The sequence below is a fragment of the Rhizobium sp. BG4 genome (genome assembly GCF_016864575.1).
GTDB lineage: Bacteria > Pseudomonadota > Alphaproteobacteria > Rhizobiales > Rhizobiaceae > Rhizobium.
Map to the genome: position 1 here is coordinate 2,767,672 of NZ_CP044125.1, position 902,888 is coordinate 3,670,559.

Genomic DNA, 902,888 nt, shown 5'->3' on the forward strand with positions numbered 1-902,888 from the left:
TCAGCTCGAACTCGCCAAGGAAGACCGCGACAAGATCGAGAATCTTGCCGAAAAGGGTCTGGCGCTCAGCGCCCGCAAACTGACGGCGGAACAACGCGCCGCCGATATCGAGGCAACGCTTCTCGATATCGATACCAATTCACTGAAGGCCAAGCAGGATATCAGCAAGGCCAACCAGGATGAGATCACGCTGCGCAACGACTGGGACGCCAAGCTTGCCCAGGAGCTGCAGGATACCGAATCCGAGCTCGACACGCTCAACCTGAAACTCTCGACCAGCGATGCGCTGATGTCGGAGGCGCTGGCGCAATCGAGCGATGCAGCGCGCTTCGACCCCGAGAATGCCGCGAATATCAACTATTCGATCGTCCGCGAAGTCGACGGGCAGTCGAAGGAAATTCCGGTGCAGGAGAACATGGCCCTCGAGCCGGGCGACCTGATCAAGGTCACGGCCGGGGTCGCGATGCGATAGAAGCGGAGACCGCATGCGGATCGCCAAATCGGCAATTATTACTCCAGGCGTGAACGCGGCCTATGCCATTCCGGCGGTCGCGCTCTCGATGTTCTGCTTTGCCTATTCGATCCGTTTCGGGCAGGCGGCGATCCTGCTGTACTATGCGCTCTGGCTACCGCTGATCGCTGTCGACTACAAGAAGGTGCTCGGCAGTCACAGCAAGTTCGTCTGGCTCTATGCCTTCGCCGCCTTCGCCTTCCTCTCCGTGTTCTGGTCGCAGGTGCCGAGCGTTTCGATGCGCGCCAGCATCCAGTATTTCACGCAGGTGCTCTGCGCGCTGATCGCGGTGCGCACCGTCGATGTTCGCACGCTGACGCTCGGCGCGGTGGCGGGCGCGGCGGTCGTGCTGCTCTATTCGATCCTGTTCGGCTACTACGAATATGATCCGCTCGACGGGACCTACAGCTTCGTCGGCGCCTTCGCCTCGAAGAACCAGCTCGGCTTCTATGCCTCGATCGGCATCATCTTCGCCTTCGCCGCTGTCTTCATATATGGCGAGCGGCGGCTCTGGATGATGGTGTCGGGCGCTGTCGGGCTGATGGCCGCCTACTGCCTTCTTGCTTCGCAATCGGCAACATCGGTGCTGACGACGGCCGTGATCGTGGCGCTGCTGATCGGATTGCGCGGCGTGCTGTTCCTGTCGCCAAACCAGCGCAAACTGCTCGTCATCGGCGGCGGTGTCGCGGCGATCATCCTGATCGTGGCGAGCGTCTATCTCGGCGTCGTCGATCTGGTGCTGGGGCTGTTCGGCAAGGATTCGACGCTGACGGGCCGCACCTATCTCTGGCAGCAGGGTATCGAGGCCTGGAAGCAGAACCCGGCCGTCGGCATCGGCTACCAAGCCTATTGGGTGCAGGGCTTCTCGGAGCCCGAGCGCCTCTGGGAAGAGTTCTTCATCGGCTCGCGCAGCGGCTTCCACTTCCACAATACTTATATCGAGACGGCCGTAGAGCTCGGCCTGACCGGTGTCCTCATCCTCGCCGGCACTATCCTGGCGATGATCTGGGGCCATCTGCGCCGCGTCATTGAGGATGTGCGCAACGACGAGTCCTATCTGCTGCTCGGCATTGCCGTGCTGCTGACGATCCGCTCCTTCGTCGAGATCGACGTGCTGACGCCGTATAATGTGGGTACCTTCCTGCTTTACTACACGGCGGGCAAGCTCGCCGGGGCGCGGCAGCGCTCGGCGATGGCCGAGCTGCGGCGCTACGAATCCATACCAGCTGCACATTCCTGATCATTTCATTGCCCCGCCGCAGTCTCGCGGCATCATGAGGAAACTGCATGAAGACCCTCTACGGGATCCAGTATTTGCGTGCCTTTGCGGCGCTTGCGGTCGTGGTGTTCCACGCGGCCGAGCGCACCGGTGGCCATTTCGCCATCGGCGCGGCGGGCGTCGACGTGTTCTTCGTCATTTCGGGTTTCATCATGTGGGTGATCAGCGACCGGCGCCCGGTGACGCCGCAGCGCTTCCTGCTCGACCGCCTGAAGCGCATTGCGCCGTCCTACTGGCTGGTGACCGGCATCATGGTCGCGGGCGCGATCGCCGGGCTCTTCCCGAACCTGCAGCTCAGCGCCGGCCATCTGCTCGGCTCGCTGTTCTTCATTCCCGTGCGTTCACCGAGCACCGGCGAGATCTGGCCGGTGCTGGTGCAGGGCTGGACGCTGAATTTCGAGATGTTCTTCTATGTGCTCTTTGCCGGCGCGCTGTTCCTGCCGCGCGCTTGGCGCCTGCTGTTCCTGACGGTGGTCTTCGGGCTGTTCTTCGCCGCTGGCCTCATCTGGGATCCGCAGTCGGCGGCGCTCGCCACCTATACGCGGCCGATCATTCTCGAATTCCTCGGCGGCGTCTTCATCGCCGAGCTCTGGCTGCGGCGCAAGGTGGCGGGGACGAGCCTCGGTCTTGCCTGCGTCGGCGCCGCTCTTTGCGGCTTTGCGGCGATCTACCTGATGGGCGCGGAGTTCGACGAGTTCATCTGCGGACCGCTTGCCATGGCGCTGGTGTTCGGCATGGTGTCGCTGGAAACCGGCGGCAGCATCGGCCGGATGCCGGTTCTGACCTATCTCGGCGATGCCTCCTACTCGATCTATCTCTGGCACACGCTGACGATTTCGGTTGCCGTCAAGGCGGCGGAAATCCTCGGCCTTGACGGCGGCCTGACGCTGCTCGGCGCCATCGTCGGCGGCACGATCACCGGGGTTGCGGCTTACGAACTGATCGAAAAACCGCTGCGGAAGGTCTTTTCCGGCGAAGGTTTGAAGCGCCGCGATCTGCAGCGGCGCCCCTCCTAATCCTCTGACCTACTGGGCAGCCTCCTCGGCCTGCTGTGGCGGCGTTGTGCTGGCCGCTGCCGCCTTGTTGCGGTAGCGGGCGCGCAACAGCACGTAGAAGACCGGCGTCAGGAACAGGCCGAAGATCGTAACACCCAGCATGCCTGAGAAGACGGCCGTGCCGAGCGACTGGCGCATTTCCGCGCCGGGGCCGGTCGCGATCATCAGCGGCACGACGCCGAAGATGAAGGCGAAGGCGGTCATCAGGATCGGCCGCAGGCGCAGATGGCTCGCCTCGATCGCCGCTTCGATCGCCGTCTTGCCTTCCTCTTCCGCCTGTCTGGCGAATTCGACGATCAGGATGGCGTTCTTGGCCGCAAGGCCGATCAGCACGATCAGGCCGATCTGCGTCAGGATGTTGTTGTCCATCCCGCGCAGATGCACGCCTGTCAGCGCGGCGAGGATGGCGAGCGGAACGATCAGGATGATCGCCAGCGGCAGGACCCAGCTTTCATATTGCGCCGAAAGCGCCAGGAAGACGAAGATCACCGAGAGCGCGAAGATGTAGATCGCCGTGTTGCCGGTGTTCCTTTCCTGGTAGGCGAGCTCGGTCCATTCGAAGGTCGTGCCGGCCGGCAGGATGCTCTTTGCCACACCCTCCATGGTGTTGAGGGCGCTGCCGGTCGAGACGCCGGGGGCGGCATTGCCCTGCAGCGGTACCGAGACATACATATTATAATGCTGGACGAGCGAGGGACCGGATGTGTCCTTGATCTCGACCAGCGTGCCGAGCGGCACGAGAGCCCCGGTCGCCGAGCGAACCTTGAGTGCCAGAATATTGTCACGCTCGACGCGGTATTGCTGGTCGGCCTGGGCGCGGACCTGATAGACGCGGCCGAAGGCGTTGAAGTCGTTGACGTAGGACGTGCCGAGATTGATCGACAACGTGTCGAAGATATTGGGGATCGGCACGTTCAAGGCGCGCGCCTTGTCGCGGTCGATCTCCAGGAAATATTGCGGGCTGGAGGCCGAGAAGGTGGTGAAGACGCCAGCAAGTCCCGGCGTCTGGTTGGCCTTGCCCATGATCTGGTAGGCCGCACCGAGCACCCGGCGCATGTCCGAACCCTCACGGTCCACCAGCTGCATCTTGAAGCCGCCGGCATTGCCGATGCCTGAAATCGGCGGCGGCGGGATGGCGATGATGAAGGCCTCCTGGATGCTCTGCAGGCTGCCATAGAGCTGGCCGATGATCTGGCCGGCATTCTGGTGGTGCTCCAGTCGGTTCTCGAACGTGTCGAAGGCGGCGAAGACCACCCCGGCATTCGAGGCGTTGGTGAAGGTGGCGCCGCTGAAGCCGGAGAAGGCGACGGCGTTCTTGACGCCCGGTGTGTTGCGGATGATCTCTGAAGCGCGCTGCACGACGGCATCGGTACGCGCGAGCGAAGCACCATCAGGCAGCTGCACGACGACGATCGCATAGCCCTGGTCCATGACCGGCACGAAGCCGCGCGGCACGATGTTGCCCATATAATAAGTGAGACCGAGCAATCCGGCGAAGACGAGGAGGGCGACGCCGATCGCCGCCCAGGTGCGCACCAGGTGGCTGACCACCCAGGAATAGCCGGCGCTCATCTTGTCGAAGCCGCGGTTGAAGCCGTTGGCGAGCGCGTTGCCGAAGCGCGAGATCGGGTTTTTCGGCCTGTGATGGGCGTCGTGCGGCTTCAGCACGATGGCGGCAAGCGCCGGCGACAGGGTCAGCGAGTTCAGGGCGGAGATCGCCGTTGCCACCGAGATGGTCACGGCAAACTGCCGGTAGAACTGGCCCGAAATGCCGGGAATGAAGGCCGTCGGCACGAAGACGGCGATCAGCACCAGCGAGATGGCGAGAACGGCGGTGCCGACCTCGTCCATCGTCACATGCGCTGCCTCGCGCGGGCTCATGCCTTTCGCGAGGTTTCGCTCGACATTCTCGACGACGACGATCGCGTCGTCGACGACGATGCCGATCGCCAGCACCAGGCCGAACAGCGTCAGCATGTTGAGCGAGAAGCCGAAGGCGAGCAGGAAGGCGAAGGTGCCGATCAGCGAGACCGGAATGGCGACGATCGGAATGATCGCGGTTCGCCAGGACTGCAGGAAGACCAGCACGACGAGGGCGACAAGGATCGCCGCTTCGGCAATCGTCTTATAGACCTCGTTGATCGATTCCGAGATGAACTCGGTCGGATTGTAGACGATGTCGTAGGAGAGACCGTCCGGGAAATCCTGCTGCGCGGTCTGCATCGCCTGCTTGATCGAAGCGGCTGCCGCCAGCGCATTGGTGCCGGGGCGGGAGAAGATGCCGAGCGCGACGGCCGGCTTGCCGTTCAGGTAGCTGTTGGTGACGTAGTCCTTGGCGCCAAGCTCGATGCGGGCGATGTCCTGCAGCTGGACGAGGCGGCCGCTTTCCGTCGCCTTGACGATGACGTAGCGGAACTGGCGGGCATCGGAGAAACGTCCCTCTGTCGTGACTGTGTACTGGAAGGCGTTTGTGCCCGAAGTCGGCGGGCCGCCGATCGAGCCGCCGGAGACCTGGACGTTCTGGTCGCGCAGCGCCTGGACGACGTCGCTTGAGGTCATGCCGTAGGCCGAGAGCTTTTCCGGATCCAGCCAGATACGCAGCGAATATTCGCGTTCGCCGAAGATGATGACGTCGCCGACGCCATCGAGGCGCACCAGCGTATCGCGGATGCGGCTGCGGGCGTAGTTGGAGACGTAGAGCTGGTCGTATCGCGAGTTCGGCGACAGGAGATGCACGACCATCATCAGGTCGGGCGAGCTCTTTGCCGTTGTGATGCCGATTCGGCGGACTTCCTCGGGAAGGCGCGGTTCGGCGATCGCCACGCGGTTCTGGACGAGGACCTGCGCCTTGTCGAGATCGGTGCCGAGCTTGAAGGTGATGGTCAGCGCCATCGAGCCGTCGGCCGTCGAATAGGAGGACATGTAGAGCATGTCCTCGACGCCGTTGATTTCCTGCTCGATCGGCGTCGCCACGGTATTGGCGATGGTCTCGGAATCGGCGCCCGGATAGGCGGTGCGCACGACGATCGTCGGCGGGGCGATTTCTGGATATTGCGCGACGGGGAGCTGGAAATAGGCGAGCCCCCCGACGATCAGCAGCACGATGGACAGGACCGACGCGAAGATCGGCCGGTCGACGAAGAAATGGGCGAACCTCATTGCGCCATCTCCATGCCTGCTGCTTCCGGCGGGATGTCGTCGCGGCTCTGCGGCAGCTCGGTCATCTGCGGTGTGATCTTCGATCCCGGGCGAGCGCGCATCAGGCCGTTGACGACGATCGTCTCGGTGCCGTCCATGCCTTCGCGGATCGCTCGATAGCCGTAGAGCCGCGGCCCCGGTCTCACCGGCTTGGTCGAAACGGTGCCATCGGCGCCAACAACATAGACGACGCGCTGGTTCTGGTCGGAGCCGATCGCCTCGTCGGGAACGAGGATCGCTTTATAGGTATTGGAGGCCTCGATCTGCACGCGGCCGAACAGGCCCGGCTGCAGGATCAGGTTCGGATTTTCGAAGCGGGCGCGGATGCGCATGGTGCCGGAAGCGTTGTCGACGCGGTTTTCGGCGAAGTTCAGCTTGCCGGCGAAAGGCTTCTGGCTGGAGTCGCTGATGCGGACCTGAACTGGAACGCCGCCACCGCCTTCTTGCAGGTCGCTGCCGCGGGAGCGGGCGGTCTCTGCGAAGTTCAGGAGGCGCCGTTCGTCGACGTCGAAATAGAAATCGATCGGATCGAGCGAGACGATGGTCGTCAGTATCGACTGGTCGGCCTGCACGAGGTTGCCGGCGGAGATCAGGCGGCGGTCGATACGGCCGCCGATCGGCGCGGTGATCTTGGTATATTCGAGGTCGAGTGCGGCGCGGTCGGCAGTCGCCTGGGCGCCGCGGACGTTTGCCTGGGCGGAAACCCAGTCGCGGCGGCGGTCGTCGAGGGTCGAGACCGACTGGCTGCCGCTATTGGCGAGGGATTCCGCGCGCTTGAACTGCGTTTCGGCATAGGAAAGCGTCGATTTCGCCACTTCGAGAGCGGCATTCGCTTCGTTGACGGCGGTCAGGAACGGGCGTTGATCGATGACGAAGAGCAGGTCGCCCTGCTTGACGATCGCGCCATCGCTGAAATGCACTTCCTGCAGATAGCCGCCGACGCGCGAGCGGATCGCAACCTCATCCACGGCCTCGAAACGGCCGATGAACTCGTCATTGTCGACGACGTCGCGCACAACGGGCTTGGCGACCGTAACTGGCGGGGGAGGCGGGGCTGCGGCTTCCTGGGCCCCAGCGGTCAGCGGCAAGAGCGCCGTGACGAAGCCGAATGCAATGGCGGCACGAAGAGAGTAAGGCATAGCGATCCCCCGTATGGGCGGCCGTTATGCCGCCAATCTCATGCTGAAATGATGCGTCTCATGTCCACTGCTTCAAACGCGGCGGGCGCGTCTGCACTTCCATTCAATGCGCCGAGTGCGCCAGGCCAATAATCGAGCCGCCCGGTTCGTCCCGGGCTAACCATCTGAAACGGCACTATAAGCGGCACTTGCCGGAAATTGCAAACGACAATGGGTTGCATCTCGACCGTTCTTTCGTGCCCGGTTGCAGAGCTCTCAGCGGGGGCGGATGCGGCACGAAAATCAATCTTCGCTTAACGCTCCGCTGCGGCATTTTAGCCGCATCTGCAGAATCTGAGCCGGCTGATCTTGTGCGCTGCACATGCTCAATATATCTACAGACATTATAAGCACACTTATTAATAGCTGGCACAGTTTATGAACTCCAACCCGACCCTCGGTTTCCTTCTTCACGACGTTGCCCGGCTGCTGCGCAAGCGGTTCGAGCAGCGGGCGAAATGCCTTGGCCTGACGCGCTCGCAGTGGCAAACGCTGGCCTATCTGTCGAATAACGAGGGCATTCATCAGGGTGGACTCGCCGAGATTCTCGAAATCGAGCCCATCACGCTGGTGCGCATTCTCGACAAGCTCGCAGACCGCGGCCTTATCGAGCGCCGTCAACATCCGACGGACCGGCGCATCTGGCTTCTTTACATGCGTGAAGCTGCCCATCCCATCCTCGCCGAAATGCGCGAGCTGGGCGATCTGACCCGGGCCGAGGCACTGCAAGGCGTGACGCCGGAACAGCGCGAAGCCCTTTTCAACATCCTGTCCGAAATGAAGACGAACCTAGTACAGGCGTGCCGGACACCGGTCGCCGATAAAGAGCAAAGCCATGGCTGATAAATCCTCCCTCCGCGTTGTCGCTGATGCCAACGCAAAGCCTGCCGAAGATATCGAAACTGCAAAGACGCAAGAAACGGTAGCAGAAGCGCCTTCATCCAATTCAGCGCCCGCTACCGCTGTCGCTGCGCCTGGCGGCACCACGGTCCGCCGCCGGCGCAGCCTCACGCGCCCCGTTCTGTTCGCGCTGCTGCCGGTCGCCCTCGTCGTCGGTGGCTATTACTACGTGAACGGCGGCCAGGTCATGTCGACCGACAACGCCTATATCCAGGCGGACATGGTGGGCATCACCACCGACGTCTCGGGTATCGTCGACAAGATCAATGTTCATGAGAACGAGACGGTGAAGGCTGGGCAGGTGCTGTTCAACCTGCAGTCCGATACCTTCAGGATCGCTCTCGACGGCGCCAAGGCGCAGCTCGGCGTGCAGCGCAACCAGATCGCCAATCTGAAGGCGAGCTACCAGCAGTCGCTGGCCGAGATCACTCAGGCCGAGGCCGATCTGCCCTATTACCAGGACCAGTTCGACCGCCAGCAGAACCTCGTCAACAACGGCAGCGCCACACAGTCGGCCTATGACGAAGCCAAGCACAATCTCGAAGTCGCGCAGCAGAAGGTTTCGGTCGCCAAGGCCGAGGCGTCCACGACGCTCGCCCAGCTCGGCGGCAATGCCGACCAGCCCGTCGAGGAAAACCCGCTCTACCTGCAGGCCAAGTCGAATGTCGACAACGCCCAGCGCGAGCTCGACCACAGCGTCGTCAAGGCTCCGTTCGACGGCGTCGTCACCAATGTCAACGCCCTGCAGGTCGGCTCCTACCTGCAGGCTTCGCAGCAGGCCTTCTCGCTGGTTTCGACCAACAATCTCTGGATTGCCGCGAGCCCGAAGGAAACCGAGCTGACCTATGTGAAGCCCGGCCAGGAAGCCACCGTCTATGTCGACACCTATCCGGGCGTTGCCTGGAAGGGCAAGGTCGAGAGCATCAGCCCGGCTTCGGGCTCCAGCTTCTCGCTGCTGCCGGCGCAAAACACCACGGGCAACTGGGTGAAGGTCGTCCAGCGTATCCCGATGCGCGTCAGCATCGAGGATCAGCAGGGCAAGCCGCCGCTTCGCGTCGGCATGAGCACGGTCGTCGATGTCGATACCGGCCATGCTCGCGGCCTGCCTGATTTCGTCAACAACCTGCTTGGCCGGAAGACCAGCCACCAGTAACGGACAACTTCCATGAGCAACGCTCCCGCAAGCCCGGCGACACCTGTCGCCAACCGCGGCGCGATCACGGCCTGCGTCATCCTGGCCGTCATCATGCAGGCTCTGGATACGACGATCGCCAACGTTGCGCTGCCCTATATTCAGGGCAGCGTCTCGGCTTCCGCCGACCAGATCAACTGGGTTCTGACCTCCTATATCGTCGCTGCTGCGATCATGACACCGCCATCGGGCTTTCTTGCCGCCAAGTTCGGCCGCAAGAACGTGCTGCTGACGGCGATCGTCGGCTTCGTCGCTGCATCGGTCCTTTGCGGCCTGGCGCAATCGCTGAACCAGATCGTCGCCTTCCGCCTGCTGCAGGGTCTCTTCGGCGCCTCGCTGGTGCCGCTGTCGCAGGGCATCCTGCTCGATATCTACACGGCTGAAGAACGCGGCTCGGCGATGGCGCTGTTCGGCGTTTCGGTCATGGTCGGCCCGGTTCTCGGCCCTGTCATCGGCGGCTGGCTGACCGACAATATCAGCTGGCGCTGGGTCTTCTATATCAACGTGCCGATCGGGGCGCTGGCCTTTGCCGGTATCGTTATCTTCGTGACCGAGACCAAGAGGGATGCTTTGGCGAAGCTCGACTGGTTCGGCTTCGGGATGATGAGCCTGTTCATCGCCGCCCTGCAGCTTTTCCTCGACCGCGGCGAACAGCTCGACTGGTTCTCGTCGGGCGAGATCATGATTGAGGCGATCGTCTGTGCGGCGGCCTTCTATCTTTTGGTCGTGCATACGCTGACGTCGGAGAAATCCTTCGTCAATCCGAGGCTTTTCCTCGACCAGAACTTCACCGTCAGCATGATCTTCATCTTCGTGATCGGCATCACCTATCTCGCCTCGCTGGCGCTGATGACGCCGTACCTGCAGACGTTGATGGGCTATCCCGTTATCACCGCGGGTATCGTCATGGGTCCGCGCGGTCTCGGCACGATGCTCTGCATGTTCATCGTCGGGCGGCTGATCGGCAAGGTGGATTCCCGCTGGCTGCTGGCGCTCGGTCTCGGCCTGACGGCCTGGGCGATGTACGACATGACCGGCTGGACGCCCGATGTCTCGCAATGGACGATCGTTTCCGTCGGCTTCATCCAGGGTGCCGGCCTCGGCTTCCTGTTCGTGCCGCTGACGACGATGGCCTTCTCGACGCTGCCGGCGCAGATGCGCGGCGATGGCACGGGTCTTTATAACCTGTCGCGTAACATCGGCTCGTCGGTTGGTATCTCTGTCGTCTCGGCGCTGATCGTCGAGAATACGCAGAGCAATCACGAGTCGATCGCCGCCTATGTCACGCCGTTCAACCATGCCTTCAATGCGACAGCGGCGCAGGGGCTGAGCCCGCTGACGGCGGCCGGACGTGCGGCGCTTAACGATGTCATCACGCTGCAGTCGACGATCATCGCCTATATGGACGACTTCAAGCTCCTGATGCTGATGTCGCTCGCCGTCATGCCGCTGGTTTTCCTGCTGCGCAAACCGAAGGTGGTTCAGGAGCCGATGGATCATGCGGCCGTGATGGAATAATTATCTGAAAGGCTTGCTGAGATAACGCGACCCCTGAATGCCGAAGCGCCACGGTGCTTCGGCATTTTTCGTTATACCGATCCGCTTGCCGGAGACGATGGGGACAGGGGCGGAGGGAAAGAGCGCGTAGGGCTCGCGGTCGAGCGGCCGGTCGTTGATGGCGATGCCGATATCGAGCGCCTGGCAGAGCTTGCCCGGGCCGCTGCAGAGCGCGGTCAGCTGGTCGGTGCCGCGGCGCTCAGCCATCTCGCCAATGCCGGTTTCCGGTTCGAGCGCCCGGATCAGCACGGCCGAACCAGGCGTGCAGACGAAGTTCAGGCACCAGTACATGCCGTAGATGCGGTAGATATAGACATTGCCGGGCTGGCCATACATGGCGCCATTGCGCTTGGTCGGGCCGCGGAAACTGTGCGAGGCCTCGTCGTCGGGAAAATAGGCTTCCGTCTCGGTGATCCTGCCGCCTGCGCCATTGACCAGCAGCAAGCAGCCGAGCAGGTCTCGCGCAACCGCTATCGCATCGCGCTCGAAGAAGCCGCGCAGCGTATCGCCTGCAAGCGCAGCCGTGCCGATCGATCCCTCTTTATTCAACTGACGCCCTCGTTGCCCGTATCGCGCCGGTGCTGCGCGAAGATCTTCACCAGCCAGTCGATGAAGACGCGCACACGCGGCGAAAGCTGGCGGTTGCGGGGTAGAGAAGCGAGACCGGCGTTTCCGTCAAGGGATAATCCTTGAGGATCTGCACGAGTTCGCCACTCGCGAGGTAGCGCTCGATGTGATAGCGCGGCACCTGGATGATGCCGAGGCCACAGCGGGCAGCGGCGTGCAGGCTTTCGGCGGCGTTGACCGAGATGGTCGCCGGAATGGTGATCTCGCGCACCCTGCCGTCGACGGTGAATTCGAGCGGCATCAGCGTGCCCGTAGCCGAGGAGCGGAAGCCAACCATGCGGTGGCCGTCCAGCCTGTCTGGATGCTCGGGCATGCCGTGACGCTCCAGATAGGCGGGCGAGGCCAGCGTGATCTCCTCGAGCATGGCGACGCGCCTCGCCACCATGTCGCTATCCTGCGGAATGCCGACGCGCAGCACGCAGTCGATGCCTTCGCGCACCAGATCCACCAGCCGGTCGCCCTCGCTCATGTAGAATTCGATATCGGGATAGGTCTCCAGGAACGACGGCAGGCTCGGCAGCACGAAATGCCGGGCAAGCGTGCCGTGGACATCGACGCGCAGCATGCCCTTCGGCTTGGCGCCGGCAAAGGCGCCTTCGGCATCCTCGATATCGGCGAGGATCGACAGGCAGCGCTGGTAATAGGCTTCGCCATCGAGCGTCGGGCTGACATGGCGAGTGGTGCGCTGCAGAAGCTGCACGCCGAGGCGCGCTTCGAGCTGCTTCACCGCATCGGTCACCGTCGAGCGCGGCAGGCCGGTATCCTCGGCGGCGGCGGTGAAGCTGCGCCGCTCCACGACGCGGGAATAGACCCGCATGGCATCGAACCTGTCCATTTGTTCGCTTTATCCGGATAGTGATGCCGAAGAATGCCTGATTATCCGAAGGAAAGATAGGCGCATCTTCCCCTCATCGAAACGGCGCTGCGGCGCGGATCCATGAAGGAGACTGAAGATGGCTAGTCAGGACAACAAGGTCGCTCTCGTTACGGGCGCATCGCGTGGCATCGGCGCGGCAATTGCCGAGCGTTTGGCCAAGGACGGCTTCACCGTCGTCATCAACTATTCCGGCAATGCGGCGCTTGCCGAAGAATTGGCCGGCAAGATCGAGGCCGCTGGCGGCAAGGCGCTGACGGCGAAGGCCGATGTCAGCGATGCCGAGGCCGTGCGCCGGATGTTCGATGCGGCGGAGGCTGCCTTCGGCGGTGTCGACGTCCTCGTCAACAATGCCGGCATCATGATGCTTTCGACGCTTGCCGAGGCCAGCGACGACAATTTCGACCGGCAGATCGCCGTCAACCTGAAGGGCACGTTCAACACGCTGCGGGAAGCCGCCAAGCGCCTGCGTGACGGCGGCCGGATCGTCAATTTCTCGACCAGCGTCGTCGGCCTGAAGCTCGAAAGCTATGCCGTCTATGCCGGCACCAAAGCTGCGGTCGAAACCATGACCGGCATCATGGCCAAGGAAATGCGCGGCCGCGGCATCACCGTCAATGCCGTCGCCCCCGGACCGACCGCCACCGACCTCTTCCTGAACGGCAAGTCCGAAGAGCTCGTCGCCCGCATGGCGAAGGCGAACCCGCTGGAGCGTCTCGGCACGCCCGAGGATATCGCCGCGGCTGTGTCGTTCCTCGCCGGTCCCGATGGCGCCTGGATCAACGGCCAGGTGCTGCGCGCCAATGGCGGCCTGATCTGAACAATCCCGGAGGCGGCAGCGCCGCCTCCCACTCCCGCAACTATCCCCCAACCGATTGAACAAGGAGCAGGACAATGAGCAAGCAAGTTATCGTCGTCACCGGTGCATCCAGCGGCTTCGGTGCCATGAGCGCGCGGGCGCTCGCCAAGGCTGGGCATACCGTCTATGCCGGCATCCGCGCCACCACGACCCGCAATGCCAAGGCCGTTGCCGATGCGGCAGCCTTCGCCAAGGAAAACAATGCCGACCTGCGCAGCGTCGAACTCGACGTGACCGATGACGCCTCGATCGCGCAGGCTGTCGAGACCATCATTGCCGAGAACGGGCGGCTCGATGTCATCGTTCACAATGCCGGTCACATGTCCTTCGGCCCGGCCGAAGCCTTCACGCCGGAACAATATGCCGAGCTTTTCGACATCAACGTGCTCTCGACCCAGCGGCTGAACCGTGCGGCGCTGCCGCAGCTGCGCAAGCAGGGCAGGGGGCTGATCGTCTGGGTGTCGTCATCGAGCACCCGTGGCGGCACGCCGCCGTTCCTGGCACCCTATTTCGCCGCCAAGGCTGCGATGGATTCGCTTGCCGTCTCCTATGCCAGCGAGCTGACCCGCTGGGGCATCGAGACTTCGATCATCGTGCCCGGCGCCTTCACCAAGGGCACCAATCACTTCGCCCATTCCGGCTCACCGGCCGATGCGGCCCGCGCCGCCGAATATCTGGAAGGTCCCTACAAGGGCGTCTCCGACAAGGCGCTGCAGGGACTGGCTTCGCTGGAGCCTGCCGATGCCGATCCGGAAGAGGTGGCCCGTGCGATCGTCGATGTGGTGGACAAGCCGTTCGGCAAGCGCCCGTTCCGCGTCCATATCGATCCGTCGCAGGATGGGGCGGAGATCGTCAATGGCGTTGCCGACCGCGTCAGGGCCGAACTCTTCTATCGCGTCGGCCTTCAGGATCTCCTGAAACCCGCCGCTATCGGCTGATCCGGACTTGATTGTTGCATTTTTGCGAACACTGCTATGCGAATCAAACGCCTTACAAACGTCGCAAGAGGGCTTATATCTATTGGGCAAGGGGCGACGGAAAGTCTCCGTTCCGAAGCCCACCTCCAAGGCCTGCCGGGCCATTTCCCCTGGTGACGCGGCTGGCCCCGAAGTTCAAAGTCGATGAAAAGCGGCCCGGCGAAGGTATCCCTGCCTTCCGGGCCGTTTTCATTTTCTAGCGATCGTTCAGCTTCGCATCCGCCAGCAGCTTGACCATCCAGTCGACGAAGACACGCACCTTGTTGCTGAGGTGGCGGTTCGGCGGATAGACGATGTAAAGCGGCAGCGGATCGCGCGTCCACTGCGGCAAGACCTCCACCAGATCGCCTCTCTTGATCGCATCGCGGGCCATGAAACGCACGGTCTGGCCGATTCCGAGACCGGTCGTGAGGGCGGTCATGAAGGTGCGGGCGTCGTTGACGGCGAGCATATAGCGCGGCGTGATCTCCAGATGATCCTCTTCACGATCGAATTCGAAGGGCACCGGACGGCCGGTCTGGGCGCGAAAATAGTTGATCGTGTAGTGGTCGTTTTCGAGGTCCTGAGGGCGCTCCGGCTCGCCGAATTTCTGGATGTAAAGCGGTGCCGCGCAGGTGACGATTTCGAGTTCGGATACACGCCTGGCGATCAATGACTGATCGGCCGGGGTGCCGGCGCGGAGCGCGCAGTCGACATTCTCGGCGAGGTAGTCGACGGTGCGGTCGCCGACGCCGAGATCGATGCGGATATCGGGGTATTTCTGGTAGAAGTCGCAGAGTGCCGGAACGACGATGGAATCGGCGAAAGCCCCTGCCATTTCAACACGTAAGCGGCCGGTCGGCAGGCTTTGCGAATTCGAAAGGCTGCCGTCCAGTTCTTCCAGTTCCGAGACGATCTGCGAGGCGCGTTCGTAGTAGAGCGCGCCATCGGTGGTGACCATGACGCGTCTCGTCGTACGGTTGAGCAGCTTGGTACGCAGATGAGCTTCAAGGCCTTGGATCAAATTGGTCACGGTCGCCTTAGGCATCGACAGGGTGTCGGCGGCCCGTGTAAAGTTACCCGTCTCCACTACGCGGATGAAGGCGCGCATTGCCGAGAGCTGGTCCATGATGGGATCTCCACAGTTTGCACTGCGATATTATTCGAAATACGGAACAGTGTAATCAGAATGGCGGTTCTTATTCCGTGGCCTGAATAACAATATGTTTTTTACAAGTTTGGCAAGCCGTGGCGTTTCGTCATGTGTTATGCAGCTAACAGGAATACAAGTCCGATGACGGTGCAGGTGAAAGACATGGTGTTCGAGAAGGTGGCCATCGGCCCCATCTCTACGCGCGTCTATCAGGGCGCCGAATACGGCAAGGGTTCGCCGATCGTGCTGTATTTCCACGGCGGCTCTTTCCAGAGCTCGGGCGTTCTCGACAATCCGGTTGCCGAAAGCATCGCCAATGCCGGTGCGATCGTCGTCGTCGCCGACTATAACGCGCCGCTCGGCGGTGTTTTCCCGAAGCCGCTCGAAGTCGGCTATTCGCTGTTCTCCTACATGGCCAACAAGCGGGCGTCCGGTCTTGGTGACCGCAACTCGCTGCTGCTGGTGGCCGGTGAGGAAGCAGGCGGCAATATTGCCGCCGGTGTCGCACTCAAGGCCCGTGACCATTACGCCAATGCGTTGAACGGCCAGATCCTGATCTCTCCGCTGCTCGATCCCTTCATGGGAACGTCCTCGATCCGCAAGGCCGATGCAATCGGCATGCGCCAGCGCTGGACCGAGGGCTGGAGCCATTATCTCAGCGGCGGCGGCTGTCATCCCTATGCGGCGCCGTGCCTGTGTTCGCGGATTTCGGGTGTCGCGCCTGCGCTGATCATGACAGCAGAGGACGATCCGCTTCGCGACGAGACGCTTGGTTATGCCGCGCGTCTGAAGAAGGCGGAAGTTTCAGTTCGCCAGCACGTTCTCCCCGCCGGGAAGGGCTGGCCATCACTCTACGGCGGGAAAACGGACGGAGTGTCCGACTGGCAGGCGACCATCAGCCGCGAGTTCGGAAGCTTCATCCGCGAGTTAAGCCTCCAACCCCAATTGCATTGAAGTCTTGTTGTGAATGAGCGGCCGTTGAGGCCGCAAGGAGAGATACCGATGACGTCCAGAAAGAAGCGCTGGGCCCTGGTGGGCGCCGGCTTGGGCCTTGCTGCGTCTGTTTCAGCCGCTGCCATCTTTTTCGAACTGCCGATGAGCACGGTCGCGACCGCCGCTTCGGAACCCGCACAGGCTCCCGCTGTGCCGGTGACCGTTGCCCTGGTCCAGAACCGTGACGTGACCGCCTGGGAAAACTTCTCGGGCCGTCTCGAAGCCGTCGACCGCGTTCAGGTCCGTCCCCGCGTCGCGGGTGCGATCCAGTCCGTGCATTTCCGTGAAGGCGCTCTGGTGAAGACCGGCGACCTGCTGTTCACCATCGATCCGGCACCGTACCAGGCAGCGGTGGCGCAGGCACAGGGCCAGGTGGCCTCTGCCGACGCCAAGGTCAGCCTGGCGCAGACCGAGCTCGATCGCGGCCGCAAGCTTTCCGACAACCGCACGATCTCGCAGAGCGATCTCGATCAGCGTCAGAGCACGCTGGCCGAAGCGCAGGCGGGTCTGCGTTCGGCTCAGGCAGCCCTGCAGTCCGCCCAGCTCGACCTCGATTATACGCAGGTGCGGGCTCCGGTTTCCGGCCGCATCGGCAAGATCGAAGTCACCGCCGGCAACCTCGTCGCCGCCGGTTCGGCATCGCCCGAGCTGACGACGCTGGTTTCGGTCGATCCGATCTACGCAAGCTTCAACGCCAGCGAAGAGATGGTCACCAAGGCTCTCTCGGAGCTTCCGGCAACCGATAGCGCCCTGCCTGCCGTCGAGCAGATCCCGGTCGAAGTCGGCACGCTTGCCGATGAGGGCACGCCGATCAAGGGCAAGCTGCAGCTGGTCGACAACGTCGTCGATGCTGCGAGCGGCACGATCGCCGTTCGCGCCGTCTTCGACAATCCGGGCGGCAAGCTGATCCCCGGCCAGTTCGTGCGGGTGCGCATGGGCCAGCCGAAGGCCGAGAACAAGATCGTCATCAGTGACCGCGCCGTCGGCACCGACCAGGACAAGAAGTTCGTCTTCGTCGTCGATGGCGAGAACAAGGTCGGCTACCGCCAGGTCAAGCTCGGCGCGATCTATGACGGCCAGCGCGTCGTCGAAGACGGCCTGAAAGCCGGCGAAAAGATCGTTGTCAACGGCCTGCAGCGCATCCGTCCGGGCGCCGTTGTCGCGCCGCAGATGGAAGAGAAGGTCGCGACCAACTGATCGCGGCGTAAGACCCCTCCCCAACCCCTCCCCACAAGGGGGAGGGGCCAGCCTGCCGAACCGCCGAAGCCACGATTGGGCAAGACGGTGCAGCGGATCTTCTCCCCCTCGTGGGGGAGATGGCCGGCAGGCCAGAGAGGGGCTTTCTACACATTCATACCACCCACCGGCGGCCTCCCAGGCTGCCGGAGCGGGACGTTGCATCCATGTTCACCCCGGAGAGGGCTTTGAAATGAACATCTCCAGATTCTTTATCGACCGGCCGGTCTTTGCCGGCGTGCTGTCGGTTCTGATCGTCGTCGCAGGTTTGATCGGCCTGCGTTCGCTGCCAATCTCGGAATATCCCGAGGTCGTGCCGCCGTCGATCGTCGTGCGCGCCACCTATCCCGGCGCCAACCCGTCAGTCATCGCCGAAACGGTGGCGACACCGCTCGAAGAGCAGATCAACGGTGTCGAAGGCATGCTTTACATGGCAAGCCAGGCGACATCGGACGGTGTTCTCAACGTCACCGTGACGTTCAAGCTCGGCACCGATCCTGACAAGGCCCAGCAGCTGGTTCAGAACCGCGTGTCGCAGGCCGAGCCGCGTCTGCCGGCCGAAGTTCGTGCTCTCGGTCTGACGACCGTCAAGAGCTCGCCGAACTTCATCATGGTCGTCAACATCGTCTCGACCGGCGGTGATCACGACATCACCTATCTGCGCAACTACGCGACCCTGAACATCAAGGACCGCCTTGCCCGTATCGAGGGCGTTGGTCAGGTACAGGTATTCGGCGCCGGCGACTATTCGATGCGCGTCTGGATCGATCCGCAGAAAGCTGCCGAGCATAATCTCGCCGCCAGCGACATCAGCAATGCGATCAGCTCGCAGAACGTCCAGGCCGCTGCCGGTATCATCGGTGCGTCGCCCAGCCCGCAGGGCGTCGATCTGCAGCTGAACGTCAATGCCCAGGGCCGTCTGCGCACGCCTGAGGAATTCGGCAACATCATCGTCAAGACGGGCGCCAACGGCGAGATCACCCGTCTTCGCGACGTTGCCCGCATCGAGCTCGGCGCGGCCGACTATACGCTGCGTTCGCTGCTCGACGGCGAGCCTGCCGTTGCCGTCGCGGTGCTTCAGGCTCCTGGTTCCAACGCCATCCAGATCGCCGACAACGTCAATGCGACGATGCAGGAACTGCAGAAGGCGATGCCGACAGGCGTCAAGTACGAGATCGTCTACGATACGACGAAGTTCGTTCGCGCCTCGATCGAGAAGGTCATCGACACGCTGCTCGAGGCCATCGCGCTCGTCGTGCTCGTCGTCATCATCTTCCTGCAGACGTGGCGTGCCTCGATCATTCCGCTGATCGCCGTCCCCGTGTCGATCATCGGTACGTTCGCCGTGATGTATGCCTTCGGCTTCTCGATCAACGCGCTCAGTCTCTTCGGGCTGGTGCTGGCGATCGGTATCGTCGTCGACGACGCGATCGTCGTCGTCGAAAACGTCGAGCGAAACATCGAGGCGGGTCTCAGCCCGCGGGCCGCCACCTACAAGGCGATGAAGGAAGTGTCCGGTCCGATCATCGCGATCGCCCTGGTACTGGTCGCGGTCTTCGTGCCGCTCGCCTTCATCTCGGGTCTCTCCGGTCAGTTCTACCGCCAGTTCGCGCTGACGATCGCCATCTCGACCGTCATCTCGGCCTTCAACTCGCTGACGCTGTCTCCGGCACTCGCCGCCCTTCTCCTGAAGGGCCACGGTGCGAAGAAGGACTGGCTGACGCGGTTCATGGATACCATTTTCGGCTGGTTCTTCCGCGGCTTCAACCGTGCCTTCGGCTCGGGCTCGAATGCCTATGGCAAGGGCGTCGGCGGTCTCCTGTCGCGCAAGAGCATCGTGATGGTCATCTATCTGGCACTGGTGGGCGCAACCTACAGCCTGTTCACCGCAGTGCCCGGCGGCTTCGTTCCGTCGCAGGACAAGCAGTATCTGATCGGCTTTGCACAGCTGCCGGATGCCGCCAGCCTCGACCGCACCGAAGACGTCATCAAGCGGATGACCGATATCGCGCTGAAGCAGCCGGGTGTCGCCAATGCGATCGCCTTCCCGGGCCTGTCGATCAACGGCTTCACCAACTCGTCCAACGCCGGCATCGTCTTCGTGACGCTGAAGGATTTCGAGGAGCGCAAGACGCCTGATCTGTCCGGCGGAGCGATTGCCATGGCGCTGAACCAGAAGTTCGGTTCCATCCAGGATGCCTTCATCGCCATGTTCCCGCCGCCGCCGGTCAACGGTCTCGGCACCACGGGCGGCTTCAAGCTGCAAATCGAGGACCGCGCCGGTCTCGGCAACCAGGCACTCGACGAGGCGACCAAGGCCGTGCTTGCCAAGGCCTACCAGACGCCGGAGCTCGCAGGCATCTTCTCGAGCTTCCAGATCAACGTGCCGCAGCTCTATGCCGATCTCGACCGCGCCAAGGCCGAGCAGCTCGGGGTTTCCGTCACCGACGTCTTCCAGACGCTGCAGATCTATCTCGGCTCACTCTATGTCAACGACTTCAACGCCTTCGGCCGTACCTATAGCGTCCGTGTGCAGGCCGATGCCAAGTTCCGTGCCCAGCCGGAAGATATCGGTCAGTTGAAGGTCCGTTCGGCATCCGGTCAGATGATCCCGCTTTCGGCCCTGCTGAAAGTCGACGCCACGACCGGTCCGGAACGCACGAACCGTTATAACGGCTTCCTTGCTGCCGATATCAACGGCGGTCCGGCACCGGGCTTCTCGTCCGGCCAGGCTCAGGCTGCGATCGAGAAGATCCTGAAGGAGACGCTGCCGTCGGGCATCGACTTCGAATGGACGGATCTCACCTACCAGCAGATCCTCGCCGGCAACTCGAGCATCATCGTGTTCCCGCTTGCCCTGCTGTTGGTGTTCCTGGTGCTGGCTGCGCAGTATGAAAGCCTGACGCTGCCGCTGGCGATCATCATGATCGTGCCGATGGGTGTGCTTGCTGCCTTGACGGGTGTCTGGCTCACCGGTGGTGACAACAACATCTTCACGCAGATCGGCCTAGTCGTCCTTGTCGGTCTCTCGGCGAAGAACGCGATCCTGATCGTGGAATTCGCCCGCGAGCTGGAGTTCGAGGGACGCACGCCGGTTCAGGCTGCGATCGAGGCAAGCCGCCTGCGTCTTCGCCCGATCCTGATGACCTCCATGGCCTTCATCATGGGTGTCGTGCCGCTCGTGACATCGACGGGTGCGGGTGCCGAAATGCGCGCCGCCATGGGTGTCGCGGTGTTCTCCGGCATGATCGGCGTTACCTTCTTCGGCATCTTCATGACGCCGGTCTTCTACGTGCTGCTGCGCAGGCTGGCGGGCAACCGTCCGCTCATCCAGCACAACGACAATCATCTGAGTGATGAAGAAGACCATATGAAGGTCGCAGCCGAGTAAGCGGCAGACAATGAACGAGACAGAGGAAGGCGGGACATTTGGTCCCGCCTTTTTCATTTGCATCGTCCGGTCGGCGGGCTAGTCTTTGACGAACGTACGTCGGCCGGGTGGAGCTGGGCCGACGCAGCGCATAGCGGAGGAATAGATGCATATCGCGATTATCGGTGCGGCCGGCATGGTCGGCCGCAAGCTGACGGCCCGTCTCGTCGAGGACGGGGTTCTGGACCGGGCGGAGATTTCGGCCCTTTCCCTCATCGACGTCATCGAGCCGGAAAAGCCGGCGGGCTTCGAAGGAACGGTCAATGCCTGGGCATCCGACATTTCCACGCCCGGCGAGGCGGCGAGGATCGTCGCGGGGCGTCCCGATGTGATCTTCCACCTGGCGGCGATCGTCTCGGGCGAGGCGGAACTCGATTTCGAGAAGGGCTACCGCATCAATCTCGACGGCACCCGCGAACTCTTCGAAGCCATCCGGCTTGCCAATGCCGAGGATGGCTACAAGCCGCGCGTCGTCTTCACCTCGTCGCTGGCGGTTTTCGGTTCGCCCTTCCCGAAGGTCATCCCCGATGATTTCCACCAGACGCCGCTGACGAGCTATGGCGCGCAGAAGGCGATGAGCGAGTTGCTGCTGTCGGATTACAGCCGCCGCGGTTTCCTCGACGGCATCGGCATCCGCCTGCCGACGATCTGCATTCGTCCGGGCAAGCCCAACAAGGCGGCCTCCGGCTTCTTCTCCGGCATCCTGCGTGAGCCGCTGGCGGGGCAGGAGGCGGTGCTGCCCGTGCCCGATACGGTGCGGCACTGGCATGCCTCGCCACGCTCGGCCGTTGGCTTCCTGCTGCAGGCGGCGCGGATCGATCTTGCACAGCTCGGGGCCGCGCGCAGCCTCACCATGCCCGGCGTCAGCGCCACCGTTGGAGAGCAGATCGAGGCTCTCAGGCGCGTTGCCGGCGACAAGGCGGTGAAGCTCATCCGCCGTGAGCCGGACGAGCTGATCATGCGCATCGTCTCCGGCTGGCCGGAGGCATTCGAGGCGAAGCGTTCGCGCGCTCTCGGCTTCAGTGCCGACAGCTCCTTCGACGAGATCATCCGCATTCATATCGACGACGAGCTCGGAGGACGCATTCCATGACCACGACGCGCAAGATTGCCTTTATCGGCACCGGCCTGATGGGCGCCCCGATGGCGCGGCGGCTGCTCGGCGCGGGCTTTGAGCTGGCCGCCTGGAACCGCGATGGCAGCAAGGCCGCACCGCTTGCCGCGGACGGCGCGCGTGTGGCCGGCAGCGCCCGGGAGGCGGCTGAAGGCGCGGATGTCGTCTTCACCATGCTCACAGACGGTAATGCCGTCGAGGACGTGCTCTTCCGGCAGGGCGTTGCCGATGTACTGGCGCGGGGCGCGACGGTCATCGACTGCAGCTCGATTGCGCCGAAGGCGGCGCGCGATCATGCGGCACGGCTCGCCGAGCGCGGCATCCGCCATCTCGACGCGCCGGTTTCCGGCGGTGTCGTCGGTGCGGCGGCCGGAACGCTCGCGATCATGGCGGGCGGTGACGGCGCCGTCGTTGCCGAGCTTGCCGATGTCTTCGCGCCGCTCGGCCGCGTCACCCATGTGGGGCCCAGCGGAACCGGCCAGCTGGCGAAGCTCGGCAATCAGCAGATCGTCGCCGTCACCATTGGAGCCGTTGCCGAGGCGATGATGCTGGTGGAAGCCGGTGGCGGTTCGCGCGAAGCCTTCCGCAACGCCATCCGCGGCGGTTTTGCAGAGAGCCGCATTCTCGATCTTCATGGGCAGCGCATGGTGGAGCGGAACTACGGCAATGGCGGACCGTCGAAGCTGCAGCTGAAGGATCTCAACAATATCCTGGCCGTCGCCGAGAGCCTGTCGCTGACCCTGCCTCTGACGGAGGCGGTGCGGGCGGAATTTGCGGAATTCGTCGGCAATGGCGGCGGCGATGTCGACCACAGCGGCCTCCTGAAGCATTTCGAGGAGAAGCACGCGGCAGGCACCGGGAAGGCCTGAACGCCCGTTTTGAGGCATTTCGTGCCGCCGCGAAAATATCGCGGCGGCACAACCCATGAGCGCTTTTGTGACAGGCGTAAGGAACAGTTCACCTAGTAACTAGTTCGATAATACGTAAAAGGCTTCGTTAATCGGGCTTTGAGAAGGTAGTATGAACGGCGAATGCCGCTGTTAGGTTGAACTGCATTGCCCCATAACAAACCGACCCGGTCGGAACGCGAATTTCAGGATCTGTTGAGGCGCCTCGAGCTCGCGCTTGATGCGTCGCAGATCGGCGTGTGGGAGCATGATGTCCGCAAGAGCGAAATTCTCTGGGACGCGCAGATGCATCGCATCTACCAGACGGGCCAGGACACCCGGGCGGTGCCGACCTCCATCTGGGAAGACTCCATTCACCCTGACGACAAGGAGCGCGCCTTCGCCGAGTTCGACGACGCGATCGCGCGCCGCGGCGCCTATAATTCCGAATTCCGTATCATCTGGCCGAACGGCGAAATCCGCCACCTGCGTTCGCGCGCGCATTTCTTCCTGAGCGAAGAGGGCGCGCCGTCCTTCATCGGTGCCGAATGGGATGTCACCGCCGATGTCGAGCTCAATGCCGAGCTGCAGCGCCAGCGCATGGTCGCCGAGGCGCGCGCCCGGGCGCTCGAAGAAAGCAATGCGCGGATCGAATATGCCGCCGAGCACGATTACCTGACGGGACTGCCGAACCGCCGTCTTGCCGACAAGCGGCTTGGCGAACTGCATGGCGACAAGTCGGTCTCGTCGCTCGCCGTCCTTCATCTCGATCTCGACCAGTTCAAGCAGATCAACGACAGCCACGGCCATTCCGCCGGCGACACGGTGCTGCGCACCTCCGCGCTGCGCATCACCGCGGGCATTCCGGCAAACGGCATGGTCGCTCGCGTCGGCGGTGACGAGTTCGTCATCATCCTCTGGAATTTTGCGGGCAGGGAAGAGCTGGAGCGGATCGCTGCCGATCTGCAGCGCCGCCTCAGCAAGAAGATCCGCTTCGGTCAGGAGCTTCTGCAATCCGGCACCTCGATCGGCATTGCCTGGAACAACGGTCGCAGCTCGCGCAACCTGCTGACGGAATCCGATCTGGCGCTTTTCCATGCAAAGCGGCTCGGCCGCAACCGCATCGAGTTCTTCAGCCGCCAGCTCCAGGAGGATCTGCAGAGCAAGCGGCGGCTTGCGGAGGAACTGAAGCTCGGGCTGGAGCGCGGCGAGATCATTCCCTATTACCAGATCCAGCTTGACGCCAAGACGCGCGAGATCGCTGGCCTCGAAGCCCTGGCGCGCTGGGCGCATCCTGAGAAGGGTGTGCTGTCGCCCGCCGTCTTCCTGAAGGTTGCCGACGAGGCGGGCCTGGCGGCGCAGATCGATGCCGCGATCCTCGGCAAGGTGCTGGAAGACCGCCTCGACTGGCAGAACCAGGGTGCGACGGTGCCGCGGGTTGCCGTCAACATTTCCGGTCCGCGGCTCTTCGATCCCGCGTTGCTTGCCAATCTCGAAGCGCTGAACATCCCACAGGGCGCGCTGTCGTTCGAACTGGTGGAAACGATCTTCCTCGACGATTCCGACGACCGGCTGCTCGCCAACATCGACCGGATCAAGACGATGGGCATCGATATCGAGATCGACGACTTCGGCTCCGGCCATGCCTCGCTGATCGGCCTTGCGCGGCTGCGCCCGAAGCGGCTGAAGATCGACCGCCAGCTCGTCAACAATATCGTCGAATCCGAAGAGCAGCACCGCGTCGTCAGCTCGATCATCGAGATTGCCAAGGCGCTCAATGTCGAAGTCATCGCCGAAGGCGTCGAGACGGAGGGGCATGCCGAGGTGCTGACGGCGATCGGCTGCGATACGCTGCAGGGCTATGCGCTCGGCTATCCGGCGCCGGCGGCGGATATCGCGCGGCTGATCTCGCCGCGCGCCCGCAATCATGCCACGCCTGGCGCCAGCGGCCGTTAGGCCGGGATTTCCATGTCGGCGCGGGCTTCGAGATACCACTCGACGAAAGCCTTCACGCCCTTGTCCAGCGTTGTCTCCGGCTTGTAGCCGGTCAGTGCCACGAGCAGGTCGGGGGCCGCGAAAGTGCGCGGCACGTCACCCTTCTGCATCGGCAGCATGGTGCGCTTTGCGGACTGGCCGAGAGCGTGCTCGACGGTCTGGACGAAATCCATCAGGCTGACAGGCTGGCCGCCGCCGATATTGACGACGCGGAACGGTGCCTGGTGCGACAGGGTCTCGACCCCAGTGTCGCCGACGCGGTTGCCTTCGGCCGGGATGACCGCCGAAAGGCGCACGATCGATTCCACGAGATCGTCGATATAGGTGAAATCGCGGCTCATCTTGCCTTCGCCGTAGATCTCGATCGGCTGGTCTTCGAGCATGTTCTTGACGAACTTGAAGAGCGCCATGTCCGGGCGGCCCCAGGGGCCATAGACGGTGAAGAAGCGGAAGGCGGTGACCGGCAGCTTGTAGAGGTGCGAATAGCTGTGCGCCATCAGCTCCATAGACTTCTTGGTCGCGGCATAGATGGTCAGCGGCTCGTCGGCGCGGTCGGTTTCGCGGAACGGCACGTCGGGGTTGGCGCCGTAGATCGAGGAGGTCGAGGCGAGCATCAGGTGCTTGACCTTATGCTTGCCGGCCAGTTCCAGAATGTTCCAGGAGCCGTCGACATTCGAGCTCAGATAGGAGCGCGGGTTTTCGAGGCTGTAGCGAACACCGGCCTGGGCAGCGAGATGCACCAGCACGTCAGGCTTGGCGGCGTCCATCGCCGCCTCCAGCGCTTCCCGGTCTTCGAGCATGGCGATCGCCGGCGTGAAGGACGGAAACTGGGCAAGCGCGGCATGGCGCATATGCTTGAGCTTGACGTTGTAATAGGGCGTCAGGCCGTCGAAACCGGTGACCTGATGTCCATCCTGCAGCAGGCGCCGGGCCAGATGAAAGCCGATGAAGCCCGCGGTGCCGGTGATGAAATAATGCATGCCTATTTCTTCTCGCTCTTCTTGCCGACAGCAAAGTAGCTGAAGCCGTATTTGCTGACTTCGGCGGCCGGATAGATGTTGCGCAGGTCGACGATGGTGGGCGTCTTGACCGTGGTCTTCAGGCGCTTGAAGTCGAGGGCGCGGAACTCGTCCCATTCGGTGACGATGACGATCGCGTCGGCATCCTCAGCGATCTCATAGGGATCCTTGCCATAGACGACCGGGCCGAGCATGCCCTTGGAGGCTTCCATGCCCTCGGGGTCGTAGGCGTGAACGGCTGCGCCGCCATCGAGAAGCGCCTGGATGATGGTGATCGAGGGCGCATCGCGCATGTCGTCGGTGTTCGGCTTGAAGGTCAGGCCGAGGACGGCGATCTTCTTGCCGCGCACGCTGCCGTCGCAGGCGGCGATGACCTTGCGGCCCATGGCGCGCTTGCGGTTGTCGTTGATCGCCACCGTCGTTTCGATCAGGCGCATCGGGCTGTCGAAGTCCTGCGCCGTCTTGACGAGGGCGAGCGTATCCTTTGGGAAGCAGGAGCCGCCGTAGCCGGGGCCTGCATGCAGGAACTTGTCGCCGATGCGCTTGTCCATGCCGATGCCCTTGGCAACCTTCTGCACGTCGGCGCCGATCTGCTCGCAGAGGTCGGCGATCTCGTTGATGAAGGTGATCTTCATCGCCAGGAAGGCGTTGGCGGCGTACTTGATCAGCTCGGAGGTGCGGCGCTCGCAGAAATAGAGCGGTGCCTCGTTGAGATAGAGCGGACGGTAGACTTCGCGCATGACTTCGGTGGCGCGGGCGTCCTCGGTGCCGATGACGATGCGGTCGGGGCGCTTGAAGTCGGTGATCGCAGCGCCTTCGCGCAGGAACTCGGGGTTCGAGACGACGGCGATGTCCTTGCCCGGGAATTCTTCGCGGAATATGCGCTCGATCTCGTCGCCAGTGCCGACGGGAACGGTGGACTTGGTGACGACGACGGTGAAGCCGGTGACGGCAGCGGCGATCTCGCGGGCTGCGGCATAGACGTAGCTCAGGTCCGCATGACCATCGCCGCGGCGCGACGGCGTGCCGACGGCAATGAAGACGACGTCTGCGGCAGCAACCGGGGCTGCCAGATCCTTGGAGAAGTCGAGGCGGCCGGCCGCCCGGTTATGTTCAATGATCGCATCGAGGCCCGGCTCGAAGATCGGCACTTCGCCGCGCTCCAGGGCATCGATCTTGGCTTCGGACTTGTCCACGCAGGTGATGTGGTGGCCGAAATCCGCAAGGCAGGCGCCGGACACGAGGCCGACGTAACCAGAACCGATCATAACAATACGCATGGGGGTAACTTTCATCCTGAAAACGGTCGCGTCCCGCCAGTGGCAGAACGCGACCGTGTTACAGAGTGAAGGTCATAAGTTCAAGACAAGCGCTGCTGTCAGTTGCGTCCGAACTCGTCGACGATGCGGATGATATCGTCTTCGCCGAGATAGGAGCCGGTCTGGACCTCGATGAGTTCGAGGACGATCTTGCCCGGATTGGCAAGGCGGTGAACCTCGCCGAGGGGGATATAGACCGACTCGTTTTCGCGCAGCATCTGGACGTTCTCGCCGATCGTCACCTCGGCGGTGCCCTTGACGACGATCCAGTGCTCGGAGCGGTGATGGTGCTTCTGCAGCGAGAGCTTCTTGCCCGGGTGACGAAGATGCGCTTTACCTGGAAGCGGTCGCCGTTGAGGATCGAGGTATAGCCGCCCCAGGGGCGGTAGGAGGTCGGGTGCGTTTCGGTCAGCTTCGCGGTCTTCGGCAGCGCGGCCAGCGTCTTGACGATATCGCCCACACTCTGGCTGTCCTGCAGGCGGCCGACATAGACGGCGTCTTCGCTGGCGATGACGGCGATGTCGTCCATGCCCTGGACGGCGAGGTGGACGCCATGGCTCATGACCAGCGAGTTATGGCTGTTCATCAGCGTGGTGTTCTGGGTCGCGACATTGCCGTGCTCGTCGCGCTTGCCGGATTTCCAGACACTGTCCCAGCTGCCGAGATCCGACCACTTGAAGGGCGAGGGGACGACGGCGGCGTTGGCGGTCTTTTCCATGATCGCATAGTCGATCGAGATGTTCGGCGCCTTGGCGAAGGCCTTGGCGTCGAGGCGGATGAAGTCGAGGTCGCGGGCGGATTTGGAAACCGCATCGTCGGCGGCGCGCAGCGCTTCGGGCGCATAGTCGCGCATCTCCGAAAGCAGGGCCGAAACCTGGAACATGAACATGCCGGAGTTCCAGTAGAAGCCGCCGGCGGCAAGCATCTCCTCGGCCTTGGCAAGCGGCGGCTTTTCGATGAAGCGCTTGACGCTGAGTGCGCCGGTCGCAAGCTTCTCGCCGCCTTCGATATAGCCGTAGCCGGTGGCAGCTTCGGTCGGCTCGATGCCGAAGGTGACGAGCTTCCCCTTGGCGGCCGTCGCTTCGGCAGCGCGCACGCTGTCGAAATAGCTCTGGTCGGCGACGATCTCGTAATCGGAACCCAGGACGTGCATCAGCGTGTCCTTGCCGAAGAGATCGGCAATCAGCACGGCGGCGGCGGCAACCGCGGGTGCCGTGTTGCGGGCGGACGGCTCGAGCAGGATCGCCTTCAGCTCATGGCCGAGCTCGCGGGCCTGTTCGGCCACCAGGAAGCGGAATTCCTCGTTGGTCAGAACGACCGGCGCCTCGTACATCGCGGGGTCGGAGACGCGGGCGAGCGTTTCCTGGAACAGCGTGCGGTCGCCGATGAACTGGATGAACTGCTTCGGCGCCGATGCGCGCGACAGCGGCCACAGGCGCGTGCCCTTGCCGCCGGCCATGATCACGGGAACGATCTTCTGCGTCATAAGGTGTTTCCTTGCGGTCGTAGGTCTTGGTTCAATTCGCGTTGGCCCACTGCCGGATGCGGTTCAGGCCGACATCCAGAAGCGAGGCTGCCGCCGCTTCGTCTTTTGCTTCTACATAACAGCGCATTTCCGGTGCGTTACCGGAGGGCCGAAAGTGGATGATGCGTTCATCCTTAAGCGTTACGCGCAGGCCATCGATATCGCTGGTCCTGCCCGGTTCGCCGATCGGCTTCAGGAATTCGGCGAGGTTGTCAGGCGATTGGCGCAGATAGGCCATCAGTTTAGCACTGGTCTCGACCGGGAAATTCTCCAGACGGTCGGCAGCGGCAACCGGCAGCGCGAAGGAGGCGGCGACCGCCGAAAGCGGCTTGCGCTCGGAGGCTGCCAGCGACAGCACCGCCAGCATCGGCAGGAAGCAGTCGCGCGTCGGCAGCGGGGCGAGGGTGGCGCCCTTCAGCTGGAATTCGGATGCGGTCAGGGTCCCACCATTGGCCTCGAAGCCGATGACGCGGTCCTTGCCGGCGGCAACGGCTTCCTGCATGCCGGAGATGACGAAGGGCGAGCCGACCCTGGTGCGGGTGACCGTGAAGCTTCCGGCGGTTTCGATGCCGGAATTCGAGGTGACGGGGGTGACGACGACCGCCGCATTCAGGACTTTCGCCGAGATAAGTCCGAGGAGGTCGCCACGCAGCGGTGTGCCTGTTTCGTCGGCCACCAGCGGCCGGTCGGCGTCGCCGTCGGCCGAGACGATGGCGTCGAGCTTGTGGGATGCGGCCCAGCCCTTGAGGAGATCGACGGTTTCGGCCGAGACGGCTTCGGTATCGACGGGAATGAAAGTCTCGGAGCGGCCGAGCGGGATGGCGTCGGCGCCGTAATGGGCGAGCAGTTCGCTCAGCATGTCGCGGGCGACGGTGCTATGCTGGTAGACGCCGATCCTGAGACCCGCGAGCGCCTTGGCGGGCAGGATCGCGGCGTTGCGGGCAAAGAAGCCTTCGGCGCAGACGGCGGCGCGGTCAAGCGCGCTCGCGGTTGCCTGCGGCATCACATAGGAGGCGTCGAGCTTTGCGGCTCTCTCGGAGATCGCGACTTCGTCGGCCTTGTCGATTTCGCCGTCGGCCCGATAGAACTTGATGCCGTTGCGGTCGGCGGGGATATGCGAGCCGGTGATCATCAGGCTCGCGGCCTTTTGCTGAAGGCCGTAGAGCGCCAGTGCGGGTGTCGGAACGGTGCCGCAATCGGCGACGCGGAAGCCGAGGGCGGTCAGTGCAGCCGTGCAGTTTTGCGCAATCTCGGGGCTGGAATCGCGGAAATCCCGGCCAAGCAGGATCAGGTCGCCCGTCTTGGCGCGTCCGCTTTCCAGCAGGTAATGACCGAAGGCCGCCGCATAGAGCGCCGAGGCCCGTCCCTTGAGATCGGCGGAGAGGCCGCGCAGTCCACTTGTTCCAAATTTCATTCTGAATAAGCCCTAGCCAGCGCTTGAATCCGTCGGCGATTATCAACACACTACCGGGACTTCGTAAATTTTGATCCGCAGGGATCGCTAAATTACATCCGAATTCCCTTTTCGAGCCACATAGAGCTCGTTCGGCGAGAACGGGACAGCAGATGACCGAACAGACGATTGCCCTTGAAGACAGCTGGAAGACGGCGCTCGCTTCCGAGTTCTCCAGCCCTTACATGCAGCAGCTGAAAGCATTTTTGCAGGCGCAGAAGCAGGCGGGGAAGCACATCTTTCCGAAGGGCTCGGAATATTTCCGGGCGCTCGATCTGACGCCGCTTGCGGATGTGAAGGTGGTGATCCTCGGGCAGGATCCCTATCACGGTCTCGGCCAGGCCCACGGGCTCTGCTTCAGCGTGCGCCCCGGCATGCGTATCCCGCCGTCGCTCGTCAATATCTACAAGGAAATGGTAAGCGACCTCGGCATCGAGCGCGCCCGCCATGGCTTCCTCGAACATTGGGCCAAGCAGGGCGTGCTGCTCCTGAACAGCGTGCTGACGGTCGAGGAATCACAGGCCGCCTCGCATCAGGGCAAGGGCTGGGAACAGTTCACCGATGCGGTGATCCGCAGGGTCAACGGGGAATGCCAGAATGTCGTCTTCATCCTCTGGGGCTCCTATGCGCAGCGCAAGGCAGCCTTCGTCGACACGTCCCGGCATCTGGTGCTGAAGGCGCCGCATCCGTCGCCGCTTTCGGCGCATAACGGCTTTTTCGGCAGCAAGCCGTTCTCGAAGACCAATGCCTATCTGCAGTCCCATGGGCGGACGCCGATCGATTGGGCACTGCCGCCAAACCCGCAGGACGGCTAGATTTTCTGAACGCGGGTCTTTTGTCGTTCAACAATTGGAGACAATGCGTGTCGATCTGCGGGGCTATTCCTGCGGCGGATGAAGGATCATCTATCACCCATCGAAAGCCCGCCGATGCGGGCAAGAAAGGGGTTTTCCATGTTGAACCAGATCAAGGGCCTGCACCACGTCACGTCGATGGCTGAGGATGCCCGCACCAACAACACCTTCTTCACCGATGCGCTCGGCCTGCGCCGTGTCAAGAAGACCGTCAACTTCGACGCGCCCGATGTCTATCACCTCTACTATGGTGACGAGACCGGCTCGCCGGGCACGATCATGACCTACTTCCCGTTCCCGAAGATGCCGAAGGGCCGTCCGGGCACCGGTGAAGTCGGCACCACCGTATTCTCCATCCCGGAAGGCTCGATCGGCTTCTGGAGCGATCGCCTGACGAAGCTGAATGCCGATGGCCTGAAGACCGAAGAGAGCTTCGGTGAGAAGCGGCTGAACTTCGCCGGTCCTGACGGCGACGGCTTTGCGCTTGTCGAGGTCAAGGACGATGCCCGCCAGCCCTGGACGCATGGCGGCATTTCCGAGGACCACGCGATCCGCGGTTTCCACTCGGTCGCCATGCGCCTGCGTGACGATGGCGCCACTTCGGAACTCCTGAAGTTCATGGGCTATGACGTCCAAGACGAGAAGGACGGCGTCAAGCGGCTGATCATGCCCGGCGGCAACGGTGCGCATCTGATCGACCTCGAGACGATGCCGAGCATTTCCCGCGCGCTTCCGGGCGCCGGTTCTGTCCACCATGTCGCCTTCGCCGTCGAGAACCGCGAAAAGCAGCTCGAGGTGCGCAAGGCGCTGATGGATACCGGATACCAGGTGACGCCTGTTATCGACCGCGATTACTTCTGGGCGATCTATTTCCGTACGCCGGGCGGCGTGCTGTTCGAGATCGCCACCAACGAACCCGGCTTCGACCGTGACGAGGATACCGCTCATCTCGGCGAGGCGCTGAAGCTGCCGCAGCAGCACGCGCATCTGCGTAACCTGATCGAGCAGCATCTGCCGCCGCTCGAAGCCTAACGGGAGAACAGCAATGGCTGATAAGTCTTATGTGCACCGGCTGCATGCCGGTGCACCCGGAAAGCCTATTCTCTTCGTGCTTCACGGCACGGGGGGCGACGAGAACCAGTTCTTCGAATTCGGGCGGCGCCTGCTGCCCGAAGCGACGATCGTCTCGCCGCGCGGCGATATCTCCGAACACGGTGCCGCCCGCTTCTTCAAGCGCACCGGCGAGGGCGTCTACGATATGGAAGACCTTGCCCGGGCGACGGAGAAGATGGCCGCTTATGTCAAGGATCTGACCGTCGACCACGGCGCGTCGCAAATCCTCGGCCTCGGCTTCTCGAATGGCGCCAACATTCTTGCCAATGTGCTGATCGAGAAGGGCCTCATCGATGCCTCGGTGCTGATGCATCCGCTGATCCCGTTCCAGCCGAAGCCCAATCCGGAGCTTGCCGGGCGCCGGGTGCTGATCACCGCCGGCCAGCGCGACCCGATCTGTCCGGTGCCGCTGACCGAGGCGCTTGCCGCCTATTTCGAAACCGAAAAGGCCAAGGTGACGACGGAATGGCATGCGGGCGGCCACGATATCCGGCCGAACGAGATCGACGCCATCAGGACATTCTTCGAGCCGTATTTTTAGGCTCTAGCGAAAATAGGGCGGCCGCTTTTCCGAAGGCGGCTGCTCCGGCATTTCGAGCCAGCGGGCGGCCGAGAAATAGGCCCGCGTGCGGACCTGCGGGCCGGGTGCGGCCTTCATGGCGATGATGAAGTTGAAGCTGTTGTCGCTCGTCGTTTCGCGAGCGAAGCTGATGCTGGCGCCGAAGCTTTCCTCCTTCGCATCCTTCAAATCGCGGATCGCGGCCAGCATGGCGGAGAAATCCTGCCAGTGCGGCTGGGCAAGCAGCGTCTCGAAAATCCGCATCGCTGCCGGATCGAGCTTGCCTGCCGTATCCGTTTCCGGGCCGACCAGCTTTGCCCGCATATTGGCGATCGCGCCGGTGCGGTCGCCACGGATGATCACGAAGACGGAACTCAGCGGCTTTTCCGCATCCTGCTTGTAGATCTGTTGGAAGGTGCATTCGAAGGTGTCGCCGCTCATGGCGGCAGCGCGCCAGGGCGTCGTCTCGATGCCTGCCTTGCGCAAGGCCTCGCAGATCGCCGGTCCCGTTGTCCACCATGTCCGGAAAAATGCGGCCGCGAGCTCATCGACCGGCGCTTCCATCAGCCGCGGATCGTGCTCGATGCTTGCGAGCACCGGCTTTACCGGCGGGCGCGGTCTTGGCGGCGGCGGGGAGGTGCGGGGCAGCGCCGCCACCGGTTTGGGCTTCTCGAAACTGTAGCCCAGCCGTTCGGCGAGGCCGCGCAGGTGGCGCATGTCGTTCGAGAGCAGAACGGTGCCGCCGATGAGAGAGAGCGAGAGGGCAAGCATCAGCCACAGCACCAGGCCGCGTCTGCGGCGTGCCGGCGGGGTCTTCATTCCCTGGCCTGTCGTGTCGGTTGCCAACGTCGTTTCCAAACCTGATGCGGCGCATCTTAGGCGTGCAGAGCGCGTTTCGTAACGGTAAAGATAAAACGAAAAGCCAAAGGAAATAACGAAAATTCTACTGAGGCCGCGCAGAGCCTATTCAAAAAAGCGATAAAGCATTCTGCGATCACGAAAACGCGCTTATTTCAGCGGCCTGGCGCTTCCGATTTGTTAAGTAATTTTCTTGAGATTGTTACAGCGTTGTTTCATGATAATTGCGGCACGAAGTTCTTCGCGCCGTGCCTTATGGCGATCGATGCTTGATCGCTTCAGTCATGAACATGTTTCTTCGTACGGGGCGGGGATGCTGGGAAAGCTAGACTTTAGCTTTTCTTCATGTTGCGCTTTGCGGGTTTGCAGCAGAGTTGGTTAGGGAAGTTGCATGAATTCGGAGTTTGCGGTTCGCCCCATGCGGCCGGGCGAGTTGGAGCTTGTGCTTGAATGGGCCCGTCAGGAAGGCTGGAATCCGGGCCTCGACGATTCCCTCGCGTTTCATGATGCAGATCCTTCCGGCTTTTTCGTCGGCGCTGTCGGGGAAGTCCCCGTCGGTTCGATCTCCGTCGTCAAGTATGGCGATGAATTCGCCTTTCTCGGCCTCTACATCGTCCATCCCGATTTCCGCGGCAAAGGCTATGGCAAGGCGATCTGGAATGCCGGCATGGCATCTGCCGAGGGCCGGGCGATCGGTCTCGACGGCGTCGAGGCGCAGCAGCCGAGTTACCGCAAGGCAGGCTTCGAGCCGGCCTACAAGACGATCCGCTTCGGCGGCGTCGCCACCTCCGTTCCGTCCTCGTCGCTCACCGCCCAGGCCGTGACCGACAAGACCGATGGTATCGTGCGCTATGACGCCTCGATCTTCCCGGCGGCGCGGCCGGAATTCGTCAGCGCCTGGTGCACCAGCCGGAAGGGCCGCAGGAGCGCCGTGGTGCGCAAGAGCGGCAAGATCCGCGGTTACGGCACGATCCGCCGCTGTTACGAAGGCTACAAGATCGGCCCGCTGTTTGCCGCCGATGCCGATACGGCTGCCGCGCTGATGGCGCAGCTGATCACCGAGGCCGATGGCGCGCAGGTTTTCATCGACGTGCCCGAAGACAACAAGGACGGCCTGGCGCTGGCCGAAAGCATCGGCCTCGTGCCCGTGCTGGAGACGATGCGCATGTATCGCGGCAAGGCGCCGTCGATCCCGCTTAGGAATGTCTATGGCGTGACGACGCTGGAACTCGGCTAGTCGACCGGCGAGGCGGGCACTGTCGGTGCAGCGTCTTTAGGCCGGCCCTTCTCGGCGATCGCGATGCCGCCGAGCGTCAGGGCAAGCGCCACCATGTGGAAGGTCTGCAGCTCTTCGGCGAGCAGGAGCACCGAGAGCAGTGTGCCGAACACAGGCACCAGATTGATGAACAGCCCGGCGCGATTGGCGCCGATCGTCTCGACGCCCTTGATGTAGAGAATCTGCGCCAGCAGCGAGGCGAAGATCGCCGTGTAAAAGGCGATGACCCAGCCATTCGCATCTGGCACCTGGATACTGCCTTTCGAACCTTCCCAGATCAGCAGCGGCACCGAGGTCAGCGCGGCGGCAAATGCCGGGATCGCCATCAGCGTGCGCCAGTCGACCGACGGCTTCCAGCGCAGGAAGATCGTGTAGACGGAATAGGCGACGACGGCGATCAGCATCAGTGCGTCGCCGCGGTTGAGGCTGAGTTGCAGCAGTGTCGCGAAATCGCCATGGGCAGCCGTCAGCGCCACGCCGATGAGTGTCATGCCGAAGCCTGCGAACTGGGCAGCCGAGACGCTGGTGCGGAAGAAGACGAAGTTCAGCAGGAAGATCAGCATCGGAATGCCGGCCTGCTCGATCGCCACGTTGATCGCCGTCGTGTATTGGACGGCGGAATAGAGCATGGCGTTGAAGGTCGTGTAGCCGATGATGCCGTAGAAGAAGAGCAGCGGCAGGTTCTTGCGCACCAGCGGCCAGTCGCGCTTCAGATAGGGCAGGGAGATCGCGGCGATCAGCAGCGTTGCCAGCGTCCAGCGCAGCAGCGTCAGCATCATCGGGCTCACATGCCCCAGCGCCAGCTTGCCGGCCACCGCATTGCCGCCCCAGCACAGCGTGGCGATAACGAGGCAAATATAGGCCGTGATCTGCACGATGATTCTTTCCGTATGCGGCAAAGGCTGGGGAGGAAGGCGTGGACCGGAACGGCAATAGCCCGCTGCGGGCTGTTTTGTCACGCAAAAAGCCCATTTCACCGCGATAACAGGGTCGCTTTCCAAAAAACAAACCTTTATAGATGCGCGGGTTTGAGCAGGGCGCGGATAATCCGCCGGTAACAGGAAGAGTTGGATGACGAACGTAGTCGTGGTCGGTTCCCAGTGGGGTGACGAAGGCAAGGGCAAGATTGTCGATTGGCTTTCGGAACGTGCGGATGTCATCGTCCGCTATCAGGGCGGCCATAATGCAGGTCATACGCTCGTCATCGACGGCGTCAGCTACAAGCTGGCTCTGCTGCCCTCAGGTCTCGTCCGCGGCAAGCTCAGCGTCATCGGCAACGGCGTCGTCGTCGATCCGCATCACTTCGTCGCCGAAGTCGAGAAGCTGCGCGCCCAGGGCGTCAACGTGAACCCTGACGTGCTGCGTATCGCCGACAACGCGCCGCTGATCCTGTCGCTGCACCGCGACCTCGATGGCTTCCGCGAAGACGCGGCCTCCAACAGCGGCACGAAGATCGGCACCACGCGCCGCGGCATCGGCCCGGCCTACGAAGACAAGGTCGGCCGCCGCGCCATCCGCGCCATCGACCTTGCCGACAAGGAAGCGCTGCCAGCCAAGATCGACCGCCTGCTGACGCATCACAATGCGCTGCGCCGCGGCCTCGGCCTGCCGGAAATCTCGGTGGAATCGCTGGAGAAGGAACTGCACGACGTTGCCGATCAGGTCCTGCCCTATGTCGACCAGGTCTGGCGCATCCTCGACGATCAGCGCAAGGCTGGCGCCCGCATCCTGTTCGAAGGTGCGCAGGGCGCGCTGCTCGACAACGACCACGGCACCTATCCCTATGTGACGTCGTCGAACACCGTTGCCGGTCAGGCTGCTGCAGGCTCCGGCCTCGGCCCGACGGCGATCGGCTACGTTCTCGGCATCACCAAGGCCTACACGACGCGCGTCGGCGAGGGCCCGTTCCCCTGCGAGCTGCATGACGAGATCGGCAAGCACCTGTCGACCGTCGGCCGCGAAGTCGGCGTCAACACCGGCCGTCCGCGCCGCTGCGGCTGGTTCGATTCGGTTCTGGTGCGCCAGACGGTGAAGACCTCCGGCATCACCGGCATCGCGCTCACCAAGCTCGACGTTCTCGACGGTCTCGACGAACTGAAGATCTGCGTCGCCTACAAGCTTGACGGGAAGGAGATCGATTATCTTCCGGCAAGCCAGGCTGCTCAGGCTCGCGTCGAGCCGGTCTACATCACGCTTGAAGGCTGGAAGGAATCCACCGTCGGCGCCCGCAGCTGGGCCGATCTTCCGGCGCAGGCGATCAAATATGTGCGTCAGGTCGAAGAACTGATCGGCGCGCCGGTGGCCCTGTTGTCCACAAGCCCTGAGCGAGATGACACGATACTTGTGACCGATCCCTTTGAGGATTAATGTCGCGGGTCATACCGATTTGGCCCGTGCTCTAAGCCGGGCCTTTTGAGAAAGTACGAATGGCGGATTTTATTGCAGTCATCCGGCGGGCCGTTGACGGTCTGACCGAGAATACCCCCGAGATGCGGGTGAAGGTTTACGAGCGTGCCCGCGGCGCAGTGCAGCGGCAGCTCGAAAACATGAAACCGCGTCCGCCGGAAGCGATGCTGCAACGGCAGCTTGAAAAGCTGGATGCCGCGATTCGCGAAGTCGAGGCCGAACATGCCGAGGCGCTGCCCGATGAGGCGGCCGTTGCCGAAGAGGCCGCGCCAGAGCCGCATTACGAAGAGCCCGCCGCTCCGGCTGAAGAGCCGGTTGCCGCCGCCGAGGAGCATGCCGTCGAGGCGGCTGCCGAGCCGGTCGAGGAAGTCGCTCACGAAGAGCATCCGGTTTACGAAGAGCCGGTTACCGCTGAACCCGCTTACGAAGAGCCGCAGGCCGTCTATCACGACGAGCCGGTGCATGCTGTCGAGCCCGACGTTCATGCCGAGCCGGAAGTTCACGCAGAGCATGACGTTCACGCGGAGCCTGAAGTTCACGTTGAGCCGGAGGTTCACGCCGAGTCTGAAATCCATGCCGAACCGGCACCGTGGCAGCAGCCCGTCGAGGATGCGCCCACCGAAGCCTGGCAGGCGCCGCATCACGAAGAACCCGCAGAGCCTGAATATCACGCTGCCGAACCGGCGGTGTATGAAGAGCCTGTCGTTGAGCCGGAGCCGGTGGAAGCCGTCGAGCCGGTGCGGGCAAGCGAATACAATCCGGCCAACCGGCTGGTAGAGCCCTTCGCCTCTTTCGAAAAGCCGCAGGAATTCGTCGAACAGACGCAGGAAGAGCCGCTGCAGAGCGAAGCCGCCGCGCGCTTCGATCCCGTATGGAACGAGCCAGCCGCGGAGACGCCGGCAGACCCCCCGAAGGATGCCGATACCGTCTGGGCCGACCAGGAACTGCATAATTTCTCTGGCCTCGCCCCTGCCGCTTCGGCGGACGCCGGTGCGCGCGCCTTCGAGGAAGCGCTGTCCGGCCTGCAGACCGCGCCTGAAGCGGCGAAGATGCCGGCTGCCAACGAGGGCTTCTCGTGGGAGGCCGCAGCTTTCGACGACCTGCCGCCGATCGATGCGCCGAAGAAGGCCGACAACGCTCAGGCGCGCGCAGACGATTCCGATCTGTTTTCCGAAGTGCACGGCAACAAGCCGCAGCAGCCCGCGCCGGATGTTCCCGGCAGCGAGTGGAAGGAAGCCGAAGCGCTGCGTGGCTACGGCCGCCGTGGTTCCGTTGCCAATGACGATGACGATACGGCTCCGGTTGCCGATATCGACCAGATCGTCGCTGCCAAGCTGCAGAACAAGAATTTCCGCATGGAGCCGAAGCGCCGCCGCTTCGGCCTCGGCCGCATCATCGGCATCGTCCTGGTGCTCGCCGTTCTCGGCGGTGCCGGCTATGCCGCATGGATGAACCGCGACCAGCTGAACGCCATGGTCAACGGCCTGATCAGCTCGGCGCCGAAGACCGCCGAGACGACCGCGCCTGCCGCCAGCACGACGCCGTCGGCAACGACGCCTCCTGCGTCGGGCACTGCGGCACCGGCCGCCAATGGCAGCTCGGCAGCACCTGCCGCCGACGCCAACAAGCAGGTTGCTGCGCTCGATGACGGCGCCTCCGTCACCAACAAGTTCAACCAGCGCCTGATGGCCGACGGCACCGAAACCGATGCCGGCCCGGCGACCGCCGCCGCAACGCCGACTGCCGAAGGCAAGTCCGTCGCGCAGCAGAGCATTGCTTCTTCCGCACCGGCCCAGGCTCCGGCGCAACCGGCCGCCCAGACGGATCCGGCCGCTGCCCAGCCGCCGGCTGCAGGCGATGCCGCGGCCGCGCAGCCGCAGGTGACCGCGCCGGTCGGCGCTTCGGAAAAGATGTTCCTCTATGAGGAGCGGATCGGCCAGAGCTCGCCGACGGCGATCCAGGGCTCTGTCGTCTGGAGTGTCCAGCACGAGAAGGATGCAAGCGGCAAGGATGTCGCGACCGTTCAGGGCAACGTCACCGTTCCCGAGCGCAATCTCTCGGCTCTTGTCACCTTCAAGCGCAATTCCGACCCATCGCTGCCCGCCAGCCATCTGGTCGAGATCGTCTTCTCGGTGCCGCCGAATTTCGAAGGCGGCAAGATCGACAGCGTCCAGCGCATCTCGATGAAGCGCACGGAGCAGGACCGCGGCGACGCGCTGATCGCGGTGCCCGCCAAGATCACCGACGACTTCCACATGATCGCGCTCAACGACTATCCGGATGCCCGCAAGTCGAACCTCGACCTGCTCGCCACCCGCGACTGGATCGACATCCCGATCACCTACCGCAACGGCCGCCGCGCCCTGATCACCATGCAGAAGGGCTCGACCGGCGCCCAGGCGTTCACCACCGCGATCCGCGACTGGGGCACGCTCGGCGACGTCAGCACCAGCCAGTAAGGCGAGGCGCATCGCAGAAACAAAAAAAGGCGGGTCATCGACCCGCCTTTTATTTTGTCTTGTGTTCAAGCTGCACTGATCGCTTTGCGGCAATTGCCGTCATCGCGAGACCTTCAGATGATGTGCCGCACGATCACATAAGCTGTGACGTGGATAAACATAAAGGCTGCGAGTGAGGTTACGAACGCAAGTGCCATGTACACGGCCGGATGGGTCTCCAGCCAGGACGCTGGCTGGTCGCTAGGCTCAAGCGCAATGTTGAGCGCGGTCCTCCATCCTGCGAGCCATCGAAGAGAGTTCCAAAGCGCTGCCCACAATAGTACCCATATGATGGACGCTTCTTGGAGGGCGAAGTAGACTGGGCCTATAGACGATGCGATTGGCAGAAGAAGCTTCATGCACACCTCGCTTTGACTTTTTGCTGAGGGTCCTAGTCGCTCGAACCTTCATTGCAAAGTGTATCAAAGCCGTCTTGAGGAATTGTAATGCGGGTCACTACAAGTCTCGACGCCGGACAGTGCGGAGTCTGGGGTCTCCAAATCGCAAAAAAGGCGGGTCATTGACCCGCCTTTTTGTTTGTCTTGACGCTTGCGCCTTAGGCGGTGGCTTCGACCACGCGGACGGCTTTGGCCATTTCCAGCGCTTCCTTGCGGACCGCGTCCTGGACCTTTTCAAAAGCGCGGACTTCGATCTGGCGGACGCGCTCGCGGCTGATGTCGAACTCGGACGACAGGTCTTCCAGCGTCACCGGATCGTCGGAGAGGCGACGTGCCTCGAAGATACGGCGTTCGCGGTCGTTCAGCACGCTCATTGCCTTGGACAGCATGCGGCGGCGGGTGTCGAGTTCGTCCTGCTCGATCAGCACTTCTTCCTGGCTGTCGTGATCGTCGACCAGCCAATCCTGCCACTGGCCGCTATCGCCCTCGGACGCCTTGATCGAGGCGTTGAGCGACGCGTCGCCAGACAGGCGGCGGTTCATCGATACGACCTCCTCCTCGGAGACGTTGAGCTTGGTCGCGATCTCGGAGACGTGTTCCGGCTTCAGATCGCCATCATCGATCGCCTGGAGGCGGCCCTTCAGGCGGCGCAGGTTGAAGAACAGGCGCTTCTGGTTGGCGGTCGTGCCCATTTTCACGAGCGACCACGAACGCAGGATGTACTCCTGGATCGAGGCCTTGATCCACCACATCGCATAGGTTGCCAGGCGGAAGCCGCGTTCCGGGTCGAACTTCTTCACGGCCTGCATGAGGCCGACGTTACCTTCGGAGACGACTTCGCCGATCGGCAGGCCATAGCCGCGATAGCCCATTGCGATCTTCGCAACGAGGCGCAGATGGCTGGTGACGAGCTTGTGCGCAGCATCGCGGTCGCCATGTTCGGCATAGCGCTTGGCGAGCATGTATTCCTGCTGGGGTTCCAGCATCGGGAACTTGCGGATTTCGTCGAGATAACGGTTCAGACCGGCTTCGCCGGCCGTAATGGATGGCAGGTTGTTACGGGCCATGATTGCACCCTCCTATATAGATTCCGGTTCCCGATGGAACGCGTCCCCGCGTCGATAAAGGCAAACCGGGACGTGCGCCTCAAACTAGAGCCCGCACTAAGTCCATATACAGATAAGTATGGCCGAACAGGGGTTCAAGACCAGAGGGGTCTTCACGAAGGCGTTATAGAGACGCCCCGCGAAGAGCCTCGACAAGCTCCATCATATCATCAGGCAGTGGCGCCTCGAAGCGCATGATTTCACCGGTCCGGGGATGCTCGAACTGCAGCATATAGGCGTGGAGAGCCTGACGCTTGAAGCCGTTGACGACCTTGCGGGCATCATCGGGCAAGAGGTTCGCCTTGGTCTTGAAGCCGCCGCCGTAGACGGCGTCGCCCAGCAGCGGGTGGCCGATATGGGCCATGTGCACGCGGATCTGATGCGTGCGCCCGGTTTCCAGATGGCACTCGACGAGCGAGGCGAGCGACAGCGCGTTCGACGTCTCGTGAAAGCGCTCCAGCACCTCGTAATGGGTGATCGCCTCGTCAGCTTCCTGATTGCCGGGGCGCTTCACTTCACGGCGCGTGCGGTCGGCGGTGCCGCGGCCGAGCGGCGCGTCGATCGTGCCCTTCAGCGTCGGCGGCCGGCCCCAGACGATCGCCTGGTAAGCGCGTTCGAGCGGCATGGTGCGGCCGTGATCGGCAAATTGCAGCGATAGGTGGCGATGGGCGACGTCGTTCTTTGCCACGATCATCACGCCCGTCGTATCCTTATCCAGCCGGTGGACGATGCCGGGGCGCTTCACGCCGCCGATGCCGGAAAGGCTCTCGCCGCAATGGTGGATCAGCGCATTGACCAGCGTGCCTGTCCAGTTGCCGGCGGCCGGATGGACGACGAGACCCGACGGCTTGGAGATGACGATGACGTCGTCGTCCTCGAAGAGGATGTCGAGCGGGATGTCCTCGCCCTTGGGTTCCGGGTCCTCAGGCTCGGGCAGCAGGATCTCGTAGGTCTCGCCGGGCTTCACCTTCTTCTGCGGATCGGCGGCCGGAGCGCCGTTGACCGTCAGCATGCCGTCCTTGATCAGCACCTTGACGCGGCTGCGCGAAAATTCGGCGCCGAGCTGGGCCGTCAGCCAGGCATCGAGGCGGCCTTCGGCGCTCTCGTCTGCCGTCAGGACTTTCCTAATGCCGGATGCTTGTTTAAAGGGGTCGCTCAAGACGCTTCTTCTCCGAGGAATTCATAGGACGCCGTAATGACGAAAATCGAGATAGACGACCAGGAAGAAAAGCCCCTTGATCCGGCAATGGAAAATGTCCGGCGCAAGATGGTTCGCCTGCAGATCGTCTCGGGCGCCATCATGTTTGTGAGCCTTATGGCGGTCTTCGGCGCCGTTGTCTACAAGGTGACGCGGACGGAACCTGCGGGTAGCGCACCCGTTGCCTCGAACGGCGTGCCGTCGGGTTCGCCGGTCAGCGGCACGGTCACACTGCCTTCAGGCTTTGCGGTTCAGTCGACCTCGCTTTCGGGCAGCCAGATCCTGTTCTACGGCCAGGGCGCCGATGGCAAGCACCGGGCGATCGTCGTTGATACCAAGACGGGCCATACCGTCGCCGATATCGCCGTCGCCGGCAATTGAGCCATGGCGGCCGCTCCCGTCACGATCGTTGATGCCGCGGATCCGCGGATCGCGGAGTTCCGCGAGATCCGCGAGCGTGACCTGACGGGGCGGCAGGGACGGTTCATCGCGGAGGGCACCGTTGTGCTGCGCATGCTGGCGCAGGCGCATCGCCGCGGCACCTTCGCCGCCGAAAAGATCCTGCTGCTCGCCAACCGGGCGGCAGGCGTTGCCGATATCCTTGCCGAATTCCCGGACGATGTTCCGGTCTATATTGCCGAAGCCGAAACGCTCGATGGCATCGTCGGCTTTCACCTGCATCGCGGCGTGCTGGCGCTCGGCCGGAAGCTTTCGCCCGAGACGAGCCTCCTCGACCGGCTGCCGGAACAGGCGCTGGTGATTGCCGGATGCGGCATTTCCAATCACGACAATGCCGGATCGATGTTCCGCAATGCGGCGGCCTTCAAGGCCGATGCGATCTTCCTCGACGAAACCTCCTGCGATCCGCTCTACCGCAAGGCGCTGCGCGTCTCGGTCGGTTCGGTGCTCAGCGTTCCCTATGAGCGCAGCGGTTCGGCGCTGGGCCTGTTGAGCGGGCTCGCGGAGCGCGGCTTCGATATCTGGACGCTGTCGCCGCGCGGCACCGTCGATATCCGCGACATCCCGGCGTCGCCGCGCATGGCGCTGGTGGCGGGAACCGAGGGGGAGGGGCTGCCGGCGGAGATCCTCGCGCGCTTCCGCAGTGCCCGGATTCCACAGTCCGAGGGGCTGGACAGCCTGAACGTCGCGACGGCAACCGGGATCGCGCTGTTTTCCATGGCATCAGCCGCCAAGCGGATCTGACGCTTACTTGTCTTCGGTAAGGATCGCGGCGGCACGGCCTGCGAGATTGAGGCGGTCCTGAGCGCCGGTCTCGGCGGTTTCAGGCAGCAGCTTGCGGATCGGCGAGGTCTCGCCTTCCTTCAATGCCGTCAGCGCCACCACCTTGGCAGCGATCGAGGCGATCTCTTCGCGCAGCGCGCTGTCCTTGCCGGTGACTGTCTTGGCCTTGAGGATGCGGTCGGAGACATCGGCGCTGCGGGCGCGGACATCGTCTGCCAGACTTGCGGCAACGGCGGCAGGATCGATGCTTTCTTCGGTTTCGGCAGGCGGTGCATCGGGCAGGGCGTTCAGCAGCGAGCCGGAAACGCCGGCGTCGCGCATGGCGCGGCTTGCCTTGCGCAGCTCGGAATTGGCGCCCTTCAGCTGTTCCTTCAGCTTGGCGATTTCCTGCTGGCGGCGGGTGAGCAGCGTTTCCTTGTCGGAAGCGGATGCCGTTTCGCGGGCTGCCTTGTCTTCAAGGCGGATCACCATGTGTTCCTGCTGGGTCAGCTTCTGCTCGGCATCCTTGGCGCGCTTCTGCAGGAGGTTGACGTCCTGGCGCAGCGTATCGCGCTCGTCGCGCAGCGCATTGGCGCGGAACTTGACGCTTTCGATCTCGGTTTCGCGAGCCGCCATGTCGATCTTCAGGTTGTCGGACTGTTCGGCAAGCTTGTTCAGGCGGCTGCGCAGCGCTTCCAGCTCGCCTTCCTTCTGCGAGCTCGACTGCTCGGCAATGTGCAGGCTGGTCTTCAGCTGGCTGATATAGTTCTCGTCCTTGCGCAGGTGCGAGCGCAGTTCAGCGGCCTCGACGTTGAGATCGCTGATCTGGCCCTGCAGGGTGCTGATCTCGGCGGCCAGCCGGCCGGCATCGAGCGCCAGCGAATCGTGGCGCAGCTGCAGTGACAGCGACTTCTCGCGCTCGCGGGCAAGATCCTGCGTGGTGCGGGCATTGTCGGCGGCGTAGAGGGCGCGGACCATATCCTTCTGGGCGCGCACTTCCTGCGGGCTCAGCGGCATCGTCGCCTTCATCCGGTTTTCCGTATACCAGACGATGCGGCGGTGGATGGCGGGGGAAACCAGGAAGACCAGGAAGGCCGCTGTCAGAAAACCCAGCCCGAATAGAAGAGCGTATTCGATCACGGCGCGGTCAATGCTTCCAGAAAGTGATTTGCTTCGCGCCAATGATTACGCACGCGATGCGCGCGCGGCAAGTGGCGGATGGGTGACGGCGGGCAAGAATCCCGCCGTCCACTCTATTATCAGAAGGGGTTCCAGGTCGGGCCGGGGGTGATCTTCAGATAGCCGACATTGACGCCGAGGCGTGCGCCGACGCCGGTGCGGATCGGCACGACGAGGACATTGTTGTTCTTCAGAAGGGTCATGCCGAAGCCGGCGATGACGAAGGCCTGGCCGCTGACGCCGCCGAAACGGGCATAGATGCTGTCGATCGAGGGAAGGTCGTAGACCAGCATCATGACGCGGGTGCCCTGGCCGCCGTAGTCGATGCCGAGCGACGGACCCTGCCAGTAGAGCGGATGCTCGCCGGCATTCTTGGTGTTGAGCTGGCCCTCGCCATAGGTCAGGCCGGCGATGAAGGCGCCAGAGCCTTCCTGGCCGAGAATGTAGCCGTTCGGCAGGCCGTATTTCTGGAATGCGGCTTCGACAACCTTGGCGAGGCCGCCGCTGGTGGAGCCAAAGAAGGAGTGGCCGGCGTCGACGATCTCCTGCACCGTGTACTGGCTGCTGTTGGCCTGCTGGGCGGCCGCCTGCTGCGAGGAGAGCATGAATGCAGAAATGGTCAGCGCGACAATAAGCCGGCAGAAGCCCATAAATCTTCCTGGGGATTGAAGGTGCATGGTGTCATCCGTTCATCATGGTCGGTTCAATGAGCCGTTTCCGGCAATTGACGCATTTTGCTCCGATCGTCTTAACAATCGGTTTACCAAATATGGTGTCATTATGGCGCCGAGTACGGGCGCAAACTTCGTGCAATTTTGATCAGGCAAGATATGGCGGAATGAAGTATTCGCCATCAGGAGACGATGATGTCCAAGAACCCAAATCTTACTTTGACCGGCCCGGACCTGGCTGCTCTTCTTTGCAGTCGCGTGTGCCATGACGTCATCTCGCCCGTAGGCGCCATCAACAACGGCCTGGAACTGCTCGATGAGGGCGGTGCCGATGCCGATGCCATGGATCTGATCCGCACCAGTGCGCTGAACGCCTCCGTCCGCCTCAAGTTCGCCCGTCTTGCCTTCGGTGCCTCCGGCTCCGTCGGCGCGTCGATCGACACAGGCGAAGCCGAGCGCGCTGCCAAGGATTTCGCGGCCGCCGAGAAGAAGACCGAGGTCACCTGGACCGGGCCGCGCGCCATCGTCGCCAAGAACCGGGTGAAGCTGCTGCTGAACCTGTTCCTCGTTGCCTACTCCTCGATCCCGCGCGGCGGCTCGATCGAGATCACGCTCGAAAATCCGGAATTCGACGCCAAGTTCAAGCTCGTCGCCAAGGGCAAGCTGATGCGTATGCCGCCGAAATTCGTCGAGATCGCTTCCGGCCATGTCGAAGAGGCTGTCGATGCCCACTCGATCCAGCCCTATTACACCGTCCTGCTCGCCGAGGAATGCGGCATGCAGCTCGGCCATTCGGCAACCGGCGAAGAGATTATTTTTACAGCCGAAATCGCTGCGGCCTAACGTTACGGTTGCATGAGAGCAGTTTGTCTCTTTCTCGGTAAGACTTCCTTAGCCTAATCGACCTATCCTTTCAGGCTGAGGAAGCGCCACCGGGACAGAAGTGGGGCGAAGGAGCAGTCATGCAGCGTTTCATGATCACCGACAGTTCGGACGTCGTTCGCAAGGTCGGAAAGCGTATCCTGTCCGAACTCGATTTCCTGGTCAGCGAGGCGTCAAACGCTTCCGAAGCGCTGTCGGCCTGCCAGACGGAACTGCCCGATTACCTCATCGTCGATTCCGGCATCGAGGGTGCCCTCGAGCTGATCACCACCATCCGCGGCATGGATGGCGGCAAGGAAGTGAAAATCTATTACTGCGTCATCGAGGCCGATCTGAAGAAGCTGATGGCCGGCAAGCGGGCAGGGGCGACCGACTTCCTGCTGAAGCCCTTCGACCGCAAGATCCTGACCGCCGTCTTCGGCAACCGGGCAATCGCCGCCTAATTCTCTCTTCCATTTCAAGTTCTTACGATGCTCGGGCCTGTCCCGAGCATTTCTGCGTGTGCCCATGCCGTGGCAGAACCCTGCCACTTTACGACCCGCACAAACAAAAAAATCCCGCCGGAAGGGCGGGATTTCTGAATTGGTAAAGGGGGTTCGGTATCAGGCGCTTTCGGCGTATTCGCTGCCATCGGGCTCGCGCAGCACGTAGCCGCGGCCCCAGACGGTTTCGATGTAGTTGGCGCCGCCGGCAGCGTTCGCAAGCTTCTTGCGCAGCTTGCAGATGAAGACGTCGATGATCTTCAGTTCCGGTTCGTCCATGCCGCCATAGAGGTGGTTCAGGAACATTTCCTTGGTGAGCGTGGTACCCTTGCGGAGCGAAAGCAGCTCCAGCATCTGGTATTCCTTGCCCGTCAGGTGAACGCGCTGGCCGCCGACTTCGACGGTCTTGGCGTCGAGGTTGACGATGAGCTCGCCGGTCATGATGACCGACTGTGCGTGGCCCTTCGAACGGCGGACGATGGCGTGGATGCGGGCGACGAGCTCGTCCTTGTGGAACGGCTTGGTCATGTAGTCGTCGGCGCCGAAGCCGAGACCGCGGACCTTGTCTTCGATGCCGGCCATACCCGAGAGGATGAGGATCGGTGTCTTGACCTTGGACAGGCGGAGAGTGCGCAGCACTTCATATCCGGACATGTCGGGAAGGTTCAAATCGAGAAGGATGATGTCGTAATCATACAGTTTGCCGAGGTCGACGCCTTCTTCACCGAGATCGGTGGTGTAAACGTTAAAACTCTCGGACTTGAGCATCAGTTCGATGCTCTGCGCTGTCGCGCTGTCGTCTTCAATCAGTAGTACCCGCATTATTATCCCCTTTACCGCCGCCGAAAGGTGGTCTGGCCCCCTACGCGATACCGAAATATGTCACTGCGTGATTTGGAAGCTGCCACGAAATGGTTAACAAATTCTATTCCACTCTGGCAAGGGGTAACGAATTTATTAAATATTTTGTCCATTCCGCTGTTTTCCAACGAGAATCCGCAAGGCCAAATCCTTAACTTCTACATTAAGAACGGCCGCTAAGCGATTCATTCGACTCAGCAATGAAAAGGTTTCGGAAATCGCGTAGTGATGTTTACCGAGCCTTAAATCATCGGGCCTATCATTAACGATGCCCGTAAACGAAAGGTTACCAGCGGTAGGTTTTTGTTAATACCGACGGAAATTTTTTGGGCAGACCGTCTCAAAGCGGTGCGCAAGGGGCAATTTAGTAGAGCCGGGGTCTCGCATCACTGGAGTAATGCGTATGAAGTCGCGTGAGAGCCTAGTTCGCCTGAAGGAATTTCAGGTGAACGAAAAACGACGTCAGCTGCAGCAATTGCAGATGATGATGTCGGAATTCGAACGGATGACGAAGGATCTGGAAAGCCAGATCGTCGTCGAAGAGAAGAAGTCCGGCATTTCCGATCCGAATCACTTCGCCTACCCGACCTTCGCCAAGGCCGCTCGTCAGCGCGCCGACAATCTTCAGGTTTCGATCAAGGAACTGAAGATGCAGGAAGAAGCTCTGGAACAGGCGCTCGAGGAGATGCAGGCAGAATATGCCCGCGCAGCCGCCCTCGAGGAGCGTGACGGCGCAATTCGCGCACGGGCGTAATCAAGCTGGCGATGGATGCCGTCACCGGCATCCTGGGGAATCGCCGAAGAAAAAGCCACGTATGATGGGCCTTAGTCCGTCATACGTGGCTTTTGGTGTTTTTTGACCGTCAGAGTTTCAGAAGACGGACGCTTTTCGACGGAACCAGCGCCAGGATGCGCACGCCTTCGCTAACCTTGTCATAAAGAATGATGTGGCTCTGGTGCTCGTGGCGCCTGACACCCTCGCCAATCCTGCTGGCGGGCCGTCCCATATCGGGGTTGCCGGCGATCAATTCGAAACAGTTCTTCAGGCTGTCCCGGTAGCGCCTCGCCTGAGGCACGCCGAAGAGCTCGATGCTTTGCAGAAAAATGGCGAGGAGGTCGCGCTCGGCGCGCGCGGTTAAGACATATCGGCTCAAGAGGCACCGGTGCGGCGCGCAGCGAGCGCTTCCGCCTCGGCGAAAATCTCATCCACGCTTCGCTTGCCGGTGCCGCTTGCACGCGACGCAGCGACGATGTCCTGAAGTTCGGTGACCGACAGCGTCTCGCCCTGCTGCGTCCGGTCCATCAGGATCAGGTCGCGCAGATAGTCTTCAGCATTGGCATAGTTGCCTTTGCTGACGCGGCTTTCGACCCAGTCACTCTGCTGATCGGAAAGCGATATTGTTAAGCGAGCCATCGGTCACCTCTTGATGCAAACAGGATAATCGGTGGACGCGCGTTTGCCAAATGCCTCTCAGTTCACGACATCGCGCCATTCCTCGTGGCGCTGGGACTGTGCCTTGAAGAAAGGGCAGAGCGCGAAGATCTTCCAGCCGCCCTTGCGGGCTTCCTCGACGGCGTGCAGGGCGAGTGCCTGGCCGACGCCCTTGCCGCGCAGGGCATCGGGTACACCGGTGTGGTCGATGATGACGAGCTTCGGCGAGGTGCGGGAATAGCTCATTTCGGCCTCGTGTCCCTCGACTTCAGCGACATAACGGCCGCCCGAGGCATTTTCTTCGTTGCGGATATCCATTCTATTGTCCTCCGAAAGAGTTGCGTTGCCCGAACGTGGCATGGCGGGCAGGGGCTCACAAGCCGGGACAGGTGGCGACGCAGTGTTCATCGGATTGATGGGGGAGAGGGATTGATGGCGAGATTGGCGTGGATAAAGCCGGTGCTTCTGGTTGCGGCGCCGTTCTTTCTGGCGCTTGGGCTGGTGCTGCCGCTGATCCGCTTCGAGACGCTTTACTTTTTCGACGAGACGCCGTCGCTGATCGGGATCATCGCTTCGCTGTGGAGCGGCGGCGATGCATTGCTTGCGGCGATCGTCGTTCTCGTGTCGATCATTCTGCCGGTCTGCAAGATTGTCAGTCTCGCCGTTGAGGCGACAGCGGCCGGCGGCGGAACCGGCAGCTGGTTTTATCGTCACGCCGTACCTCACCTGTCCAAGTGGTCAATGATGGACGTTTTATTGGTGGCGGTCGTGATTGCGGCGGCAAAGACGACGGGGCTTGCGGATGCTTTCACCCAGCCCGGCCTCTGGTGCTACGCCGCGTCGACAATAATTTCGGGCCTTCTTCATTCTCTGAGCGAGAATGCGTCCGGCCCGAAGTAATGTCGTTGCCTTGCGGCGATTAGTGGCGGTACTGCTGGATACGCGTCGTGCGCAGGCCGGCAAGGCCGTGGCTGCTGATCGACGACTGCCAGGACAGGAATTCTTCAACGGTGAGCGTGTAACGCTCGCACGCTTCTTCCAAGCTCAACAGGCCACCGCGAACTGCCGCGACAACCTCAGCCTTGCGACGGATCACCCAGCGCCGGGTATTCGGCGGGGGAAGATCCGCAATCGTAAGCGGGCTGCCATCGGGGCCGATGACATATTTTACTCGGGGTCGTATCATTTCGGTCATTGGGACTCTCTACACAACTCAAGACCACAGATGGCACTCTAGCCCGTCACATTTAAAAATTGCCTAAACTGATCGTAAGACTTTGATAACAACTTTAAGTGCCGGAGCTACCCACCCCGGGACGAACTTCCGTTACGTCAATTTGAGCCGGCTGCATGGCTCCCATGCGTAATAAATAATATCTATATTTCGCGGGAAGATTTATAAGCGCTGCAACATTAAGAATGAGCGCAAGACATCGTCTCCGTTCTTCTCGCAGTATCAGTCAAAGAATAGTGTTTGCAGCTCCCGTCACACCGACGCGGGGCTTCGCGGCTTTCTTTTCCTGTTTCCGGCGCCGTGGATGGCCTGCCGGTGCGAGAGCTGGGCAGGCGCGCGCGGTTGAGGACATAAGAGATGACGAGACGTGAGCGCGCGGTGCGTAACTGCGCAGACGATAACGCTTTTTCGCTTTCTACCACCGCCCGCCAAGGCGATCTCAAGATCGAGTTCAAGCGCAGCCTTGAGCGCATGACCAAGGAAGCGGGCTTCGATTTCTTCCTTATTGCATCCTTCCCACGCGGCGACGCCACCTCCTTTGTCGAAAACCGCATTGCCAGCAACTGGCCGCAGACGCTCGTCAACCTCTATGAGGAGGCCGACATGTTTTACTGCAGCGAGCTGGTTAACGCGCTGAAGCACACGATCATCCCGGTCTATTGCAATGCGGGAACTTTTGGCGGCGCGGCTGCAAATATTGAAAACCGCCGGTTGAACGCGGTCTTCCAGATGCATGGCCTGCAGGCAACTTTCGGCTTTTCGCTGCATGACGCTGATCTAAAACAGTACATCTTTGCATTCTCCGGAACGCGCGCTGCGCTCGAATATGAAGAGCAGATGGCGCTTTTCTTCGCGGCGATGCAGGCGCTCGACCGGTTCAGCATTGCCAATCGCGGTGAAGAAGGGCCGGCTGAAACGCTGACGCGTCGAGAAATCGAATGTCTGCGCTGGTCGGCGGCTGGAAAAAGCAGCGACGAGATTGCCATCATTCTCGATCTCTCGTCGCACACCGTCGTCGGCTATCTGAAGAGCGCGATGCGCAAGCTCGATTCGGTCAATCGCATGCAGGCCGTCGCCCGTGCGCTCCGCTACCGCCTGCTCTGATCCTTAGAGCAGGATCGCACTGATCTCCGTTTCTCCGGCGCCGAACTTATATTGCGCCGTTCCCGTATGCAGGATCGACAGCCAGTCGCCGGCGGTAAGCTGGGCGAGGCCGAAGGCCGTCTGTCTTGATGCGACGGTGGTCGCCACGCCGGCGATCGCCGCAAGCGCGGTGCTGCCATTGGCTTCCAGCCGCGCGCCATAAGCCGAGCTCGTCACGGTGCTCACCGACAGAATCAGCAGATAGAGACCCGAGGCCGGGACCGTCAGGCGGTTGCCGCTGCCGGAGGGGACGGCTGCGCCGAGCGAGAAACCGCCCTGCTGCACATGCAGCGCGTTGAAGCCGGTGCGGGTGTTGTTGCCGGGCGTCGTGGTCGCCGCCGCCAGTGCGCCGCGGGCGACCGGGCGGGCAGGGGTCTTGACGATGCCGCCTGCGGCGATCGCCAGCGCCGTTTCCCAGGCAGCCCCGTCACCGCTGACCTTGATTGCGAATTCATCATTTCCGGCAAGCCCCATCTCGGCGCGGCCCGACCAGTTGGACTGGAAGAGCAACGAGGCCGTTTCGGCGGCGGATGCCTTGTTGACCTTCAGCTGGTGGCCGTGGCCCTCGTGATTGAAGAGGCTGGCGGGGGAGGCGACGGCCAGCCGGTTCTGTGCGTCGGCGCTGGCGTTCAGGCCGAGAAGCGGCAGGCTGGCCGGCGGTGGCGGTACCAGATCGCTCCAGACGCCGGCGGCGAAGATGCGGAGCCTCGATACGGCGGCGAAATAGGCCCGCCAGCCATCGCGCGGCAGAATGTAGATCCAGGCGCCGTCCTGCCGGAAGGCGAGACGGCCGTCCTTACCGGACCAGGCGCCTGTTGCTCCCGACCCAATGAGATAGCAGGCGCCTTCGGCCGGGTCTTCCGGCGCGGCTGACGCTTCGGCTGATATCGTCAGCTGGGTGACGGCATCGATCAGCTGCAGCGCTTCGTTATGGGTGACGTGCTTCTGGGCCTGCGACGGCAGGATATAGGGAAGGGCGAGATTGACTGTCATGTCGGACATGCATGCGGCCTCCATAGCGGTGCCGCTGATCTTATGTCCGCTCAGATGCGCGGGGAGGGCAAGGCTCGCTTCCCGCTGATCTCCAAGCCATTTCCGCCTTGCTTATGCGCGCTGCAGCGCCCGCTTGCGGCTGCCCCAAGAGATGAAATCCGGATTGACGAAATCCGGATCGCCGGGCTTGCCGTAGCCGAGCGGCTGGCCGTCCAGCGTCAGCGTCGTGCCGCCCGCGGCCCTGAGCACGGCGTCGCCCGCGGCCGTGTCCCATTCCATCGTGCGGGTAAAGCGCGGGTAGACATCGGCCTTGCCCTCGGCGAGCAGGCAGAATTTCAGCGACGAACCGATATTGGTGCATTCGGAAATGGCGTGCTTCTTCAGGAAGCTGTCGGTAGCCGGGCTGTTGTGGCAGCGGCTGGCGAGCGCCAGGCGGTGTTCCGGCTCGTCGCGCACGGCGATCTTCTCGCGGCGGTCAACGGTGAAGTCGTCGCCGACATGCAGTTTCTCGGCGCTGCCCGATTCGCCGACGAAGGCGACGCCGAGGGCAGGGGCGTAGACGATGCCCGCCAGCGGAACGCCGTTTTCGATATAGGCGATATTGACCGTGAATTCCTTGCGCTTGTCGACGAACTCGCGCGTGCCATCGAGCGGATCGACAAGGAAGAAGGGTCGGCCGGCGATGTCAGGCACATGTCCCGCGGCCACCGATTCCTCGGCGATGACAGGAATGTCGGGGAAGTCGCGGCTCAGATGCGCCAGGATGATGATCTCGGCTTCATGATCGGCGAGTGTCACCGGCGTGGCATCGGCCTTGGTCGAGACTGTGCATCCGGCGCGGAATATCTCGATGATCTTCCGTCCTGCTTCCAGGGCTGCATTTTCGAATGTCGATAGCATCGGCTCTTGCGGTTTGGGGCCGGGAAGCGAACCCGGCGAAGCGGCAACTATAGCCGCAAATATAGGGACGAGGCCAGAGTTTTGCATTTTTCCTGCTCGTCGCAGCCAAAGGCGGTGGCCTGGAATAGTTTTCACCGGCTCGTGTTTTAGCCGGTCAGAATTTGCTTCGAATTCCAGTCTTGTGGAATAGCATTCGCAAATCCGAAATGATGGCTGCCACCGAATTGCCGCAATGGTTAATCCACAGGCGCGGTTTGGCTAAATTTTTGTCATATAATGCCTTTTTCGTGTGGAATTTGATTTGTATCGCGCCATTTAAGCGCAGTTGAGCAAGAATCTGACTCAGTAAAGCCTTTTTGTCTTCACATTTTCCCTGAAAGCGCTATGCATGCGGCTACGAGGTTCCGATTTAAAAGCGGAGCCCTAACCAAAAAGAGATGCAGCCATGTTGGTTCGCATCCAGGGGAAATGACATATGGAGTACTTTATCCAGCAGCTCTTCAATGGGCTGACTCTTGGATCCATCTATGGTCTCGTCGCTATTGGCTATACGATGGTTTACGGCATTGTCGGCATGATCAATTTCGCCCATGGCGATGTCTTCATGCTCGGTGGTTTCGCTGCTCTTATCGTCTTTCTCGTTCTCACATCCATCTTTGCAGGTCTTCCGGTAGCAGTTCTTCTGCTGGCGATGCTTGTTGTTGCGATGCTGATGACGAGTTTGTGGAATTGGACGATCGAGCGAGTTGCATACCGTCCGCTGCGCGGTTCGTTCCGCCTGGCGCCGCTGATCACCGCAATCGGCATGTCGATCACGCTTTCCAACTTCATCCAGGTGACGCAGGGCCCGCGCAACAAGCCGATCCCGCCGCTGGTAAGTTCGGTCTATAATATCGGCGGCATCTCGGTCTCGCTGAAGCAGATCATCATCATCGTCATCACCGTCGTTCTCCTGGCTGCCTTCTGGTACCTCGTGAACCGCACGGCGCTCGGCCGCGCCCAGCGCGCCACCGAGCAGGACCGCAAGATGGCGGCGCTTCTCGGCGTCAATGTCGACCAGACGATCTCCATCACCTTCATCATGGGCGCCGCGCTCGCTGCCGTCGCCGGTACGATGTACCTGATGTATTACGGCGTCGCGTCCTTCACGGATGGCTTCACCCCTGGCGTCAAGGCGTTCACGGCTGCCGTTCTCGGCGGTATCGGCTCGCTGCCGGGTGCAGTCTTCGGTGGTCTGCTGATCGGCCTCATCGAGTCGCTCTGGTCCGCATATTTCACCATCGCCTACAAGGACGTCGCGACCTTCGCGATCCTGGCTTTCGTCCTGATCTTCAAGCCGACCGGTATTCTCGGACGGCCGGAAGTCGAGAAGGTATAAACGTCATGGCAAACATCGAAACTTCCGCAGGCAAGCCCGAGGCCGGGCTTGTCCAGAAGGGTATCCGTGAAGCTTTCTTCACCGGTCTCGTCTCGCTCGGCCTGTTCGTTCTCTATGTCGGTCTCGGCACGCAGCAGAACATCAACAACGAACTGATCATCGTCCAGCGCTGGGGCCTGCTTGCGATCTTCGTCGCAATCGCCGCCATCGGCCGCTTCGTCATGGTCGTTTTCATCCAGCCGAACATCAACCGCCGCAAGCTCGCCAAGGCAAAGCACGGCGAGCTCGATATCTCGACGGACAAGGGCTTTTTCCACACGCATTTCCTGAAGATCGCTCTGGTGGCGCTGTTGCTCTATCCGGTCGTGATCTATGCGCTGGTCGGTGCCCAGGGCTCGCTGAAGTGGGTCGACAACTTCGGTATCCAGATCCTCATCTACGTGATGCTCGCCTGGGGTCTGAACATCGTCGTCGGTCTCGCCGGTCTTCTCGACCTCGGCTATGTCGCCTTCTATGCTGTCGGCGCCTATTCCTACGCACTGCTCTCCAGCTATTTCGGCATGTCCTTCTGGGTGCTGCTGCCGCTGTCGGGCATCTTCGCCGCTCTCTGGGGCATCATCCTCGGCTTCCCGGTTCTGCGTCTGCGCGGCGACTACCTCGCCATCGTGACGCTGGCCTTCGGTGAAATCATCCGTCTCGTGCTCATCAACTGGACCGATTTGACCAAGGGTACGTTCGGCATCTCAGGCATTCCGAAGGCAACGCTGTTCGGCATTCCGTTCGACGCGTCCGCCGGCGGCTTTGCCAAGCTGTTCGGCCTGCCGATGTCGTCGGCTTACTACAAGATCTTCCTGTTCTATCTGATCCTGGCGCTCTGCCTGATCACGGCCTACGTCACCATCCGGCTTCGCCGCATGCCGATCGGCCGCGCCTGGGAAGCTCTGCGCGAAGACGAAATCGCCTGCCGTTCGCTCGGTATCAACACGGTCACGACCAAGCTCACCGCCTTTGCGACGGGCGCGATGTTCGGCGGTTTCGCCGGCTCGTTCTTCGCAGCGCGTCAGGGCTTCGTCTCGCCTGAATCCTTCGTCTTCCTGGAATCGGCCGTCATCCTTGCCATCGTCGTTCTCGGCGGCATGGGTTCGCTGACCGGTATCGCGATTGCGGCCGTCGTTATGGTCGGCGGCACGGAAGTGCTGCGCGAAATGGACTTCCTGAAGGTCGTCTTCGGCCCCGATTTCACGCCGGAACTCTACCGCATGCTGCTCTTCGGCCTGGCCATGGTCGTGGTCATGCTGTTCAAGCCGCGCGGTTTCGTCGGCTCGCGTGAGCTGACCGCCTTCCTCAAGGAGCGCAAGGCGGTATCCGGAAGCTTCACCAAGGAGGGCCACGGCTGATGAGCCCTGTAGAAACGATGTCCAACGATACCTTGCTCAAGGTTGAGCACCTGTCGATGAAGTTCGGCGGCCTGATGGCCATCAACGATCTCTCCTTCGAAGCCAAGCGCGGCGATATCACTGCGCTGATCGGCCCGAACGGCGCAGGCAAGACCACCGTGTTCAACTGCATCACCGGCTTCTACAAGCCGACGATGGGCATGATCACCATGAACCAGAAGGGCGGAAAGCAGTATCTGCTCGAGCGCCTGCCTGACTTCCGCATCACCAAGGAAGCCAAGGTCGCCCGTACCTTCCAGAACATTCGCCTGTTCTCGGGTCTGACGGTCCTGGAAAACCTGCTCGTCGCCCAGCATAACAAGCTGATGAAGGCCTCGGGTTACACGATCCTCGGCCTGCTCGGCATCGGCGGCTACAAGAAGGAAGCGGCAGCCTCCATCGAGCTTGCCCGCTACTGGCTGGAAAAGGCCGATCTGATCGATCGCGCCGACGACCCGGCCGGCGATCTGCCCTACGGCGCCCAGCGCCGCCTGGAGATCGCGCGCGCCATGTGCACCGGTCCGGAACTGCTCTGCCTCGACGAGCCGGCCGCCGGTCTCAACCCGCGCGAATCGCTGGCACTCAACGAGCTGCTGCGCGGCATCCGCGCGGATACCGGAACCTCGATCCTGCTCATCGAGCACGACATGTCGGTGGTCATGGAAATTTCCGACCACGTCGTCGTTCTCGAATATGGCCAGAAGATCTCCGACGGTACGCCCGAACACGTGAAGAACGACCCGAAGGTCATCGCGGCCTATCTCGGTGTCGAAGACGAAGAAGTTGAAGAGGTCATCGCGACCGTAGAAGGGGGCGCACACTGATGGCCGGGGAACAGCTTCTCAAGGTTCAGGGCGTCGAGACCTATTACGGTAATATCCGCGCTCTCGCCGGCATCGATGTCGAAGTCAACAAGGGTGAGATCGTCAGCCTGATCGGCGCCAACGGCGCCGGCAAGTCGACGCTGATGATGACGATCTGCGGCAGCCCGCAGGCGCGCACCGGCTCGATCACCTTCGACGGCCGCGACATCACCAAGATGCCAACGCACGAAATCGCGCGTCTGCGCATCGCCCAGTCTCCGGAAGGACGCCGTATTTTCCCGCGCATGACCGTGCTGGAAAATCTGCAGATGGGCGCCGGCCTCGATAACCTCAAATACTTCCACGAAGACCTCGAAAAGATCTTCGTGATGTTCCCGCGGCTCAAGGAACGCCAGACGCAGCGCGGCGGCACGCTTTCGGGCGGCGAACAGCAGATGCTGTCGATCGGCCGCGCGCTGATGGCGCGTCCGAAGCTGCTGCTTCTCGACGAGCCGTCGCTCGGCCTTGCGCCGCTGATCGTCAAGGGCATCTTCGAGGCGATCAAGAAGCTCAACGAAACCGAAGGCCTGACAGTCTTCCTCGTCGAGCAGAACGCATTTGCTGCCCTCAAGCTTTCGCATCGCGCCTATGTGATGGTGAACGGCAAGGTGACGATGAGCGGTTCCGGCAAGGAACTTCTCGCCAATCCCGAAGTCCGTGCCGCCTATCTCGAAGGCGGACGGCATTGATCCGGGCAGAAGGGAGACTTTGATATGCAGGGACTTTTCTTCGAACCGGACATGGGCGTCAGAACCGTCATCCGCGCGCTGGTCATGCTCATCGGTTTCTGGACTGCATGGCGCGCCGGCAAGGCCGCAGCCGAGGGCTGGAGCGATTACCCGCTGGTGATCGCCTATACCTTCCTGCTCGCCTGGGTGATGCAGTTCCTGCATCACGCGCTGTTCAACGGCCCGATGCTGAGCGGCTTCTACTACATCATCGATTTCGTGCTGCTGCTCGTCTTCTCGACGGCCGGCTTCCGCTTCCGCCGCACCAATCAGATGGTCAACAACTATTACTGGCTGTACGAAAAAACTTCCGCGTTTTCGTGGAAGAACAAACATTGACAGCCCGTTGAAACTAGGCATGAATTGCCTCAGCGGCGGTGCCCGGAAGCAAACGGAAATCCGCCACTGATAAAAAATCGAAGGGCATGGCCCAGGCCGGCAAAGCTTGAAAGCAGCCGGTTCATGCCCCCAGAGAGGAACAGCTTTCCCCGGCGCAAACGATGGTGGGTAATGCGCTGGGTCTAGGACCGGAACCCGCCCAAAAATTGGGAGTAAAAACATGAAGAAGTATCTTCTGTCGGCAGTGGCTCTGACGGCTATGGTTGCTTTCAGCAACGCCGCTCGCGCTGACCTGCTGGTTGGTGTTGGTGGTCCGCTGACCGGCCCGAACGCTGCGTTCGGTGCACAGCTTCAGAAGGGTGCCGAACAGGCAGCTGCTGACATCAACGCTGCTGGCGGCATCAACGGCGAGCAGATCAAGGTCGAGCTCGGCGACGACGTCTCCGACCCGAAGCAGGGCATCTCGGTCGCCAACAAGTTCGTTGCTGACGGCGTCAAGTTTGTCGTCGGTCACTTCAACTCGGGCGTCTCCATCCCGGCTTCTGAAGTCTACGCTGAAAACGGCATCCTCGAAATCACCCCGGCTGCGACCAACCCGCAGTTCACCGAGCGTGGTCTCTGGAACACGTTCCGTACTTGCGGCCGTGACGACCAGCAGGGCGCGATTGCCGGCAAGTATCTTGCCGACCACTTCAAGGACGCCAAGATCGCTGTCGTTCACGACAAGACGCCTTACGGCCAGGGTCTCGCTGACGAAACCAAGAAGGCCATGAATGCCGCTGGTATCACCGAAGCCGTCTACGAAGGCATCAACGTCGGCGACAAGGACTTCTCGGCCCTCATCGCCAAGATGAAGGAAGCCGGCGTTTCGATCATCTATTGGGGTGGTCTGCACACCGAAGCTGGTCTCATCATCCGCCAGGCAAAGGACCAGGGCCTGAAGGCAACGCTCGTATCGGGTGACGGTATCGTTTCGAACGAACTGGCTTCGATCGCTGGCGACGCTGTCGAAGGCACGCTGAACACCTTCGGCCCGGATCCGACGCTGAACCCGGCCAACAAGGACCTCGTTGAGAAGTTCAAGGCTGCCGGCTTCAACCCGGAAGCTTACACCCTCTATTCCTACGCTGCGATGCAGTCGATCGCAGGCGCTGCAAAGGCCGCTGGTTCTAACGATCCGGAAGCCGTTGCCAAGGCCATGAAGGAAAAGGGTCCGTTCCCGACCGTTCTCGGCGACATGTCCTTCGATGAAAAGGGCGACCCGAAGCTCCCGGGCTACATCATGTACGAATGGAAGAAGGGCCCGGACGGCAAGTACAGCTACTTCCCGCAGGCCGCGAAGTAAGCATCGCTTGCACGGTTCCGACCGTTTAGAGGAAGCCCGGTTTCGACCGGGCTTCTTTGTTTTTGGCGACGGTTCTGCGCCGGAGTGACGTTTTCAATCCTGATGCGATGGGCTAGCTTTCACGCCCTGCCAGAATTCAGAAACGGAAATTTCGATGTCCCGACCGCGCATTCTCGTCACCCGCCGCTGGCCTGCCGCCGCCGAAGCCGCTCTTGCCGAGCATTTCGACGTGACCCTCAACGAAGCCGACGTGCCGATGACCGCCGATCAGCTGCGCCAGGCGCTCGCCGATTACGACGCGGTGCTGCCGACCGTCTCCGACAAGCTGCCGGCCGCCGTCTTCGAGGGCAGTCCGCGCGCAAAAATTCTCGGCAATTTCGGCGTCGGCTACAATCACATCGACGTCGCCGCCGCCAAGGCGAAGGGCATTGCCGTGACGAATACGCCGGGCGTGCTGACGGACTGCACCGCCGATATCGCCATGTTGCTGCTGCTTGCCGTCGCGCGGCGCGGCGGAGAGGGCGAGCGCCAGATCCGTGCCGACGAATGGAAGGGCTGGTGCCCGACGCATATGATCGGCACCAAGGTCTCGGGCAAGACCGTCGGCATCATCGGCTTCGGCCGCATCGGCAAGGCCTTCGCCCAGCGCTGCCATTTCGGCTTCGGCATGGATGTCGTCTTCTACAATCGCTCGAAGGTCGATGAAGCCGAAGCCGCCCGCTACGGCGCCCGTCAGCTTGCGACCGTCGAGGACGTGCTCGGCGCCGCCGATTTCGTCTCGCTGCATTGCCCGGGTGGGGCCGAAAACCGGCACCTGATGAATGCGGCGCGCTTTGCGGCGATGAAGAAGGGGGCGTTCCTGATCAACACGGCGCGCGGCGATGTCGTCGACGAGACGGCGCTGATTGCGGCGCTGCAGACCGGCGTGATCCGTGGGGCAGGGCTCGATGTCTACGAGGCGGAGCCGCAGGTGCCGGAGAAGCTGAAGGCGATGGAAAACGTCGTGATCCTGCCGCATCTCGGCAGCGCGACGGAGGAGACGCGGACGGCGATGGGGATGAAGGTGGTGGATAATGTCACCGCGTTCTTCGAGGGTCGGGAGCCGGCGGATCGGGTAGTTTGAGGGTTGGTTGGCTGAGGGTTGAGCAAGTCTGCTTTCGGGCTCCGAGCAAGTATGCCCCCCTCTGCCCTGCCGGGCATCTCCCCCACAGGTGGGGAGATGACTCGTGGCGTGCGCATCGCATTCATTGAACCAATGTGCTCTCAGCTTCGATTTCTGGATGGCAAGGCGAGCGGGTGCGCCCAGCCAATCTCCCCACCTGTGGGGAGATGCCCGGCAGGGCAGAGGGGGGCAAACTTGCTGGAAGCTCGCGGGTCAAGCCAAGCCCAACGCGCGCCTACCCCTCATGCAACACATGCGCTGCCTTCACCGCGGCCGACGCCCGGTTTTCCACGCCGAGCTTCACATAGATCTGCTCCAGATGCTTGTTCACCGTCCGCGCCGATAGCCCCAGGATCTCGCCGATGTCACGGTTGGCCTTGCCCTTGGCGATCCACAGCAGCACTTCCGATTCCCGCTGCGTCAGCGAGAAATGCTGGCGCAGCACCGCGTCGTCGCTGCGCTGGCTGATGGCCGTCAGGCGGAAGAGGTATTCGTCAGGGCCGATGGTGCCGAGGAAGGCGAGCTGGAGGACGGGTTGGCCGGCGTGAGTAATCGAGAAGGCGGCGTCGCGGCTGGTCGCCATGCGGTCCTTCATCCAGGCGGCGATATGGGCCGTGACGGTTGCGAGCGCATCGTCGCTGCCCATGGCGGCGTTGACGAGGCGGGTTGCCTGGGGCGTCGACCAGTGAACCGTGCCGTCGCCCTTCACCGCCAGCAGATGACGGCCGGCTGCGTCGAGCGCGACGCGGGCGCTTTGCGTCGAGCGGGCGTTGCGCAGATGGACGCGGATACGGGCGCGCAGCTCGTCGATATTGATCGGCTTCGTCAGATAGTCGACGCCGCCGGATTCCAGCGCGTGGACCACATGCTCTGTTTCCGTCAGGCCGGTCATGAAGATCACCGGCACCTGGCTGACGGCGGCGTTCTCTTTCAGCTTGCGGCAGGTCTCGAAGCCATCCATCGATGGCATGACGGCATCGAGCAGGATGAGATCCGGCGTGATGCGCTCGACGATATTGAGTGCGGCCGAGCCGGAGGTGGCGATCAGCACGGAGAAACCGGATTGCTCCAGCGCATCGGTGAGGAAGCCGAGCGCCTCGGGCGAGTCGTCGACCAGCAGCACGATATCGCGGGGGTGGGCCTGATCAGCCAATGGTTTCCACCTTTTCGTTGAACCGGTGCAGGAAGGTCATGCAGCCGTCGAGATCGAACGCCGCCACATAGGCGCGAAGTTCCTCGGTAAATGGCTGATTTGCCTCATCCTTGGCAAGGTCGTTGAGCTTGGCTTCGATACCTCTGATGTAGCCGATTTCGCAGAGCCGCATCAGTTCCTCGACATGGGCGATGCCGGGGCTGACGAGCGGTGGTTTCGGCGGTGAGGCGGGCGCTGCCGCCGTGTCCGCGTAGATCCATTTCAGGCCGAGATGCAGGGCCAGCTTGTCGCGCAGTTGCCTGATGTCGACGGGCTTGCCGATCGCGTCATTATGGCTGTCATCGCTTTCGGCTGTCGCTGCGGCATCGCCGATGTTGGCGGACAGCATGACGATAGGCGAGGTCTGGCCGTTTTCGCGCAGGCGCGAGGCAAGCTGCCAGCCGCTCATGCCGGGCATCGAGATATCGACCAGGAAGAGATCGGGCTGAATGCCCTCGATCAGCGTCAGGCAATCGGTGCCGCTGGCTGCCGTCAGCACGACGAAATCGAGCGGCGCCAGGATTTCACGCATCATCTCGCGGTGGTCCTCGTTGTCGTCGACGACGACGATGGTGCGGCGCGGGCCGTCGTAGCTGACGATCTTCTTCTCCTGCGGCGGCGCGGTCATCTCGCGCATGACGGCTGAGAGCATCAGGCGGACGCGGAAGGTCGAGCCCTGGTCTTTCTCGCTCGTCACCAGGATTTCGCCGCCGAGCGTATTGGTCAGAAGCCGGGTGATGGTGAGCCCCAGGCCAAGGCCCGGCATGGGGCGGATGCTGTCAGCCTCGCCGCGCTGGAAGGGTTCGTAGATGCGGCTCAGATCCTTCTCGGCGATGCCGCGGCCGGTATCTGAAACGGTGAAGGTCGCGACCTGGCTGCGATAGCCGACATCGAAGGTGACGCTGCCCGCGTCGGTGAACTTGATGGCGTTCGAGAGCAGGTTGACGAGGATCTGGCGCAGGCGCTTCTCGTCGGTGCGCACGAATTGCGGCAGCGACGGCGTGCGGTCGTGAATGAAGGCGAGGCCCTTGGCCTGCGCCTGCGGGCGGAACATGTCGACGATCTGGTCGAGGAAATCCTGGATGTTGATCTCGTTGGAATAGACCTGCAGGCGCCCGGCCTCGATCTTGGAGATATCCAGCAGCCCGTCGATCAGGCCGGAGAGATGCTCGGCCGAGCGGCGAATGACCTTGATCGAGGATTGGCGCGGCGGCGGGATCGTCTCGTCGCGCTCGAGAATCTGGGCATAGCCGAGCACGGCATTGAGCGGCGTGCGCAGCTCGTGGCTGAGACCGACGACATAGCGGCTCTTGGCGCGGTTGGCGGCCTCGGCGGTTTCCTTGGCGTTCTGCAGCGCGGCGTCGGTCTTCTTGTGCGCGGCGATTTCCTTCAGGAGCAGCGTGTTCTGGCGCGAGGATTCCTCCTCGGCGACGACACGGCTGTCATGGGCGAGCACATAGAACCAGCAGACGACGCCGGCGATGACGGCGAAGACGAAGAAGACGATCAGGATGGTGCGGTTGACCACTTCGGCCGTCTCCGGCGAGGCGGAGGCCACCTGATGGGCGATCATCGCCAGGATCGCGCCGACGGCGGTCAGCGCCAGCACGACGGCGATGCCGTAGCGTCCCAGGCGGGTCGTCAATTTCTGCACCACGGTTTCCGGCAGCACGGCCTTGGCGACGGTGCCGACCTGGGCGTTCAGCCGCGCCTTCGGCTTGCACATGTCGTGGCAGCGGCTGTCGAGCGAGCAGCAGAGCGAGCAGATCGGCGCGGCATAGGCCGGGCACCAGGCCATGTCCTCGGGCTCGAACGGGTGTTCGCAGACCGAGCAGGTGATGCTTGTCAGGTTCTTCCAGCTATGGCGCGGCTTGCGGGCGAGGTAGAACTTGCCCTTGGTCGCCCAGGCGATCAGCGGCGAGGCGGTCAGCGCTATGACGAGGGTGATATAGGGCGCGAGCGAGGCGGCGATCGGGCCGAAGGCGCCGAAATGGGCGATCAGCGAAATGCCGGCCGAGAGCGTCATGGCACCGAGGCCGACCGGGTTGATGTCATAGAGATGGGCGCGCTTGAACTCGATACCGGGAGGGGCGAGGCCAAGCGGCTTGTTGATGAAGAGATCGGCGGAGATGGTGCAGAGCCAGGCCATGGCGATGATCGAGAAGATACCGAGCGTTTCTTCCAGCAGCCGGTAGATGCCGAGCTCCATCAGGAGCAGCGCGATCGCCACGTTGAAGATCAGCCAGATGACGCGGCCGGGATGGCTGTGGGTCAGGCGCGAGAAGAAGTTCGACCAAGCGAGCGAGCCCGCATAGGCGTTCATGACGTTGATCTTCAGCTGCGAAACGACGACGAAGGCGGCCATCAAGAGCAGGGCGGCATTGTGCCAAGGGATCATGTAGCCGAAAGCGGTGAGATACATCTGCGCCGGATCGGCGGCGCGGTCGACGGGCACGCCCGCGGTGAAGGTCAGCACGACGAGGAAGGAACCGGCCAGCAGCTTCGGCGCGCCGATGATCACCCAGCCGGGACCGGCGAGGAAGACGGCGAGGCGGTGGCGCCACTTGCGCTGCCCATCCGGCGGCAGGAAGCGCAGGAAGTCGGCCTGTTCGCCGATCTGCGACATCAGCGCCAGGATGACGGCGGAGGCGGCGCCGAATTCCACGAGGTTGAAATCGGCGACCGTGCCTGGCGGTCCCGAGGCATGGCGGATGCCGGCAAAAGCGCGCCAGACATCGAATTTCTCCCAGTCGAGAAAGGCGATGAAGATGAAAGGCAGGATGTTCAGCACGATCCAGAAGGGCTGGGTCAGCAGCTGGAAGCGGCTGATCAGCTTGACGCCGTGCGTGACCAGCGGGATCACCATCACGGCGCTGATGATGTAGCCGATCCAGAGCGGAATGCCGAGCGTCAGCTCCAGCGCGCCGGACATGATCGAGGCCTCGATCGCAAACAGCATGAAGGTGAAGCTGGCATAGATCAGCGAGGTGATGGTCGAGCCGATATAGCCGAAGCTGGCGCCGCGGGTGAGAAGATCGATATCGACGCCGTGGCGGATCGCGTATCGGCTGATGGGCAGGCCGATCATCAGCATGGCGATCGAGGCGACGATGATGGCGAAGAAGGCGTTGGTCGTGCCGTAGGAAAGGGTGATCGCCCCGCCGATCGCCTCCAGCGCCAGGAAGGAGATGGCGCCGATCGCCGTCTGCGAGATGCGCTGCGAGGAGAATTGCCGCGCGCTCTTGGCGGTGAAACGCAGCGCATAGTCCTCGAGCGTCTGGTTCGCGACCCAGCGGTTATACTCGCGCCTGACCGGAATGATGCGTTGCCGCGCTGCCATGCTGCTCTGCCGGTCCCTTCGTTCCCTTGTCACACTTCCGTAACATGGATGGCCGGAGCGCTTAAGAGTGCAGCGCAGCAATCGCGTGCAGATTTAGCCCCAGTGCCTACGTCATATTACGTATGTGTTTTCGCAGTGCAGCACCGGATAGTTCCCTAAGCAACAGTTAATTTTTGCCTTCCGGCCTGTTGTCGAACAAGAAGAGGGGATCACAAGATGAATCTGCGATCATACGTTTCAGGTGCCGTTCTCGGCGCCGTCATGTCGGCCACGGCCGCATTCCACGGGGCAGTTGCTGCCGACGACACGATCAAGGTCGGCGTTCTGCACTCGCTCTCCGGCACCATGGCCATCTCCGAGACGACGCTCAAGGACGCCATGCTGATGCTCATCGACGAGCAGAACAAGAAGGGCGGTCTTCTCGGCAAGAAGCTCGAAGCCGTCGTCGTCGACCCGGCTTCCGACTGGCCGCTGTTTGCCGAAAAGGCACGCGAGCTGATCGAAAAGGACAAGGTCGCGGCCGTCTTCGGTTGCTGGACCTCCTCGTCGCGCAAGTCGGTTCTGCCTGTTTTCGAAGAGCTGAACTCGATCCTGTTCTACCCGGTCCAGTACGAGGGTGAAGAATCCTCGCGCAACATCTTCTACACGGGCGCCGCTCCGAACCAGCAGGCGATCCCGGCGGTCGACTACCTGATGGAGAAGGAAGGCGTGAAGCGCTTCGTTCTCGAAGGCACCGACTACGTCTATCCGCGCACCACCAACAAGATCCTGGAAGCCTACCTGATCTCGAAGGGCATTCCGAAGGAAGACATCATCGTCAACTACACGCCGTTCGGCTTCTCCGACTGGCAGACGGAAGTCTCCAAGATCAAGGAATTCGGCGCGGCCGGCAAGAAGACCGCCGTCGTCTCGACGATCAATGGTGACGCCAACGTTCCCTTCTACAAGGAACTCGGCAACCAGGGCGTCAAGGCAACCGATATCCCCGTCGTCGCTTTCTCGGTCGGCGAAGAAGAGCTTGCCGGTCTCGACACCAAGCCGCTCGTCGGCCACCTCGCTGCCTGGAACTACTTCGAGTCGGTCGAAAGCCCGGCCAACAAGAAGTTCATCAAGGAATGGCACGCCTTCACGAAGAACGACAAGCGCGTGACCAATGACCCGATGGAAGCTGCCTATATCGGCTTCAACGCCTGGGTTAAGGCCGTTCAGGCCGCCGGCACGACCGATACCGACAAGGTTCTCGACACCATCATCGGCGTCTCCGTTCCGAACCTCTCCGGCGGCACGGCGACCGTAATGCCGAACCACCACATCACCAAGCCTGTCCTGATCGGCGAAATCCAGGCCGACGGCCAGTTTGAAATCGTGCAGCAGACGCCTGCCGTCGTCGGTGACGAATGGTCCGACTACCTGCCTGACTCCAAGGACCTGATCTCCGATTGGCGCAAGCCGATGAACTGCGGCAACTTCAACGTTGCGACCGGCAAGTGCGGCGGCAAGGGGTCTTGAGTTAGCCGATCCGATACCTGCCTGATGACTTCCGTCCGGATCCCATCTCCGGGCGGAAGCTCCGTCCCAAACGGTTGCTGCCCAAAAGGCCAACGATAGTCCAGGCGAGAAAGCCGATGTATCGCGCCCTCAAGCTTATCCTTCTTACCCTCTGCCTCGCGGCTCCGATGCTTGCATCGCCGCTGAAGGCCCAGGAAGACATTCATGCCCTCGTCAACGCGCTCGGCGAAGGCGATTTCGATCAGCGCGCCGAGGCCATCAAGGCGCTCGTTGCCTCCAAGGATCCGCATGTCGGCCAGATCCTGCAGCAGCTCAGCGACGGCCAGCTTTATGTGAATTCCGAAGAGGGCGGCCCGGTGCTGCTCCAGGGCGGCACCGAGGACGAGCCGACCTATGCCGATCCTCTCACCGGCGAGGTCGCCGAGGGTATCGACGCCGATTACATGTCCAAGGTGAAGATCAACAATTCGCTGCGCGGCGCGATCGCCAGCGCCATGAGCACGCTGACGCTGTTGAGCCCGGATCGTTCCGCGCGGCTTGCAGCCGCCCAAGGCCTGCTGCGCGATGCAGATCCCTCCAATCTCGAGCTCCTGAACTCCGCGCTTGCGGGCGAGAAGGATGCCGAGGTCAAGAACACGATGGAAGCCGCCCGCGCCGTGATGATGCTGAAAAGCGACGTCAGCGCCGAGGACAAGAAGGCCGCCATCGACACGATCGCCGCCCGCGGCGACCGCAATGCGCTGACCATCCTGACGACGGCGATGGAAACGGCGCCGGATGATCTGAAGCCCGCCATCCAGTCGGATATCGACGGCATCAAGCGCAATCTGGCGGTCTGGGACGTGGTACAGAACGTCTGGTACGGGCTGTCGCTCGGTTCCGTGCTGCTGCTGGCGGCCATTGGCCTTGCCATCACCTTCGGCGTCATGGGCGTCATCAACATGGCGCATGGCGAGATGGTGATGATCGGCGCCTACACGACCTATGTCGTGCAGGAATATATCACCGCCAACTTCCCGAGATGGCCAATTACTCGCTGGCCTTCGCCGTGCCCGCCGCCTTCGTCTTTACCGGCTTCGTCGGCCTGATCATCGAGCGTCTCGTGATCCGCTATCTCTACGGCCGGCCGCTGGAAACGCTGCTGGCCACCTGGGGCGTGTCGCTGATCCTGCAGCAGGCGGTGCGCACGATCTTCGGCCCGACCAACCGCGAGGTGCGCAATCCGAGCTGGATGTCGGGCGCTTTCGAGCTCGGCGGCCTGTCGATTACCTGGAACCGCCTCTGGATCATCGTCTTCTCGATGGCGGTGTTCGTGACGCTGCTGATGTTGCTCAAACGCTCCGCCTTCGGTCTGCAGATGCGCGCCGTCACCCAGAACCGCCGTATGGCCTCATCGATGGGGATCCGCACCGGCTGGGTCGATGCCTTCACCTTCGCGCTCGGCTCCGGCATTGCCGGCATGGCGGGCGTCGCACTCAGCCAGATCGACAACGTCTCGCCGAACCTCGGCCAGAGCTACATCATCGACAGCTTCATGGTCGTGGTCTTCGGCGGCGTCGGCAATCTCTGGGGCACGCTGGTCGGCGCTCTGTCGCTCGGCGTCGTCAACAAGTTCCTGGAACCCTTCGCCGGCGCCGTGCTCGGCAAGATCCTGGTGCTCGTCCTCATCATCCTCTTCATCCAGAAGCGTCCCCGCGGGCTCTTCGCACTCAAAGGAAGGGCGGTGGAAGCATGATTACGGCCTTCCTTATCCGGTCTCTCGATCGCAAGATCTCCATTGCCATCGCCATCCTGCTCATGGTCGCCGTCCTCGTTCCGGTTCTCAACCTGATGACCGACCCCGAGAACCCGCTGCACATCCCGACCTACATCATGGCGCTGTTCGGCAAGTATCTCACCTATGCGCTGCTGGCGCTGGCGCTCGATCTCGTCTGGGGCTTCTGCGGCATTCTCTCGCTCGGCCACGGCGCTTTCTTCGCGCTCGGCGGCTATGCGATGGGCATGTACCTGATGCGCCAGATCGGCTCGCGCGGTGTCTATGGCGACCCTGTTCTGCCCGATTTCATGGTGTTCCTGAACTGGAAGGAACTGCCCTGGTTCTGGTACGGCTTCAATCATTTCTGGTTCGCGGCGCTGATGGTTGTCGTCGTGCCCGGCCTGCTCGCCTTCATCTTCGGCTGGTTCGCCTTCCGCTCCCGCGTCAACGGCGTCTATCTCTCGATCATCACCCAGGCGATGACCTACGCCCTGCTGCTGGCCTTCTTCCGCAACGACATGGGTTTCGGCGGCAATAACGGCATGACCGACTTCAAGGAAATCCTCGGCTTCAACGTCCAGGCCGACGGCACGCGCGCCAGCCTGTTTGCCGCCACCGCGATCTTCCTGGCGCTGTCGCTGATGATCTCCTCGGCGATCGTGCGCTCCAAGTTCGGCAAGGTGCTGGTCGGCGTGCGCGATGCGGAAAGCCGCACGCGCTTCCTCGGCTACCGCGTCGAGCATTTCAAGCTCTTCACCTTCGTCGTCTCGGCGATGATGGCGGGCATTGCCGGCGCGCTCTACGTGCCGCAGGTCGGCATCATCAATCCTGGCGAATTCGCGCCCGCCAACTCGATCGAAGTGGTCATCTGGACGGCCGTCGGCGGCCGGGCGACGCTGATCGGCCCGATCCTTGGCGCGATCCTCGTCAACGGCGGCAAGACGATCTTCACCGGCCTCTTCCCCGAGTTCTGGCTCTTTGCGCTCGGCGGTCTCTTCGTTCTCGTCACGCTGTTCCTGCCGAAGGGTATCGTCGGCACCATCGCCCAGTATTTCGGCCGCAAGAAGCCGCGGACGGAAGCGACGCCTCCCTCGCTCGAGGATGGCGTCGATGCGAAAATCCAGCCAGCGGAGTGAGCGCCGATGATCCCCGACGTCAAACCCAACAGCGTGCTCTATCTCGACGGCGTGTCGGTGTCCTTCGATGGCTTCAAGGCGCTGAATTCGCTGTCGATCGTCATCGAACCCGGTGAGCTTCGCGCCATCATCGGCCCGAACGGCGCCGGCAAGACGACGATGATGGATATCATCACCGGCAAGACGCGGCCCGACGAGGGCGCCGTCTTCTTCAACGGCCAGACCGACCTGACGAAGCTCGACGAGGCCGACATCGCCCAGCTCGGCATCGGCCGCAAGTTCCAGAAGCCGACGGTCTTCGAAAGCCACACGGTCTGGGACAATCTGGAACTGGCGCTGAACCGCCGCCGCGGCGTGTTCTCGACGTTGTTCTACCGGTTGTCGGCAGAAGACAAGGCACGCATCGAGGAAATCCTCGAGACCGTTCGTCTGACGCATCGTCGCGACGAGCTCGCCGCCAATCTCTCGCATGGGCAGAAGCAGTGGCTGGAGATCGGCATGCTGCTCGCCCAGGAGCCGAAGCTGCTGCTCGTCGACGAGCCGGTCGCCGGGATGACCGATGCCGAAACGGCGGAGACCGCGATCCTGCTCAAGGAAATCGCCAAGACCCGCTCGGTGGTCGTCGTCGAGCATGACATGGGCTTCATCCGCGATCTCGGGGTCAAGGTGACGTGCCTGGCCGAGGGATCGGTGCTTGCCGAGGGGTCGATCGATTTCGTCAGTTCCGATCCGAAGGTGATCGAGAATTATCTGGGGCGGTGAGGGATGAGCGAATTGTCTTCGACGGCCAAAACCCCTCCCCAACCCCTCCCCACAAGGGGGAGGGGCTTAACCAAGGCGGCCTCTCCTTGCCAAGCTCTCCCGATCTTCAATGGGGTGATATGTTCTGAGGCGGCTGCGCCGTGTCAGTCCCTCCCCTTGTGGGGAGGGGTTGGGGAGGGGTCTTTGCATCCGCACTTCGCCAGGAGACGGCATCATGCTGACAGTCGAAAACGCAAACCTCCACTACGGCGCCGCCCAGGCGCTACGCGGCATCTCGATCAAGGCCGAGATGGGCAAGATCACCTGCGTGCTTGGCCGCAACGGCGTCGGCAAGAGTTCACTGCTGCGCGCCGTCACCGGCCAGCATCCGCTGTCTGCGGGCAGCGTCACCTTCAACGAGACGAAGCTCAACGGCCTGCCGCCCTTTGCGCGGGCCAAGCAGGGCATCGGCTATGTGCCGCAGGGGCGCGAGATCTTTCCGCTGCTGACGGTGAAGGAAAATCTGGAGACCGGCTTTGCTCCGCTTGGCCGCCGCGACCGTAACATCCCCGATGACATCTTCAGTCTCTTCCCGGTGCTGAAGTCGATGCTGTCACGTCGCGGCGGCGATCTTTCCGGCGGGCAGCAGCAGCAGCTGGCGATCGGCCGGGCGATGGTAACGCGGCCGAAGATCCTGGTGCTCGACGAGCCGACCGAGGGCATCCAGCCGTCGATCATCAAGGATATCGGCCGGGCGATCCGTTATCTGCGCGATTCCACCGGCATGGCGATCCTGCTGGTCGAGCAGTATCTCGATTTCTGCCGTGAGCTTGCCGATTACGTCTACATCATGGACCGCGGCGAGATTGTCCATGAAGGGCTCGCCGAGACGCTGGATACGCCGGAGGCCCGCCGCCATCTGACCGTCTGAGCGGCAAATGCCGCTTTTGCGGGCAATGCTGCCATCGATGATTGGCTGTCCGTCCCGCCGTTGCGGGCGGGGTGGGCGGCATGAGAATTGCTTGCTTTCATTTGTTTGGACTTATTGAATGGCGGCGGCCGGTGACCGGCAGCTGTTTGCAGGGGATGGAATGACGAGCGCAGCGGCGACGACCAGACCGCAGAGAGCCGAGGGACGGGGACATCTGGCGGCGAGCATGCTGGATGGCCGCACGCGGCTGCGCGAGTTCTATCAGGAGGGGGCGGCAAAGATTCGCCTGCCTCAGACCTTCGACGCCTCGATGGAGGCCGTCATCATCAACACCGCGGGCGGGCTGACCGGCGGCGACCGGATGAACTGGAGCGTTGCGGCCGGGCCCGGCACCCGCATCGACGTCACCACACAGGCCTGCGAGAAGATTTACAAGGCATCGGCGGGCACTGCCGAAGTCACGACCCGCATCGAAGCCGGCGCCGGCGCCCGCGTCGACTGGCTGCCGCAGGAAACCATCCTCTTCGACCGCGCCTCGCTCTTCCGCCGCCTCGACGTCGATCTCGACGAGAGCGCCGAGTTCCTGGCCGTCGAGGCGATCCTGCTCGGGCGCAAGGCGATGGGCGAGGCGATGGTCACGGGCCTCTTCCGCGACCGCTGGCGCATCCGCCGCGCCGGCCGGCTGATCCATGCGGAGGAACTGAAGCTCGAGGGCGAGGTATCGGCGCTGACGGCTAGGCAGCCGGTGCTCGGCGGGCAGGTGGCGTTCGCGACGCTTCTCTATGCCGGGCCGCTCGCCGAGAGCTATCTTGCCAGGGCGCGGCCGCTGCTTGAGGGGTACATGGCGGGCGCCAGCGCCTGGAGCGGCAAGCTCGTCATCCGCGCCGCGGCACCCGATGGCTTCGCGCTCAGAAAAATCCTGATCCCGGTCATATCGGCCTTGCGCAACGGCGCCCCGGTGCCGAAAGTCTGGAACCTGTAATTCAGCTGAAATGGAAGAACGATGAACCTCACTCCGAGAGAAAAAGACAAGCTGTTGATTTCCATGGCGGCGATGGTGGCGCAGCGGCGGCTCGATCGCGGCGTCAAGCTTAACTATCCGGAAGCGATCGCGCTGATCAGCGATTTCGTCGTCGAAGGTGCGCGCGACGGCCGCCCGGTCGCCGAGCTGATGGAGGCTGGTGCCCACGTCATCGGCCGTCACCAGGTGATGGAGGGCGTCGCCGAGATGATCCACGACGTGCAGGTGGAAGCGACATTTCCTGACGGTACCAAGCTCGTCACCGTCCACGAACCGATCCGCTGAGCTGCGGAGGAGGAAGACATGATCCCAGGCGAAATCATTGCCGCGAGCGGCGATATCGAACTCAACGCCGGCGCTCCGACCATCACGATCGATGTGTCGAATACCGGCGACCGGCCGGTGCAGGTCGGCAGCCATTATCATTTCGCGGAGACCAATGGCGGCCTCGCCTTCGAGCGCGAGAAGGCGCAGGGCATGCGCCTCGATATTCCGGCGGGCACTGCCGTGCGTTTCGAGCCGGGCCAGACCCGCTCGGTGACGCTGATCCCGCTCTCGGGCAAGCGCGAAGTCTACGGCTTCCGCCAGCTCGTCATGGGCAAGCTTTAAAACACAAGAAAATAACGGAAGACGGGAGGAAATGATGCGTTTGGTGATTGGCCTGCTGGCGCTCGCGGGCGGCGTGATGATGGCTTCGGGGGCGTTCGCGCAGGAAGAGACCGACTGCAAGAACCCTGAGACGCAGGCGGAAATGACGAGCTGCGAGCAGGATCGATACGGCGAGGCCGACAAGGCGCTGAACGCCCAGTGGAAGGAAACGCGGGCTGCCGCGGCTGCGACCGACGAGGATCTGGACGAGAGCGATCGCGGCGCCGAGAAGGCGCTGCTGACGGCACAGCGGGCCTGGATCTCCTATCGCGATGCGCAATGCGAGGCCGAGGGCTTCCAGGCCCGTGGCGGGTCGATGGAGCCGATGCTGGTCGCCGGCTGCCTCGCCAATATGAGCGATAACCGTACCAAGGAGCTCAAGGCTCTGGCGGATGCAATGGGCGGCAATTGAGGTGGCACGGAAGGTGATGATCGTTGGCAACGGAGATGTGGGTGAGGAGGGACGCACGGCGATCGCCGCCGCCGACTTCGTCATTCGTTTCAACGAGTGCCGCTCCTACGCTTCGAGCCCCGGCCGGACCGATGTCGTCGCCGTCTGCAATACCGGCCGTCCCGGCAAGGCGATGACCGGCGATACCGGCTGGCGGACGTTGCCAGGCGTCGTCGAAGCCTCGGAAATCTGGTGCGTGCGCGATCCGGAAAAGTTTGCCGAAATGCGCGGCCCGCTCGCCGTCTCGCATCCCGAGCTCGACGATTTCTGCGACGATTACACGAGTCAGTTCAAAGCCTTCTGCAGGGAAGCTGGCAAACGGCATGTGGTCGTTGAGAAAATGATTCATGAGGCGGTCGACGAGGCGCTCTCGGTCTATGACCCGGCACCCTACGTCGTGCCGAGCACCGGCCTCATCGCCATCGCCGAAACCTTCCGCCGCTTCCCCGATGCCGAGACCGGCCTTGCCGGCTTCGGCCACGCCGGCTGGGACGGCCACCCCTTCGCCGCCGAACGCCAGCTCGTCGACCGCTACATCGCGGAAGGGCGGCTCGTTCGTTATGCCGCCGATGTTGCAAATACACCAGCATCACCTTACTTTTTGGATAAAAGGTAAGGAGAATAGCCATGGTGGATTCCGCGAAGGTCACGTCGAAAAATCAGATCACCATTCCGCCAGCGTGCGCCGGTCACTCGGGGTGCAAGCCGGCGACAAGCTGGACTTCATCGCCAAGGGCGGTGGGGTCTTCGAGTTGCGGGCGCGCCGGGAAAGTTTCGCGGACCTGCGCGGCATTCTGCAGCTGCCCCAGAAGGTCAGCGCTGACGAGCTTGAGCGCTGGGTGGCCGATGCGCGGGATGCCGGTTACCGGGAAGGTGACGAATGATCGGCGTCGATACCAACATTCTGTTGCGCTGGATTGCCGGAGACAGCCTCGCCGAAGACGCGGCCTCGCATCAGCTTGAGCTGGTGCAGCAGCTCGCCAACGGAAGCGAAGAGCTGTTCGTCAATCAGATCGTCATCGTCGAGCTCGTCTGGGTGCTGCGGCAGAGGGCGCGGCTGGCGAAGGCGGCTGTTGCCGAGCTCGTCACGCGTCTCCTGCATGCCACCAATATCGTCGTGCACGAGCGCGAAACGCTGCTTGCCGCTGTCGACAGTTATAGCCGCTTTCCCGGTGGTTTCTCCGATCACCTTCTCGGTGAAATCAACAAGCGAAACGGCTGCAGGACAACGCTGACCTTCGACAAGGCGGCGGCGAAATCTCCCCATTTTTCCGAACTGAAGAGGTAGACCGACGATGCCCCACAAGATCTCCCGCGCCGCCTATGCCAGCATGTTCGGACCGACTGTTGGCGACAAGGTGCGGCTTGCCGATACCGAGCTGTTCATCGAGGTGGAGAAGGATTTCACGACCTATGGCGAAGAGGTGAAGTTCGGCGGCGGCAAGGTGATCCGGGATGGGATGGGGCAGAGCCAGGTGACGCGCGCCAACGGGGCCGTCGACACCGTCATTACCAACGCCGTGATCGTCGATCACACCGGCATCGTGAAGGCCGATATCGGGCTCAAGGGCGGCCGCATCGTGGCGATCGGCAAGGCCGGCAATCCGGATACGCAGCCGGGCGTCAATATCATCGTCGGCCCAGGCACGGAGGCGATTGCGGCCGAGGGCAAGATCGTCACGGCCGGTGGCATGGACAGCCATATCCATTTCATCTGCCCGCAGCAGATCGAGGAGGCGCTGATGTCGGGCCTCACCTGCATGCTGGGCGGCGGCACCGGCCCGGCGCATGGCACTCTGGCGACGACCTGCACGCCGGGACCCTGGCATATCGCCCGGATGATCGAGGCCGCCGATGCCTTCCCGATGAACCTTGCCTTCGCCGGCAAGGGCAATGCCTCGCTGCCCGGCGCGCTGGAGGAAATGGTGCTTGCCGGCGCTACCTCGCTGAAGCTGCATGAGGACTGGGGCACGACGCCCGGCGCCATCGACTGCTGCCTGACGGTTGCCGATCAGTATGACGTGCAGGTGATGGTCCACACCGATACGCTGAACGAGAGCGGCTTCGTCGAGGACACGATCGGCGCCATCAGGGGGCGCACCATTCATGCCTTCCATACCGAGGGTGCCGGCGGCGGACATGCACCTGACATCATCAAGATTTGCGGGCAGCCGAACGTTATCCCGTCCTCGACCAACCCGACGCGGCCCTATACGGTCAATACGATCGCCGAGCATCTCGACATGCTGATGGTCTGCCACCATCTGTCGCCGTCGATTCCCGAGGATATCGCCTTTGCCGAAAGCCGCATCCGCAAGGAGACGATCGCCGCCGAAGACATTCTCCACGATATCGGCGCCTTCTCGATCATTTCTTCCGACAGCCAGGCCATGGGCCGCGTCGGCGAGGTGGCGATCCGCACCTGGCAGACGGCCGACAAGATGAAGCGCCAGCGCGGCCGCCTGAAGGAAGAGACGGGCGAGAACGACAATTTCCGCGTTCGCCGCTACATCGCCAAATACACGATCAACCCGGCGATCGCCCACGGCCTCAGCCATGAGATCGGCTCGGTCGAAGTCGGCAAGCGCGCCGACCTCGTGCTCTGGAACCCGGCCTTCTTCGGCGTGAAGCCTGACATGGTGTTGCTCGGCGGCTCGATTGCTGCGGCGCCGATGGGCGATCCGAACGCCTCGATCCCGACACCGCAGCCGGTGCATTACCGTCCGATGTTTGCCTCCTACGGCAAGAGCCTGACGAACTCCTCGGTCACCTTCGTCTCGCAGGCGGCGCTCGATGGCGGCCTCAAGGGCAGGCTCGGCGTGGCCAAGGATCTGCTCGCGGTGAAGAACACCCGGGGCGGAATCTCCAAGGCGTCGATGGTCCATAACAATCTGATGCCGCATATCGAAGTCGATCCCGAGACCTATGAAGTGCGCGCCGATGGCGAGCTCCTGACCTGCGAGCCGGCGACCGTTCTCCCGATGGCACAGCGCTACTTCCTGTTCTGAGCGTCGCCGTCTCGGGGAAGCAATTCGTTAACGCCGATTCCCTGCCCGGTTGTATTTAGCCGGGCAGATTTTTTTGGGTGGATTTGCGGCGGTGCCGACCCATCAAAATTTACTGATATAAATGTCGCATCAAACGCTTAATCAGTTTTTTATCAGTTCCGATTCAAGTTGAGCATTGCTGCAGCCTGCACGCGAAAATGCAAGTTTGTTAAATCGGGCAAATTCGATCAAATCTTAACGATCGGCTTAAGACCCCGGCAGCAAATGCATTCTAATCAAATGCCATGGGGCGCCGGGCTGGAGGTCGATTCGGATGAAAAATTGGATGTCGCTCCAGACGGAGATGGGCAATTTTCAGCATCGCGCCACCATCATCAGCTTCGCGCTGAAGATGAGCTTTTCGGCCGTCATCCTCTCGGCGCTGATCATGCTGATCGTGCTGCCGCCGCTCTCTTATTTCAACCTGTTGCCGCTGTCGCTTGCCCATTCGCTGAGCCTCGGCATCGTCTTCGCCTGGATCGTCGGCGGGGCGGCCTGCGGACTGCTGTCGTTGATCGCAGGGTTCGCGCTGCACCAGTTGACGGTATCGCGCGCCGAGTTTGAAAAGCTCAGCCGCACCGACATGCTCTCCGGTCTTTTGAACCGGCGTGCCTTCACGGCGGCGCTGGCGGATGCCCACGGTGATGCCTCGCTCGTCATCTTCGACGTCGACCGCTTCAAGGCGATCAACGACCGCTTCGGCCATGCCTGCGGCGATGCGGTGATCATCGCCATCTCGGCGATCCTGACGGCCGCCTTCAATGACGGCTCCGTCGTCGCCCGTCTCGGCGGCGAGGAGTTCGGCGTCATCGTCACCGGCTCGCCGTTGGCGGCCCGGCTGGAACAGGTGGAGCAGGTGAAGATGCAGATCGCCCAGCAGCCGATCATCGCCGATGGCTGCAGCATCGCCATCACTATTTCGGCCGGCATCGCCGATCTGGAAACGGGGCGCAGCAAGGAGGCCGTCTATGCCTCGGCGGACAAGGCGCTCTATCTGGCAAAGGCGCTCGGCCGCAACCGGGTGATCCATGAGAGCGAAGGGCTGCATCATGCCTGGCACAGCCGCCTCGTCGAGAGCGGGCTCGGCGTGCAGGGCGATGCCGATCACGACGAGCCGCAGCGCGCCTACGGCATTTAGCCACTGCCCGGATCCGCATTGGCGCTTGCACGTCCTTCAGCTATTTTGCATGGTCGAAGTCCCATTGAAACGGACATGCCCATGCAACGCGTTACATCCTATCTCCTCGCCGGTACGCCGTCCTCCCACCCGATCGAGCAGGTGAAGCTGCCGCACGATCTGCGCCATCTCAGGCGCAAGCTGCTGCATCTGGAAAGCGGCGGCATGGTGATGCTCGACCTCAAGGACCCCGTTCTGTTTGCCAATGGTGATCTCCTGGTGCGCGATGACGGCGAGCTGATCGAGATCCTGGCGGCCGACGAGAAGCTTTTCGAAGTGCGCGGCAAGGACCGAGTGCATCTGACCGAGCTTGCCTGGCATCTCGGTAACCGGCATCTGGCGGCACAGATCGAGGAAGACCGCATCCTGATCCTGCGCGACCATGTGATCCGCACCATGCTGCAGGGTCTCGGCGCCCTCGTGCTCGATGTCAATGAGCCCTTCCAGCCGGCGCGCGGCGCCTACCATGGCCATGGACATGATCATCACGCTCATGACCACCACGATCACGGCCATCACCATGGTCACGACCATGACCACAAGCATGAGCATGGCCACGATCATGATCATGACCACCATGATCACGACCACAAGCATGGTGACGGGCACCATCACTCTCACGACTGAGCGGCGATGACGGAAGCGGATGATCTCCGGGCGCTGCTGCGCCTGATGGCGTGGCTGTCGCCGGCCTTCCCGGTCGGTTCCTTTGCCTATTCCGGCGGTCTGGAGCGCGCGGTCCACGATGGCCTCGTGGCCGATGCTGCGGGGCTGGAGACGTGGATCTCGACGCTGCTGACGCATGGCAGCATCTGGAACGATGCCGTGATCTTCTCCGCCGCCTGGCGCGGGCAGGGCGATGCTGCGGAGATCGGCGATCTCGCAGCGCTTGCCGAGGCGCTCGCCGGTTCGCGCGAGCGGCATCAGGAGACGATGCTGCTCGGCGATGCCTTTCTGACCGCAGCGAAGGCCTGGGCCGATCCGGTGTTCGACCGGCTGCCGCAGCAGGCAGCCTATCCGGTTGCCGTCGGCGCGGTCGCGGGCGCCCATCAGGTTCCGCTCGGCAAGGCGCTGGCCGCCTTCCTGCATGCCTATGTCTCGCAGGCCGTGTCTGCCGGCATCCGCCTCGGCGTTGCCGGTCAGAAAGACGGCGTTGGCACGCTGGCAAAGCTTGAGCCGCTGATTGCCGGGGTTGCCCGGAAGGCGTCCGCGGCGACAACCGACGATCTCGGCTCGGCGGCCGTCCAGGCCGATATCTCTGCGCTGCGGCACGAGACCCAGAGCACCAGACTTTTCCGCTCGTAAGGCCCGCATCTGCGTCATTTGCCGGTGGCAGGCGTGATAGCCGGGCGTTATCATCGGGCGAATTGGAGTGACACATATGAAATCGAGAAACGGACCTCTCCGCGTCGGCATCGGCGGGCCTGTCGGCTCCGGCAAGACGGCGCTGACGGAGAAGCTCTGCAAGGCGATGCGCGACGATTATTCGGTCGCTGTCGTCACCAACGACATCTACACGACAGAGGATGCCGAGGCGCTGATGCGCATGCAGGCGCTGCCCTCCGAGCGCATCGTCGGCGTCGAGACCGGCGGCTGCCCGCATACCGCCATCCGCGAGGATGCGACAATCAATCTGCAGGCGATCGCCGGGCTGAACCAGCGCATTCCCGATCTCGACGTCGTCTTCATCGAATCCGGCGGCGACAATCTGGCCGCAACCTTCTCGCCCGATCTCGCGGATATCACCATCTACGTGATCTCGGTCTGCCAGGGCGAGGAAATCCCGCGCAAGGGCGGCCCGGGGATCACCAAGTCGGACCTTCTCGTCATCAACAAGAAGGATCTGGCACCCTATGTCGGCGCCGATCTCGATGTGATGGACCGCGATGCGACGCGCATGCGCGCCACGCGCCCCTTCGTCTTCTCCGACATGAAGCGCGGCGACGGCATCGGCCCGATCGTCAGCTTCCTGAAGGAGCATGGCGGACTGTAAGCCCGCCTCTTGCCGTCCAAATTGACGCGGCTTGCGGCCGGACGTTGCATTGCGTCCGTGCTGCGGCTAGTTTGGCCGCGATGGGGATGGAGTGCCCCCGAAACCGCCGTGATGGCTGATGACTCCTACCGCGATTTAATCGACGGTGGGAGTGTGTCTACTGCCCGCCGAAACAATGAGGCGTGCATGTCACTCTATACCTGCTTGATCATCATGGCCGGAGGCGCCCTAGGCACCCTGGCGCGCTACCTGATTTCGGTGCTGGCGGCGCCGATCAGCGGCAACCTGCCCTGGGGCACGATCATCATCAACATCACCGGATCCTTCATCATCGGCCTGTTTGGTACGCTGACGCTGGCGCATGGCCGCTTTCCGGTTTCGGAAAACATGCGGCTCTTCGTGATGATCGGCCTCTGCGGCGGCTACACCACCTTCTCGTCCTTCAGCCTGCAGACGCTCGATCTGATGCGCTCGGGCGCGGTGACGCGGGCGGGGGTGAATATCGCCGCTTCGGTGGTGCTGTGTGTGGCCGCCGTTTCGGCGGGGCACCTGATTGCGTCCTATTTCAATGGCGGGGAGAAGCAGGTGGCGCAGTTGCGGGTGGAGGAGGAGGTGTAGGGGGCGTTGGAGGGCCTGTCCTGTGCTTGGTATGCCGTCAAACAGAACGGCATGACAAAATAAAAACGGCCGGGGAATACCCGGCCGTTTTGCTTAGAATTCAGCGAGACGCCTACTCCGCCGCAAACGGCGGTAGCCGCAGGACGTTCTTGCCGTTGCTGTTGGCGTTCTTCTGCTTGGCTTCCGGGTTCTCGATCGCGGTGACGCGGTCCTTGAGGGAGCCGACGGCGTCGGTCAGCTGCTCGCGGGACATGGCGAGCTGCTCTTCGTCCTTCTTGCCGACCAGGCGGCCGAACATCCAGCCGAGCAGGCGGGAGAGGTCGTCCATGATCAGGAAGAACGAGGGCACGACGACGAGCGACAGGACCGTCGAGACGATGATGCCGCCGATGACGGCGATTGCCATCGGTGCGCGGAACGAGCCGCCTTCGCCGACGCCGAGTGCGGAGGGCAGCATGCCAGCCGACATGGCGATCGAGGTCATGATGATCGGGCGGGCGCGCTTGCGGCCGGCTTCGACCATGGCTTCGACACGTTCCATGCCGTGCCGCTTCATCTCGATCGCGAAATCGACGAGCAGGATGGCGTTCTTGGTGACGATACCCATCAGCATCAGGATACCGATCAGCACCGGCATCGACAGCGCGTTCTGCGTGATGATCAGCGCCACTGCCACGCCGCCGATCGCAAGCGGCAGCGAGAACAGGATGGTGAAGGGCTGGATGACGTCCTTGAAGAGCAGGATCAGCACGACCAGAACCAGCATCAGGCCCATCAGCATGGCATTGCCGAAACTCTGGACCATTTCGCCCTGAACCTTGGCGTCACCGCTTTCGGCCAGATGCACGCTTTTCGGCAATTCGGTCGCCGCGACGATGCGCTTGAATTCGGCGCTCGCCGTATCGAGCGCCGTGCCGAAGGGCACGTCGGAGCCGATGGCCACGACGCGGTTGCGGTTGTTGCGCTTGATCGAGCTCGGGCCTTCCGAATAGTCGACATCGGCGACGCTGTAGAGCGGAACGCTGGCGCCGCTCGCCGTCTTGATCTTGATGGCGCGGATGGAGGCGAGATCGCGGCGGACATCGAGCGATGCCTGGACGCGGATCGGGATCTGCCGGTCGTCAAGCGAGATCTTGGCGAGGTTGGCGTCGATATCGCCGATGGTGGCGACGCGGACCGTCTCGGAGATCTGCTGCGGGGTGATGCCGAGGCGCGAGGCTTCGGCCATGCGCGGACGGATCTGCAGTTCCGGACGGGGCAGGGCGCCTTCCGAAGACACGTTCGCCAGGATCGGCGAGGCGCGCAGCTTCGATTCCAGCAGGCTGACGGCCTCGTTCAGATCATCCTCGTTGGAAGAGAGGAAGTTGAAGGAGAGGTCGCGCTCGGCGCGGTCGTTGACCTTGGAGATGCGCACGTCGGGGATATCGCGCACGGCGGCGAAGATATCCTTTTCGACATCCCACTGCGGACGCGTACGGCCGTGATCTTCCATCTTCGGCACGAGGTTGCCGATGACTGGCAGTCCGCCGAGGCCCTTGTTGACGAGGGTCTTCAGCAGCGAATGATCGATATTGCCGAGGATGACGCGAACGGTTGCGCGGCGCAGCTCCAGATCGCCCTTGGGCGAGGCGCCGCCGAGAACGAAGACGCTTTCGACGCCGTCGATCCCGCGCACGGCATCGTAGACCTTGGTGGAGGCGGCGGCAGTGTCTTCGAGCGTGGCGTTCGGCGGCAGTTCCACAGACAGGACGACGCGCGAGGAATCGTCCGGCGGCATGAAGCTGCCGGGCACGCGGCTCAGCAGCATCATCGAGCCGATCAGGAAGGCGATGGCGCAGAGCAGCGTGGTGTAGCGCCAGTACCATTTGCGCGTCGTACCCGTCACGAGACGTGTATAGCCGCGCATGATCCAGCCGTCGTTGTCCTGATGGTCTTCCATGCCGTCTTCGGCGCGCATCAGGTAGGCGGCCATCAGCGGGGTGATGAGACGCGCCACGACGAGCGAGAAGAAGACCGAGAAGGCGACAGTCAGGCCGAACTGGATGAAGTACTGGCCTGCGATGCCCGGCATGAAGGAAACAGGCACGAAAACGGCGATGATCGTGAAGCTGGTGGCGATGACGGCAAGACCGATTTCGTCAGCGGCTTCAAGCGATGCCCTGTAGGGCGTCTTGCCCATCTTGATATGGCGGGCGATGTTCTCGATCTCGACGATCGCGTCGTCGACGAGAATACCGGTTGCCAGCGTCAGCGCCAGGAAGCTCACGAGGTTCAGCGAGAACCCCATGATATCCATGATCCAGAAGGTCGGAATGGCCGACAGGGGGAGCGCCACGGCGGCGATCAGCGTCGCGCGCCAGTTGCGCAGGAACAGGAAGACGACGATGACGGCGAGGATCGAGCCTTCGATCAGCGTATGAAGGGCCGCCTCGTAGTTGCCATAGGTGAAGTAGACGCTGTCGTCCACCATCTCGATCTTGACGTTCGGATTGGCCTTGCGGATCTCGTCGAGGCTGGTGGCGACGGTCTCGGCGACCGAGACTTCGCTGGCGCCCTTGGCGCGGAACACTGCGAAGGTGACCGTCTGCGTGCCGTTGAAGCGCGAGAAGGACTTCTGCTCCTCGTAGGTGTCGTCGATGCGGCCGAGCTCCGAGAGCTTCACGAAGCGGCCGTTCGGCAGGCTGATGGTGGTGGAATTGAGCTGCGAGACGTCGCGTGTGTCACCGAGGGTACGGATCGTCTGCTCGTTGCCCGCCACCTGGCCGCGGCCAGAGCCGAGGTTGACGTTGGTGCCGCGCAGCTGCTGGTTCACGTCGGTCGCGGTGATGCCGTAGGCGTCGAGCTTGCCGGGATCGAGCGAGACGCGGACTTCGCGGTCCGCACCGCCGTAACGGTCGATACGGCCGATACCGGGCTGGCCCTGCAGGGCGCGCTTGACGGTGTCGTCGACGAACCAGGAGAGCTCCTCGAGCGTCATGTTGGGAGAGGAAACGGCGAAGGTCTGGATCGCCTGTCCTTCGACATCGACCTTGCTGACGATCGGTTCCTCGATGCCGGCGGGAAGGTCGCTGCGGATCTTGTCGATCGCGTCCTTGGTGTCCTGAACGGCTTCGGCGGTTGGCTTCTCGATGCGGAAGACGACGACGGTCTGCGACTGGCCATCGGTGACCGTCGACTGGATTTCATCGATGCCGCTGATCGAGGCGACAGCGTCCTCGACCTCCTTGGTCACCTGCATTTCGAGTTCGGCCGGCGAGGCACCGCTCTGGGTCACGGTGATCGAAACGACGGGAACGTCGATATTCGGGAAGCGGGTGATCGGCAGCTTGTAGAACGCCTGGATGCCCACGAAGAGCAGCAGCGCGAAAGCGAGCAGCGGCGCAATCGGATTTCGGATGGACCATGCAGAGAAGTTCATGGATTAGCCCCGGTCAGTTCGATTGTGCCGATACGGCTTCGGTAACAGCGGTGATCTTGTCGCCGTCGCGAACGAAGGCGCCGGCCTTGGCGACGACAGTGTCGCCTTCCTTCAGGCCGTCGGCGATTTCGACGAAGCCGCCGTCCTGGATGCCTGTGGTGACCTTCACCTGCTTGACGATGCCATCCTCGACCTTTCTTGCGGTCGAGCCATCGCGGCCGGTGGTGACGGCCGACAGCGGCAGGGCGATGTCGCTCTTCTCGGCGACGATGATCTCGGCGCTGGCATACATGCCGGAGCGCGCAGCGCTCTCGTCATCGATCGAGATATGGACGAGGCCGAGGCGGGTTGCCTGATCGACGGTCGGAGAGACGATCCTCACCTTGCCTTCGATCTTCGTGCGGCTGCCCGACAGCGTGACGATGGCGCGCTGGCCGACCGCGATCTTCTGGATATCGGTTTCGGAGAGCTCGGCGACCAGTTCGATGGCGCTGTCCTTGATGACAGTGAACATCGGATCGCCGGTACCGGCGGCGATGGCGCCGATACGGGCATTCTTGGCGGAGATGACGCCGGAAACCGGGGTCTTCACATCCGTGCGCGCCAGTTTCAGATCGGCATCGGCGATCTGGCTGTCGGCGACCTTCAGATCGGCGATGGCAACTTCGATCGCCTGCTCGGCGGAGCTTACGCGGGCGTTGGCGGTGGCGGCGGCGGCATCGGCCTGCTCGACCTGCGCGGTGGAAACGGTGCCCTTCTTGCCCATTTCGGACGAACGGGTCTGCTGCAGACGGGCCTGCTCGGCGGTCGCCTTGGCTTCCAGAAGCTGGGCGCGCAGCTGGGCGAGGCTTGCCTCACCCTTGGCTTTGGTCGCCATCATCTGCGCCTTCTGCAACAGGAGGGCGTCTTCGTTCAGGGTCGCCAGCGTGCTGTTGGCTTCAACCTTGTCGCCGACATCGACGTTCAGCGCGCGGATCGAAAGACCTTCCACCTGCGGCTGAATATAAACTTCTTCGACCGGGCGGATGGTGCCGGTGCCGATCACGCGGTCAACGAGGGCGCGCTTCGTGGCGGTCGTGACGACGATGACAGGGAGGTTCTGCTGTGCCTTTGGCGGCTGGTTTTCCTGCGCAAACGCAACGGGCGCGGCAAGAATGCCGGCGATCAGGAGGGTGGAGGCGCGTAGTATTTCAAGCGTGCGTGCCATGCGTCATCATCCAGTTATGTCAAATGGTCGGCCAAAAACGCGCAGCTATGCTGCAGCTTGCGAACAGGCCATTCCCGTCTCTGTGCTCTCAGAGGTATTCCCGCATTATTTGCCGTCTCTCTTACAGAGAAGTCCCCCGAACGGCAAATCCGGTGATGTACGTGGTAGCGATTTGCGCAACGTACAAGACCGGCAGAAAATAATTCCCCATGGGCGCACATTAATTACCGTTTACGTATAGATCAATCACCGTCTGGTTATGTTTGCATTCCGATGATTGATCGCAGCGTATAAGCCAAAGACGATTGAAGCAGGGCTGATCCGACATCGCCTCTCGGAAAAATCGCCGTTGATGCTTAAAAAGCAGAAAACGCGCGGATTTCTCCGCGCGTCCCCGAATTTCAGAGCGGCCGCTTACTTGGCTGCAGCGTCGGTGATGTCGTGCGTCCAGGCGCCCGACGGCTCCTTGCTGATGATCTTCTGGTCGAGAAGAGCCTTGGCCGTACGGTCATAGAGCGTGGTGTCGAGCTTGCCGCTGCCGTCGCCGATCAGCTTGGCCACTTCGCCCATCATCCGCTTCTGGTGGTTTTCGTCCTGGCCGCCGGCGTCGACGACGATCCCGGCTGCTTCATCCGGGTTTTCGGTGGCGTATTTCCAGCCCTTCATCGAAGCCTTGACGAACTTGACCATCTTTTCCTTGAAGGCCGGGTCCTTCAGCTTGTCTTCCATGGCATAGAGGCCGTCTTCCAGGAGGTCGTTGCCCATGGCCGTGTAGTTGAAGACGGTGAGATCTTCCGGCTTCAGGCCGGCATCGATTGCCTGCCAGTATTCATTGTAGGTCATGACGGAGATGCAGTCGGCCTGCTTCTGCAGCAGCGGCTGCACGTCGAAGCTCTGCTTCAGCACGGTCACGCCATCGGCGCCGCCGTCGGTCTTCAGGCCGAGCTTATTCATCCAGGCGAAGAACGGATATTCGTTGCCGAAGAACCAGACGCCGAGCGTATGGCCCTTGAAGTCGGCTTCGGTCTTCACCGGGCCATCCTTGCGGCAGATCATTTCCATGCCCGACTTCTGGTAGGGCTGGGCGATGTTGACGAGCGGAACGCCCTTTTCGCGGGCAACCAGCGCGCCGCCCATCCAGTCGACGATCACATCGGCGCCGCCGCCGGCAATGACCTGCTCGGGAGCGATGTCCGGGCCGCCCGGCTTGATGTCGACGTCGAGGCCTTCTTCTTCGTAGTAACCCTTGTCCTTGGCGACGTAATAGCCGGCGAACTGGCTCTGCGTGACCCACTTCAGCTGCAGCGTCACCTTGTCGGCCGCCATCGCGTGAGCGGCGGCAAGCGACATGGCGCTCGCCATCATTGCAACCATCAACTTCTTCATTTTCTTTTTTCCCTCTGAAGTTATGCCCCAGACCCATTTGCGGGAATAAAGCGACGCCTAACCACCACGGATAGACGGATGCCAGAAAGTCACCGCCCTTTCGGCAAGGGCGACGACCCCGTAGAAAACCGAGCCAGCCACCGCCGCGACGGCGATTTCGGCCCAGACCATGTCGACATTCATGCGGCCGATCTCGGTAGAGATGCGGAAGCCCATGCCGACGATAGGGGTTCCGAAGAATTCCGCAACGATGGCACCGATCAGCGCCAGCGTCGAGTTGATCTTCAGTGCGTTGAAAATGAACGGCATTGCGGCCGGAAGCCGGAGCTTCAGGAGCGTCTGCCAATAGTCGGATGCGTAGGTGCGCATCAGGTCCCGCTCCATGGCGCCGGAGGCGGAAAGGCCGGCCACCGTGTTCACCAGCATCGGGAAGAAGGTCATGATGATGACGACGGCGGCTTTCGAGGGCCAGTCGAAGCCGAACCACATGACCATGATCGGCGCGACGCCGATGATCGGCAGCGCCGAGACCATATTGCCGATCGGCAGCAGGCCGTGGCGCAGGAAGGCGACACGATCGGCGAGGATCGCGACGATGAAGCCGGAAGCGCAGCCGACGACATAGCCGAACAGCACTGCCTTGAAGATCGTCTGGCGCACGTCCTCGCCGAGGATCGGCAGCGAGTTGACGATGCGCAGACCGATGGAGCTCGGTGGCGGCAGGATGACGAAGGGGATGCCGCCGGCGCGGGTGGCCGCTTCCCAGAGGATCAGGATCCAGGCGCCGAAGATCGCCGGGATCAGCAGCCGCAGGAAGGATTTGCCGGTGTTCGAGACCGGCCGCACTTCCGACAGCAGGCTGACGGAGCGCCAGGCGAGCAGCCAGCAGGCGGCGATCAGCAGGAAGAAGGAGCGGGTCGCCAGCCCCTCGTTGCCTGCGATCCCCGACAAAAGCAGCCAGGCGGCATCGAAGGAGGCAAGCAGCAGCACCGTTGCCGAATAGAGCAACGGCAGCGCCGTCAGCGACAGGATGGCGGCGGCGGCGACCAGCAGGATGACGAGCGTCGTCGTCTGGCTGCTGAAGGGGGCAGGGGCGGCTTCCGTCAGCAGCGGCAGCGAGAAGAGCGCCGCCACGCAGAGGATCAGCGCCAGCGCGCTTTGCCAGGAGAAGGTCAGGTACTTCATGCCGGCCTCCCGCCCATGGCGCGATCGACGATCCTGGCGGCGAGCCCGACGATGGCGACGAGGAGGGCCGCCAGCACCGAACCGGCAACGAGTGCGGCCCAGATATCGATCGTCTGGCTGTAATAGGAACCGGCGAGCAGCTTCGAGCCGATGCCGGCGACCGCACCGGTCGGCAGCTCGCCGACGATGGCGCCGACGAGGCTCGCGGCAATCGCCACCTTCATCGAGGTGAACAGGAAGGGCACGGAGGCGGGAACGCGTAGCTTCCAGAAGGTTTGTGCGGCGCTGGCATTATAGGTGCGCATCAGGTCGAGATACATGACCTCGGGCGAGCGCAGCCCCTTCACCATGCCGACGGCGACGGGGAAGAAGGAGAGATAGGTGGATATAAGCGCCTTGGGGATCAGCCCGGTGATGTTGATCGAGCCGAGAACGACGATGACCATCGGCGCGATCGCCAGGATCGGCACCGTCTGCGAGGCGATGATCCACGGCATCAGGCTGCGGTCGAGCGCCTTGATATGGACGATGCCGACGGCGATCAGGATGCCGAGCACGGTGCCGAGCGCAAAGCCGAGCACGGTGGAGGAGAGCGTGACGCCGGCATGATAGACGAGGCTGCGGTTGCTCGAGAGCTTCCTCAGGAAGGTGTTCTCGAAGACATTCTGCGCCACCTGATGCGGCGCCGGCAGGATCGGCTTCGGCTGGGAGAGTGTCGCGGAGATGAACTCGGAGGTCGTCGGCGTGATGTTGTTGCGCGTGTCCATGTCGCGCTGGAACGGCGCGTTCATGAAGACGGCGGCGATGTACCAGATGACGACGAGGGCCGCGAGAATGGTGAGGACGGGGCCGATCTTGTCTTTGAGGGTATCGGGCTTCATGCGGCTTGCTCCTTTAGAAAGGGAGCTGCGTGCTTCTGGATTTCAATGAAAACATAGTCAGGTCCATCGACGACCTGGGCGTTGTCGAAGCGGAGCACGTTGAAACCCTGCTCTCTCATGAATGCGTCGCGTCTGGTGTCATGCCGGCGTCCGGCATCGGTCTCGTGGCTGTCGCCATCGACCTCGACGACGAGGCGAGCCGAGAGCCAGGCGAAGTCTGCAATGTAAGGACCGATCGGCGTTTCCCGGCGAAAACGGGCGCCGTAGGGGCGGAGATCACGGAGCATATTCCACATGGCGGCTTCTGCCTTGGTCAGTTCTCGGCGCAGCCGTTTTGCTGTCTGGCGGGTTTTGGGAGTGATGTTCGAGTGAGGCATTCAAACGTCCCCTTTTGCGGATGAGGGAAAAACCCCTCCCCAACCCCTCCCCACAAGGGGGAGGGGCTAGAGTGCGGCGGCCTCTGCGCCGGATTAGAACCCGAGGCGGGGAGGCTTGCTAAGTCCCTCCCCCTTGTGGGGAGGGGTTGGGGAGGGGTTTTCATTCGGATGAGCGTCTCACTCATAACTATGCCCCGCTCTCAAGCCATCGCGCACCCGATGGGCGATCTCCAGGAACTCCGGCGTCTCGCGGATATCGAGGGGGCGTTCCTTCGGCAGGGTCGAGTCGATGATATCGGTGACGCGGCCGGGGCGGGGGACATGACGACGATCTTGGTGGAGAGGTAAACGGCCTCGGGGATCGAGTGGGTGACGAAGCAGATCGTCTTGTTGGTGCGCGACCAGAGCTTCAGGAGCGCGGCGTTCAGGTGGTCGCGGACGATTTCGTCCAGGGCGCCGAAGGGTTCGTCCATCAGGAGCAGATCGGCATCGAAGGCGAGCGCGCGGGCGATCGAGGCGCGCTGCTGCATGCCGCCCGAGAGCTGCCAGGGGAATTTCTTGTCGAAGCCGGTGAGTTCGACGAGTTCCAGCGCCTCGGAGATGCGCTTCTTCTGCTCGGCCTTGGAATAACCCATGATTTCAAGGGGAAGGGCGATGTTCTTCTCGATCGTGCGCCAGGGATAGAGGGCGGCGGCCTGGAAGACATAGCCATAGGCGCGCGCCTTGCGGGCCTCTTCCGGCGTCATGCCGTTGACGCTGATCTCGCCCGAGGTGGTCTTCTCCAGATCGGCGATGACGCGCAGGAACGTCGTCTTGCCGCAGCCGGATGGGCCGATGAAGGAGACGAAATCGCCCTTGTTGACATCGAGATTGACATTGCTCAGCGCATGCACCGGCCCGTCATTCGTCTGGAAGGTGAGACAGAGATCCTTGGCGGATACGACGGAGGCTGCTTGCATCGATAGGTTACCAGTCCTGTTTTCCCCGCAGCGGCGCGGTTTGCATGTTATGATGCTGCCCGGTTGCAAAACCCGCGGCAAAGTCCATGGAGGATGAGAATGGACGCGAAGTCAAAGCCCACCTGCCACATTGTTCGTCCCAGCCACGCCTATGACGGCAAGCAGGGGCTCAGCTATTTCGAGGGCATTGCCGCGGAGACGGTCGGCGCGAAGGGCATCTGCATGCATCTTCTGACCATTCCGCCCGGCGTGCGCGCCAAGGCGCATCTGCACGAGGCGCATGAAACGGCGATCTACATGCTCTCCGGCGAGGCCCATACCTGGTATGGCGACGAGCTGGAGCACCATGTCGTCGTCCATGCCGGCGAACTTTTCTACATTCCGGCCGGTGTTCCGCACCTGCCCGCCAATCTCAGCAGCACGCCCTGCACGGCGATCATCGCGCGGACAGATCCCAACGAGCAGGAGAGCGTCGTGCTGCTGCCGGAGCTCGACAGCCGCGTGCCGGATTGAGCCTACTTGCATAGCGGCAGCGGCCCCCACTTGACGGCGGCATCGGAGGCGAGGCCGATCGTGTAGCCTTTGGGGCCGGAGGTGATCTTCGCGGTGTCCTCGCTCTCGCCTTCCTCACCCTCGGCCTGGCAGGAGACCGTGGCGGTGAAATTCTTGCCCTCGGTCTTCACCAGCTTCTTGATCTCGCAATAGGAGGCGGCCGTGGTGATCGCCTCGGAGGTCAGCAGGAAGAAACTGTCGGAGCCGGTGCTTTCGCCCGACTTGGCATAGGCGCAGCCATCCTTGTTGCCGTAGCTGCCCTTGATCGGCAGCGTATCGGCCCATACTGCAGCAGGAAGCGCCGCGGTGGAGAGCGCGGCCAGGGAGACAATCGTCAAAATCACATGGCCGCGCATCGATGTCACACCCCGCTTGCCGGGATGCCGGTGCGTTCGACCTTGCGCGGAGCGGTCAGCTCCTTCCAGGTCGAGAGCGCCTTGTTGACCGCCTGGAAGGGTTCGCGCTTGACGAACTGGCCGTGGCCCTCTTGCGTCTTGATGGTCGACTCCTCGATGGCGACGACGCCGCGGGTCAGCGTATAGCGCGGCAGGCCGGTGACTTCCTTGCCCTCGAAGACGTTGTAATCGATCGCCGACTGCTGGCTCTTGGCCGAGATGGTCTTGGAGCGCTTCGGGTCCCAGACGACGATATCGGCATCGGCGCCGACGAGGATCGCGCCCTTCTTCGGATAGACGTTGAGGATCTTGGCGATGTTGGTGGAGGTGACCGCCACGAACTCGTTCATGGTGATGCGGCCGGTCGCGACGCCATAGGTCCAGAGCATCGGCATGCGGTCTTCGAGGCCGCCGGTGCCGTTCGGGATCTTGCGGAAGTCGCCGAGGCCGGTGCGCTTCTGGTCCGTCGTGAAGGCGCAGTGGTCGGTCGCCACCACCTGCAGCGAACCAGCGGAAAGGCCGGCCAGAGACTGTCCTGATGCTGCTTGTTGCGGAAGGGCGGGGACATGACGCGGCGGGCGGAGTGATCCCAGTCGCGGTTGAAATATTCGCTCTCGTCGAGCGTCAGGTGCTGGATCAGCGGCTCGCCATAGACGCGCATGCCGTTCTGGCGGGCGCGGCGGATTGCTTCATGGGCCTGTTCGCAGGAGGTGTGGACGACATAGAGCGGCACGCCTGCCATGTCGGCGATGATGATGGCGCGGTTGGTCGCTTCGCCTTCGACGGAGGCCGGGCGCGAATAGGCGTGACCCTCGGGGCCGTTATTGCCCTCATCCATCAGCTTCTGCTGCATGGCGGCGACGACGTCGCCGTTTTCGGCATGGACGAGGGGCAGCGCGCCGAGTTCGGCGCAGCGTTGGAACGAGGCGAACATCTCGTCGTCGTTCACCATCAGCGCGCCCTTGTAGGCCATGAAATGCTTGAAGGTGTTGATGCCCTTTTCCTGCACGATGGTCTTCATGTCGTTGAAGACCTGCTCGCCCCACCAGGTCACCGACATGTGGAAGGAGTAGTCGCAATTGGCGCGGGTCGACTTGTTGTCCCAGCGCTTCAGCGCATCGAGCAGCGACTGGCCGGGATCGGGCAGGCAGAAATCGACGACCATGGTCGTGCCTCCGGCAAGAGCGGCGCGCGTGCCGCTTTCGAAATCATCGGAGGAATAGGTGCCCATGAAGGGCATTTCGAGATGCACATGTGGATCGATACCACCGGGCATAACGTAGCAACCGGAGGCGTCCAGCACCTCGTTGCCAGACAAGTTCGGCCCGATCTCGACGATCTTGCCACCCTCGATCTTCACGTCCGCCTTATAGGTCAGGTCGGCGGTAACGATGGTTCCGTTCTTGATGACTGTGGTCATGGCTGTTCCCTGTTCTTATTGAGTCAGGTGACCGATCGCATCCCCTAGTGGAGAGGTTGCGTGCGAAGCAGTCTGGTGATTTTCGGTAAATGCTCGAGGGCGCTATGCCTCGACGAGATCAAGCCGCTTTTCGATCCGCAAGACGCGTTCATCGATGCGGTCGAGCCGTGTCGAAATGGTCGCATACTGATGTTCGAGAATGCCGAGGCGTTGCTTGACGACCTGCATGTCGTCGGCAAGCCGTTCGACGGTGCCGCGGATGGCACGCAGGTGCTCAAGTATGAGGTTGTCGGTCGACATTCACCGGCCTCCGTTGGCGGCAATTCAGCTTCCAAATATAGGCGCAATTGTTTCACACCACAATCTCCGCCGTCTCCGCCACCGCATGGAACAGCACGTCCGCGCCCGCGGTCGCCCATTCCTTGGAAATCTCCTCCGCCTCGTTGTGGCTGAGACCGCCGACGCAGGGGCACATGACCATGGTGGCGGGCGCCACCTTGGCGGCCCAGCAGGCGTCGTGGCCGGCGCCGGAAATGATGTTCATGTGGGAGTAGCCGAGCTTTTCGGCGGCGTCACGGACGCGGCCGACGAGGACCGGGTCGAAGGTGACGGGATCGAAATGGCCGACCGCCTCGACGGAGCAGCCGACGCCGAGCGCCTCGCAGATCTTTGCCGCTTCGGCCTCGATCTTGGCGCGCATGCGATCGAGCTTTTCCTGGCTGGGCGTACGGATGTCGACGGTGAAGACGACCTTGCCAGGCAGGACGTTGCGGGAGTTCGGCGAGAAGAACACCTGGCCGACACCGCCGACGGCGCCTGGCTGTTCGCTCATGGCGACACCCTGGACCATTTCCAGGATGCGCGACATCGCAAGACCGGCATTGACGCGCATCGCCATCGGCGTCGAGCCGGTATGGGCTTCGCGGCCGGTAAGGGTGAATTCCAGCCACCACAGGCCCTGACAGTGCGTCACGACGCCGATCTGCTTGTTCTCGGCTTCGAGGATCGGGCCCTGTTCGATGTGATATTCGAAATAGGCGTGCATCTTCCGGGCGCCGACTTCCTCGTCGCCGAGCCAGCCGATGCGCTTCAGCTCGTCGCCGTAGGTCTTTCCTTCTGGATCCTTGCGGCCATAGGCGTAATCCATGCTGTGAACGCCGGCGAAGACGCCGGACGCCAGCATGGCGGGCGCAAAGCGCGCACCTTCCTCATTGGCCCAGTTGGTGACGACGATCGGGTGCTTGGTCTTGATGCCGAGATCGTTCATCGTGCGCACGACCTCGAGCGCGGCGAGCACGCCGAGCACGCCGTCATACTTGCCGCCGGTCGGCTGGGTGTCGAGATGCGAGCCGACATAGACCGGCAGGGCATCGGGATCGGTGCCGGGGCGGGTCGCGAACATCGTGCCCATCTTGTCGACGCCCATGGTCATGCCCGCGGAGTCGCACCACGTCTTGAAGAGGCTGCGGCCCTCGCCATCGGCGTCCGTCAGCGTCTGGCGGTTGTTGCCGCCGGCAATGCCGGGGCCGATCTTCGCCATGTCCATGAGACTGTCCCACAGACGGTCGCCGTTGACGCGCATGTTTTCGCCTGGTGCTGCCACCATATCTGAAGTCCTCGCCTGTTTTCATCAGTCATGCCGTAAGCATGTCCGGTCTGTTCCCTTGGTCAATTCCCGGCGCGATTGTTTGTTTTCTTTGCGCTGGAAAATCCGCCGTTGCCTTTATTTTGCATCTGACGGATAATTTGACCGATTGGTAAACATTACAGCTTCCGTCGCTGGGCTCAAGACGTAAAACAGCAAAAATGCCGACAAAATTGCGGGCGGGGAACTGCTTCTGAAAACTTGATTGAAGCAGTTGAATTTGTGAGGGAAACGACAGCCATATGGCCATTCCGAGAGCAGCGAGGACGCAGCGGCGGACGCGCATCCAGGAAGAGAAGGAAGAGCAGATTCTCGAAGCGGCGCTCGACGTGTTTTCGGTCAGCGGCTTCCGTGGTTCCACGATTGACCAGATCGCCGCCGCTGCCGGCATGTCGAAGCCCAATCTCCTCTATTATTTCCGCACCAAGGAAGCGATGCACCGGGCGCTGATCGACCGGGTACTCTTTACCTGGCTGGAGCCGCTCAGGGCCTTCAATGCCGAAGGCAATCCGGAATCTGAAATCCGCAGCTATATCCGCCGCAAGCTTGAAATGGCGCGGGACTTTCCGCGCGAAAGCCGGTTGTTCGCCAATGAGGTTCTGCAAGGTGCGCCGCATATCGAGGACGAGCTGAAGGGGCCGCTGAAGAACCTTGTCGACGAGAAGGCGGAGGTGATCCGCGTCTGGGCCAAGGCCGGCAAGATCGCCAAATGCGATCCCTATCACCTGATCTTCTCGATCTGGTCGACCACCCAGCATTACGCCGACTTCGATGTACAGGTGCGGGCAGTGCTTGGCCAGGAGCATTCCGGCACGGGACGTTTCGAGGATGCCGCGCGGTTTCTCGAACAGCTCTTCGTCGGCGGACTGATGGTGCAGCCCGGCTGACGGTTCAGGCCTTCTTGAGCGGCATCATCTTGTCGAGGGCGGCTGCGACGCTTTCGATCGTATAGGGCTTCTGCAGGATATTGGCGCCGTTGAAGTTTCGAGTCACGGCCTCGCCGTAACCCGTTGCAAAGACGAGTGGCGTTCCTGCCTTCACCAGCTTTTCGGCAACCGGGAAACTGGTCTCTTCCCCGAGATTGACGTCGAGAACCGCCAGGTCGAAATGCCTGGTGGCGACGATATCGAGCGCCTGGGCAACGCTTGGCGCCAGTGCCACGTCCTTGGCGCCGAGCTGCAGGAAGATGTCCTCGCCGTCCATGGCGATGATCAGGTTGTCCTCGACGAGCAGGATGCTGCAGCCCTGCAGCGGCTTTTCGGAGATGGCCGTTGCGGCACGCGCGACCGGTTCCTCGCGGGTCTCCGGCAGGATGGAGACCGGCCCCTGGGCGAAGGTCACGTATTTCGCCGGAATGGTGAAATCGGCTTCCAGGCCCGACGGCGCGTATCGGACTTCCGCCTTGCCGCCGAGATCGTAGGGGATCGAGTGGCGGATGATCGTCGTGCCGAAGCCCTGGCGTTTCGGCGCCTTGACGGCGGGGCCGTCGGCCTCGCGCCATTCGATCAGCAGATTGCCCTTGGCATCCTTTTTCCAGGAGACGGCGACCGTGCCGCTATCGCAGAGGCTGCCATATTTGGCGCTGTTGGTGACCAGTTCGTGGAAGACGAGCGCTGCGGTCGAGAAGGCCTGCGGCCCGAGCAGAACCTCGTCGCCGCGCATGATGACGCGGGCGGCATTCTTGCCGAGATAGGCGGCGGCTTCTGCCTGCAGCAGTGAGCGCAGCGATGCCGGTGCCCAGTGATCCCGGGTGATCTGGTCATGGGCGCGCGACAAGGCCTGGACGCGGCCTTCCAGCTGGCCGACGAACTCGCCGATATCGCCATCACCGGTGCGCGACTGGCGGATCAGGCCGCTGATCAGGCTGAGGATATTGCGGACGCGGTGGTTCAGTTCGGCAATCAGGATTTCCTGCCGCTCGTTTGCCTGCTGGCGCACGGCGCTCGCCTCGTCGGCCAGGCGCAGGATCACCTCGATCAGCGTCACGCGGATCGTATCGGCCACCCGCTTTTCGGCTGCCGTGAACGGTTGCGAGCGGCCGCGAACGAGCTCCGACCAGCTCTCGAAGCTCTTGCGCGGTGTCAGCCGTGGACCGTTCGGGCCATATTCGACCGGCTTGTGCGGATCCCCGGCCCAGCGGACGGTGCGGACGATCTCCTGGCGGAACAGGATGACGTAATCGCGCGGCGAGCGCGAGATCGGGATCGCCATCAGCCCGGCGACGGTGCCGTCGATGCCGGAATCCGGGAAGAATTCCTCGAGATGATCGGTGGTGAAGACGCGGCCGGAAGACGTGCGGTTCAGGACCCTGACCAGCCCTGCAAACTGCTCCTGCGAGGGTGCAAGGCCCGTCAGCGCCGAGCGGCCGTTGATCCACACACCGATGCCATCGGCGGGGATGGCGTCGGAGAGCGCATCGATCAGCCAGGTCGGATCGTCGAGCAGGCTGGCATTGTCGGCAACCGAGGTCAGCAACCGGTCGGCGATGCGCCGGGCCTTGGTCTCGAATTCCAGCGCCAGGCGCCGCTCGCGGCTTTCGAGACGCGAGGCGAACATCTGGCCGAACAGCTCCGATGTCGAGCGGCGCTCGAAGGAGGGCAGGCGGGCGGAATAATGGTGGCAGGCAAAGAGGCCCCAGAGCTTGCCATCGACAATGATCGAGATCGACAGCGAGGCGCCGACGCCCATGTTCTTCAGGTATTCGATATGGATCGGCGAGACCGAACGCAGGATCGACATGGAAAGATCGAGCGGGCGGCCGTGTTCGTCGACGTCAGGATGGATCGGAACCGGCGTGGCATCGATATCGGCGATGACGCGGAAGAGATTGCGCACATAAAGCGCGCGGGCCTGAACCGGAATATCGGAGGCCGGGTAATGCAGGCCTAGGAAGGAGCCGATGCCGGGCCGCGCGGCTTCCGCCACGACTTCGCCGGAACCCTTCTCGTCGAAGCGATAGACCATGACGCGGTCGAAGCCGGTGAGCGCCCGGGCCTGGCGGGCGCCTTCGCGGAAGAAGGCCTCCATCGTCTCGGCCTGATCGAGGCGGGCCATCATGCTGCGGATCGACAATGTCGTGCCGCCCTGGCTACCGTCCTGCGAAGGCTCGGCCTCGATCACCACCTGGCCGTCGCTGATATGCAGCGCCACGTCGAAGGGCGGGCCGCTTTCGGAAAACTGGATGCCGAACAGGCGCTCAACGATATCTGGTCCGCGAATGACGGCGAGGCGGTTGCGCAGCGTGTGCAGCGTCTGCGACATGATCACCTCGGACAGCGGGTGACCCAGCACATCCCTGTGGCTGACGCCGAGGAACTGCTCGAGATTTTCGGAGGCGCGGGAAATCAGCCAGTCGGGGGAGGAGACGAGCAGGAAACCGAACGGCTGGATGGCGCCGAGGCGGTGGATCGGTTCTCTGTCGCAATTGGTGAGGTCGACGCGGTCGAAGGTTTCGCTCACGAGGCGGCCATCTCCAGTTCCATCGCGGCTGCCTTGTGGAACAGCGCGAAGATGGCGCGGGCGGCTTCGACGGCGGCTGTCTCATCGGCCCCTGACGCATCCAGCATATCCATGAAGGCCTTCATGCCGCCCTTCGGGCCGAAGGGGCTGAGATAGGCGGCGGGCAGACCATCGCCGACGGCTTTCGCCAGCATGGCGCCGCCGAGCTTGGAGCCTTCGAGCACATAGACGGCGCCGAGAAGGGCTGCATCATCGGGCATATCGGGTGCCGCGAGCGAGGGCGGCAGCGGTGCGTTCAAGGCGGCGAGATCGTCCACCAGCAGATCGCGGCGGCGGCGCTCATGCCAGTCGGGGATCAGCCGCTCGATGCCGGAGTTCTCAAGGGCGATTTCGACAGCGGGAACGGCGCGCGCATGGGCCGACAGGAAAGCCCGGTAATCGGCTTCGCGCCCAAGATCGAACCGGCCAAAGAGAGCATCGACGTCAGCGTGGCAATCGCTGGTGCCCGCGCGCAGCGCGTTTCGAAGTGACATGATGACTGCTGTTCCGTTCGATCATAATCCGGCATGCCGCATCATTGCAGCCCGGCTTTCAAGCGATATACGGCAGGCTTTCATGATTTCCAGTGAATAGAATAAAAAATTCAGGGACTTCGGTGGCTTGGTAAATTTCGCGGCTTCACTCCATTAGCCGCGGCAGGCGCTCGACCAGCGTGTCGATCGCCAGGCGCACCTTCGGCAGCATCACCGGCGAGCGCGGCCAGACGGCATGGGACTGGAAGACGACCGGGCGGACATCGGTGAGGACGCGGACGAGGCGGCCGGCTGCCACATGCTCGCGCACCATCCAGCAGGGCAGCCAGACGAGGCCGGCGCCGTCGACGGCGAGATCGCAGATGGTGGCGAGATCATCCATGCGCAGCCGGGACTGCGGCTGTACCCGCCGCCAGGGATCGTCATCGGTTGGGAAGACCCAGGTGCGGTGGCTATCCTGCTTACCGTAGATGATGCCGGTGTGGCGGGCGAGATCGTCAAGCGTTTCCGGCGTGCCGTGTTTTTCGAGATAAGAAGGGGAGGCGCAGATCGTCAGCCGTTGGTGAGCGATCAGCCGCGCCATCACGTTCTCGTCGTCCTTCAGCGGTCCGTTGCGGATCGCCAGATCGTAGCCGTCGTCGAGCAGATCGACGATGCGGTCGTTGAAGGAGAGGTCGAGCTCCAGCTCCGGATGTTCGTCGAGCAGCGAGACGAGGATCGGGGCGATGCATTGGCGTCCGAAGATCACTGGCATGGAGACGCGCAGCTTGCCGCGCACCGTGCGCTTGCCGGCCTCGAGCAGCGCCTCGCCGATCCGGATTTCCTCCAGCGCCTTCAGGCAGCGTTCGTAGAAGAACTGGCCCTCGTCGGTCAGGCTTTGTGCCCGGGTGGTGCGGTGGAAGAGGCGCACGCCGAGGCGCTCCTCCAGCCGGGCAATGGTCTTGCCGACCGCCGAGCGCGTCAGGTTCAGGCCGCTTGCCGCCGCCGAGAAGCCGCCGGCTTCCACGACTTCGACGAAGACGGAGATGCCGCCGAGCTTCTCCATGATTGTATCCTCTATGGAACCGATCTTGGGAATTTATATCGCAACTGCGGCGCCAATTTCAACGATAGCATGGCTCCATTCGCTGAACAGGCAAAGGAGCAGATGCGATGACCAAGGCAAGGCAGTGGACGATCGACGGGATCGGCCCGAAGAACCTGAAGATATCGGAGGCGCGGACGGAGGACCCTGGGCACAATCAGGTTCTGGTGCGCACGGAAGTGGTCTCGCTGAACTATCGCGACAAGCTGGTGCTGGAAACCGGTATGGGGCTGCCGCTGCAGTTTCCCTTCGTTCCGGCCTCCGACATGGCCGGTATCGTCGAGGCGGTCGGCCCCGGTGTGACGCGCTTCAAGCCGGGCGACCGGGTGATCTCGACCTTCTCTCCCGGCTGGATCGACGGCAAGAACTTTGGCGATGCGCGGAATCCGCCCTACCGCACGCTCGGCGGCATCTATCCCGGCGTGCTCTCGGATTATCTCACCTTCTCAGAGGACTGGTTCGCCAAGGCGCCGGATACGCTCGATGCGGCCGAAGCCAGCACCTTGCCCTGCGCCGGTCTGACGGCCTGGTTCGCGCTGGTCGAGCGCGGCAAGCTGAAGGCCGGGCAGAAGGTGCTGATCCAGGGGACGGGCGGTGTGGCGCTGTTCGGCGTGCAGATCGCCAAGGCGCATGGCGCTGAAGTCTTCGTCACTTCGGGCAGCACGGACAAGCTGGAGCGCGCCCGCGCCATCGGCGCCGATCACGGCTTCGGCCGGGAAAACTGGGTGGAGACGCTCTACGGCCTGACCAATGATTACGGCGCCGACCAGATTCTCGAAATCGCCGGCGGGGCGAATTTCGGCGAGGCGCTGAAGGCCGTGGCGGTCGGCGGGCATATCCATGTCATCGGTGTGCTCGAGGGCTTCGAGATCTCCGGGCCGGTTGCGCCGCTGCTCTTGAAGTCGCCGACCGTACAGGGCATCAGCGTCGGTCACCGCCGGGCGCTGGAGGATCTGGTGCGGGCGGTCGATATGTCGGGCATCAAGCCGGTGATCGACAAGGCCTATGCCTTCGAGGACCTGCCGGAAGCGCTGGCGCATCTCGACCGCGGCCCCTTCGGCAAGATCGTCATCACCTTCTGAAACGCCGGCTCCCGCGGATCAGCGGGAGCCTTTCATCAACTCGCAGGCTTGCTACTCCTGCAGGCAAGCGATCATGATGTTGCAATCACACATAAATGTTCTATCAATAATTCGCGTCTATCCAGAACGTGTCTCAATTGATTTTTATCACGGCATGATTGCCCGATCAGCTTACGCCACTGCCGCCATGAACGGTGCAACAGTGTGCTTGGGGGTCACTTATGACATCAATTTCTTCCAGTCCCAATTCCGCTCTTCTCATTCTTCAGGCCCAGTCGTCGGCCGCAACGGACAAGACCACGGTCGCCACTCCCGACTTGGTAGCAACAGCAAACGGTCAGCCTTCGAAGCAGACGGTCGGCGTCAGCACCCAGCCGACGCAGGCAGAATCGAAGATTTCCGACGCCCTGTTCAGCGTCAACAATCGCTCCATCACGCAGATGAAGCTCGATCTGATCGAGCGCACCGGCGAGGAACTCGGCGTCAAGAAGGACGACTACGCCTCGACCGACGATTTCGTCGCGGCGATGAAGAAGGTTGTCACCAACATCAAGGCGCATAAGGGCTGGGAACAGGTTGTCGCCAAGATCGAAAAGGATCTCGGCCTCGACAAGCTCGGCGTCTCCCTGGAAGACGTGATCAACAGCGCGCGCGATCCCGAACAGGACGACAAGGTCACCGAAGCGCTGAAGAAGCAGGCCGGCATGGTCGACGAGAAGGAAGAAGATGCCGACAAGGCCGTGCTCTTGAAGCAGGACGAAGACGGCACCTACGCGCCCACCGACGCTGCCCCGCAGAACTGACGCGGGCGGTTCAATATCTGAATAGCAATAGGCCCGCGGGTAGTCAGCCCCGCGGGCCTTTTTCATTCGTCCTTGCCGCTCCCGCAAGCAGAGAACGGCTCGCCATCATGCCGCAGCGGCTTCGCTCTCGAAGCTGAAGCCTTCGTCGGCCCAGCCGGTCATGCCGCCGATCATCACCTTCACCTGCTTGCCGAGGCGGGCGAGGCGAAGGGCTGCCTTGTCGGTGCCGTTGCAATGCGGCCCGGCGCAATAGACCACGAAGAGCGTGTCGTCGGGCCATTCGGCCATGCGATGCGCGGTCATCTTGCCATGCGGCAGGTTGATGGCGCCGGGGAGATGCGAGGCTGCGAACATCGCGGGCGAGCGGACGTCGAGCAGCACGAAATCGGCCTTGCCCGCGGCAAGCGATGCGTTGACGTCCCAGCAGTCGGTCTCGAAGGCGAGCTTGCGGGCGTAATAGGCGGCGGTGGCTTCCGGGGTGGCGGCCGGGGTTTCGCTGACGAAGCTTGGCATGGGCGGTTCCTTTCGTTCGGGTTGCGGCCCGTTATCGCCGATGCTACGGCTTGGCGAAATTGGCCAGAATGACGATGAGCGTAAAGATCATGCCAAATCCTGCCGGACCGGAAGTCGCGGTGCTTGCCTATGACGGTCTCTGCACCTTCGAATTCGGTATCGCCTACGAAGTCTTCGGCCTGCCGCGACCCGAAATGGGCGAGGGATGGTACCGCTATTCGGTCTGCGGCATCGAGCCCGGGCCGCTGCGCGCCGCGGGCGGGCTGACGGTTGTCGCCGATCACGGGCTCGAGGTGCTGGAGAAGGCCGACCTGATCGTCGTGCCCGGCTGGCGGTCGATCGATGCGCCGGTGCCTGACGGTCTCACCGCTGCCCTTCGCGCTGCCCATCGGCGGGGCGCCCGCATCATGTCGCTCTGCTCGGGCGTCGCCGTGCTCGCCGCATCGGGCCTGCTTTCCGGCCGCCGGGCGACGACGCACTGGCGCTATGTCGGCGCGATTGCCGCACGTTATCCCGACATCGCCTTCGACGCCGGGGTTCTCTACATGGACGAGGGCAGCATCCTGACGGCGGCGGGCAGTGCCGCCGGTATCGATCTCTGCCTGCATGTGGTGCGCGGGGATTTCGGCGCTGAGGCCGCCAACAGCGTCGCCCGCCGCCTCGTCCTGCCGCCGCATCGCGAGGGCGGGCAGGCGCAGTTCATCCACGCGCCGGTGCCGCAGGCGCGCGAAGGCATCCGCTTGGGGCCGCTGATCGAATGGATGCGCGAGCGCCTCGACGAGGAGCAGCCGATCGGCCTGCTCGCCGACAAGGCGGGCATGAGCCAGCGCACCTTCCAGAGGCGTTTCGAGAAGACGACCGGCCTCAGCGTCGGCGAATGGCTGTTGAAGGAGCGGCTGCGCCATGCGCGGGAACTGCTGGAAAAGCAGGGTGCGGCATCGCTGGATGACATCGCTGCGGCGAGCGGATTCGGCACGGTCGCGACGATGCGGCACCATTTCCGCAAACGGCTGGGGACGAGCCCGGGGGCGTATCGGAAGACGTTTGCGGGAGTGGCTTAGAACCGAGTGCGGTAGGGCAGGACGTCGATATCCTTCTCGCGGCGCCGCGCCTGGGCGATATCGAAGCTGTTCTGCATCCGCATCAGCGTATCCATCGAGATGCCGAATGCCTTCTCGAACCGCAACGCCATCTCGGGCGAGAGCGATGCGCGTTCATTGAGCAACGCGGACAAGGCAGGCCGGGTGACGCCGAGCGCGCGCGCCGCATCGGTCACCGAGAGCTCCAGCTCCTCCAGAACTTCGTGCTTGAGAAAGTCCCCGGGATGCGCTGGGCTCTTCATGCGAATGCCAAGTGCTTCCGTCATTGGCCTCTCCTAGTGATAGTCTGATCCGTCCCGCGTAAGGTGTTGCTCAACGCGAGACGGCTTGGAAGAGCGAAACAAGTTCGCCACGTCACTCCCGCTCCCTAAAAGTAGTGGTCGCGGTGGATGCCGTCATAGTGGCCAGATTGCAGGCAACAGTTCTTGAAACCGTCTCCGCGAACCACAGGGACAGGGGTCGTTGCGGCCGAGCTTCTCGATCAGTTCGATATCGCCGTGGATGAACTGACGCCCAGTTTTGACGCAGGTTTCGGAGGGGTAGGATTTACGTCGCTTGGACGTGACCTCAAAAGCTGAGGCCGGTGAGGTGTTTGCGAGCCATGGCTGCCTCCTCTTGGTGGGACGCTGCGGTAGTGCAGCGGCACATCCTTAGCACCGATATGCCGGTAGGCAAAGCCGCGGCGCAAATTCCGCCGCGGCTTTGCGAATCTCTTACTCCGCGGCCTGTCTCGCCATCGGGTTGTTCGGATGGGTCGTCCAGTTGGCGTAGGTGCTTTCGACGACCTTGCCGGTGCGTTCGTCCAGCGCGCCTGCCGGCAGGCCTTCCATGGTGATGCAGTTCTCGACCGGGCAGACGTTGACGCAGAGGTTGCAGCCGACGCACTCGTCTTCCATGACTTCGAAGTGGCGGACGCCGTCGACGAAGTTGGTGATCGCCTGGTGCGAGGTGTCCTCGCAGGCGATGTGACAGCGGCCGCACTTGATGCAGGCGTCCTGGTCGATCTTGGCCTTGGCGATGTAGTTGAGGTTCAGGTACTGCCAGTCGGAGACATTCGGCACGGCGCGGCCGGTGATGTCGTCGAGGGTGCGGTGGCCCTTTTCGTCCATCCAGGCCGCGAGGCCGGAGATCATCTCGTCGACGATCTTGAAGCCGTAGGTCATCGCCGCGGTGCAGACCTGCACGTTGCCGGCGCCAAGCACCAGGAACTCGGCCGCATCGCGCCATGTCGTGACGCCGCCGATGCCGGAGATCGGCAGGCCCGACGTCTCAGGATCGCGGGCGATCTCGGCTACCATGTTGAGCGCGATCGGCTTGACGGCCGGGCCGCAATAGCCGCCGTGGCTGCCGCGCCCGTCGATCGACGGTTCCGGCGAGAAGGTGTCGAGATTGACCGAGGTAATCGAGTTGATCGTGTTGATCAGCGACACGGCGTCCGTGCCGCCTTGCTTGGCAGCGCGGGCAGGGCGGCGGATGTCGGTGATGTTGGGCGTCAGCTTGGTGATGACGGGCATGCGCGTGTACTGCTTGCACCAGCGCACGACCATCTCGATATATTCCGGCACCTGACCGACCGCAGCACCCATGCCGCGCTCGGACATGCCGTGCGGACAGCCGAAGTTCAGTTCGATGCCGTCGGCGCCGGTTTCTTCCACCAGCGGCAGGATCGCCTTCCAGCTCTCCTCCTCGCAGGGCACCATGATCGAGGCGATCAGGGCGCGGTCCGGCCAGTTCATCTTCACCTGCTTCATTTCCCGCAGGTTGGTCTGCAGGTCGCGGTCGGTGATCAGCTCGATATTGTTCAAACCGAGCAGGCGGCGGTCGGCGCCCCAGATCGCGCCATAGCGCGGGCCGTTGACATTGACGACGGGCGGGCCTTCCTCGCCGAGCGTCTTCCAGACCACGCCGCCCCAGCCCGCCTTGAAGGCGCGCTCGACGTTATAGGCCTTGTCGGTCGGCGGCGCGGAGGCGAGCCAGAACGGGTTCGGGGATTTGATGCCGACGAAATTATTGCGGAGATCAGCCATTGTTCATGCTCCCCTTCAGGCGACGGCGCCGGCCGGCTGCAACCCTGCAGCAAGCACGCGGTTGATGGATTCGGCGGCATCGCGGCCTTGCGCGACAGCCGAAACGGTGAGGTCGTCACCGCCGAGCACGCAGTCGCCGCCCGCCCAGACGCCCTCGATCGAGGTGCGGCCTTCGCCATCGATGGCGATGCGGCCGCCTTCGGTGCGCAGCGCGCCGAGGCCTGAGGCCTCGAAGGTCTGGCCGATCGCCTTGAAGATCTGGTCGGCGGCGATCACGCCGGTTTCGCCCGTCGTCACCAGCCGTCCTTCGGCAAGCGCGGTATATTCGACTTCGATACCGGCGACGGCGCCATTCTTGGCGACGATCGATTTCGGCGCCAGCCAGTGGCGGATGATGACGCCCTTGGAAGCCGCGAGATCCTGTTCGAACTCGGAGGCGTTCATGTGCTCCTTGCCGCGGCGGTAGCAGATCGTCACCTCCTCGGCGCCGAGCAGCTTGGCCTGCACGGCAGCGTCGATCGCCGTCATGCCGCCGCCGAGAACGACGACGCGGCGGCCGATCGCGACCGTGCCCTTGTCGCCGGATTGGCGCAGCTTGGCGATGAAATCGACGGCGTCCTCGACGCCGGGCAGGCTTTCGCCATCGACCTTCAGGGCGTTGACACCAGCAAGACCGATGCCGAGGAAGACGGCGTCATATTGCGCCTGGAGGTCCGACAGCGAGAAGTCGCGGCCGAGCAGCTGGCCGTTCTTCACCTCGATGCCGCCGATCGACAGGACGTAATCGACTTCCTTCTGGGCGAAGTCGTCGACCGACTTGTAGGTGGCGATACCATACTCGTTGAGGCCGCCGGATTTCGGCTTGGCGTCGTAGATCACGACGTCATGGCCCTTGACCGCCAGGCGGTGGGCGGCGGCGAGCCCGGCAGGACCGGCGCCGATGACGGCGATCTTCTTACCCGAGGAAGCGGCGCGGCTATAGAACTGCTTGCCTGCGTTCATCGCGGCGTCGGTCGCATAGCGCTGCAGACGGCCGATCTCCACGGGCTTTTCCTCTGCCGTGTTGCGCACGCAGGCCTGTTCGCAGAGCTCTTCGGTGGGACAGACGCGGGCGCACATGCCGCCCAGGATATTCTGGTCGAAGATCGTCTTGGCTGAACCGATCGGATTGCCGGTCGAGATCTGGCGGATGAACAGCGGAATGTCGATGGAGGTGGGACAGGCCGTCATGCACGGCGCGTCGTAGCAGAAATAACAGCGGTCGGAAGCGACCAGCGCCTCATGTTTGTCGAGGCGCGGATGCAGATCGGAAAAGTTGTCGTCATACTCGGCGGGCGAAAGCCGGCCAGCATGAATCCCAGTTTCCAGTCGTTCCATTGAAGTTCCCTCATTATTGGTAAACGGCTAGTGAGGGAAAGCGTAACTCAGGTCTAAAAATTTATCAAACGGTAAAATTTTGAGTGCTTATAGAGGTTATGCCACTGATTTTACATACCTATTCTCATCGGGATTTTGGCTGCGGCATCAGGGATTTCGCGGGGGTTTCACAGGCTCGACAAAAAAGATTCACAAAAGTCCACTTTTTTTCCGGACGGGTGGAACCAAAGGTTAACGCGCCCGTTATTGGGGTATCCTGATGATGATCGCATCGACCCAACATGCGCGCCCCCAACCCATCATCCGGATCTACTCACGGTCCCCTCCCGGTGAGTGAAAACAGCCAGTGCGCCGCCCTCGCACTGGCTGTTTTATTTTGTCCACACCAGTGCCGTCTTGGGGAGTAGAGCGCCCGGTCAGGCGCGCTTCAGGATTTCGAATTCGGTCTCGGGGATCAGCAATGTATATTCGATGCGGCCGGGTGTCAGCTTGAGCACTGCCTTGCCGTTCATCGATGAGGGCACGACGCGCTCGAGCACGGTCTTGCCGAAGCTGTTTTCGCTGAATTCGTGAACTTCCGTCCTGTTCGGCAGGGCCTCCGCCCAGGTCACTTCGATTGCCTTCCTGCCGTTGAGTTCAGCTTCGCGGCAGTTGAGCGTGATCGAGGCCGCACCGCCGGCAATGGCGCCGAAGGAGGCGGAGTTGACGATCAGTTCGTGCAGCGCCAGGCCGAGATGGACGGCGGCATTGGGTGTCATATGGGCGTTGATGCCGAAGATCGGCATGGTGCCGGCGGTCTCCGGCCAGTAGGGGGCGAACTGCTTTTCGGCGAGCTCGAAGAGATAGGCGCCGCGCCAGCTGGAATCGGTGATCAGGTCCTGCGAATTGGAGAGCGACTGCAGGCGGCCGCGGAATTTCACCAGGAAACCATCGAGCGACAGCGTGTTGCGCGCCGTCTGCGTGGCAATGCCCTGGATGATGGCGAGCAGGTTTTTCGAGCGGTGCGAGAGTTCGCGCAGCAGCGACTTCAGCACCTTTTCGCGGTGACGGGTCTCGGTGACTTCGGAGAGGACCGAGAGAATGCCGTAAGTGCCGCCTTCGGCGACGCGCTGGACCTTGAGCTCGTAGCTGCGCATCTCGCCGTCGACATTGACCTCGACTTCGGCCGTCGTCGGCGCGCCGCCTTCGAGAACCTTAAGCTTCAGGGCGTGGAGATATTCGCCGTAAGCCAGGCCGAAGAGGTCGGCATCGGTCGCGCCGGGTCTGAAGAGATGCTGGAAATGAGCGGGCAGGTTCTCGGCGTAAGCGATTGCGAGCTGGGAGTCCTGAAAGAGAATCGAAATTCCGGCACTGCGAAGCGCCCGTTCCATCATCACGGCTTTGCCATCCATATGGGAGGCATTGCCGATTAATGGTTTCATCGTAGTCACCAAGCCGCCTTTCCTTATCCGTCTGGTGCAGCTGGAAAGAGGTTGCCAATTCAGCCGGTCCGTCCGCCGGTCAGTTTATGACCAAGCGTTGCAGAAACAGTTAAAGCTCCCGAAGCGCGCCAGTCAGGCTGGAACGCTTCGGCTTTTGCTTTGTTCCGTTATCCGGAAAACCCTTTTCAGGCGGCAACCTTGGTCGATTCATTGAAGAACAGCGCCTGGCTGATCAATGCCTTGACCATGTCGGGATTGAAGGGCTTCGTAACAAGGAACGTCGGTTCCGGACGTTCGCCGGTCAGCAGACGTTCGGGGAAGGCGGTGATGAAGATCACCGGTACGCTTGAGGTCTTCAGAATGTCGTTGACCGCATCGATGCCCGAGCTGCCATCGGCAAGCTGGATGTCGGCAAGAACCATGCTCGGCTTGGTCTTGTTGTAGAGCGCGACGGCTTCCGTGTGGGTGCGGGCGATGCCAGTGACCTTGTGGCCAAGGCTTTCGACCATCTGCTCGATATCCATGGCGATCAGCGGTTCGTCTTCGATGATCATGATGTCGGTCGCGACCTGGCGGGAGATTTCCTGCGAGGCGGTGTCGAGCAGGCTCATGACTTCCTTTTCCTCGACATCGAGGATCAGGGCGATTTCGCCGACGCGGAAGTTCTCGACGGATGCGAGGATGAAGGCCTGGCGTGCCGCCGGCGAAACCTTGGCGAGGTTCACTGTCGCGCGCTGTTCCCATGCATAAGGCGAGGCCGGCTCGGGAATCTGGACTGCGGTGGAACCAAAAAGTTCGGTGAACAGTTTGTAGAGTGCGACGCGGTCGTTAGCGGTATCCGGGAAAATGGATATGTCGGCGATGATCGCTTCAAGCACTGCGGCAACATATGCATCGCCAGATGTCTGAGTGCCGGTGAGAGCGCGGGAATAGCGACGCAGATAAGGAAGGTGCGGCGCAATTCGAGTTGAAAGTGTCATTAATAACTCCCGTCTATAGGCCGGTAACTGGCTCTAATGGGTCAGAAACGTGAGACTATTAAAAAAGTTCCGGACAGTGCGGAACTTTTTTCAGGCGCCCGCATTATCCTTGCCGACGAATAAGGGCATGCCGGTTTGAAGAATGTCATCTGCAGCGTTGCGGCATCAACTGTCCCCGGGACGGTCGGTGCTTTCCGTGTCTGCACCAAGACCTCGGGCGGCCCCTCACAACAGAGAGACAACAGACGAGAAGTGACGAGTTAATGACAACACAGCAGAACGAAGAGAGAGATCAACAACGGCTGGATGTGCGGGCGGGCGACATACTCGATCCCAACAACCAGATCGGCGTCAAATTGCGGTCGCTTTACGCTGCCGTCCAGGACGAAGCGATCCCGGACCGTTTTCTCGATCTGCTCGAAAAGCTCGACCAGGCCGAGATGATGGCTTCGGCCAAGATGGCGGAATAAGGTGAGCCTATGGAACAAGCGCAACCAAGCTTCAAGCGCGAACTCCTGGCAGCTCTGCCGAGCCTTCGCGCATTCGCAATCTCGCTGATCGGCCGCCACGACCGCGCGGACGATCTCGTGCAAGACACCATCATGAAGGCATGGGCCAAGCAGGACCATTTCGAGATGGGAACCAACATGAAGGCCTGGCTCTTCACCATCCTGCGCAACGAGCTTTACAGCCAGATGCGCAAGAGCGGCCGCGAAATCCAGGACAGCGACGGCCTGTTCACGGAATCCATGGCGATGCACCCGTCGCAATACGGCGCGCTCGACCTGCAGGATTTCAAGAAGGCTCTCGAGCAGCTGCCGCCGGATCAGCGTGAAGCGATCATCCTGGTCGGTGCATCGGGCTTCTCCTACGAAGAGGCCGCCGAAATCTGCGAATGCGCCGTCGGCACGATCAAGAGCCGCGTCAACCGCGCCCGCCAGCGCCTGCAGGAACTGCTGCAGATCTCCGGCGAGGCCGATTTCGGCCCGGACGCGACATCCGCACCGCTGACATCGAAGGCATTCGCCTTCTAAACCAAGGGATACTTGGGAGGAAAAAGCCGGCTGCCCCTCGTGGGCGCCGGCTTTTTTGTTTGTGGGGGAGTTTTCTGGGGGCGGTGGGCGAGGCCCCCTCATCCGGCTGCCGCCACCTTCTCCCCGAGGGGAGAAGGGACAATGCCGCGCCGCCTCGATCCCTTCTCCCCGGGGGAGAAGGCGGCCCGCTAGGGCCGGATGAGGGGGCTCCGGGCGCTGACGGTCAGCTATATTAGTCCCGCTTGGAGCCAACCAGGGTGGAGGCAACCAGTGCAGCCAGTACGCCCGCGGTCAACAGCGGCTGCGAGCGAAGAAGGCCGATGCCGGCCGCTGCTGCGGATTCAAGCGCCAGCCGGCGCTCTTCAACGCGGCGCTTCTCCTGCGCATTGAGGATCGCCATGACGATAAGCGCGATGACGGCAATGAGCACTGCGCAGGCGGCGAGGAAGAGGGCGGCGCCGACCGGGCCGTAGATGCCCGCAAGCCAGATGGCACCCGCGGTCACCGCCAGCGCATAGGCGGTCAGCAGGAAAAGCGCGGCGATCGCAATGAAAATACCGTTGCGCTTGGTTCGCGCAACGGTACGGTGAACGCTGTTTCCCACCAGCATGCTGAGGATCGGGAAGAGCATCGAGCCTCCTAGCGGCGGGCGAGGAGGGCGAGCACGAGGCCGAAGGCGGCGGCCGCGCCGATCGTGGCGACCGGATGCTTGCGCACGGTGTCGCGGACTTCGCTGGCGCCGCGCAGATAGCCATCCTGCAGGTCGCGCAGCAGATCTTCGCTGCGGCCGACGAGCTCGTCGTAACCGGCAGATGCCTGATAGCGGATCTTGTCCGACTGGCGGCGGGAATTCTTGGCGGCGATCTTGGTCAGCGCCTCGATCTCGTCGCGCAGATGCTCGATCTGGTCTTCGATCGTGCTTTCGATGCTGTGGAGCGTGCCGTTGCCCTTGCGGGAGCCGCGAACGGACTGGAGGATGGATGAAGCCATGATTTTTCTCCATGCTTTTGGGCGAACGGAAGCGCCGCCTGTTTAAACGCAGGTCAAGACCATTGCTGTTGGGAGAGTGCCCCGGCCATGACCCAAATCATCGACACGGAGAACGCGAATGGCGCGGAAAGGTTCCCTGCAGGAGCTCAGAGAGCGCTATGCGCCAGCACGAACGGCGTGCCATCAGCCGGCACCTGGTTGATGCGCAGCGCGCAGCCGAAGACGGAGCGCATGTTGTCGTCCGTCAGCACGTCTCGGACGCTGCCGGCCGCCGCCAGCCGCCCGGATTTCATCAGCACGATCTGATCGGCAAAGAGGGCCGTCAGGTTGAGATCGTGCATGACGGCGATGACGCCGCCGCCGGCTTCGCAGAACTGGCGCGCAAGCCGCATGATCGTCAGCTGGTGGCTGATGTCGAGGCTGGAGACCGGCTCGTCGAGCAGCAGCCAGCAGGGCTTGCCGTGCGCGACCGGCTCGGCGATCTGGCAGAGGACGCGGGCGAGCTGAACGCGCTGCTGCTCGCCGCCCGAGAGTTCCTGATAGTAGCGGCCCTCGAAACCGTGCAGATCGACGGCGCCAAGGGCGCGGGCCGCAGTTTCCTCGGCTTTTTCGGGATGAAGATTGACGCCCGTGGTCAGGCCCATGCGGACGATTTCGCGGACGGTGAAGGGGAAGGAGATGGCGCTTGCCTGCGGAAGGACCCCGCGGATGGCGGCGAGCTTCCAGGGCGCCATGTCGCGCACTTCGGCGCCGTTGATCTTCACCGACCCCCTGGCGGCAAGCTCGCCGGAGACGGCTTTCATCGTCGTCGTCTTGCCGGAGCCGTTGGGACCAGCGATTGCCGTCAGCTCGCCGGCACGGGCCGTGAAGCTGACGCCGTGGACGATGGTCTTGCCCGACAGATCGACGGAAACATTGGAAAGCTCGATCATGGATGCGTTCTCAGAGGGCAAGCCGCGAGCGCTGGCGCAGCAGGATCCACAGGAAGAAGGGACCGCCGACAGCCGCGGTGATGATGCCGATCGGCAGTTCGGCCGGGGCAACGATGGTGCGCGCCAAGACGTCGGCAAAGATCAGCAGCGAACCGCCGAGCAGGGCGGAAGCGGGTAGCAGGTAGCGGTGATCCGGACCGATCACCATCCTCAGCACATGCGGCACGACGATGCCGACGAAGCCGATGCCGCCGCTGACGGCAACCGAGGCGCCGGTGGCTGCCGCGACGGTGACGATGGCGATATTCTTCAGCCGCTGAACCGGTACGCCCATGTGGAAGGCGGCGGCCTCGCCAAGGGTGATGGCGTTCAGGCCGCGGGCCATGAAGGGGAGGACGACGAAGGAGAGGAGGATGATCGGCGCTGCCGCCGCGATCTTCATCCAGGTGGCGCCCGAGAGCGAGCCCATGCCCCAGAAGGTGAGATCGCGCAGCTGCTGGTCGTTCGCCATATAGGTCAGAAGGCCGGTCAGGGCGCCCGTGAGAGCGCCGAGCGCGATGCCTGCGAGCAGCATGGTGCCGATCGAGGTCTGGCCGTTGCTGGTGGCGACCCTGTAGAGCAGCAGCGTGGTGGCGAGACCGCCGCCGAAGGCTGCGAGCGGCAGGGCATAGATGCCGAGCAGATTGAACAGCGGCATGGCGATGCCGCCGCCGAGCACGATCATGACGACGGCACCGAAACCGGCCCCCGAGGAGACGCCGACGAGACCGGGATCGGCGAGCGGATTGCGGAACAGGCCCTGCATCACCGCGCCGGAGACGGCGAGCGAGCCGCCGACCAGGAAGCCGAGAATGGCACGCGGCATGCGGATATCGAAGATGATGATCCGGTCGCGCATGGTCAGCGCATCGGCCTGGCCGCCGAGATTGGCGATGACATCGAACATCGATGCGTCGGACGCGCCTGTGGTGACGGAAAACAGCAGCGAGAAGACCGAGCCGACGACGAGCAGGGCGATGACCAGGACCGCAAGGCGGGCGCGATCGCCCGCCTGTTGCCGCTCGCGCAGCGCCGTGATCGAGAAGAGGGAGCGTCTTTCACCCGCCATCGCATCCTGCATTGCCATGTCAGCCGCCGTAGATCGCGGCGTTCAGTTCGCGCACCGCGCTTGCCGTGCGCGGGCCGAAGCCGAGAAGGTGCAGGCCGTCCATGCGGATGACCGCCTTGTTCTGGGCGGCGCGCGTCAGTGCGATTGCTGGCTGCTTGAAGAGATCGTCATTGGCTGCCGCATGGCCGCCTTCGCGGTCCATCATCAGGATCACGTCGGGCTTCGCCTCGATGATCGCCTCGTCGGTCAGCGGCTTGTAGCCCGGGAAGGTGCCGACGGCGTTGACGGCACCTGCAAGGCTGATGATCCCGTCGGCGGCCGTGCCGGTGCCCGACGCCATGATCTTTCCGCCCTGGGCGCTGAGGATGAAGAGCACGCGCTTACGCTCACCTTCCGGGCGCTTCTCGGCATCGGCAATCGCCGCGTCGAGATCGGCGCCGACCTTGGCTTCCAGCGCCTTGGCCTTCTCCTCGACGCCGAGCAGGGTGCCGACGCGATCGATCTTCTTCAGGATGCCTTCGCGGTCATAGGTGTTCGGCACGGTTTCGAAGGGAACGCTGGCGTTCTTCAGAACGGTCAGCGCTTCTGGTGGGCCGGCGCCCTCGACGGCGATGATCGCCGACGGGTTGACGGCGAGAATGCCTTCTGGCGAGAGCGCCCGCATGTAGCCGACGTCGGGCAGCTTCATTGCCGCTTCGGGATACATGCTGGTCGAGTCGCGGGCGATGATGCGGCCTTCCTCGCCGAGCGCATAGATGATCTCGGTGACGTCGCCGCCGACGGAGACGACGCGCGAGGTGTCGAGCTTCTTCGGCTCGGCGGCATGGGCGGAGCGGACGAAGGAATAGCCGGGCGTGGCGACCGGCGACGGGATGAGCGGCAGTGCCATGACGGCCGCCGTCAGCGCCAGTTCCCAGAGGCGGATGCGGCGCAGGCTGGAGGGCATCTTCATCACCATGCTCCTTATGCGGCGACGCTTGCGGCGCGCGGCAGGTTCTCGATGATCTCGCGCCAGTCGCTGCGCTCGTCGGTGCCTTCCTTCCGCTTGCCGAAGAACTGGATGATCATCTCGCCCTTGGCATCATAGGCTTCGAGCGAGGTGACATGGCCGTCCTTGGTCGGCTTGCGCACGGCCCAGGCCTCGGCAATGTGGTCCTGGCGCAGATGCAGGTGGAAGGTCGGGTCCATGATGTTGATCCACGGACCCATCGGCTGGACGTTGAAGATCGGGCCGGAATGGATCTGGACGATGCCGTTATTGGCGACGAAGCACATGATCGGCAGGCCGGATTTGACCGAGGCGTGCAGCAGGTCCGCCGTCGCCGAGGGATCGAGCTTCCAGGCGTAGTCGTCGCCGACGGTGCGCACGGCCGCCTGACGGCCGATCTTCAGCTTGCGCAGCATGCCGAAGAATTCGTGGGTGTCGGTGAGCTTGCTCCAGTTGTCGCGCAGTTCGTCGCGGCTGACATCGCCGGTTTCATCGGTGCCGAAGCTTGCTTCCTGCTCGACGAATTCTTGCGACTGGTCCTCGAGCTTCAGCTCGGCGACGATGGCGTGATAGGCCTCGACATTGGACGACGGACGCAGGTGGACCTTATGGACCGCATTGCCGGTCTTGTCGAAATACTGGAGGCTGAGGCGCTCGGTATCGCCATCCTTCTTGGTGACCGCGAAGGCATGCGCCCAGCGGCTCGGGAAGACGCGCAGGTCGATATTCTCGCCGAGAACGATGGCGTTGTGCTGGCCGGTGGTGATGTTCTCGTAGAAGCCGATCTTCTCGTGCACGGCGCTTTCGTTGCGCGACAGAGCCATGACTTCGCCGAGGCTGGCGACGCGCTCCAAAAGCTTGTTGGCGCTGGCATCGATGCGGGTGGCGGAAATGCCGACTTCGGCGGCAACGAGGGCAGCCTCGGAGATCTTCAGCTGAGCAGCGATATCGCGCTCGCGCATCTTCGGATTCTCGGCGCGAAACGCACGAATTTCGGCCGGTGCCGGTCTGGTGTTCTCGGTCATGTTCTACCCTTACTTATTGAGAATGAGCTTGCCCTGACGGGTAATTTTCATGCGATAGACCACGCCCTCATGCCGGATCATGATCTCGTTCGCGCCGCGGAAGATGTCTCCGCTTTCGATCGTGCGCACTTCCGCCGCGTCTTTGACGAACGGCGCATGCTTAAAGGTGTCAGGCTTTTCAACCATCATTTCGGTTGGCAATTTCCGCTTGTGCCGCGGCTTGTTTTCCCGCGGCTCCGATACATTTATCTTGACTTTCATAGTCAGCATTTTTTAAAGACGCAATAGAAGAGTTATCAACTCAAGTTTTCGAAATCGCATGGAGAAGTGATGATGGCGGCACGCAGTTTTGCAGCGCTCGTGGCAGGCGGATTGATCGCGGCGGGAAGCGTTTTTCCGGCTTACGCGCAGGACGCCGCTGCTGCTGCTCCGGCCGCTCCCGCCAATGCTCTCGAGGTCGAGCTGAATGCGCTGGCGCCCTCGCAGAAGGGCTGCATGATGACCTTCGTGGCGCTGAACAAGCTGGCGGCCCCGGTCAACAAGATCTCCTTCGAGCTCGCCTTCTTCAACGACAAGAATGCCGTCGACAAGATTACCGTTCTCGACTTCCGCGATCTGCCGCAGGGCAAGAAGCGCGTGCGCCAGTTCGACATGCCGAACGTCAAGTGCGAGGCCGTCACCCGCATCCTGATCAACGACACGCCGGTCTGCGATGGCCCGGCTGCCGGCGAATGCATGAAGGGTCTGGTGACCCGGTCGCAGATTTCGGTTCCCTTCGAAGGGTAATGAATGCGCCGGGGATGAACCCGGCGAGGCTTCAGTTTCCAACTGGCCGGGGCAGGCACATGGTAGTTTCAGCGAAATCCCAGTCACGGCAGGTGTTCTTTGCCGATCAGGAAGAGGGCGGGTCGAACGACAACCTGCCCGGCCTGCATCCCGGCCATGAAATGCCGGAGCTGCGCAACGCACCGCGCCAGCCCGCCGCCGAAGCCGTCGTCCACTATGCCCGCTTCGCCCAGATCGGCTCCTTCCCCGAGCATGCCAAGGGACCGAAAGCCGATGCCGCCGATGCGCCGGCAATGGATACGTCTGCGATCGAGAAGCAGGATGCGGCGGTCAAGCCCGTCAAGCGCAATGTCGTTGCGGCCTGCCTGACCTCATTTGCATTTCATGCGATCGTCTTCACCGCGCTAGCCATTGGTTTCGTTGTGACGCCGCATCAGCCGGAGGAAGAGGCTGGCGAGGCCGTCAGCGTCATCATTCTCGGCGATTCCGAAGCCGACCAGGCCTCGGCTGGTGATCCCGACCTGCAGGTCGAGCCGCAGCCCGAGGAAGTGGTGGCGGAAAGCGTGCAGCCGGAGACGGTTCAGCCAACGGAAGTGCAGCCGACTGAGGTGCAGCCCACGGAAACGGTGGAGGCCCAGCCGGTACAGCCGACACAGGAGGTAACCCGCGTTTCGCCGGAGACGGTGACTGCTGCCGAGCCCGAAGTGCTGACCTCCAACGTTCCGGCCGAAACATCCGTCGTCCAGCCGATGGCGACCGAAGTGCCGGAAGAGGTGAAGCCCGTGGAGCGGACGGAGGTGGCGCAAGCTGTGCCGGAGGCTATCCAGCCCGAGGAAGCGCCGACCCCGACGCCGAAGCCCAAGGCGGTGCCGCCGGTGGAGAAGCCGAAGGCCGAGAAGAAAGAGCCGCCGAAGAAGGTGGTGAAAAAGGTTGCCGGTTCGCAGGGCGAGAACAAGCAGGACTCGCGCCGCGGTGCCAATGACGGACAGGAAACGGCCAATTCCGACCAGAATTCGCGTTCGGCCGGTAGCTCCGGCGGGGCAGGCAGCGCTGCCGTCGCCAACTATCCGGGCAAGGTGCAGTCGCGCATCCGCCGCGCCGTGAGGGTGCCGTCGGAATACAAGCGCATGAGCGCCTCGATGAATGTTCGCGTAAGGTTGACGATCGGCGGCGACGGCTCGCTGACCGGCCTTTCGGTTGCCCGCAGCTCCGGTATTCCCGAGCTCGATCAGGCGGTTGTCTCTGGCGTTCAGCGGGCGTCTCCGTTCCCGCCGCTGCCGTCCGAATGGGGCAAGCCGAGCTGGACCTTTACCCAGGAAGTCCAGGTCACCGGCCGCTGAAATAAATATGATCAAAAGAGTCAACTTTATACTTTACTCTAAAAATCAAGTTTAATAAGGTCCCGCTTGCACACTGGAATCGTGTGACGATCAACGAGCGAACGGGTGGTAAATGGCTCGGAAGGCGAAGAAGGGATCCAACCGGGAAATCCGCGTCAGCGCGGATGCGGCAGCCGAGGCGCAGCCGTCGGGACGGTCCAAATTGGATGGCCGCAGTTTTCTCTATGTCGGCGGCCGGGATTGCCAGGTGGCACATCTTCGCGAGATCGCCAGCAGCTTCGGCGCCGAGCTCATCCATCATGATGGCGGCTTGCGCGAAGCGGTTTCCCGCATCGATACCGTTCTTCCCTCCGTCGACTGCGTGTTCTGCCCGATCGACTGTATCAGCCATGACGCCTGCGTGCGCGTGAAGACCGGCTGCAAGAAATTCGGCAAGGCCTTCATTCCGCTGCGCAGCGGCAGCAAGTCCAGCCTCGAGCGGGCCTTGAACACGATGAACGAACGAGACAATTCCCGATGAAAGACCAGCGCCCAGAGGGCTTTATGATGATCGGCTTGCACAAGCTCGCCGCACAGAATGGCGACGGCCTTGTGCCCGAGCTCTACGACCTGCTGATGAAAAATGCCGAGCGCGAGGCGCAGGCGGATAACGTCACCGAATTTCCCTATTGGGAGACGAGGATGCCGGGTGTCGAGCCGGAAAAGCCGCTCGGCCGCGAGGCTGCAAACGGCAACAACATCGTTGCCTTCGCCGCGCCGGTGCGCAAAAGCCGGAAGCGCTGAGGAGCCCGCATGTATATCGCAATGAACCGCTTCAAGGTTTCCACCGGCTCGGAAACCGAGTTCGAGGACGTCTGGCGCAACCGCGATTCCAGCCTGTCGCAGGTGCCCGGTTTCGTCGAGTTCCGGCTGCTGCGCGGCAAGGCGAACGCGGAGGATGGCTATACGCTGTTTTCCTCGCATACGCTGTGGAAAAGCGAGGAGGACTTCCTCAACTGGACGAAGTCCGAGAATTTTCGCGCTGCCCATCGCAATGCCGGCGACCGCAAGGCGATGTACAAAGGGCCGCCGGTCTTCGAGGGTTTCAACGTGGTCGAGGGCATCTGAGCGATGGAAGATCCGCAGCGCGTCGAAGTCATCCCGATCCTGCCGTCTCTTGATATAGCGGAGACACTTGCCTTCTACCGCGATGAGCTGGGCTTTGCCGCGACCTACGAGACGGCGGATTATCTGATCGTCCGCCGCCAGGAGATGGAACTGCATTTCCGGCTGACGGACGACCGCTCGCTTTGCGAACGCAGCTCCGTCTATATCCGCGGCGGACGGATCGGCGCGCTGCATCGGGAATATTCCGGCAAGGGCGTACCGCGCCTCAGCGCGCTTGAACTGCGCCCCTGGAACATGGAAGAGTTCTTCATCCACGATCCGCATGGCAACCTGCTGCGCTTCGCGCGCATTCCGGACCGCTGAGTTCTGCCGACGACTGGAGTCCCACTGCGACCCCCGGGGTCTTTCTGCGACCCCTGGCCGCAATGAGCGGCGTCGAGGACGCGCTATGGTTTGGCCCGTCGCCCGTGCTATCGTCATGATATGACGAAGCCTGTTCTATCCCTGCAACTTTTCTCGCTGCGCGAACTCGGATCGCTCGACGCCCAGCTTTCCGCTGCCGCAAAGGCCGGTTTCCAGTCCGTCGAGCCGCTCGGACATCAGTTGCAGGATGCAGCGGCGCTGAGCGAAGCGCTTGTGCGCCACGGCCTGACCTCTCCCACCGCTCATATCGGCCTCGAATTTCTGCAGAGCGAGCCGGCCCAGGTTGCCGATGCCTGCCGCGCCTGCGGCATCAGGGAACTCTTCGTGCCGCAATCGGCCACCTTCCTGCCGCCGGAGACGACGGGCGGCTGGCAGCGCCTCGGCGCCGAACTCGGCCGTCTCGCGGAGCGCTATGCGGCAGACGGTATTTCGATCGGCTATCACAACAAGATGGCGGGTTTCTCGCTGCTGCCGACGGCGCGCTACGGCTTCGAGGTGATGTTCGAGGCAGCACGCGGCACGCCGCTCGTCTGGCAGGCCGATATCGCCTGGATTTCGCGGGCCGGCGTCAACCCGGCCGACTGGCTGCACCGCTATGCCAAGGTTCTCGTCTCCGCCCATGTGAAGGATCGCGCGCCCGAAGGCGCCAATGCCGACGAGGACGGCTGGGCCGACGTCGGCGCCGGCACGCTGATGTGGCCATCGCTCTGGCGGCTGGCGCTGGCAAACGGGGCGCGGACGCTGGTGGTCGAGCACGACAGCCCGAAGCGGCCGTTTGAATTTGCGCAGACGAGTTTTGCCTATCTCAGCCGGTTTATGGCGCATTCGTGAAGGGGTGGGGTGCGGCCCAGAACTCCATCATCCCTGTAACGAGCACAGGGATGATGGAGGAGAGGTGGGGCGGTCTTCGTTCAAACTGCTAAGGTGGGTGGGTTGGGGGCTCTCTGCCTTCAGAGCCAACAGCCCCTCATCCGGCTGCCGCCACCTTCTCCCCGAGGGGAGAAGGGATGTGTGGCGGCCGCCCGGCTCGACCGTCTTGCTCTGGAGGTGAGATGGGAGGGGTAGCGCGTTTTGCGGCGTTGACCGTGCTGGCGAAGGCGCGGAAGCCCAGCCCCAATCGCCATCGTCCCCTTGTAACTTCCCAAACGCCGGCTTTGAGGCTTTGATGGCTTCAGCGGTGGCGAGCGAGAGACCGAGGCCCTCTGGGACACCAAGCCCGCGGGAGAGCACGGGTCCTCGCCCGCCGTTCCATTGAACCCGAACAGTCGCCAGGGCCGCTTGCGAAAGCAAAGCCCGATTAGGCAAGGATGGGATCAGATGGATAGGATCATCGGTATCGACGTTTCGAAGGAGCGGCTCGACGTTGCCGTCTGGCCGCAGGGCGAGGCTTTTGCTGTCGGCAACGACGACGATGGCATCCGCGAACTGACCAGCCGCCTGAAGGCGATCGGCGCCGATGCAATCGCGCTCGAAGCGACTGGCGGTTTCGAGACCCTGGCAACAGCAGGCTTGTCTGCGGCGGGATTGACGGTGCTTGTCGTCAACCCTACTCAAGTGCGTGCCTACGCGCAGGCGATCGGCCGCCGGGCCAAGACCGATCCGATCGATGCGGCCGTCATTGCCGCCTTCGTTGCGGCGACCAAGCCCGCTATCCGGCCGCTACGTGATGCTGAGACGCAAGCTCTGTCGGCTCTCGTCAGCCGCAGGCAGCAGATCGTGCAGATGATCGTGGCGGAAGAGAACCGGGCGCGCATGGTGCGCGACAGGCAGGCGCAGAAGAGTATCCAGCGCCTGCTCGCCGCACTCAGGCGCGAGCTTGCCAGCATCGACGCCGATATGGACGGCCATATCCGCAAGTCGCCTGTCTGGCGGGTGCGCGAAGCGCTGCTGACATCGGTGCCGGGCGTCGGGCCGGCAACCGCGCGCACGCTGCTGGCCGAGATGCCAGAGCTCGGCAGTCTCGACCGTCGCCAGATCGCGTCGCTGGCAGGCCTTGCGCCCTGGACGCGGCAATCGGGCAAGTGGAAGGGCAAGAGCTTCATCGGCGGCGGCAGGGGCAAGGTGCGTGCGGTGCTGTTCATGGCGGCTCTGGTCGCCAGCCGCTACAATCCCGCCCTCAGAACCTTCCGCGATCGCCTCGTCGCACAAGGCAAGCCGAAGATCGTCGCTATCGTCGCAACCATGCGAAAGCTCCTCACCATCCTCAACGCCATCATCAGGGACAACAAACCATGGCAAGACGCTTGACGCAGAAGACAGTCGCTCTCCCCAACGGGGAGAGGGCTAGGGTGAGGGGGCTCCGGGCTCGAGACTATCCGCCCGCCACCCTCAAAGCCTCAACACCATCCCCACACGCCGCCCGGCATCCATGCCGTTGGCGATCTCACCCTCCAGGATCGCCCGCAAACTTACCGGCATATCAGCCGGTTCCTCAAACCCCATCGACCGGTAGAACCGATAATTGAACACGACAAAGCGGTCCGTCGTCAGCATCGCCGCCGACAGCCCGCGTGCCCGCGCAATATCGATCGCTGCCAGCATCAGCGACCGGCCGATGCCGTTGCCGTGGAGGTGCCTGATCACGTCGACCTCGGCGATATAGAGCATGCCGTCGATCTCCTCTGCTGCAAGGAAGCCAACCGCCACGTCATCGCCGTCCGCTGCAACGAGCAGCAGGTCATCCGCCAGATAAGCGCCGAGCTGATCCAGCGAGAGCGGATGCGGTTCGCCCGGGAAGGGGACGCCGGCGTCGATCAGCGCGCCTGCGGCGTCCATCTCGATGGCGCGCAGCGTTTCGAGCTCGCCCTCGCGGGCCGGGCGGATCGTCGTGGCGGTCATCGGGCCGGGCGGCGCAGGAAGCCGCCGATGGCGATCGCGAGCCAGCCGAGCATCATCGCCCAGCCGCCTGTTGGCGCCGCATAGGGGAAAAGGCCGTGTCCGGCGAAACGCAGCGAGACGAGGTCGCCGGAAAAGAGCGCGGTGCCGATGATCATCAGCAAACCGGCCAGCAAGGCGGTTTTCAGTTTCTCGCCTGCGAGCGCCAGGCCGAGCAGGGCGGGCGCGTGGGCGAGGCACATGGCGGAGGCCGAGGCGGCGAGGCTGGCGTCGCCGCCACCGTGGGCGGCGACGGCGGCAAGGCCGACGCCGGCGACGCCGAAGAGACCGGCGAACAGGAAGAAGAGGGGCGCGATGCGGTGATTGTCGAGCATGCGCTCTATTCCTTGTTCTGCATGTGGAAAGCGAGCCGTTCGATCGGCGGCCAGATGATCTCGCGGAGCTTCGGATTGGCGATCGTCTCATCCATCGCCTGGCGGAAGCAGAGCAGCCATTCGTCGCGCTCGACCGGGCCGATCTCCGCGACGAAATGCCGGCTGCGCAGGCGCGGATGGCCGCGCTTGTCGGTATAGAGCGGCGGCCCGCCGAGATAGCCGGTCAGATATTCGTAGAATTTCTCTTCGCTGCCCGTGAGGCTCGGCGGGTGAACGGCCCGCACATGCCTTGCCTCCGGCAGCGTATCCATCAGCTCGTAGAAGCGGTGCGACAGCGCCTTTACCGTGTCGTCGCCACCGATCGCCTGATAGAGCGTGATTGCCTCTTCAGCCACTGAACCATCCCTTTATACCCCGCATCTGTCATGCAACGGACAGGCGGCGAGCGCAACCTGGCGACTCCAAGGCGCGGCAATTCGTCCAAATGCCCGCAGCTGCAGGCGCTTCTCCCGATTTCGATTGACAAAACCGTCCAGCCGGTATTTTTAGTGATCATGGCACTCGCACATCACCGCAAGAAACAACCCGAACTCGTTCGCCGGCAGCTGCTGGATGTCGCCGCGCGTCTGGCGACGGAGAATGGCATGGCGTCGGTGACGCTCGATGCGGTCTCCGGCGCGTCCGGCGTCAGCAAGGGCGGGCTGCTGCATCACTTCCCGACGAAGAATGCGCTGCTCGATGCGCTGTTCGAGAGCCTGCTCGAGCGTTTCGATGCCGATATCGAAGAGCGGATGCGGGTCGATCCGGTCTCGCATGGCCGCTTCACCCGCGCCTACCTGCTGGCTGTCGCCGATATCCAGGACGACCGTGAGGACTCGCGCCATTGGGCGCAGGTGACGATCGCCATGCTCGCCGAGCCGCGGCTTCGCCAGCGCTGGCGCGAATGGGTGCAGGCGCGGGCCGATGAATATGTCGGCACCGACTCCTCCGTCGATGCGCAGATCGTCCGCTTTGCGGCGGATGGGCTCTGGCTTTCGGATACGACGGAGAGCCATGATCTCGGCCCTGCCGAGCGCCGGGCGCTGATTGCGCGCCTCGGCGAACTGACCAAGCGATAATTCCAGGATTGAAGACCATGAACCCGGCTGCCGTCTATGCGCTGCTTTTCCTCGCGATCGTGCTCGAAGTCATCGGCACGACGGCGCTGCAGATGTCGCAGCAGTTCACGCGGCTGCTGCCGGCCGCCGTGGTCGTCGTCTGCTATGCAGCGGCCTTCTATGTGCTGTCGCTGACGTTGAAATCGATCCCCGTCGGCATCGCCTATGCGATTTGGAGCGCTTTGGGAATCGTGCTGATTTCGGCCGTCGGGCTCATCTGTTTCAAGCAGCGCCTCGACCTTCCGGCGATGATCGGCCTTGGCCTCATCATCACCGGCGTGCTCGTCGTCAATCTGTTCTCGAAATCCGTTTCGCACTGATTTCATTAGGGTTTGTGCGTATTCCTGCGCCGCATCGCCGCGCGGAATTTTCCCCTTTGTCAAATTGCGGCCAAAGGTCTATGTCTTCTTGTGACTTGGAGGAGGCACGGCGCAGTTTTGAGCATTTTCCCAAAGCGCTTTGAATTCTTCTCGGCCTGCCAGTTTTGACAACCCCGAAAGCCTAGAGGAGCACCAGCATGGCCATTCGTACCGTCGTCTGGGGAGAGAATATTCACGAGAATACCAACGAGATCGTCAGGGGGATCTACCCGGAGGGCATGCACACGACGATTGCCAAGGCGCTGAACAGCGACCCCGGCATCAATGCGACGACTGCAACGCTGCAGGAAGCCGAGCATGGCCTGCCGCAATCGCGCCTCGACGAGACCGACGTGCTGCTCTGGTGGGGCCACAAGGATCACGGGGCCGTTTCCGACGAGATCGTCGAGCGCGTTGCCAAGCGCGTCTGGGAAGGCATGGGCCTGATCGTGCTGCATTCCGGCCATTTCTCGAAGATCTTCAAGCGGCTGATGGGCACGCCCTGCGCGCTGAAATGGCGTGAGGCGGGCGAGCGCGAGCGGCTCTGGGTCATCAATCCGCGCCATCCGATCGCTGCCGGTCTCGACGAGAATTTCGTGCTCGAGAACGAAGAGATGTATGGCGAGCAGTTCTCGGTCCCCGAGCCGCTGGAAACGGTGTTCATCTCCTGGTTCCAGGGTGGCGAAGTGTTCCGCTCGGGCATGACCTGGCGCCGCGGCGCCGGCAACATCTTCTATTTCCGCCCGGGCCACGAAACCTACCCGACCTATCACGATGCCAACGTCAAGAAGGTGCTTATCAACGGCGTTAAATGGGCCCATAACCCGGCCGGCGCGTTGACTGCGATCCATGATGCTCCAAATGTGCCGGTTGAGAAGGCACTGGAGCCGATCGAAGAACGCGGCCCAAGATTGCACCAGGCCGGCGAAGCCGGTTACCGCTGAGGAGCATCCATGCGACTACTCGTTCTCGGAACGGGCGTGATGGCGAAGAACCAGCTCGACCACTTCACCCGCATTGACGGCGTGGAAGTGGTCGGCGCTGTCGATACCGACACCGTCCGCGTTGCGGCCTTTGCCGACAAGTTCAACATCGAAAAGCGTTTCCTGACCCTCGACGAGGCGATCGCCTGGGGCGAATTCGACGCGGCGACCAATGTCACGCCTGACAGGATCCACCACCCGACGACCATGGCGCTGATTGCGGCGGGCAAGCACGTCTTCTGCGAAAAGCCGCTGGCGGAGAATTATCCGAAGGCGCTGGAGATGACGGAAGCTGCTGAGGCGGCCGGCGTCATCAACATGGTGAACCTCACCTATCGCAATGTCGCGCCGCTGCAGCGCGCCCGCGAAATGGTGCTGTCGGGCGAGCTCGGCACGATCAAGCATGTGGAAGCCTCCTATCTGCAGAGCTGGCTCGTGTCGCGCGCCTGGGGCGACTGGCGCACGGAATCGACCTGGCTCTGGCGCCTGTCGACCGGCCACGGCTCGAATGGCGTGCTCGGCGATGTCGGCATCCATATTCTCGACTTCGCGGCCTATGGCGCGGCGACCGATATCGACCATGTCTTTGCCCGCCTGAAGACCTTCAACAAGGCGCCGGGCGGCCAGATCGGCGAATATATGCTGGATGCCAATGACAGCTTCACCATGTCGGTCGATTTCGCCAATGGTGCGCTCGGCGTCGTCCATGCCAGCCGCTGGGCGACCGGGCATCTGAACGAGCTGAAACTGCGCATCTATGGCGAGCGCGGCAGCCTGGAGGTGAACCACAATCCCAACGGTTCGTCGCTGCGCGGCTGCCTTGGAGACGATGTGGAGACGGCGACCTGGAGCGATATCGAGGTTCCCGCCGTGCCGACCAACTACCAGCGCTTCGCGGAAGCGGTGATGACAGGCGTTCAGCCCGATCCGAACTTCCGCCATGCCGCCAACCTGCAGAAGGTGATTGACCTCTCGGTCGTTACCGAGCGGGAGCGGCGCGAGCTGAAGGTGTGATCTTCGGGGGCCGCAGCCCTGCTGCTGCGGCCCCTGCATCCCCCCGGCTGAATCCGTTTCTCCCGCCACCCGGTTCCGCGCTATTGTGGCGCATGGGCAAGCCGGTTGTCTCCTTCGGTCCATTCCGCATCGATGTCGCGACGGGTGATCTGGCGCGGGAGGGCAAGCCCATGGCGATCGGCCGGAAGAGCGCTCTCCTGCTGGCGGCACTTGCGGCGGAGGAGGGCAAGGCCGTCTCCAAGGCCGCGCTGATGGAATGCGGCTGGCCGGGTCTCGCCGTCGAAGAGGGCAATCTGACGGTGCAGATCGCGGCGCTGCGCAAGGCGCTCGGCAAGCGGGGCGATGGCAGCGAGTGGATCGTCACCATCCCGCGGCTCGGCTACCGGCTGGCGCTGGAAAGTGCCGTTGCCGCCGATGATCCGCATCCGCCCGCCGTTGCCGTCCTGCCTTTCGTCAATCTCGGCGCCGGCGCCGAGCAGGATTATTTCGCCGATGGCCTGGCGGCCGAGATCATCACGGCGCTGGCGCGGTTCCGCTCCTTCTCGGTCGTGTCGCGCAGTTCTTCCTTTGCCTATAAGGGTCGGACCGTCGATATCCGCCAGGCGGCGTCTGAGCTTGGCGTCCGCTATCTGCTCGAAGGCAGCGTCAGGCGCGACGGCGAGCGTATCCGCCTCGATGTCCAGCTCATCGATGGCGTCACGGCGGGGCATCTCTGGGCCGAGCGCTTCGAGGATGTCATCGGCCATATCTTCGGTTTCCAGGATCTGATCACCGAGCGCGTCGCCTCCACCGTCGAGCCGTCGATCGAGATTGCCGAGATGCAGCGCTCCCGCCGCGAGCGGCCGCAGAGCGTCGCCGTCTACGATCTTTATCTGAGGGCACTTGCCGCCCTTCATGACGAGTCGATGGAGGGCAATGCGGCCGCCCATACGCTGTTGCAGCAGGCGCTGACGATCGAGCCGGACAATGCGATGCTTCTTTCCCACGCTGCCTGGGTGCTGGAACATCGGCACGCGATGGGCTGGGCGCCCTTTATCACAGATGATGCGGCCGAGAGCGTCGAGCTGGCGCGCCGCGCTCTGCAGCATTGCGCCGGCGATCCCCGGGTGATGACCCATTGCGGCATGGCGCTGCTGCAGGCGGGGCGGGATTACGAGGGTGGCGTCGCCGTGCTGGAGGCGGCTTTCGCCGCCAATCCCAATGACTTGATGGTCGCTGCCGCCTCGGGCATCGCCCTGCTTCATTGCGGCGATATCGGCATTGGCGTCGAGCGTCTGCAGCGCGCCGTGGCCCTCGGCCCGCGCGATGCCGATGCCCGCTTCTCGCTGACGGGGCTTGCCATGGCGGCGCTGTTTAAGCGGGATTTCGAGGCAGCGATCTCCTGGGCGACGCGATCCCTGGCGCTGAATGCTCATTTCGATGCCACCTATTGGATGCTGATCTCAGCCCATGCCCATCGCGGCGAGCTCGGCGAGGCGCAGCGCCATCTCGAAAGCCTGCGCCGGATCGCGCCCGGCGTCTCGCTCGCCAGTATCCGGGCGGGGCAGCCTGCGAAGGACCCGAGCCGGTTCGCCATCGTGCTGGAAGGCCTGGCGCTTGCCGGGCTGCTGGCGGAATAGCCGGGTTTCTTGTATCTTTTAGGAAGTTTTCACACGCGGTTTAAGGACCCGCGCGCCGCGCTGCCGCAGGATGATCTCACCATCAGGGGAGGTTTCCATGCTCTCGGCACTCAGCATCGTCTCGCTCGATCAGGGCAAGCTCTATGGCGATCGCATCCCGGTAGACGATCTGCCGGTGCTACCCGCGCCGCCGCGTCTTTCGCTTCTTCGCCGCCTCGCTTTTCGCCTGCATCTCCGCAAACGAAAAGACCCCGCCGAGGCGGGGTCTGGAGCGTTGCCTGCAGCCGGGATCGTTACTGGATGACCTGCACGACGCGGTGCGTCTGCGGCTCGACGATCACACGCTGGTTGTTGACCACCGTGTAGGCATATTTCGGGTTTTCCGGCACCGGCATGACCTGCACTTCGGCCGGAAGCGGCTTGCCGACGACGATCGGCTGCTGGACGACCACGGCCTGCGGCGGGGCGGGCTGGGCCTCGACATAGGTGACGACCTCGCGCGGCGGCGGATCGATCACGGCACCGGCAACGGCGCCGGCGACACCACCCACGGCAGCGCCCACCGGGCCGCCGACAATTGCACCCGTCACGGCGCCACCGGCAGCGCCGGTCACAGCACCATCAGCCAGCGCATTCGTGGCCAGGGACGACAGCGCCAGCGCGCTGGACACAAGTAGGATCTTGTACATTTTCGTTTCTCCTTAGCTCGGTTTGCGGGGAGAAAACGATGCACGCTATCAGTTGTTCCCGGATGAGAATCACGCTTTCCGCGTAGTGGTCACATGGCGTGAGCAGCGGCCAAATTGCCTCAATGCACCCTGTCGGTCTCCACCGCCGTGGCCGGGAAGGCCGGTTCGAAGGGGAAGCGGCGGGTTTCGCCGTGGGGGGTGGTCTGCAGCGAGGCGGTCTTGCGGGCGCGCAGTTCTTCCTGAATGACGAGGTCCATGCCGAGCTTGAAATTGCGGGTGCTGAAGCGGGCGGCGTGTTCGCGGATGGCGGCAGGGTCGAAGGCTGCGGATTCTGCTTCGAAGGCGTGCACGGCGTCGATGATCGCCTCAGGTGTCTGCTCGTGGAAGAGCACGCCGCTGAGGCCGGGGACGACGGTTTCCAGCGCGCCGCCGCTGCCGAAGGCGATGACCGGGCGGCCGCTTGCCATGGTCTCGACGGGGATCAGGCCGAAATCCTCTTCGCCGGGGAAGATCAGCGCCTTGCAGCGGGCGAGCTTCTCCTTGAGCACGGGGAAGGGGGCGCGGCCGAGGAAGGTGATGGTCGGACCGGCAATTGCCTTGAGTGCCGCCAGTTCCTTGCCTTCGCCGATGACGACGAGATTGCGGCCCATCTTGGTGAAGGCGCGCACGGCGAGATCGACGCGCTTGTAGGACACGAGCTGGCCGGCGCAGAGATAGAAGTCTCCGGTTTCAGTCGCGGGCGCGTAGTCGTCGACGGCAACCGGCGGATAGATGACGGTTGCCGAGCGGCCGTAATATTTGCCGATGCGGGCCCTGACGTGATGCGAATTGGCGACGAAACGGTCGACGCGCATGCTGGTGCTGACATCCCAGGAGCGCAGCAGCGGCGCCATCCAGGGCAGCAGCATGCGCGAGGCGAGGCCGGCATTGGCGCGGTAGGAATGGTAGTGATCCCAGATATAGCGCATCGGCGAGTGGCAGTAGCAGACATGCGTCGAATGCGGCGGGGCGATGATGCCCTTGGCCGGGCCGGATTCGCTCGAGATGATCAGGTCGTAGCCGCTGAGATCAAGGCTTTCGAGGGCGAAGGGCATCAGCGGCAGCAGCGACTGGTAATGCTTCACCGCGCCCGGGACCTTCTGCAGGAAGGAAGAGGTCACCTTGTGGCGCTTGATCTTCTCGGAGACGCGGCTTTCGTCATAGACCAGCGTGAAGATGTCCGCTTCCGGATACATGTCGCAGAGCGCCTCGACGACCTTTTCGCCGCCGCGCATGGACACGAGCCAGTAATGAACGATTGCAACGCGCATGGATGTCCCCTCGATTGAAGCGGTGCCATCATCGGCGAAGGCGGCCGTGCGCCCTAGCGCTTCCATCGGCGGCCGGCGGATCAAATAGGGGTAGGGGGCTAGCCGAAAGTGTTATGCATTCTCAGGGCGTTAGAGCCCGGCGGCAGCTGAGTGCACGGCACGCAAAAAGAACCGGAGCGTTTATGGCGCTCCGGCTCAATTTCCTGCGATATGAAACATTATTGAGCGAACTCGCGGATTTTGTAGGCGACTTCCGTGCGGTTCGTCGCATGCAGCTTCTTCATGATGTTGCGAATGTGAACCTTCACGGTGCTTTCGCAGAGGTTCATTTCATAGGCGATGATCTTGTTGGACTTGCCGCGGCGCAGGGCGTCGGCGACGGACATTTCGCGCGGCGTGAAGGAATGATCGCCGCATTTGGCTGCCGTGGTGCTGGAGGTGATCATCTCCTTGGCGGCGAGCAGGCTGCTGGCCGGAATGAAGACGCCACCCGCACGGGCAAGTGCAATGGCTTCGGCGGCAACGCCGATACCGATATTGGCCGGAATGTATCCCTTTGCTCCGCATTCCAGCGCCTTCAGCACCTGCTGGATCTCGTCGCCCTCTGCGCCGACGACAACCGGTACCGATGGAAATTTCTGAGTGAGCTTGGCAATCTTATCGCTCACATCCGGGTCCGAGACGTGCTTGCCGCCGATCATATAGAGGATCAGCGCCGGCTCGAACCGCATGCGCTTGCGCTGCCAGTCTTCGATCGAGGTCGCGGTGATGACCTTGAGGTCCTCGTCATATTCGGAAAGGCTGCGCGACAGGCATTCGCTCTGCAGCGAACGGGGATCCAGAAGAAGCACGTATTCCGGCAGGTCTTCCTGGGCGTCTGCCCGGGAAGATGAGGAAAAGTGCCTCAGGGAATCCGATGTGCGAAGAGAGATGAGGTGAGCTGCTGTGTCAGTTCGAATCTGATCACTTGTTGTTGTAAGACCTTCCATTTCACGCCCCTACATTGGTTGAACTCAATACTAAACGTGCAAGAGAAGTAAGCCCGAGAATTATTACTTAGCACTATGTGCTACGATTGTTTGAATTCCTTGGCTCCGGAATTTATCTCTTGAGTGTAAATATGGATGAAGCCAAAAGCGGTGGCATTAACATAGGTTAAGGCTCTATTAAAATATCGAAAGTAGAAGTAATTAGCCCAGAAATGGTTGTCCTACTTAATTCGGACTATTGAATTACCGCGGAATAATCTGCGGTTGTGTCGCCAAGTAACTGTCGTCAAACTCGACAAGCTCTTCAAGTTTCCTGCGATTCAGGAATTCAACGATGCCGTTTCTAAAAGAAACAAGGCCGTTGACCCGCAAGTCCTTCAGGACGCGGTTGATATGGACGGTCGACAAGCCGACGGCGTCACCGATATCGGATTGTGTCAGTGGGCACTGGAAACCATCCATGCCCGGGCGCTTCCGGTCAGGCCCGATACGGGCGGCAAGTTCAAGGAGAAGGTGGCCGGTGCGGGCCAGCGCATCGCGGCGGCCGACATTGGCCAGGCGCTCGGACATCCGGGCGTGACAGCGCATCATCTCGGCCATCACGATGTCCTGGCCGGTGGTGCTGTCGAGATAGCGGGCCAGCGTCATGCCGCTGAGTTCGTAGAATTGAGTAGGCGAAATCGCTTCGATCATCTCACGGGCGATTGCCACCGATGGCGTCCAGATGATGTCGCCGGGGAGAATGAATTCGAGAATGACGCGCGTACCGTTGGGCAGCGATTTGCACGATACGGCCCAGCCGCTCACAAGAATAAGCAGCGCCGCTTTTCTGGCTTCCGGGTCAAACACGATATCGCCGTCGTCATAGGCGCGGTAACTCCCGCCCGATAGCGAAACTCTTTGCCCTTGTATTCTGACCAGCCCAAGATTTTCGTGGTCCGACCCTTCGTATATCGCCACGCCCCGCCTCCAGCAAACTTCGTGGTTCTCTTTCCCCTTAATTACCTTTTAACCATTAAATATGAGAAGATCGTAACATGAATATTTATCGTTGTCTCGCCGATGCCATTGTTGGTGGGGATAGATTTGCGGGAATGGTTATTTTCAATAGTGGTGCAGAATAATTCTCGTATTTATACACTTTGTGTCAATTTATTACGTTTTTTGGCCTTTGGACTCGCGTTAAAGTATTCATCGCCGCGCAAAATCGACCGCACGTTCAAAAGCGCAGATTTGGCTGAAGTCACTTGTTCGTGATGACGGGCTGGATCGATGCCTTCGCGCTCCGCTTTGGCGACCATCGCGGCGATCTCTGAAGGGGTGGTTCCGGCGGCGGCGAAGAAGCCTGCGCGGTCCATCGCCTTGAAGAAACCTTCCACCTTTCCATCCCAGGAAATGCCGACGGCCGGGATCTGCATCGCATGTGCGGCGATGCAGGCATGCAGGCGGTGGGCGACGATGACGCTGTTTTCGGCAAGGATCGAAAGCAGCTGCTGCGGGTCCTGCGGGCGGCCGGCAAGTGCCAGCTCTCCTGCTGTGCCAATGCCGGCAGTTTCTGCCGCGGCAAAGACTGCTTCCGCCAGCCGCTGGTCTTCGCTTGCGCCGTTGGAGAAGAGCGTGACGCGGTAGCCGGTGCCGGTCAGCTCGGCAATCAGCGCCAGGTAGTCGGCGACCGAGGTCAGCGGAATGGCAGCGCCGGCGCGCGAGGCGTGGCGGGCGAGGATCTTCGGTTCCGTGACGCAGAGGCCGACATTGCCCTGGATGGGGGAGGTGGCAGGTGCGAGAGAGCCTGCCAGCAAGCCGGGATCGGGCTCGATCTCTGGAATGGGGCCGGTGGGGAAATGCTGCAGCCAGTTGCGGTATGCAAAGCCGTCACGCACCGAAAGGTGCTTCAGATTGGTGCCGAGCAGGCGGCCGAACAGCCGCTTTGCCGGTTCCGACCAGTGCGGACCGACGCCGACGGCATAGATCGCAAGCGGCTTCTTCGACCGGGCGACGCAATCGAGTAGCGTGCCGACCTTCAACGGGAAATTCAGGTCGTCATCCTGGAAGAGGTTGCCGCCGCCGAGAATGACGGCGTCCGCAGCGGCGATCTTCGCGTCCCACAGGCTGCGGCTCGCCTTCAACGATTTTGCGAGCGCGCGGGTGACGACGGCGCGGCGCAGCAGTGCGGGCAGGTGCCGGAGGATATTGAGGATGAGCGCGCGGTTGCGGCTGGTGCCGACGGCGGTGCGCCCGGCGAGATCCAGCGTCTCCACCTCGTCGCCTTCGGCCCGCAGGGTCTCCTCGATGCAATCGGCCAGCAGGCCGTCGCCGAGATTCTCGCTGTATTTGACGTTGAAGACCAGGATTTTCATGAGCGGACCTGTGCAGCATCCTGATGCGCGCCCGCAAAGCGGAATGCCGGATTGTTATGAGCCGGGCGGCTGACGGTGCGCGGCAGCGACAGGGCGGCAACGCCACCGGCCAGGATGTAGAAGGTCAGGCCGAGATCGTAGACGGTGCCCGATATGGTTGCCGTCACCAGCACGGCATAGAAGCCGAGCTTGGCGGCGCGCACGGCGGCGATGTCTTCGTTGCGTTCCGGATCGTATTTCGGCAGCCGGGCGGTGAAGACGGCGATCGCGAAGATGACGAAGATCATCGTGCCCACGACGCCGAGATTGGAGAGCAGCACCAGCACGAAGCTCGAGGCGCGGGCGCTGCCGAGGCCGGCGCCGAAGCCATAGGTGTTGACGAAGCTTTCATAGGCGACGGCATTCCACATGAAGCGCTCGCGGCCGGATTGGCTGTCGGCCTTGGAGAGCACCATTTCGTCGAGGAAGTCGTGAAGGCCGGCGGCCATATCGGGCAGGGCGACGACGACGATGATCGCCACCAGCGGCAGGGCGGCGGCGCCGACGGTGATTGCCAGCGCATGGCGGCCGCGGATCGCCCGCAGCAGCAGGAAGGGCATCACCGCGGCAACGCCGACGAGGGCGGTCGCCGAGGTCGAGAGCAGCAGGGCCGCGAGCAGCGATAGCGCCAATATGCCGGTGACGCGCGTGCGGATGCCGTCGAGCCACAGGCTGGAGATCGCGGCGAAGAACACCAGTGTATAGTCGGCGAAGGCGGACGCCTCCGGGAAGGTGCCGGAAATGCGCTTCAGGCCGCCTTTTTCGGCACCTGTCAGCAGCGCGTAATTGGCGGTGCGCACGAAGCCCATCAGCCATTCGGTACGCGAGTAATAGGTGAGGATGTCGGCGACGGCGAAGGCGAGATTGATGGTGGTGGTGGCGATCAGCGCCGTTACCAATGAGGTGGCGATCCCTTCGCGGCGGAACCAGGCGAAGGTGCAGCCGAAGCAGAGCAGACCGCCGATCGCATAGACCGTCTGCGTGATGTTGTTGGAGGAGAAGCGCAGCGGCGTGAGTGCAATGAAGCTGCGGGCGCCGACCTGCCGCTCGACCACCATGGTCTCGGCCAGGCCGGCGAACAGGCGCGGGAAGAAGACGGCGGTCACCAGGCCGAAGATGGTCAGCGTCAGCAGGAAGAAGCCGATCCGCGGCGGCACGAAGGCTGCAAACACCCGTCCTTCGCCGCAGGTCATCAGCACGCGGATGCAGAAGAACACCAGAAACAGGTTGGGAACCAGAACCGAGGCGCCGCCGAGGCCCGACAGATTGAAGGCGGCGGCGGAGCCGAAGACGGTCGAGGCGAACATGAACAGGAACGACCAGACCGGGGGCATGTAAAGTGCCGCCGCGCCCAGTACCAACGTCAGCAGTCCCATGATCTGAAAGTGCATGGAAGTCGTTGTCCCGCCCGATTTAGCAAAAGACTAGCATGCTGGGAACCGGCGCGTATTTACGCCCCGGACTACTTCTTTCGGGCAGGGCTTCGGCCGAACGTGGTTCTTCACCCGGTTGTGCAGCCTGCCTATCGTTCGCGGCATGTCAAAGCTATCGAAGACTTCTCGCAGTGATGAATTGACGGGCGGCCGGCGGCCTTTGCTGCTGGCGCTCTGTGCGGCCGCTCTCGCGATGGCTGCACCGGCGCCTGTCTTTGCCGAGGATGCGGCTGTAACCGGCGATACCGGTGACGGGCTCGATCTCGACAAGATGAAGATGACCTTCGCCGACGAATTCGACGATCTCAGCGTTTCGGCCTGGGGGCCGGGAACGCGCTGGATTGCCCATACGCCGTGGTCGGGCGATTTCGGCGGCGCGCGCTTTGCCAATCCCAAGGACGGCTTTCCGTTCACCGTCGACGACGGCGTGCTGCGCATCGAATCCTCGAAGGACGGCAAGGGTGAGTGGCGCTCCGGCCTGCTTGCCTCCGTCGATCCGAAGGGCAATGGCTTCGCGCAGCAGTACGGATACTTCGAGACCCGAGCGCAGCTGCCGACCGGACCGGGTCTCTGGCCGGCCTTCTGGCTGATCGGCAAGGACCGCTCGAAATCGACCGCCGAGATCGACGTGATGGAATATTACGGCGACAAGCCCGACGGCTATTCCTCGACCGTTCACGTCTGGTACCGCAACGGCGACCACTATTCGAAATTCTCGCGCATCAACGCCTTCCTGAAGAACAAGCCGGGCGATTTTCATACCTATGGGGTGAAGATCGACGAGAAATACATCCGCATGTATTTCGACCGGCAGATGGTCTGGAAGACCGAGACGCGGCCGGAACACCAGCAGCCGATGTATGTGCTGCTCAACCTTGGCCTGGTCGACAATGTCACCAAGGCGAGCGCACCCGATCCATCGCATATGTATGTCGATTACGTGCATGTCTACGCGCTGCCACAGCAGCCGTAATTTCCAGGTTTCACAAGCAATTGCGGGAGCGGCAGAGATGCCGCTCCCGGCGCATTTGCGGCCCTCCCGGGCAGGCTAATTCTTTCGGCTAGGTAGGGCACTACCGGATAGCCCCATGCGTCGGCTTTTCTACACCCTCTAGCGATTTGGAGGGCCGGTTTGGCGAAGGGGTCATCCCAATGATCATCTGGCGAAATCCCGCTGAAATGGGAAGGTCGCCACACGAATGCCGCGCAGCAGAAACCCGCCAGCAGACGACAAGGGGGAAGTGCAATGACGGGCCTAGCATATCCAGGGACGATCGAGAGAAGCGATACGGTCAGCTACGACCGCGACAAGGGATTGCCGGAGATCTTTCGCGCGCATGTGCAGAAGAATCCGTCGGCCACGGCATTGGTTTTCGGCAGCGTCTCGCTGACCTATCGCGAGCTCGACGAGCTCTCCGACAAGGTGGCCGTGACGCTGGAAGAGCGGGGCGTCTCGAGGGGTGACGTCGTCGGTCTTCTTCTGCCGCGCAGCCTGGAAACGATCGTCTGCATGCTGGCCGCCCTGAAGGCGGGCGCCGCCTACCTGCCGCTCGATCCGGCCTATCCGGCCGAACATCTCGACTATGTCATCCGTGAATGCGCTCCGAAGGTGATCTTCGCCGAAGCGGCGTCGATCCAGAAGCTGGCGCTGATCCCGGGCCTTCCGAGCAAGGTTTTCGATGCACGGGCGGTTATCGCCGAAGCTTCCGCATCTCCGACGGTTCGCCCGGCCGCGCGGCCGGCCGGCGACGACGTCGCCTATGTGATGTTCACCTCTGGCTCGACCGGCCGCCCGAAGGGCGTCGTCGTGGCGCATCGCGGCATTGCCAATCTGGTGCAGGAGCAGGACTTCAATCCGCTCGCCAGCAAGGATGTCGTGCTGCATGCGATGACGATCTCCTTCGATGCCTCGACGCTGGAAATCTGGAGCGCGCTGCTGAACGGCTGCAAGCTGGTCGGCATGCCAGATCTGAACTTCTCGATCAGCCGCCTCTGCGACCTTGTCGAAGAGCACGGCGTCACCTTTCATGTTTCGACGCCCGGCCTGTTCAATCTGCTTGCCGATTTCGGCCGTGACCGGGTTCCGTCGCTGCGCCATGTGCTGTTCGGCGGCGATGTCGCCTCGGTCGCCCATTCGCTGCGCTTCCTGCAGTCGCATCCGAACTGCCGCCTCACCAACGCCTACGGCCCGACCGAAGCGACGGTGCTGGTGACGGGCTATAATATCCCGGCCGATTTCAAGGGCACTGAAATGCCGATCGGCAAGGCGATCGGCAACACGCAGATCCTCATCCTCGACGATCACCTGCATGAAGTGCCGGTTGGCGAAGAGGGCCAGATCGCTCTCGCTGGCGAGGGGCTTGGCCTCGGCTATTTCAACCGGCCGGAGCTGACGCGCGAGCGCTTCGTCATGGTCGAGACCCGCAATGGTCCGGTCCGCTGCTACCTGACCGGCGATCTCGGCACGATGGATGCCGACGGCACCGTTCATTTCCACGGCCGCCGCGACCGCCAGGTGAAGGTCAACGGCAAGCGCATCGAGCTCGACGAGATCGAGACGGCGCTGCGCAACGATACGCGACTTTCGGAAGCGGCCGTCGTCTGCCAGGTGATGGGACCGGAACTGAAGCAGATGGTCGCCTTCCTCTGCCCGCGCGAGGATCTGCGCGGCAGGGACCAGGAACTGACGCGCGATGTCATGGCGACGCTGCGCGGCCGCCTGCCGGCCTTCATGATCCCGAACTCGGCAATCGTCATCGATCAGATGCCGATGACCCGGGCCGGCAAGATCGATCGCTCGAAGCTTCTGGCCCCTGTTGTCGAGGCTGCGCCGAGCGCGATCGAGATTGCCGCTGACACCGGCGGCGAGGCGATGCTGACGCGGCTGTGGCGCGATGCACTGGGCAACAAGCCCGTCGATCTCGACACCAACTTCTTCGACCTCGGCGGCACCTCGCTGCAGCTGATGCAGATCCACGCCCGCATGGAGGCCGAGCTCGGCCGTCAGGTGCCGGTCGTCCAGCTCTTCAAGCACTCGACGATCCGCGAACTATCGCGCTTCCTCGAGGGCAAACACGACAATTCGGGCCGGGACGCTGCGGCAGCCCTGCGCGCCGAACAGCAGCGCAACAATATGGCTCGGTTCCGGAGGAACACGAAATGACAGGGGATCGTGGGGGCGACGCCGGAGAAGCCTTGCCTGATGCAGGGCAGATCGCAATCGTCGGCATGTCGGGACGGTTTCCCGGAGCGAAGAACGTCGATGCGCTCTGGGACCTCGTCGCATCCGGCGAGAACAGCTTCTACAAGTACAAGCTGGATGAGCTCGAAGACTCCTTTACCGATGAGGAGAGGGCTCTCCCGAATTTCGTCCCGGCACGCCCGGCGCTTGCCGATGTCGACATGTTCGATGCCGATTTCTTCGGGATGTTCCCGAAAGAAGCCGCGGTCACCGATCCGCAGCACCGCATCTTCCTGGAAATCTGCTGGGAAGCGCTGGAAGACGCCGCCTACGATCCTGCCAAGTATGAAGGCCTGATCGGCGTCTTCGCCGGCGCCTCGATGCCGACCTACCTGATCAACAACGTGCTCCGCGACCGCCAGACGGCCGAGGAGATGACCTCGAACTACCAGATCGGTTTCTACCAGCAGATCGTCGGATCGCTGACCGATGCGCTCGCCACCCGCGTTGCCTACAAGCTCGATCTTCAGGGGCCGGCCTTCTCGCTGCAATCGGCCTGCTCGACCTCGCTGCTTGCCGTCTCCCAGGCCTGCCAGAACCTGCTCACCTATAGCTGCGACATGGCGCTTGCCGGTGGCGTCTCCGTGACCCTGCCGCAGAAGCGCGGCTACATGTACCAGGAAGGCGGCATGGTCTCGCCGGATGGCGTCTGCCGCCCGTTCGATGCCGATGCCGCCGGAACCGTGTTTGCCAGCGGCGCCGGTGTGGTGGCGCTGAAGCGTCTCGAAGATGCGCTGCGGGACGGCGACCGCGTCTATGCCGTGATCCGCGGCTATGCCGTCAACAATGACGGATCGGAAAAGGTCGGCTTCACGGCGCCCAGCATCGCCGGCCAGGCCAATGTCATCTCGGCAGCCATCGCCAATGCCGGTATCGAGCCTGAAACCATCGGCTATATCGAGTGCCACGGCACCGCCACGCCGCTCGGCGATCCGATCGAGTTCGGCGGCCTCAGCGAGGCCTTTTCCAGCATTTCCGGCCGCCGCCGCAATGTGGCGCTGAGCTCCGTCAAGGGCACGGTCGGCCACATGGATGCGGCTGCCGGCGTCTGCGGCCTGATCAAGACGGCGCTGGCGCTGAAGAATGCCAAGCTCCCAGGCATGCCGAACTACCGTTCGCCGAACCCGCGCATCGACCTTGCCAACAGCCCCTTCTACATCCTCAACGAAATGGCTGACTGGCCGGCCTCCGATACGCCGCGCCGCGCCGGTGTCAGCGCCTTCGGCGTCGGCGGCACCAATATTCACGTCGTGCTGCAGGAAGCGCCTGCCGTTGCCGAGGCGGCGGCGGCCCAGGGTCCGTTCATCGTGCCGCTCTCGGCCCGCACGCCTGAGGCGCTTGCCGCGATGCGCGGCAATCTGCGTGCCCATCTCGAAAGCAAGCCGGATGTGACGCTTGCCGATGCCGCCCACACGCTGCAGACCGGCCGCCGCACCTTTGCGCATCGAAGCGCCTTTGCGGCGATGAACCGTGACGATGCGATCGAGCGCCTGAAGTCCGAACGCTACACGTCGATGACCGCCGAGGACACAGCGCCGCCGATCGCCTTCATGTTCCCGGGGCAGGGCGCGCAATATGTCGGCATGGGCGCTGCCCTGTATAGCCGCGAGCCGGAGTTCACCCGCTGGATCGACCGCGGTGCCGAACTGCTGAAGATGACGCTGAATGCCGATCTGCGCGAATATATCTGCCATTCCGGCGCCGTGACGCAGTCGATGATGGACGAGCAGCGCGAGACGCAGATCGCCCAGCCATGCCTCTATCTGGTCGAGCATGCGCTGGCCCGCCTCTGGATGAGCCGTGGCGTGCGTCCCTTCGCGATGATCGGCCACAGCGTCGGCGAATTCGTTGCCGCGACGCTCGCCAATGTCATCTCCTTCGAAGACGGTCTTCGCCTGGTCGCCACCCGTGGCCGCCTGATGCAGAACCAGCCGCATGGGGCGATGGTCTCGGTGCGTTCCGATATCGAGACGGTCTCGGCGCATCTGCGCGAGGGCGTCGAGATCGCCGCCGTCAACGCGCCGAAGCTCTGCGTCATCTCCGGCACCTTCGCTGCCGTCGATGCCGCCTGCGCCTCGCTCGACAGCGCCGGTATCGCCTATAGCCGCCTGCATACGTCGCACGCCTTCCACTCGGCGATGATGGATGCGGCAGCCGATGCGCTGCGCGACGAGACCGCCCGCGTCACCTACGGCACGGCGACGCTTCCCTACATCTCCTGCGTCACCGGCGACTGGCAGACCGGCGAGCGCGGTACGTCGCCGGACTACTGGGCACGCCATTGCCGCGAAACCGTGCGGTTCGCCGCCGGTCTCGAAACGCTCTGCCGCGGCGTCAAGCCGGTACTGATGGAGATCGGCCCCGGCCGGGCGCTCTCGACCTTCGCCTCGCAGACGCTCGCCAAGGAAAATGTCGCGACGATCATCCAGTCGCTGCCCGAGCATGACCGCGCCGATGCGGCGCCGGAGACGCTCGGCGATGCCGTCGGCAAGCTCTGGATGGCCGGCTGCAACATCGACTGGTCGGCCTGGTCGCGCGGCGGCAGCAAGGTTCATCTGCCGACCTATCCCTTCCAGCGCAAGCGCCACTGGATCGACGCGCCGCCTTCGGCACGCCGCGCCGCGGCAGGCGCTGCTTCACAACCCGTTTCCGTACCCGTGGCAACCCCCGCCACCAGCATTCAAGAGCAACCTACCGGTGAGAGTAAACCAATGACCGTTGCATCCGTTGTCGATCGTGTTCCTGTCATCGAAGCTTCCCTGCTTCGGATTCTGAGCGACATTTCGGGCGAGTCGCTCAGTGCCAGCGATAGTTCCGCAACCTTCCTCGAACTCGGCTTCGATTCCCTTCTGATCGGCCAATTCGCCCAGAAGGTGGAGCGCGAATACAAGGTCAAGATCTCCTTCCGCGAGCTCTTGAGCAACATCCCCTCGATCGCCGATCTCGCCCGCCATCTCGACCGCGAGATGCCGGCCGACAAGGCGCCGGCCGCTGCCGCACCTGTCGCAGCTCAAGCGGCTGCTGCCGCTCCGGTCCAGGTGGTGTCGCAGCCGGTCATGCCGGTTGCCGCGCCGCGCATCAATCCGCTGCCGGCGGCTGCCGGTACGGGCCTCGAAGCTCTGATGCAGTCGCAGCTGCAGGTCATGCAGTCGCTGTTTGCTCAGCAGATGGCGCTGATGCAGGGTGGCGTCTCCGAAGCCGCGCTGATGCCGGCGCAGGTCGTCGTGCCTGCCGCTCCTGCACCGCAGCCGGTCACTGAAGCCGCGCCCGCAGCGCCTGCCGCTGTTGCAGCACCCACTGCGCCGGAAGGCGAGGGTGGTGGCGATGCTCCGCAGGCCTCGCGCCGCATGAAGCTCTACAAGCCGGGCACCAAGAGCACGGTTTCCGAGCTGTCGCCGGAAAAACGCCAGTTCATCTCGGATCTTATTGCCGCCTATGAAACCAAGACGCGCCGGTCGAAGTCCTCGACCGCCCGCTATCGCCGCCGCCTTGCCGATCCGCGCACGGCCTCCGGCTTCCGCCCCGAATGGAAGGAAATGATCTTCCCGCTGGTCTGCGATCGCTCGAAGGGCTCGCGCCTCTGGGATATCGACGGCAACGAATATATCGATCTGGTCAACGGCTTCGGCCAGACGGCTTTCGGCCATGCGCCTGATTTCGTCGTCCGCGCCGTCAAGGATCAGGCCGATGACGGCTTTGCCATCGGCCCGCAGACGCCGCTTGCCGGCGAAGTCGCCGACGCGATCGCGACGCTGACCGGCCACGAGCGCGTCACCTTCTGCAATACCGGCTCGGAAGCGGTCATGGCGGCGATGCGCCTGGCGCGTGCCGTCACCGGCCGCGACAAGATCGTGGTGTTCTCCAACGACTATCACGGCCAGTTCGACGAAGTGCTGGTCAAGGGCCGCAACCGCGCCGACAATCCGTCGGCGATCCCGATTGCTTCGGGCATCCCGGCTGCTTCGGTCTCGAACATGGTCGTGCTGCGCTACGGCGCACCGGAGAGCCTCGACTATATCCGCGGCAATGCCGACGATATCGCCGCCGTGATCATCGAGCCGGTGCAGAGCCGCCATCCGGAACTGCGCCCGGTCGAGTTCGTCCGTTCGCTGCGCCAGATCGCTACCGATGCTGAATTCGCGCTGGTCTTCGACGAAGTCGTCACCGGCTTCCGCGTCGATCCGGGCGGCATGCAGGCGATCTGGGGCATCAAGGGCGACATGGCCACCTACGGCAAGGTCATCGGCGGCGGCATGCCGATCGGTGTCCTGACCGGCAATGCCCGCTTCATGGACGCCCTCGACGGCGGCCACTGGAATTATGGCGATGACTCCGTGCCGATGACGGCACCGACCTTCTTCGCCGGCACCTTCGTCCGCCATCCTCTGGTTCTTGCCGCCATGCGCGCGGTCATCGACCATATCAAGGGCGATGGTGCCATTCTTTATGATTGGGTCGCGGAACGCACCCAGGCGCTGATTGCAGAAATGAATGCCGATCTCGCCAAGCGCGGCATCAGCATGACGATCCACGGCTACAAGAGCTGGTTCATCACCGATTTCGGCGGTGAAGATCCGCTCGGCGCGCTCGTCTATCCGCATATGCGCCTGAACGGCATCCATATCCAGGAAGGCTATCCCTGCTTCCTGACGACGGCGCATGTCGAGGAAGACTTCAACGCCATCGCCGCCGCCTTCCGCAAGGCGCTCGATGCCCTGCAGGGCGTCGGTATCCTCGCTCCGGCGGAACGAAAGACCAATGGTGTCTCCAACCCTTTCAAGTCTGAGGACAAGCCGCGGCTGCACTCGGCGCCGCTGACCGAGGCACAGAAAGAAGTCTGGCTCGCCGCCCAAGCCGGTGACGAGGCGTCCTGCGCCTTCAACGAATCCTTCCTGCTGCGGCTCGAAGGCGATTTCGACCATACCGTCTTCCAGCAGGCCGTCGATCGTGTCGCGGCACGCCACGATGCGCTGTCCATCAAGTTCTCGCGCACCGGCGAAAACTTCGAGTTCATCCAGGACTTCCGCCTCGAAGTGCCGCTGATCGACATGTCCGGCGACAGCGATCCGGAAGCCCGCCTGCAGGAAATCCTCGATGGCGAGGCGCGCACGCCCTTCGATCTCGTCGAGGGCTATCTCGCCCGCGCCGCGATCATCAAGCTCGCTGCGGACCAGCATGTCTTCGTCTTCACCGGTCACCACATCATCTGTGACGGCTGGTCGCTGAACATCTTCGTCAACGAGCTCTCGACCGTCTATTCGGCGATCAAGGAAGGCAAGGAGGCGGAACTGCCGGCGGCCATGTCCTTCGCCACCTATGCGACGCAATATGCGCCGAATTCCGATACCGATCCGGCGACCGAAGCCTTCTGGCTCGATCAGTTCAAGACCATTCCCGAACTGCCCGAGCTGCCGCTCGACCGCCAGCGCCAAGAGCCGCGCACCTTTGCGGGCGGCACCTGCACCGGCTTCATTTCGAGCAAGCACTACAAGTCGCTGAAAAAGGCTGGTGCGAAGTCGGGGGCAACGCTGTTCTCGACGCTGCTCGCCGCCCTGCAGGTGATGGTCGCACGGCTCTCCGGCCAGCAGGACATCGTCATCGCCATCCCGTCTGCCGGCCAGACGCTCGCCGGTGACGAGGTGCTCTTCGGCCACTGCGTCAACCTGCTGCCGCTGCGCCAGACCGTCGATGCGCATGAGAGCTTCCTGACGCATCTGAAGGCGACACAGCAGCTGGTGTTCAAGGCCTTCGAAAACCAGGCCTATACCTACGGCACACTAGTCAGGAAACTTGGCGTCAAGCGCGACGCCCGCCGCCTGCCGCTGACGGAAATCCAGTTCAACCTGGAGCGTGTTGCCGGTGACGAAAGCTTCGGCGACCTGAAGGCGCAGATGGCGCCGAATGCCAAGGCCTTCTCCAACTTCGACCTGTTCTTCAACATGATCGAAGGCCGCGACAGCGTCCGTATCGACGTCGACTACAATGCCGATGTCTTCGACCGCGAAACGGTCGAGCGCTGGATCGGCCACTTCGACACGATGGTCAGCGCTCTTGCCGACGATCTGACGATGGCGATCGAGCAGGTGCCGATGCTTTCGGCCGAAGAACGCTCGTGGCTGATCGGCGATCTCAACGATACGGCTTCCAGCTACGACCAGGAAGAACTCGCCGTCTCGCTCTTCGCCAAGCGTGCTGCCGAGCATCCCGATGCGACTGCCGTCCAGTACGGCGCCGAGACGATCAGCTACGGAGATCTCGAGGCCCGCTCGAACGCCCTGGCGCTGGAGATCCAGATGGCGGTGCCGCAGCCCGGCCAGCGCATCGCGCTGCTCTGCGACCGCTCGATCGCCATGGTCGTCGCCCTGCTGGCGATCATGAAATCCGGCCATGCCTATGTGCCGATGGATCCCGGCCATCCGGTCGAGCGCCTCAGCCAGACCATCGATGCCGCCCGCATCGGCGCGATGATTGCCGATAGCGACGAGATGGCAGCCCTTGCCGCCGGCGTTCCGGTCATTCGCCTCGACAAGACTCGGGATGCTGCTTCGCTGACGGAGGCGGTCCTAAAAAACTTGCCTGAGGCCAGTGCGGCCGCCTATGTCATCTTCACATCGGGTTCGACCGGCGTGCCGAAAGGTGTCGAGGTTCCGCACCGGGCGCTGACCAACTTCCTCCTGTCGATGCAGCGCGAGCCGAAGTTCACGGCAGATGACAGCATCGTCGCGGTGACCACGATCTCCTTCGATATCGCCGCACTCGAGCTCTACCTGCCGCTGATCTCCGGCGGCAAGGTGATCATCGCCGACCGCCAGACGGTGCAGGATGGCTTTGCGCTGGTCGATCTCGTCAACAAGAGCGGGGCAACCGTCCTGCAGGCAACGCCGACCCTCTGGCAGATGCTGGTTGAGGCCGGGCTGAAGAACCAGCCTTCGCTGAAGATGCTCTGCGGCGGCGAGCCGATGCCGAAGGACCTGGCCCGGGCGCTGCTGACGATCGGCGGCGAGCTCTGGAACATGTACGGCCCGACCGAAACCACCATCTGGTCTTCCGTCGAGCAGGTCACCGATGCCGGCAAGCCGATCACCATCGGCCACCCGATCGCCAATACCCAGCTCTACATCCTCGATGAGACCAACCAGATCGCCCCGATCGGCGTGACCGGCGAACTCTGCATCGGTGGCGACGGCCTGGCGAACGGCTACTTCGACCGGCTCGATCTCACCGAGAAGGCCTTCGTTCCCGTCGCCTTCGATCAGGGCAAGCCGCACCGCCTCTACAGGACCGGTGACGTTGGCAAGCGGCTGGTGGATGGTTCGCTGCAGCTGCTCGGCCGCCGCGACCAGCAGATCAAGCTCAGAGGCTTCCGCATCGAGCTCGGCGACATCGAATCCGTCGTCGCCCAGGTGCCGGGGATCGCGCAATGCGCCGTGGTTCTTGCCGAGAACGAGAAGGGCGACAAGTCGCTGGTCGCCTATGTCGTCCCGGCCGCCGGGGCAGGCGAGCCGTCGCCCGCCGAACTCGCCGCCCATGCCAAGGCCAAGCTGCCGGGCTACATGGTTCCCGCCTTCTGGGTACCTGAAACCCAGCTGCCGCAGACCGCAAACGGCAAGCTCGACCGCAAGACGCTGAAGCTGCGCGGCCTGCCGAAGCGCGAAACGCAGATCATCACCGTCAAGCCGCGGACCGACATGGAGGCCAAGCTGCTCGCCATCTGGCAGGAAGTGCTGAACCTCCCCGACGTCGGCGTCGAGGACAATCTCTACGCACTCGGCACCGACTCGCTCGCCATCTTCCGCATCGCTGCCCGCATGCTGGATGCCGGCCTGCCGCTCGAAGCCAAGCACCTGCTGCGCCATCCGTCGATCGCCGAACTTGCGGCCTTCGCCGAGGAGCAGAACACGATGAGCCAGACAGCGGCTCAGTATCACGTTCCGTCGCTGAAGGACTTCCGTAACGGCGCTCGCCGCAACGGGCTGGGGAGAGCATCATGAGCGTATTCGAAAAGACACCGTCACAGCCGGAAGACGACCAGGAAATCATCGGCGAGTTTCCCTGCACGCAGACACAACTGCGCTGCTGGATCCTGAACCAGCTCAATCCCGGTAACCCCGGCCTGAACGTGGCGGTCCGCTGGGAGATCCGCGGAAACTTCAAGGCGGCAACGCTGGAAGCCGCCTTCCGCAAGATCATCCAGCGCCATGAGGTGCTGCGCACCAGGATCGTCGAGAAGGACGGCCGTCCCTATCAGCAGGTGGTCCAGAGCGTCGACTTCAAGATGCCGGTCATCGACCTGCGCAACATGACGCCGGAGACCCGCAAGAGCCGCGTGCCTTCGATCGGCGAGGAAACGGCGCGGGTGCCCTTCGATCTCGGCAAGGCCGGACTGTTCCGCGTCACTCTGCTGATGATGGAAAACGATGTCGGCGTGCTCCTGATCACCGCGCATCAGAGCTGCTTCGACGGCTGGTCGATCCGCGTGCTCGGCCGCGAGCTCGGCGAGATCGCCGCTGCCATCGATGCCGGGCGCACACCCGACGTACCGGAACTGGCGCTTCAATATGGCGACTACGCGCTCTGGCAGGCCGAATATCTGGAAAGCTACGGTTTCGAGACCGAGAGCACCTTCTGGCGCGAGAAGCTGACCGATGTGCCCTATTTCGAAGTTCAGCCGGACCGCCCGCGCGGTCCGGTCAAGACCACCAATGCCGACCTGATCTCGATCTTGCAGCCGATGGATTTCGGCGACAGGATCGATGCCGCCGCCCGCAAGGCGCGCGTCTCGCTCTACAGCTATGGTGCGGCCGTCATCAGCGCCATGCTCCACCGGCTGACCGGCGACAAGTGCGTGCTGTTCGGCTCGAATGTCGCGGGACGCGAGGATACCGATCTCGAAAACCTGATCGGCGTCTTCATCAACACGCTGGTGCTGAAATACGACATCGGCGGCGATCCGACCTTTACCGAGCATGTGCATGCGGCAAACGAGATGCTGGAAGGCGTGCTCGCTCATCAGCGCATGCCGTTCAACGAGCTGGTCGGGATGATCAATCCGCCGCGCGATCCGTCGCGCAATCCGCTGATCTCGGTCAATTTCAACCTGTCGAAGGCCTTCCTCGAAGACCGCCGTTATGGCGAGTTCGAACTGATCAGCGCGCCGTCGCAGTCGCCTGGCGTGATCTACGACCTGAGCTTCATGATGGTCGGCCGCCCGAGCGGCTGGCGCATGTCGATCGAGTACAATACCGACCTGTTCGACCGTGCGACGATCGAGACCTTCCTGCGCTACTGGAAGGAAACCTATGACGCGGTGCTTGCCGATCCGGAGGTTCACCTCTCGGCATTGACGGTGCCGCTGCGCGCCGGCTCGCCGGCGGAGGCCCGCCGTCTCGATCCTGGCAGTGTCGAGGGCGTGCTGCGTTCGCATCCGGCTGTCGGCGAAGCCGCGGTCATATCGGCCGGTGGCGAGACCGGCTCGGTTGCCTTCATCGTGCCGTCGCCGACCTGCGACGAGGCGCTCGACCAGTTGCCTGCGCTGTTGATGCGCCATCTCGAAGCGCAGGTTCCGGCGGCGAAATTGCCGAAGGAAATCAGCGTCCTGATGCGGCTTCCGAAGACGGCTGACGGTTCGGTCGATCGCTCCGCGCTCCGCCTGCCGGCGAAGGCGCCTGCGGCACCGGTCGCTGCGGCAAAGCCTAAGAACACAGCTTCGTTGAAAGCCGATCCGGAGAAGATGGCGGCGGTTGCGGCGATCTGGAAGCAGGTGCTGAACGTGCCTTCCGTCGAGCCCGGCAGCGATTTCTTCGCGCTCGGTGGCCACTCGCTGCTGGCGCTGCGCATGCTCTCGGCGGTTCGCGAGAAATTCGAGGAGAAGCCCAATCTCGAGCTGCTCTTCCGCGAACCGACGCTGGAGCGCTTCACGGGCGCGGTGTTCGGTGTCTCCCAGGCGGCGCCCGCCAAGGCGGAACCGGTGGAAGCACCGGCCGTAGTCCCCGGCAATCCCTGGGAACTGATGACCTGCAAGCAGGGGAGCGGGGCCTCCGCGGTCTATACGCTGAACCACCCGTTCCTTTACTACAAGCTCGCTGGGGCGCTTCCCGAGAACACGCCCGTCTACAACGTCAACATGTTCAACGCGCGTCTCGACGATGCGCTTGCCGGCAAGTCCTTCGAGGAGATCGCCGCCCTGGCGATCGAGGCGATGGAAATCCCGCCGCAGGTGACCTCGGTTGCGATCGTCGGCCTCTGCGTCAATGGCATCCTCGCCTTCGAGATCGCCCGGCAGCTGCGCGAGGCGGGCAAGGAGGTGCAGTTCACCGCGATGATCGACGCCTGGGCACCGGGTTACTTCCGGGCGCAGCCGAAGCTGACGCAGAAGCGCTGGAACATGGAGCGGCGCGTCAAGCGGTCGATCTACTTCACGCAGAAGGTGCTCGGCGGCCGCATGCGGCTGATCGATTATCTCAAGGAGTTCAACCTGACACTTGGCCTGCTGCGCTTCTTCGGTGTCCGCAAGGGCGAGTATTCGCCCGAGGAAGTCGCCAACGAAGCGGTAACCGGCCTGCTGGTCCGCGCCTCGCGGCAATACAAGCCGGCGCAGACGCAGGATCCATCGATCGTCTTCCTGCGCAGCGAGGCGCATCACCCACGCGCCGCCAAGCTGCGCTTCGGCTGGGGGGATGCGGTCGCCAAGGATACGGCGGTCGTCAGCCTCAGCGGCTGGCATGAAGACTCGCTCGGCAGCGACGGCATCCGCGAGCTCGCCTCGGCGATCTCGAAGAAACTGGAATCCCAGAGCGCACAATGAACCGCAACCCGGTGATACGGAGCGACGACATGGAACAAGACAGACCGCTGAGGATCGGCGTTCTGGCCGGAACCAAGGATGCGCTGGAAAACTGGCAGCTGGCCATCCTCGACCGGATCAAGGCCGACAAGCGCTTCGTGCTGGAAACGGTCATCGTCCATGACCGTCCGGAGGGCGAGGCGCGGGCCTCCAGGCTGTTCCGGCTGCAATGGCAGATCGAGAACCGCCTGCTTGCCCGCCAGCCGAAATACCTGCCAGGCACCTTCCAGGCGCAGGACCAGCGCTTCGACGTGATGCACGCGATGGCCGACGAGGCGGCGCGGGGCAATTATGTCGCCAGGCTGGCGGCGGAGCTTGGCCTCGACCTGATCGTGCGGATGACGCCCGCCAGCCTGCCGGCATCGTTGGCGAACCTTCTGCCGCTCGGTGTCTGGTCGTTCAATTTCCTGGACGAGTGCTCGGCCGATGGCAGCTGGTTCGGCTACCGCGATCTGCTGACCAAGGCGCCGGCGACCGAGCTGGTGCTTTCGGCAGATCGAGGTGCCGCCGGCAAGGTGACGATCGCCGCCTGCAGCTTCAACATCAAGATTTCAGCCGCCCGCAACACCGCCTTCATCAAGGAGCGGGCGGTGACGCTGCTGCTGCGCGAGCTGCGCAAGGCGGCGGCGGGCGAGCTTGCGACAGTGCCCGGCCGCCTGCGCAATCCGGCGCCGCCGCCGAAGCTCTCCACCGTCATGCGCTATGGCACGGCACTCGGCCTGCATCTCTTCGAGCGTGCCGCTGCGGCCGCCGGGCGGCGCATGCATCTGCGCGCTGCCGTCTGGACGCTCTATACCGGTCACGGCAAGATCGACGACTTCGATCCGTCGCAATCGATCGAGGTGCCGCCGACCAAGGACGACATCAAGGCCGATCCCTTCCTCTTCGAGCACGAGGGCAATTGCTACCTGTTCTACGAGTCCTATTCGACCGGAGGGCACAAGGCACATATCTCCGTCGGCCGCTTCGAGGACGACCGGCTGGTGCCTGTTGGTATCGCGCTGAATTGCGAGCATCATCTCTCCTATCCCTATGTCTTCCGGGATGGCGACGACATCTTCATGATGCCGGAGACGCATGCGACCAAGCGTGTCGAAATCTGGCGCTGCGTCGAGTTTCCGCTGAAATGGGAGCTTTACTCGACGGCGCTGGAAGGACGATCCGCGGCAGACAACATGCTCGTCCGGCATGGCGGCAAGTGGTGGCTGTTCAGCAATCTCTCCGACTATCACGCCTACGAGGATCACTGCAGCGAGCTCTATATCTACGAGGTCGACGGCCCGGATCTGAAGGGGCTGAAGCCGCACCGGCACAATCCCGTCGTGCTCGGCAGTGTCGCGGCGCGCAATGGCGGACGGATGTTCGAGCGCGACGGTCATCTCTACCGGCCCTCGCAGCGCAATACCAACGGCATCTACGGCTATGGTCTCAACATCATGGAGATCGACGAGCTGAGCCCGGAGGCCTATCGCGAGCGCTGCGTGCGCGTCATCACACCCGATTTCAAGACCGGGCTGCATGGCTGCCATCATTTCGATGAGGCCGGTGGGCGTTACATTCTCGACGCGAGGCTGACGGCGTAAGTCTCATCGAGACTACGCCAGCGCAGCTCCGGCGAGCCGCCGTGGGTGAAAACCGCTAGCGCGGCGGCGAAACCTGGCGCAGGTGTCAGGTTGAAGAGCTTCCAGTTTTCCGGACCTGAGGGATCGCATTCCAGCCGCTTGAGGAGAGGGGCGGGTTCCGTTCCGATCGAGACGTCGAAGGATTGCAGCGGCAAAGAGAGCCCTTCGCCGTGCGCCTTGACGAAAGCCTCCTTGCGCGTCCAGCAGCGGAAGAAGCCGTCGAGATATTCGGCTTGCGGGAGGACCGAGAGGTCGCGGCGTTCGGCATCCGAGAAGAAATAGCTGGCGACATCTTCCTTCAGCGGCGCCACCTGTTCGATATCCGCTCCGATCGTATAGCGGTCCGAAACCGCCAGCAGCGCTAGGCCGGCGCTGTGACTGAGGTTGAACTGAAGGTCCGTGGTATGGGCATCGTCGAGCGACGGCTTGCCGTAGCCGTTATAGGTGAAGCGGACATGGCCCGGGGCGACGTCAAGATAGTTTGCGAGGATTTCCCGCAGGCGGCCGCGGCCGGCGATGTAGCGGTTGCGGTCGGCATCGAAGACGAAGCTGGCGGCTCGCGCCCACTCGTCTTCGCCGAGATGGGTTTCAAGGCTTCGCAGCTGATGCAGCGGCGGCTCGATATCGAACAGCCAGAGGTCGATGATACCGTCGCTGCCGCCCGCGTCAGGTCGCATAGGCGAGCTGTCCGCCGGCCGGGCGCTGCTGCACCATGCGCTTGGCAAGATGCGCCATCAGCATCAGCGGATAGTTTTCGCCGAGGCTGATGCGGCAGGTGCGTCTGAGGATATCGAGCGACTGGGTGCAGGTATCGCCGCCGTAATCGACGGCCTTGTCGGCCCAGTTATAAGGGTTCATGGCCGGGTGGGCGGTGCGCTTCTGCAGGACCGGCTGCCAGTTGGTGAAGACGTGGCGGCTGGAATCGTAGAGGCGGTAGACGCCGCGCTTGTGCTCGGCGGCGAAGCGCTTGGCATCGTCCTCGGTGTCGAAGATCACATGCAGGCCGGCGGCGGCGGCGATGTCATTATGCGGGCCGACGCGCATCACGTCGCTATGCGAGAGGATCTCGGCCATCACGTCGTAGCGGCGGCGCATCTTGGCGATCATCGGGTCGAGCTTGCTCAGCTGGACGTTCAGCATTGCGCCCTGGATCTGGTTGGCCTTGAAGTTGACGCCGAGGATCGGCGGTTCCTTGATGAATTCGAGGTGGCCGCGGAAGAGCGCGCCGATATCGTGGAACATGCGGGCGCGGGCAAAGAGCGTGTGGTCGCCGGTCGCCAGCGCCCCGCCTTCGCCGATGTTGATGTTCTTGAACTGGTTGAAACTATAGGCCGAGGCATGGCCGAACGAGCCGGTGCGCTTGCCCTTGTAGGTCAGGCCGACGGCCTGGCAGGCGTCCTCGATGACAATGAGGTTGTGCTCCTTTGCGATGCGCATGATGGCGTCCATGTCGCAGACCATGTTCGACATGTGCACCGGGATGATCGCCTTGGTGCGCGGGGTGATCTTGCGCAGGATATCGGCCGGATCCATCGTCAGCGTGTGGTCGATATCGACGAGCACGGGAACGGCGCCGGCGGCGAGCGGTGCGGCTGCCGTGGCGATCCAGGTATAGGCGGGAACCAGCACTTCGTCGCCCGGGCCGATGCCGGCGGCGGCGACGGCCGAGATCAGCGCTGCCGTGCCGTTGCACATGGTCAGCGCATGGGCGACGCCGAATTTCTCGCAGAAATCCGTTTCGAAGCGCTTCAGAGGCCCTCCGGTGTCATCGCTGTAGCGGGCAAGCTTTCCGGACAGCATTACCGGCGCAAGCGCCAGCCATTCACGAACTCCGACACGGGCCATTGGTCAAGTCTCCTGCGCTCCCAATCCGCGGCGCTCCTGCCGCGCGACGTCGAACCTTAAAACGGAGCGTCGGGCCGTTCAGCATATCCTTCCGGCTTAGGTGAGGGCGGTGTGGGGTGGCGGACTATCCGAAGTCGGTAGGCGATCTAATCGGCTGGACCTCATTGGACGATTTAGCCGCGTTTGCAGTCTTGCTATCAAGGAAGGCAAGATATTGAAGGGGAAAAGGCTTTGAGCATTCTCGACCTCAGATCCATGCCTGTCCACACGCTGCTGCAGGCGGATGTCGCAATCATCGGCGCCGGGCCGGCAGGGCTGACCATCGCGCGCGAACTGTCACGCAAGGCCGACGTCCTCGTGCTCGACAGCGGCGGCCCTTCCTACGAGCCGGGACCGCAGGTTCTGAACGCGGTCGAGAATACCGGCGAGCCCTCCGGCGAGCGGCGTGCACCTGAGGGACGCGGCTATAATGGCAGCCTTTCCTGGCTGAACGACATCCCGGCCTTCGAGCTGCGCAACCGCATGCTCGGCGGCAGCACCCATACATGGGTCGGCAAATGCGCGGCTTTCGACGAGATGGATTTCGCGCTCAGGCCCTGGCTCAGGCTCTCCGGCTGGCCGTTCGAGCGCAGTGAGCTGATGCCGCATCTCGACCGTGCCGCCGAACTCCTCAATCTCGGCCCGAACGTCTATGACGCCGGGCTGCATGCGCTGCTCAGGACCGCGCCCGAGAAGCTCAATTTCGACGACCGGACGCTGCGCTATTTCTTCTGGCAGTTCAGCCACGAGCGGCAGAAGCGCGGCGAGCCGATGCGTTTTGCCAATGTGGCGCGCAGCCTGGCGCTATCAGGGACGAAATTCCTCACCAATGCCAATGTGACGGAGATCCGCGCCGAGCAGCGCGGACATCATTCGCTCTCGGTTGCCAGCCCCGAGGGCAATATGGCGACGGTCAGGACGAAGATGGTGGTGCTCTGCTGCGGCGGTGTCGAGAATGCCCGGCTGCTGCTCGCCTCCAACTCGATGTCCTCAGCCGGTCTCGGCAATGCGCGCGGTACGGTCGGGCGCTATCTCGCCGATCATCCGCGCACCACGCTGATGCGATTCGGCAAGAGCAGCGATATCGATGCCGTCGCCCGGCACTTCAATTTCTACGGGTTGAAGCATGAGGGTGCGCCGCATTTCTATCTGCGCGGCCTGTCGCTCAGCCCGATGATCCAGGCGCGCGAGGGGCTGACCAATTGCGCCGCCTATCCGGTGCAGATCCATGCGGCCGACGATCCCTGGGCGGCGCTGAAGCGTCTGGCGAAGGGAGGGGGCAAGCGCGCGATCAGCGATCTCATGACGGTGCTCGGTTCACCGGGCATGCTGACCTCCGGCGCCTATCAGCGCCTCGTCAAGCTGCGTGGCCTGCCGCATCGCTCGGCGGAGCTGCGCTTCGACGTGATGGCCGAGCAGCAGTTGGATCCGGAGAGCCGGGTGACGCTGTCGGAGAAACTCGACCGCTTCGGCAAGCCGATCGCCCGCGTCAACTGGAAGATCGGCGAGACCGAGATCGAAAGCATCGCCAGGCTGGCGCAGACGATATCGGCCGAGTTCCGCCGCCTCGGGCTCCCGGAACCTGAACTGGCTGACTGGATCGCCGCCGGCGACACGTCGGCTGCTGCCTTCATGGACATGGCGCACCCCTCCTGCACGACGCGCATGGGCAGCGATCCCGCGACCAGCGTCGTCGATGGCAATTCGATGGTTCATGGGGTCGAGGGGCTCTATGTGGCCGGAAGCTCGGTCTTCCCGACAGCCGGGCATGCGAACCCGACGCTGATGCTGGTGGCGCTGTCGATGCGGCTTGCCGACCACCTGCAGGAGCGTCTCGCCGAAGAGCGGCGTCCGCTGCCGGGCTCGCAGCCCTCGCGGCAGGTGAGCTAAAAAAGCACCCGCCATCTTGCGATGGCGGGCTCAGTTCTCACCACTTACTCAGTCAAATCTTGCGGAAGTAGAAGCCGGCGCTTTCGGTCCTGCCGAGTTCGGGATGGGTGTCGATCCGTGTCGAGAGCGAGGGGATCGCCCAGCGGTCGACGAGCTCGTATCCGAGGCCGGTGACGTGCTGCAGGAATTCGGCTTCGTTGCGGATCTGGTAGGGCACCCTGGCGCGGCCGATCTGTTCCAGCGTCACGACGGTCGGTCCCTTGCGCAGGGCGACCTTGTTCAGAAGGATATGCTTCGGCGCTTCCGGCATCTCGCCGATCAGCTTGCCGAGCGGCACGTCGAGATACTGCATCAGGCCCGAGCCGAGGAAGAGCGGCGTCGGTCCGGCATCGGCCATCCTGTCGACGAAGGAGAGCCGGGTCAGCTGGTCCTTGTCGGCGAGCTTCTGGCCGGCGCGGACGATGGCCGGCAGGTCGTAGACCACCCAGCGGAAATCCTCGCCGAGCGGCAGATGCGAGCGGAAGGCGCGATATTTGGTGCCCATGTGGCCGCCGGCATCGACGAGACTGCCGGTCTCGCGCACGAGGTCGCGCATCCAGAAGAGGACGGGATAATCCCAGGCGGCGAGGCGGCACATCTGCTCGAAGGCTACGGGCGCGATCTCATCGTGATCGTAGCCCGCAAGGGCGCCGTTTTTGGCTGCGGCAAGCGCTTCCTGATAGCTTGAATAGGCGCCGGTGAAGCGGCGCGGGATGGGAAGAAAATAGCGCAGGCGCCCGCTCAGGGCCTGCAGTGGTACCACGAATTTCTCAGCACGCCGCCTTGCGTCACGCAAAGTCGATGTGCGGCCTTTCAGCGTTACAGTCGTCATCGGCTTTCCCCCGGTGTTGATGAATGGGCATTAGCTTTTCGGATGGTCTTTCACCTCCCAGATCGGAACGACGCCGCCATGGATACGATGCATCACCCCCAGTGCTGCAAAGTATGTGACGGCGCCCGAGAGCACCTGAAAAGCGATCATCTCGATGCGGGTCATCGCCGTGGCTTCGCCGATATAGCCGAAGGCATAGACGATGGCCGACATCGCAAGGATCGCGACGAATACGTAGCCGCAATCGCTGAACACGCGCTTCCAGTCGAGGCCGCCGTAGCGGCCCTGCAGATGCGTGGAAATCTTCAGGCTGATGAGAGCCGCGACGCACTGGCCGAAGGCGGCGGCCTCGACGCCGAAGGGCGCTGCGGCGACGATCAGGCCGATGGCGACGACGCCGTTCAGCAGCATCAGCCGCGGCATGCGGGCAATGTTTCCGGTGATCGACAGCAGCGGCTCGGTGACATAGCCCGGGATCAGCAGAACCTGCTTGATCGCGAGGATCGAGACGAGGGCTGCCGTCGGCGCCCAGGCATCGCCGAGCGCGATATCGACGAGCGCGGGCGAGACCAGCGCCAGGCCGATGTACACGGGGGCCGAGACGATCATCAGCGCCGTCATGAAATGCGTGGCGGTCCGGCCGAGCTCCTCGAAGCGCAGTGCGTCGTTCTGCTGGTTGCGGATCTTGCGGAAGGCGGTCCAGGCGAGCATACGCGCCGGTTCGCCGAGAAGCTCCGATATGGCGCCGACGATGCGCTCGGCGGCGCGGTAGTAACCTGCTTCCGCAAGGCCGAGGAAGCTGCCGAGCGCCAGCGTTCCGGAATAGGAGCGCAGATAGAAGATGATGCGGTTCGACAGGATGTGGCGCGAGAACTCGAGAATTTCCAACAGGAAGGCGCGGGTCAGGTGGACGCGCGGATACCAGCGCACGACGATCTGCGATCCGATCAGGCAGGCGGTCTGCATCACCAGGCGGCCGACGATCAGCGAGGCGACATGGAAGCCGACATGCAGGCCGGCGATGGTGACGGCGAGGCCGAGACATTCGGCGATGATGCGGATGATCGACTGCTGCTTCAGCTGGCCGCGATTGACGAGCAGCCCGTCATAGACGACCGAGAGCGAGGAAGGCAGGAACCAGCAGCTATAGAGCGCGATCAGCACACCGAGCCAGGGATCGCCCCAATAATGCAGGATGATCGACAACGCGAAACCGACGCCCGTGCAGAGTAGGCCGGAGATGACGGCAATCGTGCCGATCTGGTCGAGCTCGTCGCCGGTGCAATGCGACTTCATCACATATTCGCCCCAGCCGCCCTCGGCACAGAGCACGAGAAGGATGGCGATGGCCGAACTATAGGCATAGAAGCCGAATTGCGCCGATTCCAGAACGCGGGCGGCGATCAGGAAGGCGAGCAGCTGTGCGACCTGCGAGACGATCTTTGCCGTCAGCGTCCACAGACCGGCACCAACAAAGGCGGGCATCTTGATCCGCTTTGATTTTCCGGGCTTTTCCGGCCGTTTGTTGCTGTCTTCCTCCCCAATCATCTCAGCAAACCCCGGCAGAAATTGAACCAGGAGGCGGCTGCGGTGTTATTAGGGAAAGCTTGGATGACATGCTACGGCGGCTGCCAACGCGGAAACAATCGTTGGACAAGGCTGGCGCGGTATGCGATTTCCGGCAGGACGGAGAGCTTGTACTGAGTCGGCTGCCGAGACGGTAGGGAGACAATGTCATGGTCACAGAGTCAAAGGCGGCACGAAATTCTGCATATGCGCAGAACGCAGCCAGCTTCGGTGATCTGTCCGAAAATGCCGCTTCCGGGCAGCAGGCGCCGGATACCCGGCCGTCGTTCCTGAAATACAAACTCCGTTGGGGCTTGGCGCTTTTCTGCCTCGCCTTCTGGGTCGTTCTCGCCGCCATTTTCATTTGGTGAGCCGCTCTTTCTCGTTCTGAGCGAAAAACACGACACCCACCGTCTTCCAGAGAATGCCGATATCCGTGGTGAAGGAACAGGTGCGATAGTAGTCGAGATCGTACTGGACGCGTTCCTCGTATGACGTGTCCTGACGGCGGTTGACCTGCCACATGCCGGTAAGCCCCGGTGTCATCGACAGGTAGACATGCGCATTGGCGCCGTAGCGCTCGATTTCCTCGGCGATGATCGGGCGCGGGCCGACAAGGCTCATCTCGCCGCGCAGCACGTTGATCAGCTGCGGCAGCTCGTCGGCGCTGGTCATGCGCAGAAGCTTGCCGAGCCAGTGGACACGCGGGTCGTTCATCAGCTTCTGGGTTTCCTGCCACTCGGCGCGGCGCACCGGATCGGTCGCCAGGATTTCGGCCAGCCGTTCGGCGGCATCGGTGCGCATGGAGCGAAATTTCAGGCAGCGGAATGGGCGGCCATAGCGGCCGACGCGGGTATGGCTGAAGGAAATCGGGCGGCCGTCGACGATGAGCAATGCGATGACGATCAGGATCAGGGCCGGCGCGAGAAACAGCAAGCCGCCACCGGCAAGCAGGATGTCGAGCGTGCGCTTCAGCCGGTAGCCGGCAGCAACGACGCGGGTCTCCGGCGTGGCCTGATCGCCGCGGGCAAAGCCGTCGAAAGCAGATAACATGTCAAACCCCATTTACCCTTGAACCCATCGTGAGGTTGCCAGCGCATCCAGCCATTTACAATTCATCCAGAGGGTAGTCGGCTAGTCAGATAGAGGTAAGCCGGAGCGTCCAATCGTTGCCTTGCCGGGCCGAATTACCCAGCAAGTGCAGCTTGTTGACCGGGGTGGGCGCGTTCGAGGATTTCGTCGTAGAGCTCGAAAAGCGCTTCCGCCCAGGAGAGCGAGGTATGCGCCATGCTGCCGCGCTGGCGCAGGCAATTCTCGCTCATTGCGCGAACCATGGCGTCGTCGCCGGCAAGCCTGGTCATGGCGGCGGCTAGCGCCGCTATATTGCCGTTCTCGAAGGGCAGGCCGCAGCCGAGCTCGGCGATCTCGCGGGCAAGCAGTGCCGCCTGCGGAATGATCACCGGAATGCCGCTCGCGACCGCTTCGACGGCTGCGAGGCCGAAAGGCTCCGGCACGCGCGAGGAGATGACGATGCAGCGCGCCGCGGTGACGAGTGCGGCGATCTCGTCCTTGTTCTTCCAGCCATGCAGGACGACTTCGGGATAATCGCGCTCGAGAACGGCGCGCCCGGCGCCGTCGCCGATGACATGCAGCGGAACATTGGCAAGCCGCGCCGCCTTGGCGGCATCCTCGAAACCCTTTTCGGGTTCCAGTCTTCCGATGAAGAAGAACGGCTTGTTGGCGGCCGGGCTCGGCGGCGCATGCAGGAAGGGCTCCACCGGATTGCGGATGGTGCGGATATATTCCGCATTGATGCCGGCGCGGGTGAAATATTCATGCATGTGCTGGTGCACGATGACGATATTGGCGGGCGTATAGCGCGTCGGGAAGAAGTGCTCGCGGATCAGATGGCGCGTCGAGCGCCAGACCTTTTCGTGATAGCCGCGCTTGTCGCATTGCGTCGTCAGGCAGCGCGCCGACATCGGCGTCAGATTGCAGACCCGGTGGCTCTGGTAATTGGCATAGCCGCCATTCGGGCAGGAGAGGAAATAGTCGTGCGCATGCAGGACGACGCGGGACCGGACGCGCCACAGCGCCCGGAAGATCGACGGCGACAGGATCTTCGACCAGCCATGGACATGATAGATGGTGCCGGGCGAATCCGTGCGGGCGATGACGGTGCGCAGGCTGTCATAGGCGGCCTGATTGTAGAGGCCGCCGATCGTTGCCGTCAGCTTGCCCTGGTTGACCAGCGGCTGGCCGCCGACGCCGACCATCTCGGCGGTGCCGATGGCGGCGCCAATGGTGTCGCCGGCGAAATAGATCACCGGAATGCCGCGTTCGCGGATCAGCTCGGCGGAGAGAACGGCGAGGTTGGATGCGCCGCCAACCCGCTCTGAACGATCGTTGATGATGACGACGCGATCGGGCTGGTGGTGTCGCATCCGGTCAATCCATACTCTCGATACGCCGCGGGGTGAGCCTGCCGCGCACCAGGTCGAAGAGCGCGATCATGTTGCCCTTCAGGCGGCCGCGGCGGTCGACCCAGGGTTCCGGACGTAGGCACTTGGCGACGTTGGCGGCGAGATTGCGGCCGATCTGGACGGCGCCGTAGCGGGTGCCCATCGTCTGCTTGCGCATCAGGTAGATCGGATTGGCGATCTGCGAGTAGCCGAGTTTCATACCGGCGGTACGGGCGACCTTGACGCCGAGATGCACGCCCTCGAGGCAATCGGCCGAGACGACGCCGCCATATTCGGCGATGCGGCGGCTGAAATCGACATCCTCAAGCCAGCCATAAGCCGGCAGGTTCTCGTCGAAGCGGATCTGGCCGGCGCTGACGGCCGACATGCGGATCGCCATGTTGCAGCCATAGGCATTGTAGATCGGGCTGATGGTCATCGGCAGGTTTGACGCCTGGCGGGCGCGATCGCTGACGAGCTTCAGGCCGTCATGCACCGAGATTCCGGGGCCGATGATGCCGTCTGCCAGGACCTTGCCGGTGCACATGGCGACATCGGGGTTGGTCTGGAAGATCGATTCCAGCCGCTCGACATAATTCGGCACCATGATGAAATCGTCGTCGAGGAAGAGGATGACGTCGGCATCGTCGGCATTGGCGACGATCTCGTTGCGCTGGCGGCAGAGGCCGCGCTCGGAGATGATGATCCGGACGGGGCAGGCAAGCGAGGCGAGCGACACCTGATCGATATCGCTGGTCGAGGTGACGCAGACAATGACTTCATCGGGCTGGCGCGTCTGCTTGGAGATCTGCGGCAGGATCGCCGAGAGGATGTCGCGGCGGCCGGAGCTGGCGATGCCGATCGTCATCTTCAGCGGCGAAGTCGTGGCGCGGCTGATGATCGCCGGCACCGACGATACGGTGCGGCTCGGCGCCGATGGCGGTGCCGGCTTCAGCAAGCGGTGGCGGCCGGTGACCGGCTTGGTCTTTTCCGGTCCGAGCTGTGTCGTCACGATGCCGAGCAGGTTGATGCGGCTGGTGGCGAATTCTGCCAGCGCATTCTGGATGCGCTCGGCGGTCATCGGATTGCCGTTGCCGAGCACCAGCAGGACGCCGTCCATGAAGCTGCAGATCTGGCGTGTATCGGCGGAACCCTCGAAGGGTGACATGTCGACGATGACGATCTTGAACTTGCGGCGCAGCGCCTCGATTTCCTGGCGCAGCGCCATCAGGTGGCCGAAGCGCTGGTGCGGACCGGCGGTGCGCAGGATATCGGGGACGATGACGGTCGACAGCGCGCCTTCGCCATCCGTTACCGGTTCGGCCTCGGTATTGGGGCGATTGCCCTTGCGCGGCGCGGCGTAGTCGGGGCCGAGCACCTTGAGCCCGAAAGACTGGCCGCTATCGGCGGCGATCGCGCTCAGCCGGGCGCTGATGAAATCGGCATCGACGAGAACGACGTTGCTGCCTTCATGCTTGTAGACCTGCGCCAGATTGACGGCGAGCGTCGTCTTGCCGGTGTTCGGGGCGATCGAGGTGATGCCGATGACCGTCGAGTTGTTGGAACGGAAGGCGGCGTCGATCGATCCGCGAATGCTGCGCAACGCCTCGGTGAAGCGCGAGTAGGGCGCATCGAGGACGCGGCGATAGGCGACGTCGATCGCAACAGGCGAGACCGCAGCGGCAAGGTCGCCCTCGCGGGAGATCAGCGGGATGGTGCCAAGCGAATTGATGCCGAGCTCGTTGCGCAGGCGGCCGACGACATTCAGGCGCCGGCGGTAGCCATCGCTGAACAGCGCCATGCCGAGGCCGCCGGCGAGGCCGAGCATGCCGGTCAGCGGAATGATCAGGCTCGGCTTCGGCCAGTTCTTCGAAAGCGGCGCTGTTGCGGCCGTGACGATACGGGCGTTGCCGATCGGGAAGGACTGGCGCTGGATGGCGCCGGTCACCTGCTGCAGGATGGTTTCATAAATCCGGCGGTAGGTGGTCGCCTGGCTTTCCATTTCGGTCAGTTCGACGCGGGCGAGGTTCTTGTCGGTGCCGGCGGCGGTCAGCGTATCGAGCTGGTTCTTCAACAGCTGCTCGCGGCCCTTGGCGACCTCGAGATTGGTCGCATAGAGCGACTGTATGCGCGAATATTCGTCGTCGATCGCCTTCTTCAGACCGGCGACCTCATCCTGCGCGGCGACGACGGCGGGATTGCCGGCGTCGTAGCGGCTCATCAGGTTGTTGAGCTTCGACACCGAGATGCTCAGGTCTTCCTGGAGCTTCTGGATGCGCGGATTGTTGACCGCTTCCTGCACCGTCGTATCCGGCGCCTCGCCGCTCTTCAGGCGGGAGATGGCGTCGTATTTGGCGGCCTCGGCCGCCGTCTGGGTGCGGGCGGCGAGTTCCTGAGTGCTGATTTCGGAGAGCTGCTGCTGGTCGAGCGAGGAGGTGGCGTTGATTTCCATGATGCCGTTCTTGGCGCGGAATTCTTCGGCCTGCATGGCGGTCTCGCGGGCCTTGCGGCCGACCTCGATCAGGCGGCTTTCCAGCCACTTGGCGCCGCTCTGTGCGGCGGCGGCACGCTCGGCGAGACCGGAGCGGATATAGGCATCGGCGATGGCATTGGCGACGCGGGCGGCCTTTTCAGGGTCGGTCGAGCTGTAGCCGATTTCGAGAATGTAGGACTGGCCGACGCGGGTGACGGTGACGCGCGACAGGAAGGACGCCATGGTCCGGCGCATCAGCGCTTCCTCGGGCGTCTCGGTGGCTGATTCCGTTGCGGCCTCGGGCTTGCGGAAGCCGTGGATGATCTCCTTGATGCCCTGCGTGATCGCGCCGCGCCAGGAGGTGCCGCCGATGATTTCAGGGTCGTGGTCGAGCTTCAGCTTGGCGATGACGTCGCGGGCGATCGATTCCGACTTGACGATTTCCACCTGGCTGGCGATTTCGGCGGCTTCGATGATGATCGTGCCGCTGAAGGCGTCCTGCGAGGCGATGCGGCCCTGTTCCGGGTCCATGACGAGGCGGGTCGTTGCCGAGAACATCGGCTCGGTGCTGAAGATATAGAGGCCGCCGGCGACAACGCCGATCGCGGTACAGATCGCCAGGCGTGAGGCATGGCGTTTCAGGAACCGCCAGATATCGCGGAAGGAAATATATTCGCGCTGCGCCTCATCGAAACCATGATGGTTGCCGGGAACGATTTTGCCGATCTCTTGAATGACCATGTCTATCCTCGCTGAGCTCCCTAAGGCGTTTGTTTTTGTTCAGGCTCGAGGGCGGAAACGACCGTCCCCTGGAGGCTGGATGACACGTTGTAGCGAACGTCCAGAACGTCGCCGGGCTGGAGTTCTTCGGTTTCGGCGACTTCGCTCGTCGTCGGAATGTCGGCCGCGCTGCGTGTCAGCCAGAATTCCAGCGGCTGCAGGTCGACGGCTTTCAGGCTCTGGTAGCGGGAGACGGATGCACCGGCGATCTGCAGCAGCTGCAGCGTCGTGGTGCGTTTCAGCTTGGTGTCTTCGATATCGGCTTCGGTTGCCTGCAGCTCCTGGCCGGCTTCGGTGGTGCGCTGGCTCTTCAGGGTTTCGGCATCGCGCTTGGTTTCGCTGAGCTTCTGCTTGGCCTGCATCGAGGCGACGACGAGGTCGAGCTTGCTGCCCTGCATTTCGGCGACCGTGCGCTCCAGCGAGGTCTTGCGCGAGGTCGTCAGGATCTTGGTGTCGACGAGCTTGGAAATGTCGGTCAGTTCGTCCTGGGCGATGGTGACCTGGCGGTCCTGCGTCGCCATCTTCTCGTCGAGGACCGAGATTTCGCTGGTCAGCAGCGTTTCGAGCTCGCTTGCCGATTGCAGCGCCCGGTTTAGCGCATCGGCGCGGGCGGTAAACAGCGCCGTCTCGCTCTGGATGATCTGGCCGATGATCGGATCCTGGCTGGCTGCGGCGATCTCCGGCGGGAATTCGATCGCGTCCTTGCCGGAGAATTCGGCCATCAGGCGGGCGCGCTTGGCCATCTGCTGCTTCAGCTGTAGCTCCAGGCGGCCGAGATCGCCGGCATAGCGGATCTGCTCGGCGTCGGAATATTCGCCCTGCGGGCTGCTGCGGCGCTCCTTGCCGCCGGCGAGCGCCATTGCCTGCTTGACGGTGAGGCCCGGGCGGAACTCGAATTCGCCGGCGCGCTCCACTGAGCCGCTGACATAGATCATCGGATATTTGACCACTTCGACCGAGGCGGTCGGCGCGGTGGCAAGGCCGGTGATGCGCTTCAGGTTGGTGCCGATCAGCTGCGAGATTTCGTCGACCGTCTTGTCCTCGACATTCATCTGGCCGATCATCGGGATGAAGATGGTGCCGGCCGGCGTGACGGTGAATTCGCCGTTCAGCGCCGTCCATTCCTTGTAGTCGCCGGTGGCCGCGACCCATTCGACGACGCTGACCTTGAGGTGGGTTTCCGGGCGGACCTGGTAGGCAGCACCGGCGAGCGCTGCGGCCGGTATTGCTGCGGAACACAGTAGCAGGGTGGCGCCCACAACCCTCGCGGACAAGGTTCCGCGCCCCTTTGCGCCTATCGTCATGTTACGGCCTCACGGTTCGCATGGCCTGGCGGACGGCCGCCGGGCATAGTGTCAGGGATGATCAGACGAAACGGTGGCGAGTAAAATCCCCTGGAGGCGGTAGGTGCAGTTAGTCCTTTTGGCCGCATGCGGTAGCTCGCGCGCACATGAGGGCGTGCGTGATGAGACCAGTGATGATCATTTCGGCTTATCGGGATGGGGAGGGGCTGGTTCAGCCTTGGAGGCGGCGCGGGCAGGGGCCGCGCCAGCCACTCTCCTTGCGTGGCAACGAAACCGGGCTCGCTCCGTGTTCCGAAGCGAGCCCTTCCGCAAGGAGCCAGGTCGCGGGATGTAGTCCGCGAGTATTAGCTGCCGCATTTGGAATTGGTTCTACTCGCTACTGTCCCCGATCCCATCAGCAGGATGCCATATCAGCGAGCGAAATCAATTAATCCCTTTGGGCTAAGGCAAAACCGCCACAGCGGCCGATGAATCGGCGCTGCGAGCGGTGGTTCGGAGGGTTTAGCTGCCCTTGGTGGCGGCGACCGTATCGGCCTTGGCTTCGGAGGAGGGTTTGGCCCCTGCGGGCGCATAGCCACCGCCGATGGCGACGTTGAGCGAGACATAGTCCTTGGCCATCTGCTGGACGGCAGCAGCCAGGCTTGCCTGGGCGGTCGAGACGTTGCGCTGCGAGTCGAGAACGTCGAGCAGCGAGGATGCGCCGTCCTTGTAGCTGGCGGTCGACAGTTCCAGCGATTCCTGGGTCGTCTTGACCTGGGCGCGCAGGGCTTCCACCGTCTGGGCATCGCGGCGAACGGCCGAGAGCGCATTCTCGACCTGCTCGACGGCGCTCAGAACAGCCGACTTCCAGGCGAGATAGGCAGCCTTGGCATCCGACTTGGTGATGTCGACATTGGCGCGCAGACGGCCGCCGTCGAAGATCGGCAGGTTCAGCGTCGGGCCGAAGGACCAGGTGGTCAGGCCGCCATTGCCGCCAACCGGGCGGACGTAGGAGGGCGAGATCGAGCCCGACAGCGAGATCGACGGATAGAGCTGTGCTTCTGCAACGCCGATGTTGGCGGTGGCGGCAGCGAGATCGCGTTCGGCCTTGCGGATGTCGGGACGGTTGCGGATCAGGTCAGCCGGAATACCGGCCTGCAGACCGCCGCGGAACACCGGCTGGCGCGAGCCCTTCTGCAATTCGGCCATCAGCGACGATGCCGGCAGGCCGAGCAGGGTGGCGATGTGGTGCGCAGAAACGCGGAAGCTGGTTTCGAGGCCGGGGATTTCGGCCTGGGTCGCCTGGACCAGACCTTCGGCCTGGACGACGTCGAGGCGCGAGGCGGCACCGGCTTCCAGCTGGAACTTGGTGAGATCGAAGGTCTCGCGGCGAGACTTCAGATCGCCCTTGGAGAGTTCGATGCGCTCCTGATAGTAGCGGGCGTCGATGTAGCTGTTGACCAGATCCTGGAGGAAGGTGAGCTTGGCGACATCGGCGGTGGCGTAAGCCGAATCCAGCGATGCCAGCGCGCTTTCCTTGGAGCGGCGATATTCGCCGAACAGGTCGAGCAGCCAGGAGACATTGGCTTCACCGGCCGTGGTGTTGGTGGCGCCGCGCGTGTTGCGCAGGTTGCCCATCTGGCCGCTGACGGTCTGGGATGCACCGACGACGAGGCTCGGCAGGGCGCCTGCACCGGCAACGGTGACCTGGGCTTCAGCCGAATTGATGCGTTCGAGGGCCTGCAGCACGTCGAGGTTCTGGCCGATGCCCTGGGAGACCAGCGAGTTCAGCTGCTGATCGCGGTAGGCCGTCCACCACTGGGCGGTCGCAACATCACCATTGCTCTTGACCCCGCCTTCGCCAAACTTCGCAGGCAAAGGCATTTCCGGCGGTACATGATCCGGGCCGCTTACGCAGCCGGCAAGTGCAACTGACATGGCGAGGCATGCTGCAACTCGCGCGATTATCGTCTGACGTATCAACGGCCCTCTCCGTGGTTATATCGACGATGCCTAATTATGGTTAACAGAGGATTGACGGCGTGCCGAGGCCCTCCGGCGGCACTAGAGCGCATTCTCCTCATGTTGGGCCAGCGGCGGCTGCGGGCGCAGCGTCTGCAGCGGCGTTTCGGCATTGGAGCCGGCCGGTGCGAAGCGGGTGGCGAGCATATCGGCGAGATTGGCGGAGGCGGCATTGGCATCGCATTCCGTCGGTGCCGTGCAGGGAGCGCGAAGGCGGGAGGTCTTCTGCGTGCTCTTCGGCTCCTCCAGCCGGGCAATGCGGATCGACGGCTTTTCGGCCGGTTCCGACGCCGGTTCGAAGATCGGATAGATGACGATCCCCGTTACAAGACTGACAGCCACACACGCGGCGATATAGACAAGAACAAACCTCATGTTCCTATAACGGCAGCGGGGGTTTGCCATAGCAACCTGCCAATTAGGATTAGAAACGGCGCGCAAGCTTCAGCAAAACGGCGGCCGCGGCCCCGCATGCGGGGTAATTCCGACGGAATTCACCGTCTTCGGGAGAAAGGGCGAAACTTTCGGCGCTGCCACGAGTTTCGAGCTTGAGCGGCCGTGCGTGACGGCCGGAAAGACAGGAGGCGCATATGGCAGACAGATCACGGCCGGGGGCTCAGGCGAGCGAGGAAGACCTGCAGGCGCATATGGCCGAGATGGAAGCCGAGGCTATGGCCGACGATTTCATCCGCGACAATCCCGACGAGGAGGCGCTGGAAGCCGACCTGCAGAACCTGCAATACGAGCTCGAGGTCCTGCGTGCCCGGCTGGCCGTCATCAAGGAGCAGGCGGGCACCGTGGTGCGTGCCAATCTGGAATGGGCCGATCGCAGCGCTCACGACCAGCTCGGCGATTATCCGTGGCTGAAGCTTGCCGGGGCGATGGCCGGAACCTTCGTGTTCGGCCGCATGCTGCGTAACGCACCGGTTGCAGCGATCCTGGCCGCCGTTGTGCCGCTGGTTCTCTCGAAAGCGGAGAAATAGGCCCTCAGGCCTTGAACTCGCGCAGGCATTTGACGACTTCGCGCAGGCCGCGGGTCAGATGCTTGTCGCGGCGCATGACGATGCCGAGCTGGCGTACGAGGCGCGGCTTGACCGGCGATGTCGCGAGATAGCCGGCGCGGTCGCGGCGCAGCGCCAGCGACGGCAGGATCGACCAGCCGAGGCCGGCTGCCACCAGTTCCTTGATCGCCTCGACGCTGCCGAATTCCATCACCGGTTCCGCTTTCAGCCCCGCAGCGGCAAACCAGCCATCCGTCGTCTCGCGGGTGTTGCCGCCGTCATAAAGCATCATCACCTTCTGCTGCAGGAAAGCCGCATCCGGGCCGCCTTCGGGCATGTTGCTGCCGCGCGGCGCGACCGCAAGAAGCTCATCCTCGTAGAAGGGCTCGACTTCCAGCGAGCGGCCGGAAGCGGGGAGGGTGACGACGGCGAGATCGAGCGCGTTGGCCTCGATGTCGCGCAGGATCTCGTCGGTATTGCCGATCTTCACGGTGATCTCCAGGCCGGACATCCGCTTCTTGGCGGCGGCGATGGCACGCGGCAACAGGTGGATCGAGGCGGTGCCGCCGCTGCCGATCCTGACGCGCCCGGCAGCCCCGTCCTTATAAGGCGCCATCGCCTCCAGCGTCGCGGCGCATTCGCCGATGATGCGGCGGGCATGCGGGAGGAGCTCGGCGCCGGCCGGCGAAGGCTGGGCGCGGCGTCCGGCGCGTTCGATCAGGCGCACGCCGAGCCGCTGCTCCAGAAGCTTGATCTCGCGGCACCTATCTGGAGATCGATCCGCATGCGCGGCTCGCCTTCACTTGGGAGTCGCCTTACTCGCTCGACGACAGCGTCGTCACCATCGATCTCGCCGAGGTCGATGCCAACACGACGGATATCACGCTGAAGCAGGTGAAGTTCCGCAGCGAGGAAGCCCGCGACGGCCACCGCGGCGGCTGGAATGCCATCCTCGACAATCTCCAGGGCATCATCGCCTGATGCTCACGGCCGCCGCGCCGATGACGCGCGGCGGCCGTGCTTTCCTTACTCCCCGCCCTGCGGGCTGAAGGTCTTGCGCATCGTCTCGGTGTAATGGTCGTCAGACGTCGTCCAGCGCAGAGCGGTGACCATCTTTGTGTCGGGACCGGCGGGATAGCGCAGCTGGCCGCCATCATCGGTCGCGGCGGCGAAGATCGCTTCGGCCACTTCCTTCTCGGTGCAATAGCGCGTCGGGTAATTCGCCATCTTCCCGAAATAGGCCTGCGCATAGGCGGCATAGTCTTCAGGGATCAGGCCATTCATGCGGTCGCCGCTATTGGCGGTGAAGCTCGTGGTCGGGGCGTAGCCGGGCTCGACGAGTCGCGCCTTAATGCCGAAGGGTTCGAGCTCGTAGGCGAGCGATTCCGTGAAACCTTCGACCGCCCATTTGCTGGCGCAGTAGACGGCGACCATCGGCATGGCGCCGATGCCGGCGCTGGAGGTGACGTTGATGATAACGCCGCCGCCCTGTCTGCGCATCACCGGGATGATCGCCTGGCAGGCGGCGAAGACGCCGAAGCTGTTGGTCTCGAAGATTTCGCGCGTCATGCTGTCGGGCGTCGCCTCGAAGGCCGATGCGAGGCCGATCCCGGCATTGTTGACGAAGACATCGATCGTCCCGAAGGCTTCGATGCCGGAGGCGATCGCGGCGCGGATGCTTGCGGCGTCGGTGATATCCAGCGGCAGAAGCTTCAGCCGCCCCGTCGTGTCCTGGAAGGTGGCGCTCTCCGGCCGCCGCATCGTGGCCAGCACGTTCCATCCCTTGTCGAGGAAGAATTCCGCGGCGGCTTTTCCGTATCCGGTCGAAGATCCGGTGATCATGATTGTCCTGGGCATGTGTAGCTCCTTTCGCTGGTGGGGAGCATAGACAAGCAGCGCGGACGATCTATAATCAGAAATCCATGAAACGTTATTGATAGTCCAATATGGATCCCTTCAGCGACCTCATCGGCCTGCTTCGTCCGCATGCCGCCGTCTCCAAGCCGATCACCGGGTGTGGCGCCTGGGGCGCGCGCTACAACGCCTATGACGCGCCGGGATTTGCCATTGTGCTGGAAGGCTGCTGCTTTCTGCAGTTCGAGGATAGCGAGCCGGTCAGGCTTTCGGCGGGCGATTTCATTCTCATTCCATCGACGCCGGCCTTTGCGCTGTTCAGCGATCCCAGGGCCGAGCGGATCCCGCGCGAGCCCACGGATCAGCCGGTGCGGCATGGCGAGGCTGAGGGCGAACCGGATTTTCGAATGCTCGGCGGCGGCTTCCGGATCGAGCCGGTCAATGCGGCGCTGCTGCTCGCCCTGCTGCCGGGGATCATCCACATCCGCGCCAATGAGGGCGAGGCGGACCGGCTGAAGCGGATCGTCGCCCTGATCATCGAAGAGAGCGTCGAGGACCGGCCGGGGCGGGAGCCGGTGGTCGAGCGGCTGCTGGAGGTGATGCTGGTGGAGGCGCTGCGCTGGGGCGGGATGAACGGCGAGACGATGCCGTCAGGCATGTTGCGCTCGATGCGCGATCCCTCGCTTGCCCGCGCCTTGCGGGCGATGCATGCGGATGTGCGGGAGCGCTGGACGGTCGAGGGGCTGGCGAAGCTTGCGGGCATGTCGCGATCGGCCTTTGCCGCCCGCTTTGCCGAAGCTCTCGGTGCGACGCCGATCGACTACCTGGCGCAGTGGCGCATGGCGCTTGCCCGCGATGCGCTGAGCCGCGGCGATATCAGCCTCGACCGGCTGGCCGGTGATATCGGCTATGACTCGGCGAGCGCCTTCAGCACCGCCTTCCGCCGTCACAATGGCTGTTCACCGCGCGAGTTCGGGCGCTCCGCGGGGCGCTGAGATCAGTCGGCGTGCCGTGTGCGGCGGCTGACGAGATCGTCACCGGCCTGCGGGGGCAGGCGCCAGAAGGTGATGACGCTGGAGGCGGAGACCAGGCCGACGACGGCGAAGGCGATGTGGAAATCCGACAGCAGCAACCCGCCGCCATGCATGCTGCTGGTGATATCGAGCGAGGCACCGGCGACGGCGACGCCCATGGCCATCGACACGCGCTGGGCGACCGCATTGATCGCCGTCGCCTGGCCGGTATCGGCCTCGTCGACATCGCCGAAGGACATGGCGCTGATGCCGGAGAAGGCCATCGAGCGGAGAATGCCGCCGACGAGCAGGCAGGCCATGATCACCCAGATCGGCGTTCCCGGATGGAACAGGGCGTTGATGCCGAGCAGCACGGCGGAGATGAAGGTGGTGACGATCAGGATGCGGCGGAAGCCGAAGAGCGCGAAGGTGCGCGCCGCGCCGAATTTCGAGCTCAGTGATCCCACGGCTGTGATGAAGGTCACCATGCCCGACTGGAACGGCGTCAGGCCGAAGCCGAGCTGCAGCATCAGCGGCATCAGGAAGGGAAGGGCGCCGAGCCCCATGCGGAAATTCGAGGCGCCGACGATCGAGGCGCGGAAGATCGGATAGCGGAACATGCGCGGATCGAGCAGCGGATGCTCGGTGCGTTTGGCATGCCAGAGATAGGCGATGCCCATCAGGATGCCGATGGCGATCGTCGTATAGCCGTAATACATCGGCAGCGCCGGCAGGCTGACGACCGAGATGCCGAAGACGAAGGCGCTGAAGCCGATGCCGGAGAGGAAGAAGCCGGTGAAATCGAGCGGCTTCGGTTCACGCGGCTCGACCGGCGGCAACAGCCGGGTGACGAGGATGATGCCGGCAATGCCGATCGGCACGTTGATCCAGAAGATCCAGTGCCAGCTGAGGTAGGTGGTGAAGAAGCCGCCGACCGGTGGGCCGAGGATCGGGCCGACCAGTGCGGGAATGGTGAGCCAGGCGAGCGCATCGACCAGCTGATGTTTCGGCGTGCCGCGCACCAGAAGCAGGCGGCTGACCGGCGTCATCATCGAGCCGCCGGCGCCCTGCACCAGCCGCCAGAAGACGAAGGCGCCGATCGAACCGGAAAACGCGCAACCGATCGAGCCGATCATGAAGACGCCGATGGCTATGCGAAAGATATTCAGCGCCCCGAAACGATCCGACATCCAGCCGCTGATCGGAATGAAGACGGCAAGCGCCACGAGATAGCTGGTGACGGCCAGCTTCAGCGCGATCGGCGATGTGCCGATATCGGCGGCGATTGCCGGCAGGCTGGTGGCGATGATCGTCGAATCCATCCGCTCCATGAAGAGCGCGATGGCAAGAATGATCGGCGTGAGACGAGGCAAGGGCATTGACCGGTAAATGATGCGCGGCCGTTATAGGACGCATTGCGGCCGCGCACCAGTTCAACTTCTCGCGGGTTATCTGCCCTTCAGCCCGAACAGGGCCTCGGCATTGCGGAAGCAGATCTTTTCCATGTCTTCCTTGGGAAGATCGAGCGAATTCAGGATCTTCAGCGTATCGCGGATATAGCCCGGACCCTTTTCCGGGTCGAAGGGCGAATCCGAGGCGAAGAGGATGCGGTCGCTACCGTAGAACTCCAGGCCGCAGATGGTAGCGGCCTTCGAGCCGAAGACGGCGGTGTCGGCGTAGAAGTCCTTGAAATAGTCGAGCGGGCGCTTCTTCAGGCGCTTCAGCACCAGCGTCAGATCCTCGTCCGTCGTGCGCTTGCCGAGCTGGTCCCAGCCGGGGCCGACGCGTCCTTCGAAATAGGGCACCATGGCGCCCATGTGATGGGCGAGAACCTTCAGGTCCGGCAGGCGGTCCATGAAGCCGGAGAAGACCAGGCGGGCCATGGCGGCGCTGGTCTCGTAAGGCCAGCCGAAGGTCCACCAGATCTCGTATTTCGATTTGTCCTCGGTGGCGTAATCGGTCATCGAGGCGTTGCGCGAGGGATGCAGCAGCACCGGCTTGTTGTGCTTGGCGGCGACCTCGAAGATCGGGAAGAAGCGCTCCTCGTCGAGCGGCGCGCCGTTGACGTTGGTGTGGATCTGCAAGCCGTTGGCGCCGAGTTCGGTAAAGGCGCGCTCGGCTTCGCGAACGGCGGCCTCAGGGGCGTTCATCGGCAGGGCGGCGACGAAGCCGGCGAAGCGCTCCGGGTATTTTTCGACGAGCTCGGCCTGGCCGTCATTGGCGATCCGGGCAAATTCGGTCGCGAGTTCCGGGCCGCCCATGGCTTCGAGCGGCGGCATGCCGAGCGAGATGACCTGCCGGTAGTCAGGAAACTCGTCCATGACGCGGAAGCGGGTTTCGAGATCGTAAATGCAGGGCACGCCCTGCATGCGGCGGCCGATATCCTTGCCGGCGCCGTCGAGCTTCTGGATACGGTCCCAGAGCGCCTTCGGGAAGAAATGGTTGAACGCATCGATATAATACATCGGACTCCTCCTAAGTCGTATGTGTATGGCCGGCTCAGCTGCGCTTCAGGCGGCGGACGAGATAGGCGAAGGTCGCCTTGAACATCTCGTCGCGGAACATGTGCTTGCGCTTGGCCTTGATATCCTCGGGCTTGCCGAGCGCCTTGGCGCCGCCGGCAGCCTCGACCCACAGCTGCATCATGCAGGCATTCTCGAGCGACAGCGCCAGATAGATCGCCTGCTCGATAGTAGGGGCGGCGGTGACGATGCCGTGGTTCTGCAACAGCATGGCGCCATGTTCGCCGAGGCAGGCGGCGACGGCCTTGCCGCGCTCGGCGGTGGTGATCAGCTCCGTGGTTTCGGAGAAGACCGGCAGGCCCTCGGCGAAGATCGAGCCCGGATGGCCGACCGGCTGCAGCGGCTTGCCGAGCGCCGAGAAGGCGGTGGCATAGGGCGCGTGGGTATGGACGACGGCGTTCAGATCGGGCCGGGCGCGCAGCACCTCGGAATGGATGTAGGCCTCGTTGTGGCGGCCGAACTCGCCGTCCACCTTCTCGCCGTCGAGATCGACGGTGATGATGTTGTCGAGGGTGATCTCCTCAAGGCCGAATTTCGACGGCTTCATGTAGAAGCGGTCGGGTTGCTCGGGAACGCGGATCGAGACATGGCCGCGCGTCCAGTCGCCCTGGCCGGCTGCTTCCAGAATGCGGCCGGCCTCGATCATCCGCTGCTTCAGGTCTTCATGCATCGTCTTGTTCTCCGAGGAATTGTCACACCGGATGCCGGTGCCGGACCAGGCCGGTTCGAATGCGGCGCCGCTGCCGTCGCAGGCGCTACACACGGTGCTTGTCGCCGCGCTTGCGGCCCTGCGAGATGTCGAGGAAGAGCTCCGACGGCGTGACCTTGCGGTCGATCAGGCCCTGTTGGTGGGCATAGCCGATCACCGTTTCCAGCGTTTTGGCGTTCTGCCCTTCGAGGCCGTAGGCCCAGGGATCGTCGCCCATGATCGCCTGCTGCTCTTCCCAGGCCTCGCGATACCAGGCGAGCGGCACGATGCGCGGGTTTTCCATGCGCTTCATGGCGATCTGCTTGGCTTCCTCGAAGGCGATGTAGAGGTTGATCGGCACCCAGGGATGGCGCTCGACGATCTCAGGGCGGATGCCCATCACATGCATGATCGGGAAGATGCCGGTGCGTTCGTAATAGGCGATCTCCTCGGCCTTGTAGTCCGGGAACAGGCGGCCGACGCGCGGGTCGCGCTTCTTGATCGGGGCGATCAGATCGGGATGCAGCAAGGCGTCGATCTCGCCGTCGACAAGCATCTGCTCGATCGACTTGTCCTCGCCGATCTTGTGCAGCTTCAGGCCGGAGGGAAGCTTGTAATCGACGTCTTCGTCGAGCTCCGAATACCAGGTGTTCCCCGACAAGAAGCTCGGCGGCGGGCAGGCCTAGGGCTGAGCCGGATCAGTTCCTGAACAGGCTCAGCAGGTTCTGTGGGGCGCTGTTGGCGATCGACAGCGACTGGATCGCCAGCTGCTGCTGCGTCTGCTGCGCCGTCAGCTTCGAGGATTCGTCTTCCATATCGGCATCGACCAGCCGGCCGACGCCGCTGTCGACGGAATCGGAGAGATCGTGGGCGAAATCCATCGACATCTCGACGCCCTTGCTGAGCGAGCCGATCGTCGAGGCCACAGCCGTCATCTGTGCTGTCATGCCTTCGACGGTCGCCAGCATGTCGTCGAGCTCGTCATCCGTCGTCGAATTGTCGATGGCGATATCGACGGCCGTTGCCGGGGCGGTGGCGCCCTTCAGCATGACGTAATTCTTGGCCGAGCCGACCTCGACCGCGAAGGCTTCGGTGGAGAGGATGCCGTATTCGCCCGAGCCGCCGTTATCGACGAAATACTGGACGTCGGTAGAGGTCCGGCGCGGCGGCGTATTGATCGGGTAGGAGACCGTTCCGACCCTGACCGTGCCGTCGCTGTTGCGGATGAAATAGGCCGGGATGCTTTTGTCGGCGGAGTCGGCGCCGGTGTTCCACGAGAGCCAGTTCTGGCCGTTGAACGAGGCGGAATCGGACGTCGACTGCAGCTGCTGCTTCAGCTGCGTCAGGTCTTCGTTGATCTTCGTCTTGTCGACGCCGTCTTCATAGGCGGCAACCAGCTTGGCCTTCACTTCCGACATCAGGTCGATCGACGAAGCGATCGCCGTGTAGGTCGTATCTAGAACCGCACCGCTGAGGCCGAGGGCGTCCTGAACCGCCGACAGAGCCTTGCTGTCGGAGCGCATCGTCGTCGCGATCGCCCAATAGGCGGCGTTGTCGGAAGCCTTTTCGATGCGAAGGCCGGTGGAGACGTGCTGCTGCGTTCCTGAAAGCGAGGCGTTGACAGAGCGCAGGGATTGGAGCGCAGCAATAGCCGCGTTGTTCGTGATGATCGACGACATCCGAAACCCGTAGAAATGAATTGTGGGGGAGGGAGATGCGTCATGCACCGGAGTGCGGTTCTTATCAGTTTGTTATGCTTAACAGTTGGTTACCGCTGCAATTTCAGATTTCACACCTCGCGTCTCGGCGCCGGATGTGTGGAGACAAAGTCCTCGGCTTCGGCGCGCAGCCATTCGCAGAAGATCACCGATTTGCGGTTTCGCCTGGCGCGGCGGAGCGCCACATATTCGTGGCCGCTGTCGATGAAGCCGAAGGGGGCGGCGAGCCTGTTGTCGCGGATATCGCCGGTGACATAGGGCCAGGGCGCGACACAGACGCCGAGGCCGGCGCCGGCTGCTTCCAGCATGAAATAGAAATGCTCGTATTCGACGCGCGGCCCGCCCTCGATGGCGATGCCGGAGCGGGTGAGCCAGTCGCCCCAGGCGCGGAGCCTGGTCTTGGTGTGCAGGACGGGAGGCCGCTGACAGTGGAGGCGAGCGATGGGGCGACGACGGGGCCGGTCTGCTCCGGAAAGAGCGGGATGACGTCGGCGCCGTCGGGCCAGGGCGCAGTGCCGACGCGGATCGCCACGTCGAAGCCGTCGCGGGAGAAATCGACGGGGCGGGACGAAGCGGTCAGCCGCACGTCGATGTCAGGATGTTCGGCCTGGAAGCGGTAGAGCCGGGGGATCAGCCAGCGCATGGTGAAGGTGCCGGGGCAGGAGACATCCAGCGCGCCGTCGACGGTATCGGCGACCGAACGGACCGACATGTCGATCTGGTCGAAGGCGGCAACGAGGCCGGGCAGCAGCGTCTGGCCCGCTTCGGTCAGGCGCAGCCGGTTCTTCGGTCCCTCGAAGAGCGAGACGCCGAGAACCTCTTCGAGATGCTGGATGTGGCGGCTGATGGCGCTGTGGGTGACGTTCAGTTCGTCGGCGGCAAGCGTCATGCGCCCGTGGCGGCCGGCGGCTTCGAAGGCGCGAAGCGCGTTGAGGGAAGGAAGGCGTCTTGCCATGTCACACTTCAGCTATGTGCGTTTTGGGAACAAACTCTGTTCGAGCTTATCGGTTTTCAGGCTGGAGATTATGGTGTTTTCTCTGGTTGCAACATTAAGGCAAGGCCGCAAAGCGCACAATAGTTCCGAAATGCCGCGGCATTCGGGGAGGGCGGAGCTTTGCCCACCAAGGGATTTGAAAGCATGAGCAACAGACATACGGATGGAAGTGCGGGCGACGCCAATTACGGCGTGATCGGCACCAATTACACGCAGTACCGCCAGCCGGATCCGCATATCGCCGCCTTCATCTGGAGCGCGCTCGGCGATGCCAAGACCGTGCTGAATGTCGGCGCCGGTGCCGGTTCCTACGAGCCGACGGACCGGGTGGTGACGGCGGTCGAGCCGTCGGCCTCGATGCGGGCGCAGCGCCCGGCCCGTCTTCCGGTCGCGATCGACGCGGTGGCGGAAAAGCTGCCTTTCGACGACAAGAGTTTCGACGGCAGCATGACGACCTTCTCCGTCCACCAGTGGCCGGATCTGAAGGCGGGTCTTGCGGAGATGCGCCGCGTGACGCGCGGGCCGGTCGCGGTGCTGAGCTGCGATCCGGACGAGCTGCATCGCTCGTGGCTGCAGGTCTATGCGCCGGAGATGATTGCCGTCGAAGCCAGCCGTTACCCGTCGCTGGCGTCGATCTCGGAAGCGCTCGGCGGCACGGTCGAGATCCGGCCGGTGCCGATCCCGCTGCATTGCACCGATGGTTTCAGCGAAGGCTATTACGGCCGCCCGGAGCGGCTGCTCGATCCCGGCGCGCGCCGTGCGAATTCCGCCTGGAGCTTCGTCGATCCCTCCATCGGCGAGCGTTTCGTCGAAGAGCTCGGCCGTGATCTGAAGCATGGCAGCTGGGACAAGCGGTACGGCGCGTTGCGCACGCAGCCCTTCTTCGAGGGTTCGCTGCGGCTGATCGTTTCCATGCCCTAAAGACTTAGGCGAGTTCCTTCGTCGCGTCGTCGAAGGAACTCGCATCGCCGAGCGCTGACGACATCAGCATGGCGCCTTCCAGGGTGGCGAGCACCTTCAGCGCTTCCTCGCGCGTCATGCCCGACGCCATCAACCTTTCGATGCCGACTTCGAAGAAGCGCTTCGCTTCCGCCGCAACCTCATCCGGCAGATCACGCGAGGCAGCGCCCAGCGCGCCGCAGAGGCACATGCGGCCATCTTCGGCAAAGGAACGCTGGAAGACGCGGCGCCAGGCGGCGACCGTGTTCAGGCCCGACGACTTTTCCGCCTCGACAGCATCGCCGAACCGATCCGTGTAACGATGGGCGACAGCGGCGGCGAGCGCCTCCTTGGTGGGGAAATGGTAGTGGACGCTGGCGCTCTTGATGCCGACTTCAGCGGCAATCTCGCGGAAACTGAATCCGTTATAGCCACCCTGTCTGATCATGCGCTCTGCGGCGTCCATGATTGCCTGCACTTTTTCCGACATTGTCACCTTCTCTCTATCTATTGATAGATAGGTCTTGAAATCTGTTAAAGCAAGCGCTAAGTGGTGTTGCCTATCTACTGATAGATAGATAAGGAGATAATCATGCGCTTTGAAGGTAAAGTAGTCGCGATCACTGGCGGCGGTTCGGGAATTGGCAAGGAAGTGGCGGCCCGCTTCGTCGCCGAGGGGGCTTCGGTCGCCATCAACGGCCGCGATCTCGCCAAGCTGCAGGCTGCCGCCAAGGAAATCGATCCTTCCGGCAAGAAAGTCATCGTTTCCGCCGGTGACATCGCCAATCCGGCAACGGGCGCAGCCCTGGTTGACGCCGCCGTCAAGGCATTCGGCACGCTTGACATCCTCATCAACAATGCCGGCGTCTTCAACCCGAAGCCGTTCCTCGATCTCACCGAGGGCGACTACGACTGGTATCTGGACACGATCCTGAAGGGCAAGTTCTTCACCGCACAGGCTGCTGCCAAGGTGATGAAGGACAAGGGCGGCGTCATCGTCCAGACCGGCTCGATGTGGGCGATCCAGGCGATCGGCGCCACGCCGTCGGCTGCCTATTCGGCTGCCAATGCCGGCGTTCACGCCATGGTCCGCAACCTGGCGATCGAGCTTGCACCTTATAACATCCGCATCAACGCGGTTGCTCCTGCCGTCGTCGAAACCCCCGTCTACAACACCTTCCTGTCTGCCGAGCAGGTCAAGGAAGTGCTGCCGACCTTCGACGCCTTCCATCCGCTCGGCCGCAACGGCCAGCCGAAGGATGTCGCCGAGGCGATCCTCTTCCTCGCTTCCGAGCAGGCTTCGTGGATCACCGGCACGGTTCTCCCGGTTGATGGCGGCGTCACCGCCGGCCGCCAGTAAGGATGATGCAGATGATGGATTGGAACGGATATCGCGACGAACTGCTCGGCCGCGTCGGTGAACTCGGCAAGCTGACGCCGGATACGCTGCGTGGCGTGGTCTCGCTCGATCGCGCCGGCGAAAAGGCAAATCACCTCGGCCCGAAGATGCGTGAACTGATCGCGCTCGCCGTTGCCGTCACCACCCGCTGCGACGGCTGCATTGCCGTTCATAGCAAGGCGGCGATCGAGCACGGGGCGACCGAGGAAGAGATCGCCGAGGCGCTCGGCGTCGCGATCGCGCTTAATGCCGGTGCCGCTCTGACCTATTCCGCCCGGGTTCTCGACGCCGTCGCGGCCCTTCCGAACAAGTGACATCGAGGGGCCGGCCGCAATGCCGGCCCCTTTTCAACCTTCAGGAATGACAATGCAGACATCTGTTGCGATCATCGGCGGCGGCCTTGCCGGACTTCATGCCGCGAGGCTGCTTCACGCAGCCAATATCGACTTCCTGCTGTTCGAAGCCCGCGACCGGCTGGGCGGGCGGATCTTCTCCGTGGACGAGACGGGCAGCGTTTCGGCCGACGGCTTCGATCTCGGCCCTTCCTGGTTCTGGCCGCAGATGCAGCCGACGATCGGCGCGCTTGTCGCCGAGCTTGAGCTGCCGGCTTTCGTCCAGGCAAGCGACGGCGACGTGGTGTTCGAGCGCATGTCGCGCGAGCCGCCGCAGCGCTATCAGGGCTACCGGCAGGAGCCGCAATCGATGCGGCTGACCGGCGGCACCAATGCGCTGGTGCGGGCGCTGACGGCGGAACTGCCGGAAAATTGCATCTTCCTGAGCCGCAAGGTCACTGCCGCCGCGCTTGGCGCCGATGGCGTGACACTGACCGTTTCGAATTCTACCGGCGGACAGGAGAGTGTTCAGGCCGGGCATGTGATCTTTGCTCTGCCGCCGCGTTTGCTTGAGGCGACCGTTTCCTTCTCGCCGCCGGTTTCGACCGCCATGGCCTCGCGCTGGCGCCAGACGGCGACCTGGATGGCGCCGCATGCGAAATTCTTCGCGCTTTACGACCGCCCGTTCTGGCGCCAGGAAGGCCTGTCGGGAACGGCGCAGAGCATGGTTGGGCCGCTGGTCGAGATTCATGATGCGACGACCGCGACGGGCTCCGCCGCTCTCTTCGGCTTCCTCGGCGTCGGTGCCGACGAGCGCCAATCTATCGGCGAGGATCTGCTGACGCATGCCTGCGTCCAGCAGCTCGGCCGCCTGTTTGGCGAGAAGGCGCTGCAGCCGCGGGCAACGCTGTTCAAGGATTGGGCTGCCGATCCGGCGACCGCCACGAAGGCCGACCGCACTGGCGGCGCCCATCCGTCGCCCGACCGCAGGCCCTGGGTGGATGGCGCATGGCAGCCCTTCATCTCGCTTGCCGGAAGCGAAACCAGCCAGACCGATCCCGGCTATCTCTCGGGCGCGGTCGATGCGGCCGCGCGGACCGTTTCTGCAATCATCGGATCGCGGCGCGACGCCGCGAACAGGAGGTAACCATGCTGACAGGAAAGACTGCACTGATCACCGGCGGCTCCAGCGGTATCGGCCTTGCGGCGGCGCGCCGGCTGATCGCCGATGGCGCCCGTGTCGCCATATCGGGCACCGACGAGGCCAAGCTCGATATGGCGCGGCGTGAGCTCGGCGGCGAGACCGTGGCGATCCGCGCCGACGTGCGCTCGCTTACCGACCTGAAGGCGATGGCGAAGCAGGCGGCCGACGCCTTCGGCACGATCGACATTCTCTTCGCCAATGCCGGTGTCGCCTATGGCACGCCGATTGCGACGACCGAAGAGGAGGCCTTCGACCGGCTGATGGACATCAACGTCAAGGGCGTGTTCTTCACCGTGCAGAGCGTGCTGCCCGTGATGGCCGACGGCGGTTCGATCATCCTCAACACGTCGTGGCTGAACAAGGTGGGCACGCCGGGGCGCGCCGCGCTCTCGGCCTCGAAGGCGGCTGTCCGCTCCTTTGCCCGCACGCTCTCGGCCGAACTCACCGAGCGCAAGATCCGCGTCAACTGCGTCAGCCCCGGGCCGACCGACACGCCGATCCACCATAGCGCCGGCCAGACGGCCGACGACTACAAGGCCTATACCGAGCGGGTCGGCGCCCGCGTGCCGGCCGGGCGTATGGGGCGCCCGGAGGAGATCGCCGCCGCGGTGGCGTTTCTCGCCAGCGACCAATCGAGCTTCATGCTCGGAACCGAAATACTTCTCGATGGCGGATTGGCGGAGCTTTGACCATGCGTATCAATGACGACCTGACGAAACCTGTAACCGTACATTCGGCGGCACTCGACTGGATCCCCAGCCCGGCGCCGGGCGTCGACCGCAAGATGCTGTTTCGCATCGGCGAGGAGAAGGCGCGCGCCACCTCGATCGTCCGCTATGCCCCGGGCAGCGCCTTTCCGCCGCATACCCATACCGGCGGCGAGGAATTCGTGGTGCTCGACGGCATCTTCCAGGACGAGCACGGCGACTATCCGGCCGGATCCTACATCCGCAACCCGCCGGGCACCTCGCATATGCCGGCCTCGGCAGGCGGCTGCTCGATCTTCGTGCGGCTCTGGCAATTCCGCGCCGAAGACCGCGACCAGACGGTGCGCCGCCCGGGCGAGGGCCGCAAAGATACGCCGCGCCCCGGCGCCGAGAGCGCTCTCATCCTCTTCGACGACGGCCGCGAGCAGGTGCGCCTCGAAGAGTGGCGGGCAGGGGCGGCGGTGACCGTCGACAATGCCGAAGGCCTGGAATTCCTGGTGCTGAAGGGGACACTGATTGTCAATGGCGAGCGGCTGGAACGCCTCGCCTGGGGCCGCCTTCCGGCAGGTACTACGCTCGCCGCAGAAGCCGGCGCCGATGGCGCGCAAGTCTGGATGAAACGCGGGCCGCTCATGCACGCGGATGTCTGCGCGTTTTGATTGCAATCCGATGGTCCCGGGTGCTACCCGGGACCGGGCGGGCGATAGAAGTCTGTTTTATCGCTGCTGCCTTTCCGGAAACGAAATCGAACGAAAACAACGAATTACGGGATAGAATTTTAAGCGGCGGCAAGTTTCTTGGGTCTTGTCGTTGCTAAATATTAAATTGACATTATATTGGTGTTATCGACCATTGCTTGTGACGTCGTCCAAGAGCGCTTTCGGCTCTTCAGATTTCCCTCCAAATAATCGATCTCATTCCGCAGGGTATCGCGGGAAAACACACGGTTGCTTTGAAAGGAAATCGTTATGAATACAGGTACAGTCAAGTGGTTCAACGCCACCAAGGGTTTCGGCTTCATTCAGCCTGACAACGGCGGCGCCGATGTTTTCGTCCATATTTCTGCAGTTGAACGCGCAGGCATGCGCTCGCTCGCAGACGGACAGAAGATCAGCTACGAAATCGTGCAGGACCGCCGCTCGGGCAAGAGCTCGGCAGATAACCTGCAGGCTGCATAATTTGTCAGCGCCTCGCGCGACCACGGATGTACTGGCGCGCTGAGACGATGACGGAGGAAGGTCGGGAGCAGTCCCGGCCTTTTGTTTTTTCACTTCATTCGGAGAATGGCATGGCAACCCGCCGCTATCAGCCGGGCGATAACATTGTCCTGAAGCCGGGGATATTCGCCGGTGGGCAGGCCTTTGGCGCCGGGCGCATCGTCTCCGTTCTGCCTGCCGCGCAGGGCCTCGTTCATTACCGTGTCAGGTTCCAGAACGAGAATTACGAGCGGAGCATCCGCCAGGACGATATCGACGTTCTGGCCTCGCCATCGTCGCTTCCCCCTGTGGAAACACAGGCCAGTGCGGAAGCCGCGACATCAAGCTGGATCAACGCGAATGCGATCCGGATCAGGAAATAACGGCCTTAAGGCCGATTAAGGAGACGTCTTGCAGGTACTCGTCCGCGATAACAACGTCGATCAGGCTCTTCGTGTGCTCAAGAAGAAGATGCAGCGCGAAGGCATCTTCCGCGAAATGAAGGCGCGCAGCGCCTATGAAAAGCCGTCCGAAAAGCGCGCCCGCGAGAAGGGCGAAGCCGTTCGCCGGGTCCGCAAGCTCGCCCGCAAGCAGGCGCAGCGCGAAGGCCTGCTGCCCGGCCCGAAGAAGAAAGTCGTGGCTCGCAGCCGCTGACATCAGTCAGCGTTCCGGCACTGGCGTTTCGCCGAAAGGGAGGAAGCATGAGCAAGACGAAAGACAATCTCTTCAAGCCCGAGAAGCTTTCGGCGCAGGCCAAGGCCGAACAGACAAACTCGATGGCCAAGGAAATCATGGCCAGCGAGCTCCTCGACCGGCAGAAGAAAACGGAACGGCTGCGGGCGCTGCGACTGGCGCAGCCCGCTCCCGAAGAGCCGGCCAAGAAGACGCGCGGCGCCAAGAAGGCCTAAGTCTCAGCGTCCCAAATGGCGCTTACGCGCAATGATCAGGCGGCCGTCTCCGGCTGCCTGATGCGCGCCTCTATGACGCGGACCGAATGGCCGCGCAGCTTTTCCAATGTCGTCATCGGGAAGGTGATCTCTGAAAGCGCCCGGATGAAGCTCGTCTCCTCGGGCTTCGAGAAGCGCACGAAGAGGCTGCCTTCCTGCGCACGCACGCGGGCGCAGGTCAGGAAGATCTCGAACTTTCCAAGACAGAGATAGAAGTGATCGGTCAGCAGCTCGATATTGCGCGCCTGCAGCACGGCTGCGGCCTCGCTGATGCTGACGATGCGCACCTGATGGGCGGCAAAGGATTTCACGCCTTTGACCGGGCAGAGCGCCCGCGCGACGAGATTGACTCTGGTAAAGACCGGCTCGGGATTATCCCCGGCGAAGGCCAGCCGCGACAGGTAATTGCGGTGAGTGCTGGAGCTCAACATGAAATGGCTGCTGAAAAGAAATTAACGAATTCTTAACCATGTAGCTCCCGTCCCGCGAAAAGGCAACGCGCAATGCGTGTGGCGCCTCGCAAAGATGTTGATGGCATTTGGTGTGGCTGGCGCGCCTCGCAATCACCAAGTGAGTCGGGCAGAGATTCGCGCGGCCGGAACCCACAGGGCATAGCCGGCGATGCCGGATCGGCGCCTCCGGCCCTCATTCTGTTTCGATATGGCAAGCTTCCGGGCGGTTCATTGTGGACCGCAACCATCTGTTAACGCTGATGTCTGGCGGAAAATCGTTTTTGGCTGCGGCGCGCCATCCGCCCGTCCTAAAATCATCGCGTGCCGACCGGCCGACCGGATGCGTTTTCCTTAAGATGGTGCTTTATGTCTAATATTTCCGATGATTTGCCGCCGTTTGGCGAGGCTCCCGCCGATGGCGGAGCGGAGAAGAACGATCCCGTTACGGAGCGGTTGCGTCAACATGAGGCAAACCTGCTGTTCTCGGCGGTGCCGCCCGAGGTTCTCGCGGCTGCCGGTCCTGATCTCAGGAAGAAGGTCGACGATATCCCTGTCGAGATCGAGGTGGTGATCGGTCGCGCGCGCGTTTCCGTTGCCGAGCTGATGCGGGTCGATCCCGGCCACAGCTTCAGGCTCGACAGCCGCTTCGGCGGTCCGGTCGAACTGCTCGTCAACGGCCGGCTGATCGGCCACGGAGAGATCGTCGCAGATGCCGACGACAATGTCATCGGCGTGCGGATGATCCGCATCGCCGGCTGATTTTCATTTCGCATGGGGGCGAAGGAATGGGCCATGAGGCCTGGAATGCATGCCGGACGGGATAGCGGGGGCATCCGGCAAGAAGGAGGCTGCAAGGAGACATCATGACGATGAGAGCCTGCATTATGACTGAAAGCCATCTGAAGACGGTGCTGGAAATGCTGCGCGACAAGCCGGAGCTGTTTTCGGCGAAATCGCTGATTGAGGCGGCATTGGCGGAGGTGGAGACCGTAAGGCAGAACCAGGCCGCGGTGTTTCGCCGGGCCGGAAGCCGGAGGATGCGAATGGGGTGAGGGCGAGGACCGCATGGCGGCGCGGCGCGCGCGATCGCGCTCCGCCCTCCCTGTAAACCAGGTGTAAACCTTAGCCGAAGCGCAGCTCTGCCGGTCTGCACCACCCCGGACCTTGGGCCGATGTGCGGCGTCCCGGCCGGCGCTAACCTCCGCTCGACTCGAACAAAGGTTCGACGCGAGATTCAGGAGGATCACCATGCGCATTCGAATTCTGGCATCCGTTGCCGCTCTTTCCCTGGCCGTGGCGGCCAGCTCTGCCGGCATGATCGGCTTCGACACCGTCGCCTTCGCCAAGGGCGGCGGTAATGGCGGTAATGGAGGTGGTAATGGTGGCGGCCATGGCGGCGGCAACGGTAACGGCGGCGGCAATGGCAATGGTGGAGGCAATAGCGGCAGCCACGGAAACAGCGGCTCGCACGGCGCATCGTCGCAGAGCGGCTCGAAAGGCAAGTCGCAGGCGGCCAAGAGCAAGGGCGTGACCGACGACACCGACGCGACCGAAGATACGGACGTTGCCGGAACCAAGCCGGCAACGGCCTCCCAGCTTGCCGGCCTGAACTCGCTGAAGCGCAGCTACAAGGCCTATCTGCACACTGCGGACCCGAAGATGAAGGCGATCGCCGCCTATGCCACGGCCTATGCGCAATATGAACTCGACAACGGCACATTCCCGGCCGCCGACGACCCCGAACTCGGCGACGCCGCCCTCGAAGCAGCGCTCGCCTCGGCAACCAAGACCGGCACGATCACCCCTGCCGCGCTCGACAAGGCCAAGACGATCCTCGGCGTCGGAGAGGCCGACGGCAAGATCGACCAGATCCGGGGAACGCTGGAGAAGACCGAGGTGGTGACACCGACGGACCCGGCGGCGCCAGCCGATCCAGTGACGGATCCGGTGGTGATGACGGATCCGGTAACGCCGGCAGAGCCGGTGGTCGAGCCGGTCGTGACGGCGCAGTAAGGTTCTTCGGGCGAGGGCGGCCTTCAGCTTCCGAGCAGAAGCGCCGCCAGCGCCACCTGCGAATTGACCCCGAGCTTGGAATAGATGCTGCGCAGGTGGGTGCGGACCGTTTCGTAATGCATCTGGCAGGCTGTCGCGACTTCGCGCGGGGTGTTACCGGAGGCGACGCTGAGCGCCACCTTTATCTCGGTGACGGTCAGCTTCGACGTTTCCATCAGGGCGCTACGCCTGTCCTTCAGCGGCGCGGCGACCATCGGCTCGGCAATGATCGCGACGGTCGGTCCCTCCATGAACTCGGTGAAGGCGCTGGACTGAATCCGCACCATGGTCAGCCGGTAACTGCTGTCTGCGCCATCCGCCTGGACGATTGCCGTATAGGGCTCGCACTGCCCGTCGTTCCGGGACGCCAGGCGCTCGAAGGCGGCTGCTGATTTCTGGCAGCGGATATCGAGCCGCCCGCCGGTCGTCATGTGAAGCGGAAAACCGGCGGCGAGGATTTGCGCCGCCGTGTTGTTCGACCAGCGTAATCTCTTCTTTTCCGAGACATAGAACAGCCCGGCGCCGATACTGTCGAACAGGGTCTTCAGCGATTGATTGTCGGGGGCGAAAAGATCGCGCTTACGGATGAAATCGAAGGCACGTCTGAGATGCGGTGCGAGCACGGTGTAGCGCTCGGCCGCTTCCCTGTTGCGCTCGGGATCGGCCGATGACGTCGCAGTCGAGAGGATGAAGGTGCGGGCCTTCTCGCGAATGATCGAGACGCCGATGCTGGTTTCGCAACCGGCCTGCCGCTTGAGCCAGTCGTTGTAGAATTCGGTCCTCACCAGATTGTTGCGCGTGAAGATTTCGTCGCCGCACAGGCCGCGGCCGACCGGGACAAGCCCCATGCGCGGAATCCAGGGGTTTACCGATGCGAAGTGGCTGCTGAACGTCTCGACCTCGCCCGCCGAGAAACCCGACATATAGGGCACATGGGCAACCGGGGAGGCGAGGTCGTGATAATGCAGCGCGGCCTTGCCATCCGGCGAGGTCTTGGCCACGGCATCGAGAAAATCCTGCCAGCCGCATTCGCCGAACAGGCTTGCATAAATCATGTCGATCAACTGAACGGACACGTCGGCTGGCTGCTGCATTTCCCATCCCGGATTTGATCAAGAAAAGAACACGCCTCGGTTGTCGCAGATCGCAAGGCCGTTGAACAGTCCTCCTAAAGGCGATGCTGATATGTCCGCCCGGGCAGCCGGCGCGACAGCCGCAGGAGGCGGTTTCTCTATACTCCAGGTGGAGCATGCCGGGCGGGGGAAGGGGTTGTAAATCCTGAGACGGGCGGGGTTGACGGCCGGACATCGGATCCGGCTGCGGTTCCCGCCGACCATCGGGAAAGGGGACAACATGAAACTCAGATATCTGCTGACGGTTCTTCTGGCCGTCGGGTTGGCCAGCTGCCAGACAATCCTGAAGCAGGAGCCCGCAAAGGGCACGCTGGCGACCGGCAAGAAGGTGCTTGTCGACGACGGCACCTGCCCGGCCGGACAGGTGAAGCAGGTGACCGGCTCGACGCCCGGAAATCCGCGCATCAAGGAATGCGTGCCGATGCCGCAGGGCTGAGCGCGGCGAACTAAACGCGGGGAGGTCCGGCGGGCCGGATTTCCCCGCTGCTTCGAGGGATCAGATCTTGCCCAGATGCTTCGGCCAGAATGCCTGATGAACGGCGGCCGCTTCTTCCTCGATATGCGGGCCGATCACCGTGACAACGCGCGCGCCGGTTTCCAGGATCGCCCGGCTTGGTACATCGAGGCCGATCCCGGCAATCTCGCCGAGCCGCGTTTCCGAGCAGGCGAAGACCATCCGGCCGATACCCGACCAGTAGATCGCGCCCGAACACATGGCGCAGGGTTCAGTGCTTGTATAAAGCGTGCAATCGGCGAGCGCCTCGGCGTCATAGTGCTGCGCTGCCAGCTTGATCAGGTTCAGCTCGGCATGATTGGTCATGTCGCGGCCGGTGAAGACGCTGTTCTCGGCCCTGAGGATGATCTTGCCATCCTTGACCAGCAACGAGCCGAACGGCTCGTCCCCATTTGCCACCGCGGATTTCGACAGCGCGATCGCCTCGCGCAAAAACGGCTCATGATCTTCCATCAGGCAGTCCCCCAAAGGCTGAAGCCGGCCGATCTTAGCGCGGATCGATGAATTCTAGAAACGCCGGTGTCTGTCTCACGCAACCTAAGCGCAACAGGCAGGCGCAAGCTAATCTCCGTACCAACTATGCCCCAAGTGGCGGATCTCCCGAAAACGGGTGCCGAGTCGATAGAGGCTGGCATCCGATCGTGCGGGCGGCGCCTTCGTAGAGTGCGTCAGGTTCAATTCGATAAAGCAGGGCTGGTTGAATGAAGATGGAATTTATGTCGTCCTATGAATACAGCCAGGACGAGAATGTGTGGCGCCGCCCGGGCAATAGCCGGCCTTTTTCCTATTCCGATGGCGATGAAATAGAGACGCGTCTTTATAATACCATCCGCAATGCGCGCGACCGGTCGATCTTCTCGGCGGAAATCCAGAATGCGGTGAGCGACTGGGCCTCGCTCTATCATCTGAGCTCCGAGCGCGCCAATCTGCTGCGCCCGATCATGAAGCACATCCAGGGCCCGGTTCTGGAGATCGGAGCCGGTTGCGGTGCCGTCACGCGGTTCCTGGGCGAATCCGGTCTTGAGGTGGTCGCTCTCGAAGGCAGCCCCCGCCGGGCCTCGATTGCCGCCGAGCGTTGCCGCGGTCTCGACAATGTCAGCGTCGTCGTCGATCCCTTCCAGGATTTTGCTTCCGACCGCAAATTCAAGACCGTGACGCTGATCGGCGTCCTGGAATATGCCCGCGTCTTCTTCTCGAAGGAGCAGGGGCGCGATCCCGTCGATCTCATGCTCGAACATGCGGCGCGCTATCTCGAGCCCGATGGCGTGCTGATCGTCGCCATCGAGAACCAGCTCGGCCTGAAATATTTCGCCGGTTTCCCGGAAGATCATCTCGGCGAGCCGATGCTCGGCATCGAAGATCGCTACATGTCGCGCGGCGTCGTCACCTTCGGCAAGGCGGAGCTCGGCAAGCGCATCGGCCGCGCCGGCTTCAAGCATCAGGAATGGTGGTATCCCTATCCGGATTACAAGCTGCCGGTTTCTGTTCTCAGGGGCGATGCCTTCGTTGCCGATATGCCGGTGGATTTCTCCGGCCTCATCAACGCGGCAGGCAAGGCCGACGCGCAGACGCCGGCGGTCAAGACATTCACGACGGATTTTGCCTGGAGCGCGGTGGTTCGCAACGGCCTGGCCGGCGAACTGGCGAACTCGTTCCTCGTCGTCTCCTCTGCCAGCGAAATCGCCGGAGATGGCGTCTTCGGCTATCACTACGGCCTGCCGCGGGCGCCGCAATACCGCACGGTCGTCGAGTTCGGCAAGGACGGCGAGGGCTATTATGGCGATCGCAAGAAGCTGCTGGCCGAGGGCGGGGCGCCTGCCGATGCCAGGTTCGCGGTCCAGCTGAAGCGCGAGCCGCTGATTGCCGGACGGCGGTGGAAGGACGAGCTGCAATATATCGTCGGGCGCAACAACTGGCCGCTGTCAGACCTCGAAAGCTGGACGCAGGTCTGGTGGGATGCGGTGAAGGAAGAGGCGGGCCTGGCGCGCAATGCGCGGCTGAATGCGAGCGCGCCGGTCTCCGGGGCTCTGCTGGATGCCACGCCCCGCAACATGATGTTCGATGGCGAGGCGATCCGCTTCGTCAATCTCGGATGGGTTGCGGGCGAGACGATCGAGCTCGGCTATCTGCTGTTCCGCGGCCTCTATGATGCCCTGTCGGCGCTGACCTTCTGCGAGAAGCCGCAGCCTGCGCTGAAGATGGATATCCGCCAGTTCCTGGCGATCGCCACGCGCGCCGCCGGCATGCCGCTGTCGGACGATAGCTGCGCCAGGTACCTCGCGCTCGAAGAAGCCTTCCAGGCGGAAATAACGGGCCGCCGCGTCAAGCTGGATGCCGCCGCACTCCTCGGCAAGGTCATCCCGCCGCGGCAGAACGCCTACGATCTCCTCAGAAACGGTGGCAGCATCATCGAGGCGAAAGACCGGGAAATCGCAAGGTTGCTGGCGCTCGTCGATGCACAGCGGGCAGTACCCGTCGGCGGCGTACAGATTGCGCAGCCCGGCAAATCGGCCAAGGTCGCCTATTCGATCGCGGTCGACAATCATCCGAAGTTCGTGTTCCAGGCCTATTACTGCGCCAAGTCGCTCGTCGAGTTTGCCGGTGCCAAGCCTGCCGATATCCATGTGCAGTTCACGCCGAGCGTTTCGGACGATCTGGTGCTGATCTTCTCGGAAAAGGGATATCGCACGCATCGCCTCGAAGCCTTCGGCGACAAGAAATACTGCAACAAGATCTCGCAGCTCGATCCGTTCGGCCAGGAGGATTTCGACTATCTCGTGCTGCTCGACGCGGACACGATGGCACTCGGCGATCTCTCGGAGCTCGCGACCGGCACGGCGCTGAAGGCGAAGGTCGTCGATACGCCCAATCCGCCGATCCCGGTTCTGCTCGAAGTGGCCCGTGCCGCACAGCTGCAGTCGGTCGGCCCGAAATTGCCGGCTGACAACGGCACGGACGAAACCTTCCGGGGCAATTGCAACGGCGGCGTCTATGTCATTCCGAAGCCGCTTCTTTCCACCGTGCGGACCGAGTGGCGCAAATGGGCGCTGTGGCTGCTTGCCAATCCGGAACCGCTGCAGCGCGCCGGTCGGTCGGAAAATGTCGATCAGGTGGCGATGTGGCTGACGATCACCGCCGGCAACCTTGCCTACGAGCCCCTGAGCTCGAACTACAATTACTACGGCCATGTTCCCGGCCACCACGGCTATGCCGAGCCCGGCAAGCCGATCAGGATCCTGCATTATCACGAGCACTGCGTGAACGATCAAGGGCTGCTCTCGCCGCGCTGCGACATGAAACCGGTGGTGCATGACGCCTTCACCAAGGCGAACACGCTGATCCGCGCCGAATTCCGCAACGACCTGTTCTGGAACCTTCGCTACAAGGTCAATCCGCAACGCGGCTCCGGCGTCGGCTCGCGCGGCGAAAACCTGATCTACAAGCGCAAGCTGCTGATCGACAACGGCGTCGAACAGCTCGGCAGCGTTCTCGATATCGGCTCGGGCGATCTTGAGGTGGTCAAGGCGCTCGATATCAAGACCTATCTCGGTCTCGACCGCTCGCAGGAAGCGATCGATATCGCCAAGGCTTCAAAGCCGGAATGGGGCTTCCAGGTCTTCGACCTTAAGCGCCATGCCGACACCATCCCGCTGCACGACGTGGTGATCTGCATGGAAGTGCTGATCCACCAGGGTGACCCGGAGGTCTACCGCGCACTCGTCGAATTCGCCGCATCGCGCACCGCCAAGCGCCTGATCATCTCCGGCTACGAAGTGCGCCACGGCCACGTCGACAGCAACTACCTCGTTTTCTTCCACGAGCGCCTCTCGGAGACGCTGCGGAAGACCGGGCGGTTCAGAACGATCGAGCTCGCCGGGAACCACACGGATGTGGCGGTGTTCCGGTGTGATGTTTGAGGTTTGCTGAGGGATGAGATGGAAGCGGCGCCGGGAGTAGGGCGCCGTTTCTGATTTTGCGTGAAGCAAATGCTCACCGGAGCAGGCGTCAGGCCGTCATCTGAAAGACGGACGAGCTATCCTGCAACGCCTCACGGGCGGCTAGAATGGCGGGCAACGCCTCTTCAAAGGCGCGAACGCATTGCGGATCGAACTGCGTGCCTGATTTCTCGCGGATATGGTCGACGGCCTGGCTCACTGACCATGCTTCCTTGTAGGGCCGTGCGGAAGTCAGCGCATCGAAATTGTCGGCGACAGCCACGATTCGTCCCGATATCGGAATTTCGCGACCGGCGAGGCGGCGCGGATAGCCTTGACCGTCCCATCTTTCGTGATGACTGGCGGCGATGGTTGCGGCCAGTTGGAGAAGGCTGGATTTTGACTCGCGCAGGATGTCGCAGCCGAGAAGCGTGTGCTTCTGCATGGCCGCGAACTCCTGCTCTGTGAGCTTACCCTTTTTCAACAGAACCGCATCCGGGATGCCGACCTTGCCGATATCGTGCATGGGGGCAGCAAGGCGGATGTCGGAGCATTCTTCGGCAGGAAGGCCGAGCGCGCGAGCGATGAGCTGCGAATATTCGCCGACGCGCTTCGTGTGAAGACCTGTCTCTGCATCCTTGAAGCTGGCCGCGATCGAAAGGCGATCGATGATCTCCTCCTCGCGCTCGCGGATCTCGCAGGTTGCCTTCTCGACCTCTTCACGCAGCCATTCCGCCTTGTCGGCCAGCTTGTTGCGCGCATCGACAAGGGCGATGAGGTTTTTCATTCGTGCCTGGAATTCGAGCGGGTTGACCGGCTTGTTCAGGAAATCGATCGAACCGGCATCGAGACAGGCCATGCGGGTCGCCATGTCGGTATCGGCCGTGATCATGACCACGGGCTTGCCCTTGTAGCGCTCGAACATCTCGATCTCGCGCAACAGCTCAACGCCGTTGTAGCCCGGCATCTGATAGTCGATTACCGCGATATCGTATTCCAGCTTCGGCATTGCTGCGAGGACATCGGAAGGGTCCAGAAACGGCACGGGTTCGCAGGACGGAAGCTTCGCAACCAGTTTTGTCAGCAGCATAAGATTGGTCTGATTGTCGTCGACAAGAAGGATCCGCATCATTGCTCCTTATGCGGCATAGGATTGCCGCCGTGTGTCCACCGCCCGCTTGATGTCGAGCAGCTCATTTGTATCAACTGGGACTTCCCGCAGCCGCTGGGCACGGTCGGCGATGTCCTGAAGGCCGACATTGCTGGCTGCGCCCTTCAGGCTGTGAAGCATCCGGTCCAGAGACCTGGCATCGCCATCCTTCAGAGCGAGCGACAGTTCGCCGAGAATGGAAGCCGCATCCGAAAAGAAGCTGTCCAGAAGTTCGGCAAAGCCGTCTTCTCCGAGGACATCCGTCAGCTCTTTCTGCCGCAGGTTGATGTCGCTCACATCGTCCACGGGGGGACGCAGCGCCGCCACGTCGCCCGTCTTCTGTTGCGCGATCACCGCGGCAAGCTGTGCCAGTGTCAGCGGCTTTGATTGAAAGTCCGACATCCCGGCTTCCACGCAGAGGCGGTGATCGTCATCAGACGCATTCGCCGTCATGGCGACAATCGGAACGGTGCAGGCCGGAGCGCTCATCTGCCTGATCTGCAGCGTCGCTTCGATCCCGTCCATGTTCGGCATCTGCATATCCATCAGCACGAGATCGAATGCCTGTTCCGACATTGCCTTCACGGCTTCGAGGCCATCGTTTGCAACGACGAAATCCTGGTGCAGATGGCGAAGAAATCCGGCGGCGACCTGCTGGTTGACGGCGTTGTCCTCGACAAGCAGAACCCGCAGGCGTGGCAGATCATCGATGCCGATGCTGCATGACCGGCTGGCGGTCGCCCGTTCCGGGCCCCGGGCGACCGGTTCTGCGGGGATTTCGAACCAGAAGGTGCTGCCTTCATTGCGGACGCTCGTGACCCCTATGGTGCCGCCCAAAGCGTCGATGATTTCCTTGCAGATCGTAAGCCCGAGGCCAGTTCCCCCGTATTTCCGGCCGATTGTCGCGTCGACCTGGGAGAATGGCTTGAAGAGCTTTTCCTGTCCTGCCGCATCGATGCCGATTCCTGTATCGCTGACAGCGAGCCGGATCACCGGTGCGCCATCCGCCATGCTCTTGGTCATCTTGAGGACGACGGCGCCGCCGGAGGTAAACTTGACCGCGTTGCTGAGCAGATTGAGCACGACCTGACGAATGCGCGTGGCATCGGTCACGATCAAGTCCGCTTCGTCGAAATCGTCGATGTCGGCAACAAGCGTATCGCCGTTTTCGGCAGCGCGATCCTGCATCATCTCAACTGCGCTCGTAATCACCTCGACAATGTTTGCCGGTGCCAGACTGACATCGATGCGGCCGCTTTCCATCTTGGCGAAATCAAGGATCTCGTTCAGGATCTCAAGCAGGGCTTCGCCAGACCGGCGGATCGTCTGCACGCCGGCCTTGGTCCGTTCCGGAAGGCCGCCAAGCTCCAGCAGTTCGGCAGTGCCGAGAATCGCATTCAGCGGCGTGCGGACTTCATGGCCCATGGTCGCCATGAACTGCGATTTGGCGCGATTGCCGGCTTCAGCGCTGGAATAGGCCTCACGCAGCTCCCGCACCAATCCCTCGAAAACAAGGCCTGCCGAGCGAACCGACTTGAGCTGGCGCCGAAGGCTGAACACGAGAAAGCCGACACTGGCGGCAAGCACCACGGTCAGCCCGCCGGTCTTGAGCTGCAGCATCTGCAGCGCGTCTCGCGCCTCGGCACGGTCGGTGCTTACCTTGTTGTTGACCTGGGTGAGCAGCGCTTCCGTGTTCTTCACAAGCGGCGCCATGTCGTCGGCAAAATGCTGGAGCCGGTCCCTGTCGACGTCGGCTCCTTTTGCCAAGGCGTCGAACCATGACGTTTCGGACATGACCAGCGGCTCGATTTTCTTGACGATCTCCTCAAGTTGAGGGTCCTCTGAAAGCCGCAGGTCAAAATTCGCCCGCTTCAGGATGCTCATGCGCGAGTATAGAATGTCGTATCGGGTGGAAAGTGCCTTGGCGGCTTCCAACGAAAAGTCGCCGGTTGCAAGCATGATGTCCGCTTCCTCATTCAGGCGGCGTGCTTCCCGGTCGAGCTGATAGACCGACCAGAGCGCGTTCTCGCGCACGCCATCCTGAAGAGCTTCGTATCGTTGATAGATACCCGACATCAGATAGATGAGCCCGATCAAAAGAACGGTCGCGAAGGCCTGGAGCAGTGCCGTCGCCTTGCTGACCTTCCTGATCACGTCACCGTTTGCGCGGGCGCCGTCGGGCATCACTTCACCTCGATCGCCTTGATCTGCCACACTGAACGCGAGAAGTATTTCTCGTTATAGAGCGAGCCGTCCTTGTCGAAGGGATAGACCAGGAAGACGGGCCCCTTGTCACGAACGGACATGACCTGGCCGTCCATGCGCGTCGCCAGCATCGTGTCGAGCTTCGTGGCATCGTCAAAAGGTACGTCTGCAGCGTAATCGTTCAGCGCCACCAGCTTGAGATCGGAGCCATGCGCACCTGCAGCGTCGAGGACTGCGCGGAAAAGCGGCCCCGAGAATTCGACCTTGCCGGTTGTCCAGGGCGTCTCCATGCTGCCCGAGCGGCCTTGCAGCGCCTCTAGCATCTGCAGGTCGAACTGCGCGGTACCATCGACATTGGGATGATCGAGCTTTCCGGTGATCGTCAGGATGACATCCCCCTTGGGAGCATCCAGCGCGAATGAAGGCATGGGAAGGAGGGCGACGGCGGCGAATGCCACCGAAGTGAGAAGCTGACGCATGTAAACACCTTGAAAAATCAGCGGCTTTTGGCGCTGGATGTCACGACGGCATGCCTGAAAGGCGGCGTCCTATGGCTGCAACCCACGCGATGCGTAGCAGGACATAGCCGACATCATGTCGGCCTAGGCAGTGATGCCCGGACACCCCAAAACTAGGGGTCATTCCCTCACATTTCGTAAATCTGATAAAGCAAAGTCTAAACAGGACCCCATTTCTGGGGTGCGAAGGAAAAACATCGTTAAGAATAGGCTCAGCCTTAAGGTGAACGAAAAGTGTGAGCGCCGGATAGCGCTCTCCCACGCGGGCCGTATGGACCGTTTGGCAGCCTATGAATTGTGGAAATGCATCAGGCAATAAGTCGGCGCCGGATCGCTTCGGCAATGGCCTGCGTCCTGTTGGCGGCACCGAGCTTCTTGGCGGCAGACTTTATATAGCTGTTGACGGTCTCCAGCTGATAACCGGTCGCCCTGCCGATGCCTTCGCTCGTCAAGCCAAGGCTCGCCTGGGAGAGGCATGCCATCTCTCCCTTGGAAAGGCGCATCTGCTCTGCGGCATAGCGCTCCATCAATGGCTTGGTAAATGCCGTATGGACCGCTTCGGAGACAAATTCGAGAAAACCGAGCTCGTCGTCATCGAAGGGCGTCTGGCGCGTGTAGCCGACGGCTCCGTATACGGTGTCATCGCGGAAAATCGGTACGATCGTGCGATTGTGCACGCCGAACGTTCGCTGCAGGTAAAGAAGCCGCTGCGGGACCTCGCAATGTGCGTAGACCTCGCTCTCGACGACCACCTTCGTCGATGACTTTGCCGCAAGCACAAAAGGATCGATCTGCGGGATCTTGTCGCCCATATAGGCCTCGATGAAGGCGGGCGGCAAATCGGTATCGATGGAGAACCCCTGTCCGAAGCGATAGTGATCCACATCGAGACCGGAGATGAAAATGAAGTCGAAGGGAACGGCCTTGCGCAGCCTGTCGATCGTGTCGTTCTGGCCAAAAGACCGATGCTTGGGCACAGACCTCAGATCGATATAGTCGTCCAGCGCATCTGGCGAGAGAACGGAGAGGGCGCTCACGGGCATTGCGAAGCACTCGATAGTTGCGGGGTCGATCCCAGTTATGGCTTTTGAGTATTAACTGAAGCTTAACAACGGCGGACGTGCGGTGTGATAAATCCGCATATGTTTGCACCTGAGAATCGATCTCAGGTGTAAAAAGCGTTTTTTTACAATGACTTATCAATGCGATTTCTGAGCCCGATTCAAAGTTGGTCGTTTTTCCGCCGTAGGTGTGATCCTGGATTCAGGACTATCGGCATCCCCCGGAACCTGAACACAAAAAAAAGCCCGCCGAAGCGAGCCTTGTGATGTCCGAATTTGTTGAAGCGAGCGCTATTTCCGCTTGTACCGCTGGACTTGGATCGGTGCGTCCAAGACTTCCGACCGAAGGAAGTATCGGCTCACATTGCCACAGTTTTCGTAGATCGGTCTTACCCCGATTTTGGCAAGGAGATCCAAGATTGTATTCGTATGGGTTTCGTGGAGCGCCGCCACTTCGGAAACGAGGATGTGGTCCATCTGGAAACGATCCATCGACTCCACGGTAACTGCCGACTGAAGACGACCGTTGAACGGATTGGTGATCTCGACGGTGTCGAGCAGACCGAGATTGATCAGGTATGGAACCGTCATTGGCTTAACTCGGAGATAGGCCGATGCGTCACGTTGGTTCATCACCGCGAGTCCCGCCAACACACTCAATGTTGGGCGCACCTTCGAAAGGTAGGCGAGTGCCTCGTCACGATCAAATCGCAATGAAGAAATTGTCAGCTCGTCATTCGGTGCGATGAAAACATTTCTGAGATGCCCGCCGATGACTGCAGCAATGACATCGACGATCTCACAACCAGCGTTCTGACAGACGCGCTTGATCGGAATGACTGCCTGGTTGCTATCGCTGACGACGACATGGGCGAAGAGCACGCTGCGGAACCTGTCCAAGTCTTCTCTTCGGATGCGAGAGTAGTTGCGGGTTTCATTCCGCAACTCGACGCGTGCCAGCAAGCCTCTTTCGAGGAGCCCTGTCATGACGACCTCGGTCACGCCCAATTCCTCACGTGCCTGTCTGCTTGTGAGGGTCTTGCTTGCCGCGACGAGAATCTCATGGGCGTGTTCGACATCGAAGTGGATCCGCCCGTTAGACAGTTTCAGATCTTCTACCAGTCCCGCTTGATGCAAAAGTTGCACAACGCGCTGCTCGTGCAAGCCGTATTCGATGCCGGCAGAGACTACGCTATGGACATAGCGTCGACTCACAGGAATGAAGCACATGTCGCCCGACGCGAACGGGAGATTGCGTTCGGCAATGTCTTGGAAAAGAGCTACCAGTTCGGCAAATTCGGCCTGCTCCGAATTGCTCCGTAGCCAGCGACCCAAAGCGCCGAAGAAGAATTTGTGCTGGCCGGAGGGACGAATTTTTCGAATGATCGCGACCACGATTTCGCGGATCGCTTGCTCGCCGTTTTTGGCGTAGTGAAATCCGATTTCACGGGGAGGGGCTGTGCGAAGATCTTGCGGGATGAGCGCAAGGGCCGGCCGGTGGCGCTTCAGGAATTTACCGAGGTATACGCATAGATCGACCACGACATGGGTCTCGAAGCGATCGAGGTAGGGTTCAGTGAGAACCCCCATCATGCGATCCTGCGCGTAGGCGTCGACTGCGAGAAATTGGGTCGGCACCGAACATGCAGCTTCCTGTTGGATCTTCCCGGCGTTCGTGGCTACGTACCGGCAAAAGCTATCATCGGTCTTGCGAGCGAGCGTCACCTCTACGATTGGCCGACGATGGCGAATGCAATTGGTAATCGCTCGGGACAACCATACGGCTCGCACGTAAGGCCGGGAAACGGGACGCCCGTCTCCCGTTGCAATGTCATCTACAATGCAGTTCGGGCAGTACCGGAAGCGCCGACCGCAGCGAGCCTGCTTGTTAAAGACCGCAAATCCCAGTTGCCAGTCCATCCGGCGGCGGCGGGTAGTGACGCGGTTCCTTGCGAGGTCGGCCGCGTTCTCGCCCGACCATCTGGCCAGCTTGCTGATGGCAACCGGGTTCGCTTTCGCAAGTTCGGGCGTCTTGATGCCGGTCATCGTGGAGAACATGCGATTAGACGAGAAGCCGTTGGCGACGCTTAGCCGGTCGCATAGGCTCTTGGGAGTTTCATCGATGTGGTGGACGACAGTGACGGGAAGCGGCATCGTGTCAGTCCTCCATCCCGAACCGCACGTCCGACAGGTCGATGGCACGGAAGTCCCTTGCGATGAAGATGTTTTCCTCACCGGAGAGGCCCCGGGCGCGTTCGAATTCGCGTTCGAAATCTGTCTTCGTAAGCACCCTCCGGTTACGCGCTAGCGCGCGGAACGATGCGCCTTGAATGAATTCGATCAGCTTGCCCCAGGCGCCATTCATGGAGAGGCAAAGGCGCTGTCGAAACTCGAACTTAGGGTCCAGCAATTCGTCATGCAGGGTGAGGCCGCAGAAGTTCACAGCAGTGTCAACGAGGAGTTTCTCGACCCAGGCATCGTCCGTGTCAGGATCCATGCAATGGAAGGGGAGAGGAAATGTCCGGCGATCAATCTGGTCGTCCTTGCGCATTTCACTAATTCGAGGCATGCCGCTGAGGATCATGTGCAGATGCCAGTCTTCGCGACTGAGCATTTCTTTCACGAGATCCTGAATGGCCTCGAATGCCTTTGCAGTGTTCGATCGAACGGCGTGCTGAAGCTCGTCCAGGTGGATGAGACTGATCTGGCGTTCCCTAATCTGGATTTTAAGCTCGTTCTCGAGCTCGGGCTTCGTCCCCGCCGTTGGGAGATTCATCTCCCCGAGCAACGCTCGAATGACATCGATAGCATTTGAACACTGGCTCGAAAGTTTCAGATAGATCGCACGTGGTACGAGTTCACCATACTCATTGATGCGCGGCTGAAACTCGGGCCGTTTAGCGACTGCTTGCCTGATGGCCGTCGTCTTACCTGTCCCGGACCGGCCGTACGCAATGAATCCCCGTCGAGGAGACGCCGCCCCCATCTCGAAGTCTCTGATATTTGTGGCGATGTAGTCGACTTCATCGTCCACCAACTTATCCATCGGACTATCAATATATCTTAGGCGCACGCTCGCCCGCAGTGCGCTTAGCTTTTCATTGGTCATGATCTGGTTCGCCATCAGTCGTCATCCCTTCTGCGGTCGAATTTGGAAACTTTTTGGGTGGGCATCGGCGTGGGTTCGAATTCCACCGGACGAGGTCGTCCGATGGTGCCACCACGGAGATCGTCGGGCGGTGCGGTGACAGGTGCGTCCGAGCGGATCGGCGCTCCTGAAACAGGTGTGACGGCGAAGTTACGAAACAGCTGCCTGCGCTGCTTCTCCTGCTTGGCCGGGGTCAGTTCGACGGGGTCGAGCTTGGCGCGCAAAGTGGCGGCCTTGCCATTTTCGCGGTTGCGCAAAATGAAATCGCGCATGATCGGGTAGCTCTCGCCGGTCTCCGCACGTTTCAGGGCGCGCTCCTCCCTACGCGCTTCCGACCACTCCGCTTCGGTCAGGTCTGCCGGCAGGTCGCCAAGGCGGGTTTCGACTTCGACCCAGCCTCCATCGTTGCCCTTTACGACGATGCTGTTGAGATAGCCGAGGTCGTGGACGATCTCGAAGGGCTTGTCGCCGCGATCCATGTGCTGCTCGACGAGCCAGTCATTGTTGTAAGGGATGCCGTATTTCACGATCCCGTACTGGCCGATGCTGAGAGTGTCCTTTTTTCCGAGGGCCAGGATCATGTCCATCTGCGCCGGCGGGCGCATCCAGCCGTAGCCTTCCATGCACTCGACCAGCCTGTTGTGGGGCTCTGACCGCCAAGCGAACCGTGCCCCTTGTTGTGGTAGAGATCGCAGATTCCTTGGATGATGATCTCGTTGAACTCCGAGGCGGCCAGCGAGGCGTGCGCCCTCGGATCGTAATCGCCTTTTTCCTCGATGCTCCGGAAAGTGCGTCCGTCGAAGAACTGCGTGAACAGAGGCCCGATCGTATGGAAGAGGCTTTCGATATGCGGACGTTTCTTCGCGTTGCCCGTTTCAGGTCTTGTCGGCTCGACGCCCAACGCCCTGAGTGCGTCGCTGGTGTCCTCCGCCAGGAAGGCTGAACCGTGGTCCATGTACATGGTGCCGAAAGGTTTGACCTTTCCGATCCATGGCGTTTCGGCGCCGGCGCATTCGGAGATGAAGGTCTTGTCCGTCATCATGAGCCGCAGCGTTTCGAGCGTTGCGCGAGAGCTGGGCGCTGGCGTGACCTTGGCCGCGAGCACGTAGCGTGTGGCTACATCGACGATGACAACGACCCACAAGCGGATCTTCTTCAGAAGTTTCCGCTGCTTGTCCGTGAGGCCGGGGTCGGAGAGAACTCCCGCCATACCGAAGTAGACCGACATATCGGTCAGGACCTCATCGATTTCGAGGCGCTGGCCGAGGTAGGTTTCGTCATACATCCGAAGGTGAGGCGCGAAATGCCTGAGGGCTGCCTCGAGGCCTTCGCGCGCCTGCATCACGTCGAATGCCGGGAAGGAGTCAATGATGTCGTAGAACTTCGACTTGCCGTACTGATGGAGCTGGAGTTTGCCTCCGGCCGCGCGTTCCTCGTTCTGCTTATGGATACGGGCCTTGTAGGTCTCGAAGACGTCGCTCTTGCGCGGCTTCAGCCGGCTCATGAAGCCACGGGCTTCGTTCGTAGCGAAATCGAGGCTTTCGGCCTCGTAGGTGAGGGTTCTTTTACCCGGCGCCTTGTAGCGCGGGCAGATCGAGAGGATATTGCGCTCGTACCTAATCCAGCGCTTGTAGAGCCGATTGAACGTCGAGACAGACGGGGGGAAGATTGATTTCGTGGAATCCGACCGCACAGGCCCGAGCACCTTCCGCCATTCAGGCTCGATCCATGAGGCGAAATCGTCGCTGGATCTGTTTTTGTGCCCGTTAAGAAGGCATTCCTTGTCGTACGCGAGAAACAGGCGCTCGCGTAATCTGGCGATGCGTTTGGCATCTTCGCCGAGTTCGTCGAAACGACGTCCCTTGAACAGCAGTTCCAGATACTCGCGTTCGGGGCTCTTCGCGCCGTATGCGATTTTTGCCGTCCCCGCATCAATGCGGGCGTTGATGTCGTCGAACTTCAGAACGAACCGGTCTTCAGGATCGTCCTCGTTGATGAACCGATATCCGTCGAAACGACGTCCGGACGGCACGTAGCGTTCGTTGCCGATCCGCAGGACGTCGGTATCGGACAGCATCGGAACCGGATGCTGTAGGATCTTGGGGAGCTGATAGTGTTCCACGGTAGGGTTTCCAGAAAAGGGGACAGAGGGGCGCTGGCAGCGCCCCAGTGAGGTCAGCGCTTGCGTCTGTTGCGACGACGTTTGTCGGGGAACCAGATCGATCCGTTGGTGAGGCCTGTAGTCAGTTCCTTGATGGTGAGAACAAGGAACCTGCCGTCTTCCACGTGCTGCAGCCGGGTGATGTGATCGATGTACCCATCAGCGAGCCAATAAAGTTCACCATCTACCGCGATGGGGTGCTGGTATCCTTCGGTGGGTTTCATAGAGGCCTCCCTGGCTCAGCCGCGAAGTCCGGTCGCACCCCCCTCGGGGGCGAAACCGAGGAAGCTGAGTTCGGTAATCTTCTCGCCAGTCGGGGAGAACAGAACTCCGACGTCGATCAGGCGCCAGACGGCCACACGCCGGCGCTCGATCGAGGAGCAGTTCCTCAGTAGCGAGCCGAACCGGAACCAGCCGCTCTTGAGACCGAGCACGACCTTGAGAAGTTCGTCGACGTCGAGCTGATTGTGATACTCGCGCGACCAGCGGATCATCATCGCGTTCTCGGCAGCCTCGATCGTGCCATACCGTTCGGTCCGCAGAATGATCTCGTCGACTTGCCTGGAGGACGGATCCGCGTAGATGCGCTCGATGAGCGCTTCCATTTCCTCGCGCTTTTCCTCGTGTTTCACGAGAACAGCCTGCTTGTAGCCATCGTCATAGATGACCAGAAAGTCAGCGATGTGGTCGTGTTCCCTCCCGTCGTCGTCCGAGTGCTGGAACTTCACCGCCTGCGAGTGCAGCTCGGCAACGTCGTTGCGGATACCGATGCGGAGCGCGACCCGGTGCTCGGTCTCGCTTTCGTGATAGACGATGTTGCCCTTGTGGTAAGTCCAGCCGCGAGCCGTCTTCATGTTCTTCAATGGCGGCCTGCGCTTGGCGATACCGGCTGTCCGGTCATAGACGACACGTCGGGCACCAGGTGCCGGTGCCGGAACGCGCGCGGACGCCGGTGAAGGAACGAGAGCGGACGCAGGAGCCAGAACAAGGCGTTCCTCCGGAAGGCGAACCTTTCGACGCAGAGCAGCATCCTGCATTCCGCTGATGGGTTCGGGACGGGGACGGCGGTGATCAAGGAAGCCAAGGCCGGCGCGGCGGCGTGCAATCTTTCGGGCGACTTCTCGGGAATAGATGACGGACATGATGGATCCTTCCTCAGTTCTAAAACGTAGCGGTCAAGTTGGGGGAGTTGCGCTTGGCGAGGCGCGCAGCTTTGCGTGCCGCAGCCTCTGTCGTGGCGATTTTCACGCGCTCGCGCTTGACGCAGCGCCGGAACGTACTTTCAGAGGGCAACCCTGCATGACTGCCGTGATCCCGCCAGACGATGGCTTTCAGCCAGCGGTAGCAATCAATGACCGAGGGCCGAAGCATCGAGTGCACGCAATAGAGAACGGCGGTCTCGAACTGGATCATGACCTCGGTGCACTGAACCGTGATCACGCCATTTTCCGAGGTGCCTGTCACCTCGGCGACGCGACGAAACGCTTTTTCGATTCCGGGCTTGCGCACTGGCGCGCCGACGCCGACTAGCGGGGAGCTGATAGGATCCATCGGATCCTCCTTTCTGGTTGGTGTGTTCATGTGACGACTAGCGGCCGTCATGTGGCTGTGCCGGGATGGCTTCGGCATCGACGCTCGCGATGCGACGGCGGAACGTCCGCTCGGACGGAAGATGCGTAAGGTCCCCGCAAGTGCTGGAGACATGCAACTGAAGCTGTCGGTAGCAGTCGCTGATCGCGCGGCGGCGCGTGGAGCCGACGTAGTCGCCGACTGCCTTGCAGAATAGTTCCTGGGTATCGTACGATGCGATTTCCCGTCCGTTGTCAGCCATTCGAAGGGCAGCCTCGGCGATGCGGCGATAGATGGCTACGCTGCCGAGCCGCGGTGTTTCCTGCATGCGGGAGTTGTTAGCGGGATCCATACGATCCTCCTTTCTAAAGGTTGATTTCACTTCTTGAGGTGCTTGGGGCGAGCAGCCACAACGGCTTTGAAGCGGCGCTCTTCCGAGCTGCCGTCATCGCTTTCGGGCAGTTCGCGTTCCACGACGGTGTCGAACTTGCGGCCGCTGAAGTGGTTGAGGCGGTCTTTCGTGACGAGCTGAAACGTATCGGGCAGTTGGAGCCTGAAATGGAGCTTGTCGTCGAGGCGGATGAGCAACTGGGGCATTTCTGTTTCCTTTCTTGGACAAAGCTCCGCCGGCGTCGTCTGTGACGCGATAAGCCGGCCGGAGTAGTTGTCGGGATTTGTCGCGCTGCGCCTGTCTGGCGCAGGAGACTAGGTCTGGTCGTCGACTACGCGCACGATGCAAGGCGCCATCTGCTTGAAGCGCGTCTGCTGTTCTGTGGAGAGGCGCGCCCACACGCTGGGGCTAGGAATTATAGGAACCTGCTCGAGCTCGGGCGGCAGGGTCTGAAGCAGATGCTTCTCAATCAGTCCTCGAGACTGAACCTTGATCGAGAGTGTCATGCGAGGCGGGCGGCGGCCGAGGGCCATAGTCAACTCCTATGTTTGCTGGGTGGCAGTACGAGGCTGGCGGTGCCGGAACCCGATGAAGTGCCGGCTATCCGGGATGTGCTAGTTGGGAGAGCTCGTGGAGACTGCGGCCGAAGCGACAATCTTCTCGAAGACCTCGAAGGTCACGAGCTTCAGCTCGGGGCGCCGGCCGACCGCAGTTCGCGATTGAACTCGGCAAACGATCCGGCCATGAGATTCCAGAAATCCCACTCGTGTCCGGGCATGGACAGTGCATCGCGCGTCATCAGGTCCAGCACCCAGTGTTCGAATGCGACAAGCGTGGAGAGGTGCTCCTCGACCGCTGCCGGGTCAGGTGCATAGTTCATGCGGTCGCTGATTTCGTTGAGGACGGAGGAGAGGTGTTCGAGGTCCATTTCGGTTCCTTTCGGCTTTGGCTGGATAAGGGTTCAGTTGAGGTGATGGCGCAGCGGGATGGGACCGGCAGCAAAACCATCGGGCACTTCCGTGGTGCTGGCGCGCCAATCAAGCCATTCGCCGAACGCTTCGAAGCTGATGATCCGGAACGGCGGAGCATCAAGAGCTTCCAGCTGGCGGTTCAGCTCGCCCATCACGAACGTGAGCACCGACCAGATCTCGTGCTCGAGATCTGGTCGCGCTTCGGCTGCGGCCAGGGCCTCGTCGAGAACGGTTCGCTCGTAGGCCTGATATGCCGGGCGATGCCCGCCTTCAGGCTGAGACTGGGCATATGCTGCTGCCGATTGCGCAATATCAGTCAGAGCGTTGGCAGACTGTTCGCGGCACTCATCGAGTACGGCCTGCATGCACTTCGAACCAGAGTTGATTGTGAACACGGTTATCTTCCTTCCAGTAGATTCAGATGCGGGTCTGTTCGACGAACGGCCGGGCGGTTTCGAGGATGGCGAAGCGGCTGGCCGGCTGCCCGTAGCGCATGAAGTCGACGAAGTCGGACGGCAGGCTCAGGATGAGGCGTCGGAATGTCGAGGCGAGGGGCTTCGGCGTCGTGATACCGCTGCGCTTTTCGTCCTCGTCGAGCATCTCGCATACATCGTCATAGAGCTGGCGCATCGTCGGTTTTGTCGAACTTGCATAGGCGAGCGCCATCGAACGGAAGAGCGTCTGCTCGTCGTCTGAATAGTCGCCGGCCACGTCTTGTGCGGCCCACTGGCGGAGTCCGGCATGGAAGACTTCCGGAATGGCAGGGTCGAAGCGAGAGACGAGTAGGGTGTTCTGTGACATTTTTTATTTTCCTTATGAGCGAATGAGGGGCTGTGCGGCGGCAGCCCAGCTGCCGCCTGACGGTTTACACAACGCCAAGTTTGACCATGTGCCGCGTAACTTCCGGCTCGCGGAAGCCTGCAGACCAGAGTTCGCGACGGATGCGTCCGGCCGAGCCGTGTTCGACAATCATCGGCTGGCGGCCTAGTGCGGCGGCGATATCCCCGTCGCTTCCCATTGAGGCGAAGGCTTCATCGAAGTCGGCCCTTCCGAGCTTGTCCAGCGACTGGCCAAGCTGACGAGCAATGTTCAAGCTAAAGGCGAATACGTTCTCATAGACGCCGTAAGCACGGGTAGGATCGGCCGCGGGGTTCTCAAGGTTGCGCACCATGACGACCATCGCCAATGCGAGAGCCGATGTGAGGTGAGGTCGCTCGCAATCGCGGCGGCAGAGCCACGATAGGATGGCAGGGTGAACTTCTGCGCTTTCCATCAAGTCGCTTCTGAGCTTCGCGTGTCGAGCCTTCTTCGGATCCTCGACCAGGGCAGGGAGGAGCGGGGACTTGGGGTGGTGCGACGGCACCTCGGTGGTCTTGAGAGGATGCTTGCCGTCGTGGTTGGGGCAGGGTTGGGCATGTGGTGGTCCTTTCGTTTGGACATAGCTTCGCCGCCGGCGCCAATGACGCGAAAAGCGGACAGAGCGGTTTGGGTTAGTCGCGCTGCGCCAGGATGGCGAAGTCGCTGTTCGATGGGCGCAGGCTGGCCACCGCCCGGCGATTCCCGGTGTGTGCCTTTGTGCCTGCTGCCTTCAAGGCGCGCCGATCCATCGGTTTGGTCGGTGCGACTTCAGTGTTTGCGTTCGGCATCGGTCATCTCCTGCTTTCCGGCTCAACGGATATGAGGCCAGCGCAACGGAGTCAGGACCAGGGACTGAAGAAAGTTCTTGCGGGAGGTTTTTAGGAAAATGGGGATATGGAACTGCGCTTCAGGCGCGTTCGCCAAGGTGAACGGCAGGTGCCAATGGGCGCTCCTGCGAGCCTTCCCCTAGAACATCATATTCGAAATTCACGTACTCTTAATAGCTTCATCGGTGTTGTCCGATAGGTGGGAGGTCGAATACGCGAATCGACTACGATGAAAATGGTTAATTGTCCACTCGTTTATTTTGCACGCGAAGAGTTGAACTATAGGAACTTGGGTGTAATCTCTCGCGCGCGTGCGAGAATTCATCAACTATTCTAATTGTTGACACGCATTACTCATTTAATGCTTGTGAATCCTTCATGATTGTCAACAATTACTGTCGCCCATCGTGACTTGCGAGCCGTTGGTTGATCCTGCCAAGAGATCATCCAGAGAGGCACAAATGGCGAACATGATGGTGAAGCGGGTTATGGAGACGCGGGCAGCTCTCGAACCGGTACTGAAAAAGCTCGGCCTCAAGCCCAATGTCCGCTATCTCGACGAGAACAGCCAAATACTCGAATTCGTGCCAACGAGTCCTGACGGGAAGTTCTCGCCCGTCCGGATCATCTTCGAGGGCAAAGACCGCTCATGGGAAAACGCGCATCTTTCCATTGGCCTCTGGGGATGTCGCGTTCTTGGGCAGACCGGCTTCGTATCCTGGAAGAAGTTTCACGCCAGCCGCTTCGAGGTCAAAGCCGAGAGCGAAGGAAGGTTTGAACATCTTGCCTTCGTTCTGGAGCATCACGAGCCTGTTCCGGCTTGGGTCGGCGTGCCGAATTGCATCGTCAATCCGAATTTCGGTGATCACTACGAACTCGTCTCGCAATTCTTCAAGGATGCTCAAATCGAGCAGCGCTATCAGGAGGGGCAGGAAACGCCTGTCGAATCCTTCAGGTTCAGGGACGAGTCGGGGCGAGACATCGAGATCAGCATGCGGTTGCATGACTCCAACGCGACGCTCCGGATCGACGGAAGATTCATCGAGGAGTTTTATCAGCTCGACCGCGAGCACCTGGTAAAAACCATTCGCGATCTTCGCTACCAAGACCCGTATCCCACATACAAGGGCTAAGCTGGCAGGTAACGTCCGGGCATATTGGCCTCGCGTTCCGCCTCCAGGAGTGCCTTTTCCTCTTCAACCTGTGCGACGGCGATCTTGAGGGCCTTGCGTTCCTTCAAGCTGGCGGCGACTTTCGCAATGTCCTCGCCGGCGAGAACTCGTTCGGCCTTTGCAAGCAAGCGCGGGGGTGGAAGGATTCCGTGCCAGCGGCCAGGTCCGCCGTTGAGTCTAAGCCTTCCTTTGCCAACTCGAGATGTGCGGATAACTGGTTCAACGATCGCTCTGTCGAGATCGACTGCTTCGCCCGTCAGCGAAGACCGGATAGACATTGCAACGACTTTCGCCATCACCGGCGGCAGTGCCTCTTTTATCATCTTCAGCTGTCCCGAGGGGCTCTCAGCCAAGAACTTCCATTCTTTTGGAAAGCCCTGCGCCAATGCGAGAACTTCGAACGTCAGGAATGGTATGAACTTTTGATCTTCAAGTTCCTTATCCCCCACCCTCGGGGCGTTCAACCGTATCTGGGAAGGATTGAATCCAGCTTCGATCCAAGGTTCCATCCTTACGGGGTCTTTGATTGCCTCACGGATAACGCTCGGGAGCATCTTCTCGCTGTGGTCATTTCCCCACTGGGAAGCCCAGTCGTTGTACTTCGTCTGAGCAGCCGATTTTGCCGGCAGCACCCGGCTGCCGGCTATAGATGACGCAAGCGCTGCGCGAACATATCGGGTGACAGGGGCAAGGGCTTGTGGGTTCCAGAAGACGCCCGAGATATCGGCTCGGATCCCGATTATGAACTGGTGCTGGCGCGAATGCGGCAATCCAAAGTGCGCTGTATCCAGATCGAATTTAGTGAATTTGTATCCGAGGTCGTGCAGACGAGCCAGATAGGGAGCTTGTTCCTCCTCGTTTTCCCTCTGCCGCTGCTTCTTGTCGTACTGTAGCATCACGCTCCGCGGTTTCACGATTTCGATGATGTCAAACACCCGCTTGAACAGGTCGGGATTCCCCTCGGTCTGTTGACCGGGCCGCAGGGAAGACCCGCTGCCAGAAGGTCGATCCCAGCATATTGCCTCAACCTCGCATCGGAGATTTTCCGGATGTCCGTCTTCTCCACACCCCAAGTGGGCCAGTTCCGCCTTAGCGTGTCTACTTTATCCTGGTTCCTTTCGAATAGTGCCGCGTGCTCGTATCCGGCACCGATGAGGCCGATGGACATGCCGCCGGCACCGGCGCACAGTTCGAGAACTTTGAGATGTTTCGCCCGGCGCTTTTCGTTGGGCGGGGCACCGGCATTCCCGATGTATGCGAGGGCGTGGCCGAGGGCGACGACTTCGGAAGAATGCACCACGCCGCGCCCCGCGTTGTGAGCGAAACCCCCACGGGCCAGGCGTTGAACGGCTGCTATGGCGAACCCAAGCTTTCGAACTTCCGGGGTCGTAGCCTCGGTCCCAGTTGGCTGGCAGAAAAGCGCTTCTATCTCGGGAAGGACGCTTCGAGCACGAGCAATGACTTCATTGTAGGCGCGCTTGTAGGCCTCAGTCTTGGTCTCGATAAGCGTCACCAATCCTTCGTCGTCCCGCATGAACTTATCGTGGAAGCGAGCAAAAGCGACCCCCAGTCTGTCCACGCCTCTTTTGACGCTGAAGAGTCGCTCATCCTTCAAGGTTTCAAGGTGCGTCAGCCTGGATCTCTCTGACTGCTGCCATTCACTTGTAGGATCCAGGTCAATCCGTTTCGCTATCTCCTTCACGTCTGAAGGGTAGAGACGCCTATTTCTCGCAAGGACATGCAATGCCTCTGCGCGAACTTTGGGCGCGGCTGCGGCGATCAGCTTCACGGTTTCGAGCGAGATCATCTTTTCTCGGAAATCTTCCCGAACGTTCTCAGTGGCCGTGGCGAGAAACATCAGGGCACGGACGTCCTCGACGTCGATCCTTTCCGAGAGTACGGATTCAAGCTCGGTATCCGTGAGGGAGCTCACAGCGGTCCCCTTCTTGCGCTTTCCATGTTCAGCGCGAGCGATGCCACGGATATTGCCCAACAGTTCGGCGGCTTGGAGGTGGAGCGCGGCGACCTGGCGCATTATCCCGCCGAGTTCCTCTGCCGCAAGCGTTACCACTTGATCTTGCTTAGCCATCGCAGGCAGCCAATCCCGTTTAATGCCTCAGCGGACTTCGCGTACCGCTCTGAGGTGTTGTGTAACGGTTCCGGTAAAAGAAGGATTTCAATGGCAGGTGATGTTCTAACAAAATAACAGCCTGCCGAAATGGGCACGGCGGCCGACATGTCGGGTGCCAATGTTCAGCTCGCGTGAAATCAACATACCGGCAGCGGTGCCGATCCCTCGGTTGCTTGCCTACGCCGCAGGCTGGGCAAAGATACCTGATCCGCCTCCGAGGCATAGGGATCAAACTGCGGCAGCGACACCGGGAAGGGTGGGTTGATGTACCAGCGCGCCTCCAGCGGATGATAGAGACCGGGGATGGGAAATAGCTGGTCGATCACGAGATAGTCGTGAACGTTGGCGCTCATGATCGGGATCCGATGTATGATCGACACCGCAGCTATCGACAGGTCATGTCCGAGCCTGTTGCTCTTCTGGCCGCTGTGGACCGTCCACATGTGCTTCAGGCTCGGGGTGGCCGTCATCTCCGCATATTTCATTGCCACGTCCGCCGTCATTTCGGGAAAGTGGAAGGATGTTGCGATCAGCTCCTTCGCCCAGTTCGCTATCGCTATCGCCCTGGCGGGATTGTCCCTGACCTTCAGATTGGCGCCGCGCATCAGTTCGGCGATGACGGGGTAGCATAGCGCCAAGCGTTGGACGCCGACTTCGAGGAGCCATGGCCGGAGTCCGGCGGGGGCATTGGGATTTCCCATGAAACTCACAATGTCCGTGTCCATCAGAAGCAGCGACTTACTCACGCTAGATTTCCTGTTTGGGCAGAGGGCTGGTTATTGAAAAACGGTAGGCACTTTCGAATTCAATGTTACAGTGCGAGTCCAGTCGTCCAAGAAGAGGCCGCCATGTCGCAAAGTTCAGATTGGCAAAGACATGATGCCGAGGATCGCATCCGAGAGGTTCTCGATGCGGCCAAGACGCGGGGCGCTCAGAGAGTTGCCGATACCGACGGCAGATTTGTCATCACCTTCGAACCCGTGAAGCAAACGCTTGAGGAGCTGTTTGCAAAACCGGGTCCGTTTGCCGACGGCGACCTCGATCCCTGATCATTTCTCTGCACTTTCGATGGCGGAGCGTAACCGGCGATCGCATTCGCAACAAGAACACCCGGAAAGGTTTCGATCGGCATCGATCTAGCTTGTTGTTTCCGCAGCCCAATTTCGTAACGGTCGTTACCGAATTGAACCGTTACAGGACACGTTTTTAAGGTCTGCTGCTCCTCCGGCTTTTCCCGGGAGGCGTGCAATCGGAAAATCACGGTAAATTTTCGGTTGACTGCGCCCGGCGCGTTCTCTATCTGTTCCTTCATGAGCACCGAGCACCTCTCCACTCTCCGAATACGTTGACCGATTGCGGGACGGGTCCCGTTGCCACCGATATCGTATTCAGATGGAGTTGAAGGTCATGACGACCTTGCGTGCTCATTCTGCGAGCCGTGACGCTTGCGATCTGCCGATCTACCAAACCTACTTTCCGACACATACTCTCAAGTGCCTGGGCCAACCGCTTTTCCGATCGCGGGCGGCCAGGGACTACGCGTGCCTACTCGATCTCGAAGCAGACGTCGTCTCATGGCGCTGCGTCACCGAGCCAATTATCGGGGGAAGTGGGCCTGATGACCTACGCCAGCACCACGTTGATTTCGAGGTGTCCCTGGACAACGCGGCCGTGCTTATCGATGTCGGTGCGATGCCGGCAGCTCCGGTATGGATCCACGACGCCGCCAGGCGGCTCGGCTGCCGATACCAGTTCGTCGCGACGTCGGAGTTCGCTTCACTCCCGAGGTTGCAGAATGCGCGCGACCTGCTTCGCTACGCGGGATGGGAGGCGGCGCTGGGCGACAGAATCCGGATACAGATGGCGTTGGAAGAACACGGTTCGCTGACGCTCGCCGAGAGCCTGTCGGCGATCCGAGATGGCAAGCCGATGCAGTCTATCGCTGCGATGATCCTCAAGGGCTTCATCATAGTCGATCTCGATGAAGCCCCGCTCGGGCCCGACACGATTGTCCGCCGCGCTACTGTCTGAGGTTTTCCGATGAGAATTATTTCCTTGGCCGAGCGTGCCTCGACGCTCGAAGTCCATACCTATGTCTGCGCTATCCGAACCGCGCTGCGTCGCGGCAAGCTGTTCCTGTCGGTTGATCGCCTTCTCGGACTGCGGCTTCCGCCCGCCGCGCGGATCGATGCTTACAAGGATGCGACTGAGACAATCCTGCAGTCCGTCGGACTGAACCGATACGCTATTTCCATTCTTGCAGCCGCTTCGAAGCCAGGGGACATCGACGCGTCAGATGCGATCTACAATACCCGGCATAAGCCCGCCGTCATCGTGCTCATCCAGGACGGAGCCGAGATCCCGCTCGAACTCACTGTCGGTCTGGATGAAATCGTCGATGTCGCGCCGATCAATCCGCGGCACCTGGTGGCGGCGGCAAAGTCTTCGGTTGAGATGCAGATGCCGCTGGAAACGGCTCGGCAGCTCGCGACCTATCCGCCAAACACGCTCTTTCTGGCCCTTCGGCCTGGACGGCCCTTGGACGTCGTTTTGGAGAAACTGGCGACGACAAAGGAGCCCGTGCGGTTCGTAAAGCCGAGACCCTGGGAGCCGCAGATCGAGGACCTCGAAGGATACGGAGACGCCAAGCAATGGGCGCTCGATCTCATCGTCGATCTAAAGGACTGGCGCCGGGACCGGATTGGATGGGATGACGTGTCATCCGGCCTGTTGCTCAGTGGGCCGCCCGGCACCGGGAAGACGATGTTCGCCGCTGCACTGGCTCGCTCGTGCGGCGCGAACTTCATCGCGACATCGTCCGCCCAGTGGCAGAGCAAGGGACATCTTGGTGACATGCTGAGAGCGATGCGGAGATCGTTTCACGAAGCCGAGTTGGATGGCCCGACCATTTTGCTTATCGACGAGATTGACTCGATCGGAGATAGAGGCGCGTTCGTTGGCCAGAACGTCGATTACAACATCGAAGTCGTGAACGCTCTGCTCGAGCTGCTCGATGGGTCCGGCGGTCGACCCGGCGTGGTCGTCGTCGGCGCCACGAATTACCCCGACAAGGTCGACCCCGCACTCCGAAGGCCGGGCCGCCTGGATCGGCACTTCGCGCTGCAGCTTCCCGATCTCGAGACCAGAGCACAGATTGTCGAACTTCATCTCGGCGACGCTTCAATTAGACCTGACGATCTCCGGACCATCGCAACTGCGACCGTCGGGCGTTCCGGCGCCGACCTCAAACAGTATGTTGCGGACGCGAAGCGGCTTGCGAGGCGCCAGAAGCGGCTCGTCGAGGCCGCGGACATTCTGGGGCTCGTGCCGCCATTGAAGGCGCTCGAGGGCGAGGAGCGTCGGATTGCCAGTGTTCATGAATCCGGCCATGCGGCGGTCGGCCTCGCGCTCTCCGTTGCTGAAGTCAGGTTCCTTGTCGTCGTCAGGCAGAAAGTGGCCGGACAGCCGGCGCAGGGATATGTCGAATGGGAAGTTCCGCCTCCTTCCTTCCGAAGTCGGCAGTCCTACCTGAATAAGATCGCCATGCTCTTGGGTGGCATCGCTGCCGAAAAGGTCTTCTACGGTGATCATTTCGATGGAGCCGGGGGCTTCGTGGGATCGGACCTGCAGCTCGCAACCGATCTGGCCACCCTTATGGTCGCCGTATTCGCGATGGGGCAGACTCTGGCTTACACCCACGCACCGACACCGGATCTCCTTCAGAGATTGCGCGAAAACGATGTCGATGTCCGGCGGCAGGTGGAGCACGTGCTATCTGAGCAGCTCGCCAGGGCTTGCGAGATCGTCACGCAGAACCGGGCCGGGATCGAACGGCTCGTGGCCGAACTGGAGCGTCGCGACGTTATCCCGGGCAGTGATGTGCGAGATATCGTGTTTCGGGACGGGGAGCGGCGCCCGAGTGACAACCGATCCCGGGTGGCCGGAGGCAAAGCTCAGACAACGCGTTGAGGTCTGCAAGTGCGAATCCTTGTGCTGGCAGTGGCACAAGGATTCGTCGCACCTGTTAACGGCCCGAGAACAACTCAAAGCTATCAAGCGCGACGTCTGTTTCGGGTCTGGCCGCTGGTCTGCCTGCCCAATGTAAAAGGAACTCGGATTTGGAAACGCAAGACGATCTGCCGCTGGACGGCGCCATCATCATCCTGATGCTCGAAAAGTCTGAGGCGTCGAAGCTCGAATTCGAGCTGCAGCAGCTCGGGGCGGACGTTCGCGCGGGAACAGCCAAAGGACACGCGGCCCAGCTGACCAGGTTGTTGGCGCCGTACGCAGTGGTCGTGGATCCCGAGTTCGATCCAACGGTTGCAGAAGAGCTAAGAATTGCGGCTCGCGATGTCGACGTAACCTTCATCCAATATGCGCAGGATGGGTTCGGTCACGAAGGAGGCATTCGGATTTCCAGGGCCGAGCCGCTGTCGGCCGTCGTGGAAGCGATCCTTGGTCTTGCAGCGGGATAGGCCGCCTGTCATTCATGTCGACGTTCAATGAGCGTGATCACACCTGCCATTTGATCCTTCTCACCTGCCCATGATGCAATCGTCACGATGTTTTTAAGGGCATCGATCATTTCGCTCCGCGTCGCCTTGCGGACCGGCGTCGATTGCTCTTCGTTCCGCGCGTAGTCGAAGAGTCTATTGATGTGGGCCTGTAAGAGAGCAGCGTCGTAGAGAAGATCGTCTAGTTCTACGCCATGGTATTTTTTGTTGCCGTTGGTAAGGCGTGCATGTTGCACTTGATACCAGGATACGAGTTCGAAAGTTTTCTCGGCCTCGTTGTCGTCGATGTGCTCGATGATTTCCTTTAGGGTTTGCATCGCAGCAGCTGGAGCTGCTGGAAATTTCGAGTTGTCCATGAGCGCCCGCCCGACGGTGCGCGCGTATGCACTCATCTCACTCAGCGCGTCCGGCATTCGCGCGCGCGAAGCTAATTTCTTGCGTTCAAGACCTTTTTTGTGTCGCTCGCCTTCTTGACGCGACTGGAGCCACATCATCCAAATCGTGGCCAACGCTGCTAGGACAGCGATCACCGATCCCACTAGCGTTTGCCATTCCTTCAACCAGCAATACCAGGTCACGACGAAGGCCTCTCAGGTTACGGCTATTCGCCAACGACTCGCGCGAAAATCTCAAAGGTTAATGAAGTGTAAATCGCCTCTTGTCATCATCCGTTGGTCGCATATATGCTTTGCTCGATTGGTCACCACCGAAAGTTGGCGGGTGCCAAGGTGAATTGAAATGCCAACGTATGCTGGTACGCAAACTTATGTTCAAACTTATGTTTTAGTGAGTGATTCCGCAGTAGACGTGGTGATCTATCCGGTCCAGCAACCGGGATCTATTCACAGCACGGCGGCAGAACTCCAACAGTTGCACAGAACCCTTAGGGTTCATTGGAGACTCAGATGGAACGGTTGTTCCGGAAGGGTCGCGGTGGCTTGTTGGATGTTATGCTGTACGCTGTGCCGTCTGCAATCATCCTCCTCGTTGCGATCCTTGCCTTCATCCTGATTGCGAAGCCCGCCAAGCTTGGCGTGACTATACTTCATTTGTTGCGCGTCGAGTACATCGCCTCGGAGCAGACGACGGCTAGTATCAGGGCGAACTCGTGTTCGGCCGCACAACGTCGACGGGGCGAGCCTGAGCAGCGCCATCAGCCCGCGATGACGCCAGCGCAAGAGGTCTCTGCTCCTTCGCCACAACCCGCTGCTCCATCCGTAGCATCCCGCAGAACAGCTACGGTCCGTCGATCTGACGAGCCGGAGCGTCAGTCACCGCAATAACGCCGTGCACTGGAGACGAAGTGAAGCCCGTTCGCTGAAGAACGGCTTGCGCAGGCCAACACCACGGTTCCCTTGCCCTAACGTCGCGCCCGGGGTACAAATCCACCAAATCGCGACAACCGGGTCGACCTAGGTCGGACGGCCGCGAAAGAGCCAGGACGGCCGGACATGCATGCGATACTGCACCTCCGGCCGTTTCGATTCTGAAAGTCGAGTGCGTCCCGCCTTGAATTGGCCGGCGCCCGAGCCAATTTATCGAATACCACCCAAATCGAGACCGGCAGCCGTGACATGATCGTCGCAGGATGCCATCGCCGTGGGTGACGAAGGCGCTCCCCGATGACGGGTTGAGCGCCTTTGTGTTTTTGAGATCTTCGTCTAGCGCCCGTCCGACTTCGGTAGATGTGCCGCGCACTCTGGACGAAAACGCGATGCCCTCCATGTGAATCACGATGACCGCGAAAGGTATCGTGTAATGGAAGCGTCAGATCGCATGGATATCAAAGGACGCCCCGCCGGAGCGGGGCAGGTGGAGGTCGGAGAAATGCATCCAACAGGATGATGATTCGAGTTTACCCCGGCCGTCCGGGCATGCAATCCGTCCTTTAGTGTTTCCTGAACTAATCCACGCATGACCGATCAACCTCACTCGAAACCACTGCTTTCCGACGACGCACCATTGAGAGGCCGTGTCCGGCGCAAGCGAGATCCTGCACAGCCGAACTTACCGCTGGATCCCATGCTTGATCGCATCGAGCCGTGCCTCGCGCTGTCGAAGCTGAAGCCTCCTGTCGGCGAACAATGGCTCTACGAGATAAAGTTCGATGGCTATAGGCTTGCGGTTCATATCGAGCCTCGCCGCGTCCGTATTCTAACGCGAGGCGGCTATGACTGGACCCATAGGTTTCCCGGCATCGCTGCGGCTGCGCGGGAGCTAGGTGTCGCAACCGCCATCTTGGACGGTGAAGCAGTGGTGCTCGATGCCGAGGGCAGGCCGGATTTTGGCCTCTTGCAGAGATCGCTTGGCGGCCGCGGTGGCACAGAGCCATCGGCAGTATGCTCCTTCTTCGCCTTCGATCTTCTTTATTTCGATGGCCACGACATCCGGTCCATGGAACTGTCCAGCCGTCGCCATCTCCTCGGAGGTCTTCTGCAAAGCGGCGAAGGTCCAATCCGGTTTTCCGAGGAAATCGAAGGCGAGGGGTCCGCGGTGTTCCGCGCAGCCTGTGAGCACGGCTTAGAAGGCATCATCGCCAAGAACCGGGAGAGTTCCTACACGTCGGGAAGGGGCGGCGACTGGTTAAAGATCAAATGCATCCGGAGCGATGCGTTCTTCGTCGTCGGATACGAGAAGTCGCTCGTTGCCCGTGCAGGTATCGGCAGCCTTCTGATTGCTGCGCGCAGGGGCGACGACCTGGTCTATGTCGGAAATGTCGGTACGGGCTTTAAAGAGCGAGATGCCGGACCCCTTCGATCGATGCTAGACAAACTGCAGACGAAGAAGGCTCCCGTCGAATGCGACGGCCAGCGCCGCAACATCATCTGGTCGCAGCCCACGCTCATTGCGGAGATCGAGTACCGATCCTGGACACACGACGGCAAATTACGACACGCCGCCTACAAGGGGCTGCGCGAAATCCAGGACAATGCGGACGTTTTCGAGGTCACCGAATGACAAACGAGCGTCGCCTTTCGACATATGGCAGGATTGCGCCCTTTCAATCCGATCAGGTATCTGGCGTCGGCCACCGGCTGATGTAAGTAGCCATGGGTACAGATGGAAGGTGATGTTCCGAGCTTGACATAAGCAGCAGACGATTAACGGTGTTGTCCTGCAATCCTCCGAGCCGAAAGATACTGCTGGCTCTACCGAGCGTGTGAGGAACCTGCGCGCGCTCGATCGCGGCATCCGCTAAGCGCTTTCCGCGTTCGAACCGGGCCGCAAGCTGAGATTCGAAATTGGGCTTTGCGGCGCCAGGTTTAGTGTTCGCAAGATATCGATAGGCACTGCTGAGCGCTGATGAAACTCCGCCGAACCCTTCCCTGCTCTTGAGTGTCATGATCGGAGCGGACCCGACCGGAAACCGGAACGGACTGGAGAGCATGGTGGTCCGCAGTTTCTCCAATGCAGGCTCGGCGCCTAGATGGCGACGGTTCAATGCACCTTGCAGTTCCATCCATCTGAACCGGCTGTCGGTCAAAATTTGAGCGCCCGTTGCCTGGGCTAGATACATCGATATTTCAAAGTTCGGTGCCATCTTCAGGACATTGAGCTGCCCGCCATTGCCGATATTATTATCTTGGAGTACCCCCAGCGGATCCCGTCGGCGCATTTCCCTGACATGCGCGATAAAGTCATCTGTGCTGATGGATGGGTTAACGCCTGGCGCTTTCGCCAGTTGCGACACTAGAGCTTCGTCTGGCAATCCCATGAACATGCGCTGCGTATCTTCCTTCACAACTGCATCCAGACGTGGGTCGACGTCCCGATCAAATCTGATGCCGCTGCGTCGTGTTTCGGCCATACTCATCGTCTGGTCACGCAAGTGAAGGTCGAAGTCCCAGGGGTCGGGTATGAGGTGCACTAAACCTTGCTCGACCAACGGAAAGACGCTCACGAAAGTCAACAGAGACTTCAAGACCTCCCCACGGTAGGCGCTCGGATTGTGGGTTGGTCTCATGTCTTCCCGAAGCGACATGGGGTTGGTAAACGGGTGCTGGAGGATTATCTCGCCAAAATACACTACCGATCCAAGGGCAAACTCGCCTATCAACTTGGGATGTAGAGATCCGGTGTAGACCGATCTGAAGGTGCCATCGGGTTTGGGCAGTAGCGAAAGAAGATCGGTCTCGCGAGGCCAGAGGGATTCATAGATCCTGTAGAGCGTTGAGATTTTCTCGTCAGTCATTTCGGACCTGACATCGTCCCAATCCTTGCCATTCAGCTCCAGCAAGTTCTCGATGCCCGTCATGAACATGAGGTTTCGCTCTCGGATGCTTTTTTCACTCCAGCTTGTTCTCAGATGGGACGGTTTAAGCTTGCAACAGTGCGAGAATTTCATACCGCTGCCGCAAGGGCAGATCTCCCGGTTTTTCGGAGACGCCTTCGGTAAGTTTTTGGTTAGCCAGGGTCGTGGTTCCTCTTCTCTGCCGAATTGATCCTGGTAGTGCACGCGACCACCTTCATATCCGACGTACATTTCGCCACCAAAATGAAAAAGTTCATCTGCGGGTGGCAGCAACGTCTCACGAAGATCCCGCCAGGACTTGGCCACCGAAGTTTCTGGATACAGCCATTCATTTTGTCCGGCGGCGATGTATCGATTGGCCTGCAACTTGGCGATGAAGTTTATCTCGATCACCTGCGTCTCTGTGAGGCGGCGGGTCCGAATAAAGTTGATGGTATTCACCAGCGCTCGCTGGAAATTCCTGGCGAATGTTCGCTTTTCCAAAGGATTGGTGGATGGATCCTTCGCATACTCGAGATTTGTCAGGATCAAGCAGTGATCTGGTCCTAAGGGATAGATCGTCTGCGACGCCTTCAATGCGATAGAGGGATCTGCCGAGAAGTCATTCCGACGATCTTTGGGGGCGTGGCGTGGTTGTAGATTGTGATGGGATGGTCGGTCAGTATGAATTTTGTCGGCGAGTTCTCGGCCGAAACAATCTCGCGAACCCCGGTGGTCCAAGTCGTGACGTTGAGCATTCGGATGCCCTGCATCTCCTGCATCAATTCGTTTTGTGACAGTTCGGGATACTGTGTTTTCAACCATTGTAACCCTTTAGGAGTGCGCAGTTTCTGGATGTCGAGATACTCGAAGAGGTTTTGAAAATGATCGTGCCAAGCGCTCTGGTCCGTGCGGCAAAATGCCCGAACAGCGTCGGCGCCGCGTGCGTCGATATTCCCGAAAAGACGACGCTCGATTTCATCGTTGACGTCAGTTCCGAAAAACGTCGAGTATAGATCGCGTGTGCAGAATGCTCGCACCGGAGGCGTTTGGAATAGCGATTTTCCGGGAACGAGAGTGCCGTCACCCTTCGCATGCATAGCTGGTTTTAAATCGAGATAGGAGAGCGTGTCTCTTCCCGGCAGGAGGAACCGCGTCTGATGCCACTGCGGCACATAGTGATTGTTTCTGGTGACAGACACTACACTTCTATCCGCACTTGACGCGCTCTAACGCCTTTTATCTTGGAGAAAAGTATGTAGCAGATGGACTTGAGTCTGCGAAATCAATCGAGCGCCTCGCCATCGCGCACCCATCCACGGACATGCCTTAGGCTTGGACACAGCGGTATTTCGATGTCTGGCTCTCCTAGAGCCGTTGATATTGTCCGGCAGAAACGGCCATCAACGATTATGCTGCGCAAACCGGTTATACTTGTCAGAACAACAGAATCATTGTGCAAGTAGATCAATCTTGGGGCGCCGCTAATCGAATGTCGTCCTGATGGAGTTGATGGAGAGCACAATGGCATCGACTGCAATCCTCGTCGGAAACGCTACCTATGCTAGTGAAAACGATCTGCCTTGCGGTCGCAACGACGTGATGGCAATGCGAGAGTTGCTGGCTGCGACAGGTCGCTTCGAGAAAATTATCGATTGTTTCGATTTCGATGCGGACTCTATGCGTGAGGCTGTAAGAGCTGCGCTACCTGCTGAAGAGAAGCAGGATGAGGTATTCTTTTATTTTTCCGGCCATGGTTCGCAGCTAGATGGCAACTTCTACTATTGTGGAACCAAATTCGATTCGCGGCGACCGAACGACACGGGGATGTCGCACGCGGAGCTTCACGGCCTTTTTCGATCGGCTTCGCCGACAACCTTGGTCGTAGTGATCGATGCTTGTTATTCGGGCATGCCTCTAATCAAGAAGGATCTTCCACCTCCCCCGCTCGTAAGCGAGGGTTTCAAAAACGTGTTCCAGTTCGCTTCGTCGATGTATGACCAGCCTTCGATGGGGGGCGAGACGCTCAGCGATTATACCCAGGCTTTCATAGAGGCGAGCATCAAGAAAACAGACGGCGCGGTCTACTATACGGACGTCTCGAACATCCTGCGCGACAGCTTCATCAACAACGACGGTCAAACGCCGTTTTTCGTATATCAGGGAACGGGCCGCGAGACGCTGGTCGACGACGCCAAAAAGTTGGATGAATTTCGAGTTGCGATAGCATCGCGCCTAGGTGCAACTCGTCAGCCAATTGAGGATGTTGGCGCCGAAGACGACATTGCGGTCGATCTGCCCGAGCCGCCCACAGCACTGCAACTACTGTTAGCCGCCGAGGAAAGAATAGGCTCGGCCGACCAAACGAAAAAGCTAATCGCCTCCCTTTTTGATGGTGTTAAGGCGAGAGCAAAATTCGTTGATTTCACCGAGCTTTTTGAAACCGAAGTCACTGAGAAAGCGCATTATGACGAGCCTACGATCGAGGAATTCATGATCCGAGTCCTGTCGCGGGAAAAGCGGCCGGACAGACTGGTTACTGCAGAAGTCAAAATGAAGAAGCGAAAGCCGACGCCTTTGGAAACATTGAGTGCCGGATTCATGGCGGCCTGGAACCAGGACTACATCGAACAGTTTGATCTTAGGCTGAACTGCTCGCTCGAACGTGCGCAGCTTACGTTGAAGCTCACTCCGAGGTTCCGGACGCTTCAGCGCCTCACGCTGGTATTGAGTTGCGCACCTAGCCTTGAGCATTGTTACGTGTTTGAAATGGTGACAACTCACCCGCGAACCGACTGGGACTCGTTTGATACCGAAGGCGAACAGGCTGTGCGGCGGTGGTATAAATTAGGCTGGGACGAGGGGCCGGCATCGCTGGTGGAAAAGGTGGCAGAAGGCTTGCTGGCCGCCGTGAAAAAGCATGTTGAGGAAATGACCAAGCGGCTCGCAAGCGAATAATGTGCTATTGCTTGAGGCGAGGCCGCTGCCGTTCGCTTCCTCAGAAAGCACTTCTACATTTCAAATCTACAGGTGCCGAGTCTCCCCTCTCGCCGTCGCAAAATTGGCTTTGCTATGTCTTCATTTCCTCTGGGGGTAGAAGCATGTCTTCCGGTTCCTTATCCTGATCATAATGCCGGATCAGTTCCTGGATCGACTTGATCGCCATCGCATTGTGCGGATCGGGCCATTTCTCGATCTCGGCGAAAACGGCGGTGCATACATTGCGAGCCCACTCAATCTCCGGAAATAGCGGGCTGTTTCGTCCGACGTAATGGTAGCGGTATGCAAGAAGCTTGATGCCCGCATTGAGCTCGGGAACATCCTTTGCCATGAATGCCACAAGTCTTTCCGGGGGGATCTTTGCGAGCACGGGCTTGGTGGAGAACTCATAATCGTCCTGTCGAATAAAGGCGAACAGGGCGTCGTGGTCACCGGCTTCTGCCCTCGCTAGGATGTCTTCTGTTCGGGACTGCAGATTCTCGTCGGCCGCAGCCTGAGATTTCGAAACGAGGTATTTCAATATCCGCTGAAACTCGTCCGTTTCGCGTGAATAAAAGCCAAGGCTCCCAAAGCTGTCGAAGTTTGTCGAGAAGCGATCAAGCTGACGCTGTTCGAGCCGATCCTCGCCGACAACGTCGTCGATATAACCTTGGAAGAATTCAACGATGTCAACGTTGCCGACTAGGCTGTGGTCGCCGGCGTCCGCTTGCCGGATGACGAGCCCCGCCGCCTGTAGAATTTCCCCGTACCTGGCATACGCCCGTCGAGCAAGTTCTTCCTTTAGATCCTCAATGGCCTGCTCGGTTTCGGCGATGGATCGCTCGTGGCTCTGCCACAGGCGGCGCCACGAGGGTTCCTTGTACTCCTTTCCAAAACCGAACTGCGACTTGATCCAAGCATTCAGTTCTTCGCGATCGAGTACGCCGCTCTGCTCGAATCCTTGGATGAACGCATAGTCGATCGGAGGAGCGTCTATCGGCAGCGATGCGAAAGTGTCCGAGAAGTCTTTCGCCTGCTGCAGTTGAGGGGCCATCGGCTCCTCCTTGTTGCGGCCAATGGATCGGGCGGCCAATGTCATTGAGAGGCCGGGAAGCCTACCCAACGCCTCGGAGCTTAACAGGCCGGCGCGCATCCAGAGGGTGGTCGCGACCACGATGTCTACCGTCTTGGCGACGTGATCGTGATGTTTGGAAATGTCGCCGTCCGCCAGGAGGCAGTCTGCAAAGGCGAACGCATTGTGCATCGCCCAGCTCAGGTTGCGCAGGTTTTTTACCTTAGAAGCCTGTGCGATCTCCAGCAAGGCGTCACGGTGTTCTCCAATTAGCAGTTTGGCTGCGCCACCGGGCTGGCCCTTGATCGAATTCTCGATAACGCTTGCGAGGTCGGCTTCGATCGTTGCTCTTCTACCTACGATCTTTTCGTTCTGGTCCTTCCAAATGCCCGTGTCGATCAGCTTCGTCAGTTTGGTCTCGTCTGTCACAAGTATCACCTTGCGACCGTGCTCAGCGATGAGAGAGTTCACCAGTCCCATGACCTCGCCAAAGGCCTCCTTTTCAACGCGCTCGAGATCGTCGAACACGAAGACGAAGTCGTTCAGCCGCTTGATCGCCTTCTTCCCGATCTTCTCGACCGCGCTTTTCGTTGCATCCTTCACACGCAAGAATTCTCCAATGCCGAGCGCAATCGTGCCTGCAATCGTCCCTGCCACTGCTTCCGCCGGGCAGGCCGTCTTGTAGATCCGCATTTCGACTTCGCTGGCGGATGACACTCCGAACAGGCTGACAAAAAGAAACGGGACATGGTTGCGCTCTTCCGCCTGGATTCTGCGGATCCGGTCGGGCTCATAGATTTTTTGCAGGAAGAAAGTCTTTCCGCTGCCCCAGCTCCCTTCGATCAGTACCGCATGAGGCACCGCAAGCTTGTCTACGTCCAGGTAGGCGTCGAGAACCCGTGTTGCATGCTCGTTCATCAATTCGTTTTCCTCAAAATCTTCTGGATGTCTTCGCCACTATGCCGCAGGTGCCTCGCTCTTAGCGGCCTCGGCCTCCCAGATTTGTCGCATGTCAAGCCACCGGCGATACATGGTGTTCACATCGTTCTCGCATTCCGACTTGAAGTGATGGTGTATGATCGCCGTGCTGCCGAGCAGGATCGTGTTGCAGCCATCGAGCGATGCTGACAGCGCGTTGCTGTCGGTGTCTTCGAAGATCGAGAGGTGTTGCTGGCCGTCTTCACCAGTCCGGAAGTGGCGGTTGATCAGCGCGCGGACATTGTTGTGGCTCTCATTGCAGAGGCTGTTGTAAATCGACCTATACTCGTTCGTCAGTCCGGCGAGCTGGAAGCGGTCGAAGACGCTGAGTGTGGACGGGAGCCTTGCTGCCTCGGCCTTATGGTGGGCCAGGCGCTTCGAGGCCTCCTCGTTGCCACTGAACGAGGCAAGGTAAGGATTGCCGCCTTTCACTCCAGCTTCGGCAAGCTTGATCCACTGCCTATGAAATTCGCCCATCATCATGTCACGGTAGCCAGGATCGGCTGCAAGGTTTTTCAAGTCCACATAGGCTTCGAGAGCAGCTCTCAGAATTACATCGACGCCTGCCGACATGCCTCTCTGCCGTAGCACGATGATACTGTCTATCTGCTCGATGATCGTCGCATACAGAGATAGGAGAAGAAGGTTAGGAGATATCGTCCTACTATATTTGACGTTGGGCAGAATGCGCACGACCTCGTCGCGCACGTCCATCAGAAAATCTAGCATTCCTATCACGCGGGTGTCTCCGGTCTGCCGGAAGGCAGTAACTGTGCTTAGCCAAAAAGATCCGGTTCCTTCATCAGCTCGCCTGTCTTGTCGATGATGGTGGAGCCATACGGTTCGCGAGAGGTGATCCGGATTGCATCGTTCGGCGCCGACCGGGCAAGATGCTGGGCCTCATCCCAATGCGCGCGCATCCAGATGTCGGTCTCTTCTTTGGTCAGCAGCAGGACTGGCATTGCCTTCTCGTGGATCGGAGCGACGACCTCGTTCGGATCAGTGGTGAGAAACCCATAGAGGTCGTCGGTGGTCATGCCGTCCTTGACCTTCCGGACGCTTTTCCAGCCGGGGACATGCACACCTGCGAAAAACATCAGCTCGCTGCTTTCGTTCCTACCGAACCATGCGTTCGGCGTGCCGCCGTGTTCCTTGCTGGATGGGTCCGGCTCGGCGAACGTCGTGACCGGGACGATGCAACGGTGCTCGATGCCGAACCACCTACGCCAATGAGGGAGGTTCAGCTTGCGCACGTTGGTGACACCGCGATCCGGTTCCATGCGGATCAGCTCGTCCATATCGATAGCCTTGCCTTTGGCCGCGAGTTTGGCAGCGCGGGTTTCGGCGGCTTTCTTCTGGACAAACACCGGGGAGGGCAGGCCCCAACGGGCGTGGACGAGCTGTTTCCGGCCATCGGTAGTGTTGCGGACGATGGGGGCGAACTGATCAGGGTTGACCTGATACGCGGGCATCAGATTCACCAGACTTTCGACATCGGACGCCCATTTGGTGATCCAATCGCGATCTTCCATCCTGTAGAGATTGCACATGCACTGCGATCCTCCATTGGGCTCAAAGCTACTGTAGTCCGATAGTCATGCCAACCGCTCGCTGACCTGAGGCCATCATCGCAACATCTTCTGATAGATAAAGAAATTGTCCTTCACATTGTCGCACCGCTTGCACCTTAGGCACCGCGCGATGTCCCCCGTCCATGTCTCGGGCGTGTAAATCTTGCGGAGCGCTTTGATATCGACGTTCCTGAAATGGCCGCACTTGCAGAATCCGGACAGCACATACCACTCAGGGATGTCTTGAAGCTTCATCTCTGGCAAGCGATGAGCTTCCGGAGGGAACTTGAGGAATTCGAGCCGGGAAGGGACCTTGTTGAGCGGCTCATAGGCATTCAGCGGAATTTCGAGACGGCACCTATTGTAGTCGCTTCGGTCGACACGGTCGCATTTAAGTGCCCGGGCGATTGCAACGGGCGCAGAATCGACGCTGACGTCCCCGATGCGGTCGACGATGCTGTTGACCCTAAAAACCTTTCGGATGGAGCAGGACGCGCAGCGCACAGCGACCGAATGGTCTCGGTAGTGAGAGAGCCACCGCATGCTGTTGCGCCAGTAAGCTGTCCGATCTTCCATATCCCTGTTTTGAAACAAAAAGAGAACAAAGGCAAGATTTTCCCAGCTGCGATTGCCAGCGATTGGAAGATCGAATTGGGGAACTGCGCGCCACAGCCGGAGTCATCCATGGCAACACACGGAGAAACGCCGATGCAGTTCCCATCACCTGCCAACGAAAGTCCGACCCAGCGCTTCGAGCAAGCGAAATCGATCGCTAGGGATGCTTTCGATGAGCTGATTGCCTCTGCAAACCAAGCTTGCTGGAGCACCGAGGAAATCACCGTGGCGCTCGTCGAAGCCGCGCACTTCCTGAGGGATGCAAACCATGCAGACCCTGATCCCGCAGATGATCACCCAATGTTGCTAACTAATTCCGGATGATTGGCCTGCCTAGGATAAACGCTGGAGTTCAGAAGGGAATCCTGCTGTCTTCGTCGGCATCAAAAGGGGATATCACTCTCACCGAAACCTCGCCGTCGACGACTTCAAACGAAGATGCTTCGCCAACGATGTGGTGGCGCCGTGCTATGCGCTGAGCGACTTCGGTAAATGGACTTTCGCCTTCATTCGCTGAAGTCATCAGCCCAGCCTCGGTGTAGTATGCGATCAGCCTGTTCAGCGTCCCGCGGGAAACCGAGAACAAACTCGTAGTGTCTACCCACGCCAACTCGGCAGCGATGGCGGATCCGAAAGCCACGCAGGATTTCTCATGGTCGATGTGCCAGTAGTACTCGCCCTGCCAGTCGTTGTTCCGAACTTCAAGGCTCGAGAAGAGCAGGGGAAAGAACGAAATCCAAGACCCTCTGACCTTCGCCGAGCTACCCTCACGCTTCTCGCCTGATCTCGTGGTCATCGACAACGGCGTTAGCGTCAGAGTGGTCATCGCATCAGCCGCGGGGATTCGAGGCAAGGGGATGTCAACTGCGAGGTTCCCCAGAACCTCTTTGAACTTCTCGTTCTCTTTTCTCACTTCGTTCAGCTCTTCGAGAGCGTCGAAGGCCGCGATCGTGTCACCCCGTACCCAACCCGTTCGGGGCTTCGCTCGTTTTGCATGATCGAGAGCTTCGCGGACTGCGAGCTTTAGATCACCAAGGGTTTCCCACGCTTTGCGGATCCGGTCTTGTTGGGCCTCTTCTATGAATTCTTGAAGCTTCTTGCGTCCGAGATCAGTTGTTTCTGATTTCCCGGCAGCAATGTCCTCTGGTTTGCCGTGAATCATTACAAGAACCGGGATATTCCTCTCGACCGCGCACCTGAATTCCTGGTGAGTAAAGCTAAGGCCGGAATTATCGACGGTCCCGTAGCGCCCCCCGATGATGAGGATGTAATAATCGCACTCCTCGATCAGCGGCGTGATGAAATCCATCTGCTTCTGGTCGGTTGCGGGAAACGACTCCATTTGGACAGGGAAGTCTCCCATCGAGATCACCGTATCCTGAACCGCACGACGCTCCGCCTGCAGGTCTGTGAAAGTGCTGCTGATGAAAATTTGATAACGCTTATCGGTCACTGTGTGCCTGCCCAGACGAATCTTCGAGACACGATAGTTGGCGGCATCAAAAAGTCTATCAGGCTGTAAGGAACACTTCCGGTATGCCTCGGTCGATCCAACTACCGCTTGCACCGCCGCGCGCTCTGGAGTCTAAGCCGCTGATACCTCGATTGGCGGAATAGGCATGCAAGCGCTTCCGGACCAGAATTGGGCATGATTTCGCTTCGACGCATGTTTTGCTGGGATCACATTGTCCTCTTTGTCGCCGCGGCACTGGCGATCTCGGGGCTTTCTGTGATTCCCTCAAGCGAGTATCTAAAGGATCCCGGCAACATCGCCAGCCGCATAATGCTCGCGGACACGTCGGCGGCACAACTCACATCGTGCGTCTACGTTTCGAACGAAGAACAGCATAACGATGGAACCATATCTCAGGATCATGCGGCGCCGTGCCAGGCGACCGCCATTCTGAGCTGGCAGATTCAAACCTTCCAGCAGGTGCAGCGGATATTCATCCCCAGCGAACAGACTGAACTCGTTCCTCCGGCAATATCGTCCCCGCACAGACCTCCTATAGCCTGACTCCCAATATGCCTCGTCGTGGATCGGCCTCCGCTCGTTCGGATCGGACGCCGCGTCCTCACATCTCAATAAGGTTCCTCGCCAGTCCGTGAAATCGGCGGCAGCGGGAACGTGGGAGTCGAACATGAATACGTCCAACACACAGAGAATCCTGCCGCGCATCTTGCGTCGCTGCGGTCGACTGACATGGAAGCTTCTTCCAGAACCAGCCCAAAACACAAAGTTGCTACGGCGGGTCGGAAGATGGATCTATCGGCATTTCACATCGAAAACGATGCGCTTCCAGTCCCACTATACGCAGTTCATGCGCAATCCGTCGCTGGTCGGCACCGTGGCCCATCTTGCTGTCGAACGTGCCGCTTCGCGCCCGTTGCGGATGACCTCGATAGGCTGCAGCACCGGAGCCGAACTGTACTCGGTGATCGCAATGGTCCGCTCGGCGGCCCCGGACGCCAGAATTCAAGCTTTCGGAATCGATCTCGCTTCCGATGTGGTCGATGCGGCCAGGAACGGTGTCTACTGGCCTGGCAAAAGTAGCGCCACCAATTCGGTCTTCGAAAGCGGGCGCCCGGAGGTGCTGGTTCATGAGGCGCCTGGTTTGCTGAACATTCTCTATCCGCAGGCCGACGGTTCGTTGCACGTCCGTGCGCATCTGAAGAAGGATGTGGAATGGTTGGTCTCCGACGCGTCGGATCGCAATCTTGTCAAGCGCATCGGCCGTCAGGACGTAGTTCTCGCCAACAACGTCCTCGGGCCGATGGATGACGGGTTGGCGGCACGGTGCCTGCAGAACCTCATGACGCTCGTGCGTCCGGGCGGATATCTCGTCATTGATGGGGTCGAGCAGAATTTGAAATATCGGCTGCTGGCATCCTCGGGATTTACGCCCATCCTCTCAAACGCGAGAGAGATCTGGAATGGCGACCCCTCGAAGAAAGGGTGGCCGTGGGTGCGCTGGGGCCATGAGCCATTCTCGACGGACGAGGGCTGGCACATTCTCAAGGTCACGATCTTCCGAAACGATGCCGATGTGATCGCGGGCAGACATCCAGTCCTGGTGGCGGAGGAGGCAGTAGGCGAGCGTTACCTCGTCTGATTGGGCAGGGCGCCGCCAAAATCGTGGCGGCGCCCGATCCTTCAATGGTGATCGTCTTCGCCTTCATGTTCGTGCTTTAGCCAAGAGCAAAGCTCGGCAGGCAGGAGCTTCTCGTAGGCGTCATCGCCACCCACGAATTCGCCGAGATCCCTTGCGCTGACGAACCCGACATTTGGGAATTCTTCCGCGGCGTCCCTCAGGAAGCGAAAATTGTCATCGCCGATACCCACCATCACGTAATAGATCTGGGACTCTGCATGTTCCGCCTCTGAAAGCAGGCGCCACGCCGCGTCATAATCGTTGTTCAGGCCATCGGTCAGAAAATAGTTGATAGCTGGGGTGCCTGATCTGGTTTCCTCCCCGAAAGTATCCTTTTTCTGCCCGAAGATCATGCCAAGGAGACCGCCGGCATCGTGCTCCTCCAAAAGGCCGTAGGTCATCAAGTTTGATCGGATAACAGGAGCGTAGTCGGTGCCGCCCCAGAGCACGCGCTTCAGTGCACGGTTCTCCATGATTTCGCGCTCGACGTAGCCCTGATAGGTCGTCGCGGTGACAGGTGTCAGAGACGCCATGCGTTCGTCGTTCGAAAAAACCCAGGTGTCGATGCGGCCATCATCATCGAAATAGAGCGCTACCGGCAGTACGCGTTCAAGGGCGGATTGCACCGTTCCCGATTTGAACAGCTCCGACATTGAACCCGACACATCGATGTTGAGACCGACCTGTGCCGGGATGCGTTCGTGAATTCCCTGCTTTTCCAGGACAAAGCCCACCCGACGCACCTCTTCCTCGGGCTTTTGCAATCTGAATGTGGTCATCGGGATTCCTTTCGTGTGATCATGGCGATCAGTTTCAGGTATCGTTTGGAGATGTCACCGAGATCGATCGGTGCCGAAGGGTCATTCGTACGAGCCGCAAATGCTGCGCCGACAGCCGTCTGCCAAGCTGGCAGGTCGCGGGCGACAAGTTCTTCGGCGAAAGATCGCGCGTCGATGAGCGATGCGTGGACGGCCTCAAGCGTGCGCAGCCCGACAACCAGTGAGCTGGATGTGGCCGCCAGGGAGCCGATCCGGGTTTCAAGCGCGTCCCTCTGGGATCCGTAGTGTTGAGATTTGTCGTCGGCAACTGAATCGATGTATGCGATGACGAAGCGTCCTGCCAATATATGCGCATCAACGCTTGCAGCGAGCCTCTTCCAACGCTTCTTCAGCGATGCGGCGGTGTTCTCCATTTCGACGAGAGTTGGAGTGAGCTCGGCGATCGATCGAGCAATCCTTGATATTTCGACCGTCTCCTCTCGATAACGCTCCAACGTCGCGCTCCCGGAGAGGGCGGTGGCAATGCTGGCCAGCAGCTTGGAACGGGTTCGAAAGAGGTCGTCGGGTTTCAAGGCTTCCAGGTGCTGTAGTAGTTCCTGGGATAATCGGTTGGCATCAGCCACGCGGTGGTCGTCGACCAAAGCTAGCTGCCTCTCTGCAATGCTGCCATGCTGCATCTGAAGCTGCGATCCGAAGCCGACAACATCTCCAAATTCGTCATCGTCGAGGTTGATGCCTTCGACAAGGCCCACGGCCGCCATCACCATGTCGCTAGGTGCATTGGCATCGAAATGCTGAAGATCGGACGGGGAGCAGCTGATCCGACGCCGGACAGCTCCACCCCCACGATGCGTGGTCCGTCGCTGGGGACGCGAGGCGGCGCAGCGGATCCAAAAGGCACGAATGGCACTGGGCTGGCCCGCTTGTCGTCGCCCCTTCCGAATGGGATCTTCGGCGACTTCGGTCTTTCCTGACTTTTCTTCGGCGGCGACACGGCTTGGCGTCACGAAAGATAAGCGTTGATCACTTCGCCGAGGCCCGCATTGGACCCGGCGCCGACGGCATGGAACTTCCAGGATCCGTCCTGTTGCTTCAAGAACGAAGCCACCTGGATCGTCGTTTTTCCCGCAAACTCCGAAGTGAGCTGGTAGCGGCAAAGTTCATCATCCATGGCATCGCAGACTTCGATGTAGGCGTTCTTCACCTTGCCAAAGTCCTGGCGCTTGCGTTCAGCATCATGAATCGTGGCCCAAACGGCAAGTTCGGCGACGTCTTCCGGGAGCTTGGCCAGAACGATCTTGAACTCCTCGCGAAAGCCCTCGCCATGATGGTCGTTGGCCTCGTCTTCGTCTTCGTCTTCGTCGCGCAGAGCGGGGCCACCACGTCCTGTGCGGTCGTCGCGCTCGTGCCACATGGCGCCGTCGTTCGTCTGGAAAGAGCCATCGGCGTTCTTGGTCAGGGAACCCTCCGGATTCCCAGGTCCTCTCACAAAAGCGTAGCAGAGTGCGTGCGAACCATCGTTATACAGGCGCGCCCGGCTGGCGTCGCCTCGCGGATGGATGAGAGCGAAGCAGTGGACATCGAGATCGAACGCCGGACCAGAGCCCTCCGGCGGATCCCAGACAAGGCCCGAATGAACGAGCTCCATTTCCTTCTGAATCTGAAAGGACTGTCCCTTTGCGAGATTGAACGTGGCCATGCCTGCTCCGTGAAATTAGCTCGGTCTGTAGGTGGTAAGTAGGCGCGCCTGCTCGAGTTTCGACCGCGCCTCGGCATAGCGCTGCTTGTTCTTCTCTCCTTCGGCGACGACCTTGTCAGCGATGGATCGAAGGCGCTGGGCCGTTTGGAGGACGAGGTCCGCATCGGCCAGTCGGTTTTCGCCAGAGGCCCGCGAGGCGGTCACGGAAACATTCTCGAGAACGTCCATTCCATACTTCTGCAGGGATGCGCGAAGCTCCCGGCGCATATCGTTCATCTGCTGGATCGACTGCATCTGGAAGAGGACGTGCAGACGGATGAGAACAGACTTGATGTCGTTAAACTCAGCGTTTGCAGATGAGACGGTCTCGGCCAAGGTCGCGAGAGCTGCGCCTCGCGCTATGCCGATGGAATCCAGGTCGGAGGGAGCTTTGGCATACGCGTTCTCCAAGACCAAGATGCGGTTTCGAAAGATGTCGAGCTTCTGTGAATGGTCCCGAGCGGCCTGTACTCGAAGTGGGTCGCCGCCGGAGGCCTCCTGCTTGAGGTGATCCAGATCTTTCTCTGCTTGCCCGACAATTTCGCGACCCGCCAGAATGTAGACGCCAAGCGAAACGATGGCTTCCTTGTAGGCGTCCGCAAGCCCGCTCATGCGCGAGACTTCACCCACGAGCTTGGCACTCTCCTCATCGACCTTCGTTTCGAGCGGGCGCACCAATTCGGAAAGCGACTTTGCTTTGCTCTGCAGCATACCCCGCACTTCGTCGGAAACCTTCTTGAGACGTGCGGCTGGGTCGCGAAGGCCGAGTGAAACAAGGATGCGTTCGATAAACCCACCCTTGAGCTTCTCCCGGATGTCAGCTTCCAGGGCTTCGAGATCGGCCCCCTTCACGCCATCGCGGATTGTGCGGAAGAGGTCAAAGAGCACCGGGGACTGTGCATTCGTGATCTGGGACAGGATAGAGTCCAGTTTTATGCCAAAGCCGGAAAGAGCTTCCTGGCCGAAGGTTACGAGTGAACTCGGCTCCATGGTGTCGAGAGACGTCTTGCCTGCGATTTCCTGGGCTTCCGCCTGACGCACTGCGGGAAGCGTGACCGTAACTATCGCGGGCGGGCCTCCAGCCGCGAGTCCCAACGGGTTTGTGGCGGTGGTGGTCGCAAGCTCGCTAGAAATGGCCTTATCCTCCTCCGGGGAACGCCGGGAATGTAGCGGAGGGGTTGCAGGGTCGCAAGGTCCGAACAAGCCACAGTGCATACACACCTGGGGGTCAACTTTGGGAATCCAATGGGCAAGCCGTCAGCCAGATCAATCGCCGCAGCAATCATGTTGCTGCTTGCGATTCTAGTCGGCACCAGCTTCAGCCTGGTGCGCGACGACGCTATGGCGGCTTCTCCGGCGTCCCAAGAGTTTTCGCTTTCTGGCCCATGCAAGGCCGCCCATCGCGGCACTACTGAGAGCGGGACGCGATCCGATCGCGCCGATCACTGCTCGCTCCACAATTATGTCGTCTCTTCATCCTCATCCGAAGATGCGAGGGCGTGCGACGCTATCAGGTTCAATAGCGCATATGCCAGCATGAGCGCCGTTGCTCCCGAAGTGCAAGCACGTCCGCCAAGACCTTTCGCCTGATCCCTTATCATCAAGATCAGAATAATCGCGCCACGGCACCGGGGAACCGGTAGTGCACGACGCCGGCGGCGCCGAGCGAAAGCAAAGCAATGAACATCATCATCGGATTCGTAATCACAGTCGGTTGCATCGTCGGCAGCTTCATGGCCATGGGCGGCCATCTTTCGGCTCTTTTCCAGCCCTTCGAACTCGTAATTATCGGAGGCGCGGGCATCGGCGGCTTCATAATGGCGAACTCGATGAAGGTCGTGAAAGACTCTCTGAAGGCACTTGGAGAGGCCTTTAAGCATTCCGTTCCCAAGGAGCGCCAATATCTCGACGTCCTAGGGGTGCTGTACGCACTGATGCGCGACCTCCGTACGAAGAGCCGCAACGAAATCGAGGCTCATATCGACAACCCATCGGAGTCGTCGATTTTTCAAGCCGCTCCGACCCTCCTGAAGAACAAGTCGCTGACGAATTTCATCTGCGATTACGTGCGGCTGATCATCATCGGAAATGCCCGGTCGCATGAGATCGAAGCGCTGATGGACGAGGAACTCGCAACGATTTTGAGCGACAGGCTGAAACCGTATCACGCACTTACGACGATGGGGGATGCATTCCCGGCGATCGGCATCGTTGCGGCTGTCCTGGGCGTGATCAAGGCGATGGCGGCCATCAATGAACCGCCAGAGGTGCTTGGGCATCTGATCGGCGCCGCCCTTGTCGGGACTTTCCTCGGCATCCTGTTGTCCTATTCGGTCTGCGCTCCGATAAACGCTCAGATCAAGACGGTTCGGACAAAGCAGCATCGCCTTTATGTCGTCGTCAAGCAGACCCTTCTCGCCTACATGAATGGATCAGTCCCCCAGGTCGCGCTCGAATATGGAAGAAAAACGATCTCGGAGCACGAGCGTCCGACGATCGATGCTGTCGAGCAGGAAATGATCGGCGGCCCGGTGGATAAGGCAGCATGATGAATTCGATACGGGTTGCTGCGTTCTTCGCGGCCATCGCCTTAGCTGGCGCTCCCTCCGCCGGATCGCCGCCGGAGCAAAGAGGGGGCGTCGTCTCCATCCCGCGGAATGGCGAAATAGTCGAACGCGGTCCAGCAGAGATCGAGATGAGGTTTTCCACGCGGCTTCGGCTGCGTGGACATCAAATCCGGATCTTCGATGAGAACCGCCGGGTGAGAGCATCTGGCCAGCCTGCCGCGACCAAAGAGTTCACACTTTTGCACATGCCTGTCTTCGGCTACCTGCAGCAGGGGCAATACACAGTCGAATGGTCGGCGACCACAGATGCGAATGACGTCCTCTCCGGCAGCTTCAAATTCGTAGTGCGTTCAACTGTCGGGCGTTAACCATCTATCAACTATATCGGGTCGGTTTCTTGACCTGGGGAGTCGTTTACCGTTTGTTAACCCTGGTGTTGGGGTGGACAGGGGTATCGCGTGCTACGTCATCTTCTTGCATTGACGCTCGTTTTCGGGGCAGGGCAGGCTGTAGCGGGTCCCGGTCATCTTGGGCCTGTGATGGTCACCGGAAAGGCTACTTCGCAGCCTGTCGGACACTATGAGTTCTGCAAGACCAACCAGGATGAATGCCGCGTTCGCTCTGACGATTTAACTCCGGTGAGCCTGACAGCTTCCGCATGGAACGAGCTAGTCGCAGTCAACGCCGACGTGAATGCGCGTGTTGCCCCGAAGACTGATCTGGATCATTACGGCAGGGAAGAAGTCTGGACATACCCTGACAATGAGGGCGACTGCGAGGACTATGCGCTCGAAAAGCGCCGGATGCTCCTCAAGGCAGGCCTGTCCGCGTCAGATCTGCTCATCACAGTTCTCCGCAAGCCCGATGGGCAAGGTCACGCTGTGCTAACGGTACGCACGGACCAAGGGGACTATGTCCTGGACAACCTCAGCCCGGATGTGAAGCTGTGGTCCGACACGGAATACACTTTCCTGAAGCGGCAGTCCGAATTCGACTCCGGTAGATGGGTTAGCATCCAGCCTCACGACGACACCGCAGTCGGCGCCGTTCGCTGAGCGGTTTTCAATCTTTGCCGTCGTATGGATCGGCAAGCGCTGCTTCGGGACGGCTGACCGGATAATCGATGTTCGAGATCTTCGCAGCAAGCTTCTTTGCGCCGTTTTCCTTAAGCAGTGCTCGGAAACTCGGATGCATGCCGCCGTCGACATACGCGTTTGCATGAGTGGCGCCATCCTGCCCCAATAGCGCGGTTAGTGCCGCGTCTTCTGTCGTGACCTTTGCGGCGATCGTCGGATTGATAGTGTCCGTCCGCTCAGGGCAGGCGGCCAGAGGATCCTTGGGAACGCCTCCACTGAATTCAGCATTGACAACGTACTTCCCACCACATGCGGAAATCCGGGGTTCCGTCCGCGTAGCCTCGAAGGCGTCAAACCCTACCTTCATCGAGCGCCAAAACTCGAAATTGGCATCTCCGCGGTGGGCTGCCATGTTCTTGGCGGTCATCTTGAAAGGATAGGCCTGCACCTGAAACGCAGGCTGTCCGCTATCCAACGCAGCTTTCACGATAGCATAAATCTCGCCAACGCCCTGATCTGTCATCGCATAGCAGCCTGACGAAGAACACGCGCCGTGTACCATGAGCGCCGTGCCGCTGTATCCCAGTGCCGCTTCAAGCTTGTTCGGGTAGCCAAGATTGAAAGACAGATAGTACTGAGACTTGGGATTCAGCATTCCCTTCGATACCGAGTAGAATCCTTCAGGCGCTTGTCTGTCGCCATCGTTCTTCTTGGGTCCCAACTTCCCTGACCACCTGCAGATCGGGAACGTCTTCAACAACGCGTACCGCCCCGTCGCATCTTGCTTCCAGACTTCAAGCTCGCTCTCCTCCTTGAAGAGACGAACCAGAACTGGTGCCTGAGGCGTCATACGCTTCTTCCGCATCTCGGCAGCGGTCTTTTGGGATATCTCGGGCACTGCTTCGCCCAGGTCGTCGAGCGCCGTTTGGACACAGCCGCTGAGGGCAAGGCCAAGCGCAAGCATGGCCGCGCTGCGGGCAGCAACGCGACGCAATGATGTTGCTCGCGGCCAGGTCAAATTATGAAACGTCATATCATCCGTCGGTGGAGGTTATTGCAGACGAACTCGGCGAGCCGTTCGATTTAGACTAATCAGTATCCGATTCAGCGGCGGATGGCGAAGGTCTGGCATTCAAAACCTCAATGCTTGCCTTCGCCTTGAGGACCGAGACCGCCTCGACGCCCGCGGCACTCTCGAGTGCGTGCCTGATTTTAGGTGTCGCCTGGTCAAGTGTCGGGACCGGGCGTGAACGACGCGATTCAAGCTTCAGGACGTGATATCCGAACGGGGTTTGCACGGGTGCGGCGATTACGTCGCCTATTCGGGCATTTGCGATCGCGGTGGCAAATTCAACAGGGATCTGGTCTTCAGCGAGAAATCCCAGGTCGCCACCATTCGACTTGGTCACTTCGTCCAATGACTTTTGTGCCTCGGTTTCGAAGGCGCGCTGTCCGTGCTTGACACCATCGATGATATGCATTGCATCCATCCGGGTAGCGACAAGGATGTGTCGAATCCTAACCTCTGGCACAGGCTTCAGCCCCCCGACCTGGCGGTCATAGGCGGTGCGGATGGCATCGTCTGTGACGTTTCGCTCGATAGCCTTTCGAAGATAGAGTGCTCGAAGCGCTCGCTCTTTCAAGAACTGCATCTCGGCCCGGAAAGCTGGATCATCATCTAGCCCTTCGGCGAGCGCGGCTTTCGATACAACCTTCAGCTCGATCAGCGCATCGATGACGCCCTGCTGGTTCGCCTGTGCGTCTTTCTGATCAATGTCGCCAAGGAGACGGGTCGCGACCTCGACGTCGCTCGCCGTAATCGCATCGCCATCTACCCGTGCCAAAGGACTGCCGTCCTCGGCACGCACCGGGACGACAGTCAACAGGGAGATCAGGATGGCTGCTCGTACCTTCATGGTCATTCCGCCGGAAGCAGGGGATCTACAATCTTGGCAAATTCCGCGACCGGAAGTGCGCCAGCATACTTCTTCCCGTTAATGAAGAATGTCGGGGTCGAATCCACACCAAGCGCCTTGCCCTTGTTTGCAACGGCGCTCACCTTGTCCAGGAGAGCTTGATCGGTAAGGCAGGACTCGAATTCCTTCTGCCCCATGCCCGTGATCGCCATCGTCGACTGAAGTGCCTGCCGCCCGTCCTGGGCCGCTGCCCACTTTTCCTGCTGGCGGAACAACAGGTCCACTGCGGGATACCATTTGTCTTCGCCAACGCAGCGAGCGAGCATGAAGGCAGCCGTCGAGCGCGGGTCGAACGGGAACTCGCGAAAGATGAAGCGGACCTTGCCTGTGTCGACGTATTGCTTCTTGATCTCCGGCCACATCTCGGTGTGGAAGTTCCTGCAATGAGGGCAGGTCATCGACAGGTATTCGACCACGGTGACTGGTGCCTTCTCATCGCCGAAAGCCTTTTCGGGCAGCGGGCCGGGGGTCATCAGATCGTCCTCCGCGGCCGCCAGGGCGACATCCAGCGGAACAGAGGCCAGCGTGACCATTGTTGCGACGCCTGCGAGCAGTTCTCTGCGCTTCATTCCGAATTCCTCTTTGATGGCAAATCGGACGAATCCTACGACCTCAAGCAGCTTGAGGTTCAAGACTCTTTTCGCAAAGGGCATGGCCTCGTCAGATCAAACAATCTTGATTTCAACGAAGCCCCGATCTGGGGAAGGCTTGCTGCGAAATGAAGGACTGAAGATGCTCCTCAAAATCATGATGATATTGGTAATCGTGGGTGTGGGCTTTGTCGGCTTGAAGCTCGCGTTCGCCTTAGCCTGCAGCGTCGGAGGACACAGCACGCTTGAGGAAATTTGGAGCGGATGGGCTATTCCAATACTCACGCTTGCTCTTGCGATCGAGACCGCGGTGCTTCTAAGGAAGTGAAGCCCGGTCAGAAGCCCGTCAGCAACAACGGTTCATACATGCTCCAATGACTAGAGTTTTGGAGGCAGGATATGCTCACGATTGGTGACCTTTCGCGCAGGACGGGCGTGAAGATACCGACCATTCGCTATTACGAGGAAATGGGCCTTCTGTCCCATGCCGAGCGCTCGGAAGGAAATCAGCGGCGATACACGAAGCAGGAACGCGAGAGGCTCTCGTTCATCAGGCATGCGCGGGAACTCGGCATGACTATAGAAGCCATCCGCGACCTGCTCGAAATGAGCCGGCATCCAGACATGCCTTGCTCGGAAGTCGACCGGATCGCGCTTGGACAGCTCGCAACCGTCAAGCAGAAGATTGAGCGGTTGCGCAAACTCGAAGTAGAACTCGAGAGAATTGCCAGCCATCGCCACGAGGGCGCGATCCGGGATTGTTACGTGATTCAGGCACTTGCGAACCTGAACCTTCCGGACGATACGGGCGACGACCGCCAATGAGTGACAAGGGCTCGGCGGGACGCGTGCCATTCAAGGTCACCAGGCGGGCAATGGTATTGTCAGCATCGGCAGGACTGGTTGTCGGCTTCGCAACAATCGTTGCCTACACTGGTCTGCAGAAGTTCAACGCAAGAACCGCTGGTGGTCCAGCAGCCCAAGCAAGCTACGATTTTCAGCTGACGAGAGCGGACGGAGGGGCGTTCTCCGGCGGCGAGTTGCGCGGACGTCCGTTCCTGGTATTTCTGGGGTTCACGAGTTGCCCTGAAATTTGCCCGACGACATTGTACGAACTCTCCGCTCGCATGCGCGAGGTGGGGCCGTCGATGGATGCCGTTCTGCCGATTTTCATCAGCGTGGATCCGGATCGTGACAGCGCGGAGATTCTGGCGCGCTACATGACTTCATTCGATCCGCGGATCGTCGCGCTCCGGGGGAGCGTGGCTGAGACCGACAAGGCAGTCGCCGCGTTTGGCGCCTACTATAAGAGGTTCGCAATCGATGACGATTACACCGTCGATCATACGGCGGTGGTGATGCTGTACGATGCGGCGGGGAAGCTTCAGAGCACGCTCGACACGCACGAGACGCCGGATGCGCAACGCAAGAAACTCTCGATGCTGGCTTCTTGATGCGGGCCGTCATGGTAGGCCGATCTCGGTCTTGGAGGGCGGTCGCACTGTCGCGCGACCGGTCCTGTATGGAAAGGCCCGCGGCCGTACTCAGGGCCGCGGGCCTCCTTCGCTCCGTTCCGCTGCCTCGGGGAGCAGGCTTCGTGAGGGAATCACAGAACGTCGCGCGAAGAACTAATCGAAAATTCTTGAGAGGAACGAGCGGTGTCCGTGGCGAGAGCCATGGCCATCATCACGGCGGCCGTGGCCTGAGTTTTCGTATGGGTCCCGGTGGGTTCTCGAAGAGTCTTGAGAAGGTGCCGAGCTTCGCTCGATGATCTTGTCGAGTTCCCCGCGATCTAGCCATACCCCGCGGCAGTTTGGGCAATAGTCGATTTCCACACCCTGCCTATCGGTCATGAGGAGCCCTGTGCCGCATCTCGGGCACGGCATTCTTCTGGCTTGTCCGCCGTCCATTTCGATCTCCATTCGGTATCTCTGCGGGCAATGTAGGACCTCACCCAACTAGAGGGGCAAGGGTTTTTTTGCACGATGATCTGCTCCGCCCAATGGGCCGAAAGGTTGAGAAAAGGACGACCGTTCAGTAGACTCGTCGGACAGGTGAGATTCTATGATCCGAACTATCTTCATCGCTATGGTCATTCTTCTGACGACTTTAGTCAGCGCTAAAGCTTGCTTTTCAAGCGGGGATGCCCCGCAGCAAGCACGATACGAGGCGTCGCTGGAAACCAACGGAGCGGCAGCTGTCGATCTCAGCATCGGGCATGCACACGATAATCACCATTTCGTCGATAAAGCTCTGCAGTCCGCTTTGATGGGCCTCTTATCTGTGATCTACGTGGGTCACTATTCCGGCAGCGTGCTAAGCCTCAGCGGCCAGCGGCTTGCCCCGGCGGACCGTCCGCCAATCTCAGGTCGCGTCAGCATTCTCACGCAATCACCTAACGTGTTTCAGCAAGCCGTGCCTCTCGTCATCGCATGACATAGAGATCGCGGCTGCTCTGAGAGGGCCGCGATGTCATCTGAAGTCCAACACCCGGGATGTTCTTTCCCGGCGAGCCTGTGCAAATCGCCGAGGTGCTCATCATGAGCCTCGTCTCGAAGATCGTGGCGGCCAGGCGCCGAAGCCACTTGAAGCTCGGGAATGGCCGCTCCGGCAACGGCAGGGAGCGAAACCACCAACTTCAGAGGCGGTCACGCGTGCTCCTGGTTATGATCGCGCTGTCGGTTTCCTTCGGCGCAAGTGCCGTGCGGCTGGTTCAGTACGGTGTCCGAGATCCATTGGCGACGTCGGACATCCTGCCACCGGACAAGCTGCTTGCCTCGCGTCCCGATATCCTGGATCGGAACGGCCAGCTTTTGGCGACGGACATTCGGACCGTTTCGCTATTTGCCGAACCCAATCGCATCGTTGATATCGACGAAGCCGTTGAGAAGCTCGGCACGGTGTTTCCAGACCTCGATCGAAAGGCGACCTACACGAAGCTTTCTGCGAAGGCGTCACGCTTTGCTTGGCTTCGCCGGCAGCTCACTCCTCGCCAACAGAGTGACATCCTGGCACTAGGCATCCCCGGCGTCGGCTTCCGACCGGAAAAGAAACGCTTCTATCCCGGCGGCCCCTCGGCTGCTCATGTCTTGGGGTATGTCGATATCGACAATCGCGGCGTCGCGGGCATGGAGCGGTATCTCGACCAGCAGGGACTGTTGGATCTCCGGGCGACGGGGATGACGGCCGACGTGCCTTTGGAGCCCGTTACGCTTTCCATCGACTTGCGTGTTCAGAGCATTGTGCGTGATGTGGTTGCCAACGCGATGGTGGCGTACAAGGCCGAAGCAGCCGGCGCGGTCGTGCTCGACGTGGAGACAGGCGAGATCATCGCCATGGCATCTGTGCCCGATTTTGATCCCAATCAGCCCTCGCGGACGCTTGCTGATGGCAGCATCGACAAGGAATACGAGAAGGGCTGGTTCAATCGCATCAGCAACGCGACCTTTGAGATGGGGTCAACCTTCAAGAGCTTCACGCTGGCCATGGGCCTGGATGAAGGCAAGATAACACTCAATTCGGTGGTCGATGCATCAAGGCCAATCCGCATGGGCGGGTTCACCATCAAAGACTTCAAGGGGAAGAACAGGGCGCTGACGATCCCCGAGGTGTTCCAGTATTCGTCGAACATCGGAACTGCCGCAGTCGCAGACATGGTTGGGATTGATCGGCATCGGGAATTCCTGACGAGGCTCGGATTACTCTCCAAGATGGAAACGGAGATGCCGGGTGTAGCAACTCCCACGCAGCCGCGGACTTGGAAGAAGATCAATTCGGTCACGATCTCCTTCGGTCACGGTGTTGCGACGACGCCGTTGCAGACAGCAGTGGCTGCGGCCGCCCTGATCAACGGCGGCAACCTCGTCCCTCCCACTTTCCTTCCTCGGACCGTGTCCGAGGCGAGAGAGATCTCCAAGGTCGTCATTAAGGATCAGACAAGCGCCGACATGCGATACCTATACTCTTGGAACGGTTTGAAAGGATCGGGACGGAGCGCGCAGGTGGCAGGGTTCAACGTTGGGGGCAAGACCGGGACGGCGGACAAGGTGATCAATGGGCGTTACGCCAGCGATATGAATTTCAACGCGTTTGTAGCGGCGTTCCCGATGGACAAACCCAAATACATCGTCCTGTCCATTATCGATGCGCCCAGAACAGGTGAACATGGGGCAGGACGGCGGCATCGACCGCGGCGCCGATGATCAAGTCGATCATTGGCAGGACAGCGCCGTTGCTCGGTGTCGAGCCTCGGTTCGGCGGCCCCGACCTCGACTACGAACTGGCGGATTACTAGGTCGCTGCCTAGGCGCCAGTCCGAGGCTGCTGACCGCAAGCCGGACGAGAGGTCGAGGAATTGGATGAGCCTTTTGCCCTTCCAATGTCGACCACGACCGGTAGGTGGTTCGAGCCGTACATTGGCCCCGTTCTGCGATTGCTCACGCCCAACGAACCCGATACCGCCACATGATCGATCGTCGATCCTAGAAAAACATAGGGATAGAGCTTCAGGCTGAACCTGCTTGTTATGAACGGGTTGCCTGATCCTGCGTCCGCAAGCCCGCCTGCGGCCAACGCCTCGTTGAAGAAGGGCGAGGTGCTGGGCGTGTTCCAGTCCCCGGCGACGATGACGTCCGAGCTGACCCCGTCACCAGATGCGGACTTAGCCATCGTCGACAGATGCATGTTTCGCTCCCGCCACTGATCAATGGAACGAGGAGTTTCGGGATGGATCGCATACAGGACAAGCGGACGGTCCCAGCCACCAAGCTCCAGACGTATCGGCCGCTTGTGGAATTCTGTTCCGATCGATGGGTCGGTGACCGGGCCTTCGCTCTTGATCGGCAGCTTGGAAAAGACCTTCACACGATCGTAGGCCATCAGGTCGCGGGTACTCTCGTAGCCGAACATCGCCAGTCCACGGATAGGGTCCTGCCAAGCGTCCGGCGTCTCCTGAAGTACGAGGATGTCTGGTTGCTCCTCACGCACGAAGTCGAGAAACCGATCCGGTGGCGAGGTGATTTCGATGAAGAGGTTGGCAGTTACGACTCGTAGCTCGCACCGATCCGCCTTCTGCGCGGTGTGGGTGGTCAGGTAGGGGTAGAGCGAAATCAACAGCCCGATCAGGCTCACGGCGATAGCCAACCTAGATTTCATAAGGAACGAGGTCAGTGTCAGGGCGATGCCAGCCAGGACCACGTACTGCCACGCGAAGGTGGCGAGATCCAGAAGCCAGAACTTGGCTGCCAGTCCTGTGACAATTACAACGAACGCCAGGAAGCCGGAGCCTGCCAACGCAAGCAGGCGGCGGATTGCGGTGCTCATTGGGTTGCTCCTTCAGGTGGGGAAGCGGACGGGCGCAACGACAAGATACACCGTCAAGATGAAGAATCTGTCGGCGCCCCGGCCCGGGTACGACTGCGGAGCTAATTTTTCTCTTGAACCTATAGCGACATGAGGTTGTAGGACTCGAATATCAAAATTTCGAGGTTGCCCCCATGAACGAGATTTTAAAGACAAAGTACCGCGTCGACGGGATGGATTGTGCCTCGTGCGCGTCCAAAATCGACACAGCGGCCCGGCGCACTGATGGCATCGAGGACGTCTCTGTCTCGGTGACTGCCGGAACAATGACCGTGAGCCACGTCGCTTCTGCCGATCTCTCCAAGATGGAGAAGAAGATCAGCGGACTGGGTTACTCGCTGTTTCCATTGCCCAAGGCAGTGGCGACGGAGGCGAAGCCCGCCAGTTCGCACCAGCATGATAATCACGATAGTCACGATCACAGTTGCAACGGCCACGGCCACGCGCATGAGCGCGAGGGTCATGATCATGGCGCTGATGATCATGAGCATGATCACGGCCACCATCACCACGGTCATGATCACGACCATGACCATGACCATGACCATGGCCATCATAATCATAGCCACGCTCATCAATCCGAGACTTCTTCCGGACGATCCGGTGTTAGGCTCGACGAAATCGATGCAGGACTCCAGGACGCGGCGGGCATGACCCGGTTCCGGATTGGGGGCATGGATTGCGCTTCGTGCGCGACAAAGATCGACACCGCGGTCCGACGTATCGATGGCGTAGATGACGTTTCGGTGTCGGTAACCGCAGGAACCATGACTGTCCGACACAAGACCCCTATCGACAACGTTATCATCGAGAAGCAGGTCACCAGCCTCGGCTATTCGATTGCGACATCCGTGCCGTCAGGGGCGCTCGACCACGCAGGTCATACACACGACCACTCTGCTGAAGGGCTGCATGGCCATGATCATGGTCCGATGAATGGCCCTTGGTGGAAAAGTCGCAAGGGACGGCTGACCATCGCATCTGGGCTCGCACTTGTAGTGGCCTATGGTGTCGGGCACTTGGTTCCGTCAATCTCTTCGTACGCCTTCATCGTCGCCATGCTCGTCGGGCTCGTGCCAATCGCCAGAAGAGCAATTATGGCCGCCCGAGCCGGAACGCCTTTCTCGATCGAGATGCTCATGACGATCGCTGCGGTCGGGGCTGTGTTCATAAATGCCGGGGAGGAGGCGGCTACGGTCGTCTTCCTGTTCCTGGTCGGCGAACTGCTCGAGGGCGTTGCGGCTGGAAAGGCGAGAGCCAGTATTCAGTCTCTGACGAAGCTGGTGCCGAAAATGGCGCTGGTCGAAGCCGACGGAAAGACGAGGGAAGTCCCAGCCGAGGATGTTCAGGTCGGAGCGGTCATTCTTGTTCGTCCGGGCGATAGGGTGTCGGCCGATGGCGTGATTATTTCCGGCGAAAGCGCTATCGACGAAGCCCCCGTCACTGGTGAGAGCGTGCCTGTACGCAAGGGAGTGGATGACCAGGTCTTCGCAGGCACGGTCAATGGCGACGCGGCACTGCGAGTCCGGGTCACCGCGGCGGCGGCAGACAATACGATCGCGCGCGTAGTGAAGCTGGTCGAGGAGGCCCAGGAATCCAAGGCTCCGACCGAACGCTTCATTGACAGGTTCTCGCGCTACTATACGCCGGGCGTCGTCGTCGTTGCTGCCTTGGTTGCCGTAGTTCCTCCGCTGCTCGGCTTCGGAGGCTGGGCCGAATGGGTCTACAAGGGACTGGCGATCCTGTTGATCGGATGCCCTTGTGCTCTTGTTATCTCAACGCCGGCTGCAATTGCGGCATCCCTGTCTTCGGGTGCACGGCGCGGCCTGCTGTTGAAGGGTGGCGCAGTGCTGGAATCGCTCGGCAAGATCAATGCCGTCGCACTCGACAAGACCGGAACTCTCACCGAAGGAAAGCCGAAGGTCACTGACGTTCTCGATTTCGGGATGACGTCTGCGGAGGTTCTCAGGATTTCCGCGGCTCTCGAGACTGGATCGAGCCATCCGCTCGCGCTCGCAATCCTGCGCAAGGCGGAAGAAGACGGTATTTCAATTCCATCTTCATCAGAGGCGAAGGCTCTCGGTGGCAAGGGCGTCACGGCAACCGTCGAAGGCAAGGATGTGCTTCTGGGATCGCCGTCAGCCGCTGCGGAGCGTGCTGCGCTCTCGGAAGAACAGCAGGCGGCGATCACCCGCCTGAACGACGAGGGCAAGACTGTCTCGGTTCTCGTTGTGCAAGGTGCGCTTGCGGGTGCTATCGCAATGCGCGACGAACCTCGCCCGGATGCGCGTGATGGCCTGCAAGAACTGAAAGATCTTGGAGTGCAGACGGTCATGCTTACTGGCGATAACAGCCGGACGGCTTCGGCGATTGGCAAGCAGCTTGGCATCGCCGTCAAAGCGCAGCTTCTTCCTCAGGACAAGCAGAGGATCGTCGGTGAGATGAAGGGGCTGGGACTGACCGTCGCTAAGGTCGGCGATGGCATCAATGATGCTCCCGCTCTCGCTGCTGCGGATGTGGGAATTGCCATGGGCGGCGGCACGGATGTGGCTCTGGAAACTGCAGACGCTGCGGTCCTGCACGGCCGTGTCTCCGACATCGCGCGGATGATCAAGTTGTCGAAGAGGACGATGCGCAACATCTACCAGAACATCACGATCGCCCTTGGCCTGAAGGCGGTGTTCCTCGTCACCACAATCATCGGCCTTACGGGCCTCTGGCCAGCCATCCTTGCCGACACGGGGGTACCGTCCTCGTCACGATGAATGCGCTGCGACTTCTTCGGGGCGCCTCGGACGCCTAGAGCGAATTCCAACAATCCACAGCACTCAGATGCTTCGCGGCGCAAGGCCGTCGCGAAGCCTTCATACAACGGAGAATGATATCGCATGCCCATGACGGTCGTCCTGACGCGCCGCCGACTTCTGGCACTTTCAGCAACAATCGGCGCGACGCCACTTGCAGGCTGCGCCACCAGCTCAGGCCAACCCGTTGTTGCGCCGTTGCCCTTTGATCGTCCAAGGCCAAGTCGCCCGGTTGGTCCGCCGAGCCCCCAGGAACTCGCTTCGATGTACGCCGCGGTTGTCGATGACGGATTGGCAATTCCTGCCGCGCCATACACGAAGATCGACCCTCAGTTCTATCGGCAGCGGGTTGTCGATCCTACGGGTGAAGCTCCGGGAACGGTCGTCGTCGATACCCCGAAGAGGTTTCTGTACGTCGTAGAGCCGGGTGGAACCGCTATGCGGTATGGCGTTGGCATTGGGCGCGAAGGTTTCGCGTGGCAAGGCGACGGGGTCATCCAGTGGCGGCAGAAATGGCCGCGATGGAAGCCGCCGAACGAGATGGTCGCCAGGCAACCCGAGTTGAAGAAATACTCGATCGCGAACGGTGGGATGGCTGGTGGCCTGGATAACCCGCTGGGTGCTCGTGCGCTGTATATCTTCTCGGACGGGCAGGACACGCTTTATCGCCTCCATGGCAATCCCGATTGGCGATCCATCGGAAAGGCGGTCTCATCCGGATGTGTCCGGTTGTTGAACCAGGACGTGATCGATCTCTATGCGCGAGTGCCGTTCAAGGCCCGCATCGTGGTGCGCCAATAGCGAGTTGAAGTGGGCGTTTCCTGGCGGTCTCGTCGACCGCGAACGTCCATTGCGAGGACCATATCGTGCCAAACAGAAAGGCGATTCTGCAATCGCTCGGAAACACAGCGGCCATAGCTGCCGACGGGCGTCGACCCGTCGAGCGCCGAGAAGTGTCCAGAAGATGGCTGGCAGGTACCGCGCTGACCGGGTTGACGTCTACTGTCCTCATGGGTGTCGCACTGTTCGCCGCGGTGGACGGACGACAGCAGCTGGCCGTCCCGGCCGAAGCGGTCGTGCCGGATGGGGAAGGAGCGCACGTCGGGGAAGCGGTTGCCCGCGGCGACAGAGTAGTCGGAACGCTGAAGGCCGCCCGCGCATCGGATCGTAGCGTGCTTGAGCTTTCGACGGTCGCAAGGGAAAATGATCGGGACGTCATTCGCAAGCAGCCCTATGCTCACGTCCGTATGCAGCTGGCGGCGAGCAATACGCCCGCTACGAGTTACCCTCGGTTCGACCCCGCCGCCGTATTGCTCGCCGCTCCCGCGGCCGGATCGCGGGCCGTCGAAGAAGGTTCCTTGTACGCGGCTCAAGTCGAGACCGAGGTCGAGTTGAAAACCGCTGCGCTTGTATCGACTTCCGGCCTGAGCCTTGACCCGATAGAACGTTGGAAGAGGTAGAGGCATCAGTGCGGTCCGATGGCGCCACGCTGCTGGATGGCGCCACGGTGGCGACAGCATATGTCGATCCCCAGAGGTTCTCCGACGTTGATGAGCCCATCGATCTTGGAACCGCGGCGCGCATCGTTGAGCAGAACGTTTCGTTTTCAACGGTCTCACCTATCGGCGGCGAGACAGAGCAGTTCGCGGAAGACATCATTAAGATCGGCGGAACGACTACAGTTGCTGCGGCGCTGAGATCTGCCGGCTATCCGGCGCCGCAGTCGGAACTCATCGCGACCACGTTGTCGGGAGCGCTGGGCGTGAACTCGGTTGACGCTGGTGATTTCCTCCGGATGGGCCTTATTCAACGAGGGCGGGACCTGAGAGTTGTGCGGGCTAGCCTCTATCAAGGCGACATGCACCGCGGCAGCGTCGCACTTGACGACCGCGGCCGCTTTGTCTCCGCGGCGGAGCCTGCACGATACTCGCTCGGCGATGGCGGGGTTACAATCGGGGCAGCGCAGCCGAGCAATCTCCCCAAGATTTACGATGGCCTTTATCAAGCGGCGCTCAGCTACGGAATGACACTCGATTTGGCCGCAACAGTCGTCCGGACCGTTGCACCGACAGTCGATCTGCAGGCGCCTCTGAAGCCATCCGATAGCCTCGAGGCGTTCTTTTCGTCAGAGCCGAATGGCCAAGCTGGGAAAGGGTCGGAGCTACTCTATTTCAAGGTTCGCTTCGGCGACCGGGAGTCCAAATTCTATCGCTTTCGCGATCCAGCGGATGGCCAGATAGGGTACTTCGACGAGAATGGAAAAAGCCTGCGTCAGTTCTTGCTTCGCAGTCCTGTTCCTACTGCCGTGGCGAATTCCAGCTATGGAATGCGGCAGCACCCTATTCTCGGATTCGCAAGGATGCATACCGGGGTGGATTATCCGGCCCCGCGCGGCACGCCAATCCTATCGTCAGGGGATGGTACCGTTCTCAAGGCAGGCTGGGATACAGGTGGCTACGGAAACCAAACTCTCATTCGCCATTCCAACGGCTATGTCTCGTCGTACAGTCACCAAAGCGCCATAGCCAAAGCAGTGGTGTCTGGCGCCAGAGTGCGCCAGGGACAGGTTATCGGTTATATAGGCTCGACTGGGATGGCCACTGGTTCGCATCTTCACTACGAATTGCTGGTGAACGGGCGCCGCGTTGACCCCTTCAAGGTTCGGCTGCCAACGGCAGGGTCACTAAAGGACGAGCGACTGACCAAGTTTCAAGTGGAGCGCTCGCGGATCGATGCCCTCCTTGACGCCCCACCCAAATCAAGTTCGGAAGACACCTGACGGAGATCGACATGTCGCATGCACATGAAGGCGGCGAAGGTCACGGCCACGACCATACGGCTGGGGCCAACGCCAAGATGCTCACCTGGGCTCTAGGGCTGACCGCAACCTTTCTCATTGCCGAGGTGGCTGCGGGGATCGTTTTCAACAGTCTGGCGCTCTTGTCTGATGCCGCCCACATGATGACGGACGTCGCGGCCCTCGCCATAGCTCTGATGGCGATCAAAATAGGCAATCGTCCCGCTGACGAGCGACGCACCTATGGCTACAAGAGGCTGGAAGTGCTTGCGGCGGCGTTCAACGCCATTCTGCTGTTTGCCGTGGCGATCTACGTTCTGATCGAAGCGATCGACCGCTTTCGAAATCCTGTCACAACGGAATCGACGGGCATGCTTGTCGTCGCGGTGTTGGGGTTGATCGTCAACCTCATATCCATGAGACTGCTCGCGGCAGGTCGCGACAAAAGCTTCAACGTGAAAGGCGCCTACCTTGAGGTATGGGCAGACATGCTTGGTTCCGTCGGGGTTATCGCCGGGGCGCTGGCGATCCGGTTTACAGGATGGTCATGGATTGATCCCCTCGTTGCAGTCGCAATAGGGCTCTGGGTACTCCCTCGCACATGGATCCTGTTGCGTGACACCACCAACGTCCTGCTCGAGGGAGTACCGTCGGGCATCAATCTCGCCGATGTCAGATCAGCGATAGCTGGAATTGCGGGCGTTGCAGGGGTCCACGATCTGCACGTCTGGTCGACGTCGAATGATCAGGTCAGCTTCACTGCTCACGTCTCGGTGCAGAACGGTGAAGACCATTCCGCCGTCCGACGGGCGGTCGAAGCGGTTCTGAGATCTCGTTTCGACATCGTTCATTCCACCATCCAGGTAGAGCAGGAGGGCGAGACTCATGTCGGCTCCGAGTTTCACCAGTGATGTCAGGGGTGAGCATTATCAGTGCGTCATTGCCGGAGGTGGTCCAGCGGGCCTGATGCTCGGATTGCTTCTGGCCCGCCAAGGATTGAAGGTAGCGGTAATCGAGCGTCACGACGATTTTCGACGGGACTTCCGGGGCGACACTATCCATCCGTCGACCATGCAGGTGATGGACGAAGTCGGCCTGCTCGGCCAAATGCTCGCACTGCCGCATACCAAGGCGCCTAAGCTCTTCGCCGAGGTCGGCGGCAGGGACGTATGCATCGCAGACTTTACCAGGCTTCGTGTTCCAGCTCCCTACATCGCCTTCATGCCTCAGTGGGAATTCCTAAATTTTCTCGCAGACCAGGCACAGCGTCACCCCAATTTTACGCTATTCATGGGCTCACACGTGCGGGATCTCATCTGGCGCGATGGCGAGGTTCAAGGCGTCGAGGTCGAGAATGCGCACGGTATCCGAAAGATCGAAGCTGGCCTGGTCGTGGCAGCCGATGGGCGGCGCTCGGAACTTCGGAAGCTTGCTGACCTTCCCGTTGAGACCTTCGGCGCCCCTCGCGATGTGGTTTGGTTCCAGGTGCCTCGTCAAGCTGGCGACCCCGATATCGGTATGACCCATGCTGGTCCACGACAGGGTCTAATCCTGATCGACAGGGGAGAATTCTGGCAGTGCGGATACGCGGTGGCGAAGGGCAACTTCGTTGAGACGATCAGCGGAGGCGGAGAGGCTTTCCGTAGGAAGATTGAAGCCGCAGCTCCGTTCCTGGCGTCGCGTTTGAAGACGATCGAGCGAGGCGACCTGCATCTGCTACGCGTGAGGATCGATCGCCTCTCGAAATGGTGGGTTCCGGGTTTGCTGTTCATCGGAGACGCGGCACACGCAATGTCGCCGATCGGCGGGGTCGGAGTAAACCTCGCAGTCCAGGACGCCGTCGCAACCGCCAACATTCTGGGTGCTCGGTTGCTCGTGGGCAACGTTCGTGGTCGCGATTTGCAACGGGTCCAGCGCCGCCGCATGATGCCCACCAAGGTTCTGCAGAAGTTGCAGGTCATGATGCAGGGGCGTGGAGAGGAGCGGCGAAAGAGCAAACCGATATCGGTGCTGATGCGGTCGATGGCGAGACGCCTTCCACTCCAACATATCGCCGGCAGGATCATCGGCGTTGGTATTCGACCGGAGCACGTTGTACGGACCCGCTCTCCATAGGAATGTGGAGGAAGCTGAAGATAAAGATGCTCAGGACAAATGTCAGAAGTCCGAACAGATAGATGGCGTTCCGCTTCTTGATGGCTTTCTTTCGCTGGTCAGCGATCTCGGAATTATGCGGCATCTTTCGACCTGACTGCTGTCGACCGACCGCGCGGCGAAAGCGCCGTCCAGATCACTAGCGCACTGGCCCCCGAAACCACGAAAACGTCAGCGAAGTTAAATGCAGGCCAAGCCCATTCTCCGGCGTGAAGCGACAGATAATCAGTCACGGCACCGTTCCGGAAACGGTCGGCGATGTTGCCGACAGCCCCTCCGGCCATGAAGGAAAGGAACGTTCGCTCGGCGCGGGAGGCGGTTCGGACGGCCCAGATCACAAGGCCAATCACGATCGCCGTCTTCACCCAACCAGCGAGCGTCGGGTATGCGCCAATCTGCTCCGAAAACATTCCAAAACTGATGCCCCGATTGGATACGAGGACCAGATCGAAGAACGGAGCAACCATGATCACTCGCGGAGGCTGCATTACGAATTCCACGACCACGAACTTCACGAATTGGTCGAGCAATACCAGCGCTGCAATTATGCAGGCAATGAAAAGCAGACGTGTCCATGCCCTTGGCAAGGAATATCGGCCGCGCGATTTAGACATCTGCGAATGGCCTCCATACTGCGAGTACTCCTATGACACTGCAAGCGACCGACGCGATGACCATCGCGATCAGGAAGGTGAAAACGATTCTGCGTCTCATACGGGAAATCAGTCCTGACTGTGTTTTGGATCGTTCGGTGGTGTCTTCTTCACGAGGAACTGGACGTCGATATTGCCAGCCTTCTCGAACTCCAGGGTGACTGACACCTTCTCGCCTGCCACGAACTGCCGCGTGGGCTCGACAATCATGAGGTGGATTCCACCGGGTTTGAGTTCGATGATCTCGCCTGCGCCGAGAAGAACACCTTCTGTCAGGCGGCGCATCTTGGCGACACCATCGAAGGTCGTGGTCTCGTGGATTTCCAGCCGCTTTGCATCATTTGTTGAACCTCCGACAAAACGATCTCCGATCGTTCCACTGTTCTGGAGTACCAGGTACGCGGCTACGACAGGCGCGGCTGTGGGGGCTTCCTTGATCCAGGGATGCTGAATTGCGATCGCGCCTATTTCGAAATCGTGGGCGAGGGCGCTCGTGCTCGCTCCAAACATCGCAATCGCTAGAAGCAGAGGTTTCATTCATTTCTCCTATTCGCGCCGACGGTAAGACCTCAAGCAGGGTGAGCTGCAAGCGGGATCTTCCGAGCGCTACTCCTCGCCGTGCTGGTGGGCCGCCGCAATCGAGTTTGTTTCCGGACCCATCACAAACCGGGTTACCCGGGTTCCATCCGACAGAGAGAGTGTGACCACCGCTATGCCTATATCGGCAGCGGAACGGGTGGCGCGGAAGTAAACGGAATCCTGCTCCATCGAGACGCTCGACATTGCAGGAATGGTAAGAGCGCCTTCTGAAACGGCCATCTCGACCGGAGGCTGGTTCGGAGGTGACGCAACGATTGCGATGGTTCCGTACCCGGTGACCGCGAAGTCATTCACCACGACATCGGTGGATACCCCGTTCCACAGGGTGAGGTAGATGTTGTCGATGCCTGGAGTTTCGGATGGAACGAAATCCACGTGTTCGATCGCCAGCGCGCCCGTTTCGTGCTGCTCGCTGGAATCGCGCGCCAATGCACTGTGAGCAAGGAATGCGACGACTGTAACGGCAAGAAATCTCTTCATTGGCGCGGTCCGATGCCTCCAACATTCTTCGCCAGCGGGAGAATGACGGAGATTCGAAAATTCTCCCCCTGGGCGATGATTACGTCGCCACCGGAGTTGAGGGCGATCTGTCTGACGATCGCCAGACCCAGACCGGAGCCGGGACCCGTTTGGCGGTGCTTGTGAAATCGGTCGAACAAAAGCTCGCGCTCCTCCGTAGCCGGGGCCGGGCCCTCATCCTCGATGTCGAGCACTGCTTCGTCGGGGCCAGCTTGCAGGACGACCTTCGTGGTTCCCTTGCCATGGTGGAGTGCGTTTTCAAGCAGGTTCTGAACCGCTTGCCTCATCTGACCAGCGTTTCCATTGACGAGCAGTCCATCAGCTATCTCGACGTCCACAACGCGGTCAAAAGTCTCGAACAGAAGCATCATGTCCGCGACGGCCTCGCGGACGACGCGCGACATCGAAATTGTCTCGGACGCTGTTGGCAGCGCGGCATGGCTTTCGGCACGCGCCAAGGCGGTAAGCTGGCCAACTAGCCGAGCCATCTGCTTCATCTCCCGATCGATGGAATCCCAGTCCACTTTGTCTTCGGAGCGGGCTTTCTGAAGCCGGAGGCCGAGCACGGCGAGGGGAGTGCGCAATTCATGCGCCGCCTCGGCAGTGAACCTGCGCTCAGAGGCATAGGCGCGAGCCAGCCGCTCGAGGGCGCCGTTGGCCGCCACAGCCAATGGCCGAATTTCAGTCGGGAGGTTGTCGACTGGTATTCGCTTGGAGGCATCCTCGGCGTCGATGCGGCGTGCAAGGGCCGCTGCTTGTCCCACGGATCTCAGAACCCAGGCGGCAAGGGTGATGACCATAAGGAACGACAACATGCCCAGCGCAGCGATCACGAAAGTACTGCCAGCCAGCTCGACGCGTAATAACGCTCGAAGCTCCTGCCGTTCCTGCCAGTCACTCTTCCGGACGACCAAAACGCTCGTCCCCAGAGTTCTCGATATCGTTGCGGACTGGCCCTCGATGCGCTCTTTGCCTGGAGCAAGGAGCGCAGGCGGGCGGCCATCGTCCGGGGACGAGAGCATCAAGGCGCCGGAGCTGTCATAGACGGCAAAACGCCAATCAGCCTCGGAGAAGCGTGTCGGCAGATCGCGCACCCAGTCGAAGCGTTCTTTAGAACCAGCACCAGCGAACAGAGCATCGACCTGTTTGTTCATGATGTGGCTGCGCAAATCCTGGTCGATGTCGAGCAGGTAGATCACCACGTTGGCAGCACCGAGCAGGAACACGACAGCCATGGCTGCGGTCAGCCGCCCGCGCAGGCTCCTAGTCCACTTCAACGTCTTCTCCCGGCAACAGGCGATAGCCGATACCCCGCACGGTCGCGATCCTTGCAGTGGCGTGGGCGGCAATGAGCTTCCGGCGCAGACGCGAGACGACCGCCTCAGTGGCATTGGGAGTGACGCTCTCGTCGAAGGAATAGAGGCGGTCCTCAAGTCGATCCTTGGCGATAACACCGGGGTAGATCCTGATGAGTTCCTCGAGAAGCACGAACTCGCGTCTGGCAAGATCGAGGGCCTCGGCACCGACACGAACATCCCACCGGGAGACATCGACGGAGAGGTTCCCAAGCGACATGACTTCTTCTCGTCGTGCACCAGGGCGTCTGAGGACGGCGCGAAGACGAGCCTCCAGTTCCAGCACGTCAAATGGCTTGACGAGGTAGTCGTCGGCACCGGAATTGAGCCCCGTCAGTCTGTCGCCGATCTGGTCGCGGGCCGTCAGGATGATGATGGGGAGCGAGCGATCCTTGCGTGCGCGCTGCTTCTTCAAGACCTCGAGTCCGTCTAGTGACGGGAGGCCAAGGTCGAGTATCATGCCATCGTATTCAGACAGTCGGAGTGCTTCCAAAGCCTCCGGGCCATCGCCCACTTTGTCAACGATGAAACCCGAACCCGTCAGGTGCTCCTGAACAAGGCGTCCGAGGGCCTCGTGATCCTCCACGAGCAAAATCTTCATAAACGCTCCGATCTTCCGCAGCATATGACACTGTCCTCCTGACCCAATGCTGACCAACCGAGGACAAGACTGCTTTACTGAGGTTGCGTCCGATATCTATCAGGTTCCGGTCAGTAAGGTTGGGCTAAGAGCAGCGCATTGAGCATTTGCGCGGGTAATATGAAACGTCACGACCTTTCCTCCGTCCTTGCCGCCGCGATCATCATGGCAGTGTGTTATGTGCTGATCTCGGCTCTCCCGACAGTGGTGCTTTGGTTCGGGGCATTTTCACCCTGGCTTGGGTTTGCCAGTGGCGCCCTGATTATTGGCTCATTCTTCCTAGTCTTCTGGGGGCGCTCAATATGGCAGCGTCGCCGTAGCCGTCGATAGGCTGCTTGTGAGTTGCCTTCTTCAAGACGAAGCCCTCCTTGGCGCGGCCAGGGAGGGCTTCCGCTGTCGTTGAGGGCTGACAGCTTGAACGCTTGGTGGTTAATCGAAAGGCGCTCAGGAATACAATCAAGTTCACTGGAGATGGTTCCATTGATGGAGATGGAGCGCGATCGCGCACGGCATGGAGAAGGATTCCGCTCATCTCATAGGATCTGTTGGCGTTTGGCAGGGTAGGTTTCAACTGCCCATCCGACGCCCTCAACCGATGCGGTCTATTTGAAGAGAACGAGGGCTATTCTGATCGGCTTTATCACCCGTTTAGCGGCAACAACGACAGCTACACGTTCTCACTCGTGAATAAATCGAAGGCAACGATCTTCGTGTGGCTGGCATTCGTTTCCTCCGATGTGACTGCTTTGATCATTCCTGTGATCACCTCGTTTGCCAGCTCTGCAAGTGGGTGTGATATAGACAGCGTGAGCGTTCCATCGAGAAGGGCGGACCGCACATTGTCCATAAGTTCATACCCGACGACCACGAGGCTCCCGGCCCGTCCGGTCGTGCGGAGCGCGGCGAGCACCCCGCTGATGCCGCCGCCCGCCACGTAGAGTCCCGCGAGGTCGGGATGTTCGGCCAACAGCCGCTCCGTCATTTCCTCCGCGACCGCGGATGATTCAAACGTCGACAGTGGCTCCAGCAGGGCAAAGTCGCTCGCATGCTCTCGAAAATAGGATCGGAACCCGGTTTCGTTCATTTCTTGGTTCCGGAACCGCGGGTTTCCCACGAGCAGCGCGATTTTTCCCGGGGACTTGCAGATTTTGTGAAACGCCCAAGCCGCTGTGCGACCGACCTTCCAGTGATCAAGGCCGATGTAGTGAATCTGCCCCGTGGCAGCTAGCTGCGAGATGAGCGCGAAGACCGGAATTCCAGTCGCCTGGATCTCCTCGATAGCCTTGCTAACGACTGGGTGAACAGCAGTGGTCACGCACAAAGCGTCGCATTCTTTTGCGAGTGCCAACGCCCGCTCTGCTGTGTTCTGGGGAGACAAGTCCTCGAGGTGCTCGATTTTCAGTTCGATATCATATGATACCTGCGACCCCGCAGCTGCCAGAAGAGCGCGTGCAACTAGCTGATAGAACGGACGGTGCGGTTGAAGAAGGATCACTCCAAACCGGTATCGCGGCCGCGCTGCGTTGTTGCGTGCCGCGATCGCGCCCAGGCCGTAGAACCCAATTGCCTGGGCTGCTTCACGCACCTTTTCCCTCGTTTTCGGACTGACGCTGTCCGAACCGGACAGAACCCTGTTCGTCGTCGCGACGGACACACCCGCCCTTGCGGCGACGTCGCGGATTGTCGGTCTCTTCATTGTGAGGTCCATGATATAAATTGTCTCATTTTTCGCTATCCTTGAGACGAATGATACGAATGTATCTATAGGAACAAATGCGCCTTGCTTTAGCGCACGTCAAGTTGGCAATGTGCTGGTCACAGAAGGACTGGTGAGTGCTGTCGCAATCGCCTGTTCTGGGAGGGAATGGCCTCGACATCGTTGGAGTTCGCGCTTCGGCCCAGCATCCGAAGACGGTGGAACTTTGTCCGAACGTCGGCCGCCTCCGCCATACGAACATGGGACGAGCGGCGTCCAGGAGGCATGACGATGGATGATCTCAAATTCGGAAAGCGCAACAAGCGAGGCGACTGGGCGCCGAACGAACGTATCGAAATCGCGCCGTTCTGGGCCTGGCCACCAAAGATTCCGTCCTTGTTGAAGTGGATTCCGGAATATATCTGGCCGTGGAATGCTTTCCACATGGCGACGGCGCTTCTCTACTGGTTCTACGTCGTTCCCGACGTCGAGGTTATGAAGACGCTGAGCTGGGGATGGGCGCTCTGGCTCTACGCGGTGAACGCCAGCGCAATCTTCCTCTTCTACGGCTCGGTCGAGTTCTTCTTCTACGTCAAGCGCAAGCAGGGGAACCGGTTCAAATACAATGCGAAGTTCCCCGGCGAACAGCCGTCAGACGTCTTCTGGTTCAAAAGCCAGAACATCGACAACTTCCTGCGCTCGTTCTTCCTGTCGATTCCGCTCTGGACAGTAGTCGAGGTCACGTTCCTCTGGGTTTTTGCGAACGGCTGGGTTCCGTGGCTGACCTGGGCCGAAAACCCTTACTATCTCGCGTTTCTGGTGGCAGTCGCGCCGATGATCCACGAGGTGCACTTCTTCATCATCCACAGGCTGATCCACTGGGGTCCGCTCTATCGATGGATCCATTCTGTCCACCACAATTCCGTGAATCCTTCCCCGTGGTCGTCGCTGTCCATGCATCCGGTCGAAGGATTCCTCTACCACGCGGTCGCCCTCTGGCATCTCGTAATTCCGTCAAACCCGGTCGTCGCAATGTTCCAGCTCCACATCGCAGGTTTCGGCGCGGTCAATGGACATATCGGTTTCGACAAGCTCGAGGTCACCGAGGAGACGCCGCTCGATACGCATGCCTACGCCCATTACCTCCACCACAAGTACTTCGAGGTGAACTACGGCGGCGACGGGCTGATCCCGCTCGATAAGTGGTTCGGCACCTGGCACGACGGGACGAAGGACGGCGACGTGCAGATGGAAGCCCGCTTCGAGAAGAAAAAGGCGCGCATGAACGCCAAGGCCGCCCGCGCAAGCTCCTAAGGACAACAACCTGCGGCGCCAGCGAGGAGGCGGGCGCCGATTGGGCAAGGATCACATTCTTTGAACCCGCCATCCGGCGGAAACTGGGGGAGGAAAACCCGATGACAATGCTGAGCACCATTACCAAGGCCCTCGTGACCACGGTCGCAATCTGTCTCACCACGAGTGCTGCGCTCGCCGCCAACATCGCAGTGGTCGGCGGCAAGACTGATGACGCCTTCTGGACGAAGATCAAGAAGGGCGTCGACGACAGCCGCTTTGTCATCGAGGCGAACGGCGGCAAGGTGACGTACCTCCAACTGCAGACCTATGACAATCTCGGTCCCGACGCAGCCGGTCTCGTGCGCACCGCAATCAGCCAGGGCGTGACGGGGCTCGTCGTGCCGAACTGGGTTCCGGAAGCAGAAGACGAGGCGATCAAGGCCGCAGCCGGGGCAGGCATCAAGGTCATCCTGATGAACGCTGGTTCGCTCGACAAGGCGAAGGAACTCGGCGCGATCAACTATGTCGGCTCCGACGAGTATCTCGCGGGCGTCGCAGGTGGAGACTATTTCGGCAAGGGCGGACAGAAGAATGTCCTCTGCGTCAACACGCTGCCCGGTAGCGCAAACCAGGAGGCCCGATGCAAGGGCGTGATCGATGGGATCACAAAGGCCGGGGCGCAGGCAAGCAACTCCCGCTGCCTGCGACGAGTTTCGGCGACCCGACCGCCATCGCAGAGGCCGTCAAGGCCACGCTGATGCAGGACGGCACGATCGACGGTGTCATCACCATCGGCGCGGGTGACGCGGACGCTGCCGCCAGCGGTATCCAGCAGGCAGGCAAGGTCGAGAACGTCAAGCTCGGCTCGTTCGACTTTAACGAGGCGGCGCTCGACCGCATCAAGAACAAGGCGCAGTTCTTCGCCATCGACCAGCAGCCGTATCTACAGTCTCTCCTGTCGGTAACGCTGCTTGCTTCGCACATCGACTTCGGCACGGACCTTCCGGTGAAGCCGGTCCTCACTGGTCCCGGCATCGTCGACGCCTCCAACATCGACTCGACGCTGCAGGGCGTTTCGAAGGGCGCTCGCTAACGCGGGCCTGCCGGCTGCTCCCTCCACCTCCCAGGGAGCAGCCTCGCAACACCCGTGCGCGGGAAGGGGAACAATCATGAACACAAAAACAGCAGGCCAGCCGATCACCATGGCTCCGACGCCGAAAGCGGCGGAAACCAGTACGAGCTTTTCCATCGGCGGGCTGTTCCGCAGGCCGGAAGCAGGGGCCTTCCTTGGTCTCGTCGGCGTCTTCGTCTTCTTTCTAGTCTTCGGAAGCATGGACTTCCTGAAGCTGAACGGCGCGGCAAGCTGGCTGAACGTCGCCGCGAACCTCGGCATCGTCGCGTTTCCGATCGGTCTGCTGATGATCGCAGGCGACCTCGACATCTCGATCGGTTCAATGATCCCCGCAGGTTCGATGACGGTCGCTATCATCTCCGGCTACTACGGCCTGCCAATCTGGATGGGATTGGCGCGTCGCTTGCGCTCGGCATTCTGGTCGGTCTCATCAACGGTTTCCTCGTTGTCCGCACCAACGTGCCGTCGCTGATCGTCACGCTCGGAACGCTCTTCGCAGTCGCAGGCCTGGTGCTCGGCCTCTCAGTCCTGCTGACGGGTACGACCAGCGTCGCGCTCAAGGCGCCGGAACTGGCCAAGTTCGTGTTCGGCTCCTTCGTCGCCAACACGTTCCAGGTCATCATCTTCTGGTGGCTGGCACTCACTGCAATCTACGTGTTCTTCATCCACTTCTCGCCGTTCGGAAACTGGATCTTCGCCATGGGAGGCGACAGGATCAGTGCGCGCAACGCTGGCATCCCAACGACGAAGCTGACGATCGTGCTTTTCGTGCTGTCGTCGACGAGCGCCGCCTTTGTGGGCATGTGCCAAGCGATCCTGTTCAACTCTGCTCAGGTCTCGGCAGGCATGTCCTTCATCTTCAACTCGATCATCTCGGTGGTCGTGGGCGGCGTACTGCTGACAGGTGGCTTTGGCTCCATAATCGGCATCTTCTTTGGCACCATCACCTTCGCCGTCGTCAACCAGGGCATCTACTTCACGTCATTCGACCGCAATTGGTCGAGCCTGATCATCGGCGTAATGCTGCTGCTCGCGGTGCTGATGAACAACACCTTCCGCAGCATGGCGCTGTCCTATTCGCCGAAGAAGAAGTGAGAACGATCATGTCCACACCCATTCTGACGCTCAAGAACATCTGCAAGTCCTTCGGCCCGATCGACGTCCTCAACGACATTTCGCTGAACATCTGTCCAGGCGAGGTGCTCTGTCTGCTCGGCGACAACGGTGCGGGGAAGTCAACCCTGATCAAGACGCTGTCCGGCGTGTATCGCCCGAACTCAGGAACCATCGAGATGGACGGCAGTCCGATCGAGTTCACTGGACCGCGCGACGCGAGTAGCCGTGGAATCGCAACGGTCCACCAGTTCGGCGGCACCTTTCCGCTGATGTCGATCGGCCGCAGCTTCTTCGTCGGCGTCGAGCCGACCAAGGGTTGGGGCCGTTCAAGGTGTTCGACCGAAAGAAGGCCAACGAGGTCGCCGTCAAGGCTATCCGGGATTTCGGGATCACCCGTATCGATGACGGCGACCGACTGGTTGGCGGCCTCTCTGGAGGAGAGCGGCAGTCGCTTGCCATCGCACGTGCCGTCCATTTCGGTGCGAAGGTGCTCATCCTCGACGAGCCGACGGCGGCGCTTGGCGTCAAGCAAGCGACCCATGTGCTCCGGATCGTCAACGAGGCGAAGCGCCGTGGTCTGGCGGTCGTCTTCATCACCCATCAGGTCATGCATGCCATGGCGGTGGGCGATCATTTCGCGGTGCTGATCCGCGGTGCGATTGCGGCGGATTTCCGCAAGGGGGAGAAGACGCGTGAGGAAATCACCGACCTGATGGCAGGCGGCGAGACCATGGCGGAACTCGAAGCCCAAATCGACGGGTACCGCACCACGCATGATGGCCACACGCAGCTTTCCACTGCAGCCGGCTGATGTGGATTATTCATGAACCGAAATACCGAAGGATGAAATGATGGGCACCTGGACCCGCGCCTGTGCAGCCGACGACATGGAAGTCGAAGAGCAAATCGTATTCGACCAGGGAGGACGCTCCTTCCTGGTCATTCGAAGCCCCGAGGACGAGTTCTTCTGCATCGATGGCATCTGCACACACGAGCACGTGCATCTCGCGGACGGCCTGGTGATGGAGGGTACGATCGAGTGCCCGAAACATGGTGGCGTTTTCAACTACAGGAACGGCGAGGCCAAGCGAGCGCCCGTCTGCATCAACCTAAGGACCTGGCCTGTGAAGGTCGAGAATGGCGACGTTTTTATAGAGATCTGATGATATGACACAGTTTGCATTGGCGGCTTGCGCCGAAATGATCTGGCGGGACCGCCCCATCGAGTGGCGCGCCTCCCGTCTTAAGGAAATGGACTTCGGTGTCGGCCTCTGGAATTGGCCGGAGCATGACCTCGCCAAGCTTGAGGCGACAGGCGCCTCCTTCACGATCATGAACGGCTACCTCACTGGGCGCCTGACGGATGACGAAGGGGCCGACGACCTTCTGCGCAGCGCACGCGAAACGGCTCAGGTCGGTAAGCGATTGGGCGTTCAACGCCTCAACCTCCACGGAACTGGTCTGGGCGAGGGCGGTCTGCCTGTCCAGCCGATCGAGGTGGTTAACGGCGCAATGTGGCTGAAGGCGAGCGACACCTTGCGTCGTATCGTCGATATGGCCGAAGAGGAGAACGTGATCTTCACGCTCGAGAACCTCAATCTGCCTGTTGATCATCCGGGTGTCCCATTCGGTCGTGCCGAGGATACGCTGGCGCTGGTCTCCAGCATCGATCACCCGCGCCTGCGGCTCAATCTCGACCTCTATCACGCGCAGATCGGCGAGGGGAATCTCATTGAACTTTGCCGCAAATCCTTGCCCTGGATCGGTGAAATCCAGGTCGCCGACGTTCCCGGCCGTTGCGAGCCGGGAACCGGCGAGGTGAACTGGAACGGCATCGCCAATGCCCTGAAAGCCATGGGCTATAACGGCCCCGTCGGCATGGAAGCCTTTGCTTCCGGTGATCCGGAAGCCGCACTCACTGCCTTCCGCAACGCATTCACGGTGTAGTCCAATGGTTCACAAGAATACCCGACCGACGGTTGCCGACATTCGCGTCATGAAGGCTCGCGGCGAAAAGATCTCCATGCTCTACGTGACGACACTGGAGGAGGCTGCTGCCGCCAACGCGGCGGGCATCCACATGTTGTCGATCGAAGGCCGTTTCTTCTCGCCGGAAATGCGCGAGGCTGCTGGCAGTTGTTTTGTCCAAGTGGGTCTTCCCTACGGAGGCTGGGGCAAATTCGAGGGGCGGCCGCTGGCAACCGCCGAGGACTATCTGCGTGCCGCCTACCATTTCTCCGCCATGGGCGGTGACTGCTTTTATTGCGCGGCCTCGCTCGATATTCAGAAGGTCCTCTGCGACAACCATGTTCCCATCGTAGCGCATGTCGGGCTGATCCCATCGTACATTACCTGGACTGGATTCCGCGCCGTCGGCAAGACGACGAGGGAGGCGGTCGACGTCTTCCGGCACGTCAAGCAGCTCGAAGCGATAGGCTGCTTCGGTGCGGAGCTGGAGGTTGTTCCCGACCGCGTCGGCGAGCTGATCTCGAAGAACACGTCGATGATCATGCTAGGCATGGGCGCCGGGCCAGGCGCGGACGCGCAGTACCTCTTCGCCGAAGACGTGCTCGGCCACACCGACGGCCATCGTCCACGCCACGCGAAGACCTATCGCAACTTCGCCGCGGAGTTCGACCGGCTGCAGAAGGAACGCATTGCCGCATTCCGCGAGTTCATCGCGGACGTCAACAACGGAGCATATCCGCAGCCTCAGCACAACGTTGCGATCGGCGACAAGGAATTCGACGCCTTCAAGACTGAGCTCGGTCTCTAACAAAAAAGGAAATCTCTATGCTTAAAGTTGGCCTCCTCGGCGCCGGCAGGATCGCCGGCGTCCACGCCACAGCCATATCCGGACATCCCGGCAGCATGCTCGCCGCCGTCTCCGACATCAACACGTCCGCGGCGGAAAAGATCGCCGCGCAGTACGGCTCCGAAGTCCGTAGCACCGAAGCCATTCTCGGCGACAGCTCGATCGACGCCGTCCTGATCGCCACCTCCACCGACACGCACTCCGACCTGATCGAAAAGGCGAGTGTGGCGGGCAAGGCTGTGCTTTGCGAGAAGCCCGTCGACCTCAGCCTGGAACGCGCTCGCGCCTGCCAGAAGGCTGTCGCGGAGACGAGGCGTCCCGTGATGATCGGCTTCAACCGCCGTTTCGATCCGAACTTCGCCGCGTTGAAGAAGGCCGTGGACGCGGGCGAGATCGGCAAGCCCGAGCTCCTGTCCATCACCTCCTTCGACCCGGCCCCGCCGCCGGTCTCATACATCAAGGTCTCCGGCGGTCTGTTCCGGGACATGATGATCCACGACTTCGACATGGCGAATTTCATCATGGGAGCGGCGCCCGACACCGTGACCGCGGTCGGTTCGTCGATCGTCGATCCGGAGATCGGCAGCGCCGGCGACGTCGACACCGCCGTGGTGACGTTAACTTATGCGGACGGTCGGATCGCTGTCATCAAGAACAGCCGCCGTGCAGTTTACGGCTACGACCAACGGCTTGAACTCCTTGGTTCCGAAGGGCTGCTCCAGGCCCAGAACATGCTCGAAAACACCGTAGTGAAGTCGACAACCCAAGGCGTGATCGGCGCCAAGCCCACCTACTTCTTCCTTGAACGGTACATGCCCGCGTACGCCGCGGAATGGGCTGCATTCGTCGAAGCCGTCAATGGGGGCGGTTCGCTGCCGGTCACTCTCGACGACGGCGTCGCCGCGCTCGCCATGGCGGAAGCCGCGACGATCTCGGTGAAGACCGGCGCTCCGGTTTCTCTCGCCAGCGTCTCCGGCTGAGTTGGACAATGCCGCCTCCGCACGGTTCGTAGGCCGTGCGGATCCTTAAATCTCGCGCCCCTGGACGCCCAACCACGAAAGGTCGCAGATGCTTTCACCTTCCATCGAACAGCCAAGCATAAGCGATCTCAAGCAACGGATCGTCGAACGACGAGTGACGTACCCCGCCAGCCTGCAGCAGGCGATGCGCCTGTTGCTCGGCAACCCAGGAGTCATCGCCTTCGGCACGTTGCGGTCGGTTGCCCAGGCCTGCAAGGTATCTGAAACCTCCATCTCGCGGCTCGCATCCCACAGCGGCTATTCGAGCTTCAAGGAGATGCAGGGCGCGTTCCGGCAGCACCTAGTCGCGCTCGCCGACTCTCAAAATCCGAACATTGAACAGCGAAGGTCCCTCCAATGACGTCCATAGTTATCATCGGCGCAGGAGAATGCGGTGGTCGCGCGGCCCTGAGCCTCCGTGACCGAGGGTTCGAGGGTGAGATCACGCTGATCGGCGAGGAGGAGCATCCTCCCTACGAACGTCCGCCCTTGTCAAAGGACGGGATTGTCGCCGGTTCCGACCCGCGCTTCGTCGCCACCGCGGCAGACTATGCCGAAAAGCGGATCGAGCTTAGGCTCGGGGTTCACGCAACCCGCCTCGACCGCGCAAGCCGAGTGGTGGAATTGGCCGACGCCAGCCGTGTGCCGTTTACGAAGCTTCTTCTGGCGACCGGCGCGCGTGCCCGCAGCCTCGCCGTCGATCAGCTGGACAACCCGCGCGTTCTCTCGCTGCGGACGCATGGCGACGCACGTCGTATCCGCGAGCATCTGAGATCGAACAGCCGTCTTGCGATCCTTGGGGGCGGCTTCATCGGCCTGGAACTCGCGGCGAGCGCCCGACGTCTTGGAGCTTCCGTTGTCCTGCTCGAAGGACTGCCGCGAATCCTTTCTCGAGGCGTTCCTTTCGCGGTCGCCGAAGCGATCGCGGCCCGGCATGCCGCCGAGGGCGTCGAGATCATCTGCAACGCACGCATGGAGACGCTGAGCGGCTCGGACAACGACGTGAAATTGGTTCTTTCGGACGGCCGCTTGATCGAAGCCGATATTCTAGTCGTCGGCATCGGGTCTATTCCCAACGTCGAACTTGCCGCCGACGCTGGCCTCGCCGTCGAGAACGGCGTCGCGGTCGACCGTCATCTGCAGACGAGTGATCCGAACATCTGGGCGGCCGGAGACTGCTGCTCGTTCCCGCTCGTTCATCACGCGGACCGCCGCGTTCGGCTTGAATCCTGGCGCAGCGCTCAGGAGCACGCCGCGATCGCCGCCGCCAATCTTCTCGGTGGAAGCGAAAGCGTCTCGGCCGTGCCGTGGTTCTGGTCCGATCAGTACGACATGACGCTACAGGTCGCGGGGCTCTCGACCGGCGCCGCACGGTCCGTTCGGCGAGATCTCGGCGCGGACGCTTTCATCGTCTTCGAGATGGCGGAGGACGGCCGCCTTCTCTCGGCCAGCGGCATCGGCCCCGGTAACGCCGTTGCACGCGACATCCGCCTCGCCGAAATGCTCATTGCTTCAGGCAGGGGGTTCGACGAGGCCGCTCTCGCTTCGCCCGACATCCGTCTCAAGGCGCTGCTCGCCGCCTGACCTTCGAATCCTAGGCGGTCTCGAAGACCGCTCGATGCTTCCTTATCCCCTTCATGAGATCCAGAAGATGAAAAGTCACGTCCTGACCGTTTCCTGTCAATCGTCCCGCGGCATCGTCGCCGCCATCACCGGTTACCTTGCCGAAAAGGGCTGCTACATCTCCGACTCGTCGCAGTTCGACGACCAGGAGACTGGCCTGTTCTTCATGCGTCTGACCTTCCTTTCGCAGGAGAACGTGTCGGAGGAGGAGATCAGGTCCGGTTTCGCATCCGTCGCGAAGACCTTCCAGATGACGTACCGGTTCAACGACAGCGACGAACGGATGAAGGTGCTGCTGATGGTCTCGCGCTTCGGTCATTGTCTGAACGACCTGCTCTACCGCTGGAAGATCGGCGCGCTGCCGATCGACATCGTCGGCGTCGTCTCGAACCACTTCGACTACCAGAAGGTCATCGTCAACCACGACATTCCGTTCCACCATGTCAGGGTGACCAAGGAGAACAAACCAGAGGCGGAAGCGCGGCTAATGGAGATCGTGACATCGTCAGGAGCCGAGCTGATCGTTCTCGCGCGTTACATGCAAGTGCTGTCCGACGCTGTGTGCAAGAAGATGTCAGGTAAAATCATCAATATCCACCACTCCTTCTTACCGAGCTTCAAAGGTGCGAATCCTTATAAGCAGGCCTTTGAGCGCGGCGTGAAATTGATCGGCGCCACGGCGCATTATGTCACCGCCGACCTCGACGAAGGACCGATAATCGAGCAGGACGTGGCCCGCATCACCCATGCGCAGTCCGCAGACGACTATGTATCCATCGGTCGAGATGTCGAGAGCCAGGTGCTGGCCCGCGCGGTGCACGCTCACATCCATCACCGCGTGTTCATGAATGGCAACAAGACCATCGTTTTCCCGCCTAGTCCCGGGTCATATAAGTCCGAGCGGATGGGGTGACGCAATGAGCGCGGACATCCTCGATGGGAAACAGATCGCTGCGTCAGTGATCGACGTTGTCAAACTTGATACGGCGAGGTTGATAGAAGAGGCGGGCGTAACGCCTGGTCTCGCTGTGGTCATCGTCGGTGAAGATCCGGCGAGCCATGCCTACGTGGCAGCAAAAGGCCGCATGGCCACGGAGTGTGGTTTCGTTTCTGTGCAGCATACTCTGAGCAAGGCCGCTACCCAGGACGAGCTTGCTGCACTGGTCGCGAAACTGAACGATGACGACGCTATCCACGGCATCCTCGTACAACTGCCGCTCCCTGGACATCTGCAACCTGATCTTATCATTCAGTCGATCAAGCCCGAAAAAGACGTCGACGGTCTGCATGTTATGAATGCAGGGAAGGTGGCGACGGGCGACCTCCATGGCGCGCTCGTCTCCTGTACACCCGCGGGTGCCATGGTACTTGTGCGCCGCATACATGGCGACGATCTTTCCGGATTGACCGCCGTCGTGGTCGGACGATCGAACCTTTTCGGCAAGCCTATGTCTGCGCTGTTGCTGGCTGCCAACGCGACCGTAACGATGGCGCATTCGCGCACCAGCAATCTCCCTGCCGTCTGTCAGGGAGCAGACATACTCGTAGTCGCTGTCGGACGAGCAGAGATGGTGAAGGCAGACTGGGTCAAACGAGGTGCCACAGTCATCGACGTTGGTATCAACCGCGTAGATGCGTCAGAAAAAGGTACGGGTAAAACATGCCTCGTTGGCGACGTTGCCTTTGCTCAGGTCGCCGCAGTCGCTGGTGCGATCACACCGGTTCCGGGCGGGGTGGGGCCGATGACCATTGCTATGCTGATGAGGAATACGCTGCATGCGGCCCGCCGCAAATGCGGAGCCGACATTGCCAAGATTTGATCGCTGGATACCAGGTTCAGCATTCGCTGGTTTTCGGTTTTTGGGGTAGCCGGATCCCTGTGAAACTTGGTGCGCGAGATCTTTGCGTTACCAGCGAAGGCGGCTATCGAAACGCATTTCCCGCCTTTGGCTGTCACTCGAAGACCAAAGGTGCTTCCGGAACTTATGCGCATCGCTGATAACGAGAGCGTTGGAGCCAACGCTAAGCTGCCAACCAACTTCTCACGCCATCAAGGGTGCGACGTTCCTGGTCTGCCTCCATCGAGAAGGGCACCTTGATATCAGCCTCGGTCGCCAAGGAAGTCAGCACTCCCAGGCTGTTTCCGATCCCGAAGCCCCCGTGCGTTACAAACGGGTAAACAGTCTTCCCGGAGAGGTTGGTGCTACGAAGGAATGATTTGACGACTGGCGGCATCGTCATTCCCCAGATCGGAAATCCAAGATAGATCGCATTGAAGAGCGAGAGGTCGGGGACAGAAGTCTTCAATGGAGGCAGATAACCTCCCGAAGTTTCACGAGATGCTTGCGCGACCGTGGTCTGATAGTCCTCGGGATAGGGCGTGGCGGCTTCGATCTCGTAGATCGCAGCGTTCCGTTCCCTCTTGATCTGGTTTGCGATGACCCGGGTGTTGCCAGTCCTCGAAAAATAGGCAATCAGGATATCGGATTGTTGAGCGCGTGCGTTCGGTGCGAGAACTCCCACGGCAGCGACAATCGGCATTGCCTGGAGAAAACGGCGCCTCTGCATCTCGGCCTCCTTAGAAGTCTCAGTCGACGACCGCAACTGAAGCGTAGTCCCTGTCAGATACCTTCTCCAACCATGTAACCGAGCTTCCATCCAACGCCTCGGCGACGGCGAAGTGGCTCATGGCTTCGTTGCGCGATGCCCCATGCCAATGGCGCACATGGGCTGGGATCCAGACGACGTCGCCTGCACTGACTTGCTGCTTGGGACCGCCCTCCATCTGAACCAGCCCGCTGCCAGAAATTATGAATAGGGTCTGGCCCAAGGGATGGGTATGCCAAGCTGTACGCGCTCCCGGCGCGAACGAAACGGTCGCACCGCCAACTCTCGCGGGTTCGCCACCGCGGAAAAATCCCGATGTTTCGACGTTGCCCGTGAAGTATTGCTCCGGCGCATCGGCACGCCCTTCTCCAGCTCGCACGACGTTGATTTCGGCGAATGCTGTCGGGCCAGTGACTGCGGCAACGCGACCCTCAAGGACCTTCTTCAAAACCGGGACGGCGGACATTGCCCGCGGCCATCCTGCATAGAACGCAACCTGCGTGATGACTTCGGCAGCCTCGGACCGTGAGAGACCATTGTCCATTGCGCGATTGGCGTGGAAGGGAAGCTGCTCGGGCTGGCCCAGCGCGACAAGTGCGGCAATAGTCACCATACTGCGGTCGCGAGGAGCTAGATCTGGACGCTGCCAAAGACCGCCAAACAGAACGCGATTGGTGAGCTCGGCCAGTGCGGCTGCGGTTGGCGCGACATTGCTATCCACTATCGCCTTCCTTGAGGCTTCGGTCGCTGCCTCCAGCTCAATGCGGTCGCCATTGCTGCTTGAGAGCGGGCCAACACCGCGCTCGTCGAACACCTTCTTTGCTTCATTGACCGCCGACATTGCATTCGGCCAACCAGAATAGAAAGCCAGTTGCGTGATCAGTTCGCCGACCTCCTCCGGGCTCACCCCGTTGTCGAGTGCACGCCCGACGTGACTTGCAGTCTGGGCGATTTTTCCCGTCGAGACGAGAACCGCAATTGTTACGAGGCTGCGATCACGTGGAGAGAGTTCTGCACGGTCCCAGACTTCACCGAAAAGTACTTCGTCAGTGAACTGACCTAGACCCGGCGCAGTTTCGTAGACGGCTTGCGGGGCAACGCGTTTGAAGTGTTCAGCGCCTTCAGAGCCTGTTGCTGCGAGGGTAGTCATTGCGATGGAAGCAGCAACTTTTTTCATGAAGCAAATTCCTTGAGCTAGAATAGGGAGAACCGAGGCAGCCGGAGCGGCGCGTCGTCACTGCACCCGCAGCAGCGTCTTGATTGCGCGACGTTCATCCATCGCGCGGTAGCCTTCCGCGACATCCGCAAGCGGGATTTCCAAGTCGAAAACCCGGCCGGGATTGATTTCGCGGCTAAGAACAAGATCCATCAGATAGGGGAGGTAGCGTCGTACAGGGGCTGGGCCGCCAAGCAAGCTTTTCTGCTGAAAGAACAGGTTCTGACCGTCGAAGGTGACACCATGCGGAACCCCGACGAAGCCTATCTTTCCTCCAGGGCGTGCGCAGTTGATCGCCTGGGACATGGACTCGTCCAGTCCCACGCATTCCAGCACTGAATCCGCGCCGACGCCGTTGGTCATCTCCCTGATGCGGCCGACGCCAGCTTCACCTCGTTCTGAGACGATGTCAGTTGCGCCGAACTCAAGGGCGAGCTCCTGCCGTGCCTTATGGCGGCTCATGGCGATGATGCGTCCAGCCCCCATTCGCTTTGCGGCGAGCACCCCCATCAGTCCGACAGCGCCGTCCCCCACCACGACTGCAGTGTACCCTTCCTGAACCCCAGCGGCATCAGCGGCATACCATCCGGTACCGAGAACATCTGACACGGCAAGCAGCGACGGGATCAGGTCGTCCGAAGGTATCCCGGCCGTCGGGACCAAAGATCCGTCGGCAAGCGGGACGCGTGCGTAGGGGGCCTGCGCGCCGACCATGAACTCACGCTGCTCGCAAGACGACTGAAAGCCGAAGCGGCAATGGGGGCAGGTGTTGTCCGAAAGGCAGAAAGAGCCGACAACGAACTGGCCAGGCTTTACCGTTCTGACGTCACTGCCGACTTCGACCACGATGCCGCAATACTCGTGACCCATTGCCTTGGGCTCGCTGGTATCGTTCGCGCCTCGAAATGGCCAAAGATCGGATCCGCAGATGCAACTGGCCGACAGCTTGATAATAGCGTCAGTCGGTTTGAGGATCTTCGGATCGGCAACCTGTTCGCATCGTACATCGCCGGGAGCATGTAGAACCGTACCTAACAATTTGCATTCCTTTCGAAATATAGATGCTCAGGCGCAGGCACTCTTTGCGGGCGACTTTGATAGAGGCGTCCACAGCGTAATTGGACGTGAAGCGGGTCCGTTGGTGCCAGCCGTTTGAAGCAAGATATCGCCGATCGATTGATCTGATTAGGCGGTGTGCGTTGCATGCGCTTATGCTTGCTGTTCATGAATGGGGTGCGGCGTCGTGATCGCGCAGGGCACCCATTTCATCCATGAAATCAATTCATGACTGCATGCCGATTCAACGGGCTAATCCCATGATGGTCATCGGCTTAGGATTCCCCTTACCGAAACGACAGGGTGATCCTAAATGAAAAAGAGAACTCTTGGGCAGGGTCTGGAAGTCACAGCGCTTGGCTTCGGATGTATGGGCCTCAACTTTTCCTACGGGCATGCTCTGAGCAACGCGGACAGCGTCAAGCTAATCAGAGATACCTTTGATCGTGGTGTGACCTTCTTCGATACCGCCGAGATCTACGGGCCATTCACCAACGAAGAGTTGGTCGGTGAAGCCCTCCGCCCAGTTCGGGATCAGGTGGTCATCGCCACCAAGTTCGGTTTCAAATTCGAGGGTGGAAAGGCCGCCGGCGTCGACAGCCGTCCTCAGCGGATCCGAGAAGCAGCGGAGGGGTCGCTGAAGAGGCTTGGCATCGACGTAATCGATCTTCTCTACCAGCATCGCGTCGATCCCGGTGTGCCGATTGAGGATGTAGCGGGGACCGTGAAGGACCTGATTGCCGAAGGCAAGGTCAGGCACTTCGGCCTCTCCGAGCCGGGCGCCCATACCGTCCGCAAGGCTCACGCCGTGCAGCCGATCACCGCCCTCCAGAATGAATACTCGCTCTGGACACGTGGTCCCGAAACGAACGGCATCCTGGATGCATGCGAGGAATTGGGAATAGGTCTTGTCGCCTACAGCCCGCTCGGGAAGGGCTTTCTTACCGGAGCAATGGGCAAGGATAGCAAGATTGCCGAGAATGATTTCCGCAGGATCCTTCCCCGCTTCACGCCAGACGCCATGGAGAAGAACCAGACCTTGATCGACCTAATTCGCGGAGTCGCGACGGAGAAAAATGCTACTCCCGCACAGATCGCACTGGCTTGGCTGCTTGCCCGGAAACCATGGATCGTCCCCATTCCCGGGACAACGAAGCTGCATCGTGTGGAGGAAAACCTCGGCGCAGTCGATATCGAGCTGAGCAGTTCCGCTCTCGGCGAACTCAACGCAGCGGCTGCCAGGATCCAGATCGAAGGTGAGCGCTATCCCGAACAACTGATGAAGACCACTGGTCTTTGAACAGGCGCCTCGCAGCGCCTTCCTCCTTTGAGACCATTCATGCCACAAGAACTAGCTTCGACCGCATATGGTGAGGCTCCTGTAGATCCGCACGCGAAGCCCCATAGGCTCCGCGTGCTTGCGGTCCTCAGTGCACTCATGGGCTTCGCATCCATCTCCACTGACCTGTATCTTCCTGCCATGCCAACCATGGCCTATGATCTGGGTGCGGACGCAGGAGACATGGAGCTGACTGTATCCGGATTCCTCATCGGTTTCAGCCTCGGCCAGCTACTCTGGGGGCCGCTTGGCGACCGATACGGTCGTAGACTCCCGATAGCGGTTGGTCTCGTCCTCTTCGTTATTGGCTCGACCGGATGTGCCATATCCGGGAACGCAAACGAGATGATCACATGGCGCGTCGTTCAGGCGGTAGGCGCCTGTTCAGGTGTCGTCCTTTCTCGGGCGATGGTACGCGACCTGTATGAAGGAAGCCGTGCCGCACAGATGCTTTCTACACTGATCACGGTGATGGCTACAGCGCCGCTGCTTGGCCCGATCGTCGGTGGTCAGGTGCTTGCCGTCGCCGGATGGAGGATGATCTTCTGGTTGCTCGTCGCGGTCGGTTTGATCACGCTTGCCGCACTCTTCACAATTCCCGAAACGCTTTCCGCCCAACGCCGCAGTGAAGCATCGCTCAGAAGCTCGTTCCGCGGATATCTTCAACTCATCACTGAGAGGCGACTGTTAGGCTTTGCGGTGGCGGGAGGCTTCTTTTACGCCGGGATCTACGCGTATATTGCGGGAACGCCATTTGCGTTCATCGAATACTACCATGTTCCATCGCAGTTGTACGGCGTGTTGTTCGCGCTCGGCATCGTAGGAATCATGCTGACCAACGTCGCAAATGCAAGGCTCGTGGGCAGGCTCGGAAGCCGCCGACTTCTTCGCTTTGGTACCGCCGGAGCGGCGCTTTCCGGGCTTGCGCTGCTCGCGACCGGAACCACGAACTGGGGTGGGCTCGCAGGACTGGCGTTTCCGCTCTTCGTGTATGTCTCCTGTTCGGGGCTCATTGTCGCCAATTCAATCGGCGGTGCTTTGCAGGACTTCCCGGAACGGGCAGGAGCCGTATCCGCCTTGATCGGAGCGCTGCACTACGGCTGCGGAATACTTGGATCGGCTGCCGTAGGCGCACTTGTCGATGGTAGCCCTACGGCGCTCGCTCTCGTTGTCGCCATTTCAGGAATAGGAAGCTTCCTTTGTCTCTTCCTGGTTCCAAGAGGTTGACCAGTTGCACAGCCTGCTGCAACTTCATAAGTCGATGCTAACTCATGTCGACGGAGCATGAATGAGACGAGAAGAGCTAGTCGACCTGAATGCGTTCATGACCGTGGCGGAAGAGCAGAACTTCACGCGGGCAGCGGCAAGGCTTGGAACATCCCAGTCATCGCTGAGTCACACGGTCCGGCGGCTCGAGACCCGGCTGGGGGTTCGTCTATTGACCCGGACGACGCGCAATGTGGCGCCTACTGAGGCCGGAGAGCGTTTGCTCTCCACTCTTAGACCAGCGCTCGACAGCATTGGCTCCCAACTCGCCGCACTCGGGGAGTTGCGAGACCGCCCCGCTGGAAGCATTCGCATCACAACCTCGGAGCATGCCGCGACCACAGTGCTGTGGCCCGCACTTAGGCGACTACTTCCCGAATACCCTGACATCCACGTGGAGCTGGCGCTAGATTCCAGTTTCACTGACATCGTATCGGAGCGGTTCGATGCTGGCGTACGCCTTGGCGAGGCTCTCGCGAAGGAGATGGTTGCCGTCCGAATTGGACCTGAGCTGCGCATGGCCATTATTGGTTCGCCCGATTATTTTTCGAATAACCCGATCCCGCGGACGCCTCAGGATCTGAACTCCCATCGCTGCATCAATCTGCGGATGCTAAGTGGCGGTGGCTTATATGCCTGGGAGCTGGAGAAAGCTCAACGCGAACTGCGGGTGCGGGTTGAGGGCCAACTCGCCTTTAGCAACACAAACATGATCGTCAGGGCAGCGGAGGATGGTTTCGGGCTCGGTTTTGTGATGGAGGACCAGGTGGCGTCGCAAATCGCCAGCGGGCGCCTCGTGCGGGTGCTCGAAGATTGGTGTCCTTCATTCCCGGGATATCACCTCTACTACCCCAGCCGAAGGCAGCCATCGGCCGCCTTTTCGGTGCTCGTAGATGCACTGCGGCACCGGGGCTAGAGCGTAGGCGAACATGCGTGAACAGGATCACGGTTTGAGATCCGGCACGCGACCGAAGATGATGGCGCCAGATTGCGCGCTCTTGCGAGTACTAGGGTTGTTGCGACTCGTTTTGGTCGCTACCTTCGCTCAAGTCCAACGGCCTCGGCCGAGTCGAGGCAATGAGGTCTCGCAGCGTTTGGGCATGCTCATCGAAACCGCACCTCAAAGTGCCCTTACAGGGATCGAGAACCCATGCTTGCAGAAAAGAAGACAGTCGAGAACACGGACCAGGTTGAAGCCGCGCTTGCTTGGCATGACGGCGACGCTCGGGCGACCATTGAGACCTTGTTGGCGGACTGCGGTCACTTGCGCGAACAACTCGAGATCGCGCGCTCGTTTCTGAGCAAGGGCATCACGAGAGGGTGGTCGCCGGAGATCGACAGGAAGGCTCCTGCGGCCTGATCCCAGTCGAAGAAAGACCTCGCAGCGGGGGACGCCACGAGGTCTCCAGGTAGGATCGTCCCGGCTATCTCAGGTCCGGAACAGTGGCGATGATACCTGGCGTGAGCAGCAGCGTCTGTCCGGTTGGCGACATTCCTCGAGTCGAAGCTGGACAGCGAAAACGCGGTGGCGGGCAACCTTAGTCACTATGGGCGAATTGACTACTCGACTGCGCGCCGCGCTACGATAGCGTGTCGGATACCAAAAACAACTGTGCACATAGAAAACCAACATGTGCTTCACGACGACAAAATCCGGGGTTCCAGCGAAATACCTGCGGTGCAGCGCGTATCGACGCCCTATGGCGTGAGCAGCCCGGCGCAGTCGCATTTTTGGCGTAGTGTTCTTTTGCCCGTGCGGCTCATGAGCCGAGAGCGCTCGCACTTCCGGAGTGTGTCAACCACAGCCGAGCTCCCGCAAAGTTCTAAGCGAATCATCGGAGCGAGGCATTCCCGATCCGTGAAAGCAGACCTGAAACGGCGCGCGGATTGGTCCTCACCAAAGCTGATTGACGCGTAAAGGTGAACCCGGCTGGGAGGAGGCTGTTTTTTCAGGTTCACACATACGGCGGAAAAACTACCAAACCTGAGCTCTCAGGCGCGAACCAACGCGGATTCACCACGGTGCGTGCGCGGTAGCCGGAAGTTTCTGGAAGATATGGCGCACCCGACAGGATTCGAACCTGTGACCTTTGGAATCGGAATCCAACACTCTATCCAGCTGAGCTACGGGTGCATGCCGTGGCGGTTTGAATCGCCTGTCCGATGTGGTGGTTCTTAGCCTAGCTTTCGGCGCTCTTCAATCGCCAAATGGCGAAATCGGCGGAATGGCTGGTGGTGTCACCGGAATTCGGATGAAAAGCCCGCCGCTGTCTGGGGCGGCGGGCTTTTCTGTTGTCGTGATGCCTCAGACCTGCATGGCGCCGGGGCCGGGGATGGCTTTGGGGGCACCTTGCCGAGGATGATCATGCCGAGCACTTCGTCCTTGGTGACGTCTTCGGTGCGGGCGTGGCCCACCACCTGGCCGTTCTTCATGACGGAGACGCGGTCGGCGAGGTCGAAGACGTCGTGGATGTCGTGGCTGATCAGGAAGATGCCGATGCCTTCCTTTTTCAGCTGCTTGATCAGCTCGCCGACCTGCGCCGTTTCCTGGGGGCCGAGGGCGGCCGTCGGCTCGTCCATGATCAGGATGCGGGCGTTGAACAGGATGGCGCGGGCGATCGCCACCGATTGGCGCTGACCGCCCGAAAGCGCTTTCACCGGCTCCTTGAAGCGGCGGAAGTTCGGGTTGAGGCGCCCCATCACCTCGCGGGCCGAGGCTTCCATGGCGACGTCATCCAGCGTGCCCCACTTGGTGCGGATTTCGCGGCCGAGATAGAGGTTTGCGGCGGCGTCGACATTGTCGGCGACGGCGAGCGTCTGGTAGATCGTCTCGATGCCGTATTTCTTGGCATCGCGCGGATTGCGGATGTCGACAGGTTCGCCATTGATCAGGATCTCGCCGCTGTCGCGCTTGTAGGCGCCGGACAGGATCTTGATCAGCGTCGACTTGCCGGCGCCGTTATGGCCGAGAAGGGCGACGACTTCACCGGGATAGAGGTCGACGGAAGCATTGTCGACCGCGTGAATACCGCCGAAGGAGATCGAGATATTCTTGAGTTCCACAAGGGGAGTGCGTTGTTCAGTCATGGATCGTACTCCTCTTACTTGGCACGCGAGCGATAGACCGTGTCGAGCCAGACGGCAACGACGAGGACGGCTCCGACCACAACGTTCTGGATGGGGGTATCCACATTGGCGAGGCCCATGCCCGACTGCAGCGATTGCATGACGAGCGCGCCGAGCATGGCGCCGGCGATCGTGCCGGTGCCGCCTGCGAGCGACGTGCCGCCGATGACGGCTGCGGCGATCGTGTAGAGCTCGTAGGTCGTGCCCTGCGAGTTGGCGGCCGCGTTGAGGCGGGCGGTCGAGATCGCCGCGGCAACGGCTGCGAGGAAGCCCATCAGCGCGAAGATCTTGACGGTGACCCAGCGGGTCTTGATGCCGGCAAGCTCGGCCGCCTCCGGGTTGCCGCCGATGGCGAAGACATAGCGGCCGAAGCGCAGGCGGGTGGCGATGAAGGTCATGACGATGCCGACGAGAACGGCGATCAGCACCGGCACGGCAATGCCGTAGGAGATGAACAGACCGGTTTCGGGCCAGGCGATGGCGTTGGCTTCGGCATATTTCTTGGCGATGGCGACAGGCCAGTAATAGATGGTCGAGACCCAGATGGCGCCGAGCACGAGGGCGCAGCCGAGCACGGCCAGGAAATATTCGGCCCAGAGCGGACGGCGCGGGAAGTTGAAGCGCTTGCGCTGGTGGCGCGAGCCGATGATGCCGAGAACGATCAGCACGCAGGCGACGAGCCCGATGATCCAGCTCCAGGTGGCGCCGACGGCGCCTTCGGCACCACCGCCCATGATGCGGAAGGTGGTGTCGAGCGGCGCGACCGTCTGGCCCGAGGTGACGTACCAGGCAAGGCCGCGCCAGGCGAGGAAGCCGCCGAGTGTGACGATGAAGGAGGGCACGCCCATGAAGGCGATGATGACGCCCTGGAACAGGCCAATCAGCGTGCCGGCGATGAGGCCGGCGGCAAGGGTGATCACCCATGTCCAGGAATTGTCGAATCCGAGATATTGCGGCAGGAATTTCGCCTGGACGACGCCCATGATCATGGCGACGAGGCCGAGCATCGAGCCGATCGACAGGTCGATATTGCGGGTGACGATGACGAGCACCATGCCCGTCGCGAGAACCGCGATCTCGGTCGTCTGGACCGAGAGGTTCCAGAGGTTGCGGGGGTGAGGAACAGCCCGCCGGTATAGAGGTGGAAGCCGATCCAGATGACCAGCAGCGCCGCGACCATGCCGAGCAGACGCGTGTCGATCTCGGTGGCGCGCAGGAAGCGCGTGAAAGGGTTAGCGTCAGCCGTGCGCGGGTTGCTGGATGACGATTGGGTGAGGTCTGCCATGGGTTTGCCGTTTCCCCCATTGTTTGGGCGCAGGCCGGATGCCCGAAAAATCCGGTTCGCTGCCCTGTTCTTCAAATCGATCATCGCGAGGCTTCCGAAATAGGCGTTCAAGGCACGGCGCTATTTTGGCAGGGAATGAAAAGCGTTCGCGGTGCTGGCGAGGCGGAGAGCCATGTTCCTGTGCTCATCCGCATCCGGCGCCGCAGCGTGGCCGCTGCGGCGCCGGCATGTCGGTTGCCCGTCGAGGATTAGTCGCAGGCCTTGACGCTGCCGGCCTTGACGCCCTGGCAAGCTTCAGCCTTGGAGATCCAGCCGGCGTCGATGACGACGTTCAGGTTTTCCTTGGTGATGGCGAGCGGCTTCAGGAAGATCGACTGCATCTTCACCTTCTTCGGACCGCCGTCGAAGGTGGTGACACCGTCGACCTTGTCCATGGTGGTGCCGCCTGCGAGCTGCAGGGCGATTTCAGCAGCGCGCTTGCCGAGTTCACGCGAGTCCTTCCAGACGGAAACCGTCTGGGTGCCGAGCGCGATGCGGTTCAGAGCGGCCTTGTCGGCGTCCTGACCGGAAACCGGAACGGAGCCAGCCATGCCTTGTGCGTCGAGAGCAGCCACTGCGCCGCCAGCCGTACCATCGTTGGAAGCAACGACTGCGTCGACCTTGTTGTTATTGGCGGTCAGGAACTGTTCCATGTTGCGCTGCGCGTTCTGCGGCAGCCAGCCGTCGGTGTAGGCTTCGCCGACATTCTTGATCTTGCCGGCGTCGATTGCAGCCTTCAGAACTTCCATCTGGCCCGAGAAGAGGAAGTCAGCATTCGGGTCGGAAGACGAGCCCTTGATGAAGACGTAGTTGCCTTCCGGCTTGACCTTGAAGACGCCTTCAGCCTGGAGGCGGCCAACTTCCTTGTTGTCAAAGGTGATGTAGAAGGCAGCCGGATTTTCGATCAGGCGGTCGTAGCCGACGACCGGAATGCCTTCAGCAGCAGCCTTTTCGATGGCCGGGCCGATTGCGTCGGAGTCCTGAGCCAGAACGATGAGGGCGTTTGCGCCCTGCGAGATCAGCGATTCGACGTCGGTCAGCTGCTTGGCGGCCGAAGACTGCGCGTCAGCGGAGATATACTTCGCGCCAGCGGCTTCGAGTGCCTTCTTGATTGCAGCTTCGTCGGTCTTCCAACGCTCTTCCTGGAAGTTCGACCAAGACACGCCAACGACGAGGTCGGCGGCCATTGCAGCCGTCTGCATGGAAACGAGGATGGCGGCGCCCGCCATCAGCTTCATAATAGATTTCATAACTATCCTCCCAAGTGATGAGCGGCCAGCCCCAGCCAGTGGTTTCCTCCGGCCGCCGCGGATCGCTGTCCAGAAAACTAATTATTTTCTCGACAGTCGAGAAATTTAGTGTCAGAGATTTTTTCAACTGTCAACAGGCCACTACCGGCAGAATCGTCCGACACTCAGAAGTTGTTGGAGATGGCCTGTGAAACGAGGGCGGAAGCGGGGGAAGGGCGGCATTCATGCTGACCAAATCGAGCACAGAGTCTGTGCGGCAAAGGAATAGCGGGCTTGTTCTCGCGGCCCTTCGCCGCCACGGCGCGCTCGCGCATACCGAGATTTCCGATTACACGCAGCTCTCCTCCGCCACCGTCTCGGCGATCACCGCCGATCTCGAAAAATCCGAGATCATCGAGCGCTCCGAACAGCAGGCGGCGAGCGGGCGCGGGCGCCCGCGCGTGCTGTTTCGCCCGCGCCGCGACTGCGGCTATCTGATCGTCGTCATCATCTCCTCGGACGCCGTGCAATATTCGCTGGTCGATTATGCCGGCAAGCTGATCGACCGGTTCAGCGAGGGGCGCTCGCACGATCCGGCGGGGGCGCCCGCCTTTGCCGCTGCGGTCAAGGAGGGGCTGGAGCGCATCCTGCAGCGCTCGCGCATTTCGCAGGAGCGGGTGCTGTTGATCTCGATCAGCAGCAAGGGGCTCGTCAATGCCGCCGAACCCGTGCTGCTCTGGTCGCCGATCTTCGGCACGGACCGGATCGATTTCGAATCGCTGCTGCGGCCGGAATGGCAGGCGCGCGTCATTCTCGACAACGAAACGCTGCTGGTCGCCGCCGCACTCGGCGCCCATGAGGAGAATGTGAAGGGCGCGGATTTCCGCTCGCTGGCAGCGCTGTCGCTCGGCCACAGCATCGGGCTCGGCATCGTCCGGCGCGGGGCGAATGGCGGCCACGAGACCTCGGCGCCGAATTTCGGCCATATGCTGCACACGCCGAATGGCGGGCTTTGTCGATGCGGGACCAAGGGATGCATCGAGGCCTATGCGGGCTTCTATGCGATCCTCAGAACCGCCTTCGAAGTGCCGGTCGATACCATCCCTGCCAAATTCGTCCCCGTCAGCGAACTCGACAAGATCGCGGCCCGCGCCCGCCAGGGCCACCGCATGTCCGCCTTCGCCTTCCGCCAGGCGGGGCTGGCGCTCGGCAACGGTCTGTCGCGCATGCTCAGCATGACCGAACGCATGCCGGTGGCGATCACCGGTCCCGGCACGCGCTATTACGATCTGCTGCGGCAGGGGATCGAGGAGGGGCTCGGCCAATCGCATCTGGTGCGCCTGGAAGGCATGCCCGAACTGCGCGTCGTCGCCGACGAGCAGAACCTCGTCTTCGAAGGGCACCTCAACCGGGCACTTGCGCTGCTCGACGAGGATATCTTGGGCGGCGGAAGCCAGGTGGGGCTGGAGCGCTCGGCCTAGGTGCTGCCGCTGCCCGCAAGCTGCAGAAGCTGCTCGCGTTCCGTGTCGACACCTTCCGTGAGACGCGCTGCGGCAACGGGCGGCAGCCATGCGAGTATCTCATCGGCAGGGTGGCCGCTATGAGCGGCATAGATTTCGAGATAGATGCGCGCCGCCTCCGGCATCGCATGCAGCATCAGCAGATAGCTGCGGCAGGCGTCGGCGAGCGGATCTCCGCAGCAGGCATCGAGCCAGTCGAGGATGATCGCGTGGTCTCCGGCGCCATGGATGTTCCAGGGATGGAAATCGCCATGACAGACGCGGTCCTGTTCTGAACGAGCCGCAAGCTGCCACAGCAGTGTTTCCCGCAGCGCGCTTCCAATCTCCGGTGCCTTCCGGATGTTCGCGGTCAGTCTGTCTTTCAGCGATGCTAGCCCGGTCCCCGGCACGGCGTGCAGGCGAAGTTGCAGCTGCACCATTTCCGCCAGGACCGGCTGAAGGCCCTCCGCCTTGATGCGGGAACCAAAGGATGCGCCCGGCGCGCGGTCCATCACGATGCCCCAGCGCCCGTCATGTCTGCCGGCAGCGTAGACATGGGGTGCGGGGAGGCCGAGGCGTTCGACGACCGCGAGATTTGCAGCCTCGCGAAAGGCGGGCGCTTTTACGCCCGGCGATTTGTAGAGCTTCAGGGCATGATCACCATAGACATGGACATCGGCTTCCTTGCCTGATCCCAATAAGGCGCCAATCTCGTTCATGTCCGGCTCCGGATCGTTCTGCTCATTCAAGCATAGGCGCAAATGCGTCTTGCTGCTGCCGCGAATTGAATCGGGCGCCAGGGCGTAAAATCATCAATTGCTTATATTTTGTGCTGGCGCTAGCGATTGAAACTTTCGCGCTTCGTGCCATCCTTGCTTAAATGCCCAGTTTTTCGGCGCTTTTCGGCGTTGCAGACGATTTTACAAATCTTCCTGCGAACTGTGCATGGTTCTTGCATTGCTATTTGCGTTGTATTCAAATGAACAAAAAAGGGGAGCCACACCTTTGGCATTTGATGAAATGATCACCGGGGGCGAGAGTCCGCGTCAGCCATATGAGAAATATTTCGAGTGGTACAATGCCCAGGACAGGGCGCATCTGATTGGAAAATCCCGCGACGCGGAAAACATCTTCCGGAAAACCGGCATCACCTTCGCGGTTTACGGACATGCGGATTCCTCCGAAAAGCTCATCCCCTTCGACATCATCCCGCGCATCATCTCCGGCCGTGAGTGGCGCAAGCTCGCCCAGGGCATCGAGCAGCGCGTCATCGCGCTGAACGCCTTTCTCGACGATATCTACCACAAGCAGGAGATCATCCGGGCAGGGCGCATTCCGCGCGAGCTGATCGAGAACAACGTCGCCTTCCTCTCGGAGATGATCGGCTTCCGGCCGCCGGGTGGCGTCTATACCCATATCGTCGGCACCGACATCGTGCGCACCGGCGAAGACCAGTTCTATGTGCTCGAAGACAATGCCCGCACGCCTTCCGGCGTCTCCTACATGCTGGAGAACCGGGAAACGATGATGCAGATGTTCCCGGAGCTGTTCCACGAGAACAAGGTGCAGCGCGTCGAGGACTATCCCTATCTGCTGCGCCAGTCGCTGGCTTCGCTTGCGCCTCCCGGCTGCAAGGGCAAGCCGCGTGTCGCCGTCCTGACGCCGGGTATCTACAACTCCGCCTATTACGAGCATTCGTTCCTGGCCGATACGATGGGCGTCGAGCTCGTCGAGGGTTCGGATCTGCGCGTCATCGACGGCAAGGTGAAGATGCGCACGACCCGCGGCTACGAGGCGATCGACGTTCTCTACCGCCGCGTCGACGACGATTTCCTCGATCCGCTGACCTTCCGTCCGGATTCGGCGCTCGGCATACCGGGGATCATGGACGTCTACCGCTCGGGCAATATCACCATTGCCAATGCGCCGGGCACCGGCATCTGCGACGACAAGGCGATCTATTCCTACATGCCCGAGATCGTCGAGTTCTATACCGGCCGCAAGTCGATCCTCGAGAACGTGCCGACCTGGCGCTGTTCGGAACCGTTGAGCCTGAAATATGTGCTCGAGCATATCGAGGAGCTCGTCATCAAGGAGGTTCACGGCTCCGGCGGCTACGGCATGCTGGTGGGACCGACGGCTTCCAAGAAGGAGCGGGCGGATTTCGCCGAGAAGCTGAAGGCGCGGCCGAACAATTATATCGCCCAGCCGACGCTGTCGCTCTCGACCGTGCCGATCCTCGTCAACAAGGGGATTGCGCCGCGCCATGTCGACCTGCGCCCCTATGTGCTGGTTTCCGACAAGGTACAGATCATTCCGGGCGGGCTGACCCGCGTGGCGCTGAAGCAGGGCTCGCTGGTGGTCAATTCCAGCCAGGGCGGCGGCACCAAAGACACCTGGGTATTGGAGGACTGATGCTCGGAAGAACTGCGAACGGACTCTACTGGATGTTCCGTTATATCGAGCGCGCCGAAAACATCGCGCGTCTCGTCGATGCCGGCCTGCGCATGTCGCTGACACGCAGCGGGACGGGGGACGATAACTGGGATGGCGTGCTGCAGAGCGCCGGCGTGCGCGAGGCCTATGACGAGGGTCACGCGAAGCTGACGAGCGCCGATGCGATCGACTACCTGCTGCGCGATCTTTCCAACCCGTCGAGCGTCATGTCCTGCATCGACAACGGCCGTAACAACGCCCGCATGGTGCGCACGGCGCTGACGCGCGAGACCTGGGAAGCGACCAACGAGTGCTGGATCGAGCTGAAGGCGCTGCTTTCAAAGCGGCTGAAGGCGGCGGAGCTGCCCGAAGTCATCGACGTCATCAAGCGGCGGGCGGGGCTGATCCGCGGCGCCTTCCACGGCTCGATGCTGCGCAACGAGCTCTACAATTTCGCCCGCATCGGCACCTTCATCGAGCGGGCCGACAATACGGCGCGTATTCTCGACGTGAAATATTACGTGCTGCTGCCGTCGGTCTCGCAGGTCGGATCGTCGGTCGACAATGTGCAGTGGGAATCGATCCTGCGCTCGGTATCGGCGCACCGTTCCTATAGCTGGGCCTATGACGACGAGTACCGGGCGGCGAATATCGCCGACTTCCTGATCCTCAACGGCCAGATGCCGCGCTCGCTTGCCTATTGCTACGAGAAGATCGTCAGCAATCTCGGCTATATCTCGCGCAGCTATGGCGGCGAGCGGCTTTCGGCGCATGACACGGCGGATGCGATCCGTGCCTCGCTGCATGCGCGGGCGATCAAGGACGTGATCGATCAGGGGCTGCACGAATTCCTGGAGGAATTCGTCAACCGCAACAACACGCTCAGCGTCGAGATCACCAACGGCTACCGGTTCTACGTATAAGCAGCGGATGAAGAGATGAGATTGAAGATCAGCCACATCACCGAATACCGCTATGACGAGCCGGCGCAGTTTTCGCTGCAGCGCCTGCGCCTGACGCCGCCGAGCGGCTTCGGCCAGGTGGTCGCCAACTGGTCGCTGCATGTCGAGGGCGCGACGCCCGAGGTCGAGTATGACGACCAGTTCGGCAATCACGTCAATCTCGTCTCGCTGGAAGGCGAGCAGCAGGTGACGCGCATCGTCGCCGAAGGCGAGGTCGAGACCGAGGACCGCAACGGCGTCACTGGTCCGCATACCGGCTTCTGCCCTCTCTGGCTCTTCCTGCGCGACACGCCGCGCACCAAGCCCGGCAAGCTGATCAAGGAGCTCATCAAGACCGTCAGCGGCGACAACGATCTCGCTCGCATGCACGCGCTGATGGCGGCGATCCACGAGACCGTCGATTACAAGCCGGGTACCAGCGACACGGAGACCACCGCCGAGCAGGCGATGGAGAAGAAGAGTGGGGTCTGCCAGGACCACGCCCATATCTTCGTCTCCGCCGCCCGCGCCATGCAGATCCCGGCACGTTACGTCTCGGGCTATCTGATGATGGAAGAGAAGGTCGATCAGGCGGCAACCCATGCTTGGGGCGAGGCGCATATCCCCGGCCTCGGCTGGGTCGGCTTCGATCCCGCCAACAAGATCTGCCCCGACGCCCGCTACGTCCGCACCGCCTCCGGTCTCTGCTACCGCGACGCCGCACCCGTCTCGGGAATGCGCATCGGCACGCCGGGCGAGAAACTGTCGGTGGTGGTGAAGGTGGAAGATCAGGGGCAGGCACAGAGCCAAAGCCAGAGCTGATGTCACACGGATAGCGATCAAAATATATTAATCGCAATATAGTCTAATGTAATATCGCGCACCTGTGCTACAATCAACCTAGGAATGCAGTGGGCAACTGACCATGGGGAGAGTATCCATGTCAGCAATGCAGGCCTTTGCCGATCAATATTCTGAAAATCCGCAGAAGATCTGTGCGGGTGCTTTGTGCGCCTGTGCCATGCCGGTCCGGGTCTTTGACCGAAGTTGTCGGCCCGATGACATCGCGGATAGCGGCGGGACTGACCGGCCGCGCTAATCACAGTGCCAACATGCGATAATTCAACGGCTTGATCTTGCCGTTCCTGAAATGCGTGTCCGGTTTTTCAGCCGGTTGCCACGCCTGTTTCATCTGGGGGATCGCACCATGTTTGAGCGGAAAATCGTACAGATCATTGCATTCATACTGGTTGCCGGCGCTGCCGGATATGCGCAGGCGCAGAGCTTCGTGCGGCTGCTGCCGGAGGCGACCACACTCAGCACCGAGGAAAACAACGAGCTGAAGGCGATCAAATCACTGCCGACGACGGAATGGGCAAGGCTCGCTGAGGTTGATCCGGAACAGCTGAAAAAGGGCGGCGACGTTACCTTCGATCTCGGCGAGGGCCGGTCGCTTTCGTTGAGCGGCAACGACAAGGTCGCGGCCACGGCGCGCGATTTCGTTTGGTCGGGCGAAGAGAAAGCGGCGAACCGCAGCAATGCGGAAAGTCCTGCCAATGCCGTCGTCACCGTCGATGGCAATGAGGTCTCGGCGACGATCCGGACCAATGAGGAGCTCTACAGCATCGAGCCGATCGGCGGCGGCGCGCATGTGATGATCAAGGTCGCCACCGATCGATTGCCGCCCGATCACACGGAGCGGCGGCTGCAGCGGCGCGGCGAGAAGCGCGAGATGCCCGGCCGCGAATTGCGCAAGGCCGACAGGGCGGTGGCGACGATCCGCGTGCTGGTTTTCTTCACGCCGAAGGCGAAGGCGCAGATCAGCAATATCGCGCTGTTTGCCAAGCAGGCGGTCAACGAGACGAATACGGCTTTCGCCAAGTCCTCGGTGAATGCCAGGGTCGAATTGGCCGATGCGCAGGTCGTGCAATATACCGAGACCGGCTCGCAGAAGCGGGACACGGCCCGCCTGACGGCGCGGCGGGACGGCTACATGGACGGCATCCATGCGATACGGGACCGGACCAAGGCCGATCTCGTGCTCCTGATCACCACCGACAGAGGCGAATGCGGCTGGTCGCAGCAGGTCTATGCCAATGCGGCCTCGGCCTTTGCGTCGAACTATTTCGACTGTTCGATCAAGAACCTGTCGTTTGCCCATGAGATCGGCCACCTGCTTGGCGCCTGCCACAATGTCGAGGACAGCAGCGGCTGTCCGTTTGCCTATGGTCATGGCTACCGGAACGAGCCGCAGCGCAAGCAGAGCGTCATGGCCTATCCATGCCGGCGCGTCACCTGCGTGCGGCAGCCGCAATGGTCGCGTCCGCCGGACTGGGGCAATGCGCGCCGCGCCGATGTGGTCCGGCTGCTGAATGCGACGGCCGGCCGGGCCGCGGCATTCCGCTAGAGACGGAAGGATGGGCAATGGCGTTTGAAATGTCGCCACAGCAACCGGCGGGCAGCCCGCTGACATCAGGCGTGCTTGTGTTCCTGCTGACGGATGTCGAGGGATCGACCTATCGCTGGGAGGAATTCCCCGATGCGATGGGGGAGGCGCTCGAACGGCACGACGCGATCCTGCGCGAGGCAATCCTTTCGCATGGCGGCCACGTGTTCAAGACGGTCGGCGATTCCTTCCATGCCGTCTTCTCCGCGCCGGCCGCCGCCGTCTCTGCCGCCCTCCAGGCGCAGCGGGCGCTGAATGCGCAGGATTTCGGGGCGATCGAAGGCATGAATGTGCGTATGGCCGTGCATGCCGGACCGGTCGAGGTGCGCGGCGAGGATTGCTTCGGTCCCGGCATCAATCGCGCCTCGCGGCTGCTGCTCGTCGCCTATGGCGGGCAGGTGCTGGTGTCGGGCACCGTTGCCGACCTGTTGCAGGGGAGATTGCCCGAAGGGTCCAACCTCTTCGATCTCGGCCGCCACCGCTTCCGGGATCTGCAGGAGCCGGAGCAGGTCTTCCAGCTGGTTGCCGAAGGTATCAACGAGGCCTTTCCGCCGCTGCGCTCGCTCGGCGCCCGGGCTGATCGCCTGCCGCGGCCGCTGACATCGTTAATCGGGCGTGAGGCGGAGGCCGCCGAGCTGATCGGCCGGCTGGAGCGGGCGAGGCTGCTGACCCTGATCGGGTCCGGCGGGGCGGGCAAGACGCGGCTTGCGATCGATCTCGGCGCGCGGCTGGTGGAAGCCTATCCTGACGGCGTCTGGTTCGTGGAGCTTGGGCGGCTGGAGGATCCGCAGCTGGTGGCCGAGCAGATCTGCGGGACGATCGGCGTCGCCGTCCAGCGTAACCGGACGGCCGTTGCGAGCGCCGTCGGCTTCATGCGCGAAAAGCAGGCGCTGCTGATCATCGACAATTGCGAGCATCTCGTCGATGCCTCGGCGGATGCTGTCGATGCCATTCTCTCCGGCTGTCCTTCAATGTCGGTCCTCGCGACATCGCGGGAGCCGTTGGGTGTCTCGGGCGAAAACCTGTTTCGCGTTCCAAGCCTCGCCGTGCCGCCACCGGAAGGAAGCACGGTCGACGAGGCGATGGCGTTTCCCTCGGTGCGGCTGTTCGTCGAACGCGCGGCGGCGGCTGCCGGAGACTTCGTGCTGACAGAGGCCAATCTGGAGGCGGTGATCAGCATCTGTCATCAGGTGGATGGCATTCCGCTGGCGATCGAGCTTGCGGTACCCAGGCTTCGGATCATGCGCCCGGAAGCGCTGGCGGCAGGCCTGCGTGACCGGTTCCGGTCGCTGGCGCAGGGAACGCGCGGAGCCCCGCCGCGCCACCGCACGCTGCAGACCTTGTTCGAGTGGAGCTACAATCTGCTCAGCGAACAGGAGCAGACCCTGCTGCGGCGTTTGTCTGTTTTCGTCGGCGGCTGGACGGTGGAATCGGCGGCGGCGGTCGTCTCCGGCGATCCGATCGACGACGACGATGTGCTGCAGCTCATCACCTCGCTTGCCGACAAGTCCCTCGTCGCTGCCGATTTCTCGACGGAGAACACCCGCTATTCGCTGCTGGAAACCACGCGCCAATATGCCTTCGCAAAGCTCTTCGAACTCGGCGAGCGGGGCCGCAGGCGGCGTCTTGCCGAGTACATGACGCAATTCTACGCGCAGGCGAGCCGCGTCTGGCCGTCCATGCCGACCGAGCCATGGATGACGTCCTATCAGTCGGAGATCGACAATCTGCGCGCCTCGCTGGAATGGGCTTTCGGGCCGGAAGGGGACGCCGATATCGGCCGGGAACTGACCAGCGTCAGCCTGCGGATATGGGACGAGCTTTCGCTGCTGCCGGAGCGGGAGCGATGGTTCTCGCTCTCCGTCGGCTCGCTTCCCGACGACACCGCCGAGGATGTCGCGGCGCGGCTCTGGCTGGGGCGGACGTCGGTGAGTTCGCATGGCGACAAGTCGACATTCGATGCTGCGATCAAGGCGGCCGCGCATTTCCGTAATCTTGGTGATCAGTTGGGCTCGGGCGAGGCGCTGGCGCGGGCAGGGGCGGCGCTGTTGACGCCCAGCCAGCGTGAGGAAGCGCTGCGCTATCTCCAGGAAGCGTTGGAGCTGCTCGCGACCCTGCCGCCGACAAAACCCTTGGCGGCCTGTCTGCGTTCTCGCGCTGTAGCGGCTTATTTCGAAGGTCATTTTGCGGAGGCGCGCACGCTGATCGACCGCTCTTCCGTGGTGGCCCGCCTGCTGGGCGACACGCAGGGCATCGTCAATGCGATGATCGCGCTTGCCGAGCTCGAGTTCGCCGAGGGCCATGTCGCGGCGGCGATCAGCACCGCGCGCCAGATGATCGACCACGAGGATTGCAACAGGCGCCAGCTGGCGCTCGGCTTCGGCAACCTGACGGCCTATCTGCTGGCTTCCGATCGGCTGACGGAGGCGCGGCTCACGGCGTTCAACGGGCTCCTGAAGGCGCGCTCGCTCGGCTGGCCGGCGGCGATCACGCGCATGGTCGAGCATCTGGCGCTGATCGTCGGCATCGAGGGCGATCTCGACCGTGCCGCGGTGCTGCTCGGCTATAGCGAGCATTTCTATGTGCTGGATACGGCAAGCCGGGAGATCACCGAGAGGGTCGGCTACGAGCGGCTTTGCGCCATCCTGGAAACCATGGCTCCGATCCGGCTGACGGAGCTCAAGGCGGAGGGGGCGGCACTGCCGGAAGCCGAGGTGGTGGAGTTTGCGTTGAAATCCTAGGACCGGCCGGCATGCAGCCCGGCCTGACCTGACTGTTGCGTGCGATCACGGAGGGAGGGCTTGTGATGATCAGCAGACGGGAATTCCTTGCCGCAGCGACCTGCGCGGTATCGATCGGCGGCAACGTCTTTGCTGCCGATATGCTGGCAGAGGCGCCTGCGAATGCAGGTCCGAAAGTCTACGGCGCCGATTTCACCGGGCCGCTGCCGTCCAGCCTTTACCTGCGCGGCCGCTTGCCGCCGTCAGGCTCCGAGGAGGCGACCGCGCGGCGGATCATCAACGCCGCGCCGCGCTCGACGCCGCTGGCGGTCATGCGCTACTTCGCCGGTCTTCGCGACGTGAACCGCGACGGCGAGGCCTATAATGCGGGATGGGCGAGCCGCTGGAACCCTGTCATCGTCGAGTTCTACAGGGCCACCGATGACGACCATAGCGGCGACCGGACGCCGTGGTGCGCGGCCTTTCTGAACTGGTGCCTGGAGCGCTGCGGCTATGACGGCGGCACGCGCAGCACGGTCTCCGGCAGTTTCCGCAAGGCGGGCGGGCTGACGCGCAGCCCTTCGGTCGGCGACGTCGTCGTCTTCAAGCGGGGCAACACAGGCTGCCGCGGCCATGTTGCCCTCTATCTCGGCAGGAGCGGTAGCAATTACCGGGTTATCGGCGGCAATCAGACCGATATTCACGGCCATTCCTCGATCAATATCCGTGATGTGCCTTTCCCCGGTTCCGGGCTGGCGCTCCATTCCTTTCACCGGATCTCGGCCTTCCGTCCGGCGGTGTCGCCGCGGCCGAGCTGCTGATCACAACACCCACGAAAGCAAAAAGGCGACCCAAGGGCCGCCTTTCGCATTCGAGTTTCGCACTTCTCAGTGGCTGTCCTTGCCCACTGCGCTGCCGCGACATCCCTTGAGGAAGTCGAGGTCGGCGCCGGTGTCGGCGCCCTGGACGTGCTGCTGGTGCAACCAGGCGTAGCCGGAGGTCGGCAGGTCGTGGTGCGGCTTCCATTCGGCGAGGCGCTTTGCCAGTTCCTCTTCCGAGATGTCGAGGTGCAGGCGGCGGTTCGGAACGTCGAGCTCGATGAAGTCGCCGTTCTTGACCACGGCCAGCGGACCGCCGACAGCGGCTTCCGGCGAGGTGTGGAGGACGACGGTACCGTATGCAGTGCCGGACATGCGGGCGTCCGAGATACGCACCATGTCGGTGATGCCCTTCTTGAGCACCTTCGGCGGCAGACCCATGTTGCCGACTTCGGCCATGCCCGGATAGCCCTTCGGACCACAGTTCTTCATGACCATGACGCAGGTCTCGTCGATGTCGAGATTGTCGTCGTTGATCTTCGCCTTGTAGTCGTCGATGTCTTCGAAGACGACGGCGCGGCCGCGGTGGACCATCAGATGCGGGGAGGCGGCCGACGGCTTCAGGACGGCGCCCTTCGGGGCGAGGTTGCCGCGAACGACGACGATGCCGCCGGACTGCGTCAGGGCCTTTTCAGCCGGGAGGATGACGTCTTCGTTCCAGTTGACGACGTCCTTGACCTCGTCCCAGACGCTCTCGCCTGATACGGTCAGCGCATCCTTGTGCAGGAGGCCGGCTTCGCCGAGGCGCTTCAGGACGACGGGCAGGCCGCCGGCATAGAAGAACTCTTCCATGAGGTACTTGCCCGACGGCATCAGGTTGACGATCGTCGGAACGTCGCGGCCGCAACGGTCCCAGTCGTCGAGCGTCAGGTCGATGCCGACGCGGCCGGCCATGGCGAGAAGGTGGATGACGGCATTGGTCGAACCGCCGATCGCCGCGTTGGTGCGGATGGCGTTTTCGAAGGCCTGCTTGGTCATGATGTCGGAGGGCTTCAGGTCGTCCTTGACCATCTGCACGATGCGGCGGCCGGTCAGCTGCGCCATCACCTTGCGGCGGCTATCGACGCCCGGGATCGCGGCATTGCCGGAGAGAGCCATGCCGAGGGCTTCGGCCATCGACGCCATCGTCGAGGCGGTGCCCATCGTGTTGCAGGTGCCCGACGAACGGCTCATCGAGGCCTCGGCCTCAAGGAATTCGGCCTGCGTCATCTCGCCGGCCTTCACCATTTCGGAGAACTTCCAGAGATGCGTGCCGGAACCGACGCGCTCGCCGCGGAAATAGCCGTTCAGCATCGGACCGCCGGTGACGACGATCGAGGGCAGGTCGACGGAGGCGGCGCCCATAATCAGCGACGGCGTTGTCTTGTCGCAGCCGACGAGCAGCACGCAGCCGTCCATCGGCTGGCCACGGATCGCTTCTTCGACGGCGAGTGCCGCGAGGTTGCGGTACATCATCGCCGTCGGGCGGAAGGTGTTTTCAGAGGCCGAGAAGACGGGAACTTCCATCGGGAAGCCACCGGCTTCCCAGACGCCGGCCTTCACCTTTTCGGCGAGTTCGCGCAGATGGCCGTTGCACGGCGTCATGTCGGACCAGGTGTTGAGGATGCCGATGACAGGGCGTCCGTCGAACAGGTCGTGGGGATGTCCCTGGTTCTTCATCCAGCCGCGGTGATAGATCACGTCACGGCTGGTGCCGCCGTACCATTCCTGCGACCGCAGCTTGCGGGGCCATTCCGCTTTCTTGAACATTGTCTCTTGCCTTTTGAGGAATGCCGAGCCGCCCTCGCGACGGCCCGGATCACCAGTTGGTCGTCAAGCCAGCGTGTAGCTGGTCTTGACCGTTGTGTAGAATTCGGCGGCGTACTTGCCCTGCTCGCGCGGGCCGTAGGACGAGCCCTTGCGGCCGCCGAAGGGAACGTGGAAGTCGACGCCTGCGGTCGGCAGGTTGACCATCACCATGCCGGCTTCGGCATTGCGCTTGAAATGCGTCGCATGCTTGAGGCTGGTGGTGGCGATGCCGGAGGACAGGCCGAAGGGCGTGTCGTTGGCTGTCGCCAGCGCTTCTTCGTAATCCTTGACGCGGATGACCGAGACGACCGGGCCGAAGATCTCTTCGCGCGAAATGCGCATCTGGTTGGTGGCTTCGGTGAAGAGCGTCGGCTGCAGGTAGAAGCCGGGGGTGTCGCGGGTCAAGAGCTCGCCGCCGAAGGCGAGCTTGGCGCCTTCCTTCTTGCCGATCTCGATATAGTCGGTGTCGGTCTTCAACTGGCGCTCGTCGACGACCGGGCCGATATGAGTGCCAGCCTTCATTGCGTTGTCGACAACGACGGTCTTCAGCTTTTCGGTCAGTGCCGCGACGAACTTGTCGTGGATGCCTTCGGTGACGATCAGGCGCGACGATGCCGTGCAGCGCTGGCCGGTGGAGAAGAAGCCGGAGTTTGCGGCCGCTTCGACGGCGACGGTGAGATCGGCGTCATCGAGGACGACCATCGGGTTCTTGCCGCCCATTTCCAGCTGGAACTTGCGGTTATGCTCGATGGAGGAGGTGGCTACGCGCTTGCCGGTGCCGGTGGAGCCGGTGAAGGTGATGCCGGCAATATCCGGGCTGTCGAGCATGGCCTGGCCGACGACCGAGCCCTTGCCCATGACGAGGTTCAGAACGCCCTTCGGCAGACCTGCGCGGTGCAGGATGTCGACGATCGCCCAGGAGCAGGCGGGAACGAGTTCGGCCGGCTTGAAGACGATGGTGTTGCCGTAGCAGAGCGCCGGCGCGATCTTCCAGGCCGGGATGGCGATCGGGAAGTTCCAGGGGGTGATGATGCCGATGACACCGAGCGGGTCACGGGTGATCTCGACGCCGATATTCGGGCGCACCGACGGCATCGTCTCACCGGCGAGACGGAGCGCTTCGCCTGCGAAGAATTCGAAGATCTGCGAGGCGCGGATGGTTTCGCCGATGGCTTCCGGAAGCGTCTTGCCTTCTTCGCGTGCCAGCAGAGCGCCGAGCTCGTCCTTGCGGGCCATGATCTCGTCGCCAGCCTTCTTCAGGATGACGTGACGTTCCCAGATGCCGGAGCGCGACCAGGCCGGGAAGGCGGCCTTGGCGGCAGCGATGGCGTTCTTGGTGTCTTCGGCCGAACCGTCGGCATAGAGGCCAACGACTTCGTTGGTATCCGACGGGTTGATGTTCTTCGTCGCATTGGTGCCGACCCATTCGCCGGCGATCAGGTTCTGATAAATGGTCATGGGCCTGGAAGCCTCCTCTACCTTTTACAAATTTTTTGCTCCGGCCGTCTGGCGGCCGGATGAAGCGAAATTAGAGCTGCTTGACGATGATTTCTTCTTCGGCGTCGATCTTCAGCGGATTGCGCAGCGCCAGGCCGAAGTCCGCGACTTCGATTTCGAAGACGTCGCCTTCCTCGGTCTTGATGCCATCGGCGAAGGACAGTGTCGCGGTGCCGAACATGTGGACATGGACGTCGCCGGGCACGCGGAACAGGCCGTACTTGAAATGGTGGTATTCGAGATTGGCGAAGGTGTGCGACATGTTCGCTTCACCGGACAGGAAGGGCTTTTCGAAGATCACCTTGCCGCCGCGCTTGATGCGCGAGGTGCCGCGGATATCCTCGGGGGCAGCGCCGATGCGGATTTCCGGGCCGAAGCTTGCGGGGCGCAGCTTGGAATGGGCGAGGTAGAGATAGTTGATCCGCTCGGTGACGTGATCGGAGAATTCGTTCGAGAGCGCAAAGCCGATGCGGAACGGCGAACCGTCTTCGGCGATGACATAGATGCCGGCCATCTCGGGTTCTTCACCGCCGTCGAGCGCGAAGGAGGGGGAGACGAGGGGAGCGCCGGGTGCTGCCGCACCATAACCGTTGCCCTTGTAGAACCACTCGGGCTGGACGCCCTTTTCGCCGGCCTTCGGCTTGCCGTTCTCAAGACCCATCTTGAACATCTTCATCGAGTCCGTGAGGGTTTCCTCGGCGGCTTCGGTGGTCTTCTTGTGCATGCTGTCGCGGGTGGCGGCAGAGCCGAGATGCGTCAGGCCGGTGCCGGTCAGATGCAGGTGGGCTGCATCGGGATGAGTGATCGGCGGCAGGAAGCTGCCGTCCGCATATGCCTTTTCGAGATCGACGGCGTCGCCGTAGCCGTGCGCCTCGATGACCGAGACGAGGGACTTGCCCTTGTTTGCTGCTTCCATGGCGAGCGCATAGACGCTGCCTGCATTCTTCACGGCCTTCGCTGCACCGCCCGGCTCGCGCACGGCGACGATGATCTCTCCGTTCGAACCCTTGATCTGCGAAATAAGCACGGTCTTCATCCTCTTTGGGTAGCTGCGGATAATGCTCCGCCTCTCCGGCTCCAGAGGGAGCCGGAATTATTCGTTTTCATGACTGCGAATGCGAATGCATGGAGCTGGCGCCGAAGCGCTCAGCCCTTGTTCTTGTTATAGACGTCGAAGAAGACGGCGGCCAAAAGGACTGCGCCCTTGACCATCTGCTGGTAGTCGATGCCGAGACCGATGATCGACATGCCGTTGTTCATGACGCCCATGATGAAGGCGCCGATGACCGCGCCGGTGATCTTGCCGACGCCGCCGGAAGCCGATGCACCGCCGATGAAGCAGGCGGCGATAACGTCCAGTTCGAAGCCGACACCGGCCTTCGGGGTTGCCGAGTTGAGGCGCAGCGCGACGATGATGCCGGCGAGACCTGCAAGCGCACCCATGTTGACGAAGGTGTAGAAGCTCAGGCGTTCGGTGTTGATACCGGAGAGCTTCGTGGCCTTCTCGTTGCCGCCCATGGCGTAAACGCGGCGGCCGATGGTCGTGCGGCGGGTGACGAAGGTGTAGATCGCGATCAGCACCAGCATGACGACGAGAACGTTCGGCAGACCGCGATAGGTCGACAGCTGCCAGCCGAGCGCGAGGATCGCGAGCGTGATGATGGCGTTCTGGGCGATGAAGAAGCCGAAGGGCTCGACATCGATGCCGTGGCTTTCATTGACCTTGCGGCGGCGCCAGGCGAGGTAGAAGAGAACGGCCGGGATGATCAGCGTCAGGACGAGCGAGGTCGACTGGACCGGGATGCCGGCGATGTCGATCATGTCGCCCGGCAGGAAGCCGGTGCTGATGACCTGGAATTCCTTGGGGAAGGGGCCGATGTTCTTGCCGCCGAGAACCGTCAGCGTCAGGCCGCGGAAGACGAGCATGCCCGCAAGCGTCACGATGAAGGACGGGATGCGGTGATAGGCAATGAAGTAGCCCTGTGCCGCGCCGATCAGCGCGCCGACGAGGATACAGATCACGCCGGCCAGCCAGAAGTTCACCCCGAGCGACACCGTCAGGATCGCCGCTATCGCGCCGACAAGGGCGACGATCGAGCCGACCGACAGGTCGATGTGGCCCGCCACGATGACCAGCAGCATGCCGAGCGCCATGATGACGATGAACGAGTTCTGGAGAACGAGGTTGGTCAGATTGACCGGGCGGAACAGGATGCCGCCGGTATAGATCTGAAAGAACAGCATGATGGCGACGAGCGCGATCAGCATGCCGTATTCGCGGATGTTGCTACGGATGTAGTCAACAACGGAAACGACGTTGCTTTCCTCGGTTGTTGGGTTGACCGGAGTCATTGTTTCTTCTCCCTGAGCGCATGATAGCGCGCATGATGGTTTCCTGGCTCGCTTCTCCCTTCGGCAGTTCCGCGACGATCCGTCCTTCGTTCATGACGTAGATGCGGTCGCACGTACCGAGAAGCTCGGGCATTTCCGATGAGATCATCAGAACGCCTTTGCCGTCGGCGGCAAGCTGGTTGATGATAGTATAGATTTCATATTTCGCACCCACGTCGATACCGCGGGTCGGCTCGTCCAGGATCAAAACATCGGGATCGGAGAACAGCCACTTGGAGAGGACAACCTTCTGCTGGTTGCCGCCCGAGAGGTTGACCGTTTCCTGGAAGATGCCCGACGAGCGGATGCGCAGCTTCGACCGGTAATCGGTCGCGACCCTGCTTTCCTTGATGTCGTCGATGATCGTGTTGTTGGAGATGCCTGCGAGATTGGCAAGCGAGGTGTTGTGCAGGATGCTGTCGTTCAGCACCAGGCCGAGATGCTTGCGGTCCTCGGTAACGTAGGCGAGGCCGGCATCGATCGCCTTGCGGACGGTGCTGACATCGACAGACTTGCCGTGCATCAGCACGTCGCCGGTGATCTTGTGGCCGTAGGCCTTGCCGAAGACGCTCATGGCGAACTCGGTACGGCCGGCACCCATCAGGCCGGCGATGCCGACGACTTCGCCCTTGCGGACGGTGACGTTGATGTCGTGCAGCACCTGGCGGTCGCGGTGATGCTGGTGATAGGCGTTCCAGTTCTTCACTTCGAGAATGGTTTCGCCGATCGGCACCGAGCGCGGCGGATAGCGGTCTTCGAGATCGCGGCCCACCATGTTGCGGATGATGATGTCTTCGCTGATCTCGTCCGCGTGACAGTCGAGCGTCTTGACGGTCATGCCGTCGCGCAGGACCGTGATCTGGTCGGCGACTTTGCGGATCTCGTTCAGCTTGTGCGAAATGATGATCGAGGTGATGCCCTGATTGCGGAACTCGATCAGCAGATTGAGAAGCGCGTCGGAGTCGCTTTCGTTCAGCGATGCGGTCGGCTCGTCGAGGATGAGCAGCTTGACGCTCTTCGACAGCGCCTTGGCGATTTCGACGAGCTGCTGCTTGCCGACGCCGATGTCGGTGACCAGCGTATCAGGGGATTCGCGCAGGCCCACCTTGGCGAGCAGCTGGCGCGTGCGATTGAAGGTTTCCTGCCAGCTGATGACGCCGTTCTTGGCGTTCTCGTTGCCGAGGAAGATGTTTTCGCCGATCGAGAGCAGGGGCACGAGGGCCAGCTCCTGATGGATGATGACGATGCCGATCTCTTCGGAGTCCTTCAGGACCTTGAAGTTGCGGACGTCGCCTTCGTAGACGATCTCGCCGTCGTAGCTTCCGGCCGGGTAAACGCCGGAGAGAACTTTCATGAGGGTCGACTTGCCGGCCCCGTTTTCGCCCACCAATGCGTGGATCTCACCCTGGCGAACCTTGAGGTTCACATTCTCGAGCGCTTTGACACCCGGGAACGTCTTGGTGATGTTCCGCATTTCGAGGATTGTATTGTCCATAGTCAAAAATCCAGCGCCGTGACCTGAAAACCGTCAGGCGATCATAGAATCGAAGACCGGAACCCGCAACAAAGCGGGTTCCGGCCGACTTCTGAAATTACTTCAGCTGGTCTTCTTTGTAGTAACCGCTGTCGATCAGGACGGTCTTGTAGTTGTCCTTGGTGACAGCTACCGGCTTCAGCAGGTAGGACGGAACGACCTTGACGCCGTTGTCGTAGGTCTTGGTGTCGTTAACTTCCGGCTCCTTGCCGGACATGACGGCATCAACCATGGCAACGGTGACCTTAGCGAGTTCGCGGGTATCCTTGAAGATCGAGGAATACTGCTCGCCAGCGATGATCGACTTGATCGACGGAACTTCCGAGTCCTGGCCAGAAACGACCGGGAGCGGCTGGTCCGGGGTGCCGTAGCCAACGCCCTTCAGCGACGAAATGATGCCGATGGAGAGACCGTCGTAAGGCGACAGAACAGCGTCGACCTTGGCGTCGGTGTAGTTAGCCGAGAGCAGGTTGTCCATGCGAGCCTGGGCCGTTGCCGGGTCCCAACGCAGCGTGCCGACCTTGTCCATGCCGGTCTGGCCGGACTTTACGACGAGCTTGCCAGAGTCGATGTAAGGCTGAAGAACCGACATTGCGCCGTCATAGAAGAAGAAGGCGTTGTTGTCGTCCGGCGAACCGCCGAAGAGTTCGATGTTGAACGGGCCCTTGCCGTCCTTGAGGCCGAGCTTGTCGACGATCGTGCCAGCCTGGAGAACGCCAACCTGGAAGTTGTCGAACGTTGCGTAGTAGTCAACGTTGCCGGAGTCGCGGATCAGGCGGTCATAAGCGATGACCTTGATGCCGGCGTCGTGAGCCTTCTGGAGAACGTCCGAGAGGGTCGTGCCGTCGATCGAAGCGATAACGAGAACCTTGGCACCCTTGGTGACCATGTTTTCGATCTGCGAAAGCTGGTTCGGAATGTCGTCGTCAGCGTACTGGAGGTCGGTCTGGTAGCCGGCGTCCGTAAGCTGCTTGACGATGTTGTTGCCGTCGTCGATCCAGCGAGCCGAGGACTTGGTCGGCATTGCGATACCAACGAGACCCTTGTCGGCGGCCATTGCCGGTACAACGAACGAAGCGACGCCGAAGGCAGCCGCAGCCATCAATGAGATAATGGATTTCATTTCTCTCTCCCTTGTTAATAGATCGGCGGACGAAAAATCGCCCACCACGAAACTGTGGCAGGTTCCGTAGATTGGATAGTTACTTCAGATGGTGAGAAACGAAGTAGGTCTCCTCCACGATCTCACACGTGTTGAGTGCCAACCAGCACACGGCGGCAAACTCGTACGGAATCCTATAACTGTCAAATAGAATAAGTGGTAAAGTGCATAACAAATTTGGTATATCGTTAAAAAGTATTACTTTTGATGGAAGGCGGAGGGGAGGCCGCAACCATGACGATCATCTCCGAGCCTATTTCGATGGATTACGTCGATATCCACAGCGACAATTTTGCCGATGACGCCTTTCTTCGTGCGGGTTTGAAGCTGAATCACCTGCGCATGATTGTCGCAATCGAAGATAGCGGCCAGATTTCGGCCGCCGCCGAGACGCTCGCCATCTCGCAGCCCGCCGCATCGCGAATGCTGTCCGAAATGGAATCAATCGTGAAGACGCCGCTATACGAGCGGGTGGCGCGCGGCGTGGTGCTGACGACCTTCGGAGAAGCACTCGCAAAGCGTGCGCGAAAGATCCTTCTGGAGCTGCGCGAAGCCGGCCGCGAGATCGCCGAATTGAAGAGCGGCAAAGGCGGTTCGGTGTTCATCGGCGCGGTGACGGCGCCGGCCATGAGCCTCGTCGTTCCGGCGATCGACAAGGTGCGCAAGAGCTTCCCCGGCATCGAGGTCAACATCCAGGTAGAGACCAGCAACGTGCTGGCGCGGGAGCTACTGGCGGCCCGGCACGACTTCATCATCAGCCGCATCCCCGACGATCTCAATCCGCGGCTTTTCGAAGTGCGGGAGATCGGCGTCGAGAAGGCCTGTCTCATCGTGCGAAGCGGCCACCCGCTACTCAAGGGCGGACCGAGCAGCCTTTCCGATCTGCGCGACTACGACTGGGTGTTCCAGCCGCCGGGTACGCTGCTGCGCCGCACGGTCGAGGACATCTTCCTCGGCGCCGGCGTTCCGGTGCCCGGCAATATCGTCAACACCTCGTCGCTGCTTTTGACCTGCGCGATCATCTGCAAGACGGATGCGATCGCGCCTGTTGCCGTCGATGTGGCGCAATTCCTGTCGAGCCAGAGCTCGGAGGCGTCGGATGTCCGCATGCTGCCGACGGAATTCGAGATCAACGTCAAGCCCTACAGCCTGATCACCGCCCGAGAGCGGGCGATGCCGCCGAGCGCGCGGCTGCTCTACGACCTGATCCTGGAGGAGGCGCTGGCGGTTTCCGCTTAGCCGCAAGCCCGGCGCCATCTTGGCATCGGAAACTGCGCGCCTTCGAAACGGGAAGGCAGCATGCTGTTCGGACAATCGGTGTTCCAGTCGGTTCTGGAACGGCTGAAGGCGGAAGAGGGCGGGGATGACGACGAGGCGGGCGATCAGCCCGCGGTTCATCGCGTCCATGGTTTCTCGACCGGCCTTGCCTTCGACGTGATGGAAGGGGTGTCGGCTGCCGGGCAGAAGCCGGGGCAGGCCTATTTCGACAATCTGGAATTCGAGGCGCCGCCACCGGCGCCTGAAGCCGCCGTCGTCGAGCCGGAGCCAGAACCTGTACTGGAGCCAGAGCCGGAACCCGTCATGCCCGAACATCTGTCGCGCACCGCGCCGGCCGACATTGCGGCGGAGCTGGCGATCTCGGCGGCGGATACCGTGCAGTCGCTCGGAGAGAAGCGCCGCGCCTTTGCCAAGCTCAATCATCCCGACCGCGTGGCACCGCAATTCCGCGACAACGCGACGCGGCGCATGACTTTGGCGAATCTTCTGATCGATGAAGCGGTGCGGCGTCTCAGCCGCTGATCACTCCGGATCCTTGTCTTCTTCGGCATGCTCGGTGGCGGCCGGCTTTTCTTCGGCAGGTTGCTGCGGCTTGAAGGTCCAGAACAGCATATAGAAGGCGTAGACGCCTGCGGCACCCGACAGCACGCCCCAGAAGGGATCGCCGCCGAAAAATTCGAGCACTGCCCAGCCAAGGCAAACGGCAACGATAAGTGCGCGTACCCAGGCATTGCGGTAGGCGGGGTGGCTCGGGTCGATCAGCTGCATAAGTGCTCCGGTCATATTTCCATCACTTGTCTTTAGGATGGATTTCACAAATGTGAAAGAGTGGCGGGCTTGACGGCTCGCGTAGAAAATGGAATGAAAATTCCAGAAATATTGCAATTCGGTCCATTTGTTCCGAATCCTAGGGAGGTTCTCATGACTGTCAGATTTGGTCTTCTCGGCGCCGGCCGTATCGGCAAGGTTCACGCCAAGGCGGTGACCGGCGATGCCAACGCCAAGCTCGTTGCCGTTGCCGATGCATTCCCGCAGGCGGCCGATGCGATCGCGTCCGCCTATGGCTGCGAAGTGCGCACGATCGAGGCGATCGAGGCCGCGAAGGATATCGACGCCGTCGTCATCTGCACGCCGACCGATACGCATGCCGACCTGATCGAGCGCTTTGCGCGCGCCGGCAAGGCGATCTTCTGCGAGAAGCCCGTCGATCTCGACGTCGACCGCGTCCGCGCCTGCATCAAGGTCGTCAACGAAACCAATGCCAAGCTGATGGTCGGCTTCAACCGCCGCTTCGACCCGCATTTCATGGCCGTGCGCAAAACGATCGACGACGGCCGCATCGGCGATGTCGAGATGGTGACGATCACCTCGCGCGATCCGGGCGCTCCGCCTGTCGATTACATCAAGCGTTCCGGCGGCATCTTCCGCGACATGACCATCCATGACTTCGACATGGCGCGCTTCCTGCTCGGCGAAGAGCCGGTCTCGGTCTTCGCAACGGCTGCCGTTCTCGTCGACAAGGCGATCGGCGAGGCCGGCGACTATGACAGCGTTTCCGTTCTGCTGCAGACCAAGTCCGGCAAGCAGGCGATGATCTCCAACTCGCGCCGCGCCACGTACGGCTACGACCAGCGCATCGAGGTGCATGGCTCGAAGGGTCTCGTCTCGGCTGAGAACCAGCGCCCGGTTTCGATCGAAGTCGCAAACGGCGACGGCTATACCCGCCCGCCGCTGCACGACTTCTTCATGACCCGCTACACGGAAGCCTATGCCAATGAGATCGCCAGCTTCATCGCTGCGATCGAGAAGGGCGCCAAGATCACACCGTCGGGCGCCGATGGCCTCGCGGCGCTGGCGCTGGCCGACGCTGCCGTGCAGTCCGTCAAGGAAGGCAAGCTCATCAAGATTGGCTGACGGCCTTCTCCCGACCGAAAGCCACAATGAGATGGCCGGGCAATCGCCCGGCCATTTCGTTTTCGGGCATCAGCGAAACTTGAATTTAGCTTCAACGTTTCGCCTTTGACGCGGCCGGGCGGGGAGGCTATCAGCCAACGATATTTTCGCTCTTGCCCCGAGCCGCATCATGACCCTCGACCGCTTCGCTCCCGCCATCTTCGTGCTTCTCTGGTCGACCGGCTGGGTCGTGGCGAAATATGCGGCGATGCATTCGGAGCCGTTCACGTTTCTCGCCATCCGCTACACGTTCTCGGCGCTGGCTTTCCTGGCGCTCTGTCTGGCGCTGAAGGCGAAATGGCCAGACCGGGCGACGGTCTGGCGGGCTGTTTATTCCGGGTTCTTCCTGCACGGCTTCTATCTCGCCGCCATCTGGTGGGCGATTGCCAATGGCGTGCCGGCCGGTATCTCGGGCGTCATCGCTGCGATGCAGCCGCTGCTGACGGCGATGGCCGCGCCTTTCTTGATCGGCGAGCGGCTCCAGCCGGCACAGAAGCTCGGGCTGGCGCTCGGCTTCCTCGGGATCATCATTGCTGTGTCGCCGAAGCTTATCGAGCCGGGAACGGCCGATCTCATGCATGCGGCGGTGCCGCTGACGATCAACCTGATCGGCATGGCCTCCGTCACCTACGGCACGATCTATCAGAAGAAGCATCTGCACAGCGGCGACCTGAAGGCGATCGCGACGCTGCAATATCTCGGCGCGCTCGCCATCACCGTGCCGCTGGCGCTTGCCTTCGAGAACCTGCATTTCGACGGCACCATCGAGGCCTTCGCCGCACTCGCCTGGTCGGTCGTCGGCCTGTCGATGGGCGGTATCGGGCTGCTGCTCTATTTGATCCGCCGCGGCCAGGTATCGCGGGCGGCGTCGCTGATCTATCTGATGCCGCCGACGGTGGCGATCGAGGCCTTCATCGCCTTCGGTGAACCGCTGACGCTGCCGCTCATCCTCGGCACGGTTGTTGTCGTGACGGGCGTCTATCTGACGAATCGCAAGAGTGTTCAGGCGATCGAGGCCTGATCACTCGGCTGCGGGCGCTGTGTGCGTCAGCTTGGCGATCTTGCGGACGTGGTTGACGGCCGCGGTGCCGCCTGCGGTCTTGGTGAAGAGATCGAGCTTTTCTTCGTCGTCTTCTCCAACAGGGGTCAGCGCCTGATCCATGTAAGTCTTCGAGGCCGGATCCCTGGCGATCTTGAAGGCTGCATAGCTCATCTTCACGATGACGCTTGCGAGCTTCATGTGCTTGCTGAAGGTTTCCCAGGCGAAGCGCGGCCAGAAGAGCAGGGGATGAACCGGCTTCAGCCCCGGGCGCAGTTCCGACGGGTGCTTGAGGCGGAGCAGGCCGCTCTGCAGCGGATGGACGTTCTCGAGCGGCACGGTGGTGGCGAACGAGACCAGCACCTTGACGAGGCTGGCGAGCGGAACGCCGGTCGCCACAGCGCGGCGCAGCAGCGTCTTCACGTGCTCGGGCGAATAATAGAGCGACCAGGCCTCGCGATAGACGCTTTCCCACTCTTCGCGGCTCATCTTTTCATGCGCGGTGCAGACATGCTCGACGTCGTAGACGTTGAGGTCCTTCTCCATTTCGACGCCCTTGCGCCAGAGCGTCTGGTGATCCTCGGAGCCGGGCAGCGGGGTGAGCACGAAAAACTCGATGACATCGAGGGGGAGCTCGTGCTGGATGATCTGGATGTCGCGGCGGATGCTCTCCGGTGTATCGGCCGGGAAGCCGAGGATATAGCCGGCAAGCGTCATGATGCCCTGCGCCTTCCAGGCGAGCAGCATCTTGCGATATTCGGTGATCTTGTTCTGGTTCTTCTTGGCGGCCGTCAGATTGTCCGGATTGACGTTTTCGAGGCCGATGAAGACGCGGGTGACGCCGGCGCGCTTCGATTTCTCGATGAAGTTCGGGATCTTGTGGCAGAGCGTATCGACCTGGATCATCAGGCCGAGCGGAATGCCGTCCTTTTCCCTGAGTTCGATCAGCCGGTCGAAAATCGCTTCCCAGTCGCGGTTGCGGGCGAAGTTGTCGTCGGTGATGAAGAACTTGTGGATGCCCTGCGCCCAGTTCATCCGCACCAGCTTCTCGATGTCATCGGCGGAACGGAAGCGCGACTTGCGGCCCTGGACGTTGATGATGGTGCAGAAGGAACACTGGTAGGGGCAGCCGCGGCCGGCATCGAAGCTGCTGGAGAGGCCGAGCGTATGCTGGATGTTTTCCTTGCGCAGGAAGGGCACAGGCGTACCGCCGATGCCCGGCAGGTCGTTCATGAAATTGTAGACGGGCTCGAGCTGGCCGTAGGCGGCATCCTGCAGCACCTTGTCCAGCCGTCCCTCGGCTTCGCCGGCGAACATCGAGATGCCCATCTCGCGGCAGGCATCGAGTTCGACTGCCTTGCCATCGAGCATCGACAGGCAGCCGGAGACATGGAAGCCGCCCATCGACACCGGAATGTTTGCGGCGCGGAAGGGGCGGGCGATATCCAGCGCACGGGGATACTGGTTCGACTGCACGCCGATCAGGCCGACCATGCCGAAATTGCCGTGCCGGGCAAGCTGCGCCAGAAGCTCGGGAATGTTGACGCGGGTATTGGTCTCGTCGATCACCTTGATATCGATGCCGACACCGGGGCCGAGCACTTCGCGTTCGGCGCAATCGGCGGCGATACCATAGAGTGCTGCCAGCGAATTGGACGGGATCATCGCCCGCCACCAGCGGATCACGTAGCCATCGTCGTCGTAATGCGACGGCTTGATCAGAATCAGCTGGAAGCGCTTGGCGCTGGAATTTTGAGGCAATGGCACGGGCAGTCTCTCTTGATCAATGGGAGCTTGAAATGAAATGCACGTAATCGTCTCCAGCCGCCTCTCAGACGCTGGCTTTCAAACAAATCTGCTCTGATCGACGATAGACCCCGGCGTCTCGCAATGCAGATTGCAATTTCGTTCGCATATGGCTGCCGGGCCGCGGCTGTTCAAGGCCGTCGGTCCGGAAGTATTCCGTCACCGTGGTTCTAAAACAAAAAGAGGCCGGATGATACCGGCCTCTTTCTGAATTCAGTGTTCAGACCTGTCTCAGGCCTGTTCGCGGCGCTGGCCGCCACCATTGCGGGGACCCTTACGGCGCATGCCGCCGGAGCCGTCCTTGCGCTCGCCATGGGCCTGCTGGCCCTCGCCATGCTTGCGGCCGGGACGGCCGTTGCCGTTGCGGGCAGCGCCGGGGTGATGGCGATTGTGGTTTTCGCCACCGGCATGGTTCGGGCGCTGCGGCTTCTTGGCCGTGCGGAAATCCGAGGTCGATGCGAGATCGTTGTCGGGGCCGGCATCCGGGGTCGCTTCGCCACGGCGCTGGCCGCGGAAGTCCTCGTTGCGCTGCTTCTGGCGCTCGGGACGGGGACGGCGCTCGCGGCGCTCCTCGCCACCGGCGCGGACTTCGCCGCCTTCACCTTCGCGGCGCGGACGCTGCGGACGGTTGCCGCGGCCTTCGCCGCCGTTACGGTTTTCGCTGCGGCCTTCGCCGGAACGGCCCTCACCACCACCACGGCGCTCGCCGCCGCGATTGCGGTTGTTGCCATTGCCGTTGCCGTTTCCACGGCGCGGGGCAGCGCGCATGTCGGCCGGAGCTTCGCCGCTGGCAACGGCGATGCTGATGTTCATCAGCTTCTCGATGTCGCGGAGCAGGCGGGCTTCATCCGGCGCGCAGAAGGCGATCGCGATGCCGTCACGGCCGGCGCGGGCCGTACGGCCGATGCGGTGGACATAGGCTTCGGCAACTTCCGGCAGGTCGTAGTTATAGACGTGGCTGACAGCCGGGATGTCGATGCCGCGGGCGGCAACGTCGGTGGCGATCAGCGTCTTGATATCGCCGTCCTTGAAGGCCTTGAGGGCGCGCTCGCGCTGGCCCTGGCTCTTGTTGCCGTGGATCGAGGCGACCGAGTAGCCGACGGAATCGAGATGCTTCATCAGCTTCTCGGCGCCGTGCTTGGTGCGCAGGAAGACGATGGCGCGGCCATCGGGGTTCTGCGTCAGCGACTTCTTCAGGAGATCGGTCTTGTCGTTCTTGCCGTTGACGAAGTGGACATACTGCTCGACCTTGTCGGCAGCCTTGCCCGGAGGTGTCACTTCGACGGTAACCGGATCGGTCAGGTAGTCGGCAGCGAGATCGGCGATCGACTTCGGCATGGTGGCCGAAAACAGCATGGTCTGGCGCTTCTTCGGCACCATCTTGGCGATCTTGCGCAGATCGTGGACGAAGCCGAGGTCGAGCATCTGGTCGGCTTCATCGAGCACCAGGTAGCGCACGGCGGTGAGGCCGATGGCGCGGCGGGCGACGAGATCGAGTAGGCGGCCGGGGGTGGCGACCAGAATGTCGGTGCCCTTTTCGAGCTGCAGCTGCTGCTTGTTAATCGACACGCCGCCGACGACGACGTTAATGCGCAGATGCGACTTGCGCAGGAAGTTCTTCAGGTTGACGGCGATCTGGTTCACCAGTTCGCGGGTCGGCGCCAGGATCAGCGTGCGGGTGGTGCGGTTATCCGGGCGGCGTTCTTCATGGATGAGCTTCTCGATGAGCGGCAGGCCGAAAGCGGCCGTCTTGCCGGTGCCGGTCTGCGCGAGGCCGATCAGGTCGCGGCCCTGGATGAGAAGCGGAATTGCCTTTTCCTGGATGGGGGTCGGCGTTTCGATGCCGAGCTGGAAAAGAGTGGCGACAACCGGCTTGGAGACACCAAGCGATTCAAAATTGGTCAAGTCATAACCTTTTCAGGGCGCGCCAAAACCAAATCGCCGGAGCGCGGAATGCGGCCCGGTGTCGTTCTGGCGTCAAGAACCCCGCGTGAAGTGGGAACTTGTCTTGTTGGAAAAAGCTTTCCAGCGCTTCTGCCGCGTCTTGGGATGCGGTCTCTACGAAATGCGCTTTTGCCCTTCTTCCTGCTCCTATTTGCTGGCAGGGGCACGCTCACGCGGCGGCCGGAAGGTGAAAGCTGGGCTGCATTTGGTCTAGTTCGCGCCGAAAGTCAAGGGGATGGGCCGCATGGCTGCCTTGCGCTTTGCCGGGAGCGACGGAGCAGGCGGCGATGTCAGCCGATTTTCAGGCCCCGCGACTGTGACCCTCGGAGCGTCGCCGGCTTCAACCAATCGGTGCACTTCATGCCGTCCGGTCCTTGCTGCGTGTGGTGGCGGCGGCGCCTTCCGGCGCTTGGATGCGACATGTGGCTTTTCTAATATAGTTCGGAAGATTACCAATGTCTTAACATATTGATTTACAAAAGTTTAATAGTCGAAAACTCTGTTGCTGCGCCGCAACATTCTGTCGTTTTTTGGAAAATGTTTGTCGCTTTGCAACCTAATGGTTGCTTGCCGGATCGGCCGAACGCGGGCAGGGGGAGCGTATTCAAGACGTGTAATTGTTCATATTAGAATCAACTTTATGGAGATATTCGTGAGCGCCACCCCGGCATCAGGTTTTTCGAAAAGCAGACTCTTCTCGCAGGCGTAAGCTTGGCCGCGTTGCTGCTCGGCAGCTGTCTGGCATCCCCGGCCCTCGGGGCCGAGTATCTGGTCAGCAACGATACTGAACTGCGTAATGCGATCAACACGGCGAATGCCGATGGCGACGCCACGGCGACGATCAAGCTGACGGCGGGGTTCTCGACAACCGGCTCAATATTGCCGACGCCGACGAAGCCGATCACCATCGATACTCAAGGTTTTGCTATCGGCAATCTTCAGTTCACCAACACCGGTGGGCAGACGCTGACGATCGAGGGATCGATTGCAGGTGCGACGGCCGAACGCGGTATCGTCATCAGCAACACCGGTCCCTCGTCTCTGGTCAACAACGGCTCGATAACGGGCGGACCCGACGGCTCGTCCACAACGAGCGCCGGCGCAAACCTGAACGGGACGACGTTCGTCAACAACGGCACGGTGACCGGCGGCTCCAATTCCGGCGCCGGGAGCGGCGGCTTCGCTATCCAGGCGCAGCGCGGTACCAATGTCACCAATAACGGGCTCATCCAGGGCGGAAGCAGCGCCACGGGCAATGGCGCACTCGGCGTGTTCGTCGGCGGTCCGGCAGGCGCCCTCAGCACGCTGACCAACAATGGCACCATCCGCGGCGGCGACGGTGTCAATGGAGGCGTCTTCACCGGTGAGGGCGTGCAGCTCCGGGCCAACGGGACGCTGATCAACAACAGTACGGGCACGATCGAGGGCGGCAGCAATGCCTACGCCATCTCCGTACAGATGGCGGACGCCACCATCGTCAATAGCGGCACGATCAGTGCCGGTAGCGGCATGACGGACGCGATCGTCATGTCGAATGCAACATCCAATTTCACCCTGGAGCTCCAGGCCGGTTCCACCATCAACGGCAACGTCATCGGCAACGCGACGCTCGATGATACGCTGCGCATCGGCGGCGCGGGCACGGATACGTTCGACATCGCCTCGATCGGCGTGGCCGCGCAGTATCGGAATTTCGATATCTTCGAGAAAACCGGTACCGGCACCTGGCTGCTCGACGGCGTCGGCACGGCCACGACGGATTGGACCGTCTCCGACGGCACGCTGCTGATCGGCGACGACGCGACCGACAGCGTCACCGGCGACATCACCAACCTTGCGACGCTTGGCGGCAGCGGCACGATCTTCGGCAATGTGACGAATTCGGGGGCCATCGTGGCGGGGAGCGGCGCCACGGGCGCACTGACGATCTCGGGCGACTATACCGGCAATAACGGCGTGCTCGATATCCAGTCGGTGCTCGGCGGCGATACGTCGGCGACCAGCCAGCTCGTGGTGACGGGCAATACGGCGGGGACGACCACCGTGCGGGTGACGAATGCCGGAGGTGCCGGGGCGCAGACGGTCGAGGGCATCAAGATCATCGATGTCGGCGGCACGTCGGCGGGCACCTTCTCGCTGCAGGGGGACTATGTCTATAACGGCGATCAGGCCGTCGTCGGTGGCGCCTATGCCTACCGGCTCTATCAGAACGGCATCGCGACGCCTGCCGATGGCGACTGGTATCTGCGCTCGGTGCTGATTGCGACATCGACGGCGCCGCTCTATCAGGCGGGCGTGCCGATCTACGAGGTCTATCCGCAGATGCTGCAGCAGCTGAACGCCATCGGCACGCTGCAGCAGCGCGTCGGCGACCGCTACTGGGAGACCGGCAGCGATCCGGTCGCCGCAAACGGGCCGGATGGCGTGTGGATGCGCACCGAGGGCATGTATGGCCGCGTCGATCCCGCTTCCAGCACCAGCGGCGCCACCTATGATTACGATCTCTGGAAGGCCGAAGGCGGCGTCGATGGCGAGCTCTACCAGAGCGGCAAGGGCCTGCTGATTGGCGGGCTGACGGCGCATTTCGGCACGATCACCGGCGATGTCAGCTCGATCTACGGCGACGGCAAGATCGAGACGATGGGCCAGGGTGTCGGCGCGACGCTCACCTGGTATGGCGCGGATGGCTTCTATGCCGATGCGCAGGGGCAGTTCACCCTCTACGACACGACGCTGAAATCCGATCTCACCAATGCCGACCTGAAGGGCGGCAATAGCGGCTTCGGATCGACGCTCAGCATCGAGGCGGGGCGCCGCTTTGCCTCGGCCGGTTCGTGGTCGATTACGCCGCAGGCGCAGCTCATCTATTCGTCGATCGATTTCGACGATTTCCATGATGCCTTCGGCGCGCCGGTTTCGCTCGATCGCGGCGACAGCCTGAACGGCCGCGCCGGTATTGCCTTCGATCGTGACGAGAGCTGGCAGAAGGCCGACGGCAAGACGGTTCATGCCAAGCTCTACGGCTCTGCAAACCTCTACTACGAGTTCCTGCAGGGAACGGCGGTCGATGTCGCGGGCCTGCGCTTCAAGACAGAAAACGACCGGCTCTCGGCCGGTGTGACGCTCGGCGGTTCCTATAGCTGGAACGACGAGCGCACCTCCGTCTACGGCGAAGCGACCGCCCGGTCCTCACTCGAGAACGTCGGCAGCAGCTATGCGCTGAGCGGCACTGCCGGTATCCGCGTGAAGTGGTAAGCGATCAGAGCGCCCGGTCCGCGCGGCGGGCCGGGCGCTTGCACCAACCGTCTTCATCGTGACGGTAGGCAAGGCTGCCGTTTTGCCATATCGCAGGGTTCGAAGCGCACGGCGCTTCGGTTGACCCCTATGCGGATGGAGATGCCCGTGACCTTGCCTGTCAAAATTGCCGTCAGCGGCGCCCGGGGTCATATGGGCCGCGCCATTCTTTCCGCGCTTGCAGATGATCCTGCCTTCACCCACGTCTGCAGCATCGGCCGGACCGGCGGCGACGGGCTTGTCGATCGCTCCGTGGCCATCGAGACGGCCGAAGTGATCCTCGATTTCTCCACGGCATCCGCGGCGGCCGAACTGGCCGAACTTTGCGCGGAGAGAAACGGACCGGCGCTGGTGATCGGTGCAACGGGCTTCGAGGCGGATGAGCTTGAACGGATCAACAGGGCGGCCAGTAAGGTCGCGATCGTCCGCTCCGGCAATTTCTCGATCGGCGTCAACATGCTGGTCGGCCTCGTCGCGCAGGTCGCGGGCACATTGCCCGCTGAAACCTGGGACATCGAAATCCTCGAGGCCCATCACCGCCGCAAGGTCGATGCGCCATCCGGCACGGCGCTGATGCTCGGCGAAGCCGCCGCCGGTGGCCGCGGTGTGGCGCTCTCATCCGTCGAGCGGCGCAGCCGCGACGGCATGACCGGCGAGCGCCCGGCCGGTGAAATCGGCTTTTCGGTGATCCGCGGCGGCGGCATTGTCGGCGAGCACAGCGTCATGTTTGCAGCCGGAGAGGAAGTGCTGACGCTGTCGCATTCGGCGCTCGACCGCGGCATGTTCGCCCGCGGCGCACTGGCTGCCGCCCGCTGGGTCATGGGGCGAGCGCCGGGCGAATACGACATGCAGGATGTCCTGGGTCTAACGCGGAAATCCTGAGGGGTCGAAGCACCGGAGGCTTATGCTCCGGTGCTTCGGGTTTATGCCACCAGGCCCTTGGTGAGCTCCAGCGCCTGCCGCTCGAACAGCCGGCGGTAGATGCCGTTGTTGAGGCGGACGAGCGACTGGTGGTCGCCTTCCTCGACGATCCTGCCCTTGTCGAAGACCAGCAGGCGGTCGAGTGCCCTGACGGTCGACAGGCGGTGGGCGATCACCAGCGTCGTGCGTCCCTCCATCAGGCGTTCCATCGCCTGCTGGATCTGCACTTCGCTCTCGCTGTCGAGGCTGGACGTCGCCTCGTCGAGGATCAGCACGGGCGCATCCGCAAGGAAGGCGCGGGCGATGGCGACGCGCTGGCGCTCGCCGCCCGACAGCTTGACGCCGCGCTCGCCCACCATCGTCTCATAGCCCTTAGGAAGGCTCATGATGAAGTGATGGGCGCTTGCCTGTCTCGCGGCGTCCTCGATCTCGCGTCTCGATGCCTCCGGCCGGCCATAGGCGATGTTTTCGGCCAGCGTCCGGTGGAACAGGATCGGTTCCTGCTGGACGATGGCGATCTGGCCGCGCAGGCTCGACTGCGTCACCTTGGCGATATCCTGCCCGTCGATCCGGATCGAACCGGAATTGACGTCATAGAGGCGCTGGACGAGCTTGACGAAGGTCGTCTTGCCCGAGCCCGAATGACCGACCAGACCGACGCGTTCGCCGGGCTTGATGGCGACGGAAAAGTCGTCATAGAGCGGCGTCGGATGGGCGCCATACTGGAAGGTGACGCGATCGAAGATGATCTCGCCCTTGCCGATGGCGATCGCCCTGGCGCCCGGCCTGTCCTCGATGCCGAGCGGCGTCTTGTCGAGCAGCACCAGCTCTTCCATGTCGTTGACGGCGCGCTGCAGGTTACGGATATCCTGCCCGACCGAGCGCAGATATCCCTGCAGCACGAAGAACATCGCCAGCACGAAGGTGATGTCGCCCGGCGTCGCCAGGCCCTTCTGCCACATGATGAGGCCGGTGCCGAGGATGCCTGCCTGCATCGAGACCATCATGAAGCCCTGGATCGTGCCGTTCAGCGTGCCGCGCCGCCAGGTCCGCCGCGTGCGGCTGTCCCATTTGGCGAGAACGTGGCTCAGGCGCTCTTCCTCGCGGTCTTCGGCGCCGAAGGCCTTGACCACCGAGTTGCAGCTGATCGCATCGGCAAGCGCGCCACCGAGCTTGGTATCCCAGGCATTGGCGAGCTTGGCAGCAGGCGAGACGTAGCCCATCGAGAGCACGACGGTGACGCCGATATAGATCAACGATCCCGCCGCCACGATGAGCCCCATGACCGGCCAGTAGCTGCCGAGCACGATGCTGGCGCCGGCAAGCATGACGACCGACGGCAGGAGCGCGACCAGCAACAGGTCGTTCAGCGCGTCGAGCGCCCACATGCCGCGGGTGATCTTGCGCACCGTCGAGCCGGCAAAACTGTTGGCATGCCAGTCGGTCGAGAAACGCTGCACCTTGTGGAAGCCGCTGTTGGCGACATCGGCCATGATGCGCAGCGTCAGCCAAATGATGCCGTTGAAGATGAACCAGCGCAGCACGACGCTGGTGAGGCCGAGCGCCGCGACGACGACGAAGGCGCGGATTGCGCCATCGGCCGCGTTGCCGCCGGCGATCGCATCGACGATCCGGCCGGAGAAGACCGGGACCAGGACTTCGGCGAGCGTGCTGGCGATGACCAGCAGGATAATGCTGCCGACCAGGGCAGGGCGATGCGTCCATTGACGAAAAACAAAGCCGAGCACGTTGCGATAAGCATCGGCACGGAAGTCGAGCTTCTTGCGAGTCATTTTAACCAGTCCGGCGCCATATCGAGGGCAGCCGGCCCCAAAATCGAGAGTTAATAGACACAGCCGGAACGGGAGACGAAATAACCCCGGCAGATCGGTGGCGCTGTGAAAGACGTTAAAACCGCTTGCCGCGTGCCCTGGGCGGACCGCGAATTGGAATGACCTAGTGTCGGATCATTCCGGACGGGAGGGTTTCGATGAATACTGATGTCATGCAACGCCTCCTCTGTTTGATCTGCAGCGATGGAGATTTTGTACCGGACAAATCCGGTCTTGCCAACCGGATCTTTTCTACTTTGCAGAGAATGATGCAAGGGTGACACACCATCGAGGCGCGAGTGCCGTGTTTTTGCGGTGTGCGTCAGCCGCCGAGCGCGACGGCGATCAGCACGAGCACGAGGCCCAGACCGGTCATCGTGAGCCCGGCATAGAGCGGTCTGCCACCGGAGAAACTTGCCCATGCATAGCCGGTGATGAAGAGCAGCGCGATCAGCACGAGGTTGCTGACGCGCAGCGCCAGTTCGGCGTCGGCGATCAGGAAGAAGGGGATGACGGCGGGGATGGCGGTTGCGAAAACCAGGATGCCGATCCCGGTGGCGGCGAGGATATCGTTTCTCGTCAGCAATGCCTTTCGCGGCTCGGCGCGGGCGGTCAGCGCCAGGAGCGAGCGGTAGAGAGCTTCGGCATCGGCGGTCTTTCCCGAGAACGGGGTGTCCTCGATCGGAAACTCCTCGGCAAGCACGGCAAGCGCCGTCGCCTCGCTGCGGGCGGCCTTGATATGCCGGAAGAGACGCAGGCGCCGGCTCTTGTAGAAACTGGTGCCAAGCACGAACAGGACGGCATCGATGATCGCCCAGGCGGCGTTGCAGCCGAGCGTCGCGACGACGAGATCGCGCACCTCGATGCCTTCCTCATGCATGACGAGGCGGGAGCCGACGGTCCATGTCAGCGCCATGATCAATCCGAAGAGGACTTCGCCGAGCGCATCGCCGGGATCGAGCGCGTCGAATATGGAGCGGATCGGCGACGTCATCGAATGGCCCTCCTGTGCGGCAAGGCCGCAAGAGACGACTATGATCGAGGCGGGCCGCGGGCTCATTGAGCCGGATCAAGGCTGATTGCGGTTGCCGGTTCATTCCGGCAGGATGGCGCATCGACTGCGAAGGAGGAGATCACGTCATGATGATCGGCTCATGTCATTGCGGCAAGGCGCACTGGACGCTGGAAGGCGATCCGGGATCGATCACCGCCTGCAACTGCACGCTCTGCCGCCGGTACGGCACGCTCTGGGCCTATGATTATGAAGGCGAGCGGGTGGCGGTCAGCGGGCCGACGGCGTCCTATACGCGCTCGGGAAGAGACAAGTCGCCGCTGGAGATATTGTTCTGCCCTGCCTGCGCCTGCGTTCTCGCCTGGCGCGGTCTGGTGCTGGAATCGGATGGGCGGCGGCGGATGGCGGTCAATGTCAGGCTTGCGCCGCCAGAGGCCGTGGAAGATCTGGCGATCGACCATTTCGACGGGCTGGTGACCTTCACCGATCTGCCGTCGACGGGGCGCTGCGTGCGCGATCTCTGGTTCTAGGGAAAAGACGGCGCCGCCGGGAGGAAGCGGCGCCGCAAGTCACTCAGCGTCTGCAGACTTCGGCGCGGAAGGGCTGGCCCCAGCGGTCATAGCGCCATTCCGTGTGGCAATAGCGGGGCGCGTAATAAGCCGGATAGGCCGGGTAGGCCCGCGGCGGCGGGTAGTAGGCATAGGGGCCGGGATAATAGGGGCGCGAGGCAATTGCGCCGCCGACCACGCCGCCAACGACGCCTCCGGCAACACCGCCCCAGAAGGCGTCGCCGCCGCGGGCATTGGCTGTTCCGGTTGTGGCGAAGGTGGCGCCGGCAAAGGTCAGCGCAATCAGGCCCGCCGCCATGGTCTTATGAAGAACGGACATGTCGAATTCCTTTCATGGACAAGGCTTGTCTTGAAGCCATGGCCAGAATCCGCCCCGATCGCGGCGCGTTGATGGTCGCACAAGCGCTCGCGGAATTAAATTTTCGTCATGATTGCCGGGGTTTTGCCGCGTTCTTGCGAGGGCGAAAGCGCAAATGAACGCAAGGGGATGAGACCCGCCGCTGCCGTTCTGATTCAACTTTAACGCCGCTTTTGGCGCCTGCCGCTCGCGCTCTAAGATTTTATGGTTAAAAGCTTGTTAAGCGACTTGGCATTATGGTTGCAGATGTGAATATTTCATTCACAGCGGGAGTGGACGCTTTTTGACATCGGCAGGCAACCTTCTGGAACTGGCATGCAGCCGGATCGCGGATCTGGATACGCCAGCCTATGTGAAGAACAGCGAGCTTCGCTATGTCGCTGTGAACGCCGCCTATGCGCATTTTTTCGGTCTCGATATTTCCGATTTCATCGGCCGCCGCAGCCGCGAGGTTCTCGACCGGCCGGAAGAGGACGAGCGCGAGGACAAGGAGCGCCGGGCGCTGGTTTTCGGCACCGAGGAAAGTGCAATCTGCTTCGACCGGGCGGCGACAAGTCACGAGCGGGTGCAGATCGAAAGCTTCATGCCATCGGAAGAGCGGGCCTATGTGCTCGGCGTTTTCGAGAAGCGGGCGCAGCCGCGCCGTCCTGTCGCCTCCGGTCCCGATCAGGCGCTGCTAGCCGATTTCGAGCGGGTGCGTTCGGCGATCGAAAAGCTCGACCATCCCGTCGGCATCTTCGCCGATGACGGGCGGCCGCTCGCCGTCAATGCGGCCTACCACGGCGGCTCCAGGCATGTTGCGGAGGCCGGCTGGCACAAGAGCGTTGCCGAGCTCGATCTGCTGCGCACGATCATGGAAGATCTACCGGTTGCGGCCTTCGCCCGCGACGAGCAGCACCGCCTCGTCTATGCCAACCAATATTACGAGACCTTCACCGGTCACGACCGCGCCAAGGTGCTGGGGCTGACCGAGCACGAAATGTTCGGCGAAGACGGCGGCGGCGCCATCTACGAAGAAAACTGCCTGGCGCTGAAAAACGGCTCGCTGACCGAGGTCGAGGGCAAGCTGCCGAGCACCGACGGCAAGTCCTATCCGATCCTGTCGCGCGTCAACCGCGTGCAGACGCCCGACGGCAAGCTCTATGTCGTCGGGTCCTTCTCCGATATTTCGCCGCTGAAAGAGCGCGAGGCGGAGCTCATCCAATCGCAGCAGCATGCCGAAGTGCTGCACCGGGATATCGAGAGCATCCTGCGCTCGCTGCCGGTCGGCGTGCTGATCCTCGATAACAAGCTCGATATCCTCTACGTCAACGACGAGTTCTACCTGATCAGCGATCTGCCGATCGAGGACCGCTTCGACGGGCGGCCGTTCATGGACGTGATCCGCCGCAATCACGCGCTCGGGCGCTACGGCTACACTCAGACGCCGGAAGAGATCCTGGAATCGCGGCGCCATCACTTCTCGACCGCCGACGATCCGGAGCCGGTGGAGCTCAACTGGTCGGGCGGCAAGTCGATCATTTTCGACAGCCGCCGCATTTCCGACGACCGTATCCTGCTGACCTATTCCGATATCAGCGCCATTCGCCAGCGCGAGCAGGAAGTCCACGACGCCAAGGCGGCGATCGAGACGCTTGGCGAATTGATGCGCGATGCAACGCGGGCGATGCCGCAGGGGCTGGCGATCGTCCAGGACGGCATCATCCAGCTTTCCAACGATGCGCTTTCCGGCGTGTTGCAGATCCCGCCGGAATATCTGGCCGCCGGGCGCGGCTGGATCGATCTCTTCAATTTCTGCGCCGAGCGCGGCGACTTCAACGGTGCCGCGGCCGATACGCTGCATTACTGGCGCAGCAGCATCGCCACGCGCCAGCCGATCACCACCGTCTTCCATATTTCCGGCGAGCGCTGGGTCAATATGGACGCGACGATCAGCGAGCGCGGCCACTGGATCGCTCTCTTCACTGACGTCACCGAGATGAAGCAGCGCGAGGGCGAGCTGGAGCGGCTGCTGTCGCGCGCCGAGGCTGCCGATCGCGCCAAGTCCGAATTCCTCGCCAATATGAGCCACGAGATCCGCACGCCGATGAACGGCGTTCTCGGCATGGCCGAGCTGATGGCGAAGACCGATCTCGATGCGCGCCAGAAGACCTTCATCGACATCATCGTCAAATCCGGCAATGCGCTGCTGACGATCATCAACGACATCCTCGATTTCTCGAAGATCGATGCAGGGCAGATGAAGCTGCGCAGGGCGGCCTTCGATATGGTCGAGGCGGTCGAGGATGTGGCGACGCTGCTCTCTTCGCCGGCGGCCGAGAAGGATCTGGAACTGCTCGTTCGCGCCGATCCGAACCTGCCTGCGGCCGTGATCGGCGATGCCGGGCGTTTCCGGCAGATCGTCACCAATCTCGTCGGCAACGCCGTCAAGTTCACCGAGAAGGGCCATGTCTTCGTCGATATCGGATTCCGTCAGGGATCGGGCGGCGAGATCATGGTCGAGCTCAGGATCGAGGATACCGGTATCGGCATCCCGACCGACAAGCTGCAATCGGTGTTCGACAAGTTCTCGCAGGTCGATTCCTCATCGACCCGGCGTCACGAAGGAACGGGCCTGGGGCTGGCGATCACCGCCGGTCTCGTCGATCTCTTCGGCGGCTATATCCATGCCGAGAGTGAACCGGGGCGCGGAACCGTCTTCACCGTCAACCTGCCGTTCGCGGTGGCGGCGGCCAAGCTCGATCCGAAGCCGCTGCCGGTCAATGTGCGCGGCGCGCGCATCCTCGTCATCGACGACAACGAGGTGAACCGCAGCATTCTCAGCGAACAGCTGACGCTCTGGGGTTTCGACGGCGTGGCGGCGGAAAGCGGCGCGACGGGGATCGCCATTCTGGAAGCGGCACATCAGGTGGGCGTCGAGGTCGATGCGCTGGTGCTCGACTATCACATGCCGCAGATGAACGGCGCCGAAGTGGCGCGCAAGTTGCGCGCCGACCGGCGTTTCGAAAACCTCCCGATTATCTTCCTGACGTCGATGGACATATCGGGTTCGGAAAAGGAATTCGCGGCGCTAAACGGCCAGGCGCATCTGATGAAGCCGGCGCGCGCCAACCTGCTGCGCGGCACGATCGTTGAGGTCGTCAGGGCCAAGCGCGTCAAGCAGGCGTCCGAAGCCGAGCTTGCGCGGCTGCAGGCCGAGCTCGCCGCCAAGGCGCCGGAGCCGGAAGAGGCCGAGCCCGAAATCGAGACGCCGCGCCGCAAGGCCGATTTCATCGACGTGCTGGTGGCCGAGGATAACGAGGTCAACCAGATCGTCTTCACCCAGATCCTGCAGGGCACGGGCCTGAGCTTCCTCGTCGTCAACAACGGCCAGGAAGCGGTCAATGCCTGGGAAGCGTATTCGCCGCGCATCATCATGATGGATGTGTCGATGCCCGTGATGAACGGTCACGATGCGACACGGGCGATCCGCTCGCGCGAACGCGGGCAGGGGCACCGCGTGCCGATCATCGGCGTCACCGCGCATGCGCTGGAAAGCGACCGCGAGCTCTGCCTCGATGCCGGCATGGACGACTATATGTCGAAGCCGATCAGCCCCGAGCTGCTGGAAGAGAAGATCCAGCTGTGGCTCGGCAAGAGCGAGCCGCTGCCGGGCCGCTCCGGCTTATAGGGCCTTCGGGCCGCAGAGCATTTCGCGCTTTCCGGCAAAGCCCTTGCGCCGCTCGACGGCAAAGCCGGCTGCCACAAGATTGCGCCGGACGAAGCCGGCGGCGGCATAGGTTGCGAAGCTGCCGCCGGGAACGGTTTTCTCGCAGACGAGACGCATCAGCTCTTCCGACCACATGTCGCCGTTGCGCGACGGGGCGAAGCCATCGAGGTACCAAGCGTCGAAGCGCGGTTCGGCGGCCCTGACGCCATCGAGTGCCGCGCCGCAGACGACGCTGAGACGGGTCTGCGGATCGAGATCGAGGCTGACGATGCCTTGCGGGTTATCCGGCCAGGCCGCAGAAAGGCCATCACGTTCTGCATCGATCTCGGACCAATGCGACAGGGCGCGGAAAATCTCGTCACGCTGCATCGGGTAGAGCTCGAAGGACATGAAGTGCAGGTGCTGGCCATTCCTGCGGTGCAGCTTCCACTGGCGCCAGGTCTCGGCGAAGTTCAGGCCGGTGCCGAAGCCGAGCTCGCCGATCTGGAAATTGTCCTTTTCCGCCCAACGCTCCGGCAGGCCGTTGCCGGAAAGGAAGACGTGGCCGCATTCGAGCCGGCCGTCGGTCTGGCAATAAAAGTGATCGCCAAAGGCCTGCGAATAGGGCATATCGCCGTCTCGCCATTCGAGCGGCTGGCTGTTGCTGCCAATCTGATCGGGATCGATATCTGTCATGCCACAAGCCGATAGTCCGGCTCTTCTCTCCGGTCAATCCGCCGATCTCTTGATCGCCGGCGGCGGCATCATGGGCCTGTGGGCGGCGGTATATGCCGAGCGGCTGGGTATCGACACGCTGCTGATCGATGCCGGGCGGATCGGCGGGGGCGCCAGCGGCGGCCTGCTCGGCGCCCTGATGCCGCATATGCCGGACAAGTGGAATGCCAAGAAGCAGTTCCAGTTCGACGCACTGCTCAGCCTCGAAACCGAGATCGCGGCACTGGAAGCCGCCACCGGCCTTTCCGCAGGCTACCGGCGCTCCGGCCGGATCATCCCGCTGCCGAAGCCGCATCTGAAGACGATCGCGCTACGGCATTCGGCCGATGCCGAGGTCAACTGGAACCAGCAGGGCCGGGCGTTTCACTGGCATGTTTCCGACCAACCCGCCGTCAGCGGCTGGATCGATCCGGCTGCGGGCGGCAGCGGCTTCGTGCATGACACGCTGGCGGCCCGCGTTGCGCCGCGATCGCTGGTCTCGGCGCTCAGAGCATTTCTCGATCGGGCGCGGCATGTGCGGATTGCCGAGATGGCGGCGCTTGGCTCGTTGGACGCGGAGGCAGGTACTGCCGAGATCGACGGCACCCGAATGAGCGTCGGTCACTGCATCATTGCGGCCGGGCATGCATCCTTCCCGATCCTGCAGCGCTTCAATCCGGGTCTGCCGCAACCGCTCGGGCAGCCGGTGAAGGGGCAGGCGGCGCTGCTGAAGGCCGATATCGACCCGGCTTTTCCAGTGATCTTCCGCGACGGGCTCTATATCGTGGCGCATGAAGGCGGGCATGTCGCGATCGGCAGCACCAGCGAGAACAGTTTTGCCGATCCCCATGGCACCGATGACCAGCTGGAGCCGTTGATTGCGGCGGCGCGCGAAATGGCGCCGGTGCTGGCGGATGCGCCTGTCGTCGAGCGTTGGGCGGGGCTGCGGCCGAAGGCGATCGATCGCGATCCGATGGTGGGGCGCCATCCCGATCATCCCCGGCTCCATGCGCTGACGGGCGGTTTCAAGGTGAGTTTCGGGCTCGCCCACCGGCTGGCAGAATGGGTCACTCGCGAAATAGCCGGTCAGCCCGCAGGGTTTGACCTGCCGGATAGTTTCGCGCTTTCCAGCCATATCACGGCCGCTTCACGCTAAACGTGAATTAGTCCAGAGCTTATTTCGTTATTCTGTCATGCAAATCACCTATCTGCTAGCGCATCGACGGTGCCGGATTCGGCCGTGCACTGCACTCTCAGATGGAGGAAATCGCATGCGTTATGCCATTTGCTTCACGCCTTCGCCGAGCGATCCGCTCAGCCATGTGGCGGCCAATTGGCTTGGCCGTAACGTCTTTTCGGGCGAGATGCTGGAGCCGCCGGCCGTTCGCGGTCTCGGCATTCACGAGATCGCCTTCCATACGGCCGTGCCGCGCCGCTATGGCTTTCATGGCGTGCTGAAGGCACCGTTCCACCTTTCCGCGGATGTTTCGGAAGCGCAACTCCTGCGGGAGCTGATGCGGTTCTCCGGCACGATCCAGCCTTTCAGCGTTCCTCGCATCGAGGTGGCCCGGCTCGGCAATTATTACAGCCTGGTGCCGACGCTGCCCTGCGAGAACGTGCGCTATCTGGCATCTTCCATCGTCCAGCATTTCGATCGCTTTCGCGCGCCTCTGTCGGAAGCAGATATCGAGCGCAGCGATCCCGATGGTCTCTCGGCGGCGCAATTCGCCAATCTGCACCGCTGGGGCAACCCTTACGTGATGGACGAGTTCCGTTTCCACATGCCGGTCACGGGCCCGGTCAATTGCGTCGACATGCCCCGCATCGAGCAGGCGCTGCGATCGATCTTCGATCCGGTGCTGAACGATCCGATCCAGATCTCCAACATCGCGCTGATGATGGAAGAGGGGATGGGCGGGCCGTTCCGCGTGCATTCGCTGCACCCGATGGGCAAGGTCAGCGCCCGCAAGATCGCCTGATCACTTTTGTTCAAGAAGCGGGCGCGGATTGATGCTATATCCGCGCGATGCAGAATATCTCGCAGGAACAGGCAACCGATGCCATGCCGCTTGCCGGCGCGGAGACGACGCGCTTCTGGCGCGACCGCCGTTTCGGCGGCATGGAATGCCTGAGCGCGACCTTCCTGACCCACGAATTCGCGCCGCATGCGCATGATACGTTCAGTATCGGCGCCATCGAGAGCGGCAGCCAGATCGCCACGATCCGCGGCACGCGCGAGGCATCCGGCCCCGGCGACCTCTATCTGATCAATCCCGGCGAGACGCATGACGGGGCGCCGACCGAGGGCGGATACCGCTACCGGATGATCTATCCTGACATGGCGCTGTTCCGGGAAGTCCTCGAAGATGTGACCGGCAAGAGCTTTCAGGGTACGCCGGCCTTCGGCAAGCAGATCCTGCACGATCCGAAGCTCGCCGCCGCCTTTCAGCAGGCGCATGAGATTCTCGAAATCGGCAGCGGGGCGCTGGAGAGCAGCCAGGCGATGTTCCAGGTGCTCGACGCGATGTTCCGCCAGCATGGCAGCTCGATCATCGTGCCCGTCGATACCAAGGAGCGGTCGGCAGTGCGCCAGGCCCGCGACTATCTGATGGAGAACTACGCGACCGATATCGGCCTCGAGGAGCTCGCAGGCGTTGCCGGGCTCAGCCGGGCGCATCTGATCCGCGCCTTCCGCAAGGAATTCCACATCACGCCGCATGCCTTCCTGACCGATATCCGCGTGCGGATCGCGCGGCGCAAGCTGCAGGCGGGCGAGCAGCCGGCCGAGATCGCGCTCGAATGCGGCTTTGCCGACCAGGCGCATTTCACCCGCCACTTCAAGGCGCGCACCGGGATAACGCCCGGCCAGTACCGGGCGCGATAATCACTTTCGTTCAAGACGCCGCTCCGGCGCGGCTCTATGACCTCCGCAGCAAGCGGAGTTTTCGAACGTGAACAAGAATGAATTCTGGGCGGAATTTTCCGGCGGCATGCGGGCGATCGCGCCGCTGATCGCCGCCGTCATCCCGATCGGGCTGGTCTTCGGCGCGGTGGCCGCCACCAAGGGGCTTTCGCCCGTCGAGACCGGGCTGATGAGCGCGCTGGTCTTTGCCGGCGGCTCGCAATTCGTGGCGATGGATATCTGGACGCATTCGGCCTCCTGGGCGGGGCTGGGTTTTGCGGCGCTGCTGGTCAATATCCGCCACGTGCTGATGGGTGCCTCTATTGGCACCAAGATGCAGGCCTTTCCGCCGCGCGCGCGCTATCTCTCCGTGCTGTTCCTTGCCGACGAGATCTGGGCGATGGCGGAGTTCCGGGCCGGTGTGGCGCGGCTGACGCCAGCGTGGTTTGCCGGGCTCGCGACGCCCTTCTATCTAGCATGGGTGATCTCGGGGCTGGCGGGCGCCACGCTTGGCGCCTTCCTCGGCGATCCCGTCACGCTCGGCCTCGACTTTGCCTTTCCCGCCGTCTTCATCGTGCTGGTCATGGGCTTCTGGAAGGGTCCCGAGACCGGTGCGGTGCTGCTCGCCAGCGGTGCGGCGGCCGTGCTCACCCAGCATTTCATTCCCGGTGTCTGGTATATCGCTGCGGGTGCTCTCGCCGGTTTGGTCACCGCTCTCTTCAGCGGCAAGCGCCGCATCGAGGTAACGCCATGACGCTCGATCTTTCCACACTGCTCGCGATCCTGGCGATGGCGGCGGCGACCATCCTGACGCGGGTCAGCGGTCTCATCCTCATTCGCCATGTCTCGCTCGAAGGCAGCAGGCGCAAGGCGATCGAATCCATTCCGCCGGCGGTTCTGATGGCGGTCGTGGCGCCGACTGCCTTTGCGACCGGCATTGCCGAGACCATCGCCTGCGCGGTGACGGCGCTTGCCGCGCTTCGGCTGCCGATGCTGACGGCGGTGGCATCGGGCGTCGTCTGCGTGGCGATCCTCAGGGCGATCGGGCTCAGCTGAGCGATTTCGTGAGAGACTTTCGCGATTTCCGTGAAAGTCTCTTGCACATTTCCGGCTCGACTTTCGCTCTCCGGGTGCTACCGTTTCGCCTGTCTTCGAGAAGGTGATTTGATGGCATTCGATACATATCCGCGCGATCTCGTCGGCTACGGCCGCAGCACACCCGATCCGAAATGGCCCGGCGGCGCCCATGTCGCCGTGCAGTTCGTCATCAACTACGAAGAGGGCGGCGAGAGCTCGATCCTCGATGGCGACCCGGCCTCGGAGAACCTGCTTTCGGAGATCGTCGGTGCCCAGCCCTGGCCCGGCCAGCGCAATCTCAACATGGAATCGATCTACGAATATGGCTCGCGCGCCGGCTTCTGGCGGCTGTGGCGGATGTTTACCGATCTCAAGATGCAGGCGACCGTCTATGGCGTGACGCTCGCCATGGCGCGCAATCCCGAAGCCGTTGCGGCGATGAAGGAGGCCGGCTGGGAAATCGCCAGCCACGGCTATCGCTGGCTGGAATACAAGGATTTCCCCGAGGATCTGGAGCGCAAGCACATTCTCGAAGCCGTGCGCCTGCATACCGAACTGACCGGCGAGCGCCCCTATGGCATGTACCAGGGCAAGCCATCCGACAACACGCTGCGGCTGGTGCAGGAAGAGGGCGGTTTCCTTTATTCGTCGGACTCTTACGCCGATGATCTGCCCTATTGGGTGAAGGGGGTGGACGGCAAGCCGTTCCTGATCATTCCCTATACGCTCGAAACCAACGACATGCGTTTTGCCACACCGCAGGGCTTCAATTCCGGCGACCAGTTCTTCGCCTATCTGAAGGACGCCTTCGACACGCTCTATGAGGAAGGCAGGGAAGGCAGCCCGAAGATGATGTCCATCGGCCTGCATTGCCGCCTCGTCGGCCGCCCCGGCCGCGCTGCGGCTTTGAAGCGCTTCATGGAATATGTGCTGGGTCACGAGAAGGTCTGGGTGCCGCAGCGTATCGAGATCGCCAGGCACTGGCATGAGCATCACAAGCCGGAGACGATCTGATGAGCGGGCGGGAGGAATTTGTCACCCGCTTCGGCGGCGTCTTCGAGCATTCGCCGTTCATCGCCGAGCGCGCCTATGACGACGGCTTCATCCATGGCGAGCTGACGGCCGACCGTGTTCATACGCCGATGGTGGCGGTCTTTCGTGCGGCGAGCGAAGACGAACGCCTCGGCGTGCTGCGCGCTCACCCCGATCTGGCGGGACGTCTGGCGATATCAGGCGAACTCACGGAAGACAGCAGACAAGAGCAGGCGGGCGCCGGGCTCGACCGGCTGAGCGCCGAAGAGCACAAGCGCTTCACTGAGCTCAACGACCGCTACACGGAGAAATTCGGCTTTCCCTTCATCATCGCGGTCAAGGGCCTGAACAAAGACGATATTCTCGCAGCTTTCGAGAAGCGCATCGATAACAGCCGCGAGGACGAGTTTTCAACGGCGGCCGGGCAGGTCGAGAAGATCGCGCTTCTGCGCCTGTCGTCCATGCTTCCGGAGCGCTGAATGGCGGGGAATTCTTTCCTCATTCTTCCGGCTCGCCTATAGTCTGCCACGCAGGAGATGTTGCCATGAAGCCATCGGAAGTGCTGGAGAAGAACAGGCAGGCGATCCGCGACGCGACGAAGCGTTTCAACGCGGCCAACCCGCGCGTCTTCGGCTCGGTGGCCCGTGGCGAAGACCGGGCCGACAGCGATCTCGATATTCTCGTCGATGCGCTGCCGGGAACGACGCTGTTCGATCTCGGCGGGCTGCTGGAGGAGTTGCAGGATATGCTCGGGGTCAAGGTGGATTTGGTGACCCCCGGCGGGCTGCCTGACAAGATCAAGGCGCGCGTTCTCTCGGAAGCGTCCGCCATATGAGCAATGAGCGGCTTCTCGAGCATATCGATCGCATGCAGGCTGCCGCGCAGACGGCATTCGATCTAACCGCAGGGATGAGCGAGGCGCAGTTCCTCGGTGACATCAGAACACAGCTTGCCGTGACGATGTCGCTGGTGCTTGTCGGCGAGGCGGCAGCACGGATATCGGCGATCGAGCCCGGATTTCCGCAAAGCCATCCGGAAATTCCGTGGACGCGGATCAAGGGCATGCGCAACCTGATCGTCCATGACTACTACAAGGCGGAACTGCCAGTGATCTGGCAGACCGCAAGAACGGCCTTGCCCGACCTCGTGACCCAACTTGAAAACATTCGCCACTGGCGGATCCAAGGCGAATGACAGATGCCTGAATTCCTCGATATCCACCCCCTCACCAAAGCCGCCTTCGCGCCCTTCGGCGATGTGATCGAAACCCATCCGGAAACGATGCGCTACATCAATGGCGGCACGACGGAGCGGTTCCACGCACTCGCCTCCGCGGAAGCTGCCGGCGAGGGCGCCCGCGTGATCATCAATCTCTTCCGCGGCCAGCCGCGTGCCTTTCCCTACGAGGTCGGGATGATGGAGCGACATCCCTTCGGCAGCCAGAGTTTCTCGCCGGTCTCCGGCCGGCCGTTTCTCGTCGTCGTTTCCGAGGATGAGGGCGGCAAACCCGGGCGGCCGCGGGTGTTCCTGGCGCGGGGCGACCAGGGCGTCAATTACCGCCGCAATGTCTGGCATCATCCGCTGATGTCGCTTGGCGAGCCGTGCACCTTCCTCGTCGTCGATCGCGACGGGATCGAAAACAATCTGGAAGAATTCTTCTTCGACACCCCCTTCATCATCAGAGAGCCAGCCCTATGACCGGACTGACCACCCATGTCCTCGACACCGCTCTCGGCATGCCTGCCAAGGGGCTGCGGATCGATCTCTATTCGGTCGAGGGCGACATTCGCAAACATCTGAAGACCGTCGAGACCAATTCGGACGGCCGCGTCGATGGCGGGCCGATCCTGATCGGCGATGCCTTCAAGGTGGGCAGCTACGAGCTGCTCTTCCATGCCGGCGATTACCTGCGCGCCGCAGGCACGGCGCTGCCCCACCCGGCCTTTCTCGATCTCGTGCCGATCCGTTTCGGCATTGCCGATACGACGGCGCATTACCACGTGCCGCTGCTGATCTCGCCCTATGGCTATTCCACGTACCGGGGCAGCTAAGATGCGGTTTGCTGCGATCGCCGATATCCACGGCAATGCGCTGGCGCTGGAGGCGGTGCTTGCCGATATCGCCGCACAGGGAATCACCGACATCGTCAATCTCGGCGACTGCTTCAGCGGGCCGCTGGAGGCGGCAAGACCGCCGACCGGCTGCTCGGACTGAACCTGCCGACTGTGCGCGGCAACCACGATCGCTACCTGACCGAATTTTCACCCGAGCATATGCAGACGTCGGACGAGGCGGCCTATCACGATCTCAGTCCACGCCATCTCGACTGGCTGCGGACGCTGCCACCAGAGCTTGTCTATCGCGGCGAGGCCTATCTCTGCCACGCGACGCCGGGAAACGACAATCTTTACTGGACCGAAACCGTCGCCGCCGATGGCAGCGTTTCCCTGAAGGCACAGGCCGAGATCGAAGCGCTCGCCGAAGGCATCACGCAGCCGCTGACCCTCTGCGGCCACACGCATTTGCCGCGGATCATCGCGCTCTCCGGCGGCCGCCTGCTCGTCAACCCGGCAGCGTCGGCTGCCCGGCCTATGACGACGATCAGCCCTATTTCCACAAGGTCGAGAACGGCCATCCGATGGCAAGCTACGCCATTCTTGAAAAGAGCGCCGATCGCTGGACCGCCCATTTCCGCACCGTCGCCTATGACCATATGGCGATGTCGGAGCTCGCAAAAGCAAATGGCCGCCCGGAATGGGCGGCCGGATTGGCGAAGGGGCGGCTGTAGGCGATCAGGCGCCGGTATCTGGCGTCGTCTTCGGTTGGGAGGCCGGGGCAGGTGTTGCTGGCACGGCATCCGGCTTGGCGCCGTCGAGATTGCCGAGCAGCGAGGAGATGGCGTTGTCGCCTTCGAATCCTGCTTCCTTCATCAGCCTGTCGAGGATCGGCTTGTTGGCCTGGTAGGAGAGGAGCTGTCCGGCAAGGCCTTCGCCCATTCCGATGCCGGAACCCGCCGCTGCTCCATTGCCGCCACGGCCGAGCATTCCGCCAGTGTCGAAGATGCGGATATCCGAAATCTTCTCGATCGGCTTGACGGCTTCGGCGAGTGCAGACGGGATGGTGCGGATGCGTTCGCGGGTGATCTCGAATTCGATAATGGCGGCGCTCAGCTTGTTGCGGGCGTCGTTGAGGAGCGCTTCGCTCTCGGCTTCCGCCTTGCCGGTTTCGAGAATGCCCTTGGCCTTGATGACGGCGGCATCGGCTTCGGCGGTGGCGAGCGTCTTGATCGCTTCGGCCTGATCGATGGCGGCCTGCTTTTCAGCCTCGGCGCCGACGGTCACGGCAGTCGCTTCCGTTTCGGCCTTCTTGCGGGCGTCGATGACGGCGATCTGTTTTTCGCGTTCGGCGATCTCGACGGCCTTGGCCGTGCCGACCTTTTCCTCGGCGGCGATCGCCAGCGCGCGGGCCGCTTCTGCGGCTGCCTTGGCTTCGGATTCCTCACGGCTTTTGTTGGCAACGGCGATGGCGCTCTCCTGGGCGACGATCTGGAGGTCGCGCTTCGCTTCGGTCTCGCGCTGCTGGACGGCGCGCGTCGCGTCGATATTGGCACTTTCGCGGGCCTGCTTTGCGGAAGCTTCGCGCTCGGCGATCGCCTGCTGCGAGGCGATGCGGGCCTCTTCTTCGGCGCGCTTGGCTGCCTGTTCCTGTTGCGCGGTTTCGGCGCGCGTCGCCGCCGACTTGTTGGCGATGTCGCGTTCCTGGCTGAGTTCCGCCTCACGCTTGGTGCGCTCGATGGCGAGCGACTGCTGGCGCGCCTCGAGGTCCTTCTGGGCGATCGCGACTTCGGTGTCGCGGACGATCTCGTTGCGTTCCTTCTTGCGGCTTTCGGTGATACGCGTCAGCGCTGCAAGGCCCTGGGCGTCGAAGAAGTTGTTGGCGTTGAAATGCTTGATATCCGTCTGGTCGAGGCGGGTCAGCGAAACCGACTCCAGCTCGAGACCGTTCGACTGCAGGTCGGCGCCGACGGCTTCCTGAACCGCCTTAACGAAATCCATGCGCTGCTCCTGCAGCGCATCGAGGTTCATGGTTGCAGCGACCGAGCGTAGGCCGTCGACGAACTTCGCTTCGATGAGGATGCGCAGCTGCTCCGCGTCGTTGGTGCGGTTGCCAAGTGTCTGCGCGGCGAGCGCGATCGAGGAGCCATCCGGCTTGACGCGGACGTAGAATTCGGCGCCGATATCGACGCGCATGCGGTCCTTGGTGATCAGCGCGTCACCTTCGCCGCGGCGCACTTCTAGGCGCAGGGTCTTCAGGTTGACGCGGGCGATCGAGTGGAAGATCGGCAGGACGACCGAGCCGCCATCGAGCACCACTTTCTGCCCGCCAAGGCCGGTTCGCACATAGGCTTCGTCGCGGCTGGAGCGAGTGTAGAGCGAGGCGAGTACGAAGCCGATGCCGAGAACAAGGACAATGCCTATCGCGGCAGGAAGTATGACGTCATAAATCATGAATTCTCTCCCAAGGATGAACTGGCCGTATCGAGAAGCTCGTCCGGCGCGAAAACTGCGATGAATATGTCGGCGGCGCGATCGACGAGCAGAACCCTGGCGCCGACGGCGAGCGGCGGCTGGTCCTTGGCGGCTCGAGCGCGCAGCGAATGCCAGTTGCCATGCGCGTCCTTCAGCCGGACACGGCCCGGCAAGCCCTGGTCCAGCGGCCCGATGGCGACCTCGGCCGTGCGGCCGACGAATTCCGAGAGATCGACGGCATAGGTTTCGTCGCGCGGCACGATGCGCGCCACGGCGCGGCTGGAAGCGCGCACCATCGGGGCGGCCAGCAGGATCGCCGGGACGGACGCCACCAGCGCCGGAAGCGGTGCCCAGAAGGCGTTGGCGATTGCCTGGATCACGAAGCCCGTCATGGCGAAGAAGCCGAGGGCCATGAGGATCAGGATCAGGATCGGCACGCCGCCGACATTGAGCCACGACAGCAGGCCAGCGACGCCTTCATGGCCATCCGTGTTTGGGACATGCGGCTTGCCGATCATCTCGCTGATCGAGAAGCCGAGCAGCATAGCGAGAATTTCGATGACCGTCAGGCCCGCCAGCATGGCGGCGGCGATGGCGAAGGGCGTGCACTCGGGGGCAAAGAGCAAGCTCATGGGCTTATTGGCCGCCTGCCTTGAAACGCGCCAGTCTTGCCTCTATAGCCTGTTCGCGGTGGAGGCGGTCCAGTTCGTCGAGTTCGGCGCTGCTGGCGACTTCGCCAGCGGGCACACCGGTTACCCGGGACACAGCCGCGGCTGCCTTCGCGGCGCTGACGCCGGGTTGCGGACGGGCGGAGCCGGACGCTGCTTCTGCCGGTGCATGCTGCGCCACGCTGCGCTTGTAGTCGGAGAGACGGGTTTCGGCTTCCCGGCGGGTGGCAAGGACTGCCTGGAGCGCCTTCTGGCCCTCGTCGACATGTTCCTTGGCGTCTGTCAGCGCCTTGTCGAGCGCTGCGATCTGGGCTTCGAGATCGATCTGCCGGGATACGCCGGCCTTGGCGAGATCGTCGCGTCCCGAGGAGACGGCGAGGCGGATCTTGCCGTCGAGTGCGGCCATGTCGTCGGTAATCTCGGTGCGGCGGCTGGTGATGCGATATTCCTCGGCGCGTGCCTTGCCGAGATCGGTCCGCGCCTCGTCGGCCGCAGTGTCGATTTCGCGGATCGCCTGCTCGATGATCGCCAGCTTGTTAGAACCTTCGGCCTTGTCGATGGCGGCATTGGCGATGCCGGCAATCAGACGGCCCATACGTGAAAGAACACCTTCATTCATGTTTTCCTCCATCCGTGGGGAATTCGGCGTGACGCCGATGTGAATTTCATACCGGCCGCCTGTGACGGCCAGATAGGCTGGAAAGATGTTGTCCCATCCCGGCGAGTAACCGGCGACATCGAAGGGCACGGCAACCCGGCCCCTGACGGTCGCAAGCGTCAGATCGGTAGGGCCTTTGATAGCAAACAGTTTTTCATCCAGAGGTAGTCGCGAAACGCCATGCTCAAGCTGGCCTGATGCGAAGTCACGCAAGCCAAGCGTGACCAGACGTGCAGGTAGTCCGGTTTGCTCGCGGACCGTCTCGTAGGCGAGATCATGCAGCACGACGAGATTGGCGCCGGGTTTTCCGGCGAGCAGATCGCTGAGAATGCCGGCCATCTGCTCATAGGCTGCGATGGTCTCGTCGATCGCGGCGCGCGCATCAGGTCCCGGCGCTAACCTGTAGCGCAGCATGGATTGCGGTGATGTTCTCGTCGCGAATACCATGCATTTAACGTAAAGCACCGCTTTGGTGCTTTCAAGGGTCGACTAAAAAAGAATCTTGAAGAATTAACAATGCACGGTTGCGGGCGCGTTTCTGATCCAGATTGGAACATCGATTGCCGCGACTGCAGACGCGCTATTCGCGGCCGGCGATGATCGAGCCATCAACATCCCGGATATCCCGCTTGCCGCAGAGCGCCATGGTCATGTCCATTTCCTTGCGGAGGATTTCCAGCGCCAGCGTCACGCCTTCCTTACCCATGGCGCCGAGGCCGTAAAGGAAGGGGCGGCCGATATAGGTGCCTTTGGCGCCGAGGGCCACGGCTTTCAGTACGTCCTGGCCGGAGCGGATGCCGCCGTCGAGGTGGATTTCGATCCTGTGGCCGACGGCGTCGGCGATGGCGGGGAGCATGCTGATCGAGGAAGGGGTGCCGTCGAGCTGGCGGCCGCCATGGTTGGAGATGATGATGGCGTCGGCGCCGGTCTCGGCGGCGAGTTTTGCATCCTCGACATCGTTGATGCCTTTGATGATCAGCGGGCCGCCCCACTTTTCCTTGATCCAGGCGACGTCGGACCAGGAGAGCCGCGGATCGAACTGCTCGTGCGTCCAGATCGAGATCGACGAGAGATCGTTGACGTTCCTGGCGTGGCCGATGATGTTGCCGAAGGTGCGGCGCTTGGTCTGCAGCATGTCCAGGCACCAGAGCGGGCGCGTCGCCATCTGCCAGATATGCTTGGGCGTGAATTTCGGCGGGGCGGAGAGGCCGTTGCGCAGGTCCTTGTGGCGCTGGCCGAGGATCTGCAGGTCGGCGGTCAGCACCAGGGCCGAGCATTTCGCCGCCTTGGCGCGGTTGATCAGGTCGAGGACGAAGTCCTTGTCCTTCATCACATAGAGCTGGAACCAGAAGGGCTTCGTCGTCACCGAGGCGACATCCTCGATCGAGCAGATGCTCATGGTCGAGAGCGTAAAGGGAACGCCGAATTCTTCTGCCGCGCGCGCTGCCAGCATCTCGCCATCGGCATGCTGCATGCCGGTCATACCCGTCGGCGCCAGCGCCACGGGCATCGACACCTTCTGGCCGATCATCTCGCTTTCCAGCGAGCGGTTGGTCATGTCGACGAGGACGCGCTGGCGGAGCTTGATCTTCGCGAAGTCGCTTTCGTTGGCCCGGTAGGTGCTTTCCGTCCAGGCACCGGAGTCCGCATAATCGAAGAACATCTTCGGGACGCGGCGGCGGGCGAGCGTCTTCAGGTCGGCGATGGTGAGCGGCTTGGACATGAGATCGGCATCCTCCGGAAGTCTTCCGAAGACGTATCACACTCGCGGCCCATCGCCAGCAAAATCATGTGCTTAAAGCAATTCTCCCGCTCAACTTCTCATCACCCAGCGGATCGCGCCGATGACGGAGAAGGCCATCAGCGGCCAGATGGCCCAGAAGGTGCCGTGCCAGGAGAGCAGGTTGATGGCGATGAGGCCGAGGCCGATGATGGCGAGGCCGGCGAGCTGCGGGTCGACGCGGCTTTGCAGGCGGGCGATCAGCATGGCGGAGACGAAGGCGAGGACGAGGATCGGCCAGACGGCCCAGAGATTGCCCTCCCAGGTCAGCGCGTTGATGACGGCGAACATGGCGGCGGCGATAGCGAAGATGCCGAGCAGCTTGCGGACACGCGAGAGCGAGGCGGTGGGCCGCTCCTCCGTGCGGGGCGGGGAGAGGGCGGCTGCGGCAAGGGGAGCGTCCGGCGTCCGGTTTTCGCCGATGCGGATCGCGTAGCTCGGGATCGCCTCCGAGACATTTTTCACGGTCAGCGGTCCGAGAAAGTCGAAGCCGACGGGGATCTTGTTGCGAACCTGGTCGTAGACGGTGTTGGAGATGACGATGCCGCCTGCGGGTGCCGAGGATTGCAGGCGGGCGGCGATGTTGACGCCGTCGCCGTAGATATCGGAGCCATCGGCGATGACGTCGCCGAGATTGATACCGATGCGGAACAGCATCTGCGCGCTTGCCGGTTTGGCGTCGTTGAAGGCTGCGAGTTCGGTCTGGACGTCGACGGCGGCGCGCACCGCCTCGACGACGCTTGGGAATTCGGCGATCAGGCCGTCGCCCCAGGTGTTGACGACGCGGCCGCCATGGGCGGTGATCAGGCCGGACATGGCCTCGCGGTAGCGCTTCAGCGTTGCCAGCGTGCCTTCCTCGTCCAGGCCCATTAGCCGCGTATAATCCTGCACATCGGCAGAGAAGATGGTCGTCAACTTGCGCTGCGTTTCGCTCATGCTCCCCCCGATTTCGCAGGCGCTATGTCAGAGCGCCGCCTTCATCGCGTTGCCCGCGACATATGTCTCCACGATCGATCTGTCGTCGCCCATCGTCTGCAGCAGGAAGAGCTCTTCCGCCAAGGTTTTGACCACATCCATCTTCAGCGCCATGGCCGGCGTTGCCGCGGCGTTGAGGACGACGATGTCGGCGTCGGTGCCGGTTTCCAGCGTGCCGATGCTGTCGGCCAGCGACAGGGCTTCGGCATTGCCCAATGTCATATGGTAATAGCTGTCCAGCGGGTTCAAGCGCTCGCCGAGAAGTTGCTGGATTTTGTAGGCCTCGTCCATCGTGCGCAGCATCGAATAACTGGAGCCGCCGCCGATATCGGTGGCGACGCCGATGCGCACCGGCTTCTCGCGGCGCGACAGCGCCTTCAGCGGGAAGAGGCCGGAGCCGAGGAAGAGGTTCGATGTCGGGCAGTGGACGGCGATCGATCCCGCCTCGCTCATCGCATCCGCCTCGCGGTCGGAGAGATGGATGCAGTGGCCGAACAGCGTCTTCTTTCCCAGCAGCCCGTAGCGGGCGTAGATATCGGTGTAGTCGACCGCTTCAGGATAGAGCTCGCAGGTATAGCGGATCTCGTCGTGGTTTTCGGAGAGATGCGTCTGGATATGCAGGTCCGGGAATTCGCGGGCGAGCGTTGCGGCCGCTTCCATCTGGGCGGGCGTCGAGGTGATGGCGAAGCGCGGGGTAATGGCGACGTGGTTGCGGCCCTTGCCGTGCCATTCGGCGATGACGGCGCGGGTCTCATCATAGCCCATCTCGGGCGTATCGAGCAGCCCCTGCGGGGCGTTGCGGTCCATCATCACCTTGCCGCCGACCATGCACATGCCGCGCTTCATGGCTTCGGCGAAATAGGCGTCGGCGGAGGTCTTGTGCACCGAGCAATAGGCGACGGCGGTCGTCGTGCCATGGCGGATCAGCTCGTCGTAGAAATGCGTGGCGATCTTCTGCGCATGGGCGCTCTCGACGAAGCGGCACTCTTCCGGGAAGGTGTAGGTGTTCAGCCATTCCAGCAGGTTGGCGGCATAGGAGGCGATCACCTGCATCTGCGGGAAATGCAGATGGGTGTCGATGAAACCGGGCATGATCAGATGCGGACGATGGTCGATCTCTTCCGTGCCTTCCGGCGCGCTTGCCTTCACGTCGGCATAGCTGCCGCTGGCCGCGATCTTGCCGCCGTCGAGCAGCAGGGCGCCGTCGGTCTTGTAGAGATAGCTGTCGGTATCCGTCAGGCTTTGCGGGGCGCGCTTGAACGAGAGCAGGCGCCCGCGCAGAAGTTTCACTGTCATTGCTGTTTGCCTTCGACTGCGCTTTCATACCAGGCGACGAGCAGCTTGCGCTCATCGAGCGTGATGTCGGTCACGTTGCCCGGGGGCATCGCATGGCTGCGTCCTGCCTGTATATAGATTTCGCGGGCGTGGGCGGCAATTTCCGCGTCGTTTTCGAGGATGACGTTCTTCGGCGGGCGCGCCAGGTCCTCATAGACGGGCTCTGCCGCATGGCACATCGAACAGCGCGTGCCGACCAGCTGCTTGACGGCGGGGAAATGCGCGTCGCCGGCAAATTGCTGGAAGGCAGGGGCGACGGCCGCCGCATCGGCATCCTTCTCGCCGGTCAGCACCTTCGGCACGGTCGACAGCCACATGATCAGGATGAAGAGGATGACGGTGGCGATCCAGGTCCAGGTCGGACGGCCCTTGCGGGCATGCGTGGTGTTGAACCAGTGGCGGATGGTGACGCCCATCAGGAAGACGAGGGCGGCGATCACCCAGTTGAAGGCGGTGCCGAAGGCGAGTGGATAGTGGTTCGACAGCATGAAGAAGATGACGGGCAGCGTCAGGTAGTTGTTGTGCAACGAGCGCTGCTTGGCGATCTGCCCGTATTTCGGATCGGGCGTGCGCCCGGCGATCAGGTCGGCGACGACAATCTTCTGGTTGGGAATGATGATCATGAAGACATTGGCCGACATGATCGTCGCCGTGAAGGCGCCGAGATGCAGGAAGGCGGCGCGGCCGGTGAAGACCTGCGTATAGCCCCAGGCCATGAAGACCAGCACGGCATAGAGCACGACCATCAGGCCCCAGGTGTTCCTGCCGAGCGGCGACTTGCAGAGCAGGTCATAGACCAGCCAGCCGCCGGCGAGCGAGGCCAGCGAAATTAGGATCGCCGTCGAGGGGCCGATATCGAGCACGTGGCGGTCAATGAGGAATAGATCGGCGCCCCCATAATAGACGATGCAGAGCATCAGGAAGCCGGAGAGCCAGGTGAAATAGCTCTCGTATTTGAACCAGGTCAGGTGCTCCGGCATCTGGGCGGGCGCGACCAGATATTTCTGGATGTGATAGAAGCCGCCGCCATGGACCTGCCATTCCTCGCCATAGGCGCCGACGGGCAGATGCGGCCGCTTCACGAGGCCGAGATCGAGCGCGATGAAATAGAAGGACGAGCCGATCCAGGCAATCGCGGTGACGACGTGGAACCAGCGCGCCGCAAAGGCCAGCCATTCCCACGCTATGGCATATTCGTACATTCGGTTCCCCTGTCTTCTCGACTCGTCACATTGCAGAATGTTGGTGCATGAGGGAAGGGGGAAGTTCGCTTCCCATCGGGCGGCGAATGGCCGATAGTTCGGGCACCAGGAGAGGGAGAAGAACGATGATCCTTGCGCTCTACAGCGATCAGGTGATTGCCGAGAATGCGCCGATGGACCGGCGGCTGGCCGAGATCGTGCGCCAGCGCGGCGAGCACATCGGCTATATCTCGTCCGGTCCCGATCCCGACCGCAGCTTCTTCAGGGAGAAGGCCGCCTACTATGCCGAGCACGGCCTGACGCTCGATCCCTTCATCGATCTCGACGCGGTGGTGCCTGAAGATCTCGAACGTCTGTTCTCCTGCAACGCCATCCACCTCTCCGGCGGCCATACCGGCCACTTTCTGCAGCGGCTGCACAATGCCAACGTCTTCGAACGTCTACGGTCGTGGGCGCTCGACGACGGCATCCTGATCGGCACCAGCGCCGGGGCGATCCTGATGACGCCGACGATTGCCGTCGATGCTTTCTTCCTCGGACAGCAGCCTTCCGACATCACTGATGGCGAGGCGCTCGATCTCGTGCCCTTCGAGTATTTTCCGCATCTGAACGAGGACGAAAGCTTTCTTCCCAAGCTGCTGCGCTACAGCGAGACGATCACCAACCGGATCGTCGCCTGCCGCGACGGCGAGGGGCTGATCGTTCACAGCGACGGCGTTGAGATCTTCGGCAAGCCGCTGATGATCTTTCAGGGATCCGCCGATGTCATCAGCCTGGAAAGGCTCGATGCCCTGATGGTGTCCGCACGCCGTCTTGAAATGTGACGGCTTCGTTACACCTTAATTCGAGGGCTGCCGTGATGCGGTGAGATGCGCGTTGCGGCGGGGCATGCATCGATGGAGATGTGCCCATGCGAAGCATATTGGCGTGCGTAATGATTGCCTTTGCCTCCGGTGCTCTGGCGCATGATGCGCCTTCCGGATGGTCTTATGATCCATTCTGTTGCAATGGCGACAGCCAGACCGGCGATTGCCAGATGATCCCGTCAAAGAGCGTCACGGTGACGCCGAACGGTTACCGGGTGACGCTGGTGCCGGGCGACCACCGGCTCGTCACACGCTACCACGTCTTCCTGCTGCCGCTGACCAAGGCGATGCATTCCGGCGATGGCGATTATCACCTCTGCCTGTTTCCGAACGAGGATACGCCGCGCTGCTTCTATGCGCCTGAAATGGGCTATTGAGCCGGCAGCTTGCTGCCGTGCATCTCGGTCATGATCCAGTTTCTGAAGGCCTTGATCTTGGGGACGTTGCGGCGGTTTTCCGGGTAGGCCAGCCAATAGCCGCGGCCATCCGTGCATTGCAGCTCGAAGGGACGGATCAGCTTGCCGCTGGCAAGCTCGTCCGGGTAGAAATCCGGCGTCAGGATGGCGACGCCCTGACCGGCGACGGCGGCTGAGGCTTCATAGGCCTGGGCACCGTAGAAGCTCGTCGCCCGTGTCTTCAGGTTCGACGTCGGAACGCCCGCCGCTTCCAGCCACTGGTGCCACCAGGGGTCGGTGGTGTCGAAGATCCTGAGCTTCAGGAGATCAGCCGGTTCGTGGACGCCGCCGATGGTTTCGGCGAGGGCCGGGCTCAGCATTGGCGTGAAATAGACATCCATCAGCTTCTCGGCGCGCAGGCCCGGCCATTCGCCGGTGCCCGAGCGGATGCCGATGTCGAAGGCCTCGCGGCCGAGATCGACAAGCGTATCGGAGGTGTTGATGCGCACCGCGACATTCGGATGGTCGAGCTGGAAGAGGCCGACGCGGCGCGCCAGCCATTGCGAGGCGAAGGTGGCGAGACAGGTGATCTGCAGCGTCACTTCGGTTTCGCCGCGCGCTTCAGCCACCGCGAGCTGCAGCATCTCGAAGGCCTCGGTGACCTGCGGCGCCAGCCTTTCGGCTGTCTCCGTCAGGCTGATCTGCCGCGGGCGGCGCAGGAACAGCGGCTCGCCGACATTCTCTTCCAGCAGCTTCACCTGGTAGCTGACGGCCGTCTGGGTCATGCCGAGCTCCTCGCCGGCCTTGGTGAAACTGCCATGCCGGGCAACGGCCTCGAAGACGCGCAGCGCATTCAGCGGGAACTGTTTCGACAGCTTCATGGATAAGCTCTCTTTATGCATGGAGATGATCGTTCGATTGGAATTGCAGCATTTTCAGGCGCAGACTGCAAGTCATACCATCAACTGAATGAAGGTGACTGTCATGAAGGACTCAACGATCGAACGCAGTGAGCTGCACAATGAGCTGCCGGCGCGCGCACTTGTCTCCCGTTTCCGGGCATGGGTCTACCGCACGTTCGTGTATTCCTCGCGGCTCGACGTCGACACCATGCCCGACCGGGTCAGGCGCGATCTCGGGTTCCTGGATGGCCGGGAACCGCGCGATTATTTCGAGCGCTGGCCATAAGCTGCCAGCGCCGCCAGAATCTCGGCGGCGGTCATGGCGGCGATCACCTCCGGGCGCTTGTCGCGCACGGCAGAGCCGCCGATTGGCAGGGTGAGGCGGGCGAGTGACGCCTTCTCGCCGCCCTCGCGCGAAAGCCAGCTTGAGAAGGTGGCGCGCTTGGTCGCCGAGCCGATCATGCCGGTATAGGCGAGGTCGGTTCGCGCAAGCGCTTCGCGGGCAATCAGGAAATCGAGGGCGTGGTCGTGGGTCAGGATGGCGATCGCGGAGCCTGCGGGGATCGCCGCGATCAGGGCTTCCGGCATCGCCGTCAGTTTCGTCGCGGTCTCGGCAGGCAGGTTTGCCAGTTCTTCCTGGCGGGTCTCGATGACGGTGACCGCAAGCGGCAGCGGGGCGAGGGCCACGGCGAGGGCGCGGCCGACATGGCCGGCGCCGAAGAGATAGACGGCGGGGCGGTGTTCGGCTTCGCCGATATGCTTTGCTTCAAGTTCGTTCAGAACGTCATCCGTCACCCTACGGAAACGCAATTGCGTGCGGCCGCCGCAGCATTGGCCGATCTCCGGGCCGAGCGGGATGTCCATCGTCTCGGTGCCGCTATTTTCCAGCAGGTTGCGGGCGTTTTCTATCGCCAGATATTCGAACTGGCCGCCGCCGATCGTGCCCCAGATGGCGGTGGGCGAGACCAGCATGAAGGTGCCGGTCTCGCGCGGGGTGGAGCCCTGGGTGCCGGTGATCTCGATGAGGACGGTATTGAGGTGGGTGGTGAGAAAGGTGTGGAAGTCGGTCATTGGTTGACGGATAGGTTTGTGGGTAGGTTACCCCCTCTGTCCTGCCGGACATCTCCCCCACAAGGGGGAGATCGGCAAGAAGCACGGGTTTCCCCAAACAATGGATGTCAGAGTATTGCTGTGGCGCGAGCGGATGCGCCCAGCCGATCTCCCCCTTGTGGGGGAGATGCCCGGCAGGGCAGAGGGGGTAGGCCACAACCACCGCCCTCAAACCATCTTCATCCGCTCGACCGCCATCAGCACCCGCTCCGGGGTCGCCGGCGCATCCAGGCGAGGGCAGACCTTGTAATCCGCCACACTCGCCACCGCCATCGACAGCGCCTCAAGCACCGAGATCGCCAGCATGAACGGCGGTTCGCCGACGGCCTTGGAGCGGCCTATCGTGGCTTCCTTGTTTTCCGACCATTCGGCCAGCTTGACGTTGAAGACCTTCGGGCGGTCGGAGGCGAGCGGGATCTTGTAGGTGGAGGGAGCATGGGTGCGCAGCCGCCCCTTGTCGTCCCACCAGAGCTCTTCCGTCGTCAGCCAGCCCATGCCCTGCACGAAGGCACCCTCGACCTGGCCGATATCGATCGCCGGGTTGAGCGAGCGGCCGACATCGTGGAGGATATCGGTGCGGTCGATGAGATATTCGCCGGTCAGCGTATCGATCGTCACCTCGGTGCAGGATGCGCCATAGGCGAAGTAGTAGAAGGGCGTGCCGCGGCCGGCGGCGCGGTCCCAGTGGATTTTCGGGGTCTTGTAGAAACCGGCGGCCGAAAGCTGGACGCGGGCGAAATAGGCCTGCTTGACGAAATCCGGAAAGGGGATCTCGGTCTCGCCGACGCGCACCCGGTTCGGCAGGAAGATGACGTCGGCGGGATCGACGCTCCATTTTTCGGCGGCAAAGGCGACGAGGCGCTCCTTCAGCTGCCGGGCGGCGTCATAGGCGGCCATGCCGTTGAGGTCGGAGCCGGAGGAGGCGGCCGTCGCCGAGGTGTTCGGCACCTTGCCCGTCGTGGTCGCGGTGATCTTCACCCGGTCGATATCGACCTGGAAGCTGTCGGCCAGAACCTGCGCCACCTTGGTATAGAGACCCTGGCCCATCTCGGTGCCGCCATGGTTCAGGTGGATCGAGCCGTCCTGATAGATGTGGACGAGGGCGCCTGCCTGGTTGAAGGCGGTCATGGTGAAGGAGATGCCGAATTTCACCGGCGTCAGCGCGATGCCCTTGCGGATGTAGCGGCTGTCGCGATTGAAGCTGATGATGGCGTTGCGGCGGGCCTGATAATCGGCACTGTCCTCGAGTTCGCCGACGATGCGCTCGAGAATGCTGTCTTCGACTTCCTGGTGATAGGGCGTCAGCGTGCGGCCGGAGCCAGGCTGGCCGTAGAAGTTCAGCTTGCGGACTTCGAGCGGATCCTTGCCGGTGGCATAGGCGATCTCCTCGATGAAGCGCTCGGCGCCGAGCATGCCCTGCGGACCGCCGAAACCGCGGAAGGCGGTGTTGGAGACGGTGTGCGTCTTCAGCGGCTTCGATTGCAGATGTACATGCGGATAGAAATAGCTGGAATCGGCATGGAAGAGGGCGCGGTCGGTGACCGGGCCTGAGAGGTCGGATGAGAAGCCGCAGCGCGCCGCATAGGTGGCGTCGACGGCATGGATGCGGCCTTCGTCGTCGAAGCCGAGTTCGTAATCGACGAGGAAGTCGTGGCGCTTGCCTGTCGCTGTCATGTCCTCGTCGCGGTCGGGGCGGAATTTGACGGCGCGCTTCAGTTTCTTGGCGGCAATTGCGGCAAGGGCGGCAAACTGGTTGCCCTGCGTTTCCTTGCCGCCGAAGCCGCCGCCCATGCGGCGCACGTTCACGGTGACGGCGTTGGAGGGAATGTTGAGCACATGGCCGACGATATGCTGGATCTCGCTCGGATGCTGCGTCGAGGACCAGAGGGTGACCTCGTCGTCCTCTCCGGGGATCGCCATGGCGATATGGCCCTCGAGATAGAAATGCTCCTGACCGCCGATGCGCATCTGGCCGCGCAGCCGATGCTTCGCATTGTCCATCTCGGCCTTCGCCTCGCCGCGCTTCAGCGTCATCGGCGTGATGACCAGCGGGCTGCCATTTTCCAGCGCGCCGTCGATATCGCTCCAGTGCGGCAGATCGCGATATTCGATCTTCGCCTTGCGGGCGGCATGGCGGGCGGCGTCGCGGGTTTCGGCAATGACGGCGAAGATCGGCTGGCCGTGGAACTCGACTTTGCTTTCGGCAAGCAGCGGCTCGTCATGGCTGCCGTTCGAGGAGACGTCGTTGATGCCCGGCACGTCCTTGCCGGTGAAGACGAGGACGACGCCGGGGTGGCGGCGGACTTCGGAGAGATCCATGCTGAGGATATCGGCGTGCGCCCGGTCGGAGGTGCCGAGAGCGCCGTGCAGGAGACCTGCGGGTTCGGGAATATCGTCGATATAATCGGCGCTTCCGGTGACATGCTTATGCGCTGAATCATGTTTCAGCGACCCATGCATCGGGCCGGAGATCATGGCTTTTGGATTTTCGAAGGTGGATTTATCCATGATGAGACTCCACGGCGCAGGTCGGTGCGCGTGGCCCCCTCATCCGCCCTTCGGGCACCTTCTCCCCGCTGGGGAGAAGGGGGAACGAGACGGCGCCGCACATCCCTTCTCCCCTCGGGGAGAAGGTGCCCGAAGGGCGGATGAGGGGGCTGTTTGCGCAGATGCTCACGATGTTCATCACGCCACCCCCTCGAACCGCTTGAGTTCCACCGGCGTGCCCACCGTCTCCAGATAAAACCGCGTCAGCAGGTTCCGCGCCGTCAGCTGGCGGTACTCCGCCGTGGCGCGCCAGTCGGAGAGCGGCTGAAAATCCGCGTCGAAGGTGTCGCGGGCGGCGTCGATGGTGGCTTCGGTCCAGGGCTTGCCGAGCAGGTCGGATTCGACTGTGCGGGCGCGCTTGGGGATGCCGGCCATGCCGCCGAAGGCGATGCGGATATCGTGGACGTCGCCGTTGTCGTCGAGCGTCAGGTAGAAGGCGCCGAGAACGGCGGTGATGTCCTCGTCGCGGCGCTTGGTGATCTTGTAGACGGCGAAATGCGTGCCCTCGGCCGGGTAGGGCACGAAGACGCTCTCGACGAATTCGCCGGCTTTGCGGTCCTGTCTGCCATAGGCGATGAAATAGTCTTCGAGCCGCAGCATGCGGGTGCCTGATGCCGAGCGCAGCTTCACGGTGGCGCCGAGCGCGATCAGCGGCGGCGGGCTGTCGCCGATCGGCGAGCCGTTGGCGATATTGCCGCCGATCGTGCCCATGTTGCGCACCTGCTCGCCGCCGATGCGGTTGATCAGGCCGGCGAGCGCCGGCACCTTCTTGGCCAGCACTTCGAAGGCCTTGGTGTAGGTGACGCCGGCGCCGAAGGTCACGCCGCCCTCGGTCACCTTGATCGCCTGTAGTTCGCTGAGGTGATTGATGAAGACGACCGGGGTGAGCGCGCGCATCTGCTTCGTCACCCAGAGACCGACATCGGTGGAACCGGCGACGATGGTCGCGGTGGGTTCTTCGGCGAGAATGCGGGCCAGCCCCTCGACGGAGCCCGGGATGACCAGCTTGCCTGCGTCAGAGGTAATGGTGATCGTCTCGCGCGGCTGCAGCGCCCAGAGGCGGGCGACGATATCGGAGCGGGTCTTTTCGAGGGGATCAAAGAGCGTGCTCGGCCGCGCCCTGGCGATCGCTTCCGCCGCCTTGACGATCGGCTCGTAGCCCGTGCACCGACAGAGGTTGCCCTGCAGCGCCTTTTCGATCTGCGGGCGGCCGGGCTTTTCGCTGGAAAGCCAGAGACCGTAGAGGGACATCACGAATCCAGGCGTGCAGAAGCCGCATTGCGAGCCGTGGAAATCGACCATCGCCTGCTGCACCGGATGCAGCGTGCCATCCTTGGCGGCCAGATGCTCGACGGTCACGACATGGGTGCCGTTCAGCGAGCCCATGAAGCGGATGCAGGCATTGACGGATTCATAGGCGAGCTTGCCGTCGACGAGACGGCCGATCAGCACCGTGCAGGCGCCGCAATCGCCTTCGGCGCATCCTTCCTTCGTGCCGGTCAGCCGGCGCCTCAAACGCAGAAAATCGAGAAGCGTTTCGGTCGGCCGGACATCTCTGAGCGTGATGTCCTCGCCATTGAGGATGAAGCGGATGGCGTCGTTCATGATGTTCCTTATTCTTGTTTTTCTAAATGGTTATGCCGCAGTCCAGCCCCCGTCAATCGAGATATGCGTGCCGGTCACTTGGCGGGCATCGTCGCTTGCGAGGTAGAGCGCCAGCGCGCCGATCTCCTCGGCCTTGACGAATTCATGCGTCGGCTGCGCCTTCAGGATCACCTCGGTCTTCACCTGCTCCTCGGTCATGCCGCGGGCCTTGGCCGTATCTGGAATCTGCTTCTCGACCAGCGGCGTCAGCACGTAGCCGGGGCAGATGGCGTTGACGGTCACGCCCGACTCAGCGAGCTCGAGTGCCGCCGTTTTCGTCAGTCCTAATATACCATGTTTCGCCGCCACGTAGGCGGATTTGAACGGCGAGGCGACGAGGCCGTGGGCGGAGGCGATATTGATGATGCGGCCATGCTTCTTCGCCTTCATGTGCGGAATGGCCGATCGCATCGTATGGAAGGAGCTCGAGAGATTGATGGCGATGATCTGGTCCCACTTGTCGACGGGGAAGTCCTCGATCTTCTCGACATGCTGGATACCGGCATTGTTGACGAGGACGTCGACCGTTCCGAAGGTTTTCGCTGCAGTCTCGATCAGGTCGGCGATCTCGGCGGGCTTGGTCATGTCGGCCGGATGGTAGAGGGCGCGGCCCTCTGAAAGTGATTCAAGCCGCTCGGTGATCGCCTTGATTTCTTCGGCTTTTCCGAAGCCGTTGATGACGACGTTGTCGCCCTTGCCGGCAAAGGCGGTGGCGATCGCCAGGCCGATGCCGCTGGTGGAGCCGGTGACGACGACGGTTCTTTTCATAAGCGCTTCTCCTTGGTCCGGGTTGGACCAAGGTTATGCGCAAAGCCTTGCGGCTGACAATCGCCGAATGGCGTTCTCAGCTTCCGGCGAGAAGCGTCGTGGTGAAGGCGGCGGCAAAATCCGGGCGCGCGGTCAGCACCTTGCCATCGGCATCCTTCAAAATGCCGGCGTCGAACAGGTAATCGCCGATCGCTTTCATCTTTGCCGGGTCGATGGCACCGGCCTTGCCGGGGGCGGTGCGCAAATAGCCGTCGGAGGCTAGCGTTTTCAGCGATGCCTTGACGAGGTCCGGATTGGTGAGCGCGCCGTCCGTTCCCTTGATCAGGATATCGGCTGCTTCATCCGGATGATCGGCGGCGAATTCATAGCCGCGTCGCGTCGCCTGCATGAAGGGGCGGGCGAGATTGGGCTTTTCCGAGAGATAGGCGCTGCTGGTGCCGAGGAGCGCGGTGTGTTCATCCGGCACGCCGTAATCGGCATAGACGAAGGCGCGCTGGGCCTTCTTCTCGAGCTCGGCCTGAACGCCTTCCCAGGTATAGACTTCGAGCGTGAAATCGACAGCGCCATTGTCGAGCGCCTGATAGGCGGAAGTGCCGAGCGTCACGGTCTCGAACTCGCCCTTGCCGCCGGCGTTCCTGATCATCGAGCCGAGCAGGGCATTTTCCCAGGCGCTGCCGAAGCCGCCATAGGTCTTGCCGTCGAGATCCTTCGGCGTCTTGATGTCGGTGCGGTCCCCCTTGAAGACGACGCGGCCGGTCTCCTTCTGGACGATCGCGAAAGTGCCGACGAGATCGGCACCGGCGGCGCGCTGGGTCATCAGGCCGATCGAGTCGAGCACGCCGAAATCGGCGACGCGGCTGGCGACGAGGGTTGCGGCAGAGGTGTCGGTATAGGGGAGAATGTCGACCTCGATGCCGGCGTCGCGGTAGAAATTCTTCTCCCGGGCGACGTAGAGGCCGATGTGATTGGTGTTCGGCGTCCAGTCGAGGGCGACCGAGACCTTGGGGCTTGCGGCGCGGACGGCAAGCGGTGCGGCGGTCAAGGCGAGAATGCCTGCAAGCGCCGTGCGGCGGGTGATGATCGGCATGGTCATGGTTCGGCTTCTCCTTCGAAGAGCGTTGTGAGAATGCGGTTTTCGATTGCGATGATCTCGGCCTGATGCTTTCCCGGTTCCGTTCGCGGCCGGGGCAGGCGGACGTCGATTTCGAGGGCGACGCGGGCGGGGCGGGGCGAGAAGACGTAGATGCGGTCGGAGAGCAGCACGGCTTCGCGCACGTCATGGGTGATCAGGACTACCGAGAGGCCACGGCGGGCAGAGAGCGCCTCGAGGAAACGCTGCATCTTCAGCCGCGTCAGCGCATCGAGGGCGCCGAAGGGTTCGTCGAGCAGCAGGATGGGGCGCTGCTGCACCACCGTGCGCAGCAGGGCGGCGCGCTGGCGCATGCCGCCGGAGAGTTCATGCGGCCAGCTGTTCTCGAAGCCGGCGAGGCCGAATTCCGCGAGCAGCGGCTCGATCTGGCACCTAGCCTCGCGGCGGGGCATGCCAGATATCTCCAGGCCGAGTGCGGCATTGTCGATCAGCCGCCGCCAAGGCATCAGCGCATCGCGCTGCGGCATGAAGGCGAAGGGGCGTTCGGCGGCGTCGAGCGGCTGGCCGTTCATGCGGATGCTGCCGGCGGATGCGGTGGCGCTGCCTGTCAACAGCCGGAAGAGTGTCGATTTGCCGGCGCCGGAGGGGCCGAGGACGGATATGAATTCGCCCTGCTTCAGGTGCAGCGAGATGCCGGCGAGCACATCGATATTGCCGAGGCGGCAACTGAGGTTTTCGATGTCGAGAAGGGACGCGCTGCTCATTCCGGGTCATCCTCGTTTGCCCGGTGCCAGGGCATGGTGAGGCGCTCGGCGAGGACCGCGAGTGAGAACAGCAAGAGCGTCAGCAGCGCGCTGACGAGGACGGCTGCAAGCACGAGATCGGCGCGGAAATTGTTCTTGGCGTTGAGGATGTAGATGCCGAGCCCGCGGGCGGCCCCGGCATATTCGGCGAAGATGGCGCCGACGACGGCATAGGTGATCGATATCCTGAGACCGGCGAAGAAATAGGGCAGCGATGACGGCAGGCGGGCGGCGCAGAAGCGCTTCCAGCGCGAGGCGCCCATGGTCGTCAGCAGTTCCTCGATCTCCGGCTCGGTTGCGGCATAGCCGCGTGTGAGGGCCACAAGCATCGGAAAGAAGGTGACGAGGGCGACCAGCAGGATTTTCGGCAGCAGGCCGAAGCCAAACCAGAGGACGATGAGCGGCGCTATGGCGACGAGCGGCAGCGTCTGGCTGATGACGAAGACAGGCATCAGCGCCGAGCGCAGGCGCGGCACGAAATCGATCAGCACCGAAAACACGAAGGCGATGAGGAGGGAGGCCGCGAAACCCGCCAGTGTCGCCTGCAATGTCGGCCAGCTGTTTGCCAGCAGTGCTGCGCGTTCGGCAAAGGCCTGGGCGAGAACGCGCGAGGGTGCGGGCAGCGTCGCGGGCGGGAGGCCGGCGATGCGCACATAGCTTTCCCAGGCGGCGAGTAGGGCGCCGACGGAGAGGATGGCGGGAAGAAAACGGGCGGCAAGGCCCGGCAACCGGACAGATCTCGGCATCGGCAGGATCCTGACGTGACGCTGGGATCAGACGGCGGAGGGGCTGTTGGCCGATACGGTGAGATCGATCGTCACATGGCCGTTCGGCGGCCCGAAGCGGACGAAGGCTTCGTGGATCGTTGCGAAGACCGCGCCGGCATCGCCCTTGACGCGGGTGCAGAAATTCTTCGAGCGGTCGAAGACGCCTGAGTTCTTCAGGAAGTCGATGCAGCCGTAGATCTCTTCCATGTGATCGCCGGTGCCCATGACATAGAGCGAGAACTGCGCGGCTGCATGGCGGCCGGTGACCGGGGCGGAAGCGACCGCTTCGAGAGCCGACGCCTTGCGCTCGGCAAGCGGCAGGACCGGGCCGGTAAGGGCTTCGGTGTGGCACATGGGATCATCGGGCTCGCCGGGGCAGCCGCGGGAGATGGTGGCGCGCAGCACCGCGTGGATGCCGTCTGCCGAGCCCGCAACATAGAGATCGCGCATGGCGGCGAAGACGATATCGGGCGTGCCAACGATCAGCGTCGAGATGTCGTCGGTCTCGATCCTGAGCTTTTCGCGATAGGGATCAAGTGCCGGAAGGGCAGACAGGATGACGTCGACGAAACGGTCGGTCATCGGGTAAAGGGAAATTTGTGCGCCAGAAAACATCGCTCGCCTCGCTCCGCTGGTATTATCCAGATCAGCTAAAGAGTTTGAGGCCATGCCAGCCGCATCTCAGCCCCGGCTATACGGAGCACCCCTGTCGTTGGCACCTTTTAAACACGCGCCGCGCGGCTTGTAAAGCGGCGATCTGACGAGGGGCAAAATTGCGCTCGGCTTTCTTTTCCCTTTCGTTTCTGCCTCTTAAATGATCTATCTGAAAGCATCAGAGCTTCATGGAAGGGGGCAGGGATGAGCGGATATGTTCTGGCGATCGATCAGGGCACGACGTCGACACGGGCGATCGTGTTCGATGGCGAGATGAAGATCGCAGGCGTGGGCCAGAAGGAGTTCACGCAGATCTATCCGCGCTCGGGATGGGTGGAGCATGACCCTGAGGAAATCTGGGATTCCGTCGTTTCGACGATCCAGATGGCGCTGCGCGAAGCGAAGGTGAAGGCGACTGACATTGCCGCATTGGGGATCACCAACCAGCGCGAGACCGTCGTCGTCTGGGAGCGGGAAACCGGCAAGCCGATCCAGAATGCCATCGTCTGGCAGGACCGGCGCACGGCGAGCTATTGCGAAAACCTGAAGCGCCAGGACCTCGAGAAGATCTTCACCAGGAAGACCGGCCTGATCCTCGATCCTTATTTCTCGGGCACCAAGCTCTCCTGGATGCTCGCCAATGTGAAGGGTGCGCGCGCCCGCGCCGCCAAGGGCGAACTCTGCTTCGGCACGATCGACACGTTCCTGATCTGGCGGCTGACCGGCGGCAAGAGTTTCGTCACCGACGCGACCAATGCCTCGCGCACGCTGATGTATAACATCGCCGAGAACGAATGGGACAAGGACCTGCTGGAGATCCTGCGCGTTCCCGCCGCCATGCTGCCGGAGGTGAAGGACTGCTCTGCCGATTTCGGCATCGTCGAGAAGTCGATCCTCGGCGCCGAGATCCCGATCCTCGGAGTTGCCGGCGACCAGCAGGCGGCAACGATAGGCCAGGCCTGCTTCGAGCCTGGCATGCTGAAATCCACCTATGGCACCGGCTGCTTCGCGCTTTTGAATACCGGCTCCGACATGGTGCGTTCGAAGAACCGGCTGTTGACGACGATCGCCTACCGGCTGGACGGCGAGACGACCTATGCCTTGGAGGGATCGATCTTCATCGCCGGAGCGGCCGTCCAGTGGCTGCGCGACGGTCTCGGCATCATCGACACGGCCGGCGAGACCGGCAAGCTCGCCGAGAATGCCGATCCCTCGCAGGAGGTCTATCTGGTGCCGGCGTTCACCGGTCTCGGCGCGCCGCATTGGGATCCGAAGGCGCGCGGGGCAATCTTCGGCCTGACACGCAACAGCGGCCCGGCGGAATTCGCCCGCGCTGCGCTGGAAGCCGTCTGCTACCAGACCCGCGATCTGCTCGATGCGATGCAGAAGGACTGGAAGAACGGCAGCGACGACACGGTGCTGCGCGTCGATGGCGGCATGGTCGCCTCCGACTGGACGATGCAGCGGCTCTCCGACCTGCTCGACGCGCCCGTCGACCGGCCGGTGATCCTGGAGACGACGGCGCTGGGGGCAGCCTGGCTCGCCGGCAGCCGTGCCGGTGTCTGGCCCGACCGCAAGAGTTTCTCGGCTAACTGGAAGCGCAACCGCCGCTTCGAGCCTGACATGGATGAGAAGACCCGTTCCGCCAAGCTCAAGGGGTGGAAGAATGCGGTGAAGCGGACGCTGAGCGATGCCTGATCAGGCCGCCGCCACCGCCCGCTCGCGCCTGATCGGCGGGCTGTAGAGCCAGCTGGCGCCTGCGCGGTCGGCGGCTGCCTTGATTGCCAGCGACAGCGTGATGGCGGTGACGCAGATCAGCGGTGCCGCGAGATAGCCGATCGATGGTGACGGCTCGACGAGGGTGGCGATCAGGCCGGCTATGCCCGCGACAATCATTACATGGGTGACGTAGACCGGCAGCGTGTTGCGGCCGAAATAGGAAAAGACGTCGCGCAGCGCCTTCAGCCGCGACATCAGCACGGCCATGCCGCACAGCCATGAGAGACCGGCGATCGACGAGGCGAAGGCCCAGAGGCCGGGCTCGATCGGCTGCAGGCGGCTGCGCAGCGCCAGCAGCAGGATGAATGCGGCGAAGCCACCGGCTGCGAAGGGGAGAGGGCGCTCGGTCAGCGTTTCGGCGATCAGCCTGCCATACCAGCAGCCGAAGGCGAAGAAGACGAAATATTGCAGCACATTGCGGTGGGTGAAGAGCTCGATCGGCAGATAGCCGCCGAAGGTGAGGATCGAGAGAATCGTGCCGACGGCGATGACCGGGATGCGCGGCGCCGAGGAGAGCAGCTTGGTGACGGTCATGAAGATCGCCAGCGCCCAGATGAACCAGATGCCGGTATTCGGCGCCCACCACATTTCGATGAGCTGATAGGAATCCGACCCCTCCGAGGGCACGAGGCCGTTGGTGTGGACATAGCGGAAATAAAGCCAGCGCGCCGTGCTCCAGACGCCGAACAGCCAGACGAAGGTCCAGATCTTCTTCCTAAAGAAATCCGGCCATGTGGCCCGCATCGCCGAAGCGGCCAGGAAACCCGACACCGAGAAGAACAGGGGCATGCGGATCGGCGCCATGATGTTGCTGATCTTGGTGTAGAGGGCCGGGGCCATCTCGTGGAAGTTCAGGTAGAGCAGGGTGTGGTAGACGACCACGAGGATGATCGAGAGGCCCTTGGCGATATCCAGCCATTCGATGCGGGTCTTCTGCTGGTGCATGGTTTCCCCTTCCGATTGTGCGCTGCGGCAGGAACAAACCGTCCAATTGCGTCAGAAACGTGGGCGCGACGGCATTCTTCTATCCGTGCGCGAATGCCGCAGGCGCGTCCCTTGCTTCCTCTGTACTGATAAGTACAATACGTTCCTATTGGTACAGGAGATATGACAATGACTGCACTTATCCCCCCATTCACGCTTGAAACCGCCACCCAGAAGGTGCGCCTTGCCGAGGACGGCTGGAACAGCCGCAATCCGGAAAAGGTGTCGCTGGCCTACACGCCCGACAGCGCCTGGAGAAACCGCGCCGAGTTCGTCAACGGCCGGCCGGAGATCGTTGCCTTCCTAAGCCGCAAGTGGGCCAAGGAGCTGGATTACCGGCTGATCAAGGAGCTCTGGGCGTTCCGCGAAAACCGCATCGCCGTACGCTATGCCTATGAATGGCACGACGACAGCGGCAACTGGTTCCGCTCCTATGGCAACGAGAATTGGGAATATGATGCCGACGGCTTGATGCAGCGCCGTTTCGCCTGCATCAACGACATGCCGATCAAGGAATCGGACCGCAAGTTCCACTGGCCGCTCGGCCGCCGTCCGGATGACCATCCGGGGCTGTCAGAGCTCGGCCTCTAAGGACGCAAGGCTCTGAAAACCGTCTACGAACGCCGCGATGTCGTGCCCCTGCTTGCCGAGATCTTCCGGGAACTCGGCTATGAGGGCGCGACGCTCAGCCGGATCACCGAACGCACCGGGATCGGTAAGGGCAGCCTCTATCATTTCTTCCCCGGCGGGAAGGAAGAGATGGCGGCTGCCGTTCTCGTGGAGGTCGATCGCTGGTTCGAGGATTTCATCTACGAGCCGCTGCGCCGCGATGAGCCCTCGGCTGCGATCGAGGCGATGTGGCGCGGCGTCGACGATTATTTCCGCTCCGGAGGGCGCATCTGCCTCGTCGGCGCCTTTGCGCTCGATGGCACGCGCGAGCGTTTCAGCGAGGCGATCAACGGTTACTTCCGGCGGTGGGTGGATGCGCTCGTAGGCGCTCTTCTCCGCAGCGGGGTAGAGCAGGGTATTGCACAGCAGGAGGCGGAGGCCGCGGTTCTCGGTATCCAGGGCGCGCTGGTTCTGTCGCGCGCCCTCGACGATCATCATGTCTTCCGCCGGGCGATTGCCGGGATGAAGACGAGGCTTTCGGCTACTTCTTGAGCCAAGGGCTCTTCGTGCTCCAGAAGATGACGCTGGCGCCGAGATAGTCGTTGGCGAAAGCGGTGAATTCTTCCTTGGTGAAGGGCTTCCTGGTCTGCGGGTTCCTGTAGGTCAGCGTCGGCTCCTGCACGGCCATGCCGACATAGGCGAGCTTGCCCTTGTACTGGTTGAAGAACGGATAGGAGTTCTTCATCTGCGCCTTGCGGTTCGGCACGATATCGGGGCCGCCGAGGCCGATATTGTTCTTCGCCGCGAAGTCGAACAGACGGCTCATGTATTTGTGGTCGTTTTCCCATTCGCAGGGCCAGAAGTTGACATACTGGACCACCATCGACTTTGAGAACGCCCTGCGGGCGAAGCCGAGATTTTCCATCTCGCCAGCGAAATAGGCATCGCAGGAGAAATCCTTCGGCTCGTTCTTCGGATCGAGATCGATCGAGGTCTCCGGCAGGTTGATGCCGTAGACGCGGCCATCGAACTTGGCGGCAAGCGCCGAGATCAGCGCCTGGTAGCGCTCCCGCACCGCCGGGTTCCACTGCTGCGCCACCCAGCCGGAACCGATGCCCTTGTTTTCGCCGGGATTGTCGAATTGCGGGGCGAGGCCGCCGCCATATTCGGCGCCTTCGAGCATGTAGTCGGGGATGTTGCGGGCCTTGGGGCTGAAGAAGCGGTCCTGCACCTGGATGAACAGCTTCTTGTTCAGGCTCTCGGCGATCGCCAGGTCCTTCTCGATCGGCGAGAAGTCGTATTCGCCCTTGGTCTTCTCCAGCATCTTCCAGTTATAGACCACCTGCGCGCCGCCGATATCGGCGCGCGACAGCAGGTCCTTGAGGCCGTCGAGTTCACCGGCGCCGGTATAGATGAAATTCTGGGGCGCTGCGGAAGCGGCAGTGGCTGCGCCCGCAAGTGCGGCAGCCAGGAACAGGCTTTTGAAAAGATGCATGTTTCGTCCTGAAATATGAAGTTGGAAATCCAGCCGCGCGAGAAATCGGAGCCGAAGGTGGCAACTCGATGGCGAAAGCCCGAGTGCCCGATACAATCCCCAATGCTAATTTTGCCCCACGGCTCATTTGTGAAGCGTAATTTTTTGCTGCGCCCTGTCGGATGGCGGGTTACTCCTTCGTCATTGAGGAAGAGGAGTAACAGATGCTTTATGCGATCCTTTGCTATGCCAACGAAGAAACCGTCTTCTCCTGGTCGAAGGAGGAGGAGGATGCCGTCATGGCGAAGCTCTACGCCGTGCAGGAGCCGCTCGCCAAGTCCGGCAAGCTCGGCCCGACCGGGCGGCTGATGCCGACGACGTCGGCCACGACGCTGCGCAAGGGCAAGGAAGAGCCGCTGGTGCTCGACGGTCCGTTTGCCGAAACCAAGGAAGCGCTGCTCGGCTTCTACTGCATCGATTTCGACACGCTGGACGAGGCGATCGCCTTCGCCAAGGAGCTGTCGGCCGTCAATCCGGGTTCGACCTCTTACGAGATCCGCCCCTTCTACGTGTTCCATCCGGGAGATAAAGCCACATGACAGACATTGCCTGGATCGACGTGACGCTGGCTTCTGCCCGGCCGAAGGCGCTGGGCGCGCTGCTTCGCTATTTCCGCGATCTCGATATCGCGGAAGAGGCCTTTCAGGAGGCCTGCCTGCGCGCCATCCGCACCTGGCCGGACAAGGGCCCGCCACGCGATCCGACGGCATGGCTGATCTTCGTCGGCCGCAACAGCGGCATCGACGCGGTGCGCAAGCAGAAGAAGACGCAGGCGCTGCCGGATGAGGAGCTGATCTCCGATAGAGAGGATGCCGAGAGCGATATCGCCGACCGGCTGGATGAATCCAACTACCGCGACGACATCCTGCGCCTGCTCTTCATCTGCTGTCATCCGGATCTGCCGGCGACGCAGCAGATTGCGCTCGCCCTGCGCATCGTCTCGGGCCTTTCGGTGCAGCAGATCGCCAAGGCGTTTCTCGTCGGCGAGAGCGCCATGGAGCAGCGCATCACCCGTGCCAAGGCGCGTGTCGCCAAGGCCGGCGTTCCCTTCGAAACGCCGGGGCCGGAGGAGAGGGCGGAGCGGCTGACCATCGTCTCGACGATGATCTATCTGGTCTTCAACGAGGGCTATTCGCAGGGCGACCCGAAACGCGATGCGGCCGCGTTTGCCGACGAGGCGATCCGTCTCGGGCGGCTGATGCTGCGGATCTTTCCGGCCGAGCCGGAGACCATGGGCCTGCTGGCGCTGATGCTGCTGCAGATTTCGCGGCGCGATGCGCGCTTCGACGGCAATGGCGAGCTGGTTCTTCTGGAGGATCAGGACCGCAGCCGCTGGAACCATGCACTGATCAACGAGGCGCTGAACCTGCTCGACAAGGCGATCCGTCACCGCCAGCCGGGACCGTATCAGCTGCAGGCGGCGATCGCCGCCATCCATTCCCGCGCCAAGCGCGCCGAGGATACCGATTGGGAAGAGATCGAGATCCTCTACCGGGTGCTGGAGCGGGTGCAGCCGTCGCCCGTCATCACGCTCAACCGCGCCGTTGCCGTCGCCAAGCTCAAGGGGCCGGAGGAGGCCTTGGCGCTGGTCGATACGCTTGCCGAAAAGCTCGACGGCTATTTCTATTTCCATGGGCTGCGCGGCGGATTGCTGAAGCAGATGGGCGAGGTGCGCCGCGCCCGCGAATCCTTCGACCGGGCGATCGCGCTCGCCAATTCGGCGGCGGAAGCCGCCCATATCCGCCTGCAGCTCGACAAGCTGCAGAACGAGCAGGCGATGCCCGCCGTCAGATAATTTTCGGAAAATCATCAGGCGATGTCGGAACCGAGGATGCTGCGGCGTCCTTGTAACAACCTGAGGAGAAACAGGTTTGGCTTCAACAGGAGGAATGCCGAAATGACCGCCACGACGCAACACGAACTGGTTCTCGTCCGCGAGATGGATGTGCCGCGCGAGAAGATCTACAAGGCCTGGACCGACGAGAATTCGATCAAGGAATGGTTCGTTCCGAAGCCCTGGAGCATCGCCGAAGCCAAGCTCGATGTGCGCCCGGGTGGCTCCAGCTACATCGTCATGCAGGATCCCGACGGCAACAAATATCCGAATTCCGGCGTCTATCTGGAGCTCGTCGAAAACGAGAAGATCGTCTTCACCGATGCCTATACCAGCGCCTGGGTGCCCTCGGAAAAGCCCTTCTTCACCGGCGTCATCCTGCTCGAAGATCTCGGCAACGGCCGCACCAAGTACACCGCCAAGGCGCTGCACTGGCGCGCCGAGGACAAGGATGCTCATGAGAAGATGGGTTTTCACGAAGGCTGGGGCACCGTCGCAGACCAGCTTGAGGAGTACCTGAAGCGCGGCTGACGCACTTCAAGCGGGCGCTGAAGCGGCTTCGATTCCGATTCCGCCGGCGCCCGCAAGCCGTTGAATTTGGATTCGGATTGATGGATGCACAGATATGTAGTAACGTATCTACATTGAGGTGTTTGACATGACCGTGATGACCAGCAGGGAATTCAATCAGGATAGCAGCGGCGCTAAGAAGGCAGCAGCCGACGGGCCTGTTTTTATCACTGACCGCGGAAAGCCCTCGCATGTCCTGCTGACCATCGAAGAGTATACGGCTCTAAAAAAAACAAAGCCGAGCATTGTCGATTTGCTGTCCATGCATGATGTTGCCGACATCGAGTTCGATCCGCCAAAGCTCGATGAGCTGGGCGCCAAACCTGTCGACTTTTCCTGATGTATCTTCTCGATACCAATGTTGTTTCCGAGATAAAGAAAGCCGGAAGCGGAAGAGAGAATATCGATGTCGTCAATTGGGTTCGCGGTGTTGCGGATGAGCTGCTCTATCTGTCTGCAATAACTCTTTTCGAACTCGAGGTTGGCGCTTTGCAGGTCGCACGCCGGGATCCTCGCCAGGGGCAGGCACTTCGAGCGTGGATCGATGGCGGCGTTCGCCAAGCTTTCAGGGGGCGAATACTTTCGGCAGGCGAGGGAGTGGCGTTGCGGGCGGCGGCATTCAACGTCCCCAACCCAAAGCCGATGCATGATGCATTCATTGGTGCCACTGCCGCAGAGCATGGATTGTCGCTTGTGACCCGCAATGTCCGCGATTTCCAGGGCATGGGAGTCCAGATCATCAATCCCTGGGATCTCACGGCCTAACTCACCCATCAACTTTATCGAACGATCCGTTCCAGAATTTCCGTTTGCCCGGGGGCTTGCCGATCCTTATCTGAGAGGCAAGTTCAATAGGATGCCGATGATGGAACTGGGCCTTTATACTTTTGCCGACGTCAATCCCAACCCGGGCCGCAGAAAGGGCGCGGAAGGGGCGGAGCGGTTGAAGCATCTGATCGAGGAAATCGAGCTCGCCGATCAGGTCGGCCTCGATGTCTTCGGGCTTGGCGAACATCACCGCCCTGATTATGCCGCCTCGGTTCCGGCCATGGCGCTTGCCGCAGCGGCGGTGAAGACCAAGAACATCCGGCTGACGAGTGCGGTCACCGTCCTGTCGTCCGATGATCCCGTGCGCGTCTTCCAGCAATTTGCGACGCTTGATCTCATCTCGGACGGCCGTGCAGAGATCATGGCCGGGCGCGGCTCCTTCATCGAATCCTTTCCGCTGTTCGGCTACAATCTCGAAGATTACGACCAGCTCTTCGAAGAGAAGCTCGATCTCCTGATGGCGCTGCGCGAGGGCGAAGTGGTCAACTGGAAGGGCGAACTTCGGGCGCCGATCAATGGTCGCGGCGTCTATCCGCGCCCGCTGCAGGATCCGCTGCCGCTGTGGATCGCCGTCGGCGGCACACCGCAATCGGTGGCGCGGGCCGGTGCGATGGGCCTGCCGGTGGCGCTGGCGATCATCGGTGGGGAATATCCGCGTTTTGCGCCGCTCCTCGAACTTTATCGCGAGGCGGCGCGCCGGGCAGGGCAGGATGCCTCGAAGCTGAAAACGAGCATCAACGTCCACGGCTTCATTGCCGATACGACGGAAGCGGCCGCCGACCAGTTCTACGGGCCGCAGGCCGAAGTGATGAACCGCATTGGCCGCGAGCGCGGCTGGGGACCGACGAACCGGGCGCATTTCGACATGGCGCGCGGGCCGACCGGCAATCTCTTCCTCGGCGATCCGGAACTGGTAGCCGAGAAGATCGTTGCGGCTCACAACGTCTTCAAGAACGACCGCTTCCTGCTGCAGATGGCGATCGGCCTGATGCCGCACGACCAGATCATGCGCGGCATCGAGCTTTACGGCACGAAAGTCGCGCCGCTTGTCAGAAAGGCATTGACTGGGGCAGGCGAAGGGGCGAAAGCCACGGCCTGAACCCGCAAGGCCAGCCGCCTTGGCGGCAGCCGGGATGAACGATGGTAATCGAGAACGACGACGAACTGGAAAGGCTGAAGGAAATCGGACGGATCTGCGCCAACGCGATCCAGGTGATGTCCGCAGCGCTGGAGCCAGGGATCACTACACTCGAGCTCGATCAGATCGGCCGCAAGGTGCTTGAGGATGCCGGTGCGCGTTCGGCGCCGGAATTCTGCTACCAGTTTCCGGGTGCGACCTGCATCAGCGTCAACGAGGAAATCGCCCACGGCATTCCCGGCCCGCGGGTGATCCGCCCCGGCGATCTCGTCAATATCGATGTTTCGGCCGAGAAGAACGGCTTCTTTGCCGATACCGGCGCCTCCTTCACCGTGCCGCCCGTCAAGCCGAAGATCGAGCGGCTTTGCCGCGATGGCAAGCGGGCGCTGTTCGTCGGTCTCAACCAGATCAAGGCGGGCGAGCCGCTCGCCAAGATCGGCAATGCCGTCGGCGCCTTTGCGGCGAAGAACCGCTATACGCTGGTTGCCAATCTGGCGAGCCACGGCGTCGGCCGTTCGCTGCATGAGGAACCAGGCGAGCTCTCGACCTGGCCGGATCCTTCCGAAAAGCGGATCATGACCGAAGGCCTGGTCTTCACCGTCGAGCCCTTCCTGTCGCTCGGCGCCACCTGGGCTGAAGGCGGCGACGATGCCTGGACGCTCTACGCCGATCCCCAGGCGCCGACCGTGCAGTACGAACACACCGTCGTTGCGACGCGCAACGGACCGCTGATCCTGACGCTGCCGGATCTGGCAGCTTAAGAGCTTCATCCTTTCGGCGGCCGGGCTCCGCCTCTACCCGTTCTTTCGTCCGAATATCCGGCGGCCTACCGCCTATGGCCAGTTAGCGGGCGCAGCAATTCCGGGTTACCGCTTGGTATCCGGCTCCATTCTCTTGTCCGCCGGTCTTCATGGAGGTCGGTGGAATGCTCGAGAGTGATGGCAGCAGTGCCAAGGCGATGCAGCACAATTACCGGCCGGATATCGACGGATTGCGGGCGGTTGCGGTTCTCTCCGTGGTGATCTTCCATGCCTTTCCGACCTGGCTTCCCGGCGGGCTCGTCGGCGTCGATATCTTCTTCGTCATTTCCGGCTATCTGATCAGCGGCCATATCCTGCAACAGCTGCACGACAACAAGTTTTCGATCTTCGATTTCTACAGCCGCCGCATCAGGCGCATCTTTCCGGCGCTGATCCTGGTGCTGCTCTTCTGTCTGGCGGTCGGCGCGGTGGCGCTCTCGGCGGCCGATAACAGGGAGCTCGGCGAGCATGTTGCCGGTGGGCGGGCTTCGTTGCCAATCTGCTCTTCTGGTTCGAAGTCGGCAGCACCAAGGATGGCGGCATTTCCAATCCGCTTCTGCATCTCTGGTCGCTCGGCGTCGAGGAGCAGTTCTACATCGTCTGGCCGCTCGCTGCCTGGATCGCCTGGCGGCGCGGCATGAGCGTCATCAAGACGATCGCGGCGGTGGCGCTGGTGTCGATGATCTTCAATCTCGTCATCGTCTATATCGACCGGACGACGGCCTTTTATCTGCCGGTGACGCGCTTCTGGGAGCTGCTGGCCGGTGCTGCGCTCGCCGAGCTGGAGCGCTCCCACGGCGGGCTGTCGCGGCCGGCGGCAAACCTTGCGGCAATCGCCGGTATCGTGCTGCTGGTGCTGAGCTTTGCGCTGATCCGGGAAAAGCAGGCCTTTCCGGGTATCATCGCGGCGGCGCCCGTTCTCGGCGCGGTGCTGGTCATCGCTGCGGGGCGGACGGCGGTATTCAAGACCCTGATCTTCAGCAACCGGATTGCGGTGGCGATCGGGCTGATCAGCTATCCGCTCTATCTCTGGCACTGGCCGCTTCTCTCCTTCGGCTACATCATCGGCCACGACACGCCGGCGAAGGAGGTGCGTTTCGCATTGCTGGCGGCGAGCGTGGTGCTGGCGGCGCTGACCTACATGATCATCGAGAAGCCGATCCGCTTCGGGCGTTTCCGGAAATCGGCGGTGGCCGTGCCGCTGTTTGCGATCATGACTTTCATCGGCGCGGCAGGCTATTGGGTATCGGAGCAGGCGCAGCACGCGCTGCCGCGCGACGTGGCGCAGGTGGGTGTGCCGGTCGCCGAAAATACCGCGCCTCCGCAAAAGGAAAGCCGCCACGTGACACGTGACGGCCGTTCGCTCTGACGATTGCGCGGTATCAGATCTGGGGCTTGCCGCCCTGCAGGATTTCCATCGCGGCGCGCTCCAGGATGCCGGAGATACGGGCGGCTTCCTCAGCCGACCAGGGATGGCGCATGCGCAGCGCCGAGCGCAGCAGCTGGCGGGCGGCGCGCACGTCGCGGTCGTCGCGCATGAATTCCTCGTCTTCCTCTTCGCGGCGGCGGCCGTGCTGTTCGGGATCGAACATGCGGTTGACGAAGGCCATCTTCTCGCCGACGCGTTCGAGCTTGCTGAAAATGCCGTCGATCATGGCGCGGTTCTCCTCGACCTTGCGCTTGCCGCTTTCGGTGATCTTGTAGAGCTTCTTGGTGCCCTCGGCCTCGACTTCGGTCAGGCCGGTTTCTTCCAGATAGGTCAGCGCCGGATAGATGACGCCCGGGCTCGGCACGTAGAAGCCGCCGGAGCGCTCTTCCAAAACCTTGATCAGTTCGTAGCCGTGGCGCGGCTGTTCGTTCAGCAGTGCCAGAAGCACGATCTGCAGATCGCCGGCCGAAAACTTCCGGCCCATTCCCATGCGGATCGCGTCGCCGAACATGCCGCCGCCACCGCCTCTAAAGCCTCTCATAGCTTCTTCCTTTCATCGTTAATCATATCGAATGCTATGTCGTAAAACATATATCGTAAGATATTACGTTTCAAGGGGAGCCCGCGGATTTCCGGAATTGAACCGATCGATCAGAATTTCTTGTTTGCGGTGCAGCAGGGGGCGGGCGATAAGCGCATCATGTTGGCACGCAATGAGAATGAGCCAGTCAGTCTGGTCCGCACGGCCCTTGCCGGGATGATCGCCATGGCCGCGGCCATGGGCTTCGGGCGCTTCTCCTACACACCGATCCTGCCGGGCATGATGAGCGGCGTTCCGCTCTCGGCCTCCGATGCCGGGTTCATCGCCTCGGCGAATTTCGTGGGCTATCTCGCCGGCGCCGTGCTCGCCGCCTATGGCTGGGCGGCCGGGCGGGAGAGGGCGGTGGCGCTTGCGGCACTCGCCGCCAACGCGCTCCTTCTCGCGGCGATGGCGGTGACCACATCCGTTCCCGTCTTTGCGGTGATCCGCTTCCTCGCCGGGCTCGCAAGCGCCTTTTCGATGGTCTTCACCTCGTCGATCGTGCTCAGCCACGGCGCGGCAGCCGGCAACGACCATGTCCAGTCGGCGCATTTCGGCGGACCGGGCGCAGGTATCGCGCTGTCGGCGCTGATGGTGCTGCTGATCGGCATCGCCTTTCCCGATGCGGGCGGCTGGCGGGCGGACTGGATCGGCGGTGCGCTGTTCTCCGCACTCGGTCTTGCCGCAGCCTGGGCTTTGCTGCCGGCGGGACCCGCGGCGGCGGCGCGCAAGGGGCCGGAACCGGCCATCGCCTGGACACCGCCGATGCTCCTCGTGACGCTCTCCTACGGCATTTTCGGCTTCGGCTATGTCATCACCGCCACCTTCCTCGTGGCGATCGCCCGCATGGATGCGGCGGGCGCTTTCGTCGAGTTCCTCTGCTGGTTCATTGCGGGCGTGACCGCCGCGGTGGCGCTCTTTGGCTGGAAGCCGTTCGTGCGCGTTCTCGGGCTCGGCGGCGTCTATGTCGCGGCTGTTGTCATCGAGGTTGCCGGTGTGCTCGCGACCGTCATGCTGCCGCATTCGCTGGCGCCGCTGATCGGTGGAGCACTGTTCGGCGCCACCTTCCTGGCGATCACCGCCTACGGCCTGCAGATCGGCCGTAAGCTTTCGCCGGAAAGCCCCCGGCGCGTCATGGCGCTGATGACGGCGGCCTTCGGTCTCGGCCAGATCGTCGGGCCGCTGATCGCGGGCTGGGTGGCTGAGGGGACAGGAAGCTTCACGCTGCCCACCTATATTGCCGCCGCCGCCCTCGGCATTTGCGCGCTCCTCGTGCTGCCGGTCATCAAGAAACTGGGATAAGCCGTTACAAATACGTAAGAATGGCCCCCGGCCATTGCTGCCTTCTTCGAACTGCCTTAATTTCCCGCACAATCAGTGTTTGCTGATGCTCCCGAGATTCCAGTTCAGGAAAGCGCCTCCCAGTGTTTCATTCCTTCTTTCCGCAGCCGAAGCTGTTTTTCCCTTCGATTGTCATTTGGACGCTCATCGCCATCGCGGTCTGGTATCTGTTTGCCGCAGATCTCGGTGTCCATATGGGCTTTGCGCCGGTCGCCGAAGAACAGCAGCCGATCGATCTGTCCTTCTTCCTGTTGCCTGAGAATTTGTGGTTCTACGGCTACTTCTTCCTGACAACGATCATCTTCTGCGGCTTCTGGCACATCAAGGCCTGGGATCATCCGTGGAAGCTGTGGTCGGTCTGGGGCTCGGCGCTGATCATTTTCGTTACCTATTTCGGCGTCCAGATCACCGTCGTCATCAACAATTGGCGCCGTCCGTTCGGTGACCTGCTGCAGAACGCGCTTTCGAAGCAGCCCGGCATTACCGTCGAGAATTTCTACGACCTGATGCTGATCTTCGTGCAGATTGCCTTCCTCAGCATGTTCGTGTCGATCATGACCGACTTCTTCACCAGCCACTACATCTTCCGCTGGCGCACGGCGATGAACAATTTTTACATGTCGAAGTGGGAAAAGCTGCGCCATATCGAAGGTGCCTCGCAGCGTGTGCAGGAAGACACGATGCGCTTCTCCAGCACTCTTGAAGGCCTAGGCATCAGCCTTATCAATTCGGTGATGACGCTCGTCGTGTTCCTGCCGATCCTGCTGGCGCTCTCGCATTATGTCACCGCGCTGCCGATTGTCGGCCCGGTCGCCAATTCGCTGTTCTGGCTGGCGCTCTTCTGGTCTATCTTCGGTACGCTGCTGCTTGCGATCGTCGGCATCAAGCTGCCGGGTCTGAACTTCAAGAACCAGCGCGTCGAGGCTGCCTACCGAAAGGAACTCGTTTATGGCGAGGACCATGCCGACCGCGCTCAGCCGCCGACGGTCACGGAGCTTTTCTCCAATGTCCGCCGCAATTATTTCCGCCTCTATTTCCACTACCTCTATTTCAACGTGGCGCGCTATTTCTACATCCAGGCGGACGCGCTTTTCGTGACCTTCATGCTTGTGCCGACGATCGTTGCCGGTGCGATCACCTACGGTATCTTCCAGCAGATCTCGACCGCCTTCGGGCAGGTCAGCAACTCGTTCCAGTATCTCGTCAATTCCTGGACGACGATCATCGAGCTGCTGTCGATCCACAAGCGCCTGAAGGCTTTCGAGGCGGCGATCGACGACGAGCCGTTGCCCGATATCGATCAGCGGTATCTCGATCGCGAGGGCGGGGTCGTCCACCAGGACGGCTGATAGAGGTTAGCTCATCGATGGCTTCGAGCGAGCGGCCCCCTCATCCGGCTGCCGCCACCGACCGGGGTCGAGCCGACGGTCTCGACCCGTCCTTCGGACCCCCGCTGGGGAGAAGGGAACGAGCCTTAAGCGCTCGCTTCCTCTCTACGCAAGTTGTGGGGGGAGGCGTCGCCGAACTCCCCTTCTCCCCAGCGGGGAGAAGGTGCCCGAAGGGCGGATGAGGGGGCCGCTTGTTCAAGCGGCCAATCTTTTATTGCTGCCGGACTTAGCCCTACAGCGCCGAATTATCCTGCGCCTTCAGCTTGCCCCGCGCCTCGATCATCGGGATCGCCTCCGAATAGCTGACGCAGGCGACGTCGGCTCTATGGCAGACGTCGCTGACCAGCCGGTCGAGGGCCCGCCAGTAGGCGCCGCCGTTCATTTCGACGAAGTGGAAGCCGAGCTGGAGGGGGATGCGGTCGCCCGCATATTGCTTGTCGAAGGCTTCCTTGAAGGCGGCGTAGGAGCGCTCTTCGAAGGTCTTGCTGTCGGCGGCGTCTTCCTCGCCCTTGGAGTGGCGGACGAAGAGATTGTAGTCCATGCCGATGATCGGCCGGTCCTTGGGGCCTTCGGGGATCAGCGGCAGGCCGAAGCGGATGACGCCGTCTTCGACGACGGGCATGGCCGGTCCCTTGGTCACCAGGCTGGCGTCATAGGTGAAGCCAGCCTTCTTCTCGGCGGCGATCATGTCGCTACCTTCGCTGGCCGACAAATAGGGGGCGCGAAAACCCTTGATGCCGTGGTCGACGAGATCCTGCCAGCCATCGGGCTCGGCGAGGCCGACGCCCTTCCAGGCATTCTTCAGCGTCGCCTTGAAGGTCGCATATTCTTCCGACCAGTCGGCGCTGCTCCACTGACGGCCGTCGAAATGGCCGCAGGCATGGCTTGAGATATCGTGCCCCTCGAGATGCGCGTGCCAGATATTGCCGAGGCGCTCGCGGATCTCGTCGTCGCTCTGGGCGAAGCCGACATTGGATTTTCCGCGTTTCTGATGAGGCGCTTGATAGGCTTTCTTCGCATCCTGATTCATCAGGAAGGTGCAGGACAGGAAATAGGTGAAATGCGCGCCGTTGCGGGCTGCCATTTCGCGGCTCTTCTGCCAGAGCGCGTTGTCGTGGGCGCCGTCGAAGGAAATGATGACGAGCTGCTTCGGCTGATCGGCCGCCGAGGCGGCAGCGGGCAGGGCAACGGAAAGGGCGAGACAGGCAGAGGAAATGGAACGAAACATGGGCACCGCGACAATTTGTTTGCGGCTTTCCTGTTACAGAATTGCGGCGAAGCTGCGGTCTCGCTGGCATTTTTCCCGCCCAGCCGGTATCGAACATTGTTAGTTATCGATCAGGAATATCATCATGGCTTTGCTTGCCTTAAGTCTTGTTCTCTTTCTCGGCCTTCATCTTATCCGCGTCGTGGTGCCGGGGTTCCGGTTGGCGATGATCGACAAGTTCGGCAAGCCGGTCTGGATCGCCTTCCATTCGGTCGCCAGCATCCTGACGCTCGTCTTCGTTGCCTATGCCTTCGCCGCCGCCCGCAGCGAGCCGATCGGCATGCTCTACAATCCGCCTGCCGGCATGGCGCATCTGACGGTGACGCTGATGCTGATCGCCGTCATCTGTTTCGTCGCCGGCTTCCTGCCGGCCGGCCATATCCGGTCGAAGGCCAAGCACCCGGTGGTGCTTTCGGTGAAGATCTGGGCTCTGGCGCATCTCTTCTCGAATGGCGAGGCCTATTCGGTGCTGCTGTTTGCCGCTTTCCTCGCCTGGGGCGTCATCCTGCGCATCTCGCTGAAGCGGCGCCTGCGCCGCGGCGAGATCACGCTGCCGGTCTTCGTTTCGGCGAAATACGACCTCTATGCCGTCGTCATCGGCGTCATCGTCTGGGCACTGATGATCTGGCGCGTGCATGAATGGCTGATCGGCGTCGCGCCGCTGCCGATGCTCGCTTCCTGAGGAATCTCAGATATCCCCCTTACATCGGCCGCAAAATGGAGTAGAAGGCCCAACAATATGCGAAAACGCATGAATTGGGCTTTCCCTGCCGGAGACGAGAATGGCATTCAACGACGACAGCTTCATTCGTGAAGTCAATGAGGAACTGCGTTCCGACCAGATGAAGGGCGCATGGCGCCGCTTTGGCCGCTACCTGATCGCGCTCGCCGTCCTGATCGTTCTCGGCACTGTCGGCTACAAGGTCTACCAGTACTGGGATGACAATGCGTCTTCCAGCACCGGCGACCAGTTCCTGGCGGCGATGAAGCTCGCCGACGAGAACAAGAATGACGAGGCGCTCGCCGCTCTCGACAAGCTAAAGAAGGAAGGCCACGGCGCCTATCCGGTTCTCGCCCGCATGCGCGCAGCCACCGTGCTCGCCGCCAAGGGCGACAATGCCGGTGCCGTTGCCGCTTTCCAGACGATCGGCAAGGACCAGTCGGTTCCGGAAGCCGTCCGCAATGCTGCCAAGCTGCGCGCCGGCTGGATGCTGATCGATACCGGCACCTATGACCAGGTCGTTGCCGAGCTGGAAGAGATGGCGATCCCCGCCAACGCCTTCCGCCATTCGGCCCGCGAAGCGCTCGGCATTGCCGCCTACAAGGCCGGCAACATGGCGCAGGCCCGCACCTGGTTCACCCAGATCACCGAAGATGCCGCGAGCCCGCGCAATGTTGCCAACCGCGCGCAGATGATGCTTGATAACATCACTGCGTCTGGCAAGGCGCCTGCCGCACAGGGCTGAGTTTAAGGAAACCTGATGAGTTTTACGGTCGCCATCGTCGGTCGCCCGAATGTCGGCAAGTCGACGCTTTTCAACCGCCTGGTTGGGAAGAAGCTGGCGCTTGTCGATGACACGCCAGGCGTTACCCGCGACCGCCGTCCCGGCGACGCGCGGCTGATGGGCCTGAATTTCACGATCATCGATACCGCCGGCCTCGAAGAGGCCGACGAGGAGAGCCTGCAGGGCCGCATGCGCGCGCAGACGGAAGCAGCGATCGACGAGGCAGATCTTTCGCTCTTCGTCGTCGATGCCAAAACCGGCCTAACGCCCGTCGACAAGGACCTGGCGGAGATGCTGCGCCGTCGCGGCAAACCGGTCGTGCTCGTCGCCAACAAGTCCGAAGCGCGCGGTTCCGATGGCGGCTTCTATGATGCCTTCACGCTCGGCCTCGGCGAACCGACGCCGATCTCGGCCGAACACGGGCAGGGAATGCTCGATCTGCGCGACGCCATCGTCGAAGCGATCGGCAAGGACCGCGCCTATCCGCCGAAGGAAGACGTGGCCGAAACCAATGTCGACGTCCGCCACGAGCTGGAAGAGGACGAAGACTACGAGCCGGAATACGACGATACCAAGCCGCTGCGCGTGGCGATCGTCGGCCGTCCGAATGCCGGCAAGTCGACCCTGATCAACCGCTTCCTCGGCGAGGACCGTCTTCTGACCGGGCCGGAAGCGGGCATCACCCGCGATTCCATCTCGGTCGAGTGGGACTGGCGCGGCCGCACCATCAAGATGTTCGATACGGCGGGCATGCGTCGCAAGGCGAAGGTCATCGAGAAGCTGGAGAAGCTTTCGGTTGCCGATACGCTGCGCGCCATTCGCTTTGCCGAACTTGTCGTCATCGTCTTCGATGCGACGATCCCGTTCGAGAAGCAAGACCTGCACATCGTCGATCTGGTGCTGCGCGAGGGACGCGCCGCCGTTCTCGCCTTCAACAAGTGGGACATGATCGAGGATCAGCAGGCGGTACTTGCCGACCTGCGCGAAAAGACCGACCGGCTGCTGCCGCAGGCCCGCGGCATCCGCGCCGTGCCGATTTCCGGCCAGACCGGCCGCGGTCTCGACAAGCTGATGCAATCGATCATCGACACCGACAAGGTGTGGAACAAGCGCATCTCGACCGCCAAGCTCAACCGCTGGCTCGAGCAGCAGCAGGTCCAGCATCCGCCGCCCGCCGTCTCCGGCCGCCGCCTGAAGCTCAAGTATATGACGCAGGTCAAGGCCCGCCCGCCGGCCTTCATGATCTCCTGCACGCGCTCCGACGCGCTGCCGGAATCCTACACGCGCTACCTGATCAACAGCCTGCGCGTCGACTTCGACATGCCGAGCGTGCCGATCCGCATTCACTACCGCGAGAAGGAAAACCCCTTCGAGGGGAAGAAGCGGCGGACTTAGTCCCTTTGAGGTTGAGCGTGCAGCCCCCTCATCCGGCTGTCGCCACCCACCGGGGTCGAGCCGACGGTCTCGACCCGTCCTTCGGACCCCCGCTGGGAAGAAGGGAACTGCCGCACTCGCTCGCTTCCTCGAAACCTCAGAGATGGCACGCGGGAATCGCCTCAAGTCCCTTCTCCCCAGCGGGGAGAAGGTGCCCGGAGGGCGGATGAGGGGGCTACACCCGCTTCGCTCGCCGCTAAGCCGCACTCTTGTTCAGTGCATCCCTGAGCGCAATGATCTCGGCCCGTAGCCGTTTCAGCTGATCGAATTCGCTGCCGGTCGCATCGACGATGCAGTTCGGCACCGTTGCCGCCTTGGTTTTCAAGGCCTTGCCCTCATCGCTGAGCCTGATGACGACGACGCGTTCGTCTTCCTTGCTGCGCTCGCGGCGAATGAGGCCGGCCGCTTCCAGGCGCTTCAACAGCGGCGTCAGCGTGCTCGATTCCAGAAACAGCTTGTCGCCAATACCGCCGACGGTCTGGCCGTCTTCTTCCCATAGCGCCACCATGACCAGATATTGCGGATAGGTGAGGCCGAGCTCGTCGAGCAGGGGCTTATAGACGCGGTTCATCGCGTGGTTTGCCGTGTACATGGCAAAGCAGATGAAATTTTCGAGTTTCAGGTCGTCACTCATGTGGGCATCTCCAGAACCGGATGAAATTATATCGCGCGATAACTAATCGCAAGCGCTTATTTCGCATGCCGGCTATGCGTCAATTTTGATTGTGAGATAAATAATCGTGCGCGATATAAAGCCGTGTTCACGACGAACCGCAACCGAAGAGGACAAGATGATGTCGACCATCAAGATCGCACTTTCCGCAGCAACCATCCTGGCAGCCACGACGCTCGGCGCCGCTGCCGACCCGGTTCTGGAACCGGCGACACAGAAGTTCATCGATGCGCTGGCTGGCTCCAAGCCGATCTATACGCTCTCGCCCGCCGATGCCCGCAACGTGCTGGCCGGCGCCCAGAAGGGCGACGTCAAGAAACTCGCCGCGCAGGAAGAAAACCTGACGATCAAGGCTGGTCCCACCGGCGAGATCAAGCTGCGTATCGTGCGTCCTGCTCATGCCAAGGGCCCGCTGCCTGTCGTGATGTATTTCCACGGTGGCGGATGGGTACTCGGCGACGCGGATACGCATGACCGGCTGGTCCGCGAGATCGCCAATGGCGCCGATGCCGCTGTTGTTTTCGTCGATTACGAGCGGTCGCCCGAGGCCCGCTATCCCACCGCCATCGAACAGGCCTATGCGGCAACCAAATATGTCGCCGAGCATGCCAAGCAGTTCAAGGTTGATGCCAGCCGCCTGGCAGTCGCAGGTGACAGCGTTGGCGGCAACATGACGGCTGCGGTGACGCTGATGGCCAAGGAACGCGGTGGTCCCGCCATCGATCAGCAGGTGATGTTCTACCCGGTCACCGACGCGAATTTTGAGACCGGCTCCTACAACCAGTTCGCCAATGGTCCGTGGCTCACCAAGGATGCGATGAAGTGGTTCTGGAACGCCTATCTGCCTGATGAAGCCAAGCGCAAGGAGCCGACCGCTTCGCCGCTACAGGCTTCGCTCGAGCAGCTGAACGGCCTGCCGCCGGCCCTGATCATCACCGATGAGAACGACGTGCTGCGCGACGAGGGCGAGGCCTATGGCCGCAAGCTCAGCCAGGCAGGCGTCAGGGTCACGTCGGTCCGCTTCAACGGCACCATCCATGACTTCGTATTGCTGAACGCCATCAGCGAAACACCCGCCGTGCGCGGTGCGATCAAGCTTGCCAGCGATACGCTGCGGGCAGCGCTGCATCAGTAAGCGGCATCAGGCGCCAGATTTCATCGGGCCGGCGGCATCGCCGGCCTTTCTGCGTGGCAGCGTCTTGGCATATTGCCAGGCGCGCTTCCATTTCGGGGCGATGACGCCGTTGGCGGCGCGGATGTTGTTGATGAACTGCTGTGTCGCCGCTTCCCAGGAATAGGTGAGCGCCAGTTCGCGGGCCTTGTCACGCGAGGCGGAAAGGGCCGCAAGGCACGCGGCGCGCAGGTCCTCGTCCAATACGCCGACTTCGCCTTCGTCTCCGATAATGTCGAGCGGGCCGGTGACCGGGTAGGCGGCGACGGGGACGCCGGATGCCAGCGCCTCGAGGATCGTGTTGCCGAAGGTGTCGGTCAGCGACGGGAAGACGAAGACGTCGGCCTGGGCGTAGATATTGGCCAGTTCCGTGCCGAATTTCAAACCGGTGAAAAGCACGTCGGGATAGCGCTTGGAAAGCTCGGCGCGCGCAGGGCCATCGCCGACGACGACCTTGGAGCCGGGGAGATCGAGATCGAGGAAGGCCGGGAGGTTCTTTTCGAGCGCGACGCGGCCGACGGTCATAAAGACGGGGCGCCGCAGGCCGAAAGGCTTTTCCTCGAGTTCGGCCGGATGAAACTGCGAGGCGTCGATGCCGCGGCTCCAGGGCATCAGGTTACGGATGCCTTTTTCCGAGAGTTCGCGTGCCAGGCTGGGCGTCGCCACCATGCAGCCGGCGCCGGAATTGTGGAACCACTTCACGAAAGCATAAAGCCAGCTTTTCGGCACCGGCAGGCGGGCCGAGACATATTCCGGGAAGCGGGTGTGATAGCTGGTGGAGAAGGGCATGCGGTTCTTCAGGCACCAGCGCCGGGCGGTCAGCCCGAGCGGGCCTTCAGTGGCGATGTGGACATAGGACGGCTTGTGTTTTTCGATCTCGCGGGCGACGCGGCGGTAGCTGGTGATCGACAAGCGAATCTCGGGATAGGTCGGGCACGGAATGCTGTTGAACCGCTCCGGCGTCACCATCGACACGTCGACGCCCATCCGGGCGAGCTCGCGATTGGTGTTCTCGATCGAGCGCACGACGCCATTGACCTGCGGATGCCAGGCATCGGTGACGATGACAAGCCGCTCAGGCACCGCGCCCGGGGCGGCATTCGCCCAGCTCTCGCCAGTCAGGCTCTTCGAAGGATGTTGAAGCATATCCCGTTTCCATCCAGGCCGCCGGCTTCGGCGGACACGACCCAAGGCGGGGACAGCAAGCCGATTCCCGCGTGCCTCCTATTTTGAGGCCTCTCCGTGATGGATTTATTACAGGGCTGTGGACGTGCTCTCTCAGAGCCCGAGCTTGTCCTTCGGCACCAGCGCGCCGTGCTCGCTGACGACGCGGGCGGCGACTTTGGCGGCGAAGCGGGCGCTTTGTTCGGCGTCTTTGGTTTCCAGGTACTTGGCCAGGAAGGAGCCGTTGAAGCTGTCGCCGGCGCTGGTCGTGTCGACGACGGTCTCGACCTTTTCGGCGGGCACGAGCGAGCGATTGCCTTCGAAATCGAGCGTCGCGCCGTCGGCGCCGTTCTTGACGACGATGTTGGGAGCGCCGAGGGCGCGGTAGCGCTGGATCGTCGCCTCGATCGAATCGTCGCCGAAATGCGAGGCCTCGTCGTCGAAGCTCGGCATCACCAGCGTCGAGGAGCGGGCGCCCTCGCTGATGACGGTATGCATCACGTCATAGCTCGACCAGAGGCGCGGGCGGATGTTCGGGTCGAAGACCACGAACTTTCCGGCGGCCTTGGCACGGCGGGTTTCGGCGAGCAGGGTGTCGACGTCCTCGCGCGGCAGGATGGCAAGCGTGATGCCGGAGAAATAGACGACATCGGAGGCTTCGACCGCCTCTCGCAGATAATCGGGATCGGCGGCGAGCTGCTTGGCGGCGGAGCTGTCGCGCCAGTAGCTGAAGGAGCGCTCGCCGTTCCTGAGGTTGATCATGTAAAGGCCGGGCGCCTTGCCCTTGATGCGGCGGATATAGGAGGTGCCGATGCCGTGGCTGTCGAAGAAGGCGGCCATCTCGTCGGACATGGCGTCATCGCCGAGTGCGGTGAAATAATCGACGGTCCAGGAGGAGGGCATGCAGGCGCGGGCATACCAGGCGGTGTTCAGCGTATCGCCGGCAAAGCCCTTTCTCAGCAGGCCGTCACCGGCCTGCGACAGCTCCACCATGCATTCACCGATCGAAAGAAAGCGTCCGCTCAAATCAGCCTCCCGGAAATCTCAAGCGTCTGCTGCTTACGCGCAGCGGACCGGGGTGGCAAGCCATCCCTGGGGTGGCAAGCGCACAGAACGCGCAAACGGCCCGCTTTGAGCGGGCCGTCCGTATTCTCTCGCGTCTTCTCGGGGCTTAGCCGATTTCCGGGCAACCGCGGCGGTTGGCGAAGGTGATGCGGTCCGGGCCGCCGCGCGTCCAGCCGCGGACGGTGACGCTGCGATCGGTGACGCGGACCACTTCGGCGCGGCGGAAGCCGGCGTCGCGGGCGGCGTAGACGGCCTCGCGCGGGCTGCAGCCGCGGCGGAAATCGCGGTCGCCATAGCGGTCGCGATCCCTGTCACGGTCGTAGATGCGCACACCATCGGGGCCGATGCGGAACTGGACGTCCTGCGCCTGCGCAAAGCTGACGGGCAGCGCGACGCTGCCGAGGGTGAGAGCCAGCGCCAGGCCAGCATTGGAGATGAGTTTCAGCATGTTTTCCTCCATTTCGGAGCCCTACCAAGACCCGGAACATGTCGTTTTACGGAGGAGGAACTGCCCCGGAGCGAAAAATGTTCCGCTCCGGGGCATGCACTGGAGCATGCCGCGTGTTGCGCGCAGCAGCCGCCAGGGCGGACGCGATATCAGCGATCCATGTGGTAGCAGGCGGCCGTCTGGTTCGGCCGGACCTGCTCTGTCGGCGGCATTTCCGTGCGACAGATGTCGGTCGCCTTCCAGCAGCGGGGCGAGAAGACGCAGCCCTTCGGCGGGTTCAGCGGCGAGGGCGGATCGCCCTGCAGCAGGATGCGCTTGCGCTGGCGGGCAAGCTTCGGATCCGGGATCGGAGCAGCCGAGAACAGCGCCTGCGTATAGGGATGCGCCGGGTTTTCGAACACCGTGGCGCAATCGCCGGCTTCGACCACCTTGCCGAGATAGAGCACCAGCACGTCATCGGAGATCAAGCGCACGACCGAGAGGTCATGGCTGATGAAGATCAGCGTCAGGCCGAACTCCTTGCGCAGCTTGCGCAGCAGCGTGATGACCTGGCCCTGGATCGACACGTCGAGGGCCGAGACCGGCTCGTCGCAGATGATCAGCTTCGGCTTGGTGACGACGGCGCGGGCAATGCCGATACGCTGCGCCTGGCCGCCCGAAAACTCGTGCGGGTAGCGGTTGATCATTTCCGGCACGAGGCCGACGGCACTCATGATCTCGCGGACGCGCTCCAGGCGCTGGGCCTTGGAGAGCTTCGGCTCGAACACGGTCAGCGGTTCGGCGATGATATCGCCCACCGTCATGCGCGGATCGAGCGAGGCGATCGGATCCTGGAAGATGATCTGCATGTCGCGGCGTGCGGCGCGCATTTCTTCTTCGGAGAGATCGAGCAGGTTGCGGCCCTGCCAGAGGATGCGGCCCTTCTGGGAGGTCAGCAGGCGCAGGATCGAGCGGCCGAGCGTGGACTTGCCACAGCCGGATTCGCCAACGATGCCGAGCGTGCGGCCTTCCTTGAGGTCGAAGCTCACATTGTTGACCGCCGTCAGCATGACCGGCGGCTTGAAGAAGCCCTTGGCGGGCAGTTCGAACTGGGTCGTCAGGTTTTCGACCCGAAGCAGGGAACGGTCAGCCATGGATCATCAGCTCCTCGCGGCGCGGGAAGGGGTGGAAGCAGGCGGCGCAATGGCGCGGCGCCAGCGTTTCGAGCGATGGCGGGCGATCGATGCAATCGTCCTGGACCTGCGAACAGCGCGGCGAGAAATTGCAGCCCTTTGGCAGGTGCTGCAGGTTCGGCGGCCGGCCGGGGATGACGACGAGATCGTCGACATCCTGATCCGGACGCGGGATCGAGGCGTGCAGTGCTGCGGTATAGGGATGCGCCGGGTTTTCGAAGAGTTCGTCGACCGGGGCTTCCTCGACGATGCGGCCGGCATACATGACGGCGACGCGATCGGCGAGGCCGGCAACGACGCCGAGATCGTGGGTAATCATCACCAGCGCCGTATTCATCTCCGAGGTCAGATCGTTGAAGAGATCGAGGATCTGCGCCTGGATGGTCACGTCGAGCGCCGTCGTCGGCTCGTCGGCGATCAGGAGCTTCGGCTTGGTCAGCAGCGCCATGGCGATGACGATGCGCTGGCGCATGCCGCCGGAGAGCTCGTGCGGATAGAGGTTGAAGCGCCTGGTCGGATCAGGAATGCCGACACGCTTCAGCATGTCAAGCGCTTCGGCTGAGGCCGCACGCGCCGTGTAGCCGCGGTGAACCTCAAGCTGTTCCGTCAGTTGCCGGGAAATCCTCAGAGACGGATTCAAGGCGGTCATCGGGTCCTGGAAGACCATCGCCATGTCCTTGCCGCGGACATGATCGAGCTCTTTCGGCTTCAGTGCCAGGACATCCTTGCCTTCGAGCAGCGCCTGGCCGGTGGTGCGGCCGTTCTTGGCGAGCAGGCCCATGACGCCGAGGAAGGTCTGGCTCTTGCCGGAACCGGATTCTCCGACGATCGCGACGCGCTCGCCACGCTTGATCGTCAGGTTCATGCCGGAGACGGCCTTCACCTGGCCATCGGGGGTCTCGAAGGTGATCGAATAGTCTTTCAGTTCGAGAAGGGTTTCTTGTGGTTGCTGGGACATGTCAGCGATCCTTCGGGTCGAACGCATCGCGCAGGCCATCGCCGATGAACAGCAGGCTGAGCAGCAGGGCGACGAGGAAGCAGGCCGGGAAGATCAGCAGCCATGGCATGCTTTCCATGGCATCGGTGCCTTCCGCAATCAGCGTGCCGAGCGAGGTCAGCGGCTCCTGAACGCCGAAGCCGAGATAGGAGAGGAAGCTCTCCGTGGCGATGATTTCGGGGACGGTGAGGGCCGCGAAGATCACGACCGGGCCGATCAGGTTCGGGATGATGTGCTTGATGATGATCTTGAGCGGCCGCTGGCCGGAGGCGCGCGCCGCCTCGATGAACTCGCGGTGCTTGATCGACAGCGTCTGGCCGCGAACGATACGGGCCATGGTCAGCCATTCGAGCGCGCCGATCGCTGCAAAGAGCAGGTAGACGTTGCGGCCGAAGATGACCATCAGCAGGATGACGAAGAGGATGTAGGGGAAGGCGTACATGATGTCGACGAAGCGCATCATGATCGAATCCAGCCGTCCGCCGATATAGCCGGAGATGGCGCCGTAGAGCACGCCGATGACGACGGAGACCAGCGTGGCGGTGAAGGCGACGGCAAGCGAGATGCGGGTGCCGTAAAGCACGCGTGCCAGCAAGTCGCGGCCATTCGGGTCGGTGCCGAAATAGTGGCCGGTCTCGAAGGAGGGCGGGATGCGGAAGGCTGCCCAATCCGGATCTTCGTAGTTGTAGGGAATGAACCAGGGGCCGGCGAAGGCGACGAGGATCAAAAGAACGAGGACGACGATCGAGACGACCGCGGCCTTGTTGCGCGACAGGCGGCGCAACGCATCCCTGGTGAGCGAGCGCCCCTCGGGCGCAAGGCCTTCGGCCTCGAGCAGCTCGGCTGCCAGCAATTCGCGTTTGGCAGGATTGAGGATCATCGGTTTCTCACTTTCGGATCGAGCCACGCATAGGCGATGTCGACGAGAAGGTTCAAAAAGACGATCAGCACCATGTAGAAGATGACCGTGCCGAGAACCATGCCGTAGTCGCGATTGAGCGCTGCGTTGATGAAATAGCGGCCGATGCCGGGCAGTCCGAAGACGCTTTCGACAACCAGCGAGCCGGTGAGAAGATAACTGGCCGCCGGGCCGAGATAGGAGACGACGGGCATCATGGCGGGCTTCAGCGCATGGCGCATGATCGTCAGGCGCGGGCCGATGCCCTTGGCCTTGGCGGTACGGATATAGTTCTGGCCCATCACCTCGATCATCGAGCCGCGGGTGATGCGCGAGATGCGCCCCGCATGCGGCAGAGCCAGCACGACGACGGGCAGGACGAGGAATTTCAGCGAGCCGTCACCCCAGCCGCCGACCGGCAGCCAGGCGAGATGGATGCCGAAGACCAGCTGCAGGATCGGCGCGATCAGGAAGTTCGGCAGAACGACGCCTACCAGGATCAGGGCGCCCAGAATGTAGTCCGGCGTCTTGTTCTGATAGAGCGCCCCAAGACAGCCGACGAAGACGCCGACGATAATGGCGACGAGGAAGGCAGCGGTGCCGATGGTGAAGGTATAGGGCAGGCCGATCATGATCTGCTGCGCGACGGTGAAGTCTTCGCTGGCAAATGACGGGCCGAGGTCGCCTCTCAGGAGGTCGCCCACATAGATGAGGTACTGCTGAACCAGCGGCTTATCCAGATTGTAGTGGACGGCCAGGTTCTTCAGGATCACCGGCGGCAATGGCCTTTCGCCATCGAAGGGGCCGCCGGGGGCAAGGCGCAAAACGAAAAAGCAGGCTGTGACGGCGATCCACAGGACGGGGATCGTCGACAGCAATCGACGGAGTGCATATTTGATCATGATCGTGAACCGGCCCCTTCCGCCAAGAGCGGAAGGGGCCGTTTTCCCTTATTCTTTCATCGACAGCCAGCGGGTGCGGTGGATGTCCTGGACGTTGTCGACGAAGCCCTCGATCTTGGGCGAAACGACGTTCTTGGAAACGTAATAGTAGATCGGCAGCGCAGCGGAATCATCCAGCGCGATCTGCTCGGCCTTCTTGAACATTTCGGCGCGCTTGGTCAGATCGGTCTGAGCGTTGCCGTCCTTGATCAGCTTGTCGTATTCCGGGTTCGACCAGCGACCGTAGTTCATCTGGACGCCCGTGACGAGCAGGTTCAGGAAGTTGTCCGGATCGTTATAGTCGGCGAGCCAGCCGGCACGGCCGATCTGCACTTCGCCGCGCTGCAGTTGGTCGTAATGGACCTTGGTTTCGGCATTGACGAGCTCGACATTGACGCCCAGCGGCTTCCACATGGAGGCGATCGCCACGGCGATGCGCTTGTGGTTGTCGTTGGTGTTGTACTTGAGCTCGGCGGTCAGCGGATGATCAGGGCCGAAGCCGGCTTCCTTGAGCAGCTTCTTGGCTTCCTCGACCTTTTCCTTGTAGGGCATGTCCTTCCAGGACACGTAGGCCGGATCGCCGTAATTCGCCGTGCCCGGCGGGACCCAGGAATAGGCCGGCAGTTCGCCGGTGCCGAGGATCTGCGGGCCGATGACTTCGCGGTTGATCGCCATGGACAGAGCCTGGCGGACGCGCTTGTCGCTGAAGGGCGGCTTCTGCGAGTTGATGACGTAGTAGTAAAGACCCGAGAACGGGGCGACATGCGCCTGGCCCGGCAGGTTCTTCTTCATCCACTCGTACTGGTCGGTCGGGAAGTCCGTGAGGATGTCGAATTCGCCGGCGCGGTAACGCTTCAGCGCGGCTTCCTGGTCTTCGAGAACGAAGAACTTGGCGCCATCGATCTTCAGGTCCTTGGCACCGTAATACTGGTCGTTCTTGACGGTGGTGACGTGCGAACCCGGAACCCATTCGGTCGGCTTATAGGGGCCGTTGGTGACGATGTTGCCGATCTTCACCCAGTCGGCGCCCTTGGCTTCCACCACATGCTTCGGCAGTGGATAGGCCGTGTAGTGCATCAGCGCGTTGATGAAGTAGGGGGTCGGGTTTTCGAGAGTGATCTCGAGGGTCTTGTCGTCGATTGCCTTGACGCCGAGCTGGTTGAGATCGGTGATCTCGCCCTTGTTGATCTTTTCGGCGTTCTTGATGGTGAACTGCAGATAGGCGTAGTCGGCGGCGTTCTTCGGGTCGACGAGGCGCTGGAAGGCGAAGACGAAGTCTCCGGCCGTTACCGGCTGGCCATCGGACCACTTGATGCCGTCACGAAGCTTGAAGGTGTAGACCTTGCCGTCGTCGGAGACTTTCCAGCTTTCGGCCTGGCCGGGAATCGGATTGTCCTTGGCGTCTTCGGTCACAAGACCTTCGAAAATGTCGCCGGCGATACGGTTTTCCCAGTCGCCGGAGAGCTTCTGCGGGTCGAGCGACGTCGGGTCGCCGCCGTTATGGATGTTGATCGTGGCCGCGTGGGCCGAGAAAGCCAGCAATGTGCCAAACATTGCAGAGGCTAGAATTTTTTTCGTTATATGGTTCATGGTTGGGCCACCTTTCCAGGCTTTGTCGCCTGTTTTTAGTCATTTGTTCCCGGTTTTGACCTGTTACGTGCAGGTCAACGCGCACCTTATCGCAAAGGTTTGGCGTTGCAACCCCCTTGCAGAGGGGTCGCTAAGGGTGTGGACAAGCCTATATGCGGCGCGAATTTGCCTTTCCGCGTCTACCCCAGAATAGGCTGTTAACGCAGTTGTTTTTTGTTTTCACGGCTTTAGTCTGTCTGCAATCGGACTATTCGGAGAAGGCATTCATGGCAGGCAAGACGGCGGACTGGTGGCGGGGCGCGGTAATCTATCAGGTCTATCCACGCTCTTTTCAGGATACGAATGGCGATGGTCTCGGTGACCTCAAGGGGATAACCCGCCGCCTGCCGCATATTGCCAGCCTCGGCGTCGACGCGATCTGGCTGTCGCCCTTCTTCAAGTCGCCGATGGCCGACATGGGCTACGACGTCTCAGATTATTGCGATGTCGATCCGATCTTCGGGACGCTCGAGGATTTCGACGAGATGATGAGGGCGGCGCATGCGCTGGGCCTGAAGATCATCATCGACCAGGTGATCTCGCATACATCCGACCAGCACCCCTGGTTCATCGAGAGCCGGGCGAGCCGGAACAATCCGAAATCCGACTGGTATGTCTGGGCCGATCCGAAGCGCGACGGCACGGCGCCGAACAACTGGCTGTCGATCTTCGGCGGACCGGGCTGGGAATGGGACGGCGTGCGCCGCCAATATTATCAGCACAACTTCCTGACCTCGCAGCCCGACCTCAACTTCCACAACAAGGAGGTTCAGGACGCGGTGCTGAAGACGGTGAAATTCTGGCTCGACCGTGGCGTCGACGGCTTCCGCCTCGATACGGTCAACTATTACTTCTGCGACAAGCTGTTGCGCGACAACCCTGCGCACGAGCCGGACGAGAGCGACGCCGGGCTCGATGCGCCTGACAGCAATCCCTACGGCATGCAGAATCACCTCTACGACAAGACGCAGCCGGAGAATATCGACTTCCTGAAGCGCTTCCGGGCGCTGCTCGACCAGTACGAGGACCGCACGACGGTCGGCGAAGTGGGCGATGGCGCCCGCTCGCTGAAGACGGTGGCCGCCTATGTCAGCGGCGGCGACAAGCTGCACATGTGCTATACGTTCGACCTGCTCGGACCGGATTTCACCGCCGCCCATATCCGCAATTGCGTCGATACGTTCCAGCGGATGGTGAAGGACGGGTGGGTCTGCTGGGCCTTCTCCAACCACGACGTCAACCGCCATGTCAGCCGCTTCGCCAAGACCGAGGCCGAGCGTCCCGTCATCGCCAAGCTGGCGATCTCCGTTCTGGCGGCGCTGCGCGGCTCGATCTGCCTCTACCAGGGCGAGGAACTCGGCCTTCCCGAGGCGGAACTCGCCTTCGAGGACCTGCGTGACCCCTACGGTATCCGCTTCTGGCCGGCCTTCAAGGGCCGCGACGGATGCCGCACGCCGATGCCCTGGGAGGCCGCCAAGGCGCATGCAGGCTTCACCTCGGCCGAGAAAAGCTGGCTGCCGGTGCCTTATGAGCAGGCAGCGCTATCGGTCGATGCGCAGCAGACGGACAGCAACTCGGTTCTGACGCACTACCGCCAGACGCTCGAATTCCGCAAACAGCATCCGGCCCTGATCGACGGCGACATGGAGTTCATCGGCACCAACCAGGACCTGTTGGCTTTCACCCGCCAGAAGGGCGAGGAGAAGCTGCTCTTCGTCTTCAACCTGACGCGCGAGGCGGCGGAGTTCAAACTGCCTGCGGGTGTGAAGGTCGCCGGTGCGGTCGCCGTGCCGGGGCTGAAGGGCGAGGTGTCGGGCGGGGCGATCAAGCTTGCGCCGCTCAGCGGCTATTGCGGGGCGCTCGCCTGATCAGGCCGCGGATGGGCGCTTGGTCGTCTGGTCTCCGCGGCCGGCGATCAGCCCTTCGATCGAAATGTCCTCGTCGAGTTCATCCCAATGGAGGCCCATCGGGCTGATCTCGACAGCGGCGCGCTGTGCGGCAGTTGCCGAGAGCAGGCGCGGAAACCAGGCGAGCGGCACGCCGAGCGTGCGGCCGTCGTCGAGCGCGACCCACATGGTGCTTTCATCGAAGCTGACCTCAGTTGCTGAAATGCTCATGCCAAGCTCTCTCGATGGCTGGTTTGTTCTTCGCCACTTCTCGAATGATATCAGCTAGCTCCCTCGGATTGAAGCCTTTGCTGTCGGCAATCCCGATTGCCGGCGAAAGCCATACTTTCGCTTCGCCATTCGGCCCGCGGACATGAATGTGGAGCGGCTCGCGCGGATCGCCTTCGTTTGAATAGAAGAAAAACTTCAAGCTTCCGGATCTGAAGACGACAGGCATCGCTCATCCAATCAACATGAAGCGATCGACATCCACCATCCCCTTGTCCGAAATCTTCAGGTGCGGGATCACCGGGAGCGGCAGGAAGGCGACCTGGAGGAAGGGCTCTTCGAGAGTCGTTCCAAGGGCATAGGCCGCCTTTCTCAAGTGATGCAGCGTGTCGCGGACGCTCTCGTAGGGCTCGAGGCTCATCAGGCCGGCGACGGGGAGTGGGATTTCGCCGGTGACCTTACCGTCCTCGACGACGACGAAGCCGCCCTTGATTTCGCCGAGGCGGTTTGCCGCAAGCGCCATGTCGTCCTCGTTGACACCGACGACGCAGATATTGTGGCTGTCATGACCGACGGTGGAGGCGATCGCGCCTTTCTTCAGCCCGAAACCCTGGACGAAGCCGTTGGCGTGGTTACCGTTCTTGCCGTGGCGCTCGATGACGGCGACCTTGATGATGTCGTTTGCAAGATCGAGGTCGGTCTGGTTGCCCTTGACGGGAAGGCGGTAGCGGCGGTGCTCGGTGATGATCTTGCCGGGCATGACGCCGATGACGGGCGTTTCGCCCTCGGCGACCGGGACGCCGAAATGCATGGCCTGGACGGGGCGCGCCTTGACGCTGTCGAGACCGACGGGGGTGACCGGCTTGCGGGTGGCAAACAGCGCGTCGGTGACGCGCCGGCCGGCGGCGAAGACCGTCTCGGCCTTGCAGCTTTCGAGGCTGTCGATGACCACGAGATCGGCGCGCCAGCCGGGGGCCACGAGGCCGCGGTCGCGGAGGCCGAAGGCGCGGGCAGCCGAGATCGAGGCTGCGCGATAGACGGCGAGGGGCTCGACGCCGTGTGCGATCGCCGTGCGGATCATGTAGTCGAGATGGCCCTGTTCGGCGATATCGAGCGGATTGCGGTCGTCGGTGCAGAGCGCAAGATAGGGCGAGAGACGCTCGGTAATTATCGGCAGCAGGGCGTGGAGATCCTTCGAAACCGAGCCTTCGCGCACCAGGATATGCATGCCCTTGCGGATCTTTTCCAGCGCTTCCCCGGCGGTGGTGCATTCATGCTCGGTGCGGATGCCGGCTGAGAGATAGCCGTTGAGATTGGTGCCGCTCAGCAGCGGCGCGTGGCCATCGATATGGTCGCCCTGGAACGCTTCGAGCTTGGCAAGGCAGACCGGATCCTTGTGGATGACACCCGGGAAATTCATGAATTCGGCAAGGCCGATGACCTTCGGGTGATCGCGGAAGGGCAGGAGCTTTTCGATCGGCAGATCGGCGCCCGCGGTTTCCAGATGGGTCGCGGGGACGCAGGAGGAGAGCTGGACGCGGATGTCCATGATCGTCTCGAGTGCGGAATCCAGGAAGAAGCGGATGCCGTCCTCACCGATGACATTGGCGATCTCGTGCGGATCACAGATCACCGTCGTCACGCCATAAGGCAGGACGCAGCGGTCGAATTCATGCGGGGTGACGAGCGAGGATTCGATGTGGAGATGCGTGTCGATGAAACCGGGAACGACGATCTTGCCGGAGATGTCGATCTCCTCGACGGCCTGATAATCGGCGCAGGTGCCGACGATCCGGTCGCCGCAGATGGCGATGTCGGAGGAGACGAGTTCGCCGGTAACGAGATCGAAGAAGCGGCCGCCCTTCAGGACGATGTCTGCCGGGATGCGGCCGGTGCCCTGGTCGATCATCGCTTCGAGACGTTTGGTCATGGCGGCTTCCTCGTATTGAATCGGTTGCCTAGCCTAAACGTTCTCCAGCGCGACGGGGAGGGGCGTTCACGCGATGTCGGCCCTGACGTTGGCGCCGCAGAGGATGGTTGCGACGGTGACGCCTTCCAGCGCCTTGCCATGCCGGATGAGGCCGGCGAGACCGGCGGCTCCGGCCTCCTCGACGACGAGGCCGTAGTGCAGGCGGCAGAAGTCGCGTGCCGCGCTGATGTCGGCTTCGCTGACCTCCCAGACATCGTCGACGGTCGCCTTCATGCAATCGAGCGCATAGGGCACGCATTCGCGCACGGCGATGCCGTCGGCGGCGGTCGCCGCCGTTTCGGTCGTAGCGGGATGACCGGTTTCCCAGGAGCGTTTCATCGCCGGAGCATTCGAGGCGACGATGCCGATGACCTTGCAATCCGGCGCATGCGCCCTGATCCAGGTGCCGACGCCCGTCAGGAGCGCGCCGTTGCCGAGCGGCACGACGATGGCATCGAGGCGGACGGCGCTTCGGGCGAGCTGTTCGGTGATCTCCAGCGCGATGGTGCCGGCGCCCTCGGCGATCGTCCGCAACGCGCCGTCCTCGACGAAGGCGCAGTCATGCTCCTCAGTGTAACGGCGGGCGGCGGCCTTGGCGGCGTCGAAATCCGCTCCCTCCAGCCGCACTTCGGCGCCGAGCTTTCGCATCGCGTCGACCTTGCCGGGATTGGCGGTCGTGGCGGAGAAGATGACGACGCGGCGGCCCCGCGCCCGCCCGGCATAGGCGAGGCCCTGGCCAAAATTTCCCGCCGAGGCGGAGACGATCGGGGTGTCGCCCGGCGGCTCGTTGTGCAGCCACCAGCTGGTGCCGCGGCCCTTGAACGAGCGGATCGGATTGAGCGTCTCGACCTTGGCGAAGAGCCGGAGGCCGAGGGCGGCGTTGGCGCTTTGCTGCTCGATGAGCGGACTGTTGAGGAAAACGGGATCGATCGCCTTGGATGCGGCGAGAATACCATCGGCGGAGGGGTGTTGCTGGCTGTTCGTCATGCGATAAAGATGCCAGTGAAAACTTGCGAATAATCCCGTATTCTCTTCACTGGGCGGGAGTATTTCCTGATTTTCGAGATTTTGTGGGAATTTCTATCATGACGCTGACCAAGGCGGATCGCGAGATCCTCAAGCTGATGCAGCAGGATGCGACGATCACGCTGGCGGCGCTGTCCGAGCGCGTCGGGCTTTCGCAATCCTCGACGCAGCGGCGGCTGCAGAAACTCCGGGACGACAAGGTGATCCTCCGCGACGTCTCCGTCGTTGATCCCAAGGCGATCGGCTCGGCGGTTTCGATGCTGGTCGAGGTGGAGCTGGAGCGCGACCGGCCGGAACTGCTGCAGCCGTTCATGCGCTGGATCGCCGAGACGCCGGAAGTGCAGGAGGCGTGGTGCACGTCGGGGCGGGGCGACTATACGCTGGTGATCCTGGCGCAGTCCGTAGAGCATTTCGATGTGCTGGCCGACCGGATGATGGAGCTCAACCGCAACATCCGCAAGTTCACGACGAGCGTCGTTCTCAAAACGCTGAAGCGGACGCTTGCCGTGCATATCGACTAGGACCGGCTCAGCCTGAACGGAATGCCGATTGCTCCTGGCTGCAAACAGAAAGGGCGCCTTGCGGCGCCCAATCCTTCAGTCTCTTGCTTGTGAAAAGCTTATTCGACCGGAACGGCCTTGCCGGCTTCCCACTTGTAGAGCTCGAAGCTCTTCGAGGAGAGGTCGCCGGTTTCGCCGTAGGTCAGCTTGCCGATGGCGGTCGGGATCGCTTCGCCGCCCTTGAGGGCGGTTGCGACGGCTTCCGCGTCTTCGGCGCTCTTGGCCTTTTCGATGCCGGCCTTGATGACTTCGACAGCGGCGTAGGCGTTCAGCGTGAAGGCTTCGGCCGGGATGTTCTTGGCGGCCAGCGCTGCGGCTGCTGCCTTGGAATCCGGGCTCTTCGTCGCGTCGGAGGCGTTGGTGAAGATCGTGCCTGCAGCGGCTTCCGTACCGATGTTCCAGAATTCGCTGTTCGACAGGCCGTCACCGCCGATGATCGTCGCCTTGACCGAGAGGTCGGCGAGCTGGCGGGCGAGCAGGCCGCCTTCCGGGTGGTAGCCGCCGAAATAGACGACGTCGACCTTTTCGGCCTTCAGGCGGGTGGTGAGCGCCGAGAAGTCCTTGTCGCCGGGGGTGACGGCGTCGTCGATGACTTCCTTGACACCGCCGGCATTCAGCGTTGCCTTGAAGTTGTCGGCGAGGCCTTTACCGTAGGCGCCCTTGTCGTTGATGATGGCGATACGCTTGTCCTTGAAGTGCTTCAGGGCGTATTCGGCAGCAACGGCAGCCTGCTGGTCGTCACGGCCGCAGGTGCGCAGGACGTTGGTCAGGCCGCGCTTGGTGAGGTCCGGCGACGTTGCCGTCGGGGTGACCATCAGCACGCCGTTTTCAGCGAGCACGTCGGAAGCCGGAATGGCGACGCCCGAGGTGACCGGGCCGACGACGTACTTGATGCCTTCGCCGACCAGCTGGTTGGCGGCGGAAACGCCCTGCTTCGGTTCGCCGGCGTCGTCAGCGGTCTTCAGGATGACCTTCTCGCCGAGGATGCCGCCGTTCTTGTTGATTTCGTCAACGGCGGTCTGCGCGCCGTTCTTCACCTGATCGCCGTAAGCGGCAACCGGGCCGGTGAGGGGCGCGATGAGGCCGATGGTGATATCGGCATGGGCAAGCGGTGCAAAAGCCAGCGATGCGAGCATCGCGCCAGTCAAAGTCTTCAGACTCATTTTTCGTTCTCCTTGGGTTGGGCTTTCGGCCCGCGTGACTGCCGCGACATCGAAACCGGTGCGTACAACAACCCTTTTGAGTTGCGCCAAGACGGCGGCTTCGGTGCGGTCAATGCGCCCGTCCGGTCATCTTTGACTTCAGCAGGCGCACGGCGATTTTCTAGGAATTCTCGCTTGATTTCGCAAGGAAATAACAAAACCACAGGCAAAATTGTTCTGGATTGCGCTGTGGGGACCGCCTTCGGCGCCATTTTCTTAAAAAATCACCGAATTTTTCTGATCGCTAGCCGGCATCTACCTTTGGCTATGTAGTCGCAACGATTTAATCCGAGAGTTGCAAATAATGCTTGGACTATACAAAGAATAACTACTGAATCTTTGTGTCTGAGAATATTCGTAAAATAGAACCGATTAACATTTGCATGCTATGAAGGTTGTAGAGGGGTGGCCGATCGCGAGTGTGTCTCAAGAATAAACTCCGGCCGGCAAGTCTAACCGTGCGTTAGGAATAAGCGTCTGAATGCTAAAGCGCATTGAAGCGAACCAGGTCAGGCTTGGGATGTTTATCGAGGCTGTCGAAGGGAGCTGGAACGACCCGTTGCTCGGGCGTCACCGGTTTCTCGTCAGACGCGAATCCGATGCCCAGCGGTTGCGCGGCAGCGGCGCTGCCGGCGTGGTCATCAATACAGCCAAGGGTGTAGATACCAACGGCTTGCGCTCCAACGTGGCCGCCTATGCATCCGAGGACCCGCGTGCCGTCGAGGCGCAGACCAAGGCCGCCCGCGAAACCATCCAGAAATCCGCCGAGCAGCTGGAGGATGTGTTCAGCAGGGTGCAGGGCGGGGCGGGCGTCGCGCTCGACGATATCGCGCCTGTCATCTCCGGGCTCTCGACGTCGCTCGACGACAATCCGGCGATCTTCCTCAGCGTCACCCGGCTGAAGTCGAAGGACGAGACGACCTTCCTGCACTCGCTGTCCGTCAGCGCCCTGATGATCCATTTTGCCCGCTATCTTGATTTCGACGAGGAAACGGTGCGCGTTCTCGGCATCGGCGGGCTGCTGCACGATGTCGGCAAGCTTGAGATTCCGCAGGAGATCCTTTCCAAGGAAGGCAAGCTCGACGACGAGGAGATGAAGCTGATCCGCAGCCATCCCGAGCTCGGCCACGCGATTCTGCAGCGGCAGGCGGGGATGCCAGAGATCGTCCTCGACGTCTGCCTCAACCACCATGAGCGGATCGACGGCCGCGGATATCCGAACATGCTGCCGGGATCGAAGCTCAGCATTTATGCGCGGCTGGCGGCGATCTGCGACGTCTATGACGCGATCACCTCGATCCGGCCTTACAAGCAGCCCTGGTCGCCTGCCGAGGCGCTGAAATGGATGCTCGGCCGCGAGGGCCATTTCGACACCAAGCTGCTGAAGCGCTTCGCGCTCTGCCTGTCGGTGTCCTCGGCGCCGAAAGTCTGAGACCGAGAAATGAAAAAGGCCTGCCGGAGATCAGCTCCGGCGGGCCTTTTCGTTTGTCTGGTGATGATCAGATATTGTTCTGCAGGATTTCGCGCAGCTTGCCGAACAGTTCGTCGATATGGTGCTTTTCGATGATCAGCGGCGGCGACAGCGCGATGATGTCGCCGGTGGTGCGGATCAGCAGGCCCTTCTCGTAAGCCTTCAGGAAGGCGGTGAAGGCGCGCTTGGTGGGCTCGCCGGCGATCGGATCGAGCTCGATGGCGCCGATCAGGCCGGTGTTTCTGATGTCGATGACATTCGGGCAGTCCTTCAGCGAATGCAGCGCATCGGCCCAGTAGTCGGAAAGCTCGGCGGCGCGGGTCAGCAGGCCTTCTTCCTTGTAGGTGTCGAGCGTTGCGAGTGCGGCTGCCGAGGCGATCGGGTTGCCCGAATAGGTGTAGCCGTGGAAGAACTCGATCATGTGCTCGGGGCCGTTCATGAAGGCATCATGAATTTCCGAGGTGACGAAGACCGCGCCCATCGGGATGACGCCGTTGGTCAGGCCCTTGGCGGTGGTGATCATGTCGGGCTTGACGTCGTAATACTGGGCGGCGAACGGAGCGCCGAGGCGGCCGAAACCGGTGATGACTTCGTCGAAGATCAACAGGATGCCGTGCTTGGTGCAGATCTCGCGCAGCTTCTGCAGGTAGCCCTTCGGCGGGATGAGAACGCCGGTAGAGCCGGCGACCGGCTCGACGATGACGGCAGCGATGGTCGAGGCGTCATGCAGGGTGACGATGCGTTCCAGTTCGCTGGCGATATCGCCGCCATGCTCGGGTTCGCCACGTGTGAAGTTGTTCTTGCCGGGCTGATGTGTGTGCGGCATGTGGTCGACGCCGGTCAGCAGCGTGCCGAACATCTTGCGGTTGGAGACGATGCCGCCGACGGAGATGCCGCCGAAATTGACGCCGTGATAGCCGCGCTCGCGGCCGATCAGGCGGAAGCGCGAACCGTTGCCCTTCACGCGGTGATAGGCAAGCGCCACCTTGAGGGCGGTCTCGACCGATTCAGAACCCGAATTGGTGTAGAGAACGTGGTTCATGCCCTCAGGCGCGATATCGACCAGGCGGTTGGCCAGTTCGAAGGCCTTGGGGTGGCCGAGCTGGAAGGCCGGGGCGTAGTCGAGCTCGCCCGCCTGTTCACGGATCGCTTCGGTGATCTTCGGGCGGCAGTGGCCGGCATTGACGCACCAGAGACCCGCGGTGCCATCGAGCACCTGGCGGCCGTCATGGGTGGTGTAATACATGTCCTTGGCGCCGACGAACATGCGCGGCTCCTTCTTGAACTGGCGGTTTGCCGTAAACGGCATCCAGAAGGCGCGAAGGTCGTTCGGGGTATTGAGGCGATTGGACATGCTGTTCTCCTGGCCGCGAGGCCCGTTCCCCGGGCCTGAGCCCGTATTTTTACCGTTCGGTCAAACTATCAGCGCGCATCGGGGCGTCAAGCCACCGCGCGCGTCTGCGACCAGAGTTTACCGCTCATTGCTACGCGCTTCGACGGCGGAGGGAAATACCGCCAGGACGGTATCATCAGGAACGAAAAAACCGGCAGATTGGGAAATCTGCCGGTCAAAGGAGTAGGGTTGACGTGCTGAAATACTGCGCCCGGTCCATTCCGGATTTATTCCATCGGCGGACCGGTTTTTGGCCAACGTTATGTCGGCGTGATCGTCAAGCCGCGGAACGGCTCCGGTTCTGGACAGCGTAGATGTCTTCGAGCGTTGCGAGGATCTTCATGACCGGCTCGGAATTGCTCGAGTAATAGATGGTCTGCGCGTCGCGGCGGGTCTTGACCAGCTTCTGGGCACGAAGCTTGGAGAGATGCTGCGACAGGGCGGACTGGCTGAGGCCAACCTGCGTTGCGAGAACGCCGACTGGAACTTCACCCTTCACGAGGCTCACGAGGATGAGCAGTCGCTTGGGGTTTGCCATTGCTGACAGAAGCGCGGCCGCCACATTAGCATGATCTGACAAGTCAGTAGTTTCCATTATTCCAATCTTCCTAATGCGAATTTTTCCGTATAGGCGCAGGGCGTTAGACGGGGTTTTGGCGGACGCCCGAAAAGTAGCAATTGGGCATGAAGATTGTATATACCTAAATTTCGGGTATCGAGTATGCTATTTTAGATATGTGTGGAATAATTTCCCCGGGATTTGTGACAGGCTCTTCAAATTCACAACGTGACAAGTAATCGCCCGAAATCACGTCAAAACCAGCACTATCCACGCCACAAACCCTCAAAGTCCCGTCAATTTTGCCCTTGAAACGGGTTTCAAGCGCCCTAAGCAGGTCCGGATGGTTGTCTACTAAATCTCGCACTATGTCGTCGGCCCTGGCCGCCACCGCATCGTTTGCCGGGGAGAGAATCGTCAGGTCCGAACCCTCCAGAATATAGGCCCGTCCGAAGCCGCCGTTGAGGCTGGCGGACTGCGGAAGCAGCCGGAAAAACCGGAAGTCGGGGAAGTCGATATAGAGCTTGGCCTTCGCATGGCGGTTCAGGAAACGTGTCCTGATGCGCTCGTGCAGCGGGGTGCCGCGCTCGACGCCTTCGGCAACGCACTGGGTCGTCAGCCGCGCGTAAGCCAGCGGATCGCCCTTGCCGGGTTCACCCGTCAGCAGCGAGGCGCGGGGATCGTTCTCCAGCGCCTTGGTGTGGGTCGAGAGCGCCGAGACGAGAATAACAGGCACGCCATCGATATCGGTGCCGAGAAGCACACGGCTGGCGAAGGGAAAGCCGGTCGCCGGATCGAGCACGGCGAGGCCGGCATAGCGGGCGGAGCGCAGAAGCGTACGGGCAAGCGTGCGAGCCTGCCCGTCGGTTTCCCGCAATACGGAAGCTTGATCTTTCATGTCCACTTTTCTGGCGGAAGCGGACGGAAGGATCAAGCCTGTTCTTTGCGCCGGTGGCGGGTGAGGCCGCTGACGATATCCTGCGCCGAAATCGTGCCGACGATCGCGCCGTTATCGACGACGCCGATACTGCCGGGCTGGCGGGCGAGCGCATCGAGAATATCGACGAGCGGCGTTGCCGGCTTGGCCGTGGCGCTGACGGTGCTGCCGGCTGCGGACTGGCCGAGACCGGGCTGCATGACGTCCTGCGCCGTCAGCATGTTGATCGGGTTCATGTTCTGCACGAAATCCGCGACATACTGGTCGGCCGGGTTCTTGACGATCTCCTGCGGCGTGCCGCACTGGATGATGCGTCCGCCTTCCATGATGGCGATGCGGTTGCCGATGCGGAAGGCCTCGTCGAGATCGTGGCTGACGAAGAGGATGGTCTTCTTCAGGCGGCGCTGGAACTCAAGGAGCTCATCCTGCAGGCGGGTGCGGATCAATGGGTCGAGGGCCGAGAACGGCTCGTCCATAAGCAGGATCGGCGCACCGGTCGCAAAGGCGCGGGCGAGGCCGACGCGCTGCTGCATGCCGCCGGAGAGCTCGTTGACCTTGCGGTTCGCCCATTTCGTCAGATTGACGAGTTCGAGCTGCTCGTCAACGCGCTTCTTGCGCTCGGCATCCGGCATGCCGGCAAGTTCGAGGCCGAAGCCGACATTGTCGGCGACGGTGCGCCACGGCAGGAGGGCGAACTGCTGAAAGACCATCGAGACGGTGTGCATACGCAGGTCGCGCAGACCCTTGGCATTGCACTTGTAGGGATCGACGGTGCCGGTCGCCGTGGAGACGCTGACGGAACCGCGTACCACCGGCGCCAGACCGTTGACGGCGCGCAGCAGCGTCGATTTGCCGGAACCGGAAAGACCCATCAGGACGAGAATCTCGCCTTCCTGGATTTCGAGCGACGCATCGGCGACACCGAGGACGAGGCCGGTGGCGGCGCCGATCTCGTCGCGGGTCTTGCCCTGATCGACCATCTGCAGGGCGGTTTCCGGTTTGTCGCCGAAGATGATGCTGACATTATCGAAACGAACAGCGGTCATGCGCCGTCTCCTTCACCCGTTACGCGGAACATGCGGTCGAGGATGATCGCCAGGATGACGATGCAGAGACCGGCTTCGAAGCCCTTGGCGACGTTGACGGTGTTCAGCGCGCGCACGACCGGCACGCCGAGACCATCGGCGCCGACGAGCGCGGCGATGACCACCATCGACAGCGACAGCATGATGGTTTGCGTCAGGCCGGCCATGATCTGCGGCGTGGCGAATGGCAGTTCCACCTTGCGCAGCACCTGCATCGGCGTGGCACCGAAGGATTCGGCGGCTTCGACCAGCGAGGGCGGGGTGGAGATGATGCCGAGGCGGGTGAGGCGGATCGGCGCCGGGATCGCGAAGATCACCGTGGCGATCAGGCCCGGAACCATGCCGAGACCGAACAGGATGAGCGCCGGGATCAGGTAGACGAAGGTCGGGATCGTCTGCATCAGATCGAGGATCGGCCGCAGTACGGAATAGACCCAGGCACGGCGGGCAGCGGCGATGCCGAGCGGAATGCCGACCAGCATGGAGACGAAGGTGGAGGCGAGCACGAGTGCCAGCGTTTCCGTCGTTTCCTTCCAGTAGCCCTGGTTGGCGATCAGCAGCAGCCCAAGACAGGTGAAGACCGCGACGATGACCGACCGGCGGATCCAGTAGGCAATGCCTGCGATCGCGAGGATCACGATCAGCGGATGCGGCGCCTGCAGCACGAAGAGCATGCCATCGATGACATGCGAGAGGATGAAGGCGAGTTGGTTGAAGAACCAGTCGGCATTGGTCGTGAGCCAATCCACGAAGGATTTGGCCCAGGCGCCAATCGGAATTTTAAAGTCAGTGATCCAGTTCAAGGGCTCGCCTATCCAAAAAAGGTGCAGAAATCAGATACGAAAGGGGCAGGGCGGCGAACCGCCCTGCATCTGCCAATCAGAGGCCGAGGCTCTTCTTGACGGCGGGCAGGCCATCGGCGCTGCCATCACGCGTCTTGACGCCTGCGAGCCACGGATCGAGCGCCGACGGGTTGGCCTTCAGCCATTCCGTTGCTGCCTTTTCCGGTTCTTCGCCGTCGTTCATGATCTTGCCCATGATCTGGTTTTCCATCTCGAGCGAGAAGACCATGTTCTTGATCAGGGTGCCGGTGTTCGGGCATTCGCCGAAATAGCCTGCACGGACGTTGGTGAACACCTTGGCGCCGCCGAAATCCGGACCGAAGACGTCGTCGCCGCCGGTCAGGTAGGTCAGCTTGAAGTTGGTGTTCATCGGGTGCGGTTCCCAGCCGAGGAAGACGACCGGCTTGCCGGCCTTCTCGGCGCGGGCGACCTGCGCCAGCATGCCCTGTTCGGAAGACTCGACGACTTCCATGCCCTTCATGCCGAAGGTGTCCTTGTCGATCATGTCGATGACGAGGCGGTTGCCGTCATTGCCCGGTTCGATGCCGTAGATCTTGCCGTCCAGGTCATCCTTGTGGGCTGCGATGTCCTTGAAATCCTTGATGCCGAGTTCGGCACCCTTGGCATTGGTCGCCAGCGTGTACTTGGCGCCGACCAGGTTCGGACCGTAGGATTCGACCGACTTGTCGTCGAGGAAGGGACGGACGTCCTTTTCCTGGGTCGGCATCCAGTTGCCAAGGAACACGTCGATGTCCTTGTTCTTCAGCGACTGGTAGGTGACCGGTACCGAAAGGACGGTGGTCTTCGGCTCATAGCCGAGGCCCTTCAATACGACGGAGGCGGTTGCGGTGGTTGCGGTAATATCCGTCCAGCCTACGTCCGAAAAACGGACGGTGGAGCAGCTGTCAGGGTCTGCGGCAAATGCGGCTGTCGCTACGGAAAGAGCGGCGACGGCGGTGGCTGTAATCAGTTTGGATGCGCTTGTCGTTCTCATTTATATAGACTCCCAGTCTTACGTCCCCAAGCCAACCATCAATAGCTGACATTTACAAGCAACCTCAGTGCATTTGCGGCGGTTTGGCATACTCGATTGCGACGTCGCGCAATTTTCCGTGAGGGCCGGGAAATCAAGGATTCCGGCCGTTTCAGCCGCGCGATTTCCTGTGATTATCAGCGCTGCGGTCTTTTCTTTCGCGATTCGAGCTTTCAAAAGCGGAGGACGGAGAAAACCATGGCCAAACTCTACTTCAATTACTCGACGATGAACGCCGGCAAGACGACGATGCTGCTGCAGGCCTCCTACAATTACCAGGAGCGCGGCATGCGGACGGTTCTGCTGATCGCCGCCTTCGACGAGCGTACCGGCAAGGGCATCATCGGCTCGCGTATCGGGCTGGAAGCCGAGGCCATCCCGTTCGAGGCGGAGACGGACCTCCTGCGTCTCGTCAAGGGTCTCTCCGGAGAGGGCGAGCCGATCGCCTGCATCTTCGTCGACGAGGCGCATTTCATGACGCGCGATCACGTCTGGCAGCTGGCCCGCATCGTCGATCGTCTTGGCATTCCCGTCATGGTCTATGGCCTGAGGACCGATTTTCAGGGCAAGCTGTTTCCGGCATCGGAAGAGCTGCTGGCGATCTCCGACGAGATGCGCGAAGTGCGCACCATCTGCCATTGCGGCCGCAAGGCGACGATGGTGGTGCGGCTCGACGCCGAGGGCAAGGTGCTGCACGAGGGCGCACAGATCGATGTCGGCGGCAACGAGAAATATGTCTCGCTCTGCCGCAGGCACTGGGACGACGAGATGAACGGGCGCTTCGTCGCCGAGGCCATCTAAAAGGGCGGATTTTCATCGGGCTTCCGACCGGCTAGCTTGAGGCCAACGATTCCCGGGAGAAACTGGTGCGCAAGGCTCCACCATTCGACAGCCTATTGGAGAGTGCCGCGGCGCTGGCCGGCGAGCTGCGCGACGAGGCCGCCGGCTGCGCCGCCTTCATCGCCGATTTCGCCCGCAACGAGGCGCAATCGGGCGATGAGGAGTTTCTGACGGAAAACCAGCGCTTCCAGAGCGCCGGTGCGAAGCGGCAGGCGCTCGACGGTCTGCTCGGTGAGCTCGCGGCCGAGCTCGACCGCCTTTCCGATGAGGTTTCCGAGGATCTCGACAGTTTTCGCGGGCTGACGCAGCGCGAGCGGCTGACCGGCTGGTTTTCGCGTCAGCGCATGTGGCGCCAGCACAGCCAGCGGGTCAGCGAGGCGCCCGTCGTCGAGCGGCTGCTCGATCTCTTCGCCAAGAGCGATGCGCTTTCCGGTCTGGTTTCGGCCCATCGGGGCTTCGCCGCCGAATGCCACAAGGCGGCCGAGAGCGGCGTGGTCGACATCATCGAACACCGGCGCCGCCTGGTGGATGCGATCGATATCGCCCGGATGCGGATGAAGGAGCTGAATGCCAAGGCGCTGACGACGCAGGGGCGCATCGGCGTCTATGGCGGCAAGGCGGATTGGGAGCGGCTGGAAGAGGAGCGCCGGGCACTGAAGGCCGAGGCGGAGCGGATTTCCAGCGAGGAGCAGGTGATGCGCGACGAGAGCCATCGCCGCGAACGCTTCATCACCATGTTCCAGATCTTCGTCGATGCGCTGAACGGCCAGATCGCGCTCTGCAACGTGCTGACGCGCAAGCTGATGGTCGATACCGAGGAGCGGCTGGTGCTCTATAGGGCGCAGGTCGATACCGACCGGCCGGGCGCCAAGGCCAAGATCAGCCAGACGATCTTTCCGCATATCGCAGCACCGATCTCGCTCTTCGAGCGGGGCATGCTGGTGCCGCAGGATATCGAGCAGCGCAAGAATGCCGCCGATCTCGCCTTCGAGAAGAAGTTCTCCGCCTTCGCACCCGCCGTCAGCATCGAGCACGATACGCCGCTGATCGACCTGACGAAGAAGCTGCCGCGGCTGAGATTGCGGTTCGGGCGTTCCTAAACGCGGAAATGCGACCCCGCGATCTCGAAGAGCTCTGACACGGCTGGATTCTTCGTGGCGATCGGGGCGCAGAGCACCACATCGAATTCCGGCGGGTCTTGCAGCGGCCGCGAGACGATCGCGTCGCCGAGATCGCTGCAGAGGGATTGCGGGATCAGCCCGACACCCAGACCTTCGCCGACGAGGCGGATGATCGTGTGCTGCAGCCGCGGTTCGAAGGCGAAATGCGGGACGGTGCCGCCGGTGGCGCAGAAGATGCCGATTGCCGAGCGCAGCGTTGGTGCGACCGAGGCGGGGGCTGCGATCAGCCGCTCGCCCTCCAGCCTTTCCGGCCCGATGACATCAGCCTCCGCCAGCGGATGGTCGGCGCGGGCGATGAGCCGCAGCCTGTCGCGGGCGAGAAGCTGCGTGCGCAGATGCGGCGCGTAGGGCGTGCCAAAGGTCACGGCGGCATCGAGCCTGCTTTCGACCAGCATCTCGTCGATGTCGGTCGGGATGCGCTCTTCGAGGATCAGCCGGACATCGGGCCGCACCTCGGAATGGAGCCGCACCAGCGCCGGAACGATGCTGTGGGCGGCATGCATCATGAAGCCGAGCTTCAGCTCGCCCTTGATACCGCTCGCCACCAGCTGCACGTCACGGCAGGCGGCATCGAAGCTCGCGAGCACGGTGCGGCAGTCCTTCAGGAAGTGCTTTCCGGCCGAGGTCAGCGTCACATTGCGGGAATTGCGATCGAACAGTTTGGCGCCGAGTGCCGTCTCGATCGCCGAGATCTGGCGGCTGAATGGCGGCTGGCTCATGTTCATCCGCGCCGCCGCCTGGCCGAAATGCAGGGTCTCGGCCAGCGCCACGAAATAGCGCATGTGGCGCGTATCCATTCGATACCTCCAAGGTATTGATGAGCGATCTAATCGGCATTGGAATATATCGATCGGCGGGCGTATCGACAATCTCGGATCTATCGAGTGCTGAGATGCTGACGAACCTGCTCATCGTATTGCCGATTTTCGCCCTGATTTTTGCCGGCTGGGTGGCCCGCAAGGCGGGGGCTCTCGGGCCGAACGCCACCCGCGAAGTCAACCGTCTCGTCGTCTATCTGGCGCTTCCGGCGTTGCTCTTCGACATCATGGCGAATGCGAAGCCTGCGGAGATCTGGCAGCCGGGCTTCATCGCCGCATTCACGCTCGGCTGCGCCGTGATCTTCGGCGGGACGCTGTGGTGGCGGATGGCGAAGGGGCGGCACCTTGCCGATGCGGCAATCGATGCTCTCAACGCCAGCTACGCCAATACAGGCTTCGTTGGCTTTCCGCTCATTCTGTCGCTGATGGGCGATACCGGCATGGGGCCGACGCTGATCGCCACCATCCTGACGGTCTGCGTGCTCTTTGCGCTGGCGATCGTGCTGATCGAAGGCGGGCTGCAATCGGAAACCCGCCGCCGCGACATCGCCCTCAAGACCTTCCTGTCGCTGTCGAAGAACCCGCTATTGGTGGCGCCGGTGCTCGGCGCGCTCGTGATGATTTCGGGCCTGCCGCTGCCGGCGCCGGTTCATGCCTTCCTGAAGCTGCTCGGGGGCGCCGCGTCTCCCTGCGCGCTGATTGCGCTCGGGCTGTTCCTGGCGGGAACGCAGGCGGGCAAGGCGAGCGGCCGGCTGTCGACGGCGGGCATCCTCGTCGGGCTGAAGCTTGTCGCCCAGCCTGTCGTGACCTGGGTGATCGCCGGGCCGGTGCTGCAGCTTCCAGCGATTGCCACGCATACGGCCGTGCTGCTCGCCGCGTTGCCGACGGGCACCGGTCCGTTCATGCTGGCGGAATTCTATAACCGCGAGGCGAGCCTGACGGGCAGGGTGGTTCTCGCCTCCACGGTGCTTTCTGTCGTGACGATCTCCATGCTGCTCGCCGTCAGCGGCACAGGCGTCTAGCTGCGGTCAACCGAGCGCGCTCTGCGCGGCGCAGATCCGGTCGATTAGCGCATCGAGCTCGCCCTTCGGCGGCCGGTTTTTCGCCAGACGCTGCTTCAGATGCATGATCGGTTCGGCCAGGATCTCATCCAGGCTTTCGGCGCAGGTGAAATCGCCCGCGACGCGCTTGATCTTGGAATTGTCGAAGATTGCCGTCCAGGCCTTGTCGCCGGTCAGCGGGCCGATCCAGTCGGGATTGTACTTGACCAGCGTGTCGGTCGGCACATGGACGATCTTGGCCTCGACGCCGAGCAGACGGGCGATCGCCTTCTGGATATCGTCCCAGATATGGGCGCGGTCGGAGGTGATATGGAAGATGTCGTTGAGCGCCGCCTGCTTGCCGAACAGGCCGACGAAGGGCACGGCGAAATCCACCGAGCGGGTCAGCGTCCAGGGCGTGTGGCCGTCACCGGCGACGATGGTCGGCTCGCCGTCCAGCATGCGCCGCGCCATGACATCGCTGTCGCCCATCATGATCGGCAGGCCGGTACGAACCGTGTGGCTGGGGCGGACGATCGTCCAGGCGAGATTGGTGGACTTCTTCAGCAGCTCCTCGCAGGCGATCTTCGCCTGGCTATAGGGCCAGTAGGGATTGATCGCCGGGGTTTCCTCGGTGATTACGTAATGGCGCGCCGGCTTCTCGTAGACCGACGCTGAGGAGATGAAGATGTACTGGCCGCAATTGCCGGAGAAGATCTCGATATCCCTGGCGATCTGATCCGGCGTGAAGGCGATGAACTGGCAGACGACGTCGTATTTAGCCTTGGCGAGATCGGCATAGGCGGCCGAGCCGAGTTCTCCTGTTATCGAGGCCACGCCGGATGGCAGCGGGTCGCCCCGGAGGCCGCGGTTGAAGACGCTGACCTTGTGGCCCTGCGCGACCGCGCGCTCGACGCAGGGGTAGGAAATCTGGCCGGTACCGCCGATGAAAAGCACGTTCAAAGCCATGTTGGGGACCTCGGTTTTCTCGGAAATGATGGTCCCATTTCATAGCCTGAAACAGAGCGAGCGTCTCCCTCAATACCATGGGGCGTTGCAAAAATCGGCCAAGCCGCTATTGCCTCGATAGGGAATTCTGCGGGCTGCCAAGTAGGGTGACGATGGAAACGAACGAGACGGTGAGTGCTTCAAATCCGGTTCTGCCGATGGGTTACTCGCTGGTGCCGAAGGGCAAGCTCGCCAATGCCGTCACCTGCCTGGAGATGCGGGAAAGGCCGGCTGGCGCGCCTTCAGGCGAACGGCCGGACCTGTCGCTCGAGCGGATGAGCGTGCCTGATATTGCCACCTATCGCCAGCTCTTCCGGGCAATCGGCGAGGAGTGGATGTGGGTGTCGCGGCTGGTCATGAGCGACGAGGAGCTCACCGCAACCCTCGGCGATCCCAAGGTCGAGGTCCACGTTCTCTTCTCCGGCGGCAAGCCCTCCGGCATGCTGGAGCTCGATTTCCGGCAGGCGGGTGAGTGTGAGCTCGTCTTCTTCGGCGTGACCAACGACATGATCGGCACAGGCGCCGGCCGGCATCTGATGAACCAGGTCCTGTCGATCGCCTGGGCGCATCCGATCGAACGGCTGTGGCTCCATACCTGCCATTTCGACCACCCGAACGCGCTGACCTTCTACCGCCGCTCCGGCTTCACGCCCTACGCCTTCATGGTCGAGGTCGCCGACGACCCACGCGTCACCGGCGTCCTGCCGCGCAACGTCGCGCCGCATATTCCGATCATCGAGTAAGGTCTCGACGCTTCGGCACTGAGCGGGTCGGCTGCGACAATTGGCGGGTAGCGGATTAGTCAGCGCACGATCATGTTGCGCTATCTGTGCAGATGTCGGCGATTTATGAGCCGGTGAAAACCATCTCGCGGCGGCCAAGCGATGTGGGATTTATGGTGTCAGCGTTGACGATCTACAGGATAGCACTGATCGCGGTGGCTGCGGCGCTTTCCTACGAGTTCGAATTCTGCATGTTCGTCATCGGGTACTTTCTCACTCAGGCCGCTTTCGCTCTTTTCATGAAGCACAATTGGCCGACGTGGGATCCCAGACGCAATAAATTTTCATCTGGGTCGAGAGTGCCTTTCGATACTTTGGACGACATGCGCTGGGTCTGGCGGGGAGCGTGGTTCCATCGATACTTGATGCAGGAAAAAGACCTGTAGCGGCCTCAACTTGTTGCGGCTCGTTGCGTGGGCCGGTCTCAAGGCAGTGCGAAGATGCGCACCTCGCGGCCGATGCCGTGGATTTCTTCCATGCGCGATACCGAGGTGATGCCGCGCTGGCGCAGGATTTCGGAGACTTCTTCGTTGCCGACGATCGCCTCGGTCGTCAGGATGACGTGCGGGTCGGCGAGACCCTGGACGCGGGAGGCGATATTGACGGTCTGGCCGAAATAATCCTGGCGGTCGTTGAGGCTGATGGCGAGGCAGGGGCCTTCGTGGATGCCGATCTTCAACAGCAGGTCCTCGCTGCCGCGCTCGGCATTCAGGCGCAGCATCGCCTCGCGCATCCTGAGCGCTGCCGCAACCGCGCGGTCGGGGCTCGGGAAGGTGGCCATGACGGCGTCGCCGATGGTCTTGACGACGGCGCCGGCTTCCATAGCGACGATCTCCTGCAGCACCCTGAAATGCGCCCGCACCAGATCGAAGGCGGCGAGATCGCCGACGCGTTCGTAGAGCGCCGTCGAGCCGCGCAGATCGGTGAAGAGGAAGGTCAGGCTGGTGATCTGCAAGCGCTGATCGACATCCAGCGTATCGGTCCGGTAGATATCGCGAAAACTCTGGTTGGTGAGCAGGCGCTTGGCAGTCAGGAACGGGCGGCGGTGGCCCAATATGTCGTGCAGATCGTCATTGGCGATGCAGACATTCGGCAGGACGCGGCGGTCGCTATGGTTTTCGAGCGTCAGCCGCAGCAGGCCGGGCCGCAGCGTCAGCGTCTCGTTGGTAGCGTGCGCCTGGCTGATGACCATCGACAGGTTCTGCCGTTCGCTGGTCGGCTCTCCCTGGACATCGATGAACTGCGCCGAATGCGTCACCGCGTCGAAGATGATGACGAATTGCTGCGGCAGCTGCACCGAGACGAAGGCCTTTTCGCCGGGATCGAGCTCGATGATCTCAAGCAGGATGCGGCCGAAGCGCTCTTCGAGATCGTCGGGCAGATCGACGCCGGAACTGAAGAAGACCTGACGGTAATATTCAAGCGGCGGCAGCCGGTCCGGGTCATGGGCGGCGATGCGGCGCACCCGCGGATTGACGGTGAAGGTGACCTCGACCATCTCGTCGAGCGTCGGCTCGTAGCCGGCGGCACACAGCGCGCAATGATAGCTGTCGCGATCGACCGCCTTCAGCGTCGCGCCGGTATCGAGAACGCCGCCGCATCCCGGACAGAGCACGTTCCAGGTCATCTCGAAGGCGCCGATGCGGGCGGCATGCAGGAAGGCGGCGATGGTCTTTTCCGGATCGAGACCATGGGCGTCGGCAAAGGCCAGCGCATTGATGCGGTTGAGATCGCGGTCGGAGCCGTCGCGGACGGTTTTTTCGATGCACTCCGCCGTCTGCGGGTCCGCCGCATGTCCAAGATTGGCAAAAAGCACGTCCACTTCGCTCATCAGGCAAGCCTCTGCACGAAAGACCACGGCGGACGACGCCAGTAGGGAGGCGGATTATATCACGGGAGCGGGCCAGTCGAAAACTTGGCCGTTTGGGTGCTGCCCTCGCCACCGGGCATTGGGGCGGGCAAAGCAAATTTCTCTTGCTCTTGTTGTGCTCGTTCCGGCAAGCACTTATGTGGATGGGGAAAATCTGCGCAAGGGGAGACGGCAATGCTCGACCGGATTACCGGTTTCTTCAGGTCCATCGGAAGCGCCATCGGCCGCGGCTTCAGCGTTCTTGCCGCCGGCATCCTCTGGCCGTTCATGGCGGCGCATGGCTGGTACCAGCGGCGCACCTGGTTCGTCCGCCTGCCGGTGATCGCCGTTATCGCGCTGTTTGCCGTGCTCTACGGCTATTTCGTCTGGCAGACGCAGGTCTGGAGCGGCTTCAATCCGAATTTCGTCGACCAGTACCGTTTCTCGGAGCGCAAGGTTGCCGCCGGTCAGGAAATCCCGCCCGATGCATCCGCTGCCGCAACGACGACGGCTGCGGCGCCGAAGACCTGCCAGCGTTCGGCGATCGTCGATGTGACCGCCGATCTGATCGATTCCAACGTCAACCAGAATGCCTGGATCTCCTCCATGCTGCTCTATCGCATGGGGCTTTTCGGCATGGACTGGGATCACACGCCCTTCCTCGATAACAAGGCTTCGTTCCAGCGCGGCGTCAATCAGGCGGTGCGCCGCACCTCTGCCGAGCTCGTCGATACGCTGGGGCGCGTGCGTGGCACATCGGGGATCAACAGCGATCTTCAGGATGCCCGCGGCTATCTGCAATATGACGAGTACAGCTGGTATTTCGGCCTCGACCCGTTCGGCCCGAAGACGCCGACGCCGAGCTACTACCGCACCGCGATCGAGAAGCTGCGCAAGTTCAACACCGATCTGGCAGGCTGCAACGCCGTCTTCGACGGCCGCGCCGACAACCTGCTGCAGTTCGTCGACCGCATCGCCAACGACCTCGGCGGCACGTCGGATATCCTGGCCGAGCGCTCCGAGAACCACAATTTCGGCTGGTTCGACACGCGCGCCGACGACCGCTTCTGGTTCGCCTATGGCCAGCTCTACGGCTATTACGCGATCCTCACGGCGGCGCGGGCGGACTTCTCGCAGGTGGTGGCCGAGCGCAACCTCGGCGCCCTGTTCGGCGGGACGACCAAGCAATTCCAGGCGGCGCTGCGCATCCAGCCGGCGATCATTTCGAACGGCCGCGAAGATGGCTGGATCATGCCGAGTCATCTGGCGACGATGGGCTTCTATATGTTGAGGGTGCGCTCGAACCTGGTCGAGATGCGCGCGGTGCTGGGGCGCTGACGGCGCCTCAGGCGCCGTTGTCCTCGAAGCCGACGACGCGCAGTTGCTCGACGAACTCGTAGGTGATGCCGACGATCTCCTCGTCGCGGAACTTGCCGACCGAGCGCACCATCTTATAGCCGCCGAGACCGTTTTCGACGCGGTAGGCGTAATGGAAGCCTGCCTTGTGCAGGCTCGCCTGCTCGAATGTTTCGGCGATCAGGACGCGGTCTTCGGGGTGAATGCGCGAAAGGATTTCGACGAGATTGGCGGGGCCCGCCGTGAAAGGCATGCGGAAGATCGCAAAGATGTCTTCGCTGGCAAAGAAATGCCCGGTTTCCACCTCGATGCGCCAGAAGCCGAAATTTCGGTAGGCCGCGACCATCTGCACGATCTCTAGATCGGTAATGCCGATATGATCGCGGGTCTGCTTTTCCTTGCCGTCTGCCGGCTGTTCAAATCGAAGAGGCACGTTCCCTCCCATTGAGGTTTGCGCGCTGATTCTCTTCTGATTTCTCAGCTGATCAGCTTCAGGCGAATGGCTTTAGCTACCAACTGGGTCCGATTGACGCAATCGAGTTTTTTGATCGCGTTGGTCATGTAGGCGTTCACGGTGTGATCGGAAAGAGCGAGGATCTGGCCGATCTCGACGGAGGTCTTGCCCTGCGCCGTCCAGCGCACGACTTCGAGCTCGCGGGCCGACAGCGCGTTATAGGCATTGTCCTCGTTGCGGCGCACGGCGTTATAGGCATCGAGCGCATGCAGCATGATCATCGACAGCTCGTTGATCTCGTTCTGCGCGAAGGGCGCCCGCTCGCCGCCGAACCAGAAGACCAGGCGATGGCCATCCACAGCATTGATGGGGAAAGCGATGCCGGTTGGCATGTTGTAGGCGAGGACGAGGCTGCGCAGCTCCGACGGAAAGCTGAGGCCCTGCATCGTTTCGGCCATGTTCCAGTGCTGGGGCACGGCCGATTCGCGCAGCTTCGGCACGAAGGGGCAACTGCGCAGCATGTGCGAGCGGTCGAATTCGCGGATGAAGGAGGCGGGCAGGGAGCTTTCGATGATCAGGGACTTGAGGAGCAGGTCTTCGGCCGAAGGGGTATGAAACAAGGTGGTTTGCGACAGGCCGAAGGCGCCCGCGATCCTGTGCAGCGCGTGGACAAACAAGACGCGCGTTCGGGCGGCCGCCAGTTCACCTGTCAGCAGCGATTGCCGTTCTGAGGTAGTCATGTAAGACATAATGCGCCTCGATCACCCGAATGTTACCGCTAACACATACGTAAAACTGAGCGGGATGCTAGCCACAATTCGCAGATGCCATGCTGATTAATTTACAGTGTTAAAAATTAATCACACCAACACCCTTAATGGTTGTATAATGTATTATTAAGGTAGTGAATGCGGAAGGTTTACTTGTCTTATTACTGAAGCAATCAAGTTTCCCCTCCGTGTTGTGAGGGTAAGAATCACTGGTGAAACCTGTTTCAAGTGAAGTTTTATTCCTGCCTTGCGGGCCTTGGCGGGATATTCCGGCTGTTCATCGCGATGCCGCTTGCTGCACGAAATCCGCCTTGCTAGCGTTTGCAAATCCAAACCGGAGACGGCCGACCCGTGCGCAACGCCATCCTTTTCGTCGTCAAACAGCTGTTGATTTTCTCGCTCGTCTTCGCCTTCCAGCCGGTGCTTTCGGCCGGCAGCGAGGCGTGGGCGGCAAAGCCGAAGCAGACAGGGCCGGAGACGCAGGCGAAGAAGCCTGCGCAGCCGGCGATGAGCTTCATCCTGGTGCGCAGCGCCGATTGCACGGATGACTGTCCCGAATGGATATCGGCCGAAGGGCTGATCACCCAGGCGACGCCGGGGCGGCTGAAGAAATTTCTGAAGGCGCTCGGCGACAAGAAGGTGCCGATCGTCTTTCACTCTGAAGGCGGGGAGGTGAATGCCGCCTATGCGATGGGCCGGATGATCCGCAAGGGCGGGTTCGAGACGGCTGTCGGCGGCACGCGGCTCGAGGGATGCCCGCTGACCGACATGCGCTGCAAGGCGTCGATCGCCAGGAAGGGGCCATCGACCGGCCGCAGCTATTCCGGCGGCGCTTATTGCGTCTCCGCCTGTCCGCTGGCGCTGGCGGGCGGCACCTCGCGCGTCGCCTCGCAATGGGCCTATATCGGCGTCCACCAGTTCACGACGATCTACAGCAAGGTGACGGTGTCCTACCGCATCGAGTACCGGATGGTGAACGGCCGCAAGCAGGAAGTTTCCCGCCAGGAGATCGGCCGCAAGAATGCCGGGCAGAGCAAGTCCACCAAGCTTGGCAAGCAGGCCGAGGCGGTGCTGTCCGCCTATCTCACCGAAATGGGTGTCAGCCAGGATCTGATCGAGCGGATCCTGAGCGCCTCGCCGGAGACGCTCAGGCTTCTGCCCTCCGTCGAGGCGATGAAGCTCGGGCTGCTGACCGACATGCTGGCATCGAACGAAAGCCCGGGGATCCCGCTCTGCCGGGCGGATGATCCGGCAAGCGCGCGCTGCCACCGGCATGCGGATGCGCCGGTTGCCGAGCCTGTCACGCCAGCGGCGCAGCCGGTTGCGGCCGCACCCGTTGCCTCAGGCGGCTAGTCCTTGTCCTTCAGGTCGTTCTTCTTCGTCGAGCTCATCAGCTTCTCGAGGAAGCCAAGCATGACGGCGGAGACGACGAAGGCGATGTGGATCAGCGTCAGCCACATGATCTTGCCGTCTTCGTACTGATCGACATTCAGGAAGACCTGCAGCAGGTGGATCGAGGAGATGGCGACGATCGAGGAGGCGACCTTGATCTTCAGGCTGCCGGAATCGAGCTTGCCGAGGAACGAGACCTCGTTCTCTGCGTCAGCCTCCGCCTCGTCGAAGCGGCTGACGAAATTCTCGTAGCCGGAGATCATCACCATGACGATGAGGCTGGCGACCAGCGCGGCATCGATAAGGCCGAGCATGGCGAGGATCATCTCGTCTTCGCCGAGCGTGAAAACGCCGCCTGCGACCTTGATGAACTTGTAGCAGAAGGACACCGCATAGACGGCGAGCGAGGCCACGAGGCCGAGATAGAAGACGACCAGCAGCCAGCGGCTGGAAAGGATGATGCGCTCGACGAGAAGTTCGAGTGATTTCATTTTGAGGTGCCCCCGCACGCAGAAAAGATGAGGTCGACATAGCCTATCCCGATGTGCCGCATCAAGGATGAAAGGCCGTTTCCGGCGGCAGGCGCAGCGCCGATTGTCGTGGAACGGCGTGAAAAGCGGCATGCGGGGTCTTGTTTCCGACGCGGGCTTGGCGGCATGGTCGGACAATAACTCCATTCCGAGGAACATCCCCGTGGCCATCAAATCCGACATCGAAATCGCCCGCGCGGCAGAGAAGAAACCGATCTTCGAAATCGGCGCCAAGCTCGGCATTCCCGACCAGGATCTGGTGCCTTACGGCCACGACAAGGCGAAGATCAGCGCCGGCTTCATCGCCGCCCAGGCCGACAAGCCGGATGGCAAGCTGATCCTGGTGACCGCCATCAACCCGACGCCAGCCGGCGAGGGGAAGACGACGACCACCGTCGGCCTCGGCGATGGTCTGAACCGCATCGGCAAGAAGGCGATCGTCTGCATCCGCGAGGCCTCGCTCGGCCCCTGTTTCGGCGTCAAGGGCGGGGCGGCCGGCGGCGGCTATGCGCAGGTCGTGCCGATGGAAGACATCAACCTGCATTTCACCGGCGATTTTCACGCGATCACCTCGGCGCACAATCTGCTGGCGGCGATGATCGACAATCATATCTATTGGGGGAACGAGCTCGATATCGACATACGCCGCATCACCTGGCGCCGCGTCATGGACATGAATGACCGGGCGCTTCGTAGCATGGTCAGTTCGCTCGGTGGCGTTGCCAACGGCTTTCCGCGCGAGGGCGGCTTCGACATCACCGTTGCCTCCGAAGTCATGGCGATCCTCTGCCTTGCCTCCGATCTCAAGGATCTGGAAAAGCGCCTCGGCAACATCATCGTCGCCTATCGCCGCGACAAGACACCTGTCTATGCCCGCGACCTGAAGGCCGACGGCGCCATGGCGGTGCTGCTGAAGGACGCGATGCAGCCGAACCTGGTGCAGACGCTGGAGAACAATCCGGCCTTCGTGCATGGCGGGCCCTTCGCCAACATCGCCCATGGCTGCAACTCCGTCGTCGCCACCAAGACGGCGCTGAAGCTCGGCGATTACGTGGTGACCGAGGCAGGTTTCGGTGCTGACCTCGGTGCCGAGAAATTCTTCGACATCAAATGCCGCAAGGCGGGTCTGAAGCCAGCGGCTGCGGTGATCGTCGCGACCGTGCGGGCGCTGAAGATGAATGGCGGGATGAAGAAGGAAGACCTCGGCGCCGAGAATGTCGCGGCATTGGTGAAGGGCTGCGCCAATCTCGGCCGGCATGTCTCGAATGTCCGCAAGTTCGGCGTTCCCGTCGTCGTTGCCATCAACCATTTCGTCTCGGATACCGAGGCCGAGATCGCCGCCGTCAAGGAATATGTGGCCCGCCTTGGCGCCGAAGCCATTCTCTGCCGCCACTGGGCGGAGGGTTCAGCGGGTATCGAGGAGCTCGCCCACAAGGTTGTCGAGCTTGCCGATTCCGGCCAGGCGAAGTTCCAGCCGCTCTATGGCGACGACCTGCCGCTGCTCGAGAAGATCGAAATCGTCGCCTCGAAGATCTACCACGCCGGCGAAGTGACCGCCGACAAGGCGGTGCGCGACCAGCTCGCCGCCTGGGAGGAGCAGGGTTACCGCAATCTGCCTGTCTGCATGGCGAAGACGCAATATTCCTTCTCGACCGACCCCAACCTGCGCGGCGCGCCGGAGGGCCATATCGTGCCGGTGCGCGAAGTGCGCCTCTCCGCCGGCGCCGGCTTCGTCGTCGTCATCACCGGCGAGATCATGACCATGCCGGGTCTGCCGAAGTCACCGTCGGCAGAGCGGATCTTCCTGAACGAGCAGGGGTATATCGAGGGGTTGTTCTGAGACGAGCGCCCTTCGGAAACTGAATCAGGTGGTTCAGTTTCCGATTCACTCTGTGACGCTAAGGCTCTGAGCGAGTTGCTTTTTCAGTGACAATAGCGGTATCCGCCCATCCTCTCCAGCACATCGAGATGGAAATGGGTTTCGTGGGCGGCGTCGCTTTCGGGGTCGAGCACGGTCGAGAAATAGAGGCAGCCTGAGGCGCTGACGGTGCGCTGGAAGGCGCCTGTCAACGTCGAATCCTCGCGGCGCGGCTTGACGGCGATGTCGTCGCCCTTTTCGAAGCTGAAGCTTGCGACGTCTATGGCGTTGCCGCGGGCGTGTTCGGAGATCTTGCCGGTCTCGGCGCTGTTGCGCAGGCGGCAGATATAGGCGGAGGCCTGGTTGATCGTGGTGATGCGGCCCTGATCCTTGGCGGCGACGGCGGCGGCCGGGATGACGCTTTCCTTCATCCAGTGGGCGAGCGCCCGGGCCGTCGGGCAGCGCAGCGTCGCCTCGGGCTTCACCTTGATGCCGGGCAGCGCTTCCGACAGCACGATCGGCTTGTCGATGCCGCAGCCATTGCCGTCGTCGATGCGCGGGATTTCCTTGAAGACGACGCCGAGGCTCTGCAATTCCTTGATGCAATCGGCATGGTCGGCATCGCTTTCGGGCTCGATCGTCAGATGTTGCTCCTCCAGCGTCTCCGCCTTCGGCGCTTCGGGCTTGGCATCGTCAGGCTTTTCGTCCGACGGCTTTGTCCCGGCAGGGGCGGTTTCGTCCGGCTTGGCGGCTTCTGGATTTGCGGGTGCAGGCTTGGATTCGGGCTTGGGTTCCGCTTCCTTGGGCTCTTCGGGTTTCGGCTGCGGAATGGGAGCGGGGGCTTGCGGCGTCTCGGTCTGCGGCGCTGCAGGTTCTGCGGCTTGCGGCTTGTCTTCCGGCACCGGCCCGGTGCGGGGGAGCGTGGCGCCCGAGAGCACAAAAACGGCGAGGCTCATGGCGGCGATTGCGGAAGCGATTTTCACATGCCCATCCCACGTTGCTGTTAGCGGCGAGAGGGACAACGCAAACGCGCTGATTTCGTTGCAATTTCGCAACGGCGGCAGCGATCGTTAAAACATGATCGTTTTATTCAAGATAATTTGCCGCGATATATTGACACAAATAGTCATGTTTTTTATTGCGGCAAAAAGAAGGCGGATTTTTGGGGTCCGTCTCAATCTGAAAAACGCCTAGCCAGCCCCTCGATCGCCTCGCGAACCGACCAGCCAGCCCGGTACTTCATCACATTAGAGGGTTGGTTTTATGGTTGTCCGCAATTCGCGTTCGCTGCTGCTTGCTTGCACGGCGATGTTCGTTTTCGGGGCGGGGATCCCTGCCTTTTCGCAAAGCCCGGAAGAAGAGGCTGCGTCGCAGAAGACCGATCGCATTACGCCGCTGAAGAAGATCGTCGTCGGTGCCGGTCAGCGCAAGGTCGCGATCGACACGCCGCAGGCCGTTACGGTTCTCGACCAGAAGGATATCGACGACACGCAGGCGGAAACGATCGGCGACGTGTTCAGGGATGTGCCCGGCGTCTCTATCGCCGGCAGCGAGCGCGTCTTTGGTGAAGCCTTCAACATCCGCGGTATCGGTTCGACCGAAGACTCGGCTGATGGTTCGCGCATCGTCGTCAATGTCGATGGCGCCCAGAAGTTCTACGAGCAGTATCGCATGGGCTCGTTCTTCTCCGATCCGGAACTCTACAAGTCCGTCGAAGTTCTGCGCGGTCCGGCGTCCTCGACGCTCTACGGCGCGGGCGCGCTCGGCGGCGTCATCAATTTCACCACCAAGGATGCGTCCGACTTCCTGCAGGACGGCAACGACAATGCCCTGCGCCTCAAGGGCTCCTATGAGAGCAACGGCAACGGCTATCTCGCCTCGACGATCTTTGCCCACCGCTTCAACGACAGCGCCGAGTTTCTCGGCATGATCAACAAGCGCGGTTCCAGCGAGATCGAACTCGGCAATGGCACCGATCTCTCGGGCTCCGATTTCCAGTCATGGTCTGGCCTCGCCAAGACCACGTTCCATCTGGGCGACGAGCAGACGGTCAGGCTTTCCTATCAGCATTGGGATAGCGACGCGAACGATCAGGACTATGCGCAGACGGGTACGCAATCCGCGTTCGGGACGGTGGACCGGCACGTTATCGATGATACGGCAGTCGTTAATTACGAAGATCCCTTCAGCGACAATCCCTGGCTCGATCTGAAGGCAAGCCTGTCCTACTCGAATACCAAGGTCGATCAGAGCAACGGTACGCTCGGCGGCTTCTCGAATATCATTGATGCTGATTACGGATACCAGACCTGGCAGGCGAATCTTCAGAATACGTCCGAGTTTTCTGGCGATAACTGGGTCAACTATCTGACATACGGCACGCAGCTTAGCCATCAGGAGCGCACCGCCGACTCGCCGTTCCCCGGCGGTACAACGCCCGGTGCGATCAACACGCATCCGGAAGGGACCGACAACAAGATCGGCTTGTTCGTCCAGAACGAGTTTATCTATGACGAACGGTTGACCCTTATTGGTGGTGTTCGTGGCGATTTCGTTTGGCGCGAGCCCGGCGATTCAACGCGCGCTTACAGCAACGCCGTCGATATCGACGATCAGGCCTTCTCACCGAAGATTGCCGCTCACTACAAGCTGACGGACGAATGGGGTGTTTTCGGCTCGATCGCTCACACCGAGCGCCTGCCGACGCTTGACGAACTCTATACCTGGAGCAAGGGAACGAGCCTTGATCTGAAGAAGGAGAAGTCGAACAACTACGAAGTCGGCTTTGCCTTCAGCCATGACGATCTCTTCCAGTCGGGCGACAATATCAGCCTCAAGACGACCGCCTTCTATAACGACCTGACGAACCTCATTTCCACGACGGCGACCGGTGCTTCGTCCTACTACTACAACGTCGGCAAGGCGCGCATTTACGGTGTCGAAGTCGAGGGTGCCTACGATTCCGATTATGTCTTCGCCAAGCTCGCCTATACCGGCACGCAGGGCCAGGACCGCAGCGATGGCGTGAATTACAACAAGCCGCTGCCGACCGTTCCCGCACACAAGATCGCCTTCACGCTCGGCGGCCGTCTGCCGGATCAGGACATCGAGTACGGAACCCGCGTAACCCACGCCTTCGAGGCGCAGAACAGCGTGCGTGGCACTGCGGCGTCGTCTGGCTCGACGGCCAATCACACGGTCGTTCCGAACCCGGATTGGACCACGGTCGATGTGTTCGCCTCGTGGCGGCCGCAGACTGGCGAGATGCAGGGCTGGCAGGTGCAGGCGAGTATCAACAACATCTTCGACCAGTACTATCGCGAGAATACCGCTCTCGATTACGCCAAGGGCCGCACCTTCAAGGTAACGCTGACCAAGCAGCTGGATTGGTAATATCGGAGCCCCGCGCCATTGCCGGCGCGGGGCATCCAACAACGTCAAAAACCGCTCTTGCGCTCTCCCTCATCTCACGCTAACAATTTCGCCCATGAACATGTCTAAGAACATTGCAGTTTGGTGGTGGGCTCGCTGAGGCGGCCTCGACCAATCGTGTCTTCAGACGACGAGTGAGCCGCCCGAAACTTCGAGGCGGCTTTTTTGTTTTATGGCCGCCTTTCGTCCGGGCCCGATAACGGAGTGGAACTATGGTTACGATCCTTCGGGATGATGGTGCGGAAATCTACGAGACCAAGGGTGGCATCTCCGTCACCCGGCAGCGGCGGCCGATCCCCTATGCCGATGCCGTCGTCTCCTATGTCGAGAAGCTCGATGAGCGCCGCGGTGCCGTCTTCTCGTCGAACTACGAATATCCGGGCCGTTACACCCGCTGGGACACCGCCGTCGTCGATCCGCCGCTCGGCATTTCCTCCTTCGGTCGCGATGTCTGGATCGAAGCCTATAACGAGCGCGGCGAAGTGCTGCTCGGCTTCGTCACCGAGCGTCTGAAGACGGTGCGCGAGCTGGAGCTCGGCGCCTCCACCGCCCGCCGCCTCGATCTCAAGGTGAAGCTGCCCGACCGGGTGTTCACCGAGGAAGAGCGTTCGAAGATGCCGACGGTGTTCACCGTGCTGCGCGCCGTCACCGATCTCTTCTATTCGCAGGCCGATGCCAGCCTCGGCCTCTACGGCGCCTTCGGCTACGACCTTGCCTTCCAGTTCGACGCGATCGACCTGAAGCTGAAGCGCCCCGACGACCAGCGCGACATGGTGCTCTACCTGCCGGACGAAATTCTCGTCGTCGACAATTACTCCGCCAAGGCCTGGGTCGATCGCTACGACTTTGCCAAGGGTGGAGTCTCGACCGAGGGCAAGCAGGGCGATATCGCTTCCGAGCCTTTCGTGCGCACCGATGCCATTCCGCCGAAGAGCGATCATCGCCCCGGCGAATATTCGGAGCTCGTGGTCAAGGCGAAGGAGAGCTTTCGCCGCGGCGATCTGTTCGAAGTCGTGCCCGGCCAGAAGTTCATGGAGCGCTGCGACAGCAAGCCGTCCGACATTTCCAAGCGGCTGAAGGCGATCAATCCGTCGCCCTATTCCTTCTTCATCAATCTCGGAAACCAGGAATATCTGGTCGGCGCTTCGCCCGAGATGTTCGTGCGCGTTTCCGGCCGCCGCATCGAAACCTGCCCGATCTCGGGTACGATCAAGCGCGGCGACGATCCGATCGCCGACAGCGAACAGATCCTGAAGCTCCTGAACTCCAAGAAAGACGAGTCGGAGCTGACGATGTGCTCCGACGTCGACCGCAACGACAAGAGCCGCGTCTGCGAGCCGGGTTCGGTCAAGGTCATCGGCCGCCGTCAGATCGAGATGTATTCGCGCCTGATCCATACCGTCGATCACATCGAGGGCCGCCTGCGGGACGACATGGATGCCTTCGACGGCTTCCTCAGCCACGCCTGGGCCGTCACCGTTACCGGTGCGCCGAAGCTCTGGGCGATGCGCTTCATCGAGAGCCATGAAAAGAGCCCGCGCGCCTGGTATGGCGGGGCGATCGGCATGGTCGGCTTCAATGGCGACATGAACACGGGCCTGACGCTGCGCACCGTGCGCATCAAGGACGGGATCGCCGAAGTCCGGGCAGGAGCAACGCTGCTCAACGATTCCATCCCCGAGGAAGAAGAAGCCGAAACCGAACTGAAGGCCTCCGCTATGCTTTCCGCCATTCGCGATGCCAAGGCCGGCAATTCCGGCAAGGTGAGCCGCGACGTCGCTGCCGTCGGCAAGGGCGTCAACATCCTGCTCATCGACCACGAGGACAGCTTCGTGCACACGCTGGCGAATTACTTCCGCCAGACGGGCGCCACGGTCTCGACCGTGCGCACGCCGGTGCCGGAGGAAATCTTCGACCGGCTGAACCCGGATCTCGTCGTGCTCTCGCCGGGACCCGGCAATCCGAAGGATTTCGACTGCAAGGCGACGATCAAGAAGGCGCGCGCCCGCAATCTGCCGATCTTTGGCGTCTGCCTCGGCCTGCAGGCACTCGCCGAAGCTTATGGCGGCGAGCTGCGGCATCTGGCGCTGCCGATGCACGGCAAGCCGTCGCGCATCCGCGTGCTTGAGCCTGGCATTGTCTTCTCCGGCCTCTCCAAGGAAGTCACCGTCGGCCGCTACCACTCGATCTTCGCCGATCCCTCGACCCTGCCGCGTGATTTCATGATCACCGCGGAAAGCGAGGACGGCACGATCATGGGCATCGAGCATACGAAGGAACCGATCGCCGCTGTGCAGTTCCACCCGGAATCGATCATGACGCTCGGCGGCGATGCTGGCATGCGGATGATCGAGAATGTGGTGGCGCATCTGGCGCGGAAGGCGAAGACGAAGGCGGCTTGAGCCACCGATCCTGATCGGCTGCCGCCGGGATGCGGTGGCCGATCATTCCATACCTCTCCTGCGGAAGATTGCATGCTCGTGAAGCTGCTTAAGGGACTGGCGATCATTGTCGTAGTGGCCGCCATCGCCGTTCTTATGGGAGTGATGATCCCGAGGCCCTGGCGCCAGCCGCCGGCGGAAACAACCAGCGCCACCTACCGCATTCTCGTCCTCAGCAATCCCATTCACACAGATTTCGCGATCCCTGCCACGCCGGATATTCGGGAACGTTTCGGCTTTCTCGCCGATGCCGGTCTCGATACCGGCAATCCCGATGTCCGCTACGTCATCTTCGGCTGGGGCGGCCGCGCCTTCTATACGGAAACACCGACTTGGGCGGATCTGAAGCCGATGCCGGTCTTCAAGAGCCTGACGCTCGATAGCGCGGTCATGCATGTTCAGCTGGCAGGGGATATTCCGCTCGATCACCCGGATGTGACGCCGATGGACGTCTCCGTCGCAGGCTTCGCGCGGCTTTCGGATTACATCGCCTCAAGCTTTACGGGTGGAACGGAAGAGGCCGTGCCGCTCGGCTTTTCCTATGGCCAAGGCGATGCCTTCTTCGAAGGGCAGGGTTATTTCAACGCACTGGTCGGCTGCAATACATGGACAGCTGCCGGTCTGCGAAACGCCGGGATAGCGACCGGCGTCTGGACACCGCTGCCATGGCTGCTGCGTATTTCCCTGAAGCTGCACAATCCTCCGCAGGCACTCGTTCCGGGCGGTAAGTAAGCGGTTGACTTATCGCATCAAATCAGAACATTTCGCGAACAATAAATGAGGAATGTCGCCGTGGCCAATGCTGAGAAGTTTATCGTGCTCCCGTATCGCAAGAACCGGGGAAATCTGGTGCCGGGCGAGATGCGGCAGGCGTCGAATGCGGTGAGCGCGGAGAAGATCGCGAGCTCCATGGCGGCGCGTTTCGTTGGCGTGGCGGCCTATGCGGTGATCGTCGATGAGGAATCCGGTGACATGTCGTCGCCGCGGCTGCTGGCGCGCCATGGCGAGATCGCCGATCTCAATCCCGCGTAACCGATGGAAACCTCGCTCTATCTTCCGGTCAAAGCCTTCCTCGAGGCGGCAGGCTATGCCGTCAAGGGCGAGATCGGCGGCTGTGATCTCGTCGGGCTGAGCGAGGGCGATCCGACGGTGGTTGTCGTCTGCGAGCTGAAGCTCAGCTTCAATCTGGAGCTCGTGCTGCAGGCGGTGGACCGGGCGGCGATGAGCGACGAGGTGTGGATTGCCGCGCGGGTCTCCGCCAAGGGGCGGGGGCGCGAGGCGGACAAGCGATACCGCGATCTCTGCCGCAGGCTGGGGATCGGCATGCTCGGCGTTTCCGATACCGGCGAAGTCAGCGTCATCGTCTCCTCGATATCGCCGATGCCGCGGACCAATCCGAAGCGCCGGTCGCGGCTGGTGCGTGAGCATCAGCGCCGCCGTGGCGACCCGGTTCTCGGCGGCAGCACGCGCGTGCCGCAGATGACGGCATATCGCCAGCAGGCGCTGATCTGCGCTGCGGCCCTGCAGCAGGGACTGGCGCGGCCGCGGGACATGAAGGCGCAGGCGCCGGATGCCGGGAAGATCCTGCTCGGCAATGTCTATGGCTGGTTCGAGCGGCTGGACAAGGGCGTCTATGCGCTGACGCCAGCGGGTGCCGAGGCGCTGCTTCGCTGGCCGCAGACTGTGGTCTTTGCTGCCGATAGTGCTGAGGCGCCCTCGGAAGGCGCGTGACTTCAGGCGCCCCGGGCGCCGCTTTTATCATTTCTTGCCATGGCCGAGGATTTGCGTCGCCCTAGCTTATCCGTCGTGAACAAAGCTGCGATGCTCGCTGGGGCCGCAATGGGTCCAGCCAAATTCCCCGAGGCTCGACCATGGTTACTTTCACGCTCAATGGACAGACGAAGACTTTCGACGGCGATCCGGATACGCCGCTCCTGTGGGTCATCCGCGATTTCGAAAAGCTGACAGGCACGAAATATGGCTGTGGCGTTGCCCAGTGCGGCGCCTGCACCGTGCATATGGATGGCTTCACCCGCCGTTCCTGCATCACCCCGATCTCGACCGTCGACGGATCGGAGATCTTCACGATCGAGGGTGTCGAGGGCAAGGAGGCCGATGCGGTGAAGGCCGCCTGGGTGAAGATCGACGTGCCGCAATGCGGATACTGTCAATCCGGCCAGATCATGTCGGCCGTCTCGCTGCTGCAGAACATCCCCAAACCCACCGACGAGGATATCGACGGCGCGATGGCCGGGAATATCTGTCGATGCGCCACCTACCACCGGATCCGCGCGGCCATTCACAATGCCGCCCAGTCGATGGAGGGTTGAGCCATGACCATTCAGGAGATTGCAACGACACGCCGCGGCTTTCTTGCCGGTACCGGCGGCCTGGTGATCGGCTTTGCGCTGATGCCGAAGAGCTCGGCCTTTGCCGCCGAAAAGGGTGTGCAGGCGGGCGGCGCCGACGCGCTGGTGACACTGAACACCTTCGTCAGGATCGGGACCGACGACACGGTGACGATTCTCTCCAAGCATATCGAATTCGGGCAGGGGCCGTTCACGGGTCTCGCGACGCTGGTTGCCGAAGAGCTCGATGCCGATTGGGGACAGATGCGCGCGGTGCATTCGCCGGCCGACGACAAGGTCTATGCGAACCTCGCCTTCGGCCTTCAGGGAACGGGCGGATCGTCATCGATCGCAAATTCCTACGAACAGTTCCGGCAGGCAGGCGCGACGGCGCGCGCCATGCTGGTTGCCGCTGCTGCCGACGAATGGAAGGTTCCAGCTGGCGAGATTACGGTCGAGAAAGGCCGGGTCAAGCATCCGGCCTCCGGCAAGGACAGCGGCTTCGGCGCGCTGGCGACGAAGGCCGCGGGCATCAAGCCGCCGGCAGACGTCAAGCTCAAGGATCCCTCGAAGTTCACGCTGATCGGCCAGGAGCTGCCGAAGCTCGATACGGTGTCGAAGACCAACGGGCAGGCGGTCTATACGCTGGATATCGTGCCGGACAATCTGCTCGTTGCCGTCGTCGCCCATCCGAACCATTTCGGCGCGGCGGTGAAATCCTTCGACGATAGCGAGACCCGCAAGGTGAAAGGTGTCGTCGACGTCAAGCAGCTGCCGCAGGGCGTTGCCGTCTATGCCGACAACACCTTTGCGGCGCTGAAGGGCCGCTCCGTGCTGAAGGTCGATTGGGACCTGTCGAAGGCAGAGACGCGTTCCAGCGACCAGCTCTCGGCCGATTATGCCAAGGCGCTCGGCGAGAAGGGGATCACCGCTTCGGAGAAAGGCGACGTCGAAAAAGCCTTCACCGATACCGGGTTGAAGACGCTGGAGGCGCAGATCATCTTCCCGTTCCTGGCGCATGCGCCGATGGAGCCGCTCGACGCGGTGTTCATCAAGGCGGCGGACGGCAGTCTCGATGTCTATAACGGGGCGCAGTTCCCCGGCATGGACAAGGCGACAGCGGCGAAGATCACCGGCATCGATCCGGCAAAGGTGCGGCTGAACACGCAGATCACCGGCGGCAGCTTCGGGCGCAAGGCGCAATTCGGCTCGCCCTATATGCAGGAGGCGGCGTCGGTCTTCGCGGCGACCGACCAGTCGCGGCCGGTCAAGCATATGTGGACGCGCGAGGACGATATTCGCGGCGGCTATTACCGGCCGATGTATCTCCACAAGATGCGCGGCGCCATCAATGCCGATGGCCGGATCGTTGCATGGGACCAGGCGATCGTCGGGCAGTCGATCATGGGCAAGGCCGATCTCGACAGCACCTCGGTCGAGGGCGCTTCGGACCTGCCTTATGACGTGCCGAACCTCAGGGTGGTCTCGCATAATGTGAAGCTGGCGATCCCGCCGCTCTGGTGGCGGTCGGTCGGTCACACGCATACCGGTTTTGCCGTCGAGACCTTCCTCGACGAGCTCTTCCAGATGGTCGGCAAGGATCCGGTGGAAGGGCGGCTCGAGCAGCTGACGGAGGACCCGCGCTATGCCGGTGTGCTGAAGAAGGCGGCGGAGCTGGCCGATTGGGGCGGGAAGGTCCCGGAGGGACGGCAGCGCGGCGTTGCCGTGGTCAAGAGCTTCAACACCTATGTCGGCCAGGTGGTGGAGGTTTCAGCCGGTGCCGATGGGGCGCCGCGGGTGCACAAGGTCTGGTGCGCGGTCGATTGCGGGGTGGCGATCAATCCGAATGTCATCAAGGCGCAGATGGAAGGCGGCATCGGCTATGGGCTCGGTGCGGTGCTCTTCGATGCGGTGACATTGGGTGAGGGCGGCGCGATCATGCAGTCGAACTTCCACGATTACCGCTCGATCCGCATTAACGAGATGCCGGATGTGGAAGTTGCCGTCATCAAATCCGGCGAGCCACCGACGGGGGTGGGAGAGCCGGGCGTGCCACCGGTCGGGCCGGCGACGGCCAATGCCTGGCGGCGGCTCACCGGTGCGCCGGTGCGCAGCCTGCCGATCGTTGCCGTGGCGACGAGCTGAGGGAGGCCGGTATGACAAACAGACTGGCACTCGCCTGCATGGCAGGTGGTCTCTCCCTTCTTGCGGCCTTGCCCGTATCGTTCATGGCGCTGGCGCAAACGGCGCCTGAAACCGACAAGACGACCCTCAAGCCGGTCGCCTCCTTCGCATCGATCGCCGATCAGAAGGCGCGGTCGGTGGCGCTGTTCGAAGAGGCGGGCAAGGTGATCGAGCATCCGCGATGTCTGAACTGCCATCCGGCGGGCGACAGGCCGCTGCAGACGATGGCGATGCATCCGCACCAGCCGCCGGTGACGCGCGGCGATGGCGGCATGGGCGTTCCGGGCATGATGTGCAACACCTGCCACGGACCGGAGAATGCAGCGATCGTCGGACAGTCGCCGACACTGAAGAGCATTCCCGGCAATCCCGCCTGGCATCTGGCGCCGATCGAGATGGCCTGGGTCGGCAAGTCGCTCGGCGAGATCTGCCAGCAGCTGAAGGACCCGAAGCGCAATGGCGGCCGCGATCTTTCGAAGATCGTCGAGCACATGTCCCATGACAGCCTCGTCGGCTGGGGCTGGAACCCGGGCGACGGGCGTGAGCCGGCACCGGGAACGCAAGCCGAGTTCGGCGAGCTGATCAAGGCCTGGGTCGATACCGGGGCGGCCTGTCCGGCTGGCTGAGCGCGAGCCTTCAGGCGCCGGTCATGGCCGGCGCTTGATGATCCTCAGATTCAGCTCCCAGCGTTGTTCGAAGCCGAGCGCCTTGTAAAGCGCGATCGCACCGCTGTTGATGGCGTTGACGTGGAGATAGGTCGTCGCGCCGCTCGCGGCGATCTGGCCGGCGACATAGCGGAACATCAGCTTGCCCAGGCCCTTGCCCTGAAAGTCCGGGTGGGTGCAGAGGCCGCTGAGTTCGGTGAAGCCGGTCTGGCGCAGCCGCTGGCCGCCCATGGCGATCAGCCGGCCGTCTTCCCTGATGCCCCAGAAGGCGCCGAGTTTCTGTGCGCCGAGCGTGAAGGGGCCGGGCTTGGTCAGCTGGGCGAGCGCCAGCATCTCGGCGGCATCGGCTTCGGTCAGCCTGACAATGCGGGGATCGGAGATTTCCGCGTGCGGCGTGCTGCCGATCATCTGCACGAGCGTGGCTTCGCCGACGATATCGAAACCATCGGGGATGGTGATCGTCTCGGGCTCGACCAGCGCCATCACCTCGCCGGCGGCGGCGAGTTTCGCCAGGGCTTCCAGGCTCTCGCGGCTGCTGTCGCCGGCGGCGGCGAAAGGCACGATCGATGGCGGGTAGCGCCGCGCCAGCGCGCCGCCTTCGGCAAGTCCGGCATGTTCCGTCTGCAGCGCGTTCCAGATCGGGCGGTCGAGAATATGGGGCATTATTTCGTCTCCTTGGCCGGAGCGCGGCGGATGAGGGGGGCCGCGGCGAGGCCGTCTTCAATGGCAGAGAGTTGATCGAGGATCGGGCCGTCGAGGCTGCCGCAAAGATCGGTGACGGCGGCGGCGATACGCGGCCAGATTTCGGCGCGCGACAGATCTATGAGTTCTTGGCCGCGTGGCGTCAGCGAGACGAGCTTGCGGCGCTGGTCGCTGGCCGAAGGTTCGATGGCGACGAGCTCGAGTTCCAGCAGCTGGCCGACGGTGCGCGTGGCGCCCGGCTGGGTGATGCCGACCGATTGGGCGAGTTCACCGATCGTCAGCGGTCCGGCGCGATCGATCGCGGCGAGGAACGGATATTGCCCGGCCTGGATGCCGAGGCCAGCCTCATCGATGAACTGCTGGGTATCGGCCTGCAGTCGCTCGCCGATACGGCGCAGCCTGCTGCCGAGCGTCAGGAAGCCCGAGGTTCGCACGATGTCTTCGATCACTGTCGACTCCATTTGTATGCGACGTTATATAACGTGTTATGTAAATTTCGTCAAACGGGATTTGCGGCTTTTGACCTTTGACAAACCGGCCGGCTTGAACCATATGGACCGCATTGGCCGCCTGCGCGATTTTCGCGCGGGCGGTTTTGCGTTTGAATGGGCTATGTGCTGCAATTCATTCGCATCCGCAGAGGGATAAGCGATGAACGAACAAGGTAACCTGACCGTCCGCCGGCTGGCATTCTGGGGCATTCCGATGTCGCTCGGGGTCATGGGATTGAAGCTGGTCGCCTGGTGGGTGACGGGCTCCGTGGCGCTGCTCTCCGATGGACTGGAATCCTTCGTCAACGTCGTGGCGGCCTTCATCGCCTTCTTCGTCATCCGCTATGCGCAGAAGCCGGCCGACCACGACCACCCGTTCGGCCACCACAAGGCCGAATATCTCTCGGCGGTCACGGAGGGCGTGCTGATCGTCGTCGCCGCCCTTTTGATCGTCAAGGAATCCGTCGGCTATCTCGCCGAGCCGAAGATGCTGGAAGCGCCGGCGCTGGGTCTGGCCATCAACTTCGCGGCGGGCGTCATCAATTTCGTCTGGGCGCGGCTGTTGATCCGCGTCGGCCGGCAGTATCGCTCGGCGGCGCTGACGGCCGATGGCCAGCATATCATGTCGGATGTGGTGACTTCGGTCGGCGTGCTCGCCGGCCTGCTTCTGGCGCTGGCGACCGGCTATCCGATCTTCGACCCGGTGCTCGCCATCCTCGTCGCCATCAACATTCTCTATCAGGGCTACAAGGTGATCTCGCATTCGATCGGCGGCCTGATGGACCATGCGGCGGAGCCCGAGGAGGAAGAAGCGATCAAGCAGGCGATCGCCACGCATGCGCAGGGCTCTCTCGGCGTGCACGACCTGAAGACGCGCCGGGCCGGCGCTGTGACCTTCGTGGACTTTCACATGGTCGTTCCGGCTGCTATGTCGGTGCGCGAAGCCCACGATATCTGCGACCGCCTTGAAGATGCCATCCGCGCGGTGCATCCGGGCGCCAGCATTGCCATTCACGTCGAGCCGGAGGGCGAAAAGGCCCATGGGCTGCGCGTCAAAGTCATAAAGGAAGCATGATGCCTGAAACCGATGTCTCCAGCCTGTCCATGCTGGGTCACCAGACGGAGACAGCGAAGTCTCCCGAGGAAGCCGTTCTCGAAAAGGTGCCGTCCAACCAGGCGGGCACCGATTTCGTTGTGCGTTTCACCGCGCCGGAATTCACCTCGCTCTGCCCGATGACCGGCCAGCCGGATTTCGCCCATATCGTCATCGATTACATCCCCAATGAGTGGCTGGTGGAATCGAAGTCGCTGAAGCTCTTCCTGCATTCCTTCCGCAATCACGGGGCATTTCACGAGGATTGCTCGATCTATATCGCCAAGCGGATCGTCGAACTGCTCGACCCGAAGTGGCTGCGCATCGGCGCCTACTGGTATCCACGCGGCGGCATCCCGATCGACGTCTTCTGGCAGACCGGCAAGCCGCCGGAGAATGTCTGGCTGCCGGATCAGGGTGTGGCGACCTATCGCGGCCGCGGCTGATGAGAAGGTGAGGCGAGGGCGGTGTCGCCCTCGCTTTTTTGTTAGCGCTCAGACGTCGAAGCTGCCGTCGCCCGACTGGTCGTTTCCGTCGTCATAATCGTTATCGTCGTCATTGCTGTAGTCGGCCTGCTGGACGTTGTTGTTGTTGTCGTCATCGCGGTCGGCCGCCGTATCGTTCTGCGGGTTCTGGTCGCCGTAGTAATTGTTGATGACTGTCTCTTCCGTCGGTGCCGGCGTGTTGCCGAAGGGGCTGGCGCCGAAGGGCGAGCCCCAGCCGAGCGACGACATGTGATTGCCGAAAATGCCACTCAGCGAATTGGCAAGCAGCACGCCGCCTGCGACACCCGCCGCCGTGCCGAGTGCGCCGCGCAGGAAGCTGCCGCCTGCCGATGGTCCCGACGGCTGCGGGTTCCACGGGCCGGACGGCTGCTGCTGTTGCGGGCGCATCGGGCGGACGTTGTCGTCATAGTCGCGGTCCTGATAGCTCTGGCGCGGCGCGTTGCCCCAGGGGCCGGAGGGCTGGGCGGCCTGCTGGGTCTGGCCGCTGCCGAAGATCGAGCTCAGGAAGCCGCCGCCCTGTTCGGCCTGGCGGTGCTCGCTCTCGCCGGCTTCGAGCTGGCGGACGCGCTCTTCGAGTTCCTGGATATGCTTCGAGGCCGCCTCCAGGCCCTTTTCCTGCACGATGACGGCCTGGGCGAGGTAGTAGGTCGTGTAGGGCTGTTCGCGCACGCCCTGTTCGATGAGGGCTTCGGCATCGCGATCGCGCGGGGTGGCGGATGCGGTGCGTACCCGGTCAAAAAGGGTGGTCAGCAGTTGGCGTTCTTCCGGTGACATGACTGTCTCCCTTGCTCCTGTGGCATTCGTGCCTGCGTGAGGATGAGTTAGGAAGCGATTCAGGCTTTTCAAAGCCTTGGCAACTTACATTTCGGTAAGCTAGTCGCGTGCCCAGATGCGCAGGGAGCCGAGCGCCGTAAAGCCCGATGCCAGCGCATTCTCGAGATCGTCGCCGCTCTCATAGCCGACGATCGGCTCGCCGGGGAAAAGCCGCCGCGCCTCGCGCACCAGCCCCGCCAGGACCGGTCCGTGCTTTCCCTTGACGGCAAAGACATTGGAATGACCGGTGACATCGGCCTGATGATTGAGGATGGCGCCGCCCTGCAGCGCCTTGCCGGAATAGGCGGCAAGGAAGGCAATCTGCGGGGCGTGGAGCAGCGGCTCGCCGAAAACGGGCGCGGCCTGCGGTTCGCCGCCTGCCCAGGCTTTCTCCCAGTCGGCGAGTTCCGCGGCTGTTTCGATCCGCTTCCACGTCAGGCCGCCGTCTTGCTCATCGACATCGTCATCGGCGTCGAGACCAATCCACTCGGCCTCGAACAGCACGCTGAAACCCTGCGGCGCGAGATCGAGGGTGCAGTAGCTGTCCTTGATGCCCCAGCCGCCGGACCGCGAGCGGGTGAGCACGGCGATCGCCTCTTCCTGTTCGGCCGCACTCTCGGCCCCGGTCAGCGTGATCGCGTCGGGATAGAAGGGCGGGGTGCCCTGGCGGTGGAGCCAGAGGGTGCGGGTGAACTCGCCGCGCTGACCCTGCGCGGCGCAGACGGCGTCGCACCAGAGCGCGTTGTTTTTGACCGCCCGATGAAGCAAAAGCGATGTCATCTTTTCCTCCCGCCTGGGGATAGCAGCATAATGCTGACAGATCCGGCGTTTGTCATAAGAATATCTTCACCCGTTCCGTGGCTTGTCTTTTTCCCGCATTGTTTTACGCATTGAGTCACACTATGTCCGGGAAACCCGAATGAAGCCGAGAGAGGTTCGAATGAACGACGAAGAACAAGAAGACAAGACCAAGGAACTGTCTTTGGGGAAGGACGCAGAGGCTAACCTCTTCAAATCGCGTTCGATCTTCATCTACGGCCCGATCACCATGGAGCTCGGCCAGAAGGTCTGCTCGCAGCTCGTGGCGCTTGCCGCAGCCAGCGACGAAGACATCCGCATCTACGTCAGCTCGCCTGGCGGCCACGTCGAGTCGGGCGATTCGATCCACGACATGATCAAGTTCATCAAGCCGAAGGTCTGGATGATCGGTACGGGCTGGGTCGCTTCGGCCGGCGCGCTCATCTATGTCGCGGCTCCGAAGGAACAGCGCCTTTGCCTGCCGAACACCCGCTTCCTGCTGCACCAGCCCTCGGGCGGCACGCGCGGCATGGCATCCGATATCGAGATCCAGGCTCGCGAAATCATCAAGATGAACGAGCGCCTGAACAAGATCTTCTCCGTCGCCACCGGCCAGCCGGTCGACAAGATCGCCAAGGATACGGATCGCGACTACTGGCTCTCGGCCGAAGAGGCCAAGGATTACGGCCTGGTGTCGCGCATCATCACCTCGCAGAGCGAGATCTGATTTTCAACGGGGCGTTCGCGCCCCGTTTTCCTTTCCGCCGGGCGATCAGTTCGCCGGCTTCCAGCGCTCTTCGATGATTTCCTGCGCCAGCTCGAAGATGCCTTCCTCGTCATCTCCGGCATTGTCGCCAAGCAGCGCGATCGCTGCATCGTAGACGGCGTTCTCCTCGTCGTCCGAAATGAGTTTCTTTTCGTTCAAAGTCTTGATCAGCGATGCGAGAATGGCGGCCGAAGAAAGGCCCACTGCTGCTCTGCTGATATCATCGGGATCGTCCGACATTCATTCACCTGGATTTTTGTGTTCTTCCCACCGCAACTAAATTAGGCTTTTTTGCTCGCATAGCAAGCATTTGCCATATTTGGGTTCGCCTCCATTTCTTGCCGCGTACGGTTGGTGCGCGCGGTGACCTTGCGTGACCGTATTCGGTCATGCTCCATGCGGTATTCGTTTCACGCCCCGAGTCCCGCGATGCTCAAAGATTTCTCCGTTCAAAGCCTGTTCATGGGCGTGCTCGCGGCTTTCGCGGGCTTTGCCAGTTCGTTTGCCGTCGTGTTGCACGGGTTGCAGGCGGTGGGCGCCACGGAGGCGCAGGCGGCTTCGGGATTGATGGCGCTTTCGCTCGGGCTTGGGATCTGCGCCATCGTGCTCAGCTTCACGACGCGGCTGCCGGTCAGCATGGCCTGGTCGACGCCGGGGGCGGCGCTGCTCGCCAGCACCGGGATCGTCGAGGGCGGCTTCAATGCGGCTGTCGGCGCCTTTATCGTCTGCGCGCTGCTGATCGTCGTTGCCGGCCTGTTCAAGCCGCTTGGTCGGGCAGTCGCCGCCATTCCGGCGCCGCTTGCCAATGCGATGCTTTCGGGCGTGCTGATCGGGCTCTGCTTTGCGCCGGTGAAGGCTGTGGGTTTCAATCCGTGGCTCGGGTTGCCGATCGTGCTGACCTGGATGGTGGTCGGCGCCTTCAAGCGGCTCCTGGCGGTGCCGGCGGCACTTGTGGCCTTCGGGATGGTCGTGGCCTTCGGTGTCGATATTCCCGACGGGGCAGGGGCCGCCGTCGGCCGAGCGCTGCTGCCGACCGTCGAGTTCGTCACCCCTGTCTTCAATCTGCCGGCCTTCATTTCGATCGCGCTGCCGCTCTTCATCGTCACCATGGCGTCGCAGAACATTCCCGGTATCGCGGTCATGAAGGTCAACGGCTATGAGCCGAAGCCCGGGCCGCTGTTTGCAGTATCAGGCGTCTTTTCGCTGTTCGCGGCGCCGTTCGGCGGCCATGCGGTCAATCTGGCGGCGATTACGGCGGCGATGTGCGCCGGGCCGGATGCGCATCCGGATCCAGCGCGCCGCTACTGGGCGGTGCTGGTCTGCGGCATCTGCTACCTCATTCTCGGGCCGCTCGCTGGTGCGGTGACGACCGCGGTGGCGCTGGCGCCACCGATCCTGATCCAAGCGGTGGCCGGTCTGGCGCTGGTCGGCGCCTTCTCGAGCTCGGCCATGTCTGCCTTCCAGGCGCCCGAGACGCGGGAAGCTGCGGCGATCACCTTCCTGGTCACGGCGTCTGGCGTTTCCTTCGGCGGCATTTCCGGCGCCTTCTGGGGGCTGCTTGCCGGTGGATTGATGATGGCGCTGCAGCATCTGGTGAAGGCGTCGAAGCGATAGAAGCCGGAAAGCATTGGAGAGGGGGTTGCCAGTTTTTGGTCCCGCGGATATAAGCCCGAGCATGAAGACGACAGGCGCAATGATTTCTGGCACGATTGCACGCGGGCGTATCGCCCTGCGCGACAATACGCGCGCGCTCACCTCGCTTCTTCTCCTCGGCCTTACGCGCGGTTGCCGGGTCCGTTGAGGAGCGCCCGGCGGCCGAAAAGCCCCGCAGGCCAACGCTCCTCGCGACTAATCCCAAAGAACTAAGATTGACCGAAATGAGGTCCGCGGTTGCTGTCGCCAATCCATTCGTGATGGTCTAAGACGCAAATTGCCGGGCTGAGGAGAGAAGACGATGGACTCTAAGACTCAAACTCCCGCAAAAGGCATGCAGTCGGCCGGCGTGAAGTATCGCCCCTATCCGCAGGTGAATATTCCCGATCGTACCTGGCCGACGAAGACGCTCACCAAGGCGCCGATCTGGTGCTCCGTCGACTTGCGCGACGGCAACCAGGCGCTGGTCGACCCGATGGGCCACGACCGCAAGGCCCGCATGTTCCAGCTGTTGCTGGACATGGGCTTCAAGGAAATCGAGATCGGTTTCCCCTCAGCCTCGCAGACCGACTTCGACTTTGCCCGCTGGTGCGTCGAAGAGGGCAATGTGCCTGACGACGTGTCGCTGCAGGTTCTCGTCCAATGCCGCCCCGAATTGATCACCCGCACCTTCGAAGCGCTGCAGGGCGCCAACAGGCCGATCGTGCATTTCTACAATTCCACCAGCGAGCTGCAGCGCCGCGTGGTGTTTGCCAAGGATGTCCACGGCATCAAGCAGATCGCCGTCGATGCCGCCAAGATGATTTCCGACATGGCGGCCAAGGCCGGTGGCGGCTACCGCTTCGAATATTCGCCGGAGAGCTTCACCGGCACGGAGCTCGACGTGGCGCTGGAAATCTGCAACGCCGTCATCGCCGAGATGAAGCCGACGCCTGACAACAAGCTGATCATCAACCTGCCGTCGACCGTCGAGATGGCGACGCCGAACATCTATGCCGACCAGATCGAGTGGATGTGCCGCAACCTCGACAACCGCGAAAACCTGATCATCTCGCTGCATCCGCATAACGACCGCGGCACCGGTATTGCCGCTGCCGAGCTGGCGTTGCTGGCCGGCGCAGACCGTGTCGAAGGCACGCTGTTCGGCAATGGCGAGCGGACCGGCAATGTCGACGTCGTGACGATGGCACTGAACATGTTCACGCAGGGCATCGATCCCGAGCTCGACTGCTCGGATATCGTGCGCATGAAGGACGTCTTCGAATATTCGAACCAGATGCCGATCGGCGAGCGTCATCCCTACGTCGGCGAACTGGTCTACACGGCCTTCTCCGGCTCGCACCAGGATGCGATCAACAAGGGCATGAAGGCGATCAAGGTTGCCAATCACCCGGTCTGGGAAGTGCCGTACCTGCCGATCGACCCGCAGGATGTCGGCCGTTCCTACGAGGCGATCATCCGCATCAACTCGCAGTCGGGGAAGGGCGGTATCGCCTATATCCTGCAGCAGGACTACGGCATCAACCTGCCGCGCAACCTGCAGGTCGAGTTCCGCGAAGACATCCAGCGGATCACCGATGAAGAGGGCAAGGAACTCCCCTCGAAGCGCATCTACGAGCGCTTCATCGAACGCTACGTGACGCAGCCGACCGGCCGCATCAAGTTCGTCGATCACCACACTTTCGCGCATATCGACCGCAAGGGCGTGCGCGTCGTGGCGGCCGAGATCACCGATAACGGCGTGACCAAGCATATCGAAGGCCACGGCAACGGTCCGATCGACGGCTTCATCAACGCGCTCTCGGCCTATCTCGGCATCGAAATGTCGGTGCAGGACTATTCCGAGCACTCGCTGCAGAACGGCTCGAACGCCGCCGCGATCTCCTATGTCGAGACGGCCTATCCGGGTGGCAAGCTGTTCGGCGCCGGCATCAGCACCAATATCGTCGGCGCCTCGCTCGAAGCGATCGTCTCGGCGGCGAACCGCGTGCTCGAAGTGAAGGCCGGAAAGCACTGAACAAAGCAAAGGGCGCGGCGGAGAGATCCGCTGCGCCATTGATGTCTAGGCCGATCGTGACGATCAGATCGTGGCGGCGATTTCCATGGCGATCTGGCTGAGCGATGCTTCGGCCGATGGGCCGACCAGGACGTAGGCGGTGCCGGCATTGTGCCAGGTTACCAGGCCGATCTCGTCCTTGATCGTTTCCTTGAAATCTTCGGTTTCCGGCTGCTGCGTGTCCTTGCGGAAGTAGATGGTGATCAGGTCGCCATCGGCGCTGGAATAGACGAGTTGCCCGGTTGGCTTGCCGTCGCCCAGCACGACGCGGGCGCCTTGGAAGGTCCAGCCGTCATTGCTGAGATCGGGAACGCGGAAGGCGACGCCGACGGTCGAGGTGAGCCAGCTGGAAATCTCTTCGGCCTGCGACGCCGGCACTTCGACCAGATGGCGAGGCTGGCGGATGATCATGCGCTGGTAGCCGGCGATGTCGGCCAGCCAATCCTTGCTGCGGCCGCTGTCGTCGGCAATGTGCTGGTCGTCCGAAGGTGTCGGATCGCCGGGGCCGATGCCGACCAGATAACCGATGCCGCAACCGGCAACGAACAGGAGAATGGCGGCGGCCAGCGACTTGCGCCCCGACGGCGCGAACTTGAAGGCCGGACGGGTGGCGCGCGGGCGAGGGGCGCCTTCGGAGGCTGCACGCTCTTGATCGAGCGCACGAGCGCCAGCGGCACGGGTTCCTTCAGCACGTCGTCGAGGCGGCGGCGGCCGAAATCGGCGCCGTGACGCAGCTTGTCGTAAAGCCTGCGGGCGCCTTCGTCACTGGCGATACGCTCTTCCAGCTCATGCTTCTCTTCCGGCGTCGTCTCGCCGTCGAGGAGGGCAGTCAGCTGGGCATCGAGCGGCAGTTTCTTGAAATCCGGCAAGGTTCAGTACCTGTGGTGAAAATCGTCGGCGAGGCTGGCGAAATGCAGCCTGGCGGCGGCAAGCTGCGCCGAAACGCCGGTTGCCGGAATGCCCATGATATCGGCGGTCTGCTCGTAGCTGTGGCCTTCGACCACGGTCAGCAGGAAGATGCTCGCCAGGCCCTCCGGCATCTCTGCCAGCATGCGGTGGATGAGATCGGTATCGGTGACCGTGGCGCGCTCGCGGGCGGCTTCACGGATATCGGTGACGTTGCCCTTGGGAGCTGCCGTGCGGGCGCGCCGCTTGCGGCCGTCCTCGTTCCACAGCTGGCGGGCAAGCGTATAGACCCAGCTTTCCAGGCGGCCTTCGCCGTTCCACTGATGGCTCTTGGCGACGGCGCGCTGGCAGACGGTCTGGACTAGTTCGTCGGCGCTCGCCGTATCGCCCGTCAGCGCAATCGCAAAGCGGCGCAACCGAGGCAACAGGCCTACAAGGTCGCGTCTGATGTCGATGGTCGTTACGGGCTGACGCATAATCTCATTTCATGAACATGTCCGGAGCGAAGCATCCGGTGCGGGTCGTATTTTTATATCGCGTATGTGACCTTTATGAAACAAGTTTGACGCGCTCCGCAACAGGAAGAGCGGCTAAGCGGCAGTTTCCCAAAGGTTTTCTGCCGCTCATCACGTTCAGTTGTTTTCAATAGGTCCGGTAACCGTTCAGGCTTTGCAGCAGAGCGCGGTAGGCCCAGGTGTTTTCGCCGCCGCGATCGCGAATCTCGACGAGCTGAACCTTGGCACCCTGCACGTCTCCTTGTTCCACCAAAGCCTGGCCCATGTATGACCGGGCGAGAATATAATTCTCGTCGGCCTGCAGCGCCTTGCGATAGTAGGACATGCCGAGTTCGAAGCGGCCGGCCTTGCGGTTGGAATAGCCGAGATAGTTGAGGATGCGCGGATCGTTCTGGTTCCTGGCGAGGTTGAGGATGTTGATGGCATTCTCATACTGGCCGGCATAGGCGAATTCGCGGGCGAACTGGTAGAGATCGTCGTCGTTGAAGCTCTGCTTCTTGGCGTCGACACATTCCTTCTTCTGCTTGTCCCAGACTTTGCCGTCGGCGCATTTGGTCGTCGTCTCGGTCTTCGGCGGCGGCTTGGTTTCGTCGCTCTCGTCGCCGACCGCGAAGGCCGGTGCGGCAAGCGCGGCGGCAAGGCCGAAGGCGAGGGTGAGGCGGCAGATACGGTTGGCGGCGATGCGCATGGCGGGCTCCCTGGTCGGCGTCGATGGCGGGATTGTACGCCTCGATTTGGAAATACCAAGGGCAGGATCGCCGGATCGGCAAAATCCTCAGAAAGCGATTCAACAAGCGGCGAAACTGATTCCGCTCTGGCCGCTAAAGCTTGAAAATATCGACGCTTTCGGGCGATACGCCATCGCCGCGATCATTGAGGCTGAAGCGCTCGCCCTTCAGCTCCCAGGCGCCGGGCGAGCCGTCGATCGAGAAGAGATTGTAGGCGGCGCGCGGCTTCATGCCGCCAGGCCCCTGTGAGGCCGACGCGATGCCGACGACGGGCACGGGGCCGGTCTGGCCCTTCAGCCAGTAGAGTGTGTTGAGATGGGTGTGGCCGTGCAGCACGAGCTCGGCGCCGCCGCTGGTGACGACGGCGGCGAAGCGGCGGATGCCGATCATCCGCTTGTGGAAAGACGTGGCGCCGCGGATCGGCGGATGGTGGATCATCACCACGCGGAAGAGGCCGGCCTCACCGGCAGCGCGCAGCATGTTGACCGCCTCGCGGGCCTGGCGCTGGCCGAAGAAGCCGCTGGCGGCGAAGGGGGGCGTGGCGACAGCCGTCGAGCAGCCGACGATCGCGACTTTGCCGCGGATGCGCAGGTAGGGGAAGATATGGCGGTCTTCCTCCCATTGCGGCGGCGCCAGATCGCCGCGGACGTAGTCGTACCAGGCGCGCATCGATTTCTCGTAGGCACCGGGCACATAGGCATCGTGATTGCCGGGGACGATCGAGGTTTCCTCGGGATCGCCGAGCTCGCGCAGCCAGGCGGCGGCCGAGCGGATCTCGAGGCCGCTTGCGAGATTGACGAGGTCGCCGGTGACGGCGAGATGATCGGCTTCGCGGGCGCGGATATCATCCAGAAGCAGGTCGAGCGTTCCGCCGAAAAGATGCTTGCGCCGGTTGCGGTGCCAGTTCACAAAGCCGGTGATGCGCTTCGAGAAGAGCTCGCGGATCGAAAGACGGGGAAGTGGGCCGAGGTGAATATCGGAGATATGCGCGAGCTTGAACATGCTACGACACATAGACCAGGATATTTACAATTCAAACACATCCGCTTGAACGAAATAGTGAAAACGGAACGATGGCGAATAACGAGATCAGGTCCTGGCAATCGAAAATTCTGGTGCGGGTCGTCCACGTCTATTTCGCCGCGACGCGGGGAATGACGATGGGCGTGAGGGCTGCGTGCTTCGATCCGTCGGGCCGCGTCTTCCTGGTGCGCCACAGCTATGTGCCGGGCTGGCATATGCCGGGCGGCGGCATCGAGCGGCGGGAGACCTCGCATGATGCGCTGGTCAAGGAACTGCGGGAAGAGGGGAACCTGCGGATCATCGGCGAGCCGAAGCTTTTTCAGGTCTACCTGAATACGTCGGCGAGCCGCCGCGACCATGTGGTCTTCTACCGCGCCGATGTCGAGCAGACGGCGCCGCGCAAGCCGGATGCGGAGATCGTCGAGAGTGGCTTCTTTGCGCTCGACGCATTGCCCGAGGGCACGACCGAGGCGACGAAACGCCGCCTCCGGGAGCTGAGCGGCGAGGAACCCGCCGCTCATTACTGGTAATCCTCAGGCAGCCGCCAGCTTGGCGCGGCCATGCGGCCGGTCGAGATCGAGATCAGGGCCGACGGGCACGATGCCGGTCGGGTTGATCGTCTTGTGGCTGCGGTAATAATGCTCCTTGATATGGCGCATGTTCACCGTCTCCTTGACGCCCGGCGTCTGGTAGAGATCGCGCAGGTAGGCCGACAGGTTCGGGTAGTCGTCGATGCGGCGGATGTTGCACTTGAAGTGGCCGACATAGACGGGGTCGAAGCGCACCAGCGTCGTGAACAGCCGCCAGTCGGCTTCGGTCACCCGGTCGCCAAGGAGATAGCGGCCCTTGCCGAGGCGCTCTTCCAGGGCGTCCAGCGTGCCGAACAGCTTGACGACATTCTGCTCGTAGGCTTCCTGCGTCGTCGCAAAGCCCGCCTTGTAGACGCCGTTGTTGACGGTGTCGTAGACCAGCGCGTTGATTTCATCGATCCCGGGAGCGAGGTTTTCAGGATAGAAATCCTGCGTCGAGCCAGTCAGGTGGTCGAAGGCGCTGTTGAACATGCGGATGATTTCGGACGATTCGTTGTTGACGATCGTGCCGGTCTGCTTGTCCCAGAGGACGGGAACGGTGACGCGGCCCGAATAGTTCGGATCGGCCTTCACGTAGATTTCCCAGAGCGCCCTGGCGCCGAACAGATGGTCGCCGGTGGCGCCGTCGCTGATCTTGAACTCCCAGCCGTTCTCGACCATCAGCGGATCGACGACGGAGACGGAGATCAGGTCTTCGAGCTTCTTCAGCTTGCGGAAGATCAGCGTGCGGTGCGCCCAGGGACAGGCGAGCGACACATAGAGATGATAGCGCCCGGCCTCGGCCTTGAAGCCGCCGGTGCCGGAAGGGCCGGCCTCGCCATCCTTCGTCACCCAGTTGCGGAACTGCGAGGCGGCGCGCTTGAAATGCCCCTTGGTTTCTTTCGTATCGTACCAGACGTCATGCCAGACGCCTTCCACCAGCATGCCCATTGTGCGTTTCCTTCGAATTGGTCTCGTTGGCGCAAAGATATCGCAGCCGCGCGCGCTTTGCAGTGGGCAAAGATTGAACAGTGCGTCACAGTGATTTTCGCCCCGCCGCATTTTGCGTTGGACGGCGGAAATTTTTCCTGCTATCGGCCATTTCACATTTTTCTGCGGAACCCGATTTGATGTACGCAATCAGAAGCCTGCGACGACGCTGAAGCTCCCGAACGCCTGAAGGGCGTGTTCGAGAACCCATGCTGTCTGTCTATCCGGTTTCTGTCTCATCATGCACAAGCACGATCTGGTCTACCTCACTGAGGATGCGTCTCACGACGCCGCTATCGAACTCATCAACGAAGAAGCATTCGGTCCGGGCCGTCATACGCGCGCTGCCGCTCGTATTCGCGAGCAGGGGCCGCATGACCGTTCGCTTTCCTTCATCTGTGCCGATGACGGCGAGACCATCGCCTCGGTGCGGATGACGCCGGTGCAGGCGGGTGGCGTCAAGGCGCATCTGCTCGGGCCTCTCGCCGTGCGGCCGTCGCACAAGAGCCGGGGGATCGGGCGCGAACTGGTGCGGATCGCTGTCGAAGCCGCCAAGCGCAGGGGGTCGGAGGCGATCATTCTGGTTGGCGACCCGCCCTATTACTGCCAACTCGGGTTCGAACGGGTCGCCCACAACGCGCTCAACTTCCCGGGTCCGGTCGATCCGGCGCGTGTTCTCGTCGTGCCGGTCAGCGACGACGCTCATCAGCGTCTCAAGGGTTCAATTAGCTGGCGTAAATAGAGCTTATCGTCTATCAAACCCCTGATTTCCTTGGGACTCACCAGGGCTGCGCGACGGGGGACGGCGAATGAGCGGCATTTCGATGGACGAGGCGCTCGACCGCGCCGGAACGGGGGCGTTCCAGAAGCGGCTGATGGGCATATTCGGTCTCGTCTGGGCTGCCGATGCCATGCAGGTGCTCGCCGTCGGTTTTACCGCCGCATCGATTGCCGCGACATTCCAGCTGACCGTGGCGCAGGCGCTGCAGACGGGAACGCTCTTCTTTCTGGGCATGCTGATCGGCGCCATGCTGTTCGGCCGGCTGGCCGATCGCTGGGGGCGGCGCTATGTGCTGATCCTGACCGTCGCCTGCGACGCGCTGTTCGGTCTGCTGTCGATTTTTGCGCCCGATTTTACCAGCCTGCTGATCCTGCGCTTCCTGACCGGCATGGCGGTCGGCGGCACGCTGCCGGTCGACTACGCGATGATGGCCGAATTCCTGCCATCGAAGAACCGCGGGCGCTGGCTGGTCATGCTCGAAGGCTTCTGGGCGGTGGGCACGCTGATCGTGGCGCTCGCGGCCTGGGCGGCAAGCGTCGCAGGCGTGGCCGATGCCTGGCGCTATATCTTCGCCGTGACGGCGGTGCCGGCGATCCTCGGCGTGGCGCTGCGCTTCTTCGTGCCGGAATCGCCGCTTTACCTGCTGCGATCCGGCCGGGCGGCCGATGCCAAGGCAATCGTCAACCGGATGCTGGGAGCCCACGGCAAGCCGCCGCTGGCCGCCGGCGAGGAGATCGTCGCCGCGCCGCATGCCGATTCCGAAGGGTTGTTCTCACCGCCGCTTCGCCGCCGCAGCCTGATGATTCTCGCTATCTGGTTCCTCGTCTCCGTTTCCTATTACGGCGTCTTCACTTGGATGCCGGCGCGGCTGGCGGGCGATGGCTTCGGCTTCGTGCGCGGCTATGGCTTCCTGGTCTTCGTGGCGCTGGCACAGATCCCCGGCTATGCGCTCGCCGCCTATGGCGTCGAGGCCTGGGGCAGGCGGCCGACGCTTGTTGGATTCTGCCTGTTGTCGGCGGCGGGATGCCTGCTGTTCGTGTTGTCGCCTGACGACGTGCTGATCGGCGCTTCGCTGCTGCTGATGAGTTTTGCGCTGCTCGGCACCTGGGGTGCGCTTTATGCCTATACGCCGGAGCTTTACCCGACCGGATCGCGCGCGACCGGCATGGGGGCGGCGGGTGCGATGGCTCGTCTCGGCGGACTGGTGGCGCCGTCGGTGATGACCTTTGTGGTGTCGCTGGGGCTCGGCGTGGCGATCGGGCTCTTTGCCGGATTGCTGGTCATTGCCGCCATTGCGGCGCTCGCCATCGACGCGGAGACGCGTCAGGCCTCGCTTGGCTGAAAGCGCTTCTTCAGCCAGGTGAAGGTGTGGCCGCCGGCGAATTCGCCAAGTGAGCCGATCGTCTCATAACCGCAGCGCCGGTAGACGCCGAGGGCATCAGGGCTCATCGTATCGATGAAGGCGCCGATGCAGCCGCGGCGCCTGGCTTCGTCTTCCGCCATCTGCAGCAGCGTTCCGGCCAGACCCTTGCCGCGCATCTCCTCCGGAATGAATAGCATCTCGATATAGAGCCAGTCGCGTGCTGTATAACCGACAAGGCCGCCATTGATCTCGCCGTCGTCGCCGCGCAGCCGGATCGCCAGCTTTTCGCGGCCGCTCTCGCCGAAGCGGGCGATGTTATAGGCGATCAACGGGTCGGCGATCTTCTTGCGGTCCTTCTTGGAGAGGACCTTGGTGACCTTCAGCTTCTGCGGAGCCATGGCTGAACCTTTCGGCGGCGATCTCTATCGCCTGCCGATATCAGAGTCGTCAGTTCGACAAAATGGCTCAGCGCCCTTCGCGCCACCACATGGCGCCGAAGGCGAGCAGCAGCACGCCGACACCGGCGAAGCCGGCAAAGAGCGGCAACGTGTTGATGCCCTTCAGAACCGTCTCGTTGGTGAGCTTGATCTGCATGCGCTCGTTGTCGGCGACACGGATCTGGCCGCGAACGGGGAGAACCGGCGGCACTTCGATCGCGCCATTGGCATCCGAAACGCGGGCGACGAGGCCGCGGGTCTTGTCGCTGATCGGCTTCAGCACATCGGTGGTCGAGACCATCGCCTTGAACTCCGGCGCATCGACGGCGCCGACATGGACGAGGGTGGTAAGGTCGCCGTTGCGGATTTCGAAGAGGCCGATCTCGTCCATCTTCTTCTCGGCCTTGTAGAGGCCGGGCTCGGACTGGGCGAGCGGCAGGTCTTCGGTCTTGCCGGAAGGGTAGCGCACGGTGGCCGGGCCGGGATCGCCGCCGATCGTCTGGCGGGTGATCTCAAGCGTGCGGCCCTGGGCGCGGGCAGTCAGCGCCTCTTCTTCCAGTGCCGGTTCCTTCATCAGCCAGTGGGCGATGCGGCGATAGAGCGAGACATGCGGTCCGCCGCCTTCGAAGCCGCGGGCCCAGAGCCAGCCCTGATCGGACAAGAGCATGGCGACGCGGCCCTGGCCGGCGCGGTTCAGCACCAGCAGCGGATTATTATCGGCGCCGACCATGACCGTCTGGCCCTGCGGTTGCTCGACACCGACGGAGCGGAACCAGCGGCCCCAATGCGGAGGCTCGTCGGCCGAGCCATCGAGACCACGGGTGACCGGATGCTTGCGGCCCTCGTCGGAGAGGCGCGGATAGAAGGCCTTCTCGATCATCTGGCCGGTGGGTGCTGCCGGCAGGACCGACTGCAGCGGCGTCAGCGCGATCGAATCCTGACCGGCATGTTCGGGACCGGCAGCGATCAAGAGCGCACCGCCGTTTTCGACATATTGGGCGATGTAGTCGTAATAGAGGATCGGCAGCACGCCGCGGTGCTGATAGCGATCGAAGATGATGAGGTCGAAGTCCTTGATCTTGTCGACGAAGAGCTCGCGGGTCGGGAAGGCGATCAGCGACAGCTCGTTGATCGGCGTGCCGTCCTGCTTTTCCGGCGGGCGCAGAATGGTGAAATGCACCAGATCGACCGAGGCGTCCGATTTCAACAGATTGCGCCAGGCGCGCTCGCCCGCATGCGGCTCGCCGGAGACGAGAAGGACGCGCAGGTTCTCGCGGATGCCGTCGATGACGTGGACGGCGCGGTTGTTGGCTTCCGTCACTTCGCCGGGCAATGCGGCAACGGCAAATTCCAGCACGTTGCTGCCGCCGCGCGGGACGCGGAAGGAGAAGGGCGTATCCTGGCCGGGCGTCGCCTGCAGCGTGGCGATCTCGTCGCCGTTCAGCTTGACGGTGACGGTCGCCGTGCCGCCCGGGCTCGGGCCGTCGTCGAAGACGCGCAACACGAGTTGCTGCTCTTCGTTGACGATGCCGAAGCGCGGCGCCTTGATGACCTCGATGCGGCGGTCGAATTCGTTCGGCTTGCCGGTGATCAGGCCATGGATCGGGGCATCGAAGCCGAGCGCCTGATTGACGCCGGGGACGTCGTGAACCTCGCCATCGGTCAGCATGATCGCGCCGCCGATACGGGCGGGCGGCACGTCGGCGACGGCGGCGGAAAGCGCGTTGAAGAGGCGGGTCGAGGGGGCGTCGGAGTCTTCGGGCTCGGTGGCCTCGACATAGCGCGGCTCGATATTCGGGAAACGCGACAGCCGGTCCTTCAGCTGGGCCAGCGCATCGTCGGTCATCTTGATGCGCTCGGGCGTCTGCTGGCTCTGGCTGCGGTCGACGATGACGGGGACGACCGTCGAGAGCGGCTCGCGGTCTTCCTGCATCAGCAGCGGATTGGCGAGCGCGGCAAGCAGGGCGATCGCAGCGACCGTGCGGATCCAGGCGCCGCGCACGCCGCGCCAGATGGCGAAGACGGCGACGATGGCGACGACGACGGCCAGCGCCGCAAGGATCGGCCAGGGAATGAAGGGTGCGAAATCCAGCGTCATGTCACTGCCCCAGACGTTCGAGGAGGGCGGGGACGTGGACCTGGTCGGTCTTGTAGTTGCCGGTCAGCATATACATCATGATGTTGACCCCGGCGCGGTAGGCATATTCGCGCTGCGCCTCATCCGGCGGCACGGTCGGCAGCATCGGCGTGCCGTTCTCGTCGACCGCCCAGGCGCCGGCAAAGTCGTTGCCGGTGATCAGGATCGGCGAGACGCCGTCGGCAGAAGCTGCGGATTTCGGGTCGCTGGCGCGATTGTCCTGGCGTGCCTCGATCCAGAGCGGGCTGCCGGCATAGCGGCCGGGGAAGCTCGACAAGAGATAGAAGGACTTCGTCAGGACGTGATCCGAGGGGACGGGTTCCAGCGGCGGAATGTCGAGATTGGCGAGGATCTGTTGCAGACGTTCGCCATTGGCGCTCTGGGCGCCACCGGAATTGTCGAGTGCCGAGAACTGGTCGCGGGTATCGAAAAGCACGGTGCCGCCGGCGCGCATATAGGCGTCGATGCGGTTGATCGCTGCGGTCGACGGCATCGGTGCCGATGCCGAGATCGGCCAGTAGATGATCGGGTAGAAGGCGAGCTCGTCCTTGGTGATGTCGAGGCCGACGGGCGGGGCCGGCTCCAGCGTCGTGCGGTAGGTCAGGAACTCGGTGAGGCCCTCGAGGCCGCGCTCGGAGATATTGTCGACATCCTGTTCGCCGGTGACGACATAGGCGAGGTGGGTGTTGTCGAGCCGCTGGAGGATCTGATCGTCGCCGGGCTTGGAATCGTCGGCGCGCAGGTCGTGCGGGGCGAGGAACAGGCCGGCGGCGATGGCGACCGCGATCAGGGCGGCGCTGCGCGCTGCCGGGCGAAGGCGCGAGAAGGCGCCGCTCATGAACATGACGATCAGGCTGTCGGCGAGCAGCAGCAGGAAGGCGATCAGGAAGAGCGCGGGCTTGGCGGACCAGGTCTCGCCGCCGATCAAACCGGCGCGCACGACGGTGACACCGGCGGTATCGAGCGGCTTCAGCTCGGCATTATCAGGCAATACATTCAACGCGGTAAAGCCATCTTCTGAACCATAGAGTCCGGGCGGATTGTCGAAATTCGAGACCGGGGCTGCCTTGGCATTCGGGATCAGCGGGCGGGCGGTGCCGGTTTCGGTCGTCAGCACGCCCTTGGCCGTCAGCAGCCGGAAGGGCGGCAGGGCTTCGGCGGTCGATGCCGCACCTGCTTCGGACGTGACGCCGCCGGAGCGCGAGAGCTGGACGATACGGCGCAGCATCTCGACGAAATTGCCAGAGATCGGCAGGTTCGACCAGGTCGCTTCGGCGCTGACATGGAAGAGCACGATGCGGCCGGCATTGATCGGCTTGGTGGTGACGAGCGGCGTGCCGTCGGCAAGGCTTGCCCAGGTGCGCTCGGCAAGATCAGGCGTCGGCTCGGCGAGAACCTGGCGCTTGATCGTCACATCGGTGGGCTTCGCCATGCCGGCGAAGGGGCCGAAATTCGGGAAATCGGCAAGCGGCTGCGGTTCGGCCCAGGAGAGGGCACCGCCGAGGGCGCGTTCGCCTTGGCGCAGGATCACCGGCACCAGCGGATCGTCGGCCGGGGCAGCGGCAAGGCGCGGACCGGCGAAACGGATCAGCGTGCCGCCATTGGCGATCCAGCGCTGCAGCGGCTCGTAGGTCTCCTGCGGCAGTCGGCCGATATCGGCCATGATGATCACCGACGGGTTCTGCGACAGGAGATCGGGGATCGAGGTGGCGAGATCGGGCGAGTTCGGCTCGATCAGGTCGGCATAGGGCTGCAGGGCGCGCTGGATGTAATAGAGCGGCGACAGCAGCGGCTGGAACTCGTCGCGGGCCTCGCCCGAGAGCAGTACGACGCGGCGGCGCTTGAAGCCATCGTCGAGCAGATGGACGGAGCCTGCGGTCGCATGGGCATCGATGCTGACGCGGGCGAAATCGTTGCGCATTTCGAAGGGCGCGGCGATCGAGCCGATCGAGGTCGACTGTCCCGGCTGGAAGGAGACGGAACCGGCGGCGATGGCGCGACCCTGGGCATCCTGTGCCGTCAGCGGCAGTTGTGCGGCGCTCGACGTGTCTAGACGTGTCGCGGTGACGGTCATCGCGTCGGCGGCGTTGCTGGCGCCGGTGATGGCGATCGTCTGTTCGGCATCGCCTTCGATCAGGCGCAGTTCGGCGGGCCGCAAATTCGCGAGATCGCGAACGGTCGTCTCGTTGTCCCTGGCCGCAGCGCCATCGGCGAGGAAGGCGAGCGTGCCGGGCTTGGTGCCGTTGAGAGCGGCGCGCAGTGCCTCGAAGGCGCGCTGGCGATCCGGAACCAGCGGCTTCGGCTCGGCGGCCTGCAGCTTGTCGCGGGCGGCGGCAGCACTTCCGGGTACGGCGTCATTGGTCGGGTCGGCGGTGAAGGCGATGGCGACTGGGCTGCCGGCGGCATCGGCATCGTCGATCAGCGCTTCGGCGGTCTGGACGCGGCGTTCCCAGTCGGGCGCGGTCGCCCATCCATTGTCGACGAACAGGACGAGCGGGCCACCAGCGACCAGCGAATTGGTGCGCGGATTGAAGACCGGGTCGGCGATCGCCAGGATGACGGCGGCGGCAAGCAGCATGCGCAGCAGCGTCAGCCACCAGGGGCTCTGCGCCGGGGTTTCCTCGCGCTTCAGGACGCTGGCGAGGATCTTCAGCGGCGGGAAGACCTCGGTCTTCGGGCGCGGCGGGGTCAGCCGCAGCAGCCACCAGATGACGGGAAGGGCGACGAGGGCGCCGAGGATTGCGGGATAGGCGAAAGCGAAGGGAAGGGCGTTCACAGCTGCCCTCCATGCGTCGCCTTGGCCGGCATGCCGGAGAGATACATGTGAACCGCGACGAGGGCTTCGGAGGCCAGATGGTCGGTTCTGTGCGTCACGAAGGTCCAGCCGAGATGGCGCAGCGACTGGCCAAGATTGTCGCGGCGGGCGAGATAGGCGCGGGTATAGGCCTCGCGGATATTCTCGGCGCGGCCGGAAACGAGCTTCGAGCCGGTCTCGGGATCGCTGAATTCGGTTCGGCCGCTATAGGGGAAGACCTCTTCGGCGGGATCGGCCACCTCGACGACATGGCCGCGCAAGCCGCGGCGGGCAAGCGGCGTCAGGCGCGCCATCACGGCATCGGCCTCATCGAGGAAATCGCCGATCAGCACCAGATCGCTCCAGCCGCGGATCATCGCCACCTCAGGCAGGCCGCCGGTCAGCTGCGAGTGCATCAGCGCCGTTGCCAGGCGCTCGGCGGCATTGCGGGCCGAAACGGGTTCCATGACGCCGGGGCATCCGATGCGTTCGCCGGAGCGTGCGAGGATTTCGGCCAGCGCCAGCATGATGACGAGCGCGCGGCTTTCCTTGGAGACATTGCCGAGCGTCGACTTGTACATCATCGACGGCGACATATCGGCCCAGAGCCAGATCGTGTGGGCGGCTTCCCATTCCCGTTCGCGGATATAGGTGTGGTCGTCGCGGGCGGAGCGGCGCCAGTCGATGCGCGACAGGCTTTCGCCTTCGGTATAGGGGCGGAACTGCCAGAAATTTTCGCCGATGCCGCGCTTGCGGCGGCCGTGCCAGCCGGCAATCACGGTGTTGGCGATCCGCTTGGCCTCGACCAGGCAATCCGGCACCAGCGAGGCGCGCTGCCTTGCTCGTGCAAGCGCATCGCTGCCGGGTGTCGGATTGACGATCTGTCCGATAGAGGCCACGCGTTGCTTATCCCTGTCTCTTATCCACGGGCCTGCTTGACCAGACCGGCAATGACATCACGCACCGACATGCCTTCGGCACGGGCGGCGAATGTCAGCGCCATGCGGTGTTCCAGCACGGGCTCGGCGAGAGCATAGACGTCGTCGAGCGACGGCGCGAGGCGGCCTTCGTAGAGGGCGCGGGCGCGGGCGCAGAGCATCATCGCCTGGCCGGCGCGCGGGCCGGGGCCCCAGGCGACATGCTTGTCGGTGGAGGCATGGCCCTGGCCGGGACGGGCCGAGCGCACGAGACCGAGGATGGCATCGACGACCTTGTCGCTGACCGGCATCTGGCGGATGAGGCTCTGGATCTGCATCAGCCGCTCGGCATTCAGCACCGCCTGCGGCTTTGTCTCGGAAAGGCCCGTCGTCTCGAGCAGGATCTGCCGTTCGGCGGCGAGTTCGGGATAGTTGACGTCGACCTGCATCAGGAAGCGGTCGAGCTGGGCTTCGGGAAGCGGATAGGTACCTTCCTGCTCCAGCGGGTTCTGCGTTGCGAGAACATGGAACGGCGTCGGCAGGTCGTAGCGCTGGCCGGCGACGGTGATGTGATATTCCTGCATCGACTGCAGAAGCGCCGACTGCGTGCGTGGCGAGGCGCGGTTGATTTCGTCAGCCATCAGCAGCTGGGCGAAGACCGGTCCCTTGACGAAGCGGAAGGAGCGGCGGCCGCTCTCGTCCTGGTCCATCACTTCGGAACCGAGAATATCGGATGGCATCAGGTCTGGCGTGAACTGGATGCGGTTGGCGCCGAGGCCGAGAACTTCGCCGAGCGTGGTGACAAGCTTGGTCTTGGCGAGGCCGGGAACGCCGACAAGCAGCGCGTGGCCGCCCGAGAGCACGGCGAGAAGCGTGTTCTCGACCACGCTTTCCTGACCAAAGATCACCTTCGAGACTTCTTCACGGACAAGGGCGATATCGGCAAGCGCCTTTTCGGCGGCGGCGATGATCGCCTTTTCATCGAGGCTGTCTTCGGTCTTCATCATACCCATCAGGCATCTCCAACGGCTAAATCATTCGTCGCGAATCGGCGGACTTACACCTCTGCCTCATACCCGATAGAGTTATGAAGATGTTGCGGGCTGACAAGTTCGTTTCGAATGACTATCTCGTGACTTCCTTCTCGTTAAGAGCAAACCGGGACAGAAGAATGGCAGGCGAAGAGATCAGGGCGAGCGAAGATGCCGCGGGGCTGGCCGCACTGATTTCGCGCGCGGCTGGCGAAACCGGTGGCAAGAGCCGCGGTCTTCCGCCCGTGGACAAGTGGAATCCGCCTTTCTGCGGCGATATCGACATGGAAATCCGCGCCGACGGCACATGGTTCTACATGGGCACGCCGATCGGCCGCGCGCCGCTGGTGCGGCTGTTCTCGACGGTTTTGCGCAAGGACGAGGACGGCAAGACCTACCTCGTGACTCCTGTGGAAAAAGTCGGCATCCGGGTCGTCGATGCGCCGTTCCTGGCGGTCGAGATGAGCGTGACGGAGCGCGACGGAAATTCGCTGCTGACCTTCCGCACCAATACCGGCGATGTCGTCGAGGCGGGCGAGGAGCATGCGTTGCGCTTCGTGATCCATGGCGACAACAGCGAGCTCAAGCCCTATCTGCATGTGCGCGGACGGCTGGAGGCGCTGGTGGCGCGTCCGGTGATGTACGAGCTGGTGGAACTCGGCGAGGTGATCGAGGTCGAGGGGCGCCAGATGTTCTGCCTCCGCTCCGGCGGCCGCATATTCCCGGTCATGCCGGCAGACGAACTGGATGCGCTTTCCCGATGACCGATCCCATTGCCTCCCGCTATCCGCTCTATTCGGCCGATGAATTCCGCCGCCGTGCCCTCAACCAGAAGGGCGGGCCGATCGATCTCGCCTGGCGCGATCACGGCGATCACCTGATCAACCAGGATCTTTTGCCCTATGTCGAAAATATCAAGCTACGCGATGCGGCGGTGCTGGTGCCCGTCGTTGACGATGGCGACGATGCGCGGGTGATCCTGACCAAGCGCACCGAGACGCTGCGCAAGCATTCGGGCCAGATCGCCTTTCCCGGCGGCTCCAAGGATCCGACCGACGAGTCGCTGGAAATGGCGGCGATCCGCGAGGCCGGCGAGGAGATCGGCCTTGCCGACATGTTCATCGAGCCCGTCAGCCGCCTGCCTGACTATCTGGCGGCGACCGGTTTCCGGATCACGCCGATCCTTGCCGTCGTCCGCCCCGGTTTCACGCTGACACCGAGCCCGGAGGAGGTGGAGAGCGTTTTCGAGGTGCCGCTGTCGTTCCTGATGGATCCCGGCAATCACACGCTCGACAGCCGCCCCTGGAACGGGGTGCAGCGCCAGTTTTACCGCATGCCCTATGAGCAATGGATGATCTGGGGCATTACCGCCGGCATCATCCGCACGATTTACGAAAGAATGTATGCATGACCACTGTGGCTCACGAAGCCTGGTTTCAGGATCCGCGCCTTTCCCGCGTCTTTTCGCTGCTGAATGCCGATGGCGGCGAGGGCCGCGTCGTCGGCGGTGCGGTGCGCAACAGCCTGATGGGCATTGCGGTCAGCGATATCGACATGGCGACGACGCTGATGCCTGACGCCGTGATCGAGCGGGCGAAGGCCGCCGGCATCAAGGCGGTTCCGACCGGGATCGCGCATGGCACGGTGACGCTGGTGCTCGAGGGCAGGCCCTTCGAGGTGACGACGCTCAGAACCGATGTCGAGACTGACGGGCGCCATGCCAAGGTCGCTTTCAGCACCGATTGGCAGGCCGATGCCGAGCGCCGCGACCTGACGATCAATGCGCTCTATGCCAATGCGGCGGGCGAGGTGATCGATCTCGTCGACGGGCTCCCCGATATCGAGAAGCGCAACATCCGCTTCATCGGCACGGCGGCAACGCGGATCGCCGAGGATTACCTGCGCATCCTGCGCTTCTTCCGCTTCTTCGCCTATTACGGCACCGGGCGTCCCGATGCCGAGGGGCTAAAGGCCTCTTCTGCGGCGCGCTACAAGCTCTCGACGTTGTCTGCCGAGCGGATCTGGTCGGAGCTGCGCAAGCTGCTCTCTGCCGAGGATCCGGGCCGGGCGCTGCTCTGGATGCGGACGGTTTCGGTCTTGAATGAGATCCTGCCGGAGACGGAGAAATGGGGCATCGACGCGATCCCGGCGCTGGTCGCGACCGAGCAGGCGCTGGGCTGGAAGCCCGATCCGCTGCTGAGGCTTGCCTCGATCGTGCCGCCCGACGTGCCGCGGCTCTCGGAGATGGCGGGGCGTCTCAAGCTTGCCAATGCGGAAGCCGCCTGGCTGAAGACCTGGGCGCTGACCGTTCCGGTCAATGACGAGCTGACGACGGCGGCCTTCGACCGCGTACTTTATCGCAGCGCGCCCGAAGGCGTGATCGCGCGGCTGAAGCTGGCGCTGGCGATTGCGCGCGGCAAGGCGGAAGGTGACATGAAGGAGATGAGCCGTTCGGCACGGCTCTCGAAGCTGCTCGAACAGGCGGAAGCCTGGACCAAGCCCAAGTTTCCACTCAGCGGCGGCGACGTGATGGCGGCCGGCGTCACGGCGGGGCCGCGCGTCGGCGAAATACTGCAGACGCTGGAGAGCCAGTGGGTGGACGAGAATTTCGCTGCCGGCCGGGCGGCGCTGCTCGCCCGGCTGGATGGCATCGTCAAATGATCAGGCCGCGTTCGCTTCGTTGCGGATGCGGGCCTTGATATTGTCGACCATGTTTTCGCGGATGGTGGTTTCGCCGTGAGCGGTCTTCATATGCTCGACCGCGCGGCGGACGACTTCGGCGTCGTCATTGGCGCGGGTGTGCCAGTCACAGCCTGGAACGAGCGTACCACATTCGAAAAGTCGCATTTTATCCTCCTTGATCCGGAACATGACAGGATCGCGCAAACTCACGCGTAGCTTGAATGTGCAAAGAGGGGAGAAGGTTCCGGCCGATCTGACAGGACCGGCCGGCATGGATTTCGCTTTATTCCGGCATCGCCCAGAAACGGTAGCAGTCCGAAGACTGGTAGGGCGTGTTGGAATTGGCGCTTTCGCGGGCCTGGCCCTGCAGCTCTTCCGGCGATTTGCCGCCTGCAAGCTGCAGCTTCACCTGCTCGATATAGCAGGAGAGAGGCAGGTCTGAACCGCTCTTTGCGCGCATGTCTTCGGCAAGACGGTTCAGGAATTCCGGGGCTTCGATTATGCGGGATGATTGCTCTGCATCCGCGGATGAACCGCTTTGTATCGTCATCGACAATCCTCCTCCGATTGTTATGCACATACAAATTGATTTAGAACGCGTTCACACTTCTTGAAGGCCAGTCACCGGGTTTTTACCCGTACGTTATCGTACAGTGTTCCGGTTACGGCCATTTTACTGTCGGCGGCATGGACGACAGAATCGACTCGATGTTGCCACCCGTCTTCAGCCCGAAGATGGTACCGCGATCATAGAGGAGATTAAACTCCACATATCGACCGCGACGAATCAATTGTTCCTCACGATCCTGTTCCGTCCACTGTTTGTTGAAATTGGCGCGAACAATCTGTGGATAAACTGCGGCAAAGGCTCGGCCGACGTCCTGCGTAAAGGCGAAATCGGCATCCCAGCCGCCGGCTTCGGGGCTGGAATGCAGCCAGTCATAGAAGATGCCGCCGGTGCCGCGGGGCTCGTTGCGGTGCTTCAGGAAGAAGTATTCGTCGCACCATTTCTTGTAGGCATCGTAATCGGCGATGCCCTGATGCTGGCGACAGGCGAGCTCGAGCGCCTCGTGGAAGAGCTGCGTATCCGCGTCCTCCTGCGTGCGGCGCCGGTCGAGAACCGGCGTCAGGTCGGCACCGCCGCCGAACCAGCGGGTGGAGGTGACGACCATGCGGGTGTTCATGTGCACGGCGGGAACGTTCGGATTGACGGGATGGGCGATCAGCGAGATGCCGGAAGCCCAGAAGCGCGGGTCCTCATTGGCACCGGGGATCTGGGCGCGGAAATCGGGTGCGAATTCGCCATAGACGGTGGAGGTGTGGACGCCGACCTTCTCGAAGACGCGGCCATGCATCATCGACATGCGCCCGCCGCCGCCCGCGCCATTGTCGCGCGACCAGTCCTTGCCGACGAAGCGGCCCGGTTCGCGATCGGACATCGGTCCGGCGAGTTCATCTTCCAGCGTCTCGAAGGTGGAACAGATCGTATCGCGCAGCTGCCGGAACCAGGTCTGCGCCGCGAGCTTCTTGTCTTCGATGTCGGCGGGAAGGCCTGCCGGCAATACTGGTCTTTCCATACTTACCCCCATAGGCCGCAGCCAAAGCCGCGACCCGTCATTCCTGATTGCGACGCCTCCTATCAGCTAGGAGCGCCAGTCGCCAGCGGGCGGAAGGCCGCAGCCAAGATTCGACTCGCAAATTAGCGGGTTCGATACTACCTTTTTCCGGCAGAGGTAGGTTTCATGAATAAAATTCCGGGACCTCCGTCATTCGACGGCTTGAAGCGCAGGATAGAGCGGCACCGCGCCGAGGGAACGCCCCGGACGGGTGGCGACCGGTTCGTGCGCGAAACATACAGACTGGCGCTGCTGGATGCGCGGGCGAAGGCCCGCGAGTGGTTTGCCGAATATCCGAAGGCGGCTTACTGGACCGAGGTCGAAAGCTGGCGTCAGCTCGACAACGACCAGATCGAGTTTACCATGCGGCGGCTACCCTCGGCCGATTGAGCACCATACCTATTCCGCAGCATCCTTGAGACGGCTTTCGATGAGCAGGCCGTGCTCGTCCATGATCGGGTGGGCGACCGAGACGATATGGGCGTTGATGCGCTTCAGGTCGCGCAGCATGTCGAGATGCAGCGAACTGGTCTGCAGGCTGTCGGCGCGGCCGTCGCGCAGGCGCTCCAGGTGGCGCTCGGAGGATTGCTTCTCCATGCGCCGGACCTCGACCTTCACTTCCATCATCTGCTTGGCGAGCTTGAAGTCGCGGGTGACGAAGATCGTCTGGGCGATGCGCAGGTTGTCGATCGTCAGGTGGAAGAGCTTCTTCAGCTCCTCATAGCCGTCCTCGGAGAATTTCAGGCCGAGCGAGGCCTTCTTGGTGACCTGCGGCAGCAGGCCTTTCTCGATGATGTCGCCGATATGTTCGAGGTTGATCGCGTAATCGATGATGACGATCGAGCGGCGGCCGTTTTCCTCGCTCAGGCCCTCGCGGCCGAGCTTGGAGAGATAGATTTTCACTTCCTGCTGCAGGCTGTCGACGCGCTTTTCCAGCGACGGGATTTCCTTGAGCTTGGCGAGATCGTCCTTCTCGAAGGCGTCGGAGGCGCGCATCAGCATGCGCTCGATGAGATCGCCGACGCCGAGCGTTTCGCGGGTGGCGCTGGCAAGCGCCACGACCGGCGTCGAGAGCTCGCCCTGATCAAGATATTTCGGCGCATTGTCGGGCTGCGCTTCTTCCGGGACCAGCCGCAGCATCAGCTTCGACAGCAGGCGCGAGAAGGGCCAGGCGAGTGCGGCGAGGATCAGGTTGAAGCCGAGGTGGGCGTCGACCGGGAGCTTGGCGGGCGAGAGCGGCAGCATTTCCAGGATATCGGCGCCGTAGCCTGCGAGCGGCAGCGCGACAGCGCAGCCGATGGCGCGCACGATCAGATTGCCGAGCGTAACGCGCTTTGCCGAAGGCGGGCCGGAGAGAGAGGCGACGACCGGCGGAATGGCGCCGCCGAGATTGGCGCCGAGCACCAGCACGATGATCAGGCCGGCCGAGAGGATGCCGGTCGAGGCGAGCGACAGGATCAGCACGACGGCCGCAAGGCTGGAGGAAGAAATGAAGGCGATGCCGGCGGAGAAGGCGAGCGCCACCGGCCAGGCATTGTCCAAGAGCCCGATGAAGGCGGCAAGCGCTGGCGACTGGCGCATCGGCTCGGTGGCGCTGCTGAGAAGATGCAGCGACAGCAGCATCAGGCCGATGCCGATCAGCGCCGTGCCGCCGCCCTGGCGGGAGGTCGAGCCGCTGCGATAGAGCACGATGCCGGCGAGGATGACGAGCGGCGACAGCCACTCGATGCCGGTCGCAACGATCCAGGCGGTGACGGCGGTGCCGACATTGGCGCCGAGGAGCACGATCTGCGCCATGCGCGGCTTGACGAGCTCACGCTCGACGAAGGAGGCGACCATCAGCGCAGTGGCCGTCGAGCTCTGCAGCGCGATGGTGGCGACGAAGCCCGAGAGGAAGGAGCGAAGACCGCTGCGGGTACCCGTCGCCAGCCCGGTTCTGAGCTTGGCGCCGAAGGCCCGCGACACGCCGTCCTTAACCTGCGCGAGGCCGAACAGCAGCAAGGCTACGGCACCGAACAGATTTATCATGACGATCGTGGATTCCATTATCAGCAGTCTTCTTCTTCTTCACTGGTGGTTGCAATGCTGTGCATCCTAGAATCACGTCATTGCCAATTCGTTGAAATTGCTGCGCAGTGACGGATTTTTGTTTGCCCGGCTAATAATAATAGGCCGATTTGACCGCAACACAACGCCGTTTGCGACATATTGCAGGGATGCTCCGTCATCTACGGCGGAGCCGCTGGAAATCAATGGTTTCGATGGTCTGTCAGGCTCATCGGCTGCAGATGATTTGCGGCCGAAACGTGGAGATCAATGCGCCTGCGAGGCGAGAAAAACGGCGCGCTGGGCCTCGAAGGCGCGCTGATAGGCCGGGCGGGCTTCGCCGCGGGCGACATAGGCGGCAAGGTTTGGAAATTCTTCGAGCAGGCCGGAGCTTTTCAGCCGCAGCAGCACCGAGACCATCTGCAGGTCGCCGACGCTGAAATCGCCATCCAGCCAGTCGGCAGTGCCGAGACTGTTGGAGAGCTCGGTCAGCCTTACGCGGATACGATCGGTCAGCAGGGGCAGGCGCTGCTCGTACCAGCTCTCGTTGCGCTCCGCATAGCCGGCCGCCTCGCGCTCGACGATGACAGGCTCGACGGTGCTGACAGCGGCAAAGAGCCAGGCGATGGCGCGGGCGCGGCCAATCTGGTCGGCGGGTAGCAGGCCCGGAAACTTTTCGGCGATATGCAGCACGATGGCGCCGGATTCGAAGATCGCCAGCGCGCCGTCCTCATAGGTCGGGATCTGGCCGAAGGGCTGGAGCGCCAGGTGGGCGGGCTGCTTCATCGTCTCGAAGGTGACGAGGCGGACATCATAGGGCTGCCCGGTCTCTTCGAGCGCCCATCGCACCCGCATGTCCCGCGCCAGGCCCCGGCCGCGATCGGGGGAGCATTCAAAGGCGGTGATGGTGATCGTCATGGCTGCCTCCTATGGATTGTCTGTCTTGAAGACGTGTGAGCAATCCCGGTTCCGACATTGACCGACACTCGGAGACGAGCTGAGCTAGAGAAGGCGGCCGCTGAGCTGCGAAGCCTGCCACGCCTTGAGGAACTCCGCTTCCCGTGGGACCCAGGGGACGGTGTTGCGTCCCCATTCATCGGCGCGCGATGCGTATTCTCCCATCAGCCAGAAATGGCGGACGATGACGAAGTGCAGGGCGGCCTCGAAATCGTCAGCCTTGATCGGCCGGATGGTGCGATAGGCCTCGATGAAGGCCGTCCATCTGCGCGTCGAGCTCCGGCCGAAGGAGACGTTTGCCCACAGGAAGACGGAGAGGTCGTAGGCAAGGTAGCCGGGGCCGCTGTCGTCGAAATCGAAGAAAACGGCTTCGCCGGCGTCATCGATGCGGGCGTTGAAGCCGTGGCAGTCTCCATGGCAATAGGTCCATGTTAGCTCGCCGAAGGCTTTGATTGCGTTGCTGGTCTCCTCCGCCAGGCGCTCGAACTCCTTGAAGACATCGGGGTCTTCGACGAGGCCGCTCTGACCTATCCGGGCAAGCGGCTGCCACAGCAGGTAGTCTAGGTTGAGCCGGTAGCGCGCTTCTTCGGCAGACAACCTTTCGGCCGCATTGTGCAGCATTGCCAGCGTCTTGCCGTGGGCGCGTGCGTCGTCGAGGCCGGCCGCATCCGGTTCGCGCCCATCCAGCGCCTGGAAGAGAACGCCGGGGCGCGGACCCTCGGGCGCATCGGTTTCGACGAAGAAGCGGCCGTCCCGCGCCTCGATCGGGGCGGCGACGGGGACGCCAGATTGGGCAAGATGCATCAGGAATGCGGTCTCGCTTCTGACATCGGCGGGGCCGCGTGCCCGGTGCTGCGACAGGCGGAATATGTAGCGCTCCGCGTTCTGGCGGTGACGCGGTAGACATCGTTCAGCCCGCGCTCCAGCATCTGGCAGGAGACGGGTGCTTCGATCGGATAGTTGTTCTCGACAAGCCTGGCGATCGCGTCACAGCGCGCCGTCGAATATAGCGGCGGAAAATTCAGTATGACCGATGCTCCCCGGCTGCGTCCTCACTTTGACGTGGAGGATTGCGCGAGCCGGGCGAAAGTCAAGTACCGATCAGCAGTTGCATGTTCGTGCGTTCACCTGTCAAGCCAGGCGGCGAGGCCATCCAGCGTCTGCAGGCCATATTCGACGGCGCCGAAGCCGATGACGAAGCGGCGGCGTTCGGGGGTGGGGTGGAGCTGGCGCATGGTCAGCACCGTCTTGCCGTCGGACTGCTCGTCGAAGGTGACGGTGACGCGGAAACGATTGGGATCATCCGAATCCTCCGCTCCGTGCTCCATCACGATGCGCTCGTCCGGCACGATCTCGAGGAAACGGATCAAATTCGCAAAGCGCTGCTGCTTGCCTTCGAACAGGCCGACCATGTCGAAGCGCCAGATGCCGCCCTCGCGGATGTCGGCTTCGTGGTTCTCGATCGCGAGATCCTTGGGGCCATACCATTGCGCCAGCGCAGCCGGGTCCATCCAGGCGGCGAAGACCTTGTGGCGCGGATGGTTCAGCACCTTGACCAGCACGATTTCCCGGTCGAGCGACCAGGTGTCAAACGGATTTGCCATGTCCTTCATCATCCTCTTGGCTGTCGAGATAGGTTTCCAGCCGGTCGAGCCGGCCGGTCCAGCGCTTGCGCTCCGATATCATCCAGTCGGCCGCTTCGTCGAAACGGGCCTGCACTAGGCGGCACCAGCGGCTGCGGCCGCGCTTCTCGCTGGCGATCAGGCCGCAATCTTCGAGCACCTTCAGATGCTGGGCGAAGGAGGGGAGCGTCATGTCGAACGGCTCGGCGAGCACGGTGACCGGGACTTCGCCCTCGATCAGCCGCGAGACGACGGCGCGCCGCGTCGGGTCGCTGAGGGCGTGGAAGGCGAGGTCGAGCGGGGTCGAATGGTAAGGCATGTGAATCAGTAAAACGAGTTCGCCCGGCAGTCAACAACCATAAGGTACTTGCCTTAGTATTTGCGTTCTATATAAAGGTATTTGCCTTAGTATCCATACTCCAACGATTGGGGTGGCTAGGTGCAACCTCGCAAGGAGAGTTCCAGTGGCAGTACGTGTCGACCTCATGATCTCGCTCGATGGTTTTGCAACGACGACGGACCAGACGCCCGAGGTTCCCTTCGGTGAAGACTGGCCGCGTCTCGTCGGCGCCTATATGGCGACGCGGACGTTTCGCGAGCGCGTCTTCAAGGATACGAGCGGGGCGGGGACGACGGGGGTCGACGACGACTATGCCCGGGAATATTTCGAGAATATCGGCGCCGAGATCATGGGTGCGGGCATGTTCGGCCTTCATAATCACCCTGACGATCCCGACTGGCAGGGCTGGTGGGGTGACGAGCCGCCGTTCCAGGTTCCGGTTTTCGTGCTCACCCACAAGGCCCGCCCGTCGCTGGAGATGGCGGGTGGCACCACGTTCCATTTCATCAGCGCGGCACCTGCCGATGCGCTGAAGCAGGCTGTTGCGGTCGCCAATGGCCGGGATGTGCGGGTCGGGGGCGGTCCGACCGTCGTTCGCGAATTCCTGAAGGCCGGGCTGGTGGACCGCCTGCATGTGGCGATCACGCCGATCCTGCTCGGGCGCGGCATATGCCTGTGGGAGGATCTGCGCGGGCTGGAGGCCGGTTATACGGTCAAGTCGGAAACGGCGCCGAGCGGCGTCATCCACCTGACCTTCCATCGCTAGCCGCGACGCCGGCGAGCTCCCAGATATCGACCTTCTCGGCGCGCCCCTTCACCTCGACGAGGCCGAGCGGGCGGAACTCGAAGCTGTTGATGACGGCGTCGCGGGTTGCGGCGCTGACAAGGATCGAGGTGCCGAACTGCTTGTTCAGCCCTTCGAGGCGGGAGGCGACATTGATCGTGTCGCCCATCGCCGTGTATTGCTGCCGCGAGATGGCGCCGAAGCTGCCGACGACGGCGGGGCCGGTGTGGAGGCCGAAGCGGGTGAAGAGTTCCGGGCGGCTGTTCCCGCGGTTCTTCTCGTTCAGGGCGCCGATCGCCTGCTGCATGGCGAGCGCGCAGCGGCAGCCGTGTTCGGCATGATCTTCGTCCGGCACCGGCGCATTCCACATGACGAAGATGGAATCGCCAAGATACTGCACGACGGTGCCGCCGTGGCGTTCGGCGATCGTGTTCAGCAGCTCGAAATAGGCCGAGAGCGTATCGACGACATCTTCGGGGGAGTGCCGCTCGGAGATGGTCGTGAAGTCCTGGATATCGGTGAAGAGCGCCGTTACCTCCTGCCGCTTGGCTTCGGCGAGCGCTCGCCCGTCGGAATTGACGATGCGCCGGACGACCTCGCGGGGAACGTAGAGCGCGAACTGGCGGATGGCGTGGCGGCTTGCGGCCAGCGCCATTGCCAGCGTGTTGATCTCGGTGATCCAGGAATGCGAGACGGGCTTTTCGCGCATGTCGAGATCGCCGATCAGGCGCGCTTCATCCGCCAGCCGGTTCAGCGAGCGGCTGACCATGCGCGATAGCGCGATCGACGCCACGACGCCGGCGATCAGGAAGGCGGCGGCGATCAAAAGGTTATGGACGAGCAGCCGATCGGCCTGCGAGACGAGATCGTCGAGTGGAACGATGATCGCCGCGACATCGCCCTTGAACAGGCCGGAGACTTCGACCGGAGCGATCTGGATCAGGTGCGGGGCGCCATCGATCTGCAGCCGCGCCAGGCCGCCGGTGGCAAAGGCCGGATCATGGCGCAGCCGTGCGACGGTCTGCAGGCTGGTGTCGAGACTGCCGGCGGTCGCATCGCCTGTGCCCGGGTCTTTCGTCCATGCCCGCAGCAGCTTTTCCATGACGCCCGGATCGGAATGGGCGATGAGCGCGTCACTGCCATTGACGATATAGGCGCGCGCATTCGGCGATATGCCTTCCGCATGAAGCAGGCGGCTGACCGTCTGGAGGTGGATGTTGATGCCGACCACGACGGTGGGATCGTCTCGCATCGGGGCCGCGACCGTCAGCGTCGGGACCCCCAGCGTTCCCGCGACATAGGGGCCGACCGAGATCGCTGCATGGCCGCCGGCAGCGGAGCGGTACCAGGGCCGCTCGCGCGGATCGAAAGAGGTGTAGTCGATGGCCCGTTCACCCAGCGAGGCGGTCTGATTGTCGAGAAAGCGGAGCGTTGAGGTGACGCTGCCGGTCTGCCGCCCGGCGATCGTGCGGATTGCGAAGGCGGCGCCGTCAGGGGCGGCCAGCGTCTGGCGGACGTCGCGCCGCGTGGTGCTGATCACCTGCAGGTAGGAGCCGTCAGGGTAGCCGGTATAGATGCTGGTGGCGTTCGGGATGTTGCGCAGCACTTCCAGGAAGAAATCTTGCTTGGCCTGCAGATCCTGCAGCGGCGGGGAGGCGAGCTGCGGTAGCGTTGAGGCCAGCGCTACGGTCTCGGTGCCGCCCTGAAGCGTGTTGCGATAGCCCTCGATCAGCCGCAGGCTCATCTCGCGCATCTGCTGCGCCCCGGCGCTGACGGCCGCTTGCTTGCCGTGACTGAAGGCCAGCCAGATGATCGGCGTCGAGGTGCAGAGCAGCGATCCCACGACGAGGACGCCGAGATGCAGTCGCAGGGGTTTGGACCAATGCACGCGATGTCCCTCGCAATGCGGACATGTCTCAGTTTTTCATATCGTTTCGATGCCGGCGGAGGGGCTTCAGGCCGGCATCGCTTTCACGCGGGCCTAAGGCTAGACGGCGTCGGGCGTGGTGCGCAGGTTGGTGACGACGCGGCGGTTCTGCACCTTGCAGGAGCGGTCGGTGCAATCGCGCACTTCGCGGTCATTGCCATAGCCCTTGGCCCACATGCGCTTCGGGTCCACACCCTTCGACACGAGATAGGCCATGGCCGCATCGGCGCGCTTCTGCGACAGCGACTGCATCGCCGCTGGCGAACCGGAATCGTCGGCAAAGCCCTGCAGCTTGATCAGCCAGGTCGGGTTGCGCGCCAGCCAGGCCGCCTGATTGTCGAGCGTCGCCTTGGCGACGGAATCGAGGGTGGCGGAGTCCTGCGTGAAATAGGTGCGGCGGCCGACATTGAGGATGAAGTCTTCCTCGCTTCCGGCGCTGACATTCTCGAAGCCGGGGGCGGGTCGTTGGTCTCGCCGGTCATCGGCGTGGCGGGCGGCTCTTCCACGGAGGCGGTGAGATTGCTGGTGGTGCAGGCGGAGAGCGAGAGCAGGATGGCCGCCATGCAGGCAAAGCGGCTGAGAGATCCGGTCGTTGCGATCATCGGGGCGCTTTCCTCATTGAACCGGCGGCTGGGCAGCCGTTGCAGGCTGGGCAACCTGCGCCGCCGTTTCGGCCTGGTCGGCGATATGCGGTAGGACCTGTACGGCGGTGCCGATCGGGCAGCGCTGGTAGAGGTCGATCGCGTCCTCATTGAACATGCGGATGCAGCCGCTGGAGGCGTCCTTGCCGATGCTCCACGGCTCGAGCGTGCCGTGGAACCGGTAGCCGGTATCGACGCCGTCGCGGTGCAGGTACATGGCGCGCGGCCCGAGCGGGTTCTTCGGCGAGCCGCCGGCAACGAATTCCGGCAGTTCCGGATGGCGCTTGCGCATTTCCGGCGGCGGTGTCCAGCGCGGCCAGAGCGACTTGGCGTCAACAGTGGCGCGGCCGAACCACTGGAAACCCTCGCGGCCGACGCCGACGCCATAGCGGATCGCCGTCTTGTTCTCCATGATCACATAGAGAAAGTGGTGGCGCGTATCGACGACGACGGTGCCGATCGGCTCGGTGCTGAAATACTTGACGACCTGGCGGCGCCAGCGCTTGTCGATCTTGGCGAAATTCGTGCTTTGATAGGTCACGCCATTATCGACGGCGGGTCCGGCAAAGTAGGAGGCCGGCGCGGCAAATGCCGGATGCTGAAATGCACCGGCACCAAGTAACGCAACGCCCCCGCGGATAATATCCCTGCGCTTGAACTCCATCGGCCATTTCCCCCAAGCCAAGCAGTTGGGCGCAGTAAATCAGATTTTCTCTATGTCTCAAGATGGAATCTTGGATGGAGCTGCTGAAATCTCAGTTTCAGGCCGTCGCATTACTCGCGCCGCCGATGCCGATATTGCCGCTCTGCGCCAGGAAGCCGTCGAGAATGGCATCGAGGCCATCGAGGAAAAGCTGATCCTGCGACAGGCTGGCGTAGTCCGCGAAGGCGGCCGTCAGCAGCGGGTGCGTACCGCTTTCGTCGGGCGACAGCTGCGGCGGGTGCTCGGCTTCCGATTGCTCTTCCATGACGAAGCCGACGGTGAAACGCGACAGCGTGATCAGGATGCGGAGCGCGAGATTGGCGGTGAGGCCCCGAGCCACCAGGAAGGCGAGCTGCCGTTCGGCCGCGTCGTTGTCCGATGCTTCGGACCGTGAGCCGGCATGGATGCGAGCGCCGTCGCGGACGCTCAGAAGCGCGCGCCGGAAGCTCCGATGGCTTTTGACGAGAAAGGATCTGGCGTCGTCGCCGTCATCGGGAAGGCGGGCCGGGTGGGACGAGCGCATGATTGCTGCGTTCATCGCGTCCATCAGTTCGCGCTTGCCCTTGAAATGCCAGTAAATGGCCGGTTGCTGCACGCCCAGGCGGGCGGCGACCATCCGGGTCGAAAGTTTGTCGAGGCCCACCTCGTTCAGGAGGATGAGGGCTTCGCGGACGATATCTGTCTGGGTGATCTTCATGGCGGCTCCAACTTGACGGCGGAATTTATCATCGATAAGTGAATTTATCGATGATAAATTTGATTGAGCGAGCATGGAAAGCGGTGTTGTGAATGTTGGTGGTATCGAGCTGGCTTTCGACCAGTTCGGCCGCGATGGCGATCCTGTTATCCTGCTGATGATGGGAAACAGTGCGCCGGGGATCGTCTGGCCCGATCGTTTCTGCGAGGTCCTTGCGGATGCGGAGCTTCGGGTCATCCGTTACGACCAGCGCGATACCGGGCTTTCGACCTATGTCGATTTCGAGGAGCGGCCCTATACGCTCGACGATCTCGTCGGCGATGCCTGCGGGCTGCTCGATTGTCTCGGCATTGGACGATGCCATATTGCCGGTCTGTCGCAGGGCGGGGTGACCGCATTGATGGCGGGGCTGAAACATCCGGAGCGCGTTGCCAGCATCACGACACTGATGTCGTCTCCCGATCTCGGACCCAAGAACGATGCCTTCACGGGCAAACCTGAAAGTCCGGGGCAGCTGGCGAGACCGGCGGCCGATTACGTCCGGGCGGTGATTGCGCTGAACAGCACTCCGACGCAATCGGACGAGGAGGCGGCCATCCGCTTTGTCGAGAATTTCCGCTTGGCGGCTGGGCCGAAGTCGCCGTTCGACGAGGGCTTCTGGCTGGCGATGGGGCGGGCGGTCGTCGCGCGCCGCCATGCCGAGCTGGCGAAAATGGCAAACCACAGCAATCACAGCAAGGCGCAGATCGCGACGACGGCTTTGACGGCTGCGGATCTAGCCCGCCTCGATCTGCCTTGCCTCGTCATTCACGGCAGCATGGACCCGATCTTCCCGCCTGCCCATGCCGAATGGGCAGCGGACATGCTGCCGCGGCCTGAACTCTCTGTTATCCCGCATATGGGGCATGCGCTCGATCCGGCCTTTATCGAGCCGGTCGCCTCGCGCATCGCGGCCTTCGTGCGGCAGGCCTCGTAGAAGGGATCAGCTCCAGACCGTCTGCCGCATCGCTTCGCCGGTGATCATCGCGGCGGACACCGCGACGTTGATCGAGCGTTGGCCTTCGACCATCGGGATCAGGATGCGGCTGTCTGCCTTGTCGTGGACGTGGTCGGGCACGCCGGCGCTTTCGCGGCCGAAGAGCAGGATGTCATCGGGGCGGAAGGCGAAGCTGGTATAGGGGTTAGAGGCCTTGGTCGATGCCAGGATGAGACGGCGCCCTGTGGTTGCGCGCCATTCCTCGAAACGGTCGAAATTGACATGGCGGGTGAGTGCCGCCATGGCGAGATAATCCATGCCCGAGCGCTTCAGATTGCGATCGGAGATGTCGAAGCCGGCGGGCTCGATCAGGTCGACGCCGAAGCCGAGACAGGCGGCCAATCGCAGGATCGTCCCCGTGTTGCCGGGAATGTCCGGCTGGTAGAGCGCCAGTCTGAGGTCGGTCATCGCAGTCTCCAGAAGAATGTCGATCGGTCCTAGAGCATGTGTGTTTCGGGTGCAACAAGGCGCATTTTGACCCCGAAATGTTCAATTTCCGCCGATTTTCGGCTGGAAATTACGCGATTTTCGCGTTATCGGTGCACATCTTCAATCGCCAGCAGGGAGGGCCGACATGAATATTGTGCTGCTTATGCGCCTTCCAGTCGTCGAACGACCACTGGTGACACGGCGCGCTTAAGGCGCATCGTTTTCTCAAAATCCCCCATTTTGATCCATTGCGCGGCTGTTATGGCCTCGTTCCCAAAGCGTCCCGCTCCCATATGAGCTCATGCGCGGATTTGCGCGAGCCGGGAGGCGGGACGATAAGTTCCGGAGCATTTTCATGTTTGGCTGGTTCGAACAGCGGTTGAAACCCTTTCCCGTCGAGGAGCCCGTTGCGCCTCCGCGGGGGCTCTTTGCCTTCTGCTGGCACTATACGAAGCCGGCAGCGCCCTGGCTGATCGCAATGGCGGTGCTGACGGCGTTGATTGCCGTTGGCGAAGTAGCGCTCTTCCAGTTCCTCGGCGATGTCGTCGATTGGCTGACCAATGCCGACAAGGCGACCTTCCTGGAAACCGAGTGGCCGCGGCTGGCGATGATGGGCGCCCTGATCCTGATCGGCCTGCCGCTGGCGGCGGGTCTGGATTCGCTGATCATGCATCAGGTGCTGCTCGGCAATTACCCGATGATCGCCCGCTGGCAGATGCACCGCTTCCTGCTGCGTCACAGCATGACTTTCTTTGCCAACGAGTTCGCCGGACGCGTTGCGACCAAGGTGATGCAGACGTCGCTGGCGGTGCGCGAGACGGTGATGAAGATCCTCGACGTCTTCGTCTATGTCGTCACCTATTTCATCTCGATGATCGTGGTGATCGCGGCAGCGGACTGGCGGCTGATGATCCCGATCCTCGTCTGGCTCGGCATCTATGTCGGCATTGTTTCCTATTTCGTGCCGCGGCTGCGCAAGATCGCGGCACAGCAGGCCGATGCGCGCTCGATGATGACCGGGCGCGTGGTCGACAGCTATACGAATATCGCGACGGTGAAGCTGTTTTCGCATGCCGGACGCGAGGAAAGCTACGCCAAGGAAGGCATGGACGAGTTCCTGCAGACGGTCTACCGCCAGATGCGGCGAGTGACGCTGTTCCACATGTCCGTCTATCTCAACAACTGCGTGGCGCTGTTCGTGATCTCCGGCCTGTCGATCTGGTTCTGGCTGAACGGCCAGATCTCGGTCGGCGCGATCGCCATTGCCATTGGTCTCGCAATGCGCGTCAACGGCATGTCGCAATGGATCATGTGGGAAGTTTCGGCGCTCTTCGAGAACATCGGCACCGTCTATGACGGCATGGAGATGATGACGAAGAGCCACGACATCACCGACAAGCCGGGCGCGCCGCTGATGCAGGCCAAGCGCGGCGCGATCCACTACGAGCGGATCGGTTTCCACTACGGCAAGGGCAAGGGGATCATCGAAAATCTTTCGCTCGACATCAAGGCCGGCGAGAAGGTCGGTCTGGTCGGCCGTTCGGGCGCCGGCAAGACGACGCTGATGAACCTGCTCCTACGCTTCTATGATCTGGAAGCCGGGCGGATCACCATCGACGGACAGGATATCTCGGCGGTCTCACAGGAAAGCCTGCGGGCGCTGATCGGGGTCGTGACGCAGGATACCTCGCTGCTGCACCGCTCGATCCGCGACAACATCGCCTATGGACGTCCTGAGGCGACGGACGCGGAGGTGATCGAGGCGGCGAAGCGGGCGAATGCCTGGGAGTTCATCGAAGGGCTCTCCGACATGCATGGCCGCAAGGGTCTCGATGCGCAGGTCGGCGAACGCGGCGTCAAGCTCTCCGGCGGCCAGCGCCAGCGTATCGCCATCGCCCGTGTCTTCCTCAAGGATGCGCCGATCCTGGTGCTCGACGAGGCAACCTCGGCGCTCGATTCCGAAGTGGAAGCGGCGATCCAGGAAAACCTCTTCGCGCTGATGCAGGGCAAGACGGTGATCGCGATCGCCCACCGCCTGTCGACATTGACGGAGATGGACCGGCTGATCGTGCTCGACAAGGGCAAGATCATCGAATCTGGCTCGCACGGTGAACTCGTCGGCCATGGCGGCATCTATGCCGATCTCTGGACCCGCCAGTCCGGCGGCTTCCTCGCCGATCATGAGGCGGAGCCGGAAGAAGCGGCGGAGTGACAAGAAGAAGCCCTCCCGGCGAAAATGGGGAGGGCTTCTTAACTATTGAGAACAGTTAAGAAGGCGGCTATTCTCTCTTCAGCATTGCAAGGAGACCGGAATGGCTACGGTGACGATTTCTCTTCCCGACAATCTCAAGGCTTTTGTCGAGAGCCAGATGGCGAGCAAGGGCTATGGCAATGTCAGCGAGTATTTTCGCACGCTGATCCGTGACGCACAGGCGCGCGAGAATGATGCGCGGCTTGAGGCTCTGCTTCTTGAGGGCCTAGCTTCCGGCGACGGCGCCGAGGCAAATGCCGAGTTCTGGAGCGACCTGAAGAAAGAGGCGGCGCATCTGCTGGCAGCGCAGCGGGGAAAGAGGGCGCCTTGAAGCTTGTTGTCAAACCGGCTGCCCGGCGCGATATTCTCGCGCAGTTTTCATATCTTCTGGAGAATGCCGGCGAAGCGGTCGCCGATCGTTTCATCGTTTCATCGTTTCGGTGGAGCGCTCGTTCGGCCGTCTTGCCGAGCAGCCGAATTCCGGCGCACCCCGGCATTTCACCAATCCCGCGCTCGCGGGACTACGGGCCTGGCCAGTCGGCGATTTCGAGGATATCCGCGCCTATTATCTGACGGGCAATAGTCAGATTATCGTGCTGCGCGTCCTGCATGGCAAACGGGACCTGCCATCCATTCTCGACGCACTCTGAGCCTGCCTACAAACTATCCGCCCAATCCGTGACGCGGTGGGTTTCGACCACGAACATGGCGTTGGCGCTGGCGAGCGAGCGCAGGTCGAGGAGGCGACGTTCTTCCTCGCGTTCCAGCCATGCGGCGATCGCCTCGCCGACGATGGCCGATGGTTCGATGCCGAGATGATTTGCTACGTCCTGAAGTCGTTCCGCAAGCGGAAGCGGAATATGCGCTTTCAGCATTTTCGTTTCCATGCCGGGGTATCTCCGTTGAGCGGCGATTGTACTCCGAGATTGTGTTGAGGTCAGCGGCATTCAACGGCGCTCACGCCGATATTATCGAATATTACCAAAATATAAGGTTGTGGCGAGAGGCGATGCTCTTTGCCGCTTTTGGGTTTCAGCCTATATCGGCGATATGTTCTTGCGCCCCATCCTCAGCCTGTTCGAAAACTGGGTCGATCCCTTCCGTCCGCGCGACAAGATCCAGCCGCCGCGTTCGACGCTGGGTTTCATCTGGTTCTATATCGGCCAGGCGCGTTGGCCCTTCGTCGCCATGCTTATCCTCGGCGGCATTTCGGCGGCGATCGAGGCGGCGCTGTTCTGGTTCGTCGGCCGGCTGGTCGATATTCTGAGCACGATCAAACCGGGTGTCGGCTGGAGCGGATTGCTCGCCGATCATGGCGGCGAGATCTTCGGCATGCTGGCGCTGATCGGCATCGTGCGCTTCGTCGTCGCCTTCCTAACGGCGCTGGTCGATCAGCAGGTGATCACGCCGGGCTTCTACAACCTTGCGCGCTGGCAGTCCTATCTGCATGTCTCGCGTCAATCGCTGCATTTCTTCCAGAGCGATTTTTCAGGCCGCATCGTCACCAAGGTGTGGTCGGCGGGACAGGCGGTCGGCGACCTCGTGACGTCGCTGATGGAGAGCGTCTGGTTCGTCGGCATCTATGCGGCGACGACGCTGTTTCTCGTCGCCCGGCTGGATTTCTCGCTCGCGGCGGTCGTGCTTTTCTGGCTCATCGCCTTCGGCGTGCTGGCGCGCTATTTCGTGCCGCGCATCCGCTATCACTCCCGCGAGACGGCCGAGGCCGCCTCGATGCTGAACGGCCGCATGGTCGATTCCTACAGCAATATCCAGACGCTGAAGCTCTTCGCCCGCGACGAGGAAAGCGACCGCTACATGCGGCAGGGCTTCGACATGTACCAGGAAACGGTGCTGCGCTTCACACGCTTCATCACCGGCGTGCGTGCCTCCATGGCACTGCTGTCGGGCCTGATGATCGTGACGATGGCGGGGCTCAGTGTTGATCTCTGGCTGCGCGGTCTCGTGAGCTCCGGTGCCGTTGCCTTCTCGCTGGCACTGGTGCTGCGCCTCAACTTCCTGCTCGGACGCCTGATGACGCAGTTCAACGGCATCATGCGCAATCTCGGTACGATCCAGAACGCCGCCGAACTGATCTCGCAGCCGCTGGGTCTGGTCGACAAGCCGGACGCGAAGGAACTGGTGATCCGCGAGCCCAGCATCCGCTTCGAGAATGTCTCGTTCCACTATGGCAAGGGCAAAGGCGTCATCGATAATTTCTCGCTGACGATCGCGCCGGGCGAAAAGGTCGGCATCGTCGGCCGCTCGGGCGCTGGCAAGTCGACGCTCGTCAGCCTGCTGCTCCGGATGTACGACGTCGAGGGTGGACGGATCCTCGTTGACGGCCAGGATATTTCTGCGGTGCGCCAGGAGACGCTGCGCATGCAGATCGGCGTCGTCAGCCAGGATACTTCGCTGCTGCACCGCTCGGTGCGCGACAACATCCTCTTCGGCCGCCCGGATGCGGGCGAGGGCAAGCTGATCGAGGCCGCGACCCGAGCCGAGGCGATGGGCTTCATCGACCGGCTGCAGGATCAGAACGGCCGCAAGAGCTTTGACGCCCATGTCGGCGAGCGCGGTGTCAAACTCTCCGGCGGCCAACGGCAGCGCATCGCCATTGCCCGGGTGATGCTGAAGGACGCGCCGATCCTGGTGCTCGACGAGGCGACCTCGGCGCTGGATTCGGAAGTGGAAGAGGCGATCCAGTCGAACCTCAACCGGATCATGGACGGCAAGACGGTGCTTGCCATCGCCCACCGGCTCTCGACCATCGCCGCCCTCGACCGGCTGATCGTCGTCGATCAGGGCAAAATCATCGAGGAAGGCACGCATGAGGCACTGATTGAGAGGGGCGGGCTTTATGCCGAGCTGTGGGCGCGCCAGTCGGGCGGGTTCCTCGCGTCGGATGATGGGGACGCCGGGGCGCAAAGCGGGCGTGAGGCGAGCGTGGTCTAGACCTTAGGCGCAAACGCCCTGCAAACCCGCGAAGCCTGCGGATTGACTTGAAAATTTCATCTGAAAATTCCCGCGACATTGTGCCGTCAGCCCCTTGTCAAGGCTGGACATAATTTGCGATCAAGCATAGAACGCGCCGGATTGGCGGGGAATCTATGGCCGAATTGTGTCTTTGACTGATTCGCCGTCGAGAGGGGCAGGGCGGAATTCCGCAAAAATTCGCAGAGGATGGTTTAGCCGTGAGCGAACACGATACGACAAGCGGGGCTTCAGCAGAGCCCACTCGCCGTGATTTCCTTTATCTCACCACAGGTATGGCGGGTGCAGTCGGCGCTGTTTCGGTCGCATGGCCGTTCATCGATCAGATGCGCCCGGATGCATCGACGCTGGCACTGGCGTCGATCGAAGTCGACGTTACAAGCTTGACGCCCGGCATGTCGCTGACGGTCAAGTGGCGCGGCAAGCCGATCTTCATCCGCAACCGTACGCCGGAAGAGATCAAGGCTGCCGACGATACGCCGATGGCAGACCTCAAGGATCCGGTTGCACGCAACGCAAACCTTCCTGCAGACGCTCAGGCGACCGGCATCGACCGCTCGGGCGGCAAGGGCAAGGAAAACTGGATTGTCATGATCGGTACCTGCACCCATCTCGGCTGCGTGCCGCTTGGTCAGGCCGGCGAATATAACGGTTGGTTCTGTCCCTGCCATGGTTCGGTCTACGACACGGCCGGCCGCATCCGTAAGGGTCCGGCGCCGCAGAACCTGGCGATTCCGACCTTTTCGTTCGTGTCCGACACTAAGATCAAGATCGGTTGAGGGGAGACTGATACATGAGTGGCCATTCCAGCTACGAGCCATCAACCGGCTTGGAAAAATGGATCGACGCGCGCCTTCCGCTGCCGCGTATGATCTATGACAGCTTCGTTGCATACCCGGTTCCGCGTAACCTGAACTATGCCTACACCTTCGGTGCCATGCTTTCGGTCATGCTGGTCGTTCAGATCCTGACCGGTATCGTGCTTGCCATGCACTACGCCGCCGACACGTCGATCGCTTTCAACTCGGTTGAAAAGATCATGCGTGACGTCAACCACGGCTGGCTGCTGCGCTACATGCACGCCAACGGCGCATCGTTCTTCTTCGTTGCCGTCTACCTGCACATTGCCCGTGGCCTCTACTACGGCTCGTACAAGGCACCGCGCGAAATCCTCTGGATCCTCGGCGTTGTCATCTATCTCCTGATGATGGCGACGGGCTTCATGGGCTACGTTCTGCCCTGGGGTCAGATGTCCTTCTGGGGCGCGACCGTTATCACCGGCTTCTTCTCGGCCTTCCCGCTGGTGGGTGAGTGGATCCAGCAGTTCCTGCTCGGCGGCTTTGCAGTCGATCAGCCGACGCTGAACCGCTTCTTCTCGCTGCACTACCTGCTGCCCTTCATGATCGCAGGCGTTGTTATCCTGCACATCTGGGCGCTGCACGTCACCGGCCAGACGAACCCGACCGGCGTCGAAGTCAAGACGAAGACGGACACCGTCCGTTTCACGCCTTACGCAACGCTCAAGGATGCGCTCGGCGTTTCGATCTTCCTGCTCGTCTACGCCTACTTCGTCTTCTACCTGCCGAACTTCCTCGGTCACGCCGACAACTACATCCCGGCTGACCCGTTGAAGACCCCGGCTCACATCGTTCCGGAATGGTACTTCCTGCCGTTCTACGCGATGCTGCGCTCGATCACCTTCAATGTCGGTCCGATCGACTCCAAGCTCGGCGGCGTCCTCGTGATGTTCGGCGCGATCATCGTGCTGTTCTTCCTGCCGTGGCTCGACACCTCGAAGGTCCGTTCGGCCGTTTACCGTCCGTGGTACAAGCTGTTCTACTGGCTGTTCGTGATCAACGCGATCATCCTGGGCTGGCTCGGTTCCCAGCCTGCCGAAGGCCTGTTCACCACCATCTCGCAGATCTGCACTCTGCTCTACTTCGCTTTCTTCCTGGTCGCCATGCCGGTGCTTGGTCTCGTCGAGACGCCGCGCCGCATTCCGAACTCGATCACTGAAGCGGTGCTTGAGAAGCGTGCCAAGTCTGCGGCCAAGGCATAATCGAGCGGCGGAAGGAAATAGAAACATGAAAAAGCTTGTTACAAGCATTCTGTCGCTCGCAGCCGTCGCCGCTTTTGCCGGCGCTGCTTTCGCCGAGGATGCAGCACCGGCCGCCGGTGCAGCTCCGGCCCATCACGAGGAAAGCGCGACCCCGCACTATCCCCTGAAGGAGCCGACCGAGGAAAAGTGGAGCTTCGCAGGTCCCTTCGGTCACTATGACAAGGGCCAGCTGCAGCGCGGTCTGAAGGTCTACACCGAAGTCTGTTCTGCCTGCCACTCGATGAACCTCGTGCCCTTCCGCATGCTGAGCAACCTCGGCTACTCGGACGCGCAGGTGAAGGCATTCGCGGCAAATTACGAAGTCCAGGACGGTCCTGATGCCAACGGTGAAATGTTCACCCGCAAGGCTGTTCCGTCCGACCACTTCCCGTCGCCCTATCCGAATGCGGAAGCGGCTGCAGCCTCCAACAACGGTGCGGCTCCGCCGGACATGTCGCTGCTCGCCAAGGCTCGTGAAGTCGAGCGCGGCTTCCCGCAGTTCGTCTTCGATATCTTCACCCAGTACCAGGAAAGCGGCCCGGACTACATCCATTCGCTGCTGACCGGCTACCAGGATCCGCCGGCTGGCTTCCAGGTTCCGGCTGGTGCGCACTACAACCCGTACTTCCATGCCGCTGCAGCCTTCGCGATGCCGAAGCCGCTCTCCGACGACCAGGTCACCTATGACGATGGTTCGCCACAGACCGTCGACCAGTATTCGCGTGACGTTTCGGCCTTCCTGATGTGGGCTGCAGAGCCGCATCTCGAAGAGCGCAAGCGCACCGGCTTCATGGTCATGGTGTTCCTGCTGATCTTCTCTGGTCTCATCTTCCTGACGAAGCGTTCTGTCTACGCCAGCAAGGACCACTGAGCGGGTTCGATACCGATTGCAAAAGGCGGCCTCCGGGCCGCCTTTTTTGTTGGTTCCGCCTCGGGCAATTGATAGGGTGCAGCCTCTTTGTGCCCTCGCAGACAGACGGACTTTCCATGAACACCATTGCCTCGGAGCTTGCCGCCAGCATCCGCTCCATTACGGACTATCCAAGCCCGGCATCATCTTTCGCGACATCACCACGCTGCTCGGCAATCCGCGCGCCTTCCGCCGCGCCGTCGACGAGCTGGTGCAGCCCTATGCGGGCCTGAAGGTCGACAAGATCGCCGGCATGGAGGCGCGTGGCTTCATCCTCGGCGGCGCAGTGGCGCACCAGCTGTCGGCCGGCTTCGTGCCGATCCGCAAGAAGGGCAAGCTGCCGCACGAGACCGTGCGCATCGCCTACAGCCTGGAATATGGCGTCGATGAAATGGAGATGCATCGCGACGCGGTGCAGCCGGGCGAGAAGGTCATTCTCGTCGACGACCTGATCGCCACGGGCGGCACGGCCGTCGGTGCGACCAAGCTCTTGCGCCAGATCGGCGCCGAAGTGGTCGGCGCCTGCTTCGTCATCGACCTGCCGGATCTCGGCGGCCGCAAGAAGCTCGAAGAGCTTGGCGTCGATGTTCATACGCTGGTGGAATTTGCCGGGCACTGACGCCCGGCATTGTCTTTCTATTCGAATTCGAGGACGCTGCTTTCGAAGCGGATCACCGGGACGCCGTCCTGGTTGACGCCCTCGTTGAGGATCTTGTTCAGATGCCAGCCCGGGCGCGATGCGAGCGGGCGGCTGGAGAGGAAGGTCACCGAATAGGCGATCGTCTCATCGACGAAGACGGGCTTCAGCCATTGCAGCTTCTCGAAGCCGGGCGAGGGGCCGAGCTTCGGGGCGGCAAGCCCCTCCTTGGCAAGGCGCACGCTCTGCGCCATCCAGTAATCCAGGAAGGTCCGCATCCAGGCGGCGCAATTGTGCCAGCCGGAGGCGCAGAGATCGCCGAACAGCGTGTGCTTTGCGGCCTCACGGTCGACATGGAAGCGCTGCGGATCGAAGCGGGTGGCGAAATGGACGATCCGCTCCTCGGTGAAGGTATAGCTGCCGATCTCGATCTTTTCGCCGACGGTGTAGAGCTCGGTCATCCTCATGCGCGCGTCTCCCCCGCTTCGCGGGTGCTGAACATGATCCAGTTTTCGGAGTAGCAGACGAGCTCGCCGCGCTGGTTCTCGATCTCGTGCTTGAAACGGGCGATGCCGATGCCGGGGCGCGAGCGCATCAGCCGGGATTCCAGCACGATCGAGCGGCCGGAGAGCGTATCACCGGCCAGCACCGGCTTCTTCCATTCCATCAGATCGATGCCGGGGGCGCCCTGCGAGTAGGAATTCAGCAGGTAGCCCTCGGCCATCATCCGCATGAACAGCGCCGACGTATGCCAGCCGGAGGCGGCGAGACCGCCGAGGATGCTGGCCTTGCCGGCGGCCTCGGACGTATGCATCGGCTGCGGGTCGAACTCGGTGGCGAACTCGATGATCTCTTCGGCCGTCACCGGAATCGGGCCGAGCGGAAAGCTGCGGCCCGGTTCGAAGTCTTCAAATGCTAGCTTCATTTCGCTTCGCCCTCCCAGCGATCGCGCGAACGCCTGCTAAAGCGCGGACGCTTACGTGTTGAAGCGGAAGTGGATCACGTCGCCGTCGGCAACGATATATTCCTTGCCTTCGTCGCGGCCCTTGCCGGCTTCCTTGGCGCCGACTTCACCCTTGAAGGCGATGTAGTCGTCGTAGCCGATGGTGAAGGCGCGGATGAAGCCGCGTTCGAAATCGGTGTGGATGACGCCGGCGGCCTGCGGGGCCTTGGTGCCGCGCACGATCGTCCAAGCGCGCGTTTCCTTCGGACCGACGGTGAAATAGGTGATCAGGTCGAGCAGGTGGTAACCGGCGCGGATCAGGCGGTCGAGACCGGCCTCCTCGAGGCCGAGCGCGGAGAGGAATTCCTTGGATTCTTCTTCCGGCAGCTGCGCCACTTCGGATTCGATCGCGGCCGAGATGATGACGCATTCGGCGCCCTGCTTCTCGGCCATTTCGGCGACGGCCTTGGTGTGCTCGTTGCCGGTGGAGGCGTCGGCCTCGGCGACGTTGCAGACGTAGAGGACCGGATGTGAGGTCAGGAGGTTGAGGCCCTTGAGGATCTCGATTTCCTCGGGCGCCAGCGTCTTCAGGAGAAGACGGGCGGGCTTGCCCTCGTTGAGGAGCTTGACCACGGCTTCCATGATCGGCAGCTGCGCCACGGAATCCTTGTCCTTGCTGGCGGCGCGCTTGCGGGTCTGCTCGACGCGGCGCTCCAGGCTTTCGAGGTCGGCGAGCATCAGCTCGGTCTCGATCGTGTCGGCGTCTCCAACCGGATTGATGCGGCCTTCGACATGGGTGATGTCGTCGTCCTCGAAGCAGCGCAGCACATGCACCACGGCATCGACTTCGCGGATGTTGGCGAGGAACTTGTTACCGAGACCTTCACCCTTCGAGGCGCCGCGCACCAAGCCGGCGATATCGACGAAGGAAATGCGGGTCGGGATGATTTCCTTGGAGCCGGCAATCGCCGCCAGCTTCTGCATGCGCGCGTCGGGAACGGCGACTTCGCCGGTGTTCGGCTCGATCGTGCAGAAGGGATAGTTTGCCGCCTGCGCCGCCGCCGTCTTGGTGAGCGCGTTGAAGAGGGTCGACTTGCCGACATTCGGCAGACCGACGATACCGCATTTGAAGCCCATGGCTGAATGTCCGTATTCGCTGAAATCGTTGCCTTGCCTATGGGGGAATGGCGCCCCGCGGTCAAGACTTGCGATGATCTGCGGGGCATCAACCTTGCCGGTAAGGCGGATTTGCCTTACTTTTGCGGGGGTAGGAGTGATCTGATGGTGCGCCTGAAAGTTACCGCTGAGAACCAGATCACTCTCGATCAAGCAATCCTTGAGCATCTCGGCATTGGACCGGGAGACGAAATTGAACTTACTCTCCAGCCGGGCGGATTTTCGATAGTCGACGCTGGCGCCAAGGAGCGTCAAATCGAGCCTGACAATAGGAAGCTGCCGATCGAGGCCATTTTTGGTATGTTGGAGAACACGACAGGTAAGCGCTATACAATCGATGAGCTTAACAAGGCTATCGAAGAAGGTTGGGCAGGCAAGAGATAGCGGTTGCCCGGGCTAAATCAGGCTTGAATTGCAAAGCGCTTCGGCCAAATTAACAACTGTGCAGTCGCACACCCCCTATCATCGACGGTGGACTTCCCATGAGTGACAACGACGTTGTCTTGAAGCCAAAAACCAAGATCAAGCCAAAGCTGGAAAAGCCGAAGCTCTACAAGGTGATGCTGTTCAACGACGATTATACGCCGCGTGAATTCGTCACCATGGTGCTGAAGGCTGTGTTCAAGATGAGCGAAGGGGCCGGCTACAGGATCATGCTGACCGCCCACAAGATGGGGTCGAGCGTTGTGGTCGTCTGTACCAAGGATATCGCCGAGACCAAGGTCAAGGAGGCGATGGACTATGCCAAAGAAGCGGGCTTTCCGCTGATGCTGACGGCCGAACCGGAAGAATAGTTTGGCGATCTCTTAACCAGTCCTCTTCATCGGATCTCCGCTGTTTTGCCGCAGGATAGGCGAAACGAGGAGGCGCTCATGCCTGCTGAAGCGGCGACCTGGCATTATTTCGTGGCGGCGGCGATCTTTGCGCTGCTCGGTGCCATCGGCCATGTCTGCCGGGCGGTGTTCAACGTGCTGCCCGATCGCATCACCGACAGGCCGCTGATGGATCTGCCGCTCTCCAGCGGCTACAATCTTCCCGACCTGCTGTTCGGCACCGAATATGACGACAACGGCTACTACCGGCTAGACAGCCTGAAGAATTTCCGGATCTCGGTGATGCTGAGCACAGTCGGCGGTCTGCTGGTCATGCTGTTTTCGCCGGGAGCCTCGGGCGCGATTGCCTGGATGATCGACAGCGGGTTTTCGGCGCTGTGGAACCTCTTTCTCTACCGGCTGCACAGCATCGGCCTATAGGTGTCAGCGGCCGGCGGGGCGGCGAACCTGATAGCCGGTCTTGTCCTGCGTGAAGCCGCAGTTCTCGTAGAAGCGCAGGGTCGACGGTGTTTTCGAGCCGGTCAGCAGCATCACCTTGTAGCAGCCGGCCTGCCAAGCGGTTTCGATCGCATGGGCGATCAGCGCGGCGCCATAGCCCTTCTTGCGATGGGCCGACAGCGTCACGACGTTTTCGATCAGCGCGTAGGGGGCGCCTGCGCGCGTTAAATTGGGGATGACCGAGAGGGTGACGGTTGCTGCGGCTTCCTCACCTGAAAAGCCGATGAAGATCTGCATGCCGGGCTGGGCGAGGATGGCATCCATCTGCTTTTCGGCGACAGCTGGTTCCAGCGGCGGATCGGACGGGTTCAGTTCGGCATAGAGCGCGAGCAGGGCGGCGAGGTCGCCGGCCCCGGCGGTGCGAATGGCCAGCGCTTCGCTCATGTGATCAGTCGCCCTTGTTGCCGAGCAGTTTCTTCAGCATCTCGGCCATCGGGCCGGTGGCCGGCAGGATCTTCGGCTGGTTGTGGTTGCGGGCCTGATGGATATGGGATTTCGCCGCAGGCTTCTTCTCGGCCTTCGGCTTTTCCTCTTCCGCCTTGCCGCCGACGGCGAGCGCCAGCTTGTTCATCAGCTGTGAATCCTCATTGCGCACCAGCATACCGGCATTATCGGCCAGGGCGTCGAGCAGCGGTTCCAGCCAGCTCTGGTCGGCCTTGGCGAAGTCGCCGAGAACATGATGCTGCACCATTTCCTTGACACCGGGATGACCGATGCCGAGGCGCAGGCGGCGGTATTCGCGGCCGCAATGGGCGTCGAGCGACTTGATGCCGTTATGGCCGCCATGGCCGCCGCCGGTCTTCAGCCGCGCCTTGCCGGGCGCCAGGTCGAGTTCGTCATAGATGGCGACGAGGTCGGAGGGCTGCAGCTTGTAGAAGCGCATGGCTTCGCCGACGGATTCGCCCGAGAGGTTCATGTAGGTCTGCGGCTTAATCAGCAGCACCTTCTCGCCCTCGAGCTCGCCTTCGGCGATCTCGGCCTTGAACTTCTTCGACCAGGGCGAAAAGCTGTGGCGGCGGTAGATGGCATCGAGCGCCATGAAGCCGATATTGTGCCGGTTGCCGGCATATTTGCTGCCGGGATTGCCGAGACCCGCGATGATCAGCATAGCCAATCCATTCCTTGAAACGATGATGCCCGTTTCACCACCGCGAAACGGGCACGAAGTCAAGCGCTAAGGGGCGAATGCGCCTCAGTGCAGCAGAGTGAGGCCGTATTTCTGGAAGATCTGCCGCTGCGTGCCGTCGGCGATCAGTTTGTCGAGGGCGACCTGCATCCTGCGCCTGAGATCGTCGGGGAAATCCTTCTGGCAGGCGATGCCCATCGGCTGGGTCGACAGCACTGTCACCATCTCCAGCGGCTGTTCCTGCTTCAGCTTGTCGAAATAGAGCTCGGAGATCGGCATCATGTCGATGCGGCCGCCCAGCAGCTTGCGCAGCGTCGCGTTGAAGTCGCTGGCTACGTCGAGCTTGGTGAAGCCCTTCTCCTTCAGCGTCGTCTCCGTATAGTCCTCGCGCTGGGTGCCGACCGTATATTGCTTGGCCTCGTCGAGTGTATCAGCCTTGACGCCGGAACCGGTCTTGGTGATCAGGATGTTGCGGTCGACGAGCAGGGGCTCGATCCACTTGAACAGCGGATCGCGGGTGCTGTTATGGGCGGTGGCGAAGACGCAGGTCATCGGCGTCGTCTGCGCCATGCCATAGGCACGCGCCCAGGGAACCAGCTCCAGCGTATAATCGACGCCGATATCGGCCATCACCTTTTCGACCTGCTCGACGGTCGCGCCCTTGATCACCTTGCCGTCGCGGTAGTTGAACGGCGCATATTCTTCCGTGAAGAAGGACACCGTCTCGGCGGCAGCTGCTGTGGGCAACATCAGAAAGGCGAGAAGCAGCAGCTTTTTCATTCGCATGGCTCCGTCGTTGGTTTTATGAGGCACGCGCCACGAAGGGGATCACACCGCTCAGTTTCTCGATCAGCTGCGCTGCAGTCTGCGGCCTGTGGAAGAGATAGCCCTGTCCATAGTCCAGCCCCATCTGCTGCAGCGTGCGGCATTCCTCTTCGGTCTCGATACCTTCGGCAATCACAGTGCAGTTCATCTTGTGCGACAGCGTGGTGATCGCCTCGATCAGCATGCGGCTCTTGTGGCCGACATTGTCGTTGGCGTCGTTGATCGCGCGGGTGAACGACTGGTCGATCTTGATGATATCAACCGGGAAGCGATTGAGGTAGCTCAAAGACGAGTAGCCTGTGCCGAAATCGTCGAGTGCGATGCGGCAGCCGAAGCGGCGCAGCTCCGTCACGATCATGCGGATCTGCGGGTTGTCGTGCATCAGCACGGCTTCGGTGATTTCGACGACGATGCGTTCCGGGCGGATGCCATGGCGGCCGAGCAGGCCGGCGAGCCGCGAGGGGAGGGCTGCCTCGAACTGCAACGGCGAGAAGTTGATCGCCAGATAGGTGTCCTGCATGCCCGAGATGCGGGAGATGCGGGCGAGATTGGCGATCGCCTTTTCCATGATGACATTGCCGACGCGCACGATCTTGGCGGTCTCTTCGGCAACGTTGATGATCTCGGCAGGGGGCATCAGGCCCTTCTGCGGGTGGTTGAGGCGCAGCAGCGCTTCAAAGCCGGCAATGTTGCCATGCGTCAGGCCGACGATCGGCTGCAGATAGGCTTCGAACCAGTCTTCGGCGAGGCCGGCCTCGATGCAGCTTTCGATCTCGGCGCGGCCGCGGGCCTTGTCGAGCATGCTGGCATCGAACAGGCGGGCGCCATTCTTGCCGTCGCGCTTCTTGGCATACATCGCCATGTCGGACTTCTGCAGCAGCTCGGAGGCATTGGCGGCGTGGCGCGGATAGATGGCGACGCCGACGCTGGCGCTGAGATGCAGGTCAGGGCCGAACGGCGTGTCGAATATGGTGGCGATCTGGTCGCACATGGCGCGCGCCCGCTTTTCGGCATCGGCGGCCGGCAGCAGGATGGCGAATTCGTCACCGCCGAGGCGCGCGGCCTCATCGGACGGTGCCAGATGGGTCTTGAAGCGGTCGACGAGTTCGCGCAGCGCACGGTCGCCCTCGGCATGGCCCATATTATCGTTGATCCACTTGAAGCGGTCGAGGTCGACGAAGAGGCAGGCGAGTTCCTGGCCTGCGGCATCGGCTTCGGCAATCTTGCGGTCGAGCACGGCTTCGAAGCCCTGGCGGTTCAGGAGGCCGGTCAGGTGATCGGTGATCGCCTGGCGGTGATTGCGGTCTTCGGAGGCCTTGAGCTCGGTCACGTCGGTCATGACGGAAAGCGACAGCTTGTCGGTGCCGCCGGTGGCGGCGTTGGATTCCAGCACCAGCACGTCGATGACGCGGCCGTCGGCGCATCTGAACTTGACGGTGACGTCGAGCGCGCCTTCCTCGGCGGTGTTGCGGCGCGACAGGAAGATCTCGCGGGTATCGGCTGTCACGAGTTCGGCGAACTTGCGGCCGACAGCGTCAGTGCGGCTGTAACCGGTGGCGACCAGCCAGTAGTCGCTGACGGCGGTGATGCGGTCTTCCTCGTCGAGCGAGAAGAGCATGGCGGGCGTCAGGTCGTAGATATCGGTGGCGCGGCGGTGGGCGAGCTTCAGCTCCTTTTCCTCGCGCTCCAGCTTGGTCTGCATGTCGTTGAAGCTGCTGGCGAGGCGGCCCATCTCGTCGCCGGACTGCCAGTCGACATGGTGGCGCGAGCCGAGCTGGCTGGTGGCCTCGATAGCGGCGATCAGGCGCATCAGCGGCTGGATGACGAAGATGCGGTTGCCGATCAGCGCACTGCCGAAGACGGCGAGCACGGCGAAAAGGAAGATCGAGATGAAGACCACTTCCTCATGCTTCAGACCGGCGAAAAGGCCGAGCTTCGGATAGTAGACGGAGATGCTGCCGAGGTTCTTCGGGCCATCGACATTGTTGTAGATGATGGCGCGCGAGACCTGCTCGAGCTCGCCGGTGAAGGACTTCGGAATGGTGCTCTGGGTGACGTCGAGCTGGCCGGACTGGTCGCGGACCTCGACCTTGACGATGGCGCCCTGGGAAACGATCGTCGCGGAGATCTGCGTGACGCTGTCTTCGTCGAGATCCCAAAGCGGCTTGGCGAGCGCCTGCGAATTGGCGACCAGCAACACGGAAATATGGTCGCGGATTTCCTTGTCGGCGCGTTCGGAGGAGAGGAAAAGGAAAAGCACGAAGAGTGGGGCTACAAATACAAGTAGCGCGCCGCAAACGATCGCAAAAAACCTATTTTCAACGGAATTATTCATTGTTCCGTTTTCTCCCGGCCGCTTCTTCTTCGGCCGTCTCTTCTAATATACGGCGGTATGGCAATAACTTTGGGGAGAATGCTTCCATGAATGTGTTAAAGCTTGCTGAAACGGTTGTAGCCAGCAAATGAAAAGGCCCGCCTTCCGGGTGGAAAGCGGGCCTTATGCTTTACAAATTGATAGGAAGCTTATCAGGCTTCAGCGTCGCCTTCTTCGGCGGCTTCTTCGACGCCAGCTGCCGGAGCAACGATGGTGGCGATCGTGAAGTCACGGTCGATAACCGTGGTAACGCCCTTCGGCAGGGTCACTTCCGAGATATGGATGCTGTCGCCGATCTTCTTGCCGCTCAGGTCGACATTGAAGAATTCCGGGATCGCGTTTGCCGGGCAGTGAACTTCGACTTCGTGACGAACGATGTTGAGAACGCCACCGATCTTGAGACCCTGGGACTTCTCTTCGTTGATGAAGTGAACCGGGATCTCGACGGTAACCTGCGTGTTGCCGGAAACGCGGAGGAAGTCCACGTGCATCGTGAAGTCACGAACCGGGTCGAGCTGGTAGTCCTTCGGGAGAACCTGGTACTTCTTGCCGCCGACGTCGATCGTGGCAACCGTGGTCATGAAACCGCCGGCATGGATACGCTTCGTCACCTCGTTGGTGTTGAGCGTAATAGAAATCGGGGCCTGCTTGTCACCGTAGATGACAGCGGGAATCAAACCGTTGCGGCGAAGTTCACGGGCGGACCCCTTACCAACCCGTTCGCGCGCCTCGGCCTTGAGCTCGTAAGTGTCGTGGCTCATGGCATTTCCTTTCGAGGTTATATGGAGAGTTCAAATCCGGCATCTGCCGGGCAGGAACTGGAGGTGCCTTTCGGCGGCCTCATCCGCATTGCCTCCAAGGGTGTCTGTGCGGACGCGTGCGCTATAGTCTATGTGCGGCGGAAACGCAAGCTGGGCAGGGCACAGAAGCCTCTTGCCCTTGTAGTTGTGGCTTTCTTTGGCGTGGTTGTAAAATCTGACGTTTGTTTAACCAAGGAATCGCATTCCAAAAGCCAATTAATGAATCCTACCATGCGAATATCTATAGGTGATCACGGTTTCAATCTCGGTCACTTCCATGTTGCGTATCATTTCCTGCATCACAGTCGAACATAGCCTGCCGCATCTCGTCTTTGCGACGGTGATCTGCCTGCTGGGCTCAGTGCTGACGATGCGGCTTTTCAGCCGGGTACGCCGGACCGAGGGATTGCAGAAGTATAACTGGCTGTTCCTCTCGGGCTTCGTTGGCGGCTCGACGATCTGGACCACGCATTTCGTCGCCATGCTGGGCTATCAGTCGCCGGCGACCAACGGCTATGAGCCGGAACTGACCCTGCTGTCGCTGTTTATCGGTATTGCCGCCAGCGTTATCGGCTTTTCGATCGCGGCACTGACGCCGAAGAGCGCGCTCATCGAAGCGGGCGGCGCGATTGTCGGTCTCGGTATCGCCTGCATGCATTATGTCGGGATCGCCGGTTACAAGGTTGCCGGCCACATGGTCTGGAGCGAGCCCTATGTCGTGGCGTCGCTGATTGCGGCGGCGATCTTCGGTGCGATCGCCACCAATCGCGTCGCCCGGCCGGTCACCCGTTTCTGCAAGCATGGTTCGGCGCTGGCGCTGATCCTGGCGATCGTGCTGACGCATTTCACCGGCATGGCCGGGCTGACGATCGTTCCCGACAGCGCCATCCCGGTCACCGGCGAGCTGATCTCGGTCGGCATCATGACCGGCCTGGTTCTCGCCGTCATGGTGGTCATCCTCGCGCTTGGTGCCTCCACCTATGTCATCGACCTGCAGACCAGCCAGGCGGCCGTCGAGCGCTACCGTCACCTGTCGCTGCATGATCCGCTGACCAACCTGCCGAACCGCGCGGCCTTCAACGAGCATGTCACGGCGCTGACCAAGCGCCCGAAGGACATGACTGCGAATATTGCGGTGTTGTCTTTCGATCTCGACCGCTTCAAGGAAATCAACGACGTTCACGGCCATGCGGCCGGCGATGCCGTCTTGCGCGCGGTTGCGGACCGGCTGATGCATCTGAGCAATGACATGCTGTTCGTGGCCCGCGTCGGCGGCGACGAATTCGTGGCGGTCATGAGCAAGTATTTCATCCGCGCCGATGCCACTTCGCTGGCGCAGCGGATCATCGATGTCATCGCCGAACCGGTTTCCTGGGAGGGGCAGACGCTTTCCGTCGGCACCAGCATCGGCATCTCCACTTTCCCGGGGCAGGCGGGTACGATCGATGATCTCCTGTCGCAGGCCGATATCGCCATGTACCGGGCGAAATCGACCTCGAGCAACAGCATCTGCTTCTACGATGCATCGATGGACCAGATCTCGCGCGAGCGGAATGCGCTGGCGATGGAAATGCGTGATGGCCTGAAGCGCGGCGAGTTCGAGCTCTTCTATCAACAGCAGAACGATACGATGACGCGCGAAGTGGTCGGCTTCGAGGTGCTGCTGCGCTGGAAGCATCCGGTGCGCGGCTATATTCCGCCGATGGAATTCATTCCGATCGCCGAGCGCAACGGCTTCATTCTGGAGCTCGGCGAATGGGTGCTGCGCAGCGCCTGCGCCGAGGCTGCGACCTGGACGAACCCGCTCCGGATCGCCGTCAACGTCGCGCCGCAGCAGCTGAGCGACCACCGCCTGCCGCAGATCGTCCATGAAATCCTGCTGCAGACCGGTTTGCCGGCATCGCGGCTGGAGATCGAGATCACCGAGTCCGGCATTATCGCCGACCACCAGCATGCGCTGCACGCGATCCGCCGCCTGAAGGCGCTCGGCATCAAGGTTGCAATGGACGATTATGGCACAGGCTATTCGTCGCTTTCGACGCTGCAGAGCTTCCCGTTCGACAAGATCAAGATCGACCGGGCCTTCGTCGATGGCGTTGTCACCAACAAGCAGTCGGCGGCGATCGTCCGCTCGACGCTGATCCTGGCGGCAAGTCTCGACATTCCGGTTCTTGCCGAAGGCGTCGAGAACGAAGATCACATCGACTTCCTGCGCCGGGAAGGGTGCCTTCAGGTGCAGGGCTTCCTGTTCGGCAAGCCGGTGCCGCGCGCCGGCATCGAGACCATCGTCGGCGCCGAAGCGCCCGCCAAGGTCGCGGAACCTCAACCTGAGGTTATCGTTGTGGATGACATCAAGCCCGCAGCGGCCGCCTGAACAGAAAATATCAACCCGCAGATGAGGCTGGCTTGACATCTTGCCTGCGGCAATCTCACATGCGCGCCTTCATGCGGCAACGGGAGTTTATCGAGATGCGTCACAGGCTTATCACGGCGACGAGCGCCATTGTTCTGGCTTTGGCTACGGGGGCGTCGGCGGCGGATATCAGCCAGGATGGCGCCAATGCGATCCGTGACAATCTGAATCATCTTCTGCCTGGCGATATCGCCAAGAAGCAGCCTGTGACCGTCAAGCCGGCAGGCTCGCGCTACGAGATCACCTATGATTTCGCCAAGCTCCTGGACAAGGTCAAGAAGCAGGATTTCGAGATCAAGGGCCTGACGCCGTTCACGATGTTCGCAACGCCGCAGGACAGCGGCCTGTGGAACCTTGAAGGCAACAACAACTTCAACGTCACCGGCCATTTCAAGGGTCCGGACGACAAGCGCTCCGATTTCACCTATTCGATCGCCCAGATGGATTTCACTTCCGTCTTCGATCCGGCGATCAGCTACCTGCGCTCGGGTGATTTCAGCGCCAAGGATCTGAAGTTCAGCTCCACGACCGATACGGAATCCGTCAACGCCAGCTTCGCCGACATGGTCTACAAGCTGAGCTCCGCCGACAGCGCGATGGCGGGACGCCTGGACTTTGCCGCCAATGGCCGGTTCGGGACGTTCGCCGAGCAGGTGAGCAGCAAGGACATGCCGCCGATCCAGTTTTCGGCCGACAGCCTGGATTTCAACGCCAAGGTCAACGGCATCGCTGCCAAGGACCTGAAGGAGATGGTGCTCTTCGTTCTCGATCACGCCGATCAGAAGGAACTGAGCAAGGAGAGCGAAACCAAACTCAAGGAGATGCTCGGCAAGGCCTTCCCGCTGCTGACCTCGCTTGAGGAAACGATCACGCTCAACAATCTCGCCGTCACCAGCGCCGTCGGCAGCGGTGGCGCGAAGTCCTTCGGCTACCACTTTACGGTCGATGGCCCGAGCAATGCGACGCGCATCGGCGTCGCCATGGATGCGGCCGACGTCAAGCTCGACAGCGCGCTGATCCCGCCCGGCTACACGGCCTTCCTGCCGCAGGCGCTCGATATCCAGTTCGGCGTTCCCGGCATGGATTTCGCAGCCTTCGGCGACGAGTTCATGAAGGTCGATTTCAGCAAGGCTGCGGGTGACACCGAGAAGGCCGGCCAGCAGGCCGCCGAGAAGCTGTTCCCGGGCGGTATCCTGAAGGTCGATTTCCCGAAGATCAGCGCCAAGTCCGGCGTCTATGACGTCGAGATGTCCGGCGAGCTCGAGGGCCGCGTCGATACGCAGAAGGACTATAAGCTGCACGCCTCGATCGTGGCGCGCGACTACGACAAGACCATCGCGGCGGTTCAGGAACTGGCAAAGACCAACCCGGATCTCAACCAGGCCTCCTTCGGCCTGATGATGATCAAGGGCTTTGCCAAGCCGGATGCGGATGGCGCCCAGCGCTGGGATGTCGATGTCGCGAGCGACGGCTCCGTCAGCGTCAACGGCCAGCAGATCAAGGGACCGGATGCGCCGGCGGCTGACGAAGGTGCTGCGCCTTCCGACGAGGCTGCTCCCGGAGACGCCGCCGCTCCTTCCGATGACGCGGCACCGTCTGATGAGACGGCGCCTTCGGATGAGGCGACGCCCTCCGAAGAGACCAAGCCCTGATCAAGCAAAAGGCCCGCTTCAGAGCGGGCCTTTCTTCTTTCAGATCGGATGACTTACCGGCGGCACTCGCCGCCGCCGATGATGCGGAAGCCGGCATTGCCTGCTTCGCAGGCGTTCGGGAAGGTCTGCTGCTGGCGGCCGCGTTCGCCGCAGACCGGACGGTATTCGCGGGTGCAGATGCCACCCGGACGCTCGGGGCGGTCCGGACGGTCGGGCCTGCCCGGGCCGCCTGGGCTACCTGGCCAATCCGGACGACCGGGGCGATCGGGCTCCGGACGCGGGAAGGGCGGGGGCTCGCGGCGGCATTCGCCGCGGCCGACGATCCGGAAGCCGCTATTGCGGGCCTGGCAGGCATTGCCGAAGGTCTGGGTGCGGCCGCCGCGCTCACCGCAGACGGGCGCATATTCCATGGTGCACATCTGAGGCTCGGGCGGGCGCGGACGCGGTGGCGGCCGCGAATAGCCCTGGTCAACCTCGACGGTGCAGGCCGCCAACAGCGGAATGAGCGCCACCAGCGCCAGCCGCTTGCCAGTCTTCAGATGATTTCGGATTTTCGTCAAAACTGCTCCCCCGTGCGAAAACAAATCACAACGGGGCGAAACTAGCCGAAACGGCAAAAGCGATGAAGCCGCAAAATGCAACTTCACCGCTTCGATTTGATTGGGAATGGAACCGTCAGTCGAAGAGGCTCGAAACCGACTCTTCCTGGCTCGTGCGATTGATGGCTTCGCCGATCAGGTTGGCGGTCGTGATGACGCGGATATTGTGGGCCGACTGCACAGCCGTCGTCGGCTGGATGGAGTCGGTGATCACGAGTTCGCGCAGCTTCGATGAGGTGATGCGGGTGACCGCACCGCCGGAAAGAACGCCGTGGGTGATGTAGGCGGTTACGCTGGCCGCGCCCTGAGCAAGCAGGGCATCGGCGGCGTTGCAAAGCGTACCGCCGGAATCGACGATATCGTCGATCAGGATGCAATCCTTGCCTTCGACGTCGCCGATGATGTTCATGACTTCGGATTCGCCCGGGCGGTCGCGGCGCTTGTCCACGATCGCCAGCAGACAGTCGAGGCGCTTTGCCAGCGCGCGGGCGCGCACGACGCCGCCGACGTCAGGCGAGACGACGGTGACGTTGCTGGTGTCGTAATTGGCCTTGATATCGCGCGTCAGAACCGGAACCGCATAGAGGTTGTCGGTCGGGATATCGAAGAAGCCCTGGATCTGGCCGGCATGCAGGTCGAGCGTCAGAACGCGATCGGCGCCGGCTTCGGTGATCAGGTTGGCAACGAGCTTTGCGGAGATCGGTGTGCGGCCGGAGGCGCGGCGATCCTGGCGGGCGTAGCCGAAATAGGGAAGGACGGCCGTGATGCGGCGTGCCGAGGACCGGCGCATCGCGTCGATCATGATCAGCAATTCCATCAGGTGGTCGTTCGTCGGGAAGGACGTCGACTGAACGAGGAAGACGTCCTCACCGCGGACGTTCTCCTGAACTTCGACGAAGATTTCCTGGTCAGCAAATCTTCTTACGCTGGCCTTGCCCAAGGACACATTGAGATAGGTGCAGATCGCTTCGGCGAGATGCCGGTTCGAATTGCCTGCGAAAACCTTCATTTTGGCCCGCCTATTGTCTGCTGATAGCCGCGCTTTTTAGCCAGCTTGCTTCTGAATGCAAGCGTAAAGGCGACACAGGGCTTGATATTTGTAAAAACCTTGTTGCTAACCGCCCTGCGATTGGCGCCAGGCGTTGAATTCGGCGATGGTTTTGGTGCCGATCTGCTGCATGACCGAGGCCGGAACGCCGGCCCAGGGGTCCTGAGCGGCAGAGGGGACCTTCTCCTCGCCCTGAATGCGGTGCAGGCGGCCGCCGCTGCTGTCGAGCACATCCCAGACATAGGTCACCGTCACATTGCCTTCGTCGGTGAAGGCGGAGAGATAGCCCTTGAGAATATAGTCGCTGCTGTTGTCGGTGGAGCTCTTGATCGACAGGCCGTGCGAACGCGCCTCGGAGCCGAGCTGGCGCGAGAGCGGCGTGACGGCCTGAACGGGGGCGCCGATGATCGGCAGGAAGCGGACGGTATTGCCACGGGTCGAGCCCGACTCCACCGGATCGATGGCGGCGACCTGTTGCGCCTCTTGCTGTTGCGGCTGCTGTTGCTGGCGGTGCGGCGGCGGCGCCTGGTCGCCCATGTCCTGTTCTTCGGCCTCGGCATTGGAGAGCGGCTCGCTCTCGACGGCCTCCGGGGCGCGGTAGGCTTGCGGCCGCGCCGACATTGCATCGGCCTGCGCCTGCATGGTCGTCGGCGGTGCGCCGGGGCCGGGGCGGTAGGCCTGGTTATAGGCGGGGTGGTAGCCTTCCTGCGGTTCGGCGGCAAAGGCCTGGCGGGATTGCGATCCAGCCATGCGCTCGACTTCGCGCTGGGTGACCGGCGAAGAGCGCGGCGGCATCGAGGAATCGCCGATATCGACGAGAGGCGTCATCGCATCGGTCGTGTTGCAGGCGGCGAGCAGGCTGGCGAAGCATGCAAGAAGTGCTGGCGCAGTCAACGATCGCGTCATCCTTCCAGCTTTCCTTCCGTCATTTGCATCAGCCCCGCCCAGATTTATGCGGGCGGGGATGGTCTTGTGTCAATTCCGGATTCTTGCCGGTGAAGTCTCTCAGGCGCCGAGGAAGTCCAGCGAATGACGCGACAGGGTGCGCGGCCCCTCTGTTGTCGTCAGATAGGTCTGGCCGAGCGTCATGGCGGTCCCGCTGTCGGAATCGGCGATGATCATGTGGACGAAGAGCGACATGTTCGGCTCGATCGGCTGCGGATTGCCGACATGGAACATCTGGTGCTCCATCCAGGACGGCGAGAAGCGGGCGCCGAGCGAGTAGCCGCAGGCGTTCAGGCGGTGGCGGGCAAGGCCGCGCTCGTCCATGATCTTGGCATGCATGTCGAAGACATCGCCGAAGGTGTGGCCGGGCTTCAGCACGGTTTCGATCGCCTGCAGGTTTTCCAGGCAGGCGCTGTAGAGCTCGCGGTGGCGGTGGGTCGGCTCACCGACGACGATCGTGCGCATCATCGCTACGTGATAGTGGGCGTAGGTGCCTGCCCATTCGATCGTCAGCTGGTCGTTGGCATCGAGCTTGCGGCGGCCGGCCTTGTAGCGGCAGAGCAGGGCGTCGGCGCCGGAGCCGATGATGTATTCATTGGCCGGATAGTCGCCGCCGCCGCTGAAGACGGCGCCCTGCATCGCGGCCAGAATGTCGGCTTCGTCGGCGCCTGGCTTGGTGAGGCGGATTGCCTGGTCGAGCGCATCGTCGGCGAGTGCGGCGGCACGTTCCACATAGGCGACTTCGGCCGGGCTCTTGATCAGGCGCAGGCGGCTGACGAGATAGGAGGCGTCGCTGATCTGGCCGAAGCTCGCAAGCTGGGCATCGAGCAGGCGGGCGACGCGGCCGGTCATGCCGTGCGTGTCGTATTCGACGCCGATGCGGGCGCCGAGCAGGTCCATCTCGACCAGCAGGTTCTTGAGGTCGAGCGTCGGGTCGGCGTTAACGCGGTCGACCCAGACATGGACGTTGTCGAGGATCGAGGTGTGCTTGGCCTGGCGAAGATCGGCCGAGCGGGTGATCAGCGCCATCGTGCCGTCAGCCTTGACGACCAGCGTCTGGAAGAAGCAGTAGCCGAAGGTGTCGTAGCCGGTCAGCCAGTACATGCTTTCCTGCGCGAAGATGAGGAGGGCATCGAGCTTCTCCTCGCGCATCTGGTCGGTGACGCGGGCGAGGCGGCTTGCGAATTCGCTCCGTTCGAAGTGCAGTGCCATGGTCTCAAATCTCCCTGATGCTAATCGCTGAAATCTGGCGGCCGTAATCCGGCTCGTTGTTGTGGGTGGTGCGGCGGTACGAGAAGAAGCGCTCGCTATCCGGATAGGTGCAGAGCCCGACGCTTTCGGCACGAACGCCTGCCTTCGTCAACCGCGCGACCGTCAGGCCCGGAAGGTCGAACATCGAATGTCCGGGTTTTTCCGACGGGATAAAATACTGCGCGTAGGCAGCATCCTGTGTGACAAAGCGCTCGACGAATTCCGGGCCGACTTCGTAGCTCGCCTGGCTGATCGATGGTCCCAGGCAGGCGACGATCGCCTCGCGCCGGGCGCCCAGTTTCTCCATGGCGATGATCGTGTTTTCGAGCACACCTGTCAGCGCGCCCTTCCAGCCGGCATGGGCGGCACCGATGACCCTGTTTTCCGGGTCGGCAAACAGGATCGGGCCGCAATCGGCGGCAAGCACGCCGAGCACGATGCCGGGTGTGGCGGTGACGAGCGCATCGGCCTGCGGGCGGTCGCCGTCGTAATCGGCATCGACGGTGACGGCATCGGGCGAATGGATCTGGTGGACGGTCGCGAGCTTTTCGAGCGGCTGGCCGAACCAGGCGGCGACCCGCCTGCGGTTCTCGTTGACGCGGTCTCGGTCGTCGTTCGAGCCGAGGCCGACATTGAGGCCGCGATAGAGGCCTTCTGAGACGCCGCCTTCGCGGGTGAAGTAGCCATGGCGGATCGCGTCGCCCGCCGCCTGTTGCAGCAGCGCGCTTTCGATCGGTGCGGGTGAAGCCGCGTTTTGCATCAGCGATTCCGGGGTGTTTAGAACGGGTTCATTGTTCACCGGATCGTCCGGTGAAGCATTGTTGATTGCGCCGGATGTTGGCGCAGGGCGGCGCGCTCTGTCAATCCACCGGACGGAACGGCATGAGATCGACGGCGGGATAGGAGACCGCCATCGCTTTGAAGAGCTCGCCCATCCGGCCCTCGCCAGAGCCTGCCAGGCGGTCCACGGCGCTCTGGATGATCTGCTGCGTGCGAGGTTCGCGGTCGCGGCCGAGCGCGGCGGCGCGATCGAGAATACCGAGGCCGACGAGGAGGTCGCCCTGATGCAGGGCGCCGTTCAGATGCAGCCCGGCGCCGACGGCGGTGCGGGCAAGATGCTCGAAATCCACGTGGCTCGTCAGGTCGGCTTCACCGGGGTTGGCGAGCGGCGGGTCGAATTCGTGCATGCGAACGGCCTGCAGCGTGTCGCCGAAGCCGCTGACGAGGTGGCCGTAGTCGATCGCAAGCGCGGTGCCGCCGAAAGCCTTGAGACGCTCGCAGATGGCGAGCATCACCGACTGGCGCGCCGGCGAGAACTCAAACAGCGTGCCCGCCGGCATCGACTGGGCGCCATCCGGGAGGAGGGCGGGGTCGATGGTGGCGACACCCGCCGCGAAGACAAGCTCGTCGTCCGCGCCGAGGCCGACCATGCGCTCGCGAAAGCCGGTCTGCGTCTTGACGAACTGGCGGATCGGGATGGCGTCGAAGAGTTCGTTGGCCGCAATCAACGTGAAACCAGGCGGTACTTCGTCGAAATCGTTATGCCAGGTGATCTTGCCCTCATGGGCTTCCAGCGTCTGGCTCTGGACGTCGCGCAGGCGCTCGCTGGTCTCTACCAGATGCACGCTCATGTTCTCGAAGAGCGGCGGGGCGAGGCGGGCGATGACGCGCAGCATGTCCGACATCATCGTGCCGCGGCCGGGGCCGATCTCGACGAGGCGGACACCAGCCGGCGTGCCGTGCTGCTGCCAGGCGTGGACGATAAAGACGCCGATCATCTCGCCGAAGAGCTGGCTGACTTCGGGGGCAGTGACGAAATCGCCGGAGCGGCCGAAGGGCTCGCGGACCCGATAATAGCCGTGTTCGGGATCGGCGAGGCACAGCGAGAAGTAATCGGTCACGCTGATCGGGCCGTTCGCCTGGATGATCGCCTTGATCTTTTCACCGAGTGCGGTGGTCATGGTGGTCACGTCCGGTCTGCGTTAGTTCTGCAGCGCGACCTGGCGGCGGGCGCGCACGATCGCCCAGAGGCCGAGCAGGATCATCGGGAAGGACAGCACCATCCCCATGGTCAGCCAGCCTGTGCCGAGCAGATAGCCAAGCTGCGCATCCGGCTCGCGGAAGAATTCCACGAAGATGCGTGACAGCGCATAGCCGCAGACGAAGACGCCGGAAATGAGGCCCGGCGATTTCAGGGCGCGGAAGCCGTAGATCAGAAGCGCCAGAACCGAGAGCAGCACGATGCCTTCGAGACCGGCCTCGTAGAGCTGGCTTGGATGACGGGCAAAGGGACCGCCGCTCGGGAAAACGACTGCCCAGGGCACATCCGCGAGACGGCCCCAGAGTTCGCCATTGATGAAATTCGCGATGCGGCCGAAGAACAGGCCGATCGGCACGACACCGGCGACGATATCGAACAGGCTCCAGATCGGGATGTTGTTCTTGCGGGCAAAGAGGATCATGGCGAGCGTCGTGCCGGTGATGCCGCCGTGGAAGGACATGCCGCCGTTCCAGATCTGGATGGCGCGGATCGGGCTCTCGATCACTGCCGGCATATCATAGAAGAGGATATAGCCGATGCGGCCGCCCAGCACGATGCCAAGGGCGGCCCAGACGACGAAGTCGTCGAGCTGGGTCTTGGTGATCGGCGAGGCGTTTGCCGGCCAGAGACTGTCATTGCCGGCGAGGCGGCGTGCATAGAACCAGCCGAGCATGATGCCGACGACATAGGCCAGGCCATACCAGTGAATAGCGAGCGGCCCGATCGAAAAGGCGATCGGATCGATATCCGGAAATGGCATGATTGCCATGAGATTGGCTGCAGTCGGCAAGGCTTTCCCACCCGTTGATGTGCGCGGACCATGGCGTTGCGATACGAGGCGGTCAAGTCGATTGTGAGGCAGTGCAGGGCGAGGCGGGCTCTTATCCAGAGCAAAGCGCTTGCATCCTTAACGGCGAAGCCCTACCTCAATTTCAGAGGCTTCGAGCCTGAAGAAACATGTCGTGCGAAGGAGAAAACCGCCATGACGACTGGAGCAAACCGCATCATGGACGAATTCGCAAAGCTGATGACCGATGCAGCCGGTGCTGCCCAGGGCGTGCGCAAGGAGGTCGAGACGGCCTTCAGCGCGCAGGCCGAGCGCTGGCTGAACAGCATGGACGTCGTCAAGCGCGAGGAATTCGAGGCCGTGCGCGAGATGGCGATCAAGGCGCGCGACGAAAACGATGCGCTGCTGGCACGAGTCGCCGCTCTCGAAGCGCAGCTCGCCGCCAAGAAGAAGTAATTCCCGTTTTGCTACAAGATGTGGTGTGGCGCATTTGCGACACGCCGCATCTCAGACCAAAAAATCAGGTGCCTTTATCCACCTGTGGACACTGCCAAAAAAGCCAATGGGCAGAGTCATTTATATCCCCCTCCTGAATCCGATTTCGAGAAGCTGTCCACAGTACCTTTCGGGAAATAAGGCAACCGGGGGCTGGCTTGTCGCCGGTCTGATTATACACTGATTTTAAATGATGATTCGAACCGGACGGCGGTAAGCTCCAGGCAGGTTTTCTGCGTTAAGCCTGGGTTGCGGTTCAAGGGTCATCGAATTGGTGTTCCGGTATTTGCGTGTGTCTTTTCTTGTGTTGTGTAGACCCAAGTCAGTCGCATTCAATCCCGGTCAAGAAGGTGCTGCATGAGCCTGATGGAATTGGAATTCGAGCGTCAGTCGAACCCGGTCGATATGATCGAGTACGTCGCCGCCAATAATGACTGGGCATTTGAACGGTCAGGCGAGGACGAGATCGCGATGACGGTCGAGGGGAAGTGGGCCGATTACCACATCTCCTTTTCCTGGATGGAAGAGTTTGAAGCTCTTCATCTCGGTTGCGCCTTCGATATCAAGGTGCCGGAAAACCGCGTCAACGAAGTCACCAAGCTGCTGGCTGCCATCAATGGCCAGGTGCTGATGGGCCATTTCGACCTGTGGCGCCAGGAAGATGTCATCATCTTCCGCCAGTCGCTGCTGCTCGCAGGCGGCGCCGAGCCCACCAACCGTCAGGTCGAAGTGCTGCTTTCGAGCGCGCTCGATACCTGCGAAGCCTATTATCAAGCATTCCAGTTCGTCATCTGGTCCGGCCTCGATGCCGCCAAGGCGATGGAAGCCGTTCTTTTCGAAACCGTCGGCGAAGCGTAATTCTCATGTCCAGCGTCTCTGCAGATCCTATCGTTCTCATCGGTGCCGGCAATATGGGGGGCGCGATGCTCTCCGGCTGGCTGAAGAACGGCGTCCCCGGCTCCTCCGTGGTCGTCGTCGATCCCGGCCCGTCGCCGGCAATGATGAAGACGATCGAGGATGCAGGTGCGACGCATGTGACGGCGGCTCCTGCCGGTCTCAAGGCCGGCGTGCTGTTCATCGCGGTCAAGCCGCAGGTGATGGAAGCGGTGCTGCCGCCGGTGAAGCATGCGGTCGGGCCGAATACGGTCGTGGTTTCGGTCGCTGCCGGCAAGACGCTCGGTTTCCTCGAGAAGCATCTCGGCGAGGCCGCGATGGTTCGCGCCATGCCGAATACGCCTGCCATGGTCGGCCGCGGCGTCACCGGTGCTTTCGCCAATGCCAAGGTCAGCGCCGAACAGCGCGACCGCGTTCATTCTCTTCTTCGCGTATCCGGTCCTGTTGAGTGGGTTCCGGCCGAGTCCGACATCGATTCCGTTACGGCGCTGTCGGGCAGCGGCCCTGCTTACGTGTTTTATCTCGTCGAGTGCATGGCTGAGGCAGGCCGTAAACTTGGCCTGCAGGCGGACCTCGCCATGCGTCTTGCACGGGAAACGGTCGCGGGGGCTGGTGAACTTCTCCACCAGTCCCCCGACGACGCTTCCAAGCTTCGCCAGAATGTTACCTCTCCCGGCGGAACGACCGCTGCCGCACTTTCCGTATTGATGGCGGAGAAGGGGATGCAGCCGCTGTTCGACGAGGCTCTTGAGGCCGCGCGCACGCGCGCCCAGGAACTGGCGGGCTGAGGCGGATCATGGCTGACGAAATCACCTATGCCGATTTCGAGCGCGTCGACATCCGTGTCGGCACGGTCATCGAGGCATCGCCCTTTCCGGAAGCGCGCAAGCCGGCGATCAAGCTGCTGATCGACTTCGGCCCCGAGATCGGCGTCAAGAAGTCCTCGGCGCAGATCACCGTGCACTATACTCTCGACAACCTCGTCGGCCGCCAGGTCCTCGGCGTCGTCAACTTTCCGCCACGCCAGATCGGCCCTTTCCGCTCGGAAGTGCTGACCCTCGGCTTCGAGGACGAAGCCGGCGCGATCGTACTGGCGGCAACGGACAAGCCGGTGCCCAACGGCAAGAAGTTGATGTAGCGCCGACGCTGGCCGATTTGACACGGTATACGCTGTCTATACAATACCTGCTCTATGAAGCTATCTTGGAGCGTCGAGAAGAACAACCAACTCAAGGCTCATCCTGATCGCGGCATCTGCTTCGAGGATATCGTTGCGGCTATCGATCACGGCGGGCTGCTGGATGACGTTGCTCACCCAAATGCCGACCGGTATCCTGGGCAGCGCGTTTTGGTCGTCTTCTGCAATGGTTACGTCTATGGCGTTCCATATGTTCAGCAGGATGACGGCACGTTGTTTCTCAAGACGGCATTTCCAAGCCGTCTTCTTAAGAAGCGGTATATGGGTGGTGATGACAATGGCAAAAAATCCTAAGGTCGGAGCCTTTCTCGATGATGAGGAAGAGGAGTTCATCGAACTCTTCGAGGGGTCGGATGTGGCGCTCGTCAGCGGCTTGACGGACGAACGGCGCAAAGAGATCGAGGCGATGGCCCGGTCGACGATGAACGACGAGCGGGAGAAGATTTCGCTGCGCGTTTCGCGCGCTGATCTCGTGCGGCTGAAGTCGCGTGCGATGCAGGAAGGCATTCCCTACCAGACGCTGATCAACTCGCTGATCCATAAATACGTCAGCAGCTGAGCCGATCAATGAATATCGCGCGAGACCGGGTCGGTCAGCGTGAAGGAATGGAAGGTTGCCTCGAAGTCCGTGCGTTGCGGTGAGCAGAAGGCGGGGCCGACCATCAAGGTTTCGATCGCGGGATCGAACCACGCAAGGCGCGCCATGCGCCATTCGGTCATGACATCGGTGCGGTACTGGATGAAGAGGGCGTCGCCGTTGCGGGTGACGCGGGCCGACATCTGCGCGAAGGCGTGGTCGATGCGGAAGGCGGACCAGTCGGAATTGCCGTTGGTGACGACGGTGCTGAAATGCATGGCGCTGTCGGTATATTCGATCCCGCATTTCATCCAGCGGCGCTCGTCAGCGCGGATCATCAGGCCGGCCTGATCGTAGAGCGCTTCGTAGCGGCCTGAGAAAGTGACTTCGGCGGTGAAATCGCCCTTGCGCTGCTGATGCAGGAAATGGCCGTCGTCGCGGTGGAAGCCGTAGTAGGTGCCTTGCCAGAAATCGGTCTTCTCGCCGGAGCGGGCCTGCAGCGCGCCGTTGCGGATTTCCGCCGAGGGCGGCGGGTTGAGCCAGGTCATTGCCTCGAAATTGCTCATCGGAAACTCACGCGGGAACGCGGATGACGGCGCGCAGGCCGCCGAGCGGGCTGTCGGAAAGCGTGACGTTGCCGCCATGGCTGCGGGCGATGTCACGGGCGATGGCCAAGCCGAGGCCGGTGCCTGAATCATCGAGGTTGCGGGCCTCGTCGAGGCGGAAGAACGGCTTGAAGACGTCTTCGCGGTTCTTCTCGGGAATGCCGGGGCCGTCGTCATCGAAGGTCAGCGTCAGCCATTTGGAGCCATGCTTGGCCTCGATATTCAGCGTGCTGGCATAGCGGCGGGCGTTCGATGCGAGATTCGTGACCAGCCGGGTGAAGGCGTTGGGGCGCACGACGATCTCGTCGTCGCCTTCGATCGAATAGCTGAAGCTCTTTTCGTGCAGGGCGAAATCGGTCTCGATCTTGGCGAGCATCTCGCTGATCTTCAGTTCGCCGACATCCTCTTCGATCTCGCTGCGGGCGAAGGCCATGTAGGCTTCCAGCATCGACTGCATATCGTTGACGTCGTCGGCCATGCCCTGCAGGTCGGGATTGTTGCCGGCGAGCGCCAGCTGCAGCTTGAAGCGGGTGAGGATGGTTCTGAGGTCGTGGCTGACGCCTGTCAGCATCGCCGTGCGCTGCTCGATCTGCCGTTCGATGCGCTCTCGCATCAGGATGAAGGCGAGGCCGGCGCGGCGGACTTCGTCGGCACCGCGCGGATAGAAGTTCTCAGCCTTCTGTCCCTTGCCGAAGCTCTCGGCGGCAGCCGCCAGCGCCTGGATCGGCCTTATCTGGCCGCGCAGGAAGAGGATCGAGACGCCGATCAGCACCAGCGAGGCGCCGACCATCCAGACGATGAAAATATGGGTGTTGGACGCATAGGTTTGGTTGCGCTTGGTCAGCACACGTAGAATCTTGTCATCGAGCTTGATGCGGATTTCGACGAGACTGGAATCGCCGAGCGTATCGATCCAGAAGGGGCGCTTGATCTGGTCGTTGAGCTCATCGGAGAGGATGCCGTCGAGGATCGAGAAGAACGGCTTTTCACGCGGCGGCGGCAGGTCGCCGTCAGGCTCGATCGAGATCTGCAGCTTCATCTGCTCGCGGGCGATCTTGGTGATCGCCGTGTAATCGGCATCCTGCGGATAGGTATCGATGATCTGGATGATCGCGGCGATGTCCTGCGTGACGGCCATCGACAGGCGCTGCGTCACCATCTGCCAGTGGCGTTCCATGAACACTGCGGCGACGACCGACTGCAGGAGCAGCATCGGCATGATGATGATCAGCAGCGAGCGGACATAGATGCCCGTCGGCAGGCGGCGGCGCAGAAAGCGCGTGAACCACTTCCAACCGGTGGCGGGCAAGCGCTCTTCGCGCCGCAGGCTTTCGAATGTCACCATCTCTGTCGCGATCCTGACGTCCGGAGCATCAATCGATGCTCAGCCTGTATCCTATACCACGAACCGTCTGGAGCCAGACAGGATTTGCCGGATCATCCTCGATCTTGCGGCGCAGACGGTTGATCTGCACGTCGATCGTGCGTTCGCCGACATCGACGTCGTCGCCGATCAGCTCGTGGCGCGGGATGGTGTCGCCGGCGCGCCGGGCAAAGAGCAGCATGATTTCCTGTTCGCGATCCGTCAGCCGGATCACTTCGGCCGCCTTCTTCAGCTCCTTGCGGGTCAGCGAGAAGGTGTAGGGGCCGAACATGATCTGCTCGATCTTCGGCGCATCCGAGGCATTGCGGCGCAGGATGTTGTTGACGCGCAGCACCAGCTCGCGCGGATCGAAGGGCTTCGACAGATAGTCGTCGGCGCCAGCTTCCAGGCCGGCGATGCGATTGTCGGACTCTGCCAGCGCTGTCAGCATGATGATGGGAACGTTCTTGATCGCCCGCAATCCGCGCGTCACGTCGATGCCGGATTCGCCGGGCATCATCACGTCCATGATGATCAGGTCGAAATCGAGCCCCGCCAGCTTGCGCTGTGCCTCGGCACCATCGGCGGCAACGGTCACCCGGAAGCCGTTTTCGGTGAGGTAACGGTTGAGCAGTGCACGGATGCGCGTGTCGTCGTCGACGACAAGCAGATGCGCCGCATCATCAGAAATGATTGTCTTTCCCGCCATTCAGTCCGCTTTCGCTGTTTGCCTGTCCCGCATGCCCCTCAGAAATGCCTTCACGCTCTCGCGCGTTTCAAGAGAAGCATTGTCGAATGCCCTCTCAATGCGGCGCGATTGCGGCTCCGCCAGAGCAAGCGCCAGTTCGCGCCCCGTCTTTGTCGGATAAAGCTTGCGCTGGCGCCGGTCTTCCGGGCCCGCGACTTGTCTAATATAGCCTGAATCGATCAGTTGTTTGAGCACTCGGGCGAGGCTCTGTTTGGTAATCTTCAATGTATCCAGAAGATCAGCAACGGTCATGCCGGGTTCACGGTTAACAAAGTGCACCACCCGGTGATGGGCGCGTCCGAAGCCGCTTTTCTCGAGAATGGCGTCCGGATCGGAGACGAAATCGCGATAGGCGAAGAAGAACAGCTCGATGATTTCGAAGTCGATGATGCCGCTGTTTTCCATCGGCGTGGACAGCGGCTCAGGCTTGGCCGCTTTCGCGCTGGTCTGTCGTGGCGCCACGTCATTTCCCTTTCTCATCCCATGCGTTCCGGTCCGCTCTCGGCGCTCCCGGACCTTGCAGAGCTCGGGCCGAGGCTCGTCTTCGCCCGAACCCGGCCAGTCTCCGCTTCCCAATACAACGCATATTTTTCCCCAGTGCGTCAGTGGATAAAACGCAATCGGGACAACAATCAACAGGCTGGGTGTACGGGGAGCCGGTGGATAGACAGTCGCCTCGCAGTAAACTTGTCCACAGAAATGCGAAAAGGCGGCCAGGCGGCCGCCTTTTCTGTTTCATTCCGGATCGCTCATCCGCCTCAGTTATAGACGTAGACGATGCGGCGGGTACTGGGATCGACCAGCACCGGGCGGTCGTTGATGCGGGTGTAGCGATATTCGTAATTCGGGACTTCCTGGAAGGTCACGTCAGCCGGAACCTCTGCACCGACGACGACATCACCGCCGAGCTGCACGGTCTGCGCCGGCGTGGTGTCGATATAGGTGCGGACTTCGGCCGGCGGCGTGATCGCATCGACGTCTCCGACCGGGCCGAGCAGCTCGTCACCGGGGCCGGGCTGCGGCTCGGCGGGAACGACGCTCGCCGTCGTCTCGTAGGTCACGACGGGGACGCCGAGGCTCGTCTGGTTCTGCTCGACGACGACAGGGGCGCCTTCATGCTGGACCTGCAGATATTCGGCATAGACCCAGCCGCGGACGCCGTTGACATCGACGCGGCACCAGCGGCTGCCCTGGATGCAGCCGTCGAGATAGGCCGACGAACCGCGGGTGGCGATGCCGACGGAAGGGTATTGCGGACCGGGACCGGCGCGGACATTGAGATCGTTGATGGCCGTGGCGGCCATTTCCGCATGCGCAAAGCCCGCGCTTGCAACAAGCACGGCGCCTGCCAGGAAAATGTTTCTCGTCATGGTCATTTGCATTTCTCCTTGTTTACCGGGCTGGAAACGCACCGTTCACCATCCGGTTCCAAAAGGCGTAAGCCTATTGTTTCCACCATGCCGGGAGGTTCTTGCAGGTTGTTGATTTTCAAAGGAAAAACAGAAGCGAAAGGCGCTTTTCGCCGTCATAAACTGTTGTTACAGCCTGTCTCTTTGGTGTGAGGCGCCGATAAAAACTTGCTTTCGTCACTCGCCATTCAGACTATAGGGGCGGGTAGAGAACATAAGAGGCGCCAATGGGTATGCTACAGGCCGGAATCATTCCGGTGACACCGTTTCAGCAGAATTGCACCGTGCTTTTCGATCCTGACACCAAGGAGGGGGTAGTGGTCGATCCCGGCGGCGACGTCGAGACGATCGTCAAGGTGGTCGAGGAGAACGGCTTCAAGATCAAGGAGATCTGGCTGACACATGGCCATCTCGACCATGCCGGCGGCGCCAGGGATCTCAAGGCGGCGCTGGGGATCGATATTGTCGGTCCGCACAAGGACGATCTGCCGCTGCTGCAGCGGATCGAGACACAGCAGCTGAAATACGGGATCACCGGTCTCAAGAATGTCGAGCCGGACCGCTGGCTGGAAGACGGCGGCAAGGTGTCGTTCGGCAATCACGAGTTCGAGGTCTATCATACGCCGGGTCATGCGCCCGGGCATGTGATCTACGTCAATCGCGCGCAGAATTTCGCGCATCTCGGCGACGTGCTGTTCAACGGTTCGATCGGGCGCACCGATCTGCCGGGCGGGGACCACGACCAGCTGATGGCGTCGATCCGCGACAAGGTGCTGCCGCTGGGGGACGATGTCGGCTTTATATGCGGCCACGGGCCGGGGAGCCGGATCGGCGACGAGCGGCGCAACAACCCGTTCCTGCAGGGCATTTGACAAACGAAAAGCGCCGCTCGATGAGCGGCGCTTTCTTTATATCGGATCGGGCGGCGATCAGCCGGCGGTGCAGAAGTGCTCGCGGCCGTCGTTGCCGATGAAGGTGCCGGTGCCCGGATCGAAGGTGCGGTAGCGGTACGAGCAGTAACGCTGCCACTGCGGCGTCCAGGGCTCGATGCCGGCGCGGACCGGTGCGTAGTAACGCGGGGGAGCGCGGTAGACCGGTACGGCTTCGTATTCCGGCTCGTAAACCGGTTCTGCGTAGCGCGGCTCATCATAATAGTAGCGCGGCTGGTTGGCGTTGGCGATTGCCGATCCGACGACCAGGCCGGTTGCGAGGCCAACGGCACCGCCGACCCAGGCGTCGTTATTGTGGTGATGGCGCCAGCTGTCGGCGGAAGCTTCGCTGACAGCGGAAAGGCTGAGAGCGGCGGCTGCGGCCGTCAGAAGAAGTGTCTTTGCGATCGTGTTCATGATCTTGTCCTACTCTCCAAGACAGCGGGAAGTGCTGCCTTTAAAACTCTTCAGGACGGCTGCGGGTTCCTGCGCCGTGATGTTGAGACGATAGTGGCGGCTATCTGAACGGATGCTGAATAACAAAACCCGGCATTTCTGCCGGGCTTCAACTCGAATTCGACGGCCTTGTTTGGGCTCAGCCAGCAATCTGAAGATTGACGGCCTTCGGTCCCTTGCCGCGGCGATCCGGCTCCGTGTCGAAGCTTACCTTCTGGTTTTCCGTCAGTCCGGCGAGGCCGGAAGCCTGAACGGCAGAAATGTGTACAAAGATATCGGCGCCACCCTTATCCGGCTTGATAAAGCCGAAGCCTTTGTCGGTATTGAAGAATTTTACAGTGCCAGTCTCGGCCATGCGTCAGGTCCTTTTCTCTCTGCCCGCCATCCACACGGGCAGCATCAATTATGCCCCTTCCGGAGCGCTAGCAGGCAGTTCTTGAATTTCGAGAAAAAGGTCCCCTCTACCTCGGCCTGTCTCTTGGTGGGATTATTCCCCATCTTGTGAGACCGGCTGACCGGAATATTAGCGTTTCCGGCGCGCACTTTCTTAAGGACTTCCCATGCTCGCAAAATGCCCGAACGCCGCGAGATTGCTGTGATTATTGGGAATTGGCAAGCAAAAGTTTTTTAACGTGTCCTCAGGAGCACAGTCGCCGCGGGTGTCCTATTTGCGCCAAAACGCAAAAAATCGCTCCGCGCGGGTACATGATTAACGTTTTGTATCGTCTGCAATATAATTTGTGAGCAGATTTTCCCAAAAACACAACGTGAGCGGGTCTTCGGACCCACCCAAAAAAATTCCGAATCATTCCGGCGATGTGCCGTGGATGCGGTTTCAGACCGCCTGGGCGCGGCGTCGCGACAGTTCGGGCACCACTTCGACTACAAGCATAGCGCTAAACATCAGCGCGCAGCCGATATAGCCGACTGGGGGGATTGTCTCGCCAAGGATCAATGCGGCGAGCGAGGAACCGAACAGTGCCTCCGACGACAGGAAGATCGCCGCCTGCGAGGGTGTCGTATATCGCTGGCCGATGATCTGCAGCACGAAGGCGACGCCAGAGGAGAAAACGCCGACATAGAGGATCTCGGGTGCTGCGCCCATGATGGCGTCGAGACTGACGGGTTCGAAGATCGCGGCGACGATGAGAGCGAGCAGGGAGGTGATGGCAAACTGCGTGGCCGACAGGGCCAGGGGGCGGCCGGTTTCCTTGACGGTCGTTCCTGCCAGCGTGATCTGGATCGCCCAGAAGCCGGCGCAGATGACGGTCAGGCCATCGCCGACCGTCAGAGCCGACAAATGTCCGCCCGACAGAAGGTAGATGCCGGCGATTGCCATCACGGCACCCGGCCAGATGATCCAGTGCGGCGGGCGGCGCAGGAAGAGCACGGCGATGACGGGTACGAAGACCACGTAGAGACCGGTGATGAAGCTCGAATTGGTGACCGACGTCGTCTGCAGGCCGACCTGCTGGGTCGCGGCGCCACCGAAGAGGGCAAGGCCGATTGCCAGGTAGAGGCCGAGATGGCGCCTGCTGGTCTTGACGGCAGCCTTGCGGCGCTCGAGCAGAACGAAGGGCAGGACGGCGGCCGTCGCAACGGCGAAACGCAGGCCGATGAACCAGAACGGGCTGAGTTCCTTCATCGCCGTCGACTGCGCCACGAAGCCGCCGCCCCAGATGGCAGCAGCAAGCAACAGCAACAGGTTCGCCTGAACGCGAGTCATGTCATTCCTCGATTGCGGGGAGCACGGTGTGATGGCCGTGGTTAGCAGCTGGGTTTTGTTTCAGCAAGCGTGAATGAACGAACGCATCAGCCGGGGCTGATGCTGCGGACTGAAATTTCCAATCTGCGATCAGCCGTCCTGATTGGCGGCGCGGGAGACGCGCAGCAGCGCGCCGTCGCTTTCGTCGGTGACCATCAGCAAGGCGCCGTCGGGAGCCACGGTCACGTCGCGGATGCGGCCGTAATTGCCCTCGAACAGACGTTCCTCGGCGGTGAACTTGCCGCTTTCGTCGCGCTGCATGCGCGACAGCAGCTGGAACTTCAGCGCGGCCACCAGCATGTCGCCATCCCATTCCGGGAACATCTTGCCGCGATAGACGGCGATGGCGCCCGGCGCGATCGAGGGATCCCAGTAGTGGAGGGGTTGCTCCAGTCCGGCCTTTTCCGTTCCTTCACCGATCTTGGCGCCGGAATAGTCACGGCCATAGGTGATGACGGGCCAGCCATAGTTCTTGCCCGGCTCGATCAGGTTGATCTCGTCGCCACCGCGGGCGCCGTGCTCGACGGTGTAGAGCTTGCCGTCGGAGCTATCGAAGGTGATGCCCTGCGGGTTGCGGTGGCCCTTAGACCAGATTTCGGGGAGGGCTTTCGCGCCGTCGCGGAAGGGGTTATCGGCGGGGATGCTGCCATCGGCATTCACATGGATGATCGAGCCGGCGTCGTCCTTGAAATCCTGCGAGCGGTCGCGGCTGCCGCGGTCGCCGACGCTGATGAACAGGCTGCCGTCTTTGGCGATGGCGATCCGCGAGCCGTACTGGATGTTGCCGCCGGTGAACTTCGCCATGGTAAAGATCGGCTTCACGTCCTCAAGCCTGCTCTCGTCGGCCGAGAGCTTTGCAGAGAAGGCTTCCGTGCCCGATCCCTTGGCATTGGCAATCGCGGCGGTGAAATAGAGGATGCGGCTTTGGGCGAAATCCGGGGCGAGCGCCACATCCATCAGGCCGCCCTGGCCGCGGGCGCTGACCTCGGGCACGCCGCCGAGCGGCTCTGATGCCTTGCCGTCGCGGATGATCCTGATATTGCCGGGGCGTTCGGTGACCAGATAGGCGCCGTCGGGCATGACCTCGACCGCCCAGGGATGATCGAGCCCGGTTGCCAGCGTATCGACGCTGACCGTCACTTTCTTGGTCTGCACCCTGTCGGCGGCGAATGCCGCGCCGGCTGTTGCAAATGCGGCGCCTGCCGCCAAAGCGATGCGCAATCCCTTGAGCATGTTCATGATCTCCCCGTTCTACCATCCAGGCGGGTAGGTGGCGCGCGAGGGCGATCGCTTCAACCTCATTAGCTCCCGGATAACGGCTTTGTGTTGCCGGGTTGAACGGTGCCGGTCTGGATCCTGTCGACCAGTTCGGCTTCGACGATGTAGCGCATCGGGCCGCGCTCGGTGGCGTCGAACGGCCAGCAGGTCGTCAGCACGAGGTGGCGGCCCTCTGACGCGGCGTCGATGCCGCTTTCATCCCAGCGGGCGACACGGGCATCTGTTGCCTTGAAGGTCAGGACGGAGCCGTCGCGGCGGGTGATCTCGATATCGTCTCCGGCGCGCACATCCTTCAGCCAGCGGAAATGCGTGTCGCGGTGGGCGGCGATGACGGAGGTGCCTTCTTCGCCCGGCTGCGGCGTGTTGCTGAGCCAGGCCGGGCCGAAGGCGAGGGCTTCGCCCGTGGCGCCGGAGAGCACGATCGCCGTCTTGCCGAGGCGCGGGGCGCTGACTTCGGCCTCTGTGGTGAAATCGGCCCAGGGCCAGGGCTTGGCATCCTCGCCGCGCAGCTCGGCGGCGAAGGCGCGTTTCAGCAGTACCTGCGAGAGTTCTGCCTTGCCCTTCATGTAGAAGCCGCTGGTCATCAGCGCCGTGCCGTAGAGCCCGAGGCCGAGGATGGCGACGGCGATCACCTTCTCCATCGCCGACAGGCGGGCGAGGAGGCTTTTCCGGGGCGCGTCGATCTCAAACGCCGTCGCCGCGGCATTCGCCATCATCAGCTCCAGATAGCTCGGAAGCGGTTCGAACTCGGCCGCTTCCTCGTTCCAGCTTCCGCGTTGTGCGCCGGGCATCAGCGGCCTCCCGCCAGGAAGGCGCCGCGGATGCGGCGGCGCCAGATCGCAAAGCCACCGGCAGCGGCCAGGGCTGCGAGCAGCATGCTCAGGCCCTGCATGATCTGCCGGTCGGCGAGCGTCGCGGTCTGCGGCAGCTTTACCGATGCCGAGCGCTGGGCGATCAGGTTTGCTGCACCCGGTGTCGGGGCGGCGGCCATCTGGTTGGCGACGGCGGCAAATTCCATCTGCGGCTTTGCCATGGCGTGATCCGGTGCATTGCCAGCCGGAGCAGGGGCAGGCTCACCCATCACCTTGTCGAAGTTCCAGCCGTCGGGCAGGTTTAGCGGTAGCTTGGTCGAGCTGACCGGCTGGCCATCCGGGCGCGACGGCGTGACGTCGACGGCAACGAGGCTGGTGACGCGGGAGACGAGATGGTGGGCCATGGCGATCGTCTCGACATCCTTGTCGAGGGCGGCCGGGTCCTGGCGCTCATAGGAGCGGGCTTCGAGATCGTCGATCTTGCGGCGCGCCCAGAGCTTGGAAAGGCCCTTGCCATCGGCGGCATTGGCGATATCCATCTCGACGCGCCAGGGCTGGGCGCCAGTCTTGCCAGTGATCTGCAGCTTGCCTGATGGTTTGTCTGTCGGCAGTTCGGCGGTCAGGACCACGGGCTCGCCGGTATAGAGGTCGGGCATCGGGTTCGGCGTGATGTCGCTCGCCTGCACGCCGTCGAAAGTGGCGGCGATATCGGTCATGGCCGGGTTCTGCAGCTTGGCGAAGAGCTCGCCCATGCGCGAGGCCACCTGATCGGTGGAACCGATATGGGTGAAGGTGCCGCGGCCGAGCTCGGCGGCCTCGGTCATGAAGTAGGAGTTCGGAGCCGAGCCGATGCCGACGGTGAAGACGCGGGCATCGCTGCGGTTGTTGGTGATCTCCATGAACAGCTGCTGCTCGTTGCCGATCGCGCCATCCGTGAGGAAGACCACCTGGCGGAGCGCGCCATTGGCGACGGCGCCCTGGTTGCGCAGCGCATCTTCGAGCGCCGGCAGCATCTCGGTGCCGCCATCGGCGGTGAGGCCGCGCACATAGGCGATCGCCTTTTCGCGATTGTCTGGTGTCGCGCCGACAAGGCCGCCGAAATAGTCGGTCATCGTGTCGTCGAAACGGATGACGTTGAAGCGGTCGTCGGGGCCGAGCCTGGAGATCGCCAGCGCCAGGCTTTCCTTGGCCTGCGCGATCGACTCGCCGGACATAGAGCCGGAATTGTCGATGACGAAGATGACTTCGCGCTTCAGCGGCGCCGTGGAAGCGTCAGGCGTTGCGGGCGGGGTGACGAAGGCGAGCAGATAGGTCTTGCCGTTGAGGACCTCGCGGAAGAGGCCGGCGCTCGGCGTCTTGCCGGGGCCGCCTTCCAGGTGAGTCCGAAATCCTTGTCGGCGGGGACGGAGTCACCCTTCAGGCTGATGACGCGGTTCTGGTCGCCATCCTGCTTGATATCGACATCGTGGAAGGCGGATTTGACGTCGCCGAGCGGAAAGCCTGCCTTGAGGTTCACGGTCAGCGCCACCGGATTGATCTTGGCGTTTTCGCGCGGATCGAGAACCGGTGCCTCTATCTTCTCGCGGTTCGGCACCGGATCGGACGGCACCGCGAAGCCGGCGCCGTTGTTGAACTCGACGGTCTGGACGACAGGGGCCGGATTGTAGCGGGGTGCGACGACCATCGGGAAGCGCAGCGAGAACTCGCCGCCGGACTGGTGCACGGTCTGCTGATACTCGATCTGCACGACGATGGTTTCGCCGGGGCCGATATTGGCGACCTGGTTGGTGAAGATGTTGGGGCGCTGCTGTTCGAGAAGGGCGGCCTTCTTGCCTTCGGCCTTGGCCTGTTCGTAGATCTCGCGCGCTTCCTGGCGCGGCTTGATCTGGCCCTCGATGAAGCGGTCGCCGATCTGCATCTTCAATTCGTCGACGGCGGAATTTTCCGGCAGCGGGAAGACGTATGTGCCTTCGACCCAGCCCTTGCTCGGGTTCTGGAAGCGCTGGGTGACCTTGACGCGAGCGACGGGGCCGGAGACGTCCATCTGGACGTCGGTCTTCAGCCGCGGCGCCTCGATGAAGAAGCCGGGTTCCTTCGACGGGAAGAGCAGCGAGCCGCTATTGACGTCGTTCGGGCGGACGAGGCCCGCGAGCTGCTCGACTTTTTGCGGCTGCGCCTCTTCGGCGCGGGCGGCAGAGACCAGGCCTGCGGCCATCATCAGCGATGCGAAAAATGTGGTGAACGCGATCAGGAATGAAAAGGACACACGGCTGGCGCGGAGCCGCTCTGTCGCAAACTCGTCTTCCAGAAACATTGGCATACCCTCAATAACCAACTTCGGATGATGAAGATTGAGGCTTCGATCCCGGCGGGCTCACGACCGAATTGCGGCGTGCCGCGGTATTTGTTGCGGCTTATTTGCGGCAAAGGCCCGAAACGTGGAAGTTTCTGATTTTAAGGGGTAAATCCGGATGTCTTCAGAAATCGATTCAAGTTCTTCGCAAAGTGATTCAGCGCATCGCTGCAAAGGCGATTCCGGCACGGCTTTCAGGTGCGGCAATTGATCAATAAGAATCATCGGCGCCATCGCGCCTTTGCCCTTGAAATGCCTGTCTACATTGGACATAGACCTTAGCGCAGAATTCCGGTCCCGGCTTTCTGCCCCTTTCAACCGTATAGGACCGATATCATGGCCTTCCTTGCCGATGCTCTTTCCCGTGTGAAGCCTTCAGCCACCATCGCCGTCGCTCAGAAAGCGCGCGAGCTGAAAGCCAAAGGACGCGACGTGATCGGCCTCGGCGCTGGCGAACCGGATTTCGATACGCCTGACAATATCAAGGAAGCGGCGATCGACGCGATCCGCCGCGGCGAGACGAAGTACACGCCGATCTCCGGTATCCCGGAACTGCGCAAGGCGATTGCCGCGAAGTTCAAGCGCGAGAACAATCTCGACTATACGTGGGAGCAGACGATCGTCGGCACCGGCGGCAAGCACATCCTCTTCAACGCCTTCATGGCGACGCTGAACGCCGGCGACGAAGTCGTCATCCCGACGCCTTACTGGGTTTCCTACCCGGAGATCGTTGCGCTCTGCGGCGGCACGCCCGTTTTCGTCGCGACGACCCAGGAGAACAACTTCAAGCTCCAGGCCGCCGACCTCGAGAAGGCGATCACGCCGAAAACCAAGTGGTTCATGTTCAACTCGCCGTCCAACCCGTCGGGCGCTGCCTATACGCATGACGAGCTGAAGGCGCTGACCGACGTTCTCGTCAAGCATCCGCATGTCTGGGTTCTGACCGACGACATGTACGAGCACCTGACCTACGGCGACTTCAAGTTCGCGACGCCTGTCGAAGTCGAGCCGTCGCTCTACGACCGCACGCTGACGATGAACGGCGTCTCCAAGGCCTATGCCATGACCGGCTGGCGCATCGGCTATGCAGCCGGCCCGCTGCAGCTGATCAAGGCGATGGACATGATCCAGGGCCAGCAGACCTCGGGCACGACCTCGATCGCCCAGTGGGCCGCCGTCGAAGCACTGAACGGCCCGCAGGACTTCATCCCGGCCAACAAGAAGATCTTCGAAGGACGCCGCGATCTGGTCGTCTCCATGCTCAACCAGGCCAAGGGCATTTCCTGCCCGGTTCCGGAAGGCGCTTTCTACGTCTATCCGTCCTGCAAGGGGCTGATCGGCAAGACCGCACCGTCCGGCAAGGTCATCGAAACCGACGAAGACTTCGTCACGGAACTGCTGGAAAGCGAAGGCGTTGCCGTCGTCCACGGCTCGGCCTTCGGCCTCGGCCCGAACTTCCGCATTTCCTATGCAACCTCGGAAGACCTGCTGGAAGAAGCTTGCCGCCGCATCCAGCGCTTCTGCGGCGCTTGTAAGTAAGCGATAGTTTTACAATTGGATGATCGAAGCCCGCTGGAGACGGCGGGCTTTTTGTTTGGCGATTTGACGATGTGGCTACATGTGGCTACATTGGCCCCATGAAAACCGTATCGATCAGAGATGCCAAGAACCGGCTGACAGAACTTGCTCGCGAAGTGGAGGAGGGCGAGACGATCGTTGTGACCCGCAATGGACGGCCGGTTTTCGATCTGGTGCCGCACAAGCCGCGTGGCGGTTTGGATCTCGCGGCGGGGCAGGCCTATTTGAAGTCGAAGGGCATTACCAATCCCGTGCCCTTTATCGCCGATGATTTCGACGACCCGTTGCCTGAAGATTTTCTCATTCGGCCTTTGCCCTAAATATGAGGCTGCTGCTCGACACCCATATGATCTTGGCGATCCTTCGGGGCGATGTCGGTCAGCGCTTTCCCGATGTCCGGGAGCTGCTGTCTGATCAGGAAACGGTGGGCTTTGTCAGCATTGCCAGCCTATGGGAAATTGCCATCAAGACGCGATTGGGAAAGCTTGATCCGGGCATGCCTCTCGGCGAGATAGCGCGTTCGCTCGATGAGATAGGGCTTTCGCTGCTTGGGATCGAGATCAGCCACGTGATTACCGCAGCCGAACCCGAGCCGAGTACCCGCGATCCTTTCGACCGACTTCTACTTTCTCAATGTCAGATCGAAAACTTGAAGCTGCTGACAGTGGATCGCGCATTGGCGGTTCATCCGCACGCTTTCAAATTCTGAGTCCGCTTCTAAAGCCCCAGCGCTGACAGCATCAGGAATGTTGCGAACAAAATGAAATGGGTCATCCCCTCGATGGCGTTGGTTTCGCCGTCGTTGAGGTTGATGGCGGCGGCGATGAGGGTGATGGCGACCATCACTGTCTGGACCGGGGTCATGGCCATGACAAAGGGCTGGCCGGTGTAGAGGGCGATGGCCTCCATGACCGGTACCGTCAGGATCACCGTCGACAGCGAGGCGCCCATGGCGATGTTGACCGTTGCCTGCATGCGGTTCTTCAGAGCGGCGCGGAGCGCCGTCAGGATTTCGGGGGCGGCGGAGATTGCGGCTACGACGATGGCGGTCAGCGCGATCGGGGCGCCGGTGTCGCGCAGGCCTTCGGTCATGAAGACCGACATGAATTCGGCGAGCGCGCCGATGATGACGACGCCGATCAGGATGGTGATGATCGAGGCCGATGCCGGTTCGTCGGCGTGGTGCTCGTCCGGCGTGTTGCTTTTCCGCTCGGCGCGCGGATAGCTGTAGCTGAAGAAATAGCTGTGCTGGCCGACCTGCATGCGCAGGAAGAGGCCATAAAGCGCGATCATGGCGATGATCGTGAAGCCGGAATAATAGTGCCATTTGTCGTCGGGCACGAATTCCGGAACGATCATCGAAATGCCGATCGCCGTCAGGATCATCACGCCGTAGGTCTTGCCCGAATTGTCGTTATAGGGCTGCTCGCCGTGCTTGAGGCCGCCGAGCAGGGCGGCAAGGCCAAGGATGCCGTTGATATCCAGCATCAGCGCCGAATAGATCGTGTCGCGCACCAGCGTCGGCGAGCTTTCGCCTGACATCATTATGGCGAGGATGATGACCTCGACGAGGACGGCAGACAGCGTCAGGATCATCGTGCCATAGGGATCGCCGACCTTGACGGCGAGGATCTCGGCATGGTGGGCAACGCGGATTGAGGCGAGTACGATTGTTCCGACCAGGGCTGCGGCGGCGATCAGCGCCACGCCGCGGCCCATCTCCAGGATGCTGTGCTCGAGCCCGTAGGCGACGGCGGCGACAATCACCGCAACGACTAGGAATTTCTCGTCTCTCAGTCGTGCGGCGAGGGTCACGCTAGGCTCCGGAATTGATTCATCAGAACAATCTAAGCCGATGATATCGCTAATCAAGCCGGGGCCATTACACGCCAAATTTGCGCTATGTCCGATTTAATGGAATACTGCCCAAATCGGTCAGCCGGACAGACATCGCGGCGTGCCTCGTATCTTGTTTCATCGCCCGCGATCCGCCGGATTGATCTCCGGAAGCTTTTCGCCGCGTCCAAGAAAACAAAGAGGAGAGGTGCATGGTCAAGGTGGTTTATGAGGTTGTGCCGCATGACGGAGGCTGGGCGTACCGCCTGGGCAATGTCTATTCCGAGGCCTTCCCGTCACATGCCGAAGCGCTGGAAGCTGCGCGCATCGTTGCTGCCGAGCAGCAGGTCGGCGGCGATTCCGCCGAGATCAGCTGGCAGGACGATAAGGGCAAGTGGCACGAGGAATATGCCGAAGGCGGCGATCGTCCGGAGACCGAGGTGGTCGACGGCCTGTTCAGGAAAAGCCCTGGAGCCGAGGCATCGCCCGGCGCCTGACTTCGCTCCGATCCAATATCTGACCGCGCGTCACCGGGCGCGCGTGATGGAACAGCTGTCCAGATAAAGCTTCAAACCCTCGACCAGGGCATCAAAGGCCACGCGGCAGCGCGGCGACGTCTTCAGATTTTCATGCATGGCCACCCACGTGCCGATATGCATGTCCATGACGCCGGGAAGAACACGCCTGAGGTTCGGATCGGCATCCCCAAGACCCGTCTGACACATGCCGATGCCGGCGCCCGCGCGGATGGCGGCGAGCTGCGCGAGATAGCTGTCGGTGCGCAGCGAGAAGGCGATGCCTTCGGCCACCGGGAAGCGTTTCACCATCGCGCGCACATAGGCGGTCTGCCGGTCGAAGCCGATCAGGCGATGCGTCTTGATATCTTCCAGCGTCTGCGGCGTGCCGTGCTTTTCCAGATAGGCGTGATGGGCGTAGCAGCCGATCGGGATGTCGCCGATCCGCCTGACGACGAGCGCGTCCTGCTGCGGCTCCATCATCCGTACGGCGATATCGGCCTCGCGATTGAGCAGGTCCTCGACGGTATCGGAGGCCGAGAGCTCGATCTCGAGCGCGGGGTGGTGGTCCTGAAGGGCGGCGAGGATCGGCGGCAGGACCTCGACGGCGATCACTTCGCTGGCGCTGATCCTCACCGTTCCGTCGATCCGGTCGCGATGGCCGGAGGCGGCGCGCAAGAGGGCCGAGGAGCTTGCGGCCATGGTCTGCGCGAAGGGCGCGAGCAATTGTGCGGCATCCGTCGGCAGCAGGCCGCTTTGCGAGCGGGTAAAGAGCTCGGCGCCGACGGCCTGTTCAAGAGCGTCGATATGGCGGCCGATGGTCGGCTGGGTCAGGCGAGTTCACGGGCGGCAGCCGAAAGCGAGCCGTGTGCCAGCACGGTCAGAAAGGTGCGGTAGAGATCCCAGCTCGGTTCTTCGCTCATTGATTTATGTATAGATGATGCACGTATTTCGTCAATTTCGTTTATCGCGCGAGGGGCGCATGATCGCGTCATCATCAAGGAGATTGAGATGACAGAGGATCGGAAGACAGCTCTCGTTCTTGGCGCCACGGGCGGTATCGGCGGCGCCGTCGCCCGCAAGCTGATGCAGCGCGGATGGCAGGTGCGGGCGCTGAACCGCAATGCGAAGGCTGCATCGCAGCGCATGCCCGAAGTCGAATGGGTGCAGGGCGATGCGATGGATGCCAGCGATGTCCGCGCGGCCGCGGAGGGTACGGTGCTGATCGTCCATGCGGTAAACCCGCCGGGTTATCGCGACTGGGAAAAGCTGGTGCTGCCGATGCTCGACAATACGATTGCGGCGGCGCGCGCAGCCGGGGCACGGATCGTGCTGCCGGGGACGGTCTATAATTTCGGGCCGGATGCCTTTCCTGTCCTGCGGGAAGACAGTTCGCAAAACCCGGTGACGAGGAAGGGAGCGATCCGCGTGGAGATGGAGAAGCGGCTGAAGCGGGCGGCGGAGCAGGGGACCGGTGTGATCATCGTCCGCGCCGGCGATTTCTTCGGCCCGGGCACGACCGGCAACAGCTGGTTTTCACAGATCGTCACGCCGGGCAAGCCGGTCCGGACGCTGAAGAACCCTGCACGCGATGGCATTGGTCATCAGTGGGCCTATCTGCCCGATGTGGCGGAGACGATGGTGGCGCTTGTCGAGCGCGCCACTAGCCTGCCCGATTTCGCCGTCTATCACATGGATGGCTTCTGGGATCGCGACGGCCGGCAGATGGTCGAGGCCATCAGACGTGTCTCCGGCGGGCGACCGAAGATAGCAGCCTTTCCCTGGTGGATCGTGCCGCTGGCGGCGCCCTTCATCACCGTCATGCGGGAGGTCAAGGAGATGCGCTATCTCTGGAGAGAGCCGCTGCGCATGTCCAATGCCAAGCTGGTCGCAGAGCTCGGCCGCGAGCCGCAGACGCCGATCGATGAAGCGGTGCGCGCGTCGCTTGTGGCGCTCGGCTGCCTGCCGAAGACCGCCGGGCTGCTTGCCAATCGCGAGGCGATCGTGGGCTAGCCGAGTTCGCCAAGCGCGATGCGGGCGACCGCCAGCTGGAGATCGGCGCTCTCCGTCGAGCCGTCGCCCATAAACCAGGCGGCCGACAGGCCGGAATAGGCGACGATCCATTGCAGCAGACGCCGAGGCTCAAGGCCGGTTTCCGCCGAGACGATCGGCAACTGGCGCTGCAGGCGGCCGGGAGCGGTGATGATATCGAGGTCCTCGTTGGCAAAGGTGTTGGCGAAATCGAAGCCGCGCTCGCCATAGAGCCCCTTGGTATCGATCGCCAGCCAGCCGTCCTCGCCGAAATCGAGGATATTGCTGTGATGGATATCGCCGTGGAGGACGGCCGCAGCCTGCGGCTCGGCCAGCAATGTCCGGGCAATGCGGTCGCAATCGGCAAGCGTGCCGCCATGGGCCGCTGCCGCGGGCGCCAGTTCGCGGAACCATCGTTCGAGCGGGATGAGCGCAGGCAGCGGCTTTTGACGCGGGTCGTGGAGAGCGTTGACGGTACGGCAGATGATCCGCGTCGCCGCGTCGTCCTGCCCCTCATGGGCCATGCTGAGCAGCGACTGCGGACTGAGCGAACGTTCCATCAGAACGGCGTGGCTGTCGTGGGCATAGACGCGCGCAGCACCTTTGCCATCCCACCAGTCCAGCACCGCGCCACCGGCCCGCTCGGCTTCGTCCTCCGACATCTTCAGCATGGCCGGCTTGCCGCGCCAGAGGACGGGCAGAAGCTTGCTGCTATGGGTGACGATTGGGCGGCCGTCGGGCGTGAGGGACCAGCGGGAGAGGTAGGGTTCGAACATGGGGTGGAAGGTAGGGGGCAGGAGGGTCGGTTTGAAGGGGCAGCCCTAAGGGCACAGGAATGAGCGAGGCCGGGGTAGGTGCCTGCTGCCGGCTGCCCCAAAAAGAAATCCCGCCTCTTGGGCGGGATTTCTCAGTTTCCACTCGGTCCTTACGCGACCTTGTCGATCAGCGGGTAGTCCGTGTAGCCCTTGGCGCCGCCGCCGTAGAAGGTGGCCTGGTCGCCGGCGTTGAGGGGCAGGTTCTTCTGCAGGCGCTCGACGAGATCCGGGTTGGCGATGAAGGGCTTGCCGAAGGCGACGAGGTCGGCGCGGCCGGTTTCGGCGGCGGCGATCGCCATGTCGCGGTCGTAGCCGTTGTTGACCATCCAGCTTGCCTTGCCGCCGGCCTTTTCATAAGCGGCGCGCAGCGCTGCATAGTCGAAGGAGGGTTGGTGCCGCCCTTGTAGTCGCGTTCGCCGCCGGTCTGGCCTTCGACGATATGGATATAGGCGAGATTGTATTTCGCCAGTCCCTCGACCACGTGGGTGAAGACGGCCTGCGGGTTCGAATCGTAGCTGTCGTTCGATGGCGTGACCGGCGACAGGCGGATGGCGGTGCGACCGGCGCCGATTTCCCTGGTGACGGCATCGACGACTTCGAAGGTCAGGCGGGTGCGGTTTTCGATCGAGCCGCCATACTGGTCGGTGCGGTCGTTGATGCCGTCGCGCATGAACTGGTCGAGAAGATAACCATTGGCGCCGTGGATCTCCACGCCGTCGAAGCCGGCGTCGATGGCAGCGCGGGCAGCCTTGCGATAGTCCTCGATGATGCCGGGGATTTCGGAGGTTTCCAGAGCGCGGGGCTCGGAAGTCTCGGCGAAGGTGCCGGTGCCGTCAGGATTGACGAGGTAGGTCTTGCCCTTGGCGGCGCGGTTGGTCGAGGAGACCGGCTTGCCGCCGTTTGGCTGCAGCGTGGTGTGCGAGATACGGCCGACATGCCACATCTGGACGACGATCTTGCCGCCGCCGGCATGGACGGCGTCGGTGACGCGCTTCCAGCCATCGAGCGCTTCCTTCGTGTAGAGGCCAGGTACGTCGGCATAACCCTGGCCCTGATGGGTGATCGGGGTTGCCTCGGTGATGATCAGGCCGGCGCTGGCGCGCTGGCGGTAATATTCGACGTTCAGGTCGTTCGGCACGGCGCCCGGCGAGCGGTTGCGGGTGAGCGGGGCCATGACGATGCGGTTCTTGACGGCGATGTCGCCAACCTGTGTCGGTTCAAAAAGCTTGGTCATAAGTCTTTCCTTTTCTGGCGGGGATCACGCGGCCGGGGCGGGGGCTGTCTTGCCCCGGGCCGAAAGATAGGTGAGGGCGGTCGCGCCAAGGCCGATCATGGCCATGAGGGCGGCTGCCAGGGGTACGCGGGTGAGCTCGAAGCCACTCTCGATCACCATGCCTCCGGCCCAGGCGCCGAGCGCGTTGCCGGTGTTGAAGGCGCCGATATTGATCGTCGAGACCAGGTTCGGTGCATCCTTGCCGAAGCTGACGACGCCGACCTGCAGGGCGGGAACGGCGGCAAAGGTGGCGATCGCCCAGACGAGCAGGGTGATTTCGGCCGGGATGAAGAAGCGGCTGGTGAAGCTGAAGACCACCGAGGTGACGGCGATCGCGGCAAAGACACCGGCCAGCGTGACGCCAAGCTTCCAGTCCGCGAGCTTGCCGCCGATCAGGTTGCCGACGGTGAGGCCGATGCCGATCAGGAACAGCGTCCAGGTGACGCCTTCGGACGACAGGCCGGTGACATCGCGCAGCAGCGGGGCGATATAGGTGAAGAGCGCAAACATCGAGGCCGAGAAGAACACCGTGGTCGACAGCGCCAGCCACAGGCGGCCGTTGCGCAGCGCCGAGATTTCGGCAAGCAGGCTGCCCTGCTTCTCCTGCTTGTCCTTCGGCAGGATGGCGATCAGGCCGATGATGGTGATGACGCCGATGACGGTGACGACACCGAAGGTGGAGCGCCAGCCATAGGCCTGGCCGATTGCAGTGCCGAGCGGGACGCCGAGAACATTTGCCAGCGTCAGGCCGGTGAACATCAGGGCAACGGCGCGGGCCTTGCGGTCCTCACTGACGAGACCGGCCGCAACCACCGAGCCGATGCCGAAGAAGGCGCCATGGCAAAGGGCGGTGACGACGCGGGCAAACATCAGCACCCAATAGTTTGGCGCGATGGCGCAGAGCAGATTGCCGGCGATGAAGAAGGCCATCAGCGCGATCAGCGCTGTGCGCCGCTTCAGCTTGGCGGTGGAGACCGCCATGAGCGGCGCGCCGATCGCCACTGCCAGCGCGTAACCCGTGACGAGCCAGCCGGCCTGCGGAATGGTGACGGAGAGGTCAGCGGCCACTTCCGGCAGCAGACCCATGATGACGAATTCCGTGGTGCCTATCGCAAAGGAGCTCAAGGCGAGAACGAGGAGGGCGAGGGGCATGTCAAAGATCCTGGGAGAGCTGCTTCAGGAAGTCAGCGATGGTTTCTTCGTTTCGCTTGTAGAAGATCCACTGGCCGACACGGCGCGTGGTGACGAGACCGGCACGATGCAGCGTGCCGAGATGCGAGGAGACCGTCGACTGCGAGAGGCCGCAGCGCTCGAACTGGCTGGCGCAGACGCCCATATCCAGCGGATGCTCCTGAGAGGCGAAATGCGCCTCCGGATTTTTCAGCCAGTTGAGGATTTCCATCCGGGTAGGATGTGAAAGTGCCTTGAGGATTTCGTCCTTGTCCATCGTCCGCTCTCGATCCTTAAATCGAACTTTCTCGATATATGGATCGCTGCGTGTCGATATGCAAGAGGCGACGGTGTGAGCCGTTGCACGATATTTCTCTGATTAAATTTTAAGCAAAAAAAGAGGGCCACCGGAAAGCCGGGGCCCTTTAAAGGTGTGAAGGTCAATAAACCTCCAGAGGGGAACAGCTAACGCGGTGGCACTGGGAGAGAACCACGAAATGCATCAGCTATGTGCGATATGGTGGTTTATTGGGCAGGTTGCAATGCATTTTTGTGCATGCCTGCTATGCACTGCACAAATTATGCTGCGCCGCAGCGAATTTGGGCAAAAAAAGAGGGCCGCCGAAAGCTCGGGGCCCTTTTAAGGTGTGAAGGTCAAAAACCTCCAGAGGGGAACAGCTAATGCGGTGGAACTGGGAGGAAAAGCCACCATGTGCATCAGCTAAGTGCGATATGGTGTTTTAATGTGCAAACGGCAACCCCTCTTTTGTGCATGTCAGTCATGCAGTGGTTGCATAGTCTGCAATTCATTCCACAATTCGCGTCTGTCGAGCCCGCTCAGAAGTTCCAGTTTCTGGCCTTGGTGACGATGAAATCGCGGAAAGCCTTCAGCTTCGCGGCATTCTTGATCTCGTCCGGGTAGCAGAAATAAGTATCGAAAGAGGGGACATCGGCATTGATCGCCAGCTGGATCAGACCCGGGTCGCGGCCGACGATATAGTCCGGCATGCAGGCGACGCCCATGCCGAGCAGGCAGGCGCGCTTGATCGAGGTCTGGCTGTTGATCTGCAGATGCGGAATGCGCTTGTTATCCGACGAGCGGCCGGCAATCTCCAGCCAGTTGACGTCGAGCAGGTAGTTCGGTGCCGGCTCGCCGAAGGTGATGATCCGGTGATTGTCGAGATCCTCCACCGTCTGCGGCTCGCCGTAGCGGTTGATATAGGAGGGCGCGGCATAGACGTGCATATGCACGGTGAAGAGCTTGCGCTGGATGAGATCGGACTGCTGCGGCTGGCGCAGGCGGATGGCGCAATCGGCGTGACGCATGTTCACGTCGACCTCCTCGTTGTCGAGGATCAGCTGGATCTGCACATCCGGGTAGAGCTGCATGAACTCCTGGATCTTGTCCGTCAGCCAGCCCTGGCCGAGGCCGACCGTGGTCGTGACGCGCAGCTTGCCGGACGGCGTTTCCGTCGTCTCCGTCAGCTGCATCTTCACGGTTTCGAGCTTCAGCAGCACGTCATGCGCGGTGCGGTAGAGCAGTTCGCCCTGTTCCGTCAGGATCAGGCCGCGCGCATGGCGGTGAAACAGCTTGGTGCCGACATCCTGCTCCAGCGCGCTGACCTGGCGGCTGATGGCGGATTGAGACAGATGCAACTTGTCGGCCGCATGCGTGAACGAACCCGCTTCGGCAGCTGCGTGAAAGATACGCAGCTTGTCCCAATCCAATGGCATTCCCCCACCCCTCATAGCCATGCTTACTCCGCGGCCACGGCGACGGGCATGTGGCCCGTCAGATAACGCTCGGCTTCGAGAGCGGCCATGCATCCCATGCCGGCGGCGGTGATCGCCTGGCGGAAGGTATCGTCCGTCACGTCACCGGCAGCATAGACGCCCTCTACGCTTGTGGCGGTGGAGTCGGGAGCGGTCCAGAGATAGCCGTTGTCCTTGAGCTTCAGCTTGCCCTTGAAGAGTTCGGTGGCCGGCGCATGGCCGATGGCCACGAAGACGCCGTCGATGGTGTTTTCGGAGATAGCGCCGGTGCGGGTGTCGCGCAGACGCACGCCCGAGACGGACGGCGGCATCGGCGGCTTTGCCGGCGTGCCGGTGATTTCGGCAATCTCGGTGTTCCAGAGGATCTTGACGTTTTCCTTGGCGAACAGGCGTTCCTGCAGGATCTTTTCCGAACGGAAGCTGTCGCGGCGGTGCACGACCGTGACCGACTTGGCGATATTCGAGAGATAGAGCGCTTCCTCGACGGCGCTGTTGCCGCCGCCGACGACGATGACGTCCTTGTTGCGATAGAAGAAGCCATCGCAGGTGGCGCAGGCCGAAACGCCGAAGCCCTGGAAATGCTGCTCGCTCTCGATGCCCAGCCACTTCGCCTTGGCGCCGGTGGCGATGATCAGCGTATCGGCAGTCCAGACCTGGCCGCTATCGGTGCGCGCCACGAAGGGGCGCTGGTTCATCTCGACTTCGGTGACGAGGTCGTTGACGATTTCGGCGCCGACATGCTTTGCCTGCTGCAGCATCTGGTCCATCAGCCACGGGCCCTGGATCGGATCGGCAAAGCCCGGATAATTCTCGACATCGGTCGTGATCATCAGCTGGCCGCCTTGCTCCATGCCTGCGATCAGCACCGGCTTCAGCATCGCGCGCGCCGCATAGACGGCAGCCGTATAGCCGGCAGGGCCGGAGCCGATGATGAGCACCTTCGTGTGGCGGGCGGACATGTCTTTAATTTCCTTTCGACTGGCGGGACGCGGCGGCTAAAGAGCGAATGAGGCCGTTTGGCGTTCCCCGCACATTTATGAACGTCCAGTGCTTTTATTCAAGGGCAGCCTTGCATTACCAACAAGGCATTGCGCTTGGCTGTGCAAGAATCCACCGCAGGGGCGAAACATTCTTGCCTATTGCCGCACTTTATATAGAAGCTGGCGCGACGGAATTAAAGAAAGGCCGAAGGCTTTGGTGCGCGCCGAACTCGATGTCATCGACATAAAGATCCTGAGGGAACTGCAGGCGGACGGCCGCATGACCAATGTCGAGCTCGCCGACCGCGTCGGCATCTCGGCGCCGCCCTGCCTGCGCCGCGTGCGCAAGCTCGAGGAAGCCGGTATCATCGAGGGCTACCACGCGATGCTGAACAGCCCGAAGCTCGGCTTCGACCTCGTGGCCTTCTGCATGGTCGGTCTCAAGCACCAGTCCGAAGCCAACCTGAAGGCCTTCGCCGCCGCCACCTCCAACTGGCCGCTGGTGCGCCAGGCCTGGATGGTCTCCGGCGACAGCGACTTCCTGCTGCATTGCGTGGCGGAGAACCTGACGCGCTTTCAGGATTTCGTGATCGAGGTGCTGACGGCGAACGAGCATGTCGATACGGTAAGGACGATGCTGACGATCCGCCAGGTGAAGCGGCTGGGGCTGGTTGAGGTTTGAGGCGTGGGGCAAGCCGGCGAAGAGACGCATATGCCTGAGGCAGTCTATCCAGCACCGGGTATGAAGGGTCCTCTGTGGCGCCGCTCGCTTTTTCGCAAGGGCCTGACCTGGTACCGGACCAGCCGCTCGCGCAAGCGTTTGCGCGGTATCGAGCAGGATCAGTCGCTCAGCCTGGTCTCGCCGCAGCAGTTCAGGCAGTTGACCGACAGCGATCTGCCGCTGGTTTTCCTCTGCCGCAACGACAGGCGGCTGCTTCCCTCGTTTTTGAAGCATTATCGCTCGCTCGGCGTTACTCGGTTCATCTGCGTCGATGATCGCTCCACCGATGGCTCGGCGGAATTTCTGCAATCTCAGCCTGATCTTGACCTCTGGACATCGAGCCAGCGCTACAAGGACGCGCGTCGCGGAAAGGCCTGGCGGGAAGGTCTTTTCAGGACGTATGGGATCAACCGCTGGTATCTGAATATCGATTCCGACGAGTTCCTGATTTACGAGCGGTGCTTTGAGAATCCGCTGCCCGTCCTGATCCGGCGCCTCGAAGCCCAGTCGATCAACCGGTTGGCAGCGCCGATGCTCGATATGTATCCGCTGAATGACATCGCTGCCGCCGAATTTACCGGCGAAGACGAGCGGATGCCGTGGCAGATCGCTGACTGCTATGATCAGGATGGATACGAGGTCGTCAAGAACGACCGCTTCGTGCGGATACGCGGTGGGGTGCGGAAGCGCGTATTCGGCGCCGATGTCGACCTGATGAAATATCCGCTGCTCTTCTGGGACAAGGATTGCTCACTCGGCGAGAACATCCACCAACCCTTGCCCTACGATCGCAATTTCTCGCCGATCTTCGGTGTCCTCCTGCACTTCAAGTTCTTCTCCGACTATCAGGAGCGCGTTCAGCAGGCGATCGACGGCGGCCAGCATTTCGGTGGCGCGCGCGAATACGTCAACATGATGGAAAAGATCTCCGCAAATCCCGACATGGCGTTTGGCTATTCGGGGAGTGCGCATTTCAGCGGCCCGGATCAGCTGGTGGAGCAGGGCTTTGTTGCGCAGGCCTTTGAGCGGCGGTAGGGCCGCCGCGTGGAAAATGTACGTGTCGCTTTGTGTGAACTCGACTTCTATGATTGTGATGGGTTTTCCGCAGCCGCAACTCAACTTCGTCCCGTAAGATAGTCATGACCAAACTCCCCATCTCCGCCTTCATCATCTGCCTCAACGAGGAGGCCTATCTCGGGAATTGCATCGAGAGTCTCGCGGATTTCGCTGAGATCGTGATTGTCGATTCCGGGTCGACGGATGGGACGATTGGGCTTGTGCAGGCCTATATCGACAAGGGCTGGCCGGTTCGGCTGTTTCATGAGAAATGGCGGGGTTATGCCGGGCAGAAGCAGTTTGCGCTGGAGCAGTGCGCGCAGCCCTGGTGTTTCAATATCGATTCCGATGAGCGCCTTGATGCGCCGCTCCGGAAGCTTTTGCCGGAGCTTGTTGCGGCGCCGGCGGAGGTGGTCGGCTGGCGGGTTGCGCGGCGGCCTTATCTGATCGGGTTCGGCTATACGCCGGAGCATGTGCGCGAGCGTAAGAACCTGCGGCTGATCCGTCGAGGGCATGGAGCCTATGATCTGACCCAGGCGGTGCATGAGGGGATCGTGGCGACAGGCCGGGTCGAGAAGGCGAAGACCGGGAGCCTCCTGCATTACCGTCCCCTGATCATCGACGAGCAGATCCTCAAGGAAAACAGATATTCGACGCTGAAGGCCGACCAGCATTTTGCGGCGGGCAAGACGCCGAAAGCGGCCAAGCTGTTCTTCTCGCCGCCGATCTATTTCTTGCGTCTCTATTTCAAGAATGGTCTATGGCGTTGCGGCGTTCCGGGCTTCATCGAGGCGATGACCGGCGCCGTCTACGCATTTCTGACGCAGGCCAAGCTTTATCAGCGCAATGCCCTGAAGCGGCGTCCCAATGCGGATGATGCCGGGGATCGCTAAGAGGAATTTCGTGTGAAGGTTTTTCATTATCACTTCGGCAAGGATGGCGGCGCGGAGAAGTTTTTCGTGCATCTGGCCAGGGGCCTCGGGCGCCGGGGCGTCGAGCAGACGTCGGTGATACGGCCGGATCGTCTTTGGCGGAAGGATATCGAACCTTATTCCAAGGTCATCGAGAGCAACTTTCGCAATCTTTCACCGGACCGGCTGCTGCTGCCGCTGAAGGTGCGCTATCTGGCCGAGCGCGAGAAGCCCGACGCCCTGTTTTCCTGGGCGACGCGCGCCAGCCGGCTGATGCCGAACTACAAGGGCTGCATCAAGATTTCGCGTCTTGGCGATTACCCGACCAATCTCAGCTATTTCAAAAATACCGACGTATTGGTGTGCAATACGCCCGGGATCGGCGAACATGTGCGCAATATCGGCTGGACGCGCGGTGTCGAGGTCATCTCCAATTTCACGACGACGGACCGGGTTGCTCCCGTCGATCGCGCTTCGCTCGATACGCCTGAAGGCGTTCCCGTCGTCATGTCGATGGGGCGCTTCGTTCCGCGCAAGCAGTTCGCCTTGCTGACGGCCGCTGTCGCCAAGCTGCCGGGCGTCTATCTCTGGCTTGCCGGGGACGGCGAGGAGATGGAGAATGTTCGCAAGGTTGCCGCCGATCTCGGCGTGACCGATCGCGTCCGTTTTCTCGGCTGGCAGAAGGATACGAGGCCCTTCGTCGCGGCTTCCGATATTTTCGTCATGCCCTCCAGCCATGAGCCGCTCGGCAATGTCATCCTCGAGGCATGGGCGCAGCACAAGCCGGTGGTTTCCAGCCGTTCGGAAGGGCCGCTCTGGTTCATGCGCGACGGTGAGAACGGCTTGCTGGTCGATATCGGCGATACGGACGGATTTTCGCGCGCCATCGAGCGGTTGATCAACGATAGCGTTCTGAGGGAGAAGGTGGCGGTCGGCGGTAATCAGACGCTGATGCAGCAATTCTCCGAAGAAGCCGTCTGCAACGCCTATATCGAGCTCTTCAAGCGCAAGCCGTAAAATCAGTAGCGGGTCGAGCGGTAAACCGCGGCGATCCGCTTTGCTTCCATGTCGATCTGGAAGTCTTCCAGGATATGTGCCAGTCCGGCGTCGGCGAGCGTGTCGCGGCCGGGCGTGTCGTCCATGTAGCGGGCGGCCATTTCTGCCATCGCATCCAGACTGTCGCGGGCGATCATGCCCTGCGGGCCATTGCCGTCATCCACCAGCAATTCCGGAAACGCCCCGACATCCGTCGCGATGACGGGTACGCCCGTTGACATCGCTTCCAGCGGCGTCAGGCCGAAGCCTTCCCAGCGCTGGGGGGCGATGAAGAGGTCGAGGGCGCGGTACCAGTCGTTGATGTTGGTGTGCTCGCCGACGAAGAGGATGCGGTCTGCCAGGCCGGCGGCGGTGACGCGGGCTTTCAGGCCGTTTTCGAAATCGATGTGCTTGGCGGTGGCGCGGCCGGCGATGATGGCGATCCAGTCCGGACGGTCCGGGAGGAGGCGGATCATCGTGTCGACGAAGAGATCGGTACCCTTCTGATGGCGGACGCGGCCGAAGCAGCCCGCGATGTTCTTCGTGGGATCGAGACCGACCGCCGCCTTTGCTGCCGCCTTATCTGCAGGCGGCGAGAAGCGGACGGTGTCGATGCCGTGCAGGATGACGGTGCTCGGTACATCCAGATAGGCGGCTGTCTTGCTGCTGGTGGCGATGACGGCGTCCATCTTCGAGATCAGCCACTTGGTCCAGCCGGTATGCTTGCGCTGCGAGGCCGAGGTGAAGACGATTTTCAGCTTCATGCGCAGGATGTCGCGCATGAGGATCGCCGGCAGCATCTCGACATTGCGCCGCGCATGCCAGACGCGGTGCTTCTTGCCCACCGGCGGCGTCCAGAGATGGATGAGATCGCGGAAGCGGATATGCGGAAGAGTTGCCGGCAGGCCGGGGCCGAGCGCTGCGATCTTCTGACCGAGCGCCCGCTGAACCGGAATCAGCTGGATGATCGTCGACGTCACGCCGGAGAGGCGCCGCTTGAAATTCGGCGCGATGATCTCGACGTCACGGATATCGATGCGGGCGGGGCGGCTGTCTGGCGCCACGGATGATCAGCCCCAGGAAATCTGGAGGATTTCGTAGGCCTTGGAACCACCGGGCGCGTTGACTTCGATGGATTCGCCGACTTCCTTGCCGATCAGCGCGCGGGCGATCGGGGAAGAGATGGAGATGCGGCCGGCCTTCACGTCGGCTTCCTGGTCGCCAACGATCTGATAGGTCTTTTCTTCCTCGGTGTCCTCGTCGACGAGCTTCACCTTGGCGCCGAACTTGATCTTGTCGCCGGACATCTTCGAGAGGTCGATGACTTCAGCGCGCGCCGTCAGGTCTTCGAGCTCGGCAATGCGGCCTTCGTTGAGGCTCTGGGCTTCCTTGGCAGCATGGTATTCTGCATTTTCCGACAGGTCGCCATGGGCGCGCGCTTCGGCGATCGCCTCGATGATGCGGGGACGCTCTTCCTGCTGGCGCCAGCGCAGTTCTTCCTGCAGCTTGACGAAACCACCCTGCGTCATCGGAACCTTATCTACCATTTTCCCGTCCTTTATTCTTCGTGTCGCTACAGGTAGGCAGTGACACAAAAGAAAACAGGTCCCGAAGAGAACTTCGGAACCGTGCCAACAATCCTAGTTGCTTCGCTTATAGCAGATCGCTACCGGCGATTTCCATAAAATTCGTATCAGCGCTCCTGACCCGGCTCATGGTTGCGATATCTAGCGCAGAAATCCGCTGGCTTTCATTGACTTTTAGCAAAAGAACATATAGTGAACAAACCTATGAAGAAGTCGCTGAATGAACGATTGGCCATCCTTTCGGATGCCGCGAAATACGATGCTTCCTGCGCTTCCAGCGGTACGACGAAGCGCGATTCGGGCGCCAGCGGCGGGTTGGGCTCGACCGAGGGATCCGGCATCTGCCATGCCTATGCGCCGGATGGACGATGCATCTCTCTGCTGAAGATCCTGCTCACCAATTTCTGCATCTATGATTGTGCTTTCTGCATCAACCGCTCGTCGAGCAATGTCGAGCGCGCCCGCTTCACGCCAGAGGAGGTGGTCTGGCTGACGCTGGAATTCTACCGGCGCAATTACATCGAGGGGCTGTTTTTATCCTCCGGCATCATCCGCTCTTCCGACCATACGATGGAGGAGATGGTGCGGGTGGTGCGCGAGCTGCGCGTCACCCATAATTTCCGCGGCTACATCCATCTGAAATCGATCCCGGAGGCGTCTGCGCATCTGATCGAGGAGGCGGGGCTTTATGCCGACCGGTTGTCGCTGAACATCGAGCTGCCGACCGACAGCGGCATTACCCAGCTGGCGCCGGAGAAGAAGCCGTCGAGCATTCGCCGCTCGATGGGCGATCTCCGGCTGAAGATCGAGGAGGCCGGCGAGCCGACGCTGCAGACCAAGCGGCGCAAGCGCTTCGTGCCGGCGGGGCAGAGCACGCAGATGATCGTCGGGGCCGATGGCGCCAATGATGCGACGATCCTCGGTACCAGCGCGCGGCTCTACGGCAGCTACGGGCTGCGGCGTGTCTATTATTCCGCCTTCAGCCCGATCCCGGATTCGTCGAAGAACCTGCCGCTGATCAAACCGCCGCTGATGCGCGAGCACCGGCTTTATCAGGCAGACTGGCTCTATCGTTTCTATGGCTTCGGTATCGACGAGATCACCGCGACGCAGGAGGGCGGCATGCTGGATCTCGATCTCGATCCGAAGCTTGCCTGGGCACTCGGCCATCGCGACCAGTTTCCCGTCGATATCAACAATGCTGCCAAGGAGCTGCTGCTGCGCGTGCCCGGCCTCGGAACCAAGGCGGTGAAGGGCATCCTGTCCGGTCGCCGGTTCCGCAAGCTGCGCATCGAGGACCTGTCGCGGCTCGGCGTGTCGATCAAGAAGGTGCAGGCCTTCGTCACGGCTGAGGGCTGGACGCCGAAGCGGCTGATCGACCGGCCGGATCTGCGCGCCATGTTCGAGCCGAAACCCGAACAGCTGCAGTTGCTCTGATGCTGAAGGTGGCGCTGCAGGGCAGGGGCGATTTTACCGAGTGGCGCGATGCCGCCCGCTCGCTCGCCGCCGCCGGCATTGCACCCGAGGATATCGAATGGCGGGAGAAGGGCGGCGACAAGCAGCTGTTCTGGGAAGAGGATGTTCTGCCGCCGCAGCCATCGGGCAAATCACAGTTGACCGTGCCGCAGGCGTTCATCGATCTTGCCTCTGCCGTCATCTGCCACACCGATCCCGTTCGTTTCACGCTGCTCTATACGCTCTTGTGGCGGCTGCAATCGGACAGGAAGCTGCTCGATATCGTCTCGGACGAGGATGTTTCGCGGGCGCGGCTGATGGAAAAAAGCGTGCGCCGCGACGCACACAAAATGACCGCCTTCGTGCGCTTCAAGGAGGTCGGCAGCGGCATCTCGATGAACGGGCGGCGCAAGTTCCTCGCCTGGTTCGAGCCGGATCACCATATCGTCGTGCGCAAGGCGCCGTTCTTCCAGCGGCGGTTCAACGACATGGACTGGATCATCCTGACGCCGAAGGGATCTGCCGGCTGGGACGGGGTGAAGCTGACGACCAGCCATGAGCCCTGCGAAAAGCCGGATCTGACCGATGATGCCGATATGCTCTGGCGGACCTATTACGCCAATATCTTCAACCCGGCGCGGCTGAAGGTGAAGGCGATGCAGGCCGAGATGCCGAAGAAATACTGGAAGAACCTGCCGGAAGCCGAGCTCATTCCGGGGCTGGTCGCCAATGCCGAAAGCCGGGTGATCGAGATGGCGAAGCGCCAGGCGACGACGCCGCAGCCTTTCCACGACCGGTTGCAGCAGGCGGCGAGAAGCCAGCCTCTACCCGAGCCCGCACCTGCCGGCACGCTGGAGGCGTTGCGGGAGCAGGCGGCCGTCTGCACCCGCTGTCCGCTGCATGAGAAGGCGACGCAGACGGTTTTCGGCGAGGGGCCGGAGAATGCGGATATCGTCTTCGTCGGCGAGCAGCCGGGCGATCAGGAGGATCTGGCAGGACGCCCGTTTGTCGGCCCGGCGGGAAAGGTTTTCGATCAGGCGATCGAAGCCGCGGGGATCGACCGTTCGAGCCTCTATGTCACCAATGCCGTCAAGCATTTCAAATACGAGCCGCGCGGCAAGCGGCGCATCCATCAGCGCCCGAATATGGGCGAGGTCCAGCATTGCCGCTGGTGGCTGAAGCTGGAGCTCGATCTCATAAAGCCGAAGATCATGGTGGCGATGGGGGCGACGGCGCTGGCGGCGCTGACCGAGACGAAACACCGGCTGACCGACATCAGGGGGCAGGCGATGCGGATGCCCAATGGACGGCTGCTCTTCGTCACCGTGCATCCGTCCTATCTGCTGCGGCTTCCGGACGAGCGGGATAGGGCTGAGCAGCTGGCGCTTTTCCAGCAGGATATGGTGGAGATTCAGTCGCTTATGCGCCGGATTTCGCAAAGTGATTCTGCTGCTTGAATTTCTGATTCAATGGTAGCCCCGATCGATGGGTGGCGAAAAAGTTGCTGCCGCTGTCGGCTAAGGGGCATCTGAAACGTCCTTTGGCCGGTGAGGGATATCCTCTCGATGAACCATATCAGGAGACGGGAAGCATGGTGCTCAAGCGGATGGACAATATCGGGATCGTCGTCGAGGACCTCGATGTGGCGATCGATTTCTTTCGCGAACTCGGGCTCGATCTCGAAGGGCGCGCGACGATCGAAGGCGAATGGGCGGGGCGCGTCACCGGGCTCGGCGATCAGCATGTCGAGATTGCCATGATGCGCACGCCTGACGGCCATAGCCGGCTCGAGCTTTCCCGCTTCATCCGGCCCGCGGTGATCGCCGATCACCGGAATGCGCCCGTCAATGCGCTCGGCTATCTGCGCGCCATGTTCACCGTCGATGATATCGATGACACGCTTACGCGGTTGCACAGGTGCGGCGTCGAGCTGGTGGGCGCGGTGGTTCGCTATCAGGACGTCTACAAGCTCTGCTATATCAGAGGACCGGAAGGCCTGCTGATCGGGCTCGCCGAAGAGCTTGGCTGAGCTGAAGCGCGCTTAGTTGCTGCCCGGTGCCTGTAGCGAGGAGACGAAGGCGGCAATCAGGCTGGCGGTCTTTTCCGGTGCCTCGATCTGCGGGATGTGATTGACGCCGTCGAGGACGGAGAGTTGCGCATTGGGGAGCAGGCGGGCGATCTCTTCGCCCTGCGCCAGCGGGGTGACGCTGTCTTCCTTGCCCCAGACGAGCAAGGCCGGTTTCTGGAAGCTTCGATAGCTTTCCGGCTTGAAGGCGCGGGAGGCTTCCTCGTTGCCGAAGAGGCCGGTGACGAACCAGTCGGCAATGGCGTGGCTCGTGCCTTTGACGACGAGCGGGCGGCGGTAGACCTCGATGCGCTCCGGCGTCGCGACAGCATCGTCATCGGCCACGAAATCGCGCAGCCCTTTGCCGATCATCAGCGGATTGGTGAAGGTCGCGGCCATGATCGCTTCCGGCAGTCCGGGGGCGGCAAAGAGCGGTGCCAGCGGCGGCTTGGAGGGCGGGCGGCCAAGGCCGAGGGCAACATCCAGGAGAACGAGACCGGCGATGCGATCCGGCGCGATCAGCGCGGTCTCCATCGTCGCGCCACCGCCGAAGGAATGGCCGAGCAGCACGAATTGCTGGAGGCCTGCAGCATCGGCGAAAGCGAGGATACGGCGTGCCTGCGCCTGCCGGGAATAGTCGCCGGAAGCGGGGCGCTCGGAATAGCCGAAAGGCGGCAGGTCGGGGGCGATGACGCGAAAACCATTCGCGCCCAGTCGCTCGGCGATCGGCGCCCAGGTTTCGGACCATGCCATGGCGCCGGGGATCAGCAGGATCGCTTGACCGCTCTGTGGTCCCCATTGCTTGTAGTGGAGGTCGAGGCCATCGGCCTGAAGATATTGCCCGGGCTCGCCATTGCGGCCCGGCGGCAGGCTCTCGCGCCAGATCGATGCGGCGTAGAAACCGGCAAACACGAGAAGTGCGACGCCGATCAGCGCACCGGCGATGCCGGCGAGGATTTTGACGATCCGGATGGCTATGCTTCTCATGCGCGCTCCCCCGCCGCAATGTTTCATGCGGCGAGGAATAGCAGACAGCCCGTTAAGAATTTCGGGCCGTGATGCTTATGCGAAATAGCTCTGCAGCGGGCGGACTTCGAGGTTGCCGGCGCGGAGCGCCTTGATGGCGAGGGCGGCGGCTTCGGCGCCGGCCATCGTCGTGTAGTAGGGCACCTTCTGCATCAGCGTGGCGCGGCGGAGCGACTTCGAGTCCGAGATCGCCTTGTTGCCGTCGGTGGTGTTGATGACGAGCTGGACCTGGCGGTTGCGGATGGCGTCCTCGATATGCGGACGGCCCTCAAGAACCTTGTTGATCTTCGTCGCCTCGATGCCGTTTTCGCCGAGGAAGCGGGCGGTGCCGCCGGTTGCCAGAACCTTGAAGCCTTCACCGACCAGAATGCGGATCGCCGGCAGGACGCGCTGCTTGTCGGCATCGCGCACCGAGACGAAGACCGTGCCGTCACGCGGCAGTTCGACACTGGCGCCGAGCTGCGACTTGGCGAAGGCCAGCGCGAAATCAGTGTCGAGGCCGATGACTTCGCCGGTCGAGCGCATTTCCGGGCCGAGAAGCGTATCGACGCCCGGGAAGCGGGCGAAGGGGAAGACGGCTTCCTTGACGGCGATGTGCTTCAGGTTGCGCGGATCCGGCTTCTCGCCATAGGCGGCGAAGGTCGCATCCAGCTTTTCGCCGGCCATGGCGCGAGCCGCGATCTTGGCGATCGGCGCGCCGATGGTCTTGGCGACGAAGGGCACCGTGCGCGAGGCGCGCGGGTTGACTTCGAGCACGTAGACGGTGCCGTCCTTGATGGCGAACTGTACGTTCATCAGGCCGACGACGTTGAGCGCCTTGGCCATCGCCTTTGCCTGACGCTCGAGCTCGTCGAGCATTTCCGTCGACAGCGTGCGCGGCGGCAGCGAGCAGGCCGAGTCGCCGGAGTGGATGCCGGCTTCCTCGATATGCTCCATGATGCCTGCGACATAGGCGTCGGTGCCGTCGGAGAGGCAATCGACGTCGACTTCGATGGCGTTCGACAGGTAGCTGTCGAAGAGCAGCGGGTTCTTGCCGAGCAGGGTGTTGATCTGGCCGGTCTTGTCGTTCGGATAGCGCTGCTTGATGTCTTCGGGCACCAGTTCCGGCACCGTATCGAGCAGGTAGGTCTGCAGCTGGCTTTCGGCGTGGATGATCTGCATCGCGCGGCCGCCGAGAACGTAGGACGGGCGCACGACCAGCGGGAAGCCGATTTCGGTGGCGACCAGGCGGGCCTGCTCGACGGAGTAAGCGATGCCGTTGTTCGGCTGGTTGAGGTCGAGCTTCATCAGCAGCTTCTGGAAGCGGTCGCGGTCTTCGGCGAGGTCGATCATATCGGGCGCGGTGCCGAGGATCGGAATGCCGTTTTTCTCAAGCGCTTCGGCGAGTTTCAGCGGGGTCTGGCCGCCGAACTGGACGATAACGCCGACGACTTCGCCCTTTTCCTGTTCTGCGCGCAGGATCTCGATCACGTCTTCGGCCGTCAGCGGCTCGAAGTAGAGGCGATCGGAGGTATCGTAGTCGGTCGACACGGTTTCCGGGTTGCAGTTGATCATGATCGCTTCATAGCCGGCGTCGCGCAGAGCAAAGGCGGCATGGCAGCAGCAGTAGTCGAACTCGATGCCCTGGCCGATACGGTTCGGACCGCCGCCGAGGATGACGACCTTCTTGCGGTCGGAGACTTCGGCTTCGGAGCGCGCGGCGCCGACGAAGGGCGTCTCGTAGCTCGAATACATGTAGGCGGTCGGTGAGGCGAACTCTGCGGCGCAGGTGTCGATGCGCTTGAAGACCGGGCGGACGTTCAGGCTGTTGCGCAGTTCGGCAACTTCCTTCGGGCGCTTGCCTGATAGCGTTGCGAGGCGGGCATCGGAGAAGCCCATGGCCTTCAGGCTGCGCAGGTTTGCGGCATCCTGCGGCAGGCCGTGCTCGCGGATGCGGGCTTCGGTGTCGACGATCGCCTTGAACTGGGCGATGAACCACGGGTCGATCTTGCAGCCTTCGTGGACGTCTTCGGGGCTCATGCCCTGGCGCAGCGCCTGGGCAACCATACGCAGGCGGTCCGGCGTCGGCGTGCCGATCGCGGCGCGCACGGCGTTCTGGCTGGATTCGCCTTCCTCGACGCCGGGGATCTCGATCTCGTCGAGGCCGGTCAGGCCGGTCTCGAGGCCACGCAGCGCCTTCTGCAGCGATTCCGCGAAGGTGCGGCCGATCGCCATGACTTCACCGACGGACTTCATCGCCGTCGTCAGGATCGGCGAGGCGCCCGGGAACTTCTCGAAGGCAAAGCGCGGGATCTTGGTGACGACGTAGTCGATCGACGGTTCGAACGAGGCCGGCGTCGCGCCGCCAGTGATGTCGTTGTCGAGTTCGTCAAGCGTGTAGCCGACGGCGAGCTTGGCGGCGACCTTGGCGATCGGGAAGCCGGTGGCCTTGGAAGCCAGCGCCGAGGAGCGCGAGACGCGCGGGTTCATTTCGATGACGACCAGGCGGCCGTCCTTCGGGTTGACGGCGAACTGAACGTTCGAGCCGCCGGTTTCGACGCCGATTTCGCGCAGGACGGCGATCGAGGCGTTGCGCATCATCTGGTATTCTTTGTCGGTCAGCGTCAGGGCCGGGGCGACGGTGATGGAATCGCCGGTGTGGACGCCCATCGGGTCGATGTTTTCGATCGAGCAGATGATGATGCAGTTGTCCGCCTTGTCGCGGACGACTTCCATTTCATATTCCTTCCAGCCGAGAACCGATTCCTCGATCAGCACTTCGGTGGTCGGCGAGGCATCGAGGCCGCCGCCGATGATTTCGAAGAATTCCGAGCGGTTGTAGGCAATGCCGCCGCCGGTGCCGCCCATGGTGAAGGACGGGCGGATGATGGCGGGCAGGCCGACGACGTCGATCGCCTGGGCGGCAATCGCCATGGCGTGGCTGATGTAGCGCTGCTTGCGGTCGGTCTCGCCGAGGTTCCAGTGGTTTTCCAGCTCGTCGAGCGCCTTGTCGAGATCGGGGCCGGAAAGGCTCTCGCGCAGCTTGGCGCGCTCGGCTTCATGCGTCTTGCGGTCGGCATCCTTGATGTCGGTGGCGTTTGCCAGCATCGAACGCGGGGTTTCGAGGCCGATCTTCTCCATGGCTTCGCGGAAGAGGGCGCGGTCTTCGGCCTTGTCGATGGCGGCCGGCTTGGCGCCGATCATCTCGACATTGTAGCGGTCAAGAACGCCCATGCGCTTCAGGGAAAGCGCGGTGTTGAGCGCCGTCTGGCCGCCCATGGTCGGCAGCAGGGCGTCGGGGCGTTCCTTGGCGATGATCTTGGCGACGACTTCGGGGTGATCGGCTCGACGTAGGTGGCGTCAGCGAGACCCGGGTCGGTCATGATTGTTGCCGGATTGGAGTTGACGAGGATGACGCGGTAGCCTTCCTCCTTCAACGCCTTGCAGGCCTGGGTACCGGAATAGTCGAATTCGCATGCCTGGCCGATGACGATCGGACCCGCGCCGATGATGAGGATCGATTTGATATCTTGGCGCTTCGGCATCGGCTTTTCCACTTTCTAGCTGCGCAAAAAACCGGCCAGGGTGGGAGATCACCGGGTCGGGTCGCGCATTGAGGGTCTTTTCAGGCTAGAAGCGGCTTATAGGCAAAGCGAAACCGAAACGGAACCCCATAATTCAAGGAATCGACAGGAATCCGCAGTCTCCCCGAAAAGCCTTCACAGGCCGGGTATGACGAGGGCTCGAATCTCGCCATTCGGGGCCGGGTTGATGATGGTCTCGCGGGCTTCCTCCAGGCCGATCTTGCGGGTGATCAGCGGCTCTACCTTGATGGCGCCGGTGGCGATCAGATCGGCGGCACGGGCATGGGTGAAGGGGTTGACGAAAGAGCTCAGCAGGCGGATTTCGCGAAACAGCAGGTCGAAGGGCTCGATCTCGACCTTGGTGCCCTGCGGCATGACGCCGAGAATGAGTGCCGTACCACCTTTTCGGGCGAGTCGCGGTGTCTGCTCGACCGTCTCGGCCACGCCGGCGCATTCGATTACCACGTCGGCTCCGCCAGGAAGAAGGCCCGAAGCGCCGGCGATCAGCTCGATGACATCGCCGGAGGAGGGATCGACGGTCGCGGTGGCGCCGAGTTCTTCGGCGATCCGGCGCTTGTCCGCATTGCGGGTGACGAGCACGACGCGCGTCGCACCTGCCAGCCGCGCCAGTTGCACGGCGAGCAGGCCGATGACGCCGCCGCCGAGGACCACGACGGAATAGCCGGTCTTGATCTCCGCCATGTCGATGCCGTGGATGCAGCAGGCGAGCGGTTCGCAGAAGGCGCCGTGGAGCGGATCGAGAGCGTCGGGCAGGGCGAAGGCCTGGGTCTGCGGGATGCAGACATAATCGGCAAAGCCGCCATCGCGATGAATGCCGATCGCTTCGAGATTGCGGCAGAGATTGACGCGGCCGCGCTGGCATTCCGGGCAGCGGCCGCAGGAAATGTTGGGATCGCCCGTGATGCGCATGCCCGGCCGGAAGCCAGTGACGCCGGCGCCGACGGCTTCGACGATGCCGGTGAACTCGTGACCGAGGATCACCGGTGGGCGCGCCGGAAACTCGCCGTGAAAGAGATGCCGGTCGGTGCCGCAGATGCCGCAGGCTTCGACCTTCACCAGGATATCGCCGGGGCCGGGAACCGGTTTTCCGGTCTCGCAGACCGCCAGCCGGCCGGTCGCTTCAAGACGCAGCGCTTTCATGATCTTCTCCTCGCTCCGCCCGGCATCAGGGACAAAAAGCACCGGGCCGTCAAGCGGCTGGTGTTTTGCCTCTTGCTTGCGAAGGTATTGCCCGGGACAATCGGGTATCTCGGAGGAGAAGCCAGGCATGACCCTTGAACCCTTGCTCGACGCATCGCCTGCCATTCAGATCCATGTGGCGACCGTCATTCCGGCAGCGCTGCTCGGCGCCTTTATCCTGCTGCACCGGAAGGGCACGCCGCTTCACCGGCTTCTCGGCAAGATCTGGATGGCGTTGATGGTCGTGACGGCGGTCACCAGCTTCTTCATTCACGAGATCAAAATGTTCTTCGGCTTCAGCCCCATTCACCTTCTCTCTGCCGCGACGATCTTCGGCGCCTGGCAGGCGATCGCGGCGGCACGGCGCCACGACGTTGCGACGCACCGGCGGATCGTCCGGTCGATCTATTTCGGCGGCATCATCATTGCGGGCGGATTCACGCTGGTGCCCGGCCGGATCATGAATGAGGTGGTGTTTTCCGGGCATGACATGGTGGCGCTGGTTTTCGGCCTGCTGGTGGCGGGTGCTGCGGCGGCGATCGTGCTTTCGGCGCGGGTGCATCGGGCTGCATGATACCGCTGGAATTCGGCCAAGCGCCGGATATATAATCTCAAACGAAAGAGACGCGTTCGGCGTTGCCGGGGAGAGTTCAGATGGAATGGAAGGGACGCCGCCAGTCGGACAATATCGAGGATCGCCGCGGAGACCCTTCGAGCGGTGGTCTCGGGCAAAATCCCTTCGGCCGCGGAGGCGGTTTCAGCTTTCCGTCCGGCGGCGTGCGCCGTGGCGGCGGTGGCCTGTCGATCGGCACGATTATCTTCCTCGTCGTCATCTATTTCATCTTCAAGGCGATGGGCATCGACCTGATGCAGGTGATGGACGGCACGATGAGCGGCGGCTCGGGCTACGAGCAGAGCGATTCCCAGAGCCGCGGTACGCCTGCCAATGACGACATGACCGCCTTCGTGCGCACCGTGCTCGCCGATACCGAGGATACCTGGACCGGCATCTTCCAGGCCTCCGGCCAGACCTACGAGAAGCCGGCGCTGGTGCTGTTCTCCGGCTCGACGCGCTCGGGCTGCGGCGCCGCATCGGCGGCGACCGGGCCGTTCTATTGCCCTGTTGACCGCAAGGTCTATCTCGACACCGATTTCTTCCGCCAGCTCAGCCAGCAGTTCGGCGCCAAGGGCGAATTCGCCGAGGCCTACGTGATCGCCCACGAGGTCGGCCATCACGTCCAGAACATTCTCGGCGTGCTGCCGAAGTTCAACGAGGCCCGCCAGCGGATGAGCGAGGTCGATGCCAACAAGATGTCGGTGCGCGTCGAGCTGCAGGCCGATTGCTTCGCCGGGGTCTTCGCCAAGTTCGAGCAGCGCAAGGGCTATATCAACCCGGACGATCTCGAGGACGCGCTGAATGCCGCCCAGCAGATCGGCGACGACACGCTGCAGAAGCGCAGCCAGGGCTATGTCGTGCCTGACAGCTTCAACCACGGCACCTCCGCCCAGCGCGTGAAATGGTTCAAGCAGGGCTTCGATACCGGCAAGGTTTCGGCCTGCGATACCTTCAGCGGCCCGGTTTGATAAGAGCGCTCCGCCGCCGTGCGGCAGCGGAGCCTTATCCTCAGTGTTCACTGTCCATATGTTTCAGCTGTGCTTCCGGATAGCGCGCACCCGCGGCGGCATCCTTCGGGACGGCGCGCTCGATTGCCGCCATATCCTCGTCGCTCAGCTGCACGGCGCTTGAGCCGAGCGCTTCGGTCAGCCGGTCGCGGCGGCGGGCGCCGATCAGCGGCACGATATCCTTGCCTTGTGCCGCGACCCAGGCGATGGCGATCTGTGCGACGCTCGCCTGCTTCTCGGCGGCGATCTTGCGGAGCTCTTCGACGAGGGCGAGGTTCTGGTCGATATTGGCGGCCTGGAAGCGCGGGCTGACGCTGCGGAAATCGCCCTTGCCGCCATCCTGGCCCTTCTGCCAGTGTCCGCTGATCAGGCCGCGCGACAGCACGCCATAGGCGGTGATCGAAATGCCGAGCGCGCGGCAGGTGGGCAGGATCGCGTCCTCGATGCCGCGGGAGATCAGCGAATATTCGATCTGCAGGTCGGCGATCGGATGAACGGCGGCGGCGCGGCGGATGGTTTCGGCGCCGACTTCGGAGAGGCCGATATGGCGGACATAGCCGGCCTTGATCATGTCGGCGATGGCGCCGACGGTTTCCTCGATCGGCACATTGGGATCGAGGCGGGCAGGGCGGTAGATGTCGATATAATCGGTGCCGAGGCGCTGGAGCGAATAGGCGATGAAATTTTTCAGCGCTGCCGGACGGGAATCGTAGCCGTTCCAGGCGCCGAGCGGATCGCGCAGCGCGCCGGTCTTGACGCTGATGATCAGCTCCTCGCGCTTGCAGGTCTTCAGGGCCTCGCCGATCAGCATCTCGTTATGGCCCATGCCGTAGAAATCGCCGGTATCGAGCAGGTTGATGCCGGAATCGAGGGCGGCGTGGATGGTGGCAATGCTTTCGGCACGGTCGGCCGGGCCATACATGCCCGACATGCCCATGCAGCCGAGGCCGATGGCGGATACGTCAGGGCCGGTCTTTCCCAAGCGGTAGGTTTGCATCTTCGTCTCCTTGGCCGACGCCGGAGCGGCGTCTTCAGCCCCTTTCTATTCCTTGCCTCTCTGTGCGATAATCCGGATGATTGCGAACGGCCCGTACGGAAAAGCGCACAATGGACGATCTTCCCCTCAGTGATCTGGATGCCTTCACCGCCATTGCAAGGGAGCGGAGCTTTCGCGCCGCGGCCCGCAAGCGCGGTGTCTCGCCGTCGTCGCTGAGCGACTCGCTGCGGCGGCTGGAGGAGCGGCTCGGCGTACGCCTGCTCAACCGCACGACCCGTAGCGTGACGCCGACGGAGGCGGGCGAGCGGTTGCTGGAGAGACTGGCGCCGGCGCTCGGCGAGGTGGTTTCGGCGCTCGGCCAGCTCGACAGTTTCAAGGACAGCCCGGCCGGCACGCTGCGGCTCAATGTGCCGACGATCGCCGCGCGGCTGTTCATGCCTGATCTCGTCAGCAGGTTTCTGGCGCTTTATCCGCAGATCAAACTGGAAGTGCTCGGCGAAGACGATTTCATCGATGTGGTGGCGGCCGGATATGATGCCGGTATCCGCTATGACGAGCGGCTGGAGCGCGACATGATCGCCGTGCCGATCGGCCCGCGGCGGCAGCGCTATATCACCGCTGCTGCACCGGCTTATCTCGAAAGGTGCGGGATGCCGTCGCATCCCCGCGATCTCCTAGACCATGACTGCATCCGCCATCGTTTTCTGAGCCGGGCGCCGTTTGCCTGGGAGTTCGACCGCGGCGAGGAGAGCCTATTGCTTTCGGTGACGGGGCCGCTGGTGGCGAATTCGATCGAGATGGAGGTCGGGGCGGCGGTTGCCGGGCTCGGCGTCATCAGGACATTCGAGGAAGTGCTCGCTCCGGCGATCCGCCGTGGCGAGCTCGTGCCGATCCTGGAGGATTGGGTGAGCGAATTCTCGGGGCCGTTTCTCTACTACGCCAGCCGCAAGCATATGCCGCCGGCCCTTCGCGCCTTTGTCGATTTCGTCAAGGCTGAGGCGCGGCGAGGGGCTTAGTCCCCGTTTTGTTCGCTTCCACGATCAATTTCATTGTCTTCGTCATCAAAAACTTTGAAATGTTCACGTATTGTTTCATTTTTCTGCTTCGGCTATGTAACATCCCCGGCGATCAGATCGTCTTTCCAGAAAACAACGCCTGTCGAGAGATGACCTATGCTTGATCCGAAATTCGTTCGCCGCGGACTTTTCCTCGTCTTCATGATCCTGTTTCTCGACGTCATCGGGATCGCCATCATCATGCCCGTGCTGCCCGCCTATCTGGAGGAGCTGACGGGCGGCAGTGTCAGCGATGCCGCGCTCGATGGCGGCTGGCTGCTCGTCGTCTATGCGGTGATGCAGTTTCTGTTTGCGCCGCTGCTCGGCAATCTCAGCGACCGTTTCGGCCGCCGGCCGGTCCTGCTGCTGTCGGTGTTGACCTTTGCGATCGACAATTTCATCTGCGCAATCGCCACCAGCTTCTGGATGCTGTTCGTCGGCCGGGCGCTGGCGGGTTTCAGCGGCGGCAGCTTTGCCACCTGTTCGGCCTATATCGCCGATATCAGCAATGACGAGAACCGGGCGAAGAATTTCGGCCTGATCGGCATCGCCTTCGGCGTCGGCTTCACCATCGGCCCCGTCATCGGCGGCTTCCTCGGCGAGTTCGGGCCACGCGTGCCGTTCCTCGGCGCCGCATTGCTGTCCTTCCTGAATTTCGTTGCCGCCTATTTCCTGCTGCCGGAGACGCTGGATGCCAAGCATCGCCGTCCCTTCGAACTGAAGCGCGCCAATCCGCTCGGCGCCTTGAAGCAGATGCGCAATTATCCGGGCATCGGCTGGATCGCTGCCGTGATGTTCCTGTTCTGGCTGGCGCATGCCGTCTATCCAGCCGTCTGGTCCTTCGTCGGGACCTACCGCTATGGCTGGAGCGAGGGGCAGATCGGTCTGTCGCTCGGCATCTACGGCATCGGCGCGGCGATCGTCATGGGTCTCATCCTGCCGAAGATCGTGCCGGTGCTCGGCGAGTGGAAGACTGCGGTTGTCGGCTTGTGCTTCTCTGTGGTCGGCCTGACCGGCTATGCCTTCGCCTGGGAGGGCTGGGTCGTCTATGTCGTCATCGTGCTGACAGTGATGGAAAACATCGCCGATCCGCCGCTGCGCAGCATCGCCGCCGGCAAGGTGCGGCCTTCCGCACAGGGCGAGCTGCAGGGCGCGCTGACCAGCCTCAGCAGCCTCACGACGATCATCGGCCCGGTGATCTTCACGCAGCTGTTCGGCTATTTCACCAAGCCGGATGCGCCGGTGACCTTTGCGGGCGCGCCATACCTGATGGCCGCCTTCTTCATCCTCGTCGCGGCACTGGTCCTGTTTGCGAAAGTGCGGCCGGCAAAGCAAAGCGAGACGGCGGAAGCCTCTGCCGGATAGCCAATCGACACCCTAATGGCGATTGGTCTCGGCCATCAGATTTGGTGATGCTGTGATGAATAATTCAGCATTTGCCTATTTTAGGGTAGCTCTTGGCCGGGCTTTGATCTAAGGCCCGGTAATAGTCTTGCCGCCCGTGTGCGGCCGAAAACGATTCAAAACAATTGGACTTTTGCTATGGACGCGCCTCTCGACGTGCACAAGCTTGCGCCGCAAACCGACAACCACTGGGGATCGCATTTCCGTGCGACGCTGGCGCTCGGCATCCCGTTTATCGGCGCGCAGCTGGCCCAGCTCGGGATCAACACGACCGACGTGATGATCGTCGGGCGGCTCGGCGCCGAAAACCTGGCGGCCATGGTTCTCTCCGCACAGTTCCTGTTCACCATCCTGATCTTCGGCTCGGGCTTCTCGATCGCCGTCATTCCGATGGTGGCGCAGGCTTATGGCCGCGGCGATATCGTCACCGTGCGCCGGTCGATGCGCATGGGCCTGTGGGTGGTCACTGCCTACTGGCTGATCATGCAGCCGGCCTTCTTCTATGCCGAGGAAATCCTGCTGGCCGCCGGGCAGAAGCCGGAGGTGGCGAAGCTGGCGCATGGCTATATCCTGATCGGCCATTTCGCCGTGCTGCCGGGGCTGCTCTATAACGTCATGCGGGCGCTGGTCAGCGCCATCGGCAAGGCTGCCGTGGTGCTGAACGTCACGATCGCCATGCTGGTGCTGAACGCGATCTTTGCCTACGTCCTCGTGCTTGGCCATTTCGGCTTTCCGGCCATGGGTCTCGAAGGTGCGGCCATCGTCTCCGTTGCCGTGCAGACGGCGGGCTTCCTGTTCATCCTTGCCTATGTGCAGATGAAGGAGGAGACGCGGCGCTACGAGATCCTGGTGCGCTTCTGGCGCCCGGACTGGCATGCGCTTTGGGACGTCGTGCGCCTCGGCCTGCCGATCAGCGTGACGATCCTTGCCGAGGTCAGCCTGTTCACCGCGGCGTCGCTGCTGATGGGCCATATCGGCACGATCGAGCTCGCGGCACACGGCATCGCCCTGCAATGGGCCTCGATCGCCTTCATGATCCCGCTCGGCCTCAGCCAGGCGGCGACCGTCAGGATCGGGATCGCGCACGGGCAGGGGGATCATCAGGCCGTTGTCCGGGCTTCCGTCGCGGTCATGGCGATTGCCGCATCGCTTGCGGCAATCGGTGGCGTGCTGTTTGCGATCATGCCGGAGTTCTTCGCCCGCTGGTTCCTCGATGTCAGCCGTCCGGAAGCGCCCGAGGTGCTCGCCTATGCCGGTCCGCTGATCGTCGTCGCCGGCCTGTTCCAGCTGGTCGATGGCATCCAGGCGATCGCCAGCGGTCTGCTGCGCGGTCTGAAGGATGCGCGCGTGCCGATGATCCTGGCGCTGATCGCCTATTGGCCGATCGGCTTCTTCCTGGCTTGGCTGCTTGCCTTCCCGCTCGGCTTCGGCGGCGTTGGCATCTGGTTCGGCTTCCTGGTGGGGCTGGCGGCAGCTGCGACGATGCTTTGCGCCCGCTTCTATATTCTGGTGCGCCGGGAAGGCGGGATGGCCGCCGCCTAACAGCGGCCATCGCCACTCAGGCCGCAACCGGCCGGTAACTGGCGATATCGGCGCGAATGCCGAGCCGCTGGAACAGCGCGTGCGGATCGAGCTTGCAGGCCTTTTGCGCCGCCTGTACGGCTATTTTGACGCGCTCGGCGACTTCGGCGCTTTCCCACTGGGCAATGGTCACGAAATTGAACTCGCCGGGGCCGGAGACCTGCTCGAGCACCGAATGCCCCATGAAGCCGGGCTGCACCTGCAGCACCTCATGCACCATCAGCACATTCAGCAGAAATTCCTCGCGCGCCGCCTCAGGCACCACGAACTTGTCGACTCGGTAAAAGCCGCCGTTCATCCATCATCTCCTTGATTTCGATGTCACGGCTACCTCTGTAGTTCCTCAAGTTAAGTTGAGGTCAAGAGCCCTGCCGCCCGATGAATGCCGGTGGCTCATACCTTTGATAAAGGAATGGACACTAGGCTGGCGGGCATCGAGGTAGCGGGTTCAACGTGCGCCATGGCTTTTCCGGGTATCGAGCTTCTGAGAGTGATCGGCATCTTTGCCGTGGTCATCATCCATGCCAACGCGGTGGGGCTGTTCGGCGAATGGAAGACGACGGGCTTCGTGCTGGATGAGCTTTGCCGCTTCGCCGTCCCCTGCTTCTTTGTCGTTTCGGGTTTCTTCTGGAAGACAGAGGCGATCGAGCGGCCTTGGCGGGCGATCGGCGCGTTGGCCGCCAAGCTTCTGCCGCTCTATGCATTCTGGCTTCTGTTCTATTTCGCAGCCGAGTTCTCGGAGCTCTTCTATCCCCGGCTCTACGGCCGCGATTTCATCGTCGCGCTGGTGCCGTTTTCGGGAGGGCCGGGCTTCCATCTCTGGTTCCTGCCGGCGCTTTTCATCGGTGTGTCGCTGTGCTGGCTGTCGCTGCGCTATGTCGGGGCAGGGCTGACGGTGGCGGCCTGCGTTCTGCTCTATCTGGCGGGCGTGATCTTCGGCACTTATGGCGACCTGATCGGTATCCATCTTCCGCTCGTTGCCTATCGCAACGGGATATTCGAGGCGCCGCTCTTCCTGTTGTCCGGCTTCATGCTGCGCCGCTATCTACCGCGCTTCACGACGGCGCAGTTTGCGCTGCTCGGTCTGGCGGGACTTGCGCTTCATCTGGCAGAAGGCTTTGCCGTCAGCACATCAAGCCTTGGTCACGACTATTCGTTCGGCACCATCGCCGCGGCGATCGGCATCACAGGCCTCGCCACCCGGCTATCCCATGCACGCGATTACGGATGGGGCCGGGACGTGCTCGGCGCCTATCTCATCCATCTTTTCATCTTGAAAACGGTGGCAGCGCATCTGCCGGTCAGCGGGCCGCTCTGGGCTCTTTCAATCGCAGCTATCGTCGCTGCGGTCAGCCTCGGCCTATCCCGGCTGTTCAAGCAGACGCCGGTTTCCCGGCGTCTGGTGGCTCTTTCCTAGAATTCAGGTCTTAGCGTTCGGCGAGAGCCGCTTCGCCCTTCTTGGCGCGCACCATGTTGATGAAGCGGCGGAAGAGGTAGTGGCTGTCCTGCGGGCCGGGGGAAGCTTCCGGGTGGTGCTGGACCGAGAAGATCTGCTTGCCGGAAACGCGCAGGCCGCAATTGGTGCCATCGAACAGCGAAACGTGAGTCTCCTCAACGCCTTCGGGCAGCGACTTCGTGTCAACCGCGAAGCCGTGGTTCATCGAGACGATCTCGACCTTGCCCGTCGTGTGATCCTTGACCGGATGGTTGGCGCCGTGGTGGCCCTGGTGCATCTTTTCCGTCTTGGCGCCGAGCGCGAGGCCCAGCATCTGGTGGCCGAGGCAGATGCCGAAGACCGGGATATCGGTGGCAATCAGCTTCTGGATGACGGGAACGGCGTATTCGCCGGTGGCGGCCGGGTCTCCCGGGCCGTTCGACAGAAAGATGCCGTCCGGCTGCATGGCGAGCACGTCTTCGGCGCTCGTCGTTGCCGGCATCACCGTGACCTTGCAGTCGAGACCGGCAAACAGGCGCAGGATGTTGCGCTTGACGCCGTAATCGAGGCAGACGACGTGATACTTGGCATCGCCGGTGGCGAGTTCGCCGTAACCTTCGTTCCAGATCCAGGGCGTCTGCGTCCACTGCGAGGACTGGCCGGAGGAGGCGATCTTGGCGAGGTCGAGACCTTCCAGGCCGCTCCAGGCCTTGGCTTCAGCCTTCAGCGTGTCGATGTCGAAGACACCGTTCGGGTCATGGGCGATGACGGCATTCGGCGAGCCGTTCTCGCGGATCCAGGCGGTCAGCGCGCGGGTATCGACGCCGCAGAGGCCGATGATGCCACGGGCCTTCAGCCAGGCGTCGAGATGCTTGGCGGCGCGGTAGTTGGAGGGCTCGGTGATGTCGGCCTTGAAGATGACGCCGACCGCGCCGTGGCGTGCTGCCGGCGTCAGGTCTTCGATGTCTTCGTCATTGGTGCCGATATTGCCGATATGCGGGAAGGTGAAAGTGACGATCTGGCCGAGATAGGAAGGGTCGGTGAGGATTTCCTCGTATCCCGTCAGCGCCGTGTTGAAGACCACTTCGGCCTGAACCTTGCCGGTCGCGCCGATCCCCTTGCCTTCGATCACGGTGCCATCTGCGAGAACGAGCAGGGCGGTCGGCTTTTCGGTGGTCCAGGGGCTGTCGCGGTCATCTTCATCCCGTTTTCCGGCGGCACGCGGCGGTTTCGCCGGGCGGCCATTTGTGTTCGCAAGCGTATGGGCACGGCTCGTCGCCGCGCGTCTCAGGCCTGATCACGAATTTTGGTGCAGGTGGCGGTAGATAGCCATGCTCCTGCCTGCCGTCAATCTTTTCTAACGCATTGCAGCACGCTTTTCCTGCGCTTTCTGGCCGCAATATCGCAATTTATTTGATCCCGGCCATCGGCGTGGTTTATGTAGCGCCATTCAACAGGAGTGAAAAAATGCTGCGCGATCAACTCGCCACCGCGCTCAAGGACGCGATGAAATCCAAGAATGCCGAGCGTCTTTCGACCGTTCGCCTGATTCAGGCGGGGATCAAGGATCGCGATATCGCCAATCGCGGTGCCGGCAAGGAAGAGGCCAGCGACGACGAGATTCTGCAGATCCTCGCCAAGATGGTGAAGCAGCGCGACGAATCGGCCAAGATCTACGACGAGAACGCGCGCCCCGAACTCGCCACCAAGGAACGCGCCGAAATCGCCGTGATCCAGGACTTCATGCCGAAGCAGCTGTCGGACGCGGAAGTGCGCGCCAATATCTCGGCGATCATCGCCGAAACCGGCGCCGAAGGTCCGAAGGACATGGGCAAGGTAATGGCCGCTCTGAAGGAGCGCTATGCCGGCCAGATGGATTTCTCCAAGGCTTCGGGCGCCGTCAAGGAACTCTTGAAGTAATCAGACCGCGGGGCCGAGCACTGCCTCGGCCGCCGCATCGACGACCGCAAATTTTGCCGCCTGGTAATTGCGGTATTCGAGGATAAAGCCGCGCGAGAGCCACAGATCGCCCTTGCGCGGCGGCTCGTCCCAGCCGACGCTGCCCATCTCGCCGGCCTGCGTCAGCAGCCGCTTCAGATGCGTATTCGAGATCATGAACTTGGTACGGAGCTCGCCGAGCGAGACTGGCCCGATCGAGACGCGCTCCTGCGCCGGGTCGAAAGGCGGCAGGCGCGACATCAGGTAGTCCATCACTAGACCGCCGGAGTTCGCCCAGTTGAAGAGATTGTAGGTGGCGCCGGGATCGCGAACCGGATTGGTCTCAAGGATTGCCAAGGCAATCAATGGTTGAATTTTTGCGATCAGATTGGGCTCGGCAGTTACCTTTTCGGCGCGCTTGCCGCCGTCCAGGTTGTCGAGGATGAAAAGGTGGGTCACCAGCCATTTCAGGAAGTGCTGTTCTGCCGTTTCGGTCGGCTCGACAAGGCGCGTGCGGCGGTCCGCCTGGCCGGTCGAGGGGCGCAGGAAGCGGTAGACGAGCATTTCCTGCAGGAAGGCTGCCGCCGTGTTGCGGCTGGCGATCTTGTTGCTGACGATAAAATCGACGAAGCGCCCGGAATATAGACCTTTTTTGTCTTCGCCGGGCAGACCGTAGTGCAAAGCAAAGCCGGCATGCGCCATCAGCCATCGCTGCTGCGCAGCAAAGATCGAGGCGATTCTCGGGCTTTCTTTATAGATTGCCAGCATCTCATTGGCGCAGATCAGTACTGCACCAAAGAAGCGGTCATCATTTGCAAGTGTTTCGGCGGAGACGGACATCAGTGAACTCTAGCGGGCAATGGATATTCCATTTGCGCTCAGGGTTCGCCGAGTCAATGTCCATTTTCATACAAATGTCCCAAAAATGGTTGGGGCAGTTAACCAGCAAGGTTAAATTGCAAAAATCTGGAACAGCTATGCCGGAAATTAAAGAAGGCAGGAGCTGGGGGCGCTCCTGCCTTCTTGCTCTTTGCGGCCGCCAGTGACGCTGGGCCTAAGCCCACACTGGCGGTTTATTTGCAAAGGCACCCTTGCGAGGCGGCGCCGGGGGTAGGGATGGTGCCTCGCTCGGGGATCGCTTTGATGAGAAGACGGTATTGCGATGCAGCGGAGTATTCAAATTACAAAAATATAATAATTGGGTTGTGACCCCCGGCAATGCCCGCTCAGGCTTTTCATTAGCACGCTTTTTATCAGCCGTTTTTCTGCCGGTTGTGCATTTCAACTATCTGAAATCGTATAGATATAATCTTTTTCATATGCATTTCGGCGAACTTGAAAACAGGCGTGACACGCGCCCGAAGTGCACAATTGTCGCACCCTGTCGCAGGCAGGCGTCACGCTTTGTTGATGTTCATTTCTGGCGCTTTTCTTTCAGTATTTTTTGCTGATCGACGTAATGGCGCAGCACGGCGTTGATCCGAGTCTGGTAGCCTTTGCCGGTTGCTTGAAAGAAATCGACGACATCCTGGTCGAGTCTTATCGACAGGGGCTTCTTGGTTGGAGGCTGGACGATCGTTGCACTGGACCAGTCGATATCGATAGAGCCCGCCCAATCGGGGTCATCGAACATGGCTTGCTCGATTTCGGCACTGATTTTGCTGTCGACGCGGGCGTGATCGCTTCGATCCTCGCCGTTGGTGATCATCTTCTCGATGTCTTCAGCCGAATAGCTGACGATACGCTCTTTGCTCATTGTCGCGTGCCGAGGCTCCTGGATCATCGTAGATGCAATTGTATATACGGAGGTAGGGGCATCAACCCTGTGAATAGCTGGGGTTTCCGGCAAAGTGCGTGGCGACCTGCGGCAAACCTGCTTATATGATGGCTCACCACGAGGTTCTGATGCGCTTTTCCAATTCCTTTCTCGATGACATACGCGACCGCGTCCAGATTTCGGACGTGATCGGCAGGCGTGTCAGCTGGGACAAGCGCAAGACCAATGTGCCGCGCGGCGACTATTGGGCCTGCTGCCCGTTCCATGGCGAGAAATCGCCGAGCTTCCATTGCGAGGATCGCAAGGGCCGCTACCACTGCTTCGGCTGTGGGGTGACCGGCGATCATTTCCGGTTCCTGACCGAGCTTGAGGGGCTCAGCTTCCCCGAGGCCGTGCAGCAGATCGCCGATATGGCGGGTGTGCCGATGCCGGTCGCCGATCCGGCGATGGAGAGGCGCGAGAAGGAGCGGACCTCGCTTCTCGATGTCATGGAACTCGCCACACAGTTCTTCCAGGATCAGCTGCAGACGGCGAATGGCGCACGCGCGCGTGCCTATCTGCGCGACCGCGGCCTGACGGGCCGGACGATCGAGACCTTCCGGCTCGGCTTTGCGCCGGACAGCCGCAATACGTTGAAGGAGTTTCTTTCGGGCAAGGGCGTCGGCAAGGAGCAGATCGAGGCCTGCGGTCTCGTCGTGCACGGGTCCGACATTCCCGTCAGCTACGACCGGTTCCGTGATCGAATCATGTTTCCGATCCTGTCGTCACGGGAAAAGGTGATCGCCTTCGGCGGCCGCGCCATGTCGCCGGACGCGCCGGCGAAATATCTGAACTCGAACGAGACCGAGCTCTTCCACAAGGGGCAGGTGCTCTACAATTTCGCCCGTGCGCGCCGTTCGCTGCAGGGTGCGGACGGAGAACCGACGGTCATTGCCGTCGAAGGCTATATGGATGTCATCGCGCTGCATCAGGCAGGTGTCGAGAACGCCGTTGCGCCGCTCGGCACGGCTCTGACCGAGAATCAGCTCGACCTTCTCTGGAAGATGACCTCACAGCCGGTGCTCTGCTTCGATGGCGATGGCGCCGGTATCCGCGCCGCCAACCGCGCTGCCGATCTGGCGCTGCCGCATCTGAAGCCGGGGCGCACCGTGCGTTTTGCGCTGCTGCCCGATGGCAAGGACCCTGACGATCTCGTGCGCAACGAGGGCCGGGCGCCGTTCGACAAGGTGATGAGCCAGGCGAAGCCACTGGCCGAAATGCTCTGGGGCCGCGAGGCCGGCGGCGGCGGTTTCGATACGCCGGAAGCGCGCGCCGAGCTCGAGGCGCGGCTGAAGCAGATGGTGTCGGTGATCGGCGACGAGAACGTCCGCCGCCATTACCAGCAGGATATCCGCGACCGTCTCAACAAGTTCTTCCAGCCGCAGTTCCAGAACCGCGGCAACGACCGGCGCAGCTTCGAACGGGGCGGCGGCGGTGGCAATTTCCGCGGCAAGGACGGGCAGGGGCGGCCTTCGCCGGGTGGCGCGCGCACGGTCAATCTGGTCTCGGAGCGGCTCGCGCGCTCCGGCCTGGTGCGCGGCCATCAGGAAATTCCGGCGCTGCGCGAAAGCGTGCTGGCGCTGACCGTCATCAACCATCCGGCGCTGATGCAGGACGAGTATGACGAGATCGCCGCCATCGAATACGACAATCGCGACCTGCAGCGGCTGTGGTCGGCGATGCTGGGTGCGGCGGCGATGGTCGCCAGCCCGCATCTGACGCGCGAGTATCTGTTCGAGGAGCTCGAGCGGCAGGACTTCACCGGTCTGCTGAAGGGGCTTGATCAGCAGGTGCGCAATGCGCGCCTGTGGACCGCGACCGAGCAGGCGGCGATGGAGGATGCGCGCGAGGGCTACCGCCAGGCGCTCGCCTTCCACAAACGTGCCAAGGCGCTGCGCTGGCAGAAGATCGAGCTCGAGCGCGAGATCGCCGAGGCGACCGAAGAAGGCAATGCCGAGATCATCGACCAGCTGATGCGCGCGCTTCAGGAAGTGCATTTCGAAGGATTGCGGCTTGAGAACCAGGAGGCGATCATCGACGGCTTCGGCGTGCTCTCCGGCCGGGTCAAGGGTGCGGCGAGCCATTGATGGACGGCGGTGACAAGGCATTTTCGGCGGGTGGCGCGCTGTTCGGCAATGGCCGGGCGCCGCTCGATATCCTCAAGCGCGTCTATGGCTATTCGGCCTTCCGCGGCAAGCAGCAGCAGGTCGTCGAACATGTGACCTCGGGTGGCGATGCCGTCGTGCTGTTCCCGACCGGGGCGGGCAAATCACTCTGCTTCCAGATCCCGGCGCTTTGCCGCGAGGGTCTGGGCATCGTCGTTTCGCCGCTGATTGCGCTGATGCGCGATCAGGTGGAGGCGATGAAGCAGCTCGGCATCCGCGCCGCGGCGCTGAACTCGACGATCACCCGCGAGGAATATGTCGATATCCGCCGCGCGATCTCGTCCGGCAATCTCGATCTTCTCTATGTGACGCCCGAGCGGATCCTGATGGAGGGTTTTCGCGAGATCATCGGTGAGGCCCGGATCGCGCTGTTTGCGATCGATGAGGCCCACTGTGTCTCCCAGTGGGGACATGACTTCCGGCCGGAGTATCGCGAGCTCGGCAGGCTTTCGGAGCACTATCCGGGCGTGCCGCGCATCGCGCTGACGGCGACGGCCGATCCGCATACGCGCGAAGACATCATCGAGCGGCTGAGGCTCGGCAATGCCGAGGTCTTCACCACGAGCTTCGACCGGCCAAACATCGCCTACGAGATCGTCGAGCGCGACCAGCCGCGCCAACAGCTGTTGCGGTTCCTCTCCGGCCACAAGGGCAATAGCGGCATCGTCTATTGCCTGTCGCGCGCCAAGGTCGAGGACACCGCCGAGTGGCTGAACACGCAGGGCATCCGGGCGCTCGCCTATCACGCCGGCATGGACCGGGCGATGCGCGACGCCAACCAGGACGCGTTCCTGAAGGAAGACGAACTCTGCCTCGTCGCCACCGTCGCCTTCGGCATGGGCATCGACAAGCCGAATGTGCGCTATGTCGCCCATCTCGATCTGCCGGGTTCCGTCGAGGCCTATTATCAGGAGACCGGCCGCGCCGGACGCGATGGCCTGCCGTCGGAAGTCTGGATGGCCTATGGCATGGCTGATGTCATCCAGCGCCGGCGGATGATCGATGAGGGCAATGCGGCCGACGAGATCAAGCGCATCGAGCGCGGCAAGCTGAACGCGCTGCTCGCCATCTGCGAGACCGCCTCCTGCCGCCGCCAGGCGATCCTGGCGCATTTCGGCGAGGCGCATGCGGGCGGCTGCGGCAGCTGTGACACCTGCACCAAGCCCGTCGAGACCTGGGATGGCACGGAGGCGGCAATCAAGGCGCTTGCCGCCGTCTATCGCACCGGCGAGCGCTTCGGCACCGGCCACGTCATCGACGTGCTGCTTGGCACCGTCAACGAGAAGACCGAGCGTTTCGGCCATACGACGATGCCGGTCTTCGGCGCCGGCAAGGATATCGCCGCGAAAACCTGGCAATCGATCTTCCGGCAGCTGCTGGCCATGGGCTTGGTCCGTATCGACCATGATGCCTATGGTGCGATGAAGCTCGAGGCGGAGGCGCGCGCCGTCTTCAAGCACGAGCGGCAGGTCCACTTCCGCAAGGACCGGGCAGTCGCCGGGCGCAATAGCCGCAAGGCCGAGCGCACCAACCGTCATGCCGGTCTGTCGGGCGCCGACGGCCTGCTCTTCGAGGCGCTGAGAGCCGAGCGCACCTCGATCGCCAAATCGCTCGGCGTGCCGCCCTATGTCGTCTTCCCGGACACGACGCTGATCGCCTTCGCCACCGAACGGCCCCGCAGCCGCAAGGAGATGCTGGATATCTCCGGCGTCGGCCAATCGAAGCTGGAGCGCTATGGCGAAGCGTTTCTGGACGTGATCCTCAGTCACGATGAGTGAGAGCGCGCGATAGCGTCGCGCTGTTGAAATAGCCAAACCGAAAATATTTCGTACCGGATCGGCGACATCTGCACTTGCTTTGTGCTAATTGCAGCGCCCATCGGAGGAATTTTTCGGGATATCGGCGTTTACAATGACAAAAGCATTTCTTTCTCACATCACCACCGAGCTTGCTTCCCTCAGGGAGGCCGGGCTTTACAAGTCCGAGCGGGTCATCACCTCGAAGCAGGCCGGTGAAATTGCCGTCGCTTCGGGCGAGCGTGTTCTGAACTTCTGTGCCAACAACTATCTCGGCCTCGCCGACAACGAGGAGCTTGCCGAGGCCGGCAAGAAGGCGCTCGACCGGTATGGCTACGGCATGGCGTCGGTGCGCTTCATCTGCGGCACGCAGGAGGAGCACAAGCAGCTCGAGGCGCGCATCTCGTCCTTCCTCGGCATGGAAGACACGATCCTTTATTCCTCCTGCTTCGACGCCAATGGCGGTCTCTTCGAGACGCTGCTCGGCGAAGAGGATGCGATCATTTCCGACGCGCTGAACCATGCCTCGATCATCGACGGCGTGCGTCTCTCCAAGGCCAAGCGCTTCCGCTATGCCAACAATGACATGGCGGCACTCGAAGAAGAGCTGAAGAAGGCCGAAGGCAGCCGCTTCAAGATGATCGCCACCGATGGCGTGTTCTCGATGGACGGCATCATCGCCAATCTGCAGGGTGTTTGCGATCTCGCCGACAAGTACGGCGCGATGGTCATGGTCGATGACAGCCATGCGGTCGGTTTCGTCGGCACGAACGGCCGCGGCTCGGCCGAATATTGCGGCGTCGAGGGACGGGTCGATATCATCACCGGTACGCTCGGTAAGGCGCTTGGCGGCGCGTCGGGCGGCTATACGTCCGGCAAGGCCGAAGTGATCGACTGGCTGCGGCAGCGTTCGCGTCCCTACCTCTTCTCGAACACGCTGGCGCCGGTCATTGCGGCGGCTTCGCTGAAGGTCTTCGACCTGATCGAGAACGGCGATGCGCTGCGCGAGAAGCTAACGGCCAATGCCACGCTGTTCCGCTCCGAAATGACCAAGCTCGGCTTCACGCTGGCCGGCGAAGGGCATGCCATCATTCCGGTGATGCTCGGCGATGCGAAGCTGGCGCAGGACATGGCGGCGCTGATGCTGAAGAAGGGCGTCTACGTCGTCGGCTTCTCCTTTCCGGTGGTGCCGAAGGGCCAGGCCCGTATCCGTACGCAGATGTCGGCGGCGCATTCGACTGTTGATGTCGAGCGGGCGATTGCGGTGTTTGCCGAAGCGGGCCGGGAGCTTGGGGTTATTTGACGGCTTGCGGCCTCTTCCCTTCTCCCCTCGGGGAGAAGGTGGCCCGAAGGGCCGGATGAGGGGCCTCTAGCTATATTGCAAATTAATTGATGCCGTGCCGCGCAGCCCCCCTCATCCGCCCTTGCGGGCACCTTCTCCCCGAGGGGAGAAGGGAAGGTGGAGCCAGCGGAAGCCAAGAGGAAATAATCTGATGTCGAACATGATGAAGGCGCTGGTGAAGTCGAAGGCGGAGGTCGGGCTCTGGATGGAGACCGTGCCGGTTCCCGAGGTCGGCCCGAACGACGTGCTGATCCGCGTGAAGAAGTCGGCGATCTGCGGTACCGACGTGCATATCTGGAACTGGGACCAGTGGGCGCAGAAGACCATTCCTGTGCCGATGGTCGTCGGTCATGAGTTCTGCGGCGAGATCGCCGAGGTCGGCTCCGCGGTCACCAAATACCATGTCGGCGAGCGTGTCTCCGGTGAGGGACATATCGTCTGCGGCAAGTGCCGCAACTGCCGGGCGGGCAGGGGCCATCTCTGCCGCAACACGCTCGGCGTCGGCGTCAACCGGCCGGGCTCGTTCGGCGAGTTCGTCTGCATTCCGGAAGCCAATGTCGTGCCGATCCCGGATGATATTCCGGATGAGATCGCCGCGATCTTCGATCCGTTCGGCAATGCCGTTCACACGGCGCTCTCCTTCGACCTCGTCGGCGAAGACGTGCTGGTCACCGGCGCCGGTCCGATCGGCATCATGGGCGCGCTGGTCGCCAAGCGTTCGGGCGCCCGCAAGGTCGTCATCACCGACATCAACCCGAACCGCCTCGATCTCGCCCGCAAGCTCGGCATCGATTACGTCGTCGACGCCTCGAAGGAAAACCTGGCCGACGTCATGAAGTCGATCGGCATGACCGAAGGCTTCGACGTCGGTCTTGAGATGTCGGGTGCGGCACCTGCCTTCCGCGACATGATCGACAAGATGAACAATGGCGGCAAGATCGCCATCCTCGGCATTGCGCCGGCCGGTTTCGAGATCGACTGGAACAAGGTGATCTTCAAGATGCTGAACCTCAAGGGCATCTATGGCCGTGAGATGTTCGAGACCTGGTACAAGATGATCGCCTTCGTGCAGGGCGGGCTCGATCTGTCGCCGGTCATCACGCACCGCATCAAGATCGACGAATTCCGCGATGGCTTCGAGGCGATGCGCTCGGGCAATTCCGGCAAGGTGGTGATGGACTGGATGTAAACAGCGAGGCGACCGCGCCGGATGGAACGGCGATGGCGGCGATCAAGCTGCGCTGCGTTCCGGCGATCGATCTCGGGTCGTTGAAGATCAACCCCTATGATGGCCTGCCGCGGTAACGATCTATACTGCGGCAGCCTGGACGAGATGCTCTTCAGGTCACTATAAAACCGCCGTTGACTCGGATATGAGGGCGCAGGAGCTTTGCGCTCTTGTCTTTCACCGGTGACATCCTATCTAAGGCTGGCAATCGCTTGAGCGGTTCCTCTGCCTGTGGATAAGGCATTTTCCGTGTTTTCGGCGGCTTTTTTTGTGGAAAAGCTTGACGAGATCAAAAATTGTGGGAATCACCGTTCGACTTGAAGCGGTGAACTTGGGTCAAGGCGGATCGCACAAACCATGGCCGGAATTTTCGAAGCATTGAAGCTCTGTCATCCGGCGCCGGCAATCGTGGTTAATCAGGCTTTAAAGGTCATCCCGTTAGGTGGGTGAAATTGATTCGAAGCGAGCGTTGATGCGCGCGTTTCGAAGCGGCTTCGCACCAGCGAGTTTGGATAGCGTCAGGAAGGCGACGACATAAATGGCAACGAAGGTCAAAGAGAACGAAGAAGCGGAAGTCGAACGCGACGGCGCAACCGACGGCCCTCTTCTCGATCTTTCCGATGACGCGGTCAAGAAGATGATCAAGGCCGCGAAGAAGCGCGGCTATGTGACGATGGACGAGCTGAATGCCGTTCTTCCGTCCGAAGAAGTGACGTCCGAACAGATCGAAGACACGATGGCGATGCTGTCCGACATGGGCATCAACGTCATCGAGGACGAAGAAGCTGAGGAAGCCCAGGGCGGCGCCGGCAGCGACGACGACGACAGCGGCAGCGACGACGACAACGAAGGCGGCGAACTCGCGCCTTCGAGCGGCACTGCGCTTGCGACCACGAAGAAGAAGGAACCGACCGATCGTACCGACGATCCGGTGCGCATGTATCTGCGCGAAATGGGTTCCGTCGAGCTTCTGTCGCGCGAAGGCGAAATCGCCATTGCAAAGCGTATCGAGGCTGGCCGCGAAACGATGATCGCCGGTCTCTGCGAGAGCCCGCTGACCTTCCAGGCCATCATCATCTGGCGCGACGAACTGAACGAAGGCACGACGCTGCTGCGCGAGATCATCGATCTCGAAACCACCTATTCCGGTCCGGAAGCCAAGGCTGCACCGCAGTTCCAGAGCCCCGAGAAGATCGAAGCCGACCGCAAGGCGGCTGAAGAGAAGGAAAAGACCCGCCGCGCCCGTTCGGGTGACGACGACATCACCGATGTCGGCGGCGAAGGCATGCCGATCGAGGAAGAGGAAGAGGACGAAGACGAGTCCAACCTTTCGCTCGCCGCGATGGAAGCCGAGCTGCGCCCGCAGGTCATGGAAACTCTCGACCTGATCGCCGAGACCTACAAGAAGCTGCGCAAGCTGCAGGACCAGCAGGTCGAGCAGCGCCTTGCCGCGACCGGCACGCTGTCTTCCGCCCAGGAGCGCCGCTACAAGGAACTCAAGGACGAACTGATCAAGGCCGTCAAGTCGCTGTCGCTGAACCAGAACCGCATCGAGGCTCTGGTCGAGCAGCTCTACGACATCAACAAGCGCCTCGTGCAGAACGAAGGCCGCCTGCTGCGTCTGGCTGAATCCTACGGCGTCAAGCGCGACAGCTTCCTGGAACAGTACCAGGGCGCCGAGCTCGACCCGAACTGGATGAAGTCGATCGCCAATCTGGCCGCCCGCGGCTGGAAGGAATTCGCCAAGGGCGAAAACACGACGATCCGCGACATCCGCCAGGAAATCCAGAATCTGGCGACCGAAACCGGCATCTCGATCTCGGAATTCCGCCGCATCGTGCACATGGTGCAGAAGGGCGAGCGCGAAGCGCGTATCGCCAAGAAGGAAATGGTTGAAGCGAACCTGCGCCTCGTCATTTCCATCGCCAAAAAGTACACGAACCGCGGTCTGCAGTTCCTCGACCTCATTCAGGAAGGCAATATCGGCCTGATGAAGGCGGTCGACAAGTTCGAGTATCGCCGCGGTTACAAGTTCTCGACATACGCGACGTGGTGGATCCGTCAGGCGATCACCCGCTCGATCGCCGACCAGGCCCGCACGATCCGTATTCCGGTGCACATGATCGAGACGATCAACAAGATCGTCCGTACCTCGCGCCAGATGTTGCACGAGATCGGCCGCGAGCCGACGCCGGAAGAACTGGCCGAAAAGCTCGCCATGCCGCTCGAAAAGGTCCGCAAGGTCCTGAAGATCGCCAAGGAACCGATCTCGCTCGAAACGCCTGTCGGTGACGAAGAAGATTCGCACCTCGGCGATTTCATCGAGGACAAGAACGCGCTTCTGCCGATCGACGCCGCCATCCAGGCGAACCTGCGCGAAACGACGACCCGCGTTCTCGCCTCGCTGACGCCGCGCGAAGAACGCGTTCTGCGCATGCGCTTTGGCATCGGTATGAACACGGACCACACGCTCGAAGAAGTCGGTCAGCAGTTCTCGGTTACCCGCGAACGTATCCGCCAGATCGAGGCGAAGGCGCTGCGCAAGCTGAAGCACCCGAGCCGCAGCCGCAAGCTGCGCTCGTTCCTCGACAGCTAAGCGAGCGACGCGACGAAATCGAAAGCCCGGCCTCAGTGCCGGGCTTTTCTTTTGGCGGGACTGCAACCAACGCGCTTGCCGCCTCCGTCCCGCCATAATCGAATTGAGGATGGGCGCAGTTTCACGAGCATCGGGCCGCAGCATGATGAATGCCTCCTGCTTCCACTATCGCCCAGTCTGATGGCTGTCGCGGGGCGCTCGTTCGAGGAGAGGGTCGGCTGGGGTGGGCCGGCGTCGCTTGCGCTGCATGCCGCTTGTCTCGCCCTGCTTCTGATCTATCTGCCGAAGCCGCGGATTTTTCGCACGCCGCCTGACGATAGCGTCAGCGTGGAAATCGTGCCTGCCGCCACTCGATCCGAGCCCGCAGCACCGCCTGCAGACATCAGGCCACAGCCGCAGCAAGCGCCCGCCGCGCCAATTGCGCCCCCGGCGGCCGAAGCGCCGGGCAGGGTGCTTGTGCCGCCGGTGATCAAGCCGGCTCCGGCCCCGGATGCGCTGGTTTCGGCACGGCAGCTTTTTTCCGGTGGCGTGCTAACCGATCCCCGCAGCAAGAAGGCGCGGGCGGCATTGCGGCAGCTCTCCGGTGACGAGCGCAATCTGCAGCTCTGTGGGCTTGAGGCGATGGAGCAGGTTCGCAGGACGCGGCCCGGCAGCAATCCGGACGCGATCGCGCCCTATGCGATGGCGCCGGAGCGGATCAAGGGCGGGAGCATTGAGGTGAAAGGCGGCGCATTTCGCAGCAAGCGCCTCTGGTACGCGATCCGCTTCAGCTGCGAGGTCGACGAGGGCTCGGGGGCGGTGCGCTCCTTTGCCTTCGCGATCGGCGATGCCATTCCGAAGGATTTGTGGCGGGAACACAATCTGGTTGCCGATGACGGGGCGGCGGACTGAGCTCTTCACGGCAAATTGCCGGGAAATCGCGCCCCTTTTCCTTTTGCGGCTTGATGCTGCCTGCTTTTGACGCCACATCGGCATCACGTGGTTTAATGGTGGCATGCAGAAGCTAACGAACAAGCGTTTGGCAGGGATCAGTTCAGGTGTGGCGGCGTCGATCGCGCTGCATGCCCTGGTCGCGGCCGTCCTGTTGTTCAAGATGCCGCTGCCGCAGACGGAGCCGGAGAAGGAGGAGGCCGTACAGGTCGATCTCGTGCCGCCGCCGGAGGAAAAGAAGGAAGAGCCGAAGCCGGAAGAGAAGAAGCCGGAAGAGCAGGCGAAGAAGGAGGAGCCGCCTCCACCGCCGCCGCCGCCACCGGAGGAGAAAAAGCCCGAGGAGAAGGCAAAGGAAGAGCCGCCTCCGCCGCCTCCTGAAGAAAAGAAGGCTGAAGAGAAGAAGGCGGAAGAGCCGAAACCCGAGGAAAAGAAGCCGGAGGAACAGGCAGAGCAGGAGCCGCCCCCGCCACCACCTCCGCCTCCGCCGGAAGAGAAGAAGGCCGAGGAGCCGAAAGCCGAGCCGCCGAAGGCCGAGCAGGAAGCCGAGAACAAGCAGGCTGACGGCAAGCAGGGGCAGGGTGCGCCGATGCCGGTTCTGAAACCCGTGTTCCAGTTCGGCGACAAGGATAGTGGTCCGAGAAAATCCGACGCTGGCAATTCGTCCACAGGCGAAGTGAAACCGGCGACCAGCGCGCCCGACCACAAGGACGAGACCGGCGAGCCGAAGCCCGCAGCCGATGCCGGCGACAAGCCGGATGCGCCGAAGGAGCCGCCGGCCAAGCCCGTGCCTGACGATATCGATCTGCCGCAGGTGGATATCGCCGACGCGCATTCGCAGAATAATGCGCCTGCCGTCGATGCCGCCGGCGAGGCCATGACCAGCATCGAACAGGCAAAGCCGGTCGAGCAGAAACCGACCGAGCCGGACAAGCCGGATGCGCCGAAGAAGGATGAGCTTGCCGAGGCGAAGACGCTGTTTTCGCCTGACGAGAGCGATGACCCCGTGGCGCGGACTGCGATGCTCGGCATTCCCCGCGGGCGGCGTGCGGCGCAGCTTTGCAGCACCGAGCTTCGCGAGCAGCTGGTGCATGGATCGCCCGCCTACCGGCCGGTGATCGTGCCGATGTATGGGCTCGCCAAGGGTACGGTGCTCGACGTCAAGCGCGGTGCTTTCCGCACCGCCGAGACCTGGTACGACGTGCAGTTCCGCTGCGAGGTCAACGAGGATGCGACGGCAATCGTTTCCTTTGCGCTCGATGTCGGCAGTGCGGTGCCGCGCAGCCAGTGGCGCAGCAGGCGCTTCCCGGAATAGGGTCAGCCCTGCGCAAGACAGCCCTCCTATTCTTCCTCCATCGCCGATGTTGCGGTGAATGAAAGGACGATGATATGTCGAACGATATCGAGCATTACCTCGAAACCCAGGATGAGGCCGTCGCCCTCCGTTTCCTCGAAAACAAGTCGGACGAACTGACCGATATCCTGGTCGCAGCCCTCGAAGACGCGCTGCTGATCCTCTCCGAAGAATTCGGACCGCAGACGGTCCACTGATCGGCAATCTTGCGCCGCAGCCCGCGGGCTGGCACTCTTCCGTTCGAAGAGGAGTGTGGCATGGATGGCGGTTTCAGGATGCACCGCTCGGCGTTATCCGGTGTCGAGGCCGTCGAGGCTGCGACGGGCCGGAGCTTCTCCCGCCATACGCACGAGCAGTTCGGCATCGGGCTTATCCATCGCGGCGCGCAGAAATCGCTCAGTGGCCGCGGCATGGTCGAGGCCGAAGCGGGTGATGTCATCACCGTCAATCCGAACGAGGTGCATGACGGCATGCCCGTCGGCGATGCGCGCGCCTGGCGCATCCTCTATTTCGATCCTGACATGTTTCTGAGCCTGGCTGCGGAGGCGGCCGAGGGCTCTTCGATGCGTTTCGAGATCCCGCATCCCGTCCTGCGCGACGGCGCGATCGCCCGGCGCTTTCAGGCGCTGTTTGCGGCTGTCACCGGCGGGGCGGATGCGATGCGTTCAGAAGAACTGCTGCTCGGCCTGACGGCGGATATCTTGCGTGAGGGCGGCGAGGCGGATCCCGATCTGTTGATTCCATCCTCGGTCGCCCGTGCCCGCGATCTCATCGATGACGATCCCTCCTTGGATATCTCGCTTGCCCGGATGGCGCGCGAAAGCGGGCTCAGCCGCTTCCAGCTCGTTCGCGCCTTCAGCAGGGCGACGGGGCTGACGCCGCATGCCTATCTGGTGCAGGCGCGGGTACATCTGGCGCGGCGGATGATCGGCGGGAGAATGCCGCTTGCCGAGGTTGCTGCAGCCAGCGGTTTTGCCGACCAGAGCCACATGACGCGGGCATTCACGGCGCGTTATGGCCTGGCGCCCGGCGTCTATGCCCGCGGCCGCTCCTGAGCCTGCAATTTCCTTCAAGACCGCAGCGACCCTTTGGCGTCATCTCGCTCCCGATCCAGGGGAGTTCTCATGACACGGAAACAACAGGGCTACATCTATCTGACGCTGGCAATGACGACGGTGGGCAGCACTGTCATCGCCAGCAAGCTGATCTCGGCGGGACTGCCGCCATTCACGGCAACGGCGCTGAGGTTTGCCGTGGCCTTTCCGTGCTTCATGCTGCTGATGCGGCTGACCGGCGGCCGGCTGCCGAAGCTTTCGCGGCATGACTGGATCATTCTGGTCATTCAGGCGGCGGCCGGAAGCGTTGGTTATACGACGCTGCTGATCTCGGGCTTGTCGATGACGTCGGCCGCCAATGCGGGAGTGATCATCGGCACGCTGCCGGTGGTTTCGGCTGGGATCTCGATCCTGCTGCTGCGCGAGCGGCCGGACCGTTTCCTGCTCCTGGCGATCGGGCTTGCGGCGGCTGGCGTCTTCTCGATCGTGCTGGCGCCGGGAGCAGGCGGCGGGTCGCTTCGCGGTGACATCGTCATCTTCGGCGCGGTGCTCTGCGAGGGGCTGTTCATCCTGCTCAACAAGCGGCTGAAAACGGAGATCGCGCCACTGGTGCAATCGACGCTGATGACGGCGATCGGCTTCTGTGCGGCGGCCATTCCTGCGGTCTTCGAAAGCCATGCATTCCCGACCGCGTCCTCGGCGGCATTGCTCTCCGTCGTCTATTACGCGCTGGTGCCGACGGTTGCCGGTTTCATGCTCTGGTATGCGGGAGCGGAGAGGGTGAGTGGGGCGGAGGCCTCGCTGTTTACGGCGATCGCACCGGTCTCGGCGGTGATTTTCGCCTTCCTGCTGCTTGGTGAGCCAGTCGGGCTGCATCAGATCGCGGGCATTGGTTGCGTGCTGGCCGCGGTATTGGGGCTTGCACTGAACGGCAGGCGCAGGCGCCCGGCCTAGCCCTTACGGAAATGGGCGCGATAGTCGCGCGGTGTCATGCCCTTTTCGGCGCGGAACTGGCGATTGAAATTGGCGAGTGACGCATATCCGACGGCATCGGCGATATGGGCGACCGGCTGGTTCGTCGAGGAGAGGCGGGCGCAGGCATCGCCGATCCGCATGCGGATCAGGTAGTCGCTGACCGTCGTGCCGGTGTGGCGGCGGAACATGCGGTGCAGGCCGGAGACGCTGAGCGCCGCGATATCGGCGAGCTCTTCCAGCGTCACCGGCCCCGCATAATTGACATGAAGGTGGGTGAGCACCCGGTCGATGCGCTCACGGCTTTCCTGCAGCGCCGGCTGATGGCCGGGCGCGCTGGCGAGCGGCACGGCCTGGCGGTCGGCGGCGACCTGGCCGAGGATGGCGAGCAGCGACAGCAGGCGCTCGGCCGGTTCACGGTCGAAGATCGTCTCGAATTCGGCGCGGACGGCCTCTCCGGTCTGGCGGGAGAACTGCAACCCGTTCTGGCCGCGAGCCATCAGCTGCTCGATCGGCCTGAGCTCGACTGCGCCCGCCGTCATCTGCCGCATCCATTCGGGATGGAACCACAGAACCAAGGCGCGATGCGGCTTGCCGGGATCGAGCTTTTCGCGGGACGCCCAGGTGTGGGGCAGGTTGGGACCGACCAGCACGAGGTCGCCATCCTCATATTCGCCGGTGTGATCGCCGATGAAGCGCTGGCCGGCGGAATTCAGCGTCAGCGTCAGCTCGAATTCCGGATGGTGATGCCATTCGAAGGGAATGGCATCGTCGAGCCGCCGGTTGAGCATCGGCCAACTGGTATCGGATTGCCGAGGCAGAACTTCGAGAAATGCTCTCATCGGGCGCCTGATTGATACAAGACGCCAGAATAGTATCACAAGGCGCCAAACGCGGGCAACATAGCCGCGCGCTTGCGGCTACACTCCTCTCATCGCCTGACAGTACAGGGATGACGGCAATGGGAGAGACACATGCAGCAGGCAGCAGCCATCAAGCGCGACGCGCATCCGACCACTTCGTCGAGCACCACGCAGCTCAAGGATATCAAGAAGAAGCTTCCGCTTCGGGTTCTCTCGGAGGAGGACTGGCAGCATTGGACCAAGAAGGGTTACGTCATTGTCCGTCAGGCGGTGCCTGCGGAGAATGTCGAGCGGCTTGTGGAGGTGCTCTGGCGTTTTGACGAGAAGGACCCGAACGATCCTTCCACCTGGTACGCGCCGCAGCGCCGCGAACACAAGATGAAGGAACTCAACAACACCGGCATGCTGGAGATCTACAATCACCAGGCGCTGTGGGACAACCGGATGGAAAAGCGCGTCTATGACGTGTTCGTCGACATCTGGGACCGCGAAGACCTGTGGGTGACGATCGACCGCGCCAACCTGAACCCGCCGAAGAAGGTCAAAGGCAATCCGAACGGCTTCATCCACTGGGACGTCGATACCTCGATCGACCCGCTGCCGATCGGCGTGCAGGCGGTGCTGAGCCTCAAGAAGCAGGACGGCGATGTCGGCGGCTTCCAGTGCGTTCCTTATCTCTTCGAGCATTACGACGAGTGGGTGAAGACGCAGCCTGAAGATCGCGATCCGATGCACCCTGATATGACCGGCCTTTCGACCGAGAATATCAGCATGGAGCCGGGCGACCTGATGATCTTCAACTCGCTGCTCGCCCACGGCGTTCGCCCCAACCACTCCGAAAACCGCGTCCGCATGGCGCAGTATATCTCCATGCATCCGGCGGAATTCGACAATGCCGAGGAACGCGAAGAACGCATCCGCCTCTGGCGCGAACTCGACAGCCCGAAGCGCGACGCCTTCCCGGGCGATCCGCGTGAATGGGAAAAGCACAATGCGACGACGGCGGAACTGACACCGCTCGGCCGCAAGCTGCTGGGGTTGGATCGCTGGAGTTGATGGCGCGGGAGCGCCACTGATCTTAATGCAGAAGGGGGCGCCTCTCAGGCGCCCCCTCTTTGCGTGACGGAAGCAGGAATGACCGAGATGTAGTGCCTGCGGCCCCCTCATCCGGCCCCTTGGGCCACCTTCTCCCCGCTTGGGAGAAGGGATGCCGCAGCCGCAGCGTTCACTTCCCCTTGTAACTTCCCAAACGCCGGCTTTGAGGCTTTGATGGCTTCAGCGGTGGCGAGCGAGAGACCGAGGCCCCTCTGGGACACCAAGCCCGCGGGAGAGCACGGGTCCTCGCCCGCCGTTCCATTGAACCCGAACAGTCGCCAGGGCCGCTTGCGAAAGCAAAGCCCGATTAGGCAAGGATGGGATCAGATGGATAGGATCATCGGTATCGACGTTTCGAAGGAGCGGCTCGACGTTGCCGTCTGGCCGCAGGGCGAGGCTTTTGCTGTCGGCAACGACGACGATGGCATCTGCGAACTGACCAGCCGCCTGAAGGCGATCGGCGCCGATGCAATCGCGCTCGAAGCGACTGGCGGTTTCGAGACCCTGGCAACAGCAGGCTTGTCTGCGGCGGGATTGACGGTGCTTGTCGTCAACCCTACTCAAGTGCGTGCCTACGCGCAGGCGATCGGCCGCCGGGCCAAGACCGATCCGATCGATGCGGCCGTCATTGCCGCCTTCGTTGCGGCGACCAAGCCCGCTATCCGGCCGCTACGTGATGCTGAGACGCAAGCTCTGTCGGCTCTCGTCAGCCGCAGGCAGCAGATCGTGCAGATGATCGTGGCGGAAGAGAACCGGGCGCGCATGGTGCGCGACAGGCAGGCGCAGAAGAGTATCCAGCGCCTGCTCGCCGCACTCAGGCGCGAGCTTGCCAGCATCGACGCCGATATGGACGGCCATATCCGCAAGTCGCCTGTCTGGCGGGTGCGCGAAGCGCTGCTGACATCGGTGCCGGGCGTCGGGCCGGCAACCGCGCGCACGCTGCTGGCCGAGATGCCAGAGCTCGGCAGTCTCGACCGTCGCCAGATCGCGTCGCTGGCAGGCCTTGCGCCCTGGACGCGGCAATCGGGCAAGTGGAAGGGCAAGAGCTTCATCGGCGGCGGCAGGGGCAAGGTGCGTGCGGTGCTGTTCATGGCGGCTCTGGTCGCCAGCCGCTACAATCCCGCCCTCAGAACCTTCCGCGATCGCCTCGTCGCACAAGGCAAGCCGAAGATCGTCGCTATCGTCGCAACCATGCGAAAGCTCCTCACCATCCTCAACGCCATCATCAGGGACAACAAACCATGGCAAGACGCTTGACGCAGAAGACAGTCGCTCTCCCCAGCGGGGAGAGGGTAGGGTGAGGGGGCTCCGGGCGCGGTGTATCAATTGCCGGCTTGAGGCAATCGATGAGGGCGAAGACCGAAGACCGAGGAATCCTGCAGCCGCCCCTTGGGCATCCGACACATCCTCCCTATCTCTCCAGTCACACTCATTGGAGATCACCGATGTCAGGCAAGCCCATCAAGATTCCCGGACCCGATCATCCGATCAGCGTCGAGCGCAATCCGGCGCGCGTTGTCGTCAAGCTCGGCGGCAAGGTGATTGCCGATACGCATGACGCGCTGACGTTGCGGGAGGCGTCCTATCCGCCGGTGCAGTATATTCCGCGCAAGGATGTCGACATGTCGCTGCTGTCGCGCACCGATCATTCCACCCATTGCCCATACAAGGGAGATGTGTCCTATTACAGCATCGTGCCGGGTGGAGAGCGGTCGAAGAACGCGATCTGGACCTATGATACGCCCAATCCGGCGGTTTCCGGGATCAGGGACCATATGGCCTTCTATCCCGACCGCGTCGATTCCATCGAGGAATTGCAGGCGCCTGAAGCAGGCCAGTTCTGACAGGCAGAACGCGCGGCCCGCGAGGACCGCGCGCCTGATCTAGTCGTTGGTGCGGACCAGACAGCGCACCAGGCCTTCCAGCGAGACGCGGCCGGCCGGCATGCCGTTTTCGCCGGTGACGGTTGCCTGCGTGACGTTGTTTTCCGTCATCACGCGCATGCCTTCCTCGACATTATGGCTGCCGGGAATGCGGACAGAAGGTTCGCCTGCGGGATTGCTCAGCGGCTCCATCAGCGCGTCGATGCGGATGACGCGGCCGCGGTTCACTTCCTTGACGAAGGCCTCGATATAGTCGTTTGCCGGATTGAGGACGATATCGGCTGCCGTGCCCTGCTGGATCACTTCGCCGTCGCGCAGGATGGCGATCTTGTCGCCAAGGCGCAGTGCCTCGTCGAGGTCGTGAGTGATGAAGACGACGGTCTTCTTCAGTTCCTTCTGCAGGTCGAGAAGCACGGTCTGCATGTCGACGCGGATCAGCGGATCGAGCGCCGAATAGGCTTCGTCCATGAGGAGGATATCCGCATCGTTGGTCAGCGCGCGGGCGAGGCCCACGCGCTGCTGCATGCCGCCGGAAAGCTGGTTCGGGTAATGGTTGGAGAAGCCCTCCAGGCCGACCCGCTTGATCCAGATATCGGCGCGCGCCTCGCGCTCAGATTTCGGCACCCCCTGGATTTCCAGGCCGTAGACGGTGTTCTGCAGCACCGTGCGATGCGGCAGCAGGCCGAACTTCTGGAAGACCATCGCCGTCTTGTGGCGGCGGAATTCGCGCAGCTCTTCCTCATTCATCTTGCAGACGTCGGTGCCGCCATAAAGCACTTCGCCCGATGTCGGGTCGATCAGCCGGTTGATATGGCGGATCAGCGTCGACTTGCCGGAGCCGGAGAGTCCCATGATGACGGTGATGCTACCGCCGGGGATGCTGATGTTGATGTCCTTCAGGCCGAGAACGTGGCCGTGCTCCTTGTTGAGCTCGGTCTTCGACATGCCCTTGGTGACGGCCTCCACGAAGTCGCGGCCGCGGGGGCCGAAGATCTTGTAGAGGCTGCGGATTTCGATCGATTGACTAGCCATGCACGATTTCCCGGTGCTTCTGCAGGCGCAGACCGTAAGCCTGGCTGATGCGGTCGAAGATGATGGCGATGCCGACGATGGCGAGACCGTTGAAGACGCCGAGGGTGAAATACTGGTTGGCGATCGCCTTCAGCACCGGCTGTCCCAAGCCCTGGACGCCGATCATCGAGGCGATGACGACCATGGCGAGCGCCATCATGATCGTCTGGTTGATGCCGGCCATGATGGTCGGCAGCGCTAGGGGGAGCTGGACATTGCGCAGCTTCTGCCAGCTGGAGGAGCCGAAAGCGTCTGCGGCTTCGAGAACGTCCTTGTCGACCATGCGGATGCCGAGATTGGTGAGGCGGATCATCGGCGGTAGGGCGTAGATGACGACGGCGATGACGCCCGGCACGCGGCCGATGCCGAGCAGCATGACGACCGGGATCAGGTAGACGAAGCTCGGCATGGTCTGCATGACGTCGAGCACCGGATTGACGATACCCTGCATGCGGTTCGAGCGCGACATGCCGATGCCGATCGGAATGCCGATGACGATCGAGAGCACCGTACAGACGAAGATCATCGACACGGTCTTCATCGTATCCTGCCACATGTCGAACCAGCCGATCAGGAGCAGGGTGATGACGCAGCCGATGACGATCTTCCAGCTGCGGCTGGCGAGCCAGGCAATGCCGGCGACGGCCAGTATGACCACCGGCCACGGCGCGCCGGTCAGCAGCCGTTCGGCCCAGATCAGGAAGCTCTGCAGCGGGCTGAAGAGGGTTTCGATGCTGTCGCCATAGGCGCGGGTGAAGCCGCGAAAGCCTTCATCCACGGCCCTTTTCAGGTCGCGCAGCATGTCGTCGTTCATCGTCGGAAATTTCCAAAGCCAATCCATGTCGGTCCCCATGGCAAAAGCAGCGGCGGCCCATTCTTGTTATGGCCGTCGCTTGAAAACATCGGGCGGGCGGCGCCTTGCTGTCAAGACGCCGCCCGCTTGCGAGATTTGAGGGATCAGAGGGAAGCCTTGATCTTTTCGGCTACGTCAGGGGAGACCCACTTCGTCCAGAGATCTTCGTTCTCCTTGAGGAAGTGCTTCGCACCGTCTTCACCGGTTGCCTGGTTGTCGCTCATCCAGGCGATCAGCTTGTTGACCGTGTCGTTGGTCCAGGCGCGCTTGTTGAGGTAGTCCATGGCGGGGCCGGCGCGATCGGCAAAGGTCTTGCTGACGAGGGTCTGGACGTCGTCGGCCGGCCATGCGTTCGGCTTCGGATCGGCGCAGTCGGCAACCGAGGTGCAGCGCTTCCATTCGGCGGCGTCATAATCGACGCCGAAGCCGAGCTTCACCATCTCGTACTTGCCGAGAAGCGAGGTCGGAGCCCAGTAGTAGCCGACCCACGGCTGCTTGCCTTCGTAGGCCTTGGCGATCGAGCCATCAAGACCTGCGGCAGAGCCGGTGTCGACGAGCGTGAAGTTGGCCTTGTCGCCGCCGTTCGCCTTGAAGAGCTGCGTGGTGACAACGGTGCCGCCCCAGCCCTGCGGGCCGTTGAAGACGGCGCCCTTGCTCTTGTCCTCAGGAGCCGGGAAGAGTTCGGGATGCTTGAAGAGGTCAGGGATGGTCTTGATATCAGGATGGGCGTCGGCGATGTACTTGGGAATCCACCAGCCCTGGATGGCGCCATCGGAGAGAATCTTGGCAGCGGCGACGACCTTGCCGCCTTCGAGACCGCGCTTGACGAGCTCGGGCTGCAGGCTGACCCAGGCTTCCGGCGCGATGTCCGGCTCGCCCTTTTCAGCCATGGAGGTCAGGGTCGGGACGGTGTCGCCGGTGACGATTTCGGCGGTGCAGCCGTAACCGGATTCGAGAATGACCTTGTCGAGATTTGCAGCAACTTCGGCAGACTGCCAGTTCATGCTTGCAATGGTGACGTTGCCGCATTCAGCAGCGGAAGCCGCGCCGCCCATAGCCATGAGGCCGGCAGCGAGGACGGTTGAAGCCAAAAGTGCTTTCATTTTTTTGTTCCCTCTGGTCGCGGTGTGACGTGAACCCGGGCGCTGGCAGCACCGCGTCCGCCAGCAGGTCTATTGAGCCTGCATAGGGCGTCCAAGCGCCATTCCGATTGCGTCAGAATATGGCGCATTGACGCATTCTTTCAACGATTGCTTAAATGCCTTGTCGCGATCGGAACAATCGTCCCGTATGCCCCGAAACGGTGGTGCACTTTCGCCGCAGTTGACATCCGGTTCATAGAGGCAGAACAGGGGCTTATAAAATTCCTATCAATGGCCCGTGGGTTCCGCCGGCCGGAAGTATCCAATGGACACAGTTCACGCTCCTCGGGATAGCGTTCTCAAGCATCCCGGCTACCTCAATTTCGCCGCCTCCCGGGTCTTCTCGTCGCTTTCGTTCCAGTGTGCCGCGGTCGCCATGGGCTGGATGATCTACGACAAGACGCATAGCGCCTTTGCGCTGGCGCTCGTCGGCTTCTGCCAGTTCCTGCCGATGGTAATCCTGACCTTCGTCGTCGGACATGTCGCCGACCGTTTCGACCGCCGGCGCATCGGCCTGATCTGCCAGCTGATCGAGGCTGCGACGGCCGCGGTGCTCGCCGTCGCCGTCTGGCAGGACTGGCTGACACCCGCCGGTATCCTCGTTGCGGTGACGATCATGGGCGCGACCGTCGCCTTCGAGCGGCCGACGATGGCGGCACTGCTGCCGAACATCGTGCCGTCCTCGATGCTGCAGCGGGCTGTGGCGACCTCGACCTCGATGATGCAGACGGCGCTGATCATCGGCCCGTCGCTCGGCGGTCTGCTCTACGGCGCCCATCCGGTTGCGCCCTTTGCCGTCGCTGCGGTGATGTTCACCGCCGCCAGCCTCAACGTCATCTCGATCCGCATGACCTGGACGCCGTCGAAGCGCGAGCCGGTGACCCTGAGCTCGGTCTTTGCCGGTGTCTCCTTCATCAAGAGCCGTCCGGTGATGCTCGGCACGATCTCGCTCGATCTCTTCGCCGTGCTGCTCGGCGGCGCCACGGCGCTGCTGCCGATGTTTGCGCGCGATATCCTGCATGCCGGCCCCTGGGGGCTCGGCCTGCTGCGCGCCGCACCGGCGATCGGGGCGCTTGCCATGTCGATCGTGCTGGCGCGGCGGCCGCTGACCAGCAACGTCGGCATGAAGATGTTCGGCGCCGTTGCGGTCTTCGGGCTCGCGACCATCGTCTTTGCCGTCTCCACCAATATCGCGCTCTCGGTCGCCGCACTGCTCGTCGTCGGCGCCTCCGATACGGTGAGCGTCGTGGTGCGCAGCTCGCTCGTCCAGCTCCTGACGCCGGACGAGATGCGCGGGCGCGTCAATGCTGTGAACTCGCTGTTCATCGGCACGTCCAACCAGCTCGGCGAATTCGAATCCGGCATGCTGGCGGGCTTCATGGGACCAGTCGCAGCCGGGATCATCGGCGGCGTCGGCACCATTGCCGTCGTGCTGTTATGGACGCGTCTGTTCCCTGATCTCGCCAAGGTCAAGACGCTGCAGGGATAGCCGTTCCGCGTTTTTCTTTTTCCGGTCTGTCGGTTTGACGGGGCGTCATTCGTCCTATGTCCATCGACAGACGAAAAGGAGGAAGAGACATGGCTTATGTGGATGGCTTCATCGTGCCCGTGCCGAAGGACAAGCTTGAGGCCTACAAGGAATTCTCCGCCTATGCCGGAGCGATCTGGAAGGAATTCGGCGCCCTCGAATATGTCGAATGCGTCGGCGACGACGTACCCTATGGCGAGGTGACGTCCTTTCCGCGGGCGGTGCACCTCAAGGAAGACGAGATCGCCGTGTTTTCTTGGATCCTCTACCCGTCTCGCGAGGTGCGCGACGAGATCAACAAGAAGGTGATGGCCGATCCGCGGCTCGAAGGCGACAAGTGGCAGATGCCATTCGACGGCAAGCGGATGATCTATGGCGGCTTCAAGGAGCTGCTGCGCCTCTAGACGCCATTGACATCGGGCATGCGGCGCGACAGGTGAGCCGGAGCTGATAACCGGAGCCTGCCGCATGCCAGTCACCTCGATCACGGTCGCGACCCGCGGCCAGGGCCTCTACGAATTCACCGATGAGGCGGTCGCCTTCGTGCGGGCGCAGGATGCGGAGGAGGGGCTGCTGACGGTCTTCGTGCGGCATACGTCCTGCTCGCTGCTGATCCAGGAAAATGCCGATCCGGATGTGCGCACCGATCTCAAAGCCTTCTTCGCCCGCCTCGTACCGCCATCGTCCGATCCGTCGATGCGTTGGATCGTTCACACGATGGAAGGGCCTGACGATATGCCCGCCCATATCAAGTCGGCGCTGACGCAGGTGTCGATCGGGATCCCCGTTCTCAACGGCAGGTTGGCGCTCGGGACATGGCAGGGGATCTATCTTTTCGAACACCGCGACCGGCCCCATCATCGCGAAATCGTGTTTCATTTCAGTGGCTGAACTGAATCTGAATGCGCAATTCGAACACCATTCAGAATTAGCTCTCTATTGTCGAATCATCCCGCAAGGGAGTTCGACTGCACATTGAAACGAGGAAAACCCCACATGACCAACTTTATTGCCAAGGCTTCCTTCGCGGCATTGCTTGCCATCGCCTCCATTCCGTTCGGCACGACTGCTGCGTCGGCAGCAAGCCCTGACCGCGGCGCTATCGTCGATGTGCAGTATCGCCCGCCGATGCGCGGTTGCTCGCCGATGGAAGCCGTGCGCAAGGCACGTTGGACTGGTCTGCGCGATGTTCGCGTGACCGCCGTGACGCCTCGCCGCGTTGTGGTGTCCGGCCGTGACCGCCGCGGCTGGGACAGAATGACCTTTGCGAACGTTCGCGGTTGCCCGCTGATCCGCCGCTAACAGTAGCAGCCGCCGGTCTCCCCGGATGCGGCGGCACAGAACCGCCCTTTGCCAAGGTCTCCCCGGATTGCGGCAAGGGCGGTTTCTTTATGCCCTGAAACGAAAAAAGCCTCGCACGGGCGAGGCTGAGTTCTAGGCCGCCTCGGGGAAAAGAAGAGGCGACGGGGAGTTATCTAGTACCCCGCGGTACGGTTGCAAAGGACACTTTTGTCTATTCCGGTACGCTTTTGCTTCATTCATTCTGATGCTGGTATCAAGAATGCTGATAGCTCCCGGAAGCCGGGCTTTACGCTCGAATGAACAGGGCTCCCACGAGCCCGAAAACTGCGATCGATTGCAGGATGAACATCGGCAGCTGGTCAGACATGGTTCCCTCCCGTGGGGCGATGCGGAGATGTTCTGTTTGTCGGGAGACCCGGGCTCCGCTTCTGCCGGGCCTCCGTCATGCCGTCAGCGGCAGCGCTTGACCGTCTTGGTGACGGTGCGCTCGCCATTGTCATGCGTGACGCTCTTGGTCACGCAACGATCGCGTTCGCGGTAGGCGCCGATGGCGACGCCGCGGTCGCTGATCCTGATGCTCGGGCGGACTTCGCCGCGGTCTTCCGTATAAACGCGCTTCTTGACCGTGACCGTATCGGCCATGGCCGGAACGCTGAAGGTGAATGCTGCCACCGCAGCCATCGTAGCACAAATCATCTTTCGCATTATCGAATACCTCCGTTTTAGCGATGGAGAGGGAACGGCGGGTTCTCCTGTCGGTTCCGGGCGGCGGATAACCTTCGGGAACAGGCTGTTACGGAAATTTAGGGCTGCAGGAGGGAACCCGGATTGATCGCAACAGGCGAAAGACGGCGCGAAACGCTTGTCCGCGGCGGTGCGTTGGTGATAGCGTAATATTTCTTGGAATATAACGCTTCGGGTTCGATATGCCGCCTCTGGCCGATTACAGCCGACCAAAGACAATCTCGTCCAGTGAGCTTTCGCTGCTTGCCGGGGGCAGGCCGCAGGCGCCAAATGCCGTGAAGGCGCAGCGGCGCAAGACCTGGGAGATCTCGCCGACCTTCCATTGCTCGATCATCGGCACCTGCCTGACGGCAGCCGAATTGCGCCAGTTGATCGTCAAGCTCGGCGATGCCGACGCGAAGACGGCCAGCGATCACGCCCTGCATGGCCGCGGCGTGCGTGCCGCCGGTCAGCGCGATATTGCCGGCAAGCTGTTGAACAAGGCGCTGGACCGGCGCCATGAGACGGTGCTCAAGCGCTTCGCGCGGCTGACGACGGCGGCGGAGCTCCGGGCGATGTGGGATGCCTGCCTCGACGAGGGCGAGATCTCCGGCGCCTATTGGGCCGTCATCAGCCATCCCGCCACCGATCATGCGCTGCTGCAGGACGTGTTCGGCGAGGTGCATATGCTCTCGCATCTGGTCGGCAGTTCGAGCCGCCTGGATTTGGCGCGGTTGCGCGCGCTGCAGAATGAAGTGGCGGTCAAGGACGAGAAGATCGCCCGGCAGGAAGAGCGGCTGCGGTCTTCCGCCGAGGAGCGGAGCATGCTTCAGCGCAGGATCGACGCGCTCGAGGATATCGTCGTCAGGGTCAACGCGGTGAAGGCGAGCCAGGCTCCGGAGGCGGCTGGTGCCGTCGAGGCCGCGGTACTGGAAAAGCTGGAGGCTGCGCGCGAGCGGACCGAGGCGCTGGAGCGGCGCCTGGCGGAGACCGAGGCGCAACTGCGCGCGGCCGCAAAGCGCGAGGCTGCCGCTGCCGAGGATAATGCCGCGCTGCTGCGAGAGAACCATGGCCTGGAGCAGGCGTTCTCCGGCGTTACAGAACACGGCGCCACGCAGTCCATGTCGCTGGCTGGAACGGTGGTCCTTTATGTCGGCGGGCGGAAGAACCTGTTCGACCGGCTGCGGAGCTTTGCGGCGCGGGCAGGGGTGGACCTGATGTTTCATGATGGCGGCATGGAGGAGGCGACGTCGCTGTTGCCCGGGCTCGTTGCCCAGAGTGCAGTGACTGTGTTTCCCGTCGATTGCGTCAGCCATTCGGCCGCGGGCATCGTCAAGTGCCATTGCCGGGATGCGGGCAAACCGTTCCTGCCGTTGCGCTCGGCCAGCCTTGCGAGCTTCATCGCGGCGCTCGGAGACATATCGGATCTGCTCGCCGAGCGCGACGATGCCGGCGTGCCGCGCCGGAGCGCATCGGCATGAGCAATCTCGGACTGAGCCTGCCGCGAAGCATTTCGCTTCGAGAGCAGGTGACGGATACGCTGCGTCACTCCATCCTGTTCGGCACGCTGAAGCCCGGCCAGAAGCTGATCGAGCGGCAGATCTGCGAGGAGATGGGCATCAGCCGCACCGTTCTGCGCGAGGCGCTGCAGCACCTCGATGCCGAGGGGCTGCTGATCAACGGGCGGCGGGGCCGCTCGGTCGTTGCCATCGGTATGCAGGAGGCGCGCGAGATCGACGACACGCGCCAGGCGCTGGAGCGGCTGATTGCCGAGAGCTTTGCCCGCAATGCCGGAAAGGCGGAGATCGCCGAGTTGCGCGTGCTGCTTTCCGCCATGGAAACGGCTGATGACGAGCGCGAGGCGCTGATCAAGGAGACGGAATTCTTCGCGCGGCTGGCCGATGGCTGCGGCAACAAGGTGGCAGCCGGGTTCTTCCGGCAGCTTAGCGGCCGCGTGGTGATGCTGCGCGGTGTTACGGAACGGGACGGTGCGGACCGGAGGCAGCGGACCGCCGGAATCCGGGCGATCGTCGAGGCGATCGATGCCGGTGATGCGGAAAAAGCTGGCACTCTTTGCGCATCGCGTGCGGCGGCGGGTGCCACTTATCGGTAAAGTGGAACCTTTTGACGCAGTTCGCGTTACTCCTCGACAGGAGGACACCCATGACAAACGACTTCAACAGACCAAACCCGACTTCGCCTCCGGGCGAACGCCGTTCGTCGATGACGATGTGGATCGGCATTGCCGCGGCGATTGTGATCATTGCACTGGCTGCGACCTACTGGCCGCGGTCTGGTCCGGCACCGGCGACAGCGCCTGCCGGGGAGACGTCGACAACGACGACGCCTGCTGCACCGGCGACCCCGCCGGCCACCTCGACCGCGCCGGCAACGCCGCCTGCGGCAGAGCCTGCAGCCCCGGCAACGCCGCCGGCCGCCGCACCGGCGCCCGCAGCGCCTGCTCCGGCAGCCCCCGCACCGGCGACGCCGCAATAACCCGACAACGGCAACGCCGCAGTGAAAATGAAAAGCCCGGCTCAGCGCCGGGCTTTTTCTTTCTCCGCGCTCAGGCGGTGGTCCGCCATTTCTGCCAGAAGGGCAGGATATGATCCGCGGTCAGCGGCGCCATCGGCAGATCGCCCGGTGCGGCCGGTGACACCCAGGCGATTTCGTCGATCTCGCCGCCAACTGTGATTTTCGGATCGTCTATGGTGATCAGGAAAAGATCGGCACGGACGCGGTGATGCGGTTCGTTGGCGGCAACCGCCTGGAATTCGCCGATCGGCTGCAAGGCATCCTGCTCGACCCTCAGGCCGATCTCCTCGTACAGTTCCCTGATCAGGGCCGCGTCCGGCGTCTCGCCGGGCTCGATCTTGCCGCCGGGCTGCATGAAGACCTCGGTGCCGTTCTTGCGCACCAGGAGCACGTCGCCATTGCGGCGTGCGATCAAGGCGGCGGCGATCTTGATGATTTTCATCGCTTGCTGTCTCCCGGCTCTATCGTCTCGTCCTTTCCGGGATAACCACTCGCGGCGGCTGACGCAATGATATCAGTCGTTTTGACAAGCGTCGTCTGCGGCGGCTAAGGTCGCCGCAAATCACGGAGGAAAACCCATGAAAATCAGCGCGCGCAACCGTCTCAAGGGCAAGGTCGTCGAAGTCACCAAGGGTGCAACGACGGCGCATGTGCGGATCGATATCGGTAATGGCGCCATCGTGACCGCCTCGATCACCAACGAGGCCGTCGACGAGCTCGGCCTGAAGGCCGGCGGCGAGGCCTATGCCGTCGTCAAGGCATCCGACGTCATGGTCGCCGTCGACTGACCGGCGTCAGGCCTGTTGGCAATAATGTGCGGTGCCGTTGTCGCCGGTCTCGAAGTCGCCTTTCTGCGGCGGCGCGATCGGTTTGAACAGCGTGCGGTCCGGCTTGAGGTCGAGGAGCGGCGTGCCGTCGAGGCAATCGAGGCCGCGTACCAGCAGTGCGCCATCCTCGATGCTCTCCAGCTTGACGATCGAGGTGCCGATCGGGTTCGGCCGCACAGGTGAGCGCAGGGAAAACGTGCCGTGCACCTTGCCGTTGCTCGCCGGGCTCTGCAGCACCAGATCGCGGCGGGAGCGATCGAGCCAGTAGAGCACTTCCAGCCGCTCGAATGCCTCGACGCCCTTCAGCGCCGGGATCCATGGCTCGAAGATTTCGATGCGGCAGACGGGCCCGTCATGGCGGCCCTGCCGCGGCGTTTCCATGCGCGAGGTCCAGGGCGTGCTGATGCTGCCGATGAAGACCAGACCGGCATCGCGCGCCTCCGGCGGATCGATCGCTACTTCGTTTTCCCGGAGTTCGTTTTCGCGGACCATCGTCTTTCCTTTATAGAGCGAGAAGCGGTCGAGGCGTGGGGCGCAGATGCGGGCGCTGCCCTCGAGCTCGCCGATCACGACATCGATATCGTAGAGTTCCTTGAGTGCCTTCGGCGTCAGCACCTCGGCGGGCGGGCCGAGTGCCGCGAGCTTGCCGCCATTGAGAAGCGCCACGCGGTCCGCAGCCAGGAAGGCGTGATCGGGATTGTGGGTCGAGAGCACGATCGACAATCCCTTTCGGGCAAGGGCGCGGATATGGGCAAGCACCCGCATCTGGTTGCCGTAGTCGAGGCTTGCCGAGGGTTCGTCCATCACCAGGATTTCGGGCTCCTGCGCCAAAGCGCGGGCGATCAGCACCAGCTGCCGTTCGCCGCCGCTGATCTCGGTATAGGGCTTGGAGGCGAGACCCGACATGCCGAGGCTTTCGAGCGCGCTTACCGCCACCTGCCGGTCGTGGCGCGAGGGCATGGCGAAGAGGGCGATGTGGGCGGCGCGGCCCATCAGCACGACATCGAGAACGGAGAAGGGGAAGAGGGCGGCATGAGCCTGCGGCACATAGGCGATGCGCGCGGCGCGATCCCGGCGCGGCCACTCGGATAGCGGCTTTCCGTCGAGCAGGATCTCGCCGGCCTTGACGGGCAGCAGGCCGAGCATGGTCTTGAACAGCGTCGTCTTGCCGGCGCCGTTCGGGCCGAGCAGGGCCAGCACTTCGCCCGTTATCAGCGACAGCGTCAGATCGCTGCCGACGATCCTGCTGCCATAGCCGAAGGCGAGGGACCGGAGATCGAGGCTCATTGCCAGCCTCGCTTCCCTGAAGTCAGCAGCCACAGGAAGAAGGGCGCGCCGACGACGGCGGTCAGGATGCCGAGCGGGACTTCGATGGCGGCGATGCTGCGGGCGAGCATGTCGACGACAAGCAGATAGGCGGCGCCTGCGATCATCGAGGCCGGTAGCAGGCGGCGGAAATCGGGACCGACCAGCATGCGGGCGATATGCGGAATGATCAGTCCGATCCAGCCGACGATGCCGGTGATCGAGACGGTGGCGGCGGTGATCAGCGTGGCGCCGCAGACGAGGGCGAGGCGGGTGCGTCTGGTATCGACGCCGAGCGTCTGCGCTTCCTCGTCGCCGAGCGTCATGACGTTCATCCGCCAGCGCAGCAGCACCAGCGGCAGCAGGCCGAGCAGGACGGCCGGGAGGATCGAGAGCACGTCGAAGCGGGTGATGGCGGTCATGCTGCCGAGCAGCCAGTAGGTGATCGCCGGAAGCTGGTCATAGGGATCGGCGAGGATCTTGATCAGCGAAATCCCGGCTCCAACAAGCGCCTGGATGGCGATGCCGGCGAGAACCAGCGTCAGGGCTGGATCGCGGTGGCGGACGGCCACACCGATCGCATAGACGGCGGCGACCGAGAGCAAACCGCCGGCAAAGGCCAGCGCCTGGATGGCGAGCACCGGCAACGACAGGAAGATGCCGAGAACCGCGCCGAGACTGGCGCCGACCGAAACGCCCAGAATATCCGGCGAGACCAGCGGATTGCGGAAGATCCCCTGATAGGTGGCGCCCGCAGCGGCAAGGGCCGCGCCGACGACGACGGCGGCCGCGACGCGCGGCAGGCGGACATTCAAGAGCACGGTTGCCAGCACCGGATCGTCGGTCTTGCCGCCGAAGATCGGTTTCAGCGCTTCGATCAGCGGCTCGGGTCCGCCGCCATATTTTCCGGTCATCATCGACAGCAATGCCAGCAGCAGGAGACCGGCAAGGCTCGGCCAGAGCCAGCGATGGCTTGGTGCCTCCGTCACTTCTGCTGCTGTTTCTTCCGCTGTGGTCATTTCGATTGCGCGCCAGAGCCCTTCAGCAGCATCGCCAGCTGATCGTCGGTCAGGTCCACTTGATAGAAGAGCGTGAAGAACTCGCGCACGTCAGCCTTCAGGTCGCCGGTGAACTGCTTCGGATAGAAGAGATGCTCGAGCCAGCTGATGCCGATCAGCCGGTTGATGCCGGGCGGGGAGTCGAACCAGCCGAAGGGAAGGTTCGGGGTGACGAAGACGCGGTTGTTCTTGACCGCATCGAGGTCCTTCCAGAGAGGGTCGGACTTGACGCTGGCCGCGAATTTTCCCGAAGCGGCGAGGATGGTATCCGGCCTCCAGGAGAGGATCTGTTCGAGCGAGACCTGCGTCAGGCCGCCTTTGCTGGCAGCCGCGGCGACGTTGGTGGCGCCGACGGCACCGAGGATTTCGAGGTTGATCGAGCCGGAAAGGCCGGTCTCCAGGCCTTCCGGTCCGCGGCCGTAGTAGACGCGGGGACGATCGCTTTCCGGGATCGAGGCGAGCTTGGCGCTGAGGTCGGATATCTTGGCCGCGGCATAGGCCGCGAGCTTTTCGGCGCGGTCGCCGGTGCCGATGATGTCTCCGGCCTCGCGTAGCGTCTCGGCGCTGCGGGCAAAGCTGCCGTCGATCAGCACATAGGGAATGCCGGTCTGCGCCTGCACCTTGTCGGCAAGCGAGGTATAGGTCGGGTTGACGGTGCCGACATCGATGATGATGTCGGGCTTTGCGGCGAGCACAGCTTCCATATTGGCCGTGCCGCCCTTGCCGGTCAGCTGGCCGAAAGTCGGCAGATCGCGGACCGATGGCATCAGAAACTGCTTTTCGGCATCACCCGGCTGGCGCACCCAGCCTGTGAGCTTGTCCGGAGCCAGCACATAGACGAGCACCGAAGCGGGCGGCCCGGCGGCCAGCACGCGCTTCACCGTATCGGGGATTTCGACCTTGCGGCCGGCGGCATCGGTGATTGTCCGGGCCTGAGTTTCGGCCGCGGTCAGGCTGAGCGCGGCGAGGAGGAGGGCGGCGAAGAATTTCATGGCGGTTGGCGGCTCGCTTGGATCGGAACCGCACTATGGCATAGCGTTATATCTGTTGGAATATCTCCCGTTGCCGTGGAGAGACGCCGATCGGCCTTGAAGCGCGGGCGGGCAGACGCCTATATCTGGCGCAACAGGAAGGCAGGCATCAGATGTTTCAGACGGCAACGATCGATCACGCGAACAAGGCGGAATTCTACCGCGAGCTGGCGCAGCAGCTGGAAGCGCTGCTGACGGGCGAGAGCGACATGATCGCCAATGCGGCGAATACCTCGGCGCTGATGTTCCAGATGATGCCGGAGCTGAACTGGGCGGGGTTTTATCTTCTGAAGAGCGAGGGCGAGCTGGTGCTCGGGCCGTTCCAGGGCAAGCCTGCCTGCGTGCGTATTCCGGTGGGCAAGGGCGTTTGCGGCACGGCGGTCGAGCGGAAGAGCTCTGTATTGGTCGAGGATGTGCATGCCTTCCCAGGCCATATTGCCTGCGATGCCGCGTCGCGTTCGGAGCTTGTCGTGCCGTTGATCCATGAGGGACGCGTCATTGGCGTCATCGATCTCGACAGCCCGGTGCCGTCGCGTTTCGATGCCGAGGATCAGGCCGGCATCGAAAAGCTCGCGGCAATCTTCATCGCCGCGAGCTTCTGATTGTTACATCCGCCGCTGGCGGCTGAGGGATGAGCCGTTGGCAAGGCGTGCGCCATCCGGCGCGCGCAGGCCGCGGTGCTTGCTTGTGAACACCCATTCGACATTGCCGGGCTCGAACGGCCGGCGCGGATTGCGCAGCGCCAGCTGGCGCTCGGCGAGGCGGCGGGGCAGGCTGTCCATCATGTCGTTGATGAAGGCGTCCGGGGATTCCCGCCAGCGGGGCGCGACAGCCACGTCGAGGCCGCCATAACGCGAGAAATCCGGGTGTCTTGGGGAATAGCAAGCGCCGATCATCCACGCATGCTGCGATTTCAAAAAACGTTCTTTCAGGGTCATTCCGTCGTCTTTTTCGGCCGAAGCCTTATTATGTCATGTGTCTATTTGTCCGGCGCATCGTCAACGACATCGGCTTGCGGGCGGTCACCACCGTTCGCAAGTTCTGTCGTCCACGTGCCGTCCGCACGCTGAAAGGTAATCTCCGCATCCTGACCGCCAAGCTGCTGCCGCTCTGCGGCTTGCTTTGCCGCGGCCAATGCGAGTTCGTGAGTTGGAAAGGCTTCAGACCAGACATCACCCAGGCGGTAAGCCCAGGCCTCGTCGTGTTCGCCGACGTGGTACGTAATCGACATCGGATTTTCCTTCAAGCGTTTAATGGTGATTTTTTCGGGGCAGCTGCCATGCGCAGGGATCAACGCTTATGGGCCAGCCTTGTTCCGGGCGCGAGGCATGCGTGGGGCTGGATAAGTCAGGAAGGGCGTCTTGCGGTAGCGTGGAACGCTTCGTAGGCTGAGTGCGTTGAAGGATTCGCTTCAATAGATTTCAACAGGACCCCTATGCGCGCTCAATCGAAGCCGTTCATCGTAGAAGTCAAATCGTCCCGTCGCGTCGATCGCAGCAAGGAAAAGTCGATCTGGGGCAATATCGATCTGTCGGCGATCGCCGACGAGGTCGCTCCCGAGCCCGCCGAGGCACCACATGCCGCTTCCGAAGAAGACGGACGCGCAGCGCTGCGCTAGCGGGCTCCCGCCCGGCAATCATCATTTCTTGTCGGTTGGCTTCTTGTCGACGCGGCCCGGAGAAATCGGATCGCTCGCCGGGAAGGTCTCTTCGAGCGCTTCCTCGAGATAGTCATCCTGCTCCTTGACGGTCTTCTGTTCCTTGGCTGGCTTTTTCTTGTCGGTCATGGCGCGATCCCTTTTGATATCCTCAGCAGATAGGGCGTATCAGGCCATCGCCAAGCAGCGAGGCCGGTGATGTGCCGGCCCCGTCTTGCAGCATAGGCTCAGTGGTCGCGGCGGTAGCCCGGTGCCATCTGGTCGAAGTGATAGGCACGGACGCGTGACGAGCCGTGGCTGTCGTCGCGGGCGCCGATCGCCGGATTTTCCTCAGGGAAGGCTTCGTCGGCGACGGCGAGATCGTCGGCGGCATTGCCCTTGTTCGCCATGCCGGCAAACGAGCTGTTGCTGGCTTCCCAACCGTCGCTGCGCCACATGTCGGCGCGTTCGTCCATGTCGATGCTGCCTTCGTCATCGAGGATGTCGTGGGCCATATCGTGCTGGGCGTCATCGACGCTGACGGAAACGAGGAAGCCGCCGCGGTGCAGGCCCTCGGCATAGACGGTGCGGTCATCGTCCGGGAAGAACCAGTCTTCGAGAGCGGCCCAGAAGCCGGAGCGTTCGCTGACGCCGGCTACCGCCGCATTGTCAGCTTCGTAGCCCGGCATGAAGCGGATGTTGTTGCTCGCAATGCCGGCATCCTGCAGGCGGCTGACGGCCTGTTCTGCATCGGCGCGGCTGTCGAAGAATGCGGTCAGCGTATTATAGGCCGAGCCCCTTTGGCCGGTCGTAAGATTGTCGCTGTAGAGATTTGCCATTGCCGTTCTCCTCCGGTTCTGCCGGAGCCGCGCCCGATGCGGGCTCCCGGCTTACCTGCCGGGTCTAACGGGGATGATCGGGCATTGTTCCCTCTGCCATCTTCTCCACAAAGATGAATGCTAGATGAACGGAATGCGCCATTGCGCGTTTCACCATCAGGAGGAACACGACGATGTTCAGCTCATTCATTCAATCCAGCAAGCTTGTCGGCGCCACATTGGTTGGAGCGGCCGAAAGCGTGTCCTCGGCGATCGCCTACGGTGCCGGCATGGAAGATGCCCATATCGAGGTCGTCGAGGAAGCCGGAACGATCTTCCTCGAAGGCACGGCGCCGAGCGTCTCCGTCATCGAACAGGCAGGCGAGATCGCCCGCTCGATCGTCGGTACACATGTCTGCAATCTTGTGAGAATGCCCTAGCAGGCAGAGCGTTCAGTGAACGGGCGACGAGACGCTGATGCTTCCCGTCGTCATCGGTTCGGTCAGATTGCGGCCGAACGGGTTCAGCATGACAAGGCCCGCCATGATGACGGCCAGAACTGAAACCACGAAGACCGGCGACTTGAGCAGCATCTGACTGTTCCCCGAATTAAGCTAGAACACATGCGGCGGCCCAAAGTTCCCGCTGGCCGGGAGCATAGCGCATTTTTCCGCCGTGTCATGATGGAACATCATAAAGATGATCGGCAAAGGAAGCGTAAACCACCAGCGACAAGCTGCGAAAACCAAGCTGCAACTGGGCCGTTTACCCCCAGGAGGTTTTCGCCATGGACAAGAATTATTGGCCCGATCCCGTTGCTCTGAAGCTCCCCGAGCTCGGCATCCGCACCGTCGAGAACACGTATGACGCAGCCGCCTACCTGATGGAGGAATGGCCGGTCGATCACGGCGAGGCCTATGACCGGGCGCTGCGCATGTGCCTGCTGTCGATTCGAGGAAAGAAGCAGCCGGCCACCGCACGCCGCGCCTTCATCGATGCGGCAAATGAGGCACATATCCACATAAAGCTTGCGGCCTAAGACTTATGGTGATGCTGCACCGCAAAATTTAGTGGGTGCATCGCGAAAAAGCTGCGCGGGAGAGTCGGCATTACGCCAAAAGAATCAGTGGCGAAATAACACACCTTTTTGACGGATATGTCATGTCCCCAAATTTTCCGATACCGCTTGTCGGCGCAATTCGCTAATATAGCAGATAGTTTGGTACGAGCCTCGACTACGGTGAATGCACGTAAACGTGCATTGAAATGATTGACCGTCAGGTGTCCTATCAATTCACGAAACATATGATTTCCCAACGGGATGCAAGATCGCGGCATGCGTGATCGGGCACCCTGGAGGCTGTGGCACAACCCGCAATGGAGGCCCCATGCTGAATGAATCGTTGTTCGATGCGTTTGCGAGGAGTTACGAAGCGCGACGCGAAACGGATATGTCGATCGCCGACTATCTGACCCTCTGCAAGAAAGATCCGATGGCTTATGCCAACGCCACCGAGCGGCTGCTTGCAGCGATCGGCGACCCTGAAATGGTCGATACGGCAAAGGATGCGCGTCTCGGACGCATCTTCATGAACCGGACAATCCGCAGCTATCCGGCTTTCAACGGTTTCCACGGCATGGAAGAGACGATCGAGCGGATCGTATCCTTCTTCCGGCACGCGGCCCAGGGGCTCGAAGAGCGCAAGCAGATCCTCTATCTGCTCGGCCCTGTCGGCGGCGGCAAATCCTCCCTTGCCGAGCGGCTGAAGCAGCTGATGGAGGCCCACCCCATCTATGTGCTGAAGGCCGGCGACGAAATAAGCCCGGTCTTCGAAAGCCCGCTCAATCTCTTCGATCCAGCCACCATGGGCGAAATGTTGCTGGAGCAGTACAAGATCCCGACACGGCGGCTGACGGGGCTGATGAGCCCCTGGTGCCTGAAGCGCCTCGACGAATTCGGCGGCGACATCTCAAAATTCCGCGTCGTCAGGATGCAGCCCTCGCGGCTGCGCCAGATCGCGATCGCCAAGACCGAGCCTGGCGACGAGAACAACCAGGACATCTCCTCGCTGGTCGGCAAGGTCGATATCCGCAAGCTGGAGCATTACTCGCAGAACGATCCGGATGCCTACAGCTATTCCGGCGGCCTGAACCGCGCCAACCAGGGCATTCTCGAATTCGTCGAAATGTTCAAGGCGCCGATCAAGATGCTGCATCCGCTGCTGACGGCGACGCAGGAAGGCAACTATATCGGTACCGAGAATATCGGCGCCGTGCCTTTCTCCGGCATCATTCTCGCTCACTCGAATGAGGCGGAATGGCAGACCTTCAAGGCCAACAAGAACAATGAAGCCTTCATCGACCGCATTTGCGTCATCAAGGTTCCCTATTGTTTGCGAGTGACCGAAGAAGAGAAGATCTACGACAAGCTCATCGAGGGATCAGAACTGGCCGATGCGCCCTGCGCACCCGGCACGCTCGAAATGCTTGCCCGCTTCTCGGTTCTGTCGCGGCTGCGCAAGCACGAAAACTCGACCTACTTCTCGAAGATGCGGGCCTATGACGGCGAGAGCCTGAAGGAAACCGACCCGCGGGCCAGAAGCGTCCAGGAATACAAGGATGCGGCCGGTGTCGACGAGGGGATGGACGGGGTTTCCACCCGCTTCGCCTTCAAGATCCTGGCATCGACCTTCAATCACCATACGAGCGAAGTCGGCGCCGATCCGGTGCATCTGATGTATGTGTTGGAGCAGGCGATCCGCAGGGAGCAATTCCCCGACGAGACCGAGAAACGCTACATGGAATTCATCAAGGCCGATCTGGCGCCGCGCTATGCGGAGTTCATCGGCAACGAAATCCAGAAGGCCTATCTCGAATCCTACTCGGATTACGGCCAGAACCTCTTCGACCGTTACGTCGACTATGCCGACGCCTGGATCGAAGACGTCGACTTCAAGGATCCCGATACCGGCCAGCTGCTCGACCGCGAGCTTCTGAACCAGGAACTGACGAAAATCGAAAAGCCTGCGGGGATCGCCAATCCTAAGGATTTCCGCAACGAGATCGTCAAGTTCTGCCTGAGATCGCGGGCCAACAACGGCGGCAAGAACCCGTCCTGGACGAGCTACGAGAAGATCAGGGAAGTGATCGAAAAGCGGATGTTCTCGCAGGTCGAGGATCTCCTGCCGGTCATCTCCTTCGGCTCGAAGAAGGATGGCGACACTGAGAAGAAACATAGCGAGTTCGTGTCCCGGATGACGGAGCGCGGATATACCGAGCGGCAAGTGCGCCGCCTGGTGGAGTGGTACATGCGCGTCAAACAGGCGGGTTAATGTAAAACTGGAGCCAACATGCACATCGTCGACCGCCGGCTGAATCCGCGCGGTAAAAGTCTGGAAAATCGTCAACGGTTCTTGCGGCGTGCCAAGAGCGCCGTGCAGCAAGCGGTGAAACGCTCCCTGCAGAACCGGAACATCCGTGATGTGCTCGATGGCGGCGAGATCAGCCTGCCGATCGACGGAATGACCGAGCCGAGTTTCCGGCGCGGTGAGGGGGGCATCAGCGATCAGGTGCTCCCCGGCAACAGAGCCTTCGTCGAGGGCGACATCATTCCGCGGCCACCCGGCCGCGGCGGCGGAAAGCCGAAGGAAGCAGGCGAGGGGGATGGCGAAGACAGCTTCCGCTTCGTTCTGACCCGCGAAGAATTCCTCGACGTCTTCCTCGACGATCTGGAGCTTCCCGATCTCGCCAAGCGGCGGCTGAGCGAAACCGAGGAATTCAGCCCGGCACGGGCAGGCTTCTCGGTCTCCGGCTCCCCCTCCAACATCGCCGTCGCCCGCACCTCGCGGCTTGCCATGATGCGCCGCATCGCGCTGAAGCGCCCACGCACCGAGGAAATCGAGGCGCTGAAGCGCGAGATCGAGGAGACCGACGACGAGGAGAGAAAGGCGGCCCTGGAGGCCGAGCTCAAGTCTCTCAACGAGAAGAGCAAGCGCATCCCCTATATCGATCCGCTCGACGTGCGCTACCGTCGCTTCGAGGACGAGCCGAAGCCGGTCGCCAAGGCGGTGATGTTCTGCCTGATGGACGTCTCGGGTTCGATGTCCGAGCACATGAAGGATCTCGCCAAGCGCTTCTACCTGCTGCTCTACCTGTTCCTGTCGCAGCGCTACAAGAAGGTGGAGATCGTCTTCATCCGTCATACCGACCGCGCCGAAGAGGTCGACGAGGAGACCTTCTTCTACGGTCCCGCCACCGGGGGCACGCTGGTCTCCAGTGCGCTTGCCTGCATGCGCCAGATCATCGCGGCGCGCTTCGATCCGGCCGAGTGGAACATCTACGCGGCCCAGGCCTCCGATGGCGACAATTCCTATTCGGACGGGTCGACCACCGGCCAGCTGCTGCAGCACGAGATCCTGCCGCTCTGCCAGTATTTCGCCTATATCGAGGTCGACGAGGAAAGCGGCGACTCCTCCGTCTCGCGCTCCCCGCTCTGGGCGCTCTATGACAGCATCCGGGCCGCGGCCCTGCCGCTATCGATGCGCAAGGTTTGCCGGAAGAATGAAATCTTCCCTGTGTTCCACGATCTGTTCCAGAAACGCGACGGAGAAAAGGTGGCGCCATGACGGCTGCGGCGGTGAAGGAAAGACTGCTCTTCGAGGGCGCCGACTGGGACTTCTCGACACTGCAGCGCATCCACGATGCCTGCGAGGAAATCGCCCTCAAGGAACTCGGCCTCGACGTCTATCCGAACCAGATCGAGGTGATCACCTCGGAGCAGATGCTGGATGCCTATTCCTCGACCGGCATGCCGCTCTTCTACCGCCACTGGTCCTTCGGCAAGCATTTTGCCCATCACGAAGCCTTCTACCGGCGCGGCATGCGCGATCTCGCCTATGAGATCGTCATCAATTCCTCGCCCTGTATTTCCTACCTGATGGAAGAAAATACGGCGACGATGCAGACGCTGGTCATCGCCCATGCCGCCTTCGGCCATAACCACTTCTTCAAGAACAACTACCTCTTCAAGCTCTGGACGGATGCCGAGGGCATTCTCGACTATCTCGATTTCGCCAAGGGCTATATCGCCCGCTGCGAAGAGCGCTACGGCGAGATCGCCGTCGAGCGGACGCTGGATGCCGCGCACGCGCTGATGTCGCATGGCGTCCACCGCCATGCCGGCAAGGTGAAGCTCAATCTGCGCGAGGAGCAGAAGCGCGAAGAGGAGCGCCGGCGTCACGAAGAGCAGATGTTCAACGATCTCTGGCGCACTGTGCCGGCCGGCAAGGCGGCGAGTGCCGCCGATATCGACCTCGAGCGGCGGCGCGCCGCGCTCGGCCTGCCGCAGGACAATCTCCTCTATTTCCTCGAAAAATCGGCGCCGCGGCTGCAGCCCTGGCAGCGTGAGATCCTGCGCATCGTTCGCCATGTGGCGCAATATTTCCACCCGCAGCGCCAGACCAAGGTGATGAACGAGGGGACCGCCACCTATGTGCACTACCGGATCATGAACCGGCTGCATGACAAGGGGCAGCTCAGCGACGGCAATTATCTCGAGTTCCTGAAGTCGCACGCCAATGTCGTCTTCCAGCCGACCTACGACGACCGCCGATTCTCGGGGTTCAATCCCTATGCGCTGGGTTTTGCGATGATGCAGGACATCGAGCGCATCGTCACGCAGCCGACCGAGGAGGACCGCGCCTGGTTCCCCGACATTGCCGGGCGCGGCGACGTCATGGGTGTGCTGCGCGGCATCTGGGCCGATTACCGCGACGAAAGCTTCGTGGCGCAGTTCCTCAGCCCGCACCTGATCCGCCAGCTGCGGCTCTTCCACCTCTATGACGATCCGGAGCAGGAGGAGGGCATCCTCGTCTCGGCGATTCACGACGAACGCGGCTACCGCCGCATCCGCCGCCAACTCGCCAAGGAATATGATATCGGCTGGACCGACCCCGGCATCGAGATCGTCGACGTCGACCTCGCCGGCGACCGGCGCCTGCTCGTCCAGCACCGCGTCACCAACGACTGGATGCTGCAGGAAAACGACACAAAACTCGTCCTCCAGCACCTCGCCGACCTCTGGGGCTACGACGTGCTCTTACAGGAAATCGACGGCGACGACGCGATCGTTGCAGAGCATCACGCGAGCCCGCGGGGCAAGCTGTTCTAACGCTCAGGACGCCTTTCGATGGCACCCTGCGCTGCGACCTGACGAAGGTGATCGTCGACCCTTCTGGTGATCTCTTTCTTCGCCTCGTTCCTGTTGCTGAGATCGACGGCGTAGCTCTCCCGCAGCAGGTACCAGAAGCGGTGAAGCTCCTCACGGGACAGGGCACTGCGGCCCGGCTGGAATTGCCGGTCGAAGTCACCTGCCGTAGCGCAGACAAAGCAGGCGCCCATATAGTCGGCACGGCCGAAAACATAGACGGGCTTCTCGTGCAGCAGCGCTTCGGCACCGACACCGGAATTGACGACGCAGACCGCGGCCGCACGGGCGATGATCGCGTGGATGCTGCCTGACGCGCAGTGATGCGCCCCGAGCCCTGCGCCTCTGCCAGATAACGCCCGACCGCTGCCGATCCGCAGAGCGGATGGCGCTTGACGACGACGGCGTAGCCGCGCCTGGCGCAGGCGGCGATGACCTCATCGAGCATCTCCATCGGCGTGAAATGCGCCAATTCCTGAACGGAGTCGCCCACCATCTGCAGCGCCACGAAGACGAACCGCTCGGGCAGGGGCGTTTGCGTATCGAGCGGATCCTGGCGGTATTTCGAGATGTTGTTGGCGATGATGCGCTGCTGATCCTTGCGGAAGTAGGCTTCTGCGACAGGCGCATCCACGTCTGCGAGCGGGAGGTCCGCAGCCTGCTGCTTGGAGAAATCCGACCAGCCGGAATAGCCGCCGGTATCGAAGCTGAAGCGCGACGGGCGATCGGTTTCCTTGAAATGCAAGCCGTTCTTGCCGGCCGACACCGTATGATAGGCGAAGAAGGGAAGGCGCAAGTCCTCCGTTCCGTGCAGCTTGACCTGGCCGCGGACCTGGTAGGACATGCCGAGCGCATCAAGATGTGCGGCGATGGTCTGCAGCACGAAGCGGATATCGGCACGGAAGCCCGGATAATCGATCTTGTTGGCGCGCAACGCTGCCGAGGGGATGACCAGCACGGCATCGGCATCATCAGGTGAAGCCGCGAGCATACCGGCGCGCGCCAGGATATCCTGGTGTGCCTTGCCGATCAGGGGCGACATCGCTTCGATCTCACGGAGCCGGATGCGACGCTCCAGGCGGCTGGCGGCCGTATCCATTCCCCGGCGGCGGAGCGCTGCGATGACCTGCTTGGCGCCTTCGAGATCGAGGAGCCACATCGAGGCATCGACAGCATGCTGGGCGTAGCGCGAGAGCGCCCCATCACTCTTCTGGATCGCTGCGCGATCCCGCGCGATCCTCTCGATCGCGGTGCGCAGAAGGTCCGTTCGCCCGGCGCTATCGGCCGCGGCGGCGACGGAAGAGGCGTATTGAAACATCGGGCGACCGGCATCGTCGGCAAGCCGCCTGATGCCATCCTCGGCAAACTGCTCGTGATGGCGCCCCTCCAGCAGAAATGCCCGCTTCAGTTCGGCCGCCTGCACGCGTGCCGGAAAGCTCTTCGGGATGATATCCAGCTTATCGAGGGCCTCAGCCGATTTTCCATCGGCCCAGAGAAGTGCCGCGTCGAGAACCGGAGCGAGATCAGGATCGAAGTGACGCGCAGCCTGAAGCGCGCGGGCATAGTTCGCATCGATATGAACGAGGATTTCCTGGAAGAAAAGCCGCATCGCATCGGCGCCCGGCCGGTCGTGCTTCGCAAACGCCGTGAGGATCATCGCCGCCTTGCGGTAATCCCTCTGCAGGCAGGCAACATAGAGCCGGCCATCGCAAATCCGCTGACGCTGCGCCCGCATCGGCAGGATGCGTGTGAGACAGGCGAGGACCGCCAGCAGCGCGCCGACCGCGCCGAGATGCTTCTTGCCTTCGATCAGGTCCTGGACGAATTCCGACACGCGGTCGGTGAGATAGTTCATGGCGCCGTCGTTCATCCGCGGAAGGGGTAGCCGCAGCGAGCGGCGGCAAGCCGTTTTGACCTAGCGCGTTGTTCGGCTTCCTGCAACCTCAGCGTTCCCAGGCGGCTTCTAGATTGAATTTGCGGCTGCAAATGATGCATCAGGCGTCTTCACATTCTCGTGAACACGACGCGGATTTTGGTCGGCCGGCTCGGGTGGCGAGCGCCAATATAACAACCCGCATTCCCGGTTAAGGGTCTGTTAGGCTTAACGGCGCTAGCTAGGAATCAATCGCGGAAATAGCGCGCCGGCTTTTCCTCCGTGATCCCTGCATTGCCCCATGTCGATTATTCATGCCGTAACCTCCCGGAGTGGCCGGGTTGTCAGACTGACCTTCGGTTCCGGATCGCGCGAGAAGCGTTTGCGATCCAGTGGCCGCCGAGACAAGCAGACGCGATCGCGTATCTTTACGCTCGCGGGCGCTCTTCTCATGGTCTTTTCTACGATGACCGGAAAGCTCGTCTATTATGCGATGCTGACAGACGATGAGACGTCGAGCATCCCGCCGAACGCTATTGTCGCGTCGCGGCCGGATATCGTCGATCGCAATGGGCAGGTGCTCGCCACCGATGTCCGCACCGTCTCGATGTTTGCCGAGCCGATCCGCGTCGTCGATGCCGACGAGGCGGTGGAGAAGCTGACGCAGCTGTTTCCCGATCTCGATCGCAAGTCGCTCTACCAGAAGCTTTCCGACCGCAAGTCGCACTTCACCTGGCTGCGCCGCCAGCTGACGCCGAAGCAGCAGAGCGAGGTTCTGGCGCTCGGCCTGCCGGCGATCGGCTTCCGGCCGGAGGTCAAGCGCTTCTATCCGGCGGGCCGCACGGCAGCGCATATTCTCGGCTATGTCGATATCGACAATCATGGCGTGGCCGGCATGGAGAAATATCTCGATAGCCAGGGGCTATCCGACCTCGCCTCGACCGGGCTTGCCAGCGACAACAGCCTGGAGCCGGTGAAGCTCTCGATCGATATCCGCGCCCAGAACATCGTCCACGATGTCGTGACGGACGCGCTGACCACCTATCAAAGCAAGTCGGCGGGCGCCGTCATTCTCGATATCCATACGGGCGAGGTGATCGCCATGGCCTCGGCGCCGGATTTCGATCCGAACGACCCGAAGGCGACGGGCGGGGAGGGTTGGCTGAACCGCATGAGCAACGGCACCGACGAGATGGGCTCGGTGTTCAAGACCTTCTCGATCGCCATGGCGATCGACACCGGGACTGTGAAGCTCAGCGACAGTTTCGATGCCAGCGCGCCGCTGCATTATGGCGGCTTCACCATTCATGACGACCGCGACGTGCCGCGGCGCGTGCTGTCGATCCCTGAGATCTTCCGCTACTCGTCCAACATCGGCACCGCCCGGATGATGGACAAGGTCGGCATGGATATCCAGAAGGACTATCTGACCCGCTTCGGCCTGTTGTCACGCATGCAGACCGAACTGCCCGAGGTGAAGGCGCCGAGCCAGCCGAAGGTGTGGAAGAAGATCAACTCGATCACCATCGCCTTCGGCCATGGCGTGGCGACGACGCCGATGCAGACGGCGGTCGCGGGTGCGGCGCTGATCGACGACGGCAAACTGATCGAGCCGACCTTCTTTCCGCGCACGCAGGAGGAGGCGGAAAAGACCGAATCCCAGGTGGTCAAGAAAAGCACCAGCGACACGATCCGCTATCTCTTCCGCTTGAACGGCGAGCAGGGCACCGGCCGCGCCGCCGATGTTCCGGGCTTCCATGTGGGCGGCAAGACGGGGACGGCCAACAAGGTCATCAACGGCGTCTATTCGCACAAGCTGAGCTTCAACTCGTTCCTCGCCGCCTTCCCGATGACCAACCCGAAATATGTCGTGCTGTCCTTCATCGACCAGCCGCTGACCGGCGTGCACAACCTGAACCTGGCGGCAGAAACCGCCGCCCCGATGGTGCACGACATCATCGCGCGCACAGCGCCGCTGCTCGGTGTCGAACCGGATTTCGGGCAAAACCTGCTGGCGGGCTATTGAGGGCTTTTGGAACGGCCACGTGATCTCGTGGCAGCAGCGTGACGTCAATCGGCCGCCCGACCCCATTCTTAAGTTAATGGCAGTCGCGTTCTGTCCGTGCCTTTATATCATTCAGGCCTGGACGCAAGGCAGCAGATCGATCCCGCCCAAGAAAGAGGCGGCGTCCTCAATGGACTGAGACGTCATCGTCCTCGACGAAGGAGGCGATGCCATCGCGGGCAATCGTCGCCAGAAATTCATCGAAGGCTTCCCTGTCGGTCGCAAACGGCTCGTCCCAGCGAATGAGATCCTCATTCTGCGTGACGACCTCCATCGTCCAGTCTTCCTGGCTGCCGGCCTTGCGGAAGATATCGACCAGCACGGTAATATCGTCCTCGGTGAATTCGCCGGAGAGTTCGGAATGTTCGAGCTTGGGGGATTTGGGTGGTTTGGTCATGGGGGACTTGTAGGGGATATTGAGATGGGAGAATAGTCTCGATAGTCGGCGCGGCGCTTTTGTCCATACTAAAGGCAGTCCGCTGGCGACGCCGGCCGGATTTTCACGCATGGGTCCATAATATAGTTACCGGGCCGACAGGAAGCCTCGCGGAACACCGCTGGCCAACGCGGTAGGTTCCATTTCAAATTAATAGTATCAGCTTAGAGCGCCCTCAAAATTCGTAGCGGCGAGGCAGTAACTATCTCGGCATCGCCGTTCCCAATGCCTTGCCAATATTGCATCGCTTTCAGCCTTGTCGGATCTAAGAAGGGCACGCCTTGTTCGGGCCAGTCGAGATGCCTGAGCCTGCCTTCGTGCTGTGGCAGGGCTCGGTCGGCGATTTCGACTTCATGCAACACATTCAAGAGGTTGCCGTCGTTGGCCTGTTGATATCGATCCGCTTCGACCTTGGTGCGAAAAGCAAAACTAGATGACAACCTAGAGGGCTTGTCTGGAAACATGTGTGTTCTCACGCCCTCGAATAAAAGTTCACGCGCTATAATCCAACCGTTGTTGTTGACCGTGTTATAGCGCTTCAGGATGCGTCCCCAGTTTCCTGGTTCTATAATGCTTCCTGGGCCGAGCTTCGTCGGCGCGAAATGGAATAGGGTCTCCGACATTGTAATCATGTCTACCCTCGAAAATGCTTACTGATCTCGGTCATTGTACCGAGTGCAAGGGCAATGAAGAGGCCATGCACGGCATGGTCTATGATTTCGCCTGAGGTCGTAGCGCCTCCGCCGTATCGGCGCAATGTCTCCTCGTAAGGTCCGAGGATTTCCGCGGCGATTCCGACGCCGGTGAGGATTCGCATGGCGCTGCCGACAAGCACGATCCAGGCGACGATCGTGGTGATTCTGGTGAAGATCATTGTGCCCCCCAGCACTCGACGCGGAATGCCTTCCGCGACCGTGGACAAGTTGCATCAAAAGCAACTCGTTCGTTGATGTACCCCGTAAAGTGTAGCAAGGTAGCATTACCGCAGCGGGGAGGAGCGTTCAGTTCCTCCCCGTGGCGGGTACAGCTCCAGTCGCTAAGGGACGATTTCATTGTGTTTTCCAGGCACAGTCGTTTCCTTGGCGACGGACGTACTATGCCTGAGATTTCAGCGGATACGGCGTTCATCTGCCTGTCATCCACAAGGAATTTTGTTCCTTATTCGTTCAGGTTTGGGGTGCTCTTACCTCGTCATCGCAATCCCAGCTGCGGCGTCTCGCGCATCTGTCCTAGATAGCAGTGCTTAGTCGGCTCGGTATTGAGTCGGCCGACATTGTCAGCTTTGAGTCGACAGCGTGTCGATATCATACTTGTCGGTCTAGCTCTGGAGTTCTCACGAAAATATATAGAAAAACAGTATATTACGAATTTTTTGGTGGGCCCGGAGGGACTCGAACCCCCAACCAAGCGGTTATGAGCCGCCGGCTCTAACCATTGAGCTACAGGCCCTGGCGCAGGCGCCTGCGCTGGCTTCGGGGCAATGGCTCCCCGCAGCGGTTTCGCTCTAGCGTAATTCGGATGCAGCGACAAGACGTTGCCGCAATAGCTTCACAATCAATGGCCAAAGAAGAGAAAGGGGTAGCGACAACCAAGGAGTGAAACATGGCGCTGCAGAATACCAGGAAACTCGCGCTCGGTCTTTTGATAACGGCAGCGGCCGTGCTGCCGGTGACGGCGGCGGCGATTGCCGATGATTCCAAGCCGCGCGAGGCCGTGATCATGGTTTCGGGGGACGGGCAGTCTTCGGTGGCGCCCGACATGGCGATCGTCAATCTCTCCGTCGTCAAGCAGGCGAAGACGGCGCGCGAGGCACTCGACGAGAACAACAAGGCGATGACCGAGGTTCTGGCGGCGCTGAAGAAGGGCGGGATTGCCGAGAAGGACCTGCAGACCGCCGGTTTCTCCGTGCAGCCGCAATATAACTATCCGCAGAGCACCGACGGCCAGCCGAAGCAGCCGGAGCTGATCGGCTACCAGGTGTCGAATGGAATCACCGTGCGCGTGCGCGATCTTTCCAAGCTCGGCGGCATCATCGACCAGTCGGTGACATTGGGGATCAACCAGGGTGGCGACATCAGCTTCACCAACGACAAGCCGGAAGGCGTCATCGACGAGGCGCGCAAGGATGCGGTCGCCTCGGCGCTGAAGAAGGCGAAGACGCTGACGGAAGCGGCGGGCGTCAAGCTCGGCCGGATCCTCGAAATCAGCGAAAACAGCGCCCGCCCGATGCCGCAGCCGGTCTATCGCGCCGCGATGATGAAGGAGGCCGCCGATGCCTCGGTGCCGGTTCAGGGCGGCGAGAACACCTATAATGTTACGGTCAATGTCACCTTCGCGCTCGAGCAGTAAGCGCTGACATCGGCTTCCGGTGGTAAAAATAGCCGTTGGTATCGTTAAGCGATATCAACGGCTTAACTGTTTCTGGCGGCGGCTTTTTCCAAGGCGTGGGCATAAAAGGCTTTATCACGCGAGTGTTACACTATAAAATCGATCGTGTTATTCGGCCGCGCGAGGGAACCCGAGTTCTGTTTTCCGCATTAATTCCCGGCCGATGAGGAGGAAATGGCTTCATCCCTGCCAAGAGGAGACAGACATGACGAATGCCTTGCCGCCACTTCACAACGGACACGCCCCGTTCACCCTTCAGGAACTCTTCCGTGAGGCTCTTTATGCCTTCGAAGAATGGGATACGGAACTCACAGAACCGATCGTGACCTTCGAAGGGAAGGTCCTGCCGATCAGCATGGTGTTCGAAGCCATGCGCGAATGCGACGACATCGTGCCGATGAATATCGTGGGTGCCGTCACCGAGCGGCTGACCAAGCCCTGGGAAGGCGAGGGTCCTCTCGACCAGATGACTTTCTCGACAGCGGCGCGCGTCATGCGCGTTCTGGTTCGCAAACGGCTTCTCGCCAACGGCGGGACCGATGTCGTGGCCGTTACCGGCCGCGCTGCACCGCGCGAATCGCGCGAGTAGCACCCAAATTGCAGGATCGCCGTCAGCTGGCGATCCCGCCTCGCTTCCTGCGGGAACCGCTCAGGCTTCCAGCCGTTGATGACGATAGGAAGGATGGGCATCATGCTGAAATCATTCGTACGGGAAATTCTCGGAACCGAGCCGCACACGGTCTCGACGCCGCGCTGCCTCAGGCCGTTCGGCGGCAAGAAGCGCGTGCTGCTGGTGTTTGCCGATGCCGAAGACGATCGCGCATCGCGCCAGGACGATCTCTTGCGCAAGGCGCATCTGCGGTTCATCGAGGAAGATATCGAGGTCTTCAACATTGCCGGCGGCGGCGTGTTTCCGCTGTTCGACGATCCGCATGATCTGGATGCCGACGAGCTGCGCGAGACGCTCGATGGTCCGCAACCGGGCGAGTTCGGGCTGATCCTGCTCGATCGCGACGGCCGGGTGAAGCTGCGCGCCAGCGAGCCGATGCGGCCCGAGGAGATTATCGGGGCGCTGGCCGCCATGCCACATTAGGCGGTTTCGCCCGGGCGCGGCTATCACTACGATTTCGCTTTACTTTTTTCTGCGCCCTGCGGATGTTCTCTCCTAGTCGTATGAGGAGAGGAGTGCCTGTGATGACCATCGAGGATGATCTGGTTCGCATCGCCGAACAGGAAAAGGTGCTCGCCTTCGACAGCTTCGACCTGACGAGCGCCTGGCAGCTCGGCAAGCTCCTGCAGGAACTTTCGACCGACCGGGGGCTGAAGGTGGCGATCGATGTGTCGCTGCATTCCATGCAGGTCTTCTACGCGGCACTGCCGGGCGCGACGCCCGACAATGTCCAGTGGGTAAGGCGCAAGCGCAACATGGTGTTTCGCTATCTGAAGAGCAGCTATGCCTGCGGGTTGAAGCTGAAATCGGATGGCAAGACGATCGAGGATAACGGGCTTTCGAGCGCCGATTACGCCGCCCATGGCGGCAGCTTCCCGATCAATGTGAAGGGCACGGGCTGCATCGGCGCGGTCACCGTATCGGGTCTGCCGCAGCGCGACGACCACAATCTCGCGGTCGAGGCGCTGGCGCTGATGCTGGCGAAGGATCTGGATTCGCTGCGGCTCGGATAGGGCATGCGGCCATTCCCGCCGGAGCGGGAATGGTTCTAGTGCTTAGTGTTTAGAGCTTGCCGCCGGCTTCGATGATACCCTTGGTGATGCTGCCGGTCGCCGGGAAGAGCGGGATCAGGCAGGCCTGCAGGGCGTGGTAGATGTCGCCCTTGCCGGGGAACAGGCTGTGCGAGGGCACGAGGTCTTCCGTCAGCTCTTCGTGCCAGCCGCCGTTCTCGTGATCGATGAAGCGGCGTTCGATGACGTTCCAGACCTTGCGGTAGCTTTCCTCGTGGAAATCGCTCGGCAGATGCTCGTTGAGGAAGTGGGCGGCGGCTGCCGCTTCGCAGGCCGGCCACCAGAGCTTGTTGCGCTTGGCGGGCTTGTCGTCCCAATCGAGCGTATAGAAGAAACCGCCCTTGTCATTGTCCCAGCCGAGCGCCATCGACTGCGAGAACAGGCCCTTGGCGGCATCCGGCAGCCAGTCCAGCTTCTTGCCGCCGAGAACCCAGAGCTGCAGGATGAGGCGGGCCCATTCCAGCGAGTGGCCGGGCGTGGTGCCGGCCGGGCGGAACATTTCGTTCGGGTGATAGTAGTTCTTGTCGAGGCTCCAGTCGGCGCCGAAATGCTCGGCGACGCGCCAGCCGACCGAACCCGCCGCGCGGCGGATGACGAGATCGGCGATGCTTTCGGCCTTGGTCAGATATTCGCGGTCGCCGGTTGCCTCGAAGGCGGCCATCAGCGCTTCCGTCAGGTGCATGTTGGAGTTCTGGCCGCGGTAATTGCCGCCATCGAGCGGCTGCCAGTCGGCGGTGAATTCCTCGGCGATGGCGCCGTGGCTGGCTTCCCAGAAGCGGGTGTTCAGGACCTCGGTGATATCGGCAAGCATGCCGTCGGCCAGCGGGTGGCCGATGGTCTTGGCTGAAGATGCGGCGAGCAGCACGAAGGCGTGGCCATAGCCCTGCTTGTTGGAATCGACGGGGCCGTTATTGTCGAGGGACCAGAAATAGCCACCGTTCTTGCGGTCGCGGTGATGGTTCCAGAGATAGTCCATACCGTGGTCGACGACATCGGCGGCGCCGGGGCGGCCGAGCAGGGTGCCGGCGGCAAAGCAGTGGACGGCGCGGGCGGCAATATGGATGCTGCGCACCTGACCCTCGGTGTCGAGCGGCTTGCCCTGATCATCGAGATCGTAGAATCCGCCCTTCGGGTTGATCGACTGGTGCTGGAAGAAATCGAAAAGGTCGTTTGCCTGGGCCAGGAGCCAGTTGCGGTGATAGGCGCGGGTCGTCCAGTTTCCGAGACCGCTGCTGCCGTTTGCCGATGCCATGTCGCTCCTCCGATTTCATGCACAAAGCCTTGCGGAAGGCCTATATAGAGGTCCGCCGAGTCTGTCACGCCGCCCCGCCTTGTAATCCATTCTTGTGACAGGCATATATTGACATAAAGATATCTTTATGTGATTTCATCACCCTGGTCTTGAACGACGCAAGGAGTCCGCCCGTGTTCGACAATCTTTTCGGTCCCGATGGGGCAAAACGCGACGGCAGTGAAGTGTTCGCAGCGCTTAGGAAAGCCGCTAGCGAGCGCATCCTCGTTCTCGACGGCGCCATGGGCACGCAGATCCAGGGGCTCGGCTATGACGAGGACCAGTTCCGCGGTGACCGGTTCATCGGCTGCGCCTGCCATCAGAAGGGCAATAACGACCTTCTGATCCTCAGCCAGCCCGCCGCGCTGGAAGAGATTCATTATAAGTATGCCAAGGCCGGCGCCGATATTCTCGAAACCAACACCTTCTCCTCGACCCGCATCGCGCAGGCCGATTACGAGATGGAAGGCGAGGTTTACGCGCTGAACAAGGAAGGCGCCGAGATCGTGCGTCGCGCGGCACTTCGCGCCGAGCGTGAAGACGGCCGCCGCCGTTTCGTCGCCGGCGCCATAGGCCCGACCAACCGTACGGCTTCGATCTCGCCCGACGTCAACAATCCCGGCTACCGCGCCGTTTCCTTCGACGACCTGCGCATCGCTTACGGCGAGCAAATCGACGGCCTGATCGATGGCGGCGCCGATATCATCCTGATCGAGACAATCTTCGATACGCTGAACGCCAAGGCGGCGATCTTTGCCTGCGAGGAGCGCTTCGAGGCCAAGGGCATTCGCCTGCCGGTGATGATCTCCGGTACGATCACCGACCTCTCGGGCCGCACGCTGTCCGGCCAGACGCCGTCGGCCTTTTGGAACTCGGTGCGCCACGCCAATCCGTTCACCATCGGCCTCAACTGCGCGCTCGGCGCCAACGCCATGCGCCCGCATCTGCAGGAGCTTTCGGGCGTCGCCGATACCTTCATCTGCGCCTATCCGAATGCCGGCCTGCCGAACGAATTCGGCCAGTATGACGAAACGCCTGAACTGATGGCGGCGCAGATCGAGGGCTTCGCCCGCGAAGGTCTCGTCAACATCGTCGGCGGCTGCTGCGGCTCGACGCCGGAGCATATCCGCGTCATCGCCGAGACGGTTGCCAAGTACAAGCCGCGCCCGATCCCTGAACATCGTCCGTTCATGTCGCTGTCGGGCCTCGAGCCTTTCGAGCTGACCAAGGACATTCCGTTCGTCAATGTTGGCGAGCGCACCAACGTCACCGGTTCGGCCAAGTTCCGCAAGCTGATCACCAATGCCGACTACACGACGGCGCTGGATGTTGCGCGCGACCAGGTTGAGAACGGCGCGCAGGTCATCGACATCAACATGGACGAGGGCCTGATCGATTCCGAAAAGGCGATGGTCGAGTTCCTGAACCTGATCGCCGCGGAGCCGGATATCGCCCGCGTGCCCGTCATGATCGATAGCTCGAAGTTCCAGATCATCGAGTCGGGCCTGAAATGCGTTCAGGGCAAGCCGATCGTCAATTCCATCTCGCTGAAGGAAGGCGAGGAGAATTTCCTGGCGCAGGCGAAGCTCTTGCATCGCTATGGTGCGGCCGTCGTCGTCATGGCGTTCGACGAAACCGGTCAGGCCGACAGCTACGACCGCAAGGTGGAAATCTGCCGCCGCGCCTACAAGCTTTTGACCGAAGAGGCCGGCCTTTCGCCTGAGGACATCATTTTCGATCCGAACATCTTCGCGGTCGCAACCGGTATCGAAGAGCACAACAATTACGGCGTCGATTTCATCGAGGCGACGCGCACGATCCGCAAGGAAATGCCGCTCGTCCATATCTCGGGCGGTGTGTCGAACCTGTCCTTCTCGTTCCGCGGCAATGAGCCGGTGCGCGAGGCGATGCATGCCGTGTTCCTCTACCACGCCATCCAGGCGGGGATGGACATGGGCATCGTCAATGCCGGCCAGCTGGCCGTCTACGACCAGATCGATGCGGAGCTGCGCGAAGCCTGTGAAGACGTCGTGCTGAACCGCCGCGCAGACAGCACCGAGCGGCTGCTGGAGGTCGCGGAACGGTTCCGCGGCGCCGGTGGCAAGGAAGCCAAGGTTCAGGATCTTTCCTGGCGGGAATGGCCTGTCGAGAAGCGCCTCGAGCACGCGCTGGTCAACGGCAATACCGAATATATCGAGGCTGATACCGAAGAAGCGCGCCAGAAGGCGGCGCGTCCGCTGCATGTCATCGAGGGTCCGCTGATGGCCGGGATGAATGTCGTCGGCGATCTCTTCGGCTCGGGCAAGATGTTCCTGCCGCAGGTGGTGAAGTCCGCCCGCGTCATGAAGCAGGCCGTTGCCGTTCTGCTTCCCTACATGGAGGAAGAGAAGCGGCTGAACGGCGGCAGCGAGCAGAAATCTGCCGGCAAGATCCTGATGGCGACCGTCAAGGGCGACGTGCACGATATCGGCAAGAACATCGTCGGCGTCGTTCTCGCCTGCAACAATTACGAGATCATCGATCTCGGCGTCATGGTGCCGGCGACCAAGATCCTCGAGACGGCTGTTGCCGAGAAGGTCGATGTCATCGGTCTTTCCGGCCTGATCACGCCGTCGCTCGACGAGATGGTGCATGTGGCGGCCGAGATGGAGCGTCAGGGCTTCGATATCCCGCTGCTGATCGGTGGGGCGACGACCAGCCGCGTGCATACGGCGGTGAAGATCCATCCGGGTTACAGCAAGGGCCAGGCGATCTACGTGACCGACGCCAGCCGCGCCGTCGGCGTGGTCTCGTCGCTGCTGTCGCCCGAGAACAAGGATGGGTATGTCGCCGATATCCGCACCGAATATGCCAAGGTCGCTGCCGCGCATGCGCGCAGCGAAGCGGAGAAGGTGCGCCTGCCGCTCTCGCGTGCCCGCGAAAATGCCCATCAGGTCGATTGGTCTGCCTACAAGCCGACCAGGCCAAGCTTTCTGGGAACCAAGGTTTTCGAGGACTACGATCTCGCCGATATCGCCCGCTATATCGACTGGACGCCGTTCTTCCAGACCTGGGAACTGCGCGGCCGCTATCCGGCCATCCTCGAAGACGAGAAGCAGGGCGAGGCGGCGCGTGCGCTCTGGAATGATGCGCAGGCGATGTTGAAGAAGATCATCGACGAGAAGTGGTTCCGCCCGCGCGGCGTGATCGGCTTCTGGCCGGCGAACGCCGTCGGCGACGATATTCGCCTCTTCAAGGATAATGCCCGCAAGGAAGAACTCGCGACCTTCTTCACGCTGCGCCAGCAGTTGTCGAAGCGCGACGGACGCCCGAATGTGGCTCTCTCGGATTTCGTCGCGCCTGAGGCGACGGGCCTCGAGGACTATGTCGGCGGCTTCGTCGTCACTGCCGGTATTGAGGAAGTGGCGATCGCCGAGCGCTTCGAGCGGGCGAACGACGATTACTCGTCGATCCTCGTCAAGGCGCTGGCCGACCGCTTCGCAGAGGCTTTTGCCGAGCGCATGCACGAGCAGGTGCGCCGCGAATATTGGGGCTATGCCAAGGATGAGACGCTCTCCAATGAAGAGCTGATCACCGAGCAATATGCCGGTATCCGCCCGGCGCCCGGCTACCCGGCGCAGCCCGACCATACCGAGAAGAAGACGCTGTTCGAACTTCTCGACGCGGAAAACACCGCCGGCGTGAAGCTCACCGAGAGCTATGCGATGTGGCCCGGCTCCTCCGTCTCCGGCCTCTATATCGGCCATCCCGACTCCTACTATTTCGGCGTCGCCAAGGTGGAGCGGGACCAGGTGGAAGACTATGCTGCGCGCAAGGGCATGGAGATCACCGAGGTCGAGCGCTGGCTCGGACCGGTGCTCAACTATGTGCCGGCCAAAGTGAGCGACGAGATCGAGGACGCGGCCTGATTTCGGGCTGTGGTCTTCAGAGATTGAATCAAGAAGGGCGGAAAGTGATTCACTTTCCGCCCTTATCTTTTTGAAATTATGGTAATTTCTCTCTACGTCGTGAGCTCCACCAAGATCGCCGTCGTGTCGTCGCTCTGCTTGAAGCGGGGATAGCGCAGGCCGTCGGGATCGACTTCGCGTTCCAGGCGGCGAAGTTCGTCGATCATCGGGCGCAGTCCTCTGTCGAGCGCCGTTCGGACCAGGCTTGCCGCATCGTAAAGCGCATAGAGGACGACGAGGTCGGCCAGGCCGTCGCTGCATATGATGGCGTGCGCGCGGGTTTTGACCGGTAGCGGCTCATGGACGAGGTGGTCGGCTGCCTCGGGAACGAGGCCGAGCGTCCAGATGCCGCCGGGCGTGTTCTGGCTCTCGCGATGGCGGCGAAGTGCGGCGAGCGTCTCGGGGTCGGCGAGGGCGCCGCCACCATTGTTGATGCCGCCGGTGCGGGCGATGTGGCTGCGCGCATGTTCCTGCTCCCGCGCATAGGCGCCGGGTATCGCCTTGTGGAGGCTTGCCGAACCGTCTTCCTGAAGCAGGAAGACGCAGGAGTCGCCAAGGCCATAGAAGGTGAAGGCGTCGTGCGTCGCGTGCACCATCGCGAAGGCTGAGAGTGGCCAGGCGTAGCGCGGAACCTCGGGGTGGCTGCCGGTGAAGCTCCTGAGGGCGTCTTCCGATGCCACACGGGCGATATCCGGGATTGCTGTATCGCGGGTAATGCCGCGCTGAAAAGCGTCCGCGAAACGCGCCGCAATCCAGGCGGCATCGCTACCGTTCGGATCGACATATTGCCGATCTCCGAGACCGGTCGCGCCGTCGATAACGAAGGCGCAGGCGTCGTTGTGACCGAGACGGTCCTCATTTGCCTTTGCGGGATTGCCCGGATCGGAAACGGCGTCGAGGACGGAAATTCTGGGTGCTGTCGTCATGATCTCAAGGAATAGCCTCAGGCGAGCGGCTCTTCAATGCGAGCGGCGCTATTTGCGGGATTTGAGACTGCGTGATCTTATCTGCCTGCCGCCATAGAAAATGCCAAGGATCACGACCGTTCCTCCGGCGACTGAAAATGCGATGCTGACGCGGCGTTTGTAGCCGACAACGCGAAGGCCCTTGCGGATATGGTCTTGCCGGGTGCCGCGTTCAGGAAATGTCGTCAGCTCGATGCAGAAGTCGCGGATGCCGGAAATGAAATTCCAGGCGATGGCAGCGCCCGCCTGATCGGCGATATAGTCGTAGAGCTCGCCGAGCTCTCGCTCGGCTTCCCGATGAAGGACGACCTTGTATTCGGCCACCTACTTCTCTTTCGCCAATTTGGCCTTGTGTCTTTGCTCGATGTTGCTGAAGGCGGTGTCGAGCGATACGCCGGTCTCAAGGTTGCCTTTGATCTCGTCGAAGCGGGCTGTCACCTCATCACGAAGCCACTGTTCCCGTCCATCTTCGTAATCTTCCAGAAGGCGCAGGCCTGCGCGAACGACCTCGCTGGCGTTGTTGTAGCGGCCGGATTCAAGCTGCTTCTTGATGAAGCGCTCGTAGTGTTCGCTGAGTGCGATGCTTGTCATTGCTCTCTCCATCGCCTGGTCGGCGACAGATAATAGCAATAGATAACATTGAATAACAGTCTAGCTCGCGCCGATCGTCAGTTCCGCGACGAAATCGTAGGCGTCGCCGCGATAGAGCGAGCGGGTGAATTCCACGGCGCGGCCGGACGAGAGGTATGAAATGCGCTCGATCGACAGGCCGGCAGCGCCGACGGGGACGCCGAGGAGGTGGGCGTCGGCCTCCTTCATGTTGGTGGCCGATATGCGCTGGACGGCGCGGGTCGGGCGGACCTGGCGGCGTTCGAGTTCGGCATAGAGCGAGGTGGTGACGACGGACGGGTCGGGCAGGAATTCGCCCGAGACGCTGGCGTTTTCGATCGCCAATGGTTGGTCGTCGGCGATGCGCAGGCGCGACAGGCGCGAGACCTTGATGTCGGTGCCGAGGCCGAGGATCATCATTTCGTCGGGCGAGGGCGTGTGGATGCCCTTGTGCAGCCATTCGGAACGCGAGGTCATCCCGCGCCGGGCCATATCCTCGGTGAAAGACGTGAGCTGCGACAGGCGCTGTTCGACCTTGGAGACCGGCTTGGCGACGAAGGTGCCGGAACCATGGCGGCGCACCAGCAGGCCGTCGGCGACGAGATCGTCGATCGCCTTGCGGACGGTGACGCGGCTGACGGCGGCCAATTCGGCGATATCGCGCTCCGGGGGCAGGGCGTCGCCGTGGCCGAGCGTGCCCTTGCGCACCGCTTCCTCCAGCGTGCGGCGGAGCTTGACGTAGAGCGGGCCGGTGCCGCCTGCCTGGACGCGTTCGGGCGAGAGGATCGTGGAGAGATCTTCGGTCATGCCGCACCTCGCGTCTCGACCTTCAGGCGCTTGACGGCCAGTTCGACGGCGCCCTGCAGCACGTCACCCTTCGGTTCGGCGAGCAATGCCCGGTGGCGTTCGGCGAGCCAAGGGCGATAGGCGTTGGCGAGGCCGCCGAGCAGGCAGATCGCCGGGCATCCGGGCCAGATCAGCGCGTCGAGATTTTCGCCGATCGCAGCCGCCGCATCGCGGACGATGGCGACGGCCACGTCGTCGCCGTTACCCGCATGTTCGAATACAGCGGGCGCATAGCGCGCAAAATCGTTTGGCTTCGAGACATGGGCGAATTCGACGAGCCTTTCGGGATCGTTTCCGAACTCCGCCATGATCTTCGCCGTCAGGGCAGAGTCCGGGCGTACCTTGTCATAGGCGAGGAGGGAGCGTTCCAGCAGATCGCGGCCGAGGCGCGCGCCGCTTGCCTGATCGCCGACGATGAAGCCCCAGCCGCCAATGCCGCTGACCTTGCCGTTGCGGCGCGCATTATAGACGGAGCCGGTGCCGAAGGCGCCGATGACGCCGTCGGAATCGCCGAGTGCACCCTGCAGCGCGATCAAGGCGTCGGTGACGACCTTGCCGTCGGCGAAGGGAAGGGCTTTCTCGATACGGCTGCCGTAGTCGCCGACATTGGCGCCTGCGACGCCGACGACGGCGGAGACGCTGGAAACGGTTTCAGGCGCCAGTGCGGCGTCGCGCAGCGCTTCTTTCGCGGAGAGAATGATGTTCTCGAGCGATCCCTCGAGATTGGACAGGATATTGGCGGGGCCGGCGGTGCCGCGGCCCAGAATCTTGCCGGTCCGGTCTGCGACCGCGGCGCGGCAGCTCGATCCGCCACCATCAATGCCGATTGCCAGTTCCGTCATCGGACCCCCGGATAACGCTGTTCCCGTCGTTTTTTATTACCATACCAAAAAAATACCATTTACCAAGCAAAATTGGCCCGGAAATTTCATATTTCTATCATGTTGATTTTAAATAATAAAATTTTTTTATGAAAATTCGGACCGCCAAAAGTTAAATACGGCTGGACAATTGGTATTTTTTTGGACTTAATTCTGAAAAAGGGAACAGCATATAGGGGCAAATTTACACCGGCACGAAAATCAGCCGCCGGGAGTGCTTCTGCCAAAGAGGACTTGGATTGGTCTTTATGCCTGACAGGCGCTGCAGGCCAGGTTCGGCTCCGGCTTTTCCCTCATGAATACTGTGCCTCGTCTCCCGCAGGAGAGGAGGCGTCCGGCCGGAAACAGATGGCTTTCCGGGTCCGTCGAGCTTCGGGACCGCCGGTTTCTGGCGATCCTCAAAGGGGCGTTCGGTGTTGCGGTTCTCGCGCACCAATTGCTTGTTTCAGACCAAAGACGGCGCCCTCGTGGCGCTTAAACAGGAGAGGGAAATGAAGAACACTGCTCTGAAAAGCCTGCTGCTCGCTTCGAGCCTGCTGACATCCGCCGGCTTTGCCTATGGCGCCGACGTGACGCTGACGGTCGAAAGCTGGCGTAACGACGACCTGCAGATCTGGCAGGAAAAGATCATCCCGGCATTCGAAGCCAAGAACCCGGGCATCAAGATCGTCTTCTCGCCGACCGCTCCGACCGAGTACAACGCTTCGCTGAACGCCAAGCTCGATGCCGGTTCTGCTGGCGACATCATCACCTGCCGTCCGTTCGACGCCTCGCTCGAGCTCTTCAACAAGAAGCAGCTTGCTGACCTGACCAGCCTCTCCGGCATGGAAAACTTCACGCCGGTTGCCAAGGCTGCCTGGTCGACCGACGACGGCAAGTCCACCTTCTGCGTGCCGATGGCCTCGGTCATCCACGGCTTCATCTACAACAAGGATGCCTTCGACAAGCTCGGCATCTCCGTTCCGAAGACGGAAGACGAGTTCTTCGCTGCCCTCGACAAGATCAAGGCCGACGGCACCTACATTCCGCTCGCCATGGGCACGAAGGACCTCTGGGAAGCCGCAACCATGGGCTACCAGAACATCGGTCCGAACTACTGGAAGGGTGAAGACGGCCGCGCCGCTCTGATCTCCGGCAAGCAGAAGCTGACGGATGCCGACTGGGTCAAGCCTTACGAAGAGCTTGCCAAGTGGAAGCCTTACCTCGGCGACGGCTTCGAAGCCCAGACCTACTCGGACAGCCAGAACCTCTTCACGCTCGGCCGCGCAGCGATCTACCCGGCCGGTTCGTGGGAAATCGCGCTGTTCAACAGCCAGGCTCAGTTCAAGATGGGCGCATTCCCGCCGCCGGTTCCGAAGGCTGGCGACCAGGGCTACATCTCCGACCATCCGGATATCGGTGTCGGCCTGAACGCCAAGAGCGCGCATGCCGAAGAAGCCAAGAAGTTCCTGTCGTGGGTCGCTTCCAGCGAATTCGCCGACATCTACGCGAACTCGCTGCCGGGCTTCTTCAGCCTGAACTCCAACCCGGTCAAGATGAGCGATCCGCTGGCTCAGGAATTCGTTTCCTGGCGCGGCCCGTACAAGTCGACCGTCCGCTCGACCTACCAGATCCTGTCGCGCGGCACCCCGAACCTCGAAAACGAGACCTGGGTTGAATCGGCCAACGTCATCAACGGCACCGACACGCCTGCCGTTGCCGGCGAGAAGCTCCAGAAGGGCCTCGACAGCTGGTACAAGCCGGGCAAGTAACGCGAAAACCCCTCCCCAACCCCTCCCCACAAGGGGGAGGGGCTATTGCCGCAGCCAGTCTGCGGCAAATGGCAGGGAGGGAAGCATGCCGCGAGTTGTCTTCCCCTTGTGGGGAAGATGGCCGGCAGGCCAGAAGGGGTCTTTCGTCATGCCCACGGCATGACGTTATAGAGGGCACCTGACCGTCCCCGAGATTCATCTGCGCTGCGCTTCGACGTCAGCCAATAGCAATAAGGCGAGGGCCAATGAGCGAAGCCGCAAACCCAGACATCACTCCGATCAAGCGCCCCGTGCGCTGGCATATCGGCGTCTTTCTCTTTCCGGCATTCGTCGTCTATTCGGCGATCATGATCCTGCCGCTGATCGAAACGCTCAGGCTTTCGTTCTACAATCTGGTCGATGGCCAATCGACCTTCGTCGGGCTCGCCAACTACGAGGTGCTGTTTGGAGACGCGCGCTGGGCGCACGACTTCTGGAACGCCCTGGTCAACAACCTGATTTTCTTCGTCATTCACATGTGCGTGCAGAACCCGATCGGCATTGCGCTGGCGGCTCTCCTGTCGACGCCGCGGCTGCGTTTCGTCGCTTTCTACCGCACCGCCATGTTCCTGCCGACGCTGCTGTCCTTCGTCATCGTCGGCTTCATCTGGAAGCTGATCCTGTCGCCGATCTGGGGTGTTGCGCCCTGGCTGATGGGCCTTGTCGGCATGAAGGGGCTGTTTGCACCCTGGCTCGGACAATCCGGTCCGGCGCTGATCGCCGTCTCGCTGATTTCCAACTGGCAGTATATCGGCATCCCGATGATGCTGATTTATGCAGCGCTGCTTTCGATCCCGGAAGAAGTGATCGAGGCTGCCGAATGCGACGGCATTACCGGCTGGGCGCAGTTCTGGAAGATCAAGCTGCCGCTGATCCTGCCGGCGATCGGCATCATCTCGATCCTCACCTTCGTCGGCAATTTCAACGCCTTCGACCTTGTCTACACCGTGCAGGGCGCGCTTGCCGGTCCGGATATGTCCACCGATATCCTGGGCACGCTGCTCTACCGCACCTTCTTCGGTTTCCAGCTGCAGCTCGGCGACCGGTCGATGGGCGCGACGATCGCCACCGTGATGTTCGTCATCATCCTTGCCGGCGTTTCCTTCTATCTCTTCGCCATCCAGCGCCGCATGCGCCGGTACCAGTTCTGAGGAGCGCGACATGTCCAACAAAGCCCGCACTTCTCCCATCCGCACCGGCCTCGTGCATCTGGCGCTCATCGGCTACACGCTGATCGCGATCTTCCCGGTGTTCCTGACGATCATCAACTCGTTCAAGGACCGCAACGCGATCTTCCGCTCGCCGCTGCAGGTGCCGACGCCGTCGACCTTCAGCCTTGTCGGCTACCAGACGGTGCTGGGGCAGGGCGACTTCGCGCTCTATTTCCAGAACAGCTTCATCGTCACCATCGTGTCGATCTTCCTGGTGCTGCTGTTCGGCGCCATGGCGGCCTTCGCGCTCTCCGAATACCGCTTCAAGGGCAATACGCTCGTCGGTCTCTACATGGCGATCGGCATCATGATCCCGATCCGTCTCGGCACGGTGGCGATCCTGCAGGGCATGGTGGCTGCCGGTCTCGTCAATACGCTGACGGCGCTGATCCTCGTCTATACGGCGCAGGGGATACCGCTGGCGATCTTCATTCTCTCGGAATTCATGCGCACGGTCTCCGATGACCTGAAGAATGCCGGGCGCATTGATGGCCTCTCCGAATATGCGATCTTCTTCCGCCTCGTGCTGCCGCTGGTGCGGCCGGCCATGGCGACGGTCGCCGTCTTCACCATGATCCCGATCTGGAACGATCTCTGGTTCCCGCTGATCCTGGCGCCGGCCGAAGCGACGAAGACCGTGACGCTCGGCAGCCAGATCTTCATCGGTCAGTTCGTGACCAACTGGAACGCGGTTCTGGCGGCGCTGTCGCTGGCGATCCTGCCGATCCTCGTTCTCTACGTCATTTTCTCGCGGCAGCTGATCCGCGGCATCACCTCTGGAGCAGTGAAATGAGCAGTTCTCAGAAGCCCGTCCGCGTCCTCGTCGCCGGTCTCGGCAATATGGGCCGTAGCCACGCGCTCGCCTATCACAATAATCCGGGCTACGAGATCGTCGGTCTCGTCAACCGCTCGACGCCGAAGCTCGATCCGGCGCTCGCAAGCTACAAGATCCATCCGGATTTCTATGCCGCGCTTGCCGAACTGAAGCCCGATCTCTGCGCCGTCTGCACCTATTCGGACAGCCATGCCGATTATGCCGTTGCCGCCTTCGAGGCTGGCTGCGACGTCTTCGTCGAGAAGCCGCTGGCAACGACCGTTGCCGATGCCGAGCGTGTCGTGGCGGCTGCGAAGAAGGCCGGGCGCAAGCTCGTTATCGGCTACATCCTTCGCCATCACCCCTCGTGGATCAAGCTGATCGAGGAAGCGCGCAAGCTCGGCGGCCCCTATGTGTTCCGCATGAACCTCAATCAGCAGTCCAGCGGCCCGACCTGGGAAACGCACAAGTCGCTGATGCAGACGACGCCGCCGATCGTCGATTGCGGCGTCCACTATGTCGACGTCATGTGCCAGATCACCGATGCGAAGCCGGTGGAAGTGCGCGGCATGGGCCTGCGTCTCTCCAACGAGATCGCGCCTGACATGTACAATTACGGCCACCTGCAGGTGATCTTCGAAGACGGCTCCTGCGGCTGGTACGAGGCCGGCTGGGGCCCGATGATCTCGGAGACGGCCTTCTTCGTGAAGGACGTGATGTCGCCGAACGGGGCGGTGTCGATCGTCATGGATCCGAACGCCAAGTCCGACGATATCGACACCCATACCAAGACCTCGGTCATCCGCCTGCATAGCGCCGAGACCGGCCCCGATGGCAAGTTCATCAAGCCGGACCAGGACATGACGATGGCGGGCGAGCCCGGCCATCAGGAGCTTTGCGACCGCGAGCAGGCCTTCATGCTGAAGGCCATCCGCGAGGATATGGACCTCACCCGCCACATGGGCGACGCCGTGGCGTCGCTGCGCATCTGCCTGGCCGCCGACGAGAGCGCGCGCACTGGCAAGCCCGTCAAGCTGTAAGGAATTCGACTTTGGGATCGCTTCAACTCAAATCCATCCGCAAGACCTACGGCACTCATGAGGTGCTGAAGGGCATCGACCTTGAGGTCAATGACGGCGAATTCGTCATCTTCGTCGGCCCGTCGGGCTGCGGCAAGTCCACCCTGCTGCGCAGCATCGCCGGTCTCGAAGATGTGACCTCGGGCACCGTGATGATCAACGGCCGCGACGAGACACTGACGCCGCCCGCCAAGCGCGGCATCGCCATGGTCTTCCAGTCCTACGCGCTCTATCCGCACCTGACGGTCAAGGACAATATGGGCCTCGGCCTGAAGCAGGCCGGTACGCCGAAGGACGAGATCGAGAAGCGCGTCACCGGCGCTTCGAACATGCTGTCGCTCGCGCCTTATCTCGCCCGCCGTCCGGCCGAGCTTTCGGGCGGCCAGCGCCAGCGCGTCGCGATCGGCCGCGCCATCGTTCGCGAGCCGGAGCTCTTCCTGTTCGACGAGCCGCTGTCGAACCTCGATGCTGCCTTGCGCGTCCAGACCCGTCTGGAGATCGCCAAGCTGCACCGCCAGCTGAAGGCGACGATGATCTACGTCACCCACGACCAGGTCGAGGCGATGACGCTTGCCGACAAGATCGTCGTGCTGAACGCCGGGGCGATCGAGCAGGTCGGTTCGCCGATGGAGCTCTATAACCGCCCAGCCAATACCTTCGTCGCCGGCTTCATCGGCTCGCCGATGATGAATTTCATCGCCGCCGACAAGCTCGGCGACGGGCAGGCGAAGACCGTCGGTATCCGCCCGGAACACCTGACCCTGTCGCGCGACAGCGGCACCTGGAAGGCAAAGATCGTCCATGTCGAGCATCTCGGCGCCGACACCATCGTCTATCTGGAATCCGACCAGTGCGGCCTGCTGACGGCGCGCCTCTTCGGCGAGCATCAGTATGAGCCGGATGAGGTGGTGTTCGCGACGCCTGACAAGGCGCATATGCACCGGTTCGACGGGAATGACCGGGCGATTAGGTAGGGATCGAGTGTAGGAGCCAGTGGCCCCCTCATCCGGCCCTTCGGGCCACCTTCTCCCCAGGGGAGAAGGGATGACTGCGGCACCCGCTGGCGCTGACTTACCCTCTCCCCCACGGGGAGAGGGTAGGGCGAGGGGACTCCGGGCCGAAGCATTCATAATTGAGGGCGGCGTTGCCTCGGCAACGCCGCCCTTTCTCGTATCAAGCCTTCTGCGCCAGCCGGTCCGTCAGCTCCTCGATCCCGACTTCCGCCTCGACGCTGTCGCCCTTCGCCATCAGGTAGAGACCAAGTATGAATGCCAGCGCTGCGATGAACAGCAGATAGTAGGCGTGCGCCATCGGGTTGACCGGCAGAAGCGAGGCGACGGCGAGCGGGGTGAGGCCGCCGAAGATGGCGTAGGAGACGTTGTAGGAGAAGGACAGGCCCGTGAAGCGGACGCGGGCCGGGAAGGCGCGGACCATGACATAGGGCACGCCGCCGACCATGCCGACGGCAAGTCCCATGATTGCGTAGAGCACGAAGAGCACCGTCAGCGAGACGGCGGCATAGGTGTAGAAGGCGAAGGTCGCGGCGGCGAAGAAGATGCTGGAGAAGACGAAGAATTTGCCCGAGCCGGTGCGGTCGATGATGGCGCGGCAGCGGCCGTGCCGAAGATCAGGAACAGCGTGCCGAAGCTGGTGGCGGCGAGCGACTGCTGGGCGGTGTAGCCGTAGAGCTTCTGCAGGAAGGTCGCGGTCATCAGCGTGGTGACGACGATGCCGGCCGACAGGATCCAGGTGAGCAGCATCGAGATGATGACGCCGCGCGGGTAATCGCGCAGCACCGCCTTCAGCGGCAGTTCATGGGTCAGCGACCGGCTTTCCTTCATCTCGGCGAAGATCGGCGTTTCCTGCAGCCAGCGGCGCAGATAGACGGCGACGAGGCCGAAGATGCCGCCGAGGAAGAAGGGGATGCGCCAGGCATAGGCGGCGACATCCTCGGGCGTAAAGACCGAATTGATGATCGTCGCGATGAACGAGCCGAGCAGGATGCCGAGCGTCAGGCCGGAGCAGAGGAAGCCGCAGGCGAAACCGACGCGGCGGAAGGGGACGTGTTCGGCAACGAATGTCCAGGCGCCCGGCACCTCGCCGCCGATCGCCGCACCCTGCAGGATGCGCATCAGGATCAGTAGAACCGGCGCGGCAATGCCGATCGAGGCATAGGTCGGCATCGCGGCCATGCCGAGCGTCGAAAGCGCCATCAGCAGGATCGAGAAGGCAAAGACCCGCTTGCGGCCGAACTTGTCGCCGAAATGGGCAAGCACGATCCCGCCGATCGGGCGCACCAGATAGCCGGCGGCGAAGATGCCGAAGGTCTGGATCAGCTTCAGCCAGTCGGGCATGTCGGGCGGGAAAAACAGGCCGCCGATGACGGTCGCGAAGAAGACGAAGATGATGAAATCGTAGAATTCCAGCGCGCCGCCCAGGGCCGAAAGACCGAGAGTGCGGAAATCCTGGGAGGTGAGGCGGCGCGGGGCCGCCGGCGATGCCGTGGTGGGGGACATGATGCTGCGCTTCTTTATGGACCGGTAATATGTCGGTCCTTGCGCCATCGGGGCGGGTATTTCAAGGGCAGTGGCGGTGTTTGTTGGCCTCTGCCGAGATCGCTACGGCGCGTGGCCCCTCATCCGCCTTCGGGCACCTTCTCCCCGGGGGGAGAAGGGGAGCGTGCCGCAGCGTCGATTTCCCCTCCCCCAGCGGGGAGAGGGTTAGGGTGAAGGGGCTCCGGGCCGCAGCTTCTGCCTTGGTCCGTTCCCCAAGTCTGTTTTCAATCCCGGATCACCAACAGATCCGCCGCCATGAAGCGCAGCGTCACGGTTTCGCCAGCCTGCGGCGGAGCGACGCCCGGGTTGTTGAACATGTCGAAGGAAATGACGTTGCCGCCGACATTCATGCGGGTGCGGATGACCGAGCCCAGGAAGTGGGCGGAGACGACCTGGCCGGTCAGCGCCGTATCGCTCTTGACGCCTTCGCCGAGCGAGCCGGCTTCCGGACGCAGCGCCAGCTGCACGGTGTCGCCGGCCTTGTAGGTTTGGACCGACTGCTTCAGCGTGACGCCCTGATCGCCGATCTGGATGCGGTTGGCGGCGGGGTCGACGACCTTGGCTTCGATCAGGTTCAGGGTGCCGACGAAAGAGGCGACGAAGCGGGTGGCCGGCGTGTTGTAGATCTCGAAGGGCGTGCCGATCTGGTCGGCCTTGCCCGAGTTCATGACGACGATGCGGTCGGAGATCGACAGCGCTTCTTCCTGGTCATGGGTGACGAAGATCGTGGTGATGCCGAGCTGGCGCTGGATCGCCCGGATTTCTTCGCGCAGCGATACGCGGATCTTGGCGTCGAGCGCGGAGAGCGGTTCGTCGAGCAGCAGGACCTGCGGCTTGACGGCGAGAGCACGGGCGAGCGCCACGCGCTGCTGCTGGCCGCCGGACATCTGGTAGGGGAAACGGTCGGCGAGGTGGCCGAGATGGATCAGCGCCAGCATTTCCTTCACGCGGGCGTCGATCTCGGCCTTCGGCTTGCCGGCGACCTTCATGCCGAAGGCGACGTTGTCGTGCACCGTCATGTTCGGGAACAGCGCGTAGGCCTGGAAGACCATGCCGATATTGCGCTGGTTCGGCTTCAGCGAGGTCTGGTCCTTGCCATTGATCGTCAGCGCGCCGCCGGTCGGCGTTTCGAAGCCGGCGATCATGCGCAGGATCGTGGTCTTGCCACAGCCCGATGGACCGAGGAAGGAGACGAATTCTCCCTTCTCGATATTCATGTTGAAGTTCTTGACGACCTGGACCTGGCCGAAGGACTTCTGAATGTTGGTCAGCGTGAGAAATGACATGAGACGGATACCTTAAGCCTTGGCCGGACGGGCCTTGCCGAAGCGGGAGACGAGATTGAGCAAGCCCATGCTGAGCCAGGTGATGGAGAAGGCGATCACGGCGAGTGCCGAGGGTTCATAGGCCTTGTTGGCACCGACGAGCTGCAGATACGGGCCGAAGGCCGGCCGGTTGAGCAGGGCTGCGAAGGTGAACTCGCCCATGACGATCGCGAGCGTGATGAAGGCGCCGGAGAGGACGCCGCTCATGACGTTCGGGAAGATGCACTTGAACATGATCGTCGGCCACTTGGCGCCGAGGCTTTCGGCGGCTTCCGTCAGGGTCCGCACGTCGATGGCGCGCATCGCGGTATCGACCGAGCGGTACATGTAGGGCAGCGACAGGGTGATGTAGGAGAAGACCAAGAGCACGTTGGTGCCCATGGTCGAGCCCGTCATCGGCAGGATCGACGACGAGTTATACATGCGCAGATAGCCGAAGACGATGACGATCGCGGGGATGACCAGCGGCAGCAGCGTGATGAACTCGACGACCTGGCGCATCTGCGGAAGGCGCAGGCGCACCCAATAGGCCGTCGGCACGACGAGCAGCATGCCGAAGATGATGGTCATCAGGGCCATCAGCATCGAATAGCCGAAGGTCTGCTGGAATTGCGCGTCGGAGAAAACCGACTTGTAGGCATCGAAGCTGTAGCCGTCGCGGCGCATGCGCAGCGAGAATTCGAGCGTGCCGAGAAGCGGGACGATGAAATAGGTCGCGCCGATGATTATGGCGATCCAGGCGCCGATACGTTGTCCCTTCATTTCTGCCACCGTTCAGCGCGCATGCGCAGCATGAGGTAAAGGACGTTCGAGACGCCGGTAATGACGATCATGCCGAGTGCGATCGCGTAGCCGAGGTTGGCGTTGTGCAGAACGTCGCCGCGGATCTGCGCATAGAGCAGGATCGGTACGATGTTCAGCGACGAACCGGTCAGTGCGTAGGCGGTCGCGATGGCGCCGAAGGCGTTCGCGAAGAGCAGCAGCGTCGTGCCGAGCAGGCTCGGCCAGAGGATCGGCAGGGCGACCATCGTCCAGTACTGGCGGTTGCTGGCGCCGAGGATTTCGGCAGCCTCGCGCCATTCCTTCTTCATGCCGTCGAGGGCAGGCGTCAGGATCAGCACCATCAGCGGGATCTGGAAATACATGTAGGTGATGGTCAGGCCGAAGAAGGACAGCAGGTTGAAGCCGGTGCCGTAGAGATTGAAGCCGAACCAGTCACGCAGGAAAATGGTTACGAGGCCGGTGCGGCCGAGCGTCGCCAGGAACGAGAAGGCGAGCGGGATGCCGGCGAAGTTGGAGGCGACGCCCGAGAAGGTCAGCAGCGTGCCGCGCACCGAGGCGGGCAGGCCGCCGAGCACCACTGCCCAGGCGAGGAAAAAGCCGATGAGCGCACCGCCGAGAGCCGAGGCAACCGAGACGCGGATACTGATCCAGTATGCGCTCAGGATGGATGGCGTGAAGAGATCGGCGATGTTCTTCAGCGTGAATTGACCGTCCGGCGTGAAGAACGCGCCGATGACCAGATAGAGCGTCGGGATGATCAGAAACAGCAGGGCGAAGATGATGAATGGGGCGATGCCGAGCCAATCCACCACGCGATCGCGGTTGATGAATGGGGCACTGCTTGCCGCAGGCGCAGTCACGGTGCTCATGGATGCTCATCCGGGGACGTCGAGGGGAAAAAGAACCTCCCCGCCGTGGGCGGGGAGGCATGGCAGCAGATATTACTGAACGTTGGCGCCGACGACGCTATCCCACTTGCCGGTGATAGCAGCCTTGCCCTTGTCCTGCTCGTCGAGCGTCGGGAAGACGGCCTTTGCATAGCCTTCAGCCGGCGGCAGCTTGTCGAGCAGTTCCTTCGGAACCTTGCCCTTCTGGGCGAGGTCGTTGAAGCGGATCGGGTGGCAATAGCCCTTCAGCCAGCCGAGCTGACCTTCGTCCGAATAGAGGTATTCCATCCAGAGCTTCGCAGCGTTCGGGTGCGGAGCGAAAGCGGAGATCGCCTGGACGTAAACGCCAGCGACAACGCCCGAGGTCGGAACGACGACTTCAACCGGCGGGTTGCCGTTCAGGCTGTCGCGCCAGGAGAGACCGTTGTAGTCCCAGGCGACGACGATCGGGGTCGAGCCCTGAGCGAGCGAAGCGGACTTGCCGATAACCGGAACGAGGTTGCCGGCCTTGTTGAGCTCTGCGAAGTAGGAAAGACCTGCTTCACCAGCCTTCGTTGCGTCCTTTTCGCCGGCAGCGAGGCCAGCAGCGTAGACGGCCTGGACAGCCTGGTTCGAAGCGCGCGGGTCACCAGCGAGCGAGATCGAGTTGGCGTATTCCGGCTTCTTCAGGTCGGCCCAATCCTTCGGGACGTTCTTGACGATGTCGGTGTTTACGACGAACGAGAGAACGCCGTAGTAATCGCCGTACCAGTAGCCGTCAGCGTCCTTTGCAGAGTCCGGAATGGAATCCCAGGTGGAGACCTTGTACGGCTGGATCAGGCCTTCAGCCTTGGCCGACGGGCCGAAGGAGAGACCGACGTCGATGACGTCAGGAGCCTGCGGGCCGGTGTTGCCCTTGTTGGCCTTGATTGCTTCGATTTCGTCGCCCGAACCTGCATCCGGGTTCAGTTCGTTGACTTCGATGCCGTACTTGGCCTTGAAGCCTGCGATGACGTCGCCGTAACCGCACCAGTTGTGCGGCAGAGCGATGGTCGTCAGCGTGCCTTCCTTCTTGGCGGCAGCGATCAGGTCGGCGCTCGGCTCAGCTGCAGCAATTGCAGTCGAAGCAACGACGATCGCAGTAGAAAGCGAAAGCAGTCGAGAAATGTTAGAGATCACTGTTGTTCTCCTTCGGTTTTCAGTGGTCTGGCGAAGCTGTTACTGACCTTGCATGAAGCTTGTATGACAGTCGCGTGACGTTAATTTTTCTTTTGATTGCAGGCGGTTGCCGGTGCTGTTCCGTTTGCGACACGCCGCTCTATTTTGTCTGCGCCTTCATTGATTTTATTTAATCTTGCCCCTTTCCCTCTTACCCAAGTTTGCGGAAGAGCCTGGTCTGTTCGAACAGACCCTCCAGCGTTTTCATGCGCTCCTTCGTTTCGTCCCATGTCGAGCTCTGGACCGCTTCGATCAGCGCCTCGACAATGAAGAGAGTGACGACGGATGAATCCCAGGCCGACGGCGCCTCGATCTGGACGCGAAAGGCGTGCCTGGCGAGCTTGGCGGCGGGCGATCCCCACTGGTCGGTGAAGACGATGATCTCGGCGCCGCGCTTGCGCGCTGCCTGTGCCAGGCTCACCATCTCCTGCTCGTAGCGGCGGATGTCGAAAATGATCAGGAGGTCGCCGGCGTTCATATTGAGAACGTATTGCGGCCAGCTCGATGAATTGGAGGAGAGCAGGGCGGTGTTCGGCCGGATGACCTGCATATGGGTGAAGAAATACTCGGCGAGCGCGCCGGTGATGCGGCCGCCGACGAAATAGAGGCCGCGCTTGCGGTCCGACAGCAGCGAGGCGACGCTATCGAAGGTCGCGGTGTCGAGATCGCCGAGCGTCTGGCGCAGATTGCCGATGATGGCATCGGCGAAGCGATTGAGAATGTGAGTGCCCGGCGCATTCGAGGCCCAACGGTCATGCTTGGCGATCGGATTGGAGATCGTCGCCTCGACTTCCTGATGCAGGTGCGCCTGGAAATCCGGATATCCCTTGAAGCCGAGCTTCTGGACCATGCGCACGACCGTGGGCGTGGAAACGCCGGCATTTTCGGCAATGGTCGTGATACTGCCCAGTCCTGAGACCGGGTAGTTGTCCAGCAGACTTTCGGCCAATTGCTTCTCGGCGCGCGTCAGCACGTCGAAATGCGAATGGATTACGTCCGAGACCGTCTTCGACGCGGCGTTCACTCGATCTTGCTCCCCGGGAATGGCTTGTTTTGATCCCGACGCTTTCCCTTTGCGTCAGGTGCCACTTTCCCACTCAAAGTTAACAACGCTGTCACAATCCATGTCAACCATTGTCATGAAAAGAAATTTTCAGAGCGCGCTTGACAGTGTGGAAAAGCTGAAGAATTCTTTTCTTATTAATTTTTTTATAAAGCCATCTGGCGAGGCGCAGCCCACGTGCTCAACGAGTTCAAGGTCCTAAGCGAAGCAGAAGGAAGTTGCGCCGGCATCGAGCGGCGCGGCGGCAAGAGCCCGGTGCTCGTCATCTGTGAACACGCGTCGCGGACCCTGCCGGAAGCCTTCGGCGATCTCGGCCTTTCGAAGGATGCACTGGAAAGCCACATCGCCTGGGATCCGGGCGCTCTGGCGGTGGCGCGAGGGATTTCGTCAGCGCTGGATGCGACGCTCGTCTACCAGCGTTTTTCTCGTCTGATCTACGATTGCAACCGGCCGCCGGAAGCGCCGGGCGCAATGCCGGAGAAGAGCGAAATCTACGCCATTCCCGGCAACCAGGGACTCACTTCCGAACAGCGGCAGGCGCGTACCGAAGCGCTCTACATTCCCTTTCACAATGCCGTGCGCGAGCTCATTGCCGAGCGCAAGGCGAGGGGGCAGGAGAGCGTGGTTGTCACAATCCACAGTTTTACGCCTGTCTTCAACGGCAAGCCGCGTGCAGTCGAGCTCGGTATCCTGCACGATGCCGACAGCCGCCTCGCGGACAAGATGCTGACGGCTGCGGCCGATGCGCCGCTCTACAAGACAGAACGCAATGAACCCTACGGCCCTGCAGATGGCGTGACGCATACGCTCATCCTGCATGGGGTTTCCAACGGGTTCCGCAATGTAATGATCGAGGTCCGCAACGACCTTATCAATGACGATGCCGGTCAAGGGGTCATGGCCGACTATCTCACAGGGCTTCTCCAGCAGTGTCTGGAAGGCTGACTATAAAAAGAAAACGGCCCCAGGGAGCAGCTTAGCTGCGGACGTCCGATGGCAAATGCCACGGACAATTTGGCACAGGATCGACCGCAATCCCGCGGCCGATCGCTAACAGGGGGAAGTCATGTCTGACTATACCGATCTGGATAAAAAGCAGGATATGAGCGTCCTGCATTCCATGGGCTATGCCCAGGAACTTGAACGGCGGATGAGCTCGTTCTCGAACTTCGCAGTGTCATTCTCGATTATTTGCATTCTCTCCGGCGGCATCAATTCGCTGGCACAGGCCACGGCAGGTGCAGGCGGCGCGGCAATCGGCATCGGCTGGCCGATCGGCTGCTTCGTATCGCTCGTCTTCGCCGTGGCGATGGCGCAGATCAGCTCTGCCTATCCGACGGCCGGCGGCCTCTATCACTGGGGTTCGATCCTCGGCAACCGCTTCACCGGCTGGCTGACCGCATGGTTCAACCTGCTCGGTCTGGTCACCGTTCTCGGCGCCATCAACGTCGGCACCTACTACTTCTTCATGGGTTCCTTCGGCACCAGCTATTTCGGCCTGACGGATACGACTGCGGTCCGCATCGTCTTCCTCATCGTCATCACCGGCGCACAGGCGCTCGTGAACCACATGGGCATCGGCCTGACGGCAAAGCTCACGGACTTCTCGGGCTACCTGATCTTCGCAACGGCCATCGTGCTTTCGGCCGTTTGCCTGTTTGCCGCACCGTCCTACGAGATCGGCCGCCTCTTCACCTTCGCCAACTATTCCGGCGAAGCGGGCGGCAACGTCTGGCCGGCGACATCGGGCGCCTGGGTGTTCCTGCTCGGTCTGCTGCTGCCGATCTACACGATCACCGGCTATGACGCTTCGGCCCATACGTCGGAAGAAACCGTCAAGGCGGCTCACTCGGTTCCGCGCGGCATGGTTTCGTCGGTCCTTTGGTCGGCGCTGTTCGGCTACATCATGCTGTGCTCCTTCGTCCTCATGCTGCCGAACATGGACGATGCTGCAAAGCAGGGCTGGAACGTGTTCTTCTGGGCGATGGACGCGCAGGTCAATCCTGTCGTCAAGGACATCCTCTATTTCGCAATCCTCGTCAGCCAGTGGCTGTGCGGCCTTGCGACGGTGACGTCCGTTTCGCGCATGATCTTCGCCTTCTCGCGTGACGGTGGCCTTCCGGCTTCCAAGGCGCTCGCCAAGGTCAGCCCGAAATACCGCACGCCGGTTGCTGCGATCTGGACGGGTTCGATCCTCTCGGTGCTGTTCGTCTGGGGCTCTTCGCTGGTTTCGATCGGTGACACGCCGGTTTATACGATCGTCGTCTCGTGCACGGTCATCTTCCTGTTCTTCTCCTTCGCGATCCCGATCACGCTCGGTCTCTTCGCCTGGGGTACGTCGAAGTGGGACAAGATGGGTCCGTGGAACCTCGGCGAAGGCGTCTTCAAGCTCTTTGCGGTTCTGACCGTTCTCGCCATGATCCTGATCTTCATCCTCGGCGTTCAGCCGCCGAATGGTCCGGCTCTCTACGTGACGGTCGGCTTCCTCGTTCTGACCGGCATCGTCTGGTTCGGCTTCGAGAAGCGCCGCTTCAAGGGCCCGCCGATCGGCGACGAAGTGGCGCGCCGTCAGGCGGAGATCGCCGCTGCCGAAAAGGCTGTCGGCCAGCACTAAGGCCAGAGGCTTCCCTCTCGAATGGCGGGGCCGCGGCGCACGCGGCCCCATCCCCGGTTCAATGAAAAAGCATCGGGCAGGCATCGCCTGCCGCTGCATGCCCTTTCGTTGTTCCGAATTCTCAATTCAAAAGAAGCAGGCGGGTAAAAGATGACGACCAGCTATACTCTCGACGATCTCAAGAAGGACGTGGCCGAGGGCCGCATCGATACGGTTCTGGCGTGCCAGATCGACATGCAGGGCCGCCTGATGGGCAAGCGCTTCCAGGCCGAATACTTCCTCGACAGCGCTTGGAAGGAAACGCATAGCTGCAACTATCTCGTTGCGACCGACATGGAGATGGAGACGGTCTCCGGCTACAAGGCTACGAGCTGGGAAAAGGGCTACGGCGACTATACGATGAAGCCGGACCTTTCGACGCTGCGCCGCATTCCCTGGCTCGAGGGCACGGCGCTCGTTCTCTGCGACCTGCTCGATCACCATACGCATGAGGAAGTGCCGCATTCGCCGCGCGCCATCCTGAAGAAGCAGGTGAAGCGCCTGGAGGCGATGGGCATGAAGCCGTTCATGGCTTCGGAGCTCGAATTCTTCCTGTTCGACCAGACCTATGAATCGGCTCATGCGTCCGGTTATCGAAACCTGAAGCTCGCCAGCGCCTATAACGAGGACTACCACATCTTCCAGACGACCAAGGAAGAGGAAGTGATGCGGGCGATCCGCACCGGCCTGCAGGGGGCGGAAATCCCGGTGGAGAACTCGAAGGGCGAGGCATCTGCCGGTCAGGAAGAGATCAACGTCCGCTATGCCGAGGCTTTGACGATGGCCGACCGCCATACGATCATCAAGAACGGCTGCAAGGAAATCGCGTGGTCGAAGGGCAAGGCCATCACGTTCCTCGCCAAGTGGCATTACAACGCAGCCGGCAGCTCGTCGCATATCCATCAGTCGCTCTGGAGCCTCGACGGCAAGCCGCTGTTCTTCGACGAGAAGGGCAAGTACGGCATGTCGAAGCTGATGGAGCAGTATGTCGCCGGCCTGCTCGCCCATGCGAGCGAGATCACCTATTTCCTGGCGCCCTACATCAACTCCTACAAGCGCTTCATGGCCGGCACGTTCGCGCCGACCAAGGCGATCTGGAGCAAGGACAACCGCACCGCCGGATACCGCCTCTGCGGCGACGGCACCAAGGCGATCCGCATCGAATGCCGCGTCGGCGGCTCCGATCTCAATCCCTATCTCGCCTTCGCCGCGCTGATTGCCGCAGGCATCGACGGCATCGAGAACAAGCTTGAACTCGAAGCGCCCTTCGTGGGAGATGCCTATGGCGCACGCAAGGTGCGCGAGATCCCGCGGACGCTGCGCTCGGCTACCACGGCGATGACCAAGTCGAAGATGCTGCGCAGCGCCTTCGGCGACGACGTCATCGACCACTATACCCGCGCTGCCGAATGGGAGCAGGAGGAATACGACCGCCGCATCACGGACTGGGAGGTGGCGAGAGGGTTCGAAAGGGCTTGAGATAATCGCAACACTCGCTCTGATTGTTGCGTTGGTCGCATTATGCTAATGTGATCTGCGTTTTCAGAGGAGATCGACATGGGTGTGATCGACAGCGCTTGGTTCTATGAAAAGCTCTCGGAGCGCGGCTCCTCGCTTCGCGATATGGCCCGTTTCATGGGGCTTGATCCGAGCGCGGTGTCGCGCATGCTGAACGGCGAACGGAAGATGAGCGCTGAGGAGCAGGACCAGATCGCCGATTATATCGGCGTTCCCTTGGATGAGGTTGCGGCGCATCGGCGCGGTGACCTCGCCGGGTTCGCCGAGAAGAAGCAGGCGGGCTATGAAAGTGCGGGCGCCAATCCGGGGGAGCTGGATGAGCCGCCGGTGAAGATGTTTACGGAGGACGATGTCATCTACAAGGATGGCAAGCGCTGGATGGAACTGGACGATGGGACGCTGCTGGAAGTGCACCCCGCGTGGGGATGCATGAAGGGGACGCTGACCATCATGCCGGGAGTCGATCTGACCGCGCCTGCCGATCCTGATTGGGGTAAAGTCTACGACGATGACTGACCGCTTTCTGCTCGATACTTGTGCAGTTCTTTGGCTTGTCGAGGGAACGCCACTAAGCAGAGATGCGAACGTTGCACTTAGTCGTGGACGTGAAAAGCGTAGCCTGTTCGTTTCATCAATGTCGGCGTGGGAGATCGGTATATTGATCAGCAAAGGCCGTTTGCCAACAACGAAAGATGCTATGTCCTGGTTTCAAGATGCTGTCGATATGATTGGTGCGCAGACTGCCGATGTTTCCCTGCACGCGCTTGTCGTGTCGTCCTTTTTGCCGCGGCCCGTTCACAACGATCCCGCAGATCGCATCCTGATCGCGACCGCGCGGGAAAACGACCTGACGATCATCACGCGCGATCGCGCAATTCTTTCCTATGGCGCTGCGGGGCATGTCCGCACGCTGGCCTGTTAAGTCTGGAGCATAACTGATGACTATTATCCAATGCATATCGCCGGTCGATGGATCGGTTTACGCGGAGCGTCCGGCGCTCTCGCTGGAGGCGGCGAAGGAAGCCGTGGCCCGCGCGCGCAAGGCGCAGAAAAGCTGGGCCAAGCGTCCGCTCGAAGACCGCGTTCAACTGGTGCTGAAGGGTGTCGCGCGTCTTAACGAGATGTCCGACGTGGTCGTTCCCGAGATCGCCTGGCAGATGGGCCGTCCGATCCGTTATGGCGGTGAGTACAAGGGCTTCAACGAGCGCTCCAACTATGTTGCGTCGATCGCGGCGGAAGCACTGGCGCCACTCGTCGTCGAGGAGAGCGACAAGTTCGAGCGCCGCATCGAGCGCGAAGCGCATGGCGTCGTCTTCGTCGTGGCGCCGTGGAACTATCCCTACATGACGGCGATCAACACGATCGCTCCGGCGCTGATGGCCGGCAATACCGTGGTGCTGAAGCATGCGTCGCAGACGCTACTGGTCGGAGAGCGGTTGGTGCAGGCCTTTGTCGAAGCCGGCGTTCCCGAGGATGTTTTCCAGAATGCCGTCCTCGATCACCAGACGACTTCGGCGCTGATCGCTGCCGGCAGCTTCAATTTCGTCAACTTCACCGGTTCGGTCGAAGGTGGACGTTCGATGGAGCGGGCGGCAGCCGGCACCTTCACCGGTCTCGGCCTCGAGCTCGGCGGCAAGGATCCGGGCTATGTCATGGAAGATGCCGATCTCGACGCTGCCGTCGATACGCTGATGGATGGCGCGACCTACAATTCCGGTCAGTGCTGCTGCGGTATCGAGCGCATCTATGTGCACGAGTCGCTCTATGACTCTTTCGTGGAGAAGTCGGTCGCCTGGGTGTCGAACTACAAGCTCGGCAATCCGCTCGATCCCGAGACCTCTCTCGGCCCGATGGCGAACAAGCGCTTTGCCAAGGTGGTGCGCGAGCAGATCGCCGATGCGGTTTCCAAGGGTGCCAAGGCGCTGGTCGATCCGAAGCTCTTCCCGCAGGACGATGGCGGCGCCTATCTCGCTCCGCAGATCCTTGTGAACGTCGATCATTCGATGGAGTTCATGCGCGAAGAAACCTTCGGTCCGGCCGTCGGCATCATGAAGGTCAAGTCCGATGAGGAGGCGCTGGCGCTGATGAATGACAGTCAGTACGGCCTGACCGCCTCGCTCTGGACCAAGGATGCCGAACGGGCAGGGCGCCTCGGCCGCGAAATCGAAACCGGAACGGTCTTCATGAACCGCGCCGACTATCTGGATCCGGCGCTTTGCTGGACCGGCGTCAAGGAAACCGGTCGCGGCGGCTCGCTGTCGATCATCGGCTTCCAGAACCTGACGCGTCCGAAATCCTATCACCTGAAGAAAGTTACAGCATGAGCAGCAACATCACAGCCAACTGGAGCTACCCGACAGCGGTCAAGCTCGGCCGCGGCCGCATCAAGGAGCTCGCCGACGCCTGCAAGAGCCTCGGCATGAAGAAGCCGCTGCTGGTCACCGATCGGGGCCTCGCCTCGATGGCGATCACCAAGAACGCGCTCGACATTCTCGAAGACGCCGGTCTCGGCCGCGCCATTTTCGCCGATGTCGATCCGAACCCGAACGAGAAGAACCTCGAAGCCGGTGTCAAGGCCTTCAAGGATGGCGGTCATGACGGCGTCGTCGCCTTCGGCGGCGGCTCCGGTCTCGATCTCGGCAAGTGCGTGGCCTTCATGGCCGGCCAGACGCGCCCGGTCTGGGACTTCGAGGATATCGGCGACTGGTGGACGCGCGCCAGCATCGAAGGCATTGCGCCGATCGTTGCCGTGCCGACGACGGCTGGTACCGGCTCGGAAGTGGGCCGCGCCAGCGTCATCACCAATTCGGCGACGCATGTGAAGAAGATCATCTTCCATCCGAAGTTCCTGCCCGGCGTCGTCATTTCCGATCCGGAACTGACGGTCGGCATGCCGAAGATCATCACCGCCGGCACCGGCATGGATGCCTTCGCGCATTGCCTGGAAGCTTATTCCTCGCCCTTCTACCATCCGATGTCGGCGGGTATCGCGCTTGAAGGCATGCGCCTCGTCAAGGAATTCCTGCCGCGCGCCTACAAGGAGGGCACGGATCTGGAAGCCCGCGCCAACATGATGTCGGCAGCTGCCATGGGCGCCGTCGCATTTCAGAAGGGTCTCGGCGCCATTCACGCGCTGTCGCACCCGATCGGTGCCGTCTACAACACCCACCACGGCATGACCAATGCCGTCGTCATGCCGGCCGTGCTGCGCTTCAACCGCGCCGTGATCGAGGACAAGATCGCCCGTGCGGCGGCTTATCTCGGCATTTCCGGCGGCTTCGATGGCTTCTACGACTATGTGCTGAAACTGCGCTCCGAGCTCGGCGTGCCGGAAAGCCTCTCGGCGATGGGAATCGCGCCCGACAGGATCGACGAACTCTCGGCCATGGCGATCGAAGACCCGAGTGCCGGCGGCAATCCTGTTCCGATGACGCTCGAAAACACCAAGGCGTTGTTTAGGGATTGCTTCTAAGGGGATCAGATGAGTCGTTCGTTTCGATATGCAGTTCTGGGCGTTGTGCTGGCGGTCCTCGGGGCGCCAGCCGCTCATGCCGAATCTTTCTCCGCACTGGGCAAGCAGGGTTATGCCGTCGGCCCGATGGGGCAGGGGAAATCCGGTGCTCTCGGCTGGGTCGTTTCCAAGGGTGGCAGCAAGTTCTTCTGCCGCCTGAGGGCGAGCTCCGCCTATTCCGGCGGCAACGGCATGGTGGGCTTCACCACGAGCGGGCGGATGATCAAGATGAACCGCGCGGTCTATGAAGCCACGATCGGCGGGCGCGACCCGTCGATTCCTCAGCTTGCCGACCTGAAGGCGGGCCGCGTGCGGCCTGCCGATGTCGGAGCGTGCAGCAAGATCTGAACGGAAGGCTTATAAGGCGGACCAACCAGCTGGCCCGGAAAGCGCAGGCTTTCCGGGCTTTTTTTGTCCGCAGACATCCTGAATTCTAGGGATGTGAGAAATGCAGGCTGCAATTTCGGGCTGTCTGTTTAGGTTTTGTTAACCGCGATTGGAAAGGATGCATTAACCGCACGATGAATCGAAAAGTGCGTAAGAGAGCGATACCGGCTCGCGGCTTTTCCATTCGAGGACCTGATATGCCAGTCATTACTTTTGCAAATACCAAGGGCGGCGCCGGCAAGACCACGGCCGTGCTGCTGCTGGCAACCGAGCTTGCGCGCAAGGGATATCGCGTCACCATTCTCGACGCCGATCCGCAGCACTGGATTTCGCGCTGGCATGAGATTTCCGGCAACGTCCACAACGTTTCCGTCATCGATTTCGTCACCTCCGCATCGCTGCCGCAGCATATCAGCGAGAACAAGGCGAATACCGATTACTTCATCATCGACCTGCCGGGCGCGCGCAATCCGCTGCTCGCCACCGCTGTCGGTCTTTCCGACCACGTGCTGATCCCGATCCAGGGCTGTGCCATGGATGCCCGCGGCGGTGCGCAGGTTCTGGAGCTGCTGCAGTATCTTGACGAGAAGGCAGGCATCAAGATCGGCCATTCGGTCGTTCTCACCCGCGTCAACTCGATGGTCACCACCCGCGCGCTGCAGCTCGTCAAGGCGCTGCTCAACGAGCGTCATGTTCCGGTTCTCGATACGGCGATCATCGAACGCTCTGCCTTCCGCGATATCTTCGATGTCGGCGGCACGCTCGCGACCATGGACGCGACCCGCGTTTCCAATCTCGACAAGGCGCGCGAGAACGCTCTCTGTTTTGCCGAGGAAATGATGCGCAAGCTGCCGGTGAAGCTGCCGATCGCGGCTCGCCTCTCTGGCCTGCTGATGCGCGACGCTGCCTGATCGGCAAAACGTCACAACAAAAAAGCCGCCGGGAGACCGGCGGCTTTTTTATTTGTGCAATTGTGAATGGTCAGTCGACGAATTCGACGGTGACGCCGGGCTTGACCATCTTGGCGAGCTCGGTGGCATCCCAGTTGGTTAGGCGAATACAGCCGTGGCTCTGGGTACGGCCGATCTTCGAGGGTTCCGGCGTGCCATGAATGCCGTAGGTCGGCTTGGAGAGCGCGATCCAGACCGTACCGACCGGGCCGTTCGGGCCTGGCGGGATGTTGAGCACCTTGTCGTTGGCGCCCTGCTGGAAGTTGATCTTCGGGTTGTAGGTATAGCCGGGGTTCAGCGCGACGCGATCGACTGTCACCGTGCCCGAAGGCGAGGGTGTGTCGGAAGAGCCGATCGAGGCCGGGTAGGCGGCGATGAGATTGCCGGCATCGTCATAGGCGAAGACCTGCTTCTTGGCCTTGTCGGCGAGGATCTTGGCCACCGTGCCGGTCTTCGGGTCGCCGGGATTGACGACCTTGATGATCGTGCCGGGGACGGTGAAATCCACGCCGGGGTTCATTTCCTTCAGGAAGGCTTCGTCCATGTGGAAGCGCTCGGCCAGGGCCTCGGTGGTGGAAGTGTAGGCGAGGGACGGAAGCAGCGCCTTGTGGGCGTAGTCCTCGGGAATTTCCGCGACATAGGGGCCGGCGGCATCCGAGGGGGTGATCGTGTAGCTGACGACGGGCAGGCCGCCGGAAAGGCGCAGCTGCTCGAGGATCGCGTCCGTATTGTTCGGATCCAGATTTTCGCCGGTCATCTGGTTGTAGGCGTAGATCGCCTTGGTGACGTTCGAGCCCATGTGGCCGTCGATGACGCCAGGCGATATGCCGGCGCGGTCGAGGAAGACCTGCAGCGCAACGATCTCCGGCTTCGACTTGCCCTTCAGGGTAATCGTAGGCTCTTCGGGAGTGCGCGGCTGCTCAACCTGCGGCGCCTGCTGATCGGGGTCGATCGAAGCGTAGTCGCCGTTCTGCTGATCGGGATAGGGCTGGTCGAGCGGCTGGCGGTCGATGCTCGCATCGCGCGGGATCGAGCCGGTCACGGCGCCGCGCTCGATATAGCGGGTGCTGCCGTAGCGGCTGTGGTCGCCGTTCTCGGCATTATAGGGGTCGTTGTTATAGGGATCGCGCGAGGGCGCTGCCGGGTAATAGCCGCGCGAGCGCATTTCGGTGGCGACGATCCGGCCGTAGCTGTCGACAAGAACGCGGTTGCCGCTCCGGTCACGGGAATAATAGACGTCGGCGCCGGGCGGGATGTAATCGACGATCTGGCCGTCAGGCGTTACCATGACGACATCGCGCTGGCCGCGGCCACCCCATTGCTGCGCTTGCGCTTCCGGTATCACCGAAGTGACGGCCAGAATGACGGCGGCGAGCGACAGGCCATATTTCAAAATGCGATTCACGTCTCACACCTCAACCAGTGACTGGGCCGACACACACCCGCGAATTTTGACGCTAGTGTGGAATTTATGAATTCGTACTGAACAAATTATGAAAATATCCGTGATCACTTGCGTGAGGCTAAACGTTTGGTTTGCCTCGACGGTTCCGAGTTGATTGCCGGTTGTGGGCAATTGCGCGCAGCGTGATTGACGAAAGCTTGCGCCACCCCTAACCCTACGGCTGTTTTGATACAGGGGAGGATTGCCATGATCGAATTTGCTGCCGCCAAAGGGCCGCGCCTGATGCTGGATGAAACGTCGGTCATGGATATCGGCGCCTGCGTCGTCGATGGCGTTGATATTTCGCCGAAGCGGGCGATCCCCGATGATGGCGATCCGCGCATCGACCATTCGCTCGAAGGCTTCCTGTTTACCTGCGGCCCTGATCACATTCGCCACCGCGAGCCAATCCCCGGCCGAACCGATGGGGCGATCTATCCGCTGCACGGCTCGGTTTCCGGCCACAAGGCGACGGTGTTGTGGACCAAGTTCGAGAACGGCAATGCCGAGTGCCGCGCCGATATCGATCTTGTCACCGTCGAGGGACTTCCTCAGCGCATCGAGCGGCTCTGGACGATCGATGGCGCGACCGGCGAGGTTTCGCTGGAGGACAAGGTGGTCAATACCAGTGACCAGACGGTGCCGACCTTCCTGATGTATCATATGAATGTCGGCGGCAAATGGTTCGACGAGGGGACGCGGCTGGAAGGCAAGATGCTCGAGGGCGGCGGTTTTCCCTGGACCTTTGGCGAGGAACTCGGCGGTATCTTCTGCGTCGAGGCGCCGGCGACGGACAGCGGCTATGCCGAGGTGCGGCTCGGGCCGATGAAGGCGGTCCATGGCCGCACGCTCAGGGTTCGCATGCGCGCCGATACGCTGCCTTACCTGCAGGTCTGGCGGAACCAGAAGGGGTCTGCCCATATTCTCGGTATCGAGCCGGTGACGCATCGCTGGGTCTCGCGCGGCGAGCTGGAAGCGGCAGGCGAGTTCAACATGCTGAAGCCGGGCGAGAGCCGCAGCTATGGGCTGACCTTCGCCTTTCTATGAGCGAGTTGTTGACGCTCGCGGTTACGCATCGTAGAGCTTCTGCCGTTCATTTTCAGGAGGCATTCGCGATGGACATCCGCCCGATCGACGACGAATATTCGGTTTCCGGCCAGATCTCGGTCGAGGATCTCGATCAGATCAAGGCGCTCGGCTTCAAGTCGATCGTCTGCCACCGTCCCGATGGCGAAAGCCCGGACCAGACGCCGTTTTCGGTGATCGAAGCGCGCGCCAAGGAGCTTGGCCTCGACATCGCTCACGTGCCTGTCGGCCCGATGGGCGTGACCGAGGAAGCGGTTGCCGGCATGGTCGATGCGCTCGACGAATTCCCGCGTCCGATGCTCGGCTACTGCCGTTCCGGCGCCCGCTCGACGGCGACCTATCAGAAGAGCCATCACCTTCGCGGCTGATATCCCGGCGCGGCCAGCTTCCGCGCCCTTCATTCCATAAAAAACTCAGGAGAAAACCATGAGCATCAAGCGCATCGGCCCCGGTCCCCGCATGAGCGGCGCCGTCGTCCACGGCAACACCGTCTATCTCGCCGGCCAGGTTGCGGAAGGTGAGACCGTCACCGATCAGTGCAAGGCTGCTCTTGCCGAAGTCGACCGGCTGCTGGCAGCTTCCGGCTCGAACAAGTCTAAGATCCTGCAGACGCTGATCTACCTCTCCGACATTGCCGATTTCGCCGAAATGAACGCTGCCTGGGAAGCCTGGGTCGACCCGGCCAACACCCCGGCCCGCGCCACCAGCGAAGCCAAGCTGGCCGCTCCGAAGTACAAGGTCGAGTTCATCGTCACCGCGGCTATCGACTGATATTTCGGCTGTTTCCGAAATCCGAAGCCGGTGGGCTCGCCCACCGGCTTTTTTGTTTGGCGGGTTCTCAGCTCTTCGTCCGGATCTGCGTCAGCGTCCGCGCCGGTGTGATGGCTTCCGGATCGAGCTTGATCTCGATAATCGCCGGCTTGCCGCTGGCACGGGCCCGTTCAAAGGCGGGGACAAAATCGGCTGTGGTCTCCACCGTCTCGCCATGGCCGCCATAGGCGCGGGCCAGCGCTGCGAAATCGGGGTTGGTGAGATCGGTGCCGCTAACGCGGCCAGGATATTCGCGCTCCTGATGCATGCGGATCGTGCCGTAGATGCCGTTGTTGATGACCAGCACGATGATCGGCAGATTGTAACGGACGGCGGTGGCGAACTCCTGGCCGTGCATCATGAAGCAGCCGTCACCGGCAAAGCAGATCACCTCGCGCTCGGGAAACAGCGCCTTGGCGGCGACCGCGGCAGGCAGGCCGTAGCCCATCGAGCCGGATGTCGGGGCCGCCTGGGTGTTGAACTGGCGGAAGCGGTGGAAGCGGTGCAGCCAGGTGGCGTAGTTTCCGGCGCCGTTGGTGAAGATCGTATCGGCGCGGGTATTGCCTTCGATCCAGTCCATGATCGGGCCCATATGGACATTGCCGGGGCCAGTCTGCGGCGGCTTCGTCCATGCGAGATAGCTCTGGTGCATGCGCTCGGTGCGTTCAGCCCAGTGCGGTTCGGCGGGGGCTTCGAGATCGGCAAGCGCATCGACGAAATCCTGCGGCGAGGCGGCGATTGCCAGATCCGGCCGGTAGATGCGGCCGAGCTCGGAAGGATCCGGATAGATGTGGACGAGCTGCTGTGCCGGATAGGGGATGTCGATCAGCGTGTAACCCGATGACGGCATTTCCGACATGCGGCTGCCGAGCAGGATCAGCAGATCGCTTTCCTTGATTTCCCTGGCGAGCGCCGGGTTGATGCCGATGCCGACATCGCCGGCATAGGAGGGATGCAGGTGGTCGAACAGCATCTGGCGGCGGAAGGAGCAGCCGACCGGCAGCTTGAATCGCTCGGCGAAGGCGCGGAAATCGGCGACCGCATCGGCATCCCAGCGGGTGCCACCGAGGATCACCAGGGGACGCTCGGCTTTCAGGAGCCGCATGTAGAAATCGTCGATCTGGCGGCGGCCCGGATAGGCGGCGACGCGCGAATAGGCCCGCGCACGGGGCGCTTCCACCTCATCGCGCAGCATGTCCTCGGGCAGTGACAGGACGACGGGGCCGGGGCGGCCGGAGGTGGCGATCGCGAAGGCGCGGGTGACGAATTCAGGGATGCGGGCGGCATCGTCGATCTCGCCGACCCACTTGGCATATTCGGTCAGCGCCCGGCGGAACTCGACTTCCTGGAAGGCTTCGCGCTCGCGGGCATCGCGCTGCACCTGGCCGATGAACAGGATCATCGGGATCGAATCCTGGCGGGCGATATGCAGGCCCGCCGAGGCATTGGTGGCGCCGGGGCCGCGGGTGACCATGCAGATGCCGGGCTCGCCGGTCAGCCGCCCCCAGCAATCGGCCATCATCGCCGCGCCACCTTCCTGGCGGCAGACGACGACCTCGATATCGCTGTCGTGAAGGGCATCGAGAACGGCGAGGAAGCTCTCGCCGGGAACGCAGGAGAGGCGGGTGACCCCATTGGCCTTCAACGCTTCGACGATCAGTTCTCCACCCGATTTCTTCATGATGCCGTTGTCCTCCCTTTTATCGACTGCTCCAGCGCTTCGAGTTCGGCCAGCACCTCCTCCTGGTGCTCGCCGAGGCGCGGGCTCGGTCTTTCGTAACGTAGCGGTGTTTCCGACAGAACCACAGGGGTTCTGACACCAGGGATCATTGTCCCGGCGGTGTCGGCAAGATCGATGCGCAGCCCGCGGGCGATCACCTGCGGATCGGCAAACATTTCCTCGATCGTATTGATGGCGCCGGCTGGCACTGCGTTTTCCTCGCAGGCCCGCAGAAGATCGGCCTTCGGCCAGTTCAGCGTCTTGCCGGAGACAAGGCGGCGGACTTCATCGCGATTTGCGACACGGGCCTTGTTGGTGGCGAAGCGCTCATCTTCGCCGATACCCTCGAGACCGAGAATGGTGCAGAGGCGGCGGAACTGGCCGTCATTGCCGACGGCGAGGATGAGATAGCCATCGGCAGCCGGGATCACCTCATAGGGCGAGATATTCGGATGGGCATTGCCGAGCCGCACCGGCGCCTGGCCGCCGACGAGATAGTTCATGTTCTGGTTGGCGAGCACGGCGGACTGGACATCGAGCAGCGCCATGTCGACGAGCTGGCCCTCGCCTGTCTTCAGCGCGTGAATCAGCGCTGCCTCGATCGCCGAGACGGCGTAGATGCCGGTGAAGATATCGGCGATCGCCACGCCCGCCTTCATCGGCTGGCCCTCGGGTTCGCCGGTGATCGACATGAAGCCGGACATGCCCTGGACGATGTAATCGTAGCCGGCGAGATTGGCATAGGGGCCGGTCTGGCCGAAGCCGGTGATCGAGCAATAGACGAGCTTCGGATTGATCTTGCGCAGACTCTCGTAATCCAGCCCGTATTTGACGAGGCCGCCGAGCTTGAAATTCTCGATCAGCACGTCGGCCGTTGCCGCGAGACGGCGCACCAGCGCCTGTCCCTCTTCGGTCTTCAGGTCGGCGGTGATCGAGCGCTTGTTGCGGTTTGTCGAATGGTAATAGGCGGCCGAGAGGTTTTCGCCGTCCGCGCCCTCGACGAAGGGCGGGCCCCAGTGGCGGGTATCGTCACCGCCTTCGGGATTTTCGACCTTGATGACATCGGCGCCGAGATCGGCCAGCATCTGCCCGGCCCAGGGGCCGGCGAGCACGCGGGCGAGCTCGATCACCCTAATGCCATCAAGCGGCGGCTTTTTGCTGGTGGCCGTCATGTTCCTCCCGCGGGCGGTTTTACGGCGCCCGTGTTGCCTCAGATGTATCGGATACGGGCTTGGATGCAAAGCGCCGCTCGCGCCAGATGATGTAGAGGCCGGACGCGATGATGATCAGGATGCCGAGCCATTTCAGCGCATCCGGGAAATCGCCGAAGACCAGCCAGGCGAAGATCGTCGCCGAGACGATCTCGAAATATTGCAGCGGCGCCAGCGTCGAGGCGGGGGCGGCGCGATAGGCATAGACGCCGAGAATGCCGGCGATCGCCGCCATGACGCCGACGCCGGCGAGATAGAAGAAGGCAAGCGCCGAGGGCATGACCGGATCGAACACATCCGAGCCGCTGCTTTCGCCGATATAGAGAATGATGCAGCAGAAGAAGAGGCCCCAGAGGCCCATCTGGAACTGCATGACCCAGGGGTCCTCGCGCTGCGCCAGCGCCCGATTCATCATCGCCGAGATGGCGATGCAGACGGCGCTGACGACGGGGAGAAGCGCGACGAAGCCGACTTCCTGGAAGCTCGGCTGGATGATCAGGATCGCCCCGAAGAAGCCGACGCCGCAGGCCGTGTAGCGCCGCCAGCCGATGGCTTCGCCGAGGAAGATGCTGCTGAGGATCGTCAGGATGATCGGCTCGACGAAGAAGATGGCGATCGCATCGGCGACCGACATGTATTTCAGCGTGGCGACGAAGGAGATCATCGAGATGGTCATGATGATCCCGCGGATCGCGTGATAGAAGGTCTGCTTCCACGAGAGATCGGCGAGGTTTTTGCGCCAGATGACGACGGGCAGCATGCAGATCGCCTGGACGGCGAAGCGCGCCGCGGTGATCTCGGCAGACGGCACGGTGGCGATCGCCAGCTTGGCGAAGATATCGATCAGCGGCGAGAACAGCACCGAGAGAAGCATGAGCATCAGGCCCATGGTGACTTCGGAGGATGCTGTCGTCTTCATTGCCGTACCATTCTTGTCTGCGGGGCTCTCAGGAACGTGCCGTCACGCCATCGCACCAATCGGCGAAGGCCGAGATGGCCGCCGCGGCGCCGGTGTCGTTCAGTGTCTCGTGCCGGGCGTCCTGATATATTTCAGTGGTGATACGGGAGAAGCCATGCCGTTTCAAATGGTTTGACAGCCATCTTACGGCTTTCCCGTGCTCGGTTGCTGGATCCTGCCCGCCGCCGACAAGATGGATCGGTAGGGATTTCGGCAGCCGGTTCAGATGCTCGGTCTTCGGCGCCCGGAAGGTCAGCTCGAAGATGTCGAGCCACAGCGATACCGAGGCATCGAAGCCGCAGAGCGGATCGGCGATATATGCATCGACTTCACTGGGATCGTGCGACAGCCAGTCGAAGGCGGTGCGGTGGCCGGGGATGGCCTTGCCCCAGGCGGCAAAGGTCAGCTTCGGCAGGAGGCCGCTCGGCACATCCGAGCCCTTCAGGGCCTTTTCGGCAAGCAGGATGGCGTGGGCGGCGCGACCCGCCGCGCCGACGGCGAAGTTGGAATTCCAGACGGCGACGGCGTTGAATTTTTCGGGGTAGGAGACCGCCGTGTTGAGCGCGATCAGTCCGCCCATCGAATGACCGAAGAGGATGACGGGCAGGCCGGGATAGAGGCCGGCGGCGTGATCGCGCATGGCGACAACATCCTCCTGCACGCGGGTTACGCCGTTCCGTCTTGCGAACTGGCCGATCGGCGCATCGGGCGCCGTCGTTTCGCCGTGGCCGCGGTGGTCGTGGGCGAAGACGTGATAGCCGCGGGCGGCCATCGCCGCGGCGAAGCGCGCGTATCGTTTCGAATGTTCGGCAAGGCCGTGGCAGACCATGAGGATGGCGCGTGCCGTGCCCTCTGCCGCCGCATGGTGAAAGGCAAGCGTTGCGTCCGGTCTCTTAAGCCATTGTGTTTGCGAAAACATTCGGTCCTCCCGGCCGGTACCAGAGCAGATCGGGCGGCAAATGCAAGCGTCGCTGCGACGATATGCAGGGGAAATTCATGCGATTCAGGGTTGCGGGGAGGCGAGCTTCATGCTTATTTGTTCGTGTATTGTTCTATTTTCAGAGGGTGGAGATGAGCAGGTTCCTTGTTGTTGCCGTGATGCTTGCATTGTCGGGTTTCTCCGCCGGTTCGGCGATGGCGCAGGAGGGGCGCACCCGCTTCATTCTCGCCGCCAGCTGGCAGCCGGCCTTCTGCCAGACCAACCAGAAGAAAGCCGAATGCGCCAGCCAGACGGCCGAGCGCTACGATGCGACGAACTTTTCGCTGCACGGCCTCTGGCCGATGCGGCAGAATTACTGCGGAGTTCCCGGAGATCAGCAGGCGGCCGACAAGGATGGCGACTGGCGCTCGCTTCCCGAGGTCAAGCTGACGCCCGAGAATGCGGCGGCACTCGCCAAGGCGATGCCGGGAACGCAATCGGCGCTGGAGCGCCATGAATGGACCAAGCACGGCACCTGCACGAAGCTTTCTGCCGACGCCTATTTCGGCACGGCGGTGCGGCTGATGGGCGATCTCAACGGCTCGGCGGTGCGCGATCTCTTCGCCGCCAACACCGGCAAGATGGTGACCGCCGAGCAGATCAAGGCGGCGTTCGACAAGAGTTTCGGCGCTGGCGCCAGCGACCGCGTCAAGATGAGCTGCCGCAGGGCAGGCGGGGTGCGCGTCATCAGCGAGCTGACGATCGGCCTCTCGCAGGATGCGGTGACGGATATGAACGCCGGTCTCGGCAAGCTGATCCAGGGTGCAGGGCGGACGTCGTTCGGCTGCAACGAGGGGATCGTCGATGCGGCAGGCTTCTAGGCGCCGCTAAATCTGGCAGGGACGCAATCGTGAGGCCCGAAATCCGGTAGCAATACCGGTTTCGGCGTTGCCCGGCGCGCCCGTTTCGCCTACATAGCGGCACGGTTTTAAAGTTTGCGCCTGGAGCAGTTCACACATGGCACGTCAGTTCATTTATCATATGTCGGGACTTAACAAGTCTTACGGCGCCAAGAAGATCCTCGAAAACGTCAACCTGTCGTTCTACCCGGACGCCAAAATCGGTATTCTCGGCCCGAACGGTGCCGGTAAGTCGACCGTTCTGCGCATCATCGCCGGTCAGGACAAGGAATATACCGGTGAAGCCTGGCTCGCCGAAGGTGCGACCGTCGGCTACCTCGAACAGGAGCCGAAGCTCGATCCAAGCAAGACCGCGTTCGAAAACGTCATGGAAGGCGTTGCCGACAAGCAGGCCGTGCTCGACCGCTACAACGAGCTGATGATGAACTATTCCGACGAGACGGCGGAAGAGGGCGCCAAGCTCCAGGACATCATCGACAGCCAGAACCTCTGGGATCTCGAACAGCAGGTCGAGATGGCGATGGAAGCGCTGCGCTGCCCGCCGAAGGATGCCGAGGTCACCAATCTCTCGGGTGGTGAACGCCGCCGTATCGCGCTCTGCCGCCTGCTCCTGTCGCAGCCGGATCTGCTGCTACTCGACGAACCGACCAACCATCTCGACGCTGAGACCATCGCCTGGCTGGAAAAGCACCTGCGCGATTATCCGGGCGCCGTGATGATGATCACCCACGACCGCTACTTCCTCGACAACGTCACCGGCTGGATCCTGGAGCTCGACCGTGGCCGCGGCATTCCGTACGAAGGCAACTATTCTGCCTACCTGACGGCCAAGGCCAAGCGCATGCAGCAGGAAGCCCGCGAAGAAGCCGGCCGCCAGAAGGCGCTGTCGCGCGAACAGGAATGGATCGCCTCCAGCCCGAAGGCTCGCCAGGCCAAGTCCAAGGCCCGTATCAAGGCCTACGAACAGCTGGTCGATGCGGCCGAGAACATCCGTCCCGGCGATGCGCAGATCATCATCCCGGTCTCCGAGCGTCTCGGCCAGGTGGTCATCGAGCTCGAAGGCATCAAGAAGGGCTTTGACGGCCGCACGCTGATCAACGACCTGTCGATCAAGCTGCCGCCGGGCGGCATCGTCGGCATCATCGGCCCGAACGGCGCCGGCAAGTCGACGCTCTTCAAGATGATCACCGGCCAGGAAACCCCGGATGAGGGTTCTATCCGCATCGGTGAAACCGTGCATCTCGGCTATGTCGACCAGAGCCGCGATGCGCTGAACGCCGACAAGACCGTCTGGGAAGAAATCTCCGGCGGCGCCGAAGTCATCAAGCTCGGCAAGTTCGACATGAACTCGCGCGCCTATTGCGGCGCCTTCAACTTCAAGGGCGGTGACCAGCAGCAGAAGGTCGGCAACCTCTCGGGCGGTCAGCGTAACCGCGTGCATCTCGCCAAGATGCTGAAGGCCGGCGGCAACGTTCTTCTCCTCGACGAACCGACCAACGACCTCGACACGGAAACGCTCGGTGCGCTGGAAAGCGCGCTCGAAAACTTCGCCGGCTGCGCCATCATCATCAGCCACGATCGCATGTTCCTCGACCGCCTGGCGACGCATATCCTCGCCTTCGAAGGTGACGGCCATGTCGAATGGTTCGAAGGCAACTTCGAGGACTACGAAGAAGACAAGGTCCGCCGCCTCGGCCCCGATGCGCTGAACCCGGGCAGCCAGGCCTACAAGCGCCTGACGCGCTGAGGTTTTTGAGCCTGTTTGATGCGAGCCCCGGCCTTTGTGCCGGGGCTTTTGTTTTGGGGGATGAGAGAGGAGAGTGCCGCCTCAAGCCGCGCCCCCGAGAAGCGCAGCCCTCGACAATCACGCCACCCGTCCAAGTCGCTATCCGGCCAGCAAATTTCGTGAATAGCCGCGATTGACGCTTGCCACGGTTTCTCAAATCACATAAAGATATCTTTATATGTTGATTGGGTCGAATATGGCTGAACCTGTCAGGCTTGGATTGGATGCGCTCGTTGACGTCTTGAAGGCGGCAGGTGAGCCGACGCGTCTGCGTCTTCTGGCGCTGCTGGCCGCCGGTGACCTGACGGTGACCGATCTTACCGAAATTCTCGGCCAGTCGCAGCCCCGCATTTCCCGGCACCTGAAGCTGCTTGGCGAGGCCGAGCTGATCGATCGTTATCAGGAAGGCGCCTGGGCCTATTTCCGGCTGAAGCAGGAGGGCAAGGCGGCGTCTCTGGTGCGCATGCTGCTGCAGCATTCCTCCGAGAACGATCCTGTCATTCTGCGCGACGGCGAGCGGCTGTCGTCGGTCAAGCGCCAGCGCGCCGAGCGGGCGCAGGCCTATTTCAGCCGCAACGCCGCCGAATGGGACGAGCTGCGCCGCCTGCATGCCGCCGACGAAGAGGTCGATGCCGCCGTCATCAAGCTGATCGGCAATCAGCCGATCCATTCGCTGCTCGATCTCGGCACCGGCACCGGCCGCATCCTGCAGCTGCTCTCGGGGCTTTACCGGCGGGCGATCGGCGTTGATGCCAGCCGCGACATGCTGAGCGTCGCCCGCGCCAATCTCGACAAGTCGGGGATCACCAAGGCGTCGGTGCGCCATGCCGATATCCTGAACCTGCCCTTCGAGGGCCAGGATTTCGATCTGGTGACCATCCACCAGGTCCTGCATTTCTTCGATCAGCCCGAAATCGCCATCAACGAGGCGGCGCGCATGCTGGCGCCCGGCGGGCGGCTGATGGTCATCGATCTGGCCCCGCACGGGCTCGAATATCTTCGCGACGAGCATGCCCATGTCCGTCTCGGTTTCTCGCATCAGTCGATGTCCGACTGGCTGCGCAAAGCGGGGCTCGATGTCGAGCAGGCCGTTGATCTTCATCCGGGTCAGCCGGGCGAGAAGGGCCTCACGGTCACGATCTGGCTCGCGCGCGATCCGCGGCGCCTTATGGCATCCGAAAGCGCCGGTACAGTATTGGCCGGGGAGGTTTGATTTATGACTTTGAACACTGGTAGCCGCCGCGATATCGGCATTTCCTTCGAGTTCTTCCCGCCGAAGTCGGAAGAGATGGAAGGACAGCTCTGGAAGGCCGTGAGCGAGCTGCAGGACTGGAATCCGGATTTCGTCTCGGTGACCTATGGCGCCGGCGGCACCACCAAGGCGCCGACGCTGACCGCGGTCACGCGCTTCCTCAACGAGACGCCGCTTGCGACCGCCTCGCATCTCACCTGCGTCGGTGCGACGAAGGAAGAGACGCATCAGGTCATCGACAATTTCCGCAAGGCGGGCGTCAAGCATTTCGTGGCGCTGCGCGGCGATGCGCCCGGCGGCGCCGGTGCGCCCTATCAGCCCCATCCGGGCGGCTATGCCAATGCCTCCGAGCTGGTCGCAGGTCTTCGCGAGATCGGCGATTTCGAGATCTCGGTTTCGGCCTATCCGGAGAAGCATCCCGAGAGCAAGGATGTTTCCGCCGATATCGACATGCTGAAGCGCAAGGCCGATAACGGCGCCAACCGGGCGCTGACGCAGTTCTTCTTCGATAACGACAATTTCGAGCGATACCTCGAGAAGGTGCGGGCGGCTGGCGTGAAGATGCCAATCGTGCCCGGCATCATGCCGATCCTCAACCTGACGCAGCTGAAGCGCTTTGCCGGCGCCTGCGGCACCGTCATCCCGGCTTTCCTCGACGAGCGTTTCGCCGGCCTCGACGACAAGCCGGAAGAGCGCGCCAAGGTGGCGGCCGATGTGGCTGCCGAGCAGATCGAGGATCTGGTGCGCCGCGGGCTGCACGAATTTCATCTCTATACGATGAACCGTTCGCCGCTGGTTTCGGCGGTTCTCACCAATCTCGGTTTCCGCCGAGGCGAGACCAAGGCCGAGGGCGCGGCTGCCTGATCACGGCAGCTGATTGACGGCAACAAAAAAGCGCATGTCAGGCGGGACATGCGCTTTTTTAGTTTGCTGAACTGTTCACTCAGGAGTCCGGTATTCCAGTCATAGGGTCCGGTTTGCCGCTCAGATGAAGAGCATAGACAAGACGAACGCGAACGCTGCACTGACCAACAGGACATTCAAGGATCGTGTGATACCCATGTCTGCCTCCTTTGCGTTAACGAGGGCATATTATGTCCGAAATGTGTCGGGTGAAAAGCGAATTCCATGTTGCGCCGCAGCAACAGCCAGTGGATAACTGCTGTGCGTATCAATCACGGCATTGAAATCGTTTGAAAAATTCAGGCGAAAATTTCTTCACACATTTTAACGGCACGTTAAAGTCGGCGATCCCGGCGTTAAGGCTTGCGTCCGGATGAAGGCTTTTGCCGAAGCTCCTGAAATCGCGGCATAAAAGAAAATCGCGCCCGGCCAGATGGACGGACGCGATGGCATTGCTGCGTAACGGTTTGTTTCGGCGACTCAGAGCGCGCCGAGGAGGCCCGGCGTCGCCCAGCCGTCGGCCGGCATGCCCAGGCGCTGCTGTTCCTTCTGGATGGCGACGCGGGTGCCGGAACCGAGGATGCCGTCGATCTCGCCGACGTCATGGCCGAGCGACTGCAGCTTTGTCTGCAGCTGCTTCATCTGGTCGTTGGCAAGGCCCTGTTCCGGGGTGCCCTTCTGGTAGGGCTGGGCGCCGGAGAGGCGGGTCGCGAAATAGGCGGCCGAGGTCGTGTAGATGAACGACTTGTTCCACTCGAGATAGATCTTGAAGTTCGGATAGGCGATGAAGGCCGGTCCGAGGCGGCCCTGCGGCAGAACGAGGTCGCCTTCGAGCTCACCGAAATTGGTGTTGCCGTCACGCGGCTTAACGCCGAGCGCAAACCAGTCGCCAGCCTTCATCGTGCCGCCGAGGCCAGACTTTTCCCAGGGAAGGTTCTCGGGCACGGTGACTTCCTGCAGCCAGGGCTGGCCGCGCTCGAAGCCGAGATGCTGGATGAACTTGGCGGCCGTGAGGATCGCGTCCGGGCCGCTCTGCTTCAGGCGCACGTGGCCGTCGCCATCGCCGTCCATGCCGTAGGCGATGATGTCGCGCGGCAGCATCTGCACCTGGCCGATTTCGCCGGCCCATGCGCCGGTGTTGGTCGCCGGGTCGAGGTCGCCGTGCTGGACCATCTCGATCAGAGCGATCAGCTGCGGACGGAAGAGCTCGGGGCGGCGGCAATCATGCGAGAGCGTCACGAGGGCGTTGCGGGTGTTGAAATCGCCCTGAACGGCGCCGAAGTCGGTCTCCATCGCCCAGAAAGCGGTGATGACGCCGGCCGGCACGCCGTAATCCTGCTCGGCCTTGGCGAAGACATCGGCATACTGCTTCATCTTCTGGCGGCCGATATCGAGACGGGCCTGGCTGACGGTACGCTGCGAGAATTCGAGGAAAGTTTGCTTGAAGACGCCCTGGGCGCGGTCGCGGCTCAGAACCTTGGGGTCGATCTCGGCGCCGGCGAGCGCCTGGTCGGCGGCTTCGGCAGTGGCACCGGCGGCAATCGCATCGGCCTTCACACCTGCCAGGAACTGCGAGAGGTCACCGTCGCAGGCGACAGCCGGGGTCTGCGGGGCGGCGGGTGCCGCCGGGGCAGGGGCGGCCTGCTGGGCGAAGACGGTGGTGGCAGACGTGACGGCAAACAGAAGAGCAAGTGCAGAGCGGCTTGCGAGCGAGCGGTGCATGGGTTCGTCCTTATATCCGAAATATGTCCGCCGCTTTCACAGATGAATGTGACGGAAGCAAGAAAGTTCGGTGGACGTTACTAAGAATTTCTATCCTTGGAAACCGCAGCGACCCAATTGTTCCAGTTCTTCTGGTTGCCGGCGAAGACATTGATATCCGTCGGACCCTGAATGCCGGGAATGACGCCCGTCGAGGTATATTGCCAGAAGGCCCAGCGGCGGTCGGTATAGGTCACTTCGGGGTGTTTTGCCGTCGAGCGCACCCAGAAATGGTAATCCTGGAAATAGCCTTGGAGATTGTCGCGGTGGAAATCGACCGAGGTATAGATGATCGGGCGCTTGCCGTAATAGGCTTCCAAGCGGTCCATGAAGCGCTGCATTTCGGCGCGCACGGTGGCCGGATCAGGACGGAGCTTGCAGGTCTTCGATTCCGCGTTCCACTCGACGTCGATGACGGGCGGCAGGCGCATCGATTCCTTCGGCACATTCTGGATGAACCAGTCGGCCTGTTCGTCGGCGGACGAGCAGAAATAGTAGAAATGATAGGGGGCATGCGGAATGCCGACGGCGCGGGCGCGCTGCCAGTATTCGTTGAACTTCGGGTCGACGCGGTCCTTGCCTTCGGTCGCCTTGATGAAGGCGAAGGCGACGCCCGAGGATTTCACCGTCTGCCAGTCGATATCGCCCTGCCATTTGGAGATGTCGATACCGTGAATATCATTCTGATGCGGGGTCTTCGGGCCGAAATCCTGCGGATCGGTGTCCTGGAAGCGGGGCTTCTTGATCGAGGCTGTTTCGAGATAGTCGTAGCCCGTGGAGCTGCAACCGGCGAGCATCAAAGCCAGCGGCAAAACGCAAAACAAAAGTCCGCGCATGAATATCCCGTCATGTAACGAATGATCTACTTGCCCCACAGCATGACCTTCGAAGACGAATGCAGCCGAGGAATAATCCTCTTTTCACCATATCAACGTAAAAAATCGGTTAGTTTCAAGTGAATTATGCGCGCCTGGCGGTGATGACGGCGCGCCAGGCATAGCCGCCATAGAGCGTCTCGAAAGCCAATTCCGCGCCATTTTCATGGGCTTGGGCTTGCAGGACGTCGCGCAGGTTGGCGCGCGGGGTCACATGAAATTTGGCGAGCCAGCCCTTGAGCAGGGCGCGGAACCAGCCGGGCAGGCCCTCCTGCTGGCCGAAATCGACGATGTGCAGCTCGCCGCCCGGATTGAGCGCGGCAATGGATGCATCGACGGCGCGCTCCCAATCGGGGATCATCGACAGCGCGTAGGAGATCAGGATGCGGTCGAATCCGGTGGCGCCGAATTCACGTGGCGTGAAGGCGGTGGCGTCGGCGACGCGGAAATCCGGAACCGCAGCCTTGGTGGCAAAGGTCTTGCGGGCGGAGATCAGCATCTCCTGCGAGATGTCGAGGCCGTAGAGGCGGGCGTCGGGAAAGCGCTTGTGGGCGAGCGCCAGATTGCGGCCCGTGCCGCAGCCGACCTCCAGCAGGGTGCCGCCCTTGGGGACGCCGAGGCTGCGGATCGCCTTGTCGCGGCCGAGCAGGTAATATTTGCGCGTCAGATCGTAGATATGACGCTGATAGCGGTACATGCCGTCCATCAGGCCGGCATGTGCTTCGGATTGGGCATCCGGGAGCGTGCGGATCTCGGTCACGCCTTTTTCCCGTAGATGTGGAAGCCGCCGTAGATCGCCGAGCGGTCGAGAGCCGTCATGTCGCGCGACTTCTCTTCGAAGTAATCCCACTGCTCGCGGATGGCGGGCGAGAGGCGGCCTTCGATGATGCTCTTTTCGGCGGCGGTACGGAAGATGACGCGGGCGCCGGGGCGGGCGGTGCGGCTGATCTCGGCCCAGAGGCTGTTCAGCTGCTCGTCGGTCATCCAGTCCTGCGCGTCGAGCAGGATGTATCGGTCGCGCGAGGCCGCCGGTTCCTTGGCGAGCAGTTCGGTGAAGTTGGCATGATGCACGGTGACGCGATCGACATTGGCGCGGATCACTTCGTAATGCTCCGGCTTCAGGTAAGTCGGCAGCGGGCCTTCGTCGCCATTGGCGTAACGGCGGCCGAAGGCCTGCCAGGCGAAGTAGTTTTCGCGCATCGGGAAGTGGCAGGCGAGCTTTTCGAGGCGGTGCTTCAGCACCGGCGCGATCGAGTTGTCGGCGGCAAGGCTTGCCAGCTCGTCATATTGCTGCGGCGGGATGCCGAGGCCGAAGAGCGAGCTCTTGCGGCCGGTGATCCAGCGCACGACCGGCTTTTCGAACAGCGGAGCGACCTTGTCGTCGAAGAATTGGCGCTGTTCGCGGATCGACTGGGTCTTGGTCATCTGCTTCAGGTCGACACCGTGCAGGCGGGCGAGCAGGTGGGCGGCACCGATGAAGCGGCCGAGCAGGCCGGTTTCATAGATATTGCGGTCGAAGACCGTGACGCGGCGGCGGCCGAACTTGCGGCCGTTCCAGTAGCTGCGCGTCGCCTCGTCGAGAACCGGCGAGAGATGCTGGTCGAAGGCGCGGCTGTTCGATGCTTCGTTCGGCATCGCCAGGAAGCGGACGAGATCGGCATGACCCGGCAGGTTCTTGAAGGCGGCGAGCTTCAGGCGGTTCAGCGCGATGTGATGCGGGTTAAGATCGACGACGTCGATCGAGGCCGGTGCCTTGGAGAGGTAGGCCAGCATATTGCAGCCGCCGGAGCCGATCGTGACGATGCGATGATGCGGCTGCAGCTCCATGGCCTGCATGTCGAGATCGGGGTCTTCCCAGATCTGCGGATAGACGAGGCCGGAGAAGAGCAAGCCAAAAAGGCGCTCTGAAAGGCCCTCCTTGGAGAATGCCTTGTGGCGGAGAAGCGCGTCCTTGAGTTTCCGGTTCTTGCGGAAGCCGGCATCCGGTGCAAATTCGGTCATCTGATTCCATCACCGTTTTTAGCGTTCAGGGCGTTTAACGCGGCGCTGCTACAGTTTGATGACGCGGGCTGTGGGCATCGTTTTCCGCGCCGATAGCGTGGGATGAAATGACGCTTGTGCGTTTCGGCTCTTTTTTGTGATTGCGTTTCCTGCTTCTCTCCACCGGTGGAGGAAGAAACATGCGTGTTGTGTTGCGTATCCTGAAGGCGCTGCTGGCGCTCGTCGTCATCGTGGTGATCGGCGGTGCCATCTGGCTCTATGTCCGGCCTCCGGAGTTGTTGCGGGTCGGCGACGGCTATGCGGCGAAGATCGTCTGCTCGAACGTCTTCATGGCGGGGCGCGATCCCGATGCGGTGCTCTATGAGGACGTGCAGGCGCCGGGCAATCCGCTGCTGAGGCTCGTGCGTGTTTCGGTCAACCGGGAAGAGGGGAAGGTCTCGGCGCGCATCCTCGGCCTGTTTGCGCCCGGCCATGCGCTTTATCGCGGCGCTTTCGGCTGCACCAGCGTGCCCGATGGCGACTATCAGGCTGCCGCCAATGCCGCGCCGGAGGAAGATCTTGCGGTGCCGCCGCCGAGCGAGGAACTGTGGCCGGAGGGCGATCGTGTCGCCGCGTCCAACAATCCCAAGCTCGCCCCGCTGCTCGCAGACGCGGCACTCGCCGGGCCAGCGATGCGGGCGATCGTCGTGGTGCATAACGGCAAGATCGTCGCCGAGCGCTATGGAGACGGTTTCGATGCGCGCACGCCGCTGCTCGGATGGTCGATGACCAAGACCGTCAATGCCGCGCTGGTCGGCCGGGTGATGCTGGCGGGCAAGCTGAATTTCGACGATGCGCATCTCTTTGACGCCTGGCGCGGCGATGGCCGCTCGGCGATCACGCTGGCCGATCTGCTCGGCATGGAGAGCGGCCTTGCCTTCAACGAGGATTACGGCGCCGTCGCCGATGTGACGCGCATGCTCTATCTCGACCCTGACATGGTGACGCTGCCGGTCAATGCGCCGCTGGTGGACAAGCCCGGCCAGACCTTCCGCTATTCGAGCGGTACCGCCGTGCTTCTCTCGCGAATCTGGATGGACCGGCTCGGCGATCCGCAGCGGGCCTTCGACTATCCGCGCGAGGCGCTGTTCGGGCCGCTCGGCATGTCGAGCGCCGTTCTGGAGGTCGACGCTCGTGGTACCTTCGCCGGCAGCTCCTATCTCTATGCCACCGCGCATGACTGGGCGCGCTTCGGGCAGTTCCTGATACAGGATGGCGTGTGGAACGGTCAGCGCATGCTGCCGGAGGGGTTCGTTGCGACGATGCGCACGCCGACGCAGTCGTCAGGCGGAAAATATACGCAGGGGCAGGCGTGGCTTGCGGCACCCGGCGGCGATCTGAGCGCTGCTGCGGGGCTGCCGGCCGATACGTTCTGGCTGGAAGGGCATGACGGGCAGAGCGTGGCGATTGTGCCGTCCGCCGGCCTCGTCGTCGTGCGCATGGGACTGACGCCAAGCCGGCTCGGCTACAAGCCGCAGATGCTCGTCAAACAGATCGTCGGGGCGCTGTCGTCGCCCTGACCATCACGTTTAAAGGGTAGGGATCAGTAGTTACCCTGGGCAACGTCGTCCATGCCCTTGCGCTTGGCATCGTAATAGTAGCCGCGCGCATAGAGGCGGACCGCATCATCTTCCTTGCTGTCGGAGACGAGCCAGGCGCCGCGCAGATATTTCGCGGCGTACTTGATGTTGGTCTCGGCATCGAGCAGGCCGGACGGCTCGCCGTCGTAACCCATCGATTTCGCCGTGTTGTATTTGATCTGCATCAGGCCGAAATAGCCGCGCTTGTTATAGGCGCGCGGATTGTAGCGGCTTTCGCGATGGACGACGCGGTGAAGCAGGGACGCCGGCATTTCATAGAGCTTGGCGTATTTCTCGATCAGCTTGTTGACGAAGCCCTTTTCCGCGGTCGGCGCATCGTCGGTATCGTTGTCGCTGAACATCGGCGGTGCCGTCGGCGGATCCATCGGACCGGATTCGTCGAAGGTGAAATCGGACATCGAGCGCGGCGCGCTTGTCTGGACCGCAAGTGCTGCGAGCGCGCCGTTCTGAGGAGTGGTCGCTGCAAAGGCGAGCTGCGTCGCGGGCGATGCCGGCGTGCCGGGACGCGGGGTCGGGACTACGGACTGGATCGCCGTCATCTCAGGCGTCAGCGGAATCTCGGTCGGCATGGCGGCCGAAGCGGTCTGCTGGAAGGCGGCATCGGCCGGCGAAACGGCGGTCGGCAGCACGGCTGTCTCGGCCGAAAGAGCCGGCGTCGTCTGCGGATTTGCGGCAGCAAATGCCATCGGGGTCTGCGGAGCGGAGCCGTCGGCAGCCGGAACGGCCGCCATCATCATCGCATCTTCACCCGGCTTCGGCGTCGGAACGACGGTCTGGACCGCGCTCAATTCAGCCTGGGAGGTGTACTCGACGGTCGAGCATCCGGTCATGATCCCGCAGAGCATCGTCGAAACGACCAGACTGCGTTTCAGGCCGGAAAATCCGTTCGCTACCATTCTGTCACTTTCGTGAATCGCGCCGCCCTGGCAGCGTTTAAAAAGTTACTGAGAAGCTAAGCACTGATTTTTCCCATTAACCTATTCGTATGGGCGTCGCAACCCGCTGAAAATTGCGATTGCGTTCAGGCCGCAATGCGGCGGTAGCCGGCGGTGACGGCGCCGGCCGCGATCAGCAGCGTGCCGCCCGTGCGGTTGACGGCGCGCTGGACGCTTGCCTTGCGGATGAGGCCGCGGGCGGCATGAGCGAGCAGGGCATAGCTCGAGGCGTTGATCGTGGCGAGCACCAGGAAGGTGAGTTCCATGATCAGCATCTGTTCGAAGAAGGGGGCTGCCGGGTTCAGGAACTGCGGCACAAAGGCGACGAAGAAGACGATGCTCTTCGGGTTCAGCGCGGTCACGACATAGGCGTGGAGAAAGATCTTGAGCGACTTTTCTTCCGGCAGATTGTCGTTATCGGCGACGGGGCCGGGGATGATCGGCGCCCGCCAGAGCTTGATTCCAAGCCAGATCAGGTAGGCGCCGCCGACCCACTTCAAAACTGTGAACAATGTCGCGGAAGCCGCTAGCAGGGCGCCGAGGCCGAAGAGCGATGCGGTCATGGCGGTGAAATCGCCGAGCGCTACGCCCGATACGGTCGCCAGCGCCGTCTTGCGGCCATGACCCAGCGCATAGGAGACGACGAGGAGAATCGTCGGTCCCGGAATGGCCAGCATGATGGCGGACGCAGCGGCAAAAGCGAGCCAGGCTTCGAGCGACATGGAATCTCCTCCTATTCCCTAAGAAACAAGCAAAGACACCATATCAACCCTGCGTCAATCATGCGGCGCGGTATTTTTGGCCAATCTGATCCATCAATTCGGCGAACCACTTGGCCGATGTATCGAAGGCCTTGCCGCCCTTGATGCGGGGGAATTCGATGGTGCGCAGCTTGCCGTTCTGATCCTCATCGTGACCGGTGACACCGGAGACCTTGTTGAGAGCGCTTTCGACGGCGAGGTCGGTCATGCTCTGGATCAGGCGCAAATCTTCGGCGTTGGCGGGAGCCGAACGGGCGAAATAGCCGGACTTCTGCACCAGCGAACGTTCGGCATTCAGGAGGCTTGCAAACTGCTTCTGGAACCAGCCGCCGACATTGATCGTGTCGATCTTCACATGGCCGAAAGCGTCGCGCTTGATTGTTTCGCCGGCAGCTTCGCGCTCGGCGACGATGGCATCGAGGCAGGCGCCTTCGGAGACGAAGACGGTGGCGTGGCCGGTGCGGTCCATGATCTCCTTGAGACGGGCCGCTTCGGCCTGCAGGTCGAAGGCGGTCTCCGGCAGGTAGACTGCATCAATGCTCTTCATGCCTGCGTTCATCAGCATGCCGTCGACATATTCATTGTGGCGCGTGCGCTTCAGGTAGGCCTGGGCGGTCGCTGCCGTCAGCCAGCCGCAGTGGCGGCCCATGACTTCGTGGATGACGAGGGTGCGCGGGGCGGCACTCTGTTCGTTGCTGACATTGTCGAAGAAATGCGCGCCGACTTCGGCTGCCGTCCAGGCGCCGAGCGACTGGCGGATCGGCACGACGTCGTTGTCGACTGTCTTCGGCAGGCCGACGACCGTCAGGTTATAGTTGTTGGCGGCGAGATAGGCGGCAAGGTCGGCGGCGGTCGTATTGGTGTCGTCGCCACCGATCGTGTGCAGGATGGTGACGCCGTCAGCGGCGAGACGCTCGGCTGCGACGCGCAGCGGGTTTTCGCCTTCCTTGACGAGGCCGCGCTTCACGCAATCGGCAGCGTTCGTCAGCTTGACGCGGCTGTTGCCGATCGGCGAGCCGCCATAGCGGTGCAGCAGCGGCGCCTTCTCGCGCATGTCCTTGGTGATCTTGATGCTGTCGCCGAGCAGGACGCCCTGATAGCCGGACTTGTAAGCGATCAGTTCGATATCGGGAGCGACGTCGCTATAGCGCTCGATGAGGCCGCCGACAGCGGAAGACAGACAGGGAGCGAGGCCTCCGGCGGTCAGCATTGCGACTTTCTGTTTGGCCATGTTCCCTCCATATCGACCTGAGATGCGCGATTGCGCACGGCTTAGCTAATGCATGCATGGGGCAGGGAAAGAGGCCTGTAAAGTAAAGAATTGACGAAAAGTCGGCACCGCTGGCGAAGCTCGGCCGGAAGCGCCGATATAATCGATTCAGAAGGCGATCGGATGCCGCCAAGATCTGTGGAAACTGTCTCACCGCAGACGGAAAATGCGGCGTCCCATCGGCAAACAATTACCGAATTGTGAAAAGTGTTTTCAACCTTACGACTAATCGCTGCCTTGCATTGGCAACGATTATTTGGTCATGGTGTTATCAGATATTGCGATGCGGGAAACTTCGATGTCCTTCTGGGAAAAACTGCTCAACGCCATTGGCAATACTGCGGGCAATGTGCTCTCCGCGGTGGTCGAGGCCGTGCGCACGGTTTTCGAAGGCGATCCCGAGACCCGCCGCAAGGTTGCCTTCTCCGTCGCTGTGATCGCGCTCTCCGCCAAGATGGCGAAGGCGGACGGTATCGTCAGCGAGAAGGAGGTTCAGGCCTTCCGCGATATTTTCGAATTTCCGCAGGATCAGGCCAAGAACGTCGCCCGTCTCTATAATCTGGCGCGCCAGGACGTTGCCGGCTACGAGGCCTATGCCGAGAAGCTGTCGTCGCTCTGCGTGACCTGCGCCGCAAACTGCCCGGTTCTGGAAGACGTTCTCGACGGTCTCTTCCATATCGCCAAGGCGGATGGGCTGATCCATGAGAAGGAAATGAACTTCCTTCGTCATATCGCCGAGATCTTCAAGATGAGCGAGCAGCGCTTCGAACAGATCGCCGCGCGCCACGTTTCGATCGGCCGCGATCCCTACAAGGTTCTCGGCGTCTCCTCCGCAGACGATTTCCCGACGATCCGCCGCCGCTATCTGGCGCTGGTGAGCGAAAACCATCCGGACCGGCTGGTGTCGCGCGGCGTCCCGGAAGAGTTTCATGCGATCGCCAACGAGCGTATGGCTGCCCTCAACGACGCCTATGCGGCGATCGAGAAGGAACGCCGCGCAGCATGACCGCTTTTACGGCAGACTACCGCAAGGCCTCCGTGAAGCCGTCGCCGAACCATGGCGAGCGGGCAGGGGGGCGGAAGCCGGATATCATTCTTCTCCACTATACCGGGATGTCGACGCCTGAATCGGCGCTCGACTGGCTCTGTCGCGAGGAAAGCCAGGTCTCGTCGCACTATTTCGTGCATGAAAACGGCGACGTCGTGCAGATGGTGCCGGAGACGCGCCGCGCTTGGCATGCAGGCAAGAGCGGCTGGCACGGCCAGGACGACGTCAATTCCGCGTCGATCGGCATCGAAATCGCCAATGCCGGCCATCCGGGCGGGTTGCCCGAATTCCCGAAAGAGCAGATTGCGGCAGTGATCGAACTGTGTCGGGATTGTGGCGAACGTTGGTCGATCCTGCCCGAAAGAGTGCTCGGACATTCCGATGTGGCGCCGGTTCGCAAGGTCGATCCGGGCGAGAGATTCCCCTGGGGAGAACTGCATAAAGCAGGCGTCGGGCACTGGGTCGAACCGGCGCCGATCACCGGTGGACGGTTCTTCCAGCGGGGTGACCGTGGGCAGCCGATCGAGGCCCTGCAGTCTATGCTGTCGCTCTATGGTTACGGCACGGAAATCACGGGTGAATTCTCCGACAAGATGGCCGGTGAGCTGGAGGCTTTTCAGCGCCATTTCCGCCCGGAGCGCGTGGATGGAATCGCCGACTTCTCGACGATCGATACGCTGCACCGGCTGCTTGGCGCACTGCCGCGCTATTCGTAAGCTGCGATCCGGTACTTTCACCGGCGAATTTGCAGATTCACACTTGAATTGTGCAGTGCCACATCATTTCCCTATTATCTCCTCATTGCGATGGTCTAACCCCTGCCGCTGAACGGCGTCCGCGGCCTTTGTGAAGTGTAGCGGCCAGACGTCAACTGAAACGATAAGAATTGCTGCGGCATGCAGTCATTCCTTGGCTGCGTGTTACCGTGAGACGGCGAGGCGCGCAGTCCGGCAATTCTTTGGGTCGGAGTGTCAAGACTACATGAGAAATGCGATTATTGGTGCTGCGGCATGCGTTGGCGTGCTGCTGGCAGGGTATAACTGTGCCTTCGCGGGCGAAGCAGATAATAAAACTGATAAGACTGAGACGGTTCAATTCAAGACCGTCGATCGCGACAGCGGCTATGCAATGCCTGACTTTGCGACCAACAAGTATTCGGTTCTCATCGCAAAATACGCAAAGCAGTATGACGTACCGGTGGCACTCGCCTCGGCCGTCGTGCGCGTCGAAAGCAACTTCAATCCGAATGCACGCGGCAGCGCCGGCGAAATCGGCCTGATGCAGATCAAGCCGGCAACGGCACGGATGATGGGCTATGCCGGTACCAAGAAGGGCCTCTTCGATCCGGAAACCAACATCAAGTACGGCATGAAATATCTCTCCATGGCCCATGAGCTCGGCGGCGGCGAAACCTGCGGCACGATCCTCAAGTACAATGCCGGCCATGCCGCCAAGCGCATGAACCCGGTCTCCAAGGCCTATTGCGGCAAGGTTCTGGCGCTTCTCTGAGAGCGCCCCTAACCGGCTGATGCGGAATCCTTTTCCGCTCGCGCTTCAGAAAATGATTCAACTTGCCGGCCGCAATGTCTGACGTCGCAGAAGCGAGGTGAGACATGGCCGGGTTGATGACGGGCAGATGCCGGCGGCCATGACGGCTCACCGCCTTGCCGCCCATCCCGCAGGCGGCTATCCCTATCCCCGGATTTCCGGAATCCTATTCCGGCAGGGCAGGGAAGGCAGGCATGGCAGCGGATTTCAAATATATCGTCGTCGGCCGCGGCATGATGGGCGCGGCTGCCGCAAAATATCTCGCCATGCAGGCGGATGGCGTCGCGGTCATCGGTCCGGATGAGCCGGAGAATCGCAGGGCGCATCAGGGCGTCTTCGCCAGCCACTATGACGAAGGCCGCATCACCCGCACCGTCGATCCCGACCGGGACTGGGCGCGGCTCGCCAATCGCTCCATTGCGCGCTACGCAGAGATCGCTGCCGAAAGCGGCATCGATTTCTATACCGAGGCGGGCTGCGTCGTCGTTGCTCCCGCCGGTTCCGACTACACCCGCGATACCAAGAATGCGGCGGATTCGCTCAATGTCGAGACACGCATGCTTGATGGCGCTGCCCTGAAGCAGGCCTTCCCCTATTTCGCGCTGCCGCAGGGTTGCGAGGGCGTCTTCCAGCGCGAGGATGCCGGCTATATCAGCCCGCGGCGGTTGGTGAGGGCGCAGTCCACGATTGCCGAAAAGCGCGGTGCCACCGTCATCCGCGACTATGTGACGGCGATCCGCGACGAGGGCGGGATCGTTGCGGTCGAGACATCGGGCGGCAGGACCGTCACGGCGGAAAAGGTGCTGCTGGCTGCCGGCGGTTTCTCCATCAGCGCGAATCTCTTGGCCGAATCTGTTGACATGTCGGTTTATGGGCGGACGGTGGTGATGTTCGAGGTCAGCGAGGAGCAGGGTGCGGCCTTTGCCAACATGCCGTCGCTCATTCTCGAAACCCGCGATATCGACATCTACCTGCTGCCGCCGATCCGTTATCCTGACGGAAAGCTCTATCTGAAGATCGGTGGCGACCCTGATGATTACCAGCTGAAAACCGATGCTGAGCTCCGGGCCTGGTTCCGCACCGATGGCCGGCCGCGGGCGCGCGATCACCTGATGCTGATCACCCGGCGTCTGGTTCCGGATCTCAAGCCACTCTCGGTTTCGTCGGCATCCTGCGTGGTGTCGAAGACTGCCAGCAAGCATCCGATGATCGGCTTCACCGCGTCGCCCGGTATCGCCGTGCTGACCGGCTGCGCCGGCACGTCGGCGAAGAGTTCAGACGAGATCGGGCGGCTCGGCGCCGAGCTGCTGATGACCGGCGAGATTGCGCCGCAGGGCTATGCGACGGATTTCAAACCGGCTTTCCGGTAACCCGCGCCGATATTTGCTGTGGCAATTGCCGGCGGGCTCCGCTAAGGGAGCGCTGCCAGTTGGCCGGGCAGCCGCGCTTTACAATGCCGAAAGGTGGTAGGGTGAGGAAAGTCCGGGCTCCACGGAAACACGGTGCCGGATAACGTCCGGCGAGGGCGACCTCAGGGAAAGTGCCACAGAAAGCAAACCGCCTGCGTCCGCGCAGGTAAGGGTGAAAGGGTGGGGTAAGAGCCCACCGCGTTTGCGGCAACGTAAACGGCACGGTAAACCCCACCGGGAGCAAGACCGAATAGGGATGACGCGGTTGGCGCAAGCCTTCCGGCTGGTTTCCAGGCCAGTCATCCGGGTGGGTTGCGAGAGGCAGCGTGCAAACGCTGTCCCAGAGGAATGGCTGCCACGTTCCGGGTCAAACCGGAGCCATACAGAACCCGGCTTACAGGCCAACTGGCGATTTAACTTTCTTCTATCATCATGCCTTCGGCGCGGTGGCGGCAGCCGCCGCCGTCGCGGCCGGTTTATGCTGAGAAATCAGGCGCTCAGCCTATATTTGCGGTTTCTTACGGACGTTTTCTCGGGTGCCGGAAAATGCCGATCCTAACCCTTTGTTAAACTTAACAGCTTATAAATTTTCGGTACTGCGCTCATCGCGAGAGGGGCGTTTCCCATTGACGCCCATATGGTCCCATGGTATCCCATAAGAGCACTGCACAAGGGCAATCATCTGCCCATCAATCGCAAAGCCAAGGCGCCTTCCATTCCGGAAGCGCTGGGCGGGCTTCGGTCCGTTCGGCTCGCGAAGCTGTGCTCTGTGTTGAGGGTTCCGGCGGCGGTTCTTCGCTTCGGGCTCTTTCGGAAACGGATGTTTCGTGTCATGAGCCGCTTCCTTTCAAGTGCGACCAACAGGATCGATTCCAAGGGCAGGGTTTCCGTGCCTGCGGCCTTTCGTTCCGTGCTGGCGCAGCGCAATATCCAGGAGCTCTATTGCTTCCAGGATTTTGTGTTTCCGGCGATCAGCGTCGGCGGCCCGGATCTTCTCGAAAGGTTCGAGCGGCAGATTGCTGCGGAGGATCCGTTTTCGCCGGTCGCGAACGAGATGTCGCTTCTCATTCATGGGGGCGGGGTCTTCATGAAGCTCGACGCCGAGGGGCGTTTGATGGTCACGGATTTCATTCGGGATTTCACGAGGATCTCGGACGAAGTGACTTTCGTCGGGCGGGCAGATCATTTTCAGCTGTGGCAGCCGCAGGCATTTCAGGCGGCCCAGATGCAGGCACGAGAGGGGCGCACGCTGGCGGGCAAGCGCTCCTGAACAAGCGAGGGCGCGGAATGGTGACGAATCCTGGCGGCGGTTCATCCGAAGCTGGTGGCGGACCGGTTCGTCACATTCCGGTTCTTCTCAACGAAGTGCTCGACGCGCTGCAGCCATCTTCCGGCAAGGTCGTTCTCGACGGCACATTTGGTGCAGGCGGCTATACGTCGGCGATTCTCGCCGCTGGTGCCGATGTCGTCGCGCTCGACCGCGATCCGACGGCCATCGCTGTCGGTCAGGCGCTGGTGGCTGAGCATTCCGGTCATCTCCAGCTCGTCCACTCGCAGTTTTCCAATCTTGCAGATCATGCGCCGGCCGGCGGGCTCGATGGCGTCGTGCTCGATATCGGCGTGTCCTCGATGCAGATCGATGAGGCGGATCGCGGCTTCTCGTTCTCGAAGAACGGTCCGCTCGACATGCGCATGTCGGCTGCCGGTGTCTCGGCTGCCGATGTGGTCAATCGCGCCAAGGTCGCCGAGCTGATCCGCATTTTCCATTTTCTCGGCGAAGAGGATCAGGCGCCGCGCATCGCGCATGCGATCGAGAAGCGCCGCGCCGAAAAGTTGTTCGAGACCACCCGTGATCTCGCTGGGCTGATCGAGCTGGTGACGCCACGCAAGATGAAGGACAAGATCCATCCTGCGACCCAGGTGTTTCAGGCGCTGCGCATCTTCGTCAATGACGAGCTCGGCGAGCTGGCTCAGGCGCTGTTTGCCGCCGAGCGTGCGCTGAAGCCGGGCGGCCGTCTCGTTGTCGTCACCTTCCACTCGCTGGAAGACCGGATCGTCAAGAAATTCTTCTCCGATCGCGCCGGCAAGGCCTCGGGCTCGCGTCACCTTCCGGTGGCGCACGAGCGCGCCGCCACGTTCAATGCTGTCGGGAAGTCTATGGTTGCTGCCAGCAAGGCGGAAGCCGAAGCAAATCCACGGGCACGTTCCGCCAAGCTGCGCGCTGGGGAGCGCACATCGGCTCAGGCCGAAGCAGCGGACATGTCCATCTTCGGCCTGCCTAGCCTGGCCAGTCTCGGAAAACTTGGGGGTTGATGTGCTGAGAACGTTCGACTTCGTTTTGATCGGTGTCATGACGGCCGCGGCCGCCGTGACCTATACGATCAAGCATCGCGCCGAGCTGAAGCTCGAGGAGGTTCATCGCCTCGAGGCCGAGATCAAGCTCGAGAAGGACACGATCGAACTGCTGAAGGCCGACTGGGCCCTGCAGTCTCAGCCGAACCGGCTGGAGCGCCTCGTCAATACTTATAATGACGAGCTGAAGCTGCAGCCGACGGATTCGACCTCGCTCATCCACGCACGCGAACTGCCGATGCTGAAGTCGCAGGTTCCGGTTCCCGATGTCACTGAAGCCAAGGCCGACCAGAAGCCGGGCGCTCCTGCTGTGGCTGCGAAGAAGCCGGCGGCTGGAACGGCTGTTGCCGCCAAGGCAGCGCCGAAGCCTGTGCCGCGGGCAGCTGTGCCCGAGGTCGAAGACCAGGACGAAATGGCAACCGGATCGGTGGAGTAAGCATGTCGTTTCTCTCTCGCATCATGGTTCTGAAGAGCCAGGCTCATTTCTCCTCCGGCGTCTATAACCGCTTCGGCGGCCCGACCGGCAGCCTTCCGCTGGAAGGTTCGCGCAAGAAGAAGTCCGGCCAGGCGAAAAGCCGCGTCGGCCTGCTGATCATCGGCTTCACGGCGCTTTACGGCGTCATCGGCGGCCGTCTCGTCGAATATGCAATGAAGGATCCTGAGGTCGTTTCCTCGATCCTGCCGCCCGACCGGCTGATGGCCTCGCGCCCTGATATTCTCGACCGCAACGGCGAAGTGCTGGCGACCGACATCCGCACGGTGTCGCTGTTTGCCGAGCCGAACAAGATCGTCGATGCCGACGAGGCCATCGAGAAGCTGGCGACCGTGCTGCCGGATCTCGACGTCAAGGGCACCTATCGCAAGCTTTCGGTGAAGAGCTCGCATTTCGCCTGGCTGCGCCGCCAGCTGACGCCGAAGCAGCAGAGCCAGATCCTGGCGCTCGGCATTCCCGGCATCGGCTTCCGTCCGGAAAAGCGCCGCTTCTATCCGGGTGGCCCGACCGCCTCGCATATTCTCGGCTACGTCAATATCGACAACCGCGGCGTCTCCGGCATGGAGAAATATATCGACGATCAGGGTCTGGCCGATCTCGCTTCCGTCGGCATGACCAGCGGTCAGCCGCTCGAGCCGGTGAAGCTCTCCATCGATATCCGCGTCCAGAACATTGTCCGCGACGTCGTCACCAGCGCCGTGACCAATTACGAAGCCAAGGGTGCCGGTGCCGTCGTGCTCGATATCCATACCGGCGAAGTGCTCGGCATGGCTTCGGCGCCTGACTTCGACCCGAACAATCCGGAAGAGGGCGCCAAGGAAGGCTGGCTGAACCGCATGTCGAACGGTACGTTCGAAATGGGTTCGACCTTCAAGACCTTCTCGACCGCCATGGCGCTCGACAGCGGCAAGGTCAGCATCAACGACAGCTTCGATGCCAGCCGCCCGATCCGCATCGGCGGCTTCACCATCAACGACTTCCACGGTCAGCGCCGCTGGCTGACGGTTCCCGAAATCTTCGAATATTCGTCGAACATCGGTACCGCGAAGATGATCGATATCGTCGGTATGGAGATGCAGAAGGATTACCTGACGCGCTTCGGCCTGCTGACGAAGATGAAGACCGAGCTTCCTGAAGTGAAGATGCCGAGCCAGCCGAGGGTCTGGAAGAAGATCAACTCGATCACGATCTCCTTCGGCCACGGTGTTTCGACGACGCCGATGCAGACGGCGGTTGCCGGTGCTGCTCTCGTCAACGGCGGCAAGCTGATCGAGCCGACCTTCCTGCCGCGCACCCGCGAAAAGGCGGACGAGACGGCCGAAGTCGTCGTCAAGAAAAGCACCAGCGACAGCATCCGCTATCTCTTCAAGCTGAACGGTCTCAAGGGTTCGGGCCGCAATGCCGACGTGCCGGGCTTCAATGTCGGCGGCAAGACGGGTACGGCTGACAAGGTCGTCAACGGCCGCTACGCCCATAACCTCAACTTCAACGCCTTCTTGGCTGCCTTCCCGATCGACAATCCGCGCTATGTGGTGCTGACTTTCTGCGACGAGCCGCATAACGGCGAGAAGGGCCAGAACATTGCCGCTTACACGGCTGCGCCGATGGTGAAGAACATTATCCGCCGCGCAGCCCCCATTCTTGGCGTCGAACCGCAATTCGGCGAAGACGGATCGGCCTTGTTGGTGTCTTATTGAGTCTGAATGAATACGGCGCCGATTCGCGTGGGGTGAGCGGCGCCAGAGAGAAAAGACATTGATGAAACTGCGGGACATTGCCGGAAGCGCATTTCCGGAAATCAAGGATCAACTCGACGGACCGGCAGGCGGGCTGGAAATCTCAGGCCTGACAGCCGACAGCCGCAAGGTCGAACGCGGCATGGCCTTCGTCGCCGTTGCCGGGACCAAGGCCGATGGCGCGGGCTTCATCGCTGACGCCGCCAGGAACGGTGCCGCAGTCGCGATCACCTCTCAGCCGGTCGAAGCCTCCATCCCCGTTCTCGTCGTCAAGGATCCGCGCCGCTTCCTGTCGCTTGCGGCCGCCAATTTCTACGGCAGGCAGCCGGCAACGATGGTTGCGGTAACGGGCACGGCAGGCAAGACGTCGGTCGCCTCCTTCACCCGCCAGATCTACGCGCATGCCGGGCATCCCGCCGCGATGATCGGTACGACCGGCGTCGTTTCGCCGACCCGCAACGATTACGGCTCGCTGACCACGCCCGACCCGGTTTCGCTGCACAAGCTGCTTGCCGAACTCGCCGATGAGGGCGTGACGCATGCGGCGATGGAAGCCTCAAGCCACGGTCTCGACCAGAGCCGTCTCGATGGCGTCAAGCTGGCCGCTGCCGCATTCACCAATCTCGGCCGCGATCACATGGATTACCATCCGACGGTCGAGGACTATATGGCCGCCAAGATGCGGCTCTTCGATACGCTGCTGCCGAAGGGCTCGCCGGCGATCATCTTTGCCGACGACCCATGGTCGCCGCAGGCCATCGAAGCGGCCACCAAGGCCGGTCACGATGTCCGCACAGTCGGCCGCAAGGGCGATTACCTGACATTGAAGCGCGTCGAGCATTTCCGCCACAAGCAGGTGGCCGAAGTGCATGTCGGCGACGAGATTTTCGAGGTCGATATTCCGCTCGCCGGCGATTTCCAGATCGCCAATGCGCTGGTTGCCGCAGGGCTTGCGATGTCGACAGGCGTTCCGGCCAAGGTGGCGATGGCCGCGCTCGAAAAGCTGCAGGGTGCTTCCGGCCGCCTCGAGCTGGTCGGCCACACCCAGGATGGCGCGCTCGCTTACGTCGATTATGCCCACAAGCCGGATGCGCTTGAGAACGTCCTGAATTCCGTCCGCCCGTTCACCACCGGCCGTGTCGTCGTGGTCTTCGGCTGCGGCGGCGACCGCGACAAGGGCAAACGCCCGATCATGGGCGAGATCGCCTGCCGTCTGGCCGACGTGGTCATCGTCACCGACGACAATCCGCGCTCGGAAGATCCGGCGACGATCCGTGCCGAGATCATGGCGGCTGCGACCTGCGCCACCGAAATCGCGGACCGGTCGCTGGCGATCAGCAAGGCCGTCGCAATGCTGAAGTCGGGCGACACGCTGATTGTCGCCGGCAAGGGACATGAAGAAGGGCAGACCATCGGGAGTGTGACGCTGCCTTTCTCGGATCACGCCGAAGTGCGTGAGGCCTTGGAGGAGCTGAAACCTTGAACTGGCTTTGGACCACGGAAGACATGATCACCGCGATGGCGGGACGCCCCTTCGGCACGCTGCCGCAGGGGATCACCGGCATTTCCATCGACAGCCGCTCGATCGGGCCGGGCGAAGCCTTCTTCGCCATCAAGGGTGATCGCGTCGATGGTCACGACTATGCCTCGATGGCGATGGCCAACGGGGCGTCGCTGCTCGTCGTCAGTGAAGCGCGGCTTGCGGGTCTCGGCCGGCTGACCGTGCCGATGATCGTCGTCGACGATGTGCTGGATGCGCTTGGACGCCTGGCGATCGCCTCGCGCCAGCGCTCGCGGGCGCAGATCATCGCGGTGACCGGTTCTGTCGGCAAGACGACCACCAAGGAGATGCTGCGCCATGTGCTTTCGCCATCCGGCAAGGTGCATGCGTCGGTCGCATCCTTCAACAATCACTGGGGCGTGCCGCTGACTTTGGCGCGCATGCCGCTCGATACGCATTACGGCGTCTTCGAAGTCGGCATGAATCACCCGGGCGAAATCCGTCCGCTGGTGCAGATGATCCGCCCGCATGTCGCCGTCATCACCACGATCGCACCGGCCCATCTCGGCAACTTCAAGAGCATCAAGGAAATCGCTGCCGCCAAGGCCGAGATCTTCGAAGGCTTGACGCCCGGCGGCCGTGTCGTGCTGAACCGCGACAACGACCAGTATAATTTCCTCGACCGCACCGCCCAGGCGCTCGGTATCACCAACATCCATTCCTTCGGCCAGCATGCCAAGGCGGAATTCCGTCTTGCCGAATTCAACGGTTCCGACGAGAGCTCGGCGCTGTGGCTGACGATCGATGGGGATACGTTTGAAGTGGCGATCGGCGCGCCCGGCCGCCATATCGCCGAGAACGCGCTTGCCGCACTCGGCGTCGTGACGCTCGTCGGTGCCGATCTCGACAAGGCGATCGATGCGCTGGCGACGCTGCAGCCCGAAAAGGGCAGGGGCAAGCGCCACAAACTGAGGCTCGGCGCCGGCACCTTGACCGTCATCGACGAGAGCTACAATGCCAATCCGGCCTCGATGCGCGCGGCGATCGCGCTGCTCGCCGCCGCCGTCCCGCAGGGCTACGGCCGCCGCATCGCCATTCTCGGCGACATGCTGGAGATGGGCGAATTTGCCGAGCGCGTGCATTCCGATCTCGCCGGTCCGCTGCTTGCGGCTGGTATCGAACACGTCTGGCTCGCAGGCAAGGACATGCAGGCGCTGAGGGATTCGCTCCCCGACAGCGTTGCCGTCGAGTACCGCGAGACGACGGAAGAACTCAAAGATTTTGTACTGAACTCGGTCGAGCCGGGCGATGTCTTGATGGTCAAATCGTCATTGGGGATTGGTTTCGGCAAGATCGTTGCCGCGCTCCTTGACAAGTTTGCGCCATTTGCGGACACGCAGCGCGAGATTTGACCGGGTAAACAAGGGGCCTTGAATGCTGATTTGGCTAGTCGAACTGTCGGAACATTTCAAATTTCTGAACCTGTTCAGATACATTACCTTCCGCACAGGCGCCTCTCTCTTCACTTCCGCACTGATCGTCTTCCTGTTCGGACCGATGATCATCCGCTCGCTGCGCATCCGCCAGGGCAAGGGTCAGCCGATCCGCGCCGATGGTCCGCAGACGCATTTCAAAAAGGCCGGCACGCCAACCATGGGCGGCCTGATGATCCTCGCCGGTATCGTCGGAGCATCGCTGCTCTGGGCTGACCTCTCGAACGTCTATGTCGTCGCAACCCTGCTGGTGACGCTCGGTTTCGGCGCGATCGGCTTCTATGACGACTATCTCAAGGTGACGAAGCAGAGCGACAAGGGCTTTTCCGGCAAGGCGCGCCTCGGCATCGAGTTCATCATCGCCGGCATCGCGGTCTATTTCATGATGCGCACGTCGCTGGCCTCAGGTCCTGCCGGCTCGACCTTCGGCTCGTCGGTTGCCTTCCCCTTCTTCAAGGACTTCCTGATCAATCTCGGTATCATGTTCGTGGTCTTCGGCGGCTTCGTCATCGTCGCGGCCGGCAATGCCGTGAACCTGACAGACGGTCTCGACGGTCTGGCGATCGTGCCGGTGATGATCGCCGCGGCCTCCTTCGGCATTATCTCTTACCTCGCCGGTAACGCGGTGTTCGCGGGCTATCTGCAGATCAATTTCGTGCCCGGCACCGGCGAGCTTGCCGTCGTTCTCGGCGCCGTCATCGGCGCCGGTCTCGGCTTCCTCTGGTTCAATGCGCCGCCCGCGGCAATCTTCATGGGCGATACCGGTTCGCTGGCGCTCGGCGGTACGATCGGCACCGTTGCCGTCGCCACCAAGCATGAGATCGTCATGGCGATCATCGGCGGCCTGTTCGTGATGGAAACGCTCTCGGTCATCATTCAGGTCGGTTTCTTCAAGATGACCGGCCGCCGCGTCTTCCTGATGGCGCCGATCCACCATCATTTCGAAAAGAAGGGCTGGACGGAAAGTCAGGTGGTCATCCGCTTCTGGATCGTCGCCGTCGGCCTCGCGATGCTCGGCCTTTCCACCCTGAAGCTGCGGTGAGCGGGCGATGATTCCGGTCACGACACTTGCTGGTAAGAAGGTCGCGCTTTTCGGGCTCGGCGGTTCCGGCCTTGCAACGGCCCGGGCGCTGGTGGCCGGGGGCGCAGAGGTTACAGCCTGGGACGACAACCCTGATAGTGTCGCCAAGGCCGGTGCCGAAGGCATTGCGACGGCCGATCTTCACGGCATCGATTGGGCGGCGCAGTCGCTCTTCGTGCTGTCTCCGGGTGTGCCGCTTACCCATCCGAAGCCGCATTGGACCGTCGATCTGGCGCGTGCCGCCGGTGTCGATATCGTCGGCGATGTCGAACTCTTCGTGCGCGAGCGTCGCGCCCATGCGCCTGACAGCCCGTTCATCGCCATCACCGGCACCAACGGCAAGTCGACCACGACGGCGCTGATCGCCCATATCCTGAAATCGTCAGGCAGGGATACGCAGCTCGGCGGCAATATCGGCACCGCCGTCCTGACGCTCGATCCGCCGAAGGCGCAGCGCTTCTATGTGGTCGAATGCTCGTCCTACCAGATCGATCTCGCGCCGACGCTCAATCCGTCGGCGGGCATCCTTCTCAACCTGACGCCCGATCACCTCGATCGTCACGGCACGATGCAGCATTACGCTGACGTCAAGGAACGGCTGGTCGCCGGAAGCGATACGGCGATCGTCGGCGTCGATGACAGCTATTGCGAAATGATCGCCGACCGCGTCGAGCGTGCCGGGACCAAGGTTGTCCGCATCTCGCGCCGACAGCCGCTGGCCGACGGTATCTACGCTGAAGGCACGCGCCTCATTCAAGCCTCCGGTGGCGCGGCGCTGCCGCTTGCCGATCTCGATGGCATCCAGACGCTGCGCGGCAGCCATAATGCGCAGAATGCGGCGGCGGCCGTTGCGGCCTGCCTTGCAGTCGGCGTCAGCGCCGATGAGATCAGGGCGGGGCTCGCGTCCTTCCCGGGCCTGAAGCATCGCATGCAGCCGGTCGGCAGGCGCGGCCACGCCGTCTTCGTCAACGATTCGAAGGCGACCAACGCCGATGCGGCAGCACCGGCGCTGTCGAGCTACGACCGCATCTACTGGATCGCCGGCGGCCTGCCGAAGGCCGGTGGCATCACGACGCTCGCGCCGTTCTTCCCGCGGATCGCCAAGGCCTATCTGATCGGCGAGGCGGCGGCGGAATTTGCCGCGACGCTCGGCGAGGCGGTGCCCTACGAGATCTCCGGCACGCTGGAGCGCGCCGTCGCGCATGCGGCTGCCGATGCGGAAAAAGATGAAACTGGCCCTGTCGCGGTGATGCTATCCCCGGCTTGCGCAAGCTTCGACCAATATAAGAACTTCGAAGTCAGGGGCGATGCATTTGTCAGCCATGTGGCAGCGCTCGACGGAATCACCATGCTGATCGGTTCGGCAACAGGAGATAAATGACATGGTAAGCCGCGCGGAACGTGGGCCTCTGGCCGATTGGTTTTGGACCATCGACCGCTTTTTCCTGGCGATGTTCGTCTTCCTGATGGGCATCGGCTTCATGTTGTCCTTCGCCGCGTCGCCCGCGGTTGCCGAGCGCATCGGGCTCGAGCCCTTTCACTTCGTCAAGCGCCACGCGGCCTTCATGATCCCGTCGCTGATGGTGATGATCGGGCTGTCGTTCCTGACGCCGCGGCAGGTGCGCCGCACCGCCATCCTGCTGTTGATCGTCGCGCTGGCGATGATGCTTCTGGCGCTGTTCTTCGGCGTCGAGGTCAAGGGCTCGAGGCGCTGGGTAACGCTCGCCGGCATCTCCATCCAGCCGTCGGAATTCATGAAGCCGGCTTTCGTCGTCGTCTGCGCCTGGCTGTTTGCCGAGCATGCGCGCCAGCCGGAAATTCCGGGCAACCTCTTCGCCATCATTCTGTTCGGCATGGTCGCGGCACTTCTCGTCGCCCAGCCTGACCTTGGCCAGACGATCCTGACGACCGCGGTCTGGGGGGGCATGTTCTTCATGGCCGGGATGCCCTGGCTCTGGATCATCGTGCTCGGCGTCGGCGGTGCCGGTGGTCTCGTCTCGGCCTATTACGTCTTCCCGCACGTTGCCGGACGAATAGACAAGTTCATGACCGGTGAGGGCGACACGTTCCAGATCGATACCGCCCGCGAAGCGATCATCCGCGGCGACTGGTTCGGCCAGGGTCCGGGCGAGGGCATCGTCAAGCGCATCATCCCGGATGCTCACACCGACTTCATCTTCTCGGTCGCCGCCGAGGAGTTCGGCATCATCTTCTGCATCGCCCTCGTTGCGCTGTTCACGGTCCTTGTTTTGAGGGGGCTGTCGCACGCATATAAGGAGAAGAACGATTTCAACCGGTTTGCCGTCGCCGGCCTCGTGCTGCAGATGGGCATCCAGTCGATCATCAATATCGGCGTCAATCTCGAATTGCTTCCGGCAAAGGGCATGACGCTGCCGCTGATTTCCTACGGCGGCTCGTCCATGGTCGCGATCTGCGTGACCGCCGGTTTCATTCTCGCGCTGACGCGCCATCGCCCGGAAAAACGTGCGCAGGACCGGAGCCTCTTCCGCGTGCCGCACGGAATGCCGGCGGAGTAAGAATATGAGTAAAGGCATCGTCCTTCTTGCCGCCGGGGGAACCGGCGGCCACGTCTTTCCCGCGGAAGCCCTGGCTTACGAGCTGAAGGCCCGCGGTTATTCCGTTCATCTGGTCACCGACAGCCGCGCCGAGCGCTATGCCGGGAAATTCCCGGCCGAGCAGATCCATGTCGTGCCGTCGGCGACGATCGGTTCGAAGAACCCGATCGCGGTCGCCCGTTCGCTGTGGACGCTATGGAGCGGCATGCGCGCGGCCAAGAAGCTGATCCAGCGCGTGAAGCCCGCCGTCGTCGTCGGCTTCGGCGGCTATCCGACGGTGCCGCCGCTGCTGGCCGCAACGCGTCTCGGCGTGCCCGCGATGATCCACGAGCAGAACGCCGTGATGGGCCGCGCCAACAAGGCGCTGGCCGCTCGCGTCCAGGCGATCGCCGGCGGCTTCCTGCCCGAGAATGGCGGTGCCTATCCCGAGAAGACGGTGACGACGGGCAATCCGGTCCGCCCCGCGATCATCGAGGCGGCGAAGGTTCCATACACCCCGTCGCATCCGGGCGAGCCCTTCAATCTCGTCGTCTTCGGCGGCAGCCAGGGCGCTCAGTATTTCTCCAAGGCGATGCCGACGGCGATCAGCCTGCTCGACGATGACCTGCGTGCGCGGCTGCGGATCACCCAGCAGGTGCGGCCCGAGGACATGGAGATGGTTGGCGGCTGCGTCGCGCAGCTGAAGATGGGCGCCGATATCGCGCCGTTCTTCACCGACATGGCCGAACGCCTCGCGAAAGCGCATCTGGTGATCTGCCGCTCGGGTGCGTCGACCGTGTCGGAAATCTCCGTCATCGGCCGCCCGGCCGTACTCGTGCCTTATCCGCATGCTCTGGATCATGACCAGGCGGCGAATGCCGCAGCGCTTGCCGCGACCGGCGGCGCCAAGGTCATCGTCCAGGCCGAACTGTCGTCCGAGAAGATCGCCTCGATCCTGACGCATGCGATGAACGACCCGGAAAAGCTGGCGCGGATGGCGGCGGCGGCAAAGCAGGCCGGGAAACCGGACGCTGCGAACTTGCTTGCGGGCATGGTTGAGGCTATTGCCGCCGGACGTACAATTGCAGAGTTCAAGGGGGCACAGTCATGAAACTGCCGAAGGCCATAGGCCTCGTCCATTTCATCGGCATCGGCGGCATCGGCATGAGCGGCATTGCCGAAGTGCTGCATAATCTCGGCCACAAGGTTCAGGGATCCGATCAGTCCGACAGTGCGAACGTTCAGCGCCTGCGCGAAAAGGGCATCGAAGTCTTCGTCGGCCACAAGGCTGAGAACCTCGGCGATGCCGAAGTTGTGGTCGTTTCGACGGCGATCAAGAAGACCAATCCGGAACTGATCGCGGCGCGCGAAAAGCTGCTGCCGGTCGTTCGCCGTGCGGAAATGCTGGCCGAGCTGATGCGCTTCCGCAATGCGATCGCCATCGGCGGTACGCATGGCAAGACGACGACCACCTCGCTGGTGGCGACGCTGCTCGAAGCCGGTGGTCTCGATCCGACGGTCATCAACGGCGGCATCATCAATGCCTACGGCACCAACGCCCGCATGGGCGAAGGCGAGTGGATGGTGGTCGAAGCCGACGAATCCGACGGCACCTTCCTGAAGCTGCCGGCCGACGTTGCCGTCGTTACCAATATCGACCCCGAACATCTCGACCATTACGGCAATTTCGATGCCGTGCGCGCGGCCTTCCGCCAGTTCGTCGAGAACGTGCCGTTCTACGGCTTCGGCGTCATGTGCCTCGATCACCCTGAAGTGCAGGCGCTGGTCAGCCGCATCGAGGACCGCAAGGTCGTCACCTACGGCGAAAACCCGCAGGCCGACGTGCGCTTCATGAATGTCCGCATCGACGGCGCGCGCTCGATCTTCGACGTCGAGATCCGCCGCCGCCGTACCGGCAAGGTGTTCAAGCTCGACAATCTCGTGATGCCGATGCCCGGCCGTCACAATATCGCCAACGCCACGGCGGCGATCGCCGTCGCCAACCGCCTTGGCATTTCCAACGAGGACATCGCCAAGGGCCTCGCGTCCTTCGGTGGCGTCAAGCGGCGCTTCACGCTGACCGGCGAATGGAACGGCGTACAGGTGTTCGACGATTACGGTCACCATCCGGTCGAGATCAAGGCCGTGCTGCGCGCCGCGCGCGAGGCCTGCAAGGGCCGCGTCATCGCCGTCCACCAGCCGCATCGCTATACGCGCCTGTCGAGCCTGTTCGAGGAGTTCTCGAACTGCTTCAACGATGCCGACAGCATCTTCCTTGCTCCCGTCTATGCCGCGGGTGAAGAGCCGATCGAGGGTGTCGATTCCGAAGCGCTGGTCTCGCGCATCAAGGCGGGCGGCCATCGCGACGCGCGGTTCCTTCCGTCACAAGACGTACTACCTGAGCTGGTTGCAGAGATTGCAAAGCCGGGTGATTTCGTGGTTCTCTTGGGGGCTGGGAGTATCACTTATTGGGCAGCTGCACTGCCGAAGCAATTGGAAGGCCTTTCGGGAAAGTCTGCATGAAACAGGTCAATGGGGAAAAGCTTCTCGAGTCTCTGGGAGAAGGCGTCAAGGATATCCGCGGTCGTATCACGCCGGATGCCCCCATGGATCGCGTCACCTGGTTCCGTGCCGGCGGTCTCGCCGAGCTGATGTTCCAGCCGCATGACGAGGACGATCTGGTCGCCTTCATGAAGCTGCTGCCGGAAGAGGTGCCGCTGACCGTGGTCGGCGTCGGCTCGAACCTTCTAGTGCGCGACGGCGGCATTCCGGGCGTCGTTCTGCGCCTGTCCGCCAAGGGTTTTGGCGGGCTGGAGCTTGCCGGTGAGAACCGCATCCGTGCCGGCGCGATCTGCCCCGACAAGCATGTCGCGGCGATGGCGATGGATAACGGCATCGGCGGTTTCCATTTCTACTACGGCATCCCGGGCAGCATCGGCGGCGCGGCGCGCATGAATGCCGGCGCCAATGGCGGCGAGACGCGCGAGCGCTTGATCGAGCTGACGGCGATCGACCGCAAGGGCAACAAGCACGTACTCTCGAATGCGGACATGGGCTATTCCTACCGCCATTCCTCGGCTGCCAAGGACCTGATCTTCACGTCGGTACTGTTCGAAGGCTATGCCGAGGACCGCGCCAAGATCCGCGCCGACATGGATGCCGTGCGCAACCATCGCGAGACCGTTCAGCCGATCCGCGAGAAGACCGGTGGCTCGACCTTCAAGAACCCCGAGGGTCATTCGGCCTGGAAGCTGATCGACGAAGCGGGCTGCCGCGGTCTCGTCATCGGCGGCGCGCAGATGTCGTCGCTTCACTGCAACTTCATGATCAACATGGGGCAGGCGACCGGTTACGATCTCGAATATCTCGGTGAACAGGTTCGCCGCGAAGTCTTCGAGAATTCCGGCATCAAGCTCGAATGGGAAATCAAGCGTTTCGGCGTGTTCATGCCAGGGCGCGAAGTGCGTCCGTTCCAGGGCGTGACCAGCGAATAAGGCTGGCTTTTACAATCTGAGGGCTTTGCTGAAGGCGGTGTCGAAACGGACGCCGCCTTTGTCGTCTGCGGCTTCGCCGATCGCCACGTCCATCCGGTCGTTGCTGACGCGCACCAGCGTGAAGCCGCCCATGAAGGCGGCCTTGGCCTTGAAGATGTCGATGCCGTTGACCTTGTAGGCCATCGGCGTGTCGTGTTCGTGGCCGTGGAAAATGCCGATTACGTTGTACCCGCTGAGGCTTGCGAGCAGATCCTGACGTTCTGATTCATCCCACCAATGCGGCGTTCCGGTGCCGTTGTCGTCGAAGGTGCTCTTGGCCGGGTCCCAGCGCTCGGTGGAGAAATGATCCCAGCCGTAGTGCTGGAAGATGACGACGGGCCTGCCGTCGGATGCGTAGGTCTTCAGATCCTGCTTGATCCAGTCGAGGCTGCTTGCCGTGCCCTTGCTGTTATCGCCGCCATAGCGCTGCGCCTGGATCAGATGCAGGCCGCCCCAGTTCCAGGAGTAATTGTCCGACGCCTCGTCGTAGTTGTCGACGGGGACGGCCGGTTTGAAGAAGACGCTCGGCTTGTGGTTCATCTGCACGTAGTCGCGCAGCTCGTCGCGATACCAGTCGACCTGCGGCGGGCGGCCATCCTGATCGAGGTCGTGATTGCCGAGGCCGACATAGACGGGGAAATGGACGTGGTCGGAGCCGCGGCCCTGCTGGTAGCGGTGCGAGAACTGCAGAAGCTGCGAACCCTCGGCGAATTCCGCCGTCTGGCCGCCGCCATCGTCGGTGACGTCGCCGCAGACGATGATCCCCTGCGGGCGGGCGATCTCCTTGCCGGCGACGCTGAGGCCGCTCGGCTTGCCGGCGATCTCTTCGGGCCATGTCTGATGGTGGATGTTGTTGAGCGCCAGGATGTGGCGCAGCAGGTTGGCGTCGGTCTTGCCTTCCTGCTGGCAATTGGGGCTGAGGCCATCGCCGATGCGGCAGGCATGGACGTCGTTGATGACGAGGAAGGTGACGTTGACATCGGGGACGGCGGCGCGCGACAGGCGCGGCATCGATAGCGCAAAGCCTGCGCCCATACCCTGTGTCAGCAGTGACCGTCTCGTCAGCATGATCGTCCTCTCTCCTGCTTTTGAAGAGAGAGTAGGGGGCAGATGTTAACAGACAAGAATCGAAAAGGCCGCGGTGTTGCCACCGCGGCCTCTCATCGATTGGGCTTTTGAAGCGTTTAGACTTCTTCGCGGCCGGACAGCAGGATGCAGACCAGCGAGATCACTGCTGCGCCGGAAAGATAGTAGCCGACATAGGAGAGATCGTAATGCGTCGCCAGCCAGCTGGCGATGTTGGGTGCCAGCGAGGCGCCGAAGATGCCGCCGAGGTTGAAGGTCATCGAGGCGCCGGTATAGCGCACCGTGGTCGGGAAGGGGGCCGCAAGTGCAGCGCCGATCGGACCATAGGTGAAGCCCATCAGCGCGAGGCCGATGATCGAGCACAGGAAGGCGCCGGTCAGGCCTGCGGTCAGCAGCGAGGCGTAGAAGAAGCCGAAGATCGCGATGCCGATCGTAACCAGGATCAGGATCAGGCGGCGCGAGTAGCGGTCGGAAAGCAGGCCGGAGAGCGGGATCGTCAGGCCGAAGAACACAACGCCGACGAGCTGGACGACCAGGAACTGCTCACGCGAGTAGCCGAGCTTCGACGTGCCCCAGGACAGTGTGAAGACCGTCATCAGGTAGAACAGAACGAAGGTGGCGACGGCGATGAAGGTGCCGAGAACCAGGCTGCGGAAGTGCTTGGTGAAGACGACGGCGACCGGAACGGCAACGCGCTCGTGCTTCTCGACGGCCTTCTGGAACTCCGGCGTTTCGGCGATCTTCAGGCGGACATAAAGACCGACGGCGACGAGCGCGAGGCTGGCGACGAAGGGAATGCGCCAGCCGAAGGCCAGGAAGTCCTCGTTGGTCATCGTTTCCGTCAGGATCAGGAAGAATCCGGACGAGAGGATGAAGCCGATCGGCGCGCCGAGCTGCGGGAACATGGCGTACCAGCTGCGCTTGCCGGGAGGGGCGTTTTCAGTGGCGAGCAGGACGGCACCGCCCCATTCACCGCCGAGGCCGAGGCCCTGGCCAAAGCGGCACAATGCCAGGAGCAGGGGCGCCACGATGCCGATCGAGTCGTAGCCCGGCAGCATGCCGATCGCCACTGTCGACAGGCCCATGGTCATCAGCGCGGCGACGAGCGTCGCCTTGCGGCCGATACGGTCGCCGAAATGGCCGAAAAGGATGCCGCCGAGCGGGCGCGCGAAGAAGGCGATCGAGAAGGTGGCGAAGGACTGAAGCTGTGCGGACGCCGGATCACTCGTCGGGAAGAAGAGATGCGGGAAGACCAGCACGGCGGCCGTCGCATAGACGTAGAAGTCGAAGAATTCGATGGTGGTGCCGACGAGGCTCGCGATCAGAACACGCGCCGGCGAATTGACTTGCGCACTGTTCGAAGAGGAGGGGGTCGGCGATACGGGTGACATCGCGTCAGACATTGTCATTCCAATCAGGATTGCTGTTTGCCTTGGGAGGCAAGCGGGTCTTAACGCAATTTTAAGTCGGCGCAAACGCCAAAGACGCAAGAAAGCCACAAAATCGCCGGGCTTTTCTTTGGCTTTCCGATTCTCCTCGATTCCATCGCTACGCGCGTTCTGTCCGGCGATTGTGACAGCGGTGGCGGACGGTGCCGGCGGCTGCGGAGTTGATTCAAGGCTGAATCTTAAGCCTATGATAAAGCGAGGCTATTTCGGCTGTTTCAGCTTCATGATCCGATTCAAGAATGTCTCATAAATGACGTCCGTTAACAAAAGTAAACGGTTCATTAACCATATTAGTGTTTGATTGCCTTCAAGTCTGAAGGGCTGAGATTCGACTGCGAAAGCCTCGCGCAAGCGTCGAAATTCATGCCGGAAGTTATTTTGGGGGTAAGTATGAGTCGCAAGCATGTCGCTGTCCTGATGGGCGGATTTTCTTCGGAGAGGCCTGTGAGCCTGTCTTCGGGGAAGGCATGCGCTGAGGCTCTCGAGGCTGAAGGCTTCCAGGTCACGACAATCGATGTCGACCGCGACGTTTCCGCCAAGCTTTCGGCCCTTCGTCCCGATGTTGCCTTCAACGCCCTGCATGGGCCGTTCGGCGAAGACGGGACGATCCAGGGTATTCTCGAATATCTCGAAATTCCCTACACGCATTCCGGCGTGCTCGCCTCGGCGCTCGCCATGGACAAGGGGAAGGCCAAGGGCGTTGCTGCGGCTGCCGGCATTCCGGTCGCGCAGTCCGAAGTCATCAATCGCTTCGCCTTTCCGGCCGAGCATCCGATGATGCCGCCTTATGTCGTGAAGCCGGTTCGTGAAGGTTCGAGCTTCGGCGTGCTGATCGTTCAGGAAGATCAGTCGCATCCGCCGCAGGTCATTAGCTCTCCCGAGTGGCGCTATGGCGAAGAGGTTCTGGTCGAGCGCTACGTTCACGGCCGCGAGCTGACGTGTGGCGTGATGGGTGATGTGGCGCTTGGGGTTACCGAGGTGGTGCCGCTTGGCCACAACTTTTATGACTATGATGCGAAGTACGCCGCGGGCGGTTCGAAACATGTCATTCCGGCAAAAATTTCACCGAAAATTTACCAAAAAATACAATCATTGGCACTAAGGGCGCATCAAGCAATTGGTTGCCGTGGCGTTAGCAGGTCCGACTTTCGCTACGACGATCGCTTCTCCGAAGATGGCGAAATCATCTGGCTCGAGGTCAATACTCAGCCGGGAATGACTCCAACCTCTCTGGTGCCCGAAATGGCCGGTCATGCCGGTTATTCCTTTGGTGAGTTTCTGCGCTGGATGGTGGAGGACGCTTCTTGTTCTCGGTGACAGTTAAAAGGATAGGGCGCCCGAGTCGCCAGGACGACATCGCCTTCCCGGAAGGTGATAGCCGCATGGTGCTGCCGCGTCCGCTGCGCCGCGTTGTGCGCTTCCTTGTCAGTCTCGGAACCGGGCGCATCTACATTCCCGCGCATGCCGGTACCGTTTCGGCTCTGGCCTTTCTTGCTGCGACCGGCCTCTACGGTATGTCGCTCGGCGGTCACACGGAAGCGGTTGCTCAGGCGACGACGACGGCTGCCGGCTTTGCTATCGAAGACGTGAAGGTCTCCGGCAATACGGCGACTTCCGAAATCGAAATCCTCGAGCTTCTCGGCCTCGACGGCACGACGTCGCTCGTTGCTCTCGACGTCGATGCAGCCCGCCAGAAGATCGCCAAGCTTCCCTGGGTGGAAAGCGCCGAGGTTCGCAAGGTCTATCCGAAGACGATCGAAGTGAAGCTCAAGGAGCGTCAGGCCTATGCGATCTGGCAGCACGGCCAGGAGCTTTCGCTGATCGAGCGCAACGGTTCGGTCATCGCGCCGCTTCGCGACAACAAGTTTTCCAACCTCCCGCTCGTCGTCGGCCGCGATGCCGAGACGGCGGCAGCCGCGCTTGAGGGCGAATTCGCCAACTGGCCGGATATCAAGGCCCGCGTGAAGGCTTACGTCTGGGTCTCCAGCCGCCGCTGGGATCTGCATCTCGACAATGGTGTCGTGGTGAAGCTGCCGGCCGACGATGTCGACCAGGCGCTGGCGACACTTTCGAAGCTCGACAAGGAACAGGATCTTCTGGCGCGCGACATCGCAGCCGTCGATCTCCGATTGGCAGACCGGACCGCAATCCAGCTCACCCCCGAGGCGATGGCCCGGCGTCAGGTGGTGCTCGATCAACGGACCAAGGATTTGAAGAAGGCGGGGCAGAATATATGAGCTTGTTCGGTTCATCCCACTTTGGATTGCCGCGCCTGAAGCCGCTTTCGTCTAAGCGGTCGCACATCGTTTCGGTGCTCGACATCGGATCGACGAAAGTCGTCTGCATGATCGGCCGGCTGACGCCGCGCGAGGAGAGCGAAATCCTCCCGGGCCGTACGCACGACATCGAGATCATCGGTATCGGCCATCAGCGCTCCCGCGGTATCAAGACCGGCGTGATCGCCGATCTCGACGCGCTCGAGAGCGTCATCCGTCTCGCCGTCGATGCCGCAGAGCGCATGGCCGGTCTCACGGTCGAAAGCCTGATCGTCAACCTGACGGCCGGCCGTCTCGGCAGCGACGTCTATACGGCGACGATCGATCTCGGCGGCCAGGAAGTCGAACTCAACGACCTCAAGAAGGTTCTCGCCGCAGCCTGCCAGCAGTCGCTGCGCCAGGACCGCGCCGTGCTTCACTCGCTCGCAACCGGCTTCTCGCTGGACGGCGAGCGCGGCATTCGCGACCCCTTGTCCATGTACGGTGACATGCTCGGTGTCGACATGCATGTCGTCACCGCGGAGCGCGCCGCCCTCAAGAATCTCGAGCTCAGCGTCAACCGCGCGCATCTCTCGGTCGAAGGCATCGTTGCGACGCCTTACGCTTCCGGTCTGGCGGCCCTCGTCGACGACGAAGTCGAGCTCGGCTGCGCGGCCATCGACATGGGCGGCGGCACGACGACGATCTCGGTCTTTGCCGAAGGCAAGCTGGTTCACACCGACGCTGTCGGTCTGGGCGGCCATCACGTCACCACCGACCTCGCACGCGGTCTCTCGACCCGTATCGAAGATGCCGAGCGCCTGAAGGTCGTTCACGCTTCGGCGATGTCGAATTCTTCCGACGAGCGCGAACTGATCTCGATCCCGCCGATCGGCGAAGACGAGCGCGATCTGCCGACGCAGGTTCCGCGTGCGCTCGTTTCGCGCATCGTCGGTGCGCGCATCGAAGAGACAATGGAATTGATCCGCGACCGGATTCAGCGTTCGGGCTTCAGCCCGATCGTCGGCAAGCGCGTCGTGCTGACGGGCGGCGCAAGCCAGCTCACCGGCCTTGCAGACGTGGCCCGCAAGATCCTGGCCCGCAACGTTCGTATCGGCCGCCCGATGGGCGTCTCCGGCCTGCCGACGGCAGCCAAGGGACCGGCCTTTTCGACGGCGGTCGGCCTGATGATCTATCCGCAGGTCGCGGACATGGAAACACATGCGTCACAGAGCGGCCTGCTCTTGTCGCTTGGGGGAAATAACAGCCGCATAGCCCGGATGGGCCAGTGGCTGAAGGAAAGCTTCTGAACATCGAGTGAATTGGCCGGCGTGGCGATGCGGCCATAAAGAGAAGGAACGGGTACCATGACTATCAAGCTGCAAAAGCCTGACATCACAGAGCTGAAGCCGCGTATCACCGTGTTCGGTGTCGGCGGTGGCGGCGGCAATGCTGTCAACAACATGATCTCCGCCGGCCTCCAGGGTGTCGACTTCGTCGTTGCCAACACGGATGCGCAGGCTCTGACGATGACGAAGGCGGAGCGGATCATCCAGCTCGGCGCCAACGTCACCGAAGGCCTCGGTGCAGGTTCGCAGCCGGAAGTCGGCCGTGCAGCCGCCGAAGAGTGCATCGATGAAATCATCGACCACCTGAACGGCACGCATATGTGCTTCGTCACCGCCGGCATGGGCGGCGGTACCGGCACCGGTGCAGCTCCCGTCGTCGCACAGGCAGCCCGCAACAAGGGCATCCTGACCGTCGGCGTCGTCACCAAGCCGTTCCAGTTCGAAGGCGGGCGCCGCATGCGTCTGGCCGAAGCCGGTATCGAAGAGCTGCAGAAGTCGGTCGACACGCTGATCGTCATTCCGAACCAGAACCTCTTCCGTATCGCCAACGACAAGACGACCTTTGCCGACGCTTTCGCGATGGCCGACCAGGTTCTCTACTCGGGCGTTGCCTGCATCACCGACCTGATGGTGAAGGAAGGTCTCATCAACCTCGACTTCGCCGACGTCCGTTCGGTCATGCGCGAAATGGGCCGTGCGATGATGGGCACCGGCGAAGCATCCGGCCAGGGCCGTGCGATGCAGGCTGCTGAAGCTGCGATCGCCAACCCGCTGCTCGACGAAACCTCGATGCGTGGCGCACAGGGCCTGCTGATCTCGATCACCGGTGGCCGCGACCTGACGCTCTTCGAAGTCGACGAAGCTGCAACCCGCATCCGCGAAGAAGTCGATCCGGACGCCAACATCATCCTCGGCGCGACGTTCGACGAATCGCTCGAAGGCATCATCCGCGTATCGGTCGTTGCGACCGGTATCGATCGCGCTGCCGCCGAAGCGTCTACCAAGACCTTCCAGCCGGCCGCAAAGCCGATCATCCGTCCTTCGGCGGCCGTTGCTCCGGCTCCGGCCGCAGTACAGCCTGCTCCGGTCATGCAGGCACCGAAGCCGGTTGATACCGTTGCCCAGACGATCCGCATGGCGGAAGCCCAGATGGAACGCGAACTCGACATCGTCGCTCCGCGCGCTCCGGCCCCTGCTCCTGTCCAGCAGCCGGTCGCCCAGGAAACCTTCCGTCCGCAGAGCCGCATCTTCGCAGCTGCCCCGGAAGCGCCGGTTGCCCGTCCTGCACCGATGCAGATGCAGCCTGCTCCGGCCCCGGTCATGAGCCAGCCGGCTCCGCAGCCTGTCATGATGCAGCAGCCTGCACCGGTTGCGCCACAGCCGGTCCGCCAGGAACCTGCCATGCAGCAGCCGACGCGCATGCCGAAGGTCGAAGACTTCCCGCCGGTCGTCCAGGCCGAGATCGATCACCGCTCGCAGCCCGTCGCAGCACAGGCTCACGAAGAGCGCGGCCCGATGGGCCTGCTCAAGCGGATCACGAACTCGCTGAACCGCCGCGAAGAGGAAGTTGCTCCTGAGATGACGTCTGCTCCGGCAGCCGCTTCCCAGCAGCGCCGTCCGCTTTCGCCGGAAGCCAGCCTCTACGCTCCGCGTCGCGGCAACCTCGACGACCAGGGCCGCGCCGTTCCGCAGGCCCGCATGATGCAGGAAGACGACCAGCTCGAAATTCCTGCCTTCCTGCGCCGTCAGTCGAACTAAGCAGACACTGAATCGCCACGCCGAGCGCCCGGGATCACAGTCCCGGGCGCTTCTGTTTCAAGCCCTCGCGCGAGGGTGAAATTAACAAATCATTTCAAGTGCATGGTTTCGTAACAATTCGAAACGAACAGTGATTTGGAATGGAGCCCGGGCGCACGTATGTATGAGGTCAGGGGACCGCGCCTTGACGCCATATGGCGACAATCCGGCGGTGTGGACAAAGAAACTTGGCGGTTTGTTTTGGGTGCTTTGAGCGCTAGGAACCATCAAGGGTAATGAAGGCAGAATTTTATGGTTATTGGCATGCTTGGCTTCCAGACGACGGTTTCTCGCCCGGTGACGCTTTCGGGCACCGGCGTCCATTCCGGCGCGGAAGTCTCCATCACCTTCAATCCGGCTGAAGTTGATACGGGCGTTGTTTTTCAGCGCATGCACGAAAACGGCTCAGTGACCGAACTGCGCGCGGTTTCCTCGCAGGTCGGCAATACGGACCTCTGCACGGTTCTCGGTTTCTCTCCGGCGCATTCGGTCGCGACCATCGAACACGTCATGGCCGCCGTCTATGCGCTTGGCCTCGATAACGTGATGATCGAAGTTCACGGCGCTGAAATGCCGATCATGGACGGCAGCTCTGCTCCCTTCATCGAAGCGATCGAGCAGGTCGGCCTCGTCTCTCTCGGCGTCAAGCGCCGCTATATCCGCATCACCAAGCCGGTTCGCATCGAGCATGGCGGTTCGTGGAGCGAGTTCCGCCCCTATGACGGCACGCGCTTCGAAGTCGAGATCGATTTCGAATGCCCGTTGATCGGCCGCCAGAAGTGGGAAGGGGACCTGACCGCGCAAACGTTCAAGACCGAACTGTCGCGGGCCCGCACCTTCGGCTTCATGCGCGACGTCGAGCGTCTGTGGGCTTCGGGCCACGCTCTCGGTTCCTCGCTTGAGAATTCCGTCGTCATCTCCGACGACAACACCGTGATCAATGTCGAAGGCCTGCGCTACGCCAAGGACGAGTTCGTACGTCACAAGACGCTCGACGCCGTCGGCGATCTGGCGCTTGCCGGCGCTCCCTTCATCGGCTGCTACCGCTCTTACCGCGGCGGTCACAAGATGAACGCCAATGCGCTCAAGGCGCTGCTCAGCGATCCCAGCGCTTACGAAGTCGTCGAGACCTCGGCTGCTCGCCCGCGCGTTGCCGCTCGTGACTTCATTGCAGTGAATGCTCCCGGCTTCGCCCCCTGGTCGGCGTGACCTCCAGAACGAATTCCTAGACCAGGACCGCCTCCCTCGGGAGGCGGTTTTTTTATGCCGGGTTTCCACCGGATAGTGTTTTTGCGGCAGATGCTTAGCGGCAACACACGGAATCAAAGATAAAAAGCCGGATATTCTCTGGGCCGATGCCACAAAAATGCGTTAATGCGTCATCATTGCGTTGCTCTCGCCGCACATTTATGGCTAGAAACGCCAGCGAGGTGTGGCTGCCGCTAAGAGTGGGTAGCGGGAGTCGGGATTTATCTATGAGTTATGCAAGGTCTGAAGGTATGATGAAGACAGCGCGCGCTTTGCTCGCATCGCTCGTGGTGCTGAGCGCAGGCGCCTTGATTTCCGGTTGCCAGTCGGATCCAGATATCGACATCACCAAGCTCGGCCTCGACAACGACCCGCCGGATGTTCTCTACAATCAGGCGCTTGCCAACATGAAGGCAGGCAACATGGCCGAAGCGGCGCGCAAGTTCGACGCCATCGACCGTGAAAACCCGTTCTCCGAATGGGCCCGCAAGGCCCTGGTGATGAGCACCTTCGTCAAGTACCGCCAGGGCAAGATCGACGACGCTCTGGCTTCCGGCAACCGCTACATGGCGCAGTATCCGGCTTCCAAGGACGCCGCTTACGTGCAGTACCTGATCGGTCTGTCCTATTCGAAGCAGATTTCCGACGTCACCCAGGACCAGCGCGCCTCGTCCAAGACGATCGACGCGATGCAGGCCGTCATCGACAAGTATCCGGACTCCGAATATGTCGACGACGCCCAGGCCAAGATCCGCTTTGCCCGCGACCAGCTCGCCGGCAAGGAAATGCAGATCGGCCGCTACTATCTTGAGCGCAAGGAGTATCTTGCCGCTATCTCCCGTTTCCGTATCGTGGTTGAAAAGTACCCGAATACGAATCAGGTCGAGGAAGCGCTCGCCCGTCTGGTCGAAGCCTATTACGCGATGGGTATCGTGGAAGAAGCTCAGACTGCGGCAGCCGTTCTCGGCCACAACTATCCGGATAGCCAGTGGTACGCCGATTCCTTCAAGCTGCTGAAGAATGGCGGCGCGGAGCCGCGGGAGAACAAGAGCTCCTGGATTTCCGAAGCCGGCCGGAAGCTGCTGCTCGGCTCGTGAGGCCTGTAACGCAATGCTGATCCAGCTTTCGATCCGCGATATCGTTCTGATCGAGCGGCTGGATCTCTCGTTCGAATCCGGTCTCTCCGTTCTGACGGGGGAGACGGGTGCAGGCAAATCCATCCTTCTCGACAGTCTGTCGCTCGCCCTTGGCGGGCGCGGTGACGGCGGCCTCGTGCGCCATGGCGAAGACAAGGGCAGGTGACGGCCGCCTTCGACGTGCCGATGAGCCACGGCGCCCGCAAGCTCCTGCGCGAAAACGGCATCGACGACGACGGCGACCTGATCTTCCGCCGCCAGCAATCCGCCGACGGCCGCACCAAGGCCTATGTCAACGACCAGCCGGTCAGCGTGCAGCTGATGCGCCAGGCCGGGCAGATGCTGGTCGAAATCCACGGCCAGCACGACGACCGCGCGCTCGTCGATACCAATGCCCACCGCATCCTGCTCGATGCCTTTGCCGGCATCACCGAGGATGTCGCGCACGTTTCCGATCTCTACAGAACCTGGCGCGACGCCGAGCGGACGTTGAAGAAGCACCGCGAGAAAGTGGAGAATGCCGCTCGCGAGGCCGACTATCTGCGCTCGTCGGTCGAGGAGCTCGAGAAGCTTTCGCCGCGTGACGGCGAAGAGGACGAGCTGGCCGACCGCCGCCAGAAGATGATGAAGGCCGAACGGATCGCCGGCGACATCGCCGAGGCTTCCGAATTCCTGAACGGCAATGCCTCTCCGGTGCCGCATATCGCCTCGCTGGTGCGCCGCCTGGAGCGCAAGAGCCATGAGGCGCCCGGATTGCTCGAAGACACCGTGGCGCTGCTCGACGCGGCGCTGGACCAGCTTTCCAACGCGCAGATGGAAGTCGAGGCGGCGCTGCGGAAGACGGAATATGATCCGAAGGAGCTGGAGCGGGTCGAGGAACGGCTGTTTGCGCTGCGCGCGGCGTCGCGCAAATATTCGGTGCCGGTCACCGAGCTTCCGGCGCTTGCCGTCAGGATGATCGCCGATCTCGCCGATCTCGATGCCAGCGAGGAGAAGCTCGTCAAGCTCGATGCCGAAGTGGGCGTTGCGAAGGCTGCCTATGACGCGGCGGCGCGCTCGCTCTCCGAGAAGCGTCATCATGCCGGTACGGCGCTGTCCGAGGCCGTCATGGCCGAGCTTCCGGCGCTCAAGCTCGAACGCGCCCGTTTCATGGTGGAGATCACCACAGATGCCGCAGAAGCGGTTGCCGAAGGTATCGACATCGTCGAATTCCATGTGCAGACCAATCCGGGCACGCGCCCGGGCTCGATCATGAAGGTCGCCTCGGGCGGCGAACTCTCGCGCTTCCTGCTGGCGCTGAAAGTGGCGCTGGCCGATCGTGGCTCGGCGCCGACGCTCGTCTTCGACGAAATCGACACCGGTGTCGGCGGCGCCGTTGCCGATGCGATCGGCCAGAGACTGAAGCGGCTTTCCGACAAGGTCCAGGTTCTCTCCGTCACCCATGCGCCGCAGGTTGCCGCGCGGGCGGCGACGCATCTTTTGATCTCCAAGGGTCCGGTCGAAGGCTCCGAGAAGATCGCGACGCGGGTGGCGACCATGGCGCCGCGGGACAGGACCGAAGAGATCGCCCGCATGCTGGCCGGTGCTTCGGTCACCGACGAGGCGCGGGCGGCGGCTGCCAAGCTGTTGTCGGGTAACGGGTAGGGGCTCTGCTGAGAGTGCCGCCCTCGTCCTTCGAGGCTACGCCCTTGCGGGCTTCGCACCTCAGGATGAGGGCTCCCATATTCGCTGAGGCTTGCCGGTCCCCAGAGTTTCAAAACTTAATCCGCAAGGCATGATGTTGGCGATATTTGCGCTGCGATCTCTCCACCCTCATCCTGAGGTGCGAAGCCGCAGGCGCAGCCTCGAAGGACGAGGGTGGCCACAGCCCACCACTTCCCATCCAGCCAATTTGCGCTAAAAAACAACTCCAGATTCTCCGGAGTGAGCACGCATGTCCATCGAAGCCGATAGCCTGACGATCGAAGAGGCCGCAGCCGAGCTCGAGCGCCTGGCGAAGGAAATCGCCCATCACGATGCGCTCTATCACGGCAAGGACCAGCCGGAGATTTCGGATGCCGATTATGACGCGCTGAAGCGGCGCAATGATGCGATCGAGGCGCGGTTTCCGGAGCTGATCCGCGAAGACAGCCCGACGCGCCGGGTGGGCGCTGCGCCATCCGCAACCTTCTCCGCCGTCGTCCATGCCCGCCCGATGCTGTCGCTCGACAACACCTTCTCGCAGGAAGACGTCGAGGATTTCGTCGCCAGCGTCTACCGCTTCCTGGGGCGCCTGCCGGACCAGTCGATCGCCTTTACCGCCGAGCCGAAGATCGACGGGCTCTCGATGTCGATCCGCTATGAGAACGGCAAGCTCGTCAGCGCCGCGACGCGTGGCGACGGCACCACGGGCGAAAATGTCACCGCCAATATCCGCACCATCAAGGAAATCCCGCAGGTGCTGCCGAAGGGCGTGCCTGATGTCGTCGAGGTGCGCGGTGAGGTCTATATGGCCAAGAGCGACTTCCTGGCGCTGAACAGGCAGATGGAGGCGGAGGGCAAGCAGACTTACGTCAATCCGCGCAATACCGCCGCCGGGTCGCTGCGCCAGCTCGACGCCAAGGTGACGGCAAGCCGCAAGCTGAAATTCTTCGCCTATGCCTGGGGCGAAATCTCCGAGCCGAACGATCTGCCGAAGACGCAGTTCGACATGGTGCAGACGTTCAGGGAATGGGGTTTCCCGGTCAATCCGCTGATGAAGCGGCTGAACTCGGTGGCCGATATTCTTGCCCATTACGACGACATCGGCCTGAAGCGTCCGGATCTCGACTACGATATCGATGGCGTCGTCTACAAGGTCGACGGCCTGGAACTGCAGCAGCGCCTCGGCTTCCGCTCGCGCAGCCCGCGCTGGGCGACTGCCCACAAGTTTCCGGCCGAGCAAGCTTTCACCGTCGTCGAGAATATCGACATCCAGGTCGGCCGTACCGGTGCCCTGACGCCGGTGGCGCGCCTGACGCCCGTCACCGTCGGTGGCGTCGTCGTCACCAATGCGACGCTGCATAACGAGGATTACATCAAGGGCATCGGCAATTCTGGCGAGCGCATCCGCGAGGAAGAGCACGATATCCGCATCGGCGACACCGTCATCGTGCAGCGGGCGGGGGATGTGATCCCGCAGGTGCTCGATGTGGTGATGGAGAAGCGGCCGGCGGATGCGACCGCCTATAAGTTCCCGAAGACCTGCCCGGTCTGCGGTTCGCATGCGGTGCGCGAAGTCAACGAGAAGACCGGCAAGGTCGATGCGGTCACCCGCTGCACCGGCGGCTTCATCTGCCGGGCGCAGGCGACAGAGCATCTGAAGCATTTCGTCTCGCGCAATGCCTTCGACATCGAAGGATTCGGAACGAAGCAGGTGGATTTCTTCTTCGAGAGCGAGGATGCGTCGCTGCAGATCCGCACGGCGCCCGATATCTTCACGCTGGAGAAGCGCCAGCAAGCATCGACGCTGACGAAGCTCGAGAATATCGACGGTTTCGGCAAGGTCAGCGTCGGCAAGCTCTATGCAGCGATCAACGAGCGCCGTTCCATCGCGCTGCACCGCTTCATCTATGCGCTCGGCATCCGCCATGTCGGCGAGACCACGGCAAAGCTGCTGGCGCGCTCCTACGGCACCTACGCAGCCTTCACCGCCGCCATGCAGGAGGCGGCGCCGCTCTCCGGCGAGGCCTGGAACGAGCTGAACGCCATCGAGGGCATCGGCGAGATCGTCGCCCGCGCCATCGTCGAGTTTTACAAGGAGCCGCGCAATGTCGAGGTCATCAACGCGCTGATCGCCGAGGTGACGCCGCAGGAGGCCGAGCAGCCGGTAACCTCGGGGAGCCCCGTCGCCGGCAAGACCGTCGTCTTCACGGGATCGCTGGAGAAATTCACCCGCGACGAGGCGAAGGCGCGCGCCGAAAGCCTGGGCGCCAAGGTCGCCGGTTCGGTCTCGAAGAAGACCGACATCCTGGTTGCAGGCCCGGGTGCCGGCTCCAAGCTCGACAAGGCTAGGGAGCTCGGCGTTCAGACGATGGACGAGGACGAGTGGCTGGCGCTGATCGGTGGCTAACTGCTGAAGTCAGCCTATATCACGGCGTCATCCTCGGGCTTGTCCCGAGGATCCGCTACGTTGCAGATGCTCAGGACAGGCCCGAGCATGACGGAAGGATGTTGTGGCCTCGCCGGGCCACATAGTTCCTTTCAAAACCTCACCCGCGCCATCGTATAGGCGTCGACATATTCGCCGGCGCGGAAGCCGAAGGCTTTCAGGAGGCCTTCCTGTTCGAAGCCGAACTTTCGGTAGAGAGCAAGCGCGGCGGGATTGTCGGTGTAGACGGTCAGTTCCAGCCGCTTGATATCGAGCCAGTTGTCGGCGGTGTCGACGAGGGCCTCCATCAGGGCGCTGCCGATGCCCTTGCCGGTGAAATCGTCGTGGACGCCCATGCCGATGCTGGCGGCGTGGCTGCGGCGGCCCTGGTTGCGCATCAGGTGGGCGTCGCCGACCGGCACGCCGTCATATTCGGCGACGAGGCTGATATTGCCCTGGGGCATCGTTTCGAAGCGCCTGCGGGTTTCCTCGATGCTCTGGAAGGGCAGGCGCAGCGTGCCGTGGCGGAAGCCGGCCAGGTTGAGGAAGGCGGTGACGGCCTCGAGGTCGTCGGCGCGCATGGCGCGGATGGTCACGCCCTTGGCGGACGGCTGCCTGCTGAATGAAATCTCTTGTGGCTTTTCCAAAATGCTCTCCTTGAAAATGACGGAGGAGAGCAGGACTTCGAAAACCCTGCTCGCCTCGGCAGGGTCTTCGGGTGTGATCGCACGATTAACGCGCCAATGCCTCCCCGAGCCCTGTAGCGGCCGTGGTGAGATGCATGATGGCGATGTGAGCGTTCGATACGATCATGGCGGGAAAAGTCGTTGATGCCGGGCGCTATGTCAACAGGTCTGTTTGCGCGCAGGTGCCCGCGCGGCTAAGCCTGTTTGAACACCAGCGAATCACGGACCTCTCCTTGAAGACCATTGCCATCGACTTCGAAACGGCCAACGAACAGCGCGGCAGCGCCTGCTCGGTCGGGCTTGCCTGGATCGAGGACGGCAGGGTGACGCGCGTCGAGGAGCGGCTGATCCGCCCCAGGGACATGCGTTTTTCGGGCATGAACATCGCCATCCACGGCATTCGCCCTGAACATGTCGAGGATGCGCCTGAGTTCCCCGAGGTCATGGACGAGTTTCATGACGACTTCAGGGGCGCGACGATGATCGCCCATAATGCCGCCTTCGACTTCAGCGTCTGGCGCGCCTCGCTCGATCTCTACCGGCAGTCCTATCCGGAGCTGACCTATCTCTGCAGCATGAAGATGGCGCAGCGCATCTGGCCGCAATTCCTGTCGCACAAGCTGAACATCATCGCCGAGCATCTCGGCCTGCGTTTCGTGCACCATAATGCCGCGGAGGATGCCGTTGTCTGCGCCCAGGCGGCGATCGAGATGGCGAAGGCGGTCAAGGCTGCGGCGGTGCATGCGATCCCGGCCATGATCGGGATGAAGCCGGGGCGGCTGCTTGCCGCTGGTTACGAGCCCTGCACCTGCAAGCGCGCCTGATCGTTAGGCTTTTCTTGTATTGCGCCTGATGCTGTCTATCTAGAAAGCGGTTCAATCAGGAGCTTCCATCCATGTTTCGTAAGATCGTTCTTGCCGCTGCGTCCGTTGCTGCGCTCTCTGCCGGCGGCGCTTCCGCCGAGGTCGTCGGCAAGGTCGGCGTCGACTGGATCGGCAACGACATCATCGTCGATGCCATCCCTGATCCGGCGGTGAAGGGCGTGACCTGCCACGTCACCTATTTCGACCGCAGCCTGATCGACAGGGTGAAGAACGGCAACTGGTTCGAGGATCCTTCCAACAATTCCATCGCCTGCCGCCAGACCGGGCCGATCGAGATCGGCGACATCAACCTGTCGAAGGATGGCGACGAAGTGTTCAAGGCGGGCATGTCGCTGATCTGGAAGAAGCTGGTGGTCACCCGCATCTACGACAAGACCAACGACACGCTGATCTATCTCGCCCACTCGCGCGAGCTGACGGATGGCTCGGCGAAGATGTCGATCTCGACGATCCCGCTTTATGGGCAGAACCCGGTCTGGAAGAACGGGAAGCCTCAGTAACTGGGCTACCCGCGTCCAACGAAAAAGGCCCGGCTTGCGACCGGGCCTTTCCATATCTGCAATGCAGATGCCGATCAGGCGGCTTCGCGCGCCAGTTCGTCGGCGATGACGGTGTCGAGGTTGAGGAAGCAGACCATGGTCTTTTCCAGGGCGACGATGCCACGGCAGAAGGCACGCTGCTGTTCCGGGATGATTTCCGGAGCCGGCTGCAGGTCTTCGCTCTTGATGGTCATCATGTCGGAAACCTGCTCAACCAGGAGGCCAACCAGCTTGCCGGCGATGTCGGTAACGATGATGGCGGAGCGCTCGGAGGGCTCCGTCATCTTCATGCCGAGGCGGCAGGCCATGTCGATAACCGGGATAACGGCGCCGCGCAGGTTGATCAGACCGAGCACGTAGGGCGGTGTATGCGGCATCGGAGTTACCGGTGCCCAGCCGCGGATTTCGCGGATGGCCATGATGTCGATGCAGAATTCCTGCTCGCCGAGATGGAACGATACGATTTCGAGATGCGATCCGGCCTGTGTGATAATGGCGTTAGTCATCAAAATTCTTCCCAATTGTCTCCGGCCGGAGCGGCCATGGCTCTGGCGGCGGCGCCGCCACTGAATGCGCCCGCGACCTTGCCGATCAAGCTCCGTGCGGGTGAGGGTTTAGGATGCGAGGCGGCGGATGCTTCTCGCGGCGTGGAACGGGCATTCATGCCCTCGCCGATCTGGAACTGACCGACCAGCCTGATCAGATTGTCGGCGTCCGTTGCAAGCGTATGGCTTGCTGCGTTCGTCTCCTCGACCATGGCGGCGTTCTTTTGCGTCACCTGGTCCATCTGGCTGATGGCTGTATTGATCTCGTGCAGTCCGGTGGATTGTTCGCGCGCAGAGGTTACGATTGATTTAACATGTTCGTCGATCCGCAAAACATCTTCGCCGATCTGGCGAAGTGCTTCGCCGGCAGCCGTGACCAGCTCGCCGCCGGTCTTCACTTCGGCGCCTGATTTGGTGATCAACGCCTTGATATCCTTGGCAGCGCCGGCGGCGCGGCCTGCAAGTTCGCGAACTTCCTGAGCGACGACTGCAAAGCCCTTGCCGGCTTCACCGGCGCGTGCGGCCTCGACGCCGGCGTTGAGCGCCAGGAGGTTCGTCTGGAAGGCGATCTCGTCGATGACGTTGATGATCGTGCCGATTTCCTGAGAAGCGCCTTCGATTCGCTCCATCGCCGCCATTGCCTGGGTGACGACCAGATCCGACTTCTCGGTGTTCTGGCGGGTATGGGCGACCATGTGGCCGACTTCCTCGGCGCGGCTGGTGGCGCTGCGCACGGTTGCGGTGATCTCGTCGAGCGAAGCGGATGTCTGCTCGAGCGAGGCGGCCTGCTGCTCGGTGCGCTTGGCGAGATCGTCGGCGGCGGAGCTCATCTGGCGGCTGTTGGCCTGGATCGAGGTGCTGTTTGCCGTGATGTCGCGCATCGCCTTGCGCAGATGCTCGGTGGTCTGGTTGAAGTCGTTGCGAAGGCGTTCGAGTTCGGCCTTGAACGGACGGTCGAGCGTGACGGTGACATCGCCACGGGCAAGGCGGTTGAGGCCCTGGCCGAGATCTTCGACGGCAGCGTTCAGCGCTTCGGCATCGGCGAGCTTGAGGGCTTCGCGCTCGCGGCGCTCGGTCTCGCTCTGGCGGCGTTCGCTTTCGGTCTGGCTCTCAAGCTTCTGCTTGTCGATGGCGGCCTGGCGGAAGCTTTCCGCGGCACGGGCCATCTCGCCGATCTCGTCGCCGCGCTCGGTCGCCGGGACCTTGCTCTGCAGGTCGCCCTGCATGATCCGCACCATGCTGGAACGGACGGCTTCGATACCGTTGCGGATCGAGCCGCCGTGGATGTACTGGAGAAGAGCCATGCTGACGATGGCGAAGAAGCCGAGGCCGATCTGGATCCAGAGGGCGTTGGCGGAAATCTCGTTGGCCTGGTTGACGCGAAGCTCTGCGACATCGCCGCCGTCCTTCGCCAGCTTGTCGAGCGTTGCCGACAGCTTGTCTCCGCCGCCGTCGATTGCGTCGTCGAGCTTGTCGAAAGCCTCGTCCGGGGCGCCGGCTTCGACGGCAGCCTTGAGATCGACGGTGATCGCCTTTTGCAAGGCGGCGACATCGGCGTCGTAGCTGCTCAACAGGGCGCTGGCATTCAGCTCGCCTGCGACGATCTCCATGTCCTTCGAGCCGCTCTTGAGCGTCTCGATCGTCTTGGTCATCAGTGCCAGACGTTCGGGGGCGATGGTCTTGTCGCCGCGATCGACGATCGTGTCCATCGCCGCGAGAATGAGTGTCAGGTTGGAGATGCGCATGTCGCTGACGCGATCGACGCTGTCCTGGATGTCATTGGCGCGCTGGAGAGCGCGGTCCACACGCGCGTTCTCATACCAGCCGACACCGACCATCGAGCCGAAGCCGATCAAGGCCGCTCCGCCGAGTGTCCAAAGCCTCTGGCTGACGGATAAGGTCTTGCGAATTGTATTAGTGGTCATGAAATGATGTCCCCCGGCTGAAATGAAGCGGATGAAATGCCCTTCTCCCAAGCGTTCATCAGGCGATCTGGCCCAATGCAGACATCATGTCCGTACGGCAGCAAGAGCGCCGGACGCAGTGCGAAATATAAAGTCTTCGGATTAAGTATTCGCTAACGATGTATTTCTTCGAGCGTTCTGGAATGCGCTGCGTAAAGCTTTGTAACATAAGAAAAATGGTGCCATTACCTTGCGTGAGTGGAGGGAATTGATCGTTGCTGGGTGAGGCAATTAATCACGGGTAAGAAAACGGGTTGTTGAATTGCGCGGGGAGGGTTTCGGCTATATTCCGCCAGCGATGGCCGCTTTGCGCCGCTAGGGGTTAGATTGATGAAGAATTTCCGTATCGCCGTCTGGATCGCCGTTCTGCTCGTAGCAGGCGTGCTCGGCTGGCTGACGCTCAATATCACCAAGACCAAGGACCTGCCGCTGGCGGCCGAAGGGCCGTATGGCGTGCCGTTCACGCTGGTGGCGCAGGACGGCAAACCGATCACCGAGCAGGCGCTGCGCGGCAAGCCGAGCGCGCTGTTCTTCGGCTTTACCCATTGCCCCGAAGTCTGCCCGACGACGCTGTTCGAGCTCAATGGCTGGATGGAGAAGGTTGATCCGGCGGGCAACAAGCTGAACGCCTATTTCGTCACCGTCGATCCCGAGCGCGATACGCCGGAGATCATGAACCAGTATGTCTCGAATGTCTCCAAGCGCATCACCGGCATCTCCGGCGCGCCGGACAAGATCGCCGATGTCGTCAAGGGCTTCCGCGTCTATGCCAAGAAGGTGCCGGTCGACGAGAACAATCCGAACGGTGACTACACGATGGACCATACGGCATCGGTTTTCCTGCTCGATGGGCAGGGCCGTTTCGCCGGCACCATCGCCTATGGCGAAAATCCCGATACGGCTGTAAAGAAGCTCGAGAACCTGATCACCAAGGGGTGACACATGCCGGGCGGACATCGTGATATCCTGATCGTCGGGGCCGGGGCGACCGGCCTGGCTGCAGCGCTCGAACTCGTGCGGCGCGGCCACCGCCCAAGGATCATCGACAGCGATGCCGGCCCGGTGCCGCTGGTGGAAAGCCGGGCGCTCGGCATCAATGCCCGGACGATGACGCTTCTTTCCCCCTCGCGGGTCAGCGACGTCATCCAGCAGGTGGCCTTCCGCGTCGATCGTCTGCGGGCGCGCTCGGGCGAGCGCATCCTGTTCGAGATCGATCCGGGCCGCGTTACCGGCAAGTTCCATGCGATGCAGATCCTGGCGCAGGGGCATACTGAGCGGCTTTTGATCAGCAAGCTTTCCGACTATGAGGTCGAGCCGGAATGGCAGACCGTGCTGGAGCGCGTCGAGGGCAGCATGGAGAAGCCCATCGTCGTGCTACGCCGTCCGGATGGCACGGCCGAAGAGGCGGCTCCCGATATCCTGATCGGCGCCGATGGTGCCCATTCCGCAGTGAGGAAGGCAGCCGGGCTCGGCTTTCCCGGCCAGGCGCTGGAGGCCAGTTTCTATCTCGCCGACTATCAGTATCCGCAGCCGGTCGATCCGCATTATGTCGAGATCGAGCTCGTCGATCCCGGCATGATCGGCCGCCTGCCGGTGTCCTCGGATACGGTGCGCTACCTCTCGACGCTGCCGGATTTCGAAAAGCGCATCCGCCATCCGATGCCGGGCGGCCAGGCCGTCTGGGTCTCGAATTTCCGCATCCATTTCCGCCATGTCGAGAAGATGTCCGTCGGCAATGTGTTTCTGGCCGGAGACGCGGCGCATATTCACTCGCCGGCCGGTGCGCGCGGCATGAATCTCGGCATCGAGGATGCCTGCTGGCTCGCCTATCTGATATCGGAGGGGCGCGAGCAGGAATATTCGGCGCGGCGCATTCCGGCCGTCAAAACCGTGCTGAAGCAAACCTATGGTTTGACGTCGATGGTGACGATGCGTAATCCGGTAGCGACGAAATTGCGCAACATGCTTGCTCCGCTCGCCGTTCGCATTCCCTTTGTTGCAAACCGCCTGCTGCGCGGTGTTGCCGGTTATGATACGCCGCCTCCGCCCTGGATCGATGGCGCCCAGTAAAGAAAGACGAATTCGTGAGTGAAATCCGCCTGTATGTCTCGACCACCGAGAAGAAGGCCGAGCAGGTGCTCGATCTGCTGACCGAGGTTTTCGGCGAAGAGGACTTCGCCATTGCCACGACCGAGATCGACGAGAAGAAGGATATCTGGGAAGCCTCCGTCTACATGATGCGGGAAGACGAGGACGAGGTGCGCCGGCGCGTCGACGAGGCGCTGACGGCTAATTATCCCGAGCTCTCGGTCGAGCGCGAGGTCATTCCCGATGTCGACTGGGTGGCGAAGTCGCTCGAAGGGCTGAAGCCGGTGCGGGCAGGGCGCTTCCTGGTGCATGGCTCGCATGACCGCGACAAGGTGCGCTCCGGCGATATCGGCATCGAGATCGACGCCGGCCAGGCCTTCGGCACCGGCCATCACGGAACGACAGCCGGCTGCCTCGAGGTGATCGACCGGGTGATGCGCTCGCGCACCGTCAGGAATGCGCTCGATCTCGGCACCGGCAGCGGCGTTCTGGCGATTGCCGTGCGCAAGCTGAAGAACATCCCGGTTCTGGCCACCGACATCGACCCGATCGCCACGCGCGTTGCCGCAGAGAACGTGCGCACCAACGGCATATCGTCGGGGATCGTCACCAAGACGGCGCCGGGCTTTCATTCGACCGCCTTTTCCGAATACGGGCCTTTCGACCTAATCATCGCCAACATTCTGGCGCGGCCGCTGATCCGCATGGCGCCGAAGCTGACCGACAATCTGGCGGCTGGCGGCACGGTCATCCTGTCGGGCATTCTGGCATCGCAGCGCTGGAAGGTGTTGTCAGCCTATAACGGCCAGAAGCTTCGCCATGTGCGCACCATCTGGCGCAACGGCTGGGTGACGATCCATCTCGATCGTCCGTAAGGGCCAGAGAAAGCAATTCCGGGAAAAGAAAAGGCGGTGCCAGTGGCACCGCCTTTTGACCGTCTAACGGTCGTGCCCACGAGCTAAAGGAGGAGGAGCGCTCGAGTGGGCTCTACAGTTCTGATTGCCGGTCCGTCGAGGGAGGAGGAGAGACGAAGCGGCAAATAGCTCAGAACGCGTAGCTGGGTGCGCCCTTGTGGCGCGTAGACTTGTGGCTGGTGCCGAGCATCTTGAGGCTATCCTCATTGAGCGGGCGGCGCGAGCCGATGACATGACGGACAGTCTGGCGCTCGCCAGCCTGCACCGGGCTGCTGTAAGCGAAGCGCGACAGAGAGGCAGTCATTTCAAAATTCCTTTTTCGTTTGAGGTTCATCTCGAACCCGTTTGATGCGCTCTATATAATCATCCGAAAAAACTCAGGCAGAGGGTTTGCGTCATGGGAGCCATGCGTGGAATGCATAAAGCGTGCCAGTTTCACATTTTCTGTCACATTTCTGCCAAAATAATGGGCGGCCTGCCTTAAGGAGAGGTGGCGGTGTTTTTCTCCACTTCCCTAGAAATTCCGGTAACATAGCGCCAACCGCTCTCAGGCGGATTCGGCCTTCAGCATTGGGTTTTCAGCATGTTTCAGTCTTTTGAAGTGACGTCCACGCCGCAATTCGGCCGCGATCGGGTCTCGGGTTTGCGTGAAAGTTTCGATGCGCTCGGGATCGACGCCTTTCTGGTGCCGCGCGCCGACGAGTTCAACGGCGAATATGTGCCGAAATGCGCGGAGCGGCTGGCCTGGATTTCCGGTTTCACCGGATCGGCCGGCATTGCGCTGATTGCCCGCACGCAGGCGATCGTCTTCGTCGACGGCCGCTACGTGACGCAGCTTGCCGAACAGGTGGACGGATCGGTCTTTACCGGCGGCGATCTCGTCAACGAGCCGCCGCATCTGTGGATCCCGAAGAACGGCAAGGAAGGCATGCGTCTCGGCATCGATCCCTGGCTGCATTCGGGATCGGAAGTGCGCAAGCTGCAGCAGGCGCTGTCCGAGATCGGCGGCAGCCTTGTGTTCCTGCCGCACAATCCGCTCGACAGGCTGTGGAGCGATCGTCCGGCCGAGCCGTTGGGCGCCGTGGCGATCCAGAATATCGCCCAGGCGGGCGTGCTGGCGAAGGACAAGATCGCGACTGTTGCCACTGACCTTGCCAAGAAGAAGGTGGCGGCGGTGCTGATCGCCGATCCTTCCTCGATCGCGTGGATCTTCAATATCCGCGGCGCCGACGTGCTGCATACGCCGCATCCCCTGGCGCGTGCCATCATTCATGCCGACGGCAAGGCCGAGCTCTTCCTCGACAAGCGCAAGACCGGCATTGAGCAGGAGGCCTATTTGGCGCAGATCTCGACGCAGCTGCCGCCGTCTTCGCTCGACGAGCGGCTTGCCGCGGTTTCGAAGGATGGCGGCCGGGTGATGATCGATCCGGAGATCGCCTCCTATGCGCTTGCCGAGATCATCCGCAAGGCGGGCGGCGAAGTGGTCGAGGGTGCCGATCCGGCAAAGCTGCCGCGCGCCATCAAGAACGATGTCGAGATCAACGGCTCGGCTGCCGCGCATCTGCAGGACGGTGCGGCGATGGTCGAGTTCCTCTACTGGCTCTCGACGCAGAAGCCCGGCGGTGTCACCGAGATCCAGGCGGCAGAGAAGCTTGAAGCTGTGCGCGCCAGCGTCGGCCAGAGCATGCAGAACCCGCTGAAGGATGTGTCCTTCGATACGATCTCGGGTGCGGGCGAACACGCGGCGATCATGCATTACCGCGTCACTGTCGATACCGACCGGCCGATCCAGGCGGGCGAGCTGTTCCTGATCGATTCAGGCGCACAATATATCAACGGCACCACCGACATTACCCGCACGGTCGGCATCGGTGCCGTCACCGAGGAGCACAAGCGCTTCTTCACGCTGGTGCTTAAGGGCATGATCCAGATCAGCACGGCGCGCTTTCCCAAGGGCACGCGCGGCTGCGATCTCGATCCGCTGGCGCGTATCGCGCTGTGGCGGGCGGGGGCCGATTTCGGCCATGGCACCGGCCACGGCGTCGGCTCCTATCTCTCAGTGCATGAGGGGCCGCAGCGCATCTCCAAGCTTTCGACGCAGGAGCTGCTGCCCGGCATGATCCTTTCCAACGAGCCGGGCTATTACCGGCCGGGAAGCTTCGGCATCCGCATCGAGAACCTGATCTATGTGCGCGAGGCCGAAGAGGTCGAGGGTGGCGATACGCCGATGCGCAGCTTCGAGACGCTGACCTTCTGCCCGATCGACCGCACGATCGTCATTCCGGAACTCCTGACGCATGACGAACTGCACTGGTTCAACGACTATCACGCCCGCACCCGCGAGGCGCTGATGCCGCTGATCCATGACAAGGATGTCCAGGCGTGGCTGGAGAACGCGACGCTGCCGCTGGAATATTGAGGCGCGATATGCCGACAAAAACAAAGGGCGGCCTTGAGCCGCCCTTTTCCGTTACATGCCGATCGTGTGGCGCCAGGCCATGACGATGACCCAGGCGACGGCGAGCATCCACATATGCGAGTAGCGCAGGCCGATGACGAGGGCGGCGGCGAGCGCCAGCTTGGAATCCCAGCCGCCATCGAAGAAGGCGGGGGCGACCAGCGTCGTCAGGACGGCGGCGGGGACGGCATTGAGCGCCGCTTCCATGCGCGGCGGAATGCGCTTCATCGTGGTGATCAGCACGTAGCCGCCGATGCGCGTCGCGTACGTGGCGACGGCGGCGGCGATGATGACGAGGACCATGTGGAGATCGAATTGCATGATCAGACCTCGTGCGGCTCGTTGGCCGGTTCCGGCGCGTGGACGGCGGGTAGCGGTAGGAGTGCCGCCAGGATGATGCCGGCGGCGGCGCCGAGGCTGACATGCCACGGCGAGCCGACGAGGTGATAGGCGATCACCGAGGCAACCGCGCTGACGAGCGCTACCGGCAGGAAGTTGTCGCGGCTGCGGAAGCCGAGCACGATGCCGAGGAAATAGGCGGGCAGCAGGATATCGAGACCGAGCGTCTTGGGATCGCCGATAAAGCTGCCGAGAACGCCGCCGAGCAGGCTGATCAGCACCCAGGGAATGTAGATGATGATGCCGAAGCCGAGGTACCAGATGAAGGTGACCGGCTTGCCGGCCTCACCGCGCTTGACGGTTTCGGCAAATTGCGGATCGACCAGCAGGAAGAAGGTGAAGAACTTCTGCAGCGCCGTGAAATGGCGGATGTGCTTGGCGATCGCTGCCGAATAAAGAACGTGGCGGAAGTTGACGGCGAGGATCGAGGCGACGATCACCCAGGCCGGGACATTGCCCCCGAAGAGCTCGATGCCGACCATCTGGCTGGCGCCGGCATAAACAGTGGCGCTCATGAAGGTGAGCTCGGCAAGCGACATGCCGTGATCGGCGGCGAGCGCCCCGAACAGCGCGCCGAAGGGGGCGGAGGCGAGGGCCACGGCAAAGCCGCCCCGCAAGCCGTCAACGAAATCCGACCGACTCATCGGTATCTTCCTTTTCTCGAATGGGCCTCCTCTATGGCGCAAAGGCTTCCGCCGCAATCGAATTTCCTTGATTGACCGATCGATTTCGCTGAACGGTGGTGGCGTTCACGAGGAAAGGAAGAGCGATGAAAGCGGTGGAATTCTCGAAGGATGAGAAGGCGCAGCTGAGCTCGCGCATTCAGCATTTCTTCGACAGCGAGCTCGATCAGTCCATCGGTATCATCAAGGCGGAGCTGGTCATGGAGTTCTTCGCCAAGGAGATCGGCGCCGCCTATTACAAGAAGGGGCTGCAGGATGCGCATGCGGCCTTTGCCAAGCGCGCCGAGGATCTGGCCGACGATATCTATGGATTGGAACGGGCGGCGACGGACTGAGGCTCAGGCCTCGAGCACGTGTTCGCTGCCGATGATCTCGATGCCGCGGGCGCGCATCTCCTCGATCGCGGCGTCCACACCCTCGGCGGTGATGCCGCGGCTGGCGTCCTCGATGAAACGCACCTTGACGCCGGGGATCATGTCGAGCGCGTCGATCGCCGAGAACTTTACGCAATAATCGGTGGCGAGGCCGCAGACGTCGAGCTCGGTGACGCCCTGGTCTTCGAGGAAATCCGACAGGCCGGTCGAGGCATCGCGGTCGTTGTCGCGGAAGGCCGAGTAGCTGTCGACATGCGGGTTTTCACCCTTCTGCTGGATGAGGTCGATCTCGTCGGCCTTCAGCTCCGGATGCAGCTCGGAATCGACGGTGTGCTGGACACAATGATCCGGCCACAGCATCTGCGGCTTGCCGGAGAGTTCGCCCATTTCGAAGGGTTGTTTTCCAGAATGGGAGGAGGCGAAGCTGCTATGGCCGGGCGGATGCCAATCCTGCGAAGCGACGATCAGCTGATATTTTCCACTGTCGATCAGACGATTCGCCACCGGGACGACCTTGTCGCCATCGGGAACGGGAAGATTGCCACCGGGCAAAAGCCGTTCTGGATATCGACGAGCAGAAGCGCTCTCATCAAAAAGGACTCCCTCGAAGCGTGTCTTGCGCAATCGGGATCGCGATCATCTCAAGCGATTAGTGGGGGTCTCAGGCTTTGCATGCAAGCCCTATTTTTCGGGTATTTCGATTGGCGGTGCGGTACTTTAAGCACGTTCGCCTCATCTGCCTGACATCACGCGCGTCGCGTGTGCATTTTGCCGTTCTCTGCGTCTTTAGACTGCGGCAGTCCGGTGACGCGGCTGCCACTCATCAATCAACGTCCATCTTTCCCGGCAAGGCTCCCCCGGCGGAGCCCGGCTCGGGTCAGATGGCCTGGATCTCGCCCTGCGTGTCTGCCGTATCGGCAGCAGGGGAGGAACCGTAGGTATTCTGGTAGGCCTGCTGCGACTTCTGGATATCGCTGAGGATATTGGTCAGGAACTGATCGTCGTCATCGCCCGACGCATTGCCTGCGAGGGCCTGCGTATCGCCGGAGAGGATTTCGCTGGTCGTCAGCTGACCGTCGCCATTGGCATCGAGCGAAGCAAGAACGCCCTGTGGGCCGCTTGCGGCGTCGGTGCCGTCACTGCTGTCATCGCTGCTGGTGCCGCTATCGGACTGCTGCTGCATCTGCAGCATCATGTTGAGGATATCGGCGGTGATGCGCTGCACGACGTCGGTGGTGGAACCGCTGTCGTCGTCGGTGCTGGTGGAGGACGCCTTCGCAGTACTGGTGGCGGTCGTCGATGCACCGGTGGAAATGTTTGCCGCAGCAAGCTCGTCGGCGGAGATAATGCCGTCGCCGTTCTTGTCGAGGCTCGAAATCGGGGACTGATACTGGGTGAGGGCGCTGCCCAAGGATGATACACTGGTCACTAGAACCTCCTTTGCGAGTTCATCGTGAAGCCCGGTCTTCATGGCCGGACAGGAGCCGGGCTAAGCCGATTTGCGAGTCGGGTCAAAGCGGCGTTTTGACAGGGGAGAAGTACGATTGACGGATGATGCCGACGCAGTCTAAACTTTGGCGTACCGAAATTATCTCTTTGAAATAGAATGGTATTTTAGAGCGATTTTCGACGAATCTCCCTCGGTTTTCTGTTGGTTTTTGGCATTTTGCGCCGGTCTCGCCGTCCCAGGCGGCCGTTGCCTGCCTCTTGGCACGCCGTCGCCGGCTGCGGCATATTGTCGAGCGCAGCGTACGCCTTGCGTGGTCACAGGGAATCAATCGCGCTGCCGGGAGGAAACGAATGGCCATCAGCATCGTGCGCCTGGGATCGCCGCGCGGAAAAGACGAGGGCTTACGGATCGGCACTGTCAGGCGGCCGCCGCGTGGCGTGCCGAAGGAAGAATTCGCCAGCCGTGACTATTACGATGTCTGGCTGCCGATGCTTTCGCCGGGCGCCGAACTTGTGGCGGAGGCGCGTTCGGCCGAAACAGAGAAGGAATGGCAGGCGTTCAGCCGCGCCTTTCTCAAGGAGATGGCGGTGCCGGATGTGGCGCGGGTGCTGGATATGCTGGCGCTGCTGTCGCAGGGCACGAATTTCGCTGTCGGCTGCTATTGCGAGGAGGGGAGCCGCTGCCATCGCAGCCTGCTGCGCCAGCTCTTCGAGGAGCGCGGCGCCCGGATCGTCTGCGTTTCAGCCTGAATGCCGCGCAGCAAAAAGGCGCGAACCCCGGCCCGCGCCTTCTGTTCCCTTGCGTCGAGGGCTCAAGATCCGATGATCTTGTTGCAGGCCATGGCGATGCCCGGATTGCCGATGATGGCAACCAGGAGCGAAAGGCCGATCATCGACAGCGAGTAGCGTTTCATCTGCTTCCTCCTTATCCAGCCCGCGGGCAGTATGGGCGAGGAGGGGCAGCAGACGAAGTCACGAATGGGTGACATCGGCTCACATAAGGTCCATCGCGCCGTGAAGCCTTGCCCTGCACCCTGCGTAACCCCTTGCCGAGACGCGCCATTTCTGCCTTTCTTGGGATGACCGTCATCGGGAGGGAAAGCGGTGGCAGAGCCCGGTCCAGAAGAGAAGATCGACTCGACATTCCGGAACGGCTCGCTGACGGCGGCCGGGATCATCCTCGGCTTTTCCCTGAATTTCATCAGCCGCTGGGTCTCCAACCCCAACGACTGGAGCCGCATCGACATCCTCCCCATGGCCTTCCTGACCATCGGCATCGCCATCCAGGTGAAGGTCTTCGCCGATCTCCTGGCGCGGGATTCGCTGATCGCCGCCAACTACGACCGCTCGCGGCGGCTGTTTCTGATCGGGCTGGTGATCGTGGCGCTGGGGATGGGGATTGCGCTGCTCAACGATATTCTGGGGCTGGGGTCGATGCAGATGTTGGGGTGAGGGGCTTTGCCGCTCAATACAACTTATGCGTGGGTAGTGTTGATAAATATCGCGCTCGCCTGGATTGCTCTTTTCCAATCCTGATTTAATACTTCTCCGTGTAGCGCCGGAGGGGTCGTTTATGTCGTTCAAAGAGCATGTCGCAGAATTGTCGAAGAGAGCCGTTTCGGCTCAAAATATCGCATTGACTGAAGAGGCAACGAAGAACGCGCTCGTAATGCCGTTCTTGAGAACGCTCGGTTTCGATGTTTTCGATCCGACGCAGATCGTCCCGGAATTCGTTGCAGATGTCGGTTTGAAAAAGGGTGAGAAGGTCGACTACGCGGTCAAGATAAAGGGCAAGATCGAATACATACTAGAGGCGAAGGCCGTCAGCGCAAACCTGTCCGAAGCGCAGTACAGCCAGCTTTACCGCTACTTCTCTACAACTGATTGCTCGATCGCAATTTTGACGAACGGCATTCAGATCTGGTTTTTCACCGACCTTGATGCGGCCAATAAGCTAGACAGCAATCCCTTCTTCAAGTTCGATCTCTTCGACTACAACGATAACGATTTGAAGGAGCTTGAAAAGTTTCACCATGACAGGTTCTCGATCGAGGACATCAAGAGCTCGGCAAGCACTCTGAAACGCATGAAGGCTGCGATCAGTTCGATCGAGTCTCAGTTCAACGAGCCGGATGACGAGTTTGTCCGGATGATTTCGAGAGGTTTCTACGACGGCAAACTGACAGCTTCCGTCGTTCTGGAGTTTAAACCGATCATCAAAAGAGCTTTTGAGGATTTGGTTCGGCAGAAAATCCAGAAGCGCCTCACAGCCGCCTTCAACGAGAACGTCAATATTCCAACGATCAAGGATATCGATTCGGTCACGCAGTTGTCCGAAGATGCGGACGGGATCGAAACAACCCAGGAGGAAATCGACGGCTTCAACATTGTGAGAGCCATCGGAGCGGAAATTGCCGATATCAGCAGGATCGTGATGCGTGATCAGAAATCATATTGCGGCATCAACTTCGACGACAACAACCGGAAACCGATCGTTCGGCTCCACCTGAATGGCAAGACGAAATTTCTGACGATCTTCGACGCCGATAAAGCCGGCAGCCGCTTCGACATCGTGCAAGTGACCGATATCTTCAAGGCGAAGGGCCAGATTGTTTCCGTCATCGAATCCTATCTGAAAAATGGAGCGGCCTAAACCCGCTCCACAAACCCGTCCAGCACCCGCTTTTGCCCGGCCCGATCGAAGTCAATCGTCAGCTTGTTGCCTTCGATGCCGACGATATTGCCGTTGCCGAACTTCATGTGGAAGACGCGGTCTCCGGTCTTGAACTTCGAGGGTTCGGCGGAGGTGGATTTGGCGACGAGTTCGCCTTCGATGGTGCGGCCGCGCGGGCCGCTTTCGCCGTAGCCGATGCGTTCGACGGCATGGCCGGAGCGGGTGCCCCAGTTGTCGCGCGTGGCGTCGGTCTTGTTCTGTTGGGCGCGCTTCCAGCCGGGCGTCGAATAGGAATTCTGGAAGGGGTCGGCCTTGTCGAAGCGTGACTGGCCGTAGCCACCGCGGCCATAGCCGCCGTAGCTCTGCTCGGTCTCGGCGACTTCGACATGCGTTTCCGGCAGTTCGTCGAGGAAGCGCGACGGGATCGTCGATTGCCAGAGGCCGTGGATGCGGCGATTGGAGACGAACCAGATGTGGCAGCGGCGCTTGGCGCGGGTTATGCCGACATAGGCGAGGCGGCGTTCCTCCTCGAGACCAGCGCGGCCGCTTTCATCGAGCGAGCGCTGATGCGGGAAGAGGCCTTCCTCCCAGCCGGGCAGGAAGACGGTGTCGAATTCGAGACCCTTGGCCGAATGCAGCGTCATGATCGAGACTGCATCCAGGTCTTCGTTCTGTTCGGCATCCATGACCAGCGAGACGTGCTCCAGGAAGCCGCGTAGCGACTCGAAGTTGTCCATCGAGCGGATGAGTTCCTTGAGGTTGTCGAGGCGGCCGGGCGCTTCAGCCGTCTTGTCGTTCTTCCACATGTCGGTGTAGCCCGACTCTTCGAGGATGGTCTCGGCAAGTTCTGTATGCGGGGTATTCTCCAGCAGTCCCTGCCAGCGGCGGAAGGACTGGATGACGTCGAAGAGCGCCTTGCGCGCCTTCGGTTTCAGTTCGTCCGTTTCGATGATGTCGGCGGCGGCCGCCAGCATCGGGATGTCGCGGGCGCGGGCATAGTCGTGCAGCGCGCGCACCGTGGTATCGCCGAGGCCGCGCTTCGGGGTGTTGATGATGCGCTCGAAGGCGAGATCGTCGGCCGGCTGGGCGACGAGGCGGAAATAGGCCATGGCGTCGCGGATTTCGAGGCGCTCGTAGAAGCGCGGGCCGCCGATGACGCGGTAGTTGAGGCCGAGTGTCACGAAGCGGTCTTCGAACTCGCGCATCTGGAACGAGGCGCGCACCAGGATCGCCATGTCGTTCAGCTTATGCTTGTCGCGCTGGAGCTGCTCGATCTCTTCGCCGATGGCGCGGGCTTCCTCTTCGGAATCCCAGGAGGCATGAACCTGCACCTTGACGTCTTCGGGATCGGAGCGGTCGGTGAACAGCGTCTTGCCGAGGCGGCCTTCATTATGGGTGATCAGGTGCGCGGCGGCACCGAGAATATGGGCTGTCGAGCGGTAGTTGCGCTCAAGCTTGATGACCTTGGCGCCCGGAAAGTCCTTCTCGAAGCGCAGGATGTTGTCGACTTCGGCGCCGCGCCAGCCATAGATCGACTGGTCGTCGTCGCCGACGCAGCAGACATTCTGCGGCTCGCCCTTCGGCCGCTGAGCGAGAAGCCGCAGCCACATATACTGGGCGGTGTTGGTGTCCTGATACTCGTCGACGAGGATGTAGCGGAAGCGGCCGTGATATTCCTTCAACAAATCCGGGTTCTTGCGGAAGATCGCGATCGGATGCATCAGCAGGTCGCCGAAATCGCAGGCGTTCAGCGTCGACAGGCGGTTCTGATAGGCGAAGTAGAGTTCGCGGCCCCGGCCGTTTGCAAAAGCGCGGGCATCGCCTTCCGGGATGTCGGCAGGGCCGAGGCCCTTGTTCTTCCAGGTGTCGATCATCCCGGCGAACTGTTTGGCCGGCCAGCGCTTGTCGTCGAGCCCTTCGGCCTGGATCAGCTGCTTGATGAGACGCACGACGTCGTCGGTATCGAGAATGGTGAAATCCGAGCGCAGGCCGACGAGCTCGGCATGGCGGCGCAGCAGCTTGACGCCGATCGAGTGGAAGGTGCCGAGCCAGGGCATGCCTTCGACCGCGCCGCCGACGAGAACGGCGATACGTTCCTTCATCTCGCGGGCCGCCTTGTTGGTGAAGGTGACGGCAAGGATCTGCGAGGGGAAGGCGCGGTTGGTATTGAGGATATGGGCGATGCGCGTCGTCAGCACGCGGGTCTTGCCGGTGCCGGCGCCTGCGAGAACGAGGACGGGACCTTCAAGCGTTTCGACGGCGTCGGTCTGTTCCGGGTTGAGGCCGGAGAGATAATCCGGGCGTCTTCCGCCATCGCGCGCTGCCATGGCGCGGGCTGCCAGGCCGCCCGCTGCAGGGGCGCCAGCAGCTGGTTTGCGCGGCGCCTGCGGCTCTTCGTCGAAGAAGGGGATGTCGTCGAAACTATTGCTCATGCCGCGTAATGTAGTGATTCGGTACCGAAAGACCAGAAAAGATGTTCTGCTTCCGTACCCCAGGCTTTTATGGGGTTTTCTCCGGGCGGAAGGCAAGCGCCACCGAGGCCAGCGCCAGCAGCGGCGGAAGTGCGAAACACCAGACGCCCGCGACGATATAAGAGAGTGCGGCCAGCCCGCAGCCGAGTGCGAAGGCGGCAACGGCGAGCGCCATCTTCGAGAGACGGGTTTTCACCGGCTTTTCGGGATCGCCCGTCGCGCCCTGGGCGACATCGGCAAGGTCGATCATGATCTGCGTCGTCGTACCGGTCATCAGTGTGGTCGGCGGAGCGGATGAGAGGTGGATGCGGTGGACGGCGTTCTGGATCGCCATGGCGGTGACCAGGAGCATGCCCGTCGCGACCAGCGGCAGGCCGTCGGGATCGGTGAAGGGGCCGAGGCGGATCGCCAGTACCGCACCTGCCGTCAGGAACAGCAGCTTGAGGATCAGCATGATGCGCAGGCTATGGTCACTGTTGCTGACGCTGCGGCGCATGAGGTAGCGCAGCACAAAAATGGTGAGGCAGAAGACAGGCAGCGCCAGAAGCTTGGCGATGATGCCCGAGGTACCCGAAGCGAGCGCTGCGCCGAGCGTCACGAAATTGCCGGTAACATGGGCGGTGAAGAGACCGCCGAGCCCCAGGAAACCGGCGGTATCGACATAGCCGCCGGTGAAGCTCAGGAGGAAGGGAAGGGCGGGGCGCATCGGTCCTCCGGATACGGGGATTGAGAGAAATCTGCGTCTTCTACTGCGCTTTTCTGGCATCGCTAAAGAAGCGGGCCGTAAAATTCTTCAAAAAGCTGCGCTTCTCAAGCAAAAGTGACTTGCATTGCCACTTTCCGGACCTCGTCCAGATTACAATTCTGTAATGACGGATGGATACGCTTGAAGCCGGTTTGTAAAGGGGTGATATTGCCGCAGTCAGGCGGGAATCTTTGCCCCAGTACGCCTCTTTCGACCGACCCTGGTCCAACCTCGAGTCCCTCTGGAGACGTGAATGGCTTTTTGGAAGCAGTTTGTTCTTTCTATAGTTGTTATTGTTGCCGGTTTCGCCGGATGGATATTTTTTGCGCCCGGTGCGGCGGATAGTTTGAAGAATGCCGGGGTTCCCGAGAGCGTCGTTTCCAGGATTGCGCCGTCTGCGAAGACGGCTGATGCGACGGCGCCTGCTGCAGAGGGTGGCAATCGCCGCAATGGCGGCGGACGCGGCGGCAATGGCGCGGTTCTCGTCGTCACGCAGGATGTCGTCCAGGGTGTCGTCAACGACCGGCTGAGCGCTATCGGCACCGGCGACGCCATCCGTTCGGTTGCGGTCACGCCGCAGGCGACCGGCACGATCCGCGAGATCCTCATCAAGTCGGGCGACAAGGTGAAGGCCGGTCAGGTGATTGCCAAGCTCGACAGTGAAGAGCAGGTGATTGCCAAAGGCCAGGCCGAAGTGGCGCTGAAGGCGGCACTCGAGAAGTCCAACCTCTATCACAATATCAAATCCAGCGTGTCGCGCATGGATGTATTCGATGCCGAGATTGCCGAGCAGGGCGCACGCCTGCAGCTGCAGGCCGCCGATCTCAATCTGACGCGCCGCGATATCACCGCACCGATCGACGGCATCGTCGGCATCGTCCCGGTCAATATCGGCGACAATGTCACGACCACGACGCCGATCGTCACGCTCGACGACCGTAGCGAGATCCTCGTCGATTTCTGGGTGCCGGAGCGCTTTGCCAACACGGTTTCCGTCGGCCAGCCGGTTGAGGCGACGTCGGTTGCCCGTCCCGGTCAGGTGTTTTCGGGTGAGGTGGAAGCGGTCGACAACCGCATCGATTCCGCCAGCCGTACGCTGCGCATCCGCGCCCGTATCGACAACGCCTCGGACGAGCTGCGCGCCGGCATGTCCTTCAATGTCGGCATGAAATTCCCGGGCGACAAATATCCGGCGGTCAATCCGCTCGCAGTACAGTGGGATTCGCAGGGGTCGTTCGTCTGGCAGGCGCTCGACAACAAGTCGCACAAGGTGCGCGTCAGCATCGTGCAGCGCAATCCGGATTACGTTCTCGTCAAGGCGGATATCAAGGATGGCGACGCGATCATCACCCAGGGCCTGCAGCGTATCCGCGAAGGCGGGGCGGTTCGCACGGCCAACGAGGTTGCTTCCAATAATGGAGTGGCGACCCAATGAGCGTGACCGAGATTCACGACCGCGCCTCCGGCAAGCAGAGTTTCACCGCTCTCTTCGTGCGCCGGCCCATTCTGGCGCTGGTCTTCAACACATTGATGGTGGTTGCCGGCCTTGCTGCCTATGTCGGCATCGAGGTGCGCGAACTGCCTGATGTCGATCGCCCTGTCGTCACCGTGCGCACCACCTTCGACGGCGCGTCGCCGCAGACGATCGACCAGGAGCTGACGAAGGTGATCGAAGGCGCGGTTGCCCGCGTCAGCGGCCTGAAGTCCATCTCCTCACAATCGCAGTTCGGCCAGAGCCGCGTGACGCTGGAATTCTCCGATTCCGTCGATCTCGCCGTGGCCGCTAACGACGTGCGCGATGCGATCGGCCGGATCACGCAGAACCTGCCTGACGACGCCGACGCACCACAGATCGTCAAGGCGGACTCGGATTCGCAGGCGATCATGCGTCTGGCCGTGACCTCCAGCAATCTCAACATGGACGACCTGACGCTGCTCGTCGAAAACGAGATCGTCGACCGCCTGGCATCCGTCGATGGCGTTGCCGATGTCGAGGAATATGGCGATCAGGAAAAGGTCTTCCGCGTCGATGTCGATCAGAGCGCGCTGGCAAGCCGCGGGCTGACGATCGGCGACCTGACGCAGGCGCTCAGCAATGCGGCGCTCGATGTGCCCGCGGGATCGCTGAAGAGCACGACGCAGGATATCGTGGTGCGCGCCACCGCCAACCTGCAGAAGCCCGAGGATTTCCAGAACGTCATCCTGCAGGACCGTGTCCGGCTCGGCGACGTCGCGACCGTGACGCTCGGCCCGCGGGACGGCGAAACGGCGCTGCGCTCCAACGGCAGCCCGGGCATCGGTCTCGGCATCATCCGTCAGGCGCAGTCGAACACGCTGAATATCTCGGCCGGTGTGCATGCCGCCGTCGAGCAGCTGTCGAAGACGCTGCCCGAGGGCACCAAGATCGCGATCACCAGCGACGATGCGGTGTTCATCCAGGGCGCGATCCATGAGGTCGAGCTGGCACTCATCCTCGCCGCCGTGATCGTCACCGCCGTCATCTATCTCTTCCTACGCGACTGGCGGGCGACGCTGATCCCGGCGGTCAGCATGCCGGTGGCGCTGATCGGCACGCTGGCGGCGATCTACATGGTCGGCTTCTCGATCAATATCCTGACGCTGCTCGCCATCGTTCTGGCGACCGGTCTCGTCGTCGACGACGCGATCGTCGTGCTCGAAAACATCGTGCGGCGAAGGGCCGAGGGCATGGGGCCGCGTGCGGCCGCGGTGCTCGGCACCCGCGAAGTGTTCTTCGCCGTCATCGCAACGACGGCGACGCTCGCTGCCGTCTTCATCCCGCTCTCTTTCCTGCCCGGTCAGGTCGGCGGTCTGTTCCGTGAATTCGGCTTCGTGCTGGCCTTCTCGGTGGGGCTGTCGTCGCTCGTGGCTTTGACACTTTGTCCGATGCTCGCATCGCGCATGCTGACAAAGCCGATGCGTGAGGATCACGGGGCGCTCGGTCGCTTCGGCAACCTGTTTGCCACCGCCTATAAATGGGGGCTGCAGCGCTGCCTCAATGCGCCGCTCGTCGTCATCATCGTTTCGCTGCTGTTCGGGGGCGCTGCACTGCTCGCCTTCTCGACGGTCAAGAGCGAGCTGACGCCGAACGAAGACCGCGCCATGGTGATGATGCGTCTGACCTCGCCGCAGGGCTCCAGCCTTGAATATACGCGCGACAAGATGCAGCTCGTCGAAGAGTATCTGCAGCCGCTAGTCGATAGCGGCGACATCCAGAACGTCTTCTCGATCTCGGGACAAGGCGGCCAGGCCAATAGCGGCTTCATGGTGCTGACGCTGGCGCCCTGGGGCGAGCGTGAACGGACCCAGGCGGAGATCGTTCAGGACATCAACCGGGCGGCATCGCGTGTTCCGGCGCTGCGCGGCAACGCGATCTCCTCGAACAGCCTGCGCATCCGCGGGGCAGGCAACGGCCTGCAGATGGCGCTGATCGGCAACAATTACGAAGATCTGACGGCCGCGGCGCTGAAGCTGGTCCAGGCGCTCGACGCCACCGGGCAGTTCGATACGCCACGACTGACCAATGAGCCGACGCAGGCCCAGGTTTCGGTGTCGATCGACCGCGAACGGGCTTCCGATCTCGGCATCGATATCACCGGACTTTCGACGGCGATCCAGTCGCTGCTGGAAGGGCGCTCGGTGGTCGATGTCTTCGTCGACGGTGAATCCTATCCCGTGCTACTGACCTCGACGACGCGGCCGATCGACGATCCGACCGATCTCGAAAACGTCTTCCTGAAAACGGGAGATGGCAAGATCGTGCCGATGTCGGTCATCGCTTCGCTGAAGGAAGGATCGGTTGCGCCGCAGCTAAACCGTGAATCGCAGCTGGCCTCAGTGGCAATCACCGCAGGTCTCAAGGACGGCATGTCGCTCGGCGATGCAGTGCATCAGGTGACACAGCTCGCCGAACCGCTGCTGCCCTCAGGCGCCCGGCTGCTGCCGCTCGCCGAAGCTGCGACGCTGGAAGAGAATTCCAGCGGCATGGCGCTGACCTTCGGCTTTGCGATCGTCATCATCTTCCTGGTCCTGGCGGCACAGTTCGAAAGTGTGCTGTCGTCGCTGATCATCATGTCGACGGTGCCGCTCGGTCTTGCCTGCGCGGTGTTTGCGCTGATCATCACCGGGTCGAGCCTCAACATCTACAGCCAGATCGGTCTGGTGCTGCTTGTCGGCGTCATGGCGAAGAATGGCATTCTGATCGTCGAGTTCGCAAACCAGCTGCGTGACCACGGCGTCGAGGTGCGCGAAGCCATCGAGCGGGCCTGCGAGCTTCGCCTGCGCCCGGTGATGATGACGATGATCGCGACCATTCTTGGGGGCGTTCCGCTGGTCTTTGCCCATGGCGCCGGTGCCGAAGCCCGCGTGGCGCTCGGCTGGGTGATTGTCGGCGGTCTCGGGTTTGCGACTTTGGTAACGCTGTTCATCACGCCCGTCGCCTACCTGCTGATTGCCCGCTTCGCCAAGCCGCATGCCCATGAAGAGGCCCGGCTGCACGAGGAAATGTCGCATGCGACACGTCCGAAAGTAGTGCCGGATGCGGAGCAGCTGCAGGCTGCCGAATAAGCATTTTTGCTATATTTTCAGGAGACGCCGCCGGATTTCCGGCGGCGTTTTTTATGGTCAACGAAGAATTGTAAAACAGCGTGAATCACTTCTGAAAGTTAGCCGTTTTTTAAGTATAAACGGCAATGATCGCGCCGTGACCGATCAATGCCTCCAGCGTTTTTGGAGGTGCTTTTCTTCCGCTGATCCCAGCGCCCGAACATGACGTTTCGCGGACCCGGTCATGTCAGTTAGTTGCGTATAGTTGTGTTCGGAGTTCGAGTTCTGTGAGTATCTTTCAACGCACATCGGTTGATGCGGCGCTGCATATTTTGCGCGACACCAACCGTAGTTTGACCACAACGCAAAATCATGTCTCCACCGGTCTTCGCGTCGCCAAGGCGCAGGATAACGGTGCCTATTGGGCGATCGCCACCACCGTTCGCACCGATAACAAGGCGAACGGCGCGATCCAGGATGCACTCGGCATCGCGGCGGCGACGATGGGCGTTGCCTATACGGCCGTTTCCAGCGCCATCGAGATCGTCTCCACCATCAAATCCAAGCTGGTGGCGGCAACCGAAGAGGGCGTCGACAAGACCAAGATCAATGACGAGATTACCCAGCTCAAGTCGCAGCTGCGTTCGGTGTCCGAAGCCGCGAGCTTCAACGGCGACAACTGGGTGCAGCTGACCGACGAGGACGATCCGACGAAGCCGAAGGAGATCCCGGCGGCCTTCATTCGCGGCGACGACGGTTCGGTCAAGGTCTCGACGCTCACCTATCACATCGACGTTCCCTCGACCGGTGTCACGACCTCTGCCGACGCGCGCTACATGGTCGATGACCGCGCCGGCGGCACCGGCGAATATGGTGCGCTGACGACCGATCACTACGCGACCGAACTCGGTGCGGCGCAGAACTATGTGATGATCTTCAGCAAGGAGGGCGATACGACCGGCCAGGTCGAGATCGGTCTCGATGCCAATACGTCAGCCGACGATCTCAAGGATATGATCAGCGTCACCGATGCTGCCCTGAAGCAGATGACCACAGTCGGTTCGTCCTTCGGTGCACTGGAAAAGCGCATCGACCTGCAGAACGACTTCGCCAAGTCGCTGACGGATTCCTATACATCCGGTATCGGCCGCCTGGTCGATGCCGACATGGAGGAGGAAAGCGGCCGGCTGGCGGCGCTGCAGACGCAGCGGCAGCTCGGCATCCAGTCGCTGCAGATCGCCAATGCGAGCTACAACACCATCACGCAGCTCTTCCAGAATATCTGATCGCTGTTCTCCAAAACGAATCGCCCGGGCTCTCCCGGGCGTTTTCGCGTTTGCGGGTCGTCGCAAAGCTGGTGATATCCGGGCACAGTCTGCCGCGCGCCGTGTGCATTTGCCGGATTTTACGGTATCGGATGTGCACGTTTCATCTTGTTGCCGCATTCCTTAATATTTGCTCGGGTCAGCTTCGAACGGAGAGCCTTCTGCCAATGATCAAGAAATTCATAGTCCTGGCGCTTGCCGCCACCTATCTGAGCGCCTGCACGACGACCGATCCCTATACAGGCGAGCAGAAGATGTCGAACACGGCAGGCGGCGCGATGCTTGGCGCCGTTGGCGGCGCGCTCGCAGGTGCTGCTCTCGGCGGACGCGGCCATGGTGCGCGTAACGCGGCCCTGATCGGCGCCGGTATCGGTGCGCTCGCTGGTGGCGCGATCGGCAATTACATGGACCAGCAGGAAGCCGAGCTTCGCCAGCAGCTCGAAGGCACCGGCATTTCCGTCACCCGCAACGGCGACAACATCATCCTCAACATGCCGTCGAACATCACCTTCGACGTCGACCAGGATGCCGTGAAGCCGGGCTTCTATCAGACGCTGAATTCCGTCGCGATCGTGCTGCGCAAGTTCAACCGCACGCTCATCGACGTCAACGGCCATACGGACTCGACAGGCAGTCTGCAGCATAACCAGGATCTGTCGCAGCGCCGCGCCCTGTCGGTTGCCGATTATCTCGGCGGCCAGGGTATCGACCAGCGCCGCGTCTCGGCCGTCGGCTTCGGCCCGTCGCAGCCGATTGCCTCCAACGCGACGGAAGCAGGGCGCTCGCAGAACCGCCGCGTCGAAATTCAGATCGCACCAGTTACCCAGGGCTGATCCATCCTCGCATGGGCATTCGAAGCGGCCGGGCCAATGCCCGGCCGTTTTCGTTCAGGCATGCATCCTGGCGCCCTTGGTGATCTTGTCAACGATCTTCTTGTCGGCGCGCATGGCGATGCCGACGACCTTGGCATCGTCTGGGGCAAATTGCGCGAAGACCTCGCGGTTGGCGGCATCGTGGCCGGTCGCAAACATTTCCTCGATGAAGATCGACGTAGCGATGCCGCGCTCCAGCGAGCGGCGGTGAACGGCGGCAATGGTCGCGTCGTCGGCCGACAGGACGATAATCGGCTGGACGGAAAGGGCATTGTAAAGATTGCCCGCCTTGTCCTTATAGGCTTCGCCGATGATATCGGGATTCTGCCCGGCGATGCCGCTCATCAGGAAGGCTGTGACATTCAGCGTCTGCCAGGAGGCAAGATTGTTTCGCAGGACGATCGCAATTTTGGTATCAAACATTCTAGGTCTCTTCGTGAGTGCGAGGTGGCATTGAGCCAGGATGTAAATTCAACCCTCTTCCAGGGTCTTGAACGTTTGTGCGCGCCATCTGGCGCGGACGGCATCCTGACTGCGCCTGCCTTTCCGGGTATCGAGCGCATCGAGGCGCAATTCTCCGGCAATGCCTTCGAGCCGCACCGCCACGACACCTATGCGATCGGCGTGACGCTGAAGGGCGTCCAGACTTTCAGCTATCGCGGCGAGAAGCGTTTCAGCATGCCCGGCCAGGTGATCGTGCTGCATCCCGACGAAGAGCATGACGGCGGGGCGGGAACCGAGGACGGGCTGCAATATCGGATGCTCTATATCGAGCCGGCGCTGGTCGCCGAATGTCTGGATGCGGAGAAGATGGGGTTGCCCTTCGTCGGCGAGCCCGTGTTCGGCGATGCGGCGCTTGCCCATGTGCTGCTCGGGGCGCTCAGCGATCTCGATGGCGAGCTCGACGGTCTGTTCGTCGATGATTTCCTGACGGAGGTGGCGGGCGGTCTGGCAAGGCGGGCGAGTGCACCGGTGAAACCGATCGGCAAGCTTGCCTGGCGGCAGGCGCGCAAGGCGCGTGATTATCTCGAGGCGCATGCGACGCGCGCCGTTCATTCCGAAGAGCTGGAAGTTGTGACCGGTCTCGACCGTTTCACGCTGTCACGGCATTTCCGCGCGGCCTTTGCCACCAGTCCGCACCGCTATCTGCTGATGCGGCGGCTGCAGCAGGCAAGGGCGCTGATCATCGAAGGCGAGAAGCTGCCGGAGATCGCCTTTGCGACCGGCTTTGCCGACCAGAGCCATTTCAACCGGCATTTCAAGAAAGCCTATGGCATGACGCCCGGGCAGTGGGCGGCGCTCAGACGCGGCTCATCGCCAGGCCGCTCTTCCTGGCGATGAAACGGGCGAGCATCGGGCCGGTCAGCAGGATGACCAGGAAGCGCCCGACCTGCATCGCCATGACGAAGGGCATGTCGACATCGCTCGATGCGGCGATGATGGCGACCGAATCGGCGCCGCCGGGGCTGGTTGCCAGATAGGCCGTCAGCGGATCGACGCCGGCAAGCTTGTGGAGCGCAAAGGCCATCAGGCCGCAGATCGACATTAGCGTCAGGATCGAAGCTGCGACGCGAGGCAGGGCGCGGGCGGCGTGCGCCATGATACCCGGCGTGAAGCGCAGGCCGATGCTCCAGCCGATCAGGGCATAACTGATGGCAAGCAGCCAGAGCGGCAGCTCGATCGTCAAAAGACCCAGTCCCTGCAGCGTCGAGCCGATGATCAGCGGCAGGATGATCGTGCCGCCCTGGATGCGCAAGCGTGCGGCGCCATAGGCGCAGAGGCCGGTCAGCGCGATCGTTGCGGCAAAGGCCGGCCAGTCGACCGGCGGGAAGAAGATCAGCGGCGGTGGTTCTGCGCCCTCGGCGCTGGTCCAGAGGGTCGAGACGACAGAGGCGGCGACGGCGACGAAGACGACGCGCAGGTATTGCATGAAGGCGACGAGGCGGGCATCGGCGCCGTAGCTCTCGGACATGATGGTCATCGCCGCGGCGGCGCCGGGGGAGGAGCCCCAGACGGCAGTGGTTCCGGGCAGAACCTGCAGTTTGGTCAGCACGTAACCAAGCAAACCGGCAGCGGCGATGATCGCGAAGATCAGCGACAGGAAGAGCAGGGCATCATCGGCCATGGTCTTGACGATATCGACGGTGATGGCGCGTGCCATCAGGAAGCCAACCAGCGCCTGCCCGAAGAGCAGCGGCCAGCGGGGCACGCGCAGCTGCGTCTTCGATGCCGTCAGCGCCACGACGATCGCCGCGACCATCGGCCCGATCAGCAGCGATGCCGGCAGGCCGAGCATTTCCAGGCCGAGAACCAGGATGACGGAGAGAGCAAGCAGGATTGCCCATCGGGGCAGGCTCGCCTTCGAAGGTAGGAAGCTGGCAAGGGCTTTGAACGGCATCAACGATATCTTCTTTGCCGATCGGCAGGCACCGCCAGAGCGGTCGAAGGATGATTATCGGCGTGACTTCTGGACCGGCGGGGATGCCGGAGGCGCAGTGCGGATATATTTGTCAGCCTGCCGGAGGGTCAACTGCGAAATGTGGCACTGCGCGCCGCCAGGGTCTGGCGGCGTGCATCCGATCCGGTTACTTATGAACGCATTTCTTGCTGATACTGTTGTTTCGTTTCGCCTTGGTGAACTTTGCGATCATCCCGGCAGGGCAGTTCTTGTCGTCGTAAAGGACCGGCTCACCCGGCGTCATCGTGGCTGCCGTGGGCTTGGTCGTCACCGTCTTGATCTCGGCGCTTGCCGGCGATGTCAGCATCGCGAGAACCGCGCCTGTCGATGACAGGACGGTCATGCCCTTCAATTTCGGATAGGTCTTGGCCTGCATCTCTATGTCCCTCCGTTGCCGGGAAGGAAGACAACATGGCTTTGCGGCCTCTGCCAATTCGCCTTTTCGAGCTAACCGGCAGTTCTCATAGCTTGGCGTGAGTAGCCAGGAAATCGAGGAGGGCGCGCACGCGGGCCGGAAGCGGGCCGCCCTGGCCGAGATAGACGGCGTAAAAGTCCTCGATATCGCCGGGATTGAAGTCTTCCATGACGACGGCAAGTCTCCCGGCGGCAATATCTTCCCGTAAGGTGAAGTCGGCGAGCCGGGCCAGCCCAGCGCCGGCAACCGCCAGATGGCGCATGGCCTCACCGTCGCTGACCTGCACCCCCGGTGTGACCGGCACGTTGACCGCTTCGGCGCCATCCTGAAGCGGCCAGCCCTGGATGGCGCGGGAATAGGAAAAGCCGACGCGGCAGTGGTTTTCGAGATCGGCGATGGATTTCGGCACGCCATGCGTCGCGAGATAGCTGGGAGCGCCGACGATGAGCTTGCGGGCGCCGCCGAGCTTGCGGGCGATCAGGCTGGAGCTCTTCAGCGGACCGGCGCGGATCGCCACATCGGCGCGCTCTTCCATGAGATCGACGATCTTGTCGGTCAGGGTAATGTCGAGGGTGATGCCGGGATGTTCGGCCAGGAACTGCGGCACGAGCGGCGCCAGGATGTGATTGCCGAAGGAGCCGCTGGTATTGATACGGATCGGCCCGGTCGCCTGTTCGCCTGACGATGCATAGCGCTCGGCCTCTGAAATATCGGCGAGGATCGAAACGCTGCGCTGGTAGAAAGCCGACCCTTCCGGTGTCAGCTGCAGCTTGCGGGTGGAGCGGTTGACGAGGCGGGTGCCGAGCCTTGCCTCAAGGCGGGTAATCAGCTTGCTCACCGCCGAAGGCGTCATCTTGCAGGCCGTTGCGGCCGCCGAAAAGCCGCCGAGCTCGACGGCGCGGACGAAGACTTCCATTTCGCCGGAGCGATTGATGTCCTGCCTGCTCATGATGAATTCAAATCACAAATGAGTTTCTTTGAGGCAATCTATATCAGCGTAATTTGAGTGTCTATCTTCTGGAGACAACAGGAGAAAGACTATGGACTATCGAAATCTCGGCCGGTCAGGCCTGCGTGTGCCCGTTCTGAGCTTCGGCGCCGGTACCTTCGGTGGCTCCGGCCCGCTGTTCGGTGCCTGGGGCAATACCGATGCCGCGGAAGCGCGCCGTCTCGTCGACATCTGCCTGGAGGCCGGTGTCAATCTGTTCGACACGGCGGACGTCTATTCTGCAGGTGCCTCTGAAGAAGTGCTGGGGCAGGCGATCCGCGGCAAGCGCGATCAGGTGCTGATCTCGACCAAGACGGCTCTTCCCGTCGGTGACGGTCCGGCCGATTGGGGCGCCTCGCGCTCGCGGCTGATCCGCTCGGTCGACGCGGCGCTGCGCCGCCTCGGCACCGACTATATCGACCTCCTCCAGCTGCATGCCTTCGATGCCTCGACGCCGGTCGAGGAAGTGCTATCGACGCTCGACGGACTGATTGCAGCGGGCAAGCTGCGCTATACCGGCGTGTCGAATTTCGCGGGATGGGAACTGATGAAGTCGCTTGCAGCGGCCGATGCGAACGGGCATCCGCGCTACGTCGCCCATCAGGTCTACTATTCGCTCGCCGGCCGCGACTACGAATGGGAGCTGATGCCGCTCGGCGCAGATCAGGGCGTCGGCGCTCTGGTCTGGAGCCCGCTTGCCTGGGGCAGGCTGACCGGCAAGATCCGCCGCGGTCAGCCCCTGCCGGAAGGAAGCCGTCTGCACCAGACGGCCGAATTCGGGCCTCCTGTCGATGACGAGAAGCTCTATGCGATCGTCGATGTTCTGATGGAGATCGCGGAGGAGACCGGCAAGACGGTACCGCAGATTGCCATCAACTGGCTCACCAGCCGCCCGACAGTATCGAGCGTCATCATCGGCGCCCGCAACGAAGAACAGCTGCGCCAGAACCTCGGCGCGGTGGGCTGGTCGCTGACGCCGGAGCAGATCAAGCGGCTGGATGCGGTGAGCGCCGTGACCGCGCCCTATCCCTATTTCCCCTATCGCCGCCAGGAGGGTTTTGCTCGGCTGAACCCGCCTCTGGTCTGACGATCGCGCGGCGGGCGGCCTTATCCGAAAGGCTGCCCGCAGCTCACCCCGATTGCGCGCAATCTTGACTGGACATGTCATTCCACTTGTCCCATACCAGCCTGCCTGTCGATGGTAGAACGTATTGGAGATCAACGGGATGGCTCTCAAGGATGCGAAGGCTGGATTGCGCAACGAGGCAGGGATTTCTGCCGTCCTGGGCATCCTGAAGCAGAGTTTCGGCGAGCGTTTCCAGACCGGCGAATCCTTCCGCGCGCAACACGCCCATACGACAACCTATATTCCGGCGCAGCTGCCCGATGGCGTGTTGTTTGCCGAGACGGCGGATGACGTCAAAGCCGCGGTCAGGATCTGCGCCGAGCACAAGGTTCCCGTCATCGGCTTCGGCACGGGCTCGTCGCTCGAAGGCCAGGTCAATGCGCCCTCCGGCGGCATTTCCATCGATTTCAGCCGGATGAACCGCGTTCTCGAAGTCAATGCCGAGGATCTCGACTGCACTGTCGAGCCCGGCATCACCCGCGAAGAGCTCAACGTTTATCTCCGCGATACCGGCCTGTTCTTCCCGATCGATCCCGGCGCTAACGCCTCGATCGGCGGCATGGCCTCGACGCGCGCTTCCGGCACCAATGCGGTGCGCTACGGCACGATGAAGGACAATGTGCTGTCCGTCACCGCGGTGACCGCCAATGGCGAGGAAATCCGCACCGCGCGGCGCGCCCGCAAGTCCTCGGCCGGCTATGACATGACGCGGCTCTTCGTTGGCTCCGAGGGCACGCTCGGCATTCTGACGTCGGTGACGTTGAGGCTGCAAGGGATCCCGCAGAAGATCGGCGGCGGCGTCTGCCCATTTCCGACCATCAAGGCGGCCTGCGACGCCGTCATCATGACCATCCAGATGGGCATTCCGGTCGCCCGCATCGAGCTTCTCGATGCGCTGCAGATCAAGTGCTGTAATGCCTATTCGAACCTCAGCTACGAGGAGACGCCGACGCTCTTCCTCGAATTCCACGGCACGGACGAGACGGTCGCGCTGCAATCGCAACATTTTGCCGAGATCGCCGCCGAGTGCGGGGGCGGGGAGTTTGTCTGGACCGTCAATGCCGAGGAGCGCGCGAAGCTCTGGAAAGCTCGCCACAACGCCTATTGGGCCTCGCGGGCGCTGGCGCCCGAGCTTGCCGCACTTTCGACGGATGTCTGTGTTCCTATCTCCCGGCTGGCGGATTGCATCACGGAGACGCAGGCGGATATCGAGGCGCACGGCTTGCTGGCGATGATCGTCGGGCATGCGGGCGACGGGAACTTCCATGTCCTGGTGTTGTTCGACGACAAGACCGCGGAAGGTGTTGCCGGTGTCGAGAATTTCGTCTCGCGGCTCAATGCACGTGCGCTGGCAATGGATGGAACATGCACCGGGGAACACGGGATCGGACAAGGCAAGATGTCGTTTCTTCAAGAGGAGCTCGGCGGCACCGTCGATCTGATGCGCCAGGTCAAGCGCTCGCTCGATCCGGACAATATCTTCAACCCGGGCAAGATTTTTCACCTCGGCTGAAAACGGAATAATCTCATGATCTTCGGCCTTGCTACCGGCATGAATAACAGTAGTGTCGGCAACAGAATCCCGAATGGAGAATCCTTGATTTGGTAGGCCGGTTCCTCGTCTTTCTGGGGGGAGTGATCGTCGTAGTGCTCTTTGTGGCGCTACTCGCACCGCTATTCATCGACTGGACGGACTTCCGCAAGAATTTCGAGGATCAGGCAAGCCAGATCATCGGCAAGAAGGTCACCGTGCACGGCACCGTCGATGCGCGGCTGCTGCCGTTTCCGTCGGTGACCATGCATGACGTGCGCGTCGGCCAGGAGCCGGATGGCCAGCCGATCGTTCAGGTCGAGCAGTTTTCCATGGATGCCGAGCTTGCGCCGTTTCTCTCTGGCGAAGCGCTGATCTTCGACATGCGCGTCGTCAATCCGAAGGTGCGGCTGCGCCTCCTGAAGGACGGCACGCTCGACTGGATGCGCGGCAGCCAGGCGGAAATTCCGGCCAAGACCGTCGTGCTCGAAAATGTTCATGTCAGCGGTGGCGATGTGCAGTTCATCGACGACCAGTCCGGCCGTTCGCGCAACATCACCGGCCTGAATGCGGAGATGTCGGCAAAGTCGCTCGCCGGTCCGTGGCGCATTGATGGTGATGCGACTCTCGACGGCGAGCATGGCAGTTTCTCGATCGCCAGCGGCCAGCCGGATGAAAACGGCGTGTTGAAAGTCCGCACCCGTCTCGTTCCCGACCAGCATCCTGTCAGCGTCGATCTCGATGGCGAGCTGAAGCTCGTCGACCGCAAGCCGAACTATCAGGGCACGATGTCGGCAGCGATCGAGAACCGCGGGCAGAGCAAGAATGACAAGACGCTGCCGCCGCCGCGCGTGAAGGGCCGTTTCGAGCTGACCAACGAGCGCATCCGCGTTCCTGAATACCGGCTGGAAGTCGGCTCGGCCGATGACCCCTATGTGATCACCGGGGAGGCGACGCTCGATACCGGCAGCGCGCCGGAATTCCTGCTGATCGCCAACGGCCAGCAGATCGATGTCAACCGCATCGGCAATCAGGGCGCGGGCGGCAAGACGGCGCGCGATCCCGGCCTTTCGGCCCGCCAGCGCCTCAATTCGCTGATCAATATCGTGGCGCAGGTGCCGATCCCGCAGGTGCCGGGCAAGGCGAGCGTGCGTCTGCCGGCCATCGTTGCCGGCGATACGGCGATCCGCGACGTGCAGCTCGACCTGCAGCCGGCCGGTGACGGCTGGACGATCGACGATGCCGTCGGCACGCTGCCGGGCCGCACGCAGGTGGAAGGCAAGGGGCGGCTTACGTTGCGCGGTCAGCCGTCGTTCAACGGTCACGTGACCGTGGCTTCCAACCAGCCGAGTGGCCTTGCGTCCTGGCTTGCCGGTTCGGTCGATCCGGCAATTCGCCAGCTCCGTCAGGCTGGTTTTTCGGCCGATGTCGGCCTGACGCATCAGAAGCAGAGTTTCGACAATCTGGAGATCGCCGTCGGTCCCGCAACGCTCAAGGGCAGGGTGGAGCGGCTGGCGCCGAAGGATCAGACGCCGGCGCTGAACGTGGCGCTGAATGGCGATGCGCTGGATCTCGACGCGCTCCGGGCGCTGACCGGCCTGTTTACCGGACAGGACGCCGGCGACAACGTGCTCGACCACAAGATCACCGCCCAGCTGAAGGCCGACAAGTTCACGGCCTTCGGTGTCGAGGCCTCGAATGTCGAGACCAATTTCACCATCGCCGATGGCGCACTCGCCATCGAAAAGCTGGCGGTCAAGAATTTCGCAGGTGCCGAGCTGACCGCGACCGGCCGCGCCGAAGGCTCGTTGCTCGACTATAAGGGTTCCGGCGAGATCACCTTCAAATCGGCCGATCCCGGCCCGTTCTTCACCATGCTGAAGGAGCATCTGCCACCGCATCCGGTCATGGACCGGCTGGTGCGCAATGCCGCCTGGTACACCAACACGGCGCTGCGCGGCGCCCTGACGCTCGGTGGCGACGACAATGATGGGCTGACGCTGACGCTGGCCGGTGTTTCCAACGGCAGCCGCGTCAATCTCGATTACCGCATGTCCGATCTTCTGGCGCTGACCGGCAAGGGGACGACCAGCCTCGAAGCGACGCTCGAGAATGCGACGACCTCTGTGCTGTTCGGCCAGGCGGGGCTCGACCCGCTGCCGGTGGAAGCCGATGCCAATGGCAGATTGTCGCTGAAGGTGCAGGTCAACGGCACCGATCCCGCCGATGCCTCGCTGGCCTTTGCGACCGACCGCACGTCGTTTACCGCCAATGGCAAGGTCGATGTGCGCCCCGATACCTTCATGAACGGCCAGGTCGGTGTTTCCCTGGAGAGCGCCGATCTCGATCCCTACCTGATCATGAACGGCATAGCGCTGCCGCAGCTCGGAACCGGCCTGCCGTTCGGCCTCCAGACGACGGCGACGATCGATAGCGGCAAGATCACATTCGCGGACCTGAAGGGCCATGCTGCCGACAATAAGTTCGCTGGCTCGCTGGCGGTCGACAGGGCAGCGAACAAGACCACGGCGAGCGGGGAGCTGGCGCTCGACCGCGCCGATGCGATCTGGCTCGGCGAGGCCGTCTATGGGCCGATGACCGATCCTGTAACCGGCAATCTGACGACACAGGGTCTCGGACAGCCGGTCTTCAAGGATATGGACGTCAACCTGAAGCTCTCGGCCCAGCAGTTCTGGCCCGGCTGGTCTGGCGCCGTCAACGATTTCGCCAGCAACATTGCCTATAAGGGCGACGAGCTGCAGCTGAACGACATGCAGGGCACCTGGGATGGCGGCAAGCTTTCCGGCAACCTGCTCTTCACCAATGCCGACGGCACCGGCTTCTTCCAGACGAAGCTGGCGCTTGCCGATGCCGATCTCGGCGGCGTCGTCTGGTCGCGTGACGGGGCGCCGATTGCCAACGGCAAGTTCGGCCTGTCGCTGAGCTCCGAGGCATCCGGCAAGTCGATGACGGAACTCGCGAGCTCGATGACCGGCTCCGGCGAGATGCGGCTTGGCGAGACCAGCGTGCGTGGCCTCAATCTGGCGATCCTGGCGCCACTGCTCTCGGCCACCGATCCGATGCAGGACCAGCTGAATGCCGGCAAGGTGCATCCGATCGTCGAGACGCTGCTGAATAACGGCGAGGCAAAGCTGCCGCCGCTCGGCATCCCGTTCAACATCACCGATGGCATGCTCCGGGTTCAGAACGTCACCGTATCCAACGACCTCGCCAAGGTGACCGGCAACGCGCAGATCGACCTGCCGCAGGAGCGTATCAACGCCTCGCTGAATATCGGCTTCAACCCCGGCAACGACGCGCTCTCCGGCGCCGATCCGGCGTTGAGGCTCGATTTTTCCGGTCTGCTGGCATCGCCTGGCCGCACCATGGATGTGACCGATATCACCGGCTACCTGTCGCTGCGCGCCTTCGAACGCGAACGCCGCCGGGTCGAGCGCCTGCAGGCCAACGTGCTCGAAAAACAGCGCCTGCGCCGCGAAGTGGCTCTCTACAAGTTCAACGACGCCGAACGCGCCAAGGCAGCGGCGATCGAGGCCGAGCGCAAGGCCGAGGAGGAGCGTCTGCGGGCGCTCGCCGAAGCGGCTGCGAAACAGAAGGCGGAAGCGGAAGTCAGGGCGAAGGCCGAGGCGGATGCGAAGGCTGCTGCCGACGCCAAGGCCGCGGCGGAGGCCGAAGCACAACGGCGTGCGGCTCAGCAGAACAGCAGCCAGGGCCAGGCACCGACAGGCGGCAACGGCCTGAATTTCAACACCATGCCCGGCGCCGGCATTCCGCAATAAGCCGGATATCCGTCTTTCCACAATCGACCAGCGATTTACGTCCTTCGGACAAGTTCGGGATGCGGCGAGCGCATTCATCTAGCGCGAATGCCGCAGCTTCTGATCGAAAGACGGCGTATCGCGGTTTTCAGAAACGCATAAGCTGAAATCGGGTGGTTACCCGAACCTAGCCATCAAGGGGTCATTGCCGGGCGCTCACGGGCGCGGCAATGACCTCGCCAAAGTTACCATCATCCGCTGTTCTTGAGCCAGGCGAGCACATGCAGGCGCAGCGCCGAGGAGAGGTTGCTGTCGGCGGCGCGGCTATCGTCGATCTCTGAAATCAGTGCGGCAAGCGGGATTGTGCGGGCGGTGGCGATCGCCTTCAGTTCGGCCCAGAATTCGTCTTCGAGGGTGAAGCTGGTGCGGTGGCCGTGAAGCGTTGCGGAATGCTTGCGGATCATCGGCGGGACTTGCTGGCTTGATTAAACGGACAGAGCAGTGCGATCGGCAACGGGCCTATTCGTCCTTGTCCTTCTCGATCCGGCCCTGGCTATGGGTCTTCTCCGCCTTGTCGTTCAGCGCCTTGGTCAACTGCTTCTCGGCTTTGGTGCGGCCGAAGCTGATGCGGTTCTGCTCGGCCTCTTTGTCCTTTTCCGAACGGGCCTGCTTCTTCCTGAACTGGCGGAGATTGACGATTTCGGCGCTCATGGCATGCCCCGATCTGAAATGAATTCGGCCGGCCAAAATGCACTTTGGCTGGAATGAAAAAGGGAAGCCTTGGCTTCCCTTCCGGTTACTGCTTCTTGCGGAAGGCGTCGAGCGAGACGACCGATCCGGGCTTCTTTTCCTCGCCGCCTTCGGCGGGCTTGGCCGCCGGCGTTTCCTCGCTCTTTTCGGGAGCGACCGGGTAGGCGGTGATTTCGGCTTCGGTCAGCTCCTCGCCATCGGCGAGCGGCACGTCGAATTCCAGCTCGAAATTCACCGAGGGATCATAGAAGCCGCGGATGGCATTGAAGGGGATGACGAGCTTTTCGGGAACGTCGGAGAAGGAAAGGCCGATCTCGAACAGCGATTCGGTGATCTTCAGATCCCAGAACTGGTGCTGGATGACGATGGTCATCTGCTCGGGATATTTGCTCTTCAGGTGCTGCGAAATGCGCACGCCGGGAGCGCCGGTCAGGAAGGTGATGAAAAAGTGGTGGTCGCCGGGAAGGCGGCCCGTCGCTCCGACTTCGGACAAGACCTTGCGGATGACGCCACGCAGCGCGTCCTGTGCCAGAATGTCGTAGCGGATGTGGTCCTGCCCCATGCTTTTCCTGTCTTTCGTTGGTTCGGAAGTCTTTTCGCTCGCTTATATGCCATGTCCGGCCGCGCTGCGGAAGCCTTGCCCCGAGTCATGCTTGACGGAAGCATACATGATTTCAATGGCAGGGAGAAGGTGAAGGCTTCTGTTGCCAGGTGCCTTCGGACCCCGCCTCAAGGGGCTAACCTAGAGGACTTGGAGCGGAATTCCCGCACCGCCATTAGGCAGCGAGAGCGTATTCCTTAGCGTTGTTGTCGTTTGCAACTACACTTGTGACCCGATAACGGCGGTATCATGCCGAGCGAAAAGTCGATCTTTACACCCTTGTCGATCCTATTTCGCCCCCATCAACAGCAGCCGTACATCCGGCTGTTCTTGGTGGAGGCGCCGGGTACCGCCCCCGGGTCCAATAGGCTTATTACACCGCCCATTTATCGCCATAGCCGGCCCGAAGACCGGCAAGGCTGATATAGTGTTTTCCTGAAGCGATGGGAAGAGGCTCGTCACAAAAGCGTCGTTGATATCGGCGGATTTTGCTTGGAAAAGCGATGCCGCGTGGTTGGTTTCGGGGCGGGGACGGCTTAAATATAAGGCGAAAACGGAGTCGGCGGCGGCCATGAAGCAATATCTCGATCTTCTGACCCATGTGATGGACAAGGGCACCGACCGTGGCGACCGGACGGGAACCGGCACGCGCTCGGTCTTCGGCCATCAGATGCGCTTCGACCTGAACGACGGTTTCCCGGTTCTGACGACCAAGAAGCTGCATCTGCGCTCGATCATCCACGAGCTGCTCTGGTTCCTGAAGGGCGAGACCAATATCCGCTACCTCAAGGACAACGGCGTGTCGATCTGGGACGAATGGGCTGACGAGAACGGCGATCTCGGCCCGGTCTACGGCGCGCAGTGGCGCTCCTGGCCGGCGCCTGATGGCGGGCATATCGACCAGATCGCCAACCTGGTGAACGGCATCATCAAGAACCCGAATTCGCGCCGCCACATCGTCTCGGCCTGGAACCCGGCCGAAGTCGACGACATGGCGCTGCCGCCCTGCCATTGCCTCTTCCAGTTCTACGTCGCCGACGGCAAGCTCTCCTGCCAGCTCTACCAGCGCTCGGCCGACATCTTCCTCGGCGTGCCCTTCAACATCGCTTCCTACGCGCTGCTGACGATGATGGTGGCGCAGGTGACCGGCCTGAAATACGGCGATTTCGTCCACACGCTCGGCGACGCGCATCTCTACCACAATCACTTCGAGCAGGCGAAACTGCAGCTGACGCGCGATCCGAAGCCGCTGCCACGCATGCTGATCAAGCGCGACGTCAAGGATATCTTCGATTTCAAATTCGAAGATTTCGAGCTCGCCGGCTACGAGGCAGATGCCAGCATCAAGGCGCCGATCGCTGTTTGAGGAGTAATGCGTTGACGCATATCGATGTCAGTATCGTCGCCGGGCGGCGACCCGATCTGCTGCGCACGACGATGGCCAGCTTCGGCGAGCTTGCGTTTTCCAATTTCAACGTTGGAAGAGTATCGATCAATATCGATCCGATCTTTGGATCGGATGAGGATGCGCGCGACTGCGCCGATATCGTCCGTCGTCTCTTCCCTGAAGCGGTTGTCTTCACTCCCGAACGCCCGAGTTTCTGCGCCGCCGTCAAGCGGCTATGGCAGGCGACGGAAGCGGATTTCGTCTTGCATCTGGAAGACGATTGGATCTCGCTTGGGCGGATAGGCGATGAGGCCTTGAGCGCCTTTGCAGACAGGGCCGTTCAGCAGGTATCGCTTCATCATGCCGATCAGAACTGGGACATAAAGGCGAAGGGGCATTTCCATAAAAGGAATAACTATCTCAAGTTCGCCGGGATCAAGATTCCGAAGTTCACGTCGTTCCCCAAGTTCACGACGTCGCCTTCTTTCCTGAGAGGGGACTTTGCGCGGACTTGCGCCGGATTGCTGATCGAAGAGTTCGATCCGGAAAAGCAATTCTACTCGGCGGTCAATCCGGCGCTTGAGCGGACGGTCGCCAATTTCAAGAATTACATCTATTCGCCGGATGCCCGGCCGGTCATTCGCGATATAGGGCGCGAGTGGCGCGACCAGCGCGCGATCTCAAAGACGGTCAGCAAGGGAAAATCGGTTTGGTCCGACCTTGGCGACCAGACCTCTCGATAGGGTGCCGCAATCGCTATAGAAATGCGAAATTGCTATCTCGGGCAGACATCTGCGAAACAGGCAAAGGCCAGGAGATGTTGATCTTGGGATCGAGCGGATTGACCCCGCCCTCGGCATCGGGCGCATAGGGTTTGTCGTGAAGGTAGATCAATTCGCAGTCCTCGCTCAAAGTCTGAAAACCATGGGCGAAGCCTGCGGGGATCAACAGGGAGCGGGCATTGTCCTGCGAAAGGATTTCACCGTGCCATTTGAGATAGGTCGGAGATCCGGGGCGCAGATCCACGGCGACGTCGAAGATGGCGCCCTTGAGGCAGGACACGAATTTGGTCTCATCATGAGGAGCGCGCTGGAAATGCATGCCGCGGATGACACCTTTTTCCCTCGTCATCGTGTGATTGATCTGTGCGATGCTGCCTGTGCCGAACCCGGATATTTCGTCCACGCAGAAAAAGCGGGAAAAGAAGCCGCGGTCATCGCCGAGATGCTGGCGTTCGATGATGAAAAGGTTAGGCAAATCTGAGGGGCGACTGGTGAAGCGCGGCACGGTTCTCTATAACCTTTCATCTACCAATTGACGTATGCGGATGTCATCCGTCTCGGATCGAGTTTGGGGCCTTTTAAGGGTTACATCTTCATGCCAAATGAATGAGCAGCAATGAGAAAAGTCCTTATCACAGGTGCCTCCGGATTCGTAGGTCTGCATGTTTTGCGCAATCTGATCATGAAGGGTGTGGACGTCAGTGTCGTTGCCCGTCCCAATTCGGTGGGAAAATTTATGGACTTGTACGCGATCCAGCTTGCGGAAAGCGCGACTCCATTCCTTGAGAGCGAGGAGTGGTGGACAAAGGTCCTTACCGGAATCGATACCGTTATTCATCTGGCTTGGTACGCGGAGCCCGGAAAGTACCTGATGGCAGATGAGAATCTGGATTGCCTAACTGGAACGATCACGATCGCTAGGGCGGCAGCGAATGCCGGTGTGAGGCGCTTTATCGGAATTGGAACTTGCTTTGAATACGACGTCAGTGTCGGTTGGCTTTCGGTAGACACGCCTTTGAAACCGCTCACTCCTTACGCAGCGTCCAAGGCTTCAGCTTACCTAACGCTGTCTCAGTGGTTTCGAGCTAGAGAGATTGAGTTCTCTTGGTGTAGACTTTTCTACCTCTACGGAGAAGGCGAGCATGACCGACGCTTTGTTCCATATCTCCGAAGATCTTTGGCTGCCGGTTTGCCGGCAGAGCTGACTGCTGGCATGCAGGTGCGAGACTTCTTAGACGTGGCGGATGCGGCCGAGGCGATCTGCAACGTCGCGTTTGGCTCTTCTGTCGGGCCCGTGAACGTCTGCTCGGGGATGCCGATCACTATCAGAGCGTTCGCTGAAAGAATAGCAGATGAGTACGGTCGCAGAGATCTGTTGAAGTTTGGTGTTAGAGAAGAGAATATATTTGACCCTCCAGTTGTTGTTGGCATCAAATAGGCAAGATAGGTCGCTTATTATGTCTAAAGCATCCTCTAGGATCGCAGTTGTTTACCTAGATAGATGGGGAAACCCCCCTGGATTCAGGAAGGCGTTTTTACATAGCTTGCGGTTCTTTTCGGCTGGTGCGGAATTTGATCTGATCTGGCAAATGAAGGGATATCCAGATCACGCCATCTGTCACGAGCTTGTTGGCTTTGAGCAGCGATTTTCGGGTAGGGTCGTACAGATTCGGTATCCCGATAATTTATATCAGTTTACTCTCGCGTTGGATGTGGCTCAGAACATGAGCTACGAATTCCTTTTATTCTTCACCTCGTTCAGTCGTATTCTCGCTCCTGATTGGCTGAAGTCTTACGTTGCCGCGTTCGAGAGTCGTGAAGATTGTGGCATAGTAGGCGCGACAGGTAGTTACGAACGAGCGTCTCCAGACCAGCCGTTTCCAAACTGCCACGTCCGCACCAACGCGTTCATGGTAAGATCAAAGTTGTTCTCGTCACTGGAGTTTGGTCGATTGACAACAAAGGGGGATGGAAACCTTGTGGAGGCTGGCCCCTATAGCATAACACGCCAAATCCGTGAGCGCGGTTTGAATGCTTTTATTCTTGACCGTTATGGGCATCTTTACGATTCCCCAACGTGGCCGCTTAGTGAGACATTTAGGTCCGGATCGCAACGGAATTTGCTTGTTGCTGACAATCGGACCTTCCAGTATTTTGTTGCGTCATCTAGAGAGCGCTTGCGTCTTGCTCGGCTAGCTTGGGGGAGGCTGCTATATATGATGAAGTCTCCTGGATTAAGAGGCGGCTCTATCGTATCTGGTGGCGAAGCAACTGGTTTGGCCGCTTAGCTGGCTCATTATTATGAGGCAAGCTTATCTTTTTAAATTGTCGCGGACGGCTGCACTAGGCGTATTTGTGAATGGTCAATACAATCGGTAACTTCAATGATTTTTGGACTCCCGAAGATAGTGAGCTTCGATATTCTGAAGATGACGTTGTTTTAAGATCTTCTTGGGACAGCTGGTTGTCCAAAGGCAATCATAAAACTTGGTGGCTAAATAAATTTCGCCGCCGCTCTAAGAAAAAATACGGCAGCCGCGACGACGCTTATCGCGCCTATGTCGAGAATAAGTTTAATATAAAGGTCGGTAAGTACTCTTACGGATATGAGCAGTTTTGCTACAAAGGGTCAACATTACATCAAATTGGCTCGTTTTGCTCTATTGCTGTGAATGTGGGGATTTCTGCAGGTGAACATCCCTTAGATAAAGTGTCAACAAGCCCAGCATTCTACCTTGCAGATTTTAGGCTTGTCTCTGAAAATGTCGTCGATCTGAAAAGGTTCCAGAAGAAAATCACAATAGAGCATGATGTGTGGATCGGTCGCGACGTGACAATCCTGAGTGGTGTAAGAATCGGTATCGGCGCTGTTGTAGGTGCTGGAGCCGTGGTCACTCGGGACGTTCCGCCATATGCCATAGTCAGCGGTGTGCCAGCGAGAATTATGAGGTTTCGCTTCGATCAGGCGACGCGGGAACGTCTTTTGGAATCACAATGGTGGCTATGGAATGATGACCAACTGCGCGAGCGAATCACATTCTTCCAAGAAGTGCTCTCTTAATGTTGATTTCTTATAATTAGCGATTTAATTTTAGATTTCAGGATTCTTCGCCGCATTGCCCACTTTCTGGCGACGCGCTGCTCGATGTGTTGTTCAAGTATAGCTTCGACTTGATGGCGATCGTCTGCCGACCAGCTTCTGGCGTTCAACATCTCTACGGCAAGCGCTTTGTATTTTGTCCGTGTCTGCATGAGTTTCTCAGGGTCGAGCCTGTAGATCTGATTAGGTCGCTTTATTCTTTGTATAAACTCGGTATCAAAAGCTAAAGCGACCTTTCCATCTAAAAGTGACGGAAGCAATGCAAGGTGGTCAGAAGCCCATAGTGTCTCGTACCTTTGTACGACGAGATCCCAATCCCGCACTACTGTTTCCCTGCGCCATAGTCCGTAGAACCAGCTGGGATGACAATTGAGCGTTAGCTCTTTCACTCGAGCAAGATGGGGGCCGTCCGGTAGCTGAGGCAGATCAAATAAGCGTTCGGTGCGTACTGGCTCTTCGATGATGCGGCGAATCTTGGCCACGGCGAGATCCGCGTTGGGCTCACTGTCTAGATGACTAACCAGACTTTCGATATGGTTTGGAGCAGCTAAGTCGTCGTCGGCCCGCCACATGAAATAGGGGCCTTGTAGCAAGTCTCTCACCCGTGAGAAATTCTGAAGCCACGGAATCGTTTGCTCTAGACGAAAATGATGAAAACGTTTGTCCCGGCGTGCGAATTCGGCACAGATCTCACTGGTCCCATCTGTGGACCCGTTATCCGATATTGCGACTTCGAAATCTTCGAAAGTTTGTTCTTGCAGGCATCGCAGACTCTCCGCGATGAACTCAGCACCGTTCAGTGTTGGTAATCCGATGCTCACTCGTGCCACGGCACGCACCTCATGTTGCAATCTTTGTCGAAATATACAAAAGAGACGATTATATCCCTTCGTCGTGACTTGATAAGGGCGGTCGAATTTTTGTCAATGCAATTCGGTGTCATTCGGTAGCAGGGCCACTTCCATGAAAATCGTTATTCTCGCCGGCGGCTTCGGCACCCGCATTTCCGAAGAGAGCCATTTGCGGCCGAAGCCGATGATTGAGATCGGTGGGCGGCCGATCCTTTGGCATATCATGAAGACCTATAGCCATTATGGCTTCAACGACTTCGTGATCTGCCTTGGCTATCGCGGCTATATGATCAAGGAATATTTCGCCAATTATATCCTGCATTCGGCGGATGTGACCTTTGACATGGAGCGCGGTGAGACGACCTATCATTCGACCAAGGCCGAGCCCTGGCGCGTTACGCTGGTCGAAACCGGCGAGGGGTCGATGACCGGGGGGCGTGTGAAGCGCGTCGCCAATTATCTCGGTGATACGTTCTGCCTGACCTATGGTGATGGTGTTGCCAATATCGATATTCAGGCGCTGACCGATTTTCATCATCGCCACGGCAAGGAAGCGACTGTTACCAGCGTCGTGCCGCCCGGCCGCTATGGCGCGTTGCTGACGGATGCGGGGCAGGTTCGCAGTTTCATGGAAAAGCCTGCAGGCGACAATGCGCGCATCAACGGCGGCTTCTTTGTACTCAACCGCTCGGTTCTCGATCGCATCGCCGGCGACGATACGTCTTTCGAAGGCGCGCCGCTCGAAGGTCTTGCGCGTGATGGCCAGCTGATGGCCTTCAACCATGACGGTTTCTGGCGGCCGATGGATACGCTGCGTGACAAGAATCAGCTTGAGGAGCTCTGGCAGAGCGGCCATGCGCCATGGAAGGTCTGGTGATGGGCCGTCTGCCGGATAGCCGTTTCTGGCGCGGCAAGCGGGTGCTCGTCACCGGGCATACCGGCTTCAAGGGCACGTGGGCGCGGGTGTGGCTTTCGCGGCTTGGCGCAGACGTCTTCGGGTATGCGCTGGCGCCGTCGACTGCGCCTTCTCTGCATGCGCTCGTTGGCAGCGCCGGATTGAGTGGCGAGACGATTGCCGATCTGCGCGACACCGACAGCCTCACGGCTGCAGTCGCGCGCAGCAGACCCGATATCATTTTGCACATGGCCGCCCAGCCGCTGGTACGCCGCAGCTATGCGGAACCTGTCGAGACGTTTGACGTCAATGTCATGGGCACGGCGCGGCTTCTCGAGGCGGCCCGCACAGTCGACGAGGTCAAGGCAATACTCGTGGTGACCACCGACAAGGTCTACAGCAACGACGAAAGCGGCCGGCATTTTGTCGAAAGCGATCGCCTGGGCGGACATGATCCGTATTCCGGTTCGAAGGCCGCGGCTGAGATTGTCACCGCCACCTATCGCGATTCATTTTACCGGTCGCGAGGCGTCAGGCTTGCCACGGCACGTGGCGGCAACGTTCTGGGCGGCGGGGATTATTCCGAAGACCGGCTGGTGCCGGATATCGTGCGCGCCGCTTTGGCCGGCGAGGTCCTCGATATCCGCAGTCCGCTTGCCACGCGTCCGTGGCAGCATGTTCTCGATTGCCTGAATGGCTATTTCCTGTTCTGCGAGGACTTGTTTGCTGGCAAACAGGTGCCCGATGCGCTCAATTTCGGGCCATCGCCTGAGGAGGCGCAGATTGCTGTCGGACGCCTTGCCTCCGATGTTCAGGCGGCGATGGGTGTCGCGGGAACCTGGAACGATAGCTCTGCCAGCGACAAGCCCCGGGAGATGCAGACGCTCGGGCTGGACCCGACGAAAGCACGGGAATATCTTTCGTGGCAGGCAAAGCTCAGCCAGCCCGAGGCAATCGAATGGACCGCGCGCTGGTACGACCGCTGGCGTGGCGGCTGCGCGCCGCTGTCGCTTGTCACAGATCAGATCGATACTTTTATGAAAGGCGCGTAACAGCATGGTTCATGCCTGCCGCTTCTGCTCAACGCCGTTGACCAATGTTGTTGCCGATCTTGGCGCCACGCCATGGTCGAATTCCTTCCTGCCCAATGAGGCGGCGATCGAGACCGAGCGCTCGTTTCCGCTGAAGGTCATGGTCTGCTCCGAGTGCTTTCTTGTGCAGACCACCGAGACTGTGCCGCCGGGCGAGATCTTCAATGCTGAGTATGCCTATTTCTCGTCGTTTTCGACCAGCTGGCTGGATCATGCAAAGCGTTACACGCAGTTGATGACGGAGCGCTTCGGCCTTGGCGATCAGTCGACCGTGATCGAGGTTGCATCCAATGACGGCTATTTGCTGCAGTATTTTGCGGCAGCGGGTGTCAAGGTGCTGGGCGTCGAGCCGGCTGCCAATGCGGCCGAAGTCGCCGAGGGGCGAGGCGTCCCGACGAAGGTGGCGTTCTTCGGAAGCGATACGGCGAAGGCGATCGTCGAGAGTGGCATTCGTGCAGACCTGACGGCGGCCAACAACGTGCTGGCCCATGTGCCGGATATCGCCGATTTCGTCCGCGGTTTTCAGATCGTTCTCAAGCCGGAGGGCGTTGCAACCTTCGAATTCCCCCATCTTCTGCGGATGATCGAGGGCCTGCAGTTCGATACGATCTATCACGAGCACTATTCCTACATCTCCCTGCTCGCTGCCGAGAGGATTTTTGAGGCCTGCGGCCTGAAGGTCTTCGATGTCGAGGAGCTTTCGACGCATGGCGGTTCGCTGCGAGTCTATGCTCAGCGCAATGATGGAGTGCGCGCGCCGACCGAGCGCCTTCTTGCCATGCGTGAGGAGGAGGAGCGGTTTGGCCTGAAGGACATGCGGACTTACCGCGAGTTCGGCACCAAGATCGCGGCGGTATGCGACGCATTTCGCGATTTTCTGCGTCAGGCGCGAGACGAGGACAAGGTCGTTGCGGCCTATGGCGCCGCTGCGAAGGGCAACACCTTCCTGAATGTCTGTGGTGTCACGCGTGATGATATCAGCTTTGTCGTCGATCGAAGCACCGTGAAGCAGGGCAAGCTTTTGCCCGGCAGCCACATTCCTGTCTATGCGCCGAGCGAGCTGGAGCGCGCAAAGCCCGACTACGTGGTGATCCTGCCGTGGAATCTGACGGCGGAGATCGTCGAATCCTGCAAGTATATTGCGGATTGGGGCGGGCGTTTCGTCACCGCTATTCCGACGTTGCGGATACTCTAATGAGCCAGGCGAGGCCTTCGCGTCTCGCCGATCGCTGTTTGACCTCTTCGCAATTTCAGCAAAGCGCCGGACCGGGAGACGATTGAAAACGTCTTTATCCGGCAATGTCTGAAAATGTACCAAGTTTCATCAGTAAGATATTAATAGCCCTCGGTTATTTTCTCCCGCGCAGGTAATGCTCCCGGGACCGCAATGGACGATACTGACCTTCTTCCCCCAGATGTACTGTCGTCGATGCTGATGCGCATGTTCGAGTTCGCGCCGATCGCCATGGCGATCACCACCAGCGACACGAAGACGTCGAGCTATGCGAAGGTCAACGACGCCTATCTGAAGCTGACGGGTCTGAAATGGGAAGATATCAGCGGCAAGAAACTGACGTCCGAGGGGGCGGCGATCGACAATCCGGCGCGGGATCGCCGCCACAGGATGCTGGCTGAGGACGGTGCTTATGTGCTTGAAGAGGTCGATATCCGCCATGCCGACGGGACGATCATTCCGACGCTGATTTCGGCGCAGCGCACGATCGTCGGCGGTGTTTCCTTCGACGTCGAAGTGATCATGGACGTTTCGGCGCGCGTGCGCCATCAGCGTGAGATCGAGCTCGCGCTGCGTGCTTCGGCACGCACGGACGCGCTCTCCGGCCTGCCGAACCGGGCCTGTTTCGACGAGACCCTGGCCGAGCATATCGAAGCGGCGCGGGCGGCGGAAAAGTCGATGGCGCTGGCATTCATCGATCTCAACGGCTTCAAGGCGGTCAACGACCGGCTGGGACATGGCGCTGGTGACGAGGTGATCCGCACGCTTGCCAGCCGTTTTCGCGAGAGTTTTCGCGCCAACGACTTCATCGCCCGGATCGGCGGCGATGAATTCGTGGTGCTGATCGAGGTTGACCCGGTGCTGATCCACGATGTCAGGAATACGGTGACCGACGCTGCCGACCGCATCTTCAAGCCGATCGCCATCGATGGGGCGATCACGGAGGTGGGTGCCGCTGTCGGCGTGGCGCTGCTTGAGCCGTCGGATACGGCGGCGTCCTTCGTCAAGCGCGCCGACAATTACATGTATCTCGCCAAGCAGACCGGCGAGCGCGTTGCCGTCATCTGGCTCGGCAATCCGGATGCGCAGCAGACGTCTGCCGGGCGCGCCGTCGGCTAGCTTTCCCCCTCATTAGCGGGTAGGTGTCCGCTCTGGCATCGAATGCGGAGGCGGGGTCTCATGTCCGGTATCATCAAGACGATCGTTGTGGCTGTATCTGAGAACGGCATCATCGGCCGGGACGGCGATATGCCCTGGCGCCTCTCGACCGATCTCAAGCGCTTCAAGGCAATAACCGCGGGCAAGCCGTTGGTGATGGGCCGCAAGACCTACGAATCGATCGGCGGCAAGCCGTTGCCGGGGCGCTCGCATGTGGTGATCTCGCGCCACGCCGCTATCGATCATCCCGATGTGACGATGGCGCATTCGCTGGCCGAGGCGATCGGCAAGGCCGAGGCGATTGCGGCTGAGCAGGGGATCGGCGAGATCATCATCGCCGGTGGCGGTCAGATCTATGCGCAGGCGATCGATTTGGTCGACCGCATGTGCGTCACCCATGTCGAGACGCATGTGGAGGGCGATACGGCTTTTCCGGCGATCGACGCCGCGCGCTGGAAGCCGGTCGAGACGCTCTACGTGCCCGCCGGCGAGAAGGACAATTATCCGACACGCTACGTCGTCTACGAGCGCCGCAGCTGAAGATAACGAATTATTTTCCAAGAAAGAACACCAAGTCCTTCATGTCGCGTTGAAAGCAGGGTCGGCGATACCTATAACGGTCACAATCGCTTACCGTCTGCCGCCCCCGCGGGCATATGCGATCGGGAGTTCAACGAACAAAGAGGTTTTGATGCCCTGGAGCAATCAGAATGGCGGCGGCGGCCCATGGGGCGGCGGCGGCGGTAACAACAACAATCAGGGACCATGGGGGCAGGGCCCGAACCGTCCGAAAGGCGGCGGCGGGGGCAAGGGCGGTCCGCCCGATCTCGAAGACATCATTCGCCGTGGTCAGGACCAACTGGGCCGCATGGTGCCCGGCGGCTTCAATGGCGGCGTGGCGCTGATCATCGTCGCAATCCTCGCGGCCTTCTGGCTCTTCCAGTGCATCTACATCGTCCAGCCGGACGAGCGTGGTGTGGAACTGCGCTTCGGCCAGCCGAAGCAGGAAGTGTCTATGCCGGGCCTGCATTTCCATTTCTGGCCGCTTGAGACGGTCGAAACGGTCAAGGTCACGGTGCAGCAGCAGAATATCGGCGCGACCTCGTCGTCGTCCTCGAGCGGCCTGATGCTCTCGGGCGACCGCAGCGTCATCAACGTCCAGTTCGCGGTGTTCTTCACCGTCAGCGATCCGAAGGCGTATCTCTTCAACGTCGAGAACCCGGCGGAAACGCTGCAGCAGGTTTCCGACAGCGCGATGCGCGAGATCGTCGGCCGCCGTCCGGCACAGGACGCGTTCCGCAGCAATCGTCAACCGATCGAAACGGACGTTCTCAATATCGTTCAGGGGACGATGGACCGCTACAAGGCAGGTATCACCGTTACCGGCGTGACGATCCAGAACGTGGCTCCGCCGCGCGAAGTCTCCGATGCCTTCGAAGAAGTGCAGCGTGCAGGCCGAGACCGCGACAGCACGATCGAAGAGGCAAACCGCTATACCAACCAGCGGCTCGGCCAGGCGCGAGGCGAGGCGGCTCAGATCCGCGAAGACGCCGCCGCCTACAAGGACCGTGTCGTCAAGGAAGCGGAAGGTGAGGCGCAGCGCTTCGCATCGATCAATGACGAATATGCAAAGGCTCCTGACGTGACGCGCAAGCGGCTGTTCCTGGAAACCATGGAACAGGTGCTGAAGAATTCGAAGAAGGTCATCATCGACGAGAAGCAGGGGGTCGTACCCTACCTGCCGCTCAACGAGATCGGCAAACCGGCACAGCAGGGAGGTTGAGCCATGACATCCAATAAGCTTCCCGCCGTGCTGATCGCACTCGCGGTCGTTCTCTTCGTCGTCTATTCGTCGGTCTTCGTGGTCAATGCCCGCGAACAGGCGATCGTCGTCCGCTTCGGTCAGATCCAGTCGGTCAAGACCGAGCCGGGCCTGTATTTCAAGCTGCCCTTCGCCTTCATGGACGCGGATCGCGTGCAGTATGTCGAGAAGCAGGCGCTTCGCCTCGATCTCGATAATATCCGCGTACAGGTTCAGGACGGCCAGACCTTCGATGTGGACGCCTTCGTGATCTACAACATCGCCGATGTCCGCCGCTTCCGCGAAACGGTATCGGGTGACCGCGAGGCTGCCGAGGCTCGTCTTCGCGCACAGCTCGATTCGTCGCTGCGCCGCGTCTACGGTCTGCGTGACTACAATGCCGCTCTTTCCGAAGAGCGCGTTGCGATGATGCTCGAGATCCGCGACGACCTCAGGATCGATGCCGAGAACCTCGGTTTGAACATCGACGACGTCCGTATCCGCCGTACCGACCTCTCGCCTGAAGTCGCGCCGAACACCTATAACGCCATGCGTTCGGAGCGTCTGGCGGAAGCCGAGCGTATCCGTGCATCGGGTAACGAAGAAGGCCAGCGCCGCCGCGCCGTCGCCGACCGTCAGGTCGTCGAGATCACCGCGGAAGCGCAGCGTGATTCCGAAATCCTGCGCGGTCAGGGCGATGCCGACCGGAACCGGATCTTTGCCGAATCCTTCGGCAAGGACCCGTCGTTCTTCGAGTTCTACCGCTCGATGTCGGCTTATTCCTCGTCGCTCTCGTCGCAGGATACGACACTGGTGCTGTCGCCGAACTCGGAGTTCTTCCGCTACTTCGACAACGCCACCGGCACGCCTGCGGCACCGCCGGCAGCTCCGGCGCCGGCTGCACCCGCCGCACCGGCAAACTGACAACAGAAGACTGCAGGATTTCCTGACGGTGCCTGCATTCTTTCTCATGATCGAGGGGCTGGTCTATGCACCGGCCCCTCGTTTTTTTGTGCAGATGGCAGGGCTTTTGCAGTCGGTTCCGGAGCAGCAGATTCGCGTATGCAGATTGGCCGCTGCCGGTCCTGGGGGTGCCATTGTCCGGCTTCTCAGAGGCTGAGTTGAGATTGCGCGGGATTTCGCGAAAAGGTGATTTCACGCTCCATCATTCCGCCCTATGTTGGTGGTCAGACTGCCGCTTTGACCTGACATGAGGAAGCTTGATGGCCCCCACGACACGCCCGACCTTCAGACGATCGCTCGCTCTCCTGGCCGGCGCAGCCCTTCTTGCCAATATCGGTCTTGCCGGCACCGCAGCCGCCCAGGGAGTGCCGCCGACAAACGGTCCGGCTTCCGTCGCCGATCTCGCTGAAGGCCTCCTCGACGCAGTCGTGAACATCTCGACATCGCAGAACGTCAAGGACGACGAGGGCGCCGGTCCGGCGCCGCGCGCGCCCGACGGATCGCCCTTCCAGGAATTCTTCAACGACTTCTTCAACAAGCAACAGGGCGGCAAGGGCGGCGGCAACCACAATGTCAGCTCGCTCGGTTCGGGCTTCGTCATCGACCCCGCGGGCTACATCGTCACCAACAACCACGTCATCGAAGGCGCCGACGATATCGAGGTCAATTTCGCCAATGGCTCGAAGCTGAAGGCCAAGCTGATCGGCACCGATACCAAGACCGACCTTTCGGTTCTCAAGGTCGAGCCGAAGACGCCGCTGAAGGCGGTGAAGTTCGGCGATTCCAGCGGCATGCGTATCGGCGACTGGGTGATGGCAATCGGAAATCCGTTCGGCTTCGGCGGCTCGGTGACCGTCGGCATCATTTCCGGCCGCGGCCGTAACATCAATGCCGGTCCCTATGACAACTTCATCCAGACGGATGCGGCGATCAACAAGGGCAATTCCGGCGGTCCCCTGTTCAACATGAAGGGTGAAGTCATCGGCATCAACACGGCGATCATTTCGCCGAGCGGCGGTTCGATCGGTATCGGCTTCTCGGTGCCGTCAGAACTCGCTTCGGGTGTCGTGGCGCAGCTTCGCGAATATGGCGAGACGCGCCGCGGCTGGCTCGGCGTGCGCATCCAGCCCGTTACCGACGATGTCGCCGACAGCCTCGGCCTCGATGCCGCCAAGGGCGCGCTGGTTGCCGGTGTCATCAAGGGCGGACCTGTCGATAACGGCTCGATCAAGGCCGGCGACGTCATCCTGAAATTCGACGGCAAGGCGGTCAACGAGATGCGCGATCTGCCGCGCGTCGTCGCCGAAAGCCCTGTCGGCAAGGAAGTCGATGTCGTGGTGCTGCGCGACGGCAAGGAGCAGACCGTCAAGGTGACGCTCGGCCGTCTCGAAGACAGCGACCAGGCCGCGGCAAACAGCGATGACGGTTCGCAGAATGGCGGCGTCATCAATCCGGATCCCGGCGAGAACGACGACATGGACGAGCCCGACAGCGATCAGGCTCAGCCGTCACCCGACAACAAGGGCACGGAAAACAAGACGCCTGAAAACAAGGGTCCCGAGAACAAGGGTCCCGAGAACAAGGGCCAGGGCCAGAGCGACCAGCAGGGTCAGGTCGCCCCCGACGCAGCGACGCCGAAGAACGTGCTCGGGCTGTCGTTGTCGCTGCTCAACCCGGATATCCGCAAGACCTTCAACATCGCCGAAAGCGTCGACGGCGTCGTCGTCACGGAAGTGACGCCCGGCTCGGCTGCGGCCGAAAAGGGCCTGAAGCCCGGCGACGTGATCGTCGAGGTGGCGCAGGAATTCATGAAGTCGCCGGATGCCGTTGCTGCCAGAGTTCAGTCGCTGAAGCAGGAAGGCCGCCGCAACGCCCAGATGATGATCGCCGCCGCCAATGGCGACCTGCGCTTCATCGCAGTGCCTATGGAATAGGGCCAGCGGCGCTTGGCGCGCTGATCGCATAGAGCACGTGGCGGATGAAGTCCGGGGTCGTGGCCGGGACCTTCGGGTGGTCGAAGTCGCGATCTTCATGATGCGTCATGCCGATGCGTTCCATGACGGCACGTGAGCGGCGGTTCTGGGGGACGGTGAAGGCGACGATTTCCTTGAGCGCGTGGTTGTCGAAGCCGTGCTGCAGCAGCGCGGTTGCTGCTTCGCTGACATAGCCCGCACCCCAGTGGCGTTTAGCGAGCCGCCAGCCGATCTCGACGGTGCCGTCGGGGATTGCCGGTTCGTGCGAGGTTCGCATGATGCCGCAGAAGCCGAGTGTGTCGCCGGTCTCCGTGTGTTCCAGGGCGTAGAAGCCCAGGCCGGTGTCGGCGATCAGCTTGCGGAGGTAATCGAAGAGCTCGTCCGATTCCTGGCGGTTGCGCCGCCGCGGGAAGAATTCCATGACATCGGGGTCGGAATTGATCTCGTGGAAGAGATCGCGGTCCTCCTCACGCCAGTTGCGGATGATGAGCCTGCCGGTCGTGAGGATGGTCTCGGTCATGGCGTGACGAAATCCGTCTTGCGGTAACCCTGGATGTAGAGAAGCGCGGTCAGGTCGCCGTGGTTGATGCGCATCTTCGCTTCGGCGGCGACGGCTGGCTTGGCGTGCAGGGCAACGCCGGATCCCGCGAGGTGCAGCATGCCGAGGTCGTTGGCGCCGTCGCCGACGGCGATGGCGTCCTCAGGGGTGATGCCGAGCTTTTCCGAGATGTCGATCAGCGCGTCGACCTTGGCCTGCTTGCCGAGGATCGGTTCGGCGACGAAGCCGGACAGGGTGCCGTTCTCGTCGAGCAGCAGGTTGGCGCGGTTCTCGTCGAAGCCGAGCGTGGCGCCGATGCGGCTGGTGAACACCGTGAAGCCGCCGGAGACGAGGGCGGTGTAATAGCCCTTCGCCTTCATCGTGGCGATCAGTTCCGGACCGCCAGGCGTCAGCGTGATGCGCTTGGCGATGACCTCGTCGACGACGGAAATGGGCAGGCCCTTCAGCAGTGCGACGCGCTCGCGCAGTGCCGGTTCGAAGGCGATCTCGCCGTTCATGGCGCGGGCGGTGATCGTTGCCACCTTGTCCTTGAGGCCGACTTCGGCGGCGAGTTCGTCGATGCATTCCTGGCCGATCATCGTCGAATCCATGTCGGCGATCAGCAGCTTCTTGCGGCGCGTCTCGGCGTTCTGAACCACCACGTCCACGGGCTGGCCGGCGAGGACCGAAAGAATTGCAGCTTCGGCTTCTGCGGCATCCGTGCCGTCGCGAAGGGCGATATCGCAGGCGATGCCATCCGCCAGCCAGTAGAGACCGGAGGCTTTGACGCTGTCATGCGCCTTCTCGGCAAGCGCCGGAGACAGAACGGGGTTTGACGGATTGGCAACAAGCGTGGCAACGAGAGCCATATGGAAAACCTTCTGAGCACAACAGGTGCGATCCTGATAACCGGGCCGACCGCAAGCGGCAAGTCCGCGCTGGCCGTGAAACTGGCGAAGCAGCATGGCGGCGCCGTCATCAATGCCGATAGCATGCAGGTTTACGACACGCTGCGGGTGCTGACGGCGCGACCGTCCGAAGAGGATATGGAGGGAGTGGCGCACCATCTCTACGGGCATGTTCCGGCAGGGAGTGCTTATTCGACGGGTGCCTGGCTGCGCGATGTCACGGCGCTGCTCCCGGAGCTTGCGCGCAAGGGGCAGCTGCCGGTCTTCGTCGGCGGCACCGGCCTGTATTTCAAGGCGCTGACTGGCGGCCTCTCCGACATGCCGGAGATCCCCGAGGCGATCCGGACGAGATTGCGCCAGCAGCTGATCGATGAAGGACCAGCGCCGCTCCATGCGGCTCTGCAGGCAAAGGATCCGGCCTTGGCGGGCAGCCTCAATCCGGTCGACGGTCAGAGGATCGTCCGGGCGCTTGAGGTCATGGAAGCGACAGGCCGCTCGATCTCTGCGTTTCAGGGGCAGGCGGGGCCTGTCATCGTCGATCCCGATCAGGCGCGGAAGATCGTTGTTCTGCCCGATCGCGCGGTGCTGCATCAGCGTATCAATGGCCGCTTCGAGAAAATGCTCGAAGAGGGGGCTGAGGATGAGGTCAAGGCTTTGCTGACGCTTGATCTCCCGGCCGAGATGCCGGTCATGAAGGCGATCGGCGTCTCGCAGATCGCGGCGATGCTGCGCGGAGAGATGGCCCGTGGCGAGGTGATCGAAAAGGGTTCGGCGGCGACACGTCAATATGCCAAGCGCCAGATGACCTGGTTCCGCAATCAGATGGACGAGAGCTGGGAACGGCTGGAGCCTTGATGTCATAGCCGGCGCAAGGTTCGCGCCACGGTTGCCGTCTAAGCGGTTGTGAGGGTCAAATGGAGAGCCTCATGAACAACTTCCTTGCAAAGACGCTTGCTTCGATCAACGCGCTTATCGCGATCATCATTCTTGCCGTTTCGACATTGTCCACTGGTGCGGCCGCTTCGGCCCAGGGCGGGTCCGGGATGTTCGTGGTTGGCGCGGTGATCGGCGCCATCGGCGGTATCGTGCTGGCATCGCTGATCTGCGGCACGATCGCCTTTCTCACCCTGATCGAGCGCCATCTCAGCGTGATCGCTGCGGCGGCGAAATCGAAGAGCGTCTAAGCCTCAATCCTTGTTGTAAAGGCTGCTCAGCGGCTTCCTGAGGATGCTTTCGCGCAGGGAAGAGGTGCCGGGTTCGCGGCGCTGGACTGTCGGCGCCGGCTCCTGATTGCCGAAGGAGCGGGGCTGGCCTGCTTCCTCGCGGCGCATTTCACGGCGCAGCGCCTCGAGGCGGCTGTCGATCGATCCGGCGGCTGCCGGCTGCGGATCCTGCGGCGCGTAGCTGCGCGGCAGCATATCCGGGCGGTAGGGCTCGTTCAGCGACATCGATGGCGTGGCGGCGGCCGGCTGCGGATAGGCCTGGCCTTCCGGCGGCTCCTCGTCGTCGAACAGCATGTCGCTCTGGACCGAGGCGTTGTAGCTGTTCTGGAAATTCGAAATGTCCGGGCCGGCGGCGCCGCTGACGGCGCGCATGCGGGTGACGATCTTGCGCAGATCGACGGTATCGGGATCTTCCTCGGACTGCTTTGCCGTTGCGCCATGGGCTTTCGGCAGCAGGTTCTGCGCAACGCGCGAGAAGCGCATGCGCATGGGAACGCTGATCGCCTCACCGAAGGCGATCGCTTCGCCGTTGCCGATCGAGGAGATGAAGCTGGTCGTCGAGATCGACGAATTCGGGATCGCCGAGCGAATAATCTCCTGGTCGCGGTCGTTGGACAGGCGCATCGCAAACAGCGTCGAGCACTGCGACAGGATCGTCTGGTCGAGTTCGCCCGGACGCTGGGTGATGATGCCGAGCGAGACGCCGTATTTGCGGCCTTCCTTGGCGATGCGGGCGATCGCCTGGCGGGTCGGCATGAAGCCGAGCGTCGGGTCGGCCGGAATGTAGCGGTGCGCTTCTTCGCAGACGACGAGCATATGGATCGCGCCTTCGCTCCAGAGGCCGATTTCGAAGGCCATGCGGCAGAGCACGGACGCGACGGAATTGACGACTTCCGACGGGATGCCGGAGAGCTGGAAGGTGCAGATCGGACGGCCTTCGCCCGGGATGCGGAAGATCTGCGCCACTGTCTCCACGATCGTGTCGGAGATCGTGTTGTTGGAGAACATGAAGTGGTAGCGCGGGTCGTTGATGGCGGCGATGATGCGCATCTTCAGCGATCGCAGGAACGGCTTTTCGGCGCGGCCTTCGAGGCGGCCGATGCGCTCGTCGATCAGTGCCAGGAGATCGGCCATGCGATAGGGCACTGGCGTATCGGCGGTGATCGAGCTTTTCTCCGTCGTGCGGCGCACCAGCGAGCTGTCGCTGCCGCGGAAGGCGCGCTTGGCCTCCGGCATGATGTCGCGCAGCATGTCGAGCTCTTCCGGCACCGGCGGGCGACCGCGGAAGACCACTTCGGCGAATTCCTCAAGCCGCATCAGCCAGAAGGGCAGGTCAAGCGTGTCGGTGTCGATGACGACCGAATGCTTGGGGAAGGCCGCGGCAAATTCGTTATGCGGATCGAGGATCAGCACGCGCAGCTTCGGATCGGCCTCGATCGCCTTGTGCAGCAGCAGCGACACCGCCGTCGACTTGCCGACGCCGGTCGAGCCGACGATGGCGAAATGCTTCGACAGCATCGAGGGCACATGGATCGCCGCGTCGATGCTTTCGTCTTGGGTGAGGTTGCCGATCACGGCGGTCGCGCCGGCACCGGCATCATAGATGCGCATCAGGTCGGCAGAGCGGATCCGGTGGGCGATGGCGCCGAGATAGGGGTAGCGTGAGATGCCGGTCGAGAATTCCTCGCGGCCGTCTTCATCGACGCGGACTTCGCCGAGGAGCTCGGCCTCGATGCTGAAGCCGTTGTCTTCACCTTCGCCCCACATGTGGGAGCCGGTGTTCATCTGATAGACGAGGGCGACGACGCGGTTGCGCCCGACGCTGATCGAAATCAGCCGTCCGACGGACCAGAGTTCGGTGAGATCGGTGCCGCCGCCTTCGGCGATTGCGGCGATCGTCGTGCGGGAACCGCTGCATGCGACGACACGGCCCAGAAAGCGGTTACCCCGCGCCTGGCTATCGCGGCGGTCATGCTCGCCGGCTTTCCCTGACGTCTGCAAGTCGTTGTTGAGCAACGGCCTACTCCCTGCGTTAGCGATCCAAGATATGACTTATCTTTTAATAAATGGTTCCGGCCCTTAATTCTGGAGGGTAAGAACCTGTAGATGGCGCCGCCGGACGCGTCGTTTTTTTATTTCGGCAAGCGTTGACGCTGCGAAATTTTCTGTCTATCACTTGCGCCCATGAAAATCGCAGCAGCTCTTATTGTGGTGGGAAAGCGCATGGGCAGGATGGTGTAACCATCCGGCGATAGCCACCCATGCGCTAGATGACAGGCTCCCTCAGGGGCCTTTTTTATGCCTGAGATTCAGGCTTGCCGACCACAAAACTTAAATCCCAGCAGTCAGAACGGAACAGAGAAATGACGGGCACGGACAATCAGACGGCAGATAGCAATCGGATGACGGGAGCGGAGATCGTACTCCGGGCGCTGAAGGACAACGGCGTCGAGCATATCTTCGGATATCCGGGTGGTGCCGTGCTTCCGATCTATGACGAGATCTTCCAGCAGGACGAGATCAAGCACATCCTCGTCCGCCATGAGCAGGGCGCCGGCCACGCGGCCGAAGGCTATGCCCGCTCCACCGGCAAGGTCGGCGTCATGCTGGTCACCTCTGGCCCGGGCGCGACCAATGCCGTCACGCCGCTGCAGGACGCGCTGATGGATTCCGTCCCGCTCGTCTGCCTCAGCGGCCAGGTTCCGACCTCGCTGATCGGTTCCGACGCCTTCCAGGAAGCCGATACCGTCGGCATCACCCGCCCGTGCACCAAGCACAACTGGCTGGTCAAGGACGTCAACCAGCTGGCCGCGATCATCCACGAAGCCTTCCGTATCGCACAGTCCGGCCGTCCGGGTCCGGTTCTGGTCGATATTCCGAAGGACATCCAGTTTGCGACCGGCACCTACACGCCGCCGTCTGCCCATGTCATCCAGAAGAGCTACCAGCCGAAGGTCCAGGGCGATCTGAGCCAGATCCAGGCAGCGATCGAGCTGATGGCGACGGCGCGCCGTCCGATCATCTACAGCGGCGGCGGCGTCATCAATTCCGGCCCGGAAGCCTCCAAGCTGCTGCGCGAGCTGGTCGAGCTCACCGATTTCCCGATCACCTCGACGCTGATGGGTCTCGGCGCCTATCCGGCGTCCGGCAAGAACTGGCTGAAGATGCTCGGCATGCACGGCTCCTACGAAGCCAACATGGCGATGCATGATTGCGACGTCATGGTCTGCATCGGTGCCCGTTTCGACGACCGCATCACCGGCCGCATCAACGCCTTCTCGCCGAACTCGAAGAAGATCCATATCGACATCGATCCGTCGTCGATCAACAAGAACGTCCGCGCCGACATTCCGATCCGCGGCGACGTCGGCCATATCCTCGAGGATATGGTTCGCCTGTGGCGGGCTCTGCCGAACAAGCCGGCGAAGACCCAGACGGCGGACTGGTGGGCCGATATCGCCCGCTGGCGCGCCCGCAACTCCTTCGCCTACACGAAGAACAACGACGTCATCATGCCGCAATATGCGCTTGAGCGTCTCTATGAACTGACCAAGGATCGCGACACCTACATCACGACCGAAGTCGGTCAGCACCAGATGTGGGCCGCGCAGTTCTACGGCTTCGAGAAGCCGAACCGCTGGATGACCTCGGGTGGCTTGGGCACCATGGGCTACGGCCTGCCGGCAGCGCTCGGCGTCCAGATCGCCCACCCGGAAAGCCTGGTTATCGACATTGCCGGCGATGCCTCGATCCAGATGTGCATCCAGGAAATGTCGGCCGCGATCCAGTATGACGCGCCGATCAAGATCTTCATCATGAACAACCAGTACATGGGCATGGTGCGCCAGTGGCAGCAGCTGCTGCACGGCAACCGCCTGTCGAACTCCTATACCGAAGCGATGCCTGATTTCGTCAAGCTCGCCGAGGCCTATGGCGCCGTCGGCCTGCGTTGCGAAAAGCCCGAGGATCTCGATGCGACCATCCAGGAGATGATCGACGTCAAGAAGCCGGTCATCTTCGATTGCCGCGTTGCCAATCTCGCCAACTGCTTCCCGATGATCCCGTCGGGCAAGGCACATAACGAGATGCTGCTGCCTGACGAAGCGACTGACGAAGCCGTCGCCAACGCCATCGACGCCAAGGGCCGTCAGCTCGTCTGATCGAAGTAGAGGAAACAAGACCATGAACGCACACCTTCAACCTACCGGTTCCGCCTACTTCATCTCCCCCGAAACGGCTGCCGCCGAGAGCCATACGCTCTCGGTGCTGGTCGATAACGAACCGGGCGTCCTCGCCCGCGTCATCGGCCTGTTCTCCGGCCGCGGCTACAACATCGAAAGCCTGACCGTTTCCGAAACCGAGCATCAGGCGCATCTGTCGCGCATCACCGTCGTCACCCGCGGCACGCCGCAGGTTCTTGAGCAGATCAAGGCACAGCTGGAACGCATCGTTCCGGTTCACCGCGTCGTCGACCTGACGGTGCGTGCCCGCGAGCTCGGCCAAGACCGGCCGATCGAGCGTGAAGTCGCGCTGATCAAGGTGGTGGGCGAGGGCGATGCCCGCGCCGAGACGCTGCGTCTTGCCGATGCCTTCCACGCCAAGGTCGTCGACGCCACCGTCGATCACTTCATCCTGGAAATTACCGGCAAGTCTTCGAAGATCGACCAGTTCGTCTCGGTCATGAAGCCGCTCGGCCTCATCGAAGTCTGCCGCACCGGCATCGCGGCGATGAACCGCGGCGCGCAGGGCATGTAAGCCCAACGCCGATTACGGAATTCAGAGAGCGCCCGGGTTTGATGCCCGGGCGTTTTCATTTTGCCTTACAGCATCTCCAGCGAGGACTTTCGCGCCGGTGGCGGGAAGGCGGCGTCGAGGGCGGACCAGTCCTCGTCGCTCAAATCGAGCGAGACGCTTTCGCGGTTTTCGCTCGTGCGCGCTGCCGACGAGGTCTTCGGGATGGGGATGACGCCGTCGCGTTCGAGCAGGAAGGCGAGCGCCACCTGCGCCGGGGTCGCCTGATTTGCCTTGGCGATGCGGATCAGTTCGGGCTTGTGCAGGATGCGGCCCTGTTCGATCGGCGAATAGGCCATGACCGGCACGCCGTATTTCTGGCACCAGGGCAGGAGGTCATATTCGATGCCGCGGCGGGCGAGATTGTAGAGTACCTGATTGGCGGCGCATTTGCGCCCGCCGGGCACGGAGAACAGCTCCTCCATGTCGGCGGTGTCGAAATTCGAAACGCCCCAGGCGCCGATCTTGCCGGCGTCCTCCAGGTCCTCGAACGCCTCGACCGTCTCTTCCAGCGGGTGCTCGCCGCGCCAGTGGAGGAGATAGAGGTCGATGCGATCGATGCCGAGGCGCGAGAGGCTGCGGTTGCAGGCCTCGATCGTGCCGGTGCGGCTGGCATTGTGGGGATAGACCTTGCTGGTGATGAACACCTTGTCGCGCTGGCCCTTGATGGCGCGGCCGACGATGCGCTCGGCACCGCCTTCGCCGTACATTTCGGCGGTGTCGATCAGCGTCATGCCGAGATCGATACCGGCCTTCAGGCTCGATATCTCGCGTTCGGATTCGGTGCCCCGTTCGCCCATGTTCCAGGTGCCCTGACCGAGCGCGGGCACTTCGATGCCGTTGGGGAAGGTGATGGTCGGGATCGGGTCTTCCTGCATGGCTTTGCCTTTCCGGGTTGTGATGACGGAGATTGCGCAGATACTCCATCTTTCAAGCAATTGTGTCACGGTGACAATCATCTGCTGGCGAAGGAAAAATAGGACAGTTAGGCTGACCTAATAAGCGGATCGCGGCAACAAGCGGTCACTCTGGGAGAAGACGATGCCTTTGGACACTTTCGCAGCCCTGGTGCTGTTTGCCTTCACGACGTCGATCACGCCGGGGCCGAACAACATGATGCTGTTCACCTCGGGCGTGAATTTCGGCTTCCGCCGGACGATCCCGCATATGCTGGGGATCGGCGCCGGATTCCTGTCGTTGCTGCTCGGCGTCGGCCTCGGGCTTGGTGCGCTGCTGCATACCGTGCCGCTGCTCTACACCGTGCTGAAATTCGCCGGCGGCGCCTATCTGCTGTGGATCGCCTGGAAGATCGGCTCGTCGCGATCGCTGAGCGAGGGCAAGACGAGTGCGGCGCCGATGTCCTTCCTGTCGGCGGCGGCCTTCCAGTGGATCAATCCGAAGGCCTGGGTGATGGCGGTGACGGCGATGGCGACCTATACCAATCCGGACGTCTATTTCATCAGCGTGCTGATCGTCGGCTTCGCCTTTGCGCTGGTCAATGTGCCGAGCGTCTCGACCTGGGCAGGGTTCGGCTCGGCGCTGCGCGACTGGCTTTCCGATCCCAAGAGGCTCAAGTGGTTCAACATCACCATGGCGCTGCTACTCGTGCTCAGCCTGTGGCCGATGCTGAAGTGATTTTCGTGGCTTGGCGCGGAAGCGGCAAGCGCCTAAACAGGATTGCAAAGCGCGGAGGGGACAGTCATGCACGATCACGACGACGATCACCATCATCATGGTCACCACCACGATCATGACCACGGGCATGATCATGACCACGACAACCGCTATACCGACATGCAGGCGCGTGTCAGGGCGCTGGAGACGGTACTGACGCAGAAGGGGCTGATCGATCCCGCCGCGATCGATGCGATCGTCGAGACCTACGAGACGAAGATCGGGCCGCGCAACGGGGCGCGGGTCGTCGCCAAAGCCTGGAGCGATCCTGCCTTTGCCGAATGGCTGAAGCAGGATGCGACGGCGGCGATCGCCAGCCTCGGCTATACCGGCCGCCAGGGCGAGCATATGCGCGCCGTCTTCAACACGCCCGATACCCATAACCTCGTCGTCTGCACGCTCTGCTCCTGCTATCCGTGGTCGGTGCTCGGGTTGCCGCCGGTCTGGTACAAGGCGCCGGCCTATCGCTCGCGCGCCGTCATCGATCCGCGCGGTGTGCTTGCCGAATTCGGCGTGACGCTGCCGGAGGAGAAGAAGATCCGCGTGTGGGATTCGACGGCGGAGCTTCGCTATCTCGTCATTCCCGAGCGCCCTGAAGGGACCGATGGCCTCGATGAAGAGGCGCTTGCCGATCTCGTCAGCCGCGATGCGATGATCGGCACCGGCATTGCCGCAACGCCCGGAGCGGGCGCATGAACGGCCCTCACGATCTCGGGGGCAGATGGGTTTCGGGCCGGTGGCGCCCGAGCCGAACGAGCCATACTTTCATGCCGAATGGGAAAAGCGGGCGCTCGGCGTCGTGCTGTCCTGCGGTGCCTTCGGCGCCTGGACGATCGATGAAAGCCGCCACGCCCGCGAGAGCATTCCGCCGGTGCAATATCTGTCGGCCAGCTATTACGAGATCTGGACGCGGGCGCTGGAAGTGCTTCTGGAGCGCCACGGTTTCGCGACGCAGGCGGAGATCGCCGATGGTCACAAGCGTGATGACGGCGCGGTGCCGAAGCGGGTGCTGAAGGCCGATATGGTGGCCGGTGTGCTCGCCAAGGGCGCGCCGTGTGATCGGCCGGTTCAGACGGCTGCGCGCTTTGCCGTCGGGCAGGCCGTGCGGACGCGGAACTTCAATCCGGAAACCCATACGCGACTGCCGCGCTATGCGCGTGCCAAGACCGGCATCGTCGAGGCCGTGCAGGGATCCTTCGTGTTTCCCGACGATCACGCCCATGGAAAGGGTGAGAACCCGGAATGGGTCTATACCGTCGTCTTCGATGGCGGCGAGATATGGGGCGAGGGCGCCGATCCGTCGCTGACGGTGTCGATCGATGCCTGGGAGAGCTATCTTGAGCCAGTGTGATCAGGTGTCACCGCTGCGGGACTCGCCGCAGCTGCCGAAATCGGCCGAGGGCGATCCGGTGTTTCCGGAGCCCTGGGCAGCGGAGGCCTTCGCGATCACCGTGCATCTGCATGAGCGCGGGTTGTTTGCCTGGAGCGAGTGGGCGGAGACGCTGTCAGCCGAACTGCACAAGCCCGGCCGCGCCGCCGATGGTGCTGACTATTTCGATTGCTGGGTTGCTGCGCTGTCGCAGATCGTCGCCAGCAAGGGCGTAACCGATGCCGCGACGATCCTGTCGCTGCAGGAAAGCTGGCAGCGCGCCGCCGAAGCGACGCCGCATGGCCGGCCGATCGAGCTCGCCAACGATCCGCAACGTTAGGACGGGAACTGCCGGTAGCACTCCTCGGCGATCTGGCGCAGCAGGTCGCGGGAGATTTCGCCGGTGACGGCATAGCCGAGCTCGCCGTCGATCCAGTAGAAGGTCTCCAGATTGTCGGCGGAGGCGAAGCGGAAGCTTGTGGTGCGATTGCCGGCATTGCGGCCGACCAGCACCGTCAGGCGCTCGCCGCCCTGATCCTCATACATGAACATCGCTCCCGGCTTGCCATCGACCGGCAGCAGGCGGCCGCCAACGAGATGGAAGCCGAGCGCCTGCAGATCGGGCACCTTCAGGTTCTGGATCGCCAGCCGCTTGCCGAGCCAGGTGGCGAGATGGGTTTCCTCGTTGGCAAAGACCTCGACGGGGTGGCGGACCTCGCTGGCATAGACCAGGAAAGCGTTCTGGGCCTGCTGCGGCAGCGTCTCGGACGCGGTCAGCTGCAGCTCCGGCTTTTCGAACAGGGTAGGACCGTAATGGCCGCTCAGCGCACCGGCGGCGAAGATCGCGGCGATGGAGGCGGCGATTGCGGCGCGGCGCGGCCAAGAGGAGCGGTTGCTATGCGGGCTGACGAGAAGGGCATCGTCGGGGCGGGCCGCGGCGTAAGGGCCGAACATCTTCTGGATTGCAGCACTCTGCGATTGCCATTCGGCAACGGCGGCGGCCTCATCGGGATTGTCCTTCAGCCATGCCTCGATGCGGGCGCGTTCGGCTTCCGCCAACTGGCCGTCGGCATAGGCATGCAGGTCCGCTTCGGTCACGGTCGGGTTGGTCTCGCTCATTTCGGTCTCCGAAGCGTAATCACATTATCGGCCTTCATTCTTTCGGCAACGCGCTGGCGGGCGCGCGACAGGCGCGACATCACCGTGCCGATGGGGATGTCGAGGGCGGCGGCAACCTCGCTATAGGTGTAGCCCTCGATGACGACCAGCATCAGCACGGCGCGGTTTTCCTCCGATAGGCTGTTCAGCGCATCTTCCAGGCGGGCGCGCTCCAGCGGATCGGACGGGGTCTCGGGTGAGGCGACATTCTCTGCCGTATCGAGATCGACGGTCATGCTGCGCGGGCCGGGGCGGCGGGCATTGCGGTAGAGATTGGTCATGATCGTCAGCGCCCAGCCGCGCAGGTTCAGGCCGCGCCATTGCGAGCGGCGGGCGAGTACCTTTTCGACGCAGTCCTGCAGCAGATCCTCGCCTTCGGCATCGGAGCGGGTCAGGCTTCGCGAATAGCGCCGGAGCGAGGGAAGGAGGGCCAGGATCTGGCCCTCGAATGTTTCGGGTGCAGGTGTTTTCACGCGCGGATACTCAGGGCTTGGCAAGATCCCAGTTGCCGCCGACGCCATCGCCGGTGATATCGCCCTTCTTCTTGTCCTTGACCCAGAAGTAGAGCGGCATGCCGTCCTTGGCCCACTGTTTCGTCCCGTCCTTGCGATCGATGATCGAATATGCACCATCTGGCTTGGCATCGCCAGCGGCAGCGAGCGGCGGCCAGTTCTTGGCGCAATCGCCATTGCAGTTGGACGTGTCCTTGGCGTCCTTCTTGAAGGTGTAGAGCGTCATACCGTTTTCGCCGGCGAGCACCTTGCCCTTGGCGGATTCGACGGTCTGGACGGGGGCGGCTGCGAAGGCGGCGGTGGCAGCGGCTGCGGCAACGGCAAATGCGGTTGCGAAGGTTACGATCTTCATGTGGGTCTCTCCTCACGTTCGGCAGGCTTTCTTGCTTTGCCGGACATGAGACACGCGGGGCGGCGATTTTATTCCGCCCTGTCACGAATTTCTTTCGAGGGCGTCCCAGAGAGTGGTTCTGTTGAAGCGCCAGTTCTCTGGCGGGGCGGAGTATGCATCGGGCGCAGCGATCACCGCTGCGAGCAGTCCCTCGGCATCGCGGCGCTTCTGGTCGATGGCATTGGCGGCGATCAATCGCCTCAGTTCTTCTGCACGCGCAGCTTCGATTTGCGCTGCCGCGAGAATGGATTTCCAGGTTCGCTGTTTGAAGAAGATTGCTCTGGCGCTGTGACCGAGGATCCGCTGTTCCTCATGGCTGATCAACCCGCGCGCCAGCATGTCACCAAGTGTGGACACGACATTGACGAGCGGTTCGCTGAGCGAGCGGTAGCCGAGTTCGCCCGGGGCATGCAGCTGGGCGACGGCGCTGTCGTCTTCGAGTTCGCCGTTGGCATACATCTCATAGATTCGGCCGATGCCGGTCATGCCATAGGCGGCGCATTCGGCGGCGCGGAGCGCGCCCATGCTGGCGGCGCCGAAGACGCGGATGCCCTGCGAAAGGGCGAAGAGGATTTCCTTGTGCCAGATGGGGGCGGCGTATTCGAAATAGCCGTCGACGATGCCGATGACTGTTGCGCCGTCTTTCACCGCGCGGAAGACGTCTCCCTGCGATGCCGGAGGGCGGATATCGATCTTGCCGCCTGCAAGCTTGCCGGCATCCGGTAGCGTCGGGCCGACGAAAACGGTCTTCATAGGAACTCCATCGATCGCGAGATGGCGCGCGGGCCGAAGCGGTGCTTGCGATTGCCCTCGGGATTTTCGAGAGCGGGGACGAAGACTTTCGAGACGGCGATCGGCAGGCCGGGCTCATGCAGCTCGACAGCGATGGCGGGACGGAGGCCTGTGGCGCTGAGCTTTTCGAGGGTCAAGGCGAGAAGCGCGGAGGCGCCGAACGGGAGGTCGCCATTTGTTATCCCCGCGTTCCGAGCAGTGGCGGCGAACAGGGCTCGTGTTGCTTCCGGCAGCGGCCGCGCAAAAACCTCGGGCAGGATGTCGTCCCGGGCGCCGCTGATGAAGGTCAGGCGTGATTGTGCGGCTTCGGTGATGGCGCGGATGGCGGCGCGGACGGGATTGGGATGGCAGCCGCATCCGTGGGTGACATCGACGAAGCGGGTATGTCTTGCCTCGGTGATATTGCCGGGGCCGAGCAGGGCAGCGATGCAGGGGATACCGATATCGCTGGTGACGTCGAAGAGACGGAGCGAAAGGCCGGCAGCGGCGATGCGCGCGCAAAGGCTGTCGATTGCCGGATCGCCGAATGTTTCAGGTGCCAGCGCTTCGATCTGGCCCGGCGGTGTCATCTGCCACAGGGCGTAAGCGTCGCGTTCGATGCGTTCGAGGAGCGCGTGGAGCCTTGCTTCCTCGATGGTGTTGCCGGATGCGAGGCCGTCGGAGGATTGCCAGAAGCAGCAGTCGGACACCGTGCGGTCGAGCGGGATCGCGTCCCTGGGGACGTAGATGGTGGCGCCGTCCTCCAGACTCGTGCCGGCGACCCATTCCAGCCGCTCATCGGCTTCGATGTCGTCGTGGCCGGCTGCTATGAGTTCGTTCAGCGGATGCCAGCGGGTGCCCGATGCGGAGAGTTCGGTGCCGGTCGCGAGCCTGCTGATCAGATGCGGGTCACCTGCGATCGCGCGCTCCAGCGCCTCCATGGCGGCGGAGACCTTTGCGTCTTTATCGGTGAGACCCTTGCCCTGGTTGATGACGATCGATCGGGCGTTGGGAACGATGGCGTTCCAGACGGGGATGCCGATGCAATCGAGGCCGGTGACGCGGGCCAGGCGGGTGATACCGTAGCGGAGGAGCAGTGGAGCGATGCGGGCGAGCGTTTCCTCCGGCGAGCAGGCGCGGTCCGAATAGATGCCGGAATTCTGACGCTCTGCCTCCGTCACATCCCTTCCTTCTGATATCAGGGGCCGTTGACCAGCTTCAGGATCAATGTCTGGACATTGCCGCCGTCGCCCATCTCCACCTTGTCGAAATCGCGGCCCTGCTGGCGCTGGTGGCCGGAGAGCTCGCCAAGCCGCTGCTGCAGGGTGACGCGGATCTTCTTGCATTGCGGATCGTCGGCTGCCGTCAGGCCGAAGCTGAAGGCCTCGATCTCTCTGACCATCTCCTTGATCGTCTCGCCATGCCAGTGCTCGTGCGTCTCGACGCCTGCGAGGAAGCTCTGCCAGCTGGCCTTTACGGCGGGTGGCAGGTCGCCCGAGGGCTTCGGCAGCGTGTAGGTGATGATCAGCTTGGGGCGCGCCACCGTGATCTTGCAGGCATTGTCCGGCTGCACTTCGTATTTGCGGGTCCAGGTGAGCTTGAAGGTCGTGTGCGCGATCACCCGGCCATTGCCGGCGGCGGGGCCGCGCTCGCCGATCGACTGGTAGAGCTCGGCGCCTGTTCGGCCCGATATCGCATAGGTCTTGATCTGCTCGACGGGCTGCCAGTCCGCATGAGCGGCGGCGGGCATCGCGAGCGATGCCGTGATCAGAGCAAGGCCTGCAATATTCTTCACGCGATTCCCCTTCGATGCGAGTTCTGCGAGACTAAGGGCGAGGGCGGCACCTTTCAATCTCGGCCTTGCGCAACTGCGAGGCGTTTTCGCCTTGCGTCCGGCTCGCGAATCCTGCCAAGTCGATCATCATGCAATTTGCTCCGCAACAGGATGAAGCCCTGAAGGCCGTTTCGAAATGGCTGAAGGAGGGCAGGTCACCGCTCTTCCGTCTTTTCGGCTATGCCGGAACGGGCAAGACGACGCTTGCGCGCCATTTTGCCGAGAATGTCGATGGCGATGTGCTGTTTGCGGCCTTCACCGGCAAGGCGGCGCAGGTGCTGCGCTCGCGGGGCGCTTCGAACGCGAAGACCATCCATTCGCTGATCTACCGGCCGCGCGGCGAGGAAGCCGTTGAGGATGAGGAGACCGGCAAGACCTCGATCGCGCCGATGTTCACCATCAACCGGCAGAGCCCCGTCGCCAAGGCGGCGCTGATCATCGTCGACGAATGCTCGATGGTGGACGAGGCGCTCGGCAGGGACCTGATGAGCTTCGGCACGCCGATCCTGGTGCTCGGCGATCCCGGCCAGTTGCCGCCGGTTTCGGGTGGCGGCTATTTCACCAATCAGGATCCCGATTATCTGCTGACGGATATCCACCGCCAGGCCCGCGACAATCCGATCATCAAGCTCGCCATGCAGGTGCGCGAGGGCAACGAGATCATGTATGGCGACTATGGGGCTGCGCAGGTGATCTCGAAGAACGAGGTCAATCAGGCGCTGGTGATGGATGCCGACCAGGTGCTTGTCGGCACCAACCGGACGCGGCGGCGCTATAATCAGCGGCTGCGCGAGCTGAAGGGCTTTTCGGCTGATTATCCGCAGACCGGCGACAAGCTCGTCTGCCTGCGCAACGACCCGGCCAAGGGGCTGCTCAACGGCTCGCTCTGGCAGGTGATGACGTCGTCGAAGGAGACGACGAAGCCGGGGATCAACCTGCTGATCCGCCCAGAAGACGACGACATGGATCGCGGGGCGGCTAAGATCAAGCTGTTGAAGCAGGCCTTCGAGGATGTCGAAGGCGAGATTCCCTGGAATACCCGCAAGCGCTATGACGAGTTCGATTACGGCTATGCGTTGACCGTCCACAAGGCGCAGGGTTCGCAGTGGAACAATGTCGTGCTGTTCGACGAAAGCTGGGCTTTCCGCGATACGCGCGAGCGCTGGCTCTACACGGCGATTACGCGCGCGGCCGAGACGCTGACGATCGTGCGGTAGTTGGACAGGCGTGGCGGCGCCGTTCCTGTTGGGATTTCTCCGTCAGACCTGGACGATGCCGAGCAGTACGGCCTTGGCGATCGCCTGGAAGCGGTTGTTTGCCCGAAACTTCAGGATGATCGCGGATTCGAGCGCCTTTGCCTCGTCATGGGTCAGATCCAATGCCCTGGCGATGCGTTGCGTCGAATAGCCTTCGGCCATCAGCGACAGGCAGCGGCGTTCCTTGTCCGAGAGACCGGCCGGATCGTCGTTGTCGTTCAGCGGCGGCATGTCGCCCTGGGCGTCGAGATCGAGCAGGTCCCCAACCTGCTGGAGCTGGCGGTGCAGGGTGGACATTTCGGCCGTCAGCTCTCGCTTACGGACGCCGAGCGCCTCTCGGAACATCGCTTCGGCTTCGTCCTGAGAGCGGGCGCGGCGCAGCTCGTCCATCAGGTCCTGAATGACGGCGATCGGCATGCCGGTTTCGCGGCAGACGTTGATGACGGCCATGCGCATCACGTCGTCCTGGCCGTAGACGCGCATCAGGCCGATGCGGTTGGCCGAGAGCAGGCCCTTTTCTTCGTAGAAATGTAAGGTCCTGTGGGTGACACCGAATGCATTCGCCATGTCAGCGATGGGCACCGGTCCATCAGGGAGATCCGGCGGCAGCGCGGCAGAAGGCAGGAACCGGTATTTGGACCGGGCCTCCGAAGCGTTGCCGGCGGCAGCAAACATGCGTTTGGAACCGTCTGGCATGAACCCTCCTAGGGCATACTGTTGCACCTCATGCGGTTGCCAGTTGCTTCGACGGCGCTGTGGAGTGGGGTTTCCTCGAGGCGTTCTTGTCGTTGGGTAAGGAAGCAGTACGCGGCGTACTAAACTCGAACCATATTCTTCACGTTATGCGTGAACGGTCTTTTTTGTAAGTGCTAAAAATAATCGTTTTTAAATAGGATAGCAATGAGGGCCGGAATGCCCGGAATGCCGAGAAAAGATAGCCGGATGCCGTTTGCGGGAGCGAAAAGATTTCTTCCAGCTGAACGGGAAATACTCAAAGCGGTACGGATGACATCACGCTGCGTGAAGCATCACAGATTTGCATGCGGCCATCTGCGAATCTCGTTGGCCTTGAGGGCGCCATTGGCATAAAAGCGGAGCACGCCCCGACACCGAATGGATCATCGCCATGCCGACAACGCTTTCCGTGAACCTCAACGCCATCGCCATGCTGCGCAATCGCCGCGACCTGCCGTGGCCGAGCGTCGAAGCGCTGGGTCGTATTGCGCTGAAGGCGGGAGCGAGCGGGCTGACCGTGCATCCGCGCCCGGACCAGCGGCATATCCGCTTTTCCGACCTGCCGGTGATCCGCAACCTGATCGACGACGAGTTTCCGGAAGCCGAGTTCAATATCGAGGGCTATCCGACCGAAGATTTCCTGGAGCTCTGCCGCAGTGCCGCACCGGAGCAGGTGACGCTGGTTCCCGACGATCCGACGCAGGCGACATCCGACCACGGCTGGAATTTCCGCAAGGACGAGGCCCTGCTCACGGACGTGATTGCCAAGCTGAAGAAGATGGGCACGCGGGTCTCGCTGTTTGCCGATGGCGACGGCGATGTCGAGGCGGTGAAGATCGCCAAGGCGGTCGGCGCCGATCGCATCGAGCTTTATACCGGCCCATACGGCGGCTGCTACGATGCGCCGGAGCGGATGGGACCGATCCTCGAAGGGCTTGGAAAGACGGCGGATGCGGCGCTGGCGATCGGTCTCGGCGTCAATGCCGGCCACGATTTGACGGTCGCCAATCTGCCGCCGCTGGTGAAGCGCATTCCGAAGCTCGCCGAAGTTTCGATCGGCCACGGCCTGACGGCCGACGCGCTGGAATATGGCATGGCGGAAACCGTCCACCGCTTCTGCCGCGCCTGCGGCCAGAAGGTCTGATGTGAAAAGCCCGCCGCGGTGGTGCGCGACGGGCTCTCCTTCAGCACTCTTTTCACCTGCAATTAGGCGGTGAGCGCTGCCTTGCGGTCTTCGATGAATTTGCGGAGCGTCTGCGGCTCCTTGCCGGTCAGCGTCGTGAAGTCGCCGCTGAGGCTATCGAAATTGCCGGCGCGGATATTGGCGTCGGCCGATACCAGCATGTCGACGACGAAGGACGGCAGGCCGGCGCCGGTCAGGCCGCCGGAAAGCTGCTCGTCGGTGACATCGATCACTTCGAGCGGGCGGCCGGTGATGGTGGTGACGGCGGAGGCGACATCGGCGATCGAGTAAGAGGTCGATCCCGTCAGCGTGTAGGTCTTGTTCTCGGGCTTGCCGACGAGGGCGGCGGCGATCGCGAGGGCGCAGTCTTCGCGGGTGATGTAGGGCACCTTGCCGCCCTTGGTCGCCGTGTACCACTTGCCGCCTTCAAGATTATGCGGCAGCGACATCATGAAATTGTCGAAATACCAGGCGTCACGCAGGATCGTGTAGGGCAGGCCGCTTGCCTTGATGGCGTTCTCGGTGCCGAGATGGTCGGGCGCGAAGGTGACCAGCGATTTGTCGGGCGAGGGCATCGAGGTATAGGCGATATGCTTGACGCCGGTCTTTGCAGCGGCGTTGACGGCGGCCGTGTGCTGCTTCAGGCGCTGGCCGGGAACGGCGAGCGCATCGGTGCTGATGATGAGAACGGTACCGGCGCCCTCGAACGCGGAGACGAGACCTGCGGCATCATCGAAATCGGCCTTGCGGGTGGCGACGCCCTTGGTGGCGAGATCAGCGAGCTTCGACGGATCGCGGGTTGCGGCGATGATCCTGCCGGCCGGAACCTTGTAGGTTTCGAGCAGGTGGTGGACAACGCGCTGGCCGAGCTGGCCGGCCGCGCCGGTGACGAGAATGGTATCGCTCATGGTCTTCCTCTTGGTGGTCTCAAAAAGAGAGTAGCTCTAAAATAGGAATTGACCGCGTTCTGTAAAGAAGGCAGTTTTGGCGCCATACGTTACCAAAAGGGAACCACCCCATGAGCGGCGCGGTCGTCAACCTGAAGAGCAAAGCGGCATCCGGCATTCGCCGCGAGATCGATTTCGGCGAGCTGAATTTCGATAACTGTCCAGTCCGGGACATGATGCAGCAGATCGGCGGGAAGTGGTCGACGCTGATGATCGAGGCCTTGTCGGCGCGGCCCTATCGCTTCGGCGAGCTGCGGCGGAAGATCCCGGATATCTCGCAGCGCATGCTGACGCAGACGCTGCGCGACCTGCAGCGGGACGGCTATATCGAGCGCGAGGTTTTCCCGACCAAGCCGCCGAGCGTCGAATATCGCATCACCGATCTCGGGCGTTCGCTCTATGCGACGATGGCGCCGCTGTTGAACTGGGCGGAAGCGAACCATGATGCGGTTCGTGCCGCCCGTCTCCGCTTCGATGCCGCGGAAGGCTGAGACGCGGCTTACTTGCCGCGTCCCTCGGTGAGGAAGAGCAGGAAGGCGAAAGCCGGGAAGCAGAAGCCGATCCAGGCTGTCATCGTCCAGCCGCCTGTTGCATAGGCCCAGCCGCCGAGAGCCGAGCCGATGGCGCCACCCGCAAAGAAGGTTGCCATGAACAGGCCGTTGAGGCGGCTGCGGTGCTCGGCGCTGATCGCATAGATCGCGCGCTGGCTGCAGACGAGATTGGTGGTGACGCCGAAATCGAGCAGGATTGCCGAGGCCGTCAGCAGACCGATCGCCAGTGTCGAACCATCCGTTGCAAAATGGCTGACAAGGAACGAGCCCATGCCGAGCAGCATGGCCAGCGTCGAAGCGGCCTTGGTCATGCCGCGGTCAGCGAGGCGGCCGGCAATCGGCGAGGCGATCGCACCGGCGGCACCGGCAAGCGCGAAGACGGCAATGCCGTTCTGCGTAAAGCCGAAGGCGGGGCTAGCGAGCAGCAGCGGTGTCGTCGTCCAGAACAGGCTGAAGGCGCCGAACATGCCGGCCTGGTAGAGGGCGCGGCGCTGCAGGACTCGCGAGGTGAGCGCAAGGCGGCCCATCGAGGCGAGCAGGGCGCCGTAGCTGAGCTTCGTATGCGGCTTGCGGACCGGCAGGGTGGCGCGCAGGACCAGGACGAGCAGCACCATGATGACGGCGGTGACGTAATAGACCATGTGCCAGGACGAGGCCTCGGCGACGAAGCTGGCGAAGGGCCGCGCCAGCATGATGCCGCAGAGCAGGCCGCTCATGACATTGCCGACGACCCGGCCGCGGCTTTCATCCGGCGCCATATGGGCGGCAAAGGGCACGACGACCTGAACGGCGACCGAGGAAAGCCCGATACAGAGCGAGGCGAGCAGGAAGAGCGACGGCGTGGAGGCGAATGAGGCGCCGACGAGGGCGACGGCGGAGGCGGCGATCAGCACCAGTACGAGGCGGCGGTTTTCCAGGAGGTCGCCGAGCGGAACGAGCAGCAGAAGGCCGAGACCGTAGCCGATCTGAGTGAGCGTGACGATCAGGCCGGTGGCGGCCGGGGTGAAGCCGAGATCGGCGCTGATCGGGCCGGCCAGCGGCTGGCCGTAATAGAGGTTGGCGGCGACGAGGCCGCAGGTGGCTGCGAACAGAAATGTCATCAGCGACGAGATTGCCGGGGAGGCGGCCGTCTCGTCCGTTGCCGAGGAAATGCTCATAAGAACTCCAATATGCGGATCTGGGGGAGGATCGGTATAAAAGTCGGTTCAGGCCACCCGTTTCGGGCGGGTGGCGTCAGGTCAGTAATTTCATCGCGGTTTCGGCCACCGCATTCATTTCGGCCGCCGTGCTGCCGGTCTTGCCGACGATGCGCATGCCGTTCATCACGCAGAGAAGGCTGATCGCCGCTGCGGCCGGATCGACGGACGGCGAGATGGAGCCGTCGGCCTGTCCGATGATGATGAGATCAAGGATGAACTCCTCGTTCGACGTGTAGGCATCCTCGATGCGCTTGGCGGCTTCGGCATCGAAAGTCGAGATTTCGTTGGCGCTGCCGACGACGAGGCAGCCGCGGCGGCCGGATTCGCCATGCGAGGAGACGGCGTAGAGGCCGAGCAAGGCCCTGAGCTTGTCGCGTCCGGTCTCGGCGCCCACCATGCTTTCACTGATCTTGCCACGGCGGATGGCCCGGTAGCGGTCGAAGGCGGCGAGAAAGACGCCGCGCTTGTCCTTGAAGGCTTTGTAGACGCTGCCGGATGTCAGCCCCATGGCCTCGGTCAGCTCGCTAATCGAGGTGGCGTGGTAGCCGCGTTCGGAAAACACCAGAAGCGCCTTGTCGAGGGCGGCATCCATATCGAATTCGCGCGGGCGGCCGCGGCTGCGGCTTACGTCTTCGGGGGCGAGCGTCGTCATGGCTCACTCAATTAGGAAATGATCGTTTCCAAATCAAGCGAAATTTTTGCGACGCAGAGGCGTCAGAGGACCAATCGATTGGCCCTAGAGGTCGAGGGCCCAGGTCTGGCCGTTCTCCTCCGGGCCGAACATGCGGTGTCTCTCTTCGGAGACAAGCCTGAATCCGGCCTTCACATAGATGGCGCGAGCCGGGTGGAGGACGTCGTTGGTCCAGAGCGAGATCTGCCGGTAACCCTTTGCTTTGGCGAAGCGGATGCATTCGTTGACCAGCGTCTTTCCAAGTCCGAGGCCGCGGGCGGCCTTGTCGACATAGAGCAGCCGCAGCTTGGCGATGCCATCGCCGCCATTGGTGATCAGGATCGAGCCGATGCTGATGCCGTTGCGCTCGGCGATCCAGCAATATTCCATGGCCGGATCGAAATGCGCCAGGAACTTGCCGGCGACCTCGGCGACGAGGCCTTCGAAGCGCATGTCCCAGCCATATTCCTCGGTATAGGCCTTGGCCTGACTCTGGACGATCCAGCCGATATCGCCGGGGCGGTGAGCGCGGATGATCGGGGCGGGAGACTTGGCCTTGGGGTCGAGCAGCGAGCGGATCGTCTGCATGGCGCCAACGACGCTCTGCGGCTCGCCATCTGCCAGTGTCTCGAAACGTTCCGCAAGCTGGGCGTTGGAGCGGCGGCCGAACTCCTGGAACTGCAGCTGTCCCTTGTCGGTGACGTGGATGATCTGGCTACGCCGGTCGCTGTCGTCGGCTTTGGTCTCGATCAGGTCTTCTGCACGGAAGCGCTTGAGGATGCGGCTGAGATAGGCGGGGTCGAGCTGCAGATCAGAGGCGAGCGTGGTGGCGCTGATGCCCTTGTGCGAGCCGATCTCGAAGAGGACCCGCGCATCGGTCAGCGTGAAGGGCGTATCGAGATAGGCCTTGTTCAGGACGCCGAGGAAGTTGGTGTAGAAGCGGTTGAAGTCGCGGGCGGCTTCGATGAGGGCGGAATCGGTCATGGACAAAATCTCCTGTCGAAGATTTTGTCCATTATTTATTTGACTGAGTCAACTAAATGCTCAGGCGGCTTTCTGCTTGCGCTCGTCGCCGATGGAAAAGCCAACGGCGGCCTCAGCGTGGATCGCCGTGGTATCGAAGCCGGGCAGGGGCAGATTGTCGGGATCGAGGATCAGGCAGATCTCGGTGCAGCCGAGAATGATGCTGTCGGCGCCCTTGGCCTTCTCGCGCTCGATGATCTGCATCAGCTTCTGGCGCGAGCTGTCCAGCACCTTGCCGGCGCATAGCTCGTTGAAGATGATGTCGTGAACGACGGTGCGGTCTTCGGCTTCGGGAACGACGATCTCGACGCCGAGGTTCTTCATGCGATCGGCATAGAAGCCATGCTCCATCGTGTAGCGCGTGGCGAGCAGCAGCGGGCGCTTGCGGCCGGCCGCCTTCAGCGAAGCTGCCGTTTCGTCGATGATGTGGATCAGCGGCACGGAGATGCGGGCTGCGACCCTGTCGGCAATCAGATGCATGGTGTTGGTGCAGATGAGGATGCACTCGGCGCCGGCGATCTGAAGCTTGAGGGCCACGTCGCCGAGGCGGCGGGCGGCGCCATCCCAGTCACCGGCCTTCTGCATGGCGACGATGTCTTCGAAGTTGACGGAATGCATCAGCAGTTCGGCCGAGGACAGGCCGCCGCAGCGCTCGCGCACCATCTCGTTGATCATCCGGTAATAGACTGCCGAGCTCTCGAAGCTCATGCCGCCGATCAGGCCGATTGTGCGCATTTCCGTTCTCCCATGTCATGTGTGCGATGTGCAAATCATGCCGCACACCGCGCGCCGAATGTTTGCATTGTTTCACCGGCAATGCGACAGGGCGCTTCCATTTTGCGATAAAGTGAATGATTGTGCAAAAATTGAGCGCATGATGGAGGCGAGGCAATGCTTGATGATCGCGACCGCAGGATTCTCGACCTGCTGCAGGCGGATGCCGGGATATCCGTGAGCGAGCTTGCCGAGCGGGTTTCGCTTTCGGTGTCGGCCTGTTCGCGGCGCATCCAGCGGCTGGAGGAGAGCGGCTATATTGCGCGGCGGATCGTCGTGCTCGACCGGGAGAAGATGGGGGTTCCGACCACTGTCTTCGCGCTGATCAAGACCGCGCATCATTCCGACGAATGGATCGAGAGCTTTCGCAAGGCGATCAGCAGCGTGCCGGAGATCGTCGAGGCGCACCGTCTGACGGGCAATCACGATTATATCCTGAAGATCGTGCTGCCGCGGGTCGAGCATTACGATGTCATCTACAAGCAGATCGTCCGCAAGATCGAGCTCTTCGATGTCTCCGCCTCGATCTCGATGGAAATCCTGAAGAGTGGCACGGCGATCCCTGTCGGATATGCCGGATAGCTGCAGGGGAGCTATTCGCAAACGTTCATTGAAACTGCCCTGGAAGTGACGACATTAGCGTCGGCTGAATGACGCTAAAGGGGGTTGTCATGAGCGAACATCGCGTCGTCGTTGTCGGCGGCGGTTTCGGCGGGCTGCAGCTCGTCAATGATCTCAAGGGTGCCGGTGCGACAATCACGCTCGTCGACCGGCGCAACCATCATCTTTTCCAGCCTCTGCTTTATCAGGTCGCCACGACCATCCTGTCAACCTCCGAGATCGCCTGGCCGATCCGTCATCTCTACGGCAACCGTCCGGATGTGACGACGCTGCTTGGCGAAGTCACCGGCGTCGACAGCGCGGCGAAGACCGTCAGCTTACGCAACGGAATGACCTTGCCTTACGATACGCTGGTGCTGGCGACCGGGGCGACGCATGCCTATTTCGGCCGTGACGAATGGGAGCCGGTGGCGCCGGGCCTGAAAACGCTCGAGGATGCGACGACAATCCGCCGGCGCCTGCTGCTGGCCTTCGAGCGCGCCGAGACCGAGACCGATCCCGCCATCCGCGAGGCGCTGCTGACCTTTACGATCGTCGGTGCCGGACCGACCGGTGTCGAGCTTGCCGGCATCATCGCCGAGCTGGCGCACAAGACGCTGCCGGGCGAATTCCGCAATATCGATACGCGCAAGACCCGCGTCGTGCTGATCGAGGCCGGGCCGCGCGTGCTGCCGGCCTTTGCCGAGGAGCTCTCGGCCTATGCGCAGCGCGAGCTCGAAAAGCTCGGCGTCGAGGTGCATCTGCGCGAGCCGGTGACCAATTGCACTGCTGACGGCGTGTCAATCGGCGAGAAGTTCATCGCGAGCCGGACGATCGTCTGGGCCGCGGGCGTTGAGGCGTCCGCTGCGGCCAAGTGGTTGGGCGTGGCTGCCGATCGGGCAGGGCGCGCGGTGGTCGAGAAGGATTTGACGGCGCCGGGACAGCCTGACGTCTTCGTCATCGGCGATACCGCGCAGGTGATCCAGGCGGATGGCAAACCGGTTCCCGGCATTGCGCCGGCGGCCAAGCAGCAGGGTTCCTATGTGGCGAAGGTCATTCGCGCCAGGATCGCCGGGAGGCAGGCGCCCGCAGCCTTCCGCTACCGGCATCAGGGCAGCCTTGCGACGATCGGCCAGAGTGCTGCGATCATGGATTTCGGCAGGATCAAGCTGAAGGGCTGGCTCGCGTGGTGGGTCTGGGGCATCGCCCACATCTACTTCCTGATCGGCACCCGCTCACGCTTCGCCGTCGCCTGGAGCTGGCTGTGGATCTATCTGAGCGGCCAGCACAGCGCGCGGCTGATCACGCAGAAGGAGACGATGCGGGAGGAGAATTAGCGGCAGATGGGTGATGCCCGAGAAGATCCGGGCAGGACGAAAAAGGGGCGCCGGTTGGCGCCCCTTCTTGTTTCATCAGGCCGCCAGCGAGGCGATGTCGATGACGAAGCGGTAGCGGACGTCGCTCTTGAGGACGCGTTCGTAGGCTTCGTTGACCTGCTGGATGTTGATCTTCTCGATCTCGGAGACGATGTTGTGCTCGCCGCAGAAATCCAGCATTTCCTGGGTTTCCTTGATCGAGCCGATCATCGAGCCGGAGATGCTCTTGCGGCCGGGGATCAGCGAGAAGGCGTGAACCGGGATCGGGTTCTCGGGAGCGCCGACGACGACCATCGAGCCGTTGACCTTGAGCAGGCCGAGATAGGCGTTCCAGTCGATTTCGGCGCTGACCGTGCAGATGATCAGGTCGAAGGTGCCGGCGAGCTTGGTGAAGGTCTCGGCATCGTTCGTCGCGTAGTATTCCTTGGCGCCGAGCTTCAGGCCGTCTTCCTTCTTCGACAGCGACTGCGAAAGCACGGTGATGTCAGCGCCCATGGCGGCGCCGATCTTCACGCCCATATGGCCGAGACCACCCATGCCGACGATCGCGACCTTCTTGCCGGGGCCGGCATTCCAGTGCTTGAGCGGCGAGTAGAGGGTGATGCCGGCGCAGAGCAGCGGCGCGGAAGCGTCGAGCGGCAGGTTTTCCGGGATCGACAGGACATAGCCTTCCTTGACGACGATCGAGTCGGAATATCCGCCCTGGGTCGCCGTCTTGCCGTCGGCTTCGACGCTGTTGTAGGTGCCGACGAGGCCGGGCATATATTGCTCGTTGTCGACATCGCGGCTGGCGCAGCCGACGCAGCTGTCGACGAAGCAGCCGACGCCGACGTGGTCGCCGACCTTGAACTTGGTGACGTTGGCGCCGACGGCGGTGACGATACCGGCGATCTCATGGCCCGGCACGATCGGGTAGACGGCGTTCTTCCACTCGTTGCGGACGGTATGGATGTCCGAATGGCAGATGCCGGCATATTTGATGTCGATGACAACGTCGTCGGCATTCGGTTCACGGCGTTCGAAGGTGAACGGCGTCAACGGCTTGGATGCGTCGGTAGCGGCATAGCCTCTTGCGATTGGCATGGGGTAGTTCCTTCTTTTCAGGAGGGTGGAAGGGATGGCGGACTATGCCCCGGTCTTGCGGCAAGCGGTATAGCGATCCTGCAAGCTTCTTGTCCGATCCTGCAAATCTCCTTGCGCCCAAACGCCATCCGCTCCATGATCTGGTCAAGCGCCTGTGGCGTAACATCAAGAAAACAAATGGTAATGTTATGACGTTACATGTTGGCCCCTTCGATGAAATGACATCGATTATTGCCCGTTACGCCAGGAAAGACGGGGATTCCGAGACGGCGATCGAGAACCTGCATGTCTTCAAGGGCAGCTGCCCGACGCGGCTGCAGCACATGGCCTACAAGCCGGGATTCTCGCTGGTGCTGCAGGGGAGTAAGCGGCTGATGGTCGGCTCCGACGTGCATGTCTACGGCGCCGGGCAATATGTGCTGACCTCGCTCGACCTGCCGGTCGCCTCGCATGTGACGCAGGCGACGGCCGATATTCCCTATCTCTGCTTCACGCTGTTCATCGACAGCGAAAAGCTCAGCGATCTCCTGTCGAAGACCAGGATCCAGCGCGTGCCGCCATCGCCTGACGATGCCCGCGGTCTGGTGGTCAAGACGGCGCCGCCGGAGCTGCTCGATGCCTCGGCCCGGCTTCTGCGCTTGCTTGATAATCCGCAGGACATTCCGGCGATGGCGCCGCTGATCGAGCAGGAGATATCCTATCGGCTGCTGAGCGGCCCCGATGGTCCGCGGCTGCTCGACATGACGCTTGCCGAAAGCCAGAGCCACAAGGTTGCCCGCGCCGTCGCCTGGCTGCGCACCAATTTCGTCCAGCCGCTGCGCATCGAGGACCTGGCCGACCATGTCAGCATGAGCGCGTCCTCGCTGCATCACCATTTCAAGGCGGTCACGGCAATGACGCCGATGCAGTATCAGAAGCAGTTGCGCTTGCATGAGGCGCGCCGGCTGTTGCTGACCGAGCATGTCGATGTCGCGACGGCGGGATACCGCGTCGGCTATCAGAGCCCGTCGCAATTCAGCCGCGAATATAGCCGTCTCTACGGTCTGCCGCCGCTGAAGGACATCGAGGCGATGCGCGGGCAGATGGCCGCCGAGTAGCGCTTTTCTTTTGATGCGCCGCAGCAACGAATTTCGCTTGACGGCGAAAAGCGCCTCGTTCATAACACGCCGCGAACCGTACCGTACGGTACGTATTGGGGAGTGCTTATCGTGTCTGCCGAAACCTTGGAGCCCAGCGAATTTTCGCCGCGTCAGAACGCCGTTCTGGAGCAGGCGTTGCAGCTTCTCGTCGATGGCGGAGAAAAAGCGCTGACGACCTCGGGTGTGGCGCGTGCCGCCAACTGCTCGAAGGAAAGCCTCTACAAGTGGTTTGGTGATCGCGACGGCCTGCTGTCGGCGATGATCGCCTATCAGGCCAGCAAGGTGCGCACCTTCGAGCGCAACGGCGAGCGCCTGACCTCGGCCAGCCTGCACGACCACGTCGTCATTTTTGCCCGCGATCTGCTGGAAGTCCTGGCCGGCGACGTGTCGCTGGCGCTGAACCGTCTGGCGATCGGCCAGTCCCATCGCGATGGCTCCAAGCTCGGCAAGCTGCTGCTCGAACGCGGCCGCCGCCAGATCGACCGCCGCGCCATGGCGCTGATCGATGCCGGCAAGCGGGCAGGGCTATTACGCTTTCATGATGCCGACGAGGCGTATCACACGCTTTATGGCCTTGTTGTCTCCGACCTGCATGTGCGCATGCTGCTCGGCGAACCGGGCCTCAAGGATACGGGCCGTCAGGCGGAGAAGGCGGTCACCGCTTTCCTGCGCCTTTACGGCACGGAGAAGGTTCTTGCGGAGATGCCGGCACTCGCCTGATCTCCGCGTCTATCAAACGATGCGACAAGCAAAAGGGAAGGAACTCTACAATGCGCGTCTATTACGATCGTGATGCCGATCTCAACCTGATCAAGTCCAAGAAGGTCGCCATCATCGGCTACGGTTCGCAGGGCCGCGCCCACGCGCTGAACCTGAAGGACAGCGGTGCACAGAACGTCGTCATCGGCCTCAAGGCCGGTTCGCCGACGATCAAGAAGGCCGAAGCCGATGGCTTCAAGGTCATGACCGTTGCCGAAGCTGCCGGCTGGGCCGACCTGATGATGATGGCCACTCCGGACGAACTGCAGGCCGACATCTACAAGGCCGACATCGCCGCCAACATCCGTGACGGCGCCGCGATCGCTTTCGCCCACGGCCTCAACATCCACTTCGGTCTCATCGAGCCGAAGGCCTCGGTCGACATCGTCATGATTGCGCCGAAGGGCCCGGGCCACACGGTTCGCGGCGAATACCAGAAGGGCGGCGGCGTTCCCTGCCTCGTTGCCGTTCACCAGAACGCTTCGGGCAACGCTCTTGAACTCGCTCTCTCCTACGCCTGCGGCGTCGGCGGCGGCCGTTCGGGCATCATCGAAACCAACTTCCGCGAAGAGTGCGAAACCGACCTCTTCGGCGAACAGGTCGTTCTCTGCGGCGGTCTCGTCGAGCTCATCCGCGCTGGTTTCGAAACCCTGACCGAAGCCGGCTACGCTCCGGAGATGGCCTATTTCGAGTGCCTGCACGAAGTGAAGCTGATCGTCGACCTGATCTATGAAGGCGGCATCGCCAACATGAACTACTCGATCTCGAACACGGCAGAATGGGGCGAATACGTCACCGGCCCGCGCATCATCACCGCTGAAACCAAGGCTGAAATGAAGCGCGTCCTGCACGACATCCAGACCGGCAAGTTCACGTCCGACTGGATGCAGGAATACCGTGCCGGCGGCTCGCGCTTCAAGGGCATCCGCCGCATGAACGACAGCCACCAGATCGAAGAAGTCGGCGCCAAGCTTCGCGGCATGATGCCGTGGATCGGCAAGAACAAGCTGGTCGACAAGTCGGTCAACTAATCGCTGCTGCGATTGATATTGCGAGAGGCCGGGGCGAAAGCTCCGGCCTTTTTCATTTCCGGGCGGTGAGGAAGAGCCAGCGGGTCGGCTTGCCGTCGTAGCCGCCGCCATCGGCTTCCGATAGCGCGATGTCGCGCCAGCCGCCTGCGGTCAGGCACTGTGATAGCCAGTCGGGCGAGGGGTAGTTGTAATAGCGGCCGAAGCCGTCATGTCCCTCGGCTTCTCCGGCCTTGAAGCTGGCATGCAGGGGAGCCCCCGGTTTCAGCGCGCTTTGGATGCGGGAGAAAACGTCGAAAAGTTCCCCGCGGGGAACATGCAGCAGGCTTGCTTCGGCCCAGACGCCGTCGAATTCGCCGATGGCCTGCAGATCCTGAAAGCGCATGACCGTCACCGGCCGGCCGATCAGTTTTTCCGCCTGCTTGGCGAGCTCTGCCGATCCATCCGTCGGCGCCACGTCGAAACCCTTTCCCAGCATATAGGCGCTGTCCTGCCCGCCGCCGCAGCCGAGTTCGAGGATTTTTCCGCCTGCCGGGAGTGTGGCGAGGAAGGCGTCGAGGCGCTTTGTTGGCAGACGGCGCTCGCGGGAGGCGTAGGTTTCGGCATTGCCGTCGTAGAAGGCTGAGGTTTCGTCGTTGGACATGCTGGGGACCTCTCCAATAGCAAGAAACCGGGCGAGAGGCCCGGTTGCGAAGGTGGTTTCGTCCGTTGCGGCTAACGCAAGGTCAGGCCGGAATGAGGCGGGTCCAGCCGCGCTCGTCATTGGTGGTACCCTTCTGCAGGCCGACGAGCTGCTGGCGCAGTTCGGTGGTCAGCTTGCCGGTCTGGCCGTCGCCGACGAGGAACTCGCCGCCTGCATGGCGCACGAGGCCGATGCCGGCGAGAACGGCGGCCGTGCCGCAGGCGAAGGCTTCCACGAGCTTGCCGCTCTTGGCGTCAGCCTGCCATTCCTCGAAGGAATAGGGGCGCTGTTCGACGCGCAGACCTTTTTCCTCGGCAAGCACGATGACCGAAGCGCGGGTGATGCCCGGCAGGATCGTGCCGCCGAGCGGCGGGGTGACGACCGTACCGTCGTTCATCACGAAGAAGACGTTCATGCCGCCGAGTTCTTCGACCCAGCGATGCTCGGCTGCATCGAGGAAGACGACCTGGTCGCATTCCTTCTTGGCGGCTTCGGCCTGGGCCACGAGGCTGGCTGCATAATTGCCGCCGCATTTTGCAGCACCGGTGCCGCCGGCGGCCGCGCGGGTATATTCCGTCTCGACCCAGAGCGACACAGCTTTGGCGCCGCCCTTGAAGTAAGCGCCGACAGGCGAGGCGATGATGCAGAAGATGTATTCCTGCGCCGGACGAACGCCGAGGAAGGCTTCGTTGGCGAACATGAAGGGGCGGAGGTAGAGGCTGGCATCGCCCGAGGGGATCCAGTTCTTGTCGACGCGGACGAGCTCTTCGACGGCCTTCAGGAAAAGATCTTCCGGCACGGCGGGCATTGCCATGCGGGCTGCCGACTGGGCGAAGCGGCGGGCGTTTTCTTCCGGACGGAAGAGAAGGACGCGGCCGTCATCAGCCTTGTAGGCCTTCATGCCCTCGAAGATTTCCTGGGCGTAGTGCAGCACGGCGCTGGCGGGGTCGAGTTCCAGCGGGCGGCGCGGCGTCACCTTTGCGTCGTGCCAGCCCTTGTCGGCGGTCCATTTCGCCAGGACCATGTGATCCGTAAAGACCTTGCCGAAGCCGGGGGTCTCAAGCGCCTTGACGCGGTCGGCGTCGGAGACGGGAGACTTGTGGAATTCGATTGTGATTTCAGGAGAGGGCGACGTCGCGGTCATTGCTGGCACCTTGGTAGTCCATTGAATAATGCGCGGCACACTACTGCTGCCGCACCTGTTTTGGAAAGGTCTGTTTCAGCGAGTTTCGGCATTTCGTCAGCGAATGATGACGGGATGCGGCGAATGTTCAGGCCAATTCGGCCCGGTTTCCTCATCCATGCTGCTTTCGAGGGCCAATTCGCCCAAACTTGTCACCGGGACAAGAAAATAGGTCAGCATTGTTGACATAATTTCCGTGCCGTGATGATCTGCCAGCATCATAAAAAGAGACTGAGGAAACCCCGATGCTGAACTGGGATGAAATGTTTGCGACGCGCTCGTCACGCATGCGCGCCTCCGAAATCAGAGAACTGCTGAAACTGCTCGGTCAGCCCGATATCATCTCCTTTGCCGGCGGCATTCCGGATCCGGCGCTGTTTCCGGACAAGGAGTTCAAGGCAGCCTATGCCGGGATTTTCGATGGCGGCGCGGTCAACTCGGCGCTGCAATATTCGGTCAGCGAAGGCTACAAGCCGCTGCGCGAATGGCTGGTGAAGCAGATGGCCGGTCTCGGTATTGCCTGCGAGGCCGAAAACGTCTTCATCGTCTCCGGTTCGCAGCAGGGCCTCGATTATCTCGGCAAGCTCTTCCTGTCGCCGAAGGATACGGCACTGGTGACGTGGCCGACCTATCTCGGCGCGCTGCAGGCCTTCAACGCCTATGAGCCTTCCTACGACCAGCTGACGCCAAACGGCAACCGCACGCCCGAGAGCTACAAGGCGGCGGCCACGCAGAACGGCGGCAAGGTGAAGTTCGCCTATCTCTCCGCCGACTTCTCCAACCCGACCGGCGAGAGTGTCGACCGCGAGGGCCGCGAGAAGGTTCTGGCGCTGGCCGAAGATCTCGATATCGCTGTCATCGAGGATGCTGCCTATCAGAACCTGCGCTACGACGGCGAGGCGATTCCGCCGATCCTGTCGCTTGAGATCGCCAAAAAGGGCCATATCAACGATACCCGCACGATCTATTGCGGCAGCTTCTCGAAGACGCTGGCGCCGGGCCTTCGCGTCGGCTTCATCGTCGCGAACGCGCCCGTTATCCGCAAGCTGGTGCTGATGAAACAGGCGGCCGACCTGCATTCCTCGACGATCAACCAGATCGCCATCGCCGAAGTCGCCGAGCGCGGTTTCGATGCGCAGGTCGCCAAGATCAAGGCCGCCTACAGCCATCGCCGCGATGCGATGTTGGCAGCACTCACCAGGCATATGCCTGATGGCGTCAGCTGGACCAAGCCGGAAGGCGGCATGTTCATCTGGATCACCCTGCCGGAGGGCATGGATGGCGCGGCGCTGCTTGCCAAGTCGATCGAGACCACGCGGGTCGCCTTCGTTCCGGCAAGGCCTTCTTCGCCGACGGCTCGGGCGCCAACACCATCCGCCTCAGCTTCTCCTGCGCCAACGATCAGATGATCGAGGAGGGCATCGGCCGTCTCGGCAGGTTGGTCGCCGGTGAGATCGGCGCGCTTTAGGGCGAATAGTCTGCGTGATTGGTGCGACGCGACCTTTCGTCGGATGCCTGGTTGCATCGACTCGCCTCGCGTTGCATCTTCCCGCCGCTTCGGAAGGTTGAGGAACGACGATGAGCGGGATCAAGGTCAGGATGGCAACTCTGTCTGATGCCGAGGAGCTGGCGAGGCTGATGGTCGAACTGGGTTATCCGACAACCTCCGACAGAATGACCGCCAGACTTGAGCGGCTGAGCGGCCGTGAGGACCACGCTATATTTGTCGCCGATGAAGACGGTGCGGTTGCCGGAATGATTGGCTTGTCCGTCTCTCCGACGCTCTACCGAGACGATCTTGATGGTGCCATCGTCGCGCTGGTCGTTTCCTCGAACTTCAGGGGAAGAGGCATTGCCGGATTGTTGGTCGCTCATGGCGAACGCTGGCTCTATGACCGCGGCGCCCGCCTCGCGACGGTGAAACCCAACTCCCGCCGAGAAGACGCGCACCGCCTCTACAAGCGTTGCGGGTATGAACATACCGGGTTGAGATTTACGAAGGTTCTTGAAAGGCTCGGCGGATAGCGGTTCTCCGATGCCAAATCGGCGCCTAAAAGGCGCCGATCATTCTCTGATTTTTACTGGTTCAGGTGCGGGGCGATCAGTTCGAGATCGGCCTCGCTCAGCCGGTCGCTCGCCGTGTTGCGCTGATGCCAGTAGGGATAGAGCAGCGGCGGGACGCTGACGTCGTCGAGGCGCTTGCGCTCTTCGGCCGTCAGCTTCAGGTCGGCTGCTGCAAGATTGTCCTTGAACTGCGCTTCCGTGCGGCCACCGATGATGACCGAGGTCACCGTCCTGCGGCCGATCAGCCAGGCGAGGGCCACCTGGGCTGCCGAGACGCCGCGGCTTTCGGCGATCGAGACCAGCGTATCGACGATATTCCACAAACGGTTCTCGTCGCGGATCGGCGGCTCGGGCCAGCCGGCGAACTGGCGGGTGCCCTCAGGCGTCGCCTGGTTGCGGCGGTGCTTGCCGGAGAGCAGGCCGGCGGCCAGCGGGCTCCAGACGAGGACGCCGAGGCCCTGGTCGATCGACACGGGCAGCAGCTCATATTCCGCATCCCGGGCTTCCAGCGTGTAGTGGATCTGCTGGCTGACGAAGCGCTGGTAGTTATGCTCCTTGGAGACGCCGAGCGCCTTCATGATGTGCCAGCCGGAGAAGTTAGAGCAGCCGATATAGCGGACCTTGCCCTGGCGCACGAGGGTATCGAGTGCCTCCATGGTTTCTTCGACCGGTGTCTGGCCGTCCCATTCATGCAGCTGGTAGAGGTCGATGACATCGGTCTTCATGCGGCGAAGGCTGGCTTCGCAGGCCTCGATCAGGTGCTGGCGCGAGGAGCCGACATCGTTCGGGCCGTCACCCATGCGGAAGCGGGCCTTGGTGGCGAGCATGACGCCGTTCTTGCGCTTGCCGCCGAGCACTTCGCCGATGATCTCCTCGGAGGCGCCGGCCGAATAGACGTCGGCGGTATCGATCAGGTTGACGCCGGCATCGAGGCAGAGATCGACGAGGCGGCTGGCTTCGGCCACATCCTGGCTGCCGGTCGCCTTCGCCCAGCCAACGCCGCCGAAGGTCATGGTGCCCATGGTCACGGTTGAAATCTTCAGGCCGGAACGGCCAAGCAGACGATATTCCATTATCCTCTCTCCCAAATTTAAACGGAAACGCGCAATCTGCCGCAAACAAATAGCGGCTCGGCGTCATGGTCAAGCGCAGATGGCGGTCTTCGACGCGGCATCTTTAGCCGACTGTCACAATCATGTTATTCGGCCTGTCTATGGAACGGCTAACTTTCACGCTCAGGGATATCACCATGAAGAAGAAGCTCTCCGCTCTCGCTGCGCTGATCGCGGCCGGTTTCGTCTCCGTTTCCGCCCATGCCGGCAATCTGGTGCTCTATACGAGCCAGCCGAACGAAGACGCACAGGCGACCGTCGACGGCTTCATGGCAGCCAACCCTGATATCAAGGTCGACTGGGTGCGCGACGGCACGCCGAAGATCATGGCCAAGCTGCAGGCCGAGATCGAGGCCGGCAATCCGGTTGCCGACGTCCTGCTGATCGCTGACACCGTGACGCTCGAGCGTCTCAAGGAAGCCGGCAAGCTGATGGCCTACAAGTCGCCGGAAGCCGCCAATTACGATGCGGCGCTCTATGACGCCGACGGCTACTATTATTCGACCAAGCTGATCACCACCGGCATCATGTACAACACCTCGGCATCGATGAAGCCGACAAGCTGGAAGGACCTGACGAAGCCGGAAGCCAAGGGCCTCGTCACCATGCCGAGCCCGCTGACCTCGGGTGCGGCGCTGATCCATGCACAGACGCTGGCCGGCGTTTCCGGTCTCGGCTGGGATTACTACAAGGCGCTCGCCGATAACGGCGCGACCGCTGCCGGCGGCAATGGCGCCATTCTGAAGGCCGTCGCTTCGGGCGAAAAGGCTTACGGCATGGTCGTCGACTACATGCCGATCCGCGAAAAGGCCAAGGGCGCGCCGGTCGAGTTCGTCTTCCCGGAAGAAGGCGTTTCGGCCGTGACCGAGCCGGTCGGCATCCTCGCCAGCGCCAAGAATGCCGATGCTGCGAAGAAGTTCGTCGATTACGTTCTCTCCGAAAAAGGCCAGGAAGGCTTCCTGAAACTCGGCTATATTCCGGCCCGCAACGGCATGAAGCTGCCGGAAGGCTTTCCGGCGCGCGACAGCATCAAGGTGCTGCCGATCAATGCCGCCGAGGCGCTGAAGAATACGGATCAGGATCTGAAGACCTTCTCGGGTATCTACGGGTCGAATTGATCGAAACCGGATAGTCGATGCAGGGTTACGTTCGTCCGGGAAACAGCCAGCCTGCCTGGCTGTTTCCCTTTATCATTCTGGTGGTGCTTGTTCTGAGCGTCCTGCCGCTGGCGCGGCTGGCGGTGGCAGGCATCGCTGCGCTGTCGAATGGCGGGGCAGGGGCGGTGCTCGGCGACCCGGCGCTCTGGTCGGCGACCTATTATACGCTGGTGACGGCGGTGTTCGGGACCATCATCTCGCTCGTCATCGGCTGCGCTTTCGCCTTCCTGCTGACGCTGACGGATATCCGCGGCAAGGGGCTGATCAGCTTCCTGTTCGTGCTGCCGATGATGATCCCGCCGCAGGTGACGGCGCTTGCCTGGGTGCAGATGTCAGGGCCATCGAGCCCGCTTCTGAAGGCGCTGCATATCGCGCCGCCGCTCGGAACGCCGCAGCCGCTCTATTCGGTCGGCGGCATCGCGCTGCTCTACGGCGTCCAGCATGCGCCGCTCGTCTATCTCGCATTGAGGGCCGGGCTGATGAGCCTGCCGCGCGATGGCGTCGAGGCGGCCAGGCTTTCCGGCGCTTCCAGCCTGCGGGTGTTTCGCGACATCATCGTGCCGCTATCACTGCCCGGTGTCATCGCGGGTGCGGCGATCTCCTTCGTCTCCTGCACCGGCAATTTCGGCATTCCGGCGATCCTCGGCATTCCGGCCTCGATCTATACGCTGCCGACGCTGATCTTCTCGAAATTCTCGGCCTTCACCAGCCGCACTTTCGGGGACGTGGCGCTGCTCTCGGCGATCATCGCGCTGATCTCGGTCGCGGGTCTCGCCATCCAGGAGCGGGCGCTTCGCGGGCGCGATTACCGGGTGCTTGGGCTCTCCGGGGCGACGGCAGCCTTCGAGCTCGGCGGCTGGCGCCACATTTTCACGCCGCTGCTCTGGATCGTGCTGTTCTTCATGCTGGCGGCGCCGTTCTTCGCGCTGGTCGCGGGCGCGCTGGTTCCGGCATACGGCGTGCCGCTGACCTTCAAGACCATGTCCTTTCACGCTTTCTCGGAAATCCTGTTCCGCCAGACGATCACCCGCACTGCCTTCGTCAATTCGCTGTCGCTGGCGGTGGGTGCTGCCCTGTGTCTCCTGGTGGTGACCGTGCTTGCCGCCTATGCGCTCAGCCGGCGGCGGGATCTCTTGGCGCGGCTGGTTTCGAGCGCGATCGAGATACCCTATTCGCTGCCCGGCATCGTCATTGCCGTATCCTTCATTCTGGTCTTTGCGGCGCCGCTGCCGGTTGTCAACGTCACGCTTTACGGCACGGTCTGGATCATTCTCGTTGCTTATCTCTCGAGCTTCTTCGCCGTCAGCCTGAAGCCCGTCGTCAGCGCCTTCCACCAGTTGGATCCGGCGCTGGAAGAGGCTGCGCGTCTTGCGGGAGCCGGCTTCTTCCGGCGGCTTGCCGATATCATCGTGCCGCTGATCGCGCCTGCTGCCGGCGCCTCCGTCATCCTCGTCTTCCTGATTGCCTGCAACGAGCTGACGATTTCGGCGCTGCTCTGGTCGGCGGGGACGCAGACGCTGGGTGTCGCGATCTACAACCTCGACGACAGCGGCAGTTCGGATCTCGCTTCGGCGCTCTCCGTGCTGGTCGTGCTGATGGTCGTTTTCATGATGCTGCTACTGGAACTGATGGCAAAGCGGCTGCCCAAGGGAGTGGTGCCGTGGCGAAACTGACGCTCAATCAGGTCAGCAAGGATTTCGGCACCGGGCGTGCGGCCGTCAGCGGTCTTTCGCTCGATGTGCGCGACGGCGGCTTTCTGGCGCTGCTCGGCCCCTCAGGCTGCGGCAAGACGACGGTTCTGAGGATGATCGCAGGCTTCGAGACGCCGACGGATGGTTCGATCCATCTCGGCGAGCGGCTGCTTGCCGATGCATCGCAATCGCTGCCGCCGGAGCGGCGCAACATGGCGATGGTCTTCCAGTCCTACGCGCTCTGGCCGCATATGAGCGTTGCCGACAATGCCGGATATCCGCTGAAGGTGCGCGGCGTGAAGGGCGAGGCCTACCGCAGCAAGGTGCGCGAGGCGCTGGCGACGGTGCGGCTCAGCGATTATGCGGACCGGCGCCCCGCAGATCTCTCCGGCGGCCAGAGGCAGCGCGTGGCGCTGGCCCGCTGCCTGGTGACATCGCCCGATGTCGTACTGCTCGACGAGCCACTCGCCAATCTCGACCGGCATCTGAAGCAGGAGATGGAGGAGACATTTCGCGAGTTCCATCAGCGCTCAGGCGCGACGATGATCTATGTGACACACGACCAGAGCGAGGCGATGGCGCTGGCGACCGATGTTGCCGTGATGTCGGAAGGGCGCCTGCTGCAGGTGGCGGCGCCTGCCGAAATCTATGCGCGGCCGGAGGGAGGATGGTTGGCGGGCTGATTGGCCGCGGTGCCATCTTGCGGCTTGCGTCACCGCTTGGTGATAAGCGTGCGCTTGATTGGGACGTGATGCGTACGGCGCTGGAGGCTACCGGTACGGGCGGTGACATGAGCGATATTCTCGTGCGGCCCGAGGATGTCGTGATCGGCGGCGAGGGCATTCCCGCTCTCGTCGACAGCGTGCTCTATGAGGGCGAGCGCTATGCGGTGAAGCTGTTGCTTGGCGATGGCCAAGTTCTCCGCGCCTTCAGCCGCGAGCGGGTTTCGGCGGGCGATAACGTGATGGTCGTGGTGCGTTCCGCCTGGCGGCTCTGATCGGGCTTCGGCCTTCACGAACGCAATTTTCGCCTGTACCAATGGCGAAGCAGCATGCAAACGGGAATGCCTGATGTCGCTTCGCCTCGCTACCTTCAATGTCGAAAATCTGATGACGCGTTTCGACTTCACCGGCTTTCGCAACCAGCTGCGCCAGGACCGGGTCATCCAGCTCTTCGACGTGCGCAGCGAGGGCGTCTACCAGCAGCTGGAGCAGGCGCGCGTGATCGCAGCGACCGACGATACACGGCAGATGACGGCCTTGGCGATCGCCGATGCCGATGCGGATATCCTCTGCCTGCAGGAAATCGACAACATGGCGGCGCTGCAGGCCTTCGAATACGGCTATCTGTTCCGCATGGTCGGCAATGGCTACCGGCAGAAATATCTGGTCGAGGGCAATGACAGCCGCGGTATCGACGTTGCCGTGCTGATGCGCGAGGAGACGCGCGACGGACGCAAGATCGAGCTTCGCGACATCAAGAGCCATGCGATGCTGACCTATCGCGATCTCGACCTGTTCGACGAGGCGCTGGGCCAGAATGCCCATATCGACGACAAGATCTTCAAGCGCGACTGCCTGGAGCTCGATCTCCTGATCGGCGGCGTGCCTTTCACGCTCTATGTCGTGCATTTCAAATCGATGGGCAGTCCGCGGGACGGGCTCGATGGGCGGCAGGCGACCATGCCGGTGCGCCGCGCGGAGGCGCGCGCCGTACGCCGGATCATCGAGAACCGCTTCGGCGCCGGGCAGACGCCCACGAAGAATTTCGCCATCTGCGGCGACATGAACGACTATCAGGAGCGCGTCGATGTGATCGGCACGCGCCGCACCGGCTATCGATTCGAACACAAGAACGAGACCGAGAGCGCGCTCGATGCTTTCAGCCACGACGGCTTTGCCGAGAATGTCATGCGCCGCCGCGACGAAATGGATCGCTGGACGCTCTACCACGCCCGCGGCCCGCAGGAGCAGTGGCTCTGCCAGCTCGATTATATCTGGCTGTCTCCGGCGCTTGCCAGCGTCAATGCCGAGCGCCAGCCCGAGATCATCCGCCACGGCCAGCCTTTCCGCACCGTCTTTCCGCCGGGCCAGGAAGTCGAGCGCTATCCGCGCACCGGCTGGGACCGGCCGAAGGCCTCCGACCATTGCCCCGTAGTCATGACATTGGATTTGAAATGAACTCGATATTTTCAGAGGAGTTTGCCGGCTGGCCGCCGGAGCAGACCGTATTTCCCGTTGCCAAGGTCGACCTTCGCGTTCTCGACGGCGAGCATCCCTACAGGGTCTCCAGGCGCGACGAGATCGCCGCCAACTGGGAGGCCGAGGTGAAGGCCAATCCGGCCCTGTTCGACGGGCGCATGGTGTTTCAGCACCGGCTGGCATTCGGCGAGGATGAGATCAGGGGGCAGGGATACGTCATCCCGTTCTCGACCTTCATGTACTGGCGGCGCCAACAGGACCGGACGGGCGGCATGCACTTGTTCTCCTATCCTGTCATCGAAACCTCCGACAATGCGCTGGTGGCGATCCGCATGGGCGCGCATACCGCCAATCCCGGCCAGGTCTATTTCGCTGCCGGTTCGCTGGAGCCCGAGGATATCGCATCCGGCGTCTGCGACCTCGAATTCAACATGCGCCGCGAGGTGCTGGAGGAGACCGGTCTCGATCTCGCCCACTCGACGCCCGGCGACAGCTACTATGCCAGCCGCTTCCGCCGCACCGTCACCGTCATGCGGCTGTATCGTTTCGATCTGACTGCGGACGAGCTCGTCGAGCGGATCGCGGCGCATATGCTGGTCGCCGAAGACAAGGAAATCGCCGGTGCGGTGGCGATCCGCTCGGCCGATCACTCGGCCTATCCGTATAACGTCGCCATGCTGCCGGTTATCGATTGGTATTTTGGTAATCCAGACAAAACCTAAAACCTTGCACTCGTTTCGCCGGTCGGGCAGGTTGGCGGTTCGATGACCGATTCAAGGAGGCCGATGTGGCGCGCAGCTACAGCGTCTACGATGTGTTCACCGACCGCAAGCTCGCCGGCAATCCGCTGGCCGTCATCTTCGACGGCGAGGACCTGAGCGACGAGGCGATGCAATCGATCGCCCGCGAAACCAATCTGTCCGAGACCGTCTTCGTCCAGAAGTCGGCTAATCCCGCCTATAGTGCCAGGATCCGCATCTTCACGCCGGGCCGTGAACTGCCGTTTGCCGGTCATCCGACCGTGGGTACCGCGATCGCGCTCGCCGAGCGCACGCATGGCAGCGATGCGACGCTCGATCTCGTCTGCGTGCTGGAAGAAAATGTCGGGCCGGTGCGCTGTGCGGTGCGGCTGCGCGAGGGCGTCGCGAGTTTTGCCGAATTCGATCTCCCGCGCAAATCGCAGCAGATCGCCATGCCGCTCGAAAAGCTCGGTATCGCCAACGCGCTGTCGCTGAAGGTGACGGAGATCGGATTCGAGAATCACGTTCCGTCGATCTGGAGCGCCGGCGTGCCGTTCCTGCTCGTGCCGATCCATGACATCGGTGCGGCCCAGCGCATGGAGTTCGATCCGCAGCTTTGGGAAAAGACGGTGCCCTTCGTCGATGGCGCACTGGCTTCCGCCTATATCTACTGCCGCGGCGGGGTGAACCATTCGGCGAAGTTCCACGCACGGATGTTTGCGAGCGGAATGGGGATCGTCGAGGACCCGGCGACCGGTTCTGCGGCGGCTGCACTCTCCGGAGCGATTCACCATTTCGACCGTCTGCCCGATGGTCATCACCCGATCACCATCGAACAGGGTGTGGAAATGGGCCGTCCCTCGATTATCCACCTTCACATGGATGTCGAGGCTGGAGCGATCTCAAACGCCCGGATTGGCGGCCAGGCAGTGCGTTTGGCCACGGGTTCGCTCGACCTTTGATTTCATTGCATTTCAGCCATGCAGAAAAAAATCGAAGAATTTTTCGAGGGGCGCTAGACAAGGTCGAATATCCTGTTTATACGCCCCCTCACACCGCGCCGAGAGGCACGGGACACCGAGCGGAAACGCAAGGGAATGGGTGATTAGCTCAGTTGGTAGAGCAGCTGACTCTTAATCAGCGGGTCGTAGGTTCGAGCCCTACATCACCCACCATCTTCTCCTTGAAAAGATTGAAGATAAAGCGCCGCAGCGCCCCACCAGGGGCGCTGCGCTTTTGCGTTTTGGAAGGCCGCTAGCGCGGGAATTTGTTGTAGAAAGATTCCGGATCGTAGACGCAGGCGTAGTCGAGAACGCATTGCTTTCCGGTGGCGTCCCGGAGGCTCGTGGTCGCCCATTTGTCGCCCAGCCGGCACTGCGATGGCGGGTGGCGGAAACTGCGGCCGCCGATGCCGATCCGCACGAAGACGGCCGGGTTCTGGCGGATGATTTTCGCGAGTTCGCTGCAGGTGTGATCGCGGGCCTTGACCTCGATGGCATCCAGGGCGAAGGCGGCCGACGGCAAAAGCACTGCGGCGGCGAGTGCGGCGATGACGATCTTCATATGCGGATTCCCTCTCATGCGCGGCGGCAGGAATTGTCTCTGGCCTCCATCATCAGATGGTTGCGTTTTCCGGCCAGACAAGCCCGTCAGCGCGCGATCGCGGTGCGTCTGATGTAGCGGGCGCAGAGAGCCAGCAGGATGACGCTGAAGGCGCAGAATACGCTTCCGTCCGCCGCCTTGTATCCGATCACGCCAGCGACGCCGCCAAGCAGGAAAAACAGCACTGTCGCAGCATGCAATGTCAGGCGGCGGACGATCTGCGGGCGTTCCGGTGCGGCCTTGCCGCCGATCAGCAGCGCGAGACCGACGCCGATATCGGTGGCGATGCCCGAGACATGGGTGGTGCGCACGCGGCTGCCGGAGATGCGCGTCGAGGCGGCGTTCTGGATGCCCATGGTGAAGCTGAGGAGCCCGGCGATGGTGATGCCGTTCGCGGCCGGTCCGACGCTGCCGGCATAGAGCCCCACGGCGAGCAATAGCGCCGCTTCGGAGAGCAGCGTCAGGGCATAGATGTTGGCAAGCCGCCGCTGCTTGCCGACCTCGATGAACAGCGAGGCGCTGAAGGCGCCGAGCACGAACATCACGACGATCATCAGGAAGGCGAGGGCAGCGCTGAATTCGCGCACCGACATGTGATCGGAGATCATCGAGACATTGCCGGTCATGTTGGCGGAGAAATAGCCGAAGGCGAGGAAGCCCGCGCTGTTGACGCCGCCCGCCACAAAGGCGAGCACGGCTGCGAGAAGAAGATCGATCTTGGATGTGCGGCTGTCGCCTTCGTGGACCAGCATATATGGGAAGCTCGCTGAAACGCCTTGAGAGCCCTCAGTCAGCCGTGAGTCTGCGATCGGTGCAAGCCGTGAAAATCATGGGGCAGATCAGGCGAAGATCCGCGCATCGGCGCGGGCGGCGTCTTCCTGGCGGTATTCCCAGCCATCAGGGGTGATGCGGCGCCAGGTGGGCCGTCCATCGCTCGTATAGCTGCCGTCGATCGATTTGCGGGGCGGGAAGGGCGCGGCACATTGGTGCCAGATATAGCTGTTCGGCGGTGGTGGATTCAAAAACCTGGTCAATCGCTTCAACATGGCGAACCCGAGGGTGGTGAGGCCCGCCGCGTTAGGGGTGAGGCGGGCCTTTGAACAGGAGGACATACGCAAAACTGACGCCTCGTCATGGTTGTAGCATCGACGTCGGAAAATCCAGCGTGACACGGGCGTGACATTGGCATTTGCGCGGTTACGTTGAATAAATCGTAGCGAAGCTGCTGCCGCTATTGATTTCGGCACAGGTGGTAACATCTTCATCCCATTGCCAGTTTCGACACAGGGGATATCAATGCCGAAGTCCGCCCTCGCTTTTGTCTGCCTTTCCGCTCTTCTTTTGTCTTCCTGCGGGAATACCGCCTGGGGCCTGAAGAAGGACGGCCAGGACGCGAGCCATGCCATGGACAATGCCACGCATCGTGTTCTCTCGGCCGGTGCCAAGAAGTAGCGCCGCCCGGCCTGCAGGCGGCGCCTTTCGGGCGGCCGCCTAGCGCATCGGCTGCGGCGTCGGCGCGCTGATCGTGCTCTTCGACGAGAACAGCACGAAGGCAAACAGCAGCACGCCCACAAAGACGATCAGCGAGGAGGCGGCGACGAGCGGTTCCATCGCCATATTGCCTTCGAGCATCATGTAGAGCGACGGCACCATGATCACGACGCCGGCCGTATAGATGTAATACTGGATCATCGCGATACGGCGCTCGGCCTTGGCCGGGTTCAGCGCGTAGTAGACGCCGAACAGCGCCATGCTGACCCATCCCAAGAGATTACAGTGCGCATGTGCGCCGATCACCGTATGATCTTCCGATATCGCCATCTTCAGCCCGATGCCGATACCGATGATGAAGAAGATGACCGCGGTTTTGAAGTAAAGTTCAGCTAGACGTGGCATGATGTTTCCCCTCCGTTCGTCTGCAATCAAGACTAGCACTTGTTGCGATCCGGGAAAATGCATGCTTTTCTATGAAGATCTGCTGACGTTTCTTTCCATAAAAAGAAACCCCGCCGGGGGCGGGGCAGCTGGGGAAGTGAGAGTAAAGCGATCTCCATCGCACGATATGAAATAGGGCGGCACGCTTTGCCGGCTACCCCTCATGAGCAGAAATTCCGTGTCCGGTTATGGTTAATTTTTTAACTATATCGGCAGTAGGGTGGAACGGAAGCGAGCTGCTTGCCGTTGTGGCAGCGAACTGGAGGAAACGATGATCTTCAAAATCTTTGCTGCCAAACCCGAAGTCGAAACCGCCGACACCGGCACCTTTGCCGATGGGCATTTCGAAACCCAGCGCATCGACGTCAGCAGCCGGCGTGATGGCCGTTACCGTTCCTCGCATGAGCGTGACTATGGTCCGGGACGCAAGATTGCCGAGGTTCCGCTCGGTCTCGCCTGATCGTCAGGCGGTCTTTTCCGTCAGTGCCCGGAAGGCGAATTTCCGGTTGCACTCACATCTGATGATATAGGTCTCCTGAAAATTGGAGGCCTTTTCCTCGAAGAAGCCGCGCGGCATCTCGTCGATCAGAAATGCCGGATGCTTGCGCGTCGGGTGATCGTCCTCTGAGACCTCTGCGATACCGGTATTGCCGCATTGCGGGCAGGTGAGCTTCTTCGAAAAGCGGTCGCGTGCGGCCATTTCATTTCCTTCCAGATTCACCCGGTCATACAGGCGAACGGCTTTTCAGGAAAGCCGCTCAGGGTGCTGGCGTCTCGATATGCTGTGGTTTCGGCGTCGATCCCGTTGTTGCCGGATCGGGTCCGGGCGATATGGCGACGGTGCCTGCAATGATGACCGCGACAATGGCGCCGGCGATCCCGAAGGTCCAGATCATCCAGCTGCGGCGCTCCTGCTCGTAGATACGCTGTTCCTCCTCGGCGGGAGAAATATAGGGTTGCCGGCCCTCGGTCCTGTTTTTGTCAGCCATGAAAACTCCGTGCTTTTAGGGGGAACAGGCCGATGCCCGGATTGTTCCCGCCACGGAGCTTCAAAACCGGCTCAGTCGGTGGCGACTGTCGTGACCGCAGGCGCCTGGTTGTCGGAGGAGACGACGGCCGTCGGCAGCGGCGTCCCGCGCTTGCGCTCGCGCACCAGAGTCAGCAGGCCGGAGCAGATGATCAGCGCGATGCCGCCTGCCATCGGCAGGTCGATCGTGTCGTCGAAGATCAGGTAGCCGAAGGCGATCGCCCAGATCATCTGGCTATATTGCGGCGGGGCCACGAGATTGGCCGGTGCCAAGCGCGCAGCGGTCATCAGCAGCACGTTGCCGATCGCGCCGAGAATGCCGTAGCTCGCAATGAAGAACCATTCGCGTGCCGTCGGGATGGCGATGTTGGAGACCATCAGCAGGCCGCTGACGATCAGCGTGCCCAGGAGGCCGGCGCCATAAAGCGACAGGCGCTTTTCCGCCGGACCCATGGCGCGCAGGATGACGATCGAAATCGCGGCGCTGATGCCGCCGATCGCGGCTGCCAGGTGGCCGACGGAGAGTTCCCGAAAGCCCGGGCGCAGCACGATCAGCACGCCGATGAAGCCGACGATGACGGCCGTCCAGCGCTGCCAGCGGACATCCTCTTTCAGGAAGATCACCGAGAGGATGGTGACGAAAGAGGGGAGCAGGAACAGCAGGCAGAAGGCTTCCGCCATCGGCAGCTTGGTGAAAGTGATGATCGAGGCGATGGCGCCGATCGCGCCGCAGGCAAAGCGCAGCATCCAGAGAGTGCGGTTCGAGGTCTTTACCAGATCCGTCCAGCTGTCATCCTTGCCCTTGATGAAGGGGAGGACAACGATGCCGAAAGCGCAGCCGAGAAAGGCAATCTGATAGGCGGGGATCGCACCGTGGAGGATCTTGATCGACGCGTCGCTGAAGGCAAAGACGGCGTAGGCCGCGAACGCGACGAGGACGCCGCGAAGCGGCGAGGCAGAGGAGGGCATGACATAGAATCGCGTGAGAGGGATCGCAGCCTTCCATACGCGGGAAATGCCGCCCCAGGCAGGGGCGGCGGCGAATAGCTGCCATGCCGTTTCGGCGGTGCTGTCTGCGCTCAGCGGGCCTCGCTGCGCAGCTGGGCGCCATATTCGCGGTAGATGCTCAGGCAGTCGGTATAGCTCAGCGTGCCGTTATCGCCATAGGCGATATGGACGCTCGAGGCGTCGGTTGCGGCTTGCTCGACGACGAAGAGAATGGCGTCGCCGAGCGATTTGCCCGTGATCGGCAGGTCGCTGCCATCTTCCTTGGTCATTCCTTCGACGGTGGCTGCAATCTTGCGATGGCTGAAAACGGCGCGTCGGTCTTCCGGCGTCATGAAAATGTCCTCAATCGAAAAGGGGGCGATTTGCCCTTACGATCGATGAAACGCCCGGCGGGGCATTTTGTGCCAAAGAGAGTGAACCGATCACGCAAGATTTGACCTTTCCGAAGCCGGATAACGGGCGTATGCACGGTCATCCCCTTTTTGCCGGCCGGTCCGCCCCGGGCCATCCACCGTCGGCGCCACGGAATCGCAATCGCATTGGCTTCTCGATGACCCCGGCTGACATCACAGACAAGATCGACGACGCGGCAAGCGCCCGCCAGGCGAAGGTCGTCGCGCTGGTGGTTGCCGTTTCCTTCTTCATGCAGATCCTCGACGGCACGATCGTCGCCACGTCGCTGCCGCAGATGGCGGCAAGCTTCGGGGTGCAGCCGGTGTCTATGAGCATCGGCATCACCGTCTACATGCTGACCGGCTCCGCCTTCATTCCGCTGTCTGGATGGCTCGGCGACCGCTTCGGCGCGCGGCGTATCTTCCTGATTTCGATCGCCGTCTTTACCGGCGCCTCGTTGCTTTGCGGCCTTTCCGGCAGCCTGACGCAGTTCATCATCGCCCGCGCCATCCAGGGCGCAGGCAGCGCGCTGATGACGCCGGTCGGGCGGATCATTGTGCTGAAGAACGCGCGGAAATCCGAACTGGTCCAGGCGATCGCGCTGATCACCTGGCCGGCGCTGACGGCGCCGGTCGTCGGCCCTGTGCTCGGCGGGTTCATCACCACCTATGCCAGCTGGCACTGGAACTTCCTGATCAACATTCCGATCGGCCTGATCGGTCTCTTCCTGGTGATGCGCTTCGTGCCGGAGCAGAAGGAAGAGGAAGCAGGCAGGCTTGATATCCTTGGCTTCATCCTCAGCGCTCTGGGCTTGACGCTGCTGCTGACGGCGCTGGAGATTTCGGTCAAATGGCATGGCGGGATGCTGCCCGTCGCCGCGATGTTCGCCGGCGGCGTGCTGTTTTCCTACCTCGCGACGCGCCACTTCCTCGTTGCGCAAAACCCGCTGCTCGATCTGTCCGCCTTCAAGGTGCAGACCTTCGCGCTCTCGACGCTCTATGCCGGAACGGCCTGCCGCGTGGCGATCAATGCGACGCCGTTTCTGCTGCCGCTGCTTTTCCAGCTCGGGTTCGGGATGAGCTCGATTGCGGCGGGCGCCTACCTGCTCGTCTACTTCCTCGGCAATCTCGGGATGAAGACGGTGACGACGCCGCTGCTGGCGATCTTCGGCTTCCGCAACGTGCTGGTGTTCAACGGCCTGATCGCGGCGGGCTCGATCATCGTCTGCGGTTTCTTCACCGAGAGCACGCCGCAGGTGCTGATCTATGCCATGCTGTTCATCGCCGGTCTGTCGCGCTCGATGGAATTCACGGCGCTCAATACGCTGGCCTTTGCCGATATCAATTCGGCGCAGCGCAGCTCCGCCTCGACACTGTCGAGCATGCTGCAGCAGGTATCGCTGCTGCTCGGTGTTGCTGTCGCAGCGGCAGCACTCAACATTTCGGCGGCCTTCCGTGCAGCGCCGGAGCCGGAGCTTTCGGACTTCCGCTGGGCGTTTCTGACCGTCGGGCTGATCGGCATCGTGTCCTGCCTGCGGTTTGCCAAGCTGCCGCCGGAGGCGGGTGCCGAGGTTTCGAAGCACCGGCGATACTCAAAAAAAGTCTGATTGCGATGGAACCATTTGGACTTACCGGCGTTTATCGCGCGGGTTAGTGCGTCCTCTTGTGTCTTTTCATTCTTAATCGCGCCTTGGCGGATACTACCGCAAGGTGAAGGTACATTGCAGATGGTGTCGTTTGAAATTCGACGGTCGATATATTTCCGGGGACGGGGCGGATTTGCTGCTGTTTACGCACGATGACCGATACAATACGACAATCCAGAGCAGACGATTCGGCCGCCAGGCAGCCACGTTGCTGCGAGGCAGAGTCCGGAGGCGGAATGGGTGACGACACGGTCGATGCGGGCAAGACGATCCGCATCCTCTACATCGATGACGACGATGCGCTCGCAATGCTGATGCGCCGCAATCTGTCCAGGCGCGGTTTTACCGTCGAATGGGCGGAAGACGGCGCGACAGGGCTGAAGCGTGTTGCCGAAGGCGGCATCGATGCGGTTATCCTCGATCACTTCCTCAAGGCCGAAACCGGGCTCGACATCCTGCCGAAGCTGATGGAACTGCCGGATCATCCGCCCGTCATCTACGCCACCGCGTCCGGTGATACGAGCGTTGCCGTCGCCGCCCTGAAGGCGGGGGCTGACGATTACGTTTTGAAGGGCATCTCGCACGACTATTTCGATCTTCTGGCCGCCGCCCTCGAACAGGGGCTGGAGCGGGCACGCTTCCGCCGCGAGACGGCGCAGGCGCAGGAAGTGATCCGCCAGCAGCGTGACCATGCCGAAATGCTGCTCGCCGAAGTCAATCACCGCATCGCCAACAGCCTCGGCCTCGTCGGCGCGCTGATCCGCATGCAGTCGTCGATGACGACGGACCAGGTGGCGATCGACGCGCTGCAGGAAACGCAGATGCGCATCAACGCGATCGCCAGCGTCCACCGCCGCCTATATACCAACCGCCAGGTCGGTACTGTGCAGATCGACGAATATCTCGGCAGCCTGCTGACCGAGCTCGAGGCGTCGATGCGCGACGACAAGCGGCCGCACCGGGTGGTGCTGGCGGCAAAGCCGGTCAATCTGGCGACCGACAAGGTCATCACGCTCGGCCTCATCGTCAGCGAGCTCGTCACCAATGCCTTCAAATACGCCTATGGCGACGGCATCGAGGGCGAGGTTCGCGTCATCATCGACCAGACCGACGATCTCCTGCGCGTCATCGTCGAGGATGATGGTGCCGGTTTCGATCATGCCGGTCCGGCAAAGGGCACGGGTCTCGGCACGAAGATCCTGACGGCGATGGCCGCTAGCCTGAAATCCGAGCTCGGCTACGACAGGGAACATCGTGGCACGCGGGCAACGCTTGTCTTCTCGATCGGCTGAGCGGCTGACGAAGCGCCGGGGAGGGACGCTTGGCTAAAATCTGTACGCCTGACGAGGTGCTGCGCTTCTGGCTGGAAGAATGTGGCCGTGACATGTGGTTCCGGTCGTCGCTGGCGCTGGACGAGCAGATCATGGCGCGGTTTCGCGACACGCATCTGACGCTTGCCGGCGGCGGCGTCGAGACGTGGCGGGCGACGCCCGAGCAGCGTCTGGCCGCGATCATCGTCCTCGACCAGTTTCCCCGCAATATCTACCGCGCCACGCCGCTTGCCTTCGCGACCGATGCGCTGGCACTGCGGGAGGCGAAGCTCGCGATCGAGGCGGGCGCGGACAAGGCGATTGCGGCGGCGCATCGCTGCTTTTTCTACATGCCATTCGAGCATTCAGAAGTGCTGGCCGAGCAGGATCGCTCGGTGGCGCTGTTCGAAGAGCTGGGTGACGCCGAATATGCCGATTACGCGCGGCGTCACCGCGAGGTGATCGTCAAGTACGGGCGCTTTCCGCATCGCAATGCGATCGTCGGGCGCAGTTCGAGCGAGGCGGAGCTCGCCTATCTCGCGCAGCCCGGCTCCGGCTTCTGACCGGGCATTTTCACATCCGCCTTTCTGTCGCCTTTCTTTGCGATAAGAAGCGGCCTCATTGATTGATAGAATCCTGCGGGGATATTTTGCGGCCCATTCATTTCCTGCTCCGAAGCCTCGTTCTGGTGATGCTGACGATTGCGACGCTGGCACAATCCGCCGGTGTGCCGATGGCGCAGGTCGCCCAGCCGGCCGCACCGGCGCCCGCCGCGCAACCGGCGCCAGCACCGGCAGCCCCGCCTGCAGCCGCTCCTCCCCCAGCGGCCGCGGCTCCCGCAGCCGCTGCGCCGCAGGCTGACGCTCCGCTTGCCAATAGCGGGCTCGAACAGGCTCTGAAGGATATCGAGGGCGCCAAGAAGAAGCTTGCCGCCTATCAGGAAAGCGCCAAGACCAATGCCGGCGATGACGACGCGCTGGTGACGCTTGCCGGTCAGGTGGACGAACTCGGCCGCGGTGTGATCGCTACATCGGTCGGTCTTCGCCCGCGTTTCGATCAGATCAAGAACCGCCTGGCCGAGATCGGCGAGCCGCCGAAGGACGGGCAGCCGCCGGAAGCCGAGATCGTCACCAACGAGCGCAATGCGCTGACGGCAGAGCGGTCGCAGATCAACGCGGTGACTGGCGATGCCGAAAACCTCTCGATGGCGATCAACAAGCTGACCAATCAGGTCGCCGAGACCCGCCGCCGCCTGTTTGCCGCAACGCTGCTGCGCCGGACCGATGTTTCGATGTCGGTGCTCGACGATGCCGGGAGTTCGTTCCTGGTCGAAGTCGGGAAGTTCAATGACGCGCTGACGAGCTGGCTGGTCTTCGTCTGGAAGTTCAAGAGCCTGCCGATGTTTACGGCGCTGTTCCTGTCGCTGGCGACCGCGCTCATCCTGCTTTCCGGCGGCTACCGGATTTTCGGCCGGTATCTGAGGCGCGACGACAGCATCGAGCAGCCGAGCTATATCAGCCGCTTGTCGATCGCCTTCTGGGCCACCGTCATCCGCACCTCGTCGCTTGTCGTGCTGCTCGTCACCTCCTATTTCTTCCTCGACAGTTTCAATGTGCTGCGGCCCGACATCGCGCCTGTTGTCGCGGCGCTGTTTGCGGCGATCGGGCTCATCTATTTCGTGCGGCGCTTCACCAATGCCGTCTTTGCGCCGGGTGAGCCGCACTGGCGCCTGGTGCGCCTCTCCAATCGCGGCGCGCAGTCGATCGGCGCCTGCCTGCTGGCAATGGCGATCGTCAACGCGCTCGACTATTTCTTCGGCAGCATCGGCGAGGCGATGGGATCGCCGCTGGTGCTGACTGTGGTTCGCAGCCTGATTGCGTCGATGATTATCGGCCTGATCCTGATTGCCGCCTCCTTCGGCCGCCCGATGCTGGCCCGCAGCGGCGATCCGGATGCGCCCGGCCGTCATTGGCCGCGCGGCATGGCGATCATCCTTCGGGTGCTCGGTGCCGGCCTGATCATCACGGCGCTGACGGGCTATGTCGGTCTGGCGCGTTTCGTCGCCACACAGCTGATCATCACCGGCGCCATCGTCGTCACCACCTATATCGGCCTCCTGTCGGGCAAGGCGATCTCGAAGACCGAGACCTTTGGCGAGACCTTCATCGGCCGCTTCCTGATGCAGCGTTTCAAGCTTGGTCCCGTTGCTGTCGACCAGGCGGGGCTTGCCGTTGGTCTGGCGATCTACGCCGTGGCGCTGATGACCGGCATTCCGCTGGTGCTGCTGCTCTGGGGCTTCCACATCCAGGATCTGCAGCAGATCGCCTACCGGCTGTTCACCGAGGTTCGTCTTGGCGGCATCAGCATCTCGCTGGTCGGCATCTTCACCGGCATCCTGCTCTTTGCCGGCGGCTATCTGGTGACGCGCTGGATCCAGCGCTGGCTCGACGGCAATGTCATGGCGCGCAGCCACGTTGATCTCGGCGTGCGCAACTCGGTCAAGACAGGCATCGGCTATCTCGGCGTCGGCGTTGCCGCCATCATCGGTGTTTCGGCAGCTGGTATCGACCTGTCGAGCTTCGCGCTCGTCGCCTCGGCTCTGTCGGTCGGTATCGGTTTTGGCCTGCAGAATATCGTTTCGAATTTCGTCTCGGGCCTGATCCTGCTGGTCGAGCGTCCGTTCAAGGTCGGCGACCACGTCGTATCGGGAACGGCCGAAGGTATCGTCACCCGCATCTCGGTGCGCGCGACCGAGATCGAGACCTTCCGCAAGCAGTCGATCATCGTGCCGAACTCGGAGCTGATCAACGCGGCGGTCGGCAACTGGACGCATCGCAACAAGGTCGGCCGTTCGGAGATTCCGGTATCCGTCAGCTACGATGCCGATCCGCAGAAGGTGATGGATATCCTGCTTGAGCTCGTCAACGCCGTGCCGCAGGTGCTGCGCAATCCCGAGCCGCATGTCGAGTTCCTGCGCTTCGGAACCTATTCGCTGGATTTCGAGCTGCGCTTCATGCTCGCCGACATGGGTGACGGGTTGAAAGTGCGCAACGGGCTGCGCATCGCCATCCTTCGCCGCTTCCGCGAGGAGGGGATCGAGATCCCGCTGCCGCAGAGCGACATCACCTATCATCGCGACAATGCGACGCCGCCGCTCATCCAGGCGAAGGACGAGCCGGAAGAAAATCCTAAGGATAACGAGACAAAGGAAGAGGGCGGCCAGGTACGCCAGTTGCGCGGCAAGACAGCCGATGGCAAGCTCAAGGGCTAAGGGGCCTTATTCAGCGGCCGTTCACGGGCGGCCGGCTATAAGGTTCGGGTAATCGGGTTTTCGCTGCTGGGGGCAGCAGCGCCGATATGCTCCTGGGGAGGGCGCGTCAACGCGCCGTTACGAATGGCAAGACTTGCCGCCGGATTGCTTCTTTCCCTCTTCGCCGCCTGGGGCGCATCAGCGGCGACCATCACCAATACAGACCCAGCCGCGGTCGTCCTCGTGATCACCGAGGGCGGCAACAAGGTGGAGATCGTCGTCGATAGCGGTGCTTCCGAAAACCTCTGCGCATCCGGCTGTTTCATGACGACGCCCGACGGCGATCGCATCGGCCTCGATGGCGGCGAGACGATCGAGATCGTCAAGGGTTCGGCAGTCATCAAGTAAAGCGCTTGCGCCCGGAACGGGGTTGTAGCCGCTGACGGCCTGCGCAGCCCTTGCGGGCGCTTGCGCATAATCTTTTAAGCATAAGCAAAAGAAGGTATCGGGCGGGCGCTGCAAGAACTTCCGGGCGGTTTTCCGGGGCGTTCGATTAATAATTATTCAAATGAATTGATATATCTGTCCCATCGAGGGGCACATTTTCATTCAAAGGTTTGCTATGTCGTTTTTAGGTATTTCGGGAATGCAATATTCCGGCGAAATGTTTGCGGGTGCGCGTATTATTCTTGCCGAGGATTCCAACGTCTTCACGTCGATGGTCAGTAAGCGGCTGAAGGAGTTGTTCGACATCACGGTCGAAGTATGCCGTGACTTCGAGGAGCTGCAGCTCGCCTACGACAAGTCGTCCGATCCGATCACGTTGGCGATCTCCAACATCAACCTGCCGGGCGCCGAAAAGGGTGAGGCACTGGAATATCTGGTCGATCTCAGCATTCCGACCATCGTCTTCACCGGCACGTTCAACGAGACCCTGCGTGACGAGCTGATGGCCAAGGACATCGTCGACTATATCCTCAAGGACAATGTCTTCGCCGTCGATCTCCTGTCGGAATCGATCTGCCGCTTCCTCACCAACAAGCGCCATCACGTACTGATCGTCGATGACAGCGCGACGGCCCGCGCGCTACTCTCCAGCCGCCTGAAGCGCTATAATTTCCGCGTCAGCGTTGCCGAAAGCGGCGCCAAGGCGCTCGAAATCCTCAAGGCCAATCGCGACATCGGCCTGATGGTCACCGACTACAACATGCCCGATATCGACGGCTTCGAGCTGACACGCCGGATCCGCGCCAATATCGGCTCGCATGAACTGCGCATCATCGGCGTTTCCTCGTCTTCGAACCGGCTGCTTTCTGCCCGCTTCCTGAAGGCCGGCGGGAACGATTTCATGCTGCGCCCGTTCATCGACGAGGAGTTCTATTGCCGCGTCAATCAGAACCTCGACACTTTGCTGCAGATCAAGACGATGAAGCGAGAGCGAGCGGTTGCATAGTTCGACAATCTTCCATGACGGATTGTGGAGGGCCCCCGGATGAACGAGGGCCCTGCTTCCGTTGTTAAGAGAAGTCGAATTTTTGCAATTTCAGGTTATTTTAGAGCCCGCTTGGCTCTTCACCCAATTGGGTGTGTCCGCTATCGTCCGAGCCGTTGTGGAAAGAGTCGATTCGACTCTCTCTTGCAGCACGGGGAGTAGGGGACTGAATGGCTTTCCAGGCGGATTTCAATCGGGACAGTTCCGCGCCGCGTTTCGGCGGCCATAAGATACTGCTGGTTGAAGATTCCCGCATGTTTTCCGCCGTTTTGTGCCATCGCTTCCAGACGGAGCTCGGCCTGAACGTCAAAGCCTGTCCTTCGCTCAAGGCGCTGAAGGAGGCGCTGGCCCAGGATTCGCACGGCTACACAATGGCCGTCGTCGATCTCAATCTGCCGGATGCGCCCTATGGCGAGGCGCTGGACTGCGCGATCGAGCGCAAGATTCCGGCAATCGTCTTTACCGCGACATTCGACCTCGAGACGCGCAACAGGATCATGGAGCGCAATGTCATCGACTATGTGCTCAAGGACAATGAATTCGCGCTCGACAATCTGGTCTCGACCGTCCGCCGGGCGATCACCAATCGCAAGACGCGGGTGCTTGTCGTCGATGACGTCGCTTCGGCGCGTCAAGTGCTGGTCGATCTCCTGACGGCGCAGCAATATATGGTGGTCGAGGCCAATTCCGGCCTCGAAGCGCTGGCGGCGCTGGAGGCCTATAGCGACATCGAGCTGGTGGTCACCGATCATCACATGCCCGACATGAGTGGCTATGAGCTGACGCGGCGCATCCGTCACCGTTTCGGTTCCGACAAGATCCGGGTGATCGGTGTGTCCTCGTCCAACGACAGGATGCTTTCGGCGAGTTTCCTGAAGGCCGGGGCGAGCGATTTCGTCTACCGGCCCTTCGTTGCCGAGGAGCTGCAGTGCCGTATCGCCAACAATGTCGAGACGCTGACGCAGATGAAGCAGCTGCGCGCTGCTGCCGCCTGCGATTATCTGACAGGTCTCTATAACCGGCGCTATTTCTACGATTACGGCCCGAAGGTCGTGAACGAATGTCTGCGCCAGAAGTCGGCGAGCTCGGTCGCCATTCTCGACATCGACCATTTCAAGCGGCTGAACGACACCTATGGTCACGAGATCGGCGACAAGGTGCTGATCGCGGTCGCCGCGCGGCTGGCGACGATCTTCGAGGGCAGCGACAATCTTCTGTCGCGCCTCGGCGGCGAGGAATTCGCCATTCTCTTCCCGATGATGGATTCGCAGGCGGCGACGAAGCTTTGCGACGAGGTGCGCTCGGATCTGTCGCGGCTCAAGGTTTCGGCCGACGACGAGGAGCTGTCGGTGACCGTTTCGATCGGTGTCGCCGAAATTGCCGGTTACGAAACCTTCGAAAACTATCTGAACGCTGCCGACCAGTTCCTCTACATGGCCAAGCACAAGGGCCGGAACACGGTCTATTCGGATGCCCGCATGACGGAAGAAGCGGCGCAATAGGCGCCGCTCCGAATTTTCAATCCCGCTATGTTCAGGCTGCCAGCGCCTGGCGCGCCGTTGCCATGGTCATCTTGCGTTCGGCACGCTCCTGCTGGGGCGACCGGTTGTAGAGTTCGCGATAACACTTGGAGAAGTGCGAGGCGGAGACGAAGCCACAGGCGACGGCCACTTCGACGACAGGCATCGACGACTGCACCAGGAGATGGCGGGCGCGGTCGAGGCGGATTTCGAGATAGTAGCGGGCAGGCGAACGGCCCATTTCCTGGCGGAACAGGCGCTCGATCTGGCGGCGCGACAGGCCGGCACCATCGGCGATCTCCAGCAGCGAAAGCGGCTCGGCGAGATTGCCTTCCATTAGCTCGATGATGGAGAGAACCTTTGCGTTCTGGACGCCGAGGCGGGCGCGCAACGGCAGGCGCTGGCGGTCGTGCGGGCTGCGGACGCGGTCCGTCAGGTGCTGCTCGCAGATGCGGTTGACGAGGCTTTCGCCGAAATCCTGGCCGACGAGGTTCAGCATCATGTCGAGCGAGGCGGTGCCGCCGGCGCAGGTATAGAGATTGCTGTCCACTTCATAGAGATCGGCATAGACCTCGGCCTGCGGGAAGGCTTCGGAGAAGCCCGGCAGGTTTTCCCAGTGGATCGCGCAACGCTTGCCGTTCAAGAGCCCGGCCTGAGCAAGCAGATGCGCGCCCGTACAGAGACTGCCGACGGCGACGCCGCGGTTATAGCTTTCGCGCAGCCAGGCGTTGACGGACTTGTTGTTGAAGTCCTCGACATCGATGCCGGAACAGACGAGCACCATGCTCGGGCGGTTCTCGCCGCCGAGATGGCGGCGCTCCTCGGCGAGCGACGAATTCGCCTCAACGCCGATGCCGCAGGAAGAATAGACCTTGTTGCCGTCAACCGAGGTGAGGCGCCAGGTGTAAGCCTGATAGCCGAGCATACGGTTGGCGATGCGCAGTGTGTCGATCGCCGCCGAGAACGGCAGCATGGTGAACTGGGGAACCATAAAGAAGACGAGAGAGCGCTTCTTGGTCAGCATCTTGTTCATTGAGCAAAATCCATGCTGGAGGGCGATGCATATTGGTTGCCTGAAATGCGTCGCCTAGATGTTCCAAAAGCGACATTCGCATGGAAATATGCGGCTAGTAAGAGCAATTTTGCGACATTGTCGGAAAGGGCTTCCGTCAATTGCCCAAAGCGAGGGTCAAAAGTCGCGCGGTGAAACTGCTTTCAAATATATGCTTCTGAAATTCAAGATTAAATTTTGCCGCCCCGGAAACGATGAGGGCGGCGCTGCCAGTGGCAGGACGCCGCCCTCACGCTGGGAGGTATGTCGCATTCATTACATAACCTTGCGTTCGTCCGCGGCTTCTGCCGACGGGTAACCCACGTCCTTGCGGATGTCGAACGGCATGGATTCGATTTCACGCGCTGCCTGCCACTGCTGCCAGGAGTGCGAAACCTTCTGAAGAAGGCTGCCTACGTCGAAATGCAGGCCGGATGAGCTCTTGCTATCCCGATAGGTGATGGTGGTCATTGTCCTCGTCCTTTGTTCGTCAGGCGTGTTGCGCCTGTTCCACATATTAGATCTTGCTATCCATCAATCAAACGAATTGATTTTATGGATACCATCAGTTTTGTTGAAGCTCTTCGTCATCAGCTCACGCTCGGCTGCGGCGGCTGCGTAAGTGTTTGGGGAAAAAATATCGTACTCTGGCGGAAAAAATTTCGGTATTTTTCGGAAAAAATGTGGGGTCTAGAGTCAACTAAATTTTCCAAAGCAAGCAAAATCAATGGTTTAGTTTTTTGGCGCTTTTCGGGGTCCAGTAGGGGGAAATGCGTTAGGCGGAGAATACCGCTCGGCGCGTCTTCTCCTCCGCAAAGAGATTTTGACGCCGGTGATTGTTGTTTCGCGGACCTCCAGCGGCTGTGGTGAGATATTTAGGTCGAGCGCGAAACGACGCGGCATCTATCCACAACCCAGCGAAGACAGATGCGCGGCCCGCGTCTGTCAGCATTGCGGAGCGGCTTCCCGCGCACTAGCCGCCCAGGCACGCTCTGATTAGTGATGGCGCGACTGTTGATACGAAAGCCATCCCCGCCGCTGCAGAATTAGTTATCGTGCTCCCCGGAGAGATATGGAAACGCCCCAAGATGTCTATGAAATCCGCACGCACTGCGACATCACTTCTCTTTGGTAGGTGACATCCTTGACACTAGGTAAGGAATTCTAAATCGAATTCTTTTGAATTTCCTTCCACACCTCTCAAGCGAGCACCAAGGAATTCTTTTGTCAAAAAGGAATTCAATATCGACGACCCGATTGAAGTTCCGCCGGATATAACTCGGCTTGAGCACCAAGGAAATTCGGAAGGAAAATCATAGTCGCATTTCGCCGAAGCAATTGAAAAAAGGGCACTTTTATTCGTGTTGACGCAAAGCGTCACGAATTTCCGTCTAAGGGAGAATCTGGAGGAAAATCTTGATTTCCTTTGGGAATAATATCCGACTGTTCAGTTGTCAGAAGTTTTTTTGCGATTGGGCGCTCTAAATCGTTTTTCACGCTTATAGCCAGCCGCGATTGGCTCACCCACGAGCCAATAACCCTTGCCTTGGTACTCGAATTCGTCGGATTCCCATAAGATTTTGCCGACGCGCTGCGCGGGCTTCGCACCCTTGATCAAGATGCCGTCATCGATCAGTTGGGCTAATATCTCCGTCCGCCCAAGCGGATGTCCGGCGGCTTTAAGTATCTCTTTCGCACGCTCGCGCACGAGCGCGGTAAGGGTTGAACCTCCGCCTGGTTGCCGCGTCTTTTTGCCTGCTACCGGGCCCAGCGTCTTAGTAGTGGTCTCCATCTGCTGCAGTAGATCGCGGAGCGCCTTGGTCTTGGCATCAGACGCCTTCGCCATTTGTCGGAGGGTATCTGCTCGTGCCTCCAGCACCTCGGCTCTCGATCTAAGCGAAGAGGCCTCTGCTTCCGACGAAGCGATGTTCCGTTTGAGTTCTCCAGCCCAAGCGCAAATATCAGGATCGCCAAGAGTGTCATTCTTTTTGTGGATGTTAAGATTCTCTTCTTCCTCCTTTTCGAGAATCATATATGAGTCATTCATGTTCGTTCGCATCTTTCCAAACCTGATTTGCCTCTGATTGAATCGTACCGAGTTATGGCTTTCATGTCATTTGTAAACATTGAGCATTGGCCACAACCCTCAGGAATTTCCTTGAGATAACGATAAGGAAAGCCTCGTTCCGTGCCAACTTACCGAGAGCCATATGTGGTTGAGTGGTATGCCTTTGGCAGGGCCGAGGGCGGCGGTCCTGTACGGTGGATCGCGAATGGTCACCGTACGCATGCCGTGGGTCTATTGCCGCTCAACAAAAGCCGTCACATGGGTAGTCCATGGGAATCCAGAGCAGTGGAGTCGGTCGTGCTGCGCATGTTAGCAGTCTGCTCGCGTGTTGTAGACATTGTCGCACAGCCTCATAGCCTTTTTATCGGGCTGAGGGGTATCAAGAGGCAGTTGCGCTATACCCCCGACATCGAAGTTCGGGTCCACCCCTCATTCAGGGACGAACTCGTCAGGGGAAGACCGCTTCATGAAATTGTCGCAGCACCTTTCGCGGAACCTTCGCACTCTTTCGATCCCGTTACACTTGTTTTCGAGTTGAAGTCGGATAGCGATCAAACTGTCAACGATGATGTTGCGAAGATGAAAATGGACATAGTAAAGGCGGTCTATGGCCACGCAGGCCGCCCTTTTTTTACGCTCCATCACACTCCGCATATTGATCGGCAATTTACCGATTCACTCATATTTCTTGAAATCGCAGCAAATGACCGTGTCGGGGCCTTGGAAAGGTCGCGATGCGTTCTCGCATTCGGGGGGCGCGGTGGCTACAATTCAGTACCCTTTCTGCAGAGCTTGGAGGGCAGCCCCGGGGCGATAGATTAGTCAAAGCCCTCCATTACAAGCATGCGGTTTCAATAGACTTGAGCAGGGGCCTTTCGCCCAGTTCGCCAGTGTGGCTTCGGCTTGCGGGAGAGCAATCCGGCAATGCTTAACATCCTCCTCGACGACCGCTTCTTTGTGCGCGACATTATGGTGCCAGGCGAATTCTCCGTGGATGCGCTTAACAAGAAGGATATTTCTCTTTCGAGATATCCTGGCGGGGAGACTATACGCATCGAGTTCACAGAGTTTGCGGTCCGTCACGCGGGCGGACACATCACCAAGACCGCAAGTGCCGGACAGAAGCTTGCGACGATGAAAGTGAAGCATCTTCTTGCTCTATTCGAACCTGAAGGACGCCAAGTTACGGCGGGTCAGGCTAAGGATCATGACGAAGAGCTTGAAGCGGTTCTTTGGGCGGGAACCAAGCAATTCTATGCCAATCGGTACATCGATCACCGAGCCGAAGTGGGCTATTACACTAAGGGAGACCCTCATCTCACGGAATTTATCGCAGCCAACCATGCCGATGCGTCGAGTCGAGGGTTCGGGAAGACCATACCGTCAGCGTCAACGATCAGAAAGCTTGTCTTCGGAAGGACTTCGCACGTTTCGCTTGTCGACTGCTTCCGCAGGCAAGGTGGTGGTGTACGTGACAGAGGAATTTGGCCTAGCTGGGTTTATGAACTTGCGACGGAGGCGATAGAGCAGCGGTTCGACGGTGGGTTCGCCACACCCGGCCAGGCATACGAGTGGTTCTTCGCCGAATTCTACAAGGAACGCGACGAAGGCGTCGGGATTCCCACAGGCAAGCGGCAGAAACCGCCGGATGAAAAAACCTTCAACAACTGGCTGAAGAAACACGCAACTAAAGAGAGGCTTGCAAAGCTTCAAGGCGAACGAGAAGCCGCGCGACGGCTGCAAGGGACAATCGTGCCACAGGATGCTCGATACCCACTACACATCGTCATCATCGATCAAACATTGGGGAACATTTGGTCAGCGGTTAAACGCCAGACGACGGAGAGTGGCCAAACTCATCAGGAAGTGCCAGCCGATGGGGAAGAAGCTGAAATTCTTGATACGAAGCGCGTTGAGGTCGTTTACGCCGTTGACGCGTTCACAAGGATGACGCTTGGCATCATCTTGACCTTTGCGCCACCTAGCATTTCGACGTTCATGGCGTGCTTGAAGATGGTCATGACACCGAAGATCGGGTGGATTAAGCGGTTTCCGGACCTGGCTGATGCGACTGATGGCTATGGATGTCCCACGACTATTGTTGTCGATAACCTTCGTTCTCATGTCACTAGAAGCGTTCAGTTGGGTTTGCTGTCGATTGGGATCGGCATTGAGTACGCACCACTAGCCTCCCCCGAGTGGAAGGCAGTCGTAGAAAGAGCTATCGGTACGTGCAAACGGGTGATGGCCACATTGCCAGGCGGATTCTCAATCGATGAGGATGTGACATCTGCAGATTATCGGAAATACGCACGTTTCGATCTTGAAGAAATCAACGATCTGGTGATCCACAAGATCGTCACTGAACACCACATGCTCGTGCACGGTGGGACCGATGAGCCACCAGCCTATCGGTGGTCTAAACATCTGCCTTTGCACGGCCGTGGAATGGTAGCCGATATTCGCGTTCTCGACCTGCTACTCAGACGACGTGGCAAAGCCAAGCTCACGCCGAGCGGCGTGATGTTCAAAGGCCACCGATATCAGAATACAGCATACACGACCCAAATCTTGAATTCACGCGCATCTGAGTTGACGTTGAAAACTGGCAAGCGATCCACCTTAGAAGTCGAGGTGTTATGGAATCCCAGCGATGTCTCATCGCTTGGAGTGATCGACGCAAAATCGAACGACATACTGTTTTTCGAAAACGTTGACCCGGTGTTCGCAAACAAGGCCGTCTCGTTCGAATTCGCGACATCCGCGCGTCAGGCGAACAAGAAGATATTCGAAGAATACTATCCTCCCGCCACCAGGGCGAAGTACCTGCGCGAGTTTTTCGAAATGCTGCAAGCCCGCATCAAAAAGGAGACGCATCGCGATGCTAAGAAGACCGCGCGATTGCTCGAAGGCGGCAGAGCTGTTGTCATTTCGGCCGACGTTCAACAGTTCGACGTGGTCATCCCTGTGACCAATCTCGGCGTGTCGCAGGTTGACGTGCCGGTCCAACTTCGGCTGGAGCACATACAAGGGCCAACGGAAACGCCAAAACAGACTGGGCTTAACCGATCCATGAAGAAGACCGAAAAGTCGGCTCCTCCGTCCGAACCAGTGATCCGCGATCAACCCGACGTGCCCGCCACATATGCAATGTCGGCCGAAGCGAGTGAGGCTTTTCTGGACCAATTAGAGCGAAGTGGACGTCGCTCCCTTCGGCACTGACTACCTATTTGAGGAACAAGAGCGATGGATGGACGGCCAAACATAACAACCGAATTTCGCCTCATGCGCATCATCTATCCTGAGATGGTGGCTGCCCATTCCGCCTTTGACAACGTTCGAGAGGCGCGAAGAAGCGCACTAGAGATTGGCGGGCGGTCGAAGATCGAAGGCTCGCTGGTCAGCCTTTTTGGAAAGTCGCACGCAGGAAAGACGACAATCCTGGAGGCGTACATGGAGGCCCACTTTCCTGATGATGTCGATCCAGAAAAGCCAGATAACAAGAGACCCCAGCGTAAAATCGTTGGAATAACCTTGAACGGCGACTCTTCTTACCTGAGTTTCGTCAAGCAAATACTGCGAGCTTACAAAGACCCGTTTCCCGGTGACGGCAATGCGGACGACAAATTGGAAAGGATCATCAAGTACATCAATTACTACAAGACCGAGTTGTTGATCTTCGACGAAGCGAGCAACCTCCGTATTCGCAAAGCAACTGATCTTGACGCGACCAAGACCCACAATACGCTTCGCGGGTTTGCCAAAATGGGGTGTCCCGTGGTTGTGGCAGGTACGGAAGAGGCCGAAAGTAAGATTCTCAGCGACGGCCAGCTCGTCAGCATGAATCACGACGTGTCGATAAAGACGTTAAAGCAAGATTGCGCTGCAGATATGCACCTCTTCGGAAGTTACTGTGCCGATCTCGGCCTTGCATTGAAGGAGCATGGCCTCTTTCCCAAGCGGAGTAATTTCGTCATCGACAATACCATCGCCTGTCTCTTTATCGCCAGTGGCGGGCTTCGTGGTCGTGTATCGCGCCTCGTCGAACACGCCGCATACATTGCACGACATGAAGATGCGGAGGAGGTCCGACTCGACCATTTGGAAGCCGCGACCGACGCGTATTCGATCAAGAATAAGATCGTGACCCACAACCCCTTCCGCGAGAGCCGCAAGACTCGCAAAAAGGAGACCCGCGTTGCCTGATCTTCTAAGCACACGCCCAGGCGACCGCGAGGTCGATGACATCGTCGGAGCGCTGGATCGCCCGCCTGTAGATGGCGATGACTTTGATGTTCTGCGGGAGGAAACCTTAGATATGTTTTTTCCGGTGGCGCTTGAGCTGCAACCTGGTGAAAGCCTTCGCGACGCTGCGTATCGCGCCACAGAGGAGAACGGTTATTGGCGTACGGAGTTGGTGGTTCGTCTAGCGCGTCCCGTTTCGTTCAGGAGCTTATCCGGATTTACATCAGTTGCCCATCAGGAGGATGTCTCTCGCATCGTTGATGTCCTCGGTATTCGCCGTGATGCCGAGAACTTGTACAAGCTTTTGGAAAACCGTCAGGTCCGCTCTAGGCAGTATGTTTCGTTTTTTGGCCACCATCTACAGCGAGCCGACTTTTCACAGTTCCGCCGGGTCTCCCCCCGAGCGTTAAAGGTGGCAGAGTATCAACGGGCAATCTGGTCGGTCCGCTGGCTGCCCTGTGATCCCGCTACGATGGAGCGTCTGATAGATCGCTGTCCGGTGTGTCATGCACATCTGGCTTGGCAGACGACCAGAGGAGTATCCTTCTGCCACAGATGCAGAGGTCCAATGACCGACCTGCGTGATTTTCCGCAGCCCTTGGTCGAGCCCGATGATCCGGATGCAATGCAATTTGTCCTGGAAATTTTGGACCCACTAATATCCGATGGTTCCTTTAAGGCGCGATGGCCGACGGCCTATCTGCCGAAGACACGCGCAGAGCTTTACCAGTTCGTTGTTAAGCTAGCTATGGAATGCCAGCGCCACGAGGAGCGCCGCCGAGGCCCTGTTAAACACCTCTCTTCCAACAACATTCAGCGAGCGGGTCGTGCATTGCTCGCTTGGCCAGCAGGGTTGCTCGAACTAGCTGACGAACATGGCGCGACCCGCAACGACACACGAATGCTGAAATATCTGGAGGGGGATTCCTCGCTTAGCGTAGCGGTTAGGGCTGATATCCGGGCGCTGATGGAGGTTCAAACGCGGAAGATGGCTCTCGGCGTTTTCCAGGGGCTGGAAAAATTTCCAGGTTTTGCCGGTGCCATAGTATCTTCCGCCCCCGCGCGAAATGCGCGGACCAGCATGCTTGAGCTAGTGAACAGACCAGGCAACGTGAGGAACGGCACCGAGGTCGCTATCCGTGTTGTCCGAGACATCCGTTCGGCCCGGCTCCTTTCGACTAAGCTCGGCCTCTCGATACCCGATCTTGTGGAAGTCTACCTCTCAGGTCTCCTCGACCCGCTGCACCAACATATGTCGGCGATTGGAATTGATCAGGAGGTTCGGCAAAAGCCGGTCGACGTATTGGAATGGATCAACGCCAATGTGCCCGTCGCGCGAAAGCCAAACGGCATGAGTTTGGTTGCGGCCAAGTTCGCTCTCGATCCAACACATTCTCTTCCTTGGTCGGTGGTATTGCACGCCGCAATCGAAGGGGAGGTGCATTTGCAGCGAGGTCCCGGTTGCGATCAGGGTGTTCTGCGCGGCCTGTACGTCGACGATTTCGAAGAGCTGACAGCTCTTCTTGATGTTCCTCCACGTCCCAATCGCTTTGCCGAAGTTTTTCTAACCTCCTCGGAGTTGGCAATGACAATGGGGAAAACTCGGAGGATAGCTGCAATTTTGTCGAAGCACTTCCAATGGCAGAGCGTCGCGACGATAAGGAGGTTGGCAGATTTGCGTCGATCCTATGCATTCAGCTTCGAACTGACGGATTTGTGCGTGATCCGCAGAATCAGAACGCCAAAGGTGTTTACCCTTCTGCAGAGAGCAGAAGTGCCACATATTTTGGCGGAGAACATGGTGCTCTGGCAACGGGATGCCGCGTTATCATGCCTCGGCTTGCGCTAGGCGAGCAAAATGGCGGTCGGTCGCCCGATGCTAGGACAACAAACGACATCGACGTCGCACCAAGAGGCCAACCATACTGTCTGCGTTGAGGTAAGCACGTTTAAGGTGGAAATTCGAGTGGCGGCGCTGGTCGCCGAGCCGACACGACCTGCGCGGGGGAAATGAATGGCAGCTACGCGAACGATCCACTGGCGGACCGAATGGTCAAACGGATCACCGACACACCTTGTGACGTTTTCCGATGCCTCTGCAGAGCAGCGTCGTGAAATCGAGCTTGCCGCCGAACACGAAGGCATCGTGATCGACGGTAACCGTTGGGCGACAACTGCGAACACCAAGCTGATGGAGTTCTTTCAGGTCGCAAGAGCAAGGGGCTTTCATTTCGAATTCGACAGAGAAGAGGGTGGCCCGCTCAATCTCCAGCGGCTTAAGCTCGATCCAGACACCCGGGCAAAACTCGAAAGCTTGCCGGAATTTACCTTGTTCGAGCTAGCTGGCTCATGCCCTGTTCAGGCTCAAGGAATAATCGACGGGGAATTCTGGTATTTCCGGGCAAGGGGAGCCGAGTGGCGGCTTGAGATCGGCGGAAATGAAAGTGGCACCCGGGCTCCTGGTTGGTGGCACGGGGAGGAGTGGCCGACCGATGATGGCTTCGGTGCCGGATATATGACTGACGAAGAAGCTATTGGCTGTGTCTTGAAAGCCGTCGAGCTTTATAGAACAGAAGATCGAGGCCGCTTCGAGAAGGGCCATCCGGACTACGAGCGAACGATGATTGATGGATGGTCTTATGGCTCGCTTAGTTTACGACGCGTCGTAAAACGCCTTGGGCTGAGTGGCCCGCAAGTCTTCGAACGCGCGAAGGCTTTGGGCATTGAGGTGCCGTACACAGCTGAACTCGAAGTCGCTGCGTTGGACAAGCCTTTGCCAATCTCTCGCGCTTTCGATAGGGCATCTGGGGAGTGGATCGAAATGCAGGAGGAGGAGGACTGAGAAGGGCGCACGGCCTAACATCGGACCGGGCAATCCTGATCTGGGTTGTCCGTCACGGCAGGTTCGCGCTGGCCGTTGCCGCCCTATGGGGCATCGTTATCACGCGAGTGACTTGGCAGTTGCCTGTATAAGCATTCGTTTCAGACCGAGGGTAGTTGCCTGTTACATGACTCGCCTGCGTAGACATCTGGGCTTGAACACATCGAACGCCATCAAAATGAGGTTAGCCGCGACCAATCTGGCGTTTGCAGCAGCTTCCGAGCTGACGGGGCGTGAGTCGACGGGATCGCTCAAGAAGCGTATAATCACCTGTCTGCTCAGGCGAGGAGGGCCAAATGTGGGCGAAAGTTACCCTGCTTGCAGTTATCATCGCTCCAGCGGCAGCGAGCGCTGGAGAGCGTTCTCCATTTCACACATCTAGTTTTCCGGGAGACATCTCGGTCGCTTTGACGATCAACGAGGTGACGGCACTTCGTGAAGACGATTACGACTACGAAGTCACGATTGGGCTTTCGGAAAAGACAAAGGCGGGCGTTACGGTGTTCACCGACGGAGGAGCGCATGGAGCCAAGGTCAAGTGCACTCCCGGCCGGGTATACGTTGGAGGGGCGGATTACCTGCCGAGGCCGGTCGATGCCAAACGGGATTGGAAAGAAGATTTGCTTGAAGCGCTGTGCTCGGCCCCATCGACTTGACCGGTTGCAGACGAATTCCGGCGGATGAAGGCAATGTCGAGGGAGCCACTTCGACCCGTCAGACTGACATCTCTCTTTCTGACCCATTGTATTTTTGCCGCTTGGGCTGGCGCTCGTTTCAGCAGATTTTCAGAAACGACCAGCGGCGAACCGAGTATTTTGGCAAGCGCCTCCAAGCGCTGGGCCACATTCACCACGTCTCCGATGACCGTAAATTCATCATGGAAGCCGCTCTCCAAGACGCCGCCGACAACCACTCCGCAATGAACGCCGATCCCTGCATGGAAGGAAGGTTGTCCTCTTGCGAACGCCTCGTTGCGCCACACTTCGAGTTCCTGCGCAACGAATAGAGCGCAAGACAGTGCTCGCTCGGGATCGTCTGGCGAGGCCTTTGGTTGACCAAAAACAACCATGACTCCATCGCCGATGAACTTATCGACGGTCCCATTGAAGCTGAGGACCGCGCCAGCGATGATGCGCCGGTATTGCGCAAGCACGCTAGCCATCTCGCTGGCCGGTGCATTTTCGGCATAGGCCGTGAAGTCTCGTAGGTCGATGAACATGATGGCTGCTTCGCGCCGTTCAAGATCAAGGACAGATGTCGCATCTTGGAGGTCGCCGATTACCGTCGGAGAGAAGAAGCGTGAGAGGTTCGCGCGTCGCTCCTCAAGCCGGTAGGCATGTACACGTACGTGCCTAAAACGCCTCGCGGAAAGGGCGGCTGCACCGATGGCCAGGCAAAAGCAAAGAAGAAGCAGGAGGTCCTGCAACGGAATGATGTCGACCAACGGGCCGTGCTGACTGCCCGTGTGCCTAAAAGCCAGCACCACCAACATCGCGCTCCAGGCTAGCGCGACAGCGGCCCCGAATACCAGAACGAGTGCGGTGTCTAGGCGCATCGCGACTTGGTTCAAGAGAAGAAAGACAACGACCAGACTGGATGCTGTCAACTCGTGACGGGCTTGGGGTGAGGGAGCCAGCAGATGCTCGTAGAGTACATACCCCGCCAGCGCCGCATCCAGGATCGCAAGGCCAATCGGAGCGATCCAGCCTATTCTAGGCCTAAGCAATGCATCTCCCAAGACGCTCCAGAACAGATACGACAAGACCACGATGGCAGCGGAATCGAGGCTGCCGGTCCAGAGAGCCGACGAGACCAGGAGAGCTGAGGCTAACCGTAAAATGAGGGCGCTGAGATCAACGTTGGGTGACATGCGTATCGGCTATAAGAACTCAAACTGGGGTCCCTGGGCCCTTTACGGAGCCCAGGGATGATTGGTCACTTGATTTCAGTGACTGTCAGTTTTCCATCGACGCGCTCAGCGACGAACTCGATGTTCTGACCTTCCTTTAGCTTTTCGAGCATTGCCGCATCCTTGACACGGAAGACCATCGTCATGGCTGGCATATCGAGGTTCTTGAGGTCTTCATGCTTGATGGTGACCTTCTGCGCCTTGGCGTCAATCTTGTTGACGACGCCTTTCGTGAATTCCTGAGCCAGAGCCATCGACGTTCCTGCGAGGGCAATTGTGGCTGCCAGCGCGAGATTGATTGCGAATTTCATAACGAGTTTCCTTTCCTTACTTTGCTGCAACGGACACGTCGCCGTGCATGCCAGCTTCGTAGTGACCGGGGATGAGGCAGGCGAATTTGAATTCACCGTCGTTCGTGAACTTCCAGACGATTTCACCCGTCGCGCCTGCTGCCAGACGGATGGAATTGGGGTCGGCATGTTCCATTTCCGGGAATTTCTCCATCACAGCCTTATGCTCCATGATCTTGTCTTCCTGATCGAGCACGAACTCGTGGTCAGTGCCGCCCGCGTTCTTCAGAGCGATCTTGATGGTCTGACCCTTGCGGACCTTGATGATTGCAGGCTGGAAGATCATCTTGCCGTCGTCGGTTTCTTTCATGGTCACGCGGATGGTTTGCGTGGCCTTGGTCTTGTCGCCGGGTTCGCCGACAGCAAGCTTCTCGCCATGTCCGCCAGCATGGTTGCCGGAGGCCAGCGTTGGGCTCGCGAGAGCGGCGAGGGCGAGGGCGATTACATAATGCTTCATTGCAGGTTCCTTCTTCTTGGGGGGGAGTATGCTTCAGCCGTTCGTCGGCTTTGGCGTGATCTGTGTCTTGGCGTCTGTGGCTTTGGTGGCGTCCGGCAGTTCGCCGGTCCATTCCCAAGCCTGGGTCCCGGGCGGGTTCTCGTACCAACCCGGATCGGAGTAATCGTCCGCAGAGATACCCTCGCGAACCTTCACGACGGAGAACATTCCGCCCATCTCGATGGGGCCGTGGGGACCCCAACCGGTCATCATCGGAACGGTGTTTTCAGGGATTGGCATCTCCATCTCGCCCATGTCGGCCATACCCTTGGTGCCCATGGGCATGTACTCGGGTTGGACCTTTCGGATTTTCTCGGCGACCTTTGACTTGTCGACGCCGATGAAGGTTGGAATGTCGTGCCCCATCGCGTTCATCGTGTGGTGTGACTTATGGCAGTGGATCGCCCAGTCGCCGAGGTACTTTGCGTCGAATTCGTAAGCCCGCATTGCGCCAACCGGGATGTCGATGCTGACTTCCGGCCAGCGGGCTTCGGGGCGTACCCAGCCGCCGTCGGTGCAAGTCACTTCGAAATCATACCCGTGCATGTGGACAGGGTGGTTGGTCATGGTGAGGTTGCCGACGCGCACGCGCACGCGGTCGTTCTTCGACACGACCAAGGGGCTGATGTCCGGGAACACCCGGCTATTCCAGCACCACATGTTGAAGTCGGTCATCTCCATGATCTTGGGAACGTACGAACCCGGATCGATGTCGTAGGCGTTTAGAAGGAACACGAAATCCCGGTCCACCGGCATGAACTTCGGGTCCTTGGGATGGATCACGAAGAAGCCCATCATGCCCATCGCCATCTGGACCATCTCGTCCGAATGCGGGTGGTACATAAAGGTGCCGGACTTCACGAGGTCGAACTCGTAGACGAAAGTCTTGCCCACCGGGATGTGTGGCTGCGTCAGCCCGCCGACGCCGTCCATTCCCGAGGGCAGGATCATGCCATGCCAGTGGATCGTCGTGTGTTCAGGGAGCTTGTTGGTGACGAAAATGCGGACGCGATCACCTTCGACGGCTTCAATCGTCGGACCCGGGACTGGCCGTTGTAGCCCCAGAGGTAGGCGGTCATGCCTTCGGCCATTTCCCGTTCCACTGGCTCCGCGACGAGGTGGAATTCCTTGACGCCGTTATTCATCCGGTGGGGCAGGGTCCAGCCGTTGAGAGTGACCACCGGCTGGTAGTCGGGACCGGACGTCGGATGAAGCGGCGGCTGCATATCGGCCGACTCCATCGTCGGCGCGTCAGGCAGGCCCATCGCCGATGTCTTGGTCCAGGCACCGGCCGCCATCAGAGCTGCGCCCGCGCCAAATAGTTGTCGTCTGTTGAACATTTGGATGCCCTTTCTCAATGCCCGCCACCACCGCCGCCTTCGGACGCTGCGGCCACTTCTGTTTCGGCTGATGCCGCAGAGGAGCCGCCGCCGTAGACAGCAGGTGCGAGGTTTGCTTCGGCAAGCCAGAAGTCGCGCTTGGCGTTGACGGAAAGCAGGATGGAATTGATCTTGTCTCGGGTGTCGGTCAGGAGTTCGAACGTGTTGGTGATCATGCCGTTGTAGGTGAGGAGGGATTCCTCTTCGACCTTGGTGCGTAGGGGCACGACGTTGTTCCGATAGTGCCGAGCGATGTCGTAGTTCGACCGGTAAGCCTCATAGGCAGAGCGAGCTTCCGAGCGCACGTTGACGGCTTTTTCCGCCAATTGGTTGGCAGCACGCATGTAGCCGAGTTCAGCCTTGCGCATTCGCGCCTTGCCGGTGTCGAAAAGGGGGATGGCGAATTCTAGTTCCCCGGACGCCGTGGTTTCCCACTTTTTCTTGCCGTCTTCGACTTCACGCTCGGATTCGAAGCCTGTCAGGATTTCGAGATCGGTCACGTAACGTGTGGCTTCTGTCAGGCCGTAAGACCGCGCGGTTGCCTCAAGCTCTAGTTTCGCAACCTGGAGGTCAATACGGTTGCGAAGCGCCTCGGCCTCGATGGCATCGCGTTTGGTCACGCCCTTGGGCAGGGAAGGCAGGCTATTGGGCACCTTGTAATCAAGGTCTGATCCCCACAGTCCCATAAGACGGGTAAGTTCTTCCTTTGCCAGACGAGCTGCCAACCGTGCCTTTGCGGTTTCGCCCGCCAATTCAGCGACGAACACATGCTCACGCGCTTGTGGACCTTTCGCCATCGCACCCGTTTCGCCAAGCTTCTGTGCCAGCTCCGACGCGGCATCGGCGGCTACCTGCGCCCGCTGCAGCTGGCCGACATTCTCCCAGGCGGCGACCGCATTTATCCACGCGCGGCGAGTATCAGCGGCTGTTTGCAACGTACGGACAGCCGCGTTGAGCTGCGCTTGGCGAAATCGCGTGTCGGCAATCTCGATGTCACGTTTCTTGGTCATCAGTGCGAGAATGTTGGTTGTTATCGCGCCCTCGATGGCCCGAAAAGCTTCAAGTTCCGGTGTGCCGATACCGGAGAAGCCGACCGAGACCGTCGGGTTCAGCAGCATTGTCGCCTGCCAAGCGTCGGCTGAGCTATCCCCAAGCTCGGAATAGGCTGCCTGGAGACCCTTGTTGTTGAGAAGGGCAATCTGGACAGCTGTATCGGCATCGAGCGTCTTCTTTCGCGAAAGCAGGGTCCTGACCTGAGCAGAGGTCGCTTGCGCCTGCTGCTGGCTTTGAATCCAGACCGTTTCTTTCGCTGTGATCGCAGCAGTCTTATTGGCGACGGTGCTGAAACCGCCATCCTTCTTGGAATACTCGGGATTAGTAACGCAGCCCGCGACCGCAAGAGGGATGACCGCAACGATCAGAAGGGTTCTCAGGGAGGTCATGAAGCACCTCCTTCTTGCTTTGTCGTGCGGTTGTCCTGCCTGCGCCACGGCTTGGGATCGACAGGCTGCCGAGCGGTGTAACCTGAGATCGGCGATGCATATTGAACCGGACGAACTGAGTAGGTTTCGTCGACGTCAGACGAGGCGACGACGTCAGGAGGCAACGTGGCGGCGCAACTGCCCAGCAGAAGGGGCAGACCAACCACGAATATGGTCGTTTTCATTTTTCGGAATCCAAATAAGCAATGTCATTCCGGCGTGCGGTATTCGCAGCGCCTGGTGAGCCCGGCCGAACGGGATTGCTTATTCAGATATTAGGCGGACGATGAAGGACCGGCAGTTCGCCAACTGTTTCGCGATCATCGACGAACTGCCGGATGGCGGCGACGATGGGCCCGCCAACATCGTGGCCGTCGCAAATGATTCCAAATCCACCGCAGAAATCTTTGCAGCACTCTTGCTTGGCAATCTGATCGTTATCACCATCAGCTGCATTCTCGGCACCGGCATGGTGATGGGCGGCATGCTGACCCGGCGCTTTCGCCTCTAAATGAACAGCATGGGCCGTTGCGGAAACGTCCGCGACAGATACTTCGGGAAACGCGTTGCCATGCATGGCGGCGTTCGCATTGGACAACGTGTATCCTGCCAGTGATACAATGATCACCAGCCGCACAATGACGAGCATCTTGCTCAGTGCGATTCGATACATTTTGCCCATTCCAAAGAGCTACATCGAAAGCAGCTCAAGTTCAATCGGAGCGTCCTGCCTGTCAAAGATTCGCGACCTTTTCGAGGCGGACGAGGGAGCGTGTAGACCTTGCCATCGTTGTAAGGTCAACCTGCGTGATCAATGAATTCTACGTCATTCGGTCATAGCCCGACCATCTGGACGAATTGAATCAGGCTGCTTCTCCTCATAGAAAATCAGCCATGGCTAAGATGTCGAGAAACTCGCTGTGGAAAGCAGTTGCGATCTTGTGGTTCGCGATCTCGATGAGCTTTGGTGCGATTTCGTTATCCCTCGATCACGACGATACGGGGCGAGCTGACCAAGTGTCCCTCCACGAAAGTGCCAAAAATCATTGCGGAAAAGGCGAGCCTTCGGCAAAGGATCAGCACCAGAACGGGCGCTGCTGCAGCCCCACATGCAACTCTCCAGCCATCCTCACTGCGTTTGCGCAGGTTCGACTCCCGCAAGTCAGCGGGACGGAGCCTGACCCGGTCGTGTCGTCGCTCACGTCTCAATCGCCGTCTGGTATCCTTCGTCCGCCGCGAGCATAAGATCGCCGATCTCGCATCCTGCTTCCTGCCCGTCTGGGCCGAACGCGTCAGCGAGACCATCTCCATTTCAAATCACCTGGCTTGATGCGCCTCTTGGAGCCAACAGCCACTGTCTTTTTGACCTGAGCGCCGCGCTGAGCCGCAGAGCGCTGAAGGAGCCCTTATGCTTACTCATACGATGGCGAAGTTTCGCCGAATGCCGCGTCGTGTCTGCCGGACAGTGTGGGAGACCATGCCAGCGTCCGTCGCACAGACGCCAATCATGAATAAAACCGGTCGGTTCATCTATCGGCGGTTTACCCGAGATACCGTGAAAGTGCAGACGCACTTCACGCATTTCATGCGCAATCCACCTCTCCTGGATGCACTGACCCAACTGACCGGCAGGATGGAGACAGGTGAACCTCTCCGCATCGCCTCGATAGGATGCAGTACCGGGGCCGAATTGTACTCTGTGCTTTACACGCTTCGAAAAGCTTATCCAGGCAAGGAAATTTTCGGATATGGCTCGGACCTGTCTGAGGAGGTAGTCAAGGTCGCGCAGCTAGGAAGATACCAGCCAGGAAGAGCGGCTGGCGAAGGAGGAATGTTCCACGCTGGTCGGCCTGAAGTGGAGGCCTCAGAGGTCGCCGAGTTCTCCGGATTGATGGAGCCGGGCAGAGATGGGGTGTGTGAGGTCCACGACTGGTTGAAGGCTGGGACCTCATGGTTTGTTGCCGACGCAATCAAGGACGACATCGTAGCGATGATCGGACCGCAGGACGTAGTTCTCGCGAATAACTTTATGGGTCCAATGGATGATCGTTCAGCGGATCAATGTCTTCGTAATGTGATGGGTCTGGTCCGCCCAGGTGGCATCCTTGTCATCGACGGCGTCGATCTTGATGTAAAGACGCGGACCATCCGGGGTTCTCGGTTCACCCGGTGCTTATCAATCAGGACGCGATTTGGACTTCAGACGAGTCAAAGCAGGGCTGGCCGTGGTTGCGGTGGGCCGCTGAGCCAATTGACCGGAGCGAGCCAGACTGGCGGGTGCGTTACACCATCATTTTTCAGCGTTCACATTGATAACAGGGCGGCGGCGTCGATCAAGCCGCCGCTGCCCACGGAGGTCAACGATATGCTCAGACATGGTGTGTGGCTCTTGGGAGCTAAGATCGGGTCGCAGGCGATCCAGTTTCTGCTCTTTTTCATGGCGGCCAGGTTCTTGGAGGCGTCAGAGTTCGGTCTTTACGCCGTTTTGTCCGCCGTGATGACGTTGCTGACAATCATCGCGGAAGCTGGATGGGCCGAGCACCTACTGCGCACGGGTTACAGCCGATCATTGTTCCAGATAGTTACCTCGCTCTCTGTGGGAAGCGCCGGGCTCTGCTCGGTGATCTCTCTGGCGCTGGCTGGTTTTGTCGCGGCACTGGCCGGGCCCGCAGCGGGGACTTTGCTCGCCGTGTATAGTTTGGTGATCTTGCCAACCACTGTTGCCACCTCGTTCGAGGCCGCCCTCATATCCCAAGGGCATCTGAAAGCCCAGGCTACAGTCCGGTTGGTGTCAGAGTTTGCGGGGCTCGCAATTGCGGCCGGTGGTATGGCAACCGAACTCGGCGTCGTGTCATTGCCCTTGGGACGGTTTATGTCTCAGATTGTCGCCATTGGCTTGTATTTTTATCATCTGCGTGAGCGGCCATCGCTGCGCCCGACAGTTCGTGATGCCCGGGAACTGGCGGATTTCTCGTTCAACATCGTCGTCAATCGCCTCATAATATTCGCGGGCTCGTTCTGTAGCACCTTCGCAGTCGCAGGATTTCAAAGCGTCACAGATGCGGCTTACTACCGTGCGGCCGAGCGAATTGTTGCGGCCTTCTCGGAAGCCCTTGGGGAACCGACGCGAGCACTTTCCTGGATCATGTTCCGGCGGGGGTATGCTGAAGGGAAGGGAACGCTGCGGGAGTTCGTGGCAACGGCTTGGGTGGCGCTTTATGCAGTTTCCTTTCCCATCTTTTTCGTCCTGCTGCTGTTCTCCGGCGAGATCGTTGACAAGCTGCTCGGAGAGCGCTGGCACGCTAGCGCCCTTATCGTCTCAATCCTTGCTGTGAAGCAACTGCTGCTGCTGCCCGGCTACTTCAATGAACCCTTGCTATCAGTGACCGGGACGATAGCGAAGCGGCTGAAGATAACGATAAGGAATGTTGCGCTCCTCGTCGGGGCGACCTTCGCATTCGCGCCGCTAGGGCCCGTTATGCTGGCGATTGCCCAGTGCGGGGTTGCTGCCTACGGTCTTTGGTCGACGGTTGGTCTTCAGCATGACAGCGGGGGTCTGGAAGCGAAATCGACAGCGAGAGCGCTGTTGCATCGGGTTGTGCCAGCAGTCTTCTGCATGGCCGCAGCCTTCATCTGGCGCAGCGAGGCTCTGCCCCAGAGCCTGCAACCTTCCCTCAATCCCGTACTCGATATCGCCTTCGTCGTGCTTGTCTACTCAGTAGCGCTTGCACTTGCGCACGCGGTTTATAGGCTGAGGCAGAATAAACCAAATGTTACGGCGTCGAGAAGGCCCGACCAGCAAATCGGCCGCGTCTCATAGTTCGGATCGGGTCCAGGCGTGCTTCTGACTCTCACTTCCTATGCAGCTCTGTTTCTCACCGCTTTGGGCGCGGCAAGTGTTCTTCCGCTTCAGTCGGAGCCGGTGCTGGTCGGGATGATCATTTCGCAGAAGTTTTCGCTTTGGCTTCTCCTCGTCGTTGCCAGCATCGGCAACACGCTGGGCAGCGTGACGAACTGGTTCCTTGGGAGGGGCATCGAACGCTTCAAGGGGAGACGGTGGTTCCCAGTCACAGAGGAGCGGTTGAAGCGGGCATCAGACTGGTACCGTCGGTATGGAAAATGGTCTCTACTGCTGTCCTGGATGCCGATCTTCGGGGACGCGATCACCGTGGTTGCAGGGATTTTGCGGGAGCCGCTGTTGACGTTCACTCTTCTCGTGTTTGTCGCGAAATCCGGGCGCTACGTAGTTTTGGCATTTTTGACGGTCCAGGTCCTTGGCTGATCCGAACGTGGCAGCATCATGCGGTCGAGGGTGGCATCGCGACGAACCAACGTGTGCCATGCCGCAGCAACGAAATGTAAGCCCACGACAGCGAGAATGACATTCGACCCGATGACGTGGAGCGGCGCGACCGCAAATGTCACGTAGCTTGCGACCACGCCCAGCGCGGCCTGGAAGATGATGGCCACGTACATGCTGCCGTGGAGCAGGGCGGCCGCGAGATGCTGTCCTTTCAACCGCTTTCGAGGGCTTGGCGGCTGAAGCACTCGGAGAAGCAGGCGCAGTACCATTGCTGCGCCAATTAAAAGCCCGGCGTAGTTATGAATGGTGTGCTGGAGGATGTCGGAGGAAGCGGGCTGCATTCCCATGTGAACCGCGTGATGGGTTCGCTCAATGCTTCCGCCCGTCAGATACTGGATCGGCAAGAGAAGCGCGATAAACCAATGCATGACAATTTGGGAAAGATGGTATCCGTTGCGCATTGGTTCCCCCGCTTCTGGGAGTCACACTAAAGCGCTGGCGTTAACTTTACGTGCCCCGCATTCGATCAATTTTCCATTCTCTGATTCCTTGTAATCGAGGCGGTTACCGCGCCCTTACCCATGAGGTTGATTGGTAGGGTTAGGGTGAGTTCCTGCTTCTCCGGACCGTCGGGGGCCGAGTACCGCTTGAGGATTGTTCTTTCGCTTTGAACCGTATCTTCAAGCGTCGCGACCGTTTTTGCCACGATCTGCTTCTCGAAGAGCGAGACGTCCTGATTTGCTGCGGCGACGGTGCATGCCTCCACTGCACGGCCAGCAACTATATTCATGCTTGATGCTACCGCGACGAATGGATCATCCGCGATAATCCACCCTTTTGCGGCTGCTGCGTTTTCGCTCAGGGTGAATGCGACCACCAAGTCCTCCGCGAGCGGCTTCCATCGAGAGGCCTTGGCGAGGTCCTCAAGATGATCAAGGATCGGACCGTCGGCAAGACAGACGTTCTCGAAGACGGCCGCGCCGGAAATAGCTGAAGACCGAGGTTTTGCTGGAGCAGCAAGATTGGTAGAGGCCAATATCGCGAGCGTAGCCACGGACAGCTTTGATATGCCATCATACATGCGACGTTTCTCATCTTTCAATCTGCCGGGAGCCCTTCCAGGTCTAAGTCAACTCGTTGGATTGAATGCCGCATCCGAAGCTGTCCTTCCGTTCAATGTCATCCACGCGATCTTATGTGCCGCATTAACATCGCAGCCGAAATCGACCACCTGAGATAGCGCTCCATTCATCGAGGCGGTTTAAGTTAACGGCTTCTGCTCACTTTTACTAAATGTTTAGCTTATGGGCAGTTCGGAAGCCGGATGGATTTTCGAGCCCGCGCATGTCCTCTAGGTTGCTGGCGCACGCATTATCCGCGTGTGTGGGAACTGCAATGGCTCTTCAAGAAGCGACTTTATCTTTCGCCACGACCAAACCGGACGTCATCACCGTAAAGGCGGGCTCTTCGCGAACAATTGGGCCCGATCTTCTCCGTGCTGTTGCTATATTGCTGGTGATGCTGGTGCATTTGCCTCTGGAGGCAACGCCGTACGGATTGGTTACGATCCGCAACTATGGTTGGCTCGGCGTAGATGTCTTCTTCGTCCTGAGCGGCTATCTCATCGGTACGCAGCTGTTCAAGGAGATTGTCGAGACCGGAGGCGTCGACCTAAAGACCTTTTACCTGAAACGGGCGCTCCGCATTTTTCCCGCCTATTTTGTTGTATTGGCGCTTTATGCGTTCGTTCCGCTGTTCCGCGACACGCCGAACATGCAGCCCCTATGGCGCTTCGCGACTTTCACTGTGAACTTCGGTCTTGATCCGCGAACAGGAAACGCTTTCACACAGGCTTGGACTTTAAGTGTGGAAGAGCAATTTTATCTGGTCCTGCCCGTGCTAGCGATGGTTTTCGTAGGCCGTTTGTCTGTGTTCGCATCCATGGTCACGTTGATTCTCCTCGTTGCGGCAGGGGTCGTGTGTCGTTCTCTCTTGTGGGAAGGCCAGATCGGTGTGTTGATCGATGACGGTAGAGCGCGGGAAGCATTCGCCGTATACCTTAAGGACATCTACTACCCCACCTACACAAGATTGGATGGATTGCTGTTTGGGGTGTTTCTTGCTGCCGCTCGGTTCTTCAAGTCAGACCTATACAAGCGTTTCCTCCCGCCCTTGATCGCTATTCCACTCGGCTCTGCCCTGATTGCGATTGCAATTGTGCTCTTCACGATACGGGGGCCTCTGGAAGGGACAAACCTCTTCCTTGTTTTTCAGGCGATGCCTGGGGCGGTAGCGGGTTTCCCCCTGATTTCGGCGGGTATCGCGCTGCTGCTAGGGGCGGCGCTCGATGGAGAGCAGACGCTGCGAAATATACCGGTCCCCGGCGTGGCGGCGGTGGCCACGCTTTCTTACAGCTTATATCTGACGCACAAATCTGTTTTCAGCATCGACAGGGCGCTCATCGGGCAGGAGAATCTCACTGGTCTGTGGGGCTTCGCCGTCTACGGCGTGACCAGCTTTGCAGCGGCATTTTTGCTCTGGCTGGTCGTGGAGCGGTCATTCTTGCTTGTACGAGACCGCCTTCTTGTGAGTGGACGGCACAGGACGCAGTCAGCCAGCCGAGGTTAGGATCGCCGACCCTCCTTGTCCTTTCTTTCCGCTGCTCCACATTCCGTGGAACAATTTTCTAGCCGGAAGGTTCGGGGGCGGAAGGGATTTCCAGTTGCTGACGCTTGGCAAAAAAATCGGCCACATTTTCGTTGCTGCCGCCTTTGGCCTGATGATTGTCCTTATGGCAGGACCGTCAGCTGCCGCCGTGCCTGCAGTTCACTGTGTCACGACGAACTACCAGCAGCACTCGACAGGTGACCAGCATCACCAAAGCACTTCGTGCTGCACCGACATGCACTGCTGCCCGCTCATTCCCGCCCTTCCAGCTGCCAAAGCGCCATCGCCAGGGACGGACGCTGTTGGGTCGTGGATCGCAGCGGCCGTACCGCTCTTGCTGATCAGGGCAATCGACCCTCCGCCGAAGACGGCCGAGTTCTGAATCGTTTACCCGTAGATCAATAGGAGAATACTGATGAACAAGACCCCGTTTCTCGCAGCATTCGCTGCAGCCGCAGCTATTTCTGTGATCGCCATGCCAACGATGGCGCAAGAGATGGCTTATCCAGACAAGTGCAAAATGGAAGGCGGCATGGATATGTCGAAGATGGATATGTCGAAAATGGACATGTCCGGCATGGGTGAAATGACCGACTACCAGAAGGCGTCGATGGAAGGCATGAAGTCCATGCACATGAACATGATGCAGGGCATGATGAAAAAAGACGCTGACGTGTCGTTCATCTGCGGGATGATTGCTCACCATATGGGCGCGATCAGCATGTCTGAGGTCGAGCTGAAGTATGGTGACAACAAGGAAGCCAAAGAGATGGCACAGAAGGTGATCGACGCTCAGAAGAAAGAGATCACCGAAATGACCAAGTGGCTTGATAAGGAAGCAAAGTAGGGAGATCGTCATGCACCATCAATCAGAAGAGATGAAGCGCTGCATCGAAAACTGCCTGGCTTGCTACCAGGAGTGCCTTTCGATGGCGATGTCGCACTGCCTGGAAATGGGTGGCGAACACACGAAGCCGGATCACTTCCGCCTTATGATGGCATGTGCTGAAATGTGTCGGACGTCGGCGCATTTCATGTTGATCGGCACCGAACATCACAAGCACACCTGCCGTGAATGCGCGGAAATCTGCCGACAATGTGCGGCCGACTGTGAACGCGTCGGTGACATGGAAAGCTGCGTAGATGCTTGCCGCAAGTGTGCGGAAAGCTGTGAGCAAATGGCCGCTTGAATAGGCGAGGGCGGCTTTTCAAGCCGCCCTCGGTCGTCTTTGAAGCGATCAAACGACGGCTGCTTCCAAATCACTTATGACCGACCACTGGATTGCACCCTCGGGCAGCGGCTCATCGTGGTCCACCAAACCTCTCAGAAGCGCTGTGATTACCTTGCGGCGGCCTTCATCCTTCTCCAGGTTTTGCACTGCAGTGTAAGGCTTCTCCCCGGTCAGAGCGGTGTCAAAGAATGCTGCCTCGAAGTGCACTCTGGATGCGACAAGTCGAACCGTCTTGCTATCGAGCTGCTTTTGAACGGCGGTAAGGATGTTCTGGTTTGTCGTCCAGGCAGGATTGACGATTTCCTCTTTTTCACCGCTCTTCGGGTTCTTGCGCATCGTTTTCGGTGTGTCCGTGTCATGCAAGATCGAGTACCTCGCGCCGAACTGGTTCAGGATTTTTGCGAGCGAGGCAATCGTTGCCTTTCCTCGGGCTCGGATGACATGAACGTTCGGAAATGTCTTGTCCCCATCCATGATCATGCGGAAGGCCGAGTATTCCGTATCTCCTTCTACCAGGATCACCGACCCGCCGAAGAAAAACTCCGCTACGTAGGGATCGTAGATATTCAGCAGCTTGAGGTTTGTCCGGTCGCAGCTGTCGAGCTGCGCATTTTCAGGGCGATAGAGTGTCGTCCCGACGATTTCTCCTTTATCCTTGCGCTCGACTCGGACGATTGAGGTGTTGTCGCGCGAGAGGTCGATAAAGACCGGCGAATGCGTGGTGATCATCACTTGCCAGCCGTCCTTGGATGCCAGGTCGTACAGCACCTTGCAGGCATCCCTGATCGCGCTCGGATGCAGGCATAGCTCCGGTTCATCGATCAACAGCACGTTAGCCCGTTTTTGGTCTGGAGCGCTGTCTTTAAGAAGCTTTAGGGTGGCCCAGAGCATAGTTCGGCGAGCGCCGCTGCCTTGGGACTCAAGGTCCGACATATGGCCGTCCTTGTGACCCATCGTGAGCTTGCCGCCGTCCGGAAACAGCTTCAACGAGGACTCTGAGGCATCGGTGCTTTGCACGTACTCAACCGCGTGATCGATGAAGATCGAAGAGACGATCTCGTTCAACATCTTTTCCGCTTCTTCGATTTTTCCTTTGTTATGGTCGACGGCAAGTTTTTGAAATTCGGTAACGTCGGCTAGCAGCTTGTCGTACAGGTTCACGCCGTCTTTTGTCAGTTGCCGTGCCGAACCGATGATCGCTTTGCTGAGGAGATCATGTATTTGTTTTGCCTGCGCTTCTGGTGGGTCGAACGCCCGAACTGGATGTACAGCTGGTCGACGAGCGTTCGCAACGTTTGCCCAGCCCCATGGCTTCTTGTCATCCCACGATTGCTTATCAACGTTCCAGCCGAACCGAGTACCCTTGCCAGCTGCCGTCCAGACCCATTTTTCCTTGACGTATTTTCGGCCGCCTCCTTCGACAGGGTTTCCGTCGAGGTCTCCAATCCAGTGCTTTCCAGGATCGCCATCAACCACCTCGGTCACGAGTTCTATCTCGGTGGGCGTATCAGGATTTGAGATGCCGTTCGGGAAATCCTCCTGCTTTAGGTTACCCGGTTTCGATCCCTCGCTGACCGCAATCTCATAGGCTCGCAGGATCGAGCTTTTGCCCGAATTATTTGGTCCGACGAGAACCACGATATCGTCGAGATCGACTTTGACCGGGTCATTGCCGATACATCTGAAATTTCTTACCGACAGGGACCTTAATTTTCCCCGTTCGATATCCTGCAAGTCAGCCATCAAAGTCCCTCGGTTGATTCCCGAAATCACATTATCAACTAATGAGGGAGTGCCGCAACGCCGCAGTGAGAGCCGGTCTTAACGGTTTTTTGAGCATGTTTGTTAACAATGCTTAGTCACGAAAACCGAGCTGGCGTTGCTGTGACGCAGCCTTATGCAGGAGCGAGTTCATTGTCAAAGAAGGGAAGGGCGAACCCACGCTCCGAAAATTCCGCAAGGGGCTTACTCTCCAAGGTTTTGCTTGCTTCCTGTCTCGTGACTGCGTCGGCGACAACAAGCGGAGCAGCGCAGAACGAAGACAAGACGCTGAAGCTGTACTTTGGGAACACGGGTGAGCGAGCTATCATCACATACAAACGCAACGGTGTCTTCGACCAGAATGGCCTTGCCCAGCTGAACCATTTCCTTCGTGATTGGCGACGCAATGAAACGATCCGGATGGACCCGCGTCTATTTGATATCGTCTGGGAAATGTACCGTCGAAGCGGGGCAAGGGACTACATCAATGTCGTCTCCGGCTACCGCTCGCCGAACACGAACGCCATGCTCCGGTCGCGATCCTCGGGCGTTGCGAAAGAGAGCCAGCACACCCGAGGTAAGGCTATCGACTTTTTTATTCCTGGTGTGAACCTCGCTACTCTCCGCGCCATTGGAATGCAGATGCAGGGTGGGGGCGTTGGTTATTATCCACGGTCGGCCTCGCCTTTCGTTCACATCGACGTCGGCGGCGTTCGCGCCTGGCCGCGCATGAGCCACCAGGAGCTTGCGAAGCTTTTCCCCGATGGGCGGACCCTCCATCTGCCGAGCGATGGCAGGCTATTGGCCGGGTATGCGGAGGCTGTTGCGGAGTACAAGCGACGGGGATCGCTTTCGACTGTTAGCGTCGCAAGCTTGAGCACGGAAACGGGAAGCAGAAAGAGGAGCCTGTTCAGGGGGGCGGATGCTGAAGAGGCGAAATCCACTGCTGGAGCCAGGGCGTCGGCTGTCGCAGGGACAACTCCGAATTCTATGGTGGTCTCTTCTCCCGTCACGGCGTCCGGAAGCGCGGATGCAGTTTTTGCTGCGCCGGTTCCAGCGATGCGTCCGTCTGATAGCGTTCTCCTTGCGATGCTGCCGGTCAGGCCAGAGGAGGTTCACAAAGGCCTGTTGGCTGCTACTTCTGGCAACGAGGAATCCGACGATTTAGAGGATGAAGTCCTCGTTCCCTCGGGAGCGATCCCTGTACCAACCTTCGCGTCTCGCGCAAGCGAAGAACGAACGGATGACGAGATCGTCACGGCTTCAATCGAGCCGCAGCCTGAGTACGTCAAGGTCGCTCCTTTCGTTCCCAGGACTGGTGCCGTTGCCCTGTTGATCCCGGCTAGCGTTACTGGGGAGGCGACTGCTCATTTCGCCAAGAGCTATGAGACGGCCAACTTCGTCTCGCGGACTTTCTCCCACGCCACTTCGGGTGCATTTGATAGCAACCGTTTCGGCGACGATCCTTGTCCGCCTATGACTGCCAATACCGGTCGTCAGGCGATTGATCAGCCGTGCTGAGCTGGGACGAAGGCGGGAGGCTTGCTGTTTCAGGATCGTGAATCCGCCACATTCCCCGCAAACACATGCTTGCCTATTATGGGGACAAACGTGACAGAGCGATCACCTCGTGAAACGCGACGTCCAGCCGGTCTTGTTGCCGCTCTGACGTCAGCGATTGCTGTTGCTGTGATTGGCACAGCAGCTATCGGAACCGCTTCCGAAGATGTTGTCGCCGAACGACAGAACGACATGAAGCTTATAGCAGCTTCGGCGAAAACGATGGCAGAGATGTTCAAGTCACCAGGAACCTATGCCTCGGCAGCTTTCAGACAGGCCGCACAATCAATCAGCACACGTGCTGACCGTCGGCTTGCCGACCACTTCTCCAAGGTCACCGTGTCAGAGGGCTCCAAGGCAGCGGAGACGATAGCAGGCGATCCGGAAAGGTTTGCCGCCCTGGCCAAGGACCTGAAAACTTACGCGGATGCGTTGGCGGTCGCGGCGGAATCTCATCCCGGAGAGATGACCGACGACATGCGTATGAAACAGGGAGAGGCGATGGGCGGCGGTCCATTGGGCACCAGACTACGGGACGAGACGCAGCTGTCGAAAATGTCTGCCGAGCACGCCTTCCACCTGATGCTGCAGACATGTACCACCTGCCATGCTCGCTTCAGGAAGGAGTAGTCGCTTGATTGGGGTACGGGCAGCTGTTATCGCGCCTGCTCGGCTCTTAGACCGTTCACGCCGAACTTCGCCTTGATCTCCGGCATCTCTTCCTTGCCGGTGGCGATCTCGTCGATGATCGGGCAATCTGGCCGTTCATCGCCATGACAGTGACTGGCCAGATGCTTCAGTGTGCGCGACATCGCCTGAATTGCCTCTGCTTTCCGTTCAAGTTCCTCGACGTGCTCCAGCGCCATAGCTTTAACATCAGCGCTGCTGCGAGACTTATCTCGCCACAGGGCGAGCAATGTCTTCATCTGCTCGACCGAGAACCCCAAGTCCCTGCTTCTGCGAATGAACTTCAGGGTGTTGATGTCGTTTTCGCTATAGGTTCTGTAGCTCGCCTCCGTCCGGTGCGCTGGACTGATCAGTTTGATCTGTTCGTAGTAGCGGATCATTTTCGCGGAGACCCCGCTTGCCTTCGCGGCTTGTCCAATATTCATTTTTCGTCTCCTTCAAGGATTTGCAGAGCGCAGACGCAAGGCGTTGCCCAGCACGAAGACGCTGGACATAGCCATCGCTGCTGCAGCGAAAATTGGCGACATCAAGGTGCCGTTTACAGGATAAAGAGCGCCAGCGGCGACCGGGATCAGGCTTACATTGTAAGCGAAAGCCCAGAAAAGGTTCTGCTTGATGTTGAGGATCGTGGCCTTGCTGAGGGCTATCGCCTTCGGCACACCATTCAGGTCGCCCGACATCAGAACGACGTCGGCGCTCTCGATTGCGATATCCGTTCCAGTCCCGACGGCCAACCCAACGTCGGCCTCCGTCAGGGCAGGGGCGTCGTTGATCCCGTCACCGATGAAGGCGACCTTCCGTCCGCCTGAGCGGAGCCGTTTCACAGCCTCAACCTTACCTTCGGGCAGGACCTCGGCCACTACTTCGTCGATCCCCAGCTGCCTCGCGATTGCATTTCCTGTCCGTTTGTTGTCGCCAGTGATCATCGCAACCTTGAGACCGAGCGCGTGCAGCGCTTGGATGGCCGCTGGTGTCGTGTCCTTGACCGGATCAGCGACCGCAATAATGGCGGCAACCTTTCCGTCCACAGCCGCGTAGAGCGGAGACTTGCCCTGGTCTCCCAGCGCTGAGGCCGTGTCACTCAGCTCAGCCACCGAGATACCTGCTTTGACCAGCGCTCTGTCCGCGCCGACGAGGACTTTGTGGCCCTTCACAATCCCCTCGATGCCGAACCCGGGAGCGGCCTGGAAATCTGTTACCGAATGGAGATCGGTCCCGGCGTCCCTTGCCGCCGCAACAATCGCTTCGGCAATCGGATGTTCCGAGAGCACTTCCACGCTCGCCACCAGTTCCAGCACCTCGTCCTTCGCAAAGCCGTCGGTGGCGACGAAGTCGGTCAGCTCCGGACGGCCCTTAGTCAGGGTGCCGGTCTTATCCAAGGCAACGACATCCGCTTCCCGCAGACTTTGAAGGGCCTCGCCCTTTCGGAAAAGAATGCCCAGTTCTGCCGCACGACCAGTGCCGACCATGATCGATGTCGGTGTCGCTAGGCCCATAGCGCAGGGGCAAGCAATAATGAGGACCGCCACTGCGTTGACAAGCGCAAAGCTCAAAGCAGGTGAGGGACCGAGCAGATACCATGCTGCGAAAGTTGCCACGGCTGCCATAATCACGGCCGGAACAAACCAACCGGTGACTTTGTCGACCAGTGCCTGGATCGGCAGCTTCGATCCCTGTGCTGCCTCGACCATCTTGATGATCTGGGCAAGGAGGGTTTCGTTGCCGACTTTAGTGGCTTTGAAGGTAAATGAACCAGTTTTGTTGATGGTCCCGCCGACCACCTCGCTGTCGGCAACTTTTTCGGCTGGCACCGGCTCGCCTGTGATCATGGATTCGTCGACGAACGAGCTGCCTTCTTCGACCTTGCCATCGACAGGAATTTTCTCTCCCGGGCGAATGCGGATCACATCACCGGCAATCACCTCTTCTATCTGGACCTCAACAAAGTGATCGTTACGAAGCACGAAGGCCGTCTTCGGCTGCAGATCGACGAGACGCTTGATCGCTTGGCTGGTCTGACCCTTCGCCCGCGCCTCAAGGAAACGTCCAAGCAGGATCAGGGTCACGATGACAGCAGCTGCCTCGTAATAGACGTTGGCGGTGCCTTCCGGCAGTACAGTGGGCAGGAACGTGGCTACAACCGAGTACAGCCAGGCCGCCGATGTGCCGAGAACAACCAACGAGTTCATATCCGGCGTCCAACGTAACAGGTTGGGCACGCCTTTCCTGAAGAACTTGAACCCGGGACCGAATAGGACGACGGTCGCCAGCGTGAACTGGAGATAGAGGTTATTTTTCATGCCGATTGTGTCCATGATCAGCTCATGGACGCCTGGAATGAAATGAGAACCCATCTCCAGAATGAACAGCGGAAGCGTCAGTGCTGCGGAAAATATCAGCAATGCCCGCAAATTCGCGACCTCGGACGCTTTTTGGTCTGTCGCGTCATCTCGAATATCTGTCCGCTGCATACGGTGGACGTTGTAGCCCGCCTTTTGAACGGCCGCTTCCAGGGCAGCGAAGTCGGCAGCGCCAGATGCAAGGCGAACCGTCGCCCGCTCTGTCGCCAAGTTTACGCTAGCCTCGGCGACGCCGGGCACCAACTTCAGCGCCTTCTCGACCCTGGCAACGCAGGATGCGCATGTCATGCCTTGAATCTCAAACTCTTCGGTCGAGAGCCTTGGCTCATAGCCCGCGCGTTCAATAGCGGATAGAAGTGAGGACGTGTCAGCCGGGGCAGCGAAATGAACGGTTGCCTTTTCGGTGGCAAGGTTGACGGTCGCCGATGTGACGCCGGGGACCGAGGCGATTGCCTTCTCAACCCGGACGACGCAGGACGCGCAGGTCATGCCTTCAATGGCGAAATCGACCGATTTGAAGGGCCCTGCCGCAGCCTCGATCTTTAATAAAGCAGTCATCGGAGAAATCCTTTCCTTAACTGCACAGATATGTAAACCTTCCCATGACGGGAAGGTCAAGCTTCGAAAATATATAATTCGAGAGGGAGAGGAGACGTGGTGATCTATGAAGACGAATTACCCAGTTCGCTGCTGGAGAAAGCTACAATGATGGAGCAGCTTCTTACCGCCAGCGCCACAGGAAAGGAGGCTGATACGCATACATATGAGCATCTTCGGCAGGAATTCATGCTGGTCGACGAACTCAAGGACTTGCTGCCGAGCTTCGTCCGGACGAGCCGCACCCTCGAAACCTTCTGGCCCTTCATCAAGCGCACCGCTGGGACTTATGCCGAGCGCCGGGAGTACATTAGCCAAGCCTTCACGCCGCTAATCGAGCATTTGGAAGGGCGTAATCGACATCCAGGGGACAGCGTTACGTCGGACGCTCTGCTGACGTTTGATGCGGAGGGCGTTCATGCGGTTTGGCACAAGGCGTTGGCAAGACGGCAAAGCGATCCAGAAGGAGCGATCACTGTTGCACGGACGTTGCTAGAGACGGTTTGCAAGCGGGTTCTCGATGAGCTGGCGGTGAAATACACCGACAAGGAAGACCTTCCCCAGCTTATCGGATGGCGGCAAAGGAACTCAACCTTGCCCCCGACCAGCACACGGAGGAGCCGATTAAACAAATTCTCGGAGGTGCGATGACTTTAGTGAACGGGATAGGCACGTTGAGAAATCGTCTCAGTGATGCCCACGGACGGGGCGGCTCGCTTCCTGTGCGGCCATCACCACGTCACGCCAGCCTTGCCGTCAACACCGCAGGAGCTGTTGCAACTTTTCTTGTTGAAACGCTTGCTGCGAAGCGAACATAAGAAGTTTAGTGGGTGATGGTTCCGGGGCGTCCGTCAACTCCAAGCTATAGCGGCGTGTTCATGGCGCTGCCTTCATCCACGAATGGTTTGAACCGAAACCACCCTACCAGGACAGTCAGGATCGTTAGTGGATAGTGGGACCAGTGAGCTTGCCGCCGCCTTCTTCTTAATCGCTCTTCTTTACGCGGCCGTTGGGCAAGCCGGAGCATCAGGTTACATAGCTGTCATGGGCTTGGCAGGCTTCGAGCCCATCGCCATGAAGACGACGGCTCTGGTACTGAACTTGATAGTGGCTGGTATCGGAACCGCCGTATTCTTGCGAGCTGGCCGAGTGTCATGGCGAAGCGTTTGGCCGTTTGCGGCACTTGGTTTTCCCTTCTCTATGCTGGGTGGCGCTGTTCACTTGCCAGAGCAAGCTTATTTCCCGGTGGTAGGTATTGTGCTGATCGTCTCGGGAGCCCAGATGGCTCGATCCGCCTTTCGGGATAAGTCACGGGAAGCCGATCAGCCTCCTGTTGTCCCTCCTTTTGGCGCAGCGTTAGCAACCGGAGCGGTGATCGGCTTCGTTTCGGGGACGACTGGAACGGGCGGCGGCGTCTTTTTAGCTCCTGTGATCCTGGGCATGAATTGGGCGACGGCCAGGCAGTTGGCTGCCACGACCGCCGTCTATAACCTCATGAACTCAGCAGCGGCATTGATCGGAGCGTATGCAATATGGGACCAGGCTCCCCGCGCTCTTCCGCTCTGGTCGATTGCTGTGGCGGCAGGCGGCTTGGCAGGTGCTTTTGCTGGCAGCCGTTACCTTCCCGAGCGATGGCTGCGGTTCATACTGGCAGGCCTTCTGGTGATCTCAGGTGCCAAGCTGGTTCTCTGACGGGAGTATCATTTCGTCCTGAGGATCGGCTCGCCTGCCGTTCACGACGACTACAACAAGGTCTTGGTGTGGTAGGAACAGTCTGTAAAAGAACCTCGCAGCAAGGTTAAGTGCGGGAGCAGAAAGGCTGCACTTAAGCTTCCCTAGCGAATTCGCGGTCGAATACCTTGCTGGTCACCTTCATCTCTGTTATCGGTTCTTTGATAATTCAAGGAATATTGAAATATGAATGACCATCAAGCGCTTTTGTCATTCGCGGCACTCTCTCAGGCAACCCGGCTCGCGGTCGTCAGGGCACTGGTTGTCGTCGGACCGGATGGGTTGCCAGCGGGGATTATTGCAGACCAGATGGGGGTTTCCCCGTCGAACATTTCGTTTCATCTGAAGGAGCTTGAACGATCTGGCCTAGTTGTCCAGCGCCGTGTATCGCGCTCGCTGATTTACGCCGCGAATTTTGATGCCCTTGCGGACCTCATAAAGTTTCTCATGGAGGACTGCTGCTCTGGCCACCCGAGAATTTGCAGCTCAGTCGAGCAGTCGGACGACTGTTCCGCACTGACCGAGGACGCCAACCTTGCGTGAGAACAGTATTCACGTCGGTCTGGTTTCCGCTCTCGGCCTTACTCAAATTATTGGGTACGGTACGCTCTATTACTCATTCTCGATCCTCGCGCCTGGCATAGCAGAAGACCTTGGCATCAGCCTTGAAAACGTGTTCGCGATATTTTCAATCTCGCTCTTCATCGGGGGCTGTCGGCCCCTATCATTGGCAAGGAAATGGACAGGATCGGCGCTGCCACCGTTCTGACGGTCGGCTCGGTTTTGTCGGCACTGACGCTCATGCTTTGCGCATGGTCGCCATCGGTCGTCGTTTTCGCCCTGGCGATTATCTTGCTGGAGGTGTCCTCAGGCATGGTCCAGTACCAGGCAGCGTTCGCCGCTCTGGTAGAAAGCGATCCTAAGACGGCGTCGCGGAGCATCACCTACCTCACGCTGATTGGCGGGTTCGCTTCGACTATTTTTTGGCCGATCTCTGCCGCGTTGATGGGATATCTATCTTGGCGCGAAATCTACCTTATCTTCGCTGCTCTCAACCTTGTCATCTGTATGCCTCTGCACCTCTGGATGATACGGAAAGGCAGAGCCGAAAGCTCGAAAGCTACCAGGCGGGCACGCGAGCACGTCGTGGGCGCGATCCCGCTGGAAGGGCGACGTGGCGCAATGATCGTCGTCTCAGCTGCGTTCGCCATCCTTGGCTTCACATTGGCGTCGATCCTTGCTCATATGGTGCCGATGCTTGGTAAACTCGGTCTCGGTACCGCAGCCGTTGTTGTCGGCTCGTTGTTCGGCCCGGCGCAGGTTCTCAGCCGCCTGATCAACATGATCTTCGGCACGCGCTTATCACCGCCGATGTTAGCGGTCATCTCGGCCGGGTTGATGGTCACCGGCATTACCATTTTGGGCCTGACCGGCAACTCCCTTGTGGGTGCAGTCTCATTTGCAATCTGCCTTGGTCTTGGCTCAGGCATCAATTCAATCGCGCAGGGCAGCCTGCCCCTGTATCTTTTCGGAAGCGATGGGTACGGCTCGGTCACCGGCAAGATGGCGGCAGCGCGACTGGCAACAGGGGCGGCTGCGCCATTCATGTTCGCGACGGCGATGGCTCAATTCGGGATCGGATTGTCATTGTTCGCTACCGCTGCGCTGGGGATGGTCGGCATGGCCGCGTTTATCAGCGTCGCTAAGTCGACCAAGCGGAACTTAGCCCCGGCTGAGTGAATCTCAGATGGATTTCAGCTGCACTCGCTTTTCCAACTTCTCGGCATCTTCTTTCCGTTCGCTATAGCGGTCGGTGAGATAGGAAGAGGCATCCCGGGTCAGTAGCGTGAACTTGACAAGCTCTTCGCAGACGTCAACGACGCGGTCGTAGTAGGACGATGGTTTCATCCTGCCATCAGCGTCGAATTCCTGAAACGCTTTCGCAACCGAAGACTGGTTGGGGATCGTGATCATCCGCATCCATCTGCCAAGAATTCGAAGTTGGCCGACAGCATTGAATGATTGCGACCCACCCGACACCTGCATCACTGCGAGCGTCTTCCCCTGTGTTGGACGGACAGAACCGACAGCTAACGGAATCCAGTCAATCTGAGACTTCATTACACCCGTCATAGAGCCGTGCCGCTCCGGACTAACCCATACCTGACCCTCTGACCACTCGGACAGCTCCCGAAGCTCCTGCACCTTCGGGTGCGTGACCGGCGCTTCATCCGGAAGAGGCAATCCCTTAGGATCAAAAACCCGCACCTCGCATCCAAAATGCTCCAGAAGGCGCTGAGCCTCGAACGCCAGAAGTCGGCTGTACGATACTTCTCGAAGAGAGCCGTACAGAACCAGAATCCGAGGCTTGTGTGTCGAGAACGGTGGTCGTAGAGCATCCAGATCAGGCGCACGAAAATGCTCGGGCGATGCAGCAGGAAATGTTTCAGACAATGCGCTTTCCTTCGTCATCGAGTACGCGTTCGCCGTCTTCCTTGGTGAAGGGGCCCTTGAAGGCCTCACTCGGCAGAATATCCAGCACCATTTCGGAGGGACGTGACAAGCGAGTACCCAATGGTGTGACTACGAACGGCCGGTTAATAAGGATCGGGTTCTTCAGCATTGCATCAAGAAGCTGATCGTCAGACAGTTTCGGGTTGTCGAGGCCGAGCGCGGCTTAGGGCGTTCCTTTCTCGCGGATCGCCTGACGCACTGTCAGACCGGCATCTGCTATCATCTTGACGAGCTGTTCGCGCGTGGGCGGTGTCTTCAGATACTCGATGATCACTGTTGGTTCGATGCCAGCGTGCTTAATCAGCTCCACGGTGTTGCGTGAGGTCCCGCACTCGGGATTGTGGTATATGGTGACGTCCATTTCAGACCCTTTCGGTTGCTGTGTTCTTGGAGACGGCGGGTGATGCCTCGTACCAGCCCTTCGAGCGGTTCACGATCCAGACGACCGACAGCATGACAGGAACTTCGATCAACACGCCCACGACGGTTGCGAGCGCTGCACCGGATTGAAAGCCGAACAAGCTGATGGCGGCGGCTACTGCAAGTTCGAAGAAGTTGCTTGCTCCGATAAGCGCTGACGGCCCGGCAACGCAGTGCTGTTCGCCGGAGAGGCGGTTCAACAGGTAGGCAAGTCCGGAGTTGAAGTAGACCTGGATCAGGATCGGAACCGCTAGCAGCGCGATAATTGTAGGCTGCGCAATGATCTGCTCGCCTTGGAACCCGAAGAGCAGAACGAGTGTCGCCAACAAGGCAATCAGCGAAACCGGCTGAAGCTTTGACAGCATCAAATCCAATGCCCCTGTGGTTCCTTCGGCGGTGAGACGGCTCCTGAGCACCTGAGCAATGATGACCGGAACGATGATGTACAGAGCCACGGAAATTACCAGAGTATTCCACGGCACGGTGATCGCCGACAAACCAAGCAGCAATCCGACGATGGGCGCAAAGGCCACGATCATGATCGCGTCGTTGAGCGCGACCTGTGACAAGGTGAACAGCGGTTCGCCTCGCGTCAGATTGCTCCAGACGAAGACCATCGCCGTACAGGGGGCCGCCGCCAGAATGATCAAGCCCGCGATGTAAGAGCCGATCTGATCGGCAGGCAAATACGGCCGGAACAGCCAGCCTACAAATAGCCAACCAAGCACCGCCATGGAAAACGGTTTGATCGCCCAGTTGATGAAAAGTGTGACGCCGATACCGCGCCAGTAGGTCCCAACTCTTGCAAGGGACCGGAAGTCGATCTTGACGAGCATCGGGATAATCATCAGCCAGATGAGGATGGCTACGGGAATGTTCACCTTGGCGATCTCTGCCGCGCCGATTGTCTCAAAGACGCCAGGCATCAGGTGGCCGAGTGCTACGCCGACGACGATGCAAAGGAAAACCCAGACTGTCAGGTAGCGTTCGAACGTCGACATCAGCTGGCCTTCTCCTGTGAAATGCTTGCCCCTTCCATTCGGCCGATCTGCCGAAGCTGCTGCTCCAGTGCGAGTTTTTCGATGGACGACAGAGGTAGGCTGAGGAAAGCAGTAATGCGGTTTTTGAGGAACCGCGCGGCGTCCGAGAAAGCGCGGGCCTTCTCAAAGTCGGCTCCTTCTACGGCGGCCGGGTCTTCAATCCCCCAGTGTGCCGTCATCGGATGGCCTATCCAGACAGGACAGGCTTCTCCAGCAGCGCTGTCGCAGACGGTGAAGATAAAATCCATCTTCGGAGCGCTGGGATAGGCAAAAACATCCCAGCTCTTGGAACTGAAACCCTCCGTGGGGTAGCCAAGCGCTCTTAGTGTATCGAGCGCAAGCGGGTGGACTTGTCCCTTCGGCTGGCTGCCAGCAGAAAACGCCCTGAAGCGTCCTTTGCCCTCGGCATTAAGGATGGATTCACCTAAGATAGAGCGTGCGGAATTGCCCGTGCACAAGAAGAGCACGTTGTAGGTCTTGTCGGTCATGGTCGTGATCCGTGGTTAAGTTCGAGATCGGGTTAGTTTCATGACGGTTGCGGAAGCTGGGCAAATGCCGGACAATTGTCGCGTGGCCATGACATCGGCAGGAACGTCAGCGCGGTTCACCGCCTCGAAACCAAGCTTCTCAAAGAACGATGCAGCCGATGTTGTCGCGAGGTAGACCGCCGCGTGTTCGCCGACGAAAGCCAGCGTCTCTCGCACAAGCAAAGCTCCAAGTTCCTGCCCTCTGTGTTCCGGCAGGACAACGACCGAACGAAGCAGGGCGTCGTCGCCGCACGCTTCAATTCCAGAGTAGCCGATAGCCTCGCCATCCTCGTTGGTCGCGCAAAAAAATGAGCGGTCAGTGTAGGCCAAGTCCTCAATTGGTAGGCCAGACGCCGCCAGGGCGACTTTCAAGCCAGGATCGGCTCCTTGTACGGGCGTCAGAGCAAGTCTTGTCATGATGGCCGCACTCCTGGCTCGCAGCACGGTGTCAGTTCGGCGATCAACGGAGCGCAAAGCTCGCTCGAACCGCCGCAGCAATCCTTCAGCAGGAACAGCGTTAGGTCCCGGAGAGTATCCAGCTTTGCTCTGTAAATGATCGAGCGGCTATGTCGCTCACCGGAGAGCAAGCCCGCTTGGGACAAGGTCTTGAGATGGGCCGACATAGTGTTCTGCGGGATGTCGATTGCAGCAGCAAGCTCGCCTACCGGTAGGCCGTCGGGCTCGTGCTTAACAAGCAGCCTGAACGTTTCGAGGCGGGTGCCCTGGGCAAGGGCGGCGAGAGCTGCGATAGCTTTGATAGAATCCATATATCCAAGATAATGGATATATCCGATGTGTCAATCAACTTTATCCGCGTTCGAAGCGATGCGCGTTTCGGTACAGGCGGAGCTGTCGGAAACCCCCTTCCAGACCTGAAAGCTCGTCGAACATCGCCCCAAGACGGCCGCGTCGCGGAAAGTACGCCAACGCGGCCACTGACCCCGGGTCAATGTTGCTGTTACTTCCAGTTCATCAGCGACTGCACCGCCAAGTCGAGCTTGCGAAGCAAGGCGCGGACGGGCTGGCAATCAGGATATGCAGAGCCAATCAGTTCCTTGGCTTCCATAAGCCGCTCAATGTGCACGTCGCGACCAGCGAGACCACGCTCATCATCGGGGACAGTCACACGCTCCCGGTAGTAGAGTTCGAAAAAGACATCATTGGGAAGTGCCTCGTGGTCGTACTCCATCTGGACCCAATCGTCGAGTTCTGACCGAACAGACCCAAGTCTGTTAGCAACGCCAGCTCGATCACGGGTCGCCGACAGCACGTCTTTAAGCAGTTGCCCGACCCGCTGGTGCGTTGGGACAGCCATTTTTGCATTCGGCCGCCGTCCTGATGCCATGACCATTTTGAAGGGGACGGTATCAGCAGCCGCGCGGGAAGGGCGCTTTTGCTTTGGCTTCAAAACCTTTGCATTGGCGTCGCGTTCCTGCCCGGGTGACCTGAAATACTCGCCATCTGGCACATGAACCTGCTTGCAGTTCTCCGGCACGGTCGCAGCCTGAATGTGGGACAAGTCTGCAAGAACAGGGCCGATAGGCAGTCCCCTCTTTCCTTCCGTTGCAAGATAAAGCTCGCTACCACCCTCGGGATAATACATCCCCGGCCAGATTGCTCTGGCGACTTCCCATCCATTCCGGCGGCCCCAATCGGCACGTTCGTCCTGGCGGTCCTTCACTGCGGCTGCGTAAGGCTCGTCGACGTAGATGTACCGCCTCGATTCCGGATCGAACCAGCTGCTTCCGTGGTCTCTACCCGGCAGTCCACTCCCACGCCCGTCACTCACGGGCACAGCCTTTGAAGATGGCTGAAGTCCGGTTGCCGCCATGAATTGCAAGGCCCGCGCTGCCTTGCAAGCCAATGCGAGTGCAGATGAGCTGTCGCTAGTCATCTCACAGTAAATAAGGTCCGACGCTGAACGCTTGAAGTACGCCAGTCCGCGTGCGTGCTTGTAGTTCCTACTGGGAACAATCTCGTCCAGCGCCTTGGGGAGAGCTACTTGTATGATCTTGCTGCCGCTGATCTTCGTCTTCGGGTCACGCCAATAGACGCTGATGAACGTCGAAAACTCAGACGCGATAGTAGTGGTGCTCGAAGCCAATATCGAGCGCCGGGCGTGCTGATAGTTCGAGAAACCTGCGCGGGACGAAGCGCGGTCGAGCCCGATTGAATGAGCAACGCCGTCATGCTTCGAGATATCTCTCGCTAGGCGCTTGATTCCTTCGATGGTGGTGGGTGTGACGTCGTGAACGGACATGTTTTCTCTCCCAGACTCTTTTGAAGCGTCACCCGTCAACCACCTCGCGAGCCCGATCAAAAACATGAACGGGTGAGCGTCTAACCTAAGGCAGTGCTGTCAACAGCTTCGCAACTGACGGGCGGCGTGCTCCTGCCGGGAACAACATAAAGATAGTTGGGAATTGCGTGGCTTTCAAGTCTCTCGCGGCTGGCGAGCTTCGGCCCTTGCTGTATCAGTTCGTTTGACGGGAGAATGTCGTGGATTCGCTGAAGAATTTCGTCAGTGACGATTTCGGGAAAGCCATCTTCACGGTGGCGGGGACCCTGTTGGTCACCGGTTTCGGTGTCTGGCTTGGAGCATTTAAAGAACTTTTCACCGACTGGTGGCGGCGCAGAAGGCAAGCGCGATACCACGCCATGTTGCTTGCCGTGACGCTGGACCAGCTTGTTGACGATTGCATGACTGCAGCGTTCGACGACGGGATCGCAGATCAGGAGGGTGAGCGAGTCACGACGTCGGCAAATCCGGCTATTGTTTGGCCCGACGCTTTAGATTGGCCGCTCCTCAACACTGAGGTTATGTACCGCTGTCTGCTGTTGCCGGGATGGTCAAAAGCGCCCTCGAAAGCTTGGCCTTCATCTCGGAGAACATTGCCGGTCCGCCGGACTATGAAGAATATTTCGATGAGCGCCAGCTTCGATATGCCGCTATCGGGCTCTCAGCGTTCCATCTGCTTGACCGCATCAAAGGTGACTACGGCCTAAAGTTTGAGAGCCAACGGAAAGGCGATCTGCGGAAATCATTGGAGCAAAAGATCGAGGAGATCGAACTGGATCGGGAAGAAGCACGCGTCTCAAGGCAACGGCTTCAGGATGAGATCGCTCTGAGAGATTCTGACGGGCGATATGACAGGGCTCTCGGGCCGCTTCAGATTGATTGATCCTTCTTTAATCCCGCTGAGCCCGCTGAAGGAACCGCTCGCGGCTCCTGTCTCCATCTGGCGGCGATCAGCCGCATCCGGTTGCCGCCTATGCGTTCGCATTGTACATTGGTCCTATGAGAGCAGACTGGGCAGCAGGGCTGGTGCGCATGATGGCGAGATTGCTTCTAGCTCTCGTTGTTTCTGCTGCGGCCGTATCGAGCGCCCATGCCAGCTGCGAGCTGAGTACCGTAGAAGGCCGGACGGCTGCTGCACACATCACGCATCAAGAACACTCCGCCCCTTCAAAAGCGCCGATGTGTTGCGTTTCGGTTTGTGCATCCTGCGCGGTGCCGTTGCTTGAAGCAATGAGCGGCCCATCGTTGGCTGTTCAAACGGTCTCGTACGTTTCCACCTTGAGAAATTTTCATGGGATTTCGGTGGCCCCGGGCCTCGATCCGCCCCGTTACAATTCCTGATCCCAGCTGAGGCTTTGCAGGCCTTTTCATTATTGTTCGGCAATAGCCGACAGGAACAGGAATACGTTTATGAAACGTCGTGATTTTCTCACCAAGACTGTTACCGGTGCCGCCGCTTACGGCGCTTTAGGCGGTCTTCCAGATGCTATGGTCAGGGCAGCTCCGAACTCGGCCGCAGCTCATGAAACGGCTCCCCTTCAAACCCTTGAAATCGTCAAACGCGTTATCGAGGTGAACGGAAAGCCAGCCAACGTGCTCGGGCTCTATCGCCCGATGGCCAGCCCGGGTTGGTGCTCGATGCTGACACTGCCTTCAACGTCCAGCTTTCGAGCCAGATCGACCAGCCGACCTTGATCCACTGGCACGGTCTCACACCGCCCTGGGACCAGGATGGCGTACCCGACAATCCGGCAGCACCCATCAAGCCTGGCGAAAACCGCGCCTACAATTTTCACCTTGGGGCTGGGGCACCCATTGGATGCATGCCCATACGCTTCAAGAGCAGAGCCTGCTGGCTGCACCCTTGATCGTGCGTACTGCGGAAGACAAAAAGCGCGATGAGCAAGAGGTGGTTGTCCTGCTTCACGATTTTTCGTTCAAGACTCCTGAGGAGCTTCTCGCCGGTTTGCGGAAACCGTCTGACAGCACGGCAACACCTCATGACATGACCGGCATGGACATGACCGGCATGGATATGGGCGGAATGTCCCATGATGCCGGTGGATCGGGTATGGCCATGGGCAATGCTTCGTCGATGACCGGAATGGACATGCCCGCGATGGATATCAACGACATTGACTACGACGCCTATCTTGCCAACGACAGGACGCTCGACGATCCGGAGGTCTTTCAGGTTGAAAAGGGCGGCCGGGTCAGGCTGCGGTTGATCAACGGTGCTGCGGCTACCGCCTTCACGATTGACACGGGGAAGCTCGATGCAAAACTTGTGGCGGTTGACGGCCAGGATGTACAGCCGATCCCAAGAATGATGTTCCCGGTGTCGATGGGGCAACGCCTCGATATTCTGCTGCAGATACCGAAGGAAGGGGGCACCTTTCCTGTGCTTGCGTTGCGGGAAGGAGCCCGAGAGCGCACCGGGGTAGTTTTGTCCACCGTGGGGGCTAATATCTCGAAGGTCGCGCCGGTCGGTGAAACAGCGGGTCCCTTGGTAGGCCTCGATCTGGAGATGCGCCTTAAGCCTACAAGTCTTCCGGCGGAACGGCATATCGACAAGTCGTTCACTCTGTCCCTGACGGGTGACATGGCCAAATATTCCTGGGGTATCAGCGGCGATCCCTTAACGGTTTTTCCTGGCGACCGCGTAGAGATCGCCATCAGGAACGGATCAATGATGTCACATCCGATGCATCTACATGGTCACCACTTCCAGGTCACCCAGATCGAGGGCAGAAAAGTCAATGGCGCTTTACGCGATACGGTATTGATCCCGAGCCTGTCGCAGGTGTCGATAGTGTTCGACGCTCATAACCCCGGCCGATGGCCGTTGCATTGTCATCATCTCTATCACATGGTGAGCGGGATGATGACATACGTCGGGTATGAAGCCTGACGTTTGCGGCCGCGCCTTCGTTGCTCTCAAAGGGCGGTCGTCTGCCAGGCAAGGTTGGGCAAGCCTTGTCTGGCTCCAACTTTGCGCAAGCGTGCGGTGACAAGTTTTCCGCGATTGTCGGACAGGATTCCATGCGAAGGATCATCGCGGGCGTTATGCTGGTTTTGCTGATGCTGGTCGGCGGGCAGGTTGGCTGTCCGGACCAGGCGGAGCATAGCTATGGGCAGGAATTGACGCTGTCGAAGGCTATTTCCGCAGATAAACACGCCGTTCCGCACATAGGCCAGAGCGAACATTGTCTCTCGGTCCAGCTCAACTGCGACCATCCCGAAATTTCGATGGTACGGGTCGAATATCGCGCTCATTTTTCAGAGGCCATTACCTCAATCACTGGCACACCGGTTGCTCCGGGGCATCGTCCGCCCATTCTGACTGCCTGACACCAAAAAACCATTGGTTTCAACGCGTGCGGGCAATGCCCGGCGGATGGGCAACTATGATTTCATTCCTCTCGCGAGCGCGGCTGTGCGCTCCATCCAGTTCGTTCGGTCACCGATCCCCTGAAGGCGGAGGATCGCTGTTATGACCTTCCTCACTAGAATTATCGCCATGAAGAGCAGGGCCCACTTTCGGTCCGGCGTGTTACCTGGTGCCACATCCACAAAGGGGGTACGGGGTGGCCAGAAGAGGCGGCAGGCGCGGAGCCGAACCCGCATTCTCATCATCCTGTTCGTCGGCCTCTACACGGTCATCGGCGGAAGGTTGATCCAGTATGCGATCCGCGACCCCGAAAGCGCTGCGTCGATTCCACCGGGTGATCGACTGATGGCGTCGCGCCCGGATATCGTTGACCGGAATGGAGAGTTACTCGCGACTGACATCAACACGGTTTCGCTGTTTGCGGAGCCCAATCGCATCGTTGATGCCGATGAGGCCGTAGAGAAGCTGGCGACTGTTTTTCCTGACCTCGACCGGCGCGACATCTATAGGAAACTGACGGTAAACGGCGGCAGATTTGCCTGGCTGCGTCGGCAAATCACGCCACGCCAGCAAAGCAACATCCTTGCCCTTGGCGTACCCGGTATCGGTTTCCGGCCTGAAAAGAAAAGGTTCTATCCCGGTGGTGCGACCGCGTCCCATATCCTGGGCTACGTGGACATCGACAACCGTGGTGTGGCAGGGATGGAACGCTATATCGACGAACAAGGCTTCGCCGATCTGAAGTCTGCCGGGCTCACAAACGATCAGCCCCTGGAGCCGCTGATGCTCTCCATTGATAATCGCGTGCAGAACATTGTTCGCGATGTCGTCGTGAACGCGGTGGCCAATTATCAAGCGAAGGGCGCGGGCGCAGTCATCCTTGATGTCAATACGGGGGAGGTGCTGGCGATGGCTTCAGCTCCTGACTTCAACCCGAACAATCCGCTCGAAGGAGCGAAAGATGGCTGGCTCAATCGGATGTCCGCTGGCACCTTCGAAATGGGCTCGACCTTCAAGACCTTCTCGCTGGCACTGGCTCTCGACACTGGGAAGGTCAAGATGAGTGATAGTTTTGATGCTACGCAGCCGCTGCGAATTGGTGGGTTCACGATCAATGATTTTCATGGGCAACGGCGCTGGCTAACGCTCCCGGAGGTCTTCGAGTTCTCGTCAAACATTGGAACAGCTCGGATCATCGACGTAGTAGGGATGGAGACCCAGCGGCGATATATGACCGACTTTGGATTGTTGACGCGGCTTCAGACCGAATTGCCCGAGGTGAAGTCGCCCTCCCAGCCAAAGGAATGGAAGAAGATCAACTCGATCACGATCTCATTCGGACACGGCGCTGCGACGACGCCTCTGCAGACAGCTGTCGCCGGAGCAGCCCTTGTCAACGGAGGAAAATTGATGAACCCGACGTTCCTGCCACGGACGCGCGAACAAGCGAATACCGTCGCAAAGGTGATCGTCAAACCTTCGACTAGCGATGACGTTCGTTACCTATTCAAGCTCAACGGTGTGAAGGGGTCAGGTCGCAACGCTGATGTTGCCGGGTTCAACGTAGGCGGAAAGACGGGTACTGCCGACAAGGTCGTGAACGGACGCTATGCTGACAACCTGAACTTCAATGCCTTCCTGGCCGCGTTTCCAATTGAGAAGCCGCAGTATGTCGTGCTGACGTTTTGCGACGAGCCCAAGAACGGCGAGCAGGGTCAGAACATCGCTGCCTATACGGCGGCACCCATGGTTCGCGATATCATCAAGAGGGCAGCACCGCTGCTTGGTGTTGAAGCTCGCTTCGGGCAGGAAGGAGCCGCGCTGCTTCAATCATATTGAAGGCACGCCGGGAAGGGGGCGGCAGCGCTGCCCCTTCGACCCAGGCTGCTTGTCAGACTAGGTATCGTGCGATCTCGGACAGAGCGCCCTTGTAATAGGCGTGAAACTGGGACGACTTGGGGTCGTCAGCCGTTTTAAGAGCCCACTCAGCCAACACTGGGTGCTGCCTCCGGGCGTACTCGGTCACGTCCGCGCTCTTGATGTGGCGCAGGAGTGAAGCGAAGTTAAGGACGATCTTCCCGCCCGGCAGGAGGTGGATACCTTTCTGCAGACGCATGACGAAGGTTGGATCGTACTTCAGCAGCAAGTCGATGTAGCGCTGCAGTGTTGGTGCCTGCTCTACAAGTGCCGCTCGTTCGGCGCTGAATTCAGCTTTGTCGATGATCGATCCGTCGCGGTAGACAACCGGAGCATCGTCGCCGGTATTACACTCCCAGCCAGGGCGGGGGACGAGCATGTCGCGCTGGCTATCCTCGTCTTTGTAAGCATAGAACGGCATCGTCTTGCAGCGCTCTGGCTTCTCATTGTGAATCGAGCAAAGGTTATCCGCACCAAGAGCCGGGCAGGGCGATGAAGGTGGAATGAACGATATTGGGGTGACTAGCAGATTGATTGGCTTGCCCTTGCCGATGCTAGCGGTGACGCCAATGCGTGAGATCGACGTATGACCGCGTGTTCCGGATCGTACCGGCGTCACGGAAATCGCGAGCGGAAACCTGTCGGCGCGGCTGATTGCTTCATTGATGGTGAGCGGCAGTAGGCCGTAGCAACAGAGGCCACAGGCAGTGCATGCGAACCTCTGCTCCTTCATGCATTAGCACCGCAGCACTTTTTGTACTTTTTCCCGGAGCCGCAGGGGCAGGGCTCGTTCCGTCCGATTGACTCCACTCTGATGGTGGCGGGTTTCGGGTTCACGACGCTGTCATTGAACAACCAAATTCCGTCGACGCGTCGGAAGTTGGCGATCTCGACCTGGGTGAACTCTTTGTCCTGGAAGCGATATCGAAAGGCGAACGTGACGCTTCCGGTATCTCGTTCGGGTTCCTCAGTTGCTTCCCGTAACTCGAAGCCAAGGAAGGTCGTCTTGGGAAGCGAGCGCTCCATTTCGAACCTGTCGAGGCTCGACTTGCCGTCGTCCGTGCAGGTCCGCTCGATGAAATCGAGGTCACCACGAGTGAACGCAGTATAGCGTGCACGCATCAAGGTTACCGGGTCAGGAGCTGGTTCTCCGGAAATGTACCTGCCGCAGCAAGCTTCGTATTCGCGGACTGACCCGCAAGGGCACGCTACCATTCAGTTCCCCATTTTAGCTATCGTGTCAGCGGCGGACGAGACATTCCAAGCCCGCCGCTGGAGATCATTCATTTCGCAAGCGATGGTGTATAACCCGCGTCTGCGATTGATGCGCTGATGATCTCAGGCGCGATGGCACTTTCAACCGAAACGGTCTTTGTGGAGAGATCGACGTTGGCGGAAGCGTTCGGATCGACTGCTTTGATCGCCTTTTCCACGGTGCCAGCGCAGTGGCCGCAAGTCATGTCCGGAACTTCGAATCTGATCATTTTGACGTCTCCTTAGAAGGTGATGACCTGTATGTGGTGCTTCCCACCATGGGAAGGTCAAGTAGGTTCGAAAGATCAATTTACGGGACCCGAAAGAACGCGAGATCGGACAAAAAGCCGCAAATCTTCGTGATGCACTTCCGCCCGCAAAAATGCCGTGCCACAATAAGCGCTATGAAGTTCGTCGTTTTTCAGCGCCTGGTTTGCCTTTTGGCTGTGCTCGGGATCATGCTTGGTCCCGTGAGCGTTGCTATGGCTGAAAGTGCGATGGCTTCATCGAACGGTATGACGATGTCAGCTAGTGACGTTACTGAAACGCACATTCAAGACGGCATGCTGATGACGTCGTCGGCTGTTGCCGGGGAGCAAGCTAACGTCGACGAGATGCCCTGCTGCCCGAAGGCCAAGCCTGTTGCGCCAGGGTGCCAGAAGAACTGCCCGTTGGCTCTCATCTGCGCATCGATGATCCTGGTCCATCCCCTGCACGGGGTTGGGGAACGGGCCGCATATCCGCTAGTCGTCCGTTACTCGCTTCTGCACGACGATGAAGCACCGTCCGCCGAAGTGAAACCTCCAGCCCGCCCACCTCGGGCCAACTACATCGCAAATTTAGACCGCTGGCCCTGATAGGCTGGTATCCAAATCTCATGGCGAGGCTCTGCCCGCCAGCAAATGATGTAGTCAAATGAAGAAAATCTACGTTTCAACGCGAGCAATTCTCGCGGCAATCACTCTTGCTACCATCCCTTTCTCGACCGTACACGCGGCTCCGCAGGACTACGAGTTCCAGCTCCTCTCCTCGGAAGTTAAACAAGGGCCGACGGCGGAAGTCTCGGTACGCCTGATCGACAAGCGAACCGGGGAGCCTGTCTCGGATGCCGTCATCTTCACGACCCGTATGGATATGGCTCCTGAGGGGATGGAGATGATGACCACACCCGTTGAAGAGCTTCCGGCTCCGCAGCCGGGCACGTACAAGTTTAAGACAAACCTCAGTATGCAGGGCGGTTGGCGCTTTCAGCTGGGCGCGAAAGTGCAGGGCGAGGGCGCTACCGTTCAAGGTGAAGTCGTCGTGAAGGCCGTCCCTTGAAGAGGGTCACATGGCTGGTTGCCGTTACCTCCTTCGCCGTATTCGGCGGGGGAGCGTACTTGGCTGGTGCCAATGGAGTTGGCCAGCAATACCTCAACAACATCCTTGGGAAGGCAGCCGATGCCGAACCCCTTCCGCCGGTAGGTGCGGGCGCGATCATCTATTACCGCGATCCTGATGGCAAAGCCCAATATTCTCACGGCCCCAGGAAAACGTCCGATGGCCGCGATTTCATTGCTGTCCGCCAGAGCGCCGACATAAGCTTCGACGCATCAGGTGTGGTCGCGCCTACTTCTGCAGCTGCCGCGCAAAACCCAAAGGTAGGCGCGACGTCAGAGCCGGAGCGGAAGGTCCTTTATTACCGCAACCCGATGGGTCTTCCGGACACCTCGAAGGAACCGAAGAAGGATTCGATGGGGATGGACTACATTCCTGTCTACGAAGGAGAGCAGGCGGAAACCTCGACGGTCAAGGTCTCGCTCGGCAAGCTGCAGCGGACTGGCGTGAAGACAGCCCTGGCAGAGATGATGCCGATCTCTCGGAAGGTCCGCGTTCCGGGTGTCGTCGGCTGGGATGAGCGGCTGGTCAGCGTCGTCTCGATGCGCACGGACAGCTTCATCGATGCCGTTGCGAACGTGACCACTGGAGATCGTATCGCGAAAGGGCAGAAGCTCTTCAGCTTTTACTCCCAGGAGATTGCCACCGCCGGAGCTGAATATGCTGCCGGTAGAGGTGGAAGGGGAACTGCAGCAGGCTCCGCGCTTCGCCTGAAAAACCTCGGCGTCCCCCAGGAGGCAATCGAGCAAATCGCAGCGCAAGGTCAGGTCCCGGCGAGCATCGACTATGCTTCGCCGCGTGAAGGCATCGTTCTGGAGCGAATGGCAACAACGGGCATGATGGCCAAACCTGGTGATCAGCTGTTTCGTGTTGCCGATCCATCAGTGGTCTGGGTTGTGGCTGAGGTTCCGGAATACGATATCGGCTCGGTCAAGATCGGGTCCCCGGTCACCGTCACAGTGAGAAGCCTGCCGGGGCAAAAGTTCAGCGGTAACGTCAGCCTGATTTATCCTGAGGTCGAGCAGCAGACCCGGACGACGAAAATCCGCATTGAGCTGCCTAATCCTCAAGGCAAGCTCTTTGCGAACATGTACGCCGATGTCGACATCGAAGCGGGTGCCCCGTCTCCCGTGTTGAGCGTGGATTCCAGCGCGGTGATAGATACGGGCGACCGCCAGGTGGTGTTCGTTGACAAGGGCGAAGGCCGCTTCGAGCCAAGGGACGTGACGCTCGGGGTTCGCGGCGATGAACGGAGCCAGATCACCAAGGGTATCGCTCCAGGCGACCGCGTCGTGATCGCAGCTAACTTCCTTCTGGATGCTGAGAGCAACCTGAACTCGGCTCTGAGTGCGATGACACCTCAGGAGGCAAAGCCATGATCTCGCGAATTATTTCGTGGTCAGCTCACAACCTGGTGCTGATCATCGTTGGGGCGGCTCTCGCCGTCGGCGGGGGCATCTTTGCCTTGCGTTCGCTTCCCTTGGACGCCATCCCCGATCTCTCCGACATCCAAGTCATCGTTTACACAGAGTATCCTGGCCAGGCACCGCAGGTCGTTGAAGATCAGGTGACCTATCCTCTGACGACGTCGATGCTAACGGTGCCAAAATCCAAAGTCGTCCGAGGATTCTCGTTCTTTGGTGTCTCGTTCGTATACGTGATCTTCGAGGATGGCACGGACCCCTACTGGGCCCGAAGCCGCGTCCTCGAATATCTGAACGCGGCTGCCAGCCGATTGCCTCAAGGCGTGTCGCCAACGCTTGGACCTGACGCAACAGGCGTCGGCTGGGTTTATCAGTACGCCGTTCTGGCGAAAAACCTCAGCCTCGCGGAACTGCGTTCGCTTCAGGACTGGGTGGTAAGGTTCGGGGTCTCAAAATCGGAAGGCGTTGCGGAGGTTGCCAGCGTCGGCGGTTTCGTCAAGCAATATTCGATTGTGGTCGATCCCTCGCGTCTTAAGGCTCAGGGGGTGTCGCTGATGGACATCTCGAATGCTGTAAAGGCGAGCAATACGGACGTCGGCGGCCGGACAATTGAGCTTTCTGAGTTCGAATTCATGGTTCGCGGTCGCGGCTACCTTAAAGGCGTCAGCGACATTCAGAACATTGTCCTGAAGACCAGTGGCGGCGTACCTTTGCGCCTGGCCGACGTCGCGAAAGTCGAACTTGTCCCCGATGAACGACGCGGTATCACTGAGCTTAATGGCGAAGGCGAAGTCGCAAGCGGGATCGTTTTGCAACGGTTCGGGGCCAATGCACTGACTGTGATCGACAACGCGAAGAGAAGCTTGGAGGGCTTGAAAGGCAGCCTGCCTGCAGGAACCGAGATCGTCCCTGTCTATGACCGCTCGACGTTGATCGAAGCTGCCATTGAGACGTTGAAGGGCACTCTGGTCGAAGAATCGATAGTGGTTGCACTGGTGACCATAGCCTTCCTCTTGCATGTCCGCAGTGCGCTTGTGGCAATCATCATGCTGCCCGTTGGCATTCTCATCGCCTTCATCGCGATGAAGCTGCTGGGCATCGGCGCGAACATCATGAGCCTTGGCGGGATCGCGATTGCTATCGGTGCGATGATCGACGCTGCAATCGTCATGATCGAGAACGCACACAAACATCTTGAGCGAGCGCCGCCTGGCAAGCCGAGAGTCGAAATATTGGTCGAGGCGGCGAGCGAGGTCGGACCGGCGCTGTTCTTCAGTTTGTTGATCATTACCGTGTCGTTCCTACCCATCTTCACTCTGGAGTCTCAGGAAGGTCGTTTGTTTGGGCCTCTGGCGTTTACCAAGACGTTCTCCATGGCGGCAGCCGCTTTCCTATCCGTGACCTTGGTGCCCGCGCTGATGGTGATCTTCGTCAGGGGCCGTATCGTACCCGAGCATAAGAATCCTCTGAACAGGTTTCTGATCTGGGTTTACAGGCCAATCATCTCAGGCGTGTTGAAGGTGAAAACAGTGACCATACTGTTGGCGATCATCGTCCTAGCAGCGACGATCTGGCCGGTGCAGCACATTGGTAGCGAGTTCATGCCGAACCTCGATGAGGGAACGCTGATGTATATGCCGACCACGCTGCCCGGTATTTCCGTCACCAAGGCGGCGGAACTGATGCAGACCCAGGATCGTATCATCAAGTCGTTCCCTGAAGTGGAGAGCGTATTCGGCAAGGCCGGGCGTGCGCTTACGGCGACCGATCCTGCCCCAACAGAGATGTTCGAAACGATCATCACGCTGAAGCCGAAGTCTGAGTGGCGGCCGGGCGTGACGACCGAGAGCTTGAAGCAGGAAATGGATTCCGCCCTTCAATTTCCAGGGGTTTCCAATGCATGGACAATGCCAATCCGCGCCCGCATCGATATGCTCTCGACAGGCATCAGAACGCCGGTCGGCGTGAAGGTCTATGGGACCGATCTTGGCGAAATGGAAAAGGTCGCCCGCCAAATTGAACAGGTGTTGAAAACGATACCCGGTACGTCAAGCGCCTATGCGGAGCGGGTGATCGGCGGCTACTACCTGGACATCGTGCCTGACAGGATTGCGCTTGGCCGCTATGGGCTAACAATCGATGATGTGCAGAAAGTGATCGGTACTGCGCTGGGTTCGGAAACCGTGACATCGACGGTCGAAGGCAGGGAGAGATATGGTGTAGCTATCCGTTACCCCCGCTGGATGCGAAGCGACCCGCAGTCGATTGCACGAGATGTGCAGGTTGCTCTACCCGGCGGCGGTACAGTTCCGCTAGGCGAGGTCGCCGAGGTAAGGCTCAGCAGGGGTGCGACCACAATCAGAACTGAAAACGGTCAGCTTGCAGTCTACATTTTCGTCGACATCTCCAACCGTGATCTCGGCGGTTACGTTGCAGAGGCGCAGGCGGCAGTTGCCAAGAGTGTGACCATGCCTTCCGGCTATTCAGTCGCATGGAGCGGGCAATTCGAATACCTGCAGCGTGCCAAAGCGCGTCTGGCGGTCGTCGTTCCGTTGACGCTGGCGTTGATCTTCCTGCTTTTGTACCTCAACTTCAAGGCGCTAACAGAGACGCTCATTGTCATGCTGTCCCTGCCGTTTGCGTTGGTGGGCGGCATCTGGTTGATGTGGTGGCTGGGTTTCAACGCCTCGGTTGCAGTGGCTGTAGGGTTCATAGCCTTGGCAGGCGTCGCCGCCGAAACCGGAGTCATCATGTTGATCTATTTGGATCACGCGATGAAGGAGCAGAAGGCCGTATGCGCGGCTGATCACCGTGCATTCACAAGGACTGACCTCAATCGGGCTATTATGATTGGTGCTGTGGAGCGAGTTCGACCGAAGATGATGACTGTGGTTGCCATCATGGCGGGCCTGGTGCCGATTCTTTGGAGGACGGGAACTGGTTCCGAGATCATGCAAAGGATCGCAGTACCGATGATCGGAGGCATGATCTCGTCGACACTTCTAACATTGATCGTCATTCCGGCCGTCTACGGCATAGTCAAGGGATGGAGGCTTGAGAAGGGCTCCTCGCAAGGCGACGTGGATGCGGACGCCAGCGACGCTGAAGAATTTTACCTGGAAGGAAAGCGAGCATGAACAGGAGAAGCTTCATTTGTCTGGCAGTAACGGGGTTGGCGGTGTTCGCCGCCCGGTCCGCCATCGCTTCTCAAAAGCAGATGGACGTCTACAAGGACCCGACGTGCGGATGCTGCGGAGCCTGGGCGGCGGCGATGGCAGATGCCGACTTCAACGTGATCGTCCACGATGTCGACGATCTGGCCTCGGTCAAGACGAAATACGGCATACCTGCCGGATTGCAGGGGTGCCATACGGCGGTCGTTGGGGACTACGTCTTTGAAGGTCATGTACCACTGGAGGCCGTCGAAAAGGTCCTTTCCGAGAAGCCGTCCATCGCTGGGCTTGCCGTTCCCGGTATGCCTGCCGGGTCGCTCGGGATGGGAGATAATCCCAACGCTTCCTACGAAGTTTACAGCCTTGGCAAGCAGGGGGCTGTCCCAGCTATCTACATGAAGATCGGCGCTTAGTTCATAAGCGCGTCAAGTCCAACCGCGATCATCGCAAGGGTGAAGGCAATCCCGGCGATGATCGCGATCTGTTTGTTGGCCGCCAGCTTCACCCGGTGACGGACGCGCCTGGGAGGCCGCTGCTTATAAGGCTGGCGCAGTTGCGGACTGTTCCGCTGATGGCGCTTTCGACCCACCTGAGACCTCTGCTGCTCAATTTTCGCGCCGACTGTACCACGGTGGGCGGCTAATTTCTGATATTGCTGTGGAGCGGACGCGTTCGATGCCTTCTTACGATTGAACAGCTATCGTCGAGCTGACATCGATGGCAAACCAACCGATGGAGCTTCCCGATGCTGACCGACGTCTTTGTCAATCGATACGACGGCACGATGATCTGGACTTCATACGGAGAGAATGCTCGTCGCTTCATGGTCCAGGCGACCAAGATGGTCACCGAGCAGCTTTTTCCTTTCTACATCAACGGCGAAATCAACAAACCGGCGAAAGAAAGCCTGGAACGTATTCATAATAAGCTTGCCATGGAGATCGGCATTGACCCTCTATCTCCGCTTTTTCTGGGCAGCTATCGGCACACAATCGCGGACGTCCTGAAGAATTTCCTGCAACGTGAGTTCGAAGATGGCTTCGATCCCGACGTTTACATAAAGCGCCGGATCAGCCTGGTGGAGTTAGCCTTCAGGGAATACGGCGATCAGGTGCAGGCCGCCAATAGAGCGCTGCCAGGCAAGGTGTCTGACGTTGAATATGGCGTCGGACTGGCAGGGCTCGCCAAGTCGCTGAAATTGCCTGAGTTTACCAAGGAGTTTCTTTCCAAGCAGAACGAGGCGCTTAATCAGCGATGGGCAGCGAACTTTGACGAACTGAACGAGCGGTTTCGGCAGGCAAAATTCCCACTGTCGTATCACAATGGGTTCGTACAGCTTTCGAGCGACGCGCTGGTGGACAAGACGATTGAGAAGCCTTTCTGGGAGCTTGTTGCTGACGTCAGGTGGGAAAATGTCCAGAATGATATGCTGAGAGCGGTTGATCAAAGAGACACTGGCGACCGAGACGCTTCACTATCGGCAGCAAGGGCATTGGAAAGCACCATCAAGATCATTTCCGGGATGAACAACTGGACTCATGGAAAGGAAAACGGTGCGTCCAGCTATATCGACAACTTGGTCAGCCAAAAGAATGGCCGCTTTATCGACGTATGGGAGGGCGAGATTCTGAAGGCTTTCTTCTCCAAAGTCAGAAATCCGCTGGGGCATGGACCGGGTGATGAGCCGATGCCTGCGCTGACTTTTGAGCAGACTAGCTGGGCCATAGAGACCTGCATGTCCTGGATCAAATCGCTGGTCTCCAGGATCAAGCACTGATCGCGAGAAGATTACCACCGTTGGAATGTCAACAGATTGCCTTGTTCCTGTTGTTGTTGACGTTTCCGGTATGGGGCACCATCATGCTGGTCGTTGAAGCGGGCTGATTCATTGCGGCATTTTTTGAAGCTATTGCTGATCATCAGTATGCTGGGAGGGGTCTTGGTCCTTCCTTGCAGTGAAACTGCGTCTGCTTCTCCTCAATCCTCCGTAGTGATCGCGCTGATGTCTCCAGTTCATCATGACCACGATCATTCGCCAGCAGACGCGAGGCAGGCTTCGCATTGTAAACTGGACGCAGGGCTGCTGAAAACGGAAACACTGCTGGCGCAATCGCGCGAGTGTAGCGAAGCCTATGGACAAGACGCGTATTCGGCGGCGGTCGGGCTGTCTGCTGAGGTGGAGCACCGCCCGCCGATCATCTGAAGTATTTGGACCTGGGTCGATTTACTGTCAGAGGATTCATCATGGCGCTTGGCCATTTCTCAACGAGCGTTATTGCTCGCACTCCTACCTATAAGATTTCAGGAAAGCTGCGGCGGTGGGCGCGGTGGCTGATCCTTCCGGCCACGGCACTGGTGCTGTCCGGCTGCGTTTCTGCCTCTCTTGATGATCTGGGCGTTTCATCGAGAGAAATCCCATCAAAGCTTCTTGCCGACATGAAAAGCAAAAGGATGTCTTCGGACAGCCCTGTCCTTGTGCGCATCTTCAAGATGGAGAGCGAACTGGAGGTCTGGAAAGTCGACGCATCGGGCAACTACGCCCTGCTCAACACTTACCCGATGTGCCGTTGGTCGGGGAAACTCGGGCCGAAGAAAAAGACAGGCGACCGACAGGCTCCTGAGGGCTTCTATCGTGTGTCCCTCGGCGGACTAAACCCGAAATCGCAGTTTTTCCTCTCCTTTAACCTGGGCTACCCGAACCGGCTGGAGTCTGCGCTAGGCTACACCGGGGAGGCCCTGATGGTCCACGGTGCTTGTTCGTCTTCGGGATGCTTTGCGCTGACAGACCAGGGGGTGGGCGAAATCTACGCAGTTGTGGAGAAAGCGCTGCGTGCAGGCCAGCCCGCGTTTCAGGTGCAGTCCTATCCATTCCGAATGACGCCCGAAAACCTTGCAGCACACCGGGACGACCCAAATATGGCCTTCTGGAAGACGCTCAAGGTCGGTTACGACAGTTTCGAAGTTCGTCGCAGGGAACCGAAAGTTTCCGCGTGCAACGGGAACTATACCTTCAACGCGCAGTTCGACGGCGGCGAGCCGACTAATCCTTTGGCGGCTTGCCCCAAGCGGGTCGATCAACCGGATGCAGCAGTTGCGGCCAAATCGGCAGCCGACGATAAGAAACTAGGTGAGCTTCTGGAAAAGTCGTTCCAACCGTTAGCCTATCAGGACGGCGGAATGCACCCCAGCTTCCGTGCGCTCCTGAAGGAAAACGGTGACACGAAGCTCGCTGAAAAGGTTTCCGACATTAAATATCCCATCAGTAGACCGGCAGCCGCATTGGCTGACCCCTTCGTCGGAGGCAAGTGAAACCAGGCAAGAGCCATACGCTCTTGCCCTCGACCTGGAGGATCGTGATGCGCGTCTTACTCGCTGCAGTGTTTGCCTTGACGCCTGTCGCCGCTGCAGAGGCTCACCACGCTCCCTCTGGTTTCAAGTACGACGCATTTTGTTGCAATGGCGATGGTGAGACTGGCGATTGTCAGCCGATACCCAGCGACGATGTTACGTTGGAAGGAGCGAATTACAAAATTACGCTCAAAGCGGGAGATCACCGCCTTGCTACGCGAGAGCATGTATTCATCGTCCCTCAAGCCAAAAGCTTTCCATCACCAGATGGGCTTTACCACCTATGTTTGTTTCCAAACGAAGACACGTTGCGCTGCTTCTACGCACCTCCAATGAATTTCTGATCGTATCCTGAAAAAGGCATGGTCAGGCAACAAGAAGCAGGCCGATTGCAGGGCGCGGTCTCGCCTCTCGATTGGTCGCAAGCGGCTGCGCATGAACGCCAGAACGTCCCAAGATTGACAAAACTGCATCAGAACATATAGTGAACATCAAGCCGCGATTGATCCACGGGGTCTGCTGCTTTCAAGTTCGCTGTCGCTTTACCCACAGCGAAATGCACTCGGCCGCCGGGGCAGAACGTGACCCGGGTGCTCGAATCGCGGTAGACATCGAACAAAGCATTTCTGGAGAAGTTGAAGTGCTGATGGATATGCACTCTGAACAGAATCGAGTGACGAAAGTGACCCGGGCGTCCGGTTACACACCGCCGACGAGCTTTGGCTCCATGCCACTGGGCGAGATGATGGAGTACGCTGGGCGGCCGATGCCTAAAGAACTCGAAGGGCTGTTCAAGAAGGCGGAAGAACGCGATCCGATAATCTTCTTCTCCGGCGATCTTAATCTGCTTAAAGTGAAGTCCCTGTCTGTCATCGGTGCACGGTCCGTATCTACTGACGGTTTGGCTCGCGCGGCTAGGATATCGCGAGAACTGGCGTCTGCGGGGCTAGTCGTAACAAGCGGGCTGGCAAAAGGTGTCGATACTGCTGCTCATCGAGCTGCTATCGCCGAGGGCGGTAAAACTGTGTCAGTCATCGGAACGCCTCTCGACAAGGCCTATCCAGCCGAAAACGCCGACCTCCAACAGGAAATATACGAGCGCCATCTTCTGGTGTCGCAATTCCACCCAGGCCAGCGGACCTTTCAATCGGACTTTCCAAAACGCAATCGTTTGATGGCAGCGCTTTCCGACGGCAGCGTTATAGTCGAGGCGTCCGACACCTCAGGAACGCTTCATCAAGCGGCTGAATGCATTCGTCTCGGGCGCTGGCTTTTCATCATGCGCTCCGTCGTCGAGAACCAAGCGTTATCCTGGCCCGAGCGCTTCTTGGGAAACCCCAAAACGGTGGTCTTGACCAGCGTACAAGATATTCTGTCTCGGATTTCGTAAATGAACGTGCACTTTATCAGTGCCTACTATTCGGAGCTGGCGCACAAGGAAAAGGCAAAGCGGAAGCCCGAATATTGGGATTCCTACCTGTTCGTTTGGGCGGTCAAGACCGGGCAATATAAGACCCCGTTCACAATTTTATTCCGAAACGGGGAGAGGGTTAGGATCACCACCGGGAACATCAAGAGGGCAAGAAGCGCTTTCGGACAGTTCATTGTGGCGACGCTCGACAACGCTGAGGTGCCGAAGAACGCGCTGTTGATTCCGATTCCCTCGAAGGATGCGCAGCCGAACGTCAAAGGCGGATACCGATCATTGTGGATGGTTGCGGAAGCGCTGAAGGACAAGCGATATAGTGGCGTCATTTACGATGGGCTCAGGTGGGCCAAGCCCCTGCCCAGATCACATGAGGGAAACGGGCATCGTAGCCGTGCGCAATTGAAGCAGTTCCTTCGGGTGCAAGGAAATATTGCTGGCCGCAGCGTCGTCCTCATCGATGACTTACTTTCCACTGGAAGTTCAATGCTCGCAGCCAAGGAAACCCTTGAAGAAGCCGGGGCGACCGTTCTGTTCGCGATAACCTGCGGGAAGACCGTGTACGACTTCCAGACCAAGCCGTTCAAACGGCAGGTTGTTCAACTTGAAAATGAACTGCACGAGTACGAGCCAGTGAAGGAAACGCCATGACTGAAAAGAAAGTTGTCGTACCCCAGCCTCCCAGACCGCCTATCGGAAACACCGACGGCAAAAGGGGGAGCTATACCGCGCCGACCGAAAACCATAACCGGCCGCCGCCGCCCAAGAAGTAGTCTATCGCCCTCGACGGCGAAAGTTGACCTGCGCAACCTCTGAAGCGGGGATGTAGGTTATTTCCGATCCCCATTCGTCCCAAAACACGTCGTCTATTGTCGACCACGCATAGCCCACCTTCTGGTCGGTGACATACATTAGGATGTCGCCGGTCGCACCGAACCGGAAGGGGCCGTTGGGCTCGTCCTTGAACCGATGGAGATCGGCGCACATCAGCGTCCGTCCGTCCTTCAGTCGCACGATCAACTGAGAGGCGACGATGCTCGTCTCGCCAAAGAGATTGAGCCACGCTGTGGGTATATCGTCGGCATAACTGACATTCGTGTTCCGCATTATGTTGTAGAAAACCGGCCGCAGCAGCGCTCGCCATACTGCTCCAAGGACAATGGACGTCACCACAGCGGCCCCAGAAGCGGCCAGGATGTTAATGTTCACATATCTGAGCAGCTGATAGGCGAACGCAGCACAAAACCCAAAGACAAGTGTACTGAACGTGACGTCCACAGTCTTGTGGTGATCCCGAAGACCGACATGGGCAACGAAGTAACCCATGTATCCGGCGGCGAGGGTCAGAAGCGTTACCCAGGGAAGGGTGAGAAGTTTCGGGTCCATTATGTTGACTTTTCCACGAACTGCACCGTCACTCTCGTCGTCTAGTGCTTCTGCCCTTCAAATTTTACTGAATTTTCTTTCGCCGCTGACGCTCAAGGAATCAAGTGCCGGGAGGGCGGACACCGAGCATCAGCAGCGTTTGGCCGAGCACCACTGAAAATGCGATAGTGCCCACGACCATGAGAGCAGACAAGACGGGGAGTTTGAAGCGGCCAAGGCTAAGCGGTTTGCCTGGGTCAGGTGCCCACTCGCTTGGACTGAACTTGTTGGTAAAAGCGTCCATAGCGTGCCAAATGCACAAGAATAGAGCATGGGCAGCAAACGCCAGCACGACGATCAAAGACGCGATAAAGAGATCGTCATTCATGGTTTATGTGGTCCTTATGAGTTCCGCCTCAAGGAAATCCGCGAATTCGCTTTTGACGAACTCCGCAATCTCCTCGATCAATTCCTTGTCGCATCAGGAGTTTAGGAATTGTTGCATTCGGACACAGAAAAACGAAAACCGGCCTCTGTCACTGTTTATAATTCGATGATGAAACCTGGGCGGAAGCCGGACGTATAAAGTTCGCCCCTATAGCCCCACGGGTTACAGATGACTCTCGTCTGATCGGCCATATAGTCCCGAAACTTATGTATGTGACCGTGAACCCATCGGCCTGGGCGTCGGCGTATGATCAGGTCGGAAAGATCGGAAGCGAAAGCAGCGTTTGTCACGTTCCCGAAAAAGTCGGGGTTAAAGCTCTGCATCAAGGGCGCATGATGGGTTACCACGACGGTACGTCCGGGAAAATCAACCGATAATTCTCTGTCTATAAATCTCCGACTTTCTCTGTGGCGTTCAAGGATTTCCCAGGCCGTAACCATTCCGTTTTCGCCTGGTCTTCGAGGGTCGGAACGATAAATACATTGGAAATCCATCATCCGCGACGGCACCAGTTCGAATGCTTTAACCCGCCTCTCTTCAGGAGGGATGTGTTCATCATGCCCAACGGAGACCGCGAAATCGGTCCACAGGGTAGCACCGATGAAGCGACAGTCGCCGACTGTGACGGTATCGTTCTCAAGGAAATGAACTCGGCTTCCTTCAACAAGACGTCGGGCCCGTTCTAGTGCGCCGCTGATGCTGCTGCCGTAGTAATCGTGATTGCCGAGCACGAGCACTACCGGCATCTTCGGCTCGATGACTCGACGGATGAAGCCGATGCTGTCATCGATGAAGTTCGTGACGTCCCCAGCACATATACAGATTTCCGCTATGGGAACTTTGGGCGGGTCGCGAAGCAACCTTGTGAGGTGGCTTTGATGGATGTCACTAATGATCCAAGCTTTCACGGGGCCTCCATCGGCCGCAAAGGAATGCGGCGTGTGTATGGTCGGTAGGATTGGCTGAGTGTCGAGCGCCACTAATGTTGACGGCGGCTTTTTGGGCGTTGCGGCGTCGACTGCCGAGTCTTCCGCGATCCCGGCCAGTACGGCTCCAATTGGCGGGCGTCCAGCCGTTTGTGTTTCACGAGCGCGTCGGCAAGCTTGAGCAGTTCGGGCTTAACGCCGTCGAGCATTTCTTTCGCCCGCTGGTACTGCTCTTGAAGAATTTCTTTGACGTCGTCGCGAAGAGCGAGGTCCTCCCAAAGCTTGGGAGGGGACGTCATGTCGACCGATCCGGGAAGGTAATACAAAGAATTTCCGAAGGCGTATTCCGTCACCATCCTGATCGCCAACATGGTCGCGCTGGCAAAGTCGCTGCCCTGGTTTCCGGTTGACCAACTGGCGCGGTGCTCGAAAATCAAATCCTCCGCTGCTGCTCCTGCCAGGTCCGAAGTAATCATCTTCATAACGTCCCATTGGGTTAGAAATTCGCGGGCGGGTCTTTCCATGAACATGCCGCCGTTCGCATCGACAGCGGTGGCGAAGTTTTCCACGTTGTCGTAGATTTCGACCCACTCGATCTTGCCCAGCTGCAACGTGTGGGTCACGAGGGCATGACCCGCCTCGTGAATCGCGACGCGGTACAGAGTTTCGGCATCAAGCGGAGGCGGCACTTGCACCTGTGATCTGACGTCCGAAATGTTGACATCTCGATTTTCCTTTCGGGCAATCCTTCTGGCTTCGCGGGCCAGCCTTTCAATGTCCGCGCCGCTCTTGCCAGGCATTCGTGCAGCTATTTCCCTGAGAGCGGCATCACCCACTAGGTCCGGAAGATGAAATTCAAGGATTTGTCCTCGCGCTGTTGCGTCAGGCAAAGGAAATTTGACATGTTTTTCGAGCCGACCGCTCCTTAGAAGAGCAGGGTCGATCCGTTCCGGATAGTTGCACGCACCAAGGACGATGACGCCCTCGCGTCCTTCCGTTCCGTCCAAGCATTCTAAGAGCGCGTTCACGACGGTTGTCGAATAGGTCTCGTGGCGGCTAGGAAATTTGGCTCGGTCCCCAATGGCGTCGAATTCATCTAGGAATAATAAGCAGGGCGAATTTTCCTTGGCGGCACTGAACGCCTGATACATGGCCTTCAACATGTCACCGAGATCGCCGTCTTTATAAGACTGCCACTTCGGGATTGATGTTGCTTCCAGATGGAGGCCGCAGTGGGACGCTAGAGCTGCTGCAAATCGCGTCTTACCTGTTCCGGGTGGACCGTACAATAAGCAACCCTTGTCCACCTCGGCCCATGGAAGTTTTCCTTGCCGCCAATCGGATAGGTCTTTCTTCAGAGCCTCGGCCCACACGCTCGCTTCGCCGAAGCCCTTGGTGACATCCAGCAGCCGTTCATTGCCGGAAGGCACCTTCGCGACCTTCAACAGCTTCATAGCGGCCCGGCTCGCGGGTTGGTCCCGACGGAAGATGGCTTCCATTCGCTCTGATGCTTGCTCCGAGATGACTGCTGCCTGTTCGTCCGTCAGCATGCCGCACTTGCGAAAGGTACATAGCGCTCGTAAGTGCCGAACATCGCAAAGAGCGAGCCTGTCAGAGAGCGTGGCCGCCAGCTCGAAATCCTCATGAAGGACAGAACCCTCCTGAGTAAAGACGATCAGTTTCTCTCCCGTCTCAAGGAATTCCGCCGGGTCGATTTCCCATCCACGTTTGTGCTTGGAAGTAGGATGGAGGCAGAACTTGACGCCCTTCTTGTCCTTCAAAATGATGTTCGCCGCGTCATGAACGTCTTTCAGCTGCCATTGGGGAGGGACGGCGATCACTGCGACGCATGAAGGTTCGGAGAGGGCACCAATGTTTCTGCGGAAGAGCGCCACGAGAGCGCAATAAGCTAGAAAGTCAGTCGCTGACTTGCGAGCGATTGCAGGTAGATTCCGTTTCGTCAACCGGAACTCGTTAGTTCGAGGCGTCTTGAGCTGTTCGGCGGCTTGCTGCAGCTTCGCAATGTAACGGTCCAGGCTATCGGTCAGGGCTTTGTCCATGATCAGCTCCTCTTTCGTCGCTAACCGATCAGCCCGTGGTCGAAATAGTACCACCTGCTGAGAGTCCGGCCGATTTTGCGTTTTTGATCGAGGTAGAAGAGTTCGCTCGTAACGCCGGGGCTACCTTCTTTGATATGCGGATGACCGGACATCTCGCCGATAAGGCATGGCACGGAGCGCTGGACGAGCATGCAGTTGCGAATGGTAACAGGATTTACGGGACCGTCGAAGCCGCCAGGCGATGACAAGCCTTGTAAGTCGGCGAGCAGGGACTGCAGCCGGGGAATGATTACACTGGGTGAAGTTCCAAGCCATTTGTCCATCGAGAGCACCTTCGATTCGGTTTGAGGAAGTTGGCCTGAAGCAAGAAAACCGATTCTTGACTCAAAATCAAAGGAAAATGACGCAAAACGCGGTTGGGTGACGCACAGCGAATAATGTTGACATTCTCAGCCCTGAGCGTTTTTTCGGGGACATGAACCCGGTAATTCCGCTGTTGCGAGCTGCACGTTTTATGCTTGGCTGGAGTCAGGCTGAAGTTGGCGTGGCGACGGGGATCAAAGCCAAGACCATCCAGTTGATTGAGGGTGGCAAGTATAAGCTGCTCCCGCGAGAAGCCTGGATACTGAAAGCTTATTATCAGGACGCAGGGGTCGAGTTCGTCGAGGCCGGTGAAGGGCACGGAGCTGGTGTTAGGTGGAGGAAGCCTGGCACCGTTCTGGAAGATAAGACACTTGACCATTTCGGCAGTCGGATAATCAGGGCTTCCAGAGGCTTGGCAGACCTTAGTCAGCGCGAGCTAGCAAAGGCAGCCGGTGTCGATCCGAGCTTCATCGCTCGTCTGGAAAAGAACCGGTATGACGCTGTTAACGAGCGAACGCTGAACAGCCTTGTGAACGGGCTTCGCACGAAGAACATCGAGATGACGTCTGAGACAATCGCGTTCGGCGCGGGTGTTCGTTGGATAAAAGACATCCGCCCTGAAGCTCCAACCCAAACGGAAAACACCGAAGCGAAAGACGAGAGGTGATGCAATGGCTGGAGGTTTTGAGCATCCTAGTGTGTCAGGACCGAAAGCCCTTGCTATTCCAGTAGAACCGCAACCAGGGGAGGGGCTGGCAGATATCGTGTTCCGTGCATGTGCGGAAAATGGTTTCCATGATCTTTGGATTATCAACCGCCTGCTTGGCAAACACAGCATAAAGCAGGGGTGGGGTCATTCACGTTTCGCTCGGTCCGATTTTGATGTGAAAGTGCTTGCGGACTTTCTTGGAGTCCCCAACGGTGTCGCGGACATCGAGCGCCTGATGTACCGGAAGGGAAGTCGTGGCGTTAATTTTTTTGGCGTCGAGATCAGCGGGAACGAGCTGATAGCCACTCGTCGTATTTCCCCGCGTTCATTGAGTGAGAAACCTTTTGCAAAGGCGATCTGGTCTATTCGTAGCCTCTCGTTCGATCCCCGCACAAAAGAGCGACTTTTAGACCGCTGCCCAGAGTGCAATTCGATCCTTCAATATCGAATTGCGGGAGACATCTGCCGGTGCACTCGTTGTGGGATAGCCGACTTTCGCGACTATCCCCAAGCACTTGTCGAGGTCGACGATGTTGAAGGCTTGGACTTCGTCACCAACTTGATCGACCCGGAAGCCCAGAGCGCCTGCCGAGTACACGATGACTTGAAAAGCTTCGGCACGGGAGAAATCTTTACGCTGGCGACGACCTTGGCACGAGTCATCCAAACAGAAGATTCGGGAGGTACCAGAAGGCCGAGCCCCACAGCCGAGAGCCTTAGTCTGGCAGGGAGTGCCATCAAAGGTTGGCCGAAGAAATTTGCCGAAGTCGTTGAGATTTACGCCTCAAATAAGAGGCCGGATCAGAACCACACCCTAGACAGCAGCTTGTACGGTGTGACGGCGGACTTGAGAAAGGTCGTGAGGAAGGAACTCGCCACAGTTCTGAGCGGTCGGACAAGAAATTACGACGTGAACTCCCAAGCACGTCGCGGCGCAACACAAGTGAAATTTTGGTCATCACCTGCTGTCATGAAGCAGGCGAAGAAGTTTGGTCTGCCTGTTCTCGATATGCTTTCGCTGTATGCTGATCAGGTCATCGAATGCCCAGATAGGCGATATGCAGAGCGGTTGGGCATCCCGAGCGGCGCACCTCCCATGAATTTTGACGCATTTGCGAGACATACAGCTAAGGCGAGGGCTAGGGGTTTGGTCTCGCTTCCCGTTGCTGTCTGGGGGAGCAAGTCGTCTCGGCATCCCTGGTCGCAAGTCATGCAAGAAGTCCTCAGTAAAAAGATTGGCGTGAGCATCCTAGCTTCGTCCAAGAACTTTTTGGAAAGCGCTTACACCGGCAACGTAGAGCGTGTCCGGCACATATGCGAAACTCATCAGGCGAGCGTCGATCCGAAGGCGATTGTCAATGTGAGAGAAGCAAAGTTTTACCTGCGAATGGGCACCGGAGATGTTGGGGCGTTAAAGCGTCATGGATATTTCAAAGGTGACATCATCACCATGGAAGAAATCTGGCGTTTCCAAGACGAGTTCATTTCGCCGTTCGAGATTAGAGCCAGACTGATCATGGAGGGCATAAAGCCACAGTCGGTCATTCAAATTGGGGCTGGCCTTCAAGCAGCTGGAGCAAAGCTGACCCTACTTGACTTGCATCGATATCACCGTGACGATGGAGAACAGTATCTCCTATCGATCATCGGCAGAGCTTAGAGAATTGCGTACTCAGAATCGAAAAAATTTTCCGCTGATCAATAATTTCAAATGGTTAGATGAATCAAAAAAATGTTCTCCGTACAGTAAGGATCGACATCGGCGATCAGGTGATGGGGCAGGGCCGTCATCTGGCGCATCGTGTTGTTCCAGGCGGTGCGCTGGATCTGCCGCGAGCGGAGCGCGAAGAAGGCATCAATTGCGGTCTGTACAGTGTCAGTCATCATGGCCTCCTGTGTTCGTGTTTCAGCCATGAGTAAAATATAAGGTTCGATTGACTTTCAAACAAACGAAATGATATGGTGTTTAAATTCAGAAAAATTGAAAGATGCGCCGATGACGATGCCCTTTCGCAGGCCTATCCCGCTTCTCGATAACGACGTTCTGCGCACCTTCGTGGCAATCGCGGAAACCGGCAATTTTTCGACGGCTGCCGAAGCGGTGTTCAGGACGCCGTCGGCCGTCTCCATGCAGATCAAGAAGCTCGAGGAACAGCTCGGCGCGACGCTGTTCATGCGCGACGCGCGCTCGGTGACGCTGACGCAGCATGGCGAGCTGCTCTTGACCTATGCGCGCAATATCCTGGCGCTCTCCAACGAGGCCGTCTCGCGCTTCATCATGCCCGAACTTAGCGGCGTCGTCCGTCTCGGCGCGCCTGAAGATATCGGCGAGCGGCTGCTGCCGAGCATTCTGAAGAGTTTTGCCGAGAGCTACCCCGGCATCATGGTCGATGTGACGATCGACATGAGCATCGGCTTGAAGAAGCGGATGGAAGAGCAGCGCCTCGATCTGGCGCTCGTCAATTTCGCGACCAGGCCTTTCCCGACCGGCGGCGAGATCGTCTATCGCGAGAAGCTCGTCTGGGCCGGCGCCAAGTGCGGCACGGCGCATCGCAAGGAGCCGCTGCCGATCTCGATATGGGAAGAGGGCTGCATCTGGCGCCAGGAAGCGTTGGCGCAGCTCGAGCGCAACAAGCGGCCCTATCGCGTCGCCTATCTCAGCGGTCACACGATGGCGCAGCGCGCTGCCGTGGTGTCCGATCTGGCGATCGCGCCGCTGCCGCGCTCCTATGTCAGCGAAGACATGGTGATCCTCGGCGCTCAGGAAGGTTTGCCGGAACTTGGCTCCTTCGAAATCCGGCTGCTGACGGCATCGCAGCTTTCCGGTCCGATGCAGGCGGTTGCCGACAGCATCCGTCATGCCTTTGCAGAAAAAGCCAAGGCTGCTGCCGCCTAAGCCATTATTGGCGTGAACCTTTTTGGCCTTGGCGCGTTAATCGCCCGGAGCGGCGCCCGCCGCTTCGGAGAGGTCATATTTGCAAAGGATTTCCAAAATGACGACGACAGCCAAAATCGGTGCTGCCTTCCTGCTTCTGCTCGCCCTGTCTTCCTGCGGCAACACGATCCGCGGCATGGGCCGCGATACGGCCAACGCCGTCAACGCCACGCAGGATGCCGGCCGCTCGGTTGACCGCGCGGCGCGCCATTAACGATCAGATCTTGGCTGCCGGATAAGCCTTTTCGAGGCCGCCGGAGCGGGAGAGACCATTGCGGAAGGCCTGATAGGCCGGATGCTGGCTCGACTTGGCGGCCTCCATCAGCCGGATCTGAAGACGGGCAGGTGCAGCCGTGCCGATCCATGTGCCCGTCGTCTCAAGCTTCAGCGAATTCAGGAAGCGGCTCTCTGCGGAGAGATCGAGATAGCGGTGCAGGCCGTCGACCAGATTGTCGTCCTGCGCGACGTTTTCCATTAGCAGTTCGATATAGGACTTGTCGGCGTCACTGGCGCCGGCAAACTTCTGTGCAACGGTTTCGCGATCGGGGAAGGAAGCGGCTGGGGTCATCGGGTACCTCAAGAAAATCGTTTTGGCGCGCAACAGAGGCGCGGTCGTTATCGGTTCTTCCTTTTGCCCGCTCTGGCCTTCGCGAAGCTTGCAGCGCTTTAGAGCGCGCGCTTGACCCGTGCGGCGATCTCTTCGGGAACCCAGGTGGTCCAGAGCTGCGGATAGTTCTCCAGGAAGTAGACGGCGGCGTTCCGGCTGCTTTCGCTGTGCTCGTCCTGCCAGGCGAGGACGTCGTTGATCGTGCCGTTATCCCAGCTGCGCTTGCGCAGGTAGTCCATTGCCGGGCCGGCGCGATCGGCAAAGGCCTTCGTGGTGACGGTGACGCCCTGCGAGGTCGGGTATGCATTGCGCCGCGGGCGGGCGCAGCCGGAGACTGCCGTGCAGGTGTTCCACTCCATCTCGCTATAGGGGACGCCCATGCCGAGGCGAATCATGTCGTATTTTCCGATGAGGGCGGTCGGCGCCCAGTAGTAGCCGAGCCAGCCGCGCTTGCGCTCGAAGGCATCGGCGATCGAGGCGTCCAGGTCTTTCGGCGTATCGGCGCTGATCAGGTTGAAGCCCTTGGCTTCGGCATAGTAGGCCTTGAACAGGTTCTGGGTGGTGATCTTGCAGCTCCAACCCGTCGGGCAGTTGAAGACCGCGCCTTTTGCGGGGTCGTTCTCATCGGGAAACAGATCGGGCCTTGCCAACGCATCCTCGATCGTCCTGATCGAGGGATTGGCGTCGGCGACGAATTTCGGGATCCACCAGCCCTCGACAGCGCCATCGGCGAGGATCTCGGCGCCCTCGACCAGCCGCCCGGCGGCGATCGCCTTGGAGAGCTCGATCTCGACGCCCTTGACCCAAAGCTCGGGCGCGATATCGGGCGTGCCCTTGCCATCCATGGATGCGAAAGTCGGCATGGTATCGCCGGGGACGATCTCGACGCTGCAGCCGTAGCCGGCCTCCAGGATGATCTTGTCGAAATTGGCAGCGATCGCAGCCGACCCCCACTTCATCTCGGCGATCGTCACCGCGCCGCAACCTGCCGCTACGGCAGCTGAAGCGCAGGCCCAGGCCATGGCTGACAGGAACAGCATTCTCAATGCGGCCTTCATCTGCGCTTCCTTTGTTCCACTTGTGATTTTTTATTTTGCCGATGGTAATGCCGAAAAGGTTGAGATCAACTTCTCAGGTTGAATTTTTCTGGGCTAAATCTTTGATTTGTATCGGCTAATATTACGGGTTCACGCAGCTTTCCGTTAGGTGAGTGCAGGAGTGCGTTTCGCGTCGCGGTCAATAAAAGTTCAAAAAAGGTCGAAATTCATCTTTGCTTAAGAGCTCAATAACTCTCCGGTAAGAATGTCGCGCTATCAGTGTAACCACGGCGGGGGACAAACCGCCGGTTCTCCGGATCAGGTTCTGCGTCCCGGAGAGCACGAGTTTCGCCGTGTATGGGCGATACGCCAGAGTTTTACGGCAAACCGCGCGGCTCCCGGCTGGCGCGGTTTTCGCGTTTAGGGACCTGCCGTTGACCTCGCGCGGCAACGCGTTGTAGGCGTCATCCATGACCAGAGCCATCATGCTGCAGGGAACAGGATCGGATGTCGGCAAGACGGTGCTCGTCGCCGGGCTCTGCCGGCTGGCGACCAATCGCGGTCTGACCGTTCGCCCCTTCAAGCCGCAGAACATGTCGAACAATGCTGCCGTCGCCGATGACGGCGGCGAGATCGGCCGGGCGCAGTGGCTGCAGTCGCTCGCCGCACGCACGCCGTCCTCCGTTCACATGAATCCGATCCTGCTGAAGCCGCAATCGGAGAATGGCAGCCAGATCGTCGTGCAGGGCAAGGTCTGGGGGCAGGCGAAGGGGCGCGACTACCAGCGCCTGAAACCGCAGCTGCTCGAGTATGTTCTCTCTAGCTTCGCGACGGTTTCCGAAGGCGCCGATCTCGTCATCGTCGAGGGCGCGGGATCTCCGGCGGAGATCAATCTGCGGCCGGGCGATATTGCCAATATGGGCTTTGCCACGCGGGCGGTCGTGCCGGTCGTGCTGGTCGGCGATATCGACCGCGGCGGGGTCATCGCCTCGCTGGTTGGAACGCATGCGATCCTCGATGAGCGGGATCGCGGCATGATCTCTGGCTATATCATCAACAAGTTCCGCGGTGACGTTTCGCTCTTCGATGACGGGATCTCCGCGATCGGGCGCTATACGGGCTGGCCGTGTTTCGGCGTGGTGCCGTGGCTGAAGGCGGCTGGTGGTCTTCCGGCCGAAGATTCCGTCGTTCTCGAAAAGCTAGCGCGCGGAAGATCGGCGACGCTGAAGGTCGCCGTACCCGTGCTGCCGCGGATTGCCAATTTCGATGATCTCGATCCGCTCCGCGCGGAAGAGGATGTCGAGCTTGTCTTCGTAAAGGCCGGCGACCGTCTTCCTGACGATGCCGCTCTCGTCGTTCTGCCGGGCTCGAAGTCGACGATCAGCGATCTCGCGGATTTCCGCGCAGCCGGCTGGGACCGCGATCTCGCGGCCCATATGCGGCGTGGCGGGCGGGTGATCGGCATTTGCGGCGGCTACCAGATGCTTGGGCGCAAGGTTCACGATCCACTCGGCATCGAGGGCAGTGCGGCTGAGACGGACGGGCTTAGCCTTCTCGACGTCGAGACGGTAATGGCGCCGGAAAAGGTCGTGCGCAACAGCCGCGCGGTCTCCGCCGAATATGGCACGCCGCTTTCCGGCTATCAGATCCATCTGGGCGTGACGGAAGGCGCGGATTGCGACCGCCCGTCCGCCCAAATCGACGGCTTACCTGACGGTGCGATCTCCACCGATGGCCGGGTGATGGGCACCTATCTGCACGGTCTGTTTTCGAGCGATGCCTACCGCTCGCGACTGCTAGAAAGCTTCGGTCTCGCAGGCGAACGGAAAAGCTATGCCGAAAGCGTCGACAGGGCGCTGGATGCCGTGGCGGCCGAGCTGGAGCGTCATCTCGACCGCGACTGGCTGCAGCGGCTGCTCGGCTAGATTTCGCCAGAGACCTCGCGGCGGCGGCGGTCCAGTTCTTCCGTGTAACGGCGCAGCGTATGGCTTTCGCTGAGCTGTCCGACGACCTTGCGCTCGATCAGATTGTTGAGCACGGCCAGCGCTTCGCTCTCGGTCTTGTCGAAGATCGCGGCGGCCTGCTTGGCATTCATCTGCGGCTGCAGGAAGTCGTTCTTGTAGCGGATGAAGCTCTCCAGGCCCTTGCCCTCGTCATCCGTATCGATCGGATTGGAATGGATTTCGGGAACGAGGACGAGGCCGGCATATTTCCCGGTATCATCGACGAGGATGACGCGCTGCGTCGAACCGGCCGGGAAGGTCTTTTTGAATTCCTCGACGGAGGTCGCGACATTGGCGGTCTTGACGTCGGCGCGCATCAGCTTGCCGACCGTCAGGTTGCGGATCCAGCCGACATCATGGGCGCTGCGAATGCTTTCGCCGCGCAGATGGAAGCGCCATGTGGCGAAGGAGTAGCCGAAGGTGGTGCGCACGACGAGCGAGGATGTGATGACAGCGGCGAGCACCAGGGCGGTGATCGGGAAGTCGCCGGTGATCTCGAGCGCCAGGAAGGTCATCGTCAACGGTCCGCCGATGATGGCGACGGCGAGCGAACTCATGCCGACGACGGCATAGACCTCCGGTGTCAGTGACGCATGTGCAAAGAACGGCGCCGAATAGGCGAAGAGCTTGCCGAGCAGGGCGCCCATGAACAGCGAGGCGAAGAACAGGCCGCCCCTGAAGCCGGAGCCGATCGATACGGCGGAGGCGAAGGATTTCAACAGCAGAATGCCGATCAGCGCCGGGATCGCCACCTGGTGCGACAGGTTGAGATGCAGGGCGCCATGGCCTGCCGAGAGCACTTGCGGCGAAATCATCGCCAGCAGGCCGACGACGATGCCGCCGAGCGCCGGGCGGGCATAGGTCGGCACCGAGCTCTTTCGCGCCAGTTCCTCGATGAAGGAGACGCCCTGCATGATCAGGATGCCGGCCCCCGCGCAGCAACCGCCGAGCAGGATCGCCGGAACGTAGTCGGCTGGAACGACGCTGCCGAATTGGCCGACATCGATGGTAAAGTCGCTGCCGGCAAGCAGGCGGGCGATCAGCGTCGAGAGCAGGGCGGAAACGACGACGGGAGTCAGCGACACGATCGTGTATGTGCCGATGATCAGCTCGAAAGCGTAGAAGGCGCCCGTCAGCGGCGCGTTGAAGGCGGCGGCGATGGCGCCGGCCGCGCCGCAGCCGACCAGCACGCGCAGATCGGCGCGGCGCAGCTGCAGCTTCAGGCCGAGCTTGGAGGCAAGACCGGCCGCAAGCTGCGTATAGCCGGCCTCGAGGCCGACCGAGGCGCCGAAGCCGTTGGAGATCAGGTTCTGGATCGCGACGATCACGCTATCGGTCAGCGACAGGCGGCCGCCATGCAGCGCGTTCGCCTCGATCGGGTCGACCATCGGCTTCTTGCGCGTTCTGCTGAGGATGAACAGCAGCAGGCCGAGAAGCAGGCCGCCGCAGATCGGCGCCAAGAGCAGGAGCAGCTTGTTGTCGATCTCGGACGAGCTCAGGCGGTCGACATCGCTGATGCCGAAAATCAGGCTGTGCATTTCGCGCGAGATCAGGCTCATGCCGGTCACCGCGCAACCAGCGATGATGCCGACAGCGCCGCCCGCGAAAACCATGCCCATTTCATTCTGGCGCGCTAGGGCGCGCAGCCGCGCCATATCGAATTTGAGATGGCGCCGCGCCAGGCGGCCGATGTCGGTTTTCGTGAGCATGATGACAGAACTAGGCGATGGAATGCAGGATCAAGGAAGCGCGCTTTTTGCGCCGCATGATTTCGCGAGCAATTGCCGCAAAAGCGAGGCGGTCGCAAGCGAAATATCGACTTAAGTCAATGAATTTAATAGACTATCTGTTTGGTAGACTCAGTCGGGTTAAGAGCGGGCTGTTTGGATTGCCCTGGCATCGATTGACTTCGCATGGCCGCACGCCTAACGATGCTTTCAATTACGGATGGTTCCGGGGCGGCGGTTGCCGCTCGGGATGAAAAGGGAATGTGACGGGGCGGACCCAAGCCGGGCGCCTTCATCACAGCCGACCCCGCGACTGTAGAGCGGTCAGGGTCTTCCATCCGGTGCATCGGCACCGCTGCCTGATCGCTGCATTCCGCAGCAGGGCAATGGCTGACGCGCATCGGAAAAGCCACTGGAAATGCATCGTGATCAGCCGGGGCAGGACGCCTCTAATTCTACGAATCGTCCGCCTTTTCACGAGAATGCAGCCGGGAAGGCGAGGAAGATCCGCTGGCACGATCAGGGATGGCCTTTCGGCCGTCCCTGTCGGGGCCTGAAGCCGCGAGCCAGGAGACCTGCCATCTGTGCCGGGCGAAGAGCCCTTTGGGCATTCCCGCCCGCTGCCAGCACGGAGGTTGTCATGGCTGAAACGAGAATTTTCATGTCGCTATATGCGGCGCCTCAGAGGGGTTCCCCCATTCCTGTGGCCTTAGGGCTGCGCCCACGGGATGTCACAGGAATCCAGCGTGCCCAAGTCCTTGGGCACGGGAGACTCATTTCCTTGTTGCTGCGATTCATTCACGGCGCCGACGCGCCGTGGCTGGATTCCTGTGGCAAGCACAGGAATGAGGGAAGACCGAGAGATATGTGCCCCAGCACGGTGGCCTTCGCATGAGCAGTGCGACTTTCATCCTCGGCGGCGCCCGGTCCGGCAAATCCCGCTTCGCTGAAAATCTCATCACCGACACCGGTCTCGAACGTCACTATGTGGCGACAGGGCGGGCGTGGGACGAGGAGATGCGGGCGCGGATCGAGCAGCATCGGGCCGATCGCGGGCCGTCGTGGCAGACGCATGAGGAGCCGCTGCAGCTTGCCGAGCGGCTTGCGGCAATCGACGGCGAGGGGCGGGCGATCCTGGTCGATTGCCTGACGCTCTGGGTTACCAATCTGATGATGGACGAGCGCGATGTGGCGGCGGAAAGTGCCGCGCTCGCGGCCTGGCTGCCGAAGGCGAAGGCGCGGCTCGTTCTTGTTTCCAATGAAGTCGGCCTCGGGATCGTTCCCGAAAACCGGATGGCGCGGGATTTTCGCGACCATGCCGGGCGGCTGCACCAGATGATCGCGGCCTCCGCCGCGGACGTGTATTTTATCGCGGCAGGCCTGCCGCTGAAGATGAAGGGTTGAACGAATGAACCAGCAGAAGATCCCCGCAACCGTGATCACCGGCTTCCTCGGGGCCGGCAAGACGACGATGATCCGCAACCTGCTTTCCAATACCGGCGGCAAGAAGATCGCGCTGATCATCAACGAATTCGGCGATCTCGGCGTGGACGGCGACGTGCTGAAGGGCTGCGGTGCTGAAAATTGCACCGAGGACGATATCATCGAGCTCACCAATGGCTGCATCTGCTGCACCGTCGCCGACGATTTCATTCCGACGATGACCAAGCTTCTGGAGCGCGATCAGCGCCCCGACCACATCGTCATCGAGACCTCGGGTCTGGCGCTGCCGCAGCCGCTGGTCGCCGCCTTCAACTGGCCGGACATCCGCAGCGAAGTCACCGTCGACGGCGTCATCACCGTCGTCGATAGCGCCGCAGTCGCGGCCGGCCGCTTTGCCGACGACCATGATGCCGTCGAGGCGCGCCGCGTCGAGGACGAATCCCTCGATCACGAAAGCCCGATCGAGGAGCTGTTCGAGGATCAGCTGACCTGCGCCGATCTGATCGTTCTCAACAAGACCGACCTGCTCGATGCGGCCGGCATTATCCGTGTCCGCGACGAGGTTGCGTCGCGTATTTCACGCAAACCTGCGCTGATCGAAGCGAAGAACGGCGATGTCCCGGCAAGCGTTCTGCTCGGCCTTGGCATCGGCACGGAAGAAGACATCGCCAACCGCAAGTCCCATCACGAGCTGGAGCACGAGGACGGCACGCCGCATGACCACGACGAGTTCGACAGCTTCGTCGTCGAGCTCGGCACGCTTGCCGATCCCGCCGGTTTCATCGAGAAGCTGAAGGGCGTGATCGCAGAGCATGACGTGCTGCGCCTGAAGGGCTTTGCCGATGTCTCCGGCAAGCCGATGCGCCTGCAGATCCAGGCTGTCGGCAGCCGCATCGACCAGTATTTCGACCGTGCCTGGGCACCGGGCGAAACCCGCGGCACGCGCCTCGTCGTCATCGGCTTGCACGATATGGACGAAGCTGCCGTGCGCAAGGCGATCGAGGCGCTGGTCTGATCCATGCATCTACTCCTCGCCCAGAAAGGAACGATCAGCGACGGTGACGAGGCGACCGATCTCGGCCAGTCACCCGGCGACATCCTGTTCCTTTCTGCGGCGGACACGGAGCTTGCGGCAATCGCCGCCGCTCATGGGCAGGGTGGCGGCAATCCGCTGACGCTGCGCGTCGCCAGCCTGATGAGCCTGAAACACCCGATGTCCGTCGATGCCTATGTCGAGCGGACGGCGCGGCACGCAAAGCTGATTATCGTCCGGGCGCTCGGGGGAGCGAGCTATTTTCACTATGCTCTGGAGGCACTGCATGCCTGCGCAGCCCTCAGTGGCGCGCGGATTGCGGTGCTGCCCGGAGATTCCAAGCCGGATGCCGGGCTGACGCCATTCTCCAATGTCGATCTCGATGATCTCAATGCGCTCTGGTCCTATCTGATCGAAGGCGGCGACGAGAATTCGCGGCGGTTTCTGGATTATGCGGCGGCGATGGTTGCCGGTGGAGAGAAGCCGGGTGCGGCTGCTCCGTTGATGAAGGCGGGGATATGGTGGCCGGGGCGGGGTGTTGTTGGTGTCGAGGAGTGGCGGGCGCTTTCGGATCGGCTGCTGTCCGCGATACCCCCCTCTGCCTTGCCAGGCGGCCGGGGTCGAGCCACGGGTCTCGACCTGCTCTGCGAGCCCCCCACAAGGGGGAGATCGACTCGCGGCGCGCTTCCTCCCAGACAATGCAGGTTGAAGCGAGCGGTCGAGCCCAGCCAATCTCCCCCCTTGTGGGGGAGATGTCCGGCAGGACAGAGGGGGGTAACCCACTCTCGACCGAAGCCCCCATCGCCGCCATCAGCTTCTACCGAGCCCTCGTCCAGAGCGGCGAAACCAAGCCGATCGAAGCGATGATCGAGGCGCTGGCAACCGAAGGCCTGCGGCCACTCCCGGTCTTTGCCTACAGCCTCAAGGACCCGGTTTCCACCGGCATTCTCGAAAGCGTCTTTGCTGCCGCCGCGCCCGATATCGTCGTCAACACAACAGGATTTGCGGTCTCCGCGCCAGGTGCCGACCGCCAGCCGACAATCCTCGAAGCCAGCGGCGCCGTCGTGCTGCAGGCGATCTTCTCGGCATCCTCGAAGGAGGCATGGAGCGGTTCATCGCAAGGTCTCTCGGCCCGCGATCTCGGCATGAACGTCGCGCTTCCCGAAGTCGATGGCCGGGTGCTGTCGCGCGCCGTCTCGTTCAAGGCGGCGGCGCGTTACGATGCCAGTGTCGAGGCCAATATCGTCGGCAGCGAGCCGGATGCCGGGCGGATGCGCTATACGGCGAGACTTGCCGTCCACTGGGCGAGGCTGAGGCGCAAGACGGCGGCAGAGCGGCGGGTCGCGCTTGTGATGGCCAACTATCCGAACCGCGACGGGCGGCTCGGCAACGGCGTGGGGCTCGATACGCCCGCCGGGACCGTCGAGGTGCTGAAGGCGTTGCGCGAGGCGGGTTACGGCATCGATGCGTACCCGGCGGACGGCGATGCGCTGATGCGGCATCTGATGGACGGGCCGACCAATTCCGGACGTGACGGGCGCGTGGTCCGCGAGCGGCTTTCATCGAGTCGATACAAGGCTTTCTTCGAAAGTCTTCCGAAAAAGATTCAAGATGAGGTGACGGCGCGATGGGGCGGCCCGGAGGCGGATCCCTATTTCGTCGACGGCGGCTTTGCCCTGCCGTTTTCGCGGCTGGGCAACGTGCTGGTCGGCATCCAGCCCGCGCGTGGCTACAATATCGATCCGAAGGAAAGCTACCACTCGCCGGATCTGGTGCCGCCGCATGGCTATCTCGCTTTCTACGCCTTTCTGCGCCAGGAATTCGGCGCCGATGCCGTCATTCATATGGGCAAGCACGGCAATCTCGAATGGCTGCCGGGCAAGGCGCTGGCGCTGTCGGGGGAATGTTATCCGGAAGCGATCCTCGGGCCGCTGCCGCATCTCTATCCGTTCATCGTCAACGATCCCGGCGAGGGCACGCAGGCCAAGCGGCGCACCGCTGCCGTGATCATCGACCACCTGACGCCGCCGCTGACGCGGGCCGAGAGCTATGGGCCGCTGAAGGATCTGGAGGCGCTGGTCGACGAATATTACGAGGCCTCCGGCGGCGATCCGCGCCGTATCCGGTTGCTGTCGAAACAAATCCTCGACCTCGTCGCCGATATCGGCCTCGACAGCGATGCCGGGATTGCCAAGGGTGAGGCGGAGGACGAGGCGCTGAAGAAGCTCGACGCCTATCTCTGCGACCTCAAGGAAATGCAGATCCGCGACGGGCTGCATGTGTTCGGCGTGTCGCCTGAGGGGCGGTTGCTGACGGATCTGACGGTGGCGCTGGCGCGGGTGCCACGTGGGCTGGGGGAAGGTGGCGATCGGAGTTTGCAGCGGGCGATTGCGGGGGATTTGTTCGCAAACCCCTCCCCAACCCCTCCCCACAAGGGGGAGGGGCTTAAAGCGTTGCTGCCATCTCAATCCACAGCGGCCGAACCAGTTGAGGTTGGCCGATCCGTGGAGGCGATCTCGGCGCAAAGTCCCTCCCCCTTGTGGGGAGGGGTTGGGGAGGGGTTTTCCTTCGATCCCCTCGACTGCAACATGGCCGCCCCCTGGGCCGGCTCCAGACCCTCGATCCTCGCCGAACTCCTCGACACCCCTGGCGCACCAATGGCGACACCGTCGAGCGCATTGAGCTGCTCGCCGCCAAGCTCGTCTCCGGCGAAACACAGTGCCCTTCCGCCTGGCCGCAAACCCGGCAGGTGCTCACCACCATCGAATCCCACCTGAAACCTTCGATTCTCGCCTGCGGCCATGCCGAAATCTTGGCGCTCCTCACCGGTCTCGACGGCCGTTTCGTGCCTCCCGGCCCCTCGGGCGCGCCCACACGCGGGCGTCCCGACGTGCTGCCCACAGGGCGGAATTTCTATTCGGTGGATAGCCGTGCCGTCCCGACACCGGCAGCCTACGAACTCGGCAAGAAATCCGCCGAGCTTCTGGTGCGCCGCTATGTGCAGGATCATGGCGAATGGCCCGTGTCCTTCGGGCTGACGGCCTGGGGCACGTCGAACATGCGCACGGGCGGGGACGATATCGCCCAGGCTCTAGCGCTGATCGGCGTCAAGCCGGTCTGGGATATGACCTCACGCCGGGTCACCGGCTACGAGATTATCCAGCCCGCCATGCTGCGCCGTCCGCGAGTCGATGTGACGCTGAGGATCTCCGGCTTCTTCCGCGATGCGTTTCCGGAGCAGATTGCGCTGTTCGACAAGGCTGTCCGGGCGGTCGGCGCTCTCGACGAAGACGCTGATGACAATCCGATTGCAGCGCGCATGCGCGGCGAAGCCATGCGGCTTGCGGCGTCCGGCTTGGACGAAGCTTCCGCGATGAAGCGGGCCGGTTATCGCGTCTTCGGTTCGAAACCCGGCGCTTACGGAGCCGGGCTGCAGGCGCTGATCGATGAGAAGGGTTGGGAGCGGCGCGCCGACCTGGCCGAGGCTTATCTGGTCTGGGGCAGCTATGCCTATGGCGCGGCCGAGGAAGGCCGGGCCGAGCGTGGCATTTTCGAGGAGCGGCTGCGGTCGATCCAGGCCGTGGTGCAGAATCAGGACAACCGCGAGCACGATCTGCTCGACAGCGACGATTACTACCAATTCGAAGGCGGGATGGCGGCGGCGGCCGAGCATGTCGGCGGCATCAGGCCATCGATCTATCACAACGATCATTCGCGGCCGGAAAAGCCGGTGATCCGCTCGCTCGAGGAGGAGATCGGCCGTGTCGTGCGCGGGCGTGTCGTCAATCCGAAATGGATCGATGGCGTCATGCGCCACGGCTACAAGGGCGCCTTCGAGATCGCGGCGACCGTCGATTATCTCTTTGCCTTTGCGGCCACGACCGGTGCCGTTGGCAATCATCATTTCGAGGCGGTCTATCAGGCCTTCGTCGCCGATCCCGAGGTGCGCGATTTCATGGCCGAGAAGAACCCGGCCGCCCTCGAAGAAATGAAAGAGCGGCTGATGGAGGCGATCGACAGGCGCCTCTGGACGCCGCGCAGCAATTCGGCGCGCTTCGATCTGGCGCCCCATATCCATACTGAAACAGCATAAGACTGGACATGACGATGAGCGAAGAGACTGTAGAAACCGGCGAGAAGGACGATGCCCGCCATAACGAAAAGATGGCGAAGAAGAAGGCTGCCCGTGACAAGATCATGGCCACCAAGACGGATGAGAAGGGCCTGATCATCGTTCACACCGGCAAGGGCAAGGGCAAGTCGTCCTCGGCCTTCGGGATGATCTTCCGCCACATTGCCCACGGCAAGCCGTCGGCCGTCGTGCAGTTCATCAAGGGGGCGATGTGGACCGGCGAGCGCGATCTGATCGAGAAGCATTTCTCCGACATCTGCCAGTTCCACACGATGGGCGAGGGCTTTACCTGGGAGACGCAGGACCGCGCCCGTGATGTCGCGGCCGCAACGGCTGCCTGGGAGAAGGCGAAGGAGCTGATCCGGGACGAGCGCAATTCGATGGTGCTGCTCGACGAGATTAATATCGCGCTGCGCTACGACTATCTCGATGTGAACGAAGTGGTCGCATTCCTGCGGGATGAAAAGCCCTATATGACTCACGTCGTGCTGACCGGCCGAAATGCCAAGGACGAGCTGATCGAGCTTGCCGATCTCGTGACCGAGATGGAGCTGATCAAGCATCCGTTCCGCTCCGGCATCAAGGGGCAGCCCGGCGTGGAGTTCTGATGACGCAAAGCTGGCTATTCTGGGCGGTGCTTTCGGCGGCTTTCGCGGCGCTGACGGCGATTTTCGCGAAGATCGGGGTAGCCGGCGTCAATTCGGATCTGGCGACGCTGATCCGTACCGTCGTCATCATCCTGATCATCACGGCGATCGTCGCCGCCACCGGCCAGTGGCAACCCATCTCCAGCATTTCGGGCAAGACGTGGCTGTTCCTGGCGCTTTCGGGCGCGGCAACAGGCGCGTCGTGGCTCGCCTATTTCCGGGCGCTGAAGCTTGGCGATGCGGCCCGCGTCGCACCGATCGACAAGCTCTCCATCGTTCTCGTCGCCGTGTTCGGCGTCGTCTTTCTCGGCGAGAAACTCGGGCTGGTGAACTGGCTGGGCGTGGCGATGATTGCCGGTGGCGCGCTGCTGCTGGCGCTGTTCTAGTCTAGGAGTCGCCTCAGAAGCGCGGCGGTTTCCTCGTCCGCCGGGAAGAAGGATTCGATCGCCAGTTCCGAGAGCGTGACGTCGACGGGCGTGCCGAACACCGTCGTCGTCGAGATCAGCGACAGCGTTCCACCCGCAGTGCGGAGTTTCAGCGGAACGGCAATTCCCGCATAGTCGTGTCTCATCTCATCGGCGGGGTTGCCGCCGGGCGAGAGCTGCTGCAATTCCTTGAGCAATCCGGCGAGGATCGGGTCGGCGGTCATGTCGATCTGCTGGCGAAGCCGTTCCAGCAGGTGGGCGCGCCATTCGGCGAGATTGACGATATCGGGCGCCAGTCCCTCCGGATGCAGGCTGAGGCGGAGGACGTTGACCGGGCCTTCGAGCAGGCTTGCGTCCCTGACATTGCGCAGAAGGGGCGCGATCGCGGCATTGGCTGATATCAGCGTCCAGTGACGATCGATGGCGAGCGCCGGGAATGGCTCATGTGCCTTCAGCACCATGTCGACGGCTTGGCGGGCTGGCTTCAGGGCCGGATCGTCGAGCGACCGCTCGGCAAAGAGCGGCGCATAGCCGGCCGAGAGCAACATCGGGTTGCGGTCGCGAAGCGGCACGCCGAGCCGTTCTGCCAGATGCAGCAGCATATCGCGGCTCGGCGTCGAGCGCCCGCTCTCGATGAAACTCAGGTGTCTCTGCGAAATCTCGGCTTCGAGCGCCAGATCGAGCTGGCTCATGCGGCGAAGCTTGCGCCATTCGCGGAGGTGGTCACCAAGAGAGCGGGCTGACGGGGTCATTATGCGGCTTCCGGAACGAGATCGAGGAACCCGTGTACGGCTTTCAGGCGACCGTCTTCAAGCAGGGCGAAGTCGGTTCCCTTGATGATCGCCTCGCCACCATCGGGTCCGAGACCCCAGGAGAAGCGCAGGTTGTCGCCGTGCCCGTCTGCCGCGCCAATGAGATTGAAGCGGAACCCGGGAAAGCGGGTCTGGACGGCCTCGACCAAGGCGTTGATCTGTTCATGGCCTTCGCCGCGCATCAGCGGGTCGATATAGACGGCGTTCTCGGTCCAGCCTTCGGCGATCAGCGCCTTGCGGCGGCCGGCATCTTCCTCGTTCCAGATGGCGATGTAGCGTTCGGCCTTGTTGGTCGCGTCGGTCATTCTCTGTCTCCTTGTGATCGCCCGGTTCGTTCAGGCAGGGCGATCATCGGCAAAGGGTGGCCGCTCATCAATTACGCGAGAGGTAATCATGCTCGCGGCTTGGTGATTTGACAGTGCGGGTCGCGACCAGAAGATTTCCCTCAGAATTTAGAGAAGGAGGATGTCATGGGTTTTCCATCAGTGATGCGTAGCGCCGGTATCGCGATCATCGTTTCCGTCGCGGGTATCTCGGCGGCGCATGCAGCGACCATTGTCGACGAGTGGAAGAAGATCAAGGCGCCGGCGGCACCCAAGCTCGGCGAGGTGACTGTCGATCCCGCGACCACGGCGCTGCTACTCCTTGATTTCAATGGGGCGCAAAATCCGGAAAAGGGGCCGTGCAACACCAAGGTCAAGCCGCGCTGCATCGCCGAGCTGCCGCATGTGGCGAAGCTGATGAAGGAGGCACGCGATAGCGGTGCGCCCGTGGTCTACAGCATCACCTCCAATGCGGCGCCGGAAGATATCGCGACGATGCTGGCGCCGAAGGATGGCGATCCGATCGTGAAGTCGGGCGCCAACAAGTTCATCAATACCGACTTGGAAAAGATCCTCGCCGACCGGCATATCAAGACGGTGATCGTCACCGGCACGGCGTCCGAAGGTGCGGTGCTGAACACGGCTGCCTATGCGGCGCTGAAGGGCATGGATGTGGTGCTGCCCGTCGATGGCATGTCGTCCACCGATCCCTATGCCGAGCAGTATGTCACCTGGCATTTCGCCAATGCGCCCGGCGTTTCCGCCAAGACCAAGCTGACGAAGATCGATGCGATCAAGTTCGGCAAGGCGGGCTAGGAAAAGACCCTAGACGCCGAGCCAGACGCGGAGCGGATTGGCCGGATCGGCGATCAGCTTGATCGCGAAGGCGATGCAGACGACGACGAGCAGCGGCTTGATCAGCTTGGCCCCGGTGCGCATCGCGAGCCGCGAGCCGACCTGCGCGCCGAGGAACTGGCAGACGCCCATCATCAGGCCGACGGTCCAGAGCGTCGCGCCGAAGGAAGCGAAGACGATCAGCGCGCCGACATTCGAGCCGAGGTTCAGAAGCTTGGTATGCGCCGTCGCCTTCAGCATGCCGAAGCCGGCAAGCGTGACGAAGGAGAGCATCAGGAAGGATCCGGTGCCCGGGCCGAAGACGCCGTCGTAAAAGCCGATCAGCGGCACGAAGGTCATGCCGAAGAGATAGGGCGTGATGCGGCGATGGGTGTCGAGGTCGTTCAGGTTCGGCTTGAAGGCGAAGTAGAGCGCGATCGCCACCAGCAGCACCGGCATGATGGCGCGCAGCACGTCGCCTGGAACGATCGTCGCCAGCGCCGCGCCGAGCGCGCCACCCATCAGCGCCATCATTGCCATCGGCAGCTGCTCGCGCAGGTTCACATGGCCCTTGCGCGAATAGGCGAGTGTTGCGGACGCGGCGCCGAACATCGACTGCACCTTGTTGGTCCCGAGCGTCTGCAGCGGCGGAATGCCGGCGATCAGCATGGCGGGAACGGTGATCAGGCCGCCGCCGCCGGCGATGGAATCGACGAAACCGGCACAGAAGGCGGCGAGGCAGAGAAGGGCGAGAAGATGGGGGCAATATCGGACAAGGAAGGACTCTGAATGCAGGCGTGATGGAAATCGGCGCCATGTTGCATTTCCGGCCCCGGGCTGCAATGGCTGCGGGGACACAGTTTTTTCCTTTCGGATTCCATTGATGACCGGCTCCAGCAAAGACAGGGCAAGGCTCTACGTTCTCGGCCTCGGCTGCGAGCGGGGAGCGGATGCTACCGAGGTTGCGGCGCTGGCACGGCAGGCGCTGGAGGATGCGGCGATCGGTGCGGATGATGTCACAGCCATCGCTTCGATCGACAGCCGTAGGGAGGAACGGGCGATCCTCGCTGTGGCCGATGAGCTCGGCGTTGCCGTCTCCTTCTTCACTGCTGTGCGGCTGGAAGAAGAGACGCCGCGAATCACGAATCCCTCGGCCATCGTCTTTGCCCGTGTCGGCTGCCATGGCGTCGCGGAATCGGCTGCACTTGCTGCGGCGGGGGCGCAAGCGAAGCTCGTGGTGCCCAAGATCAAATCGGCGCATGCGACGGCCGCTGTCGCGCGCATGTTGTTGCAGAAAGAATAGCGGGCGTTATGGTGGCGGCCACCTCGCGGAGCGCCCCAGGGCATCCGTGACGAGAATGAGAAGGAATATTTCATGCATAAGGTCATTTATGACACGGACCCGGGCGTCGATGATGCCATGGCGCTCCTCTTCCTGCACCGTCATCCGGAAATCGATCTGATCGGCATCACGACGATCTTCGGCAATGCCTCGATCGAGACGACGACGCGCAATGCGCTGTTCCTGAAGCGCGAATGGAACATTGCCGCCCCGGTTGCCAAGGGCGCCAACGTCACCTTCGATCCGTCGCGCAAGGAAATCGGCTGGCCGACCTTCGTGCATGGCGATGACGGTCTCGGCAATATCGGCGTGCCCGCGACCATCGACTTGCCTGTCGATCCGCGCCCGGCGCACCGCTTCATCATCGAAACCGTGCGCGCCAATCCGGGCGAGGTGACGCTGGTTGCCGTCGGCCGCATGACCAATCTGGCGCTGGCGCTGAAGGAAGACCCTGAGATCGCCAAGCTGGTGAAGCAGGTCGTCATCATGGGCGGCAATTTCTATGTGCCGGGCAATGTCTCGCCGGTGGCCGAAGCCAATATCCATGGCGACCCCGAAGCGGCCGATGCGGCGATGACCGCGCCGTGGAAGGTTGCGATCATCGGTCTCGACGTCACCGCGATCACGACGATGAGCCGCAGCTACCTTAAGGCCGCTGCCGACAAGGGCGATGCGGCAGTGAAGTTGCTGAACGACCTTTCGCAGTTCTATATCGACTTCTACAAGCACGCCGTCGAAGACGGCATGATGGTCCATGATAGCTGCGCCTGCGTTTATGTCGTGGCGCCAGAGCTGTTCACCACGATAACGGGTGCCGTGCGCGTCGTCTGCGGCGGCATTGCCGATGGCCAGACGATCGTCAAGCCGGACGGCCGCCGTTTCCCGCCGGGCGATTGGGACAACCTGCCGAGCCAGACCGTCTGCACCGGCATCAAGTCGGAAGAGGTCATCGATCTCATCCGCGATACGCTTCTCAGGGCTTGATGTCCTGACAGGGCCGGGCGTTTTGCGTCCGGCCCCGTTTTGTCGAGTCCAATCAAATTCATCCGGCCGTCTGCTCAGATTTTGAGTCGGCTTCTTCGTAAATTGAGTCGGCTGTCAGATGGCAATCGACGATTGCCTCGGCGTCGTTGCCGTTGACCTCGCGGAATGGCGGGCTTAGACCACCTCTATGATCGAGAATGCGTTCGCCCATCTGCCGGCACTGGAGCCGGGAACCGTCTGGCTCGTCGGTGCAGGGCCGGGCGATCCCGGGCTGTTGACGCTGCTGGCTGCCAAGGGGCTTTCGGAGGCCGATGTCGTCGTTCACGACGCACTGGTCAACGAGGAATGTCTGAAACTGGCAAGGCCGGATGCCATCCTCGAATATGCCGGAAAGCGCGGCGGCAAGCCGTCGGCCAAGCAGCGCGACATCTCGCTGCGGCTGGTGGAATTGGCGCGCTCCGGCAAGCGCGTGTTGCGGCTGAAGGGCGGCGATCCCTTCGTCTTCGGCCGCGGCGGTGAGGAGGCGCTGACGCTTGTCGAGCACAATGTTCCGTTCCGCATCGTGCCCGGCATTACCGCGGGGATCGGCGGGCTCGCCTATGCCGGCATTCCGGTGACGCACCGGGATATCAATCACGCGGTGACGTTCCTCACCGGGCATGATTCTTCGGGGATCGTGCCCGATGCAATCAACTGGGATGCGATCGGGCGGGGCTCGCCCGTGATTGTCATGTATATGGCGATGAAGCATATCGCGCAGATCAGTTCGTCGCTGATAGCGGCCGGGCGCAAGGCAGACGAACCCGTCGCCTTCGTCTGCAATGCGGCCACCAGCGGGCAGCAGGTGCTGGAAACCACGCTTGGCGAAGCCGCTGCTGCGGTCGATGCCTCCGGGCTGGAGCCGCCGGCGATCGTCGTCGTCGGCGAGGTGGTGCGGCTGCGTTCTTCGCTCGATTGGCTCGGCGCCCTCGGCGGGCGCCGCCTTCAGCCCGATCCCTTCCGGCAGAGCGGAAAGGAGACGGCATGAGCGGCCTCCTGATCGCGGCACCGTCCTCCGGTTCGGGCAAGACGACGATCACGCTCGGGCTTCTGCGCACGCTGCGCAATCGCGGCGTGGCGGTGGCGCCCGGCAAGGCGGGGCCGGATTATATCGATCCGGCCTTTCATGCGGCCGCGAGCGGGGCGCCCTGTCTCAACTTCGACCCCTGGGCGATGCGCCGCGAGCTGATTTCGGCCAATGCGGCGATCCATCGCCAGGGCGACCGCATTCTCGTCATCGAGGCGATGATGGGCCTCTTCGATGGCGCCGCCGACGGGAAGGGTACTGCGGCCGATCTTGCGGCGATGCTTGGGCTCTCCGTCGTGCTCGTCGTCGATGCCTCGCGCATGTCGCAGTCGGTCGCGCCGCTGGTCAGCGGCTTTGCGAGCTTCCGCGCCGATGTACGGATCGCCGGCGTGATCCTCAACAAGGTTGGTAGCGAGCGTCACGAGATGATGCTGCGGACCGCGCTCGACGCGATCCGCATGCCTGTCGTCGCCGTCATCCGCAGCGACAAGACGCTGGCGCTGCCGGAGCGGCATCTCGGCCTCGTTCAGGCCGGGGAGCATGCCAGCCTCGAAGCCTTCATCGATCATGCTGCCGAGGCAGTCTCGGACGAGTGCAATTTCGAATTCCTGCTGCGGATCGCCCGGCAGGGGCTGAACATTGCCTCGACCGCCAATATCAGGCGTCTGCCACCACTGGGCAAGAAGATTGCCGTTGCGCGCGATATCGCCTTCGCCTTCTGCTATGAGCATATGCTGCTCGGCTGGCGCCGCCGCGGGGCGGAGATTTCCTTCTTTTCGCCGCTCGCCGACGAGGCGCCTGCGGCCGATGCCGATGCGATCTATCTGCCGGGCGGCTATCCCGAGCTGCATGCCGGAGAGATCGCGTCTGCCGTGAATTTCCGGCGCGGGATGCTGGATGCCGCCAAGAGCGGGACACGGATTTACGGCGAGTGCGGTGGATACATGACGCTGGGCGAGGGGCTTATCGACGCTGAAGGTGTCAGGCACGAAATGCTCGGCCTGCTGCCGCTGGTGACGAGCTATGAAAAACGCAGCCGCCATCTCGGCTATCGCCGCGTGCGGCCCGTCGACGGCGCCTTCTTCGAAGCGCCGATGACCGGGCATGAGTTTCACTATTCGACCGTCGTCTCGGAAGGCGATGCCGACCGGCTGTTTTCGGTGACCGATGCGCTCGGCACCGATCTCGGTCAGGCCGGGTTGCGGCGCGGGCAGGTGGCCGGGTCCTACATGCATATGATCGATCTCTCCGGGGAAACGGCATGAGCGGTCCGATCGTGCATGGCGGCGGGATCACCGCCGTCGCTGCCGAATTCGGCGGCAGGCCGGAGGACTGGCTCGACCTGTCTACGGGTATCAATCCCTGTCCGGTGAAGTTGCCCGAAATACCGCAATCCGCATGGCACCGGCTGCCCGACCGGCATTTGCTGAATTCCACCGTCGAAGCGGCGCGCGACTATTATCGCAGCGGGCCGCTCTCGCCGTTGCCTGTGCCCGGCACGCAGTCGGTCATCCAGTTGCTGCCGCGCCTCGTTGTGCCGGGAAGCCGTGTGGCGGTGGTATCGCCGACCTACGCTGAATACGAGAAGGCCTTCCGCAGCGCCGGATGCGAGGTGGATACCGTTTCCAGCCTTGATGAGATTGGTGACGGCACGATGCTGGCGGTCGCGGTCAATCCGAACAATCCGACCGCGAGGCTGCATGATCGCGACGGCCTGATCCGGCTGCATGAGACGCTGAAGGCGAGGGGTGGTTACCTTGTTGTCGATGAGGCCTTCGGCGACATCGAGCGCGGCGAAAGCCTTGTGCCATCGGCGGCCGAGCTCTCCAACCTGATCATCTTCCGGTCTTTCGGCAAATTCTTCGGCCTTGCCGGTCTGCGCCTCGGCTTCGTCATCGCTCAAGACAGCCTGCGGGCGAAGTTCGAGGATTGGCTTGGTCCCTGGGCTGTCTCCGGCCCGGCTCTGTCGATCGCTACTGCATTGCTGCGGAGCGACCCCGCGCCGATCGCTGCCGGGATTGCCGAGCGGAATGCGGGGCTTGTCGCGGTGCTCGAGGCTGCAGGCTTGGCGGTCACCGGTAACGCAGCCTTGTTCACGCTTGTCGAAGACAAACGCGCCGGCGATCTCTATAGGCATCTCTGCCGGCATCACATTCTGGTTCGCAGGTTCGACTACGCGCCGCACTGGCTGCGCTTCGGCCTGGGGCCAGACCGATCTGCGGACCGCAGGCTGGCGGCCGCACTGGAAAGCTTTGACGCATGACGATCGACGAACATCTGCTCGTACTTCTTCTGGCCCTGCTTCTCGACCGGATCGCCGGCGATCCCGAGTGGCTCTGGTCGCGGGTGCCGCATCCGGTCGTGTTGTTCGGCAAGGCGATTTCCTATTTCGACCGCACCTATAATGGCGAGACGCTGACGCGGCCCGAGCGGCGGCTGAACGGAACGGCGTCGATTGCCGGCCTGCTGTTCGGCAGCGCGATCGCCGGATTGGTGCTGCACTGGTTCTTCAATCTCTTCGGCGTCATCGGCATCGTTCTGGAAGTGATCTGCGTCGCGGTCTTCCTGGCGCAGAAGAGCCTTGCCGATCACGTCTCCGATGTTGCGGACGCGCTCCGCTCGGAAGGGATTGCAGGTGGGCGCCGCGCCGTATCGCGCATCGTCGGTCGCGACCCGGAGACGCTGGACGAGCCGGGTGTCTGCCGTGCGGCGATCGAAAGCCTCGCCGAAAACTTCTCCGACGGCGTCGTTGCGCCGGCGCTCTGGTATGCCGTTCTCGGCCTGCCGGGCCTCTTCATCTACAAGATGCTGAATACGGCGGACTCGATGATCGGCCACAAATCCGACCGCTATATCGACTTCGGCTGGGCTTCGGCGCGGCTCGACGATATCGCCAACTGGCCCGCCGCGCGTCTTTCTATCCTGCTGATCGCTGCCGGTGCCTGGCTGCGCCGCGGCGCCCATGCCTGCAAGGAAGCCGTCCAGGTGGCGATCCGCGATGGCGGGCTGCACCGTTCGCCGAATTCCGGGCGGCCGGAAGCGGCAATGGCAGGCGCGCTCGATGTGCAGCTCGCCGGCCCGCGCGTCTATTCCGGCATCGTCGTCAGCGAGCCGATGATCAACGGCGCTGGACGCGATACGGCGACCATCCGCGACGTCGAGGATGGCGTTCTGGTGTTCAACGGCAGCTGCATGATCCTGGCGATCACTGTCTTCCTGGCCTTCCTGTTCTTCCTCTGACGGCGTTACCTGCCGTCTCAAAGTACAGTTTCTTGCAATGCTGCGTTATCTTTCCGATTACCAAGCGCCTTAAATCAAAATAATCAGTATCTTTATAAGCTTCTTCTCACCGGCCCGGATCGACAACGTCCTGCCGAAGAGGGGAAGTCATGAAGACGTTTATGGCGGCTGCTGCCGCGTGCCTTTTACTGCAGTTTACTCCTGCAACCGCGAGTGCCGCCAATCTTGTTGCCAAGGTCAGTCTGGGATCGCAGACGATGACGGTGACGGAGAACGGTTTCGTCAAATATCGCTGGAAAGTATCGACCGCGCGGCGCGGCTATGTGACGCCCACGGGGTCATGGTCCGCCAAGTGGCTGTCGCTCAATCACCGCTCGCGCAAATACGACAATGCGCCGATGCCCTATGCCGTGTTCTTCAACGGCGGCTATGCCGTTCATGCGACATTTGACCTCAAGCGGCTGGGCCGCCCGGCCTCGCATGGCTGCGTGCGGCTGCATCCTGACAATGCGGCGCAGTTCTTCTCCATGGCAAAGCAGGCGGGGCTTTCAAATACCCGCGTCGTCATCACGCAATAGCTGTTGCGGCAATCATCTGCTATCGAGGCCCGGGAAGGTGTTTCCGGGCCTTGCGCGCATTGCTGTTTCGGCAACAGTTGCCATGCAAATTTGAAACGTGCTTGAGCGAAAGCATTGGCTTTTGAAATGGATTTGCCTATGAGGGGGATAAATTCGTTGTTCAAAGAGGTAAGCGCGTGACCGCTACATTCGATAAAGTTGCCGACATCATTGCAGAAACCAGCGAGATCGACCGCGAGACGATTACGCCGGAGAGCCATACGATCGACGACCTCGGTATCGACAGCCTCGATTTCCTCGACATCGTCTTCGCGATCGACAAGGAATTCGGCATCAAGATTCCGCTCGAAAAGTGGACCCAGGAAGTGAACGAAGGCAAGGTTTCCACCGAAGAATACTTCGTGCTGAAGAACCTCTGTGCAAAGATCGACGAGCTGCGCGCCGCCAAGGCTTGAAGCAACACCGCCGTCTTTTTTATCCGCCCTGCCTCTGCAAACCGTAGCGGCCGGGCGGTTTTGTTCCTAACTAGGCGTAACCGGCGCGGCTTTTCGCGACGGGCCGGAGGATCCGATGCTGCTGGAATATTTCCAGATGATTGACCGCATCGAAGCGGTCGACCTTCAGAAGGGCGTGCTCAAGGCGCGTTCCGTGGTGCCTGCAAAGAGCCCCGTCTTCGAAGGTCATTTCCCGGGTATGCCGCTCGTTCCGGGCGTGCTTCTCATCGAAACCATGGCGCAGGCTTCGGGCATGCTGGTTCTGGCCGCGACCGATTTCGCCGCCATGCCGTTCCTGATGTCCGTCGACGGCGCCAAGATGCGCACCTTTGTCGAACCTGAAGCGGTGCTCGACATCGAGGCGTTCCTGGAACATGACGGCTCGGGTTTTGCCGTCACCAAGGCAAAGATTACCAGCGGCGGCAAAAAGGTCTGCGATGCGCAATTGAAGCTGCGCACCATGCCTTTCAGCGAAGTTCCGCTCGGCGATATAGTGAAGAAACGTGCTGGCGAAGTCGGCCTGATGGACGCGATCGCAGCGCAGGGAGTGAAGGAATGAGCAAGGCTCAGAATGATGTCGTCATCACCGGCGTCGGTATCCTGACCTGTCAGGGCGTCGGCAAGGACGCGCATGTCGCGTTGCTGACCGGCAATGGCGCGCCGCCTGTTGTCGTCGAGACGGAAAAGTTCAAGCCCTATCCGGTGCATCCGCTGCCGGAGATCGACTGGTCGCAGCAGATCGCTAAGCGTGGCGACCAGCGCCAGATGGAAAACTGGCAGCGCATCGGCGTTTTCACCGCGGGCCTGGCACTCGACGATGCCGGTTTCAAGGATGATGCGGACGCCTGCGGCACGATGGACATGATCGTCGCGGCCGGCGGCGGCGAGCGCGACATCAATGTCGATACGCTGATCGTCGACGAGGGCATGAAGCGCAACGACCGCGAACTGCTGTTGAACGAGAAGCTGACGACCGAACTGCGCCCGACGCTGTTCCTGGCGCAGCTGTCGAACCTGATGGCCGGCAATATCTCGATCGTCCACAAGGTCACCGGTTCGTCACGGACCTTCATGGGCGAAGAGGCCTCGGGCATTTCCGCCGTCGAGACCGCCTTCTGGCGCATCAAGTCCGGCGAATCCACGCATGCGCTCGTCGGCGGCGGCTTTGCTGCCGAGCGCGAGGACATGCTGCTTTTGACCGAAGCGATCGGCGCCAATGCGCAGGGCGAATGGGCACCGCTCTGGTCGCGTGAAGACGGTGCCGGCGGTGGTCTGATCTTCGGATCGGGCGGCGCCTTCCTGGTGCTCGAATCCCGCAAGCATGCGGAAGCGCGCGGCGCGCATATCTATGCGACCATCGATTCCATCGAAGGCGATCGTGGCAATCGCGCGGCCGGAAATTTCGAGAAGCGTCTCGAGCGTCTGCTGGAGCCGGCCTCGAAGCTTCCTGCCGAGGGCACCGTGGTGTTTTCCGGCGCGACCGGCATGCACGAGATCACGGCCCGCGAAAAGGCCGTTCTCGAGAATAAGCTGCCCAGTGCTGCCATTCGCGGCTATTCCGGTGTTTCCGGCGTCACGCTCGAAGCCCAGTTCGGTCTCGGCCTGGCTTTCGCGGCTCTGGCCATCGGCGCCAAGGCCAAGGTGCCGGCATTCGATGCTGCGCATGAAAAACCGATGAATGTGGCCGCCAAGGCTGCCGTCGTCACCACGGTCGGTCATCAGCGCGGCGAGGGCGTCGCCGTTCTTTCCGCGGAAGCGTGAGGAGTTTTCACATGACAGAAGCTGCTTACAAGGATCACCTCGGCCGCCCGATCGTTGCCGTCACCGGCATGGGCATCATCACCTCGCTGGGGCAGGGCCTGAAGGACAACTGGTCGGCGCTGACTTCAGGCACGTCTGGTATCCACAACATCACCCGTTTCCCGACCGAGGGGCTTTCGACCCGGATCGCCGGCACCGTCGATTTCATCGATATCCCGGTGCCGAACGCCGTCGAGCGCTCTTTTGCCTTCGCGCGCGAGACGACGATCGAGGCTCTTGCCGACGCTGACATTTCCGGCGATTTCAACGGCCCGCTGTTTCTTGCTGCGCCGCCGATCGAGCCGGAATGGAGCGCCCGCTTCGAACTTGCCGACCGTGCCCCGCCGTCCGATCATCCGGGCGACGCCTACGAGCGCTTCCTGGCGGCGATGCGCCAGCGCACCGATGCGTTCTTCCATGAGGCGGCCCTTTTCGGCGCGATCTCCGAGCGCCTTGCCGATCGTTTCGGCACGCGCGGCCTGCCGGTAACGCTGTCGACGGCCTGTGCCTCTGGCGCCACCGCCATCCAGCTCGGCATCGAAGCGATCCGTCAGGGCCGCACCGACCGCGCGCTTGCCGTTGCGACCGACGGCTCGCTCAGCGCCGAAGCGCTGATCCGTTTCTCGCTGCTTTCGGCTCTCTCGACCCAGAACGATCCGCCGACCAAGGCTTCCAAGCCGTTCAGCAAGGACCGCGACGGCTTCGTCATCGCCGAAGGGGCTGCGACGCTCGTGCTGGAATCGCTGGAATCGGCGATCGCCCGCGGCGCCAAGATTCTCGGCATCATGAAGGGTGCCGGCGAGAAGGCCGACAGCTTCCACCGTACCCGTTCGTCGCCTGACGGCGGCCCGGCGATCGCAACGATCCGCGCGGCTCTCGCCGATGCCGGTCTCGACGAAAGCGCGATCGGCTACATCAACGCCCATGGCACGTCGACGCCCGAGAACGACAAGATGGAATATGGCTCGATGCTTGCAGTCTTCGGCGAACGCATGGCCTCGATTCCGCTGTCGTCCAACAAGTCGATGATCGGCCATACGCTGACGGCTGCCGGTGCAGTCGAGGCCGTCTTCTCGTTCCAGACGATGCTGACGGGCACGCTGCCGCCGACCATCAACTACAACAACCCGGATCCGGCGATCGTTCTCGATGTCGTGCCGAACAAGAAGCGCGATCAGCAGGTTTCGGCCGTGCTGTCGAACTCCTTCGGTTTCGGCGGACAGAACGCCAGCCTTGTCATGGCGCTCGAACCGGCTTAATCGGTTCCGACAAAATTCAGAGATAAGAACGCCTGAAAGGCGAGAGGTTTTGCCATGCGCGCATTGCAATTGATCGACGACCGCAAACTGGAAACCGTGGACCTTCCGGAACCGGAGGCTCCCGGTGCCGGTGAGGTAACGCTGCGCGTGAAAGCCGTGGCTCTCAACCATATCGACGTCTGGGGCTGGCGCGGCATGGCTTTCGCCAAGCGCAAGATGCCGCTGGTCATCGGTGCGGAAGCGTCTGGTGTGGTCGAAACGATCGGCCCAGGTGTTGCCAATGTGCTGCCGGGTCAGCTGGTATCGATCTATGGCGCGCGCACCTGCGGCCTCTGCCGCCCGTGCCGCGAAGGCCGTGACAATCTCTGCGAACATGTCTCCGGCGTTCATGGCTTCCATCTCGATGGCTTCGCTCAGGAGAAGGTCAATCTTCCGGCGCGCCTGCTGGTTCCGGCTCCTCCCGGTGTCGATGCTGTCGGTGCTGCGCTGGCGCCTGTGACCTTCGGTACCGTCGAGCACATGCTGTTCGACAATGCCAAGCTCGAACCGGGCGAGACGATCCTCGTCCATGCCGGCGGTTCCGGCATCGGCACGGCGGCCATCCAGCTTGCCAAGAAGATCGGCTGCACCGTGATCACCACCGTCGGTTCCGACGACAAGATCGAGAAGGCCAAGGCGCTCGGCGCCGATCACGTCATCAACTACCGCACCGACCGCTTTGAAGGCGTCGTGCGCAAGCTCACCAAGAAGAAGGGCGTCGACGTCGTCTTCGAACATGTGGGCAAGGACACCTGGGCTGGCTCGATGCTCTGCATGAAGCGCGGCGGCCGTCTCGTCACCTGCGGCTCGACCTCCGGCGTCTCCACCGACATGAACCTGATGATGCTCTTCCAGCAGCAGCTGAAGCTGCTCGGCTCGTTCGGCTGCCGCATGGAGAACATGGCGGACGCGATGCAAAAGATGGGCCGCGGTCTTGTGCATCCGGTCATCGATACCGAAGTCGGATTCGACGATATCGACCGGGCGCTGGAGCGCATGGAATCGCGCCAGATCTTCGGCAAGATCATCCTGAAGATGGACTGATCTTGTGAAGCTTTTCATCACCCGGATCGTTCTGAAGCTCGAGCATTTCCGCCAGTGGCTGATCGCCCAGCTGATGTTCGGGTTTCTGAACTTCCTGAAGATCTTTCCGGCTGACGGCGCGATCCGCTTTGCAGACTGGCTGGTGCGCAAGATCGGCCCGCGTATGCCGCGCCACAAGCTGATGCTCGTCAATCTGCGCAACGCCTTTCCGGAAAAGAGCGATGCCGAGATCGAAGAGATCGCGCTCGGCAGCTGGGGCAATATGGGCCGGCTGGCAGCCGAGTACGTCTTCCTCGACCGGCTGTTCGACTTCGACCCGGAGCGCAGCGAGCCGGGCCGCATCGAGGTGTCGGGGATCCCGCTGTTCCTCGATCTGCGCGACAATCCGCGCCCGTTCATCGTCTTTACCGGTCATACCGGCAATTTCGAGCTGCTGCCGGTCGCAGGGGCGGCCTTCGGTCTGCACGTGACCGTGCTATTTCGTCCGCCGAACAACCCCTACGTGGCGCAGAAGGTCTTCGATTTCCGCAGCGCGCGCATGGGCAAGCTGGTGCCGTCGCATGCCGGCTCCTCCTTCACGCTGGCGCGTCAGCTCGAAGCAGGGCAGGGCGTTGGCGTCCTCGTCGACCAGAAGTTCCGGAAGGGGCTGAAGACCAAGTTCTTCGGAATCGACGTCACCACCAATCCGCTGGTGCCGAAGCTCGTGCGCCAGTTCGATTGCGAGGTCTATCCGGCCCGCTGCATCCGCTTGCCAGGTAATCGCTACCGTCTGGAGATCGAGCCGAAGTTCGAAATCCCGCGCGACTCAAAGGGCAATCTCGACCTGACGGCCATGGCCCAGATGCTGAACGACAAGGTCGAATCCTGGGTCCGGCAGTATCCGGAGCAGTGGCTCTGGTACCACGACAGGTGGAAAATCAAAGGAAAAGTGCTCAACTAGCGCTTTTTACCCCTAAAATTCATATGTAAAAATATGACTGCCGTTTTCGTTGAATGTGAACGGTGTTCATGTTAATGCTCGCTACCAAGGCGAGTAGCCGGTTGGCACAGATCGAGAATCGACGGGCTGGCGGTGAAAACTGACATATGCTGGTTTCCCCTATGTATCAGGGGATTGGGGGGCATATTGCTGGAACTGCTGCAGGCATTCTCATCCCGTTGTGCGCAGATCGATGCCGCGATCCGCGCTGGCGACGATTGTCGAGTCTCAACCCTTGATAGCAGCGTCGACGATCTCATCGACGCGATAGTTAAGTATCAAGCTACGAATGTACTCGAGATCTACATGCAACTTCAGTTCGTGGTCTATCTGCTGGAGCAGAATGCCGACGACTGCGCAACGGTGACCAATCACGCGGCGACGCTGTCGCATCTTCTTGATCGCTATTTCGGCAATCCGGTGAAACGCCGCCTGCCGCAGGCGGCCGAGCGCATGCCGGAGCCGGAGGGCTATTTGCCCAATATGGACAACGGCAATTTCCTGAATTCGGCGATCCTCGAGACGCTGCCGGATCGTGTCGCGGTGCTGACGCGCGACTACCGCTATCTCTATTCGAACCCGGCGAACTGCGCCTATCTCGGCCGTAAGCCGATCGACATGATCGGCCGCCATGTCGCCGAGTTCATCGGGCCGGACCGCTTTGCCGAGACCAAGGCGAATTTCGACGCCTGCTTTGCCGGCGAGCGGCGCGAGTATAACTACCAGCGCGCTTCGGCCGAAGGCATGAAGCTGATCCGCTGCCGGATGTCGCCGCTGCGCGACAGTGGCGGGCGGGTGATCGGCGCGCTGGTGATGATGGAGAATGTCAGCGCGCCTGAGGCGGTGAAGGCTTGAAGCCTCGCGTCAATCGTTGAGACCCTTGCCGGCGAGGATCTGCGGCATCGCCTTCTCGATCCTGGATTCCCGGGTCTTGGCCTGTTTCGGCTGGGCGAAGTGCAGGAGATAGGCACGCTGCCGGCCGGGTGTCAGCGCTTCGAATGCCGTCTTCAGCGAAGGCGTGCTGTCGATTTTTGCCTGAAACTCCTCCGGTACGGCAAATTCATCCGTGCCCTTGAAATCGATCTTGGCGCCGGAGCGTTCGATCTCGGCGGCCTCGGCGACATAGGCTTTCAGCACATTCTCCATGCCCGAAATCTCCTCGGCGCTGGTGAAACGGATCTGCCGGGCGGCCTGGACGTTCTTGGTCTGCTGGATCAGCACGCCGGCCGTATCGCTCATCAGCGCGCCCTTGAAGAACAGCAGGGCGCAATAGTCCTTGAAGCCGTGGATCAGCACGATATTGGCGCCATTGAGCGTATAGCAGGGCTCGCCCCATTTCAGGTCTTCGCTCAGCCCGGTATCGAGGAGGATGCGGCGCAGGCGCGTGAATTCTTCCTGCCAGCTGTCACGGCGGCTGAAATAGGCGTCGACCTTGGGGTTGGTCACTGTTGCAGGCATGCTCAATCCTTGCTCCAGACCGCAAGCTCGTAGCCGTCGGGGTCGCCGAAATGAAAGCGGCGGCCGCCGGGGAAGGCGGTGATCGGCTTGACGATCTTGCCGCCGGCGCGCTCGACAGCTGTGAGCGATGCTTCGAGATCGTCCGCATAGAGAATGACCAGCGGGCCACCCGGCTGCGGCTTGCCCATTGTCGTGAAGCCGCCGGTCAGGCGACCATCGCCGAATTCGCAATATTCCGGTCCGTAGTCGGTGAAACTCCAGCCGAAAGCGGCGCCGTAGAACGCCTTGGAGGCGGCGATATCTGCAACGTTGAACTCGATATAGTCGATACGCAGGGTCGTCGGATTTCCAGCCATCTACTTCTCCATCAATGCCTTGAGCGCGTGCAGGTCTTTCTCGACATGGGCGGCGTCGGCGGCAAATTGCGCGTCGGTCATGCGGGGCTGCTTCAATAGCGTGAACATGACCTCGCAGCCATCGCCGTTCGGGACGATGCGCAGCGCATTGTAGACGCGAAGGCCGCTCTCGATGGTTACGGTATGATCGATGATGCCAAAGGGTTTTCCGGCACGAAACTGACCCTGACAGTGCCGAGGACGCCGCGGGCGACCCAATCGTCGCCATCCCGGTCGAGGCCGGTTGCCAGGCCAGATGCCCAAAGCGGCATGTTTTCGGGCTTTCCGGCAAAATGGTAGACATCCTGCCAGTCGCGGTCGATCGAGCAATGCACGATCTTCGCGGTCATCGTCGTCATAATGGCCTCCCATAGGCGCAAAGTGCGGCCCGCATCTCCTCAGATGGGGCCGTCGCGCCATCGATCAATATCGCGCCAGTGCTCTGACGTCGATTCCGGAGAACCATTTAGGCCGCTTCCCGTCTTGCCGTTTCGGGCTGGGAGTGCCAAAACACCGGTCGAATTTGACTCATCGGAGGATTGTCGTGGAAAAGGCAGAAATCGGACTGATCGGCCTTGCCGTCATGGGTTCCAACCTGGCGCTGAACATTGCCGAAAAGGGCAACAAGATTGCGGTTTTCAACCGTACGCCTGAGAAAACGGATGAATTCTACGAGAGTGCCGGCGATCTGAAGAAGCAGATCATTCCGTGCAAGACGATCGAGGAATTCGTCGAGGCGATCCGCCCGCCGCGCCCGATCATCATCATGATCAAGGCAGGCGAGGCAGTCGACCAGCAGATGGAACTGCTGCGTCCGTACCTCTCCAAGGGTGACATCATGATCGACGCGGGCAATGCCAATTTCCGCGACACGATCGCCCGTTTCGACCGCCTGAAGAATACCGACCTGACCTTCATCGGCATGGGCGTTTCCGGCGGCGAAGAAGGTGCCCGTCACGGCCCGTCGATCATGGTCGGCGGCACGGAAGACAGCTGGAAGCGCGTCGAGAAGGTGCTGACCTCTATCGCCGCCAAGTACAAGGGCGATCCCTGCGTCGCATGGCTCGGCAATGACGGCGCCGGTCACTTCGTCAAGACGATCCATAACGGCATCGAATATGCCGACATGCAGATGATCGCCGAAATCTACGGCATCTTCCGCGATGGTCTCGGCAAGAACTCGCAGGAGATCAGCAAGATCTTCGGCCAGTGGAACAAGGGCCGCCTGAACTCCTACCTGATCGAAATCTCCGAGAAGGTGCTGGCCGCCATCGACCCGATCTCCAAGGGCTCGATGGTCGACATGATCCTCGACAAGGCCGGCCAGAAGGGCACCGGCAAGTGGTCGGCGATCGAAGCGCAGAACATGGGCATCCCGGCGACCGCCATCGAAGCCGCCGTTGCTGCCCGCTCGATCTCCTCGATGAAGGATCAGCGCGAAGCTGCCGAGAAGATCTTCGGCAAGCCGGATTACAAGTTCCCGATCGCCTACGGCCCCGAGCTCGACAAGGATCTAGAACTGGCGCTGTTCGCCGCCAAGATCGGCGCCTATGCGCAGGGCTTCGCCGTCATGGCCGAAGCATCCCGCGAGTTCAACTGGTCGCTGCCGATGCCGACGATCGCCAAGATCTGGCGCGACGGCTGCATCATCCGCTCGCAGTTCCTCGACGAGATCACCTCGGCCTTCACCAAGGCGCCTGACGCAGCCAACCTGATCGTCACGCCGGCCTTCTCCGAAATGGTCAAGGAATCGATCCCGGCGCTGCGCCGCGTCGTCACCGCCGCCCTGCAGGCCGGCCTGCCGGTTCCGGCGCTGACCTCGGCGCTGACCTATTTCGACGCCTACCGCCAGGGCCGTGGCACTGCCAACCTGATCCAGGCGCAGCGCGACTTCTTCGGCGCCCACGGCTTCGACCGCCTCGACGGCAAGGACTTCCACCACGGCCCCTGGGGCAGCGGTGCGGCGACCTTCTGAGCTTGCTTCAAGGAATAAGAAAAGCCCGGTTTCGACCGGGCTTTTTTATTGCCAGTACGCAATTTTCTTGGCAATCGTCGAATGAAAGTACGTTTGTCGATGCAACTTTGCGTCTTTATTGCAACGCTACATTCAAATATTGATATTTACGACCTTAAGGTGAATATTTATAAAATTCTGCTCGCAGGATGTGTATAGGTATCCGTCACAATCTGTCGATTCGTATAAACTTTCAGCATTGACGACACTTATTTTATTTCAGGCGATTGCGGCATGAGTTCCCTCAGAGGATCCAGATGCCATGCGGGGGAAAATGCGTTTACGTGCAGAGTGCGTCGCGGACGCCAGAGAAGCAATCTCCGATATGCTTCAAACCAATCGCGCATATGCTTCACCGCCGTATAATCCTCCGGTTTCCTTCTCTGCTTCAATCGTGTCACAGGCCGTTCTTACCGTTTTCATGGCGCTGCTGGGCGTGTCGACGCGCGATGCCGGCAGAGCCATGCGGCTTTTCAGTTCCGAGGCCTTGCGTTCGGCGGGGCCAGGAAACGCGCCACTGCTCGCCCGCAACCGGCTGTTGCTGGTTCCAGCGCTTCTGCTTGCGTTCCTATCCGTGACATCGACGCAGGCGTTTGCCGAGTCAAATGCATGTCAGGCGATCAATGCCGACTGGACCAACGTACATCTTCCTTGGATCGAAGAGACAGACTGGGGTGTTCAGGACAAAAGCTATCCGGCGTCCGATTTTCTGCCTACAGATCAGGTGTCATTCTCAATCTCAGATGGCGCACCTGGCGCGGACAGTTATTTTTTTGCATACGACAGCGATGTTGTGAATGGGTACCTTGAGTATTTTGCCGGCGTGTTCAGCATTGGAGGGACTTCCACAACTGTCTCCGGTACGGATTTGGTGAGTGGCGGCCTACGTATGGTTTATGCCAATGGCCAGAATGCCGATCTTACGGTTTCCGTACATTGCGTCTCCGCACCCGTAGCTCCCACAATCACCACGGCGCCTGTAGCGGCCATTGTCAACGCCGGAGGCACTGTGACCTTCAGCGTCGTCGCGTCCGATGCGACAAGTTACCAATGGCAAGTGAATACCGGTGGTGGTGGCTACGCCAATATCATCAACGGCGCGCCATATTCCGGCGCCACCACGGCGACGCTGACCATTACCGGCGCGACGGCTGGCATGGACGGGTATCAGTATAGGGTCATTGCATCGGGTGGTGCGTTGCCGGACGCCACCTCGGCCGGAGTTTCCCTGACGATCAATTCGCCGCCGGTGGCGACCTCCTTTGCGGTGGCGATCGTTCCCTACGGCTCCAGTGCTGCCAATATCGCCCTCAACACTCACGTTACCAACAGTCCGACCAGCTATGCCGTAGGCTCGGCCACGACGGATCAAGGCGGCAGCGTAAGCGTTGACCCCGGCACGGGTGCAGTAACCTATACGGCGCCGACCGGCTTCCGTGGCACAGACAGTTTCACCTTCACCGCAAGCAACAGTGCTGGCCCGTCCTCTCCGGCTACGGTCACAGTTCCCGTAGGCAATCCGACCATCACCGTGACGCCGACGACTTTGACTGCCGGTACCGGCAGCGCCGCCTATAGCCAGACGCTGACGGCAAGCGCCGGGCGGGCGCCTTATACTTTCTTCACCACGCTTGCGAGCGGCGCACTGCCCGCGGGCATCTCACTTGGCAGCAACGGCACAATATCCGGTACGCCGACGGCAAGCGGGACCTTTACCTTTACGGTGACAGGCACCGACAGCAGTTTAGGCACCGGTCCTTTCACCTTCACCAGCTCGACGATCTCGCTGAACATCGCGGCGCCGACGATCTCGATCGGGCCGACGACCTTACTGGCGCCGGCCTTCGGCACGGCCTATGCTCAGACCCTTACCGCGAGCGGTGGAAATGGCTCCTATACGTTCGGTATAAGCGCCGGCAGCTTACCGGCCGGGATGATTTTGTCCGCCAGTGGAGCCCTGTCGGGCACCCCGACAGCCGCCGGCGGCTTCAGTTTCACGGCCGAGGCGACTGACGGCAACGGTTTCACAGGCAGCCAGACATACAGCGGGACTGTGAATGCGGTCGTTCCCGGCGTTCCAACGATCGGTTCGGCCACTGCGGCCGACGGGGAGGCAACGGTGTCATTCAGCGCTCCGGCAAGCAATGGCGGCGCAGTGATCACCAACTACACGGCGACGTCGAGCCCCGGCGGCTTGACGGCGACGGGATCGGCAAGCCCGATCACCGTCAGTGGTCTGACCAACGGAACGGCCTACACCTTCACGGTGACGGCAAACAACAGCACCGGCGCCGGCTCGGCGTCTGCAGCCTCCAACTCCGTCACCCCGGCGCCATCCTTGGCTGCCCCGATTGCCAACGCAGTTTCAGCGACGGTCGCGGCGAATTCATCGGTCAATCCAGTCACATTAAATATCACGGGCGGCACGGCAGCAACCGTTGCGATTGCAGTTGTTCCATCGCACGGCACGGCGACGGCTTCAGGTGCGGCCATCACCTACATACCGACTGCCGGCTATTCGGGCACCGACAGCTTCACCTACACGGCGACCAATGCCACCGGCACATCGTCACCGGCGACTGTGATCATCACGGTTACTGCGCCGACTTTCACTTTCGCGCCGGCTCCCGGTGCGTTGATAGCAGGCACAGCCGGAACCGCTTATAGCGAGACAATCGCTGCTTCGGGTGGCGGCGTTCCCTATACCTATGCGGTTACCACCGGCTCGTTACCTTCGGGTCTGTCGCTTGCCACCGATGGCACGATCTCCGGCACGCCGACGGCAGACGGAAATTTCAGTTTCACCATTACCGCAACCGATACAAACGGCGCGACGGGCACGGCATCCTACTCACTTGTCATCGGCGCCCAGGCTCCCTTCGCCAATGGGGTTTCGGCGACGGTAGCAGCGAATTCATCAGCCAATCCGATTACGCTCGATGTTACCGGCGGCGCGCCTGCATCGGTTACGGTCGCCTCGGCGGCTGGCCACGGCACAGCGACGGCGTCCGGCACGGCGATCACCTATACGCCTGTTGCGGGCTATTCGGGCGCCGACAGCTTTACCTATACGGCGACCAATGCCACCGGCACATCATCACCGGCGACGGTGACCATCACGGTCACTGCGCCGACTTTCACTTTCGCGCCGGCTGCCGGAGCGTTGATAGCAGGCACAGCCGGAACCGCTTATAGCGAGACAATCGCTGCCTCGGGTGGCGGTGTTCCCTATACCTATGCGGTCACCACCGGATCGTTGCCTTCGGGTCTGTCGCTTGCAACCGATGGCACGATCTCCGGCACGCCGACGGCAGACGGAAATTTCAGCTTTACCATCACTGCAACGGATACAAACGGCGCAACGGGTACGGCATCCTATTCGCTGCAGGTGGACGTAGCCGGTAGCGCGACCTTCGCCTTCACACCCGCCGCCGGAGCGCTGAGCGAGGCGATGGCCGGTGAGGACTACAGTCAGGCGATCAGTGCCGCAGGCGGGACCGCGCCGCTGATCTACAGCGTTTCGTCAGGAACCCTTCCGCAAGGAATGGTGCTGAATATCTCGACGGGCGAGCTTTCCGGTCCTTTGGACGCGAGTACTGAAGGAGACTATGGCTTCAGCATTCAAGTGCGGGACAACAACGGCGCGACCGGCACTGCAGCCTACACCCTGAAGGTTAAGGCGCAGGATATTACAGTGACCGACAAGGTTGTAAATGTGCCGGCTGGTTCGTCGCCGTCTGACGTTTATCTCAACCGCGGGGCAACTGGGGGCCCGTTCACGTCCGCTACCGTTACCTTTGTCGAACCCGCCAATGCCGGCAGCTCGGCGATCATTCAGGGGCAGCTGGCGCAATCGGGACCGGTTATGCCCGTCGGGTGGTACCTTCAGTTCACACCAAACCCTGCATATTCGGGCCAGGTTCGAGTGGGCTTCCGGCTTACCAGCGCGCTCGGTGTTTCGAATGCCGGCACCGTGACGTATAATCTGAACGTCGCTGCAGGCCAGGTCGCGGAGGATATCGACCATCTGGTTCACGACTTTGTGCGAAGCCGCCAGAACATGATTTCCTCGACCGTCAAGGTGCCGGGCCTTCTTGAGCGCCGCCAGATGCAGCAGGAAAGCAATCCTGTGACCGCGCGCCTGATGCCGTCTGAGAACGGACTGACCGTCGGCTTTTCCACCAGCCTCGCGCAGATGGAAGCGGCAGGCCGCACGCCGGTGGGTGGGAAGAGTGCCGATCTTTCGCCTTTCAACATCTGGATCGACGGCGCATTTCTGGCGCACAGGGATGGCGACACCGATGACGGAAAGTGGGGCAGCTTCGCGATGATCAACCTGGGAGCGGATTACCTGCTCTCCGACAAGGCACTGCTCGGCTTCTCCCTGCATTACGACCGTATGACCGATCCGACGGATGCCGATGCGGAACTGAGTGGAAACGGCTGGCTGGCGAGTCCTTACGCCTCCTTTGAAATCGGCAAGGACGTGTTCTGGAATGCCAGCCTGCTTTACGGCGGATCGTCCAACGACATCGATACGTATTTTTGGGACGGCACGTTCGATACGACCCGCTGGATGGCCGATACCTCGATCGAGGGGCAGTGGGCAATCGATGGCGACACCATCCTGACGCCAAAGCTGCGGGCGGTCTACTTCTCCGAAAGGGTCGAGGATTACGCCGTCAGCAACGGGGCCGGCGATACCATCGTGATCGATGGCTTTGACGCAGAACAATTCCGTCTCAGCCTCGGAGCGGAGATTGCCCGGTCGTTTACAGTAGAAAGCGGTTCGGTGCTGACGCCGAAGCTCGGCCTGACGGCCGGATTCTCCGGTCTGGATGGATCGGGCGCATTCGGATCGCTCACCGCAGGGCTGTCCATCCAGACGGTCGATCAGTGGATGATCGATGTCAGCCTGCTCCTGAATGTAGAGGGAGACGGTGAGGCGTCGGCCGGTACCAGGGTTGGGGCGGCAAAACGGTTCTAGAGCCGGGTCTTGCCGTTCAGTCTGGCGGCCAGGCTGCCGATCTGTTCAGCCCCGCCCGTCCGCCCAGACCGGCTTGCTGACGCTCTGCAGCAGCTCCGGTTCGATGCCGTCGATGCGGGCGATGACGGCTTTGGCCATTTCGCGGCCGGCGTGGCGGACGTCTTCGTAGGCGGTGATGATTTCGGGCCGGATCCAGTTGAGGATCGGGGCGGATTCCTTCGAGACCATGTCGACATCCTTGCCGAGGTGCTTGCCGGCAGCCTCGATGCCGGCGTTCACCGCGATAGCGGCGCTGCCGGCGGAGCAGACGATGCCATCGGGAGCATTCGGCGAGCGCATCATCGCCTCAATGGTATTCCTGATCTCGTCGAGCGGCGCATCGATGTTGACGCGCAGCGGCACTTCCTCGGCGCCGTAGTCATGCAGGCCGGTCTGGAAGCCGATGCGGGTATGGGCGTAGTAGGTGAGCTTGCTCGGCGGCTGGAGCAGGGCGATATGCCGGCGTCCGCGATCGACGAGACGCTGCACCGCCTGGTGGGCGAAAGCCTCGTTGTCGAAGTCGTGATAGGGATGCACCAGCCCGGCATCGGTGCGGCCGTGGGTGGCGAAGGGGATGTTCTGCTCGGCAAGCAGCCGCACGCGCGGATCGTCAGGCTCGATGCGCGAGATGATGACGCCGTCGGCCGATCCCGTGTCGAGGATGTAGCGGACCGGCATCATCGGGTCCTTGCTGTGCGAATGCGGGGTGACGACGATGTGGTAGGGCGTGCCCGTCAACACTTCGGAAATGCCGAACACCATCTGGCTCGAAAAGCCCATGATCTCCTCATCGATCGACAGAACTAGCGCGATGACGTTTGTCTTGCCGGTGCGAAGGCGTACGCCGGCGCGGTTTGGCTGGTATCCGAGCTGGCGCGCTACCATGCGCACCCGCTCCTTGGTTTCAGCGCCGATATCGGGTGCGTCCTTCAGGGCGCGCGAGACGGTGGTGATGCCAAGACCGGTCATGAAGGCGATCGTCTTCAGCGTCGGACGCTCGCGCTGGACGGTCGCCGCCCCTGCGAAATTTCCCTTGTTTTCCATAGGTCTAAGCTACCCTCACGCGATTTGCGTCTGCTTATAGATGCTTTTTGAACGCGCCGTAAGCGCATCCGCATCGAAAAGCCGCTCCTCCCTAAGTCACAAAATCTGTAACGATACAGTAGAAAAGTCGAGCACTTTTTGATGCCTGTGTGGCAGAGTTAGACGCATAGGTTGAATCGATGGAAATCGCATAGATTTTTTGCGGTTGCGAAGGGCCGTAAACGGATTTTTCTGGGATCATCCGTAAATATATAAGATATAACAGTGATTTATATCATGAAGTGCGTTGCGGTATTGGCCGCACAAGTTGGTGTCGTAGATGCACGTTTTCTGGCTTTTCGACAGGTATGGGTAGCAATTGCAGGCGCTAAAGAAAATTTTACGTGCAGGCTGTTGCTTCGAAAAATTGATTGCACTAAGTTTTTCCGGCAACGTTTCAGTGAGGGAGGAGAACTCATGAATATCCGTTCGTTCGCGGCCATGCTTGCCGCTTCGGTCATCATTCCGTTCAGCGCCGCGCAGGCGACCGATCTCGAAGTCACCCATTGGTGGACCTCGGGCGGCGAAGCTGCGGCTGTCTCAGAACTCGCCAAGGCATTCGACGCCACTGGCAACAAGTGGGTCGACGGCGCTATTGCCGGTTCCGGCGGTACCGCGCGTCCGATCATGATCAGCCGCATCACCGGCGGCGACCCGATGGGCGCCACGCAGTTCAACCATGGTCGCCAGGCTGAAGAACTCGTCCAGGCCGGCCTGATGCGCGACCTGACCGATGTCGCCACCGCAGAGCACTGGAAGGACATCATCCGTCCGTCGAGCCTGCTCGATTCCTGCACGATCGACGGCAAGATCTACTGCGCTCCCGTCAACATCCACTCCTGGCAGTGGCTGTGGCTCTCCAACGCTGCCTTCAAGAAGGCTGGCGTCGAAGTGCCGAAGAACTGGGATGAATTCGTCGCTGCCGCTCCGGCTCTCGAAAAGGCCGGCATCGTGCCGCTCGCCGTCGGCGGTCAGCCGTGGCAGGCTACCGGCGCGTTCGACGTGCTGATGGTCGCAATCGCCGGCAAGGATACCTTCTACAAGGTGTTCAAGGACAAGGATGCTGAAGCTGCTGCCGGTCCTGAAGTCGCGAAGGTCTTCAAGGCTGCCGACGATGCCCGCCGCATGTCGAAGGGTACGAACGTTCAGGATTGGAACCAGGCAACCAACATGGTCATCACCGGCAAGGCCGGCGGTCAGATCATGGGTGACTGGGCGCAGGGCGAGTTCGCGCTTGCCGGCCAGAAGGCTGGAACCGACTACACCTGCCTTCCGGGCCTCGGCGTCAACGAAATCATCTCCACCGGTGGTGATGCTTTCTACTTCCCGCTGCTGAAGGACGCAGAAAAGTCGAAGGCGCAGGACGTTCTCGCCAAGACGCTTCTCGACCCCAAGACCCAGGTTGCCTTCAACCTGAAGAAGGGCTCGCTGCCGGTTCGTGGCGACGTCGACCTGGCCGCTGCCAACGACTGCATGAAGAAGGGTCTGGAAATCCTCAAGAAGGGTAACGTGATCGAAGGTACCGACCAGCTGCTCTCGGCCGACAGCCAGAAGCAGAAGGAAGACTTGTTCTCGGAATTCTTCGCGAACCCGTCGATGACGCCGGAAGACGCCCAGAAGCGCTTCGCTGAAATCATCTCTTCCGCCGACTGATCGTTTTCCGATCGCTGAGGCGATCCGGCTCCCGCGCGGGGCCGGATCGTTCCGGAATGCGGGGTTTGATCTCGCGTCCGGCTCCATCCCGGCAGCGCCATGCGCCTGTGCGGAATGGTGAGGGGAGGCGACGAAAACAAGGAGGGCAGCCGCGCAAGCGGTGCCGCTCTGGATCACAAGACGCAATTGCGATTCAGGAGGAGTCACAATGACGGGTCAAGCGCAAGCAGGCCGGCCAAACCAACTATTGCGCAATCTCAATTCGAAGATTGCTTCCATCCCGATGATCCTTACCGCCCTGGTCATCTTTCTCGGCGGTACGCTCTGGACGGTGTTCTATTCCTTTACCAACTCGAAGCTCCTGCCTCGGTTGAGCTTCGTCGGTTTCGACCAGTACAAGCGCCTCTGGGCTGCACCGCGCTGGATCGTTTCGATCGAAAACCTTGCCCTTTACGGCATCCTGTCGCTGATCTTCAGCCTGGTGATCGGCTTCGTGCTGGCCGCGCTGATGGATCAGAAGATCCGGTTCGAGAACACGTTCCGTACGATCTTCCTTTATCCCTTCGCTCTGTCCTTCATCGTCACCGGTCTCGTGTGGCAATGGGTGCTCAATCCGGAATTCGGCGTTCAGTCGGTGATTCGGTCGCTCGGATGGACGAGCTTCACATTCGATCCGCTCTATACGCCGAGCATCGTCATCTACGGCGTGCTGATCGCCGCTCTCTGGCAGGGGACCGGGCTCGTCATGTGCTTGATGCTTGCCGGCCTGCGCGGCATCGATGAGGACATCTGGAAGGCGGCGCGTGTCGACGGCATTCCGATGTGGAAGACCTATCTCTTCATCGTCATCCCGATGATGCGCCCGGTTTTCATCACCACGCTGGTCATCATCGCCAGCGGTATCGTCAAGGTCTACGACCTCGTCGTGGCGCAGACTTCAGGCGGTCCGGGCATCTCGTCCGAAGTGCCTGCCAAATATGTCTATGACTATATGTTCCAGGCGCAGAACCTCGGGCAGGGCTTTGCGGCCTCGACGATGATGCTGATCACCGTCGCCATTATCATCATTCCCTGGGCTTACCTGGAATTCGGCGGAGGGCGCAAGCGTGGCTAATACCGGAACCCTCAACACCACCGCGGCCGGCATCAACGCCGTCGCCTCCAAGCTTGGTTCGGGCCCGAGCGGCCCGCGGCCGAAGCCTGTTCTTTCGGCGCGCAACATCATGCTCTACGGCACGCTGTTCGTCGCCGCCGCCTATTACCTGCTGCCGCTCTACGTGATGGTCGTGACCTCGCTGAAGGGCATGCCTGAAATCCGTATGGGCAATATCTTCTCGCCGCCGATGGAAATCACCTTCGAGCCGTGGGTGAAGGCCTGGGCGACGGCCTGCACCGGCCTCAATTGCGATGGCCTGTCGCGCGGCTTCTGGAACTCGGTGCGCATCACCGTGCCCTCGGTCGTCGTGTCGATCGCGATCGCTTCGGTGAATGGCTATGCTCTTGCCAACTGGCGCTTCAAGGGCTCGGAGTTCTTCTTCGCGGTTCTCGTCGTCGGCGCGTTCATTCCGTATCAGGTGATGATCTATCCGATCGTTATCGTGCTGCGTGAAATCGGCATTTACGGGACGCTGACCGGCCTGATCATCGTGCATTCGATCTTCGGCATGCCGATCCTGACGCTGCTGTTCCGTAACTACTTCGCCTCGCTTCCCGAAGAACTCTTCAAGGCGGCGCGTATCGACGGTGCAGGATTCTGGCAGATCTTCTTCCGGATCATGCTGCCGATGTCGCTGCCGATTTTCGTCGTCGCGATGATCCTGCAGGTTACCGGCATCTGGAACGACTTCCTCTTCGGCGTCGTCTTCACCCGCCCGGATACCTATCCGATGACCGTGCAGCTCAACAACATCGTCAATTCGGTCCAGGGCGTGAAGGAATATAACGTCAACATGGCCGCGACGATCCTCACCGGTCTCGTGCCGCTTATCGTCTATTTCGTGTCCGGACGTCTCTTCGTCCGCGGTATCGCCGCTGGCGCAGTGAAAGGTTGATCATGAACACAAGCGTTTCCATCAAAGATCTGTCGCTGAATTTCGGTGCGGTCAGCGTTCTCAAGGACCTGAACCTCGAAATCAACGACGGCGAGTTCCTGGTCCTGCTCGGTTCGTCTGGCTGCGGCAAGTCCACGCTCCTGAACTGCATTGCTGGTCTTCTCGATGCATCGGCGGGGCAGATCTTCATCAAGGGCAAGAACGTCACCTGGGAAGAGCCCAAGGACCGCGGCATCGGCATGGTGTTCCAGTCCTACGCGCTTTATCCGCAGATGACGGTCGAGAAGAACCTGTCCTTCGGCCTGCAGGTCGCCAAGGTTCCTCAGGCGGAGATCGACAAGCGCGTCGCCCGGGCTGCCGAGATCCTGCAAATCCAGCCGCTTCTTAAGCGCAAGCCGGCCGAGCTTTCCGGCGGTCAGCGCCAGCGCGTCGCGATCGGCCGTGCCCTGGTGCGCGATGTCGACGTCTTCCTCTTCGACGAGCCGCTGTCGAACCTCGATGCGAAACTTCGCTCCGAGCTGCGCGTCGAGATCAAGCGCCTGCACCAGTCGCTGAAGAACACGATGATCTATGTCACGCACGACCAGATCGAGGCGCTGACACTGGCCGATCGTATCGCCATCATGAAGAGCGGCATCATCCAGCAGCTCGCCGATCCGACGACGATCTACAACAAGCCGCGCAATCTCTTCGTCGCCGGCTTCATCGGCTCGCCGTCGATGAACTTCCTGCGCGGCGAATTGGCAACTGCGAACGGCAAGCCGGCCTTTGTGGCAAACGGCGTGACCTTCTCGCTGGAGGGATACCAGGCTTCCGAGCCGCTGCAGCCCGGCCGCAAGGTGGTGCTTGGCGTCCGCCCCGAGCATATCAAGGTCAACGAGGAGCTCGGTGCCGAAGTGCACGAAGCGACGGTCGACGTCGAGGAGCCGATGGGCGCCGACAATCTGCTCTGGCTGAAACATGCCGGACATACGATGTCGGTACGCATCAACGGCGCGCGCCGCTTCAGCCCCGGCACGCCGGTCAAGCTCGGCTTCGACACCTCGCTCGCGTCGGTTTTCGATGCCGAGACCGAGGACAGGATCTGACAAACGCAATAGGGGCGGGGCGTAAGCTCCGCCTTATCCTCAATAGCGGCCGAAAGGCCGTCCAAGTTTGGCCGCGGACCGGTATCGGTCTTCCCAAGGCGGCCTGATCGGAAACATACCATGACGTCCTTGCCGAAGAACGGTTCCCCCATCGACCTCTCGGGCAGCTGGCACCTTGCCTCCGCCGATGGTGAGGTCAAAACCACGATCAATATTCCGGGCGACGTGCACACCGCGCTGCATGCCGCCAACCTCATTCCGGATCCTTATTTCGGCCGGAACGAAGAGAAGATCCAATTGGTCGCGCATCAGGAATGGACGATCGAGCGCAGCTTCAAGCTCAAGGAAACCGAGGGCGACTGGTATCTCGATATCGACTACCTCGACACGGTTGCCTCGGTCTATGTGAACGGCTTCCTGGCGCTTTCGGCCGATAACGCCTTCCGCCGCTACCGTCCTGACGTGACGTCGATGCTGAAAGCCGGCGACAACACGGTGCGCATCGTCTTCAAGTCGAGCATCGCGGAAGGTGCCGACCGGCAGGGCAGGCAGCCTTTCTACATTCCCTATTCCACCGGCAATTCGCCGATCCCGAACGGCAATATGCTGCGCAAGCCGCAGTGCCATTTCGGCTGGGACTGGAATATCGCGCTGGCGCCGCTCGGTCTCTACGGCACGGTCGCGCTGAAGAAACTGGAAACCGCCCGCATCGAGCATGTGACGACGCGCCAGACGCATAATCTCGACGGCAGCGTCGAATTGCAGGTGACCGCGACGCTCTATTCGAAGAACCCGGGCATCGTGCCTGTGCATTTCGAGCTCGACGGCGAGCGCGTGCGCCTCGACGTCGGCGTCAATGGCGGCGAGACGGTCATCAATCAGTTCTTCCAGATCGACAAGCCGAAGCTCTGGTGGCCGTCGGGCAGCGGCGAGCAGGCGCTCTACACGTTGAAGGTCGAGCTTCCTGCCGATAGCGTCACCAAGCAGATCGGTCTCAGGACCGTCGAGCTGATCACAACGCCCGATGCCGCAGGCAGCCGTTTCGCCTTCAAGGTCAACGGCCGCGAGATCTTCTGCCGCGGCGCCAACTGGATCCCGGCCGACGCGCTCTATTCGCTGTCGTCGCCGGAGAAGACCGAGGACCTGCTGCAATCGGCGAAGGCCGCCAACATGAACATGATCCGCGTCTGGGGCGGCGGGTTCTACGAGCAGGATTATTTCTACGATCTCTGCGACCGGCTGGGCCTTATGGTCTGGCAGGACTTCATGTTCGCCTGCAATCTCTACCCCTCGACCGACGACTTCCTCGATAGCGTTGCGCTCGAGGTGGACTATCAGGTCAAGCGGCTTTCCTCGCATCCGTCGATCGCCATTTGGTGCGGCGACAACGAGCTGGTCGGGGCGCTCACCTGGTTCGAGGAATCGCGCAAGGACCGCGACCGCTATCTCGTTTCCTACGACCGCCTGAACCGGGTGATCGAGCTGGCGATGAAGAAGGCAGCGCCCGGCGCCATCTGGTGGCCGTCGAGCCCGGCTTCCGGTTATCTCGATTTCGGCGATGCCTGGCATGCCGACGGTTCCGGCGACATGCATTACTGGTCGGTCTGGCACGAGAACAAGTCGTTCGACAATTACCGCACGGTGCGGCCGCGTTTCTGCTCGGAATTCGGCTTCCAGTCCTATACGTCGCTGCCTGTCATCAAGACCTATGCGGACGCCAAGGACATGAACGTCGCGTCGCCGGTCATGGAACTGCACCAGAAGAATGCCGGTGGCAACGAGCGCATCGCCGGCACGATGTTCCGCTATTTCCGCTTCCCGAAGGATTTTCCGAATTTCGTCTATCTCAGCCAGATCCAGCAGGGCCTGGCGATCAAGACGGCGGTGGAATACTGGCGGTCGCTGAAGCCGCATTGCATGGGAACGATCTACTGGCAGCTGAACGACACCTGGCCGGTCGCCTCGTGGTCGAGCCTGGATTACGGCGGCCGCTGGAAGGCTATGCACTATCTCGTCAAGCGCTTCTTCCAGCCGGTCGCAGTCGCCGCCATTCCTGCCGATGACGGCAAGTCGATCCGCTTCTCGCTGGTCAACGATACGCTCGATGAAGTCAGCGTCGATCTGTCGATCTCGATCCTGACGATGAAGGGCGAGCGCAAGCACCTGCGGGATGTTCAGGCGGTCTGCTCTCCGGATGCGGCGGTGACGGCTGCCTCGATCGATATCTCGGATATCCCCGAGGGAACGCTGCTTGCCTGGCGCTTCACGGCCTCGAACGGCATGGGGGGCGAGGGGCATCATGTTCACGGCACCTACAAGGCGCTGGAGCTCGAACCCGCTGGTCTGCAGGTGACGCATGAATATGTCGAGGAGGACGGCTCGGTCTGCCTCAATGTCACCGCCAGGGGACTGGCGCTCTTCGTGATGATCGAGACGGACGAGGACGGGAAATATTCCGACAACGCCTTCGATCTCGCGGCCGGTGAAACCCGCCGCATCACGTTCACCCCGGCCAAGGCGCTCGAAAAGGGCAAGCTGCCGGACTTCCGTTTCTACGACCTGCATTCCTGCCAGTCGGCAGAATGAATTTGAAAGATGGGCACGAGGCCCGAGGAGGAAATGATGACGAAACTCAGCTTTCAGCTCTATAGCGCGCGCAACTTCCAGCCCTATTCGGCGATCTTCGAAAAGCTCGGCAAGGCCGGTTACGGTGAAGTCGAAGGCTTCGGCGGTATCTATGCCGATCTTGACGATGCCGGACTGAACAGCCTGCGCGGCGAACTGGACAAGAACGGCCTCACGATGGCGAGCGGCCATTTCAGCCCGGATTTCCTGGATGGCGAAGTCAAGAAGTCGCTCAACATTGCCAAGCTGCTCGGCATGGATTCGATCTATGCGCCGCATCTGGCCGCCGACCAGCGCCCGACGGATGGCGCCGGCTGGCTGGCATTCGGCAAGCGCCTGCATGAGATGGCAAAGCCCTTCAAGGATGCCGGCTACGAGTTCGGCTGGCACAATCACGACTTCGAATTCGTGAAGCTCGCCGACGGTTCGCTGCCGATCGAACGCATCTTCGAAGGCGCGCCGGATATTTCCTGGGAAGCCGATATCGCCTGGGTCGTCCGTGGCGGCGCCGATCCCTTCGCTTGGATCGAGAAGCTCGGTTCGCGCATCACCTCGGTCCACGTCAAGGACATCGCGCCTGCCGGTGAGAACAAGAACGAGGACGGCTGGGCCGATGTCGGCCACGGCACGCTGCCCTGGGCAAAGCTGATCGCCGCGCTGAAGGGCACCAAGGCCAAGCATTTCGTTGTCGAGCATGACAATCCGGCCGATATCGACCGCCTGATCACCCGCTCGATCGCATCCTTCAAGACCTATTGAGGCATATCATGACCAAGGAACTTGGCGTCGGCATCATCGGATGCGGCAACATCTCCACCACCTATTTCTCCCTGTCGCCGCTGTTCAAGGGCCTGAAGGTCCTAGCCTGCGCCGACATCAACATGCAGGCGGCCGAAGCGCGCGCCGCCGAATACGGCGTCAAGGCGCAGACGATCGAGGAACTCCTCAAGAACGATGAGATCGATGTCGTCGTCAACCTGACGATCCCGGATGCGCATTTCCCGGTCTCGAAGTCGATCCTCGAGGCGGGCAAGCACGTCTATTCGGAAAAACCGCTGGTTCTGACGCTGGAGCAGGGCGAGGAACTTCGCCGCATCGCCAAGGAGAAGAACCTCTCCGTCGGCTGCGCGCCCGACACCTTCCTCGGCGGCGCGCATCAGCTCGCCCGCAAGTTTATCGATGAAGGCGGCGTCGGCCGCATCACCTCGGGCGCCTGCTACGTCATGAGCCCGGGCATGGAAATGTGGCATCCGAACCCGGACTTCTTTTTCCTGCCGGGCGGCGGCCCGATCCTCGATCTCGGTCCTTACTACATCGCCAACCTGATCAACCTGATCGGCCCGGTGAAGCGCGTCGGCGCCATGACCTCGATGGCATCGGAAACCCGCACGATCACCAGCGCGCCGCGCAACGGCGAAGTGATCCCGGTGAAGACGCCGACGACGATCCAGGCAATCCTCGAATTCGTCAGCGGCGCGACCGTGACGCTGACGGCAAGCTGGGACGTCTGGTCTCACCGCCACGCCAATATGGAGCTCTACGGCACCGAAGGCTCGATCTATGTGCCGGATCCGAACTTCTTTGGCGGCGTGGTCGAGGCGAGCGGCAAGGACAAGGACATCAAGCCGGTCGAGGGCTGGGATCATCCCTTCGGCATCTTCAACCAGGAGAGCCCGCAGGGACCGCGCGCCAACTACCGCACGGCCGGTCTCGCCGACATGGCGATGGCGATCATCGAGGGGCGTGATGCGCGCTGCTCGCTCGACCGCACGCTGCACGGTGTCGACGTCATGACCTCGATCCTGAAGTCGGGCGAAGAGGGACGCTTCATCGAGCTGACGACGACCTGCACGCAGCCGGCCGCTCTCGGCATCGAAGAGGCGCAGGCGCTGCTTCGATAATCGCCCGCTCTTGAAGTGAGGCTTCAAACGACTATTGTCCCGCGCGGGCAAACTGCCCGCGCGATTTTCTTAAAGGAATAGAACCATGAGCTGGCAACCGGCTTCCGACCGTTATTCGAAGATGAAATACAACCGCACGGGCCGTTCCGGCCTGAAGCTGCCTGCCGTCTCTCTCGGCCTTTGGCACAATTTCGGCGGCGACACGCCGCATGACCGCAAGGTCGACATGTGCCGCACGGCCTTCGATCTCGGCATCACCCATTTCGATCTCGCCAACAATTACGGCCCACCTCCCGGCAGCGCCGAGACCGCTTTCGGCGAAATCCTGCGCACCGATTTCGCCGGTCTGCGCGATGAGCTGATCATCTCGTCCAAGGCCGGTTACGGCATGTGGCCGGGTCCCTACGGTGAGTGGGGCAGCCGCAAGTATCTGATCGCGTCCTGCGACCAGAGCCTGAAGCGCATGGGTCTCGACTATGTCGATATCTTCTACTCGCACCGTTTCGATCCTGAGACCCCGCTGGAAGAGACCTGCGGCGCGCTCGACCATATCGTCCGTTCCGGCCGCGCGCTCTATGTCGGCATCTCGTCCTATAATTCGCAGCGCACCCGCGAAGCGGCCGCGATCCTGAAAGATCTCGGTACGCCGTGCCTCATCCACCAGCCGAGCTACTCGATGCTCAATCGCTGGGTCGAGGACGACAAGCTGCTCGACACGCTCGATGAAACGGGCATGGGTTCGATCGTCTTCTCGCCGCTGGCGCAGGGCATGCTGACCACCAAGTATCTCGGTGGCATCCCGCAGGACAGCCGCGCGGCGCAGAACCACTTCCTGAAGAAGGATTTCATCCGTCCTTCGATCATCGACAACATCAAGAAGCTCAACGAGATCGCCGAGAAGCGCGGCCAGACGCTGGCGCAGATGGCAATCGCCTGGGTGCTGCGCGGCGACCGCGTGACCTCGGCACTGATCGGCGCCAGCCGCTCCTCGCAGATCGTCGATTGCGTCAAGGCGCTCGACAATCTCGAGTTCACCGCAGACGAACTGAAGCAGATCGATGTCTATGCCAAGGAAGCGGATATCAATCTGTGGGCTAAGTCGGCTGAGCTGGAATAGGCTGGGTGATTGATGACGCCCGGGGGAGTTTGGCGGACCACGTTTCACCATGCTCCCTCATTCCTGTGCCCTTAGGGCTGCGCCCACGGGATGTCACAGGAATCCAGCCGGCCCAAGTCCTTGGGCCGGTAAGACTCTTCTCGCCGCGCGGACGCGCGGCGGCTGGATCTCTGTGACATCCCGTGGGCGTAGGCCTAAGAGCACAGAGATGAGGGGGAGACGGGTATTAATGCTCACAGCCCCGGCGAAATTGACGTACGTACCGCAACTTCTGGAGGAGCCGCCATGATCCGCAATCCCATTCTGCCCGGTTTCAATCCGGACCCGTCGATCTGCCGTGTCGGCGAGGACTATTACATCGCGACGTCGACCTTCGAGTGGTATCCGGGCGTGCAGATCCATCATTCGCGCGATCTGGTGAACTGGACGCTGGTGCGCCGCCCGCTGGAGCGCAAGTCGCAGCTCGACATGCGTGGCAACCCCGACAGCTGCGGTGTCTGGGCGCCCTGTCTTTCCTATGCTGACGGGTTGTTCTGGCTCGTCTACACCGACGTCAAGCGCTTCGACGGCAACTTCAAGGATGCGCATAATTACATCGTCACGTCGCCGACGATCGACGGCGAGTGGTCCGAGCCTGTTTATGTGAATTCTTCCGGCTTCGACCCGTCGCTGTTTCATGATGAGGACGGCCGCAAGTGGTTCGTCAACATGCAGTGGAACCACCGGACCGAGAGCTACGGCGGGGCGCCGAAATCACCGGCCTTCGACGGCATCCTGCTGCAGGAATGGGACGCGAAGACGCGCTCGCTCGTCGGGCCGATCAAGAACATCTTTGCCGGCAGCCCGCTGGGGCTCGTCGAGGGGCCGCATCTCTTCCGAAAGAACGGCTATTATTATCTCACCACCGCCGAGGGCGGCACGGGCTACGACCATGCCGTGACGATGGCGCGCTCGCGCAGCATCGATGGTCCTTATGAGATGCATCCGGACATGCACCTGATCACCTCCAAGGACCAGCCGGGCGCCGTGCTGCAGCGGGCAGGGCATGGGCAATATGTCGAGACGCCGGATGGGCAGGTCTATCACACCCATCTCTGCGGGCGGCCGATGCCGCCGAAGCGGCGCTGCACGCTTGGGCGGGAGACGGCGCTGCAGAAATGCGTGTGGAAGGAGGATGGCTGGCTCTATCTCGAAAACGGCACCGTCGTGCCCGATGTCGAGGTTCCCGGCCTGAATGGCGCGACGCTTGCCGAAAAGCCCGTTCGCACCGAGTACAGTTTCGACGGCGGCAAGCTGCCAGCCGATTTCCAGTGGCTGCGCACGCCGGAGCCGCAGCGCATCTTCAATCTGACGGAACGGCCCGGTCATCTCCGGCTGGTCGCCCGCGAAAGCATCGGCTCCTGGTTCGAGCAGTCGCTGGTGGCACGCCGCCAGGAACATCACAGCTTCCGCGCCGAGACGGTCGTCGAGTTCCAGCCGGATACCTACCAGCAGGTGGCGGGCCTGACGCATTACTATAACCGCCACAAGTTCCATGCCGTCGCGGTGACGCTGCATGAGAAGCTCGGGCGCTGCGTGACAGTGCTCTCCTGCGATGGCGATTATCCGAATGGGCGGCTGAGCTTCCCGGCAGGCAGTGGTGCCGCCGTGCCGGCCGAGGGCCGCGTCCAGCTGTCGATGGAAATTCGCGAGAACGGGTTGCAGTTCTTCTGGCAGACCGAGGGCATGGGGGCCTGGCAACCTGTGGGCCCCGAGCTCGATGCCGGCGTCGTTTCCGACGAGGGCGGGCGCGGCGAGCATGGCTCGTTTACCGGCGCCTTTGCCGGCGTCTTTGCCTTCGATACGTCGGGCAGGGCGAAGACGGCCGATTTCGACTGGTTCAATTACGAGGAGCTGTGAGGGAACAATGAACGATATCGACATCGTCCCGATCGCCGAGCAGCATATCGACGGCTTTCATCAAGCGCTCGATACCGTCGCCCGCGAGCGGCGCTACTTGACCTTCCTCGAGGCGCCGCCGCTCGAGAGCACGCGGGCCTTCGTACGGGATATGATTGCCAACGGCCATTCGCAATTCGTGGCGATCGCCGACGGCGCGGTGGCCGGCTGGTGCGATATCCGCCGCCACGCGCAGCCTATCCATGCCCATGGCGGCGCGCTCGGCATGGGCATCCTGCCGGCGTTTCGCGGCAGAGGGCTTGGCGAGCGGCTGATCAGGACGACGATTGAGGATGCCCAGTCGAAGGGGCTGGTACGCATCGAGCTCAACGTCCACGCCGATAACGCCCGCGCCATCCGGCTTTACGAGCGCGTCGGCTTCGTTCGGGAGGGGATCGGCAAGGACTTCGTCTGCATCGACGGGCGCTATCTCGACGTCATCTCAATGGCAATCGTGCGCCGCTGACGCCGCGAAAGCTACATTAGATATCCGGCATAAGCCTTTGTCCGGATTACAGAAGTTTAATTAAAATTTCAGATTCGGTTCATCTTTATGGACGTAATTTCGGGGCGTGTTCAACACGAGGAAACCCCAATGAAAAAGTTCTTCGCCGCTCTTCTCTCCGCCTCCTTCCTGCTGTCGCCGATCGTTGCTTCGGAAGCCAGCGCCAACGATTACCGCCGCCCTGTGGTCGTCGAGAAGAACGTTCACAAGCAGGTCATCGTCAAGAAGTACCGCTGGACCAAGGGCCATCGCGTCACCGCCGCCGAGCGTCGCCGCATGGCTGACGTTCGCGACTACCGCCGCTACCGCCTGTCGGCTCCGCCGCGCGGCTATCACTGGGTAAAGGTCGACAACGACTTCCTGCTGGTCGGCGTCGCCACCGGCATCATCACCAGCATCATTGCCGGCCGCTAAGCGGTTGCGGGAATGAAACAGAAGGGGCGGCAGCGATGCCGCCCTTTTTCATTTGTCCTGACCGGCAGCCGGCTTGCGCGCGATGGCTGCCTTGAGAAATGCCGCCGCCAGCGCCTTGGCATTGGTTGGCTGCGGCTCGGGAATGCTGAGGCCGGGGATCGGCGGCAGCGGTTCGCATTCCTCGCAGATGCAACGGAAGGCCTTTGCTCTTTCGCTCATGCGGCGCGCAATGCCCAGCTGGCGAAGGGATCGGGAAGGTCGCGCCATTTCTCGGGCGTGAAATCCGCGGCATCGACGAGACATGCATCCAGCGCGGCGCGGATCTCGGCCTCGTCCATCGGATCGGCGCCGATGAAGACGATTTCCTGGCGGCGATCGCCCCAGACAGGATCGAGATAGGGCGCAATGTTCTTTTCGAAGCCGGGATCGCGCGGCCACTGCTCCTTCGGCACCGCCGTCCACCACAGACCCATCTTGCCGGTGCGGACGATGGCGCCGGCCTGGCTGATCTCGCCGACATAATGCGGGCGGGTTGCCAGCCAGAAGAAGCCTTTTGAGCGCACGACGCCCGGCCAGGGGCAGTCGAGGAAGGCCTGCAGTTTTCCCGGATGGAAAGGGCGTTTCTCGCGATAGACGAAGGACCGGATGCCATATTCCTCGGTCTCCGGCACATGATCCCGGAAGCCGTGCAGCTCCTTGTACCAGAGCGGGTGGGTCTCGGCCTTGTCGATATCGAAGCGGCCGGTGCCCAGGACATCGGTGAGTTCGACGCGGCCGAAATCCGTCTCGATCAGCTTTGCATCCGGGTTCAGCCCGGTGATGATGATGCGGGCGGCATCGCGCTGCTCCGGCGTTGCGCTGCCGGTCTTGTTGAGGATGACGACATCGGCGAATTCGATCTGCTCGACCAGGAGATCGACGATCGTCCTGTTGTCGCCATCGCCGGCGGTCTCGCCGCGATCGGCCAGGAAATCGGTAGAGGCGTAGTCGGCCAGCAGATTGGCGGCATCGACGACGGTGACCATGGTGTCGAGCCGGGCGAGATCGGAAAGGCTTTCGCCGGCCTCATCGCGGAACTCGAATGTGGTGGCGACGGGCAGGGGCTCGGCAATACCTGTCGATTCGATCAGCAGGTAATCGAACCGGCCCTGTTCGGCGAGCTGGCGGACCTCGGTCAGCAGGTCGTCGCGAAGCGTGCAGCAGATGCAACCGTTGGTCATCTCGACCAGCTGTTCCTCGGTGCGCGACAGGTTGGCGCCGCCATCCCTCACCAGCGCAGCATCGATATTCACCTCGCTCATGTCGTTGACGATGACGGCGACGCGCATGCCCTGTCGATTGGAAAGGACGTGATTGAGCAGCGTCGTCTTGCCTGCGCCGAGGAAGCCGGACAGGACCGTGACGGGGAGCCTGTTATCCATGGATATCTCCGTATAAATGTTATACCATTACATATGCCGATCTGAAAAAGGCGAGCGGAAGGGCTCGCCTCTCTCATCGGTGTTCGAAAGCTCAGCTCTCGCGGCTGAGGCAATCCTTCATGTTGGCCGCGATGCCGCGCATCAGGGTGAAGTAGAGATCGGGGCCGGCCTCGAGTGTGGCGGCTTCCGGATCGAGAACGCCCGACTTCGCCTTGGTGCCTTCGATGACGACATCGACGAGGCGCGGTTCGAATTGCGGCTCGGCGAAGACGCAGGTGGCGCCAAGTTCGCCGACCTTCTTGTGGATCTCCGAAACGCGCTCGGCGCCGGGGATGGTTTCCGGGCTGACGGTGATCGAGCCGGCGACCTTGATACCGTAGCGGTGCTCGAAATACTGGTAGGCGTCGTGGAAGACGATGAAGGGCTTGTCCTTCACCGGTGCGACGGTGGCCGCCAGCTCCTTGTCGAGGGCATCCAGCTTGTCATCAAGCGTCTTGGCATTGGCCTGGTAGGTCAGGGCGTTGGCCGGATCGGCGGCAACCAGCGTCGTGGTGATCTCGGCGGCCATCGCCTTGGCATTGGCGGGATCGAGCCAGAGATGGGTATCGAATTCGCCGTGGTCATGATCATGCCCGTGATCGTCGTGACCGGCGGCTTCCGCATGGTCGTGATCGTGCGCTTCGGCCTCGTCGCCATCGTCATGCGGCTCGAAGGCGCCGCCTTCGCGGAATTTCAGCTTGGTGAGGCCCGGCGCATCGTCGAGCTCGGCAATGCTGGCATCGGAGCCCAGCGATTCAAGCGGCTTTTGCAGAAAGGCCTCGAGGCCGGGACCGACCCAGAACACCACCTTGGCGTCCTGCAGCGTGCGCGCATTCGAGGGCTTCATGCTGTAGGTATGCGGGGAGGCCGCGCCATCGACGATCAGCTCCGGCGTGCCGACGCCCTGCATGATCGAGGCGACCAGCGAATGGACAGGCTTGATCGAGGTGACGACGACAGGCGCATCGGCGGCCTGGGTTGCGCCCGCCAGAAGCAGGGCCGGAAGGGCGAGGGAGAGGCCGGCGGCCAGTTTCATGTGCACGCTCCGCTTGAATAGCGTTTGTTATGTTATTACATCAATTGCGTAATGCTATAACGTGTGCGATAGCATGACGCAACAGCACATCAGGAAAATTATGTTATCTCCCGCCAATACAGGGGCGAAGCCGCTGGTTTCCCTCAACAATGTCGGCATCAGGCGCAACGGGCGCTGGCTGGTCCGCGGCGTCGATTTCTCGGTTTCGCCGGGCGAGATCGTGACGCTGATCGGCCCGAACGGCTCCGGCAAATCGACGAGCGCCAAGGCGGCCATCGGCGTGTTGAAGCCGGATGAGGGGACGGTCGAGCGTCTGTCCGGCCTCAAGGTCGGCTATGTGCCGCAGAAGCTGGCGGTCGACTGGACGCTGCCGCTCACCGTGCGCCGGCTGATGACGCTGACGGGGCCGCTCGCCGACAAGGAAATGATGACGGCGCTCGAGGCGGCCGGCATGGCGCATATGCTCGATGCTGAGGTGCAGCACCTCTCGGGCGGCGAATTCCAGCGCGCCCTGATGGCCCGCGCCATTGCCCGCAAGCCCGATCTGCTGGTGCTCGACGAACCGGTGCAGGGCGTCGATTTCTCCGGCGAGATAGCGCTCTACGACCTGATCAAGCAGATCCGAAACAATACCGGCTGCGGCATCCTGCTGATCTCGCACGACCTCCATGTCGTCATGGCCGAGACCGATACGGTCATCTGCCTCAACGGCCACGTCTGCTGCCGCGGCACGCCGCAGGCCGTCAGCCAGAGCCCGGAATATGTGCGGCTGTTCGGCAGCCGCGCGGCGCAGACGCTTGCCGTCTATAGCCACCATCACGACCATACGCATTTGCCCGACGGCCGCGTCCAGCATGCCGATGGAACGGTGACCGATCACTGCCATCCGGAGGATGGTCATCACCACGATCATGATCACCCGCACGGTCATGACCATGACCACGACGGGCACGATCACCATCATCACCATGCGGGGGAGCGCCATGCTTGACGATTTCTTCGTCCGTGCGATCCTCGCCGGCGTCGGTCTGGCGCTGACCACCGGGCCGCTTGGCTGCTTCATCATCTGGCGGCGGATGGCCTATTTCGGCGACACGATCGCCCATTCGGCGCTGCTCGGCGTGGCGCTGTCGCTGCTCTTCCAGTTCAACCTGACGCTCGCCGTCTTCGGCGTGGCGGCCACCGTCTCGATCCTGCTGCTTCTCCTGCAGAAGCGCCAGGCGCTGTCGGCCGATGCGCTGCTCGGCATTCTCTCGCATGCGACGCTGGCGATCGGCCTCGTCATGGTCGCCTTCATGACCTGGGTGCGCATCGATCTTATCGCCTTCCTGTTCGGCGATATCCTGGCCGTCTCCAAGAGTGATATCGCGGTCATCTGGGGCGGCGGCATCTTCGTCGTCGCGGCAATCGCCTGGCTGTGGCGGCCGCTGCTTGCCTCCACCGTCAATCCCGAGCTTGCCGAGGCCGAGGGCATGCAGCCCGAGAGGGCGCGGCTGTTTTTCATGCTGCTGATGGCGGTCGTTATCGCCATCGCCATGAAGATCGTCGGGATCATGCTGATCACCTCGCTGCTGATCATTCCGGCCGCGGCCGCCCGCCGCTTTTCGCCGACACCGGAGATTATGGCCGTTCTGGCATCGCTGATCGGCGCCGTTGCCGTGGTCGGCGGGCTGTTCGGCTCGCTGACCTATGACACGCCTTCCGGCCCGTCGATCGTGGTGGCGGCACTCATCCTCTTCATCCTCAGCCTGCTGCCGCGGCTGGGACGCAGACAAGCGCAAGGACAAGGCACATGAACACGCCGCAGCTGACCAAGAACCAGGCTCTGGTCTATGACGTCCTAGAAAAATCCGAAGGGCCGCTCAGCGCCTACACGATCCTCGACAAGCTCAGGGATCACGGCTTTCGCGCGCCGTTGCAGGTCTATCGGGCGCTCGACAAGCTGCTCGAGTATGGCGTCGTCCACCGGCTGGAAAGCATCAACTCCTTCGTCGTCTGCGCCCATCCGGACGAGAACTGCCACAACCACGGCACCGTCGCCTTCGCCATCTGCGAAAGCTGCGGCCAGGTGATCGAATTCCACGACCACGAGGTCGATCACCGGCTGATGGACCGGATGCGCGCCAAGAAGTTCAAGGCCGAGAAGACGACGATCGAGATCCGCGGCGTTTGCGAGAGCTGCGCCGCCTAGGCTTCGTGAAATGCCGGGCAGCAGCGTTACTGCTGCTTGCTCTTGCCGTCCTTGGCCTGCCGCCGGGCGAAGACGCGCATGATCAGCTGGAAGGCAACGACGATGGCAAACATGTAGAGCCAATGGCTCCAGTTGCCGTCCGCCGAGAAGGCGAAGTTCAGGCCTATGATGACGGCAAAACTCAAAGCGAATGAAATGATGTAAACGGCCATCCGATCCTCCCCAGACGATCGTATTCTAGATATCGACGGGCTGCCTTTCAACCTGGAGGGGATTTCTGGCCGTAATCCCTTAGTCTAGTCGCCTGAGATCCCGCGCGAACCTTTGCCAGTTCGACACGTATTTCTCCGCCGAGCGCTTCAGCCCCTCGATCGCCTTTTCATCCAGTGTGCGGATGACGCGGGCGGGGGAGCCGGCGATCAGCGAGCCGTCGGGGAATTCCTTGCCCTCGGTGACAAGTGCATTGGCGCCGACCAGGCAGTTGTTGCCGATCTTCGCGCCATTCAGCACGGTCGCACCCATGCCGATCAGCGCGTTGTCGCCGATCGTGCAGCCGTGGACGATGGCGTGGTGGCCGATGGTGCAGCCTGCGCCGATTGTCACGGGCGCGCCGGGATCGGTATGCAACATCGCGCCTTCCTGGATATTGGTGTTGCGGCCGACAACGATCGGCTCGTTGTCGCCGCGCAACACCGCGCCGAACCAGATGCCGACGCCTTCGCCAACCTCGACGTCACCGATCACATGCGCATCCGGAGCGATCCAGTAAAGACCGCTTGCGGGAAGGCGTGGCTTCAATCCTCCGAGCGCATAGACCGGCATGGCAATTCCTCAGCTGACGGTGACGGTAAGCGTGGCGATGCCATCGATACCGCATTCGACGGTATCGCCCTTTACGACGGCGCCGACGCCGGCGGGCGTGCCGGTCATGATTACGTCGCCGGGCGCCAGGATGAAGAGCTTCGAGAGCTCGGCGATGATCTCCGGCACCTTCCAGATCATCTGGTTGAGATCGCCTTCCTGGACGCGCTTGCCATTGTGATCGAGCCAGATGCGGCCGCTTGTGGGATGGCCGAGCTCATCGGCGGGGACGATCGGCGAGACCGGTGCGGAGAATTCAAAGGCCTTCGCGACTTCCCACGGGCGGCCCATCTTCTTGGCGACGGCCTGCAGGTCGCGGCGGGTGAAATCGATGCCGATCGCGTAGCCATAGATGCAGTCAAGCGCCTTCTCGACCGGAATGTTCTCGCCGCCTTCCTTCAGGAAGATCACGCATTCGGCTTCGTAATGCACATCTTCGGAGAGCGGCGGATAGGGAAAGGGCTTTCCGGCGGGCAGCAGATTGTCCGGGTTCTTCTGGAAGAAGAACGGCGGCTCGCGGCTCGGGTCATGCCCCATCTCGATCGCATGGTCGGCATAGTTGCGGCCAACGCAATAGACGCGGCGCACGGGGAAGAAATCGGCGCTGCCTTCGACGGGAAGCAGAACGGGCTGTGGGACGGGGATGACGGTCTGGAGATCGGCGGACATGGCATGCTCTTGCTGTTATCGGTGCGGTGATCTTAGACGTAAAAGGTGACGCAGGGAAAGGACGCTGGCGCGATTATCGGTCCTGTGCCGCATCGTGGCGCATGACGGCGTAATAGCCCGAAAGTTCCGGGATCATCGCCGCCATCACGTCGAAGCGGGGATCGTCCTCGACCAGTTCGCCGGCATATTTCGCCTGCAGGAACAGTGCGTGGGCGGCGAGCGCATCGTCATTGGCCCGGTGCAGAATGGTGAAGACAGGGGCAGGGACGGTCTTGCCCTTGACGATGACGCGGTCGAGCTCGGCGATCGTGTATCTGCCGCTGACCAGGAATGCCGTGGTCTCGCCGAGCAGAAGCGCGACGCCATAATTCTTCGAGGCGCCCTCCAGCCGTGAGGCGAGGTTGACGCTGTCGCCGAGGCAGGAATAGTCGAAGCGGCGGGTGGAGCCCATATTGCCGACGACGCATTCGCCGGTATTGATGCCGACGCCCATCTTCAGCACATGCAGCGGCGTACCAAAGGCCTTGGCTTCGGTTTCCAGCTCGCGATTGAGCTTGGTGATCTCCTCCTGCATCGCCAGCGATGCGGTGACGGCATGCATGGCATGATCGGGATCGTCGAGCGGCGCGTTCCAGAAGGCCATGATGCAATCGCCCATATATTTGTCGATCGTGCCGCCATGGTTGATCACCACTTCGGACAGCGGCGTCAGCAGCCGGTTGATCAGCGTCGTCAGCTGCTCCGGATCGTCCTTCATCGTCTCGGCGATGGTCGTGAAGCCGCGCACATCCGAAAACAGCACCGAGAGCGTGCGCCGCTCGCCACCGAGCTTCAGCTGCGAGGGGTCTTCCGTCAGCCGCTTGACGAGTTCCGGCGAGATATATTGCGAGAAGGCGCGGGTGATCTGCTGCTTGTTGCGCCGCTCCTCGGCGAAGTCGAAGGCAGCCTGGCCGAAGGCGACGGCGATATAGGCGATCGACGGGCCGAGTGGCGAGACGAAGACATGGCCGAAGCGGATGCCGGCGAAGCTTGCGGCAGCGAAGACACCGATCGCGGCAATCGCGGCTGCGAGCGTCAGCCAGCTGGTGGAGCGCCAGACCGTTGCCGCCGCGAGGATCGCCGCGACGAGGATCGCCAGTGCCACCAGCGGCAGCGCGCCCCTGGCGATATAGAAGCGATGGACGATATTGTCGTAGATCGTTGCCTGGATCTCGACGCCAGCCACCAGCTTGCCGGTGTGGACGGTATAGGGTGTCGCAAAGGTATCGGCGCCGCCCTTGTCGATCTCGGGCGCGTTCTGCAGGCTGAGACCGACGAGCACAACGCGATTCCTGAAGAAATTAGGGGCAGGAAAGTCGGCGGATCGAGCGCCTGATAATAGGAGACCGTCGGATAGCTGCGGGCCGGGCCGAAGGACTGGATCATTGCGCCCGCGGGCGGCATCGCGGCCGCCTTTCCCGCGGCGGCCGCCAGCATCACGGCAAAGCCGTCGCGATAGGCGGGAATGGTGCGGAAGGTGCCGTCGCCGCTAAGCTCGATCGAGGCGATGCCGGTTCTGGCACCGGCGGCCGTGAACTGCGGCATCGGGGTGGTGCGGATCAGCTGATCGGCCTGCGGCGCCTGGATCAGCGTTTCATCACCGGCAAGCACCAGATCGGGTGCAGAGGCTGCAGTGACCGCCGTGTCATTCTCGGGAGAAGAGGGCTCGGCCATGATGATGTCGAGGCCGATCGCCTTGGCGCCGGCGGCCCGCAGTGCCTTGATCAGGTCGGCGTGCAGGCGGCGCGGCCAGGGCCATTGGGCGTTGATCTGCGCCAGCGCCGGTTCGTCGATCGCGACGATGACGGGCGCGTCCTCGGGCGGAAGAGGATCATCGACGGTCGAGAGATAGTCGAAGCTCCGGAGTTCGAGCAGCGACCAGGCCGGCAGCCGCGACAGAAACGAAATCGCCACCAGCGTCGCCAGCACCAGCACGGCAAGCCTGACCGGCCGGCTGCTGAACGGCCAGCCGGGAGCGCGGATGGACTGGCGGGGATTGGAGCGCATCAGAAGCGGATCTTCAGGCTGCCCTTGACCGCACGCCCCCAGCCCGGCACGCCGGGCGCAACCTCGAAATCCTCGTCGAGAAGATTGAAGGCAGACGCTTCGAGGGCGAAACGCTTGTCGAGCGGTTCCCATATGAGATTGGCGTCGAGGGTCCAGTAGTCGTCAAGGCGATCTGCGCCACCGAGGCCGCCGTCGCCCTGGCGTTCACCGATGTAGTTTGCCGCGACCGTCGCCTTGACGTTCGCTTCGTTGACCCAGGTGAGGGCGAGCTGACCGCTCCTCTCGGGAATGTAGGGCAGGGCATCACCGAAGCCGGCGCTGCCCGTATCTTCATTCGTGGAGTGGGAATAGGCGACAGTCGCGGAAACGCCGAAGCCGTAGGCGAGCGCAACGTTGGCTGTTGCGCTGACACGATCGATGTTCGCTTTGCTGATGGTGAGGCCACCAGGCAGATAGGGCAGAAAGGGACCCGCTACCGGATAGGCCAGATCGAGGTCGCGAATTTCCTGATGTTGGTATTCGATGCTGGTGAACAGCCGATCGGTCCACTGAGCATCCCATTGGAGCGCGATCGTGTCCGTATAGCCGTCAATGCCGGAATAGGGTTGATTGGACTGGATGCCGACGACACCGATCGGTGACAAGGTCGGGGAGCCCATGTCGTAGCTCTGGCGCATGAAGGCCGCTCGCAGCCATTGACCGTCGAGCGGTGCCCAGGCGACGCCGAAACGCGGCTCGAGCCTCGCGACATCTGTCGAGCCGCCGTCCATCACTGTGCCGAAAAGCGCGTACTCGGCCTTGAGGCTTGGGGTAATCTCATGAAGCAGATCGACATAGACACGACCGATGCCGATCCGTTCATCGACCGAAGTGCCGAGAAGTGAATCGGTAGCGTTGATATCGGCAAAGCCGCCCTCGATGCCGTAGCGCCAGGTCAGATCTTCGACGCCATAGAGATGATTGATCGCTGCCACATAGTTGCGCTGTACGCTGTCGGCTATGCGCACTAGCGGTGGAGCGACGAGCTCCTGTTCAACGTTCTGTTCGGCACTCGTGTAGAAGAATGCGGCATTGACGACATTCCGATAGCCGAATGTGTGGCTCCAGCCCAGGCCGGCCGCCGTTGACTTCGTATCGATGTCGTCGCTCTCGGTGTAGCCCACAGTGGGGAAGCTGATTAACTGATCGAGCCGGCTGTCGGAGTGATTGGCGTAAAGAACAAAGCGGTCATCTGGATTGGGGGTGGCCGTCAAATATCCGTTGCCGGACAGATTACGAATGTCTCCGTCAAAGCTGCCTTGGCCACCGAAACCTGCGGGACTGGTCAGGAACGGACCATAATCGCCGCCATACGGCGTCTGCACCCACGTCAGATTCAGATACCCGCTCACCGGGAACGGGGCATTGGCAAAACCCTGCAGTTCCGCTTCACCCGTCGGTTTCGTCTCGCCAGCCGAATTGATGAAGCCCGCGCCAAGCGAGCCCTCCAGAAACGGGCGGCGCAGAAGATTTGCAGAGCGGGAGCGGCCGGACAGCATGTGCGGATCGAGCAGTAGACCCTGCAAGAGCGCCGAGAAGCTGTTCGAGTTCAGCTTGTAGAGATCGATCTCGTCGTCGAAGATTTCGGCATTGGCGAAGGGGCGGATGTTGCCGCGGATCGACTGGTCGACATAGCCGCTGCCGGCGAAGGGGTCGAAGACCGCATCGCCGTAATAGCGGCCCCAGGCGTTGAGGCCGCGCAGGCGGAAGGCGTTGTTCAGCGTCGAGCCGGCATCCTGATTGGCGCCGAGCGAGCCGTAGTGGCCGCCGCGGGCCTTGGAGCGGCGCAGGAATTCCTGGGCATTCTCAAGCGCGCCATCCGGATCGTAATCGTCGATCGCGACGGCGGTGCGGAATGACGAGATTACCGGATCGTTCTTGTCCAGCCGGTCGGCATTGTCGAGCGCCTGTTCGGAGAGGACGCGGTCGCCCTTTTCGTAGTGGCCGGCGGCGAGCATAAGCTGCGCCTGCGAATGCGCCGGATTGGCCGTCGAAGACGCCAGGAGATCGTCGATCGCCTTGTCCATCTCGCCCATCTGCAGATAGTAGCGGCCGCGGGCGAGAAGGGCGATGTCGAAGGCCGGGTCGGCGGCGAGCGCGAGGTCGATTTCGCGCTTGGCTTCCTTCATCCGTGACTGATCGAGATAGAGAATTGCCAGATTGGCATGACCGATCGGATCGTCGCGATCGAGCTCGATTGCTTTCTTCAGCGCGGCTTCGGCTTCGCGCGAGGCGCCGCGGGCATCCTGCAGCAGACCGAGGTCGTTCCAGGCCATCGATGAGCCGGGCGCCACTTCGATCGCTGCGTTCAAGTCGGCGAGGGCGCCTTCGAGATCCCCCTGATAATCGGCGCGCATGCGGGCGCGGGCCTGAAGGGCGTTCGGATCCTGCGGGTCGATCGCCAGCGAGCGGGCGATTGCGTCCTGCATCTGGACGCGGTCGTTGATCAGCAGCGCGAGCTGGGCGCGCAGCGCCGGCAGCGTCGAGTCATCAGGATAGCGCGCTTCGGCCTGCTTCATCGTGGCGATCGCTGCCGGGATGTCTTCGAGGAAGCCGGCCGTGTAGGCCTTCATCACCGCGGCGTAGGGGCCGGTGACGCTCGCCGGCGGCTTCTCGTTGCGGGAGGGATCGCGGAGCGACCGGGCGTAATAGCCGCCGTAGGCGGCGATGCCGCGGCGCAGCGGATCGAGGGAGCGTTCGGCGCTGGCAAAGAGTTTCGCCGCATCGTCATAGCGCTTCTCGGCGCCGGCGATCAGCGCCTCGATGAGATCGGCGCGGGCGCGCTGGGAGGCCGAGAGACGGGAGGCGCGGGCCTGCGCCAGGGATTCCAGCGCTTTCCTGCGGCCATCGAGCGAGAGCTGCACTTCGGCAAGCGTCAGCCAGTCCTCGGCGTTGCGGGCGCCGGGCGCCTTGGCCTCGATGCGGCCGCGCTCGCTGCGCATCTTCTGCACCGGAAGCGGCGAGGCGGGCATGAAGGTGAAGCCGCTGCGCAGCGTCAGGTAGAAGAGCATCTGCTCGCGATCATCCGGCGTGACGATGACGAGCTTGCGCGGCGCCTGGCCGATGGTGGCGACGGCGCCTTCGCCCTCCGCCACCTGGACGCTGCCATAGTCGTTCTTCAGCTCGACCTGGCCCTCGAGCACGATCAGCGAGGTCTGGTCGCCCTTGACGGTCAGCGTCCAGTCCGTGCCGCGGATAGCGGCGGCCGCAGCCGGGGTCTCGACCGTCAGCCCCGTGCCGCCGCGCTGCGCGCGGGCCCACATGGTACCGGATTGCAGGTTGAGGATCGTGTCGCCGTCGCGCGCCATCTTCTTGACCTGCAGCGCCGAATTGCGGCCGAGGCGAACCTGGGTGCGGTCGGCAAAGAGGATGGCGAGCTGGCCGGATGCATTGGTGCGCAGCACGTCGCCGCCGAGCAGATCCTGGTGCAGGTCGACGTTTTGCCAGTTCGACAGATCGACGAAGCGGACTTCCTCGCCCATCTTGCGGTCGATGACGGAACCGGCTGCCGGTTCGGCGCGCAAAACAGGGTCGGCCGCTGCCGGCCGCGCAACAAAAGACGCTGCCACAGTCAACGCCATCACGGCGGACATGGAATTCGTAAATCTACCCCTCATAGAAAAGCGTTTGTCTTTGGTGCCGCCAAAAGTCAAGCAGAGTTCTACTTATGCTATTGCTTTGGTTGTGAAGTGTAATATCAGGGAAACACTTTGCGGCGGAGTTAAGTGCGTGGCGGATTTCGAAAGTGCGACTGAACTGATGATGAGCGATCCTTCGACAGGGGATATCGGATCGGAATATTTCGATCATATCAAGAAGATAAACGACATCTTCTACGATCAGATCAAGATATCCGATCAGAAGGCGGCTTACATCTTCACCTTCATGCTTGCCTTTCTCGTCAGCTCCAGCGAGGTACGCGCGGTCTTTACATGGACGCGCTATGCGGACGGAAACCTGCAGCACATTCTGTTCTCCGGTCTGCTTGCAGCGGCGTCCGTCTTCTCGATCCTGTCGGCGATCCTGGTGGTGCTGCCGCGCCATCTCACCAAGTCCACCTCGCTATTCTGGGGCACCTGGGGCGAGCACCGGCAGCTCTTCTGGGACGCGGCGGCACGGCGCGACGAGCGTTATCTCTTCGCCGAATATCTCGACAATGCCGATATTCTCTCCACCATTGCGCGCGGCAAGTATCGTTGCGTCACACTCGCGTTTCGCGGACTGATGGTCACCGTCATCGCTTATGTGCTGCTTCTGATCGCCGGGTAACGACGGGTCCTTTTCCGGCACGGAATCCCGTTTTGAAACAGCAGTGGCTGTGGAGTGTTACCATTGGTCAAGTATCTGAATCTTTGGCATTTCCGGCCTTGCTCATGAGCATGCCACAATATTGCCGCTTGCTTTTTTTCCCGAATGCTGTCACGTCATGCAGTACTCGGGCATTAGCATGCCGGTGACTGGACAGATGTGGTAGCCCTCCCGCAAGGGTGGCAGAGCGGCTAGAAACCGCTTCGTAGACGTTCTTTCCCCGTACGTGACTTCTCCGACTGACCCTTCGCGCCCGGTTTCGGGACGAAAGCTAAAGCCGTCCGCTTCCTCTCGAGGGGGCGGATACTAAGACAAGACTAAGGGAAAAGGACTATCCCACATGGCCACCAAGGGCACCGTAAAATTCTTCAACCAGGACAAGGGTTTTGGTTTCATCACTCCGGAAGGCGGCGCTAAGGACGTATTCGTCCACATCTCCGCTCTCCAGGCTTCCGGCATCCAGTCGCTGCGCGAAGGCCAGCAGGTCACGTTCGACACCGAGCCGGATCGCATGGGCAAGGGCCCGAAGGCCGTCAACATCTCGGCTAACTAATTCGATTTCTGCCTTCCGGCAGGAATGAGAACGGCGCCTCCAGGGGCGCCGTTTTTCGTTTGGGCTGTCGTGCGACATCAGGCGCTGAGCGCTTCCGCCGGTGCGGCGGAGAGATCGACGGCGGCGAAGGCTGCGGCGATGACATCGGGGCCGGCGCCGGGCTTCGTCGCATCGGTCGACAGGATCTGGCGGTAGCGGCGTGCGCCCGGCAGGCCGGTGAACAGGCCGACCATGTGGCGGGCGATATGCTGCAGGCGGCCGCCAT

The 902,888-nt window shown here is 61.6% G+C and carries 849 protein-coding genes, 3 tRNA genes, 2 other RNA genes, 39 pseudogenes and 3 riboswitches (2 of these 896 only partly in view); of the genes and pseudogenes, 478 read left to right on the top strand and 415 right to left on the bottom strand.

Annotation, left to right across the window (positions count from 1 at the left end):
* The 3 genes in view from F2982_RS13910 to F2982_RS13920 are tightly spaced (at most 47 nt apart) and all read left to right on the top strand, a layout consistent with a single transcriptional unit that may run on beyond the window.
* Window positions 1-472: the 3' portion of a polysaccharide biosynthesis/export family protein gene (locus F2982_RS13910; protein WP_203428155.1), read on the top strand. Its footprint begins 794 nt before the window's first position; only the last 472 of its 1,266 coding nucleotides appear in the window; the start codon falls outside the window, past its left edge; it ends in the stop codon at window positions 470-472.
* A gap of 13 nt (window positions 473-485) precedes the next feature.
* Window positions 486-1,751, top strand: coding sequence for an O-antigen ligase (locus tag F2982_RS13915; RefSeq protein ID WP_203428156.1), 1,266 nt, complete (start codon window positions 486-488; stop codon window positions 1,749-1,751).
* Window positions 1,752-1,798: 47 nt separating this feature from the next.
* Complete coding sequence (locus F2982_RS13920) at window positions 1,799-2,806, top strand: acyltransferase (RefSeq protein ID WP_203428157.1); 1,008 nt, start codon at window positions 1,799-1,801, stop codon at window positions 2,804-2,806.
* 9 nt (window positions 2,807-2,815) lie between these two features.
* Here the strand turns inward: F2982_RS13920 and F2982_RS13925 are convergent, their stop codons facing one another.
* Entirely contained in the window at window positions 2,816-6,004 is a 3,189-nt protein-coding gene (locus tag F2982_RS13925) for a multidrug efflux RND transporter permease subunit (RefSeq protein WP_203428158.1), read from the bottom strand.
* Window positions 6,001-7,182, bottom strand: a complete 1,182-nt coding sequence (locus F2982_RS13930) for an efflux RND transporter periplasmic adaptor subunit (protein WP_112720029.1) — start codon at window positions 7,180-7,182, stop codon at window positions 6,001-6,003. The genes F2982_RS13925 and F2982_RS13930 overlap by 4 nt, the downstream gene beginning before the upstream one ends.
* 417 nt (window positions 7,183-7,599) lie before the next feature.
* Between F2982_RS13930 and F2982_RS13935 the strand changes: the two genes are divergently transcribed.
* The 3 genes from F2982_RS13935 to F2982_RS13945 are packed head-to-tail and all read left to right on the top strand — an operon-like array spanning window position 7,600 to window position 10,831.
* Complete coding sequence (locus F2982_RS13935) at window positions 7,600-8,064, top strand: MarR family transcriptional regulator (protein WP_112720030.1); 465 nt, start codon at window positions 7,600-7,602, stop codon at window positions 8,062-8,064.
* On the top strand, window positions 8,057-9,274 hold the full coding sequence (locus F2982_RS13940; protein WP_112720031.1) for an HlyD family secretion protein: 1,218 nt from the start codon (window positions 8,057-8,059) through the stop codon (window positions 9,272-9,274). Before F2982_RS13935 ends, F2982_RS13940 begins: the two co-directional genes overlap by 8 nt.
* 12 nt (window positions 9,275-9,286) lie before the next feature.
* Window positions 9,287-10,831, top strand: a complete 1,545-nt coding sequence (locus F2982_RS13945) for a DHA2 family efflux MFS transporter permease subunit (protein ID WP_203428159.1) — start codon at window positions 9,287-9,289, stop codon at window positions 10,829-10,831.
* Here F2982_RS13945 and F2982_RS13950 read toward each other — a convergent pair whose 3' ends face one another.
* Window positions 10,832-11,419: a DNA-3-methyladenine glycosylase gene (locus F2982_RS13950; protein WP_203428160.1), complete on the bottom strand. Its 588-nt coding sequence runs from the start codon at window positions 11,417-11,419 to the stop codon at window positions 10,832-10,834.
* A pseudogene (locus F2982_RS13955) lies at window positions 11,416-12,332 on the bottom strand (LysR family transcriptional regulator). Before F2982_RS13955 ends, F2982_RS13950 begins: the two are co-directional and overlap by 4 nt.
* Window positions 12,333-12,450: 118 nt before the next feature.
* Between F2982_RS13955 and F2982_RS13960 the strand changes: the two are divergent.
* Window positions 12,451-13,191: an SDR family oxidoreductase gene (locus F2982_RS13960; protein WP_112720035.1), complete on the top strand. Its 741-nt coding sequence runs from the start codon at window positions 12,451-12,453 to the stop codon at window positions 13,189-13,191.
* A 74-nt stretch (window positions 13,192-13,265) separates the two neighbouring features.
* Window positions 13,266-14,168 carry an SDR family oxidoreductase gene (locus F2982_RS13965; protein WP_203428161.1) on the top strand — a complete coding sequence of 301 codons (903 nt, stop codon included), beginning with the start codon at window positions 13,266-13,268 and terminating at the stop codon, window positions 14,166-14,168.
* 235 nt (window positions 14,169-14,403) lie between these two features.
* Here the strand turns inward: F2982_RS13965 and F2982_RS13970 are convergent, their stop codons facing one another.
* On the bottom strand, window positions 14,404-15,315 hold the full coding sequence (locus F2982_RS13970; protein WP_203428162.1) for a LysR family transcriptional regulator: 912 nt from the start codon (window positions 15,313-15,315) through the stop codon (window positions 14,404-14,406).
* Window positions 15,316-15,480: 165 nt separating this feature from the next.
* Between F2982_RS13970 and F2982_RS13975 the strand changes: the two genes are divergently transcribed.
* From F2982_RS13975 to F2982_RS14000, 6 genes are all read left to right on the top strand, one after another.
* The gene (locus F2982_RS13975) at window positions 15,481-16,293 is read left to right on the top strand and encodes an alpha/beta hydrolase fold domain-containing protein (protein ID WP_203428163.1); all 813 of its coding nucleotides are present in this window, start codon (window positions 15,481-15,483) and stop codon (window positions 16,291-16,293) included.
* Window positions 16,294-16,341: 48 nt separating this feature from the next.
* Window positions 16,342-17,529: an efflux RND transporter periplasmic adaptor subunit gene (locus F2982_RS13980; RefSeq protein ID WP_130284022.1), complete on the top strand. Its 1,188-nt coding sequence runs from the start codon at window positions 16,342-16,344 to the stop codon at window positions 17,527-17,529.
* 232 nt (window positions 17,530-17,761) lie between these two features.
* Window positions 17,762-20,959: an efflux RND transporter permease subunit gene (locus F2982_RS13985; RefSeq protein WP_203428164.1), complete on the top strand. Its 3,198-nt coding sequence runs from the start codon at window positions 17,762-17,764 to the stop codon at window positions 20,957-20,959.
* 145 nt (window positions 20,960-21,104) lie between these two features.
* On the top strand, window positions 21,105-22,091 hold the full coding sequence (denD, locus tag F2982_RS13990) for a D-erythronate dehydrogenase (RefSeq protein ID WP_203428165.1): 987 nt from the start codon (window positions 21,105-21,107) through the stop codon (window positions 22,089-22,091).
* Window positions 22,088-22,981 carry an NAD(P)-dependent oxidoreductase gene (locus F2982_RS13995; RefSeq protein WP_203428166.1) on the top strand — a complete coding sequence of 298 codons (894 nt, stop codon included), beginning with the start codon at window positions 22,088-22,090 and terminating at the stop codon, window positions 22,979-22,981. Before denD ends, F2982_RS13995 begins: the two co-directional genes overlap by 4 nt.
* A gap of 186 nt (window positions 22,982-23,167) precedes the next feature.
* Window positions 23,168-24,955, top strand: coding sequence for a GGDEF domain-containing phosphodiesterase (locus F2982_RS14000; RefSeq protein ID WP_203428167.1), 1,788 nt, complete (start codon window positions 23,168-23,170; stop codon window positions 24,953-24,955).
* Here the strand turns inward: F2982_RS14000 and F2982_RS14005 are convergent.
* From F2982_RS14005 to F2982_RS14020, 4 genes and pseudogenes are all read right to left on the bottom strand, one after another.
* Window positions 24,952-25,974: an NAD-dependent epimerase gene (locus F2982_RS14005; protein WP_203428168.1), complete on the bottom strand. Its 1,023-nt coding sequence runs from the start codon at window positions 25,972-25,974 to the stop codon at window positions 24,952-24,954. The genes F2982_RS14000 and F2982_RS14005 overlap by 4 nt on opposite strands.
* Window positions 25,975-25,976: 2 nt before the next feature.
* Complete coding sequence (locus tag F2982_RS14010; protein ID WP_130284014.1) at window positions 25,977-27,293, bottom strand: UDP-glucose/GDP-mannose dehydrogenase family protein; 1,317 nt, start codon at window positions 27,291-27,293, stop codon at window positions 25,977-25,979.
* Window positions 27,294-27,391: 98 nt separating this feature from the next.
* Window positions 27,392-28,818, bottom strand: a pseudogene (locus tag F2982_RS14015) (mannose-1-phosphate guanylyltransferase/mannose-6-phosphate isomerase).
* A gap of 31 nt (window positions 28,819-28,849) precedes the next feature.
* The gene (locus tag F2982_RS14020) at window positions 28,850-30,271 is read right to left on the bottom strand and encodes a phosphomannomutase (RefSeq protein WP_203428169.1); all 1,422 of its coding nucleotides are present in this window, start codon (window positions 30,269-30,271) and stop codon (window positions 28,850-28,852) included.
* Window positions 30,272-30,423: 152 nt separating this feature from the next.
* Here F2982_RS14020 and ung point away from each other — a divergent pair, with 152 nt between their 5' ends.
* The 3 genes from ung to F2982_RS14035 all read left to right on the top strand — a co-directional run bounded on the left by ung (window position 30,424) and on the right by F2982_RS14035 (window position 32,818).
* A complete protein-coding gene (gene ung / locus F2982_RS14025; RefSeq protein ID WP_203428170.1) occupies window positions 30,424-31,125 on the top strand; it encodes a uracil-DNA glycosylase in 702 nt (233 codons plus the stop codon).
* 138 nt (window positions 31,126-31,263) lie between these two features.
* A complete protein-coding gene (locus tag F2982_RS14030) occupies window positions 31,264-32,196 on the top strand; it encodes a VOC family protein (RefSeq protein ID WP_203428171.1) in 933 nt (310 codons plus the stop codon).
* A gap of 13 nt (window positions 32,197-32,209) precedes the next feature.
* Complete coding sequence (locus F2982_RS14035) at window positions 32,210-32,818, top strand: alpha/beta hydrolase (RefSeq protein ID WP_203428172.1); 609 nt, start codon at window positions 32,210-32,212, stop codon at window positions 32,816-32,818.
* Window positions 32,819-32,821: 3 nt separating this feature from the next.
* Here F2982_RS14035 and F2982_RS14040 read toward each other — a convergent pair whose 3' ends face one another.
* Window positions 32,822-33,682 carry a DUF6030 family protein gene (locus F2982_RS14040; protein WP_203428173.1) on the bottom strand — a complete coding sequence of 287 codons (861 nt, stop codon included), beginning with the start codon at window positions 33,680-33,682 and terminating at the stop codon, window positions 32,822-32,824.
* A gap of 403 nt (window positions 33,683-34,085) precedes the next feature.
* On the opposite strand from F2982_RS14040, the gene F2982_RS14045 reads away from it, so the two are divergent.
* Complete coding sequence (locus F2982_RS14045; protein WP_112711451.1) at window positions 34,086-34,931, top strand: GNAT family N-acetyltransferase; 846 nt, start codon at window positions 34,086-34,088, stop codon at window positions 34,929-34,931.
* Here F2982_RS14045 and F2982_RS14050 read toward each other — a convergent pair.
* Window positions 34,928-35,845, bottom strand: coding sequence for a DMT family transporter (locus tag F2982_RS14050; RefSeq protein WP_203428174.1), 918 nt, complete (start codon window positions 35,843-35,845; stop codon window positions 34,928-34,930). The genes F2982_RS14045 and F2982_RS14050 overlap by 4 nt on opposite strands.
* A 196-nt stretch (window positions 35,846-36,041) precedes the next feature.
* Here F2982_RS14050 and F2982_RS14055 point away from each other — a divergent pair, with 196 nt between their 5' ends.
* On the top strand, window positions 36,042-37,337 hold the full coding sequence (locus F2982_RS14055) for an adenylosuccinate synthase (protein ID WP_112711449.1): 1,296 nt from the start codon (window positions 36,042-36,044) through the stop codon (window positions 37,335-37,337).
* A gap of 59 nt (window positions 37,338-37,396) precedes the next feature.
* A complete protein-coding gene (locus tag F2982_RS14060; protein ID WP_203428175.1) occupies window positions 37,397-39,835 on the top strand; it encodes a hypothetical protein in 2,439 nt (812 codons plus the stop codon).
* Between the two features lie 595 nt (window positions 39,836-40,430).
* Here the strand turns inward: F2982_RS14060 and rpoH are convergent.
* Together rpoH and F2982_RS14070 are read right to left on the bottom strand one after the other, a co-directional pair.
* On the bottom strand, window positions 40,431-41,339 hold the full coding sequence (gene rpoH, locus F2982_RS14065; protein ID WP_112711446.1) for an RNA polymerase sigma factor RpoH: 909 nt from the start codon (window positions 41,337-41,339) through the stop codon (window positions 40,431-40,433).
* Between the two features lie 163 nt (window positions 41,340-41,502).
* Entirely contained in the window at window positions 41,503-42,537 is a 1,035-nt protein-coding gene (locus tag F2982_RS14070; protein WP_203428176.1) for an RluA family pseudouridine synthase, read from the bottom strand.
* 36 nt (window positions 42,538-42,573) lie between these two features.
* Between F2982_RS14070 and F2982_RS14075 the strand changes: the two genes are divergently transcribed.
* A complete protein-coding gene (locus F2982_RS14075) occupies window positions 42,574-42,957 on the top strand; it encodes a hypothetical protein (protein ID WP_112711444.1) in 384 nt (127 codons plus the stop codon).
* Window positions 42,958-42,960: 3 nt separating this feature from the next.
* Window positions 42,961-43,779, top strand: coding sequence for an RNA methyltransferase (locus tag F2982_RS14080; protein ID WP_203428177.1), 819 nt, complete (start codon window positions 42,961-42,963; stop codon window positions 43,777-43,779).
* Between the two features lie 3 nt (window positions 43,780-43,782).
* On the opposite strand, the gene F2982_RS14085 is transcribed toward F2982_RS14080, so the two are convergent.
* A complete protein-coding gene (locus F2982_RS14085; RefSeq protein WP_203428178.1) occupies window positions 43,783-44,937 on the bottom strand; it encodes a hypothetical protein in 1,155 nt (384 codons plus the stop codon).
* A 119-nt stretch (window positions 44,938-45,056) separates the two neighbouring features.
* Complete coding sequence (locus F2982_RS14090; RefSeq protein WP_112711441.1) at window positions 45,057-45,653, bottom strand: EipA family protein; 597 nt, start codon at window positions 45,651-45,653, stop codon at window positions 45,057-45,059.
* Between the two features lie 189 nt (window positions 45,654-45,842).
* On the opposite strand from F2982_RS14090, the gene F2982_RS14095 reads away from it, so the two are divergent.
* Both F2982_RS14095 and F2982_RS14100 read left to right on the top strand, forming a co-directional pair.
* On the top strand, window positions 45,843-46,490 hold the full coding sequence (locus F2982_RS14095) for a histidine phosphotransferase family protein (protein WP_112711440.1): 648 nt from the start codon (window positions 45,843-45,845) through the stop codon (window positions 46,488-46,490).
* A 119-nt stretch (window positions 46,491-46,609) separates the two neighbouring features.
* Window positions 46,610-46,972: a response regulator gene (locus tag F2982_RS14100; protein ID WP_112711439.1), complete on the top strand. Its 363-nt coding sequence runs from the start codon at window positions 46,610-46,612 to the stop codon at window positions 46,970-46,972.
* Window positions 46,973-47,131: 159 nt separating this feature from the next.
* Here the strand turns inward: F2982_RS14100 and ctrA are convergent, their stop codons facing one another.
* Complete coding sequence (gene ctrA, locus F2982_RS14105) at window positions 47,132-47,833, bottom strand: cell cycle two-component system response regulator CtrA (RefSeq protein WP_112711438.1); 702 nt, start codon at window positions 47,831-47,833, stop codon at window positions 47,132-47,134.
* A gap of 442 nt (window positions 47,834-48,275) precedes the next feature.
* Here ctrA and F2982_RS14110 point away from each other — a divergent pair, with 442 nt between their 5' ends.
* The gene (locus tag F2982_RS14110; RefSeq protein ID WP_112390402.1) at window positions 48,276-48,626 is read left to right on the top strand and encodes a flagellar export protein FliJ; all 351 of its coding nucleotides are present in this window, start codon (window positions 48,276-48,278) and stop codon (window positions 48,624-48,626) included.
* 109 nt (window positions 48,627-48,735) lie between these two features.
* Here the strand turns inward: F2982_RS14110 and F2982_RS14115 are convergent, their stop codons facing one another.
* Genes F2982_RS14115 through F2982_RS14125 form a run of 3 tightly spaced genes read right to left on the bottom strand, consistent with a single transcriptional unit; the run spans window position 48,736 to window position 49,622 of the window.
* Window positions 48,736-49,026 (bottom strand): type II toxin-antitoxin system RelE/ParE family toxin, encoded by a 291-nt coding sequence (locus F2982_RS14115; protein ID WP_203428179.1) that lies wholly within the window; start codon window positions 49,024-49,026, stop codon window positions 48,736-48,738.
* Entirely contained in the window at window positions 49,023-49,286 is a 264-nt protein-coding gene (locus F2982_RS14120) for a type II toxin-antitoxin system ParD family antitoxin (RefSeq protein ID WP_203428180.1), read from the bottom strand. Before F2982_RS14120 ends, F2982_RS14115 begins: the two co-directional genes overlap by 4 nt.
* 57 nt (window positions 49,287-49,343) lie before the next feature.
* Complete coding sequence (locus tag F2982_RS14125) at window positions 49,344-49,622, bottom strand: GNAT family N-acetyltransferase (protein ID WP_112711435.1); 279 nt, start codon at window positions 49,620-49,622, stop codon at window positions 49,344-49,346.
* Window positions 49,623-49,736: 114 nt separating this feature from the next.
* Here F2982_RS14125 and F2982_RS14130 point away from each other — a divergent pair, with 114 nt between their 5' ends.
* The gene (locus F2982_RS14130) at window positions 49,737-50,204 is read left to right on the top strand and encodes a paraquat-inducible protein A (protein ID WP_112711434.1); all 468 of its coding nucleotides are present in this window, start codon (window positions 49,737-49,739) and stop codon (window positions 50,202-50,204) included.
* Window positions 50,205-50,223: 19 nt separating this feature from the next.
* On the opposite strand, the gene F2982_RS14135 is transcribed toward F2982_RS14130, so the two are convergent.
* A complete protein-coding gene (locus F2982_RS14135; RefSeq protein WP_034476390.1) occupies window positions 50,224-50,499 on the bottom strand; it encodes a DUF1153 domain-containing protein in 276 nt (91 codons plus the stop codon).
* A gap of 396 nt (window positions 50,500-50,895) precedes the next feature.
* Between F2982_RS14135 and F2982_RS14140 the strand changes: the two genes are divergently transcribed.
* Window positions 50,896-51,642, top strand: a complete 747-nt coding sequence (locus F2982_RS14140; protein ID WP_130283983.1) for a LuxR C-terminal-related transcriptional regulator — start codon at window positions 50,896-50,898, stop codon at window positions 51,640-51,642.
* Window positions 51,643-51,645: 3 nt separating this feature from the next.
* On the opposite strand, the gene F2982_RS14145 is transcribed toward F2982_RS14140, so the two are convergent.
* Window positions 51,646-52,683, bottom strand: a complete 1,038-nt coding sequence (locus F2982_RS14145) for a DUF2793 domain-containing protein (RefSeq protein WP_203428181.1) — start codon at window positions 52,681-52,683, stop codon at window positions 51,646-51,648.
* 102 nt (window positions 52,684-52,785) lie between these two features.
* The gene (cysQ, locus tag F2982_RS14150; RefSeq protein ID WP_203428182.1) at window positions 52,786-53,574 is read right to left on the bottom strand and encodes a 3'(2'),5'-bisphosphate nucleotidase CysQ; all 789 of its coding nucleotides are present in this window, start codon (window positions 53,572-53,574) and stop codon (window positions 52,786-52,788) included.
* Window positions 53,575-54,049: 475 nt separating this feature from the next.
* Here cysQ and F2982_RS14155 point away from each other — a divergent pair, with 475 nt between their 5' ends.
* The 7 genes from F2982_RS14155 (at window position 54,050) to F2982_RS14185 (ending at window position 60,786) form a co-directional block, all read left to right on the top strand.
* Window positions 54,050-54,952: a branched-chain amino acid ABC transporter permease LivH gene (locus F2982_RS14155; RefSeq protein ID WP_075856523.1), complete on the top strand. Its 903-nt coding sequence runs from the start codon at window positions 54,050-54,052 to the stop codon at window positions 54,950-54,952.
* Between the two features lie 5 nt (window positions 54,953-54,957).
* Complete coding sequence (gene livM, locus F2982_RS14160) at window positions 54,958-56,349, top strand: high-affinity branched-chain amino acid ABC transporter permease LivM (protein ID WP_203428183.1); 1,392 nt, start codon at window positions 54,958-54,960, stop codon at window positions 56,347-56,349.
* Window positions 56,349-57,212, top strand: coding sequence for an ABC transporter ATP-binding protein (locus F2982_RS14165; RefSeq protein WP_112711429.1), 864 nt, complete (start codon window positions 56,349-56,351; stop codon window positions 57,210-57,212). Before livM ends, F2982_RS14165 begins: the two co-directional genes overlap by 1 nt.
* Window positions 57,212-57,940 carry an ABC transporter ATP-binding protein gene (locus F2982_RS14170; RefSeq protein ID WP_075856526.1) on the top strand — a complete coding sequence of 243 codons (729 nt, stop codon included), beginning with the start codon at window positions 57,212-57,214 and terminating at the stop codon, window positions 57,938-57,940. The genes F2982_RS14165 and F2982_RS14170 overlap by 1 nt, the downstream gene beginning before the upstream one ends.
* Window positions 57,941-57,964: 24 nt before the next feature.
* The gene (locus F2982_RS14175; RefSeq protein ID WP_112711428.1) at window positions 57,965-58,318 is read left to right on the top strand and encodes a DUF6867 family protein; all 354 of its coding nucleotides are present in this window, start codon (window positions 57,965-57,967) and stop codon (window positions 58,316-58,318) included.
* A gap of 220 nt (window positions 58,319-58,538) precedes the next feature.
* Window positions 58,539-59,663 (top strand): branched-chain amino acid ABC transporter substrate-binding protein, encoded by a 1,125-nt coding sequence (locus F2982_RS14180; protein WP_112711427.1) that lies wholly within the window; start codon window positions 58,539-58,541, stop codon window positions 59,661-59,663.
* 154 nt (window positions 59,664-59,817) lie between these two features.
* Complete coding sequence (locus tag F2982_RS14185) at window positions 59,818-60,786, top strand: D-glycerate dehydrogenase (RefSeq protein ID WP_203428184.1); 969 nt, start codon at window positions 59,818-59,820, stop codon at window positions 60,784-60,786.
* A gap of 274 nt (window positions 60,787-61,060) precedes the next feature.
* Here F2982_RS14185 and F2982_RS14190 read toward each other — a convergent pair whose 3' ends face one another.
* Window positions 61,061-61,978 (bottom strand): response regulator transcription factor, encoded by a 918-nt coding sequence (locus tag F2982_RS14190; protein WP_203428185.1) that lies wholly within the window; start codon window positions 61,976-61,978, stop codon window positions 61,061-61,063.
* Window positions 61,971-65,357: an ATP-binding protein gene (locus F2982_RS14195; RefSeq protein WP_203428186.1), complete on the bottom strand. Its 3,387-nt coding sequence runs from the start codon at window positions 65,355-65,357 to the stop codon at window positions 61,971-61,973. Before F2982_RS14195 ends, F2982_RS14190 begins: the two co-directional genes overlap by 8 nt.
* A gap of 216 nt (window positions 65,358-65,573) precedes the next feature.
* On the opposite strand from F2982_RS14195, the gene urtA reads away from it, so the two are divergent.
* From urtA to crcB, 18 genes and pseudogenes are all read left to right on the top strand, one after another.
* A complete protein-coding gene (gene urtA, locus F2982_RS14200; protein WP_112711422.1) occupies window positions 65,574-66,866 on the top strand; it encodes an urea ABC transporter substrate-binding protein in 1,293 nt (430 codons plus the stop codon).
* Window positions 66,867-66,982: 116 nt separating this feature from the next.
* Window positions 66,983-68,601 (top strand): annotated as a pseudogene (gene urtB, locus F2982_RS14205) (urea ABC transporter permease subunit UrtB).
* Window positions 68,598-69,662, top strand: a pseudogene (urtC, locus tag F2982_RS14210) (urea ABC transporter permease subunit UrtC); the annotation flags it as partial. The pseudogenes urtB and urtC, both read left to right, overlap by 4 nt.
* 102 nt (window positions 69,663-69,764) lie before the next feature.
* Window positions 69,765-70,520: an urea ABC transporter ATP-binding protein UrtD gene (gene urtD, locus F2982_RS14215; protein WP_203428188.1), complete on the top strand. Its 756-nt coding sequence runs from the start codon at window positions 69,765-69,767 to the stop codon at window positions 70,518-70,520.
* 214 nt (window positions 70,521-70,734) lie between these two features.
* Window positions 70,735-71,430: an urea ABC transporter ATP-binding subunit UrtE gene (gene urtE, locus F2982_RS14220; RefSeq protein WP_203428189.1), complete on the top strand. Its 696-nt coding sequence runs from the start codon at window positions 70,735-70,737 to the stop codon at window positions 71,428-71,430.
* A gap of 160 nt (window positions 71,431-71,590) precedes the next feature.
* The gene (locus tag F2982_RS14225; RefSeq protein ID WP_203428190.1) at window positions 71,591-72,412 is read left to right on the top strand and encodes an urease accessory protein UreD; all 822 of its coding nucleotides are present in this window, start codon (window positions 71,591-71,593) and stop codon (window positions 72,410-72,412) included.
* Window positions 72,413-72,433: 21 nt separating this feature from the next.
* Window positions 72,434-72,736, top strand: a complete 303-nt coding sequence (locus F2982_RS14230; RefSeq protein WP_203428191.1) for an urease subunit gamma — start codon at window positions 72,434-72,436, stop codon at window positions 72,734-72,736.
* An 18-nt stretch (window positions 72,737-72,754) separates the two neighbouring features.
* On the top strand, window positions 72,755-73,060 hold the full coding sequence (locus F2982_RS14235; protein ID WP_130283959.1) for an urease subunit beta: 306 nt from the start codon (window positions 72,755-72,757) through the stop codon (window positions 73,058-73,060).
* A 34-nt stretch (window positions 73,061-73,094) separates the two neighbouring features.
* On the top strand, window positions 73,095-73,511 hold the full coding sequence (locus F2982_RS14240) for a lysozyme inhibitor LprI family protein (protein ID WP_112711469.1): 417 nt from the start codon (window positions 73,095-73,097) through the stop codon (window positions 73,509-73,511).
* A 16-nt stretch (window positions 73,512-73,527) separates the two neighbouring features.
* Window positions 73,528-74,166 (top strand): Urease operon accessory protein, encoded by a 639-nt coding sequence (locus F2982_RS14245; RefSeq protein WP_203428192.1) that lies wholly within the window; start codon window positions 73,528-73,530, stop codon window positions 74,164-74,166.
* Window positions 74,167-74,248: 82 nt separating this feature from the next.
* Window positions 74,249-74,434 (top strand): hypothetical protein, encoded by a 186-nt coding sequence (locus tag F2982_RS14250; RefSeq protein WP_203428193.1) that lies wholly within the window; start codon window positions 74,249-74,251, stop codon window positions 74,432-74,434.
* Window positions 74,431-74,838, top strand: coding sequence for a type II toxin-antitoxin system VapC family toxin (locus F2982_RS14255; protein ID WP_203428194.1), 408 nt, complete (start codon window positions 74,431-74,433; stop codon window positions 74,836-74,838). Before F2982_RS14250 ends, F2982_RS14255 begins: the two co-directional genes overlap by 4 nt.
* Window positions 74,839-74,845: 7 nt before the next feature.
* Complete coding sequence (gene ureC, locus F2982_RS14260; RefSeq protein WP_203428195.1) at window positions 74,846-76,558, top strand: urease subunit alpha; 1,713 nt, start codon at window positions 74,846-74,848, stop codon at window positions 76,556-76,558.
* Between the two features lie 313 nt (window positions 76,559-76,871).
* Window positions 76,872-77,735, top strand: coding sequence for a GGDEF domain-containing protein (locus tag F2982_RS14265; RefSeq protein WP_203428196.1), 864 nt, complete (start codon window positions 76,872-76,874; stop codon window positions 77,733-77,735).
* A gap of 81 nt (window positions 77,736-77,816) precedes the next feature.
* Window positions 77,817-78,401, top strand: a complete 585-nt coding sequence (locus tag F2982_RS14270) for an urease accessory protein UreE (RefSeq protein WP_203428197.1) — start codon at window positions 77,817-77,819, stop codon at window positions 78,399-78,401.
* A 6-nt stretch (window positions 78,402-78,407) separates the two neighbouring features.
* Window positions 78,408-79,079, top strand: a complete 672-nt coding sequence (locus tag F2982_RS14275; protein WP_203428198.1) for an urease accessory protein UreF — start codon at window positions 78,408-78,410, stop codon at window positions 79,077-79,079.
* 76 nt (window positions 79,080-79,155) lie between these two features.
* Window positions 79,156-79,767, top strand: coding sequence for an urease accessory protein UreG (ureG, locus tag F2982_RS14280; protein ID WP_112711412.1), 612 nt, complete (start codon window positions 79,156-79,158; stop codon window positions 79,765-79,767).
* Window positions 79,768-79,840: 73 nt separating this feature from the next.
* A riboswitch (Fluoride riboswitch) is annotated at window positions 79,841-79,902 on the top strand.
* Window positions 79,903-79,953: 51 nt separating this feature from the next.
* A complete protein-coding gene (gene crcB, locus F2982_RS14285) occupies window positions 79,954-80,385 on the top strand; it encodes a fluoride efflux transporter CrcB (RefSeq protein WP_112711411.1) in 432 nt (143 codons plus the stop codon).
* 112 nt (window positions 80,386-80,497) lie between these two features.
* On the opposite strand, the gene F2982_RS14290 is transcribed toward crcB, so the two are convergent.
* The 7 genes and pseudogenes from F2982_RS14290 to F2982_RS14320 form a co-directional block, all read right to left on the bottom strand.
* Window positions 80,498-83,803 carry an efflux RND transporter permease subunit gene (locus F2982_RS14290; RefSeq protein ID WP_203428199.1) on the bottom strand — a complete coding sequence of 1,102 codons (3,306 nt, stop codon included), beginning with the start codon at window positions 83,801-83,803 and terminating at the stop codon, window positions 80,498-80,500.
* A 13-nt stretch (window positions 83,804-83,816) separates the two neighbouring features.
* Complete coding sequence (locus F2982_RS14295) at window positions 83,817-85,010, bottom strand: efflux RND transporter periplasmic adaptor subunit (RefSeq protein WP_203428200.1); 1,194 nt, start codon at window positions 85,008-85,010, stop codon at window positions 83,817-83,819.
* A gap of 414 nt (window positions 85,011-85,424) precedes the next feature.
* Window positions 85,425-86,396 (bottom strand): ABC transporter substrate-binding protein, encoded by a 972-nt coding sequence (locus F2982_RS14300; RefSeq protein WP_112711408.1) that lies wholly within the window; start codon window positions 86,394-86,396, stop codon window positions 85,425-85,427.
* 57 nt (window positions 86,397-86,453) lie between these two features.
* Window positions 86,454-87,581, bottom strand: coding sequence for an ABC transporter permease (locus F2982_RS14305; protein WP_203428201.1), 1,128 nt, complete (start codon window positions 87,579-87,581; stop codon window positions 86,454-86,456).
* The gene (locus tag F2982_RS14310; RefSeq protein WP_203428202.1) at window positions 87,578-88,462 is read right to left on the bottom strand and encodes an ABC transporter permease; all 885 of its coding nucleotides are present in this window, start codon (window positions 88,460-88,462) and stop codon (window positions 87,578-87,580) included. Before F2982_RS14310 ends, F2982_RS14305 begins: the two co-directional genes overlap by 4 nt.
* On the bottom strand, window positions 88,459-88,839 hold the full coding sequence (locus tag F2982_RS14315) for a DUF559 domain-containing protein (RefSeq protein ID WP_203428203.1): 381 nt from the start codon (window positions 88,837-88,839) through the stop codon (window positions 88,459-88,461). Before F2982_RS14315 ends, F2982_RS14310 begins: the two co-directional genes overlap by 4 nt.
* A 177-nt stretch (window positions 88,840-89,016) precedes the next feature.
* Window positions 89,017-89,798, bottom strand: a pseudogene (locus F2982_RS14320) (ABC transporter ATP-binding protein).
* A 99-nt stretch (window positions 89,799-89,897) separates the two neighbouring features.
* On the opposite strand from F2982_RS14320, the gene F2982_RS14325 reads away from it, so the two are divergent.
* Window positions 89,898-90,311 carry a cupin domain-containing protein gene (locus tag F2982_RS14325; protein WP_112711404.1) on the top strand — a complete coding sequence of 138 codons (414 nt, stop codon included), beginning with the start codon at window positions 89,898-89,900 and terminating at the stop codon, window positions 90,309-90,311.
* Between the two features lie 2 nt (window positions 90,312-90,313).
* Here the strand turns inward: F2982_RS14325 and F2982_RS14330 are convergent, their stop codons facing one another.
* The 4 genes and pseudogenes from F2982_RS14330 to F2982_RS14345 form a co-directional block, all read right to left on the bottom strand.
* The gene (locus F2982_RS14330; RefSeq protein WP_246777558.1) at window positions 90,314-90,694 is read right to left on the bottom strand and encodes a hypothetical protein; all 381 of its coding nucleotides are present in this window, start codon (window positions 90,692-90,694) and stop codon (window positions 90,314-90,316) included.
* A 17-nt stretch (window positions 90,695-90,711) separates the two neighbouring features.
* A pseudogene (gene hydA / locus F2982_RS14335) lies at window positions 90,712-92,165 on the bottom strand (dihydropyrimidinase).
* A 102-nt stretch (window positions 92,166-92,267) separates the two neighbouring features.
* On the bottom strand, window positions 92,268-92,465 hold the full coding sequence (locus F2982_RS14340; RefSeq protein WP_112390444.1) for a hypothetical protein: 198 nt from the start codon (window positions 92,463-92,465) through the stop codon (window positions 92,268-92,270).
* Window positions 92,466-92,517: 52 nt separating this feature from the next.
* Entirely contained in the window at window positions 92,518-93,771 is a 1,254-nt protein-coding gene (locus F2982_RS14345) for a Zn-dependent hydrolase (protein ID WP_203428204.1), read from the bottom strand.
* A gap of 281 nt (window positions 93,772-94,052) precedes the next feature.
* Here F2982_RS14345 and F2982_RS14350 point away from each other — a divergent pair, with 281 nt between their 5' ends.
* On the top strand, window positions 94,053-94,697 hold the full coding sequence (locus F2982_RS14350) for a TetR family transcriptional regulator C-terminal domain-containing protein (RefSeq protein WP_203428205.1): 645 nt from the start codon (window positions 94,053-94,055) through the stop codon (window positions 94,695-94,697).
* A 4-nt stretch (window positions 94,698-94,701) separates the two neighbouring features.
* On the opposite strand, the gene F2982_RS14355 is transcribed toward F2982_RS14350, so the two are convergent.
* From F2982_RS14355 to F2982_RS14365, 3 genes are all read right to left on the bottom strand, one after another.
* Window positions 94,702-97,269, bottom strand: a complete 2,568-nt coding sequence (locus tag F2982_RS14355; protein WP_203428206.1) for an HWE histidine kinase domain-containing protein — start codon at window positions 97,267-97,269, stop codon at window positions 94,702-94,704.
* The gene (locus F2982_RS14360; RefSeq protein WP_203428207.1) at window positions 97,266-97,802 is read right to left on the bottom strand and encodes a biliverdin-producing heme oxygenase; all 537 of its coding nucleotides are present in this window, start codon (window positions 97,800-97,802) and stop codon (window positions 97,266-97,268) included. Before F2982_RS14360 ends, F2982_RS14355 begins: the two co-directional genes overlap by 4 nt.
* Before the next feature lie 145 nt (window positions 97,803-97,947).
* Window positions 97,948-98,847, bottom strand: coding sequence for a LysR family transcriptional regulator (locus F2982_RS14365; RefSeq protein ID WP_203428208.1), 900 nt, complete (start codon window positions 98,845-98,847; stop codon window positions 97,948-97,950).
* A gap of 107 nt (window positions 98,848-98,954) precedes the next feature.
* On the opposite strand from F2982_RS14365, the gene F2982_RS14370 reads away from it, so the two are divergent.
* Together F2982_RS14370 and F2982_RS14375 are read left to right on the top strand one after the other, a co-directional pair.
* Window positions 98,955-99,968, top strand: coding sequence for an NAD(P)-dependent alcohol dehydrogenase (locus F2982_RS14370; protein ID WP_203428209.1), 1,014 nt, complete (start codon window positions 98,955-98,957; stop codon window positions 99,966-99,968).
* A gap of 221 nt (window positions 99,969-100,189) precedes the next feature.
* Entirely contained in the window at window positions 100,190-100,771 is a 582-nt protein-coding gene (locus tag F2982_RS14375) for a hypothetical protein (protein WP_203428210.1), read from the top strand.
* A gap of 105 nt (window positions 100,772-100,876) precedes the next feature.
* Here the strand turns inward: F2982_RS14375 and F2982_RS14380 are convergent, their stop codons facing one another.
* On the bottom strand, window positions 100,877-101,284 hold the full coding sequence (locus tag F2982_RS14380) for a rhodanese-like domain-containing protein (protein ID WP_203428211.1): 408 nt from the start codon (window positions 101,282-101,284) through the stop codon (window positions 100,877-100,879).
* Window positions 101,285-101,352: 68 nt separating this feature from the next.
* Between F2982_RS14380 and ftrA the strand changes: the two genes are divergently transcribed.
* Entirely contained in the window at window positions 101,353-102,345 is a 993-nt protein-coding gene (gene ftrA / locus F2982_RS14385; RefSeq protein WP_203428212.1) for a transcriptional regulator FtrA, read from the top strand.
* Here the strand turns inward: ftrA and F2982_RS14390 are convergent.
* The 6 genes from F2982_RS14390 to F2982_RS14415 all read right to left on the bottom strand — a co-directional run bounded on the left by F2982_RS14390 (window position 102,342) and on the right by F2982_RS14415 (window position 108,189).
* Window positions 102,342-102,650, bottom strand: a complete 309-nt coding sequence (locus F2982_RS14390; protein WP_203428213.1) for a HigA family addiction module antitoxin — start codon at window positions 102,648-102,650, stop codon at window positions 102,342-102,344. The two genes, ftrA and F2982_RS14390, sit on opposite strands and share 4 nt — an antisense overlap.
* A 129-nt stretch (window positions 102,651-102,779) precedes the next feature.
* A complete protein-coding gene (locus F2982_RS31550; RefSeq protein ID WP_348652517.1) occupies window positions 102,780-102,887 on the bottom strand; it encodes an SEC-C metal-binding domain-containing protein in 108 nt (35 codons plus the stop codon).
* Between the two features lie 210 nt (window positions 102,888-103,097).
* Window positions 103,098-104,411 carry an NAD-dependent dihydropyrimidine dehydrogenase subunit PreA gene (preA, locus tag F2982_RS14400; protein ID WP_112711389.1) on the bottom strand — a complete coding sequence of 438 codons (1,314 nt, stop codon included), beginning with the start codon at window positions 104,409-104,411 and terminating at the stop codon, window positions 103,098-103,100.
* 15 nt (window positions 104,412-104,426) lie between these two features.
* Window positions 104,427-105,788, bottom strand: a complete 1,362-nt coding sequence (locus tag F2982_RS14405) for an NAD(P)-dependent oxidoreductase (RefSeq protein ID WP_203428214.1) — start codon at window positions 105,786-105,788, stop codon at window positions 104,427-104,429.
* 416 nt (window positions 105,789-106,204) lie between these two features.
* The gene (locus F2982_RS14410) at window positions 106,205-107,209 is read right to left on the bottom strand and encodes a PAS domain-containing sensor histidine kinase (protein ID WP_246777445.1); all 1,005 of its coding nucleotides are present in this window, start codon (window positions 107,207-107,209) and stop codon (window positions 106,205-106,207) included.
* 185 nt (window positions 107,210-107,394) lie between these two features.
* Window positions 107,395-108,189 carry a response regulator gene (locus tag F2982_RS14415; RefSeq protein ID WP_130283921.1) on the bottom strand — a complete coding sequence of 265 codons (795 nt, stop codon included), beginning with the start codon at window positions 108,187-108,189 and terminating at the stop codon, window positions 107,395-107,397.
* 263 nt (window positions 108,190-108,452) lie between these two features.
* Between F2982_RS14415 and F2982_RS14420 the strand changes: the two genes are divergently transcribed.
* Both F2982_RS14420 and F2982_RS14425 read left to right on the top strand, forming a co-directional pair.
* A complete protein-coding gene (locus F2982_RS14420; protein WP_112711386.1) occupies window positions 108,453-108,659 on the top strand; it encodes a NepR family anti-sigma factor in 207 nt (68 codons plus the stop codon).
* Between the two features lie 9 nt (window positions 108,660-108,668).
* On the top strand, window positions 108,669-109,223 hold the full coding sequence (locus F2982_RS14425) for an RNA polymerase sigma factor (protein ID WP_112711385.1): 555 nt from the start codon (window positions 108,669-108,671) through the stop codon (window positions 109,221-109,223).
* Window positions 109,224-109,455: 232 nt separating this feature from the next.
* Here the strand turns inward: F2982_RS14425 and F2982_RS14430 are convergent, their stop codons facing one another.
* The 7 genes from F2982_RS14430 to F2982_RS14460 all read right to left on the bottom strand — a co-directional run bounded on the left by F2982_RS14430 (window position 109,456) and on the right by F2982_RS14460 (window position 114,455).
* The gene (locus tag F2982_RS14430; protein ID WP_112711384.1) at window positions 109,456-109,854 is read right to left on the bottom strand and encodes a hypothetical protein; all 399 of its coding nucleotides are present in this window, start codon (window positions 109,852-109,854) and stop codon (window positions 109,456-109,458) included.
* Between the two features lie 8 nt (window positions 109,855-109,862).
* Complete coding sequence (locus F2982_RS14435) at window positions 109,863-110,213, bottom strand: DUF883 family protein (protein ID WP_112711383.1); 351 nt, start codon at window positions 110,211-110,213, stop codon at window positions 109,863-109,865.
* 146 nt (window positions 110,214-110,359) lie between these two features.
* Complete coding sequence (locus F2982_RS14440) at window positions 110,360-111,145, bottom strand: heme ABC transporter ATP-binding protein (protein ID WP_203428215.1); 786 nt, start codon at window positions 111,143-111,145, stop codon at window positions 110,360-110,362.
* A 10-nt stretch (window positions 111,146-111,155) separates the two neighbouring features.
* Window positions 111,156-112,271 carry an iron ABC transporter permease gene (locus tag F2982_RS14445; RefSeq protein WP_203428216.1) on the bottom strand — a complete coding sequence of 372 codons (1,116 nt, stop codon included), beginning with the start codon at window positions 112,269-112,271 and terminating at the stop codon, window positions 111,156-111,158.
* Window position 112,272: 1 nt separating this feature from the next.
* Window positions 112,273-113,205: a hemin ABC transporter substrate-binding protein gene (locus F2982_RS14450; RefSeq protein ID WP_203428217.1), complete on the bottom strand. Its 933-nt coding sequence runs from the start codon at window positions 113,203-113,205 to the stop codon at window positions 112,273-112,275.
* Window positions 113,206-113,216: 11 nt separating this feature from the next.
* Complete coding sequence (locus tag F2982_RS14455) at window positions 113,217-114,266, bottom strand: ChuX/HutX family heme-like substrate-binding protein (RefSeq protein WP_203428218.1); 1,050 nt, start codon at window positions 114,264-114,266, stop codon at window positions 113,217-113,219.
* A 9-nt stretch (window positions 114,267-114,275) separates the two neighbouring features.
* Window positions 114,276-114,455, bottom strand: coding sequence for a hemin uptake protein HemP (locus F2982_RS14460; RefSeq protein WP_112711378.1), 180 nt, complete (start codon window positions 114,453-114,455; stop codon window positions 114,276-114,278).
* A gap of 144 nt (window positions 114,456-114,599) precedes the next feature.
* On the opposite strand from F2982_RS14460, the gene F2982_RS14465 reads away from it, so the two are divergent.
* The 8 genes from F2982_RS14465 (at window position 114,600) to F2982_RS14500 (ending at window position 120,169) form a co-directional block, all read left to right on the top strand.
* Window positions 114,600-115,052 carry a hypothetical protein gene (locus F2982_RS14465; RefSeq protein WP_112711377.1) on the top strand — a complete coding sequence of 151 codons (453 nt, stop codon included), beginning with the start codon at window positions 114,600-114,602 and terminating at the stop codon, window positions 115,050-115,052.
* 59 nt (window positions 115,053-115,111) lie between these two features.
* A complete protein-coding gene (locus tag F2982_RS14470) occupies window positions 115,112-116,392 on the top strand; it encodes an energy transducer TonB (RefSeq protein WP_203428219.1) in 1,281 nt (426 codons plus the stop codon).
* 112 nt (window positions 116,393-116,504) lie between these two features.
* Window positions 116,505-116,912 (top strand): DUF2325 domain-containing protein, encoded by a 408-nt coding sequence (locus tag F2982_RS14475; protein ID WP_112711375.1) that lies wholly within the window; start codon window positions 116,505-116,507, stop codon window positions 116,910-116,912.
* Window positions 116,909-117,175: a hypothetical protein gene (locus F2982_RS14480; protein ID WP_112711374.1), complete on the top strand. Its 267-nt coding sequence runs from the start codon at window positions 116,909-116,911 to the stop codon at window positions 117,173-117,175. The genes F2982_RS14475 and F2982_RS14480 overlap by 4 nt, the downstream gene beginning before the upstream one ends.
* A gap of 9 nt (window positions 117,176-117,184) precedes the next feature.
* Window positions 117,185-117,499 (top strand): antibiotic biosynthesis monooxygenase, encoded by a 315-nt coding sequence (locus F2982_RS14485; RefSeq protein WP_203428220.1) that lies wholly within the window; start codon window positions 117,185-117,187, stop codon window positions 117,497-117,499.
* A 3-nt stretch (window positions 117,500-117,502) separates the two neighbouring features.
* Complete coding sequence (locus tag F2982_RS14490; protein WP_203428221.1) at window positions 117,503-117,862, top strand: VOC family protein; 360 nt, start codon at window positions 117,503-117,505, stop codon at window positions 117,860-117,862.
* Between the two features lie 120 nt (window positions 117,863-117,982).
* Window positions 117,983-118,753, top strand: coding sequence for a sugar phosphate isomerase/epimerase (locus F2982_RS14495; protein WP_203428222.1), 771 nt, complete (start codon window positions 117,983-117,985; stop codon window positions 118,751-118,753).
* 486 nt (window positions 118,754-119,239) lie between these two features.
* Entirely contained in the window at window positions 119,240-120,169 is a 930-nt protein-coding gene (locus tag F2982_RS14500; protein ID WP_203428144.1) for an IS110 family transposase, read from the top strand.
* Window positions 120,170-120,250: 81 nt separating this feature from the next.
* On the opposite strand, the gene F2982_RS14505 is transcribed toward F2982_RS14500, so the two are convergent.
* Genes F2982_RS14505 through F2982_RS14515 form a run of 3 tightly spaced genes read right to left on the bottom strand, consistent with a single transcriptional unit; the run spans window position 120,251 to window position 121,526 of the window.
* The gene (locus tag F2982_RS14505; protein WP_203428223.1) at window positions 120,251-120,760 is read right to left on the bottom strand and encodes a GNAT family N-acetyltransferase; all 510 of its coding nucleotides are present in this window, start codon (window positions 120,758-120,760) and stop codon (window positions 120,251-120,253) included.
* Window positions 120,757-121,131, bottom strand: coding sequence for a DUF423 domain-containing protein (locus tag F2982_RS14510; protein WP_203428224.1), 375 nt, complete (start codon window positions 121,129-121,131; stop codon window positions 120,757-120,759). Before F2982_RS14510 ends, F2982_RS14505 begins: the two co-directional genes overlap by 4 nt.
* 5 nt (window positions 121,132-121,136) lie before the next feature.
* Window positions 121,137-121,526, bottom strand: a complete 390-nt coding sequence (locus F2982_RS14515; protein WP_203428225.1) for a group II truncated hemoglobin — start codon at window positions 121,524-121,526, stop codon at window positions 121,137-121,139.
* A gap of 159 nt (window positions 121,527-121,685) precedes the next feature.
* Between F2982_RS14515 and F2982_RS14520 the strand changes: the two genes are divergently transcribed.
* The 6 genes from F2982_RS14520 (at window position 121,686) to F2982_RS14545 (ending at window position 126,567) form a co-directional block, all read left to right on the top strand.
* Window positions 121,686-122,249: a TetR/AcrR family transcriptional regulator gene (locus F2982_RS14520; RefSeq protein WP_112711463.1), complete on the top strand. Its 564-nt coding sequence runs from the start codon at window positions 121,686-121,688 to the stop codon at window positions 122,247-122,249.
* Between the two features lie 17 nt (window positions 122,250-122,266).
* Window positions 122,267-122,608 carry an SMR family transporter gene (locus F2982_RS14525; RefSeq protein WP_112711462.1) on the top strand — a complete coding sequence of 114 codons (342 nt, stop codon included), beginning with the start codon at window positions 122,267-122,269 and terminating at the stop codon, window positions 122,606-122,608.
* 197 nt (window positions 122,609-122,805) lie between these two features.
* On the top strand, window positions 122,806-123,591 hold the full coding sequence (locus F2982_RS14530) for a ThuA domain-containing protein (RefSeq protein WP_130283894.1): 786 nt from the start codon (window positions 122,806-122,808) through the stop codon (window positions 123,589-123,591).
* A 9-nt stretch (window positions 123,592-123,600) separates the two neighbouring features.
* The gene (locus F2982_RS14535) at window positions 123,601-124,644 is read left to right on the top strand and encodes a Gfo/Idh/MocA family oxidoreductase (protein WP_203428226.1); all 1,044 of its coding nucleotides are present in this window, start codon (window positions 123,601-123,603) and stop codon (window positions 124,642-124,644) included.
* A 92-nt stretch (window positions 124,645-124,736) separates the two neighbouring features.
* Entirely contained in the window at window positions 124,737-126,263 is a 1,527-nt protein-coding gene (locus F2982_RS14540; RefSeq protein WP_203428227.1) for a winged helix-turn-helix domain-containing protein, read from the top strand.
* A 97-nt stretch (window positions 126,264-126,360) separates the two neighbouring features.
* Window positions 126,361-126,567, top strand: a complete 207-nt coding sequence (locus F2982_RS14545; protein ID WP_112711362.1) for a hypothetical protein — start codon at window positions 126,361-126,363, stop codon at window positions 126,565-126,567.
* On the opposite strand, the gene F2982_RS14550 is transcribed toward F2982_RS14545, so the two are convergent.
* From F2982_RS14550 to F2982_RS14575, 6 genes are all read right to left on the bottom strand, one after another.
* Window positions 126,557-126,952, bottom strand: coding sequence for a DUF1236 domain-containing protein (locus F2982_RS14550; protein ID WP_112711361.1), 396 nt, complete (start codon window positions 126,950-126,952; stop codon window positions 126,557-126,559). The genes F2982_RS14545 and F2982_RS14550 overlap by 11 nt on opposite strands.
* Before the next feature lie 119 nt (window positions 126,953-127,071).
* Window positions 127,072-128,262 carry a glycosyltransferase gene (locus F2982_RS14555; protein WP_203428228.1) on the bottom strand — a complete coding sequence of 397 codons (1,191 nt, stop codon included), beginning with the start codon at window positions 128,260-128,262 and terminating at the stop codon, window positions 127,072-127,074.
* 218 nt (window positions 128,263-128,480) lie between these two features.
* Window positions 128,481-129,113 carry a response regulator transcription factor gene (locus F2982_RS14560; protein ID WP_246777447.1) on the bottom strand — a complete coding sequence of 211 codons (633 nt, stop codon included), beginning with the start codon at window positions 129,111-129,113 and terminating at the stop codon, window positions 128,481-128,483.
* Between the two features lie 381 nt (window positions 129,114-129,494).
* Complete coding sequence (locus tag F2982_RS14565; protein WP_246777448.1) at window positions 129,495-130,211, bottom strand: Crp/Fnr family transcriptional regulator; 717 nt, start codon at window positions 130,209-130,211, stop codon at window positions 129,495-129,497.
* A 173-nt stretch (window positions 130,212-130,384) separates the two neighbouring features.
* Complete coding sequence (locus tag F2982_RS14570; RefSeq protein WP_203428229.1) at window positions 130,385-131,608, bottom strand: polysaccharide pyruvyl transferase family protein; 1,224 nt, start codon at window positions 131,606-131,608, stop codon at window positions 130,385-130,387.
* Window positions 131,605-133,038: a hypothetical protein gene (locus F2982_RS14575; RefSeq protein WP_203428230.1), complete on the bottom strand. Its 1,434-nt coding sequence runs from the start codon at window positions 133,036-133,038 to the stop codon at window positions 131,605-131,607. Before F2982_RS14575 ends, F2982_RS14570 begins: the two co-directional genes overlap by 4 nt.
* Window positions 133,039-133,219: 181 nt before the next feature.
* Here F2982_RS14575 and F2982_RS14580 point away from each other — a divergent pair, with 181 nt between their 5' ends.
* The 5 genes from F2982_RS14580 (at window position 133,220) to F2982_RS14600 (ending at window position 148,747) form a co-directional block, all read left to right on the top strand.
* Entirely contained in the window at window positions 133,220-134,053 is an 834-nt protein-coding gene (locus tag F2982_RS14580) for a glycoside hydrolase family 16 protein (protein WP_246777449.1), read from the top strand.
* 273 nt (window positions 134,054-134,326) lie between these two features.
* Window positions 134,327-136,243 (top strand): non-ribosomal peptide synthetase, encoded by a 1,917-nt coding sequence (locus F2982_RS14585; RefSeq protein WP_203428231.1) that lies wholly within the window; start codon window positions 134,327-134,329, stop codon window positions 136,241-136,243.
* Entirely contained in the window at window positions 136,240-144,312 is an 8,073-nt protein-coding gene (locus tag F2982_RS14590; protein WP_203428232.1) for a non-ribosomal peptide synthetase/type I polyketide synthase, read from the top strand. The genes F2982_RS14585 and F2982_RS14590 overlap by 4 nt, the downstream gene beginning before the upstream one ends.
* A complete protein-coding gene (locus tag F2982_RS14595; RefSeq protein ID WP_203428233.1) occupies window positions 144,309-147,125 on the top strand; it encodes a condensation domain-containing protein in 2,817 nt (938 codons plus the stop codon). The genes F2982_RS14590 and F2982_RS14595 overlap by 4 nt, the downstream gene beginning before the upstream one ends.
* A gap of 29 nt (window positions 147,126-147,154) precedes the next feature.
* Complete coding sequence (locus tag F2982_RS14600; protein ID WP_203428234.1) at window positions 147,155-148,747, top strand: hypothetical protein; 1,593 nt, start codon at window positions 147,155-147,157, stop codon at window positions 148,745-148,747.
* Here the strand turns inward: F2982_RS14600 and F2982_RS14605 are convergent.
* Window positions 148,717-149,463: a 4'-phosphopantetheinyl transferase superfamily protein gene (locus tag F2982_RS14605; RefSeq protein ID WP_203428235.1), complete on the bottom strand. Its 747-nt coding sequence runs from the start codon at window positions 149,461-149,463 to the stop codon at window positions 148,717-148,719. The two genes, F2982_RS14600 and F2982_RS14605, sit on opposite strands and share 31 nt — an antisense overlap.
* Window positions 149,453-150,631 (bottom strand): aminotransferase class I/II-fold pyridoxal phosphate-dependent enzyme, encoded by a 1,179-nt coding sequence (locus F2982_RS14610; protein ID WP_203428236.1) that lies wholly within the window; start codon window positions 150,629-150,631, stop codon window positions 149,453-149,455. The genes F2982_RS14605 and F2982_RS14610 overlap by 11 nt, the downstream gene beginning before the upstream one ends.
* A gap of 231 nt (window positions 150,632-150,862) precedes the next feature.
* Here F2982_RS14610 and F2982_RS14615 point away from each other — a divergent pair, with 231 nt between their 5' ends.
* Window positions 150,863-152,560 carry a GMC family oxidoreductase gene (locus F2982_RS14615; protein WP_203428237.1) on the top strand — a complete coding sequence of 566 codons (1,698 nt, stop codon included), beginning with the start codon at window positions 150,863-150,865 and terminating at the stop codon, window positions 152,558-152,560.
* 52 nt (window positions 152,561-152,612) lie between these two features.
* On the opposite strand, the gene F2982_RS14620 is transcribed toward F2982_RS14615, so the two are convergent.
* Complete coding sequence (locus F2982_RS14620; RefSeq protein ID WP_246777450.1) at window positions 152,613-153,362, bottom strand: methyltransferase, TIGR04325 family; 750 nt, start codon at window positions 153,360-153,362, stop codon at window positions 152,613-152,615.
* A gap of 99 nt (window positions 153,363-153,461) precedes the next feature.
* Window positions 153,462-154,916, bottom strand: a complete 1,455-nt coding sequence (locus F2982_RS14625) for an oligosaccharide flippase family protein (protein ID WP_203428238.1) — start codon at window positions 154,914-154,916, stop codon at window positions 153,462-153,464.
* A 251-nt stretch (window positions 154,917-155,167) separates the two neighbouring features.
* Here F2982_RS14625 and F2982_RS14630 point away from each other — a divergent pair, with 251 nt between their 5' ends.
* A complete protein-coding gene (locus F2982_RS14630) occupies window positions 155,168-155,368 on the top strand; it encodes a hypothetical protein (protein WP_203428239.1) in 201 nt (66 codons plus the stop codon).
* Here F2982_RS14630 and F2982_RS14635 read toward each other — a convergent pair.
* The 6 genes from F2982_RS14635 to F2982_RS14665 all read right to left on the bottom strand — a co-directional run bounded on the left by F2982_RS14635 (window position 155,358) and on the right by F2982_RS14665 (window position 164,392).
* Window positions 155,358-156,050 carry a sugar transferase gene (locus tag F2982_RS14635; RefSeq protein WP_112711348.1) on the bottom strand — a complete coding sequence of 231 codons (693 nt, stop codon included), beginning with the start codon at window positions 156,048-156,050 and terminating at the stop codon, window positions 155,358-155,360. The two genes, F2982_RS14630 and F2982_RS14635, sit on opposite strands and share 11 nt — an antisense overlap.
* A 134-nt stretch (window positions 156,051-156,184) precedes the next feature.
* Entirely contained in the window at window positions 156,185-157,441 is a 1,257-nt protein-coding gene (locus tag F2982_RS14640; RefSeq protein WP_203428240.1) for a glycosyltransferase family 4 protein, read from the bottom strand.
* A 4-nt stretch (window positions 157,442-157,445) separates the two neighbouring features.
* The gene (locus F2982_RS14650) at window positions 157,446-160,673 is read right to left on the bottom strand and encodes a glycosyltransferase (RefSeq protein ID WP_246777451.1); all 3,228 of its coding nucleotides are present in this window, start codon (window positions 160,671-160,673) and stop codon (window positions 157,446-157,448) included.
* Window positions 160,674-160,693: 20 nt separating this feature from the next.
* Window positions 160,694-161,986 carry a polysaccharide biosynthesis/export family protein gene (locus tag F2982_RS14655; protein ID WP_246777452.1) on the bottom strand — a complete coding sequence of 431 codons (1,293 nt, stop codon included), beginning with the start codon at window positions 161,984-161,986 and terminating at the stop codon, window positions 160,694-160,696.
* 531 nt (window positions 161,987-162,517) lie between these two features.
* The gene (locus F2982_RS14660) at window positions 162,518-163,933 is read right to left on the bottom strand and encodes an efflux transporter outer membrane subunit (RefSeq protein ID WP_203428242.1); all 1,416 of its coding nucleotides are present in this window, start codon (window positions 163,931-163,933) and stop codon (window positions 162,518-162,520) included.
* Window positions 163,934-164,059: 126 nt separating this feature from the next.
* Window positions 164,060-164,392: a hypothetical protein gene (locus F2982_RS14665; RefSeq protein ID WP_203428243.1), complete on the bottom strand. Its 333-nt coding sequence runs from the start codon at window positions 164,390-164,392 to the stop codon at window positions 164,060-164,062.
* A gap of 215 nt (window positions 164,393-164,607) precedes the next feature.
* Between F2982_RS14665 and F2982_RS14670 the strand changes: the two genes are divergently transcribed.
* A complete protein-coding gene (locus tag F2982_RS14670) occupies window positions 164,608-165,000 on the top strand; it encodes a hypothetical protein (RefSeq protein ID WP_130277671.1) in 393 nt (130 codons plus the stop codon).
* A 4-nt stretch (window positions 165,001-165,004) separates the two neighbouring features.
* Here F2982_RS14670 and F2982_RS14675 read toward each other — a convergent pair.
* Window positions 165,005-165,775: pseudogene (locus F2982_RS14675) on the bottom strand (LysR family transcriptional regulator); the annotation flags it as partial.
* A gap of 17 nt (window positions 165,776-165,792) precedes the next feature.
* On the opposite strand from F2982_RS14675, the gene F2982_RS14680 reads away from it, so the two are divergent.
* On the top strand, window positions 165,793-165,999 hold the full coding sequence (locus F2982_RS14680; RefSeq protein ID WP_246777559.1) for an SRPBCC domain-containing protein: 207 nt from the start codon (window positions 165,793-165,795) through the stop codon (window positions 165,997-165,999).
* 45 nt (window positions 166,000-166,044) lie between these two features.
* Here the strand turns inward: F2982_RS14680 and F2982_RS14685 are convergent, their stop codons facing one another.
* Window positions 166,045-166,875 (bottom strand): SDR family oxidoreductase, encoded by an 831-nt coding sequence (locus F2982_RS14685; RefSeq protein ID WP_203428244.1) that lies wholly within the window; start codon window positions 166,873-166,875, stop codon window positions 166,045-166,047.
* Window positions 166,876-166,964: 89 nt separating this feature from the next.
* On the opposite strand from F2982_RS14685, the gene F2982_RS14690 reads away from it, so the two are divergent.
* A complete protein-coding gene (locus F2982_RS14690; protein WP_203428245.1) occupies window positions 166,965-167,867 on the top strand; it encodes an AraC family transcriptional regulator in 903 nt (300 codons plus the stop codon).
* Window positions 167,868-167,869: 2 nt separating this feature from the next.
* On the opposite strand, the gene F2982_RS14695 is transcribed toward F2982_RS14690, so the two are convergent.
* The 7 genes and pseudogenes from F2982_RS14695 to F2982_RS32035 form a co-directional block, all read right to left on the bottom strand.
* Window positions 167,870-169,240 (bottom strand): MFS transporter, encoded by a 1,371-nt coding sequence (locus tag F2982_RS14695; protein ID WP_203430078.1) that lies wholly within the window; start codon window positions 169,238-169,240, stop codon window positions 167,870-167,872.
* A 93-nt stretch (window positions 169,241-169,333) separates the two neighbouring features.
* Window positions 169,334-170,350, bottom strand: coding sequence for an amidohydrolase family protein (locus tag F2982_RS14700; protein ID WP_203428246.1), 1,017 nt, complete (start codon window positions 170,348-170,350; stop codon window positions 169,334-169,336).
* 34 nt (window positions 170,351-170,384) lie between these two features.
* Window positions 170,385-171,077 (bottom strand): class II aldolase/adducin family protein, encoded by a 693-nt coding sequence (locus F2982_RS14705; protein ID WP_203428247.1) that lies wholly within the window; start codon window positions 171,075-171,077, stop codon window positions 170,385-170,387.
* An 85-nt stretch (window positions 171,078-171,162) separates the two neighbouring features.
* Entirely contained in the window at window positions 171,163-171,756 is a 594-nt protein-coding gene (locus F2982_RS14710) for a hypothetical protein (protein WP_203428248.1), read from the bottom strand.
* 37 nt (window positions 171,757-171,793) lie between these two features.
* Window positions 171,794-172,774 (bottom strand): flagellin, encoded by a 981-nt coding sequence (locus F2982_RS14715; protein ID WP_203428249.1) that lies wholly within the window; start codon window positions 172,772-172,774, stop codon window positions 171,794-171,796.
* Window positions 172,775-172,884: 110 nt separating this feature from the next.
* On the bottom strand, window positions 172,885-173,319 hold the full coding sequence (locus F2982_RS32170) for a LysR substrate-binding domain-containing protein (RefSeq protein WP_348652518.1): 435 nt from the start codon (window positions 173,317-173,319) through the stop codon (window positions 172,885-172,887).
* Window positions 173,307-173,768, bottom strand: a pseudogene (locus F2982_RS32035) (LysR family transcriptional regulator); the annotation flags it as partial. The gene F2982_RS32170 and the pseudogene F2982_RS32035, both read right to left, overlap by 13 nt.
* Window positions 173,769-173,951: 183 nt before the next feature.
* Here F2982_RS32035 and F2982_RS14725 point away from each other — a divergent pair.
* Window positions 173,952-174,728 carry a class I SAM-dependent methyltransferase gene (locus F2982_RS14725; protein WP_203428250.1) on the top strand — a complete coding sequence of 259 codons (777 nt, stop codon included), beginning with the start codon at window positions 173,952-173,954 and terminating at the stop codon, window positions 174,726-174,728.
* Between the two features lie 4 nt (window positions 174,729-174,732).
* Here the strand turns inward: F2982_RS14725 and F2982_RS14730 are convergent, their stop codons facing one another.
* The gene (locus tag F2982_RS14730) at window positions 174,733-175,236 is read right to left on the bottom strand and encodes a TetR/AcrR family transcriptional regulator (RefSeq protein WP_112719068.1); all 504 of its coding nucleotides are present in this window, start codon (window positions 175,234-175,236) and stop codon (window positions 174,733-174,735) included.
* Window positions 175,237-175,338: 102 nt separating this feature from the next.
* On the opposite strand from F2982_RS14730, the gene F2982_RS14735 reads away from it, so the two are divergent.
* The 9 genes from F2982_RS14735 (at window position 175,339) to F2982_RS14775 (ending at window position 180,492) form a co-directional block, all read left to right on the top strand.
* Window positions 175,339-176,106: an SDR family NAD(P)-dependent oxidoreductase gene (locus tag F2982_RS14735; protein ID WP_203428251.1), complete on the top strand. Its 768-nt coding sequence runs from the start codon at window positions 175,339-175,341 to the stop codon at window positions 176,104-176,106.
* Between the two features lie 11 nt (window positions 176,107-176,117).
* Window positions 176,118-176,459, top strand: a complete 342-nt coding sequence (locus F2982_RS14740) for a carboxymuconolactone decarboxylase family protein (RefSeq protein ID WP_112719093.1) — start codon at window positions 176,118-176,120, stop codon at window positions 176,457-176,459.
* A gap of 52 nt (window positions 176,460-176,511) precedes the next feature.
* Window positions 176,512-177,624, top strand: a complete 1,113-nt coding sequence (locus F2982_RS14745) for an FAD-dependent oxidoreductase (RefSeq protein WP_203428252.1) — start codon at window positions 176,512-176,514, stop codon at window positions 177,622-177,624.
* A gap of 2 nt (window positions 177,625-177,626) precedes the next feature.
* On the top strand, window positions 177,627-178,370 hold the full coding sequence (locus F2982_RS14750; RefSeq protein WP_203428253.1) for a glucose 1-dehydrogenase: 744 nt from the start codon (window positions 177,627-177,629) through the stop codon (window positions 178,368-178,370).
* Window positions 178,371-178,372: 2 nt separating this feature from the next.
* Complete coding sequence (locus F2982_RS14755) at window positions 178,373-179,047, top strand: cupin domain-containing protein (protein WP_203428254.1); 675 nt, start codon at window positions 178,373-178,375, stop codon at window positions 179,045-179,047.
* 309 nt (window positions 179,048-179,356) lie between these two features.
* Window positions 179,357-179,566 (top strand): cold-shock protein, encoded by a 210-nt coding sequence (locus F2982_RS14760; RefSeq protein WP_112719073.1) that lies wholly within the window; start codon window positions 179,357-179,359, stop codon window positions 179,564-179,566.
* Window positions 179,567-179,676: 110 nt separating this feature from the next.
* Window positions 179,677-179,967, top strand: coding sequence for a cold-shock protein (locus F2982_RS14765; protein ID WP_112719074.1), 291 nt, complete (start codon window positions 179,677-179,679; stop codon window positions 179,965-179,967).
* 28 nt (window positions 179,968-179,995) lie between these two features.
* On the top strand, window positions 179,996-180,238 hold the full coding sequence (gene rpsU, locus F2982_RS14770; RefSeq protein WP_112719075.1) for a 30S ribosomal protein S21: 243 nt from the start codon (window positions 179,996-179,998) through the stop codon (window positions 180,236-180,238).
* Window positions 180,239-180,285: 47 nt separating this feature from the next.
* A complete protein-coding gene (locus F2982_RS14775; RefSeq protein WP_112719076.1) occupies window positions 180,286-180,492 on the top strand; it encodes a hypothetical protein in 207 nt (68 codons plus the stop codon).
* Window positions 180,493-180,527: 35 nt separating this feature from the next.
* On the opposite strand, the gene F2982_RS14780 is transcribed toward F2982_RS14775, so the two are convergent.
* Window positions 180,528-180,962 (bottom strand): hypothetical protein, encoded by a 435-nt coding sequence (locus F2982_RS14780; protein ID WP_203428255.1) that lies wholly within the window; start codon window positions 180,960-180,962, stop codon window positions 180,528-180,530.
* Window positions 180,963-181,349: 387 nt separating this feature from the next.
* Here F2982_RS14780 and F2982_RS14785 point away from each other — a divergent pair, with 387 nt between their 5' ends.
* The 3 genes from F2982_RS14785 (at window position 181,350) to F2982_RS14795 (ending at window position 182,996) form a co-directional block, all read left to right on the top strand.
* The gene (locus F2982_RS14785; RefSeq protein ID WP_203428256.1) at window positions 181,350-181,742 is read left to right on the top strand and encodes a FliM/FliN family flagellar motor switch protein; all 393 of its coding nucleotides are present in this window, start codon (window positions 181,350-181,352) and stop codon (window positions 181,740-181,742) included.
* Window positions 181,743-181,846: 104 nt separating this feature from the next.
* Window positions 181,847-182,035 (top strand): hypothetical protein, encoded by a 189-nt coding sequence (locus F2982_RS14790; RefSeq protein WP_112719079.1) that lies wholly within the window; start codon window positions 181,847-181,849, stop codon window positions 182,033-182,035.
* A gap of 196 nt (window positions 182,036-182,231) precedes the next feature.
* On the top strand, window positions 182,232-182,996 hold the full coding sequence (locus F2982_RS14795; RefSeq protein WP_246777453.1) for a hypothetical protein: 765 nt from the start codon (window positions 182,232-182,234) through the stop codon (window positions 182,994-182,996).
* A gap of 23 nt (window positions 182,997-183,019) precedes the next feature.
* Here the strand turns inward: F2982_RS14795 and F2982_RS14800 are convergent, their stop codons facing one another.
* Window positions 183,020-184,129 carry a helix-turn-helix transcriptional regulator gene (locus F2982_RS14800; RefSeq protein ID WP_203428257.1) on the bottom strand — a complete coding sequence of 370 codons (1,110 nt, stop codon included), beginning with the start codon at window positions 184,127-184,129 and terminating at the stop codon, window positions 183,020-183,022.
* Window positions 184,130-184,388: 259 nt separating this feature from the next.
* On the opposite strand from F2982_RS14800, the gene F2982_RS14805 reads away from it, so the two are divergent.
* Window positions 184,389-184,604 carry a DUF6719 family protein gene (locus F2982_RS14805; protein ID WP_112719081.1) on the top strand — a complete coding sequence of 72 codons (216 nt, stop codon included), beginning with the start codon at window positions 184,389-184,391 and terminating at the stop codon, window positions 184,602-184,604.
* A 60-nt stretch (window positions 184,605-184,664) separates the two neighbouring features.
* Here the strand turns inward: F2982_RS14805 and F2982_RS14810 are convergent, their stop codons facing one another.
* Window positions 184,665-185,135 (bottom strand): nucleoside deaminase, encoded by a 471-nt coding sequence (locus tag F2982_RS14810; protein ID WP_203428258.1) that lies wholly within the window; start codon window positions 185,133-185,135, stop codon window positions 184,665-184,667.
* A 248-nt stretch (window positions 185,136-185,383) separates the two neighbouring features.
* Here F2982_RS14810 and F2982_RS14815 point away from each other — a divergent pair, with 248 nt between their 5' ends.
* Complete coding sequence (locus F2982_RS14815; RefSeq protein ID WP_203428259.1) at window positions 185,384-188,599, top strand: class I SAM-dependent methyltransferase; 3,216 nt, start codon at window positions 185,384-185,386, stop codon at window positions 188,597-188,599.
* Between the two features lie 88 nt (window positions 188,600-188,687).
* Here F2982_RS14815 and F2982_RS14820 read toward each other — a convergent pair whose 3' ends face one another.
* The 19 genes from F2982_RS14820 to F2982_RS14910 form a co-directional block, all read right to left on the bottom strand.
* Window positions 188,688-189,749 (bottom strand): HD domain-containing phosphohydrolase, encoded by a 1,062-nt coding sequence (locus F2982_RS14820; RefSeq protein WP_246777454.1) that lies wholly within the window; start codon window positions 189,747-189,749, stop codon window positions 188,688-188,690.
* Between the two features lie 6 nt (window positions 189,750-189,755).
* Complete coding sequence (locus tag F2982_RS14825) at window positions 189,756-191,951, bottom strand: ATP-binding protein (protein WP_203428260.1); 2,196 nt, start codon at window positions 191,949-191,951, stop codon at window positions 189,756-189,758.
* Complete coding sequence (locus F2982_RS14830) at window positions 191,951-192,451, bottom strand: molybdopterin-dependent oxidoreductase (RefSeq protein WP_203428261.1); 501 nt, start codon at window positions 192,449-192,451, stop codon at window positions 191,951-191,953. Before F2982_RS14830 ends, F2982_RS14825 begins: the two co-directional genes overlap by 1 nt.
* Before the next feature lie 347 nt (window positions 192,452-192,798).
* Window positions 192,799-193,533, bottom strand: a complete 735-nt coding sequence (locus F2982_RS14835) for an autoinducer binding domain-containing protein (protein ID WP_203428262.1) — start codon at window positions 193,531-193,533, stop codon at window positions 192,799-192,801.
* A gap of 309 nt (window positions 193,534-193,842) precedes the next feature.
* Window positions 193,843-195,705 (bottom strand): TniQ family protein, encoded by a 1,863-nt coding sequence (locus F2982_RS14840; protein WP_203428263.1) that lies wholly within the window; start codon window positions 195,703-195,705, stop codon window positions 193,843-193,845.
* A 4-nt stretch (window positions 195,706-195,709) separates the two neighbouring features.
* Window positions 195,710-196,675, bottom strand: coding sequence for an ATP-binding protein (locus F2982_RS14845; RefSeq protein ID WP_203428264.1), 966 nt, complete (start codon window positions 196,673-196,675; stop codon window positions 195,710-195,712).
* Window positions 196,675-197,322: a hypothetical protein gene (locus F2982_RS14850; RefSeq protein ID WP_203428265.1), complete on the bottom strand. Its 648-nt coding sequence runs from the start codon at window positions 197,320-197,322 to the stop codon at window positions 196,675-196,677. Before F2982_RS14850 ends, F2982_RS14845 begins: the two co-directional genes overlap by 1 nt.
* Window positions 197,277-198,821: a hypothetical protein gene (locus F2982_RS14855; RefSeq protein WP_203428266.1), complete on the bottom strand. Its 1,545-nt coding sequence runs from the start codon at window positions 198,819-198,821 to the stop codon at window positions 197,277-197,279. Before F2982_RS14855 ends, F2982_RS14850 begins: the two co-directional genes overlap by 46 nt.
* A gap of 53 nt (window positions 198,822-198,874) precedes the next feature.
* Window positions 198,875-199,084, bottom strand: a complete 210-nt coding sequence (locus F2982_RS14860; protein ID WP_203428267.1) for a hypothetical protein — start codon at window positions 199,082-199,084, stop codon at window positions 198,875-198,877.
* A gap of 15 nt (window positions 199,085-199,099) precedes the next feature.
* Window positions 199,100-200,002, bottom strand: a complete 903-nt coding sequence (locus F2982_RS14865) for a hypothetical protein (protein WP_203428268.1) — start codon at window positions 200,000-200,002, stop codon at window positions 199,100-199,102.
* Between the two features lie 19 nt (window positions 200,003-200,021).
* Window positions 200,022-200,411 (bottom strand): hypothetical protein, encoded by a 390-nt coding sequence (locus tag F2982_RS14870; RefSeq protein WP_203428269.1) that lies wholly within the window; start codon window positions 200,409-200,411, stop codon window positions 200,022-200,024.
* A 37-nt stretch (window positions 200,412-200,448) separates the two neighbouring features.
* On the bottom strand, window positions 200,449-200,781 hold the full coding sequence (locus F2982_RS14875) for a hypothetical protein (protein ID WP_203428270.1): 333 nt from the start codon (window positions 200,779-200,781) through the stop codon (window positions 200,449-200,451).
* Between the two features lie 26 nt (window positions 200,782-200,807).
* On the bottom strand, window positions 200,808-201,026 hold the full coding sequence (locus F2982_RS14880) for a hypothetical protein (protein WP_203428271.1): 219 nt from the start codon (window positions 201,024-201,026) through the stop codon (window positions 200,808-200,810).
* 108 nt (window positions 201,027-201,134) lie between these two features.
* The gene (locus F2982_RS14885) at window positions 201,135-201,353 is read right to left on the bottom strand and encodes a hypothetical protein (protein WP_203428272.1); all 219 of its coding nucleotides are present in this window, start codon (window positions 201,351-201,353) and stop codon (window positions 201,135-201,137) included.
* 152 nt (window positions 201,354-201,505) lie between these two features.
* On the bottom strand, window positions 201,506-201,748 hold the full coding sequence (locus tag F2982_RS14890; protein WP_203428273.1) for a hypothetical protein: 243 nt from the start codon (window positions 201,746-201,748) through the stop codon (window positions 201,506-201,508).
* 33 nt (window positions 201,749-201,781) lie between these two features.
* Window positions 201,782-202,186: a hypothetical protein gene (locus tag F2982_RS14895; protein ID WP_203428274.1), complete on the bottom strand. Its 405-nt coding sequence runs from the start codon at window positions 202,184-202,186 to the stop codon at window positions 201,782-201,784.
* A gap of 22 nt (window positions 202,187-202,208) precedes the next feature.
* Window positions 202,209-202,592, bottom strand: a complete 384-nt coding sequence (locus F2982_RS14900; protein ID WP_203428275.1) for a hypothetical protein — start codon at window positions 202,590-202,592, stop codon at window positions 202,209-202,211.
* Between the two features lie 64 nt (window positions 202,593-202,656).
* A complete protein-coding gene (locus F2982_RS14905; RefSeq protein WP_203428276.1) occupies window positions 202,657-203,064 on the bottom strand; it encodes a hypothetical protein in 408 nt (135 codons plus the stop codon).
* Between the two features lie 217 nt (window positions 203,065-203,281).
* Window positions 203,282-203,437 (bottom strand): hypothetical protein, encoded by a 156-nt coding sequence (locus F2982_RS14910; RefSeq protein ID WP_203428277.1) that lies wholly within the window; start codon window positions 203,435-203,437, stop codon window positions 203,282-203,284.
* Window positions 203,438-203,937: 500 nt separating this feature from the next.
* On the opposite strand from F2982_RS14910, the gene F2982_RS14915 reads away from it, so the two are divergent.
* Entirely contained in the window at window positions 203,938-204,609 is a 672-nt protein-coding gene (locus F2982_RS14915) for a hypothetical protein (protein ID WP_203428278.1), read from the top strand.
* Here F2982_RS14915 and F2982_RS14920 read toward each other — a convergent pair.
* From F2982_RS14920 to F2982_RS14935, 4 genes are all read right to left on the bottom strand, one after another.
* Window positions 204,606-205,583, bottom strand: a complete 978-nt coding sequence (locus F2982_RS14920; RefSeq protein ID WP_203428279.1) for a DNA cytosine methyltransferase — start codon at window positions 205,581-205,583, stop codon at window positions 204,606-204,608. The genes F2982_RS14915 and F2982_RS14920 overlap by 4 nt on opposite strands.
* Window positions 205,559-206,737 carry a DNA cytosine methyltransferase gene (locus F2982_RS32040; RefSeq protein ID WP_203428280.1) on the bottom strand — a complete coding sequence of 393 codons (1,179 nt, stop codon included), beginning with the start codon at window positions 206,735-206,737 and terminating at the stop codon, window positions 205,559-205,561. The genes F2982_RS14920 and F2982_RS32040 overlap by 25 nt, the downstream gene beginning before the upstream one ends.
* A gap of 179 nt (window positions 206,738-206,916) precedes the next feature.
* On the bottom strand, window positions 206,917-207,525 hold the full coding sequence (locus tag F2982_RS14930) for a type II toxin-antitoxin system VapC family toxin (RefSeq protein ID WP_203428281.1): 609 nt from the start codon (window positions 207,523-207,525) through the stop codon (window positions 206,917-206,919).
* A gap of 185 nt (window positions 207,526-207,710) precedes the next feature.
* Window positions 207,711-208,097, bottom strand: coding sequence for a hypothetical protein (locus F2982_RS14935; RefSeq protein WP_203428282.1), 387 nt, complete (start codon window positions 208,095-208,097; stop codon window positions 207,711-207,713).
* An 89-nt stretch (window positions 208,098-208,186) separates the two neighbouring features.
* Between F2982_RS14935 and F2982_RS14940 the strand changes: the two genes are divergently transcribed.
* From F2982_RS14940 to F2982_RS14950, 3 genes are all read left to right on the top strand, one after another.
* On the top strand, window positions 208,187-208,810 hold the full coding sequence (locus F2982_RS14940) for a hypothetical protein (protein ID WP_203428283.1): 624 nt from the start codon (window positions 208,187-208,189) through the stop codon (window positions 208,808-208,810).
* A 9-nt stretch (window positions 208,811-208,819) separates the two neighbouring features.
* Complete coding sequence (locus F2982_RS14945) at window positions 208,820-210,748, top strand: AAA family ATPase (RefSeq protein ID WP_203428284.1); 1,929 nt, start codon at window positions 208,820-208,822, stop codon at window positions 210,746-210,748.
* 149 nt (window positions 210,749-210,897) lie between these two features.
* Window positions 210,898-211,254, top strand: coding sequence for a hypothetical protein (locus F2982_RS14950; protein WP_203428285.1), 357 nt, complete (start codon window positions 210,898-210,900; stop codon window positions 211,252-211,254).
* 8 nt (window positions 211,255-211,262) lie between these two features.
* Here F2982_RS14950 and F2982_RS14955 read toward each other — a convergent pair whose 3' ends face one another.
* Window positions 211,263-211,871, bottom strand: a complete 609-nt coding sequence (locus F2982_RS14955) for a hypothetical protein (protein ID WP_203428286.1) — start codon at window positions 211,869-211,871, stop codon at window positions 211,263-211,265.
* Between the two features lie 1,336 nt (window positions 211,872-213,207).
* Here F2982_RS14955 and ligD point away from each other — a divergent pair.
* On the top strand, window positions 213,208-214,251 hold the full coding sequence (ligD, locus tag F2982_RS14960) for a non-homologous end-joining DNA ligase (RefSeq protein WP_203428287.1): 1,044 nt from the start codon (window positions 213,208-213,210) through the stop codon (window positions 214,249-214,251).
* Between the two features lie 52 nt (window positions 214,252-214,303).
* On the opposite strand, the gene F2982_RS14965 is transcribed toward ligD, so the two are convergent.
* Window positions 214,304-216,076, bottom strand: a complete 1,773-nt coding sequence (locus F2982_RS14965; protein WP_203428288.1) for an SEC-C domain-containing protein — start codon at window positions 216,074-216,076, stop codon at window positions 214,304-214,306.
* A 41-nt stretch (window positions 216,077-216,117) separates the two neighbouring features.
* On the bottom strand, window positions 216,118-216,726 hold the full coding sequence (locus F2982_RS14970) for a hypothetical protein (protein ID WP_203428289.1): 609 nt from the start codon (window positions 216,724-216,726) through the stop codon (window positions 216,118-216,120).
* 322 nt (window positions 216,727-217,048) lie between these two features.
* Between F2982_RS14970 and F2982_RS14975 the strand changes: the two genes are divergently transcribed.
* A complete protein-coding gene (locus tag F2982_RS14975) occupies window positions 217,049-218,482 on the top strand; it encodes a caspase family protein (protein ID WP_203428290.1) in 1,434 nt (477 codons plus the stop codon).
* A 112-nt stretch (window positions 218,483-218,594) separates the two neighbouring features.
* Here the strand turns inward: F2982_RS14975 and F2982_RS14980 are convergent, their stop codons facing one another.
* The 3 genes from F2982_RS14980 to F2982_RS14990 form a co-directional block, all read right to left on the bottom strand.
* Window positions 218,595-220,493: a P-loop NTPase fold protein gene (locus F2982_RS14980; protein ID WP_203428291.1), complete on the bottom strand. Its 1,899-nt coding sequence runs from the start codon at window positions 220,491-220,493 to the stop codon at window positions 218,595-218,597.
* A 39-nt stretch (window positions 220,494-220,532) separates the two neighbouring features.
* Window positions 220,533-221,267 carry a DUF5677 domain-containing protein gene (locus F2982_RS14985; protein ID WP_203428292.1) on the bottom strand — a complete coding sequence of 245 codons (735 nt, stop codon included), beginning with the start codon at window positions 221,265-221,267 and terminating at the stop codon, window positions 220,533-220,535.
* Window positions 221,268-221,329: 62 nt separating this feature from the next.
* The gene (locus tag F2982_RS14990; RefSeq protein WP_203428293.1) at window positions 221,330-222,103 is read right to left on the bottom strand and encodes an SOS response-associated peptidase; all 774 of its coding nucleotides are present in this window, start codon (window positions 222,101-222,103) and stop codon (window positions 221,330-221,332) included.
* Between the two features lie 729 nt (window positions 222,104-222,832).
* Between F2982_RS14990 and F2982_RS32175 the strand changes: the two genes are divergently transcribed.
* A complete protein-coding gene (locus tag F2982_RS32175) occupies window positions 222,833-223,063 on the top strand; it encodes a hypothetical protein (protein WP_203430080.1) in 231 nt (76 codons plus the stop codon).
* 28 nt (window positions 223,064-223,091) lie between these two features.
* Here F2982_RS32175 and F2982_RS15000 read toward each other — a convergent pair whose 3' ends face one another.
* On the bottom strand, window positions 223,092-224,192 hold the full coding sequence (locus F2982_RS15000) for a DUF4062 domain-containing protein (protein ID WP_203428294.1): 1,101 nt from the start codon (window positions 224,190-224,192) through the stop codon (window positions 223,092-223,094).
* Window positions 224,193-224,387: 195 nt separating this feature from the next.
* Between F2982_RS15000 and F2982_RS15005 the strand changes: the two genes are divergently transcribed.
* Window positions 224,388-224,756 (top strand): hypothetical protein, encoded by a 369-nt coding sequence (locus F2982_RS15005; RefSeq protein ID WP_203428295.1) that lies wholly within the window; start codon window positions 224,388-224,390, stop codon window positions 224,754-224,756.
* 124 nt (window positions 224,757-224,880) lie between these two features.
* The gene (locus F2982_RS15010) at window positions 224,881-225,852 is read left to right on the top strand and encodes a CheR family methyltransferase (protein ID WP_203428296.1); all 972 of its coding nucleotides are present in this window, start codon (window positions 224,881-224,883) and stop codon (window positions 225,850-225,852) included.
* 41 nt (window positions 225,853-225,893) lie between these two features.
* Here the strand turns inward: F2982_RS15010 and F2982_RS15015 are convergent, their stop codons facing one another.
* The 4 genes from F2982_RS15015 to F2982_RS15030 all read right to left on the bottom strand — a co-directional run bounded on the left by F2982_RS15015 (window position 225,894) and on the right by F2982_RS15030 (window position 229,449).
* Entirely contained in the window at window positions 225,894-226,670 is a 777-nt protein-coding gene (locus tag F2982_RS15015) for a VWA domain-containing protein (protein WP_203428297.1), read from the bottom strand.
* Window positions 226,667-227,431 (bottom strand): hypothetical protein, encoded by a 765-nt coding sequence (locus tag F2982_RS15020; protein ID WP_203428298.1) that lies wholly within the window; start codon window positions 227,429-227,431, stop codon window positions 226,667-226,669. The genes F2982_RS15015 and F2982_RS15020 overlap by 4 nt, the downstream gene beginning before the upstream one ends.
* 242 nt (window positions 227,432-227,673) lie before the next feature.
* Window positions 227,674-228,369 (bottom strand): TerD family protein, encoded by a 696-nt coding sequence (locus tag F2982_RS15025; protein ID WP_203428299.1) that lies wholly within the window; start codon window positions 228,367-228,369, stop codon window positions 227,674-227,676.
* A 15-nt stretch (window positions 228,370-228,384) separates the two neighbouring features.
* A complete protein-coding gene (locus tag F2982_RS15030; RefSeq protein WP_246777456.1) occupies window positions 228,385-229,449 on the bottom strand; it encodes a toxic anion resistance protein in 1,065 nt (354 codons plus the stop codon).
* A gap of 638 nt (window positions 229,450-230,087) precedes the next feature.
* Between F2982_RS15030 and motA the strand changes: the two genes are divergently transcribed.
* From motA to F2982_RS15045, 3 genes are all read left to right on the top strand, one after another.
* The gene (gene motA, locus F2982_RS15035; protein WP_203428301.1) at window positions 230,088-230,957 is read left to right on the top strand and encodes a flagellar motor stator protein MotA; all 870 of its coding nucleotides are present in this window, start codon (window positions 230,088-230,090) and stop codon (window positions 230,955-230,957) included.
* Window positions 230,954-231,343, top strand: a complete 390-nt coding sequence (locus F2982_RS15040) for a copper resistance protein CopC (RefSeq protein ID WP_203428302.1) — start codon at window positions 230,954-230,956, stop codon at window positions 231,341-231,343. The genes motA and F2982_RS15040 overlap by 4 nt, the downstream gene beginning before the upstream one ends.
* Window positions 231,344-231,514: 171 nt before the next feature.
* Window positions 231,515-232,030, top strand: coding sequence for a transglutaminase-like cysteine peptidase (locus F2982_RS15045; RefSeq protein ID WP_203428303.1), 516 nt, complete (start codon window positions 231,515-231,517; stop codon window positions 232,028-232,030).
* Window positions 232,031-232,037: 7 nt separating this feature from the next.
* On the opposite strand, the gene F2982_RS15050 is transcribed toward F2982_RS15045, so the two are convergent.
* From F2982_RS15050 to F2982_RS15060, 3 genes are read right to left on the bottom strand one after another with little or no spacing between them, the layout of a single operon-like run.
* Window positions 232,038-233,084 (bottom strand): murein L,D-transpeptidase family protein, encoded by a 1,047-nt coding sequence (locus tag F2982_RS15050; protein WP_203428304.1) that lies wholly within the window; start codon window positions 233,082-233,084, stop codon window positions 232,038-232,040.
* Window positions 233,085-233,139: 55 nt separating this feature from the next.
* Window positions 233,140-233,967, bottom strand: coding sequence for a peptidylprolyl isomerase (locus tag F2982_RS15055; RefSeq protein WP_203428305.1), 828 nt, complete (start codon window positions 233,965-233,967; stop codon window positions 233,140-233,142).
* A 2-nt stretch (window positions 233,968-233,969) separates the two neighbouring features.
* Complete coding sequence (locus F2982_RS15060) at window positions 233,970-234,659, bottom strand: DsbA family protein (protein WP_348652506.1); 690 nt, start codon at window positions 234,657-234,659, stop codon at window positions 233,970-233,972.
* A gap of 100 nt (window positions 234,660-234,759) precedes the next feature.
* Here F2982_RS15060 and F2982_RS15065 point away from each other — a divergent pair, with 100 nt between their 5' ends.
* The 3 genes from F2982_RS15065 to F2982_RS15075 all read left to right on the top strand — a co-directional run bounded on the left by F2982_RS15065 (window position 234,760) and on the right by F2982_RS15075 (window position 236,071).
* Window positions 234,760-234,945, top strand: a complete 186-nt coding sequence (locus F2982_RS15065) for a hypothetical protein (protein WP_203428306.1) — start codon at window positions 234,760-234,762, stop codon at window positions 234,943-234,945.
* 71 nt (window positions 234,946-235,016) lie between these two features.
* Window positions 235,017-235,442, top strand: coding sequence for a helix-turn-helix domain-containing protein (locus F2982_RS15070; RefSeq protein ID WP_203428307.1), 426 nt, complete (start codon window positions 235,017-235,019; stop codon window positions 235,440-235,442).
* Window positions 235,439-236,071 (top strand): SCO family protein, encoded by a 633-nt coding sequence (locus F2982_RS15075; RefSeq protein ID WP_203428308.1) that lies wholly within the window; start codon window positions 235,439-235,441, stop codon window positions 236,069-236,071. The genes F2982_RS15070 and F2982_RS15075 overlap by 4 nt, the downstream gene beginning before the upstream one ends.
* A gap of 174 nt (window positions 236,072-236,245) precedes the next feature.
* Here the strand turns inward: F2982_RS15075 and F2982_RS15080 are convergent, their stop codons facing one another.
* Window positions 236,246-236,527, bottom strand: a complete 282-nt coding sequence (locus F2982_RS15080) for a zf-TFIIB domain-containing protein (RefSeq protein ID WP_203430082.1) — start codon at window positions 236,525-236,527, stop codon at window positions 236,246-236,248.
* 154 nt (window positions 236,528-236,681) lie between these two features.
* Between F2982_RS15080 and F2982_RS15085 the strand changes: the two genes are divergently transcribed.
* A complete protein-coding gene (locus tag F2982_RS15085; RefSeq protein ID WP_203428309.1) occupies window positions 236,682-237,053 on the top strand; it encodes a hypothetical protein in 372 nt (123 codons plus the stop codon).
* Between the two features lie 104 nt (window positions 237,054-237,157).
* Window positions 237,158-238,911 (top strand): annotated as a pseudogene (locus tag F2982_RS15090) (penicillin-binding protein 2).
* A gap of 8 nt (window positions 238,912-238,919) precedes the next feature.
* Here the strand turns inward: F2982_RS15090 and F2982_RS15095 are convergent.
* Window positions 238,920-239,939 carry an endonuclease/exonuclease/phosphatase family protein gene (locus tag F2982_RS15095; protein ID WP_203428310.1) on the bottom strand — a complete coding sequence of 340 codons (1,020 nt, stop codon included), beginning with the start codon at window positions 239,937-239,939 and terminating at the stop codon, window positions 238,920-238,922.
* 173 nt (window positions 239,940-240,112) lie between these two features.
* Between F2982_RS15095 and F2982_RS15100 the strand changes: the two are divergent.
* From F2982_RS15100 to F2982_RS15120, 5 genes and pseudogenes are all read left to right on the top strand, one after another.
* A pseudogene (locus F2982_RS15100) lies at window positions 240,113-242,781 on the top strand (heavy metal translocating P-type ATPase).
* 85 nt (window positions 242,782-242,866) lie between these two features.
* Entirely contained in the window at window positions 242,867-243,583 is a 717-nt protein-coding gene (locus F2982_RS15105; protein WP_246777457.1) for a L,D-transpeptidase, read from the top strand.
* A gap of 65 nt (window positions 243,584-243,648) precedes the next feature.
* Window positions 243,649-245,561, top strand: a pseudogene (locus F2982_RS15110) (M23 family metallopeptidase).
* Between the two features lie 77 nt (window positions 245,562-245,638).
* Complete coding sequence (locus F2982_RS15115) at window positions 245,639-246,490, top strand: cation diffusion facilitator family transporter (protein WP_246777560.1); 852 nt, start codon at window positions 245,639-245,641, stop codon at window positions 246,488-246,490.
* The gene (locus F2982_RS15120) at window positions 246,465-247,694 is read left to right on the top strand and encodes an FAD-dependent oxidoreductase (RefSeq protein WP_203428312.1); all 1,230 of its coding nucleotides are present in this window, start codon (window positions 246,465-246,467) and stop codon (window positions 247,692-247,694) included. Before F2982_RS15115 ends, F2982_RS15120 begins: the two co-directional genes overlap by 26 nt.
* Window positions 247,695-247,807: 113 nt before the next feature.
* Here F2982_RS15120 and lspA read toward each other — a convergent pair whose 3' ends face one another.
* From lspA to F2982_RS15150, 6 genes are all read right to left on the bottom strand, one after another.
* Window positions 247,808-248,347, bottom strand: coding sequence for a signal peptidase II (gene lspA, locus F2982_RS15125; RefSeq protein WP_203428313.1), 540 nt, complete (start codon window positions 248,345-248,347; stop codon window positions 247,808-247,810).
* A 108-nt stretch (window positions 248,348-248,455) separates the two neighbouring features.
* Entirely contained in the window at window positions 248,456-248,923 is a 468-nt protein-coding gene (locus F2982_RS15130; protein WP_203428314.1) for a copper chaperone PCu(A)C, read from the bottom strand.
* 69 nt (window positions 248,924-248,992) lie between these two features.
* Window positions 248,993-249,466 carry a hypothetical protein gene (locus tag F2982_RS15135; RefSeq protein WP_203428315.1) on the bottom strand — a complete coding sequence of 158 codons (474 nt, stop codon included), beginning with the start codon at window positions 249,464-249,466 and terminating at the stop codon, window positions 248,993-248,995.
* Window positions 249,463-250,740: a HAMP domain-containing sensor histidine kinase gene (locus tag F2982_RS15140; RefSeq protein WP_203428316.1), complete on the bottom strand. Its 1,278-nt coding sequence runs from the start codon at window positions 250,738-250,740 to the stop codon at window positions 249,463-249,465. Before F2982_RS15140 ends, F2982_RS15135 begins: the two co-directional genes overlap by 4 nt.
* A 28-nt stretch (window positions 250,741-250,768) precedes the next feature.
* Window positions 250,769-251,485, bottom strand: coding sequence for a response regulator transcription factor (locus F2982_RS15145; RefSeq protein ID WP_246777458.1), 717 nt, complete (start codon window positions 251,483-251,485; stop codon window positions 250,769-250,771).
* A 682-nt stretch (window positions 251,486-252,167) separates the two neighbouring features.
* The gene (locus tag F2982_RS15150; protein ID WP_203428317.1) at window positions 252,168-253,208 is read right to left on the bottom strand and encodes a LacI family DNA-binding transcriptional regulator; all 1,041 of its coding nucleotides are present in this window, start codon (window positions 253,206-253,208) and stop codon (window positions 252,168-252,170) included.
* Between the two features lie 279 nt (window positions 253,209-253,487).
* Here F2982_RS15150 and F2982_RS15155 point away from each other — a divergent pair, with 279 nt between their 5' ends.
* The 12 genes and pseudogenes from F2982_RS15155 (at window position 253,488) to folD (ending at window position 264,017) form a co-directional block, all read left to right on the top strand.
* Window positions 253,488-254,510, top strand: coding sequence for a sterol desaturase family protein (locus tag F2982_RS15155; protein ID WP_203428318.1), 1,023 nt, complete (start codon window positions 253,488-253,490; stop codon window positions 254,508-254,510).
* A gap of 107 nt (window positions 254,511-254,617) precedes the next feature.
* A pseudogene (locus F2982_RS15160) lies at window positions 254,618-255,585 on the top strand (substrate-binding domain-containing protein).
* Between the two features lie 109 nt (window positions 255,586-255,694).
* Window positions 255,695-256,719 (top strand): annotated as a pseudogene (locus F2982_RS15165) (ABC transporter permease).
* Between the two features lie 8 nt (window positions 256,720-256,727).
* Window positions 256,728-257,551 (top strand): annotated as a pseudogene (locus tag F2982_RS15170) (ATP-binding cassette domain-containing protein).
* Window positions 257,552-257,588: 37 nt separating this feature from the next.
* Complete coding sequence (locus tag F2982_RS15175) at window positions 257,589-257,903, top strand: MocE family 2Fe-2S type ferredoxin (RefSeq protein WP_203428319.1); 315 nt, start codon at window positions 257,589-257,591, stop codon at window positions 257,901-257,903.
* Between the two features lie 4 nt (window positions 257,904-257,907).
* Entirely contained in the window at window positions 257,908-258,687 is a 780-nt protein-coding gene (locus F2982_RS15180) for a TIM barrel protein (protein WP_203428320.1), read from the top strand.
* Between the two features lie 4 nt (window positions 258,688-258,691).
* The gene (locus F2982_RS15185; protein WP_203428321.1) at window positions 258,692-259,516 is read left to right on the top strand and encodes a 3-methyl-2-oxobutanoate hydroxymethyltransferase; all 825 of its coding nucleotides are present in this window, start codon (window positions 258,692-258,694) and stop codon (window positions 259,514-259,516) included.
* A 17-nt stretch (window positions 259,517-259,533) separates the two neighbouring features.
* Window positions 259,534-260,535: an inositol 2-dehydrogenase gene (gene iolG / locus F2982_RS15190; protein WP_203428322.1), complete on the top strand. Its 1,002-nt coding sequence runs from the start codon at window positions 259,534-259,536 to the stop codon at window positions 260,533-260,535.
* Between the two features lie 88 nt (window positions 260,536-260,623).
* Window positions 260,624-260,935: a MurR/RpiR family transcriptional regulator gene (locus F2982_RS15195; protein WP_203428323.1), complete on the top strand. Its 312-nt coding sequence runs from the start codon at window positions 260,624-260,626 to the stop codon at window positions 260,933-260,935.
* A complete protein-coding gene (locus F2982_RS15200; protein ID WP_203428324.1) occupies window positions 260,932-262,158 on the top strand; it encodes an FAD-dependent oxidoreductase in 1,227 nt (408 codons plus the stop codon). The genes F2982_RS15195 and F2982_RS15200 overlap by 4 nt, the downstream gene beginning before the upstream one ends.
* A 67-nt stretch (window positions 262,159-262,225) precedes the next feature.
* Window positions 262,226-263,110 (top strand): formyltetrahydrofolate deformylase, encoded by an 885-nt coding sequence (gene purU / locus F2982_RS15205; RefSeq protein WP_203428325.1) that lies wholly within the window; start codon window positions 262,226-262,228, stop codon window positions 263,108-263,110.
* 4 nt (window positions 263,111-263,114) lie between these two features.
* Entirely contained in the window at window positions 263,115-264,017 is a 903-nt protein-coding gene (gene folD / locus F2982_RS15210) for a bifunctional methylenetetrahydrofolate dehydrogenase/methenyltetrahydrofolate cyclohydrolase FolD (RefSeq protein WP_203428326.1), read from the top strand.
* Between the two features lie 202 nt (window positions 264,018-264,219).
* On the opposite strand, the gene F2982_RS15215 is transcribed toward folD, so the two are convergent.
* From F2982_RS15215 to F2982_RS15225, 3 genes are read right to left on the bottom strand one after another with little or no spacing between them, the layout of a single operon-like run.
* A complete protein-coding gene (locus tag F2982_RS15215) occupies window positions 264,220-264,765 on the bottom strand; it encodes a flavodoxin (protein ID WP_203428327.1) in 546 nt (181 codons plus the stop codon).
* A gap of 19 nt (window positions 264,766-264,784) precedes the next feature.
* Window positions 264,785-265,981 (bottom strand): carboxymuconolactone decarboxylase family protein, encoded by a 1,197-nt coding sequence (locus F2982_RS15220; RefSeq protein ID WP_203428328.1) that lies wholly within the window; start codon window positions 265,979-265,981, stop codon window positions 264,785-264,787.
* Window positions 265,982-266,038: 57 nt separating this feature from the next.
* Window positions 266,039-267,058 carry a zinc-dependent alcohol dehydrogenase family protein gene (locus F2982_RS15225; RefSeq protein ID WP_203428329.1) on the bottom strand — a complete coding sequence of 340 codons (1,020 nt, stop codon included), beginning with the start codon at window positions 267,056-267,058 and terminating at the stop codon, window positions 266,039-266,041.
* Window positions 267,059-267,389: 331 nt separating this feature from the next.
* Here F2982_RS15225 and F2982_RS15230 point away from each other — a divergent pair, with 331 nt between their 5' ends.
* The 4 genes from F2982_RS15230 to F2982_RS15245 all read left to right on the top strand — a co-directional run bounded on the left by F2982_RS15230 (window position 267,390) and on the right by F2982_RS15245 (window position 271,041).
* The gene (locus F2982_RS15230; RefSeq protein ID WP_203428330.1) at window positions 267,390-268,376 is read left to right on the top strand and encodes an aldo/keto reductase; all 987 of its coding nucleotides are present in this window, start codon (window positions 267,390-267,392) and stop codon (window positions 268,374-268,376) included.
* Between the two features lie 138 nt (window positions 268,377-268,514).
* Window positions 268,515-269,642, top strand: a complete 1,128-nt coding sequence (locus F2982_RS15235; protein WP_246777459.1) for a multidrug effflux MFS transporter — start codon at window positions 268,515-268,517, stop codon at window positions 269,640-269,642.
* A gap of 61 nt (window positions 269,643-269,703) precedes the next feature.
* Window positions 269,704-270,597 carry a LysR family transcriptional regulator gene (locus tag F2982_RS15240; RefSeq protein ID WP_203428332.1) on the top strand — a complete coding sequence of 298 codons (894 nt, stop codon included), beginning with the start codon at window positions 269,704-269,706 and terminating at the stop codon, window positions 270,595-270,597.
* 234 nt (window positions 270,598-270,831) lie between these two features.
* Entirely contained in the window at window positions 270,832-271,041 is a 210-nt protein-coding gene (locus tag F2982_RS15245; protein WP_203428333.1) for a hypothetical protein, read from the top strand.
* 697 nt (window positions 271,042-271,738) lie between these two features.
* Here the strand turns inward: F2982_RS15245 and F2982_RS15255 are convergent.
* From F2982_RS15255 to F2982_RS15265, 3 genes and pseudogenes are all read right to left on the bottom strand, one after another.
* A tRNA-Arg gene (locus tag F2982_RS15255) sits at window positions 271,739-271,815 on the bottom strand.
* A 171-nt stretch (window positions 271,816-271,986) separates the two neighbouring features.
* Window positions 271,987-272,768: pseudogene (locus F2982_RS15260) on the bottom strand (ATP-binding cassette domain-containing protein).
* Window positions 272,769-272,782: 14 nt separating this feature from the next.
* Window positions 272,783-273,987: pseudogene (locus F2982_RS15265) on the bottom strand (sugar ABC transporter permease).
* Here F2982_RS15265 and F2982_RS31560 point away from each other — a divergent pair.
* A complete protein-coding gene (locus tag F2982_RS31560) occupies window positions 273,965-274,195 on the top strand; it encodes a hypothetical protein (RefSeq protein WP_246777575.1) in 231 nt (76 codons plus the stop codon). The pseudogene F2982_RS15265 and the gene F2982_RS31560 sit on opposite strands and share 23 nt — an antisense overlap.
* Before the next feature lie 145 nt (window positions 274,196-274,340).
* Here F2982_RS31560 and xylF read toward each other — a convergent pair whose 3' ends face one another.
* Window positions 274,341-275,381: a D-xylose ABC transporter substrate-binding protein gene (gene xylF, locus F2982_RS15270; RefSeq protein ID WP_112719501.1), complete on the bottom strand. Its 1,041-nt coding sequence runs from the start codon at window positions 275,379-275,381 to the stop codon at window positions 274,341-274,343.
* Between the two features lie 224 nt (window positions 275,382-275,605).
* Here xylF and F2982_RS15275 point away from each other — a divergent pair, with 224 nt between their 5' ends.
* Window positions 275,606-276,841 carry an ROK family transcriptional regulator gene (locus F2982_RS15275; protein ID WP_203428335.1) on the top strand — a complete coding sequence of 412 codons (1,236 nt, stop codon included), beginning with the start codon at window positions 275,606-275,608 and terminating at the stop codon, window positions 276,839-276,841.
* On the opposite strand, the gene F2982_RS15280 is transcribed toward F2982_RS15275, so the two are convergent.
* On the bottom strand, window positions 276,838-277,578 hold the full coding sequence (locus F2982_RS15280; RefSeq protein ID WP_203428336.1) for an aminoglycoside phosphotransferase family protein: 741 nt from the start codon (window positions 277,576-277,578) through the stop codon (window positions 276,838-276,840). The genes F2982_RS15275 and F2982_RS15280 overlap by 4 nt on opposite strands.
* A gap of 286 nt (window positions 277,579-277,864) precedes the next feature.
* Between F2982_RS15280 and F2982_RS15285 the strand changes: the two genes are divergently transcribed.
* The 6 genes from F2982_RS15285 (at window position 277,865) to F2982_RS15310 (ending at window position 286,223) form a co-directional block, all read left to right on the top strand.
* Complete coding sequence (locus F2982_RS15285) at window positions 277,865-279,274, top strand: circularly permuted type 2 ATP-grasp protein (protein ID WP_203428337.1); 1,410 nt, start codon at window positions 277,865-277,867, stop codon at window positions 279,272-279,274.
* Window positions 279,274-280,218: an alpha-E domain-containing protein gene (locus tag F2982_RS15290; protein WP_112719498.1), complete on the top strand. Its 945-nt coding sequence runs from the start codon at window positions 279,274-279,276 to the stop codon at window positions 280,216-280,218. Before F2982_RS15285 ends, F2982_RS15290 begins: the two co-directional genes overlap by 1 nt.
* A gap of 15 nt (window positions 280,219-280,233) precedes the next feature.
* The gene (locus F2982_RS15295) at window positions 280,234-281,058 is read left to right on the top strand and encodes a transglutaminase family protein (protein WP_112719497.1); all 825 of its coding nucleotides are present in this window, start codon (window positions 280,234-280,236) and stop codon (window positions 281,056-281,058) included.
* 385 nt (window positions 281,059-281,443) lie between these two features.
* A complete protein-coding gene (locus F2982_RS15300) occupies window positions 281,444-282,643 on the top strand; it encodes a reprolysin-like metallopeptidase (RefSeq protein WP_203428338.1) in 1,200 nt (399 codons plus the stop codon).
* 17 nt (window positions 282,644-282,660) lie between these two features.
* Window positions 282,661-285,423: an adenylate/guanylate cyclase domain-containing protein gene (locus F2982_RS15305; RefSeq protein ID WP_203428339.1), complete on the top strand. Its 2,763-nt coding sequence runs from the start codon at window positions 282,661-282,663 to the stop codon at window positions 285,421-285,423.
* A 65-nt stretch (window positions 285,424-285,488) separates the two neighbouring features.
* Window positions 285,489-286,223: a TIGR02594 family protein gene (locus F2982_RS15310; RefSeq protein WP_203428340.1), complete on the top strand. Its 735-nt coding sequence runs from the start codon at window positions 285,489-285,491 to the stop codon at window positions 286,221-286,223.
* Window positions 286,224-286,289: 66 nt separating this feature from the next.
* On the opposite strand, the gene araD is transcribed toward F2982_RS15310, so the two are convergent.
* The 6 genes from araD to chvE form a co-directional block, all read right to left on the bottom strand.
* On the bottom strand, window positions 286,290-288,029 hold the full coding sequence (gene araD, locus F2982_RS15315) for an L-arabinonate dehydratase (protein ID WP_130277706.1): 1,740 nt from the start codon (window positions 288,027-288,029) through the stop codon (window positions 286,290-286,292).
* A gap of 63 nt (window positions 288,030-288,092) precedes the next feature.
* Complete coding sequence (locus tag F2982_RS15320; RefSeq protein ID WP_199627439.1) at window positions 288,093-289,526, bottom strand: aldehyde dehydrogenase family protein; 1,434 nt, start codon at window positions 289,524-289,526, stop codon at window positions 288,093-288,095.
* Between the two features lie 70 nt (window positions 289,527-289,596).
* On the bottom strand, window positions 289,597-290,592 hold the full coding sequence (gene araD1, locus F2982_RS15325) for an AraD1 family protein (RefSeq protein WP_203428341.1): 996 nt from the start codon (window positions 290,590-290,592) through the stop codon (window positions 289,597-289,599).
* A 119-nt stretch (window positions 290,593-290,711) separates the two neighbouring features.
* On the bottom strand, window positions 290,712-291,917 hold the full coding sequence (gene mmsB, locus F2982_RS15330) for a multiple monosaccharide ABC transporter permease (RefSeq protein ID WP_112719490.1): 1,206 nt from the start codon (window positions 291,915-291,917) through the stop codon (window positions 290,712-290,714).
* Window positions 291,865-293,451: a multiple monosaccharide ABC transporter ATP-binding protein gene (mmsA, locus tag F2982_RS15335; protein ID WP_203428342.1), complete on the bottom strand. Its 1,587-nt coding sequence runs from the start codon at window positions 293,449-293,451 to the stop codon at window positions 291,865-291,867. Before mmsA ends, mmsB begins: the two co-directional genes overlap by 53 nt.
* 97 nt (window positions 293,452-293,548) lie before the next feature.
* On the bottom strand, window positions 293,549-294,613 hold the full coding sequence (gene chvE, locus F2982_RS15340) for a multiple monosaccharide ABC transporter substrate-binding protein (RefSeq protein ID WP_112515571.1): 1,065 nt from the start codon (window positions 294,611-294,613) through the stop codon (window positions 293,549-293,551).
* A gap of 273 nt (window positions 294,614-294,886) precedes the next feature.
* Between chvE and F2982_RS15345 the strand changes: the two genes are divergently transcribed.
* Window positions 294,887-295,891, top strand: a complete 1,005-nt coding sequence (locus F2982_RS15345) for a LysR family transcriptional regulator (RefSeq protein WP_203428343.1) — start codon at window positions 294,887-294,889, stop codon at window positions 295,889-295,891.
* Between the two features lie 60 nt (window positions 295,892-295,951).
* Window positions 295,952-296,452, top strand: a complete 501-nt coding sequence (locus tag F2982_RS15350; RefSeq protein WP_203428344.1) for a hypothetical protein — start codon at window positions 295,952-295,954, stop codon at window positions 296,450-296,452.
* Here the strand turns inward: F2982_RS15350 and F2982_RS15355 are convergent, their stop codons facing one another.
* On the bottom strand, window positions 296,453-296,698 hold the full coding sequence (locus tag F2982_RS15355) for a hypothetical protein (protein WP_203430085.1): 246 nt from the start codon (window positions 296,696-296,698) through the stop codon (window positions 296,453-296,455).
* A 153-nt stretch (window positions 296,699-296,851) separates the two neighbouring features.
* Here F2982_RS15355 and iolG (F2982_RS15360) point away from each other — a divergent pair, with 153 nt between their 5' ends.
* Both iolG (F2982_RS15360) and F2982_RS15365 read left to right on the top strand, forming a co-directional pair.
* Window positions 296,852-297,844 carry an inositol 2-dehydrogenase gene (gene iolG / locus F2982_RS15360; protein WP_203428345.1) on the top strand — a complete coding sequence of 331 codons (993 nt, stop codon included), beginning with the start codon at window positions 296,852-296,854 and terminating at the stop codon, window positions 297,842-297,844.
* 169 nt (window positions 297,845-298,013) lie between these two features.
* A complete protein-coding gene (locus F2982_RS15365; RefSeq protein ID WP_203428346.1) occupies window positions 298,014-298,904 on the top strand; it encodes a DMT family transporter in 891 nt (296 codons plus the stop codon).
* Here F2982_RS15365 and F2982_RS15370 read toward each other — a convergent pair whose 3' ends face one another.
* Window positions 298,905-300,689 (bottom strand): radical SAM protein, encoded by a 1,785-nt coding sequence (locus F2982_RS15370; RefSeq protein ID WP_203428347.1) that lies wholly within the window; start codon window positions 300,687-300,689, stop codon window positions 298,905-298,907.
* Between the two features lie 270 nt (window positions 300,690-300,959).
* Window positions 300,960-302,633 carry a DEAD/DEAH box helicase gene (locus tag F2982_RS15375; RefSeq protein ID WP_203428348.1) on the bottom strand — a complete coding sequence of 558 codons (1,674 nt, stop codon included), beginning with the start codon at window positions 302,631-302,633 and terminating at the stop codon, window positions 300,960-300,962.
* Window positions 302,634-303,383: 750 nt separating this feature from the next.
* Here F2982_RS15375 and F2982_RS15380 point away from each other — a divergent pair.
* Window positions 303,384-305,927 (top strand): autotransporter outer membrane beta-barrel domain-containing protein, encoded by a 2,544-nt coding sequence (locus tag F2982_RS15380; protein ID WP_203428349.1) that lies wholly within the window; start codon window positions 303,384-303,386, stop codon window positions 305,925-305,927.
* 147 nt (window positions 305,928-306,074) lie between these two features.
* Window positions 306,075-306,848: a 4-hydroxy-tetrahydrodipicolinate reductase gene (gene dapB, locus F2982_RS15385; RefSeq protein ID WP_246777460.1), complete on the top strand. Its 774-nt coding sequence runs from the start codon at window positions 306,075-306,077 to the stop codon at window positions 306,846-306,848.
* 41 nt (window positions 306,849-306,889) lie between these two features.
* Here the strand turns inward: dapB and F2982_RS15390 are convergent, their stop codons facing one another.
* Both F2982_RS15390 and F2982_RS15395 read right to left on the bottom strand, forming a co-directional pair.
* On the bottom strand, window positions 306,890-308,680 hold the full coding sequence (locus F2982_RS15390; RefSeq protein ID WP_203428351.1) for an ABC transporter ATP-binding protein: 1,791 nt from the start codon (window positions 308,678-308,680) through the stop codon (window positions 306,890-306,892).
* Between the two features lie 361 nt (window positions 308,681-309,041).
* Entirely contained in the window at window positions 309,042-309,713 is a 672-nt protein-coding gene (locus tag F2982_RS15395) for a VIT1/CCC1 transporter family protein (RefSeq protein ID WP_203428352.1), read from the bottom strand.
* A 146-nt stretch (window positions 309,714-309,859) separates the two neighbouring features.
* Here F2982_RS15395 and F2982_RS15400 point away from each other — a divergent pair, with 146 nt between their 5' ends.
* Window positions 309,860-310,261 (top strand): GFA family protein, encoded by a 402-nt coding sequence (locus F2982_RS15400; protein WP_203428353.1) that lies wholly within the window; start codon window positions 309,860-309,862, stop codon window positions 310,259-310,261.
* A 43-nt stretch (window positions 310,262-310,304) separates the two neighbouring features.
* On the opposite strand, the gene F2982_RS15405 is transcribed toward F2982_RS15400, so the two are convergent.
* On the bottom strand, window positions 310,305-310,619 hold the full coding sequence (locus tag F2982_RS15405) for a hypothetical protein (RefSeq protein ID WP_112719476.1): 315 nt from the start codon (window positions 310,617-310,619) through the stop codon (window positions 310,305-310,307).
* A 322-nt stretch (window positions 310,620-310,941) separates the two neighbouring features.
* Here F2982_RS15405 and F2982_RS15410 point away from each other — a divergent pair, with 322 nt between their 5' ends.
* Window positions 310,942-314,328 carry a response regulator gene (locus F2982_RS15410; protein ID WP_203428354.1) on the top strand — a complete coding sequence of 1,129 codons (3,387 nt, stop codon included), beginning with the start codon at window positions 310,942-310,944 and terminating at the stop codon, window positions 314,326-314,328.
* Here the strand turns inward: F2982_RS15410 and mnmD are convergent.
* Entirely contained in the window at window positions 314,323-315,042 is a 720-nt protein-coding gene (gene mnmD / locus F2982_RS15415; RefSeq protein ID WP_203428355.1) for a tRNA (5-methylaminomethyl-2-thiouridine)(34)-methyltransferase MnmD, read from the bottom strand. The two genes, F2982_RS15410 and mnmD, sit on opposite strands and share 6 nt — an antisense overlap.
* Between mnmD and F2982_RS15420 the strand changes: the two genes are divergently transcribed.
* The 12 genes and pseudogenes from F2982_RS15420 (at window position 315,041) to F2982_RS15475 (ending at window position 322,859) form a co-directional block, all read left to right on the top strand.
* Window positions 315,041-316,216 carry an FAD-binding oxidoreductase gene (locus F2982_RS15420; protein WP_203428356.1) on the top strand — a complete coding sequence of 392 codons (1,176 nt, stop codon included), beginning with the start codon at window positions 315,041-315,043 and terminating at the stop codon, window positions 316,214-316,216. The genes mnmD and F2982_RS15420 overlap by 2 nt on opposite strands.
* 115 nt (window positions 316,217-316,331) lie before the next feature.
* The gene (locus tag F2982_RS15425) at window positions 316,332-317,039 is read left to right on the top strand and encodes a DUF1045 domain-containing protein (protein ID WP_203428357.1); all 708 of its coding nucleotides are present in this window, start codon (window positions 316,332-316,334) and stop codon (window positions 317,037-317,039) included.
* 47 nt (window positions 317,040-317,086) lie between these two features.
* The gene (locus F2982_RS15430; RefSeq protein ID WP_203428358.1) at window positions 317,087-317,944 is read left to right on the top strand and encodes an AraC family transcriptional regulator; all 858 of its coding nucleotides are present in this window, start codon (window positions 317,087-317,089) and stop codon (window positions 317,942-317,944) included.
* 106 nt (window positions 317,945-318,050) lie between these two features.
* Window positions 318,051-318,716: an AzlC family ABC transporter permease gene (locus F2982_RS15435; protein ID WP_203430086.1), complete on the top strand. Its 666-nt coding sequence runs from the start codon at window positions 318,051-318,053 to the stop codon at window positions 318,714-318,716.
* A complete protein-coding gene (locus F2982_RS15440) occupies window positions 318,713-319,018 on the top strand; it encodes an AzlD domain-containing protein (protein ID WP_203428359.1) in 306 nt (101 codons plus the stop codon). The genes F2982_RS15435 and F2982_RS15440 overlap by 4 nt, the downstream gene beginning before the upstream one ends.
* Window positions 319,019-319,129: 111 nt before the next feature.
* On the top strand, window positions 319,130-320,053 hold the full coding sequence (gene puuE, locus F2982_RS15445; RefSeq protein WP_203428360.1) for an allantoinase PuuE: 924 nt from the start codon (window positions 319,130-319,132) through the stop codon (window positions 320,051-320,053).
* Window positions 320,053-320,550 (top strand): 2-oxo-4-hydroxy-4-carboxy-5-ureidoimidazoline decarboxylase, encoded by a 498-nt coding sequence (gene uraD / locus F2982_RS15450; protein ID WP_112719467.1) that lies wholly within the window; start codon window positions 320,053-320,055, stop codon window positions 320,548-320,550. Before puuE ends, uraD begins: the two co-directional genes overlap by 1 nt.
* Window positions 320,551-320,615: 65 nt before the next feature.
* A complete protein-coding gene (locus tag F2982_RS15455; RefSeq protein WP_112719466.1) occupies window positions 320,616-320,906 on the top strand; it encodes a nucleotidyltransferase family protein in 291 nt (96 codons plus the stop codon).
* Window positions 320,903-321,265, top strand: coding sequence for a HepT-like ribonuclease domain-containing protein (locus F2982_RS15460; protein ID WP_203428361.1), 363 nt, complete (start codon window positions 320,903-320,905; stop codon window positions 321,263-321,265). Before F2982_RS15455 ends, F2982_RS15460 begins: the two co-directional genes overlap by 4 nt.
* Before the next feature lie 3 nt (window positions 321,266-321,268).
* Window positions 321,269-321,769 carry an ureidoglycolate lyase gene (locus F2982_RS15465; protein ID WP_203428362.1) on the top strand — a complete coding sequence of 167 codons (501 nt, stop codon included), beginning with the start codon at window positions 321,269-321,271 and terminating at the stop codon, window positions 321,767-321,769.
* A complete protein-coding gene (gene uraH, locus F2982_RS15470; protein ID WP_203428363.1) occupies window positions 321,766-322,122 on the top strand; it encodes a hydroxyisourate hydrolase in 357 nt (118 codons plus the stop codon). Before F2982_RS15465 ends, uraH begins: the two co-directional genes overlap by 4 nt.
* A 1-nt stretch (window position 322,123) precedes the next feature.
* Window positions 322,124-322,859 (top strand): annotated as a pseudogene (locus F2982_RS15475) (metallophosphoesterase family protein).
* Between the two features lie 4 nt (window positions 322,860-322,863).
* Here the strand turns inward: F2982_RS15475 and F2982_RS15480 are convergent.
* From F2982_RS15480 to puuD, 7 genes are all read right to left on the bottom strand, one after another.
* Entirely contained in the window at window positions 322,864-324,579 is a 1,716-nt protein-coding gene (locus F2982_RS15480; RefSeq protein WP_130277731.1) for a flotillin domain-containing protein, read from the bottom strand.
* Window positions 324,576-325,232 (bottom strand): OB-fold-containig protein, encoded by a 657-nt coding sequence (locus F2982_RS15485; protein ID WP_203428364.1) that lies wholly within the window; start codon window positions 325,230-325,232, stop codon window positions 324,576-324,578. Before F2982_RS15485 ends, F2982_RS15480 begins: the two co-directional genes overlap by 4 nt.
* A 4-nt stretch (window positions 325,233-325,236) precedes the next feature.
* Window positions 325,237-326,373, bottom strand: coding sequence for a PspA/IM30 family protein (locus F2982_RS15490; protein WP_203428365.1), 1,137 nt, complete (start codon window positions 326,371-326,373; stop codon window positions 325,237-325,239).
* A gap of 133 nt (window positions 326,374-326,506) precedes the next feature.
* On the bottom strand, window positions 326,507-327,649 hold the full coding sequence (locus tag F2982_RS15495) for an alpha-hydroxy acid oxidase (RefSeq protein WP_203428366.1): 1,143 nt from the start codon (window positions 327,647-327,649) through the stop codon (window positions 326,507-326,509).
* 90 nt (window positions 327,650-327,739) lie between these two features.
* Entirely contained in the window at window positions 327,740-328,642 is a 903-nt protein-coding gene (locus tag F2982_RS15500) for an adenylate/guanylate cyclase domain-containing protein (protein WP_203428367.1), read from the bottom strand.
* A 27-nt stretch (window positions 328,643-328,669) separates the two neighbouring features.
* Window positions 328,670-329,977, bottom strand: coding sequence for a guanine deaminase (gene guaD / locus F2982_RS15505; RefSeq protein WP_203428368.1), 1,308 nt, complete (start codon window positions 329,975-329,977; stop codon window positions 328,670-328,672).
* Window positions 329,974-331,218 (bottom strand): urate hydroxylase PuuD, encoded by a 1,245-nt coding sequence (gene puuD, locus F2982_RS15510; RefSeq protein WP_203428369.1) that lies wholly within the window; start codon window positions 331,216-331,218, stop codon window positions 329,974-329,976. Before puuD ends, guaD begins: the two co-directional genes overlap by 4 nt.
* 125 nt (window positions 331,219-331,343) lie before the next feature.
* On the opposite strand from puuD, the gene F2982_RS15515 reads away from it, so the two are divergent.
* Together F2982_RS15515 and F2982_RS15520 are read left to right on the top strand one after the other, a co-directional pair.
* The gene (locus F2982_RS15515; protein WP_203428370.1) at window positions 331,344-332,042 is read left to right on the top strand and encodes a Type 1 glutamine amidotransferase-like domain-containing protein; all 699 of its coding nucleotides are present in this window, start codon (window positions 331,344-331,346) and stop codon (window positions 332,040-332,042) included.
* Between the two features lie 86 nt (window positions 332,043-332,128).
* On the top strand, window positions 332,129-332,461 hold the full coding sequence (locus F2982_RS15520; protein ID WP_112719453.1) for a hypothetical protein: 333 nt from the start codon (window positions 332,129-332,131) through the stop codon (window positions 332,459-332,461).
* Here the strand turns inward: F2982_RS15520 and F2982_RS15525 are convergent.
* Window positions 332,455-333,360, bottom strand: a complete 906-nt coding sequence (locus F2982_RS15525; protein ID WP_203428371.1) for a LysR substrate-binding domain-containing protein — start codon at window positions 333,358-333,360, stop codon at window positions 332,455-332,457. The genes F2982_RS15520 and F2982_RS15525 overlap by 7 nt on opposite strands.
* 103 nt (window positions 333,361-333,463) lie before the next feature.
* Here F2982_RS15525 and F2982_RS15530 point away from each other — a divergent pair, with 103 nt between their 5' ends.
* A complete protein-coding gene (locus tag F2982_RS15530) occupies window positions 333,464-333,667 on the top strand; it encodes a hypothetical protein (RefSeq protein WP_246777461.1) in 204 nt (67 codons plus the stop codon).
* Here the strand turns inward: F2982_RS15530 and xdhC are convergent.
* The 8 genes from xdhC to F2982_RS15570 all read right to left on the bottom strand — a co-directional run bounded on the left by xdhC (window position 333,646) and on the right by F2982_RS15570 (window position 342,725).
* The gene (gene xdhC, locus F2982_RS15535; protein WP_203428372.1) at window positions 333,646-334,452 is read right to left on the bottom strand and encodes a xanthine dehydrogenase accessory protein XdhC; all 807 of its coding nucleotides are present in this window, start codon (window positions 334,450-334,452) and stop codon (window positions 333,646-333,648) included. The two genes, F2982_RS15530 and xdhC, sit on opposite strands and share 22 nt — an antisense overlap.
* Before the next feature lie 207 nt (window positions 334,453-334,659).
* Entirely contained in the window at window positions 334,660-336,999 is a 2,340-nt protein-coding gene (xdhB, locus tag F2982_RS15540; RefSeq protein WP_203428373.1) for a xanthine dehydrogenase molybdopterin binding subunit, read from the bottom strand.
* A 177-nt stretch (window positions 337,000-337,176) separates the two neighbouring features.
* Complete coding sequence (gene xdhA / locus F2982_RS15545; RefSeq protein ID WP_203428374.1) at window positions 337,177-338,643, bottom strand: xanthine dehydrogenase small subunit; 1,467 nt, start codon at window positions 338,641-338,643, stop codon at window positions 337,177-337,179.
* Window positions 338,644-338,673: 30 nt separating this feature from the next.
* Window positions 338,674-339,450 (bottom strand): 3-hydroxybutyrate dehydrogenase, encoded by a 777-nt coding sequence (locus F2982_RS15550; RefSeq protein WP_203428375.1) that lies wholly within the window; start codon window positions 339,448-339,450, stop codon window positions 338,674-338,676.
* A 76-nt stretch (window positions 339,451-339,526) separates the two neighbouring features.
* On the bottom strand, window positions 339,527-340,537 hold the full coding sequence (locus F2982_RS15555; protein WP_203430087.1) for an ABC transporter substrate-binding protein: 1,011 nt from the start codon (window positions 340,535-340,537) through the stop codon (window positions 339,527-339,529).
* A 2-nt stretch (window positions 340,538-340,539) separates the two neighbouring features.
* Entirely contained in the window at window positions 340,540-341,304 is a 765-nt protein-coding gene (locus F2982_RS15560) for an ABC transporter ATP-binding protein (RefSeq protein ID WP_203428376.1), read from the bottom strand.
* Window positions 341,301-342,089 (bottom strand): ABC transporter permease, encoded by a 789-nt coding sequence (locus F2982_RS15565; RefSeq protein ID WP_203428377.1) that lies wholly within the window; start codon window positions 342,087-342,089, stop codon window positions 341,301-341,303. Before F2982_RS15565 ends, F2982_RS15560 begins: the two co-directional genes overlap by 4 nt.
* 27 nt (window positions 342,090-342,116) lie before the next feature.
* The gene (locus F2982_RS15570) at window positions 342,117-342,725 is read right to left on the bottom strand and encodes a YkoF family thiamine/hydroxymethylpyrimidine-binding protein (RefSeq protein ID WP_130277749.1); all 609 of its coding nucleotides are present in this window, start codon (window positions 342,723-342,725) and stop codon (window positions 342,117-342,119) included.
* A riboswitch (TPP riboswitch) is annotated at window positions 342,717-342,828 on the bottom strand. It overlaps the preceding gene by 9 nt.
* 140 nt (window positions 342,829-342,968) lie before the next feature.
* Here F2982_RS15570 and glpK point away from each other — a divergent pair.
* The gene (glpK, locus tag F2982_RS15575; protein WP_203428378.1) at window positions 342,969-344,462 is read left to right on the top strand and encodes a glycerol kinase GlpK; all 1,494 of its coding nucleotides are present in this window, start codon (window positions 342,969-342,971) and stop codon (window positions 344,460-344,462) included.
* Here the strand turns inward: glpK and F2982_RS15580 are convergent, their stop codons facing one another.
* The gene (locus F2982_RS15580; protein ID WP_203428379.1) at window positions 344,463-345,488 is read right to left on the bottom strand and encodes an acyltransferase family protein; all 1,026 of its coding nucleotides are present in this window, start codon (window positions 345,486-345,488) and stop codon (window positions 344,463-344,465) included.
* 168 nt (window positions 345,489-345,656) lie between these two features.
* Here F2982_RS15580 and F2982_RS15585 point away from each other — a divergent pair, with 168 nt between their 5' ends.
* The gene (locus F2982_RS15585) at window positions 345,657-346,118 is read left to right on the top strand and encodes a nuclear transport factor 2 family protein (protein WP_130277752.1); all 462 of its coding nucleotides are present in this window, start codon (window positions 345,657-345,659) and stop codon (window positions 346,116-346,118) included.
* A gap of 12 nt (window positions 346,119-346,130) precedes the next feature.
* The gene (locus F2982_RS15590) at window positions 346,131-346,688 is read left to right on the top strand and encodes a TetR/AcrR family transcriptional regulator (RefSeq protein WP_203430088.1); all 558 of its coding nucleotides are present in this window, start codon (window positions 346,131-346,133) and stop codon (window positions 346,686-346,688) included.
* On the opposite strand, the gene F2982_RS15595 is transcribed toward F2982_RS15590, so the two are convergent.
* Entirely contained in the window at window positions 346,678-347,631 is a 954-nt protein-coding gene (locus F2982_RS15595; RefSeq protein WP_203428380.1) for a hypothetical protein, read from the bottom strand. The genes F2982_RS15590 and F2982_RS15595 overlap by 11 nt on opposite strands.
* 203 nt (window positions 347,632-347,834) lie before the next feature.
* Between F2982_RS15595 and F2982_RS15600 the strand changes: the two genes are divergently transcribed.
* The 9 genes from F2982_RS15600 to F2982_RS31565 all read left to right on the top strand — a co-directional run bounded on the left by F2982_RS15600 (window position 347,835) and on the right by F2982_RS31565 (window position 354,209).
* Window positions 347,835-348,209: a YciI family protein gene (locus F2982_RS15600; protein ID WP_130277755.1), complete on the top strand. Its 375-nt coding sequence runs from the start codon at window positions 347,835-347,837 to the stop codon at window positions 348,207-348,209.
* On the top strand, window positions 348,206-349,465 hold the full coding sequence (locus tag F2982_RS15605) for an RNA polymerase sigma factor (protein WP_203428381.1): 1,260 nt from the start codon (window positions 348,206-348,208) through the stop codon (window positions 349,463-349,465). The genes F2982_RS15600 and F2982_RS15605 overlap by 4 nt, the downstream gene beginning before the upstream one ends.
* 102 nt (window positions 349,466-349,567) lie before the next feature.
* A complete protein-coding gene (locus tag F2982_RS15610; protein ID WP_203428382.1) occupies window positions 349,568-350,035 on the top strand; it encodes an SRPBCC family protein in 468 nt (155 codons plus the stop codon).
* A 127-nt stretch (window positions 350,036-350,162) separates the two neighbouring features.
* Complete coding sequence (locus tag F2982_RS15615; RefSeq protein ID WP_203428383.1) at window positions 350,163-350,414, top strand: type II toxin-antitoxin system prevent-host-death family antitoxin; 252 nt, start codon at window positions 350,163-350,165, stop codon at window positions 350,412-350,414.
* Window positions 350,414-350,839, top strand: coding sequence for a type II toxin-antitoxin system VapC family toxin (locus F2982_RS15620; protein WP_348652507.1), 426 nt, complete (start codon window positions 350,414-350,416; stop codon window positions 350,837-350,839). Before F2982_RS15615 ends, F2982_RS15620 begins: the two co-directional genes overlap by 1 nt.
* 100 nt (window positions 350,840-350,939) lie before the next feature.
* Complete coding sequence (locus F2982_RS15625) at window positions 350,940-352,001, top strand: LLM class flavin-dependent oxidoreductase (RefSeq protein ID WP_203430089.1); 1,062 nt, start codon at window positions 350,940-350,942, stop codon at window positions 351,999-352,001.
* A 41-nt stretch (window positions 352,002-352,042) separates the two neighbouring features.
* Window positions 352,043-352,801: a type I methionyl aminopeptidase gene (gene map, locus F2982_RS15630; RefSeq protein WP_203428384.1), complete on the top strand. Its 759-nt coding sequence runs from the start codon at window positions 352,043-352,045 to the stop codon at window positions 352,799-352,801.
* Window positions 352,802-352,965: 164 nt separating this feature from the next.
* Complete coding sequence (locus F2982_RS32045; protein WP_203428385.1) at window positions 352,966-353,481, top strand: acyltransferase; 516 nt, start codon at window positions 352,966-352,968, stop codon at window positions 353,479-353,481.
* Complete coding sequence (locus tag F2982_RS31565; RefSeq protein WP_348652519.1) at window positions 353,436-354,209, top strand: acyltransferase; 774 nt, start codon at window positions 353,436-353,438, stop codon at window positions 354,207-354,209. Before F2982_RS32045 ends, F2982_RS31565 begins: the two co-directional genes overlap by 46 nt.
* 13 nt (window positions 354,210-354,222) lie before the next feature.
* Here F2982_RS31565 and F2982_RS15645 read toward each other — a convergent pair whose 3' ends face one another.
* Entirely contained in the window at window positions 354,223-354,810 is a 588-nt protein-coding gene (locus tag F2982_RS15645) for a PadR family transcriptional regulator (RefSeq protein WP_203428387.1), read from the bottom strand.
* A 159-nt stretch (window positions 354,811-354,969) separates the two neighbouring features.
* Here F2982_RS15645 and F2982_RS15650 point away from each other — a divergent pair, with 159 nt between their 5' ends.
* A complete protein-coding gene (locus F2982_RS15650) occupies window positions 354,970-356,151 on the top strand; it encodes a YbfB/YjiJ family MFS transporter (RefSeq protein WP_203428388.1) in 1,182 nt (393 codons plus the stop codon).
* A gap of 122 nt (window positions 356,152-356,273) precedes the next feature.
* A complete protein-coding gene (gene sbmA / locus F2982_RS15655; RefSeq protein ID WP_203428389.1) occupies window positions 356,274-357,539 on the top strand; it encodes a peptide antibiotic transporter SbmA in 1,266 nt (421 codons plus the stop codon).
* Window positions 357,540-357,810: 271 nt separating this feature from the next.
* On the opposite strand, the gene F2982_RS15660 is transcribed toward sbmA, so the two are convergent.
* A complete protein-coding gene (locus F2982_RS15660) occupies window positions 357,811-358,806 on the bottom strand; it encodes a polysaccharide deacetylase (protein ID WP_203428390.1) in 996 nt (331 codons plus the stop codon).
* A gap of 124 nt (window positions 358,807-358,930) precedes the next feature.
* Here F2982_RS15660 and F2982_RS15665 point away from each other — a divergent pair, with 124 nt between their 5' ends.
* The 3 genes from F2982_RS15665 (at window position 358,931) to der (ending at window position 361,745) form a co-directional block, all read left to right on the top strand.
* Window positions 358,931-359,527: an NnrU family protein gene (locus tag F2982_RS15665; RefSeq protein ID WP_203428391.1), complete on the top strand. Its 597-nt coding sequence runs from the start codon at window positions 358,931-358,933 to the stop codon at window positions 359,525-359,527.
* 100 nt (window positions 359,528-359,627) lie between these two features.
* Window positions 359,628-360,311 carry a tetratricopeptide repeat protein gene (locus tag F2982_RS15670; RefSeq protein WP_203428392.1) on the top strand — a complete coding sequence of 228 codons (684 nt, stop codon included), beginning with the start codon at window positions 359,628-359,630 and terminating at the stop codon, window positions 360,309-360,311.
* Window positions 360,312-360,326: 15 nt separating this feature from the next.
* On the top strand, window positions 360,327-361,745 hold the full coding sequence (gene der / locus F2982_RS15675; protein WP_112719426.1) for a ribosome biogenesis GTPase Der: 1,419 nt from the start codon (window positions 360,327-360,329) through the stop codon (window positions 361,743-361,745).
* Window positions 361,746-361,980: 235 nt separating this feature from the next.
* Here the strand turns inward: der and F2982_RS15680 are convergent, their stop codons facing one another.
* A complete protein-coding gene (locus F2982_RS15680; RefSeq protein WP_112719425.1) occupies window positions 361,981-362,418 on the bottom strand; it encodes a MarR family transcriptional regulator in 438 nt (145 codons plus the stop codon).
* A 160-nt stretch (window positions 362,419-362,578) separates the two neighbouring features.
* Between F2982_RS15680 and F2982_RS15685 the strand changes: the two genes are divergently transcribed.
* The gene (locus F2982_RS15685) at window positions 362,579-363,592 is read left to right on the top strand and encodes an alpha/beta hydrolase (protein WP_203430090.1); all 1,014 of its coding nucleotides are present in this window, start codon (window positions 362,579-362,581) and stop codon (window positions 363,590-363,592) included.
* 6 nt (window positions 363,593-363,598) lie between these two features.
* On the opposite strand, the gene F2982_RS15690 is transcribed toward F2982_RS15685, so the two are convergent.
* The 8 genes from F2982_RS15690 to F2982_RS15725 all read right to left on the bottom strand — a co-directional run bounded on the left by F2982_RS15690 (window position 363,599) and on the right by F2982_RS15725 (window position 371,903).
* Window positions 363,599-364,774: a glycosyltransferase family 1 protein gene (locus F2982_RS15690; protein ID WP_203428393.1), complete on the bottom strand. Its 1,176-nt coding sequence runs from the start codon at window positions 364,772-364,774 to the stop codon at window positions 363,599-363,601.
* A gap of 132 nt (window positions 364,775-364,906) precedes the next feature.
* Window positions 364,907-365,818: a sugar kinase gene (locus F2982_RS15695; protein WP_203428394.1), complete on the bottom strand. Its 912-nt coding sequence runs from the start codon at window positions 365,816-365,818 to the stop codon at window positions 364,907-364,909.
* A 145-nt stretch (window positions 365,819-365,963) separates the two neighbouring features.
* A complete protein-coding gene (locus F2982_RS15700) occupies window positions 365,964-366,305 on the bottom strand; it encodes a hypothetical protein (protein ID WP_112719421.1) in 342 nt (113 codons plus the stop codon).
* Window positions 366,306-366,454: 149 nt separating this feature from the next.
* Window positions 366,455-367,438 (bottom strand): oligopeptide/dipeptide ABC transporter ATP-binding protein, encoded by a 984-nt coding sequence (locus F2982_RS15705; RefSeq protein WP_199627274.1) that lies wholly within the window; start codon window positions 367,436-367,438, stop codon window positions 366,455-366,457.
* Entirely contained in the window at window positions 367,431-368,435 is a 1,005-nt protein-coding gene (locus tag F2982_RS15710; RefSeq protein ID WP_112719419.1) for an ABC transporter ATP-binding protein, read from the bottom strand. The genes F2982_RS15705 and F2982_RS15710 overlap by 8 nt, the downstream gene beginning before the upstream one ends.
* A gap of 1 nt (window position 368,436) precedes the next feature.
* Window positions 368,437-369,354 carry an ABC transporter permease subunit gene (locus tag F2982_RS15715; RefSeq protein ID WP_130277771.1) on the bottom strand — a complete coding sequence of 306 codons (918 nt, stop codon included), beginning with the start codon at window positions 369,352-369,354 and terminating at the stop codon, window positions 368,437-368,439.
* The gene (locus F2982_RS15720; RefSeq protein ID WP_112719417.1) at window positions 369,351-370,274 is read right to left on the bottom strand and encodes an ABC transporter permease subunit; all 924 of its coding nucleotides are present in this window, start codon (window positions 370,272-370,274) and stop codon (window positions 369,351-369,353) included. The genes F2982_RS15715 and F2982_RS15720 overlap by 4 nt, the downstream gene beginning before the upstream one ends.
* Before the next feature lie 48 nt (window positions 370,275-370,322).
* A complete protein-coding gene (locus F2982_RS15725; RefSeq protein WP_130277772.1) occupies window positions 370,323-371,903 on the bottom strand; it encodes a peptide ABC transporter substrate-binding protein in 1,581 nt (526 codons plus the stop codon).
* Between the two features lie 266 nt (window positions 371,904-372,169).
* Between F2982_RS15725 and F2982_RS15730 the strand changes: the two genes are divergently transcribed.
* Window positions 372,170-373,810, top strand: coding sequence for an alpha-glucosidase family protein (locus F2982_RS15730; protein WP_203428395.1), 1,641 nt, complete (start codon window positions 372,170-372,172; stop codon window positions 373,808-373,810).
* On the opposite strand, the gene F2982_RS15735 is transcribed toward F2982_RS15730, so the two are convergent.
* The 4 genes from F2982_RS15735 to F2982_RS15750 all read right to left on the bottom strand — a co-directional run bounded on the left by F2982_RS15735 (window position 373,811) and on the right by F2982_RS15750 (window position 377,012).
* The gene (locus F2982_RS15735) at window positions 373,811-374,059 is read right to left on the bottom strand and encodes a DUF2442 domain-containing protein (protein WP_203428396.1); all 249 of its coding nucleotides are present in this window, start codon (window positions 374,057-374,059) and stop codon (window positions 373,811-373,813) included.
* The gene (locus F2982_RS15740) at window positions 374,040-374,285 is read right to left on the bottom strand and encodes a DUF4160 domain-containing protein (RefSeq protein WP_203428397.1); all 246 of its coding nucleotides are present in this window, start codon (window positions 374,283-374,285) and stop codon (window positions 374,040-374,042) included. Before F2982_RS15740 ends, F2982_RS15735 begins: the two co-directional genes overlap by 20 nt.
* A 3-nt stretch (window positions 374,286-374,288) precedes the next feature.
* Window positions 374,289-375,986, bottom strand: a complete 1,698-nt coding sequence (gene ade / locus F2982_RS15745; RefSeq protein WP_203428398.1) for an adenine deaminase — start codon at window positions 375,984-375,986, stop codon at window positions 374,289-374,291.
* A gap of 66 nt (window positions 375,987-376,052) precedes the next feature.
* Complete coding sequence (locus F2982_RS15750) at window positions 376,053-377,012, bottom strand: pyridoxal-phosphate dependent enzyme (RefSeq protein ID WP_203428399.1); 960 nt, start codon at window positions 377,010-377,012, stop codon at window positions 376,053-376,055.
* A 98-nt stretch (window positions 377,013-377,110) separates the two neighbouring features.
* Between F2982_RS15750 and F2982_RS15755 the strand changes: the two genes are divergently transcribed.
* Window positions 377,111-377,572: an Lrp/AsnC family transcriptional regulator gene (locus F2982_RS15755; RefSeq protein ID WP_199627249.1), complete on the top strand. Its 462-nt coding sequence runs from the start codon at window positions 377,111-377,113 to the stop codon at window positions 377,570-377,572.
* Between the two features lie 98 nt (window positions 377,573-377,670).
* On the opposite strand, the gene F2982_RS15760 is transcribed toward F2982_RS15755, so the two are convergent.
* The gene (locus F2982_RS15760; RefSeq protein WP_112719409.1) at window positions 377,671-378,774 is read right to left on the bottom strand and encodes a branched-chain amino acid ABC transporter substrate-binding protein; all 1,104 of its coding nucleotides are present in this window, start codon (window positions 378,772-378,774) and stop codon (window positions 377,671-377,673) included.
* 520 nt (window positions 378,775-379,294) lie between these two features.
* Here F2982_RS15760 and F2982_RS15765 point away from each other — a divergent pair.
* Complete coding sequence (locus F2982_RS15765) at window positions 379,295-380,245, top strand: HD-GYP domain-containing protein (RefSeq protein WP_203428400.1); 951 nt, start codon at window positions 379,295-379,297, stop codon at window positions 380,243-380,245.
* Between the two features lie 67 nt (window positions 380,246-380,312).
* Here F2982_RS15765 and F2982_RS15770 read toward each other — a convergent pair whose 3' ends face one another.
* The 6 genes from F2982_RS15770 to F2982_RS15795 all read right to left on the bottom strand — a co-directional run bounded on the left by F2982_RS15770 (window position 380,313) and on the right by F2982_RS15795 (window position 386,094).
* Window positions 380,313-381,638 (bottom strand): aspartate aminotransferase family protein, encoded by a 1,326-nt coding sequence (locus F2982_RS15770; RefSeq protein WP_112719407.1) that lies wholly within the window; start codon window positions 381,636-381,638, stop codon window positions 380,313-380,315.
* Window positions 381,639-381,954: 316 nt separating this feature from the next.
* Window positions 381,955-382,272, bottom strand: a complete 318-nt coding sequence (locus tag F2982_RS15775) for a metalloregulator ArsR/SmtB family transcription factor (RefSeq protein WP_112719406.1) — start codon at window positions 382,270-382,272, stop codon at window positions 381,955-381,957.
* Window positions 382,273-382,378: 106 nt separating this feature from the next.
* Window positions 382,379-383,134: a pyridoxamine 5'-phosphate oxidase family protein gene (locus tag F2982_RS15780; protein WP_203428401.1), complete on the bottom strand. Its 756-nt coding sequence runs from the start codon at window positions 383,132-383,134 to the stop codon at window positions 382,379-382,381.
* Between the two features lie 32 nt (window positions 383,135-383,166).
* Entirely contained in the window at window positions 383,167-384,219 is a 1,053-nt protein-coding gene (gene choV, locus F2982_RS15785; RefSeq protein WP_199627237.1) for a choline ABC transporter ATP-binding protein, read from the bottom strand.
* Entirely contained in the window at window positions 384,216-385,061 is an 846-nt protein-coding gene (gene choW / locus F2982_RS15790; RefSeq protein WP_112719403.1) for a choline ABC transporter permease subunit, read from the bottom strand. The genes choV and choW overlap by 4 nt, the downstream gene beginning before the upstream one ends.
* Before the next feature lie 76 nt (window positions 385,062-385,137).
* On the bottom strand, window positions 385,138-386,094 hold the full coding sequence (locus tag F2982_RS15795; RefSeq protein WP_112719402.1) for a choline ABC transporter substrate-binding protein: 957 nt from the start codon (window positions 386,092-386,094) through the stop codon (window positions 385,138-385,140).
* A 237-nt stretch (window positions 386,095-386,331) separates the two neighbouring features.
* Between F2982_RS15795 and F2982_RS15800 the strand changes: the two genes are divergently transcribed.
* On the top strand, window positions 386,332-386,934 hold the full coding sequence (locus tag F2982_RS15800) for a thymidine kinase (protein WP_130277781.1): 603 nt from the start codon (window positions 386,332-386,334) through the stop codon (window positions 386,932-386,934).
* A 65-nt stretch (window positions 386,935-386,999) separates the two neighbouring features.
* Entirely contained in the window at window positions 387,000-388,073 is a 1,074-nt protein-coding gene (locus F2982_RS15805; RefSeq protein WP_203428402.1) for a hypothetical protein, read from the top strand.
* Here F2982_RS15805 and F2982_RS15810 read toward each other — a convergent pair.
* On the bottom strand, window positions 388,070-388,951 hold the full coding sequence (locus F2982_RS15810; RefSeq protein WP_203428403.1) for a LysR substrate-binding domain-containing protein: 882 nt from the start codon (window positions 388,949-388,951) through the stop codon (window positions 388,070-388,072). The genes F2982_RS15805 and F2982_RS15810 overlap by 4 nt on opposite strands.
* Window positions 388,952-389,046: 95 nt before the next feature.
* On the opposite strand from F2982_RS15810, the gene F2982_RS15815 reads away from it, so the two are divergent.
* Window positions 389,047-389,994 (top strand): AEC family transporter, encoded by a 948-nt coding sequence (locus F2982_RS15815; protein ID WP_203428404.1) that lies wholly within the window; start codon window positions 389,047-389,049, stop codon window positions 389,992-389,994.
* Window positions 389,995-390,000: 6 nt separating this feature from the next.
* Here the strand turns inward: F2982_RS15815 and F2982_RS15820 are convergent, their stop codons facing one another.
* Entirely contained in the window at window positions 390,001-390,981 is a 981-nt protein-coding gene (locus F2982_RS15820) for an SDR family oxidoreductase (protein ID WP_203428405.1), read from the bottom strand.
* A gap of 152 nt (window positions 390,982-391,133) precedes the next feature.
* Here F2982_RS15820 and F2982_RS15825 point away from each other — a divergent pair, with 152 nt between their 5' ends.
* Together F2982_RS15825 and F2982_RS15830 are read left to right on the top strand one after the other, a co-directional pair.
* Complete coding sequence (locus F2982_RS15825) at window positions 391,134-391,763, top strand: GNAT family N-acetyltransferase (RefSeq protein WP_246777462.1); 630 nt, start codon at window positions 391,134-391,136, stop codon at window positions 391,761-391,763.
* Window positions 391,764-391,855: 92 nt separating this feature from the next.
* Window positions 391,856-392,188: a hypothetical protein gene (locus F2982_RS15830; protein ID WP_203428406.1), complete on the top strand. Its 333-nt coding sequence runs from the start codon at window positions 391,856-391,858 to the stop codon at window positions 392,186-392,188.
* A gap of 38 nt (window positions 392,189-392,226) precedes the next feature.
* On the opposite strand, the gene F2982_RS15835 is transcribed toward F2982_RS15830, so the two are convergent.
* Window positions 392,227-393,633 carry an adenylate/guanylate cyclase domain-containing protein gene (locus F2982_RS15835; protein WP_203428407.1) on the bottom strand — a complete coding sequence of 469 codons (1,407 nt, stop codon included), beginning with the start codon at window positions 393,631-393,633 and terminating at the stop codon, window positions 392,227-392,229.
* Window positions 393,634-393,846: 213 nt separating this feature from the next.
* On the opposite strand from F2982_RS15835, the gene F2982_RS15840 reads away from it, so the two are divergent.
* A complete protein-coding gene (locus tag F2982_RS15840) occupies window positions 393,847-394,989 on the top strand; it encodes a DUF2333 family protein (RefSeq protein WP_203428408.1) in 1,143 nt (380 codons plus the stop codon).
* Between the two features lie 7 nt (window positions 394,990-394,996).
* Here the strand turns inward: F2982_RS15840 and F2982_RS15845 are convergent, their stop codons facing one another.
* Both F2982_RS15845 and F2982_RS15850 read right to left on the bottom strand, forming a co-directional pair.
* A complete protein-coding gene (locus F2982_RS15845; RefSeq protein WP_112719518.1) occupies window positions 394,997-395,440 on the bottom strand; it encodes a diguanylate cyclase in 444 nt (147 codons plus the stop codon).
* 44 nt (window positions 395,441-395,484) lie between these two features.
* Window positions 395,485-396,210, bottom strand: a complete 726-nt coding sequence (locus F2982_RS15850) for a LuxR family transcriptional regulator (RefSeq protein WP_130277789.1) — start codon at window positions 396,208-396,210, stop codon at window positions 395,485-395,487.
* Window positions 396,211-396,738: 528 nt separating this feature from the next.
* Here F2982_RS15850 and F2982_RS15855 point away from each other — a divergent pair.
* Window positions 396,739-397,515, top strand: a pseudogene (locus F2982_RS15855) (hypothetical protein); the annotation flags it as partial.
* A 65-nt stretch (window positions 397,516-397,580) separates the two neighbouring features.
* Here F2982_RS15855 and F2982_RS15860 read toward each other — a convergent pair.
* Window positions 397,581-398,114, bottom strand: a complete 534-nt coding sequence (locus F2982_RS15860) for a TIGR00645 family protein (RefSeq protein ID WP_112719393.1) — start codon at window positions 398,112-398,114, stop codon at window positions 397,581-397,583.
* A 196-nt stretch (window positions 398,115-398,310) separates the two neighbouring features.
* Here F2982_RS15860 and F2982_RS15865 point away from each other — a divergent pair, with 196 nt between their 5' ends.
* Window positions 398,311-399,993 (top strand): formate--tetrahydrofolate ligase, encoded by a 1,683-nt coding sequence (locus tag F2982_RS15865; RefSeq protein WP_203430092.1) that lies wholly within the window; start codon window positions 398,311-398,313, stop codon window positions 399,991-399,993.
* Window positions 399,994-400,076: 83 nt separating this feature from the next.
* On the opposite strand, the gene F2982_RS15870 is transcribed toward F2982_RS15865, so the two are convergent.
* A complete protein-coding gene (locus tag F2982_RS15870; protein ID WP_203430093.1) occupies window positions 400,077-400,967 on the bottom strand; it encodes an extensin family protein in 891 nt (296 codons plus the stop codon).
* A gap of 307 nt (window positions 400,968-401,274) precedes the next feature.
* Here F2982_RS15870 and F2982_RS15875 point away from each other — a divergent pair, with 307 nt between their 5' ends.
* The 8 genes from F2982_RS15875 to F2982_RS15910 all read left to right on the top strand — a co-directional run bounded on the left by F2982_RS15875 (window position 401,275) and on the right by F2982_RS15910 (window position 411,042).
* Window positions 401,275-403,404, top strand: coding sequence for a TonB-dependent hemoglobin/transferrin/lactoferrin family receptor (locus F2982_RS15875; RefSeq protein ID WP_203428410.1), 2,130 nt, complete (start codon window positions 401,275-401,277; stop codon window positions 403,402-403,404).
* 251 nt (window positions 403,405-403,655) lie between these two features.
* Complete coding sequence (locus F2982_RS15880) at window positions 403,656-405,845, top strand: anthranilate synthase (protein WP_203428411.1); 2,190 nt, start codon at window positions 403,656-403,658, stop codon at window positions 405,843-405,845.
* Window positions 405,846-405,917: 72 nt separating this feature from the next.
* Window positions 405,918-406,616: a TIGR02117 family protein gene (locus F2982_RS15885; RefSeq protein ID WP_203428412.1), complete on the top strand. Its 699-nt coding sequence runs from the start codon at window positions 405,918-405,920 to the stop codon at window positions 406,614-406,616.
* Between the two features lie 60 nt (window positions 406,617-406,676).
* The gene (locus F2982_RS15890) at window positions 406,677-406,916 is read left to right on the top strand and encodes a hypothetical protein (protein ID WP_112719389.1); all 240 of its coding nucleotides are present in this window, start codon (window positions 406,677-406,679) and stop codon (window positions 406,914-406,916) included.
* 3 nt (window positions 406,917-406,919) lie between these two features.
* Complete coding sequence (locus tag F2982_RS15895) at window positions 406,920-407,615, top strand: DUF2161 family putative PD-(D/E)XK-type phosphodiesterase (protein ID WP_203428413.1); 696 nt, start codon at window positions 406,920-406,922, stop codon at window positions 407,613-407,615.
* Window positions 407,616-407,755: 140 nt separating this feature from the next.
* Window positions 407,756-408,214, top strand: coding sequence for a (2Fe-2S)-binding protein (locus F2982_RS15900; protein ID WP_112719387.1), 459 nt, complete (start codon window positions 407,756-407,758; stop codon window positions 408,212-408,214).
* 3 nt (window positions 408,215-408,217) lie between these two features.
* On the top strand, window positions 408,218-410,377 hold the full coding sequence (locus F2982_RS15905; RefSeq protein ID WP_203428414.1) for a xanthine dehydrogenase family protein molybdopterin-binding subunit: 2,160 nt from the start codon (window positions 408,218-408,220) through the stop codon (window positions 410,375-410,377).
* A gap of 11 nt (window positions 410,378-410,388) precedes the next feature.
* Window positions 410,389-411,042, top strand: a complete 654-nt coding sequence (locus tag F2982_RS15910; protein WP_203428415.1) for an Isoquinoline 1-oxidoreductase subunit — start codon at window positions 410,389-410,391, stop codon at window positions 411,040-411,042.
* Between the two features lie 21 nt (window positions 411,043-411,063).
* Here F2982_RS15910 and F2982_RS15915 read toward each other — a convergent pair whose 3' ends face one another.
* Both F2982_RS15915 and F2982_RS15920 read right to left on the bottom strand, forming a co-directional pair.
* On the bottom strand, window positions 411,064-411,744 hold the full coding sequence (locus F2982_RS15915) for a GNAT family N-acetyltransferase (protein WP_203428416.1): 681 nt from the start codon (window positions 411,742-411,744) through the stop codon (window positions 411,064-411,066).
* Window positions 411,744-412,232 (bottom strand): MarR family transcriptional regulator, encoded by a 489-nt coding sequence (locus tag F2982_RS15920; protein ID WP_203428417.1) that lies wholly within the window; start codon window positions 412,230-412,232, stop codon window positions 411,744-411,746. Before F2982_RS15920 ends, F2982_RS15915 begins: the two co-directional genes overlap by 1 nt.
* A 202-nt stretch (window positions 412,233-412,434) precedes the next feature.
* Here F2982_RS15920 and emfA point away from each other — a divergent pair, with 202 nt between their 5' ends.
* Window positions 412,435-413,349 carry a CDF family cation efflux transporter EmfA gene (emfA, locus tag F2982_RS15925; protein ID WP_112719383.1) on the top strand — a complete coding sequence of 305 codons (915 nt, stop codon included), beginning with the start codon at window positions 412,435-412,437 and terminating at the stop codon, window positions 413,347-413,349.
* Window positions 413,349-413,813, top strand: coding sequence for a preQ(1) synthase (queF, locus tag F2982_RS15930; protein WP_112719382.1), 465 nt, complete (start codon window positions 413,349-413,351; stop codon window positions 413,811-413,813). Before emfA ends, queF begins: the two co-directional genes overlap by 1 nt.
* 48 nt (window positions 413,814-413,861) lie before the next feature.
* Here queF and F2982_RS15935 read toward each other — a convergent pair whose 3' ends face one another.
* Window positions 413,862-414,647, bottom strand: coding sequence for a DUF2076 domain-containing protein (locus tag F2982_RS15935; protein ID WP_203428418.1), 786 nt, complete (start codon window positions 414,645-414,647; stop codon window positions 413,862-413,864).
* A 99-nt stretch (window positions 414,648-414,746) separates the two neighbouring features.
* Window positions 414,747-415,466, bottom strand: coding sequence for a hypothetical protein (locus F2982_RS15940; protein ID WP_203428419.1), 720 nt, complete (start codon window positions 415,464-415,466; stop codon window positions 414,747-414,749).
* A gap of 160 nt (window positions 415,467-415,626) precedes the next feature.
* Here F2982_RS15940 and F2982_RS15945 point away from each other — a divergent pair, with 160 nt between their 5' ends.
* Window positions 415,627-416,211, top strand: a complete 585-nt coding sequence (locus tag F2982_RS15945) for an ATP-dependent Clp protease proteolytic subunit (protein WP_112719379.1) — start codon at window positions 415,627-415,629, stop codon at window positions 416,209-416,211.
* Window positions 416,212-416,256: 45 nt separating this feature from the next.
* Here F2982_RS15945 and F2982_RS15950 read toward each other — a convergent pair whose 3' ends face one another.
* Window positions 416,257-416,454, bottom strand: coding sequence for a hypothetical protein (locus F2982_RS15950; RefSeq protein WP_199627173.1), 198 nt, complete (start codon window positions 416,452-416,454; stop codon window positions 416,257-416,259).
* Between the two features lie 225 nt (window positions 416,455-416,679).
* Between F2982_RS15950 and F2982_RS15955 the strand changes: the two genes are divergently transcribed.
* Together F2982_RS15955 and leuA are read left to right on the top strand one after the other, a co-directional pair.
* Window positions 416,680-417,864, top strand: coding sequence for a benzoate/H(+) symporter BenE family transporter (locus F2982_RS15955; protein ID WP_203428420.1), 1,185 nt, complete (start codon window positions 416,680-416,682; stop codon window positions 417,862-417,864).
* A 340-nt stretch (window positions 417,865-418,204) separates the two neighbouring features.
* Entirely contained in the window at window positions 418,205-419,920 is a 1,716-nt protein-coding gene (gene leuA / locus F2982_RS15960) for a 2-isopropylmalate synthase (protein WP_203428421.1), read from the top strand.
* A 63-nt stretch (window positions 419,921-419,983) separates the two neighbouring features.
* Here leuA and F2982_RS15965 read toward each other — a convergent pair.
* The 4 genes and pseudogenes from F2982_RS15965 to F2982_RS15980 form a co-directional block, all read right to left on the bottom strand.
* Window positions 419,984-420,828, bottom strand: a pseudogene (locus F2982_RS15965) (anti-sigma factor).
* A 3-nt stretch (window positions 420,829-420,831) separates the two neighbouring features.
* Window positions 420,832-421,341, bottom strand: coding sequence for an RNA polymerase sigma factor (locus F2982_RS15970; protein WP_112719371.1), 510 nt, complete (start codon window positions 421,339-421,341; stop codon window positions 420,832-420,834).
* A gap of 166 nt (window positions 421,342-421,507) precedes the next feature.
* Window positions 421,508-422,068: a hypothetical protein gene (locus F2982_RS15975; RefSeq protein ID WP_203428422.1), complete on the bottom strand. Its 561-nt coding sequence runs from the start codon at window positions 422,066-422,068 to the stop codon at window positions 421,508-421,510.
* A gap of 133 nt (window positions 422,069-422,201) precedes the next feature.
* Window positions 422,202-423,122 (bottom strand): metallophosphoesterase, encoded by a 921-nt coding sequence (locus F2982_RS15980; RefSeq protein ID WP_348652508.1) that lies wholly within the window; start codon window positions 423,120-423,122, stop codon window positions 422,202-422,204.
* Window positions 423,123-423,181: 59 nt separating this feature from the next.
* Here F2982_RS15980 and F2982_RS15985 point away from each other — a divergent pair, with 59 nt between their 5' ends.
* On the top strand, window positions 423,182-423,661 hold the full coding sequence (locus F2982_RS15985) for an NUDIX domain-containing protein (protein WP_203428423.1): 480 nt from the start codon (window positions 423,182-423,184) through the stop codon (window positions 423,659-423,661).
* A gap of 3 nt (window positions 423,662-423,664) precedes the next feature.
* Here F2982_RS15985 and F2982_RS15990 read toward each other — a convergent pair whose 3' ends face one another.
* Complete coding sequence (locus F2982_RS15990; protein WP_203428424.1) at window positions 423,665-424,651, bottom strand: glutathione S-transferase family protein; 987 nt, start codon at window positions 424,649-424,651, stop codon at window positions 423,665-423,667.
* 280 nt (window positions 424,652-424,931) lie between these two features.
* Here F2982_RS15990 and F2982_RS15995 point away from each other — a divergent pair, with 280 nt between their 5' ends.
* Both F2982_RS15995 and F2982_RS16000 read left to right on the top strand, forming a co-directional pair.
* Window positions 424,932-425,432 (top strand): N-acetyltransferase, encoded by a 501-nt coding sequence (locus tag F2982_RS15995; protein WP_112719367.1) that lies wholly within the window; start codon window positions 424,932-424,934, stop codon window positions 425,430-425,432.
* Window positions 425,433-425,499: 67 nt separating this feature from the next.
* Window positions 425,500-426,813, top strand: coding sequence for an MFS transporter (locus F2982_RS16000; RefSeq protein WP_203428425.1), 1,314 nt, complete (start codon window positions 425,500-425,502; stop codon window positions 426,811-426,813).
* Here F2982_RS16000 and F2982_RS16005 read toward each other — a convergent pair.
* The 5 genes from F2982_RS16005 to F2982_RS16025 form a co-directional block, all read right to left on the bottom strand.
* The gene (locus tag F2982_RS16005; protein ID WP_203428426.1) at window positions 426,795-427,232 is read right to left on the bottom strand and encodes a GNAT family N-acetyltransferase; all 438 of its coding nucleotides are present in this window, start codon (window positions 427,230-427,232) and stop codon (window positions 426,795-426,797) included. The two genes, F2982_RS16000 and F2982_RS16005, sit on opposite strands and share 19 nt — an antisense overlap.
* Before the next feature lie 67 nt (window positions 427,233-427,299).
* Entirely contained in the window at window positions 427,300-429,369 is a 2,070-nt protein-coding gene (locus F2982_RS16010; protein ID WP_203428427.1) for a hypothetical protein, read from the bottom strand.
* A 1-nt stretch (window position 429,370) separates the two neighbouring features.
* Window positions 429,371-432,184, bottom strand: coding sequence for a DUF4159 domain-containing protein (locus tag F2982_RS16015; RefSeq protein ID WP_203428428.1), 2,814 nt, complete (start codon window positions 432,182-432,184; stop codon window positions 429,371-429,373).
* On the bottom strand, window positions 432,181-433,101 hold the full coding sequence (locus F2982_RS16020; RefSeq protein WP_112719362.1) for a DUF58 domain-containing protein: 921 nt from the start codon (window positions 433,099-433,101) through the stop codon (window positions 432,181-432,183). The genes F2982_RS16015 and F2982_RS16020 overlap by 4 nt, the downstream gene beginning before the upstream one ends.
* Before the next feature lie 20 nt (window positions 433,102-433,121).
* On the bottom strand, window positions 433,122-434,132 hold the full coding sequence (locus F2982_RS16025; RefSeq protein WP_112719361.1) for a MoxR family ATPase: 1,011 nt from the start codon (window positions 434,130-434,132) through the stop codon (window positions 433,122-433,124).
* A 158-nt stretch (window positions 434,133-434,290) separates the two neighbouring features.
* Here F2982_RS16025 and F2982_RS16030 point away from each other — a divergent pair, with 158 nt between their 5' ends.
* Genes F2982_RS16030 through F2982_RS16040 form a run of 3 tightly spaced genes read left to right on the top strand, consistent with a single transcriptional unit; the run spans window position 434,291 to window position 436,811 of the window.
* The gene (locus tag F2982_RS16030) at window positions 434,291-434,914 is read left to right on the top strand and encodes a DUF1285 domain-containing protein (protein WP_203428429.1); all 624 of its coding nucleotides are present in this window, start codon (window positions 434,291-434,293) and stop codon (window positions 434,912-434,914) included.
* Window positions 434,911-435,561, top strand: a complete 651-nt coding sequence (locus tag F2982_RS16035) for a CoA pyrophosphatase (RefSeq protein WP_203428430.1) — start codon at window positions 434,911-434,913, stop codon at window positions 435,559-435,561. The genes F2982_RS16030 and F2982_RS16035 overlap by 4 nt, the downstream gene beginning before the upstream one ends.
* Window positions 435,558-436,811, top strand: a complete 1,254-nt coding sequence (locus F2982_RS16040; protein WP_203428431.1) for a CCA tRNA nucleotidyltransferase — start codon at window positions 435,558-435,560, stop codon at window positions 436,809-436,811. Before F2982_RS16035 ends, F2982_RS16040 begins: the two co-directional genes overlap by 4 nt.
* Here the strand turns inward: F2982_RS16040 and F2982_RS16045 are convergent, their stop codons facing one another.
* The 3 genes from F2982_RS16045 to hemF all read right to left on the bottom strand — a co-directional run bounded on the left by F2982_RS16045 (window position 436,812) and on the right by hemF (window position 438,409).
* The gene (locus F2982_RS16045) at window positions 436,812-436,997 is read right to left on the bottom strand and encodes a DUF1059 domain-containing protein (RefSeq protein ID WP_112386239.1); all 186 of its coding nucleotides are present in this window, start codon (window positions 436,995-436,997) and stop codon (window positions 436,812-436,814) included.
* A gap of 118 nt (window positions 436,998-437,115) precedes the next feature.
* Complete coding sequence (locus tag F2982_RS16050; protein WP_199627126.1) at window positions 437,116-437,382, bottom strand: hypothetical protein; 267 nt, start codon at window positions 437,380-437,382, stop codon at window positions 437,116-437,118.
* 112 nt (window positions 437,383-437,494) lie between these two features.
* Window positions 437,495-438,409, bottom strand: a complete 915-nt coding sequence (hemF, locus tag F2982_RS16055) for an oxygen-dependent coproporphyrinogen oxidase (RefSeq protein ID WP_203428432.1) — start codon at window positions 438,407-438,409, stop codon at window positions 437,495-437,497.
* 165 nt (window positions 438,410-438,574) lie between these two features.
* On the opposite strand from hemF, the gene F2982_RS16060 reads away from it, so the two are divergent.
* Window positions 438,575-438,838, top strand: coding sequence for a hypothetical protein (locus F2982_RS16060; RefSeq protein ID WP_112719355.1), 264 nt, complete (start codon window positions 438,575-438,577; stop codon window positions 438,836-438,838).
* 9 nt (window positions 438,839-438,847) lie between these two features.
* On the opposite strand, the gene F2982_RS16065 is transcribed toward F2982_RS16060, so the two are convergent.
* The 5 genes and pseudogenes from F2982_RS16065 to F2982_RS16085 all read right to left on the bottom strand — a co-directional run bounded on the left by F2982_RS16065 (window position 438,848) and on the right by F2982_RS16085 (window position 443,392).
* On the bottom strand, window positions 438,848-440,494 hold the full coding sequence (locus F2982_RS16065) for a Na/Pi cotransporter family protein (RefSeq protein WP_112719354.1): 1,647 nt from the start codon (window positions 440,492-440,494) through the stop codon (window positions 438,848-438,850).
* A gap of 267 nt (window positions 440,495-440,761) precedes the next feature.
* The gene (locus F2982_RS16070) at window positions 440,762-441,412 is read right to left on the bottom strand and encodes a glutathione S-transferase family protein (protein WP_203428433.1); all 651 of its coding nucleotides are present in this window, start codon (window positions 441,410-441,412) and stop codon (window positions 440,762-440,764) included.
* Between the two features lie 84 nt (window positions 441,413-441,496).
* A pseudogene (locus F2982_RS16075) lies at window positions 441,497-442,479 on the bottom strand (phosphotransferase).
* Between the two features lie 96 nt (window positions 442,480-442,575).
* A complete protein-coding gene (locus tag F2982_RS16080; protein WP_203430094.1) occupies window positions 442,576-443,064 on the bottom strand; it encodes an SRPBCC family protein in 489 nt (162 codons plus the stop codon).
* Entirely contained in the window at window positions 443,039-443,392 is a 354-nt protein-coding gene (locus F2982_RS16085; protein WP_203428434.1) for a metalloregulator ArsR/SmtB family transcription factor, read from the bottom strand. Before F2982_RS16085 ends, F2982_RS16080 begins: the two co-directional genes overlap by 26 nt.
* Window positions 443,393-443,537: 145 nt before the next feature.
* On the opposite strand from F2982_RS16085, the gene F2982_RS16090 reads away from it, so the two are divergent.
* Window positions 443,538-444,179, top strand: coding sequence for a dihydrofolate reductase family protein (locus tag F2982_RS16090; RefSeq protein WP_203428435.1), 642 nt, complete (start codon window positions 443,538-443,540; stop codon window positions 444,177-444,179).
* Here F2982_RS16090 and F2982_RS16095 read toward each other — a convergent pair.
* The 4 genes and pseudogenes from F2982_RS16095 to F2982_RS16110 form a co-directional block, all read right to left on the bottom strand.
* Window positions 444,154-446,085 carry an adenylate/guanylate cyclase domain-containing protein gene (locus F2982_RS16095; RefSeq protein ID WP_203428436.1) on the bottom strand — a complete coding sequence of 644 codons (1,932 nt, stop codon included), beginning with the start codon at window positions 446,083-446,085 and terminating at the stop codon, window positions 444,154-444,156. The two genes, F2982_RS16090 and F2982_RS16095, sit on opposite strands and share 26 nt — an antisense overlap.
* 99 nt (window positions 446,086-446,184) lie before the next feature.
* Window positions 446,185-446,726, bottom strand: a pseudogene (locus F2982_RS16100) (OmpA family protein).
* Window positions 446,727-446,739: 13 nt separating this feature from the next.
* The gene (locus tag F2982_RS16105) at window positions 446,740-447,429 is read right to left on the bottom strand and encodes a L,D-transpeptidase (protein ID WP_112719347.1); all 690 of its coding nucleotides are present in this window, start codon (window positions 447,427-447,429) and stop codon (window positions 446,740-446,742) included.
* Between the two features lie 97 nt (window positions 447,430-447,526).
* A complete protein-coding gene (locus F2982_RS16110; RefSeq protein WP_203428437.1) occupies window positions 447,527-448,165 on the bottom strand; it encodes a TetR/AcrR family transcriptional regulator C-terminal domain-containing protein in 639 nt (212 codons plus the stop codon).
* Between the two features lie 73 nt (window positions 448,166-448,238).
* Here F2982_RS16110 and F2982_RS16115 point away from each other — a divergent pair, with 73 nt between their 5' ends.
* Entirely contained in the window at window positions 448,239-449,141 is a 903-nt protein-coding gene (locus F2982_RS16115) for an alpha/beta hydrolase (protein WP_203428438.1), read from the top strand.
* Window positions 449,142-449,147: 6 nt separating this feature from the next.
* Here F2982_RS16115 and F2982_RS16120 read toward each other — a convergent pair whose 3' ends face one another.
* A complete protein-coding gene (locus tag F2982_RS16120; RefSeq protein ID WP_203428439.1) occupies window positions 449,148-449,609 on the bottom strand; it encodes a tRNA (cytidine(34)-2'-O)-methyltransferase in 462 nt (153 codons plus the stop codon).
* A gap of 376 nt (window positions 449,610-449,985) precedes the next feature.
* On the opposite strand from F2982_RS16120, the gene F2982_RS16125 reads away from it, so the two are divergent.
* From F2982_RS16125 to F2982_RS16135, 3 genes are all read left to right on the top strand, one after another.
* A complete protein-coding gene (locus tag F2982_RS16125) occupies window positions 449,986-451,842 on the top strand; it encodes an ABC transporter ATP-binding protein (protein ID WP_203428440.1) in 1,857 nt (618 codons plus the stop codon).
* Window positions 451,843-451,942: 100 nt separating this feature from the next.
* On the top strand, window positions 451,943-452,212 hold the full coding sequence (locus F2982_RS16130) for a ribbon-helix-helix domain-containing protein (protein WP_203428441.1): 270 nt from the start codon (window positions 451,943-451,945) through the stop codon (window positions 452,210-452,212).
* A gap of 109 nt (window positions 452,213-452,321) precedes the next feature.
* On the top strand, window positions 452,322-452,531 hold the full coding sequence (locus tag F2982_RS16135) for a type II toxin-antitoxin system RelE/ParE family toxin (RefSeq protein WP_246777463.1): 210 nt from the start codon (window positions 452,322-452,324) through the stop codon (window positions 452,529-452,531).
* Window positions 452,532-452,537: 6 nt separating this feature from the next.
* Here the strand turns inward: F2982_RS16135 and F2982_RS16140 are convergent, their stop codons facing one another.
* Window positions 452,538-452,768 (bottom strand): CopG family transcriptional regulator, encoded by a 231-nt coding sequence (locus F2982_RS16140; RefSeq protein ID WP_130277828.1) that lies wholly within the window; start codon window positions 452,766-452,768, stop codon window positions 452,538-452,540.
* 163 nt (window positions 452,769-452,931) lie between these two features.
* Here F2982_RS16140 and F2982_RS16145 point away from each other — a divergent pair, with 163 nt between their 5' ends.
* From F2982_RS16145 to F2982_RS16165, 5 genes and pseudogenes are all read left to right on the top strand, one after another.
* Window positions 452,932-454,833 carry an ABC transporter ATP-binding protein gene (locus tag F2982_RS16145; RefSeq protein ID WP_203428442.1) on the top strand — a complete coding sequence of 634 codons (1,902 nt, stop codon included), beginning with the start codon at window positions 452,932-452,934 and terminating at the stop codon, window positions 454,831-454,833.
* A gap of 239 nt (window positions 454,834-455,072) precedes the next feature.
* Complete coding sequence (petA, locus tag F2982_RS16150) at window positions 455,073-455,651, top strand: ubiquinol-cytochrome c reductase iron-sulfur subunit (RefSeq protein ID WP_112719339.1); 579 nt, start codon at window positions 455,073-455,075, stop codon at window positions 455,649-455,651.
* Between the two features lie 14 nt (window positions 455,652-455,665).
* On the top strand, window positions 455,666-456,931 hold the full coding sequence (locus tag F2982_RS16155) for a cytochrome b N-terminal domain-containing protein (protein ID WP_112719338.1): 1,266 nt from the start codon (window positions 455,666-455,668) through the stop codon (window positions 456,929-456,931).
* A gap of 25 nt (window positions 456,932-456,956) precedes the next feature.
* Window positions 456,957-457,841: a cytochrome c1 gene (locus tag F2982_RS16160; protein WP_112719337.1), complete on the top strand. Its 885-nt coding sequence runs from the start codon at window positions 456,957-456,959 to the stop codon at window positions 457,839-457,841.
* A 116-nt stretch (window positions 457,842-457,957) separates the two neighbouring features.
* Window positions 457,958-458,499: pseudogene (locus F2982_RS16165) on the top strand (adenine phosphoribosyltransferase).
* Window positions 458,500-458,516: 17 nt separating this feature from the next.
* Here F2982_RS16165 and F2982_RS16170 read toward each other — a convergent pair.
* From F2982_RS16170 to ychF, 3 genes are read right to left on the bottom strand one after another with little or no spacing between them, the layout of a single operon-like run.
* Window positions 458,517-458,984 (bottom strand): MaoC family dehydratase, encoded by a 468-nt coding sequence (locus F2982_RS16170; protein ID WP_203428443.1) that lies wholly within the window; start codon window positions 458,982-458,984, stop codon window positions 458,517-458,519.
* Window positions 458,981-459,442: a MaoC family dehydratase gene (locus F2982_RS16175; protein ID WP_112719334.1), complete on the bottom strand. Its 462-nt coding sequence runs from the start codon at window positions 459,440-459,442 to the stop codon at window positions 458,981-458,983. Before F2982_RS16175 ends, F2982_RS16170 begins: the two co-directional genes overlap by 4 nt.
* Before the next feature lie 51 nt (window positions 459,443-459,493).
* Window positions 459,494-460,597, bottom strand: a complete 1,104-nt coding sequence (gene ychF, locus F2982_RS16180) for a redox-regulated ATPase YchF (protein ID WP_203428444.1) — start codon at window positions 460,595-460,597, stop codon at window positions 459,494-459,496.
* 6 nt (window positions 460,598-460,603) lie between these two features.
* Between ychF and F2982_RS16185 the strand changes: the two genes are divergently transcribed.
* The 3 genes from F2982_RS16185 to F2982_RS16195 all read left to right on the top strand — a co-directional run bounded on the left by F2982_RS16185 (window position 460,604) and on the right by F2982_RS16195 (window position 461,889).
* A complete protein-coding gene (locus tag F2982_RS16185; RefSeq protein WP_203428445.1) occupies window positions 460,604-461,020 on the top strand; it encodes an AbrB/MazE/SpoVT family DNA-binding domain-containing protein in 417 nt (138 codons plus the stop codon).
* A gap of 98 nt (window positions 461,021-461,118) precedes the next feature.
* Window positions 461,119-461,430, top strand: coding sequence for an ATP-dependent Clp protease adapter ClpS (clpS, locus tag F2982_RS16190; protein ID WP_203428446.1), 312 nt, complete (start codon window positions 461,119-461,121; stop codon window positions 461,428-461,430).
* Window positions 461,431-461,508: 78 nt separating this feature from the next.
* Window positions 461,509-461,889, top strand: coding sequence for a hypothetical protein (locus F2982_RS16195; RefSeq protein WP_199627090.1), 381 nt, complete (start codon window positions 461,509-461,511; stop codon window positions 461,887-461,889).
* A 3-nt stretch (window positions 461,890-461,892) separates the two neighbouring features.
* Here the strand turns inward: F2982_RS16195 and F2982_RS16200 are convergent, their stop codons facing one another.
* The 5 genes from F2982_RS16200 to F2982_RS16220 form a co-directional block, all read right to left on the bottom strand.
* Window positions 461,893-462,351 (bottom strand): GNAT family N-acetyltransferase, encoded by a 459-nt coding sequence (locus F2982_RS16200; RefSeq protein WP_203428447.1) that lies wholly within the window; start codon window positions 462,349-462,351, stop codon window positions 461,893-461,895.
* 4 nt (window positions 462,352-462,355) lie between these two features.
* On the bottom strand, window positions 462,356-463,075 hold the full coding sequence (pth, locus tag F2982_RS16205; protein WP_112719327.1) for an aminoacyl-tRNA hydrolase: 720 nt from the start codon (window positions 463,073-463,075) through the stop codon (window positions 462,356-462,358).
* A gap of 84 nt (window positions 463,076-463,159) precedes the next feature.
* Window positions 463,160-463,873 carry a transporter substrate-binding domain-containing protein gene (locus F2982_RS16210; protein WP_112719326.1) on the bottom strand — a complete coding sequence of 238 codons (714 nt, stop codon included), beginning with the start codon at window positions 463,871-463,873 and terminating at the stop codon, window positions 463,160-463,162.
* A 22-nt stretch (window positions 463,874-463,895) separates the two neighbouring features.
* Complete coding sequence (locus F2982_RS16215; protein WP_203428448.1) at window positions 463,896-466,253, bottom strand: EAL domain-containing protein; 2,358 nt, start codon at window positions 466,251-466,253, stop codon at window positions 463,896-463,898.
* A gap of 191 nt (window positions 466,254-466,444) precedes the next feature.
* Window positions 466,445-467,053, bottom strand: a complete 609-nt coding sequence (locus tag F2982_RS16220; protein ID WP_112719325.1) for a 50S ribosomal protein L25/general stress protein Ctc — start codon at window positions 467,051-467,053, stop codon at window positions 466,445-466,447.
* A 316-nt stretch (window positions 467,054-467,369) separates the two neighbouring features.
* Between F2982_RS16220 and F2982_RS16225 the strand changes: the two genes are divergently transcribed.
* Together F2982_RS16225 and F2982_RS16230 are read left to right on the top strand one after the other, a co-directional pair.
* A complete protein-coding gene (locus F2982_RS16225; protein ID WP_203428449.1) occupies window positions 467,370-469,466 on the top strand; it encodes a bifunctional diguanylate cyclase/phosphodiesterase in 2,097 nt (698 codons plus the stop codon).
* 95 nt (window positions 469,467-469,561) lie between these two features.
* A complete protein-coding gene (locus F2982_RS16230; RefSeq protein ID WP_203428450.1) occupies window positions 469,562-471,157 on the top strand; it encodes a hypothetical protein in 1,596 nt (531 codons plus the stop codon).
* A 53-nt stretch (window positions 471,158-471,210) separates the two neighbouring features.
* On the opposite strand, the gene F2982_RS16235 is transcribed toward F2982_RS16230, so the two are convergent.
* The 7 genes from F2982_RS16235 to lgt form a co-directional block, all read right to left on the bottom strand.
* On the bottom strand, window positions 471,211-471,708 hold the full coding sequence (locus F2982_RS16235; protein ID WP_246777561.1) for a Kazal-type serine protease inhibitor: 498 nt from the start codon (window positions 471,706-471,708) through the stop codon (window positions 471,211-471,213).
* A 124-nt stretch (window positions 471,709-471,832) separates the two neighbouring features.
* On the bottom strand, window positions 471,833-472,765 hold the full coding sequence (locus F2982_RS16240; protein ID WP_112719322.1) for a ribose-phosphate pyrophosphokinase: 933 nt from the start codon (window positions 472,763-472,765) through the stop codon (window positions 471,833-471,835).
* A gap of 105 nt (window positions 472,766-472,870) precedes the next feature.
* Window positions 472,871-473,710, bottom strand: a complete 840-nt coding sequence (locus tag F2982_RS16245) for a hypothetical protein (RefSeq protein ID WP_112719321.1) — start codon at window positions 473,708-473,710, stop codon at window positions 472,871-472,873.
* Window positions 473,711-473,809: 99 nt separating this feature from the next.
* Window positions 473,810-474,961: a Xaa-Pro peptidase family protein gene (locus F2982_RS16250; RefSeq protein ID WP_203428451.1), complete on the bottom strand. Its 1,152-nt coding sequence runs from the start codon at window positions 474,959-474,961 to the stop codon at window positions 473,810-473,812.
* A 4-nt stretch (window positions 474,962-474,965) separates the two neighbouring features.
* A complete protein-coding gene (pgeF, locus tag F2982_RS16255; protein WP_203428452.1) occupies window positions 474,966-475,760 on the bottom strand; it encodes a peptidoglycan editing factor PgeF in 795 nt (264 codons plus the stop codon).
* Window positions 475,761-475,860: 100 nt separating this feature from the next.
* On the bottom strand, window positions 475,861-476,961 hold the full coding sequence (locus F2982_RS16260; RefSeq protein ID WP_203430096.1) for a class I SAM-dependent methyltransferase: 1,101 nt from the start codon (window positions 476,959-476,961) through the stop codon (window positions 475,861-475,863).
* 21 nt (window positions 476,962-476,982) lie between these two features.
* Window positions 476,983-477,831, bottom strand: a complete 849-nt coding sequence (gene lgt, locus F2982_RS16265) for a prolipoprotein diacylglyceryl transferase (protein ID WP_199627063.1) — start codon at window positions 477,829-477,831, stop codon at window positions 476,983-476,985.
* A 192-nt stretch (window positions 477,832-478,023) separates the two neighbouring features.
* On the opposite strand from lgt, the gene F2982_RS16270 reads away from it, so the two are divergent.
* The 6 genes from F2982_RS16270 (at window position 478,024) to F2982_RS16295 (ending at window position 480,974) form a co-directional block, all read left to right on the top strand.
* Window positions 478,024-478,284, top strand: a complete 261-nt coding sequence (locus F2982_RS16270; RefSeq protein ID WP_112719316.1) for an accessory factor UbiK family protein — start codon at window positions 478,024-478,026, stop codon at window positions 478,282-478,284.
* 396 nt (window positions 478,285-478,680) lie between these two features.
* Window positions 478,681-479,181 (top strand): YbjN domain-containing protein, encoded by a 501-nt coding sequence (locus tag F2982_RS16275; RefSeq protein ID WP_112719315.1) that lies wholly within the window; start codon window positions 478,681-478,683, stop codon window positions 479,179-479,181.
* Between the two features lie 5 nt (window positions 479,182-479,186).
* Window positions 479,187-480,005, top strand: a complete 819-nt coding sequence (gene proC / locus F2982_RS16280; protein ID WP_130277846.1) for a pyrroline-5-carboxylate reductase — start codon at window positions 479,187-479,189, stop codon at window positions 480,003-480,005.
* A gap of 8 nt (window positions 480,006-480,013) precedes the next feature.
* Complete coding sequence (locus F2982_RS16285) at window positions 480,014-480,355, top strand: tRNA-binding protein (RefSeq protein WP_203428453.1); 342 nt, start codon at window positions 480,014-480,016, stop codon at window positions 480,353-480,355.
* Between the two features lie 54 nt (window positions 480,356-480,409).
* Window positions 480,410-480,709, top strand: a complete 300-nt coding sequence (locus F2982_RS16290) for a toxin (RefSeq protein ID WP_203428454.1) — start codon at window positions 480,410-480,412, stop codon at window positions 480,707-480,709.
* On the top strand, window positions 480,693-480,974 hold the full coding sequence (locus F2982_RS16295) for a DNA-binding protein (protein ID WP_130277848.1): 282 nt from the start codon (window positions 480,693-480,695) through the stop codon (window positions 480,972-480,974). Before F2982_RS16290 ends, F2982_RS16295 begins: the two co-directional genes overlap by 17 nt.
* A 5-nt stretch (window positions 480,975-480,979) precedes the next feature.
* Here F2982_RS16295 and F2982_RS16300 read toward each other — a convergent pair whose 3' ends face one another.
* From F2982_RS16300 to F2982_RS16320, 5 genes are all read right to left on the bottom strand, one after another.
* Window positions 480,980-481,558 (bottom strand): DUF1349 domain-containing protein, encoded by a 579-nt coding sequence (locus F2982_RS16300; protein ID WP_203428455.1) that lies wholly within the window; start codon window positions 481,556-481,558, stop codon window positions 480,980-480,982.
* Between the two features lie 7 nt (window positions 481,559-481,565).
* Complete coding sequence (locus F2982_RS16305; protein ID WP_203428456.1) at window positions 481,566-482,942, bottom strand: ATP-binding protein; 1,377 nt, start codon at window positions 482,940-482,942, stop codon at window positions 481,566-481,568.
* Window positions 482,943-482,970: 28 nt separating this feature from the next.
* A complete protein-coding gene (locus F2982_RS16310; RefSeq protein WP_112719310.1) occupies window positions 482,971-483,669 on the bottom strand; it encodes a response regulator transcription factor in 699 nt (232 codons plus the stop codon).
* Window positions 483,670-484,188: a MarR family transcriptional regulator gene (locus F2982_RS16315; protein WP_112719309.1), complete on the bottom strand. Its 519-nt coding sequence runs from the start codon at window positions 484,186-484,188 to the stop codon at window positions 483,670-483,672. It abuts the gene before it with no gap.
* A 278-nt stretch (window positions 484,189-484,466) separates the two neighbouring features.
* On the bottom strand, window positions 484,467-485,084 hold the full coding sequence (locus tag F2982_RS16320; protein ID WP_203428457.1) for a DUF1236 domain-containing protein: 618 nt from the start codon (window positions 485,082-485,084) through the stop codon (window positions 484,467-484,469).
* 260 nt (window positions 485,085-485,344) lie between these two features.
* Here F2982_RS16320 and F2982_RS16325 point away from each other — a divergent pair, with 260 nt between their 5' ends.
* Window positions 485,345-485,989, top strand: coding sequence for an MBL fold metallo-hydrolase (locus F2982_RS16325; RefSeq protein WP_203428458.1), 645 nt, complete (start codon window positions 485,345-485,347; stop codon window positions 485,987-485,989).
* A gap of 57 nt (window positions 485,990-486,046) precedes the next feature.
* On the opposite strand, the gene F2982_RS16330 is transcribed toward F2982_RS16325, so the two are convergent.
* The 7 genes and pseudogenes from F2982_RS16330 to F2982_RS16360 form a co-directional block, all read right to left on the bottom strand.
* On the bottom strand, window positions 486,047-486,463 hold the full coding sequence (locus F2982_RS16330; RefSeq protein ID WP_112719306.1) for a BA14K family protein: 417 nt from the start codon (window positions 486,461-486,463) through the stop codon (window positions 486,047-486,049).
* Window positions 486,464-486,641: 178 nt separating this feature from the next.
* Complete coding sequence (locus F2982_RS16335) at window positions 486,642-486,857, bottom strand: cold-shock protein (RefSeq protein WP_007534130.1); 216 nt, start codon at window positions 486,855-486,857, stop codon at window positions 486,642-486,644.
* A 480-nt stretch (window positions 486,858-487,337) separates the two neighbouring features.
* Window positions 487,338-488,228: a DMT family transporter gene (locus F2982_RS16340; RefSeq protein WP_130277853.1), complete on the bottom strand. Its 891-nt coding sequence runs from the start codon at window positions 488,226-488,228 to the stop codon at window positions 487,338-487,340.
* A 129-nt stretch (window positions 488,229-488,357) separates the two neighbouring features.
* Window positions 488,358-489,500 (bottom strand): PQQ-dependent sugar dehydrogenase, encoded by a 1,143-nt coding sequence (locus F2982_RS16345; RefSeq protein WP_246777562.1) that lies wholly within the window; start codon window positions 489,498-489,500, stop codon window positions 488,358-488,360.
* A 68-nt stretch (window positions 489,501-489,568) separates the two neighbouring features.
* Window positions 489,569-490,336: a class GN sortase gene (locus tag F2982_RS16350; RefSeq protein WP_203428460.1), complete on the bottom strand. Its 768-nt coding sequence runs from the start codon at window positions 490,334-490,336 to the stop codon at window positions 489,569-489,571.
* Window positions 490,336-492,671: pseudogene (locus F2982_RS16355) on the bottom strand (marine proteobacterial sortase target protein). Before F2982_RS16355 ends, F2982_RS16350 begins: the two are co-directional and overlap by 1 nt.
* A gap of 60 nt (window positions 492,672-492,731) precedes the next feature.
* Window positions 492,732-492,983, bottom strand: coding sequence for a hypothetical protein (locus F2982_RS16360; protein ID WP_203428461.1), 252 nt, complete (start codon window positions 492,981-492,983; stop codon window positions 492,732-492,734).
* 63 nt (window positions 492,984-493,046) lie between these two features.
* On the opposite strand from F2982_RS16360, the gene F2982_RS16365 reads away from it, so the two are divergent.
* The 3 genes from F2982_RS16365 to F2982_RS16375 all read left to right on the top strand — a co-directional run bounded on the left by F2982_RS16365 (window position 493,047) and on the right by F2982_RS16375 (window position 494,997).
* Window positions 493,047-494,249 carry a pyridoxal phosphate-dependent aminotransferase gene (locus tag F2982_RS16365; protein ID WP_112719302.1) on the top strand — a complete coding sequence of 401 codons (1,203 nt, stop codon included), beginning with the start codon at window positions 493,047-493,049 and terminating at the stop codon, window positions 494,247-494,249.
* A 98-nt stretch (window positions 494,250-494,347) separates the two neighbouring features.
* Complete coding sequence (locus F2982_RS16370; protein WP_130277858.1) at window positions 494,348-494,608, top strand: type II toxin-antitoxin system prevent-host-death family antitoxin; 261 nt, start codon at window positions 494,348-494,350, stop codon at window positions 494,606-494,608.
* A gap of 2 nt (window positions 494,609-494,610) precedes the next feature.
* The gene (locus F2982_RS16375; RefSeq protein ID WP_203428462.1) at window positions 494,611-494,997 is read left to right on the top strand and encodes a type II toxin-antitoxin system VapC family toxin; all 387 of its coding nucleotides are present in this window, start codon (window positions 494,611-494,613) and stop codon (window positions 494,995-494,997) included.
* A gap of 8 nt (window positions 494,998-495,005) precedes the next feature.
* Here the strand turns inward: F2982_RS16375 and F2982_RS16380 are convergent, their stop codons facing one another.
* The gene (locus F2982_RS16380) at window positions 495,006-496,103 is read right to left on the bottom strand and encodes a calcium:proton antiporter (protein WP_203428463.1); all 1,098 of its coding nucleotides are present in this window, start codon (window positions 496,101-496,103) and stop codon (window positions 495,006-495,008) included.
* A gap of 233 nt (window positions 496,104-496,336) precedes the next feature.
* On the opposite strand from F2982_RS16380, the gene F2982_RS16385 reads away from it, so the two are divergent.
* Window positions 496,337-496,621, top strand: coding sequence for a DUF2188 domain-containing protein (locus tag F2982_RS16385; RefSeq protein ID WP_112719298.1), 285 nt, complete (start codon window positions 496,337-496,339; stop codon window positions 496,619-496,621).
* Window positions 496,622-496,651: 30 nt separating this feature from the next.
* Here F2982_RS16385 and F2982_RS16390 read toward each other — a convergent pair.
* A pseudogene (locus tag F2982_RS16390) lies at window positions 496,652-497,562 on the bottom strand (LysR family transcriptional regulator).
* Window positions 497,563-497,650: 88 nt separating this feature from the next.
* On the opposite strand from F2982_RS16390, the gene F2982_RS16395 reads away from it, so the two are divergent.
* Window positions 497,651-498,652: an SDR family NAD(P)-dependent oxidoreductase gene (locus tag F2982_RS16395; RefSeq protein WP_203428464.1), complete on the top strand. Its 1,002-nt coding sequence runs from the start codon at window positions 497,651-497,653 to the stop codon at window positions 498,650-498,652.
* On the opposite strand, the gene F2982_RS16400 is transcribed toward F2982_RS16395, so the two are convergent.
* The 6 genes and pseudogenes from F2982_RS16400 to trxB all read right to left on the bottom strand — a co-directional run bounded on the left by F2982_RS16400 (window position 498,649) and on the right by trxB (window position 504,660).
* Complete coding sequence (locus F2982_RS16400) at window positions 498,649-499,446, bottom strand: aminoglycoside phosphotransferase family protein (RefSeq protein WP_203428465.1); 798 nt, start codon at window positions 499,444-499,446, stop codon at window positions 498,649-498,651. The two genes, F2982_RS16395 and F2982_RS16400, sit on opposite strands and share 4 nt — an antisense overlap.
* 149 nt (window positions 499,447-499,595) lie before the next feature.
* Window positions 499,596-500,719 (bottom strand): annotated as a pseudogene (locus F2982_RS16405) (alkene reductase).
* Window positions 500,720-500,743: 24 nt separating this feature from the next.
* Entirely contained in the window at window positions 500,744-501,910 is a 1,167-nt protein-coding gene (locus F2982_RS16410) for an MFS transporter (protein WP_203428466.1), read from the bottom strand.
* A gap of 1 nt (window position 501,911) precedes the next feature.
* Window positions 501,912-502,205, bottom strand: a complete 294-nt coding sequence (locus F2982_RS16415; RefSeq protein WP_203428467.1) for a metalloregulator ArsR/SmtB family transcription factor — start codon at window positions 502,203-502,205, stop codon at window positions 501,912-501,914.
* 560 nt (window positions 502,206-502,765) lie between these two features.
* Window positions 502,766-503,662: a LysR family transcriptional regulator VtlR gene (locus F2982_RS16420; RefSeq protein ID WP_112386304.1), complete on the bottom strand. Its 897-nt coding sequence runs from the start codon at window positions 503,660-503,662 to the stop codon at window positions 502,766-502,768.
* 23 nt (window positions 503,663-503,685) lie between these two features.
* Complete coding sequence (trxB, locus tag F2982_RS16425; protein WP_112715711.1) at window positions 503,686-504,660, bottom strand: thioredoxin-disulfide reductase; 975 nt, start codon at window positions 504,658-504,660, stop codon at window positions 503,686-503,688.
* Window positions 504,661-504,895: 235 nt separating this feature from the next.
* Here trxB and F2982_RS16430 point away from each other — a divergent pair, with 235 nt between their 5' ends.
* The 4 genes from F2982_RS16430 (at window position 504,896) to F2982_RS16445 (ending at window position 508,386) form a co-directional block, all read left to right on the top strand.
* Window positions 504,896-505,363 carry an Lrp/AsnC family transcriptional regulator gene (locus tag F2982_RS16430; protein WP_112715709.1) on the top strand — a complete coding sequence of 156 codons (468 nt, stop codon included), beginning with the start codon at window positions 504,896-504,898 and terminating at the stop codon, window positions 505,361-505,363.
* 30 nt (window positions 505,364-505,393) lie between these two features.
* On the top strand, window positions 505,394-506,437 hold the full coding sequence (locus tag F2982_RS16435) for a glycosyltransferase family 2 protein (RefSeq protein WP_246777464.1): 1,044 nt from the start codon (window positions 505,394-505,396) through the stop codon (window positions 506,435-506,437).
* Window positions 506,438-506,541: 104 nt separating this feature from the next.
* On the top strand, window positions 506,542-507,351 hold the full coding sequence (locus F2982_RS16440; protein ID WP_203428468.1) for a glycosyltransferase family 2 protein: 810 nt from the start codon (window positions 506,542-506,544) through the stop codon (window positions 507,349-507,351).
* 12 nt (window positions 507,352-507,363) lie between these two features.
* Window positions 507,364-508,386 carry a glycosyltransferase gene (locus F2982_RS16445; protein WP_203428469.1) on the top strand — a complete coding sequence of 341 codons (1,023 nt, stop codon included), beginning with the start codon at window positions 507,364-507,366 and terminating at the stop codon, window positions 508,384-508,386.
* Window positions 508,387-508,388: 2 nt separating this feature from the next.
* Here F2982_RS16445 and F2982_RS16450 read toward each other — a convergent pair whose 3' ends face one another.
* The gene (locus F2982_RS16450) at window positions 508,389-509,468 is read right to left on the bottom strand and encodes a glycosyltransferase family 4 protein (protein WP_246777465.1); all 1,080 of its coding nucleotides are present in this window, start codon (window positions 509,466-509,468) and stop codon (window positions 508,389-508,391) included.
* A gap of 6 nt (window positions 509,469-509,474) precedes the next feature.
* Entirely contained in the window at window positions 509,475-509,951 is a 477-nt protein-coding gene (gene greA / locus F2982_RS16455; protein WP_112715701.1) for a transcription elongation factor GreA, read from the bottom strand.
* 243 nt (window positions 509,952-510,194) lie between these two features.
* Here greA and F2982_RS16460 point away from each other — a divergent pair, with 243 nt between their 5' ends.
* The 3 genes from F2982_RS16460 to F2982_RS16470 all read left to right on the top strand — a co-directional run bounded on the left by F2982_RS16460 (window position 510,195) and on the right by F2982_RS16470 (window position 513,474).
* Window positions 510,195-511,427 (top strand): putative DNA modification/repair radical SAM protein, encoded by a 1,233-nt coding sequence (locus F2982_RS16460; RefSeq protein WP_203428470.1) that lies wholly within the window; start codon window positions 510,195-510,197, stop codon window positions 511,425-511,427.
* The gene (locus F2982_RS16465; protein ID WP_203428471.1) at window positions 511,427-512,902 is read left to right on the top strand and encodes a UdgX family uracil-DNA binding protein; all 1,476 of its coding nucleotides are present in this window, start codon (window positions 511,427-511,429) and stop codon (window positions 512,900-512,902) included. Before F2982_RS16460 ends, F2982_RS16465 begins: the two co-directional genes overlap by 1 nt.
* Before the next feature lie 134 nt (window positions 512,903-513,036).
* Entirely contained in the window at window positions 513,037-513,474 is a 438-nt protein-coding gene (locus tag F2982_RS16470; protein ID WP_203428472.1) for a VOC family protein, read from the top strand.
* A 12-nt stretch (window positions 513,475-513,486) separates the two neighbouring features.
* Here the strand turns inward: F2982_RS16470 and F2982_RS16475 are convergent, their stop codons facing one another.
* From F2982_RS16475 to F2982_RS16485, 3 genes and pseudogenes are all read right to left on the bottom strand, one after another.
* Window positions 513,487-514,497, bottom strand: coding sequence for an alpha/beta hydrolase (locus tag F2982_RS16475; protein WP_203428473.1), 1,011 nt, complete (start codon window positions 514,495-514,497; stop codon window positions 513,487-513,489).
* A 75-nt stretch (window positions 514,498-514,572) separates the two neighbouring features.
* Window positions 514,573-518,060 (bottom strand): annotated as a pseudogene (gene carB, locus F2982_RS16480) (carbamoyl-phosphate synthase large subunit).
* Window positions 518,061-518,234: 174 nt separating this feature from the next.
* Entirely contained in the window at window positions 518,235-519,260 is a 1,026-nt protein-coding gene (locus F2982_RS16485) for a zinc-dependent alcohol dehydrogenase family protein (RefSeq protein ID WP_203428474.1), read from the bottom strand.
* Window positions 519,261-519,387: 127 nt separating this feature from the next.
* Here F2982_RS16485 and F2982_RS16490 point away from each other — a divergent pair, with 127 nt between their 5' ends.
* Window positions 519,388-519,873, top strand: a complete 486-nt coding sequence (locus tag F2982_RS16490) for a DUF2306 domain-containing protein (protein WP_203428475.1) — start codon at window positions 519,388-519,390, stop codon at window positions 519,871-519,873.
* Window positions 519,874-519,953: 80 nt separating this feature from the next.
* Entirely contained in the window at window positions 519,954-520,883 is a 930-nt protein-coding gene (locus tag F2982_RS16495) for a neutral zinc metallopeptidase (protein WP_112715685.1), read from the top strand.
* Window positions 520,884-520,923: 40 nt separating this feature from the next.
* On the opposite strand, the gene F2982_RS16500 is transcribed toward F2982_RS16495, so the two are convergent.
* On the bottom strand, window positions 520,924-521,919 hold the full coding sequence (locus F2982_RS16500) for an aldo/keto reductase (RefSeq protein ID WP_203428476.1): 996 nt from the start codon (window positions 521,917-521,919) through the stop codon (window positions 520,924-520,926).
* A 110-nt stretch (window positions 521,920-522,029) separates the two neighbouring features.
* Here F2982_RS16500 and F2982_RS16505 point away from each other — a divergent pair, with 110 nt between their 5' ends.
* The 3 genes from F2982_RS16505 (at window position 522,030) to F2982_RS16515 (ending at window position 525,920) form a co-directional block, all read left to right on the top strand.
* On the top strand, window positions 522,030-522,935 hold the full coding sequence (locus F2982_RS16505; RefSeq protein WP_203428477.1) for a LysR family transcriptional regulator: 906 nt from the start codon (window positions 522,030-522,032) through the stop codon (window positions 522,933-522,935).
* A 156-nt stretch (window positions 522,936-523,091) separates the two neighbouring features.
* Window positions 523,092-524,339 carry a TCR/Tet family MFS transporter gene (locus F2982_RS16510; protein ID WP_203428478.1) on the top strand — a complete coding sequence of 416 codons (1,248 nt, stop codon included), beginning with the start codon at window positions 523,092-523,094 and terminating at the stop codon, window positions 524,337-524,339.
* 177 nt (window positions 524,340-524,516) lie between these two features.
* On the top strand, window positions 524,517-525,920 hold the full coding sequence (locus tag F2982_RS16515; protein ID WP_203428479.1) for an MATE family efflux transporter: 1,404 nt from the start codon (window positions 524,517-524,519) through the stop codon (window positions 525,918-525,920).
* A 16-nt stretch (window positions 525,921-525,936) separates the two neighbouring features.
* Here F2982_RS16515 and F2982_RS16520 read toward each other — a convergent pair whose 3' ends face one another.
* Window positions 525,937-526,257: an antibiotic biosynthesis monooxygenase gene (locus F2982_RS16520; RefSeq protein WP_203428480.1), complete on the bottom strand. Its 321-nt coding sequence runs from the start codon at window positions 526,255-526,257 to the stop codon at window positions 525,937-525,939.
* A gap of 114 nt (window positions 526,258-526,371) precedes the next feature.
* On the opposite strand from F2982_RS16520, the gene F2982_RS16525 reads away from it, so the two are divergent.
* Window positions 526,372-527,376 (top strand): acyltransferase, encoded by a 1,005-nt coding sequence (locus tag F2982_RS16525; RefSeq protein WP_203428481.1) that lies wholly within the window; start codon window positions 526,372-526,374, stop codon window positions 527,374-527,376.
* A 10-nt stretch (window positions 527,377-527,386) separates the two neighbouring features.
* Here F2982_RS16525 and carA read toward each other — a convergent pair whose 3' ends face one another.
* The gene (gene carA, locus F2982_RS16530; protein WP_203430099.1) at window positions 527,387-528,550 is read right to left on the bottom strand and encodes a glutamine-hydrolyzing carbamoyl-phosphate synthase small subunit; all 1,164 of its coding nucleotides are present in this window, start codon (window positions 528,548-528,550) and stop codon (window positions 527,387-527,389) included.
* Window positions 528,551-528,861: 311 nt separating this feature from the next.
* On the opposite strand from carA, the gene F2982_RS16535 reads away from it, so the two are divergent.
* Entirely contained in the window at window positions 528,862-529,314 is a 453-nt protein-coding gene (locus F2982_RS16535) for a GatB/YqeY domain-containing protein (RefSeq protein WP_112715671.1), read from the top strand.
* Here F2982_RS16535 and F2982_RS16540 read toward each other — a convergent pair whose 3' ends face one another.
* Entirely contained in the window at window positions 529,315-530,172 is an 858-nt protein-coding gene (locus F2982_RS16540) for a hypothetical protein (protein WP_112715669.1), read from the bottom strand.
* Window positions 530,173-530,746: 574 nt separating this feature from the next.
* Window positions 530,747-531,088, bottom strand: a complete 342-nt coding sequence (locus F2982_RS16545) for a BrnA antitoxin family protein (RefSeq protein WP_203428482.1) — start codon at window positions 531,086-531,088, stop codon at window positions 530,747-530,749.
* Window positions 531,089-531,237: 149 nt separating this feature from the next.
* Between F2982_RS16545 and dnaG the strand changes: the two genes are divergently transcribed.
* The 10 genes from dnaG (at window position 531,238) to F2982_RS16595 (ending at window position 544,565) form a co-directional block, all read left to right on the top strand.
* Window positions 531,238-533,235 carry a DNA primase gene (gene dnaG / locus F2982_RS16550; protein ID WP_203428483.1) on the top strand — a complete coding sequence of 666 codons (1,998 nt, stop codon included), beginning with the start codon at window positions 531,238-531,240 and terminating at the stop codon, window positions 533,233-533,235.
* Window positions 533,235-535,091, top strand: a complete 1,857-nt coding sequence (gene recQ / locus F2982_RS16555) for a DNA helicase RecQ (protein WP_203428484.1) — start codon at window positions 533,235-533,237, stop codon at window positions 535,089-535,091. Before dnaG ends, recQ begins: the two co-directional genes overlap by 1 nt.
* A gap of 133 nt (window positions 535,092-535,224) precedes the next feature.
* Window positions 535,225-536,412 carry a glycine C-acetyltransferase gene (locus tag F2982_RS16560; protein ID WP_203428485.1) on the top strand — a complete coding sequence of 396 codons (1,188 nt, stop codon included), beginning with the start codon at window positions 535,225-535,227 and terminating at the stop codon, window positions 536,410-536,412.
* Between the two features lie 190 nt (window positions 536,413-536,602).
* Window positions 536,603-537,640 (top strand): L-threonine 3-dehydrogenase, encoded by a 1,038-nt coding sequence (tdh, locus tag F2982_RS16565; RefSeq protein WP_112715663.1) that lies wholly within the window; start codon window positions 536,603-536,605, stop codon window positions 537,638-537,640.
* A gap of 577 nt (window positions 537,641-538,217) precedes the next feature.
* The gene (rpoD, locus tag F2982_RS16570) at window positions 538,218-540,275 is read left to right on the top strand and encodes an RNA polymerase sigma factor RpoD (protein ID WP_112715661.1); all 2,058 of its coding nucleotides are present in this window, start codon (window positions 538,218-538,220) and stop codon (window positions 540,273-540,275) included.
* A gap of 180 nt (window positions 540,276-540,455) precedes the next feature.
* Complete coding sequence (locus F2982_RS16575) at window positions 540,456-541,166, top strand: DUF930 domain-containing protein (protein WP_203430100.1); 711 nt, start codon at window positions 540,456-540,458, stop codon at window positions 541,164-541,166.
* A 103-nt stretch (window positions 541,167-541,269) separates the two neighbouring features.
* Window positions 541,270-542,517 (top strand): DUF930 domain-containing protein, encoded by a 1,248-nt coding sequence (locus tag F2982_RS16580; protein ID WP_203428486.1) that lies wholly within the window; start codon window positions 541,270-541,272, stop codon window positions 542,515-542,517.
* A 74-nt stretch (window positions 542,518-542,591) separates the two neighbouring features.
* Window positions 542,592-542,753, top strand: a complete 162-nt coding sequence (locus tag F2982_RS16585; RefSeq protein WP_199626942.1) for a hypothetical protein — start codon at window positions 542,592-542,594, stop codon at window positions 542,751-542,753.
* Between the two features lie 60 nt (window positions 542,754-542,813).
* Window positions 542,814-543,611 carry an AraC family transcriptional regulator gene (locus F2982_RS16590; RefSeq protein WP_203428487.1) on the top strand — a complete coding sequence of 266 codons (798 nt, stop codon included), beginning with the start codon at window positions 542,814-542,816 and terminating at the stop codon, window positions 543,609-543,611.
* A gap of 69 nt (window positions 543,612-543,680) precedes the next feature.
* Window positions 543,681-544,565, top strand: a complete 885-nt coding sequence (locus F2982_RS16595) for a DMT family transporter (protein WP_203428488.1) — start codon at window positions 543,681-543,683, stop codon at window positions 544,563-544,565.
* Here the strand turns inward: F2982_RS16595 and F2982_RS16600 are convergent.
* Window positions 544,562-545,425, bottom strand: a complete 864-nt coding sequence (locus F2982_RS16600) for an AraC family transcriptional regulator (protein WP_130277891.1) — start codon at window positions 545,423-545,425, stop codon at window positions 544,562-544,564. The two genes, F2982_RS16595 and F2982_RS16600, sit on opposite strands and share 4 nt — an antisense overlap.
* A gap of 132 nt (window positions 545,426-545,557) precedes the next feature.
* On the opposite strand from F2982_RS16600, the gene F2982_RS16605 reads away from it, so the two are divergent.
* The 3 genes from F2982_RS16605 (at window position 545,558) to F2982_RS16615 (ending at window position 548,385) form a co-directional block, all read left to right on the top strand.
* Complete coding sequence (locus F2982_RS16605; protein ID WP_203428489.1) at window positions 545,558-546,502, top strand: phytanoyl-CoA dioxygenase family protein; 945 nt, start codon at window positions 545,558-545,560, stop codon at window positions 546,500-546,502.
* A 366-nt stretch (window positions 546,503-546,868) separates the two neighbouring features.
* A complete protein-coding gene (locus tag F2982_RS16610) occupies window positions 546,869-547,798 on the top strand; it encodes an IS110 family transposase (RefSeq protein ID WP_203428490.1) in 930 nt (309 codons plus the stop codon).
* A gap of 188 nt (window positions 547,799-547,986) precedes the next feature.
* Window positions 547,987-548,385, top strand: a complete 399-nt coding sequence (locus tag F2982_RS16615) for a DUF427 domain-containing protein (RefSeq protein ID WP_203428491.1) — start codon at window positions 547,987-547,989, stop codon at window positions 548,383-548,385.
* Window positions 548,386-548,424: 39 nt separating this feature from the next.
* Here F2982_RS16615 and F2982_RS16620 read toward each other — a convergent pair whose 3' ends face one another.
* The 3 genes from F2982_RS16620 to F2982_RS16630 form a co-directional block, all read right to left on the bottom strand.
* Window positions 548,425-549,456, bottom strand: a complete 1,032-nt coding sequence (locus F2982_RS16620; protein WP_203428492.1) for a glycine betaine/L-proline ABC transporter ATP-binding protein — start codon at window positions 549,454-549,456, stop codon at window positions 548,425-548,427.
* A complete protein-coding gene (locus F2982_RS16625) occupies window positions 549,449-550,336 on the bottom strand; it encodes a proline/glycine betaine ABC transporter permease (RefSeq protein ID WP_203428493.1) in 888 nt (295 codons plus the stop codon). Before F2982_RS16625 ends, F2982_RS16620 begins: the two co-directional genes overlap by 8 nt.
* 116 nt (window positions 550,337-550,452) lie before the next feature.
* Entirely contained in the window at window positions 550,453-551,451 is a 999-nt protein-coding gene (locus F2982_RS16630) for an ABC transporter substrate-binding protein (RefSeq protein ID WP_112715639.1), read from the bottom strand.
* Window positions 551,452-551,755: 304 nt separating this feature from the next.
* Here F2982_RS16630 and F2982_RS16635 point away from each other — a divergent pair, with 304 nt between their 5' ends.
* The 4 genes from F2982_RS16635 (at window position 551,756) to F2982_RS16650 (ending at window position 554,320) form a co-directional block, all read left to right on the top strand.
* A complete protein-coding gene (locus F2982_RS16635; protein ID WP_203428494.1) occupies window positions 551,756-552,979 on the top strand; it encodes an MFS transporter in 1,224 nt (407 codons plus the stop codon).
* A gap of 89 nt (window positions 552,980-553,068) precedes the next feature.
* Entirely contained in the window at window positions 553,069-553,422 is a 354-nt protein-coding gene (locus F2982_RS16640; RefSeq protein ID WP_112386905.1) for a DUF1428 family protein, read from the top strand.
* 64 nt (window positions 553,423-553,486) lie between these two features.
* Window positions 553,487-553,909 carry a secondary thiamine-phosphate synthase enzyme YjbQ gene (locus tag F2982_RS16645; protein ID WP_112715635.1) on the top strand — a complete coding sequence of 141 codons (423 nt, stop codon included), beginning with the start codon at window positions 553,487-553,489 and terminating at the stop codon, window positions 553,907-553,909.
* 105 nt (window positions 553,910-554,014) lie between these two features.
* Window positions 554,015-554,320, top strand: a complete 306-nt coding sequence (locus F2982_RS16650) for a hypothetical protein (protein WP_112715633.1) — start codon at window positions 554,015-554,017, stop codon at window positions 554,318-554,320.
* A gap of 450 nt (window positions 554,321-554,770) precedes the next feature.
* Here the strand turns inward: F2982_RS16650 and F2982_RS16655 are convergent, their stop codons facing one another.
* On the bottom strand, window positions 554,771-555,025 hold the full coding sequence (locus F2982_RS16655) for a hypothetical protein (RefSeq protein ID WP_130277896.1): 255 nt from the start codon (window positions 555,023-555,025) through the stop codon (window positions 554,771-554,773).
* Window positions 555,026-555,246: 221 nt separating this feature from the next.
* On the opposite strand from F2982_RS16655, the gene F2982_RS16660 reads away from it, so the two are divergent.
* From F2982_RS16660 to F2982_RS16670, 3 genes are read left to right on the top strand one after another with little or no spacing between them, the layout of a single operon-like run.
* The gene (locus F2982_RS16660) at window positions 555,247-556,524 is read left to right on the top strand and encodes a DUF2325 domain-containing protein (protein ID WP_203428495.1); all 1,278 of its coding nucleotides are present in this window, start codon (window positions 555,247-555,249) and stop codon (window positions 556,522-556,524) included.
* Complete coding sequence (locus F2982_RS16665) at window positions 556,521-557,156, top strand: GntR family transcriptional regulator (protein WP_203428496.1); 636 nt, start codon at window positions 556,521-556,523, stop codon at window positions 557,154-557,156. The genes F2982_RS16660 and F2982_RS16665 overlap by 4 nt, the downstream gene beginning before the upstream one ends.
* Window positions 557,157-557,206: 50 nt before the next feature.
* Complete coding sequence (locus F2982_RS16670) at window positions 557,207-557,539, top strand: hypothetical protein (protein ID WP_162708661.1); 333 nt, start codon at window positions 557,207-557,209, stop codon at window positions 557,537-557,539.
* Between the two features lie 70 nt (window positions 557,540-557,609).
* On the opposite strand, the gene F2982_RS16675 is transcribed toward F2982_RS16670, so the two are convergent.
* Window positions 557,610-558,020, bottom strand: coding sequence for an NUDIX domain-containing protein (locus F2982_RS16675; protein ID WP_203428497.1), 411 nt, complete (start codon window positions 558,018-558,020; stop codon window positions 557,610-557,612).
* A gap of 136 nt (window positions 558,021-558,156) precedes the next feature.
* Here F2982_RS16675 and F2982_RS16680 point away from each other — a divergent pair, with 136 nt between their 5' ends.
* Window positions 558,157-558,366, top strand: a complete 210-nt coding sequence (locus tag F2982_RS16680; protein WP_112715622.1) for a molybdopterin-binding protein — start codon at window positions 558,157-558,159, stop codon at window positions 558,364-558,366.
* 6 nt (window positions 558,367-558,372) lie between these two features.
* Here F2982_RS16680 and tsaA read toward each other — a convergent pair whose 3' ends face one another.
* From tsaA to F2982_RS16700, 4 genes and pseudogenes are all read right to left on the bottom strand, one after another.
* The gene (tsaA, locus tag F2982_RS16685) at window positions 558,373-558,897 is read right to left on the bottom strand and encodes a tRNA (N6-threonylcarbamoyladenosine(37)-N6)-methyltransferase TrmO (RefSeq protein WP_203430101.1); all 525 of its coding nucleotides are present in this window, start codon (window positions 558,895-558,897) and stop codon (window positions 558,373-558,375) included.
* Window positions 558,898-558,969: 72 nt separating this feature from the next.
* Window positions 558,970-559,692, bottom strand: a pseudogene (locus tag F2982_RS16690) (ABC transporter ATP-binding protein); the annotation flags it as partial.
* On the bottom strand, window positions 559,689-560,729 hold the full coding sequence (locus tag F2982_RS16695) for an iron ABC transporter permease (RefSeq protein ID WP_203428498.1): 1,041 nt from the start codon (window positions 560,727-560,729) through the stop codon (window positions 559,689-559,691). The pseudogene F2982_RS16690 and the gene F2982_RS16695, both read right to left, overlap by 4 nt.
* Window positions 560,726-561,760: an iron ABC transporter substrate-binding protein gene (locus F2982_RS16700; RefSeq protein WP_203428499.1), complete on the bottom strand. Its 1,035-nt coding sequence runs from the start codon at window positions 561,758-561,760 to the stop codon at window positions 560,726-560,728. The genes F2982_RS16695 and F2982_RS16700 overlap by 4 nt, the downstream gene beginning before the upstream one ends.
* 152 nt (window positions 561,761-561,912) lie before the next feature.
* Between F2982_RS16700 and F2982_RS16705 the strand changes: the two genes are divergently transcribed.
* A complete protein-coding gene (locus F2982_RS16705) occupies window positions 561,913-562,401 on the top strand; it encodes a GAF domain-containing protein (RefSeq protein WP_203428500.1) in 489 nt (162 codons plus the stop codon).
* Between the two features lie 3 nt (window positions 562,402-562,404).
* Here F2982_RS16705 and F2982_RS16710 read toward each other — a convergent pair whose 3' ends face one another.
* Window positions 562,405-562,737, bottom strand: a complete 333-nt coding sequence (locus tag F2982_RS16710) for a hypothetical protein (RefSeq protein ID WP_112715610.1) — start codon at window positions 562,735-562,737, stop codon at window positions 562,405-562,407.
* Between the two features lie 41 nt (window positions 562,738-562,778).
* Window positions 562,779-563,030 (bottom strand): DUF2188 domain-containing protein, encoded by a 252-nt coding sequence (locus F2982_RS16715; protein WP_112715608.1) that lies wholly within the window; start codon window positions 563,028-563,030, stop codon window positions 562,779-562,781.
* 204 nt (window positions 563,031-563,234) lie between these two features.
* On the opposite strand from F2982_RS16715, the gene F2982_RS16720 reads away from it, so the two are divergent.
* Complete coding sequence (locus F2982_RS16720) at window positions 563,235-563,417, top strand: hypothetical protein (RefSeq protein ID WP_112715606.1); 183 nt, start codon at window positions 563,235-563,237, stop codon at window positions 563,415-563,417.
* Window positions 563,418-563,438: 21 nt separating this feature from the next.
* On the opposite strand, the gene F2982_RS16725 is transcribed toward F2982_RS16720, so the two are convergent.
* Together F2982_RS16725 and F2982_RS16730 are read right to left on the bottom strand one after the other, a co-directional pair.
* On the bottom strand, window positions 563,439-563,585 hold the full coding sequence (locus F2982_RS16725; protein WP_165402584.1) for a hypothetical protein: 147 nt from the start codon (window positions 563,583-563,585) through the stop codon (window positions 563,439-563,441).
* A 98-nt stretch (window positions 563,586-563,683) separates the two neighbouring features.
* A complete protein-coding gene (locus tag F2982_RS16730) occupies window positions 563,684-564,274 on the bottom strand; it encodes a hypothetical protein (protein WP_203428501.1) in 591 nt (196 codons plus the stop codon).
* Window positions 564,275-564,447: 173 nt separating this feature from the next.
* Between F2982_RS16730 and F2982_RS16735 the strand changes: the two genes are divergently transcribed.
* Window positions 564,448-564,693, top strand: coding sequence for a BON domain-containing protein (locus F2982_RS16735; RefSeq protein WP_203428502.1), 246 nt, complete (start codon window positions 564,448-564,450; stop codon window positions 564,691-564,693).
* 12 nt (window positions 564,694-564,705) lie between these two features.
* On the opposite strand, the gene F2982_RS16740 is transcribed toward F2982_RS16735, so the two are convergent.
* Window positions 564,706-564,846, bottom strand: a complete 141-nt coding sequence (locus F2982_RS16740; RefSeq protein ID WP_162708660.1) for a hypothetical protein — start codon at window positions 564,844-564,846, stop codon at window positions 564,706-564,708.
* Between the two features lie 194 nt (window positions 564,847-565,040).
* Here F2982_RS16740 and F2982_RS16745 point away from each other — a divergent pair, with 194 nt between their 5' ends.
* The 5 genes from F2982_RS16745 (at window position 565,041) to F2982_RS16770 (ending at window position 574,357) form a co-directional block, all read left to right on the top strand.
* Window positions 565,041-565,292 (top strand): DUF982 domain-containing protein, encoded by a 252-nt coding sequence (locus F2982_RS16745; protein WP_130277906.1) that lies wholly within the window; start codon window positions 565,041-565,043, stop codon window positions 565,290-565,292.
* Window positions 565,293-565,641: 349 nt separating this feature from the next.
* Complete coding sequence (locus F2982_RS16750; protein WP_112715598.1) at window positions 565,642-567,585, top strand: PrkA family serine protein kinase; 1,944 nt, start codon at window positions 565,642-565,644, stop codon at window positions 567,583-567,585.
* A gap of 18 nt (window positions 567,586-567,603) precedes the next feature.
* Complete coding sequence (locus tag F2982_RS16755) at window positions 567,604-568,878, top strand: YeaH/YhbH family protein (protein WP_203428503.1); 1,275 nt, start codon at window positions 567,604-567,606, stop codon at window positions 568,876-568,878.
* Window positions 568,875-570,422, top strand: coding sequence for a SpoVR family protein (locus F2982_RS16760; RefSeq protein ID WP_203428504.1), 1,548 nt, complete (start codon window positions 568,875-568,877; stop codon window positions 570,420-570,422). The genes F2982_RS16755 and F2982_RS16760 overlap by 4 nt, the downstream gene beginning before the upstream one ends.
* Before the next feature lie 2,210 nt (window positions 570,423-572,632).
* The gene (locus F2982_RS16770; RefSeq protein ID WP_112715590.1) at window positions 572,633-574,357 is read left to right on the top strand and encodes a penicillin-binding protein 2; all 1,725 of its coding nucleotides are present in this window, start codon (window positions 572,633-572,635) and stop codon (window positions 574,355-574,357) included.
* A 166-nt stretch (window positions 574,358-574,523) separates the two neighbouring features.
* On the opposite strand, the gene F2982_RS16775 is transcribed toward F2982_RS16770, so the two are convergent.
* The 4 genes from F2982_RS16775 to F2982_RS16790 form a co-directional block, all read right to left on the bottom strand.
* Window positions 574,524-574,793, bottom strand: coding sequence for a hypothetical protein (locus F2982_RS16775; protein ID WP_112715588.1), 270 nt, complete (start codon window positions 574,791-574,793; stop codon window positions 574,524-574,526).
* Between the two features lie 203 nt (window positions 574,794-574,996).
* Window positions 574,997-575,464, bottom strand: a complete 468-nt coding sequence (locus F2982_RS16780) for a DUF2441 domain-containing protein (RefSeq protein ID WP_203428505.1) — start codon at window positions 575,462-575,464, stop codon at window positions 574,997-574,999.
* A gap of 2 nt (window positions 575,465-575,466) precedes the next feature.
* Window positions 575,467-575,706, bottom strand: a complete 240-nt coding sequence (locus tag F2982_RS16785; protein WP_203428506.1) for a hypothetical protein — start codon at window positions 575,704-575,706, stop codon at window positions 575,467-575,469.
* A gap of 499 nt (window positions 575,707-576,205) precedes the next feature.
* A tRNA-Ile gene (locus tag F2982_RS16790) sits at window positions 576,206-576,281 on the bottom strand.
* A 153-nt stretch (window positions 576,282-576,434) separates the two neighbouring features.
* On the opposite strand from F2982_RS16790, the gene F2982_RS16795 reads away from it, so the two are divergent.
* The 4 genes from F2982_RS16795 (at window position 576,435) to F2982_RS16810 (ending at window position 578,903) form a co-directional block, all read left to right on the top strand.
* Window positions 576,435-577,181, top strand: coding sequence for an SIMPL domain-containing protein (locus F2982_RS16795; RefSeq protein ID WP_130277951.1), 747 nt, complete (start codon window positions 576,435-576,437; stop codon window positions 577,179-577,181).
* A 244-nt stretch (window positions 577,182-577,425) separates the two neighbouring features.
* A complete protein-coding gene (locus F2982_RS16800; RefSeq protein WP_199629219.1) occupies window positions 577,426-577,809 on the top strand; it encodes a hypothetical protein in 384 nt (127 codons plus the stop codon).
* Between the two features lie 102 nt (window positions 577,810-577,911).
* On the top strand, window positions 577,912-578,313 hold the full coding sequence (locus F2982_RS16805; protein WP_203428507.1) for a DUF4174 domain-containing protein: 402 nt from the start codon (window positions 577,912-577,914) through the stop codon (window positions 578,311-578,313).
* A gap of 101 nt (window positions 578,314-578,414) precedes the next feature.
* Window positions 578,415-578,903: a heme-degrading domain-containing protein gene (locus F2982_RS16810; protein ID WP_112715580.1), complete on the top strand. Its 489-nt coding sequence runs from the start codon at window positions 578,415-578,417 to the stop codon at window positions 578,901-578,903.
* A 49-nt stretch (window positions 578,904-578,952) separates the two neighbouring features.
* On the opposite strand, the gene F2982_RS16815 is transcribed toward F2982_RS16810, so the two are convergent.
* Window positions 578,953-580,212 carry an AGE family epimerase/isomerase gene (locus F2982_RS16815; RefSeq protein WP_203428508.1) on the bottom strand — a complete coding sequence of 420 codons (1,260 nt, stop codon included), beginning with the start codon at window positions 580,210-580,212 and terminating at the stop codon, window positions 578,953-578,955.
* A gap of 173 nt (window positions 580,213-580,385) precedes the next feature.
* Between F2982_RS16815 and metH the strand changes: the two genes are divergently transcribed.
* The gene (gene metH / locus F2982_RS16820; RefSeq protein WP_203428509.1) at window positions 580,386-584,159 is read left to right on the top strand and encodes a methionine synthase; all 3,774 of its coding nucleotides are present in this window, start codon (window positions 580,386-580,388) and stop codon (window positions 584,157-584,159) included.
* A gap of 92 nt (window positions 584,160-584,251) precedes the next feature.
* On the opposite strand, the gene F2982_RS16825 is transcribed toward metH, so the two are convergent.
* The 5 genes from F2982_RS16825 to F2982_RS16845 are packed head-to-tail and all read right to left on the bottom strand — an operon-like array spanning window position 584,252 to window position 587,460.
* Entirely contained in the window at window positions 584,252-585,124 is an 873-nt protein-coding gene (locus F2982_RS16825; protein WP_203428510.1) for a hypothetical protein, read from the bottom strand.
* Window positions 585,125-585,172: 48 nt separating this feature from the next.
* Window positions 585,173-585,487: a type II toxin-antitoxin system RelE/ParE family toxin gene (locus F2982_RS16830; protein ID WP_203428511.1), complete on the bottom strand. Its 315-nt coding sequence runs from the start codon at window positions 585,485-585,487 to the stop codon at window positions 585,173-585,175.
* A complete protein-coding gene (locus F2982_RS16835; RefSeq protein WP_203428512.1) occupies window positions 585,488-585,754 on the bottom strand; it encodes a type II toxin-antitoxin system ParD family antitoxin in 267 nt (88 codons plus the stop codon). It lies immediately after the preceding gene.
* 60 nt (window positions 585,755-585,814) lie between these two features.
* Complete coding sequence (locus tag F2982_RS16840) at window positions 585,815-586,579, bottom strand: GntR family transcriptional regulator (protein WP_203428513.1); 765 nt, start codon at window positions 586,577-586,579, stop codon at window positions 585,815-585,817.
* A complete protein-coding gene (locus F2982_RS16845) occupies window positions 586,576-587,460 on the bottom strand; it encodes a BadF/BadG/BcrA/BcrD ATPase family protein (RefSeq protein ID WP_203428514.1) in 885 nt (294 codons plus the stop codon). Before F2982_RS16845 ends, F2982_RS16840 begins: the two co-directional genes overlap by 4 nt.
* Before the next feature lie 530 nt (window positions 587,461-587,990).
* Between F2982_RS16845 and F2982_RS16850 the strand changes: the two genes are divergently transcribed.
* The 5 genes from F2982_RS16850 to F2982_RS16870 all read left to right on the top strand — a co-directional run bounded on the left by F2982_RS16850 (window position 587,991) and on the right by F2982_RS16870 (window position 593,367).
* The gene (locus F2982_RS16850) at window positions 587,991-589,250 is read left to right on the top strand and encodes an ABC transporter substrate-binding protein (protein ID WP_203428515.1); all 1,260 of its coding nucleotides are present in this window, start codon (window positions 587,991-587,993) and stop codon (window positions 589,248-589,250) included.
* A gap of 245 nt (window positions 589,251-589,495) precedes the next feature.
* Window positions 589,496-590,440 (top strand): sugar ABC transporter permease, encoded by a 945-nt coding sequence (locus F2982_RS16855; RefSeq protein ID WP_203428516.1) that lies wholly within the window; start codon window positions 589,496-589,498, stop codon window positions 590,438-590,440.
* A gap of 10 nt (window positions 590,441-590,450) precedes the next feature.
* Entirely contained in the window at window positions 590,451-591,293 is an 843-nt protein-coding gene (locus F2982_RS16860) for a carbohydrate ABC transporter permease (protein WP_112715564.1), read from the top strand.
* A complete protein-coding gene (locus F2982_RS16865) occupies window positions 591,290-592,354 on the top strand; it encodes a Gfo/Idh/MocA family oxidoreductase (protein WP_203428517.1) in 1,065 nt (354 codons plus the stop codon). The genes F2982_RS16860 and F2982_RS16865 overlap by 4 nt, the downstream gene beginning before the upstream one ends.
* 11 nt (window positions 592,355-592,365) lie before the next feature.
* Complete coding sequence (locus F2982_RS16870; protein WP_199629207.1) at window positions 592,366-593,367, top strand: ATP-binding cassette domain-containing protein; 1,002 nt, start codon at window positions 592,366-592,368, stop codon at window positions 593,365-593,367.
* 199 nt (window positions 593,368-593,566) lie between these two features.
* Here F2982_RS16870 and F2982_RS16875 read toward each other — a convergent pair.
* The 6 genes and pseudogenes from F2982_RS16875 to F2982_RS16900 form a co-directional block, all read right to left on the bottom strand.
* A pseudogene (locus tag F2982_RS16875) lies at window positions 593,567-594,909 on the bottom strand (MFS transporter).
* Between the two features lie 263 nt (window positions 594,910-595,172).
* Window positions 595,173-596,234: an ABC transporter ATP-binding protein gene (locus F2982_RS16880; protein ID WP_203428518.1), complete on the bottom strand. Its 1,062-nt coding sequence runs from the start codon at window positions 596,232-596,234 to the stop codon at window positions 595,173-595,175.
* 12 nt (window positions 596,235-596,246) lie between these two features.
* On the bottom strand, window positions 596,247-597,035 hold the full coding sequence (locus F2982_RS16885; protein ID WP_112715556.1) for an ABC transporter permease: 789 nt from the start codon (window positions 597,033-597,035) through the stop codon (window positions 596,247-596,249).
* Window positions 597,032-597,925 (bottom strand): ABC transporter permease subunit, encoded by an 894-nt coding sequence (locus F2982_RS16890; protein WP_112715554.1) that lies wholly within the window; start codon window positions 597,923-597,925, stop codon window positions 597,032-597,034. Before F2982_RS16890 ends, F2982_RS16885 begins: the two co-directional genes overlap by 4 nt.
* A 72-nt stretch (window positions 597,926-597,997) precedes the next feature.
* Window positions 597,998-599,101, bottom strand: a complete 1,104-nt coding sequence (locus tag F2982_RS16895; RefSeq protein ID WP_025555490.1) for an ABC transporter substrate-binding protein — start codon at window positions 599,099-599,101, stop codon at window positions 597,998-598,000.
* 190 nt (window positions 599,102-599,291) lie between these two features.
* Window positions 599,292-600,164 (bottom strand): MurR/RpiR family transcriptional regulator, encoded by an 873-nt coding sequence (locus F2982_RS16900; RefSeq protein WP_025555491.1) that lies wholly within the window; start codon window positions 600,162-600,164, stop codon window positions 599,292-599,294.
* Window positions 600,165-600,380: 216 nt separating this feature from the next.
* On the opposite strand from F2982_RS16900, the gene F2982_RS16905 reads away from it, so the two are divergent.
* The 9 genes from F2982_RS16905 to F2982_RS16945 all read left to right on the top strand — a co-directional run bounded on the left by F2982_RS16905 (window position 600,381) and on the right by F2982_RS16945 (window position 609,183).
* Window positions 600,381-601,148, top strand: a complete 768-nt coding sequence (locus F2982_RS16905; RefSeq protein ID WP_203428519.1) for an N-formylglutamate amidohydrolase — start codon at window positions 600,381-600,383, stop codon at window positions 601,146-601,148.
* Window positions 601,149-601,269: 121 nt separating this feature from the next.
* Entirely contained in the window at window positions 601,270-602,817 is a 1,548-nt protein-coding gene (locus F2982_RS16910) for an amino acid permease (RefSeq protein ID WP_112715550.1), read from the top strand.
* Between the two features lie 150 nt (window positions 602,818-602,967).
* The gene (locus tag F2982_RS16915; protein ID WP_130277965.1) at window positions 602,968-604,335 is read left to right on the top strand and encodes a glutamine synthetase family protein; all 1,368 of its coding nucleotides are present in this window, start codon (window positions 602,968-602,970) and stop codon (window positions 604,333-604,335) included.
* Window positions 604,336-604,413: 78 nt separating this feature from the next.
* Complete coding sequence (locus F2982_RS16920; RefSeq protein ID WP_203428520.1) at window positions 604,414-604,890, top strand: helix-turn-helix domain-containing protein; 477 nt, start codon at window positions 604,414-604,416, stop codon at window positions 604,888-604,890.
* Complete coding sequence (locus F2982_RS16925; RefSeq protein ID WP_203428521.1) at window positions 604,883-605,296, top strand: type II toxin-antitoxin system VapC family toxin; 414 nt, start codon at window positions 604,883-604,885, stop codon at window positions 605,294-605,296. The genes F2982_RS16920 and F2982_RS16925 overlap by 8 nt, the downstream gene beginning before the upstream one ends.
* 16 nt (window positions 605,297-605,312) lie before the next feature.
* Window positions 605,313-606,698 carry an aldehyde dehydrogenase family protein gene (locus tag F2982_RS16930; RefSeq protein WP_203428522.1) on the top strand — a complete coding sequence of 462 codons (1,386 nt, stop codon included), beginning with the start codon at window positions 605,313-605,315 and terminating at the stop codon, window positions 606,696-606,698.
* A complete protein-coding gene (locus tag F2982_RS16935) occupies window positions 606,695-607,846 on the top strand; it encodes an iron-containing alcohol dehydrogenase (protein ID WP_203428523.1) in 1,152 nt (383 codons plus the stop codon). Before F2982_RS16930 ends, F2982_RS16935 begins: the two co-directional genes overlap by 4 nt.
* 9 nt (window positions 607,847-607,855) lie before the next feature.
* Window positions 607,856-608,233: a hypothetical protein gene (locus tag F2982_RS16940; RefSeq protein WP_203428524.1), complete on the top strand. Its 378-nt coding sequence runs from the start codon at window positions 607,856-607,858 to the stop codon at window positions 608,231-608,233.
* A 236-nt stretch (window positions 608,234-608,469) separates the two neighbouring features.
* A complete protein-coding gene (locus F2982_RS16945) occupies window positions 608,470-609,183 on the top strand; it encodes a ParA family protein (RefSeq protein WP_203428525.1) in 714 nt (237 codons plus the stop codon).
* 70 nt (window positions 609,184-609,253) lie between these two features.
* Here F2982_RS16945 and F2982_RS16950 read toward each other — a convergent pair whose 3' ends face one another.
* Window positions 609,254-610,627, bottom strand: coding sequence for a L,D-transpeptidase (locus F2982_RS16950; protein ID WP_203428526.1), 1,374 nt, complete (start codon window positions 610,625-610,627; stop codon window positions 609,254-609,256).
* A 246-nt stretch (window positions 610,628-610,873) separates the two neighbouring features.
* Here F2982_RS16950 and F2982_RS16955 point away from each other — a divergent pair, with 246 nt between their 5' ends.
* From F2982_RS16955 to F2982_RS16965, 3 genes are all read left to right on the top strand, one after another.
* A complete protein-coding gene (locus tag F2982_RS16955) occupies window positions 610,874-611,713 on the top strand; it encodes a DUF4432 family protein (RefSeq protein ID WP_203428527.1) in 840 nt (279 codons plus the stop codon).
* A 68-nt stretch (window positions 611,714-611,781) separates the two neighbouring features.
* Entirely contained in the window at window positions 611,782-612,120 is a 339-nt protein-coding gene (locus tag F2982_RS16960) for a TIGR01244 family sulfur transferase (protein WP_112715530.1), read from the top strand.
* 58 nt (window positions 612,121-612,178) lie between these two features.
* On the top strand, window positions 612,179-612,523 hold the full coding sequence (locus tag F2982_RS16965) for a RidA family protein (protein ID WP_203428528.1): 345 nt from the start codon (window positions 612,179-612,181) through the stop codon (window positions 612,521-612,523).
* Between the two features lie 67 nt (window positions 612,524-612,590).
* On the opposite strand, the gene F2982_RS16970 is transcribed toward F2982_RS16965, so the two are convergent.
* The 4 genes from F2982_RS16970 to F2982_RS16985 are packed head-to-tail and all read right to left on the bottom strand — an operon-like array spanning window position 612,591 to window position 617,370.
* Window positions 612,591-614,243, bottom strand: coding sequence for a thiamine pyrophosphate-binding protein (locus tag F2982_RS16970; RefSeq protein WP_203428529.1), 1,653 nt, complete (start codon window positions 614,241-614,243; stop codon window positions 612,591-612,593).
* Window positions 614,240-615,454: a CaiB/BaiF CoA-transferase family protein gene (locus F2982_RS16975; protein WP_203428530.1), complete on the bottom strand. Its 1,215-nt coding sequence runs from the start codon at window positions 615,452-615,454 to the stop codon at window positions 614,240-614,242. Before F2982_RS16975 ends, F2982_RS16970 begins: the two co-directional genes overlap by 4 nt.
* Window positions 615,455-615,473: 19 nt before the next feature.
* On the bottom strand, window positions 615,474-616,412 hold the full coding sequence (locus tag F2982_RS16980) for a DMT family transporter (RefSeq protein ID WP_130277975.1): 939 nt from the start codon (window positions 616,410-616,412) through the stop codon (window positions 615,474-615,476).
* 28 nt (window positions 616,413-616,440) lie between these two features.
* Window positions 616,441-617,370, bottom strand: coding sequence for an alpha/beta hydrolase (locus F2982_RS16985; protein ID WP_203428531.1), 930 nt, complete (start codon window positions 617,368-617,370; stop codon window positions 616,441-616,443).
* Window positions 617,371-617,522: 152 nt separating this feature from the next.
* On the opposite strand from F2982_RS16985, the gene F2982_RS16990 reads away from it, so the two are divergent.
* The 4 genes from F2982_RS16990 (at window position 617,523) to metF (ending at window position 622,192) form a co-directional block, all read left to right on the top strand.
* Window positions 617,523-618,251 carry a ribonuclease gene (locus tag F2982_RS16990; protein ID WP_199629195.1) on the top strand — a complete coding sequence of 243 codons (729 nt, stop codon included), beginning with the start codon at window positions 617,523-617,525 and terminating at the stop codon, window positions 618,249-618,251.
* A 136-nt stretch (window positions 618,252-618,387) separates the two neighbouring features.
* Window positions 618,388-620,037, top strand: a complete 1,650-nt coding sequence (gene ettA, locus F2982_RS16995) for an energy-dependent translational throttle protein EttA (protein WP_112715518.1) — start codon at window positions 618,388-618,390, stop codon at window positions 620,035-620,037.
* Between the two features lie 235 nt (window positions 620,038-620,272).
* Window positions 620,273-621,289 (top strand): metalloregulator ArsR/SmtB family transcription factor, encoded by a 1,017-nt coding sequence (locus F2982_RS17000; protein WP_130277978.1) that lies wholly within the window; start codon window positions 620,273-620,275, stop codon window positions 621,287-621,289.
* Window positions 621,290-621,292: 3 nt separating this feature from the next.
* Window positions 621,293-622,192, top strand: a complete 900-nt coding sequence (metF, locus tag F2982_RS17005) for a methylenetetrahydrofolate reductase [NAD(P)H] (protein ID WP_203428532.1) — start codon at window positions 621,293-621,295, stop codon at window positions 622,190-622,192.
* A gap of 519 nt (window positions 622,193-622,711) precedes the next feature.
* On the opposite strand, the gene F2982_RS17010 is transcribed toward metF, so the two are convergent.
* From F2982_RS17010 to F2982_RS17025, 4 genes are all read right to left on the bottom strand, one after another.
* Window positions 622,712-623,953 (bottom strand): lytic murein transglycosylase, encoded by a 1,242-nt coding sequence (locus F2982_RS17010; RefSeq protein ID WP_199629194.1) that lies wholly within the window; start codon window positions 623,951-623,953, stop codon window positions 622,712-622,714.
* 80 nt (window positions 623,954-624,033) lie between these two features.
* Window positions 624,034-624,828: a GH25 family lysozyme gene (locus tag F2982_RS17015; RefSeq protein ID WP_112715512.1), complete on the bottom strand. Its 795-nt coding sequence runs from the start codon at window positions 624,826-624,828 to the stop codon at window positions 624,034-624,036.
* Between the two features lie 124 nt (window positions 624,829-624,952).
* Window positions 624,953-625,573, bottom strand: a complete 621-nt coding sequence (locus F2982_RS17020; protein ID WP_203430103.1) for a class I SAM-dependent methyltransferase — start codon at window positions 625,571-625,573, stop codon at window positions 624,953-624,955.
* 50 nt (window positions 625,574-625,623) lie between these two features.
* Window positions 625,624-626,868, bottom strand: coding sequence for a DUF3419 family protein (locus tag F2982_RS17025; RefSeq protein WP_203428533.1), 1,245 nt, complete (start codon window positions 626,866-626,868; stop codon window positions 625,624-625,626).
* 179 nt (window positions 626,869-627,047) lie between these two features.
* Between F2982_RS17025 and F2982_RS17030 the strand changes: the two genes are divergently transcribed.
* The gene (locus F2982_RS17030) at window positions 627,048-628,427 is read left to right on the top strand and encodes a serine hydrolase (RefSeq protein ID WP_203428534.1); all 1,380 of its coding nucleotides are present in this window, start codon (window positions 627,048-627,050) and stop codon (window positions 628,425-628,427) included.
* 23 nt (window positions 628,428-628,450) lie between these two features.
* Here the strand turns inward: F2982_RS17030 and F2982_RS17035 are convergent, their stop codons facing one another.
* The 3 genes from F2982_RS17035 to F2982_RS17045 all read right to left on the bottom strand — a co-directional run bounded on the left by F2982_RS17035 (window position 628,451) and on the right by F2982_RS17045 (window position 631,435).
* The gene (locus tag F2982_RS17035) at window positions 628,451-629,404 is read right to left on the bottom strand and encodes a lytic transglycosylase domain-containing protein (protein ID WP_112715506.1); all 954 of its coding nucleotides are present in this window, start codon (window positions 629,402-629,404) and stop codon (window positions 628,451-628,453) included.
* Between the two features lie 125 nt (window positions 629,405-629,529).
* Window positions 629,530-630,165, bottom strand: coding sequence for a LysE family translocator (locus tag F2982_RS17040; protein WP_112386971.1), 636 nt, complete (start codon window positions 630,163-630,165; stop codon window positions 629,530-629,532).
* A gap of 58 nt (window positions 630,166-630,223) precedes the next feature.
* Window positions 630,224-631,435: a pyrophosphate--fructose-6-phosphate 1-phosphotransferase gene (locus F2982_RS17045; protein ID WP_112715504.1), complete on the bottom strand. Its 1,212-nt coding sequence runs from the start codon at window positions 631,433-631,435 to the stop codon at window positions 630,224-630,226.
* A 337-nt stretch (window positions 631,436-631,772) separates the two neighbouring features.
* Here F2982_RS17045 and F2982_RS17050 point away from each other — a divergent pair, with 337 nt between their 5' ends.
* The 17 genes from F2982_RS17050 to murB all read left to right on the top strand — a co-directional run bounded on the left by F2982_RS17050 (window position 631,773) and on the right by murB (window position 650,184).
* Entirely contained in the window at window positions 631,773-632,480 is a 708-nt protein-coding gene (locus F2982_RS17050; protein ID WP_112715502.1) for a DnaJ family molecular chaperone, read from the top strand.
* Window positions 632,477-633,238: an N-acetylmuramoyl-L-alanine amidase gene (locus tag F2982_RS17055; protein ID WP_203428535.1), complete on the top strand. Its 762-nt coding sequence runs from the start codon at window positions 632,477-632,479 to the stop codon at window positions 633,236-633,238. Before F2982_RS17050 ends, F2982_RS17055 begins: the two co-directional genes overlap by 4 nt.
* A gap of 265 nt (window positions 633,239-633,503) precedes the next feature.
* On the top strand, window positions 633,504-634,031 hold the full coding sequence (locus tag F2982_RS17060) for a lytic transglycosylase domain-containing protein (RefSeq protein WP_130277985.1): 528 nt from the start codon (window positions 633,504-633,506) through the stop codon (window positions 634,029-634,031).
* Between the two features lie 233 nt (window positions 634,032-634,264).
* Window positions 634,265-635,440 (top strand): FAD-dependent oxidoreductase, encoded by a 1,176-nt coding sequence (locus F2982_RS17065; RefSeq protein ID WP_203428536.1) that lies wholly within the window; start codon window positions 634,265-634,267, stop codon window positions 635,438-635,440.
* Window positions 635,441-635,495: 55 nt separating this feature from the next.
* Window positions 635,496-635,892, top strand: an RNA gene (gene rnpB, locus F2982_RS17070) — RNase P RNA component class A.
* A gap of 419 nt (window positions 635,893-636,311) precedes the next feature.
* On the top strand, window positions 636,312-636,749 hold the full coding sequence (gene mraZ, locus F2982_RS17075) for a division/cell wall cluster transcriptional repressor MraZ (RefSeq protein ID WP_246777563.1): 438 nt from the start codon (window positions 636,312-636,314) through the stop codon (window positions 636,747-636,749).
* A gap of 17 nt (window positions 636,750-636,766) precedes the next feature.
* The gene (gene rsmH, locus F2982_RS17080; protein WP_203428537.1) at window positions 636,767-637,792 is read left to right on the top strand and encodes a 16S rRNA (cytosine(1402)-N(4))-methyltransferase RsmH; all 1,026 of its coding nucleotides are present in this window, start codon (window positions 636,767-636,769) and stop codon (window positions 637,790-637,792) included.
* A 1-nt stretch (window position 637,793) separates the two neighbouring features.
* Window positions 637,794-638,267 carry a hypothetical protein gene (locus F2982_RS17085; RefSeq protein WP_112715492.1) on the top strand — a complete coding sequence of 158 codons (474 nt, stop codon included), beginning with the start codon at window positions 637,794-637,796 and terminating at the stop codon, window positions 638,265-638,267.
* A 2-nt stretch (window positions 638,268-638,269) separates the two neighbouring features.
* Complete coding sequence (locus F2982_RS17090) at window positions 638,270-640,021, top strand: penicillin-binding protein 2 (protein ID WP_203428538.1); 1,752 nt, start codon at window positions 638,270-638,272, stop codon at window positions 640,019-640,021.
* Window positions 640,022-640,082: 61 nt separating this feature from the next.
* Window positions 640,083-641,543, top strand: coding sequence for a UDP-N-acetylmuramoyl-L-alanyl-D-glutamate--2,6-diaminopimelate ligase (locus F2982_RS17095; RefSeq protein WP_203428539.1), 1,461 nt, complete (start codon window positions 640,083-640,085; stop codon window positions 641,541-641,543).
* Window positions 641,540-642,973, top strand: a complete 1,434-nt coding sequence (locus tag F2982_RS17100) for a UDP-N-acetylmuramoylalanyl-D-glutamyl-2,6-diaminopimelate--D-alanyl-D-alanine ligase (RefSeq protein ID WP_203428540.1) — start codon at window positions 641,540-641,542, stop codon at window positions 642,971-642,973. Before F2982_RS17095 ends, F2982_RS17100 begins: the two co-directional genes overlap by 4 nt.
* Window positions 642,974-642,995: 22 nt before the next feature.
* Entirely contained in the window at window positions 642,996-644,096 is a 1,101-nt protein-coding gene (gene mraY / locus F2982_RS17105) for a phospho-N-acetylmuramoyl-pentapeptide-transferase (protein WP_203428541.1), read from the top strand.
* Between the two features lie 7 nt (window positions 644,097-644,103).
* Entirely contained in the window at window positions 644,104-645,516 is a 1,413-nt protein-coding gene (gene murD, locus F2982_RS17110; protein WP_203428542.1) for a UDP-N-acetylmuramoyl-L-alanine--D-glutamate ligase, read from the top strand.
* Window position 645,517: 1 nt separating this feature from the next.
* A complete protein-coding gene (gene ftsW, locus F2982_RS17115) occupies window positions 645,518-646,672 on the top strand; it encodes a putative lipid II flippase FtsW (protein ID WP_112715480.1) in 1,155 nt (384 codons plus the stop codon).
* Window positions 646,673-646,676: 4 nt separating this feature from the next.
* Window positions 646,677-647,801, top strand: a complete 1,125-nt coding sequence (gene murG / locus F2982_RS17120) for an undecaprenyldiphospho-muramoylpentapeptide beta-N-acetylglucosaminyltransferase (RefSeq protein WP_203428543.1) — start codon at window positions 646,677-646,679, stop codon at window positions 647,799-647,801.
* Complete coding sequence (gene murC / locus F2982_RS17125; RefSeq protein ID WP_112715476.1) at window positions 647,798-649,213, top strand: UDP-N-acetylmuramate--L-alanine ligase; 1,416 nt, start codon at window positions 647,798-647,800, stop codon at window positions 649,211-649,213. The genes murG and murC overlap by 4 nt, the downstream gene beginning before the upstream one ends.
* Window positions 649,210-650,184: a UDP-N-acetylmuramate dehydrogenase gene (gene murB / locus F2982_RS17130; protein WP_112715474.1), complete on the top strand. Its 975-nt coding sequence runs from the start codon at window positions 649,210-649,212 to the stop codon at window positions 650,182-650,184. Before murC ends, murB begins: the two co-directional genes overlap by 4 nt.
* Window positions 650,185-650,193: 9 nt before the next feature.
* Here murB and F2982_RS17135 read toward each other — a convergent pair whose 3' ends face one another.
* A complete protein-coding gene (locus F2982_RS17135; RefSeq protein ID WP_203428544.1) occupies window positions 650,194-651,291 on the bottom strand; it encodes a metallophosphoesterase in 1,098 nt (365 codons plus the stop codon).
* A 116-nt stretch (window positions 651,292-651,407) separates the two neighbouring features.
* Window positions 651,408-652,712, bottom strand: coding sequence for an MFS transporter (locus F2982_RS17140; RefSeq protein WP_203428545.1), 1,305 nt, complete (start codon window positions 652,710-652,712; stop codon window positions 651,408-651,410).
* Between the two features lie 435 nt (window positions 652,713-653,147).
* Here F2982_RS17140 and F2982_RS17145 point away from each other — a divergent pair, with 435 nt between their 5' ends.
* The 8 genes and pseudogenes from F2982_RS17145 to ligA all read left to right on the top strand — a co-directional run bounded on the left by F2982_RS17145 (window position 653,148) and on the right by ligA (window position 664,632).
* Window positions 653,148-654,074 carry a D-alanine--D-alanine ligase gene (locus tag F2982_RS17145; protein WP_203430105.1) on the top strand — a complete coding sequence of 309 codons (927 nt, stop codon included), beginning with the start codon at window positions 653,148-653,150 and terminating at the stop codon, window positions 654,072-654,074.
* Window positions 654,062-654,994 carry a cell division protein FtsQ/DivIB gene (locus F2982_RS17150; protein WP_112715466.1) on the top strand — a complete coding sequence of 311 codons (933 nt, stop codon included), beginning with the start codon at window positions 654,062-654,064 and terminating at the stop codon, window positions 654,992-654,994. Before F2982_RS17145 ends, F2982_RS17150 begins: the two co-directional genes overlap by 13 nt.
* On the top strand, window positions 654,991-656,322 hold the full coding sequence (gene ftsA / locus F2982_RS17155) for a cell division protein FtsA (RefSeq protein ID WP_112715464.1): 1,332 nt from the start codon (window positions 654,991-654,993) through the stop codon (window positions 656,320-656,322). The genes F2982_RS17150 and ftsA overlap by 4 nt, the downstream gene beginning before the upstream one ends.
* A gap of 57 nt (window positions 656,323-656,379) precedes the next feature.
* A complete protein-coding gene (gene ftsZ, locus F2982_RS17160; protein WP_112715462.1) occupies window positions 656,380-658,119 on the top strand; it encodes a cell division protein FtsZ in 1,740 nt (579 codons plus the stop codon).
* Window positions 658,120-658,410: 291 nt separating this feature from the next.
* Window positions 658,411-659,367 carry a UDP-3-O-acyl-N-acetylglucosamine deacetylase gene (gene lpxC, locus F2982_RS17165; protein WP_112715460.1) on the top strand — a complete coding sequence of 319 codons (957 nt, stop codon included), beginning with the start codon at window positions 658,411-658,413 and terminating at the stop codon, window positions 659,365-659,367.
* Between the two features lie 266 nt (window positions 659,368-659,633).
* Entirely contained in the window at window positions 659,634-660,503 is an 870-nt protein-coding gene (locus tag F2982_RS17170) for an outer membrane protein assembly factor BamD (protein WP_199629177.1), read from the top strand.
* A gap of 13 nt (window positions 660,504-660,516) precedes the next feature.
* Window positions 660,517-662,186: pseudogene (recN, locus tag F2982_RS17175) on the top strand (DNA repair protein RecN).
* 289 nt (window positions 662,187-662,475) lie between these two features.
* Entirely contained in the window at window positions 662,476-664,632 is a 2,157-nt protein-coding gene (gene ligA / locus F2982_RS17180) for an NAD-dependent DNA ligase LigA (protein WP_203428546.1), read from the top strand.
* Between the two features lie 131 nt (window positions 664,633-664,763).
* Here the strand turns inward: ligA and F2982_RS17185 are convergent, their stop codons facing one another.
* Window positions 664,764-665,231: a GNAT family N-acetyltransferase gene (locus F2982_RS17185; RefSeq protein WP_203430106.1), complete on the bottom strand. Its 468-nt coding sequence runs from the start codon at window positions 665,229-665,231 to the stop codon at window positions 664,764-664,766.
* A gap of 338 nt (window positions 665,232-665,569) precedes the next feature.
* Here F2982_RS17185 and F2982_RS17190 point away from each other — a divergent pair, with 338 nt between their 5' ends.
* The gene (locus F2982_RS17190; RefSeq protein ID WP_203428547.1) at window positions 665,570-666,160 is read left to right on the top strand and encodes a 3'-5' exonuclease; all 591 of its coding nucleotides are present in this window, start codon (window positions 665,570-665,572) and stop codon (window positions 666,158-666,160) included.
* A 71-nt stretch (window positions 666,161-666,231) separates the two neighbouring features.
* Window positions 666,232-666,720: a CreA family protein gene (locus F2982_RS17195; RefSeq protein ID WP_130278001.1), complete on the top strand. Its 489-nt coding sequence runs from the start codon at window positions 666,232-666,234 to the stop codon at window positions 666,718-666,720.
* A gap of 74 nt (window positions 666,721-666,794) precedes the next feature.
* On the opposite strand, the gene F2982_RS17200 is transcribed toward F2982_RS17195, so the two are convergent.
* Together F2982_RS17200 and F2982_RS17205 are read right to left on the bottom strand one after the other, a co-directional pair.
* Window positions 666,795-667,265 (bottom strand): chemotaxis protein CheW, encoded by a 471-nt coding sequence (locus F2982_RS17200; RefSeq protein ID WP_112387003.1) that lies wholly within the window; start codon window positions 667,263-667,265, stop codon window positions 666,795-666,797.
* Window positions 667,265-669,229, bottom strand: coding sequence for a methyl-accepting chemotaxis protein (locus tag F2982_RS17205; RefSeq protein ID WP_203428548.1), 1,965 nt, complete (start codon window positions 669,227-669,229; stop codon window positions 667,265-667,267). Before F2982_RS17205 ends, F2982_RS17200 begins: the two co-directional genes overlap by 1 nt.
* 369 nt (window positions 669,230-669,598) lie before the next feature.
* Between F2982_RS17205 and F2982_RS17210 the strand changes: the two genes are divergently transcribed.
* From F2982_RS17210 to F2982_RS17220, 3 genes are read left to right on the top strand one after another with little or no spacing between them, the layout of a single operon-like run.
* Window positions 669,599-670,207: an SCO family protein gene (locus tag F2982_RS17210; RefSeq protein WP_203428549.1), complete on the top strand. Its 609-nt coding sequence runs from the start codon at window positions 669,599-669,601 to the stop codon at window positions 670,205-670,207.
* A 3-nt stretch (window positions 670,208-670,210) separates the two neighbouring features.
* Window positions 670,211-671,338 (top strand): NAD(P)/FAD-dependent oxidoreductase, encoded by a 1,128-nt coding sequence (locus F2982_RS17215; protein ID WP_203428550.1) that lies wholly within the window; start codon window positions 670,211-670,213, stop codon window positions 671,336-671,338.
* A 14-nt stretch (window positions 671,339-671,352) separates the two neighbouring features.
* Window positions 671,353-672,231, top strand: coding sequence for a 50S ribosomal protein L11 methyltransferase (locus tag F2982_RS17220; RefSeq protein WP_112715438.1), 879 nt, complete (start codon window positions 671,353-671,355; stop codon window positions 672,229-672,231).
* Between the two features lie 169 nt (window positions 672,232-672,400).
* Here F2982_RS17220 and F2982_RS17225 read toward each other — a convergent pair whose 3' ends face one another.
* On the bottom strand, window positions 672,401-672,574 hold the full coding sequence (locus F2982_RS17225) for a hypothetical protein (RefSeq protein WP_203428551.1): 174 nt from the start codon (window positions 672,572-672,574) through the stop codon (window positions 672,401-672,403).
* 279 nt (window positions 672,575-672,853) lie between these two features.
* On the opposite strand from F2982_RS17225, the gene F2982_RS17230 reads away from it, so the two are divergent.
* Complete coding sequence (locus F2982_RS17230) at window positions 672,854-674,689, top strand: aminopeptidase P family protein (protein WP_203428552.1); 1,836 nt, start codon at window positions 672,854-672,856, stop codon at window positions 674,687-674,689.
* Window positions 674,690-674,740: 51 nt separating this feature from the next.
* Here the strand turns inward: F2982_RS17230 and F2982_RS17235 are convergent, their stop codons facing one another.
* Both F2982_RS17235 and F2982_RS17240 read right to left on the bottom strand, forming a co-directional pair.
* Window positions 674,741-675,049, bottom strand: a complete 309-nt coding sequence (locus tag F2982_RS17235) for an AzlD family protein (protein ID WP_112715432.1) — start codon at window positions 675,047-675,049, stop codon at window positions 674,741-674,743.
* Between the two features lie 2 nt (window positions 675,050-675,051).
* Window positions 675,052-675,771 carry an AzlC family ABC transporter permease gene (locus F2982_RS17240; protein WP_112715430.1) on the bottom strand — a complete coding sequence of 240 codons (720 nt, stop codon included), beginning with the start codon at window positions 675,769-675,771 and terminating at the stop codon, window positions 675,052-675,054.
* Window positions 675,772-675,896: 125 nt separating this feature from the next.
* Here F2982_RS17240 and F2982_RS17245 point away from each other — a divergent pair, with 125 nt between their 5' ends.
* Window positions 675,897-676,145, top strand: coding sequence for a DUF2164 domain-containing protein (locus F2982_RS17245; RefSeq protein ID WP_203428553.1), 249 nt, complete (start codon window positions 675,897-675,899; stop codon window positions 676,143-676,145).
* Between the two features lie 3 nt (window positions 676,146-676,148).
* Here F2982_RS17245 and pncA read toward each other — a convergent pair.
* Both pncA and F2982_RS17255 read right to left on the bottom strand, forming a co-directional pair.
* Window positions 676,149-676,774: pseudogene (pncA, locus tag F2982_RS17250) on the bottom strand (bifunctional nicotinamidase/pyrazinamidase).
* Between the two features lie 287 nt (window positions 676,775-677,061).
* Window positions 677,062-677,613 (bottom strand): hypothetical protein, encoded by a 552-nt coding sequence (locus F2982_RS17255; protein ID WP_112715743.1) that lies wholly within the window; start codon window positions 677,611-677,613, stop codon window positions 677,062-677,064.
* Between the two features lie 371 nt (window positions 677,614-677,984).
* On the opposite strand from F2982_RS17255, the gene F2982_RS17260 reads away from it, so the two are divergent.
* From F2982_RS17260 to F2982_RS17270, 3 genes are all read left to right on the top strand, one after another.
* On the top strand, window positions 677,985-678,383 hold the full coding sequence (locus tag F2982_RS17260) for a DUF488 family protein (protein ID WP_203428554.1): 399 nt from the start codon (window positions 677,985-677,987) through the stop codon (window positions 678,381-678,383).
* 354 nt (window positions 678,384-678,737) lie between these two features.
* The gene (locus tag F2982_RS17265; RefSeq protein WP_112715422.1) at window positions 678,738-679,085 is read left to right on the top strand and encodes a hypothetical protein; all 348 of its coding nucleotides are present in this window, start codon (window positions 678,738-678,740) and stop codon (window positions 679,083-679,085) included.
* Between the two features lie 121 nt (window positions 679,086-679,206).
* Window positions 679,207-680,286, top strand: a complete 1,080-nt coding sequence (locus F2982_RS17270; protein WP_112715420.1) for a type I restriction enzyme HsdR N-terminal domain-containing protein — start codon at window positions 679,207-679,209, stop codon at window positions 680,284-680,286.
* Here the strand turns inward: F2982_RS17270 and F2982_RS17275 are convergent.
* Entirely contained in the window at window positions 680,283-682,739 is a 2,457-nt protein-coding gene (locus tag F2982_RS17275) for a UvrD-helicase domain-containing protein (protein ID WP_203428555.1), read from the bottom strand. The genes F2982_RS17270 and F2982_RS17275 overlap by 4 nt on opposite strands.
* Window positions 682,740-682,806: 67 nt before the next feature.
* The gene (locus F2982_RS17280) at window positions 682,807-683,484 is read right to left on the bottom strand and encodes a YoaK family protein (RefSeq protein ID WP_203428556.1); all 678 of its coding nucleotides are present in this window, start codon (window positions 683,482-683,484) and stop codon (window positions 682,807-682,809) included.
* Between the two features lie 292 nt (window positions 683,485-683,776).
* Between F2982_RS17280 and F2982_RS17285 the strand changes: the two genes are divergently transcribed.
* The 4 genes from F2982_RS17285 (at window position 683,777) to F2982_RS17300 (ending at window position 690,244) form a co-directional block, all read left to right on the top strand.
* Window positions 683,777-684,958, top strand: coding sequence for an efflux RND transporter periplasmic adaptor subunit (locus F2982_RS17285; RefSeq protein ID WP_203428557.1), 1,182 nt, complete (start codon window positions 683,777-683,779; stop codon window positions 684,956-684,958).
* Window positions 684,955-688,107 carry an efflux RND transporter permease subunit gene (locus tag F2982_RS17290; protein ID WP_203428558.1) on the top strand — a complete coding sequence of 1,051 codons (3,153 nt, stop codon included), beginning with the start codon at window positions 684,955-684,957 and terminating at the stop codon, window positions 688,105-688,107. Before F2982_RS17285 ends, F2982_RS17290 begins: the two co-directional genes overlap by 4 nt.
* A 266-nt stretch (window positions 688,108-688,373) precedes the next feature.
* A complete protein-coding gene (locus tag F2982_RS17295) occupies window positions 688,374-689,372 on the top strand; it encodes a flagellin (RefSeq protein WP_130278017.1) in 999 nt (332 codons plus the stop codon).
* Window positions 689,373-689,578: 206 nt separating this feature from the next.
* The gene (locus tag F2982_RS17300; RefSeq protein ID WP_112715407.1) at window positions 689,579-690,244 is read left to right on the top strand and encodes an OmpA family protein; all 666 of its coding nucleotides are present in this window, start codon (window positions 689,579-689,581) and stop codon (window positions 690,242-690,244) included.
* Between the two features lie 54 nt (window positions 690,245-690,298).
* Here the strand turns inward: F2982_RS17300 and F2982_RS17305 are convergent, their stop codons facing one another.
* Entirely contained in the window at window positions 690,299-690,706 is a 408-nt protein-coding gene (locus F2982_RS17305) for a DUF2000 family protein (protein WP_112715405.1), read from the bottom strand.
* A gap of 30 nt (window positions 690,707-690,736) precedes the next feature.
* Between F2982_RS17305 and F2982_RS17310 the strand changes: the two genes are divergently transcribed.
* Window positions 690,737-691,624, top strand: a complete 888-nt coding sequence (locus F2982_RS17310; RefSeq protein WP_203428559.1) for an AraC family transcriptional regulator — start codon at window positions 690,737-690,739, stop codon at window positions 691,622-691,624.
* Here the strand turns inward: F2982_RS17310 and F2982_RS17315 are convergent.
* From F2982_RS17315 to F2982_RS17325, 3 genes are all read right to left on the bottom strand, one after another.
* Window positions 691,584-692,681 (bottom strand): AbrB family transcriptional regulator, encoded by a 1,098-nt coding sequence (locus F2982_RS17315; protein WP_203428560.1) that lies wholly within the window; start codon window positions 692,679-692,681, stop codon window positions 691,584-691,586. The genes F2982_RS17310 and F2982_RS17315 overlap by 41 nt on opposite strands.
* Before the next feature lie 187 nt (window positions 692,682-692,868).
* The gene (locus F2982_RS17320) at window positions 692,869-693,117 is read right to left on the bottom strand and encodes a DUF6719 family protein (protein WP_246777466.1); all 249 of its coding nucleotides are present in this window, start codon (window positions 693,115-693,117) and stop codon (window positions 692,869-692,871) included.
* A gap of 85 nt (window positions 693,118-693,202) precedes the next feature.
* Window positions 693,203-694,105 (bottom strand): LysR family transcriptional regulator, encoded by a 903-nt coding sequence (locus F2982_RS17325; protein WP_203428561.1) that lies wholly within the window; start codon window positions 694,103-694,105, stop codon window positions 693,203-693,205.
* Window positions 694,106-694,196: 91 nt separating this feature from the next.
* Here F2982_RS17325 and F2982_RS17330 point away from each other — a divergent pair, with 91 nt between their 5' ends.
* The 3 genes from F2982_RS17330 to F2982_RS17340 all read left to right on the top strand — a co-directional run bounded on the left by F2982_RS17330 (window position 694,197) and on the right by F2982_RS17340 (window position 700,601).
* Window positions 694,197-695,231 carry an aldo/keto reductase gene (locus tag F2982_RS17330; RefSeq protein ID WP_203428562.1) on the top strand — a complete coding sequence of 345 codons (1,035 nt, stop codon included), beginning with the start codon at window positions 694,197-694,199 and terminating at the stop codon, window positions 695,229-695,231.
* A 139-nt stretch (window positions 695,232-695,370) separates the two neighbouring features.
* On the top strand, window positions 695,371-696,783 hold the full coding sequence (locus tag F2982_RS17335; protein WP_203428563.1) for an FAD-linked oxidase C-terminal domain-containing protein: 1,413 nt from the start codon (window positions 695,371-695,373) through the stop codon (window positions 696,781-696,783).
* A gap of 89 nt (window positions 696,784-696,872) precedes the next feature.
* Window positions 696,873-700,601, top strand: coding sequence for an AsmA-like C-terminal region-containing protein (locus tag F2982_RS17340; RefSeq protein WP_203428564.1), 3,729 nt, complete (start codon window positions 696,873-696,875; stop codon window positions 700,599-700,601).
* 230 nt (window positions 700,602-700,831) lie between these two features.
* Here the strand turns inward: F2982_RS17340 and F2982_RS17345 are convergent, their stop codons facing one another.
* From F2982_RS17345 to ssrA, 4 genes are all read right to left on the bottom strand, one after another.
* Window positions 700,832-701,044, bottom strand: a complete 213-nt coding sequence (locus tag F2982_RS17345) for a ribbon-helix-helix domain-containing protein (RefSeq protein ID WP_130278024.1) — start codon at window positions 701,042-701,044, stop codon at window positions 700,832-700,834.
* 55 nt (window positions 701,045-701,099) lie between these two features.
* Window positions 701,100-701,291 (bottom strand): DUF4169 family protein, encoded by a 192-nt coding sequence (locus F2982_RS17350; RefSeq protein ID WP_112715389.1) that lies wholly within the window; start codon window positions 701,289-701,291, stop codon window positions 701,100-701,102.
* A gap of 85 nt (window positions 701,292-701,376) precedes the next feature.
* Window positions 701,377-701,892: an SspB family protein gene (locus tag F2982_RS17355; protein WP_112715387.1), complete on the bottom strand. Its 516-nt coding sequence runs from the start codon at window positions 701,890-701,892 to the stop codon at window positions 701,377-701,379.
* Window positions 701,893-702,020: 128 nt separating this feature from the next.
* Window positions 702,021-702,385: a transfer-messenger RNA gene (ssrA, locus tag F2982_RS17360) on the bottom strand.
* 117 nt (window positions 702,386-702,502) lie between these two features.
* Here ssrA and F2982_RS17365 point away from each other — a divergent pair.
* Both F2982_RS17365 and F2982_RS17370 read left to right on the top strand, forming a co-directional pair.
* Window positions 702,503-703,297, top strand: a complete 795-nt coding sequence (locus F2982_RS17365; protein WP_203428565.1) for a thymidylate synthase — start codon at window positions 702,503-702,505, stop codon at window positions 703,295-703,297.
* Window positions 703,298-703,368: 71 nt separating this feature from the next.
* Window positions 703,369-704,061 carry a hypothetical protein gene (locus F2982_RS17370; protein WP_203428566.1) on the top strand — a complete coding sequence of 231 codons (693 nt, stop codon included), beginning with the start codon at window positions 703,369-703,371 and terminating at the stop codon, window positions 704,059-704,061.
* Window positions 704,062-704,074: 13 nt separating this feature from the next.
* On the opposite strand, the gene rfbC is transcribed toward F2982_RS17370, so the two are convergent.
* Window positions 704,075-704,605: a dTDP-4-dehydrorhamnose 3,5-epimerase gene (gene rfbC / locus F2982_RS17375; protein WP_203428567.1), complete on the bottom strand. Its 531-nt coding sequence runs from the start codon at window positions 704,603-704,605 to the stop codon at window positions 704,075-704,077.
* A gap of 177 nt (window positions 704,606-704,782) precedes the next feature.
* Here rfbC and F2982_RS17380 point away from each other — a divergent pair, with 177 nt between their 5' ends.
* Together F2982_RS17380 and F2982_RS32050 are read left to right on the top strand one after the other, a co-directional pair.
* Complete coding sequence (locus tag F2982_RS17380) at window positions 704,783-705,538, top strand: NAD(P)-dependent oxidoreductase (protein WP_246777467.1); 756 nt, start codon at window positions 704,783-704,785, stop codon at window positions 705,536-705,538.
* A gap of 921 nt (window positions 705,539-706,459) precedes the next feature.
* On the top strand, window positions 706,460-707,161 hold the full coding sequence (locus F2982_RS32050; protein WP_203428569.1) for a CatB-related O-acetyltransferase: 702 nt from the start codon (window positions 706,460-706,462) through the stop codon (window positions 707,159-707,161).
* Here F2982_RS32050 and F2982_RS17390 read toward each other — a convergent pair.
* On the bottom strand, window positions 707,158-708,030 hold the full coding sequence (locus F2982_RS17390; RefSeq protein ID WP_203428570.1) for a glycosyltransferase family 2 protein: 873 nt from the start codon (window positions 708,028-708,030) through the stop codon (window positions 707,158-707,160). The genes F2982_RS32050 and F2982_RS17390 overlap by 4 nt on opposite strands.
* A 133-nt stretch (window positions 708,031-708,163) precedes the next feature.
* Between F2982_RS17390 and rfbF the strand changes: the two genes are divergently transcribed.
* The 9 genes from rfbF (at window position 708,164) to F2982_RS17435 (ending at window position 717,127) form a co-directional block, all read left to right on the top strand.
* Entirely contained in the window at window positions 708,164-708,928 is a 765-nt protein-coding gene (gene rfbF, locus F2982_RS17395) for a glucose-1-phosphate cytidylyltransferase (protein WP_199629148.1), read from the top strand.
* Window positions 708,928-709,998, top strand: coding sequence for a CDP-glucose 4,6-dehydratase (gene rfbG, locus F2982_RS17400; RefSeq protein WP_203430108.1), 1,071 nt, complete (start codon window positions 708,928-708,930; stop codon window positions 709,996-709,998). Before rfbF ends, rfbG begins: the two co-directional genes overlap by 1 nt.
* 4 nt (window positions 709,999-710,002) lie before the next feature.
* Complete coding sequence (locus F2982_RS17405; RefSeq protein WP_203428571.1) at window positions 710,003-711,232, top strand: class I SAM-dependent methyltransferase; 1,230 nt, start codon at window positions 710,003-710,005, stop codon at window positions 711,230-711,232.
* 192 nt (window positions 711,233-711,424) lie between these two features.
* Window positions 711,425-712,390 (top strand): sensor domain-containing diguanylate cyclase, encoded by a 966-nt coding sequence (locus F2982_RS17410; RefSeq protein WP_246777468.1) that lies wholly within the window; start codon window positions 711,425-711,427, stop codon window positions 712,388-712,390.
* Window positions 712,391-712,450: 60 nt separating this feature from the next.
* Window positions 712,451-712,969 carry a dihydrofolate reductase gene (locus F2982_RS17415; protein WP_203428572.1) on the top strand — a complete coding sequence of 173 codons (519 nt, stop codon included), beginning with the start codon at window positions 712,451-712,453 and terminating at the stop codon, window positions 712,967-712,969.
* Between the two features lie 151 nt (window positions 712,970-713,120).
* A complete protein-coding gene (gene hflK / locus F2982_RS17420) occupies window positions 713,121-714,212 on the top strand; it encodes an FtsH protease activity modulator HflK (RefSeq protein WP_112715363.1) in 1,092 nt (363 codons plus the stop codon).
* Between the two features lie 3 nt (window positions 714,213-714,215).
* Window positions 714,216-715,154, top strand: a complete 939-nt coding sequence (locus F2982_RS17425; RefSeq protein WP_112715361.1) for a protease modulator HflC — start codon at window positions 714,216-714,218, stop codon at window positions 715,152-715,154.
* A 10-nt stretch (window positions 715,155-715,164) separates the two neighbouring features.
* A complete protein-coding gene (locus F2982_RS32180; protein ID WP_203430110.1) occupies window positions 715,165-715,350 on the top strand; it encodes a DUF2065 family protein in 186 nt (61 codons plus the stop codon).
* 103 nt (window positions 715,351-715,453) lie between these two features.
* A complete protein-coding gene (locus F2982_RS17435) occupies window positions 715,454-717,127 on the top strand; it encodes a DegQ family serine endoprotease (RefSeq protein ID WP_203428573.1) in 1,674 nt (557 codons plus the stop codon).
* On the opposite strand, the gene F2982_RS17440 is transcribed toward F2982_RS17435, so the two are convergent.
* Both F2982_RS17440 and serB read right to left on the bottom strand, forming a co-directional pair.
* The gene (locus F2982_RS17440; RefSeq protein ID WP_203428574.1) at window positions 717,117-717,686 is read right to left on the bottom strand and encodes a GNAT family N-acetyltransferase; all 570 of its coding nucleotides are present in this window, start codon (window positions 717,684-717,686) and stop codon (window positions 717,117-717,119) included. The two genes, F2982_RS17435 and F2982_RS17440, sit on opposite strands and share 11 nt — an antisense overlap.
* On the bottom strand, window positions 717,683-718,573 hold the full coding sequence (gene serB / locus F2982_RS17445) for a phosphoserine phosphatase SerB (protein ID WP_112715355.1): 891 nt from the start codon (window positions 718,571-718,573) through the stop codon (window positions 717,683-717,685). Before serB ends, F2982_RS17440 begins: the two co-directional genes overlap by 4 nt.
* Between serB and miaA the strand changes: the two genes are divergently transcribed.
* Both miaA and F2982_RS17455 read left to right on the top strand, forming a co-directional pair.
* Window positions 718,574-719,467: a tRNA (adenosine(37)-N6)-dimethylallyltransferase MiaA gene (miaA, locus tag F2982_RS17450; RefSeq protein WP_203428575.1), complete on the top strand. Its 894-nt coding sequence runs from the start codon at window positions 718,574-718,576 to the stop codon at window positions 719,465-719,467. It begins immediately after the preceding gene.
* 71 nt (window positions 719,468-719,538) lie between these two features.
* Window positions 719,539-719,796, top strand: coding sequence for a hypothetical protein (locus tag F2982_RS17455; protein WP_203428576.1), 258 nt, complete (start codon window positions 719,539-719,541; stop codon window positions 719,794-719,796).
* Window positions 719,797-719,799: 3 nt separating this feature from the next.
* Here F2982_RS17455 and F2982_RS17460 read toward each other — a convergent pair whose 3' ends face one another.
* A complete protein-coding gene (locus F2982_RS17460; protein ID WP_203428577.1) occupies window positions 719,800-721,851 on the bottom strand; it encodes an ATP-binding protein in 2,052 nt (683 codons plus the stop codon).
* Between the two features lie 347 nt (window positions 721,852-722,198).
* Between F2982_RS17460 and F2982_RS17465 the strand changes: the two genes are divergently transcribed.
* Both F2982_RS17465 and ilvN read left to right on the top strand, forming a co-directional pair.
* Window positions 722,199-723,995: an acetolactate synthase 3 large subunit gene (locus tag F2982_RS17465; RefSeq protein ID WP_203428578.1), complete on the top strand. Its 1,797-nt coding sequence runs from the start codon at window positions 722,199-722,201 to the stop codon at window positions 723,993-723,995.
* Between the two features lie 22 nt (window positions 723,996-724,017).
* Window positions 724,018-724,590, top strand: a complete 573-nt coding sequence (ilvN, locus tag F2982_RS17470) for an acetolactate synthase small subunit (RefSeq protein ID WP_112715345.1) — start codon at window positions 724,018-724,020, stop codon at window positions 724,588-724,590.
* 65 nt (window positions 724,591-724,655) lie between these two features.
* On the opposite strand, the gene F2982_RS17475 is transcribed toward ilvN, so the two are convergent.
* Entirely contained in the window at window positions 724,656-725,504 is an 849-nt protein-coding gene (locus tag F2982_RS17475; RefSeq protein WP_130278044.1) for an aldo/keto reductase, read from the bottom strand.
* Between the two features lie 163 nt (window positions 725,505-725,667).
* Here F2982_RS17475 and F2982_RS17480 point away from each other — a divergent pair, with 163 nt between their 5' ends.
* The 4 genes and pseudogenes from F2982_RS17480 (at window position 725,668) to F2982_RS17495 (ending at window position 728,009) form a co-directional block, all read left to right on the top strand.
* Window positions 725,668-726,261: a LysE family translocator gene (locus F2982_RS17480; RefSeq protein WP_203428579.1), complete on the top strand. Its 594-nt coding sequence runs from the start codon at window positions 725,668-725,670 to the stop codon at window positions 726,259-726,261.
* 66 nt (window positions 726,262-726,327) lie between these two features.
* Window positions 726,328-726,996 carry a nitrile hydratase subunit alpha gene (gene nthA / locus F2982_RS17485; RefSeq protein WP_203428580.1) on the top strand — a complete coding sequence of 223 codons (669 nt, stop codon included), beginning with the start codon at window positions 726,328-726,330 and terminating at the stop codon, window positions 726,994-726,996.
* Window positions 726,993-727,651, top strand: a pseudogene (gene nthB / locus F2982_RS17490) (nitrile hydratase subunit beta). The gene nthA and the pseudogene nthB overlap by 4 nt, the downstream one beginning before the upstream one ends.
* Window positions 727,638-728,009, top strand: coding sequence for a nitrile hydratase accessory protein (locus F2982_RS17495; RefSeq protein WP_203428581.1), 372 nt, complete (start codon window positions 727,638-727,640; stop codon window positions 728,007-728,009). The pseudogene nthB and the gene F2982_RS17495 overlap by 14 nt, the downstream one beginning before the upstream one ends.
* Here the strand turns inward: F2982_RS17495 and F2982_RS17500 are convergent.
* The 6 genes from F2982_RS17500 to F2982_RS17525 form a co-directional block, all read right to left on the bottom strand.
* Window positions 728,006-728,788 carry an anti-sigma factor gene (locus F2982_RS17500; protein ID WP_112715333.1) on the bottom strand — a complete coding sequence of 261 codons (783 nt, stop codon included), beginning with the start codon at window positions 728,786-728,788 and terminating at the stop codon, window positions 728,006-728,008. The two genes, F2982_RS17495 and F2982_RS17500, sit on opposite strands and share 4 nt — an antisense overlap.
* Window positions 728,785-729,300, bottom strand: a complete 516-nt coding sequence (locus F2982_RS17505; protein ID WP_112715331.1) for an RNA polymerase sigma factor — start codon at window positions 729,298-729,300, stop codon at window positions 728,785-728,787. The genes F2982_RS17500 and F2982_RS17505 overlap by 4 nt, the downstream gene beginning before the upstream one ends.
* Window positions 729,301-729,310: 10 nt before the next feature.
* Window positions 729,311-729,691 carry a hypothetical protein gene (locus F2982_RS17510; RefSeq protein ID WP_203428582.1) on the bottom strand — a complete coding sequence of 127 codons (381 nt, stop codon included), beginning with the start codon at window positions 729,689-729,691 and terminating at the stop codon, window positions 729,311-729,313.
* 81 nt (window positions 729,692-729,772) lie between these two features.
* Window positions 729,773-730,483: a TfuA-like protein gene (locus F2982_RS17515; RefSeq protein WP_203428583.1), complete on the bottom strand. Its 711-nt coding sequence runs from the start codon at window positions 730,481-730,483 to the stop codon at window positions 729,773-729,775.
* The gene (locus F2982_RS17520; protein WP_203428584.1) at window positions 730,480-731,682 is read right to left on the bottom strand and encodes a YcaO-like family protein; all 1,203 of its coding nucleotides are present in this window, start codon (window positions 731,680-731,682) and stop codon (window positions 730,480-730,482) included. Before F2982_RS17520 ends, F2982_RS17515 begins: the two co-directional genes overlap by 4 nt.
* A gap of 17 nt (window positions 731,683-731,699) precedes the next feature.
* Window positions 731,700-732,251 (bottom strand): DUF922 domain-containing protein, encoded by a 552-nt coding sequence (locus F2982_RS17525; protein ID WP_203430111.1) that lies wholly within the window; start codon window positions 732,249-732,251, stop codon window positions 731,700-731,702.
* Window positions 732,252-732,424: 173 nt separating this feature from the next.
* Between F2982_RS17525 and F2982_RS17530 the strand changes: the two genes are divergently transcribed.
* Complete coding sequence (locus F2982_RS17530) at window positions 732,425-733,552, top strand: ATP-dependent RecD-like DNA helicase (protein WP_130278053.1); 1,128 nt, start codon at window positions 732,425-732,427, stop codon at window positions 733,550-733,552.
* A gap of 42 nt (window positions 733,553-733,594) precedes the next feature.
* Here F2982_RS17530 and F2982_RS17535 read toward each other — a convergent pair whose 3' ends face one another.
* Window positions 733,595-734,287 carry a MerR family transcriptional regulator gene (locus F2982_RS17535; RefSeq protein ID WP_112715323.1) on the bottom strand — a complete coding sequence of 231 codons (693 nt, stop codon included), beginning with the start codon at window positions 734,285-734,287 and terminating at the stop codon, window positions 733,595-733,597.
* 430 nt (window positions 734,288-734,717) lie between these two features.
* Here F2982_RS17535 and F2982_RS17540 point away from each other — a divergent pair, with 430 nt between their 5' ends.
* Complete coding sequence (locus tag F2982_RS17540; protein ID WP_203428585.1) at window positions 734,718-735,470, top strand: pyridoxine 5'-phosphate synthase; 753 nt, start codon at window positions 734,718-734,720, stop codon at window positions 735,468-735,470.
* Between the two features lie 62 nt (window positions 735,471-735,532).
* On the opposite strand, the gene F2982_RS17545 is transcribed toward F2982_RS17540, so the two are convergent.
* A complete protein-coding gene (locus F2982_RS17545) occupies window positions 735,533-736,417 on the bottom strand; it encodes an SDR family oxidoreductase (RefSeq protein WP_203428586.1) in 885 nt (294 codons plus the stop codon).
* A gap of 110 nt (window positions 736,418-736,527) precedes the next feature.
* Between F2982_RS17545 and F2982_RS17550 the strand changes: the two genes are divergently transcribed.
* Entirely contained in the window at window positions 736,528-736,947 is a 420-nt protein-coding gene (locus F2982_RS17550) for a helix-turn-helix domain-containing protein (protein ID WP_112715317.1), read from the top strand.
* An 8-nt stretch (window positions 736,948-736,955) separates the two neighbouring features.
* Here F2982_RS17550 and F2982_RS17555 read toward each other — a convergent pair whose 3' ends face one another.
* From F2982_RS17555 to F2982_RS17570, 4 genes are all read right to left on the bottom strand, one after another.
* Window positions 736,956-738,164, bottom strand: coding sequence for an MFS transporter (locus tag F2982_RS17555; RefSeq protein WP_203428587.1), 1,209 nt, complete (start codon window positions 738,162-738,164; stop codon window positions 736,956-736,958).
* A 76-nt stretch (window positions 738,165-738,240) separates the two neighbouring features.
* On the bottom strand, window positions 738,241-738,858 hold the full coding sequence (locus F2982_RS17560) for a TetR/AcrR family transcriptional regulator (protein WP_203428588.1): 618 nt from the start codon (window positions 738,856-738,858) through the stop codon (window positions 738,241-738,243).
* A gap of 84 nt (window positions 738,859-738,942) precedes the next feature.
* Window positions 738,943-739,860, bottom strand: coding sequence for a helix-turn-helix domain-containing GNAT family N-acetyltransferase (locus F2982_RS17565; RefSeq protein ID WP_203428589.1), 918 nt, complete (start codon window positions 739,858-739,860; stop codon window positions 738,943-738,945).
* Between the two features lie 60 nt (window positions 739,861-739,920).
* The gene (locus tag F2982_RS17570) at window positions 739,921-740,634 is read right to left on the bottom strand and encodes an aspartate/glutamate racemase family protein (protein ID WP_203428590.1); all 714 of its coding nucleotides are present in this window, start codon (window positions 740,632-740,634) and stop codon (window positions 739,921-739,923) included.
* Window positions 740,635-740,790: 156 nt separating this feature from the next.
* Between F2982_RS17570 and F2982_RS17575 the strand changes: the two genes are divergently transcribed.
* Entirely contained in the window at window positions 740,791-741,255 is a 465-nt protein-coding gene (locus tag F2982_RS17575) for an Lrp/AsnC family transcriptional regulator (protein WP_112715307.1), read from the top strand.
* An 89-nt stretch (window positions 741,256-741,344) separates the two neighbouring features.
* Window positions 741,345-742,610, top strand: a complete 1,266-nt coding sequence (locus F2982_RS17580) for an NAD(P)/FAD-dependent oxidoreductase (RefSeq protein WP_203428591.1) — start codon at window positions 741,345-741,347, stop codon at window positions 742,608-742,610.
* 75 nt (window positions 742,611-742,685) lie between these two features.
* Here F2982_RS17580 and F2982_RS17585 read toward each other — a convergent pair whose 3' ends face one another.
* Window positions 742,686-743,732: an NAD(P)-dependent alcohol dehydrogenase gene (locus F2982_RS17585; RefSeq protein ID WP_112715305.1), complete on the bottom strand. Its 1,047-nt coding sequence runs from the start codon at window positions 743,730-743,732 to the stop codon at window positions 742,686-742,688.
* A 188-nt stretch (window positions 743,733-743,920) separates the two neighbouring features.
* Here F2982_RS17585 and F2982_RS17590 point away from each other — a divergent pair, with 188 nt between their 5' ends.
* The 3 genes from F2982_RS17590 (at window position 743,921) to ilvC (ending at window position 746,661) form a co-directional block, all read left to right on the top strand.
* Window positions 743,921-744,829, top strand: coding sequence for an AraC family transcriptional regulator (locus F2982_RS17590; RefSeq protein ID WP_130278063.1), 909 nt, complete (start codon window positions 743,921-743,923; stop codon window positions 744,827-744,829).
* A 111-nt stretch (window positions 744,830-744,940) separates the two neighbouring features.
* A complete protein-coding gene (locus F2982_RS17595) occupies window positions 744,941-745,591 on the top strand; it encodes a TetR/AcrR family transcriptional regulator C-terminal domain-containing protein (RefSeq protein WP_112715303.1) in 651 nt (216 codons plus the stop codon).
* Window positions 745,592-745,641: 50 nt separating this feature from the next.
* Complete coding sequence (gene ilvC / locus F2982_RS17600; RefSeq protein WP_112387060.1) at window positions 745,642-746,661, top strand: ketol-acid reductoisomerase; 1,020 nt, start codon at window positions 745,642-745,644, stop codon at window positions 746,659-746,661.
* A gap of 52 nt (window positions 746,662-746,713) precedes the next feature.
* Here the strand turns inward: ilvC and F2982_RS17605 are convergent, their stop codons facing one another.
* From F2982_RS17605 to F2982_RS32055, 3 genes are all read right to left on the bottom strand, one after another.
* Window positions 746,714-747,301, bottom strand: coding sequence for a class I SAM-dependent methyltransferase (locus tag F2982_RS17605; protein WP_203428592.1), 588 nt, complete (start codon window positions 747,299-747,301; stop codon window positions 746,714-746,716).
* Between the two features lie 82 nt (window positions 747,302-747,383).
* Window positions 747,384-748,484 carry a branched-chain amino acid aminotransferase gene (locus tag F2982_RS17610; RefSeq protein WP_203428593.1) on the bottom strand — a complete coding sequence of 367 codons (1,101 nt, stop codon included), beginning with the start codon at window positions 748,482-748,484 and terminating at the stop codon, window positions 747,384-747,386.
* Between the two features lie 96 nt (window positions 748,485-748,580).
* Window positions 748,581-748,703: a hypothetical protein gene (locus tag F2982_RS32055; RefSeq protein ID WP_281438205.1), complete on the bottom strand. Its 123-nt coding sequence runs from the start codon at window positions 748,701-748,703 to the stop codon at window positions 748,581-748,583.
* Between the two features lie 65 nt (window positions 748,704-748,768).
* Here F2982_RS32055 and F2982_RS17615 point away from each other — a divergent pair.
* A pseudogene (locus F2982_RS17615) lies at window positions 748,769-749,991 on the top strand (PLP-dependent aminotransferase family protein).
* Between the two features lie 110 nt (window positions 749,992-750,101).
* Window positions 750,102-750,548, top strand: a complete 447-nt coding sequence (locus F2982_RS17620; protein ID WP_203428594.1) for a GNAT family N-acetyltransferase — start codon at window positions 750,102-750,104, stop codon at window positions 750,546-750,548.
* A gap of 53 nt (window positions 750,549-750,601) precedes the next feature.
* On the opposite strand, the gene F2982_RS17625 is transcribed toward F2982_RS17620, so the two are convergent.
* On the bottom strand, window positions 750,602-751,660 hold the full coding sequence (locus F2982_RS17625) for an aldo/keto reductase (protein ID WP_112715293.1): 1,059 nt from the start codon (window positions 751,658-751,660) through the stop codon (window positions 750,602-750,604).
* 176 nt (window positions 751,661-751,836) lie between these two features.
* On the opposite strand from F2982_RS17625, the gene F2982_RS17630 reads away from it, so the two are divergent.
* From F2982_RS17630 to F2982_RS17660, 7 genes and pseudogenes are all read left to right on the top strand, one after another.
* The gene (locus F2982_RS17630) at window positions 751,837-752,817 is read left to right on the top strand and encodes an ABC transporter substrate-binding protein (RefSeq protein ID WP_203428595.1); all 981 of its coding nucleotides are present in this window, start codon (window positions 751,837-751,839) and stop codon (window positions 752,815-752,817) included.
* A gap of 17 nt (window positions 752,818-752,834) precedes the next feature.
* On the top strand, window positions 752,835-754,529 hold the full coding sequence (locus F2982_RS17635; protein ID WP_203428596.1) for an iron ABC transporter permease: 1,695 nt from the start codon (window positions 752,835-752,837) through the stop codon (window positions 754,527-754,529).
* Window positions 754,517-755,544 (top strand): annotated as a pseudogene (locus F2982_RS17640) (ABC transporter ATP-binding protein). Before F2982_RS17635 ends, F2982_RS17640 begins: the two are co-directional and overlap by 13 nt.
* Window positions 755,545-755,617: 73 nt before the next feature.
* Entirely contained in the window at window positions 755,618-756,727 is a 1,110-nt protein-coding gene (locus F2982_RS17645; protein WP_203428597.1) for an endonuclease/exonuclease/phosphatase family protein, read from the top strand.
* On the top strand, window positions 756,724-757,470 hold the full coding sequence (locus F2982_RS17650; protein ID WP_203428598.1) for an NUDIX hydrolase: 747 nt from the start codon (window positions 756,724-756,726) through the stop codon (window positions 757,468-757,470). Before F2982_RS17645 ends, F2982_RS17650 begins: the two co-directional genes overlap by 4 nt.
* A gap of 65 nt (window positions 757,471-757,535) precedes the next feature.
* Window positions 757,536-758,450: a PhzF family phenazine biosynthesis protein gene (locus tag F2982_RS17655; protein WP_112715281.1), complete on the top strand. Its 915-nt coding sequence runs from the start codon at window positions 757,536-757,538 to the stop codon at window positions 758,448-758,450.
* 137 nt (window positions 758,451-758,587) lie between these two features.
* Window positions 758,588-758,663: transfer RNA gene (locus F2982_RS17660), tRNA-Lys, on the top strand.
* A 79-nt stretch (window positions 758,664-758,742) separates the two neighbouring features.
* Here F2982_RS17660 and F2982_RS17665 read toward each other — a convergent pair.
* The 3 genes from F2982_RS17665 to F2982_RS17675 form a co-directional block, all read right to left on the bottom strand.
* A complete protein-coding gene (locus F2982_RS17665) occupies window positions 758,743-759,051 on the bottom strand; it encodes a hypothetical protein (RefSeq protein WP_112715279.1) in 309 nt (102 codons plus the stop codon).
* 86 nt (window positions 759,052-759,137) lie between these two features.
* Window positions 759,138-759,842 (bottom strand): YoaK family protein, encoded by a 705-nt coding sequence (locus F2982_RS17670; protein WP_203428599.1) that lies wholly within the window; start codon window positions 759,840-759,842, stop codon window positions 759,138-759,140.
* Window positions 759,843-759,929: 87 nt separating this feature from the next.
* The gene (locus F2982_RS17675; protein WP_203428600.1) at window positions 759,930-760,124 is read right to left on the bottom strand and encodes a hypothetical protein; all 195 of its coding nucleotides are present in this window, start codon (window positions 760,122-760,124) and stop codon (window positions 759,930-759,932) included.
* 262 nt (window positions 760,125-760,386) lie between these two features.
* On the opposite strand from F2982_RS17675, the gene F2982_RS17680 reads away from it, so the two are divergent.
* The gene (locus F2982_RS17680; RefSeq protein WP_112715273.1) at window positions 760,387-760,542 is read left to right on the top strand and encodes an entericidin; all 156 of its coding nucleotides are present in this window, start codon (window positions 760,387-760,389) and stop codon (window positions 760,540-760,542) included.
* Window positions 760,543-760,581: 39 nt separating this feature from the next.
* Here F2982_RS17680 and F2982_RS17685 read toward each other — a convergent pair whose 3' ends face one another.
* On the bottom strand, window positions 760,582-760,986 hold the full coding sequence (locus F2982_RS17685; RefSeq protein WP_203428601.1) for a hypothetical protein: 405 nt from the start codon (window positions 760,984-760,986) through the stop codon (window positions 760,582-760,584).
* A gap of 310 nt (window positions 760,987-761,296) precedes the next feature.
* On the opposite strand from F2982_RS17685, the gene F2982_RS17690 reads away from it, so the two are divergent.
* Window positions 761,297-761,485 (top strand): hypothetical protein, encoded by a 189-nt coding sequence (locus F2982_RS17690; protein ID WP_112715269.1) that lies wholly within the window; start codon window positions 761,297-761,299, stop codon window positions 761,483-761,485.
* A 3-nt stretch (window positions 761,486-761,488) separates the two neighbouring features.
* Here F2982_RS17690 and F2982_RS17695 read toward each other — a convergent pair whose 3' ends face one another.
* From F2982_RS17695 to F2982_RS17710, 4 genes are all read right to left on the bottom strand, one after another.
* The gene (locus F2982_RS17695; protein WP_112715267.1) at window positions 761,489-761,725 is read right to left on the bottom strand and encodes a hypothetical protein; all 237 of its coding nucleotides are present in this window, start codon (window positions 761,723-761,725) and stop codon (window positions 761,489-761,491) included.
* A gap of 58 nt (window positions 761,726-761,783) precedes the next feature.
* Entirely contained in the window at window positions 761,784-762,014 is a 231-nt protein-coding gene (locus F2982_RS17700) for a hypothetical protein (RefSeq protein ID WP_203428602.1), read from the bottom strand.
* A 71-nt stretch (window positions 762,015-762,085) separates the two neighbouring features.
* Complete coding sequence (locus tag F2982_RS17705; protein WP_130278078.1) at window positions 762,086-763,021, bottom strand: DMT family transporter; 936 nt, start codon at window positions 763,019-763,021, stop codon at window positions 762,086-762,088.
* A gap of 110 nt (window positions 763,022-763,131) precedes the next feature.
* The gene (locus tag F2982_RS17710) at window positions 763,132-763,392 is read right to left on the bottom strand and encodes a hypothetical protein (protein ID WP_203428603.1); all 261 of its coding nucleotides are present in this window, start codon (window positions 763,390-763,392) and stop codon (window positions 763,132-763,134) included.
* A 218-nt stretch (window positions 763,393-763,610) separates the two neighbouring features.
* Here F2982_RS17710 and F2982_RS17715 point away from each other — a divergent pair, with 218 nt between their 5' ends.
* The 7 genes from F2982_RS17715 (at window position 763,611) to F2982_RS17745 (ending at window position 772,652) form a co-directional block, all read left to right on the top strand.
* Entirely contained in the window at window positions 763,611-765,059 is a 1,449-nt protein-coding gene (locus F2982_RS17715) for a DHA2 family efflux MFS transporter permease subunit (RefSeq protein ID WP_203428604.1), read from the top strand.
* Between the two features lie 275 nt (window positions 765,060-765,334).
* Window positions 765,335-766,390 (top strand): response regulator, encoded by a 1,056-nt coding sequence (locus tag F2982_RS17720; protein ID WP_112715257.1) that lies wholly within the window; start codon window positions 765,335-765,337, stop codon window positions 766,388-766,390.
* Window positions 766,391-766,419: 29 nt separating this feature from the next.
* Window positions 766,420-766,971, top strand: a complete 552-nt coding sequence (locus F2982_RS17725) for a DUF924 family protein (protein ID WP_199629109.1) — start codon at window positions 766,420-766,422, stop codon at window positions 766,969-766,971.
* Window positions 766,972-767,099: 128 nt separating this feature from the next.
* Window positions 767,100-769,679 carry a mechanosensitive ion channel family protein gene (locus F2982_RS17730; RefSeq protein WP_246777564.1) on the top strand — a complete coding sequence of 860 codons (2,580 nt, stop codon included), beginning with the start codon at window positions 767,100-767,102 and terminating at the stop codon, window positions 769,677-769,679.
* Window positions 769,680-769,802: 123 nt separating this feature from the next.
* Window positions 769,803-770,066: a hypothetical protein gene (locus F2982_RS17735; RefSeq protein WP_112715253.1), complete on the top strand. Its 264-nt coding sequence runs from the start codon at window positions 769,803-769,805 to the stop codon at window positions 770,064-770,066.
* A gap of 214 nt (window positions 770,067-770,280) precedes the next feature.
* A complete protein-coding gene (locus F2982_RS17740; RefSeq protein WP_112715251.1) occupies window positions 770,281-771,111 on the top strand; it encodes a response regulator in 831 nt (276 codons plus the stop codon).
* Window positions 771,112-771,320: 209 nt separating this feature from the next.
* Entirely contained in the window at window positions 771,321-772,652 is a 1,332-nt protein-coding gene (locus F2982_RS17745) for a diguanylate cyclase (RefSeq protein ID WP_203428605.1), read from the top strand.
* A 31-nt stretch (window positions 772,653-772,683) separates the two neighbouring features.
* Here the strand turns inward: F2982_RS17745 and F2982_RS32185 are convergent, their stop codons facing one another.
* From F2982_RS32185 to F2982_RS17760, 3 genes are all read right to left on the bottom strand, one after another.
* Window positions 772,684-773,703: a GlxA family transcriptional regulator gene (locus F2982_RS32185; protein ID WP_112715247.1), complete on the bottom strand. Its 1,020-nt coding sequence runs from the start codon at window positions 773,701-773,703 to the stop codon at window positions 772,684-772,686.
* A 294-nt stretch (window positions 773,704-773,997) separates the two neighbouring features.
* Window positions 773,998-774,192, bottom strand: a complete 195-nt coding sequence (locus F2982_RS17755; protein ID WP_130278083.1) for a hypothetical protein — start codon at window positions 774,190-774,192, stop codon at window positions 773,998-774,000.
* A 976-nt stretch (window positions 774,193-775,168) separates the two neighbouring features.
* Window positions 775,169-775,753 (bottom strand): hypothetical protein, encoded by a 585-nt coding sequence (locus F2982_RS17760; RefSeq protein ID WP_203428606.1) that lies wholly within the window; start codon window positions 775,751-775,753, stop codon window positions 775,169-775,171.
* 960 nt (window positions 775,754-776,713) lie between these two features.
* On the opposite strand from F2982_RS17760, the gene F2982_RS17765 reads away from it, so the two are divergent.
* The 4 genes from F2982_RS17765 to F2982_RS17780 all read left to right on the top strand — a co-directional run bounded on the left by F2982_RS17765 (window position 776,714) and on the right by F2982_RS17780 (window position 782,876).
* Entirely contained in the window at window positions 776,714-779,011 is a 2,298-nt protein-coding gene (locus F2982_RS17765; RefSeq protein WP_203428607.1) for a DDE-type integrase/transposase/recombinase, read from the top strand.
* A 63-nt stretch (window positions 779,012-779,074) separates the two neighbouring features.
* A complete protein-coding gene (locus tag F2982_RS17770) occupies window positions 779,075-779,995 on the top strand; it encodes a TniB family NTP-binding protein (RefSeq protein ID WP_203428608.1) in 921 nt (306 codons plus the stop codon).
* Window positions 779,988-781,883, top strand: a complete 1,896-nt coding sequence (locus tag F2982_RS17775; protein WP_203428609.1) for a hypothetical protein — start codon at window positions 779,988-779,990, stop codon at window positions 781,881-781,883. The genes F2982_RS17770 and F2982_RS17775 overlap by 8 nt, the downstream gene beginning before the upstream one ends.
* Window positions 781,884-782,048: 165 nt before the next feature.
* On the top strand, window positions 782,049-782,876 hold the full coding sequence (locus tag F2982_RS17780) for a hypothetical protein (RefSeq protein ID WP_203428610.1): 828 nt from the start codon (window positions 782,049-782,051) through the stop codon (window positions 782,874-782,876).
* 613 nt (window positions 782,877-783,489) lie between these two features.
* On the opposite strand, the gene F2982_RS17785 is transcribed toward F2982_RS17780, so the two are convergent.
* From F2982_RS17785 to F2982_RS17815, 7 genes and pseudogenes are all read right to left on the bottom strand, one after another.
* On the bottom strand, window positions 783,490-784,785 hold the full coding sequence (locus tag F2982_RS17785) for an adenylate/guanylate cyclase domain-containing protein (protein WP_203428611.1): 1,296 nt from the start codon (window positions 784,783-784,785) through the stop codon (window positions 783,490-783,492).
* A 65-nt stretch (window positions 784,786-784,850) separates the two neighbouring features.
* Window positions 784,851-785,135, bottom strand: a complete 285-nt coding sequence (locus F2982_RS17790; RefSeq protein ID WP_203428612.1) for a copper-binding protein — start codon at window positions 785,133-785,135, stop codon at window positions 784,851-784,853.
* Window positions 785,136-785,151: 16 nt separating this feature from the next.
* Window positions 785,152-785,631, bottom strand: coding sequence for a plastocyanin/azurin family copper-binding protein (locus F2982_RS17795; RefSeq protein WP_203428613.1), 480 nt, complete (start codon window positions 785,629-785,631; stop codon window positions 785,152-785,154).
* A 33-nt stretch (window positions 785,632-785,664) separates the two neighbouring features.
* A pseudogene (locus tag F2982_RS17800) lies at window positions 785,665-787,010 on the bottom strand (copper oxidase).
* Window positions 787,011-787,024: 14 nt separating this feature from the next.
* A complete protein-coding gene (locus F2982_RS17805) occupies window positions 787,025-788,491 on the bottom strand; it encodes a TolC family protein (RefSeq protein WP_203428614.1) in 1,467 nt (488 codons plus the stop codon).
* Window positions 788,488-788,715 (bottom strand): hypothetical protein, encoded by a 228-nt coding sequence (locus F2982_RS17810; protein WP_203428615.1) that lies wholly within the window; start codon window positions 788,713-788,715, stop codon window positions 788,488-788,490. The genes F2982_RS17805 and F2982_RS17810 overlap by 4 nt, the downstream gene beginning before the upstream one ends.
* Before the next feature lie 83 nt (window positions 788,716-788,798).
* Window positions 788,799-789,203: a hypothetical protein gene (locus F2982_RS17815; protein WP_246777469.1), complete on the bottom strand. Its 405-nt coding sequence runs from the start codon at window positions 789,201-789,203 to the stop codon at window positions 788,799-788,801.
* Between the two features lie 834 nt (window positions 789,204-790,037).
* Here F2982_RS17815 and F2982_RS17820 point away from each other — a divergent pair.
* Both F2982_RS17820 and F2982_RS17825 read left to right on the top strand, forming a co-directional pair.
* On the top strand, window positions 790,038-792,350 hold the full coding sequence (locus F2982_RS17820; RefSeq protein WP_203428617.1) for an oligosaccharide flippase family protein: 2,313 nt from the start codon (window positions 790,038-790,040) through the stop codon (window positions 792,348-792,350).
* An 18-nt stretch (window positions 792,351-792,368) separates the two neighbouring features.
* Window positions 792,369-792,812 (top strand): YqaA family protein, encoded by a 444-nt coding sequence (locus tag F2982_RS17825; RefSeq protein WP_246777470.1) that lies wholly within the window; start codon window positions 792,369-792,371, stop codon window positions 792,810-792,812.
* Here the strand turns inward: F2982_RS17825 and F2982_RS17830 are convergent.
* Window positions 792,770-793,294 (bottom strand): cytochrome b/b6 domain-containing protein, encoded by a 525-nt coding sequence (locus F2982_RS17830; protein ID WP_203428618.1) that lies wholly within the window; start codon window positions 793,292-793,294, stop codon window positions 792,770-792,772. The genes F2982_RS17825 and F2982_RS17830 overlap by 43 nt on opposite strands.
* A 65-nt stretch (window positions 793,295-793,359) precedes the next feature.
* The gene (locus F2982_RS17835; protein ID WP_203428619.1) at window positions 793,360-793,914 is read right to left on the bottom strand and encodes a hypothetical protein; all 555 of its coding nucleotides are present in this window, start codon (window positions 793,912-793,914) and stop codon (window positions 793,360-793,362) included.
* A gap of 314 nt (window positions 793,915-794,228) precedes the next feature.
* On the opposite strand from F2982_RS17835, the gene F2982_RS17840 reads away from it, so the two are divergent.
* From F2982_RS17840 to F2982_RS17850, 3 genes are all read left to right on the top strand, one after another.
* Window positions 794,229-795,461 carry an acyltransferase gene (locus F2982_RS17840; RefSeq protein WP_203428620.1) on the top strand — a complete coding sequence of 411 codons (1,233 nt, stop codon included), beginning with the start codon at window positions 794,229-794,231 and terminating at the stop codon, window positions 795,459-795,461.
* Between the two features lie 514 nt (window positions 795,462-795,975).
* Entirely contained in the window at window positions 795,976-796,347 is a 372-nt protein-coding gene (locus F2982_RS17845) for a DUF305 domain-containing protein (RefSeq protein WP_246777566.1), read from the top strand.
* Window positions 796,348-796,357: 10 nt separating this feature from the next.
* Window positions 796,358-796,690, top strand: coding sequence for a four-helix bundle copper-binding protein (locus F2982_RS17850; RefSeq protein ID WP_203428622.1), 333 nt, complete (start codon window positions 796,358-796,360; stop codon window positions 796,688-796,690).
* Between the two features lie 48 nt (window positions 796,691-796,738).
* On the opposite strand, the gene F2982_RS17855 is transcribed toward F2982_RS17850, so the two are convergent.
* Complete coding sequence (locus tag F2982_RS17855; RefSeq protein WP_203428623.1) at window positions 796,739-798,475, bottom strand: AAA family ATPase; 1,737 nt, start codon at window positions 798,473-798,475, stop codon at window positions 796,739-796,741.
* Between the two features lie 171 nt (window positions 798,476-798,646).
* Here F2982_RS17855 and F2982_RS17860 point away from each other — a divergent pair, with 171 nt between their 5' ends.
* Window positions 798,647-800,014 carry a DUF882 domain-containing protein gene (locus tag F2982_RS17860; RefSeq protein ID WP_246777471.1) on the top strand — a complete coding sequence of 456 codons (1,368 nt, stop codon included), beginning with the start codon at window positions 798,647-798,649 and terminating at the stop codon, window positions 800,012-800,014.
* 90 nt (window positions 800,015-800,104) lie between these two features.
* Window positions 800,105-800,683: a cytochrome c gene (locus tag F2982_RS17865; protein WP_246777472.1), complete on the top strand. Its 579-nt coding sequence runs from the start codon at window positions 800,105-800,107 to the stop codon at window positions 800,681-800,683.
* Window positions 800,684-800,709: 26 nt separating this feature from the next.
* On the opposite strand, the gene cueR is transcribed toward F2982_RS17865, so the two are convergent.
* Both cueR and F2982_RS17875 read right to left on the bottom strand, forming a co-directional pair.
* Window positions 800,710-801,165: a Cu(I)-responsive transcriptional regulator gene (gene cueR, locus F2982_RS17870; RefSeq protein WP_203428625.1), complete on the bottom strand. Its 456-nt coding sequence runs from the start codon at window positions 801,163-801,165 to the stop codon at window positions 800,710-800,712.
* Window positions 801,166-801,177: 12 nt separating this feature from the next.
* A complete protein-coding gene (locus F2982_RS17875) occupies window positions 801,178-803,658 on the bottom strand; it encodes a heavy metal translocating P-type ATPase (RefSeq protein ID WP_203428626.1) in 2,481 nt (826 codons plus the stop codon).
* 96 nt (window positions 803,659-803,754) lie between these two features.
* Between F2982_RS17875 and F2982_RS17880 the strand changes: the two genes are divergently transcribed.
* The 5 genes and pseudogenes from F2982_RS17880 to arsK all read left to right on the top strand — a co-directional run bounded on the left by F2982_RS17880 (window position 803,755) and on the right by arsK (window position 807,168).
* The gene (locus F2982_RS17880; RefSeq protein WP_246777473.1) at window positions 803,755-804,348 is read left to right on the top strand and encodes an abortive phage resistance protein; all 594 of its coding nucleotides are present in this window, start codon (window positions 803,755-803,757) and stop codon (window positions 804,346-804,348) included.
* A complete protein-coding gene (locus tag F2982_RS31590; protein ID WP_246777474.1) occupies window positions 804,270-804,515 on the top strand; it encodes an abortive infection family protein in 246 nt (81 codons plus the stop codon). Before F2982_RS17880 ends, F2982_RS31590 begins: the two co-directional genes overlap by 79 nt.
* Window positions 804,516-804,642: 127 nt before the next feature.
* Window positions 804,643-805,389 carry a sulfite exporter TauE/SafE family protein gene (locus F2982_RS17885; RefSeq protein ID WP_203428627.1) on the top strand — a complete coding sequence of 249 codons (747 nt, stop codon included), beginning with the start codon at window positions 804,643-804,645 and terminating at the stop codon, window positions 805,387-805,389.
* 225 nt (window positions 805,390-805,614) lie between these two features.
* Entirely contained in the window at window positions 805,615-805,971 is a 357-nt protein-coding gene (locus F2982_RS17890; protein ID WP_203428628.1) for a helix-turn-helix transcriptional regulator, read from the top strand.
* Window positions 805,964-807,168 (top strand): annotated as a pseudogene (arsK, locus tag F2982_RS17895) (arsenite efflux MFS transporter ArsK). Before F2982_RS17890 ends, arsK begins: the two are co-directional and overlap by 8 nt.
* Before the next feature lie 3 nt (window positions 807,169-807,171).
* On the opposite strand, the gene arsH reads toward arsK, so the two are convergent.
* The 7 genes and pseudogenes from arsH to F2982_RS17930 all read right to left on the bottom strand — a co-directional run bounded on the left by arsH (window position 807,172) and on the right by F2982_RS17930 (window position 812,189).
* Entirely contained in the window at window positions 807,172-807,900 is a 729-nt protein-coding gene (gene arsH / locus F2982_RS17900; protein ID WP_203428629.1) for an arsenical resistance protein ArsH, read from the bottom strand.
* A pseudogene (gene arsC / locus F2982_RS17905) lies at window positions 807,875-808,303 on the bottom strand (arsenate reductase (glutaredoxin)). The gene arsH and the pseudogene arsC overlap by 26 nt, the downstream one beginning before the upstream one ends.
* 1 nt (window position 808,304) lies before the next feature.
* The gene (gene arsB, locus F2982_RS17910; RefSeq protein WP_203428630.1) at window positions 808,305-809,363 is read right to left on the bottom strand and encodes an ACR3 family arsenite efflux transporter; all 1,059 of its coding nucleotides are present in this window, start codon (window positions 809,361-809,363) and stop codon (window positions 808,305-808,307) included.
* A complete protein-coding gene (locus F2982_RS17915; RefSeq protein WP_203428631.1) occupies window positions 809,363-809,890 on the bottom strand; it encodes an arsenate reductase ArsC in 528 nt (175 codons plus the stop codon). Before F2982_RS17915 ends, arsB begins: the two co-directional genes overlap by 1 nt.
* A 15-nt stretch (window positions 809,891-809,905) precedes the next feature.
* Entirely contained in the window at window positions 809,906-810,346 is a 441-nt protein-coding gene (gene arsN2, locus F2982_RS17920) for an arsenic resistance N-acetyltransferase ArsN2 (RefSeq protein ID WP_203428632.1), read from the bottom strand.
* Window positions 810,343-810,696 (bottom strand): metalloregulator ArsR/SmtB family transcription factor, encoded by a 354-nt coding sequence (locus tag F2982_RS17925; protein WP_203428633.1) that lies wholly within the window; start codon window positions 810,694-810,696, stop codon window positions 810,343-810,345. The genes arsN2 and F2982_RS17925 overlap by 4 nt, the downstream gene beginning before the upstream one ends.
* Window positions 810,697-810,887: 191 nt before the next feature.
* Window positions 810,888-812,189, bottom strand: coding sequence for a DUF5623 domain-containing protein (locus F2982_RS17930; protein ID WP_203428634.1), 1,302 nt, complete (start codon window positions 812,187-812,189; stop codon window positions 810,888-810,890).
* Window positions 812,190-812,428: 239 nt separating this feature from the next.
* Between F2982_RS17930 and F2982_RS17935 the strand changes: the two genes are divergently transcribed.
* The 6 genes from F2982_RS17935 to F2982_RS17950 all read left to right on the top strand — a co-directional run bounded on the left by F2982_RS17935 (window position 812,429) and on the right by F2982_RS17950 (window position 817,458).
* Window positions 812,429-812,935 carry a hypothetical protein gene (locus tag F2982_RS17935; protein WP_203428635.1) on the top strand — a complete coding sequence of 169 codons (507 nt, stop codon included), beginning with the start codon at window positions 812,429-812,431 and terminating at the stop codon, window positions 812,933-812,935.
* A gap of 703 nt (window positions 812,936-813,638) precedes the next feature.
* Window positions 813,639-813,923, top strand: a complete 285-nt coding sequence (locus F2982_RS32190) for a hypothetical protein (protein WP_348652520.1) — start codon at window positions 813,639-813,641, stop codon at window positions 813,921-813,923.
* Window positions 813,860-814,096, top strand: a complete 237-nt coding sequence (locus F2982_RS32195; RefSeq protein ID WP_348652509.1) for a multicopper oxidase domain-containing protein — start codon at window positions 813,860-813,862, stop codon at window positions 814,094-814,096. The genes F2982_RS32190 and F2982_RS32195 overlap by 64 nt, the downstream gene beginning before the upstream one ends.
* On the top strand, window positions 814,048-815,139 hold the full coding sequence (locus F2982_RS17940; protein ID WP_348652510.1) for a multicopper oxidase domain-containing protein: 1,092 nt from the start codon (window positions 814,048-814,050) through the stop codon (window positions 815,137-815,139). The genes F2982_RS32195 and F2982_RS17940 overlap by 49 nt, the downstream gene beginning before the upstream one ends.
* Window positions 815,140-815,270: 131 nt before the next feature.
* Window positions 815,271-815,579 carry a hypothetical protein gene (locus tag F2982_RS17945; RefSeq protein ID WP_203428636.1) on the top strand — a complete coding sequence of 103 codons (309 nt, stop codon included), beginning with the start codon at window positions 815,271-815,273 and terminating at the stop codon, window positions 815,577-815,579.
* Between the two features lie 142 nt (window positions 815,580-815,721).
* Window positions 815,722-817,458 (top strand): penicillin-binding protein 2, encoded by a 1,737-nt coding sequence (locus F2982_RS17950; RefSeq protein ID WP_203428637.1) that lies wholly within the window; start codon window positions 815,722-815,724, stop codon window positions 817,456-817,458.
* Window positions 817,459-817,510: 52 nt separating this feature from the next.
* Here the strand turns inward: F2982_RS17950 and F2982_RS17955 are convergent, their stop codons facing one another.
* The 3 genes from F2982_RS17955 to F2982_RS17965 all read right to left on the bottom strand — a co-directional run bounded on the left by F2982_RS17955 (window position 817,511) and on the right by F2982_RS17965 (window position 819,020).
* Entirely contained in the window at window positions 817,511-818,269 is a 759-nt protein-coding gene (locus F2982_RS17955; protein WP_203428638.1) for a YkgJ family cysteine cluster protein, read from the bottom strand.
* A complete protein-coding gene (locus tag F2982_RS17960; protein WP_246777475.1) occupies window positions 818,266-818,658 on the bottom strand; it encodes a YchJ family metal-binding protein in 393 nt (130 codons plus the stop codon). The genes F2982_RS17955 and F2982_RS17960 overlap by 4 nt, the downstream gene beginning before the upstream one ends.
* 161 nt (window positions 818,659-818,819) lie before the next feature.
* Window positions 818,820-819,020, bottom strand: coding sequence for a heavy-metal-associated domain-containing protein (locus tag F2982_RS17965; RefSeq protein ID WP_203428640.1), 201 nt, complete (start codon window positions 819,018-819,020; stop codon window positions 818,820-818,822).
* Between the two features lie 174 nt (window positions 819,021-819,194).
* On the opposite strand from F2982_RS17965, the gene F2982_RS17970 reads away from it, so the two are divergent.
* The 10 genes from F2982_RS17970 to F2982_RS31475 all read left to right on the top strand — a co-directional run bounded on the left by F2982_RS17970 (window position 819,195) and on the right by F2982_RS31475 (window position 830,189).
* Window positions 819,195-819,647: a hypothetical protein gene (locus F2982_RS17970; RefSeq protein ID WP_203428641.1), complete on the top strand. Its 453-nt coding sequence runs from the start codon at window positions 819,195-819,197 to the stop codon at window positions 819,645-819,647.
* Window positions 819,648-819,705: 58 nt separating this feature from the next.
* Complete coding sequence (locus F2982_RS17975; protein WP_203428642.1) at window positions 819,706-820,110, top strand: FixH family protein; 405 nt, start codon at window positions 819,706-819,708, stop codon at window positions 820,108-820,110.
* On the top strand, window positions 820,107-821,546 hold the full coding sequence (locus tag F2982_RS17980; RefSeq protein ID WP_203428643.1) for an efflux RND transporter periplasmic adaptor subunit: 1,440 nt from the start codon (window positions 820,107-820,109) through the stop codon (window positions 821,544-821,546). Before F2982_RS17975 ends, F2982_RS17980 begins: the two co-directional genes overlap by 4 nt.
* Window positions 821,543-824,728 carry a CusA/CzcA family heavy metal efflux RND transporter gene (locus F2982_RS17985; protein ID WP_203428644.1) on the top strand — a complete coding sequence of 1,062 codons (3,186 nt, stop codon included), beginning with the start codon at window positions 821,543-821,545 and terminating at the stop codon, window positions 824,726-824,728. The genes F2982_RS17980 and F2982_RS17985 overlap by 4 nt, the downstream gene beginning before the upstream one ends.
* Complete coding sequence (locus tag F2982_RS17990) at window positions 824,725-825,177, top strand: DUF411 domain-containing protein (RefSeq protein WP_203428645.1); 453 nt, start codon at window positions 824,725-824,727, stop codon at window positions 825,175-825,177. Before F2982_RS17985 ends, F2982_RS17990 begins: the two co-directional genes overlap by 4 nt.
* A 332-nt stretch (window positions 825,178-825,509) precedes the next feature.
* Window positions 825,510-826,541, top strand: coding sequence for a hypothetical protein (locus F2982_RS17995; protein WP_203428646.1), 1,032 nt, complete (start codon window positions 825,510-825,512; stop codon window positions 826,539-826,541).
* Window positions 826,542-827,008: 467 nt separating this feature from the next.
* Window positions 827,009-828,073, top strand: a complete 1,065-nt coding sequence (locus F2982_RS18000) for a murein L,D-transpeptidase family protein (RefSeq protein WP_203428647.1) — start codon at window positions 827,009-827,011, stop codon at window positions 828,071-828,073.
* A gap of 47 nt (window positions 828,074-828,120) precedes the next feature.
* On the top strand, window positions 828,121-828,456 hold the full coding sequence (locus tag F2982_RS18005; protein WP_203428648.1) for a hypothetical protein: 336 nt from the start codon (window positions 828,121-828,123) through the stop codon (window positions 828,454-828,456).
* A 140-nt stretch (window positions 828,457-828,596) separates the two neighbouring features.
* Entirely contained in the window at window positions 828,597-829,502 is a 906-nt protein-coding gene (locus tag F2982_RS18010) for a DNA-processing protein DprA (protein ID WP_246777476.1), read from the top strand.
* Window positions 829,503-830,189, top strand: a complete 687-nt coding sequence (locus tag F2982_RS31475; protein WP_210399326.1) for a phosphoribosyltransferase — start codon at window positions 829,503-829,505, stop codon at window positions 830,187-830,189. It abuts the gene before it with no gap.
* Window positions 830,190-830,312: 123 nt separating this feature from the next.
* Here F2982_RS31475 and F2982_RS18020 read toward each other — a convergent pair whose 3' ends face one another.
* The 5 genes from F2982_RS18020 to F2982_RS18040 all read right to left on the bottom strand — a co-directional run bounded on the left by F2982_RS18020 (window position 830,313) and on the right by F2982_RS18040 (window position 834,660).
* Window positions 830,313-830,924: a hypothetical protein gene (locus tag F2982_RS18020; protein WP_203428649.1), complete on the bottom strand. Its 612-nt coding sequence runs from the start codon at window positions 830,922-830,924 to the stop codon at window positions 830,313-830,315.
* A 100-nt stretch (window positions 830,925-831,024) separates the two neighbouring features.
* The gene (locus tag F2982_RS18025; protein ID WP_203428650.1) at window positions 831,025-831,291 is read right to left on the bottom strand and encodes a hypothetical protein; all 267 of its coding nucleotides are present in this window, start codon (window positions 831,289-831,291) and stop codon (window positions 831,025-831,027) included.
* Window positions 831,292-831,446: 155 nt separating this feature from the next.
* Window positions 831,447-832,259, bottom strand: coding sequence for a metallophosphoesterase (locus tag F2982_RS18030; protein ID WP_203428651.1), 813 nt, complete (start codon window positions 832,257-832,259; stop codon window positions 831,447-831,449).
* Window positions 832,260-832,330: 71 nt separating this feature from the next.
* A complete protein-coding gene (locus F2982_RS18035; RefSeq protein ID WP_203428652.1) occupies window positions 832,331-834,337 on the bottom strand; it encodes an AAA family ATPase in 2,007 nt (668 codons plus the stop codon).
* Window positions 834,338-834,357: 20 nt separating this feature from the next.
* Window positions 834,358-834,660 carry a hypothetical protein gene (locus F2982_RS18040; RefSeq protein ID WP_203428653.1) on the bottom strand — a complete coding sequence of 101 codons (303 nt, stop codon included), beginning with the start codon at window positions 834,658-834,660 and terminating at the stop codon, window positions 834,358-834,360.
* Between the two features lie 152 nt (window positions 834,661-834,812).
* Between F2982_RS18040 and F2982_RS18045 the strand changes: the two genes are divergently transcribed.
* Together F2982_RS18045 and F2982_RS18050 are read left to right on the top strand one after the other, a co-directional pair.
* Window positions 834,813-835,367 (top strand): helix-turn-helix transcriptional regulator, encoded by a 555-nt coding sequence (locus F2982_RS18045; RefSeq protein ID WP_203428654.1) that lies wholly within the window; start codon window positions 834,813-834,815, stop codon window positions 835,365-835,367.
* 4 nt (window positions 835,368-835,371) lie between these two features.
* Complete coding sequence (locus tag F2982_RS18050; protein ID WP_203428655.1) at window positions 835,372-837,069, top strand: hypothetical protein; 1,698 nt, start codon at window positions 835,372-835,374, stop codon at window positions 837,067-837,069.
* 47 nt (window positions 837,070-837,116) lie between these two features.
* Here the strand turns inward: F2982_RS18050 and F2982_RS18055 are convergent, their stop codons facing one another.
* Window positions 837,117-837,296, bottom strand: a complete 180-nt coding sequence (locus tag F2982_RS18055) for a hypothetical protein (protein WP_203430130.1) — start codon at window positions 837,294-837,296, stop codon at window positions 837,117-837,119.
* Window positions 837,297-837,363: 67 nt separating this feature from the next.
* Between F2982_RS18055 and F2982_RS18060 the strand changes: the two genes are divergently transcribed.
* Complete coding sequence (locus F2982_RS18060) at window positions 837,364-838,305, top strand: LysR family transcriptional regulator (RefSeq protein ID WP_199629106.1); 942 nt, start codon at window positions 837,364-837,366, stop codon at window positions 838,303-838,305.
* A 97-nt stretch (window positions 838,306-838,402) separates the two neighbouring features.
* On the top strand, window positions 838,403-838,558 hold the full coding sequence (locus F2982_RS18065) for an entericidin A/B family lipoprotein (RefSeq protein ID WP_112715239.1): 156 nt from the start codon (window positions 838,403-838,405) through the stop codon (window positions 838,556-838,558).
* 3 nt (window positions 838,559-838,561) lie between these two features.
* Here F2982_RS18065 and F2982_RS18070 read toward each other — a convergent pair whose 3' ends face one another.
* Window positions 838,562-838,912, bottom strand: a complete 351-nt coding sequence (locus tag F2982_RS18070) for a hypothetical protein (protein ID WP_112715237.1) — start codon at window positions 838,910-838,912, stop codon at window positions 838,562-838,564.
* Between the two features lie 98 nt (window positions 838,913-839,010).
* A complete protein-coding gene (locus tag F2982_RS18075; RefSeq protein WP_203428656.1) occupies window positions 839,011-840,009 on the bottom strand; it encodes a glycine betaine ABC transporter substrate-binding protein in 999 nt (332 codons plus the stop codon).
* Between the two features lie 449 nt (window positions 840,010-840,458).
* On the opposite strand from F2982_RS18075, the gene F2982_RS18080 reads away from it, so the two are divergent.
* Window positions 840,459-841,913 carry a cobyric acid synthase gene (locus F2982_RS18080; protein ID WP_203428657.1) on the top strand — a complete coding sequence of 485 codons (1,455 nt, stop codon included), beginning with the start codon at window positions 840,459-840,461 and terminating at the stop codon, window positions 841,911-841,913.
* On the opposite strand, the gene F2982_RS18085 is transcribed toward F2982_RS18080, so the two are convergent.
* Window positions 841,910-843,700 (bottom strand): chloride channel protein, encoded by a 1,791-nt coding sequence (locus tag F2982_RS18085; protein WP_199629103.1) that lies wholly within the window; start codon window positions 843,698-843,700, stop codon window positions 841,910-841,912. The two genes, F2982_RS18080 and F2982_RS18085, sit on opposite strands and share 4 nt — an antisense overlap.
* A gap of 222 nt (window positions 843,701-843,922) precedes the next feature.
* A riboswitch (cobalamin riboswitch) is annotated at window positions 843,923-844,316 on the top strand.
* A 293-nt stretch (window positions 844,317-844,609) separates the two neighbouring features.
* On the opposite strand from F2982_RS18085, the gene cobU reads away from it, so the two are divergent.
* The 5 genes and pseudogenes from cobU (at window position 844,610) to F2982_RS18115 (ending at window position 851,359) form a co-directional block, all read left to right on the top strand.
* Window positions 844,610-845,122: a bifunctional adenosylcobinamide kinase/adenosylcobinamide-phosphate guanylyltransferase gene (cobU, locus tag F2982_RS18090; RefSeq protein ID WP_203428658.1), complete on the top strand. Its 513-nt coding sequence runs from the start codon at window positions 844,610-844,612 to the stop codon at window positions 845,120-845,122.
* Between the two features lie 4 nt (window positions 845,123-845,126).
* Entirely contained in the window at window positions 845,127-846,176 is a 1,050-nt protein-coding gene (cobW, locus tag F2982_RS18095) for a cobalamin biosynthesis protein CobW (RefSeq protein ID WP_203428659.1), read from the top strand.
* Between the two features lie 3 nt (window positions 846,177-846,179).
* Window positions 846,180-850,287, top strand: a pseudogene (gene cobN, locus F2982_RS18105) (cobaltochelatase subunit CobN).
* Between the two features lie 14 nt (window positions 850,288-850,301).
* Window positions 850,302-850,934, top strand: coding sequence for a cob(I)yrinic acid a,c-diamide adenosyltransferase (gene cobO, locus F2982_RS18110; RefSeq protein ID WP_199629099.1), 633 nt, complete (start codon window positions 850,302-850,304; stop codon window positions 850,932-850,934).
* On the top strand, window positions 850,934-851,359 hold the full coding sequence (locus tag F2982_RS18115; RefSeq protein ID WP_130278092.1) for an EamA family transporter: 426 nt from the start codon (window positions 850,934-850,936) through the stop codon (window positions 851,357-851,359). The genes cobO and F2982_RS18115 overlap by 1 nt, the downstream gene beginning before the upstream one ends.
* Here F2982_RS18115 and F2982_RS18120 read toward each other — a convergent pair.
* On the bottom strand, window positions 851,356-852,150 hold the full coding sequence (locus F2982_RS18120) for a helix-turn-helix transcriptional regulator (protein ID WP_203428660.1): 795 nt from the start codon (window positions 852,148-852,150) through the stop codon (window positions 851,356-851,358). The genes F2982_RS18115 and F2982_RS18120 overlap by 4 nt on opposite strands.
* Complete coding sequence (locus F2982_RS18125) at window positions 852,150-852,515, bottom strand: nuclear transport factor 2 family protein (RefSeq protein WP_203428661.1); 366 nt, start codon at window positions 852,513-852,515, stop codon at window positions 852,150-852,152. The genes F2982_RS18120 and F2982_RS18125 overlap by 1 nt, the downstream gene beginning before the upstream one ends.
* Window positions 852,516-852,680: 165 nt before the next feature.
* Here F2982_RS18125 and F2982_RS18130 point away from each other — a divergent pair, with 165 nt between their 5' ends.
* Window positions 852,681-853,349, top strand: a complete 669-nt coding sequence (locus F2982_RS18130; RefSeq protein ID WP_203428662.1) for an isochorismatase family protein — start codon at window positions 852,681-852,683, stop codon at window positions 853,347-853,349.
* A 9-nt stretch (window positions 853,350-853,358) separates the two neighbouring features.
* Here F2982_RS18130 and F2982_RS18135 read toward each other — a convergent pair whose 3' ends face one another.
* Window positions 853,359-854,162: a TSUP family transporter gene (locus tag F2982_RS18135; RefSeq protein WP_246777567.1), complete on the bottom strand. Its 804-nt coding sequence runs from the start codon at window positions 854,160-854,162 to the stop codon at window positions 853,359-853,361.
* An 88-nt stretch (window positions 854,163-854,250) separates the two neighbouring features.
* Between F2982_RS18135 and F2982_RS18140 the strand changes: the two genes are divergently transcribed.
* The 14 genes from F2982_RS18140 to F2982_RS18205 all read left to right on the top strand — a co-directional run bounded on the left by F2982_RS18140 (window position 854,251) and on the right by F2982_RS18205 (window position 867,047).
* Window positions 854,251-854,670 (top strand): cobalamin biosynthesis protein, encoded by a 420-nt coding sequence (locus tag F2982_RS18140; RefSeq protein ID WP_203428663.1) that lies wholly within the window; start codon window positions 854,251-854,253, stop codon window positions 854,668-854,670.
* A gap of 72 nt (window positions 854,671-854,742) precedes the next feature.
* Window positions 854,743-855,693 (top strand): nucleoside hydrolase, encoded by a 951-nt coding sequence (locus F2982_RS18145; protein WP_203428664.1) that lies wholly within the window; start codon window positions 854,743-854,745, stop codon window positions 855,691-855,693.
* Window positions 855,694-855,880: 187 nt separating this feature from the next.
* A complete protein-coding gene (cobA, locus tag F2982_RS18150) occupies window positions 855,881-856,720 on the top strand; it encodes a uroporphyrinogen-III C-methyltransferase (protein WP_203428665.1) in 840 nt (279 codons plus the stop codon).
* On the top strand, window positions 856,717-858,024 hold the full coding sequence (locus F2982_RS18155) for a cobyrinate a,c-diamide synthase (protein WP_203428666.1): 1,308 nt from the start codon (window positions 856,717-856,719) through the stop codon (window positions 858,022-858,024). The genes cobA and F2982_RS18155 overlap by 4 nt, the downstream gene beginning before the upstream one ends.
* Complete coding sequence (gene cobD / locus F2982_RS18160; RefSeq protein WP_203428667.1) at window positions 858,021-859,022, top strand: threonine-phosphate decarboxylase CobD; 1,002 nt, start codon at window positions 858,021-858,023, stop codon at window positions 859,020-859,022. Before F2982_RS18155 ends, cobD begins: the two co-directional genes overlap by 4 nt.
* On the top strand, window positions 859,019-859,999 hold the full coding sequence (gene cbiB / locus F2982_RS18165; RefSeq protein WP_112715203.1) for an adenosylcobinamide-phosphate synthase CbiB: 981 nt from the start codon (window positions 859,019-859,021) through the stop codon (window positions 859,997-859,999). Before cobD ends, cbiB begins: the two co-directional genes overlap by 4 nt.
* A 149-nt stretch (window positions 860,000-860,148) precedes the next feature.
* On the top strand, window positions 860,149-860,577 hold the full coding sequence (locus F2982_RS18170) for a L,D-transpeptidase (protein WP_203428668.1): 429 nt from the start codon (window positions 860,149-860,151) through the stop codon (window positions 860,575-860,577).
* Between the two features lie 176 nt (window positions 860,578-860,753).
* Window positions 860,754-861,032, top strand: a complete 279-nt coding sequence (locus F2982_RS18175) for an acyl carrier protein (RefSeq protein ID WP_027513277.1) — start codon at window positions 860,754-860,756, stop codon at window positions 861,030-861,032.
* Between the two features lie 115 nt (window positions 861,033-861,147).
* Window positions 861,148-861,630 (top strand): 3-hydroxyacyl-ACP dehydratase FabZ family protein, encoded by a 483-nt coding sequence (locus F2982_RS18180; protein WP_112715199.1) that lies wholly within the window; start codon window positions 861,148-861,150, stop codon window positions 861,628-861,630.
* Complete coding sequence (locus tag F2982_RS18185) at window positions 861,627-862,832, top strand: beta-ketoacyl-ACP synthase (protein ID WP_203428669.1); 1,206 nt, start codon at window positions 861,627-861,629, stop codon at window positions 862,830-862,832. Before F2982_RS18180 ends, F2982_RS18185 begins: the two co-directional genes overlap by 4 nt.
* Window positions 862,833-862,843: 11 nt before the next feature.
* Complete coding sequence (locus tag F2982_RS18190; RefSeq protein WP_203428670.1) at window positions 862,844-864,130, top strand: beta-ketoacyl-ACP synthase; 1,287 nt, start codon at window positions 862,844-862,846, stop codon at window positions 864,128-864,130.
* Window positions 864,131-864,184: 54 nt separating this feature from the next.
* The gene (locus tag F2982_RS18195) at window positions 864,185-865,213 is read left to right on the top strand and encodes a zinc-binding dehydrogenase (protein WP_112715193.1); all 1,029 of its coding nucleotides are present in this window, start codon (window positions 864,185-864,187) and stop codon (window positions 865,211-865,213) included.
* Between the two features lie 4 nt (window positions 865,214-865,217).
* Window positions 865,218-866,153, top strand: coding sequence for a lipid A biosynthesis lauroyl acyltransferase (locus tag F2982_RS18200; protein WP_203428671.1), 936 nt, complete (start codon window positions 865,218-865,220; stop codon window positions 866,151-866,153).
* Between the two features lie 186 nt (window positions 866,154-866,339).
* Entirely contained in the window at window positions 866,340-867,047 is a 708-nt protein-coding gene (locus tag F2982_RS18205; protein ID WP_203428672.1) for a PAS domain-containing protein, read from the top strand.
* Between the two features lie 9 nt (window positions 867,048-867,056).
* Here F2982_RS18205 and F2982_RS18210 read toward each other — a convergent pair whose 3' ends face one another.
* From F2982_RS18210 to F2982_RS18220, 3 genes and pseudogenes are all read right to left on the bottom strand, one after another.
* Window positions 867,057-867,650 carry a YdeI family protein gene (locus F2982_RS18210; RefSeq protein ID WP_203428673.1) on the bottom strand — a complete coding sequence of 198 codons (594 nt, stop codon included), beginning with the start codon at window positions 867,648-867,650 and terminating at the stop codon, window positions 867,057-867,059.
* A 2-nt stretch (window positions 867,651-867,652) separates the two neighbouring features.
* Entirely contained in the window at window positions 867,653-868,006 is a 354-nt protein-coding gene (locus tag F2982_RS18215; protein ID WP_130278105.1) for a VOC family protein, read from the bottom strand.
* Window positions 868,007-868,404, bottom strand: a pseudogene (locus F2982_RS18220) (SRPBCC family protein).
* Window positions 868,405-868,589: 185 nt separating this feature from the next.
* On the opposite strand from F2982_RS18220, the gene gndA reads away from it, so the two are divergent.
* Together gndA and F2982_RS18230 are read left to right on the top strand one after the other, a co-directional pair.
* A complete protein-coding gene (gndA, locus tag F2982_RS18225) occupies window positions 868,590-870,020 on the top strand; it encodes an NADP-dependent phosphogluconate dehydrogenase (RefSeq protein WP_203428674.1) in 1,431 nt (476 codons plus the stop codon).
* 364 nt (window positions 870,021-870,384) lie between these two features.
* Window positions 870,385-875,046, top strand: coding sequence for a putative Ig domain-containing protein (locus F2982_RS18230; RefSeq protein WP_246777477.1), 4,662 nt, complete (start codon window positions 870,385-870,387; stop codon window positions 875,044-875,046).
* 45 nt (window positions 875,047-875,091) lie between these two features.
* Here the strand turns inward: F2982_RS18230 and F2982_RS18235 are convergent, their stop codons facing one another.
* A complete protein-coding gene (locus tag F2982_RS18235; RefSeq protein WP_203428675.1) occupies window positions 875,092-876,129 on the bottom strand; it encodes a LacI family transcriptional regulator in 1,038 nt (345 codons plus the stop codon).
* A 456-nt stretch (window positions 876,130-876,585) separates the two neighbouring features.
* Here F2982_RS18235 and F2982_RS18240 point away from each other — a divergent pair, with 456 nt between their 5' ends.
* The 11 genes from F2982_RS18240 to F2982_RS18290 all read left to right on the top strand — a co-directional run bounded on the left by F2982_RS18240 (window position 876,586) and on the right by F2982_RS18290 (window position 889,460).
* Window positions 876,586-877,821, top strand: coding sequence for an ABC transporter substrate-binding protein (locus F2982_RS18240; RefSeq protein WP_203428676.1), 1,236 nt, complete (start codon window positions 876,586-876,588; stop codon window positions 877,819-877,821).
* Between the two features lie 208 nt (window positions 877,822-878,029).
* A complete protein-coding gene (locus F2982_RS18245) occupies window positions 878,030-878,935 on the top strand; it encodes a sugar ABC transporter permease (RefSeq protein ID WP_130278109.1) in 906 nt (301 codons plus the stop codon).
* Complete coding sequence (locus tag F2982_RS18250) at window positions 878,928-879,872, top strand: carbohydrate ABC transporter permease (RefSeq protein WP_203428677.1); 945 nt, start codon at window positions 878,928-878,930, stop codon at window positions 879,870-879,872. Before F2982_RS18245 ends, F2982_RS18250 begins: the two co-directional genes overlap by 8 nt.
* Window positions 879,873-879,874: 2 nt before the next feature.
* Window positions 879,875-880,960 (top strand): ABC transporter ATP-binding protein, encoded by a 1,086-nt coding sequence (locus F2982_RS18255; protein WP_130278111.1) that lies wholly within the window; start codon window positions 879,875-879,877, stop codon window positions 880,958-880,960.
* A gap of 120 nt (window positions 880,961-881,080) precedes the next feature.
* Window positions 881,081-883,546: a glycoside hydrolase family 2 protein gene (locus tag F2982_RS18260; RefSeq protein ID WP_203428678.1), complete on the top strand. Its 2,466-nt coding sequence runs from the start codon at window positions 881,081-881,083 to the stop codon at window positions 883,544-883,546.
* Between the two features lie 36 nt (window positions 883,547-883,582).
* Window positions 883,583-884,344 carry a sugar phosphate isomerase/epimerase gene (locus F2982_RS18265; RefSeq protein ID WP_203430119.1) on the top strand — a complete coding sequence of 254 codons (762 nt, stop codon included), beginning with the start codon at window positions 883,583-883,585 and terminating at the stop codon, window positions 884,342-884,344.
* Between the two features lie 8 nt (window positions 884,345-884,352).
* Entirely contained in the window at window positions 884,353-885,486 is a 1,134-nt protein-coding gene (locus F2982_RS18270; protein ID WP_130278114.1) for a Gfo/Idh/MocA family oxidoreductase, read from the top strand.
* 85 nt (window positions 885,487-885,571) lie between these two features.
* Window positions 885,572-886,603: an L-glyceraldehyde 3-phosphate reductase gene (gene mgrA, locus F2982_RS18275; protein WP_203428679.1), complete on the top strand. Its 1,032-nt coding sequence runs from the start codon at window positions 885,572-885,574 to the stop codon at window positions 886,601-886,603.
* 285 nt (window positions 886,604-886,888) lie between these two features.
* Complete coding sequence (locus tag F2982_RS18280) at window positions 886,889-888,502, top strand: glycoside hydrolase family 43 protein (protein WP_203428680.1); 1,614 nt, start codon at window positions 886,889-886,891, stop codon at window positions 888,500-888,502.
* Window positions 888,503-888,509: 7 nt separating this feature from the next.
* The gene (locus F2982_RS18285; RefSeq protein WP_203428681.1) at window positions 888,510-889,007 is read left to right on the top strand and encodes a GNAT family N-acetyltransferase; all 498 of its coding nucleotides are present in this window, start codon (window positions 888,510-888,512) and stop codon (window positions 889,005-889,007) included.
* 129 nt (window positions 889,008-889,136) lie between these two features.
* Window positions 889,137-889,460, top strand: a complete 324-nt coding sequence (locus tag F2982_RS18290; protein ID WP_112715159.1) for an RcnB family protein — start codon at window positions 889,137-889,139, stop codon at window positions 889,458-889,460.
* A gap of 48 nt (window positions 889,461-889,508) precedes the next feature.
* On the opposite strand, the gene F2982_RS18295 is transcribed toward F2982_RS18290, so the two are convergent.
* The 3 genes from F2982_RS18295 to znuA all read right to left on the bottom strand — a co-directional run bounded on the left by F2982_RS18295 (window position 889,509) and on the right by znuA (window position 891,956).
* Entirely contained in the window at window positions 889,509-889,679 is a 171-nt protein-coding gene (locus tag F2982_RS18295; protein WP_203428682.1) for a hypothetical protein, read from the bottom strand.
* Window positions 889,676-890,881 (bottom strand): zinc metallochaperone GTPase ZigA, encoded by a 1,206-nt coding sequence (zigA, locus tag F2982_RS18300; RefSeq protein WP_203428683.1) that lies wholly within the window; start codon window positions 890,879-890,881, stop codon window positions 889,676-889,678. The genes F2982_RS18295 and zigA overlap by 4 nt, the downstream gene beginning before the upstream one ends.
* A gap of 91 nt (window positions 890,882-890,972) precedes the next feature.
* On the bottom strand, window positions 890,973-891,956 hold the full coding sequence (znuA, locus tag F2982_RS18305; RefSeq protein WP_203428684.1) for a zinc ABC transporter substrate-binding protein ZnuA: 984 nt from the start codon (window positions 891,954-891,956) through the stop codon (window positions 890,973-890,975).
* A 100-nt stretch (window positions 891,957-892,056) separates the two neighbouring features.
* On the opposite strand from znuA, the gene F2982_RS18310 reads away from it, so the two are divergent.
* The 3 genes from F2982_RS18310 to F2982_RS18320 are packed head-to-tail and all read left to right on the top strand — an operon-like array spanning window position 892,057 to window position 894,147.
* A complete protein-coding gene (locus F2982_RS18310; RefSeq protein ID WP_203428685.1) occupies window positions 892,057-892,947 on the top strand; it encodes a metal ABC transporter ATP-binding protein in 891 nt (296 codons plus the stop codon).
* Complete coding sequence (gene znuB, locus F2982_RS18315) at window positions 892,940-893,752, top strand: zinc ABC transporter permease subunit ZnuB (RefSeq protein ID WP_203430120.1); 813 nt, start codon at window positions 892,940-892,942, stop codon at window positions 893,750-893,752. The genes F2982_RS18310 and znuB overlap by 8 nt, the downstream gene beginning before the upstream one ends.
* Window positions 893,749-894,147, top strand: coding sequence for a Fur family transcriptional regulator (locus F2982_RS18320; RefSeq protein WP_112715151.1), 399 nt, complete (start codon window positions 893,749-893,751; stop codon window positions 894,145-894,147). Before znuB ends, F2982_RS18320 begins: the two co-directional genes overlap by 4 nt.
* Before the next feature lie 26 nt (window positions 894,148-894,173).
* Here the strand turns inward: F2982_RS18320 and F2982_RS18325 are convergent, their stop codons facing one another.
* From F2982_RS18325 to F2982_RS18345, 5 genes and pseudogenes are all read right to left on the bottom strand, one after another.
* Window positions 894,174-894,359 (bottom strand): hypothetical protein, encoded by a 186-nt coding sequence (locus F2982_RS18325; protein WP_130278121.1) that lies wholly within the window; start codon window positions 894,357-894,359, stop codon window positions 894,174-894,176.
* Between the two features lie 79 nt (window positions 894,360-894,438).
* The gene (locus F2982_RS18330; protein WP_203428686.1) at window positions 894,439-894,969 is read right to left on the bottom strand and encodes a gamma carbonic anhydrase family protein; all 531 of its coding nucleotides are present in this window, start codon (window positions 894,967-894,969) and stop codon (window positions 894,439-894,441) included.
* A 9-nt stretch (window positions 894,970-894,978) separates the two neighbouring features.
* The gene (locus tag F2982_RS18335; RefSeq protein WP_203428687.1) at window positions 894,979-895,677 is read right to left on the bottom strand and encodes a fumarylacetoacetate hydrolase family protein; all 699 of its coding nucleotides are present in this window, start codon (window positions 895,675-895,677) and stop codon (window positions 894,979-894,981) included.
* Between the two features lie 73 nt (window positions 895,678-895,750).
* Window positions 895,751-897,723 (bottom strand): annotated as a pseudogene (locus tag F2982_RS18340) (adenylate/guanylate cyclase domain-containing protein).
* Window positions 897,723-901,379 carry a FecR domain-containing protein gene (locus tag F2982_RS18345; RefSeq protein ID WP_203428688.1) on the bottom strand — a complete coding sequence of 1,219 codons (3,657 nt, stop codon included), beginning with the start codon at window positions 901,377-901,379 and terminating at the stop codon, window positions 897,723-897,725. Before F2982_RS18345 ends, F2982_RS18340 begins: the two are co-directional and overlap by 1 nt.
* 112 nt (window positions 901,380-901,491) lie before the next feature.
* Between F2982_RS18345 and F2982_RS18350 the strand changes: the two genes are divergently transcribed.
* Together F2982_RS18350 and F2982_RS18355 are read left to right on the top strand one after the other, a co-directional pair.
* Window positions 901,492-902,031, top strand: coding sequence for a Pycsar system effector family protein (locus tag F2982_RS18350; protein WP_203428689.1), 540 nt, complete (start codon window positions 901,492-901,494; stop codon window positions 902,029-902,031).
* Window positions 902,032-902,410: 379 nt separating this feature from the next.
* Window positions 902,411-902,623: a cold-shock protein gene (locus F2982_RS18355; RefSeq protein ID WP_007533154.1), complete on the top strand. Its 213-nt coding sequence runs from the start codon at window positions 902,411-902,413 to the stop codon at window positions 902,621-902,623.
* Between the two features lie 77 nt (window positions 902,624-902,700).
* On the opposite strand, the gene dusA is transcribed toward F2982_RS18355, so the two are convergent.
* Window positions 902,701-902,888: the 3' portion of a tRNA dihydrouridine(20/20a) synthase DusA gene (dusA, locus tag F2982_RS18360; protein WP_246777568.1), read on the bottom strand. 778 nt of this gene lie beyond the right edge of the window; 188 of the gene's 966 nt are visible here — the last part of the coding sequence; its start codon lies beyond the right edge, outside the window; its stop codon occupies window positions 902,701-902,703.

Bases quoted from the DNA above. Each gene is read 5' to 3' on its own strand.
- F2982_RS13915 (WP_203428156.1), top strand. From the start codon at position 486: ATGCGGATCGCCAAATCGGCAATTATTACTCCAGGCGTGAACGCGGCC.
- F2982_RS13920 (WP_203428157.1), top strand. From the start codon at position 1,799: ATGAAGACCCTCTACGGGATCCAGTATTTGCGTGCCTTTGCGGCGCTT.
- F2982_RS13925 (WP_203428158.1), bottom strand. From the start codon at position 6,004: ATGAGGTTCGCCCATTTCTTCGTCGACCGGCCGATCTTCGCGTCGGTC.
- F2982_RS13930 (WP_112720029.1), bottom strand. From the start codon at position 7,182: ATGCCTTACTCTCTTCGTGCCGCCATTGCATTCGGCTTCGTCACGGCG.
- F2982_RS13935 (WP_112720030.1), top strand. From the start codon at position 7,600: ATGAACTCCAACCCGACCCTCGGTTTCCTTCTTCACGACGTTGCCCGG.
- F2982_RS13940 (WP_112720031.1), top strand. From the start codon at position 8,057: ATGGCTGATAAATCCTCCCTCCGCGTTGTCGCTGATGCCAACGCAAAG.
- F2982_RS13945 (WP_203428159.1), top strand. From the start codon at position 9,287: ATGAGCAACGCTCCCGCAAGCCCGGCGACACCTGTCGCCAACCGCGGC.
- F2982_RS13960 (WP_112720035.1), top strand. From the start codon at position 12,451: ATGGCTAGTCAGGACAACAAGGTCGCTCTCGTTACGGGCGCATCGCGT.
- F2982_RS13965 (WP_203428161.1), top strand. From the start codon at position 13,266: ATGAGCAAGCAAGTTATCGTCGTCACCGGTGCATCCAGCGGCTTCGGT.
- F2982_RS13970 (WP_203428162.1), bottom strand. From the start codon at position 15,315: ATGGACCAGCTCTCGGCAATGCGCGCCTTCATCCGCGTAGTGGAGACG.
- F2982_RS13975 (WP_203428163.1), top strand. From the start codon at position 15,481: ATGACGGTGCAGGTGAAAGACATGGTGTTCGAGAAGGTGGCCATCGGC.
- F2982_RS13980 (WP_130284022.1), top strand. From the start codon at position 16,342: ATGACGTCCAGAAAGAAGCGCTGGGCCCTGGTGGGCGCCGGCTTGGGC.
- F2982_RS13985 (WP_203428164.1), top strand. From the start codon at position 17,762: ATGAACATCTCCAGATTCTTTATCGACCGGCCGGTCTTTGCCGGCGTG.
- denD (WP_203428165.1), top strand. From the start codon at position 21,105: ATGCATATCGCGATTATCGGTGCGGCCGGCATGGTCGGCCGCAAGCTG.
- F2982_RS13995 (WP_203428166.1), top strand. From the start codon at position 22,088: ATGACCACGACGCGCAAGATTGCCTTTATCGGCACCGGCCTGATGGGC.
- F2982_RS14005 (WP_203428168.1), bottom strand. From the start codon at position 25,974: ATGCATTATTTCATCACCGGCACCGCGGGCTTCATCGGCTTTCATCTG.
- F2982_RS14010 (WP_130284014.1), bottom strand. From the start codon at position 27,293: ATGCGTATTGTTATGATCGGTTCTGGTTACGTCGGCCTCGTGTCCGGC.
- F2982_RS14020 (WP_203428169.1), bottom strand. From the start codon at position 30,271: ATGAAATTTGGAACAAGTGGACTGCGCGGCCTCTCCGCCGATCTCAAG.
- ung (WP_203428170.1), top strand. From the start codon at position 30,424: ATGACCGAACAGACGATTGCCCTTGAAGACAGCTGGAAGACGGCGCTC.
- F2982_RS14030 (WP_203428171.1), top strand. From the start codon at position 31,264: ATGTTGAACCAGATCAAGGGCCTGCACCACGTCACGTCGATGGCTGAG.
- F2982_RS14035 (WP_203428172.1), top strand. From the start codon at position 32,210: ATGGCTGATAAGTCTTATGTGCACCGGCTGCATGCCGGTGCACCCGGA.
- F2982_RS14045 (WP_112711451.1), top strand. From the start codon at position 34,086: ATGAATTCGGAGTTTGCGGTTCGCCCCATGCGGCCGGGCGAGTTGGAG.
- F2982_RS14055 (WP_112711449.1), top strand. From the start codon at position 36,042: ATGACGAACGTAGTCGTGGTCGGTTCCCAGTGGGGTGACGAAGGCAAG.
- F2982_RS14060 (WP_203428175.1), top strand. From the start codon at position 37,397: ATGGCGGATTTTATTGCAGTCATCCGGCGGGCCGTTGACGGTCTGACC.
- rpoH (WP_112711446.1), bottom strand. From the start codon at position 41,339: ATGGCCCGTAACAACCTGCCATCCATTACGGCCGGCGAAGCCGGTCTG.
- F2982_RS14075 (WP_112711444.1), top strand. From the start codon at position 42,574: ATGACGAAAATCGAGATAGACGACCAGGAAGAAAAGCCCCTTGATCCG.
- F2982_RS14080 (WP_203428177.1), top strand. From the start codon at position 42,961: ATGGCGGCCGCTCCCGTCACGATCGTTGATGCCGCGGATCCGCGGATC.
- F2982_RS14090 (WP_112711441.1), bottom strand. From the start codon at position 45,653: ATGCACCTTCAATCCCCAGGAAGATTTATGGGCTTCTGCCGGCTTATT.
- F2982_RS14095 (WP_112711440.1), top strand. From the start codon at position 45,843: ATGTCCAAGAACCCAAATCTTACTTTGACCGGCCCGGACCTGGCTGCT.
- F2982_RS14100 (WP_112711439.1), top strand. From the start codon at position 46,610: ATGCAGCGTTTCATGATCACCGACAGTTCGGACGTCGTTCGCAAGGTC.
- ctrA (WP_112711438.1), bottom strand. From the start codon at position 47,833: ATGCGGGTACTACTGATTGAAGACGACAGCGCGACAGCGCAGAGCATC.
- F2982_RS14110 (WP_112390402.1), top strand. From the start codon at position 48,276: ATGAAGTCGCGTGAGAGCCTAGTTCGCCTGAAGGAATTTCAGGTGAAC.
- F2982_RS14120 (WP_203428180.1), bottom strand. From the start codon at position 49,286: ATGGCTCGCTTAACAATATCGCTTTCCGATCAGCAGAGTGACTGGGTC.
- F2982_RS14125 (WP_112711435.1), bottom strand. From the start codon at position 49,622: ATGGATATCCGCAACGAAGAAAATGCCTCGGGCGGCCGTTATGTCGCT.
- F2982_RS14130 (WP_112711434.1), top strand. From the start codon at position 49,737: ATGGCGAGATTGGCGTGGATAAAGCCGGTGCTTCTGGTTGCGGCGCCG.
- F2982_RS14135 (WP_034476390.1), bottom strand. From the start codon at position 50,499: ATGACCGAAATGATACGACCCCGAGTAAAATATGTCATCGGCCCCGAT.
- F2982_RS14140 (WP_130283983.1), top strand. From the start codon at position 50,896: ATGACGAGACGTGAGCGCGCGGTGCGTAACTGCGCAGACGATAACGCT.
- F2982_RS14145 (WP_203428181.1), bottom strand. From the start codon at position 52,683: ATGTCCGACATGACAGTCAATCTCGCCCTTCCCTATATCCTGCCGTCG.
- cysQ (WP_203428182.1), bottom strand. From the start codon at position 53,574: ATGCTATCGACATTCGAAAATGCAGCCCTGGAAGCAGGACGGAAGATC.
- F2982_RS14155 (WP_075856523.1), top strand. From the start codon at position 54,050: ATGGAGTACTTTATCCAGCAGCTCTTCAATGGGCTGACTCTTGGATCC.
- livM (WP_203428183.1), top strand. From the start codon at position 54,958: ATGGCAAACATCGAAACTTCCGCAGGCAAGCCCGAGGCCGGGCTTGTC.
- F2982_RS14165 (WP_112711429.1), top strand. From the start codon at position 56,349: ATGAGCCCTGTAGAAACGATGTCCAACGATACCTTGCTCAAGGTTGAG.
- F2982_RS14170 (WP_075856526.1), top strand. From the start codon at position 57,212: ATGGCCGGGGAACAGCTTCTCAAGGTTCAGGGCGTCGAGACCTATTAC.
- F2982_RS14175 (WP_112711428.1), top strand. From the start codon at position 57,965: ATGCAGGGACTTTTCTTCGAACCGGACATGGGCGTCAGAACCGTCATC.
- F2982_RS14180 (WP_112711427.1), top strand. From the start codon at position 58,539: ATGAAGAAGTATCTTCTGTCGGCAGTGGCTCTGACGGCTATGGTTGCT.
- F2982_RS14185 (WP_203428184.1), top strand. From the start codon at position 59,818: ATGTCCCGACCGCGCATTCTCGTCACCCGCCGCTGGCCTGCCGCCGCC.
- F2982_RS14195 (WP_203428186.1), bottom strand. From the start codon at position 65,357: ATGGCAGCGCGGCAACGCATCATTCCGGTCAGGCGCGAGTATAACCGC.
- urtA (WP_112711422.1), top strand. From the start codon at position 65,574: ATGAATCTGCGATCATACGTTTCAGGTGCCGTTCTCGGCGCCGTCATG.
- urtD (WP_203428188.1), top strand. From the start codon at position 69,765: ATGATCCCCGACGTCAAACCCAACAGCGTGCTCTATCTCGACGGCGTG.
- urtE (WP_203428189.1), top strand. From the start codon at position 70,735: ATGCTGACAGTCGAAAACGCAAACCTCCACTACGGCGCCGCCCAGGCG.
- F2982_RS14225 (WP_203428190.1), top strand. From the start codon at position 71,591: ATGACGAGCGCAGCGGCGACGACCAGACCGCAGAGAGCCGAGGGACGG.
- F2982_RS14230 (WP_203428191.1), top strand. From the start codon at position 72,434: ATGAACCTCACTCCGAGAGAAAAAGACAAGCTGTTGATTTCCATGGCG.
- F2982_RS14235 (WP_130283959.1), top strand. From the start codon at position 72,755: ATGATCCCAGGCGAAATCATTGCCGCGAGCGGCGATATCGAACTCAAC.
- F2982_RS14240 (WP_112711469.1), top strand. From the start codon at position 73,095: ATGCGTTTGGTGATTGGCCTGCTGGCGCTCGCGGGCGGCGTGATGATG.
- F2982_RS14245 (WP_203428192.1), top strand. From the start codon at position 73,528: ATGATCGTTGGCAACGGAGATGTGGGTGAGGAGGGACGCACGGCGATC.
- F2982_RS14255 (WP_203428194.1), top strand. From the start codon at position 74,431: ATGATCGGCGTCGATACCAACATTCTGTTGCGCTGGATTGCCGGAGAC.
- ureC (WP_203428195.1), top strand. From the start codon at position 74,846: ATGCCCCACAAGATCTCCCGCGCCGCCTATGCCAGCATGTTCGGACCG.
- F2982_RS14265 (WP_203428196.1), top strand. From the start codon at position 76,872: ATGAAAAATTGGATGTCGCTCCAGACGGAGATGGGCAATTTTCAGCAT.
- F2982_RS14270 (WP_203428197.1), top strand. From the start codon at position 77,817: ATGCAACGCGTTACATCCTATCTCCTCGCCGGTACGCCGTCCTCCCAC.
- F2982_RS14275 (WP_203428198.1), top strand. From the start codon at position 78,408: ATGACGGAAGCGGATGATCTCCGGGCGCTGCTGCGCCTGATGGCGTGG.
- ureG (WP_112711412.1), top strand. From the start codon at position 79,156: ATGAAATCGAGAAACGGACCTCTCCGCGTCGGCATCGGCGGGCCTGTC.
- crcB (WP_112711411.1), top strand. From the start codon at position 79,954: ATGTCACTCTATACCTGCTTGATCATCATGGCCGGAGGCGCCCTAGGC.
- F2982_RS14290 (WP_203428199.1), bottom strand. From the start codon at position 83,803: ATGAACTTCTCTGCATGGTCCATCCGAAATCCGATTGCGCCGCTGCTC.
- F2982_RS14295 (WP_203428200.1), bottom strand. From the start codon at position 85,010: ATGGCACGCACGCTTGAAATACTACGCGCCTCCACCCTCCTGATCGCC.
- F2982_RS14300 (WP_112711408.1), bottom strand. From the start codon at position 86,396: ATGAAGAAGTTGATGGTTGCAATGATGGCGAGCGCCATGTCGCTTGCC.
- F2982_RS14305 (WP_203428201.1), bottom strand. From the start codon at position 87,581: ATGAAGTACCTGACCTTCTCCTGGCAAAGCGCGCTGGCGCTGATCCTC.
- F2982_RS14310 (WP_203428202.1), bottom strand. From the start codon at position 88,462: ATGAAGCCCGATACCCTCAAAGACAAGATCGGCCCCGTCCTCACCATT.
- F2982_RS14315 (WP_203428203.1), bottom strand. From the start codon at position 88,839: ATGCCTCACTCGAACATCACTCCCAAAACCCGCCAGACAGCAAAACGG.
- F2982_RS14325 (WP_112711404.1), top strand. From the start codon at position 89,898: ATGGACGCGAAGTCAAAGCCCACCTGCCACATTGTTCGTCCCAGCCAC.
- F2982_RS14340 (WP_112390444.1), bottom strand. From the start codon at position 92,465: ATGTCGACCGACAACCTCATACTTGAGCACCTGCGTGCCATCCGCGGC.
- F2982_RS14345 (WP_203428204.1), bottom strand. From the start codon at position 93,771: ATGGTGGCAGCACCAGGCGAAAACATGCGCGTCAACGGCGACCGTCTG.
- F2982_RS14350 (WP_203428205.1), top strand. From the start codon at position 94,053: ATGGCCATTCCGAGAGCAGCGAGGACGCAGCGGCGGACGCGCATCCAG.
- F2982_RS14360 (WP_203428207.1), bottom strand. From the start codon at position 97,802: ATGTCACTTCGAAACGCGCTGCGCGCGGGCACCAGCGATTGCCACGCT.
- F2982_RS14365 (WP_203428208.1), bottom strand. From the start codon at position 98,847: ATGGAGAAGCTCGGCGGCATCTCCGTCTTCGTCGAAGTCGTGGAAGCC.
- F2982_RS14370 (WP_203428209.1), top strand. From the start codon at position 98,955: ATGACCAAGGCAAGGCAGTGGACGATCGACGGGATCGGCCCGAAGAAC.
- F2982_RS14375 (WP_203428210.1), top strand. From the start codon at position 100,190: ATGACATCAATTTCTTCCAGTCCCAATTCCGCTCTTCTCATTCTTCAG.
- F2982_RS14380 (WP_203428211.1), bottom strand. From the start codon at position 101,284: ATGCCAAGCTTCGTCAGCGAAACCCCGGCCGCCACCCCGGAAGCCACC.
- ftrA (WP_203428212.1), top strand. From the start codon at position 101,353: ATGACGATGAGCGTAAAGATCATGCCAAATCCTGCCGGACCGGAAGTC.
- F2982_RS14390 (WP_203428213.1), bottom strand. From the start codon at position 102,650: ATGACGGAAGCACTTGGCATTCGCATGAAGAGCCCAGCGCATCCCGGG.
- preA (WP_112711389.1), bottom strand. From the start codon at position 104,411: ATGGCTGATCTCCGCAATAATTTCGTCGGCATCAAATCCCCGAACCCG.
- F2982_RS14405 (WP_203428214.1), bottom strand. From the start codon at position 105,788: ATGGAACGACTGGAAACTGGGATTCATGCTGGCCGGCTTTCGCCCGCC.
- F2982_RS14410 (WP_246777445.1), bottom strand. From the start codon at position 107,209: ATGAAACCATTAATCGGCAATGCCTCCCATATGGATGGCAAAGCCGTG.
- F2982_RS14415 (WP_130283921.1), bottom strand. From the start codon at position 108,189: ATGACACTTTCAACTCGAATTGCGCCGCACCTTCCTTATCTGCGTCGC.
- F2982_RS14420 (WP_112711386.1), top strand. From the start codon at position 108,453: ATGACAACACAGCAGAACGAAGAGAGAGATCAACAACGGCTGGATGTG.
- F2982_RS14425 (WP_112711385.1), top strand. From the start codon at position 108,669: ATGGAACAAGCGCAACCAAGCTTCAAGCGCGAACTCCTGGCAGCTCTG.
- F2982_RS14430 (WP_112711384.1), bottom strand. From the start codon at position 109,854: ATGCTCTTCCCGATCCTCAGCATGCTGGTGGGAAACAGCGTTCACCGT.
- F2982_RS14435 (WP_112711383.1), bottom strand. From the start codon at position 110,213: ATGGCTTCATCCATCCTCCAGTCCGTTCGCGGCTCCCGCAAGGGCAAC.
- F2982_RS14440 (WP_203428215.1), bottom strand. From the start codon at position 111,145: ATGATCGAGCTTTCCAATGTTTCCGTCGATCTGTCGGGCAAGACCATC.
- F2982_RS14445 (WP_203428216.1), bottom strand. From the start codon at position 112,271: ATGGCAATGCAGGATGCGATGGCGGGTGAAAGACGCTCCCTCTTCTCG.
- F2982_RS14450 (WP_203428217.1), bottom strand. From the start codon at position 113,205: ATGAAGATGCCCTCCAGCCTGCGCCGCATCCGCCTCTGGGAACTGGCG.
- F2982_RS14455 (WP_203428218.1), bottom strand. From the start codon at position 114,266: ATGACCGAGAACACCAGACCGGCACCGGCCGAAATTCGTGCGTTTCGC.
- F2982_RS14460 (WP_112711378.1), bottom strand. From the start codon at position 114,455: ATGATGGTTGAAAAGCCTGACACCTTTAAGCATGCGCCGTTCGTCAAA.
- F2982_RS14465 (WP_112711377.1), top strand. From the start codon at position 114,600: ATGGCGGCACGCAGTTTTGCAGCGCTCGTGGCAGGCGGATTGATCGCG.
- F2982_RS14470 (WP_203428219.1), top strand. From the start codon at position 115,112: ATGGTAGTTTCAGCGAAATCCCAGTCACGGCAGGTGTTCTTTGCCGAT.
- F2982_RS14475 (WP_112711375.1), top strand. From the start codon at position 116,505: ATGGCTCGGAAGGCGAAGAAGGGATCCAACCGGGAAATCCGCGTCAGC.
- F2982_RS14480 (WP_112711374.1), top strand. From the start codon at position 116,909: ATGAAAGACCAGCGCCCAGAGGGCTTTATGATGATCGGCTTGCACAAG.
- F2982_RS14485 (WP_203428220.1), top strand. From the start codon at position 117,185: ATGTATATCGCAATGAACCGCTTCAAGGTTTCCACCGGCTCGGAAACC.
- F2982_RS14490 (WP_203428221.1), top strand. From the start codon at position 117,503: ATGGAAGATCCGCAGCGCGTCGAAGTCATCCCGATCCTGCCGTCTCTT.
- F2982_RS14495 (WP_203428222.1), top strand. From the start codon at position 117,983: ATGACGAAGCCTGTTCTATCCCTGCAACTTTTCTCGCTGCGCGAACTC.
- F2982_RS14500 (WP_203428144.1), top strand. From the start codon at position 119,240: ATGGATAGGATCATCGGTATCGACGTTTCGAAGGAGCGGCTCGACGTT.
- F2982_RS14505 (WP_203428223.1), bottom strand. From the start codon at position 120,760: ATGACCGCCACGACGATCCGCCCGGCCCGCGAGGGCGAGCTCGAAACG.
- F2982_RS14510 (WP_203428224.1), bottom strand. From the start codon at position 121,131: ATGCTCGACAATCACCGCATCGCGCCCCTCTTCTTCCTGTTCGCCGGT.
- F2982_RS14520 (WP_112711463.1), top strand. From the start codon at position 121,686: ATGGCACTCGCACATCACCGCAAGAAACAACCCGAACTCGTTCGCCGG.
- F2982_RS14525 (WP_112711462.1), top strand. From the start codon at position 122,267: ATGAACCCGGCTGCCGTCTATGCGCTGCTTTTCCTCGCGATCGTGCTC.
- F2982_RS14530 (WP_130283894.1), top strand. From the start codon at position 122,806: ATGGCCATTCGTACCGTCGTCTGGGGAGAGAATATTCACGAGAATACC.
- F2982_RS14535 (WP_203428226.1), top strand. From the start codon at position 123,601: ATGCGACTACTCGTTCTCGGAACGGGCGTGATGGCGAAGAACCAGCTC.
- F2982_RS14540 (WP_203428227.1), top strand. From the start codon at position 124,737: ATGGGCAAGCCGGTTGTCTCCTTCGGTCCATTCCGCATCGATGTCGCG.
- F2982_RS14545 (WP_112711362.1), top strand. From the start codon at position 126,361: ATGCTCTCGGCACTCAGCATCGTCTCGCTCGATCAGGGCAAGCTCTAT.
- F2982_RS14550 (WP_112711361.1), bottom strand. From the start codon at position 126,952: ATGTACAAGATCCTACTTGTGTCCAGCGCGCTGGCGCTGTCGTCCCTG.
- F2982_RS14555 (WP_203428228.1), bottom strand. From the start codon at position 128,262: ATGCGCGTTGCAATCGTTCATTACTGGCTCGTGTCCATGCGCGGCGGC.
- F2982_RS14570 (WP_203428229.1), bottom strand. From the start codon at position 131,608: ATGAAAATCCTGGTCTTCAACGTCAAATACAGCGAGAATCTCGGCGAC.
- F2982_RS14575 (WP_203428230.1), bottom strand. From the start codon at position 133,038: ATGCACTTTCAGATCATGGGACTGCTGACGTTGGTACTGGGCGCGGCG.
- F2982_RS14585 (WP_203428231.1), top strand. From the start codon at position 134,327: ATGACGGGCCTAGCATATCCAGGGACGATCGAGAGAAGCGATACGGTC.
- F2982_RS14590 (WP_203428232.1), top strand. From the start codon at position 136,240: ATGACAGGGGATCGTGGGGGCGACGCCGGAGAAGCCTTGCCTGATGCA.
- F2982_RS14595 (WP_203428233.1), top strand. From the start codon at position 144,309: ATGAGCGTATTCGAAAAGACACCGTCACAGCCGGAAGACGACCAGGAA.
- F2982_RS14600 (WP_203428234.1), top strand. From the start codon at position 147,155: ATGGAACAAGACAGACCGCTGAGGATCGGCGTTCTGGCCGGAACCAAG.
- F2982_RS14605 (WP_203428235.1), bottom strand. From the start codon at position 149,463: ATGCGACCTGACGCGGGCGGCAGCGACGGTATCATCGACCTCTGGCTG.
- F2982_RS14610 (WP_203428236.1), bottom strand. From the start codon at position 150,631: ATGGCCCGTGTCGGAGTTCGTGAATGGCTGGCGCTTGCGCCGGTAATG.
- F2982_RS14625 (WP_203428238.1), bottom strand. From the start codon at position 154,916: ATGCCCGCCTTTGTTGGTGCCGGTCTGTGGACGCTGACGGCAAAGATC.
- F2982_RS14630 (WP_203428239.1), top strand. From the start codon at position 155,168: ATGGTCACAGAGTCAAAGGCGGCACGAAATTCTGCATATGCGCAGAAC.
- F2982_RS14635 (WP_112711348.1), bottom strand. From the start codon at position 156,050: ATGTTATCTGCTTTCGACGGCTTTGCCCGCGGCGATCAGGCCACGCCG.
- F2982_RS14640 (WP_203428240.1), bottom strand. From the start codon at position 157,441: ATGCGACACCACCAGCCCGATCGCGTCGTCATCATCAACGATCGTTCA.
- F2982_RS14650 (WP_246777451.1), bottom strand. From the start codon at position 160,673: ATGGTCATTCAAGAGATCGGCAAAATCGTTCCCGGCAACCATCATGGT.
- F2982_RS14660 (WP_203428242.1), bottom strand. From the start codon at position 163,933: ATGTCAGTTGCACTTGCCGGCTGCGTAAGCGGCCCGGATCATGTACCG.
- F2982_RS14665 (WP_203428243.1), bottom strand. From the start codon at position 164,392: ATGAGGTTTGTTCTTGTCTATATCGCCGCGTGTGTGGCTGTCAGTCTT.
- F2982_RS14670 (WP_130277671.1), top strand. From the start codon at position 164,608: ATGGCAGACAGATCACGGCCGGGGGCTCAGGCGAGCGAGGAAGACCTG.
- F2982_RS14685 (WP_203428244.1), bottom strand. From the start codon at position 166,875: ATGCCCAGGACAATCATGATCACCGGATCTTCGACCGGATACGGAAAA.
- F2982_RS14690 (WP_203428245.1), top strand. From the start codon at position 166,965: ATGGATCCCTTCAGCGACCTCATCGGCCTGCTTCGTCCGCATGCCGCC.
- F2982_RS14700 (WP_203428246.1), bottom strand. From the start codon at position 170,350: ATGTATTATATCGATGCGTTCAACCATTTCTTCCCGAAGGCGCTCTGG.
- F2982_RS14705 (WP_203428247.1), bottom strand. From the start codon at position 171,077: ATGCATGAAGACCTGAAGCAGCGGATGATCGAGGCCGGCCGCATTCTG.
- F2982_RS14715 (WP_203428249.1), bottom strand. From the start codon at position 172,774: ATGTCGTCGATCATCACGAACAACGCGGCTATTGCTGCGCTCCAATCC.
- F2982_RS14725 (WP_203428250.1), top strand. From the start codon at position 173,952: ATGAGCAACAGACATACGGATGGAAGTGCGGGCGACGCCAATTACGGC.
- F2982_RS14730 (WP_112719068.1), bottom strand. From the start codon at position 175,236: ATGTCGGAAAAAGTGCAGGCAATCATGGACGCCGCAGAGCGCATGATC.
- F2982_RS14735 (WP_203428251.1), top strand. From the start codon at position 175,339: ATGCGCTTTGAAGGTAAAGTAGTCGCGATCACTGGCGGCGGTTCGGGA.
- F2982_RS14740 (WP_112719093.1), top strand. From the start codon at position 176,118: ATGATGGATTGGAACGGATATCGCGACGAACTGCTCGGCCGCGTCGGT.
- F2982_RS14745 (WP_203428252.1), top strand. From the start codon at position 176,512: ATGCAGACATCTGTTGCGATCATCGGCGGCGGCCTTGCCGGACTTCAT.
- F2982_RS14750 (WP_203428253.1), top strand. From the start codon at position 177,627: ATGCTGACAGGAAAGACTGCACTGATCACCGGCGGCTCCAGCGGTATC.
- F2982_RS14755 (WP_203428254.1), top strand. From the start codon at position 178,373: ATGCGTATCAATGACGACCTGACGAAACCTGTAACCGTACATTCGGCG.
- F2982_RS14760 (WP_112719073.1), top strand. From the start codon at position 179,357: ATGAATACAGGTACAGTCAAGTGGTTCAACGCCACCAAGGGTTTCGGC.
- F2982_RS14765 (WP_112719074.1), top strand. From the start codon at position 179,677: ATGGCAACCCGCCGCTATCAGCCGGGCGATAACATTGTCCTGAAGCCG.
- F2982_RS14775 (WP_112719076.1), top strand. From the start codon at position 180,286: ATGAGCAAGACGAAAGACAATCTCTTCAAGCCCGAGAAGCTTTCGGCG.
- F2982_RS14780 (WP_203428255.1), bottom strand. From the start codon at position 180,962: ATGTTGAGCTCCAGCACTCACCGCAATTACCTGTCGCGGCTGGCCTTC.
- F2982_RS14785 (WP_203428256.1), top strand. From the start codon at position 181,350: ATGTCTAATATTTCCGATGATTTGCCGCCGTTTGGCGAGGCTCCCGCC.
- F2982_RS14790 (WP_112719079.1), top strand. From the start codon at position 181,847: ATGACGATGAGAGCCTGCATTATGACTGAAAGCCATCTGAAGACGGTG.
- F2982_RS14795 (WP_246777453.1), top strand. From the start codon at position 182,232: ATGCGCATTCGAATTCTGGCATCCGTTGCCGCTCTTTCCCTGGCCGTG.
- F2982_RS14800 (WP_203428257.1), bottom strand. From the start codon at position 184,129: ATGCAGCAGCCAGCCGACGTGTCCGTTCAGTTGATCGACATGATTTAT.
- F2982_RS14805 (WP_112719081.1), top strand. From the start codon at position 184,389: ATGAAACTCAGATATCTGCTGACGGTTCTTCTGGCCGTCGGGTTGGCC.
- F2982_RS14810 (WP_203428258.1), bottom strand. From the start codon at position 185,135: ATGGAAGATCATGAGCCGTTTTTGCGCGAGGCGATCGCGCTGTCGAAA.
- F2982_RS14815 (WP_203428259.1), top strand. From the start codon at position 185,384: ATGAAGATGGAATTTATGTCGTCCTATGAATACAGCCAGGACGAGAAT.
- F2982_RS14820 (WP_246777454.1), bottom strand. From the start codon at position 189,749: ATGATGCGGATCCTTCTTGTCGACGACAATCAGACCAATCTTATGCTG.
- F2982_RS14825 (WP_203428260.1), bottom strand. From the start codon at position 191,951: ATGCCCGACGGCGCCCGCGCAAACGGTGACGTGATCAGGAAGGTCAGC.
- F2982_RS14830 (WP_203428261.1), bottom strand. From the start codon at position 192,451: ATGCGTCAGCTTCTCACTTCGGTGGCATTCGCCGCCGTCGCCCTCCTT.
- F2982_RS14835 (WP_203428262.1), bottom strand. From the start codon at position 193,533: ATGCCCGTGAGCGCCCTCTCCGTTCTCTCGCCAGATGCGCTGGACGAC.
- F2982_RS14840 (WP_203428263.1), bottom strand. From the start codon at position 195,705: ATGCCGCTTCCCGTCACTGTCGTCCACCACATCGATGAAACTCCCAAG.
- F2982_RS14845 (WP_203428264.1), bottom strand. From the start codon at position 196,675: ATGGCGAACCAGATCATGACCAATGAAAAGCTAAGCGCACTGCGGGCG.
- F2982_RS14850 (WP_203428265.1), bottom strand. From the start codon at position 197,322: ATGGAAGGCTACGGCTGGATGCGCCCGCCGGCGCAGATGGACATGATC.
- F2982_RS14860 (WP_203428267.1), bottom strand. From the start codon at position 199,084: ATGAAACCCACCGAAGGATACCAGCACCCCATCGCGGTAGATGGTGAA.
- F2982_RS14865 (WP_203428268.1), bottom strand. From the start codon at position 200,002: ATGTCCGTCATCTATTCCCGAGAAGTCGCCCGAAAGATTGCACGCCGC.
- F2982_RS14870 (WP_203428269.1), bottom strand. From the start codon at position 200,411: ATGGATCCTATCAGCTCCCCGCTAGTCGGCGTCGGCGCGCCAGTGCGC.
- F2982_RS14875 (WP_203428270.1), bottom strand. From the start codon at position 200,781: ATGGATCCCGCTAACAACTCCCGCATGCAGGAAACACCGCGGCTCGGC.
- F2982_RS14880 (WP_203428271.1), bottom strand. From the start codon at position 201,026: ATGCCCCAGTTGCTCATCCGCCTCGACGACAAGCTCCATTTCAGGCTC.
- F2982_RS14885 (WP_203428272.1), bottom strand. From the start codon at position 201,353: ATGGCCCTCGGCCGCCGCCCGCCTCGCATGACACTCTCGATCAAGGTT.
- F2982_RS14890 (WP_203428273.1), bottom strand. From the start codon at position 201,748: ATGGACCTCGAACACCTCTCCTCCGTCCTCAACGAAATCAGCGACCGC.
- F2982_RS14900 (WP_203428275.1), bottom strand. From the start codon at position 202,592: ATGTCACAGAACACCCTACTCGTCTCTCGCTTCGACCCTGCCATTCCG.
- F2982_RS14905 (WP_203428276.1), bottom strand. From the start codon at position 203,064: ATGGAAAGCGCAGAAGTTCACCCTGCCATCCTATCGTGGCTCTGCCGC.
- F2982_RS14910 (WP_203428277.1), bottom strand. From the start codon at position 203,437: ATGCCGAACGCAAACACTGAAGTCGCACCGACCAAACCGATGGATCGG.
- F2982_RS14915 (WP_203428278.1), top strand. From the start codon at position 203,938: ATGGCGAACATGATGGTGAAGCGGGTTATGGAGACGCGGGCAGCTCTC.
- F2982_RS32040 (WP_203428280.1), bottom strand. From the start codon at position 206,737: ATGGCTAAGCAAGATCAAGTGGTAACGCTTGCGGCAGAGGAACTCGGC.
- F2982_RS14940 (WP_203428283.1), top strand. From the start codon at position 208,187: ATGACGACCTTGCGTGCTCATTCTGCGAGCCGTGACGCTTGCGATCTG.
- F2982_RS14945 (WP_203428284.1), top strand. From the start codon at position 208,820: ATGAGAATTATTTCCTTGGCCGAGCGTGCCTCGACGCTCGAAGTCCAT.
- ligD (WP_203428287.1), top strand. From the start codon at position 213,208: ATGACCGATCAACCTCACTCGAAACCACTGCTTTCCGACGACGCACCA.
- F2982_RS14975 (WP_203428290.1), top strand. From the start codon at position 217,049: ATGGCATCGACTGCAATCCTCGTCGGAAACGCTACCTATGCTAGTGAA.
- F2982_RS14980 (WP_203428291.1), bottom strand. From the start codon at position 220,493: ATGAACGAGCATGCAACACGGGTTCTCGACGCCTACCTGGACGTAGAC.
- F2982_RS14985 (WP_203428292.1), bottom strand. From the start codon at position 221,267: ATGGACGTGCGCGACGAGGTCGTGCGCATTCTGCCCAACGTCAAATAT.
- F2982_RS14990 (WP_203428293.1), bottom strand. From the start codon at position 222,103: ATGTGCAATCTCTACAGGATGGAAGATCGCGATTGGATCACCAAATGG.
- F2982_RS32175 (WP_203430080.1), top strand. From the start codon at position 222,833: ATGCAGTTCCCATCACCTGCCAACGAAAGTCCGACCCAGCGCTTCGAG.
- F2982_RS15005 (WP_203428295.1), top strand. From the start codon at position 224,388: ATGATTTCGCTTCGACGCATGTTTTGCTGGGATCACATTGTCCTCTTT.
- F2982_RS15010 (WP_203428296.1), top strand. From the start codon at position 224,881: ATGAATACGTCCAACACACAGAGAATCCTGCCGCGCATCTTGCGTCGC.
- F2982_RS15015 (WP_203428297.1), bottom strand. From the start codon at position 226,670: ATGACCACATTCAGATTGCAAAAGCCCGAGGAAGAGGTGCGTCGGGTG.
- F2982_RS15020 (WP_203428298.1), bottom strand. From the start codon at position 227,431: ATGGCGGCCGTGGGCCTTGTCGAAGGCATCAACCTCGACGATGACGAA.
- F2982_RS15025 (WP_203428299.1), bottom strand. From the start codon at position 228,369: ATGGCCACGTTCAATCTCGCAAAGGGACAGTCCTTTCAGATTCAGAAG.
- motA (WP_203428301.1), top strand. From the start codon at position 230,088: ATGAACATCATCATCGGATTCGTAATCACAGTCGGTTGCATCGTCGGC.
- F2982_RS15040 (WP_203428302.1), top strand. From the start codon at position 230,954: ATGATGAATTCGATACGGGTTGCTGCGTTCTTCGCGGCCATCGCCTTA.
- F2982_RS15045 (WP_203428303.1), top strand. From the start codon at position 231,515: ATGGTCACCGGAAAGGCTACTTCGCAGCCTGTCGGACACTATGAGTTC.
- F2982_RS15050 (WP_203428304.1), bottom strand. From the start codon at position 233,084: ATGACGTTTCATAATTTGACCTGGCCGCGAGCAACATCATTGCGTCGC.
- F2982_RS15055 (WP_203428305.1), bottom strand. From the start codon at position 233,967: ATGAAGGTACGAGCAGCCATCCTGATCTCCCTGTTGACTGTCGTCCCG.
- F2982_RS15065 (WP_203428306.1), top strand. From the start codon at position 234,760: ATGCTCCTCAAAATCATGATGATATTGGTAATCGTGGGTGTGGGCTTT.
- F2982_RS15070 (WP_203428307.1), top strand. From the start codon at position 235,017: ATGCTCACGATTGGTGACCTTTCGCGCAGGACGGGCGTGAAGATACCG.
- F2982_RS15075 (WP_203428308.1), top strand. From the start codon at position 235,439: ATGAGTGACAAGGGCTCGGCGGGACGCGTGCCATTCAAGGTCACCAGG.
- F2982_RS15080 (WP_203430082.1), bottom strand. From the start codon at position 236,527: ATGGACGGCGGACAAGCCAGAAGAATGCCGTGCCCGAGATGCGGCACA.
- F2982_RS15085 (WP_203428309.1), top strand. From the start codon at position 236,682: ATGATCCGAACTATCTTCATCGCTATGGTCATTCTTCTGACGACTTTA.
- F2982_RS15095 (WP_203428310.1), bottom strand. From the start codon at position 239,939: ATGAGCACCGCAATCCGCCGCCTGCTTGCGTTGGCAGGCTCCGGCTTC.
- F2982_RS15105 (WP_246777457.1), top strand. From the start codon at position 242,867: ATGCCCATGACGGTCGTCCTGACGCGCCGCCGACTTCTGGCACTTTCA.
- F2982_RS15115 (WP_246777560.1), top strand. From the start codon at position 245,639: ATGCTCACCTGGGCTCTAGGGCTGACCGCAACCTTTCTCATTGCCGAG.
- F2982_RS15120 (WP_203428312.1), top strand. From the start codon at position 246,465: ATGTCGGCTCCGAGTTTCACCAGTGATGTCAGGGGTGAGCATTATCAG.
- lspA (WP_203428313.1), bottom strand. From the start codon at position 248,347: ATGTCTAAATCGCGCGGCCGATATTCCTTGCCAAGGGCATGGACACGT.
- F2982_RS15130 (WP_203428314.1), bottom strand. From the start codon at position 248,923: ATGAAACCTCTGCTTCTAGCGATTGCGATGTTTGGAGCGAGCACGAGC.
- F2982_RS15135 (WP_203428315.1), bottom strand. From the start codon at position 249,466: ATGAAGAGATTTCTTGCCGTTACAGTCGTCGCATTCCTTGCTCACAGT.
- F2982_RS15140 (WP_203428316.1), bottom strand. From the start codon at position 250,740: ATGGCTGTCGTGTTCCTGCTCGGTGCTGCCAACGTGGTGATCTACCTG.
- F2982_RS15145 (WP_246777458.1), bottom strand. From the start codon at position 251,485: ATGCTGCGGAAGATCGGAGCGTTTATGAAGATTTTGCTCGTGGAGGAT.
- F2982_RS15150 (WP_203428317.1), bottom strand. From the start codon at position 253,208: ATGGACCTCACAATGAAGAGACCGACAATCCGCGACGTCGCCGCAAGG.
- F2982_RS15155 (WP_203428318.1), top strand. From the start codon at position 253,488: ATGGATGATCTCAAATTCGGAAAGCGCAACAAGCGAGGCGACTGGGCG.
- F2982_RS15175 (WP_203428319.1), top strand. From the start codon at position 257,589: ATGATGGGCACCTGGACCCGCGCCTGTGCAGCCGACGACATGGAAGTC.
- F2982_RS15180 (WP_203428320.1), top strand. From the start codon at position 257,908: ATGACACAGTTTGCATTGGCGGCTTGCGCCGAAATGATCTGGCGGGAC.
- F2982_RS15185 (WP_203428321.1), top strand. From the start codon at position 258,692: ATGGTTCACAAGAATACCCGACCGACGGTTGCCGACATTCGCGTCATG.
- iolG (WP_203428322.1), top strand. From the start codon at position 259,534: ATGCTTAAAGTTGGCCTCCTCGGCGCCGGCAGGATCGCCGGCGTCCAC.
- F2982_RS15195 (WP_203428323.1), top strand. From the start codon at position 260,624: ATGCTTTCACCTTCCATCGAACAGCCAAGCATAAGCGATCTCAAGCAA.
- F2982_RS15200 (WP_203428324.1), top strand. From the start codon at position 260,932: ATGACGTCCATAGTTATCATCGGCGCAGGAGAATGCGGTGGTCGCGCG.
- purU (WP_203428325.1), top strand. From the start codon at position 262,226: ATGAAAAGTCACGTCCTGACCGTTTCCTGTCAATCGTCCCGCGGCATC.
- folD (WP_203428326.1), top strand. From the start codon at position 263,115: ATGAGCGCGGACATCCTCGATGGGAAACAGATCGCTGCGTCAGTGATC.
- F2982_RS15215 (WP_203428327.1), bottom strand. From the start codon at position 264,765: ATGCAGAGGCGCCGTTTTCTCCAGGCAATGCCGATTGTCGCTGCCGTG.
- F2982_RS15220 (WP_203428328.1), bottom strand. From the start codon at position 265,981: ATGAAAAAAGTTGCTGCTTCCATCGCAATGACTACCCTCGCAGCAACA.
- F2982_RS15230 (WP_203428330.1), top strand. From the start codon at position 267,390: ATGAAAAAGAGAACTCTTGGGCAGGGTCTGGAAGTCACAGCGCTTGGC.
- F2982_RS15235 (WP_246777459.1), top strand. From the start codon at position 268,515: ATGGGCTTCGCATCCATCTCCACTGACCTGTATCTTCCTGCCATGCCA.
- F2982_RS15240 (WP_203428332.1), top strand. From the start codon at position 269,704: ATGAGACGAGAAGAGCTAGTCGACCTGAATGCGTTCATGACCGTGGCG.
- F2982_RS15245 (WP_203428333.1), top strand. From the start codon at position 270,832: ATGCTTGCAGAAAAGAAGACAGTCGAGAACACGGACCAGGTTGAAGCC.
- F2982_RS31560 (WP_246777575.1), top strand. From the start codon at position 273,965: ATGACCAGCAGCGCCGCGACCATGCCGAGCAGACGCGTGTCGATCTCG.
- xylF (WP_112719501.1), bottom strand. From the start codon at position 275,381: ATGAAATCTATTATGAAGCTGATGGCGGGCGCCGCCATCCTCGTTTCC.
- F2982_RS15275 (WP_203428335.1), top strand. From the start codon at position 275,606: ATGCTGACCAAATCGAGCACAGAGTCTGTGCGGCAAAGGAATAGCGGG.
- F2982_RS15280 (WP_203428336.1), bottom strand. From the start codon at position 277,578: ATGAACGAGATTGGCGCCTTATTGGGATCAGGCAAGGAAGCCGATGTC.
- F2982_RS15290 (WP_112719498.1), top strand. From the start codon at position 279,274: ATGCTCGGAAGAACTGCGAACGGACTCTACTGGATGTTCCGTTATATC.
- F2982_RS15295 (WP_112719497.1), top strand. From the start codon at position 280,234: ATGAGATTGAAGATCAGCCACATCACCGAATACCGCTATGACGAGCCG.
- F2982_RS15300 (WP_203428338.1), top strand. From the start codon at position 281,444: ATGTTTGAGCGGAAAATCGTACAGATCATTGCATTCATACTGGTTGCC.
- F2982_RS15305 (WP_203428339.1), top strand. From the start codon at position 282,661: ATGGCGTTTGAAATGTCGCCACAGCAACCGGCGGGCAGCCCGCTGACA.
- F2982_RS15310 (WP_203428340.1), top strand. From the start codon at position 285,489: ATGATCAGCAGACGGGAATTCCTTGCCGCAGCGACCTGCGCGGTATCG.
- araD (WP_130277706.1), bottom strand. From the start codon at position 288,029: ATGTTCAAGAAAGCGGAATGGCCCCGCAAGCTGCGGTCGCAGGAATGG.
- F2982_RS15320 (WP_199627439.1), bottom strand. From the start codon at position 289,526: ATGACCATTTATCAGAACCTGATCGCCGGCGAATGGGTCGGCACCAAT.
- mmsB (WP_112719490.1), bottom strand. From the start codon at position 291,917: ATGACTCCGGTCAACCCAACAACCGAGGAAAGCAACGTCGTTTCCGTT.
- mmsA (WP_203428342.1), bottom strand. From the start codon at position 293,451: ATGGACAATACAATCCTCGAAATGCGGAACATCACCAAGACGTTCCCG.
- chvE (WP_112515571.1), bottom strand. From the start codon at position 294,613: ATGAAATCCATTATCTCATTGATGGCTGCGGCTGCCTTCGGCGTCGCT.
- F2982_RS15345 (WP_203428343.1), top strand. From the start codon at position 294,887: ATGACGATCATCTCCGAGCCTATTTCGATGGATTACGTCGATATCCAC.
- F2982_RS15350 (WP_203428344.1), top strand. From the start codon at position 295,952: ATGCTGTTCGGACAATCGGTGTTCCAGTCGGTTCTGGAACGGCTGAAG.
- F2982_RS15355 (WP_203430085.1), bottom strand. From the start codon at position 296,698: ATGCAGCTGATCGACCCGAGCCACCCCGCCTACCGCAATGCCTGGGTA.
- iolG (WP_203428345.1), top strand. From the start codon at position 296,852: ATGACTGTCAGATTTGGTCTTCTCGGCGCCGGCCGTATCGGCAAGGTT.
- F2982_RS15365 (WP_203428346.1), top strand. From the start codon at position 298,014: ATGACCCTCGACCGCTTCGCTCCCGCCATCTTCGTGCTTCTCTGGTCG.
- F2982_RS15390 (WP_203428351.1), bottom strand. From the start codon at position 308,680: ATGACTCGCAAGAAGCTCGACTTCCGTGCCGATGCTTATCGCAACGTG.
- F2982_RS15395 (WP_203428352.1), bottom strand. From the start codon at position 309,713: ATGACGTCGCCGATCCGCTCCATATTCGACGCGCTCGATCCCGGCGAT.
- F2982_RS15400 (WP_203428353.1), top strand. From the start codon at position 309,860: ATGATGATCGGCTCATGTCATTGCGGCAAGGCGCACTGGACGCTGGAA.
- F2982_RS15405 (WP_112719476.1), bottom strand. From the start codon at position 310,619: ATGTCCGTTCTTCATAAGACCATGGCGGCGGGCCTGATTGCGCTGACC.
- F2982_RS15420 (WP_203428356.1), top strand. From the start codon at position 315,041: ATGCCACAAGCCGATAGTCCGGCTCTTCTCTCCGGTCAATCCGCCGAT.
- mnmD (WP_203428355.1), bottom strand. From the start codon at position 315,042: ATGACAGATATCGATCCCGATCAGATTGGCAGCAACAGCCAGCCGCTC.
- F2982_RS15425 (WP_203428357.1), top strand. From the start codon at position 316,332: ATGCGTTATGCCATTTGCTTCACGCCTTCGCCGAGCGATCCGCTCAGC.
- F2982_RS15430 (WP_203428358.1), top strand. From the start codon at position 317,087: ATGCAGAATATCTCGCAGGAACAGGCAACCGATGCCATGCCGCTTGCC.
- F2982_RS15435 (WP_203430086.1), top strand. From the start codon at position 318,051: ATGCGGGCGATCGCGCCGCTGATCGCCGCCGTCATCCCGATCGGGCTG.
- F2982_RS15440 (WP_203428359.1), top strand. From the start codon at position 318,713: ATGACGCTCGATCTTTCCACACTGCTCGCGATCCTGGCGATGGCGGCG.
- puuE (WP_203428360.1), top strand. From the start codon at position 319,130: ATGGCATTCGATACATATCCGCGCGATCTCGTCGGCTACGGCCGCAGC.
- uraD (WP_112719467.1), top strand. From the start codon at position 320,053: ATGAGCGGGCGGGAGGAATTTGTCACCCGCTTCGGCGGCGTCTTCGAG.
- F2982_RS15455 (WP_112719466.1), top strand. From the start codon at position 320,616: ATGAAGCCATCGGAAGTGCTGGAGAAGAACAGGCAGGCGATCCGCGAC.
- F2982_RS15460 (WP_203428361.1), top strand. From the start codon at position 320,903: ATGAGCAATGAGCGGCTTCTCGAGCATATCGATCGCATGCAGGCTGCC.
- F2982_RS15465 (WP_203428362.1), top strand. From the start codon at position 321,269: ATGCCTGAATTCCTCGATATCCACCCCCTCACCAAAGCCGCCTTCGCG.
- uraH (WP_203428363.1), top strand. From the start codon at position 321,766: ATGACCGGACTGACCACCCATGTCCTCGACACCGCTCTCGGCATGCCT.
- F2982_RS15480 (WP_130277731.1), bottom strand. From the start codon at position 324,579: ATGATTTATGACGTCATACTTCCTGCCGCGATAGGCATTGTCCTTGTT.
- F2982_RS15485 (WP_203428364.1), bottom strand. From the start codon at position 325,232: ATGAGCTTGCTCTTTGCCCCCGAGTGCACGCCCTTCGCCATCGCCGCC.
- F2982_RS15490 (WP_203428365.1), bottom strand. From the start codon at position 326,373: ATGGTATTCGCGACGAGAACATCACCGCAATCCATGCTGCGCTACAGG.
- F2982_RS15495 (WP_203428366.1), bottom strand. From the start codon at position 327,649: ATGTCCAAGCCGCTCACCATCGCCGACCTGAAGACGCTCGCCCGCCGC.
- F2982_RS15500 (WP_203428367.1), bottom strand. From the start codon at position 328,642: ATGAGCGAAACGCAGCGCAAGTTGACGACCATCTTCTCTGCCGATGTG.
- guaD (WP_203428368.1), bottom strand. From the start codon at position 329,977: ATGACAGTGAAACTTCTGCGCGGGCGCCTGCTCTCGTTCAAGCGCGCC.
- puuD (WP_203428369.1), bottom strand. From the start codon at position 331,218: ATGTACGAATATGCCATAGCGTGGGAATGGCTGGCCTTTGCGGCGCGC.
- F2982_RS15515 (WP_203428370.1), top strand. From the start codon at position 331,344: ATGATCCTTGCGCTCTACAGCGATCAGGTGATTGCCGAGAATGCGCCG.
- F2982_RS15520 (WP_112719453.1), top strand. From the start codon at position 332,129: ATGCGAAGCATATTGGCGTGCGTAATGATTGCCTTTGCCTCCGGTGCT.
- F2982_RS15525 (WP_203428371.1), bottom strand. From the start codon at position 333,360: ATGAAGCTGTCGAAACAGTTCCCGCTGAATGCGCTGCGCGTCTTCGAG.
- F2982_RS15530 (WP_246777461.1), top strand. From the start codon at position 333,464: ATGAAGGACTCAACGATCGAACGCAGTGAGCTGCACAATGAGCTGCCG.
- xdhC (WP_203428372.1), bottom strand. From the start codon at position 334,452: ATGACCGACTTCCACACCTTTCTCACCACCCACCTCAATACCGTCCTC.
- xdhB (WP_203428373.1), bottom strand. From the start codon at position 336,999: ATGGATAAATCCACCTTCGAAAATCCAAAAGCCATGATCTCCGGCCCG.
- xdhA (WP_203428374.1), bottom strand. From the start codon at position 338,643: ATGAACGACGCCATCCGCTTCATCCTCAATGGCGAGGACATCACGCTC.
- F2982_RS15550 (WP_203428375.1), bottom strand. From the start codon at position 339,450: ATGAAAAGAACCGTCGTCGTCACCGGCTCCACCAGCGGCATCGGCCTG.
- F2982_RS15555 (WP_203430087.1), bottom strand. From the start codon at position 340,537: ATGCCGATCATCACCCGCCGCACGGCGCTTGCAGGCATTCTCGCCTTG.
- F2982_RS15560 (WP_203428376.1), bottom strand. From the start codon at position 341,304: ATGAGCAGCGCGTCCCTTCTCGACATCGAAAACCTCAGTTGCCGCCTC.
- F2982_RS15565 (WP_203428377.1), bottom strand. From the start codon at position 342,089: ATGCCGAGATCTGTCCGGTTGCCGGGCCTTGCCGCCCGTTTTCTTCCC.
- F2982_RS15570 (WP_130277749.1), bottom strand. From the start codon at position 342,725: ATGTTTTCTGGCGCACAAATTTCCCTTTACCCGATGACCGACCGTTTC.
- glpK (WP_203428378.1), top strand. From the start codon at position 342,969: ATGAGCGGATATGTTCTGGCGATCGATCAGGGCACGACGTCGACACGG.
- F2982_RS15580 (WP_203428379.1), bottom strand. From the start codon at position 345,488: ATGCACCAGCAGAAGACCCGCATCGAATGGCTGGATATCGCCAAGGGC.
- F2982_RS15585 (WP_130277752.1), top strand. From the start codon at position 345,657: ATGACTGCACTTATCCCCCCATTCACGCTTGAAACCGCCACCCAGAAG.
- F2982_RS15595 (WP_203428380.1), bottom strand. From the start codon at position 347,631: ATGCATCTTTTCAAAAGCCTGTTCCTGGCTGCCGCACTTGCGGGCGCA.
- F2982_RS15600 (WP_130277755.1), top strand. From the start codon at position 347,835: ATGCTTTATGCGATCCTTTGCTATGCCAACGAAGAAACCGTCTTCTCC.
- F2982_RS15605 (WP_203428381.1), top strand. From the start codon at position 348,206: ATGACAGACATTGCCTGGATCGACGTGACGCTGGCTTCTGCCCGGCCG.
- F2982_RS15610 (WP_203428382.1), top strand. From the start codon at position 349,568: ATGACCGCCACGACGCAACACGAACTGGTTCTCGTCCGCGAGATGGAT.
- F2982_RS15615 (WP_203428383.1), top strand. From the start codon at position 350,163: ATGACCGTGATGACCAGCAGGGAATTCAATCAGGATAGCAGCGGCGCT.
- F2982_RS15620 (WP_348652507.1), top strand. From the start codon at position 350,414: ATGTATCTTCTCGATACCAATGTTGTTTCCGAGATAAAGAAAGCCGGA.
- F2982_RS15625 (WP_203430089.1), top strand. From the start codon at position 350,940: ATGGAACTGGGCCTTTATACTTTTGCCGACGTCAATCCCAACCCGGGC.
- map (WP_203428384.1), top strand. From the start codon at position 352,043: ATGGTAATCGAGAACGACGACGAACTGGAAAGGCTGAAGGAAATCGGA.
- F2982_RS32045 (WP_203428385.1), top strand. From the start codon at position 352,966: ATGCTCGAGAGTGATGGCAGCAGTGCCAAGGCGATGCAGCACAATTAC.
- F2982_RS15645 (WP_203428387.1), bottom strand. From the start codon at position 354,810: ATGAGAGGCTTTAGAGGCGGTGGCGGCGGCATGTTCGGCGACGCGATC.
- F2982_RS15650 (WP_203428388.1), top strand. From the start codon at position 354,970: ATGTTGGCACGCAATGAGAATGAGCCAGTCAGTCTGGTCCGCACGGCC.
- F2982_RS15660 (WP_203428390.1), bottom strand. From the start codon at position 358,806: ATGTTTCGTTCCATTTCCTCTGCCTGTCTCGCCCTTTCCGTTGCCCTG.
- F2982_RS15665 (WP_203428391.1), top strand. From the start codon at position 358,931: ATGGCTTTGCTTGCCTTAAGTCTTGTTCTCTTTCTCGGCCTTCATCTT.
- F2982_RS15670 (WP_203428392.1), top strand. From the start codon at position 359,628: ATGGCATTCAACGACGACAGCTTCATTCGTGAAGTCAATGAGGAACTG.
- der (WP_112719426.1), top strand. From the start codon at position 360,327: ATGAGTTTTACGGTCGCCATCGTCGGTCGCCCGAATGTCGGCAAGTCG.
- F2982_RS15680 (WP_112719425.1), bottom strand. From the start codon at position 362,418: ATGAGTGACGACCTGAAACTCGAAAATTTCATCTGCTTTGCCATGTAC.
- F2982_RS15685 (WP_203430090.1), top strand. From the start codon at position 362,579: ATGTCGACCATCAAGATCGCACTTTCCGCAGCAACCATCCTGGCAGCC.
- F2982_RS15690 (WP_203428393.1), bottom strand. From the start codon at position 364,774: ATGCTTCAACATCCTTCGAAGAGCCTGACTGGCGAGAGCTGGGCGAAT.
- F2982_RS15700 (WP_112719421.1), bottom strand. From the start codon at position 366,305: ATGCTGAAACTCATCTCCAATGCTGGCCTGGCGCTGGCTCTCACCCTC.
- F2982_RS15705 (WP_199627274.1), bottom strand. From the start codon at position 367,438: ATGGCTGACCGTTCCCTGCTTCGGGTCGAAAACCTGACGACCCAGTTC.
- F2982_RS15710 (WP_112719419.1), bottom strand. From the start codon at position 368,435: ATGTCCCAGCAACCACAAGAAACCCTTCTCGAACTGAAAGACTATTCG.
- F2982_RS15715 (WP_130277771.1), bottom strand. From the start codon at position 369,354: ATGATCCTCAATCCTGCCAAACGCGAATTGCTGGCAGCCGAGCTGCTC.
- F2982_RS15720 (WP_112719417.1), bottom strand. From the start codon at position 370,274: ATGATCAAATATGCACTCCGTCGATTGCTGTCGACGATCCCCGTCCTG.
- F2982_RS15725 (WP_130277772.1), bottom strand. From the start codon at position 371,903: ATGAACCATATAACGAAAAAAATTCTAGCCTCTGCAATGTTTGGCACA.
- F2982_RS15730 (WP_203428395.1), top strand. From the start codon at position 372,170: ATGGCAGGCAAGACGGCGGACTGGTGGCGGGGCGCGGTAATCTATCAG.
- F2982_RS15735 (WP_203428396.1), bottom strand. From the start codon at position 374,059: ATGAGCATTTCAGCAACTGAGGTCAGCTTCGATGAAAGCACCATGTGG.
- F2982_RS15740 (WP_203428397.1), bottom strand. From the start codon at position 374,285: ATGCCTGTCGTCTTCAGATCCGGAAGCTTGAAGTTTTTCTTCTATTCA.
- ade (WP_203428398.1), bottom strand. From the start codon at position 375,986: ATGACCAAACGTCTCGAAGCGATGATCGACCAGGGCACCGGCCGCATC.
- F2982_RS15750 (WP_203428399.1), bottom strand. From the start codon at position 377,012: ATGACGAACAGCCAGCAACACCCCTCCGCCGATGGTATTCTCGCCGCA.
- F2982_RS15755 (WP_199627249.1), top strand. From the start codon at position 377,111: ATGACGCTGACCAAGGCGGATCGCGAGATCCTCAAGCTGATGCAGCAG.
- F2982_RS15760 (WP_112719409.1), bottom strand. From the start codon at position 378,774: ATGAGTCTGAAGACTTTGACTGGCGCGATGCTCGCATCGCTGGCTTTT.
- F2982_RS15765 (WP_203428400.1), top strand. From the start codon at position 379,295: ATGCTAAAGCGCATTGAAGCGAACCAGGTCAGGCTTGGGATGTTTATC.
- F2982_RS15770 (WP_112719407.1), bottom strand. From the start codon at position 381,638: ATGTCCAATCGCCTCAATACCCCGAACGACCTTCGCGCCTTCTGGATG.
- F2982_RS15775 (WP_112719406.1), bottom strand. From the start codon at position 382,272: ATGGAAACTACTGACTTGTCAGATCATGCTAATGTGGCGGCCGCGCTT.
- F2982_RS15780 (WP_203428401.1), bottom strand. From the start codon at position 383,134: ATGAAAGATCAAGCTTCCGTATTGCGGGAAACCGACGGGCAGGCTCGC.
- choV (WP_199627237.1), bottom strand. From the start codon at position 384,219: ATGACCGCTGTTCGTTTCGATAATGTCAGCATCATCTTCGGCGACAAA.
- F2982_RS15795 (WP_112719402.1), bottom strand. From the start codon at position 386,094: ATGAGAACGACAAGCGCATCCAAACTGATTACAGCCACCGCCGTCGCC.
- F2982_RS15800 (WP_130277781.1), top strand. From the start codon at position 386,332: ATGGCCAAACTCTACTTCAATTACTCGACGATGAACGCCGGCAAGACG.
- F2982_RS15810 (WP_203428403.1), bottom strand. From the start codon at position 388,951: ATGGATACGCGCCACATGCGCTATTTCGTGGCGCTGGCCGAGACCCTG.
- F2982_RS15815 (WP_203428404.1), top strand. From the start codon at position 389,047: ATGCTGACGAACCTGCTCATCGTATTGCCGATTTTCGCCCTGATTTTT.
- F2982_RS15820 (WP_203428405.1), bottom strand. From the start codon at position 390,981: ATGGCTTTGAACGTGCTTTTCATCGGCGGTACCGGCCAGATTTCCTAC.
- F2982_RS15825 (WP_246777462.1), top strand. From the start codon at position 391,134: ATGGAAACGAACGAGACGGTGAGTGCTTCAAATCCGGTTCTGCCGATG.
- F2982_RS15830 (WP_203428406.1), top strand. From the start codon at position 391,856: ATGTCGGCGATTTATGAGCCGGTGAAAACCATCTCGCGGCGGCCAAGC.
- F2982_RS15835 (WP_203428407.1), bottom strand. From the start codon at position 393,633: ATGAGCGAAGTGGACGTGCTTTTTGCCAATCTTGGACATGCGGCGGAC.
- F2982_RS15840 (WP_203428408.1), top strand. From the start codon at position 393,847: ATGCTCGACCGGATTACCGGTTTCTTCAGGTCCATCGGAAGCGCCATC.
- F2982_RS15850 (WP_130277789.1), bottom strand. From the start codon at position 396,210: ATGTCTTACATGACTACCTCAGAACGGCAATCGCTGCTGACAGGTGAA.
- F2982_RS15860 (WP_112719393.1), bottom strand. From the start codon at position 398,114: ATGAAATCACTCGAACTTCTCGTCGAGCGCATCATCCTTTCCAGCCGC.
- F2982_RS15870 (WP_203430093.1), bottom strand. From the start codon at position 400,967: ATGAGCCTCGCCGTTTTTGTGCTCTCGGGCGCCACGCTCCCCCGCACC.
- F2982_RS15875 (WP_203428410.1), top strand. From the start codon at position 401,275: ATGGTTGTCCGCAATTCGCGTTCGCTGCTGCTTGCTTGCACGGCGATG.
- F2982_RS15880 (WP_203428411.1), top strand. From the start codon at position 403,656: ATGGTTACGATCCTTCGGGATGATGGTGCGGAAATCTACGAGACCAAG.
- F2982_RS15885 (WP_203428412.1), top strand. From the start codon at position 405,918: ATGCTCGTGAAGCTGCTTAAGGGACTGGCGATCATTGTCGTAGTGGCC.
- F2982_RS15895 (WP_203428413.1), top strand. From the start codon at position 406,920: ATGGAAACCTCGCTCTATCTTCCGGTCAAAGCCTTCCTCGAGGCGGCA.
- F2982_RS15900 (WP_112719387.1), top strand. From the start codon at position 407,756: ATGGTTACTTTCACGCTCAATGGACAGACGAAGACTTTCGACGGCGAT.
- F2982_RS15905 (WP_203428414.1), top strand. From the start codon at position 408,218: ATGACCATTCAGGAGATTGCAACGACACGCCGCGGCTTTCTTGCCGGT.
- F2982_RS15910 (WP_203428415.1), top strand. From the start codon at position 410,389: ATGACAAACAGACTGGCACTCGCCTGCATGGCAGGTGGTCTCTCCCTT.
- F2982_RS15915 (WP_203428416.1), bottom strand. From the start codon at position 411,744: ATGCCCCATATTCTCGACCGCCCGATCTGGAACGCGCTGCAGACGGAA.
- emfA (WP_112719383.1), top strand. From the start codon at position 412,435: ATGAACGAACAAGGTAACCTGACCGTCCGCCGGCTGGCATTCTGGGGC.
- queF (WP_112719382.1), top strand. From the start codon at position 413,349: ATGCCTGAAACCGATGTCTCCAGCCTGTCCATGCTGGGTCACCAGACG.
- F2982_RS15935 (WP_203428418.1), bottom strand. From the start codon at position 414,647: ATGTCACCGGAAGAACGCCAACTGCTGACCACCCTTTTTGACCGGGTA.
- F2982_RS15940 (WP_203428419.1), bottom strand. From the start codon at position 415,466: ATGACATCGCTTTTGCTTCATCGGGCGGTCAAAAACAACGCGCTCTGG.
- F2982_RS15945 (WP_112719379.1), top strand. From the start codon at position 415,627: ATGAACGACGAAGAACAAGAAGACAAGACCAAGGAACTGTCTTTGGGG.
- F2982_RS15955 (WP_203428420.1), top strand. From the start codon at position 416,680: ATGCTCAAAGATTTCTCCGTTCAAAGCCTGTTCATGGGCGTGCTCGCG.
- leuA (WP_203428421.1), top strand. From the start codon at position 418,205: ATGGACTCTAAGACTCAAACTCCCGCAAAAGGCATGCAGTCGGCCGGC.
- F2982_RS15970 (WP_112719371.1), bottom strand. From the start codon at position 421,341: ATGCGTCAGCCCGTAACGACCATCGACATCAGACGCGACCTTGTAGGC.
- F2982_RS15975 (WP_203428422.1), bottom strand. From the start codon at position 422,068: ATGCGCATCGCCGCCAACCGTATCTGCCGCCTCACCCTCGCCTTCGGC.
- F2982_RS15980 (WP_348652508.1), bottom strand. From the start codon at position 423,122: ATGTGTCGTAGCATGTTCAAGCTCGCGCATATCTCCGATATTCACCTC.
- F2982_RS15985 (WP_203428423.1), top strand. From the start codon at position 423,182: ATGGCGAATAACGAGATCAGGTCCTGGCAATCGAAAATTCTGGTGCGG.
- F2982_RS15990 (WP_203428424.1), bottom strand. From the start codon at position 424,651: ATGGGCATGCTGGTGGAAGGCGTCTGGCATGACGTCTGGTACGATACG.
- F2982_RS15995 (WP_112719367.1), top strand. From the start codon at position 424,932: ATGCACAAGCACGATCTGGTCTACCTCACTGAGGATGCGTCTCACGAC.
- F2982_RS16000 (WP_203428425.1), top strand. From the start codon at position 425,500: ATGAGCGGCATTTCGATGGACGAGGCGCTCGACCGCGCCGGAACGGGG.
- F2982_RS16005 (WP_203428426.1), bottom strand. From the start codon at position 427,232: ATGGCTCCGCAGAAGCTGAAGGTCACCAAGGTCCTCTCCAAGAAGGAC.
- F2982_RS16010 (WP_203428427.1), bottom strand. From the start codon at position 429,369: ATGACGCTGGATTTCGCACCCTTCATTCCCTGGCCGATCCTTGCGGCG.
- F2982_RS16025 (WP_112719361.1), bottom strand. From the start codon at position 434,132: ATGGGTATGATGAAGACCGAAGACAGCCTCGATGAAAAGGCGATCATC.
- F2982_RS16030 (WP_203428429.1), top strand. From the start codon at position 434,291: ATGGCAGGCGAAGAGATCAGGGCGAGCGAAGATGCCGCGGGGCTGGCC.
- F2982_RS16035 (WP_203428430.1), top strand. From the start codon at position 434,911: ATGACCGATCCCATTGCCTCCCGCTATCCGCTCTATTCGGCCGATGAA.
- F2982_RS16040 (WP_203428431.1), top strand. From the start codon at position 435,558: ATGACCACTGTGGCTCACGAAGCCTGGTTTCAGGATCCGCGCCTTTCC.
- F2982_RS16045 (WP_112386239.1), bottom strand. From the start codon at position 436,997: ATGCGACTTTTCGAATGTGGTACGCTCGTTCCAGGCTGTGACTGGCAC.
- F2982_RS16050 (WP_199627126.1), bottom strand. From the start codon at position 437,382: ATGACGATACAAAGCGGTTCATCCGCGGATGCAGAGCAATCATCCCGC.
- hemF (WP_203428432.1), bottom strand. From the start codon at position 438,409: ATGGAAAGACCAGTATTGCCGGCAGGCCTTCCCGCCGACATCGAAGAC.
- F2982_RS16060 (WP_112719355.1), top strand. From the start codon at position 438,575: ATGAATAAAATTCCGGGACCTCCGTCATTCGACGGCTTGAAGCGCAGG.
- F2982_RS16065 (WP_112719354.1), bottom strand. From the start codon at position 440,494: ATGGAATCCACGATCGTCATGATAAATCTGTTCGGTGCCGTAGCCTTG.
- F2982_RS16070 (WP_203428433.1), bottom strand. From the start codon at position 441,412: ATGACGATCACCATCACCGCCTTTGAATGCTCCCCCGATCGCGGCCGG.
- F2982_RS16080 (WP_203430094.1), bottom strand. From the start codon at position 443,064: ATGAAGGACATGGCAAATCCGTTTGACACCTGGTCGCTCGACCGGGAA.
- F2982_RS16085 (WP_203428434.1), bottom strand. From the start codon at position 443,392: ATGCCTTACCATTCGACCCCGCTCGACCTCGCCTTCCACGCCCTCAGC.
- F2982_RS16105 (WP_112719347.1), bottom strand. From the start codon at position 447,429: ATGGAGTTCAAGCGCAGGGATATTATCCGCGGGGGCGTTGCGTTACTT.
- F2982_RS16110 (WP_203428437.1), bottom strand. From the start codon at position 448,165: ATGAAGATCACCCAGACAGATATCGTCCGCGAAGCCCTCATCCTCCTG.
- F2982_RS16115 (WP_203428438.1), top strand. From the start codon at position 448,239: ATGGAAAGCGGTGTTGTGAATGTTGGTGGTATCGAGCTGGCTTTCGAC.
- F2982_RS16120 (WP_203428439.1), bottom strand. From the start codon at position 449,609: ATGACCGACCTCAGACTGGCGCTCTACCAGCCGGACATTCCCGGCAAC.
- F2982_RS16125 (WP_203428440.1), top strand. From the start codon at position 449,986: ATGTTTGGCTGGTTCGAACAGCGGTTGAAACCCTTTCCCGTCGAGGAG.
- F2982_RS16130 (WP_203428441.1), top strand. From the start codon at position 451,943: ATGGCTACGGTGACGATTTCTCTTCCCGACAATCTCAAGGCTTTTGTC.
- F2982_RS16140 (WP_130277828.1), bottom strand. From the start codon at position 452,768: ATGGAAACGAAAATGCTGAAAGCGCATATTCCGCTTCCGCTTGCGGAA.
- F2982_RS16145 (WP_203428442.1), top strand. From the start codon at position 452,932: ATGTTCTTGCGCCCCATCCTCAGCCTGTTCGAAAACTGGGTCGATCCC.
- F2982_RS16155 (WP_112719338.1), top strand. From the start codon at position 455,666: ATGAGTGGCCATTCCAGCTACGAGCCATCAACCGGCTTGGAAAAATGG.
- F2982_RS16160 (WP_112719337.1), top strand. From the start codon at position 456,957: ATGAAAAAGCTTGTTACAAGCATTCTGTCGCTCGCAGCCGTCGCCGCT.
- F2982_RS16170 (WP_203428443.1), bottom strand. From the start codon at position 458,984: ATGAGGATGACCGAGCTCTACACCGTCGGCGAAAAGATCGAGATCGGC.
- F2982_RS16175 (WP_112719334.1), bottom strand. From the start codon at position 459,442: ATGAAGCTAGCATTTGAAGACTTCGAACCGGGCCGCAGCTTTCCGCTC.
- ychF (WP_203428444.1), bottom strand. From the start codon at position 460,597: ATGGGCTTCAAATGCGGTATCGTCGGTCTGCCGAATGTCGGCAAGTCG.
- F2982_RS16185 (WP_203428445.1), top strand. From the start codon at position 460,604: ATGTCCGTATTCGCTGAAATCGTTGCCTTGCCTATGGGGGAATGGCGC.
- clpS (WP_203428446.1), top strand. From the start codon at position 461,119: ATGAGTGACAACGACGTTGTCTTGAAGCCAAAAACCAAGATCAAGCCA.
- F2982_RS16195 (WP_199627090.1), top strand. From the start codon at position 461,509: ATGCCTGCTGAAGCGGCGACCTGGCATTATTTCGTGGCGGCGGCGATC.
- F2982_RS16200 (WP_203428447.1), bottom strand. From the start codon at position 462,351: ATGAGCGAAGCGCTGGCCATTCGCACCGCCGGGGCCGGCGACCTCGCC.
- pth (WP_112719327.1), bottom strand. From the start codon at position 463,075: ATGCTGATCATCGCGGGTCTCGGCAATCCCGGCAGCAAATATGCCGGC.
- F2982_RS16210 (WP_112719326.1), bottom strand. From the start codon at position 463,873: ATGAAAAAGCTGCTGCTTCTCGCCTTTCTGATGTTGCCCACAGCAGCT.
- F2982_RS16215 (WP_203428448.1), bottom strand. From the start codon at position 466,253: ATGAATAATTCCGTTGAAAATAGGTTTTTTGCGATCGTTTGCGGCGCG.
- F2982_RS16220 (WP_112719325.1), bottom strand. From the start codon at position 467,053: ATGAGCCACGACACTTACGAGCTCAAGGCCGAGGCGCGCGAACGGGTT.
- F2982_RS16225 (WP_203428449.1), top strand. From the start codon at position 467,370: ATGTTGCGTATCATTTCCTGCATCACAGTCGAACATAGCCTGCCGCAT.
- F2982_RS16230 (WP_203428450.1), top strand. From the start codon at position 469,562: ATGCGTCACAGGCTTATCACGGCGACGAGCGCCATTGTTCTGGCTTTG.
- F2982_RS16240 (WP_112719322.1), bottom strand. From the start codon at position 472,765: ATGAAGGTTTTCGCAGGCAATTCGAACCGGCATCTCGCCGAAGCGATC.
- F2982_RS16245 (WP_112719321.1), bottom strand. From the start codon at position 473,710: ATGACGCGATCGTTGACTGCGCCAGCACTTCTTGCATGCTTCGCCAGC.
- F2982_RS16250 (WP_203428451.1), bottom strand. From the start codon at position 474,961: ATGGCACTGCACTTCGAACGGAGCGAATTCGCAAGCCGCCTCGCCCGC.
- pgeF (WP_203428452.1), bottom strand. From the start codon at position 475,760: ATGCAAAACGCGGCTTCACCCGCACCGATCGAAAGCGCGCTGCTGCAA.
- F2982_RS16260 (WP_203430096.1), bottom strand. From the start codon at position 476,961: ATGACCACCGCACTCGGTGAAAAGATCAAGGCGATCATCCAGGCGAAC.
- F2982_RS16270 (WP_112719316.1), top strand. From the start codon at position 478,024: ATGACGACTGGAGCAAACCGCATCATGGACGAATTCGCAAAGCTGATG.
- F2982_RS16275 (WP_112719315.1), top strand. From the start codon at position 478,681: ATGAGCCTGATGGAATTGGAATTCGAGCGTCAGTCGAACCCGGTCGAT.
- proC (WP_130277846.1), top strand. From the start codon at position 479,187: ATGTCCAGCGTCTCTGCAGATCCTATCGTTCTCATCGGTGCCGGCAAT.
- F2982_RS16285 (WP_203428453.1), top strand. From the start codon at position 480,014: ATGGCTGACGAAATCACCTATGCCGATTTCGAGCGCGTCGACATCCGT.
- F2982_RS16290 (WP_203428454.1), top strand. From the start codon at position 480,410: ATGAAGCTATCTTGGAGCGTCGAGAAGAACAACCAACTCAAGGCTCAT.
- F2982_RS16295 (WP_130277848.1), top strand. From the start codon at position 480,693: ATGGCAAAAAATCCTAAGGTCGGAGCCTTTCTCGATGATGAGGAAGAG.
- F2982_RS16300 (WP_203428455.1), bottom strand. From the start codon at position 481,558: ATGAGCAATTTCGAGGCAATGACCTGGCTCAACCCGCCGCCCTCGGCG.
- F2982_RS16305 (WP_203428456.1), bottom strand. From the start codon at position 482,942: ATGGTGACATTCGAAAGCCTGCGGCGCGAAGAGCGCTTGCCCGCCACC.
- F2982_RS16310 (WP_112719310.1), bottom strand. From the start codon at position 483,669: ATGGCGGGAAAGACAATCATTTCTGATGATGCGGCGCATCTGCTTGTC.
- F2982_RS16315 (WP_112719309.1), bottom strand. From the start codon at position 484,188: ATGAGAAAGGGAAATGACGTGGCGCCACGACAGACCAGCGCGAAAGCG.
- F2982_RS16320 (WP_203428457.1), bottom strand. From the start codon at position 485,084: ATGACCATGACGAGAAACATTTTCCTGGCAGGCGCCGTGCTTGTTGCA.
- F2982_RS16325 (WP_203428458.1), top strand. From the start codon at position 485,345: ATGGGTATGCTACAGGCCGGAATCATTCCGGTGACACCGTTTCAGCAG.
- F2982_RS16330 (WP_112719306.1), bottom strand. From the start codon at position 486,463: ATGAACACGATCGCAAAGACACTTCTTCTGACGGCCGCAGCCGCCGCT.
- F2982_RS16335 (WP_007534130.1), bottom strand. From the start codon at position 486,857: ATGGCCGAGACTGGCACTGTAAAATTCTTCAATACCGACAAAGGCTTC.
- F2982_RS16340 (WP_130277853.1), bottom strand. From the start codon at position 488,228: ATGACTCGCGTTCAGGCGAACCTGTTGCTGTTGCTTGCTGCTGCCATC.
- F2982_RS16345 (WP_246777562.1), bottom strand. From the start codon at position 489,500: ATGCTCAAGGGATTGCGCATCGCTTTGGCGGCAGGCGCCGCATTTGCA.
- F2982_RS16350 (WP_203428460.1), bottom strand. From the start codon at position 490,336: ATGCCCGGCGCACAACGCGGAAGCTGGAACGAGGAAGCGGCCGAGTTC.
- F2982_RS16360 (WP_203428461.1), bottom strand. From the start codon at position 492,983: ATGTCCAATGTAGACAGGCATTTCAAGGGCAAAGGCGCGATGGCGCCG.
- F2982_RS16365 (WP_112719302.1), top strand. From the start codon at position 493,047: ATGGCCTTCCTTGCCGATGCTCTTTCCCGTGTGAAGCCTTCAGCCACC.
- F2982_RS16370 (WP_130277858.1), top strand. From the start codon at position 494,348: ATGAAAACCGTATCGATCAGAGATGCCAAGAACCGGCTGACAGAACTT.
- F2982_RS16375 (WP_203428462.1), top strand. From the start codon at position 494,611: ATGAGGCTGCTGCTCGACACCCATATGATCTTGGCGATCCTTCGGGGC.
- F2982_RS16385 (WP_112719298.1), top strand. From the start codon at position 496,337: ATGGTCAAGGTGGTTTATGAGGTTGTGCCGCATGACGGAGGCTGGGCG.
- F2982_RS16395 (WP_203428464.1), top strand. From the start codon at position 497,651: ATGACAGAGGATCGGAAGACAGCTCTCGTTCTTGGCGCCACGGGCGGT.
- F2982_RS16400 (WP_203428465.1), bottom strand. From the start codon at position 499,446: ATGTTCGAACCCTACCTCTCCCGCTGGTCCCTCACGCCCGACGGCCGC.
- F2982_RS16410 (WP_203428466.1), bottom strand. From the start codon at position 501,910: ATGCCCCTCGCCCTCCTCGTTCTCGCCTTGAGCTCCTTTGCGATAGGC.
- F2982_RS16415 (WP_203428467.1), bottom strand. From the start codon at position 502,205: ATGGACAAGGACGAAATCCTCAAGGCACTTTCACATCCTACCCGGATG.
- F2982_RS16420 (WP_112386304.1), bottom strand. From the start codon at position 503,662: ATGCCATTGGATTGGGACAAGCTGCGTATCTTTCACGCAGCTGCCGAA.
- trxB (WP_112715711.1), bottom strand. From the start codon at position 504,660: ATGTCCGCCCGCCACACGAAGGTGCTCATCATCGGCTCCGGCCCTGCC.
- F2982_RS16435 (WP_246777464.1), top strand. From the start codon at position 505,394: ATGCCTGAGGCAGTCTATCCAGCACCGGGTATGAAGGGTCCTCTGTGG.
- F2982_RS16440 (WP_203428468.1), top strand. From the start codon at position 506,542: ATGACCAAACTCCCCATCTCCGCCTTCATCATCTGCCTCAACGAGGAG.
- greA (WP_112715701.1), bottom strand. From the start codon at position 509,951: ATGGTAGATAAGGTTCCGATGACGCAGGGTGGTTTCGTCAAGCTGCAG.
- F2982_RS16460 (WP_203428470.1), top strand. From the start codon at position 510,195: ATGAAGAAGTCGCTGAATGAACGATTGGCCATCCTTTCGGATGCCGCG.
- F2982_RS16465 (WP_203428471.1), top strand. From the start codon at position 511,427: ATGCTGAAGGTGGCGCTGCAGGGCAGGGGCGATTTTACCGAGTGGCGC.
- F2982_RS16470 (WP_203428472.1), top strand. From the start codon at position 513,037: ATGGTGCTCAAGCGGATGGACAATATCGGGATCGTCGTCGAGGACCTC.
- F2982_RS16475 (WP_203428473.1), bottom strand. From the start codon at position 514,497: ATGAGAAGCATAGCCATCCGGATCGTCAAAATCCTCGCCGGCATCGCC.
- F2982_RS16485 (WP_203428474.1), bottom strand. From the start codon at position 519,260: ATGAAAGCGCTGCGTCTTGAAGCGACCGGCCGGCTGGCGGTCTGCGAG.
- F2982_RS16490 (WP_203428475.1), top strand. From the start codon at position 519,388: ATGACCCTTGAACCCTTGCTCGACGCATCGCCTGCCATTCAGATCCAT.
- F2982_RS16495 (WP_112715685.1), top strand. From the start codon at position 519,954: ATGGAATGGAAGGGACGCCGCCAGTCGGACAATATCGAGGATCGCCGC.
- F2982_RS16500 (WP_203428476.1), bottom strand. From the start codon at position 521,919: ATGCAAACCTACCGCTTGGGAAAGACCGGCCCTGACGTATCCGCCATC.
- F2982_RS16505 (WP_203428477.1), top strand. From the start codon at position 522,030: ATGGACGATCTTCCCCTCAGTGATCTGGATGCCTTCACCGCCATTGCA.
- F2982_RS16510 (WP_203428478.1), top strand. From the start codon at position 523,092: ATGCTTGATCCGAAATTCGTTCGCCGCGGACTTTTCCTCGTCTTCATG.
- F2982_RS16515 (WP_203428479.1), top strand. From the start codon at position 524,517: ATGGACGCGCCTCTCGACGTGCACAAGCTTGCGCCGCAAACCGACAAC.
- F2982_RS16520 (WP_203428480.1), bottom strand. From the start codon at position 526,257: ATGAACGGCGGCTTTTACCGAGTCGACAAGTTCGTGGTGCCTGAGGCG.
- F2982_RS16525 (WP_203428481.1), top strand. From the start codon at position 526,372: ATGGACACTAGGCTGGCGGGCATCGAGGTAGCGGGTTCAACGTGCGCC.
- F2982_RS16535 (WP_112715671.1), top strand. From the start codon at position 528,862: ATGCTGCGCGATCAACTCGCCACCGCGCTCAAGGACGCGATGAAATCC.
- F2982_RS16540 (WP_112715669.1), bottom strand. From the start codon at position 530,172: ATGTCCGTCTCCGCCGAAACACTTGCAAATGATGACCGCTTCTTTGGT.
- F2982_RS16545 (WP_203428482.1), bottom strand. From the start codon at position 531,088: ATGAGCAAAGAGCGTATCGTCAGCTATTCGGCTGAAGACATCGAGAAG.
- dnaG (WP_203428483.1), top strand. From the start codon at position 531,238: ATGCGCTTTTCCAATTCCTTTCTCGATGACATACGCGACCGCGTCCAG.
- recQ (WP_203428484.1), top strand. From the start codon at position 533,235: ATGGACGGCGGTGACAAGGCATTTTCGGCGGGTGGCGCGCTGTTCGGC.
- F2982_RS16560 (WP_203428485.1), top strand. From the start codon at position 535,225: ATGACAAAAGCATTTCTTTCTCACATCACCACCGAGCTTGCTTCCCTC.
- tdh (WP_112715663.1), top strand. From the start codon at position 536,603: ATGTCGAACATGATGAAGGCGCTGGTGAAGTCGAAGGCGGAGGTCGGG.
- rpoD (WP_112715661.1), top strand. From the start codon at position 538,218: ATGGCAACGAAGGTCAAAGAGAACGAAGAAGCGGAAGTCGAACGCGAC.
- F2982_RS16575 (WP_203430100.1), top strand. From the start codon at position 540,456: ATGGCTGTCGCGGGGCGCTCGTTCGAGGAGAGGGTCGGCTGGGGTGGG.
- F2982_RS16580 (WP_203428486.1), top strand. From the start codon at position 541,270: ATGCAGAAGCTAACGAACAAGCGTTTGGCAGGGATCAGTTCAGGTGTG.
- F2982_RS16585 (WP_199626942.1), top strand. From the start codon at position 542,592: ATGTCGAACGATATCGAGCATTACCTCGAAACCCAGGATGAGGCCGTC.
- F2982_RS16590 (WP_203428487.1), top strand. From the start codon at position 542,814: ATGGATGGCGGTTTCAGGATGCACCGCTCGGCGTTATCCGGTGTCGAG.
- F2982_RS16595 (WP_203428488.1), top strand. From the start codon at position 543,681: ATGACACGGAAACAACAGGGCTACATCTATCTGACGCTGGCAATGACG.
- F2982_RS16600 (WP_130277891.1), bottom strand. From the start codon at position 545,425: ATGAGAGCATTTCTCGAAGTTCTGCCTCGGCAATCCGATACCAGTTGG.
- F2982_RS16605 (WP_203428489.1), top strand. From the start codon at position 545,558: ATGCAGCAGGCAGCAGCCATCAAGCGCGACGCGCATCCGACCACTTCG.
- F2982_RS16610 (WP_203428490.1), top strand. From the start codon at position 546,869: ATGGATAGGATCATCGGTATCGACGTTTCGAAGGAGCGGCTCGACGTT.
- F2982_RS16615 (WP_203428491.1), top strand. From the start codon at position 547,987: ATGTCAGGCAAGCCCATCAAGATTCCCGGACCCGATCATCCGATCAGC.
- F2982_RS16620 (WP_203428492.1), bottom strand. From the start codon at position 549,456: ATGGCTAGTCAATCGATCGAAATCCGCAGCCTCTACAAGATCTTCGGC.
- F2982_RS16625 (WP_203428493.1), bottom strand. From the start codon at position 550,336: ATGGATTGGCTTTGGAAATTTCCGACGATGAACGACGACATGCTGCGC.
- F2982_RS16630 (WP_112715639.1), bottom strand. From the start codon at position 551,451: ATGAAAGCACTTTTGGCTTCAACCGTCCTCGCTGCCGGCCTCATGGCT.
- F2982_RS16635 (WP_203428494.1), top strand. From the start codon at position 551,756: ATGGACACAGTTCACGCTCCTCGGGATAGCGTTCTCAAGCATCCCGGC.
- F2982_RS16640 (WP_112386905.1), top strand. From the start codon at position 553,069: ATGGCTTATGTGGATGGCTTCATCGTGCCCGTGCCGAAGGACAAGCTT.
- F2982_RS16645 (WP_112715635.1), top strand. From the start codon at position 553,487: ATGCCAGTCACCTCGATCACGGTCGCGACCCGCGGCCAGGGCCTCTAC.
- F2982_RS16650 (WP_112715633.1), top strand. From the start codon at position 554,015: ATGACCAACTTTATTGCCAAGGCTTCCTTCGCGGCATTGCTTGCCATC.
- F2982_RS16655 (WP_130277896.1), bottom strand. From the start codon at position 555,025: ATGCGAAAGATGATTTGTGCTACGATGGCTGCGGTGGCAGCATTCACC.
- F2982_RS16660 (WP_203428495.1), top strand. From the start codon at position 555,247: ATGCCGCCTCTGGCCGATTACAGCCGACCAAAGACAATCTCGTCCAGT.
- F2982_RS16665 (WP_203428496.1), top strand. From the start codon at position 556,521: ATGAGCAATCTCGGACTGAGCCTGCCGCGAAGCATTTCGCTTCGAGAG.
- F2982_RS16670 (WP_162708661.1), top strand. From the start codon at position 557,207: ATGACAAACGACTTCAACAGACCAAACCCGACTTCGCCTCCGGGCGAA.
- F2982_RS16675 (WP_203428497.1), bottom strand. From the start codon at position 558,020: ATGAAAATCATCAAGATCGCCGCCGCCTTGATCGCACGCCGCAATGGC.
- F2982_RS16680 (WP_112715622.1), top strand. From the start codon at position 558,157: ATGAAAATCAGCGCGCGCAACCGTCTCAAGGGCAAGGTCGTCGAAGTC.
- tsaA (WP_203430101.1), bottom strand. From the start codon at position 558,897: ATGGTCCGCGAAAACGAACTCCGGGAAAACGAAGTAGCGATCGATCCG.
- F2982_RS16695 (WP_203428498.1), bottom strand. From the start codon at position 560,729: ATGACCACAGCGGAAGAAACAGCAGCAGAAGTGACGGAGGCACCAAGC.
- F2982_RS16700 (WP_203428499.1), bottom strand. From the start codon at position 561,760: ATGAAATTCTTCGCCGCCCTCCTCCTCGCCGCGCTCAGCCTGACCGCG.
- F2982_RS16705 (WP_203428500.1), top strand. From the start codon at position 561,913: ATGTTTCAGACGGCAACGATCGATCACGCGAACAAGGCGGAATTCTAC.
- F2982_RS16710 (WP_112715610.1), bottom strand. From the start codon at position 562,737: ATGACCCTGAAAGAACGTTTTTTGAAATCGCAGCATGCGTGGATGATC.
- F2982_RS16715 (WP_112715608.1), bottom strand. From the start codon at position 563,030: ATGTCGATTACGTACCACGTCGGCGAACACGACGAGGCCTGGGCTTAC.
- F2982_RS16720 (WP_112715606.1), top strand. From the start codon at position 563,235: ATGCGCGCTCAATCGAAGCCGTTCATCGTAGAAGTCAAATCGTCCCGT.
- F2982_RS16725 (WP_165402584.1), bottom strand. From the start codon at position 563,585: ATGACCGACAAGAAAAAGCCAGCCAAGGAACAGAAGACCGTCAAGGAG.
- F2982_RS16730 (WP_203428501.1), bottom strand. From the start codon at position 564,274: ATGGCAAATCTCTACAGCGACAATCTTACGACCGGCCAAAGGGGCTCG.
- F2982_RS16735 (WP_203428502.1), top strand. From the start codon at position 564,448: ATGTTCAGCTCATTCATTCAATCCAGCAAGCTTGTCGGCGCCACATTG.
- F2982_RS16740 (WP_162708660.1), bottom strand. From the start codon at position 564,846: ATGCTGCTCAAGTCGCCGGTCTTCGTGGTTTCAGTTCTGGCCGTCATC.
- F2982_RS16745 (WP_130277906.1), top strand. From the start codon at position 565,041: ATGGACAAGAATTATTGGCCCGATCCCGTTGCTCTGAAGCTCCCCGAG.
- F2982_RS16750 (WP_112715598.1), top strand. From the start codon at position 565,642: ATGCTGAATGAATCGTTGTTCGATGCGTTTGCGAGGAGTTACGAAGCG.
- F2982_RS16755 (WP_203428503.1), top strand. From the start codon at position 567,604: ATGCACATCGTCGACCGCCGGCTGAATCCGCGCGGTAAAAGTCTGGAA.
- F2982_RS16760 (WP_203428504.1), top strand. From the start codon at position 568,875: ATGACGGCTGCGGCGGTGAAGGAAAGACTGCTCTTCGAGGGCGCCGAC.
- F2982_RS16770 (WP_112715590.1), top strand. From the start codon at position 572,633: ATGTCGATTATTCATGCCGTAACCTCCCGGAGTGGCCGGGTTGTCAGA.
- F2982_RS16775 (WP_112715588.1), bottom strand. From the start codon at position 574,793: ATGACCAAACCACCCAAATCCCCCAAGCTCGAACATTCCGAACTCTCC.
- F2982_RS16780 (WP_203428505.1), bottom strand. From the start codon at position 575,464: ATGATTACAATGTCGGAGACCCTATTCCATTTCGCGCCGACGAAGCTC.
- F2982_RS16785 (WP_203428506.1), bottom strand. From the start codon at position 575,706: ATGATCTTCACCAGAATCACCACGATCGTCGCCTGGATCGTGCTTGTC.
- F2982_RS16795 (WP_130277951.1), top strand. From the start codon at position 576,435: ATGGCGCTGCAGAATACCAGGAAACTCGCGCTCGGTCTTTTGATAACG.
- F2982_RS16800 (WP_199629219.1), top strand. From the start codon at position 577,426: ATGACGAATGCCTTGCCGCCACTTCACAACGGACACGCCCCGTTCACC.
- F2982_RS16805 (WP_203428507.1), top strand. From the start codon at position 577,912: ATGCTGAAATCATTCGTACGGGAAATTCTCGGAACCGAGCCGCACACG.
- F2982_RS16810 (WP_112715580.1), top strand. From the start codon at position 578,415: ATGACCATCGAGGATGATCTGGTTCGCATCGCCGAACAGGAAAAGGTG.
- F2982_RS16815 (WP_203428508.1), bottom strand. From the start codon at position 580,212: ATGGCATCGGCAAACGGCAGCAGCGGTCTCGGAAACTGGACGACCCGC.
- F2982_RS16825 (WP_203428510.1), bottom strand. From the start codon at position 585,124: ATGACGACAGCACCCAGAATTTCCGTCCTCGACGCCGTTTCCGATCCG.
- F2982_RS16835 (WP_203428512.1), bottom strand. From the start codon at position 585,754: ATGACAAGCATCGCACTCAGCGAACACTACGAGCGCTTCATCAAGAAG.
- F2982_RS16840 (WP_203428513.1), bottom strand. From the start codon at position 586,579: ATGACCGAAGATCTCTCCACGATCCTCTCGCCCGAACGCGTCCAGGCA.
- F2982_RS16845 (WP_203428514.1), bottom strand. From the start codon at position 587,460: ATGACGGAACTGGCAATCGGCATTGATGGTGGCGGATCGAGCTGCCGC.
- F2982_RS16850 (WP_203428515.1), top strand. From the start codon at position 587,991: ATGAAGAACACTGCTCTGAAAAGCCTGCTGCTCGCTTCGAGCCTGCTG.
- F2982_RS16855 (WP_203428516.1), top strand. From the start codon at position 589,496: ATGAGCGAAGCCGCAAACCCAGACATCACTCCGATCAAGCGCCCCGTG.
- F2982_RS16860 (WP_112715564.1), top strand. From the start codon at position 590,451: ATGTCCAACAAAGCCCGCACTTCTCCCATCCGCACCGGCCTCGTGCAT.
- F2982_RS16865 (WP_203428517.1), top strand. From the start codon at position 591,290: ATGAGCAGTTCTCAGAAGCCCGTCCGCGTCCTCGTCGCCGGTCTCGGC.
- F2982_RS16880 (WP_203428518.1), bottom strand. From the start codon at position 596,234: ATGTCATTTCTCACGCTGACCAACATTCAGAAGTCCTTCGGCCAGGTC.
- F2982_RS16885 (WP_112715556.1), bottom strand. From the start codon at position 597,035: ATGAAGGGACAACGTATCGGCGCCTGGATCGCCATAATCATCGGCGCG.
- F2982_RS16890 (WP_112715554.1), bottom strand. From the start codon at position 597,925: ATGAGCACCGTGACTGCGCCTGCGGCAAGCAGTGCCCCATTCATCAAC.
- F2982_RS16910 (WP_112715550.1), top strand. From the start codon at position 601,270: ATGTCTGACTATACCGATCTGGATAAAAAGCAGGATATGAGCGTCCTG.
- F2982_RS16915 (WP_130277965.1), top strand. From the start codon at position 602,968: ATGACGACCAGCTATACTCTCGACGATCTCAAGAAGGACGTGGCCGAG.
- F2982_RS16920 (WP_203428520.1), top strand. From the start codon at position 604,414: ATGGGTGTGATCGACAGCGCTTGGTTCTATGAAAAGCTCTCGGAGCGC.
- F2982_RS16925 (WP_203428521.1), top strand. From the start codon at position 604,883: ATGACTGACCGCTTTCTGCTCGATACTTGTGCAGTTCTTTGGCTTGTC.
- F2982_RS16930 (WP_203428522.1), top strand. From the start codon at position 605,313: ATGACTATTATCCAATGCATATCGCCGGTCGATGGATCGGTTTACGCG.
- F2982_RS16935 (WP_203428523.1), top strand. From the start codon at position 606,695: ATGAGCAGCAACATCACAGCCAACTGGAGCTACCCGACAGCGGTCAAG.
- F2982_RS16940 (WP_203428524.1), top strand. From the start codon at position 607,856: ATGAGTCGTTCGTTTCGATATGCAGTTCTGGGCGTTGTGCTGGCGGTC.
- F2982_RS16945 (WP_203428525.1), top strand. From the start codon at position 608,470: ATGCCAGTCATTACTTTTGCAAATACCAAGGGCGGCGCCGGCAAGACC.
- F2982_RS16955 (WP_203428527.1), top strand. From the start codon at position 610,874: ATGATCGAATTTGCTGCCGCCAAAGGGCCGCGCCTGATGCTGGATGAA.
- F2982_RS16960 (WP_112715530.1), top strand. From the start codon at position 611,782: ATGGACATCCGCCCGATCGACGACGAATATTCGGTTTCCGGCCAGATC.
- F2982_RS16965 (WP_203428528.1), top strand. From the start codon at position 612,179: ATGAGCATCAAGCGCATCGGCCCCGGTCCCCGCATGAGCGGCGCCGTC.
- F2982_RS16970 (WP_203428529.1), bottom strand. From the start codon at position 614,243: ATGAAGAAATCGGGTGGAGAACTGATCGTCGAAGCGTTGAAGGCCAAT.
- F2982_RS16975 (WP_203428530.1), bottom strand. From the start codon at position 615,454: ATGACGGCCACCAGCAAAAAGCCGCCGCTTGATGGCATTAGGGTGATC.
- F2982_RS16980 (WP_130277975.1), bottom strand. From the start codon at position 616,412: ATGAAGACGACAGCATCCTCCGAAGTCACCATGGGCCTGATGCTCATG.
- F2982_RS16985 (WP_203428531.1), bottom strand. From the start codon at position 617,370: ATGTTTTCGCAAACACAATGGCTTAAGAGACCGGACGCAACGCTTGCC.
- F2982_RS16990 (WP_199629195.1), top strand. From the start codon at position 617,523: ATGAGCAGGTTCCTTGTTGTTGCCGTGATGCTTGCATTGTCGGGTTTC.
- ettA (WP_112715518.1), top strand. From the start codon at position 618,388: ATGGCACGTCAGTTCATTTATCATATGTCGGGACTTAACAAGTCTTAC.
- F2982_RS17000 (WP_130277978.1), top strand. From the start codon at position 620,273: ATGGCTGAACCTGTCAGGCTTGGATTGGATGCGCTCGTTGACGTCTTG.
- metF (WP_203428532.1), top strand. From the start codon at position 621,293: ATGACTTTGAACACTGGTAGCCGCCGCGATATCGGCATTTCCTTCGAG.
- F2982_RS17010 (WP_199629194.1), bottom strand. From the start codon at position 623,953: ATGCACCGCTCGCTCGCAAGCCGCTCTGCACTTGCTCTTCTGTTTGCC.
- F2982_RS17015 (WP_112715512.1), bottom strand. From the start codon at position 624,828: ATGCGCGGACTTTTGTTTTGCGTTTTGCCGCTGGCTTTGATGCTCGCC.
- F2982_RS17020 (WP_203430103.1), bottom strand. From the start codon at position 625,573: ATGGACGGCATGTACCGCTATCAGCGTCATATCTACGATCTGACGCGC.
- F2982_RS17025 (WP_203428533.1), bottom strand. From the start codon at position 626,868: ATGACCGAATTTGCACCGGATGCCGGCTTCCGCAAGAACCGGAAACTC.
- F2982_RS17030 (WP_203428534.1), top strand. From the start codon at position 627,048: ATGCGTGTTGTGTTGCGTATCCTGAAGGCGCTGCTGGCGCTCGTCGTC.
- F2982_RS17035 (WP_112715506.1), bottom strand. From the start codon at position 629,404: ATGGTAGCGAACGGATTTTCCGGCCTGAAACGCAGTCTGGTCGTTTCG.
- F2982_RS17040 (WP_112386971.1), bottom strand. From the start codon at position 630,165: ATGTCGCTCGAAGCCTGGCTCGCTTTTGCCGCTGCGTCCGCCATCATG.
- F2982_RS17045 (WP_112715504.1), bottom strand. From the start codon at position 631,435: ATGGCCAAACAGAAAGTCGCAATGCTGACCGCCGGAGGCCTCGCTCCC.
- F2982_RS17050 (WP_112715502.1), top strand. From the start codon at position 631,773: ATGTCCTTCTGGGAAAAACTGCTCAACGCCATTGGCAATACTGCGGGC.
- F2982_RS17055 (WP_203428535.1), top strand. From the start codon at position 632,477: ATGACCGCTTTTACGGCAGACTACCGCAAGGCCTCCGTGAAGCCGTCG.
- F2982_RS17060 (WP_130277985.1), top strand. From the start codon at position 633,504: ATGAGAAATGCGATTATTGGTGCTGCGGCATGCGTTGGCGTGCTGCTG.
- F2982_RS17065 (WP_203428536.1), top strand. From the start codon at position 634,265: ATGGCAGCGGATTTCAAATATATCGTCGTCGGCCGCGGCATGATGGGC.
- mraZ (WP_246777563.1), top strand. From the start codon at position 636,312: ATGAGCCGCTTCCTTTCAAGTGCGACCAACAGGATCGATTCCAAGGGC.
- rsmH (WP_203428537.1), top strand. From the start codon at position 636,767: ATGGTGACGAATCCTGGCGGCGGTTCATCCGAAGCTGGTGGCGGACCG.
- F2982_RS17090 (WP_203428538.1), top strand. From the start codon at position 638,270: ATGTCGTTTCTCTCTCGCATCATGGTTCTGAAGAGCCAGGCTCATTTC.
- F2982_RS17095 (WP_203428539.1), top strand. From the start codon at position 640,083: ATGAAACTGCGGGACATTGCCGGAAGCGCATTTCCGGAAATCAAGGAT.
- mraY (WP_203428541.1), top strand. From the start codon at position 642,996: ATGCTGATTTGGCTAGTCGAACTGTCGGAACATTTCAAATTTCTGAAC.
- murD (WP_203428542.1), top strand. From the start codon at position 644,104: ATGATTCCGGTCACGACACTTGCTGGTAAGAAGGTCGCGCTTTTCGGG.
- ftsW (WP_112715480.1), top strand. From the start codon at position 645,518: ATGGTAAGCCGCGCGGAACGTGGGCCTCTGGCCGATTGGTTTTGGACC.
- murG (WP_203428543.1), top strand. From the start codon at position 646,677: ATGAGTAAAGGCATCGTCCTTCTTGCCGCCGGGGGAACCGGCGGCCAC.
- murC (WP_112715476.1), top strand. From the start codon at position 647,798: ATGAAACTGCCGAAGGCCATAGGCCTCGTCCATTTCATCGGCATCGGC.
- murB (WP_112715474.1), top strand. From the start codon at position 649,210: ATGAAACAGGTCAATGGGGAAAAGCTTCTCGAGTCTCTGGGAGAAGGC.
- F2982_RS17135 (WP_203428544.1), bottom strand. From the start codon at position 651,291: ATGCTGACGAGACGGTCACTGCTGACACAGGGTATGGGCGCAGGCTTT.
- F2982_RS17140 (WP_203428545.1), bottom strand. From the start codon at position 652,712: ATGTCTGACGCGATGTCACCCGTATCGCCGACCCCCTCCTCTTCGAAC.
- F2982_RS17145 (WP_203430105.1), top strand. From the start codon at position 653,148: ATGAGTCGCAAGCATGTCGCTGTCCTGATGGGCGGATTTTCTTCGGAG.
- ftsA (WP_112715464.1), top strand. From the start codon at position 654,991: ATGAGCTTGTTCGGTTCATCCCACTTTGGATTGCCGCGCCTGAAGCCG.
- ftsZ (WP_112715462.1), top strand. From the start codon at position 656,380: ATGACTATCAAGCTGCAAAAGCCTGACATCACAGAGCTGAAGCCGCGT.
- lpxC (WP_112715460.1), top strand. From the start codon at position 658,411: ATGGTTATTGGCATGCTTGGCTTCCAGACGACGGTTTCTCGCCCGGTG.
- F2982_RS17170 (WP_199629177.1), top strand. From the start codon at position 659,634: ATGAGTTATGCAAGGTCTGAAGGTATGATGAAGACAGCGCGCGCTTTG.
- ligA (WP_203428546.1), top strand. From the start codon at position 662,476: ATGTCCATCGAAGCCGATAGCCTGACGATCGAAGAGGCCGCAGCCGAG.
- F2982_RS17185 (WP_203430106.1), bottom strand. From the start codon at position 665,231: ATGCGCGCCGACGACCTCGAGGCCGTCACCGCCTTCCTCAACCTGGCC.
- F2982_RS17195 (WP_130278001.1), top strand. From the start codon at position 666,232: ATGTTTCGTAAGATCGTTCTTGCCGCTGCGTCCGTTGCTGCGCTCTCT.
- F2982_RS17200 (WP_112387003.1), bottom strand. From the start codon at position 667,265: ATGACTAACGCCATTATCACACAGGCCGGATCGCATCTCGAAATCGTA.
- F2982_RS17205 (WP_203428548.1), bottom strand. From the start codon at position 669,229: ATGACCACTAATACAATTCGCAAGACCTTATCCGTCAGCCAGAGGCTT.
- F2982_RS17210 (WP_203428549.1), top strand. From the start codon at position 669,599: ATGAAGAATTTCCGTATCGCCGTCTGGATCGCCGTTCTGCTCGTAGCA.
- F2982_RS17215 (WP_203428550.1), top strand. From the start codon at position 670,211: ATGCCGGGCGGACATCGTGATATCCTGATCGTCGGGGCCGGGGCGACC.
- F2982_RS17225 (WP_203428551.1), bottom strand. From the start codon at position 672,574: ATGACTGCCTCTCTGTCGCGCTTCGCTTACAGCAGCCCGGTGCAGGCT.
- F2982_RS17230 (WP_203428552.1), top strand. From the start codon at position 672,854: ATGTTTCAGTCTTTTGAAGTGACGTCCACGCCGCAATTCGGCCGCGAT.
- F2982_RS17235 (WP_112715432.1), bottom strand. From the start codon at position 675,049: ATGCAATTCGATCTCCACATGGTCCTCGTCATCATCGCCGCCGCCGTC.
- F2982_RS17240 (WP_112715430.1), bottom strand. From the start codon at position 675,771: ATGAGTCGGTCGGATTTCGTTGACGGCTTGCGGGGCGGCTTTGCCGTG.
- F2982_RS17245 (WP_203428553.1), top strand. From the start codon at position 675,897: ATGAAAGCGGTGGAATTCTCGAAGGATGAGAAGGCGCAGCTGAGCTCG.
- F2982_RS17260 (WP_203428554.1), top strand. From the start codon at position 677,985: ATGGCCATCAGCATCGTGCGCCTGGGATCGCCGCGCGGAAAAGACGAG.
- F2982_RS17270 (WP_112715420.1), top strand. From the start codon at position 679,207: ATGTCGTTCAAAGAGCATGTCGCAGAATTGTCGAAGAGAGCCGTTTCG.
- F2982_RS17275 (WP_203428555.1), bottom strand. From the start codon at position 682,739: ATGAGCAATAGTTTCGACGACATCCCCTTCTTCGACGAAGAGCCGCAG.
- F2982_RS17280 (WP_203428556.1), bottom strand. From the start codon at position 683,484: ATGCGCCCCGCCCTTCCCTTCCTCCTGAGCTTCACCGGCGGCTATGTC.
- F2982_RS17285 (WP_203428557.1), top strand. From the start codon at position 683,777: ATGGCTTTTTGGAAGCAGTTTGTTCTTTCTATAGTTGTTATTGTTGCC.
- F2982_RS17290 (WP_203428558.1), top strand. From the start codon at position 684,955: ATGAGCGTGACCGAGATTCACGACCGCGCCTCCGGCAAGCAGAGTTTC.
- F2982_RS17300 (WP_112715407.1), top strand. From the start codon at position 689,579: ATGATCAAGAAATTCATAGTCCTGGCGCTTGCCGCCACCTATCTGAGC.
- F2982_RS17305 (WP_112715405.1), bottom strand. From the start codon at position 690,706: ATGTTTGATACCAAAATTGCGATCGTCCTGCGAAACAATCTTGCCTCC.
- F2982_RS17315 (WP_203428560.1), bottom strand. From the start codon at position 692,681: ATGCCGTTCAAAGCCCTTGCCAGCTTCCTACCTTCGAAGGCGAGCCTG.
- F2982_RS17320 (WP_246777466.1), bottom strand. From the start codon at position 693,117: ATGCAGGCCAAGACCTATCCGAAATTGAAGGGCATGACCGTCCTGTCA.
- F2982_RS17325 (WP_203428561.1), bottom strand. From the start codon at position 694,105: ATGAGCAGGCAGGACATCAATCGCTCCGGCGAAATGGAAGTCTTCGTC.
- F2982_RS17330 (WP_203428562.1), top strand. From the start codon at position 694,197: ATGGACTATCGAAATCTCGGCCGGTCAGGCCTGCGTGTGCCCGTTCTG.
- F2982_RS17335 (WP_203428563.1), top strand. From the start codon at position 695,371: ATGGCTCTCAAGGATGCGAAGGCTGGATTGCGCAACGAGGCAGGGATT.
- F2982_RS17345 (WP_130278024.1), bottom strand. From the start codon at position 701,044: ATGATCCGCAAGCATTCCGCAACGCTTCACGGCCACCGCACCAGCTTC.
- F2982_RS17350 (WP_112715389.1), bottom strand. From the start codon at position 701,291: ATGAGCGCCGAAATCGTCAATCTCCGCCAGTTCAGGAAGAAGCAGGCC.
- F2982_RS17355 (WP_112715387.1), bottom strand. From the start codon at position 701,892: ATGGGGCAGGACCACATCCGCTACGACATTCTGGCACAGGACGCGCTG.
- F2982_RS17365 (WP_203428565.1), top strand. From the start codon at position 702,503: ATGAAGCAATATCTCGATCTTCTGACCCATGTGATGGACAAGGGCACC.
- F2982_RS17370 (WP_203428566.1), top strand. From the start codon at position 703,369: ATGGCCAGCTTCGGCGAGCTTGCGTTTTCCAATTTCAACGTTGGAAGA.
- F2982_RS17380 (WP_246777467.1), top strand. From the start codon at position 704,783: ATGAAGGGTGTGGACGTCAGTGTCGTTGCCCGTCCCAATTCGGTGGGA.
- F2982_RS32050 (WP_203428569.1), top strand. From the start codon at position 706,460: ATGGTCAATACAATCGGTAACTTCAATGATTTTTGGACTCCCGAAGAT.
- rfbF (WP_199629148.1), top strand. From the start codon at position 708,164: ATGAAAATCGTTATTCTCGCCGGCGGCTTCGGCACCCGCATTTCCGAA.
- rfbG (WP_203430108.1), top strand. From the start codon at position 708,928: ATGGGCCGTCTGCCGGATAGCCGTTTCTGGCGCGGCAAGCGGGTGCTC.
- F2982_RS17405 (WP_203428571.1), top strand. From the start codon at position 710,003: ATGGTTCATGCCTGCCGCTTCTGCTCAACGCCGTTGACCAATGTTGTT.
- F2982_RS17410 (WP_246777468.1), top strand. From the start codon at position 711,425: ATGGACGATACTGACCTTCTTCCCCCAGATGTACTGTCGTCGATGCTG.
- F2982_RS17415 (WP_203428572.1), top strand. From the start codon at position 712,451: ATGTCCGGTATCATCAAGACGATCGTTGTGGCTGTATCTGAGAACGGC.
- hflK (WP_112715363.1), top strand. From the start codon at position 713,121: ATGCCCTGGAGCAATCAGAATGGCGGCGGCGGCCCATGGGGCGGCGGC.
- F2982_RS17425 (WP_112715361.1), top strand. From the start codon at position 714,216: ATGACATCCAATAAGCTTCCCGCCGTGCTGATCGCACTCGCGGTCGTT.
- F2982_RS17435 (WP_203428573.1), top strand. From the start codon at position 715,454: ATGGCCCCCACGACACGCCCGACCTTCAGACGATCGCTCGCTCTCCTG.
- F2982_RS17440 (WP_203428574.1), bottom strand. From the start codon at position 717,686: ATGACCGAGACCATCCTCACGACCGGCAGGCTCATCATCCGCAACTGG.
- serB (WP_112715355.1), bottom strand. From the start codon at position 718,573: ATGGCTCTCGTTGCCACGCTTGTTGCCAATCCGTCAAACCCCGTTCTG.
- miaA (WP_203428575.1), top strand. From the start codon at position 718,574: ATGGAAAACCTTCTGAGCACAACAGGTGCGATCCTGATAACCGGGCCG.
- F2982_RS17455 (WP_203428576.1), top strand. From the start codon at position 719,539: ATGAACAACTTCCTTGCAAAGACGCTTGCTTCGATCAACGCGCTTATC.
- F2982_RS17465 (WP_203428578.1), top strand. From the start codon at position 722,199: ATGACGGGCACGGACAATCAGACGGCAGATAGCAATCGGATGACGGGA.
- ilvN (WP_112715345.1), top strand. From the start codon at position 724,018: ATGAACGCACACCTTCAACCTACCGGTTCCGCCTACTTCATCTCCCCC.
- F2982_RS17475 (WP_130278044.1), bottom strand. From the start codon at position 725,504: ATGCAGGAAGACCCGATCCCGACCATCACCTTCCCCAACGGCATCGAA.
- F2982_RS17480 (WP_203428579.1), top strand. From the start codon at position 725,668: ATGCCTTTGGACACTTTCGCAGCCCTGGTGCTGTTTGCCTTCACGACG.
- nthA (WP_203428580.1), top strand. From the start codon at position 726,328: ATGCACGATCACGACGACGATCACCATCATCATGGTCACCACCACGAT.
- F2982_RS17500 (WP_112715333.1), bottom strand. From the start codon at position 728,788: ATGAGCGAGACCAACCCGACCGTGACCGAAGCGGACCTGCATGCCTAT.
- F2982_RS17510 (WP_203428582.1), bottom strand. From the start codon at position 729,691: ATGAAGATCGTAACCTTCGCAACCGCATTTGCCGTTGCCGCAGCCGCT.
- F2982_RS17515 (WP_203428583.1), bottom strand. From the start codon at position 730,483: ATGAAGACCGTTTTCGTCGGCCCGACGCTACCGGATGCCGGCAAGCTT.
- F2982_RS17525 (WP_203430111.1), bottom strand. From the start codon at position 732,251: ATGCCCGCCGCCGCTCATGCGGACTGGCAGCCCGTCGAGCAGATCAAG.
- F2982_RS17530 (WP_130278053.1), top strand. From the start codon at position 732,425: ATGCAATTTGCTCCGCAACAGGATGAAGCCCTGAAGGCCGTTTCGAAA.
- F2982_RS17535 (WP_112715323.1), bottom strand. From the start codon at position 734,287: ATGCCAGACGGTTCCAAACGCATGTTTGCTGCCGCCGGCAACGCTTCG.
- F2982_RS17540 (WP_203428585.1), top strand. From the start codon at position 734,718: ATGCCGACAACGCTTTCCGTGAACCTCAACGCCATCGCCATGCTGCGC.
- F2982_RS17545 (WP_203428586.1), bottom strand. From the start codon at position 736,417: ATGAGCGATACCATTCTCGTCACCGGCGCGGCCGGCCAGCTCGGCCAG.
- F2982_RS17550 (WP_112715317.1), top strand. From the start codon at position 736,528: ATGAGCGGCGCGGTCGTCAACCTGAAGAGCAAAGCGGCATCCGGCATT.
- F2982_RS17555 (WP_203428587.1), bottom strand. From the start codon at position 738,164: ATGAGCATTTCCTCGGCAACGGACGAGACGGCCGCCTCCCCGGCAATC.
- F2982_RS17560 (WP_203428588.1), bottom strand. From the start codon at position 738,858: ATGACGACGCTCGCCCCCGAAGACGTAAGCCGCAGCCGCGGCCGCCCG.
- F2982_RS17565 (WP_203428589.1), bottom strand. From the start codon at position 739,860: ATGACCGATTCCGCCCTCATCGAAGCCGCCCGCGACTTCAACCGCTTC.
- F2982_RS17570 (WP_203428590.1), bottom strand. From the start codon at position 740,634: ATGCGCACAATCGGCCTGATCGGCGGCATGAGCTTCGAGAGCTCGGCA.
- F2982_RS17575 (WP_112715307.1), top strand. From the start codon at position 740,791: ATGCTTGATGATCGCGACCGCAGGATTCTCGACCTGCTGCAGGCGGAT.
- F2982_RS17580 (WP_203428591.1), top strand. From the start codon at position 741,345: ATGAGCGAACATCGCGTCGTCGTTGTCGGCGGCGGTTTCGGCGGGCTG.
- F2982_RS17585 (WP_112715305.1), bottom strand. From the start codon at position 743,732: ATGCCAATCGCAAGAGGCTATGCCGCTACCGACGCATCCAAGCCGTTG.
- F2982_RS17590 (WP_130278063.1), top strand. From the start codon at position 743,921: ATGACGTTACATGTTGGCCCCTTCGATGAAATGACATCGATTATTGCC.
- ilvC (WP_112387060.1), top strand. From the start codon at position 745,642: ATGCGCGTCTATTACGATCGTGATGCCGATCTCAACCTGATCAAGTCC.
- F2982_RS17605 (WP_203428592.1), bottom strand. From the start codon at position 747,301: ATGTCCAACGACGAAACCTCAGCCTTCTACGACGGCAATGCCGAAACC.
- F2982_RS17610 (WP_203428593.1), bottom strand. From the start codon at position 748,484: ATGACCGCGACGTCGCCCTCTCCTGAAATCACAATCGAATTCCACAAG.
- F2982_RS32055 (WP_281438205.1), bottom strand. From the start codon at position 748,703: ATGCTGACCTATTTTCTTGTCCCGGTGACAAGTTTGGGCGAATTGGCC.
- F2982_RS17620 (WP_203428594.1), top strand. From the start codon at position 750,102: ATGAGCGGGATCAAGGTCAGGATGGCAACTCTGTCTGATGCCGAGGAG.
- F2982_RS17625 (WP_112715293.1), bottom strand. From the start codon at position 751,660: ATGGAATATCGTCTGCTTGGCCGTTCCGGCCTGAAGATTTCAACCGTG.
- F2982_RS17630 (WP_203428595.1), top strand. From the start codon at position 751,837: ATGAAGAAGAAGCTCTCCGCTCTCGCTGCGCTGATCGCGGCCGGTTTC.
- F2982_RS17635 (WP_203428596.1), top strand. From the start codon at position 752,835: ATGCAGGGTTACGTTCGTCCGGGAAACAGCCAGCCTGCCTGGCTGTTT.
- F2982_RS17645 (WP_203428597.1), top strand. From the start codon at position 755,618: ATGTCGCTTCGCCTCGCTACCTTCAATGTCGAAAATCTGATGACGCGT.
- F2982_RS17650 (WP_203428598.1), top strand. From the start codon at position 756,724: ATGAACTCGATATTTTCAGAGGAGTTTGCCGGCTGGCCGCCGGAGCAG.
- F2982_RS17665 (WP_112715279.1), bottom strand. From the start codon at position 759,051: ATGAAGATCGTCATCGCCGCACTCGCCGCCGCAGTGCTTTTGCCGTCG.
- F2982_RS17670 (WP_203428599.1), bottom strand. From the start codon at position 759,842: ATGCTGGTCCACGAAGGCGACAGCCGCACATCCAAGATCGATCTTCTT.
- F2982_RS17680 (WP_112715273.1), top strand. From the start codon at position 760,387: ATGCCGAAGTCCGCCCTCGCTTTTGTCTGCCTTTCCGCTCTTCTTTTG.
- F2982_RS17685 (WP_203428601.1), bottom strand. From the start codon at position 760,986: ATGCCACGTCTAGCTGAACTTTACTTCAAAACCGCGGTCATCTTCTTC.
- F2982_RS17690 (WP_112715269.1), top strand. From the start codon at position 761,297: ATGATCTTCAAAATCTTTGCTGCCAAACCCGAAGTCGAAACCGCCGAC.
- F2982_RS17695 (WP_112715267.1), bottom strand. From the start codon at position 761,725: ATGGCCGCACGCGACCGCTTTTCGAAGAAGCTCACCTGCCCGCAATGC.
- F2982_RS17700 (WP_203428602.1), bottom strand. From the start codon at position 762,014: ATGGCTGACAAAAACAGGACCGAGGGCCGGCAACCCTATATTTCTCCC.
- F2982_RS17705 (WP_130278078.1), bottom strand. From the start codon at position 763,021: ATGCCCTCCTCTGCCTCGCCGCTTCGCGGCGTCCTCGTCGCGTTCGCG.
- F2982_RS17710 (WP_203428603.1), bottom strand. From the start codon at position 763,392: ATGACGCCGGAAGACCGACGCGCCGTTTTCAGCCATCGCAAGATTGCA.
- F2982_RS17715 (WP_203428604.1), top strand. From the start codon at position 763,611: ATGACCCCGGCTGACATCACAGACAAGATCGACGACGCGGCAAGCGCC.
- F2982_RS17720 (WP_112715257.1), top strand. From the start codon at position 765,335: ATGGGTGACGACACGGTCGATGCGGGCAAGACGATCCGCATCCTCTAC.
- F2982_RS17730 (WP_246777564.1), top strand. From the start codon at position 767,100: ATGCTGACGATTGCGACGCTGGCACAATCCGCCGGTGTGCCGATGGCG.
- F2982_RS17735 (WP_112715253.1), top strand. From the start codon at position 769,803: ATGGCAAGACTTGCCGCCGGATTGCTTCTTTCCCTCTTCGCCGCCTGG.
- F2982_RS17740 (WP_112715251.1), top strand. From the start codon at position 770,281: ATGTCGTTTTTAGGTATTTCGGGAATGCAATATTCCGGCGAAATGTTT.
- F2982_RS17745 (WP_203428605.1), top strand. From the start codon at position 771,321: ATGGCTTTCCAGGCGGATTTCAATCGGGACAGTTCCGCGCCGCGTTTC.
- F2982_RS32185 (WP_112715247.1), bottom strand. From the start codon at position 773,703: ATGAACAAGATGCTGACCAAGAAGCGCTCTCTCGTCTTCTTTATGGTT.
- F2982_RS17755 (WP_130278083.1), bottom strand. From the start codon at position 774,192: ATGACCACCATCACCTATCGGGATAGCAAGAGCTCATCCGGCCTGCAT.
- F2982_RS17760 (WP_203428606.1), bottom strand. From the start codon at position 775,753: ATGATTCTCGAAAAGGAGGAAGAAGAGAATCTTAACATCCACAAAAAG.
- F2982_RS17765 (WP_203428607.1), top strand. From the start codon at position 776,714: ATGCTTAACATCCTCCTCGACGACCGCTTCTTTGTGCGCGACATTATG.
- F2982_RS17770 (WP_203428608.1), top strand. From the start codon at position 779,075: ATGCGCATCATCTATCCTGAGATGGTGGCTGCCCATTCCGCCTTTGAC.
- F2982_RS17780 (WP_203428610.1), top strand. From the start codon at position 782,049: ATGGCAGCTACGCGAACGATCCACTGGCGGACCGAATGGTCAAACGGA.
- F2982_RS17785 (WP_203428611.1), bottom strand. From the start codon at position 784,785: ATGTCACCCAACGTTGATCTCAGCGCCCTCATTTTACGGTTAGCCTCA.
- F2982_RS17790 (WP_203428612.1), bottom strand. From the start codon at position 785,135: ATGAAATTCGCAATCAATCTCGCGCTGGCAGCCACAATTGCCCTCGCA.
- F2982_RS17795 (WP_203428613.1), bottom strand. From the start codon at position 785,631: ATGAAGCATTATGTAATCGCCCTCGCCCTCGCCGCTCTCGCGAGCCCA.
- F2982_RS17805 (WP_203428614.1), bottom strand. From the start codon at position 788,491: ATGACCTCCCTGAGAACCCTTCTGATCGTTGCGGTCATCCCTCTTGCG.
- F2982_RS17810 (WP_203428615.1), bottom strand. From the start codon at position 788,715: ATGAAAACGACCATATTCGTGGTTGGTCTGCCCCTTCTGCTGGGCAGT.
- F2982_RS17815 (WP_246777469.1), bottom strand. From the start codon at position 789,203: ATGTATCGAATCGCACTGAGCAAGATGCTCGTCATTGTGCGGCTGGTG.
- F2982_RS17820 (WP_203428617.1), top strand. From the start codon at position 790,038: ATGAATAAAACCGGTCGGTTCATCTATCGGCGGTTTACCCGAGATACC.
- F2982_RS17830 (WP_203428618.1), bottom strand. From the start codon at position 793,294: ATGCGCAACGGATACCATCTTTCCCAAATTGTCATGCATTGGTTTATC.
- F2982_RS17835 (WP_203428619.1), bottom strand. From the start codon at position 793,914: ATGTATGATGGCATATCAAAGCTGTCCGTGGCTACGCTCGCGATATTG.
- F2982_RS17840 (WP_203428620.1), top strand. From the start codon at position 794,229: ATGGCTCTTCAAGAAGCGACTTTATCTTTCGCCACGACCAAACCGGAC.
- F2982_RS17845 (WP_246777566.1), top strand. From the start codon at position 795,976: ATGCCAACGATGGCGCAAGAGATGGCTTATCCAGACAAGTGCAAAATG.
- F2982_RS17850 (WP_203428622.1), top strand. From the start codon at position 796,358: ATGCACCATCAATCAGAAGAGATGAAGCGCTGCATCGAAAACTGCCTG.
- F2982_RS17855 (WP_203428623.1), bottom strand. From the start codon at position 798,475: ATGGCTGACTTGCAGGATATCGAACGGGGAAAATTAAGGTCCCTGTCG.
- cueR (WP_203428625.1), bottom strand. From the start codon at position 801,165: ATGAATATTGGACAAGCCGCGAAGGCAAGCGGGGTCTCCGCGAAAATG.
- F2982_RS17875 (WP_203428626.1), bottom strand. From the start codon at position 803,658: ATGACTGCTTTATTAAAGATCGAGGCTGCGGCAGGGCCCTTCAAATCG.
- F2982_RS31590 (WP_246777474.1), top strand. From the start codon at position 804,270: ATGGCGGCAAAGGAACTCAACCTTGCCCCCGACCAGCACACGGAGGAG.
- F2982_RS17890 (WP_203428628.1), top strand. From the start codon at position 805,615: ATGAATGACCATCAAGCGCTTTTGTCATTCGCGGCACTCTCTCAGGCA.
- arsH (WP_203428629.1), bottom strand. From the start codon at position 807,900: ATGACGAAGGAAAGCGCATTGTCTGAAACATTTCCTGCTGCATCGCCC.
- arsB (WP_203428630.1), bottom strand. From the start codon at position 809,363: ATGTCGACGTTCGAACGCTACCTGACAGTCTGGGTTTTCCTTTGCATC.
- F2982_RS17915 (WP_203428631.1), bottom strand. From the start codon at position 809,890: ATGACCGACAAGACCTACAACGTGCTCTTCTTGTGCACGGGCAATTCC.
- arsN2 (WP_203428632.1), bottom strand. From the start codon at position 810,346: ATGACAAGACTTGCTCTGACGCCCGTACAAGGAGCCGATCCTGGCTTG.
- F2982_RS17925 (WP_203428633.1), bottom strand. From the start codon at position 810,696: ATGGATTCTATCAAAGCTATCGCAGCTCTCGCCGCCCTTGCCCAGGGC.
- F2982_RS17930 (WP_203428634.1), bottom strand. From the start codon at position 812,189: ATGTCCGTTCACGACGTCACACCCACCACCATCGAAGGAATCAAGCGC.
- F2982_RS32190 (WP_348652520.1), top strand. From the start codon at position 813,639: ATGAAACGTCGTGATTTTCTCACCAAGACTGTTACCGGTGCCGCCGCT.
- F2982_RS17940 (WP_348652510.1), top strand. From the start codon at position 814,048: ATGCATGCCCATACGCTTCAAGAGCAGAGCCTGCTGGCTGCACCCTTG.
- F2982_RS17945 (WP_203428636.1), top strand. From the start codon at position 815,271: ATGCGAAGGATCATCGCGGGCGTTATGCTGGTTTTGCTGATGCTGGTC.
- F2982_RS17950 (WP_203428637.1), top strand. From the start codon at position 815,722: ATGACCTTCCTCACTAGAATTATCGCCATGAAGAGCAGGGCCCACTTT.
- F2982_RS17955 (WP_203428638.1), bottom strand. From the start codon at position 818,269: ATGAAGGAGCAGAGGTTCGCATGCACTGCCTGTGGCCTCTGTTGCTAC.
- F2982_RS17960 (WP_246777475.1), bottom strand. From the start codon at position 818,658: ATGCGTGCACGCTATACTGCGTTCACTCGTGGTGACCTCGATTTCATC.
- F2982_RS17965 (WP_203428640.1), bottom strand. From the start codon at position 819,020: ATGATCAGATTCGAAGTTCCGGACATGACTTGCGGCCACTGCGCTGGC.
- F2982_RS17970 (WP_203428641.1), top strand. From the start codon at position 819,195: ATGAAGTTCGTCGTTTTTCAGCGCCTGGTTTGCCTTTTGGCTGTGCTC.
- F2982_RS17975 (WP_203428642.1), top strand. From the start codon at position 819,706: ATGAAGAAAATCTACGTTTCAACGCGAGCAATTCTCGCGGCAATCACT.
- F2982_RS17985 (WP_203428644.1), top strand. From the start codon at position 821,543: ATGATCTCGCGAATTATTTCGTGGTCAGCTCACAACCTGGTGCTGATC.
- F2982_RS17990 (WP_203428645.1), top strand. From the start codon at position 824,725: ATGAACAGGAGAAGCTTCATTTGTCTGGCAGTAACGGGGTTGGCGGTG.
- F2982_RS17995 (WP_203428646.1), top strand. From the start codon at position 825,510: ATGCTGACCGACGTCTTTGTCAATCGATACGACGGCACGATGATCTGG.
- F2982_RS18000 (WP_203428647.1), top strand. From the start codon at position 827,009: ATGGCGCTTGGCCATTTCTCAACGAGCGTTATTGCTCGCACTCCTACC.
- F2982_RS18005 (WP_203428648.1), top strand. From the start codon at position 828,121: ATGCGCGTCTTACTCGCTGCAGTGTTTGCCTTGACGCCTGTCGCCGCT.
- F2982_RS31475 (WP_210399326.1), top strand. From the start codon at position 829,503: ATGAACGTGCACTTTATCAGTGCCTACTATTCGGAGCTGGCGCACAAG.
- F2982_RS18020 (WP_203428649.1), bottom strand. From the start codon at position 830,924: ATGGACCCGAAACTTCTCACCCTTCCCTGGGTAACGCTTCTGACCCTC.
- F2982_RS18025 (WP_203428650.1), bottom strand. From the start codon at position 831,291: ATGAATGACGATCTCTTTATCGCGTCTTTGATCGTCGTGCTGGCGTTT.
- F2982_RS18035 (WP_203428652.1), bottom strand. From the start codon at position 834,337: ATGGACAAAGCCCTGACCGATAGCCTGGACCGTTACATTGCGAAGCTG.
- F2982_RS18040 (WP_203428653.1), bottom strand. From the start codon at position 834,660: ATGGACAAATGGCTTGGAACTTCACCCAGTGTAATCATTCCCCGGCTG.
- F2982_RS18045 (WP_203428654.1), top strand. From the start codon at position 834,813: ATGAACCCGGTAATTCCGCTGTTGCGAGCTGCACGTTTTATGCTTGGC.
- F2982_RS18050 (WP_203428655.1), top strand. From the start codon at position 835,372: ATGGCTGGAGGTTTTGAGCATCCTAGTGTGTCAGGACCGAAAGCCCTT.
- F2982_RS18055 (WP_203430130.1), bottom strand. From the start codon at position 837,296: ATGATGACTGACACTGTACAGACCGCAATTGATGCCTTCTTCGCGCTC.
- F2982_RS18060 (WP_199629106.1), top strand. From the start codon at position 837,364: ATGATATGGTGTTTAAATTCAGAAAAATTGAAAGATGCGCCGATGACG.
- F2982_RS18065 (WP_112715239.1), top strand. From the start codon at position 838,403: ATGACGACGACAGCCAAAATCGGTGCTGCCTTCCTGCTTCTGCTCGCC.
- F2982_RS18070 (WP_112715237.1), bottom strand. From the start codon at position 838,912: ATGACCCCAGCCGCTTCCTTCCCCGATCGCGAAACCGTTGCACAGAAG.
- F2982_RS18075 (WP_203428656.1), bottom strand. From the start codon at position 840,009: ATGAAGGCCGCATTGAGAATGCTGTTCCTGTCAGCCATGGCCTGGGCC.
- F2982_RS18080 (WP_203428657.1), top strand. From the start codon at position 840,459: ATGACCAGAGCCATCATGCTGCAGGGAACAGGATCGGATGTCGGCAAG.
- F2982_RS18085 (WP_199629103.1), bottom strand. From the start codon at position 843,700: ATGCTCACGAAAACCGACATCGGCCGCCTGGCGCGGCGCCATCTCAAA.
- cobU (WP_203428658.1), top strand. From the start codon at position 844,610: ATGAGCAGTGCGACTTTCATCCTCGGCGGCGCCCGGTCCGGCAAATCC.
- cobW (WP_203428659.1), top strand. From the start codon at position 845,127: ATGAACCAGCAGAAGATCCCCGCAACCGTGATCACCGGCTTCCTCGGG.
- cobO (WP_199629099.1), top strand. From the start codon at position 850,302: ATGAGCGAAGAGACTGTAGAAACCGGCGAGAAGGACGATGCCCGCCAT.
- F2982_RS18115 (WP_130278092.1), top strand. From the start codon at position 850,934: ATGACGCAAAGCTGGCTATTCTGGGCGGTGCTTTCGGCGGCTTTCGCG.
- F2982_RS18120 (WP_203428660.1), bottom strand. From the start codon at position 852,150: ATGACCCCGTCAGCCCGCTCTCTTGGTGACCACCTCCGCGAATGGCGC.
- F2982_RS18125 (WP_203428661.1), bottom strand. From the start codon at position 852,515: ATGACCGACGCGACCAACAAGGCCGAACGCTACATCGCCATCTGGAAC.
- F2982_RS18130 (WP_203428662.1), top strand. From the start codon at position 852,681: ATGGGTTTTCCATCAGTGATGCGTAGCGCCGGTATCGCGATCATCGTT.
- F2982_RS18140 (WP_203428663.1), top strand. From the start codon at position 854,251: ATGACCGGCTCCAGCAAAGACAGGGCAAGGCTCTACGTTCTCGGCCTC.
- F2982_RS18145 (WP_203428664.1), top strand. From the start codon at position 854,743: ATGCATAAGGTCATTTATGACACGGACCCGGGCGTCGATGATGCCATG.
- cobA (WP_203428665.1), top strand. From the start codon at position 855,881: ATGATCGAGAATGCGTTCGCCCATCTGCCGGCACTGGAGCCGGGAACC.
- F2982_RS18155 (WP_203428666.1), top strand. From the start codon at position 856,717: ATGAGCGGCCTCCTGATCGCGGCACCGTCCTCCGGTTCGGGCAAGACG.
- cobD (WP_203428667.1), top strand. From the start codon at position 858,021: ATGAGCGGTCCGATCGTGCATGGCGGCGGGATCACCGCCGTCGCTGCC.
- cbiB (WP_112715203.1), top strand. From the start codon at position 859,019: ATGACGATCGACGAACATCTGCTCGTACTTCTTCTGGCCCTGCTTCTC.
- F2982_RS18170 (WP_203428668.1), top strand. From the start codon at position 860,149: ATGAAGACGTTTATGGCGGCTGCTGCCGCGTGCCTTTTACTGCAGTTT.
- F2982_RS18180 (WP_112715199.1), top strand. From the start codon at position 861,148: ATGCTGCTGGAATATTTCCAGATGATTGACCGCATCGAAGCGGTCGAC.
- F2982_RS18185 (WP_203428669.1), top strand. From the start codon at position 861,627: ATGAGCAAGGCTCAGAATGATGTCGTCATCACCGGCGTCGGTATCCTG.
- F2982_RS18190 (WP_203428670.1), top strand. From the start codon at position 862,844: ATGACAGAAGCTGCTTACAAGGATCACCTCGGCCGCCCGATCGTTGCC.
- F2982_RS18195 (WP_112715193.1), top strand. From the start codon at position 864,185: ATGCGCGCATTGCAATTGATCGACGACCGCAAACTGGAAACCGTGGAC.
- F2982_RS18210 (WP_203428673.1), bottom strand. From the start codon at position 867,650: ATGCCTGCAACAGTGACCAACCCCAAGGTCGACGCCTATTTCAGCCGC.
- F2982_RS18215 (WP_130278105.1), bottom strand. From the start codon at position 868,006: ATGGCTGGAAATCCGACGACCCTGCGTATCGACTATATCGAGTTCAAC.
- F2982_RS18230 (WP_246777477.1), top strand. From the start codon at position 870,385: ATGCTTCAAACCAATCGCGCATATGCTTCACCGCCGTATAATCCTCCG.
- F2982_RS18235 (WP_203428675.1), bottom strand. From the start codon at position 876,129: ATGGAAAACAAGGGAAATTTCGCAGGGGCGGCGACCGTCCAGCGCGAG.
- F2982_RS18240 (WP_203428676.1), top strand. From the start codon at position 876,586: ATGAATATCCGTTCGTTCGCGGCCATGCTTGCCGCTTCGGTCATCATT.
- F2982_RS18245 (WP_130278109.1), top strand. From the start codon at position 878,030: ATGACGGGTCAAGCGCAAGCAGGCCGGCCAAACCAACTATTGCGCAAT.
- F2982_RS18255 (WP_130278111.1), top strand. From the start codon at position 879,875: ATGAACACAAGCGTTTCCATCAAAGATCTGTCGCTGAATTTCGGTGCG.
- F2982_RS18260 (WP_203428678.1), top strand. From the start codon at position 881,081: ATGACGTCCTTGCCGAAGAACGGTTCCCCCATCGACCTCTCGGGCAGC.
- F2982_RS18265 (WP_203430119.1), top strand. From the start codon at position 883,583: ATGACGAAACTCAGCTTTCAGCTCTATAGCGCGCGCAACTTCCAGCCC.
- F2982_RS18270 (WP_130278114.1), top strand. From the start codon at position 884,353: ATGACCAAGGAACTTGGCGTCGGCATCATCGGATGCGGCAACATCTCC.
- mgrA (WP_203428679.1), top strand. From the start codon at position 885,572: ATGAGCTGGCAACCGGCTTCCGACCGTTATTCGAAGATGAAATACAAC.
- F2982_RS18280 (WP_203428680.1), top strand. From the start codon at position 886,889: ATGATCCGCAATCCCATTCTGCCCGGTTTCAATCCGGACCCGTCGATC.
- F2982_RS18285 (WP_203428681.1), top strand. From the start codon at position 888,510: ATGAACGATATCGACATCGTCCCGATCGCCGAGCAGCATATCGACGGC.
- F2982_RS18290 (WP_112715159.1), top strand. From the start codon at position 889,137: ATGAAAAAGTTCTTCGCCGCTCTTCTCTCCGCCTCCTTCCTGCTGTCG.
- F2982_RS18295 (WP_203428682.1), bottom strand. From the start codon at position 889,679: ATGAGCGAAAGAGCAAAGGCCTTCCGTTGCATCTGCGAGGAATGCGAA.
- zigA (WP_203428683.1), bottom strand. From the start codon at position 890,881: ATGGATAACAGGCTCCCCGTCACGGTCCTGTCCGGCTTCCTCGGCGCA.
- znuA (WP_203428684.1), bottom strand. From the start codon at position 891,956: ATGAAACTGGCCGCCGGCCTCTCCCTCGCCCTTCCGGCCCTGCTTCTG.
- F2982_RS18310 (WP_203428685.1), top strand. From the start codon at position 892,057: ATGTTATCTCCCGCCAATACAGGGGCGAAGCCGCTGGTTTCCCTCAAC.
- znuB (WP_203430120.1), top strand. From the start codon at position 892,940: ATGCTTGACGATTTCTTCGTCCGTGCGATCCTCGCCGGCGTCGGTCTG.
- F2982_RS18320 (WP_112715151.1), top strand. From the start codon at position 893,749: ATGAACACGCCGCAGCTGACCAAGAACCAGGCTCTGGTCTATGACGTC.
- F2982_RS18325 (WP_130278121.1), bottom strand. From the start codon at position 894,359: ATGGCCGTTTACATCATTTCATTCGCTTTGAGTTTTGCCGTCATCATA.
- F2982_RS18330 (WP_203428686.1), bottom strand. From the start codon at position 894,969: ATGCCGGTCTATGCGCTCGGAGGATTGAAGCCACGCCTTCCCGCAAGC.
- F2982_RS18335 (WP_203428687.1), bottom strand. From the start codon at position 895,677: ATGTCCGCCGATCTCCAGACCGTCATCCCCGTCCCACAGCCCGTTCTG.
- F2982_RS18345 (WP_203428688.1), bottom strand. From the start codon at position 901,379: ATGAGGGGTAGATTTACGAATTCCATGTCCGCCGTGATGGCGTTGACT.
- F2982_RS18355 (WP_007533154.1), top strand. From the start codon at position 902,411: ATGGCCACCAAGGGCACCGTAAAATTCTTCAACCAGGACAAGGGTTTT.